Origin of the sequence: Klebsiella sp. CTHL.F3a (genome assembly GCF_019890895.1) — a bacterium.
Classification (GTDB): Bacteria; Pseudomonadota; Gammaproteobacteria; order Enterobacterales; family Enterobacteriaceae; genus Klebsiella; species Klebsiella grimontii.
Window position 1 is genome coordinate 3778265 of the sequence record NZ_CP082360.1, and the last position, 922746, is coordinate 4701010.

At 55.2% G+C, this 922746-nt stretch carries 829 protein-coding genes, 13 tRNA genes, 3 other RNA genes, 19 pseudogenes, 1 riboswitch and 1 other annotated feature (2 of these 866 only partly in view); of the genes and pseudogenes, 404 read left to right on the forward strand and 460 right to left on the reverse strand.

The window, feature by feature from the left end; translation table 11 throughout:
* A protein-coding gene (gene tusE, locus K7H21_RS17830; protein ID WP_004131058.1) for a sulfurtransferase TusE crosses the window boundary here: on the forward strand, positions 1-18 show its final stretch. The gene continues 312 nt to the left of window position 1, outside the view; the window shows 18 of its 330 coding nt (coding positions 313-330); the start codon falls outside the window, past its left edge; its stop codon occupies positions 16-18.
* Here the strand turns inward: tusE and yccX are convergent.
* Genes yccX through K7H21_RS17845 form a run of 3 tightly spaced genes read right to left on the reverse strand, consistent with a single transcriptional unit; the run spans position 15 to position 1706 of the window.
* On the reverse strand, positions 15-296 hold the full coding sequence (yccX, locus tag K7H21_RS17835; protein WP_004131057.1) for an acylphosphatase: 282 nt from the start codon (positions 294-296) through the stop codon (positions 15-17). The genes tusE and yccX overlap by 4 nt on opposite strands.
* A gap of 51 nt (positions 297-347) precedes the next feature.
* Entirely contained in the window at positions 348-1136 is a 789-nt protein-coding gene (locus K7H21_RS17840; protein ID WP_004131056.1) for a helix-turn-helix transcriptional regulator, read from the reverse strand.
* A 15-nt stretch (positions 1137-1151) separates the two neighbouring features.
* Positions 1152-1706: a YbhB/YbcL family Raf kinase inhibitor-like protein gene (locus tag K7H21_RS17845; RefSeq protein WP_004131055.1), complete on the reverse strand. Its 555-nt coding sequence runs from the start codon at positions 1704-1706 to the stop codon at positions 1152-1154.
* 191 nt (positions 1707-1897) lie between these two features.
* Between K7H21_RS17845 and rlmI the strand changes: the two genes are divergently transcribed.
* Entirely contained in the window at positions 1898-3100 is a 1203-nt protein-coding gene (gene rlmI / locus K7H21_RS17850; protein ID WP_004131054.1) for a 23S rRNA (cytosine(1962)-C(5))-methyltransferase RlmI, read from the forward strand.
* A 60-nt stretch (positions 3101-3160) separates the two neighbouring features.
* Entirely contained in the window at positions 3161-3478 is a 318-nt protein-coding gene (hspQ, locus tag K7H21_RS17855; protein WP_004131053.1) for a heat shock protein HspQ, read from the forward strand.
* A gap of 35 nt (positions 3479-3513) precedes the next feature.
* Here hspQ and K7H21_RS17860 read toward each other — a convergent pair whose 3' ends face one another.
* From K7H21_RS17860 to K7H21_RS17890, 7 genes are all read right to left on the reverse strand, one after another.
* Positions 3514-4446: a hypothetical protein gene (locus tag K7H21_RS17860; protein ID WP_004131052.1), complete on the reverse strand. Its 933-nt coding sequence runs from the start codon at positions 4444-4446 to the stop codon at positions 3514-3516.
* 42 nt (positions 4447-4488) lie between these two features.
* Positions 4489-7632: a glycosyltransferase gene (locus K7H21_RS17865; protein WP_112165318.1), complete on the reverse strand. Its 3144-nt coding sequence runs from the start codon at positions 7630-7632 to the stop codon at positions 4489-4491.
* Positions 7633-7829: 197 nt separating this feature from the next.
* On the reverse strand, positions 7830-9035 hold the full coding sequence (locus tag K7H21_RS17870; RefSeq protein ID WP_049114989.1) for an HlyD family efflux transporter periplasmic adaptor subunit: 1206 nt from the start codon (positions 9033-9035) through the stop codon (positions 7830-7832).
* The gene (locus K7H21_RS17875; protein WP_004131041.1) at positions 9032-11179 is read right to left on the reverse strand and encodes a type I secretion system permease/ATPase; all 2148 of its coding nucleotides are present in this window, start codon (positions 11177-11179) and stop codon (positions 9032-9034) included. The genes K7H21_RS17870 and K7H21_RS17875 overlap by 4 nt, the downstream gene beginning before the upstream one ends.
* Positions 11176-12612: a TolC family outer membrane protein gene (locus K7H21_RS17880; protein WP_004131040.1), complete on the reverse strand. Its 1437-nt coding sequence runs from the start codon at positions 12610-12612 to the stop codon at positions 11176-11178. The genes K7H21_RS17875 and K7H21_RS17880 overlap by 4 nt, the downstream gene beginning before the upstream one ends.
* 170 nt (positions 12613-12782) lie before the next feature.
* On the reverse strand, positions 12783-21554 hold the full coding sequence (locus K7H21_RS17885; protein WP_223035262.1) for a BapA/Bap/LapF family prefix-like domain-containing protein: 8772 nt from the start codon (positions 21552-21554) through the stop codon (positions 12783-12785).
* Positions 21555-22156: 602 nt separating this feature from the next.
* Positions 22157-22570 carry a CoA-binding protein gene (locus K7H21_RS17890; protein ID WP_004131030.1) on the reverse strand — a complete coding sequence of 138 codons (414 nt, stop codon included), beginning with the start codon at positions 22568-22570 and terminating at the stop codon, positions 22157-22159.
* Positions 22571-22724: 154 nt separating this feature from the next.
* Between K7H21_RS17890 and mgsA the strand changes: the two genes are divergently transcribed.
* Positions 22725-23183: a methylglyoxal synthase gene (mgsA, locus tag K7H21_RS17895; protein WP_024360052.1), complete on the forward strand. Its 459-nt coding sequence runs from the start codon at positions 22725-22727 to the stop codon at positions 23181-23183.
* A 28-nt stretch (positions 23184-23211) separates the two neighbouring features.
* Here mgsA and helD read toward each other — a convergent pair whose 3' ends face one another.
* On the reverse strand, positions 23212-25266 hold the full coding sequence (gene helD, locus K7H21_RS17900; protein ID WP_223035263.1) for a DNA helicase IV: 2055 nt from the start codon (positions 25264-25266) through the stop codon (positions 23212-23214).
* 122 nt (positions 25267-25388) lie between these two features.
* Between helD and K7H21_RS17905 the strand changes: the two genes are divergently transcribed.
* Entirely contained in the window at positions 25389-25835 is a 447-nt protein-coding gene (locus K7H21_RS17905) for a YccF domain-containing protein (protein WP_004871560.1), read from the forward strand.
* Between the two features lie 17 nt (positions 25836-25852).
* Positions 25853-27988, forward strand: a complete 2136-nt coding sequence (yccS, locus tag K7H21_RS17910) for a YccS family putative transporter (RefSeq protein ID WP_049112826.1) — start codon at positions 25853-25855, stop codon at positions 27986-27988.
* Here the strand turns inward: yccS and K7H21_RS17915 are convergent.
* Positions 27976-28599: a TfoX/Sxy family DNA transformation protein gene (locus K7H21_RS17915; protein WP_049112818.1), complete on the reverse strand. Its 624-nt coding sequence runs from the start codon at positions 28597-28599 to the stop codon at positions 27976-27978. The two genes, yccS and K7H21_RS17915, sit on opposite strands and share 13 nt — an antisense overlap.
* Before the next feature lie 462 nt (positions 28600-29061).
* On the opposite strand from K7H21_RS17915, the gene sulA reads away from it, so the two are divergent.
* Together sulA and ompA are read left to right on the forward strand one after the other, a co-directional pair.
* Positions 29062-29571 carry an SOS-induced cell division inhibitor SulA gene (sulA, locus tag K7H21_RS17920; RefSeq protein WP_223035264.1) on the forward strand — a complete coding sequence of 170 codons (510 nt, stop codon included), beginning with the start codon at positions 29062-29064 and terminating at the stop codon, positions 29569-29571.
* A gap of 353 nt (positions 29572-29924) precedes the next feature.
* The gene (gene ompA, locus K7H21_RS17925; protein WP_004131016.1) at positions 29925-30995 is read left to right on the forward strand and encodes a porin OmpA; all 1071 of its coding nucleotides are present in this window, start codon (positions 29925-29927) and stop codon (positions 30993-30995) included.
* Positions 30996-31088: 93 nt separating this feature from the next.
* Here the strand turns inward: ompA and matP are convergent, their stop codons facing one another.
* The gene (gene matP, locus K7H21_RS17930) at positions 31089-31541 is read right to left on the reverse strand and encodes a macrodomain Ter protein MatP (RefSeq protein WP_004131014.1); all 453 of its coding nucleotides are present in this window, start codon (positions 31539-31541) and stop codon (positions 31089-31091) included.
* 185 nt (positions 31542-31726) lie between these two features.
* Between matP and K7H21_RS17935 the strand changes: the two genes are divergently transcribed.
* Together K7H21_RS17935 and fabA are read left to right on the forward strand one after the other, a co-directional pair.
* Positions 31727-33484, forward strand: a complete 1758-nt coding sequence (locus tag K7H21_RS17935) for an AAA family ATPase (protein ID WP_087830125.1) — start codon at positions 31727-31729, stop codon at positions 33482-33484.
* Between the two features lie 69 nt (positions 33485-33553).
* The gene (fabA, locus tag K7H21_RS17940) at positions 33554-34072 is read left to right on the forward strand and encodes a bifunctional 3-hydroxydecanoyl-ACP dehydratase/trans-2-decenoyl-ACP isomerase (protein ID WP_004131011.1); all 519 of its coding nucleotides are present in this window, start codon (positions 33554-33556) and stop codon (positions 34070-34072) included.
* A 66-nt stretch (positions 34073-34138) separates the two neighbouring features.
* Here fabA and rmf read toward each other — a convergent pair whose 3' ends face one another.
* The 6 genes from rmf to rlmKL all read right to left on the reverse strand — a co-directional run bounded on the left by rmf (position 34139) and on the right by rlmKL (position 42060).
* Entirely contained in the window at positions 34139-34306 is a 168-nt protein-coding gene (gene rmf / locus K7H21_RS17945; RefSeq protein ID WP_004871568.1) for a ribosome modulation factor, read from the reverse strand.
* Positions 34307-34561: 255 nt separating this feature from the next.
* Positions 34562-35125: a membrane integrity-associated transporter subunit PqiC gene (gene pqiC, locus K7H21_RS17950; RefSeq protein ID WP_142470970.1), complete on the reverse strand. Its 564-nt coding sequence runs from the start codon at positions 35123-35125 to the stop codon at positions 34562-34564.
* Positions 35125-36762, reverse strand: coding sequence for an intermembrane transport protein PqiB (gene pqiB / locus K7H21_RS17955; protein ID WP_004131007.1), 1638 nt, complete (start codon positions 36760-36762; stop codon positions 35125-35127). The genes pqiC and pqiB overlap by 1 nt, the downstream gene beginning before the upstream one ends.
* Positions 36752-38020, reverse strand: a complete 1269-nt coding sequence (pqiA, locus tag K7H21_RS17960; RefSeq protein WP_004131006.1) for a membrane integrity-associated transporter subunit PqiA — start codon at positions 38018-38020, stop codon at positions 36752-36754. The genes pqiB and pqiA overlap by 11 nt, the downstream gene beginning before the upstream one ends.
* A 14-nt stretch (positions 38021-38034) precedes the next feature.
* Positions 38035-39942: an ABC transporter ATP-binding protein gene (locus K7H21_RS17965; protein ID WP_004131004.1), complete on the reverse strand. Its 1908-nt coding sequence runs from the start codon at positions 39940-39942 to the stop codon at positions 38035-38037.
* A gap of 12 nt (positions 39943-39954) precedes the next feature.
* Positions 39955-42060, reverse strand: coding sequence for a bifunctional 23S rRNA (guanine(2069)-N(7))-methyltransferase RlmK/23S rRNA (guanine(2445)-N(2))-methyltransferase RlmL (gene rlmKL, locus K7H21_RS17970; RefSeq protein ID WP_004131002.1), 2106 nt, complete (start codon positions 42058-42060; stop codon positions 39955-39957).
* A gap of 98 nt (positions 42061-42158) precedes the next feature.
* On the opposite strand from rlmKL, the gene K7H21_RS17975 reads away from it, so the two are divergent.
* Positions 42159-43268: a YcbX family protein gene (locus K7H21_RS17975; protein WP_223035265.1), complete on the forward strand. Its 1110-nt coding sequence runs from the start codon at positions 42159-42161 to the stop codon at positions 43266-43268.
* Here the strand turns inward: K7H21_RS17975 and zapC are convergent.
* Both zapC and pyrD read right to left on the reverse strand, forming a co-directional pair.
* Positions 43265-43807: a cell division protein ZapC gene (gene zapC / locus K7H21_RS17980; RefSeq protein ID WP_213223345.1), complete on the reverse strand. Its 543-nt coding sequence runs from the start codon at positions 43805-43807 to the stop codon at positions 43265-43267. The two genes, K7H21_RS17975 and zapC, sit on opposite strands and share 4 nt — an antisense overlap.
* A 168-nt stretch (positions 43808-43975) precedes the next feature.
* Entirely contained in the window at positions 43976-44986 is a 1011-nt protein-coding gene (pyrD, locus tag K7H21_RS17985; RefSeq protein ID WP_004130996.1) for a quinone-dependent dihydroorotate dehydrogenase, read from the reverse strand.
* A gap of 248 nt (positions 44987-45234) precedes the next feature.
* On the opposite strand from pyrD, the gene ssuE reads away from it, so the two are divergent.
* Genes ssuE through ssuB form a run of 3 tightly spaced genes read left to right on the forward strand, consistent with a single transcriptional unit; the run spans position 45235 to position 47429 of the window.
* A complete protein-coding gene (ssuE, locus tag K7H21_RS17990) occupies positions 45235-45810 on the forward strand; it encodes an NADPH-dependent FMN reductase (protein ID WP_004130992.1) in 576 nt (191 codons plus the stop codon).
* A 57-nt stretch (positions 45811-45867) separates the two neighbouring features.
* A complete protein-coding gene (ssuC, locus tag K7H21_RS17995) occupies positions 45868-46659 on the forward strand; it encodes an aliphatic sulfonate ABC transporter permease SsuC (RefSeq protein ID WP_004130990.1) in 792 nt (263 codons plus the stop codon).
* On the forward strand, positions 46656-47429 hold the full coding sequence (gene ssuB / locus K7H21_RS18000; RefSeq protein ID WP_087830119.1) for an aliphatic sulfonates ABC transporter ATP-binding protein: 774 nt from the start codon (positions 46656-46658) through the stop codon (positions 47427-47429). The genes ssuC and ssuB overlap by 4 nt, the downstream gene beginning before the upstream one ends.
* Positions 47430-47495: 66 nt before the next feature.
* Here ssuB and pepN read toward each other — a convergent pair whose 3' ends face one another.
* Complete coding sequence (pepN, locus tag K7H21_RS18005) at positions 47496-50111, reverse strand: aminopeptidase N (RefSeq protein WP_223035266.1); 2616 nt, start codon at positions 50109-50111, stop codon at positions 47496-47498.
* A gap of 328 nt (positions 50112-50439) precedes the next feature.
* On the opposite strand from pepN, the gene pncB reads away from it, so the two are divergent.
* The 4 genes from pncB to K7H21_RS18025 all read left to right on the forward strand — a co-directional run bounded on the left by pncB (position 50440) and on the right by K7H21_RS18025 (position 56401).
* Positions 50440-51642 (forward strand): nicotinate phosphoribosyltransferase, encoded by a 1203-nt coding sequence (gene pncB, locus K7H21_RS18010; RefSeq protein ID WP_004130976.1) that lies wholly within the window; start codon positions 50440-50442, stop codon positions 51640-51642.
* A gap of 303 nt (positions 51643-51945) precedes the next feature.
* A complete protein-coding gene (gene asnS, locus K7H21_RS18015) occupies positions 51946-53346 on the forward strand; it encodes an asparagine--tRNA ligase (RefSeq protein WP_004130975.1) in 1401 nt (466 codons plus the stop codon).
* Between the two features lie 591 nt (positions 53347-53937).
* Positions 53938-55023 carry a porin gene (locus K7H21_RS18020; protein WP_004130973.1) on the forward strand — a complete coding sequence of 362 codons (1086 nt, stop codon included), beginning with the start codon at positions 53938-53940 and terminating at the stop codon, positions 55021-55023.
* 187 nt (positions 55024-55210) lie between these two features.
* Positions 55211-56401 (forward strand): amino acid aminotransferase, encoded by a 1191-nt coding sequence (locus K7H21_RS18025; protein ID WP_004130971.1) that lies wholly within the window; start codon positions 55211-55213, stop codon positions 56399-56401.
* Between the two features lie 59 nt (positions 56402-56460).
* On the opposite strand, the gene K7H21_RS18030 is transcribed toward K7H21_RS18025, so the two are convergent.
* From K7H21_RS18030 to cmoM, 7 genes are all read right to left on the reverse strand, one after another.
* On the reverse strand, positions 56461-57108 hold the full coding sequence (locus tag K7H21_RS18030) for an MBL fold metallo-hydrolase (protein ID WP_112165336.1): 648 nt from the start codon (positions 57106-57108) through the stop codon (positions 56461-56463).
* Between the two features lie 13 nt (positions 57109-57121).
* Positions 57122-57673 carry a YcbK family protein gene (locus K7H21_RS18035; RefSeq protein WP_004130967.1) on the reverse strand — a complete coding sequence of 184 codons (552 nt, stop codon included), beginning with the start codon at positions 57671-57673 and terminating at the stop codon, positions 57122-57124.
* A 296-nt stretch (positions 57674-57969) separates the two neighbouring features.
* Positions 57970-59763, reverse strand: a complete 1794-nt coding sequence (gene ldtD, locus K7H21_RS18040) for a L,D-transpeptidase (RefSeq protein ID WP_123828299.1) — start codon at positions 59761-59763, stop codon at positions 57970-57972.
* A gap of 182 nt (positions 59764-59945) precedes the next feature.
* Complete coding sequence (mukB, locus tag K7H21_RS18045; protein WP_087830109.1) at positions 59946-64394, reverse strand: chromosome partition protein MukB; 4449 nt, start codon at positions 64392-64394, stop codon at positions 59946-59948.
* A complete protein-coding gene (mukE, locus tag K7H21_RS18050; protein ID WP_004100725.1) occupies positions 64394-65098 on the reverse strand; it encodes a chromosome partition protein MukE in 705 nt (234 codons plus the stop codon). The genes mukB and mukE overlap by 1 nt, the downstream gene beginning before the upstream one ends.
* Positions 65079-66401: a chromosome partition protein MukF gene (gene mukF, locus K7H21_RS18055; RefSeq protein ID WP_004130959.1), complete on the reverse strand. Its 1323-nt coding sequence runs from the start codon at positions 66399-66401 to the stop codon at positions 65079-65081. The genes mukE and mukF overlap by 20 nt, the downstream gene beginning before the upstream one ends.
* Positions 66402-66404: 3 nt before the next feature.
* A complete protein-coding gene (cmoM, locus tag K7H21_RS18060; protein WP_004130957.1) occupies positions 66405-67184 on the reverse strand; it encodes a tRNA uridine 5-oxyacetic acid(34) methyltransferase CmoM in 780 nt (259 codons plus the stop codon).
* Positions 67185-67305: 121 nt separating this feature from the next.
* Here cmoM and elyC point away from each other — a divergent pair, with 121 nt between their 5' ends.
* On the forward strand, positions 67306-68085 hold the full coding sequence (gene elyC, locus K7H21_RS18065; protein ID WP_049113078.1) for an envelope biogenesis factor ElyC: 780 nt from the start codon (positions 67306-67308) through the stop codon (positions 68083-68085).
* On the opposite strand, the gene K7H21_RS18070 is transcribed toward elyC, so the two are convergent.
* From K7H21_RS18070 to K7H21_RS18135, 14 genes are all read right to left on the reverse strand, one after another.
* Positions 68062-68955, reverse strand: a complete 894-nt coding sequence (locus tag K7H21_RS18070) for a YcbJ family phosphotransferase (RefSeq protein ID WP_004130954.1) — start codon at positions 68953-68955, stop codon at positions 68062-68064. The genes elyC and K7H21_RS18070 overlap by 24 nt on opposite strands.
* A 142-nt stretch (positions 68956-69097) precedes the next feature.
* On the reverse strand, positions 69098-69844 hold the full coding sequence (gene kdsB, locus K7H21_RS18075; RefSeq protein WP_004130953.1) for a 3-deoxy-manno-octulosonate cytidylyltransferase: 747 nt from the start codon (positions 69842-69844) through the stop codon (positions 69098-69100).
* Positions 69841-70023, reverse strand: a complete 183-nt coding sequence (ycaR, locus tag K7H21_RS18080) for a protein YcaR (protein WP_004130952.1) — start codon at positions 70021-70023, stop codon at positions 69841-69843. The genes kdsB and ycaR overlap by 4 nt, the downstream gene beginning before the upstream one ends.
* A 52-nt stretch (positions 70024-70075) precedes the next feature.
* Positions 70076-71305, reverse strand: a complete 1230-nt coding sequence (locus K7H21_RS18085) for a winged helix-turn-helix domain-containing protein (RefSeq protein WP_223035267.1) — start codon at positions 71303-71305, stop codon at positions 70076-70078.
* Between the two features lie 46 nt (positions 71306-71351).
* Positions 71352-72332: a tetraacyldisaccharide 4'-kinase gene (gene lpxK / locus K7H21_RS18090; protein WP_223035268.1), complete on the reverse strand. Its 981-nt coding sequence runs from the start codon at positions 72330-72332 to the stop codon at positions 71352-71354.
* Complete coding sequence (gene msbA, locus K7H21_RS18095; protein ID WP_004130949.1) at positions 72329-74077, reverse strand: lipid A ABC transporter ATP-binding protein/permease MsbA; 1749 nt, start codon at positions 74075-74077, stop codon at positions 72329-72331. The genes lpxK and msbA overlap by 4 nt, the downstream gene beginning before the upstream one ends.
* A 45-nt stretch (positions 74078-74122) precedes the next feature.
* Entirely contained in the window at positions 74123-76378 is a 2256-nt protein-coding gene (locus K7H21_RS18100; protein WP_223035269.1) for a ComEC family protein, read from the reverse strand.
* Between the two features lie 215 nt (positions 76379-76593).
* Complete coding sequence (ihfB, locus tag K7H21_RS18105) at positions 76594-76881, reverse strand: integration host factor subunit beta (RefSeq protein ID WP_004100704.1); 288 nt, start codon at positions 76879-76881, stop codon at positions 76594-76596.
* 150 nt (positions 76882-77031) lie between these two features.
* On the reverse strand, positions 77032-78705 hold the full coding sequence (rpsA, locus tag K7H21_RS18110) for a 30S ribosomal protein S1 (protein ID WP_004100702.1): 1674 nt from the start codon (positions 78703-78705) through the stop codon (positions 77032-77034).
* 137 nt (positions 78706-78842) lie between these two features.
* Entirely contained in the window at positions 78843-79526 is a 684-nt protein-coding gene (gene cmk, locus K7H21_RS18115) for a (d)CMP kinase (protein WP_004130946.1), read from the reverse strand.
* A 171-nt stretch (positions 79527-79697) separates the two neighbouring features.
* Positions 79698-80465, reverse strand: coding sequence for a metalloprotease LoiP (loiP, locus tag K7H21_RS18120; RefSeq protein ID WP_004130944.1), 768 nt, complete (start codon positions 80463-80465; stop codon positions 79698-79700).
* Between the two features lie 146 nt (positions 80466-80611).
* On the reverse strand, positions 80612-81895 hold the full coding sequence (gene aroA, locus K7H21_RS18125) for a 3-phosphoshikimate 1-carboxyvinyltransferase (RefSeq protein ID WP_004130942.1): 1284 nt from the start codon (positions 81893-81895) through the stop codon (positions 80612-80614).
* Between the two features lie 72 nt (positions 81896-81967).
* Complete coding sequence (gene serC, locus K7H21_RS18130; RefSeq protein ID WP_004130941.1) at positions 81968-83056, reverse strand: 3-phosphoserine/phosphohydroxythreonine transaminase; 1089 nt, start codon at positions 83054-83056, stop codon at positions 81968-81970.
* 186 nt (positions 83057-83242) lie between these two features.
* On the reverse strand, positions 83243-83935 hold the full coding sequence (locus K7H21_RS18135) for a DUF421 domain-containing protein (RefSeq protein WP_004130939.1): 693 nt from the start codon (positions 83933-83935) through the stop codon (positions 83243-83245).
* A gap of 114 nt (positions 83936-84049) precedes the next feature.
* Between K7H21_RS18135 and ycaO the strand changes: the two genes are divergently transcribed.
* The 4 genes from ycaO (at position 84050) to pflA (ending at position 90332) form a co-directional block, all read left to right on the forward strand.
* Positions 84050-85810 carry a 30S ribosomal protein S12 methylthiotransferase accessory factor YcaO gene (ycaO, locus tag K7H21_RS18140; protein WP_049113072.1) on the forward strand — a complete coding sequence of 587 codons (1761 nt, stop codon included), beginning with the start codon at positions 84050-84052 and terminating at the stop codon, positions 85808-85810.
* A 386-nt stretch (positions 85811-86196) separates the two neighbouring features.
* Complete coding sequence (gene focA / locus K7H21_RS18145) at positions 86197-87054, forward strand: formate transporter FocA (RefSeq protein WP_004849465.1); 858 nt, start codon at positions 86197-86199, stop codon at positions 87052-87054.
* Between the two features lie 51 nt (positions 87055-87105).
* Positions 87106-89388, forward strand: coding sequence for a formate C-acetyltransferase (pflB, locus tag K7H21_RS18150; protein WP_004130933.1), 2283 nt, complete (start codon positions 87106-87108; stop codon positions 89386-89388).
* A gap of 203 nt (positions 89389-89591) precedes the next feature.
* A complete protein-coding gene (pflA, locus tag K7H21_RS18155; protein WP_004871674.1) occupies positions 89592-90332 on the forward strand; it encodes a pyruvate formate lyase 1-activating protein in 741 nt (246 codons plus the stop codon).
* Between the two features lie 54 nt (positions 90333-90386).
* Here the strand turns inward: pflA and K7H21_RS18160 are convergent, their stop codons facing one another.
* Entirely contained in the window at positions 90387-91244 is an 858-nt protein-coding gene (locus K7H21_RS18160; protein WP_004130930.1) for a MurR/RpiR family transcriptional regulator, read from the reverse strand.
* A 122-nt stretch (positions 91245-91366) separates the two neighbouring features.
* Between K7H21_RS18160 and K7H21_RS18165 the strand changes: the two genes are divergently transcribed.
* Genes K7H21_RS18165 through K7H21_RS18185 form a run of 5 tightly spaced genes read left to right on the forward strand, consistent with a single transcriptional unit; the run spans position 91367 to position 95126 of the window.
* Complete coding sequence (locus K7H21_RS18165; protein WP_004100672.1) at positions 91367-91642, forward strand: PTS sugar transporter subunit IIB; 276 nt, start codon at positions 91367-91369, stop codon at positions 91640-91642.
* 17 nt (positions 91643-91659) lie between these two features.
* Positions 91660-92925, forward strand: a complete 1266-nt coding sequence (locus tag K7H21_RS18170) for a PTS ascorbate transporter subunit IIC (protein ID WP_004130928.1) — start codon at positions 91660-91662, stop codon at positions 92923-92925.
* Between the two features lie 12 nt (positions 92926-92937).
* The gene (locus tag K7H21_RS18175; RefSeq protein ID WP_154902250.1) at positions 92938-93735 is read left to right on the forward strand and encodes a transketolase; all 798 of its coding nucleotides are present in this window, start codon (positions 92938-92940) and stop codon (positions 93733-93735) included.
* The gene (locus K7H21_RS18180; protein WP_195729533.1) at positions 93735-94646 is read left to right on the forward strand and encodes a transketolase family protein; all 912 of its coding nucleotides are present in this window, start codon (positions 93735-93737) and stop codon (positions 94644-94646) included. Before K7H21_RS18175 ends, K7H21_RS18180 begins: the two co-directional genes overlap by 1 nt.
* A 42-nt stretch (positions 94647-94688) precedes the next feature.
* A complete protein-coding gene (locus K7H21_RS18185; protein WP_004130923.1) occupies positions 94689-95126 on the forward strand; it encodes a PTS sugar transporter subunit IIA in 438 nt (145 codons plus the stop codon).
* A gap of 42 nt (positions 95127-95168) precedes the next feature.
* Here the strand turns inward: K7H21_RS18185 and K7H21_RS18190 are convergent, their stop codons facing one another.
* The 9 genes from K7H21_RS18190 to lrp form a co-directional block, all read right to left on the reverse strand.
* A complete protein-coding gene (locus tag K7H21_RS18190) occupies positions 95169-96317 on the reverse strand; it encodes an MFS transporter (protein ID WP_049113364.1) in 1149 nt (382 codons plus the stop codon).
* Between the two features lie 273 nt (positions 96318-96590).
* Positions 96591-97454 (reverse strand): dimethyl sulfoxide reductase anchor subunit family protein, encoded by an 864-nt coding sequence (locus tag K7H21_RS18195; RefSeq protein WP_223035270.1) that lies wholly within the window; start codon positions 97452-97454, stop codon positions 96591-96593.
* Between the two features lies 1 nt (position 97455).
* Complete coding sequence (locus K7H21_RS18200) at positions 97456-98073, reverse strand: DMSO/selenate family reductase complex B subunit (protein WP_004130920.1); 618 nt, start codon at positions 98071-98073, stop codon at positions 97456-97458.
* Between the two features lie 10 nt (positions 98074-98083).
* Entirely contained in the window at positions 98084-100522 is a 2439-nt protein-coding gene (gene dmsA / locus K7H21_RS18205; RefSeq protein ID WP_223035271.1) for a dimethylsulfoxide reductase subunit A, read from the reverse strand.
* Positions 100523-100722: 200 nt separating this feature from the next.
* Positions 100723-102015, reverse strand: a complete 1293-nt coding sequence (gene serS / locus K7H21_RS18210) for a serine--tRNA ligase (protein ID WP_004130915.1) — start codon at positions 102013-102015, stop codon at positions 100723-100725.
* A gap of 90 nt (positions 102016-102105) precedes the next feature.
* A complete protein-coding gene (gene rarA / locus K7H21_RS18215; protein WP_004130913.1) occupies positions 102106-103449 on the reverse strand; it encodes a replication-associated recombination protein RarA in 1344 nt (447 codons plus the stop codon).
* Positions 103450-103457: 8 nt separating this feature from the next.
* Positions 103458-104069 (reverse strand): outer membrane lipoprotein periplasmic chaperone LolA, encoded by a 612-nt coding sequence (gene lolA / locus K7H21_RS18220; RefSeq protein WP_004130911.1) that lies wholly within the window; start codon positions 104067-104069, stop codon positions 103458-103460.
* 121 nt (positions 104070-104190) lie between these two features.
* Entirely contained in the window at positions 104191-108300 is a 4110-nt protein-coding gene (gene ftsK / locus K7H21_RS18225; protein ID WP_223035272.1) for a DNA translocase FtsK, read from the reverse strand.
* 135 nt (positions 108301-108435) lie between these two features.
* A complete protein-coding gene (lrp, locus tag K7H21_RS18230; RefSeq protein ID WP_002439523.1) occupies positions 108436-108930 on the reverse strand; it encodes a leucine-responsive transcriptional regulator Lrp in 495 nt (164 codons plus the stop codon).
* Between the two features lie 531 nt (positions 108931-109461).
* Here lrp and trxB point away from each other — a divergent pair.
* The 5 genes from trxB (at position 109462) to infA (ending at position 115274) form a co-directional block, all read left to right on the forward strand.
* Positions 109462-110430 carry a thioredoxin-disulfide reductase gene (gene trxB / locus K7H21_RS18235; RefSeq protein ID WP_004130907.1) on the forward strand — a complete coding sequence of 323 codons (969 nt, stop codon included), beginning with the start codon at positions 109462-109464 and terminating at the stop codon, positions 110428-110430.
* Between the two features lie 114 nt (positions 110431-110544).
* Positions 110545-112311: a heme ABC transporter permease/ATP-binding protein CydD gene (cydD, locus tag K7H21_RS18240; RefSeq protein WP_142467773.1), complete on the forward strand. Its 1767-nt coding sequence runs from the start codon at positions 110545-110547 to the stop codon at positions 112309-112311.
* Complete coding sequence (gene cydC / locus K7H21_RS18245; protein ID WP_142467774.1) at positions 112312-114033, forward strand: heme ABC transporter ATP-binding protein/permease CydC; 1722 nt, start codon at positions 112312-112314, stop codon at positions 114031-114033.
* 38 nt (positions 114034-114071) lie between these two features.
* On the forward strand, positions 114072-114776 hold the full coding sequence (gene aat / locus K7H21_RS18250; RefSeq protein WP_004130902.1) for a leucyl/phenylalanyl-tRNA--protein transferase: 705 nt from the start codon (positions 114072-114074) through the stop codon (positions 114774-114776).
* A gap of 279 nt (positions 114777-115055) precedes the next feature.
* A complete protein-coding gene (gene infA, locus K7H21_RS18255) occupies positions 115056-115274 on the forward strand; it encodes a translation initiation factor IF-1 (protein ID WP_002211347.1) in 219 nt (72 codons plus the stop codon).
* A 138-nt stretch (positions 115275-115412) separates the two neighbouring features.
* On the opposite strand, the gene clpA is transcribed toward infA, so the two are convergent.
* Positions 115413-117695, reverse strand: coding sequence for an ATP-dependent Clp protease ATP-binding subunit ClpA (gene clpA / locus K7H21_RS18260; RefSeq protein ID WP_004130900.1), 2283 nt, complete (start codon positions 117693-117695; stop codon positions 115413-115415).
* Between the two features lie 30 nt (positions 117696-117725).
* The gene (clpS, locus tag K7H21_RS18265) at positions 117726-118043 is read right to left on the reverse strand and encodes an ATP-dependent Clp protease adapter ClpS (RefSeq protein ID WP_004130898.1); all 318 of its coding nucleotides are present in this window, start codon (positions 118041-118043) and stop codon (positions 117726-117728) included.
* A gap of 324 nt (positions 118044-118367) precedes the next feature.
* On the opposite strand from clpS, the gene cspD reads away from it, so the two are divergent.
* Complete coding sequence (gene cspD, locus K7H21_RS18270) at positions 118368-118598, forward strand: cold shock-like protein CspD (protein ID WP_004100627.1); 231 nt, start codon at positions 118368-118370, stop codon at positions 118596-118598.
* Positions 118599-118666: 68 nt separating this feature from the next.
* Here cspD and macB read toward each other — a convergent pair whose 3' ends face one another.
* From macB to K7H21_RS18285, 3 genes are all read right to left on the reverse strand, one after another.
* Positions 118667-120613, reverse strand: a complete 1947-nt coding sequence (gene macB, locus K7H21_RS18275) for a macrolide ABC transporter ATP-binding protein/permease MacB (protein ID WP_004130896.1) — start codon at positions 120611-120613, stop codon at positions 118667-118669.
* Positions 120610-121725 (reverse strand): macrolide transporter subunit MacA, encoded by a 1116-nt coding sequence (gene macA / locus K7H21_RS18280; protein WP_004130894.1) that lies wholly within the window; start codon positions 121723-121725, stop codon positions 120610-120612. Before macA ends, macB begins: the two co-directional genes overlap by 4 nt.
* Positions 121726-121899: 174 nt before the next feature.
* The gene (locus K7H21_RS18285; RefSeq protein WP_004130893.1) at positions 121900-123558 is read right to left on the reverse strand and encodes an ATP-dependent endonuclease; all 1659 of its coding nucleotides are present in this window, start codon (positions 123556-123558) and stop codon (positions 121900-121902) included.
* A 384-nt stretch (positions 123559-123942) separates the two neighbouring features.
* Between K7H21_RS18285 and aqpZ the strand changes: the two genes are divergently transcribed.
* The 4 genes from aqpZ (at position 123943) to hcr (ending at position 128440) form a co-directional block, all read left to right on the forward strand.
* Positions 123943-124638: an aquaporin Z gene (gene aqpZ / locus K7H21_RS18290; protein ID WP_004130892.1), complete on the forward strand. Its 696-nt coding sequence runs from the start codon at positions 123943-123945 to the stop codon at positions 124636-124638.
* Between the two features lie 124 nt (positions 124639-124762).
* On the forward strand, positions 124763-125662 hold the full coding sequence (locus K7H21_RS18295; protein ID WP_004130891.1) for a LysO family transporter: 900 nt from the start codon (positions 124763-124765) through the stop codon (positions 125660-125662).
* A gap of 145 nt (positions 125663-125807) precedes the next feature.
* On the forward strand, positions 125808-127460 hold the full coding sequence (gene hcp, locus K7H21_RS18300) for a hydroxylamine reductase (protein ID WP_087830133.1): 1653 nt from the start codon (positions 125808-125810) through the stop codon (positions 127458-127460).
* An 11-nt stretch (positions 127461-127471) separates the two neighbouring features.
* Positions 127472-128440, forward strand: a complete 969-nt coding sequence (gene hcr / locus K7H21_RS18305; RefSeq protein ID WP_223035273.1) for an NADH oxidoreductase — start codon at positions 127472-127474, stop codon at positions 128438-128440.
* A 39-nt stretch (positions 128441-128479) separates the two neighbouring features.
* Here hcr and K7H21_RS18310 read toward each other — a convergent pair whose 3' ends face one another.
* Positions 128480-128914, reverse strand: a complete 435-nt coding sequence (locus tag K7H21_RS18310; protein ID WP_004130883.1) for a DoxX family protein — start codon at positions 128912-128914, stop codon at positions 128480-128482.
* A 152-nt stretch (positions 128915-129066) separates the two neighbouring features.
* Between K7H21_RS18310 and poxB the strand changes: the two genes are divergently transcribed.
* Positions 129067-130785: a ubiquinone-dependent pyruvate dehydrogenase gene (gene poxB / locus K7H21_RS18315; protein WP_004130882.1), complete on the forward strand. Its 1719-nt coding sequence runs from the start codon at positions 129067-129069 to the stop codon at positions 130783-130785.
* Positions 130786-130802: 17 nt separating this feature from the next.
* Here poxB and K7H21_RS18320 read toward each other — a convergent pair whose 3' ends face one another.
* Positions 130803-131450: a GntR family transcriptional regulator gene (locus K7H21_RS18320; RefSeq protein ID WP_235891341.1), complete on the reverse strand. Its 648-nt coding sequence runs from the start codon at positions 131448-131450 to the stop codon at positions 130803-130805.
* A gap of 281 nt (positions 131451-131731) precedes the next feature.
* Between K7H21_RS18320 and K7H21_RS18325 the strand changes: the two genes are divergently transcribed.
* From K7H21_RS18325 to K7H21_RS18370, 10 genes are all read left to right on the forward strand, one after another.
* Positions 131732-132088 carry a PTS lactose/cellobiose transporter subunit IIA gene (locus tag K7H21_RS18325; protein WP_201241138.1) on the forward strand — a complete coding sequence of 119 codons (357 nt, stop codon included), beginning with the start codon at positions 131732-131734 and terminating at the stop codon, positions 132086-132088.
* The gene (locus K7H21_RS18330; RefSeq protein ID WP_142468765.1) at positions 132060-132416 is read left to right on the forward strand and encodes a PTS sugar transporter subunit IIB; all 357 of its coding nucleotides are present in this window, start codon (positions 132060-132062) and stop codon (positions 132414-132416) included. The genes K7H21_RS18325 and K7H21_RS18330 overlap by 29 nt, the downstream gene beginning before the upstream one ends.
* Positions 132413-133720: a PTS sugar transporter subunit IIC gene (locus K7H21_RS18335; protein WP_223035274.1), complete on the forward strand. Its 1308-nt coding sequence runs from the start codon at positions 132413-132415 to the stop codon at positions 133718-133720. Before K7H21_RS18330 ends, K7H21_RS18335 begins: the two co-directional genes overlap by 4 nt.
* Positions 133721-133741: 21 nt before the next feature.
* Positions 133742-134485, forward strand: coding sequence for a glucosamine-6-phosphate deaminase (locus K7H21_RS18340; RefSeq protein WP_142468767.1), 744 nt, complete (start codon positions 133742-133744; stop codon positions 134483-134485).
* A complete protein-coding gene (locus K7H21_RS18345; RefSeq protein ID WP_142468768.1) occupies positions 134482-135444 on the forward strand; it encodes an aldo/keto reductase in 963 nt (320 codons plus the stop codon). The genes K7H21_RS18340 and K7H21_RS18345 overlap by 4 nt, the downstream gene beginning before the upstream one ends.
* Positions 135441-136217 carry a sugar phosphate isomerase/epimerase family protein gene (locus K7H21_RS18350; RefSeq protein WP_142468769.1) on the forward strand — a complete coding sequence of 259 codons (777 nt, stop codon included), beginning with the start codon at positions 135441-135443 and terminating at the stop codon, positions 136215-136217. Before K7H21_RS18345 ends, K7H21_RS18350 begins: the two co-directional genes overlap by 4 nt.
* A 15-nt stretch (positions 136218-136232) precedes the next feature.
* The gene (locus K7H21_RS18355) at positions 136233-136517 is read left to right on the forward strand and encodes an HPr family phosphocarrier protein (protein WP_157261934.1); all 285 of its coding nucleotides are present in this window, start codon (positions 136233-136235) and stop codon (positions 136515-136517) included.
* An 80-nt stretch (positions 136518-136597) separates the two neighbouring features.
* Positions 136598-137599, forward strand: coding sequence for a low-specificity L-threonine aldolase (ltaE, locus tag K7H21_RS18360; RefSeq protein ID WP_142446175.1), 1002 nt, complete (start codon positions 136598-136600; stop codon positions 137597-137599).
* Between the two features lie 10 nt (positions 137600-137609).
* On the forward strand, positions 137610-139043 hold the full coding sequence (locus K7H21_RS18365; RefSeq protein WP_142446176.1) for a DUF2867 domain-containing protein: 1434 nt from the start codon (positions 137610-137612) through the stop codon (positions 139041-139043).
* Between the two features lie 96 nt (positions 139044-139139).
* A complete protein-coding gene (locus K7H21_RS18370; protein ID WP_223035275.1) occupies positions 139140-140153 on the forward strand; it encodes an NAD-dependent epimerase/dehydratase family protein in 1014 nt (337 codons plus the stop codon).
* On the opposite strand, the gene K7H21_RS18375 is transcribed toward K7H21_RS18370, so the two are convergent.
* Positions 140150-140980, reverse strand: a complete 831-nt coding sequence (locus tag K7H21_RS18375; RefSeq protein WP_223035276.1) for an N-acetylmuramoyl-L-alanine amidase — start codon at positions 140978-140980, stop codon at positions 140150-140152. The two genes, K7H21_RS18370 and K7H21_RS18375, sit on opposite strands and share 4 nt — an antisense overlap.
* On the reverse strand, positions 140977-141300 hold the full coding sequence (locus K7H21_RS18380) for a heavy metal-binding domain-containing protein (RefSeq protein ID WP_004100606.1): 324 nt from the start codon (positions 141298-141300) through the stop codon (positions 140977-140979). Before K7H21_RS18380 ends, K7H21_RS18375 begins: the two co-directional genes overlap by 4 nt.
* 117 nt (positions 141301-141417) lie before the next feature.
* On the opposite strand from K7H21_RS18380, the gene K7H21_RS18385 reads away from it, so the two are divergent.
* The 6 genes from K7H21_RS18385 (at position 141418) to artJ (ending at position 145936) form a co-directional block, all read left to right on the forward strand.
* On the forward strand, positions 141418-141933 hold the full coding sequence (locus K7H21_RS18385) for a lipoprotein (protein ID WP_004130873.1): 516 nt from the start codon (positions 141418-141420) through the stop codon (positions 141931-141933).
* Between the two features lie 227 nt (positions 141934-142160).
* Positions 142161-142889: an arginine ABC transporter ATP-binding protein ArtP gene (artP, locus tag K7H21_RS18390; protein WP_223035277.1), complete on the forward strand. Its 729-nt coding sequence runs from the start codon at positions 142161-142163 to the stop codon at positions 142887-142889.
* A gap of 19 nt (positions 142890-142908) precedes the next feature.
* Complete coding sequence (artI, locus tag K7H21_RS18395) at positions 142909-143640, forward strand: arginine ABC transporter substrate-binding protein ArtI (protein ID WP_004130868.1); 732 nt, start codon at positions 142909-142911, stop codon at positions 143638-143640.
* A 6-nt stretch (positions 143641-143646) separates the two neighbouring features.
* A complete protein-coding gene (artQ, locus tag K7H21_RS18400; protein WP_049087317.1) occupies positions 143647-144363 on the forward strand; it encodes an arginine ABC transporter permease ArtQ in 717 nt (238 codons plus the stop codon).
* On the forward strand, positions 144363-145031 hold the full coding sequence (gene artM / locus K7H21_RS18405) for an arginine ABC transporter permease ArtM (protein WP_004130864.1): 669 nt from the start codon (positions 144363-144365) through the stop codon (positions 145029-145031). The genes artQ and artM overlap by 1 nt, the downstream gene beginning before the upstream one ends.
* 173 nt (positions 145032-145204) lie before the next feature.
* Entirely contained in the window at positions 145205-145936 is a 732-nt protein-coding gene (artJ, locus tag K7H21_RS18410) for an arginine ABC transporter substrate-binding protein ArtJ (RefSeq protein ID WP_004130862.1), read from the forward strand.
* A gap of 216 nt (positions 145937-146152) precedes the next feature.
* Here artJ and K7H21_RS18415 read toward each other — a convergent pair whose 3' ends face one another.
* From K7H21_RS18415 to K7H21_RS18470, 12 genes are all read right to left on the reverse strand, one after another.
* Positions 146153-147625 (reverse strand): sensor histidine kinase, encoded by a 1473-nt coding sequence (locus K7H21_RS18415; RefSeq protein ID WP_112165353.1) that lies wholly within the window; start codon positions 147623-147625, stop codon positions 146153-146155.
* Positions 147622-148338: a response regulator transcription factor gene (locus K7H21_RS18420; RefSeq protein WP_004130858.1), complete on the reverse strand. Its 717-nt coding sequence runs from the start codon at positions 148336-148338 to the stop codon at positions 147622-147624. The genes K7H21_RS18415 and K7H21_RS18420 overlap by 4 nt, the downstream gene beginning before the upstream one ends.
* Before the next feature lie 78 nt (positions 148339-148416).
* Complete coding sequence (rlmC, locus tag K7H21_RS18425) at positions 148417-149547, reverse strand: 23S rRNA (uracil(747)-C(5))-methyltransferase RlmC (protein WP_142468774.1); 1131 nt, start codon at positions 149545-149547, stop codon at positions 148417-148419.
* A 42-nt stretch (positions 149548-149589) separates the two neighbouring features.
* Positions 149590-150078: a YbjO family protein gene (locus tag K7H21_RS18430; protein ID WP_004100588.1), complete on the reverse strand. Its 489-nt coding sequence runs from the start codon at positions 150076-150078 to the stop codon at positions 149590-149592.
* 57 nt (positions 150079-150135) lie between these two features.
* A complete protein-coding gene (gene potI, locus K7H21_RS18435; protein WP_004130847.1) occupies positions 150136-150981 on the reverse strand; it encodes a putrescine ABC transporter permease PotI in 846 nt (281 codons plus the stop codon).
* Complete coding sequence (potH, locus tag K7H21_RS18440; RefSeq protein ID WP_223035278.1) at positions 150978-151931, reverse strand: putrescine ABC transporter permease PotH; 954 nt, start codon at positions 151929-151931, stop codon at positions 150978-150980. The genes potI and potH overlap by 4 nt, the downstream gene beginning before the upstream one ends.
* A gap of 10 nt (positions 151932-151941) precedes the next feature.
* Entirely contained in the window at positions 151942-153075 is a 1134-nt protein-coding gene (gene potG, locus K7H21_RS18445) for a putrescine ABC transporter ATP-binding subunit PotG (protein ID WP_004134592.1), read from the reverse strand.
* A gap of 102 nt (positions 153076-153177) precedes the next feature.
* Positions 153178-154290 carry a spermidine/putrescine ABC transporter substrate-binding protein PotF gene (potF, locus tag K7H21_RS18450; protein WP_004130840.1) on the reverse strand — a complete coding sequence of 371 codons (1113 nt, stop codon included), beginning with the start codon at positions 154288-154290 and terminating at the stop codon, positions 153178-153180.
* A 348-nt stretch (positions 154291-154638) separates the two neighbouring features.
* Positions 154639-155118 (reverse strand): type III secretion system chaperone family protein, encoded by a 480-nt coding sequence (locus tag K7H21_RS18455; RefSeq protein WP_004130838.1) that lies wholly within the window; start codon positions 155116-155118, stop codon positions 154639-154641.
* 89 nt (positions 155119-155207) lie between these two features.
* Positions 155208-156110: a 30S ribosomal protein S6--L-glutamate ligase gene (rimK, locus tag K7H21_RS18460; RefSeq protein ID WP_004130837.1), complete on the reverse strand. Its 903-nt coding sequence runs from the start codon at positions 156108-156110 to the stop codon at positions 155208-155210.
* 103 nt (positions 156111-156213) lie between these two features.
* Complete coding sequence (nfsA, locus tag K7H21_RS18465; protein WP_223035279.1) at positions 156214-156936, reverse strand: nitroreductase NfsA; 723 nt, start codon at positions 156934-156936, stop codon at positions 156214-156216.
* Positions 156920-157210: a YbjC family protein gene (locus K7H21_RS18470; protein ID WP_004130834.1), complete on the reverse strand. Its 291-nt coding sequence runs from the start codon at positions 157208-157210 to the stop codon at positions 156920-156922. Before K7H21_RS18470 ends, nfsA begins: the two co-directional genes overlap by 17 nt.
* A 204-nt stretch (positions 157211-157414) precedes the next feature.
* On the opposite strand from K7H21_RS18470, the gene K7H21_RS18475 reads away from it, so the two are divergent.
* Positions 157415-157678, forward strand: a complete 264-nt coding sequence (locus K7H21_RS18475) for a GrxA family glutaredoxin (protein ID WP_004100567.1) — start codon at positions 157415-157417, stop codon at positions 157676-157678.
* Positions 157679-157684: 6 nt separating this feature from the next.
* Here K7H21_RS18475 and ybjM read toward each other — a convergent pair whose 3' ends face one another.
* A complete protein-coding gene (ybjM, locus tag K7H21_RS18480) occupies positions 157685-158068 on the reverse strand; it encodes an inner membrane protein YbjM (RefSeq protein ID WP_004130832.1) in 384 nt (127 codons plus the stop codon).
* 267 nt (positions 158069-158335) lie between these two features.
* Here ybjM and K7H21_RS18485 point away from each other — a divergent pair, with 267 nt between their 5' ends.
* Entirely contained in the window at positions 158336-160021 is a 1686-nt protein-coding gene (locus K7H21_RS18485) for an aspartate:alanine antiporter (protein ID WP_004134610.1), read from the forward strand.
* Between the two features lie 221 nt (positions 160022-160242).
* Here K7H21_RS18485 and K7H21_RS18490 read toward each other — a convergent pair whose 3' ends face one another.
* Positions 160243-160461 (reverse strand): ogr/Delta-like zinc finger family protein, encoded by a 219-nt coding sequence (locus K7H21_RS18490; protein WP_004223962.1) that lies wholly within the window; start codon positions 160459-160461, stop codon positions 160243-160245.
* Between the two features lie 86 nt (positions 160462-160547).
* Positions 160548-160643 (reverse strand): annotated as a pseudogene (locus K7H21_RS29050) (hypothetical protein); the annotation flags it as partial.
* Positions 160644-160723: 80 nt separating this feature from the next.
* Between K7H21_RS29050 and K7H21_RS18495 the strand changes: the two are divergent.
* Positions 160724-161835 (forward strand): IS3 family transposase gene (locus tag K7H21_RS18495; protein ID WP_142481115.1). Its coding sequence is split into 2 segments (ribosomal slippage): positions 160724-160985 and positions 160985-161835, totalling 1113 coding nucleotides; the frame shifts between segments, so codons are not numbered across the junction.
* Between the two features lie 19 nt (positions 161836-161854).
* On the opposite strand, the pseudogene K7H21_RS18500 reads toward K7H21_RS18495, so the two are convergent.
* A pseudogene (locus K7H21_RS18500) lies at positions 161855-161971 on the reverse strand (regulator); the annotation flags it as partial.
* Positions 161972-162066: 95 nt separating this feature from the next.
* Here K7H21_RS18500 and K7H21_RS18505 point away from each other — a divergent pair.
* From K7H21_RS18505 to K7H21_RS18515, 3 genes and pseudogenes are all read left to right on the forward strand, one after another.
* On the forward strand, positions 162067-162657 hold the full coding sequence (locus tag K7H21_RS18505; protein WP_142481116.1) for a phage repressor protein CI: 591 nt from the start codon (positions 162067-162069) through the stop codon (positions 162655-162657).
* A gap of 27 nt (positions 162658-162684) precedes the next feature.
* Positions 162685-164673, forward strand: coding sequence for an AAA family ATPase (locus K7H21_RS18510; RefSeq protein WP_157261932.1), 1989 nt, complete (start codon positions 162685-162687; stop codon positions 164671-164673).
* An 82-nt stretch (positions 164674-164755) separates the two neighbouring features.
* Positions 164756-165761: pseudogene (locus tag K7H21_RS18515) on the forward strand (phage integrase).
* A 118-nt stretch (positions 165762-165879) separates the two neighbouring features.
* On the opposite strand, the gene K7H21_RS18520 reads toward K7H21_RS18515, so the two are convergent.
* A complete protein-coding gene (locus tag K7H21_RS18520) occupies positions 165880-166620 on the reverse strand; it encodes a putative phage abortive infection protein (protein ID WP_142481118.1) in 741 nt (246 codons plus the stop codon).
* Positions 166621-167154: 534 nt separating this feature from the next.
* Positions 167155-167697 carry a TetR/AcrR family transcriptional regulator gene (locus tag K7H21_RS18525; protein ID WP_004130826.1) on the reverse strand — a complete coding sequence of 181 codons (543 nt, stop codon included), beginning with the start codon at positions 167695-167697 and terminating at the stop codon, positions 167155-167157.
* A gap of 148 nt (positions 167698-167845) precedes the next feature.
* On the opposite strand from K7H21_RS18525, the gene K7H21_RS18530 reads away from it, so the two are divergent.
* Positions 167846-169048, forward strand: a complete 1203-nt coding sequence (locus K7H21_RS18530; protein WP_032721352.1) for an MFS transporter — start codon at positions 167846-167848, stop codon at positions 169046-169048.
* Complete coding sequence (locus K7H21_RS18535) at positions 169048-169863, forward strand: Cof-type HAD-IIB family hydrolase (protein WP_004130823.1); 816 nt, start codon at positions 169048-169050, stop codon at positions 169861-169863. The genes K7H21_RS18530 and K7H21_RS18535 overlap by 1 nt, the downstream gene beginning before the upstream one ends.
* Positions 169864-169910: 47 nt before the next feature.
* Here K7H21_RS18535 and K7H21_RS18540 read toward each other — a convergent pair whose 3' ends face one another.
* A complete protein-coding gene (locus tag K7H21_RS18540) occupies positions 169911-171146 on the reverse strand; it encodes an MFS transporter (protein ID WP_004130821.1) in 1236 nt (411 codons plus the stop codon).
* 318 nt (positions 171147-171464) lie between these two features.
* On the opposite strand from K7H21_RS18540, the gene ybjG reads away from it, so the two are divergent.
* Both ybjG and deoR read left to right on the forward strand, forming a co-directional pair.
* The gene (gene ybjG, locus K7H21_RS18545) at positions 171465-172058 is read left to right on the forward strand and encodes an undecaprenyl-diphosphate phosphatase (protein WP_087830061.1); all 594 of its coding nucleotides are present in this window, start codon (positions 171465-171467) and stop codon (positions 172056-172058) included.
* 125 nt (positions 172059-172183) lie between these two features.
* A complete protein-coding gene (gene deoR, locus K7H21_RS18550) occupies positions 172184-172942 on the forward strand; it encodes a DNA-binding transcriptional repressor DeoR (protein WP_004130816.1) in 759 nt (252 codons plus the stop codon).
* 28 nt (positions 172943-172970) lie between these two features.
* On the opposite strand, the gene dacC is transcribed toward deoR, so the two are convergent.
* Positions 172971-174173 (reverse strand): serine-type D-Ala-D-Ala carboxypeptidase, encoded by a 1203-nt coding sequence (gene dacC, locus K7H21_RS18555; protein ID WP_029669928.1) that lies wholly within the window; start codon positions 174171-174173, stop codon positions 172971-172973.
* 623 nt (positions 174174-174796) lie between these two features.
* Here dacC and K7H21_RS29390 point away from each other — a divergent pair.
* Complete coding sequence (locus K7H21_RS29390) at positions 174797-174904, forward strand: YnaM/YnfT family protein (RefSeq protein ID WP_350066352.1); 108 nt, start codon at positions 174797-174799, stop codon at positions 174902-174904.
* 40 nt (positions 174905-174944) lie between these two features.
* On the opposite strand, the gene K7H21_RS18560 is transcribed toward K7H21_RS29390, so the two are convergent.
* Positions 174945-176135, reverse strand: coding sequence for a tail fiber domain-containing protein (locus K7H21_RS18560; protein WP_142445525.1), 1191 nt, complete (start codon positions 176133-176135; stop codon positions 174945-174947).
* 28 nt (positions 176136-176163) lie between these two features.
* Positions 176164-185478 (reverse strand): TipJ family phage tail tip protein, encoded by a 9315-nt coding sequence (gene gpJ / locus K7H21_RS18565; RefSeq protein ID WP_142471836.1) that lies wholly within the window; start codon positions 185476-185478, stop codon positions 176164-176166.
* Between the two features lie 159 nt (positions 185479-185637).
* Between gpJ and K7H21_RS18570 the strand changes: the two genes are divergently transcribed.
* The gene (locus K7H21_RS18570) at positions 185638-186273 is read left to right on the forward strand and encodes a hypothetical protein (RefSeq protein ID WP_224250510.1); all 636 of its coding nucleotides are present in this window, start codon (positions 185638-185640) and stop codon (positions 186271-186273) included.
* A 72-nt stretch (positions 186274-186345) separates the two neighbouring features.
* Here the strand turns inward: K7H21_RS18570 and K7H21_RS18575 are convergent, their stop codons facing one another.
* The 25 genes and pseudogenes from K7H21_RS18575 to K7H21_RS18695 form a co-directional block, all read right to left on the reverse strand.
* The gene (locus K7H21_RS18575; RefSeq protein WP_148407953.1) at positions 186346-186936 is read right to left on the reverse strand and encodes a tail assembly protein; all 591 of its coding nucleotides are present in this window, start codon (positions 186934-186936) and stop codon (positions 186346-186348) included.
* A gap of 89 nt (positions 186937-187025) precedes the next feature.
* Positions 187026-187298, reverse strand: a complete 273-nt coding sequence (locus tag K7H21_RS18580) for a hypothetical protein (RefSeq protein ID WP_126488854.1) — start codon at positions 187296-187298, stop codon at positions 187026-187028.
* Between the two features lie 5 nt (positions 187299-187303).
* On the reverse strand, positions 187304-188041 hold the full coding sequence (locus K7H21_RS18585; RefSeq protein WP_148407932.1) for a C40 family peptidase: 738 nt from the start codon (positions 188039-188041) through the stop codon (positions 187304-187306).
* Position 188042: 1 nt separating this feature from the next.
* Entirely contained in the window at positions 188043-188798 is a 756-nt protein-coding gene (locus tag K7H21_RS18590) for a phage minor tail protein L (protein ID WP_142445534.1), read from the reverse strand.
* Complete coding sequence (locus tag K7H21_RS18595) at positions 188795-189142, reverse strand: phage tail protein (RefSeq protein ID WP_126488851.1); 348 nt, start codon at positions 189140-189142, stop codon at positions 188795-188797. The genes K7H21_RS18590 and K7H21_RS18595 overlap by 4 nt, the downstream gene beginning before the upstream one ends.
* Before the next feature lie 50 nt (positions 189143-189192).
* Positions 189193-192342, reverse strand: coding sequence for a phage tail tape measure protein (locus K7H21_RS18600; RefSeq protein WP_223035280.1), 3150 nt, complete (start codon positions 192340-192342; stop codon positions 189193-189195).
* Positions 192326-192598: a phage tail assembly protein T gene (locus K7H21_RS18605; protein ID WP_004111806.1), complete on the reverse strand. Its 273-nt coding sequence runs from the start codon at positions 192596-192598 to the stop codon at positions 192326-192328. The genes K7H21_RS18600 and K7H21_RS18605 overlap by 17 nt, the downstream gene beginning before the upstream one ends.
* Positions 192599-192660: 62 nt before the next feature.
* Positions 192661-193089: a phage tail assembly chaperone G gene (gene gpG, locus K7H21_RS18610; RefSeq protein ID WP_004111804.1), complete on the reverse strand. Its 429-nt coding sequence runs from the start codon at positions 193087-193089 to the stop codon at positions 192661-192663.
* A 10-nt stretch (positions 193090-193099) separates the two neighbouring features.
* Positions 193100-193843, reverse strand: a complete 744-nt coding sequence (locus tag K7H21_RS18615) for a phage tail protein (protein ID WP_223035281.1) — start codon at positions 193841-193843, stop codon at positions 193100-193102.
* Positions 193844-193851: 8 nt separating this feature from the next.
* Positions 193852-194253, reverse strand: a complete 402-nt coding sequence (locus K7H21_RS18620) for a phage minor tail U family protein (protein ID WP_032448885.1) — start codon at positions 194251-194253, stop codon at positions 193852-193854.
* Entirely contained in the window at positions 194250-194828 is a 579-nt protein-coding gene (locus K7H21_RS18625) for a phage tail protein (protein ID WP_127719059.1), read from the reverse strand. The genes K7H21_RS18620 and K7H21_RS18625 overlap by 4 nt, the downstream gene beginning before the upstream one ends.
* 3 nt (positions 194829-194831) lie before the next feature.
* Positions 194832-195074, reverse strand: a complete 243-nt coding sequence (locus tag K7H21_RS18630; protein WP_230186246.1) for a DNA breaking-rejoining protein — start codon at positions 195072-195074, stop codon at positions 194832-194834.
* A gap of 25 nt (positions 195075-195099) precedes the next feature.
* Positions 195100-195426 carry a DUF2190 family protein gene (locus tag K7H21_RS18635; RefSeq protein ID WP_127719053.1) on the reverse strand — a complete coding sequence of 109 codons (327 nt, stop codon included), beginning with the start codon at positions 195424-195426 and terminating at the stop codon, positions 195100-195102.
* 81 nt (positions 195427-195507) lie between these two features.
* A complete protein-coding gene (locus tag K7H21_RS18640) occupies positions 195508-197529 on the reverse strand; it encodes a ClpP-like prohead protease/major capsid protein fusion protein (RefSeq protein WP_127719052.1) in 2022 nt (673 codons plus the stop codon).
* Positions 197480-198982 carry a phage portal protein gene (locus K7H21_RS18645; protein ID WP_127719051.1) on the reverse strand — a complete coding sequence of 501 codons (1503 nt, stop codon included), beginning with the start codon at positions 198980-198982 and terminating at the stop codon, positions 197480-197482. Before K7H21_RS18645 ends, K7H21_RS18640 begins: the two co-directional genes overlap by 50 nt.
* The gene (locus K7H21_RS18650) at positions 198982-199194 is read right to left on the reverse strand and encodes a hypothetical protein (protein WP_004111762.1); all 213 of its coding nucleotides are present in this window, start codon (positions 199192-199194) and stop codon (positions 198982-198984) included. Before K7H21_RS18650 ends, K7H21_RS18645 begins: the two co-directional genes overlap by 1 nt.
* Positions 199191-201293, reverse strand: coding sequence for a phage terminase large subunit family protein (locus tag K7H21_RS18655; protein ID WP_004111760.1), 2103 nt, complete (start codon positions 201291-201293; stop codon positions 199191-199193). The genes K7H21_RS18650 and K7H21_RS18655 overlap by 4 nt, the downstream gene beginning before the upstream one ends.
* Positions 201293-201781, reverse strand: a complete 489-nt coding sequence (locus K7H21_RS18660; protein ID WP_004111758.1) for a DUF1441 family protein — start codon at positions 201779-201781, stop codon at positions 201293-201295. Before K7H21_RS18660 ends, K7H21_RS18655 begins: the two co-directional genes overlap by 1 nt.
* Positions 201744-201992: a hypothetical protein gene (locus K7H21_RS18665; protein WP_159103136.1), complete on the reverse strand. Its 249-nt coding sequence runs from the start codon at positions 201990-201992 to the stop codon at positions 201744-201746. Before K7H21_RS18665 ends, K7H21_RS18660 begins: the two co-directional genes overlap by 38 nt.
* A 20-nt stretch (positions 201993-202012) precedes the next feature.
* Positions 202013-202432: a hypothetical protein gene (locus K7H21_RS18670; RefSeq protein WP_049095305.1), complete on the reverse strand. Its 420-nt coding sequence runs from the start codon at positions 202430-202432 to the stop codon at positions 202013-202015.
* Positions 202432-202764, reverse strand: coding sequence for a hypothetical protein (locus K7H21_RS18675; RefSeq protein WP_049095306.1), 333 nt, complete (start codon positions 202762-202764; stop codon positions 202432-202434). The genes K7H21_RS18670 and K7H21_RS18675 overlap by 1 nt, the downstream gene beginning before the upstream one ends.
* A 90-nt stretch (positions 202765-202854) precedes the next feature.
* The gene (locus K7H21_RS18680; protein ID WP_049095307.1) at positions 202855-203040 is read right to left on the reverse strand and encodes a hypothetical protein; all 186 of its coding nucleotides are present in this window, start codon (positions 203038-203040) and stop codon (positions 202855-202857) included.
* 293 nt (positions 203041-203333) lie between these two features.
* Positions 203334-203498 carry a YnfU family zinc-binding protein gene (locus tag K7H21_RS18685; RefSeq protein WP_220386143.1) on the reverse strand — a complete coding sequence of 55 codons (165 nt, stop codon included), beginning with the start codon at positions 203496-203498 and terminating at the stop codon, positions 203334-203336.
* Between the two features lie 394 nt (positions 203499-203892).
* A pseudogene (locus K7H21_RS18690) lies at positions 203893-204012 on the reverse strand (IS4 family transposase); the annotation flags it as partial.
* A gap of 116 nt (positions 204013-204128) precedes the next feature.
* Positions 204129-204302: a GnsA/GnsB family addiction module toxin gene (locus tag K7H21_RS18695; RefSeq protein WP_117104046.1), complete on the reverse strand. Its 174-nt coding sequence runs from the start codon at positions 204300-204302 to the stop codon at positions 204129-204131.
* 236 nt (positions 204303-204538) lie between these two features.
* Between K7H21_RS18695 and K7H21_RS18700 the strand changes: the two genes are divergently transcribed.
* From K7H21_RS18700 to K7H21_RS18710, 3 genes are read left to right on the forward strand one after another with little or no spacing between them, the layout of a single operon-like run.
* Positions 204539-204670: a YnfU family zinc-binding protein gene (locus K7H21_RS18700; RefSeq protein ID WP_232391413.1), complete on the forward strand. Its 132-nt coding sequence runs from the start codon at positions 204539-204541 to the stop codon at positions 204668-204670.
* Positions 204667-204906 (forward strand): hypothetical protein, encoded by a 240-nt coding sequence (locus tag K7H21_RS18705; RefSeq protein ID WP_117104047.1) that lies wholly within the window; start codon positions 204667-204669, stop codon positions 204904-204906. Before K7H21_RS18700 ends, K7H21_RS18705 begins: the two co-directional genes overlap by 4 nt.
* 35 nt (positions 204907-204941) lie before the next feature.
* Positions 204942-205151, forward strand: a complete 210-nt coding sequence (locus K7H21_RS18710; RefSeq protein WP_117104048.1) for a hypothetical protein — start codon at positions 204942-204944, stop codon at positions 205149-205151.
* Between the two features lie 142 nt (positions 205152-205293).
* Here K7H21_RS18710 and K7H21_RS29055 read toward each other — a convergent pair.
* Positions 205294-205419, reverse strand: a pseudogene (locus K7H21_RS29055) (HNH endonuclease); the annotation flags it as partial.
* 130 nt (positions 205420-205549) lie between these two features.
* Here K7H21_RS29055 and K7H21_RS18715 point away from each other — a divergent pair.
* Positions 205550-205834 (forward strand): hypothetical protein, encoded by a 285-nt coding sequence (locus K7H21_RS18715; RefSeq protein WP_117104049.1) that lies wholly within the window; start codon positions 205550-205552, stop codon positions 205832-205834.
* Between the two features lie 90 nt (positions 205835-205924).
* Here the strand turns inward: K7H21_RS18715 and K7H21_RS29060 are convergent, their stop codons facing one another.
* Genes K7H21_RS29060 through K7H21_RS18735 form a run of 5 tightly spaced genes read right to left on the reverse strand, consistent with a single transcriptional unit; the run spans position 205925 to position 207636 of the window.
* Positions 205925-206119 (reverse strand): hypothetical protein, encoded by a 195-nt coding sequence (locus K7H21_RS29060; protein WP_126488840.1) that lies wholly within the window; start codon positions 206117-206119, stop codon positions 205925-205927.
* Positions 206070-206345 (reverse strand): hypothetical protein, encoded by a 276-nt coding sequence (locus tag K7H21_RS18720; RefSeq protein ID WP_126488839.1) that lies wholly within the window; start codon positions 206343-206345, stop codon positions 206070-206072. The genes K7H21_RS29060 and K7H21_RS18720 overlap by 50 nt, the downstream gene beginning before the upstream one ends.
* Before the next feature lie 7 nt (positions 206346-206352).
* Positions 206353-206982 carry a glycoside hydrolase family 19 protein gene (locus K7H21_RS18725; protein ID WP_126488838.1) on the reverse strand — a complete coding sequence of 210 codons (630 nt, stop codon included), beginning with the start codon at positions 206980-206982 and terminating at the stop codon, positions 206353-206355.
* Positions 206982-207263 carry a phage holin family protein gene (locus K7H21_RS18730; RefSeq protein ID WP_126488837.1) on the reverse strand — a complete coding sequence of 94 codons (282 nt, stop codon included), beginning with the start codon at positions 207261-207263 and terminating at the stop codon, positions 206982-206984. The genes K7H21_RS18725 and K7H21_RS18730 overlap by 1 nt, the downstream gene beginning before the upstream one ends.
* Positions 207250-207636, reverse strand: coding sequence for a phage holin family protein (locus K7H21_RS18735; protein ID WP_142471832.1), 387 nt, complete (start codon positions 207634-207636; stop codon positions 207250-207252). Before K7H21_RS18735 ends, K7H21_RS18730 begins: the two co-directional genes overlap by 14 nt.
* A 101-nt stretch (positions 207637-207737) precedes the next feature.
* On the opposite strand from K7H21_RS18735, the gene K7H21_RS18740 reads away from it, so the two are divergent.
* The gene (locus K7H21_RS18740) at positions 207738-208334 is read left to right on the forward strand and encodes a hypothetical protein (protein ID WP_142471831.1); all 597 of its coding nucleotides are present in this window, start codon (positions 207738-207740) and stop codon (positions 208332-208334) included.
* Between the two features lie 81 nt (positions 208335-208415).
* Here K7H21_RS18740 and K7H21_RS18745 read toward each other — a convergent pair whose 3' ends face one another.
* The 15 genes from K7H21_RS18745 to K7H21_RS18815 all read right to left on the reverse strand — a co-directional run bounded on the left by K7H21_RS18745 (position 208416) and on the right by K7H21_RS18815 (position 216721).
* Complete coding sequence (locus K7H21_RS18745) at positions 208416-208994, reverse strand: DUF1133 family protein (RefSeq protein ID WP_223035282.1); 579 nt, start codon at positions 208992-208994, stop codon at positions 208416-208418.
* Entirely contained in the window at positions 208991-209650 is a 660-nt protein-coding gene (locus tag K7H21_RS18750; protein ID WP_223035283.1) for a phage N-6-adenine-methyltransferase, read from the reverse strand. The genes K7H21_RS18745 and K7H21_RS18750 overlap by 4 nt, the downstream gene beginning before the upstream one ends.
* Positions 209647-209952 (reverse strand): Ref family recombination enhancement nuclease, encoded by a 306-nt coding sequence (locus tag K7H21_RS18755; RefSeq protein ID WP_142471829.1) that lies wholly within the window; start codon positions 209950-209952, stop codon positions 209647-209649. The genes K7H21_RS18750 and K7H21_RS18755 overlap by 4 nt, the downstream gene beginning before the upstream one ends.
* 166 nt (positions 209953-210118) lie before the next feature.
* Entirely contained in the window at positions 210119-210301 is a 183-nt protein-coding gene (locus K7H21_RS18760; protein ID WP_004111729.1) for a hypothetical protein, read from the reverse strand.
* Between the two features lie 126 nt (positions 210302-210427).
* Positions 210428-210661 (reverse strand): DinI family protein, encoded by a 234-nt coding sequence (locus tag K7H21_RS18765; protein WP_004111728.1) that lies wholly within the window; start codon positions 210659-210661, stop codon positions 210428-210430.
* Positions 210662-211080: 419 nt separating this feature from the next.
* The gene (locus K7H21_RS18770; RefSeq protein WP_004111726.1) at positions 211081-211374 is read right to left on the reverse strand and encodes a hypothetical protein; all 294 of its coding nucleotides are present in this window, start codon (positions 211372-211374) and stop codon (positions 211081-211083) included.
* 437 nt (positions 211375-211811) lie between these two features.
* Positions 211812-212003, reverse strand: coding sequence for a hypothetical protein (locus K7H21_RS18775; RefSeq protein WP_004111723.1), 192 nt, complete (start codon positions 212001-212003; stop codon positions 211812-211814).
* Positions 211996-212385: a hypothetical protein gene (locus K7H21_RS18780; RefSeq protein ID WP_049073878.1), complete on the reverse strand. Its 390-nt coding sequence runs from the start codon at positions 212383-212385 to the stop codon at positions 211996-211998. Before K7H21_RS18780 ends, K7H21_RS18775 begins: the two co-directional genes overlap by 8 nt.
* Positions 212378-213454 (reverse strand): DGQHR domain-containing protein, encoded by a 1077-nt coding sequence (locus tag K7H21_RS18785; RefSeq protein WP_154970797.1) that lies wholly within the window; start codon positions 213452-213454, stop codon positions 212378-212380. The genes K7H21_RS18780 and K7H21_RS18785 overlap by 8 nt, the downstream gene beginning before the upstream one ends.
* Positions 213451-214236: a ParB/RepB/Spo0J family partition protein gene (locus K7H21_RS18790; protein WP_049085378.1), complete on the reverse strand. Its 786-nt coding sequence runs from the start codon at positions 214234-214236 to the stop codon at positions 213451-213453. The genes K7H21_RS18785 and K7H21_RS18790 overlap by 4 nt, the downstream gene beginning before the upstream one ends.
* On the reverse strand, positions 214229-214441 hold the full coding sequence (locus tag K7H21_RS18795; RefSeq protein ID WP_009653815.1) for a hypothetical protein: 213 nt from the start codon (positions 214439-214441) through the stop codon (positions 214229-214231). Before K7H21_RS18795 ends, K7H21_RS18790 begins: the two co-directional genes overlap by 8 nt.
* Positions 214438-214731 carry a hypothetical protein gene (locus tag K7H21_RS18800; RefSeq protein WP_004111716.1) on the reverse strand — a complete coding sequence of 98 codons (294 nt, stop codon included), beginning with the start codon at positions 214729-214731 and terminating at the stop codon, positions 214438-214440. The genes K7H21_RS18795 and K7H21_RS18800 overlap by 4 nt, the downstream gene beginning before the upstream one ends.
* A gap of 12 nt (positions 214732-214743) precedes the next feature.
* Positions 214744-215820 (reverse strand): hypothetical protein, encoded by a 1077-nt coding sequence (locus tag K7H21_RS18805; protein ID WP_009653780.1) that lies wholly within the window; start codon positions 215818-215820, stop codon positions 214744-214746.
* Between the two features lie 264 nt (positions 215821-216084).
* On the reverse strand, positions 216085-216510 hold the full coding sequence (locus K7H21_RS18810; protein WP_009653775.1) for a toxin YdaT family protein: 426 nt from the start codon (positions 216508-216510) through the stop codon (positions 216085-216087).
* Entirely contained in the window at positions 216494-216721 is a 228-nt protein-coding gene (locus K7H21_RS18815; RefSeq protein ID WP_009653783.1) for a Cro/CI family transcriptional regulator, read from the reverse strand. Before K7H21_RS18815 ends, K7H21_RS18810 begins: the two co-directional genes overlap by 17 nt.
* Positions 216722-216800: 79 nt before the next feature.
* Here K7H21_RS18815 and K7H21_RS18820 point away from each other — a divergent pair, with 79 nt between their 5' ends.
* The 9 genes from K7H21_RS18820 to K7H21_RS18860 all read left to right on the forward strand — a co-directional run bounded on the left by K7H21_RS18820 (position 216801) and on the right by K7H21_RS18860 (position 221764).
* Positions 216801-217205, forward strand: coding sequence for a helix-turn-helix domain-containing protein (locus tag K7H21_RS18820; RefSeq protein WP_025108070.1), 405 nt, complete (start codon positions 216801-216803; stop codon positions 217203-217205).
* Positions 217206-217478: 273 nt separating this feature from the next.
* Entirely contained in the window at positions 217479-217814 is a 336-nt protein-coding gene (locus tag K7H21_RS18825; protein WP_228751061.1) for a hypothetical protein, read from the forward strand.
* 212 nt (positions 217815-218026) lie between these two features.
* Complete coding sequence (kil, locus tag K7H21_RS18830) at positions 218027-218320, forward strand: host cell division inhibitory peptide Kil (RefSeq protein ID WP_049082101.1); 294 nt, start codon at positions 218027-218029, stop codon at positions 218318-218320.
* A 65-nt stretch (positions 218321-218385) separates the two neighbouring features.
* Positions 218386-218619, forward strand: a complete 234-nt coding sequence (locus K7H21_RS18835) for a hypothetical protein (RefSeq protein ID WP_142298648.1) — start codon at positions 218386-218388, stop codon at positions 218617-218619.
* Between the two features lie 42 nt (positions 218620-218661).
* Positions 218662-218901 (forward strand): hypothetical protein, encoded by a 240-nt coding sequence (locus K7H21_RS18840; protein ID WP_072072735.1) that lies wholly within the window; start codon positions 218662-218664, stop codon positions 218899-218901.
* Entirely contained in the window at positions 218883-219476 is a 594-nt protein-coding gene (locus K7H21_RS18845; protein WP_048257885.1) for an ASCH domain-containing protein, read from the forward strand. The genes K7H21_RS18840 and K7H21_RS18845 overlap by 19 nt, the downstream gene beginning before the upstream one ends.
* A gap of 61 nt (positions 219477-219537) precedes the next feature.
* Positions 219538-219753 carry an excisionase family protein gene (gene xisR / locus K7H21_RS18850; RefSeq protein WP_048257884.1) on the forward strand — a complete coding sequence of 72 codons (216 nt, stop codon included), beginning with the start codon at positions 219538-219540 and terminating at the stop codon, positions 219751-219753.
* The gene (locus K7H21_RS18855; protein ID WP_142444919.1) at positions 219753-221039 is read left to right on the forward strand and encodes a site-specific integrase; all 1287 of its coding nucleotides are present in this window, start codon (positions 219753-219755) and stop codon (positions 221037-221039) included. Before xisR ends, K7H21_RS18855 begins: the two co-directional genes overlap by 1 nt.
* A gap of 98 nt (positions 221040-221137) precedes the next feature.
* Entirely contained in the window at positions 221138-221764 is a 627-nt protein-coding gene (locus K7H21_RS18860; RefSeq protein WP_004130812.1) for a glutathione S-transferase family protein, read from the forward strand.
* 2 nt (positions 221765-221766) lie between these two features.
* Here K7H21_RS18860 and K7H21_RS18865 read toward each other — a convergent pair whose 3' ends face one another.
* Both K7H21_RS18865 and bssR read right to left on the reverse strand, forming a co-directional pair.
* A complete protein-coding gene (locus K7H21_RS18865; protein WP_049111941.1) occupies positions 221767-222879 on the reverse strand; it encodes a PQQ-dependent sugar dehydrogenase in 1113 nt (370 codons plus the stop codon).
* 103 nt (positions 222880-222982) lie between these two features.
* Positions 222983-223366, reverse strand: a complete 384-nt coding sequence (gene bssR / locus K7H21_RS18870; protein ID WP_004130808.1) for a biofilm formation regulator BssR — start codon at positions 223364-223366, stop codon at positions 222983-222985.
* A gap of 379 nt (positions 223367-223745) precedes the next feature.
* Between bssR and K7H21_RS18875 the strand changes: the two genes are divergently transcribed.
* Positions 223746-224987, forward strand: coding sequence for an oligosaccharide MFS transporter (locus K7H21_RS18875; RefSeq protein ID WP_177447581.1), 1242 nt, complete (start codon positions 223746-223748; stop codon positions 224985-224987).
* A gap of 33 nt (positions 224988-225020) precedes the next feature.
* On the opposite strand, the gene K7H21_RS18880 is transcribed toward K7H21_RS18875, so the two are convergent.
* Complete coding sequence (locus tag K7H21_RS18880) at positions 225021-225500, reverse strand: hypothetical protein (protein ID WP_162626028.1); 480 nt, start codon at positions 225498-225500, stop codon at positions 225021-225023.
* A 298-nt stretch (positions 225501-225798) separates the two neighbouring features.
* Between K7H21_RS18880 and rimO the strand changes: the two genes are divergently transcribed.
* A complete protein-coding gene (gene rimO / locus K7H21_RS18885) occupies positions 225799-227124 on the forward strand; it encodes a 30S ribosomal protein S12 methylthiotransferase RimO (RefSeq protein WP_049111940.1) in 1326 nt (441 codons plus the stop codon).
* A 126-nt stretch (positions 227125-227250) separates the two neighbouring features.
* Here rimO and gsiD read toward each other — a convergent pair whose 3' ends face one another.
* From gsiD to iaaA, 5 genes are read right to left on the reverse strand one after another with little or no spacing between them, the layout of a single operon-like run.
* Positions 227251-228162 (reverse strand): glutathione ABC transporter permease GsiD, encoded by a 912-nt coding sequence (gene gsiD / locus K7H21_RS18890; RefSeq protein WP_032742081.1) that lies wholly within the window; start codon positions 228160-228162, stop codon positions 227251-227253.
* Between the two features lies 1 nt (position 228163).
* Positions 228164-229084 carry a glutathione ABC transporter permease GsiC gene (gsiC, locus tag K7H21_RS18895; RefSeq protein WP_004130799.1) on the reverse strand — a complete coding sequence of 307 codons (921 nt, stop codon included), beginning with the start codon at positions 229082-229084 and terminating at the stop codon, positions 228164-228166.
* A gap of 52 nt (positions 229085-229136) precedes the next feature.
* Entirely contained in the window at positions 229137-230675 is a 1539-nt protein-coding gene (gsiB, locus tag K7H21_RS18900) for a glutathione ABC transporter substrate-binding protein GsiB (RefSeq protein ID WP_004130796.1), read from the reverse strand.
* Positions 230676-230712: 37 nt separating this feature from the next.
* Positions 230713-232566, reverse strand: coding sequence for a glutathione ABC transporter ATP-binding protein GsiA (gene gsiA / locus K7H21_RS18905; protein ID WP_223035284.1), 1854 nt, complete (start codon positions 232564-232566; stop codon positions 230713-230715).
* 12 nt (positions 232567-232578) lie between these two features.
* Entirely contained in the window at positions 232579-233520 is a 942-nt protein-coding gene (iaaA, locus tag K7H21_RS18910) for a beta-aspartyl-peptidase (RefSeq protein WP_004130794.1), read from the reverse strand.
* Between the two features lie 177 nt (positions 233521-233697).
* Between iaaA and moeA the strand changes: the two genes are divergently transcribed.
* The 6 genes from moeA (at position 233698) to K7H21_RS18940 (ending at position 241603) form a co-directional block, all read left to right on the forward strand.
* The gene (gene moeA / locus K7H21_RS18915; RefSeq protein ID WP_004130793.1) at positions 233698-234933 is read left to right on the forward strand and encodes a molybdopterin molybdotransferase MoeA; all 1236 of its coding nucleotides are present in this window, start codon (positions 233698-233700) and stop codon (positions 234931-234933) included.
* Positions 234933-235688, forward strand: a complete 756-nt coding sequence (moeB, locus tag K7H21_RS18920) for a molybdopterin-synthase adenylyltransferase MoeB (protein ID WP_004130792.1) — start codon at positions 234933-234935, stop codon at positions 235686-235688. Before moeA ends, moeB begins: the two co-directional genes overlap by 1 nt.
* A gap of 152 nt (positions 235689-235840) precedes the next feature.
* Positions 235841-236740 carry a glycyl-radical enzyme activating protein gene (locus K7H21_RS18925; RefSeq protein WP_087830045.1) on the forward strand — a complete coding sequence of 300 codons (900 nt, stop codon included), beginning with the start codon at positions 235841-235843 and terminating at the stop codon, positions 236738-236740.
* Positions 236741-236744: 4 nt separating this feature from the next.
* Complete coding sequence (locus K7H21_RS18930) at positions 236745-239177, forward strand: formate C-acetyltransferase/glycerol dehydratase family glycyl radical enzyme (RefSeq protein WP_087830042.1); 2433 nt, start codon at positions 236745-236747, stop codon at positions 239175-239177.
* A gap of 208 nt (positions 239178-239385) precedes the next feature.
* Positions 239386-240201, forward strand: coding sequence for a Cof-type HAD-IIB family hydrolase (locus K7H21_RS18935; protein ID WP_004130787.1), 816 nt, complete (start codon positions 239386-239388; stop codon positions 240199-240201).
* 136 nt (positions 240202-240337) lie between these two features.
* Positions 240338-241603: a DUF1479 domain-containing protein gene (locus tag K7H21_RS18940; RefSeq protein ID WP_223035285.1), complete on the forward strand. Its 1266-nt coding sequence runs from the start codon at positions 240338-240340 to the stop codon at positions 241601-241603.
* On the opposite strand, the gene K7H21_RS18945 is transcribed toward K7H21_RS18940, so the two are convergent.
* On the reverse strand, positions 241600-242700 hold the full coding sequence (locus K7H21_RS18945) for a LacI family DNA-binding transcriptional regulator (RefSeq protein WP_004130783.1): 1101 nt from the start codon (positions 242698-242700) through the stop codon (positions 241600-241602). The two genes, K7H21_RS18940 and K7H21_RS18945, sit on opposite strands and share 4 nt — an antisense overlap.
* Positions 242701-242971: 271 nt before the next feature.
* Here K7H21_RS18945 and K7H21_RS18950 point away from each other — a divergent pair, with 271 nt between their 5' ends.
* Together K7H21_RS18950 and K7H21_RS18955 are read left to right on the forward strand one after the other, a co-directional pair.
* Positions 242972-244273 (forward strand): MFS transporter, encoded by a 1302-nt coding sequence (locus K7H21_RS18950; protein WP_223035286.1) that lies wholly within the window; start codon positions 242972-242974, stop codon positions 244271-244273.
* Positions 244274-244288: 15 nt separating this feature from the next.
* Positions 244289-246652, forward strand: a complete 2364-nt coding sequence (locus K7H21_RS18955; RefSeq protein WP_004130779.1) for a glycoside hydrolase family 31 protein — start codon at positions 244289-244291, stop codon at positions 246650-246652.
* Positions 246653-246819: 167 nt separating this feature from the next.
* On the opposite strand, the gene K7H21_RS18960 is transcribed toward K7H21_RS18955, so the two are convergent.
* Positions 246820-248412, reverse strand: coding sequence for an ABC-F family ATPase (locus K7H21_RS18960; protein WP_004130777.1), 1593 nt, complete (start codon positions 248410-248412; stop codon positions 246820-246822).
* Between the two features lie 178 nt (positions 248413-248590).
* Between K7H21_RS18960 and K7H21_RS18965 the strand changes: the two genes are divergently transcribed.
* Together K7H21_RS18965 and ldtB are read left to right on the forward strand one after the other, a co-directional pair.
* Positions 248591-249373, forward strand: coding sequence for a tyrosine-protein phosphatase (locus K7H21_RS18965; RefSeq protein ID WP_004130775.1), 783 nt, complete (start codon positions 248591-248593; stop codon positions 249371-249373).
* Between the two features lie 190 nt (positions 249374-249563).
* Positions 249564-250478, forward strand: coding sequence for a L,D-transpeptidase (ldtB, locus tag K7H21_RS18970; RefSeq protein ID WP_004130773.1), 915 nt, complete (start codon positions 249564-249566; stop codon positions 250476-250478).
* A gap of 43 nt (positions 250479-250521) precedes the next feature.
* On the opposite strand, the gene K7H21_RS18975 is transcribed toward ldtB, so the two are convergent.
* From K7H21_RS18975 to mntR, 5 genes are all read right to left on the reverse strand, one after another.
* Positions 250522-251238: a GntR family transcriptional regulator gene (locus K7H21_RS18975; RefSeq protein WP_004130772.1), complete on the reverse strand. Its 717-nt coding sequence runs from the start codon at positions 251236-251238 to the stop codon at positions 250522-250524.
* Between the two features lie 70 nt (positions 251239-251308).
* The gene (locus tag K7H21_RS18980; protein ID WP_112165371.1) at positions 251309-252685 is read right to left on the reverse strand and encodes a glycoside hydrolase family 1 protein; all 1377 of its coding nucleotides are present in this window, start codon (positions 252683-252685) and stop codon (positions 251309-251311) included.
* 151 nt (positions 252686-252836) lie between these two features.
* Positions 252837-253877: an aldo/keto reductase gene (locus tag K7H21_RS18985; protein WP_142467785.1), complete on the reverse strand. Its 1041-nt coding sequence runs from the start codon at positions 253875-253877 to the stop codon at positions 252837-252839.
* A 110-nt stretch (positions 253878-253987) separates the two neighbouring features.
* Positions 253988-255094, reverse strand: a complete 1107-nt coding sequence (locus K7H21_RS18990) for an anion transporter (protein WP_049114795.1) — start codon at positions 255092-255094, stop codon at positions 253988-253990.
* A complete protein-coding gene (gene mntR / locus K7H21_RS18995; RefSeq protein WP_004130763.1) occupies positions 255091-255564 on the reverse strand; it encodes a manganese-binding transcriptional regulator MntR in 474 nt (157 codons plus the stop codon). The genes K7H21_RS18990 and mntR overlap by 4 nt, the downstream gene beginning before the upstream one ends.
* 182 nt (positions 255565-255746) lie before the next feature.
* Here mntR and mntS point away from each other — a divergent pair, with 182 nt between their 5' ends.
* Together mntS and K7H21_RS19005 are read left to right on the forward strand one after the other, a co-directional pair.
* Positions 255747-255872: a manganase accumulation protein MntS gene (gene mntS, locus K7H21_RS19000; protein ID WP_004130761.1), complete on the forward strand. Its 126-nt coding sequence runs from the start codon at positions 255747-255749 to the stop codon at positions 255870-255872.
* A 268-nt stretch (positions 255873-256140) separates the two neighbouring features.
* On the forward strand, positions 256141-257718 hold the full coding sequence (locus tag K7H21_RS19005; protein ID WP_004130758.1) for a phosphoethanolamine transferase: 1578 nt from the start codon (positions 256141-256143) through the stop codon (positions 257716-257718).
* 69 nt (positions 257719-257787) lie between these two features.
* Here the strand turns inward: K7H21_RS19005 and ompX are convergent, their stop codons facing one another.
* Positions 257788-258300, reverse strand: a complete 513-nt coding sequence (gene ompX, locus K7H21_RS19010; RefSeq protein ID WP_004130755.1) for an outer membrane protein OmpX — start codon at positions 258298-258300, stop codon at positions 257788-257790.
* A gap of 352 nt (positions 258301-258652) precedes the next feature.
* Between ompX and rhtA the strand changes: the two genes are divergently transcribed.
* From rhtA to ybiO, 7 genes are all read left to right on the forward strand, one after another.
* Positions 258653-259540: a threonine/homoserine exporter RhtA gene (gene rhtA, locus K7H21_RS19015; RefSeq protein ID WP_087830032.1), complete on the forward strand. Its 888-nt coding sequence runs from the start codon at positions 258653-258655 to the stop codon at positions 259538-259540.
* A 218-nt stretch (positions 259541-259758) separates the two neighbouring features.
* Positions 259759-260262, forward strand: coding sequence for a DNA starvation/stationary phase protection protein Dps (gene dps, locus K7H21_RS19020; RefSeq protein WP_004130751.1), 504 nt, complete (start codon positions 259759-259761; stop codon positions 260260-260262).
* A gap of 366 nt (positions 260263-260628) precedes the next feature.
* Positions 260629-261375 carry a glutamine ABC transporter substrate-binding protein GlnH gene (gene glnH, locus K7H21_RS19025; RefSeq protein WP_004130748.1) on the forward strand — a complete coding sequence of 249 codons (747 nt, stop codon included), beginning with the start codon at positions 260629-260631 and terminating at the stop codon, positions 261373-261375.
* Between the two features lie 134 nt (positions 261376-261509).
* On the forward strand, positions 261510-262169 hold the full coding sequence (gene glnP / locus K7H21_RS19030; protein WP_004100490.1) for a glutamine ABC transporter permease GlnP: 660 nt from the start codon (positions 261510-261512) through the stop codon (positions 262167-262169).
* The gene (gene glnQ, locus K7H21_RS19035; protein WP_004130746.1) at positions 262166-262888 is read left to right on the forward strand and encodes a glutamine ABC transporter ATP-binding protein GlnQ; all 723 of its coding nucleotides are present in this window, start codon (positions 262166-262168) and stop codon (positions 262886-262888) included. The genes glnP and glnQ overlap by 4 nt, the downstream gene beginning before the upstream one ends.
* A gap of 416 nt (positions 262889-263304) precedes the next feature.
* Positions 263305-267570, forward strand: a complete 4266-nt coding sequence (locus K7H21_RS19040; protein WP_223035287.1) for an autotransporter outer membrane beta-barrel domain-containing protein — start codon at positions 263305-263307, stop codon at positions 267568-267570.
* A 103-nt stretch (positions 267571-267673) separates the two neighbouring features.
* Positions 267674-269896, forward strand: coding sequence for a mechanosensitive channel protein (gene ybiO / locus K7H21_RS19045; RefSeq protein WP_004130741.1), 2223 nt, complete (start codon positions 267674-267676; stop codon positions 269894-269896).
* On the opposite strand, the gene rlmF is transcribed toward ybiO, so the two are convergent.
* A complete protein-coding gene (rlmF, locus tag K7H21_RS19050) occupies positions 269891-270805 on the reverse strand; it encodes a 23S rRNA (adenine(1618)-N(6))-methyltransferase RlmF (protein WP_170100685.1) in 915 nt (304 codons plus the stop codon). The two genes, ybiO and rlmF, sit on opposite strands and share 6 nt — an antisense overlap.
* 95 nt (positions 270806-270900) lie before the next feature.
* Between rlmF and K7H21_RS19055 the strand changes: the two genes are divergently transcribed.
* The 5 genes from K7H21_RS19055 to ybiJ all read left to right on the forward strand — a co-directional run bounded on the left by K7H21_RS19055 (position 270901) and on the right by ybiJ (position 275698).
* On the forward strand, positions 270901-271515 hold the full coding sequence (locus K7H21_RS19055; protein WP_004130736.1) for a flavin reductase family protein: 615 nt from the start codon (positions 270901-270903) through the stop codon (positions 271513-271515).
* Positions 271516-271805: 290 nt separating this feature from the next.
* Positions 271806-274094: a catecholate siderophore receptor Fiu gene (locus tag K7H21_RS19060; RefSeq protein WP_223035288.1), complete on the forward strand. Its 2289-nt coding sequence runs from the start codon at positions 271806-271808 to the stop codon at positions 274092-274094.
* 45 nt (positions 274095-274139) lie between these two features.
* Positions 274140-274817 carry a PKHD-type hydroxylase YbiX gene (gene ybiX / locus K7H21_RS19065; protein ID WP_004130733.1) on the forward strand — a complete coding sequence of 226 codons (678 nt, stop codon included), beginning with the start codon at positions 274140-274142 and terminating at the stop codon, positions 274815-274817.
* A gap of 68 nt (positions 274818-274885) precedes the next feature.
* Positions 274886-275152 (forward strand): DksA/TraR family C4-type zinc finger protein, encoded by a 267-nt coding sequence (locus tag K7H21_RS19070; protein WP_004130731.1) that lies wholly within the window; start codon positions 274886-274888, stop codon positions 275150-275152.
* Positions 275153-275437: 285 nt separating this feature from the next.
* A complete protein-coding gene (gene ybiJ / locus K7H21_RS19075; protein ID WP_004130722.1) occupies positions 275438-275698 on the forward strand; it encodes a DUF1471 family protein YbiJ in 261 nt (86 codons plus the stop codon).
* Between the two features lie 121 nt (positions 275699-275819).
* Here the strand turns inward: ybiJ and ybiB are convergent, their stop codons facing one another.
* From ybiB to K7H21_RS19110, 7 genes are all read right to left on the reverse strand, one after another.
* The gene (gene ybiB / locus K7H21_RS19080) at positions 275820-276788 is read right to left on the reverse strand and encodes a DNA-binding protein YbiB (protein WP_004130720.1); all 969 of its coding nucleotides are present in this window, start codon (positions 276786-276788) and stop codon (positions 275820-275822) included.
* 42 nt (positions 276789-276830) lie between these two features.
* Positions 276831-278975, reverse strand: coding sequence for an ATP-dependent DNA helicase DinG (gene dinG, locus K7H21_RS19085; RefSeq protein ID WP_223035289.1), 2145 nt, complete (start codon positions 278973-278975; stop codon positions 276831-276833).
* 202 nt (positions 278976-279177) lie between these two features.
* Complete coding sequence (gene rhlE / locus K7H21_RS19090; RefSeq protein ID WP_049113338.1) at positions 279178-280527, reverse strand: ATP-dependent RNA helicase RhlE; 1350 nt, start codon at positions 280525-280527, stop codon at positions 279178-279180.
* 217 nt (positions 280528-280744) lie between these two features.
* Positions 280745-281737, reverse strand: a complete 993-nt coding sequence (locus tag K7H21_RS19095) for a transketolase family protein (protein WP_142469735.1) — start codon at positions 281735-281737, stop codon at positions 280745-280747.
* A complete protein-coding gene (locus K7H21_RS19100; RefSeq protein ID WP_004130711.1) occupies positions 281737-282582 on the reverse strand; it encodes a transketolase in 846 nt (281 codons plus the stop codon). Before K7H21_RS19100 ends, K7H21_RS19095 begins: the two co-directional genes overlap by 1 nt.
* A gap of 13 nt (positions 282583-282595) precedes the next feature.
* Positions 282596-283345 carry an SDR family NAD(P)-dependent oxidoreductase gene (locus K7H21_RS19105; RefSeq protein WP_123828321.1) on the reverse strand — a complete coding sequence of 250 codons (750 nt, stop codon included), beginning with the start codon at positions 283343-283345 and terminating at the stop codon, positions 282596-282598.
* 50 nt (positions 283346-283395) lie between these two features.
* Positions 283396-284727: an MFS transporter gene (locus tag K7H21_RS19110; protein WP_004130707.1), complete on the reverse strand. Its 1332-nt coding sequence runs from the start codon at positions 284725-284727 to the stop codon at positions 283396-283398.
* Between the two features lie 339 nt (positions 284728-285066).
* Between K7H21_RS19110 and K7H21_RS19115 the strand changes: the two genes are divergently transcribed.
* The 6 genes from K7H21_RS19115 to K7H21_RS19140 all read left to right on the forward strand — a co-directional run bounded on the left by K7H21_RS19115 (position 285067) and on the right by K7H21_RS19140 (position 291792).
* Positions 285067-285990: a LysR substrate-binding domain-containing protein gene (locus K7H21_RS19115; RefSeq protein WP_004130698.1), complete on the forward strand. Its 924-nt coding sequence runs from the start codon at positions 285067-285069 to the stop codon at positions 285988-285990.
* A gap of 71 nt (positions 285991-286061) precedes the next feature.
* Entirely contained in the window at positions 286062-286739 is a 678-nt protein-coding gene (gene cecR, locus K7H21_RS19120) for a transcriptional regulator CecR (protein WP_004130696.1), read from the forward strand.
* Complete coding sequence (hlyD, locus tag K7H21_RS19125; RefSeq protein WP_004130694.1) at positions 286736-287728, forward strand: secretion protein HlyD; 993 nt, start codon at positions 286736-286738, stop codon at positions 287726-287728. The genes cecR and hlyD overlap by 4 nt, the downstream gene beginning before the upstream one ends.
* A complete protein-coding gene (locus K7H21_RS19130; protein ID WP_049113347.1) occupies positions 287725-289464 on the forward strand; it encodes an ATP-binding cassette domain-containing protein in 1740 nt (579 codons plus the stop codon). Before hlyD ends, K7H21_RS19130 begins: the two co-directional genes overlap by 4 nt.
* Positions 289454-290587: an ABC transporter permease gene (locus tag K7H21_RS19135; RefSeq protein WP_004130690.1), complete on the forward strand. Its 1134-nt coding sequence runs from the start codon at positions 289454-289456 to the stop codon at positions 290585-290587. Before K7H21_RS19130 ends, K7H21_RS19135 begins: the two co-directional genes overlap by 11 nt.
* Before the next feature lie 98 nt (positions 290588-290685).
* A complete protein-coding gene (locus tag K7H21_RS19140; RefSeq protein WP_004130688.1) occupies positions 290686-291792 on the forward strand; it encodes an ABC transporter permease in 1107 nt (368 codons plus the stop codon).
* 60 nt (positions 291793-291852) lie between these two features.
* Here the strand turns inward: K7H21_RS19140 and K7H21_RS19145 are convergent, their stop codons facing one another.
* Positions 291853-292290, reverse strand: a complete 438-nt coding sequence (locus K7H21_RS19145; protein WP_004130686.1) for a YbhQ family protein — start codon at positions 292288-292290, stop codon at positions 291853-291855.
* Between the two features lie 143 nt (positions 292291-292433).
* Here K7H21_RS19145 and K7H21_RS19150 point away from each other — a divergent pair, with 143 nt between their 5' ends.
* Genes K7H21_RS19150 through K7H21_RS19160 form a run of 3 tightly spaced genes read left to right on the forward strand, consistent with a single transcriptional unit; the run spans position 292434 to position 295392 of the window.
* The gene (locus K7H21_RS19150) at positions 292434-293183 is read left to right on the forward strand and encodes an endonuclease/exonuclease/phosphatase family protein (RefSeq protein WP_004130684.1); all 750 of its coding nucleotides are present in this window, start codon (positions 292434-292436) and stop codon (positions 293181-293183) included.
* Positions 293180-294424: a cardiolipin synthase ClsB gene (gene clsB, locus K7H21_RS19155; RefSeq protein ID WP_004135240.1), complete on the forward strand. Its 1245-nt coding sequence runs from the start codon at positions 293180-293182 to the stop codon at positions 294422-294424. Before K7H21_RS19150 ends, clsB begins: the two co-directional genes overlap by 4 nt.
* The gene (locus tag K7H21_RS19160; RefSeq protein WP_049113351.1) at positions 294424-295392 is read left to right on the forward strand and encodes a lysylphosphatidylglycerol synthase transmembrane domain-containing protein; all 969 of its coding nucleotides are present in this window, start codon (positions 294424-294426) and stop codon (positions 295390-295392) included. The genes clsB and K7H21_RS19160 overlap by 1 nt, the downstream gene beginning before the upstream one ends.
* Positions 295393-295491: 99 nt before the next feature.
* On the opposite strand, the gene K7H21_RS19165 is transcribed toward K7H21_RS19160, so the two are convergent.
* From K7H21_RS19165 to moaA, 6 genes are all read right to left on the reverse strand, one after another.
* On the reverse strand, positions 295492-296196 hold the full coding sequence (locus tag K7H21_RS19165; RefSeq protein ID WP_004130681.1) for a Bax inhibitor-1/YccA family protein: 705 nt from the start codon (positions 296194-296196) through the stop codon (positions 295492-295494).
* 44 nt (positions 296197-296240) lie between these two features.
* Complete coding sequence (gene moaE / locus K7H21_RS19170) at positions 296241-296693, reverse strand: molybdopterin synthase catalytic subunit MoaE (protein ID WP_004130680.1); 453 nt, start codon at positions 296691-296693, stop codon at positions 296241-296243.
* A gap of 1 nt (position 296694) precedes the next feature.
* Positions 296695-296943, reverse strand: coding sequence for a molybdopterin synthase sulfur carrier subunit (gene moaD, locus K7H21_RS19175; protein WP_004130677.1), 249 nt, complete (start codon positions 296941-296943; stop codon positions 296695-296697).
* Positions 296936-297424, reverse strand: a complete 489-nt coding sequence (moaC, locus tag K7H21_RS19180; protein WP_004130675.1) for a cyclic pyranopterin monophosphate synthase MoaC — start codon at positions 297422-297424, stop codon at positions 296936-296938. The genes moaD and moaC overlap by 8 nt, the downstream gene beginning before the upstream one ends.
* Before the next feature lie 3 nt (positions 297425-297427).
* Positions 297428-297940, reverse strand: coding sequence for a molybdenum cofactor biosynthesis protein B (gene moaB, locus K7H21_RS19185; RefSeq protein ID WP_004130673.1), 513 nt, complete (start codon positions 297938-297940; stop codon positions 297428-297430).
* Between the two features lie 21 nt (positions 297941-297961).
* On the reverse strand, positions 297962-298951 hold the full coding sequence (moaA, locus tag K7H21_RS19190; RefSeq protein ID WP_004130670.1) for a GTP 3',8-cyclase MoaA: 990 nt from the start codon (positions 298949-298951) through the stop codon (positions 297962-297964).
* Positions 298939-299077: riboswitch (molybdenum cofactor riboswitch) on the reverse strand. Its footprint overlaps the gene before it by 13 nt.
* A gap of 208 nt (positions 299078-299285) precedes the next feature.
* Between moaA and yvcK the strand changes: the two genes are divergently transcribed.
* The 4 genes from yvcK (at position 299286) to pmrB (ending at position 303716) form a co-directional block, all read left to right on the forward strand.
* Positions 299286-300191: a uridine diphosphate-N-acetylglucosamine-binding protein YvcK gene (yvcK, locus tag K7H21_RS19195; protein WP_049113355.1), complete on the forward strand. Its 906-nt coding sequence runs from the start codon at positions 299286-299288 to the stop codon at positions 300189-300191.
* A gap of 111 nt (positions 300192-300302) precedes the next feature.
* Positions 300303-301946 carry a phosphoethanolamine transferase EptA gene (gene eptA / locus K7H21_RS19200; RefSeq protein ID WP_142481166.1) on the forward strand — a complete coding sequence of 548 codons (1644 nt, stop codon included), beginning with the start codon at positions 300303-300305 and terminating at the stop codon, positions 301944-301946.
* Positions 301943-302614, forward strand: coding sequence for a two-component system response regulator PmrA (gene pmrA, locus K7H21_RS19205; protein WP_004130665.1), 672 nt, complete (start codon positions 301943-301945; stop codon positions 302612-302614). Before eptA ends, pmrA begins: the two co-directional genes overlap by 4 nt.
* 4 nt (positions 302615-302618) lie before the next feature.
* On the forward strand, positions 302619-303716 hold the full coding sequence (gene pmrB / locus K7H21_RS19210) for a two-component system sensor histidine kinase PmrB (protein WP_004130664.1): 1098 nt from the start codon (positions 302619-302621) through the stop codon (positions 303714-303716).
* A gap of 302 nt (positions 303717-304018) precedes the next feature.
* Here pmrB and uvrB read toward each other — a convergent pair whose 3' ends face one another.
* Positions 304019-306034, reverse strand: coding sequence for an excinuclease ABC subunit UvrB (gene uvrB, locus K7H21_RS19215; protein WP_004130663.1), 2016 nt, complete (start codon positions 306032-306034; stop codon positions 304019-304021).
* A 700-nt stretch (positions 306035-306734) separates the two neighbouring features.
* Between uvrB and K7H21_RS19220 the strand changes: the two genes are divergently transcribed.
* Positions 306735-307457 carry an ABC transporter ATP-binding protein gene (locus tag K7H21_RS19220; protein WP_004135264.1) on the forward strand — a complete coding sequence of 241 codons (723 nt, stop codon included), beginning with the start codon at positions 306735-306737 and terminating at the stop codon, positions 307455-307457.
* Here the strand turns inward: K7H21_RS19220 and bioD are convergent.
* From bioD to bioB, 4 genes are read right to left on the reverse strand one after another with little or no spacing between them, the layout of a single operon-like run.
* Complete coding sequence (bioD, locus tag K7H21_RS19225) at positions 307399-308121, reverse strand: dethiobiotin synthase (RefSeq protein ID WP_112165393.1); 723 nt, start codon at positions 308119-308121, stop codon at positions 307399-307401. The two genes, K7H21_RS19220 and bioD, sit on opposite strands and share 59 nt — an antisense overlap.
* The gene (bioC, locus tag K7H21_RS19230) at positions 308114-308869 is read right to left on the reverse strand and encodes a malonyl-ACP O-methyltransferase BioC (RefSeq protein ID WP_004130659.1); all 756 of its coding nucleotides are present in this window, start codon (positions 308867-308869) and stop codon (positions 308114-308116) included. The genes bioD and bioC overlap by 8 nt, the downstream gene beginning before the upstream one ends.
* A complete protein-coding gene (gene bioF / locus K7H21_RS19235; protein WP_087830008.1) occupies positions 308853-310010 on the reverse strand; it encodes an 8-amino-7-oxononanoate synthase in 1158 nt (385 codons plus the stop codon). Before bioF ends, bioC begins: the two co-directional genes overlap by 17 nt.
* Positions 310007-311047 (reverse strand): biotin synthase BioB, encoded by a 1041-nt coding sequence (gene bioB / locus K7H21_RS19240; protein ID WP_139529679.1) that lies wholly within the window; start codon positions 311045-311047, stop codon positions 310007-310009. The genes bioF and bioB overlap by 4 nt, the downstream gene beginning before the upstream one ends.
* A gap of 85 nt (positions 311048-311132) precedes the next feature.
* Here bioB and bioA point away from each other — a divergent pair, with 85 nt between their 5' ends.
* Both bioA and K7H21_RS19250 read left to right on the forward strand, forming a co-directional pair.
* A complete protein-coding gene (bioA, locus tag K7H21_RS19245; protein WP_112165486.1) occupies positions 311133-312422 on the forward strand; it encodes an adenosylmethionine--8-amino-7-oxononanoate transaminase in 1290 nt (429 codons plus the stop codon).
* A gap of 69 nt (positions 312423-312491) precedes the next feature.
* Positions 312492-312968 (forward strand): kinase inhibitor, encoded by a 477-nt coding sequence (locus tag K7H21_RS19250; RefSeq protein WP_223035290.1) that lies wholly within the window; start codon positions 312492-312494, stop codon positions 312966-312968.
* Between the two features lie 100 nt (positions 312969-313068).
* Here the strand turns inward: K7H21_RS19250 and K7H21_RS19255 are convergent, their stop codons facing one another.
* The 6 genes from K7H21_RS19255 to hutI form a co-directional block, all read right to left on the reverse strand.
* Entirely contained in the window at positions 313069-314451 is a 1383-nt protein-coding gene (locus tag K7H21_RS19255) for an amino acid permease (RefSeq protein ID WP_223035291.1), read from the reverse strand.
* Between the two features lie 100 nt (positions 314452-314551).
* On the reverse strand, positions 314552-316075 hold the full coding sequence (hutH, locus tag K7H21_RS19260) for a histidine ammonia-lyase (protein ID WP_004130641.1): 1524 nt from the start codon (positions 316073-316075) through the stop codon (positions 314552-314554).
* Entirely contained in the window at positions 316072-317760 is a 1689-nt protein-coding gene (gene hutU / locus K7H21_RS29065; RefSeq protein WP_004130640.1) for a urocanate hydratase, read from the reverse strand. Before hutU ends, hutH begins: the two co-directional genes overlap by 4 nt.
* 142 nt (positions 317761-317902) lie before the next feature.
* On the reverse strand, positions 317903-318628 hold the full coding sequence (locus tag K7H21_RS19275; RefSeq protein WP_004130638.1) for a histidine utilization repressor: 726 nt from the start codon (positions 318626-318628) through the stop codon (positions 317903-317905).
* 54 nt (positions 318629-318682) lie between these two features.
* Entirely contained in the window at positions 318683-319639 is a 957-nt protein-coding gene (gene hutG, locus K7H21_RS19280) for a formimidoylglutamase (protein WP_004130636.1), read from the reverse strand.
* The gene (hutI, locus tag K7H21_RS19285; protein ID WP_375339067.1) at positions 319636-320853 is read right to left on the reverse strand and encodes an imidazolonepropionase; all 1218 of its coding nucleotides are present in this window, start codon (positions 320851-320853) and stop codon (positions 319636-319638) included. Before hutI ends, hutG begins: the two co-directional genes overlap by 4 nt.
* A gap of 230 nt (positions 320854-321083) precedes the next feature.
* Between hutI and K7H21_RS19290 the strand changes: the two genes are divergently transcribed.
* The 3 genes from K7H21_RS19290 (at position 321084) to K7H21_RS19300 (ending at position 323611) form a co-directional block, all read left to right on the forward strand.
* On the forward strand, positions 321084-322367 hold the full coding sequence (locus tag K7H21_RS19290) for a putative acyl-CoA thioester hydrolase (RefSeq protein ID WP_049123128.1): 1284 nt from the start codon (positions 321084-321086) through the stop codon (positions 322365-322367).
* Positions 322368-322779: 412 nt separating this feature from the next.
* A complete protein-coding gene (locus K7H21_RS19295) occupies positions 322780-322998 on the forward strand; it encodes a hypothetical protein (protein ID WP_004130630.1) in 219 nt (72 codons plus the stop codon).
* A 58-nt stretch (positions 322999-323056) separates the two neighbouring features.
* The gene (locus K7H21_RS19300; RefSeq protein ID WP_004130629.1) at positions 323057-323611 is read left to right on the forward strand and encodes a LuxR C-terminal-related transcriptional regulator; all 555 of its coding nucleotides are present in this window, start codon (positions 323057-323059) and stop codon (positions 323609-323611) included.
* Positions 323612-323704: 93 nt separating this feature from the next.
* Here K7H21_RS19300 and K7H21_RS19305 read toward each other — a convergent pair whose 3' ends face one another.
* Positions 323705-324436: a MerR family transcriptional regulator gene (locus tag K7H21_RS19305; protein WP_004130627.1), complete on the reverse strand. Its 732-nt coding sequence runs from the start codon at positions 324434-324436 to the stop codon at positions 323705-323707.
* 187 nt (positions 324437-324623) lie between these two features.
* Positions 324624-325847 carry a diguanylate phosphodiesterase gene (locus K7H21_RS19310; RefSeq protein ID WP_004130625.1) on the reverse strand — a complete coding sequence of 408 codons (1224 nt, stop codon included), beginning with the start codon at positions 325845-325847 and terminating at the stop codon, positions 324624-324626.
* A 335-nt stretch (positions 325848-326182) separates the two neighbouring features.
* Here K7H21_RS19310 and ycgZ point away from each other — a divergent pair, with 335 nt between their 5' ends.
* The 3 genes from ycgZ (at position 326183) to K7H21_RS19325 (ending at position 327191) form a co-directional block, all read left to right on the forward strand.
* Positions 326183-326425 carry a regulatory protein YcgZ gene (gene ycgZ, locus K7H21_RS19315; protein WP_004130623.1) on the forward strand — a complete coding sequence of 81 codons (243 nt, stop codon included), beginning with the start codon at positions 326183-326185 and terminating at the stop codon, positions 326423-326425.
* A gap of 121 nt (positions 326426-326546) precedes the next feature.
* Positions 326547-326870: a hypothetical protein gene (locus K7H21_RS19320; protein WP_032742080.1), complete on the forward strand. Its 324-nt coding sequence runs from the start codon at positions 326547-326549 to the stop codon at positions 326868-326870.
* A 54-nt stretch (positions 326871-326924) separates the two neighbouring features.
* Positions 326925-327191 carry a biofilm development regulator YmgB/AriR family protein gene (locus K7H21_RS19325; RefSeq protein ID WP_032742286.1) on the forward strand — a complete coding sequence of 89 codons (267 nt, stop codon included), beginning with the start codon at positions 326925-326927 and terminating at the stop codon, positions 327189-327191.
* 231 nt (positions 327192-327422) lie between these two features.
* Here K7H21_RS19325 and pdxR (K7H21_RS19330) read toward each other — a convergent pair whose 3' ends face one another.
* The gene (gene pdxR, locus K7H21_RS19330) at positions 327423-328892 is read right to left on the reverse strand and encodes a MocR-like pyridoxine biosynthesis transcription factor PdxR (protein WP_004130620.1); all 1470 of its coding nucleotides are present in this window, start codon (positions 328890-328892) and stop codon (positions 327423-327425) included.
* A gap of 134 nt (positions 328893-329026) precedes the next feature.
* Here pdxR (K7H21_RS19330) and K7H21_RS19335 point away from each other — a divergent pair, with 134 nt between their 5' ends.
* Positions 329027-329503, forward strand: coding sequence for a GNAT family N-acetyltransferase (locus K7H21_RS19335; protein ID WP_004130619.1), 477 nt, complete (start codon positions 329027-329029; stop codon positions 329501-329503).
* 59 nt (positions 329504-329562) lie between these two features.
* Here the strand turns inward: K7H21_RS19335 and pgl are convergent, their stop codons facing one another.
* The gene (gene pgl / locus K7H21_RS19340) at positions 329563-330558 is read right to left on the reverse strand and encodes a 6-phosphogluconolactonase (RefSeq protein WP_004130618.1); all 996 of its coding nucleotides are present in this window, start codon (positions 330556-330558) and stop codon (positions 329563-329565) included.
* A 221-nt stretch (positions 330559-330779) separates the two neighbouring features.
* Between pgl and K7H21_RS19345 the strand changes: the two genes are divergently transcribed.
* A complete protein-coding gene (locus tag K7H21_RS19345) occupies positions 330780-331598 on the forward strand; it encodes a pyridoxal phosphatase (RefSeq protein ID WP_004130617.1) in 819 nt (272 codons plus the stop codon).
* Here the strand turns inward: K7H21_RS19345 and modC are convergent, their stop codons facing one another.
* The 4 genes from modC to K7H21_RS19365 form a co-directional block, all read right to left on the reverse strand.
* Complete coding sequence (modC, locus tag K7H21_RS19350) at positions 331599-332657, reverse strand: molybdenum ABC transporter ATP-binding protein ModC (RefSeq protein ID WP_049115998.1); 1059 nt, start codon at positions 332655-332657, stop codon at positions 331599-331601.
* Positions 332658-332659: 2 nt separating this feature from the next.
* On the reverse strand, positions 332660-333349 hold the full coding sequence (modB, locus tag K7H21_RS19355; protein WP_004848997.1) for a molybdate ABC transporter permease subunit: 690 nt from the start codon (positions 333347-333349) through the stop codon (positions 332660-332662).
* Positions 333349-334122, reverse strand: coding sequence for a molybdate ABC transporter substrate-binding protein (modA, locus tag K7H21_RS19360; protein WP_223035292.1), 774 nt, complete (start codon positions 334120-334122; stop codon positions 333349-333351). The genes modB and modA overlap by 1 nt, the downstream gene beginning before the upstream one ends.
* A 144-nt stretch (positions 334123-334266) precedes the next feature.
* On the reverse strand, positions 334267-334416 hold the full coding sequence (locus tag K7H21_RS19365) for an AcrZ family multidrug efflux pump-associated protein (protein WP_004848993.1): 150 nt from the start codon (positions 334414-334416) through the stop codon (positions 334267-334269).
* 153 nt (positions 334417-334569) lie between these two features.
* Between K7H21_RS19365 and modE the strand changes: the two genes are divergently transcribed.
* The 7 genes from modE to gpmA all read left to right on the forward strand — a co-directional run bounded on the left by modE (position 334570) and on the right by gpmA (position 342449).
* On the forward strand, positions 334570-335358 hold the full coding sequence (gene modE / locus K7H21_RS19370; RefSeq protein ID WP_112165407.1) for a molybdenum-dependent transcriptional regulator: 789 nt from the start codon (positions 334570-334572) through the stop codon (positions 335356-335358).
* Between the two features lie 67 nt (positions 335359-335425).
* Positions 335426-336901 (forward strand): molybdate ABC transporter ATP-binding protein ModF, encoded by a 1476-nt coding sequence (modF, locus tag K7H21_RS19375; protein WP_049116000.1) that lies wholly within the window; start codon positions 335426-335428, stop codon positions 336899-336901.
* 205 nt (positions 336902-337106) lie between these two features.
* Positions 337107-338123, forward strand: a complete 1017-nt coding sequence (gene galE / locus K7H21_RS19380; RefSeq protein ID WP_004130603.1) for a UDP-glucose 4-epimerase GalE — start codon at positions 337107-337109, stop codon at positions 338121-338123.
* 9 nt (positions 338124-338132) lie between these two features.
* Positions 338133-339179 (forward strand): galactose-1-phosphate uridylyltransferase, encoded by a 1047-nt coding sequence (galT, locus tag K7H21_RS19385; protein ID WP_004130601.1) that lies wholly within the window; start codon positions 338133-338135, stop codon positions 339177-339179.
* 2 nt (positions 339180-339181) lie between these two features.
* Positions 339182-340330 carry a galactokinase gene (gene galK, locus K7H21_RS19390; RefSeq protein WP_004130599.1) on the forward strand — a complete coding sequence of 383 codons (1149 nt, stop codon included), beginning with the start codon at positions 339182-339184 and terminating at the stop codon, positions 340328-340330.
* The gene (gene galM, locus K7H21_RS19395; RefSeq protein ID WP_004130598.1) at positions 340324-341367 is read left to right on the forward strand and encodes a galactose-1-epimerase; all 1044 of its coding nucleotides are present in this window, start codon (positions 340324-340326) and stop codon (positions 341365-341367) included. The genes galK and galM overlap by 7 nt, the downstream gene beginning before the upstream one ends.
* A 329-nt stretch (positions 341368-341696) precedes the next feature.
* Positions 341697-342449 carry a 2,3-diphosphoglycerate-dependent phosphoglycerate mutase gene (gene gpmA / locus K7H21_RS19400; protein WP_004100351.1) on the forward strand — a complete coding sequence of 251 codons (753 nt, stop codon included), beginning with the start codon at positions 341697-341699 and terminating at the stop codon, positions 342447-342449.
* 67 nt (positions 342450-342516) lie between these two features.
* Here the strand turns inward: gpmA and aroG are convergent, their stop codons facing one another.
* Positions 342517-343569, reverse strand: a complete 1053-nt coding sequence (aroG, locus tag K7H21_RS19405) for a 3-deoxy-7-phosphoheptulonate synthase AroG (protein ID WP_004130596.1) — start codon at positions 343567-343569, stop codon at positions 342517-342519.
* 315 nt (positions 343570-343884) lie between these two features.
* Here aroG and K7H21_RS19410 point away from each other — a divergent pair, with 315 nt between their 5' ends.
* On the forward strand, positions 343885-344256 hold the full coding sequence (locus K7H21_RS19410) for a YbgS-like family protein (protein WP_004130594.1): 372 nt from the start codon (positions 343885-343887) through the stop codon (positions 344254-344256).
* 117 nt (positions 344257-344373) lie between these two features.
* Positions 344374-345318: a CDF family zinc transporter ZitB gene (gene zitB / locus K7H21_RS19415; protein WP_112165413.1), complete on the forward strand. Its 945-nt coding sequence runs from the start codon at positions 344374-344376 to the stop codon at positions 345316-345318.
* Here the strand turns inward: zitB and pnuC are convergent.
* From pnuC to cydA, 20 genes are all read right to left on the reverse strand, one after another.
* Positions 345315-346034 (reverse strand): nicotinamide riboside transporter PnuC, encoded by a 720-nt coding sequence (pnuC, locus tag K7H21_RS19420; protein WP_004130591.1) that lies wholly within the window; start codon positions 346032-346034, stop codon positions 345315-345317. The two genes, zitB and pnuC, sit on opposite strands and share 4 nt — an antisense overlap.
* A gap of 35 nt (positions 346035-346069) precedes the next feature.
* Complete coding sequence (gene nadA, locus K7H21_RS19425; RefSeq protein WP_004130589.1) at positions 346070-347113, reverse strand: quinolinate synthase NadA; 1044 nt, start codon at positions 347111-347113, stop codon at positions 346070-346072.
* Positions 347114-347420: 307 nt separating this feature from the next.
* Positions 347421-347546, reverse strand: a non-coding RNA gene (locus K7H21_RS19430) — RtT sRNA.
* A 29-nt stretch (positions 347547-347575) separates the two neighbouring features.
* A non-coding RNA gene (locus K7H21_RS19435) (RtT sRNA) lies at positions 347576-347701 on the reverse strand.
* A 29-nt stretch (positions 347702-347730) separates the two neighbouring features.
* A tRNA-Lys gene (locus K7H21_RS19440) sits at positions 347731-347806 on the reverse strand.
* A 134-nt stretch (positions 347807-347940) separates the two neighbouring features.
* A tRNA-Lys gene (locus K7H21_RS19445) sits at positions 347941-348016 on the reverse strand.
* Positions 348017-348161: 145 nt separating this feature from the next.
* Positions 348162-348237, reverse strand: a tRNA-Lys gene (locus tag K7H21_RS19450).
* Positions 348238-348240: 3 nt separating this feature from the next.
* Positions 348241-348316: transfer RNA gene (locus K7H21_RS19455), tRNA-Val, on the reverse strand.
* 126 nt (positions 348317-348442) lie between these two features.
* Positions 348443-348518, reverse strand: a tRNA-Lys gene (locus tag K7H21_RS19460).
* A 162-nt stretch (positions 348519-348680) separates the two neighbouring features.
* A complete protein-coding gene (gene cpoB, locus K7H21_RS19465) occupies positions 348681-349463 on the reverse strand; it encodes a cell division protein CpoB (RefSeq protein WP_004130587.1) in 783 nt (260 codons plus the stop codon).
* 9 nt (positions 349464-349472) lie between these two features.
* Entirely contained in the window at positions 349473-349997 is a 525-nt protein-coding gene (pal, locus tag K7H21_RS19470) for a peptidoglycan-associated lipoprotein Pal (protein ID WP_004100337.1), read from the reverse strand.
* 34 nt (positions 349998-350031) lie between these two features.
* Positions 350032-351324: a Tol-Pal system beta propeller repeat protein TolB gene (gene tolB / locus K7H21_RS19475; RefSeq protein ID WP_004130584.1), complete on the reverse strand. Its 1293-nt coding sequence runs from the start codon at positions 351322-351324 to the stop codon at positions 350032-350034.
* Between the two features lie 90 nt (positions 351325-351414).
* Entirely contained in the window at positions 351415-352758 is a 1344-nt protein-coding gene (gene tolA, locus K7H21_RS19480) for a cell envelope integrity protein TolA (RefSeq protein WP_223035293.1), read from the reverse strand.
* A gap of 105 nt (positions 352759-352863) precedes the next feature.
* On the reverse strand, positions 352864-353292 hold the full coding sequence (gene tolR / locus K7H21_RS19485; protein WP_004130580.1) for a colicin uptake protein TolR: 429 nt from the start codon (positions 353290-353292) through the stop codon (positions 352864-352866).
* Positions 353293-353295: 3 nt separating this feature from the next.
* A complete protein-coding gene (gene tolQ / locus K7H21_RS19490; RefSeq protein WP_004100332.1) occupies positions 353296-353988 on the reverse strand; it encodes a Tol-Pal system protein TolQ in 693 nt (230 codons plus the stop codon).
* Entirely contained in the window at positions 353985-354389 is a 405-nt protein-coding gene (gene ybgC / locus K7H21_RS19495) for a tol-pal system-associated acyl-CoA thioesterase (RefSeq protein WP_004130578.1), read from the reverse strand. Before ybgC ends, tolQ begins: the two co-directional genes overlap by 4 nt.
* Positions 354390-354538: 149 nt before the next feature.
* Positions 354539-354823 carry a cyd operon protein YbgE gene (gene ybgE, locus K7H21_RS19500; RefSeq protein ID WP_004130577.1) on the reverse strand — a complete coding sequence of 95 codons (285 nt, stop codon included), beginning with the start codon at positions 354821-354823 and terminating at the stop codon, positions 354539-354541.
* Between the two features lie 130 nt (positions 354824-354953).
* Positions 354954-355067 (reverse strand): cytochrome bd-I oxidase subunit CydX, encoded by a 114-nt coding sequence (gene cydX, locus K7H21_RS19505; protein WP_004100325.1) that lies wholly within the window; start codon positions 355065-355067, stop codon positions 354954-354956.
* Between the two features lie 15 nt (positions 355068-355082).
* Positions 355083-356222 (reverse strand): cytochrome d ubiquinol oxidase subunit II, encoded by a 1140-nt coding sequence (cydB, locus tag K7H21_RS19510; RefSeq protein ID WP_223035294.1) that lies wholly within the window; start codon positions 356220-356222, stop codon positions 355083-355085.
* Between the two features lie 15 nt (positions 356223-356237).
* The gene (cydA, locus tag K7H21_RS19515; RefSeq protein ID WP_004130574.1) at positions 356238-357806 is read right to left on the reverse strand and encodes a cytochrome ubiquinol oxidase subunit I; all 1569 of its coding nucleotides are present in this window, start codon (positions 357804-357806) and stop codon (positions 356238-356240) included.
* A 1218-nt stretch (positions 357807-359024) separates the two neighbouring features.
* Between cydA and glmS the strand changes: the two genes are divergently transcribed.
* From glmS to cobO, 10 genes are all read left to right on the forward strand, one after another.
* Positions 359025-359474, forward strand: coding sequence for a methylaspartate mutase subunit S (glmS, locus tag K7H21_RS19520; RefSeq protein WP_004130572.1), 450 nt, complete (start codon positions 359025-359027; stop codon positions 359472-359474).
* Positions 359474-360862, forward strand: coding sequence for a methylaspartate mutase accessory protein GlmL (gene glmL / locus K7H21_RS19525; protein WP_123828334.1), 1389 nt, complete (start codon positions 359474-359476; stop codon positions 360860-360862). The genes glmS and glmL overlap by 1 nt, the downstream gene beginning before the upstream one ends.
* Positions 360863-360878: 16 nt before the next feature.
* Positions 360879-362324 (forward strand): methylaspartate mutase subunit E, encoded by a 1446-nt coding sequence (locus K7H21_RS19530; protein ID WP_004130568.1) that lies wholly within the window; start codon positions 360879-360881, stop codon positions 362322-362324.
* Positions 362324-363565: a methylaspartate ammonia-lyase gene (locus K7H21_RS19535; RefSeq protein WP_004130566.1), complete on the forward strand. Its 1242-nt coding sequence runs from the start codon at positions 362324-362326 to the stop codon at positions 363563-363565. The genes K7H21_RS19530 and K7H21_RS19535 overlap by 1 nt, the downstream gene beginning before the upstream one ends.
* Before the next feature lie 3 nt (positions 363566-363568).
* Complete coding sequence (locus K7H21_RS19540) at positions 363569-364939, forward strand: acyclic terpene utilization AtuA family protein (RefSeq protein ID WP_004130564.1); 1371 nt, start codon at positions 363569-363571, stop codon at positions 364937-364939.
* On the forward strand, positions 364936-365253 hold the full coding sequence (locus tag K7H21_RS19545; RefSeq protein ID WP_004130562.1) for a DUF4387 domain-containing protein: 318 nt from the start codon (positions 364936-364938) through the stop codon (positions 365251-365253). The genes K7H21_RS19540 and K7H21_RS19545 overlap by 4 nt, the downstream gene beginning before the upstream one ends.
* Before the next feature lie 364 nt (positions 365254-365617).
* Positions 365618-366925 (forward strand): dicarboxylate/amino acid:cation symporter, encoded by a 1308-nt coding sequence (locus K7H21_RS19550; RefSeq protein ID WP_004130560.1) that lies wholly within the window; start codon positions 365618-365620, stop codon positions 366923-366925.
* A 74-nt stretch (positions 366926-366999) separates the two neighbouring features.
* A complete protein-coding gene (glsA, locus tag K7H21_RS19555; protein ID WP_004130558.1) occupies positions 367000-368001 on the forward strand; it encodes a glutaminase A in 1002 nt (333 codons plus the stop codon).
* 11 nt (positions 368002-368012) lie between these two features.
* A complete protein-coding gene (locus K7H21_RS19560; protein ID WP_049123201.1) occupies positions 368013-369665 on the forward strand; it encodes a class I fumarate hydratase in 1653 nt (550 codons plus the stop codon).
* A gap of 9 nt (positions 369666-369674) precedes the next feature.
* Positions 369675-370277, forward strand: coding sequence for a cob(I)yrinic acid a,c-diamide adenosyltransferase (gene cobO / locus K7H21_RS19565; protein WP_004130554.1), 603 nt, complete (start codon positions 369675-369677; stop codon positions 370275-370277).
* 185 nt (positions 370278-370462) lie between these two features.
* Here the strand turns inward: cobO and K7H21_RS19570 are convergent, their stop codons facing one another.
* Positions 370463-371365 (reverse strand): LysR family transcriptional regulator, encoded by a 903-nt coding sequence (locus K7H21_RS19570; RefSeq protein ID WP_004130553.1) that lies wholly within the window; start codon positions 371363-371365, stop codon positions 370463-370465.
* 382 nt (positions 371366-371747) lie between these two features.
* Entirely contained in the window at positions 371748-372440 is a 693-nt protein-coding gene (locus K7H21_RS19575) for a helix-turn-helix transcriptional regulator (protein WP_065366137.1), read from the reverse strand.
* 378 nt (positions 372441-372818) lie between these two features.
* Between K7H21_RS19575 and otnK the strand changes: the two genes are divergently transcribed.
* Genes otnK through K7H21_RS19615 form a run of 8 tightly spaced genes read left to right on the forward strand, consistent with a single transcriptional unit; the run spans position 372819 to position 379570 of the window.
* A complete protein-coding gene (gene otnK / locus K7H21_RS19580; RefSeq protein ID WP_087828658.1) occupies positions 372819-374075 on the forward strand; it encodes a 3-oxo-tetronate kinase in 1257 nt (418 codons plus the stop codon).
* The gene (gene otnC / locus K7H21_RS19585) at positions 374072-374716 is read left to right on the forward strand and encodes a 3-oxo-tetronate 4-phosphate decarboxylase (RefSeq protein ID WP_223035295.1); all 645 of its coding nucleotides are present in this window, start codon (positions 374072-374074) and stop codon (positions 374714-374716) included. The genes otnK and otnC overlap by 4 nt, the downstream gene beginning before the upstream one ends.
* A gap of 6 nt (positions 374717-374722) precedes the next feature.
* Positions 374723-375532 (forward strand): DeoR/GlpR family DNA-binding transcription regulator, encoded by an 810-nt coding sequence (locus K7H21_RS19590; protein WP_177447613.1) that lies wholly within the window; start codon positions 374723-374725, stop codon positions 375530-375532.
* Positions 375513-376295, forward strand: coding sequence for a hydroxypyruvate isomerase family protein (locus K7H21_RS19595; protein ID WP_087828660.1), 783 nt, complete (start codon positions 375513-375515; stop codon positions 376293-376295). The genes K7H21_RS19590 and K7H21_RS19595 overlap by 20 nt, the downstream gene beginning before the upstream one ends.
* A 22-nt stretch (positions 376296-376317) precedes the next feature.
* Positions 376318-377130, forward strand: a complete 813-nt coding sequence (locus K7H21_RS19600; RefSeq protein ID WP_223035296.1) for a beta-keto acid cleavage family enzyme — start codon at positions 376318-376320, stop codon at positions 377128-377130.
* Positions 377131-377151: 21 nt separating this feature from the next.
* A complete protein-coding gene (locus K7H21_RS19605; protein WP_142467797.1) occupies positions 377152-378495 on the forward strand; it encodes a bile acid:sodium symporter family protein in 1344 nt (447 codons plus the stop codon).
* Between the two features lie 5 nt (positions 378496-378500).
* Positions 378501-378920, forward strand: coding sequence for a GlcG/HbpS family heme-binding protein (locus tag K7H21_RS19610; protein ID WP_004130536.1), 420 nt, complete (start codon positions 378501-378503; stop codon positions 378918-378920).
* Positions 378917-379570, forward strand: coding sequence for an aspartate/glutamate racemase family protein (locus K7H21_RS19615; protein ID WP_004130535.1), 654 nt, complete (start codon positions 378917-378919; stop codon positions 379568-379570). The genes K7H21_RS19610 and K7H21_RS19615 overlap by 4 nt, the downstream gene beginning before the upstream one ends.
* A gap of 98 nt (positions 379571-379668) precedes the next feature.
* Here K7H21_RS19615 and sucD read toward each other — a convergent pair whose 3' ends face one another.
* From sucD to sdhC, 8 genes are all read right to left on the reverse strand, one after another.
* On the reverse strand, positions 379669-380538 hold the full coding sequence (gene sucD / locus K7H21_RS19620; RefSeq protein ID WP_004100288.1) for a succinate--CoA ligase subunit alpha: 870 nt from the start codon (positions 380536-380538) through the stop codon (positions 379669-379671).
* Entirely contained in the window at positions 380538-381704 is a 1167-nt protein-coding gene (sucC, locus tag K7H21_RS19625; RefSeq protein WP_004130532.1) for an ADP-forming succinate--CoA ligase subunit beta, read from the reverse strand. Before sucC ends, sucD begins: the two co-directional genes overlap by 1 nt.
* A gap of 99 nt (positions 381705-381803) precedes the next feature.
* Positions 381804-383027, reverse strand: coding sequence for a 2-oxoglutarate dehydrogenase complex dihydrolipoyllysine-residue succinyltransferase (odhB, locus tag K7H21_RS19630; protein WP_004130530.1), 1224 nt, complete (start codon positions 383025-383027; stop codon positions 381804-381806).
* 14 nt (positions 383028-383041) lie between these two features.
* Positions 383042-385849: a 2-oxoglutarate dehydrogenase E1 component gene (gene sucA / locus K7H21_RS19635; protein WP_004130528.1), complete on the reverse strand. Its 2808-nt coding sequence runs from the start codon at positions 385847-385849 to the stop codon at positions 383042-383044.
* Between the two features lie 570 nt (positions 385850-386419).
* Positions 386420-387136: a succinate dehydrogenase iron-sulfur subunit SdhB gene (gene sdhB / locus K7H21_RS19640; protein ID WP_004130526.1), complete on the reverse strand. Its 717-nt coding sequence runs from the start codon at positions 387134-387136 to the stop codon at positions 386420-386422.
* A gap of 15 nt (positions 387137-387151) precedes the next feature.
* Positions 387152-388918: a succinate dehydrogenase flavoprotein subunit gene (gene sdhA / locus K7H21_RS19645; protein WP_009651647.1), complete on the reverse strand. Its 1767-nt coding sequence runs from the start codon at positions 388916-388918 to the stop codon at positions 387152-387154.
* A complete protein-coding gene (gene sdhD, locus K7H21_RS19650) occupies positions 388918-389265 on the reverse strand; it encodes a succinate dehydrogenase membrane anchor subunit (protein ID WP_004100278.1) in 348 nt (115 codons plus the stop codon). The genes sdhA and sdhD overlap by 1 nt, the downstream gene beginning before the upstream one ends.
* Positions 389259-389663 (reverse strand): succinate dehydrogenase cytochrome b556 subunit, encoded by a 405-nt coding sequence (gene sdhC, locus K7H21_RS19655; protein WP_004130523.1) that lies wholly within the window; start codon positions 389661-389663, stop codon positions 389259-389261. Before sdhC ends, sdhD begins: the two co-directional genes overlap by 7 nt.
* Before the next feature lie 274 nt (positions 389664-389937).
* Between sdhC and K7H21_RS29395 the strand changes: the two genes are divergently transcribed.
* Positions 389938-390090 (forward strand): hypothetical protein, encoded by a 153-nt coding sequence (locus tag K7H21_RS29395; RefSeq protein WP_418268728.1) that lies wholly within the window; start codon positions 389938-389940, stop codon positions 390088-390090.
* A 212-nt stretch (positions 390091-390302) separates the two neighbouring features.
* Positions 390303-391586 (forward strand): citrate synthase, encoded by a 1284-nt coding sequence (gene gltA, locus K7H21_RS19660; protein WP_004100276.1) that lies wholly within the window; start codon positions 390303-390305, stop codon positions 391584-391586.
* 45 nt (positions 391587-391631) lie between these two features.
* On the opposite strand, the gene nei is transcribed toward gltA, so the two are convergent.
* From nei to K7H21_RS19700, 8 genes are all read right to left on the reverse strand, one after another.
* Complete coding sequence (gene nei, locus K7H21_RS19665; protein ID WP_223035297.1) at positions 391632-392423, reverse strand: endonuclease VIII; 792 nt, start codon at positions 392421-392423, stop codon at positions 391632-391634.
* Between the two features lie 15 nt (positions 392424-392438).
* Complete coding sequence (pcp, locus tag K7H21_RS19670) at positions 392439-393083, reverse strand: pyroglutamyl-peptidase I (protein WP_004130519.1); 645 nt, start codon at positions 393081-393083, stop codon at positions 392439-392441.
* 9 nt (positions 393084-393092) lie between these two features.
* On the reverse strand, positions 393093-394088 hold the full coding sequence (locus K7H21_RS19675) for a DUF979 domain-containing protein (protein WP_004130517.1): 996 nt from the start codon (positions 394086-394088) through the stop codon (positions 393093-393095).
* A complete protein-coding gene (locus tag K7H21_RS19680; protein WP_004130515.1) occupies positions 394085-394810 on the reverse strand; it encodes a DUF969 domain-containing protein in 726 nt (241 codons plus the stop codon). The genes K7H21_RS19675 and K7H21_RS19680 overlap by 4 nt, the downstream gene beginning before the upstream one ends.
* A 62-nt stretch (positions 394811-394872) precedes the next feature.
* Positions 394873-395619, reverse strand: a complete 747-nt coding sequence (gene pxpA / locus K7H21_RS19685; protein WP_004130514.1) for a 5-oxoprolinase subunit PxpA — start codon at positions 395617-395619, stop codon at positions 394873-394875.
* Positions 395609-396541: a 5-oxoprolinase subunit PxpC gene (pxpC, locus tag K7H21_RS19690; RefSeq protein WP_049122802.1), complete on the reverse strand. Its 933-nt coding sequence runs from the start codon at positions 396539-396541 to the stop codon at positions 395609-395611. The genes pxpA and pxpC overlap by 11 nt, the downstream gene beginning before the upstream one ends.
* A complete protein-coding gene (gene pxpB, locus K7H21_RS19695) occupies positions 396535-397191 on the reverse strand; it encodes a 5-oxoprolinase subunit PxpB (RefSeq protein WP_004130512.1) in 657 nt (218 codons plus the stop codon). Before pxpB ends, pxpC begins: the two co-directional genes overlap by 7 nt.
* A 15-nt stretch (positions 397192-397206) precedes the next feature.
* Positions 397207-397950, reverse strand: coding sequence for a type 2 GTP cyclohydrolase I (locus K7H21_RS19700; RefSeq protein WP_223035298.1), 744 nt, complete (start codon positions 397948-397950; stop codon positions 397207-397209).
* Between the two features lie 271 nt (positions 397951-398221).
* Here K7H21_RS19700 and dtpD (K7H21_RS19705) point away from each other — a divergent pair, with 271 nt between their 5' ends.
* Positions 398222-399703 carry a dipeptide permease DtpD gene (gene dtpD / locus K7H21_RS19705; RefSeq protein ID WP_004132624.1) on the forward strand — a complete coding sequence of 494 codons (1482 nt, stop codon included), beginning with the start codon at positions 398222-398224 and terminating at the stop codon, positions 399701-399703.
* Here the strand turns inward: dtpD (K7H21_RS19705) and phrB are convergent.
* Positions 399672-401114: a deoxyribodipyrimidine photo-lyase gene (gene phrB / locus K7H21_RS19710; protein ID WP_049115031.1), complete on the reverse strand. Its 1443-nt coding sequence runs from the start codon at positions 401112-401114 to the stop codon at positions 399672-399674. The genes dtpD (K7H21_RS19705) and phrB overlap by 32 nt on opposite strands.
* Positions 401115-401315: 201 nt before the next feature.
* Positions 401316-401525, reverse strand: coding sequence for a YbfA family protein (locus tag K7H21_RS19715; protein ID WP_162626030.1), 210 nt, complete (start codon positions 401523-401525; stop codon positions 401316-401318).
* 305 nt (positions 401526-401830) lie between these two features.
* Here K7H21_RS19715 and kdpF point away from each other — a divergent pair, with 305 nt between their 5' ends.
* From kdpF to kdpE, 6 genes are read left to right on the forward strand one after another with little or no spacing between them, the layout of a single operon-like run.
* Positions 401831-401920 (forward strand): K(+)-transporting ATPase subunit F, encoded by a 90-nt coding sequence (gene kdpF / locus K7H21_RS19720; protein ID WP_077252547.1) that lies wholly within the window; start codon positions 401831-401833, stop codon positions 401918-401920.
* Positions 401920-403599 carry a potassium-transporting ATPase subunit KdpA gene (gene kdpA, locus K7H21_RS19725; protein WP_049115032.1) on the forward strand — a complete coding sequence of 560 codons (1680 nt, stop codon included), beginning with the start codon at positions 401920-401922 and terminating at the stop codon, positions 403597-403599. The genes kdpF and kdpA overlap by 1 nt, the downstream gene beginning before the upstream one ends.
* Before the next feature lie 21 nt (positions 403600-403620).
* Positions 403621-405669, forward strand: a complete 2049-nt coding sequence (gene kdpB / locus K7H21_RS19730) for a potassium-transporting ATPase subunit KdpB (RefSeq protein WP_223035299.1) — start codon at positions 403621-403623, stop codon at positions 405667-405669.
* 10 nt (positions 405670-405679) lie between these two features.
* On the forward strand, positions 405680-406255 hold the full coding sequence (gene kdpC / locus K7H21_RS19735) for a potassium-transporting ATPase subunit KdpC (protein ID WP_004130505.1): 576 nt from the start codon (positions 405680-405682) through the stop codon (positions 406253-406255).
* A 1-nt stretch (position 406256) separates the two neighbouring features.
* Entirely contained in the window at positions 406257-408944 is a 2688-nt protein-coding gene (gene kdpD / locus K7H21_RS19740) for a two-component system sensor histidine kinase KdpD (RefSeq protein WP_004130504.1), read from the forward strand.
* On the forward strand, positions 408941-409618 hold the full coding sequence (gene kdpE / locus K7H21_RS19745; RefSeq protein WP_049115036.1) for a two-component system response regulator KdpE: 678 nt from the start codon (positions 408941-408943) through the stop codon (positions 409616-409618). The genes kdpD and kdpE overlap by 4 nt, the downstream gene beginning before the upstream one ends.
* A gap of 107 nt (positions 409619-409725) precedes the next feature.
* Here kdpE and araD read toward each other — a convergent pair whose 3' ends face one another.
* The 11 genes from araD to seqA all read right to left on the reverse strand — a co-directional run bounded on the left by araD (position 409726) and on the right by seqA (position 421556).
* On the reverse strand, positions 409726-410421 hold the full coding sequence (gene araD, locus K7H21_RS19750; RefSeq protein ID WP_004130499.1) for an L-ribulose-5-phosphate 4-epimerase: 696 nt from the start codon (positions 410419-410421) through the stop codon (positions 409726-409728).
* Positions 410411-411310 (reverse strand): L-ribulose-5-phosphate 3-epimerase, encoded by a 900-nt coding sequence (locus tag K7H21_RS19755; RefSeq protein WP_142481178.1) that lies wholly within the window; start codon positions 411308-411310, stop codon positions 410411-410413. Before K7H21_RS19755 ends, araD begins: the two co-directional genes overlap by 11 nt.
* Positions 411307-412785 (reverse strand): FGGY-family carbohydrate kinase, encoded by a 1479-nt coding sequence (locus tag K7H21_RS19760; protein WP_157261898.1) that lies wholly within the window; start codon positions 412783-412785, stop codon positions 411307-411309. Before K7H21_RS19760 ends, K7H21_RS19755 begins: the two co-directional genes overlap by 4 nt.
* Before the next feature lie 27 nt (positions 412786-412812).
* Positions 412813-413742: an ABC transporter permease gene (locus K7H21_RS19765; protein WP_049115043.1), complete on the reverse strand. Its 930-nt coding sequence runs from the start codon at positions 413740-413742 to the stop codon at positions 412813-412815.
* A gap of 67 nt (positions 413743-413809) precedes the next feature.
* Positions 413810-415294, reverse strand: a complete 1485-nt coding sequence (locus tag K7H21_RS19770; RefSeq protein WP_004130495.1) for a sugar ABC transporter ATP-binding protein — start codon at positions 415292-415294, stop codon at positions 413810-413812.
* 105 nt (positions 415295-415399) lie between these two features.
* On the reverse strand, positions 415400-416266 hold the full coding sequence (locus K7H21_RS19775) for an ABC transporter substrate-binding protein (RefSeq protein WP_224325664.1): 867 nt from the start codon (positions 416264-416266) through the stop codon (positions 415400-415402).
* A gap of 281 nt (positions 416267-416547) precedes the next feature.
* Positions 416548-417621 carry an erythritol/L-threitol dehydrogenase gene (locus tag K7H21_RS19780; RefSeq protein ID WP_004130493.1) on the reverse strand — a complete coding sequence of 358 codons (1074 nt, stop codon included), beginning with the start codon at positions 417619-417621 and terminating at the stop codon, positions 416548-416550.
* A gap of 116 nt (positions 417622-417737) precedes the next feature.
* Entirely contained in the window at positions 417738-418535 is a 798-nt protein-coding gene (locus K7H21_RS19785) for a DeoR/GlpR family DNA-binding transcription regulator (RefSeq protein ID WP_004130492.1), read from the reverse strand.
* A gap of 322 nt (positions 418536-418857) precedes the next feature.
* Positions 418858-419277, reverse strand: coding sequence for a hypothetical protein (locus K7H21_RS19790; RefSeq protein WP_004130490.1), 420 nt, complete (start codon positions 419275-419277; stop codon positions 418858-418860).
* Between the two features lie 57 nt (positions 419278-419334).
* Positions 419335-420975, reverse strand: a complete 1641-nt coding sequence (pgm, locus tag K7H21_RS19795; RefSeq protein WP_004130488.1) for a phosphoglucomutase (alpha-D-glucose-1,6-bisphosphate-dependent) — start codon at positions 420973-420975, stop codon at positions 419335-419337.
* A 32-nt stretch (positions 420976-421007) separates the two neighbouring features.
* Positions 421008-421556: a replication initiation negative regulator SeqA gene (gene seqA / locus K7H21_RS19800; protein ID WP_223035300.1), complete on the reverse strand. Its 549-nt coding sequence runs from the start codon at positions 421554-421556 to the stop codon at positions 421008-421010.
* 184 nt (positions 421557-421740) lie between these two features.
* Between seqA and ybfF the strand changes: the two genes are divergently transcribed.
* The 8 genes from ybfF (at position 421741) to tcuC (ending at position 429395) form a co-directional block, all read left to right on the forward strand.
* On the forward strand, positions 421741-422514 hold the full coding sequence (gene ybfF, locus K7H21_RS19805) for an esterase (protein ID WP_004130483.1): 774 nt from the start codon (positions 421741-421743) through the stop codon (positions 422512-422514).
* A 133-nt stretch (positions 422515-422647) separates the two neighbouring features.
* On the forward strand, positions 422648-422941 hold the full coding sequence (ybfE, locus tag K7H21_RS19810; RefSeq protein WP_004130480.1) for a LexA regulated protein: 294 nt from the start codon (positions 422648-422650) through the stop codon (positions 422939-422941).
* A 149-nt stretch (positions 422942-423090) separates the two neighbouring features.
* Positions 423091-423621, forward strand: coding sequence for a flavodoxin FldA (gene fldA / locus K7H21_RS19815; protein ID WP_004130478.1), 531 nt, complete (start codon positions 423091-423093; stop codon positions 423619-423621).
* Positions 423622-423912: 291 nt separating this feature from the next.
* Positions 423913-424365, forward strand: coding sequence for a ferric iron uptake transcriptional regulator (gene fur / locus K7H21_RS19820; RefSeq protein ID WP_004130476.1), 453 nt, complete (start codon positions 423913-423915; stop codon positions 424363-424365).
* A 129-nt stretch (positions 424366-424494) separates the two neighbouring features.
* The gene (gene tcuR, locus K7H21_RS19825) at positions 424495-425421 is read left to right on the forward strand and encodes a tricarballylate utilization LysR family transcriptional regulator TcuR (RefSeq protein ID WP_049115040.1); all 927 of its coding nucleotides are present in this window, start codon (positions 424495-424497) and stop codon (positions 425419-425421) included.
* Between the two features lie 97 nt (positions 425422-425518).
* Entirely contained in the window at positions 425519-426922 is a 1404-nt protein-coding gene (gene tcuA, locus K7H21_RS19830) for an FAD-dependent tricarballylate dehydrogenase TcuA (RefSeq protein ID WP_004130471.1), read from the forward strand.
* Positions 426909-428048, forward strand: a complete 1140-nt coding sequence (gene tcuB / locus K7H21_RS19835; RefSeq protein WP_223035301.1) for a tricarballylate utilization 4Fe-4S protein TcuB — start codon at positions 426909-426911, stop codon at positions 428046-428048. Before tcuA ends, tcuB begins: the two co-directional genes overlap by 14 nt.
* Before the next feature lie 51 nt (positions 428049-428099).
* On the forward strand, positions 428100-429395 hold the full coding sequence (gene tcuC, locus K7H21_RS19840; protein WP_004130467.1) for an MFS transporter: 1296 nt from the start codon (positions 428100-428102) through the stop codon (positions 429393-429395).
* Between the two features lie 51 nt (positions 429396-429446).
* On the opposite strand, the gene K7H21_RS19845 is transcribed toward tcuC, so the two are convergent.
* From K7H21_RS19845 to nagE, 4 genes are all read right to left on the reverse strand, one after another.
* Complete coding sequence (locus K7H21_RS19845) at positions 429447-429779, reverse strand: ChiQ/YbfN family lipoprotein (protein ID WP_004130466.1); 333 nt, start codon at positions 429777-429779, stop codon at positions 429447-429449.
* 46 nt (positions 429780-429825) lie between these two features.
* Complete coding sequence (gene chiP / locus K7H21_RS19850; RefSeq protein WP_004130464.1) at positions 429826-431229, reverse strand: chitoporin ChiP; 1404 nt, start codon at positions 431227-431229, stop codon at positions 429826-429828.
* A gap of 437 nt (positions 431230-431666) precedes the next feature.
* Positions 431667-433334 (reverse strand): glutamine--tRNA ligase, encoded by a 1668-nt coding sequence (glnS, locus tag K7H21_RS19855; RefSeq protein WP_142444889.1) that lies wholly within the window; start codon positions 433332-433334, stop codon positions 431667-431669.
* Positions 433335-433512: 178 nt separating this feature from the next.
* Positions 433513-435456 (reverse strand): PTS N-acetyl glucosamine transporter subunit IIABC, encoded by a 1944-nt coding sequence (gene nagE / locus K7H21_RS19860; protein WP_142444888.1) that lies wholly within the window; start codon positions 435454-435456, stop codon positions 433513-433515.
* A 312-nt stretch (positions 435457-435768) separates the two neighbouring features.
* Between nagE and nagB the strand changes: the two genes are divergently transcribed.
* From nagB to K7H21_RS19920, 12 genes are all read left to right on the forward strand, one after another.
* On the forward strand, positions 435769-436569 hold the full coding sequence (nagB, locus tag K7H21_RS19865; RefSeq protein ID WP_223035302.1) for a glucosamine-6-phosphate deaminase: 801 nt from the start codon (positions 435769-435771) through the stop codon (positions 436567-436569).
* 60 nt (positions 436570-436629) lie between these two features.
* Positions 436630-437778 carry an N-acetylglucosamine-6-phosphate deacetylase gene (nagA, locus tag K7H21_RS19870; RefSeq protein WP_004130456.1) on the forward strand — a complete coding sequence of 383 codons (1149 nt, stop codon included), beginning with the start codon at positions 436630-436632 and terminating at the stop codon, positions 437776-437778.
* A gap of 8 nt (positions 437779-437786) precedes the next feature.
* Positions 437787-439007, forward strand: coding sequence for a DNA-binding transcriptional regulator NagC (gene nagC / locus K7H21_RS19875; RefSeq protein ID WP_004130454.1), 1221 nt, complete (start codon positions 437787-437789; stop codon positions 439005-439007).
* A gap of 45 nt (positions 439008-439052) precedes the next feature.
* A complete protein-coding gene (locus tag K7H21_RS19880) occupies positions 439053-439805 on the forward strand; it encodes an HAD-IIA family hydrolase (RefSeq protein ID WP_004100215.1) in 753 nt (250 codons plus the stop codon).
* Between the two features lie 278 nt (positions 439806-440083).
* Entirely contained in the window at positions 440084-441745 is a 1662-nt protein-coding gene (gene asnB, locus K7H21_RS19885; protein WP_004130452.1) for an asparagine synthase B, read from the forward strand.
* A 230-nt stretch (positions 441746-441975) separates the two neighbouring features.
* A tRNA-Met gene (locus K7H21_RS19890) sits at positions 441976-442052 on the forward strand.
* 8 nt (positions 442053-442060) lie between these two features.
* A tRNA-Leu gene (locus tag K7H21_RS19895) sits at positions 442061-442145 on the forward strand.
* Between the two features lie 35 nt (positions 442146-442180).
* Positions 442181-442255 (forward strand) — tRNA-Gln (locus K7H21_RS19900).
* 34 nt (positions 442256-442289) lie between these two features.
* Positions 442290-442364, forward strand: a tRNA-Gln gene (locus K7H21_RS19905).
* A gap of 21 nt (positions 442365-442385) precedes the next feature.
* A tRNA-Met gene (locus K7H21_RS19910) sits at positions 442386-442462 on the forward strand.
* A gap of 45 nt (positions 442463-442507) precedes the next feature.
* A tRNA-Gln gene (locus tag K7H21_RS19915) sits at positions 442508-442582 on the forward strand.
* A gap of 97 nt (positions 442583-442679) precedes the next feature.
* Positions 442680-442754 (forward strand) — tRNA-Gln (locus K7H21_RS19920).
* 109 nt (positions 442755-442863) lie between these two features.
* On the opposite strand, the gene ubiF is transcribed toward K7H21_RS19920, so the two are convergent.
* Positions 442864-444039 (reverse strand): 3-demethoxyubiquinol 3-hydroxylase, encoded by a 1176-nt coding sequence (gene ubiF / locus K7H21_RS19925; RefSeq protein WP_049123141.1) that lies wholly within the window; start codon positions 444037-444039, stop codon positions 442864-442866.
* 208 nt (positions 444040-444247) lie between these two features.
* Between ubiF and miaB the strand changes: the two genes are divergently transcribed.
* From miaB to K7H21_RS19980, 11 genes are all read left to right on the forward strand, one after another.
* Positions 444248-445672: a tRNA (N6-isopentenyl adenosine(37)-C2)-methylthiotransferase MiaB gene (gene miaB / locus K7H21_RS19930; protein WP_049114269.1), complete on the forward strand. Its 1425-nt coding sequence runs from the start codon at positions 444248-444250 to the stop codon at positions 445670-445672.
* A gap of 144 nt (positions 445673-445816) precedes the next feature.
* Positions 445817-446863 carry a PhoH family protein gene (locus K7H21_RS19935; protein WP_004134159.1) on the forward strand — a complete coding sequence of 349 codons (1047 nt, stop codon included), beginning with the start codon at positions 445817-445819 and terminating at the stop codon, positions 446861-446863.
* Positions 446860-447327 carry an rRNA maturation RNase YbeY gene (gene ybeY, locus K7H21_RS19940; RefSeq protein ID WP_004130446.1) on the forward strand — a complete coding sequence of 156 codons (468 nt, stop codon included), beginning with the start codon at positions 446860-446862 and terminating at the stop codon, positions 447325-447327. Before K7H21_RS19935 ends, ybeY begins: the two co-directional genes overlap by 4 nt.
* 98 nt (positions 447328-447425) lie before the next feature.
* Complete coding sequence (gene corC / locus K7H21_RS19945; protein ID WP_004130445.1) at positions 447426-448304, forward strand: CNNM family magnesium/cobalt transport protein CorC; 879 nt, start codon at positions 447426-447428, stop codon at positions 448302-448304.
* Between the two features lie 22 nt (positions 448305-448326).
* Positions 448327-449865, forward strand: a complete 1539-nt coding sequence (lnt, locus tag K7H21_RS19950) for an apolipoprotein N-acyltransferase (protein WP_004130442.1) — start codon at positions 448327-448329, stop codon at positions 449863-449865.
* A gap of 357 nt (positions 449866-450222) precedes the next feature.
* Complete coding sequence (locus K7H21_RS19955; RefSeq protein WP_004130441.1) at positions 450223-451134, forward strand: amino acid ABC transporter substrate-binding protein; 912 nt, start codon at positions 450223-450225, stop codon at positions 451132-451134.
* Between the two features lie 163 nt (positions 451135-451297).
* The gene (locus tag K7H21_RS19960; protein ID WP_004111387.1) at positions 451298-452038 is read left to right on the forward strand and encodes an amino acid ABC transporter permease; all 741 of its coding nucleotides are present in this window, start codon (positions 451298-451300) and stop codon (positions 452036-452038) included.
* Positions 452038-452712, forward strand: a complete 675-nt coding sequence (gene gltK, locus K7H21_RS19965) for a glutamate/aspartate ABC transporter permease GltK (RefSeq protein ID WP_004130439.1) — start codon at positions 452038-452040, stop codon at positions 452710-452712. The genes K7H21_RS19960 and gltK overlap by 1 nt, the downstream gene beginning before the upstream one ends.
* Complete coding sequence (locus K7H21_RS19970) at positions 452712-453437, forward strand: amino acid ABC transporter ATP-binding protein (protein WP_004130438.1); 726 nt, start codon at positions 452712-452714, stop codon at positions 453435-453437. The genes gltK and K7H21_RS19970 overlap by 1 nt, the downstream gene beginning before the upstream one ends.
* Positions 453438-453871: 434 nt before the next feature.
* Complete coding sequence (locus tag K7H21_RS19975) at positions 453872-455479, forward strand: ShlB/FhaC/HecB family hemolysin secretion/activation protein (RefSeq protein ID WP_217276474.1); 1608 nt, start codon at positions 453872-453874, stop codon at positions 455477-455479.
* A gap of 54 nt (positions 455480-455533) precedes the next feature.
* Positions 455534-457321 carry a filamentous hemagglutinin N-terminal domain-containing protein gene (locus tag K7H21_RS19980; RefSeq protein ID WP_049114264.1) on the forward strand — a complete coding sequence of 596 codons (1788 nt, stop codon included), beginning with the start codon at positions 455534-455536 and terminating at the stop codon, positions 457319-457321.
* Positions 457322-457529: 208 nt separating this feature from the next.
* On the opposite strand, the gene K7H21_RS19985 is transcribed toward K7H21_RS19980, so the two are convergent.
* Positions 457530-458012, reverse strand: coding sequence for a zinc ribbon-containing protein (locus K7H21_RS19985; protein ID WP_004130430.1), 483 nt, complete (start codon positions 458010-458012; stop codon positions 457530-457532).
* A gap of 226 nt (positions 458013-458238) precedes the next feature.
* Between K7H21_RS19985 and leuS the strand changes: the two genes are divergently transcribed.
* From leuS to lipA, 15 genes are all read left to right on the forward strand, one after another.
* A complete protein-coding gene (leuS, locus tag K7H21_RS19990) occupies positions 458239-460821 on the forward strand; it encodes a leucine--tRNA ligase (protein ID WP_087828671.1) in 2583 nt (860 codons plus the stop codon).
* A 14-nt stretch (positions 460822-460835) separates the two neighbouring features.
* Entirely contained in the window at positions 460836-461426 is a 591-nt protein-coding gene (lptE, locus tag K7H21_RS19995; RefSeq protein ID WP_004130425.1) for an LPS assembly lipoprotein LptE, read from the forward strand.
* Positions 461426-462457 carry a DNA polymerase III subunit delta gene (gene holA, locus K7H21_RS20000; protein ID WP_004130422.1) on the forward strand — a complete coding sequence of 344 codons (1032 nt, stop codon included), beginning with the start codon at positions 461426-461428 and terminating at the stop codon, positions 462455-462457. The genes lptE and holA overlap by 1 nt, the downstream gene beginning before the upstream one ends.
* Positions 462450-463100 carry a nicotinate-nucleotide adenylyltransferase gene (gene nadD / locus K7H21_RS20005; protein WP_004130420.1) on the forward strand — a complete coding sequence of 217 codons (651 nt, stop codon included), beginning with the start codon at positions 462450-462452 and terminating at the stop codon, positions 463098-463100. The genes holA and nadD overlap by 8 nt, the downstream gene beginning before the upstream one ends.
* A 46-nt stretch (positions 463101-463146) precedes the next feature.
* On the forward strand, positions 463147-463776 hold the full coding sequence (locus tag K7H21_RS20010) for an adenosylcobalamin/alpha-ribazole phosphatase (protein WP_049114259.1): 630 nt from the start codon (positions 463147-463149) through the stop codon (positions 463774-463776).
* A gap of 221 nt (positions 463777-463997) precedes the next feature.
* Positions 463998-464315, forward strand: a complete 318-nt coding sequence (rsfS, locus tag K7H21_RS20015; RefSeq protein WP_004130418.1) for a ribosome silencing factor — start codon at positions 463998-464000, stop codon at positions 464313-464315.
* A 3-nt stretch (positions 464316-464318) separates the two neighbouring features.
* A complete protein-coding gene (rlmH, locus tag K7H21_RS20020) occupies positions 464319-464786 on the forward strand; it encodes a 23S rRNA (pseudouridine(1915)-N(3))-methyltransferase RlmH (protein ID WP_004100160.1) in 468 nt (155 codons plus the stop codon).
* Positions 464787-464813: 27 nt separating this feature from the next.
* Entirely contained in the window at positions 464814-466715 is a 1902-nt protein-coding gene (gene mrdA, locus K7H21_RS20025; RefSeq protein ID WP_004130417.1) for a peptidoglycan DD-transpeptidase MrdA, read from the forward strand.
* Positions 466715-467827 (forward strand): peptidoglycan glycosyltransferase MrdB, encoded by a 1113-nt coding sequence (gene mrdB, locus K7H21_RS20030; RefSeq protein ID WP_004100156.1) that lies wholly within the window; start codon positions 466715-466717, stop codon positions 467825-467827. Before mrdA ends, mrdB begins: the two co-directional genes overlap by 1 nt.
* 10 nt (positions 467828-467837) lie before the next feature.
* A complete protein-coding gene (gene rlpA / locus K7H21_RS20035; protein ID WP_004130416.1) occupies positions 467838-468932 on the forward strand; it encodes an endolytic peptidoglycan transglycosylase RlpA in 1095 nt (364 codons plus the stop codon).
* Positions 468933-469074: 142 nt separating this feature from the next.
* Complete coding sequence (gene dacA, locus K7H21_RS20040) at positions 469075-470274, forward strand: D-alanyl-D-alanine carboxypeptidase DacA (RefSeq protein WP_032742271.1); 1200 nt, start codon at positions 469075-469077, stop codon at positions 470272-470274.
* Between the two features lie 106 nt (positions 470275-470380).
* Entirely contained in the window at positions 470381-470644 is a 264-nt protein-coding gene (gene ybeD / locus K7H21_RS20045; RefSeq protein WP_004100153.1) for a DUF493 family protein YbeD, read from the forward strand.
* 91 nt (positions 470645-470735) lie between these two features.
* Positions 470736-471380, forward strand: coding sequence for a lipoyl(octanoyl) transferase LipB (gene lipB / locus K7H21_RS20050; protein ID WP_004130414.1), 645 nt, complete (start codon positions 470736-470738; stop codon positions 471378-471380).
* 137 nt (positions 471381-471517) lie between these two features.
* A complete protein-coding gene (locus K7H21_RS20055; protein ID WP_223035303.1) occupies positions 471518-472471 on the forward strand; it encodes a YbeF family transcriptional regulator in 954 nt (317 codons plus the stop codon).
* A 186-nt stretch (positions 472472-472657) separates the two neighbouring features.
* Positions 472658-473623, forward strand: coding sequence for a lipoyl synthase (lipA, locus tag K7H21_RS20060; protein ID WP_004130412.1), 966 nt, complete (start codon positions 472658-472660; stop codon positions 473621-473623).
* A 225-nt stretch (positions 473624-473848) separates the two neighbouring features.
* On the opposite strand, the gene tatE is transcribed toward lipA, so the two are convergent.
* Together tatE and K7H21_RS20070 are read right to left on the reverse strand one after the other, a co-directional pair.
* Positions 473849-474052 (reverse strand): twin-arginine translocase subunit TatE, encoded by a 204-nt coding sequence (tatE, locus tag K7H21_RS20065; protein ID WP_004130411.1) that lies wholly within the window; start codon positions 474050-474052, stop codon positions 473849-473851.
* A gap of 127 nt (positions 474053-474179) precedes the next feature.
* The gene (locus tag K7H21_RS20070) at positions 474180-474968 is read right to left on the reverse strand and encodes a deaminated glutathione amidase (protein WP_087828672.1); all 789 of its coding nucleotides are present in this window, start codon (positions 474966-474968) and stop codon (positions 474180-474182) included.
* 91 nt (positions 474969-475059) lie between these two features.
* On the opposite strand from K7H21_RS20070, the gene crcB reads away from it, so the two are divergent.
* Positions 475060-475443 carry a fluoride efflux transporter CrcB gene (gene crcB, locus K7H21_RS20075; protein ID WP_004130409.1) on the forward strand — a complete coding sequence of 128 codons (384 nt, stop codon included), beginning with the start codon at positions 475060-475062 and terminating at the stop codon, positions 475441-475443.
* A gap of 57 nt (positions 475444-475500) precedes the next feature.
* On the opposite strand, the gene cspE is transcribed toward crcB, so the two are convergent.
* The gene (cspE, locus tag K7H21_RS20080) at positions 475501-475710 is read right to left on the reverse strand and encodes a transcription antiterminator/RNA stability regulator CspE (RefSeq protein ID WP_004100146.1); all 210 of its coding nucleotides are present in this window, start codon (positions 475708-475710) and stop codon (positions 475501-475503) included.
* A 195-nt stretch (positions 475711-475905) separates the two neighbouring features.
* Positions 475906-476481: a lipid IV(A) palmitoyltransferase PagP gene (gene pagP, locus K7H21_RS20085; protein WP_162626021.1), complete on the reverse strand. Its 576-nt coding sequence runs from the start codon at positions 476479-476481 to the stop codon at positions 475906-475908.
* A 289-nt stretch (positions 476482-476770) separates the two neighbouring features.
* Between pagP and dcuC the strand changes: the two genes are divergently transcribed.
* The 4 genes from dcuC to uspG all read left to right on the forward strand — a co-directional run bounded on the left by dcuC (position 476771) and on the right by uspG (position 480224).
* Positions 476771-478144, forward strand: coding sequence for an anaerobic C4-dicarboxylate transporter DcuC (gene dcuC, locus K7H21_RS20090; protein ID WP_004130407.1), 1374 nt, complete (start codon positions 476771-476773; stop codon positions 478142-478144).
* Positions 478145-478236: 92 nt separating this feature from the next.
* Positions 478237-479031, forward strand: coding sequence for a ribonuclease I (gene rna / locus K7H21_RS20095; RefSeq protein WP_049112036.1), 795 nt, complete (start codon positions 478237-478239; stop codon positions 479029-479031).
* Positions 479032-479186: 155 nt separating this feature from the next.
* Entirely contained in the window at positions 479187-479597 is a 411-nt protein-coding gene (gene rnk / locus K7H21_RS20100; protein WP_004111326.1) for a nucleoside diphosphate kinase regulator, read from the forward strand.
* A 198-nt stretch (positions 479598-479795) separates the two neighbouring features.
* The gene (gene uspG, locus K7H21_RS20105) at positions 479796-480224 is read left to right on the forward strand and encodes a universal stress protein UspG (RefSeq protein WP_004100140.1); all 429 of its coding nucleotides are present in this window, start codon (positions 479796-479798) and stop codon (positions 480222-480224) included.
* Positions 480225-480300: 76 nt separating this feature from the next.
* On the opposite strand, the gene ahpF is transcribed toward uspG, so the two are convergent.
* On the reverse strand, positions 480301-481866 hold the full coding sequence (gene ahpF, locus K7H21_RS20110) for an alkyl hydroperoxide reductase subunit F (protein ID WP_004130405.1): 1566 nt from the start codon (positions 481864-481866) through the stop codon (positions 480301-480303).
* Positions 481867-482107: 241 nt separating this feature from the next.
* Positions 482108-482671 (reverse strand): alkyl hydroperoxide reductase subunit C, encoded by a 564-nt coding sequence (gene ahpC / locus K7H21_RS20115; RefSeq protein ID WP_004130404.1) that lies wholly within the window; start codon positions 482669-482671, stop codon positions 482108-482110.
* An 823-nt stretch (positions 482672-483494) separates the two neighbouring features.
* On the opposite strand from ahpC, the gene citR reads away from it, so the two are divergent.
* The 3 genes from citR (at position 483495) to K7H21_RS20130 (ending at position 486348) form a co-directional block, all read left to right on the forward strand.
* Positions 483495-484406, forward strand: a complete 912-nt coding sequence (gene citR / locus K7H21_RS20120; protein ID WP_004130402.1) for a DNA-binding transcriptional repressor CitR — start codon at positions 483495-483497, stop codon at positions 484404-484406.
* Between the two features lie 104 nt (positions 484407-484510).
* On the forward strand, positions 484511-485734 hold the full coding sequence (locus K7H21_RS20125; RefSeq protein ID WP_004130400.1) for a phosphoadenosine phosphosulfate reductase: 1224 nt from the start codon (positions 484511-484513) through the stop codon (positions 485732-485734).
* Entirely contained in the window at positions 485719-486348 is a 630-nt protein-coding gene (locus tag K7H21_RS20130) for an IbrB-like domain-containing protein (RefSeq protein WP_004130398.1), read from the forward strand. The genes K7H21_RS20125 and K7H21_RS20130 overlap by 16 nt, the downstream gene beginning before the upstream one ends.
* Here K7H21_RS20130 and K7H21_RS20135 read toward each other — a convergent pair whose 3' ends face one another.
* Complete coding sequence (locus tag K7H21_RS20135) at positions 486349-487494, reverse strand: pyridoxal phosphate-dependent aminotransferase (RefSeq protein ID WP_171016428.1); 1146 nt, start codon at positions 487492-487494, stop codon at positions 486349-486351.
* Between the two features lie 188 nt (positions 487495-487682).
* Between K7H21_RS20135 and mtnC the strand changes: the two genes are divergently transcribed.
* Together mtnC and K7H21_RS20145 are read left to right on the forward strand one after the other, a co-directional pair.
* Complete coding sequence (mtnC, locus tag K7H21_RS20140; protein WP_004130394.1) at positions 487683-488372, forward strand: acireductone synthase; 690 nt, start codon at positions 487683-487685, stop codon at positions 488370-488372.
* On the forward strand, positions 488369-488911 hold the full coding sequence (locus tag K7H21_RS20145; RefSeq protein ID WP_004130392.1) for a 1,2-dihydroxy-3-keto-5-methylthiopentene dioxygenase: 543 nt from the start codon (positions 488369-488371) through the stop codon (positions 488909-488911). Before mtnC ends, K7H21_RS20145 begins: the two co-directional genes overlap by 4 nt.
* A 156-nt stretch (positions 488912-489067) precedes the next feature.
* On the opposite strand, the gene K7H21_RS20150 is transcribed toward K7H21_RS20145, so the two are convergent.
* Entirely contained in the window at positions 489068-491377 is a 2310-nt protein-coding gene (locus tag K7H21_RS20150; protein WP_223035304.1) for a molybdopterin-dependent oxidoreductase, read from the reverse strand.
* A 408-nt stretch (positions 491378-491785) separates the two neighbouring features.
* Here K7H21_RS20150 and K7H21_RS20155 point away from each other — a divergent pair, with 408 nt between their 5' ends.
* The 5 genes from K7H21_RS20155 to K7H21_RS20175 are packed head-to-tail and all read left to right on the forward strand — an operon-like array spanning position 491786 to position 497256.
* The gene (locus K7H21_RS20155) at positions 491786-492766 is read left to right on the forward strand and encodes a sugar ABC transporter substrate-binding protein (RefSeq protein WP_087828676.1); all 981 of its coding nucleotides are present in this window, start codon (positions 491786-491788) and stop codon (positions 492764-492766) included.
* A 44-nt stretch (positions 492767-492810) separates the two neighbouring features.
* Positions 492811-494316 carry a sugar ABC transporter ATP-binding protein gene (locus K7H21_RS20160; RefSeq protein WP_170100751.1) on the forward strand — a complete coding sequence of 502 codons (1506 nt, stop codon included), beginning with the start codon at positions 492811-492813 and terminating at the stop codon, positions 494314-494316.
* Positions 494313-495299, forward strand: coding sequence for an ABC transporter permease (locus tag K7H21_RS20165; protein ID WP_139529640.1), 987 nt, complete (start codon positions 494313-494315; stop codon positions 495297-495299). The genes K7H21_RS20160 and K7H21_RS20165 overlap by 4 nt, the downstream gene beginning before the upstream one ends.
* Positions 495299-496300, forward strand: coding sequence for an ABC transporter permease (locus K7H21_RS20170; protein ID WP_123828344.1), 1002 nt, complete (start codon positions 495299-495301; stop codon positions 496298-496300). Before K7H21_RS20165 ends, K7H21_RS20170 begins: the two co-directional genes overlap by 1 nt.
* Before the next feature lie 11 nt (positions 496301-496311).
* Complete coding sequence (locus K7H21_RS20175) at positions 496312-497256, forward strand: carbohydrate kinase family protein (RefSeq protein ID WP_087828677.1); 945 nt, start codon at positions 496312-496314, stop codon at positions 497254-497256.
* Between the two features lie 38 nt (positions 497257-497294).
* Here K7H21_RS20175 and K7H21_RS20180 read toward each other — a convergent pair whose 3' ends face one another.
* The 3 genes from K7H21_RS20180 to K7H21_RS20190 are packed head-to-tail and all read right to left on the reverse strand — an operon-like array spanning position 497295 to position 500452.
* Positions 497295-498323: a 2-hydroxyacid dehydrogenase gene (locus K7H21_RS20180; RefSeq protein ID WP_004130378.1), complete on the reverse strand. Its 1029-nt coding sequence runs from the start codon at positions 498321-498323 to the stop codon at positions 497295-497297.
* Positions 498324-498328: 5 nt separating this feature from the next.
* Complete coding sequence (locus K7H21_RS20185; protein WP_142444884.1) at positions 498329-499816, reverse strand: FGGY-family carbohydrate kinase; 1488 nt, start codon at positions 499814-499816, stop codon at positions 498329-498331.
* Between the two features lie 24 nt (positions 499817-499840).
* Complete coding sequence (locus K7H21_RS20190; protein ID WP_004130374.1) at positions 499841-500452, reverse strand: methylthioribulose 1-phosphate dehydratase; 612 nt, start codon at positions 500450-500452, stop codon at positions 499841-499843.
* Between the two features lie 132 nt (positions 500453-500584).
* Between K7H21_RS20190 and K7H21_RS20195 the strand changes: the two genes are divergently transcribed.
* The 8 genes from K7H21_RS20195 (at position 500585) to K7H21_RS20230 (ending at position 509720) form a co-directional block, all read left to right on the forward strand.
* Complete coding sequence (locus tag K7H21_RS20195; protein WP_158414298.1) at positions 500585-500740, forward strand: hypothetical protein; 156 nt, start codon at positions 500585-500587, stop codon at positions 500738-500740.
* Between the two features lie 220 nt (positions 500741-500960).
* Complete coding sequence (codB, locus tag K7H21_RS20200; RefSeq protein ID WP_004130372.1) at positions 500961-502223, forward strand: cytosine permease; 1263 nt, start codon at positions 500961-500963, stop codon at positions 502221-502223.
* 2 nt (positions 502224-502225) lie between these two features.
* Positions 502226-503461: a PucR family transcriptional regulator gene (locus K7H21_RS20205; protein ID WP_142444883.1), complete on the forward strand. Its 1236-nt coding sequence runs from the start codon at positions 502226-502228 to the stop codon at positions 503459-503461.
* Positions 503458-504696: a cytosine deaminase gene (codA, locus tag K7H21_RS20210; RefSeq protein ID WP_142444882.1), complete on the forward strand. Its 1239-nt coding sequence runs from the start codon at positions 503458-503460 to the stop codon at positions 504694-504696. The genes K7H21_RS20205 and codA overlap by 4 nt, the downstream gene beginning before the upstream one ends.
* Positions 504697-504841: 145 nt before the next feature.
* Positions 504842-505831: a LacI family DNA-binding transcriptional regulator gene (locus K7H21_RS20215; RefSeq protein WP_049112311.1), complete on the forward strand. Its 990-nt coding sequence runs from the start codon at positions 504842-504844 to the stop codon at positions 505829-505831.
* Positions 505832-505953: 122 nt separating this feature from the next.
* Positions 505954-506763 (forward strand): inositol monophosphatase family protein, encoded by an 810-nt coding sequence (locus K7H21_RS20220; RefSeq protein WP_004130365.1) that lies wholly within the window; start codon positions 505954-505956, stop codon positions 506761-506763.
* 301 nt (positions 506764-507064) lie between these two features.
* A complete protein-coding gene (locus K7H21_RS20225) occupies positions 507065-508426 on the forward strand; it encodes an MFS transporter (protein WP_004130364.1) in 1362 nt (453 codons plus the stop codon).
* A gap of 25 nt (positions 508427-508451) precedes the next feature.
* Entirely contained in the window at positions 508452-509720 is a 1269-nt protein-coding gene (locus tag K7H21_RS20230; RefSeq protein ID WP_087828679.1) for a histidine-type phosphatase, read from the forward strand.
* Positions 509721-509766: 46 nt separating this feature from the next.
* On the opposite strand, the gene mtnA is transcribed toward K7H21_RS20230, so the two are convergent.
* Entirely contained in the window at positions 509767-510795 is a 1029-nt protein-coding gene (gene mtnA / locus K7H21_RS20235; RefSeq protein ID WP_049123344.1) for an S-methyl-5-thioribose-1-phosphate isomerase, read from the reverse strand.
* A gap of 102 nt (positions 510796-510897) precedes the next feature.
* Between mtnA and mtnK the strand changes: the two genes are divergently transcribed.
* Positions 510898-512097: an S-methyl-5-thioribose kinase gene (gene mtnK / locus K7H21_RS20240; RefSeq protein WP_142444881.1), complete on the forward strand. Its 1200-nt coding sequence runs from the start codon at positions 510898-510900 to the stop codon at positions 512095-512097.
* A gap of 127 nt (positions 512098-512224) precedes the next feature.
* Here the strand turns inward: mtnK and K7H21_RS20245 are convergent, their stop codons facing one another.
* From K7H21_RS20245 to K7H21_RS20260, 4 genes are all read right to left on the reverse strand, one after another.
* Positions 512225-513466 (reverse strand): LVIVD repeat-containing protein, encoded by a 1242-nt coding sequence (locus tag K7H21_RS20245; protein WP_004130356.1) that lies wholly within the window; start codon positions 513464-513466, stop codon positions 512225-512227.
* A gap of 44 nt (positions 513467-513510) precedes the next feature.
* The gene (locus K7H21_RS20250) at positions 513511-514575 is read right to left on the reverse strand and encodes a sugar ABC transporter substrate-binding protein (RefSeq protein WP_004130354.1); all 1065 of its coding nucleotides are present in this window, start codon (positions 514573-514575) and stop codon (positions 513511-513513) included.
* 144 nt (positions 514576-514719) lie between these two features.
* Complete coding sequence (locus K7H21_RS20255; RefSeq protein WP_004130353.1) at positions 514720-515718, reverse strand: ABC transporter permease; 999 nt, start codon at positions 515716-515718, stop codon at positions 514720-514722.
* Positions 515715-517217 (reverse strand): sugar ABC transporter ATP-binding protein, encoded by a 1503-nt coding sequence (locus tag K7H21_RS20260; RefSeq protein WP_142467813.1) that lies wholly within the window; start codon positions 517215-517217, stop codon positions 515715-515717. Before K7H21_RS20260 ends, K7H21_RS20255 begins: the two co-directional genes overlap by 4 nt.
* Before the next feature lie 160 nt (positions 517218-517377).
* On the opposite strand from K7H21_RS20260, the gene K7H21_RS20265 reads away from it, so the two are divergent.
* The 3 genes from K7H21_RS20265 (at position 517378) to K7H21_RS20275 (ending at position 519330) form a co-directional block, all read left to right on the forward strand.
* The gene (locus tag K7H21_RS20265; RefSeq protein ID WP_004130349.1) at positions 517378-518466 is read left to right on the forward strand and encodes an oxidoreductase; all 1089 of its coding nucleotides are present in this window, start codon (positions 517378-517380) and stop codon (positions 518464-518466) included.
* A 185-nt stretch (positions 518467-518651) separates the two neighbouring features.
* Positions 518652-518945, forward strand: a complete 294-nt coding sequence (locus K7H21_RS20270; RefSeq protein WP_071889425.1) for a type II toxin-antitoxin system RelE family toxin — start codon at positions 518652-518654, stop codon at positions 518943-518945.
* The gene (locus K7H21_RS20275; RefSeq protein WP_004130341.1) at positions 518926-519330 is read left to right on the forward strand and encodes a helix-turn-helix domain-containing protein; all 405 of its coding nucleotides are present in this window, start codon (positions 518926-518928) and stop codon (positions 519328-519330) included. The genes K7H21_RS20270 and K7H21_RS20275 overlap by 20 nt, the downstream gene beginning before the upstream one ends.
* Here the strand turns inward: K7H21_RS20275 and K7H21_RS20280 are convergent.
* The 7 genes from K7H21_RS20280 to entC form a co-directional block, all read right to left on the reverse strand.
* Complete coding sequence (locus K7H21_RS20280; protein WP_004130340.1) at positions 519327-519524, reverse strand: YbdD/YjiX family protein; 198 nt, start codon at positions 519522-519524, stop codon at positions 519327-519329. The two genes, K7H21_RS20275 and K7H21_RS20280, sit on opposite strands and share 4 nt — an antisense overlap.
* Before the next feature lie 56 nt (positions 519525-519580).
* The gene (gene cstA / locus K7H21_RS20285; protein ID WP_032742073.1) at positions 519581-521686 is read right to left on the reverse strand and encodes a pyruvate/proton symporter CstA; all 2106 of its coding nucleotides are present in this window, start codon (positions 521684-521686) and stop codon (positions 519581-519583) included.
* A 505-nt stretch (positions 521687-522191) separates the two neighbouring features.
* The gene (gene entH, locus K7H21_RS20290; RefSeq protein WP_223035305.1) at positions 522192-522605 is read right to left on the reverse strand and encodes a proofreading thioesterase EntH; all 414 of its coding nucleotides are present in this window, start codon (positions 522603-522605) and stop codon (positions 522192-522194) included.
* A complete protein-coding gene (gene entA / locus K7H21_RS20295) occupies positions 522606-523361 on the reverse strand; it encodes a 2,3-dihydro-2,3-dihydroxybenzoate dehydrogenase EntA (protein ID WP_223035306.1) in 756 nt (251 codons plus the stop codon).
* Positions 523361-524212 (reverse strand): enterobactin biosynthesis bifunctional isochorismatase/aryl carrier protein EntB, encoded by an 852-nt coding sequence (gene entB / locus K7H21_RS20300; protein ID WP_004130335.1) that lies wholly within the window; start codon positions 524210-524212, stop codon positions 523361-523363. Before entB ends, entA begins: the two co-directional genes overlap by 1 nt.
* Before the next feature lie 13 nt (positions 524213-524225).
* A complete protein-coding gene (entE, locus tag K7H21_RS20305; RefSeq protein ID WP_004130333.1) occupies positions 524226-525833 on the reverse strand; it encodes a (2,3-dihydroxybenzoyl)adenylate synthase EntE in 1608 nt (535 codons plus the stop codon).
* A gap of 9 nt (positions 525834-525842) precedes the next feature.
* Complete coding sequence (entC, locus tag K7H21_RS20310; protein ID WP_223035307.1) at positions 525843-527018, reverse strand: isochorismate synthase EntC; 1176 nt, start codon at positions 527016-527018, stop codon at positions 525843-525845.
* A gap of 311 nt (positions 527019-527329) precedes the next feature.
* On the opposite strand from entC, the gene fepB reads away from it, so the two are divergent.
* Positions 527330-528289, forward strand: a complete 960-nt coding sequence (fepB, locus tag K7H21_RS20315) for a Fe2+-enterobactin ABC transporter substrate-binding protein (protein WP_049113738.1) — start codon at positions 527330-527332, stop codon at positions 528287-528289.
* Between the two features lie 113 nt (positions 528290-528402).
* Here fepB and entS read toward each other — a convergent pair whose 3' ends face one another.
* Positions 528403-529644: an enterobactin transporter EntS gene (gene entS / locus K7H21_RS20320; RefSeq protein WP_223035308.1), complete on the reverse strand. Its 1242-nt coding sequence runs from the start codon at positions 529642-529644 to the stop codon at positions 528403-528405.
* 112 nt (positions 529645-529756) lie between these two features.
* Here entS and fepD point away from each other — a divergent pair, with 112 nt between their 5' ends.
* The 3 genes from fepD to fepC are packed head-to-tail and all read left to right on the forward strand — an operon-like array spanning position 529757 to position 532544.
* Entirely contained in the window at positions 529757-530764 is a 1008-nt protein-coding gene (gene fepD / locus K7H21_RS20325; RefSeq protein ID WP_087828685.1) for a Fe(3+)-siderophore ABC transporter permease, read from the forward strand.
* A complete protein-coding gene (gene fepG, locus K7H21_RS20330) occupies positions 530761-531753 on the forward strand; it encodes an iron-enterobactin ABC transporter permease (protein WP_004130323.1) in 993 nt (330 codons plus the stop codon). Before fepD ends, fepG begins: the two co-directional genes overlap by 4 nt.
* Positions 531750-532544, forward strand: a complete 795-nt coding sequence (gene fepC / locus K7H21_RS20335) for an iron-enterobactin ABC transporter ATP-binding protein (RefSeq protein WP_004130322.1) — start codon at positions 531750-531752, stop codon at positions 532542-532544. The genes fepG and fepC overlap by 4 nt, the downstream gene beginning before the upstream one ends.
* Positions 532545-532743: 199 nt before the next feature.
* Here the strand turns inward: fepC and entF are convergent, their stop codons facing one another.
* The 3 genes from entF to fes are packed head-to-tail and all read right to left on the reverse strand — an operon-like array spanning position 532744 to position 538066.
* Positions 532744-536625, reverse strand: a complete 3882-nt coding sequence (gene entF, locus K7H21_RS20340; protein WP_223035309.1) for an enterobactin non-ribosomal peptide synthetase EntF — start codon at positions 536623-536625, stop codon at positions 532744-532746.
* Positions 536626-536635: 10 nt separating this feature from the next.
* Positions 536636-536839, reverse strand: a complete 204-nt coding sequence (locus K7H21_RS20345) for an MbtH family protein (protein ID WP_049113610.1) — start codon at positions 536837-536839, stop codon at positions 536636-536638.
* Between the two features lie 27 nt (positions 536840-536866).
* Positions 536867-538066 carry an enterochelin esterase gene (gene fes, locus K7H21_RS20350; protein WP_223035310.1) on the reverse strand — a complete coding sequence of 400 codons (1200 nt, stop codon included), beginning with the start codon at positions 538064-538066 and terminating at the stop codon, positions 536867-536869.
* Between the two features lie 270 nt (positions 538067-538336).
* On the opposite strand from fes, the gene K7H21_RS20355 reads away from it, so the two are divergent.
* The 3 genes from K7H21_RS20355 (at position 538337) to K7H21_RS20365 (ending at position 541449) form a co-directional block, all read left to right on the forward strand.
* On the forward strand, positions 538337-540586 hold the full coding sequence (locus tag K7H21_RS20355; RefSeq protein WP_142469096.1) for a TonB-dependent siderophore receptor: 2250 nt from the start codon (positions 538337-538339) through the stop codon (positions 540584-540586).
* A 65-nt stretch (positions 540587-540651) separates the two neighbouring features.
* Positions 540652-541275, forward strand: a complete 624-nt coding sequence (gene entD / locus K7H21_RS20360) for an enterobactin synthase subunit EntD (protein WP_004130314.1) — start codon at positions 540652-540654, stop codon at positions 541273-541275.
* Positions 541276-541305: 30 nt separating this feature from the next.
* Positions 541306-541449, forward strand: a complete 144-nt coding sequence (locus K7H21_RS20365) for a hypothetical protein (RefSeq protein ID WP_162626022.1) — start codon at positions 541306-541308, stop codon at positions 541447-541449.
* Between the two features lie 2 nt (positions 541450-541451).
* Here K7H21_RS20365 and K7H21_RS20370 read toward each other — a convergent pair whose 3' ends face one another.
* Together K7H21_RS20370 and K7H21_RS20375 are read right to left on the reverse strand one after the other, a co-directional pair.
* Complete coding sequence (locus K7H21_RS20370; protein ID WP_049113604.1) at positions 541452-542387, reverse strand: transketolase family protein; 936 nt, start codon at positions 542385-542387, stop codon at positions 541452-541454.
* Positions 542380-543210: a transketolase gene (locus tag K7H21_RS20375; protein WP_004130310.1), complete on the reverse strand. Its 831-nt coding sequence runs from the start codon at positions 543208-543210 to the stop codon at positions 542380-542382. The genes K7H21_RS20370 and K7H21_RS20375 overlap by 8 nt, the downstream gene beginning before the upstream one ends.
* Positions 543211-543574: 364 nt before the next feature.
* Between K7H21_RS20375 and K7H21_RS20380 the strand changes: the two genes are divergently transcribed.
* The 8 genes from K7H21_RS20380 to K7H21_RS20415 all read left to right on the forward strand — a co-directional run bounded on the left by K7H21_RS20380 (position 543575) and on the right by K7H21_RS20415 (position 552679).
* On the forward strand, positions 543575-544525 hold the full coding sequence (locus tag K7H21_RS20380) for a sugar-binding transcriptional regulator (protein WP_004130309.1): 951 nt from the start codon (positions 543575-543577) through the stop codon (positions 544523-544525).
* A 362-nt stretch (positions 544526-544887) separates the two neighbouring features.
* Complete coding sequence (locus K7H21_RS20385; RefSeq protein WP_223035311.1) at positions 544888-546408, forward strand: FGGY family carbohydrate kinase; 1521 nt, start codon at positions 544888-544890, stop codon at positions 546406-546408.
* Between the two features lie 303 nt (positions 546409-546711).
* Positions 546712-547647, forward strand: coding sequence for a D-ribose ABC transporter substrate-binding protein (locus K7H21_RS20390; RefSeq protein ID WP_004130307.1), 936 nt, complete (start codon positions 546712-546714; stop codon positions 547645-547647).
* A 43-nt stretch (positions 547648-547690) separates the two neighbouring features.
* Positions 547691-548311, forward strand: coding sequence for a DUF2291 family protein (locus K7H21_RS20395; RefSeq protein WP_004130305.1), 621 nt, complete (start codon positions 547691-547693; stop codon positions 548309-548311).
* A 1-nt stretch (position 548312) separates the two neighbouring features.
* A complete protein-coding gene (locus tag K7H21_RS20400) occupies positions 548313-549857 on the forward strand; it encodes a sugar ABC transporter ATP-binding protein (RefSeq protein WP_004130303.1) in 1545 nt (514 codons plus the stop codon).
* A gap of 17 nt (positions 549858-549874) precedes the next feature.
* Positions 549875-550930, forward strand: a complete 1056-nt coding sequence (locus K7H21_RS20405) for an ABC transporter permease (protein WP_004130301.1) — start codon at positions 549875-549877, stop codon at positions 550928-550930.
* Between the two features lie 60 nt (positions 550931-550990).
* Positions 550991-551788 (forward strand): SDR family oxidoreductase, encoded by a 798-nt coding sequence (locus K7H21_RS20410; RefSeq protein ID WP_004130299.1) that lies wholly within the window; start codon positions 550991-550993, stop codon positions 551786-551788.
* Between the two features lie 105 nt (positions 551789-551893).
* Positions 551894-552679: an SDR family oxidoreductase gene (locus K7H21_RS20415; protein ID WP_004130297.1), complete on the forward strand. Its 786-nt coding sequence runs from the start codon at positions 551894-551896 to the stop codon at positions 552677-552679.
* 192 nt (positions 552680-552871) lie between these two features.
* On the opposite strand, the gene K7H21_RS20420 is transcribed toward K7H21_RS20415, so the two are convergent.
* Together K7H21_RS20420 and K7H21_RS20425 are read right to left on the reverse strand one after the other, a co-directional pair.
* Positions 552872-553024 carry a Hok/Gef family protein gene (locus K7H21_RS20420; protein WP_004130292.1) on the reverse strand — a complete coding sequence of 51 codons (153 nt, stop codon included), beginning with the start codon at positions 553022-553024 and terminating at the stop codon, positions 552872-552874.
* Positions 553025-553246: 222 nt separating this feature from the next.
* Positions 553247-555280 carry a choline transporter gene (locus K7H21_RS20425; protein ID WP_004130290.1) on the reverse strand — a complete coding sequence of 678 codons (2034 nt, stop codon included), beginning with the start codon at positions 555278-555280 and terminating at the stop codon, positions 553247-553249.
* A 128-nt stretch (positions 555281-555408) separates the two neighbouring features.
* Between K7H21_RS20425 and betI the strand changes: the two genes are divergently transcribed.
* The 3 genes from betI to betA are packed head-to-tail and all read left to right on the forward strand — an operon-like array spanning position 555409 to position 559164.
* Complete coding sequence (gene betI, locus K7H21_RS20430; RefSeq protein WP_004130288.1) at positions 555409-556002, forward strand: transcriptional regulator BetI; 594 nt, start codon at positions 555409-555411, stop codon at positions 556000-556002.
* A gap of 10 nt (positions 556003-556012) precedes the next feature.
* Entirely contained in the window at positions 556013-557485 is a 1473-nt protein-coding gene (gene betB / locus K7H21_RS20435; RefSeq protein ID WP_142469098.1) for a betaine-aldehyde dehydrogenase, read from the forward strand.
* 14 nt (positions 557486-557499) lie between these two features.
* Positions 557500-559164 (forward strand): choline dehydrogenase, encoded by a 1665-nt coding sequence (gene betA, locus K7H21_RS20440; RefSeq protein ID WP_049114212.1) that lies wholly within the window; start codon positions 557500-557502, stop codon positions 559162-559164.
* A 102-nt stretch (positions 559165-559266) separates the two neighbouring features.
* Here betA and K7H21_RS20445 read toward each other — a convergent pair whose 3' ends face one another.
* Both K7H21_RS20445 and K7H21_RS20450 read right to left on the reverse strand, forming a co-directional pair.
* Complete coding sequence (locus K7H21_RS20445) at positions 559267-559962, reverse strand: GNAT family N-acetyltransferase (protein ID WP_004130276.1); 696 nt, start codon at positions 559960-559962, stop codon at positions 559267-559269.
* A 185-nt stretch (positions 559963-560147) separates the two neighbouring features.
* Complete coding sequence (locus tag K7H21_RS20450) at positions 560148-561485, reverse strand: aspartate aminotransferase family protein (RefSeq protein WP_004130273.1); 1338 nt, start codon at positions 561483-561485, stop codon at positions 560148-560150.
* 182 nt (positions 561486-561667) lie between these two features.
* On the opposite strand from K7H21_RS20450, the gene K7H21_RS20455 reads away from it, so the two are divergent.
* Positions 561668-562432 (forward strand): SDR family NAD(P)-dependent oxidoreductase, encoded by a 765-nt coding sequence (locus K7H21_RS20455; protein WP_004130269.1) that lies wholly within the window; start codon positions 561668-561670, stop codon positions 562430-562432.
* Between the two features lie 570 nt (positions 562433-563002).
* Here the strand turns inward: K7H21_RS20455 and K7H21_RS20460 are convergent.
* Genes K7H21_RS20460 through K7H21_RS20475 form a run of 4 tightly spaced genes read right to left on the reverse strand, consistent with a single transcriptional unit; the run spans position 563003 to position 565979 of the window.
* Positions 563003-563764 (reverse strand): amino acid ABC transporter ATP-binding protein, encoded by a 762-nt coding sequence (locus K7H21_RS20460; RefSeq protein ID WP_009653167.1) that lies wholly within the window; start codon positions 563762-563764, stop codon positions 563003-563005.
* Complete coding sequence (locus K7H21_RS20465) at positions 563757-564422, reverse strand: amino acid ABC transporter permease (RefSeq protein ID WP_004130263.1); 666 nt, start codon at positions 564420-564422, stop codon at positions 563757-563759. The genes K7H21_RS20460 and K7H21_RS20465 overlap by 8 nt, the downstream gene beginning before the upstream one ends.
* Positions 564423-564436: 14 nt before the next feature.
* A complete protein-coding gene (locus tag K7H21_RS20470) occupies positions 564437-565078 on the reverse strand; it encodes an amino acid ABC transporter permease (protein ID WP_049113179.1) in 642 nt (213 codons plus the stop codon).
* A 49-nt stretch (positions 565079-565127) separates the two neighbouring features.
* Positions 565128-565979 (reverse strand): transporter substrate-binding domain-containing protein, encoded by an 852-nt coding sequence (locus tag K7H21_RS20475; RefSeq protein WP_004130261.1) that lies wholly within the window; start codon positions 565977-565979, stop codon positions 565128-565130.
* Positions 565980-566360: 381 nt separating this feature from the next.
* On the opposite strand from K7H21_RS20475, the gene pdxR (K7H21_RS20480) reads away from it, so the two are divergent.
* The gene (gene pdxR / locus K7H21_RS20480; protein ID WP_049113177.1) at positions 566361-567827 is read left to right on the forward strand and encodes a MocR-like pyridoxine biosynthesis transcription factor PdxR; all 1467 of its coding nucleotides are present in this window, start codon (positions 566361-566363) and stop codon (positions 567825-567827) included.
* Between the two features lie 31 nt (positions 567828-567858).
* Here the strand turns inward: pdxR (K7H21_RS20480) and K7H21_RS20485 are convergent, their stop codons facing one another.
* Positions 567859-568506: a LysE family translocator gene (locus K7H21_RS20485; protein ID WP_004130257.1), complete on the reverse strand. Its 648-nt coding sequence runs from the start codon at positions 568504-568506 to the stop codon at positions 567859-567861.
* Between the two features lie 275 nt (positions 568507-568781).
* Entirely contained in the window at positions 568782-570116 is a 1335-nt protein-coding gene (locus K7H21_RS20490; protein ID WP_049113176.1) for an aminotransferase-like domain-containing protein, read from the reverse strand.
* 108 nt (positions 570117-570224) lie between these two features.
* Here K7H21_RS20490 and K7H21_RS20495 point away from each other — a divergent pair, with 108 nt between their 5' ends.
* Positions 570225-571115 carry a DMT family transporter gene (locus tag K7H21_RS20495; RefSeq protein ID WP_004130253.1) on the forward strand — a complete coding sequence of 297 codons (891 nt, stop codon included), beginning with the start codon at positions 570225-570227 and terminating at the stop codon, positions 571113-571115.
* 697 nt (positions 571116-571812) lie between these two features.
* Here the strand turns inward: K7H21_RS20495 and K7H21_RS20500 are convergent.
* From K7H21_RS20500 to K7H21_RS20530, 7 genes are read right to left on the reverse strand one after another with little or no spacing between them, the layout of a single operon-like run.
* Positions 571813-573081 carry a Zn-dependent hydrolase gene (locus K7H21_RS20500; RefSeq protein ID WP_004130250.1) on the reverse strand — a complete coding sequence of 423 codons (1269 nt, stop codon included), beginning with the start codon at positions 573079-573081 and terminating at the stop codon, positions 571813-571815.
* Positions 573071-574255: an amidase gene (locus K7H21_RS20505; protein ID WP_123828358.1), complete on the reverse strand. Its 1185-nt coding sequence runs from the start codon at positions 574253-574255 to the stop codon at positions 573071-573073. The genes K7H21_RS20500 and K7H21_RS20505 overlap by 11 nt, the downstream gene beginning before the upstream one ends.
* 18 nt (positions 574256-574273) lie before the next feature.
* Entirely contained in the window at positions 574274-575284 is a 1011-nt protein-coding gene (locus tag K7H21_RS20510) for an ABC transporter ATP-binding protein (RefSeq protein WP_049114182.1), read from the reverse strand.
* On the reverse strand, positions 575274-576317 hold the full coding sequence (locus tag K7H21_RS20515; protein WP_004130245.1) for an ABC transporter ATP-binding protein: 1044 nt from the start codon (positions 576315-576317) through the stop codon (positions 575274-575276). Before K7H21_RS20515 ends, K7H21_RS20510 begins: the two co-directional genes overlap by 11 nt.
* Positions 576318-576320: 3 nt before the next feature.
* Positions 576321-577214, reverse strand: a complete 894-nt coding sequence (locus K7H21_RS20520) for an ABC transporter permease (RefSeq protein WP_004130242.1) — start codon at positions 577212-577214, stop codon at positions 576321-576323.
* Positions 577215-577216: 2 nt separating this feature from the next.
* Positions 577217-578170, reverse strand: coding sequence for an ABC transporter permease (locus K7H21_RS20525; protein ID WP_049114184.1), 954 nt, complete (start codon positions 578168-578170; stop codon positions 577217-577219).
* 18 nt (positions 578171-578188) lie between these two features.
* Positions 578189-579853: an ABC transporter substrate-binding protein gene (locus tag K7H21_RS20530; protein WP_004130238.1), complete on the reverse strand. Its 1665-nt coding sequence runs from the start codon at positions 579851-579853 to the stop codon at positions 578189-578191.
* Between the two features lie 325 nt (positions 579854-580178).
* Here K7H21_RS20530 and K7H21_RS20535 point away from each other — a divergent pair, with 325 nt between their 5' ends.
* Positions 580179-581294, forward strand: a complete 1116-nt coding sequence (locus K7H21_RS20535; RefSeq protein WP_049114186.1) for a YbdK family carboxylate-amine ligase — start codon at positions 580179-580181, stop codon at positions 581292-581294.
* Between the two features lie 52 nt (positions 581295-581346).
* Complete coding sequence (locus tag K7H21_RS20540; RefSeq protein ID WP_004130234.1) at positions 581347-582066, forward strand: phosphodiester glycosidase family protein; 720 nt, start codon at positions 581347-581349, stop codon at positions 582064-582066.
* Between the two features lie 469 nt (positions 582067-582535).
* On the opposite strand, the gene K7H21_RS20545 is transcribed toward K7H21_RS20540, so the two are convergent.
* From K7H21_RS20545 to K7H21_RS20555, 3 genes are all read right to left on the reverse strand, one after another.
* Positions 582536-585628, reverse strand: a complete 3093-nt coding sequence (locus K7H21_RS20545) for an efflux RND transporter permease subunit (protein ID WP_004130232.1) — start codon at positions 585626-585628, stop codon at positions 582536-582538.
* Between the two features lie 10 nt (positions 585629-585638).
* A complete protein-coding gene (locus tag K7H21_RS20550) occupies positions 585639-586721 on the reverse strand; it encodes an efflux RND transporter periplasmic adaptor subunit (protein WP_004130230.1) in 1083 nt (360 codons plus the stop codon).
* A gap of 69 nt (positions 586722-586790) precedes the next feature.
* Positions 586791-589514, reverse strand: a complete 2724-nt coding sequence (locus tag K7H21_RS20555; protein WP_185912903.1) for a cation-transporting P-type ATPase — start codon at positions 589512-589514, stop codon at positions 586791-586793.
* Between the two features lie 492 nt (positions 589515-590006).
* On the opposite strand from K7H21_RS20555, the gene K7H21_RS20560 reads away from it, so the two are divergent.
* Positions 590007-590255 (forward strand): DUF1158 domain-containing protein, encoded by a 249-nt coding sequence (locus K7H21_RS20560; RefSeq protein WP_004848573.1) that lies wholly within the window; start codon positions 590007-590009, stop codon positions 590253-590255.
* Here K7H21_RS20560 and K7H21_RS20565 read toward each other — a convergent pair.
* Positions 590184-591806, reverse strand: coding sequence for an alpha/beta hydrolase-fold protein (locus K7H21_RS20565; protein ID WP_223035312.1), 1623 nt, complete (start codon positions 591804-591806; stop codon positions 590184-590186). The two genes, K7H21_RS20560 and K7H21_RS20565, sit on opposite strands and share 72 nt — an antisense overlap.
* 153 nt (positions 591807-591959) lie before the next feature.
* Between K7H21_RS20565 and K7H21_RS20570 the strand changes: the two genes are divergently transcribed.
* Positions 591960-594104 (forward strand): TonB-dependent siderophore receptor, encoded by a 2145-nt coding sequence (locus tag K7H21_RS20570; protein WP_004130223.1) that lies wholly within the window; start codon positions 591960-591962, stop codon positions 594102-594104.
* A 36-nt stretch (positions 594105-594140) separates the two neighbouring features.
* Here the strand turns inward: K7H21_RS20570 and K7H21_RS20575 are convergent, their stop codons facing one another.
* Together K7H21_RS20575 and K7H21_RS20580 are read right to left on the reverse strand one after the other, a co-directional pair.
* Entirely contained in the window at positions 594141-594482 is a 342-nt protein-coding gene (locus K7H21_RS20575) for a RamA family antibiotic efflux transcriptional regulator (RefSeq protein ID WP_004130221.1), read from the reverse strand.
* Positions 594483-594514: 32 nt separating this feature from the next.
* A complete protein-coding gene (locus tag K7H21_RS20580; protein WP_142467833.1) occupies positions 594515-595615 on the reverse strand; it encodes an MBL fold metallo-hydrolase in 1101 nt (366 codons plus the stop codon).
* Between the two features lie 190 nt (positions 595616-595805).
* Between K7H21_RS20580 and K7H21_RS20585 the strand changes: the two genes are divergently transcribed.
* The 9 genes from K7H21_RS20585 to K7H21_RS20625 all read left to right on the forward strand — a co-directional run bounded on the left by K7H21_RS20585 (position 595806) and on the right by K7H21_RS20625 (position 602419).
* Complete coding sequence (locus K7H21_RS20585) at positions 595806-596387, forward strand: TetR/AcrR family transcriptional regulator (RefSeq protein WP_004130217.1); 582 nt, start codon at positions 595806-595808, stop codon at positions 596385-596387.
* Positions 596387-596755: an MmcQ/YjbR family DNA-binding protein gene (locus K7H21_RS20590; RefSeq protein WP_049113529.1), complete on the forward strand. Its 369-nt coding sequence runs from the start codon at positions 596387-596389 to the stop codon at positions 596753-596755. Before K7H21_RS20585 ends, K7H21_RS20590 begins: the two co-directional genes overlap by 1 nt.
* Positions 596756-596873: 118 nt before the next feature.
* Positions 596874-597527 (forward strand): oxygen-insensitive NAD(P)H nitroreductase, encoded by a 654-nt coding sequence (gene nfsB / locus K7H21_RS20595; protein ID WP_087828701.1) that lies wholly within the window; start codon positions 596874-596876, stop codon positions 597525-597527.
* Positions 597528-597778: 251 nt separating this feature from the next.
* Positions 597779-598213 carry a PTS sugar transporter subunit IIA gene (locus K7H21_RS20600; protein WP_223035313.1) on the forward strand — a complete coding sequence of 145 codons (435 nt, stop codon included), beginning with the start codon at positions 597779-597781 and terminating at the stop codon, positions 598211-598213.
* The gene (locus K7H21_RS20605; protein WP_004099987.1) at positions 598206-598676 is read left to right on the forward strand and encodes a PTS sugar transporter subunit IIB; all 471 of its coding nucleotides are present in this window, start codon (positions 598206-598208) and stop codon (positions 598674-598676) included. Before K7H21_RS20600 ends, K7H21_RS20605 begins: the two co-directional genes overlap by 8 nt.
* A 14-nt stretch (positions 598677-598690) precedes the next feature.
* A complete protein-coding gene (locus K7H21_RS20610) occupies positions 598691-599434 on the forward strand; it encodes a PTS mannose/fructose/sorbose/N-acetylgalactosamine transporter subunit IIC (RefSeq protein ID WP_004099986.1) in 744 nt (247 codons plus the stop codon).
* 2 nt (positions 599435-599436) lie between these two features.
* On the forward strand, positions 599437-600291 hold the full coding sequence (locus K7H21_RS20615) for a PTS system mannose/fructose/sorbose family transporter subunit IID (RefSeq protein WP_004130210.1): 855 nt from the start codon (positions 599437-599439) through the stop codon (positions 600289-600291).
* A 15-nt stretch (positions 600292-600306) separates the two neighbouring features.
* On the forward strand, positions 600307-601368 hold the full coding sequence (locus K7H21_RS20620; protein ID WP_049113525.1) for an SIS domain-containing protein: 1062 nt from the start codon (positions 600307-600309) through the stop codon (positions 601366-601368).
* Positions 601369-601432: 64 nt separating this feature from the next.
* Positions 601433-602419, forward strand: a complete 987-nt coding sequence (locus K7H21_RS20625) for an SIS domain-containing protein (RefSeq protein WP_049113523.1) — start codon at positions 601433-601435, stop codon at positions 602417-602419.
* A 52-nt stretch (positions 602420-602471) separates the two neighbouring features.
* Here the strand turns inward: K7H21_RS20625 and K7H21_RS20630 are convergent, their stop codons facing one another.
* Together K7H21_RS20630 and K7H21_RS20635 are read right to left on the reverse strand one after the other, a co-directional pair.
* Positions 602472-605201: a sigma 54-interacting transcriptional regulator gene (locus K7H21_RS20630; RefSeq protein WP_049123107.1), complete on the reverse strand. Its 2730-nt coding sequence runs from the start codon at positions 605199-605201 to the stop codon at positions 602472-602474.
* Between the two features lie 95 nt (positions 605202-605296).
* Positions 605297-606166, reverse strand: a complete 870-nt coding sequence (locus K7H21_RS20635) for a helix-turn-helix transcriptional regulator (protein WP_004130202.1) — start codon at positions 606164-606166, stop codon at positions 605297-605299.
* 109 nt (positions 606167-606275) lie between these two features.
* Here K7H21_RS20635 and K7H21_RS20640 point away from each other — a divergent pair, with 109 nt between their 5' ends.
* Both K7H21_RS20640 and K7H21_RS20645 read left to right on the forward strand, forming a co-directional pair.
* The gene (locus K7H21_RS20640) at positions 606276-607703 is read left to right on the forward strand and encodes an MFS transporter (RefSeq protein ID WP_223035314.1); all 1428 of its coding nucleotides are present in this window, start codon (positions 606276-606278) and stop codon (positions 607701-607703) included.
* A 76-nt stretch (positions 607704-607779) separates the two neighbouring features.
* The gene (locus K7H21_RS20645; protein WP_049114716.1) at positions 607780-609024 is read left to right on the forward strand and encodes a mechanosensitive ion channel family protein; all 1245 of its coding nucleotides are present in this window, start codon (positions 607780-607782) and stop codon (positions 609022-609024) included.
* 5 nt (positions 609025-609029) lie between these two features.
* Here K7H21_RS20645 and K7H21_RS20650 read toward each other — a convergent pair whose 3' ends face one another.
* Entirely contained in the window at positions 609030-610010 is a 981-nt protein-coding gene (locus K7H21_RS20650) for a LacI family DNA-binding transcriptional regulator (protein ID WP_223035315.1), read from the reverse strand.
* 264 nt (positions 610011-610274) lie between these two features.
* Between K7H21_RS20650 and K7H21_RS20655 the strand changes: the two genes are divergently transcribed.
* Positions 610275-610691 (forward strand): Exc2 family lipoprotein, encoded by a 417-nt coding sequence (locus tag K7H21_RS20655; protein ID WP_142444868.1) that lies wholly within the window; start codon positions 610275-610277, stop codon positions 610689-610691.
* Positions 610692-610728: 37 nt separating this feature from the next.
* Here K7H21_RS20655 and K7H21_RS20660 read toward each other — a convergent pair whose 3' ends face one another.
* From K7H21_RS20660 to K7H21_RS20705, 10 genes are all read right to left on the reverse strand, one after another.
* A complete protein-coding gene (locus tag K7H21_RS20660; protein WP_004130176.1) occupies positions 610729-611880 on the reverse strand; it encodes a Gfo/Idh/MocA family protein in 1152 nt (383 codons plus the stop codon).
* The gene (locus K7H21_RS20665; RefSeq protein ID WP_004130174.1) at positions 611877-612905 is read right to left on the reverse strand and encodes a sugar phosphate isomerase/epimerase family protein; all 1029 of its coding nucleotides are present in this window, start codon (positions 612903-612905) and stop codon (positions 611877-611879) included. The genes K7H21_RS20660 and K7H21_RS20665 overlap by 4 nt, the downstream gene beginning before the upstream one ends.
* Before the next feature lie 15 nt (positions 612906-612920).
* A complete protein-coding gene (locus K7H21_RS20670) occupies positions 612921-614162 on the reverse strand; it encodes an MFS transporter (RefSeq protein ID WP_004130172.1) in 1242 nt (413 codons plus the stop codon).
* A 152-nt stretch (positions 614163-614314) separates the two neighbouring features.
* Positions 614315-615691, reverse strand: a complete 1377-nt coding sequence (gene pheP / locus K7H21_RS20675) for a phenylalanine transporter (protein ID WP_087828707.1) — start codon at positions 615689-615691, stop codon at positions 614315-614317.
* A 105-nt stretch (positions 615692-615796) separates the two neighbouring features.
* Positions 615797-618034, reverse strand: a complete 2238-nt coding sequence (locus tag K7H21_RS20680; RefSeq protein WP_123828366.1) for a TonB-dependent receptor — start codon at positions 618032-618034, stop codon at positions 615797-615799.
* Positions 618035-618375: 341 nt separating this feature from the next.
* Complete coding sequence (locus K7H21_RS20685) at positions 618376-619329, reverse strand: aldo/keto reductase (RefSeq protein ID WP_112165745.1); 954 nt, start codon at positions 619327-619329, stop codon at positions 618376-618378.
* Between the two features lie 314 nt (positions 619330-619643).
* Positions 619644-620420, reverse strand: coding sequence for an ABC transporter substrate-binding protein (locus K7H21_RS20690; RefSeq protein WP_024358891.1), 777 nt, complete (start codon positions 620418-620420; stop codon positions 619644-619646).
* 19 nt (positions 620421-620439) lie between these two features.
* Entirely contained in the window at positions 620440-621618 is a 1179-nt protein-coding gene (locus K7H21_RS20695) for a M20 aminoacylase family protein (protein WP_142480700.1), read from the reverse strand.
* 428 nt (positions 621619-622046) lie between these two features.
* On the reverse strand, positions 622047-622517 hold the full coding sequence (locus tag K7H21_RS20700; RefSeq protein ID WP_004130160.1) for an RcnB family protein: 471 nt from the start codon (positions 622515-622517) through the stop codon (positions 622047-622049).
* A gap of 298 nt (positions 622518-622815) precedes the next feature.
* Positions 622816-623208, reverse strand: a complete 393-nt coding sequence (locus tag K7H21_RS20705) for a hypothetical protein (RefSeq protein WP_004130158.1) — start codon at positions 623206-623208, stop codon at positions 622816-622818.
* Between the two features lie 274 nt (positions 623209-623482).
* Here K7H21_RS20705 and K7H21_RS20710 point away from each other — a divergent pair, with 274 nt between their 5' ends.
* The 8 genes from K7H21_RS20710 to K7H21_RS20745 all read left to right on the forward strand — a co-directional run bounded on the left by K7H21_RS20710 (position 623483) and on the right by K7H21_RS20745 (position 633308).
* Positions 623483-624601, forward strand: a complete 1119-nt coding sequence (locus tag K7H21_RS20710; RefSeq protein ID WP_172879578.1) for an ABC transporter substrate-binding protein — start codon at positions 623483-623485, stop codon at positions 624599-624601.
* Positions 624602-624607: 6 nt separating this feature from the next.
* Positions 624608-625690 (forward strand): FecCD family ABC transporter permease, encoded by a 1083-nt coding sequence (locus K7H21_RS20715; RefSeq protein ID WP_223035316.1) that lies wholly within the window; start codon positions 624608-624610, stop codon positions 625688-625690.
* Positions 625687-626478, forward strand: coding sequence for an ABC transporter ATP-binding protein (locus K7H21_RS20720; RefSeq protein ID WP_223035317.1), 792 nt, complete (start codon positions 625687-625689; stop codon positions 626476-626478). Before K7H21_RS20715 ends, K7H21_RS20720 begins: the two co-directional genes overlap by 4 nt.
* Before the next feature lie 281 nt (positions 626479-626759).
* The gene (locus K7H21_RS20725) at positions 626760-627683 is read left to right on the forward strand and encodes an aminoimidazole riboside kinase (RefSeq protein WP_049115002.1); all 924 of its coding nucleotides are present in this window, start codon (positions 626760-626762) and stop codon (positions 627681-627683) included.
* A 165-nt stretch (positions 627684-627848) separates the two neighbouring features.
* Positions 627849-629366 carry a carbohydrate porin gene (locus K7H21_RS20730; protein ID WP_004130150.1) on the forward strand — a complete coding sequence of 506 codons (1518 nt, stop codon included), beginning with the start codon at positions 627849-627851 and terminating at the stop codon, positions 629364-629366.
* A gap of 136 nt (positions 629367-629502) precedes the next feature.
* Positions 629503-630873 carry a sucrose-specific PTS transporter subunit IIBC gene (locus K7H21_RS20735; protein WP_004130149.1) on the forward strand — a complete coding sequence of 457 codons (1371 nt, stop codon included), beginning with the start codon at positions 629503-629505 and terminating at the stop codon, positions 630871-630873.
* On the forward strand, positions 630873-632273 hold the full coding sequence (locus K7H21_RS20740) for a sucrose-6-phosphate hydrolase (RefSeq protein WP_004130148.1): 1401 nt from the start codon (positions 630873-630875) through the stop codon (positions 632271-632273). The genes K7H21_RS20735 and K7H21_RS20740 overlap by 1 nt, the downstream gene beginning before the upstream one ends.
* A gap of 30 nt (positions 632274-632303) precedes the next feature.
* On the forward strand, positions 632304-633308 hold the full coding sequence (locus K7H21_RS20745) for a LacI family DNA-binding transcriptional regulator (RefSeq protein WP_049112201.1): 1005 nt from the start codon (positions 632304-632306) through the stop codon (positions 633306-633308).
* A gap of 1 nt (position 633309) precedes the next feature.
* On the opposite strand, the gene licT is transcribed toward K7H21_RS20745, so the two are convergent.
* The 4 genes from licT to K7H21_RS20765 all read right to left on the reverse strand — a co-directional run bounded on the left by licT (position 633310) and on the right by K7H21_RS20765 (position 638588).
* Complete coding sequence (licT, locus tag K7H21_RS20750; RefSeq protein WP_004130146.1) at positions 633310-634149, reverse strand: BglG family transcription antiterminator LicT; 840 nt, start codon at positions 634147-634149, stop codon at positions 633310-633312.
* The gene (locus K7H21_RS20755) at positions 634146-635570 is read right to left on the reverse strand and encodes a glycoside hydrolase family 1 protein (protein ID WP_223035318.1); all 1425 of its coding nucleotides are present in this window, start codon (positions 635568-635570) and stop codon (positions 634146-634148) included. Before K7H21_RS20755 ends, licT begins: the two co-directional genes overlap by 4 nt.
* On the reverse strand, positions 635567-637447 hold the full coding sequence (locus tag K7H21_RS20760; RefSeq protein ID WP_142469766.1) for a beta-glucoside-specific PTS transporter subunit IIABC: 1881 nt from the start codon (positions 637445-637447) through the stop codon (positions 635567-635569). Before K7H21_RS20760 ends, K7H21_RS20755 begins: the two co-directional genes overlap by 4 nt.
* 211 nt (positions 637448-637658) lie before the next feature.
* On the reverse strand, positions 637659-638588 hold the full coding sequence (locus K7H21_RS20765) for a LysR substrate-binding domain-containing protein (RefSeq protein WP_032742070.1): 930 nt from the start codon (positions 638586-638588) through the stop codon (positions 637659-637661).
* A 207-nt stretch (positions 638589-638795) separates the two neighbouring features.
* On the opposite strand from K7H21_RS20765, the gene K7H21_RS20770 reads away from it, so the two are divergent.
* The 7 genes from K7H21_RS20770 to K7H21_RS20800 are packed head-to-tail and all read left to right on the forward strand — an operon-like array spanning position 638796 to position 645225.
* Positions 638796-639710, forward strand: coding sequence for a branched-chain amino acid ABC transporter permease (locus K7H21_RS20770; protein ID WP_004130142.1), 915 nt, complete (start codon positions 638796-638798; stop codon positions 639708-639710).
* A 10-nt stretch (positions 639711-639720) separates the two neighbouring features.
* Positions 639721-640827, forward strand: coding sequence for a branched-chain amino acid ABC transporter permease (locus K7H21_RS20775; protein ID WP_049113815.1), 1107 nt, complete (start codon positions 639721-639723; stop codon positions 640825-640827).
* Positions 640824-641591 (forward strand): ABC transporter ATP-binding protein, encoded by a 768-nt coding sequence (locus K7H21_RS20780; RefSeq protein WP_142444858.1) that lies wholly within the window; start codon positions 640824-640826, stop codon positions 641589-641591. The genes K7H21_RS20775 and K7H21_RS20780 overlap by 4 nt, the downstream gene beginning before the upstream one ends.
* Positions 641584-642303 (forward strand): ABC transporter ATP-binding protein, encoded by a 720-nt coding sequence (locus K7H21_RS20785; protein WP_142480698.1) that lies wholly within the window; start codon positions 641584-641586, stop codon positions 642301-642303. The genes K7H21_RS20780 and K7H21_RS20785 overlap by 8 nt, the downstream gene beginning before the upstream one ends.
* A 26-nt stretch (positions 642304-642329) precedes the next feature.
* The gene (locus tag K7H21_RS20790; RefSeq protein WP_049113820.1) at positions 642330-643487 is read left to right on the forward strand and encodes a branched-chain amino acid ABC transporter substrate-binding protein; all 1158 of its coding nucleotides are present in this window, start codon (positions 642330-642332) and stop codon (positions 643485-643487) included.
* Between the two features lie 17 nt (positions 643488-643504).
* Positions 643505-643987, forward strand: coding sequence for an L-2-amino-thiazoline-4-carboxylic acid hydrolase (locus K7H21_RS20795; RefSeq protein ID WP_004130135.1), 483 nt, complete (start codon positions 643505-643507; stop codon positions 643985-643987).
* Positions 643984-645225, forward strand: a complete 1242-nt coding sequence (locus K7H21_RS20800) for a Zn-dependent hydrolase (RefSeq protein ID WP_139529612.1) — start codon at positions 643984-643986, stop codon at positions 645223-645225. The genes K7H21_RS20795 and K7H21_RS20800 overlap by 4 nt, the downstream gene beginning before the upstream one ends.
* A gap of 44 nt (positions 645226-645269) precedes the next feature.
* Here K7H21_RS20800 and K7H21_RS20805 read toward each other — a convergent pair whose 3' ends face one another.
* The 4 genes from K7H21_RS20805 to K7H21_RS20820 form a co-directional block, all read right to left on the reverse strand.
* Positions 645270-646292, reverse strand: a complete 1023-nt coding sequence (locus tag K7H21_RS20805; RefSeq protein WP_170873311.1) for an ABC transporter permease — start codon at positions 646290-646292, stop codon at positions 645270-645272.
* Positions 646293-646311: 19 nt separating this feature from the next.
* Positions 646312-647796, reverse strand: a complete 1485-nt coding sequence (locus K7H21_RS20810; protein WP_004130130.1) for a sugar ABC transporter ATP-binding protein — start codon at positions 647794-647796, stop codon at positions 646312-646314.
* A 24-nt stretch (positions 647797-647820) separates the two neighbouring features.
* Entirely contained in the window at positions 647821-648744 is a 924-nt protein-coding gene (locus tag K7H21_RS20815; protein WP_004848507.1) for a sugar ABC transporter substrate-binding protein, read from the reverse strand.
* A 449-nt stretch (positions 648745-649193) separates the two neighbouring features.
* Positions 649194-650213, reverse strand: coding sequence for a LacI family DNA-binding transcriptional regulator (locus tag K7H21_RS20820; protein ID WP_223035319.1), 1020 nt, complete (start codon positions 650211-650213; stop codon positions 649194-649196).
* 99 nt (positions 650214-650312) lie between these two features.
* Here K7H21_RS20820 and K7H21_RS20825 point away from each other — a divergent pair, with 99 nt between their 5' ends.
* Positions 650313-651320: a Gfo/Idh/MocA family oxidoreductase gene (locus K7H21_RS20825; protein WP_004130126.1), complete on the forward strand. Its 1008-nt coding sequence runs from the start codon at positions 650313-650315 to the stop codon at positions 651318-651320.
* 39 nt (positions 651321-651359) lie between these two features.
* Here K7H21_RS20825 and K7H21_RS20830 read toward each other — a convergent pair whose 3' ends face one another.
* Positions 651360-652391, reverse strand: coding sequence for a Gfo/Idh/MocA family protein (locus tag K7H21_RS20830; protein WP_223035320.1), 1032 nt, complete (start codon positions 652389-652391; stop codon positions 651360-651362).
* 162 nt (positions 652392-652553) lie between these two features.
* Here K7H21_RS20830 and K7H21_RS20835 point away from each other — a divergent pair, with 162 nt between their 5' ends.
* The gene (locus tag K7H21_RS20835; protein WP_004130122.1) at positions 652554-653426 is read left to right on the forward strand and encodes an extended-spectrum class A beta-lactamase OXY-4-1; all 873 of its coding nucleotides are present in this window, start codon (positions 652554-652556) and stop codon (positions 653424-653426) included.
* 275 nt (positions 653427-653701) lie between these two features.
* On the opposite strand, the gene K7H21_RS20840 is transcribed toward K7H21_RS20835, so the two are convergent.
* From K7H21_RS20840 to cadC, 6 genes are all read right to left on the reverse strand, one after another.
* Positions 653702-654115, reverse strand: a complete 414-nt coding sequence (locus K7H21_RS20840; RefSeq protein WP_004130120.1) for a hypothetical protein — start codon at positions 654113-654115, stop codon at positions 653702-653704.
* 149 nt (positions 654116-654264) lie between these two features.
* On the reverse strand, positions 654265-655782 hold the full coding sequence (lysS, locus tag K7H21_RS20845; protein WP_223035321.1) for a lysine--tRNA ligase: 1518 nt from the start codon (positions 655780-655782) through the stop codon (positions 654265-654267).
* 371 nt (positions 655783-656153) lie between these two features.
* A complete protein-coding gene (dtpD, locus tag K7H21_RS20850) occupies positions 656154-657629 on the reverse strand; it encodes a dipeptide permease DtpD (RefSeq protein ID WP_087828719.1) in 1476 nt (491 codons plus the stop codon).
* Between the two features lie 59 nt (positions 657630-657688).
* Complete coding sequence (gene cadA, locus K7H21_RS20855) at positions 657689-659836, reverse strand: lysine decarboxylase CadA (RefSeq protein WP_004130111.1); 2148 nt, start codon at positions 659834-659836, stop codon at positions 657689-657691.
* Between the two features lie 81 nt (positions 659837-659917).
* A complete protein-coding gene (gene cadB, locus K7H21_RS20860; protein ID WP_004130108.1) occupies positions 659918-661255 on the reverse strand; it encodes a cadaverine/lysine antiporter in 1338 nt (445 codons plus the stop codon).
* 364 nt (positions 661256-661619) lie between these two features.
* Complete coding sequence (gene cadC / locus K7H21_RS20865; protein ID WP_032742066.1) at positions 661620-663152, reverse strand: lysine decarboxylation/transport transcriptional activator CadC; 1533 nt, start codon at positions 663150-663152, stop codon at positions 661620-661622.
* 353 nt (positions 663153-663505) lie between these two features.
* Here cadC and K7H21_RS20870 point away from each other — a divergent pair, with 353 nt between their 5' ends.
* Positions 663506-664372 carry a GNAT family N-acetyltransferase gene (locus tag K7H21_RS20870; RefSeq protein ID WP_004130103.1) on the forward strand — a complete coding sequence of 289 codons (867 nt, stop codon included), beginning with the start codon at positions 663506-663508 and terminating at the stop codon, positions 664370-664372.
* A 37-nt stretch (positions 664373-664409) separates the two neighbouring features.
* On the opposite strand, the gene K7H21_RS20875 is transcribed toward K7H21_RS20870, so the two are convergent.
* Positions 664410-665285 (reverse strand): LysR substrate-binding domain-containing protein, encoded by an 876-nt coding sequence (locus K7H21_RS20875; RefSeq protein ID WP_223035322.1) that lies wholly within the window; start codon positions 665283-665285, stop codon positions 664410-664412.
* A gap of 137 nt (positions 665286-665422) precedes the next feature.
* Between K7H21_RS20875 and K7H21_RS20880 the strand changes: the two genes are divergently transcribed.
* The 3 genes from K7H21_RS20880 (at position 665423) to K7H21_RS20890 (ending at position 668951) form a co-directional block, all read left to right on the forward strand.
* A complete protein-coding gene (locus tag K7H21_RS20880) occupies positions 665423-665965 on the forward strand; it encodes a hypothetical protein (protein ID WP_004130097.1) in 543 nt (180 codons plus the stop codon).
* Positions 665966-665974: 9 nt separating this feature from the next.
* Positions 665975-666802 carry an MBL fold metallo-hydrolase gene (locus K7H21_RS20885; protein ID WP_004130094.1) on the forward strand — a complete coding sequence of 276 codons (828 nt, stop codon included), beginning with the start codon at positions 665975-665977 and terminating at the stop codon, positions 666800-666802.
* A gap of 172 nt (positions 666803-666974) precedes the next feature.
* On the forward strand, positions 666975-668951 hold the full coding sequence (locus K7H21_RS20890) for a glycosyl hydrolase family 28 protein (protein ID WP_004130092.1): 1977 nt from the start codon (positions 666975-666977) through the stop codon (positions 668949-668951).
* A gap of 90 nt (positions 668952-669041) precedes the next feature.
* On the opposite strand, the gene K7H21_RS20895 is transcribed toward K7H21_RS20890, so the two are convergent.
* Together K7H21_RS20895 and K7H21_RS20900 are read right to left on the reverse strand one after the other, a co-directional pair.
* Positions 669042-670247 carry an MFS transporter gene (locus tag K7H21_RS20895; RefSeq protein ID WP_004130090.1) on the reverse strand — a complete coding sequence of 402 codons (1206 nt, stop codon included), beginning with the start codon at positions 670245-670247 and terminating at the stop codon, positions 669042-669044.
* A gap of 399 nt (positions 670248-670646) precedes the next feature.
* Positions 670647-671261 carry an FMN-binding negative transcriptional regulator gene (locus tag K7H21_RS20900; protein WP_049115897.1) on the reverse strand — a complete coding sequence of 205 codons (615 nt, stop codon included), beginning with the start codon at positions 671259-671261 and terminating at the stop codon, positions 670647-670649.
* A 334-nt stretch (positions 671262-671595) separates the two neighbouring features.
* Between K7H21_RS20900 and K7H21_RS29070 the strand changes: the two are divergent.
* Positions 671596-671736, forward strand: a pseudogene (locus K7H21_RS29070) (integrase); the annotation flags it as partial.
* A 138-nt stretch (positions 671737-671874) separates the two neighbouring features.
* On the opposite strand, the gene K7H21_RS20905 reads toward K7H21_RS29070, so the two are convergent.
* The 8 genes from K7H21_RS20905 to K7H21_RS20940 form a co-directional block, all read right to left on the reverse strand.
* On the reverse strand, positions 671875-672720 hold the full coding sequence (locus K7H21_RS20905; protein WP_142983383.1) for a DUF4942 domain-containing protein: 846 nt from the start codon (positions 672718-672720) through the stop codon (positions 671875-671877).
* A 78-nt stretch (positions 672721-672798) separates the two neighbouring features.
* On the reverse strand, positions 672799-673188 hold the full coding sequence (locus tag K7H21_RS20910) for a TA system toxin CbtA family protein (RefSeq protein WP_142983382.1): 390 nt from the start codon (positions 673186-673188) through the stop codon (positions 672799-672801).
* A gap of 56 nt (positions 673189-673244) precedes the next feature.
* A complete protein-coding gene (locus K7H21_RS20915) occupies positions 673245-673604 on the reverse strand; it encodes a type IV toxin-antitoxin system YeeU family antitoxin (RefSeq protein WP_117042590.1) in 360 nt (119 codons plus the stop codon).
* A gap of 24 nt (positions 673605-673628) precedes the next feature.
* A complete protein-coding gene (locus K7H21_RS20920; protein WP_117042589.1) occupies positions 673629-673850 on the reverse strand; it encodes a DUF987 domain-containing protein in 222 nt (73 codons plus the stop codon).
* A gap of 13 nt (positions 673851-673863) precedes the next feature.
* The gene (gene radC, locus K7H21_RS20925; protein ID WP_047724681.1) at positions 673864-674343 is read right to left on the reverse strand and encodes a RadC family protein; all 480 of its coding nucleotides are present in this window, start codon (positions 674341-674343) and stop codon (positions 673864-673866) included.
* Positions 674344-674354: 11 nt separating this feature from the next.
* Complete coding sequence (locus K7H21_RS20930; RefSeq protein ID WP_142983381.1) at positions 674355-674798, reverse strand: antirestriction protein; 444 nt, start codon at positions 674796-674798, stop codon at positions 674355-674357.
* 79 nt (positions 674799-674877) lie between these two features.
* Positions 674878-675108 (reverse strand): DUF905 domain-containing protein, encoded by a 231-nt coding sequence (locus K7H21_RS20935; protein ID WP_014837276.1) that lies wholly within the window; start codon positions 675106-675108, stop codon positions 674878-674880.
* A 23-nt stretch (positions 675109-675131) separates the two neighbouring features.
* Positions 675132-675956 carry a DUF932 domain-containing protein gene (locus K7H21_RS20940; RefSeq protein ID WP_142983380.1) on the reverse strand — a complete coding sequence of 275 codons (825 nt, stop codon included), beginning with the start codon at positions 675954-675956 and terminating at the stop codon, positions 675132-675134.
* Between the two features lie 540 nt (positions 675957-676496).
* On the opposite strand from K7H21_RS20940, the gene K7H21_RS20945 reads away from it, so the two are divergent.
* Positions 676497-677129, forward strand: coding sequence for an inovirus Gp2 family protein (locus tag K7H21_RS20945; protein ID WP_142983379.1), 633 nt, complete (start codon positions 676497-676499; stop codon positions 677127-677129).
* 234 nt (positions 677130-677363) lie between these two features.
* Positions 677364-678809 carry a YfjI family protein gene (locus K7H21_RS20950; RefSeq protein ID WP_223035323.1) on the forward strand — a complete coding sequence of 482 codons (1446 nt, stop codon included), beginning with the start codon at positions 677364-677366 and terminating at the stop codon, positions 678807-678809.
* 344 nt (positions 678810-679153) lie between these two features.
* On the opposite strand, the gene K7H21_RS20955 is transcribed toward K7H21_RS20950, so the two are convergent.
* Positions 679154-679876 carry a hypothetical protein gene (locus K7H21_RS20955; protein ID WP_142983377.1) on the reverse strand — a complete coding sequence of 241 codons (723 nt, stop codon included), beginning with the start codon at positions 679874-679876 and terminating at the stop codon, positions 679154-679156.
* 124 nt (positions 679877-680000) lie between these two features.
* On the opposite strand from K7H21_RS20955, the gene K7H21_RS20960 reads away from it, so the two are divergent.
* The 4 genes and pseudogenes from K7H21_RS20960 to K7H21_RS20975 all read left to right on the forward strand — a co-directional run bounded on the left by K7H21_RS20960 (position 680001) and on the right by K7H21_RS20975 (position 682326).
* Positions 680001-680210 carry an AlpA family transcriptional regulator gene (locus tag K7H21_RS20960; protein ID WP_142983376.1) on the forward strand — a complete coding sequence of 70 codons (210 nt, stop codon included), beginning with the start codon at positions 680001-680003 and terminating at the stop codon, positions 680208-680210.
* 312 nt (positions 680211-680522) lie between these two features.
* A complete protein-coding gene (locus K7H21_RS20965) occupies positions 680523-680729 on the forward strand; it encodes a helix-turn-helix transcriptional regulator (RefSeq protein WP_047724895.1) in 207 nt (68 codons plus the stop codon).
* A 605-nt stretch (positions 680730-681334) separates the two neighbouring features.
* Positions 681335-682051: pseudogene (locus tag K7H21_RS20970) on the forward strand (MFS transporter); the annotation flags it as partial.
* Between the two features lie 20 nt (positions 682052-682071).
* Positions 682072-682326, forward strand: a complete 255-nt coding sequence (locus K7H21_RS20975) for a SemiSWEET transporter (RefSeq protein ID WP_142983375.1) — start codon at positions 682072-682074, stop codon at positions 682324-682326.
* 283 nt (positions 682327-682609) lie between these two features.
* Here the strand turns inward: K7H21_RS20975 and K7H21_RS20980 are convergent.
* From K7H21_RS20980 to K7H21_RS20995, 4 genes and pseudogenes are all read right to left on the reverse strand, one after another.
* Positions 682610-682738: pseudogene (locus K7H21_RS20980) on the reverse strand (IS66 family transposase); the annotation flags it as partial.
* A 350-nt stretch (positions 682739-683088) separates the two neighbouring features.
* Positions 683089-684339, reverse strand: coding sequence for a hypothetical protein (locus K7H21_RS20985; protein ID WP_142983374.1), 1251 nt, complete (start codon positions 684337-684339; stop codon positions 683089-683091).
* A gap of 249 nt (positions 684340-684588) precedes the next feature.
* Positions 684589-684906 (reverse strand): hypothetical protein, encoded by a 318-nt coding sequence (locus tag K7H21_RS20990; protein ID WP_142983373.1) that lies wholly within the window; start codon positions 684904-684906, stop codon positions 684589-684591.
* Positions 684907-685214: 308 nt separating this feature from the next.
* Positions 685215-686003, reverse strand: a complete 789-nt coding sequence (locus K7H21_RS20995) for a hypothetical protein (protein WP_224238191.1) — start codon at positions 686001-686003, stop codon at positions 685215-685217.
* A gap of 452 nt (positions 686004-686455) precedes the next feature.
* On the opposite strand from K7H21_RS20995, the pseudogene K7H21_RS21005 reads away from it, so the two are divergent.
* The 3 genes and pseudogenes from K7H21_RS21005 (at position 686456) to K7H21_RS21015 (ending at position 689656) form a co-directional block, all read left to right on the forward strand.
* A pseudogene (locus K7H21_RS21005) lies at positions 686456-687899 on the forward strand (IS1182 family transposase).
* A 269-nt stretch (positions 687900-688168) separates the two neighbouring features.
* Positions 688169-688384: a helix-turn-helix transcriptional regulator gene (locus K7H21_RS21010; RefSeq protein ID WP_223035324.1), complete on the forward strand. Its 216-nt coding sequence runs from the start codon at positions 688169-688171 to the stop codon at positions 688382-688384.
* A gap of 110 nt (positions 688385-688494) precedes the next feature.
* Positions 688495-689656, forward strand: a pseudogene (locus K7H21_RS21015) (IS3 family transposase).
* Positions 689657-689818: 162 nt separating this feature from the next.
* Here the strand turns inward: K7H21_RS21015 and K7H21_RS21020 are convergent.
* The 5 genes from K7H21_RS21020 to K7H21_RS21040 form a co-directional block, all read right to left on the reverse strand.
* The gene (locus K7H21_RS21020) at positions 689819-691786 is read right to left on the reverse strand and encodes an alpha-amylase family glycosyl hydrolase (RefSeq protein ID WP_142983370.1); all 1968 of its coding nucleotides are present in this window, start codon (positions 691784-691786) and stop codon (positions 689819-689821) included.
* Positions 691787-692029: 243 nt separating this feature from the next.
* Positions 692030-693160 (reverse strand): ABC transporter ATP-binding protein, encoded by a 1131-nt coding sequence (locus K7H21_RS21025; protein ID WP_223035325.1) that lies wholly within the window; start codon positions 693158-693160, stop codon positions 692030-692032.
* A 107-nt stretch (positions 693161-693267) separates the two neighbouring features.
* Entirely contained in the window at positions 693268-693747 is a 480-nt protein-coding gene (locus K7H21_RS21030) for an early set domain-containing protein (protein WP_004136080.1), read from the reverse strand.
* Between the two features lie 92 nt (positions 693748-693839).
* Positions 693840-694847 (reverse strand): UDP-3-O-(3-hydroxymyristoyl)glucosamine N-acyltransferase, encoded by a 1008-nt coding sequence (locus K7H21_RS21035; protein ID WP_142983368.1) that lies wholly within the window; start codon positions 694845-694847, stop codon positions 693840-693842.
* Between the two features lie 20 nt (positions 694848-694867).
* Positions 694868-695908, reverse strand: coding sequence for a porin (locus tag K7H21_RS21040; protein ID WP_070596162.1), 1041 nt, complete (start codon positions 695906-695908; stop codon positions 694868-694870).
* 419 nt (positions 695909-696327) lie between these two features.
* Here K7H21_RS21040 and K7H21_RS21045 point away from each other — a divergent pair, with 419 nt between their 5' ends.
* The 7 genes and pseudogenes from K7H21_RS21045 to K7H21_RS21075 all read left to right on the forward strand — a co-directional run.
* On the forward strand, positions 696328-697557 hold the full coding sequence (locus K7H21_RS21045) for a sugar ABC transporter substrate-binding protein (RefSeq protein ID WP_131930470.1): 1230 nt from the start codon (positions 696328-696330) through the stop codon (positions 697555-697557).
* Between the two features lie 2 nt (positions 697558-697559).
* Complete coding sequence (locus K7H21_RS21050) at positions 697560-698843, forward strand: carbohydrate ABC transporter permease (protein ID WP_223035326.1); 1284 nt, start codon at positions 697560-697562, stop codon at positions 698841-698843.
* On the forward strand, positions 698844-699677 hold the full coding sequence (locus tag K7H21_RS21055; protein WP_142983366.1) for a sugar ABC transporter permease: 834 nt from the start codon (positions 698844-698846) through the stop codon (positions 699675-699677).
* Between the two features lie 14 nt (positions 699678-699691).
* A complete protein-coding gene (locus K7H21_RS21060; RefSeq protein WP_142983365.1) occupies positions 699692-701488 on the forward strand; it encodes a glycoside hydrolase family 13 protein in 1797 nt (598 codons plus the stop codon).
* Positions 701485-702390, forward strand: a complete 906-nt coding sequence (locus K7H21_RS21065) for an ROK family protein (protein ID WP_142983364.1) — start codon at positions 701485-701487, stop codon at positions 702388-702390. The genes K7H21_RS21060 and K7H21_RS21065 overlap by 4 nt, the downstream gene beginning before the upstream one ends.
* Positions 702391-702438: 48 nt before the next feature.
* A complete protein-coding gene (locus K7H21_RS21070) occupies positions 702439-703245 on the forward strand; it encodes a TrmB family transcriptional regulator (protein WP_131930465.1) in 807 nt (268 codons plus the stop codon).
* A 409-nt stretch (positions 703246-703654) separates the two neighbouring features.
* Positions 703655-704199: pseudogene (locus K7H21_RS21075) on the forward strand (Tn3 family transposase); the annotation flags it as partial.
* Positions 704200-704278: 79 nt separating this feature from the next.
* On the opposite strand, the gene K7H21_RS21080 reads toward K7H21_RS21075, so the two are convergent.
* On the reverse strand, positions 704279-705379 hold the full coding sequence (locus tag K7H21_RS21080) for an AarF/UbiB family protein (RefSeq protein ID WP_142983362.1): 1101 nt from the start codon (positions 705377-705379) through the stop codon (positions 704279-704281).
* Positions 705380-706361: 982 nt separating this feature from the next.
* On the opposite strand from K7H21_RS21080, the gene K7H21_RS21085 reads away from it, so the two are divergent.
* The 3 genes and pseudogenes from K7H21_RS21085 (at position 706362) to K7H21_RS29075 (ending at position 708133) form a co-directional block, all read left to right on the forward strand.
* Positions 706362-706895, forward strand: coding sequence for a DUF2975 domain-containing protein (locus K7H21_RS21085; RefSeq protein ID WP_223035327.1), 534 nt, complete (start codon positions 706362-706364; stop codon positions 706893-706895).
* A 1-nt stretch (position 706896) separates the two neighbouring features.
* Positions 706897-707106 carry a helix-turn-helix domain-containing protein gene (locus K7H21_RS21090; RefSeq protein WP_223035328.1) on the forward strand — a complete coding sequence of 70 codons (210 nt, stop codon included), beginning with the start codon at positions 706897-706899 and terminating at the stop codon, positions 707104-707106.
* A gap of 364 nt (positions 707107-707470) precedes the next feature.
* Positions 707471-708133: pseudogene (locus tag K7H21_RS29075) on the forward strand (ATP-grasp fold amidoligase family protein).
* Positions 708134-708146: 13 nt separating this feature from the next.
* On the opposite strand, the pseudogene K7H21_RS21105 reads toward K7H21_RS29075, so the two are convergent.
* The 3 pseudogenes from K7H21_RS21105 to K7H21_RS21115 form a co-directional block, all read right to left on the reverse strand.
* Positions 708147-708674, reverse strand: a pseudogene (locus K7H21_RS21105) (IS3-like element ISEc14 family transposase); the annotation flags it as partial.
* Between the two features lie 2 nt (positions 708675-708676).
* Positions 708677-709158: pseudogene (locus K7H21_RS21110) on the reverse strand (transposase); the annotation flags it as partial.
* 78 nt (positions 709159-709236) lie between these two features.
* Positions 709237-709575, reverse strand: a pseudogene (locus tag K7H21_RS21115) (AAA family ATPase); the annotation flags it as partial.
* Positions 709576-710059: 484 nt separating this feature from the next.
* On the opposite strand from K7H21_RS21115, the pseudogene K7H21_RS29400 reads away from it, so the two are divergent.
* Positions 710060-710189 (forward strand): annotated as a pseudogene (locus K7H21_RS29400) (IS3 family transposase); the annotation flags it as partial.
* Between the two features lie 201 nt (positions 710190-710390).
* Here K7H21_RS29400 and K7H21_RS21120 read toward each other — a convergent pair.
* From K7H21_RS21120 to K7H21_RS21130, 3 genes are all read right to left on the reverse strand, one after another.
* Positions 710391-710780 carry a diacylglycerol kinase gene (locus K7H21_RS21120; RefSeq protein ID WP_223035330.1) on the reverse strand — a complete coding sequence of 130 codons (390 nt, stop codon included), beginning with the start codon at positions 710778-710780 and terminating at the stop codon, positions 710391-710393.
* Between the two features lie 113 nt (positions 710781-710893).
* Entirely contained in the window at positions 710894-712048 is a 1155-nt protein-coding gene (locus tag K7H21_RS21125; RefSeq protein ID WP_228751062.1) for a sensor histidine kinase, read from the reverse strand.
* Between the two features lie 96 nt (positions 712049-712144).
* Positions 712145-712840 (reverse strand): response regulator transcription factor, encoded by a 696-nt coding sequence (locus tag K7H21_RS21130; protein WP_223035332.1) that lies wholly within the window; start codon positions 712838-712840, stop codon positions 712145-712147.
* 99 nt (positions 712841-712939) lie between these two features.
* On the opposite strand from K7H21_RS21130, the gene K7H21_RS21135 reads away from it, so the two are divergent.
* Together K7H21_RS21135 and K7H21_RS21140 are read left to right on the forward strand one after the other, a co-directional pair.
* Positions 712940-714643 (forward strand): MCR-8 family phosphoethanolamine--lipid A transferase, encoded by a 1704-nt coding sequence (locus K7H21_RS21135; RefSeq protein WP_223035333.1) that lies wholly within the window; start codon positions 712940-712942, stop codon positions 714641-714643.
* Positions 714644-714749: 106 nt separating this feature from the next.
* Positions 714750-715640 (forward strand): ATP-grasp fold amidoligase family protein, encoded by an 891-nt coding sequence (locus K7H21_RS21140; RefSeq protein ID WP_223035334.1) that lies wholly within the window; start codon positions 714750-714752, stop codon positions 715638-715640.
* A gap of 308 nt (positions 715641-715948) precedes the next feature.
* On the opposite strand, the gene K7H21_RS21145 is transcribed toward K7H21_RS21140, so the two are convergent.
* Complete coding sequence (locus K7H21_RS21145) at positions 715949-716422, reverse strand: GyrI-like domain-containing protein (protein WP_223035335.1); 474 nt, start codon at positions 716420-716422, stop codon at positions 715949-715951.
* A gap of 31 nt (positions 716423-716453) precedes the next feature.
* The gene (locus K7H21_RS21150) at positions 716454-717194 is read right to left on the reverse strand and encodes an SDR family oxidoreductase (RefSeq protein ID WP_223035336.1); all 741 of its coding nucleotides are present in this window, start codon (positions 717192-717194) and stop codon (positions 716454-716456) included.
* Positions 717195-717341: 147 nt separating this feature from the next.
* Between K7H21_RS21150 and K7H21_RS21155 the strand changes: the two genes are divergently transcribed.
* The 4 genes and pseudogenes from K7H21_RS21155 to K7H21_RS21175 all read left to right on the forward strand — a co-directional run bounded on the left by K7H21_RS21155 (position 717342) and on the right by K7H21_RS21175 (position 720389).
* Positions 717342-718148, forward strand: a complete 807-nt coding sequence (locus tag K7H21_RS21155) for a MipA/OmpV family protein (RefSeq protein WP_223035337.1) — start codon at positions 717342-717344, stop codon at positions 718146-718148.
* A 9-nt stretch (positions 718149-718157) separates the two neighbouring features.
* Positions 718158-719273, forward strand: coding sequence for a serine hydrolase domain-containing protein (locus K7H21_RS21160; RefSeq protein ID WP_223035338.1), 1116 nt, complete (start codon positions 718158-718160; stop codon positions 719271-719273).
* Positions 719260-719607, forward strand: a complete 348-nt coding sequence (locus K7H21_RS21165; protein ID WP_223035339.1) for a hypothetical protein — start codon at positions 719260-719262, stop codon at positions 719605-719607. Before K7H21_RS21160 ends, K7H21_RS21165 begins: the two co-directional genes overlap by 14 nt.
* 559 nt (positions 719608-720166) lie before the next feature.
* A pseudogene (locus K7H21_RS21175) lies at positions 720167-720389 on the forward strand (helix-turn-helix domain-containing protein).
* A 740-nt stretch (positions 720390-721129) separates the two neighbouring features.
* Here the strand turns inward: K7H21_RS21175 and K7H21_RS21180 are convergent.
* From K7H21_RS21180 to K7H21_RS21200, 5 genes are all read right to left on the reverse strand, one after another.
* Positions 721130-722017 (reverse strand): hypothetical protein, encoded by an 888-nt coding sequence (locus K7H21_RS21180; protein WP_142983360.1) that lies wholly within the window; start codon positions 722015-722017, stop codon positions 721130-721132.
* A gap of 75 nt (positions 722018-722092) precedes the next feature.
* Positions 722093-722872, reverse strand: coding sequence for a hypothetical protein (locus K7H21_RS21185; RefSeq protein ID WP_223035340.1), 780 nt, complete (start codon positions 722870-722872; stop codon positions 722093-722095).
* Positions 722873-723106: 234 nt separating this feature from the next.
* The gene (locus tag K7H21_RS21190) at positions 723107-723268 is read right to left on the reverse strand and encodes a hypothetical protein (protein ID WP_040216727.1); all 162 of its coding nucleotides are present in this window, start codon (positions 723266-723268) and stop codon (positions 723107-723109) included.
* 861 nt (positions 723269-724129) lie between these two features.
* Positions 724130-725341, reverse strand: a complete 1212-nt coding sequence (locus tag K7H21_RS21195; RefSeq protein ID WP_142983357.1) for a tyrosine-type recombinase/integrase — start codon at positions 725339-725341, stop codon at positions 724130-724132.
* A gap of 195 nt (positions 725342-725536) precedes the next feature.
* Positions 725537-725613 (reverse strand) — tRNA-Arg (locus K7H21_RS21200).
* A gap of 340 nt (positions 725614-725953) precedes the next feature.
* On the opposite strand from K7H21_RS21200, the gene folD reads away from it, so the two are divergent.
* Together folD and ybcJ are read left to right on the forward strand one after the other, a co-directional pair.
* Positions 725954-726820: a bifunctional methylenetetrahydrofolate dehydrogenase/methenyltetrahydrofolate cyclohydrolase FolD gene (folD, locus tag K7H21_RS21205; protein ID WP_004130086.1), complete on the forward strand. Its 867-nt coding sequence runs from the start codon at positions 725954-725956 to the stop codon at positions 726818-726820.
* 1 nt (position 726821) lies between these two features.
* Positions 726822-727034, forward strand: coding sequence for a ribosome-associated protein YbcJ (gene ybcJ / locus K7H21_RS21210; protein WP_004130084.1), 213 nt, complete (start codon positions 726822-726824; stop codon positions 727032-727034).
* Between the two features lie 138 nt (positions 727035-727172).
* Here ybcJ and cysS read toward each other — a convergent pair whose 3' ends face one another.
* Complete coding sequence (gene cysS, locus K7H21_RS21215) at positions 727173-728558, reverse strand: cysteine--tRNA ligase (RefSeq protein WP_004130082.1); 1386 nt, start codon at positions 728556-728558, stop codon at positions 727173-727175.
* 173 nt (positions 728559-728731) lie between these two features.
* Between cysS and ppiB the strand changes: the two genes are divergently transcribed.
* From ppiB to purK, 4 genes are all read left to right on the forward strand, one after another.
* Positions 728732-729226 carry a peptidylprolyl isomerase B gene (gene ppiB, locus K7H21_RS21220; protein ID WP_004130079.1) on the forward strand — a complete coding sequence of 165 codons (495 nt, stop codon included), beginning with the start codon at positions 728732-728734 and terminating at the stop codon, positions 729224-729226.
* Positions 729227-729229: 3 nt separating this feature from the next.
* On the forward strand, positions 729230-729952 hold the full coding sequence (gene lpxH, locus K7H21_RS21225) for a UDP-2,3-diacylglucosamine diphosphatase (RefSeq protein WP_004130069.1): 723 nt from the start codon (positions 729230-729232) through the stop codon (positions 729950-729952).
* Between the two features lie 220 nt (positions 729953-730172).
* Positions 730173-730682, forward strand: a complete 510-nt coding sequence (gene purE / locus K7H21_RS21230; protein WP_004130058.1) for a 5-(carboxyamino)imidazole ribonucleotide mutase — start codon at positions 730173-730175, stop codon at positions 730680-730682.
* Positions 730679-731746, forward strand: coding sequence for a 5-(carboxyamino)imidazole ribonucleotide synthase (gene purK, locus K7H21_RS21235; RefSeq protein ID WP_004130057.1), 1068 nt, complete (start codon positions 730679-730681; stop codon positions 731744-731746). Before purE ends, purK begins: the two co-directional genes overlap by 4 nt.
* Positions 731747-731926: 180 nt before the next feature.
* Here purK and K7H21_RS21240 read toward each other — a convergent pair whose 3' ends face one another.
* The 4 genes from K7H21_RS21240 to K7H21_RS21255 are packed head-to-tail and all read right to left on the reverse strand — an operon-like array spanning position 731927 to position 736579.
* On the reverse strand, positions 731927-732820 hold the full coding sequence (locus K7H21_RS21240) for a carbamate kinase (RefSeq protein ID WP_049112239.1): 894 nt from the start codon (positions 732818-732820) through the stop codon (positions 731927-731929).
* Between the two features lie 9 nt (positions 732821-732829).
* Positions 732830-733633, reverse strand: a complete 804-nt coding sequence (locus K7H21_RS21245; RefSeq protein WP_004130053.1) for an oxamate carbamoyltransferase subunit AllH family protein — start codon at positions 733631-733633, stop codon at positions 732830-732832.
* A gap of 9 nt (positions 733634-733642) precedes the next feature.
* Positions 733643-734902 carry a YlbE family protein gene (locus K7H21_RS21250; RefSeq protein ID WP_223035341.1) on the reverse strand — a complete coding sequence of 420 codons (1260 nt, stop codon included), beginning with the start codon at positions 734900-734902 and terminating at the stop codon, positions 733643-733645.
* A gap of 9 nt (positions 734903-734911) precedes the next feature.
* On the reverse strand, positions 734912-736579 hold the full coding sequence (locus tag K7H21_RS21255) for an acyl-CoA synthetase FdrA (RefSeq protein ID WP_223035342.1): 1668 nt from the start codon (positions 736577-736579) through the stop codon (positions 734912-734914).
* A 315-nt stretch (positions 736580-736894) separates the two neighbouring features.
* Between K7H21_RS21255 and allD the strand changes: the two genes are divergently transcribed.
* Genes allD through allE form a run of 3 tightly spaced genes read left to right on the forward strand, consistent with a single transcriptional unit; the run spans position 736895 to position 739994 of the window.
* The gene (gene allD, locus K7H21_RS21260; protein ID WP_142444852.1) at positions 736895-737944 is read left to right on the forward strand and encodes an ureidoglycolate dehydrogenase; all 1050 of its coding nucleotides are present in this window, start codon (positions 736895-736897) and stop codon (positions 737942-737944) included.
* 21 nt (positions 737945-737965) lie between these two features.
* On the forward strand, positions 737966-739201 hold the full coding sequence (allC, locus tag K7H21_RS21265; protein WP_049112235.1) for an allantoate deiminase: 1236 nt from the start codon (positions 737966-737968) through the stop codon (positions 739199-739201).
* 10 nt (positions 739202-739211) lie between these two features.
* Positions 739212-739994 (forward strand): (S)-ureidoglycine aminohydrolase, encoded by a 783-nt coding sequence (allE, locus tag K7H21_RS21270; RefSeq protein WP_004130042.1) that lies wholly within the window; start codon positions 739212-739214, stop codon positions 739992-739994.
* Between the two features lie 76 nt (positions 739995-740070).
* On the opposite strand, the gene glxK is transcribed toward allE, so the two are convergent.
* The 10 genes from glxK to allA all read right to left on the reverse strand — a co-directional run bounded on the left by glxK (position 740071) and on the right by allA (position 752110).
* Positions 740071-741216, reverse strand: coding sequence for a glycerate 3-kinase (gene glxK, locus K7H21_RS21275; RefSeq protein ID WP_112165779.1), 1146 nt, complete (start codon positions 741214-741216; stop codon positions 740071-740073).
* Positions 741217-741234: 18 nt separating this feature from the next.
* Positions 741235-742545, reverse strand: a complete 1311-nt coding sequence (locus tag K7H21_RS21280; RefSeq protein ID WP_223035343.1) for a uracil/xanthine transporter — start codon at positions 742543-742545, stop codon at positions 741235-741237.
* 172 nt (positions 742546-742717) lie between these two features.
* Positions 742718-744079, reverse strand: coding sequence for an allantoinase AllB (gene allB / locus K7H21_RS21285; protein WP_004130035.1), 1362 nt, complete (start codon positions 744077-744079; stop codon positions 742718-742720).
* A 120-nt stretch (positions 744080-744199) separates the two neighbouring features.
* Complete coding sequence (locus K7H21_RS21290; RefSeq protein ID WP_223035344.1) at positions 744200-745654, reverse strand: allantoin transporter; 1455 nt, start codon at positions 745652-745654, stop codon at positions 744200-744202.
* A 79-nt stretch (positions 745655-745733) separates the two neighbouring features.
* Positions 745734-746990, reverse strand: a complete 1257-nt coding sequence (locus K7H21_RS21295) for an MFS transporter (protein ID WP_223035345.1) — start codon at positions 746988-746990, stop codon at positions 745734-745736.
* Positions 746991-747043: 53 nt separating this feature from the next.
* Complete coding sequence (gene glxR / locus K7H21_RS21300) at positions 747044-747922, reverse strand: 2-hydroxy-3-oxopropionate reductase (RefSeq protein ID WP_004130026.1); 879 nt, start codon at positions 747920-747922, stop codon at positions 747044-747046.
* Between the two features lie 135 nt (positions 747923-748057).
* Positions 748058-748834, reverse strand: a complete 777-nt coding sequence (gene hyi / locus K7H21_RS21305; protein ID WP_049112233.1) for a hydroxypyruvate isomerase — start codon at positions 748832-748834, stop codon at positions 748058-748060.
* A gap of 13 nt (positions 748835-748847) precedes the next feature.
* Entirely contained in the window at positions 748848-750629 is a 1782-nt protein-coding gene (gene gcl / locus K7H21_RS21310; protein WP_004130019.1) for a glyoxylate carboligase, read from the reverse strand.
* An 88-nt stretch (positions 750630-750717) separates the two neighbouring features.
* Positions 750718-751536: an HTH-type transcriptional repressor AllR gene (allR, locus tag K7H21_RS21315; RefSeq protein ID WP_004130016.1), complete on the reverse strand. Its 819-nt coding sequence runs from the start codon at positions 751534-751536 to the stop codon at positions 750718-750720.
* Between the two features lie 91 nt (positions 751537-751627).
* Positions 751628-752110: an ureidoglycolate lyase gene (allA, locus tag K7H21_RS21320; protein WP_004130014.1), complete on the reverse strand. Its 483-nt coding sequence runs from the start codon at positions 752108-752110 to the stop codon at positions 751628-751630.
* A 211-nt stretch (positions 752111-752321) separates the two neighbouring features.
* Between allA and allS the strand changes: the two genes are divergently transcribed.
* Both allS and mnmH read left to right on the forward strand, forming a co-directional pair.
* Positions 752322-753245, forward strand: coding sequence for an HTH-type transcriptional activator AllS (gene allS / locus K7H21_RS21325; protein WP_049112232.1), 924 nt, complete (start codon positions 752322-752324; stop codon positions 753243-753245).
* Between the two features lie 87 nt (positions 753246-753332).
* The gene (gene mnmH, locus K7H21_RS21330) at positions 753333-754412 is read left to right on the forward strand and encodes a tRNA 2-selenouridine(34) synthase MnmH (RefSeq protein WP_049112240.1); all 1080 of its coding nucleotides are present in this window, start codon (positions 753333-753335) and stop codon (positions 754410-754412) included.
* A 117-nt stretch (positions 754413-754529) separates the two neighbouring features.
* On the opposite strand, the gene K7H21_RS21335 is transcribed toward mnmH, so the two are convergent.
* On the reverse strand, positions 754530-755675 hold the full coding sequence (locus tag K7H21_RS21335) for a porin (protein WP_123828384.1): 1146 nt from the start codon (positions 755673-755675) through the stop codon (positions 754530-754532).
* Between the two features lie 209 nt (positions 755676-755884).
* Between K7H21_RS21335 and K7H21_RS21340 the strand changes: the two genes are divergently transcribed.
* Positions 755885-756190 (forward strand): monooxygenase, encoded by a 306-nt coding sequence (locus tag K7H21_RS21340; protein ID WP_004130003.1) that lies wholly within the window; start codon positions 755885-755887, stop codon positions 756188-756190.
* Between the two features lie 257 nt (positions 756191-756447).
* On the opposite strand, the gene ybbP is transcribed toward K7H21_RS21340, so the two are convergent.
* Positions 756448-758865 carry a putative ABC transporter permease subunit YbbP gene (gene ybbP, locus K7H21_RS21345; RefSeq protein ID WP_223035346.1) on the reverse strand — a complete coding sequence of 806 codons (2418 nt, stop codon included), beginning with the start codon at positions 758863-758865 and terminating at the stop codon, positions 756448-756450.
* Positions 758862-759548: a putative ABC transporter ATP-binding protein YbbA gene (gene ybbA, locus K7H21_RS21350; RefSeq protein WP_024359143.1), complete on the reverse strand. Its 687-nt coding sequence runs from the start codon at positions 759546-759548 to the stop codon at positions 758862-758864. The genes ybbP and ybbA overlap by 4 nt, the downstream gene beginning before the upstream one ends.
* On the opposite strand from ybbA, the gene tesA reads away from it, so the two are divergent.
* From tesA to K7H21_RS21365, 3 genes are all read left to right on the forward strand, one after another.
* The gene (gene tesA, locus K7H21_RS21355) at positions 759519-760142 is read left to right on the forward strand and encodes a multifunctional acyl-CoA thioesterase I/protease I/lysophospholipase L1 (protein ID WP_014228230.1); all 624 of its coding nucleotides are present in this window, start codon (positions 759519-759521) and stop codon (positions 760140-760142) included. The genes ybbA and tesA overlap by 30 nt on opposite strands.
* On the forward strand, positions 760132-760941 hold the full coding sequence (locus tag K7H21_RS21360) for an SDR family oxidoreductase (RefSeq protein ID WP_162626042.1): 810 nt from the start codon (positions 760132-760134) through the stop codon (positions 760939-760941). The genes tesA and K7H21_RS21360 overlap by 11 nt, the downstream gene beginning before the upstream one ends.
* A gap of 61 nt (positions 760942-761002) precedes the next feature.
* Positions 761003-761857 carry a thioredoxin family protein gene (locus tag K7H21_RS21365; RefSeq protein ID WP_004129990.1) on the forward strand — a complete coding sequence of 285 codons (855 nt, stop codon included), beginning with the start codon at positions 761003-761005 and terminating at the stop codon, positions 761855-761857.
* A 96-nt stretch (positions 761858-761953) separates the two neighbouring features.
* On the opposite strand, the gene fetB is transcribed toward K7H21_RS21365, so the two are convergent.
* Positions 761954-762736, reverse strand: coding sequence for an iron efflux ABC transporter permease subunit FetB (fetB, locus tag K7H21_RS21370; protein ID WP_004129987.1), 783 nt, complete (start codon positions 762734-762736; stop codon positions 761954-761956).
* Entirely contained in the window at positions 762723-763403 is a 681-nt protein-coding gene (fetA, locus tag K7H21_RS21375; protein ID WP_004129984.1) for an iron efflux ABC transporter ATP-binding subunit FetA, read from the reverse strand. Before fetA ends, fetB begins: the two co-directional genes overlap by 14 nt.
* Before the next feature lie 136 nt (positions 763404-763539).
* Here fetA and K7H21_RS21380 point away from each other — a divergent pair, with 136 nt between their 5' ends.
* Genes K7H21_RS21380 through K7H21_RS21395 form a run of 4 tightly spaced genes read left to right on the forward strand, consistent with a single transcriptional unit; the run spans position 763540 to position 767788 of the window.
* Positions 763540-764457: an SPFH domain-containing protein gene (locus tag K7H21_RS21380; RefSeq protein ID WP_004129981.1), complete on the forward strand. Its 918-nt coding sequence runs from the start codon at positions 763540-763542 to the stop codon at positions 764455-764457.
* Complete coding sequence (locus K7H21_RS21385; protein ID WP_223035347.1) at positions 764454-764912, forward strand: NfeD family protein; 459 nt, start codon at positions 764454-764456, stop codon at positions 764910-764912. The genes K7H21_RS21380 and K7H21_RS21385 overlap by 4 nt, the downstream gene beginning before the upstream one ends.
* A gap of 21 nt (positions 764913-764933) precedes the next feature.
* Complete coding sequence (locus tag K7H21_RS21390) at positions 764934-767102, forward strand: PA5441 family protein (protein ID WP_223035348.1); 2169 nt, start codon at positions 764934-764936, stop codon at positions 767100-767102.
* The gene (locus K7H21_RS21395) at positions 767072-767788 is read left to right on the forward strand and encodes a DUF3142 domain-containing protein (RefSeq protein ID WP_004129972.1); all 717 of its coding nucleotides are present in this window, start codon (positions 767072-767074) and stop codon (positions 767786-767788) included. The genes K7H21_RS21390 and K7H21_RS21395 overlap by 31 nt, the downstream gene beginning before the upstream one ends.
* On the opposite strand, the gene cueR is transcribed toward K7H21_RS21395, so the two are convergent.
* Positions 767785-768195 carry a Cu(I)-responsive transcriptional regulator gene (cueR, locus tag K7H21_RS21400; RefSeq protein WP_004129970.1) on the reverse strand — a complete coding sequence of 137 codons (411 nt, stop codon included), beginning with the start codon at positions 768193-768195 and terminating at the stop codon, positions 767785-767787. The genes K7H21_RS21395 and cueR overlap by 4 nt on opposite strands.
* Positions 768196-768300: 105 nt before the next feature.
* On the opposite strand from cueR, the gene copA reads away from it, so the two are divergent.
* The 3 genes from copA (at position 768301) to ybaK (ending at position 772329) form a co-directional block, all read left to right on the forward strand.
* Complete coding sequence (gene copA, locus K7H21_RS21405; RefSeq protein ID WP_223035349.1) at positions 768301-770802, forward strand: copper-exporting P-type ATPase CopA; 2502 nt, start codon at positions 768301-768303, stop codon at positions 770800-770802.
* A 51-nt stretch (positions 770803-770853) separates the two neighbouring features.
* Complete coding sequence (locus K7H21_RS21410) at positions 770854-771648, forward strand: TraB/GumN family protein (protein WP_223035350.1); 795 nt, start codon at positions 770854-770856, stop codon at positions 771646-771648.
* Between the two features lie 201 nt (positions 771649-771849).
* Positions 771850-772329, forward strand: a complete 480-nt coding sequence (ybaK, locus tag K7H21_RS21415) for a Cys-tRNA(Pro)/Cys-tRNA(Cys) deacylase YbaK (RefSeq protein ID WP_223035351.1) — start codon at positions 771850-771852, stop codon at positions 772327-772329.
* Positions 772330-772457: 128 nt separating this feature from the next.
* Here the strand turns inward: ybaK and ushA are convergent, their stop codons facing one another.
* On the reverse strand, positions 772458-774110 hold the full coding sequence (gene ushA, locus K7H21_RS21420; RefSeq protein ID WP_049115812.1) for a bifunctional UDP-sugar hydrolase/5'-nucleotidase UshA: 1653 nt from the start codon (positions 774108-774110) through the stop codon (positions 772458-772460).
* Positions 774111-774273: 163 nt separating this feature from the next.
* On the opposite strand from ushA, the gene K7H21_RS21425 reads away from it, so the two are divergent.
* Both K7H21_RS21425 and ybaL read left to right on the forward strand, forming a co-directional pair.
* Positions 774274-775494, forward strand: coding sequence for an MFS transporter (locus K7H21_RS21425; protein ID WP_004129958.1), 1221 nt, complete (start codon positions 774274-774276; stop codon positions 775492-775494).
* A 233-nt stretch (positions 775495-775727) separates the two neighbouring features.
* Positions 775728-777404 (forward strand): YbaL family putative K(+) efflux transporter, encoded by a 1677-nt coding sequence (ybaL, locus tag K7H21_RS21430; RefSeq protein WP_004129956.1) that lies wholly within the window; start codon positions 775728-775730, stop codon positions 777402-777404.
* Between the two features lie 42 nt (positions 777405-777446).
* On the opposite strand, the gene K7H21_RS21435 is transcribed toward ybaL, so the two are convergent.
* The 9 genes from K7H21_RS21435 to K7H21_RS21475 all read right to left on the reverse strand — a co-directional run bounded on the left by K7H21_RS21435 (position 777447) and on the right by K7H21_RS21475 (position 786791).
* Positions 777447-778751 (reverse strand): inosine/guanosine kinase, encoded by a 1305-nt coding sequence (locus tag K7H21_RS21435; protein WP_004129955.1) that lies wholly within the window; start codon positions 778749-778751, stop codon positions 777447-777449.
* Between the two features lie 63 nt (positions 778752-778814).
* The gene (gene hemH, locus K7H21_RS21440) at positions 778815-779777 is read right to left on the reverse strand and encodes a ferrochelatase (RefSeq protein ID WP_004129953.1); all 963 of its coding nucleotides are present in this window, start codon (positions 779775-779777) and stop codon (positions 778815-778817) included.
* 127 nt (positions 779778-779904) lie between these two features.
* The gene (gene adk / locus K7H21_RS21445) at positions 779905-780549 is read right to left on the reverse strand and encodes an adenylate kinase (RefSeq protein ID WP_004129951.1); all 645 of its coding nucleotides are present in this window, start codon (positions 780547-780549) and stop codon (positions 779905-779907) included.
* A 188-nt stretch (positions 780550-780737) separates the two neighbouring features.
* The gene (gene htpG, locus K7H21_RS21450) at positions 780738-782612 is read right to left on the reverse strand and encodes a molecular chaperone HtpG (protein WP_004129949.1); all 1875 of its coding nucleotides are present in this window, start codon (positions 782610-782612) and stop codon (positions 780738-780740) included.
* A gap of 111 nt (positions 782613-782723) precedes the next feature.
* Positions 782724-783329, reverse strand: coding sequence for a recombination mediator RecR (recR, locus tag K7H21_RS21455; RefSeq protein ID WP_004129946.1), 606 nt, complete (start codon positions 783327-783329; stop codon positions 782724-782726).
* Positions 783329-783661 carry a YbaB/EbfC family nucleoid-associated protein gene (locus K7H21_RS21460; RefSeq protein WP_004129943.1) on the reverse strand — a complete coding sequence of 111 codons (333 nt, stop codon included), beginning with the start codon at positions 783659-783661 and terminating at the stop codon, positions 783329-783331. The genes recR and K7H21_RS21460 overlap by 1 nt, the downstream gene beginning before the upstream one ends.
* 57 nt (positions 783662-783718) lie before the next feature.
* Positions 783719-785620: a DNA polymerase III subunit gamma/tau gene (dnaX, locus tag K7H21_RS21465; RefSeq protein ID WP_004129940.1), complete on the reverse strand. Its 1902-nt coding sequence runs from the start codon at positions 785618-785620 to the stop codon at positions 783719-783721.
* Positions 784322-784386, reverse strand: a sequence feature (DnaX frameshifting element). (Overlaps the previous gene by 65 nt.)
* 91 nt (positions 785621-785711) lie before the next feature.
* Complete coding sequence (apt, locus tag K7H21_RS21470) at positions 785712-786263, reverse strand: adenine phosphoribosyltransferase (RefSeq protein ID WP_004129935.1); 552 nt, start codon at positions 786261-786263, stop codon at positions 785712-785714.
* A 150-nt stretch (positions 786264-786413) separates the two neighbouring features.
* Entirely contained in the window at positions 786414-786791 is a 378-nt protein-coding gene (locus K7H21_RS21475; RefSeq protein ID WP_004129932.1) for a DUF454 family protein, read from the reverse strand.
* 69 nt (positions 786792-786860) lie between these two features.
* Here K7H21_RS21475 and priC point away from each other — a divergent pair, with 69 nt between their 5' ends.
* From priC to K7H21_RS21490, 3 genes and pseudogenes are all read left to right on the forward strand, one after another.
* Complete coding sequence (priC, locus tag K7H21_RS21480; protein ID WP_223035352.1) at positions 786861-787388, forward strand: primosomal replication protein N''; 528 nt, start codon at positions 786861-786863, stop codon at positions 787386-787388.
* 14 nt (positions 787389-787402) lie between these two features.
* Complete coding sequence (rsmS, locus tag K7H21_RS21485; protein WP_004129925.1) at positions 787403-787576, forward strand: pleiotropic regulatory protein RsmS; 174 nt, start codon at positions 787403-787405, stop codon at positions 787574-787576.
* Positions 787577-787642: 66 nt separating this feature from the next.
* Positions 787643-788554, forward strand: a pseudogene (locus K7H21_RS21490) (Rpn family recombination-promoting nuclease/putative transposase).
* A 36-nt stretch (positions 788555-788590) separates the two neighbouring features.
* On the opposite strand, the gene mscK reads toward K7H21_RS21490, so the two are convergent.
* Both mscK and acrR read right to left on the reverse strand, forming a co-directional pair.
* Positions 788591-791932 (reverse strand): mechanosensitive channel MscK, encoded by a 3342-nt coding sequence (gene mscK / locus K7H21_RS21495; protein WP_004129918.1) that lies wholly within the window; start codon positions 791930-791932, stop codon positions 788591-788593.
* Between the two features lie 130 nt (positions 791933-792062).
* On the reverse strand, positions 792063-792713 hold the full coding sequence (gene acrR, locus K7H21_RS21500; protein WP_004129917.1) for a multidrug efflux transporter transcriptional repressor AcrR: 651 nt from the start codon (positions 792711-792713) through the stop codon (positions 792063-792065).
* A gap of 142 nt (positions 792714-792855) precedes the next feature.
* On the opposite strand from acrR, the gene acrA reads away from it, so the two are divergent.
* The 5 genes from acrA (at position 792856) to maa (ending at position 799033) form a co-directional block, all read left to right on the forward strand.
* Positions 792856-794049 carry a multidrug efflux RND transporter periplasmic adaptor subunit AcrA gene (gene acrA / locus K7H21_RS21505; RefSeq protein ID WP_004129915.1) on the forward strand — a complete coding sequence of 398 codons (1194 nt, stop codon included), beginning with the start codon at positions 792856-792858 and terminating at the stop codon, positions 794047-794049.
* Positions 794050-794071: 22 nt separating this feature from the next.
* Complete coding sequence (acrB, locus tag K7H21_RS21510; RefSeq protein WP_004129913.1) at positions 794072-797218, forward strand: multidrug efflux RND transporter permease subunit AcrB; 3147 nt, start codon at positions 794072-794074, stop codon at positions 797216-797218.
* 467 nt (positions 797219-797685) lie between these two features.
* Positions 797686-798060, forward strand: coding sequence for an Hha toxicity modulator TomB (tomB, locus tag K7H21_RS21515; RefSeq protein WP_004129911.1), 375 nt, complete (start codon positions 797686-797688; stop codon positions 798058-798060).
* Between the two features lie 26 nt (positions 798061-798086).
* Complete coding sequence (locus K7H21_RS21520; RefSeq protein WP_004099646.1) at positions 798087-798305, forward strand: HHA domain-containing protein; 219 nt, start codon at positions 798087-798089, stop codon at positions 798303-798305.
* A 161-nt stretch (positions 798306-798466) separates the two neighbouring features.
* Entirely contained in the window at positions 798467-799033 is a 567-nt protein-coding gene (gene maa / locus K7H21_RS21525) for a maltose O-acetyltransferase (RefSeq protein ID WP_049114562.1), read from the forward strand.
* On the opposite strand, the gene K7H21_RS29080 is transcribed toward maa, so the two are convergent.
* The gene (locus tag K7H21_RS29080) at positions 799005-799139 is read right to left on the reverse strand and encodes a hypothetical protein (protein ID WP_224326009.1); all 135 of its coding nucleotides are present in this window, start codon (positions 799137-799139) and stop codon (positions 799005-799007) included. The genes maa and K7H21_RS29080 overlap by 29 nt on opposite strands.
* A 20-nt stretch (positions 799140-799159) precedes the next feature.
* On the opposite strand from K7H21_RS29080, the gene K7H21_RS21530 reads away from it, so the two are divergent.
* Entirely contained in the window at positions 799160-799630 is a 471-nt protein-coding gene (locus K7H21_RS21530) for a YlaC family protein (RefSeq protein WP_004129906.1), read from the forward strand.
* Here K7H21_RS21530 and pdxR (K7H21_RS21535) read toward each other — a convergent pair.
* On the reverse strand, positions 799605-801059 hold the full coding sequence (gene pdxR / locus K7H21_RS21535; RefSeq protein WP_223035353.1) for a MocR-like pyridoxine biosynthesis transcription factor PdxR: 1455 nt from the start codon (positions 801057-801059) through the stop codon (positions 799605-799607). The genes K7H21_RS21530 and pdxR (K7H21_RS21535) overlap by 26 nt on opposite strands.
* Before the next feature lie 99 nt (positions 801060-801158).
* Between pdxR (K7H21_RS21535) and K7H21_RS21540 the strand changes: the two genes are divergently transcribed.
* Positions 801159-801857 carry a GNAT family N-acetyltransferase gene (locus K7H21_RS21540; RefSeq protein WP_049114564.1) on the forward strand — a complete coding sequence of 233 codons (699 nt, stop codon included), beginning with the start codon at positions 801159-801161 and terminating at the stop codon, positions 801855-801857.
* Here K7H21_RS21540 and ykgO read toward each other — a convergent pair.
* From ykgO to K7H21_RS21555, 3 genes are all read right to left on the reverse strand, one after another.
* Positions 801854-801994 carry a type B 50S ribosomal protein L36 gene (gene ykgO / locus K7H21_RS21545; protein ID WP_003859006.1) on the reverse strand — a complete coding sequence of 47 codons (141 nt, stop codon included), beginning with the start codon at positions 801992-801994 and terminating at the stop codon, positions 801854-801856. The two genes, K7H21_RS21540 and ykgO, sit on opposite strands and share 4 nt — an antisense overlap.
* Positions 801994-802257 (reverse strand): type B 50S ribosomal protein L31, encoded by a 264-nt coding sequence (locus K7H21_RS21550; protein ID WP_004129897.1) that lies wholly within the window; start codon positions 802255-802257, stop codon positions 801994-801996. The genes ykgO and K7H21_RS21550 overlap by 1 nt, the downstream gene beginning before the upstream one ends.
* A gap of 111 nt (positions 802258-802368) precedes the next feature.
* A complete protein-coding gene (locus K7H21_RS21555) occupies positions 802369-803442 on the reverse strand; it encodes a LacI family DNA-binding transcriptional regulator (protein WP_004129892.1) in 1074 nt (357 codons plus the stop codon).
* A gap of 268 nt (positions 803443-803710) precedes the next feature.
* On the opposite strand from K7H21_RS21555, the gene K7H21_RS21560 reads away from it, so the two are divergent.
* Positions 803711-804982: a maltoporin gene (locus K7H21_RS21560; protein ID WP_004129890.1), complete on the forward strand. Its 1272-nt coding sequence runs from the start codon at positions 803711-803713 to the stop codon at positions 804980-804982.
* 122 nt (positions 804983-805104) lie between these two features.
* On the opposite strand, the gene K7H21_RS21565 is transcribed toward K7H21_RS21560, so the two are convergent.
* The 6 genes from K7H21_RS21565 to K7H21_RS21590 all read right to left on the reverse strand — a co-directional run bounded on the left by K7H21_RS21565 (position 805105) and on the right by K7H21_RS21590 (position 812239).
* On the reverse strand, positions 805105-805419 hold the full coding sequence (locus K7H21_RS21565; RefSeq protein ID WP_004129888.1) for a glucose PTS transporter subunit EIIB: 315 nt from the start codon (positions 805417-805419) through the stop codon (positions 805105-805107).
* A 65-nt stretch (positions 805420-805484) separates the two neighbouring features.
* On the reverse strand, positions 805485-807542 hold the full coding sequence (locus tag K7H21_RS21570) for a beta-galactosidase (RefSeq protein WP_223035354.1): 2058 nt from the start codon (positions 807540-807542) through the stop codon (positions 805485-805487).
* 31 nt (positions 807543-807573) lie between these two features.
* Positions 807574-808776 carry a glycoside hydrolase family 53 protein gene (locus K7H21_RS21575; protein ID WP_004129883.1) on the reverse strand — a complete coding sequence of 401 codons (1203 nt, stop codon included), beginning with the start codon at positions 808774-808776 and terminating at the stop codon, positions 807574-807576.
* Between the two features lie 4 nt (positions 808777-808780).
* Positions 808781-809632, reverse strand: coding sequence for a sugar ABC transporter permease (locus K7H21_RS21580; protein ID WP_004129882.1), 852 nt, complete (start codon positions 809630-809632; stop codon positions 808781-808783).
* A gap of 10 nt (positions 809633-809642) precedes the next feature.
* Positions 809643-810950 (reverse strand): carbohydrate ABC transporter permease, encoded by a 1308-nt coding sequence (locus K7H21_RS21585; protein WP_223035355.1) that lies wholly within the window; start codon positions 810948-810950, stop codon positions 809643-809645.
* 56 nt (positions 810951-811006) lie between these two features.
* Complete coding sequence (locus K7H21_RS21590; RefSeq protein ID WP_004129876.1) at positions 811007-812239, reverse strand: maltodextrin ABC transporter substrate-binding protein; 1233 nt, start codon at positions 812237-812239, stop codon at positions 811007-811009.
* Positions 812240-812592: 353 nt separating this feature from the next.
* Between K7H21_RS21590 and K7H21_RS21595 the strand changes: the two genes are divergently transcribed.
* A complete protein-coding gene (locus K7H21_RS21595; RefSeq protein ID WP_049113924.1) occupies positions 812593-813702 on the forward strand; it encodes an ABC transporter ATP-binding protein in 1110 nt (369 codons plus the stop codon).
* Between the two features lie 243 nt (positions 813703-813945).
* Positions 813946-815532, forward strand: a complete 1587-nt coding sequence (locus K7H21_RS21600; RefSeq protein ID WP_112165810.1) for an EAL domain-containing protein — start codon at positions 813946-813948, stop codon at positions 815530-815532.
* Between the two features lie 2 nt (positions 815533-815534).
* Here K7H21_RS21600 and K7H21_RS21605 read toward each other — a convergent pair whose 3' ends face one another.
* Entirely contained in the window at positions 815535-815807 is a 273-nt protein-coding gene (locus K7H21_RS21605) for a metal-sensing transcriptional repressor (protein ID WP_004129869.1), read from the reverse strand.
* Between the two features lie 167 nt (positions 815808-815974).
* Here K7H21_RS21605 and K7H21_RS21610 point away from each other — a divergent pair, with 167 nt between their 5' ends.
* Complete coding sequence (locus K7H21_RS21610) at positions 815975-816841, forward strand: nickel/cobalt efflux protein RcnA (RefSeq protein WP_223035356.1); 867 nt, start codon at positions 815975-815977, stop codon at positions 816839-816841.
* 46 nt (positions 816842-816887) lie between these two features.
* Here K7H21_RS21610 and K7H21_RS21615 read toward each other — a convergent pair whose 3' ends face one another.
* Both K7H21_RS21615 and yczE read right to left on the reverse strand, forming a co-directional pair.
* Entirely contained in the window at positions 816888-817241 is a 354-nt protein-coding gene (locus K7H21_RS21615) for a DUF1428 domain-containing protein (protein ID WP_004129864.1), read from the reverse strand.
* Positions 817242-817333: 92 nt separating this feature from the next.
* Positions 817334-817948 (reverse strand): membrane protein YczE, encoded by a 615-nt coding sequence (yczE, locus tag K7H21_RS21620; protein WP_049113919.1) that lies wholly within the window; start codon positions 817946-817948, stop codon positions 817334-817336.
* A gap of 87 nt (positions 817949-818035) precedes the next feature.
* Between yczE and yczR the strand changes: the two genes are divergently transcribed.
* On the forward strand, positions 818036-819463 hold the full coding sequence (yczR, locus tag K7H21_RS21625) for a MocR-like transcription factor YczR (RefSeq protein WP_049113917.1): 1428 nt from the start codon (positions 818036-818038) through the stop codon (positions 819461-819463).
* A gap of 133 nt (positions 819464-819596) precedes the next feature.
* Here the strand turns inward: yczR and K7H21_RS21630 are convergent, their stop codons facing one another.
* From K7H21_RS21630 to ffs, 3 genes are all read right to left on the reverse strand, one after another.
* Positions 819597-819812: a hypothetical protein gene (locus K7H21_RS21630; RefSeq protein ID WP_004129860.1), complete on the reverse strand. Its 216-nt coding sequence runs from the start codon at positions 819810-819812 to the stop codon at positions 819597-819599.
* Entirely contained in the window at positions 819809-820066 is a 258-nt protein-coding gene (locus K7H21_RS21635) for a hypothetical protein (RefSeq protein WP_004129858.1), read from the reverse strand. Before K7H21_RS21635 ends, K7H21_RS21630 begins: the two co-directional genes overlap by 4 nt.
* Positions 820067-820382: 316 nt before the next feature.
* An RNA gene (gene ffs / locus K7H21_RS21640) (signal recognition particle sRNA small type) lies at positions 820383-820479 on the reverse strand.
* A 250-nt stretch (positions 820480-820729) separates the two neighbouring features.
* Between ffs and K7H21_RS21645 the strand changes: the two genes are divergently transcribed.
* Both K7H21_RS21645 and K7H21_RS21650 read left to right on the forward strand, forming a co-directional pair.
* On the forward strand, positions 820730-821137 hold the full coding sequence (locus K7H21_RS21645; protein ID WP_004129856.1) for a hypothetical protein: 408 nt from the start codon (positions 820730-820732) through the stop codon (positions 821135-821137).
* Positions 821138-821202: 65 nt separating this feature from the next.
* Positions 821203-821514, forward strand: a complete 312-nt coding sequence (locus tag K7H21_RS21650) for an MGMT family protein (RefSeq protein WP_004129854.1) — start codon at positions 821203-821205, stop codon at positions 821512-821514.
* A 38-nt stretch (positions 821515-821552) separates the two neighbouring features.
* Here the strand turns inward: K7H21_RS21650 and K7H21_RS21655 are convergent, their stop codons facing one another.
* Entirely contained in the window at positions 821553-822062 is a 510-nt protein-coding gene (locus K7H21_RS21655; RefSeq protein WP_004129852.1) for a YbaY family lipoprotein, read from the reverse strand.
* A gap of 220 nt (positions 822063-822282) precedes the next feature.
* Between K7H21_RS21655 and tesB the strand changes: the two genes are divergently transcribed.
* Positions 822283-823146 (forward strand): acyl-CoA thioesterase II, encoded by an 864-nt coding sequence (gene tesB, locus K7H21_RS21660; protein ID WP_004129849.1) that lies wholly within the window; start codon positions 822283-822285, stop codon positions 823144-823146.
* 56 nt (positions 823147-823202) lie between these two features.
* Here the strand turns inward: tesB and amtB are convergent, their stop codons facing one another.
* The 5 genes from amtB to K7H21_RS21685 all read right to left on the reverse strand — a co-directional run bounded on the left by amtB (position 823203) and on the right by K7H21_RS21685 (position 829149).
* Positions 823203-824489, reverse strand: coding sequence for an ammonium transporter AmtB (gene amtB, locus K7H21_RS21665; RefSeq protein ID WP_004129846.1), 1287 nt, complete (start codon positions 824487-824489; stop codon positions 823203-823205).
* A gap of 33 nt (positions 824490-824522) precedes the next feature.
* Complete coding sequence (gene glnK / locus K7H21_RS21670; RefSeq protein ID WP_004099573.1) at positions 824523-824861, reverse strand: P-II family nitrogen regulator; 339 nt, start codon at positions 824859-824861, stop codon at positions 824523-824525.
* A gap of 243 nt (positions 824862-825104) precedes the next feature.
* Positions 825105-826883, reverse strand: a complete 1779-nt coding sequence (locus K7H21_RS21675; RefSeq protein ID WP_004129837.1) for a SmdB family multidrug efflux ABC transporter permease/ATP-binding protein — start codon at positions 826881-826883, stop codon at positions 825105-825107.
* Positions 826876-828648, reverse strand: coding sequence for a SmdA family multidrug ABC transporter permease/ATP-binding protein (locus tag K7H21_RS21680; RefSeq protein WP_049123374.1), 1773 nt, complete (start codon positions 828646-828648; stop codon positions 826876-826878). The genes K7H21_RS21675 and K7H21_RS21680 overlap by 8 nt, the downstream gene beginning before the upstream one ends.
* Before the next feature lie 42 nt (positions 828649-828690).
* Positions 828691-829149 carry an Lrp/AsnC family transcriptional regulator gene (locus K7H21_RS21685; RefSeq protein WP_004129831.1) on the reverse strand — a complete coding sequence of 153 codons (459 nt, stop codon included), beginning with the start codon at positions 829147-829149 and terminating at the stop codon, positions 828691-828693.
* Between the two features lie 115 nt (positions 829150-829264).
* Between K7H21_RS21685 and K7H21_RS21690 the strand changes: the two genes are divergently transcribed.
* Positions 829265-830317, forward strand: a complete 1053-nt coding sequence (locus K7H21_RS21690; protein ID WP_004129828.1) for a PLP-dependent cysteine synthase family protein — start codon at positions 829265-829267, stop codon at positions 830315-830317.
* A gap of 46 nt (positions 830318-830363) precedes the next feature.
* Here K7H21_RS21690 and cof read toward each other — a convergent pair whose 3' ends face one another.
* On the reverse strand, positions 830364-831182 hold the full coding sequence (gene cof / locus K7H21_RS21695) for an HMP-PP phosphatase (protein WP_004129825.1): 819 nt from the start codon (positions 831180-831182) through the stop codon (positions 830364-830366).
* Positions 831183-831308: 126 nt separating this feature from the next.
* Here cof and K7H21_RS21700 point away from each other — a divergent pair, with 126 nt between their 5' ends.
* Positions 831309-833009, forward strand: coding sequence for an SgrR family transcriptional regulator (locus K7H21_RS21700; protein WP_223035357.1), 1701 nt, complete (start codon positions 831309-831311; stop codon positions 833007-833009).
* Positions 833010-833075: 66 nt separating this feature from the next.
* On the forward strand, positions 833076-833771 hold the full coding sequence (gene queC / locus K7H21_RS21705; RefSeq protein WP_004129820.1) for a 7-cyano-7-deazaguanine synthase QueC: 696 nt from the start codon (positions 833076-833078) through the stop codon (positions 833769-833771).
* Positions 833772-833996: 225 nt separating this feature from the next.
* On the opposite strand, the gene K7H21_RS21710 is transcribed toward queC, so the two are convergent.
* The 10 genes and pseudogenes from K7H21_RS21710 to bolA form a co-directional block, all read right to left on the reverse strand.
* The gene (locus K7H21_RS21710) at positions 833997-834398 is read right to left on the reverse strand and encodes a YbgC/FadM family acyl-CoA thioesterase (protein WP_004129818.1); all 402 of its coding nucleotides are present in this window, start codon (positions 834396-834398) and stop codon (positions 833997-833999) included.
* A gap of 110 nt (positions 834399-834508) precedes the next feature.
* Positions 834509-834706: pseudogene (locus K7H21_RS29405) on the reverse strand (helix-hairpin-helix domain-containing protein); the annotation flags it as partial.
* Positions 834694-834876: a hypothetical protein gene (locus K7H21_RS29410; protein ID WP_462442478.1), complete on the reverse strand. Its 183-nt coding sequence runs from the start codon at positions 834874-834876 to the stop codon at positions 834694-834696. The gene K7H21_RS29410 and the pseudogene K7H21_RS29405, both read right to left, overlap by 13 nt.
* Positions 834877-835024: 148 nt before the next feature.
* A complete protein-coding gene (gene ppiD / locus K7H21_RS21720; protein ID WP_004129812.1) occupies positions 835025-836899 on the reverse strand; it encodes a peptidylprolyl isomerase in 1875 nt (624 codons plus the stop codon).
* 213 nt (positions 836900-837112) lie between these two features.
* Complete coding sequence (gene hupB / locus K7H21_RS21725; RefSeq protein ID WP_002444653.1) at positions 837113-837385, reverse strand: nucleoid-associated protein HU-beta; 273 nt, start codon at positions 837383-837385, stop codon at positions 837113-837115.
* 208 nt (positions 837386-837593) lie between these two features.
* Complete coding sequence (lon, locus tag K7H21_RS21730; protein WP_004099539.1) at positions 837594-839948, reverse strand: endopeptidase La; 2355 nt, start codon at positions 839946-839948, stop codon at positions 837594-837596.
* A 183-nt stretch (positions 839949-840131) separates the two neighbouring features.
* Positions 840132-841406, reverse strand: coding sequence for an ATP-dependent protease ATP-binding subunit ClpX (gene clpX / locus K7H21_RS21735; RefSeq protein WP_004099538.1), 1275 nt, complete (start codon positions 841404-841406; stop codon positions 840132-840134).
* 132 nt (positions 841407-841538) lie between these two features.
* Positions 841539-842162 (reverse strand): ATP-dependent Clp endopeptidase proteolytic subunit ClpP, encoded by a 624-nt coding sequence (gene clpP / locus K7H21_RS21740; protein WP_003021624.1) that lies wholly within the window; start codon positions 842160-842162, stop codon positions 841539-841541.
* Between the two features lie 315 nt (positions 842163-842477).
* Positions 842478-843776, reverse strand: a complete 1299-nt coding sequence (tig, locus tag K7H21_RS21745; RefSeq protein ID WP_004129807.1) for a trigger factor — start codon at positions 843774-843776, stop codon at positions 842478-842480.
* A 347-nt stretch (positions 843777-844123) separates the two neighbouring features.
* Positions 844124-844441: a transcriptional regulator BolA gene (gene bolA, locus K7H21_RS21750; RefSeq protein WP_004133447.1), complete on the reverse strand. Its 318-nt coding sequence runs from the start codon at positions 844439-844441 to the stop codon at positions 844124-844126.
* Positions 844442-844744: 303 nt separating this feature from the next.
* Between bolA and K7H21_RS21755 the strand changes: the two genes are divergently transcribed.
* The 8 genes from K7H21_RS21755 (at position 844745) to K7H21_RS21790 (ending at position 852722) form a co-directional block, all read left to right on the forward strand.
* On the forward strand, positions 844745-845323 hold the full coding sequence (locus tag K7H21_RS21755; protein ID WP_004129805.1) for a lipoprotein: 579 nt from the start codon (positions 844745-844747) through the stop codon (positions 845321-845323).
* Positions 845324-845368: 45 nt separating this feature from the next.
* Entirely contained in the window at positions 845369-846844 is a 1476-nt protein-coding gene (gene ampG / locus K7H21_RS21760) for a muropeptide MFS transporter AmpG (RefSeq protein WP_004129801.1), read from the forward strand.
* A 479-nt stretch (positions 846845-847323) separates the two neighbouring features.
* Positions 847324-848271 (forward strand): cytochrome o ubiquinol oxidase subunit II, encoded by a 948-nt coding sequence (gene cyoA / locus K7H21_RS21765; protein WP_004129799.1) that lies wholly within the window; start codon positions 847324-847326, stop codon positions 848269-848271.
* A gap of 19 nt (positions 848272-848290) precedes the next feature.
* Positions 848291-850282 (forward strand): cytochrome o ubiquinol oxidase subunit I, encoded by a 1992-nt coding sequence (gene cyoB / locus K7H21_RS21770; protein ID WP_004129794.1) that lies wholly within the window; start codon positions 848291-848293, stop codon positions 850280-850282.
* Positions 850272-850883, forward strand: coding sequence for a cytochrome o ubiquinol oxidase subunit III (locus K7H21_RS21775; protein WP_004129790.1), 612 nt, complete (start codon positions 850272-850274; stop codon positions 850881-850883). Before cyoB ends, K7H21_RS21775 begins: the two co-directional genes overlap by 11 nt.
* On the forward strand, positions 850883-851212 hold the full coding sequence (locus tag K7H21_RS21780) for a cytochrome o ubiquinol oxidase subunit IV (protein ID WP_004099523.1): 330 nt from the start codon (positions 850883-850885) through the stop codon (positions 851210-851212). The genes K7H21_RS21775 and K7H21_RS21780 overlap by 1 nt, the downstream gene beginning before the upstream one ends.
* An 11-nt stretch (positions 851213-851223) precedes the next feature.
* Positions 851224-852111: a heme o synthase gene (gene cyoE, locus K7H21_RS21785; protein WP_004129778.1), complete on the forward strand. Its 888-nt coding sequence runs from the start codon at positions 851224-851226 to the stop codon at positions 852109-852111.
* Positions 852112-852389: 278 nt separating this feature from the next.
* Positions 852390-852722: a hypothetical protein gene (locus K7H21_RS21790; RefSeq protein WP_004129776.1), complete on the forward strand. Its 333-nt coding sequence runs from the start codon at positions 852390-852392 to the stop codon at positions 852720-852722.
* 35 nt (positions 852723-852757) lie between these two features.
* Here the strand turns inward: K7H21_RS21790 and K7H21_RS21795 are convergent, their stop codons facing one another.
* Positions 852758-853516: an IclR family transcriptional regulator domain-containing protein gene (locus K7H21_RS21795; RefSeq protein WP_004129774.1), complete on the reverse strand. Its 759-nt coding sequence runs from the start codon at positions 853514-853516 to the stop codon at positions 852758-852760.
* Between the two features lie 153 nt (positions 853517-853669).
* On the opposite strand from K7H21_RS21795, the gene K7H21_RS21800 reads away from it, so the two are divergent.
* From K7H21_RS21800 to K7H21_RS21840, 9 genes are all read left to right on the forward strand, one after another.
* The gene (locus tag K7H21_RS21800) at positions 853670-854491 is read left to right on the forward strand and encodes a shikimate dehydrogenase family protein (RefSeq protein ID WP_142446258.1); all 822 of its coding nucleotides are present in this window, start codon (positions 853670-853672) and stop codon (positions 854489-854491) included.
* The gene (locus K7H21_RS21805; RefSeq protein WP_087828761.1) at positions 854488-856164 is read left to right on the forward strand and encodes an FAD-dependent oxidoreductase; all 1677 of its coding nucleotides are present in this window, start codon (positions 854488-854490) and stop codon (positions 856162-856164) included. The genes K7H21_RS21800 and K7H21_RS21805 overlap by 4 nt, the downstream gene beginning before the upstream one ends.
* 13 nt (positions 856165-856177) lie before the next feature.
* Positions 856178-856498, forward strand: coding sequence for an NIPSNAP family protein (locus K7H21_RS21810; protein ID WP_004099512.1), 321 nt, complete (start codon positions 856178-856180; stop codon positions 856496-856498).
* A gap of 10 nt (positions 856499-856508) precedes the next feature.
* Positions 856509-858212 carry an FAD-dependent oxidoreductase gene (locus tag K7H21_RS21815; protein WP_223035358.1) on the forward strand — a complete coding sequence of 568 codons (1704 nt, stop codon included), beginning with the start codon at positions 856509-856511 and terminating at the stop codon, positions 858210-858212.
* Positions 858213-858274: 62 nt separating this feature from the next.
* Positions 858275-859093 carry a sugar phosphate isomerase/epimerase family protein gene (locus K7H21_RS21820; RefSeq protein WP_112165822.1) on the forward strand — a complete coding sequence of 273 codons (819 nt, stop codon included), beginning with the start codon at positions 858275-858277 and terminating at the stop codon, positions 859091-859093.
* Between the two features lie 10 nt (positions 859094-859103).
* Complete coding sequence (locus tag K7H21_RS21825; protein ID WP_112165824.1) at positions 859104-860468, forward strand: MFS transporter; 1365 nt, start codon at positions 859104-859106, stop codon at positions 860466-860468.
* A 406-nt stretch (positions 860469-860874) separates the two neighbouring features.
* Positions 860875-862275, forward strand: coding sequence for an MFS transporter (locus K7H21_RS21830; protein ID WP_004129763.1), 1401 nt, complete (start codon positions 860875-860877; stop codon positions 862273-862275).
* A 92-nt stretch (positions 862276-862367) separates the two neighbouring features.
* Positions 862368-863546, forward strand: coding sequence for a Gfo/Idh/MocA family protein (locus K7H21_RS21835; protein WP_004129761.1), 1179 nt, complete (start codon positions 862368-862370; stop codon positions 863544-863546).
* Between the two features lie 156 nt (positions 863547-863702).
* Positions 863703-865067: an MFS transporter gene (locus K7H21_RS21840; protein WP_139529586.1), complete on the forward strand. Its 1365-nt coding sequence runs from the start codon at positions 863703-863705 to the stop codon at positions 865065-865067.
* Between the two features lie 103 nt (positions 865068-865170).
* Here K7H21_RS21840 and K7H21_RS21845 read toward each other — a convergent pair whose 3' ends face one another.
* Complete coding sequence (locus K7H21_RS21845; RefSeq protein WP_004129715.1) at positions 865171-865662, reverse strand: YajQ family cyclic di-GMP-binding protein; 492 nt, start codon at positions 865660-865662, stop codon at positions 865171-865173.
* Between the two features lie 142 nt (positions 865663-865804).
* Between K7H21_RS21845 and panE the strand changes: the two genes are divergently transcribed.
* Together panE and yajL are read left to right on the forward strand one after the other, a co-directional pair.
* Positions 865805-866716, forward strand: coding sequence for a 2-dehydropantoate 2-reductase (gene panE, locus K7H21_RS21850; protein WP_004129706.1), 912 nt, complete (start codon positions 865805-865807; stop codon positions 866714-866716).
* Entirely contained in the window at positions 866679-867269 is a 591-nt protein-coding gene (gene yajL, locus K7H21_RS21855) for a protein deglycase YajL (RefSeq protein WP_004129704.1), read from the forward strand. Before panE ends, yajL begins: the two co-directional genes overlap by 38 nt.
* A 58-nt stretch (positions 867270-867327) precedes the next feature.
* Here yajL and thiI read toward each other — a convergent pair whose 3' ends face one another.
* Positions 867328-868776 carry a tRNA uracil 4-sulfurtransferase ThiI gene (gene thiI, locus K7H21_RS21860; protein ID WP_032742058.1) on the reverse strand — a complete coding sequence of 483 codons (1449 nt, stop codon included), beginning with the start codon at positions 868774-868776 and terminating at the stop codon, positions 867328-867330.
* A 198-nt stretch (positions 868777-868974) separates the two neighbouring features.
* On the opposite strand from thiI, the gene xseB reads away from it, so the two are divergent.
* The 4 genes from xseB to K7H21_RS21880 are packed head-to-tail and all read left to right on the forward strand — an operon-like array spanning position 868975 to position 873033.
* Positions 868975-869217, forward strand: a complete 243-nt coding sequence (gene xseB, locus K7H21_RS21865; protein WP_004129702.1) for an exodeoxyribonuclease VII small subunit — start codon at positions 868975-868977, stop codon at positions 869215-869217.
* Positions 869218-870117 (forward strand): (2E,6E)-farnesyl diphosphate synthase, encoded by a 900-nt coding sequence (gene ispA / locus K7H21_RS21870; RefSeq protein ID WP_142446269.1) that lies wholly within the window; start codon positions 869218-869220, stop codon positions 870115-870117.
* An 18-nt stretch (positions 870118-870135) separates the two neighbouring features.
* Entirely contained in the window at positions 870136-871998 is a 1863-nt protein-coding gene (dxs, locus tag K7H21_RS21875) for a 1-deoxy-D-xylulose-5-phosphate synthase (protein ID WP_004129698.1), read from the forward strand.
* Positions 871999-872058: 60 nt separating this feature from the next.
* Positions 872059-873033, forward strand: coding sequence for an aldo/keto reductase (locus tag K7H21_RS21880; RefSeq protein ID WP_004129695.1), 975 nt, complete (start codon positions 872059-872061; stop codon positions 873031-873033).
* 140 nt (positions 873034-873173) lie between these two features.
* Here the strand turns inward: K7H21_RS21880 and pgpA are convergent, their stop codons facing one another.
* The 6 genes from pgpA to nrdR all read right to left on the reverse strand — a co-directional run bounded on the left by pgpA (position 873174) and on the right by nrdR (position 877280).
* A complete protein-coding gene (gene pgpA / locus K7H21_RS21885) occupies positions 873174-873680 on the reverse strand; it encodes a phosphatidylglycerophosphatase A (RefSeq protein WP_223035359.1) in 507 nt (168 codons plus the stop codon).
* Positions 873667-874644 (reverse strand): thiamine-phosphate kinase, encoded by a 978-nt coding sequence (gene thiL / locus K7H21_RS21890; protein WP_223035360.1) that lies wholly within the window; start codon positions 874642-874644, stop codon positions 873667-873669. Before thiL ends, pgpA begins: the two co-directional genes overlap by 14 nt.
* A gap of 75 nt (positions 874645-874719) precedes the next feature.
* Positions 874720-875139 carry a transcription antitermination factor NusB gene (gene nusB, locus K7H21_RS21895; RefSeq protein WP_004099457.1) on the reverse strand — a complete coding sequence of 140 codons (420 nt, stop codon included), beginning with the start codon at positions 875137-875139 and terminating at the stop codon, positions 874720-874722.
* 19 nt (positions 875140-875158) lie between these two features.
* A complete protein-coding gene (gene ribH, locus K7H21_RS21900) occupies positions 875159-875629 on the reverse strand; it encodes a 6,7-dimethyl-8-ribityllumazine synthase (protein ID WP_004129690.1) in 471 nt (156 codons plus the stop codon).
* Positions 875630-875722: 93 nt separating this feature from the next.
* On the reverse strand, positions 875723-876826 hold the full coding sequence (gene ribD / locus K7H21_RS21905) for a bifunctional diaminohydroxyphosphoribosylaminopyrimidine deaminase/5-amino-6-(5-phosphoribosylamino)uracil reductase RibD (RefSeq protein ID WP_223035361.1): 1104 nt from the start codon (positions 876824-876826) through the stop codon (positions 875723-875725).
* Between the two features lie 4 nt (positions 876827-876830).
* Complete coding sequence (nrdR, locus tag K7H21_RS21910; RefSeq protein WP_004099449.1) at positions 876831-877280, reverse strand: transcriptional regulator NrdR; 450 nt, start codon at positions 877278-877280, stop codon at positions 876831-876833.
* Between the two features lie 147 nt (positions 877281-877427).
* On the opposite strand from nrdR, the gene K7H21_RS21915 reads away from it, so the two are divergent.
* Both K7H21_RS21915 and K7H21_RS21920 read left to right on the forward strand, forming a co-directional pair.
* Positions 877428-877970 carry a SadB/YajI family lipoprotein gene (locus K7H21_RS21915; RefSeq protein ID WP_223035362.1) on the forward strand — a complete coding sequence of 181 codons (543 nt, stop codon included), beginning with the start codon at positions 877428-877430 and terminating at the stop codon, positions 877968-877970.
* Between the two features lie 295 nt (positions 877971-878265).
* Positions 878266-879150 (forward strand): nucleoside-specific channel-forming protein Tsx, encoded by an 885-nt coding sequence (locus K7H21_RS21920; RefSeq protein ID WP_004129680.1) that lies wholly within the window; start codon positions 878266-878268, stop codon positions 879148-879150.
* Between the two features lie 47 nt (positions 879151-879197).
* On the opposite strand, the gene K7H21_RS21925 is transcribed toward K7H21_RS21920, so the two are convergent.
* From K7H21_RS21925 to queA, 8 genes are all read right to left on the reverse strand, one after another.
* Entirely contained in the window at positions 879198-879887 is a 690-nt protein-coding gene (locus tag K7H21_RS21925) for a helix-turn-helix transcriptional regulator (RefSeq protein ID WP_049123112.1), read from the reverse strand.
* 14 nt (positions 879888-879901) lie between these two features.
* Entirely contained in the window at positions 879902-880267 is a 366-nt protein-coding gene (locus K7H21_RS21930) for a VOC family protein (RefSeq protein ID WP_223035363.1), read from the reverse strand.
* A gap of 64 nt (positions 880268-880331) precedes the next feature.
* A complete protein-coding gene (locus tag K7H21_RS21935; RefSeq protein WP_004129673.1) occupies positions 880332-881723 on the reverse strand; it encodes a M24 family metallopeptidase in 1392 nt (463 codons plus the stop codon).
* Between the two features lie 115 nt (positions 881724-881838).
* The gene (secF, locus tag K7H21_RS21940) at positions 881839-882810 is read right to left on the reverse strand and encodes a protein translocase subunit SecF (protein ID WP_004129671.1); all 972 of its coding nucleotides are present in this window, start codon (positions 882808-882810) and stop codon (positions 881839-881841) included.
* Positions 882811-882820: 10 nt separating this feature from the next.
* Positions 882821-884668 carry a protein translocase subunit SecD gene (gene secD, locus K7H21_RS21945; protein ID WP_071532289.1) on the reverse strand — a complete coding sequence of 616 codons (1848 nt, stop codon included), beginning with the start codon at positions 884666-884668 and terminating at the stop codon, positions 882821-882823.
* Positions 884669-884695: 27 nt separating this feature from the next.
* A complete protein-coding gene (gene yajC / locus K7H21_RS21950) occupies positions 884696-885028 on the reverse strand; it encodes a preprotein translocase subunit YajC (protein ID WP_004099423.1) in 333 nt (110 codons plus the stop codon).
* Between the two features lie 22 nt (positions 885029-885050).
* Positions 885051-886178 carry a tRNA guanosine(34) transglycosylase Tgt gene (tgt, locus tag K7H21_RS21955; RefSeq protein WP_087828315.1) on the reverse strand — a complete coding sequence of 376 codons (1128 nt, stop codon included), beginning with the start codon at positions 886176-886178 and terminating at the stop codon, positions 885051-885053.
* Between the two features lie 53 nt (positions 886179-886231).
* Positions 886232-887302: a tRNA preQ1(34) S-adenosylmethionine ribosyltransferase-isomerase QueA gene (gene queA, locus K7H21_RS21960; RefSeq protein ID WP_004129664.1), complete on the reverse strand. Its 1071-nt coding sequence runs from the start codon at positions 887300-887302 to the stop codon at positions 886232-886234.
* A 91-nt stretch (positions 887303-887393) separates the two neighbouring features.
* Here queA and acpH point away from each other — a divergent pair, with 91 nt between their 5' ends.
* Positions 887394-887975: an ACP phosphodiesterase gene (gene acpH / locus K7H21_RS21965; protein ID WP_004129663.1), complete on the forward strand. Its 582-nt coding sequence runs from the start codon at positions 887394-887396 to the stop codon at positions 887973-887975.
* 170 nt (positions 887976-888145) lie between these two features.
* Entirely contained in the window at positions 888146-888748 is a 603-nt protein-coding gene (locus tag K7H21_RS21970) for a peroxiredoxin (protein WP_004099418.1), read from the forward strand.
* A 47-nt stretch (positions 888749-888795) separates the two neighbouring features.
* On the opposite strand, the gene K7H21_RS21975 is transcribed toward K7H21_RS21970, so the two are convergent.
* The 5 genes from K7H21_RS21975 to K7H21_RS21995 all read right to left on the reverse strand — a co-directional run bounded on the left by K7H21_RS21975 (position 888796) and on the right by K7H21_RS21995 (position 896361).
* Entirely contained in the window at positions 888796-890190 is a 1395-nt protein-coding gene (locus tag K7H21_RS21975; RefSeq protein ID WP_004129659.1) for a DUF3999 domain-containing protein, read from the reverse strand.
* Complete coding sequence (locus tag K7H21_RS21980) at positions 890187-892838, reverse strand: DUF2339 domain-containing protein (RefSeq protein WP_223035364.1); 2652 nt, start codon at positions 892836-892838, stop codon at positions 890187-890189. Before K7H21_RS21980 ends, K7H21_RS21975 begins: the two co-directional genes overlap by 4 nt.
* Positions 892839-892974: 136 nt before the next feature.
* Positions 892975-894843, reverse strand: a complete 1869-nt coding sequence (locus tag K7H21_RS21985; RefSeq protein WP_004129654.1) for an amidohydrolase — start codon at positions 894841-894843, stop codon at positions 892975-892977.
* A gap of 24 nt (positions 894844-894867) precedes the next feature.
* On the reverse strand, positions 894868-895413 hold the full coding sequence (locus tag K7H21_RS21990; protein WP_004129650.1) for an antibiotic biosynthesis monooxygenase: 546 nt from the start codon (positions 895411-895413) through the stop codon (positions 894868-894870).
* Positions 895414-895719: 306 nt separating this feature from the next.
* Positions 895720-896361 (reverse strand): hydrolase, encoded by a 642-nt coding sequence (locus K7H21_RS21995; RefSeq protein ID WP_004129647.1) that lies wholly within the window; start codon positions 896359-896361, stop codon positions 895720-895722.
* A gap of 290 nt (positions 896362-896651) precedes the next feature.
* Between K7H21_RS21995 and K7H21_RS22000 the strand changes: the two genes are divergently transcribed.
* Complete coding sequence (locus K7H21_RS22000) at positions 896652-897554, forward strand: LysR family transcriptional regulator (RefSeq protein WP_004129645.1); 903 nt, start codon at positions 896652-896654, stop codon at positions 897552-897554.
* On the opposite strand, the gene malZ is transcribed toward K7H21_RS22000, so the two are convergent.
* The 5 genes from malZ to phoB form a co-directional block, all read right to left on the reverse strand.
* On the reverse strand, positions 897551-899368 hold the full coding sequence (gene malZ, locus K7H21_RS22005) for a maltodextrin glucosidase (protein WP_087828310.1): 1818 nt from the start codon (positions 899366-899368) through the stop codon (positions 897551-897553). The two genes, K7H21_RS22000 and malZ, sit on opposite strands and share 4 nt — an antisense overlap.
* Positions 899369-899520: 152 nt before the next feature.
* The gene (proY, locus tag K7H21_RS22010) at positions 899521-900891 is read right to left on the reverse strand and encodes a proline-specific permease ProY (protein WP_004129641.1); all 1371 of its coding nucleotides are present in this window, start codon (positions 900889-900891) and stop codon (positions 899521-899523) included.
* 123 nt (positions 900892-901014) lie between these two features.
* Positions 901015-902334: a branched-chain amino acid transporter carrier protein BrnQ gene (brnQ, locus tag K7H21_RS22015; protein ID WP_004129638.1), complete on the reverse strand. Its 1320-nt coding sequence runs from the start codon at positions 902332-902334 to the stop codon at positions 901015-901017.
* Between the two features lie 418 nt (positions 902335-902752).
* Positions 902753-904042 carry a phosphate regulon sensor histidine kinase PhoR gene (gene phoR, locus K7H21_RS22020; protein ID WP_223035365.1) on the reverse strand — a complete coding sequence of 430 codons (1290 nt, stop codon included), beginning with the start codon at positions 904040-904042 and terminating at the stop codon, positions 902753-902755.
* 21 nt (positions 904043-904063) lie between these two features.
* Positions 904064-904753: a phosphate response regulator transcription factor PhoB gene (gene phoB / locus K7H21_RS22025; RefSeq protein ID WP_004099401.1), complete on the reverse strand. Its 690-nt coding sequence runs from the start codon at positions 904751-904753 to the stop codon at positions 904064-904066.
* A gap of 307 nt (positions 904754-905060) precedes the next feature.
* On the opposite strand from phoB, the gene sbcD reads away from it, so the two are divergent.
* The 3 genes from sbcD (at position 905061) to K7H21_RS22040 (ending at position 910046) form a co-directional block, all read left to right on the forward strand.
* Positions 905061-906263, forward strand: a complete 1203-nt coding sequence (sbcD, locus tag K7H21_RS22030) for an exonuclease subunit SbcD (RefSeq protein WP_139529575.1) — start codon at positions 905061-905063, stop codon at positions 906261-906263.
* On the forward strand, positions 906260-909394 hold the full coding sequence (gene sbcC, locus K7H21_RS22035) for an exonuclease subunit SbcC (protein WP_223035366.1): 3135 nt from the start codon (positions 906260-906262) through the stop codon (positions 909392-909394). The genes sbcD and sbcC overlap by 4 nt, the downstream gene beginning before the upstream one ends.
* 289 nt (positions 909395-909683) lie before the next feature.
* Entirely contained in the window at positions 909684-910046 is a 363-nt protein-coding gene (locus K7H21_RS22040) for an NUDIX hydrolase (RefSeq protein ID WP_223035367.1), read from the forward strand.
* 47 nt (positions 910047-910093) lie between these two features.
* Here the strand turns inward: K7H21_RS22040 and mak are convergent, their stop codons facing one another.
* On the reverse strand, positions 910094-910999 hold the full coding sequence (gene mak / locus K7H21_RS22045) for a fructokinase (RefSeq protein WP_004129629.1): 906 nt from the start codon (positions 910997-910999) through the stop codon (positions 910094-910096).
* A 90-nt stretch (positions 911000-911089) separates the two neighbouring features.
* Between mak and rdgC the strand changes: the two genes are divergently transcribed.
* Positions 911090-912001, forward strand: coding sequence for a recombination-associated protein RdgC (rdgC, locus tag K7H21_RS22050; protein ID WP_004129627.1), 912 nt, complete (start codon positions 911090-911092; stop codon positions 911999-912001).
* Positions 912002-912046: 45 nt separating this feature from the next.
* Here the strand turns inward: rdgC and ppnP are convergent, their stop codons facing one another.
* The 4 genes from ppnP to aroL form a co-directional block, all read right to left on the reverse strand.
* Entirely contained in the window at positions 912047-912331 is a 285-nt protein-coding gene (ppnP, locus tag K7H21_RS22055) for a pyrimidine/purine nucleoside phosphorylase (RefSeq protein ID WP_004129626.1), read from the reverse strand.
* Between the two features lie 87 nt (positions 912332-912418).
* Positions 912419-913099, reverse strand: coding sequence for an AroM family protein (locus K7H21_RS22060; protein ID WP_170100633.1), 681 nt, complete (start codon positions 913097-913099; stop codon positions 912419-912421).
* Positions 913100-913349: 250 nt separating this feature from the next.
* Positions 913350-913541: a YaiA family protein gene (locus K7H21_RS22065; protein WP_004129622.1), complete on the reverse strand. Its 192-nt coding sequence runs from the start codon at positions 913539-913541 to the stop codon at positions 913350-913352.
* Positions 913542-913611: 70 nt separating this feature from the next.
* Complete coding sequence (gene aroL / locus K7H21_RS22070) at positions 913612-914139, reverse strand: shikimate kinase AroL (RefSeq protein ID WP_004129620.1); 528 nt, start codon at positions 914137-914139, stop codon at positions 913612-913614.
* A gap of 334 nt (positions 914140-914473) precedes the next feature.
* Here aroL and K7H21_RS22075 point away from each other — a divergent pair, with 334 nt between their 5' ends.
* On the forward strand, positions 914474-915172 hold the full coding sequence (locus K7H21_RS22075) for a DUF2076 domain-containing protein (RefSeq protein WP_004129619.1): 699 nt from the start codon (positions 914474-914476) through the stop codon (positions 915170-915172).
* Here K7H21_RS22075 and K7H21_RS22080 read toward each other — a convergent pair.
* Positions 915169-915627 (reverse strand): YaiI/YqxD family protein, encoded by a 459-nt coding sequence (locus K7H21_RS22080; protein ID WP_049113307.1) that lies wholly within the window; start codon positions 915625-915627, stop codon positions 915169-915171. The genes K7H21_RS22075 and K7H21_RS22080 overlap by 4 nt on opposite strands.
* Before the next feature lie 116 nt (positions 915628-915743).
* Between K7H21_RS22080 and proC the strand changes: the two genes are divergently transcribed.
* Entirely contained in the window at positions 915744-916553 is an 810-nt protein-coding gene (gene proC / locus K7H21_RS22085; RefSeq protein WP_004129614.1) for a pyrroline-5-carboxylate reductase, read from the forward strand.
* Between the two features lie 52 nt (positions 916554-916605).
* Here proC and psiF read toward each other — a convergent pair whose 3' ends face one another.
* The 7 genes from psiF to K7H21_RS22120 all read right to left on the reverse strand — a co-directional run.
* Positions 916606-916926 (reverse strand): phosphate starvation-inducible protein PsiF, encoded by a 321-nt coding sequence (gene psiF, locus K7H21_RS22090; RefSeq protein ID WP_004129612.1) that lies wholly within the window; start codon positions 916924-916926, stop codon positions 916606-916608.
* A 90-nt stretch (positions 916927-917016) separates the two neighbouring features.
* On the reverse strand, positions 917017-918447 hold the full coding sequence (phoA, locus tag K7H21_RS22095) for an alkaline phosphatase (RefSeq protein WP_032742056.1): 1431 nt from the start codon (positions 918445-918447) through the stop codon (positions 917017-917019).
* Positions 918448-918535: 88 nt separating this feature from the next.
* Entirely contained in the window at positions 918536-918796 is a 261-nt protein-coding gene (gene iraP / locus K7H21_RS22100) for an anti-adapter protein IraP (protein WP_004129608.1), read from the reverse strand.
* Between the two features lie 224 nt (positions 918797-919020).
* The gene (gene idnR / locus K7H21_RS22105) at positions 919021-920013 is read right to left on the reverse strand and encodes a DNA-binding transcriptional regulator IdnR (RefSeq protein WP_004129606.1); all 993 of its coding nucleotides are present in this window, start codon (positions 920011-920013) and stop codon (positions 919021-919023) included.
* A gap of 66 nt (positions 920014-920079) precedes the next feature.
* Positions 920080-921366: an MFS transporter gene (locus tag K7H21_RS22110; protein ID WP_004129603.1), complete on the reverse strand. Its 1287-nt coding sequence runs from the start codon at positions 921364-921366 to the stop codon at positions 920080-920082.
* Positions 921367-921460: 94 nt separating this feature from the next.
* Positions 921461-922225 carry a gluconate 5-dehydrogenase gene (gene idnO / locus K7H21_RS22115; protein WP_049113309.1) on the reverse strand — a complete coding sequence of 255 codons (765 nt, stop codon included), beginning with the start codon at positions 922223-922225 and terminating at the stop codon, positions 921461-921463.
* 178 nt (positions 922226-922403) lie between these two features.
* On the reverse strand, positions 922404-922746 hold the end of the coding sequence (locus K7H21_RS22120) for a multidrug efflux MFS transporter (RefSeq protein ID WP_004129587.1). Its footprint extends 857 nt past the window's final position; only the last 343 of its 1200 coding nucleotides appear in the window; its start codon lies off the right edge, out of view; the stop codon is at positions 922404-922406.

Consider the following 922746-nt stretch of genomic DNA (forward strand, 5'->3'; position numbering starts at 1 on the left):
CCGGTAAAGTGCATCTAATACAAAATGGCGAATTTTTGCCACTCTCTGGTGGGCTGATGGGGCTCGGTCAGAACCCTGTCAACTCGAGCGCTGCGCGGCCCGCCGGCTTTCAGCCAGGCGATAAGCTTCTCCACCTGTTCAGCCTCTCCGCAGGCCAGCACTTCCACGCCGCCGTCGTCGAGATTGCGTGCGTATCCGGTTAATCCAAGCTGCAGCGCCTCGCGCTGGGTCGAATAGCGAAACCCGACGCCCTGAACGGAGCCGTATACCCACGCCATCGTGCAAACCGTTGCCATATTCTCTCTCCTTTCCGGACAATGACTCACTACAGAGGATAGCAAATTCCGTCAGCGTACATGCTTAGGTAATAATCCATAGTGCTGGCGAAAACGGGCGCTAAAGCGCGAGCCTGACAGGTAGCCGCTGCTTTGCGCAATGTCGCCAATAGGTCGCGACGTCGACTGTAATTGCCCCAGCGCGTAGGCCATACGGACCTCTTCCACGATCTGGCGGAAACTGCGGGACTCCAGCTGCAAACGGCGGCGCAGCGTCGACTCCCCCAGAAACAGCATCTTAGCCACTTTCGCTACGCTCCACGCATCGCCAGGCGACAGCATAATAATTTGCCTGACCTGGCCGGTTATGTCTTCGCGCCGTTCGTTGAGCAGCGGTCCGGCGTATCCGGCCTGATACAGCGCCAGCAGCAGTCCCATTGCCTGATGATGCTGCAGTTCGCCGCTGAGCCCCTCCCGTACCGCCTGCAGCACGCTTTGCCACATAAACGACAGTTCCGCCCCCAGCGGCGCGCAAAGCGACGTCAGGCGGCCAGCCTGCGGTTCGCTCATATAGCGATTCTTAAAATCCGCCAGCAGTTCCGGAGTTAATGAGAGCAGATCGGAGCAAAACAGTCCGTTTTCCGGCTGATTAATCACCTCGAGCTCAACCTCGGCGGGCAAAATAATCAGCTGCTGCGGCGTTGCCAGCATCTCGCTGACGCCCTGTACAATCACTTTGCTGCCGCGGTTTACCCGGCAGATCGCAGGTGAGAACAGCGTGACGCGGTGCAATTTGCATAATCGTCGGGTGGTAATTTCCGCCGCCGTTAACGCGTTATGGTGAAAATTGATGTTCCGCATCAGGCTGCCCTTATTTTATCTTCCGGCCATCGCCGTTATCTGCGCGCTGGCGATGGCATGGCTATGCAACATAAAACCGACTAACGCCCCGCTGGCGTCGCCATCAATGGGCAGCGTCGGGGTATCCAGCGCCCATACCGTAAAGCGGTAGCGATGCGGTTTATCCCCGGCCGGCGGACACGCACCGCCAAAGCCCGCATAGCCAAAGTCATTGCGCCCCTGTACCGCCCCGGCAGGCAGTTTAGCGTTATTTTTGTCTCCGGCGCCAGCGGCTATGCTTGTCACCTGTTGGGCAATATTCACCACCGTCCAGTGCCACCAGCCGCTCCCGGTCGGCGCATCAGGATCGTAAGCGGTCACCGCGAAACTGCGGGTCCCTGCCGGGGCATTTTGCCAGGCGATTTGCGGTGAGATATTGCCGCCGGTGCAGCCAAAACCGCCAAACCAGTGCGTCTGCGCCAGCGTCTGGCCGTCGCGCATATCCGCGCTGCTGACGCTAAACGGCGCGGCAATCGCCGTTCCACTTATCATGACCATTATCGCGGCAGCGAATTTCAATCCTGTTTTCATCGTATTTTCCTCCGTCAGGTGAGGAAATACTGTAAGATCCCGGCGTGATTTTTATTGTGCCAAAGCGCCTGCGTTTTGTGCCGAAACGCTCACCTGTCGATACCGGTGGAATGGTGCTTGCCTCAGCCACTTGTGCTAACCTACGCGCCATTTTTTCGGTGCCGACATTCCCGTTGCTTAAAGGTAGCCCCATGACAGACTCCATTTTCCCCCGCTTAGTGTTAACCAAAGGACGCGAGAAATCCCTGCTGCGTCGCCATCCGTGGATTTTCTCCGGCGCCGTCGCCCGGATGGAAGGTAAAGCCCGTTCAGGTGAGACCATCGATATCGTTGATTCGCAGGGAAAATGGCTGGCCCGCGGCGCCTATTCGCCGTCTTCGCAGATCCGCGCCCGCGTCTGGAGCTTCGATCGCGATGAAGCCATTGATAACGCCTTTTTTGAGCGTCGTCTTCAGCAGGCGCAAACCTGGCGCGAGTGGCTGGCGGCACGCGACGGGCTTGATAGCTATCGCCTGATAGCCGGTGAATCCGACGGTCTGCCGGGCGTGACCATCGACCGTTTTGGCGACTTTTTTGTTCTGCAGCTGCTGAGCGCCGGTGCCGAATACCAGCGGGCGTCGATTGTTAGCGCGCTGCAAACGCTGTTCCCGAACTGCGCTATCTACGATCGTAGCGACGTTGCGGTGCGTAAAAAAGAGGGGCTGGAGCTGGCGCAGGGGCCGGTTGTCGGCGAGCTGCCGCCTGCCCTGCTGCCGATTACCGAGCACGGTATGCAGCTGCTGGTAGACATTCAGGGCGGCCATAAAACCGGCTATTACCTTGACCAGCGCGACAGCCGTCTGGCGACGCGTCGCTACGTCGCCGATAAGCGCGTGCTGAACTGCTTCTCCTATACCGGCGGTTTTGCCATCTCCGCGCTGATGGGCGGCTGCCGCCAGGTTGTCAGCGTTGATACCTCCCAGGAGGCGCTGGACGTCGCCAGACAGAACGTTGAGCTGAATAAGCTGGATCTGTCAAAAGCGGAGTTCATCCGCGACGACGTCTTCAAGCTGCTGCGTAAATATCGCGACGCCGGGGAAAAGTTCGATGTTATCGTAATGGATCCGCCGAAGTTTGTGGAAAATAAAAGCCAGCTGATGGGCGCCTGCCGCGGCTATAAGGACATCAACATGCTGGCGATTCAGCTGTTGAATCCCGGCGGCGTACTGCTGACCTTCTCCTGTTCCGGCCTGATGACTACCGATTTATTTCAGAAAATCGTTGCCGATGCCGCCCTGGATGCCGGACGTGATGTACAATTTATAGAACAGTTCCGCCAGGCTGCCGATCATCCGGTGATAGCAACCTACCCGGAAGGGCTGTATCTGAAAGGGTTTGCTTGCCGCATCATGTAACTTGAAAAATGGAGAATCGGCCCGCATATAGCAGGTAATCATGTCTCCCGGGAGGTGCTTATGATAGCCAGCAAATTCGGTATCGGCCAACAAGTTCGCCACACGCTTCTGGGCTACCTGGGCGTGATCGTCGATGTCGATCCAGAGTACTCGCTCACGGAGCCGGAAGAGGACGAGATCGCCGCTAACGACGAACTGCGTCTTGCGCCCTGGTACCACGTGGTGATGGAGGACGATGATGGCCAGCCGATTCACACTTATCTTGCAGAAGCGCAGCTAAGCAGCGAGCCCAGCGACGAACACCCTGAACAACCTTCAATGGATGAGCTGGCGAGAACGATCCGTCAGCAGCTTCAGGCTCCAAGGCTGCGTAACTGATCTAAAAACCCGCGCTGCGGGTTTTTTATTACCTGTCATTTTATTACGGTATCTGCCAGGGCCTGGCAAATCAGACTGTTGAACTGTCCGTCACGCTGCTGTTTCTCAGTCCAGCGGGTATTAGCCAGCTTCATTTCGCGGGAAATACCTGCACTGCTTTGCGCTAACTGTTGAAAAAATGGCCGCAGCATCTCTCCCCCTGGCAGCGACTGGAGTTTAAACACCGGGCTGCCATCAACATAGCGATATGCCAGCACCTTATTCGGCAAGATTATCGCCGGGAAAGCGTGCTGTGCGTAGCTAGCCCAGAAGGCCGCCGCATTATAGCCACGAGAAAAGTTACTCTCGCAAGCAGGAAGTTCAGCTGACGGCGCGATTCTTTTCTCAGCGGGTCTGAAGGCATTTTCCATCCAGCGCGCCATACCCTCCAGGTACCATTTCTGTTTAAAAACCGCGTAACCATACTGGTATAAATGGAATAATTCATGGGCTGGCGTAACGTTGCGCGCGGGTTGCAGCCCGGCGTTGAGGACAATTTTTAAGCCGCAGGGCAGCGCCGTTCCATCGCTCATCGTTTCTGCCGCCACGCGATCGAAGGCCAGGCCATGACCTTTAGGTAGCGCCAGCAGATAGAGGTTAATCTGTCGGGCCTGGGCATAAATTTTCTGCCGTAGCGGCGAGCGCAGGCCCAGCAGCGAGGTGTAGAGATATTGCGCCGCCTGTAGCTGACGACCAATATCTTTTATGACGTCCGGCACGCCATCGCCGGTACTATCCTGCGGATATCGCAGGGCATCTTTGCCCTGCAGGCTGTAGTAAATGTGAAAGTCATCCACCACGTGCGTTTTTTCCAGGCGGTGCTCATGAAGCAGGGAGCCGGGAACGCAGCGCGAAACCTGCACGATATCGCTGGCCAACAGCGGCGAACTGCAGCAGGACGCCAGCAGCAGCGTGATGACTCGCCTCATCGCCGCTCCAGGGGGCCGGGCAAAGGGAAAAGGCGCTGATGGTTATCCAACCTTAGCCGCCTGATGACGCTTTTTTTCCAGCCCGCTCGCCTGCTCCGTTCCGGTATCCAGCAGACGTTCGCTTGCCTGCCGCCACGCCGCCCAGCGTCCGGCGATCGCGCTGGCGTAGTAACGTTGCGCGTTGCGCAGCGCGGCCTGCTGCATACTTTGCTGTAGCGTCTGGTCGGAGATGACCTTGATCATCGCCGCCGCCAGCGCGTCCTCATCGCCGCATGGCACCAGAATTCCCGCCTGCCGGTCCTGCAGGATGTCGCGCGGGCCATATTTAATGGCGAAGCTAATTAACGGCGTACCGTATGCCATCGCCTCGACGGCGGAAATGGACTGCCCCTCCTGAGTCGAACAAAGCACCGTGCAGCAGGCCGTCTTGTGTGCCAGCGCGATGTCGGAGGTGAAACCGTTGATATGGATCGCATGCTCCAGCCCCCACTCCGCGACCTGCGCGCTTAAGCCGCGTCGCAGCGGCCCTACCCCATAAGTGTGCAGCTGCGCGTCAGGGATCGCCTTCACGACCTGACGAAACGCGCTCAGCAGTAAAGCGTGCTGTTTCTCTTCCGAGTAGCGCGCCAGGTAAATGACCGTTTGCGAAGGCGTCTTCTGCGGATTCGCCGGTATAGCGCCGTTATCAAGATGGTTGGGGATCACCGCCATCCGGGCGGCCGGAAATCCCTCCTGCTGCAGGTCCTGCCACTGTTCATCAGTCAGGACAATCAGCTGGTCTACGAGTTCCGGCTGTTCCAGGATATGCCGGTATGAGCTTTTCAGCGCCCCGTTAGACAACTGATGATGGGAGTGAATAATCGCGCTCAGCGTGCATGCCATACGCTGGGCGGGCCGTGAGCAGACGAAGCTTTTCCACGTTTTATTTTTATCGACGATAAAGTGCCAGCGCCCTTTTTCCGCCAGCCGGGTTTCCAGCATCCACGCATAAAACGCCTCTTCCTGAGCAAAGCGTTTGACCTCCCCTCCCGCCAGAGCGATTTCAAGATGGCTTAGCTGCACGTTGCCTTTTTTTTCGTCAAAGCTTTTGCGCAGCAGAATATTGCCGGCGCGATCAATATAGTCTTCGATGATTCTCCCCTGCGGACGCAGCAGGAAGTTGTGTTTACCCACCGGTAGATCCGCGGTGGGATTCACGGCATGCCTGAGCTCGATATTGCCCACCAGCGGCGCCAGCGCAGAGATCGCATTCATCTCAAGACAATCGCTTAGCCACGTATACAGGTTATAAACCGGCACCTCTTCGGGCAGTGCGCCGCGGGCTTTCAGCGCCTTAACCGCCGTGGAGAGTTCGGGATTCCACGTCGCGGTAATCAGCCAGGGTACGGTGCCCAGATGTTCGGTGAACAGCTTCGCCCTGCGCATGGCCGCCACCTCAATACCGTTGCCGACGTCACGCAGGGTCTCCAGCAGAAACACGGGGGTCGCGCTATTCGCCGGCGGCGCGTCGTCCTGCTGGAGCGGCGGCTTTTTTGCCGCTAAATGGTATTTCTGGTAGGCGATAAAGCCGGAAAGATAGTGCTCGACGTCATCGATTCGCACGCGGTAGCTGTGATGGCGAATAAAGAAGCTGTTGACGATCCGCGCGGGATTTTTAAAGAACATCGCCAGCTCGGGCCAGAAAAAGCCGTTCAGCAGATAGCGGGCGCGGGCCTCCAGCGCCTGCCAGAACTTCTGCTGGTCAAAATCCGCCAGCAGATGGCGATGCTCGGGCGAGGCGTCCAGGCGGGTCACCATTTCAGACGCCGCCATCATTAATTCCAGCAGCGTGGGATAGGTGGTGACGCGATGCAGCACGAAATCAAGATGATCGCGCACGTTGTTCAGGCCAAAGCGAAAGTACTTCTCTTGCGGGCGAAAGCGGGTTAATTCATTCACGCAGTAGCTCAGCCAGTGGTCGTGATGCTGCCAGTGTTTATTTTTAATGAAATAGGCGAAGGCTTTTTCCACCATCTCCAGCCACTGCGGCGCGTTGGTCAGGCCGTACAGGCGCATCAGGGCAAAAGCCGCTTCGCCATCGTAATAAATGATGCGGAATTTGGCTTTTAGCGACAGATCGCGGCTATTTAATACATGAACAAACTGGCCGCTGAGCGGATCCTGCATAAAGGCAATGCCGGTCGCCAACTGCGCCATCAGCGGCAGATATTGCCGGTCTCCGGTCGTTTCGGTGTATTTCACCAGCGCCAGGATGCTGACGGCGTTGCCGCCGAGCTTGATCTCATCGCCCACGTCGCAGAGAAACGCCGCCTCGCGGCCATCGTCCAGCGTCCGTACTTCAATCAGCGTGTTAACCAGGTACGCAATCGCGCGGTCTATCGCCTGACGAACCGACGACTGACGCGTCGCCTCCCAGCCCTCGATCAGCGAATAGGTCGAGCTGGCATGGCGCAGCGCGTTATAGGAGCGGACCGGACGATCGAAACAGGGAAACCAGCCATAATGGTAGAGGCCATCTTGCTTTACCTGACGGGCCAGATAATCGGTGCCTTTTTTAATCACCTCGGCGAGGCACTCGTCCTGCCACTCTTCCCCAATGACGCGATAGCCGGAACCCCGTCCGGTATGTTCAATCACTTTTGTCCCAAAACGATCGCAGAAGACGCCCTGGGTTTTAAAACGCCAGAGCGGCTGCTGCGGATCTTGCGGCCAGCTCAGCGTCTGCTTAAACCGCCGCTGGGCATAGTTTTCCAGATTGACGCTATTCGGCGCCACGACGCCGTTATCCCCGTCGTAGAGCAGCGCGTTACCGGTAATTTCCTGCTCAAGCATTGCGCAATTAAACTGCGGATCAAACGCAAGGCCAAAGCGAAAATAGTTACGCTTGGTGACCATGAATTTTTCGTTGAGGGATTGCCAGCTGAGCTTTTCAACGCTGTCCACGAGGTCAATCCGTAACCACTGCGGTTCGCTGTCCTGTTTTTTACGCCACTCCTGTAGCGCTCTGGCCCCTGCCAGCCACGCGAGATCGAAGCTGGTTCCGCTGGAGATATGAGTATGCGCGCGTGATTTTCCATCGCTGACGCTAAAGAAAATGACCCATGCCGGATAGTCAGAGGGCAATACGGTGGATTTTAATTTTTTCGCCTGAAAGCAGGCTTGTTGCAGTAAGTCACTTAGCGCCATCTTTCCCTCTCCGTTTATTCAAGAATGCGTTGAATGTTTAAAAATTATTATCAGAGACTGCAAACAAACCGGTTTTAGATATTGCGGCGATGTCTCTGCCCGGCACACTCCCCGGAGGCGGCGCTCGACGCGTCTTGTCCGGGCTACCGGACCGCAAACGGCGGTGACCAGTAGCCGATAAGGAGCTCGCACATTGATTAACGTTCCCTTAATGCTTCTTTTGCCCGATTAAACGGTTTGACCAGATAATCCATGACCGTTTTTTCCCCGGTCTTAATATCAACGGTGGCAATCATTCCCGGGCCGATTAAAAAGCGCTTACCGCTTTTATTTTCCAGGTAATCGTAGTCAGTACGAATAAACACCCGATAGTAGTAAATATCGGGTTTAGCTTCGTCCTGGGTCGTATCCGGCGATATGGTTTCCACCACGCCGTTAAGCGCGCCATAGATGGCATAATCATAGGCGGTAATTTTCACCAGCGCCTGCTGGTCAGGATGAATAAAAGCGATATCGCGCGGTGAAATCCGCGCTTCAATTAATAATCGGCCATCTACCGGAACAATTTCCATCAGCTCGCCGTTCGGCGCAATAACCCCACCAATGGTGTTGACCTTGATATTTTTTACGATCCCCTGAACCGGCGAACGAACGGTTAAGCGCGTGACCGAATCGGCGCGGCCTTTAATCACTTCCGCCAGGCTGGCCACGTCGGCATTGGCTTTTGACAGCTGTTCACGTGCGTCAACAAAATAGCGGGTATTAAGATCAATCTTTTTAAAGCTAATATCCGCGACCTGTTGGCGAAGACGTAGCACTTCAACATTGCTCGCCGCTCCGGTTTTCGCCAGCCTTTCGGTGATGGCCAGTTCGCTATTGACCAGTTTTAGCGATTCATCCAGTTGGCGCGTCGATTTGCTCAACTGCTCCTTGCGGCTATGGTAGAGGCGAGTCTCTTCCGCCAGCAGCGCGGGCCAGGCTTTCAGGGAGTCGGGAAACGCCAGCGGCTGATTGTTGACTTCGGCAGTTAAACGAATGCTCGCCGCCAGCGAGGCGCGATATTTCGCCTGGCTTTCGCCGACATTAGATTCGCTGCGGGTGGGGTCGAGACGGGCCACGACCTGTCCGGCTTGTACCTTGCTGCCTTCCCGTACGTTCAGCTCGGTTAAAATACCGCCGTCGAGGGTTTGTATCACCTGCTCGCGGGAGCTGGGGATCACTTTCCCGGTGCCCGTTGAGACTTCGTCCAGTACCGCGAACCATGCCCAGACGCCGCCCACCAGCAGCATCACGGTCAGCAGGAGAATCAGCCGTCGCGATTTTACGATCTGCGCTTCGTCTTGTTCGCTCTCCGGCAGCAGCGCCACCGGGTCATTGTCGGCCAGCAGGGGAAATTTACTCATATATTCACCACCTGGCCGCGGGCTTTCTCTTGTTCAAAGACCGTCGCTTTGGGTTTATCCAGCGCCAGCTGCCCGTCCTGGATAACCAGGATCCGATCAACGATATTGAGCACCGCCGCTTTGTGCGTGGCGATAATCATCGTTCTCTCACCGGCCCACTGCGCCAGCTGTTCCACAAAAGCTTTTTCCGTTCGCTCGTCGAAAAACGAGGTCGGTTCATCGAGCAGGATAATGTTCGGATCGCGCAGCAGCGTTCTGGCCAGCAGCAGCGACTGCCGCTGGCCGCCTGACAGCCCCAGTCCGCCTTCCATAACGACGTGTTCAAGACCAAGGGGCAGTTTGCGCACGAACTCCAGCGCGCCGCACAGGGTAAGCACCGAGAAAATTTCATCATCCGTCGCCGCCGGACGCCCGAGGATCAGGTTCTCGCGCAGGGTGCCGTGAAACAGCCGTGCTTCCTGGGTCAGCAAGGTGGCGTTGCGGCGAATATCCGCGAGGTCGATCTGCGGCAGGCTTAAATCATCCAGCCGCAGCTCGCCGGAGACCAGCTCGATGTTGCCCATCATCGCCTGCAGTAAGGTCGATTTACCGGCGCCGATTCGTCCAAGAATAGCGATTCTCTCCCCGGCTTTTATCGACAGTTGGTTAATCCGCAGCGGGATGGCGGCGTCGTTAAGGCCATAGCGGAATTCCGCCTGGCGGAACTCGTAGTTGCCGTGCAGCACGGCGCGATGAACCCGAGGTTCGTCCTGCCCCCCTTCGACCGGCAGCGCCATCAGCGTATCGAGGCTGGCCTTCGCCGTTTTCACCTGCTGCCAGCGCGCAAGTACCCCGCACAGCGCGGTCATCGGCGCCACCATGCGGGTCGATAGCATCGATGCCGCCACCATCGCCCCGGTGGTGATGTCGCCATTAATTACCAGCGGCGCACCGACCACCACCACCGTGGCGTACAGCAGGTTTTGCACCGACATTCCCCAGCTGACAAGGCCGTGGGTGAGCCTGCGCGTTTTGACCCCTGACTCGGCGGTAATCGCGATATAGCTATTCCACTGATGCAAGAAACGGCTTTCCGCCTGCATCATTTTGATGTCCTGCAATCCCTGGATGCTTTCCACCAGGATGGCGTTACGCAAGGTATTTTCGTGCTGGTTTTTATTGGCCAGCGCCGCCAGCTTGCGCTGCAAAAGCAGGCCGGGGAGGATCATCAGGACCGTCGCCACCGGCGCAATCCAGCTTAGCCACGGCGAGACAATAAACAGCACCACCTGAAACAGGAGAAAGAACGGTAAATCCGCCACGATGGTCATCATCGTCGAGGTCATCATTTCTCGCACCTGCTCCAGCTCGCGGATTTGCGAAATAAAGCTCCCCGTCGAGCGCGGCACGGCGCTGTTTTTCAGGCGCAGCGCGTGGCCGAAGACCCGGTCAGAAACGCGAATATCCCCGCGTTTGCCGAGCAGATCCGTGACGTGCCCGCGCATAATTTTCAGCACAAAAGCAAAGACCGCCGCCAGCAATACGCCGCTGAACAGAACATAAAGCGTGGGATAAGACTGCGCCGGGATCACCCGATCGTAAACCTGCATCGAAAACAGAATACCGCTCAGCGCAAGAACGTTTATCGCAAAAGACGCCAGCATCACGTGCATATAGGGGCGAATATCTTTCAGCACAATTTTGCGCAGCCAATCCGGCTGAAAACGGGCCAGATAGCTCTCGGTGCGAATATCCCTTTCCGGCGCCGCCGGGCGAAAAGCAATGGTCTTTTCAATTTCCGGCAGCAGGGTTTCCAGCGGGCAGTAGCTGAGCAGCGCGAGCTCCTTCACAAACCGCACCCCGACGGCGTTATTGACGTCAACGCTTTCAACCACGGCGATTTGGCCGTCGCGAAGCTGGATGACTAGCGGTAGCCGCCAGGCCGACATTTTCTGATCGGCGGCGGATAAAAACTGGCAGTTTAGCCCGGCGTGGCGCGCCAGGTGCCGGAGCGCCTCCGGCAGGGTTTTCTGCGTCGCCCATTCGGCGGCGGCATGCAGCGTTCCGGGCGAAAAGCTTTGTCGATAGTGGTTGGCAATAAAGGCTATCGCATTGGACCAGTCGATCAGATGCGGTATCCCGGCGCGTTCATCTTGTGAGGTCATGGGCGGATCTCCACGCCCTGGATATTTTGTTTTTCCAGCGCGAACACCGTGCGCATCTTGCCGGTGCTGAACAGGCAGTCCAGCTCCAGGGAGCGCAGTTGCGATTCCGTCAGGACCTGGCTAAATCTGGCCTGGTAAATTTCCTGATCGACGTTGAGCAGATCCAGCAGCGGGCGCGAACCGAGCTGAAGGTACTGATCCTGATACAGCGCCCGGGTTTGTTCGCCCAGCTGCTGCTGGCGCTTTTGAATACCCAACGACTGAGCCAGATTAACCGCTTCATCGCGCGAGGCGTTAAGTTTCTGGCTGGCGTCCAGCTGCGCGGTTTTGATCGCCGCATTCGCCGCCGCCAGGCTTTGCTGGGCGGCGTCGCGGGAGGCGGTCATCGCCCCGCCCTGATAGATGGGCATCTGTACTTTAACCCAGGCGGAATATTGCGTTTTATTGAGCACCGCGCTGTTGGCGTAGTTATCGTTGAGGTAGTGGGTAACTTCCGGCTCAAGGGAAATCGTCGGCAGCATTTGCGCATTGGCGTTATCCAGCTGCGCCTGCGCCTGACCGGCCTGGGCCAGCGCCGCTAATACCGCAGGCACTGAGCGATAATCGATTTTGGCTACCGCGCAGGCGGCATCCATCCCCTGCGGGACGTCATCCGTTACCGTGGCGATTCCGCCGATGCCAATGTAGGTCGCGAGCGTGGCTTTCCAGCGCTCAAGGGCCGCCTGATATTGCAGGAGCGTGGATTGTGCGCCTTCCACGCGGGTATCGGTCTGCACGACGTCCGATAAAGACGACGCCCCCGCATCGTTGCGCTGGCGAATAAGATCGCCAATCTGTTTGAGCGAATTGACCTGCGCTTTGGCGATTTCCACCAGCTTCTGATAGCCCTGAACCTGGACTACCGCCGCCGCGGTGTCATGAGCGACCTGATCGATGCTCAGCATGACGGTAGCCTGCTGTTGGGCAACGCCGGAGTCTGCGGCTCTGACCGAGCTGGACACTTTGCCGAAGTCGTACAGCATTTGCGATACCGACACCACCAGCGATGGCGTATATCCGGCATCAGAATAGGTATTACTATAACCATTATTCATACCCGCACTAACTTGCGGGTAATATTTGGCTTTCGCCACGTCGACTTTCTGCGCCATCTCCTGGAGTTTACTCACCTCCTGGGTTATAGACGGATGCCAGTTCACCGCATTCTTTACCGCTTTTTTAATATCCAACGGGCCGGATATTCGGCTTTGGCTATTAATAATATCCTCATTATACCCCGCGACCTGTTGGCTATCAGTTAAGCGCTGGCTGCTAATATCATTCGGCATTAAATATGAATTTTCCGCATGAGCAGAAAATGCCGGATTGAAAGAAATAAAGAGGGCTGTATAGCCGCAGGTTATGACATTCCTTTTTTGTTTAAATAGACGCATCAAATTTACCCTTCAGAAAACACGTACTGAAAAAACGGATATAATCATTCCCGCATCATTATTTTTATTAAATGATAGTCGGCTATCTCCCGGTTCACTGACCGATTCATTCCTCCGCAATGAAATAACCTCGACGGCGCTTCCCTGCGCCGTCAGCGTTATAACGCCAGTTAGTTGGAGTTATTCGTATCAATCAGCTCGTTGAGCGAATTGATATGCACCCCTTCCAGCGTAATTAAGGTTGTTGATTGATGGTCTCCGGCCCCGCCGTCGCGGTCGATGGATACCACCGTGTTATTGCCAACGTAGCTCAGGGTCACATAGTTGCCCAGGCTGCTGCTGTTCCCATCCCAGTCAACCAGCAGCGCAGACACATCGATATGATCCCCTTGCGCAACCGAGAAATCCTTCCAGGTATCGCTGCCGTTACCGCCGGTATTGTCATCGGCCAGCAGGTTGTAAACCACCGTGTCGGCCCCGATACCCAGGGTGAAGGTATCGTCATAAGCGGTGCTGTGGACATCGTCGCCGTTCACGCTGCCGGTCATCTGCGGATGCAGATCGATGGTCAGCGTCGCCGCGGAAGAAACGCCATTGCTGTCGTTTACCGTGTAGGCGAACACCTCCTTGTGCGTGATTGTCGACACATCCATCCCTGCCTTCAGACTGTAGGTATAAGAACCATTATTCGCCATCGTCAGGGTGCCATAGTCACCGTAAATTGTGACGCTGCTTCCGGTTACTGCGCTACCGTTGCTGGTGGTGATACTGCCATTACTGTTGAAGGTCCAGGATTCGGCACTGCCAGTGGAAGTATGTCCGGCGACGGTGTATGAGGCATACAGTACGCCATGGAAATCTTCCGTACCGCCTGAATTGTTTCCGTTCTGGATATTCCCGCTGACGTTGGTTCCGGCCACCGTATAGTGGGTGGCGGTGTCGAACGTTGTACCGGCGATAGAAGCTCCAACCGTATAATTCGGCGCTGGCGTTAAGAAAGTATCCAGAGTGGCGGTGGCTTTCGAAGCCAGGACCATCTCGTAATTTCCTTCACTCAATGCCACACCCGTTAACGTTAGCGTATCCGTAGCGCTAGCTGTTGCGCCTATAATCGTGGTCAAATTTTCTGTCGGCGTCCCTTGCCATACCAGGACCTTACTGCCATCGGTGAGCACGTGATAAATGCTGACCGTGCTGTCAATCCTGACGGTGTTGACCACCGAGCCACTCGCGGTGTAGTTCACTTTCACCGAGAGGGTATCCATTTCACGATCGGCTCCCACGCTAAAGTTAATCAACTTACTCGCTGATACTCCGCTCCCGCTCGACTTACCGCTTGTGTTCAGTCCAGAGGTGTCAATCGCTGGAACATTCACCGTTGCCAGCGCCGTTGCCACGTTCAGCGCAACCACGTCATTCACCGCCAGCGAAGCCGGGCTGTCGATATCGAACGTCAGCGTCGTGCTCGCCGTGTGGCCCAGACTGTCGGTTATGGTGTAGGTAAAGACTTCCGATTGGCCGACGCTATTCACTCCGCCATAAGGCTGATAGGTATAGCTACCGTCGCTATGGATGGTCAGCGATCCCCAGGCACCGGCTATCGTCGTTCCGCTGCTGGTGACCGCCACCGGATCGGCGTCGGTTACCGAGGTGGCGGTAACGCTGGTCACCTTAATATTTACCCCGGTGTCCGCCACATCGCCGTCGCCATCGCTTTGCAGGACGTTACCCGTCAGGCTGTCGGTGTGATAGCCCTCAGAGTCGGTGACCGACACGTTGATAAAGGTGCCCAGGTTCAGGTCCAGCAACGCGCCCAACAGGCCGCCGGTATTCGGTGAAGAGACCACCGCCGTGTACGATCCTGAAGGTAACATTGAGGACCAGCCGCCGCCGCTGTAGTCCAGGCTGAGACCCAGTCCGTCAACATTAATATTGACGGCGTTGGTCAGAACCTGCACCACTTCGCCGGTCGCCTTATCGACGATTGAGAGATCCGCCGTAAAGGACGATGCGCCGCCCAGCAGGCTCAGCAACGTGCTCAGGGCCGCGCCCAGGCTCAGGCCAGTGCTCCCCGAGACAGTGAGCAGCACTTTTTCGTTCGCGCCGGCGGCGACATCAAAGTCAAAACTATTGCCGTTGAGCAAACCAACGTTGACGGAACCGAGTAACGAGACGCCGACAAGTTGGCCAACGGTACCGCTTTCTCCGTTGAGCGTATCGAACGTCGCGGTCAGATCCGTTTCCTGAGCATCCGGATTGGCCTGCGCCGGTTCGATGTTGCCGCCGATATTAATCGTCAGGTTAGTCGTCGAGGTATTGCCCGCTTCATCGGTAATGGTATAGCTAAAGACATCCGATTGACCGATAGCGGCCCCGCCTTTGGTCAACTGGTAGCTATAGCTGCCATCAGAGTGAATCGTCAGTACCCCATAAGCCCCGGTGATATTGACGCCAGCGCTGGTCACGGTAACCGGGGTCGATCCGTCGACGGAGTCCGAGACCGCACTGGTGACCGAGATGCCCTGACCGCTATCCTGCATATCGCCGCTGGCGGTGGTATCCAGCACGTTACCTTCAATGGCGCCGACGCTATAGCCAACGGAATCCGTCACGTCCACGTTGACAAAGCTTGCCACCTGGGCCGCCGCCAGCGCGTTGATCAACGATACCAGGGGGCCGTTACTTTCCGGCGCAGAGATAATCATGGTGTAGTCACCCGCCGGCAGATTGGCGAAGGAGACCGTGCCGTTATAGGAGAGTCCGCCAAGCAGGCTCGCCGAGATATTGACGCTGTTTTCGGCAATCGCCACGACTTCGCCGGTGGCCGTATTTACCACCGACAGATCGGCTGTCAGGGTACTTCCTGCCCCCAGCAGGTTGACGATAGTGGTCAGCAATCCGCTCGCCGTCAGCAGCGAGTTGCCGTTCACCGATACCGTCATATCCTCAACGGTTCCGGAACCCACGCTAAAGCGCAGATTATTGCCCGACAGCAGCGAGACATCGACGGTGCTGAGTAACGTCAGGCCAACCAGTTGGCCGCTGGTACCGCTGACGTTGTTCAGGTTACCTTCCAGCGCGACAACGTCCGGGCTGTTGCTATCGGGGATGGCCTCGATATCGCTATCGGAATCCGAGTCGCTGTCGCTATCCGAATCACTGTCTGAATCGGAGTCGCTATCGGAATCCGAATCGCTATCGGAATCGGAGTCACTGTCAGAGTCAGAATCGCTGTCCGAGTCCGAGTCGCTGTCGCTATCCGAATCACTGTCTGAATCCGAATCGCTATCGGAATCGGAGTCACTGTCAGAGTCAGAATCGCTGTCCGAATCAGAATCACTGTCGGAATCCGAGTCACTGTCGGAGTCGGAATCGCTGTCAGAGTCGGAGTCGCTGTCGGAATCAGAATCACTGTCCGAATCGGAGTCGCTATCGGAATCCGAGTCACTGTCAGAGTCAGCATCGCTGTCCGAATCCGAGTCGCTGTCGGAATCAGAATCACTGTCCGAATCGGAGTCGCTATCGGAATCCGAGTCGCTGTCAGAGTCTGAATCGCTGTCCGAATCAGAATCACTGTCGGAATCCGAGTCACTGTCGGAGTCGGAATCGCTGTCAGAGTCGGAGTCGCTGTCGGAGTCGGAATCGCTGTCAGAGTCGGAGTCGCTGTCGGAATCCGCATCGCTATCCGTATCATCAGCAAGACCAATATTGATAGTCAGCGTCGTGGTAGCCGTATCGCCATCCGCATCCGTAATGGTGTAGGTAAAGACCTCCGTTTGACCGACAGAATCAGCGTCCCCGGTCGCATGATAGGTGTAAGAACCATCGGCATAGATCACCAGCGTACCGTAGGCGCCCTCAACGATCGTTCCACCTGAGCTAACCGTTTCCGCCGCTGCCCCCGGCACCGAAGTCGCGATGATGCTGGTCACGGTAATACCCGTACCAATATCACCAACATCCCCGCCAGCATCCGTCTGCAGGACGTTACCGCTGATAATCGCGGATTCGTATCCTACGGAGTCGGTTACCGCAACATCCACCGCAGTCACTACGCTGATATTTGCCAGGAAGTTCACCAGCGTCGGCAGCAGTCCGGTATTCGTCGGCGACGAGATCACCACCGTATAGTTACCTTCCGGCAGATCGCTGAAGCTGGCGCCGCCGCTGTAATCCAGGCTGACGCCTCCCGCCGTGATAGTCACCGCATTCGACGCCAACGCAACCACTTCACCGGTCGCCGTATTCACCACCGCGAGATCGGCCTGGAAGGTATCGGTACCGCCCAGCAGAAGCAGCAGCGTATTGATCAGTGCCGCCGAACTCAGCGTTGTCCCGCCGGAAATATCCAGCACCACATCCTGAGTCGTTCCACTCGCGACGGTAAAGTCAAAGTTGTTGCCGCTAAGCAGCGAAACATCAACCACGCCAAGCAAGTTCACGCCAGTCAACTGGGTAATCGTACCGTTTACACCATCGAGATTGTCATGGTTCTCAGATATCAGTGCGGTATTGGTATCCGCGTTGGCCTGCGGAATATCCGAGTCGCTGTCAGAGTCCGAGTCGCTATCGGAATCCGAGTCGCTGTCGGAGTCCGAGTCACTGTCAGAGTCCGAATCGCTGTCAGAGTCAGAATCACTGTCGGAATCGGAATCGCTGTCAGAGTCGGAATCACTGTCGGAATCCGAGTCACTGTCAGAATCCGAGTCACTATCGGAATCCGAGTCACTATCGGAATCCGAGTCACTGTCTGAATCCGAATCACTGTCGGAGTCGGAATCGCTGTCGGAGTCCGAATCACTGTCAGAATCGGAGTCGCTGTCGGAGTCTGAATCGCTGTCAGAATCGGAATCACTGTCAGAGTCCGAGTCGCTGTCGGAATCTGAATCACTGTCCGAATCGGAGTCGCTGTCGGAGTCCGAGTCGCTGTCAGAGTCCGAGTCGCTGTCGGAGTCCGAGTCACTGTCAGAGTCCGAATCGCTGTCAGAATCGGAATCGCTGTCAGAGTCAGAATCACTGTCAGAATCGGAATCGCTGTCAGCATCCGAGTCGCTGTCAGAGTCGGAATCGCTGTCCGAGTCAGAGTCGCTGTCAGAATCGGAGTCACTGTCGGAGTCCGAATCGCTGTCAGAGTCAGAATCACTGTCGGAATCGGAGTCACTGTCAGAATCGGAATCGCTGTCAGAGTCAGAATCGCTGTCGGAGTCCGAGTCGCTGTCAGAATCGGAGTCGCTGTCGCTATCCGAGTCGCTGTCCGAATCAGAATCACTGTCGGAATCGGAATCGCTGTCAGAGTCCGAGTCGCTGTCAGAATCCGAGTCGCTGTCGGAGTCCGAGTCACTGTCAGAGTCCGAGTCGCTGTCGGAGTCCGAGTCGCTGTCAGAGTCGGAATCGCTGTCCGAATCACTGTCGGAATCCGAATCGCTGTCCGAGTCGGAGTCGCTGTCGGAATCAGAATCGCTGTCAGAGTCAGAATCACTGTCGGAGTCGGAATCGCTGTCGCTATCCGAGTCGCTGTCAGCATCAGAGTCGCTGTCGGAGTCTGAATCGCTGTCAGAATCGGAGTCGCTGTCGGAATCGGAGTCACTGTCGGAGTCCGAATCGCTGTCAGAGTCGGAGTCGCTGTCAGAGTCCGAATCACTGTCAGAGTCCGAATCACTGTCGGAGTCCGAGTCGCTGTCAGAATCCGAATCGCTGTCAGAATCTGAATCACTGTCGGAATCGGAGTCACTGTCGCTATCCGAGTCGCTGTCAGAGTCCGAATCGCTGTCAGAGTCGGAATCACTGTCAGAATCGGAGTCGCTGTCAGAATCGGAATCGCTGTCAGAATCGGAGTCGCTGTCGGAATCGGAGTCACTGTCGGAGTCCGAATCGCTGTCAGAGTCGGAGTCGCTGTCAGAGTCCGAATCACTGTCAGAGTCCGAATCACTGTCGGAGTCCGAGTCGCTGTCAGAATCCGAATCGCTGTCAGAATCTGAATCACTGTCGGAATCGGAGTCACTGTCGCTATCCGAGTCGCTGTCAGAGTCCGAATCGCTGTCAGAGTCGGAATCACTGTCAGAATCGGAGTCGCTGTCAGAATCGGAATCGCTGTCAGAATCGGAGTCGCTGTCAGAATCCGAATCGCTGTCTGAATCCGAGTCACTGTCGGAGTCCGAGTCGCTGTCCGAGTCGGAGTCGCTGTCAGAGTCTGAATCACTGTCGGAATCGGAGTCACTGTCAGAGTCCGAGTCGCTGTCGGAGTCCGAGTCACTGTCTGAATCCGAATCGCTGTCAGAATCTGAATCACTGTCGGAATCGGAGTCACTGTCGCTATCCGAGTCGCTGTCAGAGTCCGAATCGCTGTCAGAATCCGAGTCGCTGTCCGAGTCCGAATCGCTATCGGAATCCGAATCGCTGTCGGAATCTGAGTCGCTGTCAGAATCGGAGTCGCTGTCAGAGTCCGAATCGCTGTCGGAATCCGAATCGCTATCAGAGTCTGAATCGCTGTCCGAATCTGAATCACTGTCAGAGTCAGCATCACTGTCGGAATCCGAGTCGCTGTCGCTATCCGAGTCGCTGTCAGAGTCCGAATCGCTGTCAGAATCGGAGTCGCTGTCAGAATCGGAATCGCTGTCAGAATCGGAGTCGCTGTCAGAATCCGAATCGCTGTCTGAATCCGAGTCACTGTCGGAGTCCGAGTCACTGTCAGAGTCCGAGTCGCTGTCGGAGTCCGAGTCACTGTCTGAATCCGAATCGCTGTCAGAATCTGAATCACTGTCGGAATCGGAGTCACTGTCGCTATCCGAGTCGCTGTCAGAGTCCGAATCGCTGTCAGAATCCGAGTCGCTGTCAGAATCCGAGTCGCTGTCCGAGTCCGAATCGCTATCGGAATCCGAATCGCTGTCGGAATCTGAGTCGCTGTCAGAATCGGAGTCGCTGTCAGAGTCCGAATCGCTGTCGGAATCCGAATCGCTATCAGAGTCTGAATCGCTGTCCGAATCTGAATCACTGTCGGAGTCCGAATCGCTGTCGGAGTCGGAGTCACTGTCGGAATCCGAGTCGCTGTCTGAGTCCGAATCACTGTCAGAATCCGAATCGCTGTCAGAATCAGAATCACTGTCGGAATCCGAATCACTGTCGGAATCGGAGTCACTGTCGGAGTCAGAGTCGCTGTCGGAGTCCGAGTCACTGTCAGAGTCAGAATCGCTGTCGGAGTCAGAGTCGCTGTCAGAATCGGAGTCGCTGTCGGAATCGGAGTCACTGTCAGAATCGGAGTCGCTGTCAGAGTCGGAGTCGCTGTCGCTATCAGAATCGCTGTCCGAATCGGAGTCACTGTCGCTATCCGAGTCGCTGTCCGAATCAGAATCACTGTCGGAGTCCGAATCACTGTCGGAGTCGGTGTCATCGGTAAGATCGACAGTTAATATAAATATCGGGGATCGTCCGCTGACGTTGCCGGCCAGATCGGTCACCGTGGTGCTCAGGCTATGGGATCCTTCCTCCAGTGCTTCAGGAGTAAAGCTCCAGTTCCCGTCAACACCCGCAATTGCGGTGCCCAGTACGGTATCACCGTCATAAATTGTGACCGTGGCACCCGCTTCCGCCGTGCCACTCAGGGTTGGCGTATCATCATCCGTTACGCTACCGCTGTTCAGCGTGCCCGTGTCTTCTCCTGCATTATCAGTTACCTGCAGATCGCTAACCGGGTCCACTATAGTGTCTACCGTCAGCTCAAACGCCGGCGAACTTTCACTGACGTTCCCGGCTTTGTCCGTTACCGTAGTACTCAGGCTGTGGGTGCCTTCGTCCAGACTATCTGGCGTGAAGCTCCAGCGTCCATCCTCGCCGGCAACCACTGTGCCCAACACTGTGTCGCCGTCATAGATCGTCACCGTGGCTCCCGCTTCCGCCGTGCCGTTCAGAGTGGGCGTCGCATCGTTGGTCAGATCCCCACTCTGCAGCTGGCCGGTGTGCTCTGCAACATTGTCAGTTACCTGCGGAATGCTGGCAGCGGGCGCAGTGGTATCTATCGTCAGCTCAAACGCCGGCGAACGCTCGCTGACGTTGCCGGCTTTGTCCGTCACCGTCGCGCTCAGGCTATGAGACCCCTCGCTCAGCTCCGGTAACGTGAAGCTCCAGTTGCCATTTTCATCCGCGACGACAGAACCCAGTATGGTATCTCCGTCATAAATCGTTATTGTTGCCCCAGCTTCTGCCGTCCCTTTAATCTCTGGGGTCGTATCGTCAGTGACATCTCCAGAATGCAGCACACCAGTGATGGGGCCCACATTGTCAATGACTGCTATGTTCTGTGCCGCGGTGGGTAGCTCGGTATCAGTATCGGAGTCGCTGTCAGCATCAGAATCACTATCCGCGTCGCTGTCAGCATCTGAATCACTATCCGAATCTGAATCCGAGTCGGAATCACTGTCAGAATCGGAATCACTATCCGAATCGCTGTCAGCATCCGTATCACTGTCGGAGTCTGAATCACTGTCAGCATCTGAATCGCTTTCAGAAACCGAAGAGTGGTGGTCTTTGTTTGAGGTGCCGGCGAACATCGCCGCAATGCCCAGCAAAGCTGCGCCCGCCATGACCCAACCAGCAATACTTTGTCCTGCGCCACCGGTCGCAATGACTTCAGAGAGATCGCTAATTAGCGAATAGTGTGCTCCATCAGTACCCGCTCCTTCCAACCACCATAATGCGCCAGTGTCATCATCCATAAGAACCAAATCACTGTGCTGTCCATGTTCATCCACAACGAAAAAGTTTTTAATTGTAACGGTGTCACCGTTATGGAGTTTTAGAACAAGATCATTACCTTGGCGGGTATACGAACTTATATCCTCACGCTTAACGTGCAGGACAACCACTGACTGCGTATTGAGATTAATTTGATTGCCATCAACGGTGTATTCAACACCTGTTTCTTTCACTGTCACATTTATATTTTTCATCAGGTTGCACCCTTGAGATGAAGACGCAGTCAGAGGTATGAGATAATTCTTAATTATGCACCTTATTAGATATACCAGTTCCTGGCGCCCCGCAAGGTTAAATAAAAACAGAAACATTACATTCTGAAATAAATAAAAAACATTAAATTACAATAACTTAAAATAATAAGATTACATTTTTAAATGTTAATTAAGGCTATAATTAAAATCGTTACTCACGGTTATTACAATGAAGATAAAATCATGGATAATACATTTCTCATATTGTTAAACCTCCATTTAAGTACCAGGTGAAAAATTTCCGTGATATTAATCATAAAAATCACACAAGAAAAAACAAATATTTTTGAAAGATTCAAAAAAAATTATCGCCGTTCCCCATGTATTTACCAGGGGTTATTTATAAAAAATAAATTATCTATTGGAGAAGATTTTTCGTAATAAGGGAGATAAAGCCAGGAAGGTGTCCGTTAAATCCACAAAGATAATGCGCTTTATTTTTAAATAAAGAAACGTTTCGATGTAGTTTTAATTAAAATACTGTCCCTAAATAACTTAATTTATATTGATAATAAAAAACCCCGTCAGGCGGGGTTTTAGGTTTATCGGGCTAATCCCAATCGAGGGATCTCAATCGCCGGACAGCGATCCATCACCACGTTTAGACCGGCGTCTCGGGCGAGAACAGCCGCTTGTTCATTGATTACACCCAGCTGTAGCCAAAGCGTTTTCGCACCGATAGCCACCGCTTCCTGGGCAACGCCCCAGGCCGCTTCCGAATTACGGAAAACATCGACCATATCCACTTTTTCCGGCACGTCAGCAAGCGTGGCATACCCTTTTTGCCCCAGCAGCGTGGTACCCGCAACCTTAGGGGAAACGGGAATAACGTGATATCCCTGCTCCAGAAGATACTTCATCACCCGATAGCTTGGGCGATCAGGTTTGTCACTTGCCCCCACCAGGGCGATAGTCCGCGTCGAGGTCAAAATACCTACGATATCGTTTTCTTTCATCATCATCCTCCTGCTATTTAGCCCAAGTGTATGCTAATCCGGATGAACCCGCATGAGTCCTGACCTGCAGATGCGTCAAATTTTTTCATCCCGACGCTTGCAGCAACAGTCACTTCCAGTAATCTGTCTACAGGCCAAAATGTGGAATGAAATGATGGAACTAACAACACGTACCTTGCCAGCGCGCAAGCATATTGCGCTGGTTGCACACGATCACTGTAAAGATATGTTGATGAAATGGGTCGAGCGCCACCAGCAACTGCTGGCGCAACACACGCTATCGGCGACAGGAACGACCGGAAATCTGGTATCACGCGCGACCGGGCTGGAGGTACAGGCGATGCTAAGTGGTCCCATGGGCGGCGATCAGCAGGTAGGAGCGCTGATTTCAGAAGGTAAAATCGATGTATTGATTTTTTTCTGGGATCCGCTGAATGCCGTACCGCACGATCCGGATGTGAAAGCGTTATTACGTTTGGCGACGGTATGGAATATCCCCGTCGCCACCAACGTTTCGACCGCCGACTTTATTATCCAGTCCCCGCATTTCAACGACCCTGTTGATATCCTGATCCCTGATTATCAACGCTACCTTGCAGAGCGTCTGAAATAAGCCCCGCTGGCGGCCATGCCGCCAGTCATTATGGTTTTCTTGCTACCGGGACACTCAGCGCCTCTAACATTTCAACAAACGGGGAAGGTTGTTCTTTATTAAACAATAACCATACGCGCAGACGTGCGCGGGTGATGGCGACATACAGTAACCGCCTCTCTTCGGCATCGGGAAAATCCTCCGGCTGCGGTAATAGCGCCTGCTCCATAATCGACTCGCGTGCCGGTGCGGGAAACGCATCATCCCCCTCCTTAAGGCCAAGAATAATGGCGTAATCGGCTTGTTGCCCTTTGCTGGCATGAATAGTCATAAAATCGAGCTGCAGATGCGGCCAGCGCGTGGCGGCTTTCTCAAGCGCCACCGGCTTCAAATGATGATAACGAGCTAACAATAAAATCCGCTGTTCTCGTTTGACATAACCGCTCATTTTATCAAGCAGATCGTCGAGTTTGTCCTCCGCTAATAACGTCACCGCTTTTTTGTCCCCTGCGACAAGGCTGTTTAGCGGTTTCGTTAACTGATGCGGATTTTGTTGGATAAACCCGTTGGCGACCTCTCCTATCCGACTATTAAATCGGTACGTCGTATCCAGCGCACAGCAATCTCCTTCGCCAAAATAGTGATTAAAGGCTGTTGTTAAAGAGAGCTGAGCACCGCTAAAACGGTAGATAGCCTGCCAGTCATCGCCAACGGCAAACAGCGTAGTCTGCGTGTTTTGCCGACGTAACGCGGCGAGTAGGGACGCCCGCTGCGGGGAAATATCCTGAAACTCATCTACCAGAATATGCTTCCACGGGCTGACAAAGCGCCCCTTATCCAGAATATTAATCGCCTGATGAATCAGGCCGGAAAAATCGACGGCGTTTTCATCTTTTAATGCCGTTTTCCACGCTTTTAGCAAAGGGGCCATCAGCTTGACGCGCTTGCCAAAAAGATCGCGTACCTCTTCAGGCGCTCCAGCAATCATTTCCGCCTGCGAGCCGCCATGCATTCGCATCAGGCTAACCCAGCGGTCAAGGCGACTGGCGATACGACGCTGCAGCGTTTTATCCTGCCAAAAATCCCCTTCCGGGATCTGCCAGTCCATTTCTTCTTCCAGCCACAGTCGCCAGCCTTTCGCCTGCGCTTTTTTCTCCTGGCACTGCTGCTGCCAGCTCTGGACTAAAAGTTTTTGCCGTGCGGCGCTGTCGTTCTCCAGCTTGCTGATCGTCGGAGCTTTTTTACTGCCCTGCTGAATAATATGCAGAGCCAGGGAATGAAAAGTTCGCGCAGAGATCTCTTCAGTTCCCAGACGTTCGCGGATGCGCTCATCCATCTCCTGCGCGGCTTGTCGACCAAACGCCAGGAGCAGAATCTGCTCGGCCGCCGCTTCGCCACGGGTCAATAGCCAGCCAGCGCGCGCCACTAACACGGAAGTTTTACCGCTTCCGGCGCCTGCCAGAACTAATAACGAACGCTCGCCGTTTACGACTGCGCGCGCCTGAGCCGGATTCAGCGGCGATGATTCTACCGCGGCAAAAAAGCCGCGGTATTGTTCCAGCATTGATTCAGTAAACGTTTGATTATGCTCGAGCCTGGCTTTCTCGGTGTTGCTCAACCAACTTTGACATTGCCGCCATAACTCGCGGCAGTTATCGAAAGCGTCAAGACGGGCTGTTGGTACAGGTAATCCGCCAAGCGCATGGCGGATTTTACGCTGGATATCGCTCACCTGCTGACGCGTCAACCATTTCCCCTCTGCGCTGGAACGCGCCACGTTAGCCAGCTGCTGGCGAAGGACATCAGCGGCGATATCGCTCATTTCCGCGCTCCACTGCTGCCAGAGCGTGTTCAAATGATGGTAAAAACGCTGGGTTTCATTCCATTCGGTGCCATGCAAACGCACAACTTTCTCGCCCGGCAGGATAAATTCCAGCTCCCCCCATACCAGACCACGCTTGCAATGGATTGATAATAACTGATTGAAAGGTATAAGATATTCATGGCTATCACCGGAAACCTTTACTCCGGCATTAAGAAGTTGCACCCTATCATAAGGATGCTGAGCCATGCGCTTGCCCAATGTTGTCGCTCTAAGTTCCATATAATGTCGAATTTCAATCAGGTTGGATGTTTTTAAGTTTAACCGCCAGCGACCGGGTGCTCCAGCGTAAAAAACGCTACAATGGCCAGGCCTTATTATCCACGGAATTAAACAGAGGGTTTATGCGTACCGTTCTGAATATTTTAAACTTTATCCTTGGCGGATTCGCCACCACGCTCGGCTGGCTTCTGGCGACGTTGGTCAGCATCGTGCTGATCTTTACGCTACCTCTCACCCGCTCCTGCTGGGAGATAACAAAACTCTCTCTTCTACCCTATGGTAATGAAGCCGTTCATGTTGATGAACTCGATCCTCAGGGAAAGAATAGCCTGCTAAACGCGGGTGGGACACTACTGAACATTTTATGGTTTATTTTCTTTGGCTGGTGGCTATGCCTGATGCACATTTTTTGTGGCATCGCACAATGCCTGACCATCATCGGCATTCCAGTTGGCATCGCCAATTTCAAAATCGCCGCTATTGCTTTATGGCCAGTAGGCCGTCGAGTCGTCTCCGTCGAGACTGCTCGTGCTGCGCGTGAAGCCAATGCGCGCCGCCGCTTTCAGTAACTGAATGGAACACAGAAATGCTCACCCCCCTGCTACGCCGCTATACCCGGAACAGCGCCTGGTTATATAACATCAGGATTTTTATCGCACTTTGCGGCACGACCGCGTTTCCCTGGTGGCTTGGCGAAGTAAAACTCACGATTCCTTTAACGCTTGGGGTCGTGGCAGCGGCGCTGACCGACCTTGATGACCGCCTGACAGGACGTCTGCGTAATCTGGCCATTACCCTCGTGTGCTTTTTTATTGCTTCGGCCTCGGTGGAACTGCTCTTTCCCTGGCCTTGGTTATTCGCAGCAGGATTAACCGTTTCTACCATTGGCTTTATTTTGCTCGGTGGGTTGGGCCAGCGCTATGCCACAATCGCCTTTGGCGCCTTGTTAATCGCCATCTATACCATGCTGGGGGTAACGCTTTATAGCCATTGGTATCTCCAGCCGCTGTTTTTGCTGGCCGGGGCGGTGTGGTACAACTTACTCACCCTCGCAGGGCATCTTATTTTCCCCATCCGTCCCCTACAGGACAACCTTGCACGCAGCTACGAGCAGTTAGCGCACTATCTGGAACTTAAATCGCGCCTGTTCGATCCGGATATTGAAGATGAAAGCCAGGCGCCTCTGTATGACCTGGCAATAGCCAACGGTCAGCTAGTGACAACCCTAAATCAGACCAAAGTTTCCCTGCTGACGCGCCTGCGCGGGGATCGCGGTCAGCGCGGAACCCGTCGCACCCTGCAGTATTACTTCGTGGCGCAGGACATCCACGAACGCGCTAGCTCTTCGCATATTCAATACCAAACGCTGCGCGATCGCTTTCGTTACAGTGACGTGATGTTCCGCTTTCAGCGCATGCTGTCAATGCAGGCGCAGGCATGCCAGAAACTGTCCCGAGCCATCCTGCAGCGCGAGCCCTACCTTCACGATACTCACTTTGAGCGCGCTTTTATGCACCTTGACGCCGCGCTCGATCGTGTAAAGGCCAGCGGCGCGCCGGCGGACCAGATCAAGGCATTAGGGTTTTTGCTTAATAACCTACGCGCAATTGACGCCCAGCTGGCGACAATTGAATCTGTCCAGACCACCTCGCAGTTCAGTCACAACACGGAAAACCTGTTGGCTGACGACCAGCCTGGCGGTTTTGGCGATGTCTGGCTGCGCTTGCGCAGTAATATGTCCCCCGAGTCCGCCCTGTTTCGCCATGCGGTTCGAATGTCATTGGTCCTGTGCGCTGGCTACGCTTTTATCCAGTTGACCGGGCTGAATCATGGTTACTGGATATTGCTGACCAGCCTGTTTGTTTGCCAGCCAAACTATAACGCGACACGCCACCGGCTGGCGTTAAGGATAATCGGTACCCTTATCGGCGTGGCGATAGGTCTCCCGGTGCTGCTTCTCGTTCCATCCGTTGAAGGCCAGCTGTTTTTAATTGTTTTGACCGGCGTGCTGTTCTTCGCTTTCCGTAATGTGCAGTACGCCCATGCCACAATGTTCATTACCCTTCTGGTTTTGCTTTGCTTCAACCTCCTGGGTGAAGGTTTTGAAGTCGCCCTACCGCGTATATTTGATACGCTGATCGGCTGCGCTATCGCCTGGGCCGCTGTCAGCTTTATTTGGCCTGACTGGAAATTCCGCAATCTGCCGCGAGTACTCGAACAAGCAATCAACGCTAACTGCCGGTATTTAGACGCCATACTTGAGCAATATCATCAGGGACGCGACAACCGCCTTGCCTATCGCATTGCGCGAAGAGCAGCGCACAACAGGGACGGTGAATTGGCATCAGTAGTCTCAAACTTATCAACTGAACCAAGAGCGGGCTCGCAAATTCGAGAAACCGCTTTTCGTTTGTTGTGCCTGAACCACACTTTTACCAGCTATATTTCAGCCCTGGGCGCCCACAGGGAAAAGCTGACAACGCCAGATATCCTGGCGCTGCTGGACGATGCCGTTTGTTATGTTGATGACGCGCTGCACCACTCGCCGGCCGATGAGCAACGGGTACAGCAAGCTCTATCAAGCCTGCAGACCCGGATACAGCATCTCGACCCCCGTGCCGAGAGCAAGGAGCCGCTGGTACTTCAACAAATCGGGCTGCTACTGGCGCTGCTGCCAGAGATTTGTCGGCTACAGCGACAGGTTGAGATTCAACCTGAGTAGGCCTCCCTCTCCTGCATTTGTTCCGCCGCCCACTCCTCAAGCTCCTGACGCTGTTGCGTCGGGAGCGTGGCTGCATGTACGCCAGCAATAGCTCCCTGTAAACAATAAAGAATATTAACCGTTAACGCTTTATTCATTTTCCGTAACCTCAGCCAGGCTTCTTTGGCCCCAATCTTACGCAGCGTTAATTCATCTGTGATGCCTGAATTAATCAACTGTAGCTCCATGTGAAAACTGATATTTGGCAAATTTTTCAATCTCCCTGAATGCCGCTGCCGATGTTTTTCATAGCGAGCGCTCTGTAATGACAGCGCTGATAAATGAAAAAGCATTTTGCTATCCTGCCAAAGCCCTTCATCAATATGATAATACTTCAGCGCGACCAGACGACCATTCTTCTGCATCTTCAAAAGCGGGTTTTTATGCGCCACGCGGTACTCCGCGCTCTGCTCACAGACCCGAAGATAGATTTCCCCCTCGGCCATCATGGCAAATACGGTGTTATCTATCGCCAGGCTATAGCCACCAAATAAGGGCCGACAGCTTATTTTTCCTAATGGAGACAAACATGCCCGAAACTGATGGATCCTAAAACATACAAGTTTCTTCATGATTATTCCTTTGTTAATCATGTAAATAAGACATAAATTTGCTAACGGATCCGTTAATAAAGAAAATAAGTGACTTCTCTTCATGCGGCAACATGAATTATCTCTTTATTTTAATCAGCTTGTTTTTTTGCGAGCGGCTTTCAGAAAATAGCCTTTTGATGAAGTCAAAAGCAGGGAAAGTAAAATGCTTAATTAATATTAATCACATTAGAGCACAAAGTGGAGGGTATCTCTGGTCACTCGTATACGGTTAACATCATCATTTGTGAGAAGAATTTATCCAGGTAAAAAGCGCAACAACGATGAATTCACATTATGTACGCGCTGACATCCGACGCTATCGGCACTTGCTTATTCCCAGAGATGTACAAATTTCATCCAGAAACAGAGAAAATAGTGTTGATCTTTCACCCTGCCGCATATACTGTATATGCATACAGTAAGCCACAGGCGGGATAGACTATGTTTACATCAACTCACGCAAATCGTTCACCACTGACTTCTACTTCAGTACGTCGTCGCTCTCATGACGCTGCCGAACAGCCAGCTAACGGGCTGATCAGTGAAATAGTCTATCGAGAAGATCAGCCTATGATGACGCAGCTACTATTGCTTCCTTTATTACAGCAGCTTGGTCAGCAGTCACGCTGGCAGCTCTGGCTGACTCCACGGCAGAAGCTAAGCCGTGAATGGGTGCAGTCATCCGGTTTACCGCTGTCCAAGGTTATGCAGATCAGCCAGCTCTCCCCCGCTAATACCCTGGAGTCAATGGTTCGCTCACTGCGCACCGGAAATTATAGCGTCGTTATTGGCTGGCTATCAGAAGAACTGAGCATTGAGGAACATGAGCGACTGGTTGCCGCTGCAGAAGAGGGTCACGCAATGGGCTTTATCATGCGCCCGGTAAGAAATAACGATCAGCCAGGCAGACAACTTTCTGGGCTAAAAATTCACTCAAACCTGTATCATTAACCGAGTTTAGGATTAATCCTGGAATTTTTTTTGCCCTGACGCGAGATGGGCTTTCTTGATGGGCATTTTTGTTAAAATGCTTGTCTGATGCGGCTTCGCGACTTTTTTTGCCCCGAATAAGTTCAACCGTATTTGTTAAACATAGCGTACACAACCCTTTTTTTTCATATGCCTGACGGAGTTCACACTTGTAAGTTTCGAACTAAGTTGTAGACTTTACATCGCCAGGGGTGATCGGCTTACGCTGCATGTATCAGCATAGTTAACAACAAGTCACGCCCCGGGTGAAGGATTTAACCGTGAGGTCTTCTGAACCTTCATGGCGAATTTTGGATGATAATGAGGCGCAAAAAATGAAAAAGACAGCTATCGCGATTGCAGTGGCACTGGCTGGCTTCGCTACCGTAGCGCAGGCCGCTCCGAAAGATAACACCTGGTACGCAGGTGCTAAACTGGGCTGGTCCCAGTATCACGACACCGGTTTCTACGGTAACGGTTTCCAGGGCAACAACGGCCCGACCCGTAACGATCAGCTGGGTGCTGGTGCGTTTGGTGGTTACCAGGTTAACCCGTACCTCGGTTTTGAAATGGGCTACGACTGGCTGGGCCGTATGGCTTATAAAGGCAGCGTTGACAATGGCGCTTTCAAAGCTCAGGGCGTTCAGCTGACTGCTAAACTGGGTTACCCGATCACTGACGATCTGGATATCTATACCCGTCTGGGTGGTATGGTTTGGCGCGCAGACTCCAAAGGTAACTACGCTTCTACCGGCGTTTCCCGTAGCGAACACGACACTGGCGTATCTCCGGTATTCGCGGGCGGCTTAGAGTGGGCTGTTACTCGTGACATCGCAACCCGTCTGGAATACCAGTGGGTTAACAACATCGGCGACGCTGGCACCGTTGGTACCCGTCCTGATAACGGCATGCTGAGCCTGGGCGTTTCCTACCGTTTCGGTCAGGACGATGTTGCTCCGGTTGTAGCTCCGGCTCCGGCTCCGGCTCCAGAAGTGACTACCAAGCACTTCACCCTGAAGTCTGACGTTCTGTTCAACTTCAACAAATCTACTCTGAAACCAGAAGGCCAGCAGGCTCTGGATCAGCTGTATACCCAGCTGAGCAACATGGACCCGAAAGACGGTTCCGCAGTTGTTCTGGGCTACACCGACCGTATCGGTTCCGATGCCTACAACCAGCAGCTGTCTGAGAAACGTGCTCAGTCCGTTGTTGATTACCTGGTATCCAAAGGTATCCCGGCTAGCAAAATCTCCGCTCGCGGTATGGGTGAATCCAACCCGGTTACTGGCAACACCTGTGACAACGTGAAAGCTCGTGCAGCTCTGATTGACTGCCTGGGTCCGGATCGTCGCGTAGAGATCGAAGTTAAAGGCTACAAAGACGTCGTAACTCAGCCGCAGGCTTAAGTTATATCGTCAATAAAAAACCCCGCAATGCGGGGTTTTTTTTGGCTTAAATTCCGCATTCAAAAAAACAGCAGAATCCCGGCGCCAGCATCGCTACTCTTTACCTAGCAGCACCTGCAAATCATGCTTCAGGCTGGACATCTTGCTGGCATACTTCTCTTTATGCTCAGCATCCTCAATTAACTGCACGATAGTTTCCGACAGCGTTTTACCCCGTCTTTGCGCCAGACCTGCAAGGCGCTGCCAGACCACGAATTCAAGGTCGATAGACTTTTTACGCGTATGCTGATGCTCCGCGTTGAAGTGACGCTTACGTCGAGCGCGGATAGTCTGCTTCATGCGGTTCACTAGCTCTGGATTCATATGCTGCTCAATCCAGGTATTCACCAGCACGGGTTCATTTTCGAGCGTCAGTAATACATCGACCGCGGCTTGCGCAGCGCTGGCTTCAATGTAGCGGGTAATAAGCTCACCTTCCCGATGCTTTTTTACCAGATAAGTCCATTTCCAGCCGCTTTCAAGATTTTCCAGTTGTTGATATTTCATTGCGATCTCAATGTGACCGTGTAACTCATTTCAGGATATCAGTTTTTTCCTGATGTGCTGAGAATAAATCATCTTTAGTGATGTTGGTAGATTCGTTATCACCACGACAATCGCAATCCCCCGTGTGCTCAGACGCCGCATAATGTATAATCGCGCGTTTTACATCTGACTAAAAAACAGCGACTTTGACCATTACGAAACTTACCCGAAACGACCTTGCTCCTGATACGGAAAGTTATCAGGCGCTGTTTGCACAAGCCGACCTGGCGCACGCAGAGGAATCCCTCTCAGGCGAACTGCAACCCCGTCTCTTTTATGCCCTGGAGCAGCTACTGGTCACTCCAGCCATTTCGCCATTTATGCTGGTTAAAATTCCGGAAGAACCGGAGTACCTGCAATGGTTAGCTAACGAAACCCGAACTTTACATCAACCGGCAGCAACACTCTGTGGCGTTCACTATCAGGTTGATGGCGGAAAAATCTCTCTTACGCCGGCGCATACTGCTGAAGATAATTTCGCCAGCGTTGCCCCGGTAGAAGCCGCTGACTGGATCGAAGCAGAACAGCTGTTTGGCTGCGTGCGCCAGTTTAATGGTGAAATCACCCTACAACCCGGTCTGGTCCATCGCGCCAACGGCGGCGTATTGATTCTCTCCCTGCGCGCCTTACTGGCTCAGCCCCTACTGTGGATGCGGCTAAAAAACATGGTGGCCCGCCAGCGTTTTGACTGGCTGTCATTTGATGAGTCTCGCCCTCTTCCGGTGAGCATCCCTTCTATGCCCCTGAGCCTGAAAGTGATCCTCGTGGGCGAGCGGGAATCCCTGGCTGATTTCCAGGAGATGGAACCCGAGCTTTCTGCGCAGGCTATCTACAGCGAATATGAAGATAACCTGCAAATTGCTGATGCAGATACGCTGAAGCAATGGTGCCAGTGGGTCTGGCAAAATGCTCAACAGCTTGAACTTCCGGGACTGTCCGCTAACGCCTGGCCGCTGCTGATTCAGGAAGGCGCGCGTTATACCGGCGATCAGGAAACTTTGCCGCTGTGCGTTCTCTGGATTGCCCGCCAGCTTAGAGAAGCCGCCGCGTTCTGTGAAGGTGAAGAGATTCGCGCCGAAGAGATACAAACCATGCTGGAGCGTCGTCTGTGGCGCGAGGGCTATCTTGCTGAGCGCATCCAGGATGAAATCCTGCAGGAGCAGATCCTGATCGAAACCGAAGGCGAATGCGTAGGACAAATCAACGCACTCTCTGTCATTGAGTTTCCGGGTCACCCTCGCGCGTTTGGCGAGCCTTCGCGTATCAGCTGCGTCGTGCATATTGGCGACGGCGAATTCATCGACGTTGAACGCAAGGCCGAGCTGGGCGGCAACATTCACGCAAAAGGCATGATGATCATGCAGGCGTTTCTGATGTCCGAGCTGGAGCTCGAACAACAGCTTCCCTTCACCGCCTCCCTGACCTTCGAGCAGTCCTACAGCGAAGTGGATGGCGATAGCGCCTCCATGGCCGAACTGTGCGCGCTAATCAGTTCGCTGGCCAATGTACCGATTAATCAGAGCATCGCCGTTACCGGCTCTGTCGATCAGTTTGGTCGCGTACAGCCGGTTGGCGGGCTCAACGAGAAAATTGAGGGCTTCTTCGCTATTTGCCAACAGCGTGGGCTGACCGGCAAACAGGGCGTCGTCATCCCCTCCGCCAACGTTCGTCATCTGAGCCTGGCACAAGAACTGCAGCAGGCCGTTGCGGATGAGCAGTTCTTTATATGGGCAGTCGATGACGTGTCGGAAGCGCTGCCCATTCTGACCCAGTTGCTCTGGGACGGCGAAGGACAAACTTTACGGCAAACCATTCAGGAACGAATTGCGCAGGCGACACAGCAAGAGAGTCGTCATCGCTTTCCGTGGCCGCTACGCTGGTTAGGCGGTTCAGGTTCGAACTGATCGGACTTGTTCAGCGTACACGTGTTAGCTATCCTGCGTCCCGAACTCAAAATAAGGCTTACTGAAAACATGGTAGATAAACGCGAATCCTATACAAAAGAAGACCTTCTTGCCTCTGGTCGTGGTGAACTATTTGGTGCAAAAGGCCCCCAGCTGCCGGCACCAAGTATGCTGATGATGGACCGCGTCATCAAAATGAGCGAAACCGGTGGTAACTATGACAAAGGTTATGTTGAGGCAGAACTCGATATTAACCCGGACCTGTGGTTCTTCGGTTGCCATTTCATTGGTGACCCGGTAATGCCGGGCTGCCTGGGTCTGGATGCCATGTGGCAGCTGGTTGGTTTCTACCTGGGCTGGTTAGGCGGTGAAGGTAAAGGCCGTGCATTAGGCGTGGGTGAAGTTAAGCTCACTGGCCAGATACTGCCAACGGCGAAGAAAGTGACCTACCGTATTCATTTCAAACGCGTGATAAACCGTCGTTTGATTATGGGCCTGGCGGATGGCGAAGTGCTGGTTGACGGTCGTCTGATTTACACCGCAACCGACCTGAAAGTGGGCCTGTTCCAGGACACTTCCGCATTCTGATAAGCAGTGACCCGTTAGAAAAGGCGAAGCCCCCGCGCAGCGGAGGCTTCTTTTTTAAAGAGACAGTCAGGCAGTTTGTACCCTGTCCTCCATGGCTTCTCGCCAGCCTCCTAGCCAATAAGACCTTTGGTTTAAGGTCTGGTAAGGACACATTTCCTTCGACCTTCCGGTAATACCGGCCTGGTACCCACGCTGATGTGCCCGTTCCAGGCGATCTCGTTTTTGTCTCTTCATGCCTCGTTTCCCTCATTCTTTGATCTGGTGGAAAAGAAAACAATGGTCACTTAATGCGCAACCACGGTTAACGAATACCGCGAATCAGAGATAGCGTCAATGCGCAAAATTCACGCCATTGTCATATTTGTGAGCTACATGAAAGTTCGTTTGTACAAAAACTGTGAACCAGCACAAGTAACAATCTGATGAGACAAACAAAAAGCCACTGCGATTTTCATTCTCGCAGCGGCCTTTTACTCTTATGAATTTTACTTATGGCAGACGATTAAGCTCGCTGGCAATCGCGGTTGCTTCCTGAGTCCAGGCCTGAGCTAACGTTTTCACCATCGCGTCGTAGCCATCCTCTTGCTGCTTAAGCTCAATATGGAACGGCCGCTTGATCAGCTGCCCTTGATGCTTCAGCAGCCACTCGCCGCTGACGATTACCCGGCCATCGTAACGACCGTGAAAACCACTAACGGATACGTTCAGCGTATCTTGCTCGCTACCCAGCGGTTGAGAAGCGACAACCCATCCCGGTAGCTGGTTGCTAAGGTTCGCCACCAGCGTTGTTCTCAGCTGTTGATCGAGCGGGCTAGCCCATAGATTGTTGTTGGCAATCACATACTGAACATCGGTGGTCTGATAAACCACCCCGTTACCGGCCAGATAATCTGGAATGCTAACCTGCTCAACCCACAGCAAATTTTTGCTTTGATAGGCGGCGCTTTGCGCGCCTCCCTGCGCCACCGGAAGCTGATAGTAAGTTTTACTCTCGCCGCCGCTGCTGCATGCCGTCAGCGCGCATACCGCCGCCGCTATTAGCCATTTCTTCATTATTTCGCTCCCTTCGGCTGTGGATCTTTTTTATCCTTCGCCTCAAATACCAGCGCATTGCTCTTATCATTGAGCGTTTTCAGTACCGGCTGCAGTTCGCGAAGAACCTGGTCGAGACGCTGCATGTCCGCAACCATCTTATTGTATGCCGCAGATCCCGGCTGGAAGCCTTGCATACTACGATTAAGTTCACGCAACGTATTCTGCATATCGCCCGGTAGCTGCTGCATCGACTGACTTGACGTTATCTTGTTCAGACTATCCAGCGTCGCCTGTACGTGCTGCATCGTTTTTTCACTTTGCGCCAGCGTACTGGTTGCCTGCTCCAGCAGCGGGTTAATTGGCAGATTATTAATCTTATCCAGCGCATCCATCAGCCGCTGCTGGATCTGCGCCAGGCCACCGCTCACGGTTGGAATAATCGGATATCCGCCAAACTCCTGGAACTTGCCGCGCGCTGGCGCTTTCGGGTAGAAGTCGAGATCGATATACAGCGCCCCGGTGACCAGGTTACCGGTTTTAAGTGAACCACGCAGTCCACGGTTCATCAGATCATCGATATGCTTACGAATGTCAGGATCGGTGCCTAACTGATTGATCAAGCGTTCAGGCTCAATCCGCACTTCGACCGGAATACGATAGTCATCGTTTAAGCTCTGCTTCAGACCGGGGATAAAGAACGGTACTTTACCCACGGTCCCAAGGCGGATACCGCGGAACTCAACCGGCGCGCCGGGTTGCAGACCGCGAATCGAATCTTTAAAGAACATCACGTAGTCAATATGCTGAGTAAACACTGAATCCTGAATGCTGCGCTGGTCGTCAAACAGATGATATTCGGTTTTATTCGCCACCGGCTCACCTAACGGCAACCCTTCGGGAATATCAAAGCTGACGCCGCCGCCAAACAGGGTCGACAGCGATCCCATTTCAACGCGCATACCGGCAGCGGTCAGATCCACCGCAATACCGCTATCCTTCCAGAAGCGCACGTTATTGGTTACCAGCCGATCGTTAGGCGCACTGATAAACAGTTGATAAGTAATGTTCCGTTTTTGCGCATCGAAAGTGCTGGTTTCAACTGAACCTACGCGATAGCCGCGGAAAAGCACCGGATCGCCGGGTGAAAGCTGACCCGCTTTGCTGCTTTCCAGCAGGATGCGAATACCTTTAGCATCAGGGGATGCCAACGGTGGTGAATCCAGCAGCGGATACTGCGACGGGACAGAACCTTTGGTACCGGGCTGCAGTTCGATATAGGCGCCGGATAACAGCGTCCCCAGACCGCTAATCCCTTCACGACCGACCTGCGGTTTAACCACCCAAAAAACCGAATCCTGATGCAGCAGTTTTTCCATGCCTGAATTCAGCCGGGCTTTAACTTCCACGTGGGTCAGGTCATCCGTCAGCGTTGCGCTTTCAATCACGCCGACATCAACGCTGCGGCTTTTGATCCGGGTTTTCCCCCCTTCAATTCCCTCAGCGTTAGTCGTAATCAGGGTCACTTCCGGCCCCTGGTGACTATAGTGATAAAAAAGAATCCAGGCACCAATGAGCGCCGTAACTATCGGGAAGATCCACACCGGTGACCAGTTTTTCACCTTTTGCACCTTCGCTTCTCCGCTCTTATTTTCCATGCTGCAGTCTTTCCTCATGGCTTGAATCTGGCTCACGATCCCACAATAAACGAGGGTCAAACGTCATGGCCGAAAACATTGTCATTACTACGACCAGCGCAAACATCACAGCTCCTATCGCCGGATAGATATTCATTAATCCACCGATGCGTACCAGAGCGGAGAGGACTGCGATAACAAACACATCAATCATTGACCAGCGGCCAACAAACTCGACGACTTCATAGATCAGATGCATGCGCTCCGAGTCGCGATCTCCCTTGCCGCTTGCGTTCCAGCATAGCCAGCCAATGGCGATCATCTTTAACGTCGGCACCATAATACTGGCGATAAATATCACCATAGCAACCGGATACGATCCTTCACTCCATAGCAGGATCACCCCCGCCATAATAGTGGAGGGCATTTTATCGCCCAGCAGGTCGGTAATCATGATCGGCAAAATATTGGCGGGCATATAGAGGATCAATGAAGTCACCAGCAGCGCCAGCGTCCACTGCAGGCTGTTTTTACGCCGGGCGGTTCCCTTGGTACGGCAGCGTGGACAAACAGCCTCATCCACGGGCAAAACCGCCGTGCAGCATGAACACGAGCGTAGACCCTGGCGCAAACCGGAAACGCCGACTTTCAACGGCTGTTTAATCGGCGGCATTGGCGCAATATCATCCCATAACCAGCGGCGATCCACGCACTGGAACGTTCGCAGCTGTAACAGGCAGAACATACACCAGGGAATAAAACTCAGGCCGATGCCGATATCGCCGTATGCCATCAGCTTAACGAAGCTAACCAGTACTCCGGCGAGGAAGATCTCCGCCATCCCCCAGGTTTTAAGGTGAAACAGGATCCGCGCCAGAAAGGCTTTTAACCCGGAAGGCATGCTCACCCGGTTGACCAGTAGCAGTATAGTGACCAGGCAGAATGCCGGCACCAGCTGTACGAACAGTAAAAAGAAAGTCCCGAGGCTGGCGTAATCCTCGGTAAACAGCACATTTGGAATTTCCAGTAGCTCAATTTCGCTGCTGATCCCCCCAACCTTCATATAGATGAAGGGAAACAGATTGGCCAGCAGCAGCATGAACAACGCGACCAGCGCGTAGGCTGTGGGACGCTGCCGGGGAGCGTCCCATGACGTTGTTAATGTCGTTCCGCAACGCGGACACGTAGCTTTCTGGCGATGCTCCAGCTGCGGCAAAGCCACCAGCAGATCACATTGTCGACACAGGATATGCCGCGCAGCATGATGATGATCGCACATGAAAACTCCTCAGCTTACGCGCCGTTTTTTAATCCTTCGAGATATTCCCAGCGTTCGAAGGCGGTTTCTAGCGCCTGCTCCGCTTCACTCAGCTGCGCAAGCACCTGCTGCGTATGGTCATGCGATTGCCCAAAGAAAGAAGGGTCGGCAACCTGCTCCTGCAAATTCTGCAGCTGGGCTTCCAGCTCTTCCAGTTTCTGCGGCAGCTGTTCCAGCTCGCGCTGCAGGTTATAGCTTAGTTTGCTGGCAGCGCGTTTGACACTTTCTGCTTTCGGTTGAGCAACTTCAACAGTCTTTTTAGAAACCGACTGCTTTTTCGCCAGATACTGGGCCTGCTGACCGCGTGCGTCATGATAGCCGCCAACGTATTGACCAATTTGTCCCGCGCCTTCGAAGATCCAACACTCCGTTACCGTGTTATCAACAAATTGACGGTCGTGGCTAACCAGCATCACCGTTCCCTGATAGCCGTCAACCAGCTCTTCCAGCAGTTCCAGGGTTTCAACATCCAGATCGTTTGTCGGTTCATCGAGAATCAACAGGTTACTGGGCTTGAGAAACAGACGCGCCAGCAACAGACGGTTACGCTCACCGCCCGACAGCGCGCGCACCGGCGTCATCGCGCGTTTCGGATGGAACATAAAGTCCTGCAGATAGCCCAGGACGTGGCGCGGCTTGCCGTTCACCATCACTTCCTGTTTACCTTCCGCAAGGTTATCCATCACCGTTTTATCCGGATCAAGTTCCGCGCGGTGCTGGTCGAAGTAAGCCACCTCCAGCTTGGTACCCACGTGAATACGTCCGCTATCCGCCTGCAGTTGACCGAGCATCAGCTTTAGCAGCGTGGTTTTGCCGCAGCCGTTCGGGCCAATCAGCGCAATTTTGTCACCTCGCTGGATTTGGGCGGTGAAATCTTTCACCAGCACCTTGCCATCAACCTGGTAGTTGACGTTCTCCATTTCGAACACGATCTTGCCCGAACGCGCGGCCTCTTCGACCTGCATCTTCGCACTGCCCATCACTTCACGGCGCTCACCGCGCTCGCGACGCATGGCTTTTAACGCCCGTACGCGCCCTTCGTTACGGGTACGACGCGCTTTGATCCCCTGGCGGATCCACACTTCTTCCTGCGCCAGCTTGCGATCGAACTCCGCGTTCTGTAATTCCTCCACGCGCAGCGCTTCTTCTTTATCCAGCAGATACTGATCGTAGTTACCCGGATAGGTGACCAGCTTGCCGCGATCGAGATCGACAATGCGCGTCGCCATATTGCGGATAAAGGAACGGTCGTGCGAAATAAAAATAATAGTGCCTTTGAACATCTTCAGGAAACCTTCCAGCCAGTCGATAGTTTCAATATCGAGGTGGTTGGTCGGTTCGTCGAGCAGCAGCACGCGCGGCCCGCTGACCAGCGCGCGGCCAAGGGCCGCTTTACGCAGCCAGCCGCCGGAAAGCGAGGAGAGCTCGGCGTTAGGATCGAGACTGAGCTGTTCCAGCACTTCATTAATGCGGCTATCGAGCTGCCACAGGCCTAAGTTATCCAGTTGCTCCTGAAGACGCGCCAGTTCGTTCAGATTCTTATCACTCGGATCGGTCATCACCAGCTGCGAAACATCGTGATAGCCCTTGAGATAAGCCGCTTGTTCCGCAATCCCTTCGGCCACAAAGTCGTAAACGGTGCCGGTTACATTACGCGGCGGATCCTGCTGTAAACGTGCCACAACCAGATCCAGTTCATAGATAATGCGCCCGTCATCAAGACCCTGTTCACGATTGAGGATCTTCATCAGGGTCGATTTACCCGCACCGTTGCGCCCTACCAGGCAGACGCGTTCGTTATCTTCGATATGCAGTTCAGCATTATCCAGCAGCGGCGCATCGCTGAAAGAGAGCCAGGCGCCGTGCATACTAATTAAAGACATTCTTTATTCCTTTCAGGCTGCGGTAATCAGCCAGCAGTTGTGAATCTGACGGTTGCGGGCAAAATCCTGAGACAGCGTTTTTTGCGTGATCTCCTGCGCCTTCAGGCCCAGTTGCTCCAGCCCGTCATGATCCATACGGAAACCGCGTTTGTTGTTCGAGAACATAATCGTGCCGCCTTTACGCAGCAGACGTTTTAAATCGGTCATCAGGCGCAAATGGTCGCGCTGAACGTCAAACGCATCATCCATACGCTTGGAGTTGGAGAAGGTTGGCGGATCGATAAAGATCAGGTCGAACTGCTCGGTCGTCTCCCGCAGCCAGCCCAGCACATCGGCCTGCATCAGGCGATGCGCGCGGCCGGTTAAGCCATTGAGGCGCAGGTTACGTTCAGCCCATTCAAGATAGGTACGTGACATATCGACCGTCGTCGTGGAACGCGCGCCGCCAAGGCCGGCATGGACGCTGGCGCTGCCGGTGTAGGAGAAAAGGTTGAGGAAGTCTTTGCCTTTACTCATCTGGCCCAGCATGCGGCGAGCGATACGATGGTCGAGGAATAGCCCGGTATCCAGGTAGTCGGTCAGGTTGACCCACAGACGCGCGTTATACTCCTGTATCTCAATGAACTCACCCTTTTCGCCCATTTTTTGATACTGGTTTTTACCTTTCTGCCGTTCGCGAGTTTTCAGTACCAGCTTGTTCGGCGCAATCCCCAGTACGGCAATGGTGGCGGCAATAATATCAAACAGGCGCTGGCGGGCTTTATGCGCATCAACGGTTTTCGGCGGCGCATACTCCTGCACCACCACCCAATCGGCGTAGCGGTCGATAGCGACGTTATACTCCGGGAGGTCGGCATCATACAGGCGATAGCATTCAATACCTTCCTGACGCGCCCACTTCTCGTATTTTTTCAGGTTCTTGCGCAGACGGTTGGCGAAATCTTCCGCCAGCATAGCGGTTTTGCCGCCTTCGTTTTCTGCAAGATGGTAGTTCTTCTGTACGCAGTCGAGCGGGCCGTTTTTCGCTTTAAACTGTTTATCAGCACGAAGCTGCAGGCAGCTCAGCAGATCCGGCGAGGCGCTAAACAGCGACAGGTTCCAGCCGCCAAACTGGTTTTTCATGATCCGCCCCAGCAGGCTATGCAGGGCAATCAGCGCCGGTTCACTCTCCAGACGCTCGCCGTACGGCGGGTTGCTAATCACCGTGCCATAAGGGCCCTTCGGCAGTGGGTTGCTAAGCTGGGCAACGTCTTTCACTTCGAAGGTAATCAGTTCGCCAATACCGGCTCGGCGGGCGTTACGCTGCGCGCGTTCGATAACGCGGGCGTCAACGTCGGAACCGTAAAAGCGCGATTCATACGCCGCAAGTCCCTGACGGGCGCGGGTTTGCGCTTCGGCTTTCACTTCTTTCCAGATAGCATCGTCATGCTGCGCCCAGCCGCCGAAACCCCAGTGACCACGGTGTAAACCCGGCGCACGATCGGTGGCCAGCATCGCCGCTTCAATCAGCAGCGTACCGGATCCGCACATCGGATCGAGCAGCGGCGTACCCGTAGCCCAGCCGGAACGCATCACTATCGCCGCGGCCAGGTTTTCTTTGATTGGCGCCATGCCGGTCCCATCGCGGTAGCCGCGCAGGTGCAAGCCCTCGCCGCTGAGATCCAGGGAAATATGCGCGGTCTCTTTATTCAGCCAGACGTTAATTCGTAGATCGGGGTTTTCACGATCGACGTTGGGACGCGGCAGATTCTTACGCGTAAAGCTGTCTACGATGGCGTCTTTAACCTTCAACGCCCCGTACTGACTGTTACGAATCTCTTCGTTCAGCCCGCTAAAGTGCACGGCAAAAGTGGCATCCTGGGTGAAAATCTCCGTCCATGGAATAGCCTGTACGCCAAGATACAGATCCAGGTCGCTGTAGACGCTGCACTGCCCCAGCGGCAGCATAATCCGCGAAGCCAGCCGGCTCCACATCAGGCTTTGATACAGCAACCGCGTATCTCCCTGAAAATGGACCCCGCCCTGGACCAACTGGCAGTCCACCGCGCCCAGCCCTTCCAGTTCAGTTTTTAACAGCTCTTCCAGCCCACGAGCCGTACTGGCAAACAGAGAATTCATATCGTCACTTTTACTAAAAGAAAATTGGTGCGCATTATAGCCAATATGCGCCCTATGTCATAAAGTTAAAGGCTTATTTTTAAAGCCAGGGGCAGCGTATGGTCACCCTTTCGCGTCTTTTCGTTCATCCCGTCAAATCAATGCGGGGAATTGGGCTCAGCCACGCTTATGCAGATATCAGCGGGCTAGCCTTCGATCGTATCTTTATGGTGACGGAAACCGATGGCACCTTCATCACCGCCCGTCAGTTTCCGCAAATGGTCAAGTTTATTCCGGCGCCGCTCCATGATGGTCTGCATCTGACCGCGCCGGACGGCAACAGCGCGGTGGTCCGCTTCAGCGATTTCTCGACGCAGCAGGAGCCTACCGAAGTCTGGGGTAACCACTTTACCGCCCTGATTGCCCCATCCGCGGTCAACCAGTGGCTAAGCGGGTTCTTTAACCGCAGCGTTCAGCTCCGCTGGCTGAGTCCGCAGCTCAGCCGCAGGGTGCAACGTCACGATGCCGTGCCCCTCTCCTTCGCCGACGGTTTTCCCTACCTGCTGGCCAATGAGGCTTCACTACGCGATTTGCAAAAACGTTGCCCGGCCAGCGTAAGCATAGAACAATTTCGCCCGAATCTTCTGGTGACCGGCGCGGCCGCCTGGGAGGAGGATACGTGGAAAGTGGTGCGCATTGGCGAGGTCATTTTTGATGTCGCTAAACCGTGCAGCCGCTGCGTATTGACGACCGTCAGCCCGGAGCGCGGGCAAAAGCATCCTGCCGGCGAGCCCTTAAGCACGCTGCAGAGTTTCCGCACGGCGCTGGATAACGGCGATGTCGATTTCGGCCTGAACCTGATCGCGCGAAATAGCGGCGTAATCCGCGTGGGCGATGAGTTAGAAGTGCTGGCCCGCGGCCCGGCGAAGGCCTACGGCGCAGGCGAGAGTGATAATACGCCGGCACCTGAAGCGCAGCAGAACGCGACGGTAGAAATAGTCTGGCAGGGAGTGAGCTTTACCGGTAATAATCAGCAAATACTGCTGGAGCAGCTGGAACAACAGGGAATTCGCATTCCTTACTCATGTCGGGCAGGAATCTGCGGCAGTTGCCGCATCCGGCTGGAAGAAGGGGAAGTCAGCGCGCTGAAGAAAAACGCGGTAGCCGCCGATGGCACTATTCTGTGCTGTAGCTGCGTACCGAAAACCGCGGTGAGGCTGACGCCTTAAACCGCCTGGCCCAGGCTGTAGCTGGCGACACCTGGCGCTGGCTGCAGTCTGTCGTTCATAATTTTAATCACATCGCCCAGTTGCATCACACGGCCGGCAAGCGTCAGACCGGGCTGAGCTAACAGGCATAGCGCGGCGTTTTCGCCGGGCTCAACCACCAACAGATTGACCTGCTGGCCGGTATCGCTGAGCCATGCGCTGGCGGCATCGCCAACGCATGGCTGCCAGCTCTCTTCATGAGTATTGAAGTGCCAGCTTTTCGGCATTTGCGGTTTGAGAAAACGAATGGCGACCAGCGCATTAAGCACTAATTCTGCACGCTGTTCTTTTGTTAATTCGAGGTCGCGGCATTTTTCTTCAAAGGAAAAATAGAGCGCGGCATCATCAACGCAAAATCCGGAAGGCGCGAAGGCGTCGGGCGTCAACATTCGGCGGGCAAAACGCGACCTGAATAACATACCATTAGCCAGATCGAGCATCATGCGGTCATGCTCTTCATCATAATACCAGCGCCAGTTATCGTCAGGTTTGATCCGCATTTCTACCCCCGTCCTCTTCCACTTCCATCTGTAATTAACAGGTAAACTGCTACAGAATATTTCCAAAATTAAGAAAAGACTAAAATGTTTAAATAAGCAACAATGAAGGAATATAAAACAACCAGGGCTATAAATAAAGCCCTGGTGAAGTATCAGAAGGGGAAAAGATTAGATATGGGTAACAATTTCTTTAATCAGCGGCGGACCTTTAAAAATAAATCCGGAATAAATCTGCACCAGCGTCGCTCCGGCGGCTATCTTTTCCCGGGCGGCAATCACCGAGTCAATACCGCCGACTCCGATAATGGGCAGACGGCCATTTAATTCCGCAGACAGCATACGGATAATTTCCGTACTCTTTAGCTGCAAAGGACGTCCGCTAAGCCCACCGGTTTCATCACAATGTTTCATCCCCTGTACCAGCGATCGATCCAAAGTCGTATTGGTGGCAATCACGCCATCTATATTATGCCGGACTAAACTGTCCGCCACCTGGATCAATTCTTCGACGGAAAGATCCGGTGCGATCTTTACGGCCACAGGAACATATTTCTGGTGCTTCTCTTGTAGCTCACGTTGCTTATTTTTAATACCAGAGAGCAAATCATCCAACGCGTCTCCGTATTGTAAAGTACGCAAGCCTGGGGTATTCGGCGAAGAGATATTAATGGCGATATAGCCGGCATAAGCATAGATTTTTTCCATACAAATCAGATAATCATCTTTACCTTGTTCTACCGGGGTATCTTTATTCTTGCCGATATTAATCCCCAGAATGCCGTCAAAATGCGCCTTTTTTACGTTCTCAACGAGGTTATCAACACCGTGGTTATTAAAGCCCATGCGGTTGATCAACCCTTCAGCATCGACCAAGCGGAAGATCCTTGGCTTATCGTTGCCCGGCTGCGGGCGTGGGGTCACGGTGCCAATTTCAATGGAACCAAAACCCATCGCGCCGAGCGCATCAATGCACTCGCCATTTTTATCCAGCCCGGCGGCCAGGCCCAGCGGATTCTTAAATGTGAGCCCCATACAGGTCACCGGTTTTGTCGGCACCTTCTGGCGAACCAACATTTCCAGCGGGGTACCCGAAACACGGCGTAATTGTTGAAAAGTGACTTCATGAGCGCGCTCAGGATCGAGCTGAAAAAGGGCTTTACGAACGAAGGGGTAGTACATGAACTCTCCTGAATTCCCGGTGTGCAAACCGGGGGCGTATTATGTGCGATCCACCCCTGAAAGGGAATTGACCTACGACAAAAAATCTCATCTCCGACGCAAACGTTTACCTTTCTCCCACTCGTTATGCACTTTCTGACAATCCAACGCCGGATAAATCATTTAGGGAAATAAAAGCGCTCTGTCACACTGCAGCTAAATGTTATCAATTATAGATAAATGCGAATATTTAGTTATAAGGAGTGAGTATGCGAGTCATCACACTTGCGGGCAGCCCGCGTTACCCTTCCCGCTCCAGCGCGCTTCTGGAATATGCCAGAGAGACGCTCTCCGCGGCGGATATTGAAGTCTGCCACTGGCACCTGCAGAATTTTGCCCCGGAAGACCTGCTCTACGCTCGCTTTGATAACCCCGCCCTCCATGCGCTGAATGAACAGCTTGCCGGCGCCGATGGGCTGATCATCGCGACCCCCGTCTATAAAGCCTCTTTTTCTGGTGCGTTAAAGACGCTTCTGGACCTGCTGCCGGAGCGCGCGCTGGAGGGAAAAATCGTTCTGCCGCTGGCTACTGGCGGAACCATCGCCCATATGCTGGCGGTGGATTACGCCTTAAAACCGGTACTCAACGCGCTGAAAGCTCAGGAGATCCTGCACGGCGTTTTTGCTGATGATAGTCAGGTCACGGATTATCAGCATAAACCGCAATTTACCCCGAATCTGCAGGGTCGCCTCGACCAGGCGCTGGAAACCTTCTGGCAAGCGCTGCATCGTCCCAGCAGCCGCGCGCCGGCGCTCAAAAATTTACAGCAGGTTGCGCATGTTTAAAAATCCCGCGTTGATGCCCGTATCCAGGCAAAACGGTCAAGAATAAAGGAACACTCTATGGCGACGCTTTCGCAAAAATTCCTGATCCGCGTAGCCCCCTGGCTTTTGCCGGTCGGCAGCGTGATCGTCTGGCAATTCGCCTCCTCCGTCGGTTGGCTATCGACTCGTATTTTACCGTCGCCGGAAGGAGTGCTAAAAGCCTTCTGGACGCTCTCCGCCAGCGGCGAGCTTTGGCAGCATCTGGCTATCAGCTCATGGCGGGCGCTTATTGGTTTCAGCATCGGCGGTTCTATTGGCCTGGTTCTCGGGCTGATTAGCGGCCTGTCGCGCTGGGGCGAACGCCTGCTGGATACCTCCATTCAGATGCTGCGCAACGTGCCGCACCTCGCGCTGATTCCGCTGGTGATTTTATGGTTCGGCATCGATGAGAGCGCCAAAATCTTCCTCGTGGCGCTGGGAACCATGTTCCCGATTTATATCAACACCTGGCACGGTATTCGAAACATTGACCGGGGACTGGTCGAGATGGCTCGTAGCTACGGCTTATCGGGTTTTGCTCTGTTCCGCCATGTGATCCTGCCCGGCGCCCTGCCCTCAATTATGGTCGGCATCCGTTTTGCGCTCGGCCTGATGTGGTTAACGCTAATCGTGGCCGAGACCATCTCGGCTAACGCCGGTATCGGCTACCTGGCGATGAACGCCCGCGAATTTCTGCAGACCGATGTCGTGGTCGTCGCCATTATTCTTTACGCTATTCTCGGCAAACTGGCCGACTTCAGCGCCCAGCTGCTTGAACGCGTCTGGCTACGCTGGAATCCGGCCTATCACCTTCAGGAGGCCAACGCATGACCACCGCGCGTCTTAATCCGGGGATCCCACTGCTGCTTAACGGCGTAAGCAAGCGTTACGGCAGCAAGACGATTCTGAATGAACTCGAGCTTCATATTCCCACCGGGCAATTCGTCGCGGTGGTCGGGCGCAGCGGCGGCGGTAAAAGCACCCTGCTGCGTCTGCTTGCCGGGCTGGAAAAACCCAATGCCGGACTGCTGCTGGCGGGTTCGACGCCGCTGGCGCAAATCCAGGATGATACCCGGATGATGTTTCAGGATTCCCGCCTGCTGCCGTGGAAAACGGTGATCGATAATGTCGGCCTCGGGCTGAAAGGTCAGTGGCGCGAGGCCGCGCTCAGGGCGCTGGCAAGCGTCGGCCTTGAAGACCGCGCCGGTGAATGGCCCGCGGCGCTTTCCGGCGGGCAAAAGCAGCGCGTGGCGCTGGCTCGCGCGTTAATTCATCGCCCCGGATTATTGCTGCTTGATGAACCGCTGGGCGCGCTGGACGCGCTCACCCGCCTGGAGATGCAGGATCTGATTGTCTCGCTGTGGCAGGAACATGGATTTACCGTCCTGTTGGTCACTCACGACGTCAGCGAGGCGGTGGCGATGGCCGATCGCGTCTTGCTGATTGAAGAGGGGAAGATAGGGCTGGATCTGCTGGTGGACATTCCACGTCCGCGGCGCACGGGTTCGCCGAAGCTGGGCGAACTGGAAGCGGAAGTTTTGAATCGGGTAATGCAGCGCGGCAAGAACGAGTCTGCGCCGCGCTTAGCGAGACACGGCTGAACCGTCGTCGTTTTTATAACATCCGGCCACAGCGCAGCTGCGCCCTGGCCGGAAATCACGTCACTGTTACGCCAGCGCTTTACTGATTTTCTCGAACAGATCCCCGGAAAGATTCTCCAGCCCCTTCAGTTGCTCCAGCGCCCCGCGCATCAGCGCCTGACGCTTCTCGTCGTAGCGCTTCAGGCGGATCAGCGGTTCAATGAGACGCGAAGCAACCTGCGGGTTGCGGCTGTTCAGTTCAGTCAGCATCTCGACCAGGAAGTGATAGCCGCTACCGTCTTCAGCGTGGAACGCTGCCGGGTTGCTGCCGGCAAAGGCACCGATCAGGGAACGGACGCGGTTCGGGTTACCCATGCTGAACGAGCGATGATTCAACAAGCCGCGAACCGTCTCCAGGACGTTATCCGCCGGGCTGGTGGACTGCAGGATAAACCATTTATCCATGACCAGTCCGTCCTGGTGCCATTTGTCGTCATACTCCTGCATCAGCGCATCACGGCACGGTAGCTGAGCCGCTACGGCCGCCGCCAGCGCCGCCAGCGCGTCGGTCATATTGTCCGCATGATGATACTGCGCGCTAACCAGTTTATCCGCCAGTCCGGCATCGCCAAACGCCAGATAGCGCAGGCAGGTGTTACGCAGAGAACGCTTGCCGATATCGGCATGCTCAACGCGGTAGCTGTCGAGCTTGTTGGCGTGGTAAACCGCCAGGAACTCGTCCGCCAGCTCTTTCGCCAGCGTGCGGGTAAGCGCTTCGCGCACCGCGGCGATGGCGATCGGATCGATAATCGCAAACAGCTCCGCCATTTCATTTGCCGAAGGCAGGGTCAGGATCTCCGCCGCCAGCGCCGGATCGATCTTCTCATCCAGCAGAATCGCACGGAACGCATCGGCGACGTGGATCGGCAGCGACAGCGGCTGCCCTTGCTGGTGACGGTTGACGTTGAGTTTGATATAGGTCGCCAGCAGGCTCTGCGCCGCGTCCCAGCGGGAGAAATCATTCCGCGCGTGACGCATCAGGAAGGTCAGCTGCTGATCGCTCCATTTATACTCCAGCTTCACCGGCGCGGAAAACTCGCAAAGCAGCGCCGGTACCGGCTGGAAGTAGACGTTATCGAAAACAAAAGTCTGCTCCGCCTGGGTCACGTTCAGTACGTGATGCACCGGATGGCCGCCCTTCTGCAGAGGGATCACTTTGCCTTCGTTATCGTACAGCTCGATATCGAACGGGATATGCAGCGGCAGCTTCTCCGCCTGTTCTGACGTCGACGGCGTGCGCTGGCTGATGGTCAGGGTGTACTGCTCCGTTTCCGGATTGTAGTCGTCATGAACGGTGACAATCGGCGTACCGGACTGGCTATACCAGCGGCGGAAATGGGACAAATCGACGTTGGAAGCGTCTTCCATCGCCTGGACAAAATCATCACAGGTCGCGGCGCTACCGTCGTGGCGTTCAAAATAGAGCTGCATTCCTTTCTGGAAATTCTCTTCGCCCAGCAGAGTATGCAGCATGCGGATCACTTCCGCGCCCTTCTCATACACCGTCAGGGTGTAGAAGTTGTTCATCTCAATCACGCTGTCCGGGCGAATCGGATGCGCCATCGGGCTGGCGTCTTCGGCGAACTGCAGGCCGCGCATGGTGCGTACGTTATTGATGCGGTTGACCGCGCGTGAGCCGAGGTCGGAGCTGAACTCCTGATCGCGGAAAACGGTCAGGCCCTCTTTCAGGCTAAGCTGGAACCAGTCGCGGCAGGTAACGCGGTTGCCGGTCCAGTTATGGAAATATTCGTGACCAATGACGCGTTCGATATCCAGATAGTCTTTATCGGTCGCGGTATCGGTACGCGCCAGTACGTATTTGGAGTTAAAGACGTTAAGCCCTTTGTTCTCCATGGCGCCCATATTGAAGAAGTCGACGGCGACAATCATATAAATGTCGAGGTCATACTCGAGACCAAAGCGGGTTTCGTCCCACTTCATTGAATTTTGTAGCGAGGTCATCGCCCATGGCGCGCGGTCAAGGTTGCCGCGGTCAACGTACAGCTCCAGCGCGACTTCACGCCCCGAACGTGTTTTAAAGGTATCACGCAGGACGTCGAAATCGCCGGCCACCAGCGCAAACAGGTAGCACGGTTTCGGGAACGGATCCTGCCACTGGATCCAGTGGCGGCCGTTTTCCAGCTCGCCCTGGGCCAGGCGGTTACCGTTGGAGAGCAGGAACGGGTATTTTGCTTTATCGGCGATGATTTTGGTGGTGAAGCGCGCCAGAACGTCCGGGCGGTCCAGATACCAGGTAATATGGCGGAAGCCTTCCGCTTCGCACTGGGTACACAGCGCTTCGCCGGACTGATACAGTCCTTCCAGCGCGGTATTCGCCGCGGGGCTAATTTCGTTGACGATGGTCAGGGTGAAATGTTCCGGTAAACCGCTAATGACCAGTTGGTTATTTTCTTCTTTGTAGTCGCTCCACGGTTGGCCGTTAACCTGAAGAGAGACCAGCGTCAGGTCTTCGCCATCCAGACGCAATGGCACATCAGACGTAGCCGCCTGGCGGGAGACCTTGCTCTCAGCCGTCACTACGGTTTTCGCGGCATCCAGGTCAAAGGTCAAATCGATATCGCTAATCAGATACTCCGGCGCACGATAGTCGTGGCGGTATTTGGCTTGGGGCTGTTGTGTCATAAAAAACCTTTAGCGTGTCCTGTAAAGTGTCGACTCAGTCTATTCCTGTTGCGCAAATCTCGCTATGCAGAATCTTCATCTTTTCAATGCTAAACATAAAAATTGCTACATTTTGATAACACCAGAGGCACGAAATGCGCTCGACCAGGCGCAAACCTTGTGGTGTGATGCGTGTTCAATATATTAAACTAGGCCTCGCAAATGACCGTCTGCGTCGCCATCAGCCGTCGCCGCGGGACAGAGTCGGGTATTACAGGTATACTCCGCCTCCTTTTTACCGCTTTGGTTTTGATGGAAACGCTCCAGTGAGAGGATGCTACTGCGCACCATGACCCAATTCACTTCTCCTGTACTGCACTCGTTGCTTGATACGGATGCCTATAAGCTGCACATGCAGCAGGCTGTCTTCCACCGCTACAATGATGTACAGGTTGCGGCGGAGTTCCGCTGCCGTGGGGATGATTTGCTCGGCATCTACGCCGATGCGATTCGCGAGCAGGTTGAGACGATGCGCGACCTGAGGCTACAGGACGATGAATATCACTGGTTGTCGAGCCTGCCCTTCTTTGCGCCAGACTATCTCGAATGGCTACGCGGCTTCCGCTACGACCCGCGCCAGGTTACCGTCATCAATGACAACGGCAAGCTGAATATCCGCCTTTCCGGGCCCTGGCTTGAAGTTATTATGTGGGAAGTTCCGCTGCTGGCGGTGATAAGCGAGCTGGTGCATCATTATCGCTCGCCGGAAGTCAGCGTCGATCTCGCGCTGAATACCCTTGAGCATAAGCTGACTGACTTTAACCGCCTCACGGCTGATATCGATATGTCGGGCTTCCGCCTGATGGATTTCGGTACCCGCCGCCGCTTCTCCCGCGAGGTGCAGCAGGCCATTGTTGAGCGTCTTCAGCAGGAACCCTGGTTCACCGGCACCAGCAATTACGATCTGGCACGTCGTCTGAATCTGACGCCGATGGGAACTCAGGCGCACGAATGGTTCCAGGCGCATCAGCAGATCAGCCCGAACCTGGCAAGCAGCCAACGCGCCGCCCTCGCGGCCTGGCTGGAAGAGTACCCGGATCGGCTGGGGATTGCCCTGACCGACTGCATTACGATGGACGCTTTTCTGCGCGATTTCGGACCGGAGTTTGCGACCCGCTATCAGGGGCTGCGCCACGACTCCGGCGACCCGGTGGAATGGGGCGAGAAGGCTATCGCCCACTACAAAAAGCTGGGCATCGACCCGCTGAGCAAAGTGCTGGTATTTTCCGATAATCTCGACCTGACAAAAGCGGTCGATCTCTATCGCCACTTCTCCTCGCGGGTGAACCTGAGCTTCGGTATCGGTACGCGTTTAACCTGCGATATTCCTCAGGTGAAGCCGCTGAATATTGTTATCAAGCTGGTGGAGTGCAACGGTAAGCCTGTCGCCAAACTTTCTGACAGCCCGGGTAAAACGATTTGCCACGACAAAGCGTTCGTTCGCGCTCTGCGCAAAGCCTTCGATCTCCCCCCGGTTAAAAAAGCCAGCTAGGTCATATAAAGACAAAATGCGTCCGCCAAAACGGGCGCATTTTTATTCGCCTCCGCTTATCACCCCGAGACGTTATCAAGCGTTAAGAATCCCGTTCGCCCCGCATGGGATAATCGCGATGAACGAATCCCTCTTAATATCAGGCTCTCACACAGCAAAGAAGGCGATCTCCTTATTTATTTCCTAAAAGCCCCCTTTCTTGTGCGAAATCTACTTGTCTGATGGAAGATGACAGGTAACATAGATATCCCCCTGCTGAAGGGGAATACAGATTTTTCTATTGGACTAACAAGAGAGACTATTATGAGCGTTGTGCCTGTAGCCGACGTACTCCAGGGCCGCGTTGCCGTTGACAGCGAAGTCACCGTGCGCGGATGGGTGCGTACCCGCCGAGATTCTAAAGCTGGCTTTTCTTTCCTCGCCGTCTATGACGGTTCCTGCTTTGATCCTGTACAGGCCGTTATTAGTAATTCTCTTCCCAATTACAATCAGGAAGTCCTGCGCCTGACCACCGGCTGTTCGGTCGTGGTAACCGGCAAAGTCGTGGCGTCTCAGGGACAGGGCCAGAGCTTTGAAATCCAGGCTAGCCATGTTGAAGTCAGCGGCTGGGTTGAAGATCCGGATACTTATCCGATGGCGGCTAAACGTCACAGCATTGAGTATCTGCGTGAAGTTGCCCACCTGCGCCCGCGCACCAACCTGATTGGCGCGGTGGCGCGCGTTCGCCATACGCTGGCGCAGGCGCTGCACCGTTTCTTCGACGAGCAGGGCTTCTTCTGGGTTTCTACTCCGCTGATTACCGCTTCCGATACTGAAGGCGCCGGCGAGATGTTCCGCGTTTCAACGCTGGATCTGGAAAACCTGCCGCGCAACGACCAGGGCAAAGTCGATTTCGATAAAGACTTCTTCGGCAAAGAGTCGTTCCTGACCGTTTCTGGCCAGTTGAACGGCGAAACCTACGCCTGCGCGCTGTCTAAAATCTACACCTTTGGCCCGACCTTCCGCGCGGAAAACTCCAACACCAGCCGCCATCTTGCGGAGTTCTGGATGCTGGAGCCGGAAGTCGCCTTTGCTAACCTGAACGATGTGGCAGGTCTGGCAGAAGCGATGCTGAAGTACGTTTTCAAAGCCGTTCTCGAAGAGCGCGCGGATGACATGCAGTTCTTTGCCGAACGGGTTGATAAAGACGCCATCGACCGCCTGCAGCGTTTTGTTTCCGCTGATTTTGCCCAGGTTGATTACACCGACGCGGTCACTATTCTGGAAAATTGCGGTAAGCAGTTCGAAAACCCGGTCTACTGGGGCGTGGATCTCTCCTCCGAGCACGAACGCTATCTGGCGGAAGAGCACTTTAAAGCGCCGGTTGTCGTGAAAAACTATCCGAAAGATATTAAGGCGTTCTATATGCGCCTTAACGAAGACGGTAAAACCGTCGCTGCTATGGACGTGCTGGCACCGGGCATCGGTGAAATCATCGGCGGCTCCCAGCGTGAAGAACGCCTGGACGTGCTTGACGCGCGTATGGCGGAAATGGGTCTTAATAAAGAAGACTACTGGTGGTATCGCGACCTGCGCCGTTACGGCACCGTGCCGCACTCTGGTTTCGGTCTGGGCTTTGAACGTCTGATCGCTTACGTGACCGGCGTGCAGAACGTTCGTGACGTCATTCCGTTCCCGCGGACTCCGCGTAACGCGACATTCTGATTTTTTTCTGCAATTTTTGTCAAAGGCCAGCGCAAGCTGGCCTTTTTTTATGTCAATTTACGTTAATGAATATCAGGAAACTTAAACATCAACCAACATGATTCACAATTATGTTACGCACTATTTCATTAGTGAGCGCTAATTAAAACCGCACCTTTTGTTCATAAACTGGCAAACACGCTGATTATATTGCTCGTTTTTTAACCACACGCAGCACAACTTGCAACGACAAGATTTGAATAAAAATAAAGCAAAATGCTGATGCAAAATGCACAAACCCTCTCTTATCTAAATTATTCATAATTAATTCATATAGATATATAAAGAAAGGCGATTTTGTCAGCAAACGGGACCGGAATGTTGATTGAGTTCACAAAGTTCCCAAAAATACACATTTAGTTACATAGAATTTCCTTTTGTTACTCATATGCGATATTGGTAGCATTTTCAGGCTAGCGAAACGTTGTTCTGAATGGAAAGATGCCTCCAGACACCAAACTATCATCAATAGTTCCGTAAATTTTTATTGACGAAACTTATTGGCGGCAGTGGCAAGTGTTCATAAAAAAATATAAATGAGGGTAATAAATAATGATGAAGCGCAAAATTCTGGCAGCGGTAATTCCTGCCCTGCTGGTAGCCGGTGCAGCTAACGCTGCAGAAATCTATAACAAGAACGGCAACAAACTGGACTTCTACGGGAAAATGGTTGGCGAGCACGTTTGGACCACCAACGGCGACACCAGCAGCGATGATACCACTTACGCCCGTATCGGCCTGAAAGGCGAAACCCAGATCAACGATCAGCTGATCGGCTACGGTCAGTGGGAATACAACATGGATGCGTCCAATGTTGAAGGTAAACAGACCACCAAAACTCGTCTGGCTTTCGCAGGCTTAAAAGCCGGTGAATATGGTTCATTCGACTACGGTCGTAACTATGGCGCCATCTACGACGTCGAAGCGGCAACCGATATGCTGGTTGAATGGGGCGGCGACGGTTGGAACTACACCGACAACTTCATGACCGGCCGTACCAACGGCGTAGCCACCTATCGTAACTCTGACTTCTTCGGTCTGGTTGACGGTCTGAGCTTCGCGCTGCAGTACCAGGGTAAAAATGACGCTTCTAGTCGTGATGTTAAGAAACAAAACGGCGACGGCTTCAGCACCGCGGCAACCTACGCGTTTGACAACGGCGTTGCGCTGTCTGCAGGCTATGCGAACTCCAACCGCAGCGGCGATCAGAAAGCTGACCGTCAGGGCGAAAAAGCTGAAGCATGGGCAACCTCCGCTAAATATGACGCGAATAACGTCTACGCTGCGGTCATGTACTCTCAGACCTACAACATGACGCCGGAAAACGAAGGCAACTACTTCGCCAACAAAACTCAGAACTTCGAAGCCGTCGTTCAGTATCAGTTCGACTTCGGTCTGCGTCCGTCCATCGGCTACGTACAGACTAAAGGTAAAGACCTGCGCTCTCGCGCTGGCTTCTCAGGCGGCGATGCTGACCTGGTTAAATACGTCGAAGTGGGTACCTGGTACTACTTCAACAAAAACATGAACGTCTACGCTGCGTATAAATTCAACCAGCTGGACGACAACGACTACACCCGTGCTGCGAAAGTCGCGACCGACGATCAGGCAGCGGTTGGTATCGTTTACCAGTTCTAATTTGCAGTACACCCCTTCGTGATATGCCTAAAAAGCAGGACTTCGGTCCTGCTTTTCTGCGTTCCTGAGAGGAAGATCGTAACTTTCAAAAACCTTCTCGCTTTTTGTCGCAAACGGTTGGCAATTAACATAACTCCCGTTAACCTGATAGCGGATTTCCCTTCAGTAATCACAATGGAACCTCGTCATGTTTGAGAACATTACCGCCGCCCCTGCCGACCCAATTCTGGGCCTGGCCGATCTATTTCGTGCCGATGACCGCCCAACAAAAATTAATCTTGGAATTGGTGTTTATAAAGATGAAACGGGTAAAACACCGGTCCTGACTAGCGTGAAAAAAGCAGAGCAGTATCTGCTGGAAAATGAAACCACTAAGAATTACCTGAGCATTGATGGTATCCCCGAATTTGGCCGCTGCACCCAGGAGCTTCTGTTTGGGAAAGGAAGCGCAATTATCAATGATAAACGCGCCCGCACCGCTCAAACGCCGGGCGGTACAGGCGGCCTGCGCGTCGCTGCCGATTTCCTGGCGAAGAACACCGATACAAAACGTATTTGGGTGAGCAACCCATCCTGGCCGAACCATAAAAGTGTATTCAATTCAGCCGGCCTGGAAGTTCGCGAATATACCTATTACGACGCCGCTAACCACAAACTCGACTTCGACGGTCTTCTGGCCAGCCTGAACGAAGCCCAGGCCGGCGACGTGGTACTGTTCCACGGTTGCTGCCACAACCCTACCGGTATCGATCCGACGCTTGAGCAGTGGCAACAGCTGGCGCAGCTGTCGGTAGAAAAAGGCTGGCTGCCGCTGTTTGACTTCGCTTATCAGGGCTTTGCCCGCGGTCTGGAAGAAGACGCGGAAGGCCTGCGCGCTTTTGCTGCGCTGCATAAAGAGCTGCTGGTTTCCAGCTCCTACTCGAAGAACTTTGGCCTGTACAACGAGCGCGTAGGCGCCTGCACGCTGGTTGCCGCGGACCAGGAAACGGTAGACCGCGCGTTCAGCCAGATGAAGTCCGTCATTCGCGCTAACTACTCTAACCCGCCGGCTCACGGCGCCTCGGTAGTGGCGACGATTCTCAGCAATGACGCGCTGCGCGCTATCTGGGAACAAGAGTTGACCGACATGCGTCAACGCATCCAGCGTATGCGCCTGCTGTTCGTTAATACTCTGCAGGAAAAAGGCGCCAGCCGCGATTTCTCTTTCATCATTCAGCAAAACGGGATGTTCTCGTTCAGCGGTCTGACAAAAGATCAGGTGCTGCGTCTGCGTGAAGAGTTCGGGATTTACGCGGTGGCGTCCGGACGTATAAACGTCGCCGGTATGACGCCTGACAACATGGCGCCGCTGTGCGAAGCGATTGTCGCCGTGCTGTAACCTCAGCGCAGGGCAAACAAAAGGCCGCATTTGCGGCCTTTTTTACATTCTGACTCCGGTCACCAGACCGGCATTTCATCCTGCAGGAAAGGGTTATGCAGACGCTCATAGCCAAGGGTCGACATCGGTCCATGACCCGGAATAAACGACACGTCATCGCCCAGCGGCAACAGCTTGCGTTTAATCGCATCGATCAGTTGATTATGGTCGCCGCGAGGGAAGTCGCTACGCCCTACTCCGCCTTTAAAAATCACATCGCCAGAAATCAACAATCGGCAAGCAGGATCGAAGAAGACCACGTGCCCCGGCGTATGGCCTGGGCAGTGCAGCACCTGCAGGGAAATATTCCCCACGCTGACCGTATCGCCTTCGTTCAGCCAGCGATCCGGCTGCAGCGGCTGGCAATCTTCCAGACCGAACATCCGGCTCTGTGCCGGTAATCCTTCCAGCCAGAACTCATCTTCTTTTTCCGGCCCAATAATCGGCACGCCATAATGTTGTGCCAGCTCTGCCGCCGCACCAACGTGATCGAGATGACCGTGCGTGAGCAGAATCTGCATCAGGCTAACACCTGCCGCCGCGACTTCCTGTTTGATTCGCTCAGCATCACCGCCGGGATCGACCAGCGCCGCCAGTTTGGTTTGTTCGCACCAGATTAAAGAACAGTTCTGCGCGAACGCGGTAACCGGAATAATACGATAGTTCATGAGGCTCCTTTCGTTACCAGTGCCGTACTGGCCCGGTATCAATATGCACAAAGTTGCTACGTGGGTAGTATCCTACACCACCTGTGCGCATAGATAACGCCGCTTTGCGAACATTGCTTAACGAAATGCCTTCAATATGGAAATCCATAGCCTGGCCTTTAGTGTGGTAGCTGTGTTTCGCCACCCCTCGGCTGCGGGCACGAAGCTCATTATTGGTATCAACAGAACGATAACCGGAAATAAGCTGGACAGGCTTGTTGGTGCCAAGTAATCCCTGCAAACGATAGAGTTGATCGAACAAACCGGGATCGATGGATTTAATCTTATTCGCGCGATAGTCACGGAAAAAATGATTAAGTCTTGCTAATTCATCCTGAATATAGCCTCTGCCATCGAAAAACTCCGCCTTGAGTGATTCACCAGTATGCAGGTTGTTCAGCGTCAAAATACGCGGTCGGGGGGTCGAGAGGGTGGCAAATGCCGGCGCAGGCAGAATGGCAGCAGCACCGAGCGCGGCTCCACCTAACGCCAGCAGTTTGCGGCGATTAGCGTCAAATTTGTCCATGATAATCAGGTCTACAGGTAAATGAATCGTAATATACTTTTCCCGCAATCCGCCCGTTGGCCGCCAGCGCGCTCCCCCCTACGGCTAATAAATATCAGCTATAGAGAATGGGCTGCTTACTGCCACAGCGCCTTTGCAGGATTATATGTATATGCACTTCTGGCGCACGAAAGGCACCTTACCGGGCATTATTGCCAACGTCAAGGTAGCCTAACCCCAGTAAACTCGGGCCTTGCAGCGTGCAAGGCCCGTTTTCACACACAGGTAGGACAGCCAAATCCGTTGAACTACTTCATTTATCTGATTAATTGTTCAGCTTTAGGTAGAATTTGTGCGCTGGATCGCGCGGTGAGATCGTAATTGTAAATATCTGTTCGATATTGTGTACGTCCATCAGCGCCGACAAACGCAGTCAAATAATAGAGATTAACCGGGATATTCTGGCGAATATTAACGTAGCGGGTGTTGCCCTGTTTAAGCGCATCTGAAATACGCGCGTCATTCCAGCCAGCATCTTGCAGCAGCATATTCGCCAGTTCAGAGGCTTTATTGACGCGTACGCATCCGGAGCTCAACGCGCGCCCGTCCTTCTGGAACAGATTGTGATTTGGCGTATCGTGCAAATAGATCGCGTCCGAGCTTGGCATATTGAATTTATAGCGCCCCAGCGAATTGCGCGCCCCGGGAGCCTGCTGGAAGCGGAACGGCAGATTCGACGCGGTTATCGTTTCCCAATCGACCTGATAAGGATCGATTGTCTCTTTGCTATTCCAGCCGCGCATCATCGTATAACCGTGCTGCTCAAGGTAGCCAGGGTTATTGCGCACCTTAGGTAGAATATCGTTTCTCGCCAGCGTCGGCGGCACGTTCCACGGTGGGTTGACCACGACATTGTTCAGAGCGCTGCTCATCATCGGCGTTTTGCGGTCCGGACGACCAACGATAACCCGTGATGCCAGCACCTGACTGCCGTCCTGGTAATAGACCAGCGAAAAGGCGGGAATATTCACCATGATGCCGGTCGCCAGATTACCCGGCAGCAGTCGCAAACGCTGAATATTCAATGCCAGTACGCCGGCACGCTGCGCGGGAGAAACGTTGAGCCAGTCGCGGGTCGCCTGACCAATCACGCCGTCAGCGCCCAGCCCCTGCCAGGCCTGGAAGCGCTTAACGCCCTCGACTAACTGGCGATCGTAAACGCCGCGGCCGCTACTTTTGGCCTTTTTCCCGGCAGATGGGCTCACTGCCTCATCGCCCGGCAAAGCAATCTTTGCCGATTCATCCAGCATACCGGTGCGCTGTAAAATTTCGCGCAGCGCGCCGGCATCATTGCTCCATTCGCCCGGGCGCAGCGACGTCTTGCTGGTAAGCTGCGGCCATGGACGGGAATCGGCAACCTGCGCTAATAGCGCCTGATGCATTGCGGCATACTGCGGATGCTGCGGGGCGAGCCCGGCAATAAACTGCGGCAGCGAACCGTTATCCAGCGCCACCTGCCACTGGTTAATGACCGACAGAGGCGGCGTCGACATCGCATACGGTTTTGTGCCGTACAGCCAGCGGTTGCCCTGAGTCGGAATACCGCTAATAAAATGCAGATAGCCCATCATGGCGTCAGAAAGAACAACATCCCGCGCCAGACCATTCACTGCCGGGTCGGTCAACAGCTCAACCCAGGTGGTGAACTGCGGCTGGAACCCGGCGATAGCCACTTCAGCCAGCTGCTGTTGAAACGCCTGCACTGCCTCGCGGTTATCCCACATCGGTTTCATATCCCTGGCCGCATACAGCGATACCAGCGGATTCATAAATACGGGTTGATAACCGGACGGCAGCACCGCCTGAATATCGGCACGGCTTTTTGCCGCCGCCTCGGCAGGAAGCGCCTGCTCGCCGACCATTTTGGCGACCGTCGCAGATTGGTTCGCGCTTTGGCTCAACGCGGAAGAGAGCTCGCTGATGGTTGCAGCGCTATCCGATGGTACAACTTCAGGCTCTTCGGCCTGGACATTGAACAGTGGAGCAAATGCAAAAGCCAGGCTCAAACTGAGCGCAGACAATTGACGACCATACCGTTTCTTTAGCAACATCCCTTGCCCCCTGTTAACACATTGCTGCCCGCTAAATTGGGGCTTACTTTCAGTATATGAAGACGAAAACGCTTTTGCCTTCCCAAATGTAAAGAAGTTAAAAGATTATACAATCCTAAAATACAGTAACGGATAACAAAAAGGGCGACATCGTGTCGCCCTTTGGCTACTTAGCGCCCCTCTTACGAAGCGTTTGCCGTTCCCGGCAGCGTTTCGGGAAGCTGCGGCGCAAAGCCACGCAGTCCCACCACGTGTACGTGCTCGTGGTTATTCACGACTTTACGCACAAGTTTATAGGTGGTGCCTTTTTCCGGACTGATATTTTCCGGCGCCGCGATAATTAACTGCATTTCCAGACGATCGCAGAGCTCGAACAGCGTCGCAATAGAGCGGGCATCCAGACGCGCCGCTTCATCAAGGAACAGCAGACGACACGGCGAAATGTCCTTACCGCGCAGGCGCATGGATTCATCTTCCCAGCTCTGTACCACCATTACCAGAATCGACATCCCGGTACCGATAGCCTCACCGGTCGATAGCGCACCGGATTCCGCGCGCAGCCAGCCGTCGGAACCACGGTTAACTTCCACTTCCATCTCCAGATAGTTGCGGTAGTCCAGCAGCTCTTCACCGATGGTCTGCGGCGTACGCTGCCCCATATCAATTTGTGGATTCAGGCGCTGATACAGCTTTGCCAGCGCTTCCGAGAAGGTCAGACGATTGCTGTTGAACAGATCCTGATGCTGTTCATGCTGTTCAGACAGCACGTCCAGCAGCATCGAGTGGGTTTCCCGCACGTTGACGTTTAGACGCACGCTGTTAACCTGGCCGAAGGAGACGCTCTGCAGCCCCTGGTTGAGCATGCGAATACGGTTTTGCTCGCGCTGGATAGTCTTGCGGATAATATTGGCCACGCTGCGGGAGCTGATGGCCAGCTTCTGCTCGCGGTTGGTCAGCTCTTCCGTCAGACGGCTAAGTTCGATCTCCATCTGCTCAATCGCTTCCACCGGATCGTCGGTGCGAATGATATCCTGGCGAATACGCTCGCGCAGATGCTGATAAACGGCGACAAAGAACTGGATTTTACGCTCCGGGCGTTTCGGATCTTCAGAAATACGCAGCACATCGCGCAGATGTTCGTTATCCGAGACCGCCAGACGAAGCGCGCCAAGCGCCTTATCCGACATTGAGCGCAGCTCATCTGCAGACAGGTAAGCCAGCTCGCGACGATGCAGGCGACGCTCCACGCCGTTGTCTTTTACCAGGCGCATGACCGCGCACCAGCCCGCTTTGGCGCTGACCACCTGTTCGCGCATTTCGCAGTAATCGCGCTCCAGCTTGCGGAGCCTGCGGGTCAGGTTATCCATTTCCGCTTCGCAGAAGGTCAATGCTTTTTCGAGCTGATTGCGGCGCGCGCGGTTGTTGCTGAGCTGAGCGTGGAGCTCATCGCGGCGCAGGCGGGCGCGCTCTTCGGCTCCGGCATCGGCGCGTACGCCAATATCCTTAAGCTCTTTATGCAGGTCGTTGAGCAGCTCTTTTTTGGTGTCATACGAGCTTTTCAGCGATGCCAGCACCTGATGGTACTGATTAAGCTGCGCGGCGTGGGTACGCAGCGCGTCGCGGGTACGGGCGCGTTCCGCTTCCGCCTGCTCCAGGCGATGGCGCAGTTTCTCATTCAGATCGCTATTACCGCTAAGCATCTCTGCGGAATCAGAGTAGCTAAAGTGGGCGCGACGCTGCACCACTTCGGTCAGCGCAAACGCCTGCTGACGCGCGTCGCGCTGGGTCTGCTGCGAATATGCGTAATCTTCTTTCAGCTGTTCAAACTGCTCCGGGTCGCTTTGAAGAACGGAAACGATCGGCTCCAGCTTTGCCAGTTGATTCCCATGCTGCTGCACGAAGCGAGCGGCTTCCTGAGCTTCGTCAAGGCGTTCCTGGATCTCATCCACGCGATCGGCCAGCGAGTCATCGGCCAGCAGATTCAGACGCGGCAGCAGGCGATTGAGTGCGGATACGCCCTCTTTAGCCTGCTCATACTGCGCCCGGTTCTGCTGGTTATCGCTCTCATGGGCGGTTAGCGCCCGCTCCAGTTCGCCGCGACGCGTATTCAGTTTGCGGATTTCTTCTTCCGGGTCGTCCTCAAAGGCCACCGCCAGATGGTTACCGATAAAGCGGCTGAAGGCCTGGTGGAGGCGCTGAGTTTTCTGAACATCAAACGACAGCGTCGCAAAGCGCTCGGACAAACTTTCGCGCTCGGCGTGCAGCGTTTCAACGCGGCTTTCGCGGGCGGCACGACCAAACAGCGGCAGCGTTGGGAAACGTGAATAGCGCCACTGGCGATCGGCAATCTTGACAACCACCGCCTTTTCCAGCTCATCGACGCTGAATACGCTGTCATCAAACGACTGCGGATCGCCTTCGATCAGGTAGAGATCTTCAGGGCAATCTTCGAGACCTTCCAGCTGATCGGCAATCAGCGACAGATCCGGTACCACAATGGCGTGGCGGGAAGGACCGTAGAGCGCAGAATAATACGGCGCATCATCGAGACTCACGTCATCGTAGATTTCCGACAACAGTACGCCGCCAAAACGTTCCGCCAGCGCGTTCAGGCGCTGATCTTCCGCACCGCCCGGCTGGCTAAGACGCTCAATTTCATCATCGATAGCGCGCTTGCGGGCGCCGACTTCATCGCGCTCTACGATAGCTTCGCGTTCACGCTCCAGCAGCTGCTGGAGATATTCGGTGACTTCCTGGCTGGACTCAAACTGCTCGCCGCTCTGCTCGCACAGCTGGTTAAGGCTGTTCTGCGCCGCCAGCCAGATGGGCGCGCGACGCATCAGCGTTTGCGTCCGCGACTGCAGCTGTTCCAGCTCCTGGCGTAGGGTCATCCGCCGTTCGCTGGCGGAGGAGACGCTATCGGAAAGCGACGCGATGCGGGCTTCCAGTTCCTGGTGCAGGGCTTCCAGCTCGTCGATATCGTAGCGTTTGCCCTGCCGCTTACAGAACTCATTGAGCTGGCGTTCGGCCTCCTGCTGTTCACGCAGGCGCTGTTCGAGCTCGGTCAGGCGGCTGCGGAGTCCGTGAGCCTGTTCAGCCTGATGGCGTTGATTAACGCCCTCGCGCAGCAGTTCGCGCGCCACGTTCCAGGCTTCATTACGCGCCAGCGGGCCGTTGATCTCAGCCACCAACTGGTATGCCTGCTCAAACTGGCTGTGCGCGGTTTGCGCCACGCTCATTTTCTGTTCCAGCGACAGCATTTTTTCCGTCGCTTCCTGCTCTTTCGCCTGGAACGTTTCCAGCCACTCGTCGGCGCTTTCCGGCGTTAAATCCGGCAGATGGCAGAGGGCTTTTGCCCGCTCCAGTGCCTGCAGCGCTTGGGTGTACTGAATCGCGCGAGTCTGCTGCACATCCAGCGCCTGCTGATAGTCGGCAAGCTGGTTTTTCAGCTCATCCACTTCCAGCTCGGCGGCTTCGGCGCGGGCTTCGTTCTCTTCCTGTAGGTCAACCGCTTCCGCGACGACTTCATTTTGCTCTTCGAGGCGAATCTGCAGTTCATCAAGATCCGCTTCATAGCGCTCGATTTTTTCCTGCTGGCGCAGCGCGGTCTGTACCAGGTTCAGGTGGTCGCTGGCGGCCTGGTAATCGGCTTCCAGATCGCCTTCCGCGCCGTTATGTTCCTGCAGTTCGCGGGCCATATCGACGTGCTTATACTGTTCCGCCGCGAGCTGAGCGCGGGAGGTGAACAGATCCCGGCGATATTCCAGCGCCTTGTCGAGATGAATGCGTCGTTCATTGGCGTGACGCATATAGTCGGCGGCAACGTAGTTGGTGGCTTCGCTGATCAGATGCTTGAAGAGATCGCGGTCCGACTGCGTCACGCGGATGGCTTCCAGCGTCATGCGGTTTTCACGCAGCGCCGCTTCCATATCCTGGAAGGCCTTACGCACGCCGCTGTTTTCCGGCAACAGGTAGTCGCGCAGCGAGCGGGTGATGGTGCTCGAAATACCGCCGTACAGCGAGGCTTCGATCAGGCGATAGTATTTGCTACGGTCCGAAGCCGAACGCAGGCGACGGGCCACCACGCCGAGGTCGAACATCAGCGAGTGATATTCGGTAATAGAGTTAAACTGCTTGAACTGCACCCCTTCCATCGCTTCAAGCTTATCTTTCAGCTCGTTGAGCGTCACCACGCGCGCCTGGCGCTCGTTAAGGGTTTCGGTCAGCAGCTGGGTTGGCTGGATGGAGGTTGGCAGGCCCTGGATCGCAAACGGCTTGATATCGACTTTACGATCGCGACCGGCCACCTGCTGTAGGCGAACGCCGACCACCACGCGCTGGTGGCGGGAGTTGATCACGTCCAGCACCGAGTAGCAGACGCCAGCGCGCAGCTTACCGTGCAGGCCTTTATCGCGCGAGCCGCTGGTGGCACCTGCTTCCGTGGTGTTACGGAAGTGCAGCAGCGTCAGGTCTGGGATCAGTGCGGTGACGAAGGCGGCCATGGTCGTGGATTTACCGGCCCCGTTACCACCGGAAAGCGTGGTCACTAATTCATCAAGATCAAAAGTCCGGGCAAAAAAACCGTTCCAGTTAACCAGCGTTAGCGAGCGAAATTTACCGCGTTCAATCATTACTCTTCCTCCCCGCTATCCGGCTGATTCTCTTCATTCTCATCATTGAGCTGCAGGCGATTTTCCAGCGCCATCGCTTCACCGTCGCGGATCATACGCAGTTGGGCTTCGCGCGGATCGTCACCGGCGCGCACGTCGGCACCAAAGCGAAACACCGATTCGGTAATGCGGAATTTGCTGCTGTCGTGGCCCATAAACCACACCATGCCAAGGCGGCGCAGGCGGTTGAGCGAAGCGCGCATTTTTTCCTGCAACTTCTGGCGGTCAAGGTCGGAGCCGGTCGAACGGTTATTGACCAGCTTCAGCAGCTTGGCTTCGTCCGCCAGAGTCAGCAGCTCGTCGTAAAGCTCTTGCTGGGTGAAGATGCCTTCATTCGCCAGGCGCTCCGGGCTGAGGTAGAGATAGCAGAGAATTTTACCCACCATCATATCCAGCTCGGAGAGCACCGAGCGCGGGATCAGCGTGGTCGACCGCGGACGCAGATAGAAAAATCCTTCCGGGGCGCGAATCAGCTCGACGTTGTAGCGAGCATAAAATTCTTCCAGGTAATCCTGAAAATCCATTAAAAATGCGTGATTATCCAGCTCGTCGAGGCCGATATGGCGGCCCGCGCGCAGGGCGCTATCCAGCGCCGGAAATAACGGATTAGCCAACGCTTGCGCCAGTTTAACCGGCATCACTTGTTCAATATTTGTCGATGACATGCGCCTGTACCTTGGCTCCGTAATCATTAATCGGCTGCCATTTTGCCGGCAGTCCGGTGAAATCTGCTTGCGCTACGCCCAAACGTACCGCCTGGTCGACCACAATGCGCGCGACATCAAAGTGGCGTGCGCGCGGATATTGCGACAGATATTCGCGAACGACCAGGCCAAGATCCAGCGGTAGTCCCTTCTCTTTATAGACCACCAGCTGTCCTTCAATCAGCGCCGCCAGCTGTTCGCGAATTTCATTAAACTCTTCGTACTCCAAATCCGCCGGAAGTTCCCCGGTAACCTCTTCATCATGCAGCGCCATCTCTTCATCGCGCATATCAAGCAGACGATCGGCATTCGCATGGGTGAGCGCCCATGGAGCGTCGAAGTAGGTTTGCACCGACTGACGCAGACGCTGCGCGAAGACGCGGTTTTTATCCATATCGATGGCGGTGCGGATAAATTTATGCACGTGGCGATCGTAGCCGATCCACAGGTCAATCGCCTGCTGGCCCCAGCTGACGATGCGGTCCAGCTTGCTTTGCAGATCGAACACCAGACGATCGATAAAATTCAGATCGTCGCGCGCTATGGTCGAGTCCTGGATACGCAGCAGGTTTGCCTGCAGCTTATCGCCCGCCGCGTCCAGGGTATCCTGCAGTTCGCGCAGGGTACCGGACGTTTCCGACAACAACAGCTCACAGCTGGAGATCGCCGCCCGCCAGTCCTTGTTCAGCAGTTGAGCAATATCATCTTTCACCATCTGCTGCTGCTCATCCATGATCCGCTGAGTCAGGTCGATGCTGTCAAAAATTTCCGCTACCGAGTACTTCAGCGGGGCGAAAACGTTGCGATGCCAGTGGAATTCATCGCCGCCCTCTTCTGCCGAATCGGCGGCGCGCTTGAGTTCGCCGGCAACGATGGAGAGCTGCATCGACAGGCGCAGGGTGGAGAACTCGCGCTGGCGAATATAGTAGTCGGTGATCCCGATGCCCAGCGGCGTCAGGCGATAAATAGCATTACCCTCGGTGATTTCGCTGGTAAAGCGGTTCAGCAGACGCTGGCGCACCATATCGTTTATGGCATTATTGGCGCGCTGGCTGATGGTTTCGCTGGTCTGCTCAAACGCATCACTCACGTGGCGGAACGCGTCCACCAGTTCTCCCTCGGTCATTTCCCCTTCCATCCGCTCGCCGTTTAGCGTGGCGATCGCCAGCAGAAAAGAGAGTCTGTCGACCGGTAGCGAAATAGAAAAATCATTTTTCCTGGCCCAGGCAACCAGTTCGGGGACTGTCTGGGAAAATTCACTCATAGTTTATCCTTGCATCTGCGGCTTAAGCGCGGTGACGTGAATATAACGGCCTAAGCTAATATACGGCTCCTGGCGACAGTAGCGCGTTTCCAGCTCCAGCAGCGCCGCAAATTTGTCGTGCTGTTGGTGTTTTTCACGCAGATAATCATGAAACACCCGTACGCCTGTCTTACCGGTAATCTGCCAGCCAATCTCTTCCAGCCAGCCGTAAACCTGCTGCGGATCGCGCGGATAGTCCGGCGACAGCGTGCGTTTTTTCTTTTTCGGCATGCCGATTTGCACATAGTCGAGATTTCCGGCGACCATATTGTGCATCAACAGACCGTTAGCATTGTAGAACATCAGCGACAACGCGCCGCCGGGACGTAGCATCGCCCACAGCGTACGCAACATCGCCTGAGGTTCGGCTACCCATTCCAGCACCGCATGAAACAGTATCAGATCGACCGGACTTTCCAAATGCTGCTCAATATCCTGAGCCGCGCATTGTACAAAATGCATGTTGTCGATCACACCTTTATCGGCAGCCGCTTGCCTGGCGCGAGCCACCATTTCACCGGAAAGATCGCATAACGTGACGTGATGGCCCATTTCCGCCACTTTGATCGCCGTCTGCCCTTCGCCGCCGCCCGCGTCAAGAACTCGCAATGGCCCTGGTCCCAGTTGCTTCAGCAGCGGTTGCAGATCCTGCCAGAGGATCGCCTGCCGCAGCTGGCCTTTGGTGGTGCCATATATATTGCGCGAAAACTTTTCAGCAATATCATCGAAATTACGATCCTGCACGGGTGACTCCACACGCCAACACAAAGCCGCTATTTTGTCATACCCGCGCGGAGAATGAAGCGATCTGTTGTAAGATCCGGGTATATCTTTGGTTAGATGGTTAAAAAAGGAACCGTACGGCATGCTTTTTACGCTGAAAAAGGTTTTAGGCGGTATGCTGCTGCCGCTTCCCCTGCTGCTGTTGCTGATTGCACTCGGGATTGCGCTTCTGTGGTTTAGCCGTTTCCAGCGCACCGGCAAGCTCTGCGTCAGCCTCGGCTGGCTACTGTTACTGCTGTTGAGCCTGCAACCCGTAGCCGATAGCCTGCTAAAGCCGATTGAAGATAAATACCCGACGTGGAGAGATGAAAAGCGTGTGCAGTATGTCGTCGTGCTTGGCGGCGGCTACACCTGGAACCCGAGCTGGGCCCCCAGCTCAAATCTCATCAACAACAGTCTGCCACGGCTGACGGAAGGAATCCGCCTGTGGTATGAAAACCCGGGCTCGAAACTCATTTTTACCGGCGCCGCGGCAAAAACGAATCCGGTCAGCACGGCGGAAGCCGGGGCCAGAGTTGCCGAGAGCCTGGGGATACCGCGCAGCGAAATCATCGTTCTGGATAAACCCAAAGATACCGAAGAAGAAGCCGCCGTGGTGAAGGAGGCGATAGGCGATGCGCCGTTCCTGCTGGTTACCTCCGCTTCGCATCTGCCACGGGCGATGATTTTCTTTCGCCGCGCCGGGCTAACCCCCCTGCCCGCACCGGCTAACCAGCTGGCGATTGAGTCACCGCTCAACCCATGGGAACGGGCAATCCCTTCGCCCGTTTGGCTCATGCATAGCGATCGGGTGGGTTACGAAGCGTTAGGCCGTATCTGGCAATGGCTGAAAGGATCCTCAGGCGATCCAGGGCAGGATTGATTTTGCCGCCAGATCAAACCGGGTGCGGTCAAAGCGCCCGGTATTCACCAGATTATCCACTTCGTCCCACAGCAGATACAGCCAGCGCCGCCAGAGAAACGCTTCCGCCACCGGCGCCCGCCGGAGATAGTGCCACAGCAGCTCCTCTTCCTGACCGCTATCGGCCAGACGGAATAGCTCATATTCCCGCGGTGCCCAGAGCATCATGCCCGGCCCTACCATCGCCAGCAGCTGATCGCTGCGCGGATCTTTAAGCATGCTGCGCAGCGTGAAGCTACCGTGTACCAGCACGCAGTTATCATTGAAATCTTTAAACAAATCCATAAGGCATTCGCGGGTGCGGAACAGAATGCGTTTATCCTGCATCGTCAGGCCGGTATCTTGATAAAGATTCAGCGTGCTCCATAGCACCTCCACACGCTGGCGATACCAGTACGGCCAGAGGTTTTCCTGAGTACTATCGACCATCCCGACGCAGCCGCCGCTGTCCTGGCGGTGCCAGGCCAGCAGCGCTTCAACGATCTGCTCCTGCAGCTGCTCCCAGCGCTCTGGCGTACGTGCGGGGGCTTCAACCGAGACGCCGCGCAGCCGTTCGATCAGCAGAACATCGGGGCCGGGATGCTCTTCATGCGTCATTACGCCGTAGACAACCGGCATACGCACGGTGCCGCTTCGCGCGAGGGTCGATATTTTCCACGCCAGCTGCCGCGCTATCCCCGGCGTCGTAAAGCTGCGCGCCAGCAGCGGCATTGGGTTTCCCTGTGCATCATATAGCGACCACAGCGCCGACGAGGGTTTCTCGCTGACGCACTCCACGCGGCTTAGTTTTTCACCCAGCAGGTGGCTCAGCTCGGTACGCAACTGTTCCATTTCTGATTACCCCTATGAAAACTACCGGTTTCATAATGAGCGCCCGCGCAGGGGTTGTCATCGGGTGAGATCAAAATTGACGTAAAAAAGTATGGAATAACGGCCTGGGGATATCCCCTCCTCGCGGAGGGGATGGGGGGGATTAACGCAGCTCCGCGCGAACGCGCTCCAGATCTTCCGGTGTATCGACACCTGTACCGGGAACCACTTTCGCCACCGCGACATGGATTTTTTCGCCGTACCACAGCACGCGCAGCTGCTCGAGCATCTCTATTTGCTCCAGCGGGCTCGGCGTCCAGCTCACATAGCGGCGGATAAATCCGGCGCGATAGCCATAAATACCGATATGACGCAGCAGCGAATCACCGATAGTCTCGCGGGATTTGGCGAAACGGTCGCGATCCCACGGAATGGTGGCGCGTGAGAAGTAGAGCGCATAACCCTCAGCATCCATCACGACCTTCACCGCATTCGGATTAAACGCTTCTTCCGCATCGTGGATTGGCACCGCTAAGGTCGCCATACCGCTCGTACTTGCCGCCAGATTTTCGGCTACCTGACGCACGATAGCTGGCGGGATCATCGGCTCGTCGCCCTGAATGTTAACGATGATGGTATCATCGCTGAAGGCGCATTTTTCGACCACCTCGGCAAGGCGTTCGGTACCGGACTGATGATCTTCACGCGTCATGCAGACTTCGCCACCGGCGGCTTCCACCGCGCGTGCCACGTCTGGATGGTCGGTAGCAACGATAATCCGCTCGGCCCCGGATTCGCGAGCGCGTTCCAGAACATGGACAATCATCGGCTTGCCGTTGATATCCTGGAGCGGTTTCCCTGGCAGGCGGGTAGAAGCAAAGCGCGCGGGGATGATAACCACGAAACTCATGACTGGCTCTCTTCTACAGGAAGCGGGCGGGCTTCGGTTTCCAGCAGTACGGGAATGCCTTCACGCAGCGGAAAAGCCAGGCGATCAAGTTTGCAGATCAGTTCTTGCTTATCCTGGCTGTAATACAGCTTACCGTTACAAACCGGACAGGCGATAATTTCAAGTAAACGGTGATCCATGATTCCTCCAGATGGACCGAATAGATTCTTCAGCAGCATACCACACGTGGGCTCAGGCGGCGTCAATTTCCCAACCCTGTTGCAGGCCGGCAAAAAGCGCCGGAGGTAGCCGTCCGCAGGACACTCGCGTGGCGTCCTGCCAGAGGGCAAAATCATCGATTGCACGTTTAAGCCCTTTCTCCAGCCCGGACGTCACCTTTACCCCCTCCTCCAGCCACAGGGCGATAATTTCCAGAACGCCGGTTTTGCGGTGCATTTTGCTATCCATTCTGCCAACCAGTCTTCCCTGGTGCAGCAGCGGTAATACGAAATAGCCATACTGCCGTTTCGGCGCGGGGGTATAGCACTCCAGCCGATAGGTAAAGCTAAACAGCTGTTCAGCTCGTTTGCGATCCCATACAACCGGATCGAAAGGCGAAAGCACGGCGCTGTGACTTGCGGCGAGCCTACCGGCGGGAGAGGACTCCAGCAGCGTCAGGGCATCACGGTGGAGCCACATTTCGCCCAGCGTCTCAACGTTAACCGGCACCACCAGCTCCTCGTCCTGCCAACTCGCCAGCAGCAGCGGTAGCGAGGGCTGACGCAGACGATAATAATCCGCCAGCCACTGCGCACGAAAAATCCCCAGGCTACGAGCGCTATTGCGTAACATAATGGCTTCGGCCTGCTCCTGAGATAGCCCGTCTCGCGCATCGTCCCAGTTAGGCATGACCCGATTCGTCAAATCGTAAACGCGCTGAAAATTACGCCGCTCGATAACCATCACTTCACCGGCGGTGAATAAGCCTTCGAGATGGCGCTTATGCGGCTTCCACTCCCACCATCCGCTGGCGCCTTTGCGAGGATGCTCGAAGTCGGCCGAGCGAACCGGGCCATTTTCGGCAATATGGGCCAGCAACTCCTGAATGCCCTCGGCGTGCTCGGTCATCCATGCCTGGTGATATTTCCAGCCCATTTTATCGGGCGTCAGCATGCGGTGACGCACCAGCGAAAAGTCGCTGCGCGGTAAAAAGCAGGCTTCGTGCGCCCAATACTCCATCAGCTCACCGGCGCGGAGCGCCTCGTCCAGCCAGCGCTGCGGATAGTGGCCGAGGCGGCTGAACAGCACCAGATAAGGACTGCGCGCAACAACGTTGATGGTATCGATTTGCAGCAGGGACATCTGCTTAATGGTCTGCAGAATATCCCCGGGCTTTGCGCGGCGACGGGGCTTTTTTAGCAGCCCTTGTGCGGCAAGGTGGAGATGGCGGGCTTCTTTGAGCGAGAGGGACAATACCGGCATGCAGCTTCTCCGTTAAGGGTTCCGGCGCAAGCGGTGATGGTCAAAGTCAGCGTTGCGCCAGCGTAATTAAATCAGTGAGCAACCGCTGCGCGCGTTCATCAGTCATTATCGCGTCGACCGGGAGATACCACCAGTTTGCCTGAGCAAACTCGCGGCACTTCACCGCATCTTTTTCGGTCATCAGCAGGTTTTGCTGCAGCGTCGCCAGAGCGGCAACTGCGCTCGGCGCCAATGCCTGATGATCGGCTAAGGCGACGGTTTTTACCGGCCTGACGCCGCAGCTTTCAAGAGTGGCGAAGAAGCGCGGCGGGTGGCCGATTCCGGCCATCGCCACCACGTTACCCAATGCCGGCGCATCCCGGCGTTCACCGGTCAGCAGATTTACCGCCTGCCCGGGGCGAAGCTGCATCGGGATCTCTCCCTGACGGGCGAGACCGCCGTTAACGATAACCGCATCCACGCTGCGTAACCGCGAAGCGCGCTCTCGCATGGGGCCGGCAGGCAGCCACCAGCCATTGCCAAAACGGCGCACGCCGTCAATCACCACAATTTCTTTGTCGCGTGCCAGCTTATAGTGCTGTAGGCCATCATCAGTGACGATAAGCTGAAGATCGTGAGCGGCGAGCAGGGCCTGTACCGCATCGCTGCGTACCGGCGAGACGGCAACCGGCGCGCCGGTACGCTGGTAAATCAGTACCGGCTCATCCCCCGCTTCCCCGGTGCGGGTATTCGGATTAAGCAGCAGCGGATAGCTCGCCGCTTTACCGCCGTAGCCGCGAGAAACGACGCCAACGCGAATACCGTGCTGCTGGAGCTGTTCCACCAGCCAGACGACAACCGGCGTTTTACCATTGCCGCCTGCGGTCAGGTTACCCACCACCACGACCGGCACCGGCGCTCGCCAGGCTTTTCGCCAGCCCAGTTTATAGCTAAGCCGTATCAACCCGCTCACCAGGCCATAGAGCCAGGAGAGCGGAAGCAGCAGCCGCCATAATGGCGACTCGCCGGACCAGATGCGAGCAATCATGCGCCGAACTGCATCTTATGCAGCTGAGCGTAGACGCCCTTGTGCTCAAGCAGATCGGTATGACTACCGCGTTCAACGATCTGGCCATCTTCCACCACCACGATCTCATCAGCCTGCTCAATCGTCGACAGACGATGGGCAATAACCAGCGAGGTGCGGTTTTTCTGCAGTTCGTCCAGCGCGGCCTGAATCGCGCGTTCGGATTCGGTATCCAGCGCCGATGTGGCTTCGTCGAGGATCAGGATCGGGCTGTTACGCAGTAGGGCGCGAGCGATTGCGATACGCTGACGCTGGCCGCCGGAAAGCATCACGCCGTTTTCACCGATAATCGTATCCAGGCCATTGTCCATTTTGTTGATAAAGTCCATGGCATAAGCCATACGAGCGGCTTCTTCTATCTGCTCGCGGCTGTACTCTTCGGTACGCGCATAGGCGATGTTATTCGCTACGGTATCGTTAAAGAGATGAACATTTTGCGACACCAGCGCAACCTGATCGCGCAGGGAGCTCAGGGTGTATTCACGCAGATCGTGGCCGTCCAGCAAGATCTGCCCATCATCGACATCGTAGAAACGCGTAATCAGGCTGGCGATGGTCGATTTACCCGAACCCGAGCGCCCTACCAGCGCCACGGTTTTCCCTTCAGGAATATTCAGGTCAATATTGCGCAGCGCGGCGACTTCACGTCCCGGGTATCTGAAGGTGACGTTTTTAAATTCGAGGTTGCCCTTCGCACGTTCGATAATCCGCGTGCCTTCATCTTTCTCCTGCTCGGAGTCAAGGATAGCGAAAAGCGTCTGACAAGCGGCCATCCCGCGCTGGAACTGCGCGTTGACGTTAGTCAGCGACTTCAGCGGGCGCATCAGCGCGATCATCGAGGAGAAAACAACGGTGATAGTCCCGGCCGTCAGCGTCTCCATCACGCTCGGGAAGCTGGCAGCATAGAGCACGAAAGCCAGGGCCAGAGAGGCGATCAGCTGAATAATCGGGTCAGAAATTGACGACGCGGAGACCATTTTCATCCCCTGCAGGCGCATTTTATTGCTGACTTTATCAAAACGTTTGGTTTCGACGGCCTGACCGCCAAACATCAGCACTTCTTTATGCCCTTTCAGCATCTGCTCTGCGCTAGTCGTCACCTGGCCCATGGTGTTCTGCATATTTTTGCTGATATTACGAAAACGCTTCGATACCACGCGAATAGCAATAGACACAATCGGCGCCAGCACGATCAGAATGACCGACAGTTGCCAGCTGTAGTAGAACATCATGACGAACAGACCAATAATCGATGCGCCTTCACGCACAACGGTAATCAGCGCGCTGGAGGAAGAAGACGCGACCTGCTCAGAATCATAGGTAATACGCGATAAAAGCGTTCCGGTGGACTGTTTGTCAAAAAAGGCAACCGGCATCCCCATCATATGGCTGAATAAACGACGGCGCATCGTCATCACGACTTTGCCGGATACCCAGGAAATACAGTAGCTTGAAACGTAGCTGGTAATGCCGCGCAGAATCATTAACCCGATCACCACCAACGGCATCCATATCAGCACGGAGCGATCCGTTTTACCAAAACCATCATCCAATAACGGTTTAAGAAGCGATAGCATGAAGGTATCACTAGCCGCGTTAAGCACTAACGCTACCGCTGCAACGATTAGCCCGGGTTTAAACGGCGCTATAATCGGCCAGAGTCGGCGGAAGGTCTGCCACGTGGAAAGATCTTTATCGTTCTGCATTCAATAAACCAGCTTGTGTTGAAATAGCCGCATATTCTACCCGTTCTACGCCTTCCCGCCAAACCACTGATGATACCAACGAGGTAAAACTTGATCCCTTAAGCCATAGATTTGCCAGCCGTCCGGGGAAAAAACAACCGTAATTTGCCCCTGATGCGGCGTATCGAACCATTGATAACTCTGATTTCGGTAGCGCTGAATCACTTTCGTTGATGGCATACGCCAGGCGTTATAGCGGGAAGCGGAAGCAAGCGCCGCCTTGCCGCCAACGCTCCGCAGCAGGGCTATCCCTGACGAGGTATTACTGCCGTGGTGCGGAACCTGGATAAGTGTAGACGCAAGATGCTGCCAGTAGTGGCTAATCATCGCCAGCTCCGCCGGCGTTTCAATATCCCCGGTCAGCAGAATACTGTACTTCCCGTCATCAATTCGCACCACGCAAGAGCGATTGTTTCCCGTTTTTGTCGCGCCGGGCAGCGGCCAGAGCGCGCGGAAGGTTAAGCCTCGCCACTGCCAGGTTTCCCCGCGCCGGCACGCTAAATGACCAGCCCAGCCCAACGGACTTCGCACCTCTGTCTGCGGCCATGCTTTTAACACTGAGTTGAGCCCACCGCGGTGATCGAGATGCTCGTGGCTGAGAACGATCCCCTCCAACTGCAAATGATGCCAGCGTAACCAAGGGATAATAATCTGCTGGCCGCTGTCGCCATTAGGCCAGGCAAGCCCGGTGTCATAAAGAAACGCTGCGCCCTGACGTTCGATGACCACCGCCAGCCCCTGCCCTACGTCCAGCATAGTGGCTCGCCATTCGTCAACTGAGGCGCTTCGCCAGAACGGCCTGCTCAGCAGCACGAGGCAGGTTAAGCAAAATGCGGGCGCCGTCCGCCAGGCATGAAATCGCCAGACGATCAACGCCAGCCACGGCACTATGCTTATCCCAAGCCAGCGAGCGTCGAGCCCCAGCCAGCCGGGCGGCAGCTGGCGTAATAACCAGAATAAGGCAGCCAGGATCCTGTCCGCTGATTGCCAGACCGCCATCTCAATGATAGACGGCGCGCAGAGGTGTAAAAACATGGCAGCCAGGATCAACGGGACGACGACAAAGGTCACCAGAGGCACGGCGATAAAGTTGGCGACCACCGACGTTAAGCTTATACCGTGAAACAGAGCAATCTGTAGAGGAGCGAGCAGGAACATCAATCCGATCTGCAGGTGGCATAACGCCAGGCTTTGACGCAGTAGCCAGTTCTTTTTGCCGCCCGGCATCGGCGCCAGTTGATACAAAAAAATAAGCGCCGCTACGGCGAACGCGGAGAGCCAGAGGCTTTCGGATAACATCGCCAGCGGATCGGCAAACAGTATTGCGCCAATGCAGCAGACCCATAGCTGCCATGGCGACCAGCGTTTTCCGGATAGCCTTAGCGCGCAGCCCGCAGCCAGCGCAACGCAGGTGCGCAGCGCGGGCGGCTGCATGCCGGTCAGCCCGGCGTAAAATATCGCGCTCGCCAGGCCAACGAGCAGCGGCGCTCGCCAGCCAAGCCAGCGGCACGGGAGAAAGAATTGCGCGCCCCTGAGCAGCAACCAGCCCAGAGAAGCCCCCAGCGCGATATGTAAGCCAGAAATCGCCATCAGGTGCGATATGCCGGTTTCCTGCATCAGGGATTTTATCTCGCGCGGTATCGCCAGACGCTCCCCCATGCCTAACCCTAGCATCACCGATTGCCATGGCAACGCGGCCAGGGTGTGATTCAGCGAAGCCAGATAACGCGCTCGCAAACTGCAGTTCCGCTCCCGGATTTCAGCCGTGATAAAGCGCCCGGTTAACGGACGATGCTGCGATAATGCGTAGCGTTGGCTATCAAACCCACCATCATTAAGCTGACCGTGGACCGGACGCGCCCGCAGCGTCATGGCCCAAACCTGGCCTGCGCAGGGCGTTTCTGGCAGATAGTTGCCGTAGAGGCTAATCCCCGGAGCAGGAAACAGCCGCCGCCCATCCAAACGAATAATTTTGCCCTGATGCGTTGTCTGCCCGTCCGTTGCTGTCAGCTCAACTTCAACCCGCAGATTTCTGTCCGTTAACCTCTCTGTCGGCCATAGCGTCTGGCGGGCGCTGAGCACTCCCCAGACAAAAAACAGCGTTATCAATGCCGCGTATTGCGCAGGTCTGCATCGACATTGCGCAATGAGTAGAGCCAGGACCATTAACCCCCAGGTGACCCACCGCCCTGGCAGAATGGGCAACCAGAGCAGCGGCAGGATTGCGATAATCACGCAGCCCGCAAGTTGTGGTAAACGCATGAGCACCTCCCTGTCAGAGGGAGTGTTACGCTAAACAGGAAGGCTGTCTCTGAGGACGGCGAGAAACTGCATCGCGCTATCCAGAGAATTTACTTTTCTGGTGCAAAAGGACCTGCGTTTTGCGAGGTAGCTTCAAAGAGAGATTTAAAGGCATAAAAAAAGCACCCGAAGGTGCTTTTTTAACGTTTAAGTAGGTTGTCGCCAATCGGCGAAACTTACTCTTCGTAAATATTGGCGCGGTCACGTAATTCTTTGCCCGGCTTAAAGTGGGGAACGTATTTACCTTCCAGTTCCACTTTATCGCCAGTCTTTGGGTTACGCCCGGTGCGAGGTGCTCGATAATGCAGAGAGAAGCTGCCGAAACCGCGGATTTCAATACGCTCGCCTTGAGCAAGCGTTGAGGCCATATGCTCCAGCATTTCTTTAACAGCATCTTCCACTGCTTTCGCAGGAATGTGAGATTGCTGGCTGGCAAGTCTTTCTATCAATTCTGACTTGGTCATTATTCCTCCGGTTTCCTTCAAGGCAAAATTAGCTAACAGCTTAAACAAGGGCGGCCGTAGCCGCCCTTTGTGCTTGATTACAGGACGAATCCCGCAATCTGTCAAGTAAACTCGTCATAATTCAGGTTGTTGTAACCCGAAAGACTGAGATTACTCGCCTTTAGCTGCTTTGAAAGCTTCAGCCATTGCGTTGTTAGAGAAGTTTGCATCTTCCTGTTTGTTAACAGTTGCGATTGCATCTTTCTCATCAGCTTCGTCTTTCGCACGAACAGACAGGCTGATTGCGCGGTTTTTACGATCAACGCCGGTGAATTTAGCTTCAACGTCGTCGCCAACGCTCAGAACCAGAGTTGCATCTTCAACGCGGTCACGGGAAGCTTCAGAAGCGCGCAGGTAACCTTCAACGCCGTCAGCCAGCTCTACGGTTGCGCCTTTAGCGTCAACTGCAGTAACTTTACCGTTTACGATTGCGCCTTTCTTGTTCAGTGCAACCCAGTTGTTGAACGGATCTTCTGCGAGCTGTTTAACGCCCAGAGAGATACGCTCACGCTCTGCGTCAACCTGCAGAACAACTGCTGCGATTTCGTCGCCTTTTTTGTATTCACGAACTGCTTCTTCGCCTGCAACGTTCCAGGAGATGTCAGACAGGTGAACCAGGCCATCGATGCCGCCGTCCAGGCCGATGAAGATACCGAAGTCAGTGATAGACTTGATTTTACCTTCAACACGGTCGCCCTTGTTGTGGGTTTCCGCGAACTGCTGCCATGGGTTGTTTTTGCACTGCTTCAGGCCCAGAGAGATACGACGACGTTCTTCGTCGATATCCAGAACCATAACTTCCACTACATCGCCAACGTTAACAACTTTGGACGGGTGGATGTTTTTGTTGGTCCAGTCCATTTCGGAAACGTGAACCAGGCCTTCAACGCCTTCTTCGATTTCAACGAAGCAGCCGTAGTCGGTCAGGTTGGTCACGCGACCGGTCAGCTTGGTACCTTCCGGATAACGTTTAGCGATAGCTACCCACGGATCTTCGCCCAGCTGTTTCAGGCCCAGAGATACACGAGTACGTTCGCGGTCGAACTTCAGCACTTTAACAGTGATTTCATCGCCAACGTTTACGATTTCGCTCGGATGCTTAACGCGTTTCCATGCCATATCGGTAATGTGCAGCAGGCCGTCAACGCCGCCCAGATCAACGAATGCACCGTAGTCAGTGAGGTTCTTAACGATACCTTTAACTTCCATGCCTTCCTGCAGGTTTTCCAGCAGCTGATCGCGCTCTGCGCTGTTTTCGGATTCGATAACGGCACGACGAGAAACAACAACGTTGTTACGTTTCTGGTCCAGCTTGATGACTTTGAATTCAAGCTCTTTGCCTTCCAGGTGCAGCGTATCGCGCACCGGACGAACGTCTACCAGGGAGCCCGGCAGGAACGCACGAATACCATTCAGCTCAACAGTGAAGCCACCTTTAACTTTGCCGTTGATAATACCGACTACAGTTTCAGCGTCTTCGTAAGCTTTTTCCAGCGTGATCCAAGCTTCGTGACGTTTAGCTTTCTCACGGGACAGCAGGGTTTCACCGAAGCCGTCTTCTACTGCATCCAGAGCAACGTCAACTTCGTCACCAACCTGGATTTCCAGCTCGCCCTGGGCGTTTTTGAACTGCTCTGCCGGAATGGCAGACTCAGATTTCAGACCGGCGTCAACCAGTACTACGTCTTTGTCGATAGCAACAACAACACCACGAACGATGGAACCCGGACGGGTTTCGATTGTTTTTAAGGATTCTTCAAATAGTTGAGCAAAAGATTCAGTCATGTTTAATCTTCAGGTTTCATATTTAACGTCCACCTGGCTCCATGCCGGATGGGGTTGTTTAACATACCCGCTAACACTCCATTGCTGCGGGGGTACTGCTATAATTCGGAGGCTGTTGTGCTTTATCGATAAGACGATTAAGCGGAAGCCAGTTTTTCGCGCGCATAGTGTAGCGCTTTTTCAATCACTTGCTCAATGTTTAGTTCTGTTGAATCAAGAACTAAAGCATCGACAGCCGGGATCAGGGGCGCGACTGTACGATTGCGGTCGCGATCGTCGCGCTCTTTTATCTCGGATAAAAGGCGATCAAAGTTAACACTAAAGCCCTTCTCCTGCAACTGGAGCATGCGGCGATGAGCACGTTCCTCCGCGGAGGCGTCAAGGAAAATTTTCACTGGCGCATCAGGGAATACGACAGTTCCCATATCGCGCCCGTCGGCGATCAGGCCAGGCAATTCGCGGAAGGCCCGCTGACGACGCAGCAACGCTTCACGCACGCGCGGAAAGGCAGCCACTTTAGATGCCGTGTTGGCAACATCCTGCGTGCGAATTTCAGCGCTGACGTCCTCTCCCTCCAGCACCACTTCCAGGCTGCCGTCAGTGGAGACAAAACGAACATCCAGGTGCGCAGCCAGCGGCACCAGCGCCTCTTCGGATTCCACATCAACATGGTGATGCAGCGCAGCGAGAGCAAGCACGCGATAAATCGCCCCAGAATCGAGCAGATGCCAGCCCAGCGTTTCTGCCATTGCCTTGCATAACGTGCCTTTGCCCGCACCGCCAGGCCCATCAATGGTGATTACCGGAACTGTTGCCGTCATCTTTTTCTCCTTCAGCAAGGCGCATAAATATATAAACGCCGCGCATTATACGCATCTCTACGACGGAAAGTGAGTATTGCTTTTAAATTACGGATAAGTGGAAATCTAATGCGGAAGAATTGTGCAATTATAGCGGGCTGATGGAGTATCAGCCCGGAAGATAACGCAGTTTTACTTTTTATCTTCAGCGATACGGTCACGGATATGCTGCGCGCGTTCAGCTGAAGGCGGGTGTGAATCGAACAGAGATTTACTGTGGCCGGCGTCAAGGCTGGCCAGTTTGTCGAAGCTTCCCACCAGCCCCTGAGTGCTGATGTTGCGCTTTTTCAGCAGATCGTAGGAGAAATCATCAGCATCCGACTCTTGAGAGCGGGAGAAGGCAGAGTTAACCATCCCCTCAGCGATATCGCCCAGCTGCGATTTAGACAAGCTTGCAGCCGCTTCGCTGGTAGATGAAATTGCATCGCGCGCGGCAATAGTCGCATACGCGGTTTGCATCGCTTTGCGCGAATGTCCCAGCGCTACGTGGCCCAGCTCATGGCCCAGAACCGCTTCAACTTCATTATCGGTCATCATGTCCATCAGGCCGCTATAGACGCGAACGCAGCCGTTGGCCATTGCCCAGGCGTTGACGTCTGATGTCATGTAAACCTTATAGTTTACCGGGGTTCCATTGATATTATTTCCTAACGCTTTGGCAATTTTATTCAGGCGTTTGGTGTACTTACTTGAAGCGCCGGCCTTTTTATTTTCGCTATCCATTTGCTTACAGGCATCGTCGGAAAGCGTTTTGACTTCAGCGTCAGAAAGCGTTGCCGCTTTATAGGCCGTCATCCCTGAACTTACGAGGGCGTTGGCGTCCATCCCCTGCATATTTTTACAACCTGCCAACAACGTGGCGGAAACCGCTAAAGCCAGCATTAATTTTGTATTTTTCATATCAATCATCCATTGATTACCATAATAAATGCTTATAAATCCTGCATTTACAAGCAGCCAAGGCTAGCATTTAGATTCCCGCCCGACAAGCAGGCATAAAAAACGCCGACACGATGGTCGGCGTTTTTACCTTAAACGCGCGTTACTCAGGCCAGCGTACTGATTCGCGCCAGCTGCTCGAAGTAGTCCGGAAACGTTTTCGCCGTACACTTCGGGTCAAGGATGGTGACTGGCGTATCGGAAAGCGCCACTAGCGAGAAGCACATTGCCATACGATGGTCGTTATAGGTGCCGATCTCAGCAAACTGAAGCTTCGCAGGTGGAGTAATGCGGATGTAATCCTCCCCCTCTTCAACCTCTGCTCCCACTTTACGTAGCTCCGTGGCCATAGCAAACAGACGGTCAGTCTCTTTGACACGCCAGTTATAGATGTTGCGTAGAGTCGTGGTGCCTTTTGCAAACAGGGCTGCCGTGGCGATCGTCATCGCCGCATCCGGAATATGGTTCATATCCATATCGATGGCGTTCAGTTCACCATGAGTGCAGGCAATGTAGTCATCGCCCCAGGTGACGGTTGCGCCCATTTTTTCCAGCACATCGGCAAAACGGATATCGCCCTGTACGCTGTTACGGCCAATACCGGTGACCTTCACCGTACCGCCTTTGATCGCGCCAGCGGCGAGGAAGTAGGATGCCGAGGAGGCATCGCCTTCAACCAGGTAGTCGCCCGGCGAGCGGTAGTGTTGATTGCCACGCACGATAAAGCGCTGGTAAGACTGGTTTTCAACCTCAACGCCAAAGGTTTTCATCAGATGCAGCGTGATATCGATATAGGGTTTGGAAACCAGATCGCCTTTAATCGCGATGACGGTATCCTGAGGCGCCAGTGGGGCGGTCATCAGGAGCGCGGTCAGAAACTGGCTGGATACGCTGCCGTCCACTTCAACCTGGCCGCCGCTGAAACCGCCACGCAGACGCAGCGGCGGGTAGTTTTCCTGCTCCAGGTAATCAATCTGCGCCCCGCCCTGACGCAGCGCGTCAACCAGGTGGCCAATCGGCCGCTCTTTCATTCGCGGCTCGCCGGTCAGCACAATATCGTTACGGCCTAAACATAACGCAGCCGCCAGCGGACGCATCGCCGTTCCGGCATTACCGAGGAACAGTTCTAATGCTTCAGCCGCCTGCAGAGGGCCACCGTTGCCGATGACTTCACAGCGGGTACGATCGGAAGACAGGGTATAATGAACTCCCAGTGCGCTCAGGGCATTCAGCATGTGGCGTACATCGTCGCTATCCAGCAGGTTGGTCAGCACCGTAGTGCCACGGGCCAAAGCCGCCAGCAGCAAGGCACGATTAGAGACACTCTTGGACCCGGGCAGGTTAATCGTGCCATCTACGCGTGCGATGGGTTGTAACGTCAGGGATTCCATTAAACTCAACTCTCAAACAAACAGAATAAAAACCCCGCAGAGCGGCTGCGGGGATGAAAAACACGACAGCGATCAACCGTGACGGCGTTCGAAGTCCTGCATAAAGTCGGTCAGCGCCTTCACGCCCGCCAACGGCATAGCGTTATAGATGGAAGCACGCATGCCGCCCACGACGCGGTGGCCCTTCAGCGCATGCAGACCGGCGGCAAATGACTCTTCGAGGAACAGTTTATCAAGCGCGCTGTCCGCCAGTTGGAACGGCACGTTCATGCGCGAGCGGTTCGCCGCAGCGACATCGTTGCGATAGAAACCGCTGTTATCGATGGTGCTGTAGAGCAGGTCGGCTTTCTGCTGGTTGATTTTATCCATAACGGCAACCCCGCCCTGCTCTTTCAGCCACTTAAACACCAGACCTGACAGGTACCAGGCAAATGTCGGCGGCGTGTTAAACATGGAGTCATTGGCGGAGAGAATGGAGTAATCCAGAATCGATGGACAGGCTACACTGGCTTTACCGAGCAGATCTTCGCGCACAATAATCAGCGTCAGTCCTGCAGGACCGATGTTTTTCTGCGCGCCCGCGTAGATCACGCCATAGCGGCTAACGTCAATTTCACGAGATAAAATCGTCGATGACAAATCCGCCGTGACGACCACATCGTCGCCAAAGTTTGGCGCTTCTTCAATGGCAATACCGTCAATGGTTTCGTTCGGGCAGTAGTGCAGGTAGGCAGCGCCCGGGGTCAGTTGCCACTCGCTCATCGGCTTAACCGCGCGCAGGCCGTCAACGGTGATTTTGGCGTCGATCACGTTCGGCGTGCAGTATTTATGCGCTTCTTTTACCGCGCTGGCCGCCCAGTAGCCGGCATCGACGTAGTCGGCAACGGTTTTATCGCCAAGCAGGTTCAGCGGGATACCAGCAAACTGTCCGCGACCGCCGCCGTGGCAGAATAAAACTTTATAATTGGAAGGAATATTGAGCAGGGAGCGAAAATCCTGTTCCGCTTCTTCAGCCACCTTAATGAACTCTTTACCACGGTGGCTGATTTCCATCACCGACGTCCCCAAACCGTTCCAGTCGCACAGTTCCTTTTGTGCCAGTTTGAGTACTTCCGCCGGCAGCATTGCCGGGCCTGAACTGAAGTTATAGACCTGAGCCATTTCCCCTCACCACTTGCTATGTTATTTACCCGCGAACCGTCGCGGGCATAAGTTATTCCTGTGGCTATCGGTTTTATCATTCAGTGACACACACCGCAATGGCTAAAACTGAGCGTCAGGGAAATGCGGTCTCGCTCACACAAAAGAATCTGCCAGCTTGACGTCATAAAACCGACATAATTGCTGTCAGGTGACTCTTTTTGCCCGGCTGACCTTCGACCATTCTGCATTTGCGCAGCGAGGGCATAATTGTTTATCCCCGGCTCGTAGCGTAAGGATTGCGCTGCAGCGGACGCAGGCATACTCGTCGTCCCGGGGTATAGTGGTAAAACGCTCGGTAAAGCGAGAAGGAAGAATGGAGAGTCCGGCTTTAACATCATCATCCTCATAGAAATAGAGGCTGATCTGGCCGTTGGTTTCCAGAATAGCCAGCCGCACCTGCCCCAGTTGCTCAACCCCGCTGGTTCTTAGTTCCATAAAAAATTCAAATTCGGTCATGTTTTCCGCCTGCAGTTTCTCCCAGGCCAGCTCGCCGTTTTCCACAACAATAATCGGCTTACCTTCAAGCAGATCCTCCAGTTTTTCGCTATGCCCCATCAGCCACATAATCAATCGATACAACAGCGCCAGCGTGATAAAAACCGCCAGTACCGGCAGCATAGGGACGTCATCGTAAAATGCGACGTCGCCCGCGGCCGAACCGAGAGTCAAAATGATGAGGACTTCGAACAGAGACATCTGACGAACGCCCCGCCGCCCGGTTATCTTGAGAAAAATAAATACCAGTACGAAGGTGTAGAGGCTCCGTAATGCCACCTCGGCCAAAAATTCCACGGGCACTTTATCCAGTGCCATACGATGCCAGTCAAATGTCTTCATGATTAACGCCTGAACAGTTATTGAGTGACATAAGCATAGCCAGACGATGGAGATAGCACCCGTCATCTAAAACCCGTATCATTGCGCGCTTTACGTACGATAAAAGTGACTGCCATGACTCAAACATTTATACCCGGCAAAGATGCCGCCCTGGAAGATTCCATCGCTCGCTTCCAGCAGAAGTTGCTCGACCTCGGATTTGATATTGAAGAGGCCTCATGGCTCAACCCGGTACCGCACGTCTGGTCAGTGCATATCCGCGATAAAGAGTGCGCCCTGTGCTTCACCAACGGTAAAGGCGCCACCAAAAAAGCCGCGCTGGCCTCCGCGCTCGGTGAGTACTTTGAGCGCCTCTCAACTAACTATTTCTTTGCCGATTTCTGGCTGGGCGAGACCATCGCGAACGGCCCTTTCGTCCATTACCCTAATGAAAAATGGTTCCCGTTAACCGACGATGATGAAGTGCCGGAAGGCCTGCTGGATGCTCGCCTGCGCGCGTTCTATGATCCTGATGAGCAGTTAACCGCCAGTATGCTGGTCGATCTACAGTCTGGTAATGACGAGCGCGGCGTCTGCGGCCTGCCGTTCACCCGTCAGTCTGATGGTGAAACGGTCTATATTCCGATGAATATTGTCGGCAACCTGTACGTTTCTAACGGGATGTCCGCGGGCAACACCCGCAACGAAGCCCGCGTTCAGGGGCTTTCGGAAGTGTTTGAACGCCATATTAAGAACCGCATTATCGCCGAGAGCATCAGCCTGCCGGAGATCCCTGCGGAAGTGATGGCGCGCTATCCGGGCGTAGTAGAATCGATCAATAAGCTGGAGGCCGAAGGCTTCCCGATTTTCGCTTATGACGGTTCGCTCGGCGGCAAATATCCGGTTATCTGCGTCGTGCTTTTTAACCCGGCTAACGGCACCTGTTTCGCCTCTTTCGGCGCGCATCCCGATTTCGGCGTGGCGCTGGAGCGTACCGTTACCGAACTACTACAGGGCCGCAGCCTGAAAGATCTCGACGTCTTCACGCCGCCAACCTTCGATGATGAAGAAGTCGCCGAACATGCGAACCTTGAAACGCACTTTATCGACTCCAGCGGCCTGATCTCCTGGGATATGTTTAAACAGGATGCCGACTATCCGTTCGTGGACTGGAACTTCTCCGGGACCACGGATGAAGAGTTCGCCACTCTTATGGCTATCTTTAGACAAGAAGATAAAGAAGTTTACATCGCTGATTACGAACACCTGAGCGTCTACGCCTGCCGCATCATTGTACCGGGCATGTCTGATATCTATCCGGCAGAAGACCTCTGGCTGGCGAATAACAGCATGGGCGCGCCTCTGCGGGAAACGATTCTTTCCCTGCCGGAAAGCGAGTGGGAAAAAGAGGATTATTTAGCGCTTATCGAACAAATGGACGATGAAGGCCTCGATGATTTCACCCGCGTGCGCGAACTGTTGGGTCTGGCGACCGGTAAAGACAACGGCTGGTATACCCTGCGCATTGGCGAGCTGAAAGCAATGCTGGCGCTGGCGGGCGGCGATCTCGAGCAGGCGTTGATCTGGACCGAGTGGACGATGGAGTTCAACGCCTCCATCTTTAGCGCCGAGCGCGCCAATTACTACCGCTGCCTGCAAACCCTGCTGCTGCTGAGCCAGGAAGAGGAGCGTCAGCCGCTGCAGTATCTGAACGCTTTTGTACGCATGTACGGCGCCGATGCCGTCGAAGCCGCCAGCGCCGCGCTGAGCGGAGAAGCGCCGTTCTATGGCCTGCAGGCAGTGGACAGCGATCTGCTTGCGTTCCCGGCTCATCAGTCGCTGCTGAAAGCTTACGAAAAGCTGCAGCGCGCAAAAGCAGCATTCTGGGGTAAATAAGCGCACTTTACCGCCGCAATAACCCTATGATGGGGGCCAGTAAAGGCCCCCGTTTTTTATGCTTTCCGCAACCCCAAAGCCAAGTTGTAGCCATAAAGTTAATTAGTAGTGAGAAATAATAAAATCCCACCGCAAATATTGTTAATTTTAATAAAAATACCCCATTTTAATTAACCGAAAAACGGGGGCAAAATGAAAATAATCAACATTATCTGTAAATTTTAAAATTTATTTTTCCATTAAAAAACAAAAAGTTAACTCAATAAATATGCAAATCCACACACTAAAAAGGCCTATAGTTCCGGTAGGATATGATCTACATCAAATTCCCTTCTATAATGCTTTGTTAGTATCTCACCGCCAACTTACATAAAGAGAGAGTTAGTGTGAAAGCTGACAACCCTTTTGATCTTTTACTCCCTGCTGCCATGGCGAAAGTCGCCGAAGAAGCAGGTGTCTATAAAGCGACAAAACATCCGATAAAGACGTTTTATCTGGCTATCACCGCAGGTGTCTTCATCTCTATCGCTTTTGTTTTCTATATTACCGCGACAACCGGCACGGCCGGGATGCCATTCGGGGTTGCCAAACTGATTGGAGGCATCTGCTTCTCACTGGGTTTGATTCTCTGCGTTATTTGCGGTGCCGACCTGTTTACCTCAACCGTTCTTATCGTTGTCGCGAAAGCCAGCGGAAGAATCACGTGGGGTCAACTGGCGAAAAACTGGCTCAACGTCTATGTTGGTAACCTGATTGGTTGCTTACTGTTTGTATTGCTGATGTGGCTTTCAGGCGAATATATGACTGCCAACGGTCAATGGGGACTTAACGTTCTGCAAACCGCCGACCACAAAATGCACCATACTTTTGTTGAAGCCGTGTGCCTGGGTATCCTGGCAAACCTGATGGTCTGCCTTGCGGTATGGATGAGCTACTCCGGCCGTAGCCTGATGGATAAAGCCATGATTATGGTTTTACCGGTGGCAATGTTTGTTGCCAGCGGGTTTGAGCACAGTATCGCGAACATGTTTATGATCCCGCTGGGTATCGTTATCCGCGACTTTGCAAGCCCGGAATTCTGGACCGCAGTTGGTTCAACTCCGGAAAGTTTCTCTCACCTGACCGTCATGAACTTCATCACTGATAACCTGATTCCGGTAACTATCGGGAACATCATCGGCGGTGGTCTGCTGGTTGGGTTGACATACTGGGTCATTTACCTGCGTGGCGACGACCATCACTAAGGGTTGTTTCAGGCAGTAAATAAAAAATCCACTTAAGAAGGTAGGTGTTACATGTCCGAGCTTAATGAAAAGTTAGCCACAGCCTGGGAAGGTTTTGCGAAAGGTGACTGGCAGAACGAAGTCAACGTCCGCGACTTCATCCAGAAAAACTATACCCCGTACGAAGGTGACGAGTCCTTCCTGGCTGGCGCAACTGACGCGACCACCAAGCTGTGGGACACCGTAATGGAAGGCGTTAAACAGGAAAACCGCACTCACGCGCCTGTTGATTTTGATACTTCCCTTGCATCCACCATCACTTCTCATGACGCTGGCTACATCGAGAAAGGTCTCGAGAAAATCGTTGGTCTGCAGACTGAAGCTCCGCTGAAACGCGCGATTATCCCGTTCGGCGGCATCAAAATGGTAGAAGGTTCCTGCAAAGCGTACGATCGCGAGCTGGACCCGATGCTGAAGAAAATCTTCACTGAATACCGTAAAACTCACAACCAGGGCGTGTTTGACGTTTACACCAAAGACATCCTGAACTGCCGTAAATCTGGTGTTCTGACCGGTCTGCCGGATGCCTATGGCCGTGGTCGTATCATCGGTGACTACCGTCGCGTTGCGCTGTACGGTATCGACTTCCTGATGAAAGACAAATACGCTCAGTTCGTTTCTCTGCAAGAGAAACTGGAAAATGGCGAAGATCTGGAAGCAACCATCCGTCTGCGCGAAGAAATCTCTGAACAGCACCGCGCGCTGGGTCAGATCAAAGAAATGGCGGCTAAATATGGCTGCGATATCTCTGGTCCTGCTACCACCGCTCAGGAAGCTATCCAGTGGACCTACTTCGGTTACCTGGCTGCCGTAAAATCTCAGAACGGCGCGGCAATGTCCTTCGGTCGTACCTCCAGCTTCCTGGACATCTTCATCGAACGTGACCTGAAAGCCGGTAAAATCACCGAGCAAGACGCACAGGAAATGATTGACCACCTGGTCATGAAACTGCGTATGGTTCGTTTCCTGCGTACCCCTGAATACGATGAACTGTTCTCTGGCGACCCGATCTGGGCAACAGAATCTATCGGCGGTATGGGCGTTGACGGCCGTACTCTGGTCACCAAAAACAGCTTCCGTTTCCTGAACACCCTGTACACCATGGGGCCGTCTCCGGAGCCGAACATCACCATTCTGTGGTCTGAAAAACTGCCGCTGAGCTTCAAAAAATACGCCGCGAAAGTGTCCATCGATACCTCTTCTCTGCAGTACGAGAACGATGACCTGATGCGTCCTGACTTCAACAACGATGACTACGCTATCGCTTGCTGCGTAAGCCCGATGGTTGTTGGTAAGCAAATGCAGTTCTTCGGCGCGCGTGCTAACCTGGCGAAAACCATGCTGTACGCAATCAACGGCGGCGTTGATGAAAAACTGAAAATGCAGGTTGGTCCTAAATCTGAACCGATCAAAGGCGACGTTCTGAACTTCGACGAAGTGATGGACCGCATGGATCACTTCATGGACTGGCTGGCTAAACAGTACGTCACTGCGCTGAACATCATCCACTACATGCACGACAAGTACAGCTACGAAGCTTCCCTGATGGCGCTGCACGACCGTGATGTTATCCGCACCATGGCATGTGGTATCGCAGGTCTGTCCGTTGCGGCTGACTCCCTGTCTGCAATCAAATATGCGAAAGTTAAACCGATTCGTGACGAAAACGGTCTGGCTGTCGACTTCGAAATCGAAGGCGAATACCCGCAGTTTGGTAACAACGACTCTCGCGTCGATGATATGGCCGTTGACCTGGTTGAACGTTTCATGAAGAAAATTCAGAAACTGCACACCTACCGCAACGCTATCCCGACTCAGTCCGTTCTGACCATCACCTCTAACGTTGTGTATGGTAAGAAAACCGGTAACACCCCTGACGGCCGTCGCGCTGGCGCTCCGTTCGGACCAGGTGCTAACCCGATGCACGGCCGTGACCAGAAAGGCGCTGTTGCCTCTCTGACCTCCGTTGCAAAACTGCCGTTTGCTTACGCGAAAGATGGTATTTCTTACACCTTCTCTATCGTGCCGAACGCGCTGGGTAAAGACGACGAAGTTCGTAAAACTAACCTCGCCGGCCTGATGGATGGTTACTTCCACCACGAAGCGTCCATCGAAGGCGGTCAGCATCTGAACGTCAACGTTATGAACCGCGAAATGCTGCTCGACGCGATGGAAAACCCGGAAAAATATCCGCAGCTGACCATCCGCGTATCCGGCTACGCAGTACGTTTTAACTCCCTGACTAAAGAACAGCAGCAGGACGTTATTACTCGTACCTTCACTCAGACCATGTAATGGTATTGACTGAAATCGTACAGTAAAAAGCGTACAATAAAGGCTCCACGCAAGTGGGGCCTTTTTAGCAATATCATCCTGCCCCAGTCTCTTTTGTCTGCTGTCTATACTTTATGGATAACAGCCAAAACAGACTCGACATAGCCTTTGAGCTGTGCATCTACATAGGCCCCGGATGGGCCAAATTCGGAGATATCACCGCAATGTCAACAATTGGTCGCATTCACTCCTTTGAATCCTGTGGCACCGTCGATGGCCCGGGGATTCGCTTTATCACCTTCTTCCAGGGCTGCCTGATGCGCTGCCTCTATTGCCACAACCGCGATACCTGGGATACCCACGGCGGCAAAGAGATTACCGTTGAAGAGCTGATGAAAGAGGTGGTGACCTATCGCCACTTTATGAACGCTTCCGGCGGCGGCGTGACGGCATCCGGCGGCGAGGCTATCCTGCAGGCCGAATTTGTTCGCGACTGGTTCCGCGCCTGTAAGAAAGAAGGTATTCATACCTGTCTCGATACCAACGGCTTTGTGCGCCGCTACGATCCGGTTATTGATGAACTGCTGGAGGTCACCGACCTGGTGATGCTCGATCTCAAGCAAATGAATGATGAGATTCACCAGAACCTGGTCGGCGTCTCTAATCATCGCACGCTGGAGTTTGCCCGCTATCTGTCAAACAAAAACATCAACGTCTGGATCCGCTACGTTGTGGTTCCGGGCTGGTCCGACGACGACGATTCCGCACATCGCCTGGGCGAGTTTACCCGTGACATGGGCAACGTCGAGAAAATCGAACTGCTGCCGTACCACGAGCTGGGCAAGCACAAATGGGTAGCCATGGGCGAAGAGTACAAGCTGGACGGCGTCCATCCGCCGAAGAAAGAGACCATGGAACGCGTGAAGGGCATTCTGGAACAGTACGGTCATAAAGTGATGTACTAAAATCCCCGCCCGGTAGAGATTGCGCTACCGGGTGTTTCCCCAACAAAATCAGCGTCAGGACATAAAATATTCCGACAGCTTATTCGCCACGCTCTCAATCGAGAAAATGCGCTTCTGATGCGCTTTTCGGTATTCCGCATAGCGTTCATCCTGCTCTTCCAGCGCACTGAGGATCCGGTCGGCCACCATCATTGCGCCGGCGATTTCCGCAAACCCCGACTCCCCTTCCCCCTGTAAAGCCACCGCCGCCTGAAGATTCCAGTCAGATAAACGGGCCAGCGGCGCAAACGTCCCGCGGGTCAGCGACAAAATTTTAACGCCCTGCTGCTTTGCCAGCGACAGGGCCTGCATCATATCCGCCGATGCCTGTTCGCTGTGAACGACGATGATGCCGGTTTTTTGACTGTCAGCCAGCAGCGGCATCGCCGCCGGATAGGAGCGATCGATAAAGCTGGCCGCCTTACCCATATTGATTAAATTCATCTGCAGGAATAACGCCACCGGCACCGCCGTGCCCACGGCATAGATAGCAATGCTGTTCAGGGAGTTAAGCCAGTCAGCCGCGGCTTTCAGCTCCTGGCTATCGACAATAGCATTACTGTCGCGAATGCTCGCCAGCACCGGCGCAACCTCTTCGCTCTCGTTGCTAGCGCTGTCTTCCGAGCGCGCGGCGCCCTGCTCCATCGCCAGCGCCGTTCTGAAATCCGAGAAACCTTTAAAACCAAAGGCCCGACAAAAACGGGTGATGCTCCCCTCACTGGTATCAATGGAGTCGGCCAGTTCTGAAATCGTGTGACGCATCACAAAGTCAGGATTTTCCGTGATAAAACGGCCCACTTTCTCCAGTATCGGGCTTAGCCCTGAAGCTCCATTTCTTATGCTAATCAACAAGTTATTGTCTATATGGCTCATTTTTTGCCCTATTTGCTCAAAATGCAATCACAATCACATCTTTCGGCCTGCGGTAAAGATAATAATTATTATCTCACACAAATAAATAAAAATAATTATTTTTACACACAGGAGAACATCGAATGAAAGGTCTCATAGTCTGTCGTACCGGTATGGGCAGCTCCTTAATGCTCAAAATCAAAGCCCAAAAAATCATCGACAAACACGGCTGGGATATCGAGCTGGAACATGACGTCCTCTCAGGCTTACGCACCTGGCGAGATATTGATTTTGTCATCACTATGCGCGATCTCACCGACGAAGTCGAAGCCGCCGGATTCAGAGCGGTCGGCATCACCGACCTGATGAACAGTGAAGAGATGGAGTCTGCGCTCACCGACATCGTTCAAAGCAACTAACCTCTCCCGGAGGCAATATGGATTTCCTCAGATTTATTGTATTCGACATTCTGGGCGTAACCCCACTTTTAGTTGGCTTTATTGCATTAATCGGCCTGTTAATCCAACGCAAGCCGATTGAAAAAGTCCTTTCCGGCACCTTCAAAACCATCGTCGGCTTTCTGGTTTTTGCCGGCGGCGCCGGTCTGGCGGTCACTTCCCTGGGTAACTTTCAGACCTTATTCAGCGATGGATTTGGCCTGAAGGGCGTCATGCCGCTGGCAGAAGCGCTAACCGGACTGGCGCAAACCAAATTCGCCATGTGCGTGTCGCTGATCATGGTGATTGGTTTTGGCTGGAACCTGTTTTTTGCCCGCGTGACGCCGTTTAAATACATCTTTCTTACCGGGCAACATAATCTTTATCTCTCCGCGCTGCTTACCGTAACGCTGAAGGCGCTGGGCTACAGCGACATGACGACCATCATTGTCGGCTCCATACTGCTGGGTCTCGCCGCCTGCCTCTATCCGGCTATTGCGCAGCCGTGGATGCGAAAAATTACCGGTAACGATGAGATCGCGATGGGGCATTACGTCACCCTGGCCTACGCCGCATCCGGCTGGATCGGCTCAAAAGTCGGCGACCCTAAACAGTCTACCGAAAAGCTGAATCTCCCCGGCTGGCTGGGGATCTTTAAAGACTACATCGTCTCGGTGTCGATCTCGGTAAGCATTTTCTATTACATCGCCGCGCTCGCCGCCGGGAAAGCCGCGGTCACCGCTGCGGCCGGCGGGATGCACTGGCTGGTTTACCCGCTCTTTCAGTCGCTGACCTTTACCGCCTCGCTGTACATCATTATTACCGGCGTACGCCTGCTGCTGTCAGAAATTGTTCCGGCCTTCCTTGGCATCTCGGAAAAGTTTATCCCTAACGCCAAACCCGCGCTCGATTGTCCGGTGGTATTTCCCTACGCCCCGACCGCCACGGTGCTGGGGTTTATCTCTTCGTTTATCGGCGGGCTGGTGGTGATGGGCTTTCTGGCGATCCTTGGCCAGACCGTGATTATCCCGGTAGCCATCCCCTACTTCTTCATTGGTGCGACCGCAGCGGTGTTTGGCAATGCCTCCGGCGGCTGGAAAGGCGCGATTGCCGGGAGCTTCATCACCGGGATCCTGATTGGCATCGGCCCGGCGCTGATTTACCCGATTATGGAATCCGTCGGTCTTTCAGGCACCAGCTTCCCGGAAACCGACTTCGTCGCTCTGGGTCTGGTCGTGTACTACATCGGTAAAATGCTGCCCTAAGAAGGAATGAACATGAACATTGATGAACTGAAATCCCACGCGCTTGCCGCCCGCCGCGAGATCGTCACCATGATTTACGAGTCCGGAATTGGTCATCCGGGCGGGGCGTTATCGATAATCGACATTCTAACCTGGCTCTATTACCAGGAAGTCGATCTGGCCGCCTCCCCCCGCTCGCGCGTGGTGATGAGTAAAGGCCACGCTGTCGCCGCGCAGTACGCCATGCTGTATCAAAAAGGGAAGATCGATCGTAGCGAGTTCTCTACGTTCCGGCAGATCAACTCGCGCCTGCAGGGGCACCCGAGCATTAAGTCACTGCCGGAAGTCGATGCGACAACCGGACTGTTGGGTCAGGGGCTGTCGATTGCTTTTGGTATGGCGGCCGCCAAAAGGCGGCGCAACGATCCGCACCGGGTATTTGCCATCGTGGGCGATGGTGAAATGCATGAAGGCCAAATCTGGGAGACGCTACAGCAGGCCGGGCATATGAAAATGGATAACCTGGTCGCCATCATCGATTACAACGGCTTCTCTTCCCACGATCCGGTCAATGAAGTCGTTAACCTTGAGCCGCTGGCGGACAAAATCCGCAGCTTTGGCTGGCATGTACTGGAACTGCACAACGGCAATGATATGCATCAGGTTGCCGATACCCTGATGCTATCCCGCCACCTGAAAGGTAAACCTGTCGCCATCGTAGCGCGCACCACCAAAGGTTCCGGCGTCAGCTATATGGAAAACAACGGCGACTGGCACTCAAAAACCCCGAGTAAAGAACAATTTCAGCAGGCAATGGAGGAGTTACAGTGATGAAAGCGCCCCGTGATGAGATCGGTAATGCCCTGATTGACCTTAAAGAAAAAGGCTATCCCGTCGTTGTCATCGACAGCGATTTAGCCAGCTCTACCCGTACCGACCAGTTTCAGGCCGTCTATCCTGAGGCCTTTTTCGAAATGGGCATTGCGGAAGGTTCCGCCATGAGCTTCGCGGTCGGCCAGGCACTAGAGGGCTTTATGCCCTTCTACGTCAACTTTGCCATGTTCGTAACCGGTACCGCCTGGACCCAGCTGCGGCAGGCGTGCTATGCCAAAGCCAATATTAAACTCGTCGGTAGCCACCCCGGTATGGACGATGGCCCGGATGGCGCTTCACACCATGCGCTGGAGGATTTAGCGCTGACCCGCATCCTTCCGGGGTTAACCGTCCTGACCCCGGCAGATGCGGAAGAAATCGCCGAAGCCTTTGAGCAAGCGGCCAAAATAAAGGGACCCGTTTATATTCGCGTGGCGCGCGAGCCGATGCCGATTCGCGATAAAAGCGTCGTTCCGCGGGTCAGCGATATCGCCGCCATCGCCGATAGCGGCGCCGATTTCGCGATTCTGTTTGAAGGGACGGTGCTGGAGCAGGCTACCGATGGCTATGAAAAGCTGCTTGCCAGTGGCAAAAAGGGCAAGCTTATCCACGTTGCAACCCTCAAGCCCTTTAACGAGCAGGCATTTTATCAGCTGGTTGAAGGCTGCCCGCTTATCGCTACGCTTGAAAATCACACGGTAAACGGCGGTCTCGGCGGACTGATCGCGGAAACCCTGGCGCAGAAGGCGCATCCGGCCCGCCTCACTCGGTTGGGAACGCCGGACACATTTACCGAGTCGGGTAATAGCAGGCAGCTAAAAGCGAAATACGGCATCTCAGGAGAAGCGTTATTTGCCGCTCTACGCTAACCACCAGGCGAGCCGGTCAGCTCGCGCGTAAAGGGAATATATATGGAAGAGACGCTATTTTCCGCCTGTCAGTTCTCCAGCGACAGCCTGAACTGGCGCAGCGCCGTTCAGCTCGCCTGTCGACCGCTTGAGCAGCAGGGAAAAATCACCGGAGGCTATGCCAGGGCTATTATCAGCGCCACGGAGCAGGATGGTCCCTGGTATATATTGAGCCCGGGGTTTGCGCTACCGCACGCGCGTCCGGAAGCCGGAGTGCTGAGCAGAAACAGCGCGCTTTCGCTGCTTTGCTGTCGCGAGGCCGTTGATTTTCCGGAGCATCCCGGCATTCGGCTGATAGTCGTACTGGCGGCGGCTGATAGCGAACAGCATATCCAGACTATCCAGCGGTTAGTCTGCTGGCTGGATGAGGGGGAGAGACTACGGCGATTCACCGAGATCCACAATCAGGCCCAGTTTGAAGCGCTTCTCGCTTCGCATTAATCGATAGCCAGGGACATCTCTCCTGGCTATTTTCGACCAAAATCAGGCGTGAGCCACCGGCGTAGGATGATGCCCCGCTTTACGCAGCAGCGTCAGCAGGTAGATGAAGGACACGCTGGCTATCATGATAAACAGCAGATTGTCAGAGAAATTCTGCATCAGCATCGCGGTCAGCGTTGGCCCAAGCAGGCTGCCCACGGTATAGCTCATTAACAGCGCCTGGTTCATCGCCACCAGCTGATGGCGCTCCACTTTTTCGCACGCCCAGGCCATAGCGACCGGATAGAGCGTGAAGCCGGAAGCGCCCAGCACGAATAGCGCAGGAGCCATTGCGGCCTGGCTTAACATCGCCAGACAGCCGAGAATTACCACAAACACCTGAACGCGCAGAACCAGCAGGCGGCCGTAGCGATCGGCGAGCCGACCAATCGGCCACTGCCCAACGATGCCTGCGCTCACCATCACCGCCATCCAGAAGCCGATGCCGGAATCGCTGACGCCCTGGTGGTTAAGCCACAGCGGCATCAGGCCATACAGCGAACCGAGCACGATACCGGAAATAATGCAGCCATTGACCCCGTGACGGGCCTGACGCAGCCTTAACATTGGCCAGATACGCGCCGGTTCGTGCGGCTCATCGCCCTGAGTCGTCACGCGAGCAAACAGCAGCGGCAGAATGGCCGCCAGAGCCAGCGCCGTCACCCACGGCAGGACGCTCATCAAATCAGTCGGCAGTTTGCTGACCATTAACTGGCCCAGCACCGTGCCAACGTAATAAATCATCATATACGCCGCCAGCAGGCGACCGCGGCTCCGCGAAGTGCCGCTACAGACCAGCGCGCTCTCCACCACCACCCAAATCATCGCGCAGCCGACGCCCGCAATAAAGCGCCAGCTGAACCAGCTCCAGAAGCCAAGCGTAATGCCGAGACCAACGCAGCCCACGGCAAAAATAATGGATGCCAGATAATAGCTGCGATTAAAACCCAGACGCTTAATCACCCATCCGGCGAGCAATGTCCCCACCAGATTACCGGTGAAGTAGGACGACCCTACCATTCCGACCTGCCAGGTCGGCATATTTTCATGGGCGAGCCAAAGCGGGACGAGCGTATTTAAAACCGCTATCGCCAGGGTCAACAAAAGCAGGCCACAGAGCAACATTTGCACTGGCCGGGTGTAGATGGTCATGGATATAAACCGTGATGGAGTTCAGATTTCGTGCGCATCATGCCACTGCTGTAAACATTGTCAATCCACCTGAAATCAGGCGTGACGCGGTTTGCGGGCGTACGATAGAAGTTTTTTATCCAGCGGATCGACAACAGAATAGTTGTTTATATTATTCCATTGTTTTTATTAATTTATTAGGAAAATGAGGTGGGAGTATCGGTAGAAATATTTCATGAATCGACAGCACTTTTTATCGCGCCAGAAAGCATTATTCTGGCGCGATAAAGGGCGTTAGCTGGCGATTGCCATCCCTACGGTCATATGCAGGCCGTAGAAGACGCCGCGGCCGATCATCTCGCCAACCAGTATCAACACAAAAGCCAGCACCAGCATCGGCAATGCGGGCTGATAGCCTTTGAGCTGCGGGGCGATCCAGCAGACCAGCGCCAACGCCAGCGCAACCAGACGCCAGGCCATTAGCGCGCCGTAGTCCGGCACCAGCGCGGAAGCTTGCTGGATGGAGCTATGAATTGTCGCTAGCTCGCTTCCCTGCATTAGCGCTACGATCGCACTAATCACCAGCGCCAGCAGGGTCACCGCCGGCAACAGGCGCATAGCCCATCCGGTAACGTCCGCAACGCGCAGCAGCAGATACCCCAGCAGCGGACCGCCGATAAACATCGTCAAGAAGAAACTCAACGGCGTCCAGACCGTATACCAGGTGGGGACCGTATCAATAGTGTTATAGACGCGGACCATCATCCAGACAAAGATAACCCCCAGCACCATGGTAATAACCAGCCAGAGATGACGCAGTCCCGCCGGTAGCTTATTGAGCGCCGCCAGAAGCCAGCCAATACCTCCGATAGCAAAGAAAAGCGCCCCGCTGGCGATTTCATTACTGAGCGACGAGGCCCCTACTCGATTGAGCGAGTTAAACGCGCGCATTGGCGACCCAAGATGCAGGGTGGAGGCAATAAAGCCTACGCCCATCAGCACCCACAGGCCAAACATACTCACCACCACGCGCTGCTGCTGTTCACGCGATAAGTCGCCTTTCATGAGCGCCAGAACCAGTACAATAAAGCCGCCCACTACACACTGACCAAAGACCGTGAAAATAATCAGCGGCCATTCATGCCATCCACTCCCCATCTCACACCTCCTTCGGGTTAGCCAGATAGCCGGTGGTATCTCCACACGGACGGCTGTTGGCGTTAGGTTTAATCACAATACTTGGTTTAGTGAAGTGGGCCGAAGGCAGCGGCGCAACGGCAGCCAGCTGTCCGTGTTTTTTACGCAACTCTTCAATCGGGCCAAAATCAAGCGCGCGGAGCGGACAGGACTCTACGCAAATCGGCTTTTTGCCATCGGCTACGCGCTCGTGGCAGCCGTCGCATTTGGTCATATGACCTTTTGTCGCATTGTACTGCGGCGCGCCGTACGGGCAGGCCATATGGCAATAGCGACAGCCGATACATACCTCTTCATCCACGACCACAAAGCCATCTTCACGTTTATGCATCGCCCCGCTCGGGCAAACTTTGGTGCAGGCCGGATCCTCACAATGGTTGCAGGCGATAGAGAGGTAATAGGCAAACACGTTCTGCTGCCAGACGCCGTTATCTTCCTGCCAATCGCCGCCCGCGTATTCATAGATACGACGGAAACTCACCTCCGGCGTGAGGTTTTTGTAGTCTTTGCATGCCAGTTCGCAGGTTTTGCAACCGGTGCAACGGGCGGAATCAATAAAAAATCCATATTGAGTTGTCATCGGTTACTCCTTACAGCTTTTCAACCTGGACGAGGTTGGTATGCGATGGATTACCTTTCGCCAGCGGCGATGGGCGTTGGGTGGTCAGCACGTTAATGCTGCCAGCCTGATCCACGCGACCGGCGTCCGGGTTATACCAGGCCCCCTCACCCAGCGCGACCACGCCCGGTATCATCCGCGGGGTCACTTTGGCTTCGATATGCACTTCACCGCGATCGTTAAAAATGCGGATCCGATCGCCATTGGCGATACCGCGTTTCTGTGCATCAAGTGGGTTGATCCACATCTCCTGACGGCATGCGGCTTTCAGCACGTCAACGTTGCCGTAGGTGGAGTGAGTACGGGCTTTGTAGTGAAAGCCGGTCAGCTGCAGCGGATATTTTTTAGCCAGCGGATCGTCATAATTTTCAAACCCAGGGCTGTAGATCGGCAGCGGGTCGATAACATCCTCTTCTTTCAGCTCCCAGGTCCCTGCGATTTCCGCCAGCTGCGCAGAGTAAATTTCAATTTTCCCTGACGGCGTCGTTAACGGATTGGCGGCGGGATCTTCGCGGAAAGCCTTATAGGCAACGTGGTGGCCTTCCGGATCGCGCTGTTTGAAGATCCCCTGCTTGCGGAATTCATCAAACGGCAGTAGCGCCGGGATCGCTTTACGGGATTGCTCATAGAGGTGACGCAGCCACTCTTCCTGAGTGCGGCCTTCGGTGAAGCGTTGCTCAACGCCCATGCGCTTCGCCAGCTCCGTCGTCATCTCATAGATGGTTTTGCACTCAAAACGTGGTTTGATGGCCTGGTCGGCAAAAATCACGTAGGACATGTTGCCGCAGGAGGCATCGAGGGCAAAATCCATCTGCTCCGAAGCCGTACAGTCCGGCAGCAGAATATCGGCATATTTCGCAGACGAGGTCATATGGCAATCAATGACCACAATCATCTCGCACTTCTTGTCATCCTGGAGGATGTCATGGGTACGGTTGATTTCTGAATGTTGGTTGATCAGGCAGTTACCGGCATAGTTCCAGACCATTTTGATGGGGACGTCAAGCTTATCTTTGCCGCGCACGCCGTCGCGCAGTGCGGTCATTTCCGCTCCGCGCTCAATCGCATCGGTCCACATAAACATGGAAATACTGGTTTCAACCGGGTTATCCAGCGTCGGCATGCGCTCAAACGGCAGCGAGTAAGAGCCTTCACGCGCGCCGGTATTCCCGCCGTTGATCCCGACGTTGCCGGTTAAGATCGCCAGCATGGAGATCGCGCGGGAAACCAGCTCGCCGTTGGCATGGCGCTGCGGACCCCATCCCTGAGAAATAAAGGCAGGTTTAGCGCTGGCGATTTCGCGCGCCAGCTGCACGATACGCGCCTGGGGAATGCCGGTAATCGTCGACGCCCACTCTGGGGTCTTCGCGATACCGTCTTTGCCCTGGCCGAGAATATACGCCTTATAGTGGCCATTGGCTGGCGCGCCTTCCGGCAGCGTTTTCTCGTCGTAGCCTACGCAGTACTTGTCGAGGAAAGGCTGGTCAACGAGGTCTTCGGTAATCATCACCCACGCCAGCGCGGAGACCAGCGCGGCGTCGGTTCCCGGGCGAATAGGGATCCACTCGTCTTCGCGTCCGGCACCAGTGTCGGTATAGCGTGGATCGATAATAATCAGCCTGGCGTTGGATTTCTCCCGCGCCTGCTCCAGGTAATAGGTTACCCCACCGCCGCTCATCCGGGTTTCCCCGGGGTTGTTGCCAAACAGCACCACCAGCTTGCTGTTTTCGATATCCGACGGGCTATTGCCATCGGCCCAGCCGCCGTAGGTGTAGTTCAGGCCAGCGGCGATTTGCGCTGTAGAGTAGTCGCCATAATGGTTGAGATAGCCGCCGCAGCAGTTCATCAGGCGGGCAATCAGAGTTTTTCCCGGTGGCCATGAGCGAGTCAAAGTTCCGCCGAGGGTACCCGTTCCATAGTTCAGATAGATGGACTCATTGCCGTACTCTTTTATCAGGCGCTGCATATTGCTGGCGATAGTATCGAACGCTTCTTCCCAGCTGATTTTCTCGAATTTGCCCTCGCCGCGTTTGCCTACGCGCTTCATCGGATATTTCAGGCGGTCCGGGTTGTAGACGCGTCGACGCATCGAGCGGCCGCGCAGACAGGCGCGAACCTGATGCAGGCCGTCGTAGCTATCATCGCCGGTATTATCTGTTTCTACATATTTGATCTCACCATCGACAACATGCATCCGCAGCGGACAGCGGCTACCGCAGTTAACCGTACAGGCGCTCCAGGTAACGGTTTCGCTGGCGGGAATCAGGCTATCCGCAGCGTAGGCAATGCGCGTGAAGGGTAAGGTAAAAGCGCTGCTGGCCATTGCCAGCCCGCCAATCGCCGTGGTTTTCATTAAACCACGCCGGCTCACCTCGGCAGCCAGTAAAGCATCGGGGGTTTTGGTTTTCATAGATACTCGCTTTGGTTGCTCACAATTAACTCAAACCCGCTATATAGTTTGATATATAGCGAAATTAGACTTTATTAGTTTTTTATGCTGGTTAATCCAAAGGGAGTATCTGCGTAATCGAGAAGTCGATTATTGCCCGGTATCAAGAAGGGGGTAAAAAAAAAGCGCCCGCAGGCGCTTTTGAGAAAAGAGTCGAAAAATCAGCCGATAAACTCAAGGCCGCGCATATATGGGCGTAGGACTTCCGGGATCGCAATGCGACCATCCGCCTGCTGATAGTTTTCCATCACCGCGACCAGCGTACGACCAACCGCCAGGCCAGAACCGTTCAGCGTGTGTACGAGGCGAGTTTTCTTGTCAGACTTGCTTCGGCAGCGCGCCTGCATACGACGCGCCTGGAAATCCCAAACGTTAGAGCAGGAAGAGATCTCACGATAGGTATCCTGCGCCGGTACCCACACTTCAAGATCGTAGGTTTTGCATGCGCTGAAGCCCATATCGCCCGTGCACAGAGCCACTTTACGATACGGCAGACCCAGCAGCTGCAGCACTTTCTCGGCGTGGCCAGTCATCTCTTCCAGCGCCGCCATGGAATCTTCCGGACGTACAATCTGCACCATTTCGACTTTGTCGAACTGGTGCATACGGATCAACCCGCGGGTATCGCGGCCATAGGATCCGGCTTCAGAGCGGAAGCACGGCGTATGCGCGGTCATTTTGATCGGCAGATCGTCTTCATCAATGATTTCATCGCGCACCAGGTTGGTCAGCGGAACTTCCGCCGTCGGGATCAGCGCGTAGTTGCTGCTGTCGGCTTCTTCTTCAAGCGGACGGGTATGGAACAGGTCGCCGGCGAATTTAGGCAGTTGGCCGGTACCGTACAGCGTGTCCTGGTTAACCAGATACGGGACGTAGTTTTCGCTGTAGCCGTGCTGTTCGGTATGCAGATCCAGCATAAACTGCGCCAGCGCGCGGTGCAGACGTGCCAGCTGGCCCTTCATGACCACAAAACGAGAACCGGTCAGCTTCACGGCGGCGGCAAAATCCAGCCCTCCGTGCATTTCGCCCAGCGTCACGTGATCGCGAACGTCAAAATCAAACTCGCGCGGCGTACCCCAGCGACTGACTTCAACGTTGTCATTTTCGTCGCGGCCGGCCGGAACGTCATCGTGCGGAATGTTAGGGATGGTCAGCGCGATATCGCGGATTTCAGCCAGCAGCGCGTCCAACTCGGTCTTAGCGGCATCAAGCTGCTCGCCGAGTTTGTTCACTTCCAGGCGTAATGGCTCAATATCTTCCCCGCGCGCTTTCGCCTGGCCAATGGATTTCGATCGGGAGTTACGCTCCGCCTGCAGGTTTTCAGTTTGAACCTGCAGAACTTTACGACGCTCTTCCAGAGCGCGAAGTTTATCTACATCCAGCTTAAAGCCCCGGCGTGCCAGTTTTTCTGCGACTGCGTCTGGCTCGGTACGCAGCAGATTGGGATCGAGCATGCTTATCCTGTGCTTATCGAATTAATAAAGAAAAATGGCCGCAGAGCGCGACCACGGAAATAGTGTGACAACCTTACCGCAACGCCTCAATTATCGGTAGCGTTTTATCGGGCTATTTTGATCCTGTTCGGTTAACCAGGCGAGCTTTTCGCCTATTTTGCCCTCCAGCCCCCGGTTTGTCGGCTTATAATAGCGCGTTTGCGCCATTTCCTGCGGGAAGTACTGCTCTCCGGCGGCATAGGCATTCGGTTCATCATGGGCATAGCGATACTCCTGCCCGTAGCCCATCTCCTTCATTAACTTCGTTGGGGCATTGCGTAAATGTACCGGAACGTCGTAATCGGGCCGTTCGCGGGCATCGGCCATCGCCGCTTTAAACGCGGTATAGACCGCGTTGCTTTTCGGCGCGCAGGCAAGATAAACAATGGCCTGAGCAATCGCTCGCTCGCCTTCCGCCGGTCCGACCCGGGTAAAGCAGTCCCAGGCGGAGATCGCAACCTGCATCGCGCGCGGATCGGCATTGCCGACATCTTCCGACGCAATCGCCAGACAACGGCGCGCTACGTAGAGCGGATCGCCGCCGGCGGTAATAATCCGCGCGTACCAGTAAAGGGCGGCGTCCGGGGCGCTGCCGCGAACCGATTTGTGCAGGGCGGAGATTAAATCGTAAAAGCGATCGCCTTTGTTGTCGAAACGCGCGCTGCGTTCACCGGCAATTTCAGTCAGCAGTTCAACTTTCAGCACGCGATTGCCGGAGGCCTCGGCCTCGGCCATATCGGCCATCATTTCCAGGGTATTCAGCGCCCGGCGCGCATCGCCGTTGACAAGGTCGGCGATGGCCTTACGCGTCTCGTCCGGCAGAACGATATTTTGCCCGCCGTAGCCGCGCGTTTTATCGCTCATCGCCTGGTTGAGCACCTGCTCGATATCATCGCTGGTCAGCGACTTCAGCAGATAGACGCGCGCGCGGGATAACAGCGCGGAATTGAGTTCAAAGGAGGGGTTTTCCGTCGTCGCGCCGATAAAGGTGATGGTTCCGTCTTCAATATGCGGCAGAAAGGCATCCTGCTGGCTTTTATTGAAACGGTGCACTTCGTCGACAAACAGAATTGTGCGGCGACCCGCGTTGCGGTTTTGTCGCGCGCGTTCAATGGCCTCGCGGATCTCTTTAACACCGGAGGTCACCGCTGAAATACGTTCAACGTCGGCGCTGGCATAGCGCGCAATCACCTCAGCCAGCGTGGTTTTCCCCGTCCCTGGCGGCCCCCAAAGGATCATGGAGTGCAGATGACCGGCTTCAATCGCCCGCGGTAAGGGTTTACCCGGCGCCAGCAGATGCTGCTGACCAATGTATTGCGCTAAATTTTCTGGCCGCATGCGTGCGGCCAGGGGTTGAAACGCGTTGTCGGAAAAATCGAGCGACAGATTGCTCACGTTCGCCTCTACTTACGTTGATCGTCCACCGTAACCCCTTGCGGCGGCGTAAAGGTGAACTTAGATGCATCCACGGCACCATTTTGTTGCGACTTCAGTTGATAGCTGCTGCGTTGATCGTCCTGCTCCACGGCGCTGAACTGATGAATCGTGCCGTCACGACCCACGTTAATGGTGAACTGCTTCAGATTGCCGCTACCGTTTTTCGGCGTCAGAACAAAATCATCGCCGTTCTGCTTAATGTTGTAGTTCTGCCAGTCGCTGGCCTGGTTGCGGGCAATCAGCATAAACGGCGTGTTGCTGGTCGCATCTTTCAGCCAGGTGGCGGTAGCCTGCTCAACAAAGGGGTTGTAGAACCACAGCGTTTTGCCATCGGAAACCAGCACGCTTTCATCCGGCTGGGTCATATGCCAGTTGAACAAATTTGGTCGCTTGACCCACAGGTCTCCCTGCCCGTCCTGCACGGCGTTGCCGCTGCCGTCCGTCACTTTCTGCGTAAAGCTGGAGTGGAAGCTGCTCACTTTATCAAGGCGGCTTTTTAAATCGCTGGCGGCGTCCGCCCATACCTGGCTGACGACAAAACTGGACAGTAATGCACAGGTGATTGCGAGTTTTTTCATTGTTATTCCTTAATGTGCGTCACTCCCGACGCGGGAGCCTAATCTGCTGCTAATGTAGAACGGCCAACGGCGGTAAAACAGCAGAACAGGCTGATTTTCACTTATTTACCCAACTTTGCGGTTACTCAAAAGGCGGCGGAGCCAGCACTTCACGGTTACCGTTATGACCCTGCTCGCTCACGATACCCTGAGCTTCCATTTGCTCAATAATACGCGCGGCGCGGTTATAACCAATACGGAACTGACGCTGCACCCCGGATATGGAGGCCTTGCGTTTCTCCGTCACAAAGTTGACGGCCTGATCGAACAGCGGATCGAGCTCTTCACCACCTTCATAGCCACCACCGCCGCCTTCGCTTTCGCTATCGGAGGTGATGCCATCAACATACTGCGGACGCCCGCGCGCCTTCCAGTCCTGGACGACAGCGTGAACTTCCTCGTCACGTACAAAAGCGCCGTGCACGCGCACCGGGATCGTCGAGTTAGGCGCGGAGTAGAGCATATCGCCCATCCCCAGCAGAGACTCCGCACCGCCCTGGTCAAGGATGGTCCGCGAGTCAATTTTACTCGATACGGTAAAGGCGATACGCGTCGGGATGTTGGCTTTAATCAGGCCGGTGATAACGTCAACCGACGGTCGCTGGGTCGCCAGCACCAGGTGGATACCTGCAGCGCGCGCTTTCTGCGCCAGACGCGCAATCAGCTCTTCCACTTTCTTGCCGACGGTCATCATCAGGTCGGCAAATTCGTCGACCAGCACCACGATATAAGGCTCTTTTTTCAGTACCGGATGCGTCGCATCCATACTGTCGCCGGGCTTCCAGTAAGGATCCGGAATGGGTCGTCCCATCCGCGCGGCTTCGGCAATCTTCTCGTTATAACCTGCGAGATTACGTACGCCTAGCGCGGACATGAGTTTATATCGGCGCTCCATCTCGTTAACGCTCCAGCGCAAAGCGTTGGCCGCATCTTTCATATCCGTCACAACTTCCGTCAACAGATGCGGTATTCCCTCATAGACCGACAGCTCGAGCATTTTCGGGTCAATCATGATGAACTTCACATCTTCCGGCTGCGCTTTGTAAAGCATGCTCAGGATCATGGCGTTGACCCCAACAGACTTACCGGAACCGGTAGTACCCGCCACCAGCAGGTGCGGCATCTTCGCCAGATCGGCGGTGACAGGTTCGCCCGCGATGTCTTTACCGAGGACCACCGTGAGCGGTGAAGGATTATCGCGGAATTTGGCATTATCCAGCACTTCGCGCAGGTAAACGGTCTGGCGCTTTTTGTTAGGCAACTCCAGGCCAACGTAAGGTTTACCCGGAATAACTTCCACCACACGGACCGCCGCCGTGGACAGTGAGCGCGCCAGATCGCGCGACAGGTTGGAAATCCGCGCCGCTTTTACCCCTGGAGCCAGGTTTAGCTCAAAGCGGGTGATGACCGGGCCTGGTGAGTAGTTCACCACGTCGGCTTTAATGCGGAAATCGGCCAGACGAGCTTCAACCAAACGCGCCATTTGCTCAAGGGCGAAGGTATCGATCGGCTCAACTTCAGCCGGTGGCGGCGTGAGCAGGTCAAGCGAGGGCAGCAGCGTCGTCGGCTTCTGTAACGGGCGACTGTCGCCATTGCGCATCAGTAGCGGGTGAATGAGACTTTCCTGCGGCTGCGGGATCGGCTGCTGCGGAGCCTGCTGCTGCGGATAGCTGCCAGGAGCCTGCTGCGGCATCGGCTGATGGTGAACAGGCTGCTGCTGTACGGATTGATAAGCCTGCTGCTGCGTATATTGCGGCGGCTGAGGCATCTGCGGGTGCGGCATCGGCTGCTGTACGGGCTGCGAATGCTGGGCAGGCTGCTGATACTGCGGGGCAGGCTGCTGTACTTCCGGCAACGGCGTGAAGACAGGCTCGCTCGGCGTATCATCAACTAACGTTTTCATTGGTGAGAATTCATAATCCGCCGCAGAGAACGGATGCGATCCCGGCGGCTGCTCGCTGGCGTAGCGCTGCTGCTGGGAAGCGGCAAACTGACGAGCAAGTTCGGCTTCAGCGGCAGAATCCTCGTCTACATCATCCTCTTCCGCAGCGTAGCTATCGCCATAGCGCTGATTTTGCGCAGCCGCGAACTGACGCGCCAGCTCACCCTGCTCAAGCTCTGCTACTTCCTCGTCCGTCAGCGCATCGTCATCATAGTGCTGATGCTCTGCCTGACGCGCACGTTCTTCAGCCAACCGTTGCGAAGGCAGCTTAATGCCATAGGAAGCCAGCTCACGGCGCGTGGGCACACGAACGCGGTTTGGACGCGGCAATTTCGGGCCTATGCCCTCTTTTACCTGCGCTCGCGGACCGCCCGACGCCGGGCTAAACAGCGGCGCGGCGCTGGATGCGGCAGATGCCGCAGCGGCGCTAGCAGAGGCCGCCCCGGTGGCCTGATGGACGCCAGACGCCAGCGCGCTCACCGCGGCAACATCAGCCGCCGGAGCAGGCGGAGGCGAGATCGGTTTTGTCGCAACCGGACTGACCGGCTCCGGAATCGGCTGATACCATGCGGCAAGCTGCTCGCGTTCACGCGCGCGTTTCTCTTCCACTTCTTCGAAGTAGTACATCGGCGGACGCTGAGGCTTCACCTCCTCTTGCGGAGGCTCAGGCTCAATGGAGGCGGCGTAAGGCTCAGGCTGCTGTACCGGGGCCTGTTCCGGCTGGTACGCGTGCTGCGGCGGGTAAGCCGGTTCAGGCTGATAAGCAGGCTGCTCAACAGGAGCCTGCTCCGGCTGATAGGCATGCTGCGGCGGGTAAGCCGGTTCAGGCTGATAAGCGGGCTGCTGAACAGGAACCTGCTCCGGCTGATAGGCATGCTGCGGCGGGTAAGCAGGTTCGGGCTGATAAGCAGGCTGCTGAACAGGAGCCTGCGCCGGCTGATAGGCATGCTGCGGCGGGTAAGCCGGTTCGGGCTGATAAGCGGGCTGCTGAGCAGGCGCCTGCTCCGGCTGATAGGCATGCTGTGGGTGGTAAACCGGTTCAGGCTGATACGCTGGCTGCTGTGCCGGGGCCTGTTCCGGCTGGTACACATGCTGCGGCGGGTAAGCCGGTGCTGGCTGATATGCTGGCTGCTGTACCGGGGCCTGTTCCTGATGATAGGCTGGCGGAGCCTCATACCCTGGCCGCGGTTCAGACCATGCCTGCGGCGCAGCGGTATCCTGCGCGGCCAAAGCCACCGGATCGGCAATGCTATGACCGTTTAACAGAGGATCGTAGGGGTCAAAATCGCCGGGACGTGCCGCACTGACGCCGGAGAACAGAACATCATCAGCATTTGCCGGACGCGCTGCGCTGGAGCCAGAAAAAAGCACATCGTCAGCGGCAACAGGCGCACCGCCGGCGCTGTACTGGACCTCGTCTTCGGCGTCATCCATCCGTTTACCCGAGAATAGCGCCGCATCGGTCTTACGCCCCATCGGATTAGAGAACTTCTCAGCCAGACGCTGGCGGCGAGCTAAGGCGCTGCGTAAAATCCGCGCGCGTCGAGAACCCTGCGGCTTCGCAGGTTCATCATCTTCATATTCTTCTTCATCTTCTTCATATTCCCCTTCATCGACCCAGGTGTCGTCACGACGGGTACGGTTACTGGCGAAAGTGAGAATAGAAAGGATCGCGCCGCCGAGTTTTTCAGCAATGCTAACCCAGGACCAGCCGGTAAACAGCGTCAGTCCTGCGGCCCAGATACAGAGCAGCGCAATTGTGCCGCCGCTGCTGTGCAGCAGCGGTTGCAGGGTAGTACTCAGTAAGCTGCCGATCACCCCGCCCGAAGCGAAGTACCAAATATCATCCGCGTTAATCGCCGCCAGACCGCAGGACGTGAGGATCAGCGCCAGCGCGCCAATCAAACGCAGCGAGACGGCGAAATAGTCGATGTACTCGTCGTTTTCCTGATGACGCCAGGCAAACCAACAGCCACCGATAATGATGACCGGAATGGTATAGGCCATTACGCCAAAAATAAAAAATAGCGTATCGGCGAGCCATGCTCCCGGCGTCCCACCTATATTGTGAATAGGCTCATGCCACGCCGTTTGTGACCAGCTAGGATCCGAGGGATTAAAGCTGAGTAAGGCCGCCATCAACCAAATGGCAAAAAGGGAGCAAAGAATGAGTAACGCCTCAAGGAGTCGGCGCCCGCTACTTAGCTTTGTGAATTTGACTTCTTTGTCTTCGGTGTATTCCTGGCTCAAGAAAGGCTCTCCAGGTATCAGGCTGTTTCCTGCCTTCGGCTAAAACGGACAACAGTGCCGGGTCTCCCCGGCACTGTTGCTGTATGGATTAACAGGAGTGTAATCAAACTACATCGATTTTGCACCTGTTCCGTGTTAGCGCGTCTTGATTACCAGACGATTACTTTGCTTGACTTCTTCCATCACCACATAGGTACGGGTGTCATTTACGCCCGGCAGGCGCAGCAAGGTCTCGCCCAGTAATTTACGATACGCTGACATATCCGGTACGCGGGTTTTCAACAGGTAATCGAAATCCCCGGAAACAAGATGACACTCTTGAATTTCTTCAAGTTTTTGCACAGCGGAGTTAAATTGCTCAAACACATCCGGCGCGCCACGATTCAGAGTAATCTCAACAAATACCAGAAGTGATGCATCCAGATAGTGCGGGTTGAGCAGCGCTGTATAGCCCTGAATAAAACCCTGTCTTTCCAGTCGACGCACGCGCTCAAGGCAAGGCGTCGGAGAAAGTCCCACCCGTTTAGAAAGCTCGACGTTGGAAATACGCCCGTCTTTTTGCAATTCATTCAAAATATTACGATCAATGCGGTCGAGATCTTTGCCAGGGCGCTTCTTGCTATCTACCATTATTATTGTCTCTCTGTATTCCTTCCCTACTCCTGTTCCGACTCTGAGCCTTCACTGCCAGAGTCCATCCTGTTATCACCCGTACGACATTGGGTAACCCAGGGGTACGTGAGAAGCCCGTTGCCTGACGGCAGCCACCGACATCACGCATGGCGTCTGTCCACACCATGCGTAGATTTCGCTAACCCGGATAAAAATGGCATTTGCGTGCATGAAAATTCGCCACACGCGAAACACTGCTTTTCTTCTTCCATGAATGTTTTCGCAAAAGCACAGGGGATTGTCAAAGCAAAACATCGATTTTTAGTACAAGATGCCAGATATTCATTATCCTCCCCGGTTGATTCTCATGTTTTCCTCTTATAATTGTCTCGCTAACAGTAGAATTAGTTATATTCTTCGTTCGTTAAATCGCCAATTAATCGGCATCTTCTATTGCACATATCGTTAACAAAACCGCCACGCTCTTTTTTTACGCCAACAAATTCCCTACAATCCAGCTCATGTATGCCAATAAATTATGAGGATCTCATGGGCACGGCCAAACACAGTAAACTGCTTATTCTTGGTTCTGGACCTGCGGGATACACCGCTGCGGTCTACGCAGCGCGCGCAAATCTGCAGCCGGTACTGATTACCGGAATGGAAAAAGGCGGTCAGCTGACCACCACCACTGAAGTGGAAAACTGGCCAGGCGATCCTAACGATCTGACCGGACCGCTGCTGATGGAACGCATGCACGAACATGCCACCAAGTTTGAAACCGAAATTATTTTCGATCATATCAACAGCGTCGACTTGCAAAACCGTCCGTTCCGCCTGATGGGCGACAGCGGTGAATACACCTGCGATGCCCTGATTATCGCTACCGGCGCATCAGCGCGCTATCTGGGTCTGCCATCGGAAGACGCGTTTAAGGGCCGCGGCGTTTCTGCCTGCGCGACCTGCGACGGTTTCTTCTATCGTAACCAGAAGGTCGCGGTGATCGGCGGCGGCAATACGGCTGTTGAAGAGGCGCTGTACCTGTCTAACATCGCTTCCGAAGTTCATTTGATCCACCGTCGTGATGGCTTCCGCGCGGAAAAAATCCTTATCAAACGCCTGATGGACAAAGTGGAGAGCGGCAATATCGTGCTGCACACCCACCGTACGTTGGAAGAAGTGACCGGCGACCAGATGGGTGTAAGCGGCTTGCGTCTGCGCGATACGCAAAATGCTGACAACGTGGAATCCCTCGAAGTTGCGGGGCTATTCGTGGCAATCGGCCACAGCCCGAATACGGCAATTTTCGCCGGTCAGTTGGAGCTGGAAAACGGCTACATTAAAGTTCAGTCTGGCATCCACGGCAACGCCACCCAGACCAGCATCCCGGGCGTTTTCGCCGCTGGCGACGTGATGGATCATATCTATCGTCAGGCGATTACTTCTGCCGGCACAGGCTGCATGGCTGCGCTGGATGCAGAGCGTTATCTGGATGGTTTAGCCGACGCTTGCAAATAATCTTTACAAGTCAGTAACAAAGGTAAAGAAGGCGACGAAAAGTCGCCTTTATTTTTGCCCCGTTGTAACATTGCCGTGCCCAAAAAACTCATAACTACACCTGCTAAGCGCGCAATGAATAAAACCCGTCAACAAGAGTTAACCCGTTGGTTAAAAGATCAAAGCATTATCTCCCGTCGCTGGTTGATGATTTCCCGAGTATTGGGCGTCGTTAGCGGCCTGTTGATCGTTGCTCAGGCCTGGTTCCTGGCGAGGATCCTTCACCGCATGATTATGGAAAATATCCCCGCGACGGCGCTGCTGCTGCCCTTTACGCTACTGGTGCTGGTCTTCGTACTTCGCGCCTGGGTGGTCTGGCTGCGTGAAAAAGTGGGGTTTCAGGCAGGTCAACATATCCGACTGGAGATCCGCCGTCAGGTTCTGGATCGCTTACAGCAAGCGGGGCCGGCCTGGATACAGGGGAAACCCGCCGGTAGCTGGGCCACGCTGATCCTTGAGCAGATCGACGATATGCATGATTACTATGCTCGCTATTTGCCGCAGATGACGCTGGCGGCCTCTATCCCTTTGCTGATTGTCATCACTATTTTCCCGGTCAACTGGGCTGCAGCGCTTATTCTGCTGGGCACCGCCCCGCTTATTCCGCTGTTTATGGCGCTGGTTGGGATGGGTGCGGCCGATGCCAACCGACGCAACTTTCTCGCTCTGGCGCGGTTGAGCGGCCATTTTCTCGATCGCCTGCGCGGTATGGAAACGCTGCGAATTTTTCATCGCGGTGAAGCAGAGACCGACAACATACGCGAAGCCTCTCAAGATTTCCGCCAGCGGACCATGGAAGTACTGCGCCTGGCGTTTCTCTCCTCCGGGGTACTGGAATTTTTCACCTCGCTCTCTATTGCGCTGGTCGCCGTTTACTTTGGCTTCTCCTATTTGGGAGAGCTCAACTTTGGCCATTACGGCGCCGGGGTGACGTTGATGTCCGGTTTCCTCGCCCTGATTCTGGCCCCCGAGTTTTTCCAGCCGCTGCGCGATTTAGGCACCTTTTATCATGCTAAAGCACAGGCTATTGGCGCCGCTGATAGCCTGAAGACCTTTATGGAAACGCCGCTGGCGCAGGCAGAGCGTGGGGAAAAGGCATTAAGCGATGACGTAATGGTAAGCCTTGAAGCTCGCGACCTGCTGATTAAATCTCCCGAAGGAAAAGTGCTGGCCGGACCGCTGAGTTTTTCCTTACGCGCTGGGGAACGTGTGGTGCTGGTTGGACAAAGCGGCTCGGGCAAGAGCTCGCTGCTGAATACGTTAACCGGTTTTCTTCCCTATGATGGCTCTCTCAGGGTCAATGGCGTTGAGTTAAAGAGCCTGGACGCCGACCGCTGGCGCCGTCTCCTGAGTTGGGTTGGGCAAAATCCGCAATTGCCCGCGGCGACGCTGCGCGAAAATGTCCTGCTCTCTTGCCCTGATGCTACCGAATCCCAACTGCAGCTTGCGCTGGATAAAGCCTGGGTCAGCGAGTTCCTCACCCTTCTGCCGCAGGGTATTAATACGCCTGTTGGCGATCAGGCCGGTCATCTGTCGGTCGGGCAGGCCCAGCGCGTCGCCGTCGCCCGCGCGCTGCTGGTGCCCTGTCGTCTGCTGCTATTGGACGAACCAGCGGCCAGCCTTGACGCGCATAGCGAACAGCGGGTGATGCAGGCGCTGACCAATGCGTCAACACAGCAAGCCACGCTGATGGTTACCCACCAGTTGGAAGGCCTGGCGAACTGGGATGCCGTCTGGGTTATGCAGGATGGTCAAATTGTTGAGCAAGGCAGTTATTCGCAGCTGGCGGCCGCAGGCGGTCCTTTCGCGACCCTACTCGCCCATCGTCAGGAGGAGATTTAAATGCGCGCATTGTGGCCTTACCTGGCGCTCTACAAACGACATAAATGGCTGTTGCTGCTCGGTATCGTGTTGGCGATCGTGACGCTGCTGGCCAGTATTGGCCTATTAACGCTGTCGGGCTGGTTCCTGTCGGCATCCGCCGTGGTTGGCGTAGCGGGCATCTACAGCTTTAACTATATGCTGCCGGCCGCCGGCGTACGCGGCGCGGCGATTATTCGCACCGCAGGCCGCTACTTTGAGCGTCTGGTCAGTCATGACGCCACCTTCCGCGTCCTGCAGCACCTGCGGGTCTTTACCTTTAGCAAGCTGCTGCCGCTCTCCCCCGCCGGACTGGCGCGTTTTCGACAGGGCGAGCTGCTCAACCGGGTGGTTGCCGATGTCGATACCCTGGATCATCTCTATCTACGCGTTATATCGCCGCTAGTAGGGGCGCTGGTGGTGATCCTGGTCGTCACCGTGGGACTGAGCGTGCTGGACGTCACGCTGGCCCTGACCCTCGGCGGTATTATGCTGCTCACCCTGCTGGTGATGCCGCCGCTGTTCTATCGCGCCGGCAAACCCGCTGGTGAAAGCATGACCCGGCTTCGCGGACAGTATCGCCAGCAGTTAACCTCATGGCTGCAGGGACAGGCGGAGCTCATGCTGTTCAACGCCAGCGATCGCTACCGGCGGCAAATGGAAAAAACAGAAGCGCATTGGCTGGATGCGCAGCGTCGCCAGGCGGAACTGACCGCGCTCTCTCAGGCGCTGATGCTGCTGATTGGCGGTATTGCGGTTATCGCAATGCTGTGGCTCGCCTCCGCGGGCGTTGGCGGCGATACTCAGCCAGGGGCGCTGATTGCGCTGTTTGTCTTTTGCGCGCTGGCGGCGTTCGAAGCGCTGGCGCCGGTTACTGGCGCATTTCAGCATCTGGGGCAGGTGATCGCTTCCGCAAAACGCATCACGCAAATCACCGAGCAAGAGCCGGAAGTCTGCTTCGCTCAGGGCAAAGACCAGAAGCTGGATCGCGTCTCGTTGAGCTTAAATCAGGTTACCTTCAGCTATCCTCAGCAGCCCTCCCCTGCGCTGGAAAATATTTCATTGCAGGTCAAGGCCGGGGAACATATCGCCATTCTGGGGCGCACAGGCTGCGGTAAATCAACCCTGTTGCAGCTGCTGACCCGGGCATGGGATCCGGCGGAAGGCGAAATATTACTCAACGATCAGCCGCTGGCGCAGCTAAACGAAGCAACGCTGCGTCAGGCGATGAGCGTCGTGCCGCAGCGAGTGCACCTGTTCAGCGCCACATTGCGCGATAACCTGCTGCTGGCTTCCCCCAACGCCAGCGATGCCCGGCTTGCCGAAACGCTTGAGCGCGTCGGTTTAGCGAAATTACTGGACGATAGCAGCCTGAATAGCTGGCTGGGCGAAGGCGGCCGTCAGCTCTCCGGCGGCGAACTGCGCAGACTGGCTATCGCCCGCGCCCTGCTTCACGACGCCCCGCTCATGCTGCTTGATGAGCCTACTGAAGGCCTCGATGCGACGACCGAAAGCCAAATCCTTGATTTACTCGCAGAAGTGATGCGTGAAAAAACCGTATTAATGGTGACCCATCGTCTGCGTGGACTGGCGCGTTTTAATCAGATAATAGTCATGGACAACGGGAAGATTATTGAGCAAGGTAGTCACGCAGAACTGCTGGCTGAACAGGGGCGTTACTACCAGTTTAAGCAGCGTCTGTAGGCTACTATTGAATCATTGCCTGATGCGTTGAGGTAAAAATGCGGCTGGTTCAGCTCTCTCATCATTCCATCGCCTTCCCCTCCCCGGAAGGCGCTTTACGTGAACCTAATGGCCTGTTGGCGCTGGGCGGCGATCTTAGCCCGGCGCGGCTACTGATGGCCTATCAGCGCGGTATTTTTCCGTGGTTTTCACCCGGCGATCCTATTTTATGGTGGTCCCCCGATCCCCGAGCGGTACTGTGGCCAGAGAAATTTCATCTCAGCCGCAGTATGAAGCGTTTCCATCAGCGCTCGCCTTATCGCGTCACGTTGAATCACGCCTTCGGTCAGGTTATCGAGGGCTGCGCCGACCATCGCGATGAGGGAACATGGATAACGGCAGGAATCGTTCAGGCCTACCATCAGCTGCACGAGCTGGGGCATGCGCATTCTATTGAAGTGTGGCAGGGAGATGCTTTAGTCGGTGGAATGTATGGCGTTGCGCAGGGCGCGCTGTTTTGCGGAGAGTCGATGTTCAGCCGTGCCGAAAACGCCTCTAAAACCGCGCTGCTGGTCTTTAGCCAGGTATTTTCACAGGATGGCGGAAAATTAATCGATTGTCAGGTGCTGAATAAGCATACGGCGTCGCTGGGCGCAGTGGAAATTCCTCGCCGCGATTACCTCGACTATCTCTCCGTGCTGCGGACTTATCGTCTACCGGAACGATTCTGGGTACCGAGGGTGCTATTTGCAGGAGAAGCGTAAATGTTTTCAGCACATTTTTTGTTGGGATGTTATAATTGCGCGGTAGAGTAGCTTCTGCCCGTTGCCCCGCCGCCGTTTGGGAATAATAAGAGTCAGATAACACCCATTGTTCTGTCACTCCCCCTTTACGTTTGCGCCTGTCACCCGGTTTATCCGCGTGAATCACGGGTAATGCGCCAAAACTACTTCGGCGATTTGACGTAAAACTTTACATACTTGCTGAACTTCGGCATTATCTTGCCGGTTCAAAACTACGGTAGTGATACCCCAGAGGACTAGATGGCCAAAGAAGACAATATTGAAATGCAGGGCACCGTACTTGATACGCTGCCTAACACTATGTTCCGCGTAGAACTGGAAAACGGTCACGTGGTAACTGCGCATATTTCCGGTAAAATGCGTAAAAACTACATCCGCATTCTGACGGGCGACAAAGTGACTGTTGAGCTGACCCCGTACGACCTGAGCAAAGGCCGCATTGTCTTCCGTAGTCGCTGATCGTTTTCGCGCTTAGCGCGCCAGATGCTGAAGGCCGGGATAATTCCCGGTCTTTTCATTTCTACGTCATTTACAACTAAAAGCGCGCAGATAAAAAAACCGGCCCTGAGGCCGGTTTTGTCATTGGGTACCAGAAACTTAATGCGCCGCTTCCGGTTTGTGCTTCTGCGCACTCTGGAAGTCGTAGGTCAGCGCATTTTTCTCTTTGTCCAGTTCCACCGTTACCTGGCCGCCGTCAACCAGTAAGCCAAACAGCAGCTCGTTGGCCAGCGGTTTTTTCAGGTTGTCCTGAATTACCCGTGCCATCGGACGTGCGCCCATGGCCCGGTCATAGCCTTTCTCGGCCAGCCAATCGCGAGCTTCCTGGCTGACTTCCAAAGAGACGCCTTTCTGATCCAGCTGAACCTGCAGCTCGACGATAAATTTATCCACCACCTGATGGATAACCGTCGTAGACAGGTGATCAAACCAGATAATGTTGTCGAGACGGTTACGGAATTCCGGCGTAAAGATCTTTTTGATCTCATCCATCGCATCCGGACTGTTGTCCTGATGAATAAGGCCAATGGATTTACGCTCGGTTTCACGCACCCCGGCGTTGGTGGTCATCACCAGCACCACGTTGCGGAAATCCGCTTTGCGGCCGTTGTTGTCGGTCAGCGTCCCGTTATCCATCACCTGCAGCAGCAGGTTAAAGACGTCCGGATGCGCTTTTTCAATTTCATCAAGCAGCAGCACCGCGTGCGGATGCTTAATAACCGCATCGGTCAGCAGCCCGCCCTGATCGAAACCGACGTAACCCGGAGGCGCACCGATTAAGCGGCTGACGGTATGACGTTCCATATATTCGGACATATCAAAACGCAGCAGCTCAATGCCCAGCGACTTCGCCAGCTGTACGGTAACCTCGGTTTTACCGACCCCGGTAGGCCCGGCGAACAGGAAAGAGCCGACGGGTTTGTGCTCATGGCCAAGCCCGGCGCGCGCCATCTTGATCGCTTCGGTTAAGGCCTCAATCGCCTTATCCTGGCCGAAGACCAGCATTTTCAGGCGATCGCCGAGGTTTTTCAGCGTATCGCGATCGCTGCGGGAAACGCTCTTCTCAGGTATGCGCGCAATCCGCGCTACCACGGACTCAATATCCGCCACGTTAACCGTTTTCTTACGTTTACTCACCGGCATCAAGCGCGCACGCGCCCCGGCTTCATCAATCACGTCAATCGCCTTATCCGGCAGATGACGATCGTTAATGTATTTCACCGCCAGTTCCACCGCCGCACGTACCGCCTTCGCGGTGTAACGGACATCGTGGTGCGCTTCATACTTCGGCTTCAGGCCGTTAATAATCTGCACCGTCTCTTCCACGGAAGGTTCGGTGATATCAATTTTCTGGAAACGACGCGCCAGGGCACGATCTTTTTCAAAGATGTTGCTGAATTCCTGGTAGGTTGTCGAACCGATTACCCGGATCTTACCGCTGGAAAGCAGCGGTTTAATCAGGTTAGCGGCATCGACCTGCCCGCCGGAAGCCGCCCCCGCACCGATAATGGTGTGGATCTCATCGATGAACAGAATACTGTTGGTGTCCTGCTCCAGCTGCTTGAGCAGCGCTTTAAAGCGTTTTTCAAAATCGCCGCGATACTTGGTGCCTGCCAGCAGCGAACCGATATCCAGCGAATAGATAGTGCAATCGGCCATCACTTCCGGCACGTCGCCCTGCACGATACGCCAGGCAAGCCCTTCAGCAATAGCGGTTTTACCGACGCCGGATTCCCCCACCAGCAGCGGGTTGTTCTTGCGACGGCGGCACAGAACCTGAATAGCGCGTTCCAGCTCTTTCTCGCGACCGATCAGCGGATCGATACCGCCTACGCGGGCAAGCTGGTTGAGGTTGGTGGTGAAGTTTTCCATACGATCCTCCCCGCCTGCTTGCTCTTCGCCGCTGCCTGGCTGGCTTCCGCTACTATCGGAAGACTGGCTCGGCTCGTCTTTACGCGTACCGTGAGAGATGAAATTCACTACATCAAGTCGGCTGACTTCGTGTTTACGCAGCAGATAGGCCGCCTGAGACTCCTGCTCGCTGAAAATCGCGACCAGAACGTTGGCGCCAGTCACTTCGCTGCGGCCGGAAGACTGGACGTGGAAAACGGCACGCTGCAGGACGCGCTGGAAGCTCAGCGTCGGCTGAGTATCGCGCTCTTCTTCCGTTGCAGGCAGTACGGGTGTGGTCTGTTCGATGAAGGCTTCAAGCTCCTGACGCAGCGCGACCAGGTCCACTGAACACGCTTCAAGCGCTTCGCGGGCCGAAGGGTTGCTAAGCAGCGCCAGCAACAAGTGCTCGACGGTCATGAACTCATGACGGTGCTCGCGCGCTCTGGCGAAAGCCATGTTTAAACTGAGTTCCAGTTCTTGATTGAGCATAGGCACCTCCCCCAAGTTTATTGCCTGCATTCAGGCTTTTTCTAGCGTACACAACAACGGATGTTCGTTCTCCCTTGCGTACTGGTTCACCATCGATACTTTGGTTTCGGCGACTTCGGCGGTAAAGACCCCGCAAATCGCTTTACCTTGATAGTGAACCGTCAGCATCAGTTGCGTTGCACGTTCAACATCATAAGAAAAGAATTTTTGTAACACGTCAATAACAAACTCCATTGGAGTGTAGTCATCATTGACTAATATCACTTTATACATAGATGGCGGTTTAAGCGCATCCTTAACTTCGTCCTCTACTAGCTGATCGAAGTCCAACCAGTCTCTCTTACTCATCGTCAGTGTTCATCATCGGTTGCTGTTGCCAACAGGCGGTGGCCTGTCGATGACCAGAGGCTATGCACATCACAAATCTACAATAGATCATAGATAATTATCATCTATTACTTCCATCCGCGACGTCTGTCACATTCCCCGGCAATAGCGTTAACTGCTTCAAATTTTGACGCATTTTTCACCGTCCCCCAGCGTCAATCGCTTGACGCATTTCCTGATTTCTCTAAATTGTAGTGGCGAGAGTTGGCGAGCAAATGAACAACTCGTCACTCCACTACCGGTTCATTCCATCTTACTTATAAGATTTACGAAGGATGTCGAAGTATGGAAATGGGTACTGTTAAGTGGTTCAACAATGCCAAAGGGTTCGGTTTTATCTGCCCTGAGGGCGGCGGCGAAGACATTTTCGCCCATTACTCCACCATCCAGATGGATGGTTACAGAACGCTAAAAGCCGGACAAGCGGTTCGGTTTGATGTTCACCAGGGGCCAAAAGGTAACCACGCCAGCGTGATTGTCCCTGTTGAAGCTGAAGAAACAGAAACAGCCGCATAACTCTTTTGCTTCATTGTGTACATCCCGCCAGCAAAATGCCAGTCCTTCTGACTGGCATTTTTTTATCGCTACTCGCGCGCCAGGGCGTCTACCGGGTCCAGACGCGCCGCGTTGCGCGCCGGTAGCCAGCCAAACAGCACCCCAGTCAGCGTGGAGCATAAAAATGCGGTCAATAGCGCCAACGGCGAAAAACCGATCTCCCAGCCGGGTAAAAACAGCTGGAGAACAAAGGCGATCAGCAGCGAAAGCGTGACGCCCAGCGCCCCGCCGACCAGGCAAACCAACACCGCCTCGATCAAAAACTGCTGTAACACATCGCTGGCCCGCGCACCGACCGCCATACGGATACCGATCTCCCGCGTGCGCTCGGTGACTGAGACCAGCATAATGTTCATTACGCCAATTCCGCCGACCACCAGCGCAATCACCGCCACCAGCGTCAGAAACAGCTGTAATGTATGTGTGGTCCGTTCCGCCGTTTTCAAGACGCTGTCCATATTCCAGGTGAAAACATCTTTCTTACCGTGACGCAGTTCCAGTAGACGCAACAGCTGCTGCTCGGCAATCGAGCTGTCATAACCTTCATTCACCCGCACGGTGATGGAATTCAGCCACGACTGCCCCATCACCCGCCCGGCCATCGTGGTATAGGGTAACCAGACGCGCAGGATTTTGCTGCTGCCGAACATCGACTGTTTTTCATCCGCGACGCCGATCACCGTCGCCGGCATGTTGCCGACCAGAATGATCTCACCCACCACTTTCGCTTTGTGCGGAAACAGCTGTCGACGCGCGTTACTGTCGAGCACCACCACCTGCGCGCGGCTATTTAGCTGAAGCTCGTTAAAGGTATTTCCTTCGCTGAAGGTCATGCCGTAGACGTTAAAATACTGTGACCCTACGCCCTCGGCGCTGGCGGCAACGTCAATGTTATCAGCCCGCAGACGCAGGCTTTTTGATACCGCCGGGGTCGCCGAGCTGACCCAGGGCTGTTTCTGAATAGCCAACAGGTCATCGTACTTCAGAGACTGCTGATAGCGGGGATCGTCATCGCCGAAATCCTTGCCGGGATAAACATCAATGGTATTGGTACCGATAGCGCGAATATCGGCCAGCACCATCTGCTTCGCGGCATCGCCCACCACCACAATCGACACCACCGAGGCAATACCGATAATAATCCCGAGCATCGTCAGCAGCGTACGCATTTTATTCGCCGCCATCGCGCGCCAGGCCATAACCAGCGCTTCGCGAAAGCCGCTGCTGAACTGACGCCACGCCGATGGCTCAGCCGCCGTACGCTGACGCAGTACGCCGCCGTGGGCGGACCCCAGCGCGGGCGGATTACGCACGATTTCACCATCGTGTATTTCAATGACCCGTTCTGCCTGGGCCGCCACCTGCGGATCATGGGTGACGATAATCACCGTATGCCCCTGCGCTTTTAGCTGGTGAAGGATCCCCATGACCTCTTCGCCGGAGCGGCTGTCCAGCGCGCCGGTTGGCTCATCCGCGAGAATCACTTCCCCGCCGTTCATCAGGGCGCGGGCGATACTCACCCGCTGCTGCTGGCCGCCGGAGAGCTGCGAAGGCTGATATTCAGCTCTGTCGCCCAGTCCCAACCGAATCAGCAGCTCATGGGCCCGGGCCAGACGCGCTTTACGCTCCGCGCCGGCATAAACCGCCGGAACTTCGACGTTCTGCGCCGCGGTCAGATGCGATAGCAGGTGATAGCGCTGGAAAATAAAGCCGAAATGCTCCCGCCGCAGGCGCGCCAGCTCGTCGCCGTTGAGACGAGCCACGTCCGTTCCCGCGACCCGGTAGGTACCGCCGGTCGGTTTGTCCAGACAGCCGAGAATATTCATCAGCGTGGATTTGCCGGAGCCGGACGCCCCGACAATAGCCACCATTTCTCCTGCGGCAATGCTCAACGTAATGCCTTTCAGCACCTCAACGTTGCCCTCACCAGAAGGATAGCTGCGGCGAATATCACGCAGTTCCAGTAACGCCGTCATTTCGCCGCTCCGGCCGCACCTTCGCCGATAATCACTTCATCCCCCTCTTCCAGCCCTTTCACCACTGCCACATCGGTGTCGTTACGCGCGCCGATAACGATTTCACGCTCTTTAACTTCACCGGTACGCAGCAGACGCACGTGGTAGCGGTTATCGCCGATGGCTTCACCCAGCGCGCTCAGCGGGATGGTGATGACGTTTTTCACTTCCGAGAGCTGGATATGCACCTGGGCGGTCATTTCCAGACGCAGGATGCCCTGCGGGTTCGGCACTTCAAAACGGGCGTAGTAGAAAATCGCGTCATTGACCTTTTCGGGTGTCGGCAAGATATCCTTCAATGTCCCTTCATAGCGCGTCAGCGGATCGCCCAGCACGGTAAACCAGGCTTTTTGCCCCGGCTTCAGATGAATCACGTCCGCTTCCGAGACCTGCGCCTTCACCAGCATAGTGCTGAGATCGGCCAAGGTTAAAATATTCGGCGCCTGCTGGGCGGCAATCACCGTCTGCCCCTGCAGGGTAGTGATTTGCGTCACTTCCCCGGACATCGGTGCCAAAATTTTGGTGTAGTCGAGGTTGGTTTTGGCCGTATCCAGGGTAGCCTGATTACGTTTGACCTGCGCTTCAATCGTACCGATTTGCGCCTCTTTGACCGCTAAGTCAGTCGCGGCGGTATCGAGGTCCTGGCGAGAGACTAACTGGCGCTGCGCCAGCTGCTGCTGGCGGGCCAACGTCGCCGCAGACAGTTTACGCTCCGCACGGGCCTGGTTGAGCTGCGCCCGCAGCTCCATCAGCGTCGCTTCAACTTCTTTAATCTGGTTTTCCGCCTGCTCGGGATCGATAACCCCCAGCAGTTGATCTTTTTTGACTTTGTCGCCAATCTCAACGCGCAGCGTTTTTAGCTGTCCGCTAACCTGGGCTCCGACGTCAACTTTTTTTAACGCATCCAGCTTACCGGTCGCCAGCACGCTCTGCTGCAGGTCGCCTTTGCGTACAACCAGCGTCTGATATTGCGGCAGCGGCGCATTCAGAATTCGCCATCCCCAGACGGCGAGGGCCAGTACGACAATCGCCAGCAGCCACCATACTTTCCTGCGCTTTCCATTTAATTTCATAAAAATTCCTGATGTTTTAACCCGCAGAACCCGCAACAATTCTATCTAAATGCGGCAATAGAATAACGCGCATTTTTAGCTGCGCTTAATTTTTGTTTAACCAAAGTTGAAGGTCGCGCGGATCAAGGCGTGCCGGGAGAGTTCCCGGCAGAGAGAGGTAAACGGCGGTCGGCGCTAATCCGCCCGCCCGCGCGCCAGCCATAGCACGCGGGAGAACATTTTTTTCAACAGCGCCGGAATGGCGTCAACCCCGCGACGCCCGGCCTCCATCGCCACTTCAATCGCCAGGTCCGGTTTTGACGAACGGTGGATCGCTTTGGTGATCACCCGCCGCATATTCATGGGAATATTCATCGGCAGCTGGGCCACCCGATGATAAACATCGTCGAAGCCCTGGCGGTACATAAAATGCTCCATATCCATCGCCGGTAGCGCGGTGAGATGGTCGCGCTCAAGCATTTTGTCGTCATTTAACAGCCCGCGAACGGTGGCGGCATATTTCTTCCCGGCCTCATCGCCGTCCACCAGCACGTGCCATTCAATACCCATTCGCCGGGCGAATTTGATAAGCGGTTTTAATCCCGACTGGGCAAACTCAATCACCTTCACCCCTTCTGCATCAAAATGGTGGCCGCACTGGCGGGCCAGCTCGTTGATAACCCAGGTTTCGGTCTCCCCTTCGACCAGCAGCCAGCAGCGGGCAAAGAGCGATGAAGCGCGGTTAAAGCGAATATGAAAAGCGATGCGCCGGCTGTCTTCGGCATTCATCCCGCCGGGACCCAGCCGCCAGGCAGATACCCGTGAAGATTCGCGCACCAGCCGGCAAACGTGCTCGACGGGCGTTAATGACAGCAGTTCGCCAGAGTTCGTCGTCGTCACCCGCTGCAGCGGCAGTAAATTAAGCAAATGCCAGGCTACAGAAAGCATAATCGGATGCAGACGGGTTTCCGGGTCCTCAATCAACAAGAGCGGCCGCGCATCGCGATCGAGTCTCACCGTACCTTTCGCCTGCAACAACGTAGAAAACAGTCCCAATAAAATCACCCGATGGCTGCGCCCGCCGGGCTTGTCGATCATCCTGTTAATGATGTCCAGGTAGCGCCAGCTGCGCTGTTCATCATGTGAATGACGGCGCATCAGGCGATGACGCGACTGTGCGCTGCTCTGCTCGGCAAAATAGTGCTCCAGCAATTGCACCATGGCCGACAGCCCCTGGCGGATCTGCCCATCGGTTAAATTTTGCGGATGATGCACCAGTTCTCGGGAGAGGAAATCAAGCTGGCGCGCGGTAATTTCGATCTGCGGCGAATGCGGAACAGTGCCGTTGTGGATCCGTCGCATAAAGCGGGCGTCGCGCAGCCGCAGAACCGGCATCAGCCGCACCAGGTGACGGGCGAGTTCATCAATATCGTCAAGCTCCAGCGCTTCCCCTTCACCATTAATAAAGCTACGCAGGGTCATTACGCTGTCGTCATCAGCAAGCTCCCCCTCGAGGCGATAGAAAACGCGCTGATAGCCGTCGTCGCAGGGCACCCAGCAGTTGCTGAGAGGGCGATAGCGTCGTACCCGATGGCGGCCGGGTTCATTTTCACGGAAGGTCAAAATGATATGCAGATGATGCTCGCGCCCCTGAATATCGCCGGGCGGAAACCAAAAATCTTCCCGAACAAAATGATAAAGGTCAAACTCCGGCGACAGGAGTAGCGTCAGGGCATCCAGCAGGCTGGATTTACCCCAGGCATTTTCGCCAATCAGCACGTTATTTTGCTCAAGCATCAACGATAAACGGTTAATGCCGCGAAAACCGACTATTTCGACGCGCTCAAGATGCATATGCCCTCCGCTCGGTGGCGACTATCTCCTTCAGTTATCAGCAGTATAGCGAGGTGAGCATCAACATGACACCACAGGCGTATTATGAATCGCTATGGGGTGAAGAGCCGGAATGTGATGCGAGATATTTTACTTAATTGAGAAACGCATTCATCATCAAAAGTCGTTTTTTTAATCATTTTTGTTCTACACTTTTAAAAATTCCCATATAAAAAGGAATCCCAGCGCATTGTTCTATATCAAATTACATCAATTTATTTAACTGGTCCCAGAGTAGCGATCGTCCCTAGAATAGCGTCGCTTTATTCTAGTCGTCATTCTTTGTGGCGAAAATAAAGGCCGGCACGAAAACTCGTGCTCGTTTACGTTTTTATTGAGGTGGTTATGTTTAGAAAATTAGCAGCAGAATGCTTTGGTACATTCTGGCTGGTATTCGGTGGCTGCGGCAGCGCCGTTCTGGCTGCAGCGTTCCCGGAGCTGGGAATTGGTTTTGCCGGCGTCGCGCTGGCCTTCGGTTTAACCGTATTAACCATGGCCTATGCCGTTGGCCATATTTCCGGCGGGCATTTTAACCCGGCGGTGACTTTAGGTTTATGGGCGGGTGGTCGTTTCCCGGCCAAAGAGGTGATTGGTTATATTATCGCCCAGGTCGTCGGCGGTATTATCGCCGCCGCTATTCTGTATGTTGTCGCCAGCGGTAAAGCGGGCTTCGACGCCGCCGCTAGCGGGTTCGCATCGAACGGTTATGGCGAACATTCTCCGGGCGGTTTCTCCATGCTTTCCGCCATTGTGATTGAGATTGTCCTGACCTGTGGCTTCCTGCTGGTTATTCACGGCGCCACGGATAAAAACGCCCCTGCCGGCTTCGCCCCTATCGCCATTGGCCTGGCGCTGACGCTTATTCACCTGATCAGCATTCCGGTCACCAACACGTCGGTAAACCCGGCGCGTAGCACCGCGGTAGCGATTTTCCAGGGCGGCTGGGCGCTGCAGCAGCTGTGGCTATTCTGGGTAATGCCGATTATCGGCGGCATTCTCGGCGGCGTGCTCTACCGCACCCTGCTGGAAAAACGCAGCTAAGCTCCCACTATTCTCTTGAGGCCCGGTATCGCCGGGCCTTTCTTTTTTTCGACTACTTTACTCAGTCCGGCGATTTGGGTAGTGTCAGTGACGCTATTTTCACTCTGCAAGGATCGTGTCGTTCATGTTTTCGGGACTATTAATCATTCTGCTGCCGTTGGTCATAGGCTATCTTATTCCTCTTCATCGGCCATCAGCCCTTAAACTCATTACGCGACTTCTGAGCTGGATCGTCTACGTTATTCTCTTCTTTATGGGAATTAGCCTGGCCTTCCTGGATAATCTGGCCAGCAACCTCCTGGCGATCCTTCATTATGCGGCGGTCAGCGTCGTTATTATTATGCTGTGCAATATTGCCGCCCTGATGTGGCTTGAACAGAAAATGCCCTGGCAAAATCATCATCGTCAGGAAAGATTACCCTCGCGTCTGGCAATGGCGCTGGAATCCCTTCAGCTATGCGGCGTGGTGCTTATTGGCTTCCTGATTGGTCTAAGCGGTCTCTCTTTTTTACAACACGCCACCGAGGCCAGCGAATATACGCTGATTTTCCTTTTGTTCCTCATCGGTATTCAACTGCGTAATAATGGCATGACGCTGCGGCAAATCGTTCTTAATCGCCGCGGCATGATTGTCGCGGTGGTGGTGATGGTCAGTTCATTACTGGGTGGCGTCATCAATGCCTTTATTCTTGACCTACCGCTAAAAACCGGACTGGCCATGGCCTCCGGTTTTGGCTGGTATTCACTCTCCGGGATCCTGCTGACCGAATCCTATGGCCCGGTGATTGGCAGCGCGGCATTCTTTAACGATCTTGCCCGCGAGCTGCTGGCGATTATGCTTATCCCTGGTCTGGTGCGCCGCAGCCGTTCAACGGCGCTAGGCCTTTGCGGCGCGACATCAATGGACTTTACGCTGCCGGTACTGCAACGTTCAGGCGGGGTGGAGATTGTGCCGGCGGCCATCGTTCATGGCTTCATTCTCAGTCTGCTGGTGCCCATCTTGATGGCTTTCTTCTCCGCTTAATACCTACCTGGCGGTAGTCTCCTGCCGCCAATTTTGCGCTAAATCAATCTCCCTGTAAGTTGTATCAGAAATACCTTTTCTCTTCTCGCGCTCGGGCATAACCTTAAACATGTATCTTAAATATAACTTTAAAAAAGGTGTGACCATGTTTTGTGTGCAATGTGAACAAACCATCCGTACCCCGGCAGGGAACGGCTGCTCTTACGCGCAGGGTATGTGCGGGAAAACGGCCGAAACCTCCGATCTGCAGGATCTGTTAATTGCTTCTTTGCAGGGCCTCTCCGCATGGGCGCTTAAAGCCCGCGAATACGGCATCATCGACCACGACATCGATAGCTTCGCGCCGCGTGCTTTTTTTTCCACGCTGACCAACGTTAACTTCGACTCCCCGCGTATCGTTGGCTACGCCCGCGAGGCCATCACCCTGCGTGAAGCGCTGAAAGCCCAGTGCCTGAACATTGATGCCCACGCGACGGTTAACAACCCGATGGCCGATCTGCAGCTGGCGAGCGACGATCTGGGCGACCTGCAGCGCCAGGCGGCGGAATTCACCCCGAACAAAGACAAAGCGGCCATCGGCGAGAACATTCTCGGCCTGCGCCTGCTGTGCCTGTACGGCCTGAAAGGCGCTGCGGCTTATATGGAGCACGCGCACGTTCTGGGTCAGTACGACAACGCCATCTACGCCCAATACCATAAAATCATGGCGTGGCTAGGTACCTGGCCTGCCGATATGAACGCGCTACTGGAATGTTCGATGGAAATCGGCCAGATGAACTTTAAGGTGATGAGCATCCTGGACGCCGGCGAGACCACCAAATATGGTCACCCCACCCCGACTCAGGTCAACGTCAAAGCGACCGAAGGCAAATGCATCCTGATTTCCGGCCATGACCTGAAAGATCTGTACAACCTGCTGGAGCAGACCGAAGGCACCGGGGTTAACGTCTACACCCACGGTGAAATGCTGCCGGCGCACGGTTACCCGGAACTGCGTAAATTCAAACATTTGATCGGTAACTACGGCAGCGGCTGGCAAAACCAGCAGGTCGAGTTCGCCCGCTTCCCTGGCCCGATTGTCATGACCTCAAACTGCATCATCGACCCAACCGTCGGCGCCTATGACGATCGTATCTGGACCCGCAGCATCGTCGGCTGGCCGGGCGTGAATCATCTGGAAGGCGAAGATTTCGCCCCGGTTATCGCCCAGGCGCAGCAAATGGCAGGATTCCCATACAGCGAGATCCCGCACCTGATCACCGTTGGCTTCGGTCGTCAGACCCTGCTGGGCGCGGCTGATACGCTGATCGACCTGGTGAGCCGTGAAAAACTGCGTCATATCTTCCTGGTGGGCGGTTGCGACGGGGCGCGCGGCGAACGTAACTACTTCACCGATTTCGCTACCAGCGTACCGGATGACTGCCTGATCCTGACCCTGGCCTGCGGCAAGTACCGTTTCAACAAACTGGATTTCGGCGATATCGAAGGTCTGCCGCGTCTGGTCGATGCAGGTCAGTGTAACGACGCTTACTCCGCCATCATCCTGGCGGTCACGCTGGCGGAAAAATTGGGCTGCGGCGTCAATGACCTGCCGCTATCGCTGGTCCTTTCCTGGTTCGAGCAAAAAGCGATTGTCATCCTGCTGACCCTGCTCTCGCTGGGCGTGAAAAACATCGTCACCGGCCCGACGGCGCCAGGTTTCTTCACGCCGGACTTGCTGGCCGTTCTCAACGAGAAATTCGGTCTGCGTTCGGTGACCACCGTTGAAGAAGACATGAAGCAGCTGCTGAGCGCGTAAGGAGTAAAAGTATGTCTTTGCCAACCCATCAGTGCCCATGGCGGATGCAGGTTCATCACATCCATCAGGAAACGCCGGATGTCTGGACAATTTCGTTGCTCTGCCACGACTATTATCCGTACCGTGCCGGGCAGTATGCACTGGTCAGCGTACGTAATTCAGCGGAGACGCTGCGTGCTTACACCATTTCATCGACGCCGGGAGTAAGCGAGTACATCACGCTGACCATCCGTCGGATTGACGATGGCGCAGGCTCACAGTGGCTGACCCGCGACGTGAAGCGCGGCGACTATATCTGGCTGTCCGATGCCATGGGTGAATTTACCTGTGAAGATAAGGCTGAAGATAAGTTCCTGATGCTGGCTGCTGGCTGCGGCGTTACGCCGATCATGTCAATGCGTCGCTGGCTGGCGAAATATCGCCCGCAGGCTGATGTGCAGGTGATTTTTAACGTGCGTTCCCCCCAGGATGTCATTTTTGCTGAGGAATGGCGTCAGTATCCGGTGACGCTGGTGGCGGAAAATCACGCCACCCACGGTTTTGTGGCAGGACGTTTAACGACTGAACTGCTGCAAAGCGTGCCGGATCTGGCATCGCGTACCGTGATGACCTGCGGCCCGGCGCCGTATATGGCGTGGGTTGAGCAGGAAGTGAAAGCGCTGGGCGCGACTCGCTTCTTCAAAGAGGAGTTCTTTACGCCGGTAGCCGAGGCCGCTACCAGCGGCCTGAAGTTCACCAAACTGCAGCCGGCGAAAGCGTTCTATGCGCCGGTCGGCGCCACGCTGCTCGAGGCGCTGGAAAGTAACAAAGTGCCGGTTACCGTTGCCTGTCGCGCAGGCGTCTGCGGCTGCTGCAAAACGAAAGTGGTTTCCGGCGAATATACCGTCAGCAGTACCATGACGTTAACCGATGCGGAAATCGCTGAAGGCTACGTGCTGGCCTGCTCCTGCCATCCGCAGGGGGATCTGGTACTGGCTTAACCATCAACTGCCGGATGGCGCAGCGCCATCCGGCTCTCTTTACCGCCAGGCCGAATTTCCGGCGATGGTATAGCGCCCCGCTCCCAAAAAAGCGACCGCCAGCGCACCCACGAAAAAAAAGACCAGGCTCTCAATCGCCCACGCGCCGACCGCATCCAGCGCGAAGGTTTTGCCCGTGCCGACCATCAGCCAGGCGACGACCATCGTAAAAGCCAGCACCAGCGCCGCCGGACGGGTAAGAATTCCCAGGATCAGCAGGCAAGGCGCAACCACCTCGCCCACTAATACCCCATAAGCGATAAAACCCGGCAATCCTTTTGCTACCAGCATATTGCTGATTCCCCCTACGCCATCAAATAGCTTGTGTAATCCGTGAAACAGCATCAGTCCGCCGACGGCAAGTCGTAACAAGAGTTTGCCGAAATCGTCATGAGACAGTAGTTTATTAACAGCATTTAACAGCGATTTAACCATTTGAAATGATTCCTGTTTACCACTTTATGTGAGCACAGATTATGCGGAGTTTTCGCTGAAAAAAACCAGAGGAAAATGAGGGGTGAAAGCGAGCGTAACCGGCAGTTTCATCTAAGCTTGTAAGCGTTATCACAAAAAGGAGATGGAGAACCATGAAACAAACCGTGGCGGCATACATTGCCAAAACTCTTGAACAGGCTGGCGTTAAGCGTATTTGGGGCGTAACCGGGGATTCTCTTAACGGCTTAAGCGATAGCCTGAACCGCATGGGGACCATCGACTGGATGCCCACGCGCCACGAAGAAGTGGCCGCCTTTGCCGCCGGAGCGGAGGCCCAGCTTACCGGCGAACTGGCGGTCTGCGCCGGTTCCTGCGGGCCGGGCAACCTACACCTGATTAACGGCCTTTTCGACTGCCACCGCAATCACGTTCCGGTTCTGGCTATCGCCGCCCATATTCCTTCCAGCGAAATCGGCAGCGGCTATTTTCAGGAAACGCACCCGCAGGAGCTGTTCCGCGAATGCAGCCACTACTGCGAACTGGTCTCATCCCCGGAACAAATTCCGCAGGTGCTGGCCATCGCCATGCGCAAAGCCGTAATTAACCGCGGCGTCTCGGTAGTGGTACTCCCCGGCGACGTTGCGCTAAAAGCCGCGCCGGAAAGCGCCAGCAGCCACTGGTATCACGCGCCGCTGCCGCAGGTGACGCCAGCGGAAGAAGAGCTGAAGAAGCTGGCCCAGCTGCTGCGCTATTCCAGCAACATCGCCCTGATGTGCGGTAGCGGCTGCGCCGGGGCGCATAAAGAGCTGGTGGCGTTCGCCGAGAAGCTCAAAGCGCCTATCGTTCATGCGTTGCGCGGCAAAGAGCACGTTGAATACGACAATCCTTATGATGTGGGGATGACCGGGTTGATTGGCTTCTCCTCCGGCTTCCACACCATGATGAACGCCGACACCCTGGTCCTGCTCGGCACCCAGTTCCCCTATCGCGCCTTCTATCCGACGGATGCCAAAATCATTCAGATTGATATCAATCCCGGCAGTATTGGCGCCCACAGTAAAGTGGATATGGCGCTGGTAGGCGATATCAAATCCACCCTCAGCGCGCTGCTGCCGCTTCTCGAAGAGAAAACCGACCGTAAGTTCCTCGATAAAGCGCTGGAACACTATCGCGACGCGCGTAAAGGGCTCGACGATCTGGCCAAGCCCAGCGACAAAACGCTTCATCCGCAGTATCTGGCGCAGCGCATTAGCCACTTTGCCGACGAGGACGCTATTTTTACCTGTGACGTGGGTACACCGACCGTCTGGGCCGCGCGCTATCTACAGATGAACGGCAAGCGCCGCCTGCTCGGCTCCTTCAACCATGGTTCAATGGCCAACGCCATGCCGCAGGCCATCGGCGCAAAAGCCACGGCACCTGACCGCCAGGTCGTGGCAATGTGCGGCGACGGCGGCTTTAGCATGCTGATGGGGGATTTTCTCTCGCTGGCGCAAATGAAGCTGCCGGTGAAGATCGTTATCTTCAATAATAGCGTACTGGGCTTCGTGGCGATGGAGATGAAGGCCGGGGGCTATCTGACAGACGGCACCGAGCTGCACGCCACCAACTTTGCCCGCATCGCCGAAGCGTGTGGTATCAAGGGCATACGCGTTGAGCGCGCGTCAGAGGTTGATGAAGCGCTGCAAACCGCTTTCGCTACCGATGGCCCGGTACTGGTGGATGTGGTCGTCGCCAGTGAAGAGCTGGCGATGCCGCCGCAAATCAAGCTGGAGCAAGCCAAAGGTTTCAGCCTGTATATGCTGCGCGCGATTATCAGCGGCCGCGGCGACGAGGTTATTGAACTGGCGAAAACCAACTGGCTGCGTTAACTGGCGCCTGCGTGCGTTTACCCACTGACGAAACGAAACGTCAGCGGGTAGCGCTCGCTATTGGCCCATCCTCGCGTAAATTCAAACGGGACGTTGTCTTTGCGCCGGGATGCCAGACGCTCAACACGCATACAGGGCTGGTCGGAAGGAATATCCAGCTTCTTCGCCATATCCGCCGCTGGCATGCAGGGGAAATAGCTCTCCTGCGCCGTGATACTCAGCAAGTAAAATCGTTCTCCCAGCACGTTATACAGCCCCGTCGTTTCCACTTCCTCACGCTGTAAATCTGGAAACAGCGCCAACGGCAGGCAGGTCTCTTCATATAGCGCAGGAAGGCTATTAGTAAAGCGCAGACGCACCATAAATATCACTAAATCACTGGCCGAAAGATGCAGCTTTTGCTGCTGTTCGTCATTCGCCAGCTGCTGCGTAAACGTGAGGATAGAGGTACTGGCTTTCAGGTTATGCTGGGCCATATTCTCCGAAAAACTCAGCGGCTGATGGCGTCGGGCTTCAATCGGCGGGCAGGTCACGCGCGTCCCGACCCCCTGTTTTTTTACCACATACCCTCTTTCCGCCAGCATCTCTACGGCCGCCCGCAGCGTCGCCCGCCCGCCGCTATACTGCCCCACCAGCTCACCTTCGCTGGGCAGCATGTCGCCCACTCTAAACTCCCCGCGCTCTATCCGTCCTTTAAGATCCAGAGCTATTTGAACATACAATGGGTTAGCACTTTCCAGTTCGTCCACTTTCCTCTCCCGCCCACAGGTTTTAGTTATCAAATTTCGTTATGCCAGAGATCCACACTCATCTCATGCTGAATTAACACTCACTTTTTGATCAAAATGTGATCAACCCTATGGACGCCAGTATACTCGATTCTTTATCTTGTTCAAACATTCGGATGTTTGAATGTTTGAACAAATACCTCAATACAGGAGGCACCGTGAATACCTCGACCATCGATACCGAAGAGATCAGTTTCCAGATTATTGCCTGCGCCGGTGACGCGCTTAGCAAAATGCATCTGGCGCTGGTGTACAGCAAGGCGCAGCAATTTTCTGAAGCCACCCGCTTGATGCAGGAGGCCAACGCAAGCCTGAATGAAGGCCACAATTCGCATACACGTTTACTGGTCGCCGAAAGCGAAGGTTCCTGTGCAAGCTACTCCCCCCTACTCGCCCACGCACAGGATTCACTCATGAATGCTCTGCTGGCACACACTCTTTTCCAGGAATTTATCGAAATCTATCAGCACCTAAACGGAGCCCGCGATGAATCTTTCAACGTTAACGCATCTTAATATTCTGCTGGTTTGTAACTTGGGCGCGTCTACCGGCGTCATGGTGAGTAAAATGCGCGCTATCGCCGCCGATAGCGAAAAGTTACGCGCCATTAAGATCAATATTGAGGCCTATCCGGCCGGATTACTGGTCGAGAAAATCAACGAGTTTGACGTCGTGTTGCTGGGGCCGCAAATCAAACACCGCCTGGCGGAACTAGAGGCGATTTGCCGTGAACACCAGCGTCCGATTGGGGTTATCGACGTCCGGGATTACGGCACCATAAACGGCGGCAATATTCTGAAAACCGCCATTCTGCTGCGCCTGGGTCAGGAGATAAACGCATGAGCCGGGCAAACACCTTTATCACCTGGCTGGAGCATTGGCTAACGCCGGTTGCAGCCCGTATAGAGAGGCAGCGGCATATCTCCTCCATCAAAAATGGCATGATCGCGCTGATGGCGGTATTAATGGTTGGCTCCATCTCGCTGATGTTAATGGGGATTGGCGGCATGTTCCCTCAGGATAGTGCCGTCCGCCTGTGGTTCAACCATTACAACAACCTGATTAGTTTACCTTTTCAGTTTACCTTTGGCCTGCTGTCTATTTATTGTGCCGCCTCGGTAGCCTGGCATCACGCCCAGCAAATGCAGGTCCCGATCCTGCCCGCCATCACCGGTTCGATTATGGCGACCCTGATGCTGAATGTGAGCATCGTCGATGACAAAATGGTGACCGATTACCTCGATTCACGAGGGCTATTCGTCGCGCTGATCGCCTCACTCGGCACCGTAGAGCTGATGGCGCTATTTATTCGCAAGCGCATCACCATTCGCATCAACGGCCTGCCCGCAGGTATCGCACAAACATTTGAATCGATAATCCCACTGCTGGTTTCGCTGATCGCCGCCACCGTAGTGCATGGGGTGGTCGCTAATCTTTCCGGAGGGTTGATCCTACCGCAGGTGCTGATGAGCCTGCTGGCCCCAGCCTTCAACAGCATCGATACCCCGCAGGCCGTCTTTCTGATCTCGTTTCTGGAGATGATTTTCTGGTTTATCGGCCTGAACGGCTACGCCATTATCGTCGGCGTGGTACTGCCCTTTATGACCCAGTACCTGGCTGAAAATGCAGCTGCATTTGCCGCGGGCGCACCGATCCCACACGTGTTCGCGCCGAATTTCTGGGATTATTTCCTCGGGTTTTCCGGCTCAGGCATCACTGGCGCATTGGTTATCTTATCGTTGCGAAGCCGTTCGCAGGAGCTACGCGCCGTAGGTAAAGCCGCCGTGGTCCCAGCTATTTTTACTATATCCGAACCGGTTGTGTTTGGCCTGCCCGTCGCCTGGAATCCCTGGTTCTTTATTCCCTTTGTGCTGGGCACGCCGACGATTGGCGTCATGAGCTGGTACATCTTCCATTGGGGTTGGGTTCGCCCGCCGGTCACCAACGTCGGCGCAACGCCCATTCCGCTGGCGCAGTACCTCTCAACCATGGACTGGCGCGCGGTTATTCTGGGATTTACCATCCTCGGCATCGCCACCCTCGTCTACTACCCCTTCTTTCGACTTTACGAACGCAGCCTGCTGCAGAAAACGCAGCAACAGGACAGCCGTCAGGCAGCCTTCGACAGCCTGGATCTGGATTTTTGATTGAGAAATAAGGACCTGAGTATGCATATTTATCACCAAGACACGGCGGATCAACTGGCGCAATCCATCAGTTTACGCATTGCGGCACAGCTACAGGAGCGGCCCGATAGCCTGTTATGTCTGGCGGGGGGAGAAACCACGCTGCCTGTGTTTCGCGCCTGTGTCGCCGCACAGCAGGCTGGCCTGGCGGATTTTAGCCGCTGCCGCTTTGTCAGCCTTGATGAGTGGATCGGCCTTGGCCGTGAGGACGTTGGCAGCTGCCTGCAAACGCTGAGCGATGAGTTATTTCAGCCTCTGGCTCTAAGGAACGAACAGATCGTGTTCTTTGACGGTAAAGCGGCGGATTTGCAAAATGAATGCCGAAGAATCGACGCGGTCATCGCCGCCCATGGCGGCCTGGATCTGGTTGTGCTCGGCGTCGGAATGAATGGTCATATCGGTTTCAACGAACCAGGCGTCAATTGCGAGCAAAACAGCCATATCGAACCGCTGGATGAGGTCACCCGCACCGTCGCCCCGAAATATTTCAACCGCCCGCAGCCGGTCACGCAGGGTATCACTCTGGGCATTCAGCAACTGATCGCGGCGCGACAGGTTTTGCTGATGATCACTGGTGATCACAAAACTGACATCGCTGAACAGTTTATAAACACGCCTGTCGGCCCACATTTCCCCGCCAGCCTGCTGCGTGATTTACCGCAAACAACCTTCTGGACGGACAGGACACTTCCTCGCGCCGACATCTCTCAGGAGGCGATCCGATGAAACAGGTAGCGCTGCACGGCTGGCGCGATGGCAAACCTTTCACCTTTTTCTGTAGCCAATTAGTGCTTGGCTCGGCGAACTGCTTATGTAAGGATCGCCGGGAGGAAGCCTTTGTCCTGCTGGACGCCTTCTTCGCCGCTGGGGGTAACACATTTGATGTCGCACGCCACTACCGCGCCAGCGAGACGGTATTAGGCGAGTGGATTGCACAACGCGGCCTACGTGAGCAGGTGCGGATAGCCACAAAAGGCGGTCACCCCACGCGCGAGGAGCCCGATCGCTCACGCATTTCTCCACCCGCCATCGATGAAGACATTTTCACCAGTCTTGAACAACTGCAAACGGACTATATCGACCTGTATGCCCTGCATCGTGACGATCCCAGCGTCGATGTTTCATCGTTAATGCTCTGCCTGCATGAACATGTCCGTCAGGGCAGGATACGCGCCATCGGCGTGTCAAACTGGTCTCAGGCGAGGATCACCGAGGCGCAGAATTTTATTGAGCGCCACGGACTTACGCTGTTGAGTTTTAATAGTCCGCAATTAAGCCTTGCGCAAAGCCAGGTCCCACGCTGGCCAGGATGTGTTAGCGCCGACCCAGAGATGCAGCTCTGGCACCAGCAAACACAGCTCCCGCTGATTGCCTGGTCATCGCAAGCCGGAGGCTTTTTTTCCGGACTGTACGGCCCAAACCGGCTGCCGCAGGAACAAGAGATGGTCGACGCCTTTTGTTTTGATGACAACTGGCAACGATTGAGTCGCGCTCAACAGCTGGCACAGCGTAAAAACGTTAACGCCATTAATATCGCCCTGGCCTGGGTGCTGGCCCGCCCTTTCCCCTGCGCGGCAATCATCGGTCCTGAAACCCCTGCTGAATTGGCGGATTGCCTGCGCGCGGCTGCGCTGGCGCTTAGCGCTGATGAACTTAACTGGCTGGAAACAGGAGACAAAGCATGAATAACGGAAAATTTGCCGTACAGCTCTATACCTTGCGTCACGCGCTCACAGAGGACTTCGCCGGAACATTACGTGAAGTTAAAAAAATGGGCTGGAAAGCGGTGCAAATAGATGGCCTGCGCGGGCACAGCGCGGAGGAAGTCAAAGAAGCCTTACGCGAAACCAATCTGAAGGTCGCGGGAATGCATATCAGCCCGCAGAGGATGGTCAATGACCTGGATGCGGTCGTTTACGAAGGGCTGCTATTCGGCACGAAGTCTATGTTTTGTCATTACCTCGAACCGGAGCGACAGAATGAATCGGGTTACCGGGAGATTAAATCACAGCTGCTGGGCGTCGCCGATAAGCTTGCTCCGCTCGGCTGGCGCGTCGGTTATCACAATCACGAGTTTGAGTTTCAGTCACAAGTGGATGGGCTCGTCGCCCACGACTATCTGATGGCGCCGGAAAATAACCGCTGCCTCTATCCGGAGATTGACACCTACTGGGTCAAATATGCCGGGTTCAATCCGCTTAGCTGTATCGAAAAATATCCATACCGCATCCCTATCCTGCATCTGAAGGATATCTATGCCGACCCGGCACTCGGCTACCCGGAGTCGTTAGCCGAAATTGGCCGTGGAAGTATTGATTTCCTGCCCATCCTGCAATGGGGTGAGCGCTACGGCGTTGAATATTACGCCGTTGAACAGGATATCTGCCCTGGCAACCCGCTCGATAGCCTGGCCATAAGCCTGGAGAATTTACAGCGACTGGCACAAAAATGCGCCTGATCGAGGAGTGATATCGTGAATTATCTACAAGCACACATTCGTATTCGCAACCCCAGCGGCCTGCACGCCCGACCTGCGGCGCAATTAGTCAAAACCGTTAAGGCCCTGGGGTTCCCGGTGGAGATTGCCCATACGCGGCATCCGGAGCGCTTCGTCAATGCGGGCAGTTTAATGAAGCTCCTCGGCCTCGGCATCAGCCGTGGGGATGAGATAATTCTGCGCGTGCCCGTCGGAAAAGCGGCGGAAATAGTCAATTTACAGGCGTTGATTAATGCCGGGCTGGGGGAGAATATCGATTAAACAGACTTTTCCTTCTCCAGAGTGGCGTAAGCCTGGAACTTCCGGTACAAATTGAAGACAACTCTTGAGAAGGAATTTATATGATTGATTTACGCAGTGATACCGTTACCCGCCCGGGCCGCGCCATGCTGGAAGCCATGATGGCCGCCCCGGTTGGGGATGACGTTTATGGCGATGACCCGACCGTTAACGAACTCCAGCGCTTTGCCGCCGAGCTGGCGGGCAAAGAAGCCGCGATCTTCTTGCCCACCGGCACCCAGGCCAACCTGGTCGCCCTGCTCAGCCACTGCCAGCGCGGCGAAGAGTATATCGTCGGCCAGGGCGCGCATAACTATCTCTATGAAGCCGGCGGCGCGGCCGTACTTGGCAGCATCCAACCGCAGCCCATCGACGCCGCAGCGGATGGCTCCCTGCCTCTGGACAAAGTCGCGGCCAAAATCAAACCGGACGATATTCATTTCGCGCCCACCCGCCTGCTATCGCTGGAAAATACCCATAACGGCAAAGTGCTGCCGCGTGAATATCTGAAAGAAGCCTGGGAATTTACGCGCCAGCGCGGCCTCGGGCTGCACGTGGACGGCGCGCGTATTTTTAACGCTGTCGTGGACTACGGCTGCGAGCTGCGCGATATCACCCGATACTGCGATTCTTTCACCATCTGTCTGTCCAAAGGTCTCGGCGCGCCGGTAGGCTCACTGCTGGTGGGGAGCGAAGAGTATATTCGCCGCGCGATCCGCTGGCGGAAAATGGTCGGCGGCGGAATGCGTCAGGCCGGGATTCTGGCGGCCGCGGGCCTGTATGCCTTGCAGAACAACGTCGCGCGCTTAAAAGAGGATCACGACAACGCCGCGTGGATGGCGGAACAGCTGCGCGCCGTTGGCGCCGAGGTGACACGTCATGATACCAATATGCTGTTTGTTCGCGTTGGTGAAGAGCGCGCCGCCGCGCTGGGCGAGTATCTGCGCGAACGCGGGGTGCTGATCAACGCCTCGCCCATCGTGCGCCTGGTGACGCATATTGACGTTAACCGCCAGCAGCTCGCCGAGGTAGTTAACCACTGGCAGGCATTTTTAAACCGTTAAGGAGTCCGGCGTGTCGCAGCGAATTCTGGTGCTTGGCGCCAGCGGTTATATCGGCCAGCATCTGGTGAAACGACTCAGCGAGCAGGGCTTCACCGTTCTGGCGGCGGCACGCCATATCGACAGGCTTAAAAAGCAGCATCTCCCCGGCGTCGAGTGCTATTCGCTCGATTTAAACCAGCCGGACACGCTACCCGCCCTGCTGGCGCAGGCTGACACTCTTTACTATCTGGTGCATGGGATGGGCGAAGGCGGCGACTTTATCCGCCACGAGCGGCAGGTCGCGCTCAACGTTCGCGACGCGCTGCGCGAAACACCGGTGAACGAAGTCATCTTTCTCAGTTCCTTACAAGTGGCGGAGCAGGAGCAATCCGATCATCTGCGCGCTCGCCAGATCACCGGCGATCTGCTGCGCGAATCGGGCGTCCCGGTGGCGGAAGTTCGCGCCGGCATTATCGTCGGCGCCGGTTCCGCCGCCTTCGAAGTGATGCGCGATATGGTTTACAACCTGCCGGTGCTGACGCCGCCGCGCTGGGTACGTTCGCGTACTACGCCGATTGCGCTGGAAAATTTGCTCTACTATCTGCTGCGGTTGCTTGACCATCCGTCCCACGAGCATCGGGTATTTGAAGCTGCCGGGCCGGAAACGTTAAGCTATCAGCAGCAGTTTATCCGCTTTATGGCGGTCAGCGGCAAACGACGCCCGCTGATCCCCATCCCTTTCCCGACCCGCTGGATTTCAGTGTGGTTTCTTAACATGATTACCTCGGTGCCGCCAACCACGGCCAAAGCCCTGATTCAGGGGCTAAAGCACGATCTGATCGCCGACGATCGCGCCCTGCGGGCCTTAATTCCTCAACCGCTTATCGCATTTGATGAGGCGGTGCGCCGCACGCTTAAAGAAGAGGAGCAGTTGGTGAACTCCAGCGACTGGGGCTACGATGCGCAGGCCTTCGCCCGCTGGCGGCCAGAGTACGGCTACTACCCGAAACAGGCGGGCTATACCGTTAACACTTCCGCAAGCCTTGCCGCGCTGTGGGAGGTGGTCAACCAAATCGGCGGCAAAGAGGGCTATTTCTTCGGTAATGTTCTGTGGAAAACGCGCGGGGCGATGGACCTGCTGGTCGGTCATCGGCTGGCAAAAGGTCGTCCGGAAAAGGCGTATCTGCAAACCGGCGATGCGGTAGACAGCTGGAAAGTAATTATCGTCGAACCGGAAAAGCAGCTGACGCTGTTATTCGGCATGAAAGCGCCCGGCCTTGGCCGCCTGAGCTTTACCCTGCGCGATAAAGGCGATCATCGCGAGCTGGACGTGCGCGCCTGGTGGCACCCGCACGGTATGCCGGGGCTTTTCTACTGGCTGCTGATGATCCCGGCGCATCTGTTTATTTTTCGCGGTATGGCGCGACGCATCGCGCACCTGGCGGAGCAAATCACCATCAAATAGAGTATAGGTGCAGAATTCTTTCATGATTCTCATTGCATCACAGTCAGAATCACGGAAAAATGCGCACGAAATTCTTTTGTTTAACAGTGGATCGATATGAAGGTACTGGTTACCGGTGCGACCAGCGGATTGGGCCGCAACGCGGTGGAATATCTGCGTAACAGGGGCATTAGCGTCAGAGCGACCGGGCGAAACGAAGCGATGGGTAAGCTTCTGAGCAAAATGGGCGCAGAGTTCGTCCCTGCGGACTTAACCGAGCTGGTCTCTTCACAGGCCAAAGTGATGCTCGCCGGTATCGACACCCTGTGGCACTGTTCCAGCTTTACCTCGCCGTGGGGCACCCAACAGGCCTTCGATTTAGCTAACGTCCGCGCGACTCGCCGTCTCGGCGAGTGGTCGGTTGCCTGGGGCGTGCGCAACTTCGTGCACATCTCTTCACCGTCGCTCTATTTTGATTATCACCATCATCGCGATGTTAAGGAAGATTTTCGCCCGCAGCGTTTCGCCAACGAATTCGCCCGCAGCAAAGCGGCAAGTGAAGATGTGATCCATCTTCTGGCGCAGGCCAACCCGAATACCCGTTTTACGATCCTGCGGCCGCAGAGCCTGTTTGGTCCGCATGATAAAGTGTTTATCCCACGGCTGGCGCAAATGATGCAGCACTACGGCAGCGTTCTGTTGCCGCGCGGCGGCAGCGCGCTGGTGGATATGACCTACTATGAAAACGCGGTACACGCGATGTGGCTCGCCAGCCAGCCCCAGTGCGACCTCCTGCCCTCGGCCCGCGCGTACAACATTACTAACGGCGAACCGCAAACCCTGCACAGCATCGTACAGAAACTCATTGATGAGCTGGGAATAATGTGCCGCATCCGTTCGGTCCCTTACCCGATGCTGGATATTATTGCCCGCAGCATGGAGCGCTTTGGCAATAAGTCAGCTAAAGAGCCCGCCTTTACCCACTACGGCGTCTCTAAGCTGAACTTTGATTTCACCCTTGATATCTCCCGCGCCCAGCAGGAGCTAGGCTACCGGCCGGTTGTCACGATGGATGAGGGCATTATCCGTACCGCCGCCTGGTTGAAGGACCACGGTAAGCTGCACTATTAACCCCGGCCATACTTTTCCAGCAGCGCTTCGGCTATCGCCAGGGTTTGGGCATCAGCAACCCCGTCCCAGCGCTCGGGGCGGAAGTGCATCTGGAAAGCCATAATGACCCGCTTCTGTTGCTCAGGGGTCATGTCCGGCGTCACCTGATAGCCGTAGCGAGACAGCACGTCCAGCAGCGCTGCGGCGTCGACCGGCTCGTATGACGGGCGCCCCTGCAGATAAAACGCCACGCGCCGGGCATCCGGCCATGCGCCAATTCCCTGTTCGGCCAGCCTGCGCCACGGGAACAGCGGCCCCGGATCGTCTTTACGCTGCGGGGCGATGTCCGCATGGGCGACCACGTTCTGCGGCGCGATATGGTAGCGGGTGATAATGTCTTTCGCCAACGGGATCAGAGCGTCAATTTGCGCCGGATTAAACGGCGTGAAACTTTTGCCCCCGGCCGTTTTTTGCCAGCCGCGATTCTCCAGCTCAATACCAATCGAGGTATCGTTAATACGCGTGCTGCCGCGCCAGAAGCTGACGCCCGCATGCCAGGCCAGATCCTCTTCCGGCACCAGCTGCCAGATCCGCGGTTTGCCTCCGTGCAGCGGCGGTATCTCCGGGATCAGGTAGTGAGAGCTCACCTGGTTATCCGTCAGCGTCGCCAGCGAAACGTCGAAATCATCGGCGGTGTAGTGGATCACCAACACTTTGATGCGCGGATAAGCCGCCTGCGCCGGGTGGCGCGTATCCAACTGATAGCCGTCGCGATCGATAATGCCCTTTTCCATCGCGCAGCCCGCCAGCAGCAGCGCCAGCAGGACGCCTGCCCGGCAAATTCTCATCGGCGGGTCTTCACCGCAGTGCCGCTAACGCTGACCATCAGCATGCTGCTATCTTTACCGACGGTTTCGTAGTCAATATCAATGCCGACCACCGCATTGGCGCCCAGCGCCTTCGCCTGCTCGCTCAGTTCTTCAAAGGCGATTTCACGGGCTTTACGCAGCTCCTTTTCATAGGCGCCGGAACGACCGCCGACGATGTCGCGGATACTGGCGAAAAAATCGCGGAATACGTTGGCGCCGAGAATCGCTTCCCCGGTGACGACGCCGCAGTATTCGATGATGGGTTGACCTTCGAGGGTTGGCGTAGTTGAAAATTGCATGTTCAAACTCCTTCTTTAGCGTTCAATGCGTTAGCTCTCAGGGTCAAGCACAATCCCTATCTGATACACTATGCTTGTACAGATATTCTAACGTAGTGAGCTCATAAGGAAATCATCATGCGCTACAAAGTTCTTGCATTAGTCCTCCCCTGCGCGCTGGCGCTCAGCGCCTGTACTACCGTCACGCCTGCCTACAAAGATAACGGCACCCGCAGCGGCCCCTGCATCGAAGGCGGCCCGGATGACGTGGCGCAGAAGTTTTATGACTATCAGGTGCAGCATCGCAACAGCGATTTAACCGCGCTGCGTCCGTACCTGAGTGACGGTCTGGCAAAACTGCTGAATGACGCGCGTCAGGACCCGTCTAACAACGCCCTGCTGCAGTCAAACCTGTTCTCAAGCAGCACAACGCCCGCCGACAGCGCCGATGTCGCCAGCGCCTCGACCATCCCTAATCGCGACGCGCGCAATATTCCCCTGCGCGTGGAGCTGAAACAGGGCACTCAAAGCTGGAAAGACGAAGTGCTGATGATTCAGGAAGGCCAGTGCTGGGCCGTGGATGACGTGCGCTACCTCGGCAACAACGCCCATGCGCCGGCGGGCTCCCTGCGTCAGAGTCTCGAAAAACGCTAATCTGGGCACTAGTCCGCTCAGGCCGAATGAAATAACCCCGGTAAAATGTCGGCATTTCCGCTGGTAATGCCGACATTGACTTCTCCCACCTTCACGAAGCCATATTTTGTGCTAACTTTAAATGTAAACATGGTTTACATTTAACTTTTAACGCATAAATATTGCATAACTATTCTGCCAAAGGTACTATTTGCGGCCTCAATTGCTATATGTATCAGACTGCCCAGATGAGCATTAAATTAAACGGCATTAATTGCTTCTACGGCGCGCACCAGGCGCTGTTCGACATCACGCTGGATTGCCCGCAGGGGGAAACGCTGGTGCTGCTCGGCCCAAGCGGTGCCGGTAAAAGCTCGCTGCTGCGCGTCCTCAATCTGCTGGAGATGCCGCGTTCCGGTACGCTGCATATCGCCGGAAATCATTTCGACTTTACCAGAGCGCCTTCTGACAAAGCCATTCGCGAGCTGCGCCAAAACGTGGGTATGGTTTTCCAACAGTACAATCTGTGGCCGCATCTGACCGTGCAGCAAAATCTGATTGAAGCTCCCTGCCGCGTGCTCGGTTTGAGCAAAGATCAGGCTTTAGCCCGCGCTGAAAAGCTGCTCGTACGTCTGCGCCTGAAACCCTATAGCGATCGCTACCCGCTGCATCTTTCCGGTGGCCAGCAGCAGCGTGTGGCCATTGCCCGCGCCCTGATGATGGAACCGCAGGTTCTGCTGTTCGATGAACCCACGGCAGCGCTCGATCCAGAAATCACCGCCCAGATCGTCAGTATTATCCGCGAACTGGCTGAAACCGGCATTACGCAGGTTATCGTCACCCACGAAGTGGAAGTGGCGCGCAAAACAGCCAGCCGCGTGGTCTATATGGAAAATGGCCATATCGTTGAACAAGGTGATGCAGGCTGCTTTGCGCATCCGCAGACCGACGCGTTTAAAAACTATCTTTCACATTGATGTTTTCGGGGAAATGACGATGAAAAAAGTACTGATTGCCGCTCTTCTTGCGGGCATGAGCCTCTCCGCTACCGCAGCCCAGACCATTCGTTTCGCCACCGAGGCTTCCTACCCTCCGTTTGAATCGATCGATGCCAATAACAAAATTGTCGGCTTTGACGTCGATCTGGCGAATGCCCTGTGTAAAGAAATTGATGCGACCTGCACCTTTACCAACCAGGCCTTCGATAGCCTGATCCCCAGCCTGAAGTTCCGTCGTTTCGATGCGGTCATGGCCGGGATGGACATCACTCCTGAGCGTGAAAAGCAGGTGCTGTTCACCACCCCATACTATGAGAACTCTGCGCTGTTCGTCGGCCAGCAGGGTAAATTCACCAGCATTGATGCCCTGAAGGGTAAAAAAGTCGGCGTGCAGAACGGCACGACTCATCAGAAATTCATCACCGACAAACACCCGGAAATCACTACCGTTCCTTACGACAGCTACCAGAATGCGAAGCTGGACCTGCAGAACGGCCGTATTGACGCGGTATTCGGCGATACCGCCGTAGTGACCGAATGGCTGAAGAGCAATCCGAAGCTGGCCGCGGTGGGCGACAAAGTTACCGATAAAGACTACTTCGGCACCGGTCTCGGCATTGCGCTACGCCAGGGCAATACTGAACTGCAGCAGAAATTTAACGCTGCGCTGGAAAAAGTAAAAAGCGATGGGACTTACCAGTCTATCTATAACAAATGGTTCCAGAAGTAACGCTGAATGAACGAATTTTTTCCATTAGCAAGCGCCGCCGGGATGACCGTCGGCCTTGCCGTTTGCGCCCTGATCATCGGCCTGGTGCTGGCGATGCTGTTTGCCGTCCTCGAGTCGGTGAAGCTGCGCCCGGTCGCCTGGCTCGCAACCGGCATTGTCACCCTTTTACGCGGACTACCGGAAATTCTGGTGGTTCTGTTTATCTATTTTGGTTCCTCACAGCTGCTGCTGACCCTCTCTGACGGCTTTACGATCAATCTCGGCTTTGTGCAGATCCCGGTACAGATGCAGATTGAAAATTTTGACGTCAGCCCGTTCCTCTGCGGAGCTATCGCGCTTTCTCTGCTGTATGCCGCTTACGCATCGCAGACCCTGCGCGGAGCGCTAAAGGCTGTTCCGCAAGGGCAATGGGAATCCGGCCAGGCGCTGGGACTATCGAAAGCCGCTATTTTCTTTCGCTTAGTGATGCCGCAAATGTGGCGTCACGCGCTGCCGGGTCTCGGTAACCAGTGGCTGGTGCTGCTGAAGGATACCGCGCTGGTGAGCCTGATCAGCGTCAACGACCTGATGCTGCAAACCAAAAGCATCGCCACCCGTACCCAGGAGCCGTTTAACTGGTATATCATCGCGGCGGCAATCTATCTGGTCATCACCCTGTTGAGTCAATACATCCTGAAACGTATTGACCAGCGTGCGACGCGCTTCGAACGGAGACCGGGCTGATGCTTGATTACTTACCCGAACTGCTAAAAGGGCTGCATACCAGCCTGACGCTGACGGCGGCCTCTATCGTCGTGGCGCTGATTCTGTCGCTGATCTTTACCATTATCCTGACGCTAAAAACGCCGGTGCTGGTGTGGATCGTGCGCGGCTATATCACGCTGTTTACCGGCACGCCGCTGCTGGTGCAGATCTTCCTGATTTACTACGGCCCGGGACAGTTCCCGTCGCTGCAGGAGTATCCGGTACTTTGGCATCTGATTTCCGAGCCCTGGCTCTGCGCGCTGATCGCTCTTTCTCTCAATAGCGCCGCCTATACCACGCAGCTGTTTCATGGCGCCATTCGCGCCATCCCGGATGGACAGTGGCAATCCTGCGGCGCGCTGGGAATGAGCAAGAAAGATACCCTGGCGATCCTGCTGCCGTACGCCTTTAAACGCGCCCTCTCCTCCTACTCCAACGAAGTGGTGCTGGTGTTCAAGAGTACGTCTCTGGCCTACACCATTACCCTGATGGAAGTGATGGGTCACAGCCAGCTGCTCTATGGGCGTACCTATGATGTGATGGTGTTCGGCGCCGCCGGTATTGTCTACCTGGTGGTCAACGGCCTGCTGACGCTGCTGATGCGCCTGATTGAACATAAAGCGCTGGCGTTTGAGCGACGTAATTAAAATCGCATAAGTAGCCAGACCAAGACGGATAAGTTCACTGAATTATCCGTCTTTTTTTAAATTAATAAAAATAATCATTCATCTTTATTGAATACAAATTCATTTGATGGCATTGTTAGACCCAGCCGCAGACACGGCACAACATCATAAGATTGACCGACGGGAGTTCCACAATGAAAAAGTTAGTTATGGCCGCACTGCTTAGCTCTTTCGCCTTTGGCGCCGCTGCCGCAGAAAAAATCAGCTTTGGCGTTTCCGCAACTTACCCACCGTTTGAATCCATGGACGCCAATAACCAAATCGCCGGTTTCGATATCGACCTGGCTAACGCGCTGTGCAAACAGATGCAAGCCGAGTGTACTTTTACCAACCATGCTTTCGACAGCCTGATCCCGGCGCTCAAATTTAAGAAATATGATGCGGTCATTTCCGGTATGGATATTACCCCTGAGCGCAGCAAGCAGGTGGCGTTTACCGACCCGTACTACGCCAACTCCGCGCTGGTTATCTCGAAGAAAGATGCCTTCCACTCTTTTGACGATCTGAAAGGCAAGCGCATCGGGATGGAAAACGGCACCACGCACCAGAAATACCTCCAGGATAAACATCCTGAGGTGAAAACCGTGGCTTACGATAGCTACCAGAATGCGTTTATCGACCTGAAAAATGGTCGTATTGATGGAGTGTTTGGCGATACCGCCGTGGTCAACGAGTGGCTGAAAACCAACCCGCAGCTGGGCGCGGCGACGCCAAAAGTGACCGACGCGCAGTACTTCGGCACCGGCCTCGGCATTGCGGTACGCCCGGATAACAAAGCGCTGCTGGAAAAACTGAACGCCGCGCTGAAGGCGATTAAAGCCGACGGCACTTACGACAAAATCAGCAAGCAGTGGTTCCCGGAGTAAGCATTTCCCGAAGGCGGCGCTTCACGCGCCTGTCCGGGCTACCGGCCTACAGACAGCCGTGGTCCCGTAGCCCGGTCAAGGCAGCGCGGCCCGGGAAGCAGCCGCACCGAAGCATCACTCCCAGTGCATTCCCCGGGTTGCGGCGTAAACGCCCTACCCGGGCTACCGGTTAGCGGACGGCGGTAAACCGGTATCCCAATCGGCCAATCCGCAACCTTACACCGGCAGGGTAAACTGGAAACAGGCCCCTACCGGCGCATCAAGCAGGCGAATATCGCCGCCGTGGAGCTGCAGCATCCGTCGCACAATCATCAACCCCAATCCTCCTCGTGATGCGCTTTGCGCGCCAGGCTCCAGCACCGAAGGCCTTTCGAACAGCGTTGCCCGCAGCTCACTGCCGATGCCCGGCCCGCTATCGGCCACCTCAACGATAAACTCCGGTCCTGAGCGACGCGCCGCCAGGCGGATAAGCCCGCCTTCCGGCGTATGGCGAATGGCGTTATCGAGCAGATTAGTCAGCACCCGCTCAATCATCGAGAGATCCGCGGTTATCGGCGGTAGCCCGGTGGCCAGCTCCAGCCGTAGACCGATATTGCGCGTCGCGATTGGCAGGTCGAATTTTTGCGCCACATCCTGCACCAGCTCGGCCAGTACGAAGGTTTCCGGCTGCAGCTTAATCCCGCCGTGCTCCAGGCGAGCCAGCTCAAAAAGCTGCTGAGACAGATGGCGGACTTTGTTGCCCTGACGTAGGGCGATATTCAGATACTGCTTATTCTCCTCCATCGTCAGGCGATCGGCCTTCAGGCTTAACGTTTCCAGATATCCCAGCAAAGAGGTAAGCGGCGTGCGTAAATCGTGGGAGATATTGGCGACAAATTCCCGCCGCTGACGATCGCTGTCAGCCAGACGATCCCACTGCCCGGCAATCTGGCGGGCCAGTTCAATAAAGCGATTATGCAGCACAGCCACTTCATTTCCGGGGTTCGCCTCCGGGGTTTGCGCCGCCAGCGCCTTGATCGCATGAATACTGTCCTGGCTGTCGGTTGCCACCAGCGCGGTGAGCTGACGCACCGGGCGCGTTACCCAGAACCAGGCAAGCCAGCCCGCCAGCCCACCGAGAACGGCCACCAGCAGCAGAGTCCACAGCAGCAGGCTCCACAAGGTTTTCTGCCAGGCGCTCGCCGCCAGTTCATTAAAGGTTTCACCCTGCAGGATAATGTAGAGATAGCCGCGCAGCTGGCCGTCCTGGCGCAGCGGCGCGACGCTAAACACCTTTTGCTTATCAAGGCTGCGCGGATCGTCGCCGTACACCGGCCAGGCGCCGCCGGACAGGAACGTTTGCACCGGCGCCAGATCGATGCGCTGACGCTTAATATGCCCCGGCGGCGCGGCGTCGGCCAGCAGCTCGCCGTCGGGCGAAAGCAGATACAGCTCCACGCTGGGATTAAAGGTCATCAGCCGGTCAAAAAGCGGCTTCAGCATCCGGCGATCAACCTGCCCCTGAGCGTCCAGCAGCGGCTCGCGGGCGGCGATCTGCTGCGCCAGCCCGGCGGAGAGACGCTGGACCATGACATTGCCGTACTGCGCGCTGCTGTACAGCTGGATCAGACAAACGGCTATGGCACAGAGCAGCAGCAGTGAGGTAAACACCAGCGCCAGGCGCTGGCTGAGGCTGAGACGACGGATCATGGCTGCGCCTCTTTGCTCTCCACGGCAAATTTATAGCCTTTTCCCCAGACGGTCAGAATGATGTCCGGCTCCGCCGGGTCGCGCTCAATTTTGGTACGCAGGCGGTTGATATGGGTATTGACCGTATGCTCATAGCCGTCGTGCTGATAGCCCCACACCCGATCGAGCAGCTCAAGACGGGAAAAGACCTCCCCCGGATGGCGGGCAAAGTAGTAGAGCAGATCGAACTCACGCGGGGTCAGATCCACCGTCTCGCCGCGCAGCTTAACCTCGCGCGACAAGGGGTCAATGCTTAAACCATGGCTAACGATACGACCGACATCCATCAGCAGATTCTGCCCCATCGCCTCCTGACGACGGAACACCGCTTTAACCCGGGCGGTCAGTTCGAGAATCGAAAACGGTTTGGCCAGGTAATCATCCGCTCCCATCTCCAGCCCCTGTACCCGCTGGGTTTCGCTGGCGCGAGCGCTGATAATAATCACCGGCAGATAGCGGGTTTGCTGACGAATGCGGCGACAAATTTCCAGACCGTCGACGCCCGGTAGCATCAGGTCGAGGATCACCGCATCCCAAAGCTCTTTTTCCAGCAGGCGCAGGGCCTGCGCCCCGTCTGCCACGTGGACTATCTGATAGCCCTCATCCAGCAGATTCAGGCGCAGCAGCGCGGCGATATCTTCATCATCTTCAACCAACAGGATTTTTTTTGCCACCGGCAGCACTCCGCTATTCTTACGTTCTGATTAGCCAAGCTTACCCGATCTTCAGCACCTGAAGAGTTCACATTTTGTTTATACTTCGCGAACCAGCAGGGTCAGCACCTCATAATGGGCGGTGTGGGGGAACATATCGAACAGCTGGACGCGCTCAATACGATAACCGCTCAAGCGAGCAATATCTTTCGCCATCGTCCGGGCGCTGCAGCTGGAATAGATAATAAACTCCGGCGCCATACGGCTTAAATACGCGCATAGCTCGTCGCCGATGCCGCGACGCGGCGGATTCACCAGCACCAGATCCGGGATCTCGCCTTCGCCGGTGGCAAACTGCGTGGAATCAAGCGCCTGGAAATGCAGGTTATGCAGGCCGAGCTCTGCCGCCGACTGCTTCGCACAGGCGATCGCCTCCGGGGCAATTTCAATCCCGGTCAGGCGCATATTCGGTGTGGCGCAGTGCAGACCAAAGCCGCCGACGCCGCAGAACAGATCCCACATATGGTTGACCGGCAGCTGACGCACCCAGTCGCGAGCGGTGGCATACAGACGGCTGGCTACCACAGGGTTGGTCTGAAAGAAGCTTTGCGGGCGGATCCACAGCGGCACGCCGTTGAAATTTTCCGCCAGCGCCTGCTGGTCGGTAAGGAAAATTTCCCGCTCTCCTTCCATGATGGCCATATGTACCGGCTGAATATTGGCGGTAATGACTTTCAACTGCGGCAGCAGCGCCTGCAGCGCCGGCAGCGCGGCGCGCAGCTGGGCAAGCTTGGTCTCCGAACGCAGGACAAAGCGCAGCATCATACCGCCGTCGAGCCGGCTTTCGGTCAGCAGAATGTACTTCAGCTCTCCGCGCCTGCGGGCAACGTTATAGGGCGTGAGCCCAGCGCGGGCGATAAACGGCTTGAGCGCCGCGAAGACGGGCGCGAAGCTTTGCGGATAAAGCGGGCAGTCGGTCAGGTCTTCCGGGGCGCCATCACGGTGCAGCATCCCGAGCAGCGGGCGCTCCACGCTACCGCTGACCACCATTTTCGCTTTGTTGCGAAACCCGCTTTCCGGCCCGCAAACCGGTGCGCACCATTCAGCGACGGGCGCATCGGCGAGAAGCGCGCGCAGATCGGCCATTTTATCGGCGAGCTGTTGGGATACCGGCAGTTCCAGCCACTGGCAGGAGCGGCAGCGGCCCGCGTCATAAAGTGCGCAATGCATAACAAGACCTTCAAAAAAACAGGGGCGGGGATTGTATCACCGTTACTGTAAACGGAAAAAGCGTCGGCACGGGGCCGGCACAAACAGCATCGCCAGCACCAGCAGATCCGGTAGTTTTTGCAGCACCAGGGAGCGAAAGATTTCGCGCTTCGATTCCCCGGCAATACTAAACAGCTCGGGATAACCGTAGCCCAATGACGCGGCCCACAGGTAGCCAATCACGATAATCTGCGTCAACAAGAACAGCCAACGCGCCCAGTTGCGCCCTTTTACCAGCGAAAACGCACACCAGATTTCAATAAACACCAGCACCAGACTTGAGAGAAACACCAGCGTGAGCGCCCACGTCTGCACGCTGCGATGGACAAAATCCGCGATTCCCTGAACGCCAAGCTGATTGAGGATCATCAGCAAATCCAGGCCGCGGATTAAAATAATGGCGAAGGCCGCCACCTGCACCAGCGCAGGAACGTTAAGACGAGCATGAGACGAACGCGTTTTAGTAAACAATCCCAACGTAAAGTCTTCCATGAAAACGGCGCCTCAAGTGCGGCGCCGATGTTAACTCTATTGCAGATTTTAGGTGGTTCAGCCGCTTCTTGCACGCTGGATATCGCGCACCCGCTGCTTTTCCGCGCGGGCCATCAAATACCAGGCGATAAAACCAACAATCCCGACCACGCCGAGAATTAACGTCGCCAGGGCGTTAATCTCCGGGTTGACCCCCATGCGCACGCTGGAGAAGACCAGCATCGGCAGCGTCGTCGCCCCTGGTCCGGAAACAAAGCTGGCTATGACAAGGTCGTCGAGCGACAGCGTAAAGGCCAGCAGCCAGCCGGAGACCACCGCCGGCATAATCATCGGCAGCGTAATGACGAAAAAGACCTTCAGCGGCGCGGCGCCCAGATCCATCGCCGCCTCCTCAATAGAGTGGTCAAGCTCACGCAGGCGCGATGAAATGACCACCGCGACGTACGCGGTACAGAAGGTGACGTGCGCCAGCCAGATGGTCAGCATGCCGCGATCCGACGGCCAGCCAATGGAATGCCCCAGCGCCACAAACAGCAGCAGCAGCGACAGGCCGGTAATCACATCGGGCATCACCAGCGGCGCGGTGATCATAAAAGCAAAGCCGTTTGAACCGCGGAAGCGGCCAAAACGCACCATCACTACCGCGGCAATGGTACCGAGGATCACCGCCGCCGTCGCGGCGCAGGCGGCAATGGTCAGACTTAAGCCTACCGCGCTCATCATCGCATCGTCATGAAACAGCTCGCGATACCAGCGTGTCGACCACCCGGCCCATACCGTCACCAGCTTTGAGCTGTTGAACGAGTAAATCACCAGCATCAGCATCGGCGCATACAAGAAGGTAAAGCCGAGCAGCAGTATTAAAATTCGCCACGGCGAACGGACTACCGGCAAATTATTCATCCGTGTTCCCCCACCTGTTTTTGCTGATGCTTGTGGAACCACATTATCGGCACGATCAGCAGCAACAGCATCACGATCGCCACCGCCGAGGCGACCGGCCAGTCGCGGTTATTGAAGAACTCCTGCCACAGCACGCGGCCAATCATAATGCTGTCCGGGCCGCCCAGCAGTTCCGGGATAACGAATTCCCCGACCGCCGGAATAAACACCAGCATCGACCCGGCAATAATCCCGCCTTTGGTGAGCGGAACGATGACCTGGAAGAAAGTCTTCAGCGGTCGGGCGCCCAAATCCAACGATGCCTCAACCAGCGAGTAATCGATACGCGTGAGAGCGGTATAGATCGGCAGCACCATAAACGGCAGATAGGCGTAGACAATACCGATATAGACCGCCAGATTGGTGTGCAGGATCTCCAGCGGCTGGTCGATGACCCCCAGCCACAGCAGGAAGTTATTGAGCACGCCGTTGCTTTTCAGCAGCCCCATCCAGGCATAGACGCGGATCAGGAACGAGGTCCATGACGGCAGTATCACCAGCAGCAGCAGGATATTTCGCGTCGATGGCTTACTGTGCGCCACCGCCCACGCCAGCGGATACCCCAACAGCAGGCAGCAGAACGTCGAGATCGCCGCCACCTGAAGCGACTGCAGATAGGCTTCAAAATAGAGCGGATCGTCGGTGAGCTGCAGGAAATTCCCGAGATTCAGCGTCAACGTGAGCTGACCGTCGGCCCACTCCAGCAGGTCGGTGTACGGCGGGATCGCCCGCGCCATCTCCGCCAAGCTGATTTTAAAAACAATCAGGAACGGCAGAAGGAACAGCAGGATCAGCCACACGTAGGGCAGCGCAATAACCAGCTTGCGCCCGTGGGCCATCTGCAGTCGCGCCAGCCATAGCGCAAAACCGCCCGGTTTTTTTACGCCTGACGGGGGTTCAAATGTACTCATCGCCCTCTCCTTACACCGTCAACACGACGCAGCTATCGGCATCCCAGCATAAACGCACCTCATCACCCCAGGTTGGCGCCCCTTTACGGTAACGATGTTCGTTCTGCAGCTGAGCGCTCAGCATCTGCCCGCTTTTCAGGCGCACATGGTAGATAGACAGGTCGCCGAGATAGGCTATATAGATAACCTCGCCCACCGCGAAGTTATAGCCATCCGCGGGCGGGTCCTCGCAGAGCATGATTTTTTCCGGGCGCAGGGCCACCCACACCGGGACGTTATCAACGACGGAGGCATCGGGATCGACCTTCAGCGGATGGGTCAGGCCCGGGGAGTCCAGCACCAGGCCATCTTCCTGCCGCTCTTTCACCAGCCCTTCAAAGACGTTGACCGAGCCGATAAACTCCGCGCTGTAGCGGGTGGTCGGGTGTTCGTAGATTTCCTCCGGCTCGCCGATTTGCACGAACTTGCCGCGGTTCATAATGGCGATGCGCCCCGCCATGGTCATCGCTTCTTCCTGATCGTGGGTCACCATCACGCAGGTGACGCCGACGCGCTCAAGAATATCGACGACTTCCAGCTGCATCCGATCGCGCAGCTTTTTATCCAGCGCCCCCATCGGCTCATCAAGCAGCAGCAGTTTCGGTCTTTTCGCCAGACTGCGGGCCAGGGCCACGCGCTGACGCTGGCCGCCGGAGAGCTGATGCGGTTTACGTTTTGCAAACTCCTGCATATGCACCAGCGCCAGCATCTCCTGCACCCGGCTGGTGATTTCGGCCTTGGGCAATTTATCCTGCTTGAGGCCAAAGGCGATATTCTGCTCAACCGTCATATGGGGAAACAGCGCGTAGGACTGGAACATCATATTAATCGGCCGCTGATACGGCGGCACCCGCGCCAGATCGACGCCATCCAGGACAATCTGTCCGGCGGTAGGCTGTTCAAAACCTGCCAGCATGCGCAGCAGGGTTGACTTGCCGCAGCCGGATGCGCCCAGCAGAGCGAAAATTTCGCCTTTATAAATAGTAAGATTGACGTCGTCGACGGCGTGCTGACCGTCAAACGATTTGGTTAAATTACGGATTTCCAGCAGCGGGGTCAGCGCTTTAGGAGTTTTCGCCTGCGGGCGAGGAATCACATCATTCACGGGGTGTTCTCCGGCAGAAATCAAATCATGGTGCAGGCGCACCATCGCGGTGCGCCTGTTGCCGACAGCGCGAGGCATCGTCGGCCTACAACTCACGGAGAATTACTTACCGCTTTTCACCTTCGTCCATGCGCGAGTACGCACGCGGTCGATTTTCGGATCCTGGACTTTCAGCGTGAACAGCTTGGCGAAGACGTCAGCCGGCGGGTAAATAGCCGGGTTATTGCGGATCTCTTCGCTGACCAGCGGGAGAGAGGCTTTATTGCCGTTAGCGTAATAGACATGATCGCTGATGTGGGCGATAACATCCGGGCGCATCAGATAGTTGAGGAACTGATAAGCCTCATCTTTGTTTTTCGCATCGGCTGGCATCGCGAAGACGTCAAAGAACGCCAGCGCCCCCTCTTTCGGAATAAAGTAGGAAACATTAACGCCATTCTTCGCTTCTTTCGCCCGGTTAGCCGCCTGCCATACGTCGCCCGCCCAGCCGATAGCGACGCAGATATCGCCATTCGCCAGGTCATTGATGTACTGTGAGGAGTGGAAATAGCGAATATTCGGCCGCAGCTTCAGCAGCAGGTCGGTGGCCGGGCCGGTGTAATCGTCGGCTTTGCTGCTGTTAGGATCTTTGCCGAGGTAGTTCAGCACGGTAGCGAAAATCTCTTCCGGAGCATCCAGGAAAGAGACGCCGCAGCTTTTCAGTTTCTCCAGGTTTTCCGGCTTCATCACCAGATCCCAGCTGTCCAGCGGCGCATCTTTGCCCAGCACCGCTTTCACTTTATCGATGTTATAGCCAATACCGGTGGTCGCCCACAGGTACGGGACCGCGTATTTATTGTCCGGGTCGTGCTTCGCTACCAGCTTCAGCACTTCCGGATCGAGATTTTTCCAGTTGGGAAGTTTGCTCTTATCCAGCGGCTGGAAAACCCCTGCCGCCAGCTGGCGCTCAAGGAAGCTCGCCGACGGCACCACAAGATCAAAACCGGTGCTGCCCGCCATGAGCTTACCTTCCAGCACTTCGTTGGAGTCAAAGACGTCATACACCACTTTAATGCCGGTCTCTTTTTCAAAATTCGCCACCGTATCCGGCGCAATATAATCAGACCAGTTATAAACATGCAGGGTTTTTTGTTCGGCTGCGAGCGAACCGGCAGAAACGGCCATCAGCGCACCCGTAACCAGACCTGTTAACCATTTTTTACCAAAGGCGGTCATATCTCTTATTCCTTCTCAATGCCCGTTAACAAGCGGGCTGAATATACGCACTTGTTCGCATGCAATAATCATGCATATTTTTTCATTGCCTAAGAAAAGGAGAGAGGACCTCTCCCGGAATGGTTGCCCGCAACTGGAAGCAGCGTCAGAATAACTGTAGCCAGAATAAGAGGCTATAGCCCAGGTAAAAAAACGGCTTTTATCAATTTTTTATGCAATAAGGGTCTATGTGATAAGCCGAAAGCGGCAGAATGGCGGTGAAAAATTCTTTGCAGGAAGGTTAATAGCAGAATAAAAGCACGTAATACGCAGCCGCCATGGCAGTGGCTGCGCTATTTTTCGACAGGCTTAGTGAAGAAAATGGTACTGAATATTCTCAGCCGCCGGCTCTTCTTCCTCGGACTTATACAGCACCTGATTGGCGCTGGCCTCAAGGATAACCATAGAAATCTGTTCTTCGCTCTGGCGGAAAAACCACGCGAACTGGTCGAGGGTCACGCCGACGCCGACGGTCAACGCCTGACACACCACCAGTTTCGGCAGATTATCGTCCTGAATATCGAGGAAAGCTTTGACCGTCAACGAACTGGCGTTAATCGCAGAAAGATCGGCGGATAGCGGCAATAGCGCGGAGGGTTTCACCTCAGCCAGCGCAGAGAAAAGCACCACGTTATCCACCAGGTCAAGTTTGGCATCAAAAATGCCTTCGAAATTTTGCATATGCGGCAGGTGCAGTGCCTGGCAGGAATCACACTCAAAAAAGCTGATGCCCAATTCGTCGAGCCATTGACGTAATGTATCAAGACCCGGAACGACCAGTGAATCCATATGACCTGTGACCTCTTACTGTGAAAAATGCGACGCCATAGCTTACGCAAAAAAAGCGTCCTGTTCCATGACGGTGTCGTGAAAGGGAATTATCCGCCCATTTTCAGACAAAATCCGGGCGTGGCTTGCCGTTCGATCCAGGCGATCATTTTGCTAGCGATATCGACGCCGGTAGTGGTTTCAATCCCTTCCAGGCCAGGAGAAGCATTGACCTCCATCACCAGAGGACCGCGCGCGGCGCGCAGAATATCAACGCCAGCGACGTCCAGCCCGAGCGTCTGCGCGGCCTTGATGGCCATTTCACGCTCCTGCTCGCTGATAAACGCCACCGACGCTACGCCGCCGCGATGCAGGTTAGAGCGAAAATCTCCCTCCTTCGCCCGCCGCTCAATCGCCGCCACGACCTCATTGCCCACCACGAGGCAGCGCACGTCCCGGCCTTTCGCCTCGGCGATATACTCCTGCACCAGAATATGCGCATTCAGACCGCGAAAAGCATCAATGACGCTCTCTGCCGCCTGCCGCGTTTCGGCCAGTACGACGCCGATCCCCTGAGTGCCCTCCACCAGCTTTACCACCAGCGGCGCGCCGCCAACCATCGCGATCAGGTCGCTGGTATCGTCTGGCGAATGGGCAATCCCGGTGAGCGGCAGGTCGATTCCCTGACGCGCCAGTAGCTGGAGCGAACGAAGCTTATCGCGGGCGCGGGTGATAGCGACGGACTCATTGAGCGGATAGCTGCCCAGCAGTTCAAACTGACGCAGCGCCGCGGTGCCGTAGTAGGTAATCGCCGTGCCGATGCGCGGGATGACGGCGTCAAAATGCGGGAGCTGGCGGCCTTTGTAGTGAATCGATGAGGCCACCGGACTGACGTTCATATAGCAGGAAAGCGGATCGAGGATTTCCACCTGATGTCCGCGTTTTTGCGCGGCTTCACGCAGGCGTCGACATGAATAAAGCGTTCCATCCCGGGATAATATGGCAATTTTCACCCTGCACCTCTGCGAAAAGACCCGCTCCGGCGGGCCTTTGGTAGTCAATGAGCGCTGACCTGCGGAATTTCCTTACGTCAGACCGGGGGCAGTTTACACGCAATCAGCGCGTAGCCCATCCCTGCTTATGCAGATATTCCAGAATAAATGGACGGCTCTCTTTAACGATAGTCCTGCGGATATGATCGCTCCAGGTATCGCGACGCGTGTTGCTGCCGCGCGAGAGATAATACTGCGCTATCTGCTCGTCATATTCCGTAAGGACCGTCTCATCCAGCGGCTGATAGTGATTTTCATGCACCAGCATCGCCGACGGCATGCGCGGTTTCACTTCCGGATTATCATCCGGCCAGCCAAGGCACAGGCCAAACAGTGGCAGTACGTGCTGCGGGAGCTTAAGCAGTTCGGTCACCGCATCGATATTGTTGCGCAGGCCGCCGATATAGACACCGCCCAGCCCAAGGGATTCCGCCGCCACCAGCGCATTCTGCGCCAGAAGAGCGGTATCGACGCAGCCCAGCAGCAGTTGCTCGGCGAGGCCCAGTTGAGCGTCCGGGCAGATTTGCAGATTGCGGTTAAAATCAGCGCAGAATACCCAAAACTCCGCGGCCTGCGCCACGTGCTGCTGGCCGCCGCTCAGCGGGACCAGCTGTTGACGTATTTCCGGGTCGGTAACGCGAATAATTGAGGAACATTGTAAAAAACTGGAGCTGGAAGCGCCCTGCGCGCTGGCAATAATCGCAGCGCGCTGTTCGTCGCTTATCGGCGCGTCGGTAAAATGGCGAATAGAACGGTGGCTACGCAGCAGCTCAATGGTCGGCGTCATCTCGTTTTTCTCTGTCAGGCAATGAGGAAGGTGGGGTTTTCGTGTGCGTCAACTGCGGGGCAATGACTTGCGCCACGCGCCAGATTAACGCCACGGCGGCCGGGAGCATCAGCAGGATCCCCGCGAAGATCATCAGCAGCGCCGCCGTCGGGCTGGAAAACGGCGCGGGCAGGCTGACGTACTGGTTGAGCGAGAGCCAGGCCAGGGTCAACAGCACCATGCCGATAATCTCAACTACCAGAATGCTTGTGGGTAATGCAGCGGGCGATCGCATAACGCTCCTCCGGTCCAAATCATGCACGCTCCCGGGCAAAAACGGGTCGCGTATCAGGCCAGTATAGCGGTTTCATCAGCAGAGTATTTAACAAACATAGCCTTAAGCCATCGAAGCAAAAGGCAGAACCTTCTTTCCCTCGTCGACATAACGCGGCATGATACCCGCCATTCGCCATCCGGCTGAGGTTTAAGGAGAGAGACTATGTTTACGGTAATTTTTGGTCGTCCAGGCTGCCCCTATTGCGTTCGCGCCAAAGAGCTGGCGGAAAAACTGAGCAATGAGCGCGATGATTTTAACTATCGCTACATTGATATTCACGCAGAAGGTATCAGCAAAGCCGATCTGGAAAAAACCGTGGGTAAACCGGTAGAAACCGTACCGCAGATTTTTGTCGATCAGAAGCACATTGGCGGCTGCACTGACTTTGAAGCCTGGGCGAAAGAGAATCTCGGCCTGTTCGCCTGAGACAGCTCACTCCTCTGACGAGTGTTTGCGTCTGGTATCAAGCCAGGCGCAAATGAACAAAAAGCACAGCGCGCCCAGCGCGCACCAGAATACCGCGCTAAATAACCACGCCAGTTCCTGCCAGAAAGAACGCTGGGTCACAAAGAAAAGCCGCATGACCACCAGACAGACGGGCGCAGCCAGCATCGCGCCGATAAGCGGACGAATGACCCGCTGTCCGGGAGAAAGGCAGCTTGCCGCCGCACCGGGTAGCAAAAAGAACAGCAGCCCGAGCTCAGGGTTACCGGTAGCCCGAAAGGCGCCTTTCATATGTAACAGTAGTGACAAACAAACCACAATAAATAGAAAGAACCCACAGATAATACCGGCCCAAGCACGCTCAGATTTCACGACATCCTCCTGATTTTGCCTCTAACCAACTTCCACTTCGCCCAGTCAGATAAAGATTCTGGCAATCCATGCCAATAAAAGATCCCGTCAATGTAAAAACGATTGTTACTAGCCGCAGCCTCCAGGAAGGATTAAACTGTCGACTATATTTTGCTGGTTATAACGGGATGCCAGAATAGCGTTCGGGACAACGCGAACACTGGACCAACCTTAGACCAAATAACCATTTCCTTCAACAACTTACTAGTAAATGAGAAGTTGGCTTTCGTGAATATAAACGTCGCAGATTTGTTAAACGGGAATTACATCCTGTTATTGTTCGTTGTACTAGCATTAGGACTCTGCCTCGGGAAACTGCGTCTCGGGTCGGTACAACTTGGTAATTCCATTGGCGTTTTAGTCGTTTCCCTATTATTAGGGCAGCAGCATTTCAGTATTAACACTGACGCCCTCAATCTCGGCTTTATGTTGTTTATTTTCTGCGTCGGCGTGGAGGCGGGACCTAACTTTTTTTCTATTTTTTTTCGCGATGGGAAAAATTACCTGATGCTCGCGCTGGTGATGGTCGGCAGCGCGATGCTGATCGCCATGGGGCTGGGTAAGCTATTCGGCTGGGATATCGGCCTGACGGCAGGGATGCTCGCCGGCGCCATGACCTCTACCCCCGTGCTGGTTGGCGCCGGAGATACGCTACGCCACTTCGGTCTGCCCAGCGACCAGTTAGCCCTTTCGCTCGATCATCTGAGTCTCGGCTATGCCCTGACCTATCTGGTTGGCCTGGTCAGCCTGATCGTCGGTGCCCGTTATATGCCGAAGCTGCAGCATCAGGATTTGCAGACCAGCGCCCAGCAAATCGCCCGCGAGCGCGGCCTCGATACCGACTCCCGGCGTAAGGTGTACCTGCCGGTGATCCGCGCCTACCGCGTCGGCCCGGAGCTGGTGGCATGGGCTGATGGCAAAAACCTGCGCGAGCTAGGCATTTACCGCCAGACCGGCTGCTACATTGAACGCATCCGCCGCAACGGCATTCTGGCGAATCCGGACGGCGATGCGGTGCTGCAGATGGGCGACGATATCGCGCTGGTGGGCTATCCGGATGCCCACGCCCGCCTCGACCCAAGCTTCCGTAACGGCAAAGAAGTCTTCGACCGCGATCTGCTCGATATGCGCATCGTCACCGAAGAGATCGTGGTCAAAAACCACAACGCCGTCGGCCGCCGCCTGGCGCAGCTAAAGCTTACCGATCACGGTTGCTTCTTAAACCGCGTTATCCGCAGCCAGATCGAAATGCCGATCGACGACAACGTCGTGCTCAACAAAGGCGATGTGCTGCAGGTTAGCGGCGACGCGCGTCGCGTCAAAACCGTCGCGGATCGGATCGGCTTTATCTCCATCCACAGCCAGGTAACCGATCTGCTCGCCTTCTGCGCCTTCTTTATCGTTGGCCTGATGATCGGCATGATCACCTTCCAGTTCAGCTCGTTCAGCTTCGGCATCGGTAACGCCGCCGGTCTGCTATTTGCCGGCATCATGCTCGGCTTCCTGCGCGCCAACCATCCGACGTTCGGCTATATCCCGCAGGGGGCGCTGAATATGGTGAAAGAGTTCGGCCTGATGGTATTTATGGCCGGCGTGGGGCTCAGCGCCGGCGCCGGCATTAATAACGGCCTCGGCGCCGTCGGCGGTCAGATGCTGGCGGCAGGCCTTATCGTCAGCCTGGTGCCGGTGGTTATCTGTTTCCTGTTCGGCGCGTACGTCCTGCGCATGAACCGCGCGATGCTCTTCGGCGCCATGATGGGCGCCCGCACCTGCGCGCCGGCGATGGAAATCATCAGCGATACCGCGCGCAGCAATATTCCGGCGCTGGGATACGCGGGGACCTACGCCATCGCTAACGTGTTGTTAACCCTGGCGGGTACGCTGATTGTCATCATCTGGCCGGGGCTACAGTAAACTTTTCAGAAAAAAAACGCGTATACGCAGAACTTTTTTTGCTGGCATCAGTCATAAGTAGTGCCACTGCTTTTCTTTGATGTCCCCATTTTGTGGAGCCCATCAACCCCGCCATTTAGGTTCAAGGTTGATGGGTTTTTTGTTGCCTGAATTTTACGGCCTTTAAAATCATTGAGTTACAAACCTTCTTTTTAAGTCATGGCGACAAAGTGGCGACAGCCTCAAAGAGCCAGCGCAGCCTGGCCTGAATTTGTGGGGTGAGGCTGCACAGGATGGGCCTCTTTAGGTGTAGAAATTGAGCGAACAAAAGTCTCATGCGTTACGAACGTATGGCTGCAGTTGATATTCTGGCACTGGTTGTAACGTTCTTTGGTCATTGAAGAGACCTGGAAACTGCTGCGAGTATGGGCTGCACTTCCACATAATGGGCAAATCATCATTTTACGTCCCCGCCATTTTTGCTGAAATCGCAATAATGATACAACATTATTTCATTTTGTGAACTTTAAGTTCTCTTTTGAAAACCTCAGTCCATTACTAAATCATCAATTTTCACTTCCAGCTCGATGCTGGTTGTAAATCCGCTATCCGGCTTTACCATGTGCGTTAACGTTGTGATGGTCTGTAAGTATCCCGGCAAAACGGCCCATTCACTTTTAGAGATCTTCCGACATACTGATTATGTCCCCTGAGGAGATCGCTATGCGTAAGATCCGATTCACTGAACACCAGATCATCGCCGTATTGAAGTCCGTCGAAGCCGGACGTACCGTCAAAGATGTGTGCCGTGAAGTCGCTATTTCGGAAGCCAGCTATTACAACTGGAAGGCAAAGTATGGCGGGATGGAAGCGGCCGATACTAAAAAAATCAAAGATCTGGAAGATGAGAACCGGAGGCTTAAGCAGATGTTTGCTGATCTCAGCCTTGAGTGCCGGGCACTGAAAGACGTCATCGAAAAAAAGCTTTAAAACCAGCGATAAAGCGTGAACTCGTCAGCTATCTGACGGCGCAATTTGCCATGAGTTTAAGTCAGGCCTGCAGGACGTTATCGCTGAGCAGGACGGTCTATTTTTATCAGCCCGATACCCGACGTGATGAACCGGTGATCTGTGCGCTGACTGAACTGGCAGAACGCTATCCGCGCTACGGTTTTAAGAAGCTGTTCCAGTTGCTGCGCAGGCAGGGCAATACCTGGAACCACAAGCGCGTTCACCGGATTTACTGCCTGCTGAAACTGAATTTTCGTCGTAAGGGAAAACAGCGGCTACCGGTACGCAACCCGGCGCCACTGGTGACGCCTGAGGCACTTAACCAGAGCTGGTCGATAGACTTTATGCATGATGCGCTGGTCTGTGGCAGACGCTTCCGGACTTTCAATGTGGTGGATGATTTTAACCGTGAAGCGCTGGCGATAGAAATCGACCTGAATATCCCGGCTCAGCGAGTTGTCCGGGTGCTGGACAGGATCGTGATAAACCGCGGCTATCCGCTAAAAATGAGGATGGACAATGGGCCAGAACTGGTCTCACTGGCGCTGGCACAATGGGCCGAAGAACATGGCGTGCAGCTCGAATTTATCAAGCCGGGTAAGCCAACACAGAATGCGTTTATCGAACGGTTCAACCGGACATACCGGACAGAGATCCTGGATTTTTACCTGTTCAGAACACTGAACGAAGCACGGGAAATTACAGAGCGCTGGCTGATGGAATATAACAACGAGCGACCTCATGAATCCCTGAACAACCTGACGCCGGAAGAGTACCGGCTGATGGCTGAAAAACCGGAACTCTCAAAAAGTGCGTGGAACTAAATCGGGTGTACTTACACTCCAACCGACCATCTGCAAGCATGTCGTTTATGGTGTCAACAGGCAGACCAGTTAGCTCGCTATAGCGTTCAATTGTGACGTGCGGTGTGTTTAGAGTGATTGAAATATTGGGGGTCATGATGCAACATCTCCTATTGGCTTGTGGTGAGCCGGTAGTAATCTTGACAAGTCCCCAAGTGGGAACCAAATTGATACCAGGATCGCATAAGAGATATGTCAACATCAAAGTACCCAAGTGAGATCAAAATAAATCCCAATCAGGGTGACAAGGCTGCGATTGAGCGATTGGTCGAGGCATATGGGTTTACAACACGACAAGCCCTTGCTGACCATCTAGGTGTTTCGAAAAGCACGTTGGCTAATCGCTATATGAGGGATACCTTTCCTGCAGACTGGATAATCCAATGTGCATTAGAAACTGGAGTATCTCTTCGGTGGCTATCGACATCTGAAGGACCGATGTGGATAGATGCAAAAACTCAAATTATGAGCTCTACCAAACAAAAACTCAGTGGAGGAAAACTCCTTGATAATGGATATTTATTATTCGACTTAACATTATTGCCAAAAGATCTTGAGGGCATTTCAGCTATTGAGACAGCTGACGCAACATATCTGGTAAAAAATTATTCAAATGAAGTAAATGATGGTTTATGGCTAATTTCTATCGATGGGATTTATTCTATCCGTAAATTAGTAAGATTACCTAACAATCGCGTAATGCTAGAATATACATCAAGTAAAATAGAATGTAACATTAATGATATTAGTATTATTGCCAAGGTAATCATGACCTGCAAATAATCAACTCCCTTTTAATGGATGAAAAAAATGATTGTTGGTGTGCTCTTAAGAAATTTTAAAAACTTCAGAAATCAACATTATATTCCATTAACAATAAATGGAAGCTCTTCATGGTTGATCGGTGAAAATGGTGTTGGTAAGAGTTCCGCACTACAAGCTATTGATACCGTGCTAAACAAAGCCGATATCAATAGGCTTGATATTAATAATGATGCTCGCAGTCAGGGGTTTGACACAAGGGAGCCATTCATTGTTCCTATTTTTCTTATCCGTAAAGAAAGAGTTAAAGGTAATACTTCAATATTTAAAACATTAGAGGTTATTAGCGATATAACATGGCAGGTCGAAAGCGAGGATTTTAACTCTTCGCAAAGAGTTTTAGCAGAAAAAATCATTAATCACAGAACCCTCCTTGAATCCCACTATCGAACTAATGATTATTTTCTTATTCCTATTGGAATTATAAAAAAATCTGCTGGTGAAGCGCCTCTACCATTTATGTCTATTTTTGAATCCATAGATGATTATAAAAATCAAATCGATGATTTAATACCTGACTCAGCTGCAGTCAACTCTACGCAAAGAAAAAATTTCTTCCAAAACACTTTATATAAAATGCTAGAGTTTGTAAGAGAGACATATAACTATATTTACTTACCAGCAGAAATAACCACATCAGAATACTCAAAAATTGAGAGTGAACTGTTACAATCTCTACTGGGTGAAAATCTCCAACAGAAGATCAGTAAAATAATAAAGAAAAAGGACATTTCTGAAATAAATCAATATCTAAACGAATTTGTTGAGCAGCTATCTAAAAAACTTAATGGCAAATATCATTTCAAAAGGCCAACACAGCGGCAAAACTCTTTTACTCAGCGCCACATGATTGCAAAAATTATAGAATCGTACTTTAGCGACAAAATTTTACATTACATAGATAGTATAAACAGAGATACTCCTGTACACAATCTGAGTTCTGGTGAAAAAAGAAAAGCTTTACTCGATTTATCCATGGGTTTTTTGAAAGGGAATCCGAAAAAAACTCAGCAATCAACTGTTCTCGCCGTGGATGAACCAGAACTTTCCTTACATGCAACATCTTGCTTCAAGCAGTTTGAGAAAATAAGAGAGATAAGCGAACTCGGTATACAGACAATTTGTACAACACACTGGTATGGTTTTCTCCCCGCAGCTATGAGTGGTAGTGCAACTTATATATCGCCAAACCAATCATTTATTAAGTGTATAAATCTTGAATACTACAGAGAGGAGTTATCTGTACTTGTAAAAGAGTCTCGTGGTTCATATTTAGATACTTTAGAAGTAAAAAGCAATCATGATTTAGTACAGTCTATAATAACTTCAATAACCTCATCCAATAATTATAACTGGATACTATGTGAGGGTAAAACTGATAAAAAATATATTGAAGCCCATCTTGATTTCGAAGAAATAGACGAAAAAAACATAATAATTTTAAGTGTTGGTGGTTCATTTGCACTAAAAGATATCTATTCATATTTGGTTCTAGCTCTAAAAGACAGAAGGCCAGCAATTAAAGGGAGAGTGTTCTGTTTATTAGATACTGACTTAGCATATGATAAGTTCGAATCTATAGATAGCATTCCACAAATTAGAATTAGGCGATTACTTCTTCGTGAAGACCTTACAGATGTTGATTTATTAAAAACAACTGACAATAGGGTATCTCCACCAACTGAAATTGAGGATGCTTTGGATGGAATATTTTTCCACGAAACGATCTATCGTCTTTATATGAATGGAGAAACAAGATTTTCATTCATTGAAGATGTTGAAACTCTTTCCTCAAATGTTGCAGCAGGAATATTAGATATAACAACCAGTCAAAAACAGATTATTAGAAATTATTTTAATGAACCAGGTAAGAAAAATATCTTCTGTGACGAGTATAGAAATGTTGTCTATGAAAGTGATGAGATCCATACTCCAACATGGCTATATAACATAATCGAGTTTTTTGGCGAAGAGTAAATGTATTTTTGATTAAAACCATACATTGACCACTGCTTAAATATACAGTTGAAATTTAGCCTTCAGACATGAGGGCTTTTTTATGGCAGTACGAAAACTCGACACAGGAAAATGGATTTGTGAATGCTACCCCGCCGGGCGCAGCGGACGGCGTGTGCGGAAGCAGTTCGCCACCAAAGGCGAAGCATTGGCTTTTGAACGCCACACGATGGAAGAGACGGAGGCGAAGCCTTGGTTGGGTGAATCGGTAGATCGTCGAACTCTGGTTTAAGCTGCACGGCGAGTCCCTCACCGCTGGCGAACATGTTTACGGCAAGCTGGTCCTGATGGTCGATGCGCTCGGAAACCCTCTCGCTACGGATCTCAGCTCGAAATTATTCGCGCATTACCGTGACAAACGCCTGACGGGTGAAATCTATTTCAGTGAGAAGTGGAAGAAAGGTGCCAGCCCGGTAACAATCAACCTCGAACAAAGCTATCTGAGTGGCGTTTTTAGCGAGCTGGCCCGCCTTGGAGAATGGACTGCGCCAAATCCACTGGAAAGCATGCGCAAGTTCACCATTGCCGAAAAGGAAATGGCCTGGCTCGCGCATGAACAAATCACAGAGCTTCTGTACGACTGCCAACGCCAAAGCGCACAGCTCGCCCTAGTCGTTAAAATCTGCCTGAGCACCGGAGCACGCTGGCGCGAAGCTGTAAACCTTACGCGATTCCAGGTCACTAAACACCGAATCACATTTGTCAGGACCAAAGGCAAAAAGAACCGTAGCATTCCGATCAGCAAAGAGCTGTATGAGGAGATCATTGCCCTGGACGGCTTCAAGTTCTTCACGGACTGCTACTTTCAGTTTATGTCGGTGATGGAGAAAACTTCTATCGTACTTCCGCGCGGACAGCTGACTCACGTTCTACGTCACACTTTCGCAGCACACTTTATGATGTCCGGCGGAAATATCCTTGCCCTACAGAAAATCCTGGGTCACCACGACATAAAAATGACCATGCGTTATGCTCACCTTGCCCCTGACCACCTTGAAACAGCATTAAAATTTAACCCTCTTGCCACAATGGAGAATAAACTTTATTAGTAAGGATTTATTAGAGACGGTTCCGATAATACTTTTGAGCGAGTTATGTCTATGTGCTGCCTTCTTGTAAAGCAAGAATATTAGAGATGAGAGATACTTAAAACATATAATAACCCTTTTAGATTAACTGACCCTTGACACTTATTACATGCTCCTTCCAATCATTATCACCAAAAGATGACAATGGAAATACTTTGCAAATATCATCGAGTATTTGAAGTCTTGTTATATAAGAATTAGCATCGATACCATTCTCCCAAGCCAATCCATTTCTAACATCTTCACGGCAACCAGAAACAAAAACCTCACCATCAATAACCAAGTGCTCTAGATATGAATACTTTTCAATTAAACATCTGTATCCATAATACTGATTACCTTTAGTAGCGTGTGCCACATTTATTATTAAGAGAAGAGTTATATCTGAGTTTAAAAACGATCTAACCATACTTGTGTAAAACTTCTTTTTTTTATGAGTAAAAATGTATCCGTAATAATTTCTGTCAATATGATTCAACAAATAATAAAGAACTCTAAAATAGCTACCATAATAAGAATCTAGTTTATGCATTCGCTGATTTGCCGACATCAAATCTTTACTTCCTGAAAACCCCAACACATTCGATAATTTATCTCCGAAATCGTCTCGTGAAAGAAGAGCATTCAACTGTTCATTGTGTTGTTCTAAAAGTAAAGAAAAATTCCGTTCGAATGTATCTCTTTTATTATTTCTAATTGAAATATATAATGCAACCATTACCGATGCAACAGTACCAAATGCGACGAAAAACTGGACTAAATCCTTATTGCCACTAGCTATGTTTGTTAGTGTACAAAAAAGCCATTCAAATACATTCATTATAATACTCCTAATGCAAAAAAAACAAAAAACAATTAAGAAAAGAACCAGAATCCGTTCACCGTAAGTTACATCTCTACCTAGTAATCTGCTCAATGCAAACCGCCAAAAATTATGTTTAAATAAAAAAATACACGAACATTCATTAGGATTCTAATTATCCATCAACCCATTAACATTGTAAATAATTGGGTGTGTTTTTCACACACTCACCAGATTGTTGTTAGTCTTTGGCTATTGAACTAGCGACATTGCCTTGAAATCTGCGGTAAAAGGTTGATATCATTTATACTGCTTTGATGAATACAATTTCATAGCCTTTATGAACTAAAATCATGTTGCACTATTTTCTAAATAACATGATTTATTCACTTCCCGCAGCCCCGTTCCAAGTGGCGACAAAGTGGCGGCAGCGGTTGGCATTGCCCCGTAATCGCCACTCCTTACCACCAACCTAGCTTATTGATTATCTTGCAAGTCATTGTTTTCACTAACCCGTTTACATAAATAGTTTTTTTGTTTTCTGCTCCCAGCTCACTCCCCCGCCAGTCGGTCTACCATCAGTCGAATCGCTTCTCTTGATAGCGGCGCTCTGTCGGTCACGAAGTGCAGCGTCATCCCCTCGATAAAGGCGTCAAGCCCGCGGGCCGTGGCCGGTTCAAACCACTGCTCAAGGGTCTGCTGGCTGCGCAGCATCCAGTTCTGCATGACCGCTTTTAAATTCGGCTGGCTGCTGCAAAAAGCATACAGCTGATACATCAGCTCCATATTGCGCGCGGTGGTGACCTGGGCGCTAAAAATCAGTTCGGCAATGGCGTCACAGGCCTCCCGGCGATTATGCACATCGGCAAAAAACTGCTGATACTGCGCCGACATCTGACCGGTAAACAGGCTGAACGCCTCTTCGACCAGCGCCTCAATGCCGCTGAAATAGTAGGTCAGCGAGCCCAGCGGCACGCCCGCGCAGGTGGCGATTTTCCGGTGCGTAACCGCATGAATGCCGTGTATCGCGATCGTGTCCAGCGTCGCCTGCAAAATCCGCTCCCGCCGCTGCGGGTCGTTTGGTCGACGGGCCATACTCTTTCCTCTTTCATTTAATGTGCCTCAGGCTGAATCGAATCATAGAGGTCAATAAAAAAGCATTCCTCAGCAAGCAACCTGGATGTACAAATGTACACAACCTTGCTACTGTTGTCTGCATCTCTTCACTCTCGGGCATTTACGGATGACAGCGCAAACCTCACGCAGAGCCCTTCAGCTAAGGCTGTGGGCGCTCTTCATGTTCTTTTTTATCCCCGGATTACTCATGGCCTCATGGGCCACCCGCACGCCGGCGATTCGCGATCTGCTCGCGCTATCGACGGCGGAAATGGGGATTGTATTATTTGGACTCTCAATAGGTTCGATGAGCGGCATCCTCTGCTCAGCGTGGCTGGTCAATCGATTCGGCACCCGTAAAGTGATTCGCGCCACCATGTCGTGCGCGGTGGTCGGTATGCTTGTGCTCAGCGCCGCGCTATGGTTCACATCGGCGGTGCTGTTTGCCATTGGCTTAGCCATCTTCGGCGCCAGCTTTGGCTCAGCGGAAGTGGCGATTAACGTCGAAGGCGCCGCCGTTGAACGCGAAATGAATAAAACCGTCCTGCCAATGATGCATGGTTTCTACAGCTTCGGCACGCTCGTCGGCGCCGGGATTGGCATGGCGGTAACCGGCTTCGGCCTGCCCGCCGCGCCGCACATCCTGCTGGCGGCGCTGGTGGCCGTCGCCCCCATTGCTATCGCCATTCGCGCGATTCCTGAAGGCACCGGCAAAAATGCGGCGGAAGCGGCGCGCCATGAAGGCAAAGGCCAGCCGATCTGGCGCGATGCCCAGCTGCTGCTGATTGGCGTAATCGTCCTGGCCATGGCCTTTGCCGAAGGCTCCGCCAACGACTGGCTGCCGCTGCTGATGGTGGACGGCCACGGCTTCAGCCCGACCTCCGGCTCGCTTATTTACGCAGGCTTCACCCTCGGCATGACCCTCGGCCGCTTTACCGGCGGCTGGTTTATTGACCGCTACAGCCGGGTGACGGTGGTACGCGCCAGCGCGGTGATGGGCGCGCTCGGTATTGGCCTGATTATTTTTGTCGACAACCCGTGGGTCGCCGGTCTCTCCGTACTATTATGGGGCCTCGGCGCGTCGCTGGGCTTCCCGCTGACCATTTCCGCCGCCAGTGACACCGGCCCCGATGCGCCGAAGCGCGTCAGCGTGGTGGCGATTACCGGCTACCTCGCCTTCCTCGTCGGGCCGCCGCTGCTGGGCTTCCTCGGCGAACACTTCGGCCTGCGCAGTGCCATGATGGTGGTGCTGGCACTCGTGCTGGTCGCGGCCATCGTCGCCCGCGCGGTAGCGAAGCCACAATCTGAACCCGTGATGGAGAACAGTTAATGAGCATCAAAATGATTGCGGTAGACATGGATGGCACCTTTCTGAGCGATGCCAAAACCTATAACCGTCAGCGTTTCCTCGCCCAGTATGCGCGGATGCGTGAGCAGGGCATCCGCTTCGTCGTCGCCAGCGGCAACCAGTATTACCAGCTCATCTCCTTCTTCCCTGAGGTGGCGCACGAAATCGCTTTTGTCGCCGAAAACGGCGGCTGGGTGGTCAGCGCCGGCGAGGACGTGTTTAACTGCCGGATGCCGCAGGAACATTTCAATACCGTTATCGACCATCTCCAGACGCTGGCCAACATTGAAATTATCGCCTGCGGTAAGCGCAGCGCTTACACCCTCAACCGCTATAACGATGAGCTGAAAGCGGTCGCGGCGAAGTACTATCATCGCCTCGAAATGGTCGACGATTTTAATCATATTGCTGATGATGAAATTCTGAAATTCGGACTCAACGTGCCGGACCAGCTGATCCCGCAGATTCAGCCGAAGCTGCACGCCGCGCTTGGCGATATGGTGACCGCGGTCGCCACCGGCTACGGCAGCATTGACCTGATTATTCCCGGGGTGCATAAAGCCAACGGACTGCGCATCCTGCAGGAACGCTGGGGCATCGAGAACCATGAAGTGGTGGCGTTTGGCGATAGCGGCAATGATATCGAAATGCTGCAGCACGCCGGATTCGGTTTCGCGATGGCCAACGCCGCCGCGCCGGTGAAGGCCGTCGCCGGCTACCGTGCCCCGCACAATAACGAAGAAGGCGTGCTGCATATTATTGATAAAGTACTGAATCGCGAAGCGCCGTTCGCCTGAGGCAGCGCCTGCTGCGGCGCGTCACGTCGCAGCAGAGCATTTGAAGGTTACTGCGGTTCGAGGGCGTTGCCCACGCGTTTATCCTTCAGGAAGTAGACCGTCATCGCCAGCCAGAGCACCCCGCTCAGCAGGTTGAGCAAGCTGAAGAGCCCGCTGCCGCCAGACTCATAGGCGTGCTTGCTGACTTCGATACCCACGGTAAAGATCAGCATTTGCAGCATCCCCATCGCTGCCGACACCGTCCCCTTACTCATCTCGCTGGCAAACAGCGTCAGACGCACCAGCCCGGCGTTGGCAAGACCAATCCCGAAGGCGTAAACGCTCAGCCCGGCGGTCATCCACAGATACGCGTGCGTCGACGCCACCGTCGCCACGGCGGCGATCAGCAGGCCGATCATAATCGGCCAGCCGCCGAGAATAATCAGCGAGCGCACCGTTTTGCGTGAAGTCTGGCGCGCCAGCACAAGGTTCCCGGCAATCAGCGCGCCAAAAATCGGCACCTGCAGCAGGCCATATTCGTAGCTGGTCGCCTGCTCGCCACTGATGATGATCACCGGCGATTGGGCAATCCACGCCAGCAGCGGCAAGCTGACGAAACCGGTGGCCAGCGCGCCGGCGACAAAGCGCAGGTTTTTTAGCACCTCACGATAATCACGCCCCAGCTCTTTTACCGATAGCTTCTCGCCCATGCGGGTGGCGGTTTCCGGCATCGCCTTTTGTAGCCCGAAAAAGGCAATAGCGGCCAGCACGGCAAACAGGACAAACATCATCTCCCACGGCAGGAGATGAACCCAGGCCGCCCCCACCAACGGCCCAAGCAGCGGCGCAATCAGCGCGACGTTGGCCATCAGGGCGGTGATCTTGATGCACACCGCCTCTTCAAAAGACTCCTGTATCGCCGCATAGCCGACCGCGCCGATAAAGCACAGGCTGATACCCTGCAAAAAGCGCAGCAGCGTGAACTGCTCAATAGTCTGCGCCAGCAGCGTCGCCAGGCAGGTCACGATAAACCACACCACCCCGGTCAGCATCACCGGACGGCGGCCGATGCGGTCCGAAAGCGGCCCCAGCAGCCACTGCAAAAACATACCGCCGGCCAGATAGGCAGTCATTGAGGTCGGCACCCACTCATTGCCCACGCCAAACTCTTCCACCACCGAGAGCATGCCCGGCTGGATCATGTCATTGCCGATATAGGTGGCGAATTCGTATAACACCAGGCATAGCGGAAAGAGCAGCGCCTGACGTCCGAGGCGTTTGCCTGAAAGCGAAGAATTATGCATGAAATCTCTTATTTAAATAAAACCGCGCAAAGTTTAATGAAAGTCGTCGCGGGGAGATAGCGAATTGTGAGCGATAAAGCAAAATATCGCCACGCAGATAGCGCATCGCCAGCAACCATTCAAAATCCAGCTGTATGTATTTCGTTTATGTTTCAATTAGATTACAGGCTATATACTCCTTTACTCAGTCTGTTAACGAAGCCACACTCACACTTTCATTCATAACAAACTGATAATTAAGACAATACTGCTTTACCTTATCGCCACCGTTTTTTAAGGTAGGCGGCTTGTTGCTAACGGACCCAAGAGCCTGGATGTATGCTGGAAAATATTAACTACTCGCTGTTTGCATTCCTCAACGCTACCCCCGCGTCGCCGTGGTGGGCGATTGAAATCGCGACGTTTATCGCCAAAGACCTGATAATTATGGTGCCATTATTGGTGTTGGCCTTATGGCTTTGGGGTCCAAACCAGCGGCAGTTAGTCTTTAAGGTCATGATGGCATTAGGCATTAGCCTGACGCTTTCGTGGATATTCGGCGTGTTTTTTCCGCATGACCGTCCGTTTGCCGCCGGTATTGGCTATAACTTCCTGCATCATTCGCCCAATAACTCCTTCCCGAGCAATCACGGCACGATCTGCTTTACCTTTGCGCTGGCCTTTATGTTCTGGCACCGCCTGTGGTCGGGAGCGCTGCTTTTCGCCCTTGCTTGCGCGATTGCCTGGTCCCGGGTCTACCTCGGCGTGCACTGGCCGATGGACATGCTGGGCGGGCTGCTCACCGCGATGATCGCCTGCCTCAGCGCCCAACTGCTGTGGCAAAGCGGCGGAAAAACCCTCTATCAGCATCTGCAGCGGCTGTACCGACTGTTCTTTTCGCTGCCGATTCGTAAAGGCTGGGTGCGCGAATAGACGTTCCTGACCAGCCGGTAAAGTTGCGGCAGCGCCCGATTCCTGCGCGTGACTAAGCCTCTTCCGGCAGGTAAAATCGCCGCTGACGCCCTGTCAATGCAGGGCGCTTTCAGCTTAGAGGGAATATGGAAACTCGTCGTGACGAACGCATCAGTCAGCTTATTCAGGCACTCAAGCGCAGTGATAAACTCCATCTAAAAGAAGCGGCCACCCTGCTTGGCGTGTCTGAGATGACCATTCGTCGCGATCTCAACGGCCACAGCGGCCCGGTCGTTTTGCTGGGCGGCTATATCGTTCTGGAGCCGCGCAGCGCAACGCACTATCTGCTGAGCGATCAAAAAACACGCCTTGTGGATGAAAAACGCCGCGCAGCCCGCCATGCGGCTAAGCTGCTTGAGCCCCACCAGATGGCCTTTTTTGACTGCGGGACCACCACGCCTTGGATCATCGACGCCATCGATAGCGCCCTGCCCTTTACCGGGGTCTGCTATTCGCTCAATACCTTTCTTTCCTTGCAGGAAAAACCCCAGTGCCGCGCGATTTTGTGCGGCGGCGAGTTCCACGCCAGCAACGCCATTTTTAAACCGCTGAGCCTGCAGGATACGCTGAGCCACCTTTGCCCGGACATCGCGTTTTATTCCGCCGCGGGCGTCGATTACGAGCAGGGCGCGACCTGTTTTAACCTGGAAGAGCTGCCGGTCAAACACTGGGCGATGAAAAGCGCGCGCTACCATGTGCTGGTCGTCGATCACAGTAAATTTGGTAAAGTTCGCCCGGCGCGGATGGGGGATTTATCGCAATTTGACGTGATTGCCAGCGACGTGTGTCCGGATGACGATCTGCTCACGTTGGCGAAGGAAAAACAGATTTCACTGCTTTACTAACCGCGCCCCGCAGGGCGCGGCCTGTATTTTAAGAGAACCAACCGCCGAACCAGCCGTGCAGTTTCATCAGCACGAAATCGATCATCCGGCTAAAGAAACCGCCTTCGTTTACCGCTTCCATCACAATCAGCGGCCGCTGCTCAATGGTTTTATCATTCAGCTTGAAGTCGATCGTGCCGACCACCTGCCCTTTGGTCAGCGGCGCGGTCAGCTGCGTATCATTCAGGGTGTAGCTGGCCTTGAGGTTTTTCAGCTGACCTTTCGGCAGCGTGATGGAACCGGCCTCGCCCGCCCCCAGCTTCGCTTCACTGCTATCGCCAAACCAGACGCGCTGGGTAATAAAGGTGGCATCGGGTTTAATCGGCGTTACGGTTTCATAGAAGCGGAAACCCCAGGTCAGCAGTTTTTCTGATTCGTTAAAACGGATGCGGTCAGTTTTGGTGCCGAGCACGACGGCAATCAGGCGCATGTCGTTTTGCGTCGCGGAAGAAACCAGATTGTAGCCCGCCCCGGCGGTGGTCCCGGTTTTCACGCCGTCTGCGTTGAGGTTCGTGCTCCACAGCAGACGGTTGCGGTTCGGCTGACGGATTTTGTTGAAGGTGAACTCTTTTTCTTTATGGATCGCATACTCTTCCGGCACGTCATGGATCATCGCTTTGGTGAGCAGCGCCATATCGCGGGCGGTACTAAACTGACCCGGCGCATCCAGACCGTGCACGGTCATAAAGGTGGTGTTGGTCAGGCCCATTTTCTGCGCATAGCCGTTCATCAGGCTGACAAACGCGTCCTGGCTGCCCGCCACGTAGTCGGCGATCGCGATGCTGGCGTCGTTGCCGGACTGAATGATAACGCCCTTGTTAAGATCTTCGACCGACACCTGCATCCCTGGCTTAAGGAACATCACCGATGAGCCGCGCAGCGCCGGGTTACCGGTTGCCCACGCGTCACGCCCGATGGTCACCATATCGGTCGACTTAATCTTACCCGCCTTTAACGCCTGGCCGACAACATAGCTGGTCATGATTTTGGTCAGGCTCGCCGGATCGAGTTTTTCATCGGCATTGCCTTCGCTGAGCACTTTGCCGCTGGCATAGTCCATCAGGATCCAGGCTCGCGCGTCAATGGATGGCGCATCGGGGAGTTGTTCTGCAGCCTGCACCGCAGGCGCAACGAGAAATAAAAGCGCGCAGCCTGCCGCGAGGCCGCGAAGGGAAAAAGCATCATGCGTCATAAGAGCCACCCAAGTATCCTTTCCAAACAAAAATATGCCGCCACACTCGTTCGGCGCCGCAGCAGCCGGTGAGTAAAGCGTACAAATGACCTTAAAGAAACAGCGAGTTGGTAAAGTTTTTAAAGTTTACGCAATAACCTCGCCCGGTGCTGCAAACAGCGCAATTTTTTTGATCGCGGTTGCCTAAATATTAACTTTATTATGGCATGCAAAAAAATAGTTTAGCAAATTCAATGATCTGCAATATTTTCAACATCATAGCGTTATTGACTTCTTGTCAAATGCGGACAAATACGGACATATGCTCGCCCCAAATCATGCCCCAAATACCATTTTGCCCCAAAATCTGCCCCAAATAATGATTCACCAAAGAGCAGCTTAGACTACTCTGAAAGACGCTCGGGAATCGGCAGATGGCTGGTTTGTATGCTGGCCGGTCTGTACAATCACCCACGGTGTTTATTCTGCTCGAATAGCACCAGCCCCACCAGGTAGCTCTTGCATACGGCTACCTGGTGGGGCACCTTAAGCTAGGTAGCAATACTTCATTGTTTTGTAAAGCTCAGCAACTATTTAGATGTCGTGGTGTCTAATATGTGATCAATAAAAACACAGGCTCTTAAATGACTACTTTACTTGTTGCCGCAACGCTCTTTACTGTCTCAGGACTCATGATGTTTGGGCTTTTACAACTGTGGGAAGGCATATCGAATAATCACGAAAAGTTTTGATAGCCATTAGGCTTAAGCTCATCCTGATACTGGCAATTATTTACAGATCGTCTTCACCCCTACGTCGATCATGTCTTGAGCCTTCCTCCTGAACTTGAAGTTTTTTCTCCAGAGCTTCAACTTGCTGAATTAGCACTTTAACCACCGCCAGTGTATCCATCAAGAGCACATTGTTATCGAGCTGCAGGCGGTCATCGTCCACCCTCTCACCGTTGAGCATATACGACGTGTTAATCTGCTTAACATACTGTTGATCGACCTGCTGTGCCTGCTGAGCGATTATTCCCCGACGCGTCCTGTTCTGCTCATCGTCGTTGTAGACGAACGTCACCAGCTCAAGCTGACGAATGCGATCGACTGACAAATGGCCGTCAGTCGGTTCAATGCTGTGTTTCAGCCGTTCGTCGGACGTCCCGTTGAACGCAACATCGCCGCGCGAACTGCTATAGATCCGCCCGTCCGGCAAGTGTTGCCAATACTGAACAGGCTGACTAAACCCGCCCAGCATGAAAACTAGCCTGTGATTTGTGCCGACCTGCTCCTCGAACCACATAGCCCCCTGCCCGCCGTCCACGTTGCTGTCGTTACCGCGCGTGTTGAATCTGGTGGTCATCCTGGGCGAAGCGATGATTGTCCCGTTAGCTACGTTACCCGGATCTGTGTTCAACCTGGCGATGAACCCCTGCCCGTAGTTTTCGCCGTACTGAGTGCAAACGCCGTAAATCCCGAATCCGCCACGGACGCGCAAGCCGGGATAAATAGCCAGCGCGCCGTCTTCGGTGATAATTCGATGCGTATAGTCTGCAGCGCTGCCTTTGTGGTGAAAATCAATAAACGGCGTGGTGTCACTGCTGATCTCCAGATTCCCGGCATCAATCGCAGTGAATTGCGTGCTGCTGTTCTTCCTGAGTATTTGCCCCGCTGCTGTAATAGTAGCGCTGAACGTTACGCCCTTACTGAACGTCTGCGTCTGCGTCCATGTGTTTGCCGCTGTAGTCTTCGCCTGGTTTTTATTGGCTGCGGTGATTGATGAGTCGATAGCCGTCTGCCGCGTAGCGTATTCGCTTTGGAACTGCGCCCACGATTTCACAGTCCCGGTCGTGCCATCCGGTTTAGTTACCGTCACGTTACCGGAGCCGAATAAAAATTGCTGCTGATTGGCCAGATCCACGTAGGTACGTTCAAAGCACTTTTGAATACTGGCCGCCAGTTCATCACTAATGTTTGCCATAGTTACTCGCCCCCGACGGGGCGCTCCTTTAAGGTGCGGAAATAATCTGATTGCCCATGCGGAAAATGGTAAAAATTAACTTTTCGCGCTGGCTTGTCCTGGCTGCCGAGGATGGGTCAAACACCGTGCCGTTCCATACCTGTGCCAATGGGGTATATGTCCTATAGCTGAACCCACGCCCATTCTTACAGTTGATCCATACACGGTTACGCTGACCTTTACCTGCGGCGTAGATTTTCAACCCTTTCAGCGGAATTGCACGTGACCCACCATCGTTCCCGGCGTCCCATGAATAGTGAATGTAATCTTCACGGCCAGGGGTACTCACAACAATGTCACCATAGGACCTGAACGATGATGACATCTGACAGATCAGGTTGGTGTCCAGGAAACGGTCGAAGGTCTCCCCGCTGATGTAAAACAGGTCATACTGTCCGGAACCCAACATATCTTTCTCAACGAATGGCAATGTTGCTACCTCGCCAATCATCACATCGCCTTCAATTTTGTTGGCGTAAACGGTGCCGTTAAAATAACCGTCAGTCGCGCGTACGGTCCCCGTAAAGGTGCCGCTGGATGCTTCGACATGTCCGCGAATGGTTACGTTATTAAATACCGCTGACCCGGCTTTGTTGATCGCCCAGCCGACGGTGTCGCCGTTCCAGTTTGTCGACTGGATATTATTGCTAATCTGCGCAAAATCGATGACCAGATTTCGGGCCATCGCCTGCTGCATATATGCGCCGTTACCGTCGACACCGAAGACCAGATTGCTTTTATCACCGTTGGGCACATAAACACCGAACTGGTCAGCCTGCACCAGGAACTGTGATTGCCCGCTGCCGTTTATCCCCAGCTGAATCCCCGCAACGTAGTTCTTGCCGCCGGAAGACGTGTTGACCTTCACGCCCCATTGCGCACCCAGTTTCCCGTTTAAGTCCGCCACGGTTGATGCCGTCTGCTGAACGGTCGCTGACATATCCCCAACCTGAGAGGTCAGCGTGGAGATCTGCTCAGTGGTTGATTTTTCCAGGTCAGCAACGGTTTTGCTCGTCGTTGTAATTGCAGCGCTGTTGTCACCAATCATGCTGCGCATCTGGTTAAAGCCGTTCGACATCGCCAGGCCGTTTGCGGCGATCGTTTCGTCCTGCCGGGTTATTCGTGATTCAGCGTCACCTACACGTGAGACCAGGCTTGTGATTTGCCCTGCCTGTGCTTTGATATCCTTGCCCTGCTGCGTCACGGTGGCAGAGAGCGCTGTCGTCGCATCGGCAGCGGCTGCGGCGTCTGCTTTCGCATCCTGCGCGTCGGTCACGTCGACGATTGACAGGTTATCGATAAACAACGAATAGCCGGTACCGCCGGACGTACCACGGCACGAGACCCATAAGACGCCTACCGCATGCGTATCATTGATTGTGGCAACGCCGGTTACCTGCACCCATTGATCACGTTTGCCGCCTAACGACCCGGATGCATCGGAGACTACGATCCCGGCAGGCCACGAGTTCGGCGTGCCACCCTCCCCGCGCGTCATCATACCGATGGCCGTAGACCATCCCGAGGTGGGTTTTTCCGTGCTTTGCATCATCACCCAGGCGGAGAAACGGTATTTACCTCCCGCCCGGATCGCCATCCATGTTCCTGTTGTCTTATCGCTGTTCCCTGTCTCGCCGCTGTTACGTGTCACCTTACCGGACTTGCTGCCGTCACGTTTGGCCTGAGTCGTGGCGATGAACTGTGCGCCCGCCACCCTGTAGTTATCCGCATACGACTCAAACGATCCGTCAATGAATGGGTTCGTCATCTTAGAGGATACGGTAGACAGGTCGGCTTTAACCTGCGTCACTGCGTCCGCCTGGGCCTGAATTTGATCTCCCTGGCTCTTAACAGTGCTCTGTATGGTAGACAGTCCTGCTGCGTTTGCGGCGATGTCCACGGCATCGGTGACGTCCATCAGATAGAGATCATCAACATAGAGGTTACCTTTGGACAGTAACGCCATGAAGCTGACCTGGGCGAACGTGGTGGCCGTCGCTTTCCAGGTCTTACTAATCTCTGTCCACTGCGATCCGGTCTGGTAGTTTTTCGGGTCAAACTGGACTTCAATAACCGGGTTGGTCTGGCCGGTGATACCCATGCGTATTTTGTTATTGCCCTGCGCCGTCGATGGCATCTCGGCATTGCCATCGGCACGAATCCACCCACCCAGCTTATACGTGCGGCCTTTCTGGATCGGGATGTCATACTTCTGCGCAATGGTGTCCTGCGCGGAGTTGTGTGCGGACAGCTTCAGGATACGACCGCCTGAGTGCGGCGACTGCGCGTCGATAACAGTGGCAACGGTGGTTGAGCCTTGCGTCCAGGAGTCCAGGCCTCGCTCGAAGCCACCATTCGCGACAAGATTACCGGCCATCTTATTATCGATGTCCGCCAGCGCAGCCGTGAGGTTAGAGGATACTGCGGTGGTAGCTGCTGCGTTCGCGATGATGTCCTGCTCTGTCTTCGTCACACGCTGCGTAAGCTGCTGCGTCGCGCTGGTGTTGGCCGCGATTAGGATGGCATCGGTGATGTCGTAGATCGCCACGTAATCGATATCCACCTCGGCGGCGTCCGGGAAGCAGTAGATCCCGAAGGTGACCGCCACGGTGCCGTCCGGGCAAGCGTTGAAGTCGTATGTCTTGACGTCGAACGCCGTGGCGAACTGTAGCGTCTGCTGCTCGTAGCCGCTGGTGCCATCCGGGCGGTGCGCCCAGCGTCTGACCATCAGGTTACCTGCCCCGGAAACTTTCTTCGCTTTGACAACAATGCGGTATTTCTTATTCCCGCCATCCACCTGAAATTTGTGCTGCCCGTTTGGGAAGATCCCGGAGTAGTTACCGGAAGCCCACTTTATGCGGACGCCCGCTTTACCCTCTCCATAATCACCGAATTTAATCTGCCCGCCTTCCTGAGTGGTCCACGCGACAGACCCCTGGCGAAAATCGTAGTTTGGGACCAGATTAGCGCCAGCGTCGCGTAGAGACTCGACCCATCCCGCGACGCTGGTTAGCGCCTGGCTGGTCGTGTCGATGTCTTTGCCCTGCTGCGTTGTGGTCTGCTCAAGCTTCGTGATTGCCTGACTGTTCGCCGTATTCCCTTTTTCGACGTTAGTCACGCGCCCGGTGACGGCGGTAATTGCGTCGCTGTTCGCCTTGATATTTTTGCCTTGTTGCTCGACGGTACCGGACAGGCTCGACACACTACCGGCAGCGGCATCTGCAGCGGCTTTGGCTTCTTGAGCGGCCGTGACTTCCCGCAGATGCCAGTCGGTAGCGTACCAGACAGACTTAAACGGGCTGCTTTGGTTAATCTGCAGGAACGGGCGCAGATATCCATAAGTCCAGCTGGCCGGGACCGTCCAGCGCCAGACGACCTGTCTCCAGGTTTGTGTCGGGGCCACGTTGCCGTTTGAATTGCGCGCCGTACCGCCGCCTGTGGGCGTCGTTGTGCTGGCGATATACAGGTTAAACGGCGCCGTCGCGTCTGCGCGCGCTGCAACCCATACCGACATCTCAAAGACCTGGCCCGGTTTAACGGGGATCGCCGCGAGGTTGGCGAAGTGGTCACGGCGATCCAGGCGGACGACATAGCGGTTAGGGCATCCCGCCGGGATGTCCGCATCATAAGGGATTGAGTCGTCGGTCGCGTCGTCGACGGTATCACGACGCGTAAAGCCGAAGCTGCTATAGGCCGGGTCAAAGGTCGGATTCGGGATGTAGTCCCCACCGGACGCCGTTGCAGCGTTCAGGCTGGCGTTGATGCCAGTGATCTGCTGGCCTGTCGTGGTCAGCTTGCCCTCGGCGGTCGACACGCGGGTGGTTAGCTGATTCAGTGCCTCAATGGTAGCCGCCTTAGCCACTTCACCTTCTACTGTGCTCACGCGGCCTTTCAGCGATGTGACGGCGTCGCTGGTCGTCTTAAGGTCTTTGCCCTGTTGCGTAACGGTCTGTGACAGCACGGTGACCGTGGATCCATCCGCTTTCGTGGCGATAGTTTTGCCGAGGTCGGTTTTTACGTTGTCGATCTTGCCGTCCAGGCTGGTGATCTGTCTTGACTGCGTAGACAGAGACCCTTCGGCAGCAGTAACACGCTGGGTCAGACCAGTGATAGCCTGGCCCTGCGCGGTGTTTTTGTCGTCGGCGTCCTTTTTGTTCGCGTCGACAGTATTAGATAAGTTGGTGGTGCGCTCGGCCTGCGCGGTAATATCTTTTCCCTGCTGCGTTACCGTGGCCTTCAGCGCATCAACCGCTGCCGTGGTCGCCTTCTTCGCGACTTCTGCGTTAGTCGAATCGATGCGCCCGCCCAGGCTGGTGATTTGCCCGGCTTGTGTGGTGATATCCTTCTCCGTCTTCGTTACGCGGGATGATAGATCCGTAACGGCTTGCGCCGACGCCATCCCGGCGATCCCGTTAGACGCTGACAGCATGAAGTTGCGGAAATAGAAGCGGGCCGCCGCCGGAGTCCAGCCGCCGCACGCCAGGCGCAGATAGACCCACTGTCCGGGGAAATCATTCGGGATCTTCAGCGTGATAGTTTTCGTCTGCCAGGCGGTGGTAAGGCCGGAATTCCAGTCGAATTTATTCACTAACCACGTGGTCGGGTCACTCCACGTTTTAATCAGGCCAATATTAAACATCTGCGTGCCGGTGCTGATCGTGGCATCTGACACTTTGACATCAAAGGACAGGGTAAGCGTCTGCCCGGCTTCTACGGGTACTTTCGTACCGTTCGCTACGCGGCACGCCGGTTTATCGGTGGTCAGCGCCTTCTGCGTAGCGTCGAATACCGGCGCGCCGTCTCCTGAGCCGGATAACGTCCACGATGAGATGCTGGCGGTCGCGTCACCGTTCAGTAGCAAGTTGCCGGTATTCAGGCGGTTGATAAGGTTCGTCGTCTGGTTTGACGTCGTTTCTAACTTACCTTCGGCAGCGGTTACCCTGGTGGTTAGCCCGGTCATGGCTTCAGCGGTGGCGTTGTCCTGCGGCGCTTCGCTCCACTCGGTGGCGACGTTACCCACTTCGAATTTAGGCGAGTTGATGAAGAGCGTACGCGCGACAGTAGCAGGTTGCAGACGTCCCAACAGCAAACGTTTTGTGCCGGTTCCGGCGGTCTGTTTCCACTTGACCCAGTATCGCTGCCATTCAGTCGTGATATCGAAAGTAACACCGCCATCACCGGCAGATCCTTTCTTGCCCTGGCTGGTTTCCCATGATCCGGTGGTATTCGGGTTGTAGAAATAGGCGTTAAATGTCAGCGCAACGGACCCTTTCGCATAGAACGAATAGACGTACTCGGTACCGTCAACCGGTGCGGCAAGTTTGACCTCTGTCTGATTGTACGCGGTGCCGTTCGCCGCGACCGAGATAGCCAGGCTGGCGTTGCCTTTGAAACGCTCTGATTTGCTGGCGTTGCCGTAGCCGGTCAACTCGCCCGAATTCGGCAGCAGGTTGGCCCCGCCCACGCGCATGTTGTCCAGCCTGGAGTTAAGACCGGTAATGCTCTGACCCTGGGATGCGATCGTGCCGTCCTGCGCGGTATTCTTCGCTTCGATGTTCTGAATCGCGGTCGTATGCCCGGCGATAACACCGTTAGCGGCGGTGAGATCAGCGGCTACCTGGTCCGTTTTGCTCGCTGTGGCTTCGAGATCGCTGGCGATAGTGTCCATGCGAGACGAGGCCGCTGCCGTTGATTTATCGTAGTCCACGCGCAACGTGTCCACGCGAGAGCCGATCGCCTTCTCCGCTGTTACGCGAATTTTGCGCTCTTCGTAAATCAGGCCGCTGGTCAGCAAGTCCGGGTTGGTGCCAGTCTGCGTGCCGCGAAGCTGGACCGCTAATTGATTGCGGGTGGTAGCCTCGGCGCTATCGGCATCGGTCATTGCCTGGCGTAGTTCCTGAATCTGAGCCTGTGACGCCCCCGGAGTCGGGCGGCCCACGGCGAACCAGTCGACCTCAAAGTGGTTAGCCGTGGACAGGCCCGCCGTATTGAAGTCCAGGCGTACACGACGGATGTCTGCCGATGCGGTCCAGGGGATGTCCGCGATAGACACCACGGCGATCCCTGTGGCCGGGTCGAATTGTGGTTCAGGTACGGTGATTCGGCGAGCGTCGACCCATCCTTGTTCAGTCTGGCCGGTCCACCACAGGCGAAGATTCCACGACGGCGAGCCGATTTTGCGGACGCGAAAGCGAATGTATTTATACGCTGTGGCGTCGATTTTGGTGGCGTTCGGGCTGCGCATTGTGCCGGTTGGCCCTGCCGGAATCAGCCAGCCATCAGATGTAATCGGCAGCGGTAATTTCCAGCTATCATCCTCGGCCCATCCTTCGGAGTCTTTATCGAAGTAAGAGATCGAGGTGAAGTCGAATTGTTCTCCAGATCCCGCGCTGAGAGACGCGATTTGCAACGCCAGGGAATCGTTGACGTTCTGAATCGTGGTATTTACCGTCTGGATCTGCGCGTCGACGGCGTTCTTCTGTGCCAGAAGGTCATCGGCGGCTTTCTTAGCCACGGCAGCGTCGTCTGTTTCGGCTTTCGCTACTGCATCGGCGACTTTTTTCGCTGCGTCGGAGGCGGTCGCGGCGTCACCAGCCGCGCGGTCTTTGACTTCCTGCGCCAGTCCTGCAGCTGTGGTGTTGCCCTTTGAGATTGCTGCCGTTAAGTCTTTGCCCTGCTGCGTGACAATAGCACCCTGCGCGGCGACGTCCTTCGCCGCCTGGTCAGCGGCTCCCTGAGCGGCGTCCGCTGCCTGTTGTGCAGCGTCGGCGGCAGCGCTGTTGTCCTGAATACCTTTGTTCAGTTCCTCATAAGTATCCGAGCCTTTCAGCGCATCGTCGAGCTGCTGGTAATAGTCATCAACGTTATCGCTGGACATGCCCTGCACCCAGCTGGTCCACGGCGAGACATTGCCCAGGCGGTCGACAAGGCGTGCGCGATACCAGAACTGCGTAGCAATCCACAGGCCCATCTGCTGATACTGCTTGCCCGGATACGCTAAATCTGTCAGCGGCATCGCACCGTTCCCGCTCTTGTCCGGGCTGTACTGCAGCTCTGTGCGCTGGGTATCTTCGGAACCTTCCGGGAACTCCCAGCGGATCTCGATACCAGCGGTCAGTGAAACGGTCGTCAACGCCAGCGGCGGCAGTGGCTCACCGACTTTCCCTGTCAGCGTCTTCTCTTCCGAGTACGCCCAGCCACTGGAAATTTCAGCAGCGTTGATCGCGCGGACGCGTACCAGATAACGACCGGCATAAATGCCGCTGACCTCAAATGACGTGGTCGAGCTGCGCGGCACGTTAATCCAGTTGCCATCATTTCGACGCCATTGAGCCTCATATGCGATAGCATTTTGAGCGGCGTTCCAGTTGGCCTGCAGGGTTTCGACGCTGATACCCTGATTCACCACAGAGAAGGACGTCAGAAGGATACCATCCGGCGGAGCCTGGTTTCCTGGCGGAATGACGCTAATCGGGCGCTGGTCGATGATCGCGCCGGTATCGATACGCGGGAATTTGTCCGGGTCGTGGGCCACGCCGGTGATTGTATACGTGGCGTTGTTGTTGTCCTTTACCCCAATAACGCGATACTGCTGTGTATACAGATCGTCGGACTCAATAACCCAGACGCATTCTGCTTCCGGCGTCTCACTGTACGCCGTAGTGACTGTTATCTGCCGTCGACCGTTCACTGACTGAATGGACCGGGCCTGGGAAATCCCGGACGGAAGATTAAGCTGTAGTCGGTCCCCGGCTTTTGCATCGACATCACGATCGAGCGTAATCACCCGGCCATTAACCGCGCTGATACGCCCGCCATTCACACGTCCGGCCAGCAACTCATCGGCAAGGCCGATGATATAACCCGGCTGCGGGATTTTGCCATCGAGACCAACATCAATCTCAACCATCCGGTCTTTGTTGTTTGTCAGAATGCCCCACAGCCCTTTCCTGTGGGCTTCGCTCTGCCGGGTACACCCGATGGCCGTCACTTCGAGCTGGTTAAAGCTGTAGCGGGAAACCAGCTCCGGAACAAACGCCGGTTCCATCGCATCAGCATACGCGTTCGCTGGGTCAGACCAGGATACGAGCGCGTTAGTGTAGCGAGCCTTGCTGGTGCTGCTCGAATAGCGCGGTTTACCAATGATATTCGCCCGCGTATAGTTGAAATCGACATCACGCGGCATATCCGCCTGTACGACAATCTGCTCACCGCTCCAGCAGGTCATCCCCCGGAAAATAGCGGCAAAATCGCGCAGCACGGTGTACGCATCGTTGCGTTCCTGTACGTAGACGTTACAGAGATAGCGAGGCTCCACGCCATCGCCGCCCTTACCATCGGGGACCATCTGATCGCAGTATTGTGCGATCTGGTACAGCGTCCATTTAGAGATATTCGCGCTGGTCAGACGGTTGCCGAGGCCAAACCGGTCTGAAACAACGATATCGTAATAAATCCATGCCGGGTTATCCGTCCAGGCCCATTTAAACCCGCCGGTCCAGGTGCCGGTATACTCGCGGCTCTCCGGGTTGTAGTTATCAGGAACGCGGATAACGCGTCCACGCGGTTCGCAGGAAATCTGTGGAATGGAGCCGTTAAACTGACTGGAATCAAATTCGATATAGAGCAGCGCTGTGTGGGGATAGCGCAGCTTCGCGTCAATCACTTCTGTGTAGCTCTGCAGCGTCATCACATCGCCGATTTTGACGCTGTTCGCGTCCGGCGAGACTTTCCGCAGGCGGAGCGTCCATGTGCTCCCCGCTTGCGGCAGGTCGATGCGGTGGCTGCGCTCATAGCCGGAAGTGGTTTTCCCGGTAACCGCCGTTTCCAGCACGGTCTGCCAGGCACCGCCATCGGTCTGTAAATCAATGGCGTATTTGACTGTATTTCCCACTACGTCCCCGTCGTCTTCCTGTTTCATCAGGGATGGCCATTTCAGGCGGACGCGAACGGCGGAAAGCTGGGTATTGGTAAACGTATGGCTCCAGGCGGTTTCACTGGATATTTCTGTTCCGACGCTGATTTCATTTTCAGTACCCGGAATACCCTGAATATATTTTTGGGCCTGTGTTCCGGGACGAAATTCCCAGGCCACGCCGGAAAAGTTCTCTGAGCCATCGGCATTTAATAGCGGGGTACCATCAAGATAAATATCCTTGCCCGTTAATTCACCTGCAAATTCACCCTCGCCCAGCGCGATGAGAATTTTGGCTTTTGCTACGGACTGTAAATCATCCGGCTGCTCCGTCGGCGTGCGCTGGCTTGAGCTGCCACCCTTGCGCCCTTTGATTATGTTATTTGCCATATTGCGCCCATAAAAAAAGCCACCGCAAGGTGGCTACTGTTTAAATATCAGGATGTTGATACGTGTTATCCCTGGTTAAGGTAAGGGGTCAGCCCGTCGGTGGTGGGACACCGGCGCACCAGACAAAGAGGGATGGCTGATTACCTCTGTTAAGGAATTATGATGCTTGTCAATTTTGACCCATTAAGAGAACTGGAGAATGACCGGCGCTCTCACCCATGGGGAAAAACTTCTTATGATGAAAGAGCCGGTTTTTACTCTAATTTCATTGAAAATCCGCAACTGATCACTGAAGTGCTTGAAGACTTCAAGCCTTACGAAAGCAAACCTGCCGTCCAGACGTTTTATTCATTTCTGAAATGGATAAATGGTCCAGACTCGAGTTTTGAAACGAACGACTGCGCATTGAGGGATGGTGTTATTATGAATACCGATCCTTTATTTAAGTTCACTCATAAAATTGATGGTCGGGTGGAGTTCTTTCTAAGGCAACATCAGCACAACTGCAATAAAAATGTTGCCACATGGTTAATGAGGATGTCATCGCTGTATTTGCAGGTAGAACGGACCAATTTCTTCAATTCTATTATCGATATCCAGCTCGCACCTACAGATTTCATCATGCTGCCTGCTAACCAGCGAGATGGATACAGAATCAGGCTGGTTTTCAATGCGTATGGGGATGGAGAGCTCGACACATGGGAAGCGCTGAACTGTACGTTTGACAGCATCTTCAAAGCCACCAAAAGGCTGAACCAGGCTCTCACGGAAGGGAATAGCCCTACATTCCCTTAATGGGATCTGCTCTATCATTTTTATCAAATCCATAAAAACTCCCGGTAGAGGCTGATAAATCGGCCTCTTTATTTATTGCTGATCTTCCACGTAGATCCCTGCGGAAATAATGGCCCCACCAATTCGCCGTTTGCCGTAAAGAAGCCCTACGGGGTAGCCCTGTGAGGCGGTATTTGTGACACCACCAAAAGCATAGGAGGCTTTGTTTTCCGGTGATTCTTTACGGGCCAGCCCCGCAGGCTGAGGAGAGAGCATCTGGATCACGCCTCCAAGCATCATTGATGCGCCCATACTATAAAGATATGGTGCAGCGGCATTAGCAGGAGTGAATGTGGAGATGAACCCCGCGACCACAAGCACTGCACCGAGAATAGTTTGTAAAAGGCCAGCCTTTTTACTCCCAATAACAACTGGTGTTATTCGTATTACCTCACCTTTTACAGGGAAACCTAGGTCATCCAACCCTATATTTTTTTCATTCTTAAACACCGCGTAGGTTAGTCCACGATCTTTACTGGTAATCATGAACTTTTCAAAGCCAGGAATTGTTTTTGCTAATGCAACTACTGCCTCCTTCGTGGTAGAAATAAGCCGATAATGAACGTTCCCAAATTTTTTACCTAATGGTCCATTTAATTCAATGCGAGACATAACCTCTTTCATTTCAGCTCCAAAAGAAAAGGCCACAAAATGGCCTTTTCTAAAAAACGTTAAAAACAAACAACTACTTCATAAAGTATTTGTCTCAATATTTATTTTGACATTATAAAGTCATGTATTTCTTTTGCTTCTCGACATGTGTCATCACGCTGCGCCGCTGAAATATTTGAGCATTCAATGTAAACATTTTCATTTGCAACAAGATAACTCATAGTTGAAAAAAATAACTTTTCACATGAGGAAGGGTTATGGCTATTGATACAAATATTACTTGCTGTGTTATTTAATTTTTCGGTTATCGATGATTGTTCTGCATGTGCAGCGGTCACAAAAATAGATGCAATCAGTAAGATGTATTTAGTCACTTATATCACTCCATTAGTCGATTTGAACAGATTCTATCATATTTACTGTATCTGACGACTTTCATCGTCCTGTCCATCCAATAACCTCCATAAGGTACACGCTGACTGAGATGACCATACAGATGATGCAGGAGCATATTACCATCCAGAAGGATCCCGGCATGGTTCCATTTGTCCGACTGCACCTGCATGATAACCATATCTCCGGACTGCGGTGGGCCTTTAAATTCACGGAAACCACATTCATACCAACAATCGTGGTAGAAATTTTCTGGATAGTCATTTTCCCACCAGGGATAATCAACGCGGTAATCGTGCAGCTCGATGCCGTGGGTCTGCCGGAAATAGCTCATCACCAATCCCCAACAATCGTAGTGGCCAAGTACGAATGGTCGGCCGAGGAGAGGCAACTCCCCGCGTGGATGGATGGTACGCAGATCTCCTTCCGGCCAACTGATGATATGCCAGGGGAGCAGAGTTGCATCGCACTGCGCCTTGTCCAGTTCGCTGGGTTGCGTGGTCGCATCAGGATGGCTGTGAACAATGCCGATGATCGTTCCCCAGTCCTCTACCGCTGCGTAATCCTCCGGCGCCAGAATAAAATTATCGCTCGACTCGCGGGCCTGGTTCCGGCAGGGGAAATAGCGCTCCACTCGTCCCTTTTGAGCAATCAAGCCACACGCCTCACGCGGGTAATCAGCTGCGGCATGGGCTTGTATCGCCTTAATCGTTTTCTGCCGCATATCAGCTCCTTATTAGCGATGTGCCCGGGAAACCACCAAACGGCAGCTCGTTGTTATCGCCAAAGCGCAATTTGCACGCGGAGAGCGTCCCATTGCAGATGTCCTTCGAAGGGTCATCGACCGGTTTGTTGTTTTTGTCGAAATAGCGCGTGCCGGCATAGTCGCAACCATCACCGCTGCGGTATTTATTGCGAATACACCAGGTGCAAAGCGAGTGATATTGCCGGGTCGGAATCAAAACCCCCTGCAGATCCATCGGACTGGAAAGCGTAAACTCGACCAATTCGTCGGTTTCAAGGCTTTTAGTATCAATAAAATACAGATGCCGTTTTTCCTGCGTCGGATCTGCGGTTGAGTTTTCTTCCGAAAAGTTTCGTGAGTCAAGATATTGTTTTTGCGTCTCACGGATAGTAACGCGAGCCTGTGCCAGGTCGTCATAATATAGGCACAACGCGGATATCGACCCGTTAATGTTGCCCACCCGTAGAGTCGGTTGCGCATCGCTTCCCGATGTTGATGATTCGATACCCTCTAATTCACACGGCCATGCTTTATATTCAGTACCTTGCCACCAGATACTTTTAGCTGGCAGCTTCGATTCATCGCCACCAGCGGCTAAAATTTCCGCTTCAGTATGGGGAATGTTATATCCGTGGAAATATAAAATATCCCCCATATTAAAAGCACTACCATCAATTTCGAAAAGCCGGATTTCATCTCCCGGCTCCAGTTTCTGATAATCAGCGTGAAGACTCATGGTGCGAATGCCTGTTCAAATGTTGCGGTGACTGTCATGATTCTGTTATTCAGAACGTTTTTTTGCAGGCTGTCAGCCTGTACCCTCCAGAGCGCCAGCTCGTCATACGGTGGCTTAAACGCAAATGATTTGGTTTTATGACGCCGCAGGAATTTATAAATATCCAGCGCGGTTTGCAGATCCCCTGAAAATGAAAATGCATAATTTAAGGTTTCCGGGTTTATTCCTTCCCCTGAAACCTGCGCATAACCGTCGCCAAATTGCGCCTTGCGAATATTATCCTTACTCGTTATCGCAGGCTGACTGGCGGCCTGAATTCGCCAGGAGAATGTTTCAATAGTCATAAATAACCTTTATCTCAGCCAGTAAAAAAGCCGCAAAGCGGCCTCAGGTATTAACGCCCTTCTTTTATTGCCTTCCACAGCGGCGTCCCGGGCCGTTGGGCCTGTTCGCTGACGACGCTGATGATGGCGGGTTTCAGTTGCTTAAGGATACCGTTACTGTCAATCGCTGACCGCTGCGTAGACTGCTGTTCGCTCCCGCTACTGATATAGACGCCCCCCATGTTGACCATCACACCGCCAGGGGAGACACTCGCCGGGCTGGCAGCATTGCCGACATAACCGCCGGCAGCATAACCGCGCATCATCCGGTAAAGATTGCTCACACCAATGCGGCTTGTTGCCTCTTTGGTGAATACAAACTCACCGCGATGCACAACGCCAGCAGGCTCATATTTACCGCCGTGGCCAGTGTAGCCGCCGCCGTCGTATCCTGGCGGACGATAAGAGGGTACCGGAACTGATTGCCCAGATGATGATGTATTGCTTGCGCTACCGTTGATCCACCCCATAGCCGCCTGAATGGTATAGGCCACGATCAGCTGATTGATGACATGAACAATCATCTTCAGAATGGATGTTGTGAACTCCTTAAAGCTCGCCTTTCCGGTTGTTGTCAGTGCTGTCAGTTGGTTGGCCAGACCACTGAACGTGGCCTGAGAAATATCTTTCACAGATGAGAAAACATCTGTGGCCGAATCCTGATACTCCGCCCAGCCCTGTTTGGCGCCGGCCAGCCAGTTACCGCGTAATGCATCCTCAGCTTCATAGGTGGCTTGCTGTTCCGCCAGCACCTTCCGCTGCGCATCAGGATCGAAGGCGTACGTTTCACTCAGCTTTTCAAGCGTGGTCCTTCTGTTCGACTCCCTGCCAGAAAGCCCGTCAGCCTGAGCCTTTATCCCCGCCCGGATCGCACTCTGCTGCTGCGCGAATTTATTTGCCTGATCTGCAAGATTATTCAGCTTCTGCTGCCGGGCAACCTTATCACCGAGATCGGCAAGCTGGCGTTTGTATTCCAGCGTTTCATTTTTGTGGGCCAGCAGGGATTTTTCCTGCGTGGACAACTGGCGGCGGCCGGCGGCCTCCTGTAAAACGGCATACTGATTTTCCGTCTGCCAGAGATCGCGGCGCTGCTTACTGATCACATCGTTAACGTCGGTATGCTGCTGCAGGGTTTTAAGCTGCGCCTGCAGCGTTAGCAGCTCCGCCTGCGCCCCTTCTTCTGCTTTACTACCGGCGGGCGTAGTATATTGCCTGCCCTTCGGCGTTTTCGGGTCTTTGTATTTGCTATCGATGCCCGCGCGGATTTTCGCGATATCGCTGTCCGTCCAGCGGGTGGCAACCCCATCGATGGCATCCTGTTTATTTTTCGCAACCAGCTTATTAAATTCTTCCTGAGCTCGGGCCCGCCGCTCGGCTGGTTTCAGTCCGGCGTCAAGAAGCTGGTTAAACTGCTGCTGGTTCCTTATTGCCTGCTGCTGCTGATCATTGCGCAGCTTCTCGCGCGCCGCGGCTAACCCCTCCTTAGCGTACGCTTTATCAATTTCGTCAAAAGTTTGTTTTGCCAGCGCTTCCCGTTGAGTTGCATTACGTAAACGTTCGGCATCGGCTTTGATTAATGAATTATTACCGGAATAGTTGGGATCGACCTTCAGATTGGCTTCCAGCGCCCGACGCTCTTTTTCCGCAGCCTGCCATTCCGCAAAAGCCCCCTGCCGCTTCATGGCCGTATCAGGATTACGACCAATGCCCATCATGGCATCCCAGGCGCCGCTGGCGGCATTTTTCACCCAGTTCCACGCGGTTTCCAGCGTCCCCAGATTCTCCTTCACCGCATTTGCACGCTGGATAACACTGTCGGAATAGGCGCGCATCGCGAGCTCGGCAGCGCGCTGCGAATCCCCCATCGCCTGCGCAGATGAAATCTGTTCAAACTGGCTTGCGGTCAGGAAATGAAGCGACTCATTCAACGTTGCAACCGCATTAACCGGATCCTCTTTCAGCCGTTTAAACTGGTTGATGGTTTCATCCACCGCCTGGCCGGTCGCCTGCTGGAGCCTGGCAGCCACGTTGGCTACACGCTCGACGTCAGCGCCACCGAATGCCCCACTTCCGACAACCTGCGCTAATACTCCTGCCGCAGTGTGCTGAGTGACTCCATTTCCTGAGATGTTCCGTGCCAGCGCCTGCAGTTGTCCCGAGGTTTTCCCGGCATAGTTCCCGGTGAGAATGAGCTGTTTGTTAAACTCCTCGGCTTCCTTCCCGCCCTCGTACCAGGCCTTCCCCAACAAAACGACGGATGCCGCTATGCCGCCGACAACGCCAGCGATGCCGAGACCACGCAGCGTCATTAATTGATCTATCCATCCTGCCCGGTTAGCGAGGGTGATCCCGGAGCCACGCAGCGCGCCGAAGTTACCACGCAATAATTCCCCCGCCAGCACGCCAAGTTCCCTCCGCGCGCCAGCACTCTCGAGACCAAGGCTGTGCGTGGCGACTTTTGCCGCCTCCAGTTTACGGATATAGACTTCAGCTGCATCGCCGGCGCCAACCTGCGCCGCTTTCATTCTCAGGAGCTCTGTGCCAGAAAGCTTTTGCTCAACAACCTGCGCCTTCAGCTGACGAAGAAATTTCTCGCGCGCCTGGTTCGCTTTTTCCTCAACCTGCTGAAGTTCTTTCTGCCGCGCCGTGGTGCGGGAAATCAAAGAGAGATAATCACCCTGAGTGATGTTCCCCTGTGCGCGGGCCTTGCGAAATTGTTCCTGGACACTGGCCAGCGACCGTGTTTCACCACTAAGGGATCGAACGCCATCTATCTGCCTGAAGAACGATTCCGCCAGCGCATCCTGCCGCCGTGCCAGCGCCTCTGCCTGAGCGTCATTCTCCCGATAACGCTGGTTTAACCCGGTAACACGCTGGTAAGTCTCATCGACCGATTTGGAGACCCGCTGCAGTTCGCTCTGAAGCCCGGCGGCGGCATCCGCCTGTCGCTTCTGCATATCGGAAACAGCCCCTGCGCTGGCGGTGCTGGTGGTTTTCAGAGCGCTGATTTGCGCCTCCGCCGCACTGCGCATGCGCGTCTGCACTTTGTCCGATTCATCCGCCATACCGGACAGTTGCCCCTTAATCCTGGCGATCTGTTCGTTGAATGTGGCGCTGTCGACATCCAGGTTGATGACAAGATCGCTAATCTGCTGGGCCATATCTGGTGCCTCCCGTTATTCCCTCTGCGGCCAGCATCATGGCGTCATCATCCTGCACATGATCCGCTGCAGCCTCAGCGGAGGGGGACAGCAGGCTGAAGTGTGCAGGGGTGATGTCCGGATCCCGGTATAAGAAGGTTGAAATGGTGTAAAGCAGCCCGGAGAAGTGGGCATCGAGCTGCGCGTCCTGAAAAAAACGCTCCCGGTAAAAGTGATGCCAGTCGCCCAGCTCGGAGGACGTCATGCCAGCAAGCATGGCGCGCCAGTCGGGTCGCCCGAACTCGCGCGCCAGCTTCAGGACAAAATCAAGCTCACTGGCTAGGGCTTTTCCGCTGTAACAGGTTCATCACCCAGCGCGGTGGCATCAATGTGTTCATCCGCGGGTTGATCTTCTTCGACAACCGGCGCCAGCATGCCGGAGAGCAGCTTGATCTGCATTTCCGCTTTGCCAATCGCTTCCGCCGGCCAGGTACTCATCACCTGCTGGTGGAGTTCCTCTTCAGATGGCCCCTTCGGATCGTTATGCCAGAGCGAGAGCGCAATCAGGCGCGCGCCTGCGCGAATACTCATGCTGACCAGCCCGGCGGACATTGTCTGGTCATCCACGTCATCAGAAATGGCGGATAAGGCTTTTTCTTCTGCGGCCAGATATTCGAGATAAGTAATGCGCTGCAGTGCCGACAATTCGGTGATCGTCACCGTAGCGCCGTTATGGGTAAATTCGTCTTTCTTCAAAAACATGCTCATGCCTTTATCCTCAGGACGCCGTCACGGTGGTTTTGCAGGTCGCCACAAAATTACCGTCATTGCTCATGACAATAATGTCGGCCGTGCCAGCCGTCACGCCGGTAACAATCAGAGATTTGCCACTCACGGCCACGGTCGCCTTCGTGCTATCCGAGGTCGACGCACGGAAAGACTGTTCCGACGCGCTGGCAGGCAGGAAGGTGACGTTTAGCGTTGTGGTTGCGCCGACGGCCACGCTGGCTGTTGCCTTGTCGAGTTTGATGCCGGTCACTGCGATCGGCGGGTTGCCGCTTTCTTCCGCCAGTTCTGGTTTCCCGGTATTGGTGATTTTGGCGGTACGCGTGATCACTTCCTTCGCGGGGATGGCTTTACCCAGGCTACTGCACCAGCCTTTGAACACATCCACGGTGCCATTCGGGTATTTAATTTTGTAGGCCCGCACATCGCCATCGACAAACCAGGCCACCAGCGACTTTTGCCCTTCTTCACCCGGTTTCCAGGCCAGCGTTAATGATGTATCACCTGCCGATTTTGCCCCCTGTGCAGTCGCGGTCCAGTCTGCGTCGTCATCGTCAAGGTAGGTGTCATCGTAGGACTCCGCCGTCATTTCGCCCGGCGTGAGTTCCTTAATTTTTGCCAGGCGCTGCCAGTCGGCATCGGAAAGTGGGTTAGCGTAGGGATTTCCCGTTCCGGTATATAACCAGAGCGTGGTGCCCGCCCCTTTAACCGGGGCCATTGGATTTGGAGTAGCCATAAAATTCCTTATCTCAGGTAAGTGAGGGTGTACGTCAGGTCGACCGATCCCCAGGTAGCCATTTCGTCATCGCGCTGGTAGTCGTAGCCCATGGGGATCATCGTTTCGATTAAGGGAGATAGCGCCGGGATAGTCTCAAGGGCCGGGTACACCTTTTCCTCCATCCACGCATCCAGCGCGCTATCCGGCGTGGTGGATTTCAGAAATACCTCGATATGGAGGACTGATTGCCAGCTATCCTCATCAAGGCTGTCTCCCGTGTATTCTGCATCAGACAAATAGACTGCCAGCGCCGGCAGGTCCTGCTCTTCCAGAAAAACAGGCCGCCCGTCAAACCATGTCACACGATCTGGAATGGACGCCCTTAGTTGTTCCAGTACGGCAAGACGAATAGCAGTGTGTTTGCTCATCGCTTCAGGTGGATCCTCAGTTGATTCTTCAGCGCTGCAGACAGCTCCTTCGGCATATCGCTGTCGATAAGCTGCTTTGATATCGCGGTGAAGTTTTGTGTTAATGGGGTTACGAGAGGAACTTTGACAACATCTATCGGGTAACGAGATTTACTCAGCCGGCGCATAACCTGCCATCGCCCGTTCGCCAGCTGCTGGATAAACGCATTTCTGAAAATGTACGGGCCAATACGTAACACGCTACCCCGCCCGCGCTTTTCTCCTTTACGCCTGGAGAGATGCACACGCGCGGCACCCAGCTTGATTGCAGGCAGGTTTCCGCGGTTGATACGAATTGCCGCCACCAGCCGTTCAGGCTTTGCACGCTTAAGACGCGAACGCTGGCGGACCAGCTTCACCGGCAACCCCTTTTTGTGGTTATCGCCCACTGTCGCTTCTTTTGCGACCTTCCTGCTGCCCTGCGTAATCGCCCGCCCGGCGACCCGATTTAGCGCCTGGGCGGCAGCCGTTGGGACCATCAGACGGCTCAGACTGTTCAGGTTCTGGATCGCACGCTCAAGACCTTTCAGTGACATCATTCACTCCAGCCAGATTTGAGGCTTCCCGTTAAAAAGCTGATAACGGGTAACGATCCAGTCTTTACCGTCATATTCGACGGCATCGTTTCTGGCGGGCCGATAGTCAGCAGCAAAAACAACCAGCACCGTTGCGGTACCGGACAACGCGCCCATCTCCTCCAGCAACTCAGCAGGCACGACGTCAACGCTTATGCCGTTAATGACCGCTTCCCTGCCCATTTTTTTGAGGGTGGCGGCATCCATCCGGGCCGCCATCTTGTCGAAAGGGTTAGGCATTGATTTTGACATCAATGACGGTACTGTTAGCCGCAGCATTTTCCCAGGCAACACCCGCCAGGACGGCATCAGTGGCTTCCAGTTGTACTTTGCCCGCCTTGATGTACACTTTTTCCCCCGCGCTGATTTCATCGGCGGCCAGCTTCGCCAACTGGAATACTCCTTCGGTAAGGCCATCACCTGTATCGCCGCCCGGAATATCCGTGATCGCAACCGCAATCATTTGACCGATAACAACCGGCGCCCCGCTCAGGATGATTTCCTGTCCGGCATTCTCCACAGGGATAGTCTTTCCTTCCTGCACATAATTTTTAGCCATAACATCTCCTATCAGCCCGGTAGGGCTGATTTCAGGTATAAAAAAAGCCCGTTTGGGCTAAGAGGTTTGAGTGGGTGGGGATTACTTACCAGTGGATTTCGTCAGACCGCGGAAGTCTAACGGCGCTACGCCCGCATCGATGCGTACCTTCGTAGCAATACCATCGGTATTGAAACCTTCCTGCTGGTCAATGTAAGGCGTATCAACACCGTTCAGATATGCCACTTCGATGGTATCGGTGCCTTTAGCCGCAGCCAGATACCAGGCGTTAGGATCCTTGTGGTCCAGTCGCGGTTCAGAAATAACTTCCGCAAAGTTCTGAATAGGGTTGTTAATCCCGGAGTTGATATCTGCACCCTTAACGCTTGCCGATTTAATCGTCTGATTGGCCAGCGTTTCGAGACCCACCGGCACCAGCATATAAGCCGGACGAATGTTCAGAGTGCGCTCGCCCTCTTTCTGCAGGCGCATCAGTTTGCGGGCATCATCAATACTCGAAACAGAAATGGCGCCAGAGGAGAGGTTTTTGTGATCGGCATGGAACAGCGGTTTGCCGTCGGACAGTTTCGGGTTATCCAGCAGAATCGCATACACCAAATCACCAATGGTGGCTTTCGCGGCGCGCCCCATTTTCGCCGGGACGTCGGTTAATGCGTTCAGATCATCGTTGATAATCGCCTGGCGGGTGATGGAGAAAATTTCCCCATAGGTAGCCAGTGCGATCGTTTCACCTTTATCGCCCGTGGTCACATATTTATATTCAGCCCCTTCGCGAACCTTACGCAGGGAGTTAAAACCACCCATTCCCACGCGGTGAGCCGTTTTAAAATCAGACAGCTGGCCTTTCTTCGTCCACAGATCAAAGGTCTCTGCTGCCTCATCCCAGCCCTGAAGAAGCGCCTTATTCGCTACGTCGAGCAGAATATTGCCAAAATCAGAGGTGCTGTGAGTCAACGCCAGGCCGACCATCTGCATTGGGTTGTAGCTTGAGACACCAATGCCGCGTTCGGTCAGCGCCATACGCGCATATTCGCGCAGCGTCATCCCGTTGTACACGTTATCACGTTCCTGATTTTCATACCCTGCGCGGGCCATCAGTGCCTGACGGATGCCATCGCCAACAAAATTCCCGTTCCCGGCATAAATGTGCGGCTGATCGCTTTTGTTCGATGGGGTGGCAACCTTGCCCAGAGCAGCCAGCAGCACATCTTTCGCCTGCTCCACAGTGCAATCTGGGTCCGCAATACACTGGTTTTGCAGATCCTGGTGCTTACCGCCAAACATAGCGAACAGATCATTAATCCCGTTCACACGGTTGCGCTGTTCGGCATGAATCTGCGCGCGGATAGCATTCTCATCCGCGCCAGTAGGCTGAGGGGCGATCGGCTGTTGTGCCTGAGGCTGTGGTGCTGGTTGCTGCGGTTCGCGCTGAGTGGAGTTACGCGGCGGGGTGACCATGTTACGAATGCTGTTTGGCATTTTTTCAAATTCCTCAATACGTTTTGAATGGATACAGGCCATGGCCTGAAGGGATGGGATCACCTGGTCAGCAAAACCCATGGCAAGGCATTCAGCGCCGTCGAGCCAGGTTTCGTCTTCCAGCATTGCCGCAATCTCATCAGCGGTTTTTCCGGTTTTTGCTGCGTAGGCGGGGATCAGCACCGATTCAACTTTGTCCAGTAAATCAGCGTAGTCGCGCATATCGTTGGCATCGCCGCCAGCAAAGCCCCACGGCTTATGGATCATTATCATGGTGTTTTCCGGCATGATGACCGGGTTTCCCACCATTGCGATGACAGAAGCCATGGAGGCGGCCAGGCCATCGATGTGAACGGTGATCGCGGCGCCGTGATGTTTCAGAGCATTAAAAATGGCGATGCCATCAAAGACATCGCCACCAGGCGAATTAATGTGAAGGTTAATGTGGCTGACATCACCCAGCGCTTTAAGATCGTTAACAAACTGTTTGGCCGTTACTCCCCAATAACCAATTTCATCATAGATATAGATATCCGCTTCATTGTTGGCGCTGGCCTTCATGCGGAACCATGAATTACTTTTTACGCTGGCTTTCGGACGTTGATATGCCCGTTTCTTTGGCATCGGCACTGGTGCCTCCTCTGTCATTGGCAGGATCAGTATCAAATACCAGCCCCTGCTCACGGTTTTCGTCTATTTCGGCCTTGCGGCGCGCTTTAACATCATCCGGATGGCGCCCACTGGCGCGAACCCAGTCTGACTCCGTCGCCGCGCCACCACGGATTTGAGCCTTCCAGGCATTAGCCTCCTTGACGGGATCAATCCATGGCATCACGGGACCGGAATACACTGCGGTGTATAAAGACTCGATATCCAGCCCGCGTGGTAAAGTAATTTGGCCGCTGGCGACAGCCATCTTCAGCCAGGCGCGATACATCGGACGCGTCACGGCCCCAATAAACCAGTCCTGAAGAATGAGATAACCGTCTGTCGATTCCACCAGCTCCTGCCGCTGGGCACTGTAAGTGCCGTTGTAGTTTCTGGCGGTACTGGAAAAACTCAGGCGGCTGCCGGCGGAAACGGCACGCAGCTGGCCGTTGCGGAAGGTTTCAAGATTGGGATTCGGGCGATCGGATTTCACCATGCCGATATCCTCGCCAGGCAGCAGGTCGTCGTAGATAATGCCGGGCTGAATATTCAGCTCACGATCATCATCCTTACCGGCGTTTTCATCCCAGCTTTGCCCATCCCCTTTTTTGATATACATCCCGAGGGCGGCGGCGATGCGGGCTGCTGTCAGCTCGGCATCTTCATACTCTTTCAGCGCACTGAGACGCATCAGCACCCCGGATAACAGGGAGGTACCTCGCGTCTGATGCAGCCGCCGGACAAACTTCAGGTGCAGCATATTTTCTGCATCAATCCGTTTGGTATCCATCTGACGACCAGAGACCGGCTGGCTTTTATAGACCAGATAGCCCTTCGGCCTGCCCCAGTTATCGGTATATACCCCCTGATTTAGCTTGTCCGACTCGCTGCTGGTCTGGGGAACAAAATCAGCTTCCAGAGCTTCCAGCCAGAACGGCACCCCGGCGGTAGGCGTCAGGCCATTGCCTGTGCCGCTGACTATCTGTGCAAAAACCTCCCCGTCGCGCAACCAGCTGCGTAACATCAGGCGCTCCAGCATGGGGCGGGTAAACTGATGGGTCACTTCTGGTCGAATAGACCATTCACCCCATTTCTGACGGATATCCGCCGCCAGCTTTTTAGCGATCTTGCCGTTCTTGAGCTTCGGATGCGGCTCCACGATAATCCCGCTTTTACCTACCACCCGCTCTTCAAGCTTATCGAAAATGCCAATCACTAAATCGTGGTTATTATCAAGCCACCGCGCCTGCTCCCGCAACGAGGCAGCCCCCATCTGGCTGAGTTGATCAGCCGAACGATTTTCCCGACGGGCTTTGTGGGTGCGCGTGGGCTTAACGGCCTCATATGCCTGTATCATGGCGCGTGAGCGTAGCCTTGCGGCCTTCCAGCCAGGGGAAATGACACCAATCGCATCATCAAGTAGAGACATTACAACCTCGCCAGTTTGTAGCCAGGCCGTCCCCGGCGCTTATTATTCAGGGAAGAAAGGCGCCGCTCCCATTCCTGTCGTCCTTTGCGGATTTCAGACAGGTTTTCCATGGTCATTTCCTGACCATTAAATTTGATGGATTTGCCATCCAGTACCGCCATTTCCGCTTCGGCATAGCGCTGGATCATGGCCTCAATATCACTTTTATTCACAACCAGCCTCCTGAGGTGGCCCATGGGTTAGCGTCATCTGTTACGGTTTTTTTGCGTTTGCGCTTTTTGGTCTGGACAGGCGCTGGCGCCGGGGGTGCTTCTTCGCCAGTTTCCTGCGGCACGTTCTCCATCCACGTTTCCCTCCTCGCCCATTCAGGCGCATCAGGCCATTTAATTTTTTCGTATCCGCGAAGGATAACCAGCGCATCAGCGTAAACCAGCAGGTCAAAAGCTTCGTTGGCGCCGCGCCCTGGCTTACTCCATTTGCCATCAGAATCACGCTCCTCATAAGTCAGTTCGTCGTAAAACCAGCTTCCCAGCCACTTCGGGAAATGGATGTAGTTCGGTCCGGGGGTATCGCGCCACAAGGCGTTGTTTACCCGGTCTTTGAGGTCATTGGTTTGCAGCAGATAAAGAGGAACATCACCGGCGGCTTTCGCCCGGCGCGCTGAACGGCCGGTGTTATCTGGCAGGGATTGGGTGATCAGCTTTTCGCGTCGATGACCGTCACCTTTAAACAGGTAAACATTCCGGCCAATTCCCTCCCGACGGCATTTACGCCAGAATCGATAGGCATTATCGGTGACACCATCTTCACCGCCGGAATCGACTGCCATTGCCATCAGGCGCATACACCGGCGGGGATCGGATGCCATTCGCCACGTCTTGTAAAAGACATCAGTCAGCAGCAGATCCCAGTCCTCCGGGTAACTGGCTGGGTCGATAGGCAGGCTTTCACCGTTCGCGTCGCACCGGAGCGACTGGCGAATGTTGTAACGGTCCACCAGCCACCGTTCGCCCATGCTTCCGTAGCCAGTAACCTGAACGACAAAGCGGCGATTACGTCCCCCCTGCACGTCGACAGTCGCCACCAGGAAACAAACACCATCAGGCACACAACGTTTCGGGACATCCTCGGCCCGCTGTTCGAGCAATTCGCTTTTACGCTGTTCGGTACTCGCGCGCGGAAGATAAGGGCGACCAAAGTCAGTGTTAACGACCGTTTTTAGTGTCTCTTCGCTTTGGGTTTTTTCGTATTCCTGCTCAGCCGCCAGATATTTATAAATTAGCTGTGACCAGGTCTGGTAAGCAGCTGCTGGCCCTTCCATCCAGAAAGAAGCAATGCGTGACCGCCGGCCCTCCCCTGTAATGTTTCCATCCCGATCAATTGACTGCCCGTCACGTAGCCAGACGCTTTTCATGTTCAGCTCGCGCTTCATCGCAGGAAGCACTTTTCCTTTGCAGGCCGGGCATTGCAGATAGGCCGCTTCGCTGGCTGTGACCAGGTCCGTCGTGTCACGGTAGCCCGTCATGTTGGCAACTTCAGGCTGAAAATATTCCCCACAATGCGGGCAAGGCCAGTAAAGCCGCCGGCGGTCGCCGCGGTTATACAGCGACAACACGCCCGTCGTGGGAGGTGCTTCATGGGGTGAACTCTGCCGCCATTTCGTATCGAGAATGTCGCGGCCCGGTGAGCTTTCGACCAGGGTCATACCCGAAGACATAAACGTAGTAGTACGTTTGGAGGCAAGCGAGAATCCGTCTCCCTCCCCGTCGATGTCTTCCGGGAAGCGGTCGTAGTCGGTTAGCGCAACAAATTTATAGTCCGACGAGGACATAATATTGACTGAGGGCCAGCCAAGTTTCAGATAGTTACCAGCGCGGAAAGTACGATCGTGAACGTTGTTATCGTTACGACGCGGACTCAATCTGGTTTTTACTTCAGGGCTGCATCGGAATGTCCGGTCCAGACGTTTTTTCGAGTGTTCACGTGCTTTTTCTTCTGATACCTGAATAACCAGCATATCCGCCGGATCACAAACAATGCTGTATACGATCCATCCGTCAATCAGGCCAATCGTCTTACCCGTTCGCGCGGGGCCAACGAATACCACAGCATCGTACTCACGCGATGCCAGGCAGTTCATCGGCTCTATAACATATGGGGCCAGATTAGGATCCCATGGGACCGAGTTACCGGCGCCCATCGGCACACGCATATATTCGGCTACCGCGTCGGCAACCAGCATGCGGCGTGGCGCGCGTAAAATTCCGGAGACATCCCGGCGGATCCCCCTGGCGGATGCCCGCTTTGCCATCAGTCCTCCTCTGGCTCAACCTCCTCTGCTTCGGCTTCCATGACCTTTTGGGCCATCTGGTCGCGCAAATCGTCAATCACACTCTGCACCCGGGCAACCGCTGCAGGGGAAAGCGCGCAATCTCGCTCGAGTACATCGGGGAGCGTTTCGAGCACCATCACAACGGCTTTAGCCATGACTGAAAACTCTCTGGCCACTTCATCTGCCGGTATAAGCTGCCCCGTATCCTGCTCAAACTTGATCCGCTCGTTCTCCGCCTTCCAGTGCGCCAGCCTGTCCGCCGGTGGCATATCCTCCAGACTGGTTGCAACCGTGGGGATCATTAATTCAGCCAGAACGTCGGTCACTAAAAACAGTTTTAGTTTGCTGTTGCTGCCCGGTGCTGGTTCGACATTTTTCAGCCTGGCGGCCACCGTCTGGCGGTGGACATTGGTTATGCCCGCCAGCTGATTAATATTCAGCTTCAGAGAAGCGATTTCCTGATCCATGATGGTGAACACTTTTTAACCGTTTCGACATCATTGCAAAACAGGCATCAATAAAATCAAAAACCTGCGCAAATGATGATGATGACCATGGATCCAGAAAACTAGCCGATTCCCGCGAGCGCGCCGCCCCGTGGAAGACCACCCCACCGGGAGGACCCATGCAATAATGATTGTCATTTGCAATAGCTGACCAATCATCGAGGCCGCTCACTGAACGACCTCTGTGAATGCTCAGCCTGCGGACGCGCCGCCGTCAGCCTGCAGCACATCCTCGGGGATGCGTGCCGCCAGCGGCTCATTCTCGAAGACCTTCAGCCCATTGAAGCCGAGGAACGTTGAAGACTGGCTGATGTTCCCTGCGATGAAGTCGCCAACATCGTTCAGAAATCCGGTCACGACCGTCTCAGTGTTCCGGCGCCAGTAGTCCTCAAGGGCAACCAGCAGCGGATCAGAACCATTGGTGATCATCTGCTCGCCAACGGAATAAGCCTTCTTACCTGTCTTATCAGTGATGCATTGCAGCTTGTTGCTCTGCATGGCCACCATGTCGGAATTGTTCACCTGAACGGTAAGTGACGCGACCTTATCGCCGTCATCATTCGTGCTGGAAGCATAGAAGAGTGAAAGCGTCAGATCATTACGATTAAACATTACTGGCTCCTGTTGCGGTTACGGTTGCGATGACGGGGGCGACGCGCCGTTCGTGGCGCAGTATCATTCGGCGGCAAGAGCTCACCTTCTTTTACTGGCTGCACTTCTTCCACGACAGCTGGTGGCTGTTCTGACTCTTCCGGTTGTGGTTGCGCTGGTGCTGCAGGTACGAATGGTGCGCCACCAGCTTCAATCTCAATCTTGAGGTGCGGGAATATCTTAGCGGTATGGTCGAAATGGATAGCTGAAACAGGCAGATGCGCGTAAGACACGCCGTCCCGCTCCAGCGCCACCAGCACGCCATTAACGTATTCAATCTTGATATTTTGCATCGTTTACCTTCACGAATAAAAAAGCCCCGCTATTGCGAGGCGCATATTTATCAATGGGTTGCTATAAACGGAGATAGTTATAAAGGCTATTTAGGTATAAATCGAACCCGCAATCCCTACTACCGCAGCTAGCATCAAAAAGGTGACTGCAGTTCTACGCATTTGCACGCCATAAAATGAGAGGGCCATCCCAACGAATACCACAATCAGAACGCGCCACATAGCCAGAGCGAGGAAGATATAGCCTTCCATGGCACTATCAATTAGCACATCCACACATCATTTCCTTTTCAATCCATTACCGTTGGTAATGATTTTATCATGTCCAAGAGACGGATTGTTATGTCGTTAGCTAATCCGGACTTACTCATTATCAGTAGTTTTCCTTTAGCAGTCCGCTTGCTCTGATTTGTTGTGCTCCAGAATGTCGCGCCTGGTCTGCTTTTATCTTTTCGAAAGAGAAAGTAACAACCATTCGACTTAGCAGTACAGAGTCATCCCGCAAAGAGACCCTCTAATTCAGGCAATAAAAACCGCCCTGAGGCGGTTAGTTTCAGTCTGGCGGCATGTTACCTGTGAATGACAAACAGTGATTTGCATCTCGGGCAGAGTAACGCCTGTTCCTTGCGTACCTTTGTAGTCGGATGATTGGATTTATGCCCGCAAACAGGACAAGTCACTGTTATTTTTGTCGCAATATTTATACGTTTTAATGCGTAATCGAAAAATGACATGATGATTACCCTTTCAATAAATGGGCCTTATCATATCACCAATAGAGCATTTTTTAACCAACCCAGCGCTTGCGCTTGTTGTTTCCGGGATGACTCTTGGGCTAAAAGAGCCATCACGTGAAATACCTTGCGTCGTTAAAACAATAGCCCTCAGGGTGGGGCCATTTCTTAACGATAGCGGCCTGGTCAGCCATCAGTCCTGCGGTGCATTTTCAGATTTTTCATCACTCCGCGCTTTCTTCACCGTGCTACTACCCATCCCGTAACGAATTGTATTTGTGAACACGTTTCCCGCCTGAACCGGCGGGATTTTTTTATCTCAAACACTGCGTATTGATGTATTCCTCTAGCGCCCTCAGGGCTGTCTGGTCGCTGATGATTCCAGCCCGGACAGCGTCAGTGACGCGCCGTTGATTAAGGCAAGCGTGGCGTCAAGGAGGGTATTTTGTCGGTATTTGTGAAACGGAGCTAAAGCATCCCGGAAGAAATTCTGACATACTCGGCAGGCAGGCATAGAGGTGATCTCATTGAATTGATAGCACAATCAGTAGATCACAAAACTCTATGCCTGTCTTTTTTCACCCGCCCATTACTGGGGATTCCTCAGCGCCGCGGCGACCTTTTTAACGTTTACATCAGCTTGATTTTTACTTCGTATCCATCAAGCCCATTCATTGTCTCAACTGGAATAAACTCGATTTCAGAAACCTCTTTACCAGTTTTTTTCCTGATTTCAGCGATCTTTTTCTTAATGAGAGCAGAAATCTCATCTTCGACTTTACGTTCAAATTCTTCATTTTTCATTCAAACACTCCTTAAGTGATCCCAACCTATTATAAATAATAGGTTATCTTCCCCGAGGATGCTTAGGGATCATCATGCCAGCTAGATATGTTACCTCCCTGCACTTGCACAGAGAAGACCTGTGTCGGGCTTGGCAGGTCAATAAATGAGCAATCCATTAATTACGGGAGTATACTAAGTACCCACACATCCACCAGGTAATATTTATGACTATCTTTGATGATCTTAAGATGTACATGGATAAACAGGTGAAGGTGACTTGCCCTCACTGCTCTCATATCATGGAGCAAAGTTCCAGCAAAATACGTAAAAACATCACGTGTATTTGCCCTAAATGTGGATACTTTTTCCTTCCGGAGGAAGGGTGAAAGACATTAAAAAATTTCCTTCTTTGCTTTTTAAGCCATATCGCTTAGGACTTTCAGCTGCAAATGAAGAATCCTATCAAATGACAGATATCGAACTTAAGGACTATCTGTTCACACTTACATGCATCATTATTTCAGGAATGGTGCTCAGCAGTAATTATCTTCCTGTAAGTCAAACGAACCAGTTCAGATCGCTCTATCAGTTCCTGGGCGAAGAATATAGAAAAAAGATATAAATCATTTTTCTCAACTTAAAAAAGTAAGGTCAACTATGTCATACAATGTGTTTTCTGGCGGCAGAACGAAAGAGTCTGTTGCTTATGATCTGGCTTTAGCGCTAGCAGCTAAAGAACTTTCATCCTCAACACCAGGGGCACTTATAGAACGTATTGCAGATCTGCTGCCTGAATGTCGCTCAGTCGCTGAAAGTAAGTTCAATGCCGAGGTGCTAAGCCCCTTCACTGTAACAATTAGTTGCTAATGCTATTAGTTGTATATGTTTGTTCAGCCTGTATTTTCAGGTTATACAGCTATTATCACTATTCGGTAATTGCAGTGTAATAGGCCTGCCAACGGTATTTATCTAACCTGAGCTGGCGAAACAATGGCGGTTTCTATATCTACCTGCTCTTGCCCTGCTGATGCTGGTGCCAGCCTTCATTACGGTGTATCTCGCAGTAGCCTGAGCGCCCGGTGGTTGTACCTGCGCATCCACGCTTACGGCAGGCACGGAGGATCAGTGCGGGCATCCTTATCATCTCCAATAAAAAAAGCCCCGCTTGTGCGAGGCATAACGTGTAACTGTTGCCACATGGTGGCGGCCGTCATCTCAGCCTGATACTGTTAAATCACCAAATTCAACAGAACAGGTAAGAAGCTATGAATGATCCTTATTATGTTACTCACGCACAAATTTTGGCCCTGAGAAACGTTGTTGCTTGTATCGTGCAAACAATGCCTGAAGACCAAAAAAAGGACGTCCTTCAATTTTTAGAAAAATTCGCTGAAATAAAACTTATGGATGGTATCGATATACCTTCAACAAGTGATATCACTTCAGAAACAGTAGATAAGATGAATAAGGCCTATGAGGCTGTATTTAGCGAAATTATTGACCTTTCAACACCTGATTTCGTACCTGGTTCAACACCGTACCTGCAATAGCCCTCGACCTTATCTCCATGATGGCCAGAACATTCTTGTCTGGCCCTTTCTCAAGTTTGCTCAGTCGAAATTCAATATTCTTTACCTTGGTCATCGCGTAACCCTGTCGGTTGGTTGCGGGCAGTTGGCCAGCACTGATTTGTTGTGCGCCAGAATGTCGCGCTTCGTCTGCTTATCCAGCACTTCGATATCGTGGTCTGTGAGATAGATAATTTTCGCCCACAGGCACCCTGTATCAACGACTACCGGGGCGGGTGAAGTGCTCGCGCAGCTCCCGATCAACATCGTCATCAGGCATATGGCTAACAGTCTGCTGTACATCACTGGCCTCTTGAATAACATCTGCTTTCCGTTCTGCCGCGGCGACGGTAGCAGCGGCGTTCTCTTCGGTTCGCTGCTGTTCGGCTTTGGCTTCCGCCTTGCTGGTTCCGAGTGAATGGCCTAACCCAAATGCGCCTGCGACAATGGCAAGCAATGCAGTTGCCAGACCAATAAACATTTCAATGCCCATAAGGACCTCATACCAGTACTGATTTAGCCTGATTGAACAGCGCACGGCGTTTATCCAGACCGTTGCGGCCACCATTGATAAGCAGCGTTACGCGCTCAACATCACCGGAATGAAGCAGGCAACCGTGTGAAACATAAAACCATGCGGCGGAACGTGCGGCGTAATCATCTCGCTCCAGCAGCTCGGGCTGGGTAACAAGGTCAAGCTTCAGTGCCTGCCCGCAGTTGCGGTAGTTGCTCAAGCCTGTGACTTGCTTCAGGCCGCGACCACGATATTTCCAGCCATCACCTGCAACCTGATTACCGAGGTTCTTTTTTCCCCACTCTCCCCCATACACCAGATTCGCGATTGCTCGCTGATTTGCTGGTTGTGTTGCCTTTCTGCCGAGTGCTGCGGCCTGCTGGGCGGTGATACGGTGTTTACCAAACGTAGGCACAAGGCTATCTGCTGCATAGTTCAGATTTTCCACCAGCCGGGTAAAGCCTCCCGACTCGTGCCCCATCTGGGCAATAAACATCGCCTGGTCGAGTGGAGCAGTAATGCCGAATTCTTTCATCGCGGCTGTAATGTGCGGAAACCAGCGCGCAGCTAACCCGGCGCTGATACCAGCCGCCTTCTGGAATTGAGATTGGTTCATCAGTGCCTCAGTGCGTCAACAAGTCGCGCTACATTGCCTCTTACGCTCAGCAGCGCAACAAGGATCATGATGTTGGCCCCGATGGTGGGCCACGTTGAATATGGATAAATGCCGCATAGATACGCCAGCGGTACAGAGCTGTATATCACTGTTATCAGCCATGCCAGCCGCGACACCCACTTCCGATGCCGTGAGTCTCGACGGCGATAGAACATCAGAGTAACCACAACACCTGCGCATAACAGCGCATTGATGGTTGCTGTTGGATCATTTAGTACCACCGGAACCTCCCCGGCGCGTTATTAGCGCCACCAGCGAGCCAATATCCTGATTGTTCAGGAAGGTGAGTATTTTCACGGCCAACGCCGAAATGATTACGGCACCAATAGCATCCAGCGGTTTATCGCTGTACCCGGTAAGGGCTGATAGCTTAGAGCCTACTAACCCGGCGCAAAGAACACCGGCGATATAGGACACCACGAAATAAGCCATACGCCGTGTTGCGCTCAAATCGGCAGCGGTCGCTATATAAAATACAGAACCAGCAAATGCACCAAACACAACACCGTAATCAGTACCGGTTAACAGCCCGTAAACACTCGCCCCCGTTAAAGCGCCACCAGCTAAGCCTGTGCCGGTTAATGGTTCGGACATCGGTCCCCCTCAATTGCTGTAAACCCTCTCAGAATTGAGGGAAGTGAAAAAACAACCGTATTTAGATATAATGAAATATCGTATTTAAAGGAGTTATTACTATGACTGGCAAAGAGACCATCCAAACGATAATTAACGACATCAAAAATGCCCAAGATGATGGAATTAAACAATTGGATGTAAATAACCTTTTAAAATATCTTGAAGGTTTCAAAGATGATGAAGGCCTTAGCCATGACTTTCAGCTGGAAACTTTGAAGGCAACTCATCAAATCAACGTTGAAGTCTTTAAAGCAAATACCGTTGTGCAGATTGAATCCTTCAAATCAGTAATAACTGTGGGTGCAAATGCAGCCAGGGCAATTCTCATAATAAACGGTGGTGCCGCCATCGCCCTACTGGCATTTTTAGGTAATATTTGGGAAAAAACCTCAGAACCAAACGCAGTTGCAAACATCGCCTTAGCTTTGCTCATTTTTTGCGGTGGCGTGCTCGCCTCAGGTTTTTGTTCAGGATTTACCTATGTATCTCAATTTTGCTTCGGGAAAAACCCGCTAGACCATAATACTTCCTGGAATACATGGGGAAATGTAACAAACATCGCCGCCGTGCTTTGTGGACTAGCATCACTAATTCTGTTTGGTTGGGGAACTTATAAAGCATTCGTGTCGATGGGGGCTCAGTTTTTCCCAAGTTGAGGAATAAAAACCCGCTCGATGGCGGGTTTCTTTTTTTGTCCTGTTGCTCAGTTCGTTTTAACGTCCCGAGCCTATCACAATTCAAGCAGTTTCTGGCTCACTTTGCAAGTAAAATCTGTCGCCATTTGTGCCGAATGCGTCACACATTGGTGCGTACAGCATTGATTCTGCCAAACTTATCCATGCATCAACTCTTCGCCTGCAGGTCATAAAGCACCAGTCAGGATGCTTTTCATTGAGCTCTTCCGCTATGCGGCGTTTGCTCTTCCGTAACCGGTAATGCTCCACCAGCATATGGTAAAGCTCTTTATGGCCTCCCGTAATGAGGACTGCCCCGATTACCTTATCAATCAGCAGTCCTTCATCGTCTGTGCAGAAAGCCAGGCCGCTTTTGTTTTTCCCGGCGAGTAATTCACGAAATAACGCCTCAAGCTCTGGCTTTGAGATGCCCGACTTCTTCATCCGGCGTAATGCTTCGTTGATGGCCGTTTTCGTTATCTTCCCGGATGCCAGTAACTGATTAAACATATTGCCGCCGCTGCCACCGCCGATATACGACCAGCGGCCCCACATACGCAGCTTTCCCTGTATCCAGATGCTTTCCAGAGTGCGGAGGCGAACCATTTCCCCGGATTTACCAACTTCAGAAGGGTTAATCATACATTCATCTCATTTTTGACTTTCGGTTGCTCGGCCGCAAACTGCGCCAGCGCCATAAATGCCTGGCCTTTTGCTTCCAATTCGGTACGGTTGATATAACTGAATTTCTCACCTCGCCAGGTCTTATCAAATACAGCTATGGCACCAGCAAAAAACGCGCTGGTCGGCCTTTGTTTGTCGTTGGCGGGTTTAAACCAGACAGGCAGATCGAAACCAATTCGCCCGCGGATAAAGCAGACATGATCCGCATCTTCCGGCCACCATGTTTCGCTCGTTGCGGATTTGACCAGGAACACATAGCGCCCACCCTTCTCTCGTTGCGCAGTTGCGTAGTTCATGATGTGAGTCATGCCGGTGATAGCTTGTTTTTCGTGGTATTGAGAGCGACTGTAAGGCGGGTTGCCAAATGCAGCACCACCGATTGAGCCCAGCATTTCCGACCAATCCTGTGTCAGCGCGTTATCTTCTGCGGTGTACCAGACAGGGCATTTTGCATTGCTGTCGTCAGCGAACAGGTCCAGCATCAACGGACCAAACATCGCGTTGATACCCCAGAAAAGCGGATCCGGCGTTCTCCACTGGTCACCAACCTCTTTTAAATAATGGCATGGCGCGTTGCGAAGGGCTGTGAGAGATTCGCAGTAAGGATTAGTCATGCGATGGTCTCCCCTAATTCCTGAAGAACCTGCACCAGCAACTCGCTTTCAGTACCGAATTTCTCTTCCCATGATTTACGGCCGGCATGAATAGCAACGCCGCAACCACCAGTGCGATGATGGGCGTGGCAAAGAGGAATGACATGGAAGTTATCAGCGCGGACAGATAAGCCAGTGCCAGAGCTGCAGTGATGTATTTCAGCGGGTGATTCACCGTAATCAAGGTTGCGGCAAACTATGCAGCCAAGAGCGGCTACGCGGCTAAGATGAAGCTTTTCAGCTTTTGTTTTGGATTTGCTCATATCGCACCGCCTTGGCGCGACAGACAAACGGAAACACCAGCGTTGGTGATAGCCGGTATAAAGAGGTACAACTTTTGAGTATGTAGCTTCTGCGCCATCGGTTTCTCTCCGTGGCACAGTGACTAGCAAGAAGGGTTGTTCAGGCCCGTGATTAATATAACTAATTTTAATCCTGACTTACAGGGGGAAGCCCAGCCTTTTTACGAGCCTCATCAAGGGATCTGAGCGAGGTGACAAACTCATCCTTACGGAGCGGGAAGCCTCTTTCGACCACGCCGTTTTTTACATAAACAAGGACAGGCCCGGCATGCTCTTTAAACCCTGGAAATAAATCATCCGGTATTTCCATAAATACCTCATTGGAAACACTCCACCTGCAACGAACACGGCCAACGAGTTACTGCACTAAAAATAACCGCGCTAAAGATGGCGTAAAAAGTTAACAATGGCGGCATAGCCGCCACTTACTTACCGCTCAATAAAACCAGTCGTCGGCACTTTCCCACGTTTCCTGCAGGATTTGCTCTATGCGCTTTTTATCGCCGTCAGCACCACCCAGAACGGTCAACCCGTCAGTACTTGAGCGCCTTATATTTAGTTTGCAGCCTTCATAGTTTTGATGAAGACGGCGCAGCAATTCAACTTCAAGGGCGGGAATGGCCCCTTCTGGCAGTTTTTTAGTCTTGTCGATGGTTACTTCGATTCTCATAGTATCACCCACCTAAACACTGTATAAATACACAGTACACCTAACTCACTGAATGAGCAATATCTTAAGAGCACAAAACGTTAATTTTTATCAGTCATGGGAAAACAAAACCCACCGTAGCGGGTTGAATCTATGGGGTTTTTTAGTCATGTTCCCTAAAGAGAGACAGAGTCTTAGGTCACAGTAAACAAAAATCGCCCAACTCATGAGTAGTAAAACAAGTCATATTGACGAGACCTTATATGATTACGTAATGGCCAAATTTAATCGAGCAATGACATCAAAACTTTTCGATTAAAGTAGTCGGGCAATCGTGCGACACTCTTCGAATGTTATCCTTAGACAAGCTCAAGGTAAAAAATGTCTAACATAAACAATTAAATTAAACCCGATTTGATTAAGAAATCGTTATAACTAACTTAAACCTCACTACCTTTAAGAAAATCATTATGAAAAAGCATGAACTCGTAATCACCGCCTTTATTTTTAACCAGTTCAATTTCAAAATCTGGCCATGGGTACTTATAGCGCAAAAACAAACACTTTGACTCAATATCGATTAGTTTTTTAAGGCCAAAAGAAAAACACCCAACAATATTATCATCCTTAAACTCTCTGGCTATAACCAATGTACTTAAATTCTTATTCTTAGAGCACAAGTTTAGATATGCGCGGTTAAAAACCACCTCATTTCCTCGTGAATCATTTGCCATGATAAATCCTCAGTCATCCCTAAGTAAAAGACTTAAAAATCAAGTAACAGAGGGCTCCGGTACTTGATGGTTCCATTTTACAGGAGACAATAGCAGCTTTAATGGAGTAAAGATTCAACTATTTTCAAATTGAGAATTTTCCAAATCATTTAAACTAAAGCACATATTAATAAGCGCACCACATGAATTTAATTCAACAATTTCAAATACAGTTGCAATCTCAGCTTTTTAATACATCATGCGGCTGCGTCCCTTTTCTGACATAACTCAGGAAAATTGCCCATCACCAGTACCTCAACGAACGGTGGCGGCACAAAGTTGCCGAAGCGTGCTAACAGAAAGAAAAAAACCGCAACAGCGGGTTTATACAACGACCACCAGCAGCAGACCTTCCAGCTCAATGACACGCTTGCAGGTGTCTTCCAGTAAAGAGTCCATCATTTCACCTCCTGTGGAGCGACTGCGAGCATTGCGGTGCGGCGTTCCTGTAACTCACACAATGCTCTTACTATCTGGCTGCATTCAATAACCTCAGCCTCTGAAGCGGATTCAGCCATAACCTCGAAGTGTGATTTCATCGCCAAGTATAGTGATTCTAACTCTTCATGCGTTAAGCGTTCATCAATCATCAATACTTCTCCACTTAATGCCTGCATCTGTCATGGCTTTCTCGTAAATAATCGCAGTTTGGGCGGCAGTATAATGCTTCCAGATAGTAGGGGTTTCGACCATGCGTGCTGCCGGTTCGCGCTCCAGCTCAGCGATGCGCTTTTCAGCCGCATCCAAGTTGTTCCCCAACTTCTGCGCCATGTGGAACCAGTTTGCTCGCTGCTCTTCCTTAAGCTCCAGCGCCGCTACCAAAGCGAGAATATTATCTGGGCATACCGTAATCTGGTATTTGTTGAGCATGGAGATCCAAGTATCAAATGGCATGACCGGCGCTTCCCCTGCATGTTTTGCTTTTTCTGCCGCCGCTTTCATCTCCTGGGTAAGTCTGGTGATATCAGTCATGGCTGGCCTCCTTACCGCTACTAACGGACAAGTTTTTATTAACGATGGCATCCATCAGACGTGATGCAGCCGCCTTTTGAGCAGATACATTCGCAATGACCGTTGGCCTGGCTTTCTCACAGCTGGCGCAAATTCCGTCCCATGATGAAATAAGGAAAAAGTCTTCACGCTCGGCAATGCCGGTATTCATAACAAGATCCTCAATCATCAGCGTGACCCCGCGAACTCCCCGGCCTTCGCTCAGCCGCTGCACTGCGTAACCGAAGGCATTAATCATCACTGCATGGAACTGGATATACTCGCGTTTGTATTCGGCCTGATTCGTACCGCGGCGAATATCATCTAAACCTGTCAACATAAGCCACGCATTCCATAACCCTTCAAGATCATCTTGTGAGCAGGAACCTGAAAATTTTGCCGTGGCATCACTAAGAGCCTTGAAGCTTACCCACTTATCGCTTTTCACGGGAACAACGTTATGCTCAAAATCGGTGATTTCAGAAAACACGCTGTGTAAACTGATAAAACTAACCATTTCCTGCGCGTTCTTATCACGCCCGTTATAGGCCATATTGATAGCCGCAGATGGTTTGGAAACATTATTGTTAATGTCGGAGAAGAACTGCTGTCGTGTTTTCAGCGAAAGCTTATGGGTCAGCATTAATGGTACGTGGATCGGTTCGCCAACGGTACGGCAAAACTCGGCGATTCCCGCAGCTCGATGCTGGCCGTCAAAAAGTTTGATTTCTGCATCCATAGGAAAGCGAACAACACCAACGTTGGTATTGCCGAACTCCTGAAACTCAATATCTGAATTACAGTTTCCCACAAGTGGCGGGATAATGAAGGGGTCTTTATTCTCATGAGCATTCACCAGATATTCATAGAATTTCTTGGCCCGTGCTGGGTTAATTTCGCGTTGAGAACGCTCTAAAGTATCCCCGTAATTATCACTGGCGAGGACGCGTGCTAGGGTTCGCGCTGGTACTGTCATCATAAGAACAATAGCTCCGCCCTGAACGCCACGTGATGCCGGGAATTCAAAGAAATAATCTCCAACGATACTCATAATGCTTCTCCCAGTACCCAGCGTAGTGCCGCCGCGTATTCACCGCAGGCACCTTCAAGGGCTTTTGTGATTTCTTTGCGTGATTTGAGACGTGGCTTTGTTTCGCCAAGCACAGCGCGCTGACGCCTGGCCTTTTCATGGCCTTTAGTGCCAGCGGTCGCCGCTTCGATTTCGGCTACCTTTTCCCGCTGTTCTTCGGGTTTCAGTGATGCCAGTTGACGCGCCTGGGTAACTGTTACTGTGCCGGACTCTACCGCGTCTTTGACTGCCTGAGTGGCATCCAGAAGGGTTAGCGTAGCGCGTACAGTGGGGACGCTGACACCGAACATCAGCGCGAGGTCTTCCTCGTCATGCCCACGCTCCAGCGCATCAGCCATCTTTTTGGCTCTGCCCAGCGGTGTATCGGCCTGACGGATTTCGTTTGCGCTGACCATCGCCTGAGCCATGCGTACAGCTGAACCGCGTTTAGTGACTGCCGGAACCAGCAGTGGGGTTTTTCCCTCTTTTGCCAGACGCCCGTTAGCTTCCAGGGTATGGCGGACACGCTGACGGCCATCAACCACGCAGGACAGCCCCGTTTCCGGGTCTTTCCAGACAATAATCGGCTCAAGAACCCCCTGGTCTATGATGTTCAGCACCATGGCTTCACTGAGAGGTAAGTAAATACGTTCATCGTAAAGCGGATGAGCCTTGTCAGTGACAATATGCAGATTTTCCGGCTCAAACATCAGAACGTTTGTCTTGCCGCTGGCACCGTATGCGTCGATTGAATTCTTAGCCATTTTTAACCTCGTTTTTATTAACCGCCTCAGCCCATTTTTGTTCCAGAGCATGCCTGGCTTTGTTCTTTCCACCAGCCCAGTAGCTTTGCTGGACTCGGTAATGGTCAAAGGGGCATTTCAGTGCGCCAGAGCAAGAGCCAAACGTATAATCTTTCCAGTGGTACTCAGGTAACGCGCCGCAATCAGGGCATTTCTGTAATTTCATTGAGCGACCCCGCGACACTCCCTCAGAAGGCTTTCAAACATCGCCCGAAGCCGGTTCGCGCAGCCAAACGGCATATCGTTGAAGATCCACATTGCTGCGCCATTCCGCATGCCGCTTTGGGTAATCTGACCCGTTCCGTGTAACTGGCGAAGCTGATTACCGACAGATGACATACCGCGCCCCAGTGCAACTGCGATTTCTCTTGTGGTCAAATCAGGATTGGCTTTTAGAAATTCGATCATCGTGATTTCACCGCTGTATTGTGTTTTCTTGGATTTGGTTGTTTTCATTGAAAAAACTCCTTAGCCCCTGAAACCCTTAGGAATATCTGCCTGAACCTTGCCGCTAAAACCGAGGTTGCCGCCGGTTGCGAGATTTACCGGGCACAACTTCAGCACCAACTCAGGCCATTTACGATGTAGCGTCGGCATGTCCTGAACCTTTCCGCACCACCACTGGTCGCGCTGAATACGCTCAATCATGGTGCGGATTTGGTCGTGGCTGCAGCCGTGCTCCTGGCGCAGTTGACGAACTGCCTGTGCCCAGCGAACAAAATTTGGTTCCTTCGGCTTTGCCAGGCAGCCGTCAAATTCTGCGGCGCGTTCGTACATCTCGATGATGGTCGACCAGAACCACATCGCGAGATCGAAGTCGTTATCGGTAGCCAGGTTACTGTCTTCGGTAGCGTCAGGAATGTTTGCTTCCGGGATGACCGGTTCACGTCCTGACTCTGCAAAGTTATCCACAGGAAGAATCTCTCCCGCGTGGTTTTTATGATCTGTATGTAGTGATCTGTTTTTAAGATCTGTATAGAGATAGGATTCGGCTTGAGAGCCGTTTCCAGGATTCGGCTCTTGGGCCGTTTCCATTCGGCTCTTGGGACGAATGCATTCGGCTTGAGAGCCGTTTCCATCACTTTCAATCACTTGCTTCGATTCGGCTCTTAAGCCGTTTCCATTCGGCTCTTGGGCCGTATCCATATTTTTCAATGGGTTATTTGAATTTCCCCCTTGCGGGAATATTTTGGCGATTAGCGCCTCCTGATCGACCCGATAATGCTTCTTCGGAGTGCCGCTTACCTGCCGTAACTCTTCCTCAATAACCCCCGCCAGGTACTGCTCTGTAATCTTGAACATTGCTTTTCTGACCACGTCGCCATCTTTGGCGCGAATCTCTTTGGCAAGCGCTGCGTGCTCTTTGTAAAACCAGCCATTTTCCAGACTCGACTTGCCAGACCAGAACACCAGCTGATTGAGAATGGCCGCCAGCAAATACTGTTGCCTGTCTCCTGCAAAGAAATCCAGATACGGTCCGGGGATCGTTATGCAGTTCCCCTGCCCCGACATGGCCTGAACAATTTCAAACACCTGATTGTTCATTCCGAAACCTCATTGTGTAGCCGTAAAAACTCTCTCAACCCCACCCAGCCAACAGCCCCGCAGGCTTTGCGGTAGGAAACATCTTTCTCTGTCGCTGTGAGTACCGTCACCATGTGGCCTTTGTGTCTGTGCTGGAAGCGAGAACCGGCCTTAGGAATGCCAGTGCCTGCACAATCTCCTTCAGACGGCTCATACGCCGGATACGCTCGTTTCAGGCGAGCAATCAATTCAGCAGCAGACTGGTTACGCATGGTTGAACCTCGCTTAGTGAATCAGCGTGTTACCGGAGGGGCCGCCATCAGCAATCCGGTCAGAGATAGCAATCATTGCGCCGAACAGCGCTTCCATTTCGTCGTCGACACGCTGTTTGCGGTGAAGCAGTTCCCGGAAAGTTGCGGAGTAATAACTACGTACCCGCGCCAGCAGTAACGGCGGCATAGCCCGTTCAATTGCCGGGAGAAGCTGCGCGATTTTTTCGATTGATGCAGGTGAATCACTTTCAACCCAGCGGTAAATCTTCTGGATATTGCGGCTCAGTGCGTCAGGGTGGCTTTCGTCATACAACTCTGGCTTAGTCATGCCCATGGAGAAATACGCGTCGACAATAGCCGATACAGGCGTTTTACGGCCACCAGGATAAAGCGCCCAGGCATTCATGGCCTCGCGAATGCGTTCATGCCTGATTTTCATGATTCACCTCACCAGAACGTTTTGCTTTAGCATGTTGATCGTAAACTTCAGGGTCGTATTGCAGGACTCCCTCAGAAGCTAGTTGCAGTCTCATCGCATTTTTTTCAGGAACGAGTTCACCCCAAACGGAAACTGACGCGGGGGCTACGCCCGCAGCTTTGGCTAATTTCGACTTGCTGCCGAAGTAATTGATTGCATCTTGTTTAAACACAGGCTCATCTCCTTAGGTTTTCCTAAGGATATTTGATCGTAGAGAAACTTAAGTCAAGAAAATTTAGAATTCTCTAATGATGGAAAATAAAACCTTTGGCTCGCGCCTTCTTGAAAGGCGAAAACAGTTAAAACTCTCTCAGTCCGCTCTTGCTAAGCTGGTCAAGGTTTCGCACGTCACAATCTCCCAGTGGGAAAGGGATGAAACCCAGCCAGCTGGTAAGAGGCTGTTTGCTTTGAGCAGTGGTCTGCAATGCAATCCAACGTGGTTACTTTATGGTGATGATGACCAGATTCCAGGTGAGCCTATTCCGCACCAGGAAAAAGAGTTATCGGAGGAACAGCAAGAACTGCTCGGGCTTTTTGATGCCCTTCCTGATTCTGATCGAGAAGGATTTCTCAATGAGTTGCGAGCACGCGTAGAGATGAACAACCAACGATTCGAAGAATTACTAAAAGTCAGAAAGCGCGCCTCGAAAAAGTAACCTCATTCCAAATTTTAAGTAATCCATTTTAATCAATGGGTTACTTTCTCACACCCTCAAATTTAAGTTTTTCTACAAAATAAATCTTGATTGAAAAGTTAAGTCATTCTAAGTTTATCCCATCCAAACCAATCACCGCACAGTGACTGGAAAGAAGAAAACGTTCGGTTTGCCGCCTGAAGGCTAAAAATCAACAGGCTTTGCAATGCAGTGAATGCGGCTATGCGCACGCGGCACAGTTAAGCGGTAACACTCGTTTCTAAGAAGAGTGGGGTGGAAAAGAAGCTGTCGGTACCAGTTGTTAACTGGCTGGTATCACCGGGAGGCACCCGGCACTGCATTGCAAGGTCTGTTAGGAACTCAAATTCAAAAGAGGGCAAGAGGATGAGCGAGGTAATTTTTAGCTTTGATAATTCCAGTGACGCAGTACGAGCCGGAAAAGAGATGAACAAGGTTGATCCGTCTCTGCGTTATATGCAGATGCGAACAACAGTATGTGTCATCTGGCATGCAAACATCATTGCGGCCACACAAGCCGTTTTGGATGCAGGTATCCCCTGCACTTTTCAGTACTGGAATGACATCAAAAATAGCCATCGCAGAGGGTAAGGAGATGATTCGAGACGAAGACAAGCCAGCAGGGCGCCGGTTCTGGTTGAAGGTTGTTCCGTTTTTGGTTGCGGTCGCATCGGTAAGCGTTCAGTGCTGGGGTGGCGTATGAGCAGAAATGGCATTCGTTCACTGGTTATTGTTCTGGCCATCTGCCTTGTTGCCTGGTCAGCGACCATTATAAAAATTCTGCATGTTACGGGGGGTGTTTAATGGCTAATTTTCTGCAAAGCAACCCGATGGTTAAAGCAGCTCAAAGCAAACTCGCTATTGCGCAATTTATTGGTAACAGTGGCATGTGGTCTGATGCCATGGCATCAATAAAAGATATTCATGAAGCAGCAAAGCACGAAGAAGACCATATGTTTTGTGGTCGTACGGATGCGCTTTCAGGACTTCAATTTCGTGATGTTATTTTAAATTATGACCTGTACGGAGATTTAATTTCCGTAGATGCTGACTTGCTTACAGGTCAATATAAAGTAAATACCGAAGTTTCATTTTAATTATCGAATAAATGAATTAATGCCTTAAATGGCAGGTATCCACACACCTTAATACAGGAATAAATATGGAAACCGAAACACTCCACTGCTACAGCTGCGGCGGCTCCTTTGCACGCGAAGAGTTGCAGTATCGCCCCATCGGAAAGGGTGCATACCGTAAGCAAGCCTATTACTGCCCTGTGTGCAATGAGAAGCAAAAGAAGAAAGAAACGCTCACAGCTGCAAAGTCATCATTCCGAAACTCATTACCAACCAGACCAGCAACAGCCCAATTACGGCCTTCGTTCTGGAATAAATAAAATCAATATCAGTTAGCAATCCTGCAAAAGGAATTATCAAATATGAAAATCGAATTTATTGATAAAGATGTAATAGCAACCGCAATTGTCACCAGTACGGTATTCGAATTCCGGCTACACAATCGCGCCGTTGATACTGCTTTATTCCTGGCTCCTTCCGTTCGTTCTAAGCGTAGTGGATTCTTTATTTTAAAAACGGTTATTTCCGGGAAAACACCCCATGTATTGCGTGCATACAAGGCTCTTCAGTCGGAGGCTTCACGATGCTCGAGCGTGGAATGATTTTTAACGGGGAAATGGTGAGGGCCATTCTCAACGGCCGGAAGACGCAGACACGGCGCCCGGTAAAGTTTCCGATATTGGATAGAAATCTTGGGTGCGAGCTGGCTGGCAATGAATTGGCCGGGGAGCTGGCGGCGGGAAACTATTTGAATAGCGCATTTGGTAAGCCGGGTCATCGTATTTGGGTGCGGGAGACATGGACGCCAGAAAGTATCGATGCTGAGGATGGTAGCTATTCCCCTGACTATCGCGCTACGGCCAACGGCCAGCCTCTTGATGGACGATGGACACCTGCAATCCACATGCCTCGCTGGGCCAGCCGCATTCTGCTGGAAATCACCGATGTGCGGGTTGAGCGGCTGAACGCTATCAGCGAAGAGGATGCAACAGCTGAAGGCGTGGCCCAGTTTCGCGGCGGGTTCTGGAAACATTACCAACCGGGCTGGACTCAACACCAGCTTAGCGCCAGGGGCTCTTTCGTTACTCTCTGGAAATCCATCTACGGCGAAGAGTCTTGGAATTCCAATCCATGGGTTTGGGTTATTGAGTTCAAACGATGTGGCAGCACAAACTGATTTCCAATAATCAACATTAAACCGGGATATTAATTATAGTTTCCCGGTCATGAGGTTATTTATGGCCGATATTACTCACGAGGATGAATGGGTGATGGAAAAGGGAATTGTAGCGAAGATGTATATGACTCCCCGGCAAATTAAATCTTACCGGGAAGGGCGATGGATTGAAGGTGTTCATTATAAGAGGCACCCACCTAACCCCGAGGCTTCAGAAGGAAGAGCGACGCTTCTCTACAACTACACTAGGATTAATAGGCTTGTTGGGGAAACTTAATGAATATGCCTGCAGGCGTCGAGCTGCATGGGAAGGGAATAAGAATTAGCTTTCTGTATCGCGGCATACGTTGCCGCGAAGTTTTACGTGGTTGGACTGTATCGAGTAGCAATATACGAAAGGCTGGTAATCTCCGCGCTTTAATTGTGAGTGAGATTCAGCAAGGTAAGTTTGACTATGCAGAGCACTTCCCTGAATCAAAAGCGCTTAAAAAATTCACTACAACACAAAAAATTAAAACCTTCGGTGAATTGTGCAACGTTTATCTTAATGCCAAAAAGCTTGAGGTGTCATCTGCGTCATACAGAGGCGCGGAATCACGCATAGCAACGCTTTGCGCTATTGTTGGAAGTAATACGCATATTGCGGATATCCAGCATACCGACCTGCTGAATTACAGGAACGCGCTATTAACTGGTAACACCTTTAGCGATCACGCTCCCTGGCTAAAAAGAAAGGGCCGTGCTGTATCCACGGTCAACGGTCTGATGAACAACCTGACTGCGCTGCTCAAACTGGCGAACCTGAGCGGCTTTATCGAGCATACCCCTCACGAAGGTATAAAGATGCTCAAGCGCTCCAGGAGAGACCCGGATCCGCTTCTTCAGAGCGAGTTCGAGGGATTTATAAAAGCGCTAACTCCTCGGTATGCTTTGCTCTGGACTACAGCTATCTTTACGGGTCTTCGGCATGGCGAGCTAACAGCTTTAGCCTGGGAGGATGTAGATCTTGATAAGGGTGAGCTTCACGTCAGGCGTAATCAAACTAATGAGGGGCTGTTTGTGCCACCCAAAACCGAAGCGGGGAACAGAACTGTAACCCTGCTTGAGCCTGCGCTGAACGCCTTACGTGAGCAATTCAAGCTAACTGGCGCATTAAGCAAAACCGAAATCACTTTTCATCACCGAGAACATGGCTTAACTGAACAACAAAAATTGCGATTCGTGTTTATCCCGCCCAAAAACTGGCGCGGGGAAACGAAGTATTACGGCTCTCAGTCTCTGGGGTATAGTTGGGAGGCGGGATTAAAGAAGGCGGGAATCAGGAGCAGACGCCCTTACCAGTCGCGCCACACGTTCGCATGCTGGCTATTAACTGCCGGAGCTAATCCGTCTTTCATCGCAGGACAGATGGGCCACGAGAATGCGAAGATGGTTTATGAGATTTACTCGAAGTGGATCGGAGAGATGGACCGCAACCAGGTGGAAATGCTGAACAGTAGTTTTTCTGACGTTGTGTCCCAAGGATGCCCCAAACGCAAGGTAGTAGGCATAAAAAACGTTTAGTTTCAGTAGAATAAAATCACTTGCCGGAATATTAACTTTATTCCAACATGAATGCTCACTACGCCGCAACGGCGGCTTAATAAAAAGCAGGAGCGGATATGATTACGCTGTGGGGCAGAAACAACTCGACCAATGTGAAGAAAGTGCGCTGGGTGCTGGAAGAACTCGACCTCCCGTATCAGCAAATTCTGGCAGGCCTGGAGTTCGGTCTGAATCACGATCCGGCCTATCTGGCCATGAATCCCAATGGGCTGGTACCGCTATTGAAAGATGAGACGACCGATATCGTGCTCTGGGAATCAAACACCATTATTCGCTATCTGGCCGCGCAGTATGGTCAGGATCGCCTGTGGGTGGAGTCGCCCGCCGAACGCGCTCAGGGCGAGAAATGGATGGACTGGGCTAACGGTTCGCTCTCGCCGGCCCATCGGCCGATTTTAATGGGGCTGGTGAGAACCCCGCCGGAAAAACGCGACCCCGCCGCGATTGAAGCCGGAATTGCCGCCTGCGAAACGCTGTTCGCCATTCTGGATGATGAACTGTCGCGTCATCAGTGGCTCTCAGGCAAGTCCTTCGGCCTCGGCGACATCGCCGTCGCGCCGTTCATTTATAACCTGCTGGAAACCGTTAAAACCTGGCAACCGCGCCCGCACCTGCAGCGCTGGTATCAGCAAATTAACCAGCGCCAGGCCTGGCGCAACGTGGTGATGATCCCGGTCACCTGATATTAGCCCGCCGGGCTCACCTTCAGCAGCTCGCCGTTGGATTCGTCGGTTAGCACATACAGATAACCATCGGGTCCAACGCGCACATCGCGGATACGTTTTCCGCGATCGCCCAGAATCCGCTCCTGTTCCGTGACGTTATCGCCGTCAACCTTGAGAACAATCAGCGATTTATCCTTCAGCGCGCCGATAAACAGCCGGTGACGCCACTGTGGGAAGGTCTGCGCGTCGTAAAACGCCATACCGCTCACCGCCGGCGACTTCTCCCAGACAAACAGCGGCGCTTCGGTTCCTTCCGCCGTTTTGCCTTTGGCTTCGGGGATCGGCAGGCCGCTGTAGTTAATGCCGTGCGTCGCCAGCGGCCAGCCGTAGTTTTTGCCTTTTCGCGGAATATTGATCTCATCCCCGCCTCGCGGCCCGTGCTCATTTAACCACAGCGTATCGCTCCACGGGTTCATCGCCATCCCCTGTGGATTACGTATACCGTAAGACCAGATTTCAGGCCTGACGCTGGCCTGGCCGACAAAAGGATTATCATCCGGGACCTTGCCATCAGCCGTTAGCCGCACCACTTTTCCCTGCAGCTTATCAAGATCCTGAGCGGTCGAACGCTGGTTATTCTCCCCGAGTCCAATAAACAGATAACCGAGGCCGTCGAACACCAGCCGTCCGCCAAAATGATTGCCGGTTGAGAGCTTCGGCTGCTGGCGGAAAACTACCTGGAAATTTTCCAGGCGTTGGAGGTCATCGCTCAGTCGGCCGTAACCTACGGCGGTCCCGGCCTTGCCGTCACTTCCGCCTTCGGCGTAGCTCAGCCAGACCCGGCGCGACTGGGCGAAATCCGGGGCCAGCGCCACGTCCAGCAGACCGCCCTGTCCGTTGGCCCAGACCTGCGGCACGCCCGAAATCGCAGGCGCGAGGCCTTTATCCCGCTGCCACAGCCGGAGCTCGCCGCCGCGCAGGGTAATCAGAATCCCCCTGTCGTCGGGAAGAAAGGCCAGCGCCCATGGGTGTTCAAGCTGGTTCTGCAACACCTCTACGCGCTCCCGGGCGGCAAGGCTTGCCGTTGGCAACAACAGCGCGATAAGGGCGATCAGGGTAAGGGTCTGGCGCATGGCATACTCCTTTTGTCAGCAATGCGATAAGGGTAGCCAGCGAGGGAAAACGGGAAGGGATTTTTACATAACATTAATCAGGGGGAGCAGGCTCCCCCTGATTTCAGGCGTGAGTAATGGGCTGAGAATCATTCAATTTATGAATATTTAGCCGCAATACCGCCAGACAGCTTTCCAGCTTATCTACGTCGACAGCGATGTAGGAAGGGCAGTCATGATGTCCGCTCAGCAGGCAGACCGCCGCGGAAGCGACGGCCTCGCCGGCCAGCCGCAGGGCATCCTTTTCCTCCGGTGCGACGGCGTGCTGCAGGCGCGGCGCGTGTTGACGCATTTCATGGCACAGTTCAAACAAGTTATCACGTAGATGGTCGTTTTCGCTGACTGACATATAGCCTTTTGCCTTACGTAGCTGCAAATAAGCGTCGAGATCAATGTTGGCATTAATGAGCTTATTCATCAGGTTACGATACAGTCTGTCAACGGTCATCGCAGATCCTCCTCTGTCGTCCTTTACCACAACCATAATATGGTTATTTTTTGTACAAAACGATGAGGCAGATCAATAATTCTCAGGTCATTAACATCCTTTACAATGTTACAACGACGATTAAAATTCTCGCCTGCGATCTCAATAACCAACGATCGAAAATGTCATACGCTCTCAAAACAAAAACCCTTTAAAATCTCGATGATGAAATTATTTATTGCAGTAATGATCACATATTAGAGCAATGCACATTGCCATAAAATGCCGTCAGGTGTCATATCACTTCATAAAATGTATTACGTATAACATTGAATAAAAACAGCAAGCAGATCGATCCTGTTTGTTACCTTTACCGCTACCGCTTGAAGGAACTGAAATGATTACGCCCGGCAAAAGAAACTATATCTTGTTGAGTCTTTTCGATTTCCTCTACCTCTTCGCCTGGTCCTCAACCATGGCGTTCTTCGTTATCTGGACCACTCAGCATCTCGGGATTAGCGCAACCAAAACCGGCCTGCTCTACTCGGTCAACGCCTTTATCGCCCTGCTGATGCAGCCCTTCTTCGGATTTATTTCCGATAAGTTCGGCCTGAAAAAACGACTGATCTGGATCCTGGTCGCGATGCTGCTGCCGGTAGGCCCGTTCTTTATTTATTTGTATGCGCCACTGCTGGTGCACAGCTTCTGGCTGGGCGCGCTGCTTGGCGGGGTATACCTGGGGATTATTTTCAATTCCGGTTGCGGAGTTATCGATTCGTATATTGATAAAATTTCGCGGCGCTACCAGTTCGAATACGGCCGGGTCAGGATGTGGGGATCGTTAGGCTGGGCCGCAGCCGCGTGGATCGTCGGCAAATATATCGACAGCAATCCGAACCTCGCCTTCTGGTTGGCCAGCGTCGCCATCGTTATCGCGGCGATCTGCTTTATGATGACCAAAATCGAACTAACCGAAGCGGAAATGCAAAAAAGCAGTGCGCTGAAAGTTTCGCACGCCCTGGAGCTGGCGAAGAACGGCCAGTTCTGGATGCTGCTGGTCTTCACCCTTTTCGTCACGCAAATCTATGACACCTACGATCAGCAGTTCGCCCAGTATTTTTCTCTGCAGTTCCCGACGCCGGAGGAAGGCAATCGCTGGTACGGCATTCTTGCCTCCATTCAGGTATGCGGCGAGACTCTGTTTTTATGCCTGATGCCGTGGTTCGTAAACCGCACCGGCGCGAAGTGGGCGCTGATCATCGCCGGGCTGATTATGTCGGTGCGTATCGTCGGCTCCGCGATTCCGCTGGGTCCGGTGTGGATCGGCGCGGTAAAAATGATGCATGCGCTGGAAAAACCGCTGATTCTGGTGTCGGTGTTTAAATTTATCGCCGCCAACTTCGACAACAAGCTCTCGTCGACGGTCTACCTGCTGGTGCTGTTCGTCGCCTCTATCGCCACGGCCATTTACTCGCCGCTGGCCGGGTATTTGTACGATACCATCGGCTTCGCGCATACCTATTATATTCTGGGCGGCATCGCCGGACTGTTTACGCTCATCTCGGTATTTACGCTGCGCGATAATAGAGAACCGACCGCGCCGGGGGCTGCGCCAGGCGCAGGCGTGGCGCAAAGCCATTAAGCAACATTCGCCCGGAAGCCTCTTTCGGGCGAATTAACGGAAACTCCACTGTACGCTCATCACAAATATAGCCGGGACGATAATGCCCGTTTCGACGCCGAAATAATCGGTAAAATTGTACTGCAGGCCATGGTAAATATAGGGAGAGAAACCGACGCCAGTAAGTTTCTTTGCCGTTCGATAAGTGCCTGAATCGCCGCAATCGCGAAAGGCTTTAAAGAAGAACTCGCCGGTATAGGCATAGACGCCCTTGAACGTCCAGCCATTTGCCCCCGCGTACCAGTCTCTTCGTGCCCCCAAAGAGAGGCAGCGGTCGGCAAAACTATTCTTCATGGTCCCGACCAACGCGCTGTACTTTGAATCCGCAGACAGCTTACGCTCAACGGAAAAAAACTGGTTGTTGAATTTTTCATTATATTGGCCGTGATTACCGGTCATATGATAGACAAATGAACCGGTATTGACCGAATATAACGCCATCTCGTTGGCATAAACGGGCGTCGTGCTAATCATGGACAGCGCGCAGACTAAACCACCCAACTTTTTAAACATGGGAAACCTGATAAAAAATAAAGACGAAAAGCAGCGGCTATTTTACCGCTTCAGGTTAAACCAGATCTAAACCGACTTCCCCCGGTTGCCGAGATAATGGGTGAATAACCCCCTTATTTTGATTAACAATCTGGATAATCATCCCTATAAAAAGAAACACGGATATCGCCGGGCTAACAAGAAAAGGAGTATAAACTTTCCGCCGATCTCTGTAGAATCCCTGCCCTGACCATCCCAATAATTGAACACTTTTTAAGCTATGAGCAATGTCACCCATCAGCCGAAGATCGGCTTTGTCTCTCTGGGCTGCCCGAAAAATCTCGTGGACTCAGAACGTATCCTGACTGAACTGCGCACCGAAGGATATGACGTGGTTCCCTCCTACGATAACGCTGATATGGTTATCGTTAACACCTGCGGCTTTATCGATAGCGCCGTGCAGGAGTCGCTGGAAGCGATTGGCGAAGCGTTGAAAGAAAACGGCAAAGTGATCGTCACTGGCTGCCTGGGCGCAAAAGAAGATCAGATCCGCGAAGTGCATCCGAAGGTGCTGGAAATTACCGGGCCGCACAGCTATGAACAGGTGCTGGAACACGTCCACCACTACGCGCCGAAGCCTAAACACAACCCGTTCCTGAGCCTGGTGCCGGAACAGGGCGTGAAGCTGACGCCGCGTCATTACGCTTACTTAAAAATTTCCGAAGGCTGCAACCATCGCTGCACCTTCTGCATCATCCCGTCCATGCGCGGCGATCTGGTCAGCCGTCCGATTGGCGAAGTGCTGGCGGAAGCCAAACGCCTGGCCGACGCCGGCGTCAAAGAGTTGCTGGTAATCTCTCAGGACACCTCCGCCTACGGCGTTGATGTCAAACATCGCAGCGGCTTCCACAACGGTATGCCGGTCAAAACCAGCATGGTTAGCCTGTGCGAAGAGCTGGCGAAGCTCGGTATCTGGGTACGCCTGCACTACGTCTATCCGTACCCGCACGTTGATGATGTGATCCCGCTGATGGCGGAAGGTAAAATTCTGCCTTATCTCGATATTCCGCTGCAGCACGCCAGCCCGCGTATTCTCAAAATGATGAAACGCCCGGGCTCCGCAGACCGCCAGCTGGCGCGCATCAAGCAGTGGCGTGAAGTTTGTCCCGAACTTACCCTGCGTTCGACCTTTATCGTCGGCTTCCCGGGCGAAACGGAAGACGATTTCCAGATGCTGCTCGACTTCCTGAAGGAAGCTCGCCTCGACCGCGTCGGCTGCTTCAAATACAGCCCGGTTGAAGGCGCAACCGCCAACGAACTGGCGGATCAGGTACCGGAAGAGGTGAAAGAAGAGCGCTGGAACCGCTTTATGCAGCTGCAGCAGCAGATCTCCGCCGAGCGCCTGCAGGAGAAAGTCGGTCGCGAAATTATGGTGCTGATCGACGAAGTGGATGAAGAAGGGGCAATTGGCCGCAGCATGGCCGATGCGCCGGAAATCGACGGCGCGGTGTACCTGAACGGTGAGAGTAAAGTCAAACCGGGCGACGTTGTGCGGGTGAAAGTCGAACACGCCGACGAATACGATCTGTGGGGCAGCCGGGTTTAATTTCGCCCGCTAACCGTATCCCGGATAACGGCGCTCGCGCGCCTTATCCGGACGACAAAACCGCACAGGATTAACGTGCGGAGTGCTTTCCCGGACACCTGTCCGGGCTGCACAATCCTCGAACGCCTACCCTTTTATCCTCGGATCCAGCGCATCGCGTAGTCCGTCACCCAGCAGGTTAAACGCCAGCACCGTCAGGAAAATCGCGATTGCCGGGAACAGCGCCACGTGCGGCGCCATCACCATATCCGCCCGCGCTTCGTTGAGCATCGCCCCCCACTCCGGCGTCGGCGGCTGCGCGCCAAGCCCCAGAAATGACAGGCTGGCGGCGGAGATAATCGACACGCCAATACGCATTGTAAAGTAGACCACAATCGACGATACCGTTCCGGGCAAGATGTGATTAAACAGGATGTTGGCATCGCTGGCGCCAATGCTGCGCGCCGACTCAATAAAGGTCTGCTGCTTAAGCACCAGGGTATTACCGCGCACCAGACGCGCAAATGCCGGGATCGAGAAGATCGCCACCGCGATAATCACGTTCGACATTCCGCTTCCCATTACCGCCACGACCGCAATTGCCAGCAAAATCCCCGGGAAAGCGAACAGCACGTCACAGATACGCATAATGATGCGATCCCACCAGCCTTCGTAGTATCCGGCCAGTAGTCCAAGTACGGTGCCAATGGTCGCGCCGATGAATACCGCCAGTACCCCTGCGGCCAGCGAGATCTGCGCCCCCACCAGCACCCGACTGAAGATATCCCGCCCCAGCGAATCAACGCCGAACCAGTGCATCATCGACGGGCCGTCGTTGAGCCGGTCGTAGTCAAAATAGTTTTCCGCATCGAACGGCGCAATCCACGGCGCCACGATCGCCACCGCGATCAGCAGCAGGACAAATATCCCAGCCCCCATCGCCACCGGCTGACGGCGAAACCGCCGCCAGAACTCGTGCCATGGGGTACGTATCTGCCCGGGTTTAATCCCCGGCATCGCGTTGATAACCGCTTGTCTTCTCCAGTTGAGCAATCGCACCTTACTTGTACCTGATAGCTGGATTAATGGCGGCATACAGCACGTCCACCACTAAATTAATAAGAATAAACTCCAGCGAAAACAGGAGGACTTCCGCCTGAATCACCGGATAGTCGCGCATCTCCACCGAGTCCACCAGCAGACGTCCGAGGCCTGGCCAGTTAAAGACCTTCTCCACCACGATTGACCCCCCGAGCAAAAAGCCGAACTGCAGCCCCATCATGGTCACCACCGGGATCATCGCGTTGCGCAGGCCGTGCTTGAGCACCACCAGCGTTTCGCTGACGCCTTTCGCCCGCGCGGTACGCATGTAATCTTCATGCAGGACATCAACGAACGAGGCGCGGGTAAAGCGCGCCATTACCGCCGCCACCGCGGCGCCCAGGGTCAGCGAAGGCAGAATATAGTGGCGCCAGCTGTCTGCGCCCACCGTCGGCAGCCAGCCCAGCTCAACGGAAAAGACCTGCATCAACAGCATGCCGAGCGCAAACGCCGGGAACGAGATCCCAGTCACCGCCAGCGCCATCCCCAGGCGATCCGGCCAGCGGTTGCGCCAGACTGCCGCCACGATCCCCGCCGCCATCCCGAACACCACTGCCCAGCTCATGCTGGCGAGCGTCAGCCAGAATGTCGGCATAAAACGGCTAGCGATTTCGCTGCTTACCGGGCGACGCGAGGCCATCGAGGTACCGAAATCCCCCTGCACAATATTGCTGATATAGTGCCAGAACTGCACGTGCAGCGGCCGATCGAGCCCCAGCTGCTGGCGCACCATTCCCACCACCTGAGCGTCAGCTTCCGGCCCGGCAATCAGCCGCGCCGGATCCCCGGGCAGCATATGCACGAACAGAAACACCAGCACCGCCACAATCAGCAGCGTGGGGATGAGCCCCAGCAGGCGTTTAATCACATAATTGAGCATGCTTCTCCTTGCGCGAAGTCCCCGCAGCCTGCGCCCGGGGACCCACAGCTATCTACTTAAGATCCGCCTGTTCAAAGCTAAATCCGGTATCCGGCTGGATATAGAATCCGGTCAGATTTTTACTGTGTGCTGAGACCAGTTTTTCGACCACCAGCGGCACCCACGGCGACTCTTTCCAGATAGTATCCTGCGCGTCCTTATACAGCCGCGTTTTTTCCTGCGCATCGGTGGTTTTCAGCGCGTCGTTGAGATCTTTATCGACCTGAGGGTTGCTATAGAAAGCGGTATTAAACAGGGTCGGCGGCCAGTTTTGCGACGCGAAAAGCGGCGACAGCGCCCAGTCCGCTTCCCCGGTCGACGCCGACCAGCCTGTGTAGAACATGCGTACGCCGCTCTCTTTCTGCCCCTTACCTTCCACCTCCGCCGCGCGTTGACCCGCATCCATCGCCGTCAGTTGCGCTTTAATGCCCACCTGCGCCAGCTGCTGCTGGGTAAACTGCAGCACTTTCTGCGCCGTGCTGTGGTTGTGAGACGACCACAGCGTGGTGCTAAATCCATTGGGATAGCCGGCCTCTTTCAGCAGCTCGCGGGCCCTGGCCGGATCGTACGGCCAGGCGCTGTAGGTTTCAGCGTAGGCAATAGACGGCGGCACCACGCCGGTCGCCGGGGTGGCATAGCCCGCAAAGGCCACTTTCACCAGCGCCTGACGGTTGATGGCGTAGTTAATCGCCTCGCGCACTTTAGGGTTATCGAACGGCTTCTGCGTCACGTTCATGCTGATATAGCGCTGCATGATCGATGGGCTGGCCACCAGCTCCAGCTTGCTGTTTTTCGCCAGCAGCGGCGCCTGCTCGTAGGGGATCGGGAACGCAAACTGCGCTTCGCCGGTCTGCAGCATCGCCGCGCGGGTATTGTTATCCACGACCGGACGCCAGGTAATGGAGTCCAGCTTCGGCAGCCCCGGCTGCCAGTAACCTGCGAACTTCTTCACTTTAACGAAGTCGGTCTGATTCCAGGTGTCGAGCTGGTACGGGCCGGTGCCGACCGGATGGAAACCAATCTCTTTACCATATTTCTTCAGCGCCGCCGGAGAAATCATCGCCGTCGCCGGGTGGGCCAGGATATTAATAAACGCCGAGAAAGGCTGTTTGAGAGTAATTTTCACCGTCGTCGGGTCAACCGCCTCGGTGCTGGCGATATTTTTATACAGGTTATAGCGCTTGAGATGATTTTCCGGATTGCTGGCGCGATCGAGGTTGGCCTTGACCGCTTCGGCATTAAACTCGGTACCGTCCTGGAACTTCACCCCCGGGTGCAGCTTAATGGTATAAACCAGCCCGTCCGGAGAAACGGTATAGCTTTCCGCCAGCACGTTATGCAGTTTCATCTCTTTATCCAGGCCGAACAGCCCCTGATAGAAAGACTTCGCCACCGCCTGCGACAGCGTGTCGTTAGCATCATAGGGGTCGAGGGTCGTAAAGTTAGAACCGACCGCCACCACCACATCTTTTGCGGCAAAAGCCGGCGTCGCTGCCAGCGCCGAAGCGACGCCCAGCGCCAACAGCCATTTGCCTGAAACGCGTTGAGTCATGTTGTTCTCCTGAAATGCTGCATTATGGATGTCGTTGTTATCGTGCCAGCACGTCGGCGGCGGACTCTCTGGCGACAAAGTGCCCTGGCCCAACCTGCTGTAACGGCGTACTCACCCCCTCTTCGCCCCGTCTGAAGATATTCCCCGGCAGCTCGTCGGAGAGCAGCACGCGCTGCGGACGACGATGCGCAGGGTCGGCCACCGGAACAGCGGCCATCAGTTTACGGGTATAGGGATGCTGCGGGTTTTCAAACACCGCGCGGCGCGGGCCAATTTCGACAATGCGCCCTCGATACATCACCGCCACGCGGTGGCTGATGCGCTCAACCACCGCCATGTCATGGGAAATAAACAGAAATGCGATGCCCATCTCGCGCTGCAAATCGAGCATCAGATTGATAATTTGCGCGCGTATCGACACGTCCAGCGCCGATACCGACTCATCGGCAATCACCACTTTTGGATTGAGCGCCAGCGCGCGGGCAATACAGATGCGTTGGCGCTGACCGCCGGAAAACTCGTGCGGATAGCGCCAGGCATGTTCCGGCTCCAGTCCGACGCGTTCCAGTAGCCAGGCGACACGTTCACGAGCAGCATCCCCCTCCAGCAGGCGGTGCACGCGCAGCGGCTCCATAATCGAATAGCCCACCGTTTGCCGCGGGTCGAGGGAAGCGTAAGGGTCCTGGAAAATAAACTGGATATCGCGACGCAGCGCCTGAAGCTTACCGCCCGTCAGCGTATCAATCCGCTGACCGTTGAAGGTAATGCTGCCGCCCTGGGTTTCCACCAGACGCAGCAACGCCCGTCCGGTGGTCGATTTACCGCAGCCGGACTCCCCTACCAGGCTTAAGGTTTCGCCGGGCCATAAATCAAAGCTGACTTTTTCGACCGCATGCACTTCACGGGTAATACGGTTGAGAATGCCGCTGCGCAGCGGGAAGCGCGCGACCAGATCGCGAACTTTGAGGATCGGATCCCCGGCCACAACAGTTTTCTGCTCCTCTGGCGACGGGCTTTGGTTCAGCAGCGGGAAACGGCGCGGCAGAGAGGTGCCATGCATCGCGCCCAGCCTCGGCACCGCGGCCAGCAGCGCCTGGGTATAGGGGTGCTGCGGCGCGCGGAAAATCTCCTCCACGCTGCCGGTCTCCACCGCTTCGCCGCGATACATCACCAGCACGCGGTCGGCGATATCGGCCACCACGCCCATATCGTGGGTAATAAAGATAACGCCCATCGACATCTCTTTTTGCAGAACGGCGATCAGCTGCAAAATTTGCGCCTGGATAGTCACATCCAGCGCGGTCGTCGGTTCATCGGCAATCAGCACCGCCGGACGGCAGGAGAGCGCCATGGCGATCATCACCCGCTGACGCATACCGCCGGAAAGCTGATGCGGAAAGCGCGACAGCATGGCTTCCGCTTCCGGAATGCGTACCTGATCGAGCATTTTTTTCGCTTCGCGCAGGGCCTCATCATGCTTCAGGCCCTGATGTAATCGAATCGACTCGGCAATCTGTTCACCGATGGTGAAGACCGGATTCAGCGAGGTCATCGGCTCCTGAAAGATCATCGCCATATCCGCGCCGCGCACGCCGCGCATATCGGCGTCAGACTGTTCGCTCAGCTCAATCACCTGCCGGTTGCGACGACGCAGCAGCAGCGCATCACTGCGCACTTCGCTGACCGCCCGATCGAGCAGGCGCATCAGTGCCAGCGACGTTACCGATTTCCCCGAGCCGGACTCGCCGACAATCGCCAGCGTCTCGCCGCGCCGCAGGGTAAACGACAGGTCGCGAACGGCGGAAAAAGCCTGCGGCTGCTGGCTAAACGCGACGTTCAGGCCGCGCACCTGCAGAACATCATTAGCATCGATTTCTTGACTATGCGGCAACGCCCTTTCCTCTTATTCGCGATAAATACCAATCGTGGGCGTATCACCCGCATAACACCAGGCCCGGTACATGCCTTCGCTATTAAACGGCAGCGCCACGTTGCCTTCACGGTCGACGGCGATCAGGCCACCGCTGCCGCCCAGCGCAGGAAGTTTCTCCATCACCACCCTTTCGCAGGCCTCCTGCAGGCTAAGTTGGCTGTACTCCACCAGCGCCGAAATATCGTAGGCCGCCAGCGTACGCATAAACACTTCGCCGGTGCCGGTACAGGAAACGGCGACGCTGGCGTTATTGGCATAGCAGCCCGCCCCCGGCAGCGGGCTATCGCCGACGCGTCCCGGCAGCTTATTGGTCATACCGCCGGTTGACGTCGCCGCCGCGAGGTTACCCGCCAGATCCAGCGCAACCGCGCCGACGGTGCCCATTTTGTGCCGCTCATCCAGCGGCGCGGCGTGGTGGTCGAGCACGATATCGCCGCCCTCCTGCGCCTGACGCAGCTGCAGCAAGCGCTCGGGGGTCGAAAACAGGCTGTTATCGACGTGTTCCATACCGTGGGTAGCGGCAAACGCTTCCGCCCCCTCGCCAATCAACAGCACGTGCGGGCTCTGTTCCAGCACCAGGCGCGCCGCCAGCACCGGATTACGTAAATGCTGAACTCCCGCGACGGCGCCGGCCTGCAAGCGGCAACCATCCATCACGCAGGCATCGAGTTCATGGCGGGTATCGCGGGTAAATACCGAGCCAATACCGGCGTTAAATAACGGGCACTCCTCCAGCAGCCGGACCGCTTCAGTTACCGCATCCAGCGCGCTGGCCCCGGCCGCCAGCATTTTTTGTCCGCTATCGACAATCGCCGCCAGCGCCGTTACGTACTCCCGCTCACGCGCCGGCGTCATCTGCGCGCGGCTAATCGCCCCGGCCCCGCCGTGAATTGCTATAACCGCCTTACCCATTACGCCGTTCCTTACCGATAAAGTGTATAAATATCATTATCGTGCTGACTGTCCTATACAATTTTTGAATATAGAAAGAGCAGACGATGATGTAAAGCTTGTCCCCTGGTGGGATATAGCCCGCCCCTCTTTTCTGCCATAATAGGCGTTTTCGATGTTTGCCCGCAGGAGAAACACATGGATTTTACCGCCGGACTGATGCCGCTCGACACAGCCCTGACCCAGATGCTCACTCGTATTACGCCGCTGAATGCGACGGAAACCGTACCGCTGTTGCAGGCCTTTTCGCGCGTAACCGCCCATGATCTCGTTTCGCCGCTCAACGTGCCCGGTTTTGATAACTCGGCAATGGACGGCTACGCCGTACGCCTGGCGGATCTCGCCGACGGCGCAGCGCTGCCGGTAGCGGGCAAGGCCTTCGCCGGTCAACCTTATAACGGCGTCTGGCCGGCGGGCGCCTGTATCCGCATTATGACCGGCGCGCCGGTACCGGAAGGCTGCGACGCGGTGGTCATGCAGGAGCAGACCGAACAAACCGATGACGGGATCCGCTTTATCGCCCCGGTGAAAAGCGGGCAGAATATCCGTCGTCTCGGCGAAGATATCGCCCATGGCGCGGTCGTCTTCCCCGCGGGAACACGCCTGACCGCCGCCGAGCTGCCGGTCATCGCCTCGCTGGGCATTGCCGAGGTTGACGTGGTGCGTAAAGTGCGGGTGGCGGTGTTCTCCACCGGCGATGAACTTCAGCTGCCGGGCCAGCCGCTGGCCGATGGGCAAATTTACGATACCAACCGCCTGGCGGTACACCTGATGCTGCAGGAGCTGGGCTGCGAAGTGATTAACCTCGGCATTATTCCCGACGACCCGGCTAAACTGCGCGAAGCCTTTATTCAGGCTGACCAGCAGGCCGATGTGGTGATTAGCTCCGGCGGCGTTTCCGTCGGCGAAGCGGACTACACCAAAGCGATTCTCGAAGAGCTGGGGGAAATCGGCTTCTGGAAGCTGGCGATCAAACCGGGAAAACCTTTCGCTTTCGGCAAGCTTAGCCACAGCTGGTTCTGCGGCCTGCCGGGCAACCCGGTTTCCGCAACGCTGACCTTCTACCAGCTGGTTCAGCCGCTGTTGGCGAAGCTGTCCGGCAACGTCGGGCAAGCTCAGCCGATGCGCCTGCGCGTGCGCGCCGCCTCCGGCCTGAAGAAATCGCCTGGCCGCCTCGATTTTCAACGCGGCGTGCTGCAACGCGGCCCGGACGGCGAGCTGGTGGTTAGCAGCACCGGTCACCAGGGCTCGCATATCTTCAGTTCATTCAGCCTCGGCAACTGCTTTATCGTGCTGGAGCGCGAGCGCGGCAGCGTGGAAGCGGGCGAATGGGTGGACGTTGAGCCGTTTAATCATCTGTTCGGAGGGCTGTAATGAGCGTGGAGTTGAGCGATGCGGAGATGCTGCGCTATAACCGGCAGATTATTCTCCGCGATTTCGATTTTGACGGTCAGGAGCAGCTGAAAGCCTCCCGCGTGCTGGTCGTCGGCCTCGGCGGGCTGGGCTGTGCCGCCGCGCAGTATCTGGCGGCGGCAGGCGTCGGCCAGCTAACCCTGCTCGATTTCGACACCGTCTCGCTCTCCAACCTTCAGCGTCAGACCCTGCACAGCGACGCCGCCATCGGCCAGCCGAAGGTCGACTCCGCCCGCGCCGCGCTGGCGCGGATTAATCCCCACGTTCAGCTCACGGCGCTCAACGCGCGGCTGGAAGACGCGGCGCTGGCGGCGCAAATCGCCGCCCACGATCTGGTGCTCGACTGTACCGACAACGTCGCGATCCGTAACCAGCTCAACGCCGGATGTTTCCGCCATAAAACGCCGCTGGTCTCCGGCGCGGCGATTCGCATGGAGGGGCAAATCAGCGTCTTTACGTATCAGGAAAATGAACCCTGCTACCGCTGCCTGAGCCGCCTGTTTGGCGACAACGCCCTCACCTGCGTCGAAGCCGGCGTCATGGCGCCGCTGGTTGGCACCATTGGTTCGCTACAGGCGATGGAGGCGATTAAGCTGCTGACCCGCTACGGCAGCCCGGCGACCGGCAAAATCGTGATGTACGACGCCATGCGCTGCCAGTTCCGCGAAATGAAGCTGCCGCGAAACCCTCACTGCGAGGTGTGCGGTACGCCCTGACCCTTTTCCGGCGGCACCGCCGCCGGACGTTTTGTGACCCGCCGAGACTTTTTCGCCTCCGTTTCTCCCCCTCGCTGTGCTTGTTGATTTATATCAATGCAACTTTCATTCGAAAGTAATTTAATCTTCATATGCAAATAAGAGGGTGAATCATGATCTTCAACATTCAGCGTTATTCAACCCATGACGGCCCGGGGATCCGCACTGTCGTCTTCCTCAAAGGGTGTTCGCTGGGCTGCCGCTGGTGCCAGAACCCGGAAAGCCGCGCCCGCACGGCGGATTTGCTATATGACGCCCGCCTTTGCCTGGACGGCTGCGACCTCTGCCAGCAGGCTGCGCCGGAGGTGATTACCCGCAAGCTGGACGGTCTGATTATCCACCGCGAAAAGCTCACCGATGCGCATATCGGCAAATTGCGCGACTGCTGCCCGACGACGGCATTAACCGTGTGCGGCGAAGAGAAAAGCGTCGACGAGATTATGGCCACGGTACTGCGCGACAAGCCATTCTACGATCGCAGCGGCGGCGGCGTCACGCTTTCCGGCGGTGAGCCGTTTATGAATCCCGGGCTGGCCCGACAGCTGTTTGAGGCCAGCCACAACGCGGGGATCCACACCGCGGTCGAAACCTGTCTGCACGTGCCGTGGAAATACGTTGAGCCCTCTTTGCCGTTTATCGACCTGTTTCTCGCCGACCTCAAGCACGTTAACGAAGCGATTTTCCAGCAGTGGACGGACGGCAGCGCCCGCCGGGTGCTGAATAATCTGCAGCGCGTCGCGCAGGCCGGAAAGAAAATCATCATTCGCGTGCCGTTGATCCAGGGCTTTAACGCTAACGAAAGCGATATTGCCGCCATTACCGATTTTGCCGCTGACCGCTTAAAGGTCGGCGAGATCCATTTCCTGCCGTACCACACGTTAGGAATGAATAAATACCAATTACTCAGTCAGCCCTATACCGCTCCGGACAAACCGCTTGCTGCCCCCGAGCTGCTCGCCTTCGCGCAGAACTATGCTCAGAGCAAAGGTTTAACGGCGACTCTACGAGGATAACCCTATGACAATATTGAAACTGGATACTCTGAGCCCGCGCATTCAGGCGCATAAAATGGCGCTGGTGCATATCGTTAAGCCGCCGGTCTGTACTGAGCGCGCCCTGCACTATACCGAAGCCTATCAGCAGCACCTGGATAAACCGATCCCGGTACGCCGCGCGCTGGCGCTGGCTCATCACCTGGCGGAACGCACGATCTGGATTAAGCACGATGAACTGATTGTCGGCAACCAGGCCAGCGAAGTTCGCGCGGCGCCCATCTTCCCGGAATACACCGTAAGCTGGATCGAAAAAGAGATCGACGACCTCGCCGATCGCCCCGGCGCCGGTTTTGCCGTTAGCGAAGAGAACAAACGTGTGCTCCACGAAGTGTGCCCGTGGTGGCGCGGTCAAACCGTACAGGATCGCTGCTACGGCATGTTTACCGACGAGCAAAAAGCGCTGCTGGCGACCGGCATTATCAAAGCGGAAGGCAATATGACCTCCGGCGATGCTCACCTTGCGGTCAACTATCCGCTGCTGCTGGAAAAAGGCCTCGACGGCATGCGAGCGAAAGTCGCCGAGCGCCGTTCGCGCATTAACCTGACCGTGCTTGAAGATCTGCACGGCGAGCAGTTCCTCAAAGCCATTGATATCGTGCTGGAAGCGGTCAGCGAACACTGTAAGCGCTACGCCGGGCTGGCGCGCAGCATGGCCGCGACGGAGATCCGCGAATCCCGCCGCGACGAACTGCTGGCGATAGCCGAAAACTGCGATATCATCGCCCACGAGCCGCCGAAGACCTTCTGGCAGGCGCTGCAGCTGTGCTATTTCATCCAGCTGATTCTGCAGATCGAATCCAACGGCCACTCGGTCTCTTTCGGCCGCATGGACCAGTATCTCTACCCTTACTACCGCCGCGACGTTGAGCTGGCACAATCATTGGATCGCGAACACGCCATCGAGCTGCTGCACTGCTGCTGGCTGAAGCTGCTTGAGGTGAACAAAATTCGCTCCGGCTCGCACTCTAAGGCGTCCGCCGGTAGCCCGTTGTACCAGAACGTCACCATCGGCGGCCAGAATCTGGTGGGCGGCGTAGCGCAAGATGCAGTGAACCCGCTCTCCTACGCGATTCTAGAATCCTGCGGTCGCCTGCGCTCGACGCAGCCTAACCTCAGCGTGCGCTACCACGCGGGCATGAGCAACGACTTCCTCGACGCGTGCGTGCAGGTGATCCGCTGCGGCTTCGGCATGCCGGCGTTCAACAATGATGAAATCGTTATTCCTGAATTTATCAAACTCGGCATTGAGCCGCAGGATGCGTACGACTATGCCGCTATCGGCTGCATTGAAACCGCCGTCGGCGGCAAATGGGGCTATCGTTGCACCGGGATGAGCTTTATCAACTTCGCCCGCGTCATGCTGGCAACCCTGGAAGGTGGCCGCGACGCCACCAGCGGCCAGGTTTTCCTACCGCAGGAACATGCGCTGTCAAAAGGTAACTTCGACAACTTCGAACAGGTTCTGGCCGACTGGGATACACAGATCCGCTACTACACGCGCAAATCTATCGAGATTGAGTACGTGGTCGACACCATGCTGGAGGAGAACGTGCACGATATTCTCTGTTCGGCGCTGGTTGATGACTGTATCGAGCGCGCGAAGAGCATCAAGCAGGGCGGCGCGAAATATGACTGGGTTTCCGGTCTGCAGGTCGGCATCGCTAACCTCGGCAACAGCCTGGCGGCGGTGAAAAAGCTGGTGTTCGATCAGGGCGTTATAGGCCAGCAGGCGCTGGCAAAGGCGCTGGCTGAAGACTTCGAAGGCCTGACCCACGAGCAGTTGCGCCAGCGCTTAATCAACGGCGCGCCGAAATACGGCAACGATGAAGACAGCGTGGATATGCTGCTGGCTCGCGCCTACCAGACCTATATCGACGAGCTGAAGCTGTATCATAACCCGCGCTACGGCCGCGGCCCGATCGGCGGCAACTATTACGCCGGTACCTCCTCCATCTCCGCTAACGTGCCGTTTGGCGCGCAGACTATGGCGACGCCGGATGGCCGTAAAGCGCACTCGCCGCTTGCGGAAGGGGCCAGCCCGGCCTCCGGTACCGACCACTTGGGGCCGACCGCGGTGATCAGCTCGGTGGGTAAACTGCCGACCGGCTCAATCCTCGGCGGCGTACTGCTTAACCAGAAGCTGAACCCGGCCACGCTGGAGAACGCGTCGGATAAGCAGAAACTGATGGTGCTGCTGCGCACCTTCTTCGAGGTGCACAAAGGCTGGCATATTCAGTACAACATCGTGTCGCGCGAGACGCTGCTGGAAGCGAAGAAACACCCCGACCAGTACCGTGATTTAGTGGTCCGCGTGGCCGGTTACTCGGCGTTCTTTACCGCCCTGTCGCCGGATGCTCAGGACGATATTATCGCCCGTACCGAGCATACGCTGTAACTAACATCCCCGGCTTGCGTTACGCTTAGCCGGGCTACAGGTTCTTAGCCGTTTGCGGGCCGGAGCCCCGGGTAAGGCGTTTACGCCGCAACCCGGGGTTTTCTCCTGCACATCGGTGAATGCAAACTTTCATTCGAAATAAATTTGTGCTCCCCATCACATTGTAATTAGAATGTTACTGGTCGAAGTTAAGCCAGGAGCATGTGTTATGACCGTTAAAGTTATCGTCACCGATATGGACGGAACTTTTCTCAATGACGCCAAGCAGTATGACCGCTCGCGTTTTCTTGCGCAGTTCGCGCAACTCCAGCAGCAGGGTATTGAATTCGTTGTCGCCAGCGGCAACCAGTACTACCAGCTGATCTCTTTTTTCCCGGAAATCCGCGACCAAATCTCCTTTGTTGCCGAGAACGGCGCGCTGGTTTACGAACACGGTCAACAGCTGTTCCACGGCGAACTTACCCGTCATGAATCCCAGGTGGTAATTGGCGAACTGCTCAAAGATCCGCAGCTCAACTTTGTCGCCTGCGGCCTCGAAAGCGCTTACGTCAGCGATCGCGCGCCCGACGCCTTTGTCGCGCTGATGTCAAAGCACTACCATCGTCTGCAGCGTATTAGCAACTACCATGGCATCGACGATAAGCTATTTAAGTTTTCGCTTAACCTGCCGGATAGCGAAATTCCGCAGCTTATCGACAAACTGCACGTCTCGCTGGACGGCATTATGAAGCCGGTCACCAGCGGCTTCGGCTTCGTCGATTTGATTATCCCCGGCCTGCATAAAGCCAACGGCATCAGCCGCCTGCTGAAGCGCTGGAACATCTCGCCGCAGGCGTGCGTGGCCATCGGCGACAGCGCGAACGACACGGAAATGCTCAAGCTGGTGAAATACTCTTTCGCGATGGCCAACGCCGCCGAAAGCATCAAGGCGGTGTCGCGTTTTGCCACCGATGATAACAACCACGACGGCGCGCTGAACGTCATTCAGGCCGTCCTCGACCACGCCGCCCCCTTCAATCAGTAACGCCGCGCCGGGGTTGACCGCCCCGGCTTCCCGTTTTGTGCACCTCTGCATAATTTTAAACTTGCATTAACTTAATTTTAACTTAAATTATCATATGTAAGATTTAACACTTTCGAATGAAAGATGAGAGGTCATCATGGCTGTTACCCATACCAGTGAAACTTTACCTGCCGACCCTAGGGCGGCTATCCGCCAGATCAAGCAGGAGCTGCGGGCGCAAATCGGCGACGTACAGGCGGTGTTCGATCGGCTGACCGCGCGTATCGCCGCGCGTCTGGAAGAAATTGACGCCCTTAAAGCCAGCGGCCAGGACGTCTGGCCGATAATCCCGTTCGAGGCGATTGCGCGTGGCCAGGTCACGGAGGCCCAGCGCGAGCTCATCAAGCGTTGCGGCTGCGCGGTCATCAAGGGCCATTTTTCTCGTGAACGGGCGCTGGCGTGGGATAACTCAATGCTCGACTATCTCGACCGCAACCATTTTGATGACGTCTACAGAGGCCCGGGCGATACCTTTTTCGGCTCGCTGGAGGCATCACGGCCGGAAATCTATCCGATTTACTGGTCCCAGGCGCAGATGCAGGCGCGACAGAGCGATGAAATGGCTGCCGTGCAGTCGTTCCTCAACCGTCTGTGGACGTTTAACCGCGACGGCAAGCAATGGTTCGACCCGGATGTCAGCGTCATCTACCCGGACCGCATTCGCCGCCGCCCGCCGGGGACCACCTCGAAAGGTCTGGGGGCGCATACCGATTCCGGCGCCCTGGAGCGCTGGCTGCTGCCGGCCTATCAGAAAGTGTTTGCCGACGTGTTTAACGGCAACATTGATGCTTACGACCCGTGGGACGCGGCGCACCGCACCGAAGTCGAAGAGTATACGGTCGACAACACCACCAAATGCTCGGTGTTCCGCACCTTCCAGGGGTGGACCGCGCTCTCCGATATGATCCCCGATCAGGGCCTGCTGCACGTGGTGCCGATCCCGGAAGCGATGGCTTACGTGCTGCTGCGTCCGCTGCTCGATGATGTCCCGGATGATGAACTGTGCGGCGTCGCGCCGGGTAAGGTGCTGCCGATTTCGGAAAAATGGCACCCGCTGCTGATCAAAGCCTTAAGCTCAATTCCGGCGCTGAATGCGGGCGATTCGGTATGGTGGCACTGCGACGTGATCCACTCGGTCGCGCCGGTGGAAAATCAGCAGGGCTGGGGCAACGTGATGTATATTCCCGCCGCGCCAATGTGTGAGAAAAACCTCGCCTACGCGCAGAAGGTCAAAGTCGCGCTGGCGCACGGCGCCTCGCCGGGCGACTTCCCGCGCGAGGATTATGAAGCCAGCTGGGAAGGTCGTTTCACGCTGGACGATTTAAACATCCACGGTAAGCGCGCGTTGGGGATGGCGAATTAATCGTCATATAGCCCCTTCGCTTCAACGGCGGTACGGCGGTTACCGGCGCGTATCCGCCGCACCGAATCACGTACCGCCAGCGTGCCATGCAGGAGTAACGCGCCGTGCGGCGCATCGGGACGGATCAGCCTCTGCTGTAGCAAATGTACCGCTTCAACGCCTAATTCATCGCGCGGGACGTGGACAGCAGTTAGCGGTACATCCTGAATCGCCGCCAGGTTAAAGCCGTCGATGCTCATGACGGAAACATCCTGCGGGACGCGCAAACCGCGTTTTTGTAAAGCGGCGATCGTGCCTGCCGCCATAAAATCACCGCCCACCAGAAATGCCGTCGGCAGTGGGCCGTCGCCGCGCTGATCCAGCCACTCCCCGACTTTTTCCTCGGTATCCCTGGCGCTGAAGTTGGCCACGGCGAGTAAATCCCTGCCATCAACGAAATGGAGATTCCGCGCCCGCCATGCCTGCTTAATGCCCAGCAGACGCAGCTCCATGGTATAGCGACGCAGGCACATCACGTTCATGATCGCCTGATGCCCCATCTCAAACAGATACCGGGCGGCGAACTGGCCGATCAGCCGATGATCCGGTGCGACGGAGGGTAAACGCATTCCAGCGTCATGGCAGTTGATCATCACGCAGGGCTTCGCCAGATCGGCCGCCAGATCGTGAATATGCGGATCGTCGATACCCAATAAAATAGCGGCCTGGGTCGATGCTTCATGCATGCGCTGCAAAAACAAATTGGCATCGCTGTCGTTCTCTTCCAGCGCGCAATAGCGCAGGTGTACCTCATGCGGCATAAGGGCGCTATTGATGCTTTGAATCACCCGATAGTAGTAAATATCCGTGCGTTCATCGAAAGCGCGCTGAGGGGCAAATACCACGAGGTTGTTGAGCAGCATTCGCCCGGCGGCGATCCCCTCCATCACGCCCAGCTCGCGGGCGCACTCCAGTACCCTCTGGCGAGCCCTGGCGCTGGTATTCGCTTTCCCTGCCAGCACCCGCGATACCGTGCTCACCGACAGCCCGGTACGCGCCGCGATTTCGCTCACTTTTAGCTTTTTGTCCATTTTGTGATCGCGCTCTACTTTGCTCATGAAAAAATTTTCATATTGAGAATGTGAATATTTTTAAGCGATTTGGCGATGTCATACTGCGATCTGGATCGTCCCATGAAAATATTTGCAGAATTGTCGCTATTGTCCGCTCGCATTCTCCCTTAGCCTGAATTGGTCCAACACCTTTGATATTAGTCAACCAATAGTGTCGAGACATCAACCTTAACAAACAACGAAATAGAAAATTTTAGCGACAACTCAGCAAGCGGGTTAGTCAATTTTCCCTACTACATGTCTCGTGGAGAGTTCTATGAGCCAAGGCCTCAATAACGATATGGCGGTCAGTAAATCACGCCGCATAGTGAAGAACCTGCGCTGGTGGATGCTGGTGCTGTTTTTGCTCGGCGTCACCGTTAACTACATCACGCGCAATTCGCTGGGGATTATCGCCCCGGAATTAAAAACCTCTCTCGGTATTACCACTGAACAGTACTCGTGGATCGTCGGCGCTTTTCAGCTGGCGTATACCATTTTTCAGCCGCTCTGCGGCTGGCTTATCGACGTCATTGGTCTCAAGCTCGGCTTTATGATCTGCGCCACGCTGTGGGCCATCGCCTGCATCGCCCATGCCGGCGCGGGGAGCTGGCTGCACCTGGCGATTCTGCGCTTTTTCATGGGCGGCGCTGAGGCGGCAGCGACGCCAGCTAACGCCAAAACACTCGGCGAGTGGTTCCCTAAATCCGAACGCCCAATCGCGGCAGGCTGGGCCGGGGTTGGTTTCTCCATCGGCGCCATGCTGGCGCCGCCGATTATCTACTTCGCGCACGCCTCGTTCGGCTGGCAGGGTGCATTTATGTTCACCGGCGCGCTGGCGCTCGCATGGGTCGTACTGTGGTGGGCGTTCTATCATAACCCGGAAAAACACCCTAACCTCGGCAAAGCCGAGCTGGCGCTTATCCAGCAGGACAATGAAGCGCCGCCGGTCAAACTGCCCTTCTTTACCGCGCTGAAAACCGTATCGAAAAACAAGCGCTTCTACGGTATCGCCATTCCGGCCTTTATGGATGAGCCCGCCTGGGCGGTGCTGAGCTTCTGGGTACCGCTCTACCTGGCGAAAGAGCACGGCATGGATTTAAAACAAATCGCCATGTTTGCCTGGCTGCCGTTTCTGGCGGCCGACCTCGGCAGCGTCGCCAGCGGCTATCTGACCAAACTGTATACCCGCTGGTTCGGCTGCTCGCGGGTGAACTCGGTGGTCGCCAGCTCCGTCACCGGCGCCTTCCTGATGATTTCGCTCGCCACCGTGGCGATCACCCGCGATCCCTATATCACCATCGTACTGATTTCAATTGGCGGCTTCGGCCACCAGATCATCTCCTGCATGCTCAGCGCGCTGGTGGTGGAGTCGTTCGATAAAGGACAGATGGCGACCGTGAACGGGATGCGCGGTTCCGCCGCCTGGATCGCCAGCTTTCTATTCTCGCTGCTGATTGGCGTCACCGCCGACAAAATCGGCTTCAACCCGCTATTTATCGCCATGGGGTTCTTTGACCTGATTGGCGCGGTATTCCTGGTGGCATTTATTGCTGAACGTCGCGCAAAACGCGCCTGAGAGTGGATGTAAAAAATGAAGACTTTGAAAAACTGGACCTTACACCAACGGCTGGACCACCACGTTGAGCTGATCGTAGACGGCCAGCACACCCTGTGTCTGTACGTGCTGGAAGAGAATATGTTCCGCGTGCTGCTAAAGCGGCACGGCCAGCTGGCGCTGGATCGCACCTGGAGTATCGCTCCCCAGCAGGACGTGCCGTGGGAAGGACGCCCGCGCGAAGATTTGAGCGGCTTTAGCCTCCCCGCCTGGCAGCTCACGGAGCATAGCGATACCCTGAGCATCGCCACCGACCAGCTGCGCGTCACCGTCCACCAGCCGCTGTGGCTGGAATGGAGTTATCGCGATGAAGCTGGCGAGTGGCAGCCGCTGGTTAACGACCGCCCCACCAGCGCCTACCTGGCGAATGCGCACGGCGACGGCGTTGCCCACTACCTGAGCCGCCGCAAAGACGAACGCTTCTATGGTCTGGGCGAAAAAGCCGGCGATCTGCAGCGTAACGGTAAACGCTATGAGATGCGTAACCTCGACGCCATGGGCTATAACGCGGCGAGCACCGACCCGCTGTACAAGCATATTCCGTTTACCATCGCGCAGCGTAGCGATGTCAGCTACGGTCTGTTTTACGACAACCTGAGCAGTTGCTGGCTGGATCTCGGCAACGAAATCGATAATTACCATACCGCCTATCGCCGCTGGCAGGCGGAAGCGGGAGACATTGATTACTATCTTTTTTCCGGCAAACGGGTACTGGATATCACCAAAGCGTTCGTCCGCCTGACCGGCAAAACGCTGTTCGGACCGAAATGGAGTCTCGGCTACAGCGGTTCGACGATGCACTACACCGACGCGCCGGATGCGCAAAACCAGCTGATGAACTTCATCCGCCTGTGCGATGAACACGCCATTCCGTGCGATTCATTCCAGCTATCTTCCGGCTATACCTCGATTGACGGCAAGCGCTACGTCTTTAACTGGAACAACGACAAGGTGCCGCAGCCGAAGGTGATGAGCCAGGCCTTCCACGATGCCGGACTGAAGCTGGCGGCCAATATTAAGCCCTGCCTGCTGCAGGACCATCCGCGCTATCACGAGGTCGCGGAGCGCGGGCTTTTTATCCGCGATTCACAGGCTGATGCTCCCGAGCGTTCCAGCTTCTGGGATGACGAAGGGTCGCATCTCGACTTTACCAACCCGCAAACTGTCGCCTGGTGGCAGGAAGGCGTGACGACCCAGCTGCTGGAGATGGGCATCGACTCTACGTGGAACGATAATAACGAGTATGAAGTCTGGGACGGCGAAGCCCGCTGTCACGGATTCGGCCACGAAATTGCTATCAAACATATTCGCCCGGTGATGCCGCTGCTGATGATGCGCGCGTCGCTGGAGGCTCAGCAGCGCTTTGCGCCGCAGAAACGCCCGTATCTGATCTCTCGCTCCGGCTGCGCCGGGATGCAGCGCTACGTTCAGACCTGGAGCGGCGATAACCGCACCAACTGGGACACGCTACGCTACAACACCCGGATGGGGCTGGGAATGAGCTTGTCCGGGCTGTTCAACGTCGGACACGATGTCGGCGGCTTCTCTGGCGATAAACCGGACCCGGAGCTGTTCGTGCGCTGGGTACAAAACGGCGTTATGCATCCGCGCTTTACCATTCACTCGTGGAATGACGACCAGACGGTCAACGAAGCCTGGATGTACCCGGAGGTCACCCCAGCTATCCGTTCAGCCATTGAGCTGCGCTATCGTCTGCTGCCGTACCTCTATACCCTGCTGTGGCAGGCTCACGCCGACGATGAACCGATGCTGCGCCCGACCTTCCTCGATCACGAACACGATGCGCAGACGTTTGCCGAATGCGACGACTTCCTGCTGGGTCGCGATCTGCTGGTTGCCAGCGTCGTCGAACCCGGCGCGCGTCAGCGCCGCGTGTGGCTGCCGGCAAACCAGGACGGCTGGTACGATTTTTACAACCACCAGTGGTATGCGGGCGGCCAGTGGATAGCCCTTGATGCGCCACTGGAAAAACTGCCCCTGCTGGTTCGCGCCGGGGCAGGCCTGCCGCTGAGCGAGCGCGTCCGCCACGTCGATGCGCAAACAGACGATAATCGCGAGCTGAAGCTGTTCCCGCTGAAGGGCATGGGGACCTGTCGCGGCCTGCTGTTTGAAGACGACGGCGAAAGCTGGGGCTACCGGAACGGCAATGCGCTGTGGGTGGAATGGGAAATGGTCTGCGATAGCGCCAGCATTAACCTGAAGGTCAAGGCGCGCGGCGATTATCGTCCGGCGTGGAAAGCGCTGAAGGTGTCGTTGCCGGCGGGGGAAAAACGCAGGCTGCTGGTGAACGGTGAAGAAAGGAGCGAGTGGCGGGTGTAGTGCGGATAAGGCGCAGCAGCGCCTTTGGGAAATTCAGCCACTCTGCTAACGGCTCCCGGGGGCGGCGCTTGACGCGCCTTGCCCGGGCTACAGGTCCATCGCCGTCTGCGGGCCGGTAGCCCGGATAGGGCGCAGCAGCGCCGCAATCCGGGACAAGCAACAGAAAATTATTCGATACCTTTAGTGCGCAGATAATCTTCGTAGTTACCGGTGAAGTCGATCACGCGCTCCGGCGTAATTTCAACGACTCGGGTCGCCAGCGAGCTCACAAACTCACGGTCGTGAGAAACGAAAATCAGCGTTCCCTGATACATCTCCAGCGCCATATTCAGCGATTCGATCGATTCCATATCCAGGTGGTTGGTCGGTTCGTCCATCACCAGGATGTTCGGTTTCTGCATCATCAACTTACCGAAAAGCATACGGCCTTTTTCGCCGCCGGAGAGCACTTTCGCCGGCTTTTTGATATCGTCCTGGCTGAACAGCAGTCGGCCCAGGATGCTGCGCACCGCCTGCTCGTCATCGCTTTCCTGTTTCCACTGGCTCATCCACTCAAATACCGTCAGATCGTTTTCGAATTCATATTCGTGATCCTGCGCGTAGTAGCCAATCTGCGCGTTCTCGGACCATTTAACGGTACCGTTATCCGGCGTCAGATCGCCGACCAGGGTTTTCAGCATTGTGGATTTACCCACGCCGTTGGCGCCCAGAATAGCGATCTTCTCCCCCACTTCCAGCAGCAGGTTGAAGTTTTTAAACAGCGGACCGTTGTCAAAGCCTTTTGCCAGCGCTTCCACTTCCAAAGCGTTACGGAACAGCTTTTTATCCTGCTCAAAGCGAATGAACGGGTTCTGACGGCTGGACGCTTTCACTTCGTCCAGCTTAATTTTGTCAATCTGACGGGCGCGCGAGGTCGCCTGGCGAGATTTAGAGGCGTTGGCGCTAAAGCGGCTCACGAAAGATTGCAAGTCGGCAATCTGCGCTTTTTTCTTGGCGTTATCCGCCAGCAGACGTTCACGCGCCTGGGTCGCCGCGGTCATGTACTCATCGTAGTTGCCCGGGTAAACGCGCAGCTCGCCGTAATCCAGATCCGCCATGTGGGTACAAACCATGTTCAGGAAGTGACGGTCGTGCGAAATGATGATCATGGTGCTGTCGCGATCGTTGAGGGTCTGCTCCAGCCAGCGGATGGTGTCGATATCCAGGTTGTTCGTCGGTTCATCAAGCAGCAGGATATCCGGGTTGGAGAACAGCGCCTGCGCCAGCAGCACGCGCAGCTTCCAGCCGGGAGCCACTTCGCTCATCGGGCCGTAATGCTGTTCAACCGGGATGCCGACGCCGAGCAGCAGTTCGCCGGCGCGCGCTTCAGCGGAGTAGCCGTCCATCTCGCCGTAGAGCACTTCAAGGTCAGCCACCTTATAGCCGTCTTCTTCGCTCATCTCCGCCAGGGAGTAGATGCGATCGCGCTCTTGCTTCACTTCCCACAGCTCGCCGTGGCCCATAATGACCGTATCCAGTACGCTGAACTCTTCAAATGCAAACTGATCCTGGCGCAGCTTACCGATACGCTCGTTCGGGTCGAGGGAGACGTTGCCCAGCGTCGGCTCAAGATCGCCGCCGAGGATCTTCATAAAGGTGGACTTGCCGCTACCGTTGGCGCCAATCAGGCCGTAACGATTGCCGCCGCCAAATTTGACGGAAATATTTTCGAACAGCGGCTTACTGCCGAACTGCATGGTGACGTTGCTGGATACTAGCACGGGGTTATCCTGAAAATAGAGAATGAGAAGTGTGATGAACCAGACATTATGCCAGCAAATGCTTCACTTTTCACGGGGCGTTATAAAATCATCAATGACGCTTGTGTTAGGGTCGTGTCATATTGCGCGGTTACACTGCTTAATGCGTAATTTTTTTACCTTAATCTGGAAGGAACCTATGACCACACTCTCCCGCCATCCGGCTTTCTTATCGCTGCAGGGCGGTATCAACTTTCGTGACCTGGGCGGCCAGCGTACCGCCGACGGCCGCCGCGTGCGGGCCGGAAAACTATTCCGCTCCGGCTCGCTGCATATGATGACGGCCGATGACCTCACCCACCTGGACGCAATCCCCCTTAGCCGGGTCATTGATTATCGCGATCCGGGAGAAGTGAATCGTAGCCCTGATAAGCTGAACGAAGCGGCTCGCTACCTCAACGCGCCCGCGAATCCGCACGTTCGCGACGTTAACGCCAAAGTCACCGAGCTCAACGCCGCCACGCTAAACGCCCTTAACGGCGAGCAGTTTATGCTGGAGCTCTATCGCCAGCTGCCATTCAATAACGCTGCTTATCGCCAGCTGGCCGGTTGGCTGATGGAGCCTTTCGATGGCGCGCTATTGCAGCACTGCGCGGTAGGGAAAGACCGTACCGGCGTGGGCTGCGCGCTGACGCTGTTCGCCCTCGGCTGCGATCGCCACACGGTGATGGAGGAGTACCTGCTCACCCAGGGTATGCTGACGCAGGTCGAGGATTTTTTGCTCGAATCCCTCGGCAATGAGCTGACCGCCCGCGGCCGGCAAAACCTGGCGGAAATGATGACGGTGCATGAATCTTACCTTGCCGCCGCGCTTTCCGGCATTGATGAACGTTACGCCAGCGTCGATGCCTGGCTGGAAAAAGAGTATCAGCTCACGCCGCAGGCGCGAGAAGCGCTCCAGGCACGGCTTCTGGAGGGGTAACCCCCTCCCGTTTTTAGTCTGCAGGGCCAGCGTTGACGGGCTACACTCACGGTCACAGGAAAAAAATGTGATTTCGTACACATCTCATTTACCTGTTTGCCGGAAAGCACATATAATGCGCTCCCATCGACTTCCTGTTTAAACTGACAAAGGCCTGTGCGGCATTAATATCGCCCACGACATAAAGATTATGAAATTATCAACACTCTTCGCGGCAGCCTTCGCCATCGTGGGCTTTTGCAACACAGCTTCTGCTGTAACCTACCCTCTGCCTACCGACGGCAGCCGTCTGATTGGCCAGAACCAGGTGATCACCATTCCGGAAGGCAACAAGCAGCCGCTGGAATATTTCGCCGCCGAATACCAGATGGGTTTATCCAACATGCTGGAAGCCAACCCGGGCGTGGACACCTTCCTGCCGAAAGGCGGCACCGTGCTGAATATCCCGCAGCAGCTGATCCTGCCGGACACCGTGCATGAAGGTATTGTCATCAACAGCGCGGAAATGCGCCTTTACTACTATCCGAAGGGCACCAACACCGTCATCGTGCTGCCGATCGGTATCGGCCAGCTCGGCAAAGACACGCCAATCAACTGGGTAACCAAAGTTGAGCGTAAAAAAGCCGGTCCGACCTGGACGCCTACCGCCAAAATGCACGCTGAATATGCCGCAGCAGGTGAACCGCTGCCGGCCGTTGTTCCGGCCGGCCCTGATAACCCGATGGGCCTGTACGCGCTGTATATCGGCCGCCTGTACGCTATTCACGGCACCAACGCCAACTTCGGCATCGGCCTGCGCGTCAGCCACGGCTGCGTGCGTCTGCGTAACGACGATATTAAATTCCTGTTTGAAAACGTGCCGGTCGGCACCCGCGTAGAGTTTATTGATGAGCCGGTAAAAGCCACTACCGAGCCTGACGGCAGCCGCTTCATTGAAGTTCACAACCCGCTGTCCACCACTGAAGAGCAGTTCCAGGGCGGTGAGATCGTACCGATTAACCTGACCAAATCCGTACAGGCGATTACCAGCCAGACTGACGTAGACCAGAGCGTGGTCGATCAGGCGATCCAGAACCGTTCCGGTATGCCTGTGCGTCTGAACTAACAGCGCATCGCGCAGAGCGGCGGGCCCGGTGCCCGCCCTTTTTTTATCCGTTATTCACCAGAATAATTCCGCCGTGATCGTAGCGATAGTGGCAATGGGCATACTCCAGCGGCGTACCGTCCTCCAGATAAATCACCTGCTCCACCTCCAGCACCGGATCGCTCGCTTCACAGTTGAGGTGCTCCCTGTCCAGCGCCTGCGGTTTCATCGCCCGCACCACCCGATACGATCCCATCATCTTGAGCCCCAGCGTCTCCTGCAGGTAGCGAAACACCGAGCCTTCGAGATGCGTTTTATTCAGGCCGGGCACCAGCGCGACCGGCATCACGGTGAGATCCAGCGACACCGGCTCCTCGTTAAGCAGCCGCAGGCGAACGAAATCATAGACCGGGGCATCGGCGTCAATCAGTAACGAACTTTGCTCCTTTTCCGTCGGAAAGCGCAGCTCGAAGCGAATCACCCGGCTAGCCACTTCCCCTAAGTGCTCCCAGGTTTTGGTGGCACCAAAATAGTCGCTACCGGGCAGTTCCCACTGCGAAAGCTGGAGGAAATTTTTGCGCACGAAGGTTCCCTGCCCCTTACGGGTGTAGATAAGGCCTTCGACAATCAGCTGACGCATCGCCTGCTGGATCGTCATCCTGCTGGTGCTGAACTCCGCCGCTAACGCGAACTGGTCGGGTAACGGCGCGCTGGCGGGATACTGCTGGCTGATGATACGTTTTTTGATTTCCCGCGCGATACTCAGATATTTGGCCGTCATTCCCCGATCCTTTTACGTTGCTGATAGCGACTGGCGGGCAAAATATACCATCTGCCCGCGCGAGGCGCCGTTACATCTCTTCGCCGTTACTGCGAATGACCCGTTTTAGCCAGGCATAGCTTTTCTTCGGAACGCGTTTAAGATCCTTCAGGTCGTGGTTTTCACGGTTCACGTAGACAACGCCGTAGCGTTTGCGCATATCGCCCTGCGAACTAAGGATATCGATCAGCCCCCAGCCCAGATAGCCAACCACTTCCGCGCCGTCCTCAAATATCGCCTCTTTCATGGCGTTGATATGATCGCGATGATAGGCGATGCGGTAATCGTCAGCGATCGGGTTCTCGCCGTCCCAGGACTCAATCACCCCGATGCCGTTTTCAATCGGGAAGACCGGCAGACGCCAGTCGTTGTAGTAGCGGGTAATGATGGTGCGAAAACCCAGCGGATCAATCTGCCAGCCCCACTCGGTGGCCTGCAGAAAGTCATTCTTTTTATCGCCAAACTGCATGTAGTGGTTCACCGGCGTACCCGGCGGGATCGGGTCGCTGTCGAGAACCTTGCTGGCATAGTAGCTAAAGGCCAGATAGTCGATTTTGACCTGCGCCATCAGCGCCAGATCCTCTGCGCGGTAAATATCCGCAAAGCCTTCGCGGGCGACAACGTGCATGACTTCCGGGCTGTAGCCCTCCCCGGCGAAGGCGCGCAGCAGATTCTGGTTTAAAAACTCGTCGAGCTGCTGGGCGCAAAGGATATCACGCGGTTTACAGGTCGCCGGATAAACCAGCGCGTGGGCCAGCATGCCGCCCATCAGGCACTGTGGCTTCGCCTGGTGCAGATACTGCGTCAGGTGCACGTGGGCCATCATCACGTGGTGCTGGATCTGATACAGCTCGCGCAGGGTCTTCTCGCCGCGCATGTAGCCAGAAATCAGAAACGCGTCCGGCATATGGTAGAGATTCTGTTCATTAAAGGTCAGCCACCACTTTACCTTGTCGCCAAAGCAGTCGATCATCTTCTGCCCGTAACGAATAAAGGCTTCCATCACCCGACGGTCGGTAAAACCGTTGTAGCGTTCAGCCAGCGACAGCGGCATATCGAAGTGATAGAGGCAGATCATCGGCTCAATGCCGCGGGCAATCAGGTCATCGATAAACTGGTGATAAAAGGCGATACCTTCTTCATTGAACTCACCGTCGCCTTCCGGGCAAACGCGGCTCCAGGCTATCTGGAAACGATAGCAGTTCATGCCCAAATCCTGCATCAGGTCGAAGTCTTCCCGGTAGCGGTGGTACGAATCGGTCGCCACCTTCCAGTCAGAAGTCAATTCCGCCGGCTGGCGGATATCGTAAACCGACATCCCTTTACCCCCCTCATTCCACGCTCCCTCGGTTTGCATGCTGGAAACCGAGTTACCCCATAGAAAATCTGCCGCCAGTGTTCTGTTCATCGCTCGCACCTATGACTAGTCATATAAATTTCATGACTAGTCATATAAACGAAATCTTATTTTCGGGCAAACTCAGGGATCGTTTTTTGTGAGCGCAGCGGATAAAAAAGCCGGATCGCGAAACAGACGATCCGGCGTGCAAGAACGGAAATTACTGCTGTGCGAGCTGGTCGCGACGGTATTCTCCCTGGCGCTCCAGCATCCAGCCCGGATACTCTCGCGGTAGCGTGCTGACCGCATCAAGCCGTGCCAGTTCATCATCATTCAGGGTAATGCTGGTTGCCGCAAGGTTCTCGGCGAGCTGCTCTGAACGCTTCGCGCCAATAATCACGCTGCTTACCGCTGGCTGATGAAGCAACCAGGCCAGCGCGATTTGCGCCACCGAAACGCCCTTCGCATCGGCAATCTCACGCATCACATCAATGCAGTCAAAAGCCCGCGCTTTGTCCACCGGTGGGAAATCAAACTCCTGACGACGGCCGCCGCTCGCCGACTGCCCGTCGCGATCGTACTTACCGCTGAGCAGCCCTCCCGCCAGCGGACTCCAGACCATCAGGCCCAGACCTTCGCTCTGCATCATTGGCACCAGCTCGCGCTCCAGATCGCGCCCGGCAATGGTGTAGTAAGCCTGCAACGAGGCAAAGCGCGCCAGCCCCAGTCGTTCGGATATTCCCAACGCTTTGACTATCTGCCATGCCGCCCAGTTCGACACGCCGATATAGCGGACGTGGCCGTGCTGCACGAGATTATCCAGCGCATACAGCGTCTCCTCGATGGGGGTCGCCGGGTCGAAGCCATGGAGTTGATAGAGATCGATATGATCGAGCTGCAGGCGACGCAGACTCTCCTTCACGCTGCCGATGATGTGATAGCGCGAACTGCCGCGCGAGTTCACGCCTGCGGTGCCGGTCTCGCCAAACACTTTGGTCGCCACCACGACATTTTCACGCGGCACTTTCAGATTCTTCAGCGCCTGGCCGGTAATCTCTTCCGAGCGCCCTTCCGAATAAACGTTTGCGGTGTCGATAAAGTTGATGCCCGCATCGAGCGCGCTGCCCACCAGCCGCTCAGCCTCCGCCTGGCGTAGCTGACCTACCTTACCCCACAGGCCGCCTTCACCGCCGAAGGTCATGGTGCCCAGGCACAGTTCAGAGACAAAAAGGCCGGTATGGCCCAATTTTTGATAACGCATAGAACTCTCCTTCAATCAGGGTGATTCACCATCGTGAATAAAGTTATACCCCGGAAAAGGAGAGCGCGAATGTGGCGTTTCTGTCCGTTTCTTGCCCAATTCTCTAAAAATCAGAACTGCAGCAATCCATACCCCACCAGCGCCGCCCACAGCAGCATGGGCAGGGAATAGACGTGGAAACGCCACCAGATACGGCGATCGCCGGCCATTCGCAGCGCAATCAGATTGGCCAGCGAGCCTGGCAGCAGGCCGAACCCGCCGACATTAACCGCCCAGGCCAGCAGCGTTGAGGGCGGAACGTAATTGAGCAGCAGAATGGTCGCCGGGACGTTACTGATAAACTGCGACAAGCCAATCGAGGTCAGCCACAATCCTCCCGCCGAGAGCTGGCCGACGCCGTTGAGCGCATGCTGTAGAACAGGAAGCTGGATCAGCAGGTGAACGTCAATAAACATCGCCATAAACACCAGTAGCAGCGTCCAGTCGACGTTGATAATCACCGCCCGCGCCAGCAGCAGAAAACCCAACGCGATCAGCGCCAGTCCCCACAGCTCCTGCTTCAGTTCTAAGGCGATCAAAAAGACCAGATAGAACGCCAGACAGCTCCAGACCAGCGTTGGCTGCCACGATGGCGCCTTATCGCTGCTCTGATAGTTGAGACGCTTCGCGGGAAAACAGAACCAGCACAGCGCCAGCAAGGTGATCATCATCGCCGCCGCCAGCGGCAGCATCTGGCCGATAAAGGCCGGAAAGGAAAGGCCTGAGCGCCCCCAAAGAAGAATGTTTTGCGGATTTCCAATAGGTGTTAACAACGACCCGGCGTTCACCGCCAGCGCTTCAAAAATGATTAACCGGCTTGTTGGGATGGCGCACCATTTTTTCAGGGTCAGCGTGAGCGGTACGACAATAAACAGCGCCACGTCGTTAGTTAAGAAGGTGGAAAGCAGCGCGGCCGCCAGCACCATAAAAATGGCCAGCTGGCGTTCGGTCACAAAGCGGCGCGCCATTTTGCGGCCAATTACGTCAAAATAGCCGCTCAGTTCGATACCTTTGGTCAGTAGCATCAACCCGCTAAGGGTGATAATCGTATGCCAGTCAATGGCGTGAAGCCAGGCGGCGGGAGCAAACGGAACAAAGAAGCTTAAAACAACGCCAATAATCAACAGCAGATGTAAAAAGCGGTCGCGGATCAGCGACTGAACAAAGACGAGGTTCATTCTCCCAGTGACCCCTGCTTGAGGGTAAACTGTTTAAACATTGCCAGCGTCTCTTCGCTGACATGGTGCTCCATCCCTTCGGCGTCGCGACGAGCAATCTCCGGGCTAACACCGATCACCAGTAAAAAGTTTTCGACGATCTGGTGGCGTTCCCGGCTTTCATGGGCCAGCTTCTCGCCTTCCGGGGTTAAAAAGATCCCCCGCCAGGGGATCTGTTCGATCAACCCGACGCTGGCCAGTCTTTTTAACATTTTCGCAACCGTTGGCTGCGACACCCCAAGACGCGCGGCCATATCGACCTGACGGGCTTCTCCTACTTCCATAATCAGATCGGAGATCAGCTCCACGTAGTCATCAATCAGCTCCCGACGATGCGCCTCGCGCACCTGACGAAATCCCTCAACGTGCTCTTCGACATTCACTAGCTGCGTCACTTTTTTTGTTATTGGCTTACCTGCGCGACGGTTCATTGTGCTTCCTCATTCCTGTGACGCATCAAGCATCATATAAAAGGATCCCTATTGTAATGGATCGCGCACGGAGAACAAAAAATTAACGTTTTAGCCATAGCTATAAAATATAGCCTGTGCTATATCTGTACGTAATACACACATTCTTCAAGGAGCGAAGGACGAAGTTACAGGAGGTCGTTATGAATGAATTCAAGAGGTGCTTAAACGTGTTTACTCATTCTCCTTTTAAAGTCCGGTTAATGCTTGTCGGTATGCTGTGCGATCTGATCAACGGCAAACCCCCACAGGATAAACCCAACAACTAGTGCGGCGTCGCGGTACGCCGCTTCATTTTTCTGTCATATTTCCCTGCCAGACTGGCTGATTACTCAGCGCTTCAGCAACTTTTTTCAAGTTTTGTAAGCTTTCTCCCAAAACAATCCGTTATGGATAGTTGACCTTAACATTTGCAAGCCCTATCTTTTGTCAGCCCTGCCACTACTGCGGCTCGCAGATACCCTCTTCACGCACTGTCCAGCAGGTTTTACCCCTTGATGCCAGGGGACGCACATGGCTCTTTTTTGATTGTTTACTATGAATGTCACGCTGAAAGAAACGCTGGTCGCCCGCGGACTGGTACTGAACCCATGGACAGGATTCTATTTTTTACAATCGCTGTTTATTAACCTGGCGCTGGGCTACGACTTTAGCCTGCTCTATACCGTTGCTTTTACCTGCGTGCTGCATCTTCTGTGGCGCAGCTTTCCGCGCGCGCAAAAAGTGCTGGTCGGCGTCTATTCGCTGCTGGCGGCCATGTACTACCCTTTTGGCCAGGCCTACGGCGCGCCCAACTTCAATACGCTGCTGGCGCTGCATGCCACCAACCTCGAAGAGTCCACCGAGATCCTGACTATTTTCCCGTGGTACAACTATCTGCTGGCCGTGTTTATCTTTGCGCTCGGCGTCATTGCCGTACGCCGCAAGCCGGAGACGTCGGCGCGCTGGGGGAAAATGGATACGCTGGGGCTGCTGTTCTGCACCGCGATTTTCTTTCTCCAGCCGGTGCAAAACCTCGCCTGGGGCGGCGTCTTTAAGGTTATCGATACCGGCTATCCCGCCGTCCGCTTCGTTAAAGATGTGGTGGTGAATAATAATGAAGTGCTGGATGAGCAGGCGCGAATGGCGCAGCTCGCCAATATGAAAGATAGCTGGCATGTACTGGCGGTGAAGCCGAAGTATCATCTGTATGTGGTGGTGATTGGCGAGAGCGCCCGTCGCGATGCGCTCGGCGCCTTTGGCGGCCACTGGGACAACACCCCGTTCGCCAGTTCAGTAAAAGGCTATCTGTTCAATGACTACGTTGCCGCCAGCGGTTCAACGCAGAAGTCGCTCGGTTTAACCCTCAACCGGGTGGTCGACAATAAGCCGCAGTTTCAGGATAACTTTGTGACCCTCGCCAACCGCGCCGGTTTTCAGACATGGTGGTTCTCGAATCAGGGGCAAATTGGCGAATACGATACGGCGATTGCCAGTATTGCCAAACGCGCGGATGAAGTTCAGTTCCTCAAGAACGGCGATTTCGAGGCTAATAAAAATACCCAGGATGAGCAGCTCTTAACGCTGACCGCACAGGTGCTGGCCACCCGCCGTACCCAGCCGCAGCTGATTGTCCTGCATTTAATGGGCTCACATCCGCAGGCCTGCGATCGCACCAAAGGGAAATACACGGTTTTTGTTCAGTCGAAAGAGACTTCCTGCTATCTCTACACCATGACGCAAACCGACACGCTGCTGAGCAATCTTTATACTCAGCTACAAAATTCTGGCGAAACCTTCTCGATGACCTATTTTTCCGATCACGGTCTGGCATTTAAAGAGCGCGGGAAAGAGGTACAGTACCTGGCGCACGACGATAAGTATCAGCAGAATTTCCAGGTACCGTTTATGGTGCTCTCCAGCGATGATAAAGCGCATAAGGTCATTAAAGCGCGGCGCTCCGCCAACGACTTCCTCAGCTTCTTTTCCCAGTGGACCGGCATCAGCGCTCAGGAGATTGCCCCGCGCTATCGTTTCATCTCTGAACAAAAGGCCGGCCCAACCTACATCACCAACTTCCAGCTGAAGAAAGTGGACTATACCCATTTGGGTACCGACGCATTCACTATCAATTAACGTAGACGCATAAACAGCAGGCAAAAAAAATCCGCCCCATGAGGCGGATTTTTTATATCACCGAAGTGATTAGAAGCGGTAACCTACGCCAGCAATCCAGGTGCCAACGTCAACGTTACGAATGCGAGACTGCTCGTAGGAGAAGTCCAGGGCAACGTTTTCGATCGGGTTGAACTGCAGACCAGCACCGTAAGAGAAACCGTAGTCGCTCATGTCAGATTTGTTCGGATAGCTGTTGTCCTGGAATTTACCGTAACCAACACCTACTACGCCGTAGATGCTAGCCCAGTCGTTCAGACGGTAAGCCGGACCTGCGGTGATGCCGTAGTACTGGCCTTTTTTGTAAACGCCAGATTCAGAACGATCTTTTTCGGTGTAGGTGAAAGAACCGATAACACCCAGCGGGTTGTTGTCTTGCTCGTAGCGGTACTTAAGGTTGAAACCGCCTGCTTTGTTCGCTTCACCCTGCATGTCGCTCTGCGCGTAGCCACCGGTAACGGTAGAAGTCGCAGCGAAAGCAGTGGTACCTACGGATGCAGCCAGAACAACGGCCAGTGCTGAAAAACGTGCAATTTTATTCATAACCACCTCAAATGTGTTTCTAATAAGTCCTAAGCTTTAAATATAACAAAAACTTTTGGGAAACTCTTTTCACTTTACATTGTCTAACGTACTTTTTCATGTAACCAAAGGTTTCTACGTTTCTATAACAAACTGGAAAACAAACCTTTTTTACAAATATACTCCTATTAAGGCTCATAAATCGCCAGACGTGTATCCAGATTATTCCTAATCTGCTGGTGAAATTATCTTCGCACCCTGCCCTATTGTACTGCTTTTAAGACCCTTTTTTTCAACATTAGCTCAACCGGGGCGGGGTAATTCAATTACACTGGAACCTTTACCGCATTTGACAAAATTGACAGGAGAAAGGATGCCCGGCTCGTCTCGTAAGGTACCGGCATGGTTGCCGATACTGGTTATTTTAATCGCCATGATTTCCATCCAGAGCGGCGCCTCGCTGGCCAAATCTCTCTTCCCGCTAGTCGGCGCCCCAGGCGTTACCGCCCTGCGCCTGGCGCTCGGTACCTTAATCCTGGTGGTCATCTTCAAACCCTGGCGCCTGCGCTTTGCCCCTGAGCAGCGTCTGCCGCTGCTCTTCTACGGCCTGTCGCTTGGCGCGATGAACTACCTGTTCTATTTATCGATTCAACGCATTCCGCTCGGCGTCGCCGTCGCGCTGGAGTTTACCGGGCCGCTGGCGGTAGCGCTGTTTGGATCCCGCCGTCCCCTCGACTTCGTCTGGGTGGCGCTGGCGGTGCTCGGGCTATGGTTCCTGCTGCCGCTGGGACAAAGCGTGGCGCAGATCGATCCCGTTGGCGCGCTGCTGGCGCTCGGCGCGGGCGCCTGCTGGGCGGTTTACATTCTGACCGGCCAGCGCGCCGGAGAAGAGCATGGCCCGGCAACGGTTGCCATGGGGTCGCTAATCGCCGCGGTGGTCTTTGTGCCGATGGGGATGATTCAGGCCAGCGATACGCTATTTCAGTGGGGACTGCTGCTACCGGGGCTCGGGATCGCCATTTTATCAACCGCGCTACCCTACTCTCTGGAAATGGTTGCCTTGACCCGCATGCCCAGCAAGACCTTTGGCACCCTGATGAGCATGGAGCCGGCTCTCGCCGCACTTTCCGGAATGGTGTTTCTTGGCGAAACGCTAACCGCGACCCAAACGCTGGCGCTGGGGGCGATTATTCTTGCCTCGATGGGATCCACGCTGACAATGCGTCGGGAAACGAAGATACAGAAGGTCGACATCAGCTAGCGGAAAGGAGCTGATTGACGAGAAAATTAATCATCTCCTTAATTTATAAACTATTTTTTCTGACTAACAGCCCTGCGCTATCAGACCGATAGAGACTACCGCCGCTGCAAAGCTCAAATCCGTTGCTATACTTAATTCCGCAAGTTATTGGGATGAGACGCTCCGAATAATTCGAATCTGAAGTATGACGAGTACAAATATCAAGAGGATATGACACTATGAGTACCGCAAAACTGGTTAAAACTAAAGCAACGAATCTGCTCTATACCCGTAACGACGTCGCTGATAGCGCGAAGAAAGCGACCGTTGAGCTGCTGAATCGCCAGGTGATCCAGTTCATTGACCTGTCTTTGATTACCAAACAGGCTCACTGGAATATGCGCGGTGCAAACTTTATTGCCGTTCATGAGATGCTGGACGGCTTCCGCACTGCGCTCGTCGACCACCTTGATACGATGGCAGAACGTGCCGTACAGCTTGGTGGCGTAGCGCTGGGTACCACTCAGGTCATCAATAGCAAAAGCCCGCTGAAAAGCTACCCGCTAGATATCCATAGCGTCCAGGACCATCTGAAAGAGCTGGCCGACCGCTATGCCATCGTCGCTAACGATGTGCGTAAAGCCATCGACGAAGCGAAAGATGAAGACACCGCTGATATCTTCACCGCCGCCTCCCGCGACCTGGATAAATTCCTGTGGTTCATCGAAGCCAATATCGAGTAACGCCAATTGCCGTCAGCCACGCTGGCGGCTTTTTTTTACCCCCCCGCCACGCACCACCTCAGTGCATGAGAATGTTCAAAATACGTGCAAAAGTAAATCAATTGTAATAATCACCTCACACAATCGTTACGCCGAGATTGTTTTAACATCAGGGTTTGCGCTAAAAATGCTCGTGTTATGCGATGCTCTTATGATGCACCAAAGTAACGCCCCATATTGGTGCATTTAATGTTGTCCGTTATCAAAATTGTGCAACAGGATTCATCCTGGTTGTTATAAAACAACAGGTTGTAAAACTGGCATGATATTTTCATAAGGCAACTTGTTCTCGCAGGGGATCGTCCCGTGGATAAAAAAGGAAATGCTATGAAGTCTGTATTTAAAGTTTCACTGGCTGCACTGACCCTGGCTTTTGCGGTTTCTTCTCACGCCGCTGATAAAACACTGGTTGTTGCGACCGATACGGCGTTTGTTCCGTTCGAATTTAAGCAGGGCGATAAGTATGTTGGTTTCGACGTTGACCTGTGGGCAGCGATTGCAAAAGAGCTTAAGCTCGATTACACCCTGAAGCCAATGGACTTCAGCGGCATTATTCCGGCGCTGCAAACCAAAAACATCGATCTCGCGTTGGCGGGAATCACCATTACCGACGAGCGTAAAAAAGCCATCGACTTCTCAGACGGCTACTACAAAAGTGGCCTACTGGTCATGGTCAACGCCAATAACAATGATATTAAGGATGTCAAGGATCTGAACGGTAAAGTGGTTGCTGTGAAAGGCGGCACCGGTTCCGTCGATTACGCAAAAGCGAATATCAAAACTAAAGATCTGCGCCAGTTCCCGAACATCGATAACGCCTATATGGAACTGGGCACCGGTCGTGCCGATGCGGTCCTCCACGATACGCCAAACATCCTTTACTTCATCAAAACTGCGGGCAACGGCAAGTTCAAAGCGGTAGGCGAATCGCTGGAAGCGCAAAACTACGGTATCGCTTTCCCGAAAGGCAGCGATGAGCTACGTGAAAAAGTGAACGGCGCACTGAAAACGCTGCGTGAGAACGGCACCTACAACGAAATTTATAAAAAATGGTTCGGTACTGAACCCAAATAATAATTAGCGATTATCTCTTCCAGGCCAGCTGTGGTCTGGTAGACCTGGAGCACTCCGGGCTACCCCCTCAGCAGGCCTGAATAGTTTTCTCAGAGGGTATTCCTCTGTTTTCGAGACGGTAACAGGAACACATTATGCAGTTTGACTGGAGTGCCATCTGGCCCGCCATTCCTATTTTGCTGGAAGGCGCCAAAATGACGCTGTGGATTTCGGTCCTCGGCCTGGTCGGCGGTTTGATAATCGGTCTGGTGGCCGGTTTTGCCCGCTGTTTCGGCGGCTGGATTGCCAACCACATCGCGCTGGTCTTTATCGAAATCATCCGCGGCACCCCGATTGTGGTGCAGGTGATGTTCATCTACTTCGCTCTACCCATGGCGTTTAGCGATTTGCGTATCGACCCGTTCTCCGCGGCGGTGGTCACCATTATGATCAACTCCGGCGCCTATATTGCGGAAATCACCCGCGGCGCGGTGCTGTCGATCCATAAAGGCTTTCGCGAAGCCGGCCTCGCGCTGGGCCTCTCTCGTCGGGAAACCATTCGCTACGTGATCCTGCCGCTGGCGCTGCGCCGTATGCTGCCGCCGTTGGGCAACCAGTGGATTATCAGCATCAAAGATACTTCGCTGTTTATCGTCATCGGCGTGGCCGAACTGACCCGCCAGGGCCAGGAAATTATTGCCGGTAACTTCCGCGCGCTGGAGATCTGGAGCGCCGTTGCGGTTATCTATCTGATCATCACCCTGGTGCTGAGCTTTGTTCTGCGTCGTCTTGAAAGAAGGATGAAAATCCTGTGATTGAATTTAAAAACGTTTCCAAGCACTTTGGTCCAACCAAGGTGCTGCATGATATCGATCTGAAGATCAACCAGGGCGAAGTCGTGGTGATTATCGGGCCGTCCGGCTCCGGTAAATCGACCCTGCTGCGCTGTATTAACAAACTTGAAGAGATTACCAGCGGCGATCTGATCGTCGACGGTCTGAAGGTCAACGACCCGAAGGTTGACGAGCGGCTGATTCGCCAGGAAGCCGGTATGGTGTTCCAGCAGTTTTATCTGTTCCCGCACCTGACGGCGCTGGAAAACGTGATGTTCGGCCCGCTGCGCGTTCGCGGCGCCAATAAAGCGGCGGCGGAAAAACTGGCGAAAGACCTGCTGGCGAAAGTGGGCCTCGCGGAACGTGCGCACCACTACCCTTCTGAGCTTTCAGGCGGACAGCAGCAGCGCGTGGCCATTGCCCGGGCGCTGGCGGTTAAACCCAAAATGATGCTGTTTGATGAGCCAACTTCCGCGCTTGACCCTGAACTGCGTCATGAAGTGCTGAAAGTGATGCAGGATCTGGCCGAAGAAGGCATGACCATGGTTATCGTTACCCACGAAATCGGCTTCGCCGAAAAAGTGGCGTCGCGCCTGATTTTTATCGATAAAGGGCGCATTGCGGAAGATGGCGATCCGCAGATGCTGGTGAATAACCCGCCCAGCCCGCGCCTGCGCGAGTTTTTGCAGCACGTAGCCTGATGCCCCCCGGCTCTCCCTTCGCGGGAGAGCCGCTTTCCAGAATCACTGCGTTGAGAAAGTCTCCTCTCCTGTTAAGAAAGACAAACGTGCAAGGGATCAACTGATATTATTCTTATTAAATATAATAACCCGGAGTTATTAAACTCATCCACACCAAGAGTCATTGAATAGCTATTATCTACACCGTGGATATATGAAGTGTGCTCTTCGCCAATAATTATCACTTTATAAACTTTTCGCTCCTGCATTCTCCACCGACTCCCCCCTCTTTAGTTCAGCATGACGCAAAAGCATTCATATTCTTTTTGTGATGAGCATCAAAAACAAAATCATTTCACAATAAAAAGTAAAAATATCATGCTTCTATAGCTAAACAGCTTTTCTTAGCCGCACCGTTTATTAGGGAATGATGAACTATGAACCGAAGCTTTAATATCGTCTGGAGCGCTACACGTAATATGTTTGTCGTCGCGCCGGAATTTGCCAGCAGTAATGGACGCCTTCTCAGCCATACCCGAATCAACGTTCTGGCGGCATCATTTTTATGCGTGTCTGGCGTCGCCCTGGCAGAAGACCGCACTTTTACAACTTATAATTCTGGTGAATATAAATTAAGCGGAACCTATCTTTCCAGCAACCACGACCCCAATAGCAGAGGAGCAACTGCAATCTCAGCATGGGGTTGGGGTAATGAGGAAATTGTTATCAGTGACGAGGGTGTCGTCACGATCAGGACCGCAGGTTCGCAAACTAATGGCATATACATTGACGGAGCCAATAGTAGCCTAACGCTTGATAATCAGGGTTGGTCAATACTCACCGCGGGCAATAGCTCATCGGCGGTGACCGCAGTTTCAGGAGCCCAGATATCCCTCAACGGCGGTTCAATCGCTACCCAAGGTGAAAATTCGTTTGCAGTATCTACTTCTGATGTTAACAGCATAGCCACCCTCAATGATGTCACGATTACGACAGCAGGGGACCGGGCTGGCGGTCTGATTGCCTATGATGGTGGAAAAATTGCGCTGACGGACGGCAGTATCATCACTGAAGGATATTCAGCAACCAGCGTCCTTGCATCTTCATCAGAAAGCATCATTGACCTCGATAACGTATCTGTTTCATCGGCAGGTGACTGGAGTACTGCGCTATCAGCCAACAATGGCGCTCATGTTACAATGACAGGCGGTAGCGTAGCCACTGCAGGAATATATTCACATGGAGTGACATCCTATAACAACAGTGTAGTTACGCTGAAAGACGTGACGATTTTAACCTTGGGTAACAATTCTGACGGCTTGTCAGCAAGCTTCAATGGCTCTATCAATACTACAGGTGGCAGTATTACAACAACAGGTGATTATGCTAATGGTATCTATTCTGGGGATGTGGATAGCCCAATCGACCTGAACAGCGTCACAATATCTACCTCGGGTGAGTGGTCTTATGGATTATTCTCACGTGGAAATATCGTCATGAGTGATAGCAGCATACAGACTAGCGGAAACTACTCTGATGGCGTCAGAAACAGCAGCAATATTCTTTTGCAACTCAGCAATGTCAATATATCAACTAAAGGTGATAACGCTTTGGGACTGTTTACCAACAGTGGTGATATTCACTTAGTAAACAGTAAAGTGACCACGTCTGGCGATCATGGCTATGGAATTGCGTTGGATAATGCGAATGTTTATCTGGATAATATTGACGTACTGACTCACGGTGAATTTGCTTATGGATTAGAAGCTGACAATACAAGCCAAACCACCATAAATAATTCTCATCTGGAAACCTCAGGTAACGAGGCTCATGCAACCTATGCATATTTTGCCAAAATATTACTTAATGATGTCGATATATTGACCTCAGGTTCTATTGCTGCCGGAATATACTCCCGGGAAGGCAGTCATATTACGGTAACGGGCGGAAGCATTAAAACCATTGGAAATAATGCTAACGGAATCGATGTTTACCATTCAGATGTTGAATTAAAACAGATATCGATAGAAACTCAGGGAAAATATGCCCATGGACTCAGAATCAGTGACAAAGGAACACTTACGGGTGATGATCTAAATGTGTTCAGTAATAGAGCATCTGGTGTATTACTGGACAAAAGCTGGAATTCGGCATCGGCATCATTAACGAATAGCCAGATAACTGGCGATAGCGCGGCCTATTATCTGGATTCGTCATATGCTTATTACGACGATGAGGTCAATTCGCTAAATATCACCGGCGGCAGCGTTACCGCCACAGCAAAGGACGGGAGTGCATTTTATGTCAATGCAGGTGCCGCAGATATTACCGTTGATAATCTGCAAAACGTCAGTGCTGCAAATCTGCTGACGGTTAATGAGAACAACTGGAATAACGTTATATTCCGCGCCAAAAATGACAGTACCCTGAGCGGTGCTATTCAGGCCGGAAACAGCAATGTCACGGTCGACCTGGACAAAACCAGCCTCTGGAATGTTCACGGCGATTCCGCGATCGGTAATCTTACTAACGCTGGTGTCATTAATCTCAATACCGCTTCTGGTTCTCTTTATGCCGAGAAATTAATGCTCACCGACAGCAGCGTACTCAACATAAAATTGGATCGCAGCGTTGATGAACCCGTTATCGCCACAAGCTACAGCAGCCTTAATGGGGCGTTGAATATTAGTGGCATCGGTAACATTAATAATTCTTTAATAACCACGCCGTACACCTTTACGCTTATTAGCGCAGAAAATGAAATCAACGGAGACTTCAATAATTTCACCGTTGCCGGAATAGATGCGAAAGAAACCGACTTTTTAACCCTAGATGGACGAATTAATCCTGACAATAAAGCGCAATATGAGTTAGTCACTGCACTTTCCTGGTATGCAGATAAACACAATGCCGCAACCGATGCGCACGGAACCTTTACGCTAAGTGCAGCGAACGGCGAATTTACAGTAAATAATCATCTCGATGATGTCACAAATACGCTAGCCTCAACCAATAGCAGCGGCTGGGATGGGAAATCACTGACTAAACTGGGCGACGGTACGTTGATTCTCTCCGCGGCCAATACCTACAGCGGTGATACTCACGTTAAAGAGGGCACCTTATGGCTGGAAAACAGCGGAATAATTGGCTCCGCTGGAAGTAAGCAAAAAATTAACATCGCATCAGCAGCTCGTTTCGGCGGTAGCGGCATTGTTAATGGTAACGTCTTTAATAGCGGCAATCTTGCCATGAGCAAAAGCGGAGAGGTTGGCAACAACCTGACCATCAATGGCGACTATACCGGCAATAACGGCAACCTCTTTTTCAATACCCGGTTAGGTGGCGATAACTCGTTAACCGATAAACTGACGATCTCCGGTGATTCAAACGGTAATTCTACCGTCTATATCACTAACGTGGATGGCAAGGGTGAATTGACGAATAAAGGTATTGAATTAATTGACATTTCAGGAAATTCAAACGGTGTCTTCACCCAGGGAAATCAGGTCCAAATTGGCTTGTATGAATACCGTTTGTACAAGGATACCGGAGACTGGTATCTACGCTCGCAATCAAACGCACCTGTAGATCCTAAACCTGATGACGGCAACAGCGGCAACGTCGACCCGGTTAAGCCTGATGACGGCAACAACGGCAACGTCGACCCGGTTAAGCCTGATGAGGGCAATGACGGCAACGTCGACCCGGTGAAACCAGATGAGGGTAACCATGGCGATACCACCCCATCAGGTTCGCATCAATATCGCGCTGATATAGGGGCATATCTTGGTAATCAGTGGATGGTACGCAACTTGCAAATGCAAACGCTTTACGATCGCGAAGGCAGTCAGCTTCGAACCGCTAATGGCAATATGTGGATGCGGTTTAAAGCTGGACGTGCCGATTCCCAGGCCGTTAGCGGCAACGTTGATATTAACAACAACTACTCTCAAATCCAGATAGGCGGGGACATACTCGCCTGGGATAACGGTGAACAAAGCCTGGTCACAGGCATTATGGGCAGCTATATCAATGCCGACACTGACAGTACCGGTAATCGAGGTATGGATGGCAGTCAACTGTCAGCCAGCGGCAACGTTTCCGGGTACAACGTAGGCATTTACTCGACCTGGTTTGCCGATTCCCAAACGCACCGAGGGCTATACATTGACAGCTGGTACCAGTACGGGATGTATAGTAACACAGTGAAAAACGGGGGTATCGGCTCAACGGACTATGATTCCCACACCCATACGGCCTCGCTGGAAGCGGGATATCGATACGACGTTCCCCTGAAAGGAGGGCATCAGATGAGCCTGACGCCACAGGCGCAAATCATCTGGCAGAATTATTCTGCTGATACCGTTGTCGACAAGGGAAGAACGCGTATTGATGGGCAAAGCAGCAGTAGCTGGGCCTCCCGCCTCGGTCTACGCGTGGATGGCAAGCTATATAAAAATCGCACCTCTGTCATTCAACCCTTTGCGGAAGTCAACTGGTTGCATACCAACGATGATATCTCCGTTGCATTTAATCATGCTGACGTTCAGATGGATTTACCGGCAAATCGCGCCGAACTCAAAGCGGGAATTGAGGTGAATCTCCATAATCAGTGGAGCGTAACAGGAATGATGACGGGTCAGAAAGGCAGCAATCATTACGATGACCTTAACGGCAGCCTCAACGTCCGATACAGCTGGTAAAACATATCCCCCCGGCTCTCCCTTCACGGGGGAGCCGCTTTCCAGAATCATCCCAACCTCGCTCTGCGGATCTCACCTTCTATACTTATTGGTTTGAGATGCAATGGAGGTGCCTGTGTCGCGGATTTTGTTACTGCTTGCCCTACTCTTCACTGCTCCGCTCTGGGCCGCGACGCTGCCCGGCGTTCCGGCAAGCACAGCGGACCAGTCCAGCAGTAGTGAACCCGATCTGGCGCAGAAGAAAGCGGCCTACGGCGCGCTGGCCGACGTGCTTGAAAACGCCGATGCCCGTCAAGAGCTTATCGATCAGCTGCGGAAAGCCGCCGCCACGCCGCCGCCGGACAGCACACCGAAGCTGACGCCGCCGGAAATAAAAGACGAGACCACGGTACTGGAGAACGTCACCCAGATCAGCCGCGAATACGGTGAACAGCTCTCGTCACGTTTTTCCCAGCTGTGGCGCAACATCACCGGTTCTCCGCACAAAGCGTTTAATTCTCAAACCTTCACCAGCGCCGCCTGGCATTTCCTGCTGCTGGCGGGCCTGGTCTTTGCGTTCTGGTGGCTGGTACGCCTGGCGGCCCTGCCGTTATATCGCAAGATGGGTCACTGGGGACGGCATAAAAACCGCGACCGCAGCAACTGGCTTCAGCTACCTGCAACCATCGCCGGCGCGTTTATTTTCGACCTGCTTCTGCTGGCGCTCACCCTCTTCGTGGGCCAGCTTTTAAGCGATCGCCTGAACGGTAATAATCCCACTATCGCCTTCCAGCAAAGCCTGTTTCTCAACGCCTTCGCGCTGATTGAATTTTTCAAGGCCATTCTGCGGCTTATTTTCTGCCCGCGCATCCCGGAGCTACGGCCATTCAACCTCAGCGATGAAGCGGCGAAATACTGGAACCTGCGCCTCAGCGCGCTGAGCAGCCTGATTGGCTACGGGCTCATCGTCGCGGTGCCAATTATCTCCAACCAGGTCAACGTACAGTTTGGCGCGCTGGCCAACGTGATGATTATGCTGTGCATTACGCTCTGGGCGCTGTATCTGATATTTCACAATAAGAAATTGATTACCCAGGGACTCATCCATCTCGCCGACCGCTCGCTGGCCTTCTTTAGCCTGTTTATCCGCGCCTTTGCGCTGATCTGGCACTGGCTGGCCTGCGCCTATTTTATCGTGCTGTTTTTCTTCTCGCTGTTCGACCCCGGCAATAGCCTGAAATTTATGATGGGCGCGACGCTGCGAAGCCTGGCCATCATCGGCGCCGCCGCGCTGGTCTCCGGTATTCTGTCGCGCTGGATTGCGAAAACCATCACCCTGTCGCCGGAAACTCAGCGCAACTATCCTGAACTGCAAAAACGGCTTAACGGCTGGATCTCCGCCTCGCTGAAAGCTGCGCGGATATTAACGGTCTGCGTGGCGATTATGCTGCTGCTCAGCGCGTGGGGCCTGTTCGATTTTTGGCAGTGGATGCATAACGGCAGCGGGCAAAAAGCGGTGGATGTGCTGATTCGTATCGCGCTGATCCTCTTCTTCTCGGCGATTGGCTGGACGCTGCTCGCCAGCCTGATTGAGAACCGGCTGGCATCGGATATTCACGGCCGCCCGCTACCCAGCGCCCGCGCCCGAACGCTGTTGACGCTGTTTCGCAACGCGCTGGCGGTGGTCATTAGCACCATTACTATCATGATCCTGCTTTCGGAAGTGGGCGTGAATATTGCCCCGCTGCTGGCCGGCGCAGGCGCGCTGGGCCTGGCGATTTCGTTCGGCGCGCAAACCCTGGTCAAAGACATTATTACCGGGATTTTTATCCAGTTTGAGAACGGCATGAACACCGGCGACCTCGTGACGATTGGGCCGTTAACCGGAACGGTGGAGCGCATGTCGATTCGTTCCGTCGGCGTACGCCAGGATACCGGCGCCTATCATATTATTCCATGGTCTTCGATAACCACCTTCGCCAACTTCGTGCGCGGTATCGGCTCGGTGGTGGCCAACTATGATGTTGACCGGCAAGAAGATCTGGATAAGGCCAACCAGGCGCTGAAAGACGCGGTCGCGGAAGTGATGGCGCAGGAAGAAATCCGCGGGCTGATCATTGGCGAGCCCTCTTTCGCCGGGCTGGTGGGCTTAAGCAACACCGCTTTCACCCTTCGCGTTACCTTTACTACTCTGCCGCTGAAGCAGTGGACGGTCCGTTTCGCCCTTGATACTCAGGTAAAACGACACTTTGACCTCGCGGGCGTGCGGGCGCCGGTACAAACTTACCAGGTCCTGCCGATGCCAGCGCCGGTGGGACCGCCGGCTCCCACCGAGCCGACGTTATAAAGGCCGACGGCGTTTGGCTTCGTCCATAAAGGTCCAGGCGATAAAGCGGCTCTGCTTATTCCCCTGGGCCATCTCTTTTTTCACCACTTTCACCGCACCGACGTCGGTCAGCGCACGGTAGAGCGGCGGCAGATTGTCGCCGCGAGAAACCAGCGAGGTAAACCATTTCACCTGACGGCCAAACTGCTGGCTTTCCTTAATCATCTGCGTAATAAAAGCGACCTCGCCCCCTTCGCACCACAGCTCCTGCTGCTGGCCGCCAAAGTTCAGCACGCTCTCCTCGCCCAGCCCCAGGTTGCGACGTTTACGCTCACCGCCCGCCTGCGCGCTGGCGGCAGAATCATGGAACGGCGGGTTACACAGGGTCGCGTCGTAGGTCTCATTTTTATGAATAATGCCGCTCAGAATCGCTTTGGCGTCTTTTTGACGGCGCAGACGGATCTGGCGAGCGAGGCCTGGGTTACCGTTGACGATAGCCTGGGCGCTGGCGAACGCCTCGGCGTTCACTTCGCTGCCGGTGAAGCGCCAGCCGTACTCGTGCACGCCGATGAGCGGATAGATGCAGTTTGCGCCAACGCCAATATCGAGAATGCTGGCGTTGGCCGGGATGGTCCCGCTATCCAGCGCCAGCAGATCGGCGAGATGATGGATGTAATCCGCTCTGCCCGGCACTGGCGGGCAGAGAAAGCCATCTGGTATATCCCAGTGTTTCACCGCGTAGAAGTGCACCAGCAGCGCTTTATTCAGCGCCTTCACCGCCAGCGGATTGGCGAAGTCGATGGTCTGCTCACCCACCGGGTTAAGGGTGATAAAGCCCTGTAGCTCAGGGTGGGCCTGGCACAGCGCGGGCAGGTCGTAGCGTTGTTGGTGACGGTTACGCGGGTGTAACCCCGGTTTCTGGGCTTTCATGGCAATCTCCTTTGAACAGCCGCGTAAGATACCCGTTGACGGCGGCGCGGTAAATAAGTGAGTCTGGATATCTCTTTTTTTGTCACGGGTGTCGTATGTACTTCTACCAACCTTCGCACGGACACGGGCTGCCTCACGACCCGCTGAACGCTATTATCGGGCCGCGGCCCATCGGCTGGATAGCTTCCGTTGATAACAGCGGCCAGCGTAACCTCGCCCCCTACAGTTTTTTCAACTGCTTTAACTATCGGCCGCCCATTATTGGTTTTGCCAGCAGCGGCTGGAAAGATAGCGTGCAGAATATTGTTGAGACAAAAGAGTTCGTCTGGAATCTGGCCACCCGCCCTCTGGCGGTCGCGATGAACGAAACCTCCGCCACCCTCCCCCATAACGAAGATGAATTCATCCGCGCCGGGCTGACTGCCGCTCCCAGCCGCATCGTCAGCGCGCCGCGGGTCGCCGAAAGCCCGGTAAACTTCGAGTGTCGTCTCTCGCAATGCATCCAGTTAAACACCGCCGAAGGGCAAGCGGTTGACACCTGGCTGGTGCTGGGCGAAGTGGTGGCGGTGCACATCGATGAATCGCTGTTGGATGACGGAATTTACCAGACCGCCAAAGCCCAGCCGATCCTGCGCGCCGGAGGACCAAGCGCCTATTACGGCATCGACGAAAGCCTGCGTTTTGATCTTATTCGTCCGGACGCCCGCTAAGCCTACTTCCCGGCCGGCAATCTCTCCGTTGCCCATGCCGGGCTGCTGATTTCCGTTTCCCCGCTTTAAGCTCCCCCGTACGCTTTATGTAGAAAAATTGCAGTCAATGTAAATAAATGTATTTATTTTTTTATAAATGAGTGATAAAAATTCGTTCGTTTTTGATAATGATTATCACAATCATTATCAAAATCATTGCTTTTGTAAAAAACACCTGCAGTGGTCGGGGCGAAGCAACGCTTCGTCTGCGGTCGTTATGGCCTAATTAAAACGATAAGTCACTTATTGAAATGGAAAAAAATAACAATTTGCCGTTCAGCAGTTTTAACTCGCTCACTCTCTTCACTGGCTTATGTCTGAGTCTTTATCCGACCGGCCAGCTACTTGCAGCGGATAGCACTGAAAATAATAGTGGAGAAACGCTGGTGGTCGAAGCGCAGACGCCATCGCTTTACGCGCCGACCCGCTCCGCCGATCCAAAATTTTCTCGGCCGATCGCCGACACCACGCGAACGGTTACCGTGGTTTCAGAGCAGGTGATGAAGGATCAGGGGGTCACTAACCTCACCGACGCGCTGAAAAACGTTCCCGGCGTCGGCGCTTTCTTTGCTGGTGAAAACGGCAACTCGACCACCGGCGACGCCATTTACATGCGCGGTGCGGACACCTCCAACAGCATTTACGTCGACGGTATCCGCGATATTGGCAGCGTCAGCCGCGATACGTTTAATACCGAACAGGTCGAAGTCATCAAGGGACCTTCAGGCTCCGACTATGGGCGCAGCGCGCCGACCGGCTCGATCAATATGATCAGCAAACAGCCGCGCCTCGATTCCGGTATCGACGCCTCCGCCAGCGCTGGCAGCGCCTGGTTCCGACGCGGCACGCTGGATATTAACCAGGCCATTGGCGAAACCAGCGCGGTGCGTCTGAATCTGATGGGCGAGAAAACCCACGACGCGGGCCGGGACAAGGTGAAAAACGAGCGTTACGGCGTCGCGCCATCAGCGGCATTTGGTCTCGGCACCGAGAACCGCCTTTACCTTAACTATCTGCACGTGACCCAGCACAACACCCCCGACGGCGGCATCCCTACCATCGGGCTGCCGGGCTATTCTGCTCCCAACGCCGGCACCTCGGCGCTGAATCACTCCGGCAAGGTCGCCACCAGCAACTTCTACGGCACCGACTCCGACTACGATGATTCCACGACCGATACTGTGACGATGCGTTTCGAGCACGACCTGAGCGACACGACGACGATCCGCAATACCACCCGCTGGTCTCGCGTGAAGCAAGATTATCTGATGACCGCGGTGATGGGCGGAGCGTCAAACATTACCCAGCCAAACCCCAACGATGTGGGCACCTGGACCTGGTCGCGCCTGGCGAATACCAAAGACACCAGCAACAAGATCCTGACCAACCAGACTAACCTGACATCGAAGTTCTACACCGGCGCTATCGGACATGACGTCAGCACCGGCGTGGAGTTCACCCGTGAAACCCAGACCAACTACGGGGTATATCCGCTCACGCCTCCGGCGGTGAATATTTACCATCCGAACAGCGACATCTCCATCGGCGGCCTGAACCGCAGCGGCGCCAACGCCAACGGACAAACGGATACCTTCGGCATCTATGCTTTCGATACCCTGCAAATTTCCCAGGACTTCGAACTTAACGGCGGGATCCGTCTGGACAATTACCAGACCAAATATGATAGCGCCAGCCTGTGCGGCGGTACCGGACGCGGTGCCATCGCCTGCCCGGCCGGGGTCGCGAAAAATACTCCCGTCACCACCGTCGATACCTCAACCAGCGGTAATCTGGTGAACTGGAAGGCCGGCGCGCTGTACCACCTGACCGATAACGGCAACCTCTACGTCAACTACGCCGTTTCCCAGCAGCCGCCGGGAGGCAGCAACTTTACCCTCGCGCAAAGCGGCACCGGCAGCAGCGCCAACCGAACCGACTTTAAACCGCAGAAGGCCAAAACCAGCGAGCTCGGCACCAAGTGGGAGCTGATGGATAAACACCTGCTGCTGACCGCCGCCCTCTTTCGCACCGATATTGAAAACGAAGTCGAGCAGAACGATGACGGCAGCTATTCGCAGTACGGTAAGAAGCGCGTTGAAGGCTATGAGATTTCGCTGGCCGGTAACATCACCCCTGACTGGCAGGTAATTGGCGGCTATACCCAACAGCATGCCAGCGTTCGTGAAGGCGCGAACACCGCCCAGGATGGCACCAGCGCGCTGCCGTATACGCCAGAGCACGCGTTTACCCTCTGGAGCCAGTACCAGGCCACCGATGCGATCGCCGTCGGCGCCGGCGCACGATACGTCGGCAGCATGCATCGCGGCAGCGACGGTGCGGTCGGCACGCCTTCCTATACCGAAGGCTACTGGGTGGCCGATGCTAAAGTCGGTTACCGCATTAACCGTAATTTCGACCTGCAGCTGAACGTCTATAACCTGTTTGATACCGACTACGTCGCCTCGATTAACAAGAGCGGCTACCGTTATCACCCGGGCGAGCCGCGGACCTTCCTGCTCACCGCCAATATGCATTTCTGATCACCGGCGGGGCGGCAACGCCCCGTTTTCTCAGGAGATAAAACGATGATGTACCATATTCCCGCCGTTCTCACCCCTCAGGAAGTGGACGATTTTACCGCTCAGCTTCAGCAGGCGGAATGGGTTGACGGGCGCGTGACGACCGGCGACCAGGGCGCTCAGGTCAAAAATAATCAGCAGGTGGACACCCGCAGCAACCTCTACGCCAAGCTTCAGGGCAACGTGCTGGCGGCGCTAAACCGCAGTTCGCTTTTTTTTGCCGCCGCGCTGCCGAAGGCCATTTCCAGCCCGCTGTTCAACCGCTACCAGCAGAGCGAAACTTATGGTTTCCACGTCGACGGCGCGGTGCGCAGCCTGGCGCAGGGCGGCTGGATGCGCACCGATCTTTCCGCCACCCTCTTTTTAAGCGCTCCGGAAAGTTACGCAGGCGGTGAGCTGGTCGTCAACGATACCTACGGGCAGCACGCGGTTAAGCTCCCGGCCGGGGACCTGGTGCTCTATCCTTCGAGCAGCCTGCACTGCGTCACCCCGGTGACCTCAGGCATCCGCGTCGCCTCGTTCTTATGGATTCAGTCAATGATCCGTGACGATAAACGCCGCAGTATGCTGTTTGAACTGGATGGCAATATTCAGAAATTAAAAAGCCGCCACGGCGAAAGCGACGAAGTGCTATCTCTGCTTAATCTGTACCATAACCTGCTGCGCGAATGGTCAGAGATCTGAACCTTGCCTGCTCATTTTTTACCCCCATATTCTCTATACTAAAGAGAGACGAGATAGCGAGGTGAACTATGGCATCAGGTTGGGCAAATGATGACGCGGTGCAGGAACAGATCGACAGCACCATCAACGACGCGATAGCCCGGGCGCGAAATGAGCTGTCATCGGGGGAAAGCAACAAATTTTGTGAAGAATGCGGAGAGCCGATTCCTGAGGCGCGCCGACGAGCGGTGGCGGGAGTCAAATACTGCGTTAAATGCCAACAGGAGAAAGATTTACATAACAATACATTTTCGGGATATAATCGCAGAGGATCCAAAGACAGCCAGCTTCGCTGACCGATGTTTACCGTTCATTACCGCATATCGCATTAACTTTTCGCGCACGTTTTTTGGCAAACGGAGTGGCAAAATGTGCCCTTCCAGCCTGCTGGACGCCGCCGCAACCTGTTTCGCCGCCAGCGGCTTAAATAATTTATTAATATTCAATAAATTAATAATCATTCAAAAAATTAGATAGAGATTGTTAATTTCCTTCGATTTTATCTCCCGCTAAAAACCGTGATACTTATCACATCGACGGAACATCGTCCCCTATACAGAACAACCTGCGAGAGATTAATTATGAAAAACATCAAATACGCTGCTGCCGCTATCGCCCTTTCCGCTCTGTCTTTCGGCGCGTTCGCCGCTCAGCCGGTAACATCGGCTCAGGCAGAGAGCATGAACAAAATCGGTGTGGTTTCTGCTGAAGGCGCGACGACGCTGGATGGACTGGAAGCCAAACTGGCTGAAAAAGCAGAGGCCGCTGGCGCGACCGGCTATAGCATTACCTCCGCTAACAGCAACAACAAACTGAGCGGTACCGCGGTTATCTATAAATAATCGCCAGATTTCCTGTAGCAACACTCTGTAATGCCACTGTTTTAACCCTGTAAGATCCTTTAATACCCTTGCCTTGCCCGTCCACGCCACTGGACGGGCTTTTTTTTGCCTGCCGATACGGTTACCAGCTCTCAGCCACCTTCGCCAGCCCTTGCTCCAGAGAGGAAACGACGCCGGTCGCCACCAGACAGCAGGCCAGCTGAATTTTCAGCGATTGCGGCAACGGCTCGCTCCCTACAGAACAGCGCTCGATCCAGCGCGCGGTCACTTCGGGATCTTTTGACGCCGGCAAGACGAGCGCCTGCTCCGCTGCGCCATCCTGACGTTCGTTAACCACCCGCGTACCGGCCGCGTCAATCAGGCTGATCTGCGGACAGCGCTGCGGATTGGCGTAAACTTCGCCTTCAGTTCCGTGCATCAGCAGCGCCCGGCCGCCGATCCCGGCAAAGAATTTCGCCACCCTGCCAACGTATTCAGGATGCGAAACGCTCGACAGGCGCAGCGCCGCATCTTCAGCAAACGGCGTCGCCAGCTTGGCCAGCGTGTGGGCGCTGTTACGCACCCCCATGCGCCAGCGCATCGCCAGCTGTTTTTCCAGCGGCGGACAAAATGCGCCGACCGGCACGTAAACCGGCTGGTGGCTGTCTAACCGCGCCTGGGCCTGGCCTGCCTGAAGCGTCGCCGGGATCCCCATCAGTTCAAAAATCGTTTCCGTCAGCACGCGGGTGGGATCGTGGCTTACGCCGTGAACAATCACCGGGAAGCCAAGCTTATGCAGAAGCACGGCGAGCAGAGGCGTCAGGTTGGCCTGCTTGCGCGCGCCGTTATAGCTGGGGATCACTATCGGCATCGGTTTAGCGACCGGCGGCGTCAGCTTCATCGTATGATTCTGCATCGCTTCATAGAAGCCCTTCATCTCCGCTTCACCTTCTCCCTTAATGCGCAGGGCAATGAGAATGCCGCCGAGCTCGAGCTCAGGCACCTCGCCGTTAAGCATTCGCGAGTAGAGCGCGCGCGCCGTCTCCACGTCAAGGTCGCGGGCGTGGTTTTTGCCGCGCCCGACTTCTTTAATGATTTTGCTGTAGTCCATTGCAGGCTCCTCTGAGCTTCTCACATCGTCGACACTGCACCGCTAACGCCGTTTGCGACGCGTCTGTTTTGTTTTAGTTTTTACTATAACCTCGGGGACGGCTGGCTGCTCTATCGGAAATACGGGTAATGCATTCAATAAGCGCTTACCGTAGTTTTTGGTCAACAGGCGTTTGTCATAAATCACCACCTCTCCCCAGCAGCTATGGCTACGGATCAGGCGGCCAACCTGCTGAATCAGGTTGAATGACGCGCTGGGCAGGCTCTGAACTTCGAACGGGTAGCGGTTGAGGCTTTTGAGCCATTCGCCTTCTGTAATCACCACCGGGCTGTCTATCGGCGGGAAAGCAATCTTATGAATATGCACCTGACTTAACAGCTCGCCTTTTAAATCCAGCCCTTCCGCGAAGGATTGCAGCCCAACCAGTACGCTGCGCTCGCCGCCTTCTACGCGTTTGCGATGCAGCTCGACCAGCCGGTAGCGAGGCTTATCGCCCTGAACCAGTAGCAGCAGGCGCAGATCGGTAACGTGTTCGAGGAAGCGCTGCATCGCTCTTCCGCTGGCGAATAGCACCAGCATGCCGAGGTGCTTTTTGCTCTCGACCTGCTCCCGAAAATAGGCGGCCATCTCGGCAATATGCTGCTCTTCGTTATCGATAAGCGGTTCATAATGCATCTGCGGAATGACGATTTTGCCCTGTTCGACGTGGTTGAAGGGCGAGTCCAGGGCCACAAAGCGATCTCCCGCCTTCTCTTTCAGCCCGCTCATCTCCTGCAGACGCGAAAAACTATTCAGCGAACGCAGCGTCGCAGAGGTGACGACGATATGCGGAACGCTGCGCCACAGCAGCCTCTCCAGCTGATCGCTGACGCGGATCCCCACGCAGTGGAACCAGATATGCAACTGGCCGTCCCGCAGGTCGCGGGTAACCCATTTGGTCACCGGCGCGCCGGAGGACTGCGCCAGCGATGCCAGCCGCCAGAGTTTACTTTGGCTTTCAAACATCCCCAGCGCGCGGTTCATCTGCAGCAGAACCCGGTGCAAACGTACCACATCGTGACTGCCGGTTTTTTCGCCCAGATCGTTAAGGAACAGCTCCGCCAGACCGCGCAGCGTCTCGGTAAGCTTCGCCAGCCGCTGGCAGATTTCCATCACTTCCGCCGGTAGCTCTCCCATCGGGAAGCGGTACTCCGCCTCCTGCCCGGCCGGCATGTACAGATTGAGGATGTTATTCAGGGAGGCGATGAGTTCGTAGAGCTCCTCGCAATGCCCATTCAGGCGCTCGGGATTGGCCAGCGGCGGCGTTGTTTTAGGGCGAAACTGCTCCATGCAGGTCGCGACCAGCTTCGTAAAAAGATCCAGTTGCAGGCGGTACCACGGGGCGGTAATTTCCGCGCTCATTTCCAGCGCATCGCGGGCCACCTCCGGAAGATGGTGACCTTCATCCAGCACCAGCAGCAGATGCTTAGGTTCCGGCAGCACCGCTTCGCTCTCCATGGCCGCCATCACCAGCGCATGGTTAGCCACCACCACTTCCGCTTCCTGGATTTCCCGGCGGGCGACGAAGAAGGGGCATTCGCGGTAGTAGTGGCAGTTACGGTTCAGGCAGCTGGCTTTGTCGGTGCTCAGGCGGCTCCATAATGAATCATCAACGTTTTTATCGGTATGATCGTGCAGGCCGTCCCATTTGTAGCTATCGAGATCCGCTTTCAGCGTCGCGCACAGCTTCTGCTCCGCCTGGTTGTTGGGCGTGAGTTCGTCATCAAGAAAGGCCAGTAAATCCTGCTGCGTGGGCTCGGTGCTGGCAAGGGCGGCCAGGTTACGCGGGCAGACGTAGCGCCCGCGGCCAAAGGCGGCGGTAAAGCGCAGGTCGGGAATGATTTTGCGCAGCAATGGTAGGTCTTTGCTGTAGATTTGGTCCTGCAGAGCAACGTTGGCGGTACTGACCACCAGCGTTTTTTGTTCTTCTCGGGCAATGGCGATACCGGGAATCAGATATGACAAGGTTTTGCCGACGCCGGTCGGAGCTTCTATCGCCAGATGCCGCCCCTCTTCCCCGGCAAGCGTCTTCGCCACATCGGCGATCATCTGCCGCTGCGGAGGACGGGGAATAAAGTCAGGAATTTGTTCCTGAAGCGCCTTATACCAGGCGGCGATTTGCGCTTTCAGCGCTGCGGTCAAAGCCATGAGAAAACCTGAATACTGTATAAACAGCCACTATTGTGCCATTTTTTAGCCATCGGGAGGAATGTCTTTCTGAGCAAACTGGAATCTCGCTCGAGGTTCAACGTGAGCGAAGAGCATGCCGGGCAAGGAGCCTTACCCGGATAACCCATCCGGGGCATGGCCGCGCGTTCGCGGCTATGCCCGCAGGAATGACGGGATAGGGTTACTCAGCCGCCGCGGGTTTGCGCGGGCGACGACGGCGAGGAGGTTTACCGTCCTGAGTTCGCGCTTTAGGCGCTTCGCCATCGATACGACGCGGGGCGGACTGCTGACCGCGACCTTGTCCCTGGCCGCCGCGGCCCTGGCTTTGGCCACCACGGCCGCCGCCGCGCTGCTGCTGACGACCGTTCTGAATCGGCTCGGCTTTGATCGACGGATCCGGCTCATAGCCCGCAAGGGCGATACGCGGGATCTCTTTTTTCAGCAAGCGTTCGATATCATGCAGCAGTTTATGTTCATCTACGCAGACCAGCGACAGCGCTTCACCCGTTGCCGCGGCGCGACCGGTACGACCAATACGGTGCACATAGTCTTCCGGTACGTTTGGCAGCTCGTAGTTCACCACGTGAGGAAGCTCTTCAATGTCCAGACCGCGCGCGGCGATATCGGTCGCCACCAGCACGCGAATGCCACCGGATTTAAAGTCAGCCAACGCGCGGGTACGCGCGCCCTGGCTCTTGTTGCCATGAATGGCGGCGCTGCGGATGCCGTCTTTATTAAGCTGCTCCGCCAGATGGTTAGCGCCGTGCTTGGTGCGGGTAAAGACCAGCACCTGCTGCCAGTTGCCTTCACCGATCATCTGCGATAGCAGCTCGCGCTTGCGCTTTTTGTCGACAAAATGCACCAGTTGGCTCACCTGTTCAGAAGCAGTGTTGCGGCGGGCGACTTCAATTTCCAGCGGATTATGCAACAGCTTTTCCGCCAGCGATTTAATCTCGTCGGAGAAGGTTGCGGAGAACAGCAGGTTCTGGCGCTTCGCCGGCAGCTTCGCCAGTACCCGGCGAATATCGTGAATAAAGCCCATATCCAGCATACGGTCGGCTTCATCCAGCACCAGCACTTCAACTTTGTCCAGGCTCACGGCGTTCTGATGTTCAAGATCCAGCAGGCGGCCGGGCGTTGCCACCAGGATATCGACGCCGCTGCGCAGCTTCATCATCTGCGGGTTAATGCTCACGCCGCCGAACACCACCAGCGAACGAACATTAAGGTATTTGCTGTAATCCCGCACGTTTTCGCCAATCTGCGCCGCCAGCTCGCGCGTGGGGGTCAGGATCAGTGCGCGTACCGGACGACGGCCTTTAGCGTGCGGTTCTTTCTGGACCAGGTGCTGAAGCAGAGGCAGCGTAAATCCCGCCGTTTTACCAGTACCGGTCTGGGCGCTGGCCATCAAATCACGACCCTGTAATACCGCCGGGATGGCCTGCTGCTGAATAGGGGTTGGCTCAACGTAGCCCTGCTCAGCGACGGCGCGCAGGATTTCAGGATTCAGGCCAAGGGAATCAAAAGACATAACAACTCCGAACCGCCCCGGCCCTTCACAGGCGTAGTTTTCAGGGAGATTATTGCGAAAGAGATGGCAAAAACCACAATGCCATGAAGCTGCGCAGTCTAGCAGATTTTGTGATGAACCGCATAAAATCTGCCGAAAAGAATCCTCTGGCTAACAAACCACTGCTCCCCGTCCTGGCGATAACGAGCGCCGCCGCATAACGCGGCGGCGAAAACCACTAACGCAGGCGATACTTAATTTTTTCGACCATCTTCGCGGTGGAAATGCCGTAGCGGTCGTGCAGCGTCGGAAGCGCTCCGGCCAGCAGGAATTCGTCGGGCAAACCGACGGTATCCAGTTCGCAGCGCACGCCTTTGCGCATCAGCAACGCGGCAACCGCTTCCCCTAACCCGCCAACCGACGTGTGGTTTTCCGCGGTCACCACCAGACGACCGGGCTTCGACGCCTGCGCAACGATCGCTTTTTCATCGAGCGGTTTGATGGTGGGTACGTGCAGCACCGCAGCGCTGATATTATCGGCCCGCAGTTGTTCAACCGCCTCCAGGGCGCGCATGGTCATCAGCCCGGAAGAGATAATCAGCACATCGTTACCGTCCTCCAGCAGCTTCGCCTTGCCCAGTTCAAACTGATAATCATATTTATCGAGCACCAGCGGCACCTTACCGCGCAATAGACGCATATACACCGGACCGCTGTGGTCGGCAATCGCCGGTACCGCCTGCTCTATCTCCAGCGCATCGCAGGGATCGACGATGACCATGCCGGGGATGCCTCGCATAATCGCCAGATCTTCCGTTGCCTGATGGCTCGGCCCGTAGCCGGTGGTCAGGCCCGGCAGCGCCGCGCAGATCTTCACGTTCAGATGCTCTTCGGCGATAACCTGATGGATAAAATCATAGGCGCGGCGGGTGGCAAAAGCGGCATAGGTGGTGGCGAAGGGAATAAATCCCTCCTTCGCCATTCCTCCGGCGGCCGCCATCAGCAGCTGCTCCGCCATCCCCATCTGGAAGAAGCGTTCCGGGAAGGCCTGGGCGAAGATATGCAGATCGGTATACTTTGACAGATCCGCGGTCATCCCGACGATTTCCGGGCGCTGCGCAGCCAGCTTCGATAGTGCGACGCCAAACGGGGCGGAAACGGTCGCCTGGCCTTCATCAGCAATAGAGGCGATCATCGCTGACGTCTTTAAACGTGGTTTACTCTGGCTCATTACAGCACTCCTTCCGGTTTGTTGGCGTCCAGCACCGCAATCGCCTTTTGCCATTCGTCGGCATCGACGCGGATAAAATGGTTCTTATCGCGGGTTTCCAGGAATGGCACCCCTTTGCCCATCAGCGTGTCGCATAAAATCACCCGCGGCTGGTTGCCCGCATGATTTTTCGCGTTGTCGAAGGCGGTAATCACCGCCGCCAGATCGTTGCCGTCCACACGCTGCACGTACCAGCCGAAGGCGGACCATTTTTCATGCAGCGGCTCAAAGCCGAGGATTTTGCGCGAATCGCCGTCCGCCTGCTGTTTGTTCACATCAACGATGTTTATCAGGTTCGTCAGGCCGTAGTGGGCCGCCGACATCGCTGCTTCCCAGGTCGACCCTTCGTCCAGCTCGCCATCCGACATGGAGTTATAAACCCAGGATGCGCTGCGCTTCTGCCGCAGGCCGAGCGCCATCCCGACGGCAATGGAGAGCCCCTGCCCCAGCGAGCCGCCGGACATCTCCATTCCCGGCGTATAGGTCGCCATACCCGACATCGGCAGGCGGCTGTCGTCGGAACCGTAGGTCTCCAGCTCCTCTTGCGGGATAATTCCCGCTTCCAGTAGCGCCGCATAATAGGCGATGGCGTAATGGCCGTGCGAGAGCAGGAAGCGGTCGCGCCCTTCCCACTCCGGTTCTTCCGGGCGGTAGCGCATCGCGTGGCTGAACGCGGTGGCCAGCACATCCGCATAGCCTAATGCCTGGCCGATGTAGCCCTGTCCCTGGACTTCGCCCATTTGCAGGGCATAGCGACGAATACGCCACGCCGCCGCAGCAACTTTTTGTAATTCTGTGATTTTCATCTGCTTGCCTCGCTTAGTGGATTAACATGCCGCCATTCACGTCCAGGGTGATACCGGTCGAGTAGGAAGAGAGCTCGCTGCCGAGGAACAGGGCGGCGCGCGCGATATCCACCGCATCGCCAAGGCGGTTCATCGGGATCCCGGCGAGGATATTGGCCGTCATGTCGTCGGTCAGCTTACCGGCGGTGATATCGGTCTGAATCAGCCCCGGAGTAATGCAGTTAACGCGGACGTTATCCGGACCAAGCTCGCGCGCCATCGCCCGCGCCAGGCCGAGCACCCCGGCTTTCGCCGCGCTGTAGTGCGGGCCGCCGAAGATACCGCCGCCGCGCTGGGCGGAAACCGAAGAGATACAGACGATGCTGCCCGATTTTTGCGCCCGCATCGTCGGAATAACCGCCTGCGACATCAGCAGCGTGCCGCGCAGGCTGACATCCAGCACCGCGTCGTAGTTGGCGCGCTTAATATCCATCAGCTTCAGCGGCTGAGTAATCCCGGCATTATTCACCAGCACATCGACCCGGCCATATTTCGCGAGAATCTGTTCCATCGCCGCCTGAACCTGAACTTCATCGGCAACGTTCGCCGCCAGGCCAAGATGGCCTTCGCCTAAGGCCGCGGCTGCCGCTTTGCTGGCTTCGCCATTGAGGTCGATAATGACCACGCTGGCGCCGTTTTCAGCAAATAATTTGGCGGTGGCAAAACCCAAACCGCGTGCCGAGGCCGCGCCGGTAATAATGGCGACTTTATCTTTTAATAACATATTTTCACTCCATGACATGACGTCAGATTAATTAACAGGATATATTTCCGTTATTGTGGTTCATCGAGAAAGAGAATCACCACCAGACCTATTGCGGCGCAGATACCAAAATAGGTGAATACAGAATTAAAGCTGCCGGTTTTATCGAGTAAAAAGCCCGCAGCCATCGGGGCAACAAATCCGCCGAGGTTACCGCCGCTATTGATAATAGAAGAGGCGATCGGATAGGTTTTATTATCCGAAACGGCCATACCGTAGGCGGTAAAGGCCGGCCAGCCAATATTCAAACATAAACCGACGAAGAATAATCCGACACAGACCGCCCAGGTGCTCGCGGGAATATTTAGCATAATGAGCATCATGACCACAGTGGAAATCGCCGTAAACATCATTGTCGGTTTACGTCGCCGGCCTAATACCTTATCCGAAATCCATCCACCGCCAATCGCGCCTATAAAACCGCCAATGCACGGCATACTTGCCACGAAGCCCATGCTCATTACATCAAACCCGCGTTCTTTAACCAAATACAGCGGGATCCACGTTAATAATCCGTACAGCACACTAACCATCATAAAATAAGCCAGGCAGTCGCCAAGAATATTTTTCGAGGTAAATAATCCTTTCGCCGTATCAATAGGGGTAAGCTTTTTCACCCGAATAAATTTATCCAGCCAGATAAAGCGATCGGCAATTAATATATTTTGCCGTACGGTGTTTTTATCGCTTTCACGCCCGGCGTTAATCTCTTCCAGCTCGCTTTGCGAAACAAATCCGCTCTCTGCGGGTTTTGACTTAACCAACAGGTACCACGCCACCGCCGCCACAATCCCCGGTATCGCAAAGGAGAAAAAGACCCACCGCCAACCCCAGGTTACCGCGATCCATACCGCCAGCGGCGGTACGATTATCGGCGCAAACATGGTGGCGGCAATGTAGACGCCCGTTGCCGTGGCTTTCTCTTTCGGCGGGAACCAGTTATTAATGGTTGAAGCCAGGCCTACCGGACATGGCCCTTCGCTAAGCCCCAGTCCCAGCCGCACCATCTTCAGGCCAAACACCGAGCTCACGGTGCCCATCAGCCAGGTAAAAGCGGAAAAGCCGAAAATCGACAGCGCGACCAGTCCCCGGGTGCCGCGTTTGGCAATGAAAAAGCCGGCCGGGATCTGGCTGACCGCGTAGCCCAGGAAAAACATGCTGGCGATGGCCCCGGCCTCAAAGTTGTTGATATGAAACTCATCAATAATGAACGGCAGTACCGCACCGATATTCGTTCTGTCGGCGTAATTTATGGCATACACCAGGAAAATCATCGTCAAAACCACAAAACGATATTTTGTTTTCCTGGCGTCAGTACAGACCACAGTATCTATACGTGACATAGGGTATCCTCTTTATTTTTATGCTTTTTGTCGCGAACCTTACCGCATCGCGCCTTGTTATCAGGCCTGTGCTTGCAATATAACAATCCCAAAAAGAAAGGGTATTCAAAAAACCTCAATTATGACTGAGAAAAATTTGCTTCGTGACTGCATTCAAATTCCTGTCAATTATTTTTTTCGAGAGCTTCACATTTAAAACTGTTAAGTTCATCACGGATTACGCCATGTCTTATTTCCCGGCTATGCTATCCTGACCGTCATTTTATGGGATAACCGCTGGATGTACTGTTTTTTTGAGTAAATAAATCACCCTAATTATTCCACTCACCGGAGGAAATCATGAACCAGCCGCTGCCAAATAAAAGCTTGCCGATGCCATCCTTACGCAATATTCAGGCATTTATTGAAGTGGCCGATACCGGCAGCCTGAACCTGGCAGCAGAGAATCTCAATATTACAGCTTCAGCAGTCAGTCATCAGATAGCCAGCCTGGAACAGTATCTGGGAAAGAAGATATTTTCCCGCAGCAGTAAAGGAATGGTCTTAACCACCATTGGTGAAAAATATCTTAAAGAAGTTTCCGGAGCCTTAAATATTATTGGTCAGGCCACTAACCAGGTGATTAATGATATTCACCAGGATTATTTACGGATTCATTCAGCGCCGAGCTTTGGCTTATTGTGGTTGATGCCCCGACTTAATAAGTTTCGCCAGGCATGGCCGGAGCTTAAAATTAGCCTGACCTGTTCTTATGAAAGCATTCAGTTCTCCCGCGATAATATCGATATTGATATTCGCCACGGTCTCTCACAGTGGCCGACCCTGGTGGTCAAGACCATAAAAAACGAACGCATGCTGCCCTTCACCTCATCGACTTATTTAGCCGGGCGCAACGTTCAGTCCATTGAAGATTTGTTGGCGTGCGATCTTATTCATTCCGATAGCACGCTGATCGGCTGGAGCAACTGGCTATCGTGGCATAAGGTTCGCGGCTGGAATAAAAATTTTATTTTTAATTTTGACCGCTCCTATATGAGTATCGAGGCCGCGCGCATGGGGATGGGGGTTATTCTTGAGAGTAATTTGCTGGCCGGGCAGAGCGTTCGTCAACGTCACCTGGAACCCGTCTTTAGCCGCGACGTCAGTATGCCGGTTAATGCCCATCACTTCGTTTTACCGCACCCGAATGAGCAAAAAGAGAAAGTGAAGATCTTCTTTAACTGGGTTGCCGAAGAGCTAAGCCACGAAGGATTTCATATCTAGCAGCAAACGGTGGACAAACCGCAAACCTGGGCCTAGAGTTAATCAATCGATTGATTAACTTTTCCAGCGCGATGACAACAACTCCTATTACCAGCAAGGGCGAGCAGGCGAAAAGCCAGCTTATCGCCGCCGCAATCGCCCAGTTCGGCGAATACGGCCTGCATGCCACGACCCGCGATATCGCCGCCCAGGCCGGGCAAAATATCGCCGCCATCACCTACTATTTTGGTTCCAAAGACGATCTCTACCTCGCCTGCGCCCAGTGGATCGCTGATTTTATCGAACACAATTTCCGCCCCCACGCGCAGGCGGCGGAAGCGCTGTTCACTGAGCCTGTGCCCGATAAAGCCGCGATGCGCAGCCTGATACTTGGCGCCTGCCAGAATATGATCCTGCTGCTGACCCAGGACGACACCGTCAATTTGAGCAAATTCATCTCCCGCGAGCAGCTGTCGCCGACGCCGGCCTACCGGCTCATCCACGATCAGGTGATTGCTCCACTACACTGCTACCTGACACGTTTAATCGCCGCCTATACCGGCCTGAACGCCGACAGCACGCAAATGGTGCTTCACACCCACGCGCTGTTGGGCGAAGTTCTCGCTTTTCGCCTTGGTCGGGAAACGGTACTACGCCGCGCGGGCTGGGCCGAGTTCGATCGGGACAAAACCGCGCAAATTATTGAGGTTATCACCTGCCATATTGATTTCGTTCTGGAAGGATTATCGCAAAGGAGTCTGGAGTCATGAAAAAACCGCTCATCGTCGTTGTGCTGCTTCTCCTGCTGGCTGCTGTCATTGGCGGAGGCTGGTGGTGGTACCAGAGCAGCCAGCAGAAAGCGCTCACGCTATATGGCAACGTGGATATTCGTACCGTCAACCTCAGCTTCCGCGTGGGCGGGCGGCTGGCGTCGCTCAGCGTCGACGAGGGCGATGCGATTAAAGCCGGACAGACCCTGGGCGAGCTGGACCGCGCGCCGTACGAGAACGCGCTCCAACAGGCGCAGGCCAACGTGTCCACCGCCCAGGCGCAGTACGACCTGATGATGGCGGGGTATCGTTCGGAAGAGATTGCCCAGGCCGCCGCCGCGGTCAACCAGGCGCAGGCGGCTTACGACTACGCGCAGAACTTTTACCAACGCCAGCTGGGGCTGCGCAAAAGCAGCGCCATCTCCGCTAACGACCTGGAAAATGCCCGCTCCTCGCGCGATCAGGCCCAGGCGACGCTGAAGTCCGCGCAGGATAAGCTGCGCCAGTATCGCGCGGGGAATCGTCCGCAGGAAATCGCCCAGGCCAAAGCCAGCCTTGAGCAGGCGCAGGCCGCGCTGGCGCAGGCGAAGCTGGATCTGCACGATACCACGTTGATCTCGCCGTCCGACGGAACGCTGATGACCCGCGCCGTCGAACCGGGCAGCATGCTCAGCGCCGGCGGCACGGTGATGACGCTCTCGTTAACCCATCCGGTGTGGGTACGCGCCTATATCGATGAAAAAAATCTTGGCCAGGCCCAGCCGGGTCGCGAAGTGCTGCTTTTCACCGATAGTCGCCCGGATAAACCCTACCGCGGCAAAATCGGCTTCGTCTCCCCTACCGCTGAATTCACGCCAAAAACCGTGGAGACGCCGGACCTGCGCACCGATCTGGTTTATCGCCTGCGTATTGTGGTCACCGATGCCGACGACGCGCTGCGCCAGGGGATGCCGGTCACCGTCACCTTCAGTCACGGAAACGGCCAATGAGCGAGGACGTCATTACGCTGAGCGGCCTGACCCGGCGCTTTGCCGGCATGGACCGCCCGGCCGTCGCGCCGCTGGACTGCACTATTCATTCCGGCTATGTGACCGGTCTGGTGGGCCCGGATGGCGCCGGAAAAACCACCCTGATGCGCATGCTCGCCGGGCTGCTGAAAGCTGACGCAGGCAGCGCAACGGTGATCGGCTACGACCCGATTGCCGACGATAGCGCCCTGCACGCAGTGCTCGGCTATATGCCGCAGAAATTCGGCCTGTACGAAGATCTGACGGTAATGGAAAACCTGACGCTCTACGCCGATCTGCGCAGCGTGACCGGCGAGGCGCGGGAAAAAACCTTCGCCAGGCTGCTGGAATTTACCTCCCTCGGCCCCTTTACCGGCCGGCTGGCGGGCAAGCTTTCCGGCGGCATGAAGCAGAAACTTGGTCTGGCCTGCACCCTGGTCGGCGAACCGAAAGTCCTGCTGCTTGATGAACCCGGCGTCGGCGTCGACCCCATCTCTCGCCGCGAACTGTGGCAGATGGTGCACGAACTGGCAGGCGACGGAATGCTGATCCTCTGGAGCACCTCTTATCTTGATGAGGCCGAGCAGTGCCGGGACGTGCTGTTGATGAACGAGGGCCAGTTGCTCTATCAGGGCGCGCCAAAAGAGCTGACGCAGACCATGGCCGGACGCAGCTTTTTGATTTCCAGCGGCGAGGAGAATAATCGCCGTCTGCTCCAGCGGACGCTGAAACTGCCGCAGGTCAGCGATGGCGTGATTCAGGGTAAATCGGTACGCCTGATCCTTAAAAAAGAGGCCAACATCAGTGAAGTCCAGAACGCTAACGGTATGCCGCCGCTCGAGGTGGCCGAAACCGCACCGCGCTTTGAGGACGCCTTTATCGACCTGCTGGGCGGCGCCGGGACCGCCGAATCGCCGCTGGGCAACATCATCCACACCGTGGAAGGCTCCCATGAGGACACGGTGATTGAAGCGCAGACCCTGACCAAGAAATTCGGCGATTTTGCCGCCACCGACCACGTTGATTTTCAGGTCAAGCGCGGGGAGATTTTCGGCCTCCTTGGGCCTAACGGCGCGGGCAAGTCCACCACCTTTAAGATGATGTGCGGCCTGCTGGTCCCCACCTCCGGTAAAGCGCTGGTGCTGGGCATGGACCTGAAAGTCAGCTCCGGCAAGGCACGTCAGCATCTGGGCTATATGGCGCAGAAGTTCTCGCTCTACGGCAACCTTTCCGTTGAGCAGAACCTGCGTTTCTTCTCCGGGGTGTACGGCCTGCGCGGGCGGGCGCAGAACGATAAAATCGCCAGCATGAGCGAGGCATTTGGCCTGAAAAGCATCGCCCGGCAGGCCGCTGACGACCTGCCGCTCGGCTATAAGCAGCGCCTGGCGCTGGCCTGCTCGCTGATGCACGAGCCGGATATCCTGTTTCTTGATGAACCCACTTCCGGGGTTGATCCCCTCACCCGCCGCGAATTCTGGCTGCATATCAACAGCATGGTGGATAAAGGCGTGACGGTGATGGTCACCACCCACTTTATGGATGAAGCGGAGTATTGCGATCGTATCGGCCTTGTCTATCACGGCAAGCTGATCGCCAGCGGCACGCCGGACGATCTGAAGGCGCTGGCGGCGGATGATAAACAGCCCGACCCGACGATGGAGCAGGCGTTTATCACCCTCATTCACGACTGGGATAAGGAGAACGCCGGTGAGCGCTAAACTGCTATCGTGGCGGCGCGTGCGCGCCCTGTGCGTGAAAGAGACGCGGCAGATTGTCCGCGACCCCAGCAGCTGGCTGATTGCGGTGGTCATCCCCCTGCTGCTGCTGTTTATCTTTGGCTACGGGATTAACCTCGACTCCAGCAAGCTGCGGGTGGGCGTGCTGCTGGAACAGCAGAGCGAAGAAGCGCTGGATTTTGTCCATACCATGACCGGCTCCCCCTATATCGACGCCACCATCAGCGATAACCGCCAGGAACTGGTGCAGATGATGCAGGCGGGACGCATTCGCGCGCTGGTAACCATTCCGGTGGATTTCGACCGCAAGATGGCCCGCCCCGGCGACGATGCGCCGATCCAGCTCATCACCGACGGCAGCGAACCGAATACCGCTAACTTCGCCCAGGGCTACGTCGAAGGCATCTGGCAAATCTGGCAGCAGCAGCGAGCGGAAGATCGCGGCGAAACCTTCGAGCCGCTAATCGACGTGCAGACGCGCTACTGGTTTAACCCGGCCGCGATCAGCCAGCATTTTATTATCCCCGGCGCGATCACCATCATTATGACGGTGGTCGGCGCGATCCTGACCTCGCTGGTGGTGGCCCGCGAGTGGGAGCGCGGCACCATGGAGGCGCTGTTGTCGACCGAGATTACCCGCGCCGAGCTGCTGCTGTGCAAGCTGATCCCCTACTATTTCCTCGGCATGCTGGCGATGCTGCTGTGTATGCTGGTGGCGGTGTTTATTCTCGGCGTGCCCTTTCGCGGTTCGCTGGTGATTCTGTTTTTTATCACCAGCCTGTTTTTGCTGAGCACTCTGGGAATGGGGCTGCTGATTTCCACCATTACCCGCAACCAGTTTAACGCCGCGCAGGTGGCGCTGAACGCCGCGTTCCTGCCGTCAATTATGCTGTCCGGGTTTATTTTTCAGATCGACAGCATGCCGGCGATAATCCGCGCGGTGACCTACGTGATCCCGGCGCGCTATTTTGTCAGCACCCTGCAAAGCCTGTTTCTGGCGGGCAATATCCCGGTGGTGCTGCTGGTGAATGTGATGTTTTTAATCGCCTCGGCGGTAATGTTTATTGGCCTGACGTGGCTGAAAACCAAACGGCGTCTGGATTAGCGAACGCCTGACCCGGGCTACAAAGGCTGACAAACGGGTAGCCCGGATAAGCGCAGCGCAGTCCGGGGATACAAAGCAGCATAAAGAGAGAATATAAGATGTTTCATCGCTTATGGACGTTAATCCGCAAAGAGCTGCAGTCGCTGTTGCGCGAACCGCAGACGCGGGCGATTTTGATTATGCCGGTGCTGATCCAGGTGCTGCTGTTCCCCTTTGCCGCCACGCTGGAGGTGACGAACGCCACCATTGCCATCTATAACGAAGACAACGGCAAGCACGCCGTGGAACTGACCCAGCGCTTCGCCCGCGCCAAAGCCTTCACCCACGTTCTGCTACTGAAAAGCCCGCAGGAAATAAGACCAACTATCGATGAACAAAAAGCGCTATTGGTCGTGCGTTTCCCGGCAGATTTTTCGCGCAACCTCGACACCAACCAGACCGCCCCGCTCCAGCTTTTGCTGGACGGGCGCAACTCTAACAGCGCGCAAATTGCTGCGAACTATCTCCAGCAGATCGTCAAAAACTATCAGCAGGACCTGCTGGAAGGTAAAACTAAACCGAACAATAGCGAGCTGGTGGTGCGCAACTGGTATAACCCGAATCTCGATTACAAATGGTTCGTGGTGCCGTCGCTGATCGCCATGATCACCACCATCGGCGTTATGATCGTCACCTCGCTCTCCGTTGCCCGCGAGCGCGAACAGGGCACGCTCGACCAACTGCTGGTCTCGCCGCTGGCAACCTGGCAAATCTTTATCGGTAAAGCGGTCCCGGCGCTGATCGTCGCTACCCTGCAGGCAACCATCGTGCTGGGGATTGGCATCTGGGCCTATCAAATTCCGTTTGCCGGCTCATTGCTGCTGTTTTACTTCACGATGATCGTTTACGGCCTGTCGCTGGTAGGATTCGGCCTGTTGATTTCGTCGCTGTGCTCCACGCAGCAGCAGGCGTTTATCGGCGTATTCGTCTTTATGATGCCGGCGATCTTGCTCTCCGGCTACGTTTCGCCGGTGGAGAATATGCCGGTATGGCTGCAGAACCTGACGTGGGTAAACCCGATACGTCATTTCACCGATATCACCAAGCAGATCTATCTGAAGGATGCGAGTCTGGAAATCGTGTGGGGGAGTTTGTGGCCGCTACTGGTCATAGCGGCCACCACCGGCTCAGCGGCGTATGCGATGTTCCGAAGAAAGATCGCGTAATACTCGTCATCGTTCGAACCACAACTGCGTTGGCTCGCCTTGCTCCCCCCAGTCACATAGTTATCTATGCTTCTGGGGATTCGCTGCGTTGCCGCCTTGTTGTAGCCCGAACGATTTAGCGTATCTGTTTTTATCTTTCGCGAGCAGTGAAACCACCGCCGGACCTGCCAGTATTGCCAGCCCGGCGAGGGCCAGCAGCAGGTTATTGTGCAGTACACGCGACAGCAGCCACAGCACGATCACCGCGGTACCGAAGTACCAGGTAGTGGTGAGTTCCTCAAGGAAATCACCGACGTCGCGCCAGCGCTCATCGTGATGGCGCTGCAAAAACAGCATCGACACTAACGTGACGCCGTACAGTACGCACAAACCTAATCCGACGCGCACCAGCGCGCCGCTCATCCAACCCATCACCAGTACTGCCACGACCAGTAGATGCAACATAATCTGCCAGCAACTAAGACCCGTTGCGACGCGTACACGTTGTTGCCACTTCATGGCTTCTCTCCTGAAGGATTTTTCTCTGCTACTCAGAGTACCGCACTTTACGGAAAATTCCGTATCACCGCATCTTTTTGTGACCTCTACTACACTATTTCCTACAGGAAAGTGACATTGCCCAGAGAAATAAGGACGAACAAATGCCGCGATTTTCGTTAAACGTGCTGACAATTAACACCCATAAAGGCTTTACTGCGTTCAATCGCCGCTTTATTTTGCCCGAATTACGCGAAGCGGTGCGCAGCGTCAGCGCCGACATTGTTTGCCTGCAGGAGGTGATGGGGGCGCACGAAATTCATCCGCTGCATATCGAAAACTGGCCGGATACCACCCACTATGAGTTTCTCGCCGATACCATGTGGAGCGATTACGCATACGGCCGCAACGCCGTTTATCCGGAAGGACATCACGGCAATGCGGTACTTTCCCGCTTTCCCATTGAACATTATCAAAATCTCGATGTTTCGGTGGGCAACAGCGAAAAGCGCGGGCTGCTTTACTGCCGCATTGTGCCGCCGGAAAGCGGGATCGCTATCCATGTGATCTGCGCGCATCTGGGGCTGCGTTCTCATCAGCGCCAGGCCCAGCTGACGATGCTGGCGGAGTGGGTGAACGGTTTACCCGCGGGCGAACCGGTAGTGGTGGCCGGTGATTTTAACGACTGGCGGCAGCAGGCTAACCGCCAGCTTAAAACCCAGGCCGGGCTGGAGGAGATTTTTACCCGCGCCAGAGGGCGTCCGGCGCGAACTTTCCCGGTCAGCTTCCCTCTGCTGCGCCTCGACCGCATCTACGTAAAAAACGCCTATGCCAGCCAGCCAAAGGCGCTGGCGTTAAAACAGTGGCGTCATTTGTCCGATCATGCACCGCTTAGCGTGGAGATACATCTGTGAAATGCAGCTGGCAGGAAGGAAACCGCATTCGGCTATTAGAAAATGGCGATAACTATTATCCGGCGCTGTTTGCCGCCATTGGTCGCGCGCAGCAGCGGGTGATCCTGGAATCCTTTATTTGGTTTGAAGATGACGTCGGCAAACAGCTCCATGCCGTTCTGTTAAAAGCGGCCCAGCGCGGCGTCCGCGTCGAGGTGTTACTGGACGGCTACGGCTCGCCGGATCTGAGCGAAAGCTTTGTGGGCGAGCTGACGTCGGCTGGCGTGATTTTTCGCTACTACGACCCGCGCCCGCGACTGCTCGGCATGCGCACTAATTTATTCCGCCGCATGCATCGTAAAATCGTGGTGATCGACGACGTAACCGCCTTCGTTGGCGGAATTAACTACTCCGCCGAGCATATGACCGATTACGGTCCGGAGGCCAAACAGGATTATGCCGTGCAGGTCGAAGGACCGGTGGTGCTCGATATCCTGCAATTTGAACTGGAAAACTTGCCCACCAATGAGGCGACCCGCCGCTGGTGGCAGCGGCGTCGGCATAAGCCTGAAATCAACCGCAACCCCGGCGAGGCCCAGGCGCTGTTTATCTGGCGGGATAATCAGGATCATCGTGACGATATTGAACGTCACTATCTGAAGATGCTGACCACCGCCCGCCGGGAAGTGATTATCGCCAACGCCTACTTTTTCCCCGGCTATCGCCTGCTGCACGCCATGCGCAACGCTGCCCGACGTGGCGTCCGCGTCAAGCTTATCGTGCAGGGCGAACCGGATATTCCCATTGTCAAATTCGGCGCGCGCCTGCTCTATCACTATCTGGTTAAAGGCGGCGTGCAGATTTTCGAATACCGCCGCCGTCCGCTGCACGGCAAAGTGGCGCTGGCGGACGACCACTGGGCCACCGTCGGCTCCAGCAACCTCGACCCGCTCAGCCTGTCGCTGAATCTGGAAGCTAATCTGGTGATTCACGACCGCGAGTTTAACCAGACGCTGCGCGATAATCTCAATGGCTTAATCCTTAACGACTGCCGCGAGGTCGATAAGCGCATTTTGTCGAAACGCACCTGGTGGCGGCTCGGTATTAGCGTGCTGGCGTTCCACTTCCTGCGCCACTTCCCTGCCTGGGTCGGATGGCTACCGGCCCATACGCCGCTGCTGTCGCGGGTTCAGCCCCCGGTACAGCCGGAGATTGAAACTCAGGATCGCGTAGACCCGGAAAATCAGGAGGTGAAATCCTGATGGCGAAATCTCACCCTCGCTGGCGGATGGCGAAAAAAATCCTGACGGTGCTCTTTTTTATCGCCGTCGTCGTTCTGCTGGTGGTCTACGCCCAGAAAATTGACTGGCAGGACGTGTGGAAAGTGATTCGCGATTACAACCGTATGGCGCTGCTCAGCGCCATCGGGTTAGTTATCGCCAGCTACCTGATCTATGGCTGCTACGATCTGCTTGGGCGCGCTTACTGCGGCCACAAGCTGGCTAAACGTCAGGTAATGCTGGTGTCATTTATTTGCTACGCCTTTAACCTGACGCTCAGTACCTGGGTGGGTGGGATTGGTATGCGCTATCGGCTGTACTCGCGCCTCGGCCTGAGCGGGGCGACCATTACCCGAATTTTTTCGCTGAGCATTACCACCAACTGGCTGGGCTATATTCTGCTCGGCGGCATTATTTTTAGCTCCGGTATGGTGAAGGTTCCCGATCGCTGGTATATCAGCCAGTCGTCGCTGCAAATTCTGGGCGTCGTTTTACTGCTGATTTCCGCGTTTTACCTGTGGGCCTGCGCCTTTGCTAAAAAGCGCCATCTGACGATAAAAGGTCAGCGGCTGGTTCTGCCGTCCTGGCGCTTCGCGATATTGCAGATGGCGGTTTCCAGCCTGAACTGGATGGCGATGGGGGCGATTATCTGGCTGCTGTTGGGGCCGCAGGTGGACTATTTCCTCGTGCTCGGCGTACTGCTGGTCAGCAGCATTGCGGGGGTTATCGTGCATATTCCGGCAGGCATTGGCGTACTTGAGGCGGTGTTTATCGCCATGCTTTCCGGGGAAGAGATTTCGCGCGGCGCGATTATCGCCGCCCTGCTCGCCTACCGCGCGCTGTACTACTTCCTGCCGCTGCTGCTGGCGACCATCGGCTACCTGATTCTGGAGAGTCGGGCGAAACATCTGCGGGAGAAAAACCAGCGCAAGCTGGCGGGAGAAAAGTAAAAAAAGCCCCGGTCGCGAATGCTGACCGGGGCTGCAGGTTCACCACCGTCTGAGATCCAGTAGCCCGGACAGATGCGCAGCATCGCCTTCGGGAACGAGTTAACGACGATTGCCGAAAATGCGCAGCAGCATCAGGAACAGGTTGATAAAGTCCAGATACAGCGTCAGCGCCCCAAGAATCGAGTATTTACGCAGCGTTGATGCATCGCGAACGTCAATCTGCTCGCCGATGTTTTTCAGCTTCTGGGTGTCATAGGCGGTCAGACCGACGAATACGATAACCCCGATGTAGGTCACCGCCCACATCAGCGCTTCGCTCTTCAGCCAGAAGTTAACCAGTGACGCCAGCAGGATACCGATCAGCGCCATAAACAGCATGTTGCCGAAGCCGCTCAGGTCGCGTTTAGTGGTATAGCCGTAAAGGCTCATCACGCCAAACATCCCGCCGGCCACCACGAAGGTACTGGCAATCGACGAGTAGGTATAAACGATGAAAATACTGGAAAGCGTTAGCCCGGTGAGCGCCGAATAGAGCATAAACAGGGTGGTCGCCATTCCCGCGCTCAGCCGCTGCACCATGCCGGAGAGCACGAATACCAGCCCCAGCTGAGCGATGATCAGGCCGAAAAAGGTTATTTTACTGGAAAAAACAAACATCATCACCGCAGGGGTGTTGGCCGCAAACCACGCGATAAACGCCGTGAGCAGTAGCCCGACCGTCATCCAGCCGTACACCTGCGCCATAAAAGTTTGAAGTCCGCTGCGACCCTGTACGATCGCCCCGGAACGAGGATATCTATCCATGACTGTCTCCTGATTAACGAAATTTATCTTCTAAGCGTACCACACTACCAGCGTTCTGCCGCTTCACGGTCGCTATCTCGCGCATCAACCCAGCGCTCGCCTTCCGGCGTCGCCTCGCGCTTCCAGAACGGCGCGCGGGTTTTCAGGTAATCCATAATAAACTCCCCCGCCGCAAACGCGCTGCCGCGATGGGCGCTGGTGACGCCAACAAAAACAATCTCTTCTCCGGGCCACATCTCGCCGATACGGTGAATCACCGTGACCCGCCCCAGCGGCCAGCGCTCGCGCGCCAGCTCAACGATTTCCGCTAGCGATTTTTCAGTCATCCCCGGATAGTGCTCAAGGGTCAGCGCTTTCACGCTGTCGCCAAGGTTGTGGTTGCGAACCTTACCGGTAAAGGTTACCACCGCGCCGTCTTCATCGCGCTCGGCCAGCCAGGGGTATTCGTCGCCGACCTTAAAGCGGTCATGGCTGACGATAATACGCGTCTGCGTCATCTTATCCTCCGGTAACCGGCGGGAAAAACGCCACTTCATCACCGGCCGCCAGCGGATGATCGAAGGTGGTCAGCGTCTGATTTACCGCCGCCAGCAGTTTGCCCTCTTCCAGCGCCAGCGCCCAGCGGTCGCCGCGGGCGATCAGTTGCTGGCGAACGGCTTCAACCGTGGAAAGCCCGTGCGGATCGAGCGTCAGGGAATCGGTGCCGAGCAGTTCACGCACCTGAGCAAAAAAAAGAACCTTAATCATGGCTATCTTCCACTTTAAAATCGCCGGACTTGCCGCCGCTTTTCGCCAGCAGGCGCACCGGGCCAATCACCATATCTTTCTGTACCGCTTTGCACATATCGTAAATCGTCAGCGCGGCGACAGAGGCGGCGGTCAACGCTTCCATCTCAACGCCGGTTTTCCCGGTCAGGCGGCACAGGGATTCAATGCGCACCCGGTTATACTCGGGCTGCGCCTGCAGATTGACCTCAACTTTGCTCAGCATCAGCGGATGGCACAGCGGAATAAGCTCCCAGGTGCGCTTTGCCGCCTGGATCCCGGCGATGCGCGCGGTGGCGAAGACATCGCCTTTGTGATGGCTGCCGTCGATGATCATCGCCAGCGTCGTAGCCTGCATCTCAACATAGGCCTCGGCGCGCGCTTCGCGAACCGTCTCCGCTTTCGCCGAAACATCGACCATGTGCGCTTCGCCGGCGGCGTTAATATGGGTCAGCTGTGACATAAATTACTTCTTAAGGTGAGAGATAAAGTTGCACGGACGCGTACGCGCATCGAGCTGCGGCGCAATAATATTGTCCCAGGCGGTACGACAGGCTTTGGTTGAGCCAGGCATCGCAAAAATCAGCGTACGGTTGGCGATCCCGGCAACAGCGCGGGACTGCAGGGTCGAGGTACCGATCTCTTCGAATGAGAGCATGCGGAACACCTCGCCGAAGCCTTCGACTTCGCGGTCAAACAGCGGCAGCAGCGCTTCCGGCGCCTGGTCGCCGTCGGTAAAGCCGGTGCCGCCGGTAATCAGCACCACCTGCGCCTCATCGCCGGCAATCCACGCCGATACCTGGGCGCGAATAGCGTAGCGGTTCTCTTTCACAATCGCCTTATCGACGATGACATGGCCTGCCTCCTCTGCCGCATCGCGCAGCCAGTGGCCGGAGGTGTCGTCCTCTTCGCCGCGTCGGCTGGAGACGGTGAGAATAGCAATACGGGTCGGGATAAACTCAGCGCTGGCCTGGCTCATCTGATCGCTCCTTAAAATGAATTATCCGCCGATATACGACAGGTTCTGCGTAATACCGGTGTTGCCCTGATGCAGGAAATGAGTTTGCTTTTTGTGCGTTAACGCCTCGGATATGCGCGCCTCCAGCGCCGGCTGCTGCTGCTCATCGGCAAGAAGATCGCGCAGGTCGACGCCGCCTTCGCCGAACAGGCACAGGTGCAATTTACCCACGGAAGAGACGCGCAGGCGGTTGCAGGTGGCGCAGAAATCTTTTTCATAAGGCATGATCAGGCCGATTTCCCCGGCATAGTCCGGATGGCAAAACACCTGCGCCGGGCCGTCGCTACGCTGGCGGATCTGATGGATCCAGCCGCGGCGCAGCAGCTCATCGCGCAGCACCATGCCCGAGATATGATGGCGGCGGAACAGATCGCTGCTTTCGCCGGTTTCCATCAATTCAATAAAACGCAGCTGAATGCGGCGCGGCTGGATCCACGCCAGAAAGGTGTCGAGCTGGTGATGGTTAACGTCGCGCATCAGCACGGTATTAACCTTCACTTTTTCGAAGCCAGCGGCAAAGGCGGCATCAATGCCGTCCATCACCTGACGAAACTTGTCCTGGCCGGTGATGGCGTGAAACTGACGCGCATCGAGGCTGTCCACGCTGACGTTAATCGCCGTCAGCCCGGCATCGCGCCAGCTTTCAACATCCCGCGCCAGCCGGTAGCCGTTGGTGGTGACCGCAATCTGGCGAATGGAGGGATTTTCCCGCACGGCGGCGATAATGTCGGTAAAATCGCGACGCAGCGAAGGCTCACCGCCGGTCAGGCGTACCTTTTCCGTCCCCAGGGCGGAGAATGCGCGAGTGACGTGACGAACCTCATCGACGCTGAGGAAGCCTTTATTGGTGACGGCGCCGGGCTTATAGCCATCGGGCAGGCAGTAGGTGCAACGAAAGTTGCAGACGTCGGTAATTGATAAGCGCAGATAGTAAAACTTCCGCGCATATGCATCGGTAAGCTGTGAAGCCATAGACACCTTTCCAAATACGGGAGACGCGGTCATTTCTTTCCGCGCCCTGGTGGCAACCGAAGTTGTCACGGCCAAAGCACCATATCTTTTGACACAGGCACAGAGGCTAGAGTGTTAACGGGTTATGCCGATAGTAGCGCTTTAATAACGGTTTCGCCATTTCCGATTTCGTTATATATTCAATTACATATCGCTACGATCGCGCATTTTCGCTACAGAATAGCTAAAAACCACGCTTTTGCATTGATGTCGGTCAGTTTGTCAGGTCCCGCCCATCGTCTTTTAGGGGTAGATCGGTTACTGTGAGCCCGATTAATTGTTATAAAGGATTTTTATGCGCAATCGTACTTTCGCCGATCTTGATCGCGTTGTGGCTCTCGGCGGCGGGCACGGCCTGGGCCGGGTGATGTCATCCCTCTCTTCGCTCGGTTCACGCCTTACCGGCATCGTCACCACCACCGATAACGGCGGCTCTACGGGACGCATTCGTCGCGCGGAAGGCGGTATCGCCTGGGGCGATATGCGCAACTGTATTAATCAACTTATCGCCGAACCTAGCGTAGCGTCAGCGATGTTTGAGTACCGTTTTAGCGGCAACGGCGAACTTTCCGGGCATAACCTCGGTAATTTAATGCTTAAGGCGCTGGATCACTTGAGCGTCCGGCCGCTTGAAGCGATCAATTTGATCAGAAATCTCCTTAAGGTTGACGCGTTTCTGATCCCGATGTCGGAACAACCAGTCGATCTGATGGCTATTGACCACGAAGGGCATGAAGTCTACGGCGAAGTGAATATCGATCAGCTTGCCAGCGTGCCGCGCGAGCTTATGCTCTCGCCGCCGGTCCCCACCACTCGCGAAGCGATAGAAGCCATCGCCGAAGCCGACTTAATCCTGATTGGCCCCGGCAGCTTCTATACCAGCCTGATGCCGATTCTGCTCCTCGATGAGATGGCGCAGGCGCTACGCCGCACGCCCGCGCCGATGGTATTTATCGATAACCTGGGCAAAGAGCACAGCCCGGCAGCCAGCCTGACGCTGGCGGACAGAGTGGCCATTATGGAACAGCAGATCGGTAAACGGGTGATTGACGCGCTAGTTGTCGGCCCGAAGGCCGATGTCGCAGGGATTGAAAATCGGGTTGTCATTCAGACGCCCCTGGACGCCAGCGATGTGCCCTACCGCCACGATCGGCAGCTATTACGCCGCGCGCTGGATAAAGCGATTCAGGCATTAGGCTAATCCTCAAAACAGGCTTATTGTCGGGACAAAATCAGGCTGGCTTAAAATCTTAAGGTTGTCTTAAAAAAAAACGGGCAGCATAGCGAACATCTCTTTATGTGGACGTTCGCTATGTCGTTATTTTCTTTACGCCGGCCAATGCTTAACCGTACGGTCTATTTGATTCTTTTCGCCAGCTATATCGGTCTGGTGCTGAATATCGCTTTCTATCGCCAGGCGTTTACCCTGCTGCCGGTCAACGGTCTGCACAACTGGCTGGTGTTCCTCAGTATGCCGATTGTGGCCATCAGCGTGATGAATATCATCACCACGATAGCGTCGTTCCTGAAGCTTGACCGCCTCATCATCAGCCTGTTTATTTTGCTGAGCGCCTCGGCCCAGTATTTTATCTGGACCTTCGGAGTGATTATCGATCGGGCGATGATCACCAATATTCTTGATACTACGCCCGCCGAAAGCTTTGCGCTTCTCTCAGGCAGAATGGTCCTGATACTGGGTCTCACCGGCGTGCTGGCGGTGGTCGCGGCCTGGTGGGTTAAAATCCGCAAACCGGCCACCCTGTGGCGCAGCGTGGCGGTAAGGCTGGTGAGCATCGTGGTTTCAGCGCTGCTGATTATTCTGGTCGCGGCATTTTTTTATAAGGATTACGCCTCGCTGTTTCGCAATAACAAAGAGCTGGTGAAGTCCCTGAACCCGTCAAACAGCATTGTGGCGGTGAATTCATGGTATGCGCATAACAGAATGGACAATCTTCCGCTGGTCAAAATTGGCGAAGACGCGGTTCAGAAACCGGAGATGCGCAGCGGACCGCGGAAAAACCTGACCATCGTGGTATTAGGCGAAACCTCAAGGGCGGCCAACTTTTCCCTGAACGGCTACACCCGCGAGACCAACCCGCGCCTGAAACAGGATAATGTTATCTATTTCCCCGACACCACTTCCTGCGGCACCGCAACCGCGGTTTCCGTGCCGTGCATGTTCTCTAATATGCCGCGCGCCCACTATGATGAAGAGCTGGCGCACCACCAGGAAGGCGTGCTGGATATCCTGCAGCGGGCGGGAATTCAGGTGCAGTGGAATGATAACGACGGCGGCTGTAAAGGGGCCTGTGATCGGGTGCCGCACCAGAACGTCACCGATCTCAAGCTGAGCGGCCAGTGCATCGACGGCGAGTGCTACGATGAGGTGCTGTTCCATAACCTGGATAGCTATATCGACAATCTTCAGCAGGACGGGATTATTGTTCTGCACACCATCGGCAGCCACGGTCCGACCTACTACAATCGCTATCCGGCGCAGTTTAAACAGTTTACGCCGACCTGCGATACCAACGAAATTCAGAGCTGTACCCAGCAGCAGCTCACCAATACCTACGACAATACGATTTTGTATGTCGATTATGTGGTCGACAAAGCGATAAAATTACTCCAGTCAAAGCAGGATAAATTTACCACCAGCCTGGTGTATCTGTCGGATCACGGCGAGTCGCTTGGCGAGGATGGGGTATATTTACACGGGCTGCCGTGGTCCATCGCGCCGGAGACGCAAAAACACGTCCCGATGCTGCTGTGGCTGTCCGCGGATTATCAACAGCGCTATGGCGTGTCCAGCCAGTGTTTGCAGCAAAAAGCGAAAACGCAAGCGTATTCGCAGGATAATCTCTTCTCCACCCTGCTCGGTCTGCTCGGGGTCAGCACCCGCGAGTACCAGGCAACAGACGATATCTTAACGCCATGTAGAGAGGCAGGCCGATGAAAATTTTAGTCATTGAAGACGATGCGCTCCTGTTACAGGGATTAATCCTGGCGATGCAAAGCGAGGGTTACGTCTGCGACGGCGTGTCAACCGCCCACGAAGCAGCGCTCTCTCTGGCCAGCAATCACTATAGCCTGGTGGTCCTCGACCTCGGCCTGCCGGATGAGGACGGCCTGCACTTCCTGGCGCGCATGCGACGGGAGAAGTTCAGCCAGCCGGTGCTGATCCTCACCGCCCGCGATACCGTGGATGACCGCATCAGCGGCCTGGATACCGGCGCGGATGACTACCTGGTTAAACCGTTTGCGCTGGAAGAGCTTAACGCGCGCATTCGTGCCCTGCTGCGTCGTCACAACAATCAGGGCGATAACGAACTGACCGTCGGCAATTTACGCCTGAACGTCACCCGGCGACTGGTCTGGATCGGCGAACAGTCTCTGGATTTAACCCCCAAAGAGTACGCCCTGCTTTCTCGTCTGATGATGAAGGCGGGCAGCCCGGTGCATCGCGAAATTCTCTATAACGATATTTACAGCTGGGACAACGAACCGGCCACCAACACGCTGGAGGTGCATATCCATAATCTGCGCGATAAAGTCGGCAAATCACGCATCCGCACCGTTCGGGGCTTTGGCTATATGCTGGTTGATAACGCGGAGACCGAATAACGCTATGGCTTTTTTTGTCAGTGAAAACTGGACTATGCGTCATCGGCTGCTGCTGACAATTGGCGTTATTCTGGCCGTTTGTCAGCTCATCAGCGTGTTCTGGCTGTGGCATGAAAGCCAGGAACAGATACAGCTGCTGGTCGCCAGCGCCATCGAAGGGCATAACAATCAGAAGCATATTGAGCACGAGGTTCGCGAAGCGGTAGCCAGCCTGCTGATCCCGAGCCTGCTGATTATTGGCCTGGCGCTGTATATTTCCCTGCTGGCGGTTAAAAAAATCACCAGGCCGCTTTCCAGACTGCAGCTTGAGCTGGAAAGCCGCACCCCGGACAATCTGCAGCCTATCACGCTGAAGGAATCGGTTCCTGAAGTCACCGCGGTGACCACCGCGATTAATCAGCTGGTGTCCCGCCTGAATTTAACCCTCGATCGCGAGCGTCTGTTTACCGCCGACGTCGCCCATGAGCTACGCACGCCGCTGGCCGGGCTGCGTCTGCACCTGGAGCTGCTGGCGAAAGTGCACAACGTTAGCGTGGACCCGCTGATACAGCGTCTCGATCAAATGACCAACAGCATTTCTCAACTGCTTCAGCTGGCGCGCGTCGGCCAGTCATTCTCCGCCGGTAGCTATCAGCAGGTTGCGCTAAAAGAGGATGTTTTCGAGCCGCTGCAGGACGAGCTCGAAACGATGCTGCAGCAGCGCCAGCAAAAGCTGGTGTTCAGCGAAAAAGAGGGTGAAGCGGTGGTTTCGGGCGACGCCACGCTGGTGCAGGTAATCCTGCGAAATCTGGTGGAAAACGCCCATCGCTATAGCCCGACGGGGTCGACGATTAAAGTGTCGATAGCGCCCGGCCCAACGCCAATTCTGGCGATCGAAGACGAAGGCCCGGGAATCGATGAGGCGAAAAGCGGTGAATTAAGCAAAGCGTTCGTTCGCATGGACAGCCGCTACGGCGGTATTGGTCTTGGGTTAAGCATCGTCACCCGCATCGCCCAGCTGCACGACGCGCAGTTCTTTTTACATAACCGTCAGCCCGGCCCCGGCGTTCGCGCCTGGGTACTCTTCCCTAAAGCTTCGCGTCAGAACGTCAGCACCCACTGATGGAAAAAGGCAACGACAATAACAAACGCGCAGGTGACTGCCAGGTATTCGCGGAAGGTTAATTTTTGCATGGCGCTATCCTCAGTAAAGTGAGGATAGTTTCGCCAAACAAGATTAAGCCAACATTAAGCATCAGGGAAAATCGCGACAGAGGTGCAATAAATAACCAAAGCATTCCGGCCACCTCGTTTTGTCGCAGGGCCCGCTTTTCTGTCGGGTGGCGGCTAGCGCCTTACCCGACATGCGAACAACACATCCCGTCCATCACCCCGAAGACCCGTAAGGTCCTGGCGATTACTCCGCTACGAAGCGGCGATAAACAGCTCGCGCAACTGGTGAAGCTGGTCGCGAATTTGCGCCGCCTCTTCGAACTCCAGGTTCTGCGCGTGCTGCATCATCTGCCCTTCCAGCTCGTGAATCTTCTGCTGAAGCGCCTTCGGCGTGAGGGCGACCGTATCCGCCTCAACCGGTGAGCGGGACTTGCCGCGCCCCTTGGTTTTGGTTTTCGCGATATTCTGTCCAAGCGCCAGAATGTCGACCACTTTCTTGTTGAGCCCCTGCGGAACAATGCCGTGCTCTTCATTGTACGCCTGCTGCTTCTCACGGCGGCGCTCGGTTTCACCGATCGCTTTCGCCATCGACGGGGTGATTTTATCGCCGTAGAGAATCGCTTTGCCGTTGATATTTCGCGCCGCGCGGCCAATGGTCTGAATCAGCGAGCGTTCAGAGCGCAGGAAGCCTTCTTTATCAGCATCAAGGATCGCCACCAGCGAGACTTCCGGCATATCCAAACCTTCACGCAGCAGGTTGATGCCCACCAGAACGTCAAACTCGCCGAGGCGCAGGTCGCGGATAATCTCCATGCGCTCCACGGTGTCGATGTCCGAGTGCAGGTAGCGAACCCGCTCGCCGTGCTCTTCCAGATATTCGGTTAAATCTTCCGCCATCCGTTTGGTCAGCGTCGTGACCAGCACGCGCTCGTTGATCGCGGTGCGGATGCGAATTTCCGAGAGTAGATCGTCGACCTGGGTGCCCACCGGACGCACTTCGATAACCGGATCCAGCAGCCCCGTAGGACGGACGACCTGATCCACCACCTCGTCGCCGGATTTATCCAGCTCATAGGCCCCCGGCGTCGCCGATACGTAGATAGTTTGCGGCGCCAGGGCCTCAAACTCTTCAAACTTCATTGGCCGGTTATCGAGCGCCGACGGCAGACGGAAACCGTACTCCACCAGCGTCTCTTTACGCGCCCGGTCCCCGCGGTACATGCCGCCGATTTGCGGGATCGTAACGTGGGATTCATCAATCACCAGCAGACCATCGGCCGGCAGGTAGTCAAACAGCGTCGGCGGCGGCTCGCCCGGGCCGCGGCCCGACAGGTAGCGCGAGTAGTTTTCAATCCCCGAACAGTAGCCCAGCTCGTTCATCATTTCGAGGTCGAACTGCGTACGCTGGCTCAGGCGCTGCTCTTCCAGCAGCTTGTTGTTCTCAAGCAGCACCTTACGCCGCTCCGCCAGTTCCACTTTAATCTCTTCCATCGCCTGGACGATACGCTCGCGCGGGGTGACGTAGTGGGTCTTTGGGTAGACGGTGAAACGCGGGATCGTCGACTCGATATGACCGGTCAGCGGATCGAATAGCGACAGGCGCTCAACTTCCTCATCGAACAGCTCAACGCGCAGCGCGACGTCGTCAGATTCCGCCGGGAAGATATCAATCACTTCGCCGCGCACGCGGAAGGTACCGCGCTGGAAGGCCTGATCGTTGCGGGTATACTGCAGCTCGGCCAGGCGGCGCAAGATAGCGCGCTGGTCAATGATCATGCCCACCGTCAGGTGCAGCATCATCTTCAGATAGAGGTCCGGATCGCCCAGGCCGTAAATAGCGGAGACCGACGCCACCACCACCACGTCGCGACGCTCCAGCAGGGCTTTGGTCGCCGACAGACGCATCTGTTCAATGTGTTCGTTCACCGACGCATCTTTCTCGATGAAGGTGTCCGAGCTTGGTACATAGGCTTCCGGCTGGTAGTAGTCATAGTACGAGACGAAATACTCCACCGCGTTCTCCGGGAAGAACTCTTTCATCTCGCCGTAAAGCTGCGCCGCCAGGGTTTTGTTCGGCGCCAGCACCATCGTCGGGCGCTGCAGGTCAGCAATAACGTTGGCGATGGTAAACGTTTTACCTGAGCCGGTTACCCCGAGCAGCGTTTGATGCGCCAGGCCATCTTCCAGCCCCTCTTCCAGGCGACGAATGGCTTCCGGCTGGTCGCCGGAGGGACGGAAAGCAGAATGCAGCTTGAACGGTTTACTCATCAATCAGAACCTGAAGAAGGGTTGAACGGCAGGTGTTTAATTCTACTCGTCAGCTCAGCTTTTGCCAATAAAAAACACTGGATATAAAGCCAGTGTCCTATTATCGTATCCGGTCTAATTGGCGCTTTTTACCGCCAACATGGGCAAATAAAAAGCGCTTTACGGGATAATCCGCCACTCTGTAGGGTTATCCCCAAAAAGTATTGTCATTTAACATTTGTCAAGCGAGGGGATGAATGTTTTATGGCAGCCGGTGACACTTTTCTTACAGGCATTGCTTTTATCTAATCAATTGATATTTAATAGAATTTAATAAAAGACGGGTTTCGCGCCAATTCGCCCGCAGGCCGCGTACTCTCTAGCTTACCGCAAGTTTTCTAACTCTAATGCACAAGGTTATCCACAGGAATAGTGGATAACTGTCTGCAGCCCATGACCCGTGCCACCCGCACAAAACCGATCGCCTCGGCAAAACCCGCCGCGAAAAAAATTAATTGAATTTTTTTTGCTGTTTATCGACGAAGAGTAGCGAGATTTTTGCACCACGTTTCAGCGCGCGGGCACCGGGAAAGTGCAAGGCCGATCCGCTTTCGCCCGGCAGCACCTGTATAGACCAGCAAATACCGAGAGTTCTTTTTCCTGGCAAGAGATTTGCAGAATCTTCTTGTCGCCTGCTATCCCAGGAAAGGAGAAAACGTCTATGTTGAGTCTACGTGCCGTGAATCACTATTACGGAAGCCAGCACACGCTGTGGAATGTCGACCTCGAGCTCAGGCCCGGTAAATGCACCTGCGTAATGGGGCTTCAGGGGATGGGTAAAACCACGCTCGTCAATTGCATTACCGGCCATCTGCCGGTGGCCAGCGGCAGTATGACCTGGCAGGACGGCGGATCGGCGCCCTATGATCTGATGCCGCTCTCCGCGCAGTCGCGCAGCGCCATCGGCATTGGCTACGTCCCGCAGGATAAACGGATTTTTTCACAGCTGAGCGTCGAGGAAAATCTGCACATCGCCCTCGCGGCGGGCGGTGAACCGGCATCAGCGGTCGCCGGAGAGATTTACGATCTGTTTCCCGAGCTGTACGCTCTGCGGCAAAGTAAAGGGATTACCCTGACCGCCGACGACCAGTACCAGCTGGCGCTGGCGAGAGCGCTGATAACCCGCCCGCGCCTGCTGATCCTCGACGAGCCCTCACGCGGCGGCGGCCAGCGTTTCCTGCACAAACTTGGGGATTTACTGATGCGTCTGAACCGCGATATTGGCCTGACGGTGCTGATCGCCGAACAGCATCTGCCGTTTATTCGCCGGGTGGCGGATCGTTTCTGTCTACTGCACTGCGGACGCAGCGTCGCTCAGGGCGACGTTAACCAACTGGATACTCCACTGCTGGCGAAGTGGATGACGCCCGATCCAGCGCGCTGAGGTCGAGATACTGTCCCAGATCCTCACGCTGAACCGCATTCGCCAGCCACGGGATCTCGCCGAGCAACGGCGCGGGCAGTACGCGCTTCAACGTCGCCAGATACTCAGAGTGGCGCCTGCCCGGCGGCTGGATATCATTGGCTATCCAGCCCGCCAGCGGCAGCCCGGCCTGAAGCACCGCCTGAGCGGTAAGCATCGCATGGTTGATGCACCCCAGCTTAACGCCGACCACTAAAATCACCGGCAGCCGCTCTTCCCGTACCCAATCGGCAAAGGTCAGCGTCTGCGAAAGCGGCGTAAACCAGCCCCCTGCCCCTTCCACCAGCAGCCAGTCAGACAGAGCTTCCAGACCGCGCAGGCCTGCAGAGATCGCGGCGGCGTCGATCGGCCTCCCTTCTTCGGCGCTGATAATATGCGGTGACGTCGGCTCAGCAAAGGTGAACGGGTTGACCTGCTCGTAGCGTAGCGCCACCCGGCTATTGCGCTGTAAAGCCAGCGCATCCTCGTTGCGCAGACCCTGCGGCGTATATTCGCTGCCGGAAGCCACCGGTTTGTAGCCCGCGCTCTTAAATCCTTCGCGATTGGCCGCCTGCAGCAGAGCGCAGCTGGCGACGGTTTTACCCACCTCGGTGTCGGTGCCGGTAACGAAAAAACGTTTAATCACGTTCGATAACTCCTGTGAAAAGATGATACGTCAGCGGACACTGGCCCTGCTGCTGCGGCCAGGCGAGCTGAAGCTGCCTCAGCTTGCCGCGGCTGAGCGTAGCCGCGCCGCGCCCGTGGTGTAGATGGGTCGCGCCAATGCCTTTAAGCGAGCGCATCGCGCTGAGCGCGTCGGCAAACGGCAGCGTGATGGCGTGGACGTGGCCGCTGGCGCGGCGACCGGCCAGCGTCTGGCGCACCGCCTGCTCGCTGAGAAAACGGTTGGCGTGCGGCCGCGCATCGATGGCTCGCCAGGCCTGATTGAGCTCAGGTAAAGAACCTGACAGCAGCGTACTAAACGCGACGCGCCCGCCGGGCCGTACCACCCGGGACAGCTCATCAACGGCGGTAGCGAGATTGTCGCACCACTGAACCGCAAGATTGCTCCACGCCAGGTCAACACTACCGTCCGCCAGCGGCAGCGCTTCGATGTCGCCTTCCAGGTAGCGGTGCGCGCAGTTTCCGCGGCGGGCTTCCGCCAGCATGTCGACGGAAAGATCCAGTGCCGTCACCCGGCTCCCTGCATCGCGCCAGAAACGGCTTATGCTGCCGGGGCCGCAGCCCGCGTCCAGCACCTCTGGAAAGGTCTTGATATCCAGCTGTTCCAGCAGCAGAGAGGCACTTAGACGCTGTAATTCGTCGTGCTGGGTATAATGCCCCGCCGCGCGGCCAAACGCCGCCGCGATGGCGCGCTTATTCACCGCCGTCATGCAGCACCTCCAGCAGGCGAGCGATATCGGCAGACTTATGCGCGGCGGTCAGCGTCAGGCGCAGCCGCGCGCTGCCGGCGGGGACCGTCGGCGGGCGGATTGCCGTCGCCCAGCAGCCTTCCTCGCGCAGACGCGCCGCCAGCCGCAGCGCGCGCGCGTTATCACCGACGATCAGAGGCTGAATCGCGCTGCCAGAATCGGTGAGTTCACCGGGATAGTGGGACATTCCCCGGCGAAAGTCGGCGATATGGCCGGCCAGGGTTTCCCGCCGCTGCTGACCCTCGTCACTGCGAATCACGGCCAGCGCGGCGCTCAGCGCCACCGCTTGCGCCGGGGGCATGGCAGTGCTGTAAATCAGATGGCGGGCAAACTGCAGCAGATAATCCGCCAGCGCCTCGCTGCACAGCACCGCCGCGCCGCTGACGCCAAACGCTTTACCGAAGGTGACGATAAGCAGATCCGGGCGTATCTGCTGCGTATGGCAGCTGCCGCGCCCCTCTTCGCCGAGCGCGCCGATACCGTGCGCGTCGTCAACCAGCAGAAGCGCGCCCGCGACCCGCGACGCCTGGCAAACCTCCGCCAGCGGCGCGCTATCGCCGTCCATGCTAAAAATGCCTTCGGTCACCACCAGTTGCTGGCCAGTAAGCGGTTTCGCCAGCAACTCGTCAAGATGGCGGCAGTCATTGTGCTGAAAGCGTCGCAGCTGCGCCGGGCTCAGGCTGGCGGCTTCCAGCAGCGATGCGTGGCTGAGACGGTCGGCGACAATCCGATCCTCTTTGCCCGCCAGCGCGGCAATTACCGCCTGGTTCGCAGCAAAGCCGGAAATAAACAGCAGCGCGCGCGGATAGCCCAGCCAGTCGGCCAGCTGCTCCTCCAGCGCGCGGTGCGCCTCGCTATAGCCGCTGACGTGGCCGGAGCCGCCGCTGCCGACGCCGTAGCGCTCCGCGCCCTGCTGCCAGGCCTTGACGACAGCCGGATGCTGGCTGAGGCCAAGATAATCGTTGCTGGAAAAATTGAGCCAGCGCCGTCCTTCGCGGCTGAGCCAGCGTCCTGCGCCCAGCGTCACCGGTAGGCGACTGCGCAAGGCATCCGCCGCTCGCCGCTCCTCCAGCGCCAGCTCGATACGGTGCTGCCAGCTCATAGCGCCGCCGCGTTGTAATATTCCTCGGTATCCGGATTCATCAGCGCCTGCTCCAGGCGCTGCTGCTGGGCGTTATCGCCTTCCAGCACCGCGGTCTGCTGCGGGTTAATGCCCAGCTTGCGGAACAGCTGCAGGTCTTTGTCCTCTTCCGGGTTTGGCGTGGTCAGCAGCTTGCAGCCGTAGAAAATCGAGTTCGCTCCGGCCATGAAGCACATCGCCTGGGTCTGTTCGTTCATCTGTTCGCGCCCGGCGGAAAGACGCACGTGCGAGGTTGGCATCATGATGCGCGCAATGGCGATAGTACGAATAAAATCAAAGGCGTCCACGTCGTCGTTGTCCGCCAGCGGCGTGCCTTTAACCTTCACCAGCATGTTGATCGGCACGCTTTCCGGCGGCGTCGGCAGATTGGCCAACTGCAGCAGCAGCCCGGCGCGGTCTTTAACCGTTTCGCCAAGCCCGACAATCCCGCCGGAGCACACTTTAATCCCGGCATCGCGCACCTTGTCGAGGGTATCAAGGCGCTCCTGGTAGGTGCGGGTGGTGATGATATTGCCGTAGAACTCCGGCGAGGTATCAAGGTTGTGGTTGTAATAATCCAGACCGGCGCCGGCCAGGCGCTGCGCCTGGCTATCGTTGAGCGTACCGAGGGTCATGCAGGCTTCCAGCCCCAGCGCTTTCACCCCTTTCACCATCTGCTCAAGATACGGCATATCGCGATCGTTCGGATTCTTCCACGCCGCCCCCATACAGAAGCGGGTTGAACCGGCTTGTTTCGCCTGTCGCGCCGACTCCAGGACCTGTTCAACTTCCATCAGGCGCTCGGATTCGAGGCCGGTTTTATAGCGCGCGCTTTGCGGGCAGTATTTGCAGTCTTCCGGGCAGGCGCCGGTCTTAATCGACAGCAGCGTGCTGACCTGAACCTGGCGCGGGTCGAAGTGCTGGCGATGGACCTGTTGCGCTTCAAACAGCAGGTCCAGAAAGGGTTTATTAAATAACTCAGTAACTTGCGACATTGTCCAGCGGAGGTGGTGAGCCATTAGCCTCTCCCAAGGGTTTTGTTAATTGTTGGTTCGGTTTATACTCGTAAACCTAAATGTTTTCAAAATGGTTTACAAGTCGATTATGACAACGGACGATCTCGCTTTCGATCGGCGCCACATCTGGCACCCTTACACTTCAATGACTTCGCCGCTGCCGGTCTATCCGGTCGTGGCCGCCCACGGCTGTGAGCTGACCCTCGCCGACGGCGGGCAACTGGTTGACGGCATGTCGTCCTGGTGGGCGGCGATTCACGGCTACAACCACCCGCGGCTGAACGCGGCGATGAAAGGGCAGATTGAGCAGATGTCGCACGTGATGTTCGGCGGGATCGTTCACCCTCCCGCGATCGCCCTGTGCCGCCAGCTGGTGGCGATGACGCCGGAAAGCCTTGAGTGCGTGTTCCTCGCCGATTCCGGTTCCGTCGCCGTTGAAGTGGCGATGAAAATGGCGCTGCAGTACTGGCAGGCGAAGGGCGACCCGCGCCGACGCTTTCTTACCTTCCGCAACGGCTATCATGGCGATACCTTCGGCGCGATGTCGGTCTGCGATCCGGCGAACTCAATGCACAGCCTGTGGCAGGGTTATTTGCCCGATAACCTCTTCGCCCCGGCGCCGCAAAGCCGCTTTGACGGTGAATGGGATGAGCGGGATATCGTGCCGTTCGCCCGGCTGATGGCCGCCCATCGTCATGAAATCGCCGCGGTGATCCTCGAGCCGATTGTCCAGGGGGCGGGAGGCATGCGGATGTACCATCCCGAGTGGCTCAGGCGGATCCGCAAGATGTGCGATCGGGAAGGCATTCTGCTGATTGCCGATGAGATTGCCACTGGCTTTGGCCGAACGGGTAAGCTGTTCGCCTGCGAGCACGCGGCTATCGCGGCGGATATTCTGTGCCTCGGCAAAGCGCTGACCGGCGGCACCATGACGCTCTCCGCCACCCTCACCACTCGTCAGGTGGCGGAAACCATCAGCGACGGTGAAGCCGGCTGCTTTATGCACGGCCCGACCTTTATGGGCAACCCGCTGGCCTGCGCGGCGGCGACCGAGAGCCTGCGCCTGCTGGAAAGCGGCGAATGGCAGCAGCAGGTGGCGGCCATTGAAGCGCAGCTCAACGCCGAGCTGGCGCCGGCGCGCGAATCCGCGCAGGTTGCCGATGTGCGGGTGCTGGGAGCCATTGGCGTGGTCGAGACGCATCGGCCGGTCAACATGGCCGCTCTGCAGCGCTTTTTCGTCGAGCAAGGCGTGTGGATCCGCCCGTTCGGGCGCCTTATCTACCTGATGCCGCCGTACATCATTACGCCGGCACAGCTAAGCCGCCTGACGCGGGCGGTTAACATCGCTGTTCAGGATGAAACATTTTTTAGCGAATAAGCGACGGTAAAGGCGCGCCTCACGCGCTACACTTCTTTGCTAATCAGTGAATTAATGCGAGGAGAGACGATGAAATTAATCAGTCATGATTTGCAGGATGGCGAGAAGCTGCCCAATCGTCATGTCTTCAACGGTATGGGCTACGATGGCGATAATATTTCGCCGCATCTGGCGTGGGACGATGTCCCGGCCGGAACCAAAAGCTTTGTGGTGACCTGTTTCGATCCCGATGCGCCGACCGGCTCCGGCTGGTGGCACTGGGTGGTGGCCAACCTGCCGGCCGATACCCGCGTGCTACCGCAGGGAGCGGGCTCCGGGCAGGCGGAACTGCCCGAAGAAGCGATACAGGCCCGCACCGATTTTGGCCAGGCCGGGTACGGCGGCGCGGCACCGCCAAAGGGCGAGACCCATCGCTATATCTTTACCGTCCACGCGCTGGACGTCGAAAAGATTGACGTCGATGAGGGCGCAAGCGGCGCGATGGTAGGCTTTAACGTCCATTTCCACAGCCTCGGCAGCGCGTCGATTAGCGCCCTGTTTAGCTAACGATCCCGGATTACGGCGTAAACGCTTTATCCGGGCTACGAGTTCATGCAATTTGGTCGCCCGGGTAAGGCGTTAGCCGCACCCGGGAAAACCAAAACAATCACGACTCCGTCATCGCCAGCACGGCGTTTTTGCGCACCCGCGCAAACCACACCGCCGTCAGCAGTCCGAGCCACACCAGACCGGCGATCAGCGCAATCCGCGTCTCTTCCACCATTCCGAGCACCGCAATCACCAGCCCCATAAACAGCAGCGTCAGCAGCGGCGCAACCGGCCAGAACGGCACCGGGAACGCGATATTGCCGCGCTCTTCAGCGGACAGGCCGCGACGCATCGCAAAGTGGGCGAGCAGGATCATCACCCAGACCCACACCGTCGCGAAGGCCGCCAGCGAAGCGATCAGCACAAACACCTGCTCCGGCATCAGGTAGTTCAACACCACCGCCACCAGCAGCGCCACGCCCATCACCACCACCGTCATCCACGGCACGCCGTTGCTGGCGATACGCTGGAAGCTCTTCGGCGCCAGCCCCTCTTTCGCCATACCGTACATCATGCGCCCCGCGCCGAAAATATCGCTGTTGATCGCCGAAATACTGGCGCTGATGACGATGATATTCAGAATGGTGGCCGCCGCAGGAATACCCAGACCCTCAAAAATCAGCACGAAAGGACTGCCCCGCTCGCCGAAGCTATTCCACGGGAATATCGCCATCAGAATGGCCAGGGTGCAGACATAGAACAGCACGATACGCAGCGGGATAGTGTTGATCGCCTGCGGGATCACCTTCTGCGGATTCTTCGCTTCCGCCGCGGTCACGCCGATAATCTCGACGCCGCCAAAGGCAAACATCACGATACCGAGCGAGGCAATAATCCCCTCCCAGCCGTTAGGGGCAAAGCCGCCGTGGCTCCATAGGTTCTCCAGCCCGGTTGCCGGGAAAGCATTACCGAACCCGAAGAAAATAATGCTGCCGCCCGCCACAATCATGGCGATAATCGCCACCACTTTGATCAGCGACAGCCAGAACTCCATCTCGCCAAAAACGCGCACGCTGCACAGGTTCATGGCGCCGATAAAAAAGATAATGCTTAGCACCCAAATCCAGCGCGGAACATCGGGATACCACAGTCCCATATAGATGCCGAAAGCGGTAACGTCCGCGAGGGCGACGATCACCATTTCAAAAGTGTAGGTCCAGCCGGTGATAAACCCCGCCAGCGGACCAAGATACTGGCGCGCGTAGCTGCTGAAGGAGCCGGAAACGGGGTTGCGTACCGCCATTTCCCCCAGCGCGCGCATCACGATAAACACCGCCGCGCCGCCGATCAGATAGGCCAGCAGTACCGCCGGGCCCGCGGCTTTGATCGCCGATGCCGAGCCGTAAAACAGCCCGGTACCGATGGCGGAGCCGAGGGCGATAAAACGAATGTGCCGGGCGTTCAGCCCGCGCAGCAGGTGTGGCTTGTTTTGTTGTTGCATATGCAAGTGTCCTGATAGTTTTTATACGACGACAAATATGCGTGTAGGGTGGCCGGGAAGAAGCGATCCCCCCGGCGCGGGTACAGAGAACAGCGATGATTTAGAGCACGGCGGGCAGCAGCCGCGTCAAATGACGCGCCGCCAGAAGCGCAATGGCGTTTTCGATATCCGGGGCGAAGAAACGATCCTCGGTGTAATGGGTTACCCGTTCGCGTAGCAGGTGTCGCGCCTCTTCCAGCAGCGGGCTACTGGTCAGGCCTTCGCGCATATCCAACCCCTGTACGGAAGCCAGCCACTCAACGGCCAGCACGCCGCGGGTATTTTCCGCCATCGCCCACAGGCGACGCCCGGCGGCCGGCGCCATGGAAACGTGGTCCTCCTGGTTGGCTGAGGTCGGCAGACTGTCCACGCTGTGCGGATGCGACAGCGCTTTGTTCTCGCTGGCCAGCGCCGCCGCCGTCACCTGGGCAATCATAAAGCCGGAGTTGACGCCGCCGTTTTTCACAAGGAACGGCGGCAGCTGCGACATATGGCTGTCCATCATCAGGGCGATGCGGCGCTCCGACAGCGAGCCAATTTCGGCAATCGCCAGCGCGATATTATCCGCCGCCATCGCCACCGGTTCGGCGTGGAAGTTACCGCCGGAAATCACGTCGTTCTCGCTGGCAAATACCAGCGGGTTGTCGGATACCGCGTTGGCTTCCACCAGCAGCACCTCAGCCGCCTGGCGAAGCTGGGTCAGGCAGGCCCCCATCACCTGCGGCTGACAGCGCAGAGAGTACGGATCCTGCACCTTGGTACAGTTATGATGCGACTGGGAAATGGCGCTGTCGTCGGTCAGCAGATGGCGATAGAGCGCCGCGGCGTCAATCTGCCCGCGCTGGCCGCGCGCTTCATGAATGCGCGGGTCAAACGGCCGGCGCGATCCAAGCGCCGCCTCGGTGGTTAACGCCCCGCAGACCACCGCAGAAGAGAACAGATCTTCGGCTTCGAACAGGCCGCGCAGGGCAAATGCCGTCGAGGCCTGCGTGCCGTTGAGCAGCGCCAGTCCCTCTTTCGCCGCCAGAGTAATCGGCTCCAGCCCGGCTTTACGCAGCGCTTCCGTCGCCGGCAGCCACTCCCCGCCGCGCACCCGCGCTTTCCCCTCGCCAAGCAGGGTTAAAGACATATGCGCCAGCGGCGCGAGGTCGCCGGATGCGCCGACCGATCCCTTCGCCGGGATCCACGGCGTCACACCCGCGTTGACCAGGCCAATCAGCGCCTGGATCACGCTCAGGCGAATCCCGGAAAAGCCGCGCGACAGGCTGTTAATTTTCAGCACCATAATCAGACGCGCGAGGTCGTCATCCAGCGGTTCGCCTACTCCCGCCGCGTGCGACAGCACCAGCGAGCGCTGCAGGTTTTCCAGGTCTTCGGTAGAGATGCGGGTTTGCGCCAGCAGGCCAAAACCGGTGTTGATACCGTAGGCGGTGCGACCTTCCGCCAGAATGGCGTTAACGCAGGCGACGCTGTCATCAATCGCCGCGAACGCGCTTTCGTCGAGGGCGAGCTTTAGCGGCTGGCTGTAGACGTCGCGCAGCTGCGACAGGCTGAGTTGACCCGGAATCAGTGTTAAAGCGTTCATTTAGCGTGCCCCTGCGTTGCTGCCACCATCGGAAGATTCAAACCTTGTTCTGTCGCGCACTCAATCGCGATATCGTAACCTGCATCGGCATGACGCATCACGCCGGTCGCCGGATCGTTGTGCAGGACGCGGGCGATGCGCGCGGCCGCCTCATCAGTACCATCGCAGACGATAACCATACCGGAGTGCTGCGAAAAGCCCATCCCGACGCCGCCGCCGTGGTGCAGCGACACCCAGGTCGCACCGCTGGCGGTATTCAGTAAGGCGTTGAGCAGCGGCCAGTCGGAAACGGCGTCGGAACCATCGCGCATCGCTTCCGTTTCGCGGTTCGGGCTGGCGACGGAGCCGGAGTCAAGGTGGTCGCGGCCAATGACGATCGGCGCGGAGACTTCACCGCTGCGCACCATTTCGTTAAACGCCAGCCCCAGCTTCTGCCGCCATTCGAGACCTACCCAGCAGATACGTGCCGGCAGTCCCTGGAAACTGATACGCTCGCGGGCCATATCCAGCCAGTGGTGCAGGTGCTTATCGTCTTTAACGATCTCTTTTACTTTGGCGTCGGTTTTATAGATGTCCTGCGGGTCACCGGACAGGGCAACCCAGCGGAACGGGCCGATGCCGCGGCAAAACAGCGGGCGGATATAGGCGGGTACAAAACCGGGGAAAGCAAACGCATTGTCAACGCCCATCTCCTGGGCCATCTGGCGAATGTTATTACCGTAGTCAAACGTCGGCACGCCCATTTCGTGGAATGCCAGCATCGCCTGCACGTGGTCGGCCATTGAGCGCTTCGCCGCCAGGATAGTGCCCTGCGGGTCTGACTCGGCTTTCGCCTGGTACTCTTCCCAGCTCCAGCCTTTCGGCAAATAGCCGTGCAGCGGGTCGTGGGCGCTGGTCTGATCGGTCACCATATCCGGGCGCACGCCGCGCTTGACCATTTCCGGCACGATGTCGGCCGCGTTTCCGCACAGGGCGATAGAGATCGCCCGGCCTTCGGCGGTGTATTTTTTGATGCGCGCCAGGGCGTCATCCAGCGACGTCGCCTGTTCGTCAACGTAGCGGGTACGCAGACGGAAATCGATACGGCTTTGCTGGCATTCAATATTCAGCGAGCAGGCGCCCGCTAAGGTCGCGGCCAGCGGCTGCGCGCCGCCCATGCCGCCCAGACCGGCGGTCAAGACCCAGCGTCCTTTCAGGCTGCCCTGGTAGTGCTGGCGGCCGGCTTCAACGAAGGTTTCATAGGTGCCCTGCACGATGCCCTGGCTGCCGATATAGATCCAGCTGCCGGCGGTCATCTGACCGTACATCGCCAACCCTTTGGCATCCAGTTCGTTAAAGTGTTCCCAGGTTGCCCAGTGCGGCACCAGGTTGGAGTTGGCGATCAGCACCCGCGGCGAATTTTCATGGGTTTTGAATACGCCCACCGGCTTACCGGACTGCACCAGCAGGGTTTCATCGCTCTCCAGGTTTTTCAGCGCCTTCACGATGGCGTCGTAGCATTCCCAGTTGCGCGCCGCGCGCCCGATACCGCCGTACACCACCAGCTCATGCGGGTTTTCGGCGACATCCGGGTCAAGGTTATTCATGAGCATACGCAGCGGAGCTTCGGTCAGCCAGCTCTTCGCATTTAGCGTCGTGCCACGCGGTGCACGGACGTCCTGCTGGCGGTATTTGCTTTGCGACATCGGGGGTTCTCCTGACAATTAACGTTGTGTACGTAGATACATATACTTGTCTATACAAGCATGCGCAAGCCAGGATTTAACACAAATGATACATTTTTGTTATATTGCGTCAGCAATCACGTTTTGCTGACGCGCAGGGAGTTCAGGACGCAAAATGGCCCTGCAGACGGTAGCGGCTGCCGGGGAAAAGCAGGCGCGCGTGGGAGACGATATGGGTAGTGGACCAGGTGCGGCGGCGGATCAGCAGACAGGGGTCGTGCGGGTGAATATGCAGCAGCGCGCACTCCTCAGCCGTTGCCTGCACCGCCTCGACAATGTGCTCCCCTTCGGTCAGCGGGGCGATCAGCGACAGATAGTCGTGGGGCGTGGTGGCGGTATAGTCCTGACGCAGATAGTCCGGCACCACGGCGGCGTTGACGCAGCGGTCCTCAATCTGTACCGGGACGTCATTTTCAAAATGTACCATTAGCGAATGGAAAATCCGCGTACCGGCGGCCACGTTCAGCGCCGCGGCCTGAATCAGGTCGGCCTGCGTTTCCTCCAGCAGCAGCACTTCACAGCGGTGCTGATGGCGGCGCGAAGCAATTTCTTCGGCGATGCTGCGCACTTCAAACAGCGCCGACTGCCCTTTCGGCTCCGCGACAAACGTCCCTACCCCCTGTAATCGCACCAGCAGGCCTTCATCGGTCAGTTCACGCAGCGCCCGATTGATGGTCATGCGGCTAAAGCCAAACTGCGCCACCAGTTCCGCCTCCGAAGGAATGCGATCGTGCGGACGCCAGACGCCGCTGTGGATCTTTTCGCTGATAGCCTGCTTCACCTTTTCATAGAATGGCGCAGGCGCGGAACGAGGTTGCGGTGAGAACATGGCCGGGCTTCCTTGTGCAAATGGGCGGCGAAACGTCCAGAATATACCGAATCGCTACCGCCACCAATGGGCGATTTGCCACGCCAGGCGGGCTGCCGTGCGGGCTCCACGGCTATCAATATCGTACTGCGGATTAAACTCCACCAAATCCACCGCCTGGAGCTTACCGCTGCGGCACAGCGGCTCGACGATGCGCAGCAGCATGGCCATCGGGATGCCGAGCGCGGCAGGCGCGGAGACGGCGGGCATTTCACTGGCGGGCAGCACGTCGAGATCGATAGTCAGATACAGACGATCGTAGCGGGCGATATTTCGCGCGATCTCCGGGATCGCTCGCGCCTCGAAAGCGGTAAGCACATCGAGATCTTCAATAATCGTCACCTCGCGGCGGGCGGCCTCGTCCAGCAGCGCCTGGGTATTGGCGGCGCGGCTCACGCCGATGCAGGCGTAATGAAAAGCGCGCCGCTGCGCTTCGCAGGCCAGCGCCAGCTGACGGAACGGCGTACCGGAGCTGGCCCGGTCGGCGATACGTAAATCCAGATGCGCATCAAGATTAATAATGCCGACCTCCTCCCCCGGGAACGCGTCCAGAACCCCGGCGCCGTGGCCGAAGGCCGTCTCGTGCCCGCCGCCGAGGACCAGCGTACGCTTGCCCGCGCGTTGGCAGGCGGTTACCGCTTCGCGCAGCGCCTGCTGTGCCGCCTCCAGCGCGTCGTCCACCACATGGATAGTCCCCATATCCACGCAGCGGTCGTGTCCATCATGGCTGGCCATATTTGCCAGTGCCCGGCGCAGGGTTTCCGGCCCCATTTCAGCGCCGGTGCGCCCTTTATTGCGCCGAACCCCTTCATCACAGGCGAATCCAAGCAGGGCAATCTCGCCAGCCAGCTTCTCCGGCTCAAAACGCTCGGCCCGGACGATAGTCTGAAACAGGCGCAGCGCGTTGGCCGCCTCCGCGCTGTCGTCGCGTCCCTGCCAAAGCGCGGCGGGGGTAGGTTGCCATAGCTTCATACGATTTCTCCACGAACGACCCGCTGCCAGAGCGGACTGCGCCCGGGCTCATAAACCATCTCCACCGGATGCTCCGCATCCCAGATAGCGAAATCGGCAACAAAGCCCGGCGCCAGCTGGCCATGGCTCGCCTTGCGGCCCAGCGCCTGCGCCGCATGACGCGTCACGCCTGCCCACGCCTCCTCCGGCGTTAAGCCAAATTTCACACAGGCCATATTCATCGCCAGATGCAGGCTGGCAAAGGGGCTGGTGCCGGGATTGTAGTCCGTCGCCACCGCCATCGGGATCTGATATTCACGCAGCAGTTCAACCGGCGGCCTGCGGGTTTCGTTAAGGAAATAGAACGCGCCGGGCAGGAGCACCGCCACGGTGCCGCTGCGACTCATCGCCGACACGCCTTCTGGCGTCAGGTATTCGATATGGTCGGCGGAAAGACCGTGATAGCGGCTCACCAATTCAGCGCCGCCCAGCGAAGAGAGCTGCTCGACGTGCCCTTTTACCGGAATACCCAATGCCTGGGCCGTGCTGTAAACCCTTTCCGTTTGCGCCGGACTAAAGCCAACGTTTTCGCAGAAGGCATCAACGCTTTCAAATAGCCCCTCTTCCCACAGCGTGGGAAGAATGGTTTCACATACCAGATTAATATAACCGTCCGGGTCGCCTTTATATTCCGGCGGCGTGGCGTGGGCGGAGAGCAGCGTGGGGGAAATCTCAACGCTATGCACCGCGGCAAGCTGTTGTACAACCCGCAGCATTTTACGTTCGTTTGCGAGATCCAGCCCGTAGCCGGACTTGATCTCGAGAGTAGTGACCCCTTCGCGCAGCAGACGAGTCAGCCGCTGTCGGGCCAGCGCCAGCAGTTCGGCTTCGCTGCTGTCGCGGGTAGCCCGCACGGTCGCGTTAATACCGCCGCCGTTGGCGCTAATGGTCTGGTAGGAGACGCCGTTGAGGCGCTGCTCCCACTCTTGCGCCCGGCTGCCGCCAAAGACCAGGTGCGTATGGCAATCTATTAGCCCCGGCGTAAGCAGTCTGCCGCCAAGGTCAATACTCTGCCCTGCGGGCGCCTGGCCTTCTGGCACAATGGCTTCGATACGTCCGTTGCGTACCAGCAGCGCATGATAATCCAGCAGCCCGTAAGGCTGAGAGGAACGAGGATCGAGCGTGGCCAGGCGGACGTTTCGCCAGATTACGCGTTCGGAAGGTAGGTGTGTCATAGCCGTCAACTTGTCATGGGTTGTATAGACATTTATTTTGATTCCGCGAAAAATGTCAACCCGACAGCGGCGAATGTTATTTATTTGTGATCAAAAGCGATCCATTCCAGCCGCTCGCTATGTAAAGGAAGCAACTTTTTTTCGCTACATCTTCCCGTTTCGCTTAAGTTGGTATAAAACAGCAGGCTTTAAAGGACTTATCCCCTTAATTTATTCTTGCCCGGAGCAATATGAACACATATTCCGTTTCCCGCCTGGCGCTGGCGCTGGCCTTTGGCGTGACGTTGTCCGCCTGTAGTTCGACGCCTGCCGATCAACAACCCTCCACGCAGACTGCGCCGGGCACGGCCTCTCGTCCTGTTTTAACCGCCGATGAGGCGAAGAACTTTTTACCGGCGAGCTATTTCCAGTCTCTCGATCCGAACGCTGCTGCGTGGACGCCGTCCGCCATCAGCCTTCCGGCGCAGCCGGATTTTGTCGTTGGGACTGCGGGTACCCAAGGGGTAACCCACACCACCATTCAGGCCGCGGTGGATGCAGCGATTACCCGCCATTCTAATCGTCGCCAGTTTATCGCCATTATGCCGGGCGAATATGCCGGCACCGTATACGTGCCGGCGGCACCCGGCGCGCTGACCCTGTACGGCACCGGCGAGAAGCCGATTGACGTTAAAATCAGCGCCGCAATTGACTCAGAAATGGATCCGGTCTCCTGGCGTCACCAGGTCAACCCGGGCGGTAAATATATGCCGGGTAAACCGGCCTGGTATATGTACGACAGCTGCCAGAACAAACGTACCGCTACCGTTGGCGTGATGTGCTCAGCGGTTTTCTGGTCGCAGAACAACGATCTCCAGTTGCAGAACCTGACTATCGCCAACAACCTCGGCGACAGCGTTGACGCGGGTACCCACCAGGCCGTGGCGCTGCGTAGCGATGGCGATCGGGTGCAGATTAACCACGTGAACATCCTTGGCCGCCAGAACACCTTTTTCGTGACCAACAGCGGCGTACAAAACCGCCTGCAGGATAACCGTCAGACCCGTACGCTGGTCAGCAACAGCTATATAGAAGGCGATGTCGACATCGTTTCCGGCCGTGGGGCGGTGGTGTTCGATAATACCGACTTCCGCGTGGTCAACTCACGCACCCAGAAAGAGGGTTACGTCTTTGCTCCGGCGACCCTGAAGAGCGTGACCTACGGCTTCCTCGCAGTGAACAGCCGCTTTACCGCTTCCGGCGATAACGTCGCGCAGTTGGGTCGTTCTCTGGACGTTGACGGCAACACCAACGGGCAGGTCGTGATTCGCGATAGCGTCATTAATGAAGGCTTTAATGTTGCCAAACCGTGGGCTGATGCCGTCGGTTCAAACCGTCCGTTTAGCGGCAACACTGGTACCGCGGATGCCAAAGGCAACACGCAGCGGAACCTGAACGACACGAACTTCAACCGCATGTGGGAATACAACAACCGCGGCGTGGGAAGCTTTGTCGTCGCAGAACCGAAGCAATAACGCTCAAACCGAAAGGGGGAGCCCTTCCCCCTTTGTCTCTTTCTCTTCCCGCTGTACCCTTCCTTCTTCTTCACCACTATCCCCTCATCATGAAGGTTATTCCTGCACATACGCCGTTCTGTACAAGTTTCCTGCATTATCTTTACAATAAAATATTCATATAAAACAATAAATTAAAGAATTATTTAAAAAAAATAAACTAAATGTACAAAATTAATTCGTAAAAATTGTACATCCTGAAAATCGTGACTATAGTTATTACGTAAGTTTTAAATCCTGCATTACAGCATTCTTATGATTTAAAAAAATGCCCACCATTTCCTTGGGGATGGTGAAGAACCGTATCGCAAAGATGATGGCTAGCCACATCTTTGTTTGGTGATTAATTGCCTAATATGACTCGAGATATACTATGCAGACTAAAAACACAATTCCCGCAGAGTTTATTGCGAACTCTGCTTTGCTGAAAAATATCGAACATATGGTGCAGGCCCAGACGGAGAATGAAACCGTTAGCCACGATCGTTTAATCGTTGAAGTGCAGCATCGCCTGAATATCGAAAAAAATGAAATTCTCGCCGACTTATATATCCAAACGCTGCATATGCTTCGTGCCAAAAGTCATCATTAAGCGTGATATATGATTTGTTAAATCAAGCCTGCATTAACATTTCTGCCTCGGAGGACAAATGAACAACGACAAGCAAGGTCACTTTTTTAATCATTACGATCTTTGGATTAACAATAACCTTCTTCGTCAAGGATTACAGCTGATACTGGATTCGTTATCACCAGGCTGTTTCCATGGAAAATATGTCTTTTTCACCAGCGATAACTATTATGCGGTGCTCAATCATCATTATGATCGCAAAAGAGTTCGTTTTGTCCTGCTCACCGATGGCAATGATTTAAACTTTCTAAGCGAGCTGCCGATGTACAGAATTCCTGCACGCGCAACGCCGGCTGAGATAAAATCTTTTATTCTCCGCCCTACCTTGTTCGGCAAGAAGCCTGACAGAGAATCAGAAAATATTATTTTCACCAGCCGTGAAAAAGAAGTGATTCGTCTGATGAACAATGGCGAGGCGATGGTGAATATAGGGAAGTCCCTGAATTTACATATTAAAACAATTTATCAAATTCGCCTCACCTTAATTAAAAAACTTGGCTGCTCGGGCCGGACAGATTTTTTTAATATTAGCCGCAGCGAAACATTTAAAGCCTGGACACAGCTCAATTTCTGACAGTTACCGAACGGCCAGGCAGGTGTTGGTTCGGGAAGACAAGCGGCGGAATAACATCTCTAAAAATGTTCCGCTGCTAACCCTCTCTTACGCTTACTCTCCGTGAAACTCGATAGTGTAGCCCTGGCTTTGCCAGTGGCTCAGTAATTCTGCCTGCAAAGGGGTCAGCGCGCGGCCTGTCCAGACAAAAATATGCTGACCGGGGAATAACTCGGGGCGGGGAGAGTCAAGCGGCTCTGCCAGCACGTTGACATGCCAGGCGCGCTGCGATAAACGCCACGCTTCCAGCCACACCCGGGTACGATCTTCATTTCCCCAGCCTACCAGCAGGGTCTCTTTACCCACCTTTTTACGCGACTCCGCAAGAATAAGCGCCACGCAATCAATCAGGATACCGTCCAGCATGCTTATGATGGCCAGGGAAGTGTTCTGATCGAGATTGAGCTTGCTGCGCACCGGGATGAAAAGCTGGTCAATAAGTTTATCTACGGGATATTCATGGCTGAGTGACATGATGCGGGTACGTAATTTCGCAGGCTGTACAAGGCGCAGAAGAGACATCATTTCTTCCTGGAGCAGAACGCCTGCGTCGTGCGATTCAGGGTGCTGGCCTTCCAGTAGCGCCTTAACCTTGCCAACCGAAACCCCCCGATCGATCCAGCGTTTGATTTCCTCAATGCGCTGAACGTCCTCCTCGTCAAACTGGCGGTGTCCACCCTCGCTTCTCTGCGGCTTGAGCAAACCATATCTCCGCTGCCATGCACGCAAAGTCACAGGGTTGATTCCGCAACGTTCGGCAACTTCGCCGATGCTGTAATGTGCCATTAGCGCCCTCTACCTGAAAATACTTTCCCGACTAAATTAACTAATTTAGCCGGATTGTACAATTAACTTTTCTTGTACAGTTAAAATAAACAGGTCGGACGCCAATGTACAGGTCAAAAAAGAATGATTATTTTACCCTTCGCTACGTTTTTTTTACGTAAACATGCACTCCGCCGCAGAAAAAAATTTATAGCAGCTCCCACGCTGTTTTTTTCTCAGGCCATGCTACCGCAGGAATTCCCCCCAGACACGGCCTGGCAAATAAATTTCCCTGGAAATGGATAATACCCGCGGACTCCAGCCACATCCACTCCTCCGGCTGCTCAATGCCCACCGCTGAAATGGCGATTTCCAGCGAATTACAGCATTTAATGATGGCCTGCACGATGGCCTGTTTTGGGCCGTGCTTATGAATATCCTTAACCAATTGGCGATTAATCTTAATGCGGTCCGGCTGAAACTGGGCCAACAGCAAAAGCCCGGCAAATCCGGCGCCAAAGTGATCGATCGCTACGCGAATTCCTGCGGACTTAAGCTTTCGCACGGAATCGGTGAATTCATCAATGCGGGAAATGGCTTCACTCTCGGTGAACTCGACGATAATTTGTTCTGGAATCAAACCATTGGATTCAATTTCCGCCAGCAGAAATTCGACGGCCCCGGAAATATTTACCAACGTCATCGGTAGCAGGTTAATCGACAGAGTGCGTCCATGCAGGCGCAGACGGCCCGCCATGGCAAATGCAATACGCTTGCTAAGGAGGTCCGTTGAGTACATTTCCTCTCGTGACAGCCCATCAAAATAGACTGCCGGCGATTCGCCAGAAGGGGTACGCAGCAGCGCTTCCACGGAGACGATCTCTTTCGCAAACGGGTCGATAACCGGCTGGAACGCGAAACTGCACTCGGCCCGCGCCAGCGGAGTATCAGGATACGAGGCTTCCCCTTCCGTCACAAAATCCCAGCTTTCGGCCGCAGGAATCTCGTAATAGTTCTCCTTTTCCGTTGCTTCCACGAAGGTACGGAAAAAATGGAGCGCTCTGTCGTCATAGGTGAGTTGATATTTCGTTGTGCCTTTATCCAGCACAACTTGCAGCACTTCATCGCGGTCATACTCTCGTAAATCAAAGAGTTCCATACCTATTTTGCCGAAGCGCCGCGTCGGACCATGATCCCTGAGCAGTTCAACAAGATTATGGTGCCGCGGGTCTGTGCAGATACGGCGATAAATTCCTTCAACCTTCTCTTCAGGCCCTTCTAATAATTGAAAAAAATGGGTGCCGTTAAAAAGCAAAATCCCCGACACGTCTTCCTGGCCATTTTTTACATTTGCTTCAGCAACCATGCTATCAAGCGATTTAATTGACACGTTGTCGCAGATATGGCTGCGATAAATGATGGTAGTGAGCATGAAATTTCCGACAGAAGAGATAAAACTAATGAGATATTACAGTAGCAGTTCCACTGCAATAAATCCTGTAAAACAGCCGGTCTTCCTAACAAATATTTTGCATTAACCGACTCATTTCACTGCGATTCTTGCCTGACGGCACACCTGTACAAGACGTACATCTTACGCTGGCCCTCCCCTCACAACAAAAAAGATAAAAAAAACATTTAAAATCAAATAGTTATAAAAAATATTAAAAAAAATAACATTTTTTCTTCATTTTTTATGTACAAGTTAGCAATCATTGTATAACTTTAATCGCAAGTTTACTGATGATTGAACTGACAGGAGCACATATGCAGCAGAACGGTTACATTCCTGACACGGCTAACGCTATTGCCCACTACTTTAATAAAGCTTCACTGCCTTCGCAGCAGGAAACGTTAGGGCAGATAGTGATGGATATCCTCAATGAAGGACGGAACCTTAATCGCAAATCCCTGTGTACAAAACTGTTGGCTCGCCTCGAAGTCGCTTCTGGGTTTGAAGAAGAGATCCATTATCAAACGCTGATCGGCCTCCTGTTCGAGAACCAGTGATAAAAGTTCCTCCGGCTATCTGGTGATTTGAGTCGTTACTGAATGAGGAAATATAAGGGATGGGCCAGAATCTGACACCGATTACCGGCTTGCGACTAAATTCCCAGTCATGGAGATGACGATGATCAGAGATACAGTTATGAACAACGATGATTATGATCCATTAATAGATTTACTGATTGGAGAAGCGGTCTTATCCCTACTCAAAAGTAAGGGACCTATAAGTCAACAAGCGCTGATCGATAAACTCCAGGCCATGCAGGCGGGAGAAGTCGATACAAAGCGGCGGAACACCCTTGGGCATATTATCGAGGAAATCAGTAATAGGGTATCTCGCCGTGGTAAGAAAATAACTCTGGGTACTTCAGACGCTAAAAATAATTGGGCAGAACAAACGACTTTATTAGGTTCTCCCTCGCGGCCTGGTACAAATAAAATTCACTGACCCTTCGCGGTCAATCGTTTAACTAACACAGTAGAGAATATGATGAGACAAACTATACATCAACAACCGGATATTTACGCTGGCCTGAACGATAACGCACTCTCTGAATATTTCCGCAATGCAGGCGATAGGCTGATTGATGAATCCGCGGTTATGTCGCTGGCTATTAGCAGTATTCTTGAGTCTGAGGGACATCTCAGCAACAAGGCAATTATTCTTTGGTTGATTACCGCTCTCGAGACCACTAGCGACGTGGTAACCGCGGACGTCATTCGCAAAACGCTGGAAATCGTCGTAAGCTATACAATGGATGATATCTAATTTATTAACCGCTCCGCATTAACAGGGAAGTCGCATAACGCGAATCGAAGGATTATTTTTTACCAAAGCGGTGGGTATATGTTAAATCCTCGCGCGGTGTCATTTTTTTAAAACTCGCCACCTGACATCAGATGAATTATCTGGATGGGGCGAGTTTTAAATCAACATAAGTATGCTAGCCCGGTAATCAACGTTATTCATTCCGTGGAAAAGACCGCCGATATCACTGCGCTACAGCACCCCGGCCAGGCGGCGAACGCCGTCGAGCAGCACCTCTGGCGGATGGTTGGCAAAACCGAATAAAACCCCCTCGCGCGACATCGGCCGCTGGCAATATCGCGCAAAAGTCTGCACGCCTAAGCCGATCTGGCGCGCCTTAGCGACGACCTCTTTTGCTTTCAGACCATCTGCTAACCAGCAGACGATATGCACTCCCGAATCCGTTGGATGCACCCGCATACGCCCGGCAAAATAGCGTTCAATCGCCGCCTCCAGCGCGCTTTTTCGCTCAAAACAGGCTTTACGGATACGACGAACATGGCTGGCATAGTGTCCCTCGTGGATAAAACGCGCCAGAACGGCCTGTTCCAGATATCCGCTACAGAGATCGGTGTAATATTTCGTTATGGCGAACTGTTCGCGCAAATGCTCAGGGACCACTAAAAAACCCAGACGAAACTCGGGGTACATCATCTTAGAAAAGGTGCCGGAATAGATAACCCTCTGATGTTTATCTAACCCTTGCAATGCCTGTAAAGAGCGGGCGGCATAGCGGAATTCGCTGTTGTAATCATCTTCAAATATCCAGGCCCGATTGGCTTGCGCCCATTCCAGCAAAGCAAGCCTTCTTGGCAGGCTAAGGGTTCCACTGAGCGGGAATTGATGCGACGGCGCGGTATAGACCAGCTTAGCTTGCGGGTAATGGCGTATTCCATCCTGAATATCCATGCCTTCACCGTCAACGCGAACGGGCCGGACCATCGCTCCCCGGGCGGCGAATGCGCCGCGCGCGCCGTTATAGCCGGGATCATCGAGCCAGACTTCATCGCCCTTTTCCAGTAAAACCTGAGCGGCAATGGCCAGCGCCTGTTGAATACCATTGACAATAATAACCCGATCTTCATGGCAATTTACGCCGCGCGTGGCCTGAATATAGTGGCTAATCGCCTGTCGTAAAGGTAGATATCCATAAGCCGTGGCGTGCGCCCCCAACTCACGGCGCGATTGCCGCCAGACGCGCCCCAGCAGCCGCCCCCATAACGCATGCGGGAAGAGATCGGTACAGCCGATACCGACGGCAAAAACCTGACGCATTTCACCACTCCCTTCTCTTTCAGACCATGATGGCAACAATGCGGCAACGTCAGGATTAAGCGGGCCAACGGCGGCCATTGCCGTTTCCGGCTGTGGCGACGATTCATACTCGCTAATGACGCTATCCGGAATATGCTCGCAAACAAAGGTGCCCGCCCCCTTGCGCGTGACCAGATAGCCCTCATCCACCAGGCGGTCAAAACCGGCAATAACCGAGTTTCGCGAGATCGCCATCATCTCAGCCAGCGCCCGGCTGGAGGGGATCTTTGAACCCGCCGTTAAGCGCCCATCCAGAATCGCGTTACGCAGGGCGTGATACAGCTGATCTTTGATAACGCCGCGCGGGAGCAACAATTCCTGAAACAGCGGTGCAATAGGTTTTGGCATAGCGGTAATGGCGATCGGTAAGCTAAAAGTGGATCCTATGAATATACATAAAGTGTCACTTTTTAGGAACCATAAGAGCGCCTACCATAGCGGCATGTAAAGACCATCCCGATTTATAAAAGTAAGGAACCGCCATGAATAGCCAAAATAGCGACATTAATCACGGGCAAATCACCCTCCTCCCCGCAGCTGATAACGACTTTGCCCAGTGGCTGCCGCTGTGGAAAAGCTACCAGACGTTTTATCGCGTCGACATTCCGGAGGAGGTGACGCGCCTAACCTGGAGTCGGTTTTTAAATCCGGTCGAACCGATGTTTTGCGCCGTAGCAAAACGTGAGGGGAAGATAGTTGGATTCGTTCATTATCTCTTCCACCGCTCCACCTGGGCCGAAAGCGACTATTGCTATCTGGAAGATTTATTCGTTGATCCGGACGTCCGGGGTCAGCATATCGGTAAACAATTAATTGAGTATGTTCAACGGCAGGCGCGAAAACGCCACTCCGCCAGCCTGTACTGGCATACGCATGAGACCAACCTTCGGGGCCAGCGTCTGTATAACTGGGTTGCGGAAAAAAGCGGCATGATTGAGTATCGTATGCGGGTGAAGTAGCCCTTTCGTCAGGCGTAAAAAAACCTCGCCGCGGCGAGGTTTTTGTCAAACACGCCGGCTTAGTAAGCGTTTACCACCACCCACATTGGGCCCTGGCCTACGGCATAGCGCCCTTTTTCCTGGAGCAGCCCCTGCTCGCCTTCGATTTCATACACCGCGATATGATGGGACTTCTGACCGGCAGCGATCAGATATTTGCCGCTATGATCGAGGTTAAAGCCGCGCGGCTGGGTCTCGGTATTCTGATAACCTTCGATGGACAGCACGCTGCCGTCTTCCGAGACGCTGAAGATGGTGATAATGCTGGCGGTACGATCGCAGGCGTAGAGGTGACGGCCATCCGGGGTCAGATGGATATCCGCCGCCCAGCGCACGCCGGCAAAATCAGGCGGCATGATGTCCAGGGTCTGCACGCACTCGATTTTGCCGTGCGGATCTTTTAGCTCCCAGACGTCAACGGAGCTATTCAGTTCGTTTATGCAGTAGCCGTATTGCTGATTCGGATGGAACACCATATGACGCGGGCCTGCGCCTTCAACGGTGGTCACTTCAGCCGGCTCCTGCTCTGCGAGGAAACCGTCGTCGCTCAGGGTAAACAGGCAGATACGATCCTGCTTCAGCGCCGGTACCCATAGGGTGCGATTATTCGGAGAGATATTTGCCGAGTGGCAGCCTTCCAGACCTTCAACCACCGCCACCGCTTCTCGCGGCAGGCCGTCCACCAGCGGCGTAACGCTCACGCAGCCCGCGTTATAGGAAGCGCTGAACACAAAACGCCCCTGATGATCGGTAGAAATATGCGTTGGGCTACCCGGCAGCGGAGCTTCGCCAGCGAAAGTCAGGGCGCCATTATCGGGCGCAATGCGGTAGGCCAGTACGCGAAACTCCGGACGCACGCCGACGTAGAGAAACTCTTTGTTCGGGCTCACCACCATCGGCTGTACCTGGCCCGGGGCATCAACAACCTGCACCAGGGTCAGTTTCCCCTCAAGATCCAGATCCCAGACGTGAATCTGCTGGCTTTCCGGGCTGGCGGTATAAACGGTTTGTTTCATGAATACTCCTTCCTCACTGCACGTGGAAATTTCATTTTTCAGATTAATGGCACCCTGAAAAATACAATATGCATACACCATGCTATTCAGGTTGCCTCCTCGCAGCCTGAAAGATCAAGTGTATCGGCTCTTTAGCGGTAGATGCTGAAAAGTTTGCCCGAATGGCGCAGCGGTGTACCATCATAGCCTGCTAACTTTTCATCATTAACCGGAAACAACACATGACCTCACGCGTGATTGCCCTGGACTTAGACGGCACCCTACTCACCGGCAAAAAAACCATTCTCCCCGCCTCACTCGACGCGCTGGCACGCGCCAAAGACGCGGGATATCAAATCATCGTCGTCACCGGTCGACATCACGTCGCTATCCATCCTTTTTATCAGGCGCTGGCTCTGGATACACCTGCAATTTGCTGTAATGGCACTTATTTGTATGATTATCATGCAAAAAAGGTTCTGGAGTCCGATCCTATGCCGGTTGACAAAGCCCTGAGCCTGACGGAAATGCTGAACGAGCACGCGATTCACGGCCTGATGTACGTCGATGACGCCATGCTTTATGAGCAGCCGACCGGGCACGTGATTCGCACCGCCAACTGGGCGCAGTCGCTGCCCGTCGAGCAGCGTCCGGTGTTCACTCAGGTCGATTCTCTGGCGCAGGCGGCCCGTGAAGTCAAGGCCGTGTGGAAATTCGCCCTGACTGATGAAGACACCGCAAAACTGCAGCGCTTTGCCCAACATGTTGGCCAGACGCTGGGTCTGGAGTGCGAATGGTCGTGGCACGATCAGGTGGATATTGCCCGGGAAGGCAATAGCAAAGGTAAACGCCTGGCCCAGTGGGTCGCGTCGCAGGGGCTGTCGATGCAGGATGTTATCGCTTTCGGCGACAACTATAACGACCTCAGTATGCTGGAAGCCGCCGGTATCGGCGTGGCGATGGGCAACGCGGTGGAGGACGTCAAAGCGCGCGCCAACGTCGTGATCGGCGAAAACGAGACCACCAGCATCGCCGACTACATCTATCGCCACCTGTTGTAATCAGGCGGCTATCGACACGCTTTTTATCTGCGCATACAGCCGCTGGCCTGGGACAACCCCCAGCTCATCGCGAGCCCAGGGGCTGATGCGCGCCCATAGCGTACGGCCGCTAATCTCCAGCCTGACCTCAACCTGGCCATGGCTTTCAATACACTGCATGACCTGCGCGGGCAAAATGTTGCGGATACTGGTTTGCTGAGCGGGCTGCAGCACCAAAGAAACGTCCGAGGCCTGAATGCGGATCCGCGCGCTTTCGCCCTGCGGCCTGTCGAGCCGGTTGACCCATATCTGCCGATCGCCCAGCGCCAGCGCGGTCATGGCATACCGCGGATGCTGAGCGGCGACGGTTACGTTCAGGATAGTGCTTTGCTGATCCTGGGGAAGCCAGGGATGCATTACGCTGCTGCTCCACACCTCTTCCAGGCAACCAAAGGCTTTGACTTTCCCCGCTTCCAGCACCAGGACGTTATCCGCCAAATGCTGAATCTCATCCAGAGAGTGGCTGACGTACAGCATCGGGATATTGATTTCGCGCGCCAGACGCTGCAGATAGGGCAATAGTTCACGCTTGCGCGGGATATCCAGCGACGCCAGCGGCTCATCCAGAAGCAGCAGTTCCGGGGCGGTAAGCAGCGCCCGGCCAATCGCCACCCGCTGTTTTTCTCCGCCGGAGAGACCGCCCGGCAGGCGGTCAAGCAGCGGCGCAATGCCGAGCAGCGCCACCAGCTTGTCAAACTGCGCCGCCATATTCTTCGCCATGCCATATTGCAGATTGCCGCGCACCTTATAATGCGGGAACAGGCGAGCGTCCTGAAAAACGTAGCCAATGCGGCGTTTTTCAGGCGCCAGGCAGATACGTTTTTCAACATCATTGAGCACTCTGCCGTTAAGAACGATGCGCCCCTGCTGCGGGCGCGTCAGGCCGCTAATGGCGTTAATCAGCGAGGTTTTACCCGCGCCTGAAACGCCGAAAACCGCGGTGATGCCGCTGGCGGGAAGCGTCTCGCGAATTTGCAGGCGGTGGGTGCCCAACGTCTGGCTAAAATCGAGTTCGAGCATGATTATTTCCCCATCCGCTGACGGCTAAGGCGGGCCAGCCATTCGGAAATCAGCAGCGATACCAGCGCCAGCGCAATCGAAATCAGGCATAAACGCGCGGCCGCGCCTTCCCCACCGGGAGTCTGAATCAGGGTATACATTGCCGAAGGAATCGTGCGCGTTTCGCCTGGAATGTTGGAGACAAAAGTGATGGTGGCGCCAAACTCGCCCAAAGAACGGGCGAAGGCCAGCACGGTGCCGACGATAATACCGGGTAGCGTCAACGGTAGCGTAATAGTGAAAAATACCCGCCAGCGCCCAGCGCCCAGGGTACGCGCCGCCTGCTCAAGTTTGATGTCGACCCCTTCCAGCGCAAGACGAATGGCACGCACCATCAACGGAAAGGACATCACCGCCGCCGCCAGTACCGCGCCGCGCCAGCTAAACGCAAAGCTCAGACCAAACCAGTCATACAGCCAACTGCCGATAAAACCCCGTCTTCCCATCGCGATCAGCAAGAGATACCCCACCACCACCGGCGGTAATACCAGCGGCAGGTGGAGGATGCTATCGAGCAGCGCTTTACCGGGAAAATCCCGGCGAACCAGCAGCCAGGAAAAAAAGATGCCAAAAGGCAAGCTCAGTACCACCGCCAGGGAGGAGACTTTCAGGCTCAGCAGTACCGCCTGCCATTCAGGATCGCTTAAGAACATTAGTGGGTAGTAAATCCGTAACGTTTAAAGATGGCGGAAGCTTCCGGCCCTTTTAGATAGTCATAAAACGCGCTGACCGCGGCATTTTTATGCCCGTCGACGATTGCCAGAGGATATTCAACTTTCTTATGCGAATCTTCCGGGAAGGTACCGACAACTTTTACGCCCTTGCTGGCGACCGCATCAGAGCCGTACACGATCCCCAACGGCGCTTCGCTGCGCTCAACCAGGGCCAGCGCGCCGCGCACGTCTTCCGCAGGAGCCAGCTTCGGCGACAGCGTCTCCCAGACCCCCAGTTTTTGCAACGCTTCTTTCGCATAGATGCCGGCTGGCACGTGCGCCGGGTCGCCAACGGCCAGACGACCGCCTTTCAGCAGGCTGGTCCAGTCGGTTTTATCATTAATGCTGATATCGCCCTGAGCGCTGGCCTTCGGCGCCACGACCACCAGGCTGTTGCCGAGCAGCGTCGCGCGGGATGCGGTATCAATGCTTTTTTTCTCCACCGCGTAATCCATCCATTTCTGGTCGGCGGAGATAAACAGATCCGCCGGCGCGCCCGCTTCAATCTGTCGCGCCAGGGTCGATGAAGACGCAAACGAAGAGACAACCTCGACGTTCTTCTCTTTCTTATACTCTTTAGCGATATCCTGCATGGCGTTGGTGAGCGATGCCGCGGCAAAAACCGTCACCTTGCCCTCTTCCGCCAGCGCGTGGCCCGCAACGGAAAGCGTTAACGTTGCTCCAGCAATAAAGCGAAACCATTGACCTGTCATCAGAAACTCCCGTCGGTTCGTTATGTAGAAGACAATATAACGATAGCGCTAAGATTTTCCCAGCGAAAATTAGGGGTAATCAGTAACGGCTCAATTGAGGGGGGACAGATAAAAACGCCCGGGAGAACCGGGCGCGGGGGAAAATCAGTGGTTTTGCGGTCTGCTGTCTTTATGACCGGCTCCAGAGAAGAGGTTAAACACTTCGCCCAGCCCATAAATCAGCCCCAGGATGACCGCCATTACCACAGGGACCATGACTACGGCAAAAACCAGACTTTTCAATAGCTCTAACATGGTTGGCTCCAGAAAGTACGAATAGTTTATTGTAACTAATTCAGCCGGAAAAACACGCCCCATTTGTGCGGTGCCTCACTGGACACCGTGAGAGATGCACCTTGCAAGATGACCGCTATCGGTCACAATACTCTTTTTCATCAGGATATGATTATGCAGGCTGAAATCCTTCTTACCCTCAAATTACAGCAGCGCCTGTTTGCCGATCCCCGCCGTATCGCCCTGCTGAAACAGATTGACCAGACCGGCTCGATTAGCCAGGGGGCAAAAAACGCGGGCATCAGCTATAAAAGCGCATGGGATGCGATAAATGAGATGAATCAGCTCAGCGAGCAGACCCTGGTTGACCGTGCGACCGGCGGCAAAGGCGGCGGCGGCGCGGTCCTCACCCGCTACGGGCAGCGGCTGATTCAGCTTTACGACTTGCTGGCGCAGATTCAGCAGAAAGCGTTCGATGTCCTGAGCGATGATGATGCCCTTCCCCTCGACAGCCTGCTGGCCGCTATTTCGCGATTCTCTCTACAGACCAGCGCGCGCAACCAGTGGTTCGGCACTATTACCGGCCGCGACCATCAACAGGTCCAGCAGCACGTTGAAGTCCTGCTGGCCGATGGGCAAACCCGCTTTAAAGTCGCCATTACCGCCCAAAGCGCCGATCGTCTGGGCCTTGCGGAAGGCCAGGAAGTATTAGTGCTGCTCAAAGCGCCGTGGGTCGGCATGACCCAGGATGCAGCCCTGGCGAAACAGGCGGACAACCAGCTGGCCGGACGTATCACCCACATCGAACGCGGGGCGGAGCAGTGCGAAGTGCTCATGGCGCTCCCGGATGGGCAGAGCCTTTGCGCCACCCTGCCGCTGGAACAGACGCGCGATCTGGCGGAAGGGGCGCAGGCGATAGCATATTTTAACGCCGATCGCATCATTCTTGCCACGTTGTGCTAACGCCATTGACATTGCGCTCGCGAAGACGTATCCCTGAAGTACATCGCTGCAAAAAGTGGGATACACAATGTCATTGTTGCAAATTTCGCAAGGCACGTTTCGTCTTAGCGATACCAAAACGTTAAATATTGAACACCTCAGCGTGCGGGCTGGCGAGAGCTGGGCTTTCGTCGGCAGCAACGGTAGCGGGAAGTCGGCGCTTGCGCGGGCGCTATCCGGCGAGTTGACCCTGCTAAGCGGGCAGCGCGAGTGCACCTTCTCGCGCATCACCCGTCTCTCTTTTGAGCAGCTGCAAAAGCTGGTCAGTGATGAGTGGCAGCGTAACAACACCGATCTGCTCAGCCCAGGAGAAGAAGATACCGGGCGCACGACGGCGGAAATTATCCAGGATGAGTTTAAAGACCCCTTCCGCTGCGCTCGCCTTGCTGAACAGTTTGCGATTAGCCACCTGCTCGAGCGCCGCTTTAAATACCTCTCTACCGGTGAAACGCGCAAGACCTTGCTGTGCCAGGCGCTGATGGGCGATCCCGACCTGCTTATCCTCGATGAGCCGTTCGACGGCCTCGATGTCGCCTCGCGCCAGCAGCTCGCCGAGATGTTGGCCACGCTGAACGAAGAAGGTATCGCCCTTGTTCTGGTGCTCAATCGTTTCGACGAGATCCCGGCGTTCGTGCAGTATGCCGGGGTACTGGCGGACTGCGTGCTGAGCGAAACCGGCGAAAAGCAGACCCTGCTACAGCAGGCGCTGATTGCCCAGCTCGCGCATAGCGAAAAGCTTGACGGCATGACGCTGCCGGAACCCGACGCCCCGGCTGCGCGCCTTGCGCTGGACAGCAAAGCGCCGCTCATCGTGCTGAATGACGGTCTGGTTTCATACAACGACCGCCCGATCATCAATCGCCTCAGTTGGACGGTCAATCCCGGCGAACACTGGCAGATCGTCGGCCCCAACGGCGCCGGTAAATCGACGCTGCTCAGCCTGATTGCCGGCGACCATCCCCAGGGATACAGTAACGATCTGACCCTGTTCGGCCGCCGCCGCGGCAGCGGTGAAACCATCTGGGATATCAAAAAACATATTGGTTACGTCAGCAGCAGCCTGCACCTTGAATACCGCGTCAGCACCAACGTGCGTAACGTGATTCTCTCGGGCTACTTCGACTCGATTGGCATCTACCAGGCCGTTTCCGATAAGCAGCACAAGCTGGTGCAAAACTGGCTGGATATTCTGGGTATCGACAAACGCACCGCCGACGCGCCGTTCCACAGCCTCTCCTGGGGGCAGCAGAGGCTGGCGCTGATCGTCCGCGCCCTGGTCAAACACCCGACCCTGCTGATTCTCGATGAACCGCTGCAGGGGCTCGACCCGCTCAACCGTCAGCTGGTGCGTCGCTTTGTCGATGTGCTGATTAGCGAAGGGGCGACGCAGTTGCTGTTCGTCTCCCACCACGCCGAAGACGCCCCGGACTGCATTACCCACCGTCTGGCCTTTGTGAGGAGTGGAGACGGTTACACTTACCAGCAGGGGCCGCTGCAAATTTAAGCCTGTACAGGGGTCTGCGGATCCCTGATTTTTTCAGAATAATAGCTATCACTCACACCATCACCCTGTTTTTACAATGAAAAAACCAAAACGGCCGGATTGAAAGTTTTAGTGTAAACGATTCCACCAATTTGGCCTGTGTCACACTTTTGGCTTCTTTGGTATGCTATCTTCTTCTCACACGATAAGCCTATTGGAGCGAATCATGAAAGTACTGGTTACAGGTGGTAGCGGTTACATTGGAAGTCACACCTGCGTTCAACTGCTATTGCAGGGACACGAAGTGATTATTCTCGACAATCTCTGCAACAGTAAACGCAGCGTATTGCCGATCATTGAACGTCTCGGCGGGAAAAGCGCCACCTTTGTCGAAGGCGACATTCGTAATGAAGCGCTGATGACGGAAATTCTTCACGATCACGCTATTGAAGCGGTGATCCATTTCGCCGGCCTGAAAGCCGTCGGCGAATCCGTCGCCAAGCCGCTGGAATACTACGACAACAACGTAACCGGCACACTGAAACTCGTTTCCGCCATGCGCGCCGCGGGCGTAAAAAACTTTATTTTCAGCTCCTCCGCCACCGTGTATGGCGACCAGCCAAAAATCCCTTATGTCGAAAGCTTCCCGACCGGGACTCCGCAGAGCCCGTACGGTAAAAGCAAGCTGATGGTCGAGCAGATCCTGACTGACCTGCAAAAAGCGCAGCCGGACTGGAGCATCGCGCTGCTGCGCTACTTCAACCCGGTCGGCGCGCATCCGTCGGGCGATATGGGTGAAGATCCGCAGGGCATCCCGAACAACCTGATGCCGTATATCGCGCAGGTCGCAGTCGGCCGTCGTGAATCGCTGGCGGTATTCGGCAACGACTACCCAACCGAAGATGGCACCGGCGTGCGCGACTACATTCACGTCATGGACCTGGCCGACGGCCACGTCGCGGCGATGGAAAAACTGGCTGATAAAGCCGGCGTGCATATCTATAACCTTGGCGCAGGCGTCGGCAGCAGCGTGCTCGACGTGGTCAACGCTTTTAGCAAAGCCTGCGGCAAACCGATTAACTACCACTTCGCGCCGCGCCGCGAAGGCGACCTCCCGGCCTACTGGGCGGACGCTGAAAAGGCCGATCGCGAGCTGAACTGGCGCGTGACGCGCAACCTTGACGAAATGGCGCAGGATACCTGGCACTGGCAGTCCCGTCATCCGCAGGGTTATCCAGACTAAGGAACCTTCATGAGCGTATTTAACCCCGTCGACCATCCACATCGTCGTTATAACCCGTTAACCGGGCAGTGGATTCTGGTTTCTCCACATCGCGCCAAGCGCCCCTGGCAAGGGGCGCAGGAAACGCCGGCAAAACAGAGTTTGCCCGCGCACGATCCGGACTGTTTCCTGTGCCCGGGTAATACCCGCGTCACTGGCGACAAAAACCCGAACTACACCGGTACGTTTGTTTTTACCAATGACTTTGCGGCTTTGATGACCGATACCCCAGACGCCCCGGAAAGCGACGACCCGCTGATGCGCTGTCAGAGCGCCCGCGGCACCAGCCGGGTCATCTGCTTCTCGCCAGATCACAGCAAAACGCTGCCAGAACTGAGCGTAGAGGCGCTGGAAGGCGTGGTTAAAACGTGGCAGGAGCAGACCGCCGATCTTGGAAAAACCTACCCGTGGGTGCAGGTTTTTGAAAATAAAGGCGCGGCGATGGGCTGCTCCAACCCGCACCCGCATGGCCAGGTGTGGGCAAACAGCTTTCTGCCTAACGAGGCGGAACGCGAAGATCGTCTGCAAAAAGCGTACTTCACCGAGCACGGCGCGCCGATGCTGGTGGATTACGCCCAGCGCGAATTAGCCGACGGTAGCCGCACCGTCGTCGAGACCGAACACTGGCTCGCGGTGGTCCCTTACTGGGCAGCGTGGCCCTTTGAGACGCTGCTGCTGCCGAAAGCGCACGTACAGCGCCTGACTGATTTAACCGACGACCAGCGCAGCGACCTCGCGCTGGCGCTGAAAAAGCTGACCAGCCGTTACGACAACCTGTTCCAGTGCTCATTCCCCTACTCGATGGGCTGGCACGGCGCGCCGTTTAACGATGAAGAGAATAATCACTGGCAGCTGCACGCGCATTTTTATCCGCCGCTGCTGCGCTCCGCGACGGTGCGCAAATTTATGGTCGGCTATGAAATGCTGGCCGAAACCCAGCGTGACCTGACGGCCGAGCAGGCTGCCGAACGTCTGCGCGCTGTGAGCGACGTCCATTTTCGCGAATCCGGAGTATAACCATGAGTCTGAAAGAGAACACCCAAGCCCTGTTTGCTGAGAAATTTGGCTATCCGGCCAGTCATGTTATCCAGGCCCCAGGCCGCGTTAACCTGATCGGCGAGCATACCGACTATAACGACGGGTTCGTACTGCCCTGCGCCATTGATTATCAGACGGTCATCGCCTGTGCGCCGCGCGACGATCGTACCGTCCGGGTGATTGCCGCCGATTACGCCAATCAGACCGATGAATTCTCTCTCGACTCGCCGATTACCAGCCACGACACCCAGCAGTGGTCGAACTACGTTCGCGGCGTGGTCAAGCACCTGCAGCAGCGGAATAACGCTTTCGGCGGCGCGGATCTGGTCATCAGCGGCAACGTGCCGCAGGGCGCAGGGTTAAGCTCCTCGGCTTCGCTGGAAGTCGCTGTCGGCACCGTGTTCCAGCAGCTGTACCATCTGCCGCTCGACGGTGCGCAGATCGCGCTGAACGGCCAGGAAGCGGAAAACCAGTTCGTCGGCTGCAACTGCGGCATTATGGACCAGCTGATCTCCGCGCTCGGTAAAAAAGATCATGCCCTGCTGATCGACTGCCGCACCTTAGGAACGAAAGCGGTGTCGATGCCGAAAGGCGTGGCGGTAGTGATTATCAACAGTAACTTTAAGCGCACCCTGGTCGGCAGCGAGTACAACACCCGCCGCGAGCAGTGTGAGACCGGCGCGCGTTTCTTCCAGCAACCCGCCCTGCGCGATGTGACTCTGCAAGAATTCAATGCCGTCGCCCACGAGCTTGACCCGGTGGTCGCCAAACGCGTTCGCCACGTGCTGACCGAGAATGCGCGCACCGTAGAAGCCGCCGTGGCGCTGGAGCAAGGCGACCTGCAGCGGATGGGCGAACTGATGGCGGAATCTCACGCTTCCATGCGCGATGATTTTGAAATCACCGTCCCGCAGATTGATACCCTGGTGGACATCGTCAAGGTGACCATCGGCGATAAAGGCGGCGTACGCATGACCGGCGGCGGTTTCGGCGGCTGTATCGTCGCGCTGGTGCCGGAAGATTTGGTCGATACCGTACAGCAGGCCGTTGCCAAAGAGTATGAAGCGAAAACCGGTATCAAAGAAACCTTCTACGTCTGCAAACCGTCTCAGGGAGCTGGACAATGCTAAACCCAACAACGGAGCTGGCGCCGGACGGCCAGCCGTGGAATCTTCTTACCCTGCGTAACGACGCAGGCATGACGGTCACGGTGATGGACTGGGGCGCGACGCTGCTCTCCGCGCGCGTGACGCTGGCTGACGGCAGCGTACGCGAAGCGCTGCTCGGCTGCGCGAACCCTGGCGACTATACCCGACAGGCCGCCTATCTCGGCGCCTCCGTCGGCCGTTACGCTAACCGTATTGCCAACAGCCGCTTTACCCTTGATGGCCACACCGTCAATCTGACGCCTTCCAACGAGGCGGGGCATCAGCTGCACGGCGGTCCGGAAGGGTTTGACAAGCGCCGCTGGCAGATTGTCAGCGCCGACGATCGTCACGCGCTGTTTTCACTCTCATCCCGCGATGGCGATCAGGGGTTTCCCGGCAATCTGACGGCAACGGCAGACTACCGCCTGACCGACGATAACCGGATCGCCATCGAGTATCGCGCCACCGTTGACCAACCGTGCCCGGTGAACCTGACCAACCACGTCTATTTTAACCTGGATGGCGTGCAGAGCGACGTGCGTAATCATAAGCTGCAAATCCTGGCCGATGTTTACCTGCCCGTCGAGAGCGATGGCATTCCGGGAGGCGATCTGCAAAACGTCACCCTGACCAGCTTCGATTTCCGCACGCCGAAGGTGCTGGCGGACGATTTCCTGCGCGATGAAGACCAGCAGAAAGTGAAAGGTTACGACCACGCCTTTCTGCTCCAGGCGCTGGGCGATGCCGGCAGACCGGCGGCTCACGTCTGGTCGCAGGATGAAAAGCTGCAGATGACGGTTTATACCTCCGCGCCGGCCCTGCAGTTCTACTCCGGCAACTATCTCGCCGGTACGCCGTCGCGCACGGCGCAGCCGTACGACGACTGGCAAGGCCTGGCCCTGGAGAGCGAGTTCCTGCCGGATTCGCCAAACCATCCGGAATGGCCGCAGCCGGATTGCGTGCTACGCCCCGGCGAAGAGTACGTCAGCCTGACGGAATATCAGTTTATTGCGCTATAACCCCCCCGCCCTCCCGATGGAGGGCTTTTTTTATCCTTTCGCTGAAAATTACGCCACTTACAGACAAAAATATAACCTCTGTTTTACAAGCACCTTACACTGAGCGACTATTTTCGCTATGGTTAGGGATAAGCATTGCCGTGAGGTAAATCACGGCAATATAATGAGAATAGTTATCAATCAATAAATATATACACTACCGCATTCGGGTCGCATCAAGGCGGCACTGGAGCGAATCCTGAGAGCATAGTCAACTATGTCGTCAGGGTGAGTAAACGTAGCCAACGATGAAGCGGCGCGAAGGATGACGTGTATTGAGGAGTAAGTGTATGGCTGTAACTAAGCTGGTACTCGTTCGTCACGGCGAAAGCCAATGGAACAACGAAAACCGTTTCACCGGTTGGTATGACGTTGACCTGTCTGAAAAAGGCGTGGGTGAAGCAAAAGCGGCCGGTAAGCTGCTGAAAGAAGAAGGCTTCAGCTTCGACTTTGCTTATACCTCTGTGCTGAAGCGCGCCATCCACACCCTGTGGAACGTGCTGGACGAACTGGATCAGGCCTGGCTGCCGGTTGAGAAATCCTGGAAACTGAACGAGCGTCACTACGGTGCGCTGCAGGGTCTGAACAAAGCTGAAACCGCTGAAAAATACGGTGATGAGCAGGTTAAGCAGTGGCGTCGCGGCTTCGCGGTAACGCCGCCGGAGTTGACTAAAGACGACGAGCGCTATCCGGGCCACGATCCGCGCTACGCAAAACTGACCGACGCTGAACTGCCGACGACCGAGAGCCTGGCGCTGACCATCGACCGCGTCGTACCGTACTGGAATGAAACGATTCTGCCGCGTCTGAAAAGCGGTGAGCGCGTGATTATCGCCGCTCACGGCAACTCCCTGCGCGCGCTGGTGAAATACCTCGACAATATGGGGGAAGCAGAGATCCTCGAACTGAACATCCCGACCGGCGTACCGCTGGTGTATGAGTTCGACGAGAACTTCAAGCCTATCAAACATTACTATCTGGGTAATGCCGACGAAATCGCTGCGAAAGCCGCTGCCGTTGCGAACCAGGGTAAAGCGAAGTAATTTTCGCCGGATGTAAAAAAAGCGTGGAGATATCCACGCTTTTTTATTTTGACACTTGGCGTAAAGCTTAACCGCGACGCGCTTTTACCGCATTCGCCAGCTGACGAAGAAGCGTATCGGTATCTTCCCAACCGATGCAGGCATCGGTAATGCTTTTGCCGTAGACCAACGGCTCGCCGCTGTCGAGACTCTGATTGCCTTCCACCAGATGGCTTTCGATCATCACGCCCATAATCGACCGCTCACCGCCGGCAACCTGCTGGCATACGTCTGCACCGACCTCCATCTGCTTTTTAAACTGCTTGCTGGAGTTGGCGTGGCTGAAATCGATCATGATCTGAGCGGGCAGGCCTGCTTTCGCCAGACCGACCTTCACTTCGGCCACGTGCTGGGCGCTGTAGTTCGGCTCTTTACCGCCGCGCAGGATAATATGGCAATCGCTATTACCGCTGGTATTTACAATCGCCGAATGCCCCCATTTGGTCACCGACAGGAAACAGTGCGGCGCGCCGGCGGCGTTGATAGCATCAATCGCGACTTTGATGGTGCCATCAGTGCCGTTTTTAAAGCCTACCGGACAGGAGAGGCCGGAAGAGAGCTCGCGATGCACCTGTGACTCAGTGGTACGCGCCCCAATCGCGCCCCAGCTCATCAGGTCGGCAAGATACTGCGGGGTGATCATATCGAGGAACTCCCCGGCAGCGGGCAGACCGCTGTCGTTAATATCCAGCAGCAGCTTGCGCGCGATCCGCAGGCCATCGTTGATGCGGAAGCTGTTATCCATATGCGGATCGTTAATCAGCCCTTTCCAGCCCACGGTGGTGCGCGGTTTTTCAAAATAAACGCGCATCACGATTTCCAGCTCCCCTTTAAGCTCCTCGCGAAGCTTGAGCAGGCGTTCGGCGTACTCTTTCGCCGCCGCCGGATCGTGGATGGAGCACGGGCCAATCACGACCAGCAGCCGATCGTCGTTACCTTTCAGGATCTGGTGGATCGCTTTGCGCGCATGCGCAACGGTATTGGCGGCATTTTCGGTAGCAGGGAATTTTTCCAGGAGCGCAACGGGAGGTAATAATTCGTTGATCTCTTTAATGCGTAAATCGTCGTTCTGATAATTCATCTTATTTCCAGCGTTGCCATACTTATCTAGTTAATTGCAATCCCTCCAATCTATCTCTTCGCTCAAAAAGTGTAAACGTGATTTTACAGTAGCGGCAGAATATTCCTGGAAATAGGCTAAAAAACACCATAAAGTCGCGGAATAATGGCCACGAGCTATAATTTTTAACTGTTAGAACTTAATTTTCTTTAGCATTCAGCATTATATATTAATGCCGTTCGCTAATACCGAAGCTTTAACCACAACGAGTGGAACCTCCGGCAAATGCACTATTGGAAGAGGTAATCCGATAAATCGATATAACAGGAGCATCCAATGAAAATGAACAAGCTAACCAGTCTTCTCCTCGCAGCAACCCTGGGTCTGGCCAGCGGCGCGGCACTGGCCGCCGATACCGGGGCACAGTCGAATAACGGGCAAGCGAATGCAGCAGCTGACGCCGGCCAGGTCGCCCCAGATGCGCGTGAAAACGTGGCACCAAACAACGTCGACAACGGTAAAATCAACTCTGGTTCCACCGATACCGGCGGCACCATGCTCCACCCTGACGGCTCGACCATGAATCATGACGGCATGTCGAGCGATGAAGTGCACAAAAACTCAATGTGCAAAGATGGCCGCTGTCCGGATACTGATAAAAAGGTCGGTCAGGACGACGCGACGAAAACCGACGGTACGACCCAGTAAGCTGAGTGCCGAACACCAGGGAGGAGAGCTAAGGCTCTCCTTTTTTCATTTTATTCACCCCAAAAAGGGAATCATGTCATAAAGTAATCATCAAAATAATAATGTAGGGAAGGCACCATGGGGCAACCACACTCGCATAATTCTGCGCAACCCACTGAAGATAAAAATGCCCGTCGGCTACTGCTGGCGTTTTGCGTCACTGCCGGGTTCATGTTGGTTGAGGTAGCAGGCGGACTCATTTCAGGTTCACTGGCGCTGCTGGCCGATGCCGGACATATGTTGACGGACGCGGCAGCGCTGCTGTTCGCCTTTCTGGCAGTGCGTTTCGCCAGTCGGCCGCCAAATGCGCAACATACCTTTGGCTGGCTTCGGCTAACCACGCTGGCGGCATTTCTCAATGCCATTGCTCTGGTGGTCATTACGATCCTCATTGTCTGGGAGGCCATTCAGCGCTTTCATCATCCGCAGCCTGTTGCCGGTAAAACGATGATGGTTATTGCAGTTGCCGGGCTGCTGGCCAATATTCTGGCCTTCTGGATCCTGCATCGCGGCAGTGAGGAGCGCAACCTCAACGTGCGCGCCGCCGCCCTGCATGTGCTGGGGGATTTGCTCGGTTCGGTTGGCGCCATTATTGCCGCGATAGTGATCCTCACCACCGGCTGGACGCCTATCGATCCTATTCTGTCCGTGCTGGTGTCGTGCCTGGTTCTACGCAGCGCCTGGCGTCTGCTGCAGGAGAGCGTCAATGAACTGCTGGAGGGCGCGCCGCGTTCGCTTAACGTCGACGCATTAAAACGCGATTTGCGCCGCTCGATACCGGAAGTTCGCGACGTACACCACGTTCATGCCTGGCTGGTAGGAGAAAAAACGATGATGACGCTACACGTGCAGGTGGTACCGCCGCACGATCACGACGGTCTTCTGGACCGGATCCTGAACTTCCTGGAGCATAAGTATGAGATTGAACATATTACGGTACAGATGGAGTATCAGCCCTGTAGAGGCCCGGAGTGCCGTCTGAACATGACGCACGCCGGGCATGGACATCATCACCACCATTAACGGGAAAACGCGTGAGAACCGCGCTCACGCGCGCTGTTAATCCACATGCGGCTGCCGTTGAGCGCGATAAATGTCAGCAACAGGTATTCGAGTGACATCGCATAAACGCCCTGCAGGGCGAAAATCACCACGCTAATGACGTTAATCATCACCCACAGCAGCCAGTTTTCGACGTATTTGCGCGTCATCAGGATCATCGCCACAACGGAGAGCACCATCATGCAGGAGTCCCAGAACGGGAATGCGTCCGGCTGCAGCTCCGGCATAGCGACCTGCAGGCCCAGAATTTGCATCAGCGCCACGGCAATCCGTGTCAGAAACGCGAACACCGGGTTAATAAATATCGTCATCAGGCCAATCGCCACCACGCAGGCCGCCAGCCAGCCTAACGCTTTCGGCAGCGGCAGCCAGCGGATTTGCAGTTCCGCCTGGTTATCACTGGTTTGCCGCGACCAGGCGTACCAGCCGTAGACGTTGGCCGCGAAGAAAAAGATCTGTAGCAGAAGGCTGGCATAGAGCTGGATCTGAAAAAAGATAATGGCAAACAGCGTGACGTTGATCAGCCCGAAGGCATAGTTAGCGATCTTCTCCAGGCTCGCCAGCCAGATGCACAGCAGGCCAGCGACGGTGCCGACCGCTTCAATCCACGACAGGTCATATCCCCCGGCGCCGATAGGTATATGCACTAATATGTTCTGCGTACTAAAAAAATCCATCTTATCTCCAGCGCGTTCTGTGACGCAGTAATGATCTATCCCCGAAGTGTAGCCGCAAAATCGAGCATTCTGTTTAGCGGAACCAGCGCCCCGGTCCGCAACTGCTCATCAACGTGAATTTCATGTTGAACTCCCCCTTTCTCCAGCCCTTCAGCAATCGCCTGCAGGCCGTTCATCGCCATCCACGGACAGTGCGCGCAGCTCCGGCAGGTTGCTCCTTCGCCTGCCGTGGGCGCTTCCAGTAGCTCTTTTTCCGGTACCGCCTGCTGCATTTTGTAGAAAATGCCGCGGTCGGTGGCGACGATGAGCTGCTTGTGCGGCAGCGTTTTTGCAGCATTGATCAACTGGCTGGTCGACCCCACAGCGTCAGCCATATTAACAATCGCCTGCGGTGATTCCGGGTGAACCAGCACCGCGGCCTGGGGATAAAGCGCCTTCATTCTTGCCAGCGCTTGAGTTTTGAATTCATCATGAACTATACAGGCGCCCTGCCAGCACAGCACATCGGCGCCGGTCTGTTTTTGCACATAGCTGCCTAAATGACGGTCAGGCGCCCAGATGATTTTTTCACCTAAGCTATCAAGATGCTCAATGAGTTCCACGGCGATGCTCGACGTCACAACCCAGTCGGCGCGCGCCTTAACCGCCGCTGAAGTATTGGCATAGACCACGACTGTACGATCCGGATGAGCATCGCAGAAAGCGCTAAACGCCTCGATCGGACAGCCCAGATCGAGCGAACACTCCGCATGCAACGTAGGCATCAGGATGGTTTTTTCCGGGCTGAGGATTTTTGCCGTTTCTCCCATAAAGCGCACGCCGGCAACCAGCAGCGTTGAGGCGGAATGTCGGGCGCCGAAGCGCGCCATCTCCAGGGAATCGGAGATACAACCGCCGGTCTCTTCGGCCAGCTGCTGGATTTCGGGGTCGGTGTAGTAATGAGCCACCATCACCGCATCGCGCTCACGCAGCAGGCGTTTAATTTTTTCGCGGTAAAAGTGTTTCTCATCGCGGTTTAACGGCATTGGCTTCGGAGGAAAAGGATAAATCGCCGCTTCCGGGTCAAACATTACGCTCATCTTGCAGTCTCGTTTCGCTGGCTTAACTTTCAGACCGTGATAATGCCTGTAGAGAGGTATTAGTCGGCCATGGTGTTTTATATGCTAAACAAGATAGTCGATTGTGGGGAAAATGTCGTGAGGAATTTTGCCCCTCAGGGAGCATTTCCCGGAGGCGATGCTGCGCATCTATCCGGGCTACCGGCCCATGCTAGCGGCGCCTACGGTGCGTACAACGATTAAGTGAAATGGCGCAGCTTGGGATGGTTGTAATAATTTAAGCAAAGGCTGGATAGCAAAAAAGCGCCTTTAGGGCGCTTTTTTACATTGGTGGGTCGTGCAGGATGACTCGCTTCGCTCGCCCTTCGGGCCGTCGCCGCAGGCGGCTCCGTTGTCTCTCTTCGTTCGACTCAAACCTGCGGCAGGTTCGAATCTTGTATATCGCAGATAGTAAAAAAGCGCCTTTAGGGCGCTTTTTTACATTGGTGGGTCGTGCAGGATGACTCGCTTCGCTCGCCCTTCGGGCCGTCGCCGCAGGCGGCTCCGTTGTCTCTTTTCGTTCGACTCAAACCTGCGGCAGGTTCGAATCTTGTATATCGCAGATAGTAAAAAAGCGCCTTTAGGGCGCTTTTTTACATTGGTGGGTCGTGCAGGATTCGAACCTGCGACCAATTGATTAAAAGTCAACTGCTCTACCAACTGAGCTAACGACCCCTTGCGGGTTTACTGCTAACTGGAACGATTCAGGATGGTGGGTCGTACAGGATGACTCGGCTTCGCCTCGCCCTACGGGCCGTTGCTGTCGCAACGTTATCCTTTACGCTTGCTACCAGTGCTCACCTAAGCATTGGTGGGTCGTGCAGGATTCGAACCTGCGACCAATTGATTAAAAGTCAACTGCTCTACCAACTGAGCTAACGACCCGCTCGGGTACTTCCTGAATATTCTTTACTCGTCACCAATTCATAATTGGTGGGTCGTGCAGGATGACTCGCTTTCGCTCGCCCTAAGGGGCCGCTGCTGACGCAACGTTATCCTTCACGCTTAACATCTGAGTTCGATGTTAAATTGGTGGGTCGTGCAGGATTCGAACCTGCGACCAATTGATTAAAAGTCAACTGCTCTACCAACTGAGCTAACGACCCGAGTGGTGGGTGATGACGGGATCGAACCGCCGACCCCCTCCTTGTAAGGGAGGTGCTCTCCCAGCTGAGCTAATCACCCGATACTGCGCTGGATACATCTTTTCGCGGTGGGTCGTGCAGGATGACTCGGCTTCGCCTCGCCCTATGGCCGTTGCTGACGCAACGTTATCCTTCACGTTTTACTATCGCGTTCCACCAGAACGATTGGTGGGTCGTGCAGGATTCGAACCTGCGACCAATTGATTAAAAGTCAACTGCTCTACCAACTGAGCTAACGACCCGCTATTTTCGCCGCTTTGGGCTTGTTCGATATCCCTTGGCAACGGCGGCATATATTACTGATTTCAGAATTCAGCGCAACAACAATTTAGATAAAGATCGCTTAACTGCTTAGGATTCATGCGACAAGACCAGAAATGATGCGATTTCTGGTCATGCCATAATCATCCGAGTGCGTTAAGGCGTTTTTGCGCTTGTTTGGCCCCATCAGTGCCAGGAAATTTACTGACCACCTGTTGGTAAACCGCCTTCGCTTTTGCGGTATCGCCTTTGTCCTGCATGATAACGCCGACTTTAAACATCGCATCGGGCGCCTTCGGGGATTTAGGGTAGTTTTTCACCACGGAAGCGAAATAGTACGCCGCATCGTCTTTTTTACCCTTGTTGTAATTCAACTGACCGAGCCAGTAGTTGGCGTTCGGCTGGTAGGTTGAATCAGGATACTTTTTGACGAAGTTCTGGAAAGCCGCCATGGCGTCGTCCTGGCGGGCAGGATCCTTCACCAGCGCGATAGCCGCGTTGTAATCGGTGTTGGCGTCGCCGGTTGACGCCGGAGCGCCTGACGAAGCCGCTGGCGCGCTAGCCGCAGCCCCCTGATCGCCCGTTGACGTCTGGGTTTGCGCTCCCGTTGCGCCGCCGCTGCTCAAACCATCGATCTGCAGCAGGATCTGCTTCTGGCGCTCAACAACCTGATTCAGCTGATACTGGCTTTCCTGAATTTGACCGCGCAGGGAATCAATATCGGACTGATTATCGGAGAGTTGTTGCTGGAGTTGGGTTAAAAGCTGGCTGTGCGCATTGGAAATACGCTCGAGTTGAGTGACGCGGTCTTCGACCGAGCCTGAGCCGACACTACTGATTGGCGCCTGAGCAAAAGCGGCCCAGGGGGCCGCTATGCCAACCAGTAACGACAGACTCAACAGATGATGTCTGAAGTTACTGCTCATGCAATTCTCTTAGTAAACCAGTACGGCGCGACGGTTTTTGGCATAAGCCGCTTCGTCGTGGCCCAGTACTGCAGGTTTTTCTTTACCGTAAGAAACGATGGAGATCTGGTCAGCAGAAACACCTTTGCCCTGCAGATACATCTTAACGGCGTTAGCACGACGCTCGCCCAGAGCGATGTTGTATTCCGGCGTACCACGCTCATCCGCATGACCTTCTACGGTCACTTTGTAAGACGGGTTGCTACGCAGGAAGTTTGCGTGCGCGTCCAGCATTGCAGCGAAGTCAGAACGGATATCGTATTTGTCCAGATCGAAGTAAACGATATTGTTCTGCTGCAGCTGTTGCATCTGCAGACGAGCCTGCTCTTCGGAAGACATGTTGCCGCCGTTAGCGTTACCGTCCATACCAGTGCCGGCACCCAGCATGCCTTCACCGCTCTGGTCGTTGCTGGCGTTCTTGTTAGAAGAACACGCCGCGATTGCCATAACCGGCAGAGCGATCAACAGCCCTTTCAGCACTTTGTTCAGTTGCATTTCTTTGATTCCTTTAATAATCAATTATTTATTATCACAGATACGGCGACCAGGCAGGTGATTTTACCTGTCCATCAGTTGCCGGAAGACGCGCTTTGAAACGCCCATCTGTAGAAACCAGATTCAGCACGGATCCCATCCCCTGAGAAGAGCTGTAGATTACCATAGTGCCGTTAGGTGCCAGACTTGGCGTTTCATCTAAAAACGTTGATGACAGAACCTGCACACCACCCGCTTCCAGATCTTGTTTGGCAATGTGCTGCTGACCGCCGGCCGAGCTTACCATTACCATAGTTTTACCATCAGCGCTCACGTCAGCGTCCTGGTTTTGTGAACCTTCCCAGGTAATACGCTGCGGCGTGCCGCCGTTAATATTGACTTTGTACACCTGCGGACGACCCGCCTGGTCGGAAGTAAAGGCCAGGTTCTGGCTATCCGGGAACCAGCTTGGTTCGGTGTTATTGCTACGACCGTTGGTCACCTGACGAATCTGACCAGAGCCCAGATCCATCACGTACAGGTTCAGGCTACCGGTTTTCGACAGGGCGAAGGCCAGTTTGCTGCCGTCCGGCGAGAATGCCGGCGCGCCGTTGTGCTGCGGGAATGAAGCAATCTGACGAACGGAGCCGTTAGCCAGCGTCTGCACAACCAGCGCAGAACGACCGCTTTCGAAGGTCACGTAGGCCAGCTTCGCGCCGTCCGGAGACCAGGCCGGAGACATCAGCGGCTGGGTGGAACGGTGAACGAGGAACTGGTTGTAGCCATCGTAGTCGGATACGCGCAGTTCGTACGGGAACTGGCCGCCGTTGGTCTGTACCACATAGGCGATACGGGTACGGAAGGCACCCTTGATGCCGGTCAGCTTCTCAAATACGGCGTCGCTGGCAGCATGCGCGGCATAGCGCAGATACTGTTTTGTGACTTTAAATGAGTTCTGCGCCAGCACGGTGCCCGGCGCGCCGCCGGTATCAACCAGCTGGTAGGCCACGTTGTAGGAGCCGTCAGGGTTTTGCGTCACCTGCCCCACCACGACGGCGTCAATGCCCAGCGCAGACCATGCCGCCGGCTGCACTTCCTGAGCGCTACCTGGCTGCTGAGGCAGACGCGAGCGATCGAGCGGGTTAAACTTGCCACTGTTGCGCAGGTCAGCCGCCACGATACCGCCCACATCTTCCGGCGCAGCCCCCTGCCCCGCCCACTGGAACGGCACAACGCCGATTGGGCGTGCCGAGTCGACCCCTTGGGTAATCTCGATACGTACTTCTGCGTGCAGCACTGCCGCCCACAGCATTAAAAAACCAAATGCTACTCGTAATGCCTGCTTCATCATATCTCCCTTATCCAGGCGGAAAGCCCACGATAATTTAGCAGAATGTTAACAAACTCAAATACACAAAACTACTTGTTAAACCATGCTCTATTGCGGAATAAATTTCACAACAAGCTGATTATTTTTTACTGCATTATAGACCGCATCATTTGGAGGCTTAGGTAAATTAGCTAATCTTGCCGCAGTCTTAGCTGCTGTACATAGAGCCTCATCCCCCCCCTCGGATGTGATACCAATCAGCGATCCATCGGGATTTAGATTCAATCTAAGAACACACTGCTTTCCGATATATGACTTATAGTCATGGAAATTCCTGGATATTGCCCCCGTAATTTGGTTTGCATACCCACTAAGTTCTGCGCCGGTTGCCGCCCCAGCGGAAGAGGATTTGCCTGAATTAGCACCACTCCCTTTTGATAGGTTTCCGGTTTTCGGCGCATTCTTACCGGAGCTCAGGTCGCCGAGCAGATCGTCAACGCCATTGGCCTCTTTGGCCGCAGCGGCTTTCTTCGCGGCGGCAGCCTTAGCGGCGGCGGCTTTCGCCGCTTTGTCCGCAGCGGCTTTCTCTGCTGCTGCAGCTTTGGCTGCCGCGGCTTTCTCGGCGGCGGCTTTTTCCGCTGCAGCGGCTTTGTCGGCTGCCGCTTTCTCAGCAGCAGCTTTCTGCGCGGCGGCTTTCTCTGCTGCTGCAGCTTTGGCTGCCGCCGCTTTTTCGGCGGCGGCTTTTTCAGCAGCAGCCTGTTTCGCCGCTTCCTGCTGCGCTTTTTTCTCTGCCTGCTGCTGCGCTTTCTTCTCAGCTTCCTGCTGAGCTTTCTTCGCCGCATCGGCTTCGGCTTTCTTCTGCGCGTCCGCGGCCGCTTTCGCGGCTTCCGCTTCTGCCTGTTTCTTCGCATCCGCCGCTGCTTTCGCCGCGGCCGCTTCGGCTGCTTTCGCCTGAGCATCGGCCTTCGCTTTCGCGTCAGCGGCAGCTTTGGCGGCAGCTTCCTGCGCCTCTTTCGCCTGTGCGTCCGCTTTGGCTTTGGCCGCTGCGGCAGCTTTCGCCGCGGCTTCTTCCGCCTGTTTCTGTTGCTCTTTCGCCTCTTTAGCCGCTTCCTGCGCCTGCAGACGATCCTGTTCCAGCTGTTTCAGCCGTTCCTGCTCGGCGGCCTGTTTTTCACGTAGCTCTTCCGCCTGCTGCTGAGCCTGCTTTTCACGCTGCTCGGCGGCGCGTCGGGCGCTGGCCTGCTGCTGCTGTTGGCGGTCATAATTCTTCACAACCGCCCCCGGATCGACCATTACCGCATCAATAGAGGACCCCCCGCCGCCACCGGCAGAAGCATCCAGATGCTCGTCAAACGAACTCCAGATCAGCAGCGCTATCAATACGATGTGCAGCGCGACTGATACTATGATCGCTCGTTTAAGCTTGTCGTTTTGTTCGGTTGCCTTTGACACTATCGGTTCCCAAAAACTGTTCGCCTGTTCCCGTTATATGACGTTGGCCACGAGACGCTGTTGTCCCAAAGCCGACATGCTGGCGGGCGTGCATATTGCGAGCGATTAGATCGGCTTGGTCATCAAGCCAACCGATTTAACCCCTGCGCTATGCAACAGGTTAAGCGCTTTAATAATCTCATCGTATGGCACCTCTTTAGCGCCGCCGATCAGGAACACCGTTTTCTCATTCGCCTCAAGTCGACGCCTGGCTTCCGCAATAACCTGTTCCGGCGGCAGCTGCGATAGCGTTTCCGGGCCAACTTTCACGCTGTACTGTCCGACACCGGAAACTTCAACGATCACCGGCGGCTCATCATTGCTTTTCACCGCCTGCGATTCCGTTGCGTCCGGTAGATCGACCTCTACGCTCTGCGTAATGATCGGCGCTGTCGCCATAAAGATCAGCAGCAGCACCAACAGGACATCCAGCAGCGGAACGATGTTGATCTCGGACTTCAGTTCGCGACGCCCGCGTCCACGTGCTCTGGCCATGGCTTACCCCTTATTGCTTTCGCTGCTGGTAAACGCCTGACGGTGCAGAATAGCGGTGAACTCTTCCATAAAGTTGTCGTAGTTCAGCTCAAGTTTGTTCACGCGCTGGTTCAGACGGTTATAGGCCATAACTGCCGGAATAGCGGCAAAAAGACCAATTGCCGTTGCGATAAGCGCTTCTGCGATACCCGGCGCCACCATTTGCAGCGTCGCTTGTTTTACCGCGCCCAGCGCGATAAAGGCGTGCATGATCCCCCAAACGGTGCCGAACAGACCGATATACGGACTGATAGAGCCGACCGTACCGAGGAACGGGATGTGGGTCTCCAGGGATTCCAGCTCGCGGTTCATCGAAATACGCATCGCGCGCGATGCCCCTTCGACAATCGCTTCCGGCGCATGGCTGTTCGCACGATGCAAACGGGCAAACTCTTTGAAACCGCTGTAGAAAATTTGTTCCGAACCGGTCAGATTATCGCGACGGCCCTGGCTTTCCTGATACAGGCGAGAAAGCTCGATACCGGACCAGAACTTATCTTCAAACGCTTCGGCTTCACGTGACGCCGAGTTAAGGATACGCGTTCTCTGAATAATGATGGCCCAGGAGGCGATGGAAAAACAAACTAAAATCAACATGATAAGTTTAACCAGAAGGCTCGCCTTCAGGAACAAATCAAGGATATTCATCTCAGTCACTGCTTAAACTCCGCGACAATAGACTTGGGAAGCGCACGAGGCTTCATTAAGAGTGGATCAACGCACACGATAAGAACCTCGGCTTCATTCAAAACGACGTTCTCGGCGTTGACGATTCGCTGCGTGAAAACCAGAGTAGCACCGCGCATTGCGGTTATCTCCGTCTGAATTTCGAGCATGTCGTCGAGTCTGGCGGGCGCAAAATACTCGAGAGTCATTTTGCGAACCACAAAGGCAACTCGTTCAGCCAGCAAAACCTGTTGGCTGAAGTGATGATGGCGCAGCATCTCTGTGCGTGCTCTTTCATAGAAAGCGACGTAGCTGGCGTGGTAAACCACACCACCGGCGTCGGTGTCTTCATAATAGACCCGAACCGGCCATCGAAACAGCGTTGTATTCACTTTACATCCCGGTAATGCAACAAAAGGTTAGTGCTTTCAAACTTCGCTACTATACGCGCGGGAATCGTGGTTTGGAATGGGGGAAAGTAAACGAGGAGTAAATTTTTATGGGCTTATGCAAGCCCATATGGTTAACAGAGATTTCTTATTCAAAAGAAGAAAAAGAACAGGCCCAAAACGAGCACAATATCAGCGATAAGCGGACAAAAAATTCCCTGCCAGTGAATGGCGCGCGGACGGAAGCCCACGCCGTGGATAACGCCGGTACAAACCGCCCACATCAGCAGGAAACCGTGCCAAATTTCCAGCTCGCTGGTTTTGGCCGCAAAGCGCGACGGATCCCAGAAGATGCAGCCCGCCAAAGCCAGCGCCATCAATAAGGAAAGCGCCCTTAACGGGCGCTTGTCCATTATCGCATACATATACTTTATCATTCACGTCGCCTCTTTGTTGGCTACGCCTGCTTACCCCAGTCACTTACTTGCGTAAGCTCCTGGGGATTCACAGACTTGCCGCCACGATGCAACCCGAATGATTTCGTATATCGCATCACGATAATACTCATCAGTGTTCTTCTTTACCTGCTTTGGTCGCTTCCACGTGTTCGAGCGCCAGCGCGGTAATCACCCCAAAGGCACAGGCAAGAAGCGTTCCCAAAATCCATGCGAAATACCACATATATAGCTCCTTACCTTAGTACAGCGAATGGGTGTTCTTTTCGATGTCTTCGCGCGTAATGCGACCGAACATTTTCCAGTAACACCAGGCGGTGTAGGCCAGAATAATCGGTACGAAGACAATCGCTACGTAAGTCATCACGTTCAGCGTCAGCTGACTGGAGGTCGCGTCCCACATGGTCAGGCTCGCGTTCATCGCCGTGCTTGACGGCATAATGAACGGGAACATGGCGATACCGGCAGTCAGAATGATGCACGCCAGCGTCAATGAGGAGAACAGAAACGCCCACGCGCCTTTGTCCGCTTTGGTCGAGATGACGGTCAGCAGCGGCAGCGCCACGCCCAGAGCAGGAATCGCCCACAGCGCCGGCATGTTATTAAAGTTCACCATCCACGCACCGGCTTCACGCGCGACTTCTTTGGTCAGCGGGTTAGACGGGCCGGTATGATCCATCACCGATTTCACCACATAACCGTCGATGCCGTAGTAGACCCAAACGCCCGCCAGTGCGAAGCAGACCAGCGTCACCAGCGCCGCTACCGTAGAAACGGAGCGGGTGCGCAGGTGCAGTTCACCCACGGTACGCATCTGCAAGTAGGTCGCGCCCTGCGTCAGGATCATCGCCACGCTGACAATACCGGCCAGCAGGCCAAACGGATTCAGCAGCTGGAAGAAGTTACCGGTGTAGTACAGGCGGAGATATTCATCAACGTGGAACGGAACGCCCTGCAGCAGGTTGCCGAACGCCACGCCAATCACCAGCGGCGGCACGAAGCTGCCGACGAAGATGCCCCAGTCCCACATGTTGCGCCAGCGGTTGTCCTCAATCTTCGAGCGGTAGTCGAAACCCACCGGGCGGAAGAATAAAGACGCCAGCACCAGGATCATGGCTACATAGAAGCCGGAAAACGCGGCGGCGTAGACCATCGGCCAGGCGGCAAACAGCGCGCCGCCGGCGGTAATCAGCCACACCTGGTTTCCATCCCAGTGCGGGGCAATGGCGTTGATCATAATTCGACGCTCGGTGTCGTTACGACCGAGGAAACGGGTGAGCATCCCCACCCCCATGTCGAAGCCATCGGCGACAGCAAAACCAATGAGCAGAATGCCAATCAGCAGCCACCAGATAAAACGCAATACTTCATAATCGATCATTTGACGACTCCTGTCTTAGCGTGCCGACTGAATAGCCGCAGAGGACTGTTCAAAGTGATAGCGACCGGTTTTCAGGCTGCTTGGTCCTTTACGGGCAAACTTGAACATGAGGAACAGTTCAGCCACCAGGAACAGCGTGTACAGGCCACAAATCAGCACCATTGAGAAGATCAGGTCGCCTGCGGTCAGCGACGAGTTCGCGACAGCCGTTGGCAGCACCTCACCGATAGCCCAAGGCTGGCGACCATACTCGGCAACAAACCAGCCTGATTCAACGGCAATCCACGGCAGCGGCAGACCATAAAACGCGGCACGCAGCAGCCATTTTTTCTCACCAATGCGGTTGCGAATCACGCTCCAGAAGGAGGCACCGATAATCAACAGCATCAGTACGCCGCACGCCACCATGATACGGAAGGCGAAATATAGCGGCGCAACGGCAGGAATAGAATCCTTGGTCGCCAACGCAATCTGCTCTTCCGTCGCGTCAGAGACGTTGTCGGTATAGCGCTTGAGCAGCAGACCGTAGCCAAGATCTTTCTTCACGTCGTTAAACCGATCGCGCACGGCCTGGTCGGTTGAACCGGCACGCAATTGCTCCAGCAGCGCGTACGCTTTCATCCCGTTACGGATACGCTCTTCGTGCTGAACCATCAGGTCTTTCAGGCCGGTAACCTGTTTATCCACGGAGCGGGTCGCAATGATGCCCAGTGCGTAAGGGATTTGAATCGCGAAGCGGTTCTCCTGCGCCTTCTGGTCAGGAATACCAAACAGGGTAAAGGCCGCCGGAGCAGGCTGAGTTTCCCATTCTGCTTCGATAGCCGCCAGTTTGGTCTTCTGTACGTCGCCCATTTCGTAGCCGGATTCATCACCGAGAACGATAACGGAGAGAATCGCCGCCATACCGAAGCTGGCTGCGATAGCGAAGGAGCGCTTGGCAAAAGCGAAGTCGCGGCCTTTGAGCATATACCAGGAGCTGATGGCAAGAATGAACATCGCGCCAGTCACGTAGCCTGACGCCACGGTATGAACGAACTTAACCTGAGCGACCGGGTTCAGAACCAGCTCGGAGAAGCTGACCATCTCCATACGCATGGTTTCAAAGTTGAAGTCCGACGCAATCGGGTTCTGCATCCAGCCGTTAGCGACAAGGATCCACAGCGCCGACAGGTTGGAGCCCAGCGCCACCAGCCAGGTGACAGCCATGTGCTGAACTTTGCCCAGACGATCCCAACCGAAGAAGAACAGACCTACAAAGGTAGATTCGAGGAAGAAGGCCATCAAACCTTCAATGGCCAGCGGCGCACCGAAGATATCGCCCACGTAGTGAGAGTAGTAAGACCAGTTAGTCCCGAACTGGAACTCCATGGTCAGACCGGTTGCCACACCCAGAGCAAAGTTGATACCAAACAACTTGCCCCAGAACTTGGTCATATCTTTATAAATCTGTTTGCCGGAAAGGACGTAGACCGTTTCCATGATGGCCAGCAGGAACGCCATACCTAGCGTCAGTGGCACAAAAAGGAAGTGGTACATCGCGGTCAAGGCAAACTGTAAGCGCGACAGTTCGACTATATCTAACATCATGACTCCTTGCTCATCGCATGAAGACTCCGAGAGTGAACCCCGTTAGAAAGGGTCACACGCATGCCCCAATACAAATTTATTTGCTTCTTCTCGCTACGCCCGTGTTCTCTTTCAAGAAAACGGAAGCACTGAAAAGTTACAAACATGTTAACAAAACACCCAAATTGATCCCGTGATTATATTACGCTGCAAAACCCTTACAATAAATAGGTTTTTATTGTGATAAATTTGCAGTTTTCGACAGCGATCAATTTATAGCGAAAATACCAGATTTCGGTCAATTTGATCCGCGACAATTTAACTCCTTTTCGCGTTCTTTTCCAAGTTTTAAACATTGATTTAAATCAATTTTCATTTTAAATGTTAATTATGTATACCGTGTGCCTCACAGGTAAACGTTAGGTTAACAATATGTTTTTCAACAGTATCATCGGTTACTGAAAATGATAGTCCATTTATTTCGTCGCTGAGGGGAATTTAATGAGATTAACGCTGACCACGTAAATGTGGCTATCAGTCGATAATGCCGCGTAGCTCACAGATTTTTTTTATCAAGTTAATGTCATAAATTTTTTCCTTATTAGATTTATCATTGCATTTACTTTCGATTAACACAACTGCGCAACTATCTCATTATCAAGTAAATGCAGCGCCGCTCCTCTTTTTTCTTTTGGTGATGCAAAGCGCCCTCCTGTTTCGCGGCATCACTTACATCGCGCTTTTACCCTCGCCATGAGGCGCTTGCCAGCCCCTCTTTCCTCAACAAAAATGAAATATAAAACGCACAAATCACTATTTTATATCTTTAATCTAACAAATCGCCCGCGCCACATATAAAAACCAGCACATAAATTCCGTTACTACGCTCACAGAAAAATTTAAAGAAGTGTATTGATCGCTTATTAGCGAAGGAAAAATCAAGGCGAAATATAAAATAAGACCTTGCTCACAAACATCGCAATATATTTATTATCAGGATTCAAACGGAAATAAACCCAGACAGTGAATTAAAAATTAACCACTTGATATAAAAGAAATTTTTCAAGAAAAATCAAAAACGAGAGTTTTTTGAAAGATATTCTGAAAATAGATCAATTGCTTCCCCTGGGCGAACCACAGACACTCCAGCCCTATTAACAGGCGGCCATCTTCAACGCTGCAAATATTAGAAAATCGTTTTTATTTTTATACCATCAGCCTTACAGAGGATTACCCATGAAGAAATCAACACTTGTTATTGGCGTCATTGGTGCTGACTGCCATGCAGTAGGCAACAAAGTCCTGGACCGCGTTTTTACTGCCCATGATTTTCGCGTAATCAATCTGGGCGTGATGGTCAGTCAGGATGAATATATTGATGCCGCTATCGAAACCGGCGCGGATGCCATCGTCGTGTCGTCTATTTACGGCCACGGCGACATCGACTGCCTGGGGCTGCGCGAACGCTGCATCGAGCGCGGTATCGGCGACATCCTCCTGTACGTTGGCGGCAACCTGGTGGTGGGTAAACATGATTTTGCCGACGTCGAGGCCAAGTTCAAAGAGATGGGTTTCAATCGCGTCTTTGCCCCAAGCCACGATCTGGAAGACGTCTGCCAGCTGATGGCGAACGACATTAACCTGCGCCACGGCGTTGAGCAGCAGTGTCTGGAAGAGGCTATCTGATGCAAACCGTCTCTGTCGATATCGGCTCGACGTGGACCAAAGCGGCCCTCTTCGCACAGGAGGGGGATGAGCTGACGCTGGTAAACCACGTTCTGACCCCGACCACTACCCATCACCTGGCGGAAGGTTTTTTTGCCAGCCTGAACCAGGTGCTTAATGTTGCCGATGCGCGCCTGCTACTGAACCGCGGTGACGTGACGCTGAAATACTCTTCATCGGCAAAAGGCGGCCTTGCCGTCGCGGCGATGGGGCTGGTGCCGTCTATTACCCTGGAATCAGCGAAAGTCACCGCCCATTCAGCGGGGGCCAAAATAGCCCAATACTACGCCTACAAACTCAACCGTCATGATATCCAGGAGCTGGAAGCCACACCGCCGGATATCCTGCTGTTTACCGGCGGAACCGACGGCGGCGAGGAGAGCTACGGCCTGGCCAACGCCCACGCGCTGGCGGAGTCAAAGCTTGACTGCGCCATTATCTATGCCGGAAACCGCGATATTCAGGACGAGGTTCAGGCCATCCTCGGCCACAAAGATTTGACTACGGTAGACAATATTCTGCCCGACCTCGATCACCCGAATCCGTACGCTGCCCGCAAGGCGATTTGCGATGTCTTCTTATCCCGCATCGTCAAAGGCAAAGGGCTGGACGTTATCGTCGCTGAAACCGGCGAAGAACCGATGCCGACGCCGTGGACCGTCTACGAGCTGGTGAAAACCATCAGCCATTACGACAGCGCGTGGAAAGAGTTCATGCTGATTGACATGGGCGGGGCAACCACCGACGTCTACTCAGCCTGCGCCAACACGCTCTCCCCGGATACCGTTCTACACGGGGTGCCGGAACCATTTGTGAAACGGACGGTGGAAGGCGATCTCGGCATGCGCGTTTCGGCGGTCGTGGTCGGTGAAAGTACCCGGGAGCTGGTGAACGCGGTGTTTGCCCACCAGCCCCAGCGTCTGGAAGCCTTTTACGGCTATTTACGCCATCTGGTCGCGCAGCCGGATTACCTGCCGGCCAACGAGGAAGAAAAATATTTCGACACCGTGCTGGCCGGGCTGTGCGTTGGCTACGCCAGCGAACGCCACGCGGGCACCAAAAAGCAGGTGTGCACCTGCGTGGGCAACGTCGATTTACAGATGGGCCGCGATCTGACCACGGTGCGCAAAGTCGTGGGTTCCGGCGGATGGCTCTCCCGCGCCAGCCGCTTCGACATCCAGAGCTGGCTGAAATATCGCGAACTGGATGACGACGGCCGACGCATTCTCTTACCGACCCGGTTTGACTATTACCGCGATGCAAAAGGCCTGCTTCCGCTGCTGGCAAACGTTGCCAGGCTCTACCCCGAGCTCGCCGCTCGCACCAGCATTCACTGTTTAACCCTATAAATGAAGGCAGCTACGAATGGAACTTCGAAATAAAAAATTAACCCATGACGAATTCATGACCGAGCGGCATCAGGTATTACAGACCTGGCATACCGGCAAGGACGTTGAGCACTTCGAAGATGGCGTGAAGTACCAGCAAACCATTCCTGAGAAAAAACGCTTTTCTCATGCTCTGCTGAAGGCCGACCAGGAAGGTAAAACCCTGAGCCAGCCGCGCGCGGGCGTGGCGCTGATGGATGAACACATTGCGCTGCTCAAAACCCTGCAGGAAGAGTGCGATCTGCTGCCGAGCACCATCGATGCCTATACCCGCCTCAACCGTTATGAAGAAGCGGCGGTCGGGATCCAGAAATCTATCGAAGCGGGAACCTCCAAACTGAACGGTTTGCCGGTGGTTAACCACGGCGTCGCGGCCTGCCGGCGGATGACTGAAGCGCTGGAAAAACCGGTCCAGGTACGCCACGGTACGCCGGACGCGCGTTTGCTGGCGGAAATCTCCATGGCCAGCGGCTTTACCAGCTACGAAGGCGGCGGTATCTCCTACAACATTCCCTATGCCAAGCGCGTCACCCTGGAAAAGTCGATTCGCGACTGGCAGTACTGCGACCGCCTGATGGGCCTGTATGAAGAACACGGTATCCGCATTAACCGCGAACCGTTCGGCCCGCTGACCGGAACCCTGATCCCGCCGTTTATGTCCCACGCGGTGGCGATTATCGAAGGCCTGCTGGCGCTGGAACAGGGCGTCAAGTCGATCACCGTCGGCTACGGCCAGGTCGGCAGCCTGACCCAGGACATCGCAGCCATTCGATCTCTTCGCGAGCTCTCCCACGAGTATTTCGGCAATTACGGTTTCGACGATTATGAGCTGAGTACCGTCTTCCACCAGTGGATGGGCGGCTTTCCGGAAGATGAATCGAAAGCATTCGCCATTATCTCCTGGGGCGCGGCGGTGGCCGGGATGTCCGGCGCCACCAAAGTGATCACCAAGAGCCCGCACGAAGCGTTCGGTATTCCCACCGCGGCGGCCAACGCGCAAGGGCTGAGGGCATCCCGCCAGATGCTCAATATGGTCAGCGATCAGAAATTCCCGCCCTGCGCCGCCGTTGATCAAGAAGTGGAACTGATTAAAAGCGAAGTCCGCGCGGTACTGAAGAAAGTATTCGAGCTGGGCAACGGCGATATCGCCCGCGGTACGGTGCTGGCCTTCGAGGCGGGCGTTCTGGACGTGCCTTTCGCGCCGGCCTCCTGCAACGCGGGCAAAATTCTGCCGGTTCGCGACAATTCCGGCGCTATCCGCGTGCTTGAAGCCGGCGCGGTACCGCTGCCGAAAGACATCCTCGCCCTGCACCACGATTACGTCGCCGAGCGCGCGCAATTTGAAGGACGTAAACCCTCATTCCAGATGGTTGTTGATGACATTAACGCGGTATCCCACAGTAAATTAATAGGAAGACCATAATGAAAATTAAACAGGCCCTTTTCACCGCTGGCTACTCTTCATTCTATTTTGACGATCAGCAGGCGATTAAAAACGGCGCGGGTCATGATGGATTCATTTATACCGGTGCTCCGGTAACGCCAGGCTTCACCTCGGTACGCCAGGCGGGTGAATGCGTGTCCGTCCAGCTGATTCTGGAAAACGGCGCGGTGGCGGTCGGCGACTGTGCCGCCGTACAGTACTCGGGCGCGGGCGGCCGCGACCCACTGTTCCTGGCGGAGAACTTTATCCCGTTCCTCAACGATCATATTAAACCGCTGCTGGAAGGTCGCGATGTCGATACGTTCCTGCCGAACGCCCGCTTCTTCGACAAGCTGCGCATCGACGGCCATCTGCTGCATACCGCCGTCCGCTACGGTCTTTCCCAGGCGCTACTTGATGCGACCGCGCTGGCCAGCGGTCGCCTGAAGGCAGAGGTGGTTTGCGACGAATGGCAGCTGCCCTGCATCCCGGAAGCGATTCCGTTATTTGGTCAGAGCGGCGACGATCGCTACATCGCCGTGGACAAAATGATCCTCAAGGGCGTTGACGTCCTGCCGCATGCGTTGATCAACAACGTCGAAGAGAAGCTGGGCCTGAAAGGCGAAAAGCTGCGTGAGTACGTGCGCTGGCTGTCCGATCGCATCCTGAGCCTGCGCGCCAGCCCCCGCTATCGCCCAACGCTGCATATCGACGTATACGGCACCATCGGCCTGATTTTCGATATGGACCCGGTTCGCTGCGCCGACTACATCGCCAGCCTGGAGAAAGAGGCGCAGGGTCTGCCGCTCTATATAGAGGGCCCGGTGGATGCGGGTAACAAACCGGACCAGATCCGCATGCTGACCGCCATTACCAAAGAGCTGACCCGCCTCGGTTCCGGCGTAAAAATTGTCGCCGACGAGTGGTGTAACACCTACCAGGATATTGTTGACTTTACCGATGCCGGCAGCTGCCACATGGTGCAGATCAAAACTCCGGATCTCGGCGGCATTCATAACATCGTGGACGCGGTGCTGTACTGCAACAAACACGCGATGGAAGCCTATCAGGGTGGTACCTGTAACGAAACCGAGATCAGCGCCCGCACCTGCGTTCACGTCGCGCTGGCCGCGCGTCCGATGCGCATGCTGATCAAGCCGGGGATGGGCTTCGACGAAGGTCTCAACATCGTGTTTAACGAAATGAACCGCACCATCGCGCTGTTGCAGGCTAAGGATTAAGAGATGGCTCGTACCTTTAAAATCTTATCGCCGACGGCAATCCTCGGCTACGGCTTCCCGGAAGAGAGCTTTCGTAAAGCCATGGAGGAGTCGCCGGATCTGATTGCCGTTGACGCCGGTTCATCCGATCCCGGCCCCCACTACCTGGGGGCAGGCAAACCCTTTACCGACCGGGCCGGGGTGAAACGCGATCTGCGCTATATGATCGTGGCCGGCGTGAAAAACAATATCCCGGTGGTGATCGGCACCGCCGGAGGATCCGGCGCCGCGCCGCATCTGGAGTGGTGCCGGCAGATAATCCATGAGATTGCGCAGGAAGAACATCTGTCATTCTCCATGGCGCTGATCCCGTCTGATGTCGATAAAGCGATCGTTCATCAGGCGCTGGATAACGGCAAAATCACCGCCCTGGACTTTGTGCCGGAGCTGACCCACGAGGCCATCGAAGAGAGCACCTATATCGTCGCCCAGATGGGGATCGAACCCTTCCAGCGGGCGCTGAAGGCCGGCGCCCAGGTGGTACTGGGCGGGCGGGCGTACGATCCGGCCTGCTTCGCGGCGCTGCCTATCATGCAGGGCTTTGATGAAGGACTTGCTCTGCACTGCGGCAAGATCCTCGAATGCGCGGCCATTGCCGCCACGCCGGGCTCCGGCTCCGACTGCGCGATGGGGATTATCGACGACAACGGCTTTACGCTGAAGGCGTTCAATCCAAAGCGTAAGTTTACCGAAACGTCCGCGGCGGCGCATACGCTGTACGAGAAGTCCGATCCCTACTTCCTGCCCGGTCCGGGCGGGGTGCTGAACCTGAAAGGATGCACCTTTAAAGCCGTCAACGAGGGCGAGGTTTACGTCAGCGGTTCTCGTCATGAAACGACACCGTACGCGCTGAAGCTGGAAGGCGCGCGGCGGGTCGGCTTCCGCTGCCTGACCATTGCCGGAACGCGCGACCCGATCATGATTGCCGGAATCGATAATATTCTTGAAGAGGTACAGACCAGCGTCGCACGCAACCTCTCCCTGAACGATGACAGCATCCGCATGACCTTCCATCTGTATGGAAAAAACGGCGTGATGGGCAATCACGAGCCGATGAAAACCGCCGGGCATGAACTGGGCATTTTGCTCGATGTGGTTGCGCCGACCCAGGATATCGCCAACAGCGTCTGCTCGCTGGTGCGCTCTACCCTGCTGCACTACGGCTATGAAAACCGCATTGCCACCGCGGGCAACCTCGCCTTCCCGTTCTCGCCGTCCGATATTCAGAGCGGCCCGGTATATGAGTTCTCAATTTATCACCTGATTGAAGCCAGCGACGCGCTGCGCTTTGACTTCCATATCGAACAGGTGACGCCAGAAGGAGTTCAGGCATGAAACAATCCCTATGCTCACTGGCGCAGGTGATCCGTTCCAAAAACGCCGGACCGTACGAACTGGTTTTAGATATTTTATTTAAAACCCGGGAGGATTATCAGCGGGTAAAACGTTCTGAACTATTAACCCCGCAGCTCATTGCTGGTTTATACAACGTGAAGCCTGATTTTATTCATCGTATTGTCTGGTTCGATCCGGCCAACGCGGTAAAAATTGTCATGCCGCGGGATATTATTTCCGGCAACGTCGGAGACAATGATGTTTATGGCGCTCAGCAGCATGCGCCGCTATTAAGTATTGAGTTCGATTTCTAATTCTATATCCAATAGATTTCGAGTTGAGTTGAGGCGGCAACTGAGAGACAAATTCGTCAGGAACGAATTTGAACAGCCGGAGGCTGCCTTCGGTGAGGGACATGGATGTCCCTCATTCATCCCCAGGAGCGTACATCCTTACGTGACTGGGATGAGCAAAAGCAGCCAACAAAAATGCAGCTTGAAAGACAACGGATATAAAAATACAACAACATCCATTGGGGTACAGGATTTCGCTGTATCACTGTATTCCAGACAATTTATGCGGTTGGTCACCACAGGCGTACGTCTGCGCTGTTAGCTGGCGCAGGCGTACGCCGCCCTACACCCCTTCACCGACTAACCCTGTTCCGATGGAGTAAATATGAAAAAAATAAGTTTAACCAAAATGATCATATTAGGCCTGATACTCGGCATGATTGCCGGGGTGATCATTAATAATATGGCATCAGTAGATACAGCAAAATCCTATGCGCAGGATATCTCCATTTTTACCACTATATTTTTACGCCTGGTAAAAATGATTATCGCCCCGCTGGTAATATCCACGCTGGTAGTCGGCATCGCCAAAATGGGCGATGCGAAAACGCTCGGGCGTATATTCTCTAAAACCTTTTTCCTGTTTATTTGCGCCTCGCTGCTGTCAATTGCGCTGGGCCTGGTGATCGTCAATCTGTTCCAGCCAGGCGCGGGGATCAACTTTGTCCCCCACGATGCCGGAGCCGTGGCCGCCGTTCAGTCCGAACCCTTCACGCTGAAAGTGTTTATCTCGCACGCGGTGCCAACCAGCATCGTTGATGCCATGGCGCGCAACGAAATTCTGCAAATCGTGGTGTTCTCCATTTTCCTCGGCTGCAGCCTGGCGGCGATCGGCGAAAAAGCCGAGCCCATTGTGAAGGTGCTCGATTCGCTGGTCCACGTGATGCTGAAGCTAACGGGATACGTGATGCTGTTCGCACCGCTGACCGTTTTCGCCGCCATCTCCGGACTGATTGCCGAACGCGGTCTGGGCGTGATGGTCAGCGCCGGGATCTTTATGGGCGAGTTCTACCTGACGCTGGGCATGCTATGGGCGATCCTCATTGGCCTGTCGACGGTGATTGTCGGACCGTGCATCAGCCGTCTGACCAAAGCGATCCTCGAGCCCGCGCTGCTGGCTTTCACCACATCCAGCTCAGAAGCCGCTTTCCCTGGCACCCTCGATAAGCTGGAAAAATTCGGCGTCTCTTCAAAAATCGCCAGCTTCGTCCTGCCCATCGGTTACTCCTTTAACCTGGTGGGTTCCATGGCCTACTGCTCGTTCGCCACGGTATTTATCGCCCAGGCCTGCAACGTCCATCTCAGCATGGGCGAGCAGATCACCATGCTGCTGATCCTGATGCTGACCTCCAAAGGGATGGCAGGCGTACCGCGCGCGTCAATGGTGGTTATCGCCGCGACGCTGAACCAGTTCAACATTCCGGAAGCGGGCCTGATTCTGCTGATGGGCGTCGATCCGTTCCTCGATATGGGTCGCTCCGCCACCAACGTAATGAGTAACGCCATGGGCGCCGCCATCGTTGGCCGCTGGGAAGGCGAGCATTACGGTGAAGGCTGCCGCGGTACCGCCCCGGTCAAAAAACCGGAACAGGAGCGCCCTGCCAGCGAAACGTCCGAAGTGGCGATGTCCTGACAGCAAAATGGCTATGAGCCCCAGGCCGGATACGTCCGGCCCGGTTCCCTCCAATCATCCCAACAGGACACACCATGAACGTAAAATTTTTCGGCGCCTGCATCTTAACCGCCAGTTTGCTGTTTGGCGCCGCCGCGCAGGCGCAAAGCGGGCCGGACTACGCCAGTATTATCGAGCAGGCGCATCAGAAATATAAGAGCAACCACGATGGTAAAGTCGCCGACTATATCCCTGCTCTGGCGAGCTATAGCCCGGATAATTTCGCCATTACGCTCGCCACGGTCGAAGGCAAAATTTACCAGACCGGCGACGTGAAAAAAGCCTTTCCGATGGAATCCCTGAGCAAAGTCTTCACCCTGGCGCTGGCGATGGAACAGCGCGGGCCGCAGGAGGTGCTGGATAAACTTGGCGCCAATGCCACCGGCCTGCCCTTCAACTCCGGTTTAGCCGTGGAGCTCACGCAAGGCGCGCCAGAGAACCCGTTAGTCAACGCCGGCGCCATGAGTACCGTGAGCCTGATTGCGGCGAAAGACAAAACCGAACGCTGGAACAACATTCTCAACAACCTCAACGCCTGGGCCGATAGTTCGCTGCACGTTAATGAGCCGGTATTTCAATCCGAAATGGAGACCAACCAGCATAACCAGGCGCTGGCGATGCTGATGAATTCATACCACAGCTTTTATGGCGACCCTCAGGAAGCCGTTGAAATCTATACCCGCCAGTGTTCAGTGGATATCACCGTCGAGCAGCTCGCCAAAATGGGGGTCGTACTCGCCAATAAGGGCAAATCGCCGTTCAACGGCAAGCAGTTGCTTAATGAGCGTTACGTCCCGCAGGTGCTGGCGGAAATGGCGATTGCCGGACTGTACGACGGCAGCGGCAAATGGCTCTACACCGTCGGTATCCCGGCGAAATCGGGGGTTGCCGGCGGAATGGTCGCCGTCGTTCCCGGGCAATACGCTATCGCCGTCTACTCCCCTCCGCTGGATGCAGCCGGTAACAGCGTCCGCGCCCAGCAGACCATCGAGTATGTCGCGCATGCGACGCAGGCCAATCTCTTTATAGCGAAATAGTGAGAAGTAAAATGTCGAAACCCTTTGTCTGGCAGGAACTTTTTGTTCAGAGTAACGATAATACCGAATATGAATTACTAACGAATCAACATGTTAAAGTGACAGAGTTAGATGGGGAAGAGGTTATCAAGGTTGCGCCGGAGGCGTTAACATTGCTGGCTCAGCAGGCATTTTATGAGGCTTCATTTTTCCTGCGCGCCGGGCATTTAAAGCAGATCGCCAGCATCCTGCACGACCCGCAGGCCAGCGGCAACGATAAATACGTTGCGCTACAGCTGCTGCGCAACGCCGAAGTCTCAGCAAAAGGCGTGCTGCCAAACTGCCAGGATACCGGGACCGCCACCATCGTCGCGAGCAAAGGCCAGAACGTCTGGACCGGCGGTAACGACGCGGAAGCTCTGAGTCAGGGCATCTACACCACCTTTCAGGAAAACAATTTACGCTATTCGCAAAATGCTCCCCTTGATATGTATACCGAGGTCAACACCCAGACCAACCTGCCCGCGCAGATTGATATCAGCGCGGTGCCGGGCAGTGAATACCGATTCCTCATCGTTAATAAAGGCGGCGGCTCGGCGAACAAAGCCGCGCTATTTCAGGAAACAAAATCTATTCTGCAGCCGGAAAAACTCACCGCCTTTCTGATTGAAAAAATGAAGGCGCTGGGCACCGCCGCCTGCCCGCCGTACCACATCGCCTTTGTCGTGGGGGGCCTGTCGGCGGACCAGGCGTTGAAGGTGGCGAAGCTGGCTTCGACAAAATATTACGACAATCTGCCCACCAGCGGAAACGAACTGGGCCAGGCGTTTCGCGATACGTCGCTGGAAGCAGCGCTGCTCAAAGCCAGCCGCGAGTTCGGCATCGGCGCACAGTTTGGCGGCAAATACTTCGCCCACGACATTCGCGTGATTCGCCTGCCGCGGCACGGCGGCTCCTGCCCTATCGCAATGGCGCTTTCCTGCTCCGCCGACCGGAACATCAAAGCCAAAATCAACAAACACGGCATCTGGCTGGAGAAGCTGGAGCATAATCCGGGCAAGTTTATTCCTGATTCTCAGCGTATCGAAAACGGGGCGCAGACCGTTCGACTCGATCTGAACCGGCCGCTGCGCGACATCCTCCGCGAGATGTCAACGCTGCCCGTGGGCACCCGGCTGTCGCTGAGCGGTCCGATTGTCGTCGCCCGCGACATCGCCCATGCCAAAATCAAAGAGCGCCTCGATCACGGCGAGCCGATGCCGGAGTACATGCGCAATCATATCGTTTACTACGCAGGCCCGGCGAAAACGCCGAATAATCTGGCCTGCGGCTCGCTCGGCCCGACCACCGGCGGACGCATGGATGGGTATGTCGATGCTTTTCAGGCGGCAGGCGGTAGTCTGATCATGCTTTCCAAAGGCAATCGCAGCCAGCAGGTAACCGACGCCTGCCATAAACACGGCGGCTTTAATCTCGGCAGTATTGGCGGCGCGGCGGCCCTGCTGGCGCAGCAGTATGTGAAAAGTTTACGCTGCCTTGAGTATCCGGAGCTGGGGATGGAAGCGGTATGGATGATGGAAGTCGACAACCTGCCGGCGTTTGTGCTGGTTGACGATAAGGGTAATAACTTCTTCAGCCAGTTCGAGCAGCAGCATCGCTGCGCAACCTGTCCGGCGGGGCATTAAGGAGGGTTTATGCACGCGCGTGGAAATCCTGACCGCCACCGTCAGCGCCAGCAAAAGCTGAAAACGCAGGTTGATACCCGCGTGGCGGCGGCTACAGAGCAAAAAGGTATTCTGATCGTCTTTACCGGCAACGGTAAAGGCAAATCCACTGCCGCCTTTGGCACCGCAACGCGCGCCGTCGGGCATGGTAAAACCGTCGGCGTCGCGCAGTACATCAAAGGCCAGTGGGATAACGGTGAATACAACACTCTGCAACCGCTCGGCGTAGAGTTTCACATTATGGGGACCGGCTTTACCTGGGAAACGCAAAACCGGGAGGCGGATATTGAAGCGGCGTCGGCCGTCTGGCAGGAAAGCAAGCGGATGCTGGCCGACCCGGGCTACGATCTGGTGGTGCTGGATGAACTCACCTATATGCTGGCGTATCACTATCTGGATCCACAGGAAGTGATTGACGCTATCGTCAATCGTCCGCCTGGGCAGAACGTGATTGTCACCGGCCGCGGCTGCCACGCCCGATTGCTTGAGCTTGCCGATACGGTCAGTGAGTTGCGTCCGGTGAAGCATGCCTTTGACAAGGGCATTCAGGCGCAGGTAGGAATTGACTGGTAGTTTTACCCGGCTCGCGCTGCGCTTAGCCTGGCTACCGGTTCACCGTCGGCTGCAGGCCGGTAGCCCGGACAGGCGCACCAGCGCCGCCTCCGGGGAATGTGCCCGGCCTGATACATCGGCGCGGTTTCTTCCCGGTGGCGCTGCGCTGACCGGGCTACGGGCTCACAGTTCTCTGCAAAACGCCGTCAGGCAGCCGACACCACCGATTTTTGAAGCAGCCACTCGCGGAATACCTGTAGATGCCGGGATTCCGTTTTATCCTCCTGCCACGTCATAATAAAGCGGTTTCCGGTACGAATCGGCACATCGCAAGGGATCACCATCTCGCCGCTATCCAGGTCATGTTGAATAGCAAAACGCGGCAGCAGCGCAACCCCCAGGTTCGAACGCACCGCCGCAATCAGCATCGAGAGCAGGTCAAAACGCGGACCAATGTTGATCTGAGGGCTGGTGATGTTCGATAACGCAAACCACTCCTGCCAGCCGTGAATTCGCGTGCTTTGATGCAGAAGCGGAAACTCGCTCAGCAGTTCCTCCACCGCCAGCTTCTGCCCGGGTTCGGACAACAGCCCGCAGCCGCACACCGGCAGAATTTCCTCTTCGAACAGATACTCAACCTCCGCCCACGGAGAGCAAAAATCCTCGCGCATAATGGCGGCATCGTACTCGCGACTAAGAAAATCGCCAATATTCGCCAGCGAATGAATATTAACGATAATGCCCGGATGTAATTTATTAAACTCGCGCAGATTGGGGATTAGCCAGTGGGTGCTAAAGGTAGGGTTGACGGCCAGCTCAAGAACCTGCACCGTCGGTTGCCATGTCATAATCGAATTGGTATCACGCTCCAGTTTGTTAAGCGTTTCCTTAACGATAGTCAAATAATGCTTGCCAGCCGCATTTAAAAAAATCCTTTTTTTAGCATGGTTAAATAATGACGTATGGAGGAAATCCTCCAGCGCCGTAACTTGTCGGAACACGGCGCTTTGTGTTAAAGCCAACTCTTCCGCTGCCCGGGTATAACTTTCGTGGCGAGCCACAACCTCAAAGGTCACCAGTAATTCAGTTTTGGGTATTTTTCCTCTCATAACGTCTTCCATTTACGCCGTGCAAAAATTGTTTAATAGATAAAAAAAGCGCGCAAGGACATCAGATTAGCCCCGAGTGTTATATTTTATTTTACCCTCAGATGTCATTGATCTATTCCATGATTAATGCATACTATAATCGATCAAATAATAACCAATGATACCCAGGCGCAACAATAAACACAATTTAAACAACGTGATTGATGCGCAATTAAAAGCATTAAGTTGTCAATATTTTTTCACGTTAACTTGTTTATTAGCGAAGACATGAAGAGAGCCGATAGGAATTAATTACATGGCCATGGGCATAATTGAAAAATTCCGCGATCGGGCACACATTATGAGTGCTCCAGGAAAAATCTGTATTAACCTGAATACGAGGCTAACCGATGCGAGGTGAAGATCTCCAGAGGTTCCGTTCGCGGAACGACTGAGGAGTAGTGCGGTGAGCAGCGCGAAACACCCGGCAAAAGTAGCTGGTTTGCGCAAACTGAAGCTTACGCGCCACGCTGTCTATAGAATTAGCCGGGTCACCGAGCAACTCTCCGGCACGCTGCATTTTCTTCTGATTGACCCACACCTTAAAGTTTACGCCCTGACGCTTTTTAAAAAAACGGCTGAAGTAGTTAGCACTGAGACAAACATGGGCGGCAACAGATTCCAGAGACAGCTCATCATATAAATGTTCATCAATATAGCGCAGAGCAGCCACCAGTTTTATTTCATGCGGCGATTTTTGCGCATAATAAAAAGTGCTCTTTTGTCGCGCCAGGCTCGCACCTTCCTCCTCTGCTTCTTCCACCGCTGAGTAATGACTAACGATGAAATGCAGTAGCCTTATCGCCGCCGAGCGATGATTATTATCGGTTGCCGCTCGATGGTCAAAAATAATATACCCACATATTTTATTGCTCTGAACCAGCGGAAGGGAAAAGAACTCTGCACCCGCATAGCAATCGGGTAAGCGATCGTCTGTTCCGTTAATTACCGTCGCCGCCAGCCCCGTTGCCCGGGAAAAAACATCTGCTAACGAGCTAAAAAAAACGATGCGATTATCCATTTTATTTTCCGCCATCTTATTCTCCGTAAGCTTTTGCAAGCGGTTAATATGCAAAATATTGCGGATAAAAAGGATGATGACTGACGCAAAAAATAATCTCATTTAAACAGATGAATATGATCAAAATGCACAACCGTTACGCCGGTTCAGGAAGACGATGCTAAAGAGCGGCCCGCGCTCAGGCGACCAGCGTTCTCAAACTTTAACGAATCTTCACAGAAAGCTGTGAGCATAAATTTCTGTCCGACAAAGAATTAACTATTATATTTCAATTAGTTAGACAAATTTCATGCATTTTCGTGATGTTGCTGTTTGTGAGAATCATCATGTGAATGTGAAATGCCCTCCTGAATAATAGGTTCAATGTGAAAACAACTTGAACGGAGTGGATCCATGGCCGTCACTACTGGCGTTATCGCCGACGATTTTACCGGCGCAACGGATATAGCAAGCTTTATGACTGAACAGGGCTGGCGAGTCGCGCTTCTGCCCGGTATGCCCGATATCACTCAGTGCTGGAACGAAGAGGTTGACGCTATCGTCATCTCTTTGAAGAGCCGCGCTTTACCGGCAGAACAGGCCGTCGCCCAGTCCCTGGCCTGCGCCCGCTGGCTAAGGCAAAACGTCGGCGTCCGCCAGATCTATTTCAAGTATTGCTCAACGTTTGATTCCACGCCGGCGGGCAACATCGGCCCGGTAAGCGATGCGCTGATGAACGACATTCAGGCCCCGCTAATCGTTCACTGCCCCGCCCTGCCGCAAAATGGGCGCACGGTGGTCCACGGCCATCTGTTTGTGAACGGGGTACTGCTTAACGAATCCGGTATGGAAAAACATCCGCTAAATCCGATGACCGATGCCAGCATACCGCGCCTGCTGGCCGCGCAGACGGCCAGCGCGGTTGGGCACATCGCTCTCAATACGATTCGCAGCGGTGTGGAAGCGGTCACTTACGCCTTAGAAGGCTATCAGACTGAAGGGACGCGCCACGTCATTGTCGATACGCTGGATGACACCGATCTCCATACCCTGGCTCAGGCGCTGCAGGAATATCCGCTACTGGCCGGAGGTTCCGGTCTCGGCGGCGCGCTGGCCGCTATCGCTGGCGGTCATCCTGTCGCGTCGCCGCACCGCTTTCCCTCTCCCGTCAGAGCGGTCGTGTTCTCCGGCAGCTGTTCGGCGATGAGTAACCGCCAGGTCAACCGCTATAAAGCCCAGGCGGCATCCTGTTTGCTTGACGTTGCCCGCTGCCTGTCGGATAGCGAAAGCTACAGCGATGAGCTGTCTACCTGGGCGATGGCGCATGTCAGCAACCCGCTCGCACCGCTACTTTATGCCACCCAGCCGCCAGAGGCGCTACAGCGCATTCAGCAGAAATATGGCGAACAGGCCGCCAGCCGGGCAATCGAACGCACTTTCGCCCGGCTGAGCGCCAAACTCCTGGCCGCAGGCATCAATACTTTTATTGTCGCTGGCGGAGAAACCTCCGGCACCGTCGTGGAAGCGCTAGAGGTGAAGCGCCTGGCCGTCGGCAGAGCAATCGCGCCGGGCGTGCCCTGGGTCTTCTCTTCCGGCCTGGCGCTGGCCCTGAAGTCAGGCAATTTTGGCAACGAAGATTTCTTTTTTACGGCCCAGGAGTATCCATCATGAATCCGGTGAGTGAACACCAACTCCGCGAACAACTGGTCCACTATGGGCGCTCTCTGTTTATGCGCGGCTACAGCAGCGGCGGTTCCGGTAATCTCAGCGTGAAGCTAGCGGATGGCGGCTATCTGGTGACCCCAACCAATTCCTGTCTGGGTGAACTGCAGGCCGCCACCCTGAGTCGACTGGATGCCGATGGCGTGCATCTCAGCGGCGATAAGCCGTCCAAAGAGGTCCCTATGCATCTGGCGTGGTACCGCCACCGGCCTTCCTGCGGGGCCGTAGTACATCTGCACTCTCCGTGGCTGACCGCGCTCTCCTGTCTACCGTGCACCACGCCGGAAAACTGCCTGCCGCCGTTAACGCCGTACTACGTGATGCGCGTCGGACGGCTGCCGCTGCTGCCCTATTTCAAACCCGGACACGAGGGCATTGCCAGCGCGCTCAGTGAAATCGCCGCAGACCATACGGCGGCGCTGCTGGCTAACCACGGGCCGGTAGTGAGCGGTCGCTCGCTGCGCGAGGCGGTGTTTAACGCCGAGGAACTGGAAGACAGCGCCCGTATCTGGCTGACCTTAAAACCGCTCGGCTATGTCCCGCTCTCAGAAGCAGCGGTGACCGAACTCGAACAATCCCGACAGGCCTGAGGTGCGATGATGATCCCGGAACAACGGCGCGACTTTATTTACCGCTACGTGCATGAAAAAAACGCCGCCTCTTTCAATGAACTGGCGGAGTTGATGAGCGTGTCGCATATGACGGTACGCCGCGACATTCAGCTGCTGGAAGAAGAAGGCAAAGTTATCGCCATTAACGGCGGCGTGAAGCTTAATAACCTGCTTAAATCCGAGTTGCCGTGGCGGGAAAAAGCGGAGTTGCATCATGATGTAAAACGCAAAATGGGCCAGCTGGCGGCGATGCTTATCGAGCCGGGTCAAACGCTCTACCTCGATGCCGGCACCTCGTTGTTTGAAGTGGCGAAAGCGGTGGCCGCCAGCCGCTGTTTTAACCTGACGGTCGTCACCAACGACTTTTCCATCAGCCACTACCTGATGGATATGCCGCATATCACGCTCTATCACACCGGCGGCCTGGTGGATCAGCGCAACCGCTCAAGCATTGGCAAAAGCGCCGCCAGCTTTCTTCGCACCATTAATATTGACGTGGCGTTTCTGAGCTCCTCTTCGTGGGATACCGAACGCGGAATGTCAACGCCGAGCGAAGGGAAAGCCTCGGTCAAGGAGGCGGTGCTCACCGTTTCCCGGCGTCGGGTACTGGTCTGCGATAGCAGCAAATTTGGGAAATACGGCATGTTCCATATCTGCGGGCTGGAGCAGTTAACCGATATTGTTTCTGATAACCGGCTACCGGAAGATGCGCAACATACTATTGCCAGCCAGGGCGTGAAGCTGCATCTGGTAGATAGCCGGGAGGGAGAGCATCATGCTGAAGCTCGCGGCTAACCTCGACTGGCTATTTACCGATTTACCGATAGCGGCACGTTTCCAGGCGGCAAAAGCGGCCGGTTTTCACGGCATTGAAGGGCTGTTTCTCTGGCAACACCCGCTAGAACAGCTGCAGGCGGCGCAACGGCAAACGTCTCTTCCGCTGGTGCTGATGAACGCTCCTGCAGGCAACTGGTCTCAGGGTGAACGCGGGCTGGCAGCGCTACCAGGGCGCGAAGAGGAGTTTCATCGCAGTCTGGAGCTGGCTCGTCATTATGCCACTGCGCTGGGCTGCCGCCGGGTTCACGTTATGGCGGGGTTGCGCTGCGACGCTCTGACGCATCAGGCCCAGCTTGAGCTCTTGCGCAACAGGCTGCGTATCGCCTGCGATGTGCTGGCTGTCGCGGGAATAGATGTGCTGATTGAACCATTAAACTCGCAGGATATGCCCGGCTATTTTATTGATAGCTTTCCGCTGGCCGCCACAATCATTCACCAGGTTGCCAGGGACAATATCGGTTTACAGTTTGATATTTATCACTGCCAGAAAATTCACGGCAACGTCGCCAAAAATATTGAACGCTATTTTACGCTTATCAAACATATTCAAATTGCTTCTGTTCCTTATCGCCATGAACCTGGGACCGGCGAATTAAATGAAGCATGGTTATTCGATTTTATTAAAAAAATGAACTATGCGGGCTGGATTGGTTGTGAATATCAACCGTCAACATCAGGCCCCGAATCATTACGCTGGATAACGCCTTACCTGGAATTTTAATCTCTCTGTACCGGAGGAAAACATGTCGGATACCGTTATTATCTCGCTGGCACCCGTTGCCGCGGATTGCCCTCGAGTCATACCCGAAGAACTGGCGCAGGAAATACTCGCCAGCGTGGAATATGGCGCGGCGATCGTTCATCTGCACGTCCGTGATAAGCAGGGGCGTCTGACGCCGGACACCGTCGATTTTCAGGCCACAATCGACCCTGTAATACGCCACTCAAACCTGATAATTCAGGCCTCTACCGGCGGCGTCTCTTCGCTGTCCATCGCCGAACGCTGCGCGCCGTTGGCCTGCTCAGGTGTGGAGATGGCATCGCTTAACGTCGGCTCCGTCAACCTTGGCGATGCCGTTTACTTTAATCCCGGTCCGGACGTCGAATATTGTGCAAAACAAATCATCACCCATAACATTATTCCCGAGTTTGAAGTTTTCGAAATTGGCATGATTAATAACATCCTTGCTCTGCAGGAAAATATTAAATTCAAAACACCGATGCTGTTTAATATTGTACTGGGGCATCGCGGCAGTACCCCCGCCACGGTTGATGCATTAATTGCCATGCGCAGTATGCTCCCCCGCGAGGCCTTATGGGGAATAACGCATTTTGGCAGAAAGAATTTCGATATTATCGCTGCCGCGGTCGCTATGGGCGCCAGCGAGGTTCGAATTGGCTTTGAGGATAGCTATTATTTAAGCGCGGAAGAAAAAGCCCACAATAACTATCAGCAGGTCGCCAAACTCGCCACCCTGATTCGCAGCATGGATAAGAAAGTCGCCACGCCCGATATTGCGCGGCAAATGTTATCTATTCCATCCCGGCAGCAATAACAACAGAAAGGACATTTCGCTATGACTATGACCACTGTTATTCACAAAACCGGTCTCGGCGTCAGCATCGCCGGCGCCGCCCTGGCGGCGATAGGTGCGTTGATGCATTCACCCGCGATCTGGCAGCCTGGGCTGGTAATGTTCACCGCCGGTTTTGCGGCGGGAGCAGGATACTGGCCGGGGTTACGCAGTTATCAGTTTACCTTGTGGATCATCGCCGGTTTCGTTGCCGCGATGACCTGGTCTACGGATCTGATCGTCTGGGGCGGCTTTAACATCACCCATAAATGGATTGTTTTCCTGGTCATCCAGGCCACCATGTTCAGCATGGGCACCAAGCTGACGATCCAGGATTTTATCGATGTCGCCAAAATGCCGTGGGCGGTGTTTATCGGTACCTTCTGCCATTTTGTCATTATGCCCCTGCTCGGCCTGACCATTACCCTGGTCTTCAACTTTCCGCCGGAAGTCGCGGTGGGCATCCTGCTGATTGGCGCGTGTCCCAGCGGTCTCTCTTCGACGGTGATGGTTTACATCGCCAACGCTAACCTGGCGCTGGCGGTATCGATAGCGGCGGTTTCAACCCTGGCGGCCACGGTGATGACGCCGCTGTGGGTTAACCTGCTGGCGGGCTCGATGATCGACATTCAGCTGACCGCAATGGTGATGGACGTGGTGAAAATCGTGCTCATTCCTATCGGCGCGGCGATCTTACACGATTACCTGAAAACCTACGCCAGCATACGCGGCCGTCGTATTGTGCAAGGACTGGCCGGACTCGGCGCCCTGTGGCTGCTGTATATGAGCTTCGGAGGCTGGAACACGCTGTTCGCCAGCGCCGGCGCCGAAGCGCAAATGTACGCCGTGGTTGTCAACTTCGTGGCTGGCGGTCTCGTCTGGGCGCTGTTTTACAACTGGCTGTACGGTCGCGTTGAGGGTATTAAGAAAATCATGCCGACCATCTCGATGATAGGGATTATTTTCTTCACGACCACCGCCGCCGCCGCGGGACGCGACAACCTGGTGCAGGTCGGCTTCCTGCTCTGTTTCGCCATGCTGATGCATAACCTCGGCGGTTTCCTGATTGGCTATCTGATGAGTCGCTGGATCTTCCGCATGGACGTACAGTCCGCCCGTACCGTGGCCTTTGAAGTCGGACTGCAAAACGGCGGAATGGCATCGGGGCTTGCCGCCGCGATGGGCAAGCTGGCAACGGTGGGCCTTGCTTCCGCGGTGATGACTCCGCTTGGCAACGTCAGCGGCTCGCTGCTGGCGAACTACTGGCGCAAAAAGGACGCCCGACAGGCGCAGGCCGCCGCGAAAAATCCCGCTCAATCCGTTTCTGAACATCTTTCAAAAGGATAATCACCATGACGACTCTCACTCTGAAGCAGGCTTTACGCGCCGTAGCGTTCGCGCTTGACCTCGCTGACTCCTGCTATACAAAGCGCCCGCTAAGCGTAGCGGTGTGCGACGCCAGCGGGGAACTGCTCAGCTTCGCACGCATGGACAATGCCAAATTGTTAACCATTGAACTTACTCAGCGCAAGGCGCGTACCAGCAGTCGCCTCGGCTGTACCACCCTGGCATTTTTACAGCGCCTGCAAAAAGAGCAGCTGGACATCAGTTACTTTGCCGATCCGCGTTTTACCGCCCTGCCCGGCGGGATCCCGCTTCTGTACGACGGGAAATGTCTCGGCGCCGTCGCGGTAGGCGGCCTATCGGCACAGGAAGATCACGACGCGGCGCTGGCCGTCGCGGAAAATTTGCTCGAGGAGATTACCCAATGAAAAAGATCGCTATGTTGCACACCAGTTCAGCGACGCTCGCGATGATGCAGCAGCTGATTGCCGATATCATGCCGGAAGTGGAAGTCATGCATCTGGTGGAAGAATCCATGATCAAGCAGGTCATGAAGGCCGGAGGGGTAACGCCGAATATTGCCGCCCGCATCGCCGACTACGTGCATATTGCCGAAAAAGCGGACTGCGATATTTTTATTACCGCCTGCTCTTCTATTGGCACGGCGGTGGAACAGTGCCAGTTTCTGACGCCGCTCCAGCTCGCCCGTATTGACAGCGCGATGGTCAAAGAAGCGATTGAAAAAGGTGAGCGTATCGCCGTGCTGGCAACCGTAGCGACCACGCTAAAGCCGACGTTGGATTACGTCCAGCGCAAAATACAGGAGAGCGGTAAGCCGCGCGCCGTTACCCCCATATTAATGGAAGAGGCCTTTCACGCGCTGCTGGCGGGAGAGATGGATACCCATGACCGGATTGTCGCCGACGGGCTAAAAACCGCGTTTAGCCAGGCGGATGTGGTCATGCTGGCACAGGCCTCAATGGCCCGGGTATTACAGCAGCTACCCACTCCGCCGGTACCGGTCTTGACCTCGCCAGAAAGCGGAATTCGTTGGCTGAAAGCACTGGCGGAAAGCTGAGTTACGGGCAAAAAAAAAGGCCATCATCAGATGGCCAACCATGTCGAAATTGGACCAGCCCTTAACCATGCAGAAAGTCAGGGCTGTTTTTTTACTTATTACTTAATTACGGTTTTCAGCGCTTCGCCGATATCGGCCAGGCTGCGAACGGTCTTCACGCCTGCGGCTTCCAGCGCCGCGAATTTCTCGTCCGCAGTGCCTTTGCCGCCCGCGATGATGGCGCCCGCGTGACCCATACGTTTGCCTTTCGGCGCGGTCACACCGGCAATGTAGCCGACAACCGGTTTGGTCACGTGATCTTTGATATAAGCGGCCGCTTCTTCTTCCGCGCTACCGCCGATCTCACCGATCATCACAATCGCTTCGGTCTGCGGGTCTTCCTGGAACAGCTTCAGGATATCGATGAAGTTAGATCCCGGGATCGGGTCGCCGCCGATGCCCACGCAGGTGGACTGGCCGAAGCCGTAGTCGGTGGTCTGCTTAACCGCTTCATAGGTCAGGGTACCGGAGCGGGAAACGATGCCCACTTTACCCGGCTGGTGAATGTGGCCCGGCATGATGCCGATTTTGCATTCGCCTGGGGTGATCACGCCCGGGCAGTTCGGCCCGATCATGCGCACGCCCGCTTCGTCCAGCTTCACCTTCACGGTCAGCATATCCAGCGTCGGGATACCTTCGGTGATGGTGATAATCAGTTTAATGCCCGCATCGATAGCTTCCAGGATGGAGTCTTTGCAGAACGGCGCCGGAACGTAGATCACGGATGCGGTTGCACCGGTCGCTTCTACCGCTTCGCGCACGGTGTTGAACACCGGCAGGCCCAGATGAGTGGTACCGCCTTTGCCCGGCGTTACGCCGCCAACCATTTGCGTACCGTAAGCAATGGCTTGTTCAGAGTGGAATGTACCCTGGCTACCAGTGAAGCCCTGGCAGATAACCTTGGTATCTTTATTAATTAAAACGGACATTATTTCCCCTCCACTGCGGCAACAACCTGCTGAGCTGCATCCGTCAGACTTTTCGCTGCAATAATATTCAGGCCGCTGTCAGCCAGTTTCTTCGCGCCCAGTTCGGCGTTGTTACCTTCCAGACGAACCACTACCGGGACATTAACGCCCACTTCGGCTACCGCGCCGATGATGCCGTCGGCAATCAGGTCGCAGCGTACGATACCGCCGAAGATGTTAACCAGAACCGCTTTTACGTTGTCATCAGAGAGGATGATTTTGAACGCTTCGGTGACGCGCTCTTTGGTAGCGCCGCCGCCAACGTCAAGGAAGTTAGCCGGTTCGCCGCCGTGCAGCTTAACGATGTCCATGGTGCCCATCGCCAGGCCCGCGCCGTTCACCATGCAACCGATGTTGCCGTCCAGCGCGACGTAGTTCAGTTCCCACTGCGCCGCCTGAGCTTCACGCGGATCTTCCTGAGACTGATCGCGCATTTCGCGCAGATCCGGCTGGCGGAACAGCGCGTTGCCGTCAGCGCCCAGTTTACCATCGAGGCAAATCAGGTCGCCCTGCCTGGTGATCACCAGCGGGTTGATTTCGATCAGCGCCAGGTCGCGCTCAAGGAAAATGGTCGCCAGACCCATAAAGATTTTGGTGAACTGCTGAACCTGTTTTCCTTCCAGACCCAGTTTGAACGCCAGTTCACGGCCCTGGTAAGGCATCGGACCCGCCAGCGGATCGATGGCGATTTTGTGGATCAGGTGCGGGGTCTCTTCCGCCACTTTTTCGATTTCCACGCCGCCTTCGGTAGAGGCCATGAAGACCACACGACGGGAGCTACGGTCAACGACCGCGCCGAGGTACAGCTCTTTATCGATATCGGTCGCCGCTTCCACCAGGATCTGGTTAACCGGCTGGCCGTTTGCATCTGTCTGGTAGGTCACCAGGCGTTTGCCCAGCCAGTGTTCAGCAAATGCGCGAATGTCTTCTTTGCTCTTAACTACTTTCACACCGCCCGCTTTGCCGCGGCCACCAGCGTGAACCTGACATTTCACTACCCACGGACCCGCGCCGATTTTTGAAGCGGCTTCTTCTGCTTCACGCGGAGTAGTACAGGCATAACCCACCGGCGCCGGTAAGCCATAGCGGGCAAAGAGTTGTTTTGCCTGATATTCATGTAAGTTCATGTGTTCAGTCCATCCTTCAGGGAATAATTATAAACCTGTAGGCCTGATAACGGCGCTAGCGCGTGTTATCCGGCCTACGGTAGGTAATACTCTTGCTGACTACACGTCCAGCAGCAGACGAGTAGGGTCTTCCAGCAGCTCTTTAATCGCGACCAGATAGCCTACCGATTCACGTCCGTCGATCAGACGATGGTCGTAGGAGAGCGCCAGGTACATCATCGGCAGAATTTCGACCTTACCATTCACCGCCATCGGACGATCTTTAATGGCATGCATTCCGAGAATCGCGCTCTGCGGCGGGTTGATGATCGGCGTGGACATCAGAGAACCGAATACGCCGCCGTTGGTAATGGTGAAGTTACCGCCGGTCAGGTCGTCTACGGTCAGCTTGCCGTCGCGGCCTTTTACGGCCAGCTCTTTAATTTTCTTCTCAATATCCGCCATGCCCAGCAGGTCGACATCGCGCAGAACCGGGGTCACCAGGCCGCGCGGCGTGGAGACCGCCATGCTGACGTCAAAATAGTTGTGGTACACCACGTCATCGCCATCGATAGAGGCGTTCACTTCCGGATAGCGTTTCAGCGCTTCAACCACCGCCTTCACGTAGAAGGACATAAAGCCCAGACGGATACCGTGACGTTTTTCAAACGCGTCACCATACTGCTTACGCAGATCCATAATCGGCTTCATGTTGACTTCGTTGAAGGTGGTCAGCATGGCGGTAGAGTTTTTCGCTTCCAGCAGACGCTCGGCAACGCGTTTGCGCAGACGAGTCATCGGCACGCGTTTTTCAGAACGGTGGCCCAGCTGCGGAGCCGGAGCAGCAGCAGCGGGGGCCGCCGCCGGGGCTGGAGCTTTTGCCGGAGCGTTCGCCAGATGTTTCTCTACGTCTTCGCGGGTCAGGCGGCCGCCAACGCCGGTGCCTTTAATGGCCGCCGCGTCGAGGCTATGTTCCGCGAGCAGACGGCGAATCGCCGGGCTCAGCGCATCGTTGTTCTGTTCTTCCAGAGAAGCCTGCTGGCGCTGGGCCGGAGTAGACTCTTTGGCATCGGCTTTCGCGCCGGACTCTTTGCCCGCACTGTTGCCTTCACGCAGGCGGCCGAGGATCTGACGAGAAAGCACGGTGGCGCCTTCGTCTTCAATGACCGCGTCCAGAATGCCATCCGCTGAAGCCGGTACTTCCAGTACCACTTTGTCAGTTTCGATTTCTACCAGCACTTCGTCACGAACAACCGCATCGCCCGGTTTTTTATGCCAGGTGGCAACCGTTGCGTCAGCTACGGACTCAGGCAGGTCGGGAACCAGAATATCTACGCTACTCATTATGTATCCTTTAATTAATCGACGTTCAGCGCGTCATTGACCAGATCTTGTTGCTGTTTCTGGTGAACGGACAGGTATCCTACCGCCGGAGAGGCGGAGGCCGGGCGGCCTGCATAACGCAGAGAGGCCCCAAACGGAATCACTTCACGGAAGTGATGCTGGCTGCAGTACCACGCGCCCTGGTTGAGCGGTTCTTCCTGGCACCAGACAAAATCATGCACGTGCGCATACGGTTTCAGCGCTTCCTGTACCGCCTGGTGCGGGAACGGGTAGAGCTGCTCTATGCGAACGATAGCGACATCTTTTTGCTCTTTCTTGCGGCGCTGTTCCAGCAGGTCGTAGTAAACCTTACCAGAGCACAGCACAACACGCTTCACGGCTTTCGGGTCGAGATCGTCGATTTCACCGATTGCCGGCTGGAAGGTGCCGTTAGCCAGTTCGTCCATGCTCGACACCGCCAGCGGGTGACGCAGCAGCGATTTCGGCGACATCACGATCAGCGGGCGACGCATACCGCGCAGCGCCTGACGACGCAGCATATGGTAAACCTGCGCTGGCGTGGACGGTACGCAAACCTGCATGTTCTGCTCGGCGCAGAGCTGCAGGTAGCGTTCCAGACGCGCGGAGGAGTGCTCCGGCCCCTGACCTTCATAGCCGTGCGGCAGCAGCATCACCAGACCGCACATACGGCCCCACTTCTGCTCGCCGGAGCTGATGAACTGGTCGATAACCACCTGCGCGCCGTTAGCGAAGTCGCCGAACTGCGCTTCCCAGATGGTCAGGGTGCGCGGTTCCGCGGTAGCGTAGCCGTATTCAAACGCCAGTACCGCCTCTTCCGACAGTACGGAGTCCCAGACTTTGAAATGGCCCTGGCCGTTGTGGACGTGCTGCAGCGGCGTATAGGTTGAACCATTTTTCTGGTTATGGATCACCGCATGGCGGTGGAAGAAGGTCCCGCGCCCGGAGTCTTCGCCGGACAAACGCACCGAAATGCCTTCATCTACCAGCGTAGCGTAGGCGAGGTTTTCCGCGCCGCCCCAGTCGAACAGCTTCTCACCAGCGGCCATTGCCTGACGATCGCCGTAGATTTTCGCGACACGCGACTGCATCTCAACGGCTTCCGGCACCGTACTGATGCGTTTCGCCAGCTCCTGCAGACGCTTAGGTTCAACTTTGTCCGGGTAGCTCTCATCCCACTCGTGGTTAAGGTACGGGGACCAGGTAAAGGAGTGCATGTTCATCGGACGCCACTCCTGCACCACACATTCGCCGGCATCCAGCGCGTCGCGGTAGAGGTTCACCTGCTCGGTAGCGTCTTCCAGCGTCGCGACTTTGTCGGCTTCCAGCTTGTCAGCGTAGATTTTGCGCGGGGTCGGATGCTTTTTGATTTTCTGGTACATCAGCGGCTGGGTCGCGCTCGGCTCGTCGGCTTCGTTGTGGCCGTGACGGCGGTAGCACACCAGGTCGATGAAAACATCGCGTTTGAAGGTATTACGGAAATCCAGCGCCAGGCGGGTCACGAAAGCCACGGCTTCCGGGTCATCGGCGTTGACGTGGAAAATCGGCGACTGAACCATCTTACCGATGTCGGTGCAGTACGGGGTAGAACGCGCATCCAGCGGGTTGGAGGTAGTGAAGCCAACCTGGTTGTTGATAACGATGCGTACGGTACCGCCCACTTCGTAACCACGCGCTTTGGACATGTTCAGGGTTTCCTGAACCACGCCCTGGCCGGTAACCGCGGCGTCGCCGTGAATAGTGATCGGCAACACTTTGTTGCTGCTCGGTTCGTCAAGACGATCGAGACGCGCGCGTACGGAGCCGATAACCACCGGGCTGACGATTTCCAGGTGCGACGGGTTAAACGCCAGCGCCAGGTGCACCAGACCGCCTTCGGTTTCCATATCGGACGAGAAGCCCATGTGGTACTTCACGTCACCGGTACCGAGGTGCTCTTTATGTTTTCCGGCGAATTCGTCGAACAGGTCCTGCGGTTTTTTACCCAGCACGTTGACCAGTACGTTCAGACGACCGCGGTGCGCCATGCCCAGCACCACTTCGCGGGTGCCGCTCTTACCCGCGTGGCGGATAATCTCTTTGAGCATCGGGATCAGCGCATCGCCGCCTTCCAGCGAGAAGCGTTTAGCGCCCGGGAATTTCGCGCCGAGGTAGCGCTCCAGGCCTTCCGCCGCGGTCAGCTCGCTGAGGAAGCGCTTTTTCTCTTCGGCGCTAAAGCTCGCTTTGCCCGCTACCGACTCGATACGCTGCTGGATCCAGCGTTTTTCTTCGGTAGAGGTAATGTGCATATATTCCGCGCCAATGGAGCCGCAATAGGTCTGCTTCAGGGCGGAGATCAGATCGCCCAGCTTCATCGTGTCTTTACCGATGGCAAAAGAGCCTACGTTATAGATCTCCTGGAAATCGGCCTCGGTCAGATCGTGGTAAGCCGGATCGAGATCCGCCACTCTCTCTTGCTGCCAAAGTCCCAGCGGATCGAGATTCGCATGCTGGTGACCGCGGAAGCGGTATGCGTTGATGAGCTGCAGGACTTTAACCTGCTTCACATTGGTGTCAGGGTCGGAAATCGAAGAAGTGTAACGCGAGGCATCCTTCGCCAGGCGGCGGAAATAATCACGCGTTTTGGAATGAAATTGATCCGGTTTGACTCCGGTGCCAGGTAACTGCTGGAACATAGAACGCCAGTTGGCGTCAACAGAGTCAGGATCGGTTAAGAAGTCTTCATAGAGCTGTTCTATCCAGCTCTGGTTCGAACCAGAGAGGTAAGAAGAGTCCAGCCAGGCTTTCATTGCGCCGTTCTGCATCGTGATCCCTTAAGCATTTATATGCTTATTTCGCCGTAGAAACTACCACGCACAGAAGTTGTACGTGCCGGGGTTCACTTGTTGCGGATGAGTTGTGGTTTCGTCCGCTAAGGAACCTTTAAAAACTGCCATTAATCTTCGGCGTTCAGGCTGCGGTTGCGTTAGCTGCCTTCACTTACCCCGGTCACATAGTTCACTATGCTCCCGGGGATGCGTTCAGTTGCCGCCTTACCTCGCTCTGAACGCCTTGATTACTGGTACATATTTGGCGGTTTTTAAAGATTTCCTGCCATCCCCTTCATATTTCAAGTTACATGTGCGTTGGCTTTCCTCACTCACCCCAGTCACTTACTTGAGTAAGCTCCTGGGGATTCGCGGCGTCGCCGCGTGACTCGGCCTTCGGCCTCGCCCCTACGGGCCAGCGCAAGCGCTGTTCAAAACGGCTAGCCGTTTTGTCCTGTAACTCGAATTATTTAGGGTATTCATTTCCCGGCGGCGCGAACGCTGCCGGGGCTACTGCTTTTGGTAGCCCGGATAAGCGCTAGCGCCATCCGGGGCAGACCGGGTTACTTACGCACTGCGCTGCAGCAGCATCGACTTAATATGGCCGATGGCGCGCGTCGGGTTCAGCCCCTTAGGACATACACTGACGCAGTTCATGATGCTGTGACAGCGGAATACGCTGAAAGCATCGCTCAGCCCTTCGAGGCGCTCGCTGGTTTCGGTATCGCGGCTGTCGATCAGGAAGCGATACGCGGCCAGCAGGCCTGCCGGGCCGATAAACTTGTCCGGGTTCCACCAGAACGACGGGCAAGACGTTGAACAACATGCGCAGAGAATACACTCGTACAGACCATCGAGTTTCTCACGCTGCTCTGGCGACTGCAGATGCTCGCGAGCCGGAGGATTTTGCCCATTATTCAACAAGTAAGGCTTAATCTTCTCATATTGTGCATAGAATTGCCCCATGTCTACCACCAAATCACGGATAACCGGTAATCCTGGCAGCGGACGGATAACAATTTTCTTGCCCGGCTGATTCAGCGCGGAGATCGGCGTGATGCACGCCAGACCATTTTTCCCGTTCATGTTAAGACCGTCAGAACCACATACCCCTTCACGGCAGGAGCGGCGGAACGACAGCGACGGATCTTTCTCTTTCAGCTGGATTAACGCATCCAGCAGCATCATGTCACGACCTTCTTCCGCTTCGAGGGTGTAGTCCTGCATGCGCGGAGCATCGTCTACGTCCGGGTTATAACGATAAACTGAAAACTCGAGTTTCATATTCCTGTCTCCGCATTAATAAGTACGAATCTTCGGCGGGAATGCCGGACGCAGCTTCGGTTCCATATTGACGCTACGACGCGTCATGGATTCCGACTCTGGCAGATACAGGGAATGGCACAGCCAGTTTTCATCATCACGATCCGGGAAGTCGAAACGGCTATGCGCGCCGCGGCTTTCGGTACGGTAGTTCGCAGACATTGCAGTGGCGTAAGCGGTTTCCATCAGGTTATCCAGCTCCAGACACTCAACGCGCTGGGTGTTGAACTCGCTGGAAGTATCATCCAGACGAGCGTTTTTCAGACGCTCGCGGATCGCTTTCAGCTGCTCAAGGCCCTTCGCCATCGCGTCCCCTTCGCGGAATACCGAGAAGTTATGCTGCATACACTCTTGCAGCGCTTTGCGGATTTCGACCGGATCTTCACCATTGCGGTTGCCGTTCCAGCGGTTCAGACGTTCCAGCGAAGCGTCGATCTCGTCATCCGTCGCGTCGCGCAGTACGCCCTGCTCGGCGATAGATTCTTGCAGGTGCAGACCCACCGCGCGACCAAAGACCACCAGGTCAAGCAGCGAGTTGCCGCCCAGACGGTTCGCGCCGTGTACCGATACGCAGGCGATTTCGCCTACCGCGAACAGCCCCGGAATCACCACGTCTTCGCCCTGCTCGTTGACGGTCAGCGCCTGGCCACTCACTTTGGTCGGAATACCGCCCATCATATAGTGGCAAGTCGGGATAACCGGAATCGGCTCTTTCACCGGGTCGACGTGAGCAAAGGTACGAGAGAGTTCCAGAATACCCGGCAGACGGGATTCGAGAACCTCTTTACCCAGATGGTCAAGCTTCAGCTTGGCGTGCGGGCCCCAAGGACCGTCGCAGCCGCGACCTTCACGGATTTCGATCATGATGGAACGCGCCACCACGTCACGACCCGCCAGGTCTTTCGCATTCGGCGCATAACGCTCCATAAAGCGCTCGCCGTGTTTATTCAGCAGATAGCCGCCTTCACCGCGGCAGCCTTCTGTCACCAGAACGCCCGCGCCGGCGATACCGGTCGGGTGGAACTGCCACATTTCCATATCCTGCACCGGAACGCCGGCACGGATCGCCATACCCACGCCGTCGCCGGTATTGATATGAGCATTGGTGGTGGACTGGTAAATACGGCCTGCGCCGCCGGTCGCCAGCACGGTGGCGCGGGCTTTAAAGTAAACCACTTCACCCGTTTCGATACACAGAGCGGTACAACCGACCACCGCGCCATCGGCGTTTTTCACCAGATCCAGCGCGTACCACTCGGAGAAAATAGTGGTATGGTTTTTCAGGTTCTGCTGATAAAGGGTGTGCAGCAGGGCGTGACCGGTACGGTCAGCCGCCGCAGCGGTACGTGCCGCCTGCTCGCCGCCGAAGTTTTTCGACTGGCCGCCGAACGGACGCTGATAAATCGTGCCATTTTCGAGACGGGAGAACGGCAGCCCCATATGGTCCAGCTCCAGAATCGCTTCCGGGCCGGTTTTACACATATATTCGATGGCGTCCTGATCGCCAATGTAGTCCGACCCCTTTACGGTGTCGTACATATGCCATTCCCAGTTATCTTCATGGGTATTACCGAGCGCGACGGTGATACCGCCCTGCGCGGAAACGGTATGGGAACGGGTCGGGAAAACTTTGGAGAGCAGCGCACAGGTCTGGCCGCTCTGGGAAATCTGCAGCGCCGCGCGCATACCTGCGCCACCGGCACCGATCACAACTGCATCAAATTCTCTGACAGGCAATTTCATTACACACCCCACACCACAACAAATCCATAAAGAACGTAAGCCACCAGCGCAACAACGATCAGCAGTTGCAGAATTAAGCGTACAGCCAGTGGTTTAACGTAGTCCGTTAACACCTGCCACATCCCAATCCAGGCGTGGATCAGAATGGAAACGAGAGCCAGCAGGGTGAAGACTTTAGTGAACGCGGAGGAGAAAAAGCCCGTCCAGACTTCCCATGAAATTTCACCGGTGGTGGCAAAGAAGCCCACCATATAGATGATGTAGAGGGTCAGAACGATAGCGGTAGCGCGGACCAGAATAAAGTCATGTACGCCGTTGCGTCCTAGTGCTGAGGCGTTGCTTACCATACGAGGACTCCTGCGAGAAGTGAAAGCACGACAGTAATAACAAAAGAAATTTTGGCGGAGCGTGTCCCTACTTCGAGGGTTTCTTCAAGATAGCCAAAATCCATCAGCAGGTGGCGGATACCGACTACCGCGTGATACGCCAGCGCGGTCAGGATGCCCCACATGATGAACTTCACAAAGAAGCTATCCATAATGGATGCCGCAGTGAGAAAACCTTCGGGAGAGGAAAGGCTGGTGCCCAGCAGCCAAAGCAGAATCCCGACCGCCACGAAGGTGATCACTCCGGATACGCGATGGAGAATGGACGCTATCGCCGTGATTGGGAACCGGATCGTTTGCAGATCCAGATTGACAGGTCTTTGTTTTTTCACATTTCTTACCATGAATAACGCCCACATGCTGTTCTTATTGTTTCCTTCCTCCGGTCTGCTTGCGGGTCAGACAGCGTCCTTATCTATAACTAAAAGTCATGTTAAAACGCCTTTCCAGGAGTTAAAGCGTGACAAAATAACGCTGGGTGGCTCGGGATTGCAGGGTGTTCCGGAGACCTGGCGGCAGTATAGGCCGTTCACAAAATCATTACAATTAACCTACATATAGTTTGTCGGGTTTTCTCCCGAACAGTGATCAATGTCACGATAACAACATATTTTTAATTTTTAATCATCTGATTTGACAAATATTAAACATTATTGTTACAACCATTACCAGATAAATGCAATAATACGCAAAAGTTATGGGGTCACTCTTTTACCTGAGAATAAGTTATGCAACAGTGAGAGAGTATTGACCGATGTAATCAGGACAGTTATTAGTGGTATATAGTTTTATAATATTCGGGCTGCTAAAACGCTGATTTGCTGTTGTTTCATCGTAGGCTGAAGACGTACCATCAAGCGCCCTTGCTCTGTACCCTGCCCTTTTCGCGACGCAGAGCGATGTGCAACATAACAAACTGGTAACGTCATCTGCTACGGGCCGAATGCAAATCCACCACCCGGCAGTCTTAAGCAATAAAGGCGCTAAGGAGACCATAAATGTCTGATGCTAAAGCAAAAATCACCCTGGGTGGTGATACTGCTATCGAACTGGATGTGCTAAAGGGCACGCTCGGTCAGGATGTTATTGATATTCGTAGTCTTGGTTCAAAAGGCGTATTTACTTTTGACCCTGGTTTCACCTCAACCGCATCCTGCGAATCTAAAATCACCTTTATCGACGGTGATGAAGGTATCCTGCTGCACCGCGGTTTTCCGATCGATCAGTTAGCAACCGACTCCAACTATCTGGAAGTATGCTACATCCTGCTGAACGGTGAGAAGCCGACTCAGGCCCAGTACGACGAATTCAAAACAATCGTTACTCGCCACACTATGATTCACGAACAGATTACCCGTCTGTTCCACGCGTTCCGCCGCGATTCACATCCGATGGCCGTTATGTGCGGTATCACCGGCGCGCTGGCCGCGTTCTATCACGATTCGCTGGATGTGAATAACCCACGCCATCGCGATATCGCCGCATTCCGCCTGCTCTCCAAGATGCCGACGATGGCGGCAATGTGTTACAAATATTCTATCGGTCAGCCTTTCGTTTATCCGCGCAACGACCTCTCCTACGCGGGTAACTTCCTGAATATGATGTTCTCCACGCCGTGTGAAAAATATGAAGTGAACCCGATTCTGGAACGCGCGATGGACCGTATCCTGATCCTGCACGCCGACCACGAACAAAACGCTTCGACCTCCACCGTGCGTACCGCCGGCTCTTCCGGCGCGAACCCGTTTGCCTGCATCGCAGCGGGCATTGCCTCCCTGTGGGGACCGGCGCACGGCGGCGCCAACGAAGCGGCGCTGAAGATGCTCGAAGAGATCAGCTCCGTTGAACACATTCCAGAATTCGTCCGTCGCGCGAAAGACAAAAACGACTCTTTCCGCCTGATGGGCTTTGGCCACCGGGTGTACAAAAACTACGACCCGCGCGCCACCGTTATGCGTGAAACCTGCCATGAAGTGCTGAAAGAGCTGGGCACCAAAGACGATCTGCTGGAAGTGGCTATGGAGCTTGAGCACATCGCGCTTAACGACCCGTACTTCATTGAGAAGAAACTTTACCCTAACGTCGATTTCTACTCCGGTATCATCCTCAAAGCGATGGGCATCCCATCCTCCATGTTTACCGTTATCTTCGCGATGGCGCGTACCGTGGGCTGGATTGCGCACTGGAACGAAATGCACAGCGACGGCATGAAAATCGCCCGTCCGCGTCAGCTGTATACCGGCTACGAAAAGCGCGATTTCAAAAACGATATCGCCCGCTAGGTCGGCTATCGCTACGACAAAAAACGCGCCTTCTGGCGCGTTTTTTTATTGCTGACATCCCGGACACCAGTAAAACGGCCGCGACGACAGCATGGTCCTCTCGATAATTCCGCCGCAGCGCTCGCAGGGCTCCCCTTCGCGATGAAAAACCTTAAAGCGAAACAGCGCGCCGTGGTGCTTATTCTCCTCCACCACACCGCGGGTGTTGTAGGACAAGCGCGGGATCTCCAGCAGCGCCTGCGCCAGCGCATCGAGCTGTTTCTCATCCAGTTCAGAGGCTTTATGCCGCCCGGTCAGCCCCACCTGCCAGAGGATCTCCACCCGCAGATAGTTGCCTAATCCGGCAAGAAACGCCTGATCCAGCAGCAGACCGGAGAACTGGCGGTTACGGAATTTCGCCGTCAGCAGCCGCGCTTTGACCTGTTCAACGCTAAGGCGCATATCAAGTACATCCGGCCCGACCCGCAGCAAAAACGGATGGCGGGCGAGCTGCTCGGGCGTCAGCATCTCAATCTCAGAGGCGCTATAGAGCAAAATCGCCTTGCGCGCGGTCTGCAGCCTAACGCGGAGAACGCGCGTCGTTTCAGGCTGCGACCCCGCGTCCACCACCCGCCAGACGCCGTAAAGTTGATTGTGGCTATACAGCGTTAGCCCGCCGGAGAAGTGGGTCAGCAGCGCCTTACCGCGAGTTTCAATGTGCGTCACTCGCTGGCCGACCAACTGAGATTGATAATGTTGTAACTGCGGAAAGGCGAACCACGCCCCGGTTAGGGGTTCGCCTTTAATCGCCGCTTCCAGGCTATCCGCCGCGCGGCGAATTTCCGGACCTTCCGGCATAATCTTATCCTTATGTTAATGCGTTGCGCCGCCGCCGACTTTCACGTCTCCGTCCTGCTGCAGGGCAACGGCGATAGCCGTTTCCAGCGCCGCACGTACCGTGTCTACCGCCATACTCGCTTCGCCAGGGTGAGCCGCAGCCTGCTCCGGCAAATACGGAATATGGATAAAGCCGCCCTTCGCGCCGCTGCCGTTACGCAGGCTATGCAGCAGGCCATACATCACGTGATTACAGACAAACGTTCCCGCCGTCTGCGATACCGACGCCGGGATACCTTTGCTCCGCAGGGCGGTCACGATCGCTTTGATCGGCAGCGTGCTAAAGTACGCCGCCGGGCCTCCGGCAACGATCGGCACATCGATCGGCTGCTGGCCTTTATTGTCCGGGATCCGCGCATCATCGACGTTGATCGCCACGCGTTCAACGGTGATATCGACGCGACCGCCCGCCTGGCCAATCGCCAGCGTTAAGACAGGTTTCAGCTCCTCCAGCGCGGCGTTCAGCGCCGTCAGGGCTTCGCCAAAGACGCACGGCAGCTGCCGCGCCACCACCGGCTGCCCGGCGATGATAGCGCCGTCCAGCCGCTTTACCACTTCCCACGAAGGGTTAACCGCTTCGCCGCCAAACGGTTCAAAACCGGTAATCAGTACGCCAGCCATGATCCCTCCTTACAGGAACATCAGGAAATAGAGCAAAAATACGTTCACGATAAGCAGCATAACGCCGGTCGGCACCTGGGCTTTGATCACCGCGTTTTTATCCGGCAGCTCCAGCAGCGCGGCCGGGACGATATTGAAGTTCGCCGCCATTGGGGTCATCAGGGTCCCGCAGTAGCCTGAGAACATGCCAATTGCCGCCATCACCGCCGGGTTACCGCCGTGCTGCAGCACCAGAATCGGGATCCCGACACCCGCCGTCACGATGGGAAACGCGGCGAAAGCGTTGCCCATCACCATCGTCAGCAGCGCCATACCCAGGGTATAGACGGCCACGGCGATAAATCGGCTGTCTACCGCCAGATAGTGCTGGGTCAGCCAGGAGATGCTATTGCCGACGCCCGCGGCGGTAAACAGCAGCCCGAGCACCGCGAGGATCTGCGGCAAAATAAACGCCCAGCCCACTGAATCCAGCAGGCGACGAGCTTCCTGCAACGGCTGCGCCGCGGTTTCATGGGTCATGCGGATAGCCATCACCAGGCCGAGCAGCGTACCTGCGGTCATTGAAAACAGCGTGATCAGCGTGGCGTGATTGCCCGGACCAAAGATAGCGACCTGCAGCGAGGGGAGATTATTAAACAGCAGCACGCCGATCACCGTCACCACCGGTATCGCCAGCGCCGGGAAAAACAGCCGGTTGCCAAGACGCGCGGCGCTGGCGGTACGTTCTTCCTGCGAGCGCTGATGATAGCGGCCGAGGCGCACGCCGCCAAAACCGGCGATCAGCGCCAGTACCACCACCACCACGCCAACGCCGATATTGACGGTGCGCTTGTCGCCAACCAGCTCATAGGTCCAGTCGCCAAACAGAAACACCAGACCATACAGTCCCCAGAACAGGCCGGTTGTCAGCCTGCGCGGATTGGCCTTATCGCGCCATGACATCACTGCTACCAACAGTAGGACAACGCCCGCCAACCAGTACAGCCAGGTTTGCTGAAAATTCATGCTGCACCGCCTTTCGCCTGACCGGCGTTAACCTTGTCCAGCTCGCGCTGGAGATGACGGTCGAGGCGCCACAGGCGGGCGGAGTGGATCAGGAAGGCGCATACCGCCGTGGGTATCCCCCACAGGGCAATATGCAGCGGCTCAGTCTGAATGCCCCCCGACTCCAGCATAAAGTTATGCATAAAGATAATCGCCCCGAAGGCAACGAATATATCTTCCCCGAAGAACAGGCCAACGTTATCGGTCGCCGCCGACATCGCGCGTAGACGATAGCGGACCTCTCCAGGCAAGGCGCCAAAGTTTTTCTCCGCCGCCCCTTCCGCCATCGGCGCCAGTAGCGGGCGCACCATTTGCGGATGTCCGCCCAGGCTGGTGAGGCCCATCGCCGCGGTTACTTCACGCACGAACAGATAGACGATAAGCAAACGACCGGCGGTGGCGCTGCGGATCTTCGCGATCCACGTCTGCGCGCGCTCTTTCAGGCCGTGCCGCTCCAGCAGGCCAATCACCGCCAGCGGCAGCAGAAGAATAAACGGCAGGTTGCGGGTATTGAGAAATCCTTCGCCCAGCTTCTCCAGAATGGTCGCGATCGGCATATGCGCCGTCAGACCCGTGATGATCCCGGAGACAATAACCACCAGCACCGGGTTGAAACGCAGAACAAATCCGACCACGATCGCGGCAATACCGATCAGTGGCCAGAGAGATAATGACTCTCCCATAATTACATCCTGTATGTTGTTGTGAGTTGTTGTCTAATGTTAATTGATTGATAATATTGTTTTTATTCTTCTACTTCCGCACTGACCTGTATATTGCGTCCGGCAAACGCCGCGCGCAGACGGCGTGCAAAATCCAGCGCGTGCTCGCCGTCACCGTGCAGGCAGACGGTTTCCGCCACTACGTGCGCCCATTCGCCGGTGATACTGCGCACCCGGCTGTGCTGCACCATTTCCAGAGTTTGCGCCAACGACTGTTCTTCGCTTTCGATCAGCGCGCCAGCCTGGGTGCGCGGCACCAGGCTGCCGTCCGCCAGATAACCGCGGTCGGCGAAGACCTCCTGACGAGTTGTCAGCTGATAACGTTGCCCGGCGCGAATCAGCTCGCTGCCCGCCAGGCCAACCAGCACCAGACCCGCGTCAACGTCATATACCGCTTTGGCGATAGCGTCGGCAAGCTGCGGATCTTTTGCCGCCTGGTTATACAGCATACCGTGCGGCTTGACGTGCCGCAGCTCGCCGCCCTGCGCGCGCACCATCGCCGCCAGCGCGCCAACCTGATACAGCGTTTGCGCATAAACCGTCTCCGGCGGCAGCTGCATCGCCGTACGGCCGAAATTTTCCCGGTCGGGAAAGCTGGGGTGCGCGCCCACCGCGACGCCATATTTCAGCGCTTCGCGAACGCACTGCAGCATCATCAGCGCATCGCCCGCATGGAAACCGCAGGCGATATTGGCGGAAGAGACCAGCTGCAGCAGCGCGCTATCGTTGGCGCAGCCTTCGCCGAGATCGGCGTTTAAATCAATCTTCATCGTTAAGTCTCCATGCCAGTTGTTCAAAGTAACGTTGCCTGTCGGCGCGCGCTTTCAGCGCTTCCTCCAGGGAACAGGGAACAAAGTGGATCGGTTGTCCCAGCGGGATCTGCGCCAACTGATACATGTCGGCTTCGATGATGGTCGCAATCCGCGGATAGCCGCCGGTGGTCTGCGCGTCGTTCATCAGTACGATGGGCTGGCCGTTATGCGGAACCTGCACCACCCCGGGCAGCAGACCGTGGGACAGCATCTCGCGATCGGTCGTTCGCTTCAGCGGTTGCCCCTGCAGGCGGTAGCCCATGCGATTGCTCTGCGGGCTAAGCTGCCAAGGCGAGCGCCAGAAGGCGTCCTGCGACACGCTATCGAACTCCTGGTACTCCGGCCCGGGCAGCGCGCGGATGCGGTTGCCGATGGGCAGCTGCTTCACGCCGCGCGGCCCGCGGAACTGCTTATCCGATTTCCCCAGCTTCAACCGGTCGCCGTCCTGTAGGCGTCGCCCTTCCAGGCCGCCAATCCCCACTTTCAGGTCAGTGCTGCGCGAACCCAGCACCTTCGGTACCGCAATTCCCCCCGCCACCGCCAGGTAGCTGCGCACGCCGTGCTGGGGATTCTTGAGCACCAGATGCTGCCCGGCCTTGACCGCCGTTCGCCAGCCCACCCATACCGGCTCGCCATCGAGCTTCGCCTCGCAGGCGGCGCCGGTCAGCGCAAACCAGCCGTTACGCTCAAACTGAATATCCACCTGGCCCAGCGTTATCTCCAGCGCCGCGGCGTTGGCGCCGTTCCCCACCAGCAGATTAGCGGTGACCAGCGCCGGCTTATCCATAGCGCCGCAGCGGCTGATGCCCAGTTGACGCAACCCTTCACGCCCACCGTCCTGCACCGAGGTATACATTCCGGCGCGAATAATTTTTAACATACGCCCTCCTTTTGCGGCACAAAACGCACCCGGTCGCCGGAACGCAGCAACACCGGCTCCTTGCGCTTTGGATCAAACAGCGCCAGCGGTGTACGCCCCAGCAGCTGCCACCCACCGGGCGTCGCCAGCGGATAAATTCCGGTTTGCGCCCCGCCGATACCGACGGACCCTGCGGGCACCAGCAGGCGCGGCTCCGCCCGTCTCGGCATCGCCAGCTGCTCCGGCAGGCCGCCGAAATATGGGAAGCCCGGCTGGAAGCCGAGGAACCACACCACGTACTCCACCGACGAATGCAGCTCAACCACCTGCTTCTCGCTCAAGCCGCTATGGCGGGCAACTTCCCCCAGATCCGGTCCGTATTCGCCGCCATAAACCACCGGGACCGAAACCTGCCGCGACTCCGGTTCGAGCGTATCGCACTCCTCCCACCAGAGCTGCAGGCGTTCAATCGCATCCCACGCCGTCTGCTGCGGATTACGCAATATCACGGTAATGTTGTTCATGCCCGGGATGGCTTCCACCACCTCAGTATGGCCTACCAGACGCTGGGCTAACCGCCAGATCCGCTTCTGACTTTCCAGCGATACCGGCGGCTCAAGCTCCAGTACCACTGCCGTTTCACCTAACAAATAACAACGCGCTCGCTGCACTTTTGCCTCCGTTCATCAGGCCGGGTTCGGGATATCAATAAACGTGACGTCCAGTTCGGTATTTTCCGTTAGCCATTCGCTTAACGCGCGAATTCCGCCGCGCTCGGTAGCATGGTGCCCGGCAGCGTAAAAATGCAGCCCCTGCTCGCGCGCCGAGTGGATGGTTTGCTCTGAAACCTCACCGGTAATAAACGCGTCGACGCCAAAGCGGGCGGCGCTGTCGATAAAGCTCTGGCCGCCGCCGGTGCACCACGCCACGCGGACGACTTTGTCCGGCCCGGTGTCGCCGCACCACAGCGGTTTGCGTCCCAGCCGCGCTTCAATCCACGAAGCCAACTCCAGGCCCGATACCGCCATCGACAGTTCGCCCCACGGCACCAGCGGCTCGATTTCGCCCATCACGTTGATGCCGAGCAGCGACGCCAACTGGGTGTTATTGCCCAGTTCCGGGTGGGCATCAAGCGGCAGGTGCCAGCCGTAGAGGTTAATGTCGTTAGCCAGCAGCGTTTTGAGGCGATTGCGCTTCATGCCGCGGATCACCGGCGATTCACCTTTCCAGAAATAGCCGTGATGGACAATCACCGCATCGGCCTCCAGGCGCACAGCTTCATCCAGCAGCGCCTGGCTGGCGGTTACGCCGGTGACGATTTTTTGTATCGTCTCGCGCCCTTCCACCTGGAGCCCATTGGGGGCGTAATCACTGATGGCCGCGCTGTTCAGCTTTTCATTAATCAGTTGTTCCAGTTCACTATTTTTCATTGCCGCTCCACCAGGTCATTATTCTATGCAGAGGGATAACATAACGGTATCCGCCCGGTCAGTCGATAGTTCTGCCGCTTCGCCGTCCATTTTGACTTTTCGCGAAATCCCGCAATTTGTCTACTCCCTCCAGTGCGCATTCGTGTATATTTATGCACTATTACAGCATATTAAATAACCAGAAAGCCTATAACGCCATGAATATCACTAGTTAATAGTTATTCATGCAGAAAGATCGACTTTCTTTTTTTATGGCAGGACGAAGCATTACATGAACACACAATCCTCACAGCCGCGGGCGATTTATTACGTCGTCGCACTGCAAATCTGGGAATACTTCAGCTTTTACGGCATGCGCGCGCTGCTGATTCTTTATCTCACCAATCAGCTCAAGTATGACGATAATCATGCTTATGCGCTGTTCAGCGCCTACTGTTCTTTAGTCTACGTTACGCCGATTCTCGGCGGCTTCCTGGCGGATAAGCTGCTGGGCAACCGCATGGCGGTGATGCTCGGCGCGCTGTTGATGGCCATCGGCCATCTGGTGCTCGGCGCGAGCGAAATCGCCCCCACCTTTCTCTACCTGTCGCTGGCGATTATTGTCTGCGGCTACGGGCTGTTTAAATCCAACGTCAGCTGCCTTCTCGGCGAACTGTATGAACCCACCGACCCGCGCCGCGACGGCGGTTTTTCGCTGATGTACGCGGCGGGCAACGTCGGGTCTATCATTGCGCCAATCGCCTGCGGCTACGTGCAGGAGGAGTACAGCTGGGCGATGGGCTTTGCGCTGGCGGCGGTAGGCATGATCGCCGGGCTGGTCATTTTCCTCAGCGGCAACCGCCATTTCCGCCATACCCGGGGCGTCAATCGCGAAGCGCTGCGGGCGCGGAGCTTTGTTTTACCAAACTGGGGCTGGCTGCTGGTGCTGCTGATCGCCGCGCCGCTGCTAATCACCGTGCTGTTCTGGCAGGAGTGGTCGGTCTATGCGCTGATTGTGGCGACAGTTATCGGTCTGGCGGTACTGACGCGGATCTACCTGCGCGCGGAGACCGCCGGGCAGCGTAAAGATCTGCGGCTAATTATGGTGCTCACCTGCTTCAGTCTACTGTTCTGGGCCTTTGCGCAGCAGGGCGGCAGCTCCATCAGCCTGTACATCGACCGTTTCGTTAATCGGCATTTTATGGGTTATGAAATACCGACCGCGATGTTCCAGTCGGTCAACGCCTTTGCGGTGATGCTCTGCGGAGTGGTGCTGGCGTGGCTGGTGAAAGAGAATATCAACGGCAACCGTACCGTACGTATCTGGGGCAAATTCGCGCTGGGCCTCGGCCTGATGAGCGCCGGGTTCTGCATCCTGACCCTCAGCGCCCGCTGGTCAGCCGCCTATGGCCACTCCTCGATGCCGCTGATGGTATTAGGTCTGGCGGTGATGGGCTTTGCCGAGCTATTTATCGACCCGGTAGCGATGTCGCAAATCACCCGCATTCAGATCCCCGGCGTGACCGGCGTGCTGACCGGCATTTATATGCTGCTCTCCGGCGCTATCGCCAACTATCTGGCGGGGGTGATTGCCGACCAGACCTCGCAGGGGTCGTTCGACGCCGCCGGGGCCATCAACTACTCGATTAACGCCTACATTGAGGTGTTCAGCCAGATAACCTGGGGCGCGCTAGCCTGCGTCGGCCTGGTGCTGGCGATCTGGCTGTATCACTCCGTTAAGATCAGGGCTCGTCGCCTGGCGATGGAGTCTTAAGTTCTCTGGCGGCCTCCCAGGCCGCCAGCGTCTCCAGCCGCGCCTGCTTGTGGTCAACAATCGGGCGCGGATAATCCAGCCTTACGCCCTGCTTTTCCGCCCACAGCCACGGTTGATGCACCGCTTTCTCTGGCACTCCGGCCAGCTCCGGCAGCCAATGACGAATAAACCGCCCCGCTTTATCGAAGCGTTCTCCCTGGGTCGTCGGGTTAAAAATACGAAAATAGGGCGCGGCATCGGTACCCGTGGATGCCGCCCACTGCCAGCCGCCGTTATTCGCCGCCAGATCGCCATCAATAAGCTGTTCGATAAAGTAGCGCTCGCCCAGCCGCCAGTCGATACGCAGATCTTTAACCAGGAAGCTGGCGACAATCATCCTCAGGCGGTTATGCATCCAGCCGGTCGCATTGAGCTGACGCATCGCGGCGTCAACAATCGGGAAGCCGGTCTGTCCGCGCTGCCAGGCCTGAAACGCGGATTTATCATCCAACCACGCCACGTTATCGGTCCAGTCGATAAAAGGGCGACCTTTACACAAGTTTGGGTAGTAAACCATCAGATGACGGTAAAACTCGCGCCAGATAAGCTCGTTGAGCCATACCGCCCCGGCTTCGCCATCCAGCGCCCGCGCCTGCTCAACCAGCAAACGGTGCAGACACTGGCGCGGCGAGAGCGCGCCCACCGCCAGGCATGGCGACAGCCGGCTGGTTCCTTCGACGGCGGGAAGATCGCGCTGCTGTTCATAATCGGCCGCTTTTTGCTGGCAAAAACCGCGGAGCCGGGCGATAGCGCTTTTTTCATCCGCGGCGAACAGCTCGCCGTCGAAGGGCGTCTGCGGATAGTCTATTTTCACATCAGACACGGCAGCGATGGGGCCACACGCGCGAGCTTTCGGCGCGGCGACGCACTCGGGCAGCGCTTCCTGTAAACGGCGAAGAAAGGCATTTTTAAACGGCGTAAACACCTTATACATTTCGCGATTGCCGGTCAGTACGCTGCCTGGCGGCAGCAGGACGCTGTCATCAAAACCCTGACAAGTCACTCCGGTCAGGGTTTTTTCCACCGCGGCATCGCGCTGGCGTTCGTTAATTTCGTACTGATAGTTGTAAAACAGATGTGTGACCTGCTGCTGTCCGCAGAAGCTGGCGAGCAGTTTTACGCTGGCGGCAAAATCTTCCGCCTGTTCAACGTGCAGCGGGATCCCCTTTTCCGCCAGCGCCGCTTGCAGGCTGTGAAGATGGCTAACGATAAATGCCGCCTGGCGCGCCGCCATACCGTGCTGGCGCCATTGCCCTGGCGTGGCGATAAACAACCCCAGCACCCTTGCATGGGGGTCGCGGCAGGCGGCAGCGAGCGCCAGATTATCGTGCATGCGCAAATCCGCGCGAAACCAGACCAGATGGGTGGCCATAACATTCCTTTCATCATTAAAATGGATATATACGACGTCTAAACAGCTATCCCCCCGGCTTAGCCTGCGGGAGGTTAATAAGTGTAAGCCACTCCGGGCAAAAAAAAACCGCCGGATAAACCGGCGGCGTGATTGATAACAAAATTCTTAGGCGCAGCGCCTGCGCTTCAGCAGGCTTAGCCGTTCGGCCATCTGCAAAGGTTAATAAAAATCTGCGGAGGCCTTTTCCGCCTGCGCCATCCATACCGGCTGTTCGCTGGTTTTTGCCCACACACGGTGCAGCCAGCTGTAAAAACGCGCGCGGTCTTTCCAGAACAGCATTACCGGCAGCGCCAGCACGCCAGCCGTCACGGCGAAAGCGCGACGCGCAAAGATGATATGAGCAGGATAAGTTTTGTACAACGCCATAATTTCTCTCCCCTTTGTCAGGCCGGCAAGCAAAGCCGGAAAAGTTACAATGTTTCTCTGCTTAAAATAGTACCGCTTTGGCTGTAATTTTACTACTCATCCGACCACTAAAAAGCACCTATTTAGCCTTTATTTACATTCATCCGGTAACTCAGTTACAAAAAAGTTAAATTAATACTAATCATTAGTTAAATTGTGGGCTTGGTATTTTTATATTTTTTTTACACCCCCGTCGCTGATTTTTGCGAAATCTTTGCGCCCGACTGCCTATTCTCCTCGTAAATCGAAAATACACCCGGAGGTGGATTGTGACTGCAGGCGTAATCGCTGGCGTAGCGCTGGTGTTCCTGTTGCTGGTTTATCTGGTTTATGCCCTGACACACGCGGAGGCATTCTGATGGCCGCTCAAGGATTTTTGCTCATCGCGAGCTTTATTCTGCTATTGATGATCCTGGCTCGTCCGCTGGGCACGGCGCTGGCGACGATGATCAATGATGTCCCGCTACCGGGCCTGGCCGGTATCGAACGCGGTTTATGGCGGGCGGCGGGCATTCGTTCGCAGGAGATGAACTGGTATCAATACTTATTCGCTATCCTGCTGTTTAACGCGCTGGGTCTGGCGGCGCTGTTCGCGCTGCTGATGTTCCAGGGTTCGCTGCCGCTTAACCCGCAGCATCTGCCCGGTCTGTCATGGGATCTGGCGCTGAATACGGCAGTGAGCTTTGTCAGCAACACCAACTGGCAGGCCTATGCCGGTGAAGCCACCATGAGTAGCCTTAGCCAGATGGCCGGGCTGGCGGTGCAAAACTTCCTCTCCGCCGCCACCGGCATCGCGGTGATCTTTGCCCTCACCCGCGCTTACGCCCGGCAGAAGGTCAGCACCCTGGGTAACGCCTGGGTCGATCTGACCCGCATTACTCTCTGGCTGCTGCTGCCCATTTCGCTACTGATTGCGCTGTTCTTTATTCAGCAGGGCGTACCGCAGAGTTTTGCGCCTAATCAGGGATTTACCTCCCTTGAAGGCGTACGCCAGATGCTGCCGATGGGGCCGGTGGCCTCGCAGGAAGCGATAAAAATGCTGGGGACCAACGGCGGCGGTTTCTTTAACGCCAACTCGGCGCATCCGTTTGAAAACCCTACCGCGCTGACCAACCTGGTCCAGATGCTGGCGATCTTTCTCATCCCGGCGGCGCTGTGCTTCGCCTTCGGCGAGGTGGTGGGCGACCGCCGTCAGGGACGCGCGATTCTGTGGGCGATGGCGCTGATCTTCATCGTCTGCGTGGCGGTAGTGATGTGGGCGGAGACGCGCGGTAACCCGCATCTGCTGAGCCTGGGCGCCGATAGCAGCCTGAATATGGAAGGCAAAGAGAGCCGGTTCGGCATTCTCGCCAGCAGCCTGTTCGCCGTGGTCACCACCGCCGCGTCCTGCGGCGCGGTCAACGCCATGCATGACTCCTTTACCGCCCTGGGCGGGATGGTGCCGATGTGGCTGATGCAGATAGGTGAAGTGGTCTTCGGCGGCGTGGGCTCTGGCCTGTACGGCATGCTGCTGTTCGTCATGCTGGCGGTCTTCATCGCCGGTCTGATGATTGGCCGCACCCCGGAATACCTCGGCAAAAAGATCGACGTCCGCGAAATGAAAATGATCGCGCTGGCGATCCTCGTGACCCCGACGCTGGTGCTGCTCGGCACGGCGCTGGCAATGATGACCGAGGCCGGGCGCGCGGGCATGTTCAACCCCGGACCGCACGGCTTTAGCGAAGTGCTGTACGCCGTCACCTCCGCTGCCAACAACAACGGCAGCGCCTTTGGCGGCCTGAGCGCGGCGACGCCGTTCTGGAACCTGCTGCTGGCGTTTTGCATGCTGGTCGGCCGCTTCGCGGTGATTATTCCGGTCATGGCTATCGCCGGTTCGCTGGTGACCAAGAAAATTCAGCCCGCCGGCAGCGGTACGCTCGCCACCCACGACGCGCTGTTTATCGGCCTGCTAATTGGCACCGTACTGCTGGTGGGCGCCCTGACCTTTATTCCCGCGCTGGCACTCGGCCCGCTGGCGGAACACTTTTCCTTACTTTAAGCGATTGCGGAGCAACCTGTTATGAGTCGCAAATCATTAGCCCTGCTGGAGCCGACGCTGGTGCGCCAGGCGCTGCTGGACGCCGTGAAAAAACTGAGTCCTGCCGTACAGTGGCGTAACCCGGTGATGTTTATCGTCTGGATCGGCAGCCTGCTGACCACCCTGCTCGCTATCGCCATGGCGAGCGGGCATATCGCCGGCAGCGCCGGTTTTACCGCCGCCATTAGTCTCTGGCTGTGGTTCACCGTCCTGTTCGCCAATTTCGCCGAAGCGATGGCCGAAGGCCGCAGTAAAGCGCAGGCCAACAGCCTGAAGGGGGTCAAAAAGACCGCCTTTGCCCGTAAGCTGCGCGCGCCGCAGCACGATGCGCAAATTGACCACGTGCCCGTTGAAGATCTGCGTAAAGGCGACGTGGTGCTGGTCGAAGCCGGAGATATTATTCCCTGCGACGGCGAAGTTATCGAAGGCGGCGCATCGGTGGATGAAAGCGCCATTACCGGCGAATCCGCGCCGGTTATCCGTGAGTCCGGGGGCGACTTCGCCTCGGTGACCGGCGGGACGCGTATCCTCTCCGACTGGCTGGTGATCCGCTGCAGCGTCAATCCCGGCGAAACCTTCCTTGACCGGATGATCGCCATGGTTGAAGGCGCCCAGCGCCGCAAGACGCCGAATGAAATCGCCCTGACGATCCTGCTTATCGCCCTGACCCTGGTGTTCCTGCTGGCCACCGCCACCATCTGGCCCTTCTCCGCCTGGAGCGGTAACGCGGTCAGCGTGACGGTACTGGTGGCGCTGCTGGTGTGCCTGATCCCCACCACTATCGGCGGTCTGCTGTCGGCGATCGGCGTCGCCGGGATGAGCCGCATGCTCGGCGCGAACGTGATTGCCACCAGCGGACGCGCGGTTGAAGCGGCGGGCGATGTCGACGTTCTGCTGCTGGATAAAACCGGCACCATTACTCTCGGCAACCGCCAGGCTTCAGCGTTCCTGCCCGCGCAGGGCGTGGAAGAGAAAACCCTTGCCGATGCCGCCCAGCTGTCGTCGCTGGCCGATGAAACGCCGGAAGGCCGCAGCATCGTGGTGCTGGCAAAACAGCGCTTTAATCTGCGCGAGCGCGATCTGCAATCGCTGCACGCCACCTTCGTGCCATTTACCGCCCAGACCCGGATGAGCGGGATTAACATTGACCAGCGAATGATCCGCAAAGGTTCTGTGGATGCCATTCGCCGCCACGTTGAGGCTAACGGCGGCCACTTCCCGGCCGATGTCGATAAACAGGTTGAAGAGGTGGCGCGTCTTGGCGCCACGCCGCTGGTGGTCGCCGAAGGCGAGCGGGTGCTGGGGATTATTTCGCTAAAAGATATCGTCAAAGGCGGCATCAAAGAGCGTTTTGCCCAGCTGCGTAAAATGGGGATTAAAACGGTGATGATCACCGGCGATAACCGCCTGACCGCCGCCGCTATCGCCGCGGAAGCGGGCGTGGACGACTTTCTCGCCGAAGCGACGCCGGAGGCCAAGCTGGCGCTGATCCGCCAGTATCAATCGGAAGGACGGCTGGTAGCGATGACCGGCGACGGTACCAACGATGCCCCGGCGCTGGCGCAGGCCGACGTCGCGGTCGCGATGAACTCCGGTACCCAGGCGGCGAAAGAGGCGGGTAATATGGTGGATCTGGACTCCAACCCCACCAAACTGATCGAGGTCGTGCATATCGGTAAACAAATGCTGATGACCCGCGGTTCATTAACCACCTTCAGTATCGCCAACGACGTGGCGAAGTACTTTGCCATTATTCCGGCCGCCTTTGCCGCGGTCTATCCGCCGCTCGCGATGCTTAACGTGATGCATCTGCATTCGCCTTCTTCGGCGATCCTGAGCGCGGTGATTTTTAATGCGCTGATCATCATCTTCCTGATCCCGCTGGCGCTGAAGGGGGTGAGCTATAAGCCGCTGACGGCTTCGGCGATGCTGCGCCGCAACCTGTGGGTCTATGGCCTGGGCGGACTGCTGGTGCCGTTTATCGGTATCAAAGCGATCGACCTGTTACTGACCCTGACCGGGCTGATGTGAGGAAAAAACCATGTCATTGATTCGTCCTGCTGTTGTGCTGTTTATTCTGTTAACGCTGCTTACCGGCGGCGTCTATCCACTATTAACCACCGCGCTAGGGCAGTGGTGGTTCCCGCAGCAGGCCAACGGCTCGCTGCTAAGGATTGACGGCGAAGTGCGCGGTTCAAGCCTTATCGGGCAGAACTTTACCGCGCCGGGCTATTTCCAGGGGCGCCCTTCCGCCACGGCGGAGATGCCGGATAATCCGTTGGCATCCGGCGGCAGCAACCTCGCCGCCAGCAATCCGGCGCTGGATAAAGCCATCAGCGAACGAGTGCAGGCCCTGCGCGCCGCCAACCCGGACGCCACGCCCAGGGTTCCGGTGGAGCTGGTCACCGCCTCGGCGAGCGGACTGGATTACAGTCTGACCCCGTCCGCCGCCCTGTGGCAGGCGCCGCGCGTCGCCAAAGCCCGGCAACTGAGCGTGGAGCAGGTCACGCAGCTGGTCAACGAGGCAACGCAAAAACCGTTGCTCAGCTTTCTCGGCCAACCTGTGGTAAATATACTGCAGCTGAATATGTCGCTGGATGCCCTGAAGGATAAGTGAAATGAGTGACGAGCCGCTGCGTCCGGACCCTGACCGCCTGCTGCAACACACCGCCGCCCCGCATCGCGGTAAGCTAAAGGTTTTTTTTGGCGCCTGCGCAGGGGTGGGGAAAACCTGGGCGATGCTGGCGGAAGCGCAGCGGCTGCGCGCCCAGGGTCTGGATATTCTGATTGGCGTGGCGGAAACCCACGGGCGTAAAGAGACAGCGGCGATGCTTGAGGGGCTCAGCACCCTGCCCCAGCGCCGCCTCTCCCATCGCGGGCGCTACGTTAAAGAGTTTGACCTTGACGGCGCGCTGGCCCGCCGCCCGGCGCTGATCCTGGTCGATGAGCTGGCGCACAGCAACGCACCCGGCTCCCGTCATCCCAAACGCTGGCAGGACGTCGAAGAGCTGCTGGAAGCCGGCATCGACGTGTTTACCACCGTTAACGTCCAGCACCTGGAGAGCCTGAACGACGTCGTCAGCGGCATTACCGGCGTGCAGGTCCGTGAAACCGTCCCCGATCCGTTCTTCGACGCCGCCGACGATGTGGTACTGGTCGACCTGCCTCCCGACGATCTCCGCCAGCGGCTCAATGAAGGGAAAGTCTATATCGGCGGCCAGGCCGAGCGGGCTATTGAGAACTTCTTTCGCAAGGGCAACCTGATCGCCCTGCGCGAACTGGCGCTGCGCCGTACCGCCGATCGGGTCGATGAGCAAATGCGCGCCTGGCGCGATCGTCAGGGACAGGAAAAAGTCTGGCACACCCGTGACGCCATTTTGCTCTGCATCGGCCACAACACCGGCAGCGAAAAGCTGGTTCGCGCCGCTGCCCGCCTCGCGGCCAGGCTGGGGAGCGTCTGGCATGCGGTGTATGTAGAAACCCCCTCTCTGCATCGCCTGCCGGAAGCGAAACGGCGGGCGATCCTCGCCGCGCTCAGGCTGGCTCAGGAGCTGGGAGCGGAAACCGCCACCCTCGCCGATCCTTCTGAAGAGAAGGCCGTTCTGCACTACGCCCGCGAACATAATCTCGGCAAGATAGTGATTGGTCGCCAGCAAAAAAGGCGCTGGTGGGACCGCAGCGGCTTCGCCGATCGTCTGGCCCGCCACGCGCCGGACCTCGATTTGGTAGTGATCGCGCTGGATGAAAAGGCCGCTCCCCTGCCCGCTCGCGCCAGCGATGGCCGGACCGCAATGGAAAAATGGCGTTTGCAGCTCCAGGGATGCGTCGTCGCCATCGCTCTGTGCGCGGTGATAACCGTCGTCGCCATGCAGTGGCTGATGGCTTTTGAAGCCGCCAACCTGGTGATGCTGTATCTGCTCGGCGTGGTGATTATCGCCCTCCTGTACGGCCGCTGGCCGTCAGTGCTGGCGACGGTGATTAACGTGGTCAGCTTCGACCTGTTTTTTGTCGCGCCGCGCGGCACGCTGGCGGTTTCCGATGTGCAGTATTTGTTGACCTTTAGCGTGATGCTCACCGTCGGGCTGCTTATCGGCAATCTCACCGCCGGCGTACGCTACCAGGCGCGGGTGGCACGCTATCGCGAACAGCGCACCCGGCATCTGTATGAAATGTCAAAAGCGTTGGCGGTGGGCCGCAGCCGTGAGGATGTGGCCGCCACCAGCGAGCGCTTTATCGCCTCGACCTTTCAGGCGCGCAGCCAGCTGCTGCTGCCCGATGAAACAAACCGGCTCTCTCCGCTAACTCAGCAAACGGCGGCCATCACCTGGGATGACGCCATTGCCCGCTGGAGCTTCGATAAGGGACAGCCCGCCGGCGCGGGTACCGATACGCTACCCGGCGTGCCGTACCAAATCCTGCCGCTGAAAAGCGCCGCCCGCACCTGGGGGTTGCTGGTTGTGGAACCCGCCAACCTGCGCCAGCTGATGATCCCCGAACAGCAGCGCCTGCTGGAAACCTTCACTCTGCTGGTCGCCAGCGCGCTGGAGAGACTGACGCTTACCGCCAGCGAAGAGCAGGCGCGGCTGAACAGCGAACGAGAAAGTCTGCGTAACTCGCTACTGGCGGCGCTGTCCCACGATCTGCGGACGCCGTTAACGGTGCTGTTCGGCCAGGCGGAAATCCTGACGCTCGATCTCGCCAGCGAAGGGTCGAAACACGCGCCGCAGGCCAATGAGATTCGCCAGCACGTGCTCAACACCACCCGGCTGGTGAATAATCTCCTCGATATGGCGCGGATCCAATCCGGCGGCTTTAATTTGCATAAAGAGTGGCTAACGCTGGAAGAGGTGGTCGGTAGCGCGCTGCGTATGCTGGAGCCGGGGCTTGGCGGCCGGCATATTCAGCTCGCGCTGCCGGACCCGCTGCTGCTGGTTCACGTCGACGGGCCGCTGTTTGAACGGGTGCTGATTAATCTGCTGGAAAACGCGGTGAAGTACGCGGGAGCAGAGGCGCAAATCGGCATTACCGCGCATGTCGACACGCACAATTTGCTGCTTGAGGTTTGGGATAACGGACCGGGTATTCCTGCCGGGCAGGAACAGGCTATCTTTGATAAATTCGCCCGCGGTAATAAAGAGTCGGCGATCCCCGGCGTCGGTCTGGGTCTGGCGATTTGCCAGGCGATCGTTGAGGTGCACGGCGGAACGATTAGCGCCGCGACGCGCCCGCAAGGCGGCGCCTGTTTCCGTGTTACACTGCCGAGAGAAGCGCCCCCTGAACTGGAAGAGTTAGCCGAGGAAATGTGATTAACGTTCTGATCATCGAAGATGAGCATGCTATCCGCCGCTTTCTGCGCACCGCGCTGGAAGCCGACGGCATGCGCGTATTTGAAGCGGAAACGCTGCAGCGCGGGCTGATCGAAGCCGCGACCCGCAAGCCGGATTTAACCATTCTCGATCTCGGCCTGCCCGATGGTGACGGTAACGCGTTTATTCGCGAGGTTCGCCAGTGGAGCCAGATGCCGATTATCGTCCTCTCGGCGCGCACCGAAGAGCAGGACAAAATCGCCGCGCTTGACGCCGGCGCCGATGATTATCTCAGCAAACCCTTTGGTATCGGTGAACTGCAGGCGCGGCTGAGGGTGGCAATGCGCCGCCATGCCGGCGCCCAGGCCGATGAGCCGCTGGTGCGTTTTGCCGATGTCGAAGTCGATATCCCCTCCCGCCGCATCGTTCGCGGCGACGAAGAGATCCATCTGACGCCAATTGAATTTCGCCTGCTGGCGGTACTGCTCAATAATCCCGGAAAGGTGCTGACCCAGCGGCAGTTGCTCAACCAGGTCTGGGGGCCGAACGCGGTGGAACACAGCCACTATCTGCGGATCTATATGGGACATCTGCGACAGAAGCTGGAGGCCGACCCGGCGCGCCCGCAACATCTGCTGACCGAAACCGGGATCGGCTACCGGTTTATGCCTTAGCGGATCCCCGGCTCGCGCTTAGCTTAACCGGGCTACAGGCCCGTCGTCGTCTATAAATCGGTAGCCCGGATAAAGCGTTTACGCCGCCATCCGGGGAATGCCGGCGATTATTGTCCGTAGTAGGCCCCTGCCCCGTGTTTACGCAAATAGTGTTTATCCAGCAGCGTCGTAGAGACCGGCTGTTCGTCAATGCTCAGCTGACGGGTCCACATATTCATATAGGCAATCTCCTCCAGCACCACCGCATTATGCACCGCGTTCGCCGGATCTTTTCCCCATGCAAATGGGCCGTGGCCGTGGACCAGCGCGGCGGGTACGCTGAGCGGATCGGTATGCTGCGCGCCCAGCGTTTCGATAATCACGTGACCGGTATTGGTTTCATAATCACCGCGGATTTCATCATCGCTGAGCGGGCGGGTACAGGGGATCGGCCCATAAAAATAGTCGGCGTGGGTGGTGCCCATCGCCAGCAGCGGCCTGCCCGACTGCGCCCAAATCGTCGCGTGACGCGAATGGGTATGCACAATTCCGCCCACGCCGCTAAACGCCTTATACAACTCAAGATGGGTCGGCGTATCCGACGAGGGCTTATAGCGCCCCTCCACCACCCTGCCGGTCGCCAGCTCCACCACCACCATATCCTCGGCCGTCATCACGGCATATTCCACGCCGGAGGGTTTGATCACCACCAGCCCGGCCTCGCGATCGATACCGCTGACGTTACCCCAGGTAAAGGTCACAAGATTAAATTTCGGCAGCGCCAGATTGGCATCAAGAACCGCCTGCTTGAGGTTATCCAACATACTTCACTCCTGAATTCGCAATGCCTTCATACTGGGGCGGACGAAACGCCTGCTGGTATTTATCCGTTAGCCACGCTTTCGCCTCGGCGATTCGCTGGCTATCCAGGCCATCATTTTTTGCCCACATCTCAATCAGCCAGGCGCCGCGATAGTTCAGCGCCGAGAGCGTGCGAAATATCTCGGTAAAATCGACGCAGCCGGTCCCGAATGGCACATCGCGAAACTGCCCCAGCGAAGCGTGCGAAACGGGCTGGGTATCCTTCAAATGAATGGCGGTGATTTTATGAATGCCCTTATTCAACTCTTCGGGAACGTCGTTTTGCCAGGCGCTTAAGTTGCCAACGTCCGGGTAGACACAAAACCACGGACTGCAAACCTTACGTTCGAGATCCAGCCAGCGGGAGATATTGCTCATAAAGGCGGTATCCATAATTTCCATCGACAGCATCACCTGCGCTTTCGCCGCTTCGGCCACCGCCCAGTTGATGCCCTCAATAAAGTATTCCCGGGTCTGCGCCGAAGAGGATTCGTAATAGACGTCATAGCCTGCCAGCTGGATGTTGCGGATCCCGACATGGCTGGCAAAATCCAGCGCATCCAGCATCAGTTCCCGCGCCTTGAGCCGTGTATCGCGATTGACGCTACCAAAGGGATGGCTGCGGTGCGCGGAGAGGCACATGCTCGGCACATCAATGCCGCTGTTGATTTTGTCCGCCACGAACGCCAGCCGCTGCCCCCGATTCCAGTGCAGCCTGGCCTGCCGCTCGGGGCTTTCGTCAACGGAGATTTCGATAAAATCAAACGCCAGGCCGGCCGCCATTTCGAAGCGTTTCGGCCAGTCCAGCGCCGTGGGGAGCGCTTTTTCGTAGATGCCAAGTCTGGGTTTCATTGCGCCGCTCCCGTCGCCCTGGAGAGGCTTTGCGCGACCGCTAAGTAACGGGCGTAGCCTTCGCGCAGCTGCTGATGCCGATTGCCGTCGGGTTGATAGCAGACCACCTCGGGCTGCGTGGCGGCAATCGCTTCGCTGAAGTTAGCATAGGCTCCGCTACCGGCCGCCGCGCACAGCGCGGCGGCTCGACAGCCGGCCTGTTCGATATCTACCACTTCCAGCGGAAGATTGGCTGCATCGGCATACATCTGCGTCCAGCCTCTCGACTGGCTCGGCCCGCCGGTAAAGCGAATTTTTTGAATATCCCGATTGAGTTCAATAATGCGGTCCTGATGCACCAGGTGAGAAAAAACGATCCCGCGATAGATGGCCGCAATAATATCCTTTTTCGTATGATGCCCCGCGAGGCCCACCAGCGCGCCGGGCAGATCCATCGCCAGATTGGAACCGAACAAATAGGGTAAAAAAATGAGGTTGCTGTCGGTATCTTGCGCGATCCAGCTTTCGAAATGGTCGTAGCAGCGGTCATCGTCAGGGAAAAACTGCTTCACAAACCAGGAGAGATTGCTCGCCGAAGTGGGGCTGCCCTCGTGAACGAAATATTTGCCCGGAATGCAGTATTTCCCCCAGATGTAGGGAAAGTCGCTGGCAATAATACTATCCGTCACCGAGGTGGCGATACTCCAGGTTCCGGCCACCGCGCTCAGAGTATCCGCCCGATCAATGCCCGAGGAGACGGCGGAGGCGACCACGTCGAAAAAGCCGCCGAAAACCGGCGTCCCCGGGCATAAACCGCAGTCCAGCGAGGCCTGCAGGGTAATGTGGCCCACGCAGTCCGTCGAGTTCACCACCGGCGCGGTTTTATCCGCCACTTCCTCAATGCCAAACAGCGCCATCATGTCGCGGTCATAGCGGGCGATAAACTGGTTATAAAAATTGCTGCCGGAAATATTGGTGATCTCCGCCGTCGCCTCGCCGGTCAGGCGGAAACGAACGTAGTCGTGCACCATTAAAACGGCATCGATCTTGTCATAATTGGCCGGTTCATGCGCTTTCAGCCACGCCAGTAGCGATACCGGATGTCCGGTCCACAGCTGCTGCAATCCTTTTGGGTATGCCAGCTTGTCTATACCTTCGCGATACCATTTTTTGACAAACGCCAGCGCCCGGGTATCGGATGAGATAATCCCGTTGCGCACCGGTTCGCCTTTTTTGTCAATCGCGTAGAGCCCTTTGCCGTGCGAGGAGAAACCGATCCCGCCGATGCTTAGCGGCGGCACCTGGCTTTCATACAGCGCTTTTTTTATCACGCGACAAACGGTGTCCCATAGTTCATGCATGTTCCGCTCAGTAAAGCCCGGCTGCTCGGATAATACCTGCGCATATTGCGACGCCACGTGAATCTCTTGCCCTAACTCATTATATATACCGGCTTTGGTGACCGTACCACCGATATCAACCCCGATAAAATTCATATCCCTTCGCCTCATATTTAAAATAAGTTAACGTCTGGCTGAGCTAATAAAGGTGGCGCCCCAAATAATAAGCCCTTTCACCACGTACTGAACGTAGGGTGAGATCCCAAGAAGGTTTAAACCATTATTCAGTACGCCGAGCATCATGGCGCCAATCAGCGTGCCGATAATCATTCCGCGACCGCCAGCAATGGATGCCCCGCCGAGTACCACTGCGGCAATGGCATCCAGTTCAAATCCGACGCCGGCATTCGGCTGGCCGCTCATCACCCGCGAGGTGAAAATAAGACCGGCAAAACTGGCAGTAAAGCCGCTGATCACGTAAACCAGCAATTTATAATATTTCACCCGCAGGCCGCTCAGACGCGCCGCTTCTTCATTACCGCCGAGGGAATAAACATAGCGACCAAACGGCATATGATTCAGGACGATATAAAAGATGAGATATAAAACCGCCATCAGAATAATAGGCACCTGAATACCGAACAGATATTCGCGGCCCCAAAAAGCGAATGAATCCGGTAAGCCGGAAATGGGATAGCCGCCGGTATAGATTAGCGCCAGCCCCTTCGCAATAATCATTGCCCCGAGGGTCACGATAATCGGCGGCATTTTACCGTAGGCGGTTAAAAAGCCGTTCAGCGCGCCAAAGGCGACGCCAGAACACAGGCCGATAAGAATGGCTAACCACGGATCTAAACCGTAGTACTTCATTAATCCCGCCATCAGGGTACCGGCCAGGGCCATGACCGCGCCGACGGAGAGGTCGATCCCGCCGGTCAGGATGGCAAAGGTCATCCCAATAGCAATGATGGCATTAATCGAGACCTGACGGGCGACGGTCGATAAGTTATCGACCGTTAAAAAGTAGTCATTAAAAATAGCCATACAGGAGAACAGGAGTACCAGACCAACAAACGGCAGGAACGCGGGCATTTTTAATAAACCATGGAGCATCTTTTTATTTTTATCAGGAGATGCGGCGGGCGCTAATGACACGTTTTCATTACTCATTTAATACTCCCTAAATAATATTACCGGCAGCGTGCAGCATAATCACTGTGGAATTGATTTGGTCGCTCTCGAGTTCGGCAACGATATTACCGTCGCGAAAAACCATCACCCGGTCGCTAACGCCAATCACCTCTGGTAGCTCAGATGAAATCATAATTATTGAAATACCCTGGGCGGTGAGGTCGCGCATAATCTGATAGATTTCTGATTTCGCTCCGACATCAATACCGCGAGTCGGTTCGTCAAAAATAAGAATATTGACATCATGATTCAACCAACGGGAAATAACGACTTTCTGCTGGTTACCGCCGCTCAACGTTCCCACCGCGGTCCCGGCATCCGGCGTTTTCACGCCAACGTGACTAATTAAGCGCTCGGCGGTCAGGCGCTCTTCGTTATCGCGGATAAGCGAGAACTGGCAGGCGTGTTTGTTAAGCCAGATATTATCTTTGACCGAAAAAGGCAGCACCAGCCCCTGCGTTTTTCGGCTTTCCGGCAACAGACCAATGCCCAGACGCAGAGCCCGGTCGGTGGATTTTATCGTCACCTCTTTTCCGGCCAGGCGGACGCGTTTTTTGAAGCATTTATCCGCGCCGGTCAGAGCCAGGATCGCTTCGGAACGCCCCGATCCCACTAGCCCAGCGAGGCCTAAGATCTCCCCTTTGCGCAGCGTCAGCCGATTGACCTGGCTACTTTCGGTAAGCTGAATTTCCGCCTCTAGTAGTATGTCATCATGCGCCAGCGTCCGCCGTTCGGGATAGATATTCTCCACTTCACGGCCGACCATCATCTGGATCATCTCGGCGATATCGATATTGTCGACCTGTGCCGACCCGATATATTTGCCGTCGCGGAGTATGCTCAGGCTGTCACAGATCTCATATATCTCCTCTAGATGGTGAGAAATAAAGAACATCCCGACGCCTTTGGCCTTTAAATCGCGCATCACGCGGAAAAGATGCTCCGCTTCGCTCGGGGTTAAGGTCGCGGTGGGCTCATCCAGAATGAGAATTCGCGCATCCAGCGACAGCGCTTTGGCAATTTCCACAAACTGCTGCTCGGCGACGCTGAGATGGCAAATTTGCTCATCGGGATCGAGGGTCACGCCAAGATCTTTAAAAATCCGCAACGCCTCGCGGCGCATCGCTTTACGATCTAACAGGCCAAAACTATTTACCTTTTCGCGATTAAGGAAAATATTCTCATAAGCGTTCAGATAGGGAATAAGAGAAAACTCCTGAAAGATAATCCCTACGCCGCAGGCAATCGCGTCACGATAGTTATGAAAATGCTGTTGCTTACCGTCAATAAAAATATTACCGGCGTCAGGTTGATATATCCCGCAAAGGATTTTCATTAACGTCGATTTACCCGCGCCGTTTTCACCTAATAAAGCATGCACCTCCCCTCGGCCAAGGGTGATATTGACATTATCCAGCGCCTTGACCCCGGGGAAGCTTTTACTGACGTTTTTGACTTCCAGTAAGCTGGGCATAAACATCGCTCCATAATGGCTCGGTAAAATAGCGAGCCATACTTTAATAAGAATCCGGCACGGCTCACCTGAATTAGCGAGAGCCGCTGTGGCGTAATAAGGCGATTACCAGTGGAAATCTTTGGCGTTGGTTTTATCGATAAGCTTCACATCAACAGGGATCTCCTTAGGAATATTCGCGCCCCAATGTTTGGCCAGGGCAATGCCTAAACCAATACGCAGCTGATCGCGCGGGAACTGAGCGGCGGTGGCAATAAACGGCGTATTACCTTTAGCAATTTCAGCGACCGCTTCCGGAGAACCATCAACGCTCACTAGCTTCACATCGCGTCCTGATGCCTGAATCGCCGCCAGAGCGCCAAGTGAGCCAACATCATTCACGCTAAAAATACCGTTGAGTGTCGGGTTGGATTGCAGCATATTTTCCGTCACGCTCATGGAGGTATCGCGCTCTTGTTTACCATTCAGTTTGGTAATCACTTTAATATTGGGATGCTTTTTCATCGCATCTTCAAAGCCGCGCACACGCTCCAGAATAGGCACTACCGGAATCCCGTCGAGAATCGCTACGTTGCCTTTATCACCCAGCGCTTTGGCTAAGTGCTCCCCGGCAATAAAGCCCGCATCATAGTTTTTTGAGCCGACAAAAGAATCTATCGGACCATTAGCCTGAGCATCTATCGCCACCACCACCACGCCGGCTTTTTTAGCGGCCAGTACGGCGGTTTCCGCACCGACGCTATCAGCTGGGTTAATCAGCAAAATATCTATTTTCTTTTGCAGCATATCCTCAACGTCGCTAATCTGCTTGGAGACATCATGCGCCGCATCCGCTGTATAGACGGTGGCATTAATATCTTTTGCCGACTGCTCAAGCGACTCTTTCATGGTGACGAAATATTCGTTATTCAATTCCTGGAACGACATACCAATAGTCAAAGGTTTGGCATTAACGCAGGCAACCAGGCTCATCGCAAGAAGTCCTGAGAGTATTGCTTTAGTCTTAAATTTTACAGGCATTCACTATCTCCTTATTGAGTAATGCGCTGAGAAATAAAAATTATTTATCAGCGTTTTCATGGTACGGATGCTGCCTGATATACTGAGCAATAAATCCACCGCTGACGGATAGCCAGAAGCCACCGATATTGATCTCAGTTATCCCCATGATTGAAATGCAGTATTTAATGAACAGCCATCGACGGTCATTAGCGTAATAATTAAAAATGGCGAACTTAACTAGTTAAAAATTTTTATGGCTTAATGACGACCTTAATGGAATCGAGCGATTTAGCCATCTCAAAAGCGGCTTTCCATTCATCAATAGAATAGAAATGCGTCACCACGCCTTTGGCGGTCAGCAGACCGCGCGCAAAGAGATCGATGGCGATTTCATAGCTGTAAGGTCCCAGATGCGCGCCGCGGATATCCAGTTCTTTACGGTCGCCAATAATCGACCAGTCGGCGGTCGTTTCTTTACCAAACACGCTGAACTCAACGAAGCGTCCCAGCTTACGAATCATCTCCAGACCCTGGGTCACGCCAATGGGGGCACCCGTCGCTTCGATATACACATCGCAGCCGTAGCCATCGGTCATGGATTTTACGATAGCGATGGCGTCCTCTTGCGCCGCATTGATGACCACGTCGGCGCCAAACGCTTTCGCCAGCGCCAGGCGGTCGTCCATCGTGTCGATGACCACCAGTTTCTTCGGCGTTTTCAGATGAGCGACCTGTACCATACACAGCCCCAGCGGCCCAGCGCCGGCGATAACAACCACATCATCCAGTTCGATATCTCCGCGGCGTACCGTATGGATTGCGCAGGCCATAGGTTCGATCAACGCAGCATCTTCTTCACTTAATGATTCAGGAATTTTATGAATAATCGCGCGTTCGGAGAAACGCATATATTCAGCCATACCACCATCGGCGACATCTTTCTGGAAGCCGTAAATATCATGGGTTTCGCACATCCAGTATTTTCCGGTTTTACAGAAACGGCATTCATGGCAGGGGACAATCTGTTCGGCCAGGATGCGATCGCCAATTTTTAATTGATATTTTTCAGCGGAGCCCGGGCCTAACTCGGCAACCCGACCGTAAAACTCATGGCCGGGCACTACCGGCGTTTTTACCCACGGATTATCGCCCCAGAACATCGGCGCGCCGTCCTGGGCCTTGCAGTCGCCGGCGCAGATTCCACACCCGTCAACCTTAATAACCACTTCCTTTTCTTTGGCGACCGGGCGGGGAATTTTCTCAAAGCGATAATCCTGGGGGCCATGGCAGACAACCGCTTTCATACCTTCAGGTAATTGTTCCATCGTAAACCTCTTTTTCGGATAAATAATGAAGAGGAATAGTATTGCTAGCGCAATACTCCTCCATTTGGCACAAGGACTATTAAATAATAATGCCTGTAAAATATCTGGCAGAACGGCTATTTAGTCTCGACAATATGTACCTGGTGCTGGCGATAGATATCAGCTGGTAATTCGTTAGTGATCAACACATCAATATCCGCCAGATCGCATATTTTATAGAGTGAATAGCGTTCAAACTTACTGCTATCGACCATCAGGATTTTTTGATCGGCAACTTTGAGCATCTCCTGCTTCAGCCGGACGTTAACTTCATTGCTGTCTTTTATTTCCAGCCCGGCGTCGAGCCCCTGGCAAGAAAAAAACAGCTTATTGACCTTAAAGTTGTTGATAATGAACTCGGCGACCGGACCGTGAAAATCACCGTGGCGCTCAGAATATTCACCCCCAACGCTGACTATTCTTATTTTCTTACGACAGGCTAAGGTTTGAATAATATTCAAAGAATTGGTAATCACCGTCAGCTCGATGTCAGGCAGCTGGCGTGCTAAAAACCAGCAGGAGCTGCTATTATCCATGATAATGCACTCATGCTCATGAATAAACTGCAGCGCACCTTTAGCGATGCGCATCTTACGTTCTGGCTGCTCTTTGGTACGCTTAATAAAGGCCTCGGCTTTATCGACAAAGTTCCCGTGATTTGTCGGCGTATCGGCAGCTAAAAATGATGCGTTATTTTCAGAAATCATTGCGCCGCCAAAACTGCGAACTATTTTTTTATTTTTCGCCAGCGAGGTTAAATCTCGACGAATAGTTTCTGGAGATACGCCAAATATCTGTGAGAGTTCATTAACTCTGGCACATCCTTTTTCTACGACATATTCCACAATTAATGAATGACGTTTCACTTGTAACATAGACGTTCTCAAGAAAGCATTCAGGATTTAATGACATAAATATAACAAAATCGTCCATATCAGTAAGTGACATAAATCATACAAAATCAAAACAAGTTTTTAGCTTTTTTTAGTTTGAAGTTGATCATATATATCAGGTAACTTTCATTTTGGATGGAATAAAATTGTGATTAAAATCGCAGAATTAGCCGTGATTGTTCGTTTGCTTTAGCAGCATATTCACTAAAACGGGCAAACCCGGTCAAAGCTATAATACCCGTTTATGCCCGATTCAGTCAGCGTAATACCCGGCAACCCTGTGTCGTCTTGATAACACGTAAGGTCAAACCTTGCGGCATCGCCATAATGTCACGACTTTTGCCGCTTCTGAAACCAGCAGCAGAGCAATAAAGAAGGCCGCGCTTTTAAATGCCATCGCCTGTGCCAGCCAGACCACCAGCGAAAGCGACGGGAGCATAAAGGCCAGACGCAGCGGCGTCTGCGCATAGGCCAGCCATGGCGCATAGCGGCTCTGGCGCCAGAAGAGAATCATCGACGCGGGAATACTGACAGTCAGAATAAAATGAAGTGAAAACAGCCAGGCGGCCGCGGAGCCCCAGGTTTGCAGCAGCGGTAAAAAGGAGAGGATATCGTCGTAAAGTGGCACTCGCTGGTGGTAGATGTTCCAGCCAATAAACTGCAAGAGATAAAAGAGATCCATCCCGCCCCAAAACCAAAAAACGTTTTTTTGTTCCAGTTTCATCGCTATCCCTGCGAAAAAAATCAGGCCCTGAAAAGGGCCTGATTATCATCATGTCACTTACGCGTTTTTCAGCACTTCGCTGACAATTTCCACCGCTTCTTTCTCAATCTGCTGACGGTGCTCAGCGCCAAGGAAGCTTTCACAGTAGATTTTATAGGCGTCTTCGGTACCTGAAGGACGCGCGGCGAACCAGCCGTTGTCGGTCATCACCTTCAGGCCGCCAATCGCCGCCCCGTTACCCGGCGCCGCGGTCAGACGCGCGGTAATCGGGTCGCCCGCCAGGGTGCTGGCGCTGACCATTTCCGGAGAGAGCTTAGACAGCGCCGCTTTCTGGGCAGAGGTCGCGGAGGCCTGCAGACGGTTGTAGCTCGGCGCGCCGAAGCGCTCTGCCAGCTCGTCGTAGTGCTGCTGCGGGTTTTTCCCGGTGACCGCGGTGATTTCCGCCGCCAGCAGGCACATGATGATGCCGTCTTTGTCGGTGGACCACGGAGTGCCGTCAAAGCGCAGGAACGAAGCGCCCGCGCTCTCTTCGCCGCCGAAGCCGAAGCTGCCGTCAAACAGACCATCAACAAACCACTTAAAGCCGACCGGCACTTCCACCAGCTTACGGCCGAGGTCGTTAACCACGCGGTCAATCATCGCCGAGGAGACCAGGGTTTTACCCACAGCGACATCTTTGCCCCACTGCGGGCGATGCTGGAACAGGTAGTTAATCGCCACCGCCAGATAGTGGTTCGGGTTCATCAACCCGGCCGGCGTGACGATACCGTGACGGTCGTAATCCGGGTCATTCGCGAAGGCCAGGTCAAATTTGTCGCGCAGCGCCAGCAGGCCCGCCATCGCGCACTCGGAGGAGCAGTCCATGCGGATTGCGCCGTCTTTATCGAGATGCATAAAGCGGAAGGTCTGATCGACATGGTCGTTGACGATGGTTAGATTGAGGTTGTAATGCTCAGCGATACGCTTCCAGTATTCGATACCGGAGCCGCCCAGCGGGTCAACGCCGAGGGTCAATCCGGCTTTCTGGATCGCCGCCATATCGACGATATCCGCCAGCCCTTCAATAAACGGCTGCACCAGATCCTGTTCTTTAACGTGGCCGGAGGCCAGCGCCGCATCAAGAGAAATACGCTTGACGCCCTGCAGACCGGCAGCGAGCAGTTCATTGGCGCGATTTTCGACAACCTTGGTCACGTTGGTATCCGCCGGGCCGCCGTTTGGCGGATTGTACTTGATACCACCGTCTTCCGGTGGGTTGTGGGACGGCGTGATCACAATACCGTCAGCCAGCGGACCGCCCTTTTTGTTATGCACCAGAATCGCATTGGAAATCGCCGGCGTCGGGGTGAAGCCGTTGTTTTCCTGAACGATGACGTCAACGCCGTTTGCCGCCAGCACTTCCAGTACGGAAATGAAAGCCGGTTCGGAGAGTGCGTGCGTGTCCTTCCCGACATAGCATGGGCCGGCGATCCCGTTCTTCGCGCGGTCTTCCGCAATTGCCTGAGCAATCGCCAGAATGTGCTGCTCGTTGAAGTTGTGGCGCGCCGCGCTGCCGCGGTGACCGGAGGTGCCAAACTTCACCGCATGTTCCGCGTTGCCGACTTCCGGCTTCAGCACATAGTACTGGGCAGTCAGCTGGGCGACGTTAATCAAATCACTCTGTTGCGCAGGTTGACCCGCGCGCTTATCGATTGCCATTGCCTGATCCTTCTGGTGCAAAAGTTAATTAACTAGATTGTACCGCAAACCTTTTCGATCAATTCCGCAGGGAACTGCATAGACTGCATGATATGTTCGATCATGCTGCATTTGCGACCGGTATTGGTATTTGTAATGACCCACCACGGTGTACCAGGAACCTGCTTAGGTTTCGTCTGATTACCGTTTTTCTGCAGCGTGCGCTCATCCTCAGCGAAATAAACGCGGGTGCGGCCGTGCAGGGACTCGGTCGCCTCCGCGAACGCTTTGCTGTCTAAGAAGTAGAGGGTAGTCAGAACCAGCATGAAACGGTTTACCGCGCGCTTTTGTTCAGCGTACTCATCAGATAACAGCAGCTCACGCATCGCGCGGACTTTATCTTTCAGAGGATTAGCGGGCTTCACTTCAGCGGCAGGCGTTGGCGCAGGGGCCGGAGCGGCTTTCGCTACCGGTGCGACAGGCTGGGAAACGGCGGAAAACTTCAACATACGCCGTAAAATGTCGGATGCGCTCTCGCCAATATGCTTGGTATGGCTGGCAATATAGCTATAGAGTTCATCATCAACTTCAATTGTTTTCATCTTAATCCAGTGCGATATCTTTTTCTGAATACAAGTTGTCGGGATTATAGGGTCAAATCCCAACCGCGGATAGCGTCAAACCAGGATGGCGGTAAAACTCGGAAATCTTCCGGGTCTTGCAGCCGGATGGCAGAATGTCCAACATAATACCCTAACCCGACGGAGCGAAAAAAAGAACTTTGCCATGAAATTAAATAGCCGAGCGCAATCTGCACAGAATCCGCACAATAATCCCCCTATCGTCCTGGTCCACGGCCTTTTTGGCAGCCTGGATAACCTTGGGATCCTCGCCCGCGACCTGGTTCACGATCGCGATATTTTACAGGTCGACATGCGAAACCACGGTCTTTCGCCGCGCTCGCCGGAAATGACCTATGCCGCGATGGCCCAGGATCTGCTTGATACTCTCAATGAATCACAGATTGAGAAAGCTACCTTTATTGGTCACTCCATGGGCGGTAAAGCGGTGATGGCGCTGAGCGCGCTGGCGCCGGAGCGCATCGCGGGCCTGATCGCCATTGATATCGCCCCGGTGGATTATCAGGTTCGCCGTCATGATGAAATCTTCGCCGCCATCAACGCCGTCACCGACGCGGGCGCCGCAACGCGTCAACAGGCGGCGGCAGTCATGCGTCAGCACCTTAACGAAGAGGGCGTGATTCAGTTTCTGCTGAAGTCCTTCGTAGACGGCCAGTGGCGGTTTAACGTACCGGTGCTGTGGGAGCAGTACGATAATATCGTCGGCTGGCAAACCGTTCCGGCCTGGCCACATCCGGCGCTGTTTATCCCCGGCGGTAACTCCCCCTACGTCACCGACGCATACCGTGACGCACTATTGGCGCAGTTTCCCCAGGCGCGTGCGCACGTTATCGCCGGCGCCGGGCACTGGGTGCATGCCGAAAAACCGGAGGCCGTGATCCGCGCAATTCGTCGTTATTTAACCTCTATCGCCGCCTGACTGGCTAAAATCTGCCCGACCGCGCGGCTTAATGCCCGCGGTCGTTGGCGCAGCCCGTCGCCTGATGTATTATGGCGCGCTGTCTGCGTCGGCTATGCCCGATAGCTTGTTTCCCCCGAAGTCACTCTGAATCATGGCAAAAGAACAAACGGACCGTACGACATTAGATTTGTTCGCAACCGAGCGTCGGCCGGGTAGACCGAAAACCAATCCGCTTTCGCGTGATGAACAGCTGCGCATCAACAAACGCAATCAGCTTAAACGCGACAAGAGTCGCGGTCTTAAGCGCGTGGAGCTAAAGCTGAATGCCGATGCGGTCGATGCGCTTAATGAGCTGGCGGAAGCCCGTAATATGAACCGCAGCGATCTTATCGAAGAGATGCTGATGAGTCAGCTGGCGGCCCTGCGCGGCCAGGATAAAGCCTAAAACCCTCAAAAAATAAGCTTTCATGTAGCAGAGTGTGCAGTTGGGCGTGATTGCTGTTTCCGCGTCCTTCTCTGTTCTGCTATCATTGCCCCTATCTGCGGGCATTATGCCACTACCACATCATTAAGTTTCAAGAGGTTATTTTACTCATGGCAATCATCGGCATCTTTTTTGGCAGCGACACCGGCAACACCGAAAATATTGCAAAAATGATCCAAAAGCAGCTTGGTAAAGATGTTGCTGATGTTCACGACATTGCCAAAAGCAGCAAAGAGGATCTGGAAGGTCACGATATCCTGCTGCTCGGCATTCCGACCTGGTACTACGGCGAAGCCCAGTGCGACTGGGACGATTTCTTCCCGACGCTGGAAGAGATCGATTTCAACGGCAAACTGGTCGCGCTATTTGGCTGTGGCGATCAGGAAGACTATGCTGAATACTTCTGCGATGCGCTTGGTACCATCCGCGATATCATCGAACCGCGCGGCGCAACTATCGTTGGCCACTGGCCGACCGCGGGCTACCATTTTGAAGCCTCTAAAGGCCTGGCCGATGACGATCACTTTGTTGGCCTGGCCATTGACGAAGATCGTCAGCCAGAATTGACTAACGAACGCGTGGAAAAATGGGTAAAACAGATTTCTGAAGAGCTGCACCTCGAAGAAATCAAGAATGCCTGAGTCTAAACGACGAAATCATCAGATTTCGTCGAATTGATAGATAAAAGCAATCAAAGTTATAGCTACAAGTTTTTAACTTTTAATCACATATCTGTACAATGTCCTCTGATTTAACGGGGTCGCGTGAAGCACTTTGTAGCGAGTGCCTCGTTTTTGACAGCATACAAGGCCCGATGCTTGCAGTTTTCATTTCACCATGGCAGTTCTATAATGAGACGCATTACATCGGGTGATTCTCTGTATTACTTCCGCTGATGGAAGTAGATCGTTTAGCAACAGGACAGATTCCGCATGACTGACAACAATACCGCATTAAAGAAAGCTGGCCTGAAAGTGACGCTTCCGAGATTAAAAATCCTGGAAGTGCTGCAAGGACCGGATAACCATCATGTCAGTGCGGAAGACTTATACAAACGCCTGATTGATATGGGTGAAGAGATTGGCCTGGCCACCGTCTACCGCGTACTGAACCAGTTCGACGACGCCGGCATCGTCACCCGTCATAATTTTGAAGGCGGTAAATCCGTTTTTGAACTGACGCAGCAGCATCATCACGATCACCTGATTTGCCTCGACTGCGGCAAAGTGATCGAATTTAGCGATGATTCCATCGAAGCGCGCCAGCGTGAAATTGCCGCAAGGCACGGTATTCGCCTGACCAACCACAGCCTGTACCTGTACGGTCACTGTGCGGAAGGCGACTGCCGCGAAGATGAACATGCCCACGACGCGGCAGAGAAATAATCACCGCATCGTATCCCGCAAAAAGCCAACCTGAAGGTTGGCTTTTTTTTGCCCGGAATTTGCTGCCTCTTTCTCTCACGCTGCAATACGTTTACTGTCAGTACATCCTGACGTGTACGGAGAGTCGACATGGAGCTTCGCCAGCTACGCTATTTTGTCCGCATTATTGAAACCGGCAGTATGGGCCGCGCCGCGCTTGATCTGAATATCGGCGTCTCCGCGCTGAGCCAACAGATGGCGCGCCTTGAGAACGAACTCGCCATCCGTCTGCTGCAGAGGACTTCGCGCGGCGTAATGCCGACCAGCGCTGGTCTCGCCTTCTACTCCCAGGCGCAGCTCGCGCTGCGTCACGCCGACGATGCGGTTCTCGCCGCGCGCGAGGCGCGCCTTTCCGGCCACGTCAGCGTCGGTATGGCCCCCAGCACCGCCTCTGTGCTTGGGGTCCCTTTTATTCACGCGATGCGCGAAAGCTATGCCGACGTCCGCCTGCATTTGGTCGAGAGCCTCTCCGGTAATCTGGAACGCATGATCAACACCCGCCAGCTTGATTTAGCTATCGTGTTTCAGAAGGAGAAGCTTGTGCGCTGGAGCGCCAGGCCTATTCTCGAAGAGCGTCTGTTTCTGATTGGCACCCATGACGTGCTGGCCCCCCTTCCCGAAGCGAGCATCTCGCCTGGCCAGCTGGCCGCTATCCCGCTGATAATGCCAAGCCTGGGGCATGGACTGCGCGGCAGGCTGGAAGCAATCTGCCAGGAGCACGCCCTTAACGTTGATGTGGTGGCTGAAATCGACGGTCTGGCCCTGCTGATGCGCGCCGTCCGCGACGGACTGGGCGCCACGCTGCAACCGGGGGCGGCGATTTCCCATCTCGACGGCGAGTCCCTGAGAGTGATCGGCGTCGAGAATCCAATACTCAGTCGGCCAAACTTTCTCGTCAGCCTTTCAGATGATGAACTGACCCCAGCGGGCCTTGCCGCGCGGGTAATACTGGCGAAAGTCATGCGTCAGCTCGTGGAGTCAGGCCGCTGGCCCGGCGCCAGCCTTTACGCGCACTAAACCCCCCTTTAGCAATACGCCATAGCGTTCTCACGGCCAAAACACATACATTTCCATTACAAATTTAACAATCAAGCAAAGCGTAATGGAGCCAAAAATGGTGGATGTACTGGTGATTGGCGGCGGCAATGCCGCGCTATGCGCCGCGTTAACCGCCCGGGAAGCCGGCGCGTCCGTGCTGCTGCTGGAGGCTGCGCCGCGAGAATGGCGAGGCGGAAACTCTCAGCACACGCGGAATCTTCGCTGTATGCACGATGCTCCGCAGGATGTTTTAATCGACAGCTATCCGGAAGAAGAGTACTGGCAGGACCTGCTGCGCGTCACCGAGGGTAACACCAACGAAGCGCTGGCGCGCCTGGTGATCCGCACCTCATCGCAATGCCGGGACTGGATGCGCCAGCACGGCGTTAACTTTCAGCCGCCGCTCTCCGGCGCCCTGCACGTTGCCCGCACCAACGCTTTTTTTATGGGCGGCGGCAAAGCCCTGGTCAACGCCTATTACCGCAGCGCGGAGCAGATGGGCGTACAAATCCGCTACAACACGCCGGTACAGGCGCTCGAATTATCTAATGGCGAATTCGTTGCTGCGCTGGCGGGCGAAGAAAGGATCGTCGCCAAAACCTGCGTCCTCGCCGCCGGCGGATTTGAATCTAACCGCGAGTGGCTGCGAGAAGCATGGGGACAGAATGAGCGTGGCGAATGGCCAGCCGATAACTTTCTCATCCGCGGCACCCGCTTCAACCAGGGCGTGTTACTCAAATTTATGATTGACGCCGGGGCTGACATCATCGGCGATCCTTCGCAATCCCACTGCGTCGCCATTGACGCCAGGGCGCCGCTGTACGATGGCGGGATCTGTACGCGCGTGGATTGCGTGTCGCTGGGGGTGGTCGTCAACCGTGACGCCGGGCGCTTTTATGACGAAGGGGAAGATTTCTGGCCCAAACGTTATGCCATCTGGGGCAGGCTGGTCGCCCACCAGCCCGGCCAAATCGGTTACTCGATCATCGACAGCAAAGCGATCGGCCACTTTATGCCGCCCGTTTTCCCCGGCGCCCAGGCCAATACCATCGAAGAATTGGCTCGCCAGCTGGGGCTGGACGCGGAGCGCTTGTCGCAAACTATCGCCCGCTACAACGCCGCCTGCGCGCCCGGCCAGTTCGATCATACCCGCCTTGATAACTGCGCGACATCCGGCCTGACGCCGCCGAAAACCCACTGGGCGCGGCCCATCGATACGCCGCCTTACTACGGCTATGCCCTACGACCGGGGATCACTTTCACCTACCTAGGGCTCTACGTCAATGAACACGCCGCCGTCCATTTTGCGGGCAAGCCGAGCCGTAGCCTGTTCGTTGCCGGTGAGATGATGGCCGGCAACGTATTGGGCAAAGGCTATACCGCCGGCGTGGGCATGTCCATCGGGACGACATTCGGCCGCATTGCCGGCCAACAAGCCGCCCGCGCGGCACTGCAGGAGAGACACCATGAAGTCGCTTGAAAAGCTGATCATTGACGCGCAAATCATCACCGAGCCGGAAGCGGAAGTCGAACGAGTGATGCAGGTCTGTAACGCCTGCCGCTACTGCGAAGGTTTTTGCGCCGTATTTCCGGCGATGACCCAGCGCCTGGCTTTTGGTAAAGCGGATATAAACTATCTGGCTAACCTGTGCCATAACTGCGGCGCCTGTCTACATGCCTGCCAGTACGCGCCGCCGCACGAGTTTGCCATTAATGTCCCGAAGGCGATGGCGGAAGTGCGGCTGGAAACCTATCAACATTACGCCCAGCCCGCGGCTTTCGGCAGCCTGTATCGTCGGGCCGGCGTGACCACGGCGCTGGCGCTGGTCGGTGGGTTGATCCTCTTTCTGCTGCTGGCGATGGGGCTCAAAGGCTCTCTGCTACATCCGCCGCTGGCAGGAGATTTTTACCAGATTTTTCCCCATAACCTGCTGGCGTGGATGTTTGGCACGGTCTTCATGCTGGCCATGGGGTTACTGATGGCCGGGGTGATCCGTTTCTGGCGCGAGATCTCGCCGGGTCAGCCCCAGGCCATAGACATCGCTAAAGCCTCACATGATGCGCTCACGCTGAAGTATCTCGACGGCGGGCACGGTAAAGGCTGCAACGAGGCTGATGACGCGTTTACCCTGATGCGCCGTCGTTTCCATCACGTTACCTTCTACGGTTTTCTACTCTGTTTCGCCGCCACCGTGGTGGCTACGGGTTATCACTATATCGCCGGTTGGGAAGCCCCCTACTCGTTCTTCAGCGTACCGGTTGTGCTGGGTACGCTCGGCGGCATCAGCCTGCTGGTGGGCCCGGCGGGTTTGCTATGGCTGAACCTGCGCCGCTCACCGCTGCACGGCGACCCGCGGCAAAAACCGATGGATCGCGCCTTTATCCTGCTGCTGCTGCTGACCAGCTTCACCGGTCTCACCCTGCTGGCGGGACGGGACACCTCGTGGATGGGCATTCTGCTTGCCATTCATCTCGGCGTGGTGATGGCGCTGTTTTTAACCCTTCCTTACGGAAAATTTGCCCACGGATTTTATCGCTGTGCGGCGTTACTCAAGTGGGCGATTGAGAAACGGCGCGGAAAACAGGCGGCAGTCGCAGGCGACTAGCCCCCTCTTACCTCTATAAAAACAAGATAAAGACAATGGAGAGCAAACCCTATGACGCAACCCTCATCGCGCGCCGGTACCTTTGGCGCCATCCTCCGTGTGACCAGCGGTAATTTTCTCGAACAGTTCGACTTTTTTCTGTTTGGTTTTTACGCCACCTACATCGCCAGAACGTTCTTTCCGGCGGAGAGCGAGTTTGCGGCGTTAATGCTTACCTTCGCCGTGTTTGGTTCGGGCTTTCTGATGCGCCCCATCGGCGCGATAGTGCTGGGGGCCTATATCGACAGGATCGGACGACGTAAAGGACTGATGGTGACGCTGGCGATTATGGGCTGCGGGACGCTTCTGATAGCGCTGGTTCCCGGCTATCAAACCATCGGCATTCTCGCCCCCATTCTGGTGGTTGTCGGGCGGCTGTTGCAGGGTTTCTCGGCGGGCGTCGAACTCGGCGGCGTATCGGTCTATTTATCGGAAATCGCCACGCCGGGGAACAAGGGGTTCTACACCAGCTGGCAATCCGCCAGCCAGCAGGTGGCTATCGTCGTCGCGGCGCTGATTGGCTACGCGCTGAACGAAACGCTTGGCCACGATGAGATCGCCGAATGGGGATGGCGCATTCCCTTCTTTATCGGCTGTCTGATCATTCCGCTGATTTTTGTGCTGCGGCGTTCGTTACAAGAAACCGAAGCCTTCCTGCAGCGTAAACATCGTCCTGATACGCGAGAGATTCTGAGCACAATTGTCAAAAACTGGCGCATCATCACGGCGGGGACCTTGCTGGTGGCGATGACCACGACCACTTTTTACTTTATTACCGTCTATACCCCAACCTACGGGAGAGCCGTGCTGCACCTGAGCGCCCGCGACAGTCTGCTGGTGACCATGCTGGTCGGCATCTCTAACTTTATCTGGTTACCGATCGGCGGGGCAATTTCTGACAAAATAGGCCGTCGACCGGTGCTGATGGGCATTACCCTGCTGGCGCTACTCACGACCTGGCCGGTAATGAACTGGCTCACCGCCGCGCCGGATTTCACCCGCATGACGCTGGTCCTGCTCTGGTTCTCATTCTTCTTTGGTATGTATAACGGCGCGATGGTGGCCGCCCTGACGGAAGTGATGCCGGTCTACGTCCGTACCGTCGGCTTTTCACTGGCCTTTAGCCTCGCCACCGCGATCTTTGGTGGCCTGACGCCGGCAATTTCCACCGCGCTGGTAGAGATAACGGGCGATAAAAGTTCGCCGGGCTGGTGGCTGATGTGCGCCGCGCTATGCGGCCTGGCCGCTACCGCGATGCTCTTCGTACGCCTGAGCCGCGGCTACCAGCCGGCAGAAATACCACGCTAAAATAGCAACGGGCGGAGTTTACGCTCCGCCCGTTGCCCGCCTCGGTCAGGCTTAACGCGGCGTATTGTTACTACGGATCTCTTTCCAGATCTGGTCGCAGCGCGCCTCTACAGCCTGATCGTTACCGGTTTTCCGCGCCTGGATGCACTGCTGATAATCCAGCACCCGCACGCTTTCCTGGGTCGCGAACTGCTGATGCTGTTTCTCCTGCTTCAGCACGTTCAATACGCTCTGACAGGCTTCCACTTTATCCGGATTGCCCTCAGCGCTATTGATGCAGGCGCTGTAGGCATCTTTTAACTTTGAGTCTTCCTTAGGCGCTGGCGACTGGGAACAGGCAACCAGACCTGCTGCCATAAAGGCGACAAGTATTAACTTTTTCATCATGAACCTCGGGAAATTGCGGCGGGTTTTCCCCGCCGCAGTGGCATCAGAAAATGGTGAACGGAGCGATAACCATGAACTTCACGTCGCGCTCATCCTGGAAGATGTTGCCGTAGCCGCCGCTCCAGCTTGGGATATCGGAGTGGTTGTCGTATTGCGTAAAGTGGAGTTTGAACAGCGTGCCCTTCGCGCGTCCTTCCTGAACGGTGTACATGGCATCCAGGCTATAGGCGGACTCTTCCAGGCGTTTATCCGGATTGTAGTACGCATCAGGCGAGGACATTCTCCCCGGCTTTGCATCCCAGGCATAAACGTAGGATGCGCCAAAGGCCCAGCCCGGCATGTTCCAGTTCTTCATGTCATACATCGCGCCGAAGAACACCGCTTTTTCACCGTTGGCGTTGAAGTCCGAACGGTTATCCCACCAGATATCCAGTCGCCCGTTAGACGATGCGTAAGTTGGCGTCATACGCTGCAGGAAGTAGCCCTGCTGACCATCAGCTTTAACCCAGGTTCCTTCCAGACGCAGGTCCAGAACGTCGGCAACCTTATAACCAAAGGTCAATGCCTGCAGCCACGCGGTGCCGTCATAGATGTCGTTAACCCCGCCGTTGCTGACCTTATCGCGGGTGCCGTAGAACTGATAGCTGGTGGTTAACGGCGTGCCTGCAACATCAAACTTATAGCTGGCCTTGGCAAAATACTGGTCGATGTAACCCTGTGCCTGACCAAACGCCGCTTCCAGCACAAGGTCGTTTTTAAAATCATATTTGGCGCCGAGAGAGTGAAGGTAATCCACCTTGGTTTTCTTGTCGTTCTGGTAGAACTCATCCATCTCAATGTGCCACGGCGCTTTATATTCGTTCGTCCACATATAGGAGAAACTCAGCGCGCCCGCATCGCCGTAGTCAAAGTTCGCACCGGCTTCAGCCCCCTGATAGGTCCCCGGCATAAAGCTCCAGTGCGGCGCCAGCAGCGTCTGGCCGGTTGGCTGAATATAGCCCGCGCGCGCCCAGGTCGGACCAAATTTAAATTTTGCGGCTGCTTTATACAGGCTGATCCCGCTCTTATCGCCGGAATAGTCTTCATCGTAGGTTTTATTGCGCGAGGAGAAAGCGATTTCGTTCGGGTGACCGCTCTCGCTGCTTTCGCCCATTTCGATGGCGGTAAAGGCAGCAACGTCAATACCGAACATGTCGGCGGCATAGCCGGACTGGAAGTCGAGGTTGGCGTTCCAGGTGGAGTGCGACAGGTTAGTTTTATATTTATCACCGTCGGTCACATCTTTACGGTCGCGTTCACGCTGCCAGTAATAGATGCCGCCGGTTAACGTTGAATCATCAATGAACCCTTCTGCTTTTGCATCCGGCACCATTGCAAATCCTGACAGGGCTGTGACACCGGCAATAGCCAGCGCCAGCGTACTACGTTTGCCACTAAACGTACGCATATGCATATCCTCTTTGACGTTTTAAAAGTGCGGTTACCAAAGGCAACGCGCAAAAAAATAAAATAAGACAGCTTAAAAAGTGGTGCGGTAAAAATTCGCATAACCACTGGGTATAGACTATTTTTCGTGACGCGAATTATCAATCTCTTTTGCCGAGCAAAGATGAAGATTATGACAAAGCGCACATAATTTATGTCTTTATGTTTCAGTCTTAGACATCACACGTTTAGCGTGGAAGTGCTTGCAAAAACAGAGAAAACATTTGGAAATGAAAGCGATTAGCTGATTTCAGGTGATATACAGGAAGGATTAAAAATAACGCTTATTACAATCTGTAAACAAGATTAATTCGCATCGCGAAAATATGGTAATTTAATTCGCTGATTCTGAATAAAAAAAACGCCGCAGTAAGCGGCGTTCTTAATGATGGCGAGTAGCTACGCGCCGACTTTCGTCCAGGTATCACGCAGGCCGACGGTGCGGTTAAACACCAGATGGCTTGCGGTGGCATAGCGGCTATCCAGGCAGAAATAACCTTCACGCTCGAACTGGTAGGCTTTTTCCGCCTGCGCATGCGCCAGGCTCGGCTCGGCAAATCCCTGTTTGATCACCAGCGATTCCGGGTTCATCACCGCGAGGAAATCTTCCGCCGCGCCCGGGTTCGGTACGCTAAACAGACGATCGTAGAGGCGGATTTCTACCGGCAGCGCGTGCGCCGCGCTCACCCAGTGAATCACACCCTTCACCTTGCGGCCGTCGGCCGGATCTTTGCTCAGGGTATCGGCATCGTAGGTGCAGAAGATAGTGGTGATGTTGCCTTCCGCATCTTTCTCCACGCGCTCCGCTTTAATTACGTAGGCGTTACGCAGGCGAACTTCTTTACCCAGCACCAGACGCTTGTACTGCTTGTTCGCTTCCTCACGGAAGTCGGCGCGATCGATCCAGATTTCGCCACTGAACGGCACCTCACGGCTGCCCATCTCCGGCTTGTTCGGATGGTTCGGCATGGCCACCATTTCGCTTTCGCCCTGCGGATAGTTTTCGATAACCAGCTTAACAGGGTCGATAACCGCCATCGCGCGCGGGGCGTTTTCGTTCAGATCTTCACGAATGCAGGATTCCAGCGACGCCATCTCGATAGTGTTGTCCTGCTTGGTCACGCCGATGCGTTTGCAGAACTCGCGGATAGATTCAGCGGTATAGCCGCGGCGGCGCAGACCGGAGATGGTCGGCATACGCGGGTCATCCCAGCCTTCAACGTGCTTCTCGGTCACCAGCTGATTCAGCTTACGCTTGGACATCACGGTGTATTCGAGGTTGAGGCGCGAGAATTCATACTGGCGCGGATGCACGGGAATGCTGATGTTATCCAGCACCCAATCGTACAGGCGGCGGTTGTCCTGGAACTCGAGGGTACACAGAGAGTGGGTAATCCCTTCCAGCGCATCGCTGATGCAGTGGGTGAAGTCGTACATCGGATAGATGCACCATTTGCTTCCGGTCTGGTGGTGATCGGCAAACTTAATGCGGTACAGCACCGGATCGCGCATCACGATAAACGGAGAAGCCATATCGATTTTCGCGCGCAGGCAGGCTTTACCTTCGGCAAATCCGCCGGTACGCATTTTTTCAAATAGCGCCAGGTTCTCTTCCACGCTGCGATCGCGGTACGGGCTATTTTTACCCGGCTCTTTCAGCGTGCCGCGGTACTCACGGATCTCTTCTGCTGACAGTTCGTCAACGTAGGCCAGGCCTTTATTAATTAGTTCAACCGCATACTGGTGCAGCTGATCGAAATAATCAGACGAGTAGCAAACATCCCCGGACCAGTGGAAACCTAACCACTGCACGTCGTTTTTAATCGACTCAACATATTCGATATCTTCCTTCACCGGGTTGGTGTCATCGAAACGCAGGTTGCATTGGCCCTGGTAATCCTGGGCGATGCCAAAGTTCAGGCAAATAGACTTCGCGTGGCCAATGTGCAGATAGCCGTTCGGTTCCGGTGGGAAACGGGTATGAACGGTGGTGTGCTTACCAGTAGCCAGATCTTCATCAATGATCTGACGAATAAAGTTAGTCGGGCGGGCTTCTGCCTCACTCATCGTGGGTTCCTCAAAGCGTAAACAACGTATAACGGCACATGATCTTACAAGCAGGGCGTAGAGACAACTATTAGTTACGCAAAATAGCGATCAGAAGGAGATTATGGGGGTGTTTGCGGTAAAAAAAAGCGGCGCAGCTTTCGCTGCGCCGCTGAGGCATAAACGCCACTCAGGAGTCTTATTTGCCTTTAATTTCGTACAACGGTGTCTGGCCAGCAACCACTTTACCGGTTGCCTGGATAACCAGCGCGCTGTAGTCGTCGCTGTTGCTGCAGACGACCGGGCTAATCATCGAACGCGCGTTAGCATTCAGGAACTCAAGATCCAGTTCCAGAATCGGCTCACCCGCTTTCACTTCCGCGCCCTCTTCCACCAGGCGTTTAAAGCCCTGGCCGTTAAGCGCGACGGTATCGATGCCCATATGGACGACGATTTCCGCACCGTTTTCAGTTTCCAGACAGAAGGCATGGTTGGTGTTGAAAATCTTCACCACGGTACCTGCCGCCGGCGCAACAACAATCTTATCGGTCGGTTTAACCGCCACGCCGTCGCCGACCGCTTTGCTGGCGAAGGCTTCATCAGGTACCTGCTCCAGCGCCACAATGTCGCCGGTAATCGGCGAAACCAGCGCTTCAACGGTTTTCGCGTTAGCAACAGCCTGTGGTTTAACAGCCTGAGCGGCTACGGGTGCGCTATGAGACGCTGCAGCAACCGGGCCACGGGCAACCACTTTCTTCATTTCATCGCCGACGGATTCCGCTTTCGCGCCCACGATAACCTGGATGGTCTGCTTGTTCAGTTTAACCACACCGGAAGCGCCGAGGCGCTTACAGGCCGCATCGTTAACCAGCGCAGAGTCCGCCACGGTCAGACGCAGACGGGTAATACAGGCATCAATCGCTTTCAGGTTATCCGTACCGCCGACCGCCGCGATGTAGTTGGTCGCCAGCTGGGTTAAACCTTCTTCGGTATTACTGTTGGCCTCTTCAGTGACCACGTCATCCACTTTATCCTCACGACCCGGCGTTTTCAGATTGAACATGCGGATAACCGCGCTGAACAGCAGGAAGTAAATAACGAAGAACACAACGCCCATCACGATCAGCATCCAGACGTTTTTACTGGCTGCCGGCAGGCTGTACATCAGAACATAGTCGATGGCACCTGCAGAGAAGGAGAAGCCCGCGTGGATACCCAGCGCCGTCGCAACAAACAGGCTGATACCGGTCAGGATGGCGTGCAGGAGATACAGCAGCGGCGCCAGGAACATGAACAGGAATTCCAGCGGCTCGGTCACACCGGTCAGGAACGCGGTGATCGCGACCGACAGCAGCATACCGCCAACCATCGGACGACGCTCTTTCGGGGCCGCGAAATACATCGCCAGCGCCGCACCCGGCAGACCGAACATCATGATCGGGAAGAAGCCGGACATGAACATCCCCGCGGTGCCGTCACCCGCATAGAAGCGGTTGATGTCACCGTGGAACACGGCGCCAGCAGCGTTGGTGAATTCACCAATCTGGAACCAGGCGATGGTGTTCAGCACCTGATGCAGACCCGTCGGGATCAGCAGACGGTTGATGAAACCAAAGATACCGGAGCCGAGCGCGCCCGCCCCCACAATCCATTCACCGCCAGCATGGATGGCGTTCTGCACCGGCGGCCAGACGTAGCCGAAGATGGCTGCCAGCACCAGACAGAAGAAGCCGGTGGCGATGGGCACAAAGCGTTTGCCGCCGAAGAAGCTCAGGAAGTCAGGCAATTTGATACCTGACCAGCGGTTATACACGGCACCGCCGACCAGACCGGTAATGATACCCGCCAGCACGCCCATGTTAATGGCAGGGTTGATGGTGACCATCGCTTTGGTCAAAACGAAGTAACCTACCGCCCCCGCCAGCGCTGCGGCGCCGGCGCTGTCTTTCGACCAACTGGATGCGACGCCGATAGCGAAAATCAGCGCCAGGTTGTCAAAGATTGCCCCGCCCGCCTGGGCGATAAACGAAATGTTAAGCAGATCCGGTTGACCGAATCGCAGCAGCAGCGCCGCGACCGGTAGCACTGCGATAGGGAGCTGTAACGCCCTACCGAGTCGCTGAAAAAAACCTAAAATATTCATCTTATTCCCCCTATGAGACCCCGATAAGGCTCATTAAAGCCACTTTATTATTGTGTAACCTGGTTAATTTTTTAACTTACCTGCAAAGTGTCTGAAAAATTAATTCGTCTCGCAAATTAAATGGGTGTTTTTTGTGACAATAGTCACCAAATATCGTATTCACCTCCGTCTTTGACTGGCTAACAATGAAAACTTATTTTATCATTCAAAAAATCAACACGGATTGACCCCGGTCGGCGCAGTTGCTGCGATACTCTTAATAGTATGCTGGCGCCAATCCGCCAGGTTCTAATTTAACTATAGAGGTGAACAATGAGACTGATCCCCCTGGTAACAGCTGAACAAGTCGGTAAATGGGCTGCCCGGCATATCGTTAACCGCATCAATGCGTTCAAACCGACTGCGGACCGTCCGTTTGTCCTCGGTCTGCCCACCGGCGGCACGCCTCTAACCGCTTATAAAGCCCTGATTGAGATGCACAAAGCAGGCCAGGTTAGCTTTAAGCATGTTGTCACCTTCAACATGGATGAGTACGTTGGCCTGCCGAAAGAGCACCCGGAAAGCTATCATAGCTTTATGCACCGCAACTTCTTTGATCACGTTGATATCCCGGCGGAAAATATTAATCTGCTGAATGGTAACGCGCCGGATATTGATGCAGAATGCCGTCGCTATGAAGAAAAAATTCGTTCTTACGGTAAAATCCACCTGTTTATGGGCGGCGTGGGTAACGATGGCCACATCGCTTTTAACGAACCTGCCTCTTCTTTGGCTTCACGCACACGCATCAAAACCCTGACCCACGATACTCGCGTAGCGAATTCCCGTTTCTTCGACGGTGATGTTGACCAGGTGCCTAAATACGCGCTGACCGTTGGCGTAGGCACACTGCTCGACGCGGAAGAAGTGATGATTCTGGTGCTGGGTCATCAGAAAGCGCTGGCGCTGCAGGCGGCGGTGGAAGGCAACGTAAACCATATGTGGACCATCACCTGTCTGCAGTTGCACCCGAAAGCGGTTGTCGTCTGCGATGAGCCATCCACTATGGAACTGAAAGTTAAGACACTGAAATATTTCAACGAATTAGAAGCCGAAAATATCAAAGGTCTGTAATGTAGTCTCGTCCCGCAGCAGACCCTGCGGGACAACCATTTTTGACAACCGGGGGTCGTAATGTATGCATTAACCCAAGGCCGGATTTATACCGGTCATGAAATTCTGGATGACCATGCGATTGTTATCGCCAATGGCCTTATCGAACGTATCTGTCCGCAGACTGAGCTGCCCACCGGGATCGAACAGCGCTCGGTTAATGGTGCGATCCTTTCCCCCGGTTTTATCGACGTCCAGCTTAACGGCTGCGGCGGCGTGCAGTTCAACGACACGGCGGATGCGGTCACCGTTGAAACGCTGGAAATTATGCAGAAGGCGAATGAACGCTCCGGCTGCACCAGCTATCTGCCCACGCTCATTACCGCCAGCGATGACCTGATGAAACAGGGTGTCCGCGTGATGCGCGAGTATTTGCAAAAGCATCCCAACCAGGCGCTGGGCCTGCATCTTGAAGGTCCGTGGCTGAATATTGTCAAAAAAGGCACCCATAACCCGGATTTCGTCCGTAAACCGGACGCCGCGCTGGTCGATTTCCTGTGCGAAAACGCGGATGTGATAACCAAAATCACTCTCGCGCCGGAACGCGTAGAACCAGAAGTTATTCGCAAACTGGTGGCCGCAGGTATCATCGTCTCCGCCGGTCATTCCAACGCGACGCTAAAAGAAGCGAAAATCGGTTTCCGCGCCGGGATTACCTTTGCCACCCATCTGTTTAACGCCATGCCGTATATTACCGGTCGTGAGCCGGGCCTGGCTGGCGCGATTTTCGACGAGCCGGATGTCTACTGCGGCATCATCGTCGATGGCCTGCACGTCGATTACGCTAACGTGCGCCTCGCTAAACGCTTGAAAGGCGACAAGCTGTGTCTTGTTACCGACGCAACGGCGCCAGCGGGTGCCAATATTGAGCAGTTCATTTTTGCTGGTAAAACAATATACTACCGGAACGGCCTGTGCGTAGATGAGAACGGCACCCTCAGCGGCTCTTCATTGACCATGATTGAAGGGGTGCGTAACCTCGTTGAGCATTGCGGCATTGCGCTGGATGAAGTGTTGCGTATGGCGACGCTCTACCCTTCCCGCGCCATTGGCGTAGACAAACAGTTAGGCAGCATTGCCCCGGGGATGGTCGCTAACCTGACCGCATTCACCCGCGATTATAAAATCACCAAGACCATCGTTAATGGTAACGAGGTCGTCACTGAGTAAGTAAAAGTATGACAGCAGGCGGACAAGCTCAAATTGGTAACGTCGATCTCGTAAAACAGCTGAACAGCGCTGCCGTTTACCGGCTCATCGATCAGCACGGCCCCATCTCGCGTATCCAGATTGCGGAACAAAGCCAGCTTGCCCCTGCCAGCGTAACCAAAATTACGCGTCAGCTTATTGAACGCGGACTGATCAAAGAAGTCGATCAGCAGGCCTCCACCGGGGGCCGCCGCGCCATCTCGATTGTTGCCGAAACCCGCAGCTTTCACGCCATCGGCGTACGTCTTGGCCGCTATGACGCTACCCTGACGCTCTATGATTTAAGCAGTAAGACCCTCGAAGAAGAGCACTACCCGCTGCCGGAAAGAACCCAGGAAACGCTGGAACACGCCCTGCTCAACATCATCGCCTCCTTTATGGAGAGCTGTCAGCGCAAAATCCGCGAGCTAATCGCCATTTCGGTGATCCTGCCGGGACTGGTCGATCCGGAAAGCGGCGTCATTCGCTATATGCCGCATATTCAGGTGGAGAACTGGGGGCTGGTTGAAGCGCTGGAAAAACGCTTTAAAGTCACTTGCTATGTCGGCCACGATATTCGTAGCCTGGCGCTGGCGGAGCACTACTTTGGTGCGAGCCACGACTGTGAAGACTCCATTCTGGTGCGCGTACACCGCGGGACCGGTGCGGGGATCATCTCCAACGGCCGGATTTTTATTGGCCGTAACGGAAACGTCGGGGAAATCGGCCATATCCAGGTCGACCCGCTGGGTGAGCGCTGCCACTGCGGCAACTTCGGCTGTCTGGAAACCGTCGCCGCCAACGCCGCCATTGAACATCGGGTTCGTCATCTGCTGGCGCAGGGTTATCAGAGCAAGATCCCCCTCGATGACTGTACGATCAAAACGATCTGTAAAGCCGCGAATAAAGGCGATGCGCTGGCCTGCGAGGTGATCGAGCACGTTGGCCGTCATCTGGGTAAAACTATCGCCATCGCCATTAACCTGTTTAATCCGCAAAAAGTGGTGATTGCCGGTGAGATCGTCGAGGCGGAAAAAGTGCTGTTACCGGCTATTGAAGGCTGCATTAACACCCAGGCGCTGAAGGCATTTCGTAAAAATCTGCCGGTAGTCCGTTCTACGCTCGATCATCGTTCTGCCATCGGCGCTTTTGCCCTGGTCAAGCGTGCGATGCTTAACGGGATCCTGCTCCAGCGTTTGCTGGAAAGCTAAAGCCGCTTTATAGTTTCGCCTTTCTTTAACGATGTCGGACAGTCCATGACCATTCAAAACGTAATTTGTGATATTGACGGTGTGCTGATGCACGACAATGTGGCCGTACCGGGCGCCGCCGAATTCATCAAGCGCATTCTCGAAAAAGAGATGCCGCTGGTGATGCTGACTAACTACCCTTCGCAGACCGGCCAGGACCTGGCGAACCGCTTTGCGACCGCCGGAATCGATGTTCCTGATACCGCCTTTTATACCTCAGCGATGGCCACTGCCGATTTTTTGCGCCGTCAGGAAGGCAAAAAAGCCTATGTGGTTGGCGAAGGCGCGCTGATTCACGAACTGTATAAAGCAGGCTTTACCATCACTGACGTCAATCCTGATTTCGTTATCGTCGGTGAGACCCGCTCCTTTAACTGGGAAATGATGCATAAGGCGGCGTTTTTTGTCGCCAACGGTGCGCGCTTTATCGCAACTAACCCGGATACGCACGGCCGCGGCTATTACCCGGCCTGCGGCGCGCTGTGCGCCGGTATTGAAAAAATCTCCGGCCGTAAGCCGTTCTACGTCGGTAAACCAAGCCCATGGATTATCCGCTCTGCGCTGAATAAAATGCAGGCGCATTCGGAACAAACGGTTATCGTCGGCGACAACCTGCGCACGGATATTCTGGCGGGCTTCCAGGCCGGTCTGGAAACCATTCTGGTGCTTTCCGGGGTTGCCACGCTCGACGATATCGACAGCATGCCGTTCCGCCCGTCCTGGATTTATCCATCGGTTGCAGAAATCGATATTTTCTAAATAAAACCACGTCCTGCGACGTGGTTTCTTATTTCCAAGCCTCTTCTGAACGCTTTTATCTAAAAGAAAAGCACTATTACTGAATATTCATCAACAAAAGCGCTCAAAACATACTCTTTTTTCACTATTCGACAATCACAATTGCATTATTTTCTTTTGCTGGCGTAAACCCCTTGCGCCCTTCGCCCCTTTGCGGCATTTTCTAAAGCATGCACTGAGGCTTCGCGTTTAGACGAAGCCTGCACAACATCAAACAAGACAGGGTAACGGAGAAGGCTATGTGTTCGATTTTTGGCGTACTGGATATTAAAACTGACGCGGGTGAACTGCGTAAAAAGGCACTGGAGCTTTCCCGCCTGATGCGCCACCGCGGCCCGGACTGGTCAGGCGTCTATGCCTGTGATAAAGCCATCCTGGCGCATGAACGCCTGTCAATCGTCGACGTGAACGCCGGCGCGCAGCCGCTGTATAACGCTGCAAAAACTCACGCCCTCGCCGTTAACGGTGAAATCTACAACCACCAGGCGCTGCGCGCGGAATACGGCGACCGCTATGCGTTCCAGACCGGTTCCGACTGCGAAGTTATCCTCGCGCTGTATCAGGAAAAAGGTCCGGACTTCCTCGACGATCTGCAGGGGATGTTTGCTTTTGCTCTCTACGACAGCGAAAAAGACGCGTATCTGATTGGTCGCGACCACATCGGCATCATCCCGCTGTATATGGGTCACGATGAACACGGCAACTTCTACGTTGCTTCAGAAATGAAAGCGCTGGTTCCGGTATGCCGTACGATTAAAGAGTTCCCGGCAGGCAGCTACCTGTGGAGCAAAGATGGCGAAATCCGCGAGTACTATCAGCGCGACTGGTTCGATTATGACGCCGTCAAAGACAACGTCACGGACAAAAATGAACTGCGTCAGGCGCTGGAAGAGTCGGTGAAAAGCCACCTGATGTCCGATGTCCCGTACGGCGTCCTGCTCTCCGGCGGCCTGGATTCATCGGTGATTTCCGCCATCACCAAAAAATATGCCGCGCGCCGCGTCGAAGATCAGGAAAAATCAGAAGCCTGGTGGCCGCAGCTGCACTCCTTCGCCGTCGGTCTGGAAGGCGCGCCCGATCTGAAAGCCGCGCAGGAAGTGGCTAACCATCTGGGCACCGTTCACCACGAAATCCACTTTACGGTGCAGGAAGGCCTGGACGCGATTCGCGATGTTATCTATCACATTGAAACCTACGACGTGACGACAATTCGCGCGTCAACGCCGATGTACCTGATGTCGCGTAAAATCAAAGCGATGGGCATCAAAATGGTGTTGTCTGGCGAAGGTTCTGATGAAGTATTTGGCGGCTACCTTTATTTCCATAAAGCGCCAAACGCTAAAGAGCTGCACGAAGAGACCGTACGCAAGCTGCAGGCGCTGCATATGTTTGACTGCGCTCGCGCCAACAAAGCGATGTCCGCATGGGGCGTTGAAGCGCGCGTGCCGTTCCTGGATAAGAAATTCCTCGACGTGGCAATGCGTATCAACCCGCAGGACAAAATGTGCGGCAACGGTAAAATGGAAAAACATGTCCTGCGTGAATGTTTTGAATCTTACCTGCCGGCAAGCGTCGCCTGGCGCCAGAAAGAACAGTTCTCTGATGGCGTAGGTTACAGCTGGATCGATACTTTAAAAGAAGTGGCCGCTGAACAAATTTCCGATCAGCAACTGGAAACCGCCAGCTTCCGCTTCCCGTACAACACGCCATCATCGAAAGAAGCGTATCTCTACCGTGAGATCTTCGAAGAGCTGTTCCCGGTTCCAAGCGCGGCTGAATGCGTGCCTGGCGGCCCTTCCGTCGCATGCTCTTCAGCAAAAGCGATTGAGTGGGACGAATCTTTCAAAAAAATGAACGATCCGTCGGGACGCGCGGTTGGCGTACACCAGTCGGCCTACTAACCGGCGCTGTTTTCAAAACGGACTCTGCGGAGTCCGTTTTTGTTTTGTGCCTTATTTAAGCCGTTAAAAACGATAAATAACCAATAATTGACGATTATTGCGCCACGCTGTTCGCAACCTAACCAAACAGTTACGTTCAGCCCATTTTCGATGAAAAAGGGGTTGACGCTTCAAGGCTCAATACGCATAATGCGCCCCGCAACGCCGATAAGGTAACGCGAAAAAAAGATGGCTACGTAGCTCAGCTGGTTAGAGCACATCACTCATAATGATGGGGTCACAGGTTCAAATCCCGTCGTAGCCACCATCTTTTTTGCGGGAGTGGCGAAATTGGTAGACGCACCAGATTTAGGTTCTGGCGCCGCAAGGTGTGCGAGTTCAAGTCTCGCCTCCCGCACCATTTACTCTTTCGCGTTGGCAGTAAAAGGTTTTTGTTGGGGTATCGCCAAGCGGTAAGGCACCGGTTTTTGATACCGGCATTCCCTGGTTCGAATCCAGGTACCCCAGCCATATTTTCGATGTTTGCGGTTCACCGCGACGGTATTGGGGTATCGCCAAGCGGTAAGGCACCGGTTTTTGATACCGGCATTCCCTGGTTCGAATCCAGGTACCCCAGCCATCGAAAAAAGAGTAAGATTTTGGCTACGTAGCTCAGCTGGTTAGAGCACATCACTCATAATGATGGGGTCACAGGTTCGAATCCCGTCGTAGCCACCATACAAAGGAATTATTGATTCAGTTCGATAAATCCAAAAAAATTGTTGGGGTATCGCCAAGCGGTAAGGCTCTGGTTTCTGATACCAGCATTCCGAGGTTCGAATCCTCGTACCCCAGCCAATTTCAAAAGTCGCTCACGCTGTGTGCGCACCCGTTGGAGTATCTCCAGGCACTAAGCCACCGGTTTGACCCCGGTACGAAATGGTCAACGTAAAATTGGGGTATCGCCAAGCGGTAAGGCACCGGATTCTGATTCCGGCATTCCGAGGTTCGAATCCTCGTACCCCAGCCAACAAAAGCAAAAAGCTCGCTTCGGCGAGCTTTTTGCTTTTTGGCGTTTACGCTATGCACATTACCGTTCCGCACCCCGGCCTCACCTTTGCAAGCCGGGGTCGTTCTCGTTATAAACCTAACGCGTATTTCAACGCCTGACGCTTCAGTCCGCCGGCGCGCTCGGCCGCCATCAGCCCAATATTTCTCAGCATACGCACCGGCGGCAAATCGTTGCTAAATCCGGCGTAAAACAGATCCATTCCCGACTGCATAATAAAGTTGTCCGCCTGACGCCGCGTCTGGTAGCGCTTAAGTACCGGCAGGCTGGCCCACTCCTCACCGTGCGCTTTTGCTCTGCCAAGAATATCGAGCAGCGCATCGACATCGCGATAGCCGAGGTTAACCCCCTGCCCCGCCAGCGGATGGATGGTGTGCGCAGCATCGCCCACCAGCGCCAGCCCCGGCTTAACATACTGCAATGCGTGACGGCGGGTAAGCGGGAAAGCGCCCGCGCTCAGCGGCGTAATCTCTCCCAGCCGCGACGGGAAGTGGCGAGTAATTTCCTGCTGTAGCTGAGCCATACTCATTCCCTGCAACTGACGGATCCTCGCTGGCGCGTCGTACCACACCAGCGAAGCCCAATGATCGAACAGCGGTAAAAACGCGCGCGGCCCCGTCGGAGTGAACTGCTGCCAGGTACTGTCGCCGGGATCGTCCGCACACTGTACGCTGATCAACATACAGGATTGCTGGTACTGCCACGCGTGGATGCCGATTCCGGCCAGCTGACGCACCTGCGAACTGGCGCCGTCCGCGCCCACCACCAGCCGCGCATCAAGCTGGCTGCCGTCGGTCAGCGTTAAGGAGGTGTACGTTTCTCCACGCCGCATCTCCTGAAGCGATGTCCCCACCTGCAGCGATATGCGTTCATGGGCTTCCAGCGCCTGCCACAGGGCTCGCTGCAGAACGTTATTCTCCACCATATAGCCCAGTTCCGGCAGCTTCAGCTCCGCGGCGTTGAAGACAACATGGGCGCTTTCCCACTCCCAGGTTTCTAGCTGGCGGTACGCATGGGCGCGCATGGACCGCACGCTGTCCCAGACGCCGAGGCCTCTCAGCAGCCCTACCGATGACGCGCTGATTGCCGAAATACGTACGTCAGGCGGTGAAGAAGCATCGAAAACCGGTGGCGCGTTTTTTTCAATGACCGTCACCGTAAAGCCCTGCTGCGCCAGGCCAAGCGCGAGGGCGCCGCCAACCATCCCGCCGCCGACGATAACGACATCTGTTGCATGAATTGTCATGGCTATTATCCTTAAACCCGAATCCCCTCAGTTTACCGGATTTTTATTCGGCTTGTGGTGATTACGGTCGTACTGGTCAGGGCGCGGTCAAAGCATTACAATACGCGCCCTGCAATCCTGGCTTTATATCCGTCACCCTTCACATTGCAGAGCAACATCCGGTGAAGACGCTGACTTTGGGTATACCTAATTAAGCATGAGCAAGTCGATGACAAAAAAACTCCATATTAAAACCTGGGGCTGTCAGATGAACGAATACGATTCATCAAAGATGGCCGATCTGCTGGATGCCACCCACGGGTATCAACTCACTGAAGTGGCGGAAGAAGCGGATGTGCTGCTGCTCAATACCTGCTCAATCCGTGAGAAGGCTCAGGAAAAAGTATTCCATCAGCTAGGACGCTGGAAGCTGCTGAAAGAGAAGAATCCCAACCTGATCATCGGCGTTGGCGGCTGCGTGGCCTCTCAGGAAGGCGACCATATTCGCCAGCGCGCCCACTATGTCGATATTATTTTTGGGCCGCAGACCCTGCACCGCCTGCCGGAAATGATCAACTCGGTACGAGGCAACCGCAGCCCGGTCGTCGATATCAGCTTCCCGGAAATCGAAAAATTCGACCGCCTGCCGGAACCGCGCGCCGAAGGCCCAAGCGCCTTTGTTTCCATCATGGAAGGCTGCAACAAGTACTGCACCTACTGCGTGGTGCCTTATACCCGCGGTGAGGAAGTGAGCCGCCCAAGCGACGATATCCTGTTTGAAATCGCCCAGCTTGCGGCTCAGGGCGTACGTGAAGTTAACCTACTCGGGCAGAACGTGAACGCCTGGCGCGGGGAAAACTATGACGGCACCAGCGGTAGCTTTGCCGATCTCCTGCGCCTGGTTGCGGCGATCGACGGTATCGACCGGATCCGCTTTACCACCAGCCATCCCATCGAGTTCACCGACGATATCATCGAGGTTTACCGCGATACACCGGAGCTGGTCAGCTTCCTGCACCTGCCGGTGCAGAGCGGTTCCGACCGCGTGCTGAACCTGATGGGCCGAACCCACACGGCGCTGGAATATAAAGCGATTATCCGCAAACTGCGCGCGGCGCGTCCGGATATTCAGATCAGCTCCGACTTCATCGTCGGCTTCCCTGGCGAAACCACGCAGGATTTCGAACAAACCATGAAGCTGATCGCCGATGTGAATTTCGATATGAGCTACAGCTTCATCTTCTCCGCGCGTCCGGGCACGCCGGCGGCCGATATGGTCGACGACGTACCGGAAGAGGACAAGAAACAGCGTCTGTATATTCTGCAGGAGCGCATCAACCAGCAGGCGATGGCCTGGAGCCGCCGTATGCTCGGCACCGTGCAGCGCATTCTGGTGGAAGGCACTTCACGTAAGAGCATTATGGAGCTGTCTGGCCGCACCGAAAATAACCGCGTGGTGAACTTCGAAGGCTCGCCTGAGATGATCGGCAAGTTTGTCGATGTCGAGATCACCGACGTCTGGACAAACTCCCTGCGCGGTAAAGTGGTGCGCACCGAGGACGAAATGGGTCTGCGCATTGCGGAAACCCCGGAGTCGGTGATTGCCCGCACTCGTAAAGAAAACGATCTTGGCGTCGGTATCTACCAGCCATAATCCGTTCAGGCCTGCCGGCTCCGGCAGGCCTTGTATTTCCTCTCCTGAACCCAATATCTATAGCGATGCTTGCGCCATATTCCGATGACGTGAATAATTTCCTGACCGGCTACCTTCCGGCTATCTATGTATAAGAGGAACAGCTTGAATACAGACACTCGCGAAATCACCCTTGAGCCCGCGGACAACGCCCGTTTGCTGAGCCTGTGCGGCCCGTTTGATGACAATATTAAACAGCTGGAACGCCGTCTCGGCATCGAGATTAACCGTCGTGACAACCACTTTAAACTGACCGGTCGGCCGATTTGCGTCACCGCTGCGGCGGATATCCTGCGCAGTCTGTACGTCGATACCGCGCCGATGCGCGGCGAAATTCAGGATATTGAACCGGAACAAATTCATCTGGCGATCAAAGAAGCCCGCGTGCTGGAGCAGAGCGCCGAAAGCGTACCGGACTACGGTAAAGCCATCAATATCAAAACCAAGCGTGGCGTGATTAAGCCGCGTACGCCGAATCAGGCGCAGTACATCGCCAATATTCTCGACCACGACATTACCTTCGGCGTCGGCCCTGCCGGGACCGGGAAAACCTACCTGGCGGTCGCCGCCGCGGTAGACGCGCTGGAGCGTCAGGAGATCCGCCGTATTCTTCTGACCCGTCCGGCGGTTGAGGCTGGCGAAAAACTGGGCTTCCTGCCCGGCGATTTAAGCCAGAAAGTCGATCCGTATCTGCGTCCCCTGTACGACGCGCTGTTCGAGATGCTCGGCTTCGAGAAAGTCGAAAAGTTGATTGAGCGCAACGTGATTGAAGTCGCGCCGCTGGCCTATATGCGCGGCCGTACGCTGAACGATGCGTTTATCATTCTCGACGAAAGCCAGAACACCACCATTGAACAGATGAAAATGTTCCTGACCCGTATCGGCTTTAACTCTAAGGCGGTCATTACCGGCGACGTCACGCAGATTGACCTGCCGCGCAGCACCAAATCGGGCCTGCGCCACGCGATTGAAGTGCTGGCGGAAGTCGATGAGATCAGCTTCAACTTCTTCCATAGCGAAGACGTCGTGCGCCACCCGGTGGTCGCCCGCATCGTTAACGCCTATGAAGCCTGGGAAGAAGCAGACCAGAAACGTAAAGCAGAACTGGCCGCCGAGCGCAAGCGCGAAGCCCAGGAACAGGAGCATAAATGAGTCAGGTCATTCTCGATTTACAGCTGGCTTGCGAAGATAACAGCGGAATGCCGGATGAAGCCCTGTTTCAGCGCTGGGTCGATAGCGTTATCCCGCAGTTTCAGGAAGAGTCGGAGCTGACGATTCGCCTGGTTGATGAAGCGGAAAGCCACGAGCTAAACCTGACCTATCGTGGGAAGGACAAGCCAACTAACGTGCTCTCTTTCCCGTTCGAAGCCCCGCCGGGCATCGAAATGCCGCTGCTTGGCGACCTGGTTATCTGCCGTCAGGTGGTTGAACAGGAGGCGAAAGAGCAAGGTAAACCGCTGGAAGCGCACTGGGCGCATATGGTGGTCCACGGTAGCCTGCATCTTTTGGGCTATGACCATATCATCGACGAAGAAGCGGAAGAGATGGAATCCCTCGAAACAGAGATAATGCTTGCTCTGGGCTATGAGGATCCGTACATTGCCGAGAAGGAATAACCCGTTGCCGGCTTTGCCGGCGACTGGCCGCTATGCCGGGCGCTGAGTATACGCGTGACGAGCGACTATTTAACTAACATGAGAACCCATACGACGCCATGAGCGACGACAATTCACACAGTAGCGACACAGTAAACAGCAAAAAGGGATTCTTCTCCCTGTTACTCAGCCAGCTCTTTCACGGTGAACCCAAAAATCGTGACGAACTGCTGGCGCTGATCCGTGATTCCGGGCAAAACGACCTTATCGACGAAGATACGCGCGATATGCTCGAAGGGGTAATGGATATCGCCGACCAGCGCGTCCGCGACATCATGATCCCCCGCTCGCAGATGATTACCCTGAAACGCAACCAGACGCTGGACGAGTGCCTCGATGTGATCATCGAATCCGCCCACTCGCGTTTCCCGGTGATCAGCGAAGATAAAGATCACATTGAAGGGATTCTGATGGCCAAAGATCTGCTGCCGTTTATGCGCAGCGATGCTGAAGCCTTCAGCATGGAAAAAGTGTTGCGCCCGGCGGTTGTCGTGCCTGAGAGCAAGCGGGTCGACCGCATGCTGAAGGAGTTCCGTTCCCAGCGTTATCATATGGCTATCGTTATCGATGAGTTTGGCGGCGTCTCGGGTCTGGTGACCATTGAAGATATCCTTGAGCTGATCGTCGGTGAAATTGAAGACGAATACGACGAAGAGGAAGACATCGATTTCCGTCAGCTAAGCCGCCATACGTGGACGGTGCGCGCACTGGCCTCAATCGAAGACTTCAACGAGGCGTACGGCACCCACTTCAGCGATGAAGAGGTCGACACCATCGGCGGCCTGGTGATGCAGGCGTTTGGTCATCTGCCTGCCCGCGGCGAGTCTATCGACATTGATGGTTACCAATTCAAGGTCGCAATGGCTGACAGCCGACGTATTATTCAGGTACATGTAAAGCTTCCTGATGATGCCCCGCAGCCGAAGCTGGAAGACTAATCCAACGGGACGATTAACCTAAATGGTATTTGCCTCTCTTATTGAACGCCAGCGCGTACGCCTGCTGCTGGCGCTGCTATTCGGAGCCAGCGGAACGCTGGCTTTTTCACCTTATGACTTCTGGCCTGCGGCGATTATTTCGCTAATTGGCCTGCAGGGTTTAACCCTCAACCGCCGCCCTTTACAAAGCGCCGCGATTGGCTATTTCTGGGGACTCGGGCTATTCGGTTCGGGTATAAACTGGGTCTACGTGAGTATCGCGCAGTTCGGCGGCATGCCCGGACCGGTCAACGTTTTCCTGGTGATTCTGCTGGCCGCGTATCTCTCCCTCTATACCGGGTTATTCGCCGGTATTCTTTCGCGCCTGTGGCCGAAAACCAGCTGGATACGCGTGGCCATCGCCGCACCGGTGGTCTGGCAAATCAGCGAATTTCTGCGCGGCTGGGTGCTCACCGGCTTCCCGTGGCTGCAATTCGGTTACAGTCAAATCGACGGCCCGCTTAAAGGCCTGGCTCCCGTGATGGGCGTTGAGGCGATTAACTTCCTGCTGATGCTCGTCAGCGGCCTACTGGTACTCGCTATCGCGCAGCGTAACTGGAAGCCGCTGATCGCCGCCGTCGTGCTGTTCGCCCTGCCCTTCCCACTTCGCTATATTCAGTGGTATCAACCGCTGCCGGAACGCGCAACCACGGTTTCGCTGGTACAGGGTGATATCCCCCAGGCGATGAAATGGGACCAGAATCAGTTGCTCAACACCCTGAAAACCTATCTGGATCTCACCCAACCGCACATGGGTAAATCGCAGCTGATCGTCTGGCCGGAGTCCGCGATTCCCGATCTGGAAATCAATCAGCAGCGTTTCCTGAGTATGATGGACGATCTGATGCGGTCGAAAAACAGCTCGCTGATTACCGGTATCGTCGACGCGCGCCTGAACGCGCAGAATCGCTACGATACATACAACACCATTATTACGCTGGGCAAAGATAACCCGTACAGCTACGACTCAAAGAATCGCTACAACAAGAATCATCTGGTGCCGTTTGGTGAGTTTGTGCCGCTGGAATCGATTCTGCGTCCGCTGGCGCCGTTCTTCGATCTGCCGATGTCCTCTTTCAGCCGCGGGCCTTACGTGCAGCCGCAGCTGGTTGCGCATAATATGCGTCTGACGGCGGCTATTTGCTACGAGATCATTCTTGGCGAGCAGGTGCGGGATAACTTCCGCCCGGATACGGATTTTCTGTTAACCATCTCTAATGATGCGTGGTTCGGCAAATCTATCGGTCCGTGGCAGCACTTTCAGATGGCGCGGATGCGCGCGCTGGAGCTGGCCCGTCCGCTGCTGCGCAGCACCAATAACGGCATTACCGCGGTCATCGGCCCACGCGGTGAAATACAGGAGATGATCCCGCAGTTCACCCGCGCCGTATTGACCACTAAAGTGACCCCGACTTCAGGACTGACGCCGTACGCGCGTACAGGGAACTGGCCGCTGTGGGCGTTAACCGCGCTGTTTGGCTTTGCGGCGCTACTGATGAGCCTGCGCCAGCGCCGTCGCTAATTGCTTCTCCCGCGGCGGCATTCGTCGCCGCGGTCACCTCTCCTTCTTGTCCATTTTGGCACGACCATTGCTTAATAAATTGATGTAGTAGCGCGATCCTTGAGGGTACAACCTGGTTGCACCACCACCGATCGCCCTGCTGCGCTATTTTGGTGCAATAGGGGATTTTTGCCTTTAAATGGTGCGGTGCGCTTCGCAAATATCAACAATATAAGAGCAAAATCTTTACATTAAGCCAAACTAAATGCTAACAAACACATACAAATGCTGCACGCAAAGACGGCAGCAATAAAAAAGCACACACATTCACAATGGGTATCAATAGCGTCTGATGGCGCTGAGGATAAGGAGTCGGATATGCAATTACGTAAACTGGCCGCAGCAATGCTGGTCATGGGACTGACCGCCGGTGCGGCGCATGCAGAAGATGCAGCATCCACCGCTGGCCAGAGCACTCTGGATAAAATTGCCAAAAACGGCGTTATCGTCGTCGGTCACCGTGAATCATCCGTTCCGTTCTCTTACTATGACAACAAGCAGCAGGTCGTCGGCTATTCTCAGGACTACTCGAACGCGATCGTTGATGCCATTAAGAAGAAGCTGAACAAACCGGATCTGCAGGTCAAACTGATCCCGGTAACCTCACAAAACCGTATTCCGCTGCTGCAAAACGGCACTTATGACTTCGAATGCGGTTCCACCACCAATAACCTTGAGCGTCAAAAACAGGCAGCCTTCTCCGACACCATTTTCGTTGTCGGTACCCGTCTGCTGGTGAAAAAAGGCGGCGCGATTAAAGATTTCCCGGATCTGAAGGATAAAGCCGTCGTCGTCACCTCCGGCACCACCTCGGAAATTCTGCTGCACAAGCTGAACGACGAGAAAAAAATGAATATGCGTATTATCAGCGCAAAAGATCATGGTGACTCCTTCCGAACTCTGGAAAGCGGTCGCGCGGTGGCCTTTATGATGGATGACGCGCTGCTGGCGGGCGAACGTGCGAAAGCGAAGAAACCGGATAATTGGGAGATTGTCGGTACCGCTCAATCTCAGGAAGCCTATGGCTGCATGCTGCGCAAAGACGATCCACAGTTCAAAACGCTGGTGGACGACACGGTTGCCCATGTCCAGACCTCCGGTGAAGCCGAAAAATGGTTCGATAAGTGGTTTAAAAATCCAATTCCGCCAAAGAATCTGAATATGAACTTTGAACTCTCTGACGAAATGAAAGCGCTGTTCAAATCACCTAACGACAAAGCTCTTAACTAATTAAAAAAACAAAGGGCGGGGAATCCTGCCCTCCCGATTGTTGCCACGGCGCGGACAGACTATACGGCAGCTGGTCGTTCCCCAGCGGCCGCGAATACCGAAACAGGCTGAGCAACAATCTTCGAGGGTAGCGCTGCTACCCTTTTTTTTCCAGGAGTCATTTATGTCAATAGACTGGAACTGGGGGATATTCCTGCAACAGGCCCCGTTCGGCAACACCACCTATTTAGGCTGGCTGTGGAGTGGTTTTCAGGTCACCGTCACCCTGTCGGTAACGGCCTGGATTATCGCGTTCTTTGTGGGGTCGCTCTTCGGTATTCTCCGTACGGTCCCGAACCGTCTGCTGTCGACTATCGGCACCTGTTACGTTGAGCTTTTTCGTAACGTTCCGCTTATCGTTCAATTTTTCACCTGGTATCTGGTGGTGCCTGAACTGCTGCCGGAAAACATTGGCATGTGGTTTAAGTCCGAGCTGGATCCCAATATTCAGTTCTTCGTTTCCTCGATGCTCTGTCTGGGATTGTTTACCGCCGCACGCGTCTGCGAACAGGTTCGTTCCGGCATCCAGTCCCTGCCGCGCGGGCAGAAAAACGCCGGGCTGGCGATGGGACTGACCTTACCGCAAACCTACCGCTACGTTCTGCTGCCTAATGCCTATCGCGTTATCGTGCCGCCGATGACCTCAGAAATGATGAACCTGGTGAAAAACTCGGCCATCGCCTCCACCATCGGACTTGCCGATATGGCTGCACAGGCGGGCAAGCTGCTGGATTACTCAGCCCATGCCTGGGAGTCGTTTACCGCTATCACCCTGGCCTACGTGTTTATCAACGCCGTTATTATGCTGATCATGTACGTAGTCGAACGTAAGGTCCGCCTGCCGGGCAATATGGGGGGTAAATAATGTACGATTTTGACTGGAGTTCCATTATTCCGTCCATGCCGTACCTGCTGGCTGGACTGGTTATTACCTTAAAAATTACCGTGACCGCGATTGTTATCGGGATTGTCTGGGGGACGATTCTGGCCGTTATGCGCCTGTCGAGCTTCCTGCCGCTGGCGTGGTTTGCCAAAACCTACGTTAACGTCTTCCGCTCCATTCCGCTGGTGATGGTACTGTTGTGGTTTTATTTGATTGTTCCGGGGTTCCTGCAGAACGTGCTTGGTCTGTCGCCGAAAACCGATATCCGCTTGATTTCAGCGATGATCGCCTTCTCCATGTTTGAAGCGGCGTATTACTCGGAAATTATTCGCGCCGGCATTCAGAGTATCTCTCGCGGCCAGTCCAGCGCTGCGCTGGCGCTGGGCATGACCCACTGGCAATCCATGAAGCTGGTGATTCTGCCTCAGGCCTTCCGCGCCATGGTACCGCTGCTGCTCACCCAGGGCATCGTGCTGTTCCAGGATACCTCGCTGGTCTATGTCCTGAGCCTGGCCGACTTCTTCCGTACCGCCTCCACGATCGGCGAACGTGATGGAACCCAGGTAGAGATGATTCTGTTCGCAGGCGCCGTATATTTTGTATTTAGTCTCAGCGCATCGCTGTTGGTCAGCTGGTTGAAGAAAAGGACTGTGTAATGATTACCCTGAAAAACGTTTCAAAATGGTATGGTCACTTTCAGGTGCTGACCGATTGCTCCACGGAAGTGAAAAAAGGCGAAGTGGTGGTGGTTTGCGGACCATCAGGCTCGGGTAAATCCACGCTGATTAAAACCGTCAACGGTCTGGAGCCAATCCAACAGGGTCAAATCATCGTCGACGGCACCACGGTTAACGATAAAAAGACTAACCTGGCCAGGCTACGCTCTCGCGTCGGGATGGTATTCCAGCACTTCGAACTGTTCCCGCATTTGTCGATTATCGATAACCTGACGCTGGCGCAGGTTAAGGTGCTCAATCGCGATAAAGCCGCTTCACGCGCAAAAGGGCTTAAGCTGCTGGAACGCGTAGGGCTTTCCGCTCATGCAGAAAAGTTCCCCGCTCAGCTCTCGGGCGGGCAGCAGCAGCGCGTGGCCATCGCTCGTGCATTGTGTATGGACCCCATCGCCATGCTGTTCGATGAACCCACTTCCGCGCTTGACCCGGAAATGATCAACGAAGTGCTGGACGTGATGGTTGAACTGGCGAATGAAGGGATGACCATGATGGTGGTCACCCATGAAATGGGCTTTGCGCGTAAGGTCGCCAATAGGGTGATCTTTATGGACGAAGGAAAAATTGTCGAAGACGCGGATAAAGAGGCGTTTTTTGCTAATCCACAGTCAGAGCGCGCCAAAGACTTCCTCGCCAAGATCCTCCACTAACCTTCTGGCGTGTACGCTCCCGTACACGCCTTTTATCTATTCCCCATCCCTCTCCATCCATAGTCCGGGTAAAATCTTAGCTATTATCAAATGCGTGGCATAAATATATCCCGCCTCACGACAAATAATTCACGACCTGAAATCCTCAATTCAACAAAAATTCACTCTTTACCTCGTGGATTACATAATCCGGCATAGATAATATATCGCGGTTTTTACAACGACACTGAGTAGCATTAGCGGTTTTGTTTTGATTTTAAGAAAATAAAATTATTATTGAGGTTGAGAACCCGACTTCGTTAACCCTACTCTATGAATACTAAACATCCTTTATAAGGGTATAACGGACGAATGAAACAAATGGATATTGCTTCGTGAATAATAAAATACTGGTCACCGCCATCTCTTTTTATATTTTTCTAACCGCATCAACAATGGCGAGCTTATCGATTAGCAATACCAATCAGGTCGAACAGGATAAGGCGCGCCAAAGCGCACTGGCGCCAGCACAGCAGGAGTATCAATCATCAGGTACGGGATCGCGGAAATATCAACTCGTCTTCCCACTGGAAGCAACCTGCCGATATATCAACCACGTTGAAATTCTTTCCGCTGACGACAAACTGACCCGTAGCCTACTCGGCAATATAGCCCTGCAAGCAGAAAAAAAGTGTCTGGGTATTGAAGGCATACGTCTACTCACCACAACATTGCAAAATGAACTCATTGCCCGGGGATATATCACTTCCCTTATTGATGTTCCTTCCCAATCTCTGAACGATGGTATTCTGAGCATCACTCTGACCTATGGTTATATCGGTAATATAAGTTGGACTGCAGGCAACAGCGCGACAACCAGTCTGTGGAACGCGATACCCGCCAAAACCGGGGATATTCTGCAGCTAACTGAACTTGAACAAGGGATGGCTAACTTACAACGTTTACCCGGTTCATCGGCGCAGATGAAAATCCTACCCGGTAAAAAAAATGCGGAAAGCGATATTCAACTCACACGGCATCTGGCAAAAAAGTGGCAGGTAGGCGCCTGGCTGGATGATGCAGGAAGCCGTACCAGCGGGCGATACCAGGCAGGTGCCGCGATTTATCTTTATGACCTGACGACGCTAAATGACATCCTCTATGTCTCTGTCGGCGGCGATGTCGAGTTTAATCAACATAACGATGGCAATCAGAATAATAGCCTCTATTATTCTTTTCCTTTTGGATTTTGGTCACTCAATCTTTACGGTTCACAAAGCCAATATCGTCAGCAGTTTAATGGTAGATACTCGACCGTTGAATATAAAAGTAAAAATGATTATGCCAGCGCAACCTTATCACGTTTACTTTCACATACCCGCAAGCAAAAAACAACAATTGATGCGCGTATATCAAAAAGCACATCACATTATTATTTTGGCGGCAGCGAAATCGGCGTTATGCGCAAACAGAATCCTGCCTGGGATATTACCGCGCACCACCAACGGTACTTTACCAACACTATTTTAGATGCCAGCCTGGGCGTACAGCGTAGCCTTCCCTGGCTTAGTTCCACCCCTACGCCTGAAGAAAAAGCAGGTCTGTACAGTAAACTTTCGCGCATTATCCACGCCGATCTTCAAGCTTTAATGAAGTTTGAATCAACGGGGGATAAATTCAGCTATGCGCCGCATATTAATATCCAGGTCAGCCCCGATATCTTGTCCGCAGATAATCAATTCAATATTGGTAATCGTTGGACAGTACGTGGCTTTGACGGTGAAAGAACGCTTTCAGGAAACCAGGGCTGGTACTGGCGCAATGATTTTATTTGGGATATGCCAACTCCGGATCGGCAGCTCTACTTAGGCCTGGATATTGGCCGCATTACAGGAACCGAGCAGTACGAAAATGGCAAAGTCATCTCTGGCGCCACTGCCGGAGTGCGCGGAAGCATCATTGCCACTCAGTATGATTTATTCATAGGAACGCCGCTGGCAAAACCAAACGGTTTTCATACCGATCCTGTCAGCATGGGATTTTCTTTACAATGGAGGTATTAAAGTCATTTTTTCAAACAACCGGTTAATTTTTTTATTTTTAAAGGACTCAGTTAAATGTTTAAATTCAAATTATCCTATGTTGCACTAGCAGCAGCTTTAAGCTCAAGCTTTGTTTATGCCGACCCGAATAGTTATACCCATCTATCAGGTGCCAAGGTTATTGATATTGAAAAACCCAATGCCGCCGGTGTCTCACATAATATGTATCGTGAGTTTAATGTTGATAGTAATGGCGTCGTTCTTAACAATAGCGCCAGCGATCTCACCCACGCGACGTTGGGCAATATTGCGAAAAATAACAATCTTACTAACGGTAGCGCTTCTGTTATTCTTAATGAAGTCACCTCAAACCGCGCAAGCTCGCTGAACGGATTTATTGAAGTGGCGGGTCAAAGAGCTGATGTTGTTATTGCTAACCCCAATGGTATTTCCTGCTCAGGTTGTAGCTTCATCAACACCAATAAGGCGGTTTTAACGACAGGGAAAGTGACACTTTCCGATACTGGCGCTATCGCCAGCTATAACGTTACCGGTGGTAAACTGTCCATCGAAAAAAACGGAATGAATGCCAGCAATAGCTACGCTGTTCTCCTCGCCGATGCAATAGCCATTAACGGTGCGGTTAATGCGAAGAACGCGATAGTAGGCGCTGGAAACTTTACCTTTGATAACGGCTCAGGTGCAATGACCCCGGCAGGTAAATCTGCGACGGCGCTGCAGACCTTATTCCCTGAATACAGTATCGACATTAGTAATCTGGGCGGCATCAAAGCCAATAGCATTACCATGGTTGGCAATAATTTAGGTTTTGGCGTACGAAATAAAGGCGCGATTGTTGCTAACTCTGGCCTCTCCTTGACTAGCTTAGGTTCACTCACCAACGAAGGCTCTATCGCCAGCAACGGTATTATCACTCAGATAGTATCTGTAGGGAATTTAAAAAACACTGGTAATATATCAACAACAAATACAACTGTGATCAACTCGCTAAGTTCCTTAACCAATAATGGGACTATTTCCACGACTCGTCAGCTGTTAGCCAAGGCGTCAGGGAATATCGAAAATACAGGTACCTTAAGCGGCGGTGCCGCGTTAAACGTTACGGCGGATGGCAACCTGAAAACCACTTATGGATCCAATCTGCTGTCAGATAACCAATTAGTCGTGACCGCGGGTGGTAACATTGAAAACGGGGGCTCTACCAGAGCTACAAACACTACGGTAACCTTTGGCGGAGACGCCCTTAAAGTGACCGGCAATATTTACGGTTATGATACCCTCCTCATTCAGGCAAAAAAAAATGATAGCCTGACATCCGGAGAAATCATCAACTCAGGCTATATAGCCGGTGACAACGCAACTGTTCAAACTAAAGGTACCCTGACGCTACAAAAAAATAGTCAACTGCACGGTTCATCAACGTTGGTAACAAAGAGCTACCAGCTAAAGAATGAAGGATATATTGGTGGACACAATATCAATATCGAAAATGACGTTACCAACAACTATGGTACGATTGTTGGCCGTGATAATGTTTTAATTAAAACCTATAACGATCTTTACAATGAAGGCGAAATTTTAAGTTCAACAAACATGACTTTGGATACACAAAATCACGGTAATATTACTAACCGTTCTCACATAGGAGCTGGCGGCACTTTAACCATGTCGGCTAAAAAAGTGATTAATGGCGGTTACCGCTGCGGTTTCCTTGGGTTGGCAACCTGTGGCAAAGGCACTATTTCCACGACTAATCTGTTTTTAAACTCATCCCATAAATACGCCAATGAAATGGGCGGCACTCAGCAGTTTAAAATCGCGACCATTAACACCATCAATTAACATGAAGTTGTCAATGAAGATGAGCGTCTCTTTTTAAAAAAAATCTTATGCTGGTTCTTCGGCGCCAGCATTTTTACGCATAGTGATAAAGAGTTAGCCAGCTCTTTAAATAGAAGGTCAATATATTAACGCGTTTTATATTGACCTTCTAACTGATTAAACGTGTAAGCAAAAATCTCCGCGAATTTTATCGCTCTCAGTCGTATCCCTACGGCTCAAATGGCCGGCGCTGGAACTGATCGTGCCCGCATTTTGGGCAATGCGGCAGCACATCCGGCGTATAAACCGGCAGATGGTAGTGGCACTTCTCGCACACCAGATTGCCAAGTCCCACGACTTCGCCGCTGTGATAGACGCCGTGATGGCTGAGATCCTGAAACACCTCGCGCCACTCAAGCTGTGTTTTATCGGTAATATCCGCCAGTTCCTGCCACAGACTCTCTTTGATCACCCGCATAAAGACACTATCAGTGAGCTCATCCTGACTCTCTTCATAACTGAGCGCGAACTCTTCCAGATCGCGTCTGACAGCGCGGATCACGTTCTCGATTTCGCTCTGCGTTAACTCGCCCGACTGGCTAATCTTGACCCTGGCCTGCTCCACCAGCACGTCAATATCGCGTTCTCCGTTGCGTAACCGCTCGCTGAGCGTCGACACCAGCTCTCGGTAGAATTGAGCAACCTTGTCCATCTTTTCGCCTCCGGTGTGGTTAACTTCTTCTAATGATAGACGTTATCTACAGATTGCTCTGCAAGCCAAGCCACAGAGTCGCGAAATTTTCTCTACCGCTTTCATCTATGTAAGTGTGTGAAAGGCTGTTTTGACGTTGGCGTTTGGGCTATGCTATGCCGATCTGAAATAACACATCCATTGGCTACATTTTGTAGCTGTATTGAAAACAGGACCACTGGCTGCCATGCAAGAGCAATACCGCCCGGAAGAGATAGAATCAAAAGTCCAGCAACACTGGGACGAGAAGCGTACCTTTGAAGTTACCGAAGACGAGAGCAAAGAGAAGTATTACTGCCTGTCGATGCTTCCCTATCCTTCTGGTCGACTACACATGGGCCACGTGCGCAACTATACCATCGGTGACGTGATTTCCCGTTACCAGCGTATGTTGGGCAAAAATGTCCTGCAGCCTATCGGCTGGGATGCGTTTGGTCTGCCTGCGGAAGGTGCGGCGGTGAAAAACAACACCGCGCCGGCGCCATGGACCTACGACAACATCGCCTACATGAAAAACCAGCTGAAAAAGCTGGGCTTTGGCTATGACTGGAGCCGTGAAGTGGCCACCTGCACCCCGGAATACTACCGCTGGGAGCAGAAGTTCTTCACCGAGCTGTATAAAAAGGGGCTGGTCTATAAAAAAACCTCCGCGGTGAACTGGTGTCCGAACGATCAGACCGTTCTGGCGAATGAACAGGTTATCGACGGTTGCTGCTGGCGTTGCGACACCAAAGTCGAGCGTAAAGAGATCCCGCAGTGGTTTATTAAAATCACCGCCTACGCTGACGAACTGTTGAACGATCTGGATAACCTGGATCACTGGCCTGACACCGTTAAAACTATGCAGCGCAACTGGATCGGCCGCTCTGAAGGCGTCGAGATCGCCTTTGACGTCAACGACTACGCCGACAAGCTGACCGTTTATACCACCCGCCCGGACACCTTTATGGGCTGCACCTACCTTGCCGTCGCTGCGGGCCACCCGCTGGCGCAGCAGGCTGCAGCCAATAACCCCGCGCTGGCGACCTTTATCGACGAATGCCGTAATACCAAAGTTGCCGAAGCCGATATGGCGACCATGGAGAAAAAAGGCGTCGATACCGGTTACAAAGCCATTCACCCGCTGACCGGCGAAGCGATCCCGGTATGGGCGGCAAACTTTGTGCTGATGGAGTACGGCACCGGCGCGGTTATGGCCGTCCCGGGTCACGATCAGCGCGACTACGAATTTGCCAGCAAATACGGTTTGAACATCAAGCCGGTTATCCTGGCCGCTGATGGCTCAGAACCCGATCTCTCCGAACAAGCGCTGACCGAAAAAGGCGTATTGTTTAACTCCGGCGAGTTCGACGGCCTGGATCATGAAGCTGGCTTTAATGCCATCGCGGATAAGCTCGCGTCTCTTGGCGTCGGCGAACGTAAAGTGAACTATCGCCTGCGCGACTGGGGCGTTTCCCGTCAGCGCTACTGGGGCGCGCCGATCCCAATGGTCACTCTTGAAGACGGCACCGTGATGCCGACGCCGGAAGATCAGCTGCCGGTTATTCTGCCGGAAGATGTCGTGATGGACGGCATCACCAGCCCAATTAAAGCCGATCCGGAGTGGGCGAAAACCACCGTTAACGGTCAGCCGGCGCTGCGCGAAACCGATACCTTTGACACCTTTATGGAGTCCTCCTGGTACTACGCGCGCTACACCTGCCCGCAGTACGACCAGGGTATGCTGGACCCGGAAGCGGCGAACTACTGGCTGCCGGTCGATATCTATATCGGCGGGATTGAACACGCCATTATGCACCTGCTCTATTTCCGCTTCTTCCACAAGCTGATGCGCGACGCAGGCATGGTGAACTCTGACGAACCGGCTAAACAGCTGCTTTGCCAGGGGATGGTGCTGGCGGACGCCTTCTACTACGTTGGCGAGAACGGCGAGCGTAACTGGGTGTCGCCGAAAGAGGCGACTACCGAGCGCGACGAAAAGGGCCGTATCGTTAAAGCCTTCGACCCGCAGGGCCGCGAGCTGGTCTATACCGGCATGAGCAAGATGTCCAAGTCGAAAAACAACGGCATCGATCCGCAGGAAATGGTTGAACGCTACGGCGCGGACACCGTGCGTCTGTTTATGATGTTCGCTTCGCCGGCCGACATGACGCTTGAGTGGCAGGAATCCGGCGTGGAAGGTGCGAACCGCTTCCTGAAACGCGTCTGGAAACTGGTCTACGAACATACCTCTCAGGGCGAAGCCGCTGCGCTGGACGTTGCCAGCCTCAGCGAAGATCAAAAAGCGCTGCGTCGCGACGTGCACAAAACGATCGCGAAAGTGACCGATGATATCGGCCGTCGTCAGACCTTCAACACCGCGATTGCGGCGATCATGGAGCTGATGAACAAGCTGGCGAAAGCGCCGCAGGAAGGTGAACAGGATCGCGCGCTGATGCGTGAGGCCCTGCTGGCCGTGGTTCGTATGCTCAACCCGTTCACTCCGCATGCCAGCTTTACCCTGTGGCAGGAGCTGGGTGGCGAAGGCGATATTGACAACACGCCGTGGCCGGTCGCTGACGAAAGCGCAATGGTTGAAGACACCACTCTGGTCGTGGTCCAGGTAAATGGTAAAGTTCGTGGTAAAATTACCGTTGCGGTGGATGCAACCGAAGAGCAGGTTCGTGAACGTGCGGGTCAGGAGCATCTGGTTGCGAAATATCTCGACGGTGTGACCGTACGTAAAGTGATCTACGTTCCGGGTAAACTGCTCAATCTGGTCGTTGGCTAAGCGCAGGAGGAAGCGTGCGATATCTGGCAACATTGTTGTTATCTCTGGCGGTGTTAATCACCGCCGGCTGTGGCTGGCACCTGCGTAGCACTACGCAGGTTCCGACCGCAATGAAAACCATGATCTTCCAGTCGGGCGATCCTAATGGTCCATTAAGTCGTGCCGTCCGTAATCAGCTGCGTCTGAACGGGGTTGAACTGGTCGATAGCAGTACGCTGCGCAAGGATATTCCTTCCCTGCGTCTGGAGACATCGTCCATTCAGAAAGATACGGCGTCTATTTTCCAGGACGGCCGTACTGCGGAATATCAAATGGTAATGACGGTAAATGCCAGCGTCCTGATCCCAGGCCATGATATCTATCCCATCACGACCAAAGTCTACCGCTCGTTCTTCGATAACCCACAGGCGGCGTTAGCGAAAGATGCTGAGCAGGACATGATCGTTCAGGAAATGTACGACAAAGCGGCGGAGCAGCTGATCCGTAAACTACCGAGCGTACACGTTGCGGATGTCGAAGCCACCAAAGAGGATGAGAAGCCGGTCACCACGACCCCAGCCGCTTCCACCTCCGGCAATCGCGTCTCCACTACGCTGGGTAACTGATGATTCGGTTGTACCCGGAACAGCTCCGCGCGCAGCTCACTGAAGGGCTGCGCGCGGCCTATCTACTGCTTGGCAACGATCCGCTGCTGCTGCAGGAGAGCCAGGACGCCATCCGCGAAGCCGCCGCAGCCCAGGGCTTTATCGAACACCACACCGCCACCGTTGATGCCAGTACCGACTGGCCTGCCCTCTTCTCGTTAAGTCAGGCCATGAGCCTGTTTTCCAGCCGCCAGACGCTGCTGCTGATCCTGCCCGATAATGGCCCTAATGCGGCAATTAACGAACAGCTCGCGACGCTCGTCGGCATGCTGCATGACGATTTACTGCTGATCGTTCGTGGTAATAAGCTGACGAAAACGCAGGAGAACGCAGCGTGGATGACGGCGCTAACCAGCCGGGCGGTGCAGGTTAGCTGCCAGACGCCGGAATATGCCCAGCTGCCGCGCTGGCTCGCCGCGCGCGCAAAGCAGAATAATCTGCAGCTTGATGACGCGGCCAGCCAGCTACTGTGCTACTGCTATGAGGGTAATCTGCTGGCTTTGGCGCAGGCTCTGGAGCGCCTTTCGCTGCTGTGGCCGGATGGTAAACTGACGCTGCCGCGGGTTGAGCAGGCCGTGAATGATGCCGCGCATTTCACACCTTACCACTGGGTGGATGCGCTGCTGGCCGGTAAAAGCAAGCGCGTTCTCCACGTTCTGCAACAGCTGCGTCTGGAAGGCAGCGAGCCCGCTATCCTTCTGCGCACCCTACAACGCGAACTGCTGCTGCTGGTCAACCTGAAGCGGCAATCGGCCCATACGCCGCTGCGTTCGCTGTTTGACAAGCATCGCGTATGGCAAAACCGCCGCCAGCTGGTCAGCGACGCGCTGGCCCGCCTTAGCGCCGATCAGCTGCGTCAGGCTGTCACGTTGTTGGCCCGCGCGGAGCTCACCTTCAAGCAGGATTACGGGCACTCCATATGGCCCGAGCTGGAAAGTCTCTCTTTATTGCTCTGCCATAAAGCGCTGGCAGACGTTTTTATTGATGGTTGATATGACTCAGTTACAGGCGATGTATGGCGGCACCTTCGATCCGGTGCATTACGGTCACCTTAAACCGGTGGAAATTCTGGCCAACCTTATCGGCCTCAATAAAGTCACCATCGTGCCCAACAATGTGCCGCCGCACCGCCCGCAGCCCGAAGCCACCAGCGACCAACGCAGGCATATGCTGGCGCTCGCCATCGCCGATAAACCTCTGTTTATCCTCGACGATCGTGAGCTTAAGCGCGACACGCCGTCATATTCAGCGCAAACCCTGCGCGAGTGGCGCCAGGAGCAAGGGCCACAACGCTCCCTGGCGTTTATTATTGGCCAGGATTCACTGCTCACCTTTACCACCTGGCACGAGTATGAAAGCATTCTTGATAACGTACATCTGATCGTTTGCCGACGCCCGGGTTATCCGTTGACCATGGCGTGCGAGCAGGATCAGCAATGGCTGGACAAACATCTCACTCATGACGTCGAGCGGCTGCATAGCAGCCCGGCGGGCGTTATCTACCTGGCCGAAACGCCGTGGTTTGATATCTCTGCCACCCTGATTCGCCAGCGTCTTGAAGCTGGCGAGTCCTGCGCGGACATGCTGCCGGAAACCGTGCTCGACTATATCCATGAGCAGAAGCTCTACTGCTAGCCTTACAACAAGGAGAGTCTCATAGACTCCTTTTGAGAGGGTCATCATGAAGTTATGGTTAGTTCGTCATGGCGAAACCGAAGCTAACGTCGCGGGCCTCTATAGCGGGCATGCTCCCACAGCCTTAACCAAACGCGGAATCGGACAAGCGCAAACGCTGGGAAAGCGGCTGCAGGCCGTTCCTTTTCAGCGCGTGTTTTGCAGTGAACTTGAGCGCACCCAGCGCACGGCCAGCCTGCTGCTTGGCGACCGTGACGTCCCTCGCCAGTCCTTCGCCGAACTCAATGAAATGTTCTTCGGCGACTGGGAAATGCGCCACCATCGCGATTTACAGCATGAAGATGCGGAAAACTACGCCGCGTGGTGCGCCGACTGGCAGCATGCGGCGCCCACTAACGGTGAAGGTTTTCAGGCGTTCGCCAGACGTGTCGCCAGCTTCACCGCCACTCTCCCTCAGCACCAGGAACTTGATCATCTGCTGATCGTCGGCCACCAGGGCGTTCTTAGCCTGTTAATCGCTCAACTTCTGAGTATGCCGGATGCGGCGATGTGGCACTTCCCCATCGAGCATGGCGCGTGGAGCCTTGTCGATCTACAGCCCGATTTCACTACCCTGCGCGTGCTGAATAGCCGGGCAGTTTGGCTGGCGGAAGAAGAATTGCGCGCAGACCATTGACAGGGCAAAGCAGGCTGTTATTCTCCGCAGCCAGGCTGCATTTACCATTTGAACTTTGCAGAAATTGTTTTACAAAAATGGCGATGCAAACATCGGCGATGGATGGGATGATAGCGGCCTTAACCGCCCATTTATCGACATTTATCCCGACTTTGCTACCAGTTCGGGTATACTGTCAGGCTGTTTATTATTATCACTCTTCACACACCCAGGGGGAACTCTTGCAGGGTAAAGCACTCCAGGATTTTGTTATCGACAAAATTGATGACCTGAAAGGTCAGGACATCGTTGCCATTGACGTTCATGGCAAATCCAGCATCACTGATTGCATGGTTATCTGCACAGGCACTTCTACGCGCCATGTTATGTCCATCGCCGACCACGTAGTGCAAGAGTCTCGCGCCGCCGGTATGCTGCCGCTGGGCGTTGAAGGCGAAGTCGCCGCGGACTGGATTGTCGTCGATCTCGGCGACGTTATGGTTCACGTCATGCAGGAAGAGAGCCGTCGTCTGTACGAGCTGGAAAAACTCTGGAGTTAACGCGTGAAGCTGCACCTGGTAGCCGTTGGCACCAAAATGCCGGACTGGGTTCAGACCGGCTTTAGCGAATATCTGCGCCGTTTTCCAAAAGATATGCCGTTCGAACTGGTGGAAATCCCCGCCGGAAAACGCGGTAAAAATGCCGACATCAAGCGAATTCTTGAAAAAGAAGGTGAAATGATGCTGGCGGCCGCAGGCAAAAACCGCATCGTCACCCTGGATATTCCGGGGAAGCCATGGGATACGCCGCAGCTGGCGCGCGAACTGGAACGCTGGAAACAGGATGGCCGGGATGTCAGTCTGCTCATCGGCGGCCCGGAAGGCCTTTCACCCGCTTGCAAAGCGGCAGCGGAACAAAGTTGGTCGCTCTCAACGCTCACCTTACCTCACCCGCTGGTTCGCGTACTGGTGGCCGAGAGTCTGTATCGGGCGTGGAGCATTACCACCAACCACCCTTACCACCGTGAGTAATGATGACCAGGGTAGACTAAGCAGCGAATGAAATTACAGAATTCTTTCCGCGACTATACGGCTGAATCCTCGCTGTTCGTGCGCCGGGCGCTGGTCGCTTTTTTGGGGATTTTGCTGCTTACCGGCGTATTGATCGCCAATCTTTATAACGTGCAGATTGTGCGTTACACCGACTATCAAACGCGTTCGAACGAAAACCGCATCAAGCTGGTCCCTATTCCGCCGAGCCGCGGCATTATCTACGATCGCAACGGCACGCCGCTGGCGCTCAACCGCACGATTTACCAGCTGGAAATGATGCCGGAGAAGGTCGACAACGTTCAGCAAACGCTGGATGCGCTGCGCGACGTTATCGATCTAACCGATGACGATGTAGCGAACTTTAAAAAAGAGCGCGCCCGCTCGCACCGCTTTACCTCCATTCCGGTGAAAGTCAATCTCAGTGAAGTGCAGGTCGCCCGTTTCGCGGTTAACCAGTACCGTTTTCCCGGCGTGGAAGTCAAAGGCTATAAGCGCCGCTACTATCCCTATAATTCCGCTCTGACCCACGTTATCGGCTACGTCTCCAAAATTAACGATAAAGACGTCGATCGCCTGGATAAAGAGGGAAAGCTGGCTAACTACGCCTCCACGCACGATATCGGCAAGCTGGGGATCGAACGTTATTACGAAGATGTCCTGCACGGGCAGACCGGCTATGAAGAAGTTGAAGTAAACAACCGCGGCCGGGTAATTCGCCAGCTAAAAGAGGTTCCGCCACAGGCCGGGCGCGATATCTATTTAACGCTCGACCTGAAGCTACAGCAGTATATTGAAACGCTGTTGGCCGGCAGTCGCGCGGCGGTCGTGGTCACAGACCCGCGTACCGGCGCCATCCTCGCGCTGGTCTCGACGCCAAGCTACGACCCCAACCTGTTCGTTGACGGTATTTCCAGCAAAGACTACTCCGGGCTGCTTAACGATCCTAATACACCGCTGGTCAACCGCGCGACCCAGGGCGTTTACCCCCCGGCGTCAACGGTTAAACCTTACGTTGCCGTGTCGGCGCTCAGCGCCGGAGTTATTACCCGCAACACCAGCCTGTTTGACCCCGGCTGGTGGCAGCTCCCCGGCTCGGATAAGCGCTACCGCGACTGGAAAAAATGGGGCCACGGCCATCTGAACGTCACCAAAGCGCTGGAAGAGTCGGCCGATACCTACTTCTATCAGGTTGCTTACGATATGGGTATCGACCGCCTGTCGGAGTGGATGGGTAAGTTCGGCTATGGCCACTATACCGGCGTTGACCTGGCGGAAGAGCGCTCCGGCAATATGCCGACCCGCGAATGGAAGCTCAAGCGCTTCAAGAAACCGTGGTACCAGGGTGATACCATTCCGGTCGGCATCGGACAGGGTTACTGGACCGCGACGCCTATCCAGATGAACAAGGCGCTGATGATCCTGATTAACGATGGCGTGGTAAAAGTGCCGCACCTGCTGCAGAGTACGGTAGAGGACGGTAAACCGGTGCCGTGGGTTCAGCCCCATGAACCGCCGGTCGGCGATATCCACTCTGGTTTTTGGGAGATCGCCAAAGACGGGATGTTTGGCGTCGCCAACCGCGGCAACGGTACCGCGCATAAATACTTCGCCAGCGCGCCGTATAAAATTGCGGCCAAGTCGGGTACCGCTCAGGTCTTCGGCCTGAAAGCCAACGAGACCTATAACGCGCACAGAATCGCTGAACGCCTGCGTGACCATAAACTGATGACGGCGTTTGCCCCTTACAACAACCCCCAGGTTGCCGTTGCCATTATTCTTGAGAACGGCGGCGCAGGTCCGGCAGTCGGTACCATTATGCGTCAGATTCTCGATCATATAATGCTGGGCGATAACAACACCAACCTGCCGAGTGAAAACCCGGCGGTAACGGCTGGGGAGGATCAATAATGACTGATAATCCGAATAAAAAATCGCTATGGGATAAAATCCACCTCGACCCCACCATGCTGCTTATCCTGCTGGCGCTGCTGACCTATAGCGCGCTGGTTATCTGGAGCGCCAGCGGTCAGGACATGGGCATGATGGAGCGTAAAATCGGCCAGATCGCTATGGGGATTGTTATCATGATCGTCATGGCGCAAATTCCGCCGCGGGTCTATGAGGGCTGGGCACCCTATCTCTATATCTTCTGTATTATCCTGCTGGTGGCGGTTGATGCCTTCGGCGCCATCTCTAAAGGGGCACAGCGCTGGTTGGATCTCGGCATCGTCCGCTTCCAGCCGTCGGAAATTGCCAAAATAGCCGTACCGCTGATGGTGGCGCGCTTTATCAACCGCGATGTTTGCCCGCCATCGCTGAAAAATACCGCTATCGCGCTGGTGCTGATTTTCCTGCCCACGCTGCTGGTCGCCGCGCAGCCTGACCTCGGGACCTCGATTCTGGTCGCTCTGTCCGGCCTGTTCGTGCTCTTTCTGTCTGGTCTCAGCTGGCGTCTGATCGGTATCGCCGTGGTGCTGGTCGCCGCCTTTATTCCGATCCTCTGGTTCTTCCTGATGCATGATTATCAGCGCCAGCGCGTAATGATGCTGCTCGACCCGGAAACCGATCCGCTCGGTGCGGGTTACCACATTATTCAGTCAAAAATCGCCATCGGCTCCGGCGGGCTGCGCGGGAAAGGCTGGCTGCATGGCACCCAGTCGCAGCTGGAGTTTCTGCCTGAACGCCATACCGACTTTATCTTTGCCGTACTGGCGGAAGAGCTGGGACTGATTGGCGTACTGATCCTGCTGGCGCTCTATATTCTGCTGATCATGCGCGGGTTGTGGATTGCCGCCCAGGCGCAAACCACTTTTGGCCGGGTCATGGCCGGTGGTTTAATGTTGATTTTATTCGTTTATGTCTTCGTAAATATTGGTATGGTAAGTGGTATTTTACCGGTGGTGGGGGTACCTTTGCCGCTGGTCAGCTACGGGGGCTCTGCCCTAATCGTATTGATGGCCGGGTTTGGTATCGTTATGTCGATCCATACTCACAGAAAAATGTTGTCGAAAAGCGTGTAAGGGGTTCGCGATGCGTAAGCAATGGCTGGGGATCTGCATAGCAGCAGGACTGCTGGCGGCATGTTCGGGTGAAGACGTTCAACAAAAAACGGTCAGCACTCCACAGCCGGCCGTTTGCAATGGCCCGACGGTGGAAATTAGCGGCGCCGATCCGCAGTATGAAACGCCTAACGCAACGGCGAATCAGGATTACGAACGTGATGGCAAAAGCTATAAAATCGTTCAGGATCCGTCTAACTTCACCCAAGCGGGCTTCGCAGCTATCTACGACGCCGAGCCTAACAGCAACCTGACCGCATCGGGAGAAGCGTTCGATCCCACACAGCTTACCGCAGCCCATCCCACGCTGCCGATCCCAAGCTACGCGCGGATCACCAACCTGGCGAACGGCCGCATGATCGTAGTACGTATCAACGATCGCGGCCCCTACGGTAACGATCGCGTGATTTCACTGTCGCGCGCCTCGGCCGATCGTCTGAATACCTCGAATAACACCAAAGTGCGCATCGATCCGATCGTCGTCGCGCCGGACGGCTCGCTTTCCGGTCCCGGGATGGCATGTACGACGGTGGCCAAACAGACCTATGCCCTGCCTGCCCGCCCGAATCTTGACGGCGATAACAGCGCGGGGATGAGTCAACCCGCACAAACTGACGTGCACGCCATCAGTAACTCAACCCTGAAGCCGGAAGACACTACCGGCGCTCCGGTTAACAGCGGCGGTTTCCTCGGCGCGCCGACGCCGCTGAATAACGGCGTGCTGGAAGGCAGCGAGCCTGTCGTGCAAACCGCCCCGGTTACCGCGCCGGGTTCAGTGCAAGGCAGCGTGGCGCCTGCCGTAGCCGCCACCGCCGCCGTGACGCCTGCCGCAGCCGCCAGCGGTGATTTCGTCGTGCAGGTCGGCGCCGTCAGCGATCAATCGCGCGCCCAGCAGTACCAGCAGCGTCTGAGCCAGCAATTTTCCGTCCCGGGCCGCGTCACGCAAAACGGCGCGGTATGGCGGATTCAGCTCGGGCCATTCAGCAGCAAAGCGCAGGCCAGCACGATCCAACAGCGTCTGCAAAGCGAAGCTCAGCTGCAGTCATTTATTACTCGCGCCAACTAAAGGCATCGCACCCGCATCCCCTGCTCGTTGCGCATGACAAAGTCATTAACAAAGTCGTGCGCAATGTCGGATGCTGGTTCGTAATGCGTTTGTTATAGTAAGGCACTTTTTTAACTCCATCACGGATGCCGTTGTTCAGACCATGAAGACCTCTTTTACCGCTCGTTTACTCGTTACGGCGCTCTCCGTGGCAGCGCTGTCCTCCGCTGCCCGCGCCGATGACCTGAATATCAAAACTATGATCCCAGGCGCCCCGCAGATTGACGCCGAATCCTGGATTCTTATCGATTACAACTCAGGCAAAGTACTGGCAGAAAACAACGCCGACTCCCGCCGTGACCCGGCAAGTCTGACCAAGATGATGACCAGCTATGTGATTGGTCAGGCCATGAAAGCGGGCAAGTTTAAAGAGTCCGACCTGGTCACCGTGGGTAACGACGCATGGGCGACCGGCAACCCGGTCTTTAAAGGCTCCTCGTTGATGTTCCTCAAACCGGGTATGCAAGTGCCGGTATCCCAGCTGATCCGCGGTATCAACCTGCAGTCCGGCAACGACGCATGCGTGGCGATGGCCGACTACGTCGCGGGTAGTCAGGATGCCTTCGTCAGCCTGATGAACAACTACGTTAACGCCCTTGGCCTGAAAAATACCCACTTCCAGACCGTTCACGGCCTGGATGCCGATGGTCAATTCAGTTCTGCGCGCGACATGGCGCTTATTGGCCAGGCGCTGGTTCGCGATGTCCCGAACGAATACACCATCTATAAAGAAAAAGAGTTTACCTTCAACGGTATTCGCCAACTCAACCGCAACGGGCTACTGTGGGACAACAGCCTGAACGTCGACGGTATTAAAACCGGCCATACCGACAAAGCGGGCTATAACCTCGTGGCTTCCGCAACCGAAGGCCAGATGCGCCTGATCTCCGCCGTAATGGGCGGCCGTACTTTTAAAGGCCGCGAGTCCGAAAGCAAAAAGCTGCTGACCTGGGGCTTCCGCTTCTTCGAAACCGTTAACCCAATTAAAGCCGGTAAAGAATTCGCTTCTGAACCCGCCTGGTTCGGCGATAGCGATCGCGCCTCTCTCGGCGTGGATAAAGACGTTTATCTGACTATCCCGCGCGGCCGCATGAAAGATCTGAAAGCCAGCTACGTGCTGAATAACGCCGAACTGCACGCGCCGCTGCAGAAAAATCAGGTGGTCGGCACGATTAACTTCCAACTGGATGGCAAAACGATCGATCAGCGCCCGCTAGTCGTGTTGCAGGAAATCCAGGAAGGCAATTTCTTCGGCAAAATCATTGATTACATTAAGTTAATGTTCCATCACTGGTTTGGTTAAAAATCGACCACTTGAAAGTGTGATTTACATCCCCATATACTAGATATCCTGATAACTCCCACACGTCGTGGGAGTTATTATTTTTTGTTGTAACACCGGAGCTGACATGAAAACCAAACTTAACGAACTGCTTGAATTCCCTACACCATTTACTTACAAAGTAATGGGACAGGCGTTGCCGGAGCTGGTTGACCAGGTGGTTGAAGTGGTACAGCGCCATGCACCAGGTGATTACTCTCCGACGGTAAAACCCAGCAGCAAAGGCAACTACCACTCAGTCTCTATTACCATCAATGCAACCCACATTGAGCAGGTAGAAACCCTGTATGAAGAACTGGGCAATATTGAAATCGTACGGATGGTACTGTAAATCTATTCCCCCGACCCGGCCCTGCGCCGGGTCTTTCTCGCTGTGATATACTCCCCCACTCAAGTCATTCTCTCTCTGCGGAGACGTTGTTTTGCAGCACAATAAAATCCTCATCCGCCAGCTCGGCCTGCAACCTTACGAACCTGTCTCGCAGGCAATGCATGAGTTTACCGATACCCGCGACGATGCCACCCTGGATGAAATCTGGCTGGTGGAGCATCACCCGGTGTTCACGCAGGGTCAGGCCGGAAAGGCTGAACATGTTCTGGTCCCCGGCGAGATACCGGTTATTCAGAGCGATCGCGGCGGACAGGTCACCTATCATGGCCCCGGACAGCAGGTGATGTACGTTCTGTTGAACCTTAAACGCCGCAAGCTGGGCGTGCGTGAGCTGGTGACTCTTTTAGAGCAAACCGTCGTTAACACCCTGGCGGAGTATGGTATTGAATCGCATCCGCGGGCAGACGCGCCCGGTGTCTACGTGGGCGAACAGAAGATCTGCTCTCTGGGTTTGCGCATCCGCAAAGGTTGCTCATTCCACGGTCTGGCGCTGAATATCAACATGGATCTGTCACCGTTCCTCAGGATTAACCCATGCGGTTATGCCGGAATGGAGATGACGCAGATGCGCCAGTGGCGGCCCGATGCCCGTACGGATACCGTCGCGCCACGCCTCGCCGCCAATCTGCTGGCTTTACTAAACGATCCGCCGGCGGAATATATTCAATCTTGCTAGCTATCACGTCCCGTGAACGCGGGACGTCACATTTTTACATCCGCCTGGATTAAGTCTTTATTTTTGCAATCAATTATCACTAATAAAATAATTGTGACCGCTATAATGGTGCTAATCATCACTAGCGGAAATATAGAGTGGACGAAAATAACTCTCAGACAGAACCAACCGAACGCCTTGACGATCGCCACGATCGGCAGATGTTTCGCATTCTGCGTAATATCGATCTCAATCTACTCACTATTTTTGAAGCGGTTTACGTCCATAAAGGTATCGTCAACGCGGCCAAAATACTGAATATCACGCCCTCTGCGATTAGTCAGTCCATCAACAAACTGCGCGCCCTCTTCCCTGACCCGCTTTTTATCCGCAAGGGCCAGGGCGTAACGCCAACGGCTTATGCCTCGCATCTTCATAAGCATATAAGCCAGGGTATGGAGGCATTTCTTAACGCCCTGGATTTAACCGGGAATACCCGGAGCGAGCGGGTGATAACCGTGGCTACCTCGCCGGCTATTGGCGCGTTGATCATGCCGGTTATCACCAGGCAGTTGCGGAGCGTCTTTCCCCAGATTTTGCTGCACAATGTCGCCATTACCGACGCGGCCAGCCAGTTAAACCAGCGTCAGGTTGACCTGCTGGTTGACAGTTTCCCCCACAGCGGGCAGGGGATTACGCACCATGTGCTATTTCAGGATAGCGTACATATCTTCTGCCGGGCAGGGCATCCGGCCCTGACGCTGCCGCCAACCTCAGCAAATCTCAGTCAATATGAATTCGCGCTTCTGCAGCCTGAAGGCCAGCGCTATACGACGATCCTGCGCCACCTGCATGAGCATCTCGGCGAACGTCGCTATGGGTTCAGCAGCTACAATCTGTTAACTCAAGCAGCCCTGGTCAACGACAGCGATATGCTGGGGCTAATCACGTCCGGAATGTTCTCGCTGGTCGAGAAGATTTGGCCCTTAAAAATGATCGATTTTCCGCCTCTGCGGGAAGAAAGAATTGATATTGCGCTGCACTATAACAAGCTCAGCGCGAAGGAGCCCTTGCTGAAAGAGATCGTTGAGACGATTCGCCAGGCTTTTTAGTCGATAAAGCACGTGAGGGAAAAGCATAAAACAACAACTATTTTACAATTTGCCGGCCAGCAGGCTGCTTTATCCCCCGTATCAATGATATACTGCCTGCGTTTAATTCAAAAATAGTTGATAAATGCAACATTTACTTGAATTGATTCGCTTTCCTTCGTCACTCGCAACTGGAACACGCACGCTATGAGTAAACCCATTGTGATGGAACGCGGTGTTAAATACCGCGATGCCGATAAAATGGCCCTTATCCCGGTGAAAAACGTGGCAACTGAGCGTGAAGCTCTGCTCAGAAAACCGGAATGGATGAAAATCAAACTTCCGGCTGACTCGTCCCGTATCCAGGGGATTAAGGCAGCGATGCGTAAGAACGGCCTGCACTCCGTGTGCGAAGAAGCCTCTTGCCCTAACCTCGCGGAATGTTTTAATCACGGAACGGCAACCTTTATGATTCTGGGTGCCATCTGTACCCGTCGTTGCCCGTTCTGCGATGTTGCCCACGGTCGCCCGGTTACGCCGGACGCCAACGAGCCGCAGAAGCTGGCGCAAACCATCGCCGATATGGCGCTGCGCTATGTGGTGGTGACTTCCGTGGATCGGGACGATCTGCGCGATGGCGGCGCTCAGCACTTTGCCGACTGCATCAAAGCGATTCGTGAAAAAAGCCCGACGATTAAAATTGAAACCCTGGTACCGGACTTCCGCGGCCGTATGGATCGTGCGCTGGAAATCCTCCAGGCGACGCCGCCGGACGTGTTTAACCATAACCTGGAAAACGTGCCGCGCCTGTATCGCCAGGTACGCCCTGGCGCCGACTACAACTGGTCGCTGAAGCTGCTGGAACGCTTTAAAGAAGCACATCCAGAGATCCCGACGAAATCGGGCCTGATGGTTGGTTTAGGCGAAACCAATGCTGAAATCGTAGAAGTGATGCGCGATCTGCGTCGCCATGGCGTCACCATGCTGACGTTAGGCCAGTATTTGCAGCCGAGCCGACATCACCTGCCGGTACAGCGCTACGTGAGCCCGGATGAGTTCGAAGAGATGAAAGCCGAAGCGATGGCCATGGGCTTTACCCACGCTGCCTGCGGGCCGTTCGTTCGCTCGTCCTATCATGCCGACCTGCAGGCCAAAGGCATGGAAGTGAAGTAACCCCTCCCAACCGCGGCGTGATATTTTTCGCGCTGCGGTCCATCCTGCCAATGCATTCTTTTCCTGAGAAAAAGCCCAACGCGGTAACAGTTGGTTGCATCTTTTTAGACCAGTGTACATGCATTTAACATAAAAAAGGCCGCAGCGTTAACGTTGCGGCCTCTTTGCCGACGCGGTTTAGCCCCGTCGGTAGCGAGCCTCCTCTATCAGGAAACTCGTCGCGAATTACTCTTTATGAGAGAGCTTCTGTGCCGGCGCTTCTTCAGCACTGGTCTTCTTCGCACTGTCATCGTCATCGTTCATGGCTTTTTTAAAGCCTTTGATAGCCGAGCCCAGGTCTCCACCCAGCGTGCGTAACTTTTTGGTACCAAACACCAGGATAATCAGCGCTGCGACTACCAGCAGTTTGGTAATACTAATCTCACCCATAGCTAACCTTCTTCTCTAATACAAGCTGCGAATACGCCATCATACACGCATACAATTAACGGCTATTTGACGCGCGGACACAATAGCAATCTGTAACAAGGTGAATCAAGCCTTGTTTAAAAAAACGTCATAATAATTGCGGTGGCGCAAAGCGGCGATTACGCAACACCGGCAGGCGCTCGCGTACCTGCTGGATATAATCAGCTGAAAGTTCAGAAAAAATCAACTGCGGTCGCTCTCCCGCCCCGGCAAGCGTTGTCCCTAAGGGGTCGATAATACGGCTTTGGCCGATATTACGCGTCCCGCACTCTCCTGCGGCGACAATATAGCAGGTGGTATCCAGCGCCCGTGCCGCCAGCAGCGTCGCCCAGTGATGCTCCTTCAGCGGCCCTTTTACCCACGCGGCAGGCAACACGATAAGCTGCGCACCGCTGAGCGCTAACGACAGCGCCAGTTCAGGGAAACGTAAATCGTAGCAGGTCATCAGCCCGACGCGCATCCCATCGACTTCGATCAGCGGCGGAATTTGCCGCCCGGCATCGACCAACCTGGATTCCTGGATATTGAACGCATCATAGAGATGCAGTTTCTGGTATTGCTCCACAATCTTCCCCTGACGCAGGGCCACCAGCGTATTCGTCGCTCGACCTTCGCCGGAAGGGATATGCAGGGTCAGCACCGTCGTCAACGCACTATTTTCGCTCTCTGCCAGCAAGAGCTGTAAAAAGTCGCCATCAAGCTGCTGGGCGGATTTAACTGACAAATCCGCATCGTTATCGTCTCGCGCCAGCAACGCCTCTGGCAGAACCAGAAGAGATGCCCCCCGCTCCGCGGCCAGACGCATCATACTGACGCAGGTCTGCGCGTTTTCACTCCAGTCCGGCGTTACGGCAAATTGTCCGGCAGCAACAAGCATCTTTTCTCTCCCGTCAGGTTAGTCGTAGCCAGTAAGGCCTTTCGCGCGCTACACTCGAAGTTTAGTCTCAATCAATAAACAGGGAATGACCGTGTTGCAACTCCTTTTTGCTGTGTTTCTTGGCGGCGGCACCGGCAGCGTTTTGCGCTGGTGGCTGGGTATGAAGTTTAACCCCATGCATCATGCTATCCCCATTGGTACGCTCACCGCTAACCTGCTGGGGGCTTTTATTATCGGCGCAGGGCTGGCATGGTTTAATCGCCTGACGGATATCGATCCGATGTGGAAGCTGCTTATCACCACCGGCTTTTGCGGCGGGCTGACCACCTTCTCCACGTTCTCCGCCGAGGTGGTGTTTCTCCTGCAGCAAGGGCGCCTTAGCTGGGCGTTACTCAACGTACTCGTCAACTTATTAGGCTCATTTGCCATGACCGCCGCTGCGTTCTGGCTGTTCTCTCATGCCGCCAGCCGCTAACCGCAGGCAAAAAAAAACCCGCCATGAGCGGGTTTTTATATTCTACTGACGCGTTGCTTAGATAGGCATTACGTTTGCAGCAGAAGGGCCTTTGGCACCGTTAGTGATTTCGAACTCTACGCGCTGACCTTCAGCCAGAGTTTTGAAACCGTTGGACTGGATTGCAGAGAAATGTACGAATACATCTTTGCTGCCATCTTCCGGAGTAATGAAACCGAATCCTTTGGACTCATTAAACCACTTAACGTTACCTTTAATCTTAGACATCAAAATTACCTTTATATGAAAAAATCGACACTAATACTGTGTCGGGTATCAGTACACCAATTGTGGTACCTTTTGTCCAGCGCAACTTTGCTAAAAAGTGATAAAAGTCTCTATCTTTTTGTACAGGGTTCACTTTAGTCTTTGTTTTTCCACAAGACAGTCCGCTTATCTCTTTTATGGCTATCAAAATTCGCATCAAAACTGAATGCGCGCCCAGGCAAAGTAAACGTTACCGTTGTTGTAGGTACCGGGTATATAGGTCATCTGGAATGTTGCCGGACCGTAACCGATGGAAGCCAGGGGCAGCACGACCGGAATAGGGATATAGTTCCAGTTATCACGCGCCGTCACGCCAAGCGTGTAGCCCAGACCCAAGTGGAAATTATCGTCCGCCAGCGGACGCCACGTCTTCTCCCAGCCATAGCCGCCGATAGGCTCCCACTTGTTATAAGAGTCTTTAAAGGCCATCAGATAGATGCCATGCCAGTTTCCTTTATCGTCCCAGCGCGAGACCCCGAAACCGGCGCCCCACGGGCGTTCGTTATACCGGTCCGTTTTCTCTTTATCGTAGGCGAAACGGGCATGCCAGGTCACCGCAGGGATATAAAGATCGTAGTGCTCAGGCTCATTCCACGTCTGCGAGACGTTATCGCTCAGCGTGTTGTAGCCGTCGCGAAGCGTCGAGCTGAACGATGCATTAGCGGAGGTGGATGATAGCAGCAGGCCCAGGCATCCAAGAAAAAATCCAATAAATCGACGTCGCATTAACACTTTCTCTTACCAGTATCATTTTTAAAGCGGAGTAAGATAGCAAAGATAAACTTAATACTACCTTAACGGAATTAGGCAAACTCTTGATTTGCCCGGTACAAAAAATCTGAAATCCCTCTTAGCTAACGTTTAACTATGCCGGCCTTGTACCGTCAGCGAGAGATTCTCATCGATTTATTGATTTGCATCAGCGAGTTTCGCCCGTTTTTTAGGCACATTCGCTCACTTAATTTTTCCTTCGCTTTATTTATCAGCAGATTCTTTGGATTAATGGTTTAGGGGTAAAAGAATGCTTACGCTAGTAGAGATCCTGATTGGGATTGTGGTCATTGTGGGCGTCGCCCGCTACATCATTAAAGGCTATTCAGCCACCGGCGTGCTATTCGTCGGTGGCTTAGTATTACTCATCGCCAGTGCGCTAATGGGGCATAAGATTTTACCAGGCGACGCAAAGAGCACCGGTTACTCCGCCACCGATATTGTTGAATATATCAAGATACTGCTTATGAGCCGCGGCGGCGACCTCGGCATGATGATCATGATGCTCTGCGGGTTCGCGACTTATATGACGCACATCGGCGCCAATGACATGGTGGTGAAGCTGGCGTCAAAACCGCTGCGCTTCATTAACTCACCCTATCTACTGATGATCGCCGCGTATTTCGTTGCCTGCCTGATGTCGCTGGCCGTCTCCTCGGCAACTGGTCTTGGGGTGCTGCTGATGGCGACGCTGTTCCCGGTCATGGTCAACGTTGGCATCAGCCGCGGTGCCGCCGCCGCTATTTGCGCCTCTCCGGCGGCGATTATTCTGTCACCGACCTCCGGTGATGTCGTGCTGGCCGCTAAGGCCGCCGAAATGCCGCTGATTGACTTTGCCTTTAAAACCACGCTGCCCATCTCAATTGTCGCTATCATCAGCATGGCGATCGCTCACTTTTTCTGGCAGCGTTATCTGGATAAAAAAGAAAACGTCGTCCATGAAATGCTCGATGTGAACGAAATAACCACCACCGCTCCCGCTTTCTACGCCATCCTGCCGTTTACGCCGATCGTTGGGGTACTGATTTTCGACGGCAAATGGGGCCCGGAGTTGCATATCATCACCATTCTGGTTCTCTGCATGCTGCTGGCGGCGATTCTGGAATTCTGCCGCGGCTTTAACACCAAAAATGTGTTTAACGGCCTGGAAGCGGCGTATCGCGGCATGGCTGACGCTTTTGCCGGAGTGGTGATGCTGCTGGTCGCCGCCGGCGTCTTTGCTCAGGGGCTGAGTACCATTGGCTTTATTAACGGTCTGATTTCTATTGCCACGTCGTTCGGCTCCGCCAGCATTATTCTGATGCTGGTGCTGGTCATTCTGACCATGCTGGCGGCCATGACCACCGGTTCCGGTAACGCCCCCTTCTATGCTTTCGTTGAGATGATCCCGAAGCTGGCGCACTCTTCCGGTATCAATCCGGCTTATCTTTCGATACCGATGCTGCAGGCGTCTAACCTTGGACGAACCATTTCGCCGGTATCCGGCGTGGTGGTCGCTGTCGCCGGGATGGCAAAAATATCACCGTTCGAGGTGGTAAAACGGACCTCTGTCCCGGTTCTGGTGGGTTTGCTAGTGGTTATTATCGCCACCGAAGTGCTGGTTCCCGGCAGCGCAATCCGCTAACGGTGACCCCCTGTGAAAAGGCGCCTGTTGGCGCCTTTTTTATGCTTTAATAACGCAATGTTATCAATGACCATTTGTCATCAGGAATAAAAATGTTCAGGAAGGATTTCGTCGCCATTGCCCTTTTGCTTAGTGCCGCCCAGGTCAGCGCGGATCCGCTGATCGCCACGCAATACGGTGATTTTGATCGCTACGTGCTGGCTCTCTCCTGGCAAACGGGGTTCTGCCAAAGTATGCAAGACCGAAACCGCGGCGAGCCGGAAGAGTGTCGCCTGCAGCAAGAACGCAGCAATAAAGCCGATTTCCTGACCGTTCACGGCCTGTGGCCGAGTCTGCCAAAATCCATTGCCGCGCGCGGAGTGGACGAGCGCCGCTGGATGCGTTTTGGCTGCGCGACCCGCCCTGTCCCCAATATGCCGGAAGCGAAAGCCGGGCAAAAATGTCGGGCGGCGGAAACCGGTCTATCGCTGGAAATGGCGAATAAACTTAACGGCGTCATGCCGGGTTCGGGCGGCAACTCATGTCTTGAACGTTATGAATACGCCAAGCATGGCGTTTGCTTTGGGTTTGATCCTGACAACTATTTCGGCGCCATGGTGCGCCTGAACGGCGAAATTAAGCAAGGCCCCCTTGGCGCTTTCCTGGCCAAATATTACGGGCAAACCGTTAGCCGGGATGACTTCAACGCCGCGGTCGCTGAGGCCTATGGAAAACAGAACGTTAAGGCGTTCAAGTTAACCTGCAACGGCAACCCCGCCTATCTGACTGAGATGCAAATCTCCATCAAAGCCGCGGCTATCAATGCCCCTTTATCCGCTAACTCATTCTTACCTCAGCCCCATCCGGGGAACTGCGGTAAGCAATTTCTGCTGGATAAAGCCGGCTAGGTTTTATACGACTTAGCTATAGTTCGTTAATGAATGTGCGTTTAATCACTTCAAACCACCAGCAAGTCTCAGTATGATGAGAGGACATTAACCCTTGCCATTTTCGGTGAGGGTTTTCTTTTACGGACAGGTTCCTGGATAACATGGAGTATGAGATGACCAGACCCGCAATCATCATTAATGAACTTGACGCAGAGCGCATCGACAGGCTGCTGGAGCAACCGGCTTTCGCCAACTCGCCGGTCGCGGACGCGCTAAATGACGAGCTTGACCGCGCGCAAATGCTGGCCCCGGAAGCCATGCCGCATGATGTTGTCAGCATGAATAGCCAGGTCAGGTTTCGCGATTTAACAACCGGTGAAGAGCGTATCCGCACCCTGGTTTTCCCGGCCCAGGTAACGGATAGCGCCACTCAGCTATCGGTTATGGCCCCGGTCGGTGCCGCCCTGCTGGGACTAAAAGTCGGCAGCGCGATTCACTGGGAATTACCGGGCGGCACCTCAACGCATCTTGAAGTGCTGGAACTGCTCTATCAGCCGGAAGCCGCTGGCGATTTCCACCGTTAACCCCCTTCCTGCCTGAGGCGTTTACGCTTTATCCAGAGGATGTATCCACATCCTCTTTCTGAACTTTTCACTCTTCACTTCTCATTTGACAAACTTTTACGCCGCACTCCAGCCGTTCTGACAATTTTGCGACCTGAATGGCACAATACTTTCCTATAATGTGTTGATATAAAAGCAGACGAACAAGGAGGAATGCATATGTATAAAACAATCATTATGCCCGTTGATGTCTTTGAAATGGAGTTAAGCGATAAAGCCGTTCGCCATGCCGAGTTTTTAGCCCAGCAGGACGGGGTTATCCATCTTCTCCACGTACTACCCGGTTCTTCAAGCTTCACGATGAGTCGTTTTACAGCCGACCTGCGCCGCTTTGAAGAGCATTTGCAGCATGAAGCAGAAACGCGCCTGAAAACAATGGCTGGACATTTCAGCATTGACCCGTCGCGAATCAAAATGCACGTCCGCTTTGGCAACGTGCGCGATATGGTCAATGAACTGGCCAATGAAATAAAAGCCGATGTGGTCGTGATTGGCTCCCGCAATCCTTCCATCAGCACGCACCTGCTGGGCTCCAACGCCTCAAGCGTGATTCGTCATGCTCATATTCCGGTGATGGTGGTCAGGTAACTCCAGCATGCTAAAAAAAGAGGCTACCCAAGGGTAGCCTCTTTACTGTGCAGGTTGAGTCTTACTTTATTATGAATTATGCAGTTTTAGTGCGAATCAGGTAATCGAACGAGCTCAGCGACGCCTTCGCACCTTCGCCGGTGGCGATAATAATCTGTTTATACGGAACGGTCGTGCAGTCGCCAGCAGCGAAAACGCCCTTCACGTTGGTTTCACATTTCGCATCAATGATGATTTCCCCCATGCGGTTGCGTTCAATCGCGCCTTCCAGCCAGTTGGTATTCGGCAGCAGACCTATCTGAACGAAGATCCCCGCCAGCGCCACGTGATGTTCATCGCCGCTCACCCGGTCGCGGTACTGCAGGCCGGTGACTTTGCTGCCGTCGCCCACCACTTCTGTGGTCTGCGCGTTCAGGATAATATCGACGTTTTTCAGGCTGCGGACTTTATCCTGCAAAACCTGATCGGCCTTCATTTCCGGCGCGAACTCCAGCAGAGTGACATGTTCAACAACGCCTGCCAGATCGATTGCCGCTTCCACGCCGGAGTTACCGCCGCCGATCACCGCCACGCGCTTGCCCTTAAACAGCGGGCCGTCGCAGTGCGGACAGTAGGTTACACCCTTGGTACGATACTGATCTTCACCCGGCACGTTCATGTTACGCCATTTCGCGCCGGTAGCAATGATCACGCTACGCGCTTTCAGCACCGCACCGGAGGCGGTTTCAATCTGATGTAGACCGCCTTCAACCGCAGCAGGGATCAGTTTTGAGGCACTCTGGGAATCGATAACATCAACATCGTATTCACTAACGTGCGCTTTTAATGCGCCAGCCAGTTTCTGGCCTTCCGTTTTAGGTACCGAGATATAGTTTTCGATATCCACGGTATCCAGCACCTGGCCGCCAAAACGCTCGCCCATCAGGCCGGTACGAATGCCTTTGCGCGCGGAGTAAACGGCTGCAGCTGCGCCGGACGGGCCGGAGCCGACGATTAAGACATCGTAGGCTTCACGTTTATTCAGCTCTTCCGCCGCACGTTTTTCCGCACCGGTATCCACTTTAGCCACGATTTCAGTCAGCGTCATGCGGCCCTGACCAAATTCCTTACCGTTCATAAATACTGCCGGTACGCCCATCACGTTGCGTTCGGTGATTTCATTTTGATACGTTCCGCCGTCAATCGCCGTGTGCTTGATACGCGGGTTCAGTACCGCCATCAGGTTCAGCGCCTGAACCACATCCGGGCAGTTATGACATGAAAGCGAATAGTAGGTTTCGAATTCAAAATCGCCGTCGATATTGCGGATTTGCTCAAGCAGGGACTGGGCTTCTTTTGACGGATGGCCGCCGGTCCACAGCAGAGCAAGAACTAAAGAGGTGAATTCATGTCCCAGCGGAGAACCGGCAAAGCGCGGCCCCTGGCTGGAGCCGGGGTTGGTAATCAGGAATGACGGCTTGCGCACCGCCAGGCCGTTATCTTCTTTAAAGGTGACTTTATCTGACAGTTCAGCAATTTCAGCCAGCAGTTCCCTGATTTCTGCCGATTTAGCGCCGTCATCCAGCGTGGCAATCAGCTCAACAGGTTTAGTCAGCTTCTCAAGATAGGCCTTGAGCTGGGTTTTCATGTTGGTGTCGAGCATTTTTATCTCCTGGGCTTAAAACATCATCATGCAAGCGGCCTCGTCCAGGCAGCCTGAATACGCTTGCATCATGGTGTTGGAATGAAATGGGCGCCGGTGCGCCCATGACTGAAGTCATTTCCAAAGTATTTCGCGTCAGAGCAAGGCGGCTAGCCTGAGAATCCCCGAGAGCTTACTGAAGTAAGCGACCGGGGTGAGCAGGCGACGCCTACGCAGCTATGGCGTGAAAGACGACGGAAATTTAGATTTTGCCGACCAGGTCCAGGGATGGAGCCAGAGTCGCTTCGCCTTCTTTCCACTTAGCCGGGCAAACTTCGCCTGGGTGAGAAGCTACGTACTGAGCTGCTTTGATTTTGCGCAGCAGGTCAGACGCGTCACGGCCGATACCTTCAGCGGTAACTTCGATAGCCTGGATAACACCCTGCGGGTCAACAACGAAGGTTGCACGATCTGCCAGACCTTCATCTTCACGCATGTTGTCGAAGTTACGGGTCAGGGCGCCAGTCGGGTCGCCGATCATCGCGTATTTGATTTTGGCGATGGTTTCAGAGCTGCTGTGCCACGCTTTGTGGGTGAAGTGGGTATCGGTAGAGACGGAGTACACATCTACGCCCAGCTTCTGCAATTCTTCGTAATGGTCTGCGACGTCGCCCAGTTCAGTCGGGCAAACGAAAGTGAAGTCAGCCGGGTAGAAGAAGAAGACGCTCCAGCGGCCTTCAGTATCTTTCTCGGTTACTTCGATGAATTCACCGTTTTTGAACGCCTGGTTTTTGAAAGGTTTGATTTTGGTATTAATTAAGGACATCTATACTTCCTCCGTGTTTTCGTTGAGGTCTAAGTTAACGAATTTTTCCTGACTCGACCAATGCGTTTGCATTATCGAATCAATAAGCGTTATCTAACAACCGAAACAAGACAACTTTGTGAACCTGTCAACGCGATGGCAAACCGCTACCGCGTTTCGCATTATATGCGCTGAAAAGTAAAAAGGCCGCCCTCGCAGGCGGCCCCGTTACCTGAAACACCCGCAGGTAGGTTCAGCGCCAGTAGCTGGCAATGTGTTGCGCTCTACACCTTAATGTAACAGCTCAGCGATTACATCACCCGCTGAACGAAAGGGCAATCCACGCGGCGTCAGGTCTTACCTATGGCTGTAATAGGTTTTACCACAGCCATGACTTTTACCTTTGATTTTGCTGGGCTTCACTCTATCCCCCCCTGTTCATGCGGATCTGAATCCCCGGCTTCTACGATCGGGCCTTTTCCACCCAGCACAAACGAAGCGTCTTAATGCCCCTCACCGGTTGATAAGCTATCCCGGTGCCAACGTCATATCAGCAATTGACCTTATGAATAACGAAAGAAGGATTCAACACGCAATGAGGCTGCGGATAAAGAAAAACTACAGATTATGAAGGAGGCAAAGCCAGACTTCATAAACGTCCTTCCGTCTCTGGCGTTGCAGTAAACAAAAGGATCTGGCGGAATGCGCGACGGTGGTATATATTTAGATAAACTTAACGACGACACGAGCATTAAATAATTAAGAACGAACATTCACCAAACAAATATAATGAAAACATATTATAATCTATTTTTCTTACTGCCAGCTTAACAGGACGTTGAAAATGGCTAACCTTTACGATCTCAAGAAATTCGATCTGAATCTACTCGTTATTTTTGAATGCATTTACCAGCATTTAAGTATCAGCAAAGCGGCGGAAACGCTATTTATTACGCCCTCTGCCGTCAGTCAGTCACTTCAGCGTCTCCGTACCCAGCTAAATGACCCACTATTCGTTCGTTCAGGTAAAGGGATAACGCCGACTACGGTAGGTGTTAATCTGCATCATCATCTCGAAAAAAACCTGAATCAATTAGAACAAACTATCTATCTGACCAACCGTTCTGAATTAAAGAAACGTCTTGTGGTTTATGCCCCGCAGCTTTTTATTACCCCTAAAACAACTAATTTGATTCATATGCTATTAAATGATTCAAACCTGCACGTTGAGCATCACGATCTGCTGGCATCAGGAGAGTCGGTAGAAAGCTTGCTATCCTACCGTAAAGCCGACCTGATATTCAGCACTCTGCCACTAATATCGCGAGCTACCGTCTGTAAGCGCATCCAGGAGATGGACATTTCGCTGGTGTGTAATGAAAACCATCCCAGGCTGGCATCGCTGACCACGACAAAAGCCATACTGCAGGAACGCTTTACCTATTATCTGTCTAACGATCAGGGAACTAAATCCTTTCAAAACCAGGCTGCAGGCATTCTTGCTGATAGAAAAATCGCTTTCAGTAGCGATTCATACACCGCCATCCTTAATATTATTCAACAGACTGATTTAATCGGTTTTGTACCGACGTGTATTCTGGAATATATAAGTTTCCAGAATAAATTTAAAGTTATCAACGTGCCATTTAAGATCCCCTCCGTCAGTATTTACATGATCTATAATCGGGTAAATCTTGATGACCCCAAGTTTGCAAGATTCATCGATAATTTCGAAAACAATAATATCAGTGAATAATTAAAATAATTTTCATTAAATCAATGAATAATAACTAATCTCTTGATTACGAAAAGAATATGATATAAGTACACAGTATCTTTCGCATTAAAGGAATAATGGCTGTGTCTTTTATAAAACTTCCATTACCAGAGTCCGTTCTGCAGGCCAGTCAGCAGAGAATAGAATGGGTAATGGATAACTTCTCTCGCATTTGCGTCTCTTTTTCTGGCGGTAAAGATTCAACGACCATGCTGCACCTCACTGCGCAGCATGCCCGCCATACAGGCAAAAAGATTTGCGTCCTGTTTGTTGATTGGGAAGCGCAGTTTTCCTGCACCATTGCGCATTGCGAAAGGATGCGCGAAGAGTATCGTGACGTTATTGAGCAATTTTTCTGGGTGGCGCTGCCCCTCACCACGCAAAACTCGCTGACCCAATACAACCCCGAATGGCAGTGCTGGGAACCCGGCGCGCGCTGGGTGCGTCAACCACCGAAGGACGCGATTACCGATCCGGGTTATTTCCCATTTTATCAATCGGGTATGAGCTTTGAAACGTTCGTCCGCGAATTTGCCGATTGGTTTTCGCAAAACCGTCCCGCGGCGGTTATGGTCGGCATCCGTGCCGATGAATCGCTTAATCGGTTTATCGCCATCTCCTCGCAGCGTAAGCTTCGCTTTGCCGACGATAAGCCCTGGACCACCTCAGCGCCGGGCGGTCACGCATGGTACATCTATCCTATCTACGACTGGAAAACCGCCGATATCTGGACCTGGTTTGGTAAAAGCGGCCTGTCCTATAACCCACTCTATAACCTGATGTATCAGGCGGGCGTTCCGCTGCGTTATATGCGCATTTGCGAACCCTTTGGCCCGGAACAGCGCCAGGGACTGTGGCTCTACCATGTGCTGGAACCTGAACGCTGGGCCGCCATGTGCCAGCGCGTCAGCGGCGTCCACTGCGGCGGGGTCTACGCCGGTCACGATAATCAGTTCTACGGTCATCGAAAGCTGGATAAGCCGGAACAGCACACGTGGAAAAGCTATGCCCTGTTCTTGCTCGATAGCATGCCGGAGAAAACGGCGGAACACTATCGCAATAAAATCGCCGTTTATCTGCACTGGTATCAGAAGCAGGGAATGGCGGATATACCGGATACGCAACCGGCGGACATTGGTTCCAAAGATATCCCCTCATGGCGGCGCATCTGCAAAGTTCTCCTGAATAATGATTACTGGTGCCGCCAGCTTTCTTTTAGTCCGACCAAATCTCATCAATATAAACGCTATCGCGAGCGTATGAATAAAAAGCGCCAGCAATGGGGAATACTATGCAACGACAATTAATCCAGGCTATTGAACGCTATCTGCAATCGCTGGAAGATGAAGAGGAAAAGATTACTGCGCTTAACGCCTTTCGCCAGACTCTGCATGAATATAGTCCTTTCAAATCACAACCGGTTGATTGCGTGCTGTGGGTCAAACAGGAAAACGTTTTGCCTAATGATTACAACCCAAATAACCTTGCGCCGCCTGAAAAGCGCCTGTTATTCACCTCGCTGGAAACGGACGGCTTCACGCAACCCGTTGTGGTGCTGAAACAGGAGCAGGAGCGCTACGCCATTATCGATGGTTTTCATCGTCATGAACTGGCCAGCGGCAAAGCGACATTGAAAAAACGGCTGAAAGGCTACCTGCCCATCGCCTGCCTGGAAAGCAACGGCGCTAAGCGTGATTCTCTAATGGCCGCGACCATTCGCCACAACCGGGCCCGCGGGCGGCATCAGATTCATGCGATGTCGGAAATTGTCCAGGAATTGGCGCATCTCGGCTGGTCCGATACTAAAATCGGCAAAGAGTTAGGTATGGATTCAGACGAAGTATTGCGCCTGAAGCAAATCAACGGTCTGGTAGAGATGTTCGGCGACCGTCAATTTTCTCAGGCGTGGACCGTTAAATAATTACAGACGACACAGTCGTTCCGCCGCAGCCAGCAGCGTTGCTGGCTGTTTGGCGAAGCACAAGCGTATCAGCTTATGCGGGAACGGATCGGCGCAGAACACCGACAGAGGGATCGCCGCGACGCCGATTTCGGTGGTTAACCAGCGGCAGAAGCTGACATCATCCAGATCCGAGACGGCGCTATAGTCCGCCAGCAGGAAATAAGTCCCTTCGCAGGGCAAAATTTCCAGGCGACTGGAACGCAACGCATCAATAAACAGATCCCGCCGCTCGCGGTAAAACGCCGGAAGCTGCCGGTAATGCTCCGGTTCGCGACGCAGCATATCGGCAATCGCCAGCTGGGCGGGCGTATTGACGGCAAAAGTCAGATACTGATGCACTTTACGCAGCTCCGCGCTAATGGCGGCAGGCGCTACACAGTAGCCGACCTTCCAGCCGGTCATATGAAAGGTTTTGCCAAATGAAGAAACCGCTACCGCCCGTTCGCGCAGCTGCGGATGCGCCAGCACGCTGGCATGCCCTTCAGCAGCAAAGCAGATATGTTCATAAACTTCATCGCTAAGCACGTAGATTTCACGATCGGCGATCGCCTGCCATAGCGCGGCAAAATCTTCCCGCAGCCACACCGTTGCTGACGGGTTGTGCGGCGTATTGAGTATAACCAGTCGAGTTTTGTCGCTGAGGCTCGCGGCGAACTGCTGCCAGTCAACGCGAAAATGCGGCGGCTGGAGGGCAATTCGCTTCAGCACGCCGCCCGACAGCTCAATCGCCGGGGCATAGCTATCGTAGCTTGGGTCAAAGCAGATAACCTCGTCGCCGGCGCGCACCAGGGCGGTAATCGCCGCATACAGCGCTTCCGTCGCTCCGGCGGTCACGGTCACGTCGCTGTTGGCATCGGGACGGTAGCCGTACAGCTCTTCGGTTTTATCGACGATGGCTTCGCGCAGCGCGGCTACGCCGGTCATCGGCGCATACTGATTGGCTCCCTGCGCAACATGATACGCCAGTCGCTCCTGCAAATAGCGTGGGCCGTCGAAATCCGGAAACCCCTGCGACAGGTTAATCGCCTGATGCTGCTGGGCCAGGGCGCTCATTTGGCTAAAAATGGTCGTGCCCAGTGAGGGGAGTTTACTCTCGGGAATCAGTGGCTTATTGCTCATTCTTTTTGTACCGTTTGTGATGCTGTTGTTGAAGCCACTATAACACGATGTTAATATTTGGCAATCAAGACGCTTAGACGTCTAAATGATAACGTTATTTCGCTTATGATTGAAAAACAGCTATCAGCACAACGCCACCGTCAGCACGACCTACCGCTCACTCTGGAGAACTCATGATCCGCGCTATCGTGACCGATATTGAAGGCACCACCAGCGACATTCGCTTCGTCCACAACGTTCTGTTCCCGTACGCCCGCGAACGCCTGGCCGGTTTCGTGACCGCTCAGCAGTTTGTCGAGCCGGTGAAGACCATTCTCGATAACCTGCGCGAAGAGATCGCCCAGCCGGCGGCTGGCGCCGAAGAACTGATTGCGACCCTCTTCGCCTTTATGGATGAAGACCGCAAATCGACTGCCCTCAAGGCGCTGCAGGGCATTATCTGGCGCGATGGCTACGTTCATGGCGACTTTACCGGCCATCTGTATCCGGATGTTCTGCCGGCGTTGGAAAAATGGAGGTCACAGGGTATTGATTTATATGTATATTCCTCAGGCTCCGTTGCAGCGCAGAAATTGTTATTTGGCTACAGCGATGAAGGTGATATTACTCATCTGTTCAACGGCTATTTCGATACCCTGGTAGGCGCCAAGCGTGAAGCGCAGTCCTACCGCAACATTGCTGAGCAGCTGGGACAGCCTCCTGCCGCCATCCTGTTCCTTTCCGATATTCATCAGGAGCTGGATGCCGCGGAAGAGGCCGGTTTCCGCACCCTACAGCTGGTGCGCGGCGACCGCGACCCGGCCAGCCACCATCCGCAGGTTCAGCGTTTTGACGATATTCATCCGGAGCAGATCCCAGCATGAGCGCATTAACCATTTTTTCCGTGAAAGACCCGCAAAACTCGCTCTGGCACAGCACTGACGCCGAAGAGATCCAGCAGCAGCTCAATGCCAAAGGCGTCCGTTTCGAGCGCTGGCAGGCCGACCGTGATTTAGGCGCGGCGCCAACCGCAGAAACGGTCATTGCCGCCTATCAGCATGCGATTGATAAGCTAGTGGCAGAGAAAGGCTATCAGAGCTGGGACGTGATCAGCCTGCGCGCGGATAATCCGCAAAAAGAGGCGCTGCGGGAAAAGTTTCTCAACGAGCATACCCACGGGGAAGACGAAGTGCGCTTCTTCGTCGAGGGCGCCGGGCTGTTTTGCCTGCATATTGGCGATGAGGTGTTCCAGGTTCTGTGTGAGAAGAACGACCTGATTTCGGTTCCCGCTCACACGCCGCACTGGTTTGATATGGGCTCTGAGCCCAACTTCACCGCCATCCGCATCTTCGACAACCCGGAAGGCTGGATAGCCCAGTTTACCGGCGACGATATCGCCAGCGCCTACCCACGGCTGGCGTAATGCCGCGATTCAAGGGGTGAGCAGGCTTATCATCGCTCTCAAGGCGCTTTCCCGGAGGCGGCGCGTAACGCGCCTGTGCAGGCTACTCGACCCGCAGACGGCGATGATCCTGTAGGCCGGGCAAGGCGCCTGCCGCCGCCCGGCGATTCCCTGCGCCTAAGCGCCAATAAACCTCGGCGGATCGAAAGCGGTCACCGGCGGCAGCGCTTCGCGCCATGGCTCAATTTCCACCCAGCAGCTCTGAGCGCTACAGCCCTGCCCCAGTCGCGAACTGCCGCGATCCTCGGTGAGCACGTTGGGATTACCGTGCTTATCCAGCGACCCCTTTTCATTCGGATCCAACGGATCGTACCAGGCGCCGGTCGACATCTGCACCACCCCCGGCAAAATCTGCTCACTCAGGTGCACGCCGGCGAGAATCGCGCCACGGGCGTTATAAACCTTGACCACGCTGCCTTCGCGAATATCCCGCGCCTGCGCATCCTGAGGGTGCATCCACAGCGGCTCTCGCCCCTCAATTTTCGTCGCCCGGCTCACGCTGCCGTGATCGTACTGGCTATGCAGACGGGTGCGCGGCTGGCTGGAGAGCAGGTGCAGCGGCCAGCGCGCCGCCTCCTGCCGCTGCCGCTCCGCCTCCTGCTCATCCCACCACGGGTGGCCTGGGCACTCGCGATAACCAAAACCGGCGATGGTTTCTGAAAAAAGCTCAATCTTGCCGGACGGCGTGGCGAGAGGATAGCGCTGCGGGTCGGCGCGAAAATCCGCCAAAAAGACCTGCGGTTTTTCCGGCGCGCTATACTCCAGCACTCCCTGCTGCCAGAACGCGTCAAACGACGGCAACGCGATCCCTTCTTCCTGCGCGCGCGGCCGCGACGCTTCGTAGATTTGCCGCAGCCACTGCCCGGCATCGCGCCCCTCGCTAAAACGCTCAGCGAACCCCAGCCGTTCGGCGAGATCGCAGAAGATGGCGTAATCATCGCGCGCTTCGCCCACCGGCGGGATCTGCGCGCTCATGGCGATCATAAAGCCGTCGTGGCCTCCGCTGCCGATATCTTCCCGCTCCAGCGAAGTGGTGGCCGGCAAAACGATATCGGAAAATTTGGCCTGCGCGGTCCAGAACTGCTCGTGTACGACTACCGTTTCCGGCCTCCGCCAGGCTTCGCACAGGCGGTTAAGATCCTGATGATGATGAAACGCGTTGCCGCCCGCCCAGTAGACGAGGCGAATATCGGGATAGCGCAGAAGCTGGCCGTCAAACTCGTACGCTTCACCCGGATGCAGCAGCATATCGGAGAGACGCGCCACTGGAATCACGCTGTTCACGGCGTTATCCCCGGCAGGAAGACGCGGTCCGGAAAAGGCTTTCCGCGCCGCTCCTGCCAGATTGGTACAGGCGTAGCCAAATCCTAACCCGCCACCCGGCGTACCGATTTGCCCCAGTAGCGCGGTGAGCGCCACTGTCGCCCAGTAGGCCTGTTCGCCCTGGCGCGCCCGCTGAATCGACCACGAGATATTGACCATCGTGCGCAGGCTCGCCATCTCGCGCGCCAGCGCGACAATCCGCTGCGCCTCAAGACCGGTTATCGCCGCCGCCCACTCCGGCGTTTTCGCGACGCCATCGCGCTCCCCCATCAGGTAGGCGCGATAAGGCGCAAAGCCCACGGTATGGCTGGCGACAAAAGCGCTGTCGTAAAGGGATTCATTAATCAGCACGTAGCACAGCGCCAGCAGCAGCGCGGTGTCGGTCCCCGGACGAACCGCAAACCACTCTGCGCTCTCCACGGCGCTCAGATCGTTGCGTACCGGGCTGATATTGATAAAGCGCGTCCCCTGCGCCTGCATCTTTTCCAGCCAGTATTTCAGCATATGGTCGTTGGCGCCGCCGCCGTTGACCTGCGCATTACGCAGCGGCAGGCCGCCGAAGGCGACGAACAGCTGACACTCGCGCGCCAGCTCAGAAAAGTGGGTATGCTGGCGGTGCAGCGGGCTCAGCGGACCGAGAATATGCGGCAGGATGCGCTCACCCGCCGCGCTGCTGTAGGTATTGGTGCTGGCGGTATAGCCGCCGAAGCACTTAAGGAAGCGATGCAGCTGGCTTTGCGCGTGATGGAAACGCCCGGCGCTGGCCCAGCCGTAGGAACCGCCGAAAATCGCTTCATTGCCGCAACGCGCTTTGACCGAATTCAGTTCGCGCGCCAGCAGATCGAGCGCCACCTCCCAGCTCACCTCCACGAACGGCTCTTTACCTCGCCCCTCGCGGGAAGCCGGACCATTTTGCAGATAGCCGGCGCGCACCGCCGGACGGCGAATGCGCGTCTTGCTGGTGACCGCATCCGGGAGCGACTGTCCGATAGGTGAGGGATTTTTATCCCACAGCACCGGCGTCACCGCCTCAATGTTGCCGTCACGTGCCTGTACCTGCCAGGTTCCCCAGTGCATTACGGTCAGATTATGTTGTTTTCTCATGTGGTTTTTTCTCACCTGCTAACGGCCGCTATAATAAATCGCAGGAATAATAAATTTAAAAGCCCTGTCGCCATACAATCTACTGCCTTAAAAGCGTTTACCAATTAAAATGGCTTAAGATTATTGCGTAATACGATATATTTAAGATATGCATTAATACTAATTAAGCAGCAATATTGTTTTGATTAAATAAGAGTTGCAAGCAAATTAAGCCCACAAAATAAAAAGGGATTAAACTGCATCATGAAATATTTTCAGGTTGCAGATGACAAATTCACGTTTTCCTCAGGCAAATCTGCGATATAACATTGTTGATATAACTTAGACATATTTTGTATTTGAGGTTGTGTAGTTGTTATTGTCATGCTACGGCTCCGCAGCCACCTCCATTACAGGACCATAATAAGAATGTCGCAGAAAATGAAATTATTGCCCATCGCGCTGGGCATGCTCTCGCTTGCCTCCGTTAACGCTCTGGCGGCGGAGACGCTATCGCTTCAGGGAAAAACCATCGGCGTCGCCGTGGTCGGCACACAGCACTTCTGGGATCGTGAAGCCTATAAGGGTGCGACCGAAGAGGTAGAGAAACTGGGTGGTAAGGTGATCGGCGTCGACGGCGGCCGCGATAATCAGGTTCATGCGAATAACCACGATATTTTACTGTCGCGTAAGGTTGATGCGGTAATTAGCATTCTGGGCGACAGCGCCGTTGAGCCTAAATTCAAAGCGCTGCGCGATGCCGGCATTCCGGTATTTACCGTAGACCACGTTTCGAAATATTCGGTCAATAACACCACCTCCGATAACTACACGCTGGGATCGACCATTGGTCGTTATATGGCCGATGAGCTGGGTGGCAAAGGCAACGTCGCGGTATTTAACGCGTTCTCCAGCTCCCTGCGTATTTGCGGCATTCGTTACGACCAGTGGAAATATGTCCTTAAAGATTACCCGGATATTCATATTATTCAGCCGGAGCTGGCCGAACAGTTTGCCAACTCCCCGGAAGACGCGCGGAAGAAAACCCTCGAACTGCTGAGCCAGTACCCGAAAGGTAAGCTCGACGCAATTCACGTGGCCTGCTGGGATCAGCCGGCAATCGGTATTGTCCAGGCGCTGGAAGAGACCGGACGCGATAAAGACGTGAAAGTCACCGCCATCGACGCCGGCCCGGAAACGCTGGAGATCATGGCCGAACCGGGCAGCCCGTTCGTCGCCAACGTCGCCCAGCAGCCGCACCTGATTGGCCAGACCTCTGCCGATAACGTCGCGCGCTACTTCGACAAACAGAAGCTGCCCCTGCAAACCTTTATTCCGGTGGTCCCGGTGAAAGGTCCGCAAGAGGCGAAAGCGGTCTACAAACAGCTAGGATATGGCGAACTGCAGTGATCACTCAATCCTCCGGCGGGGCGACCCCCGCCGCTGGCCTGGCGATGAACCAGATCAGCAAAAGCTTTGCCAACGTGACTGCATTAAATGCGGTCACGCTGCTTCTGAACCCCGGTGAAATTCACGGCCTGATCGGCGAGAACGGCGCAGGAAAATCGACGCTGATAAAAATCCTCGCTGGCGTCTATCGGGCCGATAGCGGCAACGCCACGCTCGACGGCGAGCCGCTGCCGCTCGGCAATCCCGCGGCGATTGAAGCGCTGGGCATCCGCGTTATTCACCAGGAGCTCAACCTGATCCCGCACTTTACCGTGGCGGAATCGGTATTCCTCGGCCAGGAGTATCGCACCCGCTGGGGGGCGCTGGACCGGCGGCGGATGAACGCCGCGACCGAGGCGTTTTTCCGCGACAGCTGGCAGCTGGACATCAATCCCCGCCGCCTGATCCGCGACCTCAGCCTCGCCGAGCGCAAACTGGTGCAAATCGCCAGGGCGCTGATCGACGGCGCGGCAAAGCTGGTGGTCTTCGATGAGCCCACCGCGCCGCTGGAGGCGCAAGAGGCCAGCCTGGTCTCCTCAGCGATTCTGCGCCTTCGCGAGCAGGGGATCGCGATCCTCTATATTTCCCACTATCTCAACGAAATCGCCGCCCTTTGCGATCGCGGCACGGTGCTGCGTAACGGCGAGGTCGTCGGCTATCCAGACCGGGAGCTCCTGCAGAATACCGACGCGCTGATTAAAATGATGGTCGGTCGCGACATTGAACAGCTCTATACCCCTCGCCAGAGCAGCGCTCATCAGGTCGATGCCGCCGCGCCGGTGCTGTCGGTTCGCCATCTCAGCGACGGTCAGCAGTTGCACGATATTAGCTTTGATATTCAGCCGGGAGAGATCGTCGGCATCGCCGGGCTGCTGGGCGCCGGGCGCGACGTGCTGGTCGATCTGCTTTACGGGCTGCGCCGCCCCCGCAGCGGCACGATTAGCATCGACGGCCAGGCGAAGCGGCTGCGGACGCCGTATCAGGCTACCCGCGCCGGGCTAGCCCTTGTGCCGCGCGACCGTCGCCATCAGGGGCTGATTCTCCCCTTCTCCACCGCCGACAATATCAATCTGGCCTCGCTACCGGAGACCGCCACTTTCGGCTGGGAACATCGCGGCAAAGCGCTGGATAAAGCGCGCGGCTGGATCGAACAGCTCGCCATCCGCCCCGGCCGTCCGGAACTGCCGGTGCGTTTTATGAGCGGCGGCAACCAGCAAAAGGCGATTCTCGCCCGCTGGCTGGGCACCGATGCGCGGCTTTTCATCCTCGATGAACCCACCCTCGGGGTGGATATCGGCGCGCGCAGCGATATCTATCAGCGTACCCGCGAGCTGGCGGATCGCGGTCGCGGCGTACTGGTCTCATCCAGCGACGCGCCGGAGCTGCTGGGCCTTTGCGACCGCATCCTGGTGATGTGGCGCGGCGAGCTAGTGGCTAATCTCCCGACCCGCGGGCTGACGCTGGACGCGCTGCTGGTGACGATTAACGGTGGACAGGAACAACAGGTATGAATGCAGGTATCCAGCGCCGCCCCCTTCCGGGCATCACGACGCTTATCGAAAAATTTCCCCTGATTCTCTTTTTTGCGCTGCTGGTCTGGCTCAGCCTGCAGTCGCCTTTCTTTTTAAGCTGGCAAAATATCAGCATGATGCTGGTGCAGAGCGTGCCTCTGGCGATCCTCTGCTTCGGCCTGGTCTGCGTGATTGCCGTCGGCGGCGATGATGTGGTCTCCGGCGGCATCGACCTGTCGCTGCCCGCCATCGCGGTGCTCGGCGTCGCGCTGCTCAGCCTCGGCATGGCCGAGTGGAACACCCCGTACCTGGCGCTGTTTATACTGCTGATTGCCGTGAGCCTGGCCTGCGGCGCGGTCAACGCTACGCTGGTGCTGGCGGCGGGTCTGCCGCCGCTGCTGGCGACCCTCTCAACCTCGGTGGCCTTCACCGGACTGACCGACCTGCTGACCGGCCAGCGGCGCATCGCGGTAAACGACCCGCTGATGGTGGCTTTTCGCGATAACGATCTGTTCGGCATTCCCTTGCCGCTTATCTATCTGCTGGCGGTCTTCGCGCTGTTTCAGTTTTTGCTCCACCACTCCCGCTTCGGCCAGCATTTACAGGCGGTGGGCGGTAACCGCGATATGGCGCAGATGAGCGGGCTCAACGTTCGTCGTTTGACCATTATCGTCTGGCTGCTGGCAGGCATTGCCGCTGGCCTGGCGATTTTGCCGCTGCTTAGCCAGGGCTCCGGCAGCAGCAGCGGCACGGCGACGCCGCTGCTGCTGGAAACCGTCCTCGCTACTTTTATCGGCGCGGCGTTTTCGCGGCGTCGGGTGGTCACCATCTGGGGGGCGCTGCTCGGCGCGGTACTGGTCAACGCGCTCTCAAACGGGCTCGGCCTGCTGGGGGTGAATATTTTCTGGATGGGCGCGATCAAAGGCGGCCTGATCCTCGTGGTGCTGGCGGCGTCGGCGGTCAGACATAAAGGAGGCAACTGATGAGCCAGATGACGCTCAAGACCCCATCAACGAGTCAAACCGGCAGCACCCCGCTGGCGTGGCTTTCTCGGGCGGGATTCGGCGGCATTACCCTGCTGGCGATTGCCCTGTTCGGCTGGGCGAACCCGGTATTTCTGACCTTCGATAACTGGGCCAATCTGCTGCAGGGCAGCGCGATTTTGCTGATCGTGGCGATGGCGATGACCCTTATCGTTAGCGCCGGGGCGATTGACCTCTCCGTCGGCGTCGCGCTTGATTTCGGCGCTGCCTTTGCGCTGGTGGCGCTCAAAACCTGGCACCTGCCGTGGCAGGCAGCGGTGGGCTGCGCGCTGCTCGGCGGGGTGATTATCGGCCTGCTGAACGCCTTCCTGATCCTTGTCTGCCAGATTCGTCCGTTCCTCGCCACCCTCGGCACCTGGTTTATCGCCAGCAGCGCCGAACGCATCTATACCGACGGCGGCGGCTCTATCTCCTACCGCCGGATGGCGCCGGAGTATCACGATCTGGCGGTCGGCAATATCGCCGGTATTCCAACGCCGGTGGTGATCGTGCTGGCGCTGTGGCTGACGGCCTGGCTGATTACCGAACGTACGCTGTTCGGCAAATACGTGCGCGCTATTGGTCAGAACAGCGAAGCGGCGCGGATCGCCGGGATCCGCGACCGCCGGACCATGCTGTGGGTGCTGGTGTCGGCCTCCGCGCTGTGCGCCGTCGGCGGCGTCATTCTCTCCGCCAACCTGCGTCAGTTTACGCCGCTGGCCGGTCAGGCCTACCTGATGGACGCCATCGCCGCGGTCTTTATCGGCACCGCCTTCAACCGGCTGGGTCGGGTCAGCATCGCCGGCACCCTCGGCGGCGTGCTGTTCCTCGCGATTATAGATAACGGCCTGAACCTGATGGGGCTGAACTACCTGGTGAAAGACGCGCTGGTTGGCGTGATTCTGGTGGTCGCGCTGGCCCTCTCCTTCTGGCAGGCGCGTCTGCGCCAGACCCATCGTTAAGCGGAGCTCTCATGGCAACCTTTGACGCCGTCTTTGTCGGCCTGACTATTCTTGATATCGCCGGTCGCCCGGTCATCGACATCCCGCCGCGCGGCGGGGTAGCCTTTATCGAACAGATCCGACTTAACCCCGCCGGAACCGCCGCCGGGGCCAATATTAACGCCGCGAAACTGGGCATTCGCACCGCCGCGGTGGCCTGCCTCGGCGAAGATGAAAAAGCCGATTTTATCCTCGCCAGCTACGCGCGTCTGGGGATCGACTGCTCGCTGATCCAGCGCACCGCGCAGCAGGAAACATCGGCGACGATCCTGCCCATCCGCCCCAACGGCGAGCGCCCGGCGCTGCACTGTCGGGGGGCCTCCGATGCCCTTTTCGTCGGCGAAGAGGAGTTTGACGCGATCCTTGATTGCCGCTTTCTGCACCACGGCGGCAGCGGCCTGCTGGCGGCGATGGACAGTGGGCAAAGCGCGCTGCTGTTACAGGCGGCGAAAGCCCGCGGCGTCACCACCAGCTTTGATTTAATCGCCCCCGACGCGCGCACCCTGGATCTGCTGCGCCCGCTGCTGCCGTCGGTGGACTACTTTATGCCTTCCCTTGAAGAAGCGGCGTATCTCTCCGGGGAGACCCAGCCGGAAGCGATCGCCCGCTTCTTCTTTGCGCTTGGCGTCGGAACCTGCATTCTGAAGGACGGCGAGAACGGCTCCTGGCTGCTGACCCGCGACGGCGCCGTCGAGCATATCGCGCCGTACCGGGTCGATGCCGTAGATACTACCGGCTGCGGCGACAGCTACTGCGGCGGCTTTATCGCCGCGCTGGCCCGTGGGCTAAGCGTCAAAGAGGCGTGCGAGGTGGCTTCCGCCGTCGCCGCCCTGGTGGCGACCGGCATGGGATCGGATGCCGGCGTGGTTGACTGGCAGCATACGCAGGAGTTTATGGCGACCCACCGTCGTAGATAACAAGCTTCGCCGCCGCATTGCGCGGCGGCAAGCGCGGCTTAACGCCACTGATAGAGCAGCGGCTCTCCGGCGACGTAGCGCTGGAGATCGGCGGCAATCATCGCCGTATGCTTAGCAATGCTCTCCCGCGTCGCCCCGGCGATATGCGGAGTAATAATCACGTTATCAAACTCGGTAACGAAAGGATGATCGCGCCACAGCGGCTCGCGATGGTAGACATCCAGCGCCGCACCGCCCAGCGGGCCGTGGCGCAGCGCGTGAATCAGCGCCTCCTCATCCACCACCGCCGCGCGCGAGGTATTAATCAACAGCGCGCCCGGCTTCATGCTATTCAACAACTGCGCGTTCACCAGCCCATCGCTGTGCGGGCCGCTGCTCAGATGCAGGCTCACGATATCCGCCTCGCGGAACAGCCCTTCAAGCGTTGTCTTCTGCAACCCCGGTTCGTTGATATCCTCGGCGGCGACAAACGGGTCCACTACCAGTACCGCCATGCCAAAGGCGCGGGCGATACGCGCCACCCGGCGGCCAATATTACCGTAACCGATCAGCCCCAGGGTTTTGTTGCGCAGCTCGCTGCCTTTAAACACCTCATACGGGCTTTGCGGACTGACGTCCCACACCACATCGCGGCGCAGCCCGCTCTGGGTAGCCTGGGCCGCGTTCTCGGCGTGAGTGAATTCACCGCGCTTCAGTGCCGCGTGGGATTGCGGAATATGCCGCGCCAGGCTCAGCATCAGCCCCAGCGTCAGCTCGGCGGCAGCGTCGGCGTTGCGCCCCGGCGTATAGAGCACGCGGATACCGCGCGCCTGGGCGGCTTTGGTATCGATGTTCACCGGATTGGCGCGCGTGCAGGCGATCACCTGTAAACGCGGGCAGGCGGCGATCACCGCTTCCGTCACCTCATCGTAGCTGGTCACCAGCACCTCGGCGTCGTGGGCCAGTTCGATCAGCTGGCCTGCGCTCAGCTTCGGCTTGCCCAGCGCCCAGCCTTCCACCCGCAGTTCGCCCAGTTGCTGAAAAGCGCTGAGGTCGCCGGCGTGCTCGGCGGTAAAAACAATTTTCATATGCGTTATTCCTGAGAAATATGTTGAAGCGCCTCGCGGCGGGCCTGCCACACCGGGAGCATCTGCTCGCGCAGCAGGCGGTAAACCGGATAGAGCGCGACATAGCGGCTGTGCGCCTGCGGATTGGGCCGATAGCGAGTCTGTTCCAGCGCCGGATGACGGGTCAGCGCATCGACGCTTCGCGCCGCCAGAATCGCCGCGCCGCGCGCGCTAAGTTCGTTGAAAGGACTGGAAACCACCGTTCTGCCGGTACAGTCGGCAATAATTTGCAGCCAGGTCGCCGAAGCCGCGCCGCCGCCGGTCAGGTACAGTTCGCCGCCCTGCGGGTAGCCCTGAAGCGAGTCGACGATGGCGTAGGCCAGCCCTTCGAACACCGCCCGCTGCAGCTCCGCGCGGGTGGTGTGCTGGCTAATGCCGAAATAACCGGCCCGCGCCTCAGGGCTAAAGAACGGCGCGCGTTCGCCGTTGAGGTAGGGCTGCCAGAAGACGCCGCCGCTGCCCGGTTCAACGCTGGCGATGTTCTGTTCCAGCTGCCGTAAATCCGGCTCAAGCGAGATTTGCTGCTGGAGCCAGTCGATGTTCGGCGTCCCGGCCTGCATCGGAAAAAGGTTAATAAAGCTGCCGGCTTCGGTATGGGTGACGTAGCGCGTCCCCTCGTTGACCGTCTGGCGACCGTGGCAGACGATGCCGGTGCAGCAGGTGGTGCCGAGAATGGTATAGATATCGCCGTCGTTGACCGCGCCGCAGCCCAGCGCCGCGCTGCAAACATCCAGCGCACCAGCCGCCACCGGCGTGTCCGCAGGCAGCCCGGTGAGCGCCGCGACCTCTTCACGCAGCGCGCCCGCCTGTGCGTCCGGCGCCAGTAGCGGCGGGAACAGATGTTGTAAATCTGCCAGACCCATCTCATTGAGCACCACCGTGGATAGCTTCCCGCTCTGCTGATTCAGCAAAGAGGTGCTGGCATCGGTGAGATCCAGCGCCGCGACGCCGGTGAGGCGAAAGCGGATCCAGTCCTTGGCGAAAAACAGATAGCGGGCCGCCGCCAGCCGCTCTGGCTGGTGATGCTTGAGCCAGCATAGCTGCATGCTGGTGTTACAAGGCTGCAGGTGGGTGCCGGTATCGTCAAAGAAACGGCGGTCAAAGCCGGGGCGGCTGAGCAGTTCGCTCATCAGATCGCGGCTGCGGGTGTCGCTCCACAGAATACCCGGCCCGACCGGTTCGCCTTCGGCGTCGCTGAGCCACACCCCTTCGCCTTGCCCGGCGAGGCCGATGGCGCGTAAACGCCCGTTTTGCAGCGCCGGATGCCGGGCGATATCGCGTAAAATCGCTACCACCGACTGCCACAGCTGGGCCATATCCTGCTCGGCGTCACCGTTGGCCGACAGCAGAGGACCGGTGTTCTGCGCCGCGCTGGCGCACGCCTGAAAGCGTTCATCAAACAGCACCGCTTTCACACGCGAGGTGCCGATATCGATTCCGAGATAAAAATCCATGCCTGACCCGTTAGTGAAGAGAAATTAGTCACGTTCGTAGCGGCGGCGCATCAGCTCGCATTCGAAGAGAAACTCCAGTCCTTCGAGCTGGCGACGGGCCTCGTGAATGTCTTTACCCCAACAGGTCAGGCCGTGGCCGCGCAGCAGGAAGCCGTAGCGCAGCGGGTGGGTCTGGGCATAATCTTCAATGCGCGCCGCCAGGGCATCGATATCCTGGTCGTTATCAAAAATAGCGACCGGCACGGTATCGAGATGGCTGTGCTGGCCGGTCAGGGTTTTCTGCATCTCATAACCCTGCAGCGCCAGGGTGGCGCTTTTTTCAATCCGCGACAGCACGGTGGCGTTGACGGTATGCACGTGCAGAACCACGTTCGCCTCCGGGAACAGGCGATACACCAGGGTATGCAGGCCGGTTTCAGCGGAGGGTTTACGCCCGGAAGGCGCTGTGTTGCTGGCGATCTCCACCTGGAGGAAATCCTCCGTCGTCAGGCTGCCTTTATCGCGCCCCGACTCGCTGAGCCAGCACCAGGTCTCATCCTGACGCACCGACATATTGCCGCCGGTGGCCGGCGCCCAGCCCTTCGCGCCGATCCAGTGACAGGTGGTGACCAGTTGCGCGAGTCTTTCTTGCCACATAGCAGTTCCTTAGTTTAGCGATGTTGTATTTAGCCGTCTAAATGGCTATTTACCCGATACTAACACCGCCGACGTAAGCGAACAATATTTCAGGAAAGACTTACATTGATAATGGTTATATCAGAAAAGAATATGAAATTACTGTTTTTAACAACAATACAACTGAGCATTTTCATGACGCCAAAATTACCGGCTACAGGTGGTCAAAAAGATGGGGGATCGTGCCGCCGGGAAATGGCGCAAAATTGGCATCATTTGTCGATTCCGCCCTCCCCGCAGGTCGGGTAAGGTGCCAGCCGACAGGAATGCGTGCAATAGCGCACTCCCCTGCTCCACGGCGGTGCAAAACATGTCATTGTGCACACATTTATGGCAAACATCGGCTAAAAAACGCCATTTTATGTGCACACTGCCCACTTCATTGTGTTACCCCTGCCCCGCTTTTTCTGGCACACCTCTTGCTACTCCTCTGCCATCGCTTTTCGGATAGCCACTCAGAGGTTCCACCATGTCAAACAGCAATGATTTTCCGCTCGTCGAAGCGCCCGCATCCGGGCGTAAAGGCGTATTTTCCATCTCGATGGTTCTGTTCAGCTTTACTTTTTTTACCGGCACCATGTTCGCGGGCGGCAAGCTTGGCGTCTCTTTCTCCATCGTTAACCTGCTGTGGATTGCGGTCATCGGTAACTTTTTGCTGGCCCTGTACGCCGCGTCGCTCGGTTGGATAGCCGCGCGCAGCGGGCTGAATACCGTGCTGATGGGCCGTTTTTGCTTCGGTGAAATCGGCAGCAAGCTCGCCGATTTTATTCTCGGTTTCGCCGAGCTGGGATGGTACGCCTGGGGGACCGCGACGGTCGCCATCTCGCTGGTCAAAATCCTCGCCCTTCCTGAGGCGACAACCATTCCGCTGATGATCCTGTTCGGCATCCTGTTCTGCGTCACCGCGCTGGTGGGCTATAAGGGGCTGGATGCGCTGTCGCGCGTGTCGGTACCGCTGATGTTTATTCTGCTGGTGGTGTCGATGTATCTCGCCGCCCATCATGCCGGCGGCTGGCAGGCGATGACCAAAATCGAACCGGGCGAAACCATGACCTGGTCGGCGGCCATCACCATGGTATTCGGCACCTTTGCCAGCGGCGCGACCCAGGCGACGAACTGGACGCGGCTGGCTAACTCCAGCCGCACCGCCATCGTCGCCAGCATGAGCAGCTTCCTGATCGGCAACGGGCTGATGATTATCGCCGGCGCCTGGTGCGCCATCGTCTACCAGCAGGCCGATATCGTGGAAGTGCTGATTTTGCAGGGGCTGTCGGTCGCCGCGGTGGTGATGCTGTGCCTCAACCTGCTGACGATTCAGGGACCGACGATCTACAACGTTTCGGCGGCGGCCTGCCATCTGCTGCGCAGCGAGCGTCGCCGCACCCTGACCGTGGTTGCCGCCGGGGTCGGCATTCTGCTGGCCATTGGCGGTATGTATGAAATGCTGATCCCTTTCCTCGTGCTGCTGGGCAGCATCATTCCGCCCATCGGCGGCGTGATCCTCGCCGACTACTGGTTTTATCGCGGCGGCCGCTATCCGCTGCTGCACACCGCCCGTTTGCCGCGTTTTAACTGGCTGGGACTGAGCGCCTACGCCGTGGGCGCGGTGGTGGCTTACCTGTCGCCGTGGATCGCCCCGCTGGTTGGCATTAGCGTGTCCGCGCTGGCCTATATCGCGCTGACTCGCCTGAGCAAACGCCAGCCCGCCGCTGATTCGGTCGCGGAGCAGTAGCCGTGAGCCTGACGGTCGGCGAAATCCTCGCCCTGGAGGGGCTCTCCGCCATGCGCCTGCGCGCCGGTAAGCAGGGGCTGCAGCTGGCGGTTCGCTGGTACTACGTGGCGGAAAATGAAAATATCGCCGAATGGATCATGGGCGGGGAGCTGGTATTTATCACCGGGATCAACCATCCCCGCGATGAAGACAACCTGATTCATTTGCTGATGGAAGGCAAACAGCGCGGGATCGCCGGCATGGTGATCCTCACCGGCGACGTCTATATTCAGGCGATCCCGCCGCGCCTGATCGCGCTGGCCGACGCGCTGGGCATTCCGCTAATCGAACAGCCCTATCTGCTGAAAATGGTGATCGTGACCGAACGCATCGGTACCGCACTGGTACGCAGCGAAAACGCCCTGCAATCGCAGCGCGATATTCTGCTGCAGCTGTTAACCGGCGACTACCCCGACCTGCAAATACTGCATCAGCGCGCGCTCCACCAGCAGCTGGATTTTACACGTCCGCTGCGGGTGGCGGCGCTGCGCCTTGAGGGGATACCGCGTCTGTTTCGCCAGTTTCCGCCGGAGCAGGCCGAAGCCTGGCTTCAGCAGGCCCGCCGCACCGTGCGCCAACGCCTGCAGCAGCAGCTCAATCAGCAGGGCAACCCCTTCCCTCTGGTCGAGCGCAGCAATATGTTTCTCTTCCTCCTGCCGGATGAAGACGGCGAGTTTTATCAGCAGAAAACGTGGCTCCAGGCGTGGCTGATTGCGCTGGCGGAGGGCGACGACGGGCTTTCGCTGCTGTGCGGCCTTTCGGCGCCGGTGCAGCAGCTGCAGGGATATCAGCGCGCGCTGTCGCAAGCGCGTCAGGCGCTGGATCTTAGCGATAATCTGCGTCCGGCCCAGCGCATCAGCGACTACCAGCAGCTGGGGTTTATCAAGCTGCTCTCCGCCGTTAGCGACCCCGCCCTGCTGAGCGACTTTATGCACGACACCCTCGGCTGTCTGATTGAGCCGGATCGCAAAAGCCCGTGGCTGCTGATGGAGACCCTGGAAACGCTGCTTCAGGAGAGCGGCAACGTGGTCAGGGCCGCCGAGCGGCTGGGCATTCACCGTAACACGCTGCATCAACGTATTCAGCGTATTGAAAAGTTGACCGGCTATCCGGTCAGCCATCCGCAATTTCATCTCAACGCCTCGGTCGCCTTAGCGATCTGGCGTATGTCGCAAAACCATTTACGGGAAAAACCATGAAAATTATCAACGCGCGCCTGCGCCAGCAAGAAGCGCTCTATACCCTCGACTTACAGGACGGCGTGATTAAAAGCATTACAGCGCAGGCGGCGGCGCAGGCGGCTGGCGCCAGCGACATCGATGCCCAACAAAAGCTGGTTATCCCGCCATTCGTCGAGCCGCATATCCATCTTGACGCCACCCTGACGGCGGGCGAGCCGGAGTGGAATATGAGCGGCACCCTGTTTGAGGGCATCGCCCGCTGGAGCCAGCGCAAAGCGAGCGTCACCGTCGAAGATACGCGCCAGCGGGCGCTGAAAACCATCGGCATGCTGCGCGACAACGGCGTACAGCACGTGCGTACCCACATTGATGTCACCGATCCCTCCCTGACCGCCCTTGAGGCGATGCTGAGGGTGAAAAAGGAGGCGGCCCATCTTATCGATCTGCAGATCGTCGCCTTTCCGCAAGAGGGCATTGAGTCCTTTCCCGGCGGACGCGAACTGATGACCCGCGCCATCGAAATGGGCGCCGACGTGGTGGGCGGCATTCCGCACTATGAAAATACCCGCGATAAGGGCGTCAGCTCGCTGGTTTTTCTGATGGACCTGGCCGAGCGCCACGGCTGCCTGGTGGACGTGCACTGCGATGAAACCGACGACCCGCAGTCGCGCTTTCTGGAAGTGCTGGCGGAAGAGGCCCGGGTGCGCGGCATGGGCGCGCAGGTCACCGCCAGCCATACCTGCGCCATGGGCTCTTACGATAACGCCTACTGCTCGAAGCTGTTCCGCCTGCTCAAAGCTTCGGGCATTAACTTTATCTCCTGCCCGACCGAAAGCATTCATCTGCAGGGTCGCTTCGACAGCTGGCCGAAACGCCGCGGCGTGACGCGGGTGGCGGAGCTGGACCGCGCCGGGATCAACGTCTGCTTCGCTCAGGACTCCATTCAGGACCCGTGGTACCCGCTGGGCAACGGTAACATCATGCGCATTCTCGACGCCGGGCTGCATATCTGCCATATGCTGGGATACGAAGATTTGCAGCGCTGCCTCGATCTGATTACCGAGAACAGCGCCCGCACCCTGTGCCTCGGCGACAACTACGGCATTGCCGAAGGACGCCCGGCGAACCTGCTGATCCTCGATGCGGAAGACGACTATGACGCGCTGCGCCGCCAGGCCAAAGTGCTGACCTCCATTCGACATGGCAAGGTCATTTTGCAGCGTCAGGCGGAGCAGATTCGCTATCCGGCATAAGCCTGAAGTTGACGCGGTCGCGATGCCGCGTCAACCCACTGCTCGCCCGGGGATTTATGTGGTACCTTTTAACGACTTTTTCCGTGCCGGCCATGGGCTCCAGCGTCGGCGCGGGCTCACTGAGGATAACCCGTACCCTGATACTATGAGCGAAAAAAAATGGATTAAGGCAGAGGACGTTGCCCGGCTCGCTGGCGTCTCCCGTTCCGCGGTTTCCCGTACCTTTACGCCCGGGGCATCGGTGGCGGAAAAAACCCGCCAGAAGGTTCTCGCCGCGGCGGAAACCCTGGGCTATCAGGTGAATATCATCGCCCGCACGATGAACACCGGCAGCAGCAACTTTATTGGCATCGTCACCGCTGGGTTTGATAACCCGTTCCGCAGCAAGCTGCTGTCGCCGCTGGTCCACCAGCTGGCGCTCAACGGTTTTATGCCGCTACTGATGAACGCCGACGATCCGCAGCAGCTCGCCCCGTCGCTCAGGCAGCTGCTGAGCTATCACGTCGCGGGGGTCATTATCACCTCCGGGGCGCCGCCGCTGTCGCTGGCGGAGGAGTATCTGGAGCGAAAAATCCCGGTAACCCTTATCAACCGCCACGCCGAGCTGGCCGGCTGCGACCGCGTGTGCAGCGACAACGCGCAGGGGGCGAAGCTGGTGGCCGAGCTGTGTGCCCAGCGCCGGTGGCGCCAGGCCGGGTTTATCGGCGAAAGTCTGGATAACTTCAGCACCCGCCAGCGCTACGAAGCGTTTGTTGCCCATAGCCAGGGCATGGAGATCGCCGCGCACTTCTGCGACAGCAGCGGCTATCAGGCGGGATTTGCCGCCGCCAGGCAGCTGCTCGCCGCGCATCCGCGTCTGCAGGCGCTATTCTGCGCCACCGATATGCTGGCGCTTGGCGCCCTGGACGGCCTGCGGGCGGACAACCCCACGGCTTCGCTGCCGGCAATTATCGGTTTCGACGATATCCCGCAGGCGGACTGGCAGCCCTATCAGCTGACTACCGTGCAGCAGAATACCGCCCTGCTCGCCCACCACGCGGTGGATCTGCTGGTGACGAGGATCGCCAAATTCAGCCTGCCGTCACGCCATCGTGAAGTACCGGTGAAACTGATCGTTCGTCAAAGCGCGAAATGAAAAATTCATTTTATGCCGGAGCGATCACAGAATAATTCTTTTAATCCATCCACACTCATTTTGCCCTTCGGGGCTGTTTTTTTCAGGCGAATTGCACACGTGTGCAAAAATAGGGAGTTACGATGAAATCACTGGAATTACATGAACTGCAGGCCCGCTATCGTTTAGCCTGCGAGCTGGCGAAGGCCGGCGCTGAGCTGGCGTTCGAATACTATCAGCAGCGCGACCGGCTGGCGGTGGATCATAAAGGCGACGACCTGCAGGATGTGGTCAGCGTCGCCGATAAGCGGGTCGAAGCGTTTGTTAAGCAGCGCATTACCGACGCCTTCCCGCAGGACGGTTTTCTCGGCGAGGAGAGCGGGACGCAGATGCCGGACGCGCGCGTGCTGTGGGTTGTCGATCCTATCGACGGCACCAGCTGTTTTCTTAACGGCCTGCACACCTGGTGCCTGTCGCTGGCCATCCTTGCCGACGGCGAACCGGTTATCGGGGTGGTGTACGACCCCAACCACCGCGAGCTGTTCCACGCCCTGAAAGGCCAGGGCGCATGGCTTAACGATACGCCCATCGCGCCGCATCCGGCGGCGACGGTCAAAGAGGGGGTGATGGGCGTTGGCACGTCGCACCGCGTGACGCCTGCGGTCTTTCTGCCCTTCCTTGATGCGCTGCTGAGCGACGGCGGGATGTTTATCCGCAACGGCTCCGGAGCGCTGATGAGCGCCTGGGCGGCGGCGGGCAGGCTTATCGGCTACTACGAACCGCATATGAACCCATGGGACGGACTGCCGGGGCTGGTGCTGATGCGCGAAGCGGGCGGCCTTAGCAACGACTATCTGGCAAACGACGGGATTCGTCACGGCAACCCGCTGCTGCTGGCCAGCAAGACGCTCTACCCACAATTAAAAAACATGCTTTGTCACCCACTACCTTAACCCGTATCGGGTCAGGCTTTATCTGATTATGTACTCTACACAACGACAATCAACCCTAAATAATTCGAGTTGCAGAAAGGCGGCAAGTGAGTGACAAATTCGTCGGGAACGAATTTGACCAGCCGAAGGCTGGCCTCCGGTGAGAGGCAGGAGCCTCTCATTAATCCCCAGGAGCTGACTCTGGTAAGTGACTGGGGTGAACGAACGCAGCCAACGCATATGCAACTTGAAGTATGACGGGTTAAACCTCATGGACGAACCACACTAATCAGTCAGGCCTCCGACCTTCGGAGATACCATTATGTCTGGAAGAATTATCGCATTTTTTCGCGCTTCGCCGCCCAAAGCGGGCGGAGAGTTCGATGAGCAGCGCTTTCGCAGCGTGCGCTGGCAAACCTTTATTACCATGACCCTGGCGTACGTCACCTTCTACGTTTGTCGGCTGTCGTTCACCGTCGCCAAAAGCGCGCTGGTGGAGCTCGGCATTACCCCGACGGAGCTGGGCATGATCGGCTCAACGCTGTTTTTCAGCTACGCCATCGGCAAGCTGGTCAATGGCTTTATCGCCGATCATGCCAACGTGGTGCGCTATATGAGCCTCGGGCTGCTGCTAAGCGCCGGGATGAACCTGATGATGGGGATGACCAGCAACGCCATGCTGCTGGCTATCTTCTGGGGGATCAACGGCTGGGCGCAGTCGATGGGCGTCGGCCCCTGCGTGGTATCGCTGGCGCGCTGGTACGGCTGTAAAGAACGAGGCACCTTTTACGCCATCTGGTCGACGGCGCATAATATCGGCGAAGCGATGACCTATATGGTGATCGCGGCGGTGATTGCCGGGTTCGGCTGGCAGATGGGCTACCTGTCGACCGCCGCGCTCGGCGCCGCCGGGGTGGTGCTGATGCTGCTGTTTATGCGCGACTCGCCGCAAAGCTGCGGCTTCCCGTCAATCAACGTGATTCGCGACGAACCGCTGGAGGAGACGGAAGCCCGCGGCTCGGTGTTTAAAAACCAGCTGCTGGCGCTGCGCAACCCGGCCCTGTGGACGCTGGCGCTGGCCTCGGCGTTTATGTATATCGACCGCTACGCGGTGAACTCATGGGGGATCTTCTTCCTCGAACAGGATAAAGCCTACTCTACTCTCGAAGCGTCCGGGATTATCGGGGTCAACGCCATCGCAGGTATCGCCGGAACCATTATCGCCGGGATGCTCTCCGACCGTTTCTTCCCGCGCAACCGCAGCGTGATGGCCGGCTTTATCAGCCTGCTCAATACCGCCGGCTTTGCGCTGATGCTCTGGTCGCCGCACGGCTACTACACCGATATTCTGGCGATGATTATCTTCGGCGCCACTATCGGGGCGTTGACCTGCTTCCTTGGCGGCCTGATCGCCGTCGATATTTCGTCGCGTAAAGCGGCGGGCGCCGCGCTCGGCACCATCGGTATCGCCAGCTACGCGGGGGCGGGACTCGGCGAGTTTCTCACCGGCATCATCATCGATAAAACCTCGATGATCGAAAACGGCAAAACGCTGTATGACTTCAGTACGCTGTCGCTGTTTTGGGTAGGCACCGGCCTGATGTCCGCGCTATTCTGTTTTACCACCGCCGCGATTGTCGCCAGGCGACACGCGATAGAACGTCAGACCTCATTCTCGTCATAACCTTTTAACTTATAAGGAAGATTTTATGATGCCTGTACGACATCAGGTTTTGCTACGTCTGCTGCTCGCCTGCACCCTGCCGCTGCTGGCTGCGCCGGGGCACGCCGCCGCGCAGTTTGCGCTGGAAAAGGTGGTTGAACTCAGCCGCCACGGCATTCGTCCGCCGACGGAGGGCAACCGGGAGGCCATCGAAGCCGCGACCCAGCGTCCGTGGACGCAGTGGACCACCCACGACGGCGAGCTCACCGGCCACGGCTATGCCGCCGTCGTCAATAAAGGGCGCGATGAAGGCGCGCGCTATCGCCAGCTCGGTCTGCTGACGGCGGGCTGTCCGGCGAACGGGGAAATTTACGTTCGCGCCAGCCCCCTGCAGCGCACGCGGGCCACCGCCCAGGCGCTGGTGGACGGCGCATTTCCCGGCTGCGGCGTGATGATTCATCACGTCAGCGGCGACGCCGACCCGCTGTTTCAGACCGATAAATTTGCCGCCACGCAACCCGATCCCGCCCGCCAGCTGGCGGAGGTGAAGAAGAAGGCCGGCGATCTGGCCCAGCGTCGGCAGGCGCTGGCCCCGGCTATTCAACTGCTGAAAAACGCGGTTTGCGTACCCGATAAGCCCTGCCCGGTGTTTGATCTACCGTGGCAGGTGGAGCAGAGCAAAAGCGGCAAAACGTCGATTAGCGGTCTGAGCGTAATGGCCAATATGGTCGAGACGCTGCGCCTGGGGTGGAGCGAAAACCTGCCCCTCAGCCAGCTGGCGTGGGACCATATTACCCGCGCCAGCCAGATCACCGCCCTGCTGCCGCTGCTGACGGAAAACTACGATCTGAGCAACGACGTGTTTTATACCGCGCAAAAACGCGGCTCGATTCTGCTTAACGCGATGCTGGAAGGGGTACAAGAAGGCGCCACGCCAAACGTACGCTGGCTGCTGCTGGTGGCACACGATACCAATATCGCCATGGTGCGTACGCTGATGGATTTTAGCTGGCAGCTGCCGGGGTACAGCCGCGGCAACATCCCGCCGGGCAGCAGCCTGGTCCTCGAGCGCTGGCGCGATACCCACAGCGGGAAACGCTACCTGCGCGTCTACTTCCAGGCGCAAAGTCTGGACGATTTACGCCGCCTGCAAATGCCGGATAGCCAGCATCCAATGCTGCGCCAGGAGTGGCGTCAGTCGGGCTGTCAGACCACCGACGTCGGAACGCTGTGCCCTTACCAGGCGGCGTTGACGGCGCTCGGCAAGCATATCGACCGGCAGTCCGCTCCGGCGGTAGAAATGGCGCTGCCATAAGTTGAAGGCGAAGCGAGGGAGGTCGCTTCGCCTTTTTCGCTCAGGTTCAGGCCTTTTCTGGCTTGAACGCCCCGGCGGCGACCTGCTCCGGGGTCACCACGCCGCTGTCCAGCACCCAGCCGCTGACTAACGATGCGGGCGTGACGTCAAAGGCCGGGTTGTACACCGCGGCCTCTCTCGGCGCCCATTGTACCGCGCCAAAGCTGCCAGCGACGCCGGTCACTTCGGCGGCTGCCCGCTGCTCAATCGGAATCGCCGCGCCGTTCGGGCAATGGCGGTCCAGGGTGGTCTGCGGCGCGGCCACGTAAAAGGGAATCTGATGATACTTCGCCAGCACCGCCAGCGAATAGGTGCCGATTTTATTCGCCACGTCGCCGTTGGCGGCAATACGGTCAGCGCCCACCCAAACCGCGTCGACCTGGCCCTGCGCCATCAGGCTGGCGGCCATCGAATCGGTAATTAGCCGGTACGGCACGCCCAGCTCACCCAGCTCCCAGGCGGTCAAACGTCCGCCCTGCAACAGCGGGCGCGTTTCATCCACCCAGACGTTGGCCACGTTTCCCTGCTGATGCGCCAGCGCAATCACCCCCAGCGCGGTGCCGACGCCCGCCGTCGCCAGGCCGCCGGTATTGCAGTGGGTCAACAGGCGGCTGCCCGGCGTCACCAGCGCGCTGCCCGCCTCGGCGATGCTGGCGCAAAGCTGTTTATCTTCTGCGATCAGACGCAGCGCTTCCGCTTCCAGCGCCTGCGGAAAGTGCTCCTCCGCCAGCGCCTGCTTCATGCGATCCAGATTATTCATCAGGTTTACCGCCGTCGGCCGCGCGGCGCGCAGCGTTTCCAGCGCCTGAGATAGCGCATCACGGGTCAGACCGCGCTGCGCCAGCAGCGCCAGCAACAGGCTCGCCGACAGGCCAATCAGCGGCGCGCCGCGCACCCGCAGGGCGTGAATATGATCCACCAGCAGCGCCACGTTATCCGCCGCCAGCCAGCGTTTTTCCTGCGGTAAGGCCTGCTGGTCAAGAATAAAGAGCTGATTTTCGCTTACCCGCAGGCTGGTGGTCTGTAGTGTCTGCATTTAGTTAAATCCCTGTTGCGTTGTTGTATCACATTGTGTCAGGATGGAATCCAGAAGTATAGACGTCTGAACGGCTTAATCAGAATTTTGAGGATCGAGGCAATGTCGCAATACCATACTTTCACGGCCAGCGATGCGGTGGCTTACGCCCAACAATTTGGCGGTATCGAAAACCCGTCAGAACTGGTGTCCGCGCAGGAAGTGGGCGATGGTAACCTCAACCTGGTGTTTAAAATTTTCGATACCGAGGGCGTGAGCCGGATCATCGTTAAGCAGGCGCTGCCCTACGTGCGCTGCGTGGGAGAATCCTGGCCGCTGACCCTTGATCGCGCCCGCCTTGAGGCGCAAACCCTTGTGGCTCACTATCAGCACTGCCCGCAGCACACGGTACAGATTGTGCATTTCGACCCCGCGCTGGCGGTGATGGTGATGGAGGACCTCTCCGATCACCGCATCTGGCGCGGCGAGCTGATTAACAACGTTTACTACCCGCAGGCCGCCAGCCAGTTGGGGGAATACCTGGCCCAGGCGCTGTTCCACACCAGCGACTTTTATCTGCATCCTCACGAGAAAAAAGCCCAGGTGGCGCAGTTTATTAACCCCGAGATGTGCGAAATCACCGAGGATCTGTTTTTCAACGACCCGTATCAGGTTCACGAGCGCAACAGCTATCCAGCCGCGCTGGAAGCCGATGTCGCCGCCCTGCGCGACGATACGCAGCTGAAGCTGGCGGTGGCCGCGCTCAAGCACCGCTTCTTCTCCCATGCCGAAGCGCTGCTGCATGGCGATATCCACAGCGGCTCGATTTTCGTCGCCGAGGACAGCTTTAAGGCCATCGACGCCGAGTTCGGCTTTTTCGGCCCGATAGGCTTCGATATCGGTACCGCCATCGGCAACCTGCTGCTCAACTACTGCGGTCTGCCAGGCCATCTGGGCATTCGCGATGCCGCTGCGGCTCGCGAACAGCGCCTCAGCGATATTCAGCAGTTCTGGACAACCTTCGCCGAGCGTTTTCAGACGCTGGCGGCGGAGAAATCCCGTGATGCCGCGCTGGCCTGGCCCGGCTATGCTTCCACGTTTCTGAAGAAAGTCTGGGCAGACGCGGTGGGCTTCTGCGGCACCGAACTGATTCGCCGCAGCGTCGGGCTGTCGCACGTGGCGGATATCGATACTATCCAGGACGAAGCCATGCGCCATGAATGCCTGCGCCACGCCATCACGCTGGGTAAAGCGCTTATTCTCATTGCTGACCGTCTCGACAATGTCGAAGAACTGATTGCGCGAATTCGTCAGTACGGTTGAATCTCCGTCCAGCCTTTCCCGGCTCGCGCTGCGCTTAGCCGGGCTACGGGTTCGCCACCGTCTGTGGTCCGGTAGCCCGGGTAAGGCGTTTACGCCGCAACCCGGGAAGGCAACAACCCACAATCCCCTACCCCAGATACTCAATCACCGATAGCCCGCCGTTATAGTCGGTGCTGTAGATTATGCCCTGCGCATCAACGAAGACGTCGCAGGACTGGATCACCCGCGGGCGGCCTGGGCGGGTATCCATCATTTTTACCGGTGCGGCAGGCACCAGCGCCCCGGTTTCCACCGGTCGATAAGGGTTAGATATATCGTAAGCCCGCACGCCCGCATTCTGGTAAGTGGCAAAAATCAGCGTTGAGCTGACAAAGCTGCCGGGACGGTTTTCATGCAGGTTATGCGGGCCGAAATGCGCCCCTTTCGCCACATAGTCGGTCTCATCCGGCTGCGGGAAAGTCGAAATACTCACCGGGTTTGTTGGGTCGCGAATATCAAACAGCCAGATCAGCTTCTCGCCGTCCTGCTGGTTATCCAGCACCGCCTCATCAAGCACCACCAGCAGATCCCGATCCGGGAGCGGCAGCGCGGTGTGGGTGCCGCCGCCAAACGGCGGGCTCCAGTTACGGTGGCTGATCAGCTTCGGATGCGCGCGGTCCTGCACATCAAGCAGGGTCAGACCGCCGTCGCGCCAGCTGCCGTAGGCGGTGTCGCCGGCGATAATCGCGTGATGCAGGGCATAGCGCTTGCCCTCCGGCCACTGCGCGGTCTCCCCCGCCGCCAGATTCATTCCCGGTAGCCACCAGCGCCCGGCGACTTCCGGCTTACGCGGATCGGCCAGGTCGATAGTGAGGAAAATGTAGTCGCTAAAACCGTCGATCAGCGCGGAGACGTAGGCCCAGCGTCCGCCGACGTACCAGATGCGGTGAATGCCGATGCCGTTAAGCGACAGGAAGCTGATTTCACGCGGTTTATCCGCAACCGAAATATCAAAGATCCGCAGTCCGGCGCTCCAGCCCTTATCCCGTACGTCGCTGACCGTCTCGCCCACCGAACGGGTGTAGTAAACCTTCTCGTCGGCGAAGCGGGCATCGGCGAACAGATCCCGGGCGTTGATCACCAGCAGCAGATCGTCGTGCGCCTGTAAATGGACGTTCCAGGTACCCGGCGGCGCAGCGATGTAATTGACCGTTTGCGGATTTTTCGGGTCGCGCACATCCACCACGGAAAAACCCTGCGAGACCATATGGCCGATATAGGCAAAACCACGATGGACCATCAGTTGGACGCCGTCCGGGCGTCCCCCCTGATCGCTATGCCCGATCAGCCGCATATTGCGGCTGTATTCTGGTGTGGGTAACGCAGTCACGCAACCTCCTGTTGCCCGGTAAGCGCAGCGCTACCGGGTAGTTGTTATTTGTTCTTTGCTTCGAGAGTGGCGAACCACGGGGCGATAAAGTCTTCGGTCTGGCCCCAGCCCGGGATTATTTTACCCAGCGAGGCGACGTTCACCGCCCCCGGCTGCGCCGCCAGCAGCGCCTGCGGGATCGCCGCCGCTTTAAAGTCGTAGGTCGCAGGCGTCGGTTCCCCGGCAATCTTATTGGCGATCAGGCGCACGTTGGTGGCGCCGATAAGCTTCGGATCCACCGCCACGCTCACCTTCCACGGACTGCCGGATTCGCGCATCAGCTGCAGATCCTGGTTGGAAATATCGATGCTGTAGAGTTTGATCTCGGTGCGGCCGTTCTCTTTCAACGCTTTATACGCGCCCTGGCTGAAGGCGTCCCAGGTTCCCCAGATAGCATCAATTTTGCCTTTCGGATATTTCGCCAGGATCGCGCCGACCTTGTTGGCGGTATCGCCCTGCACGTCGGAAGAGACCGCGCCGATGGACTCCAGCTCTTTGATGCCGGGGTTTTGTTTAAGCAGCGTCTGGTAGGCCGCCTGGCGGCGCTCCATCGGCGGGAAACCCGCGACCCACAGTTTGACGATGTTGGCTTTGCCGTTGAAATCTTTCACCAGTTGGCCAAAGGAGAGTTCGGTCAGCGAAGCGTCATCCTGCTGGGTAACGGTAACGCCCGGGATCTCGCCGTTTACCGCGGTATCGAAGACCGAGACTTTGATCCCGGCATCCACCGCTTTTTTCACCAGCGCGGTGGCGTAGGGGTCGCGTCCCTGAGATAGAATAATGCCGTCGTATTTCTGGCTAATCGCCTGGTTAACGAAGTCCTGGAATTTGGCATCATCACCGTTACTGAGGAAGGTGCTGATTTTAAACCCGAGCTTTTTCCCCTCCTGGATCGCCCCGGAGACAAACTGGGTGGTGTTATCGTCGGAGCCCAGATTGCGGATCACCGCGATGCGAATCGGCCCGCTATGTTCGGCAATCGCCGCCGGAAGCGGCGTCGGAGTTTCAGCAAAAGCTGCCGTCGCGTTGAACAACCCCAGTGCGATGAGTGAATATGTTATCTTTTTCATAGTGTTTCCTTTTTGTTACCCTAGATAATTCGAATTGCAGGACGGCGGCAAGTAAACGAATCCCGATGAGCTTACATAAGTAAGTGATTCGGGTGAGTGAACGCAGCCAACACACCTGCAATTTGAAGAATGACGGGTAAAATTTTAGGTACGGCGCTGAAAATAAGTCAGTGCGAGTGCGCCAGCCAGCACCAGCCCTTTAATAATGTCCATTGCGTAGTACGGCACCGAGAGCATCACCAGGCCGTTGGAGAGCACGCCCAGAATCACCGCCCCCACCAGCGTACCGAGCGCGTTCGGTTTACCTGAACCAGCCAGCGAGAAGCCAATCCACGCCGCCGCCACCGCATCCATCAGGTAGCCGCCGCCGGCGTTCACCTGCGACGAGCCGATACGTGAAGCCAGCAGAATGCCGCCGAGCCCCGCCAGCAGAGAGGCGATCACATATGCCGCCACCTTATAACGGGTGATCCGCAGGCCGGAGAGGCGCGCCGCTTCCGGGTTGCCGCCGATGGCGTACATCCGCCGACCGTGGGTGGTAAAAGAGAGCGCCAGCTGAGCGATAACGGTCACCACCAGCATAATGATCACTATCGTCGGCACCTGCCCCAGCGAACCGAACGCCGCCGGGATCGCGCCTTCCGCCATATCGCCGCTCGGCAGCACCATATTTTCGGTGATCGACCCGCCATAGCTGTAGGTCATCGCCACGCCCTGAATCACGAACAGGCTGGCAAGCGTCGCCAGCATGTCGGGAATACGCAGGATCACGATAAGAAACGCGTTAAACAGCCCCACTAAGGTACAGAGCGCCAGGGTGACAACAATCGCCTCGGTGGTGCCGAAGCCGTGCCAGACAAACAGCGAAATCACCAGCGCATTGGCCAGCGAGGCGGTGGAGCCTACGGACAAATCGAAGCCGCCGATGGTCAGCGATATCGACACGCCGATGGCGATCACCGTCACGATGGCGATGGAGCGCAGGATGTTGATGATGTTAAACGGGTCGAGGAAGTTGTCCGACGCGAGGCCAAAAACGGCGATCAGCAGGACGACGGTCAGCAACATGCCCCATTTGTAGAGAAAATCGAAAAATCGCTGACGGCCCGATACCGTCGCGTTCACTGCCAGGGCTTTACTCACGCTGCTGCTCCTCCGGTGGAGTAATAAAGAATGTTCTCTTCCCGGGCCTCTGCGCCCGGAATTTCCGCCACGATGCGCCCGTCCCACAGCACGCAGATGCGATCGCACAGCCCGACCAGCTCGGAGAATTCGCCCGAGGCGTAAATCACCCCTTTGCCTTCCCGCGCCAGGCCGTCAATCACGTTGAAAAGATCCGTTTTGGCTTTGACGTCGACCCCTTTGGTCGGCTCATCGAAAATCAGGACGTTGGCGTTGCCGCGCAGCCATTTGCCAATCGCCACCTTTTGCTGATTGCCGCCGGAGAGACGGCGCAAGGTTTGCGCCGGACCCGACGTCCGTATCCCCACCCTGGCGATCACTTCTTCCGCCCAGCGCCAGGCCTGACGATGGCCAAACAGACTCCAGCGAGAGAAGCTGCTGTCGGCGCTAACCGCCAGATTCATCGCCACCGGCTCTTCGATAAAAATGCCCTCTTTGCGCCGCTCTTCCGGCACCAGCGCCAGACCGCGCGCCACCGAATCCGCCGGGTCGCGCGGTCGCCACGGCTGGCTATTCAGCTCGCCGCGCGTCAACCGGCTTTTGCTGGCGCCAAACAGCGCCTTGCACAGCTCGGTTTTCCCGGCGCCCGCCAGCCCGGCGATCCCCAGAATCTCCCCCTTGCGCAGGCGCAGCGAGATATCCTGCAGCAGCCCTTCGTCGTGCAGCCCTTCAACCTGTAACAGCACCTCATCGCTATGCGGCGGCCGCTTCGGCGGGAAGATATCGCTCAGCTCATGGCCGAGCATCTTTTCGACGATCTGCTCGCCGCTCAGATCGGCCATCGGCCCGCTCTCAATCAGCCGGCCGTCGCGCAGCACCGTCAGGGTGTCGCAAACCGCGTTTAATTCATGAATGCGGTGCGAGATAAACACGATACCGATGCCCTGGTGCTGCAGGCGGCGAACCACCGCAAACAGGCGCTCGCTTTCGTTTTGGTCCAGCGGCGCGGTCGGCTCATCGAGGATAAGAAAGCGGCAGTGGTGCGACAGCGCGCGGGCCAGCAGAATTTGCTGCTTTTCCGCCAGCGTGCAGCTGTCGATGGAGCGGCGTACATCGAGGCTGACGTCAAGCTGGGCCAGCGCCTCGCGCGCCAGCTGGCGCAGCCGCCCCCAGCGAAAAGCCAGCCCCGGTTCAGCCAGCCTGTCGAGCATGATGTTTTCCGCGATGCTCAGGCCCGGGACCAGCGCGACGTCAACCTCCTGCTGCACCAGGTGAATCCCCAGCTGTTTGGCGTCGCGCGGCGAGCGAATGCTTACCGGCTGATTGTTAATCACCACTTCGCCTTCGTAATGGGCGTGCGTGCCGCACAGCACCGCCATGAGCGTTGACTTACCTGCGCCGTTGGCGCCGGTGAGTGCGTGCACCGACCCCCCCTTCAGGGTAAAAGACACGTTGCTCAGCGCCCGAAAGCCGGAAAAGGCCAGGCTAATATTTTGCATCTCAAGGCGATTGCCGGTCATCCCCTGCACCCTGTCGATTAATGTTCTGATTTAACGAATTTTTCATAGCCGCCCTTGACTGACAAATGCATAAAAGGCATAAGTTAAAGCGAAATAATATTAGCCATCCGGATGTCCAGACATAACATCGGGTTAGCGAAACAGCACAAGGACAGCATTGATGAGTCACAGCGATATCCGCGTGGTCCCCGGCCCCGCCAACTACTATTCCCATCCCGGCAGCCTTGCCCGGCTGCAGGATTTTTACAGCGAAGAACAGCTTTCACGCGCGGTGTGGGTTTACGGCGAGCGGGCTATCGCGGGCGCGCAGGCTTTTCTGCCGGCAGCGTTTAACGCGCCTGGCGCCAAAAAAATATTATTTAAAGGCCACTGCAGCGAAAGCGACGTCAGCGAGCTGGCCCGCGCATCCGGCGACGATCGGTCGGTGGTGATTGGCGTTGGCGGCGGCGCGCTGCTCGATACCGCGAAGGCGCTGGCCCGTCGCCTCGGCCTGCCGGTGGTGGTCATCCCCACCATCGCCGCTACCTGCGCGGCGTGGACGCCACTGTCGGTGTGGTATAACGATGCCGGTCAGGCGCTGCAGTTCGAGATTTTCGACGACGCCAACTTCCTGGTGCTGGTGGAGCCGCACATTATTCTTAACGCGCCGGCGGAATACCTGCTGGCGGGCATCGGCGATACGCTGGCGAAATGGTATGAAGCGGTGGTGCTGGCTCCGCAGCCGGAGACGCTGCCGCTCACCGTGCGCCTGGGTATCAACGGCGCGCTGGCGATCCGCGATGTGCTGCTGGAAAGCAGCGAAACGGCGCTGGCCGACCAGCAGCGCGGCGAGCTGACCCAGGCTTTTCGCGACGTGGTGGATGCGATCATCGCCGGCGGCGGTATGGTCGGCGGGCTGGGCGAGCGCTATACCCGCGTCGCCGCCGCCCATGCCGTGCATAACGGGCTGACGGTGCTGCCGCAGACCGAGAAGTATCTTCACGGGACCAAAGTCGCCTACGGCATTCTGGTCCAGAGCGCCCTGCTCGGCCAGGACGAGGTGCTGGCGCAGCTGGTGCAGGCGTATCAGCGCTTTAACCTGCCGACCACGCTGGCGGCGCTGGAGGTGGATATCAAGAATCGCGAACAGCTGGATCAGGTAATTGCCCATACCCTGCGCCCGGTGGAGTCCATCCATTTTCTGCCGGTTGAACTGAACGCCGAAACCCTGCGCGCGGCGTTTGAAAAGGTCGAACGTTTCGTCGGTTAATCTCCGTTTTATTCGCCTCTGCCGCCCGGCGGAGGCGCTTTCGAGCCGCCTCGCAAAGCTGATTTTTCTGCCTTCGCCAGAAGACGATTCTGCGTTAGGGTACCCTCATAAGAAAGTAACAAAATTATCTTATAAACTTATTATTTTCTTATGTTCAACTGAGGTGTACAGTGGAGGTACATAGCATGCTCATCTGGTCAAAAGTGGCAAAAAAGGAACTGGCAAATATCGATTATCGCTATCAGCAGAGAATCAAAAGCAGGCTAGCTGATTTAGGTGACCGTACGGCTCCTCGGCCCGATGTCAGAAAGTTATCTAAACCAGAGAATCATTACCGTCTTCGGGTAGGGGATTATCGGGTCATTTTCACACGTCAGGGGCTGACGCTGAGCGACCTGTTTATCGTGTCCGTTAAGCGCAGAACCTCAACAACCTATTTGCATGAGGAGAATATGCCATATGGCTGTTCAGATAATTAAGGATGATGAAGGGAAAGCGCAGTACGCGGTGATCCCCTACAACGAATACTTCCAGATGTGTTTGCAGCTAGCCGAGCTGGATGATGAAACGGAAGCCGATCTTGAAGATATTCCGGTAGAACACGATATCTACGACAACGTGATGCTGCCGGGTGACGTCTGCGACATCATGGATAAAGAGAAAGTCAGCCTGCAGGCGGCGTGGCGCATTTTGCGCGGCCTGTCGCAGCAGGAGGTGGCCAATAAGCTCGGGATTAGCCAGTCGGCGGTTTCCCAGCTAGAAGCTATCGACTCCCGCCCGCAAAAGCGCACCCGCGAAAAGCTGGCGGCCATTTACGGCTGCACGCAGGAGCAGATCAGCTTGTATCTGCCGAAAGAGGGTTAACAGCACTTCGCGCCGCCTTTACCGCCGTAGCGCGCGTCCTGACGCTCGCGGAAAAACTCTTCATAGGTCATCGGCGTTTGCTCGGGGTGGGTCGCGCGGATATGCTCCACGTAGTTGTCGTAATCCGGGACGCCGATCATCATTTTCGCCGCCTGGCCTAAATATTTTCCTGCTTTCGAAAGGGTATCAAACATTTTCAACTCTCATAATCGCCCCCCCTTCTTTCAAAGAGGGGCGATAACGTGATGGCTTAGTGAGCGCGTTTCGCCTGGGTCACCAGGCTATCGGCATCGGCAGGCATCGCCTGGTACGGGGTCTCTTTCGCCGTCGGTTTGTCCTCTTTCAGCGCCGCCAGCGCGGTCTTAATCGAGAACAGCGCCAGCACCACAACCACCACCATAAAGAAGATGGTCAGCCCGGCATCCAGACGGTTGTTAAACACCAGCTGCGCCAGCTGCGACTCGGTGTACTGCGGCGGAATATTTCCGCTGTCGATCATCGCCTGGAACTTGTTGGCAATCGCCAGGAAGCCGACTTTGGTGTCGGTGCTGAACGACTTTTGCCAGCCCGCGGTCAGGGTACAAATCAGCAGCCATGAGGTCGGCAGCAGCGCGACCCATGCATAGCGCTGGCGCTTCATCTTAAACAGTACCACCGCGCACAGCATCAGCGCCATCCCCGCCAGCATCTGGTTAGCAATACCAAACAGCGGCCACAGCGTGTTGATGCCGCCGAGCGGGTCAACCACGCCCTGATGCAGGAAGTAGCCCCAGGCCAGCACGCACAGCGCCGTGGCGAGAAGGTTCGCCGGCAGCGAGCTGGTTTGCTTCAGGCCGGGGCTTATCACCCCCAGCAGATCCTGCAGCATAAAGCGCGCCGCGCGCGTACCGGCATCCACCGCGGTCAGGATAAACAGCGCCTCGAACAGAATGGCGAAGTGATACCAGAAGGAGACATCCATCAGGCCGCCCAGCGAACCGTGCAGAATGTAGGCCATGCCTACCGCCAGCGTCGGCGCGCCGCCCGCGCGGGAGATAATCGACTGCTCTCCCACTTCGTGAGCGATCTGGTTAAGGGTATCCGGCGTCACGGTAAAGCCCCAGTTGCTCACCACCTGCGCCGCCGACGCCACCACATCGGTCACGCCCGCCGGAGCCAGCACCGCCATCGGGCTATTCATCGCGAAATAGACGCCCGGGTCGATAATACAGGCCGCCACCAGCGCCATAATCGCCACGAAGGACTCCATCAGCATGCCGCCGTAGCCGATAAAGCAGGCCTGGCCTTCATTGGCCAGCATTTTCGGCGTGGTGCCGGAGGCGATCAGGGCATGGAAGCCGGAAACCGCGCCGCAGGCGATGGTAATAAACAGGAACGGGAACAGGCTGCCGCTCCACACCGGGCCGGTGCCATCGATAAATTTGGTCAGAGCCGGCATCGTCAGCGTTGGACGCATGATCAGGATACCGATCGCCAGGCCGACGATGGTGCCGATTTTCAGGAAGGTGGAGAGGTAGTCGCGCGGCGCCAGCAGCAGCCAGACCGGCAGCACGGCGGCGATAAAGCCGTAGCCCACCAGAATCCAGGTGAGCTGCACGCCGGTATAATCAAACCACGGCGCCCAGGTCGGGCTTTCCGCCACCCAGCCGCCGGAAATGATGGCGAACACCAGCATCACCAGGCCAATCACCGACACTTCGCCAATGCGCCCAGGGCGCAGATAGCGAATATAGATCCCCATGAAAATCGCCAGCGGGATGGTAAAGGCTACGGTGTAAGTCCCCCACGGGCTGTGGGTCAGCGCTTTCACCACGATCATCGCCAGTACCGCGAGGATAATCACCATGATCATAAAGCAGGCCACCAGCGCCAGTACGCCGGCGGTCGGGCCCATTTCCTCTTTCACCAGTTCGCCGAGCGAACGTCCGTCGCGGCGAGTGGAGACGAACAGCACCATAAAGTCCTGTACCGCCCCGGCCAGCACCACGCCCGCGAGAATCCAGATCATTCCCGGCAGGTAGCCCATTTGCGCCGCCAGCACCGGGCCGACCAGCGGCCCCGCGCCGGCAATGGCCGCAAAATGGTGGCCGAACAGCACTTTTTTGTCGGTCGGAACGTAGTCGAGGCCGTCGTTGTGACGCACCGCCGGGGTCATGCGCGTCGGGTCGACCGCCAGTACATTTTTAGCGATATACAGGCCGTAGAAGCGATAGGCGATCAGATAGACGCAGACTGCCGCGACGACAATCCACAGCGCGTTGATCTGTTCACCCCGGTTTAGCGCGATATAGCCCAGGGCAAAGGCTCCGATAACGGAGAGCAGTGTCCAGATGAGGTATTTCCCTGAATTATTCATCATTGTGTTCCACTGTAGGGTAATCAGGATGTTACAAGTTGTTTCTAGAACATAATGTGAATTTTAACAACTTTGAAACGTTGCGGATGTCGCATGACGGCAAGGATTTATCTCACATTGCAAGCGAGATCACTTCTGGCAGGAAAAGAGATGAAAACGGAGAGGATAATCTGTAACTGCATCGCGGTCTGTTTCCCGGAGGCGGCGCTTGACGCGCCTGTCCGGGCTACTGGTCCGCAGACGATGATGAACCCGTAGCCCGGGTAAGCGCTGCGCGACCCGGGAAGAAAACGCACCGATACATTCATCCCGGCGTATCCCCGGGTTGCGGCGTAAACGCCTTACCCGGGCTACCGGTCCGCAGATGACGGTGAACCCGTAGCCTGGGTCAGCGCAGCGCCACCGGGGAAGCACACCGCAGACGACGGTGAGTTGTCCGGAACCACAGACGGCGCGTTACCCGTAGCCCGGGTAAGCGCTGCGCGACCCGGGAACAGGCTATGCCTCAGCCGAGGATCGCCGTACTCAGCCGGCAGGTGCAGCAGCGGCGCCCCCGCTCGTCGAACACCGCAATTTCCCAGCTCTGGCCCTGACGCCCCAGGTGCAGCGGTCGACATTCACCGCGCACTTTACCGCTGGAAACCGCCCGGTGGTGGGTGGCGTTGAGCTCGGTGCCTACTACGCACTGCCCCTCTTCGGTCATCAACCATCCGGCCATTGAACCGAGGGTTTCTGCCAGCGCGGCGGAGGCGCCGCCGTGCAGCAGCCCGAACGGCTGATGGGTTCGCGTATCGACCGGCATTTCCGCCTCCAGTACCCCCTCTTCCAGCCGGGTATAAACGATGCCCAGATGCGCCACCATCGTATTCGCGCTGGTCGCATTAAGCGCATCCAGCGTCAGCTGACGTTTCCAGGCCATTTATGCTCCCAGCGTCGAGCCGCCGTCCACCACGATATCCTGCAGCGTGATGTGGCTGGCGTGAGCGGAGGCGAGGAACAGAATGGTATTGGCAATCTCCCGTGGACGGGCGATTTTGCCCAGCGGAATGCCCAGCTTAAACTGCTCGCCGAAGCCGCGAATACGCTGCTGTTCAGCGTCGTCGCTGACCCACAGCGTCCGCTGCATGTCGGTGTCGGTCGAGCCAGGAGAAACCAGATTACAGCGTACCCCGCTGCCCGCCAGCTCCAGGCCGACGGTCAGCGCCAGGCTCTTCAGCGCTGCTTTCGAAGCGCCGTAAGCGCTCATGCCGATACGCGGGGTATGTGCGGCGTCGGAAGCCACGGTGATAATCGCCCCGCCCTTCTGGCGGCGAAACTGCGCCATCGTCTGCTGGAACAGGTTAAACGCCCCGCCGACGTTGACGGCGAAGGTCTGTTGCCAGTCCTCCAGGCTCAGCGCATCCGTCGGCCCCATCCGTAAAATGCCGGCGGCATTGACCAGCACATCCAGCCGTTCAATGCCAGCCAGCAGGCGACCGCAGACCTGCGCCACCTGCCGCGCGTCGGCGACATCCAGCGTCTCGGTGGCGAACGGATAGCTTTCACCGTCGAACGCCAGATCGAAGCCGGTTACCTGCGCGCCGACCTCAACGAACGCCAGGGCGGTGGCGTAGCCGATCCCCTTGCCCGCCCCGGTGATCCACACGGTCTGGCCGTGAAAATCGAGTCCATTCATTATTTCACCTCGCGGGAAAGCAGCGCCCACCAGGCATCAATGGTCGGGTTTTTCGCCAGCACCACGAAGTCAATATCGCCGTGAACTTTACGCCAGCGCGCGGCGAGCGCCATCATGCGTACCGAATCCAGGCCGTAGTCGATCAGGTTTTCGTCATCCATCGGTTCATCGGATTCATCGAGCAGCGGCAGCACCAGCGCGCGCAGCGCCGCTTTCGATGCCGGCAGCGGCAGCAGCTCTTCGGTCATCACCACGCGACCGGAGCGGCCCGCCACGTAGTTGAGCGCCATCAGATGCTCTTCACGGCTGAAATCGGCCAGCGCATCAGCGACAAAGAATGGTTTAATATCGCGCATAAACGCGTCAGTCGCAGTGGTCATACAGCCGATATGGGCGTAAACGCCGGTGATGATCAGCTGATCGCGCCCCGCCTCTTTCAGCATCTCCTCCAGCGGCGAGCGATGAAACGCGCTGTAGCGCCATTTCACCAGCACCGTGTCGCTGTCGTCCGGCGCGAGCGCGGCAATCACCTGCTGCTGTTCCGGCGAACGGGTCAGGCCCGGTCCCCACATGTCGTTCAGCAGCGCGCGGTCTTCATCGCTCTGCTCTTTCGGCTGAGCGGTGTAAAAGACCGGAATATGGTTCTGTTTGCAGAACTCGCGCAGGGCGGCGATGTTGGCCACTACTCTCTCCATCATCGGGCTGTTTTCGCCCCAGAAGTTGAGGAAATACTCCTGCATATCGTGGATCAACAGCGCGGCACGGGACGGCTCAAATGCCCAGTTCACTTTGTTCGCCGGGATATCGCTGGCTTCCGGCAGCGCGTAAGCCTGTAATTTTGGGATTGCCATTCTGTCTTCTCCTTCAGCCCAGCTTGCGTTCAGCCAGCCACTGACGTAATTGTTTTTTATCGACTTTGCCCACCGGCGTCAGCGGCAGCGCATCAACGCACTCCACGCGGTCCGGAAGTTTAAATTCTGCGACCCCTTGTTCACGCAGGAAGCGGCGCACCGCCACCGCACGCAGAGGCTCTTTCACTACCAGATACGCACAGCTTTTTTCACCGAGCAGGCTATCTTCCATGCTGACCAGCGCCGCGTGGATCACCGAAGGGTGGCGCAGCAGCAGGTTTTCGATCTCTTCCGCCGCGATCTTCTCGCCGCCGCGGTTGATCTGATCTTTTTCCCGCCCCTGCACGGTGATGTAGCCCGCTTCATCGATCGAAATCAGATCGCCCGAACAGTAGAAGCCCTCGGCATCAAAGGCTTCGGCATTATGCTGCGGGCTCTTGTAGTACCCGCGGAAGGTGTAAGGCCCGCGGGTCATCAGGCGTCCGACTTCGCCGCGCGGCAGCGGATTACCGTCGGCATCGGCCACCCACACTTCGTCATCCGGGCACATCGGACAGCCCTGGGTGTTGATGATGCGCTCGGGGCTGTCGTTGAGGCGGGTATAGTTCACCAGCCCCTCCGCCATGCCGAAGACCTGCTGCAGCTGGCAGCCGATTTCCGCCGGAATGCGCGCGGCGAGGGTCGCTGACAGGCGCGCTCCGCCCACCTGCAACAGTCGCAGCGATTGCAGTTGAGCATTGCTGCCGGCGTCATGGATCTCCTGTAGCCACAGGCTGACCGCGGGGGGAACCAGCGAGGTCAGGTTGATCTGGTGCTTTTCTATCAGCGGGAAGCAGAGGGTCGCGCTCGGATCGTGCGCTAACACCACCACGCCGCCCGCGAGGAACACGCCTAATGAACCCGGCGAGCTCATCGCGTAGTTGTGGGCGGCGGGAAGCGCGTTCAGGTAGCGCGTTTCGGCGCTCACGCCGCACAGCTCGTTGCTGCGGCGAATGCTGTAGTCGTAGTCGTTATGCGTACGTGGAATGAGCTTCGGCGTCCCGGTACTGCCGCCGGAAAGCTGGAAAAAAGCCACTTCGTCGGCAGGCGTCGGATGCGCAACGAAACTATCGTCAGCGCGCTCAATGGCCGCCGTCAGGCTCTGCTCGCCGTCGTCGTTCAGCAGCAGCACCACGCGTACCGACGGATGTTGCGTAACAAAAGCGTTAAGAAAATCATCATCGGCAAACAGCGCATGTGCGCGGTCGGCAATCAGTAAGGCGGGTTCAATTTGCGCGGCGTAGGCGTTCAGCTCGCTACGCTGATGGCTGAACAGCGCGTTGACCGGCGCCACGCCAATGCGCAGCAGCGCGAAAAAGGTAATATAGAATTCCGCGACGTTGCCCAGCTGCACCAGCGCCGTTTCGCCGCGCTTCAGGCCAAGACGCTGCAGCGAGGAAGCGAGGTTATCCACCAGGTGGTTGAATTCACGATAGCTGTAGCTTCTTTCGCCGTCGATAATCGCCGGGGCGTCGTTTTCCGCATGACGGGTAATCAGATGGGTTAACGGCAGATCCTGCCAGTAACCTTTTTGCCGATAGCGGGCCGCGAACGCTTCCGGCCAGCGGGTAAATTCGATCATCATCGTCCCTTATTGCAAGCCGAATACGTTCAGCATGGTGGTCAATTTGACGCCAGTTTCGCGCCACTCGCCCAACGGCGAAGAGGCCGGAACGATACCTGCGCCGGCAAATAGCCGCAGGGTGCGCTGCTGCAGGCGCGCGCAGCGGATGGTCACTACCCACTCGCCGTTGCCTTCATCATCACACCAGCCGACAATGCCGCCGAATAGCTGGCGGTCGAACGGCTCCAGTTCGCCGATCAGGCGTTTCGCCGCCTGATGCGGGAAACCGCTCAGCGCCGGAGTCGGATGCAGCAGGCAGGCCAGCGACATGGCATTCTCGTTTGCCAGCGCGGTACCCTGAATCTGCGTCGCCAGATGCCACAGGGTCGGCGTGGTGATCAGTTGCGGAGAGTCCGGCAGAGAGAGTTCGCTGCTGCGCGGCGCTAATACGGCCTTCATCGCCTGAGTCACCAGCTCATGTTCATGGCGGTCTTTTTCCGACGCCAGCAGCCTGTGCCCTGCTTCACGATCCAGCACATCGTCCGGCTGGCGGGGGGCAGAACCGGCCAGCGGAAGAGAGCTGAAATGCGCGCCTTCTTTACGCAGCAGCAGCTCTGGGCTTGCGCCCAGCAGCACGCCGCCGTCTGAGAGCGGCACGTGGAAGTTAAAGCTGGCCGGGTTCTGGGCGATCAGGCGCTTGAGCAGCGCCCCGCTATCGACTCGTTCGCGGGTGGTGATATCAATCAGGCGCGACAGGACTACCTTGTCCACTTCCGGCGTCGCGGTGAGGGCCGCCGCGCGCGCCACCATCGCCATAAAGGTATCCTGCTCGGGGATCTCCCGGCGCTGCACGACATCCATCGGATTTTGCCCCGACGCATAGCGCGCGGAGTGCTGCTTTTCAGTGCGGGAGAATGCTGTCCAGCTCGCGGGGATAAACAGCTCGGAGGGCTCGCTGGTATCGAACGGAATGGCGCCGACCATCACCGGCCTGGCGATCCCGGCAGTTCGCGCCGCTTTAAAAGCAGCGGCCATTTTTTGCTGAAACTCTCCGTTCGGATCATCGCCTTCGGCGGCGGGATGAGAGAATCGGCTAAAGCAGCCAGCGGTGGTGAAACTGCGGTACGGCGACATAAAGAAGAAGCTTTCCGGCGGCAGGGTCATTTTTTTCTCCCGAACTTCCTCAGCCAAAGACGTTTCCATATCATCCTCCAAAAACGATAAAGATATTACGAATAATTATCATTTATATTTTGGTTGGCTAACCTAAAAGGTATTGCGCTTTATGTCAACCGTACAGGTAGCATGTTGTGCGACTTATACCCGTCATACTTCAAGTTGCAGGTGTGTTGGCTGTGTTCGCTCACCCGAATCACTTACTACAGTAAGCTCATCGGGATTCGTTCACTTGCCGCCTTCCTGCAACTCGAATTATTAGGGTATAGACTTGCATCCACGCGGCGCAAAGCTGAAAATGAGAAGCATTTATCACCACTCAATCAGGATGCGAATACGTGAATTTCTCCACCTTTTGCCGCCGTACCCTCCTCGCCAGCGGCCTGGCGATTTTAGGAATTAGCTCAGCGCTGGCGGCAGACTGGCCACGACAGATTACCGACAGCCGCGGAACACATACGCTGGAAAGCCAGCCGTTGCGCATTGTTTCCACCAGCGTGACGCTGACCGGCTCGCTGCTGGCGATTGACGCGCCGGTGGTGGCCAGCGGGGCCACGACGCCCAATAACCGCGTCGCCGATGGCCAGGGTTTTTTGCGGCAATGGAGCGAGGTGGCGAAAGCGCGCAAGCTCTCACGCCTCTATATTGGCGAACCGAGCGCTGAGGCCGTCGCCGCGCAAATGCCGGATTTGATTCTGATTAGCGCCACCGGCGGCGATTCGGCGATGACGCTCTACGACCAGCTTTCCACCATCGCTCCAACGCTTATCATTAACTACGATGATAAAAGCTGGCAGGCCCTGCTGACCCAACTGGGGGAGATTACCGGCCACGAAAAACAGGCGGCGGAGAGAATCGCGGAGTTTGATAAAAAGCTGGCGGCGCTGAAAGAGAAAATGAAGCTGCCGCCGCAGCCGGTCACCGCGCTGGTCTATACCGCCGCGGCCCATAGCGCCAATATCTGGACCAAAGAATCCGCTCAGGGACAGCTGCTCGAGCAGTTAGGCTTTACCCTCGCCGACCTGCCCGGCGGGCTGCATGCCAGCCAGAGCCAGGGAAAACGTCATGATATCGTGCAGTTGGGCGGGGAGAATCTGGCCGCCGGGCTTAATGGCCAGAGCCTGTTCCTGTTCGCCGGCGACCAAAAGGACGCCGACGCGATTGACGCCAACCCGCTGCTGGCGCATCTGCCAGCGGTCGAAGGCAAACGCGTTTATCCGCTAGGGACGGAAACCTTCCGCCTGGATTACTACAGCGCCGTTCTGGTGCTGCAGCGTTTAGCAGCTCTCTTTGCCTAAGCCGATCTCCCGGGGGCGGCGCAAAGCGCCTGACCAGGCTACAGGACCGCAGACCGCTGGGGACGCGTAGCCCGGACAGATGCGCAGCATCGCCGCCGGGAAACCCAGCGGAGTTAACTTTCGCTGACCACTTCCGGGCGCTGAAAGCGGCGCAGTTCGCGTAACAGCCCCACCAGCACCGCGCCTACAATCACCAGCGCCCAACCGCTGGCGCTCGCCGAGGCCACCGGCGTCAGGATCGCGCCCAGTCCGCCGAGCAGCGCCGCGCCTATCGCATCGCCGGTCACGTTCTGCGCGGTCCACAGACCGTTGATGCGCCCGAGCATATTTTCCGGGGTCTGGGTCTGAATCAGCGTATATTGCAGCAGCGAGCTTATCGCGCTCAGCCAGCCAAACAGCGCCAGACACAGCGCGCCCAGCTCCCACACCGGCATCAGGCTGAACAGCGCAATCGCCACAAACGAGCCGACGGTGGTCGCCAGCATCAGCACGCCCGGCCTCGCCGTCTGCGCCAGTTGCCCGCTGGTCAACGCTCCGAGCGCCGCGCCGAGAGGGATCGCGGCATACAAAAGGCCAATCTGCGACGCCGACATTTCCCAGCTTCCGGCCAGCGCCGGATAGAGCACGCGCACCGCGCTGGCCATCGTCAGCAGGCCGCCAAGCAGCGCGATGCCGCCGATAAGCGGGCTGTTAAACAGAAACTTCAGCCCCGCGTTCAGCGATTTCAGCGGGTGCTCGCGCGGCTGCGGCGGCGGCGCCAGCAGCGGTAAACGCAGGAGGGTCAACGTGGTGATAAAGGTTCCCGCCGCCGCCAGGCCATAGTTCCAGGCCACGCCGCCGGTTGCCAGCAGCAGACCGCCAATCATCGGCGAAATCACCGAGCCCAGCCGCACCGTCAACATGGTGATCGCCCCGGCCTGCATCAGATTTTCCCGGCCAACCAGCGCCGGCGTCGCCGCCAGCAGCGCGGTCACGCCAATAGAAGCGAACAGACCGTCCCAGATACCGAGCAGATAGATGGCGATTAACGACGGCTCCGGCAGCATGGCGTTCAGGCACAGCCCAACGAAGCCAATCCCGCAGGTGCCGCGCGCCAGCAGGATCAAACGCTTGCGCTCATAGCGGTCGGCAAGCACGCCGCCGATCATCAAACCGACAAACATTGAAGCGCCGGTCAAGGTCACCGACAGCCCCACTTGCCAGGTCGAATGGGTCATCATCTGGATTTGCACCGGGATCGCCACGCCCAGCAGGCCAAGCGACAGGATTGAAATAAAACGAGCGATAAAGACGGCGCGAAAGGCCGGGTGAGTTTTCAACAAGCTGAGATTCAGCAGCCAGGATTGTCGGTTCATGACAGCGCCTTGTTATTATTTTCCATACCATTTTTATGGGTGCACATGCTAACATAACTGAATAGAATCGATAACGATAATTACTATCATTATCATGCCAGGGATGTAAGCCATGTCGTGTTCCACGACCGCGGCGCGCGCCTTTGCCGTGCCGGGTCTTTTAATCGTTTTAATCATCGCCGTTGCGCTCAGCCTGTTGATCGGCGCCAAACCCCTACCGTTTAGCGTCGTCCTCGATGCCTTCACCGGCACCTGCCAGAGCGCCGATTGCACCATCGTCCTTGATGCCCGGCTGCCGCGAACCCTCGCCGGGCTGCTGGCCGGCGGCGCGCTGGGTCTGGCCGGCGCGCTGATGCAAACGCTGACCCGCAACCCGCTGGCGGACCCGGGGATCCTTGGCGTCAACTCCGGCGCCAGCTTCGCTATCGTGCTCGGCGCGGCGCTGTTTGGCCTTTCCTCGCCGCAGGAGCAGCTGCTGATGGCCTTTTGCGGCGCGTTCGGCGCCTCGCTGCTGGTCGCCTTTACCGGCAGCCAGGGCGGCGGACAGCTTAGCCCCGTGCGTCTGACCCTCGCGGGGGTCGCCCTGGCGGCGGTGCTGGAAGGGCTTTCCAGCGGTATCGCGCTGCTTAATCCTGACGTCTATGACCAACTGCGCTTCTGGCAGGCGGGCTCGCTGGACGTGCGCACCCTGCAAACCCTGAAAATTGTGCTAATCCCGGTGCTGATGGCCGGTCTGGTGACCCTACTGCTGAGTCGGGCCTTAAACAGCCTGAGCCTCGGTAACGATACGGCCACCGCCCTCGGCAGCCGCGTCGCGCGGACTCAGCTTATCGGTCTGCTCGCGATTACGGTCCTGTGCGGTAGCGCCACGGCGGTGGTTGGGCCAATCGCCTTTATCGGCCTGATGATGCCGCATATGGCCCGCTGGCTGGTGGGCGCGGATCATCGCTGGTCGCTGCCGGTGACCCTGCTGGCGACCCCCGCTCTGCTGCTGTTTGCCGACGTACTGGGGCGCCTGCTGGTGCCCGGCGAACTGCGGGTTTCGGTGGTCAGCGCCTTTATCGGCGCGCCGGTGCTGATCTGGCTGGTGCGCCGCCAGCCGCGCGGAGGTGGCATGTGATTGCGCCTTCTCGTCGCCTGATATTGAGCTGTCTGCTGCTGCTGGTCGCCAGCGTGCTGGTCTCCCTGTGGGGGCTGGGTAGCGGCCTGGTGCCGTTAAGCGTTGAACAGGTTATCTCCGCGCTGCTCGGCGATGCGCCGCGTAACGTCACCCTGGTGGTGACCGAGTGGCGACTGCCGCGCGTGCTGATGGCGCTGCTGATCGGCGCCGCCCTTGGCGTCAGCGGCGCGATTTTCCAGTCGCTGACCCGTAACCCGCTGGGTAGCCCGGACGTGATGGGATTCAACACCGGGGCCTGGAGCGGCGTGCTGGTGGCGATGGTGATGTTCGGCCAGAACCTGGCGGCTATCGCCATGGCGGCAATGGTTGGCGGTATTCTCACCGCGCTGGTGGTCTGGCTGCTGGCGTGGCGCAACGGCATTGAGACCTTTCGCCTGATTATAATCGGTATCGGCGTGCGGGCCATGCTGGTGGCGTTCAACACCTGGCTGCTGCTGCGCGCTTCGCTGGAAACCGCCCTCTCCGCCGGGCTGTGGTATGCCGGTTCGCTTAACGGTCTGACCTGGGGGAAAACCTGGCCCTCCGCGCCGCTGATTCTCTTGATGCTGGCGTGCGGGGCGCTGCTGGCGCGGCGTATGCGGCTGCTGGAGATGGGCGACGACACCGCCTGCGCGCTGGGCGTGCGGGTTGAACGCTCGCGGCTGCTGCTGATGCTGGTCGGGGTGGTGCTGACCGCCGCCGCTACCGCGCTCGCCGGGCCGATTTCGTTTATCGCCCTCGTGGCGCCGCATATCGCGCGGCGCCTTAGCGGTACCGCCCGCTGGGGGCTGGCGCAGGCGGCGCTATGCGGCGCCCTGCTGCTGGCGCTGTCTGACTACTGCGCGCAGCGTCTGTTTATGCCCTATCAGTTACCGGTGGGCGTGGTGACCGTCAGCATTGGCGGCATCTACCTTATCGGGTTATTAATTCAGGAGTCCCGCAAAAAATGACCGCTGTAACCTCCCGTTTGCGCGGCGACCAGTTGACCCTGGCGTACGGCAAAAAAACCATCGCCGAATCGCTGAACGTCACCATTCCCGACGGCCACTTTACCGCCATTATTGGCCCCAACGGCTGTGGTAAATCGACGCTGCTGCGCACTCTGAGCCGCCTGATGACGCCCGCCAGCGGTCATGTTTATCTCGACGGCGAGCAGATCCAGCGTTACGCCAGTAAAGAGGTTGCCAAACGCATCGGCCTGCTGGCGCAGAACGCCACCACCCCGGGGGATATTACGGTCCAGGAGCTGGTGGCCCGCGGGCGCTATCCGCACCAGCCGCTTTTTACCCGCTGGCGCAAAGAGGATGAAGAGGCGGTCAGCAGAGCGATGAAGGCCACCGGTATTACCGATCTGGCGCGACAAAGCGTCGATACGCTATCCGGCGGCCAGCGCCAGCGGGCGTGGATCGCCATGGTGCTGGCCCAGGAGACGGCGATTATGCTGCTCGATGAGCCCACCACCTGGCTGGATATCAGCCATCAGATCGATCTGCTTGAGCTACTGAGCGAGCTGAATCAGCAGAAAGGCTATACGCTGGCGGCGGTGCTGCACGATCTAAACCAGGCCTGCCGCTACGCTACCCATTTGATTGCACTGCGCGAGGGTAAAATCGTCGCCGAAGGCGCGCCGAAGGAGATTGTCAACGCGGCGCTGATCGAGAAGATTTACGGCCTGCGCTGTACGATTATTGAAGATCCGGTGGCACATACGCCGCTGGTGGTGCCGCTGGGTCGAAAGTAGAGACTCCCGGCTCGCGCTACGCTTAGCCGGGCTACGGGTTCACCGCCTTCTGCGGGCCGGTAGCCCGGACAGGCGCGTCAAGCGCCGCCTCCGGGAAATGTGCCAGGTCTGAAATGCTCTGCGGTTTGCTTCCCCGGTGGCGCTTCGCTGACCGGGCTACGGGTTCACCACCATCTGCAACCCGGGAGTTCATCTATACCTACCCCAATATCTCCCTGAGCACCGGGCCAATCGCCTCAAAGGCCTGCGGGGAGATAATATCCACGTGGGCGCAATCCTGGCTAAATACCTCCAGCTCACCGACCCACGGCCTCCAGACCCTCTGCGGATCCATCCCGGGCTGACGGGTTTTCTCCGCCACAAACAGCGTCGCCTTACCGTCAAACTTCGCGCTGTGCGCGGTGGTCAGCAGGCGCACCGCGTCGGCGTAGTTACCCTCGATCACGCGGAACAGCTCGCCGGAAGCCTGCCCCTGCTGAGCGGCAAGAAACGCCTCGCGCTCGCGGGCGATCTCCGCCAGCACCTCAGGATCCAGACCGTTGGCCTCTTTCTCCGCCCAGTTCTGCGTTTCCGGCGGCCAGGTATCCAGCAGGCCGAGAAACGCCACCGCTTCGCCGCGCTGGCGTAAGCGGGCGGCAATTCCCTGCGCCAGGGTGCCGCCGAGCGAATAGCCCAGCAGATAATAGGGGCCGTGGGGCTGCTGCGAAAGCAGGGTTTGCAGATGATGCTCGCAGACCGCATCCAGATCCGCCGCCGTCGCCATCGGTCCGTGCGGTCGCGGCGACTGAATGCCGACGATCGACCAGCGCGGGTTTAAATAACGCGCCAGCACGCTGAACTGCCAGGCAAAACCGGAAGCCGGGTGGAAGCAAAATAGCGTCGGGCCGTCGCTCCCGCGCAGCGGCAGGATCGCGTCGAAACCCAGCCGTTGCGCCTGCTCATCGCTGAGATCCGATACCAGCAGCGCGCTCAGCTTGCCGACGGTAGAAGCGACCATCACCTGCCCCGGCGTCACCTGGCGTTGCAGTTCGCGGCCGAGCGTCGCCGCCAGACGCATCGCCAGCAGCGAATGGCCGCCGAGGGCGAAGAAATCGGCGTCGATATCGTTCACCTCGCAGCCCAGCAGCTGGCTGAACGCTGCGGCAACGGTGGTCTCAACGCCCGGCTCCGGCGGACGACCGCGGCTTACACGGCTCAGCGTCGGCAGCGGCAGCGCTTTGCGATCCAGCTTACCGTTGGCGCTCAGCGGCAGCGCCGGCAGCTGAATCAGCACCACCGGCACCATATGCGGCGGCAACTGTTCGTCAAGCCGCGCTTTAAGCGCCTCGGTATCCAGCGGCAGGCCGGATTCAGAAACCAGATAGCCCACCAGCTGGCGGGCATCGCCCCCGGTCGCCGCCGCCTGGTTGAAGACGCAGGCGTGAGCCACCGCCTGCGCAACGTCCGGCAGCGCCGACATTGCGCGATCAATTTCCCCAAGTTCGATCCGCTGGCCGCGGATTTTTAGCTGATCGTCGCTGCGCCCGAGATACTCGACGGCGCCGTTATTCAGCCAGCGGGCAACGTCGCCGGTGCGGTACATGCGCTCGCCCGGCGCGTAAGGATCGGCGATAAAGCGGCTGGCGGTTAAATCGGGACGCCCGAGATAACCCTGCGCCAGCTGAATGCCGGTCAGGTAGAGATCCCCCGCCACGCCCGGCGGTACCGGGCGCATCGATGCATCCAGAATACGCAATCCGGTATTCCATACCGGCCAGCCAATCGGCACGCTGGCGCCGGTTACCGCCGCCAGAGCAGGCCCGCAGGCCGGATACCAGCTGACGTCCACCGCCGCTTCCGTCGGTCCATACAGGTTATGCAACGGCACGCCGGTCAGTGATTCCCACTCCCGGCACAGCGTTGTCGGCAACGCTTCACCACTACAAAATACTCGTTGCAGGGTTTGGCAGGAGGCGACATTTTCCGTATCCAGCGAAGCGACAAACGCCGCCAGCATCGACGGCACAAAGTGGGTGGTGGTCACGCCGTAGCGGGCAAAAAACTGCTGCATCGCCAGCGGATCGCGATGGGCTTCCGGCTCGGCCATCACCAGCTGCGCGCCGGCGATAAACGGCCACCAGAACTCCCATACCGATACATCAAAGCTGCACGGCGTTTTCTGCGCCACCACGTCATCGGCGGTGAGCGGATAGTGGTCCTGCATCCACAGCAGGCGGTTGACGATGGCGGTTTGCCCGACCATGACTCCTTTCGGTCGCCCCGTCGAGCCGGAAGTGAAGATGATATACGCGGTATGCTCCGGCTGCGAGAGCGCCAGCGGCGCGGCATCCGCCGTCGCCAGCGGCTGCTGGTAGCACAAGCTTTCGAGGCCGGGAATATCGCTAAAGCGCGCCCGCTGATCTTCAGAGGTAATCAGCAGCGACGGCCGGGCGTCTTCCAGCATCATCCGCAGACGATCGTCGGGATAGCCGGTATCCAGCGGCAGCCAGGCGGCGCCGGCTTCAACGATGCCGTGCAGCGCCAGGGTCAGGAATACCGAACGCGGCAGCGCCACCGCCACGCTATCGCCCGGTTTGACGCCCCGCGCGCGAAGCTGTTCAGCCAACGCCACCACCTGCTGGCGCATCTCGCGGTAGCTAAACTGCCAGCGGCCGTCCGCCAGCGCCGGGGCATCCGGGGTTTTCGCCGCCTGCTCCGCCACCAGGGCGCTCAGGGTGGTGAGCGGCAGATCGACGGCGGTGGCGTTCACCCGCCGTAGCTGCTCCGCTTCCGCCGCCGATAGCATATTCACGTCGCCGCAGCGCAGGGCCGGATTATCGGCAAACTGCGCCAGCAGCGCGGAAAGTCGGGCGATATGGTTGCCCAGCGTCTGTTTATCATAACGCTGCTTATTGGCCAGCACCTCCAGAGACAGGCCACCGGCTTCATCCGGGAACAGCGCCAGCTCCAGGTCGTTGACCGGACCGGTCGCCAGGGTATGGGTTATCGCCTGTACGCCATCGATATCTAGCTGATAATCAAAAACTTTAATATTAAGCACCGGGCCAAACAGTGGTTCATCGCCCGCCGCCTTGCCGCTGTCGCGGACAATCTGTTCGGCATCATAGCGCTGATGGCGGCGCATTTTCCTCAGCTGTCCGGCAAGACGCGCGGCCAGCTCCGGCAGCGTTTCCCCGGCGTCAATGGTGACCGCCAGCGGCAGAACGTTGAGCACCGGACCGGTGGCGGTGAGCGCCGCGGAGCCCATACGACGCATAAAAATAAAGCCTGCGGCATACTCCGTTCGGCTGCAAAGCCGTCCCAGCCACAGGGCGGTCAGCGCCAGCGCCAGATCCGCGCGCTGGCACTGCGGCGCACTTGCCGCCAGCCGGCTAAAGACGCCGGCATCCGCCTCCAGCTTCATGCGCCAGATATCGCTGCTGGTCGCCCTTCCCGCTAGCGGCGCGTCCGACAGCGAGGCCGGGGACGGCAGCGCCTGACGCTGCGCCTGCCAGAACCGTTTGTCACGCTGCCAGGCGTCGCTGCCGTAATAGCGCTGGTACTCTTCCACCACCTCAGCAAAGGGCGTAAACGGCGAGGCGGGCGTATCTTCACCGCGCTGCCAGGCGCGATAAATTGCGGCGATCTGGCGGGTAATGGCCGGGAAGCTGAAGCCATCGACCAGCAAATGGTGGTAACGCTGATACCAGTACCAGCACTTATCCCCTACCCGCAGCAGCTGATGGCAGACCAGCGGATTACCGCCGTCCACCCGCAGATTCTGCCCGAGGTCGGCCTGCATCAGCGCCAGCGCCGCGGCGTGCGGATCGCTCAACGCGCGCAGATCCCGACAGTCCGGCTCGGCAAAAATGCGATGTTCATCGACCCACTGCCAGGCTTCGCCGTTATCTTCACAAAAGCGCATGCTGAGGGTGTCGGCCTGCGACAGCCCGGTGATAATCGCCCGCCCGAGCAGGACCGGGTCAATATCGCCGCGCAGCTCAACATAGTGGGCGACGCTCCAGGCACCGGGCAGCGTCGAGAGGCGCTCCGCCATCCAGATCCCAGGCTGCGCCGCAACCAGCGGTAAACGTGTGGTCATTATCGGCTCCTCAGGACGCATGGTGGGCGGGGCTCAAGGTAGACCAGTTCGCCGCCAGCCAGGCGTTGCACGCCTCTAACGACTGCGGCGGGCACTCTACCGACCAGCCTTGCGGCAGCGCGCAGTGGCGCGGCCACAGGCTGTACTGCTGCTGCTCATTGCGCAGGATGTAAAACTGCCCTTGTGGATTGTCGAAGGGATTACTGAATTGCATGTCAAATTCCTCGTAAAGCGCGGTTTGCTACTCGTCACGGCATAAAGGCTGCCACAGCTGGATGAGCCCCGCCGTCAGCCCGCCGCGCCAGCACAGCGCATCATGCCCGCCGTCAACCTGACGCCAGAAAATCGTCTGCTGTTCCAGATGCGTCAGCAGCGCCTGGTTCGCGCGAAAAATGATCGGCTCGCGAACGCCGGCCTCCAGCCAGATGCGTAGCCCTTGCGGATGTAATTCGCCGCGGCTGAGCCGCTCAATCAGCAGGCCCGTCTGCACGCCGCCGCGATGCGGCCACCAGTAGGAGCCGGACTGGCTGAGCACGCAGCCAAAGCGCTGGGGCCAGTAGAGGGCGGCGAACATCGACGCCAGGCCGCCAAAGCTCTGACCCGCGACCACCGTGCGATCGGCGCGATCGCTGAAAGGCGCTAGCCGGTGAACCATTGGCAGCAGCTCTTCCTGTACCGCCAGCCAGAACGCGTCATTGCAGGGCAGCTCTGCGGCCCGGTGCGGGTTATCAATCGCGTCAATCAGCAGATAAACCGCCGGCGGCAGCCGTTTTTCGCGGGTTAAGCCCGCCAGCGGCGACCATACCGGCATGCTTTCGGCCCAGAACTGGCCGTCGAGCAGGATCGCCAGCGGGCGCTGCTGCGGCTGCGCGTCGCCGGTGGCGTAAATCCATATTCGTCTGCGGTTGCCGAGCCGCTGGCTGCGCCACTCAATGCAGATCGGAGGCTGATAAGGCTCATCGCGCAGCGCCCAGCCCGGCTGCTCAGGGGCTTCCGGCAGCTCCAGCGCGGAGACCGCGTGACCGCGCCCGCCCTTCCAGCTTTGCGGATTAAGTGGGTCGGCAATCGCCCGCGGCAGCAGCTTGCGCCAGCCTTCGCGCAGCAGCGCGCGGTCCGGGCTGTCGCCGTTAAAAAGCTGAGGAGAAAAATCGTCGTCGCGCGCGGAAGGGATAAAGCAGTAGCTGCCGCGCCAGGTGGGAGAAAGCGTGGTTTGCCAGCGCCAGGCATCGGTGCCGGGAATGCGCTGCAGCGTTTGCGGCACGGCGTTTTTATGATGGTCAGTCACGCCGGTAATATAAATCCACACCCGCCGGGTTGCCGAAGACGCTTCGTCGCCCGCCGGATCGCGCCACCAGAAGGTCACCCGATACGCGTCGTCCACGGCCTCTATTTGCGGACCGGAGATAGTACGCCACCAGTCGTCGCATCCTGTCTTATGCATTCCTTTTCAACCCTATGTTTATCGTGACATTTATCAACAAACGCATTAATAAACGCAATATTTATTGATAATATTATTGATAACTATTTTCATTTGCAATAGCGTATTAGCGCGCTGTGGGAAGCGCGTCTTTCAAAAATAAACATGTCAGAGAGGGCTCATTTAGCCAGCGACGGAATGCCTTTGCCCTCTACCGGCACTATTGATTCCGCCTCCCCTCCCGACGGGAAGGGCCTTTGGGGAAGGCGGCGACGAAAAGCAGGAATGACAATGAATAACAGGATCAAATCCCTGGCCTTGCTGGTCAATCTGGGAATCTACGGGGCTGCCTTTCCGCTGAGCGCGGCGGAAACGGCCTCCGATAGCAAAGCCGCAGCCGCTGATGAAACCATGGTCGTCACCGCCGCCGAGCAGAACCTGCAGGCCCCCGGCGTTTCAACCATTACCGCGGACGAAATTCGTAAACGCCCGCCCGCGCGCGACGTGTCGGAAATTATTCGTACCATGCCCGGCGTTAACCTGACCGGCAACTCCACCAGCGGCCAGCGCGGCAACAATCGCCAGATTGATATTCGCGGCATGGGCCCGGAAAACACCCTGATCCTGATTGACGGCAAGCCCGTGACCAGCCGCAACTCCGTACGTCTGGGCTGGCGCGGCGAGCGCGATACCCGCGGCGATACCTCATGGGTACCGCCGGAGCTGATCGAACGTATTGAAGTCATTCGCGGCCCGGCGGCCGCGCGCTACGGCAACGGCGCGGCGGGCGGCGTGGTCAATATCATCACCAAGAAGAGCGACGGCGAATGGCACGGTTCATGGAATACCTACATGAACGCCCCGGAGCATAAAGACGAAGGCTCGACTAAACGCACCAACTTTAGCCTCAGCGGCCCGCTGGGCGGCGATTTCAGCTTCCGCCTGCTGGGCAACCTCGACAAAACCCAGGCCGATGCCTGGGATATCAACGACGGACATCAGTCCGAGCGTACCGGCGCCTATGCCAATACCATGCCTGCCGGGCGCGAAGGGGTGAAAAATAAGAACATTAACGGCGTCGTGCGCTGGGATTTCGCCCCGATGCAGTCGCTGGAGTTTGAATCCGGCTACAGCCGTCAGGGCAACCTCTACGCGGGCGATACGCAGAACACCAATACCAACGATCTGGTGAAAGAGAACTACGGTAAAGAGACGAACCGCCTCTATCGCCAGACTTACTCCGTCACCTGGAACGGCGGCTGGGATAACGGCGTGACCACCAGCAACTGGGCCCAGTACGAACGTACCCGTAACTCGCGTAAAGGCGAAGGTCTGGCGGGCGGCACGGAAGGTATCTTCAACAGCAACCAGTTCAGCGATATCGACCTCGCCGACGTGATGCTGCACAGCGAAGTCAACATTCCTCTGGATCTGGTGTTCAACCAGAACCTGACGCTGGGCACCGAGTGGAATCAGCAGCGGATGAAGGATCTGGCGTCAAATACCCAGACCTTTATGGGCGGCGATATCGACGGCTATGACAGCACCGGCCGTAGCCCGTACTCGAAGGCCGAGATCTTCTCCCTGTTTGCCGAAGACAACGTGGAGCTGACCGACACCACCATGCTGACGCCGGCGCTGCGTTTCGATCATCACACGATCGTCGGCAACAACTGGAGCCCGTCGCTGAACCTGTCTCAGGGTCTGTGGGATGACTTCACGTTAAAAATGGGCATCGCCCGCGCCTACAAAGCGCCGAGCCTGTACCAAACTAACCCGAACTATATTCTCTATAGTAAAGGCCAGGGCTGCTACGCCAGCGATAACGGCACCGGTTGCTACATGATGGGTAACGATGACCTGAAAGCCGAAACCAGCATCAACAAAGAGATTGGCCTTGAGTTTAAGCGCGACGGCTGGCTGGCGGGGGTGACCTGGTTCCGCAACGACTACCGCGATAAAATCGAAGCGGGCTACGCGCCGATTGCAAAAACGTCGAAAGGTAACGTCAAAACCGATATCTATCAGTGGGAAAACGTGCCGAAAGCGGTGGTTGAAGGTCTGGAAGGCACCCTGAACGTGCCGGTCAGCGAAACGGTGAACTGGACCAATAACATCACTTATATGCTGCAAAGTAAAAACAAGGAAACCGGCGATCGTCTGTCGATTATTCCGGAATACACCCTGAACTCTACCCTGAGCTGGCAGATTCAGCAGGATATTTCCGTACAGTCGACCTTCACCTGGTACGGCAAGCAGCAGCCGAAGAAATATAACTACAAAGGTCAACCGGCGGAGGGTTCTGAAACGGACGAAGTCAGCCCGTACAGCATCGTTGGCCTGAGCGCCACCTGGGATGTGACCAAAAACGTCAGCCTGACCGGCGGCGTGGATAACGTCTTCGACAAGCGCCACTGGCGCGCGGGTAATGCGCAAACCACCGGTAGCCTGACCGATGTTTCTTATATGGCTGGCGCTGGCGCCAATACCTATAACGAATCAGGCCGCACCTGGTATATGAGCGTCAATACCCACTTCTGATTGTCTACCGTTCCCCCGCCCTCTTCCCATAGAGGGCGGAAGGGAGAATCTGTTAACATCGCCTGATGCACATCCAACACTCGATCATTCAACTTGCCGGTCACTCGCTGCAGCGGGTGGATTTCGACCCGTTGACCTTCCAGCCTGAAGACCTCCTCTGGCTCCCGCATCATGCCCGGTTAAGCGGCTGCGTCCGCAAGCGGCAGTCCGAGCATCTCGCCGGGCGTATCGCCGCGGTTTACGCGCTGCGGGAAGTGGGTGAAAAAGAGGTGCCTGCCATTGGTGACCAACGCCAGCCCCTGTGGCCCGCGCCGTGGTACGGCAGCATCAGCCACTGCGAACGCAGCGCGCTGGCGGTTGTCTCCGCCGGGCCGGTCGGCGTTGATATCGAACGAGTCATGGCGCCTTCGCTGGCGGCGGAACTGGAAAGCAGCATCATCAATAGCGCGGAAAAAAGACGGCTGGACGCCAGCGGCCTGCCGCCTGAGCTGGCGCTGACGCTGGCGTTTTCGGCAAAAGAGAGCGCGTTTAAGGCCAGCCATTCGGCGATCCAGGCCAGGATAGGTTTCAGCGACTTTGAGGTTACATATATAAAGGAAGGAAACCTGCGGCTTCGGCTCTCCGCCGGGGAGTATCAGCTACAGTGGATTAAGGCAGGGGACTGCGTCATCACGCTCTGCGCGCCATAAAAGACGCGCCGCTGCGACAACCGGAGACGGATGGCAACCCGCTTTCAGCACCATACCCGCATTTCTGCCGGGCGGCGGCTACCGCCTTGCCCGGCCTACGAATACCGCGCTATCCTCTCGCTGCACATTTGTTGCAGGCCCGGTATCACCGGGCACGCGCTTGCCACTCGCTGATATCAGCGCATTTTCTGCGCCAGTTCGGCGACGGATGCGGCATCGAAACCGTGATGTTTACGCAGCCAGCCGCGGTCCGCCGCCGCCGCATACTCGCCATCCGGGATCCCCAGACGTTTGAGGGGGATTCCCGCGCCGGCTTCGGCCAGCACTTCCGCCACCAGGCTCCCAAGGCCGCCGTTGACGTTATGCTCCTCCACCGTAATCACCGTCTTGCACGGCTTCAGGGCCGCCAGCAGCGCGGCGGTATCGCAAGGGCGAATAGACGGCACGCTCACCACTTTGGCCTGAATCCCCGCATCGGCCAGCATCTGCGCGGCATCGACGATTTCGTGCACCGTCGATCCGGTAGCGACCAGCGCGATATCTTCGCCTTCCCGCAACGTGATGACCGCTCCCGGCACAAAGCGATAGCTTTCGTCATACAGTTCCGGCAGCGCCTTACCGTCAAGACGAACATAGACCGGCCCCTGATAGCCGATGGCGTAATCGATAATCTGTCGACATTCGCGCGGCGAAGACGGGGCGAAAATCTGGATATTGCCGAAGCCGCGCATCACCGCCAGGTCGTCAATCGCGTGATGGGTGCTGGCCAGCGGTCCGTAACTGGCGCCGGCGTTAAGGCCAAATAGCTTAACGTTGGTGTTGTTGTAGCAAACGTCGACCTTAATCTGCTCATTAGCGCGGGAAATCAGGAACGGCGCGGCGTTACAGGTGACCGCCACTTTCCCCCCCAGCGCCAGACCCGCCGCCGTCCCGACCATGCTCTGCTCGGCGATGCCCACGTTCACCAGACGACCGGGGAACTGCTTAATAAACGGCGCGATTTTGGCCGTTGAGGTGGAGTCAGCGACGACCGGCACCAGATCGACGCCGCGGTCAACCGCATCAATAAAGGCCTGAACCATCACGCTCGCCAGGTGTTCTGCATTACTCATCTTTCAGTTCCTCCAGTGCCAGTGCAATCTCTTCGCCTTTCGGTACCCGGTGGTGCCACTCCGGGCGCCCCTGGATAAAGGAAATACCGGCGCCTTTCGTGGTGTTGGCGATAACGACGTTCGGTTTACCTTCCTGCTTCAGCCCTTCCAGGGTCGCGACAACCGAGGCCATGTCGTTGCCCTGGCATTCGGTGACCGTCATCCCGAAGGCCTTCCATTTGTCGGCCAGCGGATCGGTATTCATAATTTCGCGCGTCGGCCCCGCCAGCTGGAGATTGTTCTTGTCATTAATAATGATCAGATTATCAAGGCCGTAGTGCGCCGCGGCTAGCGCCGCTTCCCAGTTACTGCCCTCCGCCAGTTCGCCATCGCCGGTAATTAAAAAGATGCGGCGGGAGCTGTTGCTTTTTTTCGCCGCCAGCGCCAGCCCCACCGCAACAGGCAAACCGTGGCCCAGCGCGCCGGTGTTGAGCTCAATGCCCGGCGTTTTCTGACGAACCGGATGACCGGGAAGATGGGAATTGGCATGCTGATAGGTGTCCAGCCAGTCAACCGGGAAGAAGCCCGCCTCGGCCAGCACGCAGTAGTAGCAGCCCACCGCATGGCCTTTCGACTGGATGTAAATATCGCGCTGATCGTCAGCAAGACGCTCCGGCGCGACGTTCAGAATGCGGAAATAGAGCGCGGTGAGCAGTTCAACCTGCGACAGGTCGGCGCCGGTGTGCCCGCCCGCAGGGCTGTTGGCGTTCAATCTGACGATATGGCGACGTACGGCGCGGGCTTTGCGCTCGAGTGCCTGGACATCATAGCTATAGGGATTCATTTAATACCTCTGAATTTATTTTCAACTTGGAATATTTATTCCGTCAGGGACTAAAAAAACCAGACATCCCCAGGCAACGCATCGTAAGACTTACGCCGCTGCATCATACTCAGGAACATTCTGCCTCCTTACCACCGGGCATGACGTCACCCGGGCACTTTTCAGTTGACCTGAAATCGCCATGAATATATATTCACTAACGACTCTTTATTCAATTATGCAGCTACTGTTCTGTTTTTGTCCATCGCTGATTTTGAGGATTGGCGAAAGTTAGATATCCATCACACTTAACTGTCTTTTCTTTTCGCGTATGATAATGAGCTCTAACATAATGGCTGCACGTAAATGATTTTCGGGGAAATATATGGCTAAGCAGGATGAACAACGGCTATTAGTTAAGATTGCCACGCTCTACTATCTTGAAGGACGAAAGCAGTCCGATATCGCTCAACTTCTCTCGCTTTCTCAGTCATTTATCTCCCGAGCGATCGCCCGCTGCCAAAAAGAGGGCGTGGTCAAAATCAGCGTTGTTCAGCCATCGAATATTTTCCTCAATCTTGAAAAAGGCCTCGAGGATCGCTACGGAATTAAACAGGCCATCGTCGTGGATACCGAAGACGACGCCAACGATCACACCATCAAGCGCGCCATCGGTTCCGCCGCCGCCCACTATCTGGAAACGCGATTGCGGCCGAAAGATCTGATCGGCGTCTCTTCGTGGAGTTCGACTATCCGCGCAATGGTTGATGAGGTTCACGCGCAAAACCTGAAGGCCAACGGCGTGATTCAACTGCTTGGCGGCGTGGGCCCAAATGGTAACGTGCAGGCGACTATCCTGACCCAGACCCTGGCGCAGCATCTGAACTGTGAAGCCTGGCTACTCCCTTCCCAGAGCATTGAAGGCTCCACTGAGGAGAAAAATCGCCTCGTGGCCAGCAAAGATGTCGCCGACGTCATTGCCCGCTTCGACGAAGTCGATATCGCCATCGTCGGAATTGGCATCCTTGAGCCTTCGCAGCTGCTCAAAACTTCCGGTAACTACTATCACGAAGATATGCTCCAGGTGCTGGCGGAACGCGGCGCCGTGGGCGACATTTGCCTGCACTACTACGATAAAAACGGCAAGGCGGTGTTGCGCGATGATGAAGATCCTGTGATCGGCATGGCGCTGGAGAAGGTGAAGAAGTGCCCTAACGTGGTGGCCCTTGCCGGTGGCAGCGAGAAGGTGGCGGCTATCAAAGGCGCGCTTTCGGGCGGTTATATCGATGTTCTGATCACCGATTATCCAACGGCCAGGCTGCTTATCGCCGGGTAATTTCCTCACTCAAACACTTTCCCACAGCCTTTACGCTCTCCTTCAGGCGTAAAGGCTTAGGCAATAAATTTTTATATTTCAATCGTATATAACCATCCAACCGCGCTCTTTTCCTCCGACATCCGGAAGCTTCACCAAACGGATAAGTGTGATTGCCAGCACAATTGATAACTTTTCCGGTAGCCCGACGGGAAGTTTCTGGCTAAGGTAACAAATAAATAATCACTATCGAATATATATTCAGTGATTAAAAAAGTGAAAACGAATTGTCACATCATGGCCTGCTAAGAAGCAATGCGATAAAGAGGAATACCGACTTCCCCCTCCGCGCCAGGACGAAGTGTGACTCAGGAGACTACCTAATGCAGGCAACACGTAAAGAGTTCATCATTGCGCTGGACGAAGGCACCACCAATGCCAAAGCCGTCGTACTCGATAGCCGCGGCCAGGTCGTGGTGAAATTCTCTCAGCCGCTGGCGATCCAGACGCCGCGTGAAGGCTGGGTCGAGCAGTCGGGAGAGGTCCTGGTTGACGCTTCGCTGGCGGTTATCGCGAAAGCGGTAGCGCACGTTGGCGCAGAAAACGTCGCGGCATTAGCCATCAGCAACCAGCGCGAGACCGCGATCGGCTGGTATCGCCAGAGCGGTAAGCCAATTAACGCCGCGATCACCTGGCAGTGCAGCCGCAGCGCCGCGTTTTGCGATGAACTGCGCCACAGCGATAAAGAGCAGCAAATCAAGGCCGTGACCGGCCTGCCGATCGCGCCTCTGTTTTCGGCCTCGAAAATGCGCTGGCTGCTGGAATCTCTTCCTGAGGGGCCCGCGCTGGCTGAGCGCGGAGAAATCTGCCTCGGCACTATCGACAGCTGGCTGCTGTGGAACTTAACCCAGGGCGATGCGTACTACTGCGATTACTCCAATGCCGCGCGTACCCAGCTGCTGAACCTGCAAACCGGCCAGTGGGACGACGACATGTTGGCGCTGTTCAAGATCCCGCGCGCCGCGCTGCCGGAGATCAAGCCCTCCAGCGGATTGTTTGGCTATACCCGGGGGTTGAACGCTATCCCAGACGGTATTCCGGTGATGGCGATGGTCGGGGATTCCCACGCCGCGCTGTTTGGCCACGCGCTGGGCGAACTCGGCTGCGTGAAAGCCACCTACGGTACGGGGTCATCGGTGATGGCGCCGGTAAAATCCGCACAGTGCGATATCGACGCGCTGGCCACCACCATCGCCTGGCACGACGGCGACAGCATCACCTACGGACTCGAAGGTAATATTCCGCATACCGGCGATGCCGTAGCGTGGATGGCGGACAGCACCGGCTTGAGCGAACTTTCCGATGCTGAACTGGCGCATGAACTCAACACCCTGCCCGCCTCCGTGGACTCCACGCTGGGCGTCTATTTTGTGCCGGCGTTAACCGGCCTGGGCGCCCCGTGGTGGGATGACAGCGCCCGCGGCGTGATTTGCGGCCTGAGCCGCGGCGTCAAGCGCGCCCATCTGATTCGCGCCGCGCTGGAATCCATTACCTATCAAATTGCCGATGTTGTGGTGGCGATGCGCCAGCAGGACGACTTCCACTTAACGGCGCTGATGGTCGACGGCGGCCCGACTAAGAACGACTGGTTAATGCAGTATCAGGCTGACCTGCTTGGCTGCCCGGTGATGCGCAGCGACGTTGCCGAGCTGTCGGCGATTGGCGCGGCCCTCCTTGCGCGCAAGGCCCTGAATCCGGGAACGGTCACCGACCTGAAAGCCTTTTTAACCGAACACAGCGAATTTATCCCCGATATGGCCCGCCACCAGCGCCTGCAGAAGAGATGGCAGGAGTGGCGCCATGCGGTGAACAGAACATTATGGAAACCGGCAACGTCCGCCTGACGCCCACTAGGGAATCGAACGCGTGACGCACCTTAGAGCCTATTCCCGTAGGCGTTATTGGCGCAGGCAGTTTGAATACTGACAGCGCTTCGATCCCGGAGCGTACACGTAGTACGTGAGGATTAACTCGCGATGCTCGCCCTCCGGGCCGCCCTGAAGGGCGTTCAAAATGGCCAGTAAAATAGCCCTAATGGATAGGCTCTTAATTATCAACAAAAGGAGACCCCCGGCCCATAAACTCGATTTGCAGGCCTTACGTTGTTTCACCGTACCCGACAATAACAACCAAGAGAGAAAATTGTCATGAAATTACGTTTAACGCTTTTAACCGCAGCCACCCTGACCGCCTTTTCTTTCGCTGCCCAGGCGGCAGAAAAAGGCACCATTATGATCATGGTTAACTCGCTGGATAACCCCTATTACGCCTCTGAAGCCAAGGGCGCCAGCGAAAAAGCCAAAGAGCTGGGCTACCAGACCACCATTTTGTCGCATGGCGAAGATGTCAAAAAACAGAATGAGCTGATCGATACCGCCATCGGTAAAAAAGTTCAGGGCATTATTCTGGATAACGCCGATTCCACCGCCAGCGTCGCCGCCATTGAAAAAGCGAAGAAAGCGGGTATTCCGGTGGTTTTAATCAATCGCGAAATTCCTGTCGATGATATCGCGCTGGAGCAAATTACCCACAATAACTTCCAGGCCGGTTCTGAAGTCGCCAACGTATTTGTCGAGAAAATGGCGGAAAAAGGAAAATATGCCGAACTGACCTGTAACCTTGCAGATAATAACTGCGTGACCCGCTCTAAATCTTTCCACCAGGTGATTGACCAGTACCCGGATATGGTCAGCGTCGCTAAACAGGACGCGAAGGGCACCTTAATCGACGGCAAGCGCATTATGGACAGTATTCTGCAGGCGCACCCCGATGTTAAAGGCGTAATTTGCGGCAACGGTCCCGTTGCTCTCGGCGCCATTGCCGCGCTGAAAGCGGCGAATCGTAACGATGTGGTGGTGGTCGGTATCGATGGCAGCAACGATGAACGCGACGCGGTAAAAGCCGGCACCCTGCAGGCCACCGTGATGCTTCAGGCACAGGCCATCGCCGCTCAGGGGGTGACCGACCTCGATAACTACCTGCAAAAAGGTGAAAAACCGGCCAAGCAGCGCGTGATGTTCCGCGGCATTCTGATTACTCAGGACAATGCAGACAAAGTGCAGGACTTCAATATCAAATCCTGATTTCGGGTTGTTGCGCCCCGTCCGGGGCGCACAGGAGCGTATTATGTATAAAAAAATCTCGCTGATGCTGGTCGTTCTCGCGCTCGGAGGCTGTCGTATCGTCTCTCAGCAGGAGCTGGCCGATCTTAAATCTCCGCCCAATCCGCATATGGCGGATATCGATCGGACATGGCAAGACCAGCTGGTTCCCCAGGTTGTGGCTAAAGCTCGCCCCGTTGCCGAGCTTATGACCGCCCTGCGCGCGGCGAAAGATATTGATAGCGCCTGCAAAGCGTTAGGCTATCGCGCTCAGGACGAAAACCCCTGCGTGTTTTACGTCAAAGTCGAAGGCAATATCAGCAAAATTGATTCCGCTTCGCGCAGCGGAAAAATGACGATTGAGGATACCCACGGCGGCAACGTGGTGGTGCAAATTGGCCCGACGCTGCGCGGCACATTATTACGCGACGGCTATCAGGGCGCCAGCTATCAGGACTTTAACGATCAGGTGCTGTTTGGCGAATATAGCCGGAAGATTAACGAACACGCGGTAAAAATGATCCAGACGGCGCAAGTGAAAACCGGCGAAGCGGTACAGGTGTACGGCGTGTTCTCGGCCTGGGATATTCCACAGAACATTCCTGATATTACGCCAGCAAAAATTGTTCGTTTGGGAGGACAATAACATGCAGCGGCAAGAACTCGTCAATTCCCAACCAGTCGACTCTGAAGTTATTATCGAAACCCGCGAATTATCCCGTGTTTATCCGGGCGTCGTCGCCTTAGATAACGTGAATTACCGGGTCTATCGAAATAAAGTAAACGTTCTGATCGGTGAAAATGGTGCGGGTAAATCCACCATGATGAAAATGCTTGCTGGCGTTGAAACACCCTCGTCCGGTCAAATTATTCTTGATGGCGCTCCGGTGACCCTTAGCTCGACGCACCAGGCGGAAAAGCAGGGAATCAGCATCATATTTCAGGAGTTAAATTTATTCCCGAATATGAACGTCATGGATAATATTTTTATGGCTAACGAATTCTTTCAAAAAGGGAAGATTAACGAAAAATATCAATATGAGTTAGCCAAATCATTACTGGAAAGGCTGGAGCTTGATGTCGATCCCTACACCCAACTCGGCGAATTAGGCATCGGCCATCAGCAACTGGTAGAAATTGCGCGCGCGCTTTCAAAAGACACCCGGGTATTGATTATGGATGAACCCACTTCCGCGCTCAGCCAGTCGGAAGTCAAAATCCTGTTTAACGTCATTGAGCAGCTTAAACGTCGCGGCGTCACCATCATCTATATTTCCCACCGTCTGGAAGAGCTAATGGAAATTGGCGACCACATCACCATTTTCCGCGACGGGCGCTTTATCAGCGAGCGCGAGGTCAGCGACGCCAGTATTCCGTGGATTATCGAACAGATGGTCGGCGATAAGAAAAAACATTTCGACTACCGGCCGGCGCCGAAAGGCGAAGCGGTGCTTGCGGTTGAAGGTCTGACGGCGCTTCATTCCAGCGGCGGCTATAAGCTCAACGATGTGACCTTTACCTTAAGTAAGGGAGAGGTGATCGGCATCTATGGCCTGCTCGGCGCCGGACGCACGGAGCTGTTTAAAGGCCTGGTCGGTCTGATGCCCTGCCAGAGCGGGAACGTCCATCTCAACGGCGAAAATATCGACAAGGCGCCGTTCCAGGCGCGGCTTAAAAAAGGGCTGGCGCTGGTGCCCGAAGACCGTCAGGGCGAAGGCGTGGTGCAGATGATGTCGATTCAATCGAATATGACCCTCTCTGATTTCAGTCTGCAGGGCTTTCGCCGGGCGTGGAAGTGGCTCAATCCGCAGAAAGAAATCGCCTGCGTCAAAGAGATGATTCGCGAACTGGCGATCAAGGTCAGCGACCCCGATCTGCCTATCACCTCGCTCAGCGGCGGCAACCAACAAAAAGTGGTGCTCGGCAAAGCGCTGATGACGAAGCCGGAGGTGGTGTTTCTCGACGAGCCCACTCGCGGTATCGACGTCGGCGCGAAAACCGACGTGTATCACCTGATCGGCAAAATGGCCCAGCAGGGTCTGGCAGTGATGTTCTCTTCATCGGAGCTGGATGAAGTGATGGCGCTGGCGGATCGCATCCTGGTCATGGCCGACGGCCGGATTACTGCCGATTTACCGCGTCATGCGGTGACCCGCGAAAAATTAATCGCGGCTTCAACACCTCAAGATTAATCAGGCTGGAACCCATCATGAACCAGAAATATATGATTTATATGTACCTGCTGAAGGCCAGAACGTTTATCGCTCTGCTGCTGGTTATCGCGTTCTTCAGCGTGATGGTACCGAATTTCCTGACCACATCTAACCTGCTGATTATGACCCAGCACGTGGCCATCACCGGCCTGCTGGCCATCGGCATGACGCTGGTTATCCTGACGGGCGGTATCGACCTCTCCGTCGGCGCCGTCGCCGGCATCTGCGGCATGGTGGCCGGGGCGCTGTTAACCAGCGGCCTGCCCTTATGGAACGGCAGCGTTATCTTCTTCAACGTACCGGAAGTGATCCTCTGCGTGGCGCTCTTCGGCGTGCTGGTCGGCTTTGTGAACGGCGCGGTCATCACCCGCTTCGGCGTTGCGCCCTTTATCTGCACCCTGGGCATGATGTATGTCGCCAGAGGCTCGGCGCTCTTGTTCAACGACGGCAGCACCTACCCGAACCTTAACGGCATGGAAGCGCTGGGCAACACCGGTTTTTCCACCCTCGGATCCGGGACGCTGATGGGCATTTATCTGCCAATCTGGCTGATGATCGGCTTCCTGCTGCTGGGCTACTGGCTGACCACCAAAACCCCGCTGGGCCGCTATATCTATGCCATCGGCGGTAACGAATCCGCCGCTCGTCTGGCCGGCGTGCCTATCGTTAAGGCAAAAATCTTCGTCTACGCCTTCTCCGGCCTGTGCTCGGCGTTCGTCGGCCTTATCGTCGCCTCCCAGCTACAAACCGCGCACCCGATGACCGGCAATATGTTCGAAATGGATGCCATCGGCGCCACCGTGCTCGGCGGAACCGCGCTGGCGGGCGGTCGCGGTCGGGTGACCGGCTCAATCATCGGCGCGTTCGTCATCGTCTTCCTCGCCGACGGCATGGTGATGATGGGCGTCAGCGACTTCTGGCAGATGGTCATTAAGGGCGTGGTTATCGTCACCGCCGTCGTCGTCGACCAGTTCCAGCAAAAACTGCAGAACAAAGTCATCCTGATGCGTCGTCATGAGGAGAAGCTGGCTGCGGCAGGAGCCACCAGTTAATCACGTCTTTATTACCCCGCCGGACGCTCTGCCGTCCGGCCTCTATAAGGGATGAAAAATATGCAAAGAAATTTCACAAATAAAACGGTGGTTATCACCGGGGCCTGCCGCGGAATTGGCGCCGGTATTGCCGAGCGCTTTGCTCGCGACGGCGCGAATCTGGTGATGGTCTCTAACGCCGAGCGCGTCCACGAAACGGCGGAAACCTTACGCCAGCGCTATCAGGCCGATATCCTGTCGTTACAGGTTGATGTCACCGATGAAGCGCAGGTGCAGTCGCTGTACGAGCAGGCGGCGGCACGTTTCGGCGCCATCGACGTCTCTATCCAGAACGCGGGGGTGATCACCATCGACTATTACGATCGCATGCCAAAAGCCGACTTTGAAAAAGTGCTGGCAGTTAACACCACCGGCGTCTGGCTGTGCTGCCGCGAGGCCGCCAAATATATGGTCAAACAGAACCACGGCAGCCTGATCAACACCTCTTCCGGCCAGGGCCGCCAGGGGTTTATCTACACCCCGCACTATGCCGCCAGCAAAATGGGCGTGATCGGCATCACCCAGAGCCTGGCCCACGAGCTGGCGCCGTGGAATATCACCGTCAACGCCTTCTGTCCGGGCATTATCGAGAGCGAGATGTGGGACTACAACGATCGCGTCTGGGGCGAAATCCTCAGCACCGAGCAGAAGCGCTACGGTAAAGGCGAGCTGATGGCGGAGTGGGTCGAAGGCATTCCGATGAAGCGCGCCGGCAAACCGGAAGACGTTGCCGGGCTGGTGGCATTCCTGGCTTCCGATGATGCGCGTTATCTCACCGGGCAGACCATCAATATCGACGGCGGCTTGATTATGTCGTAGTTGGGCTGTTTCCCCGGGTTGCGGCTGACGCCTTACCCGGGCTACAGATCGGCACGGTTTGGTCACCTGGCGTGCCGCAGGATATTTATTCAGAGAGTGATAACTATGATCGCAAAAGATTTTGCCCAACAGCTATTTAATCTGCAGGACCGCGTGGCCTTTGTAACCGGCGCGGGCAGCGGCATCGGCCAAATGATTGCTTACGGACTCGCCAGCGCGGGCGCTCGGGTCGTCTGCTTCGATCTCCGCGAAGATGGCGGCCTTGCCGAAACCGTAAAAAATATCGAAGCCATCGGCGGCGAGGCCTGTTTCTACACCGGCGATGTGCGCCAGCTTAGCGACTTACGCGCTGGGGTGGCGTTGGCAAAAAGCCGCTTTGGCCGCCTTGATATCGCCGTCAACGCCGCCGGTATCGCCAACGCCAATCCGGCGCTGGAGATGGAAACCGAGCAGTGGCAGCGGGTGATCGATATTAACCTCACCGGCGTATGGAACTCCTGTAAAGCGGAAGCCGAACTGATGCAGGAAACGGGCGGCGGTTCGATTATTAATATCGCCTCGATGTCCGGCATTATCGTTAACCGCGGCCTCGATCAGGCCCATTACAACTGCTCCAAGGCGGGCGTGATCCACCTGTCAAAAAGCCTGGCGATGGAGTGGATTGGCAAAGGGATTCGGGTCAACTCCATCAGCCCCGGCTATACCGCCACGCCGATGAACACCCGGCCTGAGATGGTTCATCAGACTCGCGAATTCGAAAGCCAGACGCCGATCCAGCGTATGGCGAAGGTTGAGGAGATGGCCGGCCCGGCGCTGTTCCTCGCCAGCGATGCCGCATCGTTCTGTACCGGCGTTGACCTGGTGGTTGATGGTGGTTTTGTCTGCTGGTAGAACGGACCGAATACCGGTATGGATGTCAATATACTGGCAGCGACCGGCGAAGCAGTATGCAGGGTGGCGGCGCGATTGTTTTAACCGGTCGATGTTCTCTCGCCGTCCATCCTGCCCCATAAGCAGAAAAAAGGTGCCTTAAGGTGCCTTACCCAGCCTGCGGATAAGCGGGGATAGCTCCCCGCATACCGGCTACTTCTTCGTTTCGTAAGCGAGAACGGCCTTAAACTCCATACTACGTTCTTTGATGCTCAGCTCGCACAGCGAGTCGCGCACCATTAACGTCAATCCCAGCGCTGTCAGACACAGCACGATGATTGCCACCAGGGCGTATTTTGTCAGCATCTCGTTGCCTCCATGCGAAGAAGAGGCTACTATCCAACGTGCTAGGTTTGGATTGTAGGCCTCAGGTTGATGGGAACATCTCCTGGGGCTTCGTCTTTCTGAATCCTCACCTAAGCCTGAACGCAGAAAGCCTCAGGCACCCGCCGTCATCATACGCTTCCCTGCGTAATTCACTGTATATTTAACCAGACAAATCCCTTTTTCAGAAAACGTTTAGACGGCCTACATTCCGGGGAAGGTCACGCTGTTGCCCGGCGCTTCGCGATGCAGGTGAATAAAGTTCAAATGACGCTCGTACTGGTCAAGAATATCGGTAATGACCTGTTCTTTGCTGTAGTCCATCAGGTCGTTGCCCTGACTCCCTTCCAGCAGGAAGGTCTCCAGACGATAGTAGGTCGACTTCCCGCTGCGCGCCCGGTAGGTAAAGCCGGGAATGGCGTACTGCTGCGGCCAGATCTGATAAACAAAGTTCTGCTCATCGCCCATATGCACCAGCAGGTCAAGATGGCCAAGGCTGTCTCCCTCTTCCGGCGGCAGGCTTTTCAGCTCGACGTAAGCGCCGCGCAGCTTCAGCTCCTGCGCCACCTCTTCCATCGCCGGGAAGCACACCGTCTCCATCATCTGGCGGGTATAGCGCGTGCCGGGGTAGTTCATCAGCCGCGACAGGCGCTTCTTCCAGCTCAGGCGATCCTGCACGCCGAGCGGTCGCGGGGCGGTGTCGCGGTTGGCGCTCTCGCGGCGATAATCCTCAACCTTCAGCGACTTATATAACCCCGCCATCACGAAGAAGATCACGAAGCTAAACGGCAGCCCCATAATCACCGTTGCGTTCTGCAGGGCGGAAATGCCGTTAGTCATCAGCATCCCCAGGGTCAGCAGGCCGATAACCACCGACCAGAAGATACGCAGCCAGTTTGGCGCATCGCTGTTGATATCCTTCAGCTTCGAGGTGAAGTTACCCAGCACCAGCGCCCCGGAATCCGCGGAGGTCACATAGAACAGCAGGCCGGTAATGGTTGCCACCGAAGCGCTAAAGGTAAACGCCGGATACTGCGCCAGCAGGTTATAGAAGCCGCGCTCCGGGTGGGCGACCGCCTCGGCGGCGAAGGCCGCGTTGCCGTGGATGATTTCATACAGCGCGCTATTGCCGAACACCGACAGCCACAGCAGGGTAAAGGTGAACGGGATAATCAGCGTTCCCACCACAAACTGACGAATGGTGCGTCCACGTGAAATACGCGCCAGGAACAGGCCGACAAACGGCGACCACGCCACCCACCACGCCCAGAAGAACAGGGTCCAGTTATTCATCCACTCTACCGGCCGATCGAAGGCGAAGCTATTAAGGGTCATGCCCATAAAACGATTCACATAGTCGCCAACGTTGAGCACCAGCGCGTTGAGCAGAAACTCGGTGTCGCCCATAAACAGGATGAACAGGATCAGCCCGAGGGCCAGCACCACGTTAAGCTCGGAAAGAATACGGATGCCTTTATCCACCCCAGAGGTCACCGAGATAGTGGCGATGATCACCGACAGTACGATCAGCGCCGCTTTCGCCCCCAGCGAATCCGGAATATCAAACAGCACGTTGAGGCCGTAGTTTAGCTGCACCACACCAATCCCGAGGGTGGTGGCGATACCGAAGATGGTGCCGATAACGGCGGCGATATCCACGCTGTGGCCAATCGGACCATTAATCTTCTTGCCGAAGATCGGATAGAGCGCGGAGCGGATGGTCAGGGGTAAATTATAACGATAGCTAAAGTATCCCAGCGCCATCCCCATCAGGGCATACATCGACCATCCGGTCAGCCCGTAGTGAAACAGCGTCCACACCATCGCCTGGCGCGCCGCCTCCATGGTCTGCCCCGCCCCTTCCGGCGGCTGCATATACTGGGTCACCGGCTCGGCGACGGAGAAGAACATCAGGTCGATGCCGATACCGGCGGCGAACAGCATTGCCGCCCAGCTGAGCACGCTAAATTCCGGCTTCGAGTGTTCCGGCCCGAGCTTCACCGAACCGAAACGCGAGCAGGCGATGCACACCACAAACACAATATAGAGCGTCGCGGCCAGCAAATAGTACCAGCCGAAGGTGCGGGAAACCCAGTTCAGGGTACGGCCAATCCAGGCCGCGGAAAAATCGCTGAAGAAAAGAGTCATCAGGGAAAACAACAAAATCAGTCCGGCGGAAGTGTAAAAAACCACCGGATTGATTTTGTCCTTTTCTCTGCTCGGCGAAAGGTCTGTCATCCATTCTCCTTACTGTTTTTGCAACTATTAAAACAAAAATCCGCAACAATTAAGACACATTTTATATTGAACGTCCAATCAAAAACCGCTTTAATAGATAAACAAAGCTGATGAATGGAGTCTACGAAATGCCCAAACTGGGGATGCAACCGATACGGCAGCGGCAGCTGATTGACGCCACCCTGGCCGCCATCAATGAAGTGGGAATGCACGATGCCACCGTCGCGCAGATCGCCCGACGGGCTGGCGTATCGACCGGCATCATCAGCCACTATTTCAAGGATAAGAACGGGTTGCTGGAAGCGACGATGCGCGATATCACCGGCCAGCTGCGCCAGGCGGTATTGAGCCGCCTGCACGCCCTGCCCGACGCCGGCCCGCAGGAACGCCTACGCGCCATCGTGGCGGGCAACTTCGACGACAGCCAGATAAGCAGCGCGGCGATGAAAGCCTGGCTCGCCTTTTGGGCCAGCAGCATGCATCAGCCGATGCTCTATCGCCTGCAGCAGGTCAGCAGCCGACGACTGCTGTCGAATATCGTCTATGAATTCCAGCGCGCCCTGCCGCGCGAAGAGGCGCAGGAGGCCGGATACGGTCTCGCCGCGCTGATCGACGGGCTGTGGCTACGCGCGGCGCTGAGCGGTAAACCGCTGGATAAAGCCCGCGCCGAAACGCTCGCCGAGCACTTCATCAGCCAATACCTGCCACCGACTTCTCAATAATGGAGGACCCATGTCCCGAATGGCCGAACAGCAGCTTTACATCGACGGTGGTTATGTATCCGCCACCAGCGGTAAAACCTTCGAGACGATTAACCCCGCCAACGGGGAAGTGCTGGCGACCGTCCAGGCCGCCGGGCGCGAAGATGTCGACCGGGCGGTAAAAAGCGCCCAAAAAGGGCAAAAAATCTGGGCGGCGATGAGCGCCATGGAACGTTCGCGCATTTTGCGTAAAGCGGTAGATATTCTGCGCGCTCGCAACGACGAACTGGCGCGTCTGGAAACCCTCGATACCGGCAAACCGCTGAGCGAAACCGCCGCCGTCGATATCGTCACCGGCGCGGATGTGCTGGAGTACTACGCGGGCCTGATCCCGGCGCTGGAAGGCAGCCAAATCCCGCTGCGCGACAGCGCATTTGTCTATACCCGCCGGGAACCGCTGGGCGTGGTCGCCGGGATCGGCGCCTGGAACTACCCGATCCAGATCGCCTTGTGGAAATCGGCCCCGGCGCTGGCGGCCGGTAACGCGATGATCTTCAAACCGAGTGAAGTTACCCCGCTCACCGCTCTGAAGCTGGCGGAGATCTACCGCGAAGCGGGCCTGCCGGCAGGCGTGTTTAATGTGCTACCGGGCACGGGCGCCGAAACCGGTCAGTATCTCACCGAGCACCCGGACATCGCCAAAATCTCCTTTACCGGCGGCGTCGCCAGCGGCAAAAAAGTGATGGCTAACGCCGCCGCTTCTTCACTGAAAGAAGTAACCATGGAGCTGGGCGGCAAATCACCGCTGATCGTCTGCGAAGACGCCAGCCTCGACCTCGCCGCCGACATCGCGATGATGGCTAACTTCTACAGTTCAGGCCAGGTCTGCACCAACGGCACCCGGGTATTCGTTCCGGCACACCTGAAAGCGGCGTTTGAAGAGAAAATCCTCGCGCGCGTGGCGCGTATCCGCCCCGGCGATCTGTTCGCTGAAGGCACCAACTTCGGGCCGCTGGTGAGCTTTCCGCATCGCGATAACGTGCTGCGCTACATCGAGACCGGTAAGCAAGAAGGCGCGCGCCTGCTCTGCGGCGGCGAAGCGCTGAAAGGCGAAGGCTTCGACCACGGCGCGTGGGTCGCCCCGACGGTGTTTACCGACTGCGATGACCAGATGACCATCGTTCGCGAAGAGATCTTCGGCCCGGTGATGTCGATTCTGAGCTACGACGATGAAGAAGAGGCCCTCCGCCGCGCCAACGCCACCGAATATGGCCTCGCCGCCGGCGTCGTCACCCCGGATTTAAACCGCGCCCATCGCCTGATTCATCGGCTGGAGGCCGGGATCTGCTGGATCAACACCTGGGGCGAATCCCCGGCGGAGATGCCGGTCGGCGGCTACAAGCACTCCGGCATTGGCCGCGAAAACGGCGTGCAGACGCTGCACAGCTACACCCAGATAAAATCCATCCAGGTTGAGATGGGTCAGTTTCAATCCATATTTTAACCAGGAGGTCATTTTTGCAGTTTGACTACATTATTATTGGTGCCGGTTCCGCCGGCAACGTACTGGCGACACGACTGACGGAAGATCCCGATACCACCGTCCTGCTGCTGGAAGCGGGCGGCCCGGATTACCGTTTCGACTTCCGCACCCAGATGCCCGCCGCGCTGGCCTTTCCCCTCCAGGGTCGGCGCTATAACTGGGCCTACGAGACCGAGCCTGAACCGCATATGAACAATCGCCGCATGGAGTGCGGACGCGGAAAGGGCCTCGGCGGATCCTCGTTAATTAACGGCATGTGCTATATCCGCGGCAACGCCATGGATCTCGACAACTGGGCCTCGGCGCCGGGGCTGGAGCACTGGAGCTACCTCGACTGCCTGCCCTACTACCGCAAAGCGGAAACCCGCGATATCGGCGCCAACGACTACCACGGCGGCGACGGCCCGGTCAGCGTCACCACGCCAAAGCAGGGCAATAATCCGCTGTTCCACGCGATGATTGAAGCCGGCGTACAGGCCGGCTACCCCCGCACCGACGATCTCAACGGCTATCAGCAGGAAGGTTTTGGCCCGATGGATCGTACCGTGACGCCGCAGGGACGCCGCGCCAGTACCGCGCGCGGCTATCTCGACCAGGCCCGCGCGCGTCCCAATCTGACTATTCGCACCCACGCGCTGACCGATCATATTATTTTTGCCGGCAAGCGCGCCGTCGGCGTTGAATGGCTGGAGGGCGACAGCGCCGCGCCGTCAAAAGCCACCGCCAATAAAGAAGTGCTGCTCTGCGCGGGCGCTATCGCCTCGCCGCAGATCCTGCAGCGCTCCGGCGTCGGCAACCCGGAACTGTTGCGCCAGTTCGATATTCCGCTGGTTCACGCCCTACCCGGCGTCGGCGAGAACCTGCAGGATCATCTGGAGATGTACCTGCAGTACGAATGTAAAGAGCCGGTGTCGCTCTACCCGGCGCTGCAGTGGTGGAATCAGCCGAAAATCGGCGCCGAGTGGCTGTTCGGCGGGACCGGCATCGGCGCCAGCAACCAGTTTGAAGCGGGCGGATTTATCCGCAGCCGCGAGGCGTTTGCGTGGCCGAATATTCAGTACCATTTCCTGCCGGTAGCGATTAACTACAACGGTTCAAACGCGGTAAAAGAGCACGGATTCCAGTGCCACGTCGGTTCCATGCGCTCCCCGAGCCGCGGGCACGTGCGTCTGAAATCGCGCGACCCGCACCAGCATCCGGCGATCCTGTTCAACTATATGTCGCATGAACAGGACTGGCAGGAGTTCCGCGACGCCATTCGCATCACCCGTGAAATCATGAGCCAGCCGGCGCTCGATAACTATCGCGGCCGGGAGATCAGTCCGGGCATTGAGTGCCAGAGCGATGCCGAACTGGATGAGTTCGTGCGCAACCATGCGGAAACCGCCTTCCACCCCTGCGGTACCTGTAAAATGGGCTACGACGAGATGGCGGTGGTCGATGGCGAAGGTCGGGTTCACGGGCTGGAAGGCCTGCGCGTGGTCGACGCCTCGATTATGCCGCAGATTATTACCGGCAACCTTAACGCGACCACGATTATGATTGGCGAAAAAATGGCCGATGCCATTCGCGGCCGCCAGTCGCTGCCGCGCAGTACCGCGACTTATTATGTCGCCGGGGATGCGCCGGTTCGCCGCTAAACGATCTATGCCGGGTGGCGGCGTCGCCTCACCCGGCCTGACCGCGATTTTCCCGGATTGCGCTACGCTTATTCGGGCGACTCATCGGCGCACGGCCTGAATTCAACGAAAATCTTCCAGCCGCTTTATTTGCCGTCCACCAGCATCAAAGTTCTCCGGCGCCAGCCACGCCCGCAGCGCCGCATCGCGCGCGGGCCATTCGCTATCGATAATCGACAGCATATCGCTATCGCGGGTGCGTCCTTTACGCACCATCCTCTGGCGAAGACGCCCTTCCCAGGTAAACCCCAGCCGATCGGCGGCGCGGCGGGAGGCGAGATTCATCGAGTCGCACTTCCACTCCAGCCGACGATAGCCGTGAGCAAAACCATTTTGCAGCAGCAGCCATACCGCCTCGGTCCCGAGCGGCGTATTTTTCATCGCCCGCGACCAGGTGACGTGGCCAATCTCCACCGTGCCCATCGCCCGTTCAATCGCCATATAGCTGACCAGCCCGACGGCCCGCTCGGCGTGCAGATCGATAACCGCATACGGTACCAGCCCGTCGTCCATGACCTTGCCGGTGATCCAGTGCGCCGTTGACTCCACGCTCTGCGGGCAGTTGCTGGCCAGCCACGTCCAGTCGCTGTCATCGCCGAGGGCATAGGCAGCAAACAGATCCGCCGCGTGCCGCTCGGTATCCAGCGGCTCCAGCCGGCAAAAGCGGCCATTTAACGCCGTGCGGCGCAGAAGCCCCGCGCCCTGCCAGCCCGGCACGCGATCGTTGACCTGCTGACCAAATTCATTGATTTCCGGCACGCTTATCTCTCCCGTAGTGTTATCAGGTTGTTATATCAAGAAACCCGGATTGCAGGAAGATGCTGGCAGAATAAGCGACTGAGTTAAGATGGGATGAAAATCAGCCCCGCTTGCGCGAGGCTTAGCGGGGCTACGAGTGGATGGCCCGGTAAGGCGTTTACGCCGCGACCCGGGAAATCATCCTCTTACTTCGCCAGGCTCGCGAAGCGGGCGAATACCGCATCAAAAATCGCCAGCCCTTTTGTCACCTGTTCGGCGCTGATGGTGCACGGCGGCACCACGTGAATGCGATTTTCCACGACGAACGCCAGCAGGCCGGCTTCGGTCAACGCGCCTTTAATGGCCGCCATATCGGCCGCGCCCAGCGGCGTTTTATATTCGCGGCTGCTGACCAGCTCCAGCGCCTGGAACAGACCGCGGCCGCGCACGTTGCCGATAATCGCGTGCTTCTCCGCCAGCGCTTCCAGCCCCGGACGCAGCACCTCATTGCCGATGGTCGCCGCGTTTTCCACCACCTTCTCTTCTTTCATCGCGTCAATGGTGGCGACAATCGCCGCCATCGCCAGCGGATGACCGGAATAGGTTAGCCCCCCGGCAAAGAAATGGTCATCAAAGTAGCGGGCGATCGGCTCGCTGATCAGCACGCCGCCGGCCGGGACGTAGCCGGCGTTAACCCCTTTAGCGAACGTTACCAGATCCGGCACTACGCCGTCCTGCTCGAAGGCGAACCAGCTCCCGGTGCGGCCAAAACCGGCCATCACTTCATCGAGGATCAGCACAATACCAAACTCGTCGGCCAGCGCCCGCACGCCCTGCATATAGCCCTCCGGCGGGACAAGAATCCCGGCGGTCCCCGGAATTGACTCCAGCAGAATCGCGGCAATCGCGTTCGGACCTTCACATTCGATCATCCGCCGCAGATGGGCCAGTGCGCGCTGGCACTCCTCTTCTTCCGTCGTGGCGTTAAATTCGCTGCGGTAGAGATAGGGGTTAAAGAAGTGAACGTGACCGCGCGAATACTCGTTCGGCACGCGCCGCCAGTCACCGGTGGCGGCAATCGCGCTGCCGGTATTGCCGTGATAGGAACGATAGGCGGAGAGCACTTTATCGCGCCCGGTATAGAGCCGCGCCATACGGATGGCGTTCTCGTTGGCATCGGCGCCGGCGTTGGTGAAGAACACTTTGCTAAAACCTTCCGGCGCCAGCTCGACAATCCGCTTCGCCGCTTCGCCGCGGGCGAGGTTGGCGGTGGCGGGCGCAATAGTCACCAGCTCTTCCAGCTGGGCTTTCATCGCCGCCAGTACGCGAGGGTGCTGATAGCCAATGTTGACGTTGACCAGTTGGCTGCTGAAATCGAGGTAAGTATTGCCTTCGTAATCCCACAGCTCGCAGCCTTTTGCCCCGGCGATCACCAGCGGATGTAAATTGCCCTGCATCGACCATGAATGAAACACATAAGCGCGATCCAGCTGCCGAACTTCATCATTGCTTATCGCTACATCGTTCTGTAGTGCCAGCTTCATACCCTGCCCTCTCTCATGTCGTTGTTGTTGGCCTCATCATTGGCCGTTCAGAGGAGAAACGGATAGAGCCAGTCAGGCGAAAATGATGTGACACCGTGTCACATCGCCGCGCGCCGACTGGCCCTGTGCCCGCGCGCGAAGGGTTTCTATAGTGGGAGCGACAACCTGCACAGGAGAATGAAATGGCAACGAGCAAAGTGGTGTTTATTACCGGGGCGACCTCGGGTTTTGGGGAAGCGGCGGCGCAGGTCTTCGCCGATGCGGGCTGGTCGCTGGTGCTGAGCGGACGCCGTTTTGAGCGGCTAAAGAAGTTACAGGACAAGCTCGCCTCGCAGGTACCGGTGCACATTATCGAACTCGACGTGCGCGATAGCGATGCGGTCGCCGCGGCCGTAGCGGCGCTGCCCGCTGAGTTCGCCGATATCACGACATTGATTAACAACGCCGGACTGGCGCTGTCGCCGCAGCCCGCGCAGAAAGTGGATCTGGACGACTGGAAAACGATGATCGATACCAACGTCACCGGGCTGGTTAACGTGACCCACGCGCTGCTGCCGACGCTGATTAACCACGGCGCGGGGGCGAGCATCATCAATATCGGCTCTATCGCCGGGCAGTGGCCCTATCCCGGCAGCCACGTCTACGGCGCCAGCAAGGCTTTCGTGAAGCAGTTCAGCTATAACCTGCGCTGCGATCTGCTCGGGACCGGAGTGCGCGTGACCGATCTCGCGCCGGGTATTGCCGAGACGGAATTTACCCTGGTGCGCACCAAAGGCGACCAGGCGGCGTCGGACAACCTGTATCGCGGCACCACGCCGCTGAGCGCGCGGGATATTGCCGAACAGATGTTTTATATCGCCACGCTGCCGGACCATATGAATATCAACCGGGTCGAAGTGATGCCGGTGCGTCAGGCCTGGCAGCCGTTCGCCATCGATCGGGATTAAGGTTTGGTTGTATCAGACACCGCGCCCGGGCCCGGTAGCCCGGACAGGCGCGTCAAGCGCCGCCTCCGGGAAAGTGTACAGGGGTTCCGTTCACTATTATTCCGCAGAAAATGTCTCAACGTGGTAGGTGAACGGGTAAAGGGGGAGAAAACCGTCTCCCCCTTTACAATCCCCGCGGTCCCGCAAAGAAATCGGTGCTGCGCACTGCGCTCACCTCCCGGTCCTCAGCCTGCGGTCGGCTCAACTCGACATCACTGTCTCGATTCGCCTCTGTCCGCCATCCCTGGCGGCCAGCCCTTGTCTTCGGACCTCCGGTTCGCCGATTTCAGCGGGGGCCAGGGCATCGCTGCATATCACGTTGTTTCAGAGATATATCCGCTGCTGCATGAAAATCCCCCGGAGGCGGCGCTGCCGCGCCTGTCCGGGCTACCCAATCTGCCTCCCTCAGGCTCCGGGCCCGGAAATCCCGGGTCGCGGCGTAAACGCCTTACCCGGGCTACTCCCCGCAAACGGCTGGAAACCCGTAGCCCCGGTAAGCGCAGCGCCACCGGGGAGATTGACCGCTGATGCTTAGCGGCTGCTCTGCAAAAACTGCCTGACGCGTTCGGAATCCGGATTGGTGAAAAACTTCTCCGGCGGCGCCTTCTCTATCAACAACCCTTTTTCGAGAAACACCACCTCATCCGAGACCTGGCGCGCAAAATCCATCTCATGGGTCACCACCACCATCGTGTAGCCCTCGGCGGCCAGCGCCTTCATCACGCCCAGCACCTCGTTGACCAGCTCGGGGTCCAGCGCCGAGGTCGGCTCATCAAACAGAATGACCTCCGGCGACATCGCCAGCGAACGGGCAATCGCCACCCGCTGTTTCTGTCCGCCGGAGAGCGTAATCGGATAAACGTCGGCTTTATGCGCCATCCCCACTTTCTCCAGCTGCTGCATGGCGATGGTTTTCGCTTCATCACGCTTCATCCCCTTCACGTGCAGCAGCGCTTCGCTGACGTTCTGCTGCACCGTCAGGTGCGGCCACAGGTTAAAGCTCTGGAACACCATGCCAACCCGCTCGCGGATTTTCGATAGCTGGCGGTGGGACATCGCCCGGCCATTATGCTCATCAATACCCAGCCGCTGGCCGCTGATGCGGATCTCGCCGCGATCCGGCTGTTCCAGCCAGTTCATGCAGCGCAGCAGCGTCGATTTACCCGACCCCGACGAGCCGAGAATGCTCACCACGGTCCCCTTCTCTACCGTCAGGTTGATATCACGAAGAACTTCAATGTTATCAAACTGTTTAGAGACGTTTTTGACGCTTACTGCAGTGGTATCAGACATGACTCATTCCTCTTCTGACTCCCCAGGCGCTCAGACGCTTAATCAGCAGCTCCAGTAGGATGCTGATCGCCCAGTAGAGCCCAATCGCGACGATAAAAGCGTTAAACGGGATAAAATAAGTGGCCTGCACGCTGTTAGCCGCAGCGGTTATCTCCTGGACGGTGATAATGCTGAGAAACGCGGTATCTTTCAGGCAGATAATCAGCTGATTGCCCATCAGCGGTAGCGCTGAAGAGAGAATATTGGGCAGAATAATGCGGCGGAATATTTTGTAGCGCGAAAATCCCTGCGCCACCGCGGCCTCGATATAGCCGCCGGAAAATACCCGGCGCTGGCTGCGCAAAATCTCAAAGAAATAGGCGCCATGGTAGATAATTAAGGCGATTAGGCCGGCGGTCCACGGTTCCATACTAATACCAACTTGCGGTAGCCCGTAATAGAGCAAATAGGCAAGAATCAAAAAAGGAATCGCCCGCATTAAGCTGACAAAGGCAATAATAAGCCGGTTAAGCGTTTTCTTTTGATATTCGGTTAAATAGCACAGGACCACGCCGATAATTAATCCGGCGATAGCCGCGGTAATAAAAAGCTCAAGGGTGGCGAGTAAACCGGCAATAAAGCTGTCGCGCACCGACCAGATAACGGCCCACTGATTCATAGTACCTCCTGTATTTATCGCGCCAGACGTTTCGCTTTACGCTCGGCCATCCCCTGCAGTTTCAGCAGCAGGCCAATAATCACCACGTACAGCAGACCCGCCGCCAGAATTGGCGAAAGAGGTTCATAGGTGACCGAAGAAATTCGGTTAGTGACGCGCGTCAAATCCACCACGCCAATCACCGCAATGGCCGGGCTACCCTTGATCAGGAACGACATCTCGTTAACCAGCGCGGGCAGGCTTTCAATCCACATCTGCGGCAGCATGATATAGCGGAAGTAGGCCCAGCGACGCATTCCTACCGACTCCGCCGCTTCCCGCTGTTCGCGGGGGAAGGTGCGAAAGGCGTTGCGCCAGATTTCGGCGTTAAAGGCCGAGGTATTGAGCGTCAGCGCCACAATCGCCGCGACGTTTTTATCGAGGTTAATCCCGACGGTCGGCAGAGAAAGAAACAGGAACAGCACCAGCGTGACCAGCGGCGTCGCGCGGGCAAGGCTGATATAGATCACCAGCAGCTGATCGATAACCGGGATACGCAGCATGCGCACCAGGGCGATCAGCAGACCAATCACTACCCCAAAGGCAATGGCGATGGCCGAAATCCAGAGGGTCGTCCATGCGCCTTCAATCAGTAACTGCCAGGAAATTGCATCCATGAAGCCCTCCTTCACCTAAACAGGCGGCGGTTTCCCGCCGCAGAACCCATTACAGACCGGCTAATTTATGGAACTGTTCCGGGCTGGTGATTGGCACGTCAGGAAGATCGTCATAGGTTTCGCCAAACCACTTTTTCTGTAGTTCCGCGAGCTTGCCGGTCTCCTTCATGTGGTTCATAAACTTGGTCATATAGGCCAGCAGCTGCGGCGAGTTTTTCGGGATCGGCCACGCCATATAGCCCGGGCCGGATACCGCCAGACCTTTAGCGAACACCTTCGGCTTGGCCTTCGCCAGATCGTTGACCGAGATAACCACGTTAATCACGTAGTCCAGCCGTTTGTTGGCAAGGTCGGCGTAGGCTTCAGGATAGGAGGGATACTCCACTACCGGCCCCAGCTTACCGCCGGTTTTCTCCAGCATCGCTTTCAGCTCCGGCAGCCGCGCCAGCAGCGCGCTGCCCGCCTGGACGCCCACTTTTTTCCCGCTCAGTTCGGCAATGGTGTTCAGAGAATTATCGCCCGCGCGTTTAACAAAATAGTGCTGCGCTGACGCCCACGGCGGCGTGAAATCAAAAACCTTGAGACGATCATCGGTAATCACTGCGCCGGTTAACGCCATATCGTATTGCCCGGTAGACACCGCCGCCAATAATCCGGTCCACGGCAGAATGCTCTGGTCGACGTTGAATTTCGCGTATTTACGTAATTCATCGAGCATATCTTTGTTAAAGCCATCCGCCTGGCCGTTATTCATAAAGTTAAAAGGCGCGTAATCATCTTCGGTCGCGACTTTCAGGGTGCCGGATTTTTCTATTGCCGGAAGATCCGCGGCAGCTGCGTGATAAGAAAAGGCCATCGCCATGATGGCGCCCAGACAAATTGAACCTAATGATTTGTTCATTAATTCACCCCTAATTAATTCGCCAGACGTGTTCATTCCAGAACATGAAAAGGTTTTGCAAAATATGTGCCGACGGAAGTTCCGAACCGCGACTGATGAATACGTTTTTAGAGCCATCCCATCAGGCGTACATTCTTGCAGCCAGTTTGGACACGGACAGCGCGGAACACCCGAAGCGTACACGTCGTACGTGAGGAGTGTGAGCACTGCCCAGGACCAAAATGGCAAATAAAATAGCCTGATGGGGTCGGTTCTCACTGTAGGGACGGTTTTTAATTTCCAGATAGAGCCAGATTCACCGCGCGGATGTGTCAGTCATTCTCAGGGTGGTATGGAATTTGCTGCAGTTCCTGTACTGAGCGTTTGAGTAAGGAGCCTGGCATGATCCGACACCTGTTACACGTTGATTTCGACCCGCGCCGCGGTTTGCAGGAGCAGGTGCGCGAGACGCTGATTAACGCCATTCTGGGCGGCATTTTTTCCGCCGACACGCCGCTCCCCTCCTGCCGCCAGCTGGCCAGCCAGCTGCGGGTCTCGCGTAACACCACGGCGCTGGTTTTTGAGGGCCTGGTTAACGAAGGTTATCTGCTGAGCCGTCCGCGCAGCGGTTACTACCTGCACCCGGATTATCAGCACGCCAACCCCGCCGCCGCGCCAGAAACTGCACCCCAGGATGAGCGTTCTGCACCACGCTGGGGCACGCGGCTGCAAATCACGCCCAGCCAGCAGGAGTCGATTCTGAAACCGGCCGGCTGGATGAACTACCGCTATCCGTTTATCTACGGTCAGCCGGATACCCGCCAGTTTCCGCTGGCGACCTGGCGTTCGGCGGCGAACTGGCTGCACGGCGGCGTGCGCGACCCGGCGTGGGTGGTGGATCATATCGATCAGGACGTGCCGATGCTGATTGAGCAGATCCGCACCCGGGTACTGCCCAAGCGCGGCATTGTTGCCGCGCCGGACGAGATTCTGATTACCCTCGGTTCGCAAAACGCGCTTTACCTGCTGACGCGCCTGCTGATGTCATCCAGCACGCGCGTTGGCGTGGAGAATCCCTGTTTTCGCGAGGCTATTAACACCTTTCTGCTCGCCGATACCGATATCGTGCCGCATCCGGTGGATGAACAGGGGATCGTCCTGAATGACGCCTCCTGCGATTACTACTACGTGACGCCCGGACACCAGGTGCCAACCGGGGTGGCGATGAGTAAGGCGCGGCGCAGCCAGCTGCTGGAGCATGCCGCTCGCCATGACGCGGTGATTATTGAGGACGATTACGACTCTGAAAGTAACTTTATGCTCAACCCGCTGCCGGCGCTGAAGGCCAGCGATCGCTGCGGTAGAGTCATCTACGTGAGCAGCCTGTCAAAAGCGCTATCGCCAGGCCTGCGGCTGGGCTTTATGGTCGCTGACCCGGATCTGATTGATGAAGCCCGAGCGTTGCGCCGGCTGGTGTACCGTCATCCGCCGACCAATATTCAGTATCAGATGGCCCATTTCCTCGCCCAGGGCCACTATGAAACCCACCTGCGGCGCTACCATTACGACTCGGCCCAGCGCTGGGACCGGCTCAACAACGCGCTGCAGCAGCATCTGCCGGAGTGCCAAATCATCCCCGGCAGCGAACACGCCAACGCGTTCTGGCTGGCCACGCCGGAGCAAATCAACACCCAGCAGCTGACCTGGCGCGCCGCCCACGCCGGGGTACTGATTGAGCCCGGCGCGCGGCATTTTCTCAGCGACGCGCCGCCGGCTAACTTCTTTCGGATGGGGTTTCACGCCATTAATCCTGACGCTATCGAACAAGGCGTGGAGGTGCTGCGTGGCCAGCTGGCGCAGATGGGGTGAACGCAAGGCCCCTTGCCTTAACGCGGCGCCCTCACGATGATAGCGACAAATAAGGATGAACGGCGGATACAATGAGACCGACGGCAAAACACATAAAGACGATGCCACCAGTTTTATTCAGCTTAACGAAGGCATTTCCGGACGACATTTTCGTTTTTACGCTGTGTGCGAAAAGGCCGTAGAGTGAATGAATGACAACCACCAGAATACAGAAGGTTATCGACAGCACGCTGAACTGCGGAATAAAGGGCTGCTGCGGATGAATAAACTGGGGGAACAGCGCCATAAAAAACACAATGGGTTTGGGATTGAACAACGACACCAGTACTCCCTGACGAAACCGCTGACTGGCGGAAGGCATCGTTAAATCGGAAGAAGAGAGAGGTTGATTCAGCGCGCGGGGCACCGAGCGAAAGAGCTTTACACCCAGATAGATCAAATAGGCCGCCCCAACCCCCTTGACTATCAACAACGTCAGTTGAGAGGTGGTAATAATCACGCCAACGCTGCTGGCAGCAATAATCGATATGACGCCCATCCCCACCGCCACCCCAATAATCCCCGCCATCGCATTACGCAGATTATAATTCAGCGTGTTGGTCAGCGTCAGGAGTACACCGGGGCCGGGACTGGCAATGGTCAGGCTGGCGATCAGTATATAAAGGTAGAGCTGCTGCATTGAAAAAGGATCCTGTACAGAACAGGGCGCGGCTCCGCCCCTGAAATGATTAACAACGTCGTATCTTCAGGACGTGCGCTTGCTCAGCGTCAACAGCACAACCGTACTTGATGTTTTATGTACACTACCGTAACAATTTTAAATTGTCATCAAATTTAAAATTAACCTTACAAATCATAATAATAAAAAACAAACATTTATTTAAACACTATTAAGCCGCCATTTACCCCATAAAAAGTGACTAACCAGTCACCTCATCGCTCGTCGTCGAAACGCTAGCGATATTGCTCATACTCCACGGCTTCGCGAACCTGGACCAGCGCCGCGCGCAGGCTATCCAGGGGAACCGAACCCAGGGCGATGCGGAGCGCCTGCGGCACGTTCGCGGCAGCGCAAAATGGTTCGGCGGTCGACACGGAAATGTGGCGATCCATCAGCATTTTCACCAGCCGATCGGCCCGGCTCTCCTCGCCCAGAGGCAGCCAGAGGAAGTATGAACTCGGATGGCTCACAACGGGAAGCGCGCCGAGCGCCTCACGCGCGAGCGACTGCCGCAGCCGCGCATCCCGTCGCTTCTGCGCCGCAAAACGCGCAACCGTCCCATCGTCAATCCAGGCGCAGATCAGTGAACTCATCAACGAAGGCGTATTCCAGGTCGTCGCCCGTATAGCACGCTCAATCGCTTGCCGATAGTAGGGTGGACAAATTACCGCCCCCACGCGTAGCCCGGTGGCAACGTTTTTCGAAAAACCGGCGATATAAACCGTTCTTTCCGGCGCATAGCTGGCCAGCGGCGGCGGCGGATTGCCGACCAGCCAGGCGTATGCGGTATCTTCAATAATCAGCAGGTCATGCAGGCGCGCGAGGTCCGTCAGCGCCTGCCGCTGGCGAGAAGTGAGCACCCAGCCGAGCGGATTGTGCAGCGTCGGCATGGTATAAACCGCCCGTATCCGCCGCTGCCGGCACAGCTGGTGAAGCGCTTGCAGATCCGGCCCCTCTGCGCGACAGGGGATCGCCACCAGTTCCAGATGATAAAGCGCGGCCAGGGCCTTAAAGCCCGAATAGGTCAGCGCATCAACCGCCACCACATCGCCGGGGCGCAGAAGACCCATCACGGTCACCGCCAACCCGTGCTGGGCGCCGCTGACGATCAGCACGTTTTCCGCGTCAGGCGCAAAGCGGTTACCGGTCAAATAGCGGGCGATAGTTTCGCGTTCGGAGAGCCGTCCGGCATGAGGCTGGTAGCGCAGATGAGATTCAATATCCCCCGCCATCGCCAGCCGCCTGAGCGCCTCGCGCAGCGCATCCCCCTGCGCCGGCAGCGAAGGATAGTTGAAGTTGAGATCGACTACATCGCCCGCCACCGCCTGCTGATCGACGCCGTGCCCCGGCGGCAGCGAGATATCCCGTACGAAGGTGCCGCGCCCGGTTTCACCGCTGACCAGCCCCATTGCTTCCAGTTCACGATAAACGCGGGTGGCCGTGGCCAGCGAAATGCGTTCGTCGGCGGCAAGGGTACGATGGGTCGGCAGGCGGGTGCCGGCCGGCAGCTGTCCGCGATGAATCGCCTGCGCGTAGCTGTCGACAATGGTTTTGTATCGGGCTTTCATCGGTGAATGTATCTATGACAATAATTTGATTGTATTAGATTAAGGACACTACCATCGCTTCAGACATTGCTCAAGCGGGCACTGCACAGCCAATATTGCGAGGTTAGCGTGGTAGATTCAGCGGTTCATAACACGGCGCCGGGGCCATGGTCCGGATGGCTTAATGGTTTGCTGGGCGTCATCATTTTTAGCGGTTCGCTGCCCGCGACGCGTCTGGCGGTGCTGGAGATGGACCCTTTTCTGTTGACCTTTCTGCGCGCCTCCATCGCCGGGCTGCTGGCCATCGTGCTGGTTGTCGGCTTTCGCCAACAACGCCCGCGCGTGTCGCAGCTTATGCCGCTGGCGATTGTCTCGTCAGGGGTGGTGATCGGTTTTCCGCTGCTCACGGCGCTGGCGCTGCGGCACGTCACTTCAGCACATTCGATCGTTTTTATCGGGCTTTTGCCGCTGACGACGGCCATTTTTGGCGTGCTGCGCGGCGGCGAGCGTCCGCGTCGCGCTTTCTGGATCTTTTCGGTTATTGGCAGCCTGCTGGTGGTGGGATTCGCTCTGACGCAAAACGCGGCGGCGTCGCTCAGCGGCGATCTGCTGATGCTGGCGGCAGTGATCGTCTGCGGCCTGGGCTATGCGGAGGGCGCGAAGCTGACCCGGGAGCTCGGCGGCTGGCAGGTGATTAGCTGGGCGCTGATTATCGCCTTGCCTTTTATGCTGGTTGCCTCGTGGATAACCCAGCCAGCATCATGGAGCGCCCTGTCAGTATCGACCTGGGCCGCGCTCGGCTACGTGTCGGTTTTTAGTATGCTTATTGGCTTTATCTTTTGGTATAAAGGGCTGGCCGCTGGCGGTATCGCCGCCGTCAGCCAGCTCCAGCTCTTACAGCCGTTCTTCGGGCTTGGCCTGGCGGCGGCGCTGCTGCACGAAACCGTCAGCCCATTGATGCTGAACGTAACCCTGGGCGTGATTCTGTGCGTTATCGGTTCGCGCAAATTTGGCCGCTAGCCTGTGTTGCTTTGTAGCCCGGAAATCCCGGGTCGCGGCGTAAACGCCTTACCCGGGCTACCGCCCCGCAGATGGCTGGAAACCCGTAGCCCTTGTAGCCCGGACAGGCGCGCAGCGCCGCCTCCGGGACGGTGTTGAGGGATTCCGTTCACTATTATTCCGCAGAAAATGTCTCACCGTGGTAGGTGAACGGGTAAAGGGGGAGAAAACCGTCTCCCCCTTTACAATCCCCGCGGTCCCGCAAAGAAATCGGTGCTGCGCACTGCGCTCACCTCCCGGACCTCAGCCTGCGGTCGGCTCAACTCGACATTACTCGTCCCATCCCTGGGACTCGCCCCTACGGGGCCAGCGCAAGCGCTGTTCAAAATTGCTCCAGGCAATTTTGTCGTGTCTCGATTCGCCTCTGTCCGCCATCCCTGGCGGCCAGCCCTTGTCTTCGGACCTCCGGTTCGCCGATTTCAGCGGGGGCCAGGGCATCGCTGCATATCACGTTGTTTCAGAGATATATCCGCTGCTGCATGAAAATCTCCCGGAGGCGGCGCTGCGCGCCTGTCCGGGCTACCCAATCTGCCTCCCTCAGGCACCGAGCCCGGAAATCCCGGGGCGCGGCGTAAACGCCTTACCCGGGCTACCGCCCCGCAGACGGCTGGAAACTCGTAGCCCCGGTAAGCGCAGCGCGACCGGGGAGGACGGTCGTTTATACTACCCGCGCGTACTGGAGCATCACCTGCAGCAGCACGTTCGCGCCGGCCTCAACGTGCTCCGGCGACGCGTACTCGATTTCGTTGTGGCTGATCCCATCCTTGCAGGGGATAAAAATCATCCCGGTTGGCGCCAGGTAGCTCATATATACCGCGTCGTGTCCGGCGCCGGAGACAATCTCCCGCGCGGGATAGCCCAGACGCTGCGCGGCGTCGGCAATCGCCGCCTGACAATCCGGGTGGAACGGCGCGGCCGGATAGTGGCTCACCTCTTTCAGCGCTACCTTCAGGCCGCTCTCCCGTTCAACGTCGGCGATAAACGCCCGCAGCTGACGGTCCATCTCATCCACCAGCGCATCGCTGAGATTGCGCATATCAATCGAAAACGTCACCTCCCCCGGCACCACGTTACGGCTGTTTGGATAGACCTGCACCCTCCCTACCGTACCGCGCCCTTCCTCGCTGCGCCCGGCGATCGCCACAACCTCCTGCATAATACGCGTCGCCACCTGCAGCGCATCCTGGCGCAGGCGCATCGGCGTCGGTCCGGCATGGGATTCCTGGCCGGTCACCACGCAGTCATACCAGCGGATCCCCAGCACGCCCTGCACGATACCGATAATTTTCTCTTCATCCTCCAGAATCGGCCCCTGTTCAATATGCGCTTCGAAGTAGGCGCCAATCGGATGATCGCCCGGCGTCTGGCTGCCGATATAGCCGATGCGCGCCAGCTCCTCGCCCACGGTTTTACCGTCCGCATCCTGCGCGGCATAGATGGTTTCCAGCGGGAAAACCCCGGCAAATACCCCGGAACCCATCATCACCGGCACAAAGCGCGATCCCTCTTCGTTGGTCCAGAACACCACTTCAATCGGCGCTTCGGTTTCGATATCCCGATCGTTCAGGGTGCGCACTACCTCCAGCGCCGCCAGCACGCCATAGTTACCATCAAATTTGCCGCCGGTCGGCTGGGTATCAATATGGCTGCCGGAGACAATCGGCGGCAGCGCCGGATTACGCCCTTCGCGGCGCATAAAGACGTTGCCGATTTTGTCGACGGTGACGCACATCCCCGCCGCCTGCGCCCAGCTAATCACCAAATCCCGTCCCTGGCGATCAAGATCGGTCAGCGTCAGACGGCAGCAGCCGCCCTTCGGCGTGGCGCCGATTTCCGCCAGCGTCATCAACGAATTCCACAGGCGTTCGCCGTTAATCCGGCAGTCGGTGGTTTCGGTCATCGGGGTAAAAAGGACATCACTGCTCATTTCGGTCTCCTTGCATAAACGCGGCGGCCAGCTCAACCAGTAGACGATCGCTGCCGCGCGGCCCTAAAAATGAGATCCCCAGCGGCAGACCGCCCGTCTGGGCGACCGGCAGCGTCACCTGCGGACGTTGGGTCATCACGGAAATTAACAGCAGGTCGTGGGACAGGCGGCGGACCGCCTCTATCTCCTCGGCCTGCGCCGTCAGCAGCGGCGCGCCGTCAGGAACGGTCGGCATCACCAGTACCGCATCGCCCAGCTGCGCGTCCCACCAGGCGGCGAAACGCTCGCGCTGCTGACAGGCGGCGTCAAACTGCGCGCGGGTGACCGCTTTGCCCCAAAAAAAGCGCTCGCGGACGTCCGGCCCTAGCTGCAGGCCGTAGCGCTCAATGGTTTCGCCCTGCGCCTGCCACGCTTCATAGCCCTGTATCTGGCGAAAGGCGAGATAGATATCGTCCACGTCCGGCAGCGGCGCGGTGAGCGGGGTTACCGCGCCGAAAAAGCGCGCCAGCCGTTGGCGAACCGGCTGCAGCGCCTGCTGGCTGCGCAGCGGCAGGCGGGAAAACAGCCCATCATGACAGGCCAGCCGAACGCCGCTCAGATCCACGCGTTCATCGGCAAAAAGACAGGCAGCGACGGCGGAAAAGACCTCCGGCGAGCGGGCAAAGAAACCGCAGGTATCCATGGTGGCACACAGCGGCTGGCAGCCGTCGAGGGAAAGACGGCCGTGGGTCGGACGCAGGCCGAACAGTCCGCAGTAGCTCGCCGGCGTCCGAACCGAGCCGCCGGTATCGGTACCGAGGGCAAAGTCGCACACTTCGTTCGATACCGCCGACGCCGAACCGGACGAAGAGCCGCCGGGAATATGATTCGGCGCGGCGCCGTTGCGCGGGGTGCCGTAATGAACGTTGTGCCCGCTCATCGAATACGCCAGCTCGCTGGTATGGGTTTTGCCGATAAAGCGCGCGCCGTTATCTAACAACGTTTGCACCACCGGCGCGGTGCGGTTTTTAATCCCGGATAGCGCCAGCAGATGCGGATTGCCGCCGCCGGTCGGGTAGCCCGCCACGTCGAACAGATCTTTGACCGCAAAGGTTAACCCGCTCAGCGGCCCGCTGAGCGCATGCGCCACCGGATGCGGCGGATAGGGCATAAACGCGCGAAGGTCATCCTGCATCGTGTTTTTCTCCTGGCTTCAGGCGTAAAGCGCCTGGTTTTCAACGGACGAGCTCAGCTCGCGCCAGCGATGGCAGCTCACCACGTGACGCGGCCCGGCCTGTTCGGTGGCCGGCTGGCTTTGCGTACAGGCGGGACGCGCGTGCGGACAGCGTTCGGCAAACGCGCAGCCCGGCGGCAGGCGCGAGAGATCCGGCGGTGAGCCGGGAATGCAGCGCAGCGCATCGCCCTTTTTCAGTCCCTCTTTCGGACGGCTGCCCAGCAGCACCTGGGTGTAAGGATGGCGCGGACGATACAGAATCTCCTCAATCGACGCCTCTTCGACGATGCGCCCGGCGTACATCACCGCCACCCGGTCGGCGATCTCCACCGCCGCGCCGATATCGTGGGTCACAAATATAATCGACAGATCGCGCTGCTTTTGTTGCTCGCGCAGCAGAATCAGGATCTGGATTTGCACCGTGGCATCAAGGGCGGTGGTCGGCTCATCCGCCAACAGCAGCTGCGGGTTACAGGAGAGCGCGAGGGCAATCATCGCCCGTTGGCGCATCCCGCCGGACATCTCGTGCGGGTATGCATCCAGCCGCCGCTCGGGGCTCGGAATACGCACCTGGCGCAGCGCCTCCAGCGCCCGCTCTCGCGCCGCCTGGCGCGACAGGCCTTCATGGCGACGCAACCCTTCGACGATCTGCTGACCCACGGTATAGACCGGGTCGAAGGCCAACAGCGGCTCCTGGAAAATCATCGCGCAGCGCGCGCCGCGGTAGCGCCGCAGCTGCCCGGCATTCATGGTCAGCACCTCGTCCTCACCGACCTTCAGGGTGCCGGAAAGCACGCTGCTTTTCGGCGGATGCAGCCGCATCAGGGCGCGCAGGGTCACGCTTTTCCCGGAGCCAGATTCGCCGATCAGCGCCATGACCTCGCCCTTTTGCACATCAAAGGAGACGCCGTTGACCGCGTTGACCGTCTGGCCGTCGCGGCGAAACTCAACCCGCAGGTCGCGGATATGGACGTAAGCTTCATGCGACATGGCTGACCTCCTGAATGGCGATATTTTGATGCCAGGGTGACGCGGGCTGCGCCATCAGGCAGGCGCTCTGGTGCCCCTCGCCGACGCTTTGCAGCGTCGGCTTCACCTCGGCGCACACCGCTCTGGCGTGCGGGCAGCGGGTATGAAAGCGGCAGCCGGAAGGCGGCGAAATCGGGCTGGGCGGATCGCCGTTCAGCGCAGAGGTTAAGGTGCGATTATGCGGGTCCATCGACGGCATCGAGCTTAACAACGCCCGGGTATAGGGGTGAGCCGAGGCGGTAAACAGCTGCTCCGCCGGGCCAATCTCCACCACCTCGCCGAGATACATCACCAGAATGCGGTCCGACAGCCAGCGCACCACGTGCAGATCGTGGCTGATAAACACATAGGTCAGCGCCAGCGTCCGTTTCAGCTCCTGCAGCAGCTGCAGCACCTGGGCTTCCACCGATTTATCCAACGCCGAGACGGCCTCGTCGAGGATCACCAGTCGGGGCTTCATCGCCAGCGCGCGGGCGATATTCACGCGCTGGCGCTGGCCGCCGGAGAGCGCATGCGGATAACGGTGGGCAAAACGTTCCGGTTCGAGGCCGACGTGCGCCAGCAGATAGCGGGCGTATTCGCTGGCCTCTTTGGCGCTGACGCCGTGTACCCGCTGGCCGAAGGCAATGCTCTCTTCCATGGTCATACGCGGGTTGAGCGAGGCGTAGCTATCCTGGAAGACCATCTGCACCTGGCGGCGATACGCTTTCATCGGCAGGCGCGATGAGCCCACCTCCAGACCATCGAAGATCAGCTCCCCGCTATCCTGTTTGAGCAGTTGCATCAGCAGCCGCGCGGTGGTGGATTTACCGCAGCCCGACTCCCCCACCACGCCGAGGGTTTCGCCTTTGATCACCGAAAAACTGATGTCGTCCACCGCCTGCACCACTTCGCGCGCTTTGCCGCCGCCAGCGGGAAAATGCTTCAGCAGGTTGTTGACCTTCAGCAACGGCTGCGCCGGTCCGCCGAGGTCGATATTGATAAAGGGTTGCATCGCTTACTCCTTAATCGCCATTGCCGCACGCAGGCGGTCCGCGAGGATATTGAACGAAATGGAGGTGATAAAAATCATCAGGCCGGGCAGCGCCGCCACCCACGGCTGGGTATAAATCGCCGTACGCAGGGTGTTCAGCATCAGCCCCCATTCCGGCTCCGGCGGGCGAACCCCAAGGCCGAGAAAAGAGAGCCCGGAGGCGAGGATCATGCACACCGAAATGAGTCCGGTGGAGAAGACGAAAATCGGCCCCAGCACGTTGCCCAGCACCTGCACGCGAATAATGGTGAACGCGCTGGCCCCGGTGGCCCTGGCGGCGTCGATGTAGTCCATATGCCGTACCTGCGCGGTGACGCTTTCGGCGATACGCGCCACCTGCGGCACGAACACCAGGGTCAGCGAGAGCAGCGCGTTACCGATGCCCGCCCCCAGCGCGCCGGAGAGCGCTATCGCCAGCAGCACCGAGGGAAAGGCGTAAAACACGTCCACGGTGCGCATAATCAGGGTATTGGTTCTCCCCCCCGCATAGCCGGCGATAATGCCGATCGCCCCACCGATAAAAAAGGCGAACACCACCGGGACAATCCCCATAAATAGCGATAGCCGGGTGCCAAGAATCAGCCTTGATAGCATGTCGCGCCCGAGCTCATCGGAGCCCAGCGGGAAGCCGTCGGTACCGATCGGCTTGAGGCGTAAAAACATCGACGTCTGATACGGGTCTTTGACGATAAGCCAGGGACCGAACAGCGCCAGCGTCAACAGCACGAGGATGATCGCGCCAACGAATACGCCCCCGGGGTCGCGCAGCAAGCGGCGAAACACGCCGCGCCAGTAGCCTTGTCTGGCCACCGTCGTGGCGGCGACGGCAATGCCTTTGGTCGTCACGGTATCCACCATCGTTAGCTCCTCTTAATTCGCGGGTCGAGACTGGTTTGCAGAATATCCACCAGCAGATTGAGCAGCACAAAGAACAGCGCCAGTACCCAGATGGTGCCCTGCAATAGCGGCAGGTCGCGCTGGAAAATGGCGGTGTTCAGCAGCAGACCGGTACCGGGCCAGGAGAAAACGGTTTCCACCAGAATCGAGCCGCCCATCAGATAGCCAACCTGCAGTCCCATCACCGCCAGCGCGGTCGGCGCGGCGTTTTTCACCACGTGCAGAAAGATCCGCGACTCGTTGAGCCCCCGGGCGCGCAGGCCGACGATAAACTCCTGGCTGAGAATATCCGCCACCTGCGAGCGAACGGTGCGGGCGATGATGCCGGTCGGGATCACCGACAGCGTGAAGGCTGGCAGCAGCATAAACTGCAGGTGTTCCCAGTTCCACTGCCAGCCCACCTCGCCGATTGGCCCACCGCCGGTCGCCGGCAGCAGCGCGAATTTGACGCTAAAAACGATGACCAGCAGCATCCCCAGCCAGTAGTGCGGCACGCTGACGCCGAATACCGACAGCACCGAGGCCAGACGGTCAATAATGCTGTTACGAAAGTAACCAGCGACAAAACCAAACAGGCTGCCCAGCACAAATCCGATCGCCGTCGCCAGCAGCGCCAGACGCAGAGAGTAAGTGACCGCCGTCATCACCTCATCGATGACCGGACGCCCGGTAGCGACCGACATCCCCAAATCGCCGTGCAGCGCCCGCCATAGCCAGTGCACAAACTGCAGCGGCAGTGGTTTATCAAAGCCGTAGGCCTGCATTAAGGTCTGACGCAGCGATTCCGAGGCGTCCGGCGGCATCACCGATACCAGCGGGTCGCCCGGCGCTATCTGCACCAGCATAAAACAGATCACCGCCACCCCGAGCATGGTGGGGACGGCCAGCAGGATGCGATATAGCAGCGTATTGATCATCTCTTGCTCCCGTGTCGATTACTCTTTTTTGCTCACCAGACTAAGGTCGATAAACCAGCTTTGCGGCTGTACCACACCGGTGACGGCTGGCGATATCGCCCTTGGTCCGACATCGTGGGCGACGAACAGGAACGGCACCTGATCGACCAGCGCGGCGTGCAGTTCACCGGCGGCTTTATCCATTTCGGCCGGGGTAAACGCGTGCTTTACCGCCGCCGCCAGCTTTTCGGTTTCCGGGGTCGAGAAGTAGCCCCAGTTGGTCGCCACCGGCGGGAAGGCCTTCGCGGTAGAGAAACGGATCATGCCGAAATAGGGATCGTTAACCGCGGCGCTGACGTTGATCGCATCGATCCCTTTCGCGGAGGGATCTTTCGCCCCGAGGCGCCAGTTGGTAAACAGGGTGTTCCATTCGTTGACTTTAATATCGACATTGAAGAAGCAGCTTTTCAGGCTCTGCTGAATGTACTCGTTCATCGGCAGCGGCTGCATCTGCCCGGAGCCAGAGGCCGAGGTGGCGACCGTGACGTGCAGCGGTTTCCCGGCGCTATAGCCGGCTTCGGTCATCAGCTTGCGGGCGGTATCCGGGTCATATTTGATCTGGAAGGTGGGTTTACCGCGCCACGGACTGCCAGCCTCGTAGACGCCGGTCGCTTCGGTCATATAGCCGCCGAGATAGCTTTTAAGCTCCGCGCGGTTCAGGCACAGGTTGGCGGCTTTGCGCACGCGAATATCTTTCCACGGCGAGCCCTCTTCAAAGGAGAACTGCCACGGCCACAGGTGCGGCTGGGTGTTGGCGTAGATTTTAAAGCCCTGGGCTTTAATTTGATCAACCGCATCCGGGGCCGGGGCTTCGATCCAGTCCACCTGCTTCGAGAGCAGCGCCGCGGTGCGGGCGTTGGCTTCCGGCAGCGGGATCAGCACCACTTTATCCACCCGCGGAATACGATCTTTGTTCCAGTAGTCGGGATTTTTATCGAGGATCAGCTGCTGGCGGGGAACCAGTTTTTCCATTTTGAACGGACCGCTGCCCACCGCGTGGGCGGCGAATTCGGTCCACGCCTGCTTACTGCGCGCGGCGGTATCGCCGGTGCCGGACGGCACCGCGTCGTACAGCTTCTGCCACGCGGTCGGCGAAACGATAAACAGGTTGGTGAGGTTATACGGCAGCAGCGCGTCCGGTTCGGAGGTGGTCAGCGCCACGGTATGGTCGTCAATCTTTTCCGCGCCGGTGAGGGTCGGCATGCGCGACAGCGTGTTGCCGATCTGGCCGGGCGCATACTGCGGCGCGGCTTTATTCAACACCTTATCCACGTTCCAGACGATGGCATCGGCGTTGACCGCAGAACCATCGTGAAATTTAACCCCCGGACGCAGGGTGAAAATCCAGCGGCTTTGATTTTGCGGGTCAACGTGCCACTCGGTAGCCAGCCCCGGCACCAGGCCGCTGGGTTTCTCTCCCTGCGACAAATCCCATTCAACTAAGGCATCGTAAAGCGGAATGCCGGTAAAGCGGTTGCCCTCAAAACCCTGATCGGGTTGTCCGAGGGTTAACGGGATATCGGCGGCGGTCATGGCGATCCGCAGGGTTGAAGCCTGAGTCGGCACAGAGGCAAACAGCGCCAATGCCCCGCTAACAGCAACGGCGAGATGGCGTTTACGCGAAAGTAATTTTGTCTTCAGCATCACATTGTCCCTGTTAAATAAAAGTCGCTATTTAACAGGCAAGATACATACCAGTTCTGAATGCGCGGAAAATAAGTGTGAAATGGCTTATAAAATAAGAATGACTTATAACATCCATATGATTTTACTCGAAAAAATATAATCACCTTATCTTTTTGCACCACCGGCGGGAATTCTGTTGCAGGATTGCACCAGCCTTACTTTCTTTTTAAAGGGATAATCACGTGGCGTTATTTTCTATAAATTAAATTCATAATGTCCGACAAATCATCAGTTTGAGACGTTGTCTTCTATACTTTCTGATAAAGAGAAAGAGGGAGTCGCCATGCCGTTACCTGATTTTCACCGCTCCGAGCCATTTACCCTCGGTATCGAGCTGGAGCTCCAGGTCGTCAACCCGCCGGGTTTCGATCTGAGCCAGGACTCTTCCGCGCTGATTGACGAGGTGCAGGGCACGCTGAAAGCGGGCGAGGCCAAGCATGACATTACCGAAAGCATGCTGGAGATCGCCACCGGCGTCTGCCGCGATATCCACCAGGCGACGGCGCAACTGAGCGCGGTTCAGCAGGCGGTGCTTCGTGCCGCCGACCGCCATCATGTGAAAATCTGCGGCGGTGGAACGCATCCGTTTCAAAGCTGGCAGCGCCAGCAGATCAGCGATAGCCCGCGCTACCGGAAAACCGTCGAGCACTTTGGTTATCTGGCGAAGCAGGCGACGATCTTCGGCCAGCACGTGCACGTGGGGTGTCAAAACGGCGATGATGCCATCTATCTTCTGCACGGCCTGTCGCGCTTCGTACCGCATTTTATCGCGCTGAACGCGGCATCGCCTTGGCTCGACGGGACCGATAGCGGCTTTGCCTGCTCGCGGCTTAATCTTTTCGCCGCCTATCCTGATAACGGCCCGATGCCGTGGGTCAATAACTGGCAGGCTTTTACCGGTCTGTTTCGCCGTCTTAGCTATACCAGCATGATCGATAGCATGAAGGATCTGCACTGGGATATTCGCCCCAGCCCGCGCTTTGGCACTGTCGAAGTCCGGGTGATGGATACGCCGCTGACGATTAGCCAGGCGGTGAATATCGCCGGTTTTATCCAGATCATCGCCTGCTGGCTGCTGACGGAGCGGCCGTTTAAGCATCTGCCCGAGGATTATTTGCTCTACCCCTTCAACCGCTATCAGGCCTGCCGCTATGGGCTCGACGGGATCAATACCGATGTGAACAGCGGCGAACAGCGAACATTGCGCGAAGAGATTTTACAGCTGGCGGATAAGCTGGCGCCCAGCGCCCATAAGCTCAACGCCGGCAGCGCGCTGGAGGCGATGGTGCGCCAGGCGAAGCAGAATCGCAGCGAGCCGCAGCAGATGCGCGAGTTTGTCGCCAATGGCGGTTCGTTGATCGGGCTGGTACAAAAGCACTGCGAAATCTGGACGGCGTAGCGGCGATAAAACGCTATACTGCACGCTCTCTTTGGTTGTCTGGAACCCCGCCGTGCGCTTGTCATCGCTTCTGCCGCTGTTGCTGTTATCTCTGCCCGCCTTTGCCAGCGGGAAGTGCTCGCTGACCGACCCGTCCCTGACGCTGCAAAGCTATACCGTTGATCCGCATCGCGAACGCATCGTGATGTACTGGCAGAATGAGGACGGTAAAGCCTGGGGATCGCTGCGCTCGCTGCTGGGGGATATCAACCGCGACGGGCAGGTACAAATGGCGATGAACGGCGGAATTTATGATAAAGCTTACGCGCCGCTGGGGCTGTATATCGAGAATGGCAGGCAACTGACCCCACTTAACCGCGCCTCCGGCGGTGGCAACTTTTTTATTCGTCCCGGCGGGGTCTTTTATCTGCGCGGGCAAAACGCGGGGATTGTCAGCATCAATAAATTCAGGCCATCGCCGGCTATCCGCTACGCCGTGCAGTCCGGGCCAATGCTGATTGAAAACGGCAAGATCAACTGGCGGCTGAAGCCGTCCGCCAGCTCGCGCAAGCTGCGTAACGGCGTGGGCATCACCGGCGATGGCAAGGTGGTCTTTATGCTCAGCGCGCGCGAAACCAATTTCTACGATTTCGCCTGCTATGCGCAGTCGAAGCTCAACGTGCGCCAGATGCTCTATCTCGACGGCACCATTTCGAAGATGTACCAGAAAGGCGGCAGCGTGCCGTGGCAGTACCATCCGTTCGTCACCATGATCGCGGTGGAGAGCAGGTAATCGGCAAAACATCGTCTCCGGGGGTGTTTCGCAACCCGGCAATATTCTGCAGCCGATTTCCCCGGTGGCGCTGCGCTTACCGGGGCTACGGGTTTCCAGCCGTCTGCGGAAGAGTAGCCCGGACAGGCGCGACGCGCCGCCTCCGGGAGATTTTCATGCAGCAGCGGATATGTCTCTGAAACAACGTGATATGCAGCGATGCCCTGGCCCCCGCTGAAATCGGCGAACCGCAGGCTGAGGTCCGGGAGGTGAGCGCAGTGCGTAGCACCGATTTCTTTGCGGGACCGCGGGGATTGTAAAGGGGGAGACGGTTTTCTCCCCCTTTACCCGTTCACGTACCACTGTGAGACATTTTCTGCGGAATAATAGTGAACGGAACCCCTACCACACCGTCCCGGAGGCGGCGCTACCGCGCCTGTCCGGGCTACCAAACCCGCAGCACATCTCCAGACACCAAACCCCAGTCCACCTACATCCGGCGGTGGGCCCACTCGCGCAGGCGCTGAAACAGCACGTACAGCGAAGGAATAAACAAAATGCCGATTACCGTCGCCACCAGCATGCCGCTGAACACCGTGGTGCCGATAATTCGCCGACTCTGCGCTCCGGCGCCGGTAGCGAGCATCATCGGCACAATGCCAATAATAAAAGAGACCGCCGTCATCATTACCGCGCGGAAGCGGCGGGTCGCCCCTTCGCGGGCGGCGTCGACGATCGACACCCCCTCTTCGCGCTTCGCCCTGGCAAACTCGACGATCAAAATCGCGTTTTTCGCCGCCAGCGCGATCAGCAGCACCAGGCCTATCTGCACGTACACATCGTTGGCATACCCGGCCCACCAGAGCCACAGCAGCGACCCGCCGATGGCGAACAGCACCGACAGCATCACGCTCGCCGGCAGCGTCCAGCTCTCATATTGGGCGACGAGGAACAGCCACGCCATCGCTACCGCCGCCAGCACAATCCACACCGCCTGGTTACCGGTCTGCTGCTCCTGCCAGGAAATGCCGCTCCAGGCGTAATCATAACCGTGCGGCAGATTCGCTTGTAAAATCTGCTCCATCACCGCCATTGCCGTCCGGCTGCTGACGCCTTCGGCCGCCGACCCGCTCACCGATACCGACGGGAACTGGTTATACTGCTGAATAAACGGCGCGCCCACCGTCGGCGTAATCGTCACCAGATTACTCAGGCGAACCCGCTCGCCGCTGTCGCTGCGCACGTACAGCTCGCTTATCTGCTCTGCTCGCTCGCGCCACTGCATCTCGTTTTGCATCACCACGTGGTAGACACGATTGTTGATGCTGAAATCGCCGGCGCGGGTGCCGCCAAACGCGGTTTGCAGGCTGCTGAAAATCCTCGCCACCGGTACGTTCAGCCGGGCCGCCTGGTCGCGATCGACCGTGAGCGTCAGCTGCGGCACGTTGCTGCTCCAGGTGGTAAATACCCGGCTCAGCTGCGGGTACTGGTTAGCCGTCCGCAGCACCTGATGCGTCACCTGCTCCAGCTCCGCCGGCGATTGTCCGGCCTGGGCCAGAATGCGTAAATTAAACCCGGAGGCGTTGCCCAGCCCCGGCAGCGTCGGCGGCGCAAAAGTCATGATTGTCGCCTCCGGTAACCCCATCAGCTGGCCCTGCACTTTTTCCATCACCGCCTCCAGCGGCGGCCGCTGGTGCCAGTCCTTCAGCATCACCGAGATAAATCCGCCGTTTGAAGCGCTGGTACCGTTGAGAATATTAAAACCGGACACCTGAATCACATCCTCAACCGCCGGATTCAGTTTCAGCAGCTCGCGCGCCTGGGCCATCACCGCTTCGGTACGCTCCAGCGAGGCGGCTTCGGGCAGCTGTACGCTGGCAAAGAAATAACCCTGATCTTCCTGCGGCAGAAACCCCTTCGGCATGGTGGTAAAGCTAAACACCACCACCCCGGCCGCCGCCGCTGTCGCCGCCAGCGCCAGCCAGGGGCGACGATTCATCCTCCCAACCAGACGCCCGTAACCATCGCGCACCCTATCCAGACCGCGGTTAAAACCGCGCCAGATGGCGGCTGGCTGCTGCGGCCGCGGACGCAGCAGCAGCGCGCACAGCGCGGGCGTCAGGGTCAGCGCTACCACGCTCGACAAGGTCACTGCCGTCGATAGGGTCACCGCGAACTGGCGATACAGCTCGCCGACGATCCCCGGCAGCATCGCTACCGGCACAAACACCGCCAGCAGCACCAGGGTGGTGGCGATCACCGGCCCGGCGATTTGCCGCAGCGCCTCGGCGGTTGCCGCGCCGCGCGCCAGTCCCTCCGCCATTTTGGTTTCCACGCTCTCTACCACCACGATGGCGTCATCCACCACCATCGTCAGGGCGAGAATGATTGCGAACAGGCTCAGGGTATTGGCGCTGTAGCCCAGCCCATAGAGCACGGCGAAGGTGCCGATAAGCGATACCGGGATCGCCAGAGCGACTATCAGCGTCGCCCGCCAGCTCTGCAGAAACAGCGAGACCACCACCACCACCGCCAACAGGGTCAGCGCCAGCGACACGCCGATCTCTTTGATCGTCGCCGCAACAAAGCGGGTGGTATCAAACTTCACTTCCCAGGTGAGATCCGCCGGGAAACGCGCGTGCAGCCGGGTCAGCTCAGCGCGTACCGCGCTGGCGACCTGCAGAGCGTTCGCGGTGGGCGTCGGGTAGATGCCGAGATAGGCGGAATCTTTGCCGTTGAGCTGCGCGCCGGAGCTGTAGCTGCGCGCGCCCAGCTCGATGGTCGCCACGTCGGACAGGCGCACCAGCTGGCCGCGGTCGCCGCTGCGAACCACAATCTGCCCGAAGCCGGCGGCGTCGCTCAGTCGCCCGATACCGTTGATGGTCAGCGTCTGCTGCTGGCCGTTAAATACCGGCGGCGTCCCCACCTGCCCCGCCGCGCCCTGCACGTTCTGCTCGCGTAGCGCCTGGGCAACATCGTCGGTTGTGATATTCAGCGCGTTCATGCGGTCGGGGCGCAGCCAGATGCGCATACTGTAGTCGCGCGCGCCGAACATCTGCACTTCCCCGACGCCAGGTAGACGCGCCAGCGCCTCGCGCACCTGAGTGCTGGCGTAGTTGCTGACAAACAACGGCGACAGCGTGCCGAGCGGCGAATAGAGACTCACCCCCATCAGCAGGTTCGTTGCCCGCTTGCGCACCTGCACGCCATTCTGCTGCACGTCGGCAGGCAACTGCGCCACCGCCTGCGACACGCGGTTCTGCACGTCGATCGCGGCTAAATCGGCATCGGTACCGGCGGCAAAGGTCAGGCTCAGGCTGTAGGTCCCCTCATCGGAGCTGGTGGACTCCATGTACAGCATATGGTCGACGCCGTTGAGCTGGGTCTCCAGCGGCGCGGCAATGGCTTCCGCCACGTCCGCCGCGCTGGCGCCCGGCCAGCTGGCGCTGACGTTGATGACCGGCGGCGTAATCTGCGGATACTGCTCGACCGGGATCAGCTTCAGCGAGACCGCGCCGACAAAGGTCATCAGCAGTGCAATCACCATCGCAAAGCGCGGACGACGGATAAAAAATGTGAGCATCGCCTCTCCCTTATTCACTCAGCAGCTGAACGGCCGCGCCGTCACGCAGGCGCTGGGCGCCTTCCGTCACTACGCGCTCCCCCGCTTTCAGGCCATCGGCCACCACGAAGCTCTGGCCATGCTGACCGGCGGGGGTCAAGCGGCGCATCGTCACGGTGTTGTCCGCCGTCAGTACCCAGCTGTAAAAGCCCTGCGCATCTTGCCGTAGCGCAGAAGCAGGGATCATCGGGCTCTCCTGAAGCTGCCGCGGGCGGAAGAAAATGGTGACGTTGCCGCCGGGCAGCAGGCGGTGCTGCGGGTTAGCGAATTCAGCGCGCAGCGCCACGCTGGCGGTGCGGCTATCAATACGGTTATCGACGGAGGTCAGAACGCCGTCTTCACGCCGTCCATCGACATCCACCTGCGCCAGCCACGCTTCCTTCAGCGCGGCAATATCCGTGTGCTGCCCCGCTTTGGCGAAAAAGGCGGTTTCATCCAGCGAAAACACCACCCGAATCGGATCGAGCTGGACCACATCGGCCAGTACCCCGCTGGCAGGGTTCACCAGGCTACCGACGTGAAAAGGACTATGGCCGACGCGCCCGGTGACCGGCGAGGTAATGCGGGTGTAGCCGAGCGTAATCTGCTGGGCGGCAATGCGCGCCCGGGCCTGCTCCACGGCGGCGGCGGCGACATCGCGCTGCATCTGCGCGGTATCAAGGTCGTTGCGGCCAATCGCGTGGTTATTGATCAACTGCCGGTAGCGGCTCAGCAGCTGCTGGGCCTGGCGTAGCGACGCCTGGGCGCTCTTCAGTTCAGCCTGGGCCAGCGCCAGTGCGGCTTTCGGCTGGGCGTCATCCAGCGTAAACAGCGGATCGCCCTGGTTGACGTACTGCCCATCCTGGAAGTGGCGCTGCACAATCTTTCCTTCGGTGCGGGCGCGAATATCGACGGAGTGAATGGCCTCAACGCGGCCGGAGATTTGCCGTTCGCCGGCGTGCGGCGCGTGTTCCACGGTGACGACGCGGACCGGAACGGCCGGCGCGGCGGCGGCGGCGAGCGCGTAGCCTGCCAGGCCGCAGGCCAGCAGGGCGGAGCGGATGATCTTGTTCATGGGGAATTCCTTACGACGATGCGGCGTCCCTTCCCCGCAGGAGAAGGGACGCCGGGCGAGTCAGTCACGCTACGCGGTTTTACGGAAACGACGGGTCAGGCGCTTCTCAACTTCCACCACCAGGAACATCGCGATACCGATGACCAGCGTAATGAACCAGTAGCGCAGCGGCAGCCCTTCGGTGCCAAACATCGTCTGCATCACCGGTACGTAGATGATGGCCAGCTGCATCAGCAGCAGCACGCCGCTCACCAGCCAGATGCCTTTGTTGCGCAGGAGCCCCATGTTGAGCGAGAAGCTGTCGCTGCTGCGGCAGTTAATCATGTACACCCACTGTGCGGTAACCAGCATCTGCAGCAGGACTGTACGAATAAACTCCGGGCTGTGGCCGCGCGGTGCCAGCCAGGCTTCAAGAATAAAGGCAGCCACGGCAATCATCGTGCCGACGAAGGCGACGCGCCAGACGGCGAAGGCGTCCATAACGTGCTGGCCGGTTTTACGCGGCGGGCGGTTCATGGCGTTGCGCTCGGCGGCTTCAAACGCGAGGCCGAAGGAGAGCGTGGCGGAGGTGGCCATGTTCATCCACAGAATCAGCACCGGCGTCAGCGGAATGATATTCCCCGCCAGCAGGGCGATAATAATCAGCAGCCCCTGCGCCAGGTTGGTCGGCATGATGAACAGAATGGTCTTCTTCAGGTTGTCGTAGACCCGACGCCCCTCTTTAACCGAACTGGCGATGGTGGCAAAGTTGTCGTCGGTGAGGACCATGTCGGCGGCCTCTTTGGTCACCTCGGTGCCTTTAATCCCCATGGCGATCCCGACGTCGGCCTGGCGCAGCGCCGGGGCGTCGTTGACGCCGTCGCCGGTCATGCCAACCACTTCACCGTTATCCTGCAGCGCTTTCACCAGGCGCAGCTTGTGCTCCGGGCTGGTACGGGCAAAGATATCGTACTCAACGGCGGCTTTCGCCAGCTCGGCGTCGTCCATGTGCTCCAGCTGATAGCCGGTCATCGCCTGGCGGCTGTTGGTGATCCCCAGCATCTGGCCAATGCTCATCGCCGTCTGCGGGTGGTCGCCGGTAATCATCTTCACGCGGATCCCCGCGTTCTGGCAGGCGTGGATAGCGTCAATCGCTTCCGGACGCGGCGGGTCCATCATTCCGGCAATGCCGAGGAACACCAGACCTTCGCGCAGATCGTCGTGGGTCAGCGTGGTGCTGCCGACGTTCGCCGGTTTGTAGGCGGCGGCGACCATACGCAGGCCCTGACGGGCAAAGCGCGCCATCTCCTCTTCCCAGTACTGCGGCTCAAACGGCACCGCCCCCTGCTTGCTCAACTGATGGCGGCACAGGGCAAAAATCACGTCCGGCGCGCCGGTAATCAGCACCTGCTCGACGTCGCCCATTTTCTGGTGGGTCGCCATGTACTTGTACTGCGAGTCGAACGGGATTTTCGCGACCAGGCGGGCATCGACGGGCGCAAGCTGCGCTTTCGCCGCCAGCACCTTCAGCGCGCCTTCGGTCGGCCCGCCGGTAATGCCCCACAGGCCGCGCTCGTCCTGAATCATCTGGCTGTCGTTACACAGGTCGATGGTGCGCAAATAGGTTTCCAGCACGCTGCCCGCTTTAATCTGCACCGGCTCGTTACTGCCTTCCAGGCAGATGTTACCCTGAGGCTCGTAGCTGTCGCCCTCGACGCGGTAGCAGCAGTCGGCGGTGATGATCGCTTTGACGGTCATCTCGTTCATCGTCAGGGTGCCGGTTTTATCCGAGCACACCACGGTCATGGCGCCCAGGGTTTCCACCGTCGGCAGCTTGCGGATAATCGCCCGCTGACGCGCCATCGCCTGTACACCCAGAGAGAGAATAATCGAGATAATCGCCGGTAAGCCTTCCGGCACGGCGGCCACCGCCAGGCTAATCAGGGAGAGCAGCAGCTCGCCGAGAGGAATGTCGCGCAGCGCGAGGCTGAAGACGAACAGCGCGGCCATCATCGCCAGGATGATAACGAAAATCGCTTTACCGAGCTTATCCATCTGCACCAGCAGCGGCGTGCGGTGCTTCTCAATGCCCGCCATCATCTGGTTGATGTGGCCGAGCTCGGTCTCCTGACCGGTTGCGGTCACCACGCCAACGCCGCCGCCGGCGCTGATGGTTGTGCCGGAGAAGAGCATATTGGTGCGGTCGCCCAGCGGCAGTTCGCCTTCCAGCGCGTCGGTGGTTTTATCCACCACCGTCGACTCGCCGGTCAGAATCGCCTCTTCGACCCGCAGATTATGGCTCTCAATCAGGCGCATATCGGCAGGCACGCGGTCACCTGCGCGCAGTATCACGATATCGCCCGGCACCAGGTCGCGGGTCGGGATGGTTTCATGCTTGCCGCCGCGCTGCACGCGCGCGTCGCTGGAGAGCATATTGCGGATGCCCTGCAGCGATTTTTCGGCGTTGCTCTCCTGGATATGACCGATCAGGGCGTTGATTACCGTGACGCCAAGGATGACGAGCGTATCGACCCAGTGGCCCATGACCGCGGTGAGCGCGGCAGCGGCCAGCAGGACAAAAATCAGGACGTCGTTAAAGTGGGCAAGAAAGCGCAGCCAGGCCGGCTTGCCTTTTTTCTCCGGCAAGGCGTTGGGGCCGAAGGTCTTCAAACGCTCGGCGGCCTCGGCGGAACTGAGGCCGTTGGCATGGCTTTTATTCTGCGCCAGCACCGCATCAACCGTCTGCTGATATGCGCGGCGTGGCGCAGCATCCCCTGATGGGGTGGTATTATTAGTTTTGATCGTTTTGGTCAAAATATATCTCCCTTAAAATTCCGTGAGGCGGAAAGCCTGGAATCATTCCGGGCCAATGAGAAAAATTTTAAACAGCGGAGATAATTTAAGCTTGCGCAATATTTAATCTCTCGCAAATACAAAATTTGTGGTAAGTTAATTCTATAAATCAACTATTGCAGAATATTAATAAACCAAAACTAAACGAGGTCTACTATGTTTGGAATCTACCGCGGACGCCGTCTGGTACTGTACATCCTGCTGGCTATTATCATCGCTACTTTGGTGGGATATAGCACCTATACTTTTGTAAAAGCGCTGGCATAATAATGACGTTAATTTACATTGTAATGTAATTAACTTAATCACAAATATTACCAAAATAATTAACAAGGGAATAATTGAGGACGTTTAAATATAATATCCAATGCGTATTATGATTACGTACGAAACAATATTGCATTAATTCTCTTTTTACCGGACAATATGTTTTTAACTGATGATTAACAAATAATGAAACATCCGCTAGAAACGCTCCTCAGTGCCGCCGGCATTCTGCTGCTGGCTTTGCTCTCCTGCCTGCTGTTGCCGGCGCCCTCTCTGGGCCTGACGCTGGCGCAAAAGCTAGTTGCGACATTCCATCTGATGGATCTCAACCAGCTTTATACCCTGATCTTTTGCCTGTGGTTTTTAGCGCTGGGCGCGGTTGAATATCTGCTGCTGCGCTGGGTCTGGCGTCGCTGGTTTTCCCTTGAACGCTAAGCCAGCCAGGTCGCGCATGCCGCTGACCAGCGCTTCGCACCACGCGGCGTAATCGTGGCCGCTGGATGAGGGATGGAAGCTCACCGTATACCCCTTCTCTTTTAGCACCCGCTCAAATTCAAGCGTATTGGCATAAATGCCGCCGTCCGGCCCGCTGGTTTCGAATTTCCCCGCCTGCAGCCAGAAGCGCACCGGATAACGCGGCGACTGCTGGTACTGGCGGGTCAGCCAGCTGGCCTCCTCCCCTTGCGGTGCCCACCAGTATGACCCGGACAGGCTTAATACGTTGCCAAACTGTCGCGGATAGCGCAGCGCTACCCAGGATGCGGCTAGCCCGCCGTAGCTGGAGCCGGCGACCACGGTTTTTTGCCGGCTCAGGCTGAGTCCCTGACGACGCAGCCACGGCAGCAGCTCATGGGCCATAAAATCGGCAAAGTGCGGATTTGGCGGCAGCTCCTTCGCCCGTCGCGAATGATCGAGACTATCGATAAACACCACGTTGATCGGCGGTAGCCGATGGCTGGCGATCAGGGCATCCAGCACGTTGGCGAGGCGGTACTCGTGCTGGTAAGTTTTGCCGTCAAAGAGCAGTAGGGTCCAGCGCGCGGGCTGCGGCAACCGCGGGCGATAAATCAGCACTTCCCGCGTATTTTGCAGAAAGTCGCTGCGCAGCTGATGGCGGGTTAAGACTCCGTAGCGTAGCGGCTGCGCCATACGCTGGGCGGTGCAAAAACGCGCGGCGTTGAGGGCCAGCAGAGAGTGGCGATTCCAGCGGTCGTGGGCGGCATTGATACTGTTCGGGTTGAGAGGGTCAGCCTGGGCGCTGACCAGAATTGCCCGCCGCTGTTCCCGCGCGCTGCCGTTTACCTGCGGCACGTCCGGGGCCAGCTTATACTGCATGAGGGTATCGGCGGGCACCACGTAGCTGCGAAACCAGACGTCAGAATCCCCGAGGCGAAACAGCGGATCGTGATCCCCCGCCGGCGAACCCAGAATAAACACGTTGCGGCTCGCCCCGCGCCACAGGAAAGTTACCCGCTTATGGCCGGCGTCCACCGGTTCCACCATTGGCGTCCCTTCCCGCTCGCGCTCCTGCCAGAAATGCGTCGTTGAACCTCCCGCCGCCAGTTCACGCTTTAGCCGCTGCAGGCGCGGGCTGACCGGATCCAGCGGCTGAATTTTGGCCAGCGCGGTGGTTTCCCGCATCTGCCACTGAAAGCGCCAGCGCGCCCCCTCTTCGCCGTGCAGCACCAGCGAGGAGGCGCGGTTTACCGGCAGAGAAAATAGCAGGGTTTGCTCGCCGTCCGCCGGACCGCCCGCCAGCAGCGTGCGCAGACGGCGGTTATTGTTATCCAGCAGTCGGGCATCGGTGACGCCGGAGAGGGTCGCCGCGACGTAGTTCTCGCCCAATGTCGGCAGGTCAAAACAGACCTCGCCGCTGGCGTCGAATTTCCCCTGTAGTTCACCCTGTAACGAGGGAGATTCGCAGTTCATTGCCGCCGCCGGTAGGGCACTCATGCCAATCAGCAGGCCGCTCCACGCCGTCTTCATTAGCCGATAGTTCCTTGTAAGAATTTGTTAATAACGCTAATGCAAACAATAACTATTTGCAATAACATTAACGCCATTAATGTTAGCCGCCGGTCGATTCCCCTCGACGCGGGCGTTTTTTGATGGCGATTCAACCAAGGATAAAAAATAAACATGTTTAAATATAATAAGATAAAAGCTTTCTGGGCCGCGGGCGTGGCGGCATCTCTGTTTGGCGGGCCGGCGCTGGCGGCGGAGGAAACGATCGTCGTCACCGCCGCCAGCGGCGAGGATCCCACCGCGCCGCTGAAGGGAATAGTGGCAACAAAAACGCTGTCGGCAACAAAGACCGCCGCGGAAATCGTCAAAACACCGCAGTCGGTATCGGTGGTCACCCGCGATCAAATGCGGGCGTTGGACGTTACCTCGGTTTCACAGGCGCTGCGCTATAGCGCGGGCGTTTTTACCGAATACCGCGGTTCATCTAACCGCAACGACGAGGTATTCGTACGCGGTTTCAGCTACGTGCCCAAATTCCTCGATGGCCTGAGCTATGGTGCCACCGCCTCGTCGCAAACCGGCACTTTCGATCCGTGGCTGCTGGAGCGCGTCGAACTGGTGCGCGGCCCGGCCTCGGTGCTGTTTGGGCAGGTCAACCCCGGCGGGCTGATTAGCATGACCAGCAAACGCCCGACCAGCCAGCCGATTCATGAGGTGCAGTTCCGTACCGGTAATAACCATCTCGCCGAAGGCGCTTTCGACATTGGCGGTCCGCTGAGCGATGACGGCCACCTGCTCTATCGCCTGAACGGGATCGCCCGCACCCAGAATAACCAGATCGATGACTATAAAGAGACGCGGATGGCTATCGCTCCCGCCCTCACCTGGTATCCTAATGACGCCACGCGCTTTACCCTGTTAACCAGCTATCAGAAAGATCCGGATGCCGGCTACCGTAACTTCCTGCCGCGTTACGGTACCGTGGAAAGCGTCGACGGCAGCTATATTCCGCGCGATTTTAACGTCAGCGATCCCAACTACAACCAGTCGTGGCGTGAACAAACGATGATTGGCTATGAATTTGAGCACCAGCTCAACGATACCTTGACTCTGCGCCAGAACGCCCGTTACGCCACCATTAAACAGAAGTATCGCTACCTGGTTTATTCCACCAGCGCCGCCAACAGCTCGGTACTCTCCCGCCGCGCCCAGCATGAACAGCGCCAGACCGATGAGTTTGGCATCGATAACCAGCTTGAAGCGCAGTTCGCCAGCGGTCAGGTGGCGCATACGGTGATTGGCGGTGTGGATTACAAAACCAGTAAGGATAAGCAGTATCTTGGTCGGGCCGGCGGCTCGCAGTACGATATCGACTGGCGCAGCCCGACCTACGGGGTTAACGTCGATGAAAGCGCCTTCAGTCCCGCCACTAATGAACAGCAAAATCTCGACCAGGCTGGGGTGTATGTTCAGGATCAGCTGAGCTGGCGAAACTGGGAACTGTTAGTTTCCGGGCGCTACGACTGGGCGGAAGTACGCACCACCGATTTTACCGACGCCAGCAGCACCCAGCAGAATGATAATAAGTTCACCTGGCGCACCGGCCTGCTGTACGCCTTTGATTCCGGTCTTTCCCCCTATATCAGCTACAGCACCTCCTTCGAACCTAACCTGCAAACCAACCGCGCGCCGGGCGTCGGACCGTTCGATCCCAGCGAAGGCAAACAGGTTGAGGTGGGTCTGAAATACCAGCCTAACCCAAACGCGTTAATGACCCTCGCGCTGTACGATTTGACGCAAAGCAACGTCGCGACCTACAACAGCGCGGCCGGGTGGTTTGAGAACAGCGGTAAAGTGCGCTCAAAAGGCGTTGAAGCCGAAGCGCACGCGACGGTCTTCGATAACCTCAATCTGATCGCGTCTTACACCTACACCGACGCGGAAACCGTCAATACCACTGTCGTCGGTACCGAAGGGAAAACGCCGGCACGCATTCCGACCCATATGGCTTCGGCGTTCACCAGCTATACCCTGCCGGACGGCGCGTTAAAAAGCCTGACCGCGGGCGTTGGCGTACGCTATATCGGCACCAGCTACGGCGATGCGAAAAACACGTTTAAGGTACCAGCAGTGGATCTGTACGACGCCATGGTCAGCTATGAGTTAGGCGAGCTGAATTCAAGCCTGAAAGGGGCGAAAGTACAGTTCAACGTCAACAATCTCGCCAATACCAAATACGTGGCCTCCTGCGCCAGCGATAGCGCCTGCTTCTACGGCATTGGCCGGACGGTGACGGCGACAGTAAACTACGCCTGGTAAGAAAAACGTCCGCCGGTCTTCCCCCGGCGGACGTTTTCAGTGCGCGCGGCTGTGATTTTCTTTACGGTAGGCGCCCGGCGGCAGGTTAAACGTGCGGGTGAAGATGCGGGTAAAGGTTTGCTGCGAGTCAAAGCCGTATTTCAGGCAAATATCGTAGACCCGCTGATCGGTATCGCGCAGATCGCGCGCCGCCAGCAGCAGCTTACGCTCGCGGATATAGCGCCCCAGACTCTCCCCTTTATACTGTAAAAACAGTCGTTGCAAATGCCACTTCGAATAACCGGCGTGGCGCGCAATATCGTCAATACGTAGCGGCTGATGCAAATTATCATCAATCCACTCGACGATTGTATCAATGACCTGAGCGGAAATAGTCATATGTCCTCTCTCCTCCTGAACCACTCTCATCGTTAGCGCCACCAGGCGTTAAATGATTGCGTTTTATCGGCGACCCAAACCGGCTCACCCAACATTGGCGTCAGCAGTCGCCACGGTCGCCCTGTGCTGGCCTCCGCCAGCCTTTTGTACGGATCGTCCCATGTGTGTTTTGCCAGCACGAAGCGCCCGGCGTGACCCGGCAGCACCGCGCGTGCATGAACATCGTCAGCGGCTTGCGCCGTCTCTTCCGGCATCATGTGGATGTACTTCCAGTCCTGGTCATACTGACCGTTTTCCATGATCGCCAAATCCACTTCGCCAAACTGTTCGCCGATGGCTTTAAAGTGCGGTCCGTAACCGCTGTCGCCGCTGTAGTAAATTTTCTGCTGCGGGGTAACGAACATAAAGCTGGCCCACAGGGTCTGGTTGCGCTTGAGGCCGCGGCCGGAAAAGTGGCGCGCGGGCAGGACGTGTACCGTCAGCTCATCGCTCACCTGCACCGACTGATTCCAGTCCGCCTCGCTGATTATCGCGCTCTCCATTCCCCAGTAGCGCAGGTGCGACCCCACGCCCAGTGGCGTCACCACGCGCCTGACCTTCGGCATTAGAGCTTTGATGGTGGCGTAATCGAGGTGGTCGTAATGATCGTGCGAGATAATCAGCAGGTCGATATCCGGCATGCCCTCAGCGTGCCACGGGTAATCCCCGGCGAAGGCCTTATTAATAAACGAGAACGGCGCGGCATAGTTGCTAAATACGGGATCAATCAGGATGCGTTTGCCCGCCAGCTGCAGATACCAGGAGGAGTGACCGAGCCAGACCATCACGTCCTGCCCTGACGGCAAGCCCGCCAGATCGGTGTTCACCAGCGGCAGCGGCTGTGCAGGTCTGGCATTTTCACGTTTGGCGACCAGAAACTCCCACCACGCGGCCAGCATATTTTTTTGCCCGGTAAAGCCAGGCGTCGGAAGCTGATTGTGAAACTGACCGTCGTGATAGTGCGGCGACTGCTCCACCAGGCTGAGCTGCGCGCCCTGCGGCGCCTGACCAAATCCGGCATTTAACACAAACGGCAAAGTTGTTGCTGACGCTAATAACATGATGGCGACCACGCTGAAAGTGACACAGTTCATATCCTGACCTGGCGAAATCCTCCTTCCTGGAGGTTTTTGTTATAAGGCTTGATTATGAGTGAGTAAGCACTCATTATTAGGAAGAAGCTGAAAGTCGTCAAGACGATTTTCAAATTTTGACAGACAGCGTTGCAGTGCCCATGTCAGGCATGCTTAGATCGTGGTTTTATCATATGTGAGGTAAAGTGTAGTGGCTCGTCCTAAGAGTGAAGATAAAAAGCAAGCGTTACTGGAGGCCGCAACCGCCGCCTTTGCCCAATCGGGAATCGCCGCCTCAACTTCCGCCATCGCCCGCAGCGCCGGGGTTGCCGAGGGTACGCTGTTTCGCTACTTTGCCACCAAGGACGATCTGCTCAACGAGCTTTATCTGACTATAAAAGCAGACCTGGTTAAGACAATGATCGCGGGTCTCAATCCGAACGAGACCGAGTCGAAAGAGAACACGCGCAATATCTGGAACAGCTATATCGGCTGGGGCGTGCGTAATCCCATGGAGCATAAAGCGATTCGCCGGATGGCGCTGAGTGAAAGGATCACCGACGAAACCCGCAACCGCGTCAAAGAGATGTTTCCCGAGCTCAATGAACTGTGCCAGCGTTCCATCAAGCCCGTTTTTCAATCCGAAGAATACCGCACCTTTGGCGATGCGCTGTTTCTTTCGCTGGCCGAAACCACCATTGAATACGCCTGCCACGAGCCGGAACGCGCCGTGCGTTTTGTCGAACTCGGCTTTGAAGCCATGTGGCAGGCGCTTGCCGAGGACAATAGCTGATGGACCCCCGCTCGCTGCATGACCACGCGCATCGTATCGCGCTGGAGCTTCCCTTTACCGAGCACTGCTGGCCGTTTGGCCCGGAGTACGATGTGTTTAAAATCGGCGGGCGGATTTTTATGCTGACCGCGACGGTTCGCGGCCGCGCGCTGGTCAACCTGAAGTGCGATCCGCAGAAATCGCTGCTTCATCAGGCGATATACCGCAGCATTGAGCCCGGCTATCACATGAACAAAAAGCACTGGATCACCGTGGTTCCCGGCGAAGATATTAGCGTAGATCTGCTGGCGGAACTGATCGATGATTCGTGGAACCTGATCGTCGATAAACTCAGCAAAAAAGAGCAGCAGCGGCTGCGCCCGCGGTGATTTTCAGCGCTGCGCGATAAGTGTTATCGCATTTTTGCCCCTTATCTTTTTTCCGTCATCGCTGTACTCTTCCTTCACGAAACGCACCCGCAAGGGGTTGTAAACAGTGAGGAAGAGTATGGATATCGTATCGGTTGCCTTAAAGCGCTACTCCACCAAGGCCTTTGACGCCACTAAAAAGCTAACTGACGAGCAGGCGGAAAACCTGAAAACGCTGCTGCAGTACAGCCCGTCAAGCACCAACTCCCAGCCGTGGCACTTTATCGTTGCCAGCAGCGATGAAGGCAAAGCGCGCGTCGCCAAAGCGGCGAGCGGCACCTACGTGTTTAACGAACGTAAAATTCTTGATGCCTCCCACGTGGTGGTTTTCTGCGCCAAAACCGCAATGGACGACGCCTGGCTTGAGCGCGTGGTCGATCAGGAAGAGGCCGATGGCCGCTTTGCGAACGCCGAAGCCAAAGCCGCGAACCACAAAGGCCGTACCTTCTTTGCCGATATGCACCGCAAAGAGCTGCACGACGACGATCAGTGGATGGCGAAGCAGGTTTATCTCAACGTCGGCAATTTCCTGCTGGGCGTCGCGGCCATGGGTCTGGACGCCGTGCCGATTGAAGGCGTCGACTTCGCGATTCTCGATGCCGAATTCGACCTGAAAGCCCAGGGCTACACCAGCCTGGTGGTGGTGCCGGTCGGCCATCATAGCGTCGAAGACTTCAACGCGACGCTGCCGAAATCACGCCTGCCGCAGGCGACGACCATTACCGAGATTTAATTCCCTTCTGCCGGGAACGCCCGGGCCATGGCGCAGCAGCGTCTCGCCCGGGGCTTTCTTCACCCCTCTCTTTCCCCCCCTCTTTTTCTGCCGTTTGTGCCAGGTTTCCGGCGCTAATAAGCCCGCTTGTGCCAGGAATAACGCCTTTAGTGTGAACCAACCTATTTAATTAATTGATAAATAATATTTTTTATTTCTGGCATGCCCTTTGCTCTTAACAGATACCACTATCTGGATGAAGGAGAAACCGGGTGAAACATATCTATGTGGCCAGCCACGGCCATTTTGCTCGCGGACTGGTGAACAGTTTGTCGCTGCTGATTGGCGACGAACACGGCGTTATCCCGGTCTGCGCCTATGACGAAGATATCGTGACCACCGAACAGCTGGAGCAAACCCTGGAGCATCTCATCGTCCAGGCGAATGGTGATGAAGTGGTGGTCTTTACCGACCTGCTTGGCGGCAGTATCAACAATAGCGCCGTGAGCGTCTTGATGCGCCATCGTAACGTTTTCGTGGTCGCCGGAATTAATCTGACTCTGCTGCTGGAGTTTCTGCTGTGCGAAGAAGCCACTACCGAGGCCGCGATTGTCTACGCCACCGGCGCGGCGCGTGAATCCATTGTTTTCATCAACCCTCTAATAACACAACCACCCTCTGACCCACAGGGAGAATCTCATGATTAAACTCGTGCGCATTGATTATCGGCTGCTGCACGGCCAGGTGGTTTTTGCCTGGACCCGAGCGCTGGATATCGACCATATCATCGTCGCTAACGCCAAAGCCGCGGCGGATGCCTTCATTACGATGTCGCTTAACCTGGCCAAGCCGGCGGGCGTCACGCTGGACATCGCCACCGTTGAACAGGCGGCGGAAAAGCTTAACGGCGGCAAGTTGGATCATAAAAAAGTCATGGTGGTCCTTGGCAATACTGCTGAAACCCTCGCGCTGGTGGAAAAAGTCCCAGGAATTAACGCCATTAACTACGGCGGTCTGCCGCAGAAAGAGGGCGCAAGACAATTCGGCAAGGCCATCTATCTGACCGAAGAGGAAATCGCCGATAGCAGAGCGCTGAAAGAAAAAGGCATTCGGCTGGAGATGCGTCAGGTACCCGCCCACTCGGCCGAGCTCCTCAACGAACAACTTTAACTTCGGAGGTCACTATGTTGCTCACCGCAACGTTACTCGGACTGATTGCCGCCCTGGGGATCCTCGATGGCCGCCTGCTTGGGGTATCGATGATCGACCGGCCGCTGGTGATGTGCGCCCTCACCGGCCTGGTCTGCGGCAATCTGCATGAGGGGATTCTGATTGGCGCTACGCTGGAGCTTATTTTTCTCGGCAACGTCGCCATCGGCGCCGCGCACCCACCCGATATCGTGACCGGCTCCGTACTGGCGACCGCGTTTTCGATCATGTCCGGCCGCGGTCCAGAGGCTGCACTCACCATCGCCATCCCCGTCTCAATGCTGGCGCAAACGCTGGGCATTCTGGTTCGCGTGGTGAACGCCCGCTTCGGTCATCTGGCGGACCGCTATGCGGCGCAAGGTAATACCCGGATGGTCGGCCTGATGCACCTCGGCGGTCCGACGCTGCTCTATTTTTTAAACGGATTTCTGCCGGTTTTTTTCGCCATCCTGCTCGGCTCTTCGGCGGTTAGCTGGTTCCTTGAGGCGATTCCGCCGGTGATCACCAACGGATTGATCGTCGCCAGTAAGATCCTGCCGGCGCTCGGCTTCGCCCTGCTGATCAGCATGATGCTCAGCAGCAAACTTATGCCGTACCTCGGTCTGGGATTTCTGATAGCGGCCTACACCAAGCTGGATATTATCGCCATCGCGCTGTTCGCCGTGGTGTTGGCTTTTATCATCAGCCAGTTTCTTAATCTTAAGCAGCAGGAGAGCTAATCATGAGTGAAATGACGCAGACCCTGTCAGGCGCCACCCAGCCGCAAAGCGATGACGCAAGCCGGGTCACCGCTCGGGATTTACGCAGCGTGTTCTGGCGCTCCTTTACGCTGCAGGGCTCGTGGAACTACGAACGCCAGCAGCATATGGGCTACGCCTTCGCCATGTCGCCCGCTCTGAAGCGCATCTATCAGGACCCAGCGGAACTGGGGCGCGCCCTGCAGCGCCATCTGGTGCTGTTTAATACCACGCCGCATCTCTCAACCTTTATCTTCGGTCTGTCGATAGCCATGGAAGAGGAGAATCAGCGCAACCCCGAATTTAATGAAGAGTCGATAAACGCCATTAAGACCAGCCTGATGGGGCCGCTGGCGGGTATCGGCGACTCAATATTCTGGGGATCGCTGAAGGTTATCGCCGCCGGGATGGGGATTTATTTTGCGCAGCAGGGCAGCCTTCTGGGGCCGATACTGGCGCTGGTGGTGTATAACCTGCCGCATTTTTTATGCCGCTGGTATGGCCTGAAGCTCGGCTATCGCGCGGGGACCACCTGGCTGATGCGTATTTATCAGAGCGGCCTTATGGACCGGGTAACCTACATCGCGTCAATCGTGGGCCTGATGGTCGTCGGCGCGATGACCGCCAGCATGATAGATATTACCACCCCGCTCAGCTTTACCGCCGGGCAAACCACCATGAAGGCGCAAGAGTTTATCGACAAAATTCTTCCTTCGCTGCTGCCGCTGCTTTTCACCCTTGGGATGTACAAGCTGATCCGCAAGGGCGTCAACATAAACTGGATCCTGTTAGGAACCGTCGCGTTTGGCATGGTGGCCAGCGCGCTAGGCCTGCTTTAAAAAGAGGTATCACCCATGCACATAGAAGACTATATGAATGAAACGCCCGCCCGCCTGCTCAATATGCTGACGCAGACGCGAGAAGATCTTAATCAGGCGGCCATCGCGCTTACGGAGTGCGGGGTCACGCGCATTATCCTGACCGGCTCCGGTACCTCTTATCACGGCGCGCTGACCGCCCGGTCGTTTATGCAGCAGTGGTGCGGAATCCCGATCGATGTGTACTGGCCCTTCCTGCTGGACGAGATGGCACTTTCCCTCAGCGACAAAGCGCTGGTCATCGGCATTTCTCAGGGAGGCGGTAGCCTCTCCACTCTCGCCGCAATGGAGCGCGCCCGGGCAGCCGGGCACCTTACCGCTTCCATGGCCGGGGAAGCGCCAGTTGCCATCGACCAGGCGGCAGATTTGGTCCTGACGGTCCCCTGTGGAGAAGAGCGCGCCGGCGCCAAAACCAAAGGTTATCACTGCACCATACTCAACCTGATACTGCTTGCGCTTGCCGTCGCCAGCCGCCAGCAGCGCCTGAGCGAGGAGGAGCGCAAGGCGCTACTCGTCCGCATGGAGAGGACGTTTAATCATTTGCCGACGCTCATTGAGGCCTCGCAGGCGTGGGTTCACAATCACGCCCGGCCGCTTATCGACAGCGCAGATATTCGCCTGACCGGCCCGGCAGGGCTGTTTGGCACCGTTCAGGAAGGCGCGCTAAAGATGCTTGAAACGCTGCGCTGCCCGGTGGCCGGCTATGAATTTGAAGAATTCATCCACGGGATCTATAACGCCTTCGATGAGCGTTCAACCCTGATTATGCTCGATCCGCATCCCGATGAGCGCCAGGATCGTCTGGCGGAAATACTGTCTGGTTGGACGCCGCATATTTATCGCATTGGCCCGCATGTTGACAATAACGGTAAAAACATGCCCTTTACGTTTATTAACGATCCAGACTTTGCAATCTTTGAATATATTATTCCATTGCAAATGGTTTGCGCCAGGCTACCGCCAGTGAAGGGTGTCGATCCCGCAATACCTAAGGATCCGCAGTTCCACCAGAAAATGAAAAGTAAAAAACTTAATTAAATAATGCCCTGTAATAGTTATCCGCCATGCAGCGGAGGACCCTTTACATCTCAAGGAGATCAATATGTCTATAGCTCAGAAAAACGCCCACCATATTATTCGCGATATTTTAACCAGGCAACGTATTGAACGCGTGTGGTTTGTTGGCTGCGGGGGTTCGTTGACCGGCTTCTGGCCGGGGAAATATTTTCTCGATTGTGAAGCGAAAAAGCTGGCCGTCGGCTATGTGACCAGTAATGAATTTGTCCACGCGACGCCGAAAGCATTAGGGGAAAATAGCGTGGTGATCCTTGCCTCTCAGCAGGGCAACACCGCTGAAACGGTCGAAGCCGCCCGCATCGCGCGTCAAAAAGGCGCGGCTACGATTGGGCTGGTATATACCCCCGGCACGCCGCTGTGCGAACACAGCGATTACACTATCGAATACTGCTGGGCCCGCTATCCCGAAACTGTCGATCCGACACAGCAAAAAGCGGCGTACAGCCTGTGGCTGGCGCTGGAGATCCTGGCGCAAACAGAAGGATACGACCATTACGCTGAGATGGTCAGCGCCTTTGCCAATTTTGAATCCGTGGTGCGCGGCGCTCAGCAGCAGGTGCAAGCGGATGTGCAGCATTTTGCCGAAGCCTGGAAAAGTGAAAATGTCATTTATATGATGGGCAGCGGTCCTTCGTTCGGCGCCGCGCATCAGGAATCCATCTGTATTCTGTTGGAGATGCAATGGATTAACTCCGCCAGCATCCATAGCGGCGAGTATTTCCACGGCCCCTTTGAGATTACCGAACCGGGAACGCCGTTCATTTTATTAAAAAGCAGCGGCCGCACCCGTCCGCTGGACGATCGCGCGATTCGCTTTATCGAACGCTATCAGGGAAAACTGCAGATTATTGACGTGGAAAAAGTGGGAATTGATACGCTTCACGCCAGCGTGCGCGAATATTTCTGCGGCCTGCTGCACAACTGCGTTCTTGATGTGTACAACCTGGCGCTGGCCGCCGCCCGCAACCATCCTCTGACCACCCGCCGCTATATGTGGAAAGTCGAATATTAATTCGCTAACTCTCTGCCAGCCCCGGCGATCTGCTCCGGGGCTGCGCTGATGATCACCAGCGAAAATCGTCAATACGTAATTCGAAAATATCGTGAATATAGCCAATTTCCGCCACCGGCAGCGCCACGTTATAGAGTATTTTCAGACGCTGGAATGAGTGGTTCACCATAGTAATAAACTCTCCATGCTGGCGGGTGAATTGCTCAAGATTTTTATAATGGGTAATTTCATTACGCATCACCAGACGCTCAATCATACAGCTGAGATGCACATATAAACTGATAATTAAGTTATTATTAAAATTAAACCCCAGCGTATTTTGCCACTCGGCAATAATGGTTTCGATATGGCTCATGGTTTTTCCGGCATTCAGTATCGTCAGAGAATTGACGACGTTATGCAGCGAAAACTCGCGAACCATATTTTTATTAATCAGCGCAATTTGCTTCTCATTGAGATAGCCGCTTAAGAGCTGACTAAGATGCCTGTGCCCCTGCTCGCCCAGCAGCTCCTCAATGCCCACCCAGGGCACTCCCGCCAGCTGCGGGTCGTGAGTTCCTACCACCGCAATAACTTCGTACTGGTGGAGCAACGATATCGCCGTACGGCTATTTTTTAAGCGCGTGTATTCGCAGGCGATGATATTAATATCAAAATCGCTGAGCAGGCTCTTCTCCATCAGATTTTTAAATTTAAAGGCGGTACCGATACCGGTGATGCAGGTCACCAGCAGCGCACGCTCTTTTTTTTCCGCGGGCCAGAATACATCCCAACGCGACTGATTGAGCGGTACGATCTCTTCGGCGATTTGTTCGATGTTTTTCCCCAGCGCGATCTCGCTGGCAACGTTCAGCGCCATGCGGGTCGTCACGTTATCCACCACCACCAGCGGGCCGTTAATCACCGCCAACAGCGCATCGGCAATCTCCCTGGTGTAGCCCATATCGATAAGCACCATCACGCCTGCGCGGGTATCCGTATGCTGGAGATAATCGACAACGGCGCGGCTGACATCGCTAAACGCCACCTCCATTGGCATATCCATTGCCTGGTAAATCTTTTCGCCAATCAGCCGGTTGGCGACTCCCGCAATGCTGCTGGCGGTGGAATAGCCATGAGCGATTATTACCGCTTTCACTTTCCCGCCGCTGGTAGCATCGATGGCGTTACTGACGATGGCGGCAACCGCCATACGGTCCAGCGTATCGATAAGTAGATCGTATTTGTTATTCACCACGTCCAGCAGTTTTCGCGCGACGCGCTGCGCCAGCCCCGCAGAAGAATCCAGCCAGCCCTGCATCACCAGACGCGCGGGCTCGGCGACGCTGCGCGGCGCCAGGGGGAGACTGGTCAAATAGCGGCCGGTAAGATAAGCGAATTCGGCATTGAGCTGAAGGTCATAATTGGCGGCGATCGCCTTGCCCACATCCTCAATAAAGCGCAGCCGCTTATCCTGAAGAGAGACCGCGCTCTCCTGATTCATCAACGCATCGAGATAGAGCGTCACGTTTTGATAAATGAGCTTTTCAAAGGTCCTCGCGCTGATATTGTCCTTCCCTAGTTCCTCGCACAGGCTGCAAATATTTCCCGTTAGCCGTTGATACTCATGATGACGACCGGAAAACAAAGGCTGCGCGTCGCCATCGCGGTAAATCATGACCCGTTCGCTATTTTGCTCAAGGGAAAAAGGCGCATCCGCCAGCAACCGGTCGGGCAGTAAACCCGCTTTTATCTGTAAAAGATCGCTATCCCGCTCGCCAAATGTCCAGGCGCTGGCGCAAATATTGCGGATCAAATTCTCTAGTCCGCCGACGTTGCCCTCAAGGGTTTCGCGCATCAGCTGGCTGACGATTTCGCCGTCCAGCGCCAGATCGTGGTCCAAACGCTGCGCTTCGCGGCGGAAAAAGTGGTGGATAAACGCCAGCCTCTCATACTGTCCGCGTTCGGCGATCGGCAGAATTTTAACAATCACCGGAATACGGCGAATGAACGTTGCCAGGAAGTGTTTTTCCAGATCCTCGGTTGAAGCAAAAATCAGCCGTACCGTGGCGCTGCGCTCGTCACTGCTCTCTCCCAGCCGCCGCCAGCTACCGTTATCCATAAAATGGAACAGCTTTTCCTGCCCTTCGGGAGGTAGCCGATGAACCTCATCGATAAACAGCACCCCGCCGTTGCTGGTCTCGATAAGCCCGGGAACCGCCTTATCGGCACCGGTAAAGGCGCCCTTCGCGTGACCGAATAATTTTGAGGTCAGCAGTTCTGGATTATTGGCGTACTCGGCGCAGTTAAACACGGTGAACGGCGCATCGGCAGGTAAAACCTCCTGTTCCATGGCGTAACGCCACAGCTGGCGGGCAAGGAAGCTTTTCCCCGTGCCGGTGGGACCGCGCAGCAGAAGCGGTAGACCTGCGCCGGGGTAGCTGATGGCGGCCTTGCACTGTCGCAAAGCTTCCTGCAGGCTGCCCTGAGCGCCTATCAGCTGCGCCAGACTATCCTGGCGCTCAGCGCACAGGGCCTGAAGGGAAGCGTATTCGCCGTGTCGAACCGCGAGTCGGTGGTAGTCGCGCAGCGCGGCAATGGGTAAAAACAGCACCGGGCGACCATTTACTTTGACCACCCGCTTCTCGCGATGGAGATTATTCAGATGATGGCTGATGATACTGCGTTTTTGCTTCAGGCTATCGGCAATCGCCATCGCATTAAACTCGCCCAGCGCTTCCGTCGTCAGCGGTCGCCCGGCGATCCGTTGTTCAAGCTGGCGGAATATCGACTCCTTGTTCATCGCGCTCCCCTGTCAAAAGCTTAAAATCCGCTTATACGACAATTGACGTAAGAGGTCGCTGCCCTCCGCCACACTTCTTAAAAGAGCTTACTTTTTCATGGTTTACCGTGCAGCCACGCCAGCGCCTGCTCGCCCGTTTCATCCATCGGCAAATAGACCAGCAGGCGCGAGCCGTTGCGCGGGGCCGAGTACCAGTACATCTGCTGCAGGCTGAAGCGTCCGAGCTGCGGATGGTTAAAGTTTTTCACCTGATTTTCCACCCCGCGCACCTCATAGCGCTGATGCCAAAGCGCCTCGAACTCCGCCGACGCGGCGAAAAAGCGCGCCAGCTTATTTTCCCACAGCGGATCGCCGCGGTGCTCCGCCATCGCCGCGCGGAAATAGGAGACAAACGTCGCCAGCACGTCACGATTCTCGATACGGCTGCGCCAGGTTTCATTGGTCAGGTACAGATAAATGCAGTTGCGATCTTCCTCCGGGATGGTGGCGAAATCGATGCCCATCAGGCGGCAGAAGCTGTCGTTCCAGGCCACAATATCAAAGCCGGGATTCTGAATACTGGCGGGCTGCGGCATCAGGCTATCGAGCATCCGCCGGGTGCCGGGGCTGATACCTTCGCATACCGTCACCTGAGTGGCCTCAGGCGGGGTCAGCCCGGCCAGCACAAACAGATGCCGGGTCTCAAGCGGGCTGCACTGCAGCGCATTCGCCACCCCTACCAGCACCGCCGCTGACGGATTGACCTCCCGCCCCTGCTCCAGCCAGGTGTACCAGGTGACGCCGACGTCCGCCAGCATCGCCACCTCTTCCCGCCGCAGGCCCGGCGTGCGCCGCCGGCCAACGCGGGGCAACCCCAGGCGCTGCGGGTCGAGGCTCTCGCGGCGGGCGCGCAGAAACGCCCCCAGCTGTTTGCGGCCATCATCGGGTGCGGCGATGGTCAATTCACGTTGCGGCATGGTCGTCATAAAACCTCCAGCATGGTAGTACCAATACCAGTATAGACAGGAACTGGTACCCGTTTAATTTATCGGTGATGCTACGGCTATCCGCTGAATGACGCAATGGAGAGATCCGATGAATTCGTCTGCTGTTTCACCCGGCCACGCCGGTTTATTCCTTCTGTTGACCGGCCAGATGCTGCCGCTGATCGATACCTCGATCGCCAACGTCGCGCTGGACTCCATTACCCAATCGCTTAACGCCAGCGCCACTCAGCTTGAGCTGATCGTCGCGCTGTACGGCGTCGCCTTTGCCGTCTGCCTGGCGATGGGCAGCAAGCTTGGCGATAACTATGGCCGCCGTCGTCTGTTTATGTGGGGCGTGGCGATGTTTGGCGTCGCCTCCCTGCTGTGCGGAATGGCGAACTCCATCAATACGCTGCTGGCGGCGCGCGCGGTGCAAGGGGCCGGTGCGGCGCTGATCGTGCCGCAAATCCTCGCTACCTTGCATGTCACCCTGAAAGGCACCGCCCACGCCCGGGCCATCAGCCTGTACGGCGGCATTGGCGGTATCGCCTTTATCGTCGGTCAGATGGGCGGCGGCTGGCTGGTGTCGGCGGATATCGCCGGTTTAGGCTGGCGCAACGCCTTCTTTATTAACGTGCCGATCTGCCTGCTGGTGCTGGCCTTCAGTCCGCGATACGTCCCGGAGACCCGGCGCGAAGCGCATTCGCGCATCGACTGGCAGGGCACCTTTAGCCTTGCGCTGATCCTCTGCTGCCTGCTGTTCCCGATGGCGTTGGGGCCGGAACTGCACTGGCCGTGGACGCTGCAGCTGATGCTGGCTGCGGTGCTGCCTCTGCTGGTCTGGATGCGGGCCAGCGCGCTGAGCAAACAGCAGCGCGGCGAGCAGCCGCTCTTACCGCCTCGCCTGCTGAAGCTCACCAGCATTCGCTTTGGCATGGCCATCGCCCTGCTCTTTTTCAGCGCCTGGTCCGCGTTCATGTTCTGCATGGCGCTGACCATGCAGGCCGGTCTGGGGATGGCGCCGTGGCAGTCCGGCAACAGCTTTATCGCCCTCGGTGTGGCCTACTTCGTCTCCGCGCTGTACGCGCCGAAACTGATAGCCCGCTACAGCATGGGACGCATTTTGCTGATCGGTCTGGCGGTGCAGATTGTCGGCCTGCTGCTGTTGAGCGCGACCTTTTATCGTCTCGGTGTCCACACCGCCACCCTGGCGCTGGTCCCGTCTACGGCGCTTATCGGCTATGGGCAGGCCCTGATCGTCAATAGTTTTTACCGTATTGGGATGCGCGATATCAGCGCCTGCGACGCCGGGGCCGGGAGCGCGATTCTCAGCACTCTGCAACAGGCGACGCTGGGTCTGGGTCCGGCGATTCTCGGGTCGCTATTCTTAGCCCTCGCCCAGCGCAGCGGCGGTGACTATCCACGGGCGCTGATCGATTTCCTCGCGGTGGAAGTGGTGATGATGCTGGTACTGGGCGCCATCGCGCTGTGGCTACGCCATCACCTTAACGTCCGTCCGGCGGTAGCGACCTCATAATCACATTCGCGTAACCTGCTATTTGCATAATAGACATCCAGCGGTCATCATAACCGCTGGATGTAAAGGAGACGTTATGCAGGAATTAATATCGCAAATCGCCGCATTAGGCATCAAAATTACCCCCACCACCTCACTCATTATTATTTTCGGCATTATTTTTCTGACGGCGATTGTCGTTCACCTTATTCTGCACAAAGTGGTGCTGCGCACCTTCGAAAAGCGGGCGCAGGCCAGTAGTCACCTATGGCTGCAAATTATTACGCAGAACAAACTGTTTCATCGTCTGGCCTTCACCCTGCAGGGGATTATCGTCAACGTGCAGGCGGTGTTGTGGCTGCAAAAAGGCAGCGAGGCTGCGGAAATCCTCACCACCTGCGCCCAGCTGTGGGTGATGATCTACGCGATGCTGTCCTTCTTCTCGCTGCTGGACGTGGTGTTCAATTTATCGCAGAAATTCGCCACCGCTTCTCAGCTGCCGCTTAAAGGCATATTTCAGGGGATTAAGCTGGTCTGCGCGATTATTGTCGGCATTCTGGTGATCTCCTTACTGATTGGCCAGTCGCCGGCGATTCTGATTAGCGGGCTCGGCGCGATGGCCGCGGTACTGATGCTGGTATTCAAAGACCCGATTCTCGGCCTGGTCGCTGGGATCCAGCTCTCCGCCAACGATATGCTCAAACTCGGCGACTGGCTGGAGATGCCGAAATATGGCGCCGACGGCGCGGTTATCGACATTGGGCTGACCACGGTGAAGGTGCGCAACTGGGATAATACCATCACCACGATTCCCACCTGGTCGCTGGTTTCCGACTCGTTTAAAAACTGGAGCGGCATGTCGGCATCCGGCGGTCGCCGGATTAAGCGCAGCCTGAATATCGATACCACCAGCATTCATTTTCTCGATGAACAGGAGCAGCAGCGCTTAATTCAGGCCAGACTGCTGAAGCCGTATATGGATTCTCGTCATCAGGAAATCAGCCTGTGGAACCAGCAGAACGCCGCCGATCAATCGATATTGAATCAGCGCAAGATGACCAATATCGGCACCTTCCGCGCCTATTTGCAGGAATATTTGCGTAATCATCCACGCATCCGCAAAGATATGACGCTAATGGTGCGCCAGCTGGCCCCGGACGCCAGCGGCCTGCCGATTGAGATTTACTGCTTCACCAACACCGTGGTGTGGGCGGAATATGAAAGCATCCAGGCGGATATATTCGATCACGTCTATGCCGTGGTTGACGAATTCGGCCTGCGGATCCATCAGTCCCCCACCGGCAACGATATTCGTTCGCTGGCGGGCGCGTTTACTCAGTAATATCCTCAGGTACTGGCGCGGGAAATGACGCGCCAGTCCATCATCACCCGCTCAACGGCGGCGTCAGGATTATCGATTCTCTTCATTAATAGCGTCACCGCCGTGCGGCCAATCTCGCGCGAAGGCTGTTCCACGGTGGTCAGCTGCGGCGATACCACTTCGGCCAGTTCGGTGCCATCAAAACCGACCAGCGCGATATCTTCCGGCACCCGCAGCCCGGCCTGAGCGATAGCCCGCAGCGCGCCCGCCGCCAGCGAATCGGAGACGGCAAACACCGCGTCCGGCTGCTCTTCCTGCGCCAGCAGCGTCTCCATCGCCTGTTTACCGGCGGCGGCGCTCAGATCGCTGGCGTAGGTGACCTGTTGATACGCCAGTTCGCGAACGTGCAGTACGCTTTTATAGCCGCGCTCGCGCAGGCGCGAGTAGCGATAGCTGAGATCGTGGTTGATTAAAGCAATGCGTTTACGCCCGGCGTCAACCAGCCGGGAAACGGCGCCCTGCGCCGCGTCGACGTCGTTGATGCCGACGCAGGAGATGCTGCCGTTATCGGCGTATTCCGCGCACTGAACCCAGGGCGCGTCGCCGATCATGGTGGTGAGTTCCGGCAGGCTGGAGAGCGCGTTCATCGTAATGATGCCGTCGACCATTTTGCCGGAGAGCAGCTGCAGACCCGAGGTTGAACGGGCTAAATCCGAACCTGAATTACACAGCAGGATCCGGTAGCCGTTCTTTTCCGCCTCTTCTTCAATGCCCTTGACCACCTCGGCGCAAAAGGGGTTGGCGATATTCGAAACCATCACCAGAATCATATTGCTGCGGGCCGTTCGCAGCTGGCGGGCCAGCAGATTAGGCTGGTAGTTACTCTCTTTGATCGCCTGCAGCACACGTTCGCGATTCTTCGCTTTAACGGTATCGCTGTTATTCAGTACCCGCGATACCGTCGCCACCGAGACGCCCGCCAGGCGAGCGATTTTCTGAATTGACATAGAGGCTGCACTTCCCGCATAGACGTTATATTTCGCAGGCTATCATAAATGAGCCCCGTCAGCTTGGTAAAGAAACGAGGTCGACCAGTCAGTTGAATAACCAGCAGATTATTTAGAAAAACAATAAATTATCAGGCCACTCTTCCTTTACGCAAAAGAGCATGTTTTTACGGAGTATATCGGCATAATATAAAAATACGCGCAAGATACTCACAAGGCATTTCTGCCCGTGTTGAAAACCAATAATTATGGATGATGATATCAATGAAACTAAAAATGTCGTTTATCGCGCTTGGCTGTTCGCTTGCCGCCCTTTCCGGCTGTACCTCCTCAAAATCTTCCCCGGAACGCCACGCTTACTATTTTGTCTCACACCGCAGCGATTTCGTCGGTGGTAACTTCGTGAGTAACCGTCAGGAAAACTACCGCTTAAATCTGCCGAACTTTACCGACATCTATGCCCGTGGGCAGCAGGACAGAAAGTCGGGGATGAGCGAAAGCGACGCCCGCCGTACTGCCGACGCCATCAGGCAGCAGGTGGCGCAGGGCACAAAAACCCAGCACGCATTTACCGGCAACGTCAGCGATAAATGGGACAACGAGATGGAAAATAAAGACGCCGTGCTGTTTGGTAATGAACTGTCCGGGACCTATCTCGACGGCTATTTTGGCGTGAAATAATACAGCGGGTGCGCAAAATGCGCACCGCGCCTTCTGCTTATCTTTCCACCTGCACCCAGCGCTGCTGCTGATGGCTTTTCACTATCGCATCAACGATGTACATCACATCCGCCCCCTCATAGAAAGAGGCGAAACGCTGCGACGACGCAGGCGGCATCTCGCCGGCGCGCACCGCCTGATAAAAGCTCAGCATCATATTTTTAAACGCATCGGGCCAGCCTTCGTTATGCCCGCCGGGGAAGTGGGCGCTGGCGGCGGCCTCGCCGAGCATCAGGCTCGGATCGTCGCTCAGCAGCTGGTTTGGCCGCTGGCGATGCCCCACCCACAGCCGCTGCGGCATCTCCTGCTCCCATGCCAGCGAACAGTTACTGCCGTTGATCTCCACCGTCAGGCCATTTTTTCTCCCGGCGCTGACCTGCGAAACGGTAAAACAGCCCTTACTGCCGTCATCAAAACGGAACAGTACCGATCCTAAATCTTCGGTATCGACGGGCCGCGCCTCATACGCGCTATCATCGCGATGCTGGCTAAAGGTCGCATCCCCGGCGACGGGCGCTTTACGCGCTGGCCAGACGATAGAGAGATCCGCCATCACCTCGACAATGCGACGGCCTGTCATAAACTGCACCGTATCGCACCAGTGGGAGCCAATGTCGGCCACCGCCCGCGAGGCGCCGCCCTGCGCCGAATCGACCCGCCAGTTATAGTCGGTCTCCAGCAGCATCCAGTCCTGCAAATAGCTGCCGTGCGCTGCAAACAGCCTTCCGACGTCGCCGTTGCGCATCATCGCCGCCGCCTGCTGCACCATGGCAAACTGGCGATAAACAAAGCTGACGCCATGAACCACCCCGGCGCTTTCCGCCAGCGCCACCAGCTCACGGGCCTCCTCCGCGGTCATGCAGAGCGGCTTTTCCGAAAAGACGTGCAGCCCGGCGGAGAGGATCTGTCGGTTAATCCGCGCATGCAGATGGTTCGGCGTACAGTTATGCACCACCTGCAATCCAGGATGCGCCAGCAGCGCCTCGACGCTACCGTAGGCGTGCGCCACGTTGAGCTGGCGCGCCTTCTGCTGCGCCACTTCCAGCGAACCATCGCACAGCGCCACCACCTCGATATCGCCCACCCGGCGCAGCGCTTCCAGATGCGCCGGCCCGATAAACCCGGAGCCAATAATGCCGACCTGAATCATTCTCCTCCCTCCTTGCCTGCGGCGAAATCATCAAACGCCCGTCCGGAGACCGGAATGATATGGCGGCGGATAAACTCGCTGCCTTCGCGCGCGCCGACTTCCGCGTCCTTCAGGCAACACTCCCACTCCAGCACCGCCCAGCCGTCAAAATCATACTCGGTGAGCTTGCTGAAAATCGTTTTGAAATCGATCTGCCCGTCGCCCAGCGAACGAAAACGTCCCGCCCGCTGCGGCCAGTTCTGATAGCCGCCATAGACCCCGCTGCGCCCGCTGCGGCGGAATTCAGCGTCTTTGACGTGAAACGCTTTGATCCGCGCGTGGTAGATATCGATAAAGGCCAGGTAATCCATCTGCTGAAGATGAAGGTGGCTGGGATCATAAAGTATGTTGCAGCGCGGATGGTTATCGAGTCGCTGCAGAAAACGCTCAAAGGTCACGCCATCATGCAGATCTTCGCCGGGATGGATTTCGTAACAGAGATCGACGCCCTGTTCGTCGAAAACATCCAACAGCGGCCGCCAGCGCCGGGCCAGCTCATCAAAAGCCTCATCGAGAAGCGGCTGATTATGCGGCGGCCACGGATAAAAATAGGGCCACGCCAGCGCCCCGGAAAAGGTGGCGTGCGCCTTCAGCCCCAGACGCGCAGACGCCACCGCCGCCTGGCGCACTTTCTCGACCGCCCACTGCTGGCGCGCCTGCGGGTTATCGCGCAGCGCGACGGGCGCAAACGCGTCAAAGGCCCTATCATAAGCCGGATGAACGGCCACCAGTTGCCCTTCAAGATGAGTAGAGAGCTCGCCGATCGCCAGGCCATGCTCCGCTAGCTTGCCGCTCACCTCATCGCAGTAGGTCTGGCTGGCGGCGGCACGTTCAACGTCGAAAATCGCCGGATGGTTGCAGGGGATCTGCAATGCCTGATAGCCCAAACTGGCAGCCCACTGCGCCAGGCCCTCCAGGGTATTAAACGGCGCCTGCGTACCGATAAACTGCGCCAGAAAAATGCCCGGCCCCTTGATTGTTTTCATACCACCTCCCAAACATTAACGCGGCTCTTTCTCGTTGTACTGGAAAGAGAAAAGGAAAATCAGGGCGATGACCGCTGCGGCCACCGCCGGGATCCACCAGAAGGCGACCCACGCCTGCGGTACGCTCTGGCCTGCCACCAGATGGTTATACAGCGCGCCGGAAATCTGCGACCCCAGCAGCATGCCGATACCGTAGGTGAACATCACGATCATGCTCTGCGCCTGGCCCTTCACCTTTTCACCGGCCACGCGGTCGGTGTAGATAAAGCCGACAACAAAGAAAAAGTCATAGCAGACGCCATGCAACAGGATGCCGAGATAGAGCAGGAAGCGCCCCTCTTCGCTGACCCCCAGCGCAAAGAAGGCGTAGCGCACGAACCACGCCGCCATGCCGATCAGCAGCATGTATTTCACCCCGAGGCGGCGGAACAGCAGCGGGATCACCAGCATAAAGAAGATTTCTGACATCTGGCCGAAAGACATCGCGGTGCTGACGTCCGCGATACCGGCATCCGCCAGATAAGACGCGGTGTAGGCGTAGTAGGTCCCCAGCGGAATCGAAATCAGCGTCGCGCAGAGGGAGAAAATCAGGAAGTGGCGCGTTTTCAGCAGCGCGAAGGCGTCGGCGCACAGCAGGTCGCGAAACTGTACCGGGGTGCCTTTCGCCGGGGCCGGCGTATGCGGCAACGTCAGGCTATAAATGGCCAGCGCCACCGAACAGAGCGCCGCAACAGAGAAAATCCCTGTGGTATCGGAAATCCCCGTCACGCCGATAAAGATACCGGCGATGATCCAGCCGATGGTGCCGAAGACGCGCACCACCGGGAAGGTTTTATCGACGTTCGCCAGACTGTGGAAAGCGATGTTATTGGTCAACGCCAGCGTCGGCATATAGCACAGAGTGTAGCCGAACAGCAGGCCGATCAGCAGCGCGCCGTTTTGCGCCACCAGCGCCTGCGGAACAAACCACAGAATCACCGCCCCGGCCAGGTGCATTACCGCCATCACCTTCTGCGAAGCGAAAAAGCGGTCGACCAGCATGCCCAGTACGAATGGCGAAAGAATGGACGCAATCGGCCCGGCGGAGAAAGCATCGCCGATCAGCAGCGACATCTCATAGCGGGTCATCACCAGCCCCAGCGTGACCGACCAGCTTCCCCAAATAAAGAACTGCATAAACATCATTAACGACAGCCGCGGCACCAGAAAACGGTGCGTTGCGCGGGGAGTTTCACGACCTTCGGTTGTTGTGATCATTTCGACCGCCCTCAAAAAAGTAATCGATTACAAATACCCTCAAATGAAAAGTAATCGATTACAAAAAGAAGATCGCGGGCAAAATACGCTAAGCGCGAAGAAGATCACAATAAAAGGAATGATACCCCGCCGGACGGCGGGGCGATCGCGCGCTACGCCTTCCGGCGCAGGGTTTTAAAGGCCGCAAACAGGAACAGGATCCACACCGGCAGCAGAATCGCCGACAGACGCATCCCGTCGATGGTGCACATCAGCACCAGGATCAGCGCCAGAAAGGCGATACAGACGTAGTTACTGCCGGGCGACAGCAGAGCTTTAAACTTCGGCTCGCGCCCCTTGCGCCGCTGGGCGGCGCGGAATTTCAGGTGCGCCAGGCAGATCATGATCCAGTTCAGCAGCAGCGTCGCTACCACCAGCGCCATCAGCAGGCCGAGGGCTTTCTGCGGCAACAGATAGTTAAGCACCACCACCAGGGAGGTAATAATCCCGGAAAGCAGCAGGGAGTTAACCGGCACGCCGCGCTTGCTGACGCGGGCGAGAAACTTCGGCGCATTGCCCTGCACCGACAGACCAAACAGCATCCGGCTATTCGAGTAAACGCCGCTGTTATAAACCGACAGCGATGCGACCAGAATCACGAAGTTCAGCACGGAAGCCACCACATTGCTGTCAAGATTATGGAAGATCATCACGAATGGGCTGCTGTCGGATTTGATTTCCACCCACGGATAGAGCGCCAGCAGAACCACCAGCGAACCGATATAAAACAGCAGAATACGGTATACCACCTGGTTAACCGCTTTCGGGATGCTCTTTTCCGGGTTGTGGGCCTCCGCGGCGGTAATGCCAATAAGCTCCAGTCCGCCGAAGGAGAACATAATCACCGCCAGCGACATAATCAGGCCGTGCCAGCCGGTGGCGAAGAAACCGCCGTGTTTCCACAGGTTATCGATTCCCGCTTTGCTGCCGCCGTGGCCGCCGAACAGCATCCACAGACCAAAGCCAATCATGCCGATAATCGCCAGCACCTTTATCAGCGCGAACCAGAACTCCGCCTCGCCGTACAGGCGCACGTTCACCAGGTTTACGGCGTTGATAATGAGGAAGAACGCGGCGGCCCAGATCCACGTCGGCACGTCCGGCAGCCAGTACTGCATATAGATCCCGGCGGCGGTCAGCTCCGCCATCCCCACCAGCACGAACATCACCCAGTAGTTCCAGCCGGAAAGAAAACCGGCGAACGGGCCCCAGTATTTATAGGCAAAGTGGGCAAAGGAGCCTGAAACCGGTTCTTCGACGACCATTTCACCCAGCTGGCGCATGATCAGAAAGGCGACGATCCCGGCGACGGCATAGCCGATCAGTACGGCCGGTCCCGCCATTTGAATCGCTGGCCCGATGCCGAGAAACAGGCCGGTACCGATGGCGCCGCCAAGGGCGATAAGTTGAATATGTCGGTTCTGTAAACCGCGATGAAGCGTCGGGCCGCTTTCCTCTACGGCATCCGACGACGTTGACGCGTCTTTCACGTCGATCCCCTGTGTGTTTATATGAAGGGGCACCTTTTAACACTAAGCCGGGCCGGTCGCAACCCGCAGGAAACGAGCCGCCCTGCCCGCTCCTGCGGTTTTGCCTTAAAATTCGTAGCCGACCGAAACCTTGAACGTGCGCGGTTCGCCGCGGAACAGATAGGTTCCGCTGTCGTCCGCGCCGGACCAGTAGTTCTCATCCGTCACGTTATCGACGCCCGCGCGTACCGTCATCTGATTCTGGTTCTCGTTAAGCGCCAGACGATAGCGCACGCCGAGATCCAGGGTCGTGAAGCTATCAATCTTCTTGCTGTTCGCCTGGTCGGCATACTGCGAACCCGAGTGATTGAGGCGTGCGGTGGCGGTGAGGCCGTCGATAGGTTTGATGTCATACTCTGCGCCAAGCACCGCATAGAAGCCCGGTACGCCGATGGCTGTTTTACCATCATTGACGCCATCCTTGGTTTTTGACAGTTCGGCTTTCAGCCAGGTCGCGCTGGCGTTAAGGCGCAGGCCGTACAGCGGTTCGCCGAATACGTTAAATTCCACGCCGCGATTGCGCTGCTCGCCGTTAAGGCCATAGCGTTTCTGGCTATCCAGGAAGGCAGACGGCATTTTAATTTCAAACAGCGCCAGCGAGCCGCCAATGCGGCCAAAATCCGCCTTCATCCCGACTTCGTTTTGTTTCGAGTGAATAATTCCGACGCTTTCCCCATAGTTAGCGGCGGAGGTTGGCGCATTGCTGCCCGGCTGCAGGGCTTCGGTATGGTTAGCGTATAAAGAGAGAACCTGCCAGGGCTTATAGACCACGCCATAGGCCGGCATCCAGCGGCTATTGTCCCAGGCATCGCTTTGCAGGCCGGTGACTTTATCGTAGTTACGCACCACCACTTTCTGATGACGGGCGCCGACGGTGAATAGCAGCGTATCGTCCAGCACGCTGAGGGTGTCGCTCAGCAGCCAGCCCTGGGAACGGGTACGGCCGCTGGTGAGCGGATCGTCATAGTCGCCGCCGAAGGAAGCGTTCGCCGGGGGCGCAACCGGACGGGTATCGTAGATATTCACCGGCGGATTATCCGCCGCCTTCGACATCCGCCACGCGGTTTTGTCGTTCTGGGTTTTCGCCGAATAGCCGACGTTGACCTTGTGCGACACAAAACCGGTAGCGAATTCGCCGCGTATCCCGGCCATGCCGCTGGCGGTATCCATATAGCGGTTGGTGTCCAGGCGCCCCGCCGTGGCGTTGCCCGCCCGGTCAATCAGCTTCGAGGCGCTATAGAGACCGATTTCATGGGCATGCTGCGCCCCCAGAGCGGCGTAGGCGGTCCATTTATCGACAATGTCGTATTCCATTCTCAGCATACCGAACTCATTTTCGATATCGCTATAAGCCCATTTTTGCGTGTAGTTGTGGGTGTTATCCGGCAGGCGCGGAATAAAATCGACGCCCGAAATGTTGATGCCCATCGGGCTACCGTGGAAGGTTTTTTTCTGATAGCCAAAGTCAAACGAGCTGCGCATCCGTTCGCCGCGATAATCGAGCCCTATGGAGGCCAGCGTGGTTCTGCGCTTATCACTCTCCACCGCCGCCTCGCCTTCGCGGTGCACCAGATTCATCCGCGCGCCGAACTGGTTGTCGTCGCCAAAGCGGCGGCCCAAATCCAGCGTACCGCCGACCTGAGAATCCGAGGTATAGTCGACGCCCACGCGAGCGGTCGGGGTATCTTCCGCGCGCTTAGGCTCCAGGTTGATCATCCCGCCGACGCCGGAGCTGGCCGCACCGTTAAGCAGCGCGTTGGCACCTTTAAAAATTTCGACCCGCTCAAGCATGGCGGTATCCACCACCTGACGCGGCACCACGCCCGCCAGCCCGCTCAGGGTCATATCGTCGCCGTCAAATTTAAGGCCGCGAATGCGGTAGGTCTCGGCGTAGTTACCGTAGCCCTGCACTGGCTGAACCCCGGCATCGTTGCTGACCACATCGGCGATGGTTTTCGCCTGCTGATCCTCGATAAGCTTCGAGGTATAGCCGATGATGCTAAACGGAACGTCCATCGCGTTTTGTTCGCCGAGCATCCCGAGACGGCCGCCGTTGGCTATCTGACCATCGAGATAGGCGGGCACCACCAAATCGCCGCCGGCTTTAAAATCGCTGGCGGATGCGGCCTGAACGACCATCGTTTCTTCGCTTTTCTGGCGTTCGGCGACGTTTTCCGCCGCCGTTGCCGAATGGGAGATAGCGCCAATGGTTAACGCCAGCAGCGTTTTCCGCAGTGGGAAAGCCGGTGCGGCGCGGCCGCTTAAGTTGGCAGAGACGGCCAGCGCCGGGAGAGTGCGTTTCATAAGATCAGTCCTGAACAAAATCAACGATCCGATAGTGACTCCGCCGCCGAAATTCGCGTTTCCGGTCTTGCGCCTGTGAGCCCCATCCAGTGCCTTCGCCGTTTACCTGTGAGCCCGCGACGTACGCAGGTTATCTCCTGATAAAACCGCAAACAAGAAGAAGAATGAGAACTATACTCATTATCTTATCGTAATCAAGCCTGGCTTTTGCCGTCTGGAAAAACGTTTCATTTTTGGTGAAAGGGATTCGCCGCAGTGGTTTGGGCTGAAGGTGAGGAAGCGTGCGCAACAAAACGCGGCGAGACAAAAGACCGGAACCCGACAGGCTCCGGCCTCAATCACTACGCGCTGGCGGTATCCAGACGCGCCAGTTGCCCGGCGCTCAGGGTCAGCGCGGCGGCGCGAGCAAAGCTCTCCACCTGAGCGAGGCTGGTGGCGCTGGCGATGGGCGCCGTCACGCCGTCGCGGCTCATCAGCCAGGCCAGCGCGACTTCGGCAGGTTTAGCGCCGCTTTGCTCCGCCACTTCAACCAGGGTATCGACAATACGCAGCCCGCGCGGATTGAGATATTTGCCAATGCCGCCCCCGCGCTGGCTTTGCGCCAGATCGGACTGCTGGCGGTATTTGCCGGTCAGGAAGCCGGACGCCAGGCTGTAGTAGGTCACCACGCCGATATCGCGGCTGATGCACAGGTCGCAGAGCGCGCCCTCAAAAGCCGAGCGATGATAAAGATTGTATTCCGGCTGCAGCACCTGCCAGGCCGGCAGACCGCTTTTGCGCGACACTTCCAGCGCGCTCGAAAGCTGCTGCGCATCGAGGTTCGAGGCGCCCATGGCGCGGATTTTCCCCGCCTGCTGTAGGGCGTGGAAGGCGTCGAGGGTTTCGGCGACCGGCGTTTCCGGGTCCGGCCAGTGGGCGAAATAGAGGTCAATATAATCGGTATTCAGGCGTCGCAGGGAGTCGTCCACCGCCTGCTGGACCCACGCTTTTTTCAACCCTTTATGACCGGGAAGGCCTAAATCGGAACCCACTTTGGTGAAGAGCTTTACCTTATCGCGCATGCCTGGCCGCGCCTGTAGCCAGCGGCCGATAATGGTTTCAGACTCGCCGCCCTGGTTGCCGTCCGCCCAGCGGGAGTAAACATCCGCCGTGTCGATAGCATCGAAGCCGTGGTCTATAAACGCATCAAGAATGGCAAAACTGGTTTTTTCATCGATGGTCCAGCCAAAAACGTTACCGCCAAACACCAGCGGGGCGATGGAAAATCCGGTTTTGCCCAAGGGACGTGTCATCATGCCGTTCACTCCTTATTTACCCGTCATACTTCACGTTGCCTGTGCGTTGACTTCGCGTGTTCACCCCGGTCACATACTCGAGTAAGCTCCCGGGGATTAATGAGAGGCTCCTGCCTCTCACCGAAGGCCAGCCTTCGGCTGGTCAAATTCGTTCCTGACGAATTTGTCACTCTCTTGTCGCCTTCATGCAACGCAAATTATATAGGGTAATGCTTATATTCTGTGTCCTTTCAAGAAATGCCAAGGGTCAGAAATGATAGTAAGAAAAGGAAGCTTGAAGCGGGCTATCCGTGCCCGCTGAATGCATAACAACATTATGTCCCGGAATAGACGTCAAAGCTAAAATATTTCCCGGCGAGCTTTTTATAGGTGCCGTCGGCGAGAATGCGGGCTATCGCGCCGTTAATCTCCTGGCGCAGGGCATCGTCCTCTTTGCGCAGGCCAATCGCCGCGCCGGCGCCGAACAGCTTGTCGTCCTTCAAGTGACCGCCAACGAAGGCAAAATCTTTACCCTGCGGCTGCTGCAGGAAGCTGTAGTCGGCCATCATCCCGGACAACACCGCGCCGTCAATACGCCCGGACTCCAGATCCTGAACCACGCGATCCGCCCCCTGATAAGCGACGATATTGATCCCCGCCGTGCGCCAGTGCTGGTTAACGTAAGTCTCCTGCGCCGAGCCCTGCTCTACGCCGATGGTTTTCCCCTTCAGCTGTTCGACGGTATTTCCGGCCAGGGTGTTTTTACGCGCCACGAGGAATACCGGGCCGTTGTACAGCTTGTCGCTAAAGCCGATCTGCTCTTTACGCTTCTCGGTCATATACATACCGGAGAGGATCGCGTCGAACTTACGCGCCTTCAGCGCCGGGATAATGCCGTCGAAGTTGCTTTCCACCCACACGCACTTCGCCTGCAGCTGGGCGCAAATCGCGTTGCCGAGGTCAATATCAAAACCCGCCAGCTTACCCTGCGGATCTTTCCATTCAAACGGCGCGAAGGTGGGATCGACGCCAAATCGAATTTCCTTATTTTCTGCGGCCAGAGCTGAAGTTGAGGCCATCAGCGCGACCCACAGCAGAAGAGATTTTTTCATTATTTACGGACTCCAGAGATCAACGGCAGTGTGTTTCAACTAACCGGGCGAACAGCGTCGCGCCGGTGGAAATAATGTCATCATTAAAGTCATAGCCGGGGTTGTGCACCATACAGCCGCCCTTCCCGCCTTTCTCACCATTGCCCAGCAGGAAGTAGCAGCCGGGGCGTTTCTGGAGCATAAAGGCGAAATCTTCGCTGGCGTTCATCGGCGAAATGGATTCCAGTACGCCCTCCTCGCCAAAGACCTCCAGCGCCAGCGCTTTGGCGAACTCGGTCTCCTCGCCGCTGTTGGTCAGCACCGGATAAGAGTCAAAAACCTCAACCTCGCTGCTGGCGCCGTAGCTTTTGGCGGTAAAATCAGCGAGCTCTTTGATGCGCTTAATCAGCAAGTCGCGGATTTCCGGCTTCATCGCCCGCACGCTCAGCTCCATCACCACGTTCTCGGGGATGACGTTGGAGGCGATACCCGCCTGGAAAGTGCCGACGCTGACCACCGCGGTTTCGCCCGGCGGTACGTTACGGGCAACGATACTTTGCAGATTCATCACCAGCGCCGCGCCGGTCACAATGGGGTCGACGGTGCGCTCGGGGTGCGCGCCGTGGCCGCCGTAGCCGGTAATAGTGATTTTTACCGTATCCGCCGAGGCCATAAAATTACCGGCGTAAAAGCCGAGTTTCCCCACCGGCAGGCCCGGCATATTGTGCAGGCCGAAGATGCGCTCGCAGGGGAAGCGCTCAAACAGGCCGTCTTTAATCATTAAATCCGCGCCGCCGATCGCCTCTTCCGCAGGCTGGAATATCAGGTGTACCGTGCCGTTGAACTGGCAAGCCGGCGAGGCGATATATTTCGCCGCCGCCAGCAGAATAGTGGTATGGCCATCGTGGCCGCAGGCGTGCATTTTTCCGGCCACGGTGCTGGCCCAGGGGAGATCGGTCGCTTCGAAAATCGGCAGCGCGTCCATGTCGGCGCGTAGGCCGATTGTACGCGGCGAATCGCCCTTGCTTAACGTTCCTACCACCCCGGTTTTCGCCAGCCCGCGGGTCACCATATAGCCCCACTCGGTCAGTTTTCCGGCCACCAGCTCGCTGGTATTAAACTCTTCCAGGCTTAATTCCGGATTGGCGTGTAAATAATGACGGATCGCAATCATTTCATCTTCGGTGGCTTTAATTTCAGGAATTACACAGTCGGTCATGCCGGTCTCCGGGAATAGAATCAGATGCAAAGCTTTAATAACTTAACGTGCTAAGGGTTTATTGCAAGCAGGATTTCTTATTCCACGCGGGGTTTTCATCTGATTTATTCATAGCGATTTAAAGGCGAAGCGGACGTCTTTTACTAACGCCTGAACCAGGGTACTTCTTACATTCTCTGTTTTTTATTAACCATGAAGCACAATACACATTTATAAAGCCTAAATAAGCAGATAAAACAGCAAAGAAGAGGCGCATGGATGATATTTTCAACTTTGCAGTTTTTGCGCGGATTTGAAGCGAAAACAAGGGCGAGTGGGCATCGCCCGATAGCGCCAGGCTAGCCGGACTACCATCCCTCAGACGCGGGGGAATCGGTAGCCCGGGGCACCGCCTCCGGGGGAAGCGGTGGCGAGGTTAAGTAAAAAAGTTAGTGGCTCAGCGCGCCGTTGATCAGGATCGACGTAATAATCCCGGTCGCGGCGGCAATCAGCACATAGTTACCGTCAATATAGGACCAGTGCTGCCCGCGTGGCGGTGCCGGTAATCCGCGATCGTTCCAGTCGTTTATCCGGTAATCATTGCCGCGAAAACGTTCCGGGGCCGGCTGACCTTTGCGGAAATCATGGCCGTTCCACGCGAAGTGGTCCCGCTCGTGGCGCGCCTGATGAGGGTTACCCTGCGGCCCCTTGTCACCATGCGCCGGGCCACGGTTATCGCCGTTACCCTGATGGTTGTTGGCCTGCGGCCCCTGTTGACGGTTACCGTCCGGGCCGCCCCGGCCGGCGTCTTGCTGCCAGACCTGCTGCTGACCGTGGTTGTTGCCGCCAGGACCATCCGCCCAGGAGACGGAAGTCAAAGCACAAGATAAAATAATCGCCAGTGAAAGAATTTTTTTCATAATACACCTCCTGATATATTTCCTTTGTACCAGGAAAATGTGGAGGAATAGTGAGTAATAATATAACCAGGACAATTCCTGGCATATCCGCTTAGTCTTTCAAGGCGCATTTTTATTGGTTGCGCTCATTTAACCCAGCCACAGGATTTACTCTGCTCCCGGGTATACTGCAAGCCGGTTCGATTTTCATTGTGGATAGCATTATCACCTGTTAAAAATATTATCCCGAGGCTGAACAATACGCGCTAAATAACAAAAAAGGCCGCTTTCGCGGCCTTTTTTAGCAAAGAGTCAGTGATTACTCAGTGACTTTAGTTTTTAGCTCTTCAGCACCCTGCTTGGTTTTATCCCAGCCTTCTTTGCTGACCTCTTTGGTCTTATTCCAGCCTTTTTCGGTGCCTTCTTTAGTCGCGTTCCAGCCCTTCTCAGTCCCTTCTTTGGTCTTGTTCCAGGTTTTCTGCGCGCCTTCGCTGACTTCGCTGCCTACGCTGTCGCTTTTGCCTTCAGCCGCGTGTTTGGCTTTAAGCTGCTGCTCTTCGCCCTGGTGCTGGGCCTCATGCAGTTTTTCTTTCGCGGTGTTCGCCCCTTCATGGGCCGCCGCGACGGTATCGTCGGTTGCGTGTGTCGTTGTTGCAGCAAAAACAGGAGCTGCTACCAGAATCGCCGATAATGCAATCATTGCTTTTTTCATAATATCCTCTCTCGCTAACGAACTTAATGTTATGAGTCGCATTTAGCATGGCACAAGATTTTGCCGTCTGGCTTTAGGGATTGTTCTTAAAACTGATTTCAGACTTTTCTATCGACTTTTGGTCTGCCGCGTCCCACTTCTGGATGCTCGAATAAATTCCAACAAATTTGTTACATTTTAAGTCATTTGCCGTTGATATACTTGCCGTTTATGTTTACACGAGAATAATTCTCAGAATCATTATATTTATAAATTAGCAAACGGAACGCATATTATGGCAATAAAATCAGTAGGTTCGCTCATCCTTACTGCCCTGATTTCCACTCCTCTCTTAAGCTTTGCCGCGCAATATCCGCTCACCATCACCGATCTCGACGGCCGCGCGATTACGCTCCAGCATGAGCCACAGCGCATTATCCTGCAGGATGGTCGCGATATTATGGCCATGGCTCTGCTCGACCGCGACAACCCTTTCAGGCGCGTCGTGGCATGGAATAACCTGGCCAGAAAACAGGACATCAATACCTGGAAAATGCTGCAGGAGAAGTGGCCGCAATCCGCTCAGATCCTCGATATGGGCTTTAGCGATAAGGGCAACGTTGACCTTGAGAGCGTCATCTCCCGCCAGCCTGACCTGATGATCGCCCAGCTTCGCGCGAAGCCCGCGCTGGAGGAGAGCGGTGTCATCAGCAAGCTCAGCGCGCTGAATATTCCCGTGCTGTTCGTCGATTATGAAATCAACCCCGGCAAAGACACCGCCCCGAGTATCGATCTGCTGGGGAAAGTCCTTAACCGTGAAGAAAACGCCAAAGCCTATACCGACTATTACCGTCAGCAACTGGACGCCATCCGCCAGAAAACCGCGAACATCACCCCGAAGGCTAACGTTTTTGTCGAGGCGCTGGCGGGTAATAGCGATGCCTGCTGCTTCACGCACGGCCACAACGGCTGGGGCGGTCTGGTCGAAGCCGTCGGCGCGAACAATATCGGTTCGCATCTGCTGCCGGGCGCTTCCGGATTTGTGTCGCTGGAAAAAGTGATTAGCATGAAGCCGGATGCCTATATTATGACCGGTTCAAAACGCGGGAATAGCCAGGTGCTGCCGCTCGGTTTACAGGCCGATCCCCAGGAGGTCAATCGCCAGGCGGAGCGGCTGCTGTCGCGCACCGGCGTGAGCAACATCCCGACGATCGAAGCAAAACGCGCTTACGGCATTTACCACCACTTCTATAACCATCCGTGGAATATCGTCGGTATGGCGTATCTGGCGAAGGATATCTATCCCCAGACCTTCAGCGGCCTCAACCCTGACGACAGCTGGCACTACATTGTTCGTCATTTCACCACCCTGCCCGATCTGCCGTTTGTTTTTTCCTGGCAACAAGGTGAGTAATGAGCCATGAGTCTCTCTTCTGAATCCGATATCGTCGCGTTTGGCGTCGATAGCCGTGACGTCATGGCAAACTATCGTCACATTGTGCGCCGCCGTGCCATCATGCTGCTGCTGCTGACGCTGTTGATTATTGCCTCGCTGCTGCTCGACTTCGTCATGGGGCCATCGGGTCTGTCGCTGCAGGCGCTTTGGCAAACTCTTACCGACCCGGGCAGCGCCAGCGCCGGAACGCGAGCGATCGTCTGGGATATCCGCATGCCCTATGCGCTGATGGCCGTCGTCGTCGGCCTGGCTCTCGGCCTCGCCGGAGCTGAAATGCAGACCATCCTTAACAATCCGCTGGCGAGCCCGTTTACGCTCGGCGTCTCATCGGCGGCGGCCTTCGGCGCGGCGCTGGCTATCGTGCTGGGGATGGGTATTCCCGGCATTCCCGGCCAGTGGTTTGTCTCGGCCAACGCTTTTATCTTCGCCCTGCTGGCGGCGCTGCTGCTGGACGGCATTACGCGCTGGACACAGGTCGCCACCTCCGGCGTCATTCTGTTCGGCATCGCGCTGGTGTTTACCTTCAATGCGCTGGTATCGATGCTACAGTTTGTCGCCAACGAAGATACCCTCCAGGGGCTGGTGTTCTGGACGATGGGCAGCATTGACCGCGCTTCATGGCAAAAGGTGGGGATCCTGTTTGCGATACTGGCGGTCGTCATGCCGCTATCCATGCGCAGCGCGTGGAAGCTGACTGCGCTGCGCCTCGGCGAAGACCGGGCCGTCAGTTTCGGCATCAACGTGCGCCGCCTGCGCCTGACCACCCTGCTGCGCATCAGCGTTCTGTCGGCGATTTCGGTGGCGTTCGTTGGCCCAATCGGTTTTATCGGCCTGGTAGCGCCGCATATCGCCAGACTGGTTTTCGGCGAAGATCACCGCTTTTACCTGCCGGCCAGCGCGTTAATCGGCGCCCTAGTCCTGTCGCTGGCTTCGGTTGCGGCAAAAAACCTGATCCCCGGCGCTGTAATTCCGGTTGGCATCGTGACCTCGCTGGTGGGGGTGCCTTTTTTCCTGAGCATCATTTTGCATCATCGGGGGCACGTATGAGCCAGGTTGTATCCGGACTGGCGCTGACCCATTTCAGCGCCGGTTATCCCAGATGCCAGGTGATCCGCGACCTGACGGTACCGAGGCTGCAGCGCGGTAAAATCACCGCGCTGCTCGGCCCCAACGGCAGCGGAAAATCCACCCTGATGCGGGCGATGGCCGGGCTGGGGCCGTCCGCGGGCGAGCTGTCGCTGGACGGTGAGAATCTGCTTGCCCTCCCCTTTGCCCGGCGAGCGGAAAAAGTGGTCTACCTGCCGCAGACGCTGCCCGCCGGCGTGCACTTGCGGGTGCTGGAGTCGATTATTGTCGCTCAACGCGCCGCCGGAGGAGCGCACAGCCCGGAGAATCAGGCGCAGGTAATGTCGCTACTGCGCCAGCTAGGCATTGAACATCTGGCGCTGAGCTACCTCGACCGGCTATCCGGCGGGCAGAAGCAGCTCGTCGGCCTGGCGCAATCGCTTATTCGCCAACCGGCTCTCCTGCTGCTGGATGAGCCCCTTAGCGCGCTGGATTTAAACTATCAATTCCACGTGATGGATCTGGTGCGTGAGGAGACGCGGAGGCGCAACATCATCACGCTGGTGGTGGTTCACGACATCAATATCGCCCTGCGCCATGCGGATCACGTGCTGATGTTAAAAGAGGGGCAACTGCAGGGGGACGGCGCGCCGGCCGAGGTGATTACCCCGCAGGCTCTGGCGGCGGTTTACGGCGTGCGCGGGCGCATCGAGCCCTGTTCTCAGGGTGTGATGCAGGTGATTATCGACGGTCTGGCGGCGGGAGCTTGAGCAGGCTCGGCGTTGAACATCAGCCCTGAGAGCCCTTCTCTGCCTGGGCTTTGCCGGAGGCAGCGCGCTGCGCCTCTCCGGCATACCGCGTTTCGCCGCCATATCACCCGTCGCCACCGGCAGCCCCTCCCGCCTGGCCGAATCATCAATCTTTTGCCAACCAGCTCACGTTTTTATGCCCTGGTTCGCACTTTTCCCCCCGTAACGTTCCCCTGATCCTGTCGCTATGCTTTAATGTGCTAAAACGGTTTAACTAAGTTTAGCTATGGAGATTTTTCAGCATGATTGCAAAAGTTTGGGTTCTGGGAGATGCGGTAGTTGACCTGCTGCCGGAGAGCGAAGGCCGCCTGCTGCGCTGCCCCGGCGGCGCGCCGGCCAACGTGGCGGTAGGTATCGCCCGTCTTGGCGGCATCAGCGGGTTTATCGGGCGCGTCGGTGACGACCCGTTTGGCCGCTTTATGCGCCACACGCTGCAGCAGGAGCTGGTCGACGTCAGCCACATGCGCCTCGACGGCGAGCACCGAACCTCCACCGTCGTGGTCGACCTTGACGATCAGGGCGAACGCACCTTTACCTTTATGGTGCGCCCAAGCGCGGATCTGTTCCTGGCGAAAGAAGACCTGCCGCAGTTTACCGCCAACCAGTGGCTGCACGTCTGCTCTATCGCGCTTAGCGCCGAGCCCAGCCGCAGCACCACCTTCGCGGCTATGGAGAAAATCAAGCTAGCTGGCGGCCGGGTTAGCTTTGACCCCAATATCCGCCCGGACCTCTGGCAGGATCAGGAGCTGCTGCACGCCTGCCTCGATCGCGCCCTGCGCATGGCCAACGTGGTGAAGCTGTCGGAAGAGGAACTGGTATTCATCAGCGGAAGTGATGATTTAGCGCAAGGCATCGCCAGCATCACCGCGCGCTACCAGCCTGAATTGCTGCTGGTCACCCAGGGCAAAGCGGGCGTGCTTGCCGCTTTCCAGCAGCAGTTTACCCATTTCAGCGCCAAGCCCGTGGTCAGCGTGGACACCACCGGCGCGGGCGACGCTTTTGTCGCCGGACTGCTCGCAAGCCTTGCCGCCAAAGGGATGCCGACGGATATCGAAGGGCTGGAACCCACCCTGACGCTGGCGCAAACCTGCGGCGCTCTGGCGACAACGGCGAAAGGCGCGATGACCGCTCTGCCATACCAGCGCGACCTTAATCGCCAGTTTTGATTGTTCAGGCCGTCGTGCGCGGCCCACTTTGTTGCATCCATCACAATTATTAAACCGGTTTAGCAAAATCCATTTCAAAATGTTAAGGCTCATGTTTAACATAGCACCTAAACCGGTTTAGCAAAAAACAACATTTTCAAATTTTACTTTCGGGATGCAACCAGCATGTATAAAAAAAGCACACTCGCGGTCCTTATCGCTTTGCTAACCGGCGCCGCCTCAGCCCACGCGCAAACGGACCTCAGCAGTATAGAAGCCCGCCTGGTCGCGCTGGAAAAACGCCTGCAGGAGGCGGAAAACAGAGCGCAAACCGCGGAAAACCGCGCCGAGTCAGCGGAGAAAAAAGTCCAGCAGCTGACCACCCAGCAGCAAAAAAATCAGGACACGACGCAGGAAGTGGTTCAACGTACCGCCAAACTTGAGAAAAAAGCCGATGAGAAAAGCGGCTTTGAGTTTCACGGCTACGCCCGCTCCGGCGTGATAATGAATGATTCCGCCGCCAGCACCAAATCCGGCGCCTACATGACGCCAGCGGGGGAAACCGGCGGGGCTATCGGCCGTCTGGGAAACCAGGCCGATACCTATGTTGAAATGAATCTTGAACATAAGCAGACCCTGGATAATGGCGCGACGACCCGCTTCAAAGTGATGGTCGCCGACGGACAAACCAATTATAACGACTGGACGGCGAGCACCAGTGATTTGAACGTTCGCCAGGCTTTCGTCGAACTGGGCAACCTGCCTGCCTTCGAAGGGCCGTTTAAAGGATCCACCCTGTGGGCCGGGAAACGCTTCGATCGCGACAACTTTGATATTCACTGGATTGACTCTGACGTTGTGTTCCTCGCCGGTACCGGGGGCGGTATTTACGACGTCAGGTGGAACGATAGCATTCGCAGTAACTTCTCTCTCTACGGACGCAACTTCGGCGATATTGCTGATTCGAGCAACAGCGTGCAGAACTATATCGTCAGCATGAACAACTTTATCGGTCCGGTGCAGGTGATGGTCAGCGGGATGCGGGCAAAAGACAACGATGAACGTCAGGATACCAACGGTAATCCGGTCAAAGGCGATGCGGCAAATACCGGGACCCATGCGCTGCTCGGGTTGCATAACGACAGTTTTTACGGCCTGCGTGAAGGCACCAGCAAAACCGCCCTGCTCTACGGTCACGGCCTGGGCGCGGAAGTTAAAGGCATCGGCTCTGACGGCGCGTTACGCTCGGGGGCCAACACCTGGCGCTTTGCCAGCTACGGCACCACGCCGCTCAGCAAAAACTGGTTTATCGCCCCGGCTATCCTGGCGCAAAGCAGTAAAGATCGTTATGCCGAGGGCGACAGCTATCAGTGGGCAACGCTCAACATGCGTCTAATCCAGGAGATCAACCAGAACTTCGCTCTCGCTTACGAAGGCAGCTACCAGTATATGGATCTTAAACCTGAAGGTTATAACGATCGCCATGCGGTGAACGGTAGCTTCTACAAGCTCACCTTCGCCCCGACCTTTAAGGTCGGCAGTATCGGTGATTTCTTCAGCCGTCCTGAAATCCGCCTTTATACCTCGTGGATGGACTGGAGCAAAAAACTGAATAATTACGCCAGCGACGACGCGCTGGGCAGCAGTGGTTTTAAATCGGGCGGCGAATGGTCGTTCGGTATGCAGATGGAAACCTGGTTCTGACGGGTAACGTCTGACGACAGGAACATCCGGGGCGGCTACGCGCGCGTTGTCGCCCCGGACAGGATAACGACGCAGAAACTGCGCCCCCGTGAACACGGGACGACAACACGAAAATTTTACGCATTCAGAGGGTACTATGGATTTTGAACAGATTTCCCGCTCGCTGCTTCCGCTTCTGGGAGGCAAGGAAAATATCGCCAGCGCCGCGCACTGCGCCACGCGTCTGCGGCTGGTGCTGGTCGATGATTCGCTGGCCGACCAGCAGGCCATCGGCAAAATTGAAGGGGTTAAGGGCTGTTTCCGTAACGCCGGGCAGATGCAGATTATTTTCGGCACCGGGGTGGTGAACAAAGTCTACGCCGCCTTTATCCAGGCGGCAGGAATTAGCGAATCGAGCAAGTCGGAAGCCGCCGACATCGCGGCGAAAAAGCTTAATCCTTTCCAGCGTATCGCGCGCCTGCTGTCGAACATCTTCGTGCCGATTATCCCGGCAATCGTCGCCTCCGGCCTGCTGATGGGCCTGCTGGGAATGGTCAAAACCTACGGCTGGGTTGACCCGAGCAACGCCCTCTACATCATGCTGGATATGTGCAGCTCGGCGGCGTTTATCATTCTGCCGATCCTGATTGGCTTTACCGCGGCCCGCGAATTCGGCGGTAACCCCTACCTCGGCGCGACGCTCGGCGGCATTCTGACCCACCCGGCGCTAACTAACGCCTGGGGCGTGGCCGCCGGTTTCCATACCATGAACTTCTTCGGCCTCGAGATCGCCATGATCGGCTATCAGGGGACGGTGTTCCCGGTGCTGCTGGCGGTATGGTTTATGAGTATCGTTGAGAAGCAGCTGCGTCGCGCGATCCCCGATGCGCTGGACCTGATCCTGACGCCATTCCTGACGGTGATTATTTCCGGTTTTATCGCCCTACTGATTATCGGCCCGGCCGGTCGCGCGCTCGGCGACGGCATCTCGTTTGTCCTGAGTACCCTGATTAGCCATGCCGGCTGGCTGGCCGGACTGCTGTTTGGCGGTCTCTATTCGGTTATCGTCATTACCGGTATTCACCACAGCTTCCACGCCATCGAAGCCGGCCTGCTGGGCAACCCGTCCATCGGGGTCAACTTCCTGCTGCCGATCTGGTCCATGGCCAACGTCGCCCAGGGCGGCGCCTGCCTGGCGGTATGGTTTAAAACCAAAGACGTCAAAATCAAAGCCATTGCGCTGCCCTCGGCGTTTTCCGCTATGCTGGGCATCACCGAGGCGGCGATTTTTGGTATCAACTTACGTTTCATGAAGCCGTTTATCGCGGCGCTGATCGGCGGCGCGGCGGGCGGCGCGTGGGTCGTGTCCGTGCACGTCTATATGAGCGCAGTCGGCCTGACGGCGATTCCCGGCATGGCCATCGTGCAGGCCAGCTCGCTGCTGAACTACATTATCGGCATGGTCATCGCCTTTGGCGTCGCTTTCGTCGTCTCTCTGCTGCTGAAATACAAAACGGACGCTGAATAATGTCACTTCCATCACGTCTGCCTGCGATTTTGCAGGCCGTTATGCAGGGCCAGCCGCGCGCGCTGGCCGATAGCCACTATCCCCGCTGGCACCATGCGCCAGTCACAGGGCTGATGAACGACCCCAACGGGTTTGTCGAGTTTGCCGGGCGCTATCACCTGTTCTACCAGTGGAACCCGCTCGCCTGCGATCATAAGTTCAAATGCTGGGCGCACTGGAGTTCAGCGGATCTGCTGCACTGGCGGCATGAGCCTATTGCGCTGATGCCGGATGAAGAGTACGACCGCAACGGCTGCTACTCCGGCAGCGCGGTGGATAACAACGGTACGCTCACCCTGTGCTACACCGGCAACGTGAAGTTCAATGATGGCGGCCGAACCGCGTGGCAGTGCCTGGCGACGGAAAACGCCGACGGTACCTTCACTAAGCTCGGTCCGGTCCTGCCGCTGCCGGAGGGCTATACCGGCCACGTCCGCGACCCGAAAGTCTGGCGGCATCAAGACCGCTGGTACATGGTGCTGGGGGCGCAGGATCGGCAAAAGCGCGGTAAGGTGCTGCTGCTCAGCTCCCCGGACCTTCATCAGTGGCGCAGCGAGGGCGAAATCGCCGGCGACGGCATTAACGGCCTGAGCGACGCGGGCTATATGTGGGAGTGTCCGGATCTGTTTCCGCTCGGCGACCAGCATATTCTGATCTGCTGCCCGCAGGGGATAGCTCGTGAAGAAGAGCGTTTCCTCAATACCTATCCGGCGGTATGGATGAGCGGCGATGTCGACTACGAACGCGCTGCGTTCAAACACGGCGAGCTGCACGAGCTGGACGCCGGATTTGAGTTTTATGCCCCGCAAACTACGCACACCCGCGATGGCCGCCGCCTGCTGGTCGGCTGGATGGGCGTCCCGGACGGCGAAGAGATGCTTCAGCCGACGCTCGCTCATGGCTGGATCCATCAGATGACCTGCCTTCGCGAGCTGGAGTTTATCGACGGTCAGCTCTACCAGCGTCCGCTGCGCGAGCTGACCGCCCTGCGCGGGGAAGCGCACGGCTGGTCGGGGAACGCCCTACCGCTGGCGCCGATGGAAATCAATCTGCAAACCGCCGTCGACGACGCGCTAAGCCTTGATTTCGGCGGCGCGTTAACCCTTGAGCGCAACGCCAGCGGTATCCGTCTGGCGCGACGCAGCCTCGCCAGCGACGAGATGCACTATCGCTACTGGCGCGGCGAGGTCCGCACGCTGCGGATTTTCATCGATCGGTCGAGCGTGGAAATTTTCATTAACGACGGCGAAGGCGTAATGAGCAGCCGCTGCTTCCCGGATTATCCGTCGCAGCTGATTTTCTCCGGCAGCGCGCCGGATGCATTCTGCTACTGGCCGCTGCGAACATGCATGATAGAATAAGCGTTTTGCTTTCAGGCTCATGGCGTCGTAATGAAAACCAAACGCGTAACCATTAAAGATATCGCCGAACTGGCGGGCGTTTCCAAAGCGACCGCTAGCCTGGTGCTCAACGGGCGTGGCAAAGAGCTGCGCGTAGCGCAGGAGACGCGCGAGCGCGTGCTGGCGATTGCCCGCGAGCAGCACTATCAGCCGAGCATTCACGCCCGCTCGCTGCGCGATAACCGCAGCCACACCATCGGCCTGGTGGTGCCGGAGATCACCAACTACGGCTTTGCGGTCTTTTCCCATGAGCTGGAGATGCTGTGCCGCGAAGCGGGCGTCCAGCTGCTGATCTCCTGTACCGACGAAAACCCCGGTCAGGAGAGCATGGTGGTCAATAACATGATTGCCCGCCAGGTCGACGGGCTGATCGTCGCCTCCTGTATGCACAGCGATGCCGACTACCTGAAGCTCAGCGAACAGCTGCCGGTGGTGCTGTTTGACCGCTGCCCTAATGAAAGCGCCCTGCCGCTGGTGATGACCGATTCAATTACCCCGACGGCGGAGCTGATTTCCCGCATCGCGCCTCAGCATCGCGATGAGTTCTGGTTTTTAGGCGGGCAGCCGCGTCTGTCGCCCTCCCGAGATCGTCTGGCCGGGTTTACGCAGGGTCTGGACCAGGCGGGTATTGAATTGCGCCCGGAGTGGGTGATCAACGGCAACTACCATCCCAGCTCCGGCTATGAGATGTTCGCCGCCCTCTGTGCGCGTCTGGGTCGGCCGCCAAAGGCGCTGTTTACCGCCGCCTGCGGGCTACTGGAAGGGGTGCTGCGCTATATGAGCCAGCACCATCTGCTGGATTCAGACATCCACCTGGCAAGTTTTGACGATCACTATCTCTACGATTCGCTATCGCTGCGTATTGATACCGTCCAGCAGGACAACCGCCAGCTGGCCTGGCACTGCTACGATTTAATCAGCCAGCTGATTGACGGCAATACGCCCGAGCCGCTACAGCGCTACCTGCCGGCGACGCTGCAGTTTCGGCATCGGTGATTCACGCATCCAGGCCCGCGATCCGCACCAGATGAACGGTGAGCCACAGCAGCTCGTTGCCGCCGAGGGTGATATCGAGCTGGGCTTTGACGTAATCGCGGATCAGCAGCGCGCAGCGGTACGCCTCCGGATACGCCTTAATCACCTGCACCAGCAAAAAACTGTCCCGCGCGCCGTCCAGCTCTCCCTCTTGTAAACGCTGGAGGAAAAACTGCATATGGACCAGAAAACGCGAGTAGTTAATCGAGTCGGTATCTATCTGCTGTTTAAAGTGATACTGCACGAGATTAAAAATATCCTTCAGCATCTTCACCGACTGCATGGTCTGCGCCACGTCGTCGCCCTCGCTCTGGCCGTTTACCAGATGAAAGGCGATATTCCCGGCTTCCTCCTCCGGCAGTTCAATCCCGTACTGCTGGCGAATAATCGTTACCGCCTCGCTGGCGACGCGGAACTGCTGCGGATAAAAACGCCTGACTTCCGGCAGCAGGCGATTTTGAATGGCGATCCCTTTGCGGCTGCGCTCGATGGCAAAGGTCAAGTGGTCGGCGAGGGTAAAGAAAATCTGCTCGCGAACCTTGCTGGCAAGCTGCATATTGGCGCGGGAAATAATCATTGCCGCCATTTCGATCACCTCGTCCGGAATGGCGGAGAGCGCTTCAAGATAGCCGCTGCGGGCGCCGAGCGCCTGGGTCACGAACAGCTTCTCAATCTTCTCCGGGGCGATCTCATCCCCGGGTCTGCTGTTGAAGCCAATGCCTTTCCCCATGACGATAACCTCCCTGCTATCGTCATCCATAGAGAGCACCAGGCTATTGTTGAGCACCTTCTGAACAATCATCTCTGCGACTCGTCGTGGTTGCCGTTTTGCGCGATGACATCCTTATACCACCAGAAGCTGCGTTTGCGGATCCTTTGCAGGCTCTTCAGGTCATCCTCGCCGCGATCGACATAAATAAAACCGTAGCGCTTGGCGTATCCCTGATGGGTGCTGACCACGTCAATCGCCGCCCACGGGCAGTAGCCCATCAGCTCGACGCCGTCGGCTATCGCCAGACGCATTTGCTCGATATGCGCCTGTAAGAAGGCGATGCGATAGTCGTCATTTACCGTCCCGTCATGCTCCAGCTTATCCGGCGCGCCCATGCCGTTTTCGCTAATCAGAATCGGCAGGCCGTAGCGTTCGCACACTTTACGCAGCGTCAGGCGCAGCCCCACCGGATCAACCACCCAGCCGTAGGGGGTTTTGCCAACCCACGGGTTTTCCGCCGGACGATAAACCCCCTCTTCGCCCAGCATAATTTGCTGGTCCCCGGCGCGGGGCGCAACGTCGCCGCCATCTCCCCGGCTGGCGGCAATGGTGGCGGTGGAGTAATAGTTAATGGCGATAAAATCCGGCCGTCCCTGCTGCAAAATCAACGCATCTTCTGGCTGCATTTCCGGCGCAAGACCGCGGTCCAGTAAATACGCCCACGCTAAGGCGTTGTAGCGGCCATGTACCGCCACATCCAAAAAGCTCCAACAGCGCAGCGTCTCCCAGTTATGCGCGGCGATGGCGTCCTCCGGTTTACAGCTTTCGGCGTACATCGACGTAGTGTTTATCGCCGGGCCGATGCGCAGCCCGGGGAATTCGCGGTGGCACAGGGCGAAGATCTGCGCCTGGGCCAGCATCATATGGTGATTCTGCTGGTACAGGGCTTTCTTGTCCGGCAGTTCGCGATCGGCGGGCACGCCAATCGCGCCGGGATGCAGGATCATGGTGTTCTGTTCGTTAATGGTCAGCCAGAGCACAACTTTATCGGCAAACTCGCTGAACAGCAGCCGGGCATAGCGCACGAACGCCTCCCCGGTTTTGCGGTTCAGCCAGCCGCCTTTTCGCTCCAGCGCCCATGGCAGGTCGAAGTGGTACAGCGTGACGATGGGGGTGATGCCATGGCGCGTTAGGGCGTCGATCAGGCGGTGATAAAAGGCCAGCCCGGCCGGATTCGCCGCGCCGTCGCCGTCAGGTATCACCCGCGACCAGGCCACCGAAAAGCGGTAAGCCTTCAGCCCCATCTGCGCCATCAGCGCGACGTCTTCCTCCACCCGATGATAGTGGTCGCTGGCGATACGGAAGTCCGCCGTTCCCGGCGGATGGCTGAGCATATCGACCACCGAGGGGCCTTTACCCTCTTCATTCCACGCGTCCTCGACCTGATAGGCCGAGGTGGACGCGCCCCACAGAAAACCGTCCGGGAACTGCGCTTTCTTTTGATAAATCATGCCTGCGCCTCCTTAGCGGATTGCACCATCAATTGCTCGCCGTAATCGACCTGTGCGGCGGCGGTCAGGCGCAGCGAGTGCTGCTCGTCACCGTTGACCACAATCACCGGCGTAATCAGGTCATACCCGGCCTGCTCGATGGCGGGAATATCAAAGCGGATCAGCGCCTGTCCGGCTTCCACCTTATCGCCCACCTTCAGCGTAGAGCTAAAGTGCTGGCCGTTAAGATTAACGGTGTCGATACCGATATGGATCAGCAGCTCAAGACCGCTGTCGCTCTGCAGGCCAACGGCGTGGCAGGAGGGCAGGAACATCATCACCGTGCCGCTAAACGGCGCGCGCAGTACCCCTTCCTCGGGACGAATCGCCAACCCCTCGCCCAGCAGACCGCCGGAAAAGACGTCATCGTTCACTTCGCTGAGCGCCGCCACCTTGCCGCGCAGCGGGCTGAATACTTCCGTCTCCCCTTCGCTTTTCGGGCTCACCGCAGGCTGCGGCGCCTCGCTGACCTCTTCTTGATCCTCAGGCGTATCTTTAAAGGCGATAAACCAGGTCAGGGTAAAGGTCACCACGATGGAGATCGCGCAGGTCACCAGCGCATGGACGATGTTCATTGGGTTTTCGCCGATAAACGCCGGCAGCGCCGCGAGGCCTGGCGAGACAAACGCGTAGCGCACCAGCCCGCTCACTCCGGCGTAGACCCCGGCGCAGCCGCCGCCGATCATCGCGGCAATCAGCACGCGGCGGAACTTGAGCAGCACCCCGTACAGCGCCGGTTCGGTGATCCCCAGCAGCGCGGTAAAGCCCGATGAAGAGGCCAGCTGGCGCAGGTTGCTATTTTTGGTTTTCAGCGCCACGCACAGCGTCGCCGCCCCCATCGCCACGTTGGACGCCAGCATCCCCGGTCCGTTAATCATCTCGTAACCGCTTTTACTCAGCTGGCCGGTGGCGATCGGCGTCATCGCCCAGGCGGTACCAGTAATGATCAGGAAGGGCTGCAGGGTGCCCATCAGCATCGGGATCAACCAGCTGGCGTGGCGGTCGATAGCGCCCGCTCCGGCGGCGACCAGATCGTTAAGCAAAATGCCCGCCGGGCCGACCACCACCAGCGCCAGCGGCGCGGTAATCAGCAGGATCAGCATCGGCTTAACGAAAAACTTGATAATCGATGGCGACACTTTTTCGGCAAAGCGCTCCACCCACGACATCAGCCACACGGTCAGAATAATCGGCAGCACCGAACCGGCGTAATCGGACAGCAGGACGTTGATGCCGACAAAATCGACCGCTTTACCGGCCGCCAGCATCTGGCCGATGCCCGGATGCAGCAGCACGCCCGCGAGGGTCATCGCCAGAATGGGGTTGCATTCAAACTTCAGCGACGCCCCGTAGGCCAGCAGCACCGGCAGGAAGAAGAAGGCCGCATCAGCAATAATATTCAGCAGCTGATACGTCGAGCTGGTTTCGCTAATCACCCCCGTGAGCTTGAGAATAGCCAACAGCGCTTTAATCATCCCCGCGCCGGTAATCGCCGGGATCACCGGGGTAAAGGTGGTCGAAATAACGCTGATAATCCGTGCGACGATGCCGGCCGGCTTCGCATTTTTATCGCCGCCTGCCGGGCCTTTTTTCTCCGGCAGCGCCTTATTGAGCCGCCGATAAACCTGCTGCACCTCGTTGCCGATCACAATCTGGAACTGGCCGCCCTTCTCCACCACGCTGATTACGCCGGGGAGGGTGCCAATCTGCGCATCGTTTACCTTTGTGCGGTCGTTGAACTCCATGCGCAGCCGGGTCGCGCAATGGGTGAGCATGCGGATATTTTCCGCACCGCCCACCGCGTGGAGGATTTTGTCTGCTGTTTCGTTATAGTTCATAGTGTTCCCTGGTGTTGGGGCAAAAAAAAAGACCAAAACAGAGACGCTCCCCTTAGCGGGAGAGCATTTCTATTTTGGTCTTGCCTGCTTTCGCAGTAGCACGCCATCATAAAAATGGGTTATTTCGGCGGATTATCTAAGCGCCCCTGCGTAATGACAATGGCGACCGAACAAAAGTGTGAGCTGGCTTAAGTAAATTCTTAACTAAATATCAACCGAGGGCCTGCTGGCGTAGCCAACTCTGCAATAGTTTACCGTTGGGGGTCATCTCGCTATCCTGACGTACGCAGAGATAATAATCCCGGCCATCATCAATTGCCGCATCAAAGATTTTCACCAGCTCGCCGCTCTTCAGATAGGGAGCGATCAGCGGCTCGCGCATGAGCGCACAGCCCAGCCCGGCCTGTACGCCCGCCAGGGTTAGCAGGCCGTCCTCAAACAGCGGCCCGGTCGAGCGCGGCGGGCGCTTCACTCCCTGCTGCACAAACCACTGATTCCAGGTCGTGCGCTCCTCGTCGTGCAGCAGCGGCATCTGCAACAGCTGTTCCGGGGTATCAATATGCCCATGGAGGCGGAGAAAAGCCTGACTGCATACCGGCACCATTCTGCCGGAGATCAGCTTTTCACTTTGATAGCCCACCCAGTGACCGTTGCCAAAGCGGATCGACATATCGGAAGCGTCGCTAAGATAGTTGCGGTGGTTAGCGTAAACCACGTTGATTTCGGTATGCGGGTTCGCGTGCACGAACGACGGCAGGCGGGGAATAAACCAGCCCATGCCAAACAGCGGGATCAGGCTGATCGTCACCTGCTGGGTTTGCACCTGCTCGACGAGATGCTCGGTGGCCTGACGCAGTACGTTAAACGCCGCGCGGATCGAGCGGTAATACTCCCGCCCCTGCTGGCTGAGAGTCAGCCGTCGCCCCTGCCGTTCGGTGAGCGGGATCTGCAAATAGCCCTCCAGCACCTTGAGCTGATGGCTAACCGCCGAGGGCGATATCGCCAGCTCCTGCGCCGCCAGGGTCACGCTGCCGAGGCGTGCGATCGCCTCGAAGGCGCGCACTGCCCGCAGCGGCGGATCGTTGGCCAGCGTACTCTCCGACCAGCTAACCGGCCCCGCTGATTGTTCTGTTTTTTTCATATGTTGATTTTCTTAGCGCATTTCGCTATCCGATGAACTATTAAATTATATTTGAAATCATAAAGATATCTAACAACATATTTATAATAAGAAAGAATATATGCGTATTTTACAATTTAATTCATTTGTTGGATGGTAGCGATTATTTGAGCATCTTGTCGGAACAATCAGTTGGACACACTCATACAACAAATCATCAACGGGGTCATGCTCGGTAGCATCTACGCCCTGATCGCGCTCGGCTATACCATGGTGTACGGCATCTTGCGCATTATTAACTTTGCCCACGGCGACATTCTGATGGTCGGCGCGTTGACCACCCTTTCCGGGATGCACGCCCTGAACGCGCATTTCCCCACTCTGCCGCCGCTGGCGCAGCTCGGGCTGGCGCTGCTGCTGGCCATGACGGTCTGCGCCCTGCTGGCGATGGCGGTCGAACGCTTTGCCTACCGCCGCCTGCGCAACGCCCCGCGCCTGGCGCCGCTGATCTCCGGGATCGGCGTCTCGGTGCTGCTGCAAACCGTAGCGATGATCGTCTGGTCGCGCAATCCGCTGATGTTCCCGCAGATCCTGCCGATGGACCCGATCGCCGTGACCCACGGCAGCGCAGCGCATCCTCCGGCTCTCGTTACCGTCACCGGTATCGTCACCGTCGCGCTGGCCCTCACGGTGATGCTTGGCCTGTGGCTGCTGGTGGAATACACCCGCTTAGGCCGCGGTATGCGCGCGGTAGCGGAAAATCCACGCATCGCTACGCTAATGGGCGTTAACCCTAACGCGATTATCGCCCTCACTTTCGCCATCGGCGGCGTATTCGCCGCGCTGGCTGGCGTGATGATGGCCAGCAACTACGGCAGCGCTGGTTTCTCCATGGGCTTTCTACCCGGCATTAAAGCCTTTACCGCCGCGGTGCTCGGCGGCATCGGCAATATTCGCGGCGCGATGATCGGCGGCCTGCTGCTGGGCCTTATCGAATCCCTTGGGGCAGGCTATCTCGGCGACCTGACCCACGGCGTCTTCGGCAGCAACTACCAGGATATTTTCGCCTTTATGGTGCTGATCCTGGTGCTGGTCTTCCGCCCGGCCGGTTTGCTCGGCGAACGCGTCGCGCACCGGGCTTAGGAGAAAAATCATGACAACGGCACAACTCGATACGCCTGCCGTCTCCCGCCGCTTTTGGTCCGGGATGACCCTGTTCGTCTGCGCGCTGCTGGTGGCGCCGATGGTCGCCAGCCAGCTCGGCGGTAACTACTGGGTGCGAGTCATCGACTTCGCCCTGCTCTACGTTATGCTGGCGCTGGGGCTAAATATTGTGGTCGGCTATACCGGCCTGCTGGATATGGGCTTTATCGCCTTTTACGCCGTGGGCGCGTATCTGGCGGCACTGCTGGCCTCACCGCATCTGCTGGACGTCTTCCCGATGTTGAATAGTTGGTTTCCGGACGGCCTGCACACCTCCTGGCTGGTGATTATTCCGCTGGCCGCGCTGGTGGCGGCAGGCTGCGGTATCGTGCTGGGCGCGCCGACGCTGAAGCTGCGCGGCGACTATCTGGCCATCGTCACCCTCGGGTTCGGCGAGATTATCCGCATCCTGATGCGCAACCTCGACCGTCCGGTCAACATCACCAACGGCGCAAAAGGCCTCTCCGGGGTCGATTCGCTGAATCTGTTCGGCCTCAAGTTTAGCGGCGTTTATCACTGGTTTGGCTTTAAAGTCCCGGCGCTGTGGCTGTGGTACTACCTGCTGATGCTGGTGATTGTGGCAATTATTTTCGTCTGCCTGCGGCTGCAGCATTCGCGCATCGGCCGGGCCTGGCACGCGATCCGCGAGGATGAAGACGTCGCCCGCGCGATGGGCATTAACCTGCGTAACTACAAATTGCTGGCTTTCGCTATCGGCGCCTCATTCGGCGGCGTGGCGGGCGCGCTGTTCGGCGCATTTCAGGGCTTTGTTTCGCCGGAATCCTTTACCCTGCAGGAGTCGATTGCGGTCCTGGCGATGGTAGTGCTGGGCGGCATGGGGCATATCCCCGGCGTGATCCTCGGCGCGGTGCTGCTGACCGCGCTGCCGGAGCTGCTGCGCAGCCAGGCGGCGCCGGTACAGCAGGCGCTGTTTGGCGAAGTGCTGATTGACCCGGAAGTATTGCGCCAGCTGTTCTACGGCATGGCGCTGGTGCTGGTCATGCTGCTGCGCCCTCAGGGCATCTGGCCCGCGCGACATCAAGGAGCGAAAGCATGAGCCTGTTAAGCGTACGCCATATGACGAAGCGTTTCGGTGGTCTGACGGCGGTCGACAACGTATCGCTGAGCATTAATCAGGGTGAAATCTACGGCCTGATCGGCCCCAACGGCGCAGGGAAAACCACCTGCTTTAACCTGATTACCGGGCTTTACCCGGCGGACAGCGGCGAGTTCGCTATCGGCGGGGAAGCCTATTTTCCGAACAATATTGAGAAAGTGACCGCCGCGGGCATCGCCCGCACCTTCCAGAACGTGCGGCTGTTTAACAACATGTCGGTACTGGAGAACGTTATGGTAGGCCGCCACGTCCGCACCCGCAACGGCCTGTGGGCCGCGCTCTCCCGTCATAAACGGGCCCGGGCCGAGGAGACGCAAACCCGCGAGCTGGCCTGGCACCTGCTGGACTATACCGGCATCGCGCAGTTCGCCCACTATCGCGCCTGCGACCTCGCCTATGGTCACCAGCGGCGGCTGGAGATTGCCCGCGCGCTGGCCACCGAACCACGCCTGCTGGCGCTGGATGAACCGGCGGCCGGAATGAACGCCGCCGAGAAGATGGCCCTTGGCGAACTGCTGCTGCGCATTCGCGACGACGGCAAAACGCTGTTGATGATTGAGCATGACGTCAAGCTGGTAATGGGGATCTGCGATCGCCTGATGGTGCTGGATTATGGCAAAACGTTAACCAGCGGCACGCCGGATAGCGTACGCCGCGATCCGGCGGTGATCGCCGCCTGGCTGGGAGGCAGTGCCCATGTCTGATTTATTAACCGTCAACCAGCTTAGCGTTCATTACGGCGGCATCCAGGCGGTGCGCGACGTCTCTTTCAGCGTGAAAAAGGGTGAGCAGGCCACGCTTATCGGCGCCAACGGGGCGGGCAAAAGCTCAACCGTCCGCGCCATTACCGGGCTGGAACCCTTTAGCGGCGACATTCTGTTTAACGGCAAGCCGATACGCAAACGTCGGGCCGAATCCCTGCTGCGTGAAGGGCTGGTGATGGTGCCGGAAGGTCGTGGAATCTTCGCACGCATGACGGTGCTGGAAAACCTGCAAATGGGCGCGTGGCTGCGTCGCGACGGGGCGGCGGTCAAACAGGAGATGCGCGCCATTTTCGAAAACTTTCCGCGTCTTGGCGAACGTCAGCATCAGCTGGCGGGGCTGCTCTCCGGCGGCGAACAGCAGCTGCTGGCGCTTAACCGCGCCCTGCTCAGCCAGCCGCGTCTGCTGATCCTCGACGAACCGTCGATGGGCCTGGCGCCGCTGATGGTCGAGAACATTTTTCGCGTCATCGCCACCCTGCGCCAGCGCGGCGTCGCGCTGCTGCTGATTGAGCAGAACGCACGCCTGGCTCTTGAGGCTACCGACAGCGCCTGGGTGATGGACAGCGGCAGCATCGTCGAGCGCGGTCCGTCGCAGACGCTGCTGGCCGATGACCGTATTGCACAGATTTATTTGGGCGAAATGCCCGTTTAACAAACAACCAGCATCAGGGAAAAACAATGAAAACAGTAAAAATCAGTGCGCTCAGCGCCGCTATTCTGCTCAGTGGTTTTGCCTCATCCGCCGCGTGGTCCGCGGCCAGCGAAACCGTCATTATCGGCCTGGCAGGCCCGCTCACCGGCCCTTCCGCGCGTATCGGCAAGGATCTGGAAAACGGCGCGCAGCTGGCGATTGACGATATCAACAAGCAGCATCCGACCATCGGCGGCAAGGCGGTAACCTTCAAGCTGCAGTCGGAAGACGATCAGTCCGACCCACGCACCGCCGTTGCCGTCGCCCAGCGTCTGGTGGACAGCGGCGTCGCGGGCGTCGTCGGTCACTGGAACACCGGCACCAGCATTCCCGCTGCGCGGGTTTATCATGATGCGGGCATCGCCCAGGTCGCGCCGGTCGCCACCGGGCACGCCTACACCAAACAGGGCTTCGACACCAGCTTCCGCGTGATGGGCCACGACGATGACGGCGGACAGTTTGCCGGACAGTACGCGGTACAAACCCTGAAGGCCAAACGCATCGCGGTTATCGATGACCGTACCGCCTTCGGCCAGGGGCTGGCGGATGAATTTATTAAGTCGCTGGAAGCGCAGGGAATCAACATCGTCGACCGCCAGTACGTCGATGACAAAACCGTCGACTTCAGCGCCGTGCTGACCGCGATCCGCAGCAAAAACGCCGACCTGATTTTCTTTGGCGGCGTCGATAGTCAGGCCGCCCCGCTGGCGCGCCGCATCAAACAGCTGGGCATGAACGCCACCCTGATGGGCGCAGGCGGCTTCGTTAGCCAGACCTTCCTCCAGCTGGCGCAAAAAGAGGGCGACGGCGTGGTGGCGCTGGAGCCGGGACTGCCGGTTGAGCAGATGCCGGGCGGTAAAGCCTTCGAGCAGGCTTATCAGTCGCGCTATCACACCCATATCGAGCTGCATGCGCCGTTCGCCTATGACGCCACCCGCGTGCTGGTCGCGGCGATGGAAAAAGCCGACTCCGTCGATCCCGCCGACTATCTGCCCGCCCTGCGCGTCATTAATTACGCTGGCGTGACCGGACAAATCGCCTTTGATAAAGAGGGCAACCTGAAATCGCCAACCTTTACCGTTTATAAAGTCGTCGACGGCAAATGGCAGCCGCAAACCGTACTCGGCGGCGCAACAACGAAGTAACGCAGTGAGGCAATGTGATGAGTGATAATAACGAGCTGGGCATTCTCGCCCGCCGCAAAATTGAAGCAGAAATAATCAAGCCGATTTACGCCATCCTGGTGCGCGAGATAGGTAAGGCTCGCGCCCAGGCGGTCATCGGCGAAGCCATTGAAAACGCCGCCATTGAGGCGGGAAAAGCGTTTGCCCGCCAGGAGCCTGACGGCGCGGATATTCGCAGCTTTGTCGCGCTGCAGTATCTGTGGGAGAAAGATAACGCCCTGGAGGTCACGGTGCTGGACGCCGACGACCAGCAGTATAACTACAACGTGAACCGCTGCCGCTACGCCGAGATGTACCACGAAATGGGCCTCGGCGAGATTGGCCACCTGCTCTCCTGCGCCCGCGACGATAAATTTATCGTCGGCTATGCGCCGGACGTGGAGCTGACCCGCACCACCACCATCATGCAGGGCGGTAAGTGCTGCGACTTCCGCTATCGCGTGCAAAAGGACAAGTCATGATAACCGTCAACGGCGCACGTCTGTGGTCGACGCTCAACGAGATGGCGCTGCTCGGCGCCACGCCCGCGGGCGGCGTGACCCGGCTGGCGCTCAGCGAAGAGGATCGTCAGGCGCGCGACCTGCTGCGCCAGTGGGCGCGGGAAGCCGGCTTTCCCTGCGAAGTCGACAGCATGGGCAATATGTTTATTCGCCGCGCCGGTAAAAATTCGCAGTTAGCCCCGGTGCTGACCGGTTCCCACGTCGACTCCCAGCCGCTCGGCGGCCGCTATGACGGCATTTACGGCGTCCTCGCCGGTCTGGAGGCGCTGCGCACGCTGAACGATCTCGGCATTGAGACCGAACGCGATATCGTGCTGGTGAACTGGACCAACGAAGAGGGCGCGCGCTTTGCCCCGGCGATGCTGGCATCCGGCGTATGGGCCGGGCAGTTTAGCGAAGATTTCGCCCTCGCCCGTGTAGACCGCGACGGCATCAGCGTTGGCGCGGCGCTGGAAGCTATCGGCTATCGCGGGGAATGTCCGGCCGCCGCCTTCCCGCTCCACGCCTGCTACGAAGTACATATCGAACAGGGGCCGATTCTGGAAGAAGAAGGCGTTAATATCGGCCTCGTTCACGCGGCCATGGGCCAGCGCTGGTTCAATATCACCCTCGAGGGCTTTTCCGCCCACGCCGGCACCACCCCGATGGGCAGCCGCCGCGACGCGCTGACCGCCTTCGCCGAGCTGGCGCTGGCGGTGGAGCAAATCGGTATCGCCCACCATCCCGACGGGCGCGCGACTATCGGCATGGCGCAGGTCATACCGGGCTCGCGCAACGTGGTGCCGGGAGGCGTGGCGTGCAGCGTCGAGTTTCGTCATCCGCAAACCCCGGCGCTGGAAGCGATGGAGCTCTCGCTGCATCGCGCCGCAGAAGCGCTGGCGGCGCGCGGCGTGACGGCAAACGTCGAGCGTATTTTTGATTACGCGCCCATTGCCTTTGATGCCAGATGCCTGGCGCGCAGCCAGCGGGCGGCGGAAGCGTTGGGCTACAGCGCCCGAACTATCGTTTCCGGCGCCGGGCATGATACCTGCTATATCAGCAAGGTCGCGCCCGCCAGCATGATTTTCATTCCCTGCGAGAAGGGGATTAGCCATAACGAAGCGGAGAACATTCTGCCGGAATGGGCGGAGAAAGGGGCGAACGTGCTGCTCAACAGTTTACGTCTTGCCGCGGATGAGCCCGCTTGCGGCGCGGCGTAAACGCGACATGGCCCACGGCAGTAAAGGCCGTGGGCTATTGCCGATCAATGCTTTTTGCGGTTGCGGCGCATATCGATAGTCACTGCCGCGACGATAATGATGCCTTTGATAATATCCTGCACGTAGGCGTCGACGCCGACAAAGGTAAACCCGCTTTTTATCAGGCCGAGGATCATCGCGCCGATTAAGGTCCCGGTGATGCGCCCTACCCCGCCCATCAGGCTGCTGCCGCCGATAACCGCCGCGGCGATAGCATCCAGCTCGTAGGACATGCCCATGCTCGACTGCCCGCTGCTGACGCGCGCCGCCAGCACCACGCCCGCGAGGCCGGAGAGCGCCCCGGCGATGGCATAGACGATCACCAGGTATTTATTCACGTTGATACCGGAGACCTTGGCCGACGTCATGTTACCGCCGATAGCGTAAACGTATTTACCGTAGCGGGTATGCTTCAGGGCGATATGGAACACCGCGGCGACGACGAAGAAAATAATCACCGGCATCGCCCCCTGGCCGATGGCGGTAAAGCTGTCGGATAAGAAGCTGATGGGGTTGCCCTGAGTGTAATACTGCGCCAGACCGCGCGCCGACACCATCATCCCAAGCGTCGCGATAAACGGCGGGATGCCGGTGCGGGTCACCAGAAAGCCGTTGGTTAAGCCGCACAGCAGGCCGACGCCGATGCCGGCGCCAATCGGGATAATCGCCGGCATATTAACCAGCGACGGGAACATCGGCGACAGGCTATCGGAGGTTTGCGCAAGGCTTGCCGCCACCACGGCGGCGAGAGCGATCACCGAGCCGGAGGAGAGGTCAATGCCGGTGGTAATAATGACCTGGGTGACCCCGACGGCGATAATACCGATAATCGCTACCTGTAAAACAATTAATATCAAACGATTGGTGTTTAATAAAAAGGACTGGTCGCGGACGTACCAGCCGGCAATTTCAAAAGTCAGGGCAATCACCAGCATGACGATAAATATCCCGGTATCTTTCGGCAGCCGGTGGCGTAATTGCCCAAAGAAAGAGGGTTTCTCAGTGATCGGGGTCGCCGTTATTTTCATATTGCTCATTCTCTGTGCCTCAATGGGATGCCAACGACAAAATGGTTTCCTGGTCGGCGTCCTCTTTATCGAGGATGCCGGTAATACGCCCTTCATGCATGACCATCACCCGATCGCTCATCCCGAGAATCTCAGGCAATTCTGAAGAGACCATAATCACCGCCACGCCGCGGTTGGCCAGCTCGCTGATCAGATGGTAAATTTCCGCTTTCGCCCCGACGTCGATTCCGCGCGTCGGCTCATCGAGAATCAGTATTTTCGGCTGGGCCAGCAGCCAGCGGGCAATCAGTACCTTCTGCTGATTACCGCCGCTGAGGTTATTAATAATCTGATCCATGGTGGGGGTTTTAATATTCAGGCGGCGAATCTGCTCCATGCAGTCTTCGGCCATTTTGAGGTGCTGAACAAAGCCGGTTTTACCGATATATTCCGGCATTTTAACGATGCTCATATTCTCCAGCACCGACAGCACGAGAAACAGCCCGGACTTTTTCCGGTCTTCCGTCAGCAGCGCCATCCCTTTCTCAATCGCCGTTGAAGGTGAATCAATATTGACCGGCATCCCATCAATCAGCACTTCGCCGCTATCCGCTTTCTCCATGCCGAACAGGCTCTCCATCACTTCGCTGCGCCCGGCCCCCACCAGCCCCGCCACGCCGAGGATCTCGCCGCGGCGTACGCTAAAGTTGATATCGTGAAAGGCCCCCTTGCGCGACAGGTTGCGGACGGTCAGCACCTCTTCGCCAATGGCGTTATTGAACTTGGGAAAGAGCTGGGTGAGCTCCCGGCCGACCATCTGGGTAATCAGCGACTGGCGGGTAAACTCAGTCGTCTGTTTACTCCCGACCCAGGTGCCGTCGCGAAATACGCTGATCTCATCGGTAATCGCAAAAATCTCATCCATTTTATGGCTGATATAAATAATGGCTTTTCCCTGCTGGCGTAAATCGCGAATAATGGTAAACAGATGCGCCACTTCGCTCTCGGTTAACGCCGAGGTCGGCTCATCCATAATCACAATATCCGCGTTCCACGAAACCGCTTTGGCAATTTCCACCATCTGCTGGGAGGCGATACTTAACTCTCCCACCAGCCGGTCGGCGGATAGCCGGATATTCAGTTTATCCAGCAGATCCTGCGTCTGCCGGGCAAGCTGGCGATGATCGACAAAACCGTATTTCATCGGCTCGCGGCCGAGCCAGATATTTTCCGCCACCGTCATATGCGGCACCAGGTTCAGCTCCTGGTGGATCATCGAGATCCCGGAGCGCAGCGCGTCCATGGTATCCTGAAACTGGACCGGCTCCCCTTTAACGCGGATCGCGCCCTTATCGGGACGGTAGATCCCGATAAGGCATTTCATCAGCGTGGATTTTCCGGCGCCGTTTTCGCCCATCAGCGCGTGCACCGTCCCCGGGCGCACGCGTAATGAGACGTTGTCGAGCGCCTTCACGCCGGGGAAGAATTTGCTGATCCCTTCGGCTTCAAGTGCAAAAGCGTTCATACTTCACCTCCGTACCCTGAGCGACTATTTCTGGTTGCGATTGACGAACTCAGCCATGTTGTCTTTGGTGATCAGCTGGTAAGGGACATCGATGATCTTTTCCACTTTCTCGCCGTTGGCCAGCTTAATGGCGGCATCCACCGCGCCTTCGCCCTGCCCTTTGGCATCCTGGAAAATCGTGGCGATCATTTTGCCGTTTTTGAGCATTTGCAGGGCATCGGGCGTCCCGTCCACGCCGGCAATCAGGATATGGTTCGGGTTTTTACCCAGCGCCTGCAGCGCGCCGATCGCCATTTCATCGTTGTTGGAGGCGATGGCCTGAATATCTTCGCCGCTGGTCATCCAGTTGCTGACCACGTCAACGGCGTCGTTACGGGTAAATTTAGCGGTCTGCTTCTGCACGATTTTGATATCCGGGTACTTCGCCACCACCTCTTCGACGCCTTTGGTGCGGTCACGGGTCGATTCATTCGCCAGGTCGCCGAGCAGAATGGCGACGTTACCTTTGCCGTTCATCGCTTTGGCTAACGCTTCCATCTGTAAACGCCCCGCCAGCACCGAGTCGGAGCCGACGTAGGCCATTTTGTCGGTCAGCTGCGCCTGCGGGCGGCGGTTAACAAAGATCAGCGGAATGCCCGCTTTGGTCGCCTGGTCCATAATCGGTTTGACCGCGTTGGTATCCACCGGGTTGACGATAATCGCGTCGACGCCCTGACCAATAAAGTTCTGTACCTGCTGTAGCTGCTGGGAGACGTCGCCTTTGGCATCTTCCACCTGCGCCTTAACGCCGTCTTTTTGCATCTCTTTTTGCATTGCGGTGCGCAGAATCGTCAGGAAGTTGTCATCGAATAGCGCCATCGAAACACCGACCGAAATATCTTTCGCCATCACGACCGCTGGCAGCATGCAGGCTATCAAAGAGGCAACAACCGTTTTCTTGATGTTCATAGTTGATCCTTTATTTTCAGGTGCATCGGTTAGGTAAGGTAAAATGAAAAAATAGTTTCATTAATCGTGCGCTAAGCGCCTGCTTTTTCAGCTTTTCGAAAAAACGACCCACGCGCTGGCGCATTTTTCAGGGGTGATCGAAATCACAAAATTCAGTTGTTTTAAAATGGTTTTTTGAAACATCAGTCCATTTGCCGCGTAAGAAAAATTCCAGACCATTTATTTCATTAACAAAGCATATGAAACTTTTATAAGTAAATAACTGAAATGAAAATTTTAAAACCACGTGTTAACAGAACTTTGACACACATCTAACATTGACGAATAAACGCGCAAAAAATGAGAGGCAGGCGACGGTTTGCCACGCGGCGCGGCGATAGCGATAGCGGTTTGAAACGGGGTATCAGATACGGTGTAAAAGGAGATATTGTCACGCGGACCGCGAACGTTCAGTCGACGTTTTCAGCGCTGTAAAGGATAAATTCGACCTTGCCGTCGCTAAAGAGATGCGGCTGGTAGCCGGTTTCCAGGTGACGCAGGGCCAGCTCCACCGCCAGGCGGGCGTGCTGATGGGCGTGTTGATCGATCGTCAACGCCATTCCGCCCTGCGCCAGCTGTTCACGGGTGGTGCGGTAACGTTCATGGGTGATCCAACAGCACTCGCCGTAGCGGCGGTGGCGAGCCAGCGCCTGCGCCACCTGCGTGTTGCCCAGACCGGTATTGTAGATGCCCACCACGTCGCGGTTGCGGCGCAGGGCCTCTTCCAGCAGGCGGTCGATCCGCTGCCGGTTGTCCTCCCCCGCCAGCACATCGCCGAGCTGCAGATGCGGAAAGCGCTGGGTTATCACCTCGCGGAATCCCTGAATACGCAAACGATGGGCGCTGAAGTCCTGGCGTCCGCTGAGCATCAGCACTTCTCCAGGCCGATGCGCCATTAATCCCATCATCCTGCCCGCGGTGCGGCCAGCCTGCTGCTGATCGATGCCGACGTGGCAGAGCCTCTGTGCGCCGGGCAGATCGGTAACCAGCGTAATCACCGGCACGTTCGCCTCGCGGCACTGGCGCAAAGCCTCGTAGACCAGCGGATGTTCGTTGCCAAAGACAATCAGCGCATGGCGTTTTTTGCTGCTGCGGATAATGCTTTTCGCCAGCTTTTCCGGCGCGGACTCCGCCACCAGCGTACGGTGCAGCGTCAGTCGGCGATAGCCAAGACTATCCGCCACGTCGGCGAAATCCTGCGTCAGGCGGGTGAAAAAGCGCGAATCGTTACCGCTGAGAAACACTTCTATTTGCCACGGTAGACGACGCTCTTCCGGCAGAATGCGCTTCAGCCCGGCTTCCCGAGCGGCCTGCAGCACCCTGCGCGTGGTTTCCGGCGACACGCCGCCGCGTTCGTTAAGCACCCGGTCAACGGTTGCTACCCCCACGCCAATCCGTTTAGCCAGCGCCTCCAGCGACATGCTTTTCATCGTTTTCCCCATGATGGAAATCCATCAAAACGCCTGTGTCGGTCAGTGTAGCAAACGGATTACTTTGGCAACGCTGAATCCCTCTTTCTGGAGAAAAAAATGACCTGCATTCGTTTTGCCTTGTTGGGCAGCGGTTTTATCGGCCAGGTTCACGCCGCCAGCCTCGCTCGCCATGAGCGAACCGTTCTGTCCATGGTGGCTGACGCCGACCCCGAGCGGGCGAAAGCGCTGGCTTCCCGCTACGGCGCGCGGGCGGTAACCGTCGCCGAGGCCATCAGTAGTGATGCCATTGACGCGGTACTGATCGCCAGCTCGACGCCTTCACACGCGGCGCTGCTGGAGGCCGCCGCCCGCGCCGGGAAAGCGATCTACTGCGAAAAGCCTATCGATCTTTCGCTGGCCCGCGCCCGCGAGGTCGTCGAGAAAGTGCTGCCGCTCGGGGTACCGGTGACCGTTGGCTTTAACCGCCGCTTCGACGCCAGCCACCAGCAGCTGCGCCGGGAGATCGAGGCCGGGGTGATTGGCAAAATTGAACTGGTGCAGATGGTGTGTCGGGCATCGGTTATGCCGCCGCTGGAATATCTGCGCAGCTCCGGCGGCCAGATGCGCGACCAGGCGATTCACTTCTTTGACCTGCTGCGCTTTCTTACCGGCGATGAAGTGACAACCGTCGCCGCCATGGGAGATGCGCTGGCGCTGGCGGAAATTGCTGAATTCGACGATGTCGATACTTCCATTCTGATGCTGCGGATGCGCGGCGGCGCGCTGGCGCAGCTGGACAACACCCGGCGCACCGGCCACGGCTACGATGAGCGCATTAGCCTGCTTGGCCCGGATGGCGTGCTGGAGTCCGGCAGTCAGACAACGCGCGGCGTCACGCTGTGGCAGGGAGAGCGCCGCATTCAGCCCGGCCTCTACCCGGACTGGTTCAGCCGCGTCGAGGGGTCGTACTACGCGCATCTGGATGCTTTTGTCCGCTCGCTAGGCGGAGAAGAGGTGGCGGACCTGCCGGGGCTGCTGGACGGCCTGCGGGCGCAGGCCATCGCCGAAGCCGCTGTGCTCTCGCTGCAGCAGGGACAATTTGTCAGCGTCGAACCGCTGGCGTAAAAAAGCCCCGTATGCGGTCGGCATACGGGGCCGCTTCACTTAGCGCTCTTCGTTAAATACCACGCCAATCTGCCGCCGCACTTCATCCATCACGCTCAGGTTTTCCAGTACCCTGGCCAGCGGGCGGATCGGCGAGTCCGTCAGCCCCTGACCGACGCACCAGGCAAAATGCTCGGCCTGATAAAACAGCTGGTCGTAGCGGTTGCGCGGCTCCTCCCAGCGCAGCACCTGCCCGCCCTGACTGGCGGCGAGAGTAAAATTCCCCGGCGCGTAGAACTGCCCGTCGAGGGTAAGGGTCGCATCGCGCCCGGCCACCACCGCGCCGCCCGGCGTGTTGCTGAACAGGGTGGTGTTCAATAATCCCTGGAGGCCCTTTTCCCAGTTAAACAGCATCGAAATCTGCCCGTTGACGCCTCTTTGGGCGGGACGCCCGCGGGCGATAATGTCCTGCGGCACGCCGCCAACCATCACGCAGAATGAGGTCAGATAGCTGCCGAGATCCATCATCGGCCCGCCGGCGAGATCGGCATTAAAAATGCGATGATCCGGAGTAAAGAACTCGCCGTGATCGGCGAGCAGCGTGTGCAGATCGCCCAGTACGCCGTCCTCCAGCAGCTGGCGAATCACGTCATACTTCGGCGCGTAGTCGCACCACATCGCCTCCATCGCCAGCGTCCCCTGCTTCATGGCCTCCGCTTTCAGCGTCGCGCCTTCCCGCCGGTTCAGCGCAAACGGCTTTTCAATCAGCACATGTTTGCCCGCCCGCAGCGCCCGCAACCCGTCGGGAAAGTGGTGGTTATGCGGGGTGGCAATGTATACCGCGTCAATATCCGGGCGCGCCAGCATCTCATCCACCTGAGCGTAAGCCTGCGGGATCCCCCAGCGGGCGGCAAAGCTGTCGGCCTTTTGCTGCGTGCGCGAGGAGACGGCAACCACCCGCTGGTGGCTGAGCTCTTTTAACGATTTCACAAAGCGCTCGGCAATCCAGCCGGGGCCAATAATGGCCCAACGCAGCGAGGGGATCGCCGAGGCGGCGGGATGGCGCGGTTTTGGTAACTGTGACGGGAACATAGCGGCTCCTGATTTTATTTTGCCGGGGAGAGACACTATAAGCAGGCGCAGAGGAGGACGAATAACGAATTTATGATGGAATTCCATCATCGACATAGTGCTTGTCAAACGCGCGGGAGTCGCGGATAGTCCGGGCAGTTCATCACTATCAAGGAGTCAGAGATGTTGAAAAGTTCGTGGCGTAAAAGCGCCCTGATGGCCGCCGCCGTTCCGCTACTGCTGGCGAGCGGTTCATTATGGGCCAGTGCCGATACTCTCCAGCAGAAGCTGGCTGATTTAGAAAAACGTTCCGGCGGTCGGCTGGGCGTGGCGCTGATTAACACGGCAGATGATTCGCAGACCCTCTATCGCGGCGACGAACGTTTTGCCATGTGCAGCACCGGTAAAGTGATGGCCGCCGCCGCGGTGTTAAAACAGAGCGAAAGCCATCCCGATGTGGTGAATAAAAGGCTGGAGATTAAAAAATCGGATTTAGTGGTCTGGAGCCCGATTACCGAAAAACATCTGCAAAGCGGAATGACCCTGGCGGAACTCAGCGCTGCGGCGCTGCAGTATAGCGACAATACCGCGATGAATAAGATTATCGGTTACCTTGGCGGGCCGGAAAAAGTCACCGCATTCGCCCAGAGCATCGGTGACGTTACTTTTCGTCTCGATCGGATGGAGCCGGCGCTGAACAGCGCGATTCCCGGTGATAAGCGCGATACCACCACCCCATTGGCGATGGCCGAAAGTCTGCGTAAGCTGACGCTGGGCAATGCGCTGGGCGAACAGCAGCGCGCCCAGTTAGTGACATGGCTGAAAGGCAATACCACCGGCGGGCAAAGCATTCGTGCAGGCCTGCCCGCAAGCTGGGCGGTCGGGGATAAAACCGGCGGCGGAGATTACGGCACCACCAACGATATCGCGGTGATCTGGCCGGAAAATCATGCTCCGCTGGTGCTAGTGACCTATTTTACCCAACCGCAGCAGGATGCGAAAAGCCGCAAAGAGGTGCTAGCCGCGGCGGCGAAAATCGTGACCGAAGGGCTGTAGCCCGGGAACAGGTTCGTGCTGCAACACTCTGCGCTTTGTTTTCCCGGTAGCGCTGCGCTGTTCGGGCTACGGGTTCATCGCCATCTGCGGACCGGTAGCCCGGACAGATGCGCAGCATCGCCTCCGGAACATTCAGCCACTCTGCGCTCTGCTCCCGGGGGCGGCGCTCAACGCGCCTTGCCCGGGCTACGGGTTCACCACCGTCTGCGATCCGGTAGCCCGGACAGATGCGCAGCATCGCCTCCGGGACAGCCTGAATAGACAGCCGCCAAATATTAGTCGGTAATTTTAAACGTCAGCGCATAGGCGCTGGTTTTCCCTTCATCACGCGCGCCGCCCATCTGATATACCCGCACCGTATATTTCCCGCTGACACCCAGACGCTGCTCAAAAATATCGCCGCTCATCGAACCGTTAAAAATCGCGTGATTATCCGGGGTAATCACATTAAAAAAGGGATGCGGCCACTGGCTGTTCATACCGATATGCATCATCTGGCCGGCTTTCGCCTCCAGCGTATAGTCATTAACATCGTCGCCGGTCACGGTGCTTTTTATTATCGTGCCGTTGCTGCCTTTATCAAAATGAATGGTATTGCTGTTTATATTATCACTTGCCATTGATAATACTGACGTTAATAAGTAACTTGCACAGATCACGCCGCCAACAATTAATTTTATTTTTTTCATTTAATTAACACCTTATGTTTTTTATGCGCGCTGTTATAGCACATAAGGTGCCCGGAGTAAGCTTATTCGCCATATCGCTCGCCGGGATAAACGGGTCGAAATTAAGGCCCCCGGCTTAAATAAATAAGGGGGCCTGGTTTCTGCATGATTTATTTCTGCGGACGCATTGCCGGGAACAGGATCACATCGCGGATGGTGTGGCTGTTAGTAAACAGCATCACCATACGGTCGATACCGATACCCAGGCCGGCAGTCGGCGGCAGGCCGTACTCGAGCGCGGTGACGTAGTCTTCGTCGTAGAACATCGCTTCATCATCCCCCGCCGCTTTGGCGTTGACCTGATCCTGAAAACGCTGGGCCTGGTCTTCCGCGTCGTTCAGCTCGCTAAAACCGTTACCGATTTCCCGTCCGCCGATGAAGAATTCGAAGCGGTCGGTAATTTCCGGGTTCACGTCGTTACGGCGCGCCAGCGGCGAAACTTCCGCCGGATACTCGGTGATAAAAGTCGGCTGGATCAGATGCGCTTCCGCCACTTCGTCGAATATTTCGGTGACGATACGCCCCAGGCCCCAGCTTTTCTCAACGTGAATGCCGATGGATTCCGCCAGCGCTTTTGCCGCATCGAAGTTATCCAGATCCGCCATCTCGGTTTCCGGACGGTATTTCTTGATCGCTTCGCGCATGGTCAGTTTTTCAAACGGCTTACCGAAATCGAACACCCGATCGCCGTACGGCACTTCGGTTTTACCCAGTACGTTCTGCGCCAGCGTGCGGAACAGGGATTCGGTCAGTTCGATCAGATCTTTGTAATCCGCATACGCCATATAGAGTTCCATCATGGTGAACTCTGGGTTATGGCGCACGGAGATACCTTCGTTACGGAAGTTGCGGTTGATTTCGAACACCCGTTCGAAGCCGCCGACCACCAGCCGTTTCAGGTACAACTCTGGCGCGATGCGCAGATACATATCCAGATCGAGCGCGTTGTGATGGGTGATAAACGGACGCGCGGAGGCGCCGCCGGGGATCACCTGCATCATTGGCGTTTCGACTTCCATAAAGCCGCGCGCAACCATGAACTGACGCATGGTCGCCAGGATCTGCGAACGCACCTTGAAGGTGTGGCGCGACTCTTCGTTGGAGATCAGATCCAGATAGCGCTGACGATAGCGCGCTTCCTGATCCTGCAGGCCGTGAAACTTGTCCGGCAGCGGGCGCAACGCTTTGGTCAACAGACGCAGCTCGGTGCAGTGAATGGAGAGTTCGCCGGTCTGGGTTTTGAACAGCTTACCGCGGGCGGCGATGATGTCGCCGAGATCCCATTTCTTAAACTGTTCGTTGTAGACGCCTTCCGCCAGATCGTCGCGGGCGACGTACAGCTGAATGCGGCCACCGACGTCCTGTAAGGTGACGAAGGAGGCTTTGCCCATAATACGGCGGGTCATCATGCGGCCCGCGACGGAGACCTCGACGTTCAGAGAGATGAGCTCGTCGTTTTCCTTACTATCGTATTCAGCGTGGAGCTGGTCGGAAGTATGGTCACGGCGAAAGTCGTTCGGGAACGCCACGCCCTGCTCGCGCAGCGCGGCCAGTTTTTCACGACGGGTTTTCAATTCATTATTAAGGTCAATTGCCTCATCGGCACCTTGTGCTTGTTGTTCAGACATGTTGGTTCCTCATAACCCTGCTTGCAAACTTGCTTCGATAATTGAACCAGGTCACTCTCTAGCGCGGCCTGTTCCGGCGTCGACGCCAAAGAACAATCTTAACGAACCTGGTTTCACTTCCGGCTGAATTCACTCAACCATCGTTTCACTAACGATTTTTTGTCTTCGGCTTCCGCGCCCGCCAAAATATCCTCCTCCTGTTCCGTAAAGGGTGCAAGGAGCGGCTTGTCGCTCCGCTGTTGGGCTGCCGATCCCCGGCTCGCGGCGTAAACGCCTTAGCCGGGCTACCAGGCAGCACGATTTTGTCGCCCCGGTAAGCGCAGCGCGACCGGGGAGATATCCCGGTAAGCCGCACCTGTCGCCAGACGGGGCTAGGCGCCGCCGCCGGGAAGCTCACCGGCGGCAGCGCGACGCCTGCCGACGCTGAACGCGGCGGCGAAGGCGACGACGACAATCACTGCCACGCAGCCCAGCGTCCATTCGCCCATCTGGGCAAAGAAGTGCTGATACGCGGCAATCGCCGTATCGCTGATTTGCGACTCGGTGGTCTGCTGCGCCACCACGCCCGCCAGCCAGTTGGCTACCGCGCCGGTGGCCAGCATATAAATCCCGGTCAGTACCCCGGTGACGCCGGGCATATTGAGGCGGGTAATCTGCGCCATCGCCACCGGGTCGATAAACAGCTCGGCGAAACCCATTAGCGCCAGGCCAGCCACCATCATGCCCATCGATGCCTGCCCCTGTGCCGCGCCATGGCGCGCGTTAAGCGCCAGCAGCATAAAGCCGCAGCCCATCAGCACCAGGCCAAAGGCGAACTTCAGCCACACGCGCAGCGCCGAGCGGGTCGCGCCTTCCGGCCGCATCAGCCACGCCAGCACGACGCCCGCCGCCATCACCGCCACGGCGTTAACCGACTGGAACAGCGCAGTCGGCACCTCAATATTCACCAGGCGACGATTAACAAAGTGGTCAATGAACAGACTGATTGAACTCCCGCCCTGCTGCGCCAGAACCCAGAACAGAGTCCCGGTCAGCATCAGCAGAACGATTTGCCACAGCGCGCGGCGATGCTCCGGCGATTTGACCATAATGCGCGCCACCATCTGGGCAGCGAAAACGCAGACGATCGCCAGCAGGTAGCCGGACCAGTTATTCTCCAGCAGCAGCGTGAAAAACACCGGCGCAACGCAGAGCATCACCACCAGCCAGCCCCAGGTCGGCAGCACAAATTTCACCGCCTGCAGCGCCTGTTTATCGACGCCGCGCGCGTGGCGGAAGTAGCGACTGCCGCTGAGGAAAATCATCAGGCCGACAAACATACCGATTCCCGCCAGCGCAAAGCCGATATGCCAGCCGTACCACTGCGCCGCCAGCCCGCAGGCGATAGGCGCGGCGATGGAGCCGACGTTACCAGCGGCGTACAGCAGCGAAAAACCGCCGTCGCGGCGAGGGTCGTCAACGGCGTAGAGTTCGCCCAGCAGGCAGCTGATGTTGGATTTGAACAGGCCGTAGCCGCAGATAATGATCGCCAGCGCGAGGTACAGGCTCCAGGTGGAATCGGATTCGACGCCCAGCACTACGTGGCCAAGCGTCATTAATAGCGCGCCGGCAATCACCGCCGTGCGGTTGCCGAGGAGGCGGTCGGCAAGCCAGCCGCCGAGAATAGGAGTGACGTACACCAGGGAGGCGTAGGCGCTGAACAGGCTGATGGCGTGGCTGTCATCAAAGCCGAGTTGATGGGTGAGATAGAGGATGAGTAAGGCACGCATGCCGTAAAAGCTGAAATATTCCCAGATTTGGATCGCAACGATGTAATAAATCGCGCGCGGCTGTGAGGGTGTTTTCATGTGTTCTCCTTGCAGCGTGAAAAAGGGAAGTGGCAAGCCACTTCCCTGTTGTGCATCGATTATTTGTTGTTTTCTTCTCTCAGCACTTTAACGGTGTAACGACCATCCGCCTGACGATAGGCGCCGTGGATATCGGTTTCGAAGCCCGGATAGTGGGCGCCGATTTCGCACAACATCTGCAGGAATTCCAGCACCGGACGGCTCTCTTCGGTGATCATTTCACCCGGCATCACCAGCGGCACTCCCGGAGGATACGGCAGGATCATGTTGGCGTTGACGCGGCCCACCATCTCTTCGAGATACACCTCTTCGGTCTGACCGTGCAGCTCTTTCTGGAACGCGGCGTACGGCGTGATCATCATGGTTGGCAGCACTTCAAACGCGCGGAACATCAGGTCCGGCAGATTGTGGTGCTCAATCAGTTTGTGAATATTCTGCGCCAGTTCCTGAACGCGCATGTTTTCGTAGAATTCAGGATCTTCACGGTACAGCGACGGCAGCATGTTTTTCACCCGCAGGTTCAGGTCGAACGCGCGTTTGAAATCGGTCAGCGCGCGCAGCAGGCTCAGCGCTTTGGTTTTGTCGATACCGATGCTGAACAAGAACAGCAGGTTGTACGGACCGGTTTTTTCGACCACGATGCCGTGCTCATCGAGATATTTCGCCACGATGCTTGCCGGAATACCGAAATCATCCATGGTGCCGTCTTTCTTCATCCCCGGGGTCAGCAGCGTGACTTTAATCGGGTCGAGATACATGTGTTCGTTATCGATGTTTTTGAAGCCGTGCCACGCGCTGTCGGAGCGCAGCGGCCAGCATTCCGCGCCATCGATATGTTCCGGCTGCCAGACGTCGAAGAACCAGCCGTCGGATTCGCCTTTCAGGCGTTTAATCTCTTTACGGAACTTAATTGAACGTTCGATAGAGCCGTCAATCAGGCGCTTACCGGCGTTGCCTTTCATCATCGCCGCCGCGGTTTCCGTCGAGGCTACTACGCCGTAGTGCGGAGAAGTGGTGGTGTGCATCATGTAGGCTTCGTTAAAGGTTTCTTCGTTTACGTCGCCTTTCACATGAATCATCGATGCCTGAGAAAACGCCGCCAGCAGTTTGTGCGTGGACTGCGTTTCGTAAATCACTTTCCCTTCGACGCGGCCGCCGCTCATCCCGCATTTGCCTTCATAAATCGGCGAGAAGTTGGTGTAAGGCACCCACGCGGAGTCAAAGTGGATGGATTTCACATCCAGGGTTTTCTTGATGTAGTCCGTGTTGTACAGCAGACCATCATAGGTGGAGTTGGTGATTACCGCGTGCACCGGCCAGGTCGCGTTCGGCGTCTCTTTTACGCGTTTGGCGATCGTCGCGTGCTGGAATTCGCTCTGCGGGATACCGCCGAGGATGCCGTAGGCATTACGGGTCGGACGGAAGTAGATTGGCGTAATGTCGCTCATCATCATCAGATGGGTCAGCGATTTATGGCAGTTACGGTCAATCAGCACGGTGCTACCGGCCGGGGCGGAATACATGCCGACGATTTTGTTGGCGGTGGAGGTGCCGTTGGTCACCATATAGCTGCGTTCCGCGTTGAAGACGCGGGCGATGTACTCTTCCGCTTCTTTGTGCGGGCCGCTGTGATCCAGCAGGGAACCGAGTTCAGAAACCGAAATCGAGATATCGGATTTCATGGTATTGGAACCAAAGAAATCGTAGAAGATGCTGCCGACCGGGCTTTTCTGGAACGCGGTACCGCCCATATGGCCTGGGGTACAGAAGGTATATTTGCCTTCACGCACGTATTTAAACAGCGCTTTGGTCAGCGGCGGCAGAATGGTGTCGATATACTCATCGGTATTCTGTTTGATTTTGTTAGCAATATCTTCCGCCGCACCCAGCGCATATTCGAAGAAGCGAACCTGCATGCGCAGATCGTTGAGGCTCACATCCAGGGTTGAGTAAGTATTCGCAAAGGCGTACAGCGGCATATATTCGTTCATTTTGCTGATGTCTTCGCACAGTTCGAGATTGTATTTATCCCAGTCGAAGATCACACCGCACAGACGCGCATTGTTTTCGATCAGTTTTAATAAGTCGTCACGGTCGTTCGGGTAGACAATACGGAAGTCCAGGCGTTCGAGGGCGCGATGCAGCTCACGGATGGGCTCTTCTTTGAAGTAAACACCCATGTGATTCATGATTGCGATAACGTTCATAGTCAAATCTCCAGATAAAGAAAGCCCCTCCCGCCACGTCGTGACAGGTGATGGAAGGAGCCTCAGGAATAGGGTTACGGATTAATGCGCGCTGGCGGTGCTGCTATCAGCGGAGCCGTCGTTACTCTGACGCTGGTGCATTTTGCGGCCGTAGAACATCAGGATGATCAGGCTGACGATAAAGGTGCCGGCCAGTTCGAAGGAGCTTGCCCCCATCAGGGCGATAAAGCAGAACCCACAGCCGAGGATGGAGCAAATCAGGCTGACGAAGTTGCGCACGTTAATGCCTTCGAAGCGAATCAGGTCAACGCAGGAGTAGAAGTAAGGCAGCATGGTCAGCAGAACCGCGATACCGGTCAGCTCGCCGAACAGGTCGGAGGCTTTCCCGCCGGTGGAGTTCATCAGGGTGATCAGCACCATCAGGACGGTCATTTTCACTGCGGCCAGCAGCAGGCCTTTTTTCGGGTTGCCGTTTTTATCCAGTTCACCGTAGATTTTCGGGAAGTTGCCGTCGTTAGCGGCGCGCACGCCGGCCTGGCCGACCAGCATCATCCACGAACCGAGAGAAGTCAGGCAGGCAAAGGCGGTGAAGGCGGAAACCATCGGCGCAGCCCAGCCGCCAAGGATAGTCGATGCGCTGATAGCAAACGGCGCGCCGGACGCGGCCATCTCAGACGCAGGGTACATACCGGCGATGACCTGGGTCGCGGCGATATACACGATACCTGCCAGCGCGGTCCCCAGCATGGTGGCCAGCGGTACGGTACGTTTCGGGTTTTTCACCATCCCGGTACTGACGGCGGCAGATTCTACCCCGACAAAGGCCCACAGGCAGAGAAGGATACTTTTCACCACCGCATGGCTATCCGTCGTGGCTGAGGTGTTCCAGTTTGCCTGATAGGTGGCAACGTCAAACCAGTGCCAGCCGACCACTGCGGTCATTACGACCGGAATAAGCACCAGCACCAGACCAATAGTCGTCAGGCGGCTTACCCAGGTGCCGCCGAGCATATTCACGAAGGTGAATATCCACACGATGGCAATACAGGCAATACCTGCTGGTACCGGGTTATTTAAAATAGGGAAGAATGTTGATAAATAAGAGACGGCGGTAATGCCGATTGCCAGATTACCGATCCAGTTAGCGTGATAATAAAGCACGCCGGTCTGAAAACCGAACGCCGGAGATATTTCGCCGGCGTAGGCAATAGGGCCCCCCTGCTGCGGGTTTTTGGTCGCCAGACGGGCATATACATAAGCCAGAGACATCGCGCCAATAATAGATATCACCCAACCCCAAATGGCGATAGAACCGATACTCGCCAGGTTCGCAGGTAATAATGCAATACCGCTCCCCATCATATTACCGGCTACCACGCCGGTACAGGCAAATAGCCCGATCTTCTTGGCAGAACTCATGTTTGCTTTTCTCCTAAGTTTATTTGGGAGGTACAGATCATGATGATGAACCTTTTATTGACCCGACCAACTGCCAATTAGATTACGGATTAGTACGAGATAAGTCCTAAAGATAAAGTGAAATAACTGCAAACATCAGACAAATGATATTTTGACCTTTTTTGCGCAACATATCAGGATGACATGTTGAGATCAGGAAAAGATAAATATTAATAAATTACATGGACTTATAAACACATTTTCGTGTTGAAAATGTGTTACAAACAGGCAGAGAAAGGATATAAAATATAACAACAGAGACGCTCATGAGAAACATAAGTTTAACCTCACCACGGCCAAAACCATGGCCATGATGAGGGTTTACTTATTCTGAAGCGAGGAAGTTATCGAGATACGGAACCACGCGGGTTACGGAGGTCTGGAATACCGCGTTTTCAATCCAGTAAAATGTATTCTCTCCCGGACGTAAATTAAATGCTGTCAGATAGGCATCGGCAGCTTCCCGGCTCTGCCCTTTCATTTCGTAGACTTTACCCAGCAGCACATAGTTCATCCACGACATTTCCAGGTCAATACCGGTATTAATCGCGCTGTAGGCTTCATCGACTTTCCCTTTGCCCAGCATATCTACCGTTTTAATCTGATAAAATATTGCCATGTCTTTAATCCCCGGCATATTACCCACCCGGGTTATTTCGCTGTAAAGATCGGCAAGCTGTTTATCATCCAGCGGCTGCTGAGAATGGCGTAATACGTCCACCAGCGCCTTTTCCGCCCAGGCATAGGTAAAGTCCGGCGATTGTTTATTCACGTCGGCAAGCAGGCTACTGGCTTTTCCGAGTGAATCAACGTCTCCGTTCATTAATAGCTGATGCGCCTGATAGAAATGGGTAAGCACGATACTTTGCGACGGCTGATACTGCTTTAACATCTCCTGCATCCGCGCCGGCCACGGCTGCTTCAGCGCCTCTGACAGGCTGCTCAGCAGGTCGTTCTGAATCGACAGCTGGTTGTCGCTGGTGACAAAGTAGCGCTTATCCATCATGGTCGAACCGTCGGCGTTATCCACCACCTTCACCGACATAAAGCACTGCTGCGCGCGATAGTGCCGCTGGTTGACGAACTCAATGGTCAGGGTTTTACCGGAGCTGCTCGGCTCATTGATGTTGTAGTTGGTTTTATCGTGCACCATAAAGGTGGAGAAGGTGTTCAGCGAGGTGGTAATCAGGCTTCCCAGACCGATGGCATAGGAGTGCTGCGATGACCAGTTGTTGCAGGTACTGCCGCTGAGCAGGTGAATATCAACATCGCGCGGGTTGAGCAGCAGCCGCGTTTTCGTGACCGGCGGGCGCGACTCGAGGGTCGATAACGCCACCAGTGCCACGCAGCTCGCGAGGGCCAGCAGAAACAGCCCCCAGACGATAAACGTACTCAGCCGCTTGCGTTTTTCCGGCTTCACCACCGCTGCTCCGACCGGCGCGGGCGTATCGGGCTGCGGGGAGGGCAACGGCGCGGCAAAACCGGCCGTTGGCGTTTCTGCGGGGATAACCGGCGTCAGCTCCTCCCCCTCTTCCGTACACCAGATCGCCGGCACCGTCAGCTTATAGCCGCGCTTGGGTACGGTAGCGATATATTCAAGGCTGCCGTCGTCGCCATCTTTCAGCGACTTACGTAGCTCGGAGACGCTTTGCGTGACGACGTGACTGGTGACAACGTTGCGGGTCCAGACATTATCGATGAGCTCATCCCGGCTGAGTACTTCCCCAGGATGACGGGCAAAGAAAACCAAAAGATCGATTAAGCGCGGTTCGAGAGTTAGCTGACGCCCCTTGCGGCTAATTTGGTTAACAGAGGGAGTAACCAGCCATTCTCCAACGCGAACAACAGGTTGTTGCATAAAAAAGAGCCCCAGGACGAAACGGGAAAGGCGCGATGATATCACATTTACCCTACCTATTAATGATAGGGGTCATGACCATGAACGCAATATATTCATCTTCGTTTTCGATGACTGGCAAACTTTCATTTGCTAAAGGCGTTTTTTTGCCTCACGGCAATGTTTCTTAAGGGTGCGAAAGCTTACCTTTTTTCGCGCGATTTTCCTGGATTGTGTGACCTGAGTAAGGCTTAGGCGCGACAATCGTCGCCCATCCGCGGGGATATGCTATTTTTAGGTCGCCCGACAGAGATCGGACCGCCGAACAGATGGCCGAAAACAGTGCCTCACCCGCAGCGTAAGGAATGTCGACGATGACCTGGAAATTAGTTAAGCAAATTGTGCACGATGATGCGTTAAGAAAGAGCTTCATTGATCTGGCGATTAAAACCTTCGATCTCTCCTTTAAAGAGTGGTACCGCAAAGGCTACTGGACCGACGCCTATATTCCCTACGCCCTGGTGAGCAACAATAAAGTGATTGCTAACGCCTCTGCCAATATTATCGACCTGATCTGGCAGGACGAACCCCGCCGCTATATCCAAATCGGCACCGTAATGACCGACATCGATCATCGCAATCGGGGCCTCGCCGGGCAGCTTGTGAATGAGATTCTGGCGGACTGGCAGGATAAAGCAGACGCCTTCTTCCTGTTTGCTAACCCGACAACCGTTGATTTTTACCCGAAATTCGGCTTCGAGCGCACCGATGAACATCAGTATATTATGCCGGTAGTACCGACAGCGGGCGACTTCCGCAAGCTCGATATGGATCGGCCGGAAGACGTTGCGCTATTGCAGCGCTATTATCAAAAATCGAATCCGTTTTCACAGCTGCGGGTACAGGATAACTTCGGTTTATTGATGTTCTACTGCTCCGCCTTTATGAAGCACTTCGTCTATTATTCTGAGAAAAACCAGGCGATCGCGATTGCTATGCAAAACGGTCCGGCGCTGATCTGTTTCGATATTTTCTGCGACAGCGGCCGCTCCCTGTCGGCCATTATCAACCAGCTCGCCGATGACAATACGTACCAGGCTATCCTCGGCTTTACCCCCAAAGAGAATCGGAGCGGCGAGTATGAGAAAATCGAAGGCGAAGATATTCTGTTTATCTACGGACAAAAAGAAAATATCTTCAAAGAGAATAAGCTGATGTTCCCGCTTTTATCCCACGCCTGAGGCTGCGCTTAACGCGTCCACGGCCCGCGCCCGGGCCTTATTGCGTCAACAGCCACTGCTCGAACGCCCGTAGCGCCGATTCGTTGACGCCGTTTTCCAGCGGCTTCACCAGGCAAAAGCGCTTGCTCAGACTGCGAGCATGCGGCCAGGGCGCAGCCAGTAGCCCGTTTTCGATCGCGCTTTCGACGTATACGTGGGGCACCAGCGCAACGCCCTGCCCGGCCAGCGCGGCGGCTATCGCCATCTCATGCAGATCGTAGCGCACCCCCTGAGCCGGATTATCCAGCGCGATCCCGCACTCTTCAGCATAGCGCTGCCAGGCGTCGGGATTCTGCCATCGATGAATTCGCGGCAGCGCGTTCAGTTGGCTGATGAGATCTTCCCCCGTGAGTAGCCCGGCGTGGCATACCGGTACCAGCCTCTCTTCAAACAGAAACTGCATACGCATTCCGGCCCATGCGGGATGCTCGAAATGAACCGCCGCGTCAAAACCGCTGCCGCTGAGGATAAACGGGTCGGTTCTGACCGCGATATTCAGCGTGATATCCGGATGTTGGCGCTGAAAATCCCCCAGCCGGGGAATGAGCCAACGGCTGGCGAAGGTCGGCGGCGCGGCGATGTCCAGGCTTCGGCTGCCATCCGCTGCCCCCATCAGATACTGAGTGTCCCGTTCAAGGCGCTCCAGCGTTTCGCGCACATGGTGCGCATAGCGCGCGCCGTTAGGATTCAGCCGTACCCGGCTCCCCGTCCGCTCAAACAGCCTGCAGTTCAACAGCGATTCCAGACGGGCGATTTGCCGACTGATCGCCCCTTCGGTAAGCGACAGCTCTTCCGCCGCGCGGGCAAAGTTACCGTGCCTGGCGGCGGCCTCAAAGGCCTGCAAAGAGGCGCTGCTGGGGAGTTTTTTTCGCACGATGGCCACCTCTGCTGGATTTTTCATTAATGACAAAATGTCATTGAGTGATGAAATAATATCGTTTTATAGGGCTTATTACCCAACGTAGCATGATCAAATGTCAATATCACACGCCATCATGCAGAGGTCAGCCCATGTTATATATCGTTGAGTGCAGCTACGCCGACCCGGAAAGCGAAGCCGGCTGGAACAGGTTTTACAGCCAGCACAAGCTGCCGGCGCTGGTTTCCGTCAGCGGGTTCCGCGCTTCGCAGCGCTTCCGGGCGCTCTCCTCCGGCTGCCCGGCCTATCTTGCCATTCATACTATCCAGGATGCTGACACCCTCGCCAGTGAAGAGTATCGCCATAAAGGCGGCGGCAACTTTGCACGCTGGCAGGCGCATATTCGCGACTGGCGGCGAAACCTGTATCGGTACAGCGGGGTGTTCCCTGCCGTCGCTGAGGGTGATGTTCTACTGCTGAGCCCGGAGCCGCTGGACTTCGTTGAGTCGGAACTGGGATATCAGCCGACAAAACTTCCGGCCGCCGGGCTGGATAACAACCCGCCGCAGCGCGTGGCGTACGTTCTGCCGCGCCGGGAAGCCATGCTGCTTGCGGGGCGGGACAAAGCCTGGCTTTATGAACCCATGGCCGGTCAGCTACAAAGCCCGGCTGAAGAACAGCCTGCAGCATGCTAAGAGGTTTTTATGCGCAATCCATCTTTTATCTCCCGCCAGATTGGCGATTTTCAGGTGACTGCCCTTAGCGACGGCAGCATGGCCGCCGACCTGGCGCTGCTGTCCGGCATCGATAGCGATGATGCCGCACAAATCCAGCGCGATGCGGGCGTTATCGAACCCGGCAATATCGACATTAATGGCTATCTTATCCGCGGCCGGGGAAGAACGATTCTGGTCGACGCGGGGACGGGAGGCGGCGTGCTGGAAACCAGTCTGCGTGCGGCGGGGAGTGCGCCAGACGACGTTGATACCGTCCTGCTGACCCATGCTCATCCGGATCATATTGGCGGCCTGCTGGATGCCAACGGCGCGCCGCGCTATCCCAATGCCCGTCTTTATCTGCACCCTCTGGAAGCCGAATACTGGCAGGACGATGCCATGCTAAACCGGACCAATGCGCGGGGTCAGCGAAACTTCGCTCTCGCCCGCCGCACCCTGGACGCGTGGTCCCGGCGCCTCGGGTTTCTGGAGGATCGTGAAGTCGTCACGGGTATCCATCCGGTCTGGTTACCCGGACATACGCCGGGCCATAGCGGGTTTCGCATTGACGCCGCCGGACAAAGCCTGCTGATTTGGGGCGATATCGTCCACTTTCCGCATATTCAGGCCGCACAACCCGCCGCCGCTATCGCTTTTGATTGCGATCCCGTACAGGCCAGAGCGACGCGGGAAGCGATCCTCGCCCAGGCCGCCAGCGAAAATCTGCTGATTGCCGGTATGCATCTTGGCGGGTCGGGGTTTGCCCATATCGTACCGACTTCGCGCGGTTATCGTATTGATGATTCTGCGCAGTAAAAGGAAAGCCGGGCGGTGAAGTCCGCCTTTGCTTATCCGATTAAGATTTTTTTCGCCTGCTGAAAGATTGAACTGACTCGCGTTTATTTTCCCATATAAATATAAAATGTCGTTTTATTTTAAATGAATTTAAATTTTATTTTTCCATAAAATATGACATTAAGGAAAATCTATGCGCAATAGCTTCAGACCTGCACGCGGCATGCTGGGGTTGGCAATCGCACTAGCCGGGCTCGCAGGCGGTTGTAATGACAGCAGCGGAACCGTCGATAACCAGCACGAGGCGCCCGCCTCCGCGCCACAAAATGTCATGGTTCCGATACTGTCAGCCGATGAAAACAGCCTGGTGCTGGTCTGGGAAAAACCGGAGTCCGAGACCGAGCAGGTGGTGGACTACGCCGTCTATCGTCAAGGCGAGCGGCTGGGCATGGCGCGTGAAAATCAAAACCATTTCTCACCAGCAAAGCCCTATATTGATAACTTCTATCAGCGGATCGCCAGCGACGGCTGGCAGCAGAAAATCGATCTGCGCAGCTTTACGGCCACCAACCTGCAGCCGGATACGGAGTATGCCTTTACGGTCCGCGCAGTCTACGCCGATGGCAAAGAGTCCCCGGATAGCGCAGTGATTAAGGCGCGCACCAGCAAAACGCCGCACATCATCGAAGCCAGCACATTCGGCGCGAAGGGTGACGGCACAACGCTGAATACCCAAGCGCTGCAGCAGGCCATCGATAGCTGTACCGTCACGCACTATCCTCAGGGCTGCAAAGTACTGATTTCCGGCGGCGAATTCAAAACCGGCGCGCTCTTCCTGCATAGCGATATGACCCTGGAGATTGCCGCTGGCGCCACCCTGCTGGGTTCGGACGATCCGGCCCAGTATCCGCTGGAAAAAGGCTACTCCCTCTATCCCTACAGCGATCATCCGCAGCCCCGCCGCCCGCCGTCATTAATTAACGTGCTGGAAGCGGACGACAAGGGCGAGTCTCCGGCCGGAACGTTTCGTAATATTCGCATCGTTGGTAAAGGCACGATTGACGGCAACGGCTGGACCCGCGGCGTCAAAAACGGCGGCGATGCGACAATTAGCGACGAATTGGGCAACGCGCTGCCGCAGTACCGGGCCAGCAATGCCAAAAAAGTCGGCGCGGACGGTATTCTGGCAAAGCACCAGACCAAAGCGGCTATTGCGGAAGGGATTGAAAGCAATAGCGCCTATAAAAACCGCCGCTCCAGCCTGATGACCCTGCGCGGCGTGCAAAATCTCTACCTTGCCGGACTGACGATCCGTAACCCCGCTTTTCACGGGGTAATGGCGCTGGAATCAGAAAATATTACCCTGAATGGGCTTGTGCATCAGACCTTTGACGGCAATAACGCCGACGGCGTCGAGTTCGGCAATAGTAAAAACGCGCTGGTCTTCAATAACTTCTTCGATACTGGAGATGATTGCGTTAATTTTGCCGCCGGGTTTGGTAAAGGCGCGGAAACTTTTCATCAGCAGCCGCAAAGCGGGGCGTGGATTTTTAATAACTATTTCCGTAAAGGCCACGGCGCCGTGGTGACGGGTAGCCATACCGGCGCGTGGATCGAAAACGTTCGCGCCGAGGATAACGTCATGTATATGACCGACGTTGGTCTGCGTATGAAGAGCCGCCCCTACTACGGCGGCGGCGTGCGGGATGTGCTGTTCCGTCATAACGCGATGAAAGATATCGCCAAAGAGCCGTTTGTTTTTACTATCAAATACAGCGCCGACGTGAACGATACAACCCCTGCCGACGAACCCGCGCAGTTCCGCGACGTTCAGGTGCAGGACGTGACCGTCGATGGTACCTCGGCTAAGCACAGTATTCTGATTGATGGCATGACGGTAGCCGAAATGGCGGAGTCGTTTGGTATTACCTACCCTCGCGACGCCTATCATCAGAATCTACGTTTCTCCAACGTCAGCTTCCGTAACACCAAAGCGACCAGTATTTCCTTCCTGCACGACAGCCAGTTCGATGAGGTAACCTTCGCCAACACGCCGCAGGCCTGGGAATTTTTCGCCGTCAATGATGTGATGCTCGCCGACAGCCTTCATCAGCAGAGCATTACCCGTGAAGAGAATGACAAGGTTATTCTTGAGGGTGCAACGAAGTAATGGCGTTCCCGGCGGCGAGGTTTATCACAGGCTTAAAATCGGCTGATATCGATTAAGATTAAAGCCCTCTTTAAGCCTTACTTTAGTTGATTATTTCGTCGCCATAAAAGCCGGCGCAGAGAGCGTCGGCGCGCTGCGCCACCAGATAAGCAGCGCCGCCAGAGCGATAACGCTCAGCACGCTGAACGCCGTCGCGAAGGAGTAATAACCGGCAATCATTCCCGTCAATGCCGGACTCATCGCCGCGCCGGCCCCCTGCATTAGCATTACCACGCTTTGGCCAGCATTGACGTGCCCGCTGCCGCGCAGCAGTGCCACAATAAAGCTCGGCACCACTACGCCCAGTACCCCTGCGGCGCAGCCGTCCAGTATTTGCACCGGCACCATCATCCACGGTGCCGCCGTGCTTGCCGCCAGCGCAGCCCTGATTGGCATGATCAGCAGAGCCAGCATAATCAGTCGCCAGTACCCATATTTATCGATTCGACCTACGGTCCAGATGGCCACCGGGATCATCACCAACTGGGAAATAATCACCGTCGCCGCGGCATACAGGCCGGGATTGATCGCGCCTGGCGCCGCAGCGATCCGCATACTGAGCATGGGCAGCAACGCGGCATTCGCTAAATGAAAAAGCAGCAGCGTCAACCCAGTAATTAAAAGCGCCCTGTTTTTGGTCAGCACCGAGAAGTCAGGTATCTGGGGGGAGTCCGTCGTTTCAAGCCCGCGCGCCCGAGCGTTGTCGATATCATCACGACGAATTGCCGTCAGGGCAAAGAGCGTGAGCAACATGGTCGAGGCCATCAGGATGAAAATACCGCCAATACCCCAGCGCCAGGCGATCCCGCCGGCAATCAATGCGGTCGTAAAATTACCCGCATGGTTGAAAGCCTCATTTTTACCCATCTGGGTACTAAAGCCATCTTGCCCCGTCAGCCCCAGAGTGATCCCGGTAATAAGCGGGCCAATAAATGCCGCACATATGCCGCTGACGATTTGCGAGATGGCGACGACGCTGCTGCCCTGGCTGAACCAGAGCAGCAGCGTCGTCCCGGTAATCATGATGCACAGTATCGCGAGCATAAGACGCTTGTTCCGCGAAGCATCGGTGATGAACCCTGCGGGAAGCGTCGCCAGCAATCCGGCAACGCCGCCCGCGGTCATCAACAGACCGATGTCATCCGGTCGCCAGTGATGTTGCGTCAGGAAAATCCCCAGAAAAGGCCCGAGCCCATCGCGAACGTCGGCAATAAAAAAGCTGGTCAGGCATAGCGCCTGCAATGAACGAAGAGACATACTTTTCACCCTAATACATCCTTAACCCACTTGATCCGGTCGCCTGTAAAAACAAAATCTTCCCCGCAAAGGGCATCACTCAGGGCTATCGATTTTCTCTCCGTTAAGGAATTGGTTAAAACGCCCGATAAAGGGGCACCGTTCCTTCAACACCATTGTTTATAAATTTAAAAGCGATCTTTATCAATCTCTGAGGATTATTTTATTTGATTATTTTGCTACTGTTAAAACTGACGGTGTTGCTTATGTTATTTTAGGGCTCATTGATGACGCAATATCATTTCCTTTGCTTCAGGCGTACAGCACGTCTTCAGACATGCCAGGATAGTACTATTTAATATATGACATACATTATAGGCGCTCCCCTCCGACATAAATATTATATCGGAGAGCTAAATTTCAAGCGCCAATGCCTTTCTTCACCTTAAGCATATAGTCAGCCAGCGCAATCGACTCTGAAGATTGGCTGTTGATTAACCCCTGCAGCGTTCCTCGCTGATCGGCCTGAGAACGATGCTGCCCAAGCTTTTCTTTGGCCTGAAGCTCCTCAATTTCAATTTTGAATCCAATAATACCTTTCAATTTCCCTTCAATAAACGTCCTGGGCATAATTTCTTTCTGCGCCTGAAGCGTCGGTTCAAATTTATGGACCAACGCTTCCATCACAATGCGTAATTCATCGACAGATAAAAGGCTTACGTTGCCATAGCAGTGAACGGAAGTATAGTTCCACGTGGGAACCGCGGGAGCGGTTTGATACCAGGTAGGGGAAACATAACTATGGGGTCCTTGAAATATGGCGAGCACCCTCTGCCCGTCAAATTCTTTCCAGAGTGGATTCGCACGCGCCATATGGGAAAGAAGAATTCCCTGCGATGAAGAGCTACGATCGAGGATAAAAGGAAGATGACTGGCATTGAGGGAAGGCGAAACGACTAATCCAAAGCTATAAGCGTCAATAAAATCAAAAATATGTTTTTTATCTGATAGCTTCATTGCATCAGGTGTGTACATTTTTTACCTCATCATGTTGACCCGCCAGGTAGTTTCTTTGAAAAAAGATAACTGCCTCTTTTTATTAAGCAATGATTTAGTGTATCAAAGCGTTAGCGCCAGAGAGCGTCATCCACTTCGTTTCCCCTTATTGCACTGGTTAGTAATATTTTTTGTTGTTTTTATCGCTCTGGTTAGAATTGTATAATGTCATTATGTGTTTTTAATGGCATTAATTACCAACTCCTTTTTAACCAATTGAATATAATGATCTTACATAGATATACACATTCTGTGTTCGTATTATCTACATATTGATCTCTTGCCAGACTATTGTGTTTTTTTGATGTACCGGGAAAGCATCGAAATGGTACACCGTTATGCCCAGCTGGCGCCTCACCATTTAACGGAACGCGCAAGGCAAATTGACTCGGTCTTTGCAGAAGATGTCCCAAATGTGTCACATGAGAAAACATCAGCGAGAGGAGGAAGTTGATAACTTTTTGAGTTTAAATGGCCCTACAGGATTCGAATACATAAAGCATTGATATGTTTTATATGGATAAAATCGTGTTCAATAAAATTTGTACCAACATTTATACCAACAGATAAATTTGTCAGAAAATACAGCCCATTATCGCTGGGCAAGCATGCATGGATAATGCTTTGCGATGATGTCGTTCATCTTCTCCACCAGATCCAGCCGTTTGAATATCAGATGCGCGGTTCCCTTCTGAAAATAACGAATACTGAAGAAAACATCTTCGTAACCATCCCTCGCGGGGTTATCACGAACATGCTCCATCAACCGAGCAGAGATATCACTACGGTTTTCAGGGATCGGTTTACCATCTAGCAGGAATAGCATTCTTTCTAGGTCAACCAGTTGATCTCGCCGCCAGCCCCAGTTGAGGCTGAATCCCCATCGATTATGCGTCATCAGATTGTTAATGATGATCTTCTTTCCGAAACTGCAGGGACTGTTGGTTTTGTAATCCCATGACAGGCCTCTGAAGGCATTGATGATGCCACGCTCGAAGACCTTCTGTTTGTTGTGATGAAGCTGCTCAAAGGTACTAAGGATATTGTCTTCAGAGATCGCGGGGATATCGTCTTTCTCCAGACTTTTGTGCCACTCGTCACGAGCCTGAGCATCCATCAGGCTCAGCATGCCTGATTTGTTCATCAGATCGCGCCAGATACGGCGATCAATATTGCGGGTAATCGCTTTCATCGCTTTATCGGGGGTTTCCGTAAACCAGCAATCGTATCTATGGCCCTCCCGCATTCCCCACTCCGGAGCTGTACCACCGCCGATATTGCGGGTCAGAATGGAGATATCATCAAGCTCACGGATAAGGCTTTCAATCCGTGTCAGCGCAGCATTACGGCCTGTGACGATACGTTCAATGCTGGTGGAGCAAATCACATCGGTGTGCCCGGTTAACACTTCGGGTTCAGTAACGTTATTTCTGCTCATTAGCTCTCTCCTTTATATACAGGAAACGCCATCCGGTCAGGGCTGGCGTTTATATTTTTGTGGGATTCTGTAGGCATATCAGCGTTTACCGGGGGTGCTGACCTGTCTATGCAGTCCTCTGGTAATGGCCGTCACATCTTTATACGTGCCACAATTCATCAGCCCCGTAGCCTTTCTGGCCCGGAGGATATCAATGGATGTAATAAACGGAGACTGCTCCCTGATGCTGAAGCCTGGCCGGTCAGTGCGGACCAGTTCATACTTTTCAACAATAAAATTCAGGGCATCGGCCAGCGAGATACCCGCGTCGATATGCTGCTGAATGACCTGTTCATCAATGAACGGCGTGTCATTAAGCGTGAGACCATAGTGGTGTTCCAGCAGGCAGGTCAGCAGAGTCTGCCAGACACCCACGGGAGACGGGCATGACGATGCCGCCCGCATTAAAGGGGATGATTTGGTTTGCATAAACGTTATCTCTTTACTGGGAAGATGTGTGCACTGAAGGGCGAAGTATTACGGTGTTATGCCGTGGCTACAGGAGTGGGATAAATCGCGATACAAACGTAGCCGTGCGAACCGAGCGTATCGGCTTCGCAGGTCAGACCTTTTGCATACAGCGTAACGAGGTGCTGATGTCGGGGGTTCAGTTCACCGCTGGTGAGCATTAACTCCAGTTGTTTCATCAATACCGGGAAAGCCTGGTCAAGGTGGCGCAAATCAGCATCACAGAACTGACCGTTAAAGTTTGCCCGGTCAGCCAGATAATGCAGGCGGTTTCCCTCCTGTACCAGACGGGCACCAAAACACGGGGAGACACTGCGCCTGAGCCCCCACCAGGGTTCGCTGATATCATGCGTTGTTATCGTGGTTTTTTTCGACAAAATGTAGTTCTCCTTAATCGTGAATTAATTCAGGCTTACGCTGCGTAATACGACATACGGGCCATTGCGGTCCTGGCGGCGCTCAGCGAATACGGCCAGTACACCGCTGATATCCTGCACCTCGCGACCAGCATAGTGACAGATGCTGCCGGACCACGCGTACTTCCCCGTACAGAAGCGAAATAACCGGGACCGGGGATGCTGGCGGTATATCGCCATTGCCTGACGTTTACTGATAATTTTCATTAATACTCCTCCCTTACAACCAGCCCCGTTCAGCAAACGAGACGATATCCATTCCGCCGATGACGAGGTGGTCCAGGAGACGCACATCCACAAGGTCCAGAGCGTTCTTCAGACGCTCTGTCACCCGTCTGTCAGCCTGACTGGGTTCGGCATGACCTGAGGGATGACAGTGAGCAACAATCACCGCTGCCGCATTGTATTTCAGGGAGGCCTTCACCACTTCCCGTGGATGGACTTCAGTGTGGCTGATGGTGCCTTTGAACAACGTTTCGTGTGTAATCAGCCGGTGCTGGTTATCCAGCAGCAGCAGAACAAATGCCTCTCTTTCCTCCATTGTCAGCTGAAGACGTAACCAGTCACGTACTGAGCTGCTGGAGGTAAACGACGCGCCGGGCTCGCGTAACTGGCGCTCCAGCAGAGCCAGCGCCTCGCGGATGGTCTGTTGTGCGGAGGCTGTCAGTTCATACGCAAACAACGGTAACTGTTTTTCCATGGTGCAGGACCTCAGTCGATGATGTACATAATGGCGTTGCGTTCAGGATGGTTCAGCGCGTAATCCCGCAGACGGTAATAATGCTTCGTCATGGCATCGCACTCCGTGCGGCAGGCATGGTGGCTGTAAGCAATCAGACAGGCCGCAATACCCGCAGCTTCAGCACTCATTTCAGCGCCGTTACCATTCAGGATATTGAACAGCGACCAGAGACCTTCACTCTCTTCCGGAGCCATGAAAGCACCACCGTTACTGAGGGTATAAAAAGCCCAGACGCCACCGCTGTAATCCGCACACAACCGGTCCATCCAGGCAAAGATGCGGGGTTCGAGGGTTATCCACTGCGGGATACGGCCAAAATGCTGAGGCCAGAAACGAAGGCGCTGTTCATCTTTAACAGGTGTGGCACAAAGAGTGTCTGTCGGAATGGTGTTATCCGTTAATGCGTTGTTCATGATTAATAACTCCGGAAATAAAAAAGCCAGCCGGTCAGGGCTGGCGGGAAAGGCTGAGACTGAAGTCTGGTAAGGTTGGTCAGGACCTGCGGATGCCATAACGAGCAATGTAGCTGTTCAGCATAACCCCGGCTTCAGGTTCAAAGTTCCATGCCCGCCAGACCATCACACCTTCGCAACGAATAACCAGACGAAAATGCGTTCCCTGGTCGTCTTCAATGGCGACGTTGTCATATTGCGCTGCGATGCCTGAGGCCTGCTCACGGGTAAACGGGCCGGAGGGAAGTTGCGGATGGGTTTCGGTGTTCACAGGTATGTTCCTCCGCATTGAAGTCATGCCTGCCCCAGCAGTTCGAGCATATTCTCTGCCATCACCCACAGCGCACGATTAAGTTTCACATCGCCGTCGATACCGTTCACAGCACGGGTACGGTTGCTTCGCCCTTGTGCGGTGCGCCCCGTCAGTCCTCCCTTCATCAGGTTCTCCTGCATCCGCTGATACACCGTCCAGAGGTCATCACTGCGGTCTTCGTAACGACGTGGCGTCAGTATCTGAGCGGTAGTGACGGGCTGGTGGTCTTCACCAAAACGATAGTGGAGAGCGGCTCTCGCCATCGCCTGCTGCGCTGGTGGCGGTAACAGAGCGGACTGCATGGCATCACGTTTCTCCTCCACCCGGTCAAATATCCCCAGTACCTCATAAGCCCCTTCAATAACTTTCTCCACCACATCCCCTTTATGCGGCACCCGCACTTCGCCGAATGACTGCCCGCAGACCAGCCCGTTGGTGCAGACGCCACGAAACAATCCCGGCAACATCTGATAGCTGGATGAGCCATCATGTGAATTGAGGAGGATAATTTCGGGAACCTGATGTCCGGTAAGTTGCCCGGTACGACGCAGGCGCAACATATGTTTGGTGTGCTCCCGTCGGCCCTGGTCACGTACGCGGGTCTGGCAGGCAAAGAAAGGCTCAAAACCTTCCCGCTGCAGATTCTCAAGAATAGTGATGGTCGGTATCCAGGTGTATCGGTCTGAACGGGATTCGTGCTTATTCTCACTAAAAACACTGGGGACGTATTGCATTAATTCTTCACGGGTTAACGGGCGGTCGCGCCGTACCTGATTTACCCGTCCAAAACGACTGGCTAGTTTCATGATGAGTTCCTTAATTTATCTCTTTGCACCAAACGGCTTAACCTCAGAAGAATAGATATATGCTTCGAGGAATAACGGATTTTCACCAAAGTAATATAGATTCAAATTCATCCATAACTTAATAAAAAAATCCCGAGCATTATATGTGATAACTCCAGAGCAATTCGATGGCTAAAAAGGTATAAAAATCATGAATATCGTTAACTCCTTCCTTTATTGCAATTTCAACCCCAGACTAAAGAACAGTGGCGTTTGTCTATGTATGTATATAGATGTGTATATAGATTACTGATACATATCAATGCATTTAAATTAACATCTGTAGATTAATAAACATGAGAACACATGTAATTCAATACATTGAAACCAACAAACATTCCATCACTAATAAAACAACGCTCATGCATATAACTCGGCAAGTAAACATATACCGTATGCATAATGCATATGAACAATACAAGCGTAGAGCAAGTGATTTAATTAAATAATCAGCCCTACTACGACTAACACTTTCGAAATATAAAGAAGGAAACAAATAGTATGTACGAATATATCACCTCTCACGGAAAATTGAATCAATACCATTTAAAGAAAATAGAACAGACTATTGATAAAGCATTGAGTGAACACTCAAGAGTATTGGCTGTAAGAATAGATTTACATACTCCTGTTCTCAAACCATTAAATGACATGCCTGATGAGGCTAATTTCGCAAGGACAGATTCATCAGTAATATCCCGCTTTACGGACTCTCTGAAAGCAAAAATCTCACATTATATTAACAAGCGGGAGAAAGAGGGAAAGCGAGTTCGTAAGACATCATTACGCGTTGTCTGGGCCAGAGAGTTTGCACCTGATTCACATAAAAAACATTATCACGTATTACTGTTACTCAACGGGGACACTTTCAATACACTGGGAGCGTACGATAGTAAAAAAGGTACACTCCTCCGCCTTATACGTGAGTCATGGATGAGTGCTGTCAGTTTCATATATCCCCCCGATAAAGAGTTAGTCCACACACCCAGGAATCCTTGTTATTACCTGAATGCAAAGGATGGCAAGCAAAGTGAGTCATATTGCTCGCTGATTTACCGGACAAGTTACTTCGCAAAAGAGAAAAGCAAATGCTTTACAGATGGTGAACGTAATTTTGGATGTAGCTTTAAATAATGGCATCACAAATCATCTATTTACCCATGAGTAAAACAGACCAGTACAGGGCTGTTCATGACTCATATCTGTACAGTATCAGGTAGCAAAACAATCCTGACTAAAATAATATCAATCCAAATAAAACCAATTTAGACCAATGGTCTGCCGGAGTATTCCAAATAGCAGATGAGTATCATATTCTTGGTCCTGCAGTATATCTGCCAGTAAAAATTAACATATGAGAGGTCGAATATGAGTGTTGGAATTATAAAAGACAAAAAGGCTACTTACCCAGTAGAATACTTCCCTCAAATAATGCGGAATGCAATTGAATCTATAGTAAGGGATGTTCAGGCTCCTCCGGAGCTGGTGGGTAGCGCCATACTGGGTTTTGCATCACTTGCATTGCAGGGGTTAAAAAAAATTCGTTATCCTGACGGGCGAGTCAGGCCCATCTCCTTATATCTTACCGTGATTGCAGACTCAGGAGAGCGGAAAACTGCTGTATATAACCTGGTGGGTCAACCTGTCTTTGCATTTGAGAAAGCCTGCCGAAAGAAACATGAAATGCTAATAGTTGATTACAATGCAGAACTTCAATCATGGAAGGTACAGGAACAATCCATATTGAAGAGTATCCGCAAGAAAACGGAGAAAGGTGTCAGCATTGAAAGTGAAAATGAGCGGCTGAAGCTCCATTACAGAATAAAACCGAAAAGTCCTGTTCTGCCTAAGATGATTTACAACGATACGACCCCTGAGGCTTTACAGTCGGGATTATACAATAATATACCTTCTGCGAGCCTGATGTCAGATGAAGCAGGGGTATTTTTTAAGGGAAGAGCTAAGAGTAATTTAAGTTTTTTAAACCAGCTATGGGATGGCTCTTCATTTGATGTAGAACGCAAAACAGGCAGTTTCACAGTAGATGATTGCATGTTCACAATTTTACTTATGATTCAGACAGATGAATTCGAAAAATATGTTAAAAAACAAGGGGATTATGCAGTAGGCTCTGGTTTTTTCTCTCGATTCATGATTACCGGAGTCACCTCTATGCAAGGACGCAGGGACACCAGGACAGTACAAAATGCAGGAGGAGATAGCCTTAGGTTATTTCATGAAAAAATCGAAGAGGCGCTATCCAGTTTTGAAGAAATGTGTAGCAGCGCTAATGTTACACATGAATACTATACACTTTCAGAACAAGCTCAGACTGTTTTATCCGAGTACCAGAAAAAGGCTGAAGACGCTATAATTCAACACAAAGACAAATCCCCTCTTTTTGAAGGCATGTTTTCTAAATTGTCAGAAAATTTTATAAGAGTGGCTGCCTTATTTGAATATTTTGACGGTAACAATTCAGGAACTATTTCCTCAAAAAATGTTGTAAACGCATCAAATATTGTGAATTTTTATTATTCTTATTTATTAACTTCGGGTGGTTTACGTAGTGAAACAGTGGAGCAGAATGCTGATTTACTCTATGCCTGGCTGCTCTCTCACAAAGAGAACCACTATAGTTATACCACACATATAAACAAAACGGAAATAAGAAGAAAAGGACCTTATAAATTAAGAAATAAAATCAAACTCAACGCCGCTTTAGAATTCCTTGAGCAAGAAAGGAAGGTGAGTATCCAGAAATTGAGAAACAACAATGGAACTATGAGCGAAATAATCACTATCCATCGATAATCACCGATAAAGGGCTGCTATTGTCTGCTACTGGTAGCAGACAATAGCAGCAATTCATTCATATAAAAAACATCACCAGTTATAAACATTTGACTCTTAGTGACTCCCCAGCATTGAGGTGTTGATATTTATATGTTCTATTTTCTCAACCCCCTCCTTTCAACTCATTTATTTTCATCATTGAATAATAGGCCTCAAATGACTGCTGACAATGAGTCGTTTTATTATCGAGTTCGGTGACCGCCTGAGCGATCACCTTTAATACGATGGCAGTTACACAGAATTACGGACAGGCTCCACATCTAACACTCTGAAAATAATTTTCATTGGCTTATTTTCATCAGTTATCTCTTTACAACATCAGCGAAAGCATTCTTCAATTCGATGTCATTTCTAGACCAGTCGCTAATGGTTCTATATAATTTATCCCATGATGTCCAATCACTATTTTTATGGAAATCAAGTTCAATAAACTTAGAAATCTCGTCCTCTAAAGAATTAATAGCAGCAGCTTTACTTTTCCACCCGTCTTCAGGCTTATTTTTCTTTAATAGCCTAATGACTTCATCCTTGACTGGCCTGTAGTTCTGCGACTTTTTTTTACCACCGAGGCTTGCTGCTTCTCGTTTTAACTTATTAGACTCTTCTTTAAATTCTACCATTTCCAGAGCCCAGCAGGCTCCATTCCACATGTTTATCAAATTTAGTGCCATCAAAACATATTTACGGCCTTCAACTTTGCGGCCCTGTCTGTACCGAGATATTCCCCATGTATGCGATACAAAAGCGCATTCCAGAAGCTTGCTGGGTGTACCCATCCACATAGCTTGAGACTTCATACTGCTTATGTACTCTTCAACAGTACGTTCCCTGTAAGCATGTTTGTAAGGCTGAATCCTGCATTTTTGGTAATCAGTAATGGCAGTATGGGCATCTGCCTCGAGCTTACGCACCATCTCTTCGCCAGAACACGGCTCAAAGTGAGTGGAAGTTTTCACTTTCACTACCGCTTTCTCAAACTCATCTAAAACCTCTTCAAAAAGGATATCAAAGTCGTTATTTTTCATTTGGTTACCAAAATGTGAATGTGAAGTAGCAAAACTAAAAAAATACTTTATGAAGGCAGCTTTTTCGATACTAACCCTCGCATTAATATAAGAACCAATCTAAAGCAATCAAGAGCAATGAACCATGCCTACACAAGATATGAAGATTTTAAGGTTACCTGAAGTAGTCGAGAAAGCCGGGATCAAAAGATCCACCATATACGACTGGCTGAATCCAAAATCACCACGATATGACGTAACGTTCCCTAAGCAGCGTCGCCTGGGTACTAAATCAGTTGGCTGGCTGGAGTCAGAACTGGATGAATGGCTAAAAAATCGCCCGATACCAATCTGATCTTGTAGATGTAATGCTAGCTAGCACAATCTATTCAATTTTTTATTGCTGTTACCTGAGCAACTCACGCAGCATATAGGTAGATTAACGATAGATACAAAAAATCGCTATTAATTCATGATCTATCCTGAATGATGATACCTATAATGTTCGACGATAATTTTGCTTCGCGCAGTTGCATGTTAAAAAGATGGCGTTTAGAAAAATAAACAAGTCTAAGCTTCAAATAAACCCGTGCATTGTATTTTTACCGAATGAGAATTAATAATGAAAGAACACGCATCAATATTTAATCAGAAAAATAATAATCACATGTCAGATACGGACTTCACCAAAGATCGCCTTGTAGATATGGCTTTTATTACTGCTTACACCGGATTAACAGACAAATGGTTTTATAAGCTTATCAAGGACGGTGAATTTCCGAAGCCGATTAAATTGGGCCGCAGCTCTCGCTGGACTGAAAGTGAGGTAAAAACGTGGTTAAAACAACGTATGGAAAAATCAAGAGGAAACTAACCATGCGTGCAAAACGTATTGACTACACTAACCGACGGACTCACTCCACTCAAGATACTACCACAAACAAACGGTCCCGTTGGATCTGTAACCAATGCAAACGTCAGTATTGTGGGGCTAAGCCCTGCCCATTTTGTTATCGGATAGAACAAGGAATGGCTGCCGCAGCACAGCCTGGCGGAGATAGACCAGGCTGCAGAAGACGACGTAATCGAAGCGCTGCCAGTCAGCGCATAACAGGTCCATTACCAGACCGGAAGGTTGTGACTGAACTTACACCACCTTGACGGACTCGACCACCCAGGTTGCGGAAGACACACTTTTCCCCGTCGTTGACACTTATTAATTCCAGTGATTAGCACTGTGCAAAAAGCATCGGAATGGTGCCTTTGACAGAGTGTCAGTTATTGACGGCATGTATGGCTGCATCCTAAATTATCCGAGTGGTGAATCCCCCTAAGCGGAGGGGCATTGCCGGTCTGTGTTATTTTTTTGCGCATTGCGGGTCGTCCATTGACTGGCGGCGACTCACCGGGAGGCACCCGGCACCACAACCAACTCACAGTGTCAGGCTCGCTTCGGCGGGCCTTTTCTTTGGTGCGCCGGGCATGGCGCTGGCGTACAACGTGGCGTCGAATATCATCACCGGCTTCGCTATTTACTATTTTACCTACGTCATCGGCGATGCCGATCTGTTCCCGTATTACCTGTCCTACGCCGGTGCGGCTAACCTATTGACGCAGGTGTTCTTCCCACGACTGGCAAAAGCGCTATCGCGGCGAATTTTGTGGTCGGGGGCATCGGTGATGCCGATATTGAGTGCCGGTGTGCTGCTAATCATGGCGCTGACGGGTTTCCACAATCTGCTTCTTATCTGTGTGGCAGGCGTATTTCTTAATATCGGCACGGCGCTGTTTTGGGTGCTGCAGGTTATTATGGTGGCCGATACCGTCGACTACGGTGAGTACAAGTTTAATGTGCGATGCGAAAGTATCGTCTATGCGGTGCAAACCATGGTGGTTAAGGGCGGTTCAGCATTTGCAGCGTTCTTTATTGCGGTAGTGCTGGGCGTGATTGGTTATGTGCCCAACGGTGTACAGTCGGCCGAAACGGTGCTGGGCATGCAGTTTATTATGATTGCGCTGCCAACACTGTTTTTTGCCATCACTCTGGCGCTATATTTCCGCTTCTACCGGTTAAATGGCGACATGCTGCGTAAGATTCACATTCACCTGCTGGACAAGTATCGCAAAGTGTCACAGCCAGCTGTAGTGGGTAATAAGCCTGTTGGACCTGTTGCTGCCGTAAGCGAAGTGAAGTGAAGTGAAGTGAAGTCGTAATCATGGAGTGGATCTCGCTGATTGGCTATCTGGCGGCAAGCCTGACGACACTCTCATTTTTACCGCAGGCGTTTAAGGTCATTACCACCCGTAACACCCAGGGGATATCCGGGCTGATGCACGTGATGTTCGTCTGCGGTTTGACTCTGTGGCTAGTTTACTGCGTGATGATTGAAGATACGGCGGTCAGTGTGGCGAACCTGTTAACGTTACTGTTCGCCTTGCCGATTCTGATTATCAAACTGCGTCGGGAATAGAAAGGGGAACCTCATCTCTCCGGCCAACACAAATAAGGTGTAGGCCGGAACAGGTGATGTCATAAACGACCCGGCAGGTTCGAATATGCGACGGAAACTGCGATAGTCCGTAGGATATAAACCATAGCCGACTCTGTACCCTGGCAGCTACGCGCTATGTGATAATGTCGATATCAAACAGGTCTGCATTGAGGATTTCTCTATGACCACCTTTAATCAACTTTCTGCCACCAGTCTGGGCGGATAGCATATATCTATGGCTGACGACGCGGATAAGGTGGTTCTCTGACTCGATTGCATACAGCTCACCGATACGACTGAGCGCTTCTGTTGTTACTGTCGTTGGATGACGAACATGTACATCGTGGATCTTGCGTCGGGCATGTGCCATACAGGCCGCTTCGGTTAACTTCCTGATACCAGTTCATATCTAACGAACTGGGGTCATGATTGTAAGTATCCCTGCAAAATGAACCATTCACTTTTAGAGATCTTCCGGCATACCGACTGCAGCTAGCTGACATCAATTGATCAGAACTAGTCGTTCAACCAGCTTCGAAACATAGCTTGTCTTATACGGACAGACTATAATTTGGAATGACCCCGCCCTATAGTTCAACTACAAAATATCATTTCTGACATCGAATTGACGTCCGCTTTTCGCTCGCGGTGGACCTTGTGACTTTAATTTCTGTCCGCTCCGTGCCAGAAGTGGTCGTTAATAGCAGGAAAGAGTAGGCTCGCAAAAAGTGCCTATTTTCTTTACATTGGAATAGGGTCTGTAGCTGTGATCCAGTCCAGAGGAATTTCCATTTTTCTGCCAGATTTAACTGCGCCTTCCATAAAAAGATTTAAGTCTTTTTTGTGCTGTTTTATTGCCCATGTCAAGCTCTGGAACTCAAATGCAACCCGTAAAAATGATTGAGTTGATACCCTAAACCCGCCATCCAAAATATTTCCTGTTGCTGATATTTGAGCATACCAATGCTCATCTTGTAAGAAAGTGATATGTAGACCATTTCTCTTAAATCTTCTCTTTATGACTTGCAAATCAAGAAGAACCAAAATGCTTAAATTTCCATTTATGAAATTATATATATGTTCGGGGTTTAACGAAAGTTGGAAAGGTGTATAGGGGTGCCAATTCATTTCTCTTTTGTAGTCGTTTAAATTGAGCATATGAATGTACTTTCCAGGTATCTGGTCAAAAATTTTTTGCTTGAGTTTTGTTATAGCTAGGTAGTGAATTCCACTCTCTGGTGAGACATGGCTAGTGCCTTCTTCATAGGACTTACTTATGCAATCATTGATAGCATGCAAGTGATACTGCTCTTTTCCTATGTGTTCGTGTCTTATTACAGGCCCTACACCTCGAAAGTTTTCAGCCTCATCTTTTATGAAAAAGCTATTTAGCTCATCTATGTTTCTAAGTTGTTTTTCCCCTCTTTTGTTCAGTTTACTTGATGTTTTCACTTCAATAGGATAGGGATCATTATGACCTAGTAGGCATACATCGCCATGCCTTAGCGTATTCGTAAGATCGCAAAGAACTGCAGGCACATTTTTTTGAGCTGCTGTTTTTAGAAGCATTATTTCGGATTTGATGCCTTCTTTCCCAGAAATAAATCCGGCAGTTTCCTTTACATGATAATTTTCATTGTAAAGAAAGTGTTTTATTGCATATTTATCACAAAAATGGAATGCAATACTATCTCCATACATTTTCCATATATAGATGATATATCTATAGTTCTCTATTTTTTTGTCAAGTTTATTTATAATAGATACTATTTCTTTTGACCGTTCTTTGGTTGGTCTATCATTTGCTTTTTCAAGACGTAATTTTTGAATCATTCCTTTTGTGCGAATAATTGCTTTCTCTGCATCTTTAATTTTATTTAAAAGCAATAGTTGAAAGTCTACGATTGCTCCTATCGACAATTTTTTTTGTGTTTTAATAATGTGAAGCATTATCGTCAATTGTTCAAGACTCTTCTTATACCTGGCAACCATTGATTAGCCCCCCGCAAAAAAAACGCTGCAAAATATGTCATGAACTTAGCACAAAATCCATCAGTCTTGCTACAGGTTTTCATAGTCCCACAACAGGCAGCGAAATATCGCAGCCATCCAAAGCTCCGCTCGACTATCAAGTCATTTTGATACTTTTTAATCGTGATCGAAAGATTGACAGCGTTACGCTCGAAACGCTGAGCTAGGTTTTTGATAGGATTTATCAGACCTGTAAGAAAAACTGCGCCATTATTCTTTTTTGACTCTTTCCACAATCAGATCTTTGATGGAAACACCGTCATCTTTTGCTCGATGATATAATATATAAAATGTTTCCTCATCAATCCTGATAACGAAAGTGCGTTTGATGATCCTGTCGTAAACGTATGCGCCTGATAAAATAAGTAAGAAAGTCAGAGACGCGATTAATAACGCGCCAGTTCCTTTATCGAAATAGGTAGCAAGGAGAATACCCACAGGAGCAAGGAATAAAGTAATATGAACTGCTAGAAAAAGAACTGCAAAGCCAAGCCCACTATTCTTGAACTCATTTTTCGTTTTTATCATTACAGCTATAGATACAAGGAAAAAAGGAATCAGAATTAACCCGACCCCATATATTTTAGATAATCCAACACAGTTAGATTGAGCATTAGCTGTTCCTGACAGGGGCTAGAGGACATTGAAAGTAGAGGTGAAATCACTATAAGGGGGGAGCCGAAAGATGTCCATGAAGGCTGTGTAGACAACAGAGGAAATCCGCTCTTCGCTCACAACGGAACAAGGTTCAATTATTTGATACAGTTATTCTTTTAAGTAAGGTGATCGAACTCATTCTGCCCCGTAAGGGGCGTGAACAGCTTCGCGCTAATTGTCTATGTTTCTTTCTGCCGTTCCGCGAGAGCATGCCTTGCTGCGCTTGATGCCCATTCATCAGATTGGTCAAGGTGTTCAATCTCTGACTCTGCTATTGGCGTTACACGGATCAGCGGAACGGAACCGAAAGGCAAATTATCAATCTTACGGCCATCACGGCTGAGGATGATTCGGGTCATTGGGCTATATTCGTCTGTAAGAGTGCAAAACAGGATTGCAACATATTCTTCATCATCGGCAGCAACCTGATACCCATCGGCCACGAGATCCCCCAGCTTAATCAAGAGATGAGCCCAGTCATCAATCTCGTGGCTGGTAAAACTCGAAGCGTCTAATTCCATAAAGAGTTCGCATCCTACGCCATTTTCCGGGTCTGCAATGCCAGCCCAGGGCGTCGAGAGGCCATCAGTGGCCAGCGTTAATTGGGTGTAGTTCTTAATATCGAGTACTCGACGATGGGGCCCGAACCATTCCGTCTGGTTGTGTACGTTCGCGTCATTTTGTTCAGCCTTAAAGCCATCTGAGACGCTGCCATACTTTTCCCAAAATGCTCGCCTTGCTACAGAAGCTGCCTCATTAATCGGGTCATGAGGACCACGCGGCACAATTGTCTCATCGAATAGTGTGTCAACTGTTACACGCCCACGTATTAACGGTATTATAGACCTTGTCCAGTGAACGATAACCTTATTAAAGGGCTGTATCTGTGATGCTTCGAGTTTTGCGACAACCTCCCGGACTCTTCTGAAAAGAGTGGTTACCATCTGCAACATGACTACCATCGGCATACATGTAGCCTCCGGTTTGTGAGGAGACTCCAGCCTGTTCAGTGATAAAGAACCATTCTCCGTCCACGGCGCCAGCGGGTGCTTTGTCTAAGGCCGAGCGTAAATCCCTTGCTGCATCAGAGTTTGAATATGCTGTCATATCTGTGCTTTAGCCTCACGCCTTATGCATCATACTTAGTTTAACTTTTTCAAAATTATAGTATTAATTATCTTTCAGCCAGACAAACTGAAAAACGCCTACCGGGATTAGTTACCCTCTGCCTGCAGACGAGACCGGTTTTGCACGTAAAAGTACCAAATTCTGCTCCTCGCTCAGGCTGTGTGAAAACTCCTGATCACTTCTTGGTCTAAGCGATGGTTTCATATGATCAACCATTCTTGATAAACCCATGCGACGAACTGACTTTTTCATTAAAATTAGAAATATACGAATGAATACTGCGGATACCGACATGGCCAATCACATTCAAGGACAAGGCAGGCACCAGGTGACATTACTCCCTGATGCACTGGATGATTTTGTCACTGAAGATAACCCCGTCAGAGTCGTTGATATCTTTGTTGATGGACTAAAGCTCGATTCTCTTGGTTTCAGAAGAGTTGATGCAAAGCGAACCGGACGACCCGGATATCACCCTGCAACCCTACTGAAGTTGTACATTTACGGATATCTCAACCGAATTCAGTCCTCCCGCAGACTGGAAAAAGAGGCCCATCGGAACGTTGAACTGATGTGGTTACTTGAACGATTAACGCCTGATTTTAAAACCATTGCAGACTTCAGAAAAGATAACGGTGAAGGTATCAGGAATGCCTGTAGGGCCTTTATTGGCCTGTGCCGGCAAATGCAAATGTTCACTGATGTCGTTGTTGCCATCGACGGCAGCAAATTTAAAGCAGTAAACAGCAAACCCAACAACTTCACATCTCAGAAAGCCAAAGACCATATTGAGCGCGTTGAGCAAAGTATTACTTATTATTTAAACAAGCTGGATGAAGCCGACAAGAATACTGAGCCAGATGCAAACACAAAGTTAACTGCCACTAAACTGGCCTGGCTAAAAAAGCGTTTACGTGAGCTTCAGGAGATCCAACAAGCAGTCGCACAACAGCCAGATAAACAACTCTCTTTAACCGACCCTGACTCCCGGTTGATGAAAACAAATAATATGAATCGGCAAGTTTGCTACAACGTTCAGACAGCTGTGGATACGAAGAACCACTTGATTGTTGCGCATAAAGTTACCAACACAACAGATAATGGGCAACTTGGTTCAGTAGCAACACTGGCTCAGAAAGCTGTTGGCCGGAAGGACATAACAGTACTTGCCGACAAAGGGTATTACAGTCGCAGCGATATTAAAACAGTTTCTGGATAGCGGAGCCGTGGCGTTAGTGCCAAAAGGAGATACCTCTGGTGCTGAACGTAAGGGGCTCTATAATCGCTCAATATTCAGATATAACAGGGAAAAAGATGTTTATGTATGCCCAATGGGCAATGAGCTTCAGAATCGATTTATCTCAATAGAGGACGGACTGGAGCAACATTTATACTTTAACAATATTGCCTGTCGCGATTGCAGCCAGCGCTCCAGGTGCACTACATCGAAACGCGATCCAAGGCGTATACGGCGTTGGGTTCATGAAGCTGAAATGGAAGAAATGCATGCGAGGCTTGAGTCATTTCCTCAGGCGGTAGTCATGCGAAAGCAAACGGTAGAACATCCGTTTGGGACAATTAAAATGTGGATGGGTGCAACGCACTTCCTGATGCGGAAATTTAAAAATGTCAGTACGGAAATAAGTCTACATATATTGGCTTATAACCTGAAAAGGATGATATCGATATGGGGTACTACAGGATTGATATTTCAGCTTCAGGAACAATACGGCTAACGGTTCCGGCCGTTTTATCCTCCAGAAACAAATATTAGGCTCTTTCCCGCAATAAAAATCTCTGAAACACCCGAATAAAATCACAGATTAACTCGTCAACTTAAACAGCATTCTCAAAACACAGATGAGAAATATTTTTTGGCTACTCAAAGCTATGAGTTTTCACACAGCCTGCGCTCACAGCGGACCTTTAGTGCAGGTAATTTATCCGCTTCAGCCAAGAGTGGACGTTGGGGGGCCAGAGATTCTCTAAAAATTGATGGTTCATTTTGCAGGGATTCTTACATACAGACCTCACAAAAGATCGCCTCGTTAATATAGCCTTTATTACTGCTTACACTGGATTAACAGACAAATGGTTTTATAAGCTCATCAAAGACGGTGAATTCCCGAAGTCAATTAAATTGGGTCGGAGCTCCCGCTGGGCTGAAAGCGAAGTAAAGACATGGTTAAAACAACGTATCGAGGCTTCGAGAGGACATTAGTCATGTCTGCTTATCATACTTCCGGCATTAACCAAAGTGCTCAATTGATCCTACCCAGCAATAATGGACACGCGACTAAGTGAGTAAACTCTCAACCAGAGGTAGCTCACATGACAAAACCAGCATCAATTACCAAAAAGATCCGCAAGCAGCACACGCCCGAATTCCGTCAGGAAGCCCCTAAACTGGCTGAACGCATTGGTGTGGCCGCTGCTGCCCGCGAGCTCAGCCTGTATGAATCAAAGCTCTACAACTGGCGCAGTAAACAGCAGTAACAGCTCTCATCTTCTGACCGTGAAATGAACTCGCCGCTGAAAATGCTCGTCTCAAACGCCAGTTGGCTGAACGAGATGAAGAGCTGGCCATTCTCCAAAAGGCCGCGACATACTTCGCGAAGCGCCTGAAATGAAGTATGTCTTCATCGAAAAACATCAGTCTGAGTTCAGTATCAAAACTATGTGCCGCGTCCTCCGGGTGGCCCGCAGCGGCTGGTATGTGTGGCACCATCGACGCACGAAGATAAACTCACGTCAGAAGTTCCGCCTGAGTTGCGACAACGTCGTGCATGAGGTTTTTCATCGGGCAAAACTCCGCTACGGTGCACCACGTCTGACTGATGAACTGCGTGCTCAGGGCTACCGTTTCAACGTGAAAACCGTGGCAGCCAGCCTGCATCGACAGGGACTGAGGGCGAAAACCTCACGGAAGTTCAGTCCTGTCAGTTACCGCGAACATGGTCTGCCAGTGTCGGAGAATCTGCTGAAGCAGAATTTTTACGCTTATGGTCCAAACCAGAAATGGTCAGGTGACATCACTTATTTACGTACTGACGAAGGCTGGTTGTATCTGGCTGTCGTCATCGATCTATGGTCGCGTGCCGTTATCGGCTGGTCAATGTCATCACGGATGACGGCACAACTGGCCTGCGATGCGCTAAAAATGGCGTTGTGGCGGCGTAAGCACCCAACCGATGTCATCGTCCATACTGATCGTGGCGGGCAGTACTGCTCAGCGGATTACCAAGCGCTACTGAAGCGGTATAATCTGCGTGGCAGCATGAGTGCAAAGGGCTGCTGTTACGATAATGCTTGTGCGGAAAGCTTCTTCCACTCACTGAAAATCGAATGTATCCATGGAGAACGTTTTATCAGTCGGGAGATAATGCGAACGACAGTATTTAATTATATCGAGTGCGATTACAATCGGTGGCGCAGTCACAGTGTCTGTGGCGGTCTCAGTCCGGAACAATTTGAAAACCAGAACCTCGCTTAGGGCCGTGTCCACATTACGTGGGTAGGATCAGTCCGCTTACAGCAAAAATATGTAGTCACATCAGCCTATGTTGAAAATTTGTAAGAGTATTAGTCAAAAATAATTATGGCCGGAGTACGAATAGTGGACCATCGATTGAAACGCTGGTCCACTAAATTTTAATTAAAACGAGCCGTTCGTTGTTTGTGTGTCATTGCTATTGAACTGGTTATTTGCACCAGACTGCCACTCAACATTAGCCGTCGGATTGGTTTCATTACGTTTCACACACTTCCATTCAACATTTAAGTCAGGGGCAAGCTCTAAGCTCGCACTCCATTGTGGATATTGTGTCGGTGATATTTTTACCGCTTTAGTTAAGTCCCAACCACCTAACTGAGGTATATTACCAACAATATAAACACTTTGACCTGAAATCGTATAACCGTTATTACATGTGAAGTTTATGCTTTGTACTGTAGGGTTCTCCGCATCATCTGATTGTGAGCGAATGACAACAGCTTCATTTTGCATAAGTGTTAGTGTTGCCTGTTTATTTGCTACTGAAACACTATTATTCCCAATCAAACTCGGATATACCCCATTAGGAATCGCTATATTTTTAACATTAATTGTGTTAGCCTCACCACGATTAAGTGCAACAATAACAATATCGTTCCCAGAACGCCGCTCAAATACTAATATGTCATCATTAACCCATAGTTCAGTATAAGTTCCATTTTGAATTGCCGGGCTACTTTTCCTTAGGTCACCCAGTGTTTTAATAATGGAGAAAGCCTCACTTTCCGTATCAAATCCTGGCATTTTCTCTCGGTTGTAAGGATCACTGCCAACTTGACCAAAACTGTTAGAGGTAAAGTTAGCGGCATAATGTTCAGTACCATAATAAATGGCAGGAATACCACGTACAGTCATTGTCGCAACCAGACCGAGGTCTATACGTTTCTGAGCAAAAGCTTCACTCTGACTTCCACCGGTTTCATTATTTCCAGGACCAAAAGTAGTGGCGTTTGAACGCAGAGCAGTACCAATGCGTGCCATATCATGGTTATCCATAAAAACAACCTGCCAGTCATCACTGGTAAAGACTGTTTGTCTTTTTATCAGATAATTATTTAACGTTTTCATTGTATTTCCGCTACGTCCTACCAAAACTCTTTCTAAAGTATCGCGGAATCCAAAATCCAGCAACGCTGACCCGGAAGTGTTGGCGTAATCGATAGCATTACCATCAACACCTGTTGTAGTATTCGCACTGGCACCAAACCATTCACCGAAGAAAAAAAATCCTTCCCGGCCGATAGACTTACTGTAATCATAAATATCGCTGGTCCATTTCTGTATAAAAGACTTGTCCATATGCTTGATGGCATCAATCCTGATAGCATCCACACCAGCATCGATCCAAAATTTAGAACCATCCAACAAGTACTGGTAAACATCAGTATTGGATTGATTGAGGTCTGATAGATTAAATAGATTATGATTCTTCACTTGGAAAAAATCATTCCAGTTCGTTACCCCACCATTGTGATGATACCAGCCCGTATTGGCGGCAACATCTGTAGGATAATCAGTAATAAACACACCATCACGATATAGTGCACCAAATTCATTTTCATCATTAGCATTCGAATGATTAGGGGCATAATCAAGAACCAGTTTCATATTATAATCAGGACTATGCATCAAACTAGTCAGTTCTTTGAAATCATCGAGATTGCCAAAATGTTCATCTATACGAAAATAATCTCTTCCCCAATAGCCATGATATCCAGTATTGCCAGCAGCATCAGTATTATTCACATTATCGATTGGGGGAGTAATCCAGATTGAAGTAACACCAAGTGATTTTAAATAGGGTAGTTTATTAATCAACCCCCGGAGATCTCCTCCAGTATATTTTTTTAAATTATTGGGATCGTAGGTTGCAGAATTAAACCCTGCATTATTACTTGGATCTCCATCGCTGAAACGATCAAGGAATAGAAAATATATCGTCTCCTTACGAAAATCAAGATAAGTTTCATCTGGTTCAGCAGCAATCGCCTGCATGCTACAAAAAAAAGTATTTAATGCAATCGAAATGGCAATAGCAACCGAGGTATTAAAAAAACGGTTTCTTTTCATTATCTAGTCCTAATAAAGTTAGTGAAAACATTAGTTTTACTTTATATTAACTCCACTTAAATTGAAAAATAACTACAACTACAACTACAACTACAACTACAACTACAAATACAACGCGAGATGAAAATAATCGAAGCGTCAATAAAAGCGACTTCATAAGGATCGTGAATTCAGGAACCACTACACACGTATATTTTTGCAGTGCAGTGGTAATATATTGTGATGAGGTGAGCTAAGAAAAAATTACACTCTTACATTTGTCAGATTGTTCTCATTATAGAAATCAAAAACATGACAAAAGGCAGTATTAAGATTAAATCTTAAAGTTTTCCCTATATGAAATGGATTAATGTCTTGTGTATTAACTCTGGCAATAAGTTCCTTCCCACCAACGATAAAATATAAAAATTTTTCGCTCCCCATATTTTCAACCACCGTTAAAACTCCCTCAAAGGTATTAAGGTCATCATCATCGCTAGCAAGAGAGATATGCTCTGGTCTAATACCAAAACACACAGGCTTATTAATATAACCTTCAAGCAACACTTGCTTACTATGTGGAATTAATATTTCAACGCCAGGAGCAATTTCAACATACAACCTTTCATTATTCTTACGGATAGCAGTATCTATCAAATTAATTGATGGTGAACCGATAAAACTGGCAACGAACTTATTATTAGGATAATTATAAAGATCAGTAGGTGTATCAACCTGCATGATATTCCCATGGTTAAGAACACAAATGCGATCTCCTAGAGTTAACGCTTCAGTCTGATCGTGAGTAACATAAATCATTGTAGCAGGATGCCCCTCCTCTTTCAGAGAACGATGTAGTTGGGCAATTTTCATTCGCATCGATACCCTGAGCTTGGCATCAAGGTTTGATAAAGGCTCATCGAATAAAAAAACATCAGGTTTACGTACAATCGCCCGGCCAACAGCGACACGCTGGCGCTGTCCGCCTGACATTTCTTTCGGCTTACGATAAAGCAGTTCGGTAATTGCAAGTTTTTCGGCCGCGTCTTCAACCCGGCGTTTAATCTCATCCTTAGGTCGTTTCTGCATTTTGAGACCAAAAGCCATGTTGTCGAAAACGGTTTTATGCGGATAAAGTGCATAGTTTTGGAAAACCATGGCAATACCACGGTCTTTGGGCGGAAGGTCATTAACCTTTTTATTTCCGATATAAATTTCGCCTCCGCTAATATCTTCAAGACCGGCAATCATTCTCAAAGTTGTTGATTTCGCACAACCGGAAGGCCCGACAAAAACCATAAATTCACCGTCATGGATTTCGAGATCGATACCATGGACAGCCTTAAAGCCATTTTCATATCTTTTTTCAATTTTCCGCAAACTAACCGTTGCCATGATTTACCCCATAAGAAGAAAGACATCTGTGGCTAACAAGACTATACTTACCATCGTCCAAATATTAGCCACGACGTATGTTTACTATTCTGCTTGAAACAGCTTAATTATTTACATTGTGCAACGGCAACCTGAAGTGGCTTTTTATCTTCAGCAATTTTGACCGTCCAGACGTAGCGGCCAGCAACTGGTAACGTTACTGCTGTATTTTTTGCAAAACCTGCTCGTTTCAGATCCTTAACTTGTCCAACTGTTAACTCCAGACCCGCTGCAGTGAATTGCGGATTCCAGCTCATCGTAGCGAACTGAACGCTAAGATTACCGGCTTTTTCATCTATAACTAACTGATATATACCATTGCCTTTATAGAGCATTTTACGGTTTTCTTGCTGAATCCATTGTCCTTCCGGAAAGGTACCAACAACATATAAAGAAGGCCGAATCGGTCCACGCTCGTCAACGGAAGGCAGAGCACAATTATAGAAAGGATTATCAGCGGAACCCTGTGCGTTAACTGAGGTACTAAAAACAGCAGAGGCATAAAGCATAGTGAATACGGCAGCAATAATTAAATTTAAACGTTTCATAACAAATACCATCCTTCAAAAATTTAGTGGACAATGACGAAAAACGTCAGTGACTAAGTACTGGCACGATAAAATTCTATTCTCTTCAAAATTTAGGAGTTTAAAAAATTAAAAAAACGATCCCTCCATTTGTCCGATATAGATCGATTTTTTTTAAAATGATGATTTTTTGTTAAAATGTTAAGAACGGCAATGTTTTTGTAATAAGCACGGGTATCTTTTGCCGGGTAACCAAATAAGTCGCTATTCTCAGGGAAGGAGTGACTTACACCTGATTTTGCCTTGATAATAGAATGGCTACCAATCGCTATATGACCGGAGGTCCCAACCTGTCCCTGTACGATAACATGGTCACCAAGAGTTGTATGACCGGCAAACCCAGCCTGTGATACTATTAAGCAGTTTTCACCAATATGACAGTCATGTCCAATCTGAATCTGATTATCTATTTTAGTTCCCCGACCAATCGTCGTGTTACCTAATGTTCCACGATCTATTGTATTGTTGCTCCCGATCTCTACATCATCGTAAATAATGACTCGCCCCACACTTTCTACTCGTTGATACTTACCATTTCTTGAAGCCATATACTCAAAACTGTAGTTACCAATCGAATTGTTTGAGTCGATAGTTACATTATTTCCGATGATAGTTCCTTCTTTAATAACAGTGTTGCAGTGGATAGCAACATTATCCCCAATAATAACCCCATTCATGATCTTCACACCAGGCATAAAAATGCAGCCATCACCAATTTGACAATGTTTTCCAATATAAACATCTGAGAGTGCCGACGTATTCCCTTGATCACTGAGATGAAACCTTTTTACTTTATAAGAACGAAGAAAAAGATTAAGGCGCTCAACATCCAAATGTGAGATAACAATATGTGCCTTCGCTGGGCTATCCAGTATTTCATCAGGTCCTATCAGCACGTCAGCATGTGAGCCAGATAAGAATTGCAAGTCTTGTTTGGCGAAAACAATAGCCAGGCCGCCGACATCAGGACTGCGAATTGGCCGGATAAAGTTAACCCGAATTGCTCCATCACCGGTATAGCTCCCGGATAACAGAGTGGCGATTTCCATAACACTGAACATAAACGCCCCTTACGTTAAGACTAAAAGCGATATAGTGCCTGAGCATAGAAGGTATGTTGTGTTAACTCGCTCTTATTTCTAGCTTCCCATCCTGATAATCGACTTTTTTTCTCAACTTCATTAGCATACTCGTACTCAGCTTTGGCTACCCAACTTTCACCTATTGATTGTTCATAACCAACGGTAGCTTTTCTAATGTCTTTGAAGTAGTTAATGCCAGCATTACCGCCACCACTACGATCAGTATTTTTAGTTTCATTTTTCCCGACACGTACCCGCGTGTACAGCGTGCCGGCATCATCAAAGCTATATTGAACAATAGGCTCTATATATCTTTCATTAAAATCACTTTTCTCATTAATGGTTCCATCTGGTTGCTTCTCATCATTAGTTTTAATTTGGTAATAGAATTCAACACCGACCTCCCAGTTACCAAAACGCTTGTAGGGTTTAAACAATGCACTATATCCCTGCTCTTGCCTTTTCCCCCATGCATTGCGATCTTCTTTACTCAAAAGGTATTCAAGATTAGAATAGAATCCCATATTATAATCATTATTCCAGTAGGTTAAATATGGTCTAATGCTGTGCTCGGCAAGGTTTTTACGTAGACCACTAACATACGGAGAATAAACTTTACTTCTTGTATATTCTAGCTCATAAATTAAACCAGTAGCCCAACCGTTACCAAGATCATGACCTTTATTCAATGAAAAAAGCTGCTTAATACCATCTTCATTCTCATAATAACCAGGCTCCTTTTGCTCTCTATTTTCTATTTTAAAAGAGTAAAAACCCATAAAATTCCATTGTGGATTGTTATAAAAAAAGTTGAAAACCTCATTGGTAATCGTCTTCTCCTTTTTATCCGTGTTATTGAAACCACGTGTTACCTTATCTTCATATTCGACAGAAGTCCCTACATGGCCACCAAACGAAAAAAAACTTTCATCAAAAGCGACGTCTTCAGGTTTGTACCCACGCTGATCGCTGGCTGCAAATGAATGTACGGGCGCTGTGAGAGCAAGAGCAATAGAGGCAGAGAGTAATTTTTTTTTCATAGTACTTCCTTATTCAGCTATCACAACATCGGAAGAGAATGCTGAGGGATAGCGTTAAATTTTATCATGATTAGTAGTTCCTCATGGACGCCTATTAAATTTCTCTCATTTAATTTTTTTTTCCTCATGGCAATAACGTAAACGAGATTCAAGTCACTAATCTTTCGATAAAATTGTGACCAAAAGCACGTTTTATGTTTTTTTTAAATTCAGGATATCATTTTTAGCCTACTTTTTGCTGCCAATAAGGGACTGGATTCATACCTAAAAAATGGAGAATAGAATCACAAAAATTGTTCAAACATCTGCTGTTTTTTGACAAACATCACAAATAAACCTGTCTGGGTAGACCGCATGTTGACATAAAAAAGGACGCATGCATCATAGTGGTACACTACGTACTACTAATATGGATAACTATGAAAATAAAATTGCTGGACGCTGTTCTGCTCTTCGGTCTGACGGCCCTTGTTCCCGCAGCTTGGGGAGAGAGTATTGCACCTGAAAAACAAGCAAATCTTCTAATATGGACGGATATTTCTACGCTAGATTATATGAAATATGCTGCTGAAAACTTTAATAAAACATATAACAGCCAGGTAAGATTTACGTTTAGGGGATTGGCGCCAATAGATACCGCCTCGCGAATGATACAGGATGGTGGATCCACGCGCGTTGCTGACGTTGCCGAAATCGAGCACGATCTTTTAGGCCGACTGGTTGTTGCCGGTGGCGTAATGGAAAATCTGATCTCGGCAGAACGGATAAATAAAAAATTTATGTCTAATGCAATAAATGCTTCACGCTATGAAGGAAATAATTATGGTTTTCCAGTAAGTTATGCAACCGTCGCATTATTTTATAACAAGGATATCCTTCGGTTGCCGCCAGATAAATTTGAAGAGTTGATCCAGCTAAGTGCTGAATTTAATAATGTTAAGGAAAATAAATATACCTTGTTATGGGATGTACAAAACTATTATGAATCAAGAATGTTTCTAACCCTGTATGGTGCTTACGAATTTGGTCAGGAAGGGACAAACGTCAAGGACCTAGGAATCAACTCCGAATTAGCCCAAAAAGGGCTTGCAGCGATGAAACGACTTAAAACTGCAAACCCATCTAATCCGGTAGATATGCGTAATCCACAGGTACGTCGAGGCTTATTTTCTGAAGGCAAAGTAGCTGCCATCATCGACGGTCCATGGGCAATCCAGGGATATAACAACAGTAAAATTAATTTTGGCGTTGTTCCCATACCTACTCTTGAAGGAAAACAGCCACGTTCGTTTTCTACGGTTCGCCTGGCGGTCGTCTCTTCTTATAGTAAATCGCCTAAGGCGGCACAACTTTTCGCTGACTATCTCTCATCTGATGAAATGTTAATGAAACGCTATGAGATGACAGAATCTATACCTCCGGTACCGAATCTGATGAACAAAATCCTACCAACTGCAAATGAAGCGACGAGCGCAATTATTAAACAAGGGCTTCACTCTGATGCCATGCCATCTATTCCGGAAATGGGTTATTTATGGTCCCCACTGGCAAATGCGATTACCGATATGTGGATCAATGACCAAACGCCAAAAGCAGCACTTGACCGTGCTCGTAATATCATTGATGAGCAAATTAAATTTCAGGAGTAACTATGTTATTGTCTGAGGGAAAAAGCATGCGTATATTTCCGGCATCTTTTCTTATTATGGGCGCTACGCAGCTCATTTCTGGTCATTGGATAAAAGGCTCCGTTTTTTTATTATTCCAGATTGTAGTTATTAGCAACATCAATTTATTACTCAACGCAACGCAGGGACTCATCACTTTAGGCACCGTGGCCCAAACACGTAATGGGTTTGATATTGTAGCTGGTGACAATTCAATTTTTATGTTGGTTGAAGGTGTTGTTGCATTCATTTTTTTATTTTTTTCAACTTTTGTTTATTGTTTAAATATTAAGGATGCACAGGTATGTGAAAAGTGCCACCAGAGCTTTACGGAACAGCTACGAACGATTTACGATAATCGCTTTGCTACTATCATGTTGGCTCCGGCATTTATTGCCTGCATTGCCTTTATTATTATGCCGATGATCATCACCGTTTTGGTATCACTAACAAACTACTCGGCTCCTCATCATATCCCACCTAAAAATCTTGTTGATTGGGTCGGATTGAAGAATTTCATTACCCTCTTTGAGCTTCGGATCTGGTCTAAAACGTTCGTTGGTATTGGTGTGTGGACTGTGCTATGGGCTTTTTTTGCAACTCTATGCACTTGTAGCTTTGGATTTCTGTTAGCCCTCGCGTTAGAAAACAAAAAAATTATAGCGAAGAAAGCCTGGCGAGTCGTATTCATCTTACCCTATGCGATCCCGGCGTTCGTTACCCTGCTTATTTTCCGTCTGCTTCTGAATGGAATTGGTCCAGTAAATAGTACATTAAATAGCTGGGGTATTGATTCAATTGGTTTTCTTTCCGATCCATTAATAGCTAAAATGACTGTAATTGCGGTAAGTGTATGGGTTGGCGCTCCCTACTTTATGCTGCTAATCACCGGAGCAATGACCAATATTCCCCGTGACCTATACGAAGCAAGTGAGGTGGATGGTGCTAGTAAATTCCAACAGTTCCGTGAAATCACGTTACCGATGGTTCTGCACCAGGTCGCCCCTTCATTAGTTATGACCTTTGCACATAATTTCAATAACTTTGGTGCAATATACCTGCTAACAGAAGGTGGGCCGATAAACCCGGAATATCGCTTTGCCGGACATACTGATATTTTGATTACGTGGATCTATAAATTAACCCTTGATTTTCAGCAATATCAAATTGCTTCTGTCATCTCAATCATTATTTTCCTGTTCTTATCGATATTTGCGATCTGGCAATTTAGGCGAATGAAATCATTCAAAGAAGATGTGGGGATGTAAATGAGAAACATTATTAGCAAGATAATGACGATTATAGTCTATATTTTCTTATTATTAAATGCACTTGTTGTCCTTGGGCCAGTAATATGGACAGTTATGTCATCGCTAAAGCCTGGGAACAATCTTTTTAGTTCTGGTTTTACTGAAATATCATTTACATTAGAACATTACCATAATCTACTTACGGGAACGCCTTATTTAAAATGGTACAAAAACACCTTTATACTCGCAACCTGTAACATGCTTATTTCTTTGGTAGTAGTAACAATAACGGCATTTATTTTTTCAAGATATCGTTTCAAAGCCAAAAAAAACATACTCATGAGCATTTTAGTGTTACAGATGTTCCCGGCATTTCTTTCCATGACCGCAATTTATATCTTATTGTCAAAGATGAATCTAATTGATACATACATTGGTTTGCTATTAGTCTACGTGACTGGTTCCCTACCTTTTATGACATGGCTGGTTAAAGGTTATTTTGATGCAATCCCTACGTCATTGGATGAAGCAGCAAAAATTGATGGTGCAGGGCATCTAACTATATTTATTGAAATTATATTACCGCTTGCTAAACCTATTCTCGTATTTGTGGCATTGGTTTCATTCACCGGCCCATGGATGGACTTTATTTTACCAACTCTAATTTTACGCAGTGAAGATAAAATGACTCTGGCAATTGGTATCTTTAGCTGGATATCCTCCAACTCAGCTGAAAACTTTACGCTATTTGCTGCTGGTGCATTATTAGTTGCTGTACCAATAACGTTACTTTTCATTGTTACACAGAAACATATTACTACCGGACTGGTTAGCGGTGCGGTAAAAGAATAAGATCAGGATAATATATGATTACAATTAGTTCATTAAGCCACTCCGCAAAGAGTGCCGATAGCTACGCTTATAATAAAGAAACCCTACATATTAGATTTCGCACAGTCAAAGGCGAGGTCGCGAAAGTCTCTCTGTGGATCGGCGATCCCTATCAATGGGAGGAAGGTGGCCTAGATGGTGGAAACCTTGGCGGCAGCGACGCGCATGGATGGAGCGGCGGCAACGAAGTTCACATGGAAAAAGAGGGACAAAGCGAGAGCTATGACCACTGGTTTGCCGCATTTACTCCGTGCAAACGACGTAGCCGCTATGGTTTTATATTATACGGAAATAGCGGGGAAAAATTATTATTTGGTGAACGACGCTGTGTTGATATAAGTAAACCACCTGTAGCAGAGACAGAACTGAGTAACTTGTCCAACTTTTTTTGCTTCCCTTATATCAATCCAGGTGATGTACTTTCTACGCCAGAATGGGTTAAAAAAACAATATGGTATCAGATCTTTCCTGAACGATTTTGCAATGGCGATCCATCGATATCGCCAGAAAACGTACAACCGTGGGGAACGCCTCCAGATTCAAAAAACTTTATGGGCGGTGATTTGCAGGGCATTATTAACAAACTTGATTATTTGCAAGATCTTGGCGTTAACGGTTTATACCTTTGCCCCATATTTACGGCTAACGCTAGCCATAAATATGATACCGTAGATTATTTTAACGTTGATCCCCATTTCGGTGGCAACGATCGGTTTAAAGAATTGGTGAAAAAAGCTCACCAACGAGGAATGACGGTCATGCTGGATGCAGTGTTTAATCATATTGGTAATCAATCACCATTATGGTTAGATGTTGTAAAAAATGGTGATAAATCACCTTACGCAGACTGGTTCTGGATTAAAAAATTCCCGGTATACCCATCTGGTGATAAAAATGAGTGGGATTTCCGTAATTTCAATTACGAAACCTTTGGTAATGTTATTGAAATGCCTAAACTTAATACTGAAAACCCCGCTTGTCGTGATTATCTGCTGCAGGTGGCGAGATATTGGATTGAAGAATTTGATATTGATGGCTGGCGCCTTGATGTTGCCAATGAAGTCGACCACGAATTTTGGCGAGCTTTCCGTAGAACGGTAAAAAGCATAAAACCTGATTGTTATATTCTCGGTGAAATTTGGCATGAAGGCATGCCATGGCTGCGCGGAGACCAGTTTGACTCCTTGATGAACTATCCTCTAATGCAAGCAACTACTGACTATTTCGCTTTACAAGCATATGACAAAAAAACATTTATAGATATTGTTACCAATGCCTATCTTTGCTATCCACGTAACGTTAATGAAGTTATGTTTAATCTTCTTGAAAGCCATGATACTTCACGTTTATTAAGTCTGTGTGGTAATGATAAACGTAAAGCCCGGTTAGCCTATCTCTTTATGTTTAGTCAGGTGGGTTCTCCTTGTATTTATTACGGTAGCGAAGTTGGTATGAATGGCAGCAGAGCAATGGGATCGGAAGATAATCGTAAATGTATGATATGGGATGAACAAAAGCAGGATTTAGAGTTTAAGTCATTTATTAAAGATCTTATTCTATGGAGGAAAAAACATTCCGAATGGAATGATCCTAAGATACACTGGAATAATGTCGATCATCCGGCAGTTGTCTCTTTTAGCAGAGGAGAAGTACATTTCCTCCTTAATAATAGTGATGAATCTTTAGCTATTAATTATCAGGGCAGAACACTATCTCTGACACCTTTTGGGTTTTATATTATCGGCCTGGACCATAAGGACATCATATCATGAAACTCGGTATCTCACTTGCGATTGACTGGATACGTGGCGTGTTAATAGACGATGGTGAAGTTTGTTATCGTACTCAGGTATTAACACCAATAGACTGCCAGCAAAGTGTAGATACCGTATTACATATGATTTTTAGTATCCAGCGGACCTATGGAAATATTGACTTTGTCGGTATCAGCATTATGCAAAGCAACGTGTCCCGCTGGGGGCCGTTAGATAGAATAACCAATTTTTTCGAAATGGCTATAGATAAGAAGACTGGTATTCATTGCCAGTCTTTCGGCCCAGCACTTGTTGTCTTACAAAACCTAGATACGTCCTTATTATCAGGGCTACAAGGTAATATTATGAGTATTGTCGTTGATTTTGGCTGTGAACTTTGTGTAGTCGATAAATACAACGATGATAGCGTATTTGACCATGCAATAAATGTTTCCTGGGCTCATCTCCCATTGAAAAATTATCAGCCACTCATTGATGGTATATCTCCGGTTTGCGAATGCTGCGGGATAGGATGCGTTCATCAATTCATTTCGACATCCGGGATCGAAAGACAGTATTTTCAGTTCTCTCTTCAGCGGAAGAGTGCCTTAGAAATAATTCAGGGAGTTGATGGCAGTGATGCATGGGCGCAAAAAGTCTACCGAATGTGGATGGATCAACTCGCCAGAGCCTTACTTGAACCAATAACGGTTTTTAAACCTAGATTGTTAGTGCTCAGTGGATTAGCAACAATACACTCAGACTTTCCGTTAAGTCTAAAAAGTGTATTAAGCCGACACTGTCCAAATAATTATCTACCAGAAATAATTCGCTTAAATTATGAAGAATATCGTTTTGCCTATGATGCGGCGATGGCTAATAAGGAAAAGACGCAATACACCTCTACCCTTGCGTTGTAAGTAATGATAAACTAACAGACGGGCTATGTTGCATGTGAGGTTATGTTAATGAACGAACTGGTAAAAACACTTATGGGTTTTGGCTTTACAAAGACAGATGCCAATGTATACATCAACTTGCTAAAAAACGGTCGTTCTAGCGGCTATAAGATAGCAAAAGAAATATCATTATCACGTTCTAGCGTCTACTCATCAATTGATAGTCTATATAAAAATGGCTTCATTTTTATGGCCGATGGAAATACTAAAGAGTATCAAGCAAAATCTCCCGAGCTTATTTTCAGCAAAATAGAAAAGCAAACCATTGAAAACATTAATGTATTAAAAAAAGAACTCTCACGTATGATGCTACAGGAAGAGAAAGAGTTCATATATAACGTCTCTGGTTTTGATAATTCACTACAAAAAGCCAGAGAAATGCTCGAACTGGCTCAAATCGAGGTTTACCTGAACACTGACTTCCATCTTGAACTCATTGCTCAAGAACTCATTAATGCCGTTGAGCGCGGTGTTCGGATTATCGTGTTCTCATTTAACCGACTCGCGCTACCACATGAATCTATCGAATTGTACTCACGATTTGAAATAGATGAAAAGATTTATCCATCACATCGCTTCATGCTAGTGATTGATATGAAAAATGCTCTAATGCTTTCCCATCGGGAAGAAACACATGGCTTATATACCAATAACAAATTACTAGTTAAAATCATGGCTGAACATATTCATAGTGATATTTACCTAACTGAATACGAAAAAATGGCACCGGAAAAAAAATGCCGGATATTAACCGTTCATGAGCTTGAAAATGATATGGTCAATGATGAACTATCGATATCATCAAAAAAAATGTAAGAATATGATGCAGTATATTTATATCCTGCGAGTATTGATTACAACTGGTTTATTGGCTACGTTCTGGTGACAGGCCTGCCAACTAAGTTGATGAACTCCTGCAGTGGACGTTGGCTTTTCCGATAAATAACTAGCAATATGACACCCACTAAAGGCTTACGATTGCCTTCAAGTTAAGCAATACTGTATAAGCTAGGGGACTATGTAGCTTACTTATCCGGCAAAGATAGGCACTCATGAGATTGAATTATGAATACCGTTGAAGACTTCAACCAGATTTATACTGATGCAGGATGTAACCTTGAGCAAACATTAGCTGATATTACAAGGCTTCATGTCGAGAATTAAGATAGCAAAAATCAGCTTAATGCGATGTCTGCGCAACTCCAGATTCTGCAGGTGTAGTGGCGAAGACCTTATCACCCGTGAAAAAAGCAATCTCGAGCATATCGTCGCCACGCTCGAGATGAAGGAAATGACTCAGGGAACGCTGATCCGTAAATTGTGCACATATACAACGGCGTATCCGACAAGACAGGCGGTATTTGAATATGACCGGCTGGTACGCAACATCTATACGCTAAGATATTTGCGTGATCCGCAGCTGGAACGCAACATCCGGCGTTCCCTGAACTGGATTGAATCTTATCACCAGCTACGTGCCACTATCGCTAAAGTCGGTGGAAAGAAAGAGTTAACAGGGAAAAATGACATTGAAGCAGACATCAGTAATCGGTGCGGGCGGCTGATTTCCAACGAAATCGTTTATTACATCTCAGCGATCCTGTCACGATTGCAGGATGGTCCGGAAGCCGAAAACAGTGACAAGGGTATTGAGGCACTAACCCGGATATTACCGGTGGCTTGGGCGCACATTTTGTTGAACTGACATTATACCTTCAGAGCAGTCGTGAAATTATTGGCTTGGATGCATTGCTCGCCAGTTCAAAATAGCAGTATTCTAAATCGTTTTTGACAGGAGCCAGTCTCAAAATGACTAGAGCACGAAGCAGAAGCAGGGGCGCGAGCGTAGCTAACCTGCCGTGGAGGCGTTCAGCAGGTACCGCTGCGCCTGTTGCCGCTTCTGCGCATAGTTGCTGAGCAGCACTTGCTTTGATTTCCCTTCGTTGTCGTAAAACAGGCCGCCTTTATCGGCGATAAAGCGATAATGGTGTTCAATCTGGTTTATAACCCAGTCAATGCGTTGCAAGGTGAGCAAGGTACAAGACTGGCCATGCAGATCGTCTTCGATATCCAGTACGTGGGAGCGGAAGGCCTCCAGGGCAAATAACTGGCTCAGCGCGGCAGGGTCCGCCAGCGCTGATTCCCAGCGTGCCGTTATCTGCTGAAAATGAGCCTGCACCTGCGGGGCAGCCCACCGGGCGCGTAGCCAGGTGAGCTTACGCCGGTAGCTTTCAACCGCTAGTCGCTTCAAATCGCGATAGTGCGACAGCTGCTGCTCCGCGCCGGGGACCTGGGTCATCAGCCAGTTAAAAAAGAAGCGGGTCTCAAAGCGCTCGACAAAGTGAAAAAGGGGATCGGCCAGACCGTTGCTGTTGAATTCCCTGAGCGGATCGAAGGGATACATATAGCCAAAATCGAATAGCCACAGATGCTCCTCCCGGTCCACCAACAGATTTCCATTACAAAGATCCCACTCCATCAACCCCTGTTCTTCGCAAGCTTCAAGGGTAGTAAATAGCTGGGCGATCAGCGACGGGGTCAGTTGGTGAATCAGCTCGCCATCGATCCACGGAGAGAGAAGAATGCCGAGACGATAATCAGCATACAGCGTTGGGACGATGTGGGCGAAGCTCGGGGCGGTGACAGGGTTATCCTTCAGCCGCTGCAATGCCTGCCGGCTCTGCACTTCATTTAAAAACGACAGCTGGCCGTTAAGGTTGGCAACGCCAGCGACAGCGCGTCGTTTTTTTAAATTATACTCCTCACAGTCGATGCGCAACCGGTAAACCTCACCGGTCAGGCCAGAACCGTATACCTGCACCACATACGGTGAATCGGGGCCCAGCGCGGCGAGGGTCTCCGGTGGCAGCGGGCAGTGGCTGACGTCGCCTACAATAAGGGCTTCTCCGCTGCGGTCAAACGCCTGCTGTTGCTGTTGTCTGAGGTTCATGGTGTCTCCGGGAATCTTTCGGCATCGAGAACGTACCGCGCTATAACACCTGAAAGCGGTAGTAAAAACATCCTTCCTCCGACTGCCTTTTCAGGCTGAGCGGTGGCGCACCAGCGGAGGAAGCCTGGGGCGTAGGGAAGTGGTCGGGACAGATGTTGTCAGCCTCGGTGGGTTTTAGCAGCCTGTTTATTCGCCTCATAGCGCTTCACTGCTCTTGACCCTTTTTTTTACTCTAGCTCGTAATGTAAGCTTCCATAGCAATAATTGTTCCAGGCTCGAATTGTCGAACGGTATCCTGCAATCTGGAACGTGAGATTTTTTTATTCCATGCGACGGAGCCATCATTCATCCAGACGCAAACCTGAAAAACAGATTTGGCAATATTGATACCAACAACCCTGATCGTGTTCATATGATGTTACTCCCGGATTAATGCAGTCAGTAAAAGTATGGCACTGACTACTTTAGGAAGGGCGTCCATCACATCACTACAAAAGACAGCCGTGGTGATTTTGTCTGATACGGCATGGCCTGTGATAACACCGGCAATTCGTTTATTGCTGATTCAGCCGACTCACGAATAATCTTACACCGGAATATAAAATGAACTGGATTGATTTGTTGTGGATGATATTAACCTTATACTCCGGATTTTCTTTATGATCAGGCGACGCCTGATCATAAAGAAAATAAATGTCCTGAACTATATGCTGTTCAGCACCCTGATTATCTATACTTCAGAAACATTACAGACCATCACACATATGTCGTCATCCGGGTATATTCTCCATATGATAACCTATACGGCACAGGCTACCTTACTGGCGTATGGTATATATTGCTCATGGCCAAACCCATGGTTTGCAGAACAGCAAGGACGACGGTTGTCCGGAATTATCCCCGGTGTTAGCCTTTGCCTCATTCTTATGTCATGCTTGATGATCATCATTTTCGTCTGAAACTAGGTTCAGGAAGGCCGCTCATGCACACTGTTCGAACAAACATCCGGTTAACATTAATGTCAGCCCTTCTCGCCGTCATGCTGGTATTGTTGATCGTTACTCCGGTCTGGATTTTTCTCTCGGGAAAACAGATCTTTATCCAGACGGTCCTAGATATTGCCGAGATGCCTCTGGCTGACAGGATCAATGTCACCCCGTCATCAGGATACCTGTTGCTGGCCCTTGTCGTGTTGTATATGCCAGTGCTGATTTTTTCGTACTGTCTGTGGTATGGCATCAAAATCGTCAGTCATGTCCGTGACGGACATCTTCTTGATCGGGTATTAGCGCTGAGAGTGAAAAAAATTGCCATTGCCATGACAGCCATCGGGGTAATGTTACCACTCTGCCGCTTCCTGTTCCCTGTCCTGATATACGCTGAAAGTGAGTATTTTCAGATAATCATTGATATTGGCGACATCACATGTGTATTGATCGGAGGGCTGCTTTATGTGACGTTCCAGTCGATGCTGACAGGGATAAAAGCGAAGGAAGAAGTCGAGGAGTTTATCTGATATGCCTGTTATCGTTCACCTGGACAAGTTGCTGGTTGACAGAAAAATCACCTCCAGAGCACTGGCAGCGTATGTCGGGATCACAGAACAAAATCTTTCCCTTCTGAAATCAGGGAAAGTCAAAGGCATCAGATTTGAAACCCTGTCGAAAATCTGTGAAGCCCTGAACTGCCAGCCTGGTGACATACTGGAATTCAGAGACAAAGAATAACGGTACTTTACCCCTGTTCCATACCATGAATGTCAGAGTCAACCATTAAGGGAGGCTCTAACATTATGCATTTCTGTCAGGGGAAAACCTGAATAAGAAAAATACCCGATAACAATATAATAAATCATTGACTATTAATCACAGCCACCAGTCATTTTGTTAATGATGGGAGTTTCGTCGTTCCATGGAGTGAATCATGTTTACGTTAAAAAACGTCTTAAAATATATCAAATATAAAGTAAAAACAATCAGATTTTATATTGTGAGTGATGCCTGCTTTCATGCTGGCAGGCTTTGTAAAATATATGGAGGTCATGTTAACATTGAAAACCCCGTCACGCTAAGTGAAAAAATATGCCATAGCATGATCCATGATCATAATCCAATATATACACTTATCGCCGATAAACTAGCCGTCCGGAATTATGTTTATTTACACACAGATAAAATAAAAACAGTGCCATTACTGGGCGTTTACTCTTCTTTTGATGAGATAGATTTTAACAGCCTGCCGGACCAGTTTGTGTTGAAATACAACCACGACAGCGGCAGTACCATCATCTGCAACAACAAACAATCTTTTAATGTTTCAGAAGCCAGAGTCAGACTAACGATGGCGTTAAACAGCAATATGTATTGCAGCCCCCGTGAATGACAGTATAAAAATATCAGACCCACCATTCTTTGTGAGGAGTACATCGACCTGTTTTATCGCCGGGACAGAAAGGTGACGCCAGAAGTATTACGACTCCATTGTTTTCATGGTGTGGCACGTTTTATTGAAGCAGATTTCACGGACGCTGCAGGAAATGAATACATCAATGTGTATAACATTCACTGGCAGCGCCAGCCTTTTACGATGGAGTTCCCTGACACACCCTATGAGGTCCCGGAGCCTGAGTTATTGTCTCAGGCCGTATCCGCCTCTCAGGAGCTTTGCGGCCATATTGATTATTGCAGAGTCGATCTCATGCTGTTAAGTGATACGGTTTATTTTAGCGAAATTGGACTGACCCCACGCTCGTAGACAAATTCTGTCCTCACGGCGAGGCCTGTTCGAATGCCTCCGGACTGATGCCGCCGAGATGACTGTGGCGCCGGGCCCGGTTGTAGAACACTTCAATGTAATCGAAGATATCCGCCCGGGCCAGATCCCGGGTTTTATATATTCTCTTCCTGATGCGTTCTTTTTTCAGTGAACTGAAGAACGATTCGGCCACCGCATTATCCCAGCAGTTGCCACGCCGGCTCATACTGGGTGCCAGATTATTGGCCCGGCAGAACCGTTGCCAGTCGTCACTGCCGTACTGGCTGCCCTGGTCTGAGTGCACGATGACCTCGCCATCCGGTTTTCGCCGCCAGACGGCCATCATCAGCGCGTCGAGTGCCAGTTCGCGTGAGAGAGTGGGTTTCATCGACCAGCCGACTACATTACGGGCGAAGAGATCGATAACCACCGCCAGATACAACCATCCCTGCCAGGTGCGGATATAAGTAATATCGGTGACCCAGACCTGATTGGCCCGGGTAACAGTAAACTGCCGCTGCACGCGATTAGGGGCAACAACGCCTGCCGCCACAGAACCTGGAAAAGTTTTGGAAAACCGTACCGTGGGTATCGCTCTGCCACTGCCTGCAACGCGACAATAACGGGTTCGTCACGCGTGGTATCCGGACGGTAATGGTAAACCGTTCTGCTCAGGTTCAGACTCCGGCAGGCCTGACGGATACTGAGTCCAAATGTCGTTATCAGATGAGTGACCAGCTCACGCTTAAAGGCTGGTTTTAAAGCTTTTTTTCGATAACGTCTTTCAGCGCCCGGTTCTCAAGGCTCAGGTCGGCAAACATCTGTTTGAGACGCCGGTTCTCGTCCTCAAGATCCTTGATCTTTTTAATATCAGAAGCCTCCATACCGCCGTATCTGGACTTCCAGCTGTAGTAAGTGCCCTCAGAGATACCGGCCTCCCGGCAGACATCTTTAACGGTTCGTCCGGCTTCAACCGACTTAATCACAGCGATGATCTGATACTCAGTAAAACGGGCTTTACGCATAGCGATCTCCTTCGTTGGCAGATTGATTATGCCGGATGATCTCTATATGTGAATGGCTCGATTATGCGGGATACTTACAAGCCCATCAGCCTCAATGTCAGCGAGGTTCTGGCGACCATTCAAATCAGGATTATTACCGGCACTGAGAAATACATCAGCAGTAAGCACTGGTAACTGGTCTACTCGACGTTCCCCAGCGAGAAAGTGGTCAACTGCCGACCGTGATAACAGAGTTTCCATTCCAAGTGTTTCAACCCGGTGCCGACTGTCGCTGAGTACCAGATCTAACGCAAGGAGAATGCTGCTCTTTCCAGATTCATTATCCCCAATGAAGACATTACGGTCGGCAGAGAAAATCAGATCAAGAGCTGGAAATTTTTTGAAATTTTGCAAAATCAGTCGAGTGATCACGGGCATCATTTCTTCCTTTTCTTCGAGGGGAACGGTTTGTGCTACCTGAGTACAAAATAATCAAAAAATACTGATTGTTCATGAATTACCAACCGCGTCGGCAAGTTAACAGATACCTTGTTGTTGAAAACGACGTCCACCTTGGTTTAATTTTTTGATATTTGTCAACATAAAAGTTGATGAAACTTATACTAACAAATCAACTATCATAATGATTTATTGTGGTTTTTTTAACTTTGATGCAAATTGACAACAAAAACCAGATGGGAAAAGCGCCGCGCAGAGGAAAACTGTTAATCACACCGTCAGAATGGGATACCATGCTGGGAAATTTGTGGCGATACCCTCCCATGTAGCAAACCATGAGAGCTGGAATTGCTTGCCAGGACTGAACAGGTCATCTGACCGCAACGTTTCCCTTTATAACTGAATGCGCTGACAGCATAGACTGGCCCCATGAATCTCCAGACAGTTGGTATCACTTAAGTTAGTGATAGTGTTAATACTAGTTTTTAGACTAGTCGTTGGAGTCCGGATGGTTGATGTTTTAGATCCAGAAAAATGCATACGGCGTAGCCTTTCAGTACAAAATTTTCATTCTTCAACTGTACTTTAAACCGGTATGCTTAGCATTCATAGATTAGTCTCTTCACTGCTTGATTTATACGCCAAACAGGCCAATATCAGTTCCTGCACCTGTTAGAAATTCATCATATCCTTTAAATGATACTCTTTCACATCGCGTCTTATTTAAATAGTTAAGAAGAACGCTCCTGAAGGGGAAATCACCATTTTCCAGGTCATTGATGAAAATGTTATCATTAATATAATAGTACTCCCCAAACAATCGCAACAGTTATCAGCGAAAATGTTTGCGCAGCGCTCCCCATATCCTTCGCTTTTTTAGACAGAGGATGAATCTCCAGAGAGATTCGGTCAATTGTAGCTTCTATAGCAGAGTTAAGTAATTCAACTAGCAGACTGATTAAACAAACTGCCAACATTAATGCTTGTTCTACAGGTTTAACATTTAGAAAGAAAGACACAATGATAAGCGCGCCATGTATAATAAGCAATTGACGAAATGCGGCTTCACTCCGAAATGCAGCAATAAAACCATCCCTGGAATATATAGCAGTACAGATAATCCGCTTCAACCCTGTCTTGGCATGAGGAAATTTCCTGTTTCTTTCCTGCTGTATTTGTTGCATGTATATCTCCTTATTCGAATTGATTTTCAGATTATCACTGAGTGAATGTCAGGATCTTGTTAAGACCCGAACTGATTATTCCTCAATACAATCAGTAAACCAGTGTATACCTATCAGCCATTACATGTTTCAAGTGCAAAACGGCAACCGTTCTCCGAACTTTCGACTGTCATACTCCAGTTCAGATGCTCCACAATCCGCTGAACAATGGATAAGCCAAGGCCTTCTCCATTTTCTTTTGCACTGTGTTGAAAACGTTTGAAATTATTCTCATCTATGTACGTCGGTAAACCAGGGCCTGTATCAGAAATAACTATATTTGTGCCATTAATCACCAGACAAACCTCACCTTCATTAGTGTACTGGCATGCATTACGTAGAAGGTTCCAGATAACGCTACGTACCAACTCTGCGTTACTAATGACATGAGGTGAATACGGCACATCAATCATTAATCTTATGGGTTTTTGTTCTAACCAGGGACGGCATCGTGCAGCACACTCCTCTATAATGGGACGTAAAGGTACTTTTGATCGTGGCAGTGTATGCGGATCGCGAGAGAGCAATAACAGACAACTTAGCTGTTGTTGCATTTCTTGTGTTGTTCGGAGGATCCGTTCGGCACTTATGATTAGATGGCTATCACAAGGTAGTTGGTGAGCAATTATCTCAGCCGCTCCGGATATAATCGCAAGAGGGGTTCGCAATTCATGACTTGCATCTCCGGCAAAACAGCGTTCACGCTGAAGAAAGCGCTCCAGATCTTCACTGTGCTTGTCAAATGCCCGAGAAAGAATACCAATCTCATCTTTTGCATCAAGGAAAGGTAACGGTTTTTCCTTGCGTTGAACTATCTCAGCCAGTTGCATTATGGGGATAGTTATTCGTGCTGAAGTTAGTCTACCAATCCAGAAAGCACAAAGAATACATATGATAATGATGAGTGGGCCAAAACCATCAATGATAACGTCTATGTACCACAGCTGTTTATAAGCTTGCAGCAAATAATAGCGTTGATTTTGAGACTCAAAAACATACAAGTGCTTGTTTTCAGAAGTTGTTAAACTGTGGTAGCCTGGTGCTAACAATCGTAATCTGTCAGGTACGGTCTGCGAATCATAGAATTGGCTATTTTCTGGTATTACCGGAGATAGCCCTCCTGCAAGTTCCGTCTCAATTCTGGATACATCATTGCGCAAGCTTTCTGATGCCGCATATGCTCGTAGGTCATCATAATCAAGCTGCTCTGCCACTATGATAATCACCATAGTAGTGATCATTAGTAATACAAATGAGACAGTGATCCGCGTGCGGAGTGTTAACTGTTGGAATATAGATTTCATGGCGGTCCGTTCACGTTATTTTTACTTACCTGAGGATGGTACGGTTTTCTGTAAGCGTACACCTACCCCACGTACCGTTTCTATCAGTGAGAATGTGAAGTTCTTGTCAACTCTCAGACGTAAATCATGGATATGTGTTCGCAAGGCGCCGCTCTCAGGAGGATCTTCTCCCCAGATCAGATACTCCATTTCTTTTTTTTTGACGACAGCGGGAGCGGCACGTACAAGACACATCAGCAATTTATGTGAGGTAGGGGTTAAAATAATTGATTGTCCCTGTCGCCATGCCTGAGGGATCCGAGAATCTACTCGCAAATCTTCCCATACAAGCGTCCCCTGGACCTGCCTCCCCTGCGCTCGTCTAACCAGAGATTTTATTCGGGCATCCAACTCGATTAATGAAAACGGTTTAATCAGATAATCATCAGCGCCGACGGCCAGTCCTTGCACACGATCGCAAACAGGGTCGCGGGCAGTTAACATCAACACCGGTACCGGGTTCTGGAACTCCTGGCGTAGTTTTCGGCATAGAGATAGGCCATCCAGACGAGGTAACATAAGGTCAAGCAAAATCGCATCATAATCATTTTGCGTTGCCATTTTCAGCCCAATAACTCCGTCCCGGGCATCATCAAGTACATAGCCTAATGGCTCAAAAAACGCGTAGAGATTAGCCACTAATTCGGGATTATCTTCGATAATAAGCAGGCGTGTCATAATCCTTGGAAACCTTAAAAATTGATGGGGGATCTTAACAAGATCCTGACATAGATTTTCAGATACTGCGTACGTTTTTTGAATCTTCAGGAATCGCGCATGTTCAAGTATCTTTTATCTTTCAAACTGAACCCGGTACAACGGACCTGGGCTGCAGCATTTTTTTTCACTACAATTGGCAACATAGCACTTTGGCAAACACTATGGATTAATGTAGATGTTCATAATATACATAATCTACTTTTTTTTGTCAGCCTGCCAATATTCCTTTTCTGCTTCCTAAGTATCTTACTTACACCAGTCATGGTTATTCCATATTTATGCAGACCTCTTCTTGTAGTACTTATTCTAATCAGTGCCTGCTGTAGTTATTTCATGATGAAATACAACATATTAATTGACCGCAGCATGGTGCAAAATTTTTTTGAGACTAATCAGGCTGAATTAACATCATATTTATCCGTTCCTTTTCTTTCTACTCTATTTCTACTTGGCATTATGCCAGCAATTATCCTAGCGTTACCTTCAACAGACATTAAGCGGAGAGCTTTTAGAATTGAATTGTGGTGGCTGGCGCATATTTGCATAGCTGTAGTCTTATTAACCATGGTAACCATGGTGTTTTATAAGGATTACGCATCTCTCATACGAAATAATATGCAGATTAAAGACCAAGCTTTACCTTTTAACTTTGTGCGTAATACTAATGGTTACCTTAAAAGAAAATACCAAGCATCTTCAACAACTCTACAAAGAGTGGGGGAGGATGCTGTACGTCCAATATATTCAAATGCTCCACCGAAACTGGTGGTTGTCGTCGTGGGCGAAACCGCCAGAGCACAGAATTTCCAACTGAATGGTTATTCGCGAGTAACCAATCCATATCTATCCAGACGACATGATGTTATCAGTTTCAAAAATGTGTCGTCATGCGGAACGGCTACCGCAATATCACTACCCTGCATGTTCTCGCGAATGTCTCGTAGCGAATACAATGAAATTCGTGCCGCGTCAGAAGAAAATTTGCTGGATATCCTTAAACGCACTGGTGTTGAGGTGCTATGGCGCAACAATAACAATGGTGGTTGTAAAGGAATCTGCAAGCGAGTACCCACAGATGATATGCCTGCAATGAAAGTAGTCGGTGAATGTGTTAACAAAGATGGTACATGCTTTGATGAGGTGTTATTACATCAACTCTCATCCCGAATTAATGCAATGCAGGGTGATGCGCTTATTGTTTTACATCAAATGGGCAGTCATGGACCAACATATTTTGAACGTTATCCGTCTGCAAGTAAAGTATTTAGCCCAACTTGTGACAGCAACCTGATCGAAAAATGCTCAAATAAAGAACTGATCAATACATACGACAATACGTTAGTTTATACCGATCCTATGCTGAGCAAAACCATTGAACTGTTGCAACATTATTCCGGGATGCGTGACGTAGCTATGATATATCTTTCTGACCATGGAGAATCGCTGGGGGAAAGAGGGATATATCTTCATGGCACCCCATATATTATTGCACCCAATGAACAAACACACATCCCGATGTTTATGTGGTTTTCGTCTTCATTCGCGCAACATTCCAGACTAAATCTGGTCTGCCTGACCAGTAATGCCGACAACCAATACAGTCATGATAATTTTTATCATTCAATACTTGGTCTCTTCAACGTAAAAACCAGTGTATATAAACCGGAGTTAGATATGTTTACTCTATGTCGACAATCTGATCGCACACCACTGACTTCTGCAGTTGTAAGAGAGAAAACAGACGGAATGGTTAGTAAATAAAATAAATTATCATTTTATTTATTTTTACCACCCTATAGCGTCCTATACAACACATGCTTCTTTAATAAAAACAAGGAGCAGCCATTGATATTCCCATGGAGATAAAATGATAAAGTTAAAACAGACTTTAAAATATTTTGAGTATCAAATTTTAAAAATAAGAAGTCTTATTATAAGCGATAGTTATTTTCTTTCAGCACGACTTAAAAGAATTTACGGATATAAACCTGATATCCGAAACCCCGTGACGCTCAATGAGAAGATATGCCATAGATTAATATATAATCGTGACCCGTTATTTACTTCACTGGCAGATAAACTGGCTGTGCGAAAACACATTAGTTTACGTACAAATAAAGTAGAACTAGTTCCTCTTATCGGCGTTTATAATGATATCAGAGAGATAGAACCATGTGCTCTACCAAATAAATTTGTTATGAAGTGTAACCACGACAGTGGCAGTGTAATCATATGTCATGATAAAGAGACATTTGATTTTCCTATGGCAATGAAAAAGATAAATCATTGTTTACGTAAAAACATGTACTATAAAACAAGGGAATGGCAATACAAAAACATAAAGCCAGTAATTCTTTGCGAAAAATACATTGATATATACACCTCGCAGCGACGAGAAGTTACGCCTGAGATGTTGAGGGTTCATTGCTTTCACGGCACTGTCGGGTTTATTGAAGCAGATTATAGTGATGCAAAAGGGAACGAATATATCAATGTTTTTGACAGTTTCTGGAATTTGCAGCCGTTTAACATGGAATATCCAAATACACCGTATGTGGTACCTAAACCACGATTGTTACACCAGGCTGTTTTAGCATCCCAGGAATTGTCAGAAGGTATTGATTATTGTCGTGTGGACCTCATAGTATTAGAACAAAAAATTTACTTCAGCGAGATTACACTGAGTCCCCGGAGAGGAATGTTGATTATATCTCCAGTGCAATGGGACACCACGTTAGGTAGAATGTGGACATTGTGATATATGGAGTAAATATTGCACGGACGATTAATTTTTAACTCTGCAAACAACTCATCTCGCTTTTATGCTGAGCAGTGGTTATCTAAAGTTTGGATATAGAGAATTATTGTACGGTAAGCCTGTTTTTTGAACAGGCTTACCTATCGAAATCAGGGATTTGACCTTAATCGGATAACCTAAATGCGATATCGCAAGAGCGACAACTTAAAAGCGATAGCCGCTGACGCAAAATCAATCCGTTATGAATCACGTTCGGTTAAATAATGCGCTTAACGTACATAAATTTCCGATATCCAAACTGCCCCCGGTTAGCGGTTTGAGGTCTTTGGTTCTACCGATTGCCAGATTTCAAGATCCCAGTTGCCATCACGAGCATCGCAAAGGTAGTTTTCGAAACAAACGCCGCGCGCAAGTTCGTAATCGCTGTTTTCAATCTCAACGTACAAATCGCTCCATGCTTTGGCGTAAGCACCGTCCCGCACAAGCGTATGCCACACGGCGTATAGCCCTCCCGGCACAATTTCTTCTCTGAATGCCGTTCCGGTAATGTCCACCTGTGTTTGTGCATCAACTGTAAGCGCGACATCGGCACGCAAGTCGGCAACACCCGTTTGCTCTGGATTATCCCAGTAAAACACCAGCGCTTCCCGGTAAATCAATCCCCGCTCCTGTGCCCAGCCAATTATTTGTTGAAAACCAACCGGTACCGTCTCGTTCCATGGGCCACCAACGCGCGCACATACGATGTTCCGGGGAAGCGCATTTTCAAACCGTAAACACATAAATCCTCCGCACCATTATTAAGAATAACGTTTATAAACGCAGCAGCCCACCATCAACCACGTACTGGCTACCTGTGACATAACTGGCATCATCAGATAATAAAAATAACGCGACAGCAGCCGCTTCCTCCGGTGTTCCTGGGCGCTTCATCGGCACAATGGCGCGGATTTGCGCGTCATATTGATCACGAAATGGTGCCGGGATCGCTTCGAGCAAACTGGTTTCTATCGCACCTGGAACGAGCGCATTCACCCGGATCCGTTGTGCTGCAAAGGCCGTTGCCCAACAGCGAACCAGCGCTAGCTGCGCTCCTTTACTGGCAGCGTAAATCGCAGCAAGCGGTGTTCCTTCATATGCGGCGGTCGATGCGGTCAGCACCACAGATGCACCTACTTTCAAAAAGCGGGCAAGATAGGATATTTGCAGTACCGCGGCACGAACATTGTTCTTCATCATGTTATCGAACAGCGCGGCACTACCCTTTTCGGCAGGTGCAAAAGCCAGTTGCCCGGCATTTAGCCATAAGCCATCCAGCATGCCGAAGGAGGCTACCGCTTCAGCCAGCGCTTGCGCCGCTGCCGGCTCGGCTCCGTCGTTTTGCAGCAACCAGGCAGCAGGTGGCAGCACCTTGCGAAGGCGCGCCAGTTTGTGCGCATCACGCCCGGTGATCATGACTTCCCCCTCTTCCGCAACAATGCGTTTCGCCCCTGCCAGACCAATACCACTGCTGGCTCCCGTAATGACAATTTTCTTACCTGTGAACCTGGCCATCCCGCCTCCCTGAAGCCGTTTCTCTGCTAAACCACGTTTTTTACCTTCAATGACAATTAAAATAAAACAAAAAAAACTTATTGTAAAACGATAAACACCAGACTAACCTGCATCCACTTCAGCTATCTTTGCCAAGAGAGACATCGAATGAAAAGAAGTCTGCAACAGGGTGTTTTGTTCTCAGGATTACTCATCTGTGCGCCGACACACAGCGCAGAGTTGTCTGGTTTTGCCGGCCTGGGCGTCAGCGCGAGCCCCATTTACTCCGGTTCAAACCACATGGCAATGAGACCACTGCTAAAGGCGGGCGTGAATATTCATAGCGAAAACTGGGGACTATTTGGTTTGTCTACCGACGGGCTGATATGGGAACTGACGCCGGACGCCCCCTTCAGCGTAAGCCTGCTGTTAACACAAGATGAGGCGCGAAAAGAGGTGTTTAACTACCCGTTTTCAAGCAGAAAAAACCGCGATCTACAAGGAATGGGTAACCTGTCTGCAGCGTTGATGGCGGGTACAGACCTGCGCTACCGATTAGAAAACTGGGCGTTGTGGCTGCGCCTGTTAACCGACACTGAAAAGCAGCGATATGGTGGCGAAGCACCGGGCAGAAGCCTGATCGTCACGAGCGGCGCGGAAACCGAACTCTGGCGCTGGCAGAATGCCGCGCTCTCGGTCGGTGGCGACATAAGCTGGGCGAACAGTGGCTACCAGCAACGCCACTACGGTGTAACGGCGCAGCAGGCGCAACGCACCGATTTTGCAGTTTATTCCCCTTCGTCAGGTCTCCAGCAAGGAGGTTTGTATGCCGAAGTGGTATGGCATTTCGATAAAAATCTGGCGGCAGGATTGACCAGCCGTGCGCAGTATCTGTTCGATGAAGCGGGGAGCAGTTCTCTGGTCAACAGCCGAATGCAGTACACCCTGTCATCACTGATCCAGTACACATTCTGAGGCGGAGCCATGAGCAAATGTCACTTTCGCAGCCGCGTGCGGCTGCTTGCTGCGGGCGCGGTATTTATCGCACTGATTGCCGCCGGTATTTACCTGCAACCTGGTTTCAGTACCCCGTCTCCTCGCCAGACGGGAGACGCCAGTTTGGTGTCGTTTTTAACGCCGTTATTGAAAGGATCGCGAGGCAGTGTCGCCGCCGCGCTAATCACGCCGCGCGGTGTGCAGTACGCCCTCTGGGACAGTGATTACAACCAGCAATATGAAATCGCCAGCCTGACCAAAAGCATGACCAGCAGTTTACTGATGGACGCGTTTCGCCGGGGTGAAGCGACAGCGCAAACCCGCGTCGGCGACCTTATTCCAGAAATCAGCGGCCCGGCGCGAGAAATTACCCTTGAGCAACTGGCATCGCATCGCTCTGGTCTGCCGCCGCTGGCCTCATCGCTGCGCCAGAAGATCCGGGTGATCAGCCAGATAATCCTGCGTGAAAACTTCTGGGAGTATGACGAAAAATCAGTCATCGAAATGGCGAATAACGCCCGCTTAGCCACGCCCGCCAGATTTGATTATTCCAATACCGGCTACGCCTTGCTGGGATTGGCGCTGTCGCGAGCAGCACATCAGCCTTTTAATTCGCTGTTGCAAACGCGGGTTTTTGCGCAAGCGAAAATGACAAACACCGTTGTTGCCGAAGCATTAACTCCTGACACGCCCACGTTTCACCACGGTTGGGCGGTGTCCGGATTTGCCGAAGCGCCATGGATACAGCACGCGTTCACGCCGGCTGCCGGTGTGCGGTCGACCATCGTTGATATGGCGCATTATGCGCAGGCCTTACTGGCGGGCAAACTTGCCGGTAGTGCGGCAATGCAGCCACGCTTTGCCACTGACGATGCAGATTCACGCGTGGGCTACGCCTGGTTTACCACCCGTATTCGTGGGCGAGACATCACCTGGCACGACGGTGAATCCTCTGGCTTTGCCTCCGCCATTGCGGTCGATCCACAGCAACGATCCGTCGTAGTGATCCTCTCAGATACCGCGTGGCCCGTTATTGGTCCGGCCATGCGCCTGTTGTTAACGCAGACTCCTGCTAAAACGGAAGCTCATCATGAACTGGATTGATATGTTGTGGGCAATATTAACCTTTGTCTCAGCTATTCTGTTTATTTGCGGCTCATGGGTCGCGCATTACAAAATACGGTTGCTGAACTATATCTTGTTAGCTTTGATTGTCATTTATTGTGCCGAAATGATGCAGACAATTACGCATCTGACCAAGACCGGTTATCTGTTCAGAATGCTGACATGGACCGTTCAGGCGTCGTTTATTGCCGAAAGTGTTTATCGCGCATGGCCAGCGCCCTGGTTAACGCGCAGCCCGCACGTACTGTCGGCTGGCAAGATTGCCATTTCGCTGATGCTTATGTCATGCTTGAGCATGCTGGTTTTAAAATAAAATTCTTAATTCAGGAAGGTACAAAGTGAAAGATGTACGAAATAAACTCAGCCTGATATTTATCTCAGGGATATTACCGAATTTTTCATCCTCGCCTTAATTACACCGCTGTGGTTATATTTTTCCAGTGAGCCGTTTTTTTTGTCCAGCATGCTTGAATTTGCCGAAATGCAAGCAGAAAGTCAGCCAGTGGCTGCCGTATCGTCGCTTCACCAGTTACTGCTGTTGATTATTCTCTATTTCCCCGTTGGGTTATTTGCTTTTGCTATCTGGCAAGGGATGCAGGTGATGCGCCTGGTTGGTAAACGGCAAATCCTCAACCTGGCGATGGCGCGTTGTGTACGTACAATTGCATTGATGATGCTAAGCCTTGGCATTGTATTGTCGGTGTGCCGATTTTTAATACCGCTAGTTGTCTGGTGGCCGGAAAAATATTACCAGATCACCGTACTGGTTGGCGATGTGATCCTTTTACTCACCGGCGACTTGTTATTCGTTACGTTTCACACCAGCTTCCGGGGATCAAAGCAGAAGAAGAAACTAGGGGATTTATCTGACTATGGCTGTGGTGGTTCATCTGGGCAAACTGCTGGTAGAGAAAAAAAAGACGTCCAGAGCGCTGGCAGCCATTATCAGTATTACCGAGCAAAACCTCTCACTGCTCAATTCTGGCAAAGTAAAGGTGATTCGATACGCTGGCGAAAATTTGTGAAGCCATGGAGTGCCAGCCCGGTGACATTATCTCCTGGGAACCCGACCTCGCTGCGCCAGACAAAGACTGAGGCCGTAGACTCGTTTTGCAAATAATAGAAACCGACAACATCTCTGCTGTCGGATTTTTTATTTACGACTCGAATCAGGCATTCTGTAACTGCTGACCACAGACAACCACACTTGCCAGCAGAATTTTGACGCCCTCCAGATAAACGGTTGGATTAAGTAACGTCAGTTTCAGGCAGATCACAGCGTCCTGTTTGATTCGTATAATCTTTTGTTTTCACTTCTCTTTCTCATTGAATCAATGAAATAACTTCGCCATGCTAAAGCTTGACTGATGAAATTGTTAAAAATCTATATTGTAGATACTATATTTGTTACGACTTAAATTTTTCACTTACAATCATAAAAAACATCATTGTGATAATTACAAACATTAAATTGTATTTTTATATTTATTTAAGCATGTTTTTAGCTCCATTTCAGATTAATTTTAGATAGGGGGATTATTACCGAATAGTATTTCTATGACGCTATACAATTGTATCAATTAGGAAATATTTTATCTCCAAATGGATAGATACTCTTTTCTCGGTTCGAAGCAAGATAGTCAGCTAACAACTGTGATACCAATCTCTTCACATCCAAATATTCAAGCGTTGAAGTAATCTGCACTTACATCATCAAGCAACTAGTAATATACATAGACTTGCATTAGGAATAAATAAAATATCAACAAATGCTTATTCATCAAATTTTACGATTAAGCATTTGTATATACATGTGTAGAATACTCTATTCCCACTTATCTTGACAGATTAAAATTATAAGTACCACTATCGGTTTTAATTTCGATTTCAGACCACATACATTTTGAGTATCTATTATTCATCTCAACCCAGTTCCACCCGGAGTTTGCATAGGCAACCCTTTGACTGATAACAAGAGAGAAATCTGTACCCTTACCATAGCCCAGAGTTACTGGTCGGGTATTCCACCGATAACAACTACCACGGTCTATACTTAAACCAGTAATCGTTACACTATCCTTCAAACCATAAACATAAATATGTCTTCTTATAGTGTGCTCAGCACTGACATTACCTTTGAAGTTGTAAGTGGTATATTCTATTTTGATCTTAACAGGTAATTGAGATGGTATCTTCTCTGATTCTGAGTTGGATTTATTACTTACATATTCGTTAATATTGTCTGAATGTTCATCGGGGATACCATTCATCATATTGCTGTCACCCAGATGTTGTTCCCAGATATCATTGCATTTTAGCGTACTGATTTCTTTCCCCTGCTTTAAAACTGTTATTTCCCCATCAGTATTTTTCCCATCATCGATATAGGAAACAGAGTAAGTATACTCGTTTTCAGGTATATTCAATGTATGTATCGACACCCCCTCAGCTCGACTGTAGTTCCAGGACTGACTTAACTGACTCACATTTTTTACTAAAGTGATTTCAGGAATAACCCCACTACCTCCGTTAATATCCGATTTACCGAATAAATAAGTGACTTCATTATTATTCCTCAACACAGCCACCTCTTTAGTGGTTTTACCTTTTATGATACACCCGAACAGAACATCTGAATCTCCATAAGGTGATGCTATTACTGAACAGGAGGCGGTTATTACCCCCAAAGTGATTACATATTTCAGTTTCTTTAAAAATCTCATACAAACCTCCTCTAAAAATAAACAATATATAAAAAAGCACTTACCCCAAAGGTAAGTGCTTTGCCTCATAAATGCCTATTCAATATATACAACAATCTTACCATCTGATTGTTCTGTCACGGTAATATTTTTAGTTGTCCCATCACTAATCTGAGCAAATCCATAGTGCTGTTTCCCTTCACTTTCAGTTAACGTTACGTTCTCACATTGCTGTAAGTATTGACGTAACTGTTTATGATAGATATCCGTTACCACCTCGCATGCTGTACGTTCCAGCATCGCTTTGCTTCCGTTGACCGCAAAGTTCCCGATGCCATATACAATCCAGATCCCAAGCCAGACCAGCAACAGCATTTTCCCCTGACCAACGGCTTTACAACGTTTAGCAATATAAACTGGCGAAAAAAGAATCCACCATTTTGAAAAACTTGCCTTACCATGTTTATCCAGTAGCTTCCAGTCCATATAGAACAAGATAATCAGGGCAATCATAACGAACAGATTAACCGTATAGTTGACAGCTAAACTAAACAAACATGCGGATAAAACGCCGACGACAAACAATCCCGTTGCAATCCAGATATATTTTTCATGTAACGACGAGTTGTCTATATATAATAATTTACGGATACTCTCAGCGCTTACCAAATCAGACTGTTTACGATCGCCAACAATAAAAGAAATCAATTTATTATTATACAGTATCCTGGCTTCATCGTTTAACAAAATGAATTTCATTTCACGGATGAATTTTAAATCTGCATCATCACGCTCACTTACTTTTTGTATCGCATGGTTTAATTCATCAACGCTGGTATTCATATCCAGCTCAAGATATTCATAATAGTTTATCATGATAATTCCTTATCTTTACATAATAGCCTAAATATTACAGAGAACGTTAAACTGGTATACTTCAAGAGTATTGAACAGGAGGGGAGCATGGCGGTAGATATAAAATAATTATTAAAATACGTAATCATTTCCCTTATTGACATAACAAAAAAACAATCCCTATACAAACAAGTAACATGAATAAAAAACCAATGCCAAGATAGGCTTTAAAAAGCCTCTTAATTCTTTCTGGTTTCATTTTGACCTCACGACTACAGCAAAAAGAATAGCACCAAATATGGGGTCTATAAGCATACTGATAACAAACCATATGAAGAACGAACGGCCACTGGCCTGAGCCAATTTACCAATAACTATCGATGCTCCGATCCACAAAAGTAAAAGAATAAATGCCATCGTTGGCTCCTTGAAAAATAGCAATAAATGATTGAAGTGGTGGTTTAAAACCGTCACTTTGTCCGGTAAGCATGTTGAATGGATGGGCAGACTTATACCTGCCGCATTGAAACATCCTTGCTATAGGCGCATGGTGCATCTCCTTATTGTCACCCGGTAAGAATCCTGGCCTGATTCTAATTGAATTCTTTCTAAGATAGGGAGGTTATGAGTGCAGGTAAAATTGTTATTACCGATCGAATTTCAATAATTGATCTGCAAAATCTATCGATAAAAACGATCAATTATTTATATTTGATAGATTATAACTATCATTGCAATGATATCGATCGTTTTTGTAGATCAGTTTATGAGGGGGATGTGGTGTATTAAAATTGATGAGGCAAATAGTGGATACTTTTTATTAATTAAAATCATAAAGATATGACATTTAGCATAACCTTCTAGTCAAAGGTATGACCACAATCGTCGCACTCATATCTGTCAAACAGGAGTCCATCAAGGGCTGAGCCGGTAACCGCTCCCGCAGTTGCACCAGCCACAAATCTCCCTAGCACAGCACCAATAACTGCCCCGGCCGCAGTCCCCAGAACTGGCACAACAGAGCCAATTGCAGCCCCAGAACTTGCTCCACTAAGAGCTCCTGCCACACCTCCAGCGATACTTCCAGCCTTCCTCCCAATGTTACGTTCGCTAACGCGTTCAGAACCACATTTAGGACATATTGTAGCCATTGATAAAATCTCCTGATTTTCGGTTGTTAAAAAGCAAAAAGGCACCCGAACGTTAATGGACGGATGCCTTCTTTATTTGAAATTCAACTTTATGTTGCAGATCAACCAGCCAAGAAATCTAACGTAACTAGCCTGTCTTACCAAAGGCTCCCTGTATGAAAGTGCCCTTAGCTAGTGACACAACATAATTTGCATACCACTGCAACATTTCCCTGCGTTGCTCCAGATACTGCGCATGGTTGTAGGTGCCACGAATGGTATTCTTATCCACATGAGCAAGTTGTAGCTCGATCCATGCCGTGTTATATCCCTGTTCATGCAGGATGGTACTCATCGTGTGCCGGAAGCCGTGTCCTGTGGCCTTCCCATGATACCCAATCCTTTTCAGTACCTGATTGATACTCGCCTCACTCATCGGTTTGGTAATATCGTTACGGCCTGGGAACACTAGGTTATAACGGCCAGTCACAGCCTGGATCTCCCGTAGTGCTGCCACAACTTGATCAGATAGGGGTATAAGGTGAGGGCGGCGCATCTTCATCCTTTCAACCGGTACTTCCCAAACCCGCTTGTCAAAATCGAACTCTTTCCATTCAGCCATGCGGAGTTCAATAGTACGAACGCCCGTTAGCATCAAAATCGTTGTTGCTAGCCGAGTTACTGGGCTACCGGAATAAGCGGCTAGAGCTTCTAAAAAAGCAGGAAGTTCATCCGCTAGCAGGTGAGGATAGTGCACAGATTTTGGCGGGGTTAACGCACTTGCCAGATCCGAGGCAGGGTTAGTTTCAGCCCGACCGGTGACAATGGCATAGCGAAAGACTTGGTTACAGGCCTGGCGGATTTTGCGCAACTTATCAAGGACACCACGTTTTTCGAGTTTACGTAGTGAACTGAGGATATCCAGAGGCTTAATCTCGGCAATCGGGCGCTTGCCGATATCCGGGAAGATATCGTTTTCAAACGCCTCCATGATGTCTTCAGCGTAGCCTTTGGACCAGTTTGGCCGTTTGTACTCATGCCATTCCAAAGCGATCGCTTTGAAGGTATTTTCCACTGTCGCTTTGCGAGCTTGTTTCTCAACCTTTTTCTGTTCACTAGGATCTATAGCGTTAGCGACTTGCCGCTTAGCTTCATCTCTTCGCTGCCTAGCTTCAGATAAAGAAATTTCTGGATAGATACCTAACGCCAACATCTTCTGTTTGCCGTCAAAGCGGTACTGTAAACGCCAGTATTTAGATCCATTGGGATGAACCATTAAATGCATACCTTCACCATCGGTAAGCTTATAAGGCTTGTCGGTAGGCTTTGCACTTCTTACCCTCACATCGGTTAACGCCATTTGAGGCCCTCCGTTGCTGGATGTTGGTACAAGATTTCATTGAACGGGGATGTACCATCACATATACCAACAGATACTACTTGATGCTGGTAGATGTAGGTAGACTCTGAGAGAATTTCTACGCGCTAAAATCGGCCAACCCACTGAATTTCAAGAATAAAAAAAGACGTCAGTTGACGTCTGTTTACTTCGAAATGGTACGCCCTACAGGGTTCGAACCTGTGACCTACGGCTTAGAAGGCCGTTGCTCTATCCAGCTGAGCTAAGGGCGCATTGAGAAGCGAGCTTCGTGATGTGCAATCGCCGGAATTATACGGTCCACGCCTGATGAGTCAATGTATTTTGCCACGAAACTGCGCTTCCCTGCGCAGGCTGGCGGCTTATGCTGCGAAAGCAGTACAAAGTTTATCCAACCTTATGTTTCTGCACGTTAACTTTTCTTCGGCTCCCGGGCTCTTTTTGGCTCCGCTCGCGGCGCGGTCAGGCCCGTTTTTCAGCCGCCGCCACGTCAAAGCAAGATAAAATCTTAAACGAAGACTGACAGCGAGGCTGGCTTCTGACAAAATATCGTCATCCCCCTTTCGTAAAGATACAGATGGAATCCTCTCTCTGATGGCAGCAAAAATTATTGACGGTAAAACGATTGCGCAGCAGGTACGCTCTGAGGTTGCGGAAAAAGTGAAGGCGCGCGTTGCGGCCGGATTTCGTGCCCCAGGGTTGGCCGTCGTACTGGTCGGCAGCAACCCGGCATCGCAGATTTATGTCGGCAGCAAGCGCAAAGCGTGTGAAGAGGTAGGCTTCGTCTCCCGCTCGTACGATCTCCCGGAAACCACCAGCGAAGCGGAGCTGCTGGAACTTATCGACACGCTGAATGCCGATAAGGCTATTGACGGCATCCTTGTTCAACTGCCGCTGCCCGCCGGCATTGATAATGTCAAAGTCCTCGAGCGCATTTCTCCGGACAAAGACGTTGACGGCTTTCACCCCTATAACGTGGGTCGTCTGTGCCAGCGCGCGCCGCGCCTGCGCCCGTGTACCCCGCGTGGGATTGTCACGCTGCTTGAGCGTTACAATATCGATACCTACGGCCTGAACGCGGTGGTTATTGGCGCCTCCAATATCGTCGGACGCCCGATGAGCATGGAGCTGCTGCTGGCTGGCTGCACCACCACCGTCACTCACCGTTTTACCAAAAACCTGCGTCATCACGTCGAAAATGCCGACCTGCTGATCGTGGCTGTCGGTAAACCGGGCTTTATTCCGGGCGAATGGATTAAAGAAGGCGCGATCGTGATCGATGTCGGGATTAACCGCCTGGAAAACGGCAAAGTGGTTGGCGATGTGGTTTATGAAGATGCCGCCGCGCGCGCGTCGTACATCACTCCGGTTCCCGGCGGCGTCGGCCCGATGACCGTAGCCACCCTTATTCAGAACACGCTGCAGGCGTGCGAAGAGTATCACGATATTCAGGAGGCCTGAGATGACGAATTTTTCTTTAGGCAAACACCCGCACGTTGAGCTTTGCGACCTGCTGAAGCTGGAAGGCTGGAGCGAAAGCGGCGCGCAGGCGAAAATCGCCATTGCCGACGGTCTGGTCAAAGTCGACGGCGTGGTCGAAACCCGTAAGCGCTGCAAAATCGTCGCTGGCCAAACGGTCAGCTTTGAAGGTCAGAGCGTTACCGTTACCGAGTAAAAAGTAAAGGCGCCGCAACTGGCGCCTTGACTTTATCCCCATCCAGGACATTAAACACGACGGTCAGCGTCGGGTGTACTGGCCTGGGTATGGGCAAAAAAATGCCGGGGACACCCCCGGCAAAAAGAGAGAATGAGACTACTTCCGGCGCCAGGTGGTACCCTGCGGGCCATCTTCCAGCACAATGCCCATCTCGTTCAGACGGTCACGCGCGGCATCCGCCGCCGCCCAGTCTTTCGCTTTACGCGCGTCCAGACGCTGCTGGATCAAAGACTCGATTTCCGCCACTTCCCCGTCGTCCGCCTGCGCGCCGCTCTGCAGGAACGCATCTGGCTCCTGTTCGAGCAGACCCAGCACCGAAGAGAGCTTACGCATATGCGCCGCCATCGCGTTGGCCGCGGCGGTATCTTCGGTCTTCAGACGGTTAACCTCACGGGCCATATCGAACAGCACCGAATAAGCTTCCGGGGTGTTGAAATCGTCATCCATCGCTTCGATAAAGCGCGCTTCAAACGCCTCGCCGCCGGACGGCTCTGCGGTTTTATCGGTTCCGCGCAGCGCCGTATACAGACGCTCCAGCGCGGAACGGGCCTGCTTTAAGTTCTCTTCGCTGTAGTTCAGCTGGCTGCGATAGTGGCCGGACATCAGGAAGTAGCGAATGGTCTCCGCGTCGTAGAACTTGAGCACGTCGCGCACGGTGAAGAAGTTGCCCAGCGATTTTGACATTTTCTCACGGTCAACCATTACCATCCCGGAGTGCATCCAGTAATTCACGTACTCGCCGTCGTGGGCGCAGGTGGACTGAGCGATTTCGTTTTCATGGTGCGGGAACATCAGATCCGACCCGCCGCCGTGAATATCAAAATGGTTGCCCAGCTGCTTGCAGTTCATCGCGGAGCACTCAATGTGCCAGCCCGGACGGCCCGCGCCCCACGGCGACGGCCAGCTCGGCTCGCCCTCTTTCGACATCTTCCACAGCACAAAGTCCATCGGGTTATGCTTGACGTCGACAACATCAACGCGCGCGCCGGCCTGCAGCTGGTCGAGATCCTGACGCGACAGCTGACCGTAGTTCGGATCGGTCGGTACATCGAACATCACATCGCCGTTATCGGCGACATACGCGTGGCCTTTGGCGATCAGCTGCTCGGTGATCTCAATGATTTCCGCAATATGGTGGGTAGCACGCGGCTCCATATCCGGGCGCAGGATATTCAGCGCGTCGAAATCTTTGTGCATCTCGGCAATCATGCGATCCACCAGCGCCACAAAGCTTTCGCCATTTTCATTAGCACGCTTAATGATTTTGTCGTCGATATCGGTGATATTACGCACGTACTTTAGCTTATAGCCCAAGAAACGCAGGTAGCGCGCGACCACATCGAATGAGACGAAGGTACGGCCATGGCCGATGTGACAGAGGTCGTAAACGGTAATACCACACACGTACATGCCAACTTCCCCGGCATGGATAGGTTTAAATTCTTCTTTTTGGCGCGTCAGTGTATTAAAAATTTTTAACATCGAAGATTCCGTGTAGACGTGTGTGGATGTAAGTCGCGTATTCTAACCTTAATTCAACCCCGAAGCAGCACACATTGCAAGGTGATCCAGCCCCGCGGTTATGCTATAACAGCCCCCTATATCTCACCCGACTCCGGGTGCAGGCACCACAATCATCGGAACAGGATGCAAAAATGGTTACTTTCCACACCAATCATGGCGATATCGTAATCAAGACGTTTGACGACAAAGCGCCGGAAACAGTTAAAAACTTCCTGGACTACTGTCGTGAAGGTTTTTACGACAACACTATTTTCCACCGTGTTATCAATGGCTTCATGATTCAGGGCGGCGGTTTTGAGCCGGGTATGAATCAGAAAACCACCAAATCCCCTATTCAGAACGAAGCGAACAACGGTCTGAAAAACACCCGCGGTACGCTGGCGATGGCCCGTACCCAGGCGCCTCACTCCGCCACCGCGCAGTTCTTCATCAACGTCGCCGATAACGACTTCCTGAACTTCTCCGGCGAAAGCCTGCAGGGTTGGGGCTACTGCGTATTCGCAGAAGTCGTTGAAGGTATGGACGTGGTCGACAAAATCAAAGCGGTATCCACCGGCCGCAGCGGCATGCACCAGGATGTGCCGAAAGAAGATGTGGTGATCAAAAGCGTTACCGTCAGCGAATAATTCGTGGCGACGCTTTTTATTGCGGATTTGCATCTGCAAACGGAAGAACCGGCGATTACCGCCGGTTTTCTGCGTTTTTTACACGGGGAAGCCCGCCAGGCTGACGCCCTGTATATCCTCGGCGACTTGTTTGAAGCCTGGATCGGCGATGATGATCCGAACCCGCTGCATCGGCAAATTGCCGCTGCGCTTAAAGCGTTAGCTGAGTCCGGCGTCCCCTGCTACTTCCTCCACGGCAACCGCGATTTTCTCGTCGGTCAGCGCTTTGCCCGCGAAAGCGCCATGACCCTGCTGCCGGAAGAAAAGCTTCTCGACCTCTACGGACGCAAAGTGCTGATTATGCACGGCGATACCCTCTGCACCGACGACGCGGGCTATCTGGCATTTCGCGCGAAAGTCCACAATCCGTGGATCCAGCGCCTGTTTCTGGCCCTGCCGCTGTTTATCCGCCGCCGTATCGCCGCCAGAATGCGCGCCGACAGCAAAGCGGCCAACAGCAGCAAGTCGATGGCGATTATGGATGTCAATCCGCAGGCGGTAGTTGACGTCATGGAGAAACATCACGTCCAGTGGCTGATTCACGGGCATACGCACCGCCCTGCCGTCCATTCCCTGGAAGCCAACGGCAAAACTGCGTATCGGGTGGTGCTCGGCGCCTGGCATCACGAAGGCTCTATGGTCAAAGTGACCCCAGAAGATGTTGAGCTGATTCATTTTCCTTTCTAGCCCCCGGCAGGCACTATCTCATGCCGCCCTGGGACTGGTGCTGGGTTTTTACTTTTTTGCCTGCGCCACCGCCGCTCATAACCGACGAGTTTCATCCAGTGACGACGAGACATAAGACGGCTAGCCATGCGCACGCAACCGTTTTCCTTGCCGGAAGTTCATGCTATTCTCTGTGGCCTCTAAAGCAGTGTGCAACACACCCACAGGAGTTTTAAGACGCATGTCTTCCCGCAATAATTCGGCGCGTATCGCCATCGTGATGGGGTCCAAAAGCGACTGGGCTACCATGCAGTTTACCGCAGAAATCCTTGATGCCCTGAACGTTCCGTACCATGTCGAAGTGGTCTCCGCCCACCGCACGCCCGATAAACTGTTCAGCTTCGCCGAAGGCGCGGAAGAAAACGGTTTTCAGGTGATTATTGCCGGTGCTGGCGGCGCGGCGCATCTGCCGGGCATGATTGCGGCGAAAACGCTGGTGCCGGTGTTAGGCGTACCGGTGCAGAGCGCGGCGCTGAGCGGCGTTGACAGTCTCTACTCCATCGTCCAGATGCCGCGCGGCATCCCGGTTGGCACGCTGGCGATAGGTAAAGCCGGCGCCGCTAACGCCGCCCTTCTGGCGGCGCAGATCCTTGCCCAGCATGATGCCGAACTGCACCAGCGCCTCAGCGCCTGGCGCCAGGCGCAGACCGATGACGTGCTGGATAACCCGGACCCGCGGGGTGCGGCATGAAACAGGTTTGCGTTCTCGGTAACGGCCAGCTAGGCCGTATGCTGCGTCAGGCCGGCGAGCCGTTGGGTATTGCGGTCTGGCCGGTTGGTCTGGAAGCCGACCCGGAAGCGGTGCCGGTACAGCAAAGCGTGATCACCGCAGAGATTGAACGCTGGCCGGAAACCGCGTTGACCCGCGAGCTGGCGCGTCATTCCGCCTTTGTTAACCGCGACGTCTTCCCGATTATCGCCGACCGTCTGACGCAAAAGCAGCTGTTCGATAAGCTGGCGCTCGCTACCGCGCCGTGGCAGCTTCTGGCGGATAAAGGCGAGTGGCCGGCGGTATTCGCCCGTCTTGGGGAGCTGGCTATCGTTAAGCGCCGCGTCGGCGGCTACGATGGCCGCGGCCAGTGGCGTTTGCGGGAAAATGAAACCGCGCAGCTGCCGGAGGATAATTACGGCGAGTGTATCGTTGAGCAGGGCATTAATTTCTCCGGCGAGGTATCGCTGGTTGGCGCCCGCGCACGGGACGGCAGCACGGTCTTCTATCCGCTGACCCGCAACCTGCATCAGGACGGTATTTTACGCGCCAGCGTCGCTTTCCCGCAGGCCAACGCCCGCCAGCAGGCACAGGCGGAACAGATGCTGACGGCGATCATGAATGAGCTGGGCTACGTTGGCGTGATGGCGATGGAGTGTTTCGTCACTGCCGATGGCCTGCTGATTAACGAACTGGCGCCGCGCGTGCACAACAGCGGCCACTGGACGCAGAACGGCGCGTCGATTAGCCAGTTCGAACTGCATCTGCGGGCGATCACCGATCTCCCCCTGCCGCCGCCGGTGGTGAACAGCCCGTCGGTCATGATCAACCTGATCGGTACCGATCTGAACTATGACTGGCTGAAGCTGCCGCTGGTGCATCTACACTGGTACGACAAAGAGGTGCGTCCGGGTCGTAAAGTCGGCCACCTGAACCTGACCGACAGCGATACCGACCGCCTGAGCGCGACGCTGGAAGCGCTGAAGCCGCTGCTGCCGCCGGAATACGCCAGCGGCATCGTCTGGGCGCAGGCGCAGCTGGCGTAATCCTCTCTCCTTTATCCCGGCTTGCGGCGCGCTGCGCCTTAGCCGGGCTACCAGACCAACATTCATTCGCCCCGTAGCCATTCAACCAAATCCGCAAACCGCACGACTCCCTGGCGCCGCCACCGTGGAAAGAGCGCAGGAAATTTCAGCGTCTGCACGCCGCTTGATTTCGCCTGTGCATCAGGGCTTGATGCAGGTTCCCGCCAGCCCGGCGAGAGTGTCATCGATGCGCGACAGCGCGCCAATCCACGCCCGCTTGCCCCGACGCCGCACGTAGCCGCTTACCGCCGCGATTTTCGGTCCCATCGCGCCGTCGTCGCGGGCAAAAGGCGCCAGCTCTTCCGGCGTCGCTTCGCGGATCGGTCGCTGCATGGGAGTGCCCCAATGTTCATATACCGCATCCGCGTCAGTCAGGATCACCAGGCCATCGGCATCAATCTGCTCCGCCAGCAGCGCGGCGGCGAGGTCTTTATCGATGACCGCCTCTGCGCCCTGCCCGTTCTCAAGCACCGGAATTCCGCCGCCGCCGCAGCATATCACCACGTGCCCCTCGCCCAGCAGGCGCTCAATCGACTCGCTCTCCTCAATCCTCACCGGCGTCGGCGAAGGCACCACCCGACGCAGATATTTACCGTCGCGCTTCATCCTCCAGCCGTATTCGTCTTCCAGCTGTTTTTGCAGCTCCGGATCGTAAACCGGACCGATAAACTTCTCCGGCGTCGAAAAGGCCGGATCGTTTGACGCTACCGCAATGCGGGTCATCACCGTCGACACCGGCGGCATGGGTGATTCCTGCGCCAGGCGCTGGGCCAGCATATAGCCAATCATGCCCTGGCTCTCCGCGACCAGCACGTCCAGCGGATAGGGCTCAACGTCGCCGTAGGCCAGATTCTGCAGCGCCAGCAACCCCACCTGCGGCCCGTTGCCGTGCACAATGGCCAGCCGGTAGTTTTTCGCCAGACGCGCCAGCGCGGGAACCGCACTATCGATATTGCGGTACTGATTTTCTACGGTCAGCGCTTCCCCGCGCTGTAATAAAGCGTTGCCGCCAAGGGCAACAACCAGCGTTTTCATAAAAAGTCCTTAGATAAGATGTTGCGCCAGCCAGAATCCCAGAAGCGTGTCGGCGCCGGAGGTATGCCCCATCGCCAGCAGAGCTTCGACGGCGGGTTCAATTCGTCGTCCACGTTGCAGAGCGTGTACAAAATGCATCAGCGGCGAGGCGAAACGTCCCATGCTGGCGTAGCGTAAATAGTTGACGCTCACCTGGGTGGTGGCCGCGTGCAGATCGCCGGAGGCGCGAAAAAACGCCCTTCCGCCGCAGGGTAACATTCGCCCCGCGCGCCATGCCGCCAGCATCATGCCGATCAGCATGTCGTCCAGGCTCGGCGTCAGGCCTGGTCCCTTGCCCAACCACAGGCGCCAGTCGACGGCGTTGCCGGCCAGCGCGGAGGCAAAACAGTGGCGCAGCTGCCGCAGCTCAGGCTGCTGCGGCAGATCGATAGCCTGCGACAGCGGCCCAAACAGCCCGGTCTCCTCCGGACGATTTACTAGTGCTGTCGGCAGGTCGGCGCCGTTAGGCTGACGGCGGAGCCACAGGGAGCAGCGCCTGCGCGGCGGCATCAGCAAAAGATCGCCGACCTGAATACCGTCATTCCGCGCTATCGGCGACGCCCCCGCCCGCAGCGCCGCGTGCAGCCGGATAAAATCACCATGGCGAACAACCCATCCGCCAGGGCTCACCCCCTGCCCCCGATGATGCAGCGTCAGCAGCGCGCCGCCTTCAACATAGAGGTTAATCGTGCGCCGCCAGAGGCCGCCGGTTCGCCACGGTTGGCGATGATCCGGCGCATCAACGCTGCCTATCAGCGGACGAATCCTCTCCATCGCGCTACCTCAGCTCACGCCCAGCTCGTCCGCCAGCGCTTCCAGCGCCTGCTCGAAACAGGCCAGCGGCGCTCTGACGGTCCCGGCGCCAATCTGGCCGATCCCCGCTTCTTTATGGGCGATCCCGGTGTTAATGAGCGGAGTAATACCGGTTTCAACCACCCGGCGAATATCCAGCCCAAGGCAGGCGCCCTGGAAATCCCAGCCCGGAATCTGCAGCTGCATATTGCGCTCCAGGAAGATTTCCGCCATCTCCTCCGAAACGGATTTCGCCGCCTCCATTCCGCCAGCGCCGACAAAGCGGGTCACCCCCGGCGCCGCGATCATCGCCGCGCCGCCGATGCCGAAGGTTTCGGTGATGGCGCTGTCGCCCATATCCGGGTTGGCCTGTTCCTGAGAGAAACCGCTAAAGAACAGCCCCTGCGGCGTATTCACCGGCGCGGTAAACCAGCGATCGCCCAGCCCGCTGACGCGAATACCGAACATATCGCCGTTGCGGGTCATCGCGGTGACGATACTGCCTGCGCGAATTTGCGCCCCGGCATCCATCGCGGATTTACAGTAGGCCATCGCCAGGTTGAGGAAAAACTGATCGGTAATGGCGAGGAAATCCATGACTTCAGCAATCTGCTGTTTGTCGATATTAAGCCGTGCCAGATGCGGCGCCAGCGTACGCATTAGCAGCGCGGAGGTGGCGATATTGCGCTGGTGGAACTCATCGCCCATGGTGATGCCCTGAGCCATCATCGCGGTCAGGTCAATACCGCGCTCCATCTGTTTCAGCGCCGCGCTAAGGATCGGCATCAGCACATCGCGCATCCAGCGCAGGCGCTGCTGCACGTCTTCGCCGTAGGCGCCGAAACGCATCACCTTGCCAATGCCTTCGTTCAAGTTGCAATACGCGCGGTTGCCTTCGGCGATGTTCTCCACCACCAGCATCGGCATATTCGGCGACGTAATCCCCCCCATCGGCCCCACGGCGTTCACGTGGTGGCAGGGAATAAAAGAGATTTCGCCGCATTCGAGCATAGCGTGGGCCGTCTTTTCATCCTGCGCCCAGCCTTCAAATAAGCATGCGCCAACGCAGGCTCCTTTCATCGGGCCGGTCATCTCCTGCCAGCGCATCGGCGGCCCGGCATGGAGCAGCGTTCTGTTCTTGTTTAGCGCTTCAATCAGAGAAGCCGCCGGCTGCACATCCAGCCAGTGCGGGCGTGCATTACGAATTCGTTCTATTACTGCGTCATTGGCCTGCGCCACTGATGTAAACATAGAGACCTCTTATTGCAAACGTTCTAATAAACGAGCCAGTTTCTTATTTCCCCCGGCGATCGGCGCCCACTGGTAGTGAACAACCGACGTTCCGGCGGACTGCAAATCGAGCGCAAAGCTGCGCAGGCCGGCGTTAATCACCGCCACGCCGTCCAGCAGGCTGGCGCGCGGGGTCGGCGCGGCTTTGCGCTGCGGGCTAATCAGTGCGACGGCAAGCAAAGTGGCTTCCGGGAGACTATCGACCACCACGATCCCCGCATCTTCAAGCTCGGCAATCTGACGGGAACGGCCCTGCGGATCGCTTTCGGTCCCGGTCACCGTGGCGATAACGTGCAGCGGATATCTGTCGTCCCTGACCGCCCAGGCCCGCAGGCATGCTTCAACCAGCGAGGCGGCCGGATCGGCGGTGGCGCCATAGCCAATCACCACGTCCAGCAGCAGTACTCCTACCTGAGTTTGCTCGCCGAGTTCGGCAATCAGCTGGTTGCGCAGAGAGGGATCGATCATCGGATGCGGGCGGCCAACGGTGTAAAAATCATCGCCGAGATCGACGACCCGGTGGCCCTGCGCGTTGAGCATCAGGCCCTGCGGATGATGCGCATCGGGGACGATGCGCAGCCGTTCAGCCAGCAGTCCGGCGGATTCCGCCGCCAGCGTGCCGCCGGTATATAAACCGCGAATCTGCATGCCCGTTGCCGCAGGCAGGGATTGCTGGTGTCGCACGACCCGCGCCAGCAGGCAGGCCAGACGCCCGGCCTCGTCAAGCGTGCGGGCAAACCAGACGTTTTCATCGCGCAGCGTGTCTGGCACATAGCCGAGGAATAGCGCGACTACCGGTTTACCGCTGCGCTTCATGCCGCCAATCACCTTCAGGCGTACCGCCTCGGCGGGAGGCTTAGAAACAAAAGCCAGCACCTGGCTCTGCTCATCATGGGTCAGCATTTCCAGGGCCGTTTGCGCGCTGAGGCCGCCCACTTCGGCGCTCAGGTCTCGACCGCCAAGACCAATCGCATGGCTGATCCCTTCGCCGCCGAGCACAATCTGCGAGACCAGTTCCTGAATACCGGTACCGGACGCGCCAATTACGCCGATATTGCCGTCCGGCGTGACGTTGGCGAAAGCCAGCGGGGTGCCGGCGATCGAAGCGGTGCCGCAGTCCGGCCCCATCACCAGCAGCCCTTTATCGCGGGCGCGGGTTTTCAGGGCGATTTCATCTTCCAGCGTGACGTTGTCGGAGAAGATCATCACGTTTTTCTCGCTGCTGAGCGCCTGATGGGCAAGCTCCGCGGCGTACTCCCCGGCAACGGATATTAAGGCCATATTGGCCTGCGGCAGCTTCTGCGTTGCGCTTTGCCAGCGGCGAACCACGCTCAGGCTCTGGCTTTGCCCGCTACCCTGCGCCAGGGCGGCCAGAGCTTCATCAAGACGGGCGATAATCATTTCCGTCACCGACGCATCCGCACAATCGGCGCGAATCGCCACGCAAATATCATTCGGCGTCGCCGCGGCAAAATCGTCGTGCCAAAAGCCGGTGGTTTCCAGCAGCGATTTATTTGCCGGTGTCCCCATCATCACCGAAACATCGTCGACATTTTCCGACTCGCTCAGCTTGCGCGAAATAATCATTAAGCTGACTGAATCCTGAAAACAGCCCTTTTTAATAAAGGCATGGATCATAATAACTCCCCAATAATTGCACCCATTGCAATTGAATGAGCATGGATAATCTGCAATCAGGCTAACGAGATAACGTGGCCGTCGGCGTGACCAAAATCACATCAAATTTATTACACAACGTTTTTAAATAAAGCCCAGTACATTAGCAGGGGGTTTTTAACGAATAGATTGACGGGGTTATTTCTGATAAATCTATAGTGATTATTAAATAAAATCTAACACTATATATTTACCAATACAGATCACAATTTAAGTTTATTTTCCCCGTATTTTATTGGTCAGTCAGGCTCTACACCGTCGTTAAAAGGAAGACAGATGAAAGTCAGTCGGGAAACACTTCATCAGCTTATTGCCAATAAGCTGAACACAGCAGGGCTTACTCGTCATCACGCGGATATTATTGCCGATGTGCTGGTTTATGCCGATGCAAGAGGCATTCATTCGCACGGCGCGGTACGCGTTGAATATTATGCGGAACGTATTTCAAAAGGCGGAACTAACCGTCAACCCAACTTTACCTTTGAAAAAACCGGCCCCTGCAGCGGTATTTTACATGCCGATAACGCCGCTGGTCAGGTCGCCGCCAAAATGGGCATGGAGCACGCGATAGCATTAGCCGAGGAAAACGGCGTGGCCGTGGTCGGCATTCGGCGCATGGGCCACAGCGGCGCCATCTCTTATTTCACCCGGCAGGCCGCCCGCGCCGGGTTTATCGGGCTTTCGCTATGTCAGTCAGACCCGATGGTCGTACCGTTTGGCGGGGCGGAAATCTATTACGGCACCAATCCGCTGGCCTTCGCCGCGCCCGGCGTGGGCGATGATATCATCACCTTCGACATGGCCACCACGGTGCAGGCCTGGGGAAAAATTCTCGACGCCCGCTCGCGCCATGAAACCATTCCCGATAGCTGGGCGGTGGATAAAAACGGCGCGCCGACCAGCGATCCTTTTGCCGTTCACGCCCTGCTTCCGGCAGCCGGCCCGAAAGGCTACGGCCTGATGATGATGATCGACGTCCTCTCCGGCATTTTGCTCAACCTGCCCTTCGGCCGCCAGGTCAGTTCGATGTACGAAAACCTGAGCCAGGGACGCGAACTGGGCCAGCTGCATATCGTCATCAACCCGGCATTTTTCTCCTCCAGCGCGCTATTCCGCCAGCATATTAGCGACACCATGCGTGAATTAAACGCCATTACGCCAGCGCCCGGATTTAATCAGGTTTATTACCCGGGGCAGAACCTGGATATCAATGAGAAAAACAGCACCGTCAACGGTATCGAGATCGTGGATGAGATTTATGACTATCTGCTTTCTGACGCTTTATATCACCGCTCTTATGAAACCCATTCCCCGTTTGCTCAATAAATTAAAATACAGGAGTTGCGTATGGCTCATTATTTTCGACAGGCAATTGAAGAAACATTGCCCTGGCTTTCCTCTTTCGGCGCCGACCCGACCGGAGGCCTGACCCGTCTGCTCTATTCGCCGGAATGGCTGCAGGCGCAGCAGGCGTTCAAACAAAAGATGAGCGAGAGCGGCCTGGAAACCCGCTTTGATGAAGTCGGCAACCTGTATGGCCGACTGCCCGGCACGCGCTTTCCCGATGAGGTTATCCTCAGCGGTTCGCATATTGATAGCGTCGTCAACGGCGGCAATCTTGACGGTCAGTTCGGCGCGCTGGCGGCCTGGCTGGCGGTACGCTGGCTAAAAGAGACCTACGGCGCGCCGCTGCGTACCGTCGAGGTTCTGGCGCTAGCGGAAGAAGAAGGTAGCCGCTTTCCTTACGTCTTCTGGGGCAGCAAAAATATCGTCGGTATCGCTAACCCGGCAGACGTGCGCGAGATTAAGGACGCCAAAGGCGTGGCGTTTGTTGAAGCCATGAAGCAGTGCGGATTCACTCTGCCCGCCGCCCCGCTGGCACCGCGCCGGGATATTAAAGCCTTCGTCGAACTGCATATCGAGCAGGGCCGGGTTCTGGAAACCAACAAGCAGTCCATCGGCGTGGTCAACGCCATCGTCGGACAGCGACGCTACACCATCACCCTCAACGGCGAGTCTAACCATGCCGGCACGACGCCAATGGGCTACCGCCGCGACACCGTTCAGGCTTTCAGCCGCATTTGCTGCGAATCTATTGCCAAAGCAAAGGCCCACGGCGACCCGCTGGTACTCACCTTCGGTAAAGTCGACCCGCAGCCGAATACCGTTAACGTGGTGCCGGGTAAAACGGTTTTCACCATGGACTGCCGCCACACCGATGCCCTTGAGTTAACGGCATTTACGGAAGTGATTGAAGCCGATATGCGGCGGATCTGCCAGGAAATGGAGATTGGCATTGAGGTCGACCTGTGGATGGATGAGGCCCCGGTTCCGATGGATAAAAAGCTGGTCGCCCAGCTCACCGCGCTTTGTGAGAAAGAGAAGGTCAATTTCCGCGTGATGCACAGCGGCGCGGGCCACGACGCGCAAATTTTCGCCCCCTGCTTCCCGACCTGCATGATATTTATGCCGAGCATCAATGGTATCAGCCATAACCCGGCGGAAAGTACGCATATCGAGGATCTGGCGGAAGGCGTGAAAACGCTCGCCTTAATGCTGTATCAACTGGCCTGGACTGAATAAGGAAAAGAGAATGGGTTATTTAAATAATGTGGTTGGCTATCGCGATGATTTACTGGCCAGCCGTTCCATCGTGCGTCACGGCAATTATGCGCTGCTGACGCCGGACGGTCTGGTCAAAAACATCATTCCGGGTTTTGCTCATTGCGATGTGACCATTCTGTCGACGCCGAAATTAGGCGCCAGCTTTGTCGATTATCTGGTCACGCTGCATGAAAACGGCGGCAATCAAAGCGGCTTCGGCGGCGAAGGGATTGAGACCTTTTTGTATGTGATTGAAGGTGAAATCACCGCCGGGGCGCAAGGCAAAAGCTTCCCACTAACCAAAGGCGGCTATATTTACTGCCCGCCGGGCGAGCGGGTCACCTTCATCAATAACTACTCAGGCGACAGCCAGCTGTTTCTCTACAAGCGCCGCTATATTGCGGTTGAGAATCACGCCCCTTATCTGGTTACCGGCAACGTCAGCCAGTTGGAGCGGATTCAGTATGAAGGAATGGAAGACGTTATCCTGATCGATTTCCTGCCAAAAGAGCTGGGCTTCGATATGAACATGCATATTCTCTCCTTCGAGCCAGGGGCCAGCCACGGTTATATCGAAACCCACGTGCAGGAGCACGGAGCCTATATTCTTTCCGGCCAGGGGGTATATAACCTCGACAACAACTGGGTGCCGGTGAAGCAAGGCGACTATATCTTTATGGGCGCTTATTCACTGCAGGCGGGATACGGCGTTGGGCGCGAAGCGTTCAGCTATATCTACTCGAAAGATTGCAACCGCGACGTTGAGATCTGATTGTCACTGATTAAATTCACCTTTTTTGTTTAGCTATGTTGGATTTTGCCACGGTGAGAACCGTGGCATTTTTTATTCAGCCAGGCATGTTCTGCCCAAGCTTGATGGCGCAGGCAATATTGCGCGCACAGGCGTAGAGGTTGTGCTCGCCGCGCTCCAGCACCTCGGCCAACGGCGCCAGCGCGGGAAGAATGCTAAAGACCGCGTCAATACCGTGCTGATGCACCGCTTCAACGCCGTCACCCAGCACGCCGGCGATACCGATAACCGGAATGCCGTGCTTTTTGGCAATCCGCGCCACGCCAACCGGCGCTTTGCCACCAACGGTTTGTGAATCCATTCGTCCTTCGCCGGTGATCACCAGGTCCGCATCGCGCAACGCCGCCTCCAGATGAACCGCTTCCAGCACAATATCGATGCCCGATTTCAGCGTAGCGTTAAGGAAAACCCGGGCCGCCGCGCCCATTCCTCCGGCCGCGCCGCCGCCCACCATCGCCGCGACATCCTGACCGGTAGCCGCCAGCAGTACCTGAGCGTAGTTTTGTAACCCGCGCTCCAGAACGGCAACCATTTCTAAACAGGCCCCTTTTTGCGGACCAAAAACCGCCGCCGCGCCGCGTTCGCCGAGCAGCGGATTATCAACGTCACAGGCCACCTCAATCCGGCAATCATGAAGGCGCGGCTCGAGGCCGCTTAGGTCTATTTTTGCTAACCGTTGTAACGCCCCGCCGCCGAGGCCGACGCTCTCGTCGTGCTCATCCAGAAAGCGCACCCCCAGCGCCTGGGCCATGCCCATGCCGCCATCCACCGTGGCGCTGCCGCCGATACCGAGAATAATATGGCGAACGCCAGCGTCCAGCGCGTGGCGAATCAGCTCGCCGGTGCCGTAGCTGGTGGCCCGCAGAGGATTACGTTCCCCGGCGGGAACCAACATCAGCCCGCTGGCCGCCGCCATCTCAATAAATGCGGTTTGCCCATCGCCGCTCAGGCCATAAAACGCCCCGACAAAATTGCCCATCGGCCCCATCACCGGCAGCATCACCATTTTGCCCTCGGTGGCCTCAACCATTGCCTCAACCGTCCCCTCGCCGCCGTCGGCGATCGGCAGGCAGACGCAATCCGCCTGCGGGAAAATTGAGACAAAGCCCGCCTTTATCGCCTGGGCGCAGCGGCTGGCGCTGACGCTCTCTTTGAAAGAGTCCGGTGCAATAATAATTTTCATTGTTCATCCTTTTTGCTGTCATGACTTAATACGATCCCAGGGAATGAGATTTTCCATCACTACCGCCAGCAGCACGCCGATTAATAAGCCGTTGCCTAACAGCGGTCGGATTATCAGAGGTAGCGTCTGGAGATAAACTGGCGGCAGCCCCATTAAAAAAATGCCGATAAAGAGCGGCAGAGCCAGCCGGTAGATATTTCGCGCGGTGAAGGTAATTTGTTTACTGAACGATAAGCTGGAATATAACAATGGGAGATATGAGACCAGCATGACCGCGCTGCTGATCGGCAGAGGCAGCGTAGTAAAAAAGTGGGTCAGCGGCGTAAACAGCCCAACCAGCAGGCAGCACAGGCAGCCGATAATAAACGGCTGGCGCGAGGTTTCTCCGGTTTGGGTTAATAAGCCTATCGATGAAACAAAGGGCGAAAACGGCACCACGCTGAGCGGAACCGTTATTAGAGTCATTAATCCGGAGATAATAAAGCTGCGCCGGTAACGGCTATTGCTGGCGCCCTGCTCGGGATAAAAAATGTCGCTACCGCGAATAGCGCCGTAGGTATTGGTAATATTGACCAGCCCGGCCAGCAGCGCCGTCAAAATAATACCTGGACGTAACGCCCCCCCGTAGCCAAGCGGAAAACACTGCCAGTGAATCGGGCCGGAAGCGGCCGTGGCGGGCGGCGTGCGAAACAGCAGGTACCAGCCTCCCCATCCCGCCAGGGTTCCTGTCAGCAGAGCGTAGCGGGCGATGCCGTCCGGGAGAAAAATAATCATCCCCAGCACCAGCATCATTACCGCCAGCGCCAGGCTAAACGGCGCCAGCTGAATGCCCACGCTGGCCTGGGCCGAACTAAAGGGCAGCCCGAGCATGCCTTTAAAAAATATAGTCGTCAGCTGCGCGCCGAGCAGCAGCATAAAAAAGACCATGACCGTCGGGCTAAAGAGCTTCGCCAGGCGATGGCCGATGCCGCTCACGCCGATGATGATGGTGAATATCGCCGACAGAAATATACCGACCGCCAGGCTGGCCGCAATGCTGTCAAACGGGGTGCCGCGCGCGGCTTCGCCGACGGTGACGGTCAGAATAGTGCTCCACCATAGTCCCGTTGGGCCTTCCATAATCGCGCGACGGTGGCCCAGCAGCGCCTGCGCCAGGCACGCCAGCCCGGTGGTGATAAAACCGTATTGGGTAAGCGTAATCAGCGCGCTGGCGGGGAGCTGAAAAGCAGACTGTAATGTTGGCGGTACCACGACGGTGTTGCAGAAGATAAAGAAGAACCATTGAAATCCCGCCAGGGTGTTTCGTTGATTTAGCGGCAATACCACCATGATAAAATCCTGACAAAGCGCCTGACGTTGAACAGACGCTAAACATTGAACGAAGTAGGTTATGCCCCGGGCGCGGCTTGCGCCTTACCCGGGCTACAAAACCCGCGCGACGTCAGGTTCGTAGCCCGGATAAGAGGTTTACGCCGCAGTCCGGGAATGCAACGGTTCCCCGTTACTGCTGATGCTTAAGGATAAATTTCCCCTTCGGCGCCTGCGGGAAGCCCTGCTCAATGTCATAAATCACCTCGCCGCGCAGGATGGTTTTAGTGATACGCGCGCCAATCTTACGGCCAACGTAAGGACTGACTTTATGCCGGTATTCGAGGTCCTCCGCCTGCAGGACGTAGCTGCTGTTTGGCTGAATAAACACCAGGTCGGCGTCTTTGCCCGGGGCAATGCGCCCCTTCTGCTTCAGGCCGAAAATATCGGCGGCGTTGGTCGCCATCAGACGAGCAAACTGCGGCAGAGGCATACCGCGCTTTTGCACCGCTTCATCAAACATCACGTCCATGCAGCTCTGCAGACCGGCAATCCCGCCCCAGGCCTGCATGATATTGCCCGCCTTCATTTCCGGCGGGCACGGAGAGTGGTCGGACACCAGGCAGTCTATTTCGCCGTTGAACAGCTTCTCCCACATTCCCTTCTGGTTCTTCGCGTCGCGGATCGGCGGAGAGCACTTCGCCAGGGTGCCAATCGCTTCGAACTGCTCGGTATCCAGCACAAAGTAGTGCGGACAGGATTCGCAGGTGACGTCCTGTCCCTCCTGACGCGCACGGGTCACTTCGGCGACCCCTTCCGGGCTGCTGATGTGGCATACGTGCAGGCGACAACCGGCGACTTTCGCCAGATAGAGGACGCGGCGGATCGCCTCGACTTCGGTGAACACCGGACGCGACGCAACATAATCATGCGCCGTCACGCGGCCTTCTCTTTTTGCTTCTTCGCCGAGCTCATCGCAGATCAGCGCATTTTCACAATGCACCAACACGGTCTGCTTCATTTCGGCCAGCTTTTGCGCCCCTTTGAAAAACTGCCAGTCGTTGACGTCGCGGAAGTCGTTGTCGATCCCGCGATCGCCGCAGGTGGCGACAAAGCATTTGAAGCCCACCACGCCCACATCATCCAACTCGTGCAGTCGGTCCAGGTTATAGGAGACCAGCCCGCCAAGCTGCGCGGCATCGATGGTCAGTTTGCCCTTCGCTGCGTCGAATTTCAGCTCAATGGTCTCTCGATCGACGGTAGCCGGCAGCTGGTTCAGCGGCATTTCGATCATCGTAGTGATGCCGCCTTTTGCCGCCGCGCGGGTACCCGTTTCGTATCCTTCCCAGTGGGTACGACCCGGCTCAGAGATGTGCGTATGCGCATCAACCATCCCCGGCGAAACGATCAGGCCCGCGGCATCCATGATCTGTTTCGCTTCGCCCAGGTTTTCACCGATAGCGGCAATTTTGCCGTCGGCAACCGCGATATCCACCACCCGCGATTCGTTTTCCAGAATAACGGTGCCGTTTTTAATGATTAAATCAAAAGACATATAAAACTCCTTGTAGGTATACACGCCATATTTCTGCTTGCAGCCGCGTGGGCTGTACCAGCAATGGCTTTGGCTATTGATGCTTCATCCCTGAAATAAAGCTTCCTCTTGATAAGAAAATCAGCTCACAACGTCCGGGTGCGAAATATTATTCGGCAGCGCCCGTTTTTTTAGTAACGCGTATGCGGCAAAAGCGACGATAACGCCAACAAACCACGACACGCGGGAGAACGGTTCAAGCAGCGGAATAAATTTTCCGCCGAGCGATAAAATCACCGCCACGATGGTGACCAGGAATGCAGTAACGTTAAATCCATTATCGAAATATTTATAATCCCCAGCTGCGGCATACAGCTCATCAAGATTAATCCGCCCACGCATAACGACAAAATAATGCGCCATCATTACGCCAATAACCGGGCCCAGCATGCCGCCGATAATATCGAGAAAAAGATAAATACTGTCCTGATTCTCCATTAATTTCCATGGGCAGATCAGCAGACTAATGATGCTGGCGATCAGTACACCGTTTTTATAGGTTAATTTAGTCGGCGCAATTGCCGCGATTTGATAGCCTGCCGGAATAATATTACCGGTGGCGTTGGTGGAGATCGTGGTCATTAATATCACCAGCACCGCAAAGAAAGAAGCAAACAGGCTGTCCCATTTCTGCACAATATCCAGCACGTTCCAGGTGTCCATACCATAATGGATACTGGCGCCGGCGATAATGCACACTCCGGCCACCGCGAACAAAATATAAGCTACGACCAGACCAAGCGTTTGACCCAGGGCCTGCTCGCGAAACGAACGCGCGTTCTGGGTAAAATCCGAGGCGCTGACCGCCGGTGCCGCCCAGACGGCAACGACCGCATTGATGACCACCAGGAACAAGAAGCCGGTATGCTCCGCTTTTGCCACTCCGGTTGGCAAATAGTCGAGAATAGGGCTAATCCCGACCAGCGAAATAGCCCAGATAGCCATGCCGCCGAAGACAATGTAGATGCAGGGGTTGAGGATGGCGGTAAATTTATTGAGTACTTTTCCGCCGCCGAAACCAATGCCGACGTTAATCAGCCAGAAGACCAGAAAGGCGATCAGCCCAGGCAGCGACAGCCCCAGCAGCTTAAAATCACCGCCAAGGGTCAGAAACGCAGGCCACAGTTTGCCTAATAAGATCAGGAATGCCAGCGAGCCGGCATAGCATTGCAAACCAAACCACATAATCGCCGCAATACCGCCTCTGAGCAGGCCGGGTAATAACGCCCCGCGCACCCCATAGGAGGCTCTTAAAATCATAGCGAAGGGTACGCCGTATTTACTTCCGGCAGCGCCATTAAACACCATAACCGCGGCAATAATAAAAGCACTCAATATTATTGCCATCATTATGCTAAACGTTGATAGTCCGAGAATAAAAAAACCACCAACCATCACATAATTAGGTACGTTGTGTACGGATCCCATCCATAAGGTAAAATAGTTAAATGTCTTCCAGTTACGCTGCGATTCTAATTTTGGTAATAGATCGTCGCTATAACCTCTGGATTTGTACAGGTCTTGAGCTTGTTCCATAATTCCCTCTTAATACGCATCGGATTACGTTTGTAGGTTTAGCTATGTGGAACAACAAATTAATAATTTTTATTTTTTATTATACTGGGATTGTCTTTGACTGTATTTTGTTCTTACGCAAGGTAATCAATGCAAACAGTATCGTTCCGGTAATAACTAGCCCGGCAGACATCACAAAACTAATTTCTTTTGACCCGGTCAGATCAGAAATAAAACCGGTGAGCGTCGGGGCAACAACCGCTGAACTCATACCAAAGAAATTAAACAGGCTAAAGGCACGACCTAATGTTTTTGCGGACGCCAGCTCGGAAACGAACGAGATAAGAATCGGGTCAACGGCCATTTTACCGAGCAGTCCATACAGCACCAGGCTGATCATCAGCATGGTAGTATTCGGCGACAGAACGGTAAACATCAGCATTGCCGCGGCAACAATCTCCAGCCCGAGAATCACTTTGACTTTACTGTCGCGGAATTTATCCGAAAGATGGCTGAAGAACAGCGCGCCCGGCACCCCGACCACTGCCACCAGTGCGGAAGCAAAACCAATGGCGCCGCCGTCAAAGCCGCGTTCGGTCTGCAGATAAGAAGGCAGCCAGGTGACGATCAGGTAGTAGCCGTAGCAGGTGCAGAAATAGAGAAAGTAGACGCTGCACAGCAGCGGCGAAAACAGCGGCGCCGATTTTTCTTCTGCCGACGGGAATGATGCCGAGGCGTTATTTTTATTTTCCGCTACGGCGGGCTCTTTCCGCTTGCGACGAATCACCAGGGTAAACACGCAGAGCATCACCACCAGGATCGCGGCGACAATAAACAACACGTTTTGCCAGGCCATATGCATGCTTTTGACCAGAATGCTTGAGCCAATCAGGCCAATCCCCATCCCGATGGCCGAGCCGCTGTTGATAATGGCGTTAGCCAGCGCCCGACGCTCCTGCGGCACGTTGGCCGAGGAGAGCGAATAGGCGGAGCTGAAGAAGGAAGCGCAGCCGGCACCGGCCAGCAGCGAGCCGATATAAATCAGCGTCAGATTTCCCGCATTAGCAATACTCAGCGTACCAATAATGAACAGCGAGAAACCACACATCAGCATAATTTTCTGCCCCAGTTTATCAACCAGAATACCGCAGGGGATCTGCATTCCGCAGTAGGCAAGAAAATAGAAGCTGGCTATCGCGCCAATTTCAGCGTTACTGACGTTGCCTAAGGACGCCTGAATTTCCGGATAAATAGGCGTTAATACGGTACGATAAATCCATATTGCCACCCAGCCCAGACTCATTACCACGACTATTTTCTTCCAATAGTCGATACCTGTTTTATTGATAGTATCCATAAATTCACCCGTGAGGTTTAAAAAATGCTGCCGGAATCGGCAGCATTTTCTCATTACGATATTTTATGATTCGCCATTAATTCAAGCGCCTGAACTAAAGACGAGTGATCTAATTCGCCACCGCCGTTGGCGGCGCAGGTATTAAATAGCTCCTGACAGGTTGCCGTATTCGGTAAATTAAGCGCCAGCGCTTTCGCGCTCTGCAATGCCAGATTAAGATCCTTCTGGTGCAGGGAAATTTTAAAACCGGGATTAAACGTCCGGTTCAACATTCTTTCGCCATGTACCTCCAGAATACGCGAGGAGGCGAAGCCGCCCATCAGCGCCTGACGCACGCGAGCGGGATCGGCGCCGGCTTTAGACGCGAAAACCAGCGCTTCGGAGACCGCTTCAATATTCAGCGCGACGATAATCTGATTGGCGACTTTACAGGTCTGCCCGTCGCCATTACCGCCGACGAGGGTGATGTTTTTACCCAAAATATCAAACAGCGGCTTCACGCGAGCAAACACGTTTTCGTCGCCGCCGACCATAATAGAGAGCGTACCTTCACGCGCGCCAATTTCGCCGCCGGATACTGGCGCATCCAGATAATCTGCGCCCAAATCCCGCACCTGCTGCGCAAAACGCTTGGTTTCAATCGGCGAAATAGAGCTCATATCGACGATGGTTTTGCCCTTCAGCGCCGCGCTGGCGCAGCCGTGTTCGCCAAACAGAACGTCGGCGACCTGTGGGGTATCAGGAACCATGATAAAAATAATCTCCGACTGCTCCGCGACCTGCTCTGCGGTAGCCAGATGCTGCGCGCCCTGCTTGAGCAGTTCTTCAGCAACCGGACCGATGGTGGTCACATGCAGCGCGTGGCCCGCTTTGGCAAGTCGGAGCGCCATCGGAGTGCCCATAATACCTAAACCAATAAATCCCAGTTTCATACCTTTCCTCTCAAAATTTCTGTTTCGATTTATACCCTGAACATCTGCTGCGTAAAGCATGACGGGTATATTTGAGCAATAGTTATCCCTTCCTGGAAATGGAATAATAAATACTGCCCAAAGATAAATTAAAAATTAACGGTAGCGATTAAACCATGTCAGGCCCGCTTCAGTGGTCGTCAGCGGTTTATATTCGCAGCCGACCCAACCGTCATAATTTGATTTATCGATAAATTTAAAAAGATAATCGTAATTAATTTCTCCAGTTCCCGGCTCACCGCGTTCCGGGTTATCGGCAATCTGTAAATGACCAATTCGGTTGGCATAAGTTTGCATCGTATGGGTTAATTCACCCTCCATGCGCTGCATATGATAAATATCGTACTGGATTTTCAGATTATCGCTGCCGACCTCATCAATGAGCGCCAGCGCCTGATGCGTGGTATTCAGATAAAACCCCGGCATATCGAAGTAATTAATCGGCTCAATCAGCAGCAGGATCCCCTCCTGGGCCAGCGCGGCGGCGGCAAAACGTAAATTAGCCACCAGCGTGGAGCGGATATGATCTTCGCGATAGCCCACCGGAGTTTTACCGACCAGGCAGTTGATTTTGCAATTGCCCAGCGCTTTAGCGTAGCGGATCGCGGCGTCAACGCCTTCGCGAAACTCCGCTTCGCGACCGGGAATACAGGCTATGCCGCGCTCCCCTGCCGCCCAGTCGCCAGCGGGTAGATTATGCAAGGTATGCTCCAGCCGGTTATCACTCAGCTTTTGTTTTAATACCTCCGGCGCATAATCATACGGAAACATAAATTCAACGGCGCGAAAACCGCAGGCCGCTGCTTTCTCAAAACGATCCAGAAAATCATATTCCACAAATAACATCGAAAGGTTGGCAGAGAAGCGCAACATAGTTTCACCTCATTTATTCATATTTCATAAAGCAGGTTTCGGTTGGCGCATCGATGGCGCTATCGGCTACATCTTCGAATTCCGTTACGTTATCCAGTTCGCTGCCCATCGAAATATTGGTCACACGCTCAAGGATCACCTCCACGACCACCGGCACGCGATACTGTTTCATCCACGCTTTTGCCTGCGCAAAGGCGGGCGCAATCTCCTCCGGTTTAAAGACGCGAATGGCTTTACAGCCGAGACCTTCTGCGACTTTGACGTGATCGACGCCGTAGCCGTTCACTTCGCTAGAGTTGATATTTTCGAACGCCAGCTGGACGCAGTAATCCATATCGAACGCGCGCTGCGACTGACGAATCAGGCCCAGATAAGCGTTGTTTACCAGCACGTGGACGTAAGGAATATTGAACTGCGCGCCCACCGCCAGCTCTTCAATCAGGAACTGGAAGTCGAAGTCGCCGGAGATCGCGACCACGTTGCGCTCCGGGTCGGCGGCGCAAACGCCCAGCGCGGCAGGAAGCGTCCAGCCCAGCGGCCCCGCCTGACCGCAGTTGATCCAGTGGCGATCTTTAAACACGTGCAGCATCTGTGCGGCGGCGATTTGCGACAGGCCGATGGTGGTGACGTAGCACACGTCGCGGCCAAAGGCTTTGTTCATCTCTTCATAAACGCGCTGCGGTTTGACCGGCACGTTATCGAAGTGGGTTTTACGCAGCAGCGTGCGCTTGCGCTCCTGACACTCGGCAACCCAGCGTTCGCGGCGCGGCAGGCGGCCCTCTTTTTGCATCTGCTGCGCAATATCCACCAGCTGAGTCAGCGCCGCTTTCGCATCGGACACGATGCCTAAATCCGGGCACAGTACGCGGCCAATCTGCGTCGGTTCGATATCGATATGGATGATTTTACGACCTGCGGTGTACTTCTCGACCGAACCGGTATGACGGTTGGCAAAGCGGTTGCCGATACCAAATACCAGGTCGGAGGCCAGCAGCGTGGCGTTGCCGTAGCGATGCGCGGTTTGTAAGCCGACCATTCCGGCCATCAGCTCGTGGTCATCCGGGATACAGCCCCAGCCCATCAGCGTCGGGATCACCGGTACATGGGTAATTTCGGCAAATTGCTGCAACAGCGCTGCGGCATCGGCATTAATCACCCCGCCGCCGGCGACAATCACCGGACGCTCCGCCATCAGCAGCATCGCCAGCGCGCGTTCGATCTGCGGACGCGTCGCCACGGGTTTATACGCCGGGAGCGGCGCATACAGCTCAGGGTCAAATTCGATTTCCGCGACCTGGACATCATAAGGCAGGTCGATCAGCACCGGCCCCGGTCTACCGGAGCGCATCAGGTGGAATGCCTGCTGCAGCACGCCCGGCACCAGCGCCGCTTCGCGGACGGTCACCGCCATCTTAGTGACGGGTTTAGCGATGGACTCAATATCGACCGCCTGGAAATCTTCTTTATGCAGACGCGCGCGCGGCGCCTGGCCAGTGATGCACAAAATAGGAATGGAGTCGGCGGAGGCGGAGTACAGCGCGGTGATCATATCCGTTCCCGCCGGGCCCGATGTTCCCAGGCATACGCCGATATTGCCTGCCGTGGCGCGGGTATAGCCTTCCGCCATATGAGACGCGCCTTCCACGTGGCGGGCCAGAATATGACGGATCCCGCCGTGCTTGCGCATCGCCGAATAGAACGGGTTAATCGCCGCGCCGGGCACGCCAAATGCGGTTGTAATCCCTTCTTTTTCCAGTACATACATTGCCGCGTCGACGGCTCTCATTTTCGCCATTTTTTACTACCTCGCTATATTGGAAAAATTTTCCAAATTTTAATAAAACCAAAAAAGTCCCGCTCCGCAGAGCGGGTCGGTTCGGCTATCAATCAGCCTGGGGTTTGAGTCCCAGCGCGGTGCTGATATTCCTTGCCGTCTCCCTTACCAGCTCTCCCTGGCTGATAAAACGGTCCGGGGTTAAGCGGGACGCCGGCCCGGAAATCGAAATCGCCGCCACCACGGACCCCACATCATCGTAAACCGCCGAAGCAATACAGTTTAATCCTGTCACGTGCTCCTCCTGGTCAATGCTGTAGCCGCAGGCTCGCGCCTCATCCAGATTCCGCTGCAGGACCGGCAAATCGACGATCGTCGCCGGCGTAAACCGCTGCAGTCCGGTCTTCACAATGACATCCACCAGCTCTTCCGACGACAGCGGATACAGCAGCGCTTTTCCGGCGCCTGAAGCATGCAGCGGTAGTCGGCTACCGAGCGGCGCGCACATCCTTACCATCGACTTGCACTCCTGCTGGCCAATCAGCACCGCTTCGTTGCCGTTGCGAATCGCCACATTGACGGTCTCGCCCGACATCAGCATCAGCCGGCGCATAAAGGGTCCGCCGACGGATAAAACATCCCGGTTGTGGATGTACGCCGAACCGATATTGAATGCGCCAAGTCCGATGTGCCACCAGCCTAACTGCGCATCCTGATACACAAAATCCGCGCCTTCCAGCACCTTAAGCAGACGAAAGGTGGTCGATAACGGTAAGTCCAGATTAAGGGAAATATCGCTGACCGACGAGCTGCCGCCGCTCTTTTCAAGGTATTGCAGTATCGCGATCCCTCTCTCCAGCGCCTGGGCGCCTTTTTGCGCGGAAGGCTCCTGCTGGCCCGGCCTTCCCCGCCTTCTCACTTCTGTCATACCTCGATTATCTCCGGCTCAAAACCTGAGCATAAATAGTGTGTAAGCGCCCACATGTTATGCAAGATAATCGATAGCGTCACGTGCAACCTCACGCAAAGCTCAACTCCACGGTCGGGATCTCCGCCACATCGCAGTTATCTTTTCCGCCGCGATCGACGGTTAAAAAATCGGTTTCGCTCTGCCAGGCAAACAGCGGATGATGCCAGACGTTACGGTGGTAATTGACCCCCTGACGGCCATTGGAGATAAACGCGCGCAGCGTAGTCATGTCCGGTTGATCGCCTCCTGCCGCGACCACCACGACAAAGGCTTCGCCGTTCATCGGCACAAACGCCTGGGTGCCCAGCGGATGACGCTCCAGCTCGGTGACGACAATCGGCAGCGCCGCCGGCTGGGCGCGGTTAATACTGATTAGCGTGCGCTCCTGCTGCAGGGTTTCCACCATGGCCAGATCGTGGAAACGCTGCACTTTGCCCTCATTGATATGGAAAAAATCATGTCCTTCCGTTTCGATAACGTCCCCATAGGGGCGGAAGGCTTCGCGCGTCAGCGGCAATACTTCAAGCTTCATTGCATATTCCTTAGTCATTAAAAACCGTTCCCCTCCTCATACCTTGAGGGTGAAAGATGTACCGGTCAATTCATGGCCATCTCAAAGTGGTATCAACTATAAGTTGGAATAATTTTCCAAAACCTGATTTAAGCCACATAATTGAAATGGCTATTATGAAAAAATACTTAAAAATCATGGGGGGAATTATTAAATTACGAGGAATATAGCGATGCTAGACCCCGAAACACTACGTACCTTTGTCAGCGTCGCGGAGACCGGCAGCTTCTCCAGAGCAGCGGAAAAACTCTATAAAACCACCGCCACCATTAGTTATCGCATCAAACTGCTGGAAGATAACACCGGCGTGGCGCTCTTTTCCCGCACCACGCGCAGCGTACTGCTGACCCCGGCCGGGATGCACCTGCTGGCGCAGGCCAGAGAGTGGCTTGGCTGGATTGATAGTATGCCCGGCGAGCTACAGCAGATAAACGACGGCGTGGAGCGCCAGGTCAATATTGTGGTGAATAACCTGATGTATGACCCGCAGGCCATCGCCCGGCTGCTGGCCTGGCTCAGCCAACGTTACCCCTTTACGCAGTTTCACTTTTCGCGACAAATTTATATGGGCGTCTGGGATACGCTTCTGCATGATGACTTTTCGCTGGCGATTGGCGTTACCGGCACCGAACCGTTAGGCGAAAATATTGCGGTCACCCCGCTGGGCGAAGTGTCCTGGCTCTTCGTGATGTCACCACATCACCCGCTCGGCCAGCAAAGCGATCCGCTATCGGAGGCCCAGCTACGTCGCTACCCTGCGGTCAATATTGAGGACAGCGCCCGGAGATTGACCAAGCGCGTCGCCTGGCGTCTGCCGGGGCAAAAAGAGATTGTGGTTCCCGATATCGAAACTAAAATCGCGGCGCATATCGCTGGCGTCGGCATCGGCTTTTTACCCGAGCCGCTGTGCCAGCCGCTTATCGCTCGCGGTGAGCTGATTGCCCGGCAGATCCCGGCGATGCGCCCCCCCTCTCCTCTGAGCCTCGCCTGGCGCAAAGATCATCATGGTAAAGCGGTGCAGGATATCGCCTCGCTGTTCGGCCATTCGGCCCCGGAAATCCAGGGATTTCTGACGCTATTCAGCGATACACCGTGAAAAATCAATTCAGCCTGTCGCTCACCGCGTACAATAGGAGGATTATCGCGTCGAGCGACGCGTCTGGATGGCTTAACGGTTTAAATGATGGAATTAGTCCCACAGAATATTCGGCAGATTCTCGCCAGCGATACGCCGCTGATTGACGTACGCGCCCCGGTCGAGTTCAGGCAAAGCGCCATGCCCGCGGCGGTCAACCTACCGTTGATGAACGACGACGAGCGCGCCGCCGTTGGCACCTGCTACAAGCGTCAGGGTCCGGAAGCCGCCCTTGCGCTGGGCCATCAGTTGGTGAACGGTGAGATTCGCGCCCGCCGCCTCGCCGCCTGGAAAGAGGCCTGCGCGCGTTACCCCGAAGGCTACCTGTGCTGCGCCCGCGGTGGCCAGCGTTCGCATATTGTGCAGCAGTGGCTGAAGGACGCTGGCGTGGATTACCCGCTGATTGCCGGCGGCTATAAAGCGCTGCGCCAGGCAGCTATTCAGCTTACCGAAGAGCTGGTGCAGCGTCCTATCGTGCTGATTGGCGGCTGTACCGGTAACGGTAAAACCCAGCTGGTCTGCACCCAGCCCGACGGCATCGATCTCGAGGGCCTCGCCCATCATCGCGGGTCTTCATTTGGCCGTACCCTGCAGGAGCAGTATCAGCAGGCAACCTTTGAAAATCATCTTGCCGTGGCGATGCTCAAAAAGTCAGAGCGGCAGACGCGCTGGGTGCTGGAAGATGAGGGGCATATGATCGGCGCCAATCACCTGCCGGAATGTATGCGTCTTCGCATGGCCCAGTCGCCGCTGGCGGTGGTGGAAGACCCGTTCGCCATCCGTCTTGAACGGCTGCGCGAAGAGTATTTTACCCGGATGCATCGCGATTTCATGGCGGCCTACGGCGAAGAGCAAGGCTGGCAGGCATATAGCGAATATCTGCACCATGGCCTGTTCGCTATCCGCCGCCGCCTCGGGTTACAGCGTTTTGCCCAGCTCACCGCCAGGCTTGATGAAGCTCTGCTGGAGCAGCAGCGCAGCGCCAGCACCGAAGCGCATTTCAGCTGGCTGGTTCCCCTGCTGAACGAGTATTACGACCCAATGTACCGCTACCAGCTCGGCAAAAAAGCGGAGAAGATTATTTTTCGCGGCAGCTGGCAGGACGTCGCCGACTGGCTGGCGCAATAGTCACATCCTTCCTTGTCCCGGCTTGCGGCGTAAATGCCTTAGCCGGGCTACAGGTCCGCAGACGGCGGTGAACCTCTAGCCCCGGTAAGCGCAGCGCCACCGGGGAAGTGTCTGCGCTTAGAAGTCGTAGCGCAGACGCACCAGATTCATATCGCCCAGGTTATCGGTGCTCGACGTGAAGACGTGTTCATAATCGACGCGGAAACCATAATCCAGCTGGAAGCTCACGCCGACGCCGTTATCAATCCGCTGATAGTTGCGGCCGTTCACGTACTGCAGGCGGTCGCCCATAAAGTACGGCTGAATAGATTTCACCGCATACTGACCAATCGGGAATTTATAACCGGCAAAATACTCAATACCCCAGGCATCGCCGGCGAAGTAGTTATGAACATCGGTTTTTTTGGTGGTCAGGAAGTTCTGATACCAGCCGCCGCCGAAGGAGAAGGTCCAGTTATCCGGCATCCAGCTTAGCGCGGTACCGACGATATTCTGGTCATATGATTTGCTGTCCGAACTGGAGGGGTTACGCATATCGGCGCGGGTATAGTTCCACGCGGCGCCCCAGGTCAGATCCTTCATAATGTGGTAATCGGCGCCGATGGAGCCGCCGCCTTTACGCTTGTAGCGCAGGCCGTTGCCCGGCAGATATTCGCTGTCTTCGAATAAGTAAGAAGCGTAGAGATCGACATCGCCAACGGTTTTCTTGTATTTCAGCATATTGCGTGAGCGATAGGAGCCATCGTAGTCGCCGTTAATGCCGTTACCCGGCGCCTGGCCTATCATGTCGTAATCCCAGATATCGGTTTTTACCCCCACCACGTCGTAATAAACGCTGTTCTGCTGACCGTAAGTTAATGTCCCCCAGGTATCGCTTTTCAGGCCGGTATAGAGCATGCGGCGGCTGGTGTTATTCGCGCCTTCGGCGTAGTGGTTATCCCAGTCGAAGAGCGCCGGAATATTGACGCCCAGCTCGTAGTAGCTGATCCAGCTAATATCATCGAACAGATAGTAGTCGGCGGCGAAGCGGAAACGGGTGCCGCCGTCAAAACCGTTACGTTTATAAGAGCCTTTGTCTCCGTCGCCGGACATCATGTTGAACTGGGGACGGATGCTCCCGCCGACGGTAAAATTAAGCCGGCTTAACGGATCGCCTGCCTGCGGATCTTGTTTTAAAAGCGTTATTTCCGCCTGGGATGCAAAAGAGGTTAACGCCAGGGCTGCGCCGATCGTTATCGCCAGCGCTTTTATTTTATGAGCCATACTGTTTCCTTGATTAATAAGCAACCTTATATTTTCCAGTTGAATATTAACTGCGATTGAGTATGGCGTGTTGTTGAGTTTTTAATGTTTCGTGCGGTTAAAAATCAGTGACTTACCATTTCGTGCCCTTAAAAAAACTGTGGTTATCTTTTCATCGCCATGGCATTAAAATGGTCTATTACCGCGCAAACATCATCCATGGAGGAACTATGTCGAAAAAACTACTGCAGCTGCACTTTGCCTTTAATGGCCCCTTCGGCAGCGAGATGTCCCGCCAGCTCGTGGAGCTGGCCGAGTCTATCAATCAGGAACCGGGGTTTATCTGGAAGGTCTGGACGGAAAGCGAAAAGAATCAGGAGGCGGGCGGGATCTATCTTTTTGCGAATGAAGAAACCGCGCTCGCTTATCTCAGCAAGCATACCGCACGCCTGAAATCTCTCGGCGTGGATGACGTTATCTGCAAAATCTTCGACGTCAACGAGCCGCTCACCGTCTTGAACCACGGTCATCTGTAATAGCCACTCGCATCCGTACCGAGTCCCCCGGGTTGCGGCTGACGCCTTACCCGGGCTACTTTCCCGCAGACAGCCGTGAAACGGTAGCCCGGCTAAGCGCAGCGCAAACCGGGTGAAAACTCCGGGTTGCGGCTGACGCCTTACCCGGGCTACTTTCCCGCAGACAGCTGTGAAACGGTAGCCCGGCTAAGCGCAGCGCGAGCCGGGTGAAAACCCCGGGTCGCGGCTAACGCCTTACCCGGGCAACATAACTCATGCTATCCCTGACTAAACTGGCGGAACAGCGCCTTCCCTTTCAGCAGACGCAGCCCCAGCCAGCCGCCGCACAGCGAGAGCAGTATCGCCCCGCAGAGCGGCAGCATCACCCATAGCCGCCAGTCCGGAGACCACGGGAAGTCAAAGATTTTGCTTTGCAGCAGCGCCAGCGCCACCTCAGCGCCAATCGCCGCCACCACGCCGGACACCACGCCCAGCAGGGCGAACTCCGCCCACAGCGTGGTGCGCAGCAGCGCCTTTCCGGCTCCCAGCGTGCGCCAGACCACCAGCTCCTGATAACGCTGGCGCATTCCGACCTGCACCTGCGCCAGCAGCAGCAAAACGCCGCAGGCGGTGACCAAAATCACCATCACCTCAAGAGCGCGGCTTACCTGAGTCAGCACCTGGCCAATCTGCTGCAAAATCGCGCCAATATCCAGCAGGCTGACGGTGGGGAATTCGCGGTTGAGCTGCGTTAGCATCCCGTTGCCGTTATCCCAGCGGAAACTGGTGAGCCAGCTTTGCGGCTGCCCGTCGAGCGCCCCCTGCGGAAAGATAAAGAAGAAGTTTGGCCGCAGGCTCTCCCAGTCAACTTTGCGCACGCTGGTCACCTTCGCGCTAAACTCCTGAGTATCCCCGGTAAAGGTCACGCTATCGCCGAGCTTGACGCCCAGCCGCTGCGCCAGCCCCTCTTCAATCGAGACCTCGCCCGCTTTCGGCGGCCAGCTTCCGGCCACCAGCGGATTATGATCCGGCCGCTCGCGGCTCCAGGTGAGGTTAAGCTCGCGGTTCAGGGCTTCATCTTTATTGCCTTCCGTCGCCTGACCGTTGATTTGCGTCAGGCGGGCGCGCACGATGGGATAGAACTCAGTGGCGCGGGTCTGATGTTCGGCAAGGAAGGTTTTCACCGGCACCACCTGCTCCGGCGCGATATTGATCAGAAAGTAGTTAGGACTTTCCGGCGGCAGCTGCTGCTGCCAGCGATCGAGCAGATCGCCGCGCAGCACCAGCAGCAGGGCCAGCAGCATAAACGACAACGAAAAGGCCGCCAGCTGGCTCAGGGTAGACCACGGCTGGCGCAGCAGACGATTCACGGCCAGACGCAGCGGCAGCGCTTTTAACGTCAAACGCTTCAGCAGCCACAGAACGCCCCATCCCGCCAGGCCGCACACCAGCGCCAGCACCACGGCGCCCGCCAGCACCGCCCATAGCAGAGGGCTGCCGCCCATCAGCAGCGCCAGCAGCGCCACCACGACCAAGCACACCACGGGAACATAGAACTTGAGCGGCCAGACGTTAGCGACGACATCCTGGCGCAGTACCCGCAGCGGCAGCGTCGCCAGCAGCAGTCGATAGGGTCGCAGCCCGACCAGCAGGGAAATCACCACCATCGCGCCGATCGCCCACAGCCACGGCCAGCCGCTCGCCGCCGGCAGCGCCGCCGGGAGCACCGGCTTAAGCATCACCAGCAGAATATTTTCCAGCCCGACGCCCATCGCCCCGCCGGCAACCACCGCCATCGCCAGCAACATCAGCCACTGGCCGACAATCAGCTTGCGCAGCTGCGCCCGCCCGGCGCCGAGGGTTTTAAGGATCGCCACCAGATCGTAACGACTGCGGCAGTAATGGCTCATCGCCACCGCCACCGCGGCGACCGCCAACAGCAGCGTTAACAACGCCGACAGCAGCAAAAACTGCTGCGAGCGCTCCAGCGATTTACCCAGCGCGCTGTCGTCCTGCTCCAGGCCGATCCAGCGGTGTTCAGGCCCCAGCTTCGGCAACAGCCACTTTTCGTAGTCCGCCAGCTGCTGCGGGGTACCGGCGAACTTATAGCGCCAGGAAACGCGGCTGCCTGGCTGTACCGCGCCGGTTTTCGCCACGTCGGCGGTGTTCATCATTAGCCGCGGCGCCATCTGGAAGGGGTTAAATCCGGCATCCGGCTCCTGTATCACCTCCCCGGCAATGCGCAGCGTGGCGTCGCCCACGTCGATGGTGTCGCCGGTTTTCAGATTCAGCAGCGCCATTAATCGCGGCGCCAACAGCACGGTGCCGGCGTGCGGCTTCAGCCCCGGCGGCTGGGTCTGCAGCTGACCATACAACGGATAACTGTCGTCAACCGCTTTGACGTCCGCCAGTTGCGGCGTATCGCCGGAAAAGGTCATGGTGGCGAAGCCCAGCTGTTCGCCGACGGTTAAGCCAAGACGGCGCGCTTCGTCAATCCATGCGCCAGGGGCTTCGCGCGAGCTACGCAGCGTACGGTCGCCGGCCATAAATTCCCGGCTCTGCTGGCTGAGTCCTTTCTCCATGCGGTCGCTTATCGAGCCCAGCGCCAGCACGCAGGCCACCGCCAGGCTTAGCGCCAGCCAGACGATCAGCAGCGACGGCGAGCGCCATTCGCGCCAGAACCAGCGGGCGATCATGCTTCCTCCCGCAGCTGGCCATCTACCAGCCGCAGCCGCCGGTCGCAGCGCGCCGCCAGCAGCGGGTCGTGGGTCACCAGAATCAGCGTAGTGCCGTGCTCGCGGTTCAGCGAGAACAGCAGGTCGGCGATTTTATCCCCGGTGTGGCGGTCGAGGTTGCCGGTGGGTTCATCGGCGAACAGCAGCTCCGGGCGGCCGTTAAACGCGCGCGCCAGCGCCACCCGCTGCTGCTCGCCGCCGGAGAGCTGTACCGGCAGGTGATGCAGGCGTTTGCCCAGCCCCAACTGCTCCAGCAGTGCCCGGGCGCTGCCGCGGCTCTGGCTGTCGCTTTCACCGCGCAACAGCGCCGGAAGCTCGACGTTTTCCAGCGCATTGAGGGTGGGTATCAGCATAAAGGATTGAAACACAAAGCCGACGTGCTTTGCGCGCAGCTTCGCCCGCGCCTCTTCGTCCATCTGATGCAGCGGCTTGCCGAGCAGCGAGACTTCTCCACTGCTGCCGTCGTCCAGACCGGCGAGGATCGCCAGCAGCGTCGACTTACCGGAACCCGACTCGCCAATCAGGGCGATGGTTTGCCCTTGTTTGACAACCAGCTCAACTCCGGTAAGGATGGAAAGCTGATGCTCACCCTGACCGACGGATTTCTTAAGATGATGAACTTCAAGTATGTTTTCCGCTGGCATTTGCCTTTCCTGTTTCTGGTCCTGTTTACCTGCCGCGCGATGGCGGCCGACACGCTGTTGGTTCTCGGCGACAGTCTGAGCGCCGGTTATCGCATGGCGGGCAATACCGCCTGGCCTGCGCTGCTTAACGATAAGTGGCAGACCAAAACGCCGGTAGTTAACGCCAGCATCAGCGGCGATACCTCGCAGCAGGGGCTGGCAAGGCTGCCGGCCCTGCTTAAGCAGCATCAGCCGCGCTGGGTGCTGGTGGAGCTCGGCGGTAACGACGGACTGCGCGGTTTCCCCCCGCAGCAGACGGAACAGACGCTGCGCACTATTATTGAGCATATCAAAGCGGCGAACGCCCAACCGCTGCTGATGCAAATTCGCCTGCCCGCCAACTATGGCCGCCGTTATAATGAAGCCTTTAGCGCAATCTACCCGGCACTGGCCAAAGAGTTTGATATTCCTCTGCTGCCCTTTTTTATGGAAGAGGTTTATCTGAAACCGCAGTGGATGCAGGACGATGGAATTCATCCTAATCGCGACGCCCAGCCGTTTATCGCCGACTGGATGGCGACGCGTTTGGCTCCCTTAGTTAATCATGACTCCTGATAACAGCGAGTCATTCGCAGGTAAAGTTATGCAAAAATCGGTTTTAGTTACAGGATGTTCCAGCGGAATTGGTCTTGAAAGCGCCCTTGATTTAAAGCGCCAGGGCTTTAACGTGCTGGCCGCCTGCCGCAAAGCGGAAGATGTCGCGCGGATGCAGGAGCTGGGGCTGACCGGTGTTATGTTGGATCTTGACGATCCGCAGAGCGTTGAGCGCGCCGCCGCCGAGGTGATTGCCCTGACCGACAACCGCCTGTACGGCCTGTTTAACAACGCGGGCTACGGCGTCTACGGCCCGTTGCCGACCATCAGCCGCCAGCAGATGGAGCAGCAGTTTTCCGCTAACTTTTTCGGCGCCCATCAGCTAACGATGCTGCTGCTTCCAGCCATGGAGCCGCACGGCGAGGGGCGTATCGTGATGACCTCATCGGTGATGGGAATCATCTCCAGCCCCGGCCGCGGCGCCTATGCGGCGAGTAAATACGCGCTGGAGGCCTGGTCCGATGCGCTGCGCATGGAGCTGCGTCACAGCGGGATCAAGGTCAGCCTGATTGAACCGGGCCCCATCCGCACCCGTTTCACCAACAACGTCAATCAGACCCAGGCCGACAAGCCGGTGGAAAATCCCGGTATCGCCGCCCGCTTTACTCTCGGGCCGGAAGCGGTGGTGGAAAAAGTGCGCCATGCTTTTGTCAGCGATAAACCGAAACTGCGCTATCCGGTAACCCTGGTGACGCACGCGGTCGCCCTGCTTAAGCGGCTGCTGCCGACCCGCGCGATGGACAAAATTATCCAGGGCTGAGTTGAAGCACCTGCCGCCGTCCCCATATATCTATACAAATATCGATTAAAGAGACTTGCTCATGTCCGCACAGAATATCGTCAATATTACCGAAGCTAACCTACACCAGACGCTGCAGCAGTCCGCTGCGACGCCGGTACTGTTCTATTTCTGGTCCGCGCGCAGCCAACATTGCGAGCAGCTAACGCCTGTGCTGGAGAGCCTGGCCGCCCAGTACAACGGCCTGTTTACCCTCGCTAAAGTCGACTGCGACGCCGAACAGATGCTGGCTTCACAGTTTGGCCTGCGCGCTATCCCTACGGTTTACCTGTTCCAGAACGGTCAGCCGGTCGACGGATTCGAAGGCCCGCAGCCAGAAGAAGCGGTTCGCGCGCTGCTGGATAAGTTCCTGCCGCGCGAAGAGGAGCTCAAGGCGCAGCAGGCGCTGGCGCTGATGGAGGAAGAGAACTACGCCGAAGCCCTGCCGCTGCTGAAAGATGCCTGGCAGCTGTCGAACCAGGAGAGCCAGATTGGCCTGCTGCTGGCGGAAACGCTGATTGCCCTGCACCGTTCCGATGAGGCGGAAACCGTACTGAAAACCGTGCCGCTGCAGGATCAGGATACCCGCTATCAGGGGCTGGTGGCGCAAATCGAGCTGCTGAAAAAAGCCGCCGACACGCCGGAAATTCAGCAGCTGCAGCAGCAGGTTGAGCTGAACCCGCAAGACGCGGCGCTGGCCTCCCAGCTGGCATTACAGCTGCATCAGGTAGGGCGTAACGAAGAGGCGCTGGCGCTGCTATTCAGCCATCTACAAAAAGATTTAGGCGCCGGAAACGGCGAAGTGCGCAAAATGCTCCAGGAGATCCTCTCCGCGCTGGGCACCGGCGACGCGCTGGCCGCGAAGTACCGCCGCCAGCTCTACTCTTTGCTTTATTAATCGTAAAGCCCCCGGCTCGCGCTGCGCTAAGCCGGGCTACAGACTGGATGATCTTGTCGCCCGGGTAAGGCGTTTACGCCGCAACCCGGGGAACGCTTACGCGCGTTTTTTCAGCTGCGTCACCACCAGCTGATGGCGGGCGTTAAAGAACTTCAGGTAGGTCAGATACCCGGCGATAATCGTTGACAGGCTGGCGGTAGAGAGCAGCATAAACGTCACCATAATCTGGTACTTAATCGCTTTTACTGGATCAATCCCGGCGAAAATCAGCCCCGACATCATCCCCGGCAGGCTCACCAGCCCTACCGTTTTCGCTGAATCCACCGTCGGGATCAGCGCGGCGCGAATGCTATCGCGGATCAGCCTCGCGGAAGCCATCTTCGGCGTTGCGCCCAGGCTCAGCTTCTCCTGAATCTGCTGCTGCTCGCTGCTAAACCGCTGCCCCATATTGTTGTAGCACAGCCCGACCGCCACCATCGCGTTGCCTGCCACCATCCCGGCGATCGGAATGACCTGCATCGGCACAAACGCAATCGACCCGGAAAAAACCAGCACCGCCAGAGTTAACCCGGCGCCGGTGGTTATCGCGATAAACGAAGAAACAAAGGCTTTGTCGATATATTTGCTGCGCTTTTTCGCATTCCACGCCGCGTTAAAGCAGATAAACAGCACCATCAGCAGCGTCAGCACGGCGTGATTAACGTTAAAGATATATTTCAGCACGTAGCCGACGATAATCAGCTGTACAATCGCCCGACAAATGCTCCAGATAATATCTTTTTCCAGCGCCAGCTTTTCCCGGTAGCTAACCACAATCGCCACCAGCACCAGAACCATCGAGAGCGCCAACGACTCGTTGGTAATATTATGCCCGTTCATTTTTTTGCTCCTCCTGCGCTTTGCCGCCGGCAGGCTGGAGCGTAATCACTTCATCCGCATGGGCAATTTCATTGCTATCGTGAGTCACCCACAGAACGGCGATATTTTTTTCGCTCGCATAGCGGTGAATAATCTCATTCACATTTTTTTTATTGCTCTCGTCCAGCGCGCTGGTTATTTCATCAAGCAGCAGCACCTGCGGTAAAAACTGCAGATTGCGAATCAACGAAACGCGCTGCTTTTCCCCGCCTGACAGCTCGTTAATGGATTTTTCCAGCGTATTTTTCGCCAGACCGAAGCGGGCAAGATCGGCCACCAGCGCCTTAGGATCCGGCTGTTTTTGACGGATCTGCCACGGGAAGACCAAGTTGTCATACACCGAATCACCGAACAGCGCCGGGGTTTGCGCGCAGTAGGAAACCTGCTGGCGATAGGTTTCCGGCGTTAAGTCATTAATATCTTTACCGGCGAAGAAAATGCTTCCCGCGGTGGGGCTTTGCAGCGAAGCGATTATTTTTAATAACGTGCTTTTTCCACAGCCGGAAGGTCCGGTAATCAGCTTAAATTCCCCTGCTCTGAGCTGAAAACTAATCTCATTAAGGATGGTCACCCCATCGGCCTTAAAGCCCACGTTCTCCAGGCGCAAAATAGCGTTACTTTCGGTCATTATTATTCCCAGTTTTTCGACAACGCCTCTAGTTTACTCCACTTTTCTTTCACCCGGATGCGCGGAAAGATATACTCTGGTTAAACGCGCGCCACTCTCCCGGCGCATCAACAGGCAACAAGACAGGAGGTTTTTGATGCTGATTTTTATCCCCATTCTTATTTTCGTCGCGCTGGTTATCGTCGGAGCGGCGGTAAAAATCGTTCCTCAGGGCTACCAGTGGACGGTAGAGCGCTTTGGCCGCTATACGCAAACGCTGCAGCCGGGTATGAGCCTGGTGGTGCCCTTTATGGATCGTATCGGGCGCAAAATTAATATGATGGAGCAGGTGCTCGATATCCCCTCGCAGGAAGTCATCTCCCGCGATAATGCCAACGTCACCATTGATGCGGTGTGTTTTATTCAGGTCATCGACGCGCCGAAGGCCGCTTACGAAGTCAGCAACCTCGAGCTGGCGATCATCAACCTGACCATGACCAACATTCGTACCGTGCTGGGCTCGATGGAGCTGGACGAAATGCTCTCCCAGCGCGACAGCATCAACACCCGTCTGCTGCATATTGTCGATGAAGCGACCAACCCGTGGGGCATCAAAATCACCCGCGTTGAGATCCGCGACGTACGCCCGCCGGCTGAGCTTATCGCCTCAATGAACGCCCAGATGAAAGCCGAGCGGACGAAGCGCGCCTATATTCTCGAGGCTGAAGGGATACGTCAGGCGGAAATTTTAAAAGCCGAGGGCGAGAAGCAGTCGCAGATCCTCAAAGCCGAAGGCGAGCGTCAGTCGGCGTTTTTACAGGCAGAGGCGCGCGAACGTTCCGCGGAAGCCGAAGCGCGCGCTACGCAGATGGTCTCATCCGCTATCGCCTCCGGCGACATTCAGGCCATCAACTACTTTGTCGCGCAGAAATATACCGATGCGCTGCAGCAAATTGGCGCGGCCAACAACAGTAAAGTGGTGCTGATGCCGCTCGACGCCAGCAGCCTGATGGGCTCTATCGCCGGGATCGGCGAGCTGCTTAAAGAAGGCGCTGGCGCGCAGAAAAAATCATGATCGCGCTAATTCTCGCCCACCCGCATATTTTCTGGCTCAGCCTCGGCGGACTGCTGCTGGCGGCGGAAATGCTCGGCGGCAACGGTTATCTGCTGTGGAGCGGCATTGCCGGCGTCGTGACCGGGCTGCTGGTCTGGATGCTGCCGTTGAGCTGGGAGTGGCAGGGCGCGCTGTTCGCCGTGCTGACCCTGCTGGCGGCCTGGCTATGGTCGCGCTGGCTGCGTAACCGCGTTAAGCGCCAGAAGCCGGCGGAGGCTCAGCTTAATCAGCGCGGGCAGCAGCTGCTTGGCCGCCGCTTTACGCTGGAAACGGCGCTGGTTAACGGCCGCGGACACGTCCGCGTGGGCGACAGTTCATGGCCGGTCATTGCCGATGACGACCTCGCTGCGGGCAGCAAGGTTGAAGTGGTCGCCATCGAAGGCATAACCCTACATATAAGAGTCGTATCGCAATAATCACGCCACAGGACATCCGTCATGGTCAGGAAGACAACGTTTACCCTTTCGCTCTGCGCCCTGCTCGCGTCAGCCGCTCAGGCATTTGCTTCTGCTGATATCGAAGATTGCTCGTGGAGCGACCCGCTATGCCTGTTAAAAGGCGAACCTGTACTGACGCCGGGAAATGACTCGCGCGACAACTTACTGCGCCTGCTGAGCGAAGCGAAATCTTTCGCTCTGCCCGTTCAGGCCATTCCCGCTGATGTCAGCCGTACCCGCGATGTTTACTTCGCCTGGCATCCTGAGTGGGATAGTGCGCCGCCGCCCCCCGCGCCGCCGGCGCAACGCGAAGATGAAACCTTCATCCAACAAATGACGGCGCTGAATATCGACCCCGCGCAGGTCATGCCAGCCAATTCGGCTGAACGGCTGGGAACATCCGACTATGAACTGGAAAACCGCTTTGTCAGCAACACCCTTGCCGCCGTCAGCCAGTTCAACGCCGCCCTGCTCGCCGCGCCCTCTCTAACTCCGCAGCAGCGTCATGACCTGGCGCTGGCGCGGTTGAAACTGTTTTATGGCGCCACTATCACCGCCGTCGCTGATATCCTCAATAGCTTCCCGGCAGATGCGGACGCCGACTTATTCGCTTATTACCTTTCCGGCATCGCCCACTTCTATGGCGGCAATTACACCGCCGCGACCCACGATTTCACCCTGTTGCTGGAGAGTCAGCAGCCCTGGCTGACCGAGACCGCGCAATATATGCTGATGCGCACGGCGCTCAACAAAAGTAGCCAGAACAGCGTCGGGCAGTACGGCGATTTTGATATTGCACGCATCAATCGTGATGATGCCGCACAGGCGCAAAAAGAAGCACAAACCTATTTGCAACGCTGGCCCGCAGGGCTTTATGCCGACTCCGCGCGCAATATGCTGCGCCGCATTAACTGGTATCTCCAGGCGTGGCCTCAGCTGGCCGGACTCTATGAGCAGGCCTTCCGGCAGGCTGCCGACGCCGGGGAACTGCGTAGACTGGTGAGTGAATATGATAATGTCTTCGGCATGCCGTTCTACGCGCAGCCCGTTCTGGCAGCATTCCCGGACGCCCCTCAGGTCAGCTATGTCGAGCTTCTCCGCGCCCTGCGCCTGAATGCTGATAATAAGCCAACCTTAACCCAGGCACAGCTTGACGCCAGCAAAGCGGCGTTTGAGAAGAGCGGAAATCTGCCGCTGTGGCGCGACCTGCAGCTGCAGCTGTGGAACGCGACGGGCAACGATGCCGCCATCCTGCAGGCTGTCACGCCGGCGAAAACGCTGCCGTCGAATGATATTCTCGCCTTCAGCGAACAGGTCCTCTACGGCGAAGCGCTAATGGGACAAACACAGTGGCCCGCGGCGCGCGATTTTTGGCGGCAGCTGCTACAACTTAGCCACAACCCCGAGCAACAGCAGTATATCCAGGCAAAACTGGCGGCAACGCTGGTCTACAGCGGTAACGCAGCGGCTATCTTTGCCGCCGATAGCCCGGTGACCAATCTACGCTTTCGCTCCCGAGTGCTGAAAACCCAGGCCTCGCCTGAACTGCTACGCCAACAGGCGGCCAACGGTCCCAATAACGAAGAACGTACTATCGCTCTGCATACGCTGCTGGTGCGGGACCTCACGGAAAGTCGTTTCAGCGACTGGCTGAACGACAAAAAGCTCGCCACCGCCATTACCCAGCCGGTAATCAGCGAGGCCTTTAACGACGTCAACCTTAGCAGCTTCGACTGGGATGGCGAGGCGACCGAAGCCGGTTATGCCTGCCGCAGCCTGGATGACACCGTCAACGTGCTCAGTAAAAACGCCGACGACGCCCATGCGCTTAACTGCCTGGGCGAGTTCTTCCGCACCACGCAGACGCATGTTGATCTGTGGAAAGACCAATCCGGCAACGATATGCTTGAGGCCGCCATCAACCGCCAGCAGCCTCTGGGACAGTACGATCGCCAACGCTATTACCAGCAGATTATCACCTCGCCAAAAGCGGAGCCGGAAGATAAAAGCTATGCGCTCTATCGGGCGATTCTCTGTTACGCCCCCTCCGGTAGCAACGAATGTGGCGGCGAAGATGTCGAAAAGCTGCAGCGTAAGGGCTGGTTCACGCAGTTGAAAACGCAGTATCCGGGAAGCCCGTGGGCGCAAAAACTCAAATATTACTGGTAATCGCGCTGCTGTCCGGGTCAGCGCAGGCGGCGGAGCACGTGGATGCGCGCCAGCATTCCGCCTTCTGGCTGTGGTCCGGGGTAAAAGCCAGCAACGATCTGCAGAACGCCCAGACGGTGTATCTGCATCAGGGCGAGGTGCTGACGCGTTCGGGCGAGGTCATATTCCAGCGCCTCGGCCTGCCGGTCAGCCGCCTGACGTTTCCCGCAATCTGGCTTACCGTCCGGTTTACCACACTTGATGTGCCGCAGACGATTGTGCCGCGGATCGTACGCCTGATGCAGCGTTGGCGGGCGGCTGGCAATCAGGTGGTTGGTCTGCAGGTTGATTTTGACGCAGCCACATATCAGCTCGTCGACTACGCCCAGTTTTTGCAACAGCTACGCCAGCAACTGCCGCCAGAGTTCGCGCTAGGGGTAACGGGCCTGCTGGACTGGGCTAAAACCGGCGATATTGCCACCCTGAACGCGCTTGCGGTTGATGAACTGGTGGTGCAAAGCTATCAAGGACGCCACACGGTGGCGAATTATCAGGTCTATCTCCCCGCGCTCAGCCGGCTGCGTATCCCGTTCAAACTCGGGCTGGTGCAAAACGGCAGTCGCGATCGGCAGGCGGAAATGCAGCTGAATGACTCTCCCTACTACCGCGGCACGGTGGTCTTTATGCTCAATCCGGCGCGGCGTTAAGCCTGCGCCTTGCGGTGACAGCAGCCCGAGAGATTATCGATGATCGGGCAATCCGCGCTGTCATCGCCGGGGCAGGAGTCCGCCAGCGCCAGCAGATGCGCGCGCATGCCCTGCAGCTCGCTGATATGGCGCTCAATGTCCGCCACTTTCTCCAGCGTCCGGCGTTTCACGTCGGCGCTGTGCCGCGACGGATCGTTAAACAGAAATATCAGCTCACGGCACTCTTCCAGATTAAACCCCACCTGGCGCGCCTGGCGCAGCAGAGTCAGTTCATCCAGATGCTGCTGGCTGTAGCTGCGGTAACCGTTTTCGCTACGCAGCGGCGGCGTCACCAGCCCTTTCTCTTCGTAAAAACGGATCGCTTTACTGGTTAAGCCGGTTTTTTTCGCCACATCGCTAATATTCATCTTTCCCCCTTGACCTTCCCCTTGCTGGAAGGTTTAACCTTGCTAATACTCGATGAAAGAGTGTGTTCGGTCAATCATTAACCGGAAATTATTCAGGAGTTATTTATGTCTAACACTATCGACCTTGCGCTGGATGGCCTCTCCTGCGGCCACTGCGTTAAACGGGTAAAAGAGAGCCTGGAACAACGTCCCGACGTTGAGCAGGCGGAAGTGACCGTTACCGAAGCTCACGTGACGGGCAGCGCCAGCGCGGAAGCGCTGATTGAGACCATTAAACAGGCCGGATACGGCGCGGAGCTCAGCCACCCAAAGGCTAAACCGCTGGCAGAATCATCAATCCCGCCGGAAGCACTGACAGCGGCCACCTCTGAGCTTCCGGCAGCCCGTGACGAAGATGACAGCCAGCAGCTGTTGATCAACGGCATGAGCTGCGCCAGTTGCGTATCCCGGGTTCAAAACGCGCTCGCCGCGGTGCCGGGCGTCTCACAGGCGCGGGTTAACCTGGCGGAACGCACTGCGCTGGTGATGGGCAGCGCGTCCGCCGCAGAATTAGTCCAGGCCGTAGAGAAAGCGGGCTACGGCGCGGAAGCCATCGAAGATGACCTCGAACGCCGCGAGCGCCAGCAGGAAACCGCCGTCGCCACCATGAAGCGCTTCCGCTGGCAGGCTATCGTCGCCCTGCTGGTCGGTATCCCGGTGATGGGTTGGGGGATGATCGGCGACAACATGATGGTCAGCGATGATAACCGATCCCTGTGGCTGGCTATCGGGGTTGTCACGCTGGCGGTGATGGTCTTTGCCGGCGGCCATTTCTACCGCAGCGCGTGGAAAAGCCTGAAAAACGGCACCGCGACGATGGATACGCTGGTGGCGCTGGGTACCGGCGTCGCCTGGCTCTATTCAATGAGCGTCAACCTGTGGCCGCAGTGGTTTCCGATGGAAGCGCGCCACCTCTATTATGAAGCCAGCGCGATGATTATCGGTCTGATTAACCTCGGCCATATGCTGGAAGCCCGCGCGCGTCAGCGCTCTTCGAAAGCGCTGGAAAAACTACTCGATTTAACCCCGCCGTCAGCGCGGGTGGTCACCGACGAAGGCGAAAAAGATCTGCCGCTGGCGGAGGTTCAGGCGGGAATGACCCTGCGCCTGACCACCGGCGATCGCGTACCGGTCGATGGCGTCATTAGCCATGGCGAAGCCTGGTTCGACGAAGCGATGCTCACCGGCGAGCCGGTACCGCAGCAAAAAGGCGACGGTGACGCCGTTCATGCCGGGACCGTGGTGCAGGACGGCAGCGTACTGTTTACCGCCAGCGCCGTCGGCAGTCAAACCACGCTGGCGCGCATTATCCGCATGGTGCGCCAGGCGCAAAGCAGTAAACCGGAAATCGGCCAATTGGCGGACAAAATCTCTGCCGTGTTCGTCCCGGCGGTCGTGGCGATAGCCCTGTTCAGCGCCGCGATCTGGTACTTTTTTGGCCCGGCGCCGCAAATTGTCTATACCCTGGTGATCGCCACCACGGTGCTGATTATCGCCTGTCCGTGCGCCCTGGGGCTGGCGACACCGATGTCGATTATCTCCGGCGTGGGTCGCGCGGCGGAATACGGCGTACTGGTACGCGACGCCGATGCACTACAGCGCGCCAGCACCCTCGATACGCTGGTCTTCGATAAAACCGGTACCCTCACCGAGGGTAAACCGCAGGTGGTGGCGATAAAAACCTTTACCGCTATGGATGAATCCACCGCTCTGCGTCTGGCGGCCTCTCTGGAGCAAGGTTCCAGCCACCCGCTGGCGCGCGCCATCCTCGACAAAGCCGCAGACCAACGCCTGCCTGCGGTAGATAATTTCCGCACGCTGCGCGGGCTGGGCGTTAGCGGCGAAGCCGAAGGCCGCCGTCTTCTGCTCGGCAACCAGGCGCTGCTGACTGAGCACAAGATTGCAACGGCTGAAATAGAAGACGACATGACCGCCCAGGCGTCACAGGGTGCGACGCCGGTACTGCTGGCGGTGGATGGTCAGGCGGCGGCGCTGTTCGCCATCCGCGATCCGCTGCGCGAAGATAGCGTGGCGGCATTAGCCAGGCTGCACCGCCAGGGCTATCGGCTGGTGATGCTGACTGGAGATAACCCCACCACCGCCAACGCTATCGCCAAAGAGGCAGGCATTGATGAGGTGATTGCCGGGGTGCTGCCGGACGGTAAAGCCGATGCGATTAAGCGCCTGCAAAGCCAGGGGCACCAGGTAGCGATGATCGGCGACGGTATCAACGATGCGCCCGCGCTGGCGCAGGCCGATGTGGGCATCGCCATGGGCGGCGGCAGCGATGTCGCCATTGAGACGGCAGCTATCACCCTGATGCGCCATAGCCTGAACGGCGTCGCCGATGCGCTGGACATCGCCAAAGCCACGCTGCGTAATATGAAGCAGAACCTGCTGGGGGCATTTATTTATAACTCGCTGGGCATTCCGATTGCCGCCGGGATCCTGTGGCCGCTGACCGGAACGCTGCTCAACCCGGTGGTGGCGGGCGCGGCCATGGCGCTCTCTTCAATTACCGTCGTGAGCAACGCCAACCGTCTGCTGCGCTTTAAGCCGAAAGAGTAGATGTTGTATCCCATACGCGCTAGCATGAAGCCTTCACTTCATGGAGCACGTATGGGCCTGTTAAACCGAATAAAAATGCTGTGGCAAGCCGCCGTCGGCTCGTCTTATTCCTGGCCCGCGCTGGATATCACCCTGCCCAGCGAGCGCTATCTGCACCTGGTCGGCAGTATTCATATGGGCACCCGCGACATGTCGCCGCCGCCCGCCCGGCTGTTAAAAAAGATCCGCCAGGCCGATGCGCTGATTGTGGAAGCGGATATTAGCGGCAGCGAAACGCCATTCAGCAACCTCCCCTCCTGTCCGCCGCTGGCGGAACGCCTGAGCCCATCCCAGCTTGCTGAACTGCAAGATCGTGCGGGAGAAATGGGGCTGTCCATCGCGCTGTTCGACAGCCAGCCGCTGTGGCAGGTGGCGATGGTATTGCAGGCGACTCAGGCGCAAAAACTGGGACTCAGGGCGGATTACGGCATTGATTATCAGCTATTGATGGCGGCGCGCGAGAGCCATATCCGCGTGATGGAGCTGGAGGGGGCCGATAGCCAGATAGCGCTGCTGCGGGATCTGCCCGACGGCGGCCTGGCGCTGCTGGAGGATACCCTCACCCACTGGCGCACGAATGCGCGTCTGCTACAGGTGATGATCGGCTGGTGGCTGGAGCAGCCGCCGTCAACGGGCGCAACCTCGCTGCCAACCACCTTTAGCCAGTCGCTATATGATGTGCTGATGCACCAGCGCAACCTCGCCTGGCGCGAAACGCTGCTGGCGCTGCCGCCTGGGCGCTACGTGGTTGCCGTCGGGGCGCTACATTTATACGGGGAAGGGAATCTGCCGGATATGCTGACGTAAAAAAATGGCCAATATTGCTATTGGCCCGTCAAAGAGGAATTTCATCATTATTATTATTCCGGGGTTCGCGCCCCGGATCGTCTGATTGTCGCTCAAAGTGACCATCACTGCCAACACTATTGCGCAAGATGATACTATTTTTTAGACAGCCGTCGGGCGTATGCTTATGCCACGTTAAATCGGTTGGTAAGAAGGATAACGATGACTCCCGCCGTAAAATTACTCGAAAAAAACAAAATAACTTTTCAGATCCACAGCTACGATCACGATCCGCACGAAACCAATTTTGGCGATGAGGTGGTGCGTAAGCTGGGGCTCAACGCCGAGCAGGTCTATAAAACGCTGCTGGTCGCCGTTAACGGCGACATGAAGCATTTGGCCGTCGCGGTTACGCCAGTAGCGGGTCAACTGGATTTGAAAAAGGTGGCGAAGGCTTTAGGCGCTAAGAAAGTCGATATGGCAGACCCGATGGTCGCACAGCGGGTCACCGGTTATCTGGTGGGCGGTATCAGCCCGCTCGGGCAGAAAAAACGTCTGCCGACGGTGATAGATGAGCCGGCCCAGGCGTTCGCCACCATTTTTATTTCCGGCGGCAAACGTGGCCTGGATATTGAACTGGCAGCCAGCGATCTGGCTAAGATCCTTGCAGCGAAATTCGCCGATATCGCGCGGCGCGATTAATTGACGGTTTTTCGTCAGAGGACACTCCCGGAGGCGGCGCTAACGCGCCTTGTCCGGGCTACCAAATCCACAACCGCTTAGACCTGAAGCCCCGGTGAGCGCAGCGCCACCGGGGAGTCGCTCGGACGTTACTGCCAGCTCACCTCGCCTTTCGGCTCATAGGCCGCCGCGTCCAGCGGTGAGTTTTTCTGGATATACTCTTTCAGCACTTCGGCATCGATAAAGCCGGTATTCACATAGCCGGGCCTGGTATCGATATGCGGGTAGCCGTCGCCGCCGGTGGCGTTGAAGCTCAGGGTCGCCATACGGTAAGTCTTCGCCGGATCCACCGGTTCGCCTTTGATGGTCAAATTGTTAAGCTTGCCGTCTTTGGCCACAAAACCGACGTTGGCAAACTGCGGATAGGCGCCGGAGTCGGGCTTCATCTGCGCCACTGCGGTCAGATACTCCGTCACTTCCTTACCGCTCATATCGACATACACCAGCACGTTGCCGAAAGGTTGTACCTTCATCACGTCTTTATAGGTGATATCGCCCGCTTCAATCGAGTCACGTATCCCGCCGCCGCTCATCACCGCGAAATCAGCATTGCTCCGCGCCATCTGCGCCGCCAGCAGTAGACGTCCCATATTGGTTTGCACAAAACGCACTTTGCTGCGATCGCCCTCCAGATGCGCGTTCACACTACCGATTTTCACCTGCAGCTGCGCTTTGCCTTTATTCTGGTACGGCGTCAGCAGAGAGAGCATCTGCGGGCTTTCGGCGATTTGCGGCGTATAAAGCACGCGCTCGCTCTCGCCGTTGTCGTAAGTGACCTTTTTCTTCAGGTTGACCGGGATCAGCTGATAGTGCACCAGCTTCATTTCACCGTTGCGGAATTCAAAGTCGGCGCGGCCTACATATTTACCCCATTCATGTGCCTGCACGATCCAGATACCGTTCTGCTTGTCCGGCGCGCACGGACTGCCCGGGACATAATCCACCTGCTTTTTATTCTCCGACGCCATGCATACCGGATCCTGCGAGTGACCGCCAACGATCATCGCCAGCGCCCCCGTCGGCAGGCTGCGCGCCATCTCAACGTCGCCAGGCGCATTAGAGCCGTGGGCGCCGTTGTCATAATGTCCCATATGGGTAGTGGCCAGAATCACATCCGGTTTTTCGTTCTGCTGCAGTTCCTGGATAACCAGTTTGGCCTCTTCCGCCGGCTTACGGAACTCGATATCGGTAAAGAACTCGGGATTGCCAATCTTAGCCGTATCGTCGGTCGTCAGGCCGATAACCGCAATATTCAGTCCGCCGCGCTTGAACAGCGCCCACGGCTTGAACAAACGTTCACCGGTGCTTTTCTGGTAAATATTGGCGGAGAGGAACGGGAACTTCGCCCATTTTTCTTGCTGACGCAGTACGCTAAGGGGATTATCAAACTCGTGATTACCGACTGCCATCGCATCATAGCCAATCAGGTTCATCCCGCGAAAATCGGGTTCCGCGTCCTGCAAGTCGGATTCCGGCACGCCAGTGTTGATATCACCGCCGGATAACAACAGCACGCTGCCGCCCTCGGCCGCCACCTCTTTGCGAATGCCGTCCACCAGCGTTTTTTGTGCTGACAGCCCGTATTCGCCATAGTCGCTGCGCCAGAAGTGGCCATGATGATCGTTCGTATGCAGGATGGTAATTTTATAGGTTTTATCCTGCTCATAAGCCTGCGCAGACAGGCTCCCCAGCGATACCGCGGTGAATAGCGCCAGCGCGACGCCTCGCTTAATAAGGTGCATATTTCTCTCCCTGACAAAGTAACAAGTGCCGAAAGTATAGCGAGTTAGCGGATTAGACAAATATGTTTTCAGAATTGCGACTTCCTTCAAACCTTAGCGGCAGGTATGTTAGGCAGATAATAATTCCACCTGCATCCTCTATAAAAAACACTTAAGCGAACCTATGGCAATGAATCAGACCGCACAACCCTTATCCGGCCCTGCTGCTGCGCCGCAAAAAGCACGCACCTCGTTTCGCATTCTCGGGGCTATCAGCCTCTCGCATTTGCTGAACGATATGATCCAATCGCTTATTCTGGCTATCTACCCGCTGCTCCAGGCCGAGTTCTCACTAACCTTTGTGCAGATTGGGATGATCACCCTCACTTTCCAGCTGGCCTCATCGCTACTACAGCCTGTTGTCGGCTACCTGACCGACAAACATCCGATGCCGTGGTCGCTGCCGATTGGCATGTGCTTTACCCTGAGCGGTCTGGTGCTGCTGGCAATCTCGGGAAGCTTTGGCATGGTTCTGCTCGCTGCAGCGCTGGTCGGGACCGGATCGTCGGTCTTTCATCCGGAGTCTTCTCGCGTGGCGCGCATGGCCTCCGGCGGGCGCCATGGCCTGGCGCAGTCGATATTCCAGGTCGGCGGCAATTTCGGCAGCTCGTTGGGGCCGCTGCTTGCGGCGCTGATTATCGCCCCCTACGGCAAAGGGAACGTTGGCTGGTTTGTCCTGGCGGCGCTGCTGGCGATTGTCGTGCTGGCGCAGATCAGCCGCTGGTATGCCGCTCAGCACCGTCTGAACAAAGGTAAACCGAAAGCGGCCATTGTTAATCCGCTGCCGAAAAATAAAGTCATTCTGGCGGTTAGCATCCTGTTAATGCTGATTTTCTCGAAATATTTCTATATGGCGAGCATCAGCAGCTATTACACCTTTTATTTGATGCAAAAATTCGGATTATCGGTACAAAATGCCCAGTTCCACCTGTTTGCCTTTCTATTTGCCGTCGCAGCAGGAACGGTGATTGGAGGGCCTGTTGGCGACAAGATTGGGCGTAAATATGTTATTTGGGGCTCTATCCTTGGCGTAGCGCCATTTACCCTTGTTTTACCCTATGCATCGCTGGAATGGACCGGCATTTTGACGGTGATTATTGGTTTTATCCTCGCATCGGCCTTTTCCGCTATTCTGGTCTATGCCCAGGAGCTCCTCCCGGGGCGGATCGGCATGGTTTCTGGTTTGTTTTTCGGTTTCGCCTTTGGCATGGGCGGCCTTGGAGCCGCGGTGCTGGGGCTTTTAGCTGACCATACCAGTATCGAACTGGTCTATAAAATCTGTGCTTTCCTGCCTCTTATCGGCATCCTGACGATATTTCTACCTAACAACCATCAAAAGTCCTGATTTTTCGGCAGCCAAAGTGTAACTTTGGCTGCCACAATCCCTTACTCCACCAGCATTACCCCGCATAAGCTGATGCCATTTTGCGCTCCGTGCTTTTTAGCACGTCAATTGCATTTTTCTGCAAAATTCAACGATTATTCATAAACAAAACCGCTAAAAGTGTCATAAACTATTATTCGGTTTTTTGGTTTTTGTGCCGAAAATGGATCAGCTCACCACTGCAAGGAGACGGAATGCACCACGCAACACCGCTAATCACCACCATTGTCGGCGGCCTTGTGCTCGCCTTTATTCTCGGCATGATTGCCAATAAGCTACGTATTTCTCCTCTGGTGGGATATTTATTAGCGGGCGTGCTGGCCGGACCTTTTACCCCGGGTTTTGTTGCTGATACCAAGCTGGCGCCAGAATTGGCCGAGCTTGGCGTGATCCTGCTGATGTTCGGCGTGGGTCTGCATTTCTCCTTAAAAGATTTGATGGCGGTTAAGGCCATCGCCATCCCGGGCGCTATCGCCCAGATAGCCGTGGCGACGCTGTTGGGTATGGCGCTCTCTGCCATGCTGGGCTGGTCGTTAATGACCGGCATCGTCTTTGGTTTGTGTCTTTCTACCGCCAGTACCGTGGTGCTGCTGCGCGCGCTGGAAGAACGACAGCTTATTGATAGCCAGCGGGGGCAAATCGCCATCGGCTGGTTGATTGTTGAAGATCTGGTGATGGTGCTGACGCTGGTGCTGCTGCCAGCGGTCGCAGGCATGACGGAGAAAGGCGACGTGGGTCTGGCTTCCCTGGCCCTTGATATGGGTATTACCATCGGCAAAGTCGTCGCCTTTATCGCGATTATGATGCTGGTGGGCCGCCGCCTGGTGCCGTGGATTATGTCGCGCAGCGCGGCAACCGGTTCGCGCGAGCTGTTTACCCTATCGGTACTGGCGTTAGCGCTCGGTATCGCTTTTGGCGCCGTTGAGCTATTTGACGTCTCCTTCGCCCTCGGCGCCTTTTTCGCCGGTATGGTGCTCAATGAATCCGAACTCAGCCATCGCGCGGCCCACGATACGCTACCGCTACGCGACGCCTTCGCCGTGCTGTTCTTTGTCTCCGTGGGAATGCTGTTTGACCCAATGATTCTGCTCGAGCAGCCGCTGGCAGTACTGGCGACGCTGGCTATCATCATTTTCGGTAAATCGGCTGCCGCCTTCTTCCTGGTGCGGATGTTCGGCCACTCGCCGCGCACTGCCCTGACCATTGCCGCCAGTCTGGCGCAAATCGGTGAATTCGCCTTTATTCTTGCCGGTCTGGGAATGGCGCTGGATCTGCTGCCGCAGGCCGGGCAGAACCTGGTGCTTGCCGGCGCCATTATCTCCATCATGCTCAACCCGGTCCTGTTTACCCTACTGGAAAAATACCTCGATAAAACCGAGACGCTGGATGAACAGACTCTCGAAGAAGTGCTTGAAGAAGAGAAACAGATCCCCGTCGATATCTGTAACCATGCGCTGCTGGTCGGTTTCGGCCGCGTCGGGAGCCTGCTCGGTGAAAAACTGATGGCGCAGGGCGTTCCGCTGGTGGTGATTGAAACATCGCGGACTCGCGTAGACGAACTGCGCGCACGCGGTATTCGCGCGGTATTAGGCAACGCCGCCAATGAAGAGATTATGAATCTGGCGCATCTGGACTGCGCCCGCTGGCTGCTGCTGACCATTCCTAACGGCTATGAGGCCGGTGAAATCGTCGCTTCCGCGCGAGAAAAATGCCCGAATATCGAGATCATCGCGCGCGCGCATTACGACGATGAGGTGGAATATATCGTCGAACGCGGCGCTAACCAGGTGGTGATGGGCGAACGGGAAATCGCCCGCGCCATGCTGCAGCTGCTTGAAACGCCGCCAGCCGGCGAGCTTATTACCGGTTAATGTTTCGGCCCCGGTTGACCGGGGCCAGCTTTATCTGGGCTCTTAACGATCCCAGTAAGCTTCTTCCAGGCTGTCTTCACGCTCCGGCAGGCCACGGGTCAGGCGCGGCGAATGCTGGTTCAGCACCTGATAGCTCACGCGGTTAGCGTATTTACACACCTGTGCCAGCGAGGAATAGGTCAGCCACTTGCACTTGTGCTTGCTGGAGTTCGGCACGTTGTTGCGATGATAGTTATTGGCGGTAATATCGTGCAGCAGCGCCGCCAGCGCGCCGTCTCCCGCGCCGTTGGTATTCATGATCTTCTCCGGCCCGCCCATATAGGGTGCGATATGCGAATAAATACGCAGCGGATTTTCGCAATCCTGATGGCGCATCGCACGGCTGAATTCATACTGGTTAAACTCGGCAATCGCGCCCGGCAGCAGCGGATGCTGCGTTTTGCGCTTAGCCTCATCCTCAGTAAAGCTGGCCATATACAGCCCGGCAGGCCCGGCGGTGCACAGCACCAGGTCAACCCATTCCAGCGCCTTGTCGGAAGCCAGCAGCGGGTCGGACAGCCCGGTCAGCGCCTCCGCCTCCTCTTCATTCATCGCCAGAATGGAAACGTGCTCTTTAAGGAACGTCTGCCACCACGCCGGGTTATCGGCAACGACGTATTTGGTGCCCAGAGTCAGAACCACCGGTACATCGTGCTTTTTCGCATATGCGATGGCCTGCATCGTCGCGTCCGGCATCGGCTCGCCCGGCTTACAGCGTACGAGATAGGAGGTCAGCACCAGCGCGGAAGCGCCAGCGATCACGCTTTCCGGAATGCTTTCCGGACGGAGCTTGTTCATATGCCCGGGGCTGATCGCAAAGGTGCGCTCGCCGGAGTCGCTAATCAGCGTAAAGCAGCGCCCAATCGCCCCATCCACCCCTTGCAGGTAGTTCAGATCGGTACGGCTGGAGGTGTTGCACAGGTAGCGGTAAGCGTAGCCGCCGATTTCAATATTGCTGCACATGACGCCAAGCAGAACCGAACGGTCATCCGCCAGCACCGAGTAGTTGTGCATGGTGTTACCGATGGTGCCGCCGGCGAACTGGTGGGTAATCAGGTCGTTGCGAACCAGTTCCTGATACAGCGCTTCGGCGACATCATCTTCAATCACCAGCGAATGCCCGGCGCTCAGGCCGTAGCGTACGATAAACGCCTCATCCACTTTCGCTTCGATATCGACCAGGGTTTGATCGATACCAACCACCCAAGCGACGTTAGACTCATTGTCCGGCTGAATTTGCTGCAGCAGCGGATCGCGAGCGTTGACGGGAAAATAGTGTTTGGATTTGCGTTTACCGGGAAATTTCATAGTGGCGATTTATTGACAGTGAACAAGCGGGGAATAGTAGCATACTCCCCGCCGCACGCGCGATCAGCGATATTTCGCCGTCAGGTTGACCATCATTTCAATATGCGCGGTGTCCGCATTAAGCGCCGGAATGTACTCATATTGCTGGCCGCCGGCTTCGAGGAAGATTTCCCGGTTCTGCACCGCGATCTCCTCCAGCGTCTCCAGGCAATCGGCGGAAAAGCCGGGGCAGATAACCTGAATATGCTTCACCCCTTTCTCACCGAGCATTTTCAGCGTTTCGTCGGTGTAGGGCGTCAGCCAGGGCTCTCGACCAAAGCGCGACTGGAACGTCATCATCACCCGGTCAGGCGGCAGCCCCAGGGCTGAAACCAGCTCACGGGTGGTATCGCGACAGCGCTGAGGATAGGTGTCCCCTTGCTGGGCATACCGCTGCGGGATGCCATGATAGGAGAGCAGCAGTAAATCCGGCTCGCCGTGCACCGCAAAGGACGCGCGCACGCTGGCGGCCAGCGCGTGAATATAGTCCACGTCATCGGCGTAGTCGCGAATAAAAGAAATTCCGGGGATCGCGCGTTTTTTGGCAAGGATACGTCCCAGCTCATCCCACACCGCCGCCACGGTGGAGCAGGAGTATTGCGGATAAAGCGGTAGCACCACGATGTGATCCACCCCCTGCTCCAGCAACTCATCAACCGCGCTCTCCAGCGACGGCGAACCGTAGCTCATTCCCAGCGCCACCGGCGTATCCGGAAGCCGCGCAGCCAGCGCCTGCCGCTGCTGCTGGCTATAGACCATCAGCGGCGAGCCGTCTTCCATCCAGATGGACTGATAGAGCTTAGCGACCCGGGGCGCGCGCAGGGGCAGTATCACGCCGCGCAGCAGCGGCCACCACAGTAGGCGGGAGGTATCCACCACGCGCCGATCGCTAAGAAACTGCCGTAGATAGCGCTTTACCGCGTCGGGCGTGGGCGCATCGGGAGTGCCTAAATTGGCTAATAAGATACCTGTTTTCGTCTGATGCATTACCGCCTCTTAACCATTTGAATCGCTGACAATTGTAGCTGAAATGGCGCTAAACGGAACCAATCATAGAAAAAGGTAAAATGAGAGGAGTTCTCACCCCGCCGCGACGGGATGAGAACTAACGGAATTAACCGAGGATTTTTTCCAGTTCAGCGCGAACGTCGGCCACCGCTTTGGTGCCATCGACTTTCGCGTATTGGGTGTTGCCCGCTTCTGCTTCTTTCTGATAGTAGCCGATCAGCGGCGCCGTCATCTGATGGTATTCAACCAGACGCTTACGCACGGTCTCTTCCTGATCGTCTTTACGGGTGGTCAGCTCTTCGCCGGTCACGTCGTCTTTGCCTTCAACTTTCGGCGGATTAAATTTAATGTGATAAACGCGGCCGGAAGCTGCGTGAACGCGACGGCCGATAATGCGGTCAACGATCAGTTCGTCAGGAACGTCGAATTCCAGCACGTAATCCACGGTGATGCCCGCTTCTTTCATGGCGTCAGCCTGCGGAATGGTGCGCGGGAAGCCGTCCAGCAGGAAACCATTGCGGCAATCTTCCTGAGTAATACGCTCTTTAACCAGGGCGATAACCAGTTCGTCGGTGACCAGCTTACCGGCGTCCATAATATCTTTCGCCTGTTTGCCCAGCTCGGAGCCTGACTTCACCGCGGCACGCAGCATGTCGCCGGTGGAGATTTGCGGAATACCGTATTTCTCCATGATGAACTGAGCCTGAGTTCCTTTACCCGCGCCCGGAGCGCCAAGCAGAATAATACGCATTACGAAAATCCCCTCAAAAGTTGATTCAATTTTTCAAAAAACGCTAAACCATACCACCAGAACGCGGATGGCTCAAGGAAGGCGGGGCGGCTGAAACGGTTAATGGTGAGATATTTTACGTAGCGTGCGGTTTGATACCCTCACCCCGGCCCTCTCCTGCCGGGAGAGAGTGAGGGTGAGGGTAAAGATTACGACGCCAGCAGCTGGTTCATACGGCGGATAAACTGGTTCGGATCTTCCAGCGTACCGCGCTCGGCCAGCAGCGCCTGATCGAGAAGCAGCTCAACCCACTCGCCGAACTGCGTATCGTCCTGAGTATCCGCCGCGCGTTTTACCAGCGGATGCAGCGGGTTCAGCTCAAAGATGTACTTCACTTCCGGCGCGGCCTGGCCCGCAGCGGCAAACAGTTTCGCCATCTGGGTGCTCATTTCATCCGCGTCGGTGGTGACGATGGCCGGCGTATCGGTCAGACGATGGGTCAGACGAACCTCTTTCACCCGGTCGCCGAGCAGGGTTTTGGCACGCTCAACGAACGGCTCCAGCGCCTTCTCGGCTTCTTTAGTGGTTTCATCCACTTCGTCCGTCAGCTTATCCAGCGACTCATCGGCTTTCGCCACCGACTGGAACGGCTTGCCGTCGAACTCGGTCAGATAGCTCATCATCCACTCGTCGATGCGATCGGAAAGCAGCAGCACTTCAATGCCTTTCTTACGCAGCAGTTCCAGATGCGGGCTGCTCTTCGCAGCGGCGTAGCTGTCGGCGGTAATGTAGTAAATCTTCTCCTGCCCTTCTTTCATGCGGGAGACGTACTCTTCCAGCGACACGGTCTGCGCGGCGGAGTCGGTATAGGTACTGGCGAAGCGCAGCAGTTTGGCGATGGCCTGCTGGTTAGCCTGATCTTCCGCTGGGCCTTCTTTCAGCACGAGGCCAAACTGCTGCCAGAAGGTCTGATATTTTTCCGCGTCGTCTTTCGCCAGTTTTTCCAGCATCTGCAGGGCGCGCTTGCTCAGCGCGGTGCGTAGATTGCGGGTGACGCTGCTGTCCTGGAGAATTTCACGCGACACGTTCAGCGGCAGATCGTTGGAGTCGACCAGGCCGCGAACGAAGCGCAGATAGTTGGGCATAAACTGCTCGGCGTCATCCATGATGAAGACGCGCTGCACGTACAGCTTCAGGCCGTGTTTATGATCGCGATTCCACATATCCCACGGTGCCTGCGACGGGATATACAGCAGGCTGGTGTACTCCTGCTTACCTTCAACGCGGTTGTGGCTCCAGGTCAGCGGATCGCTGTAATCGTGGGCAATATGCTTGTAGAACTCGTTGTACTCGTCGTCTTTGATTTCCGACTTATTGCGCGTCCACAGCGCCTGGGCTTTGTTAATTTTCTCCCAGGAGATCACGGTTTCGCCGTCCACTTCTTCGCGTTTTTCAATTTCTACCGGCAGCGCGATGTGATCGGAGTATTTACTGATGATCGAACGCACGCGCCAGTCGTTGAGGAAATCATCCTCGCCTTCGCGCAGGTGCAGAGTGATCTCGGTACCGCGATCGGCTTTGTTAATGTCGGCAACGGTATATTCGCCTTCGCCAGCGGATTCCCAGAATACGCCGTTTTCGGCGCTGTCGCCCGCCGCGCGGGTACGGACGGTGACTTTATCGGCGACAATAAACGCCGAGTAGAAACCTACGCCGAACTGACCAATCAGCTGGCTATCTTTCGCCTGGTCAGAGCCCATGGACTCAAGGAACGCCTTGGTGCCGGACTTCGCGATGGTGCCGAGATGGTCGATGACTTCATCGCGGTTCATACCAATACCGTTATCGGCGATGGTCAGGGTGCGGTTGTCTTTATCAAATGAAACACGCACGCGCAGTTCGCCGTCGCCTTCGTACAGATCCGGCTGGGACAGCGCGCGGAAGCGCAGCTTGTCGGCCGCATCGGAGGCGTTGGAAATCAGCTCACGCAGGAAAATTTCTTTATTGGAGTAAAGAGAATGGATCATCAGGTGCAGAAGCTGTTTGACCTCTGACTGAAAACCACGAGTTTCTTGTCCTTTCATCTAAATCAACCTCAACAATGCCATTGTTAATGGTAAAAAAACCGTTGAGGGTGAGATGGGGACAGAGGGAGAGGTTTTCAAGCGGAGGCCCCGAAAAGCGCCTCCGTTTGATTAAAAACGAATCTTATGCCGCCCGGCTAGAGAGTGGGACAGCGTCGTGCCGTCAACCATTTCCAGCTCGCCGCCAACCGGAACGCCATGGGCGATACGGCTCGCGTCTACGCCATACTGCGCGCAGAGCTCGGCGATATAATTCGCCGTCGCCTCTCCTTCCACCGTTGGGTTGGTCGCAAGGATCACTTCCTGCATCGATTCGTCACGCAGACGCTGTTCCAGACGATCGAGCCCAATGTCATCCGGCCCAATCCCGTCAAGCGGCGACAGGTGGCCCATCAGCACAAAGTAGCGACCGGAAAACTGCCCGGTCTGCTCGATAGCGTAGATATCCGCTGGGCTCTCTACCACGCAAATCTGGCCGTTTTCCTTGCGCCGAGGGTTGCTGCAAATATTGCACACCTCCTGCTCGGTGAAGGTGCGGCAATCGGCGCAGTGGCCGATTTCCGACATCGCGCGCGTTAGCGCCTGCGCCAGGCGCATCCCGCCGCTGCGGTCACGCTGCAGCAGGGTAAACGCCATGCGCTGCGCCGACTTCGGGCCGACGCCCGGCAGGCAGCGCAGTGCTTCCATAAGCTGCGTTAACAGCGGACTGGTCTGCATCAGAACGGCATCTTAAAGCCTGGCGGCAGCTGCATACCGGCGGATACGGACGCCATTTTTTCTTTCTGCGTTTCTTCGATGCGGCGGGCGGCGTCGTTAAACGCGGCGGCCACCAGATCTTCCAGCATGTCTTTGTCGTCTTCCAGCAGGCTCGGGTCGATCTCAACGCGACGGCAGTTGTGCGCGCCGTTGATGGTGACTTTTACCAGCCCAGCGCCGGACTCACCGGTCACTTCCAGACGGGCCACTTCTTCCTGCATCTGCTGCATTTTTTCTTGCATCTGCTGGGCCTGCTTCATCAGGTTACCCAGACCGCCTTTTCCACCAAACATAGGCTTCTCTCTCAGTAAGTCATCGTTAAGGATGCTGACCGCAAGTCAGACTTGCAATCAAATGGGGCGAATACTCTCTTCATCCAGGTCCGCATCGAAGAATCGACGCAGGGTCTGAATGTTATTATCCGCAATAATCGCTTCACGCGCCTGCGCGAGCTTTTCTTCATAAATTGCCTGCCGCCACTCAAGCGGCGTGCGCATCGCGGGATTATCATCTTCCACGATGGTCAATTCAACCGGCGTACCGTACAAAATGCCGAGCGCTTCCGCCAGCTTTTGCTGCGCACCCGCCGAATTCAGGTGACGCTGGCTCGGACGCAGATGCAGGCAGACGCGATTGCCCTCCTGCTCTTTCCAGGCGTTAAGGGCCACCTGCTCCACCAGTTTTGGCACCGCGAGCTGGCTGACTTCCGCCGCCCAGCTATCGCGCTCGACCGCTTCGACTGCCAGTTTCGCCGCCAGTTCCGGCGTTTTTTCATGCTCCAGCGCTTTTTTCAGCGCCTTTGGCGTCGCCACTTCTTCTTTTACGGTTTCAACAACCGTCGTTGATTTCCAGCGATAGGCTTCTTTTTTCGCCGGGGCTTTTTCCAGCGCAGCCGCAGCCGGACGCGCCTGTACGCGCTCGGTAATCGAACTCAGTCGTTCCAGCGCAGCGTTATTCACCGGCCGCGCGCGAGAAGCGGCTGCCGGTTCACTCTTTTTTGGGGTGGGCGCTCCCTGGCTACGCTGCAGCTGGCTGCGGGCCGCCAGCACCTGGCTAGTGGTCTGCGGCAAATTCGGCGGCGGCGGCGCGGATTCTGGAACGGCCTGCTGGACGGGTGCGGCCTGAATGGCCGGCACCGGCGGCGCCTCCGGTTCCGGTAACGGCATACGCGGATGGAAAGCCAGCGCACGCAGAAGCGTCATCTCAACCCCCATTCGTCTGTCCGGGGCGTACGGGAGCTCTTTGCGGCCAATCAGTAGCGTTTGATAGTACAGCTGAACATCGGTTGGCGGCACCGTCCGCGCCAGCTCGCGCATGCGCAGCTCAATCGCGGCCATATCCGTTCCCAGCGCCGACGGCGAGAGCTGAACCATCGCAATACGGTGCAACAGGCTCTGCATCTCCACCAGCAAGGCCTCCCACTCTACGCCGCGGGCGGCAGCCTCATTCACACCGGCCATAACCCGCTCGCCGTCGGCAGCCACCAGCGCCTCAATCAGCGATAACGCCTGATCGTCGTCAAGGGTGCCGAGCATGGCGCTGACGGATTCTGCCGTCAGACGGCCATCGCCGCTGGCAATGGCCTGATCGGTCAGGCTTAACGCATCGCGCAGGCTACCGTCCGCTGCGCGCGACAGCAGCTGCAGCGCGCGCGGTTCAAACGCGATCTGCTCGGCGCCGAGAATATGCTCCAGCTGATGGCGAATCTGTTCGACGTCCAGCGCCTTGAGATGAAACTGCAGGCAGCGGGAAAGAATGGTAACGGGCAGCTTCTGCGGATCGGTCGTCGCCAGCAGGAATTTAACGTGCGCCGGCGGCTCCTCCAGCGTTTTTAACAACGCGTTGAAGCTGTGGCGCGAAAGCATATGGACTTCATCGATCAGATAGACCTTGAAGCGGCCGCGGGCCGGCGCGTACTGAACGTTATCCAGCAGATCGCGGGTATCTTCGACTTTGGTACGCGAGGCGGCATCGATCTCGATCAGATCGACAAAGCGCCCCTGTTCTATTTCACGGCAGTTATCGCAGACGCCGCAAGGCGTGGCGGTGATGCCGGTTTCGCAGTTTAATCCTTTTGCCAACAGACGCGCGATAGAGGTTTTACCCACGCCGCGGGTGCCGGAAAAAAGATATGCGTGATGAATGCGCCCTAACGACAAGCCGTTCGCCAGTGCGGTCAGCACATGTTCCTGGCCGACGACGTCAGCAAAGGTTTGTGGGCGCCATTTACGGGCTAAGACCTGATAACTCATGGGCTGGCTCTGAAACGCTGGAAGGTGAAATCACGAGGGGTCATGCTATCACAGCCCCGCTCAATCAGCGAGGCTATGTGGCGGGAAATGCTTAGTGGCCCGGGAAAGGGACCAGGCTATAGCAGTTGATTCCCAGTTTTTCCAGGCGCTGCTCGCCGCCCAGATCGAACAGATTGATAATAAAGGCCGCGTCATGCACTTCACCGCCCAGACGACGGATGAGCTTCACGGTGGCGTCGATGGTGCCGCCGGTCGCCAGCAGATCGTCAACCACCAGCACCTTATCGCCTGCTTTAATGGCATCAACATGGATTTCCAGCTGATCGGTGCCGTACTCCAGCTCGTAGCTTTCCGCGATGGTTTCACGCGGCAACTTACGCGGCTTGCGTACCGGAACAAAGCCTACACCCAGCGCCAGCGCAACCGGTGCGCCAAACAAAAAGCCGCGCGCCTCGGTGCCCACCACTTTGGTAATACCCGCGTCTTTATAACGCTCGGCCAGCAGTTCAATGCTGAGCGCATAGGCCTTTGGGTCTTCCAGCAAGCTGGTGACATCACGGAAAAGGATGCCAGGTTTCGGGTAGTCCTGGATGCTTTGGATGCTGTTCTTCAGATATTCAAGCTGCTGTGCTGTTGCGGTCATAAGTTTATGCCTGATTAAAACGGTATTACTCGCGGACATGCAAAATGGGCCAAGGAAACTTTTGTTTAACCTTTGACCAGGCTTACCCGCGCTCGAAAACGCCAGAATTTACTGGCTGTCAGCGACAATTGCAACCATCATTATTGCGCATCAGTGCTTTTGTTGCTTTGCATCAACCACCGGAATGCGCCACATAAATATCAGCAGACAGGCCAGAACGATCAGCAGAAAGATGCGCACCCAGGTAAGATTAACCAGCCATAGGGAAATAGCAAAGGTCAGTAAAATCATCACCACCGCCCGCGGCTTAGCGCCTGGCGGCATGGCCCGGTATTGCTGCCAGTGGCGCAGGTAGCCGCCAAACCATGAGCGGTACAATAGCCAGTGGTGAAAGCGCGGCGACGAGCGGGCGAAACACCAGGCGGCAAGCAGGATAAACGGCGTCGTCGGCAGTAGCGGTAAAAAAACGCCCAGCGTTCCCAACGCCACCGACAGCCAGCCAATGATGATCAAAATAATACGTGGCATAATGCGAATCGTTATCAAGAAGATAACGCTAATGTAGCACAGTTGCTTATCAGGGGATGGAGGAGTTATTTGAAAACCACCCGGCTTTTACATTCGCTGGAAAATCAGCTTGCGGAACTGGCCGCTCAGGTAGCGCCGATGGCGAATCACGCGACCCTCAGCCCGCGTTTCGATCGCCAGTTGTTCCGAACCCGCAGCACGCAGATGCAGGCTTATCTTGATGAAGCCAGAAGTCGCTTTACGGAATTAAAACAAGCGGTCGAGCGCCAGCAGCTGGCGCAGGTTGCCTGGCTGGCGGAACAGCTTGTGGCCCAAATCGCCGCAATTAGCCGGGAAACGGCGACCTGGTCATTACGTGCCTGGGATAGCGCGTCGCCAACGCTTGGCCGCTGGCAGCGGCGACGGATACAGCATCAGGAGTATGAACGGCGCCTGCTGGCCATGCGCAACGATCGCCAGAGACGGCTGGCGCAAGCCATCAGCCTTGATGACCAGCAACGGCTGGCAAAGGAAGTTGAAGCCTATACCGGGCGCCTCGCCCGCTGTCGCGATGCGCTGGAAAAAATTGAAAACAGGCTGGCCCGCCTAACACGCTAACTGGAGGTAGAAGTATGTCGCTGGAAAATGCGCCTGACGAGATCAAGCTGGCGGTCGATTTAATTATGCTGCTTGAGGAAAATAAAGTCCCTGCGCAAACCGTGCTAGCCGCGCTGGAAATTATCCGTCGTGACTATGAAAACAAAGTAAAAAGTGCGGAAGAAGCCTCGCAAAACGCGCCTGAGTAGTCTGTTGGCGGATCGGTAGGGGTGGCAGAGTCATCGCCTGCCCTTTACCACAACGGATAGATGCTCATGGAAAGATTCTCACGTACGCCGCACGATGCCATTTTTCGTCAAATGCTGACCCAGAAAGAGGTCGCTCGCGACTTTTTACAGCTTTACCTTCCCGCGCCGTTTTTAAGTATCTGCGATCTCAATACGCTGCAGCTGGCGTCCGGCAGCTTTATCGAAGAGGACCTGCGATCCAGCTACTCCGACATTCTCTATTCCCTGCAAACGAGGCACGGGGCTGGGTATATCTACGCGCTGATTGAACACCAAAGCTCGCCGGATAAGCTGATGGCTTTTCGCCTGATGCGCTATACGCTGGCGGCCATGCAGCGCCACCTTGACGCCGGCCACGAGACGCTGCCGCTGGTGGTCCCAATCCTGTTTTATCACGGCTCCGTCAGCCCCTGGCCACATACGCGCAGCTAGCACCAACTTTTTGACCATCCTGAGCTTGCCGGCGCGCTGTACGGCGGCGATTTTCCGCTGGTGGACCTGACCGTTATGCCAGATAAGCACATCCTCCGCCACCAGCGTATGGCGATGCTGGAACTGTTGCAAAAGCATATCCGCCAGCGCGATCTGGCCGAACTGCAACCCATGCTGATTAGGCTACTGGCGCAAGGATATCTGACGGAAAATCAGATCAATACCTTAATCCGCTATATGCTGCAGGCGGGATCCACGGAAAAACCCGGGCCACTCATTCGCGAACTGGCGAAGCAGTCGCCCAGGCACAAGGAGCTCATGATGACGATTGCCGAATGGCTGGAAGAGAAAGGTCGTAAAAAAGGTAGAAAAGAAGGAAGGCTGGAGGGGCGTAAAGAAAACTCGCGCAGCATTGCCCTGAAAATGCTCGCCAGCGGGCTGGATCCAAAGATGGTGATGGAGCTGACCGGCCTGAGCCAGGAAGAACTCTCCTCGCTCAGCCATTAAAACCTGCGGGGCGGCATCCCCGCCGCCCCATTATGCTTAGCCCATCGTCGGCGAGGCATCGCCGCCTTTATCACGCTTCACCTCAGTGACTTCATCGCCTTTCTCATTGCGCAGATGAACTTCAAGCTGGTTAAAGGCAATATCAATATTGTTCTCGCGACACAAACGATCGATAGCGCGGTTAAGCTCATCCACCGCGTAGCTGCGATCGCGAAGTTCACGCACGTACAGGCGCAGTTCATGATCGAGCGTACTGGCGCCGAAGGTGGTAAAGAAGACCGCTGGCGCGGGCTCTTGCATGACTTTCGGATGCTCATGCGCGGCCTGGAGCAGCACTTCTTTAACCTTATCCAGGTCGGAACCATAGGCCACGCCAAGGCGGATGACCACGCGGGTGACGGTGTCGGATAGCGACCAGTTGATCAAGCGTTCCGTCACGAAGGCCTTATTCGGGATAATGACCTCTTTACGGTCAAAATCGGTAATGGTCGTGGCGCGAATACGGATTTTGCTGACGGTACCGGAGAAGGTGCCTATGGTCACCGTATCGCCAATACGCACCGGGCGCTCAAAGAGAATAATCAAACCGGAAACAAAGTTACCGAAGATCTCCTGTAGGCCAAACCCTAAACCAACCGACAGGGCGGCTGCCAGCCACTGAAGTTTGTCCCACGAGACGCCCAACGAGCCAAATACCGTCATCGCGCCAATAACAATAATGGCGTAATTAAGGATGGTCGTAATCGCATACGACGCCCCCTGGCGCATATTGAGTCTCGATAGCACCAGCACTTCCAGTAGGCCCGGCAGGTTGCGAATTAACGCCCAGGCGACTATCGACGCGACAATCGCGAACAGCAGGCTGCCCATGGTGACGCTTTTCACGGCGCTGACGCCGGCTTCCGTACCGTTGTAATGCCACAGCGTAATACTGTCGAGATAGGCGAAGACGGTGATCAGATCGGACCAAATCGCCCAGAAAAGCACGGCAAACAGCGCAATCATCACCAGCATCGTAATACGCAGCGTTTGCTGGTTAACCTGCTCCAGGGCAATGGTCGGTTCTTCCTGGGGTTCGGCCCCTTCAGCGCCCTCTTTAACCAGATGCTGACGGCGCGCCAGCGCACGGCGCCAGGCAATACGCCGGGCGGCCACGCTCAGGCCGCGCAGAACGGTCTGATAGAGCAGGTTCCACAGCATCACCAGATAAACGGTTTCAATCCAGCGGCCGGCAAGACGCAGCGTGGTGTAGAAGTAGCCGGTTGCCGTCAGCACCATCAGGGCGATAGGAACAATCGATAGCACGGTGACCGTAATAAGGCGCAGGCTGTGGGATTCTTTATCGCGCCAGCTCTCGCGGCACATCGGCAGGACAAGCACCGCGATCAGCAGCAGGTTGAGGAAAATCACAAACTGCCCGAGCACGTCATCCATCAGATGAAGCGGCGACAGCTCCGACATCACGGACCAGAAATTCAGCGGCAACAGGGCAAGGCTTACGCGGACAATCTGCCGCCGCCAGTGGCTGGTCAACTGCGAAGGCATATTAAAGTGGCTCACCGCCACACCGTCTTTTTCCAGCACCTTCCAGCACAGGCCAAACACCAGCCAGAACAGCGCCAGCTTCTTGCTGTAGGCCCACAGCAAATCGCTGATATTCAGCTGCATCGTCAGCAGAATCAGACCAATGGCCAGAATCAGCAGCACCACCGGCAGCGCGCGGATCAGATCGATAAGAATCGCTTTCGGCGTGTGGAGCTGAGTATCATTGCGCAGTTGCCCCACCTGTGAAGCCAGCTTCGCCTGATACGCTTTAAGCCACTGCAGACGCCAGCGAATAAGCCCAGCGATCAACAGCAGCGGCAGCCCGGCAAGGAAAGCGATAAATACCGCAGGCCAGGCCTTTTCCCAGTTTACGGTGATTTTCATCGCCTTAAACTGCCCTTTCAGCGCTTCCGGGAAGGATTTAACCCATTCCCAGTCCATCGGACGGTTGCTGTTTACCCAAAAAATCTGCTGCGTCAGAATGGCTTTCAGGTTGGTCGACACGCTCATTAACTGCTGCTGGTTGATCTGCAGGTTAATCGCCATCATCAGCTGGTTACCCAGCTGTTTGTTAAACTGATCGAGCAGTTCACGGCGCATATCAACGATCTCGAGAAGCGCGTCATGCACCTCGGAATTCACCTCGCTACTATGCCCCTCCTCCAACTTCGCGACGTACGCATCGCTCTGGAACAACGCATCACGCTGCTGGTTAACCTCAAACTGCTCGAGGCGCAGGTCAGCGATGCGGTTCGTCATATCGCTCAGCTCCTCCGCAGAGGGCAGCGTTTGCTGCTGCTGATAAAGGATACGCGACAGCAGCAGGCTGCCTTTCAGCACGGAGATCTGCTCTTTTATGTCACGCTCGGATTGCAAAGCGCGATCGAGCCAGGTCTTCACTTTGATATTGCGCTGAACCAGCTGATTACCATTTTCCGTCGCTGAAATAAGCCTTTCGCTAAGCTGGTGGTTAATATCCAGCTCCTGCTTCACCAGCGGGTTGGCCTGAATACGCGCCGTTTCGTCCGGGGACACGGCTTCCTGCGCCGTCTTTTCCGTCAGCGTCAAGCGCTTGCTATTCACCGCTTCCTGCAATAGCTGCAGCTGGTGTTCCAGGCGATTACTGTAGGCGGTGACGTAATCACGCTGCTTTTGCAGGGTATCCTGCAGCACCGTGTTGCCTTCCAGGCTTTTGCGCTGCTGGTCTATCTGCGCATTCAGCAGAGCCTGCTGCGCCAGCAGTAAATTCTGCTGGGTAGGACGCAGCGTCTCCTCGCCCGTCGAGGTGCCATTCAGACGATTACGGATCTGCTGCAGCTGCTGCGAAGCGGAATACATCGCATTCTGCACGCGTTCCGGCTGCGTCTGTAGAGAAACGAGCTGGCTGTTGTAGGTTGCCAGGTCGTTCTGCGCGTTTTGCAAATCGTCCAGCGTCTGGGAGACGCGCGCTTCCAGCTGACGTAACGATAACGTGCTCAGCGTTTTACGCGTCGCCTCATCATCGGGTACATCGCTTAGCGCGTTGAGGCTATCGATAGCCTGATTCATTTTCGCTGGCGCCTGAGTCACCTGCTGACGCAGTTGCGTCGTTTCCGTCTTAATGCGTTCGATTTTATCGAGGGTTTCCAGGGTCTGGGTCAGGTCCTGCTGAACCAGCTTGTCCTGCGGGGTCAGATCCTTTTGCTTACTCAGCATCGTGAGCTGGCTTTGGACCTCAGAACGTTCAGGTAAATCAGCCGCCAGCGCCGGGTTAACGCTAATACAGCCGATAAAAAACATCAGGGTAAGAACAACAGCGGATATGGCGTTTCGCCAACGGATAGTATGCAGCATAGTGTTAACATGAGTGATTGCAAAAGCCGGAGAATACCGGGGATCGTCGCAGCGCGAAGAATAGCACTTCTGTTATCGCGCGAATAGCGGCGGACAGCAGGAAAAATGTTCCTGATGCCCGCAAGGAGACTTAAGCTTCCCGTTCTTCACAACCGCGTAGGGAGGGACAAAATTGATACATTTCAAGCAGCGTTTCGACATAAGCCCGCGCTTCTTTTCGCAGATCGAAGGCGTTGGGCGCCAGCAGCCAGTTTTCCATCAGGCCAGAAAGGTAGCTGCGCATTAAAATCGCCGCCCGGCGGGTCAATAAATTCGCGGGCAGCATCTTCGCCGCAATGCACTCTTTTAATGTTTGTTCGATACGATCGTAGCTATCAAGGCATAAACTTCGCTGTGCTTCCTGCAACGTGACCATCTCACCGACGAATTCACATTTATGGAAGATGATTTCCATCATCAGGCGGCGGCGTTCCTCTGTCACAGTTGCTTCAAGGATATACACTAAGATCTCTCTGACAACTGACAGTGGATCGTTGGGGAATTTTGCCCGATACTCAACTTCGAGATCGTTGATGTTGGCTTCTGAAAGTACCCATATTTCATTAAATAAATCTGATTTATTTTTGAAATGCCAATAGATAGCGCCCCTCGTCACACCGGCCTCTTTTGCAATTGCGGCCAGCGAGGTGGATGATACCCCTTGCTGCGAAAACAAACGCAGAGCAACATCCAGAATATGTTGCCGGGTCTCAAGCGCCTGTTGTTTGGTTTTTCGTGCCATAGGTCGATGAGTTTATAGAGGTTACGTTTACATACATTTATGAATGTATGTACCATAGCATGACCATAATAGAAACACAGCAGTGGGTTTGTGGTCGATTGAGCCACTGAACAATTTGAAATTGGACACTCGAGGTTTACATATGAACAAAAACAGAGGGTTAACGCCTCTGGCGGTCGTTCTGATGCTCTCAGGCAGCTTAGCGCTAACAGGATGTGACGACAAACCGGCTCAGCAAGGGGCCCAGCAAATGCCGGAAGTCGGTATTGTGACGCTCAAATCCGCTCCTCTACAAATTACTACCGAACTACCAGGCCGTACCAGCGCTTATCGCGTTGCGGAAGTTCGTCCTCAGGTCAGTGGCATTATTCTTAAACGTAACTTCACTGAAGGGAGCGATATCCAGGCAGGCGTATCTCTTTATCAAATCGATCCGGCGACCTATCAGGCCACGTATGAAAGCGCGAAAGGCGATTTAGCCAAAGCGCAGGCGGCGGCAAATATGGATCAGTTGACGGTTAAACGTTATCAGAAACTGTTGGGCACTAAGTACATTAGCCAACAGGATTACGATACTGCCGTGGCGACGGCTCAGCAGAGCAACGCCGCCGTGGTCGCCGCCAAAGCTGCAGTTGAAACCGCGCGCATTAATCTGGCCTACACCAAAGTCACCTCGCCAATCTCCGGCCGCATTGGTAAATCCGCCGTCACGGAAGGCGCTCTGGTGCAAAACGGGCAAACCACCGCGCTGGCGACCGTGCAACAGCTGGATCCTATCTACGTTGACGTGACGCAATCGAGCAACGATTTCCTGCGTCTGAAACAAGAGCTGGCCAACGGCAAGCTGCAGCAGGAAAACGGTAAAGCGAAGGTTGAACTGGTCACCAACGACGGACTGAAATACCCGCAGAACGGTACGCTGGAGTTCTCTGACGTCACCGTTGACCAGACAACCGGTTCTATTACGCTGCGCGCTATTTTCCCGAACCCGGATCACACTCTGCTGCCCGGCATGTTCGTCCGCGCACGTCTGGAAGAAGGTGTAAATCCTGATGCGTTGCTGGTTCCTCAGCAGGGCGTAACCCGCACTCCGCGTGGCGATGCCAGCGCTATGGTTGTCGGCGAAGGTGATAAAGTCGAAGTTCGCCAGATTACCGCCACTCAGGCTATCGGTGATAAATGGCTGGTCACCGAAGGGCTGAAAACGGGCGATCGCGTCATCATCACCGGTCTGCAGAAAGTCAGACCAGGCGTACAGGTTAAAGCGCAGGAAGTCGTTTCTGACGATAAACAGCAAGCCGCAGGCAACGCTCAGTCAGAACAAACCAAGTCTTAACTTAAACAGGAGCCGTTAAGACATGCCTAATTTCTTTATCGATCGCCCCATATTTGCGTGGGTGATCGCCATTATCATCATGCTGGCTGGGGGGTTGTCGATCCTCAAATTGCCGATAGCGCAATATCCAACGATTGCGCCGCCGGCAATTTCCATTACAGCCATGTACCCCGGTGCCGATGCTGAAACCGTGCAGAACACAGTGACCCAGGTTATCGAACAGAACATGAACGGTATCGATCACCTGATGTACATGTCTTCCAATGGCGACTCCACCGGTACAGCAACCATTACGCTAACCTTTGAATCAGGTACCGATCCGGATATTGCCCAGGTACAGGTGCAGAACAAGCTGGCGCTGGCGACACCGCTGCTGCCGCAAGAAGTTCAGCAGCAGGGTATCAGCGTTGAAAAGGCCTCCAGCAGCTTCCTGATGGTTGTCGGCGTTATCAATACCAACGGCACCATGAATCAGGATGACATTTCTGACTATGTCGCCGCCAACATGAAGGATGCGATTAGCCGTACCAGCGGCGTCGGTGACGTCCAGCTGTTTGGTTCACAGTACGCCATGCGCATCTGGATGGATCCGAACAAACTTAATAACTTCCAGCTGACGCCGGTTGACGTTATCAGCGCCCTGAAAGCGCAGAACGCCCAGGTTGCAGCAGGACAGTTAGGCGGTACGCCGCCGGTGAAAGGTCAGCAATTGAACGCCTCCATCGTGGCGCAGACCCGTTTAACCAATACTGAAGAGTTCGGCAATATTCTGCTGAAGGTCAACCAGGACGGTTCCCAGGTGCGTCTGCGCGACGTCGCGAAGATTGAGCTGGGCGGTGAAAACTATGACGTTATCGCTAAGTTTAATGGTCAGCCCGCATCTGGTCTGGGTATTAAATTAGCAACCGGCGCGAACGCGCTGGATACTGCCAACGCCATTCGTGCCGAACTGAAGAAAATGGAGCCTTTCTTCCCTTCAGGCCTGAAGATTGTTTATCCGTATGACACCACCCCATTCGTGCAGATCTCCATTCACGAAGTGGTGAAAACGCTGATCGAAGCAATCATTCTGGTGTTCCTGGTTATGTATCTGTTCCTGCAGAACTTCCGCGCAACGCTGATTCCGACTATCGCCGTGCCGGTCGTATTGCTGGGGACGTTCGCTATCCTCGCGCTGTTCGGCTTCTCGATAAACACGCTCACCATGTTTGGTATGGTGCTCGCCATAGGCCTGCTCGTGGATGACGCCATCGTGGTGGTGGAAAACGTCGAGCGTGTGATGGCCGAAGAAGGACTACCGCCGAAGGAAGCCACGCGTAAATCAATGGGCCAGATTCAGGGCGCGCTGGTGGGTATCGCGATGGTGCTTTCCGCGGTGTTTATCCCGATGGCCTTCTTCGGCGGTTCTACCGGTGCGATTTACCGTCAGTTCTCGATCACCATCGTTTCCGCAATGGCGCTGTCGGTACTGGTGGCATTGATTCTGACCCCGGCGCTCTGCGCCACGATGCTGAAGCCCATCCAAAAAGGCAGCCATGGCGCAACCACCGGCTTCTTCGGTTGGTTTAACCGTATGTTCGATAAGAGCACGCATCACTACACCGATAGCGTAGGCAACATCCTGCGCAGCACCGGTCGTTATCTGGTGCTGTACCTGATCATCGTTGTCGGCATGGCCTGGCTGTTCGTTCGTCTGCCAAGCTCGTTCCTGCCGGACGAAGATCAGGGGGTATTCCTGAGCATGGCGCAGCTGCCTGCGGGCGCAACTCAGGAGCGTACCCAGAAGGTTCTGGATGAGATGACCGATTACTATCTCACCAAAGAGAAAAATAACGTTGAATCGGTATTCGCCGTTAACGGCTTTGGTTTCGCGGGTCGTGGGCAGAACACCGGCATCGCGTTTGTCTCTCTGAAGGACTGGAGTCAGCGTCCAGGCGAAGAGAACAAAGTTGAAGCGATTACCGGGCGCGCAATGGGCTATTTCTCACAGATTAAAGACGCAATGGTGTTCGCCTTTAACCTGCCGGCAATTGTTGAACTGGGTACCGCAACGGGCTTTGACTTCCAGCTGATCGACCAGGCAGGGTTAGGCCATGAAAAACTGACTCAGGCTCGTAACCAGCTCTTTGGTATGGTTGCGCAGCATCCTGATGTCTTAAGCGGCGTTCGTCCAAACGGTCTGGAAGATACTCCGCAGTTCAAAGTGGATATCGATCAGGAAAAAGCGCAGGCTCTTGGCGTTTCTATCAGCGATATTAACACGACGCTTGGCGCAGCATGGGGTGGTAGCTACGTCAACGACTTCATTGACCGCGGTCGTGTGAAGAAAGTGTATATCATGTCTGAAGCGAAATACCGTATGCTGCCGGAAGATATCGGTAACTGGTACGTACGCGGTAGCGATGGACAGATGGTGCCCTTCTCCGCCTTCTCGACTTCACGCTGGGAATACGGCTCACCGCGTCTGGAGCGTTACAACGGTCTGCCATCGATGGAAATCCTCGGCCAGGCGACACCGGGTAAGAGTACCGGTGAAGCGATGAACCTGATGGAAGAGCTGGCGGGTAAACTGCCTGCAGGCATTGGCTATGACTGGACCGGCATGTCTTATCAGGAACGGTTGTCAGGCAACCAGGCACCTGCGCTGTACGCCATCTCGCTGATTGTCGTCTTCCTGTGTCTGGCTGCGCTGTATGAAAGCTGGTCGATTCCGTTCTCGGTAATGCTGGTCGTTCCACTCGGGGTTGTGGGTGCGCTGCTGGCTGCCACCTTCCGCGGATTGACCAACGACGTTTACTTCCAGGTTGGTCTGCTGACGACCATTGGCCTGTCGGCGAAGAACGCGATACTAATCGTTGAATTCGCCAAAGATCTGATGGATAAAGAGGGCAAAGGTCTGATTGAAGCAACGCTGGAAGCCGTTCGTATGCGTCTGCGTCCGATTCTGATGACCTCGCTGGCGTTCATCCTTGGGGTCATGCCGCTGGTTATCAGCTCCGGCGCAGGCTCCGGCGCGCAGAACGCCGTTGGTACTGGCGTAATGGGCGGGATGGTGACTGCGACGGTTCTGGCGATTTTCTTCGTGCCAGTGTTCTTCGTGGTAGTCCGTCGCCGCTTTAGTAAGAAAAATGAGGATATTGAGCACAGCCATCCGGTTGAGCATCATTAATCTCTCTTCACAGGGCCGCATACGCGGCCCTTTTCTTTTCCCTGATTTAAAGCGCACGGATTGTTATTGTTTATTTTATAACCTGAGATATAATATTTAATGATGAGTCGTGGTGCTTATCTCCGTTTTTCTCTGCGACTTTCCTTCCCGCTCACCCTAACTCAGAATATTCTCAATCACTGACTTTATGTATGGTTGTCTTCGTATAACGGCAAAACGCAGCGGCTAACTTGATGAAATATAAGGTCAGTATTCATTTTTACCGATCGGGTTAACGGCACGATATAATAAAGACCGAGGCATTGAAGATAAATGGACGCTGATAATTGTAATTTTTCGTAATAGCACGATGAAATCTTTTTAAGAGTGGATTATAGTTAAACAGCAAGATTACAATGTATGTGTCAGGTCTGTTAGTCGTGTTCATCCCACAACGGTCGTTTAAACCACTCAAAAGGGGATGCGTTATGGACGAATACTCGCCAAAAAGACATGATATTGCGCAGCTTAAATTTCTCTGCGAAACCCTGTATCATGACTGTCTTGCAAACCTGGAAGAGAGCAACCACGGCTGGGTTAATGACCCAACTTCGGCTGTCAATCTTCAACTTAATGAATTGATCGAGCACATTGCCGCGTTCGCGCTTAATTATAAAATTAAGTATGCTGAGGATAATAAGCTGATTACTCAGATTGACGAATATCTGGATGACACTTTCGTCTTGTTCAGCAACTACGGCATTAACAGTGCGGATCTGCAGAAATGGCGCAAATCTGGCAATCGGTTATTCCGCTGCTTTGTCAACGCCAGTCGGGAAAACCCGGCCAGTCTTTCTTGTTAGTATTATTACAATCAAAAGGTGGATTTATGTCTGATAAAACATTAACCAAAATAGACTATTTGATGCGCTTACGACGCTGTCAGACAATTGATACGCTGGAGCGCGTAATTGAAAAAAATAAATATGAACTTTCCGATAATGAACTGGCGGTATTTTACTCAGCGGCCGACCATCGTCTTGCTGAGCTGACGATGAATAAACTGTATGACAAGATCCCACCTTCAGTCTGGAAATTTATCCGCTAGTTTATTTCAAATGAAAGTCATACATCTCGTGTCGAAAACACCCCGCTTTGGTGATGAGAATAAGTGTGACTGTGCTCACAGATGTTGGCTTAATGCAAAGATGAAACCGGTTTCTTTTTATACTATGGCGGCCTGACGATAAGGAAATAAGGGAAGCGTCCATGAGTGAAGAGAAACAAAAAATGATTGCCGGCGAACTATATCTGGCAGGTGACGCCACGTTGAAAGCCGATCGCCTGCGGGCCAGGCAACTGTTGCACCGCTACAACCATTCGGCGCCTGAAGAACATGAATTAAGAAAAGCATTATTGTCTGAACTGCTTGGGCACGCGAGTGATGCGTATATCGAACCCACCTTTCGCTGCGACTACGGCTACAATATCTCCCTCGGCAAAAATTTCTACGCGAACTTTGATTGCGTCATGCTGGACGTCTGTCCGATTCATATTGGGGATAACTGCATGCTGGCGCCGGGCGTACATATTTATACCGCCACGCATCCCCTTGACCCTGTCGACCGCAATAGTGGTCAAGAGTACGGAAAACCCGTCACCATTGGGCACAATGTATGGATTGGCGGGCGGGCAGTAATTAATCCTGGCGTGGCTATCGGCGATAATGCCGTGGTGGCTTCGGGTTCCGTGGTAGTGAAAAATGTGCCCGCCAACGCCGTCGTCGGCGGAAACCCGGCACAGATTATCAAAATGCTGGAGAGCGAAAAACGGTAACTGTTATGCTTTTCTGCAACCAATCTGTTACTTTCCCCATAGATTTACGCAACATAAAATAGCCCTCAGGCTGAGCCCGATTTGTCACGCCTGCATACGGGCTCATGGCAGAATTTGGGGAATAAGATGACAGAAATACAGCGGCTGCTGAAGAGCACCATTGATGAACTTAATGTGAAAGAGAAACGCGACAACCGTCCGCGTTTTAGCATTAGCTTTATTCGCAACCACCCATGGCTTTTTGTCGCCATGTACGCGGCTTTCCTGGCCACGCTTATTGTGATGCTTCGTTCCGAAACGCTGGTGGATTCTGTCTGGCTGTTAATTGTTTTATTTGTTCTGCTAAACGGTTTCTTCTTCTTTGACGTCTATCCACGCTATCGTTATGAAGATATCGACGTTCTTGATTTCCGCGTTTGCTACAACGGCGAATGGTATAACACCCGGTTTGTCCCTGAACAACTTCTCGAGCGTATTCTGCAATCGCCACGCGTCGATCGCGAGCAAAAGGCGCAGCTACAAAAAATGATCGCCACCAAAGGCGACCTCTCATTTTACGATGTGTTTTCTCTTACTCGCGTCGGTTCTGCGCAATAAGACGATTGAGCGTCCGTACCGCAGCAATGAAATGTGAGGCGGACGTATTTCCGTAGCCCAGAACCAAGCCGCTTCGCGCCGTTTTTACATCTAGATAAAAACGGCTTAATGCCCCGGGCGCCAACTGAAAGCGCCGGGCCTGCTGCACAATCGCCTGGTCATCCATGTTGTCAATAGCGACGGTCAGGTGCAAGCCTCCCTCTCCGCCAAAGAGTTCATAAGGATGGTTAAGTTCTTGAGCCAGGACGTCCCGCAGGTGCTGCTGGCGTTTGCGGTACAAACGGCGCATCGCGGCCAAATGACGTGCGAAGTGCCCCTCTTCAATGAACAACGCCAGCGCCTTCTGTTCAGCCCGGTGCCCGCCGCGTAATAGCGCACCAATGACGCCTCGTGCAGCCTCCGCCAGCGCGGGAGGCATCACCATAAAGCCAATGCGCAGCGCCGGAAATAGCGTTTTGCTGAATGTCCCCAGATAAACCACCGGCGCCTGCCTGGCCATCCCCAGCATGGCCGGAATGGGCTCACCGCTATAGCGAAATTCGCTGTCGTAATCATCTTCGATAATCCACGAATCATGCCGGCGGGCATATTCCAGTAACGCCAGTCGTCGCCCGGCGCTCATCACGGCTCCGCAGGGGTATTGATGTGAAGGTGAAGTAAAGATCAATCGCGGCGCTTTGCTATCAGCAGAGGTATCTAAACGCATTCCTTCACGATCAACCGGTACACCCTTTATATGAAGACCTGATTTGAGAAATATGCTTTTTGCTCCCGGATACCCGGGCTCTTCCACCCATGCCATATCGCCGGCTACGCTCAGCAGGTGCGTGCATAAATCGACGCCTTCCAGCGCCCCTTCTGTAATCACTATCTGGCTGGCTTCGCAGCGGATCCCCCGGGAGAGCGCGAGGTGGCGAGCAATGGCTTTTCGTAGTACGAGCTCTCCCTGCGCATCGCCGTAGCCCAGTAATGTGCTGCCCTCTTCGCGCAGTACCCGATCGAGCAGCCGACGCCAGATGGAAAGTGGAAAGTAATTCACCGCAGGCATTCCCGGCGTAAAGAGCAACGCGGGCGAATCCCGGTGAATTGCTGCCGGCAATCCCTGTAAATATTCAGGAAGCACAATAACGCGCGCCTCAATGTCCTCTTCTCCCTGAGACCTCAAGGGCGCGACGTACGTTCCCTGACGACTACGCAATAGATATCCTTCTATTGCCAGCTGCTCCAGCGCGCTGTTGATGGTATTGCGCGAAAGCCCCAGATGCTGCGCCATGGCGCGCGAACCGGGTAGACGACTATCGCCCGCCAGCGTGCCCTGCAAAATAGCCTCGCGCAGTTGCTGATAGAGGGTTCGCTGTAGGGTTTCACTTCCTCTACCGCATAGGGCCTGCTCGAGTAAAGTAAAAAAAGCATCATCCGGAATATTCATCACCGCTCCTCGTGGCACCATATAAACATACTCTTATGGCACTTTTTATGGAACCAATAAGGGCTTAATCTCATGGCATTCACCTACAAAGGAACCCCCATGAGCCATCTTAATCAATTCGATCAACCCGTTGGCGCTGCCCTGCCCGACTGGCAGCCTCGTCAGCACCCCGAGAGATTGAATCTGCAAGGTCGCCTTTGCCGGCTTGAGCCATTGCGCTCCACGCACGCCAGCGCGCTGTTTGATGCCCATCGCTTAGCCCCGGACACCCGAAGCTGGACGTGGCTGCTGCGTGAGCCGGATAACAGCGTCGAGGAATATCGCGCGTGGATAGAGAGCGTGGCCATGCAGGCCGACCCCATTCACTATGCCGTGATAGATCAGCTGACAGACCAGCCCGTTGGCTCACTGGCGTTGATGAGAATTGATGCCAAAAATGGCGTTGTTGAAGTCGGCCACGTACACTTTTCGCCTCTGTTGAGCCGGACGGCGATGGCAACCGAGGCCCACTCGCTACTGATGCACTACGTATTTGATACGCTCGGCTATCGTCGCTACGAGTGGAAATGCAACAGCCTGAACGAGCCTTCACGCCGGGCGGCGCTGCGGCTGGGATTTCAGTATGAGGGACGCTTTCGTCAGGCGCTGGTGATAAAGGGCCACAACCGCGATACCGACTGGTTTTCGATTATCGATTCAGAGTGGCCGCAGATTCATAGAGCAATGCGGCAATGGCTGGCCGCCGACAACTTTAGCGCCGATGGCCAGCAGTTACGGACGCTGGAGAGCTTCCGTTAACGTCTTTTCTTGCGACCCTGTACGGCCTTAAAGCGGGGATTACTTTTGCAGATAACGTAAAGCCGCCCTTTTCGTTTCACGATCTGGCAATCCGGATGGCGCTGTTTCGCGCTACGCAATGAGTTGAGTACCTGCATTATTTGCTCCTTTTCGCATCAATAAAACCGCCGAAGCGCTGGCGGAAACGAGCGGTGCTGCCTTCATTGTTGAAGGCCTTCTGTTTACCGGTGTAATACGGATGCGATTTGGAGGAGACGTCGAGCGTGACGTAGGGATACGTCTCGCCATCCAGCTCAATCTCACGCTCGGTGCGGATCGTTGAACCGACTTTAAAGAATTCGTTAGCGCTGGTGTCGTGAAAAACCACCGTACGATAATGCGGATGAATATTGGGTTTCATAGCGACCTCAATCATTACGTTATAACATAACAATATCGTACGCCGTGCGAATCTAAAGATCAACCCTGAGAATAAGAAGGATTATGGGCGGCGCAGGCCGCCCGTTACGGATTAAGGGCTCAGCTGATGCGCCAGGGCCCTGAGCTGTTCGGCAATAGACTGCAGGTTTTTGCCGGGCTCCGTTTTCGCCCCGGTAGAGTGGCGCACGACAAGACGGGCCGGAAGAATTGAAGAAGTATGGGAGGTTTCGTTATCGCCGCTATCGAGTAGGCGCCGAACGGCCTCTTTTCCTTGTAAGTCAAGATCCAGCGAAACGGTGGTTAGCGCCGGGTAAAAAAACGAGCTTTCATAGGTATCATCATAACCAATAACCGACTTTTCCCCCGGGATCGGTACCTGATGCTGATGAAACGCGCTAAGCACGCCCAGCGCCATCTGATCGTTCCCCACCAAAACGGCGGTAAAGTTTGGCGTCTCTCGCAACATTTGCAGCGCGCCGGCATAGCCGCTCTGCGCATCCCAGTTACCGCGAATCACCGTGACCGGCTGTAGCCCATAACCTTCGAGGGTTTCTATCCAGCTTTTCAAACGCAATTTGGCCGATACCGAGCTTTCCGGACCGGCCAACAGCGCTATCTCCCGATGCCCCATTTCATAGAGATATTTGACGCTGGCTCGGGTGCCGTCTGCCGGATTAAACGAAACGTTAAACACGGAGCTATAGGGATCGACATCTAAAAACAGACAAACGATATCATCGTTATCAGCGGCAATTTTCTGAGCCTGATCAGTCTCCAGAGGCACGTTGATGATGACCTTATCCACCAGCTGAGATTTAAGTTCATTAATGGAATCTTGAATGCTTTGGTTGACGCTCTCATCGATCATTGAAATGAGTACCTGATAACCTTCCACATTCGCATAGCGTTTAACCGCCGCGGCCACCTGAGAAGGCGCATGCAATGCGAGGGAGATCGTAACCAGACCTACGGTACGGCTTTGCTTGCCTACCAGCTGTTGCGCCAGGCGGTTTGGGACATAACGCAGCTCCTCAATGGATTTCTCCACCTTGCTGCGCGTGGCTTTGGATACATTAGCAGATTTGTTGAGTACCCTGGACACGGTCTGATAGGAGACGCCCGCATGGCGAGCAACGTCTTCTAAGGTCGCGCTTTTAGACTTCATGGTCCGGTTCCTTATGTTGTTATCCCTGGATTGTAACAGGGGCAATGTAAAAAAACGCTCATTGCCGCCTTCCTCGAACAAAAATCAACATTAAAAGTATTACGCTCACAATACAACAAATTGTGAATAGACTCACCACCTGTAACAAAACCCGCTAATTTATTTGCAGTTAATCACACTATAGCGATCATTCAATTGCCTGTATTTTGGTTTAGGGATTTTATAACACCGGTTATGTGAACGTAATACAAAAAATAAGAGGATAGACATGAACACTACGCTGCGCACACTCTCCGCTGCGTTGGCCGCTGCGCTGATTTCACCATCCGTGTTTGCTGCTTCCGCCACGCTTCCGGGTATCGATTTTCATGGCTATATGCGCGCCGGGGTTGGGGTCTCCGGCGACGGCGGTCAGGCCGAATGGCAAAAAAACAAAATTGGCCGTCTGGGTAACGAGTCCGATACCTACGGCGAGCTGGAGTTGGGCTCGGAGGTCTACAAGAAGAATGACGTGAGCTTCTATCTCGATAGCATGGTCAGCATGGTTTCTGACGGTTCGAACGATAACGAAACCACGCTCGATGATGATGCGCAGTTCGGCCTACGCCAGCTCAACTTGCAAATTAAAGGGCTGGTCCCGGGCGATCCTAACGCGGTCATTTGGGGCGGTAAACGCTACTACCAGCGCCACGATCTGCACATCATTGATACCAAATACTGGAACATTTCCGGATCCGGCGCCGGGATAGAAAACTATACCCTCGGCCCTGGCGCCGTCTCATTTGCCTGGATCCGCGGTGATGCGAATGACGTCGACTACCGCGTCGACGGCGACAGCAACGTGAATATTAACTACCTTGACCTGCGCTACGCAGGCTGGAAGCCATGGACCGGGTCGTGGACCGAATTTGGTATCGACTATGCGATGCCTAACACCACCAAAAAGCAGGACTCCTACGGCGGCCTGTATGATGCAGAAAACGGCGTCATGCTAACCGGTGAAATCAGCCAGGATATGCTGGGCGGTTACAACAAAACGGTGCTGCAGTACGCAAATAAAGGGCTGGCGCAGAACATGGTTTCCCAGGGCGGCGGCTGGTATGACATGTGGAACTACGTCAATGACGCCACCGGCTATCGGGTGATCAATACCGGTTTAATTCCGATTACCGAAAAATTCTCTATTAACCACGTTCTGACCTGGGGATCCGCGGACAACATCACCGATTACACGGATAAAACGCGCATGCTGTCGCTGGTGGCTCGCGGACAGTATCAATTCACGGAATACGTACGCCTGATTGGCGAAGTGGGCGGTTTTTACCAAAAAGATAGCTACAAGAACAATACAGACTATAAGCAGGCTGGTGAGAAATATACCATCGCGCTGGGCCTGGCCGATGGCCCTGACTTTATGTCTCGCCCGGAACTGCGTATTTTCGCTTCGTATCTGAATGACTCAGAAAATGGTAAACCTTTCGAAGATCAAACAGCCAATAACACGTGGAACTTTGGTGTACAGGTCGAAGCCTGGTGGTAGTCGTCATTTAACTGTTTTATCTCCAGCTGTAAGGTCGTTAATTACCCTCCGGTAATGATTATTGCCATTGATACTTTGTTTTCTTTTCGGGATAACCCATTATTGCGTTATCCCGTTTTATTTTATTTACGGCTGGCAAAGTGTTCGTCAAGTAATTGACGCAAAGCATCCGACTGTTTACCGAAAATAGCATGCACCTGCTGCCCAAGGATAATAACGCCAAGCGCTCCCTGCTGCTGTAGCTCCTGAGAGTCAACAATCGACAGATTATTCACCGTGACGCGTAAGCGGGTGATACAGGCGTCAACGTTGACAATATTCGCCTCGCCGCCGAAAGCCTGAATTAAACGTTCAATCTGTTGTTGTTCCCCAGGGCTTAACGTTACCGCCGGACGCGACTGGGAGAAGTAATTCAGAAAGGATTTTAAACTCACCATAATAAGCTCCTGATAAGCAGATAAAAAAACGCCTGCTCGCAGGAGCAGGCGCGGATAGAGAAAAATTACGCGTGACGACTGAGGATGCGGCAATCCCACGCTTTTAAGGTCAACGGCGCGTTCAAGTCCGTGCCGGTAAGGCTGTCCTGGTAGCCCTGCGGTAAGGTCACCTGCTGCTGCTGCGCGCTGTAGTTTTGCAGGAACACGTAGGTAGTCTCACCGTCCGTGCGCGCGGTCGCCACCACGCCCGGCGGGAAATCGGCCTCCACCGCGCGCGGCAGCGCCAGCTCTTTACTTATGGCGCTGAAGAAGTCCCGCTGGAAAGCCAGATCGTTGCGCGAAGCGACATGCCAGGCTTTACCTTTACCCACGTGATTAACGGTGACCGCCGGTCTTACCGCGTAAAAATCATCGCGGTAGGTCGCCAGCGGCTGCGCCGTTTCGGCGTGGATCAGTTCACACAGATGGCGTACCTGATACGGTCCCTGCAAACCTCCTTCATTGCCCGCCAACCCCTGTACCAGATTACGTTCGCCATCGTTCAGGCAGTCAATCTCTTCCGCCCAGATGCCCAGCAGCTTGCGCAGTGGACCCGGGAAGCCACCGAGATAGCATAGGTCAGATTCGTTAACAATCCCCGTCCAGTATGTTGTAACTAAATGACCGCCGTTGGCCACAAACGCCTCGGCGCGTTCGGCAAAGCCGTCGCGAACCATATACAGCATCGGGGCAATGACCAGCCGATAAGCGCTCAGGTCGACGTCGGCATCAATGATATCTACCGCAATCCCCTGTTCCCAGAACGGACGATAGTGCTCGTTGACGGTATTTTCATACTCCATCCCGAGATTACGCGGCCCCTGAGCATCATCCAGCGCCCAGCGGTTTTGCTGGTCAAAGATAATCGCCACTTTCGCATCCGTCCGGCAGCCCACCACGTCCGGCAGCTGGCTTAACATCTCGCCAAGCTTTGTCACTTCACGGCCCACGCGCGTATCCAGGTGACCGACGTGATCGATAATTGCGCCATGGAATTTCTCTACCGAACCGCGGCTCTTACGCCACTGGAAATACTGTACCGAGTCGGCCCCGTGCGCTACCGCCTGCAGAGAAGAGAGAATATGCATTCCCGGTTTTTTCAGCTTGCTGGTCGGCTGCCAGTTAGTCGCGCTCGGCGTGGACTCCATCAGGACAAACGGTTTTCCGCCCTTCAGGCTGCGCATCATGTCGTGATACATGGCGGTGTAGCAGGCCAGCGTGGTTTCATCTTTATCGCGATGCCACATGGGGTAGCTGTCCCACGAGATGAAGTCCAGCGCCGGCGCCAGCTGCCAGTAGTCGTAATCGTAGAAATACTCCATAAAGTTGGTTGTCACCGGCAGCTCAGCATTCGCCGCTTTCAGTGGCGCAATTTCGTGGCGGCAGAAATCCGTCACCTGAGCGGTATTGAAGCGATGCCAGTCAAGGTTCAGACCATGAATGGAGACTTCCCCCTGCGGAGCCGGAGATTCAATTTGCGACCAGTCGCTATAGGTGTGGCTCCAGAAAGTGCTCCACCAGGCATGATTGAGATTATCCAGCGTTTCATAGCGCGCTTTCAGCCAGTCACGGAAACGCTCCTGGCACAGGCTACAGTGGCATTCGCCGCCATACTCATTGGAGATATGCCAGCCCAGCACCGCCGGATGCTGCGCATAGCGCTCCGCCAGCAGGGTGTTAATTTTCAGGGTTTTCTCACGATAGACCGGCGACGACATACAGTGGTTGTGACGCCCACCGTGCAGCGCAGGCACCCGATCGCGACCGACGCGCAGGACCTGAGGATATTTCTGCGACATCCAGGCCGGGCGTGCGCCGCTTGGGGTCGCGAGAAAGACATGTATTCCGGCGGCATACAGTTTATCCAGGATACTGTCCAACCAGCCAAACTCAAATACGCCTTCCTGAGGTTCAAGTTTCGCCCAGCTAAATATCCCTACCGACATGACATTACATTTTGCCTGCTGCATCATGGCAATATCTTTATCAATAATATCGGGATAGTTCTCCCACTGCTCCGGATTATAGTCGGCGCCATGCAATAGCGCATTGACCTTCGGACTCAAAGGCGCAAATTTTTTCATAATAAACATCCTGAAGTTTAAAGCTGAATAATTAATTAAATACCTTCATCGACGGCAACGCTTTCCCCTGGCAATCAAACAGCGCCTGATTTTCCCGGGCATTACCCTCTTTCCACTCATCGTGGATATATTTCATTCCGGCAGGTGTCGCCCAGGTATTTCCCGGTACGGCAATCCACGTCGGCTCCCAATAAAAAATACCTTTACCACGATGGTTTGGAACATCCGCAACGGCCTGCATTAAGTCGTGAATATAATTATATTGCCCCTGTACGGTGGCGGGATAACCGCCATCCTTTTCCTCTTTCGCCTGGAAACTATTTTCGGCGTTGTCGCAGTTCTCCAGGGTATAGGCATAAGCGGCCTCTACCACAATCACGTCTTTGTTATAGCGCTTGCTGATATCATCCATATTGGCTTTCAGCGCGCTAATCGGTCCATTCCAGTAGGTATACATCGACAGACCAATAATGTCGTAAGGCACGTTACGCTTGCTGATTTCATCAAACCACCAACGGAAGGTGTCGTTTTTCGTGCCTTCGGCCAGATGAAGCATAATTTTAACCTGCTCACCGGCGGTGAGGTTTTCCTTCAGGCCATCGATGGCGGCGTTAAGTAGCCCCGCCAGGCGATCGAACTCGCCGCCACCCTGCCCCCAGCTTTTGCCCTCCGGCCACAGCATACCGCCGTTGATCTCGTTGCCGATCTGCACCATATCCGGCAGTACGCCCTCCTGCTTAAAACGGGCGATCGTGTCGCGAGTGTAGTCATGAATAGTGGTTTTCAGCTGCGGATAATCCATTTTCTCCCATGCCTTCGGCTTGAACTGCTTGCCGGGATCGGTCCAGAAATCGCTGTAGTGAAAATCAAGCAGCAGCTTCATCCCCTGCGCTTTTGCCCGCTTCGCCAGCGCCAGCGTCGCCGCGAGATCGTTATCGCCGCCGCCGTAGCGCTGACCCTGGGCGTCTTTTGGATCGACCCACAGGCGCAGGCGAACATAGTTCACGCCGTCGGCCTTCAGAATCGCGATCGGATCCTGCTGCTGATTGTGGTGGTTAAAAAACTTTGCGCCATGCTTTTCCGCGTCCAGCAGCGTGGAGATATCCGCGCCTTTAATAAAATCAGCGGGCATGTTGCTAAACGCTCTGGTTTGTAGCGCGTCCGCTGCCAGCGTACTGGCGGAGAAACAGCATGCCAGAGAAACAGCAAGCCACGCGGGTGTTAATCTTTTCATGGGGTTATCCTTTTGTGCTGCCAGAGGTGAGGCCGGAAACAAAGTATTTTTGTAGCGCCAGATAGAGAATCGCTACCGGCACGGCAATCAGCACCGCGCCCGCCGCATAGGTGGTGTAGCTGGCGCCCATTTTCTGCGCCACCAGGTTATACAGGCCGATCGGCAGCGTGTACTTATCCGGGGTACGCAGAATGGTGCTGGAAAGGATGAAATCCCCCAGCGGGCCGGTAAACGAGAACAGCGCCACCACCGCCAGTATCGGCTTCGACAGCGGCATAATGATTTCGATAAAGATGCGGAAGCTGCTGGCGCCATCCATCCGTGCAGATTCATCCAGATCTTTAGGGATCGCGTCCAGGTAGCCCTTCATGAGCCAGGTATTCATCGGGATCATGCCGCCCACGTAGATCAGTACCAGCGCCAGATGGCTATTGATCAGCCCCAGCAGCTGAGAGAGAACAAAGATCGCAATCAGCGCCGAGAACTGCGGGATCATCTGCAACAGCAGAAATAGCATCAGCCCGTTCTGCCGCCCTTTGAAACGAAAGCGCGAAAACGCATAGGCGGTGAAGCTCACGCTGAATAAGGTCAACACCATAGTCATGAAGCTGATTTTCATCGAGTTCCAGTACCAGGTGAGATAATTCACATTGCCGTTAAACAGATCCGCGTAATGCTGGAACGACAGATTTTCAGGAATAATCGACGTACTCAGCAGACTGTTCCCGGCATTCAGCGACGCCCCTACCGTCCAGACCAGCGGGTATATAATGATCGTCGATACAAAGATGACCACCAGCCAGGTGAGTGACAGGCGAATCCACTTTTCGCGTTTAATACTCGGTGATTTAGCCATGTTGCTTCCCTTACGCCATGTCGTCGTTTTTGAAGGATTTCGTGGCGCGGAACTGCCACAACGCCAGGCCGACGACAAAAATCGACAGCAGGATCGTGATGGTGGCCGCGATGGCGTATTGCGAAGACGACATGGTCAATTTGTAGATCCACGACACCAGAATATCCGTACCACCGGCATTCGACCCGGCTACCGCCGGCCCGCCGTTGTTGAACAAGTAGATGATGTTGAAGTTGTTAAAGTTGAAGGTGTACTGGGTGATGATGATCGGCGCAATGGAGTAGAGTACCAGCGGCAGAATAATGGTCCGCAGGCGGGTAAACGCGCTGGCGCCATCCATGGTGGCCGCTTCATACAGATCGTCCGGGATCGCCTGCAGGACGCCGGTGGTCATGGCGAAAACAAACGGGAAACCCAGCCAGGTCTGCATCATAATCAGCGCCGTCTTGGTCCAGAACGGGTCGGTCAGCCACGCCTTTGGACTGATGCCAAAGAAGGACAAAATGGCGTTGTTAATCACCCCGAATGAATCATTGAACATACCGGCAAAAACCAGAATCGTCACGAATCCCGGTACCGCCCACGGCAGAATGAAAATTGTACGGATCATCGGCTTAAAGCGCAGATCTTTCTGATTGACCAAAATCGCCAGCAGCACGCCGACAGTACACTGCAGGGTCGTCGCCAGCAGCGTCCACACCACCGTCCACTGCAATACATCAAAGAAAGTCGAACGCCAGATGGATAATGTGAAGATGTTGATGAAGTTTTTGAATCCCACCCAATCCACCAGCTTCGCCGGCGGCGTGTGATAGAGATTGTAGTTAGTAAAGGCGATAGCAAAACCAAACAGGATCGGGAAGATGACCACAAACACCAGCAGTATGAAGCCGGGCGTGATCATCAGATACGGGAACCCTTCGCTGAGCAGCATCTGATATTGCTTGCGTACGCTATTCAGCGCCACGCCTTCATCGCGCTTTTTGCCGTTAACCCAGGCGTCGCGCAGCGAGAGGAAATAGACCAACAAACCGAATGCGATAATCAGTACGCTGATTATCCCTTCCGCCAGCAGGAAAATAGAGTTATCCCGCGGGACTTCCTCGCCTAAGGTATATAACCCCCACAGGCCTTCGCTGAGAAAGTCATAGAAAATGCTCATAAAACTGCTCAGCAGCGCCAGGAAGACAATCCCCTTCAGCCACTGGCGGTGATAAAACTGCCCAAAACCCGGCACGATAGCCAGCAACAGGCCGCACCACGCATGGCGTCCTGCGCCGCGCGCTTCGGCAATATTTTCGCTGGGATTGATAATCACACACGACTCCTTCTGAAAACGGGAGGACGGCCCTCCCGTTCTGTTACATCACCGGATTATTGATTGCTGGCCTGCATGGCTTCGATCTGCATCTTGATCTGCTTCTCTGCGTTATCGAGCGCCGCCTTCGGTTCCTGTTTACCGGTCAGGCTAAGCTCCAGCGCGGCGTTCGCCGGGCCCCATACTTCGCCCATCTCCGGGATCCCCGGCATCGCCGTCGCCCGCGCTGACTGAACCGCCACCGCGCTGGCCTTTTCGTCATTCTTAATCAGGGGATCGTCAATCATGGCCTTCAGAGGCGGGATTTCCCCGGTGGCGACATAGCGCGCTTTCACATACTGCGGCTGGTTGATGAACTCGATAAACTGCTGCGCCAGCGCTTTATCTTTACTCCACGTCGAGACCACATAGCCTTTCACACCGAGGAAGGAGCTCATCGGTTTGCCATCCGGCAGCGTCGGCAGAGGCGCGACGCCATAATGAATGCCTGCCGCTTCATACGGCTGGAAGGCCCACGGGCCGTTAATCACCGCTGCCGCTTTCTTCTCGGTAAACAGCGAGTCGATGGCGTTCAGCCCGTTATCGCCGAGGATCCCTGCCGGGAATACCTTGTCGGTGTAGAATTTTTTCAGGAAAGTCACCGCTTCCACCGCACCGGGCTTATTCAGGCCGACATCCTGCGGGTTGAAGCCGCCCTTATCGTTTTTGCCAAAGATATAACCGCCCATCGGACCGATGGCGCCCCAGCTGTAATAAATTTGGTCAAACTTCGCCAGCAGGCCGTACTTACCCTCTTCGCGCTGCTTCTTCGAATAGTCGAACCACGCCTGCAGGCTATCCAGCGGCTTGTCGATCAGGTCTTTGTTGTAAATCAGCACCAGGGTTTCCACCGCTTTCGGTACGCCATAAAGCACGTTATCCATATGGAAAGCGTTGATTGATGCCGGCGTAAAGGCCTCCTGCTTCGCCTGGTCCAGCGTCAGGGGAGACAGCAGCCCCTGGACGACCGCACCGCCTAGCTGGTCATTAGGGATCACCAGCACGTCCGGGCCAATGCCCGCCGGGCCATCAAGGCGCAGCTTTTCCAGCTGCTGGGCATACGGCATTTCCTGCACGTTCACCTTAACGTTGAACTGCTTTTCAAAATCGCTTACCGCAGCCTTAATGCCGTCGGATTTTTTGATGTCTTCCCAGACGTTGAGCTGTCCGGCCGCGTGCGCCTGCAGGCTCACCAGCTGCCCGGCAGCCAGAGTAGTAAGGATCAGTGCAGCAAGAGTGTTCTTTTTCATTATCAACCTCATGTGAAGGTATAACAATTTAATGGTTTTTATTGGGCGATGTGACTTCCGAAAATCTTTCATTTAACTGATAAACGGTGATTCATAAATAAATCTGCCGTTATTTTTGATTTGTTATACGGTACGCTTTGAATGCTGACAAAACTACTGAAAGCTGCCAGTTGTGTGATCGTGATTGCAGAAATGAAACATCGATATAGGGTGCTAAAACTCTGGAAGTTATAGTCACTGCATGATTTTAGTGTCGTTGAGCATCGCTCGGCTGAATTGTTACACGTTATACAAATAGCGCGTCACAGCCCAAATCCCAACGGCAAAAACGGCTACTAACCCGGGGAATGTTGATGTCCAATATACGACTGAGGAATGTCACCAAACGGTTCGGCAGTACAGTGACGCTGCATCAGGTAAACCTTGATATTGAAGATGGCGAATTTGCAGTTTTCGTCGGCCCGTCCGGCTGCGGTAAATCGACGCTACTGCGAATGATTGCCGGTCTCGAAGAGGTGAGCGAAGGTGAAGTACTGATCGGCGATGAGGTCATGAACGACGTTGTTCCCGCCCATCGCGGCGTCGCCATGGTATTCCAGTCTTATGCGCTCTATCCGCACATGACCGTGGCGGAAAATATGGGCTATGGCCTGAAGGTGAATAAAGTGCCAAAAGATGAAATTCGCCGCCAGGTTGAAATGGTGGCGAAAACGCTGCAGCTCTCTCATCTGCTGGATCGTAAACCTAAACAGCTTTCCGGAGGCCAGCGTCAGCGCGTGGCGATCGGTCGCGCCATCGTGCGTAATCCACGGGTGTTTATGTTTGATGAACCCCTCTCCAACCTTGATGCTGAGCTGCGCGTTGAGATGCGTCTGCATATTGCTAAACTGCATCATGAACTCAAAACCACCATGGTTTATGTTACCCATGATCAGGTTGAAGCGATGACGCTGGCCGATAAAATCGTGGTGATGAACTACGGCAAAGTTGAGCAGATGGGTTCGCCGATGTCGCTGTATTACAACCCGGTCAATAAGTTCGTTGCGGGATTTATCGGTTCGCCGAAAATGAACTTCCTGCCCGCGACGGTCACCGCATGGCAGCCGGGCCAGCTTAGTGTGAAGATGGCGCAAGACCATAATCTGACGCTCAATATCACCACATCGCCGCTGCAGCCCGGCGCTACCGTTACCCTCGGTATTCGTCCTGAACATCTCTCAACTGATGTGAATATTGGCACCGTGGTTGAATTTCAATGTGAAGTCGTCGAGAGACTGGGTAACAACACCTATCTGTTCGGTCAGTGCTATGGCCACGATAATGTCAAAATTCTGCTGCCCGGCGACGTTCATTTCCGTCCCTGGCAGAAAATTAGCGTCGCGTTCGACGATCGCTACTGCATGGTCTTCGACGAAAATGACCTGCGGATTAGCGCCGACATCGCCGCGCCGGACGCTCATTAAACGCAACATCTGATTGTCATGATTGCGCTTTAGAATATGAGTCTGTGCTGACAACGCTTATTGTCAGCATACCAGCCCTCGTTTTTCTCCGCGACGCTTCATGCCTTGAGCGTCGCGGTTCATCCACTGTTAGCCCGAATTCGTTGCTATCTTGCGATTCGGGCCTTTTTATCCCGCGTGGTGAATCCCTTTTTATCTTTCGCGTATACTCATCGAACCCCTCCATAAAATAAGGAAATACTCATGACGACCCGGCATCAGGTGAGTCTGGTTACAGGGGTATTGATACTTGCCATTATCTTGCCGGTCGCGCTGAGCATCTGGCTGGCAACGCAGCAGGCCAAAGAGCAGTTTTATAGCGAGCTGGACAACTTTTCCGTCCGCGTGCTGGCGCGCGTTCAGCAGGTTGCCGATCAGGCAAGAGAGGCGCTGAAAGAAGCAGATGCGCATACGGCCACGACCTGCAGCCCGGAGCATCTGCTCACTATGCGACGGATCGCCTATACCCACCGTTACATTCAGGAAGTGCTGTGGTTACGCGAGGGTATTCCGCAGTGCTCCTCTCTTGAAGAGCACCAGGTGTCGGCCACCTTTCCCACTCCCGACCATCTCACTGCCGATGGCTACCGTACCTGGCTGACGTCGGTTAGCGACCTGGGACTGAAACATAAAATGACGGCTATGGGCAGCGAGCATCACGTGGTGATGATCGATCCTGTGTCGTTTATCGATGTCATTCCGTTAGGCCATGAAGAAATTCACACCCTTTTGTTTGGCACGAAACGCGATCAAATCATCATCAGCAGTAAACCACTCAACGCTGACGTCTGGGAGAAAATTAAGCATCAGAATGCCGAAACCTTAACCCTCAATAGCACCGTTTATCGTCTTCATCGTATCCCGGAACTGGGGTTGGCTATCGTCACCTGGTCCTCGACGTTGCCGCTGCAGAATAAGCTACATCAGCAGCTAATGCTGTGGCTGCCGATTGGTCTGTTCACCAGCCTTCTGGCCTCATTTCTGCTGCTTCGCCTGCTGCGCAGGCTGCGCTCGCCGCGTAATGGGATGCTTGATGCGCTGAATTCCCATGCCATTCAGGTCTATTACCAGCCTATTATTTCGTTGCAGAGTGGAAAGATCGTCGGCGCGGAGGCGCTTGCTCGCTGGAGGCAGCCCGATGGAAGTTTTTTATCGCCGGATATTTTTATTCCGCTTGCCGAACAAACCGGGCTGATAACGCGCTTAACCGAAGATATTGTACGGAAAATTTTTGCCGATCTCGGTAACTGGCTGCGCCGGCGTCCGGAGATACACATTTCGATAAACCTGTCGGTTGATGATTTGCGCTCGCCAAAGTTGCCGCTCCTGTTGCAAGAGCAGCTTCAGCTTTGGGGCATCAGCGCTCAGCAGATCATTCTGGAAATCACCGAGCGCGGTTTTGTCGACCCGCAAACCACTTTACCGGTGATCGCCGGCTATCGTCAGGCCGGACACCGTATTTCCATCGATGACTTCGGCACCGGCTACTCCAGCCTGAGCTATTTACAAAAACTGGACGTAGACACCCTGAAAATCGATAAATCGTTTGTCGATACGCTGGAGTATGAACTGCTGACGCCGCACATTATTGAAATGGCGAAAGCGCTCAATCTGGCGACCGTCGCAGAAGGCGTCGAAACCGAAAGCCAGCGCGACTGGCTACGTATGCATGGCGTGCAGTATGCCCAGGGCTGGCTTTATAGTAAGGCGCTGCCAAAGGAGACATTTATCCTCTGGGCTGAGAATAACCTGAAGGCGGATTCCGCGCCCTCCGGTATTGCTCACGTCTGACTCTATTTCAGATAGGATTTTATTACCTGCATCACTACATCAAGGTCAGCTTCGCGCTGGCCCTCCTCCGGCTCTTTAACGACGTGATCCGTTAAATGCCCCTGGATAACCTGCATCATCATGCCGTTTACCGCACCGCGAATTGCAGCCAGCTGCTGTAAAACCTCGGCGCATTCATGTTCGCGGTTTAGCATTTTTTCCAGCGCGGCGCTTTGCCCCTGAATTTTCTTCAATCGGGTCAATAACATCTTCTTGTGACGAACGGTATGTGACATTTCGCGATCCACTATTTGATTAATCGATCGTTTCCACTAACGACCCTTGTATGCAATCAGAACAGCATAACATGCCCTACTCCCCCGGAGTATTTTTCTACTGGGGGGTAGTATTTATGTACTGGGGGGGAGTAGCATACAAGCACTTTTTAGTTAGGGATCACGTTATGAACGATTTCGCTTCACTCCTGCAGCAGGGCAACGCCTGGCTATTTATTCCCAGCGCGATTCTGCTGGGCGCGCTGCACGGCCTTGAGCCCGGGCACTCAAAAACCATGATGGCGGCATTTATCGTGGCGGTGCGCGGAACATTAAAGCAGGCGGTGCTGCTGGGGCTGGCGGCGACGGTATCGCATACCGCGGTGGTCTGGCTGGTGGCCATGGCAGGCCTGTGGTTCGGCCGCGGCTGGAATGCACAAACGTCGGAACCCTGGTTTCAGCTGATCTCAGGGGGCCTTATCGTACTGATTGCCTGCTGGATGCTGTGGCGTACCTGGCGCGAATCTCGTTCATATCACCATGAACATGAACATGAACATGAACATGAACATGAACATAAGCATGAACACGAACACGAACATAAGCATGAGCATCACCACCACCATCCGCATGAACATTATCCCCACGTTCATCAACATCCGCTGGTTGCCGCCGATGACTGGCAGGACGCCCATCAGCGCGCACATGCGCAAGAGATCAATCGCCGCTTTAACGGGCAACAGGTCACTACCGGGCAGATCGTCTTGTTTGGACTGACGGGGGGACTCATTCCCTGTCCAGCGTCAATAACCGTGCTGCTTATTTGCCTGCAGTTGAAAAAGTTCTCGCTGGGCGCAACCCTCGTGCTGGGGTTTAGCGTTGGGCTGGCGCTCACTCTAGTGGCTTCCGGTGCAATTGCCGCGCTGAGCCTGAAGCACGTAGCCAACCGCTGGCCCGGGCTGAACGATCTCTCGCGCAAAGCGCCGTGGATTTCCGGCACCCTGATTATGGTGGTGGGTTTTTATATGCTGCTGCATGGCTGGGGCCATCTGTAACGCGTCTATCGCCATCCCCACAAACGATGGGGATGGCAAAGATGAATTATTCATCCAGAAGCGGGGCGAAGCCGCCGTATATCATTCGTTTTCCATCAAAGGGCATATTTTCGCCAAACTCTTTCATTCGCGGGTCGGCCATCATTTTGGCATTGGCGGCATCGCGAGCCTCTTTAGAGGGGTACTCAATCCAGCTGAACACTACCTCTTCACCCTCTTCAGCTTTCACCGCCATGCGAAAATCGGTCTGCTTGCCATCCGGGACATCATCCGCCCAGCACTCGACCACACGTAATGCGCCAAACTCTTTAAATAATGGCGCGGCCTTTGCTGCCATCTCGCGGTATGCCTCCTTATTTTCCGCCGGTACGGCAACAACAAAACCATCAACATACTTCATGAGTCTGATCTCCGAAGTGAACAGTACGACCGGAGAATCCGGCCGTATCTGAATTGATAAGTTTAGTCGCCAGGCCTGATAACAGCGTAAAATCAGGAAATAGCCTCACCGGGTTTCGCCAGAGCCTTACGCGCGGCTGGCTGATGGAACCACGGCAGGCACAGCTGGATCAGCGGACCGATAGTTAACGCGTAGAGTACGGTTCCCACGCCAAACTTGCCGCCCATCATCCAGCCAATCAGCAGAACCGAAACTTCAATCGCGGTGCGAATACCGCGCAGCGACCATCCCGTACGGGCATGCAGGCCGGTCATCAACCCATCGCGCGGCCCAGGACCGAAACCCGCGCCAATATACATCCCCGTCGCCAGCGCATTCAGAACGATAGCCCCAACCAACAGCAAGCTACGCGCCACCAATGAATCAAACGGCGGCAGCACGGCCAGAGTCGCGTTCGCCGCCAGCCCCAGCACAATGACGTTGCTTACCGTCCCCAGCCCAGGCATTTGCCGCAGCGGGATCCACAGCAGCAACACTGCCGCTCCCGTCAGGATCATGACCGTGCCGAAATCCAGATTAAACTGTTTGCCGATCCCTAAATGGAAAACATCCCACGGGTCGGCCCCCAGATTGGCGTGAACAAATAACGCGGTCGACACGCCGTACAGGACCAGACCAATATAAAGTTGTAGCAAGCGACGTACCATTTTTCACCTCAAGACAATTGCGATCTCCCCCATCATCAGCAAAAATGGATTGATAATTAATGGCCAGTTTTTAAAAAGTGGATTGCTATGTCATCTCGTCGCTTTGGTTCACAATCGCTGGTACGGCTGCTCGGCAACTGGCAGGAGTCCACCTCTCGTACGCCTATCTGGCGTCAGTTGGCGGAAGCGCTGCGCCTGCTTATCCTCGATGGCCGCCTGGCGCTGGAAACCCGCCTGCCGGGCGAACGTGAACTGGCGGCAGCCCTGAATATCAGCCGCACCACGGTTGCCAGCGCGCTCGGGCAACTGCGGGAGGAGGGCTATCTCTATAGCCGCCAGGGAAGCGGTTCGCGGATCGCCCTGCCGGAGCGTCCGGTGGAAACGTCAGCCCAAAAACCGGACCCGCTCTCGGTGAATTTGGCCGTTGCCGCCCTGAGCGCCGGACCCGAGATCCATCAGGCCTACAGCCAGGCCCTGAAGATTATGCCTGAGCATTTATCCAATACCGGTTACGATCAACAAGGGCTAGCGCTGCTGCGCGAAGCTATCGCCCGCCGCTATAGCGAACGCGGGCTGCCAACCCGCAGCGATGAGGTGATGATTGTCAACGGGGCGCTTAGCGGCTTTGCGCTGGTTCTGCGTTTATTCACCGGGCCCGGCGATCGAGTGGTGGTGGATGCGCCAACTTATCCCATGGCGCTTAGCGCGATTCAGGGCGCATCATGCCGTCCGGTTAGCGTTGCGTTACCGCAGCAGGGATGGGATTGCGACGGTTTGGCGGCAACGATCGCCCAAACGGCTCCGCGCCTGGCCTGGCTGATGCCGGATTTTCATAATCCTACCGGCCGATGTATGGATAGCGCCACGCGCCAGCGGGTAGCGGATATCGCCGCGCAAAGCCGCACCACGCTGGTGGTAGACGAAACGATGGTAGATTTATGGTACGACGCCCCGCCGCCGCCGCCTTTAGCGGCGTTTAATCCCGATGCCCCGGTGATAACCATCGGCTCGGCAGGAAAAAGCTTCTGGGGCGGTCTTCGCATAGGCTGGATCCGCGCCTCTTCACGAACCATTGCCTCGCTGGTTCAGGCACGCGACTCTCTCGATCTCGGTTCCCCACTGCTGGAACAGCTGGCCTGCTGCTGGTTACTTGAGAATGAGAACAGACTGCTGCCGTCACGCCGCGCCATGCTGGCGACCCGCAGGGACATGTGCGGGGCGCTAATGGCGGAATATTTTCCCCACTGGCGCTTCACTCCGCCGGAAGGGGGACTCTCTTTTTGGGTTGAATTACCCGGCATGCTGGCGACGCTCTTTTCCGTTCGCGCTGAAAGCCGCGGAATTCACATCGGGACAGGCACACGCTTTGGTCTGGCCGGCGCGTTTGATCGCTATCTGCGTTTGCCCTTTACTCTTTCGGATGAGGAACTACGCAGCGCGTTTAATACATTGCAGCCGCTATGGCATAGTCTTACGGAGCAGAAGGAGAACTTTCGTCTGAGGAAAATCATCTAATAAAATATCGACGGGCTGGAGCCAGCCCGTCAAAAACCATCATCCGTGATGCATATGAGATGTTTTTATAAAATTGCCGTTCAATTTTGTCTTTCTGACGTGTCAGCCCGATGACAAAATTGAAATAGTTTCATTAATGCTGACGCGGGATCGGAAACCCTTTCAGAGAAATAATAAAGCCGTCTTCATCTTTTTTAATTTTTGCACCTGTGTCACACCAATCGGAGGCAATGCGAAAAAACTCATCGCTACCGATATTCCAGTTCAGGCGTACGTGCTTGACGTAGCCGGAACGCAGCATGTCGCAGGCTTCGCTATAGTTGCTGGCTGTAGAGAGTTGTTGTTTCATTTTCTCTTCTTCAGAATTTTACGTAATGCTTTGATTTCTTTAGGGGTTAATGGAGACGCTTCCTCTTCGGTATGCTGGCTATCGATATCTTCTTCCGAAACCCCCGCCTCATCTGCCGATTCCACTGCCTGAAAGGCCAGGAGTAGCAGTTTCTCCGTAGCCGTTCCTAGATTTTCGTTATTTTCTTCCGCATACTGACGCAGCTTTTCTTTTAACTCGCCATCAATTTTTACGTTCAGAACTACAGTGGTCATAGTCACGCTTCCCGTGAAATAAAATCATCATATAATTAATACACGAAGTTAACATGCTGATCCAGAGATATATTTTTAGCTTATATCTAACAACATTTTCCCATGAATAATCTGCACGTTATATATGACATAAAGATGACATTAATATTTCATTTAAATTTCAATTTTATGACGTAGCGAATTTTTGGCATAAAAAATAGATGTTTTAGAAACTGAAAAAATACACATTTTATTTGTGGATATTAAATATGAAGGGATCAGCGAAGTCGCTTTTTGGCTGCACAGAGCGCTGGGGGCACGCTGAAATGGGTGGGGGCCCTGCCAGCTACATCCCGGCACACACGTCGTCTGCTCTGGCTGCTTCCTTCCGGACCTGACCTGGTAAACAGAGTAGCGTTGCGGGAGAACCAACAGAGCCCCCATTGAGAGCGCTAGTTACCTAACGCGCTGGCGCATTATCCCTGCTGAACCCCTGAATTGCAAGCCGCCGCCGATTGGGTGCTGGTTTATTGCGCAAAGTCGCGTAGTCAGAGCGATATCGCGGCTTTTTAGCGTAAATTCTCCCGTCCCTGAGAGGAGATTGCGAGCGTACTCTCAGCACAAACGCCTCTCAACATCCATAATGTTCGCTATAAATTGAATGTTTTTTACCATGGTATCTGAATGAGTGAATCACCGCGTTTAATCACTACCCTGGCGATGCCGCCAATCGACGAAGTCACCGTTTCCTTCCGCGGTTTAAACTTTCTGCGCCCGGATCTGCTTCTTGATTTTGTGACCATTAGCCAAAATCCGCTACTTGCCGTCACCCCGGTCGCGCTGCTCTACTCTAGCGTCGGCGTCCTCCAGCACATTGAATTACGTAAACTCCCTATCGAAGTCAGCGGTCGCGTGGTCTATCCAATATCAACGCTTAAGCTTCCGGCCATGCGCGCAAAACTGGTGATCAACGCTCAGTCAAAACGCCTGAAGTTTCTTGAAACCCTGTTGACCAATACGCCGAATGAGAATGTCCATGGCATGCAGGTGCTTGGCCTGGCACTGGAATTTACCGTCATTAAAACGGCTTAAGCCGTTATCTGTACAGCCCGTCGTACAACGATTATCCTGAGCCTTTACCGGCAGCAGGACGTACCATGGATTCTCACGATACTTTTCCGCAGCGAGTCTGGCAGATAGTCGCCTCGATCCCAGAGGGGTACGTTGCTACCTACGGTGACGTTGCTCAGTTGGCTGGTTCACCGCGCGCGGCGCGTCAGGTCGGCGGGGTTTTAAAGCGTCTGCCTGAAGGGTCCCATCTTCCCTGGCATCGGGTCGTCAACCGCCACGGCGATATCTCGCTTACCGGACCAGATCTACAGCGCCAACGCCAGGCGCTCCTTGCGGAGGGAGTCCAGGTCTCAGGCAGCGGTCATATTGACCTGCAGCATTACCGCTGGATTTATTAAAGGCAAAAAAATGCCCCTGAAAAGGGGCATAGTCGGGGTTATTGCGCGGCGGGAACGTTGGTATTTGCCACCGGTACCGCGGTTTGCTGGACCGGTACCAGCAGCAGGTCGGCGCGATTGCCGCCCTGATTAATCACCGTCTGCACGGTATCGGTAATAAACATCAGCTGACCGTTGACGGTAATCGCTGAACTTAACAGGATGCGTGCATTAGGCTTAATATCCGCCTGGTTGTAAGGCAGAACAAAGTTAAATGGCGCCTGCTTCCCTTCAGTCCTTACCGCTTTTTGCGACAGCACGTGCGCTGGCGCATCGGCCAGGGACGCATCCGACAAGGTTACGGTTAACACCGCATCCGGCGGTAACGCCACGCGCTGTCGAATATTAATGGTCCCGGAAACGTTAGGCTGCTGCTGCGAGGAGCTTAGTGAGGCAATGCCGTAAGGATCGGGCGCAGCCTGGTTCGCTGCATTGCTGCTGTGATTGTTCGCACAGGCAGACAACGTAGCCGCGACGGCTAAGGCACTTAACATATAGGCAAATTTCATTCTTTTCTCCTTTTCATCCCTTCTTTAACAGGAGTACATCCAGCCACAATCGGGGACAGGACATTAGTATCGTAAATAAGTGTGGCACAGATCTCAGATCTCTTCCTGGAAAAGAGCCCATATTCAGATTATTGCACCCATCGGACCACTTGCGATTCCAGGTTATACTTTGCCTCAATAACGCGCTGCGCAAAGCAGTCATCATTGATTGAGGGTCACTATGAGTCAGGCATTAACCAATCTGCTGGCATTGTTAAATCTGGAAAAAATTGAAGAGGGATTGTTTCGCGGTCAGAGCGAGGATCTGGGATTGCGTCAGGTCTTTGGCGGTCAAGTGGTTGGCCAGGCGCTATACGCAGCAAAAGAGACGGTCCCCGCAGAACGCCTGATTCACTCGTTTCACAGCTACTTCCTGCGTCCCGGCGACAGCCAGAAACCCATCATCTATGATGTTGAAGTCCTGCGCGACGGCAATAGCTTCAGCGCCCGCAGGGTGGCGGCGGTTCAAAACGGGAAGCCGATTTTCTATATGACCGCCTCTTTCCAGGCGCCAGAACCCGGCTATGAACATCAAAAAACCATGCCCGCGGCGCCCGCTCCGGACGCCCTCCCCTCCGAAACGGATATCGCCCGCAAACTGGCCCATCTGTTGCCGCCGCAGGTTAAAGAGAAATTTCTCTGCGATAAACCGCTGGAGATTCGCCCGGTCGAATTTCATAACCCCCTGAAAGGCCACGTTGCAGAACCGACGCGTCAGGTTTGGATCCGCGCCAACGGCGCCGTTCCGGAAGATCTCCGCATCCATCAGTATCTGTTAGGCTACGCTTCGGATTTTAACTTCCTGCCCGTCGCCCTGCAGCCGCATGGCGTCGGTTTTCTGGAGCCCGGCATGCAGGTCGCCACCATCGATCACTCAATGTGGTTCCACCGTCCGTTCAATATCAACGACTGGCTGCTTTACAGCGTTGAGAGCACCTCCGCCTCCAGCGCGCGCGGTTTTGTGCGCGGCGAATTCTATACGCAGGACGGCACGCTGGTAGCTTCCACTGTGCAGGAAGGCGTCATGCGTAATCGCAATACATAAAAAAACAGAGCCTCCCCTTGGGGAGGCTCTGCAGCTTCTGGAGATAACGCAATTTATCAGGCGTTGTAGGCGTTTTCGCCGTGGCTGTTTACGTCCAGCCCTTCACGCTCTTGATCTTCCGGTACGCGCAGACCAACGGTCATATCGGCAACTTTGTAACCAATGAAAGCGACAACGCCGGACCAGACAATGGTAATACCGATACTTTCCAGCTGTACCAGAACCTGATGGCCCATGGTGACGCCTTCCGCGTAACCGACACCGCCCAGAGAAGTCGCGGCGAAGATACCGGTCAGGATGCAGCCTACGATACCGCAGACGCCGTGTACGCCAAACACATCGCACGGGTCATCAACGCGCAGCCAGCGTTTCAGTACGGTGACGCCCCACAGACCCGCCAGGCCCGCAGCGATACCGACAATCAGAGAGCCGCCGACGCCGATGTAGCCGCACGCCGGAGTGATGCCGACCAGCCCGGCAATCGCACCTGAACAGGCGCCAAGCAGAGACGGTTTACCGCGGGTTGCCCACTCGCCGAAGGTCCACGCCAGGATTGCTGCCGCCGTTGCCACCACGGTATTTACGAACGCCAGACCGGCAATTTCGTTCGCCGCGCTTGCAGAACCGGCGTTAAAGCCGAACCAGCCAACGTAGAGGATCGCGGTGCCGGTGAATACCATCGGCAGGTTATGCGGTTTGAACGCTTCTTTACCAAAACCAACGCGTTTGCCCATCATATAGGCACCCACCAGACCCGCTACCGCGGCGTTGATGTGAACCACCGTACCGCCGGCGAAATCAAGCGCGCCGTGCGTGGCCAACAGACCGCCGCCCCATACCATGTGCGCAATCGGCACATAAGAGAGCGTCATCCATACCACGACGAAAATCAGTACCGCCGAGAAGCGAATACGTTCCGCCAGCGCACCGACGATCAGACCAACGGTAATACAGGCGAAGGAGCCCTGGAAGGCAACGTGGATGTACTGATAGAAGCTTCCCATCAGCGCTTTCAGTTCAATGTTTTTCAACAGTACCCAGTCGAAGTTGCCGAAGAAGCTGCCGCCAGCGCCGAAGGCCAGCGTGTAGCCATAAACCACCCACAGCACGCAGACCAGCGCAAAAGTCACGATCACCTGAGTCAGCATGGAGAGAACGTTTTTACCGCGGATCAGCCCGCCGTAGAACAGCGCGATGCCCGGAATCGACATAAACAGCACCAGCGCGGTGCAAATCATCATAAAAGCATTGTCGGCTTTATCCGCTACCGCCGGTGCGGCCATCGCCAGCCCCGGAAGAAGAGCCAACGCTCCCAGACCTGTTTTCATTGTTGCTATCTTCATTGTTTCGTTCCCCATCACTGTGTGGTCTGAAAGTTACAGTGCCGCTTCGTCAGATTCGCCGGTACGGATGCGAATCACGCGCTGCAGCTCGGCGACAAAGATTTTGCCGTCGCCAATCTTTCCGGTATACGCCGCTTTACTGATGACATCGACGACTTCGTCCAACTGATCGTCGGCAATCGCGACATCAATCTTCACTTTCGGTAGAAAATTGACGCTGTATTCGGCGCCGCGATAGAGCTCCGCGTGGCCTTTCTGACGGCCGAACCCTTTAACTTCAGTGACCGTCAGGCCCTGAATACCCATTGAAGACAATGCTTCACGCACGTCTTCCAGTTTGAATGGTTTGATTACCACCGTAACCAGCTTCATAAGTCCCCTCCAGTCAGAATTCGGTAATGGCCGCAGCTAACACGTATCTACTAAAGCAAGGGCTATGCCAGAAATGAAAAAGGACCGCCAGGCGGCCCTTTTTGAGGGAGAAGGTGAAGAATTCGCTGGAAACGAAGCGGCAAATTGGCTCTTTCGGCTAAAGTTGCACCATTTCAGTGCGCAATGTGTGACGTTTTTGCACCACCTCAGGCCGCGCTATCGCGACTGCCTGATTATGGTGCATCAGGCGATCAGCGACTCTTCCTGCGAGCTGGCCGCCAGTTCTTCGCCAACCAGCTGCAGCTGATACATCTGCCAGTAGCGGCCTTTGGCCGCCAGCAGCTGCTGATGGTTTCCGCGCTCTACGGCCTGACCGCGGTGCAGCACCAGGATCGTATCGGCCTCGACGATGGTCGATAAGCGGTGCGCAATCACCACCAGCGTCGTGTGCTCACGCACTCGCGCCAGAGCTTGCTGAATCGCCTGCTCGGTACCGGAATCAATATTGGCCGTCGCCTCATCAAGAATCAGCACCTGCGGCGTATCAACCAGCACCCGCGCCAGCGCCAGCAGCTGTTTCTGACCAACGGAGAGATTATTCCCCTGCTCGCCCAGCAGCGTATAAATCCCCTTTTCCATTTCACGGGCCAGATCTGCCAGCTGGACCGCTTCCAGCGCCTCCCAGACCTGCTCTTCGCTAATGTCGCGACCGAGGGTAACGTTGGCATAGAAGGTATCAGCCAGCACCACCGGATCCTGCTGCACCATCGCAATCCCCTGACGCAGCGCGCTGTGGCTCAAGGAAGAAAGCGGCCGACCGTCGATGCGAATCTCTCCCTGAGTTAACGGGTAGTAGCCCATCATCAGGCTGGCCAGGGTGCTTTTACCGCTCCCGGTATGGCCAACCAGCGCTACAAAGCTGCGGGACGGGATATCGAGATTAATATCCTGCAACACCAGGCTATCGTCGCGGTAGGCAAAAGAGAGATGATCGATGCTAATTGCTCCGCTGCGCAGCGGCTCGCTATCTTCACCCCACGCCTGACGCGGTTTATCCATCAGCTCGAAGACGCGCTCGCCCGCGACGACCGCCTGCTGCAGCATTGACTGCTGGGTGGTCAGCTCGATCAGCGGCTCGTTCAGTCGTCCAAGATAGCTAATAAAGGCGTAGAGCACCCCGACTTCGATCGTTCCGCTACTGCTGAAACCAAACAGCATCAGCAGGCCGCAGAGAATTAATGAAGAGAACAGGCTTAGCAGCGGACGCAGCAGGAAGCCATCAAGACGCAGAGTTTGCATACGCGCCAGATAGTGCGCATAACTGGCCTCGCGCATCCGCTCGCCGAAACGCGCCTGCTGGCGGAACTGCTGGATAACGCCCATGCCGTTAATCACTTCATTAAAACCATCGTTGATATCCGCCAGCCAGGCGCGGACCCGTCTGACGATTGGCGTGCTGTAGCGCTGATAAATCATCATCACGATCAGCACCGCCGGGAAAATAGCGATAGCCACCAGCGCCATCCGCCAGTCAAGGCTGAACATCGCCACCAGCATCGCGCCAATCAAGGCGGCGCTCCGCAGTACGGTGGCCACCACGGTCACGTACAGATCACGAATGACTTCGGTATCGTTGGTCACCCGTGAGATGAGCTGCCCGACCGGCTGCGTATCAAACTCGCTGAGCGGCTGGCGCAGCGCGGCATCCATGACGTCGCTGCGCAGCTGCTGCACCACGCCGACCGCCGCACGATTAAACAGCAACGCCTGGCAGTAATGCAGACCAGCGGCAAGGAGTTGCAGGCCGATATAGGCTACGGCGAGACCACAAACCAGCTTCAACGGCAGCGAGTTCTTCGCCACCATATTGTCGATGAAATAGCTGATCAGCAGCGGACCGCTGACTTCCGCCACCGCCGCAACCCACATGATGGCAACGGCAATCATCAACGGTTTACGCCACGGGGAGCCGTAGGCCAGCAGGCGCTTTAAGGTCGGCCAGAGTTCAGTGAAACTACGCACCGGTGATCTCCTCATCTTCCAGCGGGACATCATCCAGCGCCGCTTCCAGCTGCTGATAACGGTACATGTCCCGATACCAGCCCGGCTGCGCCGCCAGCGCCTCATGGCGACCGCGCTGGGCAATATGCCCGTGCTGCATTACCAGAATTTCGCTGGCCTCGGTCAACGCCGACAGGCGATGGGCGCTAATGATCACCGTCCGCCCTTCTCCCCACTGCCGCAGGTTATGCAAAATCTCGTGCTCTGTTCTGCCATCCACCGCCGACAGGGCATCATCAAGGATCAGAATCTCCGCCTCCAGTAGCAGCGCGCGGGCGATGGAAATTCGCTGCTTTTGCCCGCCGGAAAGCATCACGCCACGCTCGCCGACTTCGGTGTTATATCCCTGCGGCAGGCGCAGGATATCCTCATGCACGCTGGCAAGCCGCGCAACGTGCTCGATTTGCTCCTGCGTGGCGTCCGGTTTACCAAGGGCGATGTTGCTGGCGACGGTATCGGAGAACAGGAACGGTGTCTGATTAACCACCGCCAGGCGGGCGCGCCAGCTATCGAGCTGTAGCTGGGTCAGGGGGACGTCGTGGAAGCGGATATCGCCTTCAGTCACGTCAAAGTGGCGCTGAATCAGCGCCAGAATAGTGCTCTTGCCGGAGCCGGTCGGCCCGCAAATCCCCAGCATCTGCCCGGGCTGTAGCGTAAAGTTGACCTTTTCCAGCGAGCTCTTATTCGCCTGTGGGTAGATAAACTCGCGCACGGCGACGCTGAGCGTACCGCGGCCTTCCGGCGTCGGCTCGCTGCCGTCGTTCACCGCCGGCGCCTCTTCCAGCATGGTGCGAATGCGCGCATAGGCCGCGCTACCGCGCTCAACGATGTTAAACATCCACGCCAGCGCCAGCATCGGCCAAATCATCAGGCCAAGGTACATCACAAAGCTGGTGAGCTGTCCAAGGGTCAGGCTGCCCTGGATCACCATCCAACTGCCGCCGCCGATGGCCAGCAGGTTAGCAGTACCGATGGCGATATAAATCGTCGGGTCGAAGCGCGCGTCGATGCGCGCCACGCGCATATTTTTGGCGCCGGTATCCGCGGCATCGGCGGCAAACAGCGCCGACTGTCGATCTTCGAGACCAAAGGCTTTGATCATGCGGATGCTGGTGAGGCTCTCCTGGGTGCGGTCGTTGAGGCTGGAGAACGCCGCCTGAGCGACGCGAAAACGCTCGTGTAATGCATCGCCGTTACGTTTGATCGCCAGCGCCATCAGCGGCATCGGCAGCAGCGCCAGCAGGGTTAACTGCCAGCTGATTTGCGTCGACATCACGATCAGCACCGCGCAGCCCATCACCAGGGAGTCCACCAGCGTTAACACCCCTTCGCCAGCGGCGAATACCACCCGATCCACGTCGTTGGTCGCCCGCGCGATCAGATCGCCGGTACGATGGCGCAGGTAAAAGGCCGGATGCTGGCGGCTGAGCTGGCGATAGAAATCCTCACGCAGTTCGACGGCCAGCTGATAAGAAGCGCCGAAAAGCAGCACCCGCCAGACGTAGCGCAGCAGATATACCATCACCGCAATAACGACCAACAGGCCAATCCACATCCACACCTTTTCCGCGGTGTAATGTTGTTTTGTGACGCCATCAACCACGATGCCCACCACCTTTGGCGGCACCAGTTGCAGGATGGCAATCACGATCAGCAGAGCAATAGCGCCAAGGTAACGGCGCCACTCCCGGCGGAAATACCAGCTAAGTTGAGCAAATAATCGCAAGCAGTTAAATCCTGAGTGTGTAATTCGTAGCGGCTGATGCCGTTAATCAATCGGCAAGGCTGTCGTGTATTTTATCTGTTCCATGGCAAAACTCGAAGTGACATCCGAGAGCCCCGGTACGCTGTTTACCAGGCGTTTATAAAAATCATCATAGCTTTTCATATCCGCAACCTGGACCCGCAGCAGGTAGTCATACTCCCCCGCCATACGCCAGAAACCGAGAACCTCCGCCATCTGGGTGACTTCGCTGACGAAGCGGCAATACCAGTCGCTACTGTGGTGCTGAGTCTTAATCAGCACAAACGCCGTCAGCCCAAGCCCGACCTTTTCCGCATCCAGCAGAGCGACTCGCCCGCGCAGGATACCTTCGTCTTCCAGACGCTTCAGGCGTTTCCAGCATGGTGTGGTGGTCAGATTAACGGCATCAGCCAGCGCCTGCAAAGAGAGGGTACAGTCGGTTTGCAGTAAAGAAAGCAGCTTACGGTCAATTTTATCTAACATTACTCACCTCAGGAGAAAAATTTACTCCATTAATTGTAATTCAAAGGCTAAATGGCAACAATTTTTCCTTCGAATTCCGCTAAGCTGGGCACAAAATAACAAACAGGAAACCGAGATGAACAGCGCCTGGATAAAACACGCGATTAGTGAAATTAATGCCGATTATCAGCGTTCCGCCGATACGCACCTGATTCGTCTGGCGCTCCCGGAGTTCCCTGGGATCCAGCTCTATCTGAAAGATGAAAGCACCCATCCAACCGGTAGCCTGAAGCATCGTCTGGCCCGCTCGCTGTTCCTCTATGGTCTGTGCAACGGCTGGATTAAAGAAGGGACGACGATTATTGAATCCTCTTCGGGTTCGACCGCCGTCTCCGAAGCCTACTTCGCCCGTCTGTTAGGCCTGCCGTTTATCGCCGTGATGCCTTCCTGTACGGCAAAACGTAAAATTGAACAAATTGAGTTCTACGGCGGCCGCTGTCATTTTGTCGATAGCGCCTGCGAAATCTATGCCGCCTCCGAGACTCTGGCTCGAGAGCTGAACGGGCATTATATGGATCAGTTTACCTTTGCCGAACGGGCGACCGACTGGCGGGGAAATAATAATATCGCCGACAGTATCTTCCGTCAGATGAGCCATGAGCCGCACCCGCAGCCGTCGTATATCGTGATGAGCGCGGGCACCGGCGGTACCTCAGCAACCATTGGCCGCTACATTCGTAGTCAGGGTTACGATACGCAGCTGATGGTGGTTGACCCACAAAACTCAGTGTTTTTGGACTACTGGCAAAGCCGCGACGCCAGCCTGCGCAGCCCGGTCGGTAGCAAAATTGAGGGTATTGGCCGCCCGCGCGTTGAACCTTCATTTATTCCCGATGTGGTCGATGAGATGCTGCGGGTACCGGATGCCGCCAGCGTCGCCACTGCCCTATGGCTGGAAACGCTGCTCGGGCGTAAAGTCGGCGCATCAACCGGCACCAATATGTGGGGCGTACTGCAACTGGCCGTACGGATGCGCCAGGAGGGGCGCAGCGGCTCCCTCGTTACGCTGCTGTGCGACAGCGGCGAACGTTATCTGGAGAGCTACTACAATCCGCAGTGGGTGACGGCCAATATTGGCGATATTTCCCCGTGGCAGGCACAGATCGCCGACATGCTGCGAGCAAAATAAAAAAAGCCAGATATCACAGGATATCTGGCTTGCTGGCAGGGTCTCTTTATTCGGGGGAATAAGGAAGATCAGGATTATCCAGCCAATGAGTCAAAAAGTGGGAAACGGCCTGATGACGGCAGTCGCCAATAACCGGTAGATGCGGAAGTTCATTTTTCAGCTGATGCATCGCATTGCCCATAATCACCCCCCGGCCAACGCTGCCGAGCATTTCCCGATCGTTCATGGCGTCACCGAACGCCATGCAATCCTGCAACGTCAGGCCAAGATGCTGGCTTAGTACCGCCAGAGCCGCTCCTTTGTTACAGCCGCCGGGCAAAACTTCAAGACAATCCATCGCTGAAAAACAGAGATCCGCCCGGCCGCCGAGCGCTTCATTCAGCTGGATCCGCAGCCGCCGCAGATCGTCATGATCGCCGCAGAAGCAGATTTTCGTAACCTGATGCGCCGGCATCCGCTTTGGATCGTACAGCTGGTAACGAAAACCGCTAAAAACGTGCGCTTTCAAAATTTCGGGAATCTCCTGCCCGGTGTACCAGCCGCCGTCGTTGAAGAAATGCATACTGGCCGAGGTTTCCCAGGCGCTGTGCAGCACCTCTTCCGCCACATCGGGGGCCAGATCGCGGCGATACAGCTCTTCGCCCTCCAGAGAGTGAATGCGCGTCCCGTTGCCGGTAATTAAAAACGCATCCAGAGAAAACTCGCCAATAACGTGGCGCATCTCCAGGGCATGACGGCCGGTGGCGAAAGTCAGGGTGATATCGCGCTCGCGCAGACGTTTTAGCGTCGACAGCGTTTTTTCTCCCAGACGATGGTCCGGCATCAGTAGCGTACCGTCCATATCAAATGCAGCCAGTCTTGCCATCTCCTGCTCCCCAATGGTGGTGGATTTTGCTTGTGTTGCAGTATCGCCTGAGATATACGGAAGTAATAGTGAATAGATGAATTTTATTGTTCCGGGTTTACGAATATAGCGCAGGATTAAACAGATATGAGGCTATTAAACCGTCTCCATCAGTACCAGCGGCTCTGGGAACCCTCCTCGGGCGAGCCGCAGCAGGTTACCGTCGGCGAGCTGGCGGGACGCTGCTTTTGCAGCGAACGCCATATCCGTACCCTGCTGCGCCAGGCGCAAGAATCCGGCTGGCTAAGCTGGCAGGCCAGCTCCGGTCGTGGAAAGCGCGGGTTGCTTCAGTTTTATAAAGCGCCGGAAACGCTGCGCAACGAAATGATGGAACAGGCGTTGAATAAAGGGCAGCAGCAAAATGCCCTCGAGCTGGCCCAGCTTGAGCCGGTGGAGCTTAAAGCGCTGCTTTCCCCCTTTCTCGGCGGCCAATGGCAGAACGATACGCCAACCCTGCGTATTCCTTATTACCGTCCACTGGAGCCGCTACGCCCGGGTTTTATGCCGGGAAGGGCAGAACAGCACCTGGCCGGGGAGATATTTTCCGGCCTGACCCGATTTGATGCGCGCAGTACCTGTCCAATAGGCGATTTAGCCCATCACTGGGAAGTATCGCCTGACGGTCTGCGCTGGCATTTTTATATTCGTTCAACCTTGTTCTGGCATAACGGCGATCCGATTAAAACCTCTCAGCTACAGCAGCGGCTTTTGATGCTACTGCAGCTACCCTCACTGCGTAAGCTATTCGCCAGTATTAGCGAGATTAACATCCCCCACTCCCAGTGTCTGACTATCACCCTGCATCGCGCCGATTACTGGCTACCGTTCCGCCTTGCCAGCTACTGCAGCGTGCTGGCGCATCCGGACAATTCGGCGATCGGCAGCGGACCATTTCGCCTGAAATTATTTACTCCGGACCTGGTGCGGCTGGAAAACCATCAGCGCTATCATCTCACTCACCCGCTGCTGCAGGCAGTGGAATTCTGGATCACGCCGCAGCTGTTCGAGCAGAATCTGGGCACCAGCTGTCGTCATCCGGTACAGATAACCATTGGCGATCCTGACGAGCTGACCAGACTACGTCAGGTCAGCAACAGTATTAGCCTCGGTTTTTGCTATCTAACGCTGCGCCAAAGCCCTCGTCTTAACAAAGCGCAGGCGCAAAGGCTGGTCTCGCTGATTCATCGCTCCACTCTGTTAGAAACCCTACCGTTGGATGAGGATCTGATCGCGCCCAGCAATGAAGTATTGCCGGGCTGGTCTATTCCGCAGGGGCCTGAAAATCATGATACCCCTCTGCCTGAACGGCTTACCCTGCTCTATCATCTTCCCGTAGAGCTACACGCCATGGCGGAGCAGCTTCGGCAACGACTGGCAGAGCTGGGCTGCGAGCTGACGATTATTTTTCATGATGCAAAAAACTGGGATGGCTGCGAGCAGTTTGCGAAAGCAGACCTGATGATGGGCGACCGCCTGATCGGCGAAGCGCCGGTCTATGCTCTGGAGCAGTGGCTACGCTGCGACGCGCTGTGGCCTAATTTGTTGACCGGGGCGCAATATGCACATCTTCAGGCGACGCTGGATGCCGTTCAGGCCCTACCGGACGAGCGCAGCCGCAGCGAAGCTTTGCGCAACGTCTTTGACAGATTGATGGATGATGCCATCATGACCCCACTGTTCAATTATAATTATCGGATCAGCGCACCGCCGGGGGTTAATGGGCTACGACTCAACGCGCGAGGCTGGTTTGACTTCGCCAGCGCCTGGCTACCGGCCTCAGCGCCGTGACAGAGCTGGTGGTCGCGCTCATCAGGCGCTACCATATGCGCCTCACTTCGATTGTCAGGAATTATCATGAAACGCGCCGTAGTTGTCTTCAGCGGAGGACAAGATTCGACGACCTGCCTGGTGCAGGCTCTGCAACAGTATGATGAAGTGCATTGCGTCACTTTTGATTATGGCCAACGCCACCGCGCGGAGATTGACGTTGCTCGCGAACTGGCGCTAAAACTGGGGGCCGTCGCCCATAAGGTCCTTGATGTCACGCTGCTTAACGAACTGGCGGTCAGCAGCCTGACCCGCGATAGCATTCCGATTCCGGATTACGAGCCGGACGCCAGCGGCATCCCCAATACTTTTGTCCCCGGTCGCAACATTCTGTTTTTAACCCTGACGGCGATTTACGCGTATCAGGTTAAGGCAGAAGCTATTATCACCGGCGTTTGTGAGACCGATTTTTCGGGCTATCCGGACTGCCGAGACGAGTTTGTGAAAGCGCTGCACCATGCCGTCAGCCTCGGAATGGCGAAAGATATTCGCTTCGAGACGCCGCTGATGTGGCTTAACAAAGCCGAGACCTGGGCCTTAGCCGATTACTGGGGCCAGTTAGAGCTAGTGCGCCATGAAACCCTGACCTGCTATAACGGCATTAAAGGCGACGGCTGCGGGCAGTGCGCCGCCTGTAATCTACGCGCCAACGGCCTGAGCCACTATCTTGGCGATAAGGTTGGCGTGATGACGGTGATGAAGCAAAAAACCGGGCTCCAGTAAGCGGTTACTTCCCGGCGGCGCAATAGCCCCGCTGGCGGCCGAAGGCGATTAGCCCGGTCAGATACGCTGCAGCGCCTACGGGGAAATTCCGCAACTTTCTGCGCCCTCGCCCCGGGGACGGCGCGATGCGCCTGCCCGGGCTGCCGGAGCGCAGGCTGCCGGGGGACGTGTAGCCCCGGCAGGTGCGCAGCACCGCCTCCGGGACATCTCCCTCCGGCTGGCCAGTTAGCGCGGCTCAAGCTGCTCCAGCTTCTCCCGCAGTTCGCCCTCCAGCGGCAGCGCTTTCTGGGTTTTAAGATCGATACAGACAAAGGTGATAAGCGCATCGGCGACCACTTCGCCGTTAGGATTGAGGGTAACCACCTGGCTTAACGTCCCGCTTTTTCCATTGAGCTTTTCGAGCTTGCTGGTGACGGTTAACACATCGCCCAGTACCGCTGGTCGGCGATAGTTGATATTGATATTCACCACCACAAAAGCGATGTTGCGCTCGGTCATCCAGTGGAAGGCCGGGCTGCTTTCCAGACCATCCCAACGCGCCTCTTCGAGAAACTCCAGATAACGCGCATTGTTGACGTGCTGATATACATCCAAGTGATAGCCGCGAACTTTGATTTGAGTCTGCATAGCGCGAATGCCTTATCTCTAATTGTTGTTTTGAGGTCAGAGGTCACACCACTGGTGTAACCTCTTCATTCTGGCAAATAATAACAACTGTGCAAAATTCCGCTGAAAATTTACAGCTTCAGATGTGACAGATTTCTCTCTACCAGCGAGTTGCCCATACCGGGGACCTGCTTAAGGTCGTCAACGGTTTTAAACGGCCCGTACTCTTCGCGATAGCTCACGATAGCCTGCGCTTTCTTCAGACCGACGCCATTCAACGCCTTAGCCAACTCCTCCGCACTGGCGTGATTAATACTCACCCTGGTGCCCTCACTGTCGGCGCGTTTAACCCATCCGGCGCTTTTGCCTGCGGCGACTGCACGCTCTCCTTTACCGTCGACGACGCTTTACCCGCAGAGGGCGCCGCCTGCGCTATCTGACTCCCCGCCGCCGCACAAACCAGTACTGCGGCAATAAGCGTTTTCATTCCTCGTTTCATGCTGTTATCTCCTTGTTTGTTGACAGCAAGAGCACGATAGCGATGAGGGAAAAAGAGTACAAAAGGCAAAATGCAGAAATGGAAAAGGCCGCGAAAGCGGCCTTTGAGGATTACATCACGTTACTTGCTTTTGCGAAGCAGCGCGAAATTATTGTTGCTGGTCGATGATGTCGCCGACCTTAATTTTAGCCGCTTTACGCAGGTTGCTCATCAGCGCTTCGAAGGCGATCTGGGCGTTATTCTGGGTGATCCCCTGAATCATCGCTTTTTTCTGCTCTTCCGGCATCGTACCCGCTTTCACTTCCTCCAGCGCCAGCAGCACTACGTTGCCCTGCAGATCGGAGCCCACGCCGTAGCTTGGCTTACCCGACTGCGGCAACGGTAACGCAAAGACTGACTGGCTCAGCGCTTCCTGACCGGTGCGTGACAGCGTCTGCGGCGCGCCAAAGCTCAGGCCTGCGGCTTTCATCGCTTCATCGCCTTTACCCTCTTTCAGGGCCGTCAGCAGCTTATCAGCATCCAGCTTTGCCTGCTGTTCCGCTTTGTTGCGCTTAACAATATCGCTTACCTGCGCTTTCACATCCGCCAGCGGCTTAACCGCCTCCGCTTTGTGCTCGCTGATGCGCAGAACAAACGCGCGATCGCCGTCAACGGTGATGATATCGGAGTTGCTGCCCGGCGTGCCGTTGTCGCCAACCAGGCCGCCGTTGAAGATAGCTTCAGAGACCGGCTTGAAGTTCAGCTCTTGCGGCAGGCTGTCACGGCCAAACCAACCTGTTTCAACCACTTTCAGACCGGCAACCTGGGCGGCGCCCGCCAGCGACTCATTATCGTTGCTCGCCGCGTCGCTCACTTTCTGCTGCAGCGCGTAGTACGCATCCAGCGCTTTTTCCTGCTTCACTTTCGCCGCGATATCATCGCGAACCTCAGCCAGCGGTTTAACCTGCGCAGCCTGAACGTCGTCCAGACGGGCAACGAGGAAACCCACGGAGGATTTAATCACGCCAGAAAGCTGGCCTTTTTCTTTCAGACCGGCTTCTTTCAGCTCCGGCACGGTTGCGGCATCGTCCATCCATCCCATGTCGCCGCCGTTGCGGGCAGAGATGATGTCGGTTGATTTCTCTTTTGCCAGAGCGGCGAAGTCTGCGCCTTTCTTCAGCTCATCGAGCACAGCCTGGGCATCCGCTTCGGTTTTGGTCTGAATGATGCTGTAGCGGTTACGCTGCGGCTGAGTGAACTGATCCTGATGCTGGTCGTACCATGACTGAATTTCTTCGTCAGAGGCGTTTTCCTGCATGCTCGCAGCGTCCATCTTGATATAACTTACGCGGAACTGCTCCGGGGCCATAAAACGCGCCTGGTTCTGCTGGTAGAAGGCGTTGATTTCATCGTCGGTAGCGGTTTGCTTCGCCGCCAGCGCGTTCACGTCGATAGTTGCTTCACGGACGACGCGCTGTTGAGAAACCAGCGCCGCCAGCTGGTCGGATTCGCCCTGCAGCATAAAGTCGGTACCGGCTACGGCGTTGATCAATTGCTGAGTCGTCAGCTGATTACGAAGCGCCTGCGCGTACTGATCCGTCGTCATCCCCATCTGATTAACGATACGACTGAAGCGCTCGTTATCAAATTTGCCATCCGCCTGGAAAGCCTGGGTCTGGAAGATCGCCTGCTTAACCTGGTCATCGCTGATGCTGAGACCAAGCTCACGGGCATACTGATCGAGCAGCGCCTCGTCAATCAGACGGTTCAGCACCTGCTGACGCATGGTCTTCATGTAATTTTCATTAGCCGCCAGCTCTGAGAACTGGTCGCCAAGCTGCTGCTGCATGCGATTACGCTCGCTGGCAACGGCATTCTCAAACTGTGTGCGACCAATCTCCTGGTCATTAACTTTTGCGGCATAGTTGTTGCCACCGCCAATCAGGTAACCACTCACCCCGGTCAAAATGAACGAGACGATAATGATACCGAAAATAATCTTGAGCACGACGCTGTTGGCGGCCGTGCGTAGGTTGTCCATCATGGTGTAACAACGCTCCGCTGTAGATGACTTTAGCTCGCGCAGCATAGCATGTGATGGCCGCCGCGCGTGAGGACGTATTTTGACAAGAAAACGGGGTGATTGTCAGCCCACAAGTGCGTATAAACTCACATTAAGTCGCATTCTGGCAAATAAAAAAGGCACATCTTGCGATGCGCCCTTGTACTTCGTCACAGACCCCAGTGGGGAAGTCGATCAGTTTACCGCGTCTTTCAGCGCTTTACCTGCGCGGAAACCCGGTACTTTAGCAGCAGCAATGGTGATTTCTTTGCCTGTTTGCGGATTGCGACCAGTACGGGCAGCGCGCTCTTTAACAGCAAAAGTACCAAACCCTACCAGCGCAACGTCATCTCCAGCCTGCAGAGATTCAGTAACAGAAGCGATTAAAGCATCTAACGCACGTCCAGCTGCGGCTTTAGAAATATCCGCACCGGCAGCAATTTTGTCAATCAGTTGAGATTTATTCACTGTTCTCTTCCTCTCTTTATAATTTATATCGCACCAGAATCCTTCGTGGCGCGACCGCGCAGCAGTTATATCAGGACTGTCATGCCCTTACAACAGAGTTGTAATTGACCCCCCTGCCAGCGATCTAAGTTAGCTACACAAAAAAAGGCTGGCAAGTACGAATTTACTTACCAGCCCTATTTTTCTTAGCGCTATTTGCGCGAAATCACTATTTTGCCGTGACGACTTCCATTCCAAACGGTTCGTTCTGCAGCGCAAGTGCCAGAACTTCCTCGATTCGTTTTACCGGATGGATATCTAAATCAGCGATAACGTTATCCGGAATTTCTTCAAGGTCGCGTTTATTTTCATCAGGAATCAGAACAGTCTTAATGCCGCCACGATGCGCGGCCAACAGTTTTTCCTTCAGACCACCAATCGGCAATACCTGGCCACGGAGGGTAATCTCACCGGTCATCGCCACGTCAGCGCGTACCGGATTACCCGTCAGGCAGGAAACCAGCGCGGTGCACATCGCGATACCGGCGCTTGGACCATCCTTCGGCGTAGCGCCTTCCGGCACGTGAACGTGAATATCACGTTTTTCGTAAAAGTCTGAGTTAATACCCAGCTTATCCGCACGTGAACGAACCACCGTCAGCGCCGCCTGGATGGATTCCTGCATGACTTCACCCAGTGAACCAGTGTAGGTCAGCTTGCCTTTACCCGGAACGCAGGCGGTTTCAATGGTCAGCAGATCGCCGCCCACTTCCGTCCACGCCAGGCCGGTCACCTGACCTACGCGGTTTTCGCTATCCGCACGGCCATAGTCATAGCGCTGCACGCCAAGGAAATCGTGTAGGTTGTCGCCATTAATCTCGATGTGTTTCAGCGACTTATCCAGCAGAAGCTGTTTCACTGCTTTGCGGCACAGTTTCGAGATTTCGCGCTCCAGACCACGCACGCCCGCTTCACGGGTGTAGTAGCGAATGATGCCGATAATCGCGCTATCATCCACCGTCAGCTCGCCTTTCTTGAGCGCGTTACGCTCAATCTGTTTTGACAGCAGATGGCGTTTGGCGATGTTCAGCTTCTCATCTTCGGTATAGCCGGAGAGGCGGATCACTTCCATACGATCCAGCAGCGGCGCCGGAATATTCATGGAGTTAGAGGTCGCAACGAACATCACGTCGCTGAGATCGTAATCCACTTCCAGATAGTGGTCGTTAAAGGCCACGTTTTGTTCCGGATCCAACACCTCGAGCAGCGCCGATGCCGGATCGCCGCGCATGTCAGAAGACATCTTGTCGATCTCATCCAGCAAGAACAGCGGGTTTTTAACGCCCACTTTAGCCATTTTCTGGATCAGTTTGCCCGGCATTGAGCCAATATAGGTACGGCGGTGACCGCGGATTTCCGCTTCATCACGCACGCCGCCCAGCGCCATACGCACATATTTGCGTCCGGTTGCTTTGGCGATAGATTGGCCGAGAGAGGTTTTACCTACCCCCGGAGGCCCAACCAGGCACAGGATCGGCCCTTTGAGCTTGTTAACACGGCTCTGCACCGCGAGGTACTCAAGAATACGATCCTTCACGCGCTCAAGGCCGTAGTGATCGGTATCGAGGATCTCCTGAGCCTGACGCAGGTCTTTTTTAACCTTGCTGCGGGCGTTCCACGGTACCTGCACCATCCAGTCAATGTAGCCGCGAACGACGGTGGCTTCCGCCGACATCGGGGACATCATTTTCAGTTTTTGCAGTTCCGCTTCGGTTTTCTCTTTTGCCTCTTTCGGCATTTTCGCCGCGTCGATCTTACGCTTCAGCGCTTCGTTCTCGTCCGGAGCGTCATCCATCTCGCCGAGCTCTTTTTGAATGGCTTTCATTTGCTCATTCAGATAGTACTCGCGCTGAGATTTCTCCATCTGCTTTTTCACGCGGTTACGAATACGCTTTTCAACCTGCAGCAGATCGATTTCCGACTCCATCATCGCCATCAGATATTCCAGACGTTCGTTCACGTCGGACATCTCCAGCACGGACTGTTTGTCCGCCAGCTTCAGCGGCATATGCGCAGCGATGGTATCCGCCAGACGCGCCGGATCGTCGATGCTATTGAGCGACGTCAGCACTTCCGGTGGGATTTTCTTGTTCAGCTTGATGTAGCCTTCAAACTGGCTGATGGCGGTACGAACCAGCACTTCCTGCTCGCGTTCGTCAATCGCCGGCGATTCAAGATATTCCGCTTTCGCCGAAAAATGCTCGCCGTTATCAGACAGCGCAGAGATGCGCGCACGCTGTAAACCTTCGACCAGCACTTTCACAGTCCCGTCCGGTAGCTTCAGCATTTGCAAAATAGACGCCACGGTCCCGACGGTGAAAAGATCGTTTACACCCGGCTCATCCGTCGAGGCTTCTTTCTGCGCAACCAGCATGATTTTTTTGTCATGGTCCATGGCTGCTTCGAGACAACGGATAGATTTTTCCCGCCCTACAAACAGGGGTATGACCATGTGCGGATAAACCACCACATCGCGCAACGGCAATACGGGGATTTCAATGCGTTCAGAACGCTCAGGATTCATAGAGCTCTCTCTTAGTTTAAAGTCCGCCAGGTAGCCGACGACGCAATTCAACGACGCGTCGCCGTTAATATGTAAACCAGTATATGGGGATGTATTCCATACATTCAACGGCGGGAATGCAGGAAAAATAAAAGGGGAGATAAAATCCCCCCTTTTTGTTAACTGCTTGAGCAAACTGGTTAATTATTCACCAGACGCCTGCTGCGCTTCCGGTTTGCCGTAAATCAGCAGCGGCTTGCTCTGACCATCGATAACCGAAGCGTCGATGACCACTTTTTCCACGTCTTCCATTGACGGAAGATCGTACATGGTATCGAGCAGCGCGGCTTCAACGATAGAACGCAGGCCGCGAGCACCGGTTTTACGCGCCATCGCTTTCTTAGCGATAGCGTCCAGCGCTTCGTCGCGGAACTCCAGCTCGGCGCCTTCAAGGCTGAACAACGCCTGATACTGCTTAGTCAGGGCGTTTTTCGGCTCTTTGAGGATCTGAATCAGCGCTTCTTCGCTCAGCTCGCTCAGGGTCGCCACCACAGGCAGACGGCCAATGAACTCAGGAATCAGACCAAACTTGATCAGATCTTCCGGCTCAACCTGGGACAGCAGTTCACCTTCGCTGGCTTTATCGGACTTCGCCTTCACCGTCGCGCCGAAACCAATGCCGGAGCCGGTTTCGACACGGTGGGAAATGACCTTATCCAGACCGGCAAACGCGCCGCCGCAGATAAACAGGATTTTAGAGGTATCAACCTGCAGGAACTCCTGCTGCGGATGCTTACGCCCGCCCTGCGGCGGAACCGCGGCCACGGTACCTTCAATAAGCTTCAGCAGCGCCTGCTGCACGCCTTCGCCGGAAACATCGCGGGTGATCGACGGGTTATCCGATTTACGGGAAATTTTGTCAATCTCATCAATGTAGACGATACCGCGCTGGGCTTTCTGCACGTCGTAGTCGCACTTCTGCAACAATTTCTGGATGATGTTCTCCACATCCTCACCCACGTAACCCGCTTCGGTCAGGGTGGTGGCATCAGCCATGGTGAAAGGCACATCCAGCAGGCGCGCCAGCGTTTCCGCCAGCAGCGTTTTACCGGAGCCGGTTGGCCCGATCAGCAGAATGTTGCTTTTACCCAGTTCAACGCCGTTGCTGGTGTCGCCATTGCGCAGACGTTTGTAGTGATTGTATACCGCCACTGCCAGCACTTTTTTCGCCGGCTCCTGGCCGATAACGTAATCGTCCAGATGGTGGCGAATCTCGTGGGGAGTCGGCAATGCACTGCGCTCGCGATGCGGCGCGACTTCTTTAATTTCTTCGCGAATGATGTCGTTACATAAATCAACGCATTCGTCGCAGATATACACGGATGGCCCGGCGATTAGCTTACGCACTTCATGCTGGCTTTTGCCGCAAAAAGAGCAGTACAACAGTTTGCCCGAACCATCTTTGCGTTTATCTGTCATGAGTCCAAACCTCTTATTAAGTTCTTTGTGCCGCACACGACGACGCAAATGCCATTCTCAGGCGCAAACCGCTGGAAAGCGTTGTGCCGCCCTCTTACAAACAAGTATAGCGGCCCCCTTGCGCCCGGGGCATCAATTACGATGAGTCAAAATGGAGTCGACGAGGCCGTATTCCACTGCTTCTGAGGCAGACAGGAAACGATCGCGCTCGGTATCACGCTCGATCTGCTCAAGGGATTGACCCGTATGATGTGCCATTAGTTCATTCATGCGGCCTTTCACTTTCAGGATTTCGCGGGCGTGGATTTCGATATCCGTCGCCTGGCCCTGATAGCCGCCCAGCGGCTGGTGAATCATCACGCGGGAGTTCGGCAGACAGAAACGCTTACCTTTAGCCCCAGCGGTCAGCAGGAAGGCGCCCATCGAAGCCGCCTGCCCCATACAAATAGTGCTGACGTCCGGTTTGATGAACTGCATAGTGTCGTAAATCGACATCCCGGCGGTAATCACGCCGCCCGGAGAGTTAATGTACAGATAGATATCTTTTTCCGGGTTTTCCGCTTCCAGAAACAGCATCTGCGCCACGATCAGGTTAGCCATGTGATCTTCTACCTGGCCAGTCAGAAAAATGACGCGCTCCTTGAGCAGACGGGAGTAAATATCAAATGAACGTTCGCCGCGTGAGGTCTGTTCAATGACCATCGGCACCAGGGCCATATGGGGTGCAAAGTTGTCTCGTTCGCCACTGTATGACATTTCCGTCTCCTGGATTAATTTGAAAAAAACCGCTGCACTGATTGTAACCTTACGGACGGATTATCAGCCAGAATTTCTGCCATCGGGCAGAAGTGCATTGATGCACGCTTCATTACGGCGCATGGTTATACCGCTGCAGTTACGTCTCCCGGTTATGGGGATGACGTTGCCTTAATTCAAGCATAACAATCTTTTGTCGTAACGCTATCACTGAAATCGCCTTTTCGCACGTATCCTAAGGCTATCATTGCAATAAAAAAACCCGCGGCCTTTCGGCAACGGGTTTTTACTCAAACCTTAAACCTTGCGGCGAAATTACGCTTGCTGGTTCATCAGTTCGCTGAAGGAAGTGGCTTTTTCAGACACTTTAGCTTTCGCTAGCACGGCTTCAACAGCCTGCTCTTCCAGAGCGACGTTGCGCATGTTGTCCATCAGCTCTTTGTTTTTGCTGTAGAACTCAACGACTTCTTTCGGATCTTCGTAAGCGGAAGCCATCTCTTCGATCAGGCCTTTCACGCGATCTTCGTCAGCTTTCAGCTCGTTGGTACGAATCACTTCGCCCAGCAGCAAGCCAACAACAACGCGACGTTTAGCCTGCTCTTCGAACAGCTCACGCGGCAGTTCCAGAGCCTGTTGCTCGTTACCGCCGAAACGCTGAGCAGCCTGGCGGCGCAGAACGTCGATTTCGCTGTCAATCAGCGCAGCTGGAACATCGATATCGTTAGCTTTAACCAGACCTTCGATAGCCTGAGATTTAACGCGGTTACGCACAGCGCCTTTCAGCTCGCGCTCCATGTTTTTACGCACTTCAGCGCGCAGGCCGGCTACGGAACCATCTTCAACGCCGAAACGCTTGATGAACTCTTCAGTCAGCTCTGGCAGTTCACGTTCTTCAACTTTCTTCAGGTTGATAACGAACTTAGCCGCTTTACCTTTCAGGTTTTCAGCGTGGTATTCTTCCGGGAAGGTCACGTCGATGGTGAACTCTTCGCCAGCTTTGTGGCCTTTGATACCATCTTCAAAGCCCGGGATCATACGACCCTGGCCCATCGCCAGTACGAAGTCAGAAGCTTTGCCGCCTTCGAACTCTTCGCCGTCAACGGAACCGGTGAAATCAACGGTAACGCGATCTTCGGCATCAACAGCGCCGTCTTTGTCTTTCCAGTTAGCCTGCTGCTTACGCAGAGTATCCAGCATGGTGTCAACGTCAGCGTCGGTCACTTCAACAACCGGTTTTTCAACTTCGATCGCTTCCAGACCCTGCAGTTCAACTTCCGGATAAACTTCGAACTCGACCGCGTAGGTGAAATCTTCACCCAGCTTGTATTCGCCCGGAACATAGTTCGGCGCGCCGGCCGGATTAATTTTTTCTTTGATGATCGCGTCAACGAAGTTACGGCTCATCAGGTCACCCAGCACGTCCTGGCGAACAGATGCGCCATAACGCTGAGCAACAACATTCATCGGCACTTTGCCTTTACGGAAGCCGTCAATGCGAACTTTTTTCGCTACGTTGACCAGCTCGCTTTTGACAGCATTCTCGATGCTGTCAGCGGCGATAGTAATCGTTACACGGCGCCCAAGGCCCTGAGTGGTTTCAACTGAAACTTGCATCTTGTTACCTCAAAAAAATCACAGTGCTCGGTCAACTCTGGAAGCGCGAACAGGTTGCTTCGCAGAACCGGGATGCCCTCTTCAAATCAGAAACACATTCCCTGTCGTCAGAATCATCCCGAAGACATTCATAATAAAAGACGCGGCATTATAGCGGCATCACTTTTGTGAGTCGAGAACGGTTGTCGCCCACTGCTGCGGCTTTTTTCACATTTCCCGAGCAAATTTGCCTGTAAAAAAGCGCAAGCTGCACATTTTCCAGGCAAAACAAAACGGCCCGCAGGCCGTTTTCTCATAAATCTTCACGCAACATACTGGAAAAGCTCCAGCGGTTGCAAATGCGATTTCTACGCGATACTCCCAGCCCCGCGACAAGGAGGAGAAGCAAAGACGGTATCCTGTAGCCCTTCCCACTCTTTGATTGTGTAGGTATGCAACGCCAGAGCGTGCACGGTGCTTGATAGTTCCTCAGTCAACGTTCCGTAAATCATACGGTGACGATTAAGAAAACGCTCGCCAAGGAAGCGATCGCTCACCAACACCACTTTAAAATGACTTTCAGAGCCCGCAGGAACGTTGTGGCGATAACTTTCATCCACGACTTCAAGATACACCGGGTCGAACGCTGCCCTAAGTTTTGCTTCGATCTGTTCACGTATCATCATGAATTTTCTCCTCCGACAACGCTGTATTGCCGCCATTCCCTTTAAATGTTAGCCGCTTTTACCGCTTCCATTGGGCGAAAACAACAAAAAATTGGCATTCCTCTGATATTTTCATGCAAAAGTATCGGCTTTACTGGTCTGGTATCCTGAAAGCCCCATCTGAATTGCGATATGCGATGCTGCAAGGACAGAAAACGCACAAGACGATGAATTTACATGCGTTGCCACTTCCCCTTGCCGTTGGCGATGTTATGATGGCGGGAATTGTCCTCATTACTACTCCCATGCGTTGAGACCCTGAACATGTTTAAGAAAATTCTTTTGCCTTTGGTCGCGCTGTTTATGCTGGCCGGATGCGCCACTCCGCCGACCACTATTGATGTATCACCGAAAATTACCCTGCCGCAGCAGGATCCCAGTCTGATGGGCGTGACCGTCAGCATTAACGGCGCCGATCAGCGTCCGGATCAGGCGCTGGCGAAAGTCACTCGCGATAACCAACAGGTTACGCTGACCGCCTCCCGCGACCTGCGTTTCTTATTGCAGGAAGTCCTCGAGAAACAGATGACCTCCCGCGGCTATATGATTGGTCCGAACGGCGCCGTTGACCTGCAAATTATCGTCAATAAACTGTACGCCGACGTGTCACAGGGCAACGTGCGTTACAACATCGCCACCAAAGCCGATATCGCCATCATCGCCACCGCCGCCAACGGCAACAAGATGACCAAAAACTATCGTGCCAGCTACTCTGTTGAAGGCGCATTTCAGGCCTCGAACAAGAATATCGCCGATGCGGTTAATAGCGTTATGACCGATACCATTAGCGATATGGCGCAGGACACCAGCATTCACGATTTTATCAAGCAAAACGCTCGTTAATTTAAGTTGCAGACCCGGCCCCGCGTCGGGTCTGCACGACAAGACATGTCCAATCATTACTTACGCATTTTTACGCAGCCAAAATCAGCGATCCTGCTGATCCTTGGTTTTGCGTCTGGATTACCGCTCGCCCTGACCTCAGGCACGCTGCAGGCGTGGATGACCGTTGAAAATATCGATCTGAAAACCATCGGTTTTTTCTCTCTCGTCGGCCAGGCCTACGTCTTTAAGTTCCTATGGTCGCCGCTGATGGACCGCTACACGCCGCCGTTTCTCGGCCGTCGTCGCGGCTGGCTGCTGGCAACCCAGTTTCTGTTACTGATTGCTATTGCGGCGATGGGATTCCTTGAACCCTCCACGCAGCTGCGCTGGATGGCGGCGCTGGCGGTCGTCATCGCCTTTTGCTCCGCGTCTCAGGATATTGTGTTTGATGCGTGGAAAACTGACGTGCTGGCCGCGGAAGAGCGAGGCACCGGCGCGGCAATCAGCGTGCTGGGCTATCGTCTGGGGATGCTGGTTTCCGGCGGGCTGGCGCTATGGCTGGCCGACCGCTGGCTAGGATGGCAGGGAATGTACTGGCTGATGGCCGCGTTGCTGATCCCCTGCATTATCGCCACGCTGCTGGCCCCGGACCCCAGCGATGTCATTCCGGTGCCGAAAACGCTGGAACAGGCGGTTGCCGCGCCGCTTCGCGACTTCTTCGGTCGCAATAACGCCTGGCTTATCCTGCTACTTATCGTCCTTTATAAGCTTGGCGATGCTTTTGCCATGAGCCTGACCACCACCTTTCTGATTCGCGGCGTCGGTTTCGACGCCGGCGAAGTGGGCATGGTCAATAAAACGCTCGGCCTGTTCGCCACGATTGTCGGCGCCCTGTACGGCGGCGTGCTCATGCAGCGCCTGACCTTATTCCGCGCACTGTTGATTTTTGGCGTGCTGCAGGGGGTATCCAACGCCGGATATTGGCTGCTATCCATTACCGATAAGCACCTTTTCTCCATGGCGACGGCGGTATTTTTCGAAAACCTGTGCGGCGGGATGGGCACCGCGGCGTTCGTCGCGCTGCTGATGACGCTGTGCAACAAATCCTTTTCAGCCACCCAGTTTGCCCTGCTCTCGGCGCTTTCCGCCGTCGGGCGCGTTTACGTCGGCCCCATCGCCGGCTGGTTCGTCGAGGCTCACGGCTGGCCGGCCTTCTATCTCTTTTCCGTCGTTGCCGCTGTGCCGGGTATTTTGCTGCTGTTAATTTGCAGGCGTACCCTGGAACACACCCAGCGGTCAGAGAGTTTTATGCCGCGCACGCTCTTTCCTCAGATCTACGCGCTGGCCTTAATTATTCTGGCGGTTGGCTGCCTGATGCTGGCGATATGGCTACTGCTGCTGGTGCTGAACGCGCTGGATTACACCAATTTCTCCTTCCTCGCGGGCCTGCTGGAGATCGCCGTACTCACCGCCGTTGCGGGTATTTTACTCGGCGCTTTCCTTGACTACCTGGCATTACGCAAAACCGAGCTGATTTAATCGTTACAGAAACGTTATTGGACGTTGTAATTACCATGGGTAATTATAACGTCTTATTAACGATTTTATATTTAGACTACTGAGTTTGTTGTTTTGTGCGTTTTAGATTTCTGGAAATTATTGACAATTTTTATGCGAATCTTTAAATAATTTAAACGATTCAGCTTTACTGGTTTTATTTTCCGCTTTTATGATGTCTTTTATTTGATAATTAATTGTTAATTATTTGTGTTGTTTTGCAGATGGTTATGCTCATTCTCTTATAAACCCCCTGGTTCTTATCCCTTTCGTTATCAATCCCGCGTAAATCAAGCTTTGCAAGCGATAATGTCACACTCCGTAACATATGTGACAAGGCAAGCAGAAGCCGCTAACATAGAACAGACACAGCTCCAACTATGTTTACAGTAATGCAACCTTCCCGTAAAATGCCCGTACACTTTAAGCGCCACCAGATTCCGTGGAATTGAGGTCGTTCAATGAGACTTAGGAAATACAATAAAAGTTTGGGATGGATGTCATTAATCGCAGGCACTGTATTACTCAGTGGTTGTGATTCTGCACTCCTCGACCCAAAAGGACAGATTGGACTGGAGCAACGCTCTCTGATTCTGACGGCTTTCGGCCTGATGATGATCGTCGTTATTCCAGCCGTCTTGATGGCAGTAGGATTTGCCTGGAAGTATCGTGCGAGCAATAAAGATGCGAAGTATAGCCCGAACTGGTCACACTCCAACAAAGTTGAAGCCGTGGTCTGGACGGTTCCTATCCTGATCATCCTGTTCCTGGCCGTTCTGACCTGGAAAACAACTCACGCATTAGAGCCGAGCAAACCGCTTGCTCACGATGAAAAACCCATCACTATCGAAGTCGTTTCGATGGACTGGAAATGGTTCTTCATCTATCCGGAACAAGGTATTGCTACCGTCAACGAAATCGCCTTCCCGGCGAACGTACCGGTACACTTCAAAGTGACCTCCAATTCCGTGATGAACTCGTTCTTTATCCCACGTTTAGGTAGCCAGATTTACGCAATGGCCGGGATGCAGACTCAGCTGCACCTCATCGCGAACGAAGCTGGTACTTACGACGGTATCTCCGCCAGCTATAGCGGCCCGGGCTTCTCTGGAATGAAGTTCAAAGCTATCGCCACGCCGGATCGTGCAACCTTCGATCAGTGGGTAGCGAAAGCCAAACAGTCTGCGAATACCATGGACTCCATGGAAACATTCGACAAACTGGCTGCGCCTAGCGAATACAACAAAGTGGAATACTTCTCTAACGTGAAACCGGATTTGTTTAAAGATGTTGTTAACAAATTTATGTCTCACGGTAAGAGCATGGATATGACCCAACCGGAGGGCGAGCACGCAGCGCACGAAGGAATGGAAGGCATGGACATGAGCCACGCGGAAACCGCTCACTAAGGGGCCGAGGAAGAAAACGATGTTCGGAAAACTTACACTGGATGCAGTGCCCTACCATGAACCCATTATTGTGGTTACGGTGGCTGCAATTATCATTGGGGGACTGGCGCTTCTGGCAGCCATCACTTACTTCGGTAAGTGGTCCTACCTTTGGAACGAGTGGCTGACTTCGGTTGACCACAAACGTCTCGGTATCATGTACGTTATCGTAGCAATCGTTATGTTGCTGCGTGGCTTTGCTGACGCCGTTATGATGCGTAGCCAGCAGGTGCTGGCCTCGGCCGGGGAAGCAGGTTTCCTGCCGCCTCACCACTACGATCAGATCTTTACCGCCCACGGCGTTATCATGATCTTCTTCGTAGCGATGCCGTTTGTTATCGGTCTGATGAACCTGGTGGTTCCGCTGCAGATCGGCGCACGCGACGTTGCTTTCCCCTTCCTTAACAACCTGAGCTTCTGGTTCACCGTTGTGGGTGTGATTCTGGTTAACCTCTCTCTGGGCGTCGGTGAATTCGCGCAGACCGGTTGGCTGGCCTATCCGCCGCTGTCGGGAATTGAGTACAGTCCGGGAGTCGGGGTCGATTACTGGATCTGGGCTCTCCAGCTATCCGGTATTGGTACAACGCTTACCGGTATTAACTTCTTCGTAACGATTATCAAGATGCGTGCCCCTGGCATGACCATGTTCAAGATGCCGGTGTTTAGCTGGGCATCTCTGTGCGCCAACATCCTGATTATCGCCTCCTTTCCAATTCTGACCGTCACCGTCGCGCTGCTGACCCTGGACCGCTACCTGGGCACCCATTTCTTTACCAACGATATGGGTGGCAACATGATGATGTACATCAACCTGATTTGGGCCTGGGGTCATCCGGAAGTGTACATTCTGGTTCTGCCGGTATTCGGTGTCTTCTCCGAAATCGCAGCGACCTTCTCGCGTAAGCGTCTGTTTGGCTACACCTCGCTGGTATGGGCAACAGTGTGTATTACCGTTCTGTCGTTCATCGTTTGGCTGCACCACTTCTTTACTATGGGTGCGGGCGCGAACGTAAACGCCTTCTTCGGTATTACGACCATGATCATCGCTATCCCAACCGGGGTTAAGATCTTCAACTGGCTGTTTACCATGTACCAGGGCCGCATCGTCTTCAACTCAGCAATGCTGTGGACGATTGGCTTTATCGTGACCTTCTCCGTAGGTGGTATGACCGGCGTTCTGCTGGCGGTACCGGGCGCAGACTTCGTGCTGCACAACAGCCTGTTCCTGATCGCGCACTTCCATAACGTCATCATCGGCGGCGTAGTGTTCGGTTGCTTCGCAGGTCTGACCTACTGGTGGCCGAAAGCCTTTGGCTTCACCCTGAACGAAACCTGGGGCAAACGCGCTTTCTGGTTCTGGATCATCGGCTTCTTCGTCGCATTTATGCCGCTGTACGTGCTCGGCTTTATGGGTATGACCCGTCGCCTGAGCCAGCAGATTGACCCGCAGTTCCACCCGATGCTGGTTGTTGCAGCCTGCGGTGCGGCGCTGATCGCCTGCGGTATCCTCTGCCAGCTGATTCAGTTCTACGTGTCTATCCGCGATCGCGAGCAGAACCGTGACCTGACCGGCGACCCGTGGGGCGGCCGTACGCTGGAGTGGGCAACCTCTTCTCCTCCGCCGTTCTACAACTTCGCTATCGTTCCTGTGGTTCACGAGCGTGACGCGTTCTGGGAAATGAAAGAGAAAGGCGACGCGTACAAGAAACCGGCTGGCTATGAAGAGATTCATATGCCGAAAAACAGCGGCGCGGGCATCGTTATTGCTGCTTTCGCAACGGTGTTTGGTTTCGCAATGATCTGGCACATCTGGTGGATGGCGATTGCAAGCTTCGTCGGCATTCTGGCGACCTGGATTATTAAGAGCTTTGACGAGGACGTGGATTACTACGTGCCGGTTGCAGTAGTCGAAAAACTGGAAAATCAGCATTTCGATGAGATTAACAAAGCAGGGCTGAAAAATGGCAACTGATACTCTTGCGCATAACGCCCACGCGCACGAACACGGGCACCATGATACAGGACCGATGAAGGTATTCGGTTTCTGGATCTACCTGATGAGCGACTGCATTATCTTCGCCACTCTGTTCGCGACCTATGCCGTTCTGGTGAACGGCACGGCAGGCGGGCCGACCGGTAAAGATATTTTCGAACTGCCGTTCGTTCTGGTTGAAACCGCGCTGCTGCTGTTCAGCTCCATCACCTACGGCATGGCGGCTATCGCCATGTACAAAAACAACAAGAGCCAGGTGGTTTCCTGGCTGGCGCTGACCTTCCTCTTCGGGGCAGGGTTCATCGCAATGGAACTCTATGAATTCCATCACCTGATTGTTGAAGGTATGGGTCCGGATCGCAGCGGCTTCCTGTCAGCGTTCTTCGCGCTGGTCGGTACCCACGGTCTGCACGTAACCTCTGGTCTGATCTGGATGGCGGTGCTGATGGTACAGGTTTCTCGTCGTGGCCTGACCAACACTAACCGTACCCGTATCATGTGCCTGAGTCTGTTCTGGCACTTCCTGGACGTCGTGTGGATCTGCGTGTTCTCTGTTGTTTATCTGATGGGGGCGATGTAATGAGTCATTCTACCGATCATAGCGGCGCTTCTCACGGCAGCGTGAAGAGCTACATGACGGGGTTCATCCTGTCGATCATTCTGACGGTTATCCCGTTTGCAATGGTGATGAGTGGCTCCGCATCGCATGCGGCTATTCTGGGAACCATCCTGGTCACTGCAGTTGTGCAGATTGTGGTACACCTCGTGTACTTCCTGCACATGAACAGTAAATCGGACGAAGGTTGGAACCTGACCGCATTTATCTTCACCGTAATCATCATTGCTATCGTAGTCGTCGGTTCCATCTGGATTATGTGGAACCTGAACTACAACATGATGATGCACTAAGAGCGGCGAGTATGTTTAAGCAATACCTGCAAGTAACGAAACCAGGCATTATTTTTGGCAACCTGATCTCCGTGATTGGCGGTTTCCTGCTGGCCTCAAAGGGCCACATAGACTATCCGCTTTTCATCTGGACGCTCCTCGGAGTATCCCTGGTGGTCGCCTCGGGTTGTGTTTTCAACAACTATATCGACCGTGATATCGATCGTAAGATGGAACGGACGAAAAACCGGGTGCTGGTCAAAGGGCTGATCTCGCCAGAAGCTTCGCTGGTATACGCCACCCTGCTGGGTATTGCTGGCTTCATGCTGCTGTGGTTTGGCGCCAACCCCCTCGCCTGCTGGCTGGGGGTGATGGGGTTTGTGGTTTATGTCGGCGTTTACAGCCTGTATATGAAGCGCCACTCCGTCTACGGCACGCTGATTGGTTCTCTCTCCGGCGCTGCGCCGCCGGTGATTGGCTACTGTGCGGTGACCGGTGATTTTGACAGCGGCGCCGCTATTCTGCTGGCTATTTTTAGCCTGTGGCAGATGCCTCACTCTTACGCTATCGCGATTTTCCGCTTCAAGGATTATCAGGCGGCGAATATTCCTGTTCTGCCGGTAGTGAAAGGCATTTCTGTGGCGAAAAACCATATCACCGTTTACATCATCGCTTTCGCCGTTGCGACCCTGATGCTCTCTCTGGGCGGCTACGCCGGATACAAATATCTGGTTGTCGCTGCGGCAGTGAGCGTCTGGTGGCTCGGAATGGCGCTGCGCGGTTACAAAGTGGCGGATGATAAAGTCTGGGCGCGTAAGCTGTTCGTCTTTTCCATCGTGGCCATTACCGCACTGTCGGTGATGATGTCCGTCGACTTTATGGTGCCGGATTCACATAATTTACTGACTATGGTTAGATAAAACCCTAATCAGCACCTGCCGAACGGCTCCCGCTTGCAAGACCGGGAGCCGTTTCTTTATCCCCCCTTCACTCTTCTGATTCATATTATGCAAATCAACTCCCTCCATTCGTTCATATCTATCGAAATTACCTTCCTTCTCAACTCATTAGGTTCATAGAAAAATCATATAAAAATCATAGCCCTGGCCGGAACACCATCTGGTTTATCTCTATTTAGCGGTGTTAGTCTTTCGCGGTGAGCTTGTGCTCACTTATCCCGTTTAATAAGGAAATAAAAATGAAAGAATTAACATTTAACGAAATGGAGTACGTTTCTGGTGGTTTTAATTTAGTTGGCGCCGCAACCGGCTTTACCGATTTTGTGGTCAATTCCGGGCTGGGATTCAGCTCTTTTGTCGCTACCTCAGGAGCTGCATTCGCAAGCTTCGTGATCGACAGCACCGTTGAAATTGGCAAGTTTGTTGCTGGTCAAACCAACTGGAATACCTTTGTTACTAACGGCGCCAATAACTGGAATGGCTTTGTCAACACCGCGGCAAACAGCTGGTCAACATTCGTGAACAACGCTGGTGCAGACTGGAACGGCTTTATCGACACCGCTAAAGCATAATACATCGGGCAGGTGCCCACCTGCCCTCTCTCTGACTACCCCACCAGCATTGCCTGAGCGCTATAAAGCAAATCCAGATGATCGCGGCACAGGGCCTCAATCGAGGTTCTGGACTGATGGCTGGTTAAGCTCAGCGCTCCCCAGTAGATCCCTTCCCGGTCTGACAGCGGTACGGCCAGCACTAGCATGCCAATTTCAAACTCCTGCTCAATCGCGGCATATCCCTGGCGGCGCACCTGGGCGATCTTCTCCAGCAGGGTCGTAACGTCGGTTACCGTATAGGGCGTGCGCTGTTCGCGTTTGATCCGTTGCAATACATTCTCACACTCGGCTTCCGCTAACGACGCCAGCCATAGCCGACCACCAGCGGTACAGTAAATCGGCACCCTCTCCCCCAGGCGTACTGAAGTCGAGTTAAACGGCGTATGCTTACTGCGGGCGATATACACCAGCTCATCATCATCTATCACCCCCACCGAAGCGTGCTCTTCCGTCCGGCTGGCGATGTACTCAACGATCGGCCGTACCATGCGCGGGAACTGCGCTGAATCAACATACGCCTGCCCCAGCCTCAACGCTTTGGGCGTCAGCCAGTAGTAACGTCCGTCGGTTTGCAGGTAGCGCTCGTGCAGCAGGGTAAGGAAAAACCGCCGCGCGGCGCTTTGCGTCAGGCCGCTCATTTTCGCCGCCTGCGGCACGGTGAGCCGCGGATGCTCTTTTGAAAATAGCTGGATCAGCGCCAGCCCCTTTTGCAGGCCGACGATCAGATCGCGGGGATGAATCTGGTTTTGCATACTTGTTCACACTTTCGCAACAATTAGATCGGTTTAGTGCGATTATCGCAGTGGTGGTGCGATTAACAACCAGTATGGTCGAATTCTGCGTTGTCGCTCTCAGCTTCCGCTGAAATACTTTCACAACATTCATTTAACAAAATGAGGTTTGAAATGGTCAGTGGATTCACTCAGGTCGTCGCCGTCATCGGTCACCCGATTACCCAGGTTAAATCGCCGGAGAATTTCAACCGCTACTTTGCAGACCAGCAGATGGACAGCGTCATGATCCCGGTGGATATCGCACCGGAAGCCGTTGCTGACTATCTGAAGACGCTGCGCGGCTGGCACAACATGAGCGGCGTGCTGGTCACCGTTCCACACAAACAGCGGGCCGCCGCCCTGGTCGACGAGTTAACACCGCGAGCTCAGCACCTCAATGCCATTAACGTCATCCGTAAGCTGGCCGATGGCCGTTTACAGGGCGATATGCTCGATGGCGTCGGTTTTCAGCTTGCCGCAGAGGCGCACGGCTTTAGCGCCGCCGGTAAAAAGGGGCTGCTCTCCGGCTGCGGCGGCGTCGGCAGCGCTATCGCGTGGGGGCTTTGCGAAGCAGGCATCCATCAACTGGCGCTTTATGATCAGAATCCCGCCACGCTCCAGCTGCTTCATAACCGACTGGCGACGCATTTTCCGCACGTTCACCTTACCGATCTGCCCGCTACGCTCAACGGCCTGGATTTGCTGGTGAACGGTTCCCCGGCGGGAATGGCCGGTTTCGATCCGTTACCGCTGCCGCAAACGCTGCTGGAAACACTCCCGGTATCAGCGCATGTCGCGGACGTGGTTACCGCCCCGGTTATCACCCCGCTCCTCGACTTCGCCCGGGATCGCGGCTGCACGATCCAGACCGGGCCGGAGATGGCGCTGGCGCAGATGAAACTGATGGGGCAGTTCATCGGCGCCATTGCGCAGGAACAGGGAGCGGCGGCATGAAAAGCTGGGACGTCATCGTTATTGGCAGCGGCGCCGCAGGCTTTGCCGCGGCGGTGACCGCCTGCTGTAAAGGACTGTCGGTGCTGATGCTGGAAAAAGCTCCGCAGTTTGGCGGCACCTCCGCCATTTCCGGGGGCGCGGTGTGGATCCACGACAGCGATCAGGCGCGGAAAAAGGCCGCAGGCGGCAGCCCGCAGGAAATCGAAACCTATCTGCGGACGATTATCGGTGAGCCTCATTATCGTCAGGATCTGGTAGATGCCTTTATCGCTTCGGGACGCGAGGCGCTGGCGTTTCTGGAAAAAGAGGGGGCAGTGAAATATAACCTGCGCCCGCTCTCTCCAGATTATTACCCGGATGAGCCCGGCGCCGTTGATGTCGGACGGGCGCTGGAGGTGGTGGAGTTTGACGGGCGGGAGCTGGGTGAGCATTTTCGCGACCTCCGCTCTCCCCCACCGGGAATGCTATTGTTTGGCGGGATGATGGTTAACCGGGTTGATATCCAGCACTTTCTCGATATGCGCCGCTCCCTTAGCGCGTTCGCGCACTGCGGCAGACTGCTGCTGCGCTACGGTCGCGATCGCCTGAGGTACCATCGCGGTACCCGCCTGGCGATGGGCAACGCGCTGATCGCCCGCATGGCGACGCTCGCCTTTCGCAAAGGCATGCAGCTCAGGCTCAACGTCAACGTGCTTTCGCTGAGCGAACACAATGGCGAGGTGACCGGCGTAGAAATTGAGCACGAGGGTCAAAAGCAGGCTCTTGAAGCCCGCTGCGGCGTGGTGCTGGCAGCCGGAGGTTTTGCCGCAGGCAAGCTGGCTGAACGCTATCGCCCCCAGACCCGCGAGCACTACACCATGTCCCCCGCCGCCAACGACGGCGCCGCGCTGCGCCTTGCCGCCGCGGTCAATGCACGGGAAGGGGCTGACCTGCCGTCTAACTTTTTCTGGGCGCCGGTCTCGGTTTTACAGCATCCCGACGGCACGCAAGAGCGCTTCCCTCATCTGGTCACCGATCGCGCCAAACCCGGCGTGATTGCCGTCAACCAGCGCGCGGTGCGCTTCGTGAACGAGTCTAACTCTTATCACCACTTCGCCAGCGCCATGCAAAGCCGGGCAGAAAATGCCCCCTGCTTTCTGATTTGCGATGCCCTGGCCATGAAGCGCTACGGCCTCGGCCTGGCGCGCCCTGCCCCGGTCAATAATGACGCGCTGGTGAAAGCGGGCTATCTGCATAAGGCCGATACGCTGCCTGAACTGGCGCAGCGGCTCGGGCTGGATCCGCATACGCTCGCTGAAACGGTGGCTCGCTATAACCGCGATGCCGCTCAGGGCCTCGACCCGGCGTTCACCAAAGGCGGCAACAGCTATAACCGAGCGATGGGCGACCCTGGCCACCGGCCAAACGCCTGTAACGCTCCGCTGACCCGCGCGCCGTTTTATGCCGTCACCCTCTATACCGGCGATCTCGGTACCTCACGCGGCCTGGTCACTACCGCCGATGCTCAGGTGATTAACCAGCAGGATGAACCGATTAAAGGCCTCTACGCCGTGGGTAATGATATGGATTCGATGATGGCCGGAACCTATCCCGGCCCCGGCATTACGCTCGGCCCGGCGCTCACCTTCGGCTATCTCTCAGCCAGCCATATGGCGCAACAACACGCACTGTAAACAGGAGAAGATCATGATCTATGAAAAACGCACCTACACCATCAATCCGTTGAAAATGGCCGACTGGCTGGCGCTGTACAAAAGCGATGCTTACGCCGTGCAAACCGAGCATCTCGGTAAGCTCATCGGTTTCTTCTTTACCGAAATTGGCGTGGTCAATCAGGTGGTACATATCTGGGCCTACGAGAGCCTCGACGATCGCCTGGTGCGTCGGGCGCGTATGGCGCAGGACGAACGCTGGCTGACGTTCTCGCGCAAAAACCGCGAGCTGGCCGCCGTCGAGCGCCTGGAGTCGGTGCTTCTGCGCCCCACTGATTTTTCACCACTGCAATAAGGAGAGAGTTATGAGCGGGCAGATGAACGTGGATGTTCTGGTCGTCGGCTCCGGCGCTGCGGGGCTCTCTGCCGCCGTCACCGCCGCGCTCGGCGGCGCCAGCGTGCTTGTTGCAGAGAAAGAGTCGGTCATTGGCGGCACCAGCGCCTGGTCCGGCGGCTGGCTGTGGATCCCGCGTAATCCGCTGGCGCGTGAGGAGGGTATTGAAGAAGAACCCGACGCGCCGCTCGCTTATTTACGCCATGAAATGGACGGTGAGCCTGCCGATGCGCGTCTGCTCGCTTACTTACAGTACGGACCGGAGATGATCGACTTTTTCCGCCGCCGCACCGCCGTGCAGTTTCTCTCCGGCAGCAAAATGCCTGATTTTCACGCTTCGCCAGGCGCTGCGCTGGGCGGCCGCTCAGTCACGGCACAGCCTTTTGACGGGCGGTTGCTGGGCGACTGGCTACATCGCCTGCGGCCTCCGCTGGAGACCATCAGCCTCGCGGGGATGGGCATTGCCGGCGGTACGGATATGGCGCACTTTTTTAACGCCACCCGCTCAGCGCGCTCGGCGCTGTACGCCACCCGCCGCCTGCTGCGTCACGGCTGGCAGCGGCTGCGCGCCGGCCGCGGACAGCATCTGGTTAACGGCAACGCGCTGGTCGCCCGCCTCCTGCGTTCGGCGCTGGATGCGGGTGTGAATTTTCAGCTTAACGCGCCGGTAGAACGTCTGCTCACCGACAACAATGGCGTTACGGGCGCGATAGTACGTAGCGACAGCGGCGCGCTGGAGGTTCGCGCCGGTGCGGTGATCCTCGCCTGCGGAGGCTTTCCCCACGACAGGCAGCGTCTGGCCGAACAGGTGCCGCACGCCGCCAGCGGCTACGGCCACTTTTCCGCCGCGCCTCCGGGGAATCAGGGGGATGGCATTCGGCTCGGCGAAACGGTCGGCGGCCAGTTTGATCATTCGCTCAGGCACGCCATGGCCTGGGCGCCAGTGTCGCGTGTTACCCTCGCCAGCGGAGTGCAGCTCCCCTTTCCGCATCTGATTGAGCGCGCGAAACCCGGCTTTATTGCCGTGTTGCCCAACGGCAAACGCTTCACCAATGAGGCCGACTCTTATCATGATTTTATTGCCGCGCTGCTGGAGGCGACGCCGCCGGGCGACACGCCGCAGGCGTGGTTGATTGCCGACAGCCGGGCGCTGCGGCGCTACGGATTGGGCCATGCTCGCCCCTTCCCGTTTACCCCAGAGGCCTGGTGCAGGACCGGATATCTGCAGACGGGCGAAACGCCGGAAGCGCTGGCAAAAGCCTGTGCCATGAATCCGCAACAGCTAACGGAAACGATCGCCCGGTTTAACGACTTTGTAGACCAGGGCGAGGATAAGGATTTTCAGCGCGGCGCATCGGCATACAACCGCACGCAGGGCGATGCCAGTCGCTCTTCGCACCCAACGCTTGGGAAGCTCTGCCATGCGCCTTTTTATGCGGTACGCATTTTGCCTGGCTCGCTGGGCTCCTTCAGCGGATTAATCACCGATGAAAATGCGCGGGTTCTCAACGCGCAGCAGCAGCCGATTCAGGGGCTTTTCGCCGTCGGCAACGACATGTCGAGCGTGATGCGGGGATTCTATCCCAGCGGCGGTATCACGCTGGGTCCGGCGATGACCTTTGGTTATTTGGTCGGAAAAAACCTGGCAGAAAATATAAATAAAACAACTCAGTAAAAGCATTCCACCAGGGACGGCAATACGCATAACAACAACCTGCAACTGTACTGGAGTCCTTCATGAACATGCGAACCCTGTCACTCGCCGCGCTTACCCTACTTGATGTCCCACCACCGGAACAGGTGCGCATTGCGGCCCAGGCCGGCTTCACTCACGTTGGCCTGCGCCTGCTTCCCGCAACCCCGTCGGATCCGGATTACGCCATGCTCGGCGATACCCCCGCCGTTCGCGATACCCTGGCGGCGCTGATGGCAACCGGCGTTCGCGTTTCCGACGTTGAGATTGTCCGCCTGACGCCAGATTTTGCCCTGAATACCCGATTGAGGCTGTTCCTTGATACCGCCGCGCGCCTTGGCGCGAAGCAGGTTTTAGTCGCCGGCAACGATGATAACCGGGCCCGCAGTGCGGAAAATCTCGCCCAACTGGCCGAAGCCGGCCAGGAGTATGGTTTAACCATGAACCTGGAGCCTATGCCATGGACCCACCTGCGCACCATCGCCGAAGTCCAGGCGCTGATCGCCGTCAGTGGCCGCAGCGATATCGGTATTTTAATTGATGCCATTCACTTCTGGCGGGCAGGCGAATCCCTTTCGACCCTCGCCACGCTCCCGCAAAATTGCCTCAACTATATGCAGCTTTGCGATGCCTTAGCGCAATCCCCCGCTGACGAGCAAGAGTTGATTTACCAGGCGCGCGCCGCGCGCCAGGTGCCCGGTGAAGGCGGACTCGACCTGCACGGTCTGATGGCAGCGCTTCCGGCCACGCTACCGGTATCCATCGAGGTTCCGCTAAGCGGCGCTCGGGGGGCGCTGCCGGCGCTCGCTCGCGCTCAGCTGCTGTTTAACGCCGCGCAGTCCTACCTGCGCCCTTGCGCATAAGGAGAGTCCCATGACACAGACTCAACGCCTGGACGTCAGGGAGTTAATCAACGCCAATCCGCTCAGCCGCTTTCAGAAGCTGGTGGTGTTCTTAGGCTTCTGCGTTATCGCGCTGGACGGCTTTGATATCGCCATCATGGGATTTATCGCCCCAACGCTGAAGCAGGAATGGGGAGTAAGCAACCACGAGCTCGGTTTTGTCATCAGCGCCGCGCTGATAGGCCTGGCGCTGGGCGCTATTTTCTCCGGCCCCCTCGCCGACTGGCTGGGACGGAAGAAAATTATCATCAATAGCGTCTTCTTCTTCGGCTTTTGGACCATCGCCACCGCCCTTTCACAAAATATTGAGCAGATGATGGTCTTTCGTTTTCTGACCGGGCTGGGGTTAGGCGCCGCCATGCCGAATATCGGCACCCTGGTGTCAGAGTATGCGCCGGAGCGTCAACGCTCGTTCCTGATTACGATTATTTTTTGCGGCTTCACCTTTGGCGCGGCAGCGGGCGGTTTCTCTGCATCCTGGCTGATCCCGCAGTTTGGCTGGCACTCGCTGATGCTGCTTGGCGGGATCCTCCCGCTGCTGTTCGCTCCGGTCCTGATCTGGCTGTTACCGGAATCGGTGCGTTTTTTGGTAGTTAAGCGCGCGCCTGCTGAACGTATTCGGCGGATTATGCAGCGCCTCTATCCGGGACAAATTCCCGATGAGGCAGAGTTCAGCTTACCGGCCCAGCCCGTCCAGGCAAATGCCATGCGCATCGTTCTCTCCCGCCAGTATCGCTTCGGTTCGATGATGCTCTGGCTGGTTTACTTTATGGGGCTTTTTTTGGTCTATCTCCTCGGTAGCTGGCTACCGACGCTGGTAAAAGAAGTCGGCTTAACGGTCGGCCAGGCGGCGGTGATGACCGCAATGTACCAGGCGGGCGGAACCATCGGCTCGCTGTTTGCAGGCTGGCTGATGGACCGGATCAACCCCCATCGGGCTCTCGGACTGATTTACGCGGTTGGCGGCCTGTTTACGATGGCAATGGGCTATGCCGCGGCAAGCTTTGCGCTCATCTGCCTGCTGGCATTTATCAGCGGAGCCTGCTTAAACGGCGCCAATACCGGCATGAACGCGCTCTCCGCCCGCTACTATCCTACCGAAGCGCGGGCTACCGGCTCCAGCTGGATGCACGGTGTTGGCCGCATGGGCGCGATCCTGAGCGCCTTTGCCGGAGCGGAAATGCTGGCGCTGAATATCAGCTTCGAAAGCGTTTTCCTGATCCTTGGCATTCCCGCCGCGATTACCGTCGTCGGGCTGGCGGCCAAAGGTATTTTCGCGGCTGGTCCGACGGCAAAAGCCACCGCTTCAACCACGCCCGTCAGAAGTACATTTTAAACGGTGATGCTAAGGCAGGCGTGTTTCAAAAACACGCCTGCCAAAAAAGAAAAATTAATTTCATTTAAATGAATAATGAAAAATGAAAATACCGTGCAGTATCGATTCACTTCACAAAACCACAGCGCAAAATCATGAAACCCATACAATAAACAAATCAAATATCGTTCAGAAAAACACTTAATAACCTTATCAATCAGAATGACTTGATAGCTGTAGCCAAAAAATTTACGGCTCAATTTTTACGGTTTTTCGATCCGCCTCGCATATACAGAAATTAAATTCCAAACAAACATTGAAATGAAATAAATATTTCCTTATGTTCTGGCTGATATTCAGGATAAGGTCGTGCCGGTGGAACTGGCGCAGAGGTCCTGACTTGTCCTTCCAGACAAAGGAATTGACCATGAGTGAACAGCAGATTCTTCTCTCTCCCGCGGCAGCACGCGGCGATAAGCTAAGCTGGGCTACCCGAATCGCTTACGGCGGCGGTGATACCGCCTGTAACGTCGTTTTCGGCATGATCGGCACAGTTTTAACCCTCTTTTATACCGACTATGTCGGCATCAGCATCGCCACCGTTGGCCTGGTGATGCTGATCTCACGTCTGTTTGATGGCGTTTCCGATGTCATCATGGGCCTGATGGTGGAACGCACGAACTCTCGCTGGGGTAAATCACGCCCCTGGCTGCTGTGGATGAGCGTGCCCTACGCCGTATCGGCAATTTTACTGTTCACCGTCCCGCAGACCACTGGCACGCTGCAGTTTCTCTATCTGCTGGTCGCCTATAACTTCTGCACCACCGTGTGCTATACCGCCATCAACCTCCCCTATGGCAGCCTCTCCGCGATGATGACCCGCGCCTCCTGGGAAAGGGATATGCTCAGCATCACCCGAATGTCGATGTCGCCTTTTGGTCGTATTCTCGCCGTTGCCTGCACATTGCCGCTGGTGAAGTACTTTGGCGACGATCAGGCGGCGTGGATCAAAACCATGTCTATTTGGGCTTTTCTGGCGCTGCTGTTGCTGCTGTTTTGCTTTTATAAATGCGAAGAGAAGGTCGTCATCAAAGCGCGAGAGAAACAGGGAAACGTACCGGTAAAAACCCAGCTTTCCGCGCTTTTTCGTAACCAGTACTTCTGGGCCAGTGCAATCCTGTGGACCGCACAAAGCGTGTACTACACCGTGGTAGGGATCGCCCTGCCTTACTACTGCCGCTACGTGCTCGGCGATGATACCTTCTATAGCTCCATTTTCGTTGCCGAAACCGCGTGCATTATTATTTTCACCTTCCTGAGCTCAGTGCCTATCCGTAAATACGGTAAACGCAACGTTGCCCTCTGCGGCATTGTGCTGGCGACCATCGGCCAGGTGCTGTTTATGTTTAACTCTGATGATTACCACTGGGCGCTGGCAAACGCGATTATTCGCGGTATTGGCTTCGCCCCGCTGAATGCCGTGCTGTTCGGCTTCTGCGGCGATGCCGTCGAATTCGGCCAGTGGAAAACGCGCGTCAGACAGGAAGGGATGATCTTCTCCGCCGGTTCCGTAGGGACGAAACTCGGTGCAGGTATTGCCGCCGCGGTTATCTCCGGCCTGCTGAGCATGGCGGGTTACGTCAGCTCCAGCAGCGGATCCGGCGTTCAGCCGCAAAGCGCTATAGACATGATTAACCACGTCTATCTCTACGGTTCTTTCTTCCTGTGGATAGTCGTCATTATCACCCTGCTGTTTTACCGCCTGGATAAGCAATACCCGCAGATCATGCATGACCTGAAAGAACGCGAAGCGCGTGGCGAGATGTAAAACCTTAGAACCAGGCCCGCGCTCGGCGAGCGCGGGAATACAGCAGAACATCTGAAATCCGTAGTATCTTTATCATTGAGGAGTGCACCATCATGTTAAACGGCATGAAACCCTTATCCCGCTCCCTGCGCTGGGGCATGGTCGGCGGCGGCGGAACCAGCCAGATTGGCTACAGCCACCGCTGTGCGGCGCTTCGCGACAACGTCTTTACTCTGCTCGCTGGCGCGCTTGATATCGATGCCGAGCGCGGCCGTCAATTCGGCGAGCAGCTCGGCATCGCTCCTGAACGCTGCTATGCCAATTATCAAACGCTGTTCGCGGAGGAGGCCAAACGCCCTGACGGCATTGAAGCCGTATCGGTGACTACGCCGAACAATACTCACTTCGCTATCACTAAAGCGGCGCTTGAAGCCGGACTGCACGTTATTTGCGAAAAACCGCTGTGCTTCACCGCCGATGAAGCGCGCGAGCTGCTGGCGCTGAGCAAAAAGCAGAATAAAATTATCGGCGTCACATACGGTTATGCCGGGCACCAGATGATTCAGCAGGCGCGACAGATGATAGCGGAAGGGATGCTCGGCGAGATCCGCATTATTAATATGCAGTTCGCCCACGGTTTTCATAATGAAGCCGTTGAGCTGCAGGCTGAATCCACCCGCTGGCGGGTCACGCCAAAATATGCCGGCCCTAGCTATGTGCTGGGGGATCTGGCGACCCACCCGCTATTTATTGCCGAGACGATGGTGCCGAATCTGAGCATCACCCGCCTGATGTGTGCGCGTCAAAGCTTCGTCAAATCCCGCGCGCCGCTGGAAGATAACGCCTTTGTGCTGATGGAATATAACAACGGCGCCGTTGGTTCACTGTGGACCAGCGCGGTCAACAGCGGCGCAATGCACTCGCAAAAAGTCCGCGTCATTGGCGAAAAAGCCAGCATCGAATGGTGGGATGAGCGTCCAAATCAGCTCAGCTATGAGGTACAGGGCGAACCGGCCCGCGTCCTCGAGCGTGGGATGCCCTATCTCAGCCAGCAGGCGCTGGCGGACGACCGCATTGGCGGCGGTCACCCTGAAGGGCTGTTCGAGGCGTGGGCCAACCTCTATCGCCGCTACGCCATCGCCATCGACGCCATGGATCGCGGGGACCGGGCGTTCCTCGAGACCTTCTGGTATCCGGACGTCGAAGCCGGCCTGCACGGCGTTTACTGGGTTGAGCAGTGTGTCAAATCCGCCGACGCGGGCGGCCAGTGGGTTGACTTTAACTGCCATTAATCTCTGCACACCAGTGGAGGCTCCTCCACTGGTTTTTTTCTGCCTACCGTACTCACCTCATCATGCAACACAGTCGTAATATCTGTTAAACAAACATTTATTTACGCTTCTGTTTCCCCCCACTACACTAGGCGCAGTTTTTATATTGAGGTGGTAATGAACGATAATAAAATGACGCCAGGCGAACTGCGCGCGACCTGGGGTTTGGGGACCGTATTCTCTTTGCGCATGCTCGGCATGTTTATGGTTCTGCCGGTTCTGACCACTTACGGCATGGCGTTACAGGGCGCAAGTGAGGCCCTTATCGGCCTGGCAATCGGCATTTACGGGCTGGCCCAGGCGATATTCCAGATTCCTTTCGGACTGCTTTCCGACCGCATTGGGCGTAAACCGCTGATCGTCGGCGGCCTGTTAATCTTCGTCATCGGCAGCGTTATCGCGGCGCTTTCCGACTCTATCTGGGGCATTATTCTTGGCCGCGCGCTGCAGGGTTCCGGGGCGATTGCCGCCGCGGTCATGGCGCTGCTTTCCGATTTAACCCGCGAGCAGAACCGCACTAAAGCCATGGCGTTTATCGGCGTCAGCTTTGGCATCACCTTTGCTATTGCAATGGTTCTCGGGCCTATTGTTACCCACCAGTTGGGCCTGCACGCCCTGTTCTGGATGATCGCCTTCCTGGCGACGCTCGGGATCCTGCTAACGCTGTGGGTAGTGCCAAACAGCCAGAATCACGTGCTGAACCGCGAGTCTGGCATGGTGAAAGGCTGCTTCAGCAAAGTCCTTGCTGAGCCAAAACTACTGAAGCTCAATTTCGGTATTATGTGCCTGCATATCATGCTGATGTCGACTTTTGTCGCCCTGCCGGGACAGCTGGAAGCCGCCGGTTTCCCCGCCGCCGAGCACTGGAAAATCTATCTGGTCACCATGTTGGTCTCATTTGTGGCGGTGGTACCATTTATTATCTACGCCGAAGTGAAGCGCAAAATGAAACGCGTCTTCCTGTTGTGCGTCGCCATCCTGCTGATTGCTGAAATCGTACTTTGGGGCGCCGGAGGCTATTTCTGGGAACTGGTTGCCGGCGTTCAGCTATTTTTTCTCGCGTTTAACCTGCTGGAAGCGCTGCTGCCGTCGTTAATCAGCAAAGAATCACCGGCCGGCTATAAAGGCACTGCGATGGGAATTTATTCTACCAGTCAGTTCCTCGGCGTGGCCATCGGCGGAGCGCTCGGCGGCTGGGTGGATGGCTTTTTTGATTCGCAAACCGTCTTCCTGCTCGGCGCCCTGCTGGCGATGCTGTGGCTGCTGGTGGCCAGCACCATGAGCGAGCCGCCGTACGTTAGCAGCCTGCGGGTCGAAATCCCGGAGGATATCGCCGCGGACAAAATGCTAGAGAAACGTTTACAGGCTAAAGAGGGCGTAAAAGAAGCTCTGGTGATCGCTGAAGAGCGTTCGGTGTATATCAAAATCGATAGCAAGATCACCAACCGCTTTGAGATTGAGCAGGTGATTAAAGGGATATAAAAGCGAGCATCTTTGCTCAGGCAGGCAAAAACGGCTCTGAGCAGAGCTTTGTGTCCTGCCGGGCGGCGGCTAACGCCGTGCCCGGCCGACAGACGGGACTATTTTAATCGCGGAAATTCTTGAACTGAAACGGCTGACCTAAATCACCGCCGCGCACCAGCGCCATAACCGCCTGCAGGTCGTCGCGAGACTTACCGGTGACGCGAATCTCTTCGCCCTGGATCTGCGCCTGTACTTTCAACTTGCTGTCTTTAATCAGCTTGACGATTTTTTTCTGCGTCGCGCTTTCAATGCCCTGCTTCAGCTTCGCATCGACAAACCAGGTTTTACCGCTGTGCACGAACTCATCCGGCACCTCAATAGAACTGCCTTCGATTCCGCGTTTCAGCAGCTTAGCGCGCAGAATATCCAGCAGTTGGTTAATCTGGAAATCAGACTCGCTGAGGACCTTGATGGTCTCGTTTTTTTCGTTCAGCTCAAAGCTCGCTTCGACGTTACGAAAATCAAAACGCGATTCAACTTCACGGGTCGCGTTCTCTACGGCGTTTCGAACTTCCTGAAGATCGACTTCAGAGACAATATCGAAAGATGGCATCTTTTCCTCTCCTTCCGTTTCTTTTGCGTTGCATAATACCCGCAACGCGACATAACTCAACTTGTTATCCCGAAAGGATAACTGATAACGCTATACTTTAGCCATGAGCACCTGATGCAGCACTCACAGGTGAGGAGGAATAATGAAAGTAACCGTACTCGGATGCGGTGCACTGGGACAGTTATGGCTAACTGCGCTGTTCAAACACGGACATGAAGTCCAGGGCTGGTTACGCGTCCCACAGCCATTCTGTAGTGTCAATGTGATTGAAACCGACGGCAGCGTGTTTAATGAATCTTTTACCGCTAACGATCCTGATTTTCTCGCCAGCAGCGACCTGCTGCTGGTCACCCTCAAAGCCTGGCAGGTCTCTAACGCGGTAAAAAACCTGAGCGCCATTCTGCCGTCGTCAGTACCTGTTCTGCTCATGCACAACGGTATGGGTACCGTTGACGAGCTTAAGACCCTCAAGCAGCCGCTGCTGCTGGCTTCGACAACGCAGGCGGCCCGCCGCGACGGCAACGTGATCGTCCACGTCGCCAACGGCACCAGCCATATTGGCCCGGCGAAAGCCTATCCTGAGGATTATAGCTATCTCGCCGATGTACTGCAGGGCGTGCTGCCCGACGTCGCCTGGCATAACAATATCTACCCCGCGACCTGGAGCAAGCTGGCGGTAAACTGTGTCATTAACCCGCTGACGGCGTTAAAAAACTGTCAGAACGGCGATTTACGCGAATACCCGCAGGAGGTCGCCGCGATTTGTTATGAAGTTGCGGCGGTGATGGATCGCGAGGGGATGCATACCTCACCGGAAAACCTGCTATTCTATGTACATCAGGTTATTGAAAGTACGGCAGAAAATACCTCCTCTATGCTGCAGGATATTCTCGCCCAGCGCCATACGGAAATCGACTATATCACCGGTTATCTGTTAAAACGCGCCCGAGCCCACGGTATCGCCGTACCTGAGAATACCCGCCTGTTTGAACTGGTAAAGCGTAAGGAGAATGAATATGAGCGCGTCGGCACTGATTTGCCTCGCCCCTGGTAGCGAAGAGACCGAAGCGGTCACCACCATTGATTTACTCGTTCGCGGCGGGATAAAGGTCACCACCGCCAGCGTCGCCGGCGATGGCAGCCTGACTATCGTCTGCTCACGCGGCGTTAAGCTGCTGGCCGATGCGCCGCTGGTGGAAGTGGCCGACGGCGATTTCGATATCCTTGTTCTGCCCGGCGGCATTAAAGGCGCGGAGTACTTTCGCGACAGCCCGCTGCTGGTTGAAACAGTACGCCAGTTTCATCTTTCCGGGCGCATCGTAGCGGCTATTTGCGCCGCGGCGGCGACCGTGCTGGTACCGCATAACCTCTTCCCCATTGGCAATATGACCGGGTTTCCGGCCCTGAAAGAGCAAATCCCCGCCGAGCAGTGGCAGGATAAGCGCGTCGTCTGGGATGCTCGCGTTAAGCTGCTCACCAGTCAGGGGCCGGGAACCTCTATTGATTTCGCCCTCAAGATGATCGATCTGCTGGTTGGACGCGAAAAAGCGCATGAAGTCGCCTCCCAACTGGTGATGGCGGCCGGTATTTATAACTACTACGAATAAACGCAAAACGGCAATCCTGGGTTGCCGTTTTTGATGATTGCGCCTTGCTCCTGAGAAACTAGGGGCGATAAACCTTCACATTTTCAAAGCCCTGCTCGCGCAGATACAGCGCCTGCAGGCGGCTCATCACCCCGCGTTCGCACCACAGCAGCCAGGTTTTACTCTGGTCGAGATCGCCAAATTTGGTGCTCAGCTTATAGAAAGGAAGCGAAACGACGTCCACGCCCTCCACCTTCAGCGGCTTATCGTCCTGCTCGTCGATAGAACGGATATCGAGGATCACGTCGTTAGGGCCAAAACCGCTAACGGTTTCCACTTCCACCACGTCCTGCTCGGTCTGCTGAGCGATATCGCGGATATCAATATTGCTCGCTTCCGCCACCACTTTATCAAGAATGCTGAAATCGAAGTGCTCTTCTTCCGCCTCGATCTTCGCCTTCACCGCTTTCACGGTCGGGCTCTTCGAGATAACGCCGCAGTATTCCGGCATGGTGCGGGCAAAATCTTCAGTGCCTATTTCACGCGCGAGGTCAATAATGTGCTCTTTATCGTGCGAAATCAGCGGACGCAGAATCAGCGTATCCGAGACGTTGTCGATCAGGCGCAGGTTGGTTAGCGTCTGGCTGGAGACCTGTCCCAGCGCTTCGCCGGTAACCAGCGCCTGCACGCCGTAGCGTTCGGCGACTTTTGACGCCGCGCGCACCATCATGCGCTTAAGCACCACGCCCATCTGACCGTCGTCGACTTTCTCAAGGATCTCGCCCACCACCGGCTCGAAGTTAATCGCCACGAAGCGCACGCGGTGCGAGCTGCCGAAGCGGTTCCACAGATAGTGCGCAACCTGACGCACGCCGATTTCATGGGCAGCGCCGCCGAGGTTAAAGAAGCAGTAATGCACGCGGCAGCCGCGGCGCATCAGCATATAGCTGGAGACGCCGGAGTCGAAACCGCCGGAAATCAGCGACAGCACGTCTTCCTGGGTGCCGATAGGGAAACCACCGATACCTTCGTAGCGCCCTTTCACCAGCAGCAGACGATCGTTTTCGATCTCGAGGTTGACCGTCACATCGGGGTCGGTCAGCTTTACGCGCGCCGTTTCAATATGCTGGTTCAAGCCGCCGCCGACGTAGCGCTCCACTTCGATTGAGGTAAACTCATGCTTACCGCGACGCTTAACGCGCACGCAGAATGTTTTACCTTCCAGCGCTTCACGCCACAGCGGCAGCGTCTGCTCGAAAATATCGTGCAGGGAAGTATAAGGAACGTCTTCGACTTCCAGTATATGGTGGATACCCGGGATACGGGTCAGGGCGTCACGAATGGCCGGACGCTGATTTTCATCCTTCGCCCGGACCTCGATATGATCCCAGTGACGAACGACGGCAAGCGTCTCATCGTAGTTTTTGAGAACGTTACGAATGTTCCCGGTTAAAATTTTAATGAAGCGCAATCGCACAGATTGGCTTTTGATGGTGATTTCCGGGAACAATTTAATGATAAACTTCATGGCGACACTATTCGTTGGCAAGCCCGACGGGGCTTTAAGCATAAAAAGTTGTACAGGCGCAACCGGCGTCTGCATCCAGGGCGCGGAGTATACCACTATTGGGCGCTTTTCACCTGGCATTGCGCGTTATTTGATTAACCGCGCGACTTCGTTACCATATTGATAGCCATCGAGACATTACAAGAGTCTATATTCACTATGCCAAAGAAAAATGAGGCCCCGGCCAGCTTCGAAACCGCCCTGGGCGAGCTGGAGCAAATAGTTAATCGTCTGGAAAGCGGCGCGCTGCCGTTAGAAGAAGCGCTCGGCGAATTTGAGCGCGGGATCCAGCTGGCGCGCCAGGGGCAGGCAAAGCTGCAGCAGGCCGAGCAGCGCGTACAAATTCTACTGGCGGATAGCGAAGACGCGCCGCTTACTCCTTTCACGCCGGACGCTGAATAAATGGACTTCCCGCAACAGCTACAGGCGTGCGTTGAGCAGGCTAACCAAGCGCTGCGCCGTTTTATCGCCCCGCAGCCTTTTCAGAACACTCCGCTGGTTGAAGCCATGCAGTATGGCGCATTATTAGGCGGCAAACGCCTGCGCCCGTTCCTGGTTTACGCCACCGGCGACATGTTTGGCGTCAGCCGCGCTACGCTGGACGCCCCTGCCGCCGCCGTTGAATGCATTCATGCTTATTCGCTGATGCACGACGACCTCCCGGCGATGGACGATGACGATTTACGCCGCGGCCAGCCGACCTGCCATATTAAATTCGGCGAAGCGAACGCAATTCTTGCCGGAGACGCTCTACAAACGCTGGCGTTTTCTATACTAAGCGATGCGCCCATGGCTGAAGTGCCGGATCGCGATCGCCTGGCGATGATTTCCGAACTGGCGCAGGCCAGCGGCATCGCTGGCATGTGCGGCGGTCAGGCGCTGGATCTGGAAGCGGAAGGCCATCAGGTTGACCTGGCGTCGCTGGAGCGTATTCATCGCCATAAAACCGGCGCATTAATTCGCGCCGCGGTACGAATGGGCGCGCTGAGCGCAGGTGAAGCCGGGCGTAAGGCGCTACCCGCTCTCGATCGATACGCCGAAAATATCGGTCTCGCCTTCCAGGTCCAGGATGACATTCTCGACGTGGTAGGGGATACTGCCACCCTTGGCAAACGTCAGGGAGCCGACCAGCAGCTGGGCAAAAGTACCTACCCCGCCCTTCTGGGACTTGAGCAAGCCCGGAAAAAGGCCCATGACCTGATTACCGATGCCCGCCGGTCGTTAACTGAGCTGGCCGCGCAATCTCTGGATACCACGGCACTGGAAGCGCTCGCGAATTACATAATTCAGCGTGATAAATAAACAATAAATGAGTCTCTGATGAGTTTTGATATTGCCAAATACCCGACCCTGGCGCTGGTGGATTCCACCCAGGAGTTGCGTTTGTTGCCGAAAGATAGCCTGCCGAAACTGTGCGACGAACTGCGGCGTTACCTGCTGGACAGCGTCAGCCGTTCCAGTGGGCACTTTGCCTCCGGCCTCGGCACGGTAGAACTGACCGTGGCGCTGCACTACGTCTATAACACCCCTTTCGATCGCCTAATCTGGGACGTCGGCCACCAGGCTTACCCGCATAAAATTCTGACCGGACGCCGCGATCGGATCGGCACCATCCGCCAGAAAGGCGGGCTGCACCCCTTCCCGTGGCGCGGAGAAAGCGAGTATGACGTCCTGAGCGTCGGCCACTCGTCTACTTCCATCTCCGCCGGCATCGGGATAGCCATCGCCGCTGCCAAAGAAGATAAGCAGCGCCGCGCGGTCTGCGTGATTGGCGATGGAGCGATAACCGCGGGAATGGCGTTTGAAGCAATGAACCACGCTGGCGATATTAAACCCGACCTGCTGGTGGTACTCAACGACAATGAAATGTCGATCTCCGAGAACGTTGGCGCGCTAAACAATCATCTGGCTCAGTTGCTTTCCGGCAAGCTCTACTCCACGCTGCGCGAAGGTGGTAAAAAGGTCTTCTCCGGCGTTCCGCCGATTAAAGAGCTGCTCAAACGCACCGAGGAACATATCAAAGGGATGGTCGTCCCGGGAACGCTGTTTGAAGAGCTGGGCTTTAACTATATTGGGCCGGTGGACGGTCATGACGTTATCGGTCTGGTTAATACACTGAAGAATATGCGCGACCTGAAAGGGCCGCAGTTCCTGCATATTATGACTAAAAAAGGCCGCGGCTATGAGCCCGCCGAAAAAGACCCGATCACCTTCCACGCGGTGCCGAAATTCGATCACACCAGCGGCGTGTTGCCGAAAAGCAGCGGCGGCCTGCCCTCTTACTCGAAAATCTTTGGCGACTGGCTGTGCGAAACCGCCGCGAAAGATGACAAGCTGATGGCCGTTACGCCAGCGATGCGCGAAGGTTCGGGGATGGTCGAGTTCTCAAAAAAATATCCCGACCAGTATTTCGACGTGGCTATTGCCGAGCAGCACGCGGTGACCTTTGCCGCCGGGCTGGCAATTGGCGGCTATAAGCCGGTGGTGGCGATTTACTCCACCTTCCTGCAGCGCGCCTATGACCAGGTGATTCACGATGTCGCCATCCAGAAGCTGCCGGTGCTGTTCGCTATCGACCGCGCGGGTATTGTCGGCGCAGATGGGCAAACTCACCAGGGCGCGTTTGATATCTCCTTCCTGCGCTGCATCCCGGATATGGTTATCATGACCCCGAGCGACGAGAACGAATGCCGCCAGATGCTGTATACCGGTTATCACTACAACGACGGCCCGAGCGCGGTGCGCTATCCGCGCGGCTCCGGTACCGGCGCGGCGTTTGAACCGCTGGCTTCGCTGCCTATCGGTAAAGGCGTGGTGAAACGCGAAGGCGAAAAAATCGCGATTCTGAACTTCGGCACGCTGCTGCCGCAGGCGGCAAAAGTCGCGGAAAAGCTTAACGCCACCCTGGTGGATATGCGCTTTGCCAAACCGCTGGATGAAGCGCTGGTACTACAGCTGGCCGCAGAACACGAGGTACTGGTCACCCTGGAAGAGAACGCCATTATGGGCGGTGCCGGCAGCGGCGTAAACGAGCTGCTGATGTCGCGCCGCCGCGCGGTTCCAGTGCTGAATCTCGGCCTGCCTGATTTCTTCATCCCGCAGGGAACCCAGGAAGAAGCGCATGCCGACCTCGGCCTGGACGCCGCCGGCATCGAAGCCAAAATCCACGCCTGGCTGGCATAATTGCCGTCACCGCTCCTGCTATGCTTAAAGGATACCCTTTACCCGTAGCAGGAGCGCACTATGCACTACATCCCTCTTGGCGATACCGATCTCCGCGTTTCCCGACTCTGTCTCGGCTGCATGACCTTTGGCGAACCGGACCGCGGTAACCATGCATGGACCTTACCGGAAGAGAGTAGCCGTCCGCTGATAAAATACGCTCTCGAAGGCGGCATTAACTTCTTCGACACCTCTAATAATTACTCTGACGGCAGCAGCGAAGAGATCCTCGGGCGCGCGCTGCGCGAATACGCTCGACGCGATTCCGTTATCGTCGCCACCAAGGTTTACCATCAGGTGGGCGATCTGCCGCAGGGGCTGTCGCGCGCGCAGATCCTGCGTTCCATCGACGACAGCCTGCGTCGCCTCGGCATGGAGTATGTCGATCTGCTGCAGATCCATCGTTGGGATTACACCACGCCCATTGAAGAAACCCTCGAAGCGCTAAACGACGTCGTCAAGGCGGGTAAAGCCCGCTATATCGGCGCATCGTCGATGCATGCCCGCCAGTTTGCCCAAGCGCTGGCGTTGCAGACGCAGAATAACTGGGTCCGCTTCGTCACCATGCAGGATCACTACAATCTGATTTATCGTGAAGAAGAAAAAGAGATGCTGCCGCTGTGCAGTCGTGAAGGCGTCGCGGTGATGCCGTGGAGCCCACTGGCGCGTGGCCGCCTGACGCGTCCGTGGGGGGAAACTACCGCCCGTCTGGTATCAGATGAAGTCGGTAAATCGCTCTACAACGCCATGGATGAGAATGATGAACAGATTGCGACAAACCTGGCTGAAGTCGCGGAAGAACTTGATGCCAACCGCGCCCAGGTCGCGCTGGCCTGGCTATTGAGTAAACCGGGCGTTGCCGCGCCGATTATCGGCGCCTCAAGGCAGGAGCAGCTGGATGAGCTGCTGCATGCGGTCGATTTAACGCTGAAGCCGGAGCAGATTGAAAAGCTGGAGACGCCGTATAAACCGCACCCGATCGTCGGGTTCAAGTAACGCACGGTTCCCTACCTGATTCCCGGCTCGCGCTGCGCTTAGCCGGGCTACAGGTTCACCAGCATCTGCGGACGACGAGTTCACCACCGCCTCCGGGAAAGCCTGCCTGCTCGATTTCCCAGGGGCGGGCCGGATTTTATTTAGAAAAGACCGATCGGCCAGTGGTGGCCAATCACGTACAGCACCCCGGCGGAAATCACCCCGGCGACGATATCGTCGACCATGATCCCCATCCCGCCGTGAATATTGCGGTCGAACCAGCGGATAGGCCACGGCTTCCACATATCAAAGATGCGAAAAATCACAAAGCCGGCGGCGACCCACTGCCAGTCCATCGTCGGTAAAGCCATCAGGGTAATCCACATCCCAACGAACTCATCCCAGACGATGCTGCCGTGATCGTGGGTGCCCATATCTTTCGCCGTACGGTGGCAAATATAGACGCCAATGCAGATGCTCATCATCACCGCCAGCGAATAGAGCTGCCAGGGGAGTAACGTCAGCAGATACCAGAAGGGGATCGACGCCAGCGACCCCATTGTGCCGGGAACTACCGGGCTAAGGCCGCTGCCGAAGCCCGTTGCCAGCAGATGCCAGGGATTGCTTATCTTCAGGCGGCTTTTCGCCGCATCTCTACTCCGCGCCAAAATGATCGTATCCCTTAAAATCGAACGTAACGGGCTTACCTTCCCGCATGAACTGCAGACCTTCCGATTGCGGAAGTATCTGTCCAATACAGGTAAAGCGCGCGCCGAGATTGCCAAGGGCCACGTCCAGCGCCCCGCGATTGAGTTCAGGCACGGTAAAGCACAGCTCATAATCTTCACCGCCGGAGAGCGCCCAGCGCAGCGCCTGTTCCGTCTCAACCTGGCGCAGCATCGCATCCGAGAACGGCATCGCATCGAGATCGACGCGCGCGCCGCAGCCGCTGGCGTCAAGAATATGCCCCAGGTCGGAAATCAGGCCGTCGGAGAGATCGATGGCGGAATTCGCTAAATCGCGCAGCGCCTGCCCCTGCAGAACCCGCGGTAGCGGACGCAGATGACGCGCCAGGAGATAATCCGCGTCGGCGTCATCTTCAACCTGCAGCCGATCCTGCAAAATCGCCAGACCCGCGGCGCTATCGCCGGGCGTGCCGGTGACGTAAATCCAGTCTCCCGGCTTCGCCCCGGAACGCTTCAGGCCGCGTCCCGTCGGCACAAAGCCGTGGATACCCAGCGTCATCGACAGCGGTCCGCGTGTGGTATCGCCGCCAATGAGCTGCATATCATAATAGTTGAGCTGCACAAACAGGCTGTCGCTAAAGGCTTCAAGCCAGGCTTCGTCCGCTTCCGGCAAGGTCAGGGCCAGGGTTAACCACGCCGGTTCAGCGCCCATTGCCGCCAGGTCGCTCAGGTTGACCGCCAGCGCTTTATAAGCGAGGTCGGCAGGGTCGATATCGGGTAAAAAATGGTTTCCCGCCACCAGGGTGTCGGTGCTGATTGCCAGCGTTTTTTTCTCGGGGATGTTCAGGAGCGCGCAGTCGTCGCCAATGCCGGTTTCAACATCAAGACGAGCGCTTTTTACGCGATCAAAATAACGGGCAATCAGGGAAAATTCGCCGCATGCCATACGTTATGCCTCAGAAAAAGAAAAGAATAAGGCCGGTTTGCAAGAGTGAGACTCTACAAAAACCGGCCCTGGAGTTTACTTTTTGTTGGGACGAATTACCGGGGCAGCTTTGTCCAGCACGCCGTTGACAAACTTATGGCTATCTTCAGCGCCAAAGGTTTTCGCCAGTTCGATGGCTTCGTTAATCGCAACTTTGTACGGTACATCGCTACGCTTTGACAGCTCAAACAGTGCGATACGCAACACCGCTTTTTCCACCTGACCCAGCTCGTCCAGCAGACGAGAAAGATACGGCTTCATCAGGCCGTCGAGATACGCGCTGTTAGTCGCCACTCCGGACAGCAGTTCGCGGAAATACAGAACGTCTACATCTTTCACATCCTGTTCCGCCAGGAACTGGTATTCGACATCAGCGATGTCGTTTTTGGACAACTGCCAGGAGTAAAGCGCCTGGACAGCACACTCACGGGCGCGGCGACGAGCAGCAGGTTTCACGGAATTCCCCTTACAAAAATCAGGCCTTGATGGCTTTCAATACGTTAATCATTTCCAGCGCGGTCAGCGCTGCTTCAGCGCCTTTGTTACCGGCTTTGGTGCCAGCGCGTTCGATGGCTTGTTCAATACTTTCTGTGGTCAGAACACCGAAGGCTACCGGGATTCCGCTGTCCTGAGCGACGTGCGCCAGGCCATTGCTTGCACCGCCAGCCACATATTCAAAGTGCGCAGTGCCGCCACGGATAACGGTACCCAGCGCGATCACCGCGTCATACTTACCGGTTTTCGCCAGTGCGTCAGCCGCCAGCGGCAGCTCATACGCGCCTGGAACCCAAACAACGGTAATGTTTTCATCTTTGACCTGGCCAATACGCTTCAGGGCGTCAATCGCGCCATCCAGCAGGCTGTCGTTGATAAAGTTGTTGAAACGCGCAATGGTGATGGCGACGCGAGCGTCCGGGGTAGCAACGTTAGCTTCAATAATGTTCATACTCTTCCTTCGGGTTCAGTTCATTTGGCCCCGCAAGGGGGGCGGATTCTATCATAATAATCGGCGCACTGCTTTCCCTTTTGTCCGGGGAAATCAAGCGTTCACTAAATGCAGGCAAATATCCGGGCCTACATGACGTATCTCATTGAATTTGAAATGGGGTGCTTGCTCAAGTTTCTCAAGCCCCGGCAGTACACATAATCCGCGCGCATCGCTGCCTAACAGTTTAGGCGCAATATAGACGATAAGCTCGTCCACCAGCCCGGCCTCGAGCAGCGCGCCGGCAAGGGCGGGGCCTGCTTCCACCCAAATCGTATTCATTTGCTGTTTGCCCAGCAGCATCATCAGTACAACCAGATCCAAGCGACCGTTATGCTCCGGCACCAGCAGCGTGCGTACGCTCTCCGGCCACTGGCGTTCATCTTCTCGGGTACGGGCAAATAGCGTTTCACCTGCCTGCTCCACGATGCGATGCTGCGGGGTGACGCGATTCCGACTATCGATAACGATGCGTAGAGGCTGACGCAGGTTTTCCTGCGGGTACAGCGCCTGAGTGTCGGCGTTGAGCTCGTCCCAGCGTACGGTTAGCGCCGGGTCATCCGCCAGCACCGTCGCGCTACTGGTCAGGATGGCGTGGCTTTGCGCGCGCAGGCGCTGCACATCGCGCCGCGCCTGCGGCGAGGTGATCCACTGGCTCTCCCCGCTGGCCATCGCCGTACGCCCATCCAGCGATGCGCCCATTTTTAACTGGATATAAGGAAAGCCGGTGCGCATGCGTTTAAGAAAGCCTTTATTCAGCGCTTCGGCTTCATTCATCATCAGCCCATGGCTGACGTCTACCCCTTCCTGCTGTAAACGGTACAAACCACGCCCCGCGACCTGCGGGTTCGGGTCCTGCATCGCCGCTACCACACGGCTTACTCCCGCGGCAATCAGCGCTTCGCAGCACGGCGGCGTACGACCGTGATGGCTACAGGGTTCCAGCGTGACGTACGCCGTCGCGCCTTGCGCTTTTTCGCCCGCCATGCGCAGCGCGTGCACTTCCGCGTGCGGTTCGCCGGCGCGATAGTGAAAACCTTCGCCGACGATCTCGCCATCTTTAACGATCACGCAGCCGACATTCGGATTGGGGTGAGTGGTGAAGCGTCCGCGCGCGGCCAGCTTCAGCGCTCGCGCCATGTACATTTCGTCCTGCATGGGCTCAGTCCTGTAAGCGGGCGATCTCTTCGCCGAACTCTTTGATATCTTCGAAGCTGCGGTAGACGGAAGCAAAGCGGATGTAGGCGACTTTATCGAGCTTTTTCAGCTGCTCCATCACCAGGTTGCCGATCATTTTACTCGGCACTTCGCGCTCGCCGGTCCCGCGCAGATGGGTTTTTATGTGGTTAAGCGCCATCTCGACGTCGTCCGAGCTGACCGGACGCTTCTCCAGCGCTTTCAGCATTCCGCTGCGCAGTTTGTCCTCATTAAAAGGCTCGCGCACGTCGTTACTTTTTACGACCCGCGGCATCACCAGTTCCGCCACTTCAAACGTCGTAAAGCGTTCATTACAGACCAGACACTGACGACGACGACGCACGGAAGAGCCCTCGCCCACCAGACGAGAGTCGATAACTTTGGTATCTACGGCGAAACAGAAAGGGCAATGCATGGCGCGTCCTGACATGTAGTTAAACTAACGGGTAGTTTACCGCGAAGTGACCCGACAACAAAGAAAGAGCTTTTGAGACAAAGGATCTATAGTGCGATTATCCGAACGATCTACCATTAAGCATCCTCTGTTAACGGAATCCCAACTATGACAAGACGTTATTTAAAACTGGCCATTGTGGGTAGCATTTTCACCCTCAGCGCCTGCGCGCAGCAAAGCGAAATCCGCCAGATGAACCAGAGCGTGAGCACGCTGAGCAAAGAGATGACCCAACTCAATCAGCAGACGGTCAAAATCACCCAGCAAAACGTGCTGAATGCGAAATCGAGCAGCGGCGTTTATCTGCTGCCGGCCGCGAAAACGCCGGCCCGCCTGAAAAGCCAGATCGGTACCCTGCGCATGTCTCTGCTCAATATCACTCAGGATGGCGACGGTACCCGCCTGACGCTGCGCATCCAGGGTGAATCAAACGATCCGCTGCCGGCCTTTAGTGCGACGGTGGCCTCGGGGCAGATCAGCGGCACCACTGAGAGCTATCAGGAAGTTAACGTGCAAAATCAGCTAATTAGCGCCACGGCAAGCGTTCTGGCGCCGAGCGATGTCGATATTCCGCTGCGCCTGAATGGCGTAACGCCCGAGCAGGTTGGCTTTGTCCGCATCCACGATATCCAGCCCGCAAACCTGCCGTAACTCCCTTCTGCCGGGTGTCGCGAACATCCGGCTTCCCCTCTCGCGCCAATCCACTTACAGATTTTCCATTCAGTTCACTAAAAATTGACAGGATTTATGAATTTCAGTGGCATTCCGTCAAGAAATGCATAAAATCGTGAACGCAATCGATTACGTTAATGTTCGTTATGTGAAACAACACATATTTTTGTGAGCAATGATTCCTATAATAGACGCCACAGAAATACGAAATATTTAGAAACGCTTCGGCGCTTCTTTTAACGCCTTCAGGCTTAATTTAAACAGTGGCATCATTATGAAAAAAACATTACTGGCCGCCGGCGCAGCTCTGGCGCTCTCCGCATCTTTCTCTGCCAGCGCGGCAGAAAACGACAAACCGCAATATCTGTCTGATTGGTGGCACCAGAGTGTGAACGTGGTGGGTAGCTACCACACTCGTTTTGGGCCACAGATCCGTAACGATACTTATCTGGAATATGAAGCGTTCGCCAAGAAAGACTGGTTTGATTTCTATGGCTATATGGATGCGCCGGTCTTCTTCGGCGGTAACACCAACGCGAAAGGCATCTGGAACCACGGTTCGCCGCTGTTTATGGAAATTGAGCCGCGCTTCTCTATCGACAAACTGACCGGTACCGACCTCAGCTTCGGCCCGTTTAAAGAGTGGTATTTCGCCAACAACTACATCTACGACATGGGCCGCAACAAGTCCGGTCGTCAGAGCACCTGGTATATGGGTCTGGGTACCGATATCGATACCGGCCTGCCGATGAGCCTGTCGCTGAACGTCTATGCGAAATACCAGTGGCAAAACTATGGCGCGTCTAACGAGAACGAGTGGGACGGCTACCGCTTCAAAGTAAAATACTTTGTGCCGCTGACCGACCTGTGGGGCGGTTCACTGAGCTATATCGGCTTCACCAACTTTGACTGGGGCTCCGATCTGGGCGATGACAACTCTTATGATTTGAACGGTAAGCATTCACGCACCAGCAACTCCATTGCTTCCAGCCATATCCTGGCGCTGAACTACGATCACTGGCACTACTCCGTCGTGGCGCGTTACTTCCACAACGGCGGCCAGTGGGCTGACGACGCGAAGCTGAACTTCGGCGACGGCGACTTTAACGTTCGCTCGACCGGCTGGGGTGGTTACTTCGTGGTTGGTTACAACTTCTAATCGGCGCGAATTTTCCCCGGCGAATACGCCGGGGAAAGTATAAAAAGCTAGCGCTCTTCGCATCTCACCTTACGTAAAAAATCACTCAATGAGCGATCGGCTCGTTCGCTAAAATGACGCCCGGTTGCGGAAATTTCCAGGCAGCGGTCGAGGCGAAAACAGCGATAATCTTCCCGCAGCTCGCACCAGGTCACCAGCAGCCAGCGCTCGCCCCAGAAAAATAGCCCCAGCGGCAGCACTTCACGCTGCGATACCTTTCCCGCTTCATCGCGATAGTGCAGCGCCAGCGCCTGCTGGGCGGAAACTGCCCGATGCACTAAATCAAATTGATCTTTGCGATAGCCCTGAGCGCCAAAGTCGGGAGCAAACAGCCGCGACTGCTCTGCCTTGCGCCGGCTCTCGGCAGGCAAAATGGCCAGCACTTTTTCCTGCGCCGATTCCAGCGCCAGGGATAGCGACGCGCCGCCCCAGGTTTGCAGCAGCCGAATAGCGGCTACCAGCGCTTCCGATTCCTGGGTTGTCAGCATCAGCGGCGGTAGGTCGTAGCCCGCCAGCAGCCGGTAGCCGCTTCCGGCCTCCCCCTCAACCGGGACGCCGGAGAGCGAAAGATCGCGAATGTCGCGGTAGATCGTGCGCTCCGATACGCCAAGCCGCTCGGCCAGCAGTCCGGCGGTCGTTAATCTCCTACCGCGCAGGATCTGAACGATTTGAAAAAGGCGGTCGGCGCGTCGGCTCATTTCTGTTGTCTCATTTACGCAGGTTGGTGAAGGCCAATCCGATTACCCTCGCTATCAATAAAAAGGGCAATCGTGCCGATATCGTCCGCCAGCTCAAGGGTGCCAAACACGCAGCTTCCGCCCGCCGAGTTGACGCGATCGAGCGTGGCCGCCAGATTGTCAGTATGCAGATAGATAATACATCCCTGATCGGAGGGCTTAACGCCATCGAACTTTGCCAGCGCGCCGCCGGGAGCCGGGTCCTCATACGGAAAAACGGCCATTTCGATGCAATCCATTTTTTCCCGACGCAGCGTCACTTGCATCACCGGCTCGTAAAACGCCACGGCACGATCCATCTCCACCACCGGAATCTCAAACCAGTTAATTACGTTGTTCATACATCCTCCTGTCCATTGTTTGGGTTCAGGAGGAGTGTATGACAGGCCTACTGACAGCATTGTGTCAGTAGGGTGCGCACACCAGCGCGCGCTCGCGGCTCAGCAGCCACGGGCGCAGATACCCCACGGTACTGGAAAAAGGCAACACCTCTTCAGGCAGCACAATGCCAAGCTGCTCGCCGATGTACAAGCGGCGGGCGACAATACGCTGCCAGAGCTGAGGGTAGCGCTGCGCCAGCGCCTGACGCAAAGGGCCATCGGCAAGCGCCACGGTATCTTCAATGCTTGCGCCGCCGTAGCCCGCGCGGGAAGGAATGATGTCGATCTGCAATATCATCCCGCTTTGCAGGGTGGCGGCTGAATTGGGGCCAATGGGCGAACAGAGCCACTCTTCATCCGCGACCAGATGCCCGGGATTGAGGTGCCAGTGATATTCCGCCTTCGGCAACACCTGTTCTATCAGCGCATACATATCGCCGCCGCGCATGCCAATGCGCAGATTTTCCAGCCAGTTAACCACCGCCTTAAAGTAGGGCTTCGCCACCACCTCAAGATAATCGGCGACTTCCGGCGCCAGCTCGCGCTCATCGGCCACCACGTAAGCGGCGCGGCTGCTCAGGCCACCTTTGAAGCTGGTGGTCAGCGAGAATTTATCTCCGCGCTGAATGACCTTATCGCCCGGATAGAGATTCGCCCAGGCAAAGCGATCGCCGGTGGCGGCAATCATCACCACGCTATTAGGCTGCCCTTCCGCCGCCAGCAGCGCGCCGATTTGCTTTTCCGTTTTACCCGGCGCAATGGCGTTAAGCGCGGTCAAAATCGCGGTAGAAGCCAGATTAGCGCCGTACTCATAATGCGCCAGCTCGTTGGCATTATTAGTGATTCGCGCCCCCTCTGCCGGATCGATAAAAATACCGGTGGCATTGCTTAATTTCGCCTGCGGCCCGGCGGTCTGGCGAAGAGCGTCAACGATAAATGCCGGCAGATCGAACATCTGCGAGCGGTCATCAGCCGCGCCGGTAAAGAGCTTCCAGCCCGCCAGGCCGATACTTTTTCCCGCGGCGACGCCGGCCTCCTGGAGCAACTGAGCCAGGGTTTTGCGGGTATCCATCGGCTGATTAGGCAGCGAAAACCACGGAGCGTGAATGACCCGGTTTTCCAGCCGGGCATAGCCTGCGAGCTTGAGATTCTCGTTGCCCAGCACCAGCACCGCCTCGCCGTCCCGATGCAGCACCAGCAGCGCCTCTTCGAAACGGGGAATAAAGCCGGTGAGATACTCAAAATTGCCGCCGTGCTCTTTATCGGCATAGACGATAAGCGTGTCTAAGCCGCGCTGCAGCATCTTCGCCAGTACTTTGGCTTTGCGCTGCCGCAGCGTGTCGTCATCGAGGGTAACGGAAGGCACATCGCGCCAGAGAGGGGGTTGAGGAACGGTGGAAAGAGTTACGACAGCCATCGGCATTTCTCCATGTCATTTAACGCTGATACCGGAGAGTAACCAAAATCCGAGCGGCTGTAATAAAAAAATCCCGGCCTTGCGACCGGGATTCGTTTATCAACACGCCAATGCCTTACGGCAGAATTGACGGCTGATCCGCCCCTTCTTTCTCGACTTTCTGCTGCAGCATGTGCTCACGCTTCATGCCCAGCTTCAGCGCCAGCGCGGACGCGACGTAGATAGAAGAAGCCGTACCGATGGAGACACCGATCAGCATGGTCAACGAGAAGCCTTCCAGAATCGGCCCGCCGAAGAGATACAGCATCAGGATAACCATCAAGGTCGTCCCGGAGGTGATCAAGGTACGGTGCAGCGTCTGCGTCAACGACACGTTAAAGATTTCGTACGGCGTACCGCGGCGAATCTTACGGAAGTTTTCACGAATACGGTCAGATACCACGATACTGTCGTTCAGCGAGTAGCCGATCACCGACATCAACGAGGCCACGATGGTCAGGTCAATCTCGATATGCAGTAACGACAGCACGCCCATGGTGATCACCACGTCGTGCGCCAGCGCGATAACCACCCCAGCCGCCAGACGCCACTCAAAGCGGAAACCGACGTAGATCAGGATACACACCAGCGCGGCGATCAGCGCCAGCGCGCCGGTCTGCGCAAGATCGGCGCCAACGCTCGGACCCACAAACTCAATACGCTTGACCGTCGCGTTCTGGCTGGTTGATTCGTTAATGACGGTAACGACCTTGCTGCCCAGCTCCTGGCTGCCGTTGGCGTCATGCACCGGCGGCATACGCACCATGATGTCGCGGCTGCTACCGAAGTTTTGCAACTGCGGCTCTTCAAAGCCCGCCTTCTGCAGCGACTGGCGCACCTGGTCCATATCGACAGGTTTTTCGAGGGTAATCTCAATCACCGTACCCCCGGTGAAATCCAGACCCCAGTTAAACCCGCGCACGCCAATAATAGCGATGGACAAAATCAGCAGAAAACCTGAAATGCCGAAAGCCCAGTAGTCCCAGCGCATAAAGTCCCAGACTTTACGGCCGTGGTTCAATTGTTCAACAGTATATTCCTGTGCCACAACGCACTCCTCAGATAGACAGCTTTTTAACGCGCTTGCCGCCGTACAGCAGGTTCACGATGGCACGGGTGCCGACGATAGCGGTAAACATTGAGGTCGCAATACCGATACCGGTGGTAATCGCAAACCCTTTAATGGCACCGGTACCGACCGCGTACAGGATAATGACTTTGATAAGCGTCGTAATGTTGGCATCAAAGATGGAGCTGAACGCGCCGCGATAACCTTCGTCAATCGCCTGCTGCACGGAACGCCCGTTGCTCAGCTCTTCTTTAATACGTTCGTTAATCAGAACGTTCGCATCGACCGCCACCGCAAGGGTTAAGACGATCCCCGCAATCCCCGGCATGGTCAGCGTCGCCCCCGGAATCAGGGACATAATGCCGACAATCAGCACCAGGTTAGCCACCAGCGCAGAGGTCGCAATCAGGCCGAACTTCTTGTAGAAGAAGATCATAAACAGGATGGAGACCACCAGACCGGCCAGACACGCTTCCAGGCCCTGCTTGATGTTCTGCATACCGAGGGTTGGACCGATGGTCCGTTCTTCAACAATCTGAATCGGCGCAATCAGCGCGCCTGCACGCAGCAGCAGGGAGAGCTGGCGCGCTTCGGTCGGGTTGCTGATGCCGGTAATACGGAAGCTGTTACCCAGACGAGACTGGATGTTGGCGATGTTAATCACCTCTTCCTCTTTCGCCAGAATCGCACGACCATTGGCATCTTTCTTACCGCTGTCTTTGTACTCCACAAACAGGGTCGCCATCGGTTTACCGATGTTGTCCTTGGTGAAGTTAGACATGATGTTGCCGCCAGCGCTATCCAGGGAGATGTTAACCTGCGCCTGGTTGTACTCATCCATGCTCGACGTCGAGTCGGTGATGTGGTCACCGGTGAGGATGACGCGCTTGTACAGCACAACCGGCTGGCCTTCGCGGGTATATTTCACTTCCGAGTCGCCCGGAACGCGACCGGAGGCCGCCGCGGCGCTATCAACGTTGGTGTTAACCAGACGGAATTCCAGGGTCGCGGTCGCGCCGAGAATCTCTTTCGCACGCGCGGTGTCCTGGATACCCGGCAGTTCAACCACAATACGGTCGGCGCCCTGACGCTGAACCAGAGGTTCGGCAACGCCCAGCTGGTTTACACGGTTACGCAGGATATTGATGTTCTGCTGAACGGCATATTCGCGAGCTTCTTTCAGACGGTCGTCGGTCATCACGGCTTTCAGGCCAGTGCTGCCCTGAGTGGAGATAACCAGATCGCGGTGACGAGGGCTAAGGTAGGAGATAGCCTGGTCGCGCGCGGCGCTGTCGCGGAAAGCGATGCTCAGGCCGTAGTTGTCTTCTTTACGCACGGTCGCGTAAGGAATGCCTTTATCACGCAGTTCGCTGCGCAGGCTGTCGATATTTTGTTCCTGCAGTTTGCCCAGCGCGGTATCCATGTCGACTTCCATCAGGAAGTGCACGCCGCCGCGCAGATCAAGACCCAGCTTCATCGGCTCGGCATAAAGGGCCGCCAGCCAGCGCGGGGTTGCCGGAGCAAGGTTAAGCGCCACGACGTATTTGTCACCCAGCACGCCCATCAGCGCTTCGCGCGCGCGCAGCTGGATATCAGTGGTGTCGAAGCGCGCAAGAATTGCGCCCTCTTCCAGTGCCACAGACTTCGCGGTAATTTTTTCTTCTTGTAGTGTTTTCTGGACCTGGATCAGCGTTTGCTCACTGGCGGCGACGCCGCGCGCGCCAGTGATTTGAACAGCCGGATCCTCACCATACAGGTTGGGAAGCGCATACACTAAGCCGACGACAATAACGACGACCAGCATGACGTACTTCCACAAAGGATAACGGTTTAACACGGCAGTTCCCTTAGGGAAAATGGGTAATTACAGCGCCTTCATGGTGCCTTTCGGCAGAACGGCAGCTACGAAGTCACGTTTGATAACCACTTCAGTGGTATCGTTCAGCGCGATAGCGATGTAACCGCTTTCCGCGACTTTAGTGACGCGCCCAACCAGGCCGCCGTTGGTCAGTACTTCATCGCCTTTGGCAATGGAGTTCATCAGGTTTTTATGTTCCTTGGTGCGTTTCTGCTGTGGGCGCAGGATCATGAAGTAAAAAATCAGACCAAACACCACCAGCATCAGGATCAGAGACATCGGGCTACCCTGCGCCGCGCCACCGGTTGCTGCTACCGCATCAGAAATAAAAAAGCTCATTGAAATTCCCTCATTATTAAAATTAGTCAACGTTCAAAGGTGGAACGGTTCGACCCTGACGTTGGTAAAAATCGGTCACGAAGCTCTCTAATTTACCCTCTTCAATAGCCTTGCGTAAACCAGCCATTAAGCGCTGATAGTAACGAAGGTTATGAATGGTATTGAGGCGCGCGCCCAATATTTCGTTGCAACGGTCCAGATGATGCAAGTAAGCGCGTGAATAGTTGCGACAGGTGTAGCAATCACATTCTGCATCCAGCGGCGAAGTATCGCTCTTGTGCTTCGCGTTGCGGATTTTCACCACGCCGTCGGTGACGAACAGGTGGCCATTGCGCGCATTGCGCGTCGGCATGACGCAGTCGAACATATCGATCCCGCGGCGCACCCCTTCGACCAGATCTTCCGGCTTACCGACGCCCATCAGGTATCGCGGCTTGTCGGCCGGGATCTGCGGGCAGACGTGCTCCAGTATACGGTGCATATCTTCTTTCGGCTCGCCGACAGCCAAACCGCCGACAGCGTAGCCATCAAAGCCAATCTCTACCAGACCTTTAACAGAGATATCACGTAAATCTTCGTAAACGCTGCCCTGAATAATGCCAAACAGCGCATTTTTATTGCCCAGACCGTCAAAACGGTCGCGGCTGCGCTTCGCCCAGCGCAGGGACATTTCCATCGAACGCTTAGCGTAATCCCAGTCCGCCGGGTATGGCGTGCATTCATCGAAGATCATCACGATATCGGAACCGAGATCGTACTGAATCTCCATCGATTTTTCCGGATCGAGGAAAATCGGATCGCCGTTGATCGGATTGCGGAAATGCACGCCCTGTTCGGTGATCTTGCGAATATCGCCGAGGCTGAAGACCTGGAAGCCGCCGGAATCAGTGAGGATCGGCCCTTTCCACTGCATAAAGTCGTGCAGGTCGCCGTGCAGCTTCATAATTTCCTGGCCCGGACGCAGCCACAGGTGGAAGGTATTGCCGAGGATGATTTGCGCGCCGGTCGCTTCAACTTCCTCCGGCGTCATTCCTTTTACGGTACCGTAGGTGCCGACCGGCATAAACGCTGGCGTTTCAACGACGCCGCGCTCAAACAAAAGACGGCCGCGACGCGCGCGACCATCGGTAGTATCTAACTCAAATTTCATTATCACTCCTGCGTCAGAAAAACAGTCTGACGTTAAACACGCGCATCGCGGACTTATTCCCCGACACGTTCAAAAATAGCCTGCGGATTGTACGTGATAAACATCGCGTCCCCGTAGCTAAAAAAGCGATATTTTTGTTCTACCGCAGCCTTATAGGCGTTCATGGTGTGCTGATAGCCGGCAAACGCGGAAACCAGCATAATCAGCGTGGATTCAGGCAGATGGAAGTTGGTCACCAGCGCATCAATGACTTTGTACTGATAGCCCGGATAGATAAAAATCTGCGTATCGCCGAAGAAGGGCTCAATCAGATCGTTTTTCGCCGCCTGCGCCGCGCTTTCCAGCGAACGCACCGAGGTCGTCCCGACCGCAATCACCCGGTTCCCGCGCGCTTTTGCCGCCAGCACCGCATCGACCACCTCCTGCGGCACTTCCGCATATTCAGAGTGCATAATGTGGTCTTCAATGCTGTCTACGCGCACTGGCTGGAAGGTCCCCGCTCCGACGTGTAGCGTAACAAACGCCATCTCAACGCCTTTTTCGCGCAGCTTCGCCAGCAGCGGCTCGTCAAAGTGCAGGCCGGCGGTGGGCGCAGCCACGGCGCCCGGTTTTTCGCTATATACGGTCTGATACAGCTCGCGGTCGGCCTCTTCGTCCGGACGCTCAATGTACGGCGGCAGCGGCATATGGCCGATAGCGTTGAGAATATCCAGTACGCTGCGCGCGTCGTCGAAAGCCACTTCAAACAGCGCGTCGTGGCGTGCAACCATCGTTGCTTTAATGCTCTCATCGTCGCCAAGCAGCAGCTCGGCGCCGGGTTTCGGCGCTTTAGACGCGCGAATATGTGCCAGAATACGTTTATCATCGAGCATACGCTCGACCAGCACCTCAATCTTGCCGCCGCTGGCTTTACGGCCAAACAGGCGGGCCGGGATCACGCGGGTATTATTAAAAACCAGCAGGTCGCCTGGGTTGAGCTTGTCGAGTAAATCGGTGAAAGTACCGTGCGTCAGCGCGCCCGTCGGCCCGTCTAATGACAGCAAGCGGCAGCTGCTGCGCTCGGGCATGGGATAGTGGGCAATCAGGGATTCGGGTAATTCAAAGGAGAAATCGGCGACGCGCATGGCATATACTCATGACTTAAAAACAGGCGGCTTAGTCTAGTGCTCACACCTCTTCGCTGCAACAACTAGCCGTATCCGGATAACGAATCGCATGAATTTTCTCGCACACCTGCACCTTGCCCATCTCGCTGACAGCTCCCTTTCCGGTAATTTACTGGCCGATTTCGTTCGCGGCGACCCCGCCGGCGAATGGCCGGCTGACGTCGTAGAGGGCATCTTTATGCACCGGCGGATCGATGTACTGACGGATAACCTGCCCGAAGTCGCCGAAGCCAAAGGGTGGTTTCGCCCCGAAACGCGCCGGGTCGCGCCCATCACCCTGGACGTGATGTGGGACCATTTCTTGTCACGCCACTGGGCGCAGCTGTCGCCCGAACTGCCGCTGCCGGAGTTTGTCCGCTACGCCCACGCCCAGGTCACGTTTATTTTGCCCGATTCTCCGCCGCGTTTTGTCAATCTCAACGAATACCTTTGGTCTGAGCGCTGGCTTGAACGCTATCGGGATATGGAGTTTATTCAGCGCGTGCTGAACGGGATGGCCAGCCGCCGTCCGCGGCTGGATGCCCTGCGCGATTCCTGGCAGGATCTGGATACCCACTACGACCGGCTGGAGGAGCAGTTCTGGCGCTTCTACCCGCAGATGATGGCGCAGGCGAAAAAACGCGAACTGTAAAAGATTGCGCTTTTTTCAGAAAACGCTATTCTGGAAAGCGCTTTTAAATAACGATTGATAGACAAAACCTATCTCATCGATTGTCAGCGTCACGTTGAGTTCCTCCGCACCGCTCCCTATACTTGCCCGCGTTGCGTTCCAATTAACCTTAGTATTAACAGGAGAATCATATGGTTCTGGTTACTCGTCAGGCTCCGGACTTCACCGCGGCAGCTGTTTTAGGTAACGGCGAAATCGTTGAGAAATTCAACTTCAAACAGCACACCAGCGGTAAAGCCACCGTTCTGTTCTTCTGGCCGATGGACTTCACCTTCGTTTGCCCGTCTGAACTGATCGCTTTTGACAAGCGCTACGAAGAATTCCAGAAACGCGGCGTAGAAGTGGTTGGCGTTTCTTTTGACTCCGAGTTCGTCCACAACGCATGGCGTAACACCCCAGTAGACCAGGGCGGCATCGGCCCGGTTAAATACGCGATGGTTGCTGACATCAAACGCGAAATCCAGAAAGCGTACGGTATCGAGCATCCGGACGAAGGCGTTGCCCTGCGCGGTTCCTTCCTGATCGACGCTAACGGCGTTGTTCGTCACCAGGTGGTTAACGATCTGCCGCTGGGCCGTAACATCGACGAAATGCTGCGTATGGTTGACGCGCTGCAGTTCCACGAAGAGCACGGCGAAGTTTGCCCGGCGCAGTGGGAAAAAGGAAAAGAAGGGATGGCCGCTTCTCCGGAAGGCGTGGCTAAATACCTGACCGAGAACGTTTCCAGCCTGTAATCGGCGTACGTTCGGCAAAAGGCTCGCAGACGCGAGCCTTTTTTGTTTTATACGGAGCCGCTTTTTTTCACTTCACGCCAGATGCGCCACGCCATCAATGCCAGCACAACGACGCCAAATATCAGCGCACCCCATACCAGCAGCGTTTTCCAGCTGCTTTGCTGCTCGGCAGCAGACGTCGCCGTTAACCGCGCTTCGCCGCCCAGCATGACGTCTTCTTGCGCGACCGCCAGAGGGAGATCATTCACAGACTGCGTCTTACGCAGCGACGGCGGGATCAGCATGTCCAGGGCGACATCTGCCTTTTGCGCCGCCCGGTTTCCCCAGGCCAGCATATAAGGCCCTTTTCCCTGGGTATTAAAGACCAGCTGGTATTTATCGCGCGCGCCGCTTATCGCCGGCAGCGACGCCGATAAGCGGGCATTAATCGTCTTCATGCGAACCGCTTCAACCGGTTGACCTGACAGAGGAATATCGTCCGAACGCTTGCCGTCCAGCTGATACAGCACGGTTTTCGTCAGCGGCTGCCAGGGCTTATTTTCGCCGCTGCGCCAGGCAAGCTCGACCGGTAGAACCCCTTCGCCTGCCAGCGATATTCTGAGCGAAGTCAGCGGCTGAGGCCGGGCCCAGCGCCAAACGGCCTCCTCATCTGAAACCCTGTCCGCCTGAGCATCAAGCTCAATGCGCGTAGACTCCGGTTCTCTGCGTTCCGCCAGAGCCGTCACGCTATTTAACGCCGGCGCCTTGCTTTGCGCATCGAGGATCAGCAGCAGGTAACGATTCCCGTCCGCGGAGAGCGTCAGGTCAGCGCTAATGGTGTCCATTTTCAAACGATCGCTATCGCGCGTCAGATCCATAAGAGGCGCATCCTCCTGAACAGAGCGCCAGTACTTCAAATCGCGGCTGGAATACAGCGACGCTTTCCCCTGCCAGTTAGCCGCCAACGATTCCCAGTTCAGCCGCAGTTGAGCCAGCGCGAAAGCGTCCGTCTTATCCGCCGGCAGCGTCAGTAAATAGCTCTGCCCGAGCGCCTTCGCATCATCGGTTTCCAGGTGAATTTCGATCCCCGTTGTTGAACGCAGGACCAGCGACTCTCCGCCGCGTCGCCCCTCTTCACGCGGCGGAACCGGCGACATCTGCAGAGGGAAAAGCCGTAGCGTCATCGCTTCAGGCGTAACGGGTTGCGCCTTCTGCACCTGCAGCGCGAACGGTACCGTATCTCCCTGATGGTTAAATACCCGCACATCGCGCAAATCAGGCCATGCCGTCCCCTGATAGAGCAACGGGGAAAGCTCGACGCGATACCAGGGCGACGCGCCGCTGGTTTCCAGCATCACCCCCTGCATATAATCCAGTGGTTTTTCTCGCGCTTCATTGCCGCTGACAGCCGCGCCCGTCACACCCAGCAGCACGCCGCATAACACCGCTTTCATCCATTTCATTTTTCTTCTCCTGCTTTGGGCGGTAACGGGGAAAAATACCCGACGATCAACACCAAAATCGCCACGCCGATAAACGCAACAGCCCGCGCCAGCCCGCCGCCGCCTGCGCTATCCACCAGCATGAGTTTCACAATGACAACGCCTAACAACGCCGCGCCGCATAGCCATTCGCGGCGGGAAAGTCGCCGCGTCGCGCGCAGCATGATCGTCAGCGCTGCCAGCGTCCAGACCAGCGCGAAAGTGGTCTGAATTAAACGCGAATGCCACAGCGGCTCGATACTCCAGGCCACCTCGCCGTACCAGGCCAGGGCGCGCAGCAGCAGACCATTCAGCCACCAGAAGCCGAGCGCCAGCAAAGCAACGACGGGCCAGGGGCGGCATACCGATAGCTGCAGCGGAAAATAACGCCGCGAAACGCGGTAAAATATCGTCAGCCCAAGCAGCGCAAAAGCGGCGCCCTCTTCCAACGGGTTAATCAGCGGCAAATAGGTCTGACCGTAGACTGTGCCATCCTGCACATTCGTCAGCATTAACAGGCATCCCAGCGCCACCGCCACCGGTATCATCGCCTGAGAAGCATACAGCGCAGGCCATACCCGGAATGGCCACACTTGCCGATGAACGGCTTCCGAGACGAGGAAAATCAGCATCCCGCCCGCCACCATCATTAATCCGCTCGCCCAGGCCGACATGCCCCACGGCAAATCCTGGGTAAACCAAAACAGCTCCATTGCCAGCGCCAGCAAAATCATCCACAACAGCGACAGGTGGGCAAGCTTACTCAGGCGCGGCGGCAGTGAATGCCCATCACGCCAGAGCAGGGCCGCCGCCGCGGGTAGCGCCGCGCACCAGGCCAGATTTTTCCAGCCAGCAGCGAAAATCTGCTGCTGGGACAGCTGGTAAAACAGCACCATCAGCATCATTGGCCACAGCAGCCATTTGCTCGCATCCAGCTCTTGCCAGGCTAAGCGCGCGGCGGCTGCGCGCCAGCACCACACCGACGCCGCCAGCGCCGCCAGCACGCCAAAGACAATCTGCGTGTCTTTACTCACCGCCAGCTGCGATGCGCCCACAAGCGCCACCATCCAGAACAACAGGCCGCCGATAAGCAACCCCCAACTGCCCTGCACCTGGACGGTTCGCCACAGCCAGGCGGCAACCAGCCAGCTAAGGCTGAGTACGGCGAAAATCAGCAGCAAAGAGAGCGGCGTGGCGCCATTCGCCTGCGCCCATAGCGCGCTGCCAACCGCCAGTACAAGTAACGCCGTACCGCTGTAGCTCATGCGCCGCTGCTGCTGTTGCACGCCCAGCCAGAGGATGCCAAGACCTTCCAGCGACCAGGCCATCGCAGTCCAGCGAGCCGACAGCGCCAGCGGGATGGCCAGCGTGGTAAAGGCGCCGCCGAGCGCCAGCGCCGCCAGCACCAGCGGCTTCCCTAAAGAGGGGTAGCGACGCAGCGCCAGCCAGGCAAGGGCCAGATAGAAACCGCCGTAGCCCAGCGCGCTAAGCGCCGGGCCGTATTCCATATGCCGGGTAATGGCGTACTGCATACCAAAACCGACCAGCGGCGGCGCAAACAGCAGCACGCCGTCAATAATCTGACGACCTTTTTCCTGCGCCCGCAGCGACAGCGCCACGCTCAACACGCCAAAAATAAGCGTATTGGCAATTAAAAACAGCTGACAGCTCAGGTAAAACGCTGGCCGATACTCATTCAGCCCCCACAGGCCGCCAACGCCAAAGGTAAACAGCAGGCCAAGCAGATTAAGCTCGCGCCAGTGCTGGCGGATGCTAATGGCAAGAATGCCGACCGACAGCAGAAGATAGAAGGAGAACAACGCCACATGGCTGCCGCCGCCGGTAGAGAGCAGCAGCGGCGCAAGATAACCGCCAAGGCTCGCCAGCATGGCCAGGCTGAGCGCTTTTTGCACAATCGCCAACCCAACGCTCGCCGCGCAGATCGCCACCAACAGCGCAAACGCCAGGGTCATCGGTAGCATCTGCCACAGGCGAAAGGCGCCAAAAACGGTGAGATAGAGCGCGCCCGTTGCCCCACCCTGCAAGATCAGGGCGTACACCGGTTGCTTATGCCGCAATCGCCATCCGACAGCCAGCAGGACGACCGCGAACAGCGCCGCCGCGACCAGACGTAATTCGAGGGGGAACAGAGCGTGTTCCACGGTATAGCGCAGCAGAAAGGAGAGGCCAAGAAACAGCAGCAGGATCCCGAGCTTCGCCAGCGGATTGCCCTGCATAAACCAGCCTGCCAGTGACGATATTATTCCACCAAAGGCGGAAGATGGCTTGCTTTCGGGGAGAGAGGCCGCCTTTTGCTCTGGCTGCGGTTGCGGCGTTGGCTGCGCGCGCCACGGATCGATGGCTTCAGCCACGGGCTCCGGTCGAGGCTCACTGAGCTTCACCGTCATCGCGTCAGCAGCGATAGCGGCTTCTGGCGTTGTCGGCGCGAAGGCGGTGGTCTCTGCCGCAGGCGCGACGCCGCATCGCTCAAGCTCCTCAACCCGACGTTGCAAAGCCGCCAGCTCAAAACGGACCGCCGCGCTGCGCCTGAGAGCGACAATCGCGACGAGCGGCCCAACCACCAGCCCGCAGAATAAAATCACGGCGCCAAAGATCAGTAGATCGTCCATGTTCCCACCTTCACTGTTTGAAGAGGGAGCAGAATGACACACATTGTCTTATCAGCGCTATCCGAGAAAATGAAAAAGGCCAATGAGGACGTTGATGCTCTCATTGGCCTATCGGTACTGATAAGCGCCCGTCGCGCTAAAAAGCAAAGCAGGAGCAGCCGAGCACGCCCCAGAACGCCTGCTCATCGGCAACCGGTATCGACGATTTGCGCGCAATATCATGCTGATGCCCGTGTACGCCGCAGCTGCCGCAGCACTGGTGCATCTGCACGATTGCACCGATTTTCGCGGCCGTCGGCGGCGCGGAACGGTAATGACCCGGAACCTTCACCACCGGCGACCACTCGGGCAGCACCGGAATGGGCGGCGGCGCCAGCGGCGAGAAGTGTCCGGCGGCGTACACCACCTTGCCGTCCACCACCGTCAGCACCGACTCGATCCCCTTGATTTCCTCTTCCGCGACGCTGAAATAGTCTTTGGAGAGCACCACCAGGTCGGCAAGCTGGCCTTGTTCAATGCGCCCTTTCTTACCCTGTTCGCTGGAAAACCACGCGCTTCCCGCCGTCCACAGCTCCAGCGCCACGTCGCGCGGCAGGCGGTTGCTGTCGTCATACATCGCCATCCCGCCGACGGTACGGCCGGAAACCAGCCAGTAGAGCGCGGTCCACGGATTGTAGCTCGCCACGCGGGTAGCATCCGTCCCCAGCCCCACCGGAACCTCCAGCTCGAGCATTTTCGCCACCGGCGGCGTATGTTTGACCGCATCTTTACCGTAGCGGTCGACAAAATATTCGCCCTGGAAAGCCATACGGTGCTGCACGGCAATGCCGCCGCCCAGCGCTTTAACGCGTTCGATATTGCGCTCGGTGATGGTTTCCGCATGATCGAAGAACCAGTGCAGACCGTTGAACGGAATATCGCGATTCACCTTCTCGAAGACGTCGAGCATCCGGCTGATGGATTCATCATAGGTGGCATGCAGGCGGAACGGCCAGCGATGTTCAACCAAGTGGCGCACCACCCGCTCCAGCTCATCTTCCATCCCTTCCGGCAGATCCGGACGCGGCTGGAGGAAGTCTTCGAAATCCGCCGCCGAGAAAACCAGCATCTCCCCGGCGCCGTTGGCGCGGTAAAAATCGGTGCCCTGTCCCGGCTTGAGCATATCGGTCCAGCGCTCAAAATCTTCCAGCTCCTGCTTAGGCCGCTGGGTAAACAGGTTATAGGCAATCCGCACGGTCATCTGCTCTTTGGCGTGCAGCTGTTCAATAATTTCATAATCTTCCGGGTAGTTCTGGAAACCGCCCCCGGCATCAATGGCGCTGGTCAGCCCCAGACGATTCAGCTCGCGCATAAACTGTCGCGTTGAGTTGACCTGAAGTTCCAGCGGCAGCTTCGGCCCTTTGGCCAGCGTCGAGTAGAGGATCATGGCGTTGGGTTTGGCGATCAGCATGCCGGTAGGATTACCGTTGCCGTCGCGAACGATCTCGCCGCCCGCCGGATCCGGCGTCTCTTTGGTGTAGCCCACCGCCTTCAGGGCCGCGCGGTTAAGCAATGCGCGATCGTACAGATGCAGGACAAACACCGGGGTATCCGGCGCCGCATCATTAAGCTCCTCCAGCGTCGGCATCCGCCGTTCAGCGAACTGGAATTCGCTCCAGCCGCCGACGACCCGCACCCACTGCGGCGACGGCGTGCGATCGGCCTGATCTTTTAGCATCCGTAGCGCGTCCGCCAGCGAGGGAACCCCCTCCCAGCGAAGCTCCAGATTGTAGTTCAGACCGCCGCGGATCAAGTGCAGATGGGAGTCGTTCAGGCCGGGGATCACCGTATGGCCTTTAAGATCGATAATTTGCGTCCCTTCAGCGGCAAAGCTCATGATCCGATCGTGGCTACCGGCTGCGAGAATTTTACCGTCAGCGATCGCCACCGCATCGGCCAGAGGGTGTTGACGATCGAGAGTATGAACCCGACCGTGGGTCAGGATCAGTGTGGCAGTTTGCGACATAACGCACTCCTTCAGGAGGCTGGCTCAGTTTTTCTTTAACCAGCCAGCAAACAGACGGGTCACGATGGGCATCCAGAACCAGACCACCAGCGCGACCACACAGGCATCATTGATCAGATGCAGCAACAGGCTTCCCTTCAGCGAGGGCAACAGTATTCCGGTTATCGACGGCACCAGGTTAGTACTGGGGAAAATCACCAGCAGGGTGATTAAAAATTGCTTCCAGCGTCGCGGCTGGCGCACGTTCGCCGCGGGCGGCGTAAACCAGAAGGCCGGTTCAGTCCGGACTTCGGTACGATCGCCTTCGCTTAGCAGCGGCGCAATTTCCGCCACCAGCTGGCGGCGGGTCTCCGACTGGGTCCAGGCATAAAGATGCTCAATGGTGTCGAAGCGAATAATCACGCTCCATAAATTCTGCCCGGGGGCCGGACGAATGACGTTTGCGCCAAGATGGCCGGGAAACTCTGCCGCAATCGGCATAATTTTGCCCAGCCACGCTTCATACCGCTGGCCATGCTCCGGGTCGAGCACATGGCTGATCACCAGGGTCACCGATTTCTGTTGCGCCATTAAGAGTTCCTTGCTTCAGGGAATGGCGGGTTGTCCGCCGCCATTAGCTATACATGACCATACACAAAATCATTCACGCTGCGTCGAGGCGGCAAGGTTGTTCGTCCCCGGGAGCTGACATGAGTCAGTGACCGGGGCGGGCAAACCAAGCCCACAAAGAGGCAGCTGAAGGATGATGCCAATACACAAAATCATTCACGCTGCGTCGAGGCGGCAAGGTTGTTCGTCCCCGGGAGCTGACATGAGTCAGTGACCGGGGCGGGCAAACGAAGCCAACAAAGAGGCAGCTTGAAGGATGAAGTGTATTTAAGCTTTACGCTCTGGAGCGCCGTGCACCATGGTATAAGCGTAATCCACGCCCATCCCGTAGGCGCCGCTGTGCTCGCGCACCAGATCCATTACCGCGTCATAGGTCTCTTTACGCGACCAGTCGCGCTGGTACTCAAGCAGCACCTGCTGCCAGGTCACCGGCACCGCGCCGGCCTGCACCATACGGTCAATTGAGCGCTCGTGGGCATCAACCGAGGTGCCGCCGGAGGTATCGGTCACCACGTAAACTTCATAGCCTGCGTCCAGCGCCATCAGCGCCGGGAAGGTCAGGCAAACTTCCGTCCACAGCGCGGAAATAATCAATTTTTTACGCCCGGTGGCTTTTACCGCGGCCACAAAAGCCGCATCTTCCCAGGAGTTCATCGAGGTACGTTCAATGGGTTTCACATCAGGATGCACGGCCAGCAGTTCCGGCCAGATATAACCGCTGAAGCTTTTAGTTTCTACGGAAGTATAAATCACCGGAACATTAAAAATTTTGCCCGCTTTGGCTAAAGCCACCGTATTATTTTTGAGAGTCTGACGGTCAATATTGGCCACGCCAAAAGACATTTGCGGCTGGTGGTCAATAAAAATAAGCGCTGAGTTTGAGGGATCGATCAGTTCACGAATAGACATAACATATCCTGTTAATCAATGAGTTAAAAAGATACTACCGTTTCCGTTGTGCTGTCTGGATCCTGACTGATAAAGCATGATGAGTATAGTCAGTAATTTCTAACGAGTTATTAAAGATTTTTTCTGATTTATTTCCAAAGCGAAAAGTTATGGTTATTCAATTAACCATTACAAGATGCGCGAAATTATGTTTATCAAATTTTTACGGTTAACCGTTCTAAATTATTCACTGGAATTGAACAGGACGCTCCGGTAAAACGGGGGCACTCTTTTTTACCGGAAGCTGACGCATGCGCCTGAACCTTGATGTCCTGTTGATTCTCGACGCGCTGGACAAACATGGCTCTTTTGCCACCGCCGCAGAATCGCTATTTAAAACCCCTGCCGCGCTGAGCTACATGATTCAAAAGCTGGAAAACGATCTGAATATCACCCTGCTGGATCGCTCCGGACATCGGGCTAAATTTACCGATACCGGCAGAATGATGTTGGAGAAAGGCCGATTGCTGCTAAATGCCGCCAAAGATCTGGAAAAGCAGGCGGTGCAGCTCAGCGCCGGTTGGGAGCGGGATCTGGCTATCGCCCTGGATGACTCTTTCCCGTTCAGCGCGCTGCTGCCGCTGATCGACGCGTTCTATGCCCAGCACCCGCAAACCCGCCTTAACTTTACCCACCATACCCTTGCGGGCTCGTGGGAAGAGCTCACTCACAACGGCGCGGATATTATTCTCGGGGCGATCAATGAACCACCGACCTCCGCCGAATGGTCGTGGAAAATGCTCGGCGCCATGGACAATATCTTCGTCATCGCGCCGGGGCATCCGCTGGCGGAAACCACCCAACCGCTGACCAACAAGCAGCTCAGCCTGCATCGCGCGGTGGTCATCAGCGACAGCGCCCGCTACTGCCATCCGCTCAACAGTAACCTGCTCGACGAACAGCCGCAAATTCGCGTGGATGATTTCGCCAGTAAAGTCGAACTCTTGCGCGCCGGGCTGGGCTGCGGCTTTTTACCGCGCCATATTGCCCGGCCGTGGCTGGAAAAAGGCGAGCTAGTCGAAAAGGCCGTTATCTCCTGCCGTGAGAAAGATATCACCTATATGGCCTGGCGAAGCGGCAACGACGGGCTGGCCCAGCGCTGGTGGCGCGAGGCCATTTTGCAAAGTGAAAGCCTGGGCCAGCTCTACGACTAGCGGCTAAACCAGACGCTGGCGGAGATCGCCGGTAGCGTCAGCACGCCGTCGTGTAGCTCCCCGGCGCCCTCTTTCAACTGCCAGCCGTTGACGTCGAGTAGCGGCGAATCCTCTACCACTACCTCGCAGGCTTCGCCGCGGTTGATCGCCACCAGCACGCGCTGCTGCTTATAGACGCGCACGAACACCACCACGTTATCTTCGGCATAAATCGCCTGGCAGCCGCCGTAGCGCAGCGCCTGATTGGCCTTACGCAGCTTGCACATCCGCTTGTACAGGTCGAGCAGATCGCCATCCTGCAACGCCGGATCCCACGGGAACGGTTTGCGGCAAAACGGATCGTTATTGCCGTCCACGCCCACTTCGTCGCCGTAGTAAATGCACGGCACGCCCGGCCAGCTAAATAGCCACACCACCGCCAGCGGCAGGCGTGCGACATCTTTACCCAGCAGAGACTTAAAGCGGGCGGTATCGTGGCTATCGAGCTGGTTAAACATCCTCAGCTGCTGCTGGTGCGACAACCCGGCCCGATAGTTGTCCATCCACGCCATGCAGGTCTGCGCATCAATTTTCTGCGGATCGTAGGAGATATCGGTGTTCGCGAGGAAGCCCCATAGCGGGAAGGTGAAGCCGCGGTAGTTCATCGCCGAGTCTTCAACGTCAGCCTGTAGCCACTGGCGCGCGTCGCCGAAATGCTCGCCGAACACGAAAGCGTCCGACCGCTCCAGCTTCGCCGCCTGGGTAATGCCGGCGATATGGCGCAGGTTATTGCGCGCCCCGCCCCCTTCGCCCAGCATGTGTACCACGTCCAGGCGCCAGCCGTCCATGCTCCATGGCGCTTTCAGCCAATGGCGCACCACGCTATCTTCCCCGCCGTAGATTTCATCGATCAGCGTCGACGAACGGTAGTCCAGCTTCGGCAGGCTGGCGTATCCCAGCCAGTCGTGGGCAACGCCCTCGGGGGAAAAATTATACCAGTCGCGCCACGGCGAATCGGCGTTATGGCAGGCGCCGCCGCTACCGCGCTGGTGGCGGTCGAACCAGGCATGCGAATCGCCGCTATGGTTGAACACGCCATCGAGGATCAGACGCATCCCCTCTTTTTGCGTGTTGTGACGCAGGCGTAGCAGCGCCGCATCGCCGCCAAACTGCGGATCAACGCGGCGGTAATCCTCGGTATCATATTTATGCACGCTGGGAGCGACAAACACCGGGTTGAGATACAGCGCCGTGACGCCAAGCTGCTTCAGATACGGCAGCTTCTCGCTGATACCATCGAGATCGCCGCCGTAAAAGGTGGAGCCGCCCGCCTCGGCGGTTAACGGTTCATCCCACGCTTTACGCACAATATCGTGACCGGCGGCGTGGTGGTAGTAAGTTACATCCTGTTCCGCTTCGCGGGACTGGCTGCGGGCAAAACGGTCAGGGAAAATTTGATAAAACACCTGATCGGCCACCCACTGCGGCCCGCTGTCTGGCAAATCGACCGCAAACTGCTCCAGCCTCGCCGGCGGAAAGCGGTTGAATCCCTGCGGCGTGAACCACAGCTGACGATCGGCCCACAGCAGCTTGAAGCTGTAGCGCCGACGCGGCTGCCCATTGACGAGGTTGATTTCCCCGCGCCACGCCACCACGCCCGGATACGGCGCCTGCCGCAGGCGGTGCATCGGCAGCGACAGCTCTTCGTTATCCTCTTCCGCGCGTAGGGTCACCCGCGGCGGCAGATCGTCGCCGCTCAACCATAGCGTAATCATCAGTCGTTCCTGCTGTTCCTTGATAAACGGAGCAACCGGGAGGTGCCATGCCTTCAACATTGTTATTCCTCTCTTTGCAGAATGGGCACACCTTGCCACAGCGTACTGGCGTATGACTCATCATCGGCAGAATTATTGGGGGAGGATGGCGGGGGTGGAGGGATCGCTTGCCGGATAGCCTGTGCGTATCCGGCAAGAAGAGAAGCAAATGACTACGCTTTCGCCAGCTTTCGCTCGCGGCGGGTTTTAAACTGCCAGCCAATCAGCAGCAGAAGTATCCACGCAAAGCCAACGTACAGCGAGATGCGGGTATCGGGGTGGTAGCCAATCAGACCGATAATAAAGACCAGGAACAGCAGGCCAATCACCGTGGTCGTTACCCCTCCGGGTACCTTGAACTTAAGCGCCTTCGCCTCTTCCGGCGGCAGACGGCGACGGAAGGCGATCTGCGACAACAGGATCATAATCCACACCCAGACGGTGGCGAAAGTGGCCAGCGAGGCGATCACCAGGAAAACGTTCTCCGGCATAATATAGTTAAGATAGACCGCGAACAGCAGCGCGATGGTCATCACCATCACTGTCACCCACGGCACCCCGCGACGTGAGGTTTTAGCAAACATTTTCGGCGCGCTGCCCTGCTCCGCCATGCCGTGCAGCATACGCCCTACGCCAAAGACATCGGAGTTAATCGCCGATAGCGAAGCGGTCAGCACCACAAAGTTCAGGATGCTGGCGGCAAAAGTGATGCCGAGATGCTGGAAGGTTAAGACGAACGGGCTGCCGTTGGTCCCGACCTGGTTCCACGGATAGATAGACATAATTACAAACAGCGTACCCACGTAAAACACCAGAATACGCATCGGCACCGAGTTAATGGCGCGCGGTATGGATTTCTCCGGATCTTTCGCTTCGCCGGCGGTAATTCCGATAATCTCAATGCCGCCGTAGGCGAACATCACCATCTGCAGCGACATCACCATCCCCAGCCAGCCGTTGCTGAAGAAGCCGCCGTTGCTCCACAGGTTGTGGATGCCGGTCGGCTGCCCGCCGTTGCCAATACCCCAGATAATGATGCCGAAACCAGCGAGGATCATGATGATAATGGTGGCGACTTTGAAGAAGGAGAACCAGAATTCCAGCTCGCCGAAGACCTTCACGCTCATCAGGTTGACGGCGCAGATAATCAGCACCACGCTGAGCACCCAAATCCAGTGCGGTACCGCCGGGAACCAGACGCCCATATAGATGCCGAAGGCCGTGACGTCGGCGATGGCGACAATCAGAATTTCAAAACAGTAGGTCCAGCCAGTGATATAGCCCGCCAGCGGGCCAAGGTAATCCTGCGCGTAGCGCGAGAACGAACTGGCGGCCGGATTATGCACCGACATCTCGCCCAGCGCGCGCATAATAATGTAGGCCGCGACGCCGCCGATAATATAAGCCAACAGAACGCTCGGACCCGCCATTTTAATCGCGTCAGCCGAACCATAGAAAAGGCCGGTACCGATTGCCGACCCCAACGCCATAAAGCGAATATGCCGGGTACTTAGCCCGCGCTTAAGCTTGTTACTACTTTCCATCGTGTTCCATGCCGTTTTTCTCCTCTGGCCTTCGCGTGGGCAAAGCACCAGGGAGGGTGACCAAAAAAACAAAAAACCACGGGACCTGAAGTCCCGTGGTTAAACACCTGTGTAAAGCGTCGGTTAGTGCGCGCTGGAAGTCACCTGACGTCCTGCTGCGCGATCCCAGATAACGGCCAGAATCACCATCACGGCGGTTGGCATCAGCCAGGCCAGACCCTGCTCCGCCAGCGGCAGACGCGCGGTCCAGGACGGCATAATATCTGCAAACGCCGACGCTTTAATGCCGTCAATGATACCAAACATCAGGCTGATAAACATTGCCGGGGCGATAACGCGGGACGAATTATGCCACCAACCGCGGGTAAAGCTTAATACAACCAGTGCGATACACGGCGGATAGATAGCCGTCAGCACCGGAATCGAAATCTGAATCAGGTGGCTCAGACCGAGGTTGGAGACCGCCATCGAAAACAGGCCGAGGATAAAGACCAGCGTACGATAGGAGAACGGCAGGTACTGGGCGAAGAACTCCGCGCAGGCGCAGGTCAGGCCCACCGCCGTCACCAGACAGGCGATAAAGATCAGCGCCGCCAGCATAAAGCTTCCCGCGCCGCCGAAAGTATGCTGAACGTAAGCATGGAGAATCGCCGCGCCGTTAGCGGATTGCTCAACCAGCGTGCCGCTATCTGAACCTAAACGGAACAGCGCCAGGTACAGCAGCGTCAAGCCCACGCCGGCCATCAGGCCAGCCCACACGGTGTAGCGGGTCAGCAGGCGGGCTTCGGTCACGCCGCGGGAACGCGCGGCGTTGACAATCACGATGCCAAAGACCATCGCGCCCAGGGTATCCATAGTCAGATAGCCGTTGACGAAACCGTTAGAGAACGGCGCGGTGCGGTAGGCTTCCATCGCGTGGCTCAGCGGACCGGCAGGCCAGACGATCGCCGCAACGGCAAGAATAATCAGGGCGATAATTTTCAGCGGCGCGAGGAAATTCCCCACGGTGTCCAGCAGCTTGCCCGGATAGAGCGAAACGAGGATCACCAGCGCAAAATAGATAACGCTATAAATCAGCAGCGGCAGCGGACCGTCGCCGGTCAGCGGCGCAATCCCCACTTCAAAAGAGACGGTGGCGGTGCGCGGAGTCGCGAACAGCGGCCCAACGGCAAGATAGCAGACCACCGCCAGCAGAATACCGGCGACTTTACCAATCGGCGTGCTCAGGCTCTCTACGCCGCCGCCGACCTTAGCCAACGCCACGACCGTTAGCACCGGCAGACCCACGGCGGTAATCAGAAAGCCAATAGCCGCGGTCCAGACGTGCTCGCCGGCCTGTAAGCCAACCATCGGAGGAAAGATAATATTGCCTGCGCCGACGAACAGCGCGAAGGTCATAAAGCCCAACGCAATGATGTCGCGAGATTTTAACTGATGGGTCATAAATTCATTACAGCCTGTGGATGTGGTGTTGTAAAAACGGATTAATACCGCGCCTTTCCCCTGGGGATGATACAGCGGCCATTGTCAGTAAACTCAGCGGGATATGCTCCCAAAGCGGCGTGGAAAAGAATTGTTTTTTGTATTACCACGCAAAAACAGTCTGTCTGCGACCGTAGGGGGGCAATTTAAACGCTTATAACGTTTTAAAGCAAGGAGGGATCGCAAAAGCAGATGATTATGCTAACTCTATTTTAATGAATAGCATCATTAGCCAGAATGATAGAAAACATCTGGCTTATCATGCGAACAAAAAAGCAGCTAATGCTCGTTAATTATGCAGCTGTGATGGCGCTGCAAACGAAAATGACCAGCCGAAGCTGGTCATTGGCAAGGAATGCTGACACTCACCCATCCGGGTTTAATTTTTGGCAATTAAACGTTCCGGTAATAAGAAGCTAAAGCGGGTGCCTTTGCCGACCGCGCTCTCGATCTCAAGGCGGCTATCGTGATGGCTGACGGCATGTTTAACAATCGCCAGTCCGAGACCGCTGCCGCCAGTTTGCCGCGAGCGCGCTTTATCCACCCGGTAGAAACGTTCGGTCAGCCGCGGAATATGCTCCGGCGCGATCCCCGGCCCGTTATCCTCGACGCTAAACAACGCGCCGTGCGGCGCCCGCTGCCAGGTTACGGTAATCTCCGTTCCCGCTGGCGTATGGTTGACCGCGTTATACACCAGGTTGGAAATCGCGCTGCGCAGCTGTTCTTCATTGCCCAGCACTTTAAGCGAGTCATCGACCGAAAAATGCAGCTCATGCTTCTGCTGGCTTAGCGTTTGCGCCTCGCGCTCGACGACCCGCAGCATCATCGGCACGTCGATTTTATCGTTCATCGCCAGTACCGGCGCGGCTTCAATGCGCGACAGCGTCAGCAACTGCTTCACCAGGCCTTCCATACGCTGGGTTTGTTCGCGCATGGTGTGTAACGCTTTTTCGCGCGTTCCACCTTCCAGCACCTGCTCCTGCATCATCTCCAGATACCCCTGCAACACCGTCAGCGGCGTGCGCAGTTCATGGCTAACGTTGGCGAAAAAGTTACGCCGCGCCCCTTCCAGCTGGTGCATCTGCGTGACATCGCGCGCCACCATCAGCAGCTGTTTGTCGCTATAGGGCATCATACGAATTTCCAGATGGCGGCCATTATTCAGCACCAGATTGAGCGGCCTGGAGAAGTCGCGGTATTTCATGTAATTAGCAAATTCAGGATAGCGCAGAAGGTTGAGGATATTCTGCCCGTTATCGTCGGGCCAGCGCAGATTAAGGATCTGCTGGGCCAGGCCGTTACACCAGAACATCGCGCCTTCTTCGGTGGTCAGCACCACCGCGTCCGGCAGAGACTCCGCCCCGCTGCGAAAGCGTTTAATCAGGCTTCCCAGCTCACGGCGGCGCTTTTTATTACGCATTTGCATCTGGTGCAGACCGTACAGCAGGGGTTCCCAACTGCCGCTACCCGGCGGCGGCGTCATGCTGCGGTCGACCCACAGCCACCACGACAGGCGCATCAGATTCCAGAAATGCCAGATAAGAAGGCCGGTCACTGCCGCCAATAAAAACCACGGCAGATGACCTACAAACGCCCCGAGGATCAGGGCCGGGATACAACATAAGAAAAGCTCAAGCGCCAGCCTTTTCCATGACAGCCGTTCCAGCACGGTTCACACTCCTGTCAGCATTCAGAAACGGGCGGAGAAACGATATCCCGTACCGCGAACCGTTTGTACCATCCGGTCATGGCCGCTATGTTCCAGCGCTTTGCGCAGACGGCGTATATGCACGTCTACCGTTCTGTCTTCTACATAAACGTTGGTGCCCCAGACGTGATTCAGCAGCTGTTCGCGGCTATAGACCCGCTCCGGATGCGTCATGAAGAAGTGTAATAATTTAAATTCCGTCGGCCCCATATCCAGCGGATTTTCGCCGGTCATCACGCGATGTGAAGAAGGGTCGAGGCTCAGGCCCTGCATTTCAATCACCTCTTCCACCGCCATCGGCGAGATTCGCCGCATCACGGCTTTAATGCGCGCCACCAGCTCTTTCGGGGAAAATGGCTTGGTAATGTAATCATCCGCACCGGTTTCCAGGCCGCGGACGCGATCTTCTTCTTCGCCGCGGGCGGTAAGCATCACCACTGGAATATCACGGGTCATCGCTTCACGCTTGAGCTGTTTAATAAACTGCAGACCCGACCCACCCGGCAGCATCCAGTCAAGGAGGATTAAATCAGGCCAGGGTTCATTGAGCTGATTGACCGCGCTGTCAAAATCTTCCGCCTCGACGGGCTGAAAGCCGTTTTGCTCCAGAACAAAGCAAACCATTTCGCGGATTGGAGCTTCATCTTCAACGACCAGAATTCTTCTCGCCATTATTTACCCTGTATTTTTTAGCCATCAGTATAGAAGTGCGCGGCCATTATGCGTCAGATTTATGACAGATTTATGAAAAAAATGACCGCCAGATGAACGCGGATTTCGAATTGTGACACGGACTTAACTCACCGAAGAACAGCATTATCCCCTCAATAATTCACGTGGCTTAATGGCGGCAAGGGCGTCAGTCCCCACACCCCCTGGTAACCAGGTGGCTGGGGTGAGCGCACGTAGCCAACACATAAGCAACTTGACGTATGACGGGTATATAATGCCGCTTACGCTTTTTCGCTATGGAACAACTATGCGCATCCTTCACACCTCTGACTGGCATCTCGGGCAAAATTTTTACAGCAAAAGTCGCGCCGCCGAACATCAGGCGTTTCTCGACTGGCTGCTGGCCAGCGCGCAGGAGCATGATGTTGACGCCATTATTGTCGCGGGCGATATTTTTGATACCGGCTCGCCGCCGAGCTACGCGCGCGAGCTGTATAACCGCTTTGTCGTTCAGCTGCAGCAGACCGGCTGTCGGCTGGTGGTGCTGGCGGGAAACCACGACTCGGTCGCTACCCTCAACGAGTCGCGCGACATTCTTGCGTTCCTTAAAACCACGGTGGTGGCCAATGCCGGCCACGCGCCCTTTATTCTGCCGTTACGCGACGGTACCCCGGGGGCGGTTTTTTGCCCGGTACCGTTCCTGCGTCCTCGTGAGCTGGTGACCAGCCAGGCCGGGCACTCCAGCGGCGAGAAGCAACAGCAGTTACTCAATGCCATCAGCGACTACTACCAACAGCAATACCAGCAGGCCTGCGAACTGCGCGGCAACCAGGCGCTGCCGATTATCGCCAGCGGCCATTTAACCACCGTCGGCGCCAGCAAAAGCGACGCGGTCCGCGAAATTTATATCGGTACCCTCGACGCCTTCCCGGCGAACCGCTTTCCGCCTGCCGACTATATCGCGCTCGGCCATATTCACCGGGCGCAGGTGGTCGGCGGCTGCGAGCATATTCGCTACAGTGGCTCCCCAATTGCGCTGAGCTTTGACGAGACCGGGAAAAGCAAAAGCGTCAATCTGGTGACCTTTAGCGCTGGCCGCCTGGCGGACGTCACGCCGCTGATCGTGCCCATCACCCAGCCTCTGGCGGTCTTAAAGGGCGATTTCGCCAGCGTTAGCGCTCAGCTGAACCAATGGCAGAATAACGGCCAGCGGTCCGCGGCATGGCTGGATATCGAAATCACCAGCGATGAATATATGCATGATATACAAAGGAAAATCCAGGCCCAGACCGAAACACTGCCGGTAGAAGTGTTGCTGGTGCGCCGCAGCCGCAGCCAGCGCGATCGCATTCTGGCGGGCGTTCAGCGGGTCACCCTCAGCGAGCTGCAGGTCGAGGAGGTCTTCGCCCGCCGTCTGGCGCTGGAAACGCTGGAAGAGGCGCAGCAGCAGCGCCTGGAACAGCTCTTTAATGAAACGCTGCATAGTCTCAACGGTGAGGATCGCCTGTGAAAATTCTCAGCTTACGCCTGAAAAACCTCAACTCACTCAAAGGCGAATGGAAAATTGATTTCTCCGCTGAGCCATTTGCCAGCAACGGATTGTTCGCGATTACCGGGCCAACCGGCGCCGGCAAGACCACCCTGCTGGACGCTATCTGCCTCGCGCTTTATCACGAAACGCCGCGCCTGAGCAGCGTGTCGCAATCGCAAAACGATCTGATGACCCGCGACACCGCCGAATGTCTGGCGGAAGTGGAGTTCGAGGTCAAAGGCATCGCCTACCGCGCCTTCTGGAGCCAGAACCGGGCGCGAAACCAGCCGGACGGCAATTTACAGGTTCCGCGCGTCGAGCTGGCGCGCTGCGAGGACGGTAAAATCCTCGCCGATAAGGTCAAAGATAAGCTGGAACTGACCGCCTCGCTCACCGGTCTGGACTATGGCCGCTTCACCCGCTCAATGCTGCTGTCGCAGGGGCAGTTCGCCGCCTTCCTCAACGCCAAACCGAAGGAGCGCGCCGAGCTGCTGGAAGAGCTCACCGGGACCGAAATTTACGGACAGATTTCCGCCCAGGTCTTTGAAAAACATAAGCAGGCCCGCGTTGAGCTGGAAAAAATCCAGGCGCAGGCCTCCGGCGTCCTGCTGCTGAGCGAGGAGCAACAGCAGGCGCTTCAGCAAAGTTTGCAAGCGCTTACTGCTGAAGAAAAACAGCAGGTTAGCGAACAAACCCGGTTGCAAAATGCCCGTCAGTGGCAAATACGCCGTGAAGAACTGACGGCAGAAGATCTGCAGGCTCAAACCGCGCTACGCGAAGCGCAATCTGCGCTGGAGCAGGTCCAGCCGCAGCTTAGCGCGCTGTTAAATTCCCAGCCGGCGGAGCGTTTGCGCCCGCAGTGGACGCGTCAGCAGGAGCAAACCGCCGCGCTGGCGCAAACCCGCAGCCAGAGAGAAGAAGTAAATACTCGCTTACATGAACGATTGCGGCTGCGGGCGGGTATTCGCCTCGCCGCCCGGCAGCAGTCTGAGCAACTTCACAGCCGTCAACAAGCGTTGTCCGCATGGCTTAAAGAGCATGACCGCTTTCAGCTCTGGGGCAACGCGCTGGCGGGCTGGCGGGCCGCTTTCCAGCAGCAGGCTCGCGATACGCAGCAGCAATCCGCGGTCCAACAGCGCCTGGCGGAAACCCACCGCAGGCTGGGCGAACTGCCGGCCGCCGGGCTGACGCTGGATGCCGAACAGGTTAGCGCCGGACTCGCGCAGCACGCTGCGGCCCGCGCTCTGCGTCAGCAGCTCGCTGCGCTGCATGGTCAGCTGCAGCCGCTGGCCCAGCGGTTATCGCAGCTTGATGCCGCCGGGCAGGCCAGTAAGCAGGAGCAGGAACGGCTGGAAGCCACCCTGGCTCAGCGCCGTCAGGCCTATAAAGAAAAGAATCAGCAGTTCAGCGATGTGAAAGCCCTTTGCGAAATGGAAGCCCGCATTGCCGGGCTTGAGGCGGAGCGAGCCCGCCTGCAGCCTGGCTCACCCTGTCCGCTCTGCGGTTCCGCGCAGCATCCGGCCATCGCCGAATATCAGGCGCTGGTTCCCGGCGTAAACCAGGCGCGGCGCGATGCGCTGGAGCGCGAAGTTAAGCAGCTGGCGGAGGCCGGAGCGCAGGCGCGCGGCGAGCTTGACGCTCTGATCAAGCAGCAGCAAAAAGAGGTCGCTGAGAAAGCATCGCTTCTGCAGCAGGAGCAAGCGCTTACATCACGCTGGCATGAGACCATCACCGGATTAAATATCGACCTGACGCCAAAGGATGACATTCCGGGCTGGCTAAACGCGCAACAGGAGCATGAACAGCGGCTGTATCAGCATCAGCAGCGTCTGGCCTGGCAGGCTCAGCAGCAGGAGTGCCAGCAGCAGCTCCAGCAGCTACAGCGGGAACAAGCGCAGCGCAGCGCCGCGCTGGCGACGGAGCTGAGCGCATTTGCGCTGGACTTACCGGCTGTCGGGCAGGCCGCTGGCTGGCTGGCGCAGCGGGAAGAAGAGACCCGCGGCTGGCAGGCCAAACAGAATGAACTGCTCGCCCTTCAGGAACAGATCCAACAGCTGGCTCCGCTACTGGAGGCTTTGCCGGAAACGGAATTAGCGGCGGAACCCGCGCTGCTGGACGGCTGGCGTCAGGTCCATGACGACTGCCTCGCACTCCAGAGCCAGTGGCAAACCCTGGGGCAGCAGGAAAGCCAGCAGCAGGCACAGCTGAAAGAGAGCGAAGCGCAGTTCAGCGCAGCGCTGGCCGCCAGCCCGTTCGCCGATCGGCAGGCGTTTCTCGCCGCTCTGCTCGATGAAGAGACGCGCCAGGGCCTTGAACGCCTGAAGCAGACGTTGGAAAGCGCGCTCCAGCAGAATCAGGCGCTGGCGCTGCGAGCCCGCGAGGCGCTGGTGAACCACAGCCAGCAGCCGCCGACGGACATGGACATCGACCAGCCGCCTGAACAGCTACAAGAAAAGCTTCAGCAACTGACCGCGCTGCTGCGGGAAAACAGCGCCCGCCAGGGAGAGATTCGCCAGCAGCTGAAGCAGAATGCCGAAAACCAGCAGCGTCAGCAGTCGTTACGCCAGCAGATGGAACACGCGGCCCGGGAAGTGGAAGACTGGGGGTGGCTGAACTCGCTTATCGGCTCCAGAGAGGGCGACAAATTCCGTAAGTTTGCGCAAGGGCTGACGCTGGATAACCTGGTATGGCTGGCCAACCATCAGCTTAACCGCCTGCACGGCCGCTATCTGCTGCAACGCAAAGCCAGCGACGCGCTGGAGCTGGAGGTGGTCGATACCTGGCAAGCAGACGCGGTGCGCGATACCCGGACGCTTTCCGGCGGCGAGAGCTTCCTCGTGAGCCTCGCGCTGGCGCTGGCGCTCTCCGATCTGGTGAGCCATAAGACGCGGATAGACTCGCTGTTCCTCGATGAGGGTTTCGGCACGCTGGACAGCGAAACCCTGGATACCGCGCTGGATGCGCTGGACGCGCTTAACGCCAGCGGCAAGATTATCGGCGTCATCAGCCACGTTGAGGCGATGAAAGAGCGCATTCCTGTGCAAATTAAAGTTAAAAAAATCAACGGGCTAGGCTATAGCCGCCTCGATAAAGCTTTCGCCGTTGAGTAATTCCCTCCCTCCGCTCCTTACCTGAAGATCTCTCCCCGCCGGGAGAGATCGCCGCCTCCTGAGAAATGACGTGCTTCCAGCTGCCCGGCGCAGTAATCATTGCCAAACAATTCACGAATAATCTTGATTATGCACGAAAGTGCATGATAGTTTATCTGTTAACCTACAAACGGCCATTTTCATTTATTTTCGTGCAAACTCATGCATCGGAAATTGTCTATGACGGAACGTACAACGGGAAGGAAGCCTTCAATAGCATTCCCATTCACGCATCAAGAAGGTCTTAAATATGCAAAGTTTACTTATTTTGATCGCCGGCCCGGTACGCAGCGGCACCGACAATCGCGCGGAACTTATCGAGGCTAATCTGCACAATATGGCCCAGGTTGCGCTACGCGTTTACCAGAAAGGGCATATTCCCGTGGTCGGCGAATGGCTGGCGTTACCCGTTGCTAAAGCGGCGTGCTCCAAAGAAATTGGCGATGCGATTAGCGAAGAGTATCTCTACCCCGTCGCTCACCGTTTAATTAGCCGCTGCGATGCAATTTTGCGCATACCGGGCGAATCCCGGGGAGCGGACCTGGATATTGAGGAGGGTAAAAAAAGGGGATTGTCGATTTACTACGGCCTGGAGGAGATCCCGGAGCGGTAATCAACCGCTACCCGCTGCGCCGTTCAGGCCGCGCAGCGGGTTGATGATTACAGCGGCCACAGCCAGGCGGCGCCGCGTACGCCGCTGGAATCGCCGTGGGCCGCTTTGCGAATCGGCGTCTCGCATTCGCCGCCAAAGACCCACGGTTTTAGCAGATTCGGCACCGTCTGATACAGCCGGTCAACGTTGCTCATTCCGCCGCCAAGCACAATAACGTCCGGGTCGAGGATGTTGATCACGTGCGCCAACGACTTCGCCAGCCGCATCTCATAGCGGCTCAGCGCCAGTTCCGCCAGCGGATCCCGTTCGCCGACGCGCTGCATAATCTCGCTGCCTTTCAGCGGATGCCCGCTCAACCGACGGTAATCGGTAGCAAAGCCGGTGCCGGAGATAAAGGTTTCAATGCAGCCCTGCTTGCCGCAGTAGCACGGCACTTCAGCGCGATAGCGCAGTTCGTCTTCATCCATCCACGGCAGCGGATTATGCCCCCACTCGCCCGCCGTACCGTTGCCGCCTATGTGGGCGCGTCCGTTAAGCGCCACCCCAGAACCGCAGCCGGTGCCAATAATCACCGCAAACACCGTTTGCGCCCCGGCCGCCGCGCCGTCTACCGCTTCCGACACCGCGAGGCAGTTGGCATCGTTGGCCAGACGCACTTCCCGTTGTAGACGCTGGCTCAGGTCTTTATCAAACGGCTGACCGTTGAGCCAGGTTGAATTAGCGTTTTTGACCACGCCGGTATAGGGCGAAATCGACCCGGGGATGCCGATGCCAACCGTGCCGCTCTGCCCGGTGGCCTGCTCGGCCATCTCAACCAGCGAGGCAATTGTCTCTATCGTCTGGCAATAATCGCCCCCTGGCGTAGGCAGGCGATGACGAAATAGCTGCTCTCCCTGGTCGCTCAGCGCGATGACTTCCGTTTTGGTCCCGCCTAAATCAATGCCAATGCGCACCGTGAATTCCTCCCCCGATTAACAATGCAAGCATAGCGACAATTCGCTATCATGCCCGCTGGATTTAACGACTAAGCCGTGGAAATTATCATGCTGTGGTTCAAAAATTTAATGGTTTATCGTCTCAGCCGCGACATTTCCCTGCGCGCCGAGGAGATGGAAAAACAGCTGGCCGAGCTGACCTTTACCCCTTGCGGCAGCCAGGATATGGCCAAAACCGGTTGGGTACCGCCGATGGGATCGCACAGCGACGCGTTGACGCATACGTCAAACGGCCAGATCGTTATCTGCGCGCGTAAAGAAGAGAAGATCCTGCCGTCTCCGGTGATCAAACAGGCGCTGGAAGCAAAGATTTTCAAGCTGGAAGCCGAGCAGGGCCGCAAGCTGAAAAAGACCGAAAAAGATTCGCTGAAAGATGAGGTTCTGCACTCTCTGCTGCCGCGCGCCTTCAGCCGCTTCAGCCAGACTATGATGTGGATCGATACCGTCAACGGACTGATCATGGTGGACTGCGCGAGCGCCAAAAAAGCGGAAGATACCCTGGCGCTACTGCGTAAAACCCTCGGCTCGCTGCCGGTGGTCCCGCTGGCGCTGGAAACCCCGATCGAACTGACGCTAACCGAGTGGGTGCGCTCCGGTACCGTTGCCCAGGGCTTCCAGCTACTGGACGAAGCCGAGCTAAAAGCGATGTTGGAAGACGGTGGCGTGATCCGCGCGAAAAAACAGGATCTGGTCAGCGACGAGATCGCCGTGCACATTGAAGCCGGTAAGGTCGTGACCAAGCTGGCGCTCGACTGGCAGCAGCGCATTCAGTTCTTAATGTGCGATGATGGTTCGATTAAACGCCTGAAGTTCTGCGACGAACTGCGGGACCAGAATGAAGATATCGATCGGGAAGATTTCGCTCAGCGTTTTGATGCGGACTTTATTCTGATGACCGGCGAACTGGCCGCGCTGATACAGAATCTGGTGGAAGGGTTAGGCGGCGAAGCGCAGCGCTAATCTGGCGGTAAATTCCTTCCTGCCAGCGCAGGAAGGAAGCTGACTTTACAGGTAGCGGCAAAGATAAGACGTCGGCTCAGCCACCTGCAAATGAAACTCGCTATTCCCCGGAACGTTGAATACTTCCCCGGCGGCGTAGACTTTCCACTCGGTTTCCCCCGGCAGAAGTACGTTCAGCGCGCCGCTGACTACGCTCATCTCTTCTGGCTGCGCGGTGCCAAAGGTATATTCCCCTTCCGCCATCACGCCCACGCTCGCACGGCCGGTGCTGCTGCTGGTGAAGCCGATAGATTTTACTTTTCCGTCAAAGTATTCATTGCTTTGAAGCATAAACTCGCCCTTATGATCTTGTGTTGAAGGCACAATATAGGGGGCGCTCCTTGCACCTGTCACGTAAAATTAACGCGATATATCAGGTTAAACTAATAGTTCTGCCGCCAGTCGCGAAACCAGCACATTTGACAACAGAACCGGGATATCCAGCGCCTTTTGTAATATGTCTCGATGCTGCTGGTGGTAGCAAAGACAATCCAGCATCAGTACGTCTGCGCCTTGCTCAATCAGCTCCCTGCCGGCGGCCAGTAAATTCTCTTTACTACCGCTGACCGGGTTGGAGATGGCATACAGCGGGGTGTTTTCTAACACCTGCCATTTATCCCGCTGCAGCGGCAAAATCTCTTCGACCGGAACAATGACCCCTACCTGATGACCGTCAACAATCGAGGCAACCAGCGGCGGGATAATCCTTTGCGGCTCAAGCAGGATCGCATTATTCGCCGTAAATCCGCGAAAGGGATGGGTACTCATGAGTAATATCAGGTCGTAATCTTGTTTATCGAGCACCGCAATGACGCTACGTAAATCACGTTCAACCTTCTGCCGCGAGACCTGGGCGATTTCATTGTCGTTAAGCAAGGTCAATAGCATCTCATCGCCGGGCTCAATGCCATAGTCCCGCATTACCTCTTCGCGCGCCATTTTGCCTAACAGGCTAACGTGGTCGATCTGTTCTTCCCTGATATGTTCAGTTAAAAGCGGCAACATCTCCGCCACCGGTACTACCCCAATGGTCAAAATTGCCATCGATGCACTACTCATATCATGTACCTTTTCACAACCGCTGTTTCAAAACAGGCTTCTCTTGACGACTTCTGCCCCCTGGTGACCAAAGCAACCGTCGAGAAGCGTAGCAGATTACGGCTATTTTGGAATGTAAAGATTCCAAAAGCGTCAAAACGCACCAGAAAATCCGTGACTTAGGTAATCATTAGTACGGTTAATAAATTAAAAATGTGATGCATGTCCGGTAGCGACCTTTTCAGAGCCAATCCCGGACATGAATGGGAAATTAAGATTTGTCAGGATCTTCGTAGCGCCGTTTGGCGTCCAGCGCTTCCTGTTCAGTAGGGTGTTCACTGATGAGGGAGTTTGGCGTCGGATGGTCAGCGCGCAGTTCATACCAGGTGACCGTTTGGCCCTGCGGGCCTTTTTCAACGGCGACAACACGCGCTTCCCTTGGATATGGAGGTCTGGTCGGCATAGCGTTTCCTTTTTTACCTTAAGAGCTTTAAAGTATAGGCGCTGCCGATCCGTTTTCCCCAGGTAAAGTCTTAACTGGTATAGCTCGCACCGCATACGGTCGTCATAATCTGTTCCACGACCTCATCCGGCGACGCGGTGGCGTTAATAATATGATGCGCGGCCGCGCGATATAGCGCTTCTCTCTGCGCCAGCACTTCACCCACTTCTTCGCGGATGGGCTTTCCGGTCAGCGTCGGGCGCTGTTCAGCCTTCGGATAGGCTTCAAGACGGTCTATCAGCGCGGAAACCGAAGCCTCAAGATAGATCACTACGCCATTCTCCCGCATAAACTGACGGTTATATTCGCTGAGTATAATGCCGCCTCCGGTGGCGATGATGGTTGCGGGTTGCGCGACTCTTTCTAACGCCTGCGTTTCCAGAGCACGAAAGCGTTCCCAGCCTTCCTGCTGGACGATCGCCGCTACCGTGCGCTGCTCATGCTCCTGCAGCTCATGGTCCGTGTCGGCGAACTTAAAGTTGCGAACTTTCGCCAGCGCATGACCGACGGTCGTTTTACCGCAGCCGCGAGGCCCGACAAGAAATATTAGCTGTGTCATTACCGAAGACCCCTTGGTTCCGCGTACTGCGGATAAATGAAAGCGAAAAGAAAAACAATGGTACCGCAAACTTACCTGACGCCAACCGTAAAATAAACGTTACATACCATCTACAAACCCTTTCACCTTAGTATTAGAAAGGACTTTAAATGTAAACTTATCATTGCATCTAGTGTTATGCCAGCTTTACTTTTGTACAGAAGTTATTTTTTGTTCGCAGTCTGGCGTAAACAGTAACACATTTCTGCACAGCTTTACGCTGCCGCATATTTACAAGACGAGTCCTTCGGAGCGAATCTGAAGCTAATCAATCAGTATGACAGAGGTATGTAGTATGCAATCTGAAGAGCAACGCCTTATTGATGGACTGTTTTCCCGGTTAAAAGAGGCCGAGAGCCGCAGCGCATCGCGCGATGCCAGCGCTGAGGAGCGGATTGCCGGGCACATCAAAGAGCAGCCGTTCGCCCCTTACTATATGGCGCAGACAATTTTGATTCAGGAAGCGGCGATCAAACAGCTTAACGACCGTATTCAGGCGCTGGAAAGCCAGGTCACCCAGCTTCAGGCTGCGAAGCCAAGCAGCGGCGGGTTTCTCTCCGGCCTGTTTGGCGGCGGGCAGTCTCGCGGCTCCGATCCGATTCCTGGCGCAGAGCAGTATGGCCGACAGCAGGCCGGCGCCCAGCCTCAGTACGCCCCACAGGCGCAACAGCAGAACTACGCGCCTCAGGCCTCGCGCAGCGGCGGCGGCTTTATGGCCGGCGCGCTGCAAACGGCGGCAGGCGTCGCGGGCGGCGTAGTGTTGGGCAATATGTTGACCAATATGTTTAGCGGCTCGCATCCGCAGGAGATCGTCAATATTATCGAAGATAAACCGCAGCCGGATCTCAGCCAGGCGCAGGACAGCAGCGTCGCTGACGATACCTTCCGCCAAGATGACGGGCAGTTCCTTGCCGACAACAACGACTATGACTCCGACTTTGACGCCGGTTTTGGCAACGATGATTTTGGCAGCGACGACGACAGCTGGGTTTAACCCTGCGGGCGTTTGACCTCTAGCAGCCATTTCTCCAGCGCGGCGGCAAACTGCTGACGATCGCGCTGGGATAAGCTATCCGGGCCGCCGGTCTGCACACCGCTGGCCCGCATCGTTTCCATAAAATCGCGCATCGTCAGGCGCTCGCGAATAGTCGCCTCGCTGTAGCGTTCTCCGCGCGGATTCAGCGCCGCCCCGCCTTTCTCCAGCACTTCCGCCGCCAGCGGGATATCGGCGGTAATCACCAGATCTCCCGGCTCGCATAAACGAACGATTTCGTTATCCGCCACGTCAAATCCCTGCGCCACGCGCAGCGTGCGGATAAAGCGCGACGGTGGGACGCGCAGCGGCTGGTTAGCGACCAGCGTCAGCGAGATTTGCGTGCGCTCTGCGGCGCGGAACAAAATATCTTTAATGACGTTCGGACACGCGTCCGCATCAACCCAAATAGCCATTGCGGCTCCTGTCGACCAAAAAGAGATACCGTATTGTCACCTGCTTTTGCCTTCCGCGAAAGCAACAAGATGATAAGCTATGTAGCTAACGATAAAACAAGCAAAGGGGATTGGTGATGGAGAAGAAAATCGGCTTTATCGGCTGCGGCAATATGGGCAAGGCCATTCTGGGCGGCCTAATCGCCAGCGGACAGGTTCAGCCGGGTCAAATCTGGGTCTACACCCCGTCGCCGGACAAAGTGGCGGCCCTGCACGACCAGTACGGCATTAATGCGGCGCAAAGCGCGCAGGAAGTGGCCCAGGTGGCGGATATCGTTTTTGGCGCCGTGAAGCCGGGCGTGATGGTTAAAGTCCTCAGCGACATCGCCTCCAGCCTGAATAAAGACTCTCTGGTGGTTTCTATCGCCGCGGGCGTGACGCTCGATCAGCTGGCGCGCGCCCTGGGCCACGATCGCAAAATAGTCCGCGCGATGCCCAACACGCCTTCGCTGGTCAACGCGGGGATGACGTCGGTCACGCCGAACGCGCTGGTGAGCGCCGAAGAAACCGCAGAAATCCTGACCATCTTCCGCTGCTTTGGCCAGGCGGAAATCATTGCGGAGCCCATGATTCACCCGGTGGTTGGCGTCAGCGGCTCCGCGCCGGCCTACGTTTTTATGTTTATCGAAGCCATGGCGGATGCCGCCGTGCTTGGCGGAATGCCGCGCGCTCAGGCTTATAAATTCGCGGCCCAGGCGGTGATGGGTTCCGCTAAAATGGTGCTCGAGAGCGGAGAGCATCCGGGCGCGCTGAAGGATATGGTGTGCTCGCCGGGCGGCACCACGATCGAAGCCGTGCGCGTGCTGGAAGAGAAAGGCTTCCGCTCGTCCGTCATCGAAGCGATGGTGAAATGCATGGAGAAATCAGAGAAGCTCAGCCGTTCCTGATTGGAATAGCGAATAACGCATAGCGGGTGAGGGAAACCTCACCCGCTTATTTTTACACCTGTTTTTTCAGGCAGGCGCTCATAAATTTGCTGCGATCGTCTCCTTTCAGAGACTGCTGGGTCGCCTGAGCGTTACACTCGCGCATTTTCTGCTGCTGAGGCGTTAGCCCCTTACCGTCCTGCGTGGCGCCATCTTTCTTCAGGCAGCTACTCATAAACGTTTTACGCTCATCCCCTTTCAGCGACTTCGACGACGCTTCTTTATTACACACGCTCATCTTTTGCTGCTGGGGGGTTAACTCTTTTTCCGCGGCACTCACCGCTGTCATAAATACCAGGCCAAAAAGTAGGGTCACAAGTAATGTTATTTTCATCGCACCATCCTCTATGAGTGGATCTCTGTAAGTCTGGTCGCTGATGGAGAAAAAACCAGCCGGTAACGAAAATTCGTCACCGGCTTCAGGTTATTTCAGATTAAGTGCGGCCTTCATGGTATAGAACAGGTCGGTCTGATCGGTTAGCCCCACCACGTTGGCCGCGTGCGGGCCGTAGGCGGCAATACGCAGCTGGGTGCCGGTATGCTCCATCGACGTTTCTTCAGAGTTGCCGTAGCTCATGACCATCACCGCGCCGTCTTTGGTATTCAGCGCCTGCGTCAGGCCTGGGGCTTTGGTGTCTGCCGGGATAATCTGGCTGGCGTGAGCGTGGTCGGCGGTGACGATAACCAGGGTATTGCCCTCTTTTTTGGCAAACTCCAGCGCCTTCTGTACCGCTTCATCCAGATCGACGGTTTCGCCAATCTGACCGCACGGATTCGCCGCGTGATCCTGTTTATCGATAGAAGCACCTTCCACCTGCAGGAAGAAGCCCTTCTCGCTGCTGCTCAGCAGATCGATGGCTTTCTCGGTCATCTGCGCCAGCGTCGGCACCGAAGCGTCACGTTTCGGGTTCGGCGTACAGGTCACCGCCGGCTTATCGATATTGCCGTGATAAGACGCCTTTGGGCCTTCCCAACGCACCGGCATATTCCCTTCAGCGAAGAGACCGAGCAGCGGTTTGTCCTGATTGGCCTGGCTAATGGCGGCCAGCGAGCTGGTGTCGGTGACGATCTGGTAGCCGCGGGCTACCGCTTGATCGCGCAGCGTTTTGCCCTGCCATTCGCCGGCCGTCGCGGTTTCAGCGAAGGTTTTCGCTCCGCCGCCCAGCGTCACGTCCGGACGGGCGTTCAGCAACTGCTCGGTAATGGAACCCTTACCGCCTTTTTCCAGCGCGTTGCTGGCGCATTTTTCACTGGTTACGCTCGGACCGTAGCATTTACGCGAAGTGACGTGCGCTACCAGCGCAGCCGGCGTGGCGTCCTGCAGTTCCGCCGTCGAGACGTTACCGGTAGCTAAACCGGCCGCTTTCGCCAGTTCAAGGATGGTCTGATGATCTTTTTCATGGATATCCACACCTAGCGCGCCGTTGTAGCTTTTCACGCCGGTAGTCCAGGCCGTAGCGGAAGCGGCGGAGTCGGTGACATAATCCGGCTTGCCGGTTTTCTTATCCAGTGAATAATGGGTGTACTGGCCGGTCAGCGGCAGCGCGTCAATGCCTTTAAAGAAACCGCCAGCCCCTTCTGCATAATTTCGCGCGGCGGTAATTTCTGAATCGCCCATTCCATCGCCAATCAGCAAAATAATATTTTTAGCCGGTTTATTGATTAACGAAGCGCGCAGCGCCTCGGTCTGGTCGCCGGTTAAACGACGCGCGCCGCCCGGCGTGGTGATATCGCCCTGCGCGGCACGATTTTCCAGAACCGGTGCGGTTGTTGTTTCCGCGTGAATAATCGGGGAGCCCAGCAGAGGTATCAGGGCAATAAACAAGGCGCTTAATTTCACTTTTATCGTCTCCATGTAAAAAATACTTTAAAAAACAAAACGAGGGAGACTGTATAAAAGCGATGTGACAGTAAAATGACAGCATCCATACCTTGTCACAAAACTAACTACGAGGATGCCGTAACAGCTTCTTTATATATTGCTGCAATAGCTGGGTATCGCGGTCGTCGACCAGCGGGCCGGGGCTGGCCTCGTCGATGGCTTGCTCAATATCGCTGATTAGCGCCTGCTGGGCACCCTGCTCCATATGGCGTAGCAGAGCGGTCACCACCACTTCCAGGGCCTCCACCTGTGCCGTCAGTTCCTTCGATTCTTCTTCCTTTTGGGCGAGTTTAACCAGCAGCTCAGCAATGAGATTCTTCACAGCGCTTTATCCTTATGCGAGGTCCGTAGTCTGCTATTTATGTCATAGATTAGCCGTCGGTTTCCACCATTATTTTTTAAAAAGGATCGACACGTCAATGAATAACAAGCGAAACGTTTTGCTCATTGCCAATCCCCCAGGAATTTACTCACGAGGGATTAATAAGCGTCATAACCAAAATTAACAAATAAGAATAAAATGGAATATCGCTATTCTATCGATAACTATAACGTATCGCCATAATATATCTGGTAGGCCAGATTAACGCTGTCCGGTGCGTCTTTACCGGCCAGGCGCGCAATAAGTATTTCGCTCGCGGTTTTACCGATGTCATAACGTGGGGTAATGACGCTGGCTATTTTTTGTAACCGCGCCCGGCCAATTTCGAGGCCGTGAAAACCGGCAATGGCAATCTCCTGCGGGACGGCTTTCCCCTGCGCCTGGCACTCGAGCAGTACGCCCACCGCCAGGTCGTCGTTGGTACAAAAAATGGCGTCGATATCCGGGCGCGACTGCTGCATCTGCAGAAACATCTGCCGACCAAGCGCAACCGAGGAGATCGTCTTCGGCGCCATGTGATACGCCTTCAGACCGTGCTCCGCCAGCGCCAGTTCAGTGCCGTGAAAACGGCTTAAATCGCGGGGATCGTCCATGGAGCCAAAAAAGGCGATCGCCCGTTTTCCGCTCTCAAGAAAAGCGTGGGTCATGTCCCACGCCGCCTTTTCGTTATCGAAGCCCACCTGGATATCCAGTTGCTGACCGCCAAAGTCCATCAGTTCAGCGACGGGAATACCGCTGGCGCGCACGTACTGCACCATGCGATCGCTGTGCTGCTTGCCGGTCAAAATCAGCCCGTCGATGTTATAAGAGAGCAGGTTGAGCACCTCGCGCTCTTCGCGCTGCGGGTCATATTCATAGTTGGCAATCAGGGTCTGGTACTGATGCGCGGAAGTCACCGACTCAATGCCGGCCAGCACATCGGCAAAAATCTGGTTGCGAAAGGAAGGAATAAGCACGCCAATCGTTTTGCTGCGGGCGTTAAGCAGGATTTCCGGTGCCCGGTTAGGGATATAGTTGTTTTCTTCCATAACCTTTGAAATCAGCTCGCGGCTGCGCTCAGAAACCTGGCCGGGGTCGCGTAAATAACGGCTGACCGTCATTTTATTCAACCCCGCCAGATTAGCGATATCCTGCAATGTCATCCGGTTGTTTTTCATCAGGTTCTCTACGACAAACGACTTATGTGCTCGCAGAGAACCTTACCACAGCAGCGGCGGTTTATGTTAGCCGACAACCCTTTTTGCCACCGCCGGGGAAGAAGATTGCGGGTTAGCACGCACGTTGAACATCAGCACAACGGACGACAACAGCGCGACGGCCATAAAGGTATAGGATACCCCCGGCCCGCCGGTGATACCGTTCAGATACCCCACCAGCCACGCGCCAAGGAAAGCGCCGAGTGCGCCGAAGCTATTAATTAGCCCCATCGATACGCCGGAAACGTTGCGCGGCAGCAGTTCAGGAATAAGCGCGAAGAACGGCCCGTAGGGCGCATACATGCAGGCCGCAGCAATAACCAGCAGCGCGTAGGATAACCAGAACGCCTGGTTGCCCACCATCCACGAGCCAAAGAAGGCGATAGCGGCAATCAGCAACAGCGGCCAGATAAACAATTTACGATTCTGGAACTTATCCGACAGCCAGGAGACCGTCAGCATCAGGATAATCGCCGCCAGGTACGGCGCCGCCGCCAGCCAGCCCACCGCCACGATATCCATCTGCGCGGCGTTTTTCAGAATCGACGGCATCCACATCATGAAGCCGTATACGCCGATGCTCCACAGCGCATGCACGGCGCAGAGCATAATCACATTGCGCGAGCGCAGCGCTTCACCGTAGTTGCGCACCGGCTTGATATGACTCTGCTCGCTGTCCATCACCTTCTGCAGGGTCTCTTTTTCCTGCGCGTTCAGCCAGGAAACCTCGGACGGTTTATCACGCACCAGTATCCACCAGCATATCGCCCACAGTACCGCCGGAATGCCTTCAATGATGAACATTTCGCGCCAGCCCCACGCCTGAATCAGATAGCCGGAAACGATAGACATCCACAGCACCGTCACCGGGTTCCCGAGGATCAGAAAAGTATTGGCGCGTGAACGCTCGGTTTTAGTAAACCAGTTGCTGATATAAATCAGCATCGCCGGCATCACCGCCGCCTCAACCACCCCAAGCGTAAAGCGAATCGCCATCAGCATCGGAATATTGCTGACGAACCCGGTAGCCGCCGCGCAGAATCCCCATAAAATAAGACTAAAGAAAATCATTTTTCGCACGCTGCGTTTTACCGCATATATCGCGCCGGGAACCTGAAAAAAGAAATAACCGAGAAAAAATAATGCGCCAATCAGCGACGCCGTTCCTTTCGTAATACCTAAATCACTTTCGATTCCCGCCGCAGCGGCAAAACCATAATTCGCGCGATCAAGGTAGGCCAGACTATAGGTAATAAATATAATCGGCATTAAATACCACCAGCGACGCGCGGGTAATTTCGCGAGCATATGCATAAGCAATCCTCAGATATTAATATCTTCACACGGGTTAAATACGCCGTCCTTCAGGCAGTACGGGCACGCTGCTGCCTGAAGGAGGCGAAGTGATTCAGACAGCGGCGAGCATTCCGCCGTCCACAAACAGCAAATGACCGTTAACAAAGTTTGCCGCCGACGAAGCCAGATACACCGCGGCGCCAATCAGCTCTTCCGGTTTTCCCCAGCGCGCCGCCGGCGTGCGCTGATACAGCCAGGCGGAAAACGCCTCATCGTTGACCAGGGCGGTCGTCATCTCGGTGGCAAAATATCCCGGCGCGATACCGTTAACCTGAATATTATATTCGGCCAGCTCAACGCACATACCGCGGGTAAGCATTTTAACCGCCCCTTTTGAGGCCGCATAAGGCGTAATTGTTTTACGTCCCAGCTCGCTCTGCATCGAACAAATATTAATTATTTTTCCCGCGCGGCGGCTCATCATATATTTTGCCACCTGCTGCGATACCAGAAAAACGCCTTTCTGGTTGACCTCAATAACGTTGTCCCACTCCTCCTCCGGAAATTCGGTAAAAGGGAAACGCCGCTGGATCCCGGCATTATTAATTAAAATATCAATGGCGCCGACCTCCTCTTCGATGCGGGCTATCGCCTGCTCGACCTGCGCCGCCTGGGTGACGTCAAAGGCGACCCCTACCGCGCGAAAGCCCTGCGCCACCAGCACCTGCGCCGCCTGGTCCGCTCTTTCCTGCGTCCGGTCGTTAATGATTATCTCCGCGCCGTACTCGGCGAGGCCGCCGGCCAACAGATGGCCTATCCCCTGAGCGGAGCCGGTGATCAGCGCGCGTTTCCCTGACAAATCGAATAAATTTCGCATATAACCTCTTTTTCAATAACTGTTACGCGTAACTGTATACGCGTAACAGTTAAGAATAGAAGAGGATAAGAAGGGAAAATGATCGTTTTGTGATCGGTGATACATTTGAAGATTAAGGAATACAAAGGCCGGCATTGACGCTGTGACGCAAATACCGGCCAGGCAGAAGAAGAAGGGATTACGCCGCGGTACGGCGGCTGCGGCGCAGCATGATGGCCAGCTGCCAGATATTGATCAGCACAATAATCGCCGTGGCGATAAACACCCAGCGGAAACCGGCCATGGCCGAGACCGACGCGCCGATCAGCGGCCCGGCTACGTTGCCGAGATACATAAATGACTGATTATAACCGAAAATACGCCCGGTGACGCTGTCGCTGCAGTACTTGAGCAGAAGCGTTTGCACCGCCGGCAGCATCGCCCCATCGGCAAAACCGAGCAGAAAGCGCAGGACGCCAAGCTGGAATGGGGTCGTAACGAACGACATGGCAAAGAACATCACTACCGCGCAGCACAACGTC

Coding starts and splice junctions, on each gene's coding strand:
- yccX (WP_004131057.1), bottom strand. CDS start 296: ATGGCAACGGTTTGCACGATGGCGTGGGTATACGGCTCCGTTCAGGGC.
- K7H21_RS17840 (WP_004131056.1), bottom strand. CDS start 1,136: ATGCGGAACATCAATTTTCACCATAACGCGTTAACGGCGGCGGAAATT.
- K7H21_RS17845 (WP_004131055.1), bottom strand. CDS start 1,706: ATGAAAACAGGATTGAAATTCGCTGCCGCGATAATGGTCATGATAAGT.
- rlmI (WP_004131054.1), top strand. CDS start 1,898: ATGACAGACTCCATTTTCCCCCGCTTAGTGTTAACCAAAGGACGCGAG.
- hspQ (WP_004131053.1), top strand. CDS start 3,161: ATGATAGCCAGCAAATTCGGTATCGGCCAACAAGTTCGCCACACGCTT.
- K7H21_RS17860 (WP_004131052.1), bottom strand. CDS start 4,446: ATGAGGCGAGTCATCACGCTGCTGCTGGCGTCCTGCTGCAGTTCGCCG.
- K7H21_RS17865 (WP_112165318.1), bottom strand. CDS start 7,632: ATGGCGCTAAGTGACTTACTGCAACAAGCCTGCTTTCAGGCGAAAAAA.
- K7H21_RS17870 (WP_049114989.1), bottom strand. CDS start 9,035: ATGAGTAAATTTCCCCTGCTGGCCGACAATGACCCGGTGGCGCTGCTG.
- K7H21_RS17875 (WP_004131041.1), bottom strand. CDS start 11,179: ATGACCTCACAAGATGAACGCGCCGGGATACCGCATCTGATCGACTGG.
- K7H21_RS17880 (WP_004131040.1), bottom strand. CDS start 12,612: ATGCGTCTATTTAAACAAAAAAGGAATGTCATAACCTGCGGCTATACA.
- K7H21_RS17885 (WP_223035262.1), bottom strand. CDS start 21,554: ATGAAAAATATAAATGTGACAGTGAAAGAAACAGGTGTTGAATACACC.
- K7H21_RS17890 (WP_004131030.1), bottom strand. CDS start 22,570: ATGAAAGAAAACGATATCGTAGGTATTTTGACCTCGACGCGGACTATC.
- mgsA (WP_024360052.1), top strand. CDS start 22,725: ATGGAACTAACAACACGTACCTTGCCAGCGCGCAAGCATATTGCGCTG.
- helD (WP_223035263.1), bottom strand. CDS start 25,266: ATGGAACTTAGAGCGACAACATTGGGCAAGCGCATGGCTCAGCATCCT.
- K7H21_RS17905 (WP_004871560.1), top strand. CDS start 25,389: ATGCGTACCGTTCTGAATATTTTAAACTTTATCCTTGGCGGATTCGCC.
- yccS (WP_049112826.1), top strand. CDS start 25,853: ATGCTCACCCCCCTGCTACGCCGCTATACCCGGAACAGCGCCTGGTTA.
- K7H21_RS17915 (WP_049112818.1), bottom strand. CDS start 28,599: ATGAAGAAACTTGTATGTTTTAGGATCCATCAGTTTCGGGCATGTTTG.
- sulA (WP_223035264.1), top strand. CDS start 29,062: ATGTTTACATCAACTCACGCAAATCGTTCACCACTGACTTCTACTTCA.
- ompA (WP_004131016.1), top strand. CDS start 29,925: ATGAAAAAGACAGCTATCGCGATTGCAGTGGCACTGGCTGGCTTCGCT.
- matP (WP_004131014.1), bottom strand. CDS start 31,541: ATGAAATATCAACAACTGGAAAATCTTGAAAGCGGCTGGAAATGGACT.
- fabA (WP_004131011.1), top strand. CDS start 33,554: ATGGTAGATAAACGCGAATCCTATACAAAAGAAGACCTTCTTGCCTCT.
- rmf (WP_004871568.1), bottom strand. CDS start 34,306: ATGAAGAGACAAAAACGAGATCGCCTGGAACGGGCACATCAGCGTGGG.
- pqiC (WP_142470970.1), bottom strand. CDS start 35,125: ATGAAGAAATGGCTAATAGCGGCGGCGGTATGCGCGCTGACGGCATGC.
- pqiB (WP_004131007.1), bottom strand. CDS start 36,762: ATGGAAAATAAGAGCGGAGAAGCGAAGGTGCAAAAGGTGAAAAACTGG.
- pqiA (WP_004131006.1), bottom strand. CDS start 38,020: ATGTGCGATCATCATCATGCTGCGCGGCATATCCTGTGTCGACAATGT.
- K7H21_RS17965 (WP_004131004.1), bottom strand. CDS start 39,942: ATGTCTTTAATTAGTATGCACGGCGCCTGGCTCTCTTTCAGCGATGCG.
- rlmKL (WP_004131002.1), bottom strand. CDS start 42,060: ATGAATTCTCTGTTTGCCAGTACGGCTCGTGGGCTGGAAGAGCTGTTA.
- K7H21_RS17975 (WP_223035265.1), top strand. CDS start 42,159: ATGGTCACCCTTTCGCGTCTTTTCGTTCATCCCGTCAAATCAATGCGG.
- zapC (WP_213223345.1), bottom strand. CDS start 43,807: ATGCGGATCAAACCTGACGATAACTGGCGCTGGTATTATGATGAAGAG.
- pyrD (WP_004130996.1), bottom strand. CDS start 44,986: ATGTACTACCCCTTCGTTCGTAAAGCCCTTTTTCAGCTCGATCCTGAG.
- ssuE (WP_004130992.1), top strand. CDS start 45,235: ATGCGAGTCATCACACTTGCGGGCAGCCCGCGTTACCCTTCCCGCTCC.
- ssuC (WP_004130990.1), top strand. CDS start 45,868: ATGGCGACGCTTTCGCAAAAATTCCTGATCCGCGTAGCCCCCTGGCTT.
- ssuB (WP_087830119.1), top strand. CDS start 46,656: ATGACCACCGCGCGTCTTAATCCGGGGATCCCACTGCTGCTTAACGGC.
- pepN (WP_223035266.1), bottom strand. CDS start 50,111: ATGACACAACAGCCCCAAGCCAAATACCGCCACGACTATCGTGCGCCG.
- pncB (WP_004130976.1), top strand. CDS start 50,440: ATGACCCAATTCACTTCTCCTGTACTGCACTCGTTGCTTGATACGGAT.
- asnS (WP_004130975.1), top strand. CDS start 51,946: ATGAGCGTTGTGCCTGTAGCCGACGTACTCCAGGGCCGCGTTGCCGTT.
- K7H21_RS18020 (WP_004130973.1), top strand. CDS start 53,938: ATGATGAAGCGCAAAATTCTGGCAGCGGTAATTCCTGCCCTGCTGGTA.
- K7H21_RS18025 (WP_004130971.1), top strand. CDS start 55,211: ATGTTTGAGAACATTACCGCCGCCCCTGCCGACCCAATTCTGGGCCTG.
- K7H21_RS18030 (WP_112165336.1), bottom strand. CDS start 57,108: ATGAACTATCGTATTATTCCGGTTACCGCGTTCGCGCAGAACTGTTCT.
- K7H21_RS18035 (WP_004130967.1), bottom strand. CDS start 57,673: ATGGACAAATTTGACGCTAATCGCCGCAAACTGCTGGCGTTAGGTGGA.
- ldtD (WP_123828299.1), bottom strand. CDS start 59,763: ATGTTGCTAAAGAAACGGTATGGTCGTCAATTGTCTGCGCTCAGTTTG.
- mukB (WP_087830109.1), bottom strand. CDS start 64,394: ATGATTGAACGCGGTAAATTTCGCTCGCTAACGCTGGTTAACTGGAAC.
- mukE (WP_004100725.1), bottom strand. CDS start 65,098: ATGTCATCGACAAATATTGAACAAGTGATGCCGGTTAAACTGGCGCAA.
- mukF (WP_004130959.1), bottom strand. CDS start 66,401: ATGAGTGAATTTTCCCAGACAGTCCCCGAACTGGTTGCCTGGGCCAGG.
- elyC (WP_049113078.1), top strand. CDS start 67,306: ATGCTTTTTACGCTGAAAAAGGTTTTAGGCGGTATGCTGCTGCCGCTT.
- K7H21_RS18070 (WP_004130954.1), bottom strand. CDS start 68,955: ATGGAACAGTTGCGTACCGAGCTGAGCCACCTGCTGGGTGAAAAACTA.
- kdsB (WP_004130953.1), bottom strand. CDS start 69,844: ATGAGTTTCGTGGTTATCATCCCCGCGCGCTTTGCTTCTACCCGCCTG.
- ycaR (WP_004130952.1), bottom strand. CDS start 70,023: ATGGATCACCGTTTACTTGAAATTATCGCCTGTCCGGTTTGTAACGGT.
- K7H21_RS18085 (WP_223035267.1), bottom strand. CDS start 71,305: ATGCCGGTATTGTCCCTCTCGCTCAAAGAAGCCCGCCATCTCCACCTT.
- lpxK (WP_223035268.1), bottom strand. CDS start 72,332: ATGATTGCTCGCATCTGGTCCGGCGAGTCGCCATTATGGCGGCTGCTG.
- msbA (WP_004130949.1), bottom strand. CDS start 74,077: ATGCAGAACGATAAAGATCTTTCCACGTGGCAGACCTTCCGCCGACTC.
- K7H21_RS18100 (WP_223035269.1), bottom strand. CDS start 76,378: ATGCGTTTACCACAACTTGCGGGCTGCGTGATTATCGCAATCCTGCCG.
- ihfB (WP_004100704.1), bottom strand. CDS start 76,881: ATGACCAAGTCAGAATTGATAGAAAGACTTGCCAGCCAGCAATCTCAC.
- rpsA (WP_004100702.1), bottom strand. CDS start 78,705: ATGACTGAATCTTTTGCTCAACTATTTGAAGAATCCTTAAAAACAATC.
- cmk (WP_004130946.1), bottom strand. CDS start 79,526: ATGACGGCAACAGTTCCGGTAATCACCATTGATGGGCCTGGCGGTGCG.
- loiP (WP_004130944.1), bottom strand. CDS start 80,465: ATGAAAAATACAAAATTAATGCTGGCTTTAGCGGTTTCCGCCACGTTG.
- aroA (WP_004130942.1), bottom strand. CDS start 81,895: ATGGAATCCCTGACGTTACAACCCATCGCACGCGTAGATGGCACGATT.
- serC (WP_004130941.1), bottom strand. CDS start 83,056: ATGGCTCAGGTCTATAACTTCAGTTCAGGCCCGGCAATGCTGCCGGCG.
- K7H21_RS18135 (WP_004130939.1), bottom strand. CDS start 83,935: ATGAAGACATTTGACTGGCATCGTATGGCACTGGATAAAGTGCCCGTG.
- ycaO (WP_049113072.1), top strand. CDS start 84,050: ATGACTCAAACATTTATACCCGGCAAAGATGCCGCCCTGGAAGATTCC.
- pflB (WP_004130933.1), top strand. CDS start 87,106: ATGTCCGAGCTTAATGAAAAGTTAGCCACAGCCTGGGAAGGTTTTGCG.
- pflA (WP_004871674.1), top strand. CDS start 89,592: ATGTCAACAATTGGTCGCATTCACTCCTTTGAATCCTGTGGCACCGTC.
- K7H21_RS18160 (WP_004130930.1), bottom strand. CDS start 91,244: ATGAGCCATATAGACAATAACTTGTTGATTAGCATAAGAAATGGAGCT.
- K7H21_RS18165 (WP_004100672.1), top strand. CDS start 91,367: ATGAAAGGTCTCATAGTCTGTCGTACCGGTATGGGCAGCTCCTTAATG.
- K7H21_RS18170 (WP_004130928.1), top strand. CDS start 91,660: ATGGATTTCCTCAGATTTATTGTATTCGACATTCTGGGCGTAACCCCA.
- K7H21_RS18175 (WP_154902250.1), top strand. CDS start 92,938: ATGAACATTGATGAACTGAAATCCCACGCGCTTGCCGCCCGCCGCGAG.
- K7H21_RS18180 (WP_195729533.1), top strand. CDS start 93,735: ATGAAAGCGCCCCGTGATGAGATCGGTAATGCCCTGATTGACCTTAAA.
- K7H21_RS18185 (WP_004130923.1), top strand. CDS start 94,689: ATGGAAGAGACGCTATTTTCCGCCTGTCAGTTCTCCAGCGACAGCCTG.
- K7H21_RS18190 (WP_049113364.1), bottom strand. CDS start 96,317: ATGACCATCTACACCCGGCCAGTGCAAATGTTGCTCTGTGGCCTGCTT.
- K7H21_RS18195 (WP_223035270.1), bottom strand. CDS start 97,454: ATGGGGAGTGGATGGCATGAATGGCCGCTGATTATTTTCACGGTCTTT.
- K7H21_RS18200 (WP_004130920.1), bottom strand. CDS start 98,073: ATGACAACTCAATATGGATTTTTTATTGATTCCGCCCGTTGCACCGGT.
- dmsA (WP_223035271.1), bottom strand. CDS start 100,522: ATGAAAACCAAAACCCCCGATGCTTTACTGGCTGCCGAGGTGAGCCGG.
- serS (WP_004130915.1), bottom strand. CDS start 102,015: ATGCTCGATCCCAATCTGCTGCGTACCGAGCCAGACGCAGTCGCAGAA.
- lolA (WP_004130911.1), bottom strand. CDS start 104,069: ATGAAAAAACTCGCAATCACCTGTGCATTACTGTCCAGTTTTGTCGTC.
- lrp (WP_002439523.1), bottom strand. CDS start 108,930: ATGGTAGATAGCAAGAAGCGCCCTGGCAAAGATCTCGACCGCATTGAT.
- trxB (WP_004130907.1), top strand. CDS start 109,462: ATGGGCACGGCCAAACACAGTAAACTGCTTATTCTTGGTTCTGGACCT.
- cydD (WP_142467773.1), top strand. CDS start 110,545: ATGAATAAAACCCGTCAACAAGAGTTAACCCGTTGGTTAAAAGATCAA.
- cydC (WP_142467774.1), top strand. CDS start 112,312: ATGCGCGCATTGTGGCCTTACCTGGCGCTCTACAAACGACATAAATGG.
- aat (WP_004130902.1), top strand. CDS start 114,072: ATGCGGCTGGTTCAGCTCTCTCATCATTCCATCGCCTTCCCCTCCCCG.
- infA (WP_002211347.1), top strand. CDS start 115,056: ATGGCCAAAGAAGACAATATTGAAATGCAGGGCACCGTACTTGATACG.
- clpA (WP_004130900.1), bottom strand. CDS start 117,695: ATGCTCAATCAAGAACTGGAACTCAGTTTAAACATGGCTTTCGCCAGA.
- clpS (WP_004130898.1), bottom strand. CDS start 118,043: ATGAGTAAGAGAGACTGGTTGGACTTCGATCAGCTAGTAGAGGACGAA.
- cspD (WP_004100627.1), top strand. CDS start 118,368: ATGGAAATGGGTACTGTTAAGTGGTTCAACAATGCCAAAGGGTTCGGT.
- macB (WP_004130896.1), bottom strand. CDS start 120,613: ATGACGGCGTTACTGGAACTGCGTGATATTCGCCGCAGCTATCCTTCT.
- macA (WP_004130894.1), bottom strand. CDS start 121,725: ATGAAATTAAATGGAAAGCGCAGGAAAGTATGGTGGCTGCTGGCGATT.
- K7H21_RS18285 (WP_004130893.1), bottom strand. CDS start 123,558: ATGCATCTTGAGCGCGTCGAAATAGTCGGTTTTCGCGGCATTAACCGT.
- aqpZ (WP_004130892.1), top strand. CDS start 123,943: ATGTTTAGAAAATTAGCAGCAGAATGCTTTGGTACATTCTGGCTGGTA.
- K7H21_RS18295 (WP_004130891.1), top strand. CDS start 124,763: ATGTTTTCGGGACTATTAATCATTCTGCTGCCGTTGGTCATAGGCTAT.
- hcp (WP_087830133.1), top strand. CDS start 125,808: ATGTTTTGTGTGCAATGTGAACAAACCATCCGTACCCCGGCAGGGAAC.
- hcr (WP_223035273.1), top strand. CDS start 127,472: ATGTCTTTGCCAACCCATCAGTGCCCATGGCGGATGCAGGTTCATCAC.
- K7H21_RS18310 (WP_004130883.1), bottom strand. CDS start 128,914: ATGGTTAAATCGCTGTTAAATGCTGTTAATAAACTACTGTCTCATGAC.
- poxB (WP_004130882.1), top strand. CDS start 129,067: ATGAAACAAACCGTGGCGGCATACATTGCCAAAACTCTTGAACAGGCT.
- K7H21_RS18330 (WP_142468765.1), top strand. CDS start 132,060: ATGAATCTTTCAACGTTAACGCATCTTAATATTCTGCTGGTTTGTAAC.
- K7H21_RS18335 (WP_223035274.1), top strand. CDS start 132,413: ATGAGCCGGGCAAACACCTTTATCACCTGGCTGGAGCATTGGCTAACG.
- K7H21_RS18340 (WP_142468767.1), top strand. CDS start 133,742: ATGCATATTTATCACCAAGACACGGCGGATCAACTGGCGCAATCCATC.
- K7H21_RS18345 (WP_142468768.1), top strand. CDS start 134,482: ATGAAACAGGTAGCGCTGCACGGCTGGCGCGATGGCAAACCTTTCACC.
- K7H21_RS18350 (WP_142468769.1), top strand. CDS start 135,441: ATGAATAACGGAAAATTTGCCGTACAGCTCTATACCTTGCGTCACGCG.
- ltaE (WP_142446175.1), top strand. CDS start 136,598: ATGATTGATTTACGCAGTGATACCGTTACCCGCCCGGGCCGCGCCATG.
- K7H21_RS18370 (WP_223035275.1), top strand. CDS start 139,140: ATGAAGGTACTGGTTACCGGTGCGACCAGCGGATTGGGCCGCAACGCG.
- K7H21_RS18375 (WP_223035276.1), bottom strand. CDS start 140,980: ATGAGAATTTGCCGGGCAGGCGTCCTGCTGGCGCTGCTGCTGGCGGGC.
- K7H21_RS18380 (WP_004100606.1), bottom strand. CDS start 141,300: ATGCAATTTTCAACTACGCCAACCCTCGAAGGTCAACCCATCATCGAA.
- K7H21_RS18385 (WP_004130873.1), top strand. CDS start 141,418: ATGCGCTACAAAGTTCTTGCATTAGTCCTCCCCTGCGCGCTGGCGCTC.
- artP (WP_223035277.1), top strand. CDS start 142,161: ATGAGCATTAAATTAAACGGCATTAATTGCTTCTACGGCGCGCACCAG.
- artI (WP_004130868.1), top strand. CDS start 142,909: ATGAAAAAAGTACTGATTGCCGCTCTTCTTGCGGGCATGAGCCTCTCC.
- artQ (WP_049087317.1), top strand. CDS start 143,647: ATGAACGAATTTTTTCCATTAGCAAGCGCCGCCGGGATGACCGTCGGC.
- artM (WP_004130864.1), top strand. CDS start 144,363: ATGCTTGATTACTTACCCGAACTGCTAAAAGGGCTGCATACCAGCCTG.
- artJ (WP_004130862.1), top strand. CDS start 145,205: ATGAAAAAGTTAGTTATGGCCGCACTGCTTAGCTCTTTCGCCTTTGGC.
- K7H21_RS18415 (WP_112165353.1), bottom strand. CDS start 147,625: ATGATCCGTCGTCTCAGCCTCAGCCAGCGCCTGGCGCTGGTGTTTACC.
- rlmC (WP_142468774.1), bottom strand. CDS start 149,547: ATGCATTGCGCACTTTATGACGCGGGCCGCTGCCGCTCCTGCCAGTGG.
- K7H21_RS18430 (WP_004100588.1), bottom strand. CDS start 150,078: ATGGAAGACTTTACGTTGGGATTGTTTACTAAAACGCGTTCGTCTCAT.
- potI (WP_004130847.1), bottom strand. CDS start 150,981: ATGAATAATTTGCCGGTAGTCCGTTCGCCGTGGCGAATTTTAATACTG.
- potH (WP_223035278.1), bottom strand. CDS start 151,931: ATGAGTACATTTGAACCCCCGTCAGGCGTAAAAAAACCGGGCGGTTTT.
- potF (WP_004130840.1), bottom strand. CDS start 154,290: ATGACCGCCTTTGGTAAAAAATGGTTAACAGGTCTGGTTACGGGTGCG.
- K7H21_RS18455 (WP_004130838.1), bottom strand. CDS start 155,118: ATGGATTCACTGGTCGTTCCGGGTCTTGATACATTACGTCAATGGCTC.
- nfsA (WP_223035279.1), bottom strand. CDS start 156,936: ATGACGCCGACCATTGAGCTGCTGCGTAGCCACCGTTCTATTCGCCAT.
- K7H21_RS18470 (WP_004130834.1), bottom strand. CDS start 157,210: ATGCGATCGCCCGCTGCATTACCCACAAGCATTCTGGTAGTTGAGATT.
- K7H21_RS18475 (WP_004100567.1), top strand. CDS start 157,415: ATGTTTACGGTAATTTTTGGTCGTCCAGGCTGCCCCTATTGCGTTCGC.
- K7H21_RS18490 (WP_004223962.1), bottom strand. CDS start 160,461: ATGATGATTTGCCCATTATGTGGAAGTGCAGCCCATACTCGCAGCAGT.
- K7H21_RS18505 (WP_142481116.1), top strand. CDS start 162,067: ATGTCAACATCAAAGTACCCAAGTGAGATCAAAATAAATCCCAATCAG.
- K7H21_RS18510 (WP_157261932.1), top strand. CDS start 162,685: ATGATTGTTGGTGTGCTCTTAAGAAATTTTAAAAACTTCAGAAATCAA.
- K7H21_RS18520 (WP_142481118.1), bottom strand. CDS start 166,620: ATGAATGTATTTGAATGGCTTTTTTGTACACTAACAAACATAGCTAGT.
- K7H21_RS18525 (WP_004130826.1), bottom strand. CDS start 167,697: ATGGCCCGTCGACCAAACGACCCGCAGCGGCGGGAGCGGATTTTGCAG.
- K7H21_RS18530 (WP_032721352.1), top strand. CDS start 167,846: ATGACAGCGCAAACCTCACGCAGAGCCCTTCAGCTAAGGCTGTGGGCG.
- K7H21_RS18535 (WP_004130823.1), top strand. CDS start 169,048: ATGAGCATCAAAATGATTGCGGTAGACATGGATGGCACCTTTCTGAGC.
- K7H21_RS18540 (WP_004130821.1), bottom strand. CDS start 171,146: ATGCATAATTCTTCGCTTTCAGGCAAACGCCTCGGACGTCAGGCGCTG.
- ybjG (WP_087830061.1), top strand. CDS start 171,465: ATGCTGGAAAATATTAACTACTCGCTGTTTGCATTCCTCAACGCTACC.
- deoR (WP_004130816.1), top strand. CDS start 172,184: ATGGAAACTCGTCGTGACGAACGCATCAGTCAGCTTATTCAGGCACTC.
- dacC (WP_029669928.1), bottom strand. CDS start 174,173: ATGACGCATGATGCTTTTTCCCTTCGCGGCCTCGCGGCAGGCTGCGCG.
- K7H21_RS29390 (WP_350066352.1), top strand. CDS start 174,797: ATGACTACTTTACTTGTTGCCGCAACGCTCTTTACTGTCTCAGGACTC.
- K7H21_RS18560 (WP_142445525.1), bottom strand. CDS start 176,135: ATGGCAAACATTAGTGATGAACTGGCGGCCAGTATTCAAAAGTGCTTT.
- gpJ (WP_142471836.1), bottom strand. CDS start 185,478: ATGGCAAATAACATAATCAAAGGGCGCAAGGGTGGCAGCTCAAGCCAG.
- K7H21_RS18570 (WP_224250510.1), top strand. CDS start 185,638: ATGATGCTTGTCAATTTTGACCCATTAAGAGAACTGGAGAATGACCGG.
- K7H21_RS18575 (WP_148407953.1), bottom strand. CDS start 186,936: ATGAAAGAGGTTATGTCTCGCATTGAATTAAATGGACCATTAGGTAAA.
- K7H21_RS18585 (WP_148407932.1), bottom strand. CDS start 188,041: ATGCGGCAGAAAACGATTAAGGCGATACAAGCCCATGCCGCAGCTGAT.
- K7H21_RS18590 (WP_142445534.1), bottom strand. CDS start 188,798: ATGAGTCTTCACGCTGATTATCAGAAACTGGAGCCGGGAGATGAAATC.
- K7H21_RS18595 (WP_126488851.1), bottom strand. CDS start 189,142: ATGACTATTGAAACATTCTCCTGGCGAATTCAGGCCGCCAGTCAGCCT.
- K7H21_RS18600 (WP_223035280.1), bottom strand. CDS start 192,342: ATGGCCCAGCAGATTAGCGATCTTGTCATCAACCTGGATGTCGACAGC.
- K7H21_RS18605 (WP_004111806.1), bottom strand. CDS start 192,598: ATGCTTGCTGGCATGACGTCCTCCGAGCTGGGCGACTGGCATCACTTT.
- gpG (WP_004111804.1), bottom strand. CDS start 193,089: ATGAGCATGTTTTTGAAGAAAGACGAATTTACCCATAACGGCGCTACG.
- K7H21_RS18615 (WP_223035281.1), bottom strand. CDS start 193,843: ATGGCTACTCCAAATCCAATGGCCCCGGTTAAAGGGGCGGGCACCACG.
- K7H21_RS18620 (WP_032448885.1), bottom strand. CDS start 194,253: ATGAGCAAACACACTGCTATTCGTCTTGCCGTACTGGAACAACTAAGG.
- K7H21_RS18625 (WP_127719059.1), bottom strand. CDS start 194,828: ATGTCACTGAAAGGTCTTGAGCGTGCGATCCAGAACCTGAACAGTCTG.
- K7H21_RS18630 (WP_230186246.1), bottom strand. CDS start 195,074: ATGGATGCCGCCACCCTCAAAAAAATGGGCAGGGAAGCGGTCATTAAC.
- K7H21_RS18635 (WP_127719053.1), bottom strand. CDS start 195,426: ATGGCTAAAAATTATGTGCAGGAAGGAAAGACTATCCCTGTGGAGAAT.
- K7H21_RS18640 (WP_127719052.1), bottom strand. CDS start 197,529: ATGCCAAAGAAACGGGCATATCAACGTCCGAAAGCCAGCGTAAAAAGT.
- K7H21_RS18645 (WP_127719051.1), bottom strand. CDS start 198,982: ATGTCTCTACTTGATGATGCGATTGGTGTCATTTCCCCTGGCTGGAAG.
- K7H21_RS18655 (WP_004111760.1), bottom strand. CDS start 201,293: ATGGCAAAGCGGGCATCCGCCAGGGGGATCCGCCGGGATGTCTCCGGA.
- K7H21_RS18660 (WP_004111758.1), bottom strand. CDS start 201,781: ATGGATCAGGAAATCGCTTCTCTGAAGCTGAATATTAATCAGCTGGCG.
- K7H21_RS18670 (WP_049095305.1), bottom strand. CDS start 202,432: ATGTTTAATCGTAATGATCTGACGCTTTCACTCTTCTATGCTTCCAGC.
- K7H21_RS18675 (WP_049095306.1), bottom strand. CDS start 202,764: ATGCAAAATATCAAGATTGAATACGTTAATGGCGTGCTGGTGGCGCTG.
- K7H21_RS18685 (WP_220386143.1), bottom strand. CDS start 203,498: ATGTCATTTTTCGATTACGCATTAAAACGTATAAATATTGCGACAAAA.
- K7H21_RS18695 (WP_117104046.1), bottom strand. CDS start 204,302: ATGAAAAATGAAGAATTTGAACGTAAAGTCGAAGATGAGATTTCTGCT.
- K7H21_RS18700 (WP_232391413.1), top strand. CDS start 204,539: ATGGATAAACAGGTGAAGGTGACTTGCCCTCACTGCTCTCATATCATG.
- K7H21_RS18710 (WP_117104048.1), top strand. CDS start 204,942: ATGTCATACAATGTGTTTTCTGGCGGCAGAACGAAAGAGTCTGTTGCT.
- K7H21_RS18715 (WP_117104049.1), top strand. CDS start 205,550: ATGAATGATCCTTATTATGTTACTCACGCACAAATTTTGGCCCTGAGA.
- K7H21_RS29060 (WP_126488840.1), bottom strand. CDS start 206,119: ATGTTGATCGGGAGCTGCGCGAGCACTTCACCCGCCCCGGTAGTCGTT.
- K7H21_RS18720 (WP_126488839.1), bottom strand. CDS start 206,345: ATGGGCATTGAAATGTTTATTGGTCTGGCAACTGCATTGCTTGCCATT.
- K7H21_RS18725 (WP_126488838.1), bottom strand. CDS start 206,982: ATGAACCAATCTCAATTCCAGAAGGCGGCTGGTATCAGCGCCGGGTTA.
- K7H21_RS18735 (WP_142471832.1), bottom strand. CDS start 207,636: ATGTCCGAACCATTAACCGGCACAGGCTTAGCTGGTGGCGCTTTAACG.
- K7H21_RS18740 (WP_142471831.1), top strand. CDS start 207,738: ATGACTGGCAAAGAGACCATCCAAACGATAATTAACGACATCAAAAAT.
- K7H21_RS18745 (WP_223035282.1), bottom strand. CDS start 208,994: ATGATTAACCCTTCTGAAGTTGGTAAATCCGGGGAAATGGTTCGCCTC.
- K7H21_RS18750 (WP_223035283.1), bottom strand. CDS start 209,650: ATGACTAATCCTTACTGCGAATCTCTCACAGCCCTTCGCAACGCGCCA.
- K7H21_RS18755 (WP_142471829.1), bottom strand. CDS start 209,952: ATGAGCAAATCCAAAACAAAAGCTGAAAAGCTTCATCTTAGCCGCGTA.
- K7H21_RS18760 (WP_004111729.1), bottom strand. CDS start 210,301: ATGGAAATACCGGATGATTTATTTCCAGGGTTTAAAGAGCATGCCGGG.
- K7H21_RS18765 (WP_004111728.1), bottom strand. CDS start 210,661: ATGAGAATCGAAGTAACCATCGACAAGACTAAAAAACTGCCAGAAGGG.
- K7H21_RS18770 (WP_004111726.1), bottom strand. CDS start 211,374: ATGGCAAATGATTCACGAGGAAATGAGGTGGTTTTTAACCGCGCATAT.
- K7H21_RS18775 (WP_004111723.1), bottom strand. CDS start 212,003: ATGATTGATGAACGCTTAACGCATGAAGAGTTAGAATCACTATACTTG.
- K7H21_RS18780 (WP_049073878.1), bottom strand. CDS start 212,385: ATGACTGATATCACCAGACTTACCCAGGAGATGAAAGCGGCGGCAGAA.
- K7H21_RS18785 (WP_154970797.1), bottom strand. CDS start 213,454: ATGAGTATCGTTGGAGATTATTTCTTTGAATTCCCGGCATCACGTGGC.
- K7H21_RS18790 (WP_049085378.1), bottom strand. CDS start 214,236: ATGGCTAAGAATTCAATCGACGCATACGGTGCCAGCGGCAAGACAAAC.
- K7H21_RS18795 (WP_009653815.1), bottom strand. CDS start 214,441: ATGAAATTACAGAAATGCCCTGATTGCGGCGCGTTACCTGAGTACCAC.
- K7H21_RS18800 (WP_004111716.1), bottom strand. CDS start 214,731: ATGAAAACAACCAAATCCAAGAAAACACAATACAGCGGTGAAATCACG.
- K7H21_RS18805 (WP_009653780.1), bottom strand. CDS start 215,820: ATGAACAATCAGGTGTTTGAAATTGTTCAGGCCATGTCGGGGCAGGGG.
- K7H21_RS18810 (WP_009653775.1), bottom strand. CDS start 216,510: ATGAAAATCAGGCATGAACGCATTCGCGAGGCCATGAATGCCTGGGCG.
- K7H21_RS18820 (WP_025108070.1), top strand. CDS start 216,801: ATGGAAAATAAAACCTTTGGCTCGCGCCTTCTTGAAAGGCGAAAACAG.
- kil (WP_049082101.1), top strand. CDS start 218,027: ATGGCTAATTTTCTGCAAAGCAACCCGATGGTTAAAGCAGCTCAAAGC.
- K7H21_RS18835 (WP_142298648.1), top strand. CDS start 218,386: ATGGAAACCGAAACACTCCACTGCTACAGCTGCGGCGGCTCCTTTGCA.
- K7H21_RS18840 (WP_072072735.1), top strand. CDS start 218,662: ATGAAAATCGAATTTATTGATAAAGATGTAATAGCAACCGCAATTGTC.
- K7H21_RS18845 (WP_048257885.1), top strand. CDS start 218,883: ATGCTCGAGCGTGGAATGATTTTTAACGGGGAAATGGTGAGGGCCATT.
- xisR (WP_048257884.1), top strand. CDS start 219,538: ATGGCCGATATTACTCACGAGGATGAATGGGTGATGGAAAAGGGAATT.
- K7H21_RS18855 (WP_142444919.1), top strand. CDS start 219,753: ATGAATATGCCTGCAGGCGTCGAGCTGCATGGGAAGGGAATAAGAATT.
- K7H21_RS18860 (WP_004130812.1), top strand. CDS start 221,138: ATGATTACGCTGTGGGGCAGAAACAACTCGACCAATGTGAAGAAAGTG.
- K7H21_RS18865 (WP_049111941.1), bottom strand. CDS start 222,879: ATGCGCCAGACCCTTACCCTGATCGCCCTTATCGCGCTGTTGTTGCCA.
- bssR (WP_004130808.1), bottom strand. CDS start 223,366: ATGACCGTTGACAGACTGTATCGTAACCTGATGAATAAGCTCATTAAT.
- K7H21_RS18880 (WP_162626028.1), bottom strand. CDS start 225,500: ATGATTAGCACGACGCCCGTTTATGCCAACGAGATGGCGTTATATTCG.
- rimO (WP_049111940.1), top strand. CDS start 225,799: ATGAGCAATGTCACCCATCAGCCGAAGATCGGCTTTGTCTCTCTGGGC.
- gsiC (WP_004130799.1), bottom strand. CDS start 229,084: ATGCTCAATTATGTGATTAAACGCCTGCTGGGGCTCATCCCCACGCTG.
- gsiB (WP_004130796.1), bottom strand. CDS start 230,675: ATGACTCAACGCGTTTCAGGCAAATGGCTGTTGGCGCTGGGCGTCGCT.
- iaaA (WP_004130794.1), bottom strand. CDS start 233,520: ATGGGTAAGGCGGTTATAGCAATTCACGGCGGGGCCGGGGCGATTAGC.
- moeA (WP_004130793.1), top strand. CDS start 233,698: ATGGATTTTACCGCCGGACTGATGCCGCTCGACACAGCCCTGACCCAG.
- moeB (WP_004130792.1), top strand. CDS start 234,933: ATGAGCGTGGAGTTGAGCGATGCGGAGATGCTGCGCTATAACCGGCAG.
- K7H21_RS18925 (WP_087830045.1), top strand. CDS start 235,841: ATGATCTTCAACATTCAGCGTTATTCAACCCATGACGGCCCGGGGATC.
- K7H21_RS18930 (WP_087830042.1), top strand. CDS start 236,745: ATGACAATATTGAAACTGGATACTCTGAGCCCGCGCATTCAGGCGCAT.
- K7H21_RS18935 (WP_004130787.1), top strand. CDS start 239,386: ATGACCGTTAAAGTTATCGTCACCGATATGGACGGAACTTTTCTCAAT.
- K7H21_RS18940 (WP_223035285.1), top strand. CDS start 240,338: ATGGCTGTTACCCATACCAGTGAAACTTTACCTGCCGACCCTAGGGCG.
- K7H21_RS18945 (WP_004130783.1), bottom strand. CDS start 242,700: ATGAGCAAAGTAGAGCGCGATCACAAAATGGACAAAAAGCTAAAAGTG.
- K7H21_RS18950 (WP_223035286.1), top strand. CDS start 242,972: ATGAGCCAAGGCCTCAATAACGATATGGCGGTCAGTAAATCACGCCGC.
- K7H21_RS18955 (WP_004130779.1), top strand. CDS start 244,289: ATGAAGACTTTGAAAAACTGGACCTTACACCAACGGCTGGACCACCAC.
- K7H21_RS18965 (WP_004130775.1), top strand. CDS start 248,591: ATGACCACACTCTCCCGCCATCCGGCTTTCTTATCGCTGCAGGGCGGT.
- ldtB (WP_004130773.1), top strand. CDS start 249,564: ATGAAATTATCAACACTCTTCGCGGCAGCCTTCGCCATCGTGGGCTTT.
- K7H21_RS18975 (WP_004130772.1), bottom strand. CDS start 251,238: ATGACGGCCAAATATCTGAGTATCGCGCGGGAAATCAAAAAACGTATC.
- K7H21_RS18980 (WP_112165371.1), bottom strand. CDS start 252,685: ATGAACAGAACACTGGCGGCAGATTTTCTATGGGGTAACTCGGTTTCC.
- K7H21_RS18985 (WP_142467785.1), bottom strand. CDS start 253,877: ATGCGTTATCAAAAATTGGGCCATACCGGCCTTTTTGTCTCTGAACTG.
- K7H21_RS18990 (WP_049114795.1), bottom strand. CDS start 255,094: ATGAACCTCGTCTTTGTTCAGTCGCTGATCCGCGACCGCTTTTTACAT.
- mntR (WP_004130763.1), bottom strand. CDS start 255,564: ATGAACCGTCGCGCAGGTAAGCCAATAACAAAAAAAGTGACGCAGCTA.
- mntS (WP_004130761.1), top strand. CDS start 255,747: ATGAATGAATTCAAGAGGTGCTTAAACGTGTTTACTCATTCTCCTTTT.
- K7H21_RS19005 (WP_004130758.1), top strand. CDS start 256,141: ATGAATGTCACGCTGAAAGAAACGCTGGTCGCCCGCGGACTGGTACTG.
- ompX (WP_004130755.1), bottom strand. CDS start 258,300: ATGAATAAAATTGCACGTTTTTCAGCACTGGCCGTTGTTCTGGCTGCA.
- rhtA (WP_087830032.1), top strand. CDS start 258,653: ATGCCCGGCTCGTCTCGTAAGGTACCGGCATGGTTGCCGATACTGGTT.
- dps (WP_004130751.1), top strand. CDS start 259,759: ATGAGTACCGCAAAACTGGTTAAAACTAAAGCAACGAATCTGCTCTAT.
- glnH (WP_004130748.1), top strand. CDS start 260,629: ATGAAGTCTGTATTTAAAGTTTCACTGGCTGCACTGACCCTGGCTTTT.
- glnP (WP_004100490.1), top strand. CDS start 261,510: ATGCAGTTTGACTGGAGTGCCATCTGGCCCGCCATTCCTATTTTGCTG.
- K7H21_RS19040 (WP_223035287.1), top strand. CDS start 263,305: ATGAACCGAAGCTTTAATATCGTCTGGAGCGCTACACGTAATATGTTT.
- ybiO (WP_004130741.1), top strand. CDS start 267,674: ATGGAGGTGCCTGTGTCGCGGATTTTGTTACTGCTTGCCCTACTCTTC.
- rlmF (WP_170100685.1), bottom strand. CDS start 270,805: ATGAAAGCCCAGAAACCGGGGTTACACCCGCGTAACCGTCACCAACAA.
- K7H21_RS19055 (WP_004130736.1), top strand. CDS start 270,901: ATGTACTTCTACCAACCTTCGCACGGACACGGGCTGCCTCACGACCCG.
- K7H21_RS19060 (WP_223035288.1), top strand. CDS start 271,806: ATGGAAAAAAATAACAATTTGCCGTTCAGCAGTTTTAACTCGCTCACT.
- ybiX (WP_004130733.1), top strand. CDS start 274,140: ATGATGTACCATATTCCCGCCGTTCTCACCCCTCAGGAAGTGGACGAT.
- K7H21_RS19070 (WP_004130731.1), top strand. CDS start 274,886: ATGGCATCAGGTTGGGCAAATGATGACGCGGTGCAGGAACAGATCGAC.
- ybiJ (WP_004130722.1), top strand. CDS start 275,438: ATGAAAAACATCAAATACGCTGCTGCCGCTATCGCCCTTTCCGCTCTG.
- ybiB (WP_004130720.1), bottom strand. CDS start 276,788: ATGGACTACAGCAAAATCATTAAAGAAGTCGGGCGCGGCAAAAACCAC.
- dinG (WP_223035289.1), bottom strand. CDS start 278,975: ATGGCTTTGACCGCAGCGCTGAAAGCGCAAATCGCCGCCTGGTATAAG.
- rhlE (WP_049113338.1), bottom strand. CDS start 280,527: ATGTCTTTTGATTCCCTTGGCCTGAATCCTGAAATCCTGCGCGCCGTC.
- K7H21_RS19095 (WP_142469735.1), bottom strand. CDS start 281,737: ATGAGCCAGAGTAAACCACGTTTAAAGACGTCAGCGATGATCGCCTCT.
- K7H21_RS19100 (WP_004130711.1), bottom strand. CDS start 282,582: ATGAAAATCACAGAATTACAAAAAGTTGCTGCGGCGGCGTGGCGTATT.
- K7H21_RS19105 (WP_123828321.1), bottom strand. CDS start 283,345: ATGTTATTAAAAGATAAAGTCGCCATTATTACCGGCGCGGCCTCGGCA.
- K7H21_RS19110 (WP_004130707.1), bottom strand. CDS start 284,727: ATGTCACGTATAGATACTGTGGTCTGTACTGACGCCAGGAAAACAAAA.
- K7H21_RS19115 (WP_004130698.1), top strand. CDS start 285,067: ATGAACCAGCCGCTGCCAAATAAAAGCTTGCCGATGCCATCCTTACGC.
- cecR (WP_004130696.1), top strand. CDS start 286,062: ATGACAACAACTCCTATTACCAGCAAGGGCGAGCAGGCGAAAAGCCAG.
- hlyD (WP_004130694.1), top strand. CDS start 286,736: ATGAAAAAACCGCTCATCGTCGTTGTGCTGCTTCTCCTGCTGGCTGCT.
- K7H21_RS19130 (WP_049113347.1), top strand. CDS start 287,725: ATGAGCGAGGACGTCATTACGCTGAGCGGCCTGACCCGGCGCTTTGCC.
- K7H21_RS19140 (WP_004130688.1), top strand. CDS start 290,686: ATGTTTCATCGCTTATGGACGTTAATCCGCAAAGAGCTGCAGTCGCTG.
- K7H21_RS19145 (WP_004130686.1), bottom strand. CDS start 292,290: ATGAAGTGGCAACAACGTGTACGCGTCGCAACGGGTCTTAGTTGCTGG.
- K7H21_RS19150 (WP_004130684.1), top strand. CDS start 292,434: ATGCCGCGATTTTCGTTAAACGTGCTGACAATTAACACCCATAAAGGC.
- K7H21_RS19160 (WP_049113351.1), top strand. CDS start 294,424: ATGGCGAAATCTCACCCTCGCTGGCGGATGGCGAAAAAAATCCTGACG.
- K7H21_RS19165 (WP_004130681.1), bottom strand. CDS start 296,196: ATGGATAGATATCCTCGTTCCGGGGCGATCGTACAGGGTCGCAGCGGA.
- moaE (WP_004130680.1), bottom strand. CDS start 296,693: ATGACGCAGACGCGTATTATCGTCAGCCATGACCGCTTTAAGGTCGGC.
- moaD (WP_004130677.1), bottom strand. CDS start 296,943: ATGATTAAGGTTCTTTTTTTTGCTCAGGTGCGTGAACTGCTCGGCACC.
- moaC (WP_004130675.1), bottom strand. CDS start 297,424: ATGTCACAGCTGACCCATATTAACGCCGCCGGCGAAGCGCACATGGTC.
- moaB (WP_004130673.1), bottom strand. CDS start 297,940: ATGAGCCAGGCCAGCGCTGAGTTTATCCCGACCCGTATTGCTATTCTC.
- moaA (WP_004130670.1), bottom strand. CDS start 298,951: ATGGCTTCACAGCTTACCGATGCATATGCGCGGAAGTTTTACTATCTG.
- yvcK (WP_049113355.1), top strand. CDS start 299,286: ATGCGCAATCGTACTTTCGCCGATCTTGATCGCGTTGTGGCTCTCGGC.
- eptA (WP_142481166.1), top strand. CDS start 300,303: ATGTCGTTATTTTCTTTACGCCGGCCAATGCTTAACCGTACGGTCTAT.
- pmrA (WP_004130665.1), top strand. CDS start 301,943: ATGAAAATTTTAGTCATTGAAGACGATGCGCTCCTGTTACAGGGATTA.
- pmrB (WP_004130664.1), top strand. CDS start 302,619: ATGGCTTTTTTTGTCAGTGAAAACTGGACTATGCGTCATCGGCTGCTG.
- uvrB (WP_004130663.1), bottom strand. CDS start 306,034: ATGAGTAAACCGTTCAAGCTGCATTCTGCTTTCCGTCCCTCCGGCGAC.
- K7H21_RS19220 (WP_004135264.1), top strand. CDS start 306,735: ATGTTGAGTCTACGTGCCGTGAATCACTATTACGGAAGCCAGCACACG.
- bioC (WP_004130659.1), bottom strand. CDS start 308,869: ATGACGGCGGTGAATAAGCGCGCCATCGCGGCGGCGTTTGGCCGCGCG.
- bioF (WP_087830008.1), bottom strand. CDS start 310,010: ATGAGCTGGCAGCACCGTATCGAGCTGGCGCTGGAGGAGCGGCGAGCG.
- bioB (WP_139529679.1), bottom strand. CDS start 311,047: ATGGCTCACCACCTCCGCTGGACAATGTCGCAAGTTACTGAGTTATTT.
- bioA (WP_112165486.1), top strand. CDS start 311,133: ATGACAACGGACGATCTCGCTTTCGATCGGCGCCACATCTGGCACCCT.
- K7H21_RS19250 (WP_223035290.1), top strand. CDS start 312,492: ATGAAATTAATCAGTCATGATTTGCAGGATGGCGAGAAGCTGCCCAAT.
- K7H21_RS19255 (WP_223035291.1), bottom strand. CDS start 314,451: ATGCAACAACAAAACAAGCCACACCTGCTGCGCGGGCTGAACGCCCGG.
- hutH (WP_004130641.1), bottom strand. CDS start 316,075: ATGAACGCTTTAACACTGATTCCGGGTCAACTCAGCCTGTCGCAGCTG.
- hutU (WP_004130640.1), bottom strand. CDS start 317,760: ATGTCGCAAAGCAAATACCGCCAGCAGGACGTCCGTGCACCGCGTGGC.
- K7H21_RS19275 (WP_004130638.1), bottom strand. CDS start 318,628: ATGTTCTCACCGCAACCTCGTTCCGCGCCTGCGCCATTCTATGAAAAG.
- hutG (WP_004130636.1), bottom strand. CDS start 319,639: ATGAAGCTATGGCAACCTACCCCCGCCGCGCTTTGGCAGGGACGCGAC.
- hutI (WP_375339067.1), bottom strand. CDS start 320,853: ATGACACACCTACCTTCCGAACGCGTAATCTGGCGAAACGTCCGCCTG.
- K7H21_RS19290 (WP_049123128.1), top strand. CDS start 321,084: ATGAACACATATTCCGTTTCCCGCCTGGCGCTGGCGCTGGCCTTTGGC.
- K7H21_RS19295 (WP_004130630.1), top strand. CDS start 322,780: ATGCAGACTAAAAACACAATTCCCGCAGAGTTTATTGCGAACTCTGCT.
- K7H21_RS19300 (WP_004130629.1), top strand. CDS start 323,057: ATGAACAACGACAAGCAAGGTCACTTTTTTAATCATTACGATCTTTGG.
- K7H21_RS19305 (WP_004130627.1), bottom strand. CDS start 324,436: ATGGCACATTACAGCATCGGCGAAGTTGCCGAACGTTGCGGAATCAAC.
- K7H21_RS19310 (WP_004130625.1), bottom strand. CDS start 325,847: ATGCTCACTACCATCATTTATCGCAGCCATATCTGCGACAACGTGTCA.
- ycgZ (WP_004130623.1), top strand. CDS start 326,183: ATGCAGCAGAACGGTTACATTCCTGACACGGCTAACGCTATTGCCCAC.
- K7H21_RS19320 (WP_032742080.1), top strand. CDS start 326,547: ATGATCAGAGATACAGTTATGAACAACGATGATTATGATCCATTAATA.
- pdxR (WP_004130620.1), bottom strand. CDS start 328,892: ATGCCAAAACCTATTGCACCGCTGTTTCAGGAATTGTTGCTCCCGCGC.
- K7H21_RS19335 (WP_004130619.1), top strand. CDS start 329,027: ATGAATAGCCAAAATAGCGACATTAATCACGGGCAAATCACCCTCCTC.
- pgl (WP_004130618.1), bottom strand. CDS start 330,558: ATGAAACAAACCGTTTATACCGCCAGCCCGGAAAGCCAGCAGATTCAC.
- K7H21_RS19345 (WP_004130617.1), top strand. CDS start 330,780: ATGACCTCACGCGTGATTGCCCTGGACTTAGACGGCACCCTACTCACC.
- modC (WP_049115998.1), bottom strand. CDS start 332,657: ATGCTCGAACTCGATTTTAGCCAGACGTTGGGCACCCACCGCCTGCAA.
- modB (WP_004848997.1), bottom strand. CDS start 333,349: ATGTTCTTAAGCGATCCTGAATGGCAGGCGGTACTGCTGAGCCTGAAA.
- modA (WP_223035292.1), bottom strand. CDS start 334,122: ATGACAGGTCAATGGTTTCGCTTTATTGCTGGAGCAACGTTAACGCTT.
- K7H21_RS19365 (WP_004848993.1), bottom strand. CDS start 334,416: ATGTTAGAGCTATTGAAAAGTCTGGTTTTTGCCGTAGTCATGGTCCCT.
- modE (WP_112165407.1), top strand. CDS start 334,570: ATGCAGGCTGAAATCCTTCTTACCCTCAAATTACAGCAGCGCCTGTTT.
- modF (WP_049116000.1), top strand. CDS start 335,426: ATGTCATTGTTGCAAATTTCGCAAGGCACGTTTCGTCTTAGCGATACC.
- galE (WP_004130603.1), top strand. CDS start 337,107: ATGAAAGTACTGGTTACAGGTGGTAGCGGTTACATTGGAAGTCACACC.
- galT (WP_004130601.1), top strand. CDS start 338,133: ATGAGCGTATTTAACCCCGTCGACCATCCACATCGTCGTTATAACCCG.
- galK (WP_004130599.1), top strand. CDS start 339,182: ATGAGTCTGAAAGAGAACACCCAAGCCCTGTTTGCTGAGAAATTTGGC.
- galM (WP_004130598.1), top strand. CDS start 340,324: ATGCTAAACCCAACAACGGAGCTGGCGCCGGACGGCCAGCCGTGGAAT.
- gpmA (WP_004100351.1), top strand. CDS start 341,697: ATGGCTGTAACTAAGCTGGTACTCGTTCGTCACGGCGAAAGCCAATGG.
- aroG (WP_004130596.1), bottom strand. CDS start 343,569: ATGAATTATCAGAACGACGATTTACGCATTAAAGAGATCAACGAATTA.
- K7H21_RS19410 (WP_004130594.1), top strand. CDS start 343,885: ATGAAAATGAACAAGCTAACCAGTCTTCTCCTCGCAGCAACCCTGGGT.
- zitB (WP_112165413.1), top strand. CDS start 344,374: ATGGGGCAACCACACTCGCATAATTCTGCGCAACCCACTGAAGATAAA.
- pnuC (WP_004130591.1), bottom strand. CDS start 346,034: ATGGATTTTTTTAGTACGCAGAACATATTAGTGCATATACCTATCGGC.
- nadA (WP_004130589.1), bottom strand. CDS start 347,113: ATGAGCGTAATGTTTGACCCGGAAGCGGCGATTTATCCTTTTCCTCCG.
- cpoB (WP_004130587.1), bottom strand. CDS start 349,463: ATGAGCAGTAACTTCAGACATCATCTGTTGAGTCTGTCGTTACTGGTT.
- pal (WP_004100337.1), bottom strand. CDS start 349,997: ATGCAACTGAACAAAGTGCTGAAAGGGCTGTTGATCGCTCTGCCGGTT.
- tolB (WP_004130584.1), bottom strand. CDS start 351,324: ATGAAGCAGGCATTACGAGTAGCATTTGGTTTTTTAATGCTGTGGGCG.
- tolR (WP_004130580.1), bottom strand. CDS start 353,292: ATGGCCAGAGCACGTGGACGCGGGCGTCGCGAACTGAAGTCCGAGATC.
- ybgE (WP_004130577.1), bottom strand. CDS start 354,823: ATGATAAAGTATATGTATGCGATAATGGACAAGCGCCCGTTAAGGGCG.
- cydX (WP_004100325.1), bottom strand. CDS start 355,067: ATGTGGTATTTCGCATGGATTTTGGGAACGCTTCTTGCCTGTGCCTTT.
- cydB (WP_223035294.1), bottom strand. CDS start 356,222: ATGATCGATTATGAAGTATTGCGTTTTATCTGGTGGCTGCTGATTGGC.
- cydA (WP_004130574.1), bottom strand. CDS start 357,806: ATGTTAGATATAGTCGAACTGTCGCGCTTACAGTTTGCCTTGACCGCG.
- glmS (WP_004130572.1), top strand. CDS start 359,025: ATGAAGAAATCAACACTTGTTATTGGCGTCATTGGTGCTGACTGCCAT.
- glmL (WP_123828334.1), top strand. CDS start 359,474: ATGCAAACCGTCTCTGTCGATATCGGCTCGACGTGGACCAAAGCGGCC.
- K7H21_RS19530 (WP_004130568.1), top strand. CDS start 360,879: ATGGAACTTCGAAATAAAAAATTAACCCATGACGAATTCATGACCGAG.
- K7H21_RS19535 (WP_004130566.1), top strand. CDS start 362,324: ATGAAAATTAAACAGGCCCTTTTCACCGCTGGCTACTCTTCATTCTAT.
- K7H21_RS19540 (WP_004130564.1), top strand. CDS start 363,569: ATGGCTCGTACCTTTAAAATCTTATCGCCGACGGCAATCCTCGGCTAC.
- K7H21_RS19545 (WP_004130562.1), top strand. CDS start 364,936: ATGAAACAATCCCTATGCTCACTGGCGCAGGTGATCCGTTCCAAAAAC.
- K7H21_RS19550 (WP_004130560.1), top strand. CDS start 365,618: ATGAAAAAAATAAGTTTAACCAAAATGATCATATTAGGCCTGATACTC.
- glsA (WP_004130558.1), top strand. CDS start 367,000: ATGAACGTAAAATTTTTCGGCGCCTGCATCTTAACCGCCAGTTTGCTG.
- K7H21_RS19560 (WP_049123201.1), top strand. CDS start 368,013: ATGTCGAAACCCTTTGTCTGGCAGGAACTTTTTGTTCAGAGTAACGAT.
- cobO (WP_004130554.1), top strand. CDS start 369,675: ATGCACGCGCGTGGAAATCCTGACCGCCACCGTCAGCGCCAGCAAAAG.
- K7H21_RS19570 (WP_004130553.1), bottom strand. CDS start 371,365: ATGAGAGGAAAAATACCCAAAACTGAATTACTGGTGACCTTTGAGGTT.
- K7H21_RS19575 (WP_065366137.1), bottom strand. CDS start 372,440: ATGGCGGAAAATAAAATGGATAATCGCATCGTTTTTTTTAGCTCGTTA.
- otnK (WP_087828658.1), top strand. CDS start 372,819: ATGGCCGTCACTACTGGCGTTATCGCCGACGATTTTACCGGCGCAACG.
- otnC (WP_223035295.1), top strand. CDS start 374,072: ATGAATCCGGTGAGTGAACACCAACTCCGCGAACAACTGGTCCACTAT.
- K7H21_RS19590 (WP_177447613.1), top strand. CDS start 374,723: ATGATGATCCCGGAACAACGGCGCGACTTTATTTACCGCTACGTGCAT.
- K7H21_RS19595 (WP_087828660.1), top strand. CDS start 375,513: ATGCTGAAGCTCGCGGCTAACCTCGACTGGCTATTTACCGATTTACCG.
- K7H21_RS19600 (WP_223035296.1), top strand. CDS start 376,318: ATGTCGGATACCGTTATTATCTCGCTGGCACCCGTTGCCGCGGATTGC.
- K7H21_RS19605 (WP_142467797.1), top strand. CDS start 377,152: ATGACTATGACCACTGTTATTCACAAAACCGGTCTCGGCGTCAGCATC.
- K7H21_RS19610 (WP_004130536.1), top strand. CDS start 378,501: ATGACGACTCTCACTCTGAAGCAGGCTTTACGCGCCGTAGCGTTCGCG.
- K7H21_RS19615 (WP_004130535.1), top strand. CDS start 378,917: ATGAAAAAGATCGCTATGTTGCACACCAGTTCAGCGACGCTCGCGATG.
- sucD (WP_004100288.1), bottom strand. CDS start 380,538: ATGTCCGTTTTAATTAATAAAGATACCAAGGTTATCTGCCAGGGCTTC.
- sucC (WP_004130532.1), bottom strand. CDS start 381,704: ATGAACTTACATGAATATCAGGCAAAACAACTCTTTGCCCGCTATGGC.
- odhB (WP_004130530.1), bottom strand. CDS start 383,027: ATGAGTAGCGTAGATATTCTGGTTCCCGACCTGCCTGAGTCCGTAGCT.
- sucA (WP_004130528.1), bottom strand. CDS start 385,849: ATGCAGAACGGCGCAATGAAAGCCTGGCTGGACTCTTCTTACCTCTCT.
- sdhB (WP_004130526.1), bottom strand. CDS start 387,136: ATGAAACTCGAGTTTTCAGTTTATCGTTATAACCCGGACGTAGACGAT.
- sdhA (WP_009651647.1), bottom strand. CDS start 388,918: ATGAAATTGCCTGTCAGAGAATTTGATGCAGTTGTGATCGGTGCCGGT.
- sdhD (WP_004100278.1), bottom strand. CDS start 389,265: ATGGTAAGCAACGCCTCAGCACTAGGACGCAACGGCGTACATGACTTT.
- sdhC (WP_004130523.1), bottom strand. CDS start 389,663: ATGTGGGCGTTATTCATGGTAAGAAATGTGAAAAAACAAAGACCTGTC.
- gltA (WP_004100276.1), top strand. CDS start 390,303: ATGTCTGATGCTAAAGCAAAAATCACCCTGGGTGGTGATACTGCTATC.
- nei (WP_223035297.1), bottom strand. CDS start 392,423: ATGCCGGAAGGTCCGGAAATTCGCCGCGCGGCGGATAGCCTGGAAGCG.
- pcp (WP_004130519.1), bottom strand. CDS start 393,083: ATGGCTGGCGTACTGATTACCGGTTTTGAACCGTTTGGCGGCGAAGCG.
- K7H21_RS19675 (WP_004130517.1), bottom strand. CDS start 394,088: ATGAATTTTCAGCAAACCTGGCTGTACTGGTTGGCGGGCGTTGTCCTA.
- K7H21_RS19680 (WP_004130515.1), bottom strand. CDS start 394,810: ATGGGAGAGTCATTATCTCTCTGGCCACTGATCGGTATTGCCGCGATC.
- pxpA (WP_004130514.1), bottom strand. CDS start 395,619: ATGAAGATTGATTTAAACGCCGATCTCGGCGAAGGCTGCGCCAACGAT.
- pxpC (WP_049122802.1), bottom strand. CDS start 396,541: ATGTTAAAAATTATTCGCGCCGGAATGTATACCTCGGTGCAGGACGGT.
- K7H21_RS19700 (WP_223035298.1), bottom strand. CDS start 397,950: ATGAAAAATAGTGAACTGGAACAACTGATTAATGAAAAGCTGAACAGC.
- dtpD (WP_004132624.1), top strand. CDS start 398,222: ATGAACACACAATCCTCACAGCCGCGGGCGATTTATTACGTCGTCGCA.
- phrB (WP_049115031.1), bottom strand. CDS start 401,114: ATGGCCACCCATCTGGTCTGGTTTCGCGCGGATTTGCGCATGCACGAT.
- kdpA (WP_049115032.1), top strand. CDS start 401,920: ATGGCCGCTCAAGGATTTTTGCTCATCGCGAGCTTTATTCTGCTATTG.
- kdpB (WP_223035299.1), top strand. CDS start 403,621: ATGAGTCGCAAATCATTAGCCCTGCTGGAGCCGACGCTGGTGCGCCAG.
- kdpC (WP_004130505.1), top strand. CDS start 405,680: ATGTCATTGATTCGTCCTGCTGTTGTGCTGTTTATTCTGTTAACGCTG.
- kdpD (WP_004130504.1), top strand. CDS start 406,257: ATGAGTGACGAGCCGCTGCGTCCGGACCCTGACCGCCTGCTGCAACAC.
- araD (WP_004130499.1), bottom strand. CDS start 410,421: ATGTTGGATAACCTCAAGCAGGCGGTTCTTGATGCCAATCTGGCGCTG.
- K7H21_RS19755 (WP_142481178.1), bottom strand. CDS start 411,310: ATGAAACCCAGACTTGGCATCTACGAAAAAGCGCTCCCCACGGCGCTG.
- K7H21_RS19760 (WP_157261898.1), bottom strand. CDS start 412,785: ATGAATTTTATCGGGGTTGATATCGGTGGTACGGTCACCAAAGCCGGT.
- K7H21_RS19765 (WP_049115043.1), bottom strand. CDS start 413,742: ATGCTCCATGGTTTATTAAAAATGCCCGCGTTCCTGCCGTTTGTTGGT.
- K7H21_RS19770 (WP_004130495.1), bottom strand. CDS start 415,294: ATGCCCAGCTTACTGGAAGTCAAAAACGTCAGTAAAAGCTTCCCCGGG.
- K7H21_RS19775 (WP_224325664.1), bottom strand. CDS start 416,266: ATGAGCCTGGTTGCCTGCGTTAATGCCAAACCTTTGACTATTGGTATG.
- K7H21_RS19780 (WP_004130493.1), bottom strand. CDS start 417,621: ATGGAACAATTACCTGAAGGTATGAAAGCGGTTGTCTGCCATGGCCCC.
- K7H21_RS19785 (WP_004130492.1), bottom strand. CDS start 418,535: ATGTTACAAGTGAAACGTCATTCATTAATTGTGGAATATGTCGTAGAA.
- K7H21_RS19790 (WP_004130490.1), bottom strand. CDS start 419,277: ATGAAACTGGAACAAAAAAACGTTTTTTGGTTTTGGGGCGGGATGGAT.
- pgm (WP_004130488.1), bottom strand. CDS start 420,975: ATGGCAATCGATAAGCGCGCGGGTCAACCTGCGCAACAGAGTGATTTG.
- seqA (WP_223035300.1), bottom strand. CDS start 421,556: ATGAAAACAATTGAAGTTGATGATGAACTCTATAGCTATATTGCCAGC.
- ybfF (WP_004130483.1), top strand. CDS start 421,741: ATGAAATTAAATAGCCGAGCGCAATCTGCACAGAATCCGCACAATAAT.
- ybfE (WP_004130480.1), top strand. CDS start 422,648: ATGGCAAAAGAACAAACGGACCGTACGACATTAGATTTGTTCGCAACC.
- fldA (WP_004130478.1), top strand. CDS start 423,091: ATGGCAATCATCGGCATCTTTTTTGGCAGCGACACCGGCAACACCGAA.
- fur (WP_004130476.1), top strand. CDS start 423,913: ATGACTGACAACAATACCGCATTAAAGAAAGCTGGCCTGAAAGTGACG.
- tcuR (WP_049115040.1), top strand. CDS start 424,495: ATGGAGCTTCGCCAGCTACGCTATTTTGTCCGCATTATTGAAACCGGC.
- tcuA (WP_004130471.1), top strand. CDS start 425,519: ATGGTGGATGTACTGGTGATTGGCGGCGGCAATGCCGCGCTATGCGCC.
- tcuB (WP_223035301.1), top strand. CDS start 426,909: ATGAAGTCGCTTGAAAAGCTGATCATTGACGCGCAAATCATCACCGAG.
- tcuC (WP_004130467.1), top strand. CDS start 428,100: ATGACGCAACCCTCATCGCGCGCCGGTACCTTTGGCGCCATCCTCCGT.
- K7H21_RS19845 (WP_004130466.1), bottom strand. CDS start 429,779: ATGAAAAAGTTAATACTTGTCGCCTTTATGGCAGCAGGTCTGGTTGCC.
- chiP (WP_004130464.1), bottom strand. CDS start 431,229: ATGCGTACGTTTAGTGGCAAACGTAGTACGCTGGCGCTGGCTATTGCC.
- glnS (WP_142444889.1), bottom strand. CDS start 433,334: ATGAGTGAGGCAGAAGCCCGCCCGACTAACTTTATTCGTCAGATCATT.
- nagE (WP_142444888.1), bottom strand. CDS start 435,456: ATGAATATTTTAGGTTTTTTTCAGCGACTCGGTAGGGCGTTACAGCTC.
- nagB (WP_223035302.1), top strand. CDS start 435,769: ATGAGACTGATCCCCCTGGTAACAGCTGAACAAGTCGGTAAATGGGCT.
- nagA (WP_004130456.1), top strand. CDS start 436,630: ATGTATGCATTAACCCAAGGCCGGATTTATACCGGTCATGAAATTCTG.
- nagC (WP_004130454.1), top strand. CDS start 437,787: ATGACAGCAGGCGGACAAGCTCAAATTGGTAACGTCGATCTCGTAAAA.
- K7H21_RS19880 (WP_004100215.1), top strand. CDS start 439,053: ATGACCATTCAAAACGTAATTTGTGATATTGACGGTGTGCTGATGCAC.
- asnB (WP_004130452.1), top strand. CDS start 440,084: ATGTGTTCGATTTTTGGCGTACTGGATATTAAAACTGACGCGGGTGAA.
- ubiF (WP_049123141.1), bottom strand. CDS start 444,039: ATGACAATTCATGCAACAGATGTCGTTATCGTCGGCGGCGGGATGGTT.
- miaB (WP_049114269.1), top strand. CDS start 444,248: ATGACAAAAAAACTCCATATTAAAACCTGGGGCTGTCAGATGAACGAA.
- ybeY (WP_004130446.1), top strand. CDS start 446,860: ATGAGTCAGGTCATTCTCGATTTACAGCTGGCTTGCGAAGATAACAGC.
- corC (WP_004130445.1), top strand. CDS start 447,426: ATGAGCGACGACAATTCACACAGTAGCGACACAGTAAACAGCAAAAAG.
- lnt (WP_004130442.1), top strand. CDS start 448,327: ATGGTATTTGCCTCTCTTATTGAACGCCAGCGCGTACGCCTGCTGCTG.
- K7H21_RS19955 (WP_004130441.1), top strand. CDS start 450,223: ATGCAATTACGTAAACTGGCCGCAGCAATGCTGGTCATGGGACTGACC.
- K7H21_RS19960 (WP_004111387.1), top strand. CDS start 451,298: ATGTCAATAGACTGGAACTGGGGGATATTCCTGCAACAGGCCCCGTTC.
- gltK (WP_004130439.1), top strand. CDS start 452,038: ATGTACGATTTTGACTGGAGTTCCATTATTCCGTCCATGCCGTACCTG.
- K7H21_RS19970 (WP_004130438.1), top strand. CDS start 452,712: ATGATTACCCTGAAAAACGTTTCAAAATGGTATGGTCACTTTCAGGTG.
- K7H21_RS19975 (WP_217276474.1), top strand. CDS start 453,872: ATGGCGAGCTTATCGATTAGCAATACCAATCAGGTCGAACAGGATAAG.
- K7H21_RS19980 (WP_049114264.1), top strand. CDS start 455,534: ATGTTTAAATTCAAATTATCCTATGTTGCACTAGCAGCAGCTTTAAGC.
- K7H21_RS19985 (WP_004130430.1), bottom strand. CDS start 458,012: ATGGACAAGGTTGCTCAATTCTACCGAGAGCTGGTGTCGACGCTCAGC.
- leuS (WP_087828671.1), top strand. CDS start 458,239: ATGCAAGAGCAATACCGCCCGGAAGAGATAGAATCAAAAGTCCAGCAA.
- holA (WP_004130422.1), top strand. CDS start 461,426: ATGATTCGGTTGTACCCGGAACAGCTCCGCGCGCAGCTCACTGAAGGG.
- nadD (WP_004130420.1), top strand. CDS start 462,450: ATGGTTGATATGACTCAGTTACAGGCGATGTATGGCGGCACCTTCGAT.
- K7H21_RS20010 (WP_049114259.1), top strand. CDS start 463,147: ATGAAGTTATGGTTAGTTCGTCATGGCGAAACCGAAGCTAACGTCGCG.
- mrdA (WP_004130417.1), top strand. CDS start 464,814: ATGAAATTACAGAATTCTTTCCGCGACTATACGGCTGAATCCTCGCTG.
- mrdB (WP_004100156.1), top strand. CDS start 466,715: ATGACTGATAATCCGAATAAAAAATCGCTATGGGATAAAATCCACCTC.
- rlpA (WP_004130416.1), top strand. CDS start 467,838: ATGCGTAAGCAATGGCTGGGGATCTGCATAGCAGCAGGACTGCTGGCG.
- dacA (WP_032742271.1), top strand. CDS start 469,075: ATGAAGACCTCTTTTACCGCTCGTTTACTCGTTACGGCGCTCTCCGTG.
- ybeD (WP_004100153.1), top strand. CDS start 470,381: ATGAAAACCAAACTTAACGAACTGCTTGAATTCCCTACACCATTTACT.
- lipA (WP_004130412.1), top strand. CDS start 472,658: ATGAGTAAACCCATTGTGATGGAACGCGGTGTTAAATACCGCGATGCC.
- tatE (WP_004130411.1), bottom strand. CDS start 474,052: ATGGGTGAGATTAGTATTACCAAACTGCTGGTAGTCGCAGCGCTGATT.
- K7H21_RS20070 (WP_087828672.1), bottom strand. CDS start 474,968: ATGCTTGTTGCTGCCGGACAATTTGCCGTAACGCCGGACTGGAGTGAA.
- cspE (WP_004100146.1), bottom strand. CDS start 475,710: ATGTCTAAGATTAAAGGTAACGTTAAGTGGTTTAATGAGTCCAAAGGA.
- dcuC (WP_004130407.1), top strand. CDS start 476,771: ATGCTTACGCTAGTAGAGATCCTGATTGGGATTGTGGTCATTGTGGGC.
- rna (WP_049112036.1), top strand. CDS start 478,237: ATGTTCAGGAAGGATTTCGTCGCCATTGCCCTTTTGCTTAGTGCCGCC.
- rnk (WP_004111326.1), top strand. CDS start 479,187: ATGACCAGACCCGCAATCATCATTAATGAACTTGACGCAGAGCGCATC.
- uspG (WP_004100140.1), top strand. CDS start 479,796: ATGTATAAAACAATCATTATGCCCGTTGATGTCTTTGAAATGGAGTTA.
- ahpF (WP_004130405.1), bottom strand. CDS start 481,866: ATGCTCGACACCAACATGAAAACCCAGCTCAAGGCCTATCTTGAGAAG.
- ahpC (WP_004130404.1), bottom strand. CDS start 482,671: ATGTCCTTAATTAATACCAAAATCAAACCTTTCAAAAACCAGGCGTTC.
- citR (WP_004130402.1), top strand. CDS start 483,495: ATGGCTAACCTTTACGATCTCAAGAAATTCGATCTGAATCTACTCGTT.
- K7H21_RS20130 (WP_004130398.1), top strand. CDS start 485,719: ATGCAACGACAATTAATCCAGGCTATTGAACGCTATCTGCAATCGCTG.
- mtnC (WP_004130394.1), top strand. CDS start 487,683: ATGATCCGCGCTATCGTGACCGATATTGAAGGCACCACCAGCGACATT.
- K7H21_RS20145 (WP_004130392.1), top strand. CDS start 488,369: ATGAGCGCATTAACCATTTTTTCCGTGAAAGACCCGCAAAACTCGCTC.
- K7H21_RS20150 (WP_223035304.1), bottom strand. CDS start 491,377: ATGAGAAAACAACATAATCTGACCGTAATGCACTGGGGAACCTGGCAG.
- K7H21_RS20155 (WP_087828676.1), top strand. CDS start 491,786: ATGTCGCAGAAAATGAAATTATTGCCCATCGCGCTGGGCATGCTCTCG.
- K7H21_RS20160 (WP_170100751.1), top strand. CDS start 492,811: ATGAACCAGATCAGCAAAAGCTTTGCCAACGTGACTGCATTAAATGCG.
- K7H21_RS20165 (WP_139529640.1), top strand. CDS start 494,313: ATGAATGCAGGTATCCAGCGCCGCCCCCTTCCGGGCATCACGACGCTT.
- K7H21_RS20170 (WP_123828344.1), top strand. CDS start 495,299: ATGAGCCAGATGACGCTCAAGACCCCATCAACGAGTCAAACCGGCAGC.
- K7H21_RS20175 (WP_087828677.1), top strand. CDS start 496,312: ATGGCAACCTTTGACGCCGTCTTTGTCGGCCTGACTATTCTTGATATC.
- K7H21_RS20180 (WP_004130378.1), bottom strand. CDS start 498,323: ATGAAAATTGTTTTTACCGCCGAGCACGCCGGCGACCTCAGCGCTTTT.
- K7H21_RS20185 (WP_142444884.1), bottom strand. CDS start 499,816: ATGGATTTTTATCTCGGAATCGATATCGGCACCTCGCGTGTGAAAGCG.
- K7H21_RS20190 (WP_004130374.1), bottom strand. CDS start 500,452: ATGTGGCAAGAAAGACTCGCGCAACTGGTCACCACCTGTCACTGGATC.
- K7H21_RS20195 (WP_158414298.1), top strand. CDS start 500,585: ATGAAATTACTGTTTTTAACAACAATACAACTGAGCATTTTCATGACG.
- codB (WP_004130372.1), top strand. CDS start 500,961: ATGTCAAACAGCAATGATTTTCCGCTCGTCGAAGCGCCCGCATCCGGG.
- codA (WP_142444882.1), top strand. CDS start 503,458: ATGAAAATTATCAACGCGCGCCTGCGCCAGCAAGAAGCGCTCTATACC.
- K7H21_RS20215 (WP_049112311.1), top strand. CDS start 504,842: ATGAGCGAAAAAAAATGGATTAAGGCAGAGGACGTTGCCCGGCTCGCT.
- K7H21_RS20220 (WP_004130365.1), top strand. CDS start 505,954: ATGAAATCACTGGAATTACATGAACTGCAGGCCCGCTATCGTTTAGCC.
- K7H21_RS20225 (WP_004130364.1), top strand. CDS start 507,065: ATGTCTGGAAGAATTATCGCATTTTTTCGCGCTTCGCCGCCCAAAGCG.
- K7H21_RS20230 (WP_087828679.1), top strand. CDS start 508,452: ATGATGCCTGTACGACATCAGGTTTTGCTACGTCTGCTGCTCGCCTGC.
- mtnA (WP_049123344.1), bottom strand. CDS start 510,795: ATGCAGACACTACAGACCACCAGCCTGCGGGTAAGCGAAAATCAGCTC.
- mtnK (WP_142444881.1), top strand. CDS start 510,898: ATGTCGCAATACCATACTTTCACGGCCAGCGATGCGGTGGCTTACGCC.
- K7H21_RS20250 (WP_004130354.1), bottom strand. CDS start 514,575: ATGAAAAAGATAACATATTCACTCATCGCACTGGGGTTGTTCAACGCG.
- K7H21_RS20260 (WP_142467813.1), bottom strand. CDS start 517,217: ATGACCGGCAATCGCCTTGAGATGCAAAATATTAGCCTGGCCTTTTCC.
- K7H21_RS20265 (WP_004130349.1), top strand. CDS start 517,378: ATGAGTCACAGCGATATCCGCGTGGTCCCCGGCCCCGCCAACTACTAT.
- K7H21_RS20270 (WP_071889425.1), top strand. CDS start 518,652: ATGCTCATCTGGTCAAAAGTGGCAAAAAAGGAACTGGCAAATATCGAT.
- K7H21_RS20275 (WP_004130341.1), top strand. CDS start 518,926: ATGGCTGTTCAGATAATTAAGGATGATGAAGGGAAAGCGCAGTACGCG.
- K7H21_RS20280 (WP_004130340.1), bottom strand. CDS start 519,524: ATGTTTGATACCCTTTCGAAAGCAGGAAAATATTTAGGCCAGGCGGCG.
- cstA (WP_032742073.1), bottom strand. CDS start 521,686: ATGAATAATTCAGGGAAATACCTCATCTGGACACTGCTCTCCGTTATC.
- entH (WP_223035305.1), bottom strand. CDS start 522,605: ATGGCCTGGAAACGTCAGCTGACGCTGGATGCGCTTAATGCGACCAGC.
- entA (WP_223035306.1), bottom strand. CDS start 523,361: ATGAATGGACTCGATTTTCACGGCCAGACCGTGTGGATCACCGGGGCG.
- entB (WP_004130335.1), bottom strand. CDS start 524,212: ATGGCAATCCCAAAATTACAGGCTTACGCGCTGCCGGAAGCCAGCGAT.
- entE (WP_004130333.1), bottom strand. CDS start 525,833: ATGATCGAATTTACCCGCTGGCCGGAAGCGTTCGCGGCCCGCTATCGG.
- entC (WP_223035307.1), bottom strand. CDS start 527,018: ATGGAAACGTCTTTGGCTGAGGAAGTTCGGGAGAAAAAAATGACCCTG.
- entS (WP_223035308.1), bottom strand. CDS start 529,644: ATGAACCGACAATCCTGGCTGCTGAATCTCAGCTTGTTGAAAACTCAC.
- fepD (WP_087828685.1), top strand. CDS start 529,757: ATGTCGTGTTCCACGACCGCGGCGCGCGCCTTTGCCGTGCCGGGTCTT.
- fepC (WP_004130322.1), top strand. CDS start 531,750: ATGACCGCTGTAACCTCCCGTTTGCGCGGCGACCAGTTGACCCTGGCG.
- entF (WP_223035309.1), bottom strand. CDS start 536,625: ATGACCACACGTTTACCGCTGGTTGCGGCGCAGCCTGGGATCTGGATG.
- K7H21_RS20345 (WP_049113610.1), bottom strand. CDS start 536,839: ATGCAATTCAGTAATCCCTTCGACAATCCACAAGGGCAGTTTTACATC.
- fes (WP_223035310.1), bottom strand. CDS start 538,066: ATGCATAAGACAGGATGCGACGACTGGTGGCGTACTATCTCCGGTCCG.
- K7H21_RS20355 (WP_142469096.1), top strand. CDS start 538,337: ATGAATAACAGGATCAAATCCCTGGCCTTGCTGGTCAATCTGGGAATC.
- entD (WP_004130314.1), top strand. CDS start 540,652: ATGCACATCCAACACTCGATCATTCAACTTGCCGGTCACTCGCTGCAG.
- K7H21_RS20365 (WP_162626022.1), top strand. CDS start 541,306: ATGGCAACCCGCTTTCAGCACCATACCCGCATTTCTGCCGGGCGGCGG.
- K7H21_RS20370 (WP_049113604.1), bottom strand. CDS start 542,387: ATGAGTAATGCAGAACACCTGGCGAGCGTGATGGTTCAGGCCTTTATT.
- K7H21_RS20375 (WP_004130310.1), bottom strand. CDS start 543,210: ATGAATCCCTATAGCTATGATGTCCAGGCACTCGAGCGCAAAGCCCGC.
- K7H21_RS20380 (WP_004130309.1), top strand. CDS start 543,575: ATGGCTAAGCAGGATGAACAACGGCTATTAGTTAAGATTGCCACGCTC.
- K7H21_RS20385 (WP_223035311.1), top strand. CDS start 544,888: ATGCAGGCAACACGTAAAGAGTTCATCATTGCGCTGGACGAAGGCACC.
- K7H21_RS20390 (WP_004130307.1), top strand. CDS start 546,712: ATGAAATTACGTTTAACGCTTTTAACCGCAGCCACCCTGACCGCCTTT.
- K7H21_RS20395 (WP_004130305.1), top strand. CDS start 547,691: ATGTATAAAAAAATCTCGCTGATGCTGGTCGTTCTCGCGCTCGGAGGC.
- K7H21_RS20400 (WP_004130303.1), top strand. CDS start 548,313: ATGCAGCGGCAAGAACTCGTCAATTCCCAACCAGTCGACTCTGAAGTT.
- K7H21_RS20405 (WP_004130301.1), top strand. CDS start 549,875: ATGAACCAGAAATATATGATTTATATGTACCTGCTGAAGGCCAGAACG.
- K7H21_RS20410 (WP_004130299.1), top strand. CDS start 550,991: ATGCAAAGAAATTTCACAAATAAAACGGTGGTTATCACCGGGGCCTGC.
- K7H21_RS20415 (WP_004130297.1), top strand. CDS start 551,894: ATGATCGCAAAAGATTTTGCCCAACAGCTATTTAATCTGCAGGACCGC.
- K7H21_RS20420 (WP_004130292.1), bottom strand. CDS start 553,024: ATGCTGACAAAATACGCCCTGGTGGCAATCATCGTGCTGTGTCTGACA.
- K7H21_RS20425 (WP_004130290.1), bottom strand. CDS start 555,280: ATGACAGACCTTTCGCCGAGCAGAGAAAAGGACAAAATCAATCCGGTG.
- betI (WP_004130288.1), top strand. CDS start 555,409: ATGCCCAAACTGGGGATGCAACCGATACGGCAGCGGCAGCTGATTGAC.
- betB (WP_142469098.1), top strand. CDS start 556,013: ATGTCCCGAATGGCCGAACAGCAGCTTTACATCGACGGTGGTTATGTA.
- K7H21_RS20450 (WP_004130273.1), bottom strand. CDS start 561,485: ATGAAGCTGGCACTACAGAACGATGTAGCGATAAGCAATGATGAAGTT.
- K7H21_RS20455 (WP_004130269.1), top strand. CDS start 561,668: ATGGCAACGAGCAAAGTGGTGTTTATTACCGGGGCGACCTCGGGTTTT.
- K7H21_RS20460 (WP_009653167.1), bottom strand. CDS start 563,764: ATGTCTGATACCACTGCAGTAAGCGTCAAAAACGTCTCTAAACAGTTT.
- K7H21_RS20465 (WP_004130263.1), bottom strand. CDS start 564,422: ATGAATCAGTGGGCCGTTATCTGGTCGGTGCGCGACAGCTTTATTGCC.
- K7H21_RS20470 (WP_049113179.1), bottom strand. CDS start 565,078: ATGGATGCAATTTCCTGGCAGTTACTGATTGAAGGCGCATGGACGACC.
- K7H21_RS20475 (WP_004130261.1), bottom strand. CDS start 565,979: ATGAACAAATCATTAGGTTCAATTTGTCTGGGCGCCATCATGGCGATG.
- pdxR (WP_049113177.1), top strand. CDS start 566,361: ATGATCCGACACCTGTTACACGTTGATTTCGACCCGCGCCGCGGTTTG.
- K7H21_RS20485 (WP_004130257.1), bottom strand. CDS start 568,506: ATGCAGCAGCTCTACCTTTATATACTGATCGCCAGCCTGACCATTGCC.
- K7H21_RS20490 (WP_049113176.1), bottom strand. CDS start 570,116: ATGAAAGCCCGATACAAAACCATTGTCGACAGCTACGCGCAGGCGATT.
- K7H21_RS20500 (WP_004130250.1), bottom strand. CDS start 573,081: ATGAGCAGTGATGTCCTTTTTACCCCGATGACCGAAACCACCGACTGC.
- K7H21_RS20505 (WP_123828358.1), bottom strand. CDS start 574,255: ATGCAGGATGACCTTCGCGCGTTTATGCCCTATCCGCCGCATCCGGTG.
- K7H21_RS20510 (WP_049114182.1), bottom strand. CDS start 575,284: ATGTCGCATGAAGCTTACGTCCATATCCGCGACCTGCGGGTTGAGTTT.
- K7H21_RS20515 (WP_004130245.1), bottom strand. CDS start 576,317: ATGCAACCCTTTATCAATATCGACCTCGGCGGACCGGCGCAGCCGTTG.
- K7H21_RS20520 (WP_004130242.1), bottom strand. CDS start 577,214: ATGGTGGATACCGTGACGACCAAAGGCATTGCCGTCGCCGCCACGACG.
- K7H21_RS20525 (WP_049114184.1), bottom strand. CDS start 578,170: ATGATCAATACGCTGCTATATCGCATCCTGCTGGCCGTCCCCACCATG.
- K7H21_RS20530 (WP_004130238.1), bottom strand. CDS start 579,853: ATGCTGAAGACAAAATTACTTTCGCGTAAACGCCATCTCGCCGTTGCT.
- K7H21_RS20535 (WP_049114186.1), top strand. CDS start 580,179: ATGCCGTTACCTGATTTTCACCGCTCCGAGCCATTTACCCTCGGTATC.
- K7H21_RS20545 (WP_004130232.1), bottom strand. CDS start 585,628: ATGCTCACATTTTTTATCCGTCGTCCGCGCTTTGCGATGGTGATTGCA.
- K7H21_RS20550 (WP_004130230.1), bottom strand. CDS start 586,721: ATGAACAAGATCATCCGCTCCGCCCTGCTGGCCTGCGGCCTGGCAGGC.
- K7H21_RS20560 (WP_004848573.1), top strand. CDS start 590,007: ATGAAACATCCGCTAGAAACGCTCCTCAGTGCCGCCGGCATTCTGCTG.
- K7H21_RS20565 (WP_223035312.1), bottom strand. CDS start 591,806: ATGAAGACGGCGTGGAGCGGCCTGCTGATTGGCATGAGTGCCCTACCG.
- K7H21_RS20570 (WP_004130223.1), top strand. CDS start 591,960: ATGTTTAAATATAATAAGATAAAAGCTTTCTGGGCCGCGGGCGTGGCG.
- K7H21_RS20575 (WP_004130221.1), bottom strand. CDS start 594,482: ATGACTATTTCCGCTCAGGTCATTGATACAATCGTCGAGTGGATTGAT.
- K7H21_RS20580 (WP_142467833.1), bottom strand. CDS start 595,615: ATGAACTGTGTCACTTTCAGCGTGGTCGCCATCATGTTATTAGCGTCA.
- K7H21_RS20590 (WP_049113529.1), top strand. CDS start 596,387: ATGGACCCCCGCTCGCTGCATGACCACGCGCATCGTATCGCGCTGGAG.
- nfsB (WP_087828701.1), top strand. CDS start 596,874: ATGGATATCGTATCGGTTGCCTTAAAGCGCTACTCCACCAAGGCCTTT.
- K7H21_RS20605 (WP_004099987.1), top strand. CDS start 598,206: ATGATTAAACTCGTGCGCATTGATTATCGGCTGCTGCACGGCCAGGTG.
- K7H21_RS20610 (WP_004099986.1), top strand. CDS start 598,691: ATGTTGCTCACCGCAACGTTACTCGGACTGATTGCCGCCCTGGGGATC.
- K7H21_RS20615 (WP_004130210.1), top strand. CDS start 599,437: ATGAGTGAAATGACGCAGACCCTGTCAGGCGCCACCCAGCCGCAAAGC.
- K7H21_RS20620 (WP_049113525.1), top strand. CDS start 600,307: ATGCACATAGAAGACTATATGAATGAAACGCCCGCCCGCCTGCTCAAT.
- K7H21_RS20625 (WP_049113523.1), top strand. CDS start 601,433: ATGTCTATAGCTCAGAAAAACGCCCACCATATTATTCGCGATATTTTA.
- K7H21_RS20630 (WP_049123107.1), bottom strand. CDS start 605,201: ATGAACAAGGAGTCGATATTCCGCCAGCTTGAACAACGGATCGCCGGG.
- K7H21_RS20635 (WP_004130202.1), bottom strand. CDS start 606,166: ATGACGACCATGCCGCAACGTGAATTGACCATCGCCGCACCCGATGAT.
- K7H21_RS20640 (WP_223035314.1), top strand. CDS start 606,276: ATGAATTCGTCTGCTGTTTCACCCGGCCACGCCGGTTTATTCCTTCTG.
- K7H21_RS20645 (WP_049114716.1), top strand. CDS start 607,780: ATGCAGGAATTAATATCGCAAATCGCCGCATTAGGCATCAAAATTACC.
- K7H21_RS20650 (WP_223035315.1), bottom strand. CDS start 610,010: ATGTCAATTCAGAAAATCGCTCGCCTGGCGGGCGTCTCGGTGGCGACG.
- K7H21_RS20655 (WP_142444868.1), top strand. CDS start 610,275: ATGAAACTAAAAATGTCGTTTATCGCGCTTGGCTGTTCGCTTGCCGCC.
- K7H21_RS20660 (WP_004130176.1), bottom strand. CDS start 611,880: ATGATTCAGGTCGGCATTATTGGCTCCGGGTTTATCGGGCCGGCGCAT.
- K7H21_RS20665 (WP_004130174.1), bottom strand. CDS start 612,905: ATGAAAACAATCAAGGGGCCGGGCATTTTTCTGGCGCAGTTTATCGGT.
- K7H21_RS20670 (WP_004130172.1), bottom strand. CDS start 614,162: ATGATCACAACAACCGAAGGTCGTGAAACTCCCCGCGCAACGCACCGT.
- K7H21_RS20680 (WP_123828366.1), bottom strand. CDS start 618,034: ATGAAACGCACTCTCCCGGCGCTGGCCGTCTCTGCCAACTTAAGCGGC.
- K7H21_RS20685 (WP_112165745.1), bottom strand. CDS start 619,329: ATGATGACACGTCCCTTGGGCAAAACCGGATTTTCCATCGCCCCGCTG.
- K7H21_RS20690 (WP_024358891.1), bottom strand. CDS start 620,420: ATGAAAAAATCTCTTCTGCTGTGGGTCGCGCTGATGGCCTCAACTTCA.
- K7H21_RS20695 (WP_142480700.1), bottom strand. CDS start 621,618: ATGACCGACTGTGTAATTCCTGAAATTAAAGCCACCGAAGATGAAATG.
- K7H21_RS20700 (WP_004130160.1), bottom strand. CDS start 622,517: ATGAAAAAAATTCTTTCACTGGCGATTATTTTATCTTGTGCTTTGACT.
- K7H21_RS20705 (WP_004130158.1), bottom strand. CDS start 623,208: ATGAAAAAAGCAATGATTGCATTATCGGCGATTCTGGTAGCAGCTCCT.
- K7H21_RS20710 (WP_172879578.1), top strand. CDS start 623,483: ATGGCAATAAAATCAGTAGGTTCGCTCATCCTTACTGCCCTGATTTCC.
- K7H21_RS20715 (WP_223035316.1), top strand. CDS start 624,608: ATGAGTCTCTCTTCTGAATCCGATATCGTCGCGTTTGGCGTCGATAGC.
- K7H21_RS20720 (WP_223035317.1), top strand. CDS start 625,687: ATGAGCCAGGTTGTATCCGGACTGGCGCTGACCCATTTCAGCGCCGGT.
- K7H21_RS20725 (WP_049115002.1), top strand. CDS start 626,760: ATGATTGCAAAAGTTTGGGTTCTGGGAGATGCGGTAGTTGACCTGCTG.
- K7H21_RS20730 (WP_004130150.1), top strand. CDS start 627,849: ATGTATAAAAAAAGCACACTCGCGGTCCTTATCGCTTTGCTAACCGGC.
- K7H21_RS20735 (WP_004130149.1), top strand. CDS start 629,503: ATGGATTTTGAACAGATTTCCCGCTCGCTGCTTCCGCTTCTGGGAGGC.
- K7H21_RS20740 (WP_004130148.1), top strand. CDS start 630,873: ATGTCACTTCCATCACGTCTGCCTGCGATTTTGCAGGCCGTTATGCAG.
- K7H21_RS20745 (WP_049112201.1), top strand. CDS start 632,304: ATGAAAACCAAACGCGTAACCATTAAAGATATCGCCGAACTGGCGGGC.
- licT (WP_004130146.1), bottom strand. CDS start 634,149: ATGATTGTTCAGAAGGTGCTCAACAATAGCCTGGTGCTCTCTATGGAT.
- K7H21_RS20755 (WP_223035318.1), bottom strand. CDS start 635,570: ATGATTTATCAAAAGAAAGCGCAGTTCCCGGACGGTTTTCTGTGGGGC.
- K7H21_RS20760 (WP_142469766.1), bottom strand. CDS start 637,447: ATGAACTATAACGAAACAGCAGACAAAATCCTCCACGCGGTGGGCGGT.
- K7H21_RS20765 (WP_032742070.1), bottom strand. CDS start 638,588: ATGAAAAAAACAGAACAATCAGCGGGGCCGGTTAGCTGGTCGGAGAGT.
- K7H21_RS20770 (WP_004130142.1), top strand. CDS start 638,796: ATGCTCGGTAGCATCTACGCCCTGATCGCGCTCGGCTATACCATGGTG.
- K7H21_RS20775 (WP_049113815.1), top strand. CDS start 639,721: ATGACAACGGCACAACTCGATACGCCTGCCGTCTCCCGCCGCTTTTGG.
- K7H21_RS20780 (WP_142444858.1), top strand. CDS start 640,824: ATGAGCCTGTTAAGCGTACGCCATATGACGAAGCGTTTCGGTGGTCTG.
- K7H21_RS20785 (WP_142480698.1), top strand. CDS start 641,584: ATGTCTGATTTATTAACCGTCAACCAGCTTAGCGTTCATTACGGCGGC.
- K7H21_RS20790 (WP_049113820.1), top strand. CDS start 642,330: ATGAAAACAGTAAAAATCAGTGCGCTCAGCGCCGCTATTCTGCTCAGT.
- K7H21_RS20795 (WP_004130135.1), top strand. CDS start 643,505: ATGAGTGATAATAACGAGCTGGGCATTCTCGCCCGCCGCAAAATTGAA.
- K7H21_RS20800 (WP_139529612.1), top strand. CDS start 643,984: ATGATAACCGTCAACGGCGCACGTCTGTGGTCGACGCTCAACGAGATG.
- K7H21_RS20805 (WP_170873311.1), bottom strand. CDS start 646,292: ATGAAAATAACGGCGACCCCGATCACTGAGAAACCCTCTTTCTTTGGG.
- K7H21_RS20810 (WP_004130130.1), bottom strand. CDS start 647,796: ATGAACGCTTTTGCACTTGAAGCCGAAGGGATCAGCAAATTCTTCCCC.
- K7H21_RS20815 (WP_004848507.1), bottom strand. CDS start 648,744: ATGAACATCAAGAAAACGGTTGTTGCCTCTTTGATAGCCTGCATGCTG.
- K7H21_RS20820 (WP_223035319.1), bottom strand. CDS start 650,213: ATGAAAAGCATGTCGCTGGAGGCGCTGGCTAAACGGATTGGCGTGGGG.
- K7H21_RS20825 (WP_004130126.1), top strand. CDS start 650,313: ATGACCTGCATTCGTTTTGCCTTGTTGGGCAGCGGTTTTATCGGCCAG.
- K7H21_RS20830 (WP_223035320.1), bottom strand. CDS start 652,391: ATGTTCCCGTCACAGTTACCAAAACCGCGCCATCCCGCCGCCTCGGCG.
- K7H21_RS20835 (WP_004130122.1), top strand. CDS start 652,554: ATGTTGAAAAGTTCGTGGCGTAAAAGCGCCCTGATGGCCGCCGCCGTT.
- K7H21_RS20840 (WP_004130120.1), bottom strand. CDS start 654,115: ATGAAAAAAATAAAATTAATTGTTGGCGGCGTGATCTGTGCAAGTTAC.
- lysS (WP_223035321.1), bottom strand. CDS start 655,782: ATGTCTGAACAACAAGCACAAGGTGCCGATGAGGCAATTGACCTTAAT.
- dtpD (WP_087828719.1), bottom strand. CDS start 657,629: ATGAAAACACCCTCACAGCCGCGCGCGATTTATTACATCGTTGCGATC.
- cadA (WP_004130111.1), bottom strand. CDS start 659,836: ATGAACGTTATCGCAATCATGAATCACATGGGTGTTTACTTCAAAGAA.
- cadB (WP_004130108.1), bottom strand. CDS start 661,255: ATGAGTTCTGCCAAGAAGATCGGGCTATTTGCCTGTACCGGCGTGGTA.
- cadC (WP_032742066.1), bottom strand. CDS start 663,152: ATGCAACAACCTGTTGTTCGCGTTGGAGAATGGCTGGTTACTCCCTCT.
- K7H21_RS20870 (WP_004130103.1), top strand. CDS start 663,506: ATGACCTGGAAATTAGTTAAGCAAATTGTGCACGATGATGCGTTAAGA.
- K7H21_RS20880 (WP_004130097.1), top strand. CDS start 665,423: ATGTTATATATCGTTGAGTGCAGCTACGCCGACCCGGAAAGCGAAGCC.
- K7H21_RS20885 (WP_004130094.1), top strand. CDS start 665,975: ATGCGCAATCCATCTTTTATCTCCCGCCAGATTGGCGATTTTCAGGTG.
- K7H21_RS20890 (WP_004130092.1), top strand. CDS start 666,975: ATGCGCAATAGCTTCAGACCTGCACGCGGCATGCTGGGGTTGGCAATC.
- K7H21_RS20895 (WP_004130090.1), bottom strand. CDS start 670,247: ATGTCTCTTCGTTCATTGCAGGCGCTATGCCTGACCAGCTTTTTTATT.
- K7H21_RS20900 (WP_049115897.1), bottom strand. CDS start 671,261: ATGTACACACCTGATGCAATGAAGCTATCAGATAAAAAACATATTTTT.
- K7H21_RS20905 (WP_142983383.1), bottom strand. CDS start 672,720: ATGAGCAGAAATAACGTTACTGAACCCGAAGTGTTAACCGGGCACACC.
- K7H21_RS20910 (WP_142983382.1), bottom strand. CDS start 673,188: ATGCAAACCAAATCATCCCCTTTAATGCGGGCGGCATCGTCATGCCCG.
- K7H21_RS20920 (WP_117042589.1), bottom strand. CDS start 673,850: ATGAAAATTATCAGTAAACGTCAGGCAATGGCGATATACCGCCAGCAT.
- radC (WP_047724681.1), bottom strand. CDS start 674,343: ATGGAAAAACAGTTACCGTTGTTTGCGTATGAACTGACAGCCTCCGCA.
- K7H21_RS20930 (WP_142983381.1), bottom strand. CDS start 674,798: ATGAACAACGCATTAACGGATAACACCATTCCGACAGACACTCTTTGT.
- K7H21_RS20940 (WP_142983380.1), bottom strand. CDS start 675,956: ATGAAACTAGCCAGTCGTTTTGGACGGGTAAATCAGGTACGGCGCGAC.
- K7H21_RS20945 (WP_142983379.1), top strand. CDS start 676,497: ATGTACGAATATATCACCTCTCACGGAAAATTGAATCAATACCATTTA.
- K7H21_RS20950 (WP_223035323.1), top strand. CDS start 677,364: ATGAGTGTTGGAATTATAAAAGACAAAAAGGCTACTTACCCAGTAGAA.
- K7H21_RS20955 (WP_142983377.1), bottom strand. CDS start 679,876: ATGAAAAATAACGACTTTGATATCCTTTTTGAAGAGGTTTTAGATGAG.
- K7H21_RS20960 (WP_142983376.1), top strand. CDS start 680,001: ATGCCTACACAAGATATGAAGATTTTAAGGTTACCTGAAGTAGTCGAG.
- K7H21_RS20965 (WP_047724895.1), top strand. CDS start 680,523: ATGTCAGATACGGACTTCACCAAAGATCGCCTTGTAGATATGGCTTTT.
- K7H21_RS20975 (WP_142983375.1), top strand. CDS start 682,072: ATGGAGTGGATCTCGCTGATTGGCTATCTGGCGGCAAGCCTGACGACA.
- K7H21_RS20985 (WP_142983374.1), bottom strand. CDS start 684,339: ATGGTTGCCAGGTATAAGAAGAGTCTTGAACAATTGACGATAATGCTT.
- K7H21_RS20990 (WP_142983373.1), bottom strand. CDS start 684,906: ATGATAAAAACGAAAAATGAGTTCAAGAATAGTGGGCTTGGCTTTGCA.
- K7H21_RS20995 (WP_224238191.1), bottom strand. CDS start 686,003: ATGCCGATGGTAGTCATGTTGCAGATGGTAACCACTCTTTTCAGAAGA.
- K7H21_RS21020 (WP_142983370.1), bottom strand. CDS start 691,786: ATGAAAAGAAACCGTTTTTTTAATACCTCGGTTGCTATTGCCATTTCG.
- K7H21_RS21025 (WP_223035325.1), bottom strand. CDS start 693,160: ATGGCAACGGTTAGTTTGCGGAAAATTGAAAAAAGATATGAAAATGGC.
- K7H21_RS21030 (WP_004136080.1), bottom strand. CDS start 693,747: ATGAAACGTTTAAATTTAATTATTGCTGCCGTATTCACTATGCTTTAT.
- K7H21_RS21035 (WP_142983368.1), bottom strand. CDS start 694,847: ATGTTCAGTGTTATGGAAATCGCCACTCTGTTATCCGGGAGCTATACC.
- K7H21_RS21040 (WP_070596162.1), bottom strand. CDS start 695,908: ATGAAAAAAAAATTACTCTCTGCCTCTATTGCTCTTGCTCTCACAGCG.
- K7H21_RS21045 (WP_131930470.1), top strand. CDS start 696,328: ATGAAAATAAAATTGCTGGACGCTGTTCTGCTCTTCGGTCTGACGGCC.
- K7H21_RS21050 (WP_223035326.1), top strand. CDS start 697,560: ATGTTATTGTCTGAGGGAAAAAGCATGCGTATATTTCCGGCATCTTTT.
- K7H21_RS21055 (WP_142983366.1), top strand. CDS start 698,844: ATGAGAAACATTATTAGCAAGATAATGACGATTATAGTCTATATTTTC.
- K7H21_RS21060 (WP_142983365.1), top strand. CDS start 699,692: ATGATTACAATTAGTTCATTAAGCCACTCCGCAAAGAGTGCCGATAGC.
- K7H21_RS21065 (WP_142983364.1), top strand. CDS start 701,485: ATGAAACTCGGTATCTCACTTGCGATTGACTGGATACGTGGCGTGTTA.
- K7H21_RS21070 (WP_131930465.1), top strand. CDS start 702,439: ATGAACGAACTGGTAAAAACACTTATGGGTTTTGGCTTTACAAAGACA.
- K7H21_RS21080 (WP_142983362.1), bottom strand. CDS start 705,379: ATGAACCTCAGACAACAGCAACAGCAGGCGTTTGACCGCAGCGGAGAA.
- K7H21_RS21085 (WP_223035327.1), top strand. CDS start 706,362: ATGCACACTGTTCGAACAAACATCCGGTTAACATTAATGTCAGCCCTT.
- K7H21_RS21090 (WP_223035328.1), top strand. CDS start 706,897: ATGCCTGTTATCGTTCACCTGGACAAGTTGCTGGTTGACAGAAAAATC.
- K7H21_RS21120 (WP_223035330.1), bottom strand. CDS start 710,780: ATGCAACAAATACAGCAGGAAAGAAACAGGAAATTTCCTCATGCCAAG.
- K7H21_RS21125 (WP_228751062.1), bottom strand. CDS start 712,048: ATGGTGATTATCATAGTGGCAGAGCAGCTTGATTATGATGACCTACGA.
- K7H21_RS21130 (WP_223035332.1), bottom strand. CDS start 712,840: ATGACACGCCTGCTTATTATCGAAGATAATCCCGAATTAGTGGCTAAT.
- K7H21_RS21135 (WP_223035333.1), top strand. CDS start 712,940: ATGTTCAAGTATCTTTTATCTTTCAAACTGAACCCGGTACAACGGACC.
- K7H21_RS21140 (WP_223035334.1), top strand. CDS start 714,750: ATGATAAAGTTAAAACAGACTTTAAAATATTTTGAGTATCAAATTTTA.
- K7H21_RS21145 (WP_223035335.1), bottom strand. CDS start 716,422: ATGTGTTTACGGTTTGAAAATGCGCTTCCCCGGAACATCGTATGTGCG.
- K7H21_RS21150 (WP_223035336.1), bottom strand. CDS start 717,194: ATGGCCAGGTTCACAGGTAAGAAAATTGTCATTACGGGAGCCAGCAGT.
- K7H21_RS21155 (WP_223035337.1), top strand. CDS start 717,342: ATGAAAAGAAGTCTGCAACAGGGTGTTTTGTTCTCAGGATTACTCATC.
- K7H21_RS21160 (WP_223035338.1), top strand. CDS start 718,158: ATGAGCAAATGTCACTTTCGCAGCCGCGTGCGGCTGCTTGCTGCGGGC.
- K7H21_RS21165 (WP_223035339.1), top strand. CDS start 719,260: ATGAACTGGATTGATATGTTGTGGGCAATATTAACCTTTGTCTCAGCT.
- K7H21_RS21180 (WP_142983360.1), bottom strand. CDS start 722,017: ATGAGATTTTTAAAGAAACTGAAATATGTAATCACTTTGGGGGTAATA.
- K7H21_RS21185 (WP_223035340.1), bottom strand. CDS start 722,872: ATGATAAACTATTATGAATATCTTGAGCTGGATATGAATACCAGCGTT.
- K7H21_RS21190 (WP_040216727.1), bottom strand. CDS start 723,268: ATGGCATTTATTCTTTTACTTTTGTGGATCGGAGCATCGATAGTTATT.
- K7H21_RS21195 (WP_142983357.1), bottom strand. CDS start 725,341: ATGGCGTTAACCGATGTGAGGGTAAGAAGTGCAAAGCCTACCGACAAG.
- folD (WP_004130086.1), top strand. CDS start 725,954: ATGGCAGCAAAAATTATTGACGGTAAAACGATTGCGCAGCAGGTACGC.
- ybcJ (WP_004130084.1), top strand. CDS start 726,822: ATGACGAATTTTTCTTTAGGCAAACACCCGCACGTTGAGCTTTGCGAC.
- cysS (WP_004130082.1), bottom strand. CDS start 728,558: ATGTTAAAAATTTTTAATACACTGACGCGCCAAAAAGAAGAATTTAAA.
- ppiB (WP_004130079.1), top strand. CDS start 728,732: ATGGTTACTTTCCACACCAATCATGGCGATATCGTAATCAAGACGTTT.
- purE (WP_004130058.1), top strand. CDS start 730,173: ATGTCTTCCCGCAATAATTCGGCGCGTATCGCCATCGTGATGGGGTCC.
- purK (WP_004130057.1), top strand. CDS start 730,679: ATGAAACAGGTTTGCGTTCTCGGTAACGGCCAGCTAGGCCGTATGCTG.
- K7H21_RS21240 (WP_049112239.1), bottom strand. CDS start 732,820: ATGAAAACGCTGGTTGTTGCCCTTGGCGGCAACGCTTTATTACAGCGC.
- K7H21_RS21245 (WP_004130053.1), bottom strand. CDS start 733,633: ATGGAGAGGATTCGTCCGCTGATAGGCAGCGTTGATGCGCCGGATCAT.
- K7H21_RS21250 (WP_223035341.1), bottom strand. CDS start 734,902: ATGTTTACATCAGTGGCGCAGGCCAATGACGCAGTAATAGAACGAATT.
- K7H21_RS21255 (WP_223035342.1), bottom strand. CDS start 736,579: ATGATCCATGCCTTTATTAAAAAGGGCTGTTTTCAGGATTCAGTCAGC.
- allD (WP_142444852.1), top strand. CDS start 736,895: ATGAAAGTCAGTCGGGAAACACTTCATCAGCTTATTGCCAATAAGCTG.
- allC (WP_049112235.1), top strand. CDS start 737,966: ATGGCTCATTATTTTCGACAGGCAATTGAAGAAACATTGCCCTGGCTT.
- allE (WP_004130042.1), top strand. CDS start 739,212: ATGGGTTATTTAAATAATGTGGTTGGCTATCGCGATGATTTACTGGCC.
- glxK (WP_112165779.1), bottom strand. CDS start 741,216: ATGAAAATTATTATTGCACCGGACTCTTTCAAAGAGAGCGTCAGCGCC.
- K7H21_RS21280 (WP_223035343.1), bottom strand. CDS start 742,545: ATGGTGGTATTGCCGCTAAATCAACGAAACACCCTGGCGGGATTTCAA.
- allB (WP_004130035.1), bottom strand. CDS start 744,079: ATGTCTTTTGATTTAATCATTAAAAACGGCACCGTTATTCTGGAAAAC.
- K7H21_RS21290 (WP_223035344.1), bottom strand. CDS start 745,654: ATGGAACAAGCTCAAGACCTGTACAAATCCAGAGGTTATAGCGACGAT.
- K7H21_RS21295 (WP_223035345.1), bottom strand. CDS start 746,990: ATGGATACTATCAATAAAACAGGTATCGACTATTGGAAGAAAATAGTC.
- glxR (WP_004130026.1), bottom strand. CDS start 747,922: ATGAAACTGGGATTTATTGGTTTAGGTATTATGGGCACTCCGATGGCG.
- hyi (WP_049112233.1), bottom strand. CDS start 748,834: ATGTTGCGCTTCTCTGCCAACCTTTCGATGTTATTTGTGGAATATGAT.
- gcl (WP_004130019.1), bottom strand. CDS start 750,629: ATGGCGAAAATGAGAGCCGTCGACGCGGCAATGTATGTACTGGAAAAA.
- allR (WP_004130016.1), bottom strand. CDS start 751,536: ATGACAGAAGTGAGAAGGCGGGGAAGGCCGGGCCAGCAGGAGCCTTCC.
- allA (WP_004130014.1), bottom strand. CDS start 752,110: ATGAAGCTTGAAGTATTGCCGCTGACGCGCGAAGCCTTCCGCCCCTAT.
- allS (WP_049112232.1), top strand. CDS start 752,322: ATGCTAGACCCCGAAACACTACGTACCTTTGTCAGCGTCGCGGAGACC.
- mnmH (WP_049112240.1), top strand. CDS start 753,333: ATGGAATTAGTCCCACAGAATATTCGGCAGATTCTCGCCAGCGATACG.
- K7H21_RS21335 (WP_123828384.1), bottom strand. CDS start 755,675: ATGGCTCATAAAATAAAAGCGCTGGCGATAACGATCGGCGCAGCCCTG.
- K7H21_RS21340 (WP_004130003.1), top strand. CDS start 755,885: ATGTCGAAAAAACTACTGCAGCTGCACTTTGCCTTTAATGGCCCCTTC.
- ybbP (WP_223035346.1), bottom strand. CDS start 758,865: ATGATCGCCCGCTGGTTCTGGCGCGAATGGCGCTCGCCGTCGCTGCTG.
- tesA (WP_014228230.1), top strand. CDS start 759,519: ATGAACTTCAAGTATGTTTTCCGCTGGCATTTGCCTTTCCTGTTTCTG.
- ybbA (WP_024359143.1), bottom strand. CDS start 759,548: ATGCCAGCGGAAAACATACTTGAAGTTCATCATCTTAAGAAATCCGTC.
- K7H21_RS21360 (WP_162626042.1), top strand. CDS start 760,132: ATGACTCCTGATAACAGCGAGTCATTCGCAGGTAAAGTTATGCAAAAA.
- K7H21_RS21365 (WP_004129990.1), top strand. CDS start 761,003: ATGTCCGCACAGAATATCGTCAATATTACCGAAGCTAACCTACACCAG.
- fetB (WP_004129987.1), bottom strand. CDS start 762,736: ATGAACGGGCATAATATTACCAACGAGTCGTTGGCGCTCTCGATGGTT.
- fetA (WP_004129984.1), bottom strand. CDS start 763,403: ATGACCGAAAGTAACGCTATTTTGCGCCTGGAGAACGTGGGCTTTAAG.
- K7H21_RS21380 (WP_004129981.1), top strand. CDS start 763,540: ATGCTGATTTTTATCCCCATTCTTATTTTCGTCGCGCTGGTTATCGTC.
- K7H21_RS21385 (WP_223035347.1), top strand. CDS start 764,454: ATGATCGCGCTAATTCTCGCCCACCCGCATATTTTCTGGCTCAGCCTC.
- K7H21_RS21390 (WP_223035348.1), top strand. CDS start 764,934: ATGGTCAGGAAGACAACGTTTACCCTTTCGCTCTGCGCCCTGCTCGCG.
- cueR (WP_004129970.1), bottom strand. CDS start 768,195: ATGAATATTAGCGATGTGGCGAAAAAAACCGGCTTAACCAGTAAAGCG.
- copA (WP_223035349.1), top strand. CDS start 768,301: ATGTCTAACACTATCGACCTTGCGCTGGATGGCCTCTCCTGCGGCCAC.
- K7H21_RS21410 (WP_223035350.1), top strand. CDS start 770,854: ATGGGCCTGTTAAACCGAATAAAAATGCTGTGGCAAGCCGCCGTCGGC.
- ybaK (WP_223035351.1), top strand. CDS start 771,850: ATGACTCCCGCCGTAAAATTACTCGAAAAAAACAAAATAACTTTTCAG.
- ushA (WP_049115812.1), bottom strand. CDS start 774,110: ATGCACCTTATTAAGCGAGGCGTCGCGCTGGCGCTATTCACCGCGGTA.
- K7H21_RS21425 (WP_004129958.1), top strand. CDS start 774,274: ATGGCAATGAATCAGACCGCACAACCCTTATCCGGCCCTGCTGCTGCG.
- ybaL (WP_004129956.1), top strand. CDS start 775,728: ATGCACCACGCAACACCGCTAATCACCACCATTGTCGGCGGCCTTGTG.
- K7H21_RS21435 (WP_004129955.1), bottom strand. CDS start 778,751: ATGAAATTTCCCGGTAAACGCAAATCCAAACACTATTTTCCCGTCAAC.
- hemH (WP_004129953.1), bottom strand. CDS start 779,777: ATGCATCAGACGAAAACAGGTATCTTATTAGCCAATTTAGGCACTCCC.
- adk (WP_004129951.1), bottom strand. CDS start 780,549: ATGCGTATTATTCTGCTTGGCGCTCCGGGCGCGGGTAAAGGAACTCAG.
- htpG (WP_004129949.1), bottom strand. CDS start 782,612: ATGAAAGGACAAGAAACTCGTGGTTTTCAGTCAGAGGTCAAACAGCTT.
- recR (WP_004129946.1), bottom strand. CDS start 783,329: ATGCAGACCAGTCCGCTGTTAACGCAGCTTATGGAAGCACTGCGCTGC.
- K7H21_RS21460 (WP_004129943.1), bottom strand. CDS start 783,661: ATGTTTGGTGGAAAAGGCGGTCTGGGTAACCTGATGAAGCAGGCCCAG.
- dnaX (WP_004129940.1), bottom strand. CDS start 785,620: ATGAGTTATCAGGTCTTAGCCCGTAAATGGCGCCCACAAACCTTTGCT.
- apt (WP_004129935.1), bottom strand. CDS start 786,263: ATGACCGCAACAGCACAGCAGCTTGAATATCTGAAGAACAGCATCCAA.
- K7H21_RS21475 (WP_004129932.1), bottom strand. CDS start 786,791: ATGCCACGTATTATTTTGATCATCATTGGCTGGCTGTCGGTGGCGTTG.
- rsmS (WP_004129925.1), top strand. CDS start 787,403: ATGTCGCTGGAAAATGCGCCTGACGAGATCAAGCTGGCGGTCGATTTA.
- mscK (WP_004129918.1), bottom strand. CDS start 791,932: ATGCTGCATACTATCCGTTGGCGAAACGCCATATCCGCTGTTGTTCTT.
- acrR (WP_004129917.1), bottom strand. CDS start 792,713: ATGGCACGAAAAACCAAACAACAGGCGCTTGAGACCCGGCAACATATT.
- acrA (WP_004129915.1), top strand. CDS start 792,856: ATGAACAAAAACAGAGGGTTAACGCCTCTGGCGGTCGTTCTGATGCTC.
- acrB (WP_004129913.1), top strand. CDS start 794,072: ATGCCTAATTTCTTTATCGATCGCCCCATATTTGCGTGGGTGATCGCC.
- tomB (WP_004129911.1), top strand. CDS start 797,686: ATGGACGAATACTCGCCAAAAAGACATGATATTGCGCAGCTTAAATTT.
- K7H21_RS21520 (WP_004099646.1), top strand. CDS start 798,087: ATGTCTGATAAAACATTAACCAAAATAGACTATTTGATGCGCTTACGA.
- maa (WP_049114562.1), top strand. CDS start 798,467: ATGAGTGAAGAGAAACAAAAAATGATTGCCGGCGAACTATATCTGGCA.
- K7H21_RS29080 (WP_224326009.1), bottom strand. CDS start 799,139: ATGAGCCCGTATGCAGGCGTGACAAATCGGGCTCAGCCTGAGGGCTAT.
- K7H21_RS21530 (WP_004129906.1), top strand. CDS start 799,160: ATGACAGAAATACAGCGGCTGCTGAAGAGCACCATTGATGAACTTAAT.
- pdxR (WP_223035353.1), bottom strand. CDS start 801,059: ATGAATATTCCGGATGATGCTTTTTTTACTTTACTCGAGCAGGCCCTA.
- K7H21_RS21540 (WP_049114564.1), top strand. CDS start 801,159: ATGAGCCATCTTAATCAATTCGATCAACCCGTTGGCGCTGCCCTGCCC.
- ykgO (WP_003859006.1), bottom strand. CDS start 801,994: ATGCAGGTACTCAACTCATTGCGTAGCGCGAAACAGCGCCATCCGGAT.
- K7H21_RS21550 (WP_004129897.1), bottom strand. CDS start 802,257: ATGAAACCCAATATTCATCCGCATTATCGTACGGTGGTTTTTCACGAC.
- K7H21_RS21555 (WP_004129892.1), bottom strand. CDS start 803,442: ATGAAGTCTAAAAGCGCGACCTTAGAAGACGTTGCTCGCCATGCGGGC.
- K7H21_RS21560 (WP_004129890.1), top strand. CDS start 803,711: ATGAACACTACGCTGCGCACACTCTCCGCTGCGTTGGCCGCTGCGCTG.
- K7H21_RS21565 (WP_004129888.1), bottom strand. CDS start 805,419: ATGGTGAGTTTAAAATCCTTTCTGAATTACTTCTCCCAGTCGCGTCCG.
- K7H21_RS21570 (WP_223035354.1), bottom strand. CDS start 807,542: ATGAAAAAATTTGCGCCTTTGAGTCCGAAGGTCAATGCGCTATTGCAT.
- K7H21_RS21575 (WP_004129883.1), bottom strand. CDS start 808,776: ATGAAAAGATTAACACCCGCGTGGCTTGCTGTTTCTCTGGCATGCTGT.
- K7H21_RS21580 (WP_004129882.1), bottom strand. CDS start 809,632: ATGGCTAAATCACCGAGTATTAAACGCGAAAAGTGGATTCGCCTGTCA.
- K7H21_RS21590 (WP_004129876.1), bottom strand. CDS start 812,239: ATGAAAAAGAACACTCTTGCTGCACTGATCCTTACTACTCTGGCTGCC.
- K7H21_RS21595 (WP_049113924.1), top strand. CDS start 812,593: ATGTCCAATATACGACTGAGGAATGTCACCAAACGGTTCGGCAGTACA.
- K7H21_RS21600 (WP_112165810.1), top strand. CDS start 813,946: ATGACGACCCGGCATCAGGTGAGTCTGGTTACAGGGGTATTGATACTT.
- K7H21_RS21605 (WP_004129869.1), bottom strand. CDS start 815,807: ATGTCACATACCGTTCGTCACAAGAAGATGTTATTGACCCGATTGAAG.
- K7H21_RS21610 (WP_223035356.1), top strand. CDS start 815,975: ATGAACGATTTCGCTTCACTCCTGCAGCAGGGCAACGCCTGGCTATTT.
- K7H21_RS21615 (WP_004129864.1), bottom strand. CDS start 817,241: ATGAAGTATGTTGATGGTTTTGTTGTTGCCGTACCGGCGGAAAATAAG.
- yczE (WP_049113919.1), bottom strand. CDS start 817,948: ATGGTACGTCGCTTGCTACAACTTTATATTGGTCTGGTCCTGTACGGC.
- yczR (WP_049113917.1), top strand. CDS start 818,036: ATGTCATCTCGTCGCTTTGGTTCACAATCGCTGGTACGGCTGCTCGGC.
- K7H21_RS21630 (WP_004129860.1), bottom strand. CDS start 819,812: ATGAAACAACAACTCTCTACAGCCAGCAACTATAGCGAAGCCTGCGAC.
- K7H21_RS21635 (WP_004129858.1), bottom strand. CDS start 820,066: ATGACCACTGTAGTTCTGAACGTAAAAATTGATGGCGAGTTAAAAGAA.
- K7H21_RS21645 (WP_004129856.1), top strand. CDS start 820,730: ATGAGTGAATCACCGCGTTTAATCACTACCCTGGCGATGCCGCCAATC.
- K7H21_RS21650 (WP_004129854.1), top strand. CDS start 821,203: ATGGATTCTCACGATACTTTTCCGCAGCGAGTCTGGCAGATAGTCGCC.
- K7H21_RS21655 (WP_004129852.1), bottom strand. CDS start 822,062: ATGAAATTTGCCTATATGTTAAGTGCCTTAGCCGTCGCGGCTACGTTG.
- tesB (WP_004129849.1), top strand. CDS start 822,283: ATGAGTCAGGCATTAACCAATCTGCTGGCATTGTTAAATCTGGAAAAA.
- amtB (WP_004129846.1), bottom strand. CDS start 824,489: ATGAAGATAGCAACAATGAAAACAGGTCTGGGAGCGTTGGCTCTTCTT.
- glnK (WP_004099573.1), bottom strand. CDS start 824,861: ATGAAGCTGGTTACGGTGGTAATCAAACCATTCAAACTGGAAGACGTG.
- K7H21_RS21685 (WP_004129831.1), bottom strand. CDS start 829,149: ATGTTAGATAAAATTGACCGTAAGCTGCTTTCTTTACTGCAAACCGAC.
- K7H21_RS21690 (WP_004129828.1), top strand. CDS start 829,265: ATGAACAGCGCCTGGATAAAACACGCGATTAGTGAAATTAATGCCGAT.
- cof (WP_004129825.1), bottom strand. CDS start 831,182: ATGGCAAGACTGGCTGCATTTGATATGGACGGTACGCTACTGATGCCG.
- K7H21_RS21700 (WP_223035357.1), top strand. CDS start 831,309: ATGAGGCTATTAAACCGTCTCCATCAGTACCAGCGGCTCTGGGAACCC.
- queC (WP_004129820.1), top strand. CDS start 833,076: ATGAAACGCGCCGTAGTTGTCTTCAGCGGAGGACAAGATTCGACGACC.
- K7H21_RS21710 (WP_004129818.1), bottom strand. CDS start 834,398: ATGCAGACTCAAATCAAAGTTCGCGGCTATCACTTGGATGTATATCAG.
- K7H21_RS29410 (WP_462442478.1), bottom strand. CDS start 834,876: ATGAAACGAGGAATGAAAACGCTTATTGCCGCAGTACTGGTTTGTGCG.
- ppiD (WP_004129812.1), bottom strand. CDS start 836,899: ATGATGGACAACCTACGCACGGCCGCCAACAGCGTCGTGCTCAAGATT.
- lon (WP_004099539.1), bottom strand. CDS start 839,948: ATGAATCCTGAGCGTTCTGAACGCATTGAAATCCCCGTATTGCCGTTG.
- clpX (WP_004099538.1), bottom strand. CDS start 841,406: ATGACAGATAAACGCAAAGATGGTTCGGGCAAACTGTTGTACTGCTCT.
- clpP (WP_003021624.1), bottom strand. CDS start 842,162: ATGTCATACAGTGGCGAACGAGACAACTTTGCACCCCATATGGCCCTG.
- tig (WP_004129807.1), bottom strand. CDS start 843,776: ATGCAAGTTTCAGTTGAAACCACTCAGGGCCTTGGGCGCCGTGTAACG.
- bolA (WP_004133447.1), bottom strand. CDS start 844,441: ATGATGATACGTGAACAGATCGAAGCAAAACTTAGGGCAGCGTTCGAC.
- K7H21_RS21755 (WP_004129805.1), top strand. CDS start 844,745: ATGTTTAAGAAAATTCTTTTGCCTTTGGTCGCGCTGTTTATGCTGGCC.
- ampG (WP_004129801.1), top strand. CDS start 845,369: ATGTCCAATCATTACTTACGCATTTTTACGCAGCCAAAATCAGCGATC.
- cyoA (WP_004129799.1), top strand. CDS start 847,324: ATGAGACTTAGGAAATACAATAAAAGTTTGGGATGGATGTCATTAATC.
- cyoB (WP_004129794.1), top strand. CDS start 848,291: ATGTTCGGAAAACTTACACTGGATGCAGTGCCCTACCATGAACCCATT.
- K7H21_RS21775 (WP_004129790.1), top strand. CDS start 850,272: ATGGCAACTGATACTCTTGCGCATAACGCCCACGCGCACGAACACGGG.
- K7H21_RS21780 (WP_004099523.1), top strand. CDS start 850,883: ATGAGTCATTCTACCGATCATAGCGGCGCTTCTCACGGCAGCGTGAAG.
- cyoE (WP_004129778.1), top strand. CDS start 851,224: ATGTTTAAGCAATACCTGCAAGTAACGAAACCAGGCATTATTTTTGGC.
- K7H21_RS21790 (WP_004129776.1), top strand. CDS start 852,390: ATGAAAGAATTAACATTTAACGAAATGGAGTACGTTTCTGGTGGTTTT.
- K7H21_RS21795 (WP_004129774.1), bottom strand. CDS start 853,516: ATGCAAAACCAGATTCATCCCCGCGATCTGATCGTCGGCCTGCAAAAG.
- K7H21_RS21800 (WP_142446258.1), top strand. CDS start 853,670: ATGGTCAGTGGATTCACTCAGGTCGTCGCCGTCATCGGTCACCCGATT.
- K7H21_RS21805 (WP_087828761.1), top strand. CDS start 854,488: ATGAAAAGCTGGGACGTCATCGTTATTGGCAGCGGCGCCGCAGGCTTT.
- K7H21_RS21810 (WP_004099512.1), top strand. CDS start 856,178: ATGATCTATGAAAAACGCACCTACACCATCAATCCGTTGAAAATGGCC.
- K7H21_RS21815 (WP_223035358.1), top strand. CDS start 856,509: ATGAGCGGGCAGATGAACGTGGATGTTCTGGTCGTCGGCTCCGGCGCT.
- K7H21_RS21820 (WP_112165822.1), top strand. CDS start 858,275: ATGAACATGCGAACCCTGTCACTCGCCGCGCTTACCCTACTTGATGTC.
- K7H21_RS21825 (WP_112165824.1), top strand. CDS start 859,104: ATGACACAGACTCAACGCCTGGACGTCAGGGAGTTAATCAACGCCAAT.
- K7H21_RS21830 (WP_004129763.1), top strand. CDS start 860,875: ATGAGTGAACAGCAGATTCTTCTCTCTCCCGCGGCAGCACGCGGCGAT.
- K7H21_RS21835 (WP_004129761.1), top strand. CDS start 862,368: ATGTTAAACGGCATGAAACCCTTATCCCGCTCCCTGCGCTGGGGCATG.
- K7H21_RS21840 (WP_139529586.1), top strand. CDS start 863,703: ATGAACGATAATAAAATGACGCCAGGCGAACTGCGCGCGACCTGGGGT.
- K7H21_RS21845 (WP_004129715.1), bottom strand. CDS start 865,662: ATGCCATCTTTCGATATTGTCTCTGAAGTCGATCTTCAGGAAGTTCGA.
- panE (WP_004129706.1), top strand. CDS start 865,805: ATGAAAGTAACCGTACTCGGATGCGGTGCACTGGGACAGTTATGGCTA.
- yajL (WP_004129704.1), top strand. CDS start 866,679: ATGAGCGCGTCGGCACTGATTTGCCTCGCCCCTGGTAGCGAAGAGACC.
- thiI (WP_032742058.1), bottom strand. CDS start 868,776: ATGAAGTTTATCATTAAATTGTTCCCGGAAATCACCATCAAAAGCCAA.
- xseB (WP_004129702.1), top strand. CDS start 868,975: ATGCCAAAGAAAAATGAGGCCCCGGCCAGCTTCGAAACCGCCCTGGGC.
- ispA (WP_142446269.1), top strand. CDS start 869,218: ATGGACTTCCCGCAACAGCTACAGGCGTGCGTTGAGCAGGCTAACCAA.
- dxs (WP_004129698.1), top strand. CDS start 870,136: ATGAGTTTTGATATTGCCAAATACCCGACCCTGGCGCTGGTGGATTCC.
- K7H21_RS21880 (WP_004129695.1), top strand. CDS start 872,059: ATGCACTACATCCCTCTTGGCGATACCGATCTCCGCGTTTCCCGACTC.
- thiL (WP_223035360.1), bottom strand. CDS start 874,644: ATGGCATGCGGCGAATTTTCCCTGATTGCCCGTTATTTTGATCGCGTA.
- ribH (WP_004129690.1), bottom strand. CDS start 875,629: ATGAACATTATTGAAGCTAACGTTGCTACCCCGGACGCTCGCGTCGCC.
- ribD (WP_223035361.1), bottom strand. CDS start 876,826: ATGCAGGACGAAATGTACATGGCGCGAGCGCTGAAGCTGGCCGCGCGC.
- nrdR (WP_004099449.1), bottom strand. CDS start 877,280: ATGCATTGCCCTTTCTGTTTCGCCGTAGATACCAAAGTTATCGACTCT.
- K7H21_RS21915 (WP_223035362.1), top strand. CDS start 877,428: ATGACAAGACGTTATTTAAAACTGGCCATTGTGGGTAGCATTTTCACC.
- K7H21_RS21920 (WP_004129680.1), top strand. CDS start 878,266: ATGAAAAAAACATTACTGGCCGCCGGCGCAGCTCTGGCGCTCTCCGCA.
- K7H21_RS21925 (WP_049123112.1), bottom strand. CDS start 879,887: ATGAGCCGACGCGCCGACCGCCTTTTTCAAATCGTTCAGATCCTGCGC.
- K7H21_RS21930 (WP_223035363.1), bottom strand. CDS start 880,267: ATGAACAACGTAATTAACTGGTTTGAGATTCCGGTGGTGGAGATGGAT.
- K7H21_RS21935 (WP_004129673.1), bottom strand. CDS start 881,723: ATGGCTGTCGTAACTCTTTCCACCGTTCCTCAACCCCCTCTCTGGCGC.
- yajC (WP_004099423.1), bottom strand. CDS start 885,028: ATGAGCTTTTTTATTTCTGATGCGGTAGCAGCAACCGGTGGCGCGGCG.
- tgt (WP_087828315.1), bottom strand. CDS start 886,178: ATGAAATTTGAGTTAGATACTACCGATGGTCGCGCGCGTCGCGGCCGT.
- queA (WP_004129664.1), bottom strand. CDS start 887,302: ATGCGCGTCGCCGATTTCTCCTTTGAATTACCCGAATCCCTGATTGCC.
- acpH (WP_004129663.1), top strand. CDS start 887,394: ATGAATTTTCTCGCACACCTGCACCTTGCCCATCTCGCTGACAGCTCC.
- K7H21_RS21970 (WP_004099418.1), top strand. CDS start 888,146: ATGGTTCTGGTTACTCGTCAGGCTCCGGACTTCACCGCGGCAGCTGTT.
- K7H21_RS21975 (WP_004129659.1), bottom strand. CDS start 890,190: ATGAAATGGATGAAAGCGGTGTTATGCGGCGTGCTGCTGGGTGTGACG.
- K7H21_RS21980 (WP_223035364.1), bottom strand. CDS start 892,838: ATGGACGATCTACTGATCTTTGGCGCCGTGATTTTATTCTGCGGGCTG.
- K7H21_RS21985 (WP_004129654.1), bottom strand. CDS start 894,843: ATGTCGCAAACTGCCACACTGATCCTGACCCACGGTCGGGTTCATACT.
- K7H21_RS21990 (WP_004129650.1), bottom strand. CDS start 895,413: ATGGCGCAACAGAAATCGGTGACCCTGGTGATCAGCCATGTGCTCGAC.
- K7H21_RS21995 (WP_004129647.1), bottom strand. CDS start 896,361: ATGTCTATTCGTGAACTGATCGATCCCTCAAACTCAGCGCTTATTTTT.
- K7H21_RS22000 (WP_004129645.1), top strand. CDS start 896,652: ATGCGCCTGAACCTTGATGTCCTGTTGATTCTCGACGCGCTGGACAAA.
- malZ (WP_087828310.1), bottom strand. CDS start 899,368: ATGTTGAAGGCATGGCACCTCCCGGTTGCTCCGTTTATCAAGGAACAG.
- proY (WP_004129641.1), bottom strand. CDS start 900,891: ATGGAAAGTAGTAACAAGCTTAAGCGCGGGCTAAGTACCCGGCATATT.
- brnQ (WP_004129638.1), bottom strand. CDS start 902,334: ATGACCCATCAGTTAAAATCTCGCGACATCATTGCGTTGGGCTTTATG.
- phoB (WP_004099401.1), bottom strand. CDS start 904,753: ATGGCGAGAAGAATTCTGGTCGTTGAAGATGAAGCTCCAATCCGCGAA.
- sbcD (WP_139529575.1), top strand. CDS start 905,061: ATGCGCATCCTTCACACCTCTGACTGGCATCTCGGGCAAAATTTTTAC.
- K7H21_RS22040 (WP_223035367.1), top strand. CDS start 909,684: ATGCAAAGTTTACTTATTTTGATCGCCGGCCCGGTACGCAGCGGCACC.
- rdgC (WP_004129627.1), top strand. CDS start 911,090: ATGCTGTGGTTCAAAAATTTAATGGTTTATCGTCTCAGCCGCGACATT.
- ppnP (WP_004129626.1), bottom strand. CDS start 912,331: ATGCTTCAAAGCAATGAATACTTTGACGGAAAAGTAAAATCTATCGGC.
- K7H21_RS22060 (WP_170100633.1), bottom strand. CDS start 913,099: ATGAGTAGTGCATCGATGGCAATTTTGACCATTGGGGTAGTACCGGTG.
- K7H21_RS22065 (WP_004129622.1), bottom strand. CDS start 913,541: ATGCCGACCAGACCTCCATATCCAAGGGAAGCGCGTGTTGTCGCCGTT.
- aroL (WP_004129620.1), bottom strand. CDS start 914,139: ATGACACAGCTAATATTTCTTGTCGGGCCTCGCGGCTGCGGTAAAACG.
- K7H21_RS22075 (WP_004129619.1), top strand. CDS start 914,474: ATGCAATCTGAAGAGCAACGCCTTATTGATGGACTGTTTTCCCGGTTA.
- K7H21_RS22080 (WP_049113307.1), bottom strand. CDS start 915,627: ATGGCTATTTGGGTTGATGCGGACGCGTGTCCGAACGTCATTAAAGAT.
- proC (WP_004129614.1), top strand. CDS start 915,744: ATGGAGAAGAAAATCGGCTTTATCGGCTGCGGCAATATGGGCAAGGCC.
- psiF (WP_004129612.1), bottom strand. CDS start 916,926: ATGAAAATAACATTACTTGTGACCCTACTTTTTGGCCTGGTATTTATG.
- phoA (WP_032742056.1), bottom strand. CDS start 918,447: ATGGAGACGATAAAAGTGAAATTAAGCGCCTTGTTTATTGCCCTGATA.
- idnR (WP_004129606.1), bottom strand. CDS start 920,013: ATGAAAAACAACCGGATGACATTGCAGGATATCGCTAATCTGGCGGGG.
- K7H21_RS22110 (WP_004129603.1), bottom strand. CDS start 921,366: ATGCATATGCTCGCGAAATTACCCGCGCGTCGCTGGTGGTATTTAATG.
- idnO (WP_049113309.1), bottom strand. CDS start 922,225: ATGCGAAATTTATTCGATTTGTCAGGGAAACGCGCGCTGATCACCGGC.